658 protein-coding genes, 15 tRNA genes, 1 other RNA gene, 8 pseudogenes and 1 riboswitch (1 of these 683 only partly in view) are annotated in these 801060 nt (G+C 69.0%); of the genes and pseudogenes, 289 read left to right on the top strand and 393 right to left on the bottom strand.

Features of this window, described 5'->3' with window-relative positions:
- From argH to GGR64_RS01045, 9 genes are all read right to left on the bottom strand, one after another.
- Positions 1-80, bottom strand: the start of a protein-coding gene (gene argH, locus GGR64_RS01005; RefSeq protein ID WP_184643403.1) for an argininosuccinate lyase. It extends 1216 nt beyond the left edge of the window; the window shows 80 of its 1296 coding nt (coding positions 1-80); its start codon is at positions 78-80; the stop codon falls past the left edge of the window.
- An 88-nt stretch (positions 81-168) separates the two neighbouring features.
- Positions 169-1149, bottom strand: coding sequence for an N-acetyl-gamma-glutamyl-phosphate reductase (argC, locus tag GGR64_RS01010; RefSeq protein ID WP_184643405.1), 981 nt, complete (start codon positions 1147-1149; stop codon positions 169-171).
- Positions 1146-1763 (bottom strand): GNAT family protein, encoded by a 618-nt coding sequence (locus GGR64_RS01015; RefSeq protein ID WP_184643407.1) that lies wholly within the window; start codon positions 1761-1763, stop codon positions 1146-1148. The genes argC and GGR64_RS01015 overlap by 4 nt, the downstream gene beginning before the upstream one ends.
- A 27-nt stretch (positions 1764-1790) precedes the next feature.
- Positions 1791-3107: an acetylglutamate kinase gene (locus GGR64_RS01020; protein ID WP_184643409.1), complete on the bottom strand. Its 1317-nt coding sequence runs from the start codon at positions 3105-3107 to the stop codon at positions 1791-1793.
- 80 nt (positions 3108-3187) lie between these two features.
- Positions 3188-4300, bottom strand: coding sequence for an acetylornithine deacetylase (locus GGR64_RS01025; protein WP_184643411.1), 1113 nt, complete (start codon positions 4298-4300; stop codon positions 3188-3190).
- 6 nt (positions 4301-4306) lie between these two features.
- Positions 4307-4759 carry a GNAT family N-acetyltransferase gene (locus tag GGR64_RS01030; RefSeq protein ID WP_184643413.1) on the bottom strand — a complete coding sequence of 151 codons (453 nt, stop codon included), beginning with the start codon at positions 4757-4759 and terminating at the stop codon, positions 4307-4309.
- A gap of 193 nt (positions 4760-4952) precedes the next feature.
- Entirely contained in the window at positions 4953-6194 is a 1242-nt protein-coding gene (locus GGR64_RS01035; protein WP_184643415.1) for an argininosuccinate synthase, read from the bottom strand.
- Between the two features lie 72 nt (positions 6195-6266).
- Positions 6267-7292: an N-acetylornithine carbamoyltransferase gene (locus GGR64_RS01040; RefSeq protein ID WP_160962242.1), complete on the bottom strand. Its 1026-nt coding sequence runs from the start codon at positions 7290-7292 to the stop codon at positions 6267-6269.
- Between the two features lie 298 nt (positions 7293-7590).
- The gene (locus tag GGR64_RS01045; RefSeq protein WP_160965187.1) at positions 7591-8124 is read right to left on the bottom strand and encodes a hypothetical protein; all 534 of its coding nucleotides are present in this window, start codon (positions 8122-8124) and stop codon (positions 7591-7593) included.
- 408 nt (positions 8125-8532) lie between these two features.
- Here GGR64_RS01045 and cysS point away from each other — a divergent pair, with 408 nt between their 5' ends.
- The 3 genes from cysS to GGR64_RS01060 all read left to right on the top strand — a co-directional run bounded on the left by cysS (position 8533) and on the right by GGR64_RS01060 (position 11936).
- On the top strand, positions 8533-9948 hold the full coding sequence (gene cysS, locus GGR64_RS01050) for a cysteine--tRNA ligase (RefSeq protein WP_184643417.1): 1416 nt from the start codon (positions 8533-8535) through the stop codon (positions 9946-9948).
- A 303-nt stretch (positions 9949-10251) separates the two neighbouring features.
- Positions 10252-10692 carry a SufE family protein gene (locus tag GGR64_RS01055; protein WP_160970330.1) on the top strand — a complete coding sequence of 147 codons (441 nt, stop codon included), beginning with the start codon at positions 10252-10254 and terminating at the stop codon, positions 10690-10692.
- Positions 10689-11936 carry an MFS transporter gene (locus GGR64_RS01060; protein ID WP_184643419.1) on the top strand — a complete coding sequence of 416 codons (1248 nt, stop codon included), beginning with the start codon at positions 10689-10691 and terminating at the stop codon, positions 11934-11936. Before GGR64_RS01055 ends, GGR64_RS01060 begins: the two co-directional genes overlap by 4 nt.
- Positions 11937-12068: 132 nt before the next feature.
- Here GGR64_RS01060 and GGR64_RS01065 read toward each other — a convergent pair whose 3' ends face one another.
- Entirely contained in the window at positions 12069-13145 is a 1077-nt protein-coding gene (locus tag GGR64_RS01065) for an alpha/beta hydrolase (RefSeq protein ID WP_184643421.1), read from the bottom strand.
- Between the two features lie 621 nt (positions 13146-13766).
- Between GGR64_RS01065 and GGR64_RS01070 the strand changes: the two genes are divergently transcribed.
- The 3 genes from GGR64_RS01070 (at position 13767) to bamE (ending at position 15081) form a co-directional block, all read left to right on the top strand.
- Positions 13767-14153: a hypothetical protein gene (locus GGR64_RS01070; RefSeq protein WP_184643423.1), complete on the top strand. Its 387-nt coding sequence runs from the start codon at positions 13767-13769 to the stop codon at positions 14151-14153.
- 61 nt (positions 14154-14214) lie between these two features.
- A complete protein-coding gene (locus GGR64_RS01075) occupies positions 14215-14388 on the top strand; it encodes a hypothetical protein (protein ID WP_260302484.1) in 174 nt (57 codons plus the stop codon).
- 18 nt (positions 14389-14406) lie between these two features.
- On the top strand, positions 14407-15081 hold the full coding sequence (gene bamE / locus GGR64_RS01080) for an outer membrane protein assembly factor BamE (protein WP_184643425.1): 675 nt from the start codon (positions 14407-14409) through the stop codon (positions 15079-15081).
- 254 nt (positions 15082-15335) lie between these two features.
- Here the strand turns inward: bamE and dksA are convergent, their stop codons facing one another.
- A complete protein-coding gene (gene dksA, locus GGR64_RS01085; RefSeq protein WP_184643427.1) occupies positions 15336-16475 on the bottom strand; it encodes an RNA polymerase-binding protein DksA in 1140 nt (379 codons plus the stop codon).
- Positions 16476-16589: 114 nt separating this feature from the next.
- Here dksA and yidD point away from each other — a divergent pair, with 114 nt between their 5' ends.
- The 3 genes from yidD to GGR64_RS01100 are packed head-to-tail and all read left to right on the top strand — an operon-like array spanning position 16590 to position 19059.
- Positions 16590-16862: a membrane protein insertion efficiency factor YidD gene (gene yidD / locus GGR64_RS01090; protein ID WP_106407029.1), complete on the top strand. Its 273-nt coding sequence runs from the start codon at positions 16590-16592 to the stop codon at positions 16860-16862.
- Positions 16862-18196, top strand: a complete 1335-nt coding sequence (locus GGR64_RS01095) for a dihydroorotase (RefSeq protein WP_184643429.1) — start codon at positions 16862-16864, stop codon at positions 18194-18196. The genes yidD and GGR64_RS01095 overlap by 1 nt, the downstream gene beginning before the upstream one ends.
- Positions 18196-19059 carry a M23 family metallopeptidase gene (locus GGR64_RS01100; RefSeq protein WP_160970316.1) on the top strand — a complete coding sequence of 288 codons (864 nt, stop codon included), beginning with the start codon at positions 18196-18198 and terminating at the stop codon, positions 19057-19059. The genes GGR64_RS01095 and GGR64_RS01100 overlap by 1 nt, the downstream gene beginning before the upstream one ends.
- Positions 19060-19853: 794 nt before the next feature.
- Here GGR64_RS01100 and GGR64_RS01105 read toward each other — a convergent pair.
- Together GGR64_RS01105 and GGR64_RS01110 are read right to left on the bottom strand one after the other, a co-directional pair.
- Positions 19854-20810, bottom strand: coding sequence for a hypothetical protein (locus tag GGR64_RS01105; protein ID WP_260302488.1), 957 nt, complete (start codon positions 20808-20810; stop codon positions 19854-19856).
- The gene (locus GGR64_RS01110) at positions 20807-22489 is read right to left on the bottom strand and encodes a diguanylate cyclase (protein ID WP_160970311.1); all 1683 of its coding nucleotides are present in this window, start codon (positions 22487-22489) and stop codon (positions 20807-20809) included. The genes GGR64_RS01105 and GGR64_RS01110 overlap by 4 nt, the downstream gene beginning before the upstream one ends.
- Positions 22490-22901: 412 nt before the next feature.
- On the opposite strand from GGR64_RS01110, the gene GGR64_RS01115 reads away from it, so the two are divergent.
- Positions 22902-24083 (top strand): putative acyl-CoA thioester hydrolase, encoded by a 1182-nt coding sequence (locus GGR64_RS01115; RefSeq protein WP_260302491.1) that lies wholly within the window; start codon positions 22902-22904, stop codon positions 24081-24083.
- A gap of 27 nt (positions 24084-24110) precedes the next feature.
- On the opposite strand, the gene GGR64_RS01120 is transcribed toward GGR64_RS01115, so the two are convergent.
- From GGR64_RS01120 to efp, 6 genes are all read right to left on the bottom strand, one after another.
- Complete coding sequence (locus GGR64_RS01120; protein ID WP_160970309.1) at positions 24111-24815, bottom strand: phytoene/squalene synthase family protein; 705 nt, start codon at positions 24813-24815, stop codon at positions 24111-24113.
- A gap of 192 nt (positions 24816-25007) precedes the next feature.
- Positions 25008-25724, bottom strand: coding sequence for a phosphoglycolate phosphatase (locus tag GGR64_RS01125; RefSeq protein ID WP_184448612.1), 717 nt, complete (start codon positions 25722-25724; stop codon positions 25008-25010).
- 34 nt (positions 25725-25758) lie between these two features.
- Positions 25759-26478: a bifunctional 2-polyprenyl-6-hydroxyphenol methylase/3-demethylubiquinol 3-O-methyltransferase UbiG gene (gene ubiG, locus GGR64_RS01130; protein ID WP_184448613.1), complete on the bottom strand. Its 720-nt coding sequence runs from the start codon at positions 26476-26478 to the stop codon at positions 25759-25761.
- 53 nt (positions 26479-26531) lie between these two features.
- Entirely contained in the window at positions 26532-27866 is a 1335-nt protein-coding gene (locus GGR64_RS01135; RefSeq protein WP_184448614.1) for a TRZ/ATZ family hydrolase, read from the bottom strand.
- Positions 27867-27891: 25 nt separating this feature from the next.
- Positions 27892-28557 (bottom strand): TMEM175 family protein, encoded by a 666-nt coding sequence (locus GGR64_RS01140; RefSeq protein WP_184643431.1) that lies wholly within the window; start codon positions 28555-28557, stop codon positions 27892-27894.
- 127 nt (positions 28558-28684) lie between these two features.
- A complete protein-coding gene (gene efp, locus GGR64_RS01145; protein ID WP_184448615.1) occupies positions 28685-29251 on the bottom strand; it encodes an elongation factor P in 567 nt (188 codons plus the stop codon).
- Positions 29252-29350: 99 nt separating this feature from the next.
- Between efp and epmB the strand changes: the two genes are divergently transcribed.
- Positions 29351-30385 carry an EF-P beta-lysylation protein EpmB gene (gene epmB / locus GGR64_RS01150; RefSeq protein WP_184643433.1) on the top strand — a complete coding sequence of 345 codons (1035 nt, stop codon included), beginning with the start codon at positions 29351-29353 and terminating at the stop codon, positions 30383-30385.
- 61 nt (positions 30386-30446) lie between these two features.
- Here epmB and GGR64_RS01155 read toward each other — a convergent pair whose 3' ends face one another.
- The 3 genes from GGR64_RS01155 to GGR64_RS01165 all read right to left on the bottom strand — a co-directional run bounded on the left by GGR64_RS01155 (position 30447) and on the right by GGR64_RS01165 (position 34415).
- Positions 30447-32591, bottom strand: coding sequence for an EAL domain-containing protein (locus GGR64_RS01155; protein WP_184643435.1), 2145 nt, complete (start codon positions 32589-32591; stop codon positions 30447-30449).
- Positions 32588-33478, bottom strand: a complete 891-nt coding sequence (locus tag GGR64_RS01160) for a phosphate/phosphite/phosphonate ABC transporter substrate-binding protein (protein WP_160971011.1) — start codon at positions 33476-33478, stop codon at positions 32588-32590. Before GGR64_RS01160 ends, GGR64_RS01155 begins: the two co-directional genes overlap by 4 nt.
- Positions 33479-33656: 178 nt before the next feature.
- A complete protein-coding gene (locus tag GGR64_RS01165) occupies positions 33657-34415 on the bottom strand; it encodes an RNA methyltransferase (RefSeq protein WP_160971001.1) in 759 nt (252 codons plus the stop codon).
- Positions 34416-34533: 118 nt separating this feature from the next.
- Here GGR64_RS01165 and GGR64_RS01170 point away from each other — a divergent pair, with 118 nt between their 5' ends.
- Entirely contained in the window at positions 34534-35361 is an 828-nt protein-coding gene (locus GGR64_RS01170) for an inositol monophosphatase family protein (RefSeq protein WP_160971003.1), read from the top strand.
- Positions 35362-35844: 483 nt separating this feature from the next.
- A complete protein-coding gene (locus tag GGR64_RS20985; protein ID WP_184643437.1) occupies positions 35845-37992 on the top strand; it encodes a methyl-accepting chemotaxis protein in 2148 nt (715 codons plus the stop codon).
- A gap of 322 nt (positions 37993-38314) precedes the next feature.
- On the opposite strand, the gene secF is transcribed toward GGR64_RS20985, so the two are convergent.
- The 6 genes from secF to GGR64_RS01205 all read right to left on the bottom strand — a co-directional run bounded on the left by secF (position 38315) and on the right by GGR64_RS01205 (position 46926).
- Positions 38315-39280: a protein translocase subunit SecF gene (gene secF / locus GGR64_RS01180; RefSeq protein WP_160971007.1), complete on the bottom strand. Its 966-nt coding sequence runs from the start codon at positions 39278-39280 to the stop codon at positions 38315-38317.
- 73 nt (positions 39281-39353) lie between these two features.
- On the bottom strand, positions 39354-41198 hold the full coding sequence (gene secD / locus GGR64_RS01185) for a protein translocase subunit SecD (protein ID WP_160971009.1): 1845 nt from the start codon (positions 41196-41198) through the stop codon (positions 39354-39356).
- Positions 41199-41254: 56 nt separating this feature from the next.
- Positions 41255-41599 (bottom strand): preprotein translocase subunit YajC, encoded by a 345-nt coding sequence (yajC, locus tag GGR64_RS01190; RefSeq protein WP_010343515.1) that lies wholly within the window; start codon positions 41597-41599, stop codon positions 41255-41257.
- 324 nt (positions 41600-41923) lie between these two features.
- A complete protein-coding gene (tgt, locus tag GGR64_RS01195) occupies positions 41924-43069 on the bottom strand; it encodes a tRNA guanosine(34) transglycosylase Tgt (protein WP_184643439.1) in 1146 nt (381 codons plus the stop codon).
- 162 nt (positions 43070-43231) lie between these two features.
- A complete protein-coding gene (locus GGR64_RS01200; protein WP_160969693.1) occupies positions 43232-45061 on the bottom strand; it encodes an ABC transporter ATP-binding protein in 1830 nt (609 codons plus the stop codon).
- 266 nt (positions 45062-45327) lie between these two features.
- The gene (locus tag GGR64_RS01205) at positions 45328-46926 is read right to left on the bottom strand and encodes a serine hydrolase (protein ID WP_184644241.1); all 1599 of its coding nucleotides are present in this window, start codon (positions 46924-46926) and stop codon (positions 45328-45330) included.
- Between the two features lie 217 nt (positions 46927-47143).
- Between GGR64_RS01205 and GGR64_RS01210 the strand changes: the two genes are divergently transcribed.
- The 3 genes from GGR64_RS01210 to GGR64_RS01220 all read left to right on the top strand — a co-directional run bounded on the left by GGR64_RS01210 (position 47144) and on the right by GGR64_RS01220 (position 50158).
- Positions 47144-47983, top strand: a complete 840-nt coding sequence (locus GGR64_RS01210; protein ID WP_184643441.1) for a DUF72 domain-containing protein — start codon at positions 47144-47146, stop codon at positions 47981-47983.
- Positions 47984-48183: 200 nt separating this feature from the next.
- Positions 48184-49158: a 2-keto-3-deoxygluconate permease gene (locus GGR64_RS01215; protein WP_160969687.1), complete on the top strand. Its 975-nt coding sequence runs from the start codon at positions 48184-48186 to the stop codon at positions 49156-49158.
- A 52-nt stretch (positions 49159-49210) separates the two neighbouring features.
- Positions 49211-50158: a DMT family transporter gene (locus GGR64_RS01220; RefSeq protein ID WP_017916225.1), complete on the top strand. Its 948-nt coding sequence runs from the start codon at positions 49211-49213 to the stop codon at positions 50156-50158.
- 283 nt (positions 50159-50441) lie between these two features.
- Here GGR64_RS01220 and GGR64_RS01225 read toward each other — a convergent pair whose 3' ends face one another.
- The 3 genes from GGR64_RS01225 to GGR64_RS01235 form a co-directional block, all read right to left on the bottom strand.
- Positions 50442-51509, bottom strand: a complete 1068-nt coding sequence (locus GGR64_RS01225) for a sensor domain-containing diguanylate cyclase (protein WP_160969685.1) — start codon at positions 51507-51509, stop codon at positions 50442-50444.
- A gap of 133 nt (positions 51510-51642) precedes the next feature.
- Positions 51643-52362, bottom strand: coding sequence for a pseudouridine synthase (locus tag GGR64_RS01230; protein WP_160969683.1), 720 nt, complete (start codon positions 52360-52362; stop codon positions 51643-51645).
- 233 nt (positions 52363-52595) lie between these two features.
- Entirely contained in the window at positions 52596-54554 is a 1959-nt protein-coding gene (locus GGR64_RS01235) for a DEAD/DEAH box helicase (protein ID WP_184643443.1), read from the bottom strand.
- Between the two features lie 261 nt (positions 54555-54815).
- Between GGR64_RS01235 and GGR64_RS01240 the strand changes: the two genes are divergently transcribed.
- Together GGR64_RS01240 and GGR64_RS01245 are read left to right on the top strand one after the other, a co-directional pair.
- The gene (locus GGR64_RS01240) at positions 54816-55037 is read left to right on the top strand and encodes an RNA-binding S4 domain-containing protein (protein ID WP_160961478.1); all 222 of its coding nucleotides are present in this window, start codon (positions 54816-54818) and stop codon (positions 55035-55037) included.
- 67 nt (positions 55038-55104) lie between these two features.
- Positions 55105-55434 carry a hypothetical protein gene (locus GGR64_RS01245; protein ID WP_184643445.1) on the top strand — a complete coding sequence of 110 codons (330 nt, stop codon included), beginning with the start codon at positions 55105-55107 and terminating at the stop codon, positions 55432-55434.
- Between the two features lie 216 nt (positions 55435-55650).
- On the opposite strand, the gene ubiM is transcribed toward GGR64_RS01245, so the two are convergent.
- The 5 genes from ubiM to GGR64_RS01270 form a co-directional block, all read right to left on the bottom strand.
- A complete protein-coding gene (gene ubiM, locus GGR64_RS01250; protein ID WP_184643447.1) occupies positions 55651-56838 on the bottom strand; it encodes a 5-demethoxyubiquinol-8 5-hydroxylase UbiM in 1188 nt (395 codons plus the stop codon).
- A gap of 99 nt (positions 56839-56937) precedes the next feature.
- Entirely contained in the window at positions 56938-57327 is a 390-nt protein-coding gene (locus GGR64_RS01255; RefSeq protein WP_184448628.1) for an MAPEG family protein, read from the bottom strand.
- A gap of 41 nt (positions 57328-57368) precedes the next feature.
- Positions 57369-57950 (bottom strand): DUF4019 domain-containing protein, encoded by a 582-nt coding sequence (locus tag GGR64_RS01260; protein WP_184643449.1) that lies wholly within the window; start codon positions 57948-57950, stop codon positions 57369-57371.
- Positions 57951-58015: 65 nt separating this feature from the next.
- Positions 58016-58276, bottom strand: a complete 261-nt coding sequence (locus tag GGR64_RS01265; protein ID WP_184448630.1) for a hypothetical protein — start codon at positions 58274-58276, stop codon at positions 58016-58018.
- A gap of 86 nt (positions 58277-58362) precedes the next feature.
- Complete coding sequence (locus GGR64_RS01270; RefSeq protein ID WP_260302819.1) at positions 58363-59385, bottom strand: hypothetical protein; 1023 nt, start codon at positions 59383-59385, stop codon at positions 58363-58365.
- Positions 59386-59615: 230 nt separating this feature from the next.
- Between GGR64_RS01270 and GGR64_RS01275 the strand changes: the two genes are divergently transcribed.
- From GGR64_RS01275 to GGR64_RS01290, 4 genes are all read left to right on the top strand, one after another.
- Positions 59616-61088, top strand: a complete 1473-nt coding sequence (locus GGR64_RS01275) for a DNA-3-methyladenine glycosylase 2 (protein ID WP_184643451.1) — start codon at positions 59616-59618, stop codon at positions 61086-61088.
- Positions 61085-61612 (top strand): methylated-DNA--[protein]-cysteine S-methyltransferase, encoded by a 528-nt coding sequence (locus GGR64_RS01280; protein WP_184643453.1) that lies wholly within the window; start codon positions 61085-61087, stop codon positions 61610-61612. Before GGR64_RS01275 ends, GGR64_RS01280 begins: the two co-directional genes overlap by 4 nt.
- A gap of 114 nt (positions 61613-61726) precedes the next feature.
- Positions 61727-63001, top strand: coding sequence for an ectonucleotide pyrophosphatase/phosphodiesterase (locus GGR64_RS01285; protein ID WP_184643455.1), 1275 nt, complete (start codon positions 61727-61729; stop codon positions 62999-63001).
- Between the two features lie 37 nt (positions 63002-63038).
- Positions 63039-64460, top strand: coding sequence for a chloride channel protein (locus tag GGR64_RS01290; RefSeq protein WP_184643457.1), 1422 nt, complete (start codon positions 63039-63041; stop codon positions 64458-64460).
- Positions 64461-64656: 196 nt separating this feature from the next.
- Here the strand turns inward: GGR64_RS01290 and GGR64_RS01295 are convergent, their stop codons facing one another.
- A complete protein-coding gene (locus GGR64_RS01295) occupies positions 64657-64842 on the bottom strand; it encodes a 30S ribosomal protein THX (RefSeq protein ID WP_010343492.1) in 186 nt (61 codons plus the stop codon).
- Positions 64843-64953: 111 nt separating this feature from the next.
- Positions 64954-65367: a MerC domain-containing protein gene (locus tag GGR64_RS01300; RefSeq protein WP_184643459.1), complete on the bottom strand. Its 414-nt coding sequence runs from the start codon at positions 65365-65367 to the stop codon at positions 64954-64956.
- 153 nt (positions 65368-65520) lie between these two features.
- On the opposite strand from GGR64_RS01300, the gene GGR64_RS01305 reads away from it, so the two are divergent.
- Positions 65521-67593 carry a TonB-dependent receptor gene (locus GGR64_RS01305; RefSeq protein ID WP_184643461.1) on the top strand — a complete coding sequence of 691 codons (2073 nt, stop codon included), beginning with the start codon at positions 65521-65523 and terminating at the stop codon, positions 67591-67593.
- Positions 67594-67725: 132 nt separating this feature from the next.
- Here GGR64_RS01305 and GGR64_RS01310 read toward each other — a convergent pair whose 3' ends face one another.
- The gene (locus GGR64_RS01310) at positions 67726-68880 is read right to left on the bottom strand and encodes a hypothetical protein (protein WP_184643463.1); all 1155 of its coding nucleotides are present in this window, start codon (positions 68878-68880) and stop codon (positions 67726-67728) included.
- A 992-nt stretch (positions 68881-69872) separates the two neighbouring features.
- Positions 69873-70205 (bottom strand): SMR family transporter, encoded by a 333-nt coding sequence (locus GGR64_RS01315; RefSeq protein ID WP_010343489.1) that lies wholly within the window; start codon positions 70203-70205, stop codon positions 69873-69875.
- A 448-nt stretch (positions 70206-70653) separates the two neighbouring features.
- Between GGR64_RS01315 and GGR64_RS01320 the strand changes: the two genes are divergently transcribed.
- From GGR64_RS01320 to GGR64_RS01335, 4 genes are all read left to right on the top strand, one after another.
- The gene (locus GGR64_RS01320) at positions 70654-73044 is read left to right on the top strand and encodes a TonB-dependent receptor (protein WP_184643465.1); all 2391 of its coding nucleotides are present in this window, start codon (positions 70654-70656) and stop codon (positions 73042-73044) included.
- A 353-nt stretch (positions 73045-73397) separates the two neighbouring features.
- On the top strand, positions 73398-74231 hold the full coding sequence (locus GGR64_RS01325; RefSeq protein WP_184643467.1) for a 2Fe-2S iron-sulfur cluster-binding protein: 834 nt from the start codon (positions 73398-73400) through the stop codon (positions 74229-74231).
- Complete coding sequence (locus GGR64_RS01330) at positions 74218-75219, top strand: xanthine dehydrogenase family protein subunit M (protein WP_184643469.1); 1002 nt, start codon at positions 74218-74220, stop codon at positions 75217-75219. Before GGR64_RS01325 ends, GGR64_RS01330 begins: the two co-directional genes overlap by 14 nt.
- Before the next feature lie 22 nt (positions 75220-75241).
- Complete coding sequence (locus GGR64_RS01335) at positions 75242-77437, top strand: xanthine dehydrogenase family protein molybdopterin-binding subunit (RefSeq protein ID WP_184643471.1); 2196 nt, start codon at positions 75242-75244, stop codon at positions 77435-77437.
- A gap of 295 nt (positions 77438-77732) precedes the next feature.
- On the opposite strand, the gene GGR64_RS01340 is transcribed toward GGR64_RS01335, so the two are convergent.
- The 3 genes from GGR64_RS01340 to GGR64_RS01350 all read right to left on the bottom strand — a co-directional run bounded on the left by GGR64_RS01340 (position 77733) and on the right by GGR64_RS01350 (position 80707).
- On the bottom strand, positions 77733-78338 hold the full coding sequence (locus tag GGR64_RS01340; RefSeq protein WP_184643473.1) for a nucleotidyltransferase family protein: 606 nt from the start codon (positions 78336-78338) through the stop codon (positions 77733-77735).
- A complete protein-coding gene (locus GGR64_RS01345; RefSeq protein WP_184643476.1) occupies positions 78338-79390 on the bottom strand; it encodes an XdhC/CoxI family protein in 1053 nt (350 codons plus the stop codon). Before GGR64_RS01345 ends, GGR64_RS01340 begins: the two co-directional genes overlap by 1 nt.
- Positions 79391-79630: 240 nt before the next feature.
- Positions 79631-80707, bottom strand: coding sequence for a winged helix DNA-binding domain-containing protein (locus GGR64_RS01350; protein WP_260302518.1), 1077 nt, complete (start codon positions 80705-80707; stop codon positions 79631-79633).
- A 409-nt stretch (positions 80708-81116) separates the two neighbouring features.
- Between GGR64_RS01350 and GGR64_RS01355 the strand changes: the two genes are divergently transcribed.
- The 5 genes from GGR64_RS01355 (at position 81117) to GGR64_RS01375 (ending at position 86527) form a co-directional block, all read left to right on the top strand.
- Entirely contained in the window at positions 81117-81872 is a 756-nt protein-coding gene (locus tag GGR64_RS01355; RefSeq protein WP_260302520.1) for a DUF2306 domain-containing protein, read from the top strand.
- Positions 81873-81918: 46 nt separating this feature from the next.
- Positions 81919-82998: a histidine kinase gene (locus GGR64_RS01360; RefSeq protein WP_184643482.1), complete on the top strand. Its 1080-nt coding sequence runs from the start codon at positions 81919-81921 to the stop codon at positions 82996-82998.
- Positions 82995-83774, top strand: coding sequence for a LytTR family DNA-binding domain-containing protein (locus GGR64_RS01365; RefSeq protein WP_184643484.1), 780 nt, complete (start codon positions 82995-82997; stop codon positions 83772-83774). Before GGR64_RS01360 ends, GGR64_RS01365 begins: the two co-directional genes overlap by 4 nt.
- Before the next feature lie 409 nt (positions 83775-84183).
- The gene (locus tag GGR64_RS01370; protein WP_184643487.1) at positions 84184-85926 is read left to right on the top strand and encodes a S8 family serine peptidase; all 1743 of its coding nucleotides are present in this window, start codon (positions 84184-84186) and stop codon (positions 85924-85926) included.
- A gap of 1 nt (position 85927) precedes the next feature.
- Positions 85928-86527: a hypothetical protein gene (locus tag GGR64_RS01375; RefSeq protein WP_184643489.1), complete on the top strand. Its 600-nt coding sequence runs from the start codon at positions 85928-85930 to the stop codon at positions 86525-86527.
- Between the two features lie 173 nt (positions 86528-86700).
- Here the strand turns inward: GGR64_RS01375 and GGR64_RS01380 are convergent, their stop codons facing one another.
- Positions 86701-87822, bottom strand: a complete 1122-nt coding sequence (locus GGR64_RS01380; protein ID WP_184643491.1) for a hypothetical protein — start codon at positions 87820-87822, stop codon at positions 86701-86703.
- A gap of 60 nt (positions 87823-87882) precedes the next feature.
- Between GGR64_RS01380 and GGR64_RS01385 the strand changes: the two genes are divergently transcribed.
- Together GGR64_RS01385 and GGR64_RS01390 are read left to right on the top strand one after the other, a co-directional pair.
- Positions 87883-88167: a hypothetical protein gene (locus GGR64_RS01385; RefSeq protein ID WP_221236033.1), complete on the top strand. Its 285-nt coding sequence runs from the start codon at positions 87883-87885 to the stop codon at positions 88165-88167.
- Between the two features lie 470 nt (positions 88168-88637).
- Entirely contained in the window at positions 88638-89942 is a 1305-nt protein-coding gene (locus tag GGR64_RS01390; RefSeq protein ID WP_184643493.1) for a sugar MFS transporter, read from the top strand.
- A 194-nt stretch (positions 89943-90136) separates the two neighbouring features.
- Here GGR64_RS01390 and GGR64_RS01395 read toward each other — a convergent pair whose 3' ends face one another.
- The 9 genes from GGR64_RS01395 to GGR64_RS01435 all read right to left on the bottom strand — a co-directional run bounded on the left by GGR64_RS01395 (position 90137) and on the right by GGR64_RS01435 (position 98731).
- Complete coding sequence (locus GGR64_RS01395) at positions 90137-90658, bottom strand: transcriptional repressor (protein ID WP_160969642.1); 522 nt, start codon at positions 90656-90658, stop codon at positions 90137-90139.
- A 16-nt stretch (positions 90659-90674) separates the two neighbouring features.
- Positions 90675-92081: a glutamate--tRNA ligase gene (gene gltX, locus GGR64_RS01400; RefSeq protein ID WP_184643495.1), complete on the bottom strand. Its 1407-nt coding sequence runs from the start codon at positions 92079-92081 to the stop codon at positions 90675-90677.
- Between the two features lie 196 nt (positions 92082-92277).
- A complete protein-coding gene (locus tag GGR64_RS01405; protein ID WP_184643497.1) occupies positions 92278-93162 on the bottom strand; it encodes a carbon-nitrogen hydrolase family protein in 885 nt (294 codons plus the stop codon).
- Positions 93159-93764, bottom strand: coding sequence for a GNAT family N-acetyltransferase (locus GGR64_RS01410; RefSeq protein WP_184643499.1), 606 nt, complete (start codon positions 93762-93764; stop codon positions 93159-93161). The genes GGR64_RS01405 and GGR64_RS01410 overlap by 4 nt, the downstream gene beginning before the upstream one ends.
- A gap of 291 nt (positions 93765-94055) precedes the next feature.
- A complete protein-coding gene (locus GGR64_RS01415) occupies positions 94056-94487 on the bottom strand; it encodes a hypothetical protein (protein ID WP_184643501.1) in 432 nt (143 codons plus the stop codon).
- 22 nt (positions 94488-94509) lie between these two features.
- Positions 94510-95829 carry a cell envelope integrity protein CreD gene (creD, locus tag GGR64_RS01420; RefSeq protein WP_184448657.1) on the bottom strand — a complete coding sequence of 440 codons (1320 nt, stop codon included), beginning with the start codon at positions 95827-95829 and terminating at the stop codon, positions 94510-94512.
- A gap of 323 nt (positions 95830-96152) precedes the next feature.
- Complete coding sequence (gene creC, locus GGR64_RS01425) at positions 96153-97595, bottom strand: two-component system sensor histidine kinase CreC (RefSeq protein ID WP_184643503.1); 1443 nt, start codon at positions 97593-97595, stop codon at positions 96153-96155.
- 1 nt (position 97596) lies between these two features.
- Complete coding sequence (gene creB / locus GGR64_RS01430) at positions 97597-98319, bottom strand: two-component system response regulator CreB (protein WP_184643505.1); 723 nt, start codon at positions 98317-98319, stop codon at positions 97597-97599.
- 52 nt (positions 98320-98371) lie between these two features.
- On the bottom strand, positions 98372-98731 hold the full coding sequence (locus GGR64_RS01435) for a NirD/YgiW/YdeI family stress tolerance protein (protein ID WP_160970091.1): 360 nt from the start codon (positions 98729-98731) through the stop codon (positions 98372-98374).
- Positions 98732-98925: 194 nt separating this feature from the next.
- Between GGR64_RS01435 and rlmJ the strand changes: the two genes are divergently transcribed.
- On the top strand, positions 98926-99783 hold the full coding sequence (gene rlmJ, locus GGR64_RS01440; RefSeq protein ID WP_160970093.1) for a 23S rRNA (adenine(2030)-N(6))-methyltransferase RlmJ: 858 nt from the start codon (positions 98926-98928) through the stop codon (positions 99781-99783).
- A gap of 57 nt (positions 99784-99840) precedes the next feature.
- Here rlmJ and GGR64_RS01445 read toward each other — a convergent pair whose 3' ends face one another.
- Positions 99841-100827, bottom strand: a complete 987-nt coding sequence (locus GGR64_RS01445; RefSeq protein WP_184643507.1) for a YwqG family protein — start codon at positions 100825-100827, stop codon at positions 99841-99843.
- 132 nt (positions 100828-100959) lie between these two features.
- Here GGR64_RS01445 and GGR64_RS01450 point away from each other — a divergent pair, with 132 nt between their 5' ends.
- The 12 genes and pseudogenes from GGR64_RS01450 to GGR64_RS01500 all read left to right on the top strand — a co-directional run bounded on the left by GGR64_RS01450 (position 100960) and on the right by GGR64_RS01500 (position 118163).
- Entirely contained in the window at positions 100960-101502 is a 543-nt protein-coding gene (locus GGR64_RS01450; protein ID WP_184643510.1) for a GNAT family N-acetyltransferase, read from the top strand.
- Positions 101503-101621: 119 nt separating this feature from the next.
- Positions 101622-102923, top strand: a pseudogene (locus GGR64_RS21010) (transcription-repair coupling factor); the annotation flags it as partial.
- A 177-nt stretch (positions 102924-103100) separates the two neighbouring features.
- Positions 103101-105278: pseudogene (mfd, locus tag GGR64_RS21015) on the top strand (transcription-repair coupling factor); the annotation flags it as partial.
- 449 nt (positions 105279-105727) lie between these two features.
- On the top strand, positions 105728-106048 hold the full coding sequence (locus GGR64_RS01460) for an STAS domain-containing protein (protein WP_184448663.1): 321 nt from the start codon (positions 105728-105730) through the stop codon (positions 106046-106048).
- 13 nt (positions 106049-106061) lie between these two features.
- On the top strand, positions 106062-108158 hold the full coding sequence (locus tag GGR64_RS01465; protein WP_184643514.1) for a chemotaxis protein CheA: 2097 nt from the start codon (positions 106062-106064) through the stop codon (positions 108156-108158).
- 57 nt (positions 108159-108215) lie between these two features.
- Positions 108216-110354, top strand: coding sequence for a methyl-accepting chemotaxis protein (locus GGR64_RS01470; protein WP_184643517.1), 2139 nt, complete (start codon positions 108216-108218; stop codon positions 110352-110354).
- Positions 110355-110412: 58 nt separating this feature from the next.
- The gene (locus GGR64_RS01475; RefSeq protein ID WP_184643519.1) at positions 110413-112404 is read left to right on the top strand and encodes a methyl-accepting chemotaxis protein; all 1992 of its coding nucleotides are present in this window, start codon (positions 110413-110415) and stop codon (positions 112402-112404) included.
- A gap of 49 nt (positions 112405-112453) precedes the next feature.
- On the top strand, positions 112454-114370 hold the full coding sequence (locus GGR64_RS01480) for a methyl-accepting chemotaxis protein (protein WP_260302526.1): 1917 nt from the start codon (positions 112454-112456) through the stop codon (positions 114368-114370).
- 9 nt (positions 114371-114379) lie between these two features.
- Positions 114380-114913 (top strand): chemotaxis protein CheW, encoded by a 534-nt coding sequence (locus GGR64_RS01485; RefSeq protein WP_184448668.1) that lies wholly within the window; start codon positions 114380-114382, stop codon positions 114911-114913.
- A gap of 49 nt (positions 114914-114962) precedes the next feature.
- On the top strand, positions 114963-116237 hold the full coding sequence (locus GGR64_RS01490) for an EAL domain-containing response regulator (protein ID WP_184643523.1): 1275 nt from the start codon (positions 114963-114965) through the stop codon (positions 116235-116237).
- 11 nt (positions 116238-116248) lie between these two features.
- Positions 116249-117055: a protein-glutamate O-methyltransferase CheR gene (locus GGR64_RS01495; protein WP_160970115.1), complete on the top strand. Its 807-nt coding sequence runs from the start codon at positions 116249-116251 to the stop codon at positions 117053-117055.
- A 28-nt stretch (positions 117056-117083) separates the two neighbouring features.
- A complete protein-coding gene (locus GGR64_RS01500) occupies positions 117084-118163 on the top strand; it encodes a chemotaxis response regulator protein-glutamate methylesterase (RefSeq protein ID WP_160970117.1) in 1080 nt (359 codons plus the stop codon).
- Positions 118164-118431: 268 nt separating this feature from the next.
- Here the strand turns inward: GGR64_RS01500 and GGR64_RS01505 are convergent, their stop codons facing one another.
- The gene (locus GGR64_RS01505) at positions 118432-119250 is read right to left on the bottom strand and encodes an AraC family transcriptional regulator (protein ID WP_184643525.1); all 819 of its coding nucleotides are present in this window, start codon (positions 119248-119250) and stop codon (positions 118432-118434) included.
- A gap of 188 nt (positions 119251-119438) precedes the next feature.
- Here GGR64_RS01505 and GGR64_RS01510 point away from each other — a divergent pair, with 188 nt between their 5' ends.
- The 3 genes from GGR64_RS01510 to GGR64_RS01520 all read left to right on the top strand — a co-directional run bounded on the left by GGR64_RS01510 (position 119439) and on the right by GGR64_RS01520 (position 123795).
- Positions 119439-120842 carry an MFS transporter gene (locus GGR64_RS01510; protein ID WP_184643527.1) on the top strand — a complete coding sequence of 468 codons (1404 nt, stop codon included), beginning with the start codon at positions 119439-119441 and terminating at the stop codon, positions 120840-120842.
- A gap of 29 nt (positions 120843-120871) precedes the next feature.
- Positions 120872-122857 (top strand): beta-L-arabinofuranosidase domain-containing protein, encoded by a 1986-nt coding sequence (locus GGR64_RS01515; protein WP_184643529.1) that lies wholly within the window; start codon positions 120872-120874, stop codon positions 122855-122857.
- 215 nt (positions 122858-123072) lie between these two features.
- Entirely contained in the window at positions 123073-123795 is a 723-nt protein-coding gene (locus GGR64_RS01520; protein WP_184643531.1) for a 4'-phosphopantetheinyl transferase superfamily protein, read from the top strand.
- A 138-nt stretch (positions 123796-123933) separates the two neighbouring features.
- Here GGR64_RS01520 and GGR64_RS01525 read toward each other — a convergent pair whose 3' ends face one another.
- The gene (locus GGR64_RS01525; RefSeq protein WP_184643533.1) at positions 123934-124185 is read right to left on the bottom strand and encodes an SHOCT domain-containing protein; all 252 of its coding nucleotides are present in this window, start codon (positions 124183-124185) and stop codon (positions 123934-123936) included.
- Between the two features lie 36 nt (positions 124186-124221).
- Positions 124222-124971 carry a 2,3-diphosphoglycerate-dependent phosphoglycerate mutase gene (gene gpmA / locus GGR64_RS01530; protein ID WP_184643535.1) on the bottom strand — a complete coding sequence of 250 codons (750 nt, stop codon included), beginning with the start codon at positions 124969-124971 and terminating at the stop codon, positions 124222-124224.
- 238 nt (positions 124972-125209) lie between these two features.
- Between gpmA and nfi the strand changes: the two genes are divergently transcribed.
- Positions 125210-125926, top strand: coding sequence for a deoxyribonuclease V (gene nfi / locus GGR64_RS01535; protein ID WP_184643537.1), 717 nt, complete (start codon positions 125210-125212; stop codon positions 125924-125926).
- Between the two features lie 30 nt (positions 125927-125956).
- Here the strand turns inward: nfi and GGR64_RS01540 are convergent, their stop codons facing one another.
- Positions 125957-126349: a hypothetical protein gene (locus GGR64_RS01540; protein ID WP_184448674.1), complete on the bottom strand. Its 393-nt coding sequence runs from the start codon at positions 126347-126349 to the stop codon at positions 125957-125959.
- A gap of 305 nt (positions 126350-126654) precedes the next feature.
- Between GGR64_RS01540 and GGR64_RS01545 the strand changes: the two genes are divergently transcribed.
- Both GGR64_RS01545 and GGR64_RS01550 read left to right on the top strand, forming a co-directional pair.
- Entirely contained in the window at positions 126655-127524 is an 870-nt protein-coding gene (locus tag GGR64_RS01545; RefSeq protein ID WP_184643539.1) for a pirin family protein, read from the top strand.
- 349 nt (positions 127525-127873) lie between these two features.
- Positions 127874-128341 (top strand): hypothetical protein, encoded by a 468-nt coding sequence (locus GGR64_RS01550; RefSeq protein WP_184643541.1) that lies wholly within the window; start codon positions 127874-127876, stop codon positions 128339-128341.
- A 144-nt stretch (positions 128342-128485) separates the two neighbouring features.
- Here the strand turns inward: GGR64_RS01550 and GGR64_RS01555 are convergent, their stop codons facing one another.
- A complete protein-coding gene (locus GGR64_RS01555) occupies positions 128486-129346 on the bottom strand; it encodes a pirin family protein (protein ID WP_184643542.1) in 861 nt (286 codons plus the stop codon).
- Positions 129347-129953: 607 nt separating this feature from the next.
- On the opposite strand from GGR64_RS01555, the gene GGR64_RS01560 reads away from it, so the two are divergent.
- Both GGR64_RS01560 and GGR64_RS01565 read left to right on the top strand, forming a co-directional pair.
- The gene (locus tag GGR64_RS01560; protein WP_167087574.1) at positions 129954-132026 is read left to right on the top strand and encodes a carbon starvation CstA family protein; all 2073 of its coding nucleotides are present in this window, start codon (positions 129954-129956) and stop codon (positions 132024-132026) included.
- Positions 132026-132250, top strand: a complete 225-nt coding sequence (locus GGR64_RS01565; RefSeq protein WP_160970142.1) for a CstA-like transporter-associated (seleno)protein — start codon at positions 132026-132028, stop codon at positions 132248-132250. The genes GGR64_RS01560 and GGR64_RS01565 overlap by 1 nt, the downstream gene beginning before the upstream one ends.
- 260 nt (positions 132251-132510) lie before the next feature.
- Here GGR64_RS01565 and GGR64_RS01570 read toward each other — a convergent pair whose 3' ends face one another.
- Positions 132511-133197 carry an HAD-IA family hydrolase gene (locus GGR64_RS01570; RefSeq protein ID WP_160970144.1) on the bottom strand — a complete coding sequence of 229 codons (687 nt, stop codon included), beginning with the start codon at positions 133195-133197 and terminating at the stop codon, positions 132511-132513.
- A gap of 332 nt (positions 133198-133529) precedes the next feature.
- Here GGR64_RS01570 and GGR64_RS01575 point away from each other — a divergent pair, with 332 nt between their 5' ends.
- Together GGR64_RS01575 and GGR64_RS01580 are read left to right on the top strand one after the other, a co-directional pair.
- Complete coding sequence (locus GGR64_RS01575) at positions 133530-134297, top strand: ankyrin repeat domain-containing protein (protein ID WP_184643544.1); 768 nt, start codon at positions 133530-133532, stop codon at positions 134295-134297.
- 34 nt (positions 134298-134331) lie between these two features.
- On the top strand, positions 134332-135528 hold the full coding sequence (locus GGR64_RS01580) for an XVIPCD domain-containing protein (RefSeq protein WP_184643546.1): 1197 nt from the start codon (positions 134332-134334) through the stop codon (positions 135526-135528).
- 376 nt (positions 135529-135904) lie between these two features.
- Here the strand turns inward: GGR64_RS01580 and GGR64_RS01585 are convergent, their stop codons facing one another.
- The 5 genes from GGR64_RS01585 to GGR64_RS01605 all read right to left on the bottom strand — a co-directional run bounded on the left by GGR64_RS01585 (position 135905) and on the right by GGR64_RS01605 (position 143114).
- On the bottom strand, positions 135905-136540 hold the full coding sequence (locus tag GGR64_RS01585; protein ID WP_184643548.1) for a hypothetical protein: 636 nt from the start codon (positions 136538-136540) through the stop codon (positions 135905-135907).
- A complete protein-coding gene (locus tag GGR64_RS01590; RefSeq protein ID WP_160970152.1) occupies positions 136527-137048 on the bottom strand; it encodes a sigma-70 family RNA polymerase sigma factor in 522 nt (173 codons plus the stop codon). Before GGR64_RS01590 ends, GGR64_RS01585 begins: the two co-directional genes overlap by 14 nt.
- Positions 137049-137159: 111 nt before the next feature.
- On the bottom strand, positions 137160-138404 hold the full coding sequence (locus GGR64_RS01595) for a DUF819 family protein (protein WP_160970154.1): 1245 nt from the start codon (positions 138402-138404) through the stop codon (positions 137160-137162).
- 324 nt (positions 138405-138728) lie between these two features.
- Positions 138729-140798 (bottom strand): S9 family peptidase, encoded by a 2070-nt coding sequence (locus GGR64_RS01600; protein WP_160971077.1) that lies wholly within the window; start codon positions 140796-140798, stop codon positions 138729-138731.
- A 357-nt stretch (positions 140799-141155) separates the two neighbouring features.
- The gene (locus tag GGR64_RS01605) at positions 141156-143114 is read right to left on the bottom strand and encodes an oligopeptide transporter, OPT family (RefSeq protein WP_184643550.1); all 1959 of its coding nucleotides are present in this window, start codon (positions 143112-143114) and stop codon (positions 141156-141158) included.
- Positions 143115-143814: 700 nt separating this feature from the next.
- Here GGR64_RS01605 and GGR64_RS01610 point away from each other — a divergent pair.
- From GGR64_RS01610 to GGR64_RS01620, 3 genes are all read left to right on the top strand, one after another.
- Positions 143815-145575 (top strand): oligopeptide:H+ symporter, encoded by a 1761-nt coding sequence (locus tag GGR64_RS01610; protein WP_184644245.1) that lies wholly within the window; start codon positions 143815-143817, stop codon positions 145573-145575.
- 452 nt (positions 145576-146027) lie between these two features.
- Positions 146028-146192: a hypothetical protein gene (locus GGR64_RS01615; RefSeq protein WP_160970075.1), complete on the top strand. Its 165-nt coding sequence runs from the start codon at positions 146028-146030 to the stop codon at positions 146190-146192.
- Between the two features lie 112 nt (positions 146193-146304).
- On the top strand, positions 146305-147870 hold the full coding sequence (locus GGR64_RS01620) for an asparagine synthase-related protein (protein WP_184643552.1): 1566 nt from the start codon (positions 146305-146307) through the stop codon (positions 147868-147870).
- Positions 147871-148115: 245 nt separating this feature from the next.
- Here the strand turns inward: GGR64_RS01620 and GGR64_RS01625 are convergent, their stop codons facing one another.
- A complete protein-coding gene (locus tag GGR64_RS01625) occupies positions 148116-150098 on the bottom strand; it encodes a S9 family peptidase (RefSeq protein ID WP_184643554.1) in 1983 nt (660 codons plus the stop codon).
- A 212-nt stretch (positions 150099-150310) separates the two neighbouring features.
- Positions 150311-151318 (bottom strand): LacI family DNA-binding transcriptional regulator, encoded by a 1008-nt coding sequence (locus GGR64_RS01630; protein ID WP_160970071.1) that lies wholly within the window; start codon positions 151316-151318, stop codon positions 150311-150313.
- A gap of 95 nt (positions 151319-151413) precedes the next feature.
- Here GGR64_RS01630 and GGR64_RS01635 point away from each other — a divergent pair, with 95 nt between their 5' ends.
- The 5 genes from GGR64_RS01635 to GGR64_RS01655 are packed head-to-tail and all read left to right on the top strand — an operon-like array spanning position 151414 to position 156036.
- The gene (locus GGR64_RS01635; RefSeq protein WP_184448689.1) at positions 151414-152466 is read left to right on the top strand and encodes a sugar phosphate isomerase/epimerase family protein; all 1053 of its coding nucleotides are present in this window, start codon (positions 151414-151416) and stop codon (positions 152464-152466) included.
- Positions 152467-152493: 27 nt separating this feature from the next.
- Positions 152494-153711 carry a nucleoside permease gene (locus GGR64_RS01640; protein WP_160970067.1) on the top strand — a complete coding sequence of 406 codons (1218 nt, stop codon included), beginning with the start codon at positions 152494-152496 and terminating at the stop codon, positions 153709-153711.
- An 11-nt stretch (positions 153712-153722) separates the two neighbouring features.
- On the top strand, positions 153723-154847 hold the full coding sequence (locus GGR64_RS01645; protein WP_184643556.1) for a Gfo/Idh/MocA family oxidoreductase: 1125 nt from the start codon (positions 153723-153725) through the stop codon (positions 154845-154847).
- 19 nt (positions 154848-154866) lie between these two features.
- Positions 154867-155721, top strand: a complete 855-nt coding sequence (locus GGR64_RS01650) for a sugar phosphate isomerase/epimerase (protein WP_184643558.1) — start codon at positions 154867-154869, stop codon at positions 155719-155721.
- An 18-nt stretch (positions 155722-155739) separates the two neighbouring features.
- Entirely contained in the window at positions 155740-156036 is a 297-nt protein-coding gene (locus tag GGR64_RS01655) for a cytochrome c (protein ID WP_260302539.1), read from the top strand.
- 27 nt (positions 156037-156063) lie between these two features.
- On the opposite strand, the gene GGR64_RS01660 is transcribed toward GGR64_RS01655, so the two are convergent.
- From GGR64_RS01660 to GGR64_RS01675, 4 genes are read right to left on the bottom strand one after another with little or no spacing between them, the layout of a single operon-like run.
- Positions 156064-156807 carry a DUF1080 domain-containing protein gene (locus GGR64_RS01660; RefSeq protein ID WP_184643560.1) on the bottom strand — a complete coding sequence of 248 codons (744 nt, stop codon included), beginning with the start codon at positions 156805-156807 and terminating at the stop codon, positions 156064-156066.
- Between the two features lie 43 nt (positions 156808-156850).
- Positions 156851-157423, bottom strand: coding sequence for a gluconate 2-dehydrogenase subunit 3 family protein (locus GGR64_RS01665; RefSeq protein WP_184448694.1), 573 nt, complete (start codon positions 157421-157423; stop codon positions 156851-156853).
- Positions 157423-159108, bottom strand: coding sequence for a GMC family oxidoreductase (locus GGR64_RS01670; RefSeq protein WP_184643562.1), 1686 nt, complete (start codon positions 159106-159108; stop codon positions 157423-157425). The genes GGR64_RS01665 and GGR64_RS01670 overlap by 1 nt, the downstream gene beginning before the upstream one ends.
- Positions 159109-159138: 30 nt before the next feature.
- Complete coding sequence (locus GGR64_RS01675; RefSeq protein WP_184643564.1) at positions 159139-160035, bottom strand: TIM barrel protein; 897 nt, start codon at positions 160033-160035, stop codon at positions 159139-159141.
- A gap of 936 nt (positions 160036-160971) precedes the next feature.
- On the opposite strand from GGR64_RS01675, the gene GGR64_RS01680 reads away from it, so the two are divergent.
- On the top strand, positions 160972-162285 hold the full coding sequence (locus GGR64_RS01680) for a hypothetical protein (protein WP_184643566.1): 1314 nt from the start codon (positions 160972-160974) through the stop codon (positions 162283-162285).
- A gap of 99 nt (positions 162286-162384) precedes the next feature.
- Here GGR64_RS01680 and mauJ read toward each other — a convergent pair whose 3' ends face one another.
- Both mauJ and GGR64_RS01690 read right to left on the bottom strand, forming a co-directional pair.
- The gene (mauJ, locus tag GGR64_RS01685) at positions 162385-163602 is read right to left on the bottom strand and encodes a methylamine utilization protein MauJ (protein ID WP_184643568.1); all 1218 of its coding nucleotides are present in this window, start codon (positions 163600-163602) and stop codon (positions 162385-162387) included.
- 127 nt (positions 163603-163729) lie between these two features.
- Positions 163730-165610, bottom strand: coding sequence for a DUF262 domain-containing protein (locus GGR64_RS01690; RefSeq protein ID WP_184643570.1), 1881 nt, complete (start codon positions 165608-165610; stop codon positions 163730-163732).
- A gap of 173 nt (positions 165611-165783) precedes the next feature.
- Between GGR64_RS01690 and GGR64_RS01695 the strand changes: the two genes are divergently transcribed.
- From GGR64_RS01695 to GGR64_RS01705, 3 genes are all read left to right on the top strand, one after another.
- Positions 165784-166281, top strand: a complete 498-nt coding sequence (locus tag GGR64_RS01695; RefSeq protein ID WP_260302541.1) for a hypothetical protein — start codon at positions 165784-165786, stop codon at positions 166279-166281.
- 70 nt (positions 166282-166351) lie between these two features.
- Entirely contained in the window at positions 166352-167113 is a 762-nt protein-coding gene (locus GGR64_RS01700) for a hypothetical protein (RefSeq protein ID WP_184643572.1), read from the top strand.
- Between the two features lie 6 nt (positions 167114-167119).
- Positions 167120-167767 (top strand): hypothetical protein, encoded by a 648-nt coding sequence (locus tag GGR64_RS01705; protein WP_184643574.1) that lies wholly within the window; start codon positions 167120-167122, stop codon positions 167765-167767.
- 362 nt (positions 167768-168129) lie between these two features.
- Here the strand turns inward: GGR64_RS01705 and avs3b are convergent, their stop codons facing one another.
- The 4 genes from avs3b to GGR64_RS01725 form a co-directional block, all read right to left on the bottom strand.
- Positions 168130-168834, bottom strand: a complete 705-nt coding sequence (gene avs3b / locus GGR64_RS01710) for an AVAST type 3 anti-phage proein Avs3b (RefSeq protein ID WP_184643576.1) — start codon at positions 168832-168834, stop codon at positions 168130-168132.
- Entirely contained in the window at positions 168776-175048 is a 6273-nt protein-coding gene (locus GGR64_RS01715; protein WP_184643578.1) for a hypothetical protein, read from the bottom strand. The genes avs3b and GGR64_RS01715 overlap by 59 nt, the downstream gene beginning before the upstream one ends.
- Positions 175049-175397: 349 nt before the next feature.
- Complete coding sequence (locus tag GGR64_RS20780; protein ID WP_260302545.1) at positions 175398-175778, bottom strand: hypothetical protein; 381 nt, start codon at positions 175776-175778, stop codon at positions 175398-175400.
- Between the two features lie 530 nt (positions 175779-176308).
- A complete protein-coding gene (locus tag GGR64_RS01725) occupies positions 176309-176551 on the bottom strand; it encodes a helix-turn-helix transcriptional regulator (RefSeq protein ID WP_221236034.1) in 243 nt (80 codons plus the stop codon).
- Positions 176552-176669: 118 nt separating this feature from the next.
- On the opposite strand from GGR64_RS01725, the gene GGR64_RS01730 reads away from it, so the two are divergent.
- A complete protein-coding gene (locus GGR64_RS01730) occupies positions 176670-177443 on the top strand; it encodes a hypothetical protein (RefSeq protein WP_221236035.1) in 774 nt (257 codons plus the stop codon).
- 79 nt (positions 177444-177522) lie between these two features.
- Positions 177523-177804, top strand: coding sequence for a BPSL0761 family protein (locus GGR64_RS21020; RefSeq protein ID WP_326520293.1), 282 nt, complete (start codon positions 177523-177525; stop codon positions 177802-177804).
- Positions 177805-177988: 184 nt separating this feature from the next.
- Here GGR64_RS21020 and GGR64_RS01735 read toward each other — a convergent pair whose 3' ends face one another.
- The 5 genes from GGR64_RS01735 to GGR64_RS01755 all read right to left on the bottom strand — a co-directional run bounded on the left by GGR64_RS01735 (position 177989) and on the right by GGR64_RS01755 (position 183838).
- The gene (locus GGR64_RS01735) at positions 177989-178420 is read right to left on the bottom strand and encodes a hypothetical protein (protein ID WP_184643582.1); all 432 of its coding nucleotides are present in this window, start codon (positions 178418-178420) and stop codon (positions 177989-177991) included.
- Positions 178413-180401 (bottom strand): integrase, encoded by a 1989-nt coding sequence (locus GGR64_RS01740; RefSeq protein ID WP_184643584.1) that lies wholly within the window; start codon positions 180399-180401, stop codon positions 178413-178415. The genes GGR64_RS01735 and GGR64_RS01740 overlap by 8 nt, the downstream gene beginning before the upstream one ends.
- Entirely contained in the window at positions 180394-181920 is a 1527-nt protein-coding gene (locus GGR64_RS01745; RefSeq protein ID WP_184643586.1) for a site-specific integrase, read from the bottom strand. The genes GGR64_RS01740 and GGR64_RS01745 overlap by 8 nt, the downstream gene beginning before the upstream one ends.
- Positions 181917-183176 (bottom strand): site-specific integrase, encoded by a 1260-nt coding sequence (locus GGR64_RS01750; protein WP_184643588.1) that lies wholly within the window; start codon positions 183174-183176, stop codon positions 181917-181919. The genes GGR64_RS01745 and GGR64_RS01750 overlap by 4 nt, the downstream gene beginning before the upstream one ends.
- A gap of 137 nt (positions 183177-183313) precedes the next feature.
- Positions 183314-183838 carry a single-stranded DNA-binding protein gene (locus GGR64_RS01755; RefSeq protein ID WP_184643590.1) on the bottom strand — a complete coding sequence of 175 codons (525 nt, stop codon included), beginning with the start codon at positions 183836-183838 and terminating at the stop codon, positions 183314-183316.
- 280 nt (positions 183839-184118) lie between these two features.
- On the opposite strand from GGR64_RS01755, the gene GGR64_RS01760 reads away from it, so the two are divergent.
- Complete coding sequence (locus tag GGR64_RS01760) at positions 184119-185117, top strand: polyprenyl synthetase family protein (protein ID WP_184643592.1); 999 nt, start codon at positions 184119-184121, stop codon at positions 185115-185117.
- A gap of 397 nt (positions 185118-185514) precedes the next feature.
- Here GGR64_RS01760 and GGR64_RS01765 read toward each other — a convergent pair whose 3' ends face one another.
- The 5 genes from GGR64_RS01765 to GGR64_RS01785 all read right to left on the bottom strand — a co-directional run bounded on the left by GGR64_RS01765 (position 185515) and on the right by GGR64_RS01785 (position 192209).
- Positions 185515-186318 carry a dienelactone hydrolase family protein gene (locus tag GGR64_RS01765; RefSeq protein ID WP_184643594.1) on the bottom strand — a complete coding sequence of 268 codons (804 nt, stop codon included), beginning with the start codon at positions 186316-186318 and terminating at the stop codon, positions 185515-185517.
- A gap of 79 nt (positions 186319-186397) precedes the next feature.
- On the bottom strand, positions 186398-187831 hold the full coding sequence (murD, locus tag GGR64_RS01770) for a UDP-N-acetylmuramoyl-L-alanine--D-glutamate ligase (RefSeq protein WP_184643596.1): 1434 nt from the start codon (positions 187829-187831) through the stop codon (positions 186398-186400).
- Positions 187812-189167, bottom strand: a complete 1356-nt coding sequence (murL, locus tag GGR64_RS01775) for a UDP-N-acetyl-alpha-D-muramoyl-L-alanyl-L-glutamate epimerase (RefSeq protein WP_184643598.1) — start codon at positions 189165-189167, stop codon at positions 187812-187814. The genes murD and murL overlap by 20 nt, the downstream gene beginning before the upstream one ends.
- The gene (locus GGR64_RS01780) at positions 189164-189616 is read right to left on the bottom strand and encodes a hypothetical protein (RefSeq protein ID WP_184643600.1); all 453 of its coding nucleotides are present in this window, start codon (positions 189614-189616) and stop codon (positions 189164-189166) included. Before GGR64_RS01780 ends, murL begins: the two co-directional genes overlap by 4 nt.
- The gene (locus GGR64_RS01785; RefSeq protein ID WP_184643602.1) at positions 189600-192209 is read right to left on the bottom strand and encodes a bifunctional aspartate kinase/diaminopimelate decarboxylase; all 2610 of its coding nucleotides are present in this window, start codon (positions 192207-192209) and stop codon (positions 189600-189602) included. The genes GGR64_RS01780 and GGR64_RS01785 overlap by 17 nt, the downstream gene beginning before the upstream one ends.
- A gap of 147 nt (positions 192210-192356) precedes the next feature.
- Between GGR64_RS01785 and GGR64_RS20785 the strand changes: the two are divergent.
- Positions 192357-192482, top strand: a pseudogene (locus GGR64_RS20785) (phenazine biosynthesis protein); the annotation flags it as partial.
- Positions 192483-192520: 38 nt separating this feature from the next.
- Positions 192521-193399, top strand: coding sequence for a PhzF family phenazine biosynthesis protein (locus GGR64_RS01790; RefSeq protein WP_184643604.1), 879 nt, complete (start codon positions 192521-192523; stop codon positions 193397-193399).
- 82 nt (positions 193400-193481) lie between these two features.
- Here GGR64_RS01790 and GGR64_RS01795 read toward each other — a convergent pair whose 3' ends face one another.
- A complete protein-coding gene (locus GGR64_RS01795; RefSeq protein ID WP_160970040.1) occupies positions 193482-194087 on the bottom strand; it encodes a glycine zipper 2TM domain-containing protein in 606 nt (201 codons plus the stop codon).
- A 225-nt stretch (positions 194088-194312) separates the two neighbouring features.
- Positions 194313-194744 (bottom strand): OsmC family protein, encoded by a 432-nt coding sequence (locus GGR64_RS01800; protein ID WP_160962704.1) that lies wholly within the window; start codon positions 194742-194744, stop codon positions 194313-194315.
- A gap of 289 nt (positions 194745-195033) precedes the next feature.
- Here GGR64_RS01800 and GGR64_RS01805 point away from each other — a divergent pair, with 289 nt between their 5' ends.
- The 5 genes from GGR64_RS01805 (at position 195034) to GGR64_RS01825 (ending at position 197934) form a co-directional block, all read left to right on the top strand.
- The gene (locus GGR64_RS01805) at positions 195034-195432 is read left to right on the top strand and encodes an HU family DNA-binding protein (protein WP_026143706.1); all 399 of its coding nucleotides are present in this window, start codon (positions 195034-195036) and stop codon (positions 195430-195432) included.
- Between the two features lie 144 nt (positions 195433-195576).
- A complete protein-coding gene (locus tag GGR64_RS01810) occupies positions 195577-196278 on the top strand; it encodes a tellurite resistance TerB family protein (RefSeq protein WP_184643606.1) in 702 nt (233 codons plus the stop codon).
- A gap of 4 nt (positions 196279-196282) precedes the next feature.
- Positions 196283-196849: a M23 family metallopeptidase gene (locus tag GGR64_RS01815; protein WP_184643608.1), complete on the top strand. Its 567-nt coding sequence runs from the start codon at positions 196283-196285 to the stop codon at positions 196847-196849.
- A 94-nt stretch (positions 196850-196943) separates the two neighbouring features.
- Complete coding sequence (locus tag GGR64_RS01820; RefSeq protein WP_160970034.1) at positions 196944-197246, top strand: DUF3861 family protein; 303 nt, start codon at positions 196944-196946, stop codon at positions 197244-197246.
- 91 nt (positions 197247-197337) lie between these two features.
- Positions 197338-197934 (top strand): DUF1439 domain-containing protein, encoded by a 597-nt coding sequence (locus GGR64_RS01825; protein ID WP_184643610.1) that lies wholly within the window; start codon positions 197338-197340, stop codon positions 197932-197934.
- Positions 197935-198068: 134 nt separating this feature from the next.
- On the opposite strand, the gene GGR64_RS01830 is transcribed toward GGR64_RS01825, so the two are convergent.
- Both GGR64_RS01830 and GGR64_RS01835 read right to left on the bottom strand, forming a co-directional pair.
- A complete protein-coding gene (locus GGR64_RS01830; protein ID WP_184643612.1) occupies positions 198069-198614 on the bottom strand; it encodes a type 1 glutamine amidotransferase domain-containing protein in 546 nt (181 codons plus the stop codon).
- A gap of 362 nt (positions 198615-198976) precedes the next feature.
- Complete coding sequence (locus GGR64_RS01835) at positions 198977-199444, bottom strand: SET domain-containing protein-lysine N-methyltransferase (RefSeq protein WP_160970028.1); 468 nt, start codon at positions 199442-199444, stop codon at positions 198977-198979.
- Positions 199445-199639: 195 nt separating this feature from the next.
- Between GGR64_RS01835 and GGR64_RS01840 the strand changes: the two genes are divergently transcribed.
- The 9 genes from GGR64_RS01840 (at position 199640) to upp (ending at position 207829) form a co-directional block, all read left to right on the top strand.
- Positions 199640-200098 carry an SUF system Fe-S cluster assembly regulator gene (locus tag GGR64_RS01840; RefSeq protein WP_017913833.1) on the top strand — a complete coding sequence of 153 codons (459 nt, stop codon included), beginning with the start codon at positions 199640-199642 and terminating at the stop codon, positions 200096-200098.
- A gap of 15 nt (positions 200099-200113) precedes the next feature.
- Positions 200114-201556: a Fe-S cluster assembly protein SufB gene (sufB, locus tag GGR64_RS01845; protein WP_184643614.1), complete on the top strand. Its 1443-nt coding sequence runs from the start codon at positions 200114-200116 to the stop codon at positions 201554-201556.
- A gap of 168 nt (positions 201557-201724) precedes the next feature.
- Entirely contained in the window at positions 201725-202492 is a 768-nt protein-coding gene (gene sufC, locus GGR64_RS01850) for a Fe-S cluster assembly ATPase SufC (protein WP_184448706.1), read from the top strand.
- Positions 202489-203751 carry a Fe-S cluster assembly protein SufD gene (gene sufD, locus GGR64_RS01855; RefSeq protein WP_184643616.1) on the top strand — a complete coding sequence of 421 codons (1263 nt, stop codon included), beginning with the start codon at positions 202489-202491 and terminating at the stop codon, positions 203749-203751. Before sufC ends, sufD begins: the two co-directional genes overlap by 4 nt.
- On the top strand, positions 203748-204998 hold the full coding sequence (locus GGR64_RS01860) for a cysteine desulfurase (protein ID WP_184643618.1): 1251 nt from the start codon (positions 203748-203750) through the stop codon (positions 204996-204998). The genes sufD and GGR64_RS01860 overlap by 4 nt, the downstream gene beginning before the upstream one ends.
- A 104-nt stretch (positions 204999-205102) precedes the next feature.
- Positions 205103-205639: a GNAT family N-acetyltransferase gene (locus GGR64_RS01865; protein WP_184643620.1), complete on the top strand. Its 537-nt coding sequence runs from the start codon at positions 205103-205105 to the stop codon at positions 205637-205639.
- A complete protein-coding gene (locus GGR64_RS01870) occupies positions 205636-205968 on the top strand; it encodes a non-heme iron oxygenase ferredoxin subunit (RefSeq protein ID WP_167087568.1) in 333 nt (110 codons plus the stop codon). Before GGR64_RS01865 ends, GGR64_RS01870 begins: the two co-directional genes overlap by 4 nt.
- A gap of 210 nt (positions 205969-206178) precedes the next feature.
- Entirely contained in the window at positions 206179-207108 is a 930-nt protein-coding gene (locus tag GGR64_RS01875; RefSeq protein WP_184643622.1) for an alpha/beta hydrolase, read from the top strand.
- Positions 207109-207196: 88 nt separating this feature from the next.
- Entirely contained in the window at positions 207197-207829 is a 633-nt protein-coding gene (upp, locus tag GGR64_RS01880) for a uracil phosphoribosyltransferase (RefSeq protein ID WP_184643624.1), read from the top strand.
- A gap of 214 nt (positions 207830-208043) precedes the next feature.
- On the opposite strand, the gene GGR64_RS01885 is transcribed toward upp, so the two are convergent.
- On the bottom strand, positions 208044-209774 hold the full coding sequence (locus GGR64_RS01885; RefSeq protein WP_326520294.1) for a glycoside hydrolase family 9 protein: 1731 nt from the start codon (positions 209772-209774) through the stop codon (positions 208044-208046).
- Positions 209775-209962: 188 nt separating this feature from the next.
- Between GGR64_RS01885 and GGR64_RS01890 the strand changes: the two genes are divergently transcribed.
- The 5 genes from GGR64_RS01890 to GGR64_RS01910 are packed head-to-tail and all read left to right on the top strand — an operon-like array spanning position 209963 to position 217906.
- Positions 209963-211450: an efflux transporter outer membrane subunit gene (locus GGR64_RS01890; RefSeq protein WP_221236036.1), complete on the top strand. Its 1488-nt coding sequence runs from the start codon at positions 209963-209965 to the stop codon at positions 211448-211450.
- 3 nt (positions 211451-211453) lie between these two features.
- On the top strand, positions 211454-212656 hold the full coding sequence (locus GGR64_RS01895; protein ID WP_184643626.1) for an efflux RND transporter periplasmic adaptor subunit: 1203 nt from the start codon (positions 211454-211456) through the stop codon (positions 212654-212656).
- Positions 212653-215796 (top strand): efflux RND transporter permease subunit, encoded by a 3144-nt coding sequence (locus GGR64_RS01900; RefSeq protein WP_184643627.1) that lies wholly within the window; start codon positions 212653-212655, stop codon positions 215794-215796. The genes GGR64_RS01895 and GGR64_RS01900 overlap by 4 nt, the downstream gene beginning before the upstream one ends.
- The gene (locus GGR64_RS01905; RefSeq protein WP_184448713.1) at positions 215793-216476 is read left to right on the top strand and encodes a heavy metal response regulator transcription factor; all 684 of its coding nucleotides are present in this window, start codon (positions 215793-215795) and stop codon (positions 216474-216476) included. The genes GGR64_RS01900 and GGR64_RS01905 overlap by 4 nt, the downstream gene beginning before the upstream one ends.
- On the top strand, positions 216473-217906 hold the full coding sequence (locus GGR64_RS01910) for a heavy metal sensor histidine kinase (RefSeq protein WP_184643629.1): 1434 nt from the start codon (positions 216473-216475) through the stop codon (positions 217904-217906). Before GGR64_RS01905 ends, GGR64_RS01910 begins: the two co-directional genes overlap by 4 nt.
- Before the next feature lie 16 nt (positions 217907-217922).
- On the opposite strand, the gene GGR64_RS01915 is transcribed toward GGR64_RS01910, so the two are convergent.
- From GGR64_RS01915 to rsmD, 6 genes are all read right to left on the bottom strand, one after another.
- On the bottom strand, positions 217923-218816 hold the full coding sequence (locus tag GGR64_RS01915) for an MBL fold metallo-hydrolase (protein WP_184448715.1): 894 nt from the start codon (positions 218814-218816) through the stop codon (positions 217923-217925).
- 55 nt (positions 218817-218871) lie between these two features.
- On the bottom strand, positions 218872-220629 hold the full coding sequence (gene ggt / locus GGR64_RS01920; protein ID WP_184643631.1) for a gamma-glutamyltransferase: 1758 nt from the start codon (positions 220627-220629) through the stop codon (positions 218872-218874).
- Complete coding sequence (locus GGR64_RS01925) at positions 220626-220910, bottom strand: YfhL family 4Fe-4S dicluster ferredoxin (RefSeq protein ID WP_017908325.1); 285 nt, start codon at positions 220908-220910, stop codon at positions 220626-220628. The genes ggt and GGR64_RS01925 overlap by 4 nt, the downstream gene beginning before the upstream one ends.
- Positions 220911-221198: 288 nt before the next feature.
- Entirely contained in the window at positions 221199-221693 is a 495-nt protein-coding gene (locus tag GGR64_RS01930) for a hypothetical protein (RefSeq protein ID WP_184643633.1), read from the bottom strand.
- 40 nt (positions 221694-221733) lie between these two features.
- On the bottom strand, positions 221734-222240 hold the full coding sequence (coaD, locus tag GGR64_RS01935) for a pantetheine-phosphate adenylyltransferase (protein ID WP_010342036.1): 507 nt from the start codon (positions 222238-222240) through the stop codon (positions 221734-221736).
- Complete coding sequence (gene rsmD / locus GGR64_RS01940; protein WP_160970241.1) at positions 222237-222842, bottom strand: 16S rRNA (guanine(966)-N(2))-methyltransferase RsmD; 606 nt, start codon at positions 222840-222842, stop codon at positions 222237-222239. The genes coaD and rsmD overlap by 4 nt, the downstream gene beginning before the upstream one ends.
- Before the next feature lie 33 nt (positions 222843-222875).
- Here rsmD and GGR64_RS01945 point away from each other — a divergent pair, with 33 nt between their 5' ends.
- The 3 genes from GGR64_RS01945 to GGR64_RS01955 all read left to right on the top strand — a co-directional run bounded on the left by GGR64_RS01945 (position 222876) and on the right by GGR64_RS01955 (position 226212).
- Positions 222876-223058 (top strand): hypothetical protein, encoded by a 183-nt coding sequence (locus tag GGR64_RS01945; protein ID WP_160970239.1) that lies wholly within the window; start codon positions 222876-222878, stop codon positions 223056-223058.
- Positions 223055-224959 (top strand): molecular chaperone HtpG, encoded by a 1905-nt coding sequence (htpG, locus tag GGR64_RS01950; RefSeq protein ID WP_160970237.1) that lies wholly within the window; start codon positions 223055-223057, stop codon positions 224957-224959. The genes GGR64_RS01945 and htpG overlap by 4 nt, the downstream gene beginning before the upstream one ends.
- Before the next feature lie 230 nt (positions 224960-225189).
- Entirely contained in the window at positions 225190-226212 is a 1023-nt protein-coding gene (locus GGR64_RS01955; protein WP_184643635.1) for an Ldh family oxidoreductase, read from the top strand.
- Positions 226213-226530: 318 nt separating this feature from the next.
- Here the strand turns inward: GGR64_RS01955 and GGR64_RS01960 are convergent, their stop codons facing one another.
- The 19 genes and pseudogenes from GGR64_RS01960 to GGR64_RS02050 all read right to left on the bottom strand — a co-directional run bounded on the left by GGR64_RS01960 (position 226531) and on the right by GGR64_RS02050 (position 262850).
- Entirely contained in the window at positions 226531-229407 is a 2877-nt protein-coding gene (locus tag GGR64_RS01960; protein WP_167087562.1) for a TonB-dependent receptor, read from the bottom strand.
- Positions 229408-229911: 504 nt separating this feature from the next.
- The gene (locus GGR64_RS01965) at positions 229912-232326 is read right to left on the bottom strand and encodes a glycoside hydrolase family 127 protein (protein WP_184643637.1); all 2415 of its coding nucleotides are present in this window, start codon (positions 232324-232326) and stop codon (positions 229912-229914) included.
- Positions 232327-232708: 382 nt separating this feature from the next.
- Complete coding sequence (locus GGR64_RS01970; protein WP_184644257.1) at positions 232709-234535, bottom strand: Svx/AvrXca family virulence/avirulence protein; 1827 nt, start codon at positions 234533-234535, stop codon at positions 232709-232711.
- A gap of 409 nt (positions 234536-234944) precedes the next feature.
- A complete protein-coding gene (locus GGR64_RS01975) occupies positions 234945-236546 on the bottom strand; it encodes a family 43 glycosylhydrolase (protein WP_184643638.1) in 1602 nt (533 codons plus the stop codon).
- Positions 236543-240886 carry an Ig-like domain-containing protein gene (locus tag GGR64_RS01980; protein WP_184643640.1) on the bottom strand — a complete coding sequence of 1448 codons (4344 nt, stop codon included), beginning with the start codon at positions 240884-240886 and terminating at the stop codon, positions 236543-236545. Before GGR64_RS01980 ends, GGR64_RS01975 begins: the two co-directional genes overlap by 4 nt.
- Positions 240887-240891: 5 nt before the next feature.
- Positions 240892-243720: a TonB-dependent receptor gene (locus GGR64_RS01985; protein ID WP_184643642.1), complete on the bottom strand. Its 2829-nt coding sequence runs from the start codon at positions 243718-243720 to the stop codon at positions 240892-240894.
- Positions 243721-244052: 332 nt separating this feature from the next.
- Positions 244053-246419, bottom strand: coding sequence for a Tat pathway signal protein (locus tag GGR64_RS01990; RefSeq protein ID WP_184643644.1), 2367 nt, complete (start codon positions 246417-246419; stop codon positions 244053-244055).
- A gap of 149 nt (positions 246420-246568) precedes the next feature.
- Positions 246569-246877, bottom strand: a complete 309-nt coding sequence (locus GGR64_RS01995) for a flagellar basal body protein (RefSeq protein ID WP_184643646.1) — start codon at positions 246875-246877, stop codon at positions 246569-246571.
- Positions 246878-247353: 476 nt separating this feature from the next.
- A pseudogene (locus GGR64_RS02000) lies at positions 247354-249657 on the bottom strand (DPP IV N-terminal domain-containing protein); the annotation flags it as partial.
- Positions 249658-249797: 140 nt separating this feature from the next.
- Entirely contained in the window at positions 249798-251369 is a 1572-nt protein-coding gene (locus tag GGR64_RS02005; RefSeq protein ID WP_184643648.1) for an APC family permease, read from the bottom strand.
- Between the two features lie 389 nt (positions 251370-251758).
- Positions 251759-253591 (bottom strand): DUF885 family protein, encoded by a 1833-nt coding sequence (locus GGR64_RS02010; protein ID WP_184643650.1) that lies wholly within the window; start codon positions 253589-253591, stop codon positions 251759-251761.
- Positions 253588-255420: a DUF885 family protein gene (locus GGR64_RS02015; RefSeq protein WP_184643652.1), complete on the bottom strand. Its 1833-nt coding sequence runs from the start codon at positions 255418-255420 to the stop codon at positions 253588-253590. Before GGR64_RS02015 ends, GGR64_RS02010 begins: the two co-directional genes overlap by 4 nt.
- A gap of 82 nt (positions 255421-255502) precedes the next feature.
- Positions 255503-256711, bottom strand: coding sequence for a Xaa-Pro peptidase family protein (locus GGR64_RS02020; RefSeq protein WP_184643654.1), 1209 nt, complete (start codon positions 256709-256711; stop codon positions 255503-255505).
- On the bottom strand, positions 256708-258300 hold the full coding sequence (locus GGR64_RS02025; RefSeq protein ID WP_184643656.1) for an aldehyde dehydrogenase family protein: 1593 nt from the start codon (positions 258298-258300) through the stop codon (positions 256708-256710). The genes GGR64_RS02020 and GGR64_RS02025 overlap by 4 nt, the downstream gene beginning before the upstream one ends.
- Before the next feature lies 1 nt (position 258301).
- Positions 258302-259207, bottom strand: coding sequence for a dihydrodipicolinate synthase family protein (locus GGR64_RS02030; RefSeq protein WP_184448731.1), 906 nt, complete (start codon positions 259205-259207; stop codon positions 258302-258304).
- A complete protein-coding gene (locus tag GGR64_RS02035) occupies positions 259204-260574 on the bottom strand; it encodes an FAD/NAD(P)-binding oxidoreductase (RefSeq protein ID WP_184643658.1) in 1371 nt (456 codons plus the stop codon). The genes GGR64_RS02030 and GGR64_RS02035 overlap by 4 nt, the downstream gene beginning before the upstream one ends.
- Positions 260567-260815, bottom strand: coding sequence for a (2Fe-2S)-binding protein (locus GGR64_RS02040; RefSeq protein ID WP_048489457.1), 249 nt, complete (start codon positions 260813-260815; stop codon positions 260567-260569). The genes GGR64_RS02035 and GGR64_RS02040 overlap by 8 nt, the downstream gene beginning before the upstream one ends.
- Positions 260812-261912 (bottom strand): FAD-dependent oxidoreductase, encoded by a 1101-nt coding sequence (locus tag GGR64_RS02045; protein ID WP_184643660.1) that lies wholly within the window; start codon positions 261910-261912, stop codon positions 260812-260814. Before GGR64_RS02045 ends, GGR64_RS02040 begins: the two co-directional genes overlap by 4 nt.
- Positions 261909-262850 (bottom strand): 4-hydroxyproline epimerase, encoded by a 942-nt coding sequence (locus tag GGR64_RS02050; RefSeq protein WP_167087558.1) that lies wholly within the window; start codon positions 262848-262850, stop codon positions 261909-261911. The genes GGR64_RS02045 and GGR64_RS02050 overlap by 4 nt, the downstream gene beginning before the upstream one ends.
- 173 nt (positions 262851-263023) lie before the next feature.
- Here GGR64_RS02050 and GGR64_RS02055 point away from each other — a divergent pair, with 173 nt between their 5' ends.
- The 4 genes from GGR64_RS02055 to GGR64_RS02070 all read left to right on the top strand — a co-directional run bounded on the left by GGR64_RS02055 (position 263024) and on the right by GGR64_RS02070 (position 267024).
- On the top strand, positions 263024-263731 hold the full coding sequence (locus GGR64_RS02055; protein ID WP_017911046.1) for an AraC family transcriptional regulator: 708 nt from the start codon (positions 263024-263026) through the stop codon (positions 263729-263731).
- Between the two features lie 356 nt (positions 263732-264087).
- The gene (gene ftsY / locus GGR64_RS02060; protein WP_167087556.1) at positions 264088-265476 is read left to right on the top strand and encodes a signal recognition particle-docking protein FtsY; all 1389 of its coding nucleotides are present in this window, start codon (positions 264088-264090) and stop codon (positions 265474-265476) included.
- Between the two features lie 166 nt (positions 265477-265642).
- Positions 265643-266704: an A/G-specific adenine glycosylase gene (mutY, locus tag GGR64_RS02065; protein WP_184643662.1), complete on the top strand. Its 1062-nt coding sequence runs from the start codon at positions 265643-265645 to the stop codon at positions 266702-266704.
- Positions 266705-266745: 41 nt separating this feature from the next.
- Positions 266746-267024: an oxidative damage protection protein gene (locus GGR64_RS02070; protein WP_160969830.1), complete on the top strand. Its 279-nt coding sequence runs from the start codon at positions 266746-266748 to the stop codon at positions 267022-267024.
- A 314-nt stretch (positions 267025-267338) separates the two neighbouring features.
- Here the strand turns inward: GGR64_RS02070 and GGR64_RS02075 are convergent, their stop codons facing one another.
- From GGR64_RS02075 to GGR64_RS02085, 3 genes are all read right to left on the bottom strand, one after another.
- The gene (locus GGR64_RS02075; protein ID WP_017909671.1) at positions 267339-267797 is read right to left on the bottom strand and encodes a DUF6491 family protein; all 459 of its coding nucleotides are present in this window, start codon (positions 267795-267797) and stop codon (positions 267339-267341) included.
- A gap of 118 nt (positions 267798-267915) precedes the next feature.
- The gene (locus GGR64_RS02080) at positions 267916-268824 is read right to left on the bottom strand and encodes a M48 family metallopeptidase (RefSeq protein WP_184643664.1); all 909 of its coding nucleotides are present in this window, start codon (positions 268822-268824) and stop codon (positions 267916-267918) included.
- 56 nt (positions 268825-268880) lie between these two features.
- Entirely contained in the window at positions 268881-270746 is a 1866-nt protein-coding gene (locus GGR64_RS02085) for a formylglycine-generating enzyme family protein (protein ID WP_260302824.1), read from the bottom strand.
- Positions 270747-270985: 239 nt separating this feature from the next.
- On the opposite strand from GGR64_RS02085, the gene rnd reads away from it, so the two are divergent.
- Positions 270986-272071: a ribonuclease D gene (rnd, locus tag GGR64_RS02090; RefSeq protein ID WP_184449346.1), complete on the top strand. Its 1086-nt coding sequence runs from the start codon at positions 270986-270988 to the stop codon at positions 272069-272071.
- 101 nt (positions 272072-272172) lie between these two features.
- Here rnd and GGR64_RS02095 read toward each other — a convergent pair whose 3' ends face one another.
- Complete coding sequence (locus tag GGR64_RS02095) at positions 272173-272577, bottom strand: H-NS family nucleoid-associated regulatory protein (RefSeq protein WP_160969838.1); 405 nt, start codon at positions 272575-272577, stop codon at positions 272173-272175.
- Positions 272578-272811: 234 nt separating this feature from the next.
- On the opposite strand from GGR64_RS02095, the gene GGR64_RS02100 reads away from it, so the two are divergent.
- Positions 272812-272887, top strand: a tRNA-Ala gene (locus tag GGR64_RS02100).
- A 205-nt stretch (positions 272888-273092) separates the two neighbouring features.
- On the opposite strand, the gene GGR64_RS02105 is transcribed toward GGR64_RS02100, so the two are convergent.
- The 5 genes from GGR64_RS02105 to GGR64_RS02125 all read right to left on the bottom strand — a co-directional run bounded on the left by GGR64_RS02105 (position 273093) and on the right by GGR64_RS02125 (position 282109).
- Positions 273093-273275: a hypothetical protein gene (locus tag GGR64_RS02105; RefSeq protein WP_184643666.1), complete on the bottom strand. Its 183-nt coding sequence runs from the start codon at positions 273273-273275 to the stop codon at positions 273093-273095.
- 84 nt (positions 273276-273359) lie between these two features.
- Positions 273360-273881 (bottom strand): chemotaxis protein CheW, encoded by a 522-nt coding sequence (locus GGR64_RS02110; RefSeq protein ID WP_160969842.1) that lies wholly within the window; start codon positions 273879-273881, stop codon positions 273360-273362.
- A gap of 11 nt (positions 273882-273892) precedes the next feature.
- Positions 273893-275575 carry a methyl-accepting chemotaxis protein gene (locus GGR64_RS02115; RefSeq protein ID WP_160969844.1) on the bottom strand — a complete coding sequence of 561 codons (1683 nt, stop codon included), beginning with the start codon at positions 275573-275575 and terminating at the stop codon, positions 273893-273895.
- 82 nt (positions 275576-275657) lie between these two features.
- A complete protein-coding gene (locus tag GGR64_RS02120; RefSeq protein ID WP_184643668.1) occupies positions 275658-277325 on the bottom strand; it encodes a methyl-accepting chemotaxis protein in 1668 nt (555 codons plus the stop codon).
- 440 nt (positions 277326-277765) lie between these two features.
- Positions 277766-282109 (bottom strand): DEAD/DEAH box helicase, encoded by a 4344-nt coding sequence (locus tag GGR64_RS02125; protein WP_221236037.1) that lies wholly within the window; start codon positions 282107-282109, stop codon positions 277766-277768.
- A gap of 535 nt (positions 282110-282644) precedes the next feature.
- Between GGR64_RS02125 and GGR64_RS02130 the strand changes: the two genes are divergently transcribed.
- Both GGR64_RS02130 and GGR64_RS02135 read left to right on the top strand, forming a co-directional pair.
- Entirely contained in the window at positions 282645-282974 is a 330-nt protein-coding gene (locus tag GGR64_RS02130) for a DUF3175 domain-containing protein (RefSeq protein ID WP_160969850.1), read from the top strand.
- Positions 282975-283075: 101 nt separating this feature from the next.
- A complete protein-coding gene (locus GGR64_RS02135) occupies positions 283076-284419 on the top strand; it encodes an EAL domain-containing protein (protein ID WP_184643672.1) in 1344 nt (447 codons plus the stop codon).
- A 262-nt stretch (positions 284420-284681) separates the two neighbouring features.
- Here GGR64_RS02135 and pnp read toward each other — a convergent pair whose 3' ends face one another.
- The 25 genes from pnp to tpiA all read right to left on the bottom strand — a co-directional run bounded on the left by pnp (position 284682) and on the right by tpiA (position 310876).
- On the bottom strand, positions 284682-286790 hold the full coding sequence (pnp, locus tag GGR64_RS02140; RefSeq protein WP_160969854.1) for a polyribonucleotide nucleotidyltransferase: 2109 nt from the start codon (positions 286788-286790) through the stop codon (positions 284682-284684).
- Between the two features lie 165 nt (positions 286791-286955).
- The gene (gene rpsO / locus GGR64_RS02145) at positions 286956-287216 is read right to left on the bottom strand and encodes a 30S ribosomal protein S15 (protein ID WP_003467392.1); all 261 of its coding nucleotides are present in this window, start codon (positions 287214-287216) and stop codon (positions 286956-286958) included.
- A gap of 204 nt (positions 287217-287420) precedes the next feature.
- Positions 287421-288347: a tRNA pseudouridine(55) synthase TruB gene (truB, locus tag GGR64_RS02150; RefSeq protein ID WP_160969856.1), complete on the bottom strand. Its 927-nt coding sequence runs from the start codon at positions 288345-288347 to the stop codon at positions 287421-287423.
- A gap of 215 nt (positions 288348-288562) precedes the next feature.
- A complete protein-coding gene (rbfA, locus tag GGR64_RS02155; protein ID WP_184643674.1) occupies positions 288563-288976 on the bottom strand; it encodes a 30S ribosome-binding factor RbfA in 414 nt (137 codons plus the stop codon).
- A gap of 114 nt (positions 288977-289090) precedes the next feature.
- Positions 289091-291811: a translation initiation factor IF-2 gene (infB, locus tag GGR64_RS02160; protein WP_184643676.1), complete on the bottom strand. Its 2721-nt coding sequence runs from the start codon at positions 291809-291811 to the stop codon at positions 289091-289093.
- 95 nt (positions 291812-291906) lie between these two features.
- A complete protein-coding gene (gene nusA, locus GGR64_RS02165) occupies positions 291907-293418 on the bottom strand; it encodes a transcription termination factor NusA (protein ID WP_160969862.1) in 1512 nt (503 codons plus the stop codon).
- Positions 293415-294020, bottom strand: coding sequence for a ribosome maturation factor RimP (rimP, locus tag GGR64_RS02170; protein ID WP_184643678.1), 606 nt, complete (start codon positions 294018-294020; stop codon positions 293415-293417). Before rimP ends, nusA begins: the two co-directional genes overlap by 4 nt.
- A gap of 207 nt (positions 294021-294227) precedes the next feature.
- Positions 294228-294304: transfer RNA gene (locus GGR64_RS02175), tRNA-Met, on the bottom strand.
- A 207-nt stretch (positions 294305-294511) separates the two neighbouring features.
- Positions 294512-295987, bottom strand: coding sequence for an NADH-quinone oxidoreductase subunit NuoN (gene nuoN, locus GGR64_RS02180; protein WP_167087552.1), 1476 nt, complete (start codon positions 295985-295987; stop codon positions 294512-294514).
- A 36-nt stretch (positions 295988-296023) separates the two neighbouring features.
- Positions 296024-297526 (bottom strand): NADH-quinone oxidoreductase subunit M, encoded by a 1503-nt coding sequence (locus GGR64_RS02185; protein WP_184643680.1) that lies wholly within the window; start codon positions 297524-297526, stop codon positions 296024-296026.
- A gap of 20 nt (positions 297527-297546) precedes the next feature.
- Positions 297547-299721: an NADH-quinone oxidoreductase subunit L gene (gene nuoL / locus GGR64_RS02190; protein WP_184643682.1), complete on the bottom strand. Its 2175-nt coding sequence runs from the start codon at positions 299719-299721 to the stop codon at positions 297547-297549.
- Between the two features lie 7 nt (positions 299722-299728).
- Entirely contained in the window at positions 299729-300034 is a 306-nt protein-coding gene (nuoK, locus tag GGR64_RS02195; RefSeq protein ID WP_017908131.1) for an NADH-quinone oxidoreductase subunit NuoK, read from the bottom strand.
- A complete protein-coding gene (locus GGR64_RS02200) occupies positions 300031-300678 on the bottom strand; it encodes an NADH-quinone oxidoreductase subunit J (RefSeq protein WP_160969870.1) in 648 nt (215 codons plus the stop codon). Before GGR64_RS02200 ends, nuoK begins: the two co-directional genes overlap by 4 nt.
- Before the next feature lie 9 nt (positions 300679-300687).
- Complete coding sequence (gene nuoI, locus GGR64_RS02205) at positions 300688-301176, bottom strand: NADH-quinone oxidoreductase subunit NuoI (protein WP_010343013.1); 489 nt, start codon at positions 301174-301176, stop codon at positions 300688-300690.
- Between the two features lie 3 nt (positions 301177-301179).
- Positions 301180-302271 carry an NADH-quinone oxidoreductase subunit NuoH gene (gene nuoH, locus GGR64_RS02210; RefSeq protein WP_184643684.1) on the bottom strand — a complete coding sequence of 364 codons (1092 nt, stop codon included), beginning with the start codon at positions 302269-302271 and terminating at the stop codon, positions 301180-301182.
- Positions 302268-304517, bottom strand: a complete 2250-nt coding sequence (gene nuoG, locus GGR64_RS02215; RefSeq protein ID WP_184643686.1) for an NADH-quinone oxidoreductase subunit NuoG — start codon at positions 304515-304517, stop codon at positions 302268-302270. The genes nuoH and nuoG overlap by 4 nt, the downstream gene beginning before the upstream one ends.
- Positions 304514-305857: an NADH-quinone oxidoreductase subunit NuoF gene (gene nuoF, locus GGR64_RS02220; RefSeq protein ID WP_184643688.1), complete on the bottom strand. Its 1344-nt coding sequence runs from the start codon at positions 305855-305857 to the stop codon at positions 304514-304516. Before nuoF ends, nuoG begins: the two co-directional genes overlap by 4 nt.
- A gap of 5 nt (positions 305858-305862) precedes the next feature.
- A complete protein-coding gene (gene nuoE, locus GGR64_RS02225; protein ID WP_048489486.1) occupies positions 305863-306390 on the bottom strand; it encodes an NADH-quinone oxidoreductase subunit NuoE in 528 nt (175 codons plus the stop codon).
- Positions 306387-307694, bottom strand: coding sequence for an NADH-quinone oxidoreductase subunit D (locus tag GGR64_RS02230; protein ID WP_184643690.1), 1308 nt, complete (start codon positions 307692-307694; stop codon positions 306387-306389). The genes nuoE and GGR64_RS02230 overlap by 4 nt, the downstream gene beginning before the upstream one ends.
- Complete coding sequence (locus tag GGR64_RS02235; protein WP_184449321.1) at positions 307691-308440, bottom strand: NADH-quinone oxidoreductase subunit C; 750 nt, start codon at positions 308438-308440, stop codon at positions 307691-307693. Before GGR64_RS02235 ends, GGR64_RS02230 begins: the two co-directional genes overlap by 4 nt.
- A 32-nt stretch (positions 308441-308472) precedes the next feature.
- The gene (locus tag GGR64_RS02240) at positions 308473-309027 is read right to left on the bottom strand and encodes an NADH-quinone oxidoreductase subunit B (RefSeq protein ID WP_010343006.1); all 555 of its coding nucleotides are present in this window, start codon (positions 309025-309027) and stop codon (positions 308473-308475) included.
- On the bottom strand, positions 309018-309374 hold the full coding sequence (locus tag GGR64_RS02245; protein ID WP_010343005.1) for an NADH-quinone oxidoreductase subunit A: 357 nt from the start codon (positions 309372-309374) through the stop codon (positions 309018-309020). Before GGR64_RS02245 ends, GGR64_RS02240 begins: the two co-directional genes overlap by 10 nt.
- Positions 309375-309481: 107 nt before the next feature.
- Positions 309482-309566 (bottom strand) — tRNA-Leu (locus tag GGR64_RS02250).
- 51 nt (positions 309567-309617) lie between these two features.
- Positions 309618-310052 carry a preprotein translocase subunit SecG gene (gene secG, locus GGR64_RS02255; RefSeq protein ID WP_184643692.1) on the bottom strand — a complete coding sequence of 145 codons (435 nt, stop codon included), beginning with the start codon at positions 310050-310052 and terminating at the stop codon, positions 309618-309620.
- Positions 310053-310114: 62 nt separating this feature from the next.
- Entirely contained in the window at positions 310115-310876 is a 762-nt protein-coding gene (tpiA, locus tag GGR64_RS02260) for a triose-phosphate isomerase (protein ID WP_184643694.1), read from the bottom strand.
- A gap of 112 nt (positions 310877-310988) precedes the next feature.
- On the opposite strand from tpiA, the gene GGR64_RS02265 reads away from it, so the two are divergent.
- Complete coding sequence (locus GGR64_RS02265) at positions 310989-311798, top strand: SDR family NAD(P)-dependent oxidoreductase (RefSeq protein WP_184449319.1); 810 nt, start codon at positions 310989-310991, stop codon at positions 311796-311798.
- Positions 311799-311894: 96 nt separating this feature from the next.
- On the opposite strand, the gene GGR64_RS02270 is transcribed toward GGR64_RS02265, so the two are convergent.
- The 5 genes from GGR64_RS02270 to trpB form a co-directional block, all read right to left on the bottom strand.
- Positions 311895-312848, bottom strand: a complete 954-nt coding sequence (locus GGR64_RS02270; protein WP_184643696.1) for an isopenicillin N synthase family oxygenase — start codon at positions 312846-312848, stop codon at positions 311895-311897.
- A 118-nt stretch (positions 312849-312966) separates the two neighbouring features.
- The gene (gene glmM, locus GGR64_RS02275; protein WP_184643698.1) at positions 312967-314310 is read right to left on the bottom strand and encodes a phosphoglucosamine mutase; all 1344 of its coding nucleotides are present in this window, start codon (positions 314308-314310) and stop codon (positions 312967-312969) included.
- 124 nt (positions 314311-314434) lie between these two features.
- Entirely contained in the window at positions 314435-315325 is an 891-nt protein-coding gene (gene accD / locus GGR64_RS02280; RefSeq protein WP_184449314.1) for an acetyl-CoA carboxylase, carboxyltransferase subunit beta, read from the bottom strand.
- 341 nt (positions 315326-315666) lie between these two features.
- On the bottom strand, positions 315667-316470 hold the full coding sequence (gene trpA / locus GGR64_RS02285; RefSeq protein ID WP_184643700.1) for a tryptophan synthase subunit alpha: 804 nt from the start codon (positions 316468-316470) through the stop codon (positions 315667-315669).
- Between the two features lie 134 nt (positions 316471-316604).
- Positions 316605-317822 carry a tryptophan synthase subunit beta gene (gene trpB / locus GGR64_RS02290; protein ID WP_184643702.1) on the bottom strand — a complete coding sequence of 406 codons (1218 nt, stop codon included), beginning with the start codon at positions 317820-317822 and terminating at the stop codon, positions 316605-316607.
- 97 nt (positions 317823-317919) lie between these two features.
- On the opposite strand from trpB, the gene GGR64_RS02295 reads away from it, so the two are divergent.
- Complete coding sequence (locus tag GGR64_RS02295) at positions 317920-318813, top strand: LysR family transcriptional regulator (RefSeq protein ID WP_184643704.1); 894 nt, start codon at positions 317920-317922, stop codon at positions 318811-318813.
- A 66-nt stretch (positions 318814-318879) separates the two neighbouring features.
- Here GGR64_RS02295 and GGR64_RS02300 read toward each other — a convergent pair whose 3' ends face one another.
- From GGR64_RS02300 to prmB, 7 genes are all read right to left on the bottom strand, one after another.
- Positions 318880-319542 (bottom strand): phosphoribosylanthranilate isomerase, encoded by a 663-nt coding sequence (locus tag GGR64_RS02300; RefSeq protein WP_160970546.1) that lies wholly within the window; start codon positions 319540-319542, stop codon positions 318880-318882.
- The gene (gene truA, locus GGR64_RS02305) at positions 319539-320312 is read right to left on the bottom strand and encodes a tRNA pseudouridine(38-40) synthase TruA (RefSeq protein WP_160970547.1); all 774 of its coding nucleotides are present in this window, start codon (positions 320310-320312) and stop codon (positions 319539-319541) included. Before truA ends, GGR64_RS02300 begins: the two co-directional genes overlap by 4 nt.
- Positions 320313-320538: 226 nt before the next feature.
- Positions 320539-322560 carry a FimV/HubP family polar landmark protein gene (locus GGR64_RS02310; RefSeq protein ID WP_184644261.1) on the bottom strand — a complete coding sequence of 674 codons (2022 nt, stop codon included), beginning with the start codon at positions 322558-322560 and terminating at the stop codon, positions 320539-320541.
- Positions 322561-323090: 530 nt separating this feature from the next.
- A complete protein-coding gene (locus GGR64_RS02315) occupies positions 323091-324116 on the bottom strand; it encodes an aspartate-semialdehyde dehydrogenase (RefSeq protein WP_184643706.1) in 1026 nt (341 codons plus the stop codon).
- Positions 324117-324219: 103 nt separating this feature from the next.
- The gene (locus GGR64_RS02320; RefSeq protein WP_184643708.1) at positions 324220-325254 is read right to left on the bottom strand and encodes a D-glycerate dehydrogenase; all 1035 of its coding nucleotides are present in this window, start codon (positions 325252-325254) and stop codon (positions 324220-324222) included.
- Positions 325247-326350, bottom strand: a complete 1104-nt coding sequence (gene aroC, locus GGR64_RS02325; protein ID WP_184643710.1) for a chorismate synthase — start codon at positions 326348-326350, stop codon at positions 325247-325249. The genes GGR64_RS02320 and aroC overlap by 8 nt, the downstream gene beginning before the upstream one ends.
- Before the next feature lie 10 nt (positions 326351-326360).
- Entirely contained in the window at positions 326361-327287 is a 927-nt protein-coding gene (prmB, locus tag GGR64_RS02330; protein ID WP_184643712.1) for a 50S ribosomal protein L3 N(5)-glutamine methyltransferase, read from the bottom strand.
- Between the two features lie 79 nt (positions 327288-327366).
- Between prmB and GGR64_RS02335 the strand changes: the two genes are divergently transcribed.
- Together GGR64_RS02335 and asd are read left to right on the top strand one after the other, a co-directional pair.
- Positions 327367-328017 carry an SCO family protein gene (locus tag GGR64_RS02335; protein ID WP_160970555.1) on the top strand — a complete coding sequence of 217 codons (651 nt, stop codon included), beginning with the start codon at positions 327367-327369 and terminating at the stop codon, positions 328015-328017.
- Positions 328014-328859 (top strand): archaetidylserine decarboxylase, encoded by an 846-nt coding sequence (gene asd / locus GGR64_RS02340; RefSeq protein WP_184643714.1) that lies wholly within the window; start codon positions 328014-328016, stop codon positions 328857-328859. Before GGR64_RS02335 ends, asd begins: the two co-directional genes overlap by 4 nt.
- Positions 328860-329262: 403 nt before the next feature.
- On the opposite strand, the gene GGR64_RS02345 is transcribed toward asd, so the two are convergent.
- Positions 329263-330861 carry a transglycosylase SLT domain-containing protein gene (locus tag GGR64_RS02345; protein WP_160970557.1) on the bottom strand — a complete coding sequence of 533 codons (1599 nt, stop codon included), beginning with the start codon at positions 330859-330861 and terminating at the stop codon, positions 329263-329265.
- A 317-nt stretch (positions 330862-331178) separates the two neighbouring features.
- On the opposite strand from GGR64_RS02345, the gene GGR64_RS02350 reads away from it, so the two are divergent.
- Positions 331179-332699, top strand: a complete 1521-nt coding sequence (locus GGR64_RS02350) for a helicase HerA-like domain-containing protein (protein ID WP_326520301.1) — start codon at positions 331179-331181, stop codon at positions 332697-332699.
- Positions 332700-332912: 213 nt separating this feature from the next.
- On the opposite strand, the gene nudK is transcribed toward GGR64_RS02350, so the two are convergent.
- Entirely contained in the window at positions 332913-333515 is a 603-nt protein-coding gene (gene nudK / locus GGR64_RS02355; RefSeq protein WP_184643718.1) for a GDP-mannose pyrophosphatase NudK, read from the bottom strand.
- 244 nt (positions 333516-333759) lie between these two features.
- Here nudK and GGR64_RS02360 point away from each other — a divergent pair, with 244 nt between their 5' ends.
- The gene (locus tag GGR64_RS02360) at positions 333760-335040 is read left to right on the top strand and encodes a hypothetical protein (RefSeq protein WP_184643720.1); all 1281 of its coding nucleotides are present in this window, start codon (positions 333760-333762) and stop codon (positions 335038-335040) included.
- Between the two features lie 52 nt (positions 335041-335092).
- Here GGR64_RS02360 and GGR64_RS02365 read toward each other — a convergent pair whose 3' ends face one another.
- Positions 335093-336532, bottom strand: a complete 1440-nt coding sequence (locus GGR64_RS02365) for a rhomboid family intramembrane serine protease (RefSeq protein WP_184643722.1) — start codon at positions 336530-336532, stop codon at positions 335093-335095.
- A gap of 108 nt (positions 336533-336640) precedes the next feature.
- On the opposite strand from GGR64_RS02365, the gene greB reads away from it, so the two are divergent.
- On the top strand, positions 336641-337147 hold the full coding sequence (greB, locus tag GGR64_RS02370; RefSeq protein ID WP_184449288.1) for a transcription elongation factor GreB: 507 nt from the start codon (positions 336641-336643) through the stop codon (positions 337145-337147).
- A gap of 33 nt (positions 337148-337180) precedes the next feature.
- Here greB and rimO read toward each other — a convergent pair whose 3' ends face one another.
- Positions 337181-338572 carry a 30S ribosomal protein S12 methylthiotransferase RimO gene (gene rimO / locus GGR64_RS02375; protein ID WP_184643724.1) on the bottom strand — a complete coding sequence of 464 codons (1392 nt, stop codon included), beginning with the start codon at positions 338570-338572 and terminating at the stop codon, positions 337181-337183.
- 157 nt (positions 338573-338729) lie between these two features.
- Here rimO and GGR64_RS02380 point away from each other — a divergent pair, with 157 nt between their 5' ends.
- From GGR64_RS02380 to GGR64_RS02390, 3 genes are read left to right on the top strand one after another with little or no spacing between them, the layout of a single operon-like run.
- Entirely contained in the window at positions 338730-339392 is a 663-nt protein-coding gene (locus GGR64_RS02380) for a dienelactone hydrolase family protein (protein ID WP_184643726.1), read from the top strand.
- Positions 339393-339400: 8 nt separating this feature from the next.
- Complete coding sequence (locus GGR64_RS02385; protein WP_184449283.1) at positions 339401-339808, top strand: HIT family protein; 408 nt, start codon at positions 339401-339403, stop codon at positions 339806-339808.
- A gap of 28 nt (positions 339809-339836) precedes the next feature.
- Positions 339837-340004: a DUF5668 domain-containing protein gene (locus GGR64_RS02390; protein ID WP_003467495.1), complete on the top strand. Its 168-nt coding sequence runs from the start codon at positions 339837-339839 to the stop codon at positions 340002-340004.
- Positions 340005-340101: 97 nt separating this feature from the next.
- On the opposite strand, the gene GGR64_RS02395 is transcribed toward GGR64_RS02390, so the two are convergent.
- The 3 genes from GGR64_RS02395 to apbC form a co-directional block, all read right to left on the bottom strand.
- Positions 340102-340629, bottom strand: coding sequence for an RDD family protein (locus tag GGR64_RS02395; RefSeq protein WP_160968361.1), 528 nt, complete (start codon positions 340627-340629; stop codon positions 340102-340104).
- A 40-nt stretch (positions 340630-340669) separates the two neighbouring features.
- Positions 340670-341242, bottom strand: a complete 573-nt coding sequence (dcd, locus tag GGR64_RS02400) for a dCTP deaminase (protein ID WP_010340509.1) — start codon at positions 341240-341242, stop codon at positions 340670-340672.
- Positions 341243-341371: 129 nt separating this feature from the next.
- Positions 341372-342223 (bottom strand): iron-sulfur cluster carrier protein ApbC, encoded by an 852-nt coding sequence (gene apbC / locus GGR64_RS02405; protein ID WP_184643728.1) that lies wholly within the window; start codon positions 342221-342223, stop codon positions 341372-341374.
- A 765-nt stretch (positions 342224-342988) separates the two neighbouring features.
- On the opposite strand from apbC, the gene GGR64_RS02410 reads away from it, so the two are divergent.
- Both GGR64_RS02410 and GGR64_RS02415 read left to right on the top strand, forming a co-directional pair.
- Positions 342989-345748 (top strand): TonB-dependent receptor, encoded by a 2760-nt coding sequence (locus tag GGR64_RS02410; protein ID WP_160968381.1) that lies wholly within the window; start codon positions 342989-342991, stop codon positions 345746-345748.
- Positions 345749-346032: 284 nt separating this feature from the next.
- Entirely contained in the window at positions 346033-346422 is a 390-nt protein-coding gene (locus GGR64_RS02415; protein WP_160968357.1) for a cupin domain-containing protein, read from the top strand.
- A gap of 163 nt (positions 346423-346585) precedes the next feature.
- On the opposite strand, the gene GGR64_RS02420 is transcribed toward GGR64_RS02415, so the two are convergent.
- Entirely contained in the window at positions 346586-348151 is a 1566-nt protein-coding gene (locus GGR64_RS02420; RefSeq protein ID WP_184643729.1) for a sulfotransferase, read from the bottom strand.
- A gap of 445 nt (positions 348152-348596) precedes the next feature.
- Between GGR64_RS02420 and GGR64_RS02425 the strand changes: the two genes are divergently transcribed.
- Together GGR64_RS02425 and GGR64_RS02430 are read left to right on the top strand one after the other, a co-directional pair.
- Positions 348597-351404, top strand: a complete 2808-nt coding sequence (locus tag GGR64_RS02425) for a TonB-dependent receptor (protein ID WP_184643731.1) — start codon at positions 348597-348599, stop codon at positions 351402-351404.
- 79 nt (positions 351405-351483) lie between these two features.
- Entirely contained in the window at positions 351484-353487 is a 2004-nt protein-coding gene (locus GGR64_RS02430) for a S9 family peptidase (protein WP_326520295.1), read from the top strand.
- Between the two features lie 131 nt (positions 353488-353618).
- Here GGR64_RS02430 and GGR64_RS02435 read toward each other — a convergent pair whose 3' ends face one another.
- The gene (locus GGR64_RS02435) at positions 353619-355211 is read right to left on the bottom strand and encodes an NAD(P)/FAD-dependent oxidoreductase (RefSeq protein WP_184643733.1); all 1593 of its coding nucleotides are present in this window, start codon (positions 355209-355211) and stop codon (positions 353619-353621) included.
- A 202-nt stretch (positions 355212-355413) separates the two neighbouring features.
- On the opposite strand from GGR64_RS02435, the gene GGR64_RS02440 reads away from it, so the two are divergent.
- Entirely contained in the window at positions 355414-357516 is a 2103-nt protein-coding gene (locus GGR64_RS02440) for a M13-type metalloendopeptidase (protein WP_184449385.1), read from the top strand.
- A 237-nt stretch (positions 357517-357753) separates the two neighbouring features.
- Positions 357754-359766 (top strand): M13 family metallopeptidase, encoded by a 2013-nt coding sequence (locus tag GGR64_RS02445; RefSeq protein ID WP_167087538.1) that lies wholly within the window; start codon positions 357754-357756, stop codon positions 359764-359766.
- A gap of 439 nt (positions 359767-360205) precedes the next feature.
- On the opposite strand, the gene GGR64_RS02450 is transcribed toward GGR64_RS02445, so the two are convergent.
- From GGR64_RS02450 to GGR64_RS02475, 6 genes are all read right to left on the bottom strand, one after another.
- Complete coding sequence (locus GGR64_RS02450; RefSeq protein WP_160968345.1) at positions 360206-360862, bottom strand: rhomboid family intramembrane serine protease; 657 nt, start codon at positions 360860-360862, stop codon at positions 360206-360208.
- Positions 360863-361628: 766 nt separating this feature from the next.
- Positions 361629-362015 carry an MGMT family protein gene (locus GGR64_RS02455; protein WP_184643735.1) on the bottom strand — a complete coding sequence of 129 codons (387 nt, stop codon included), beginning with the start codon at positions 362013-362015 and terminating at the stop codon, positions 361629-361631.
- Positions 362012-362947 carry a DMT family transporter gene (locus GGR64_RS02460; RefSeq protein ID WP_184643737.1) on the bottom strand — a complete coding sequence of 312 codons (936 nt, stop codon included), beginning with the start codon at positions 362945-362947 and terminating at the stop codon, positions 362012-362014. Before GGR64_RS02460 ends, GGR64_RS02455 begins: the two co-directional genes overlap by 4 nt.
- Positions 362948-363051: 104 nt before the next feature.
- A complete protein-coding gene (gorA, locus tag GGR64_RS02465; protein ID WP_184643739.1) occupies positions 363052-364413 on the bottom strand; it encodes a glutathione-disulfide reductase in 1362 nt (453 codons plus the stop codon).
- A gap of 154 nt (positions 364414-364567) precedes the next feature.
- Entirely contained in the window at positions 364568-365788 is a 1221-nt protein-coding gene (locus GGR64_RS02470; RefSeq protein WP_184643741.1) for a DUF418 domain-containing protein, read from the bottom strand.
- Between the two features lie 157 nt (positions 365789-365945).
- Positions 365946-366425, bottom strand: coding sequence for a peptidylprolyl isomerase (locus GGR64_RS02475; protein ID WP_160968337.1), 480 nt, complete (start codon positions 366423-366425; stop codon positions 365946-365948).
- Positions 366426-366534: 109 nt separating this feature from the next.
- Between GGR64_RS02475 and GGR64_RS02480 the strand changes: the two genes are divergently transcribed.
- From GGR64_RS02480 to GGR64_RS02490, 3 genes are all read left to right on the top strand, one after another.
- Positions 366535-367077 (top strand): C40 family peptidase, encoded by a 543-nt coding sequence (locus tag GGR64_RS02480; protein WP_167087536.1) that lies wholly within the window; start codon positions 366535-366537, stop codon positions 367075-367077.
- A 284-nt stretch (positions 367078-367361) separates the two neighbouring features.
- On the top strand, positions 367362-368012 hold the full coding sequence (locus GGR64_RS02485) for a C40 family peptidase (protein WP_326520296.1): 651 nt from the start codon (positions 367362-367364) through the stop codon (positions 368010-368012).
- A 280-nt stretch (positions 368013-368292) separates the two neighbouring features.
- On the top strand, positions 368293-369033 hold the full coding sequence (locus tag GGR64_RS02490; RefSeq protein WP_184643745.1) for a nucleotidyltransferase domain-containing protein: 741 nt from the start codon (positions 368293-368295) through the stop codon (positions 369031-369033).
- Between the two features lie 20 nt (positions 369034-369053).
- Here the strand turns inward: GGR64_RS02490 and GGR64_RS02495 are convergent, their stop codons facing one another.
- The 3 genes from GGR64_RS02495 to GGR64_RS02505 all read right to left on the bottom strand — a co-directional run bounded on the left by GGR64_RS02495 (position 369054) and on the right by GGR64_RS02505 (position 371832).
- Positions 369054-369533 carry an acyl-CoA thioesterase gene (locus tag GGR64_RS02495; protein ID WP_160968332.1) on the bottom strand — a complete coding sequence of 160 codons (480 nt, stop codon included), beginning with the start codon at positions 369531-369533 and terminating at the stop codon, positions 369054-369056.
- Positions 369534-369647: 114 nt separating this feature from the next.
- Complete coding sequence (locus tag GGR64_RS02500) at positions 369648-370484, bottom strand: class I SAM-dependent methyltransferase (RefSeq protein ID WP_184643747.1); 837 nt, start codon at positions 370482-370484, stop codon at positions 369648-369650.
- Positions 370485-370491: 7 nt separating this feature from the next.
- Positions 370492-371832 (bottom strand): dicarboxylate/amino acid:cation symporter, encoded by a 1341-nt coding sequence (locus tag GGR64_RS02505; RefSeq protein WP_184449257.1) that lies wholly within the window; start codon positions 371830-371832, stop codon positions 370492-370494.
- A gap of 151 nt (positions 371833-371983) precedes the next feature.
- Here GGR64_RS02505 and GGR64_RS02510 point away from each other — a divergent pair, with 151 nt between their 5' ends.
- The 6 genes from GGR64_RS02510 (at position 371984) to GGR64_RS02540 (ending at position 379259) form a co-directional block, all read left to right on the top strand.
- Complete coding sequence (locus tag GGR64_RS02510; RefSeq protein ID WP_184643749.1) at positions 371984-373690, top strand: alkaline phosphatase; 1707 nt, start codon at positions 371984-371986, stop codon at positions 373688-373690.
- Positions 373687-374253, top strand: a complete 567-nt coding sequence (locus tag GGR64_RS02515) for a WG repeat-containing protein (RefSeq protein ID WP_260302616.1) — start codon at positions 373687-373689, stop codon at positions 374251-374253. Before GGR64_RS02510 ends, GGR64_RS02515 begins: the two co-directional genes overlap by 4 nt.
- 666 nt (positions 374254-374919) lie before the next feature.
- Positions 374920-376236, top strand: a complete 1317-nt coding sequence (gene tilS, locus GGR64_RS02520; RefSeq protein ID WP_260302618.1) for a tRNA lysidine(34) synthetase TilS — start codon at positions 374920-374922, stop codon at positions 376234-376236.
- Between the two features lie 31 nt (positions 376237-376267).
- On the top strand, positions 376268-376531 hold the full coding sequence (locus GGR64_RS02525; protein ID WP_160968322.1) for an exodeoxyribonuclease VII small subunit: 264 nt from the start codon (positions 376268-376270) through the stop codon (positions 376529-376531).
- Positions 376521-377399, top strand: a complete 879-nt coding sequence (locus tag GGR64_RS02530; RefSeq protein ID WP_184449251.1) for a polyprenyl synthetase family protein — start codon at positions 376521-376523, stop codon at positions 377397-377399. Before GGR64_RS02525 ends, GGR64_RS02530 begins: the two co-directional genes overlap by 11 nt.
- Before the next feature lie 765 nt (positions 377400-378164).
- Positions 378165-379259 carry a M35 family metallo-endopeptidase gene (locus GGR64_RS02540; RefSeq protein ID WP_184449249.1) on the top strand — a complete coding sequence of 365 codons (1095 nt, stop codon included), beginning with the start codon at positions 378165-378167 and terminating at the stop codon, positions 379257-379259.
- A gap of 94 nt (positions 379260-379353) precedes the next feature.
- On the opposite strand, the gene GGR64_RS02545 is transcribed toward GGR64_RS02540, so the two are convergent.
- The 5 genes from GGR64_RS02545 to pmbA all read right to left on the bottom strand — a co-directional run bounded on the left by GGR64_RS02545 (position 379354) and on the right by pmbA (position 384477).
- Positions 379354-380487, bottom strand: a complete 1134-nt coding sequence (locus GGR64_RS02545; protein ID WP_184643755.1) for a DUF1501 domain-containing protein — start codon at positions 380485-380487, stop codon at positions 379354-379356.
- Positions 380488-380524: 37 nt separating this feature from the next.
- Positions 380525-381952: a DUF1800 domain-containing protein gene (locus GGR64_RS02550; RefSeq protein WP_184643757.1), complete on the bottom strand. Its 1428-nt coding sequence runs from the start codon at positions 381950-381952 to the stop codon at positions 380525-380527.
- Between the two features lie 172 nt (positions 381953-382124).
- On the bottom strand, positions 382125-382502 hold the full coding sequence (locus GGR64_RS02555) for a DUF4870 domain-containing protein (protein WP_160968312.1): 378 nt from the start codon (positions 382500-382502) through the stop codon (positions 382125-382127).
- A 174-nt stretch (positions 382503-382676) separates the two neighbouring features.
- Positions 382677-383075 carry a DUF4870 domain-containing protein gene (locus tag GGR64_RS02560; RefSeq protein ID WP_184643759.1) on the bottom strand — a complete coding sequence of 133 codons (399 nt, stop codon included), beginning with the start codon at positions 383073-383075 and terminating at the stop codon, positions 382677-382679.
- Positions 383076-383112: 37 nt separating this feature from the next.
- Entirely contained in the window at positions 383113-384477 is a 1365-nt protein-coding gene (gene pmbA, locus GGR64_RS02565) for a metalloprotease PmbA (protein ID WP_160968308.1), read from the bottom strand.
- A gap of 95 nt (positions 384478-384572) precedes the next feature.
- Here pmbA and yjgA point away from each other — a divergent pair, with 95 nt between their 5' ends.
- Complete coding sequence (gene yjgA, locus GGR64_RS02570) at positions 384573-385169, top strand: ribosome biogenesis factor YjgA (RefSeq protein ID WP_160968306.1); 597 nt, start codon at positions 384573-384575, stop codon at positions 385167-385169.
- A 159-nt stretch (positions 385170-385328) separates the two neighbouring features.
- On the opposite strand, the gene tldD is transcribed toward yjgA, so the two are convergent.
- From tldD to GGR64_RS02590, 4 genes are all read right to left on the bottom strand, one after another.
- Complete coding sequence (tldD, locus tag GGR64_RS02575; RefSeq protein WP_160968304.1) at positions 385329-386771, bottom strand: metalloprotease TldD; 1443 nt, start codon at positions 386769-386771, stop codon at positions 385329-385331.
- Between the two features lie 125 nt (positions 386772-386896).
- Positions 386897-390790, bottom strand: coding sequence for a YhdP family protein (locus GGR64_RS02580; protein WP_184643761.1), 3894 nt, complete (start codon positions 390788-390790; stop codon positions 386897-386899).
- A gap of 157 nt (positions 390791-390947) precedes the next feature.
- Complete coding sequence (gene rng, locus GGR64_RS02585; RefSeq protein WP_160968300.1) at positions 390948-392438, bottom strand: ribonuclease G; 1491 nt, start codon at positions 392436-392438, stop codon at positions 390948-390950.
- A complete protein-coding gene (locus tag GGR64_RS02590) occupies positions 392438-393004 on the bottom strand; it encodes a Maf family nucleotide pyrophosphatase (RefSeq protein WP_184644267.1) in 567 nt (188 codons plus the stop codon). The genes rng and GGR64_RS02590 overlap by 1 nt, the downstream gene beginning before the upstream one ends.
- A gap of 133 nt (positions 393005-393137) precedes the next feature.
- Here GGR64_RS02590 and GGR64_RS02595 point away from each other — a divergent pair, with 133 nt between their 5' ends.
- The 3 genes from GGR64_RS02595 (at position 393138) to GGR64_RS02605 (ending at position 397801) form a co-directional block, all read left to right on the top strand.
- Positions 393138-393875, top strand: coding sequence for an SIMPL domain-containing protein (locus GGR64_RS02595; protein WP_184449235.1), 738 nt, complete (start codon positions 393138-393140; stop codon positions 393873-393875).
- A gap of 326 nt (positions 393876-394201) precedes the next feature.
- Positions 394202-394873 (top strand): energy transducer TonB, encoded by a 672-nt coding sequence (locus tag GGR64_RS02600; RefSeq protein ID WP_184643763.1) that lies wholly within the window; start codon positions 394202-394204, stop codon positions 394871-394873.
- Between the two features lie 162 nt (positions 394874-395035).
- The gene (locus GGR64_RS02605; RefSeq protein WP_184643765.1) at positions 395036-397801 is read left to right on the top strand and encodes a TonB-dependent receptor; all 2766 of its coding nucleotides are present in this window, start codon (positions 395036-395038) and stop codon (positions 397799-397801) included.
- A 168-nt stretch (positions 397802-397969) separates the two neighbouring features.
- Here the strand turns inward: GGR64_RS02605 and rlmH are convergent, their stop codons facing one another.
- The 8 genes from rlmH to GGR64_RS02645 all read right to left on the bottom strand — a co-directional run bounded on the left by rlmH (position 397970) and on the right by GGR64_RS02645 (position 406191).
- Complete coding sequence (gene rlmH, locus GGR64_RS02610) at positions 397970-398440, bottom strand: 23S rRNA (pseudouridine(1915)-N(3))-methyltransferase RlmH (protein ID WP_010340439.1); 471 nt, start codon at positions 398438-398440, stop codon at positions 397970-397972.
- Between the two features lie 22 nt (positions 398441-398462).
- The gene (locus tag GGR64_RS02615) at positions 398463-399626 is read right to left on the bottom strand and encodes a J domain-containing protein (protein WP_260302626.1); all 1164 of its coding nucleotides are present in this window, start codon (positions 399624-399626) and stop codon (positions 398463-398465) included.
- Entirely contained in the window at positions 399619-400038 is a 420-nt protein-coding gene (gene rsfS, locus GGR64_RS02620) for a ribosome silencing factor (RefSeq protein ID WP_160968290.1), read from the bottom strand. Before rsfS ends, GGR64_RS02615 begins: the two co-directional genes overlap by 8 nt.
- 56 nt (positions 400039-400094) lie before the next feature.
- Positions 400095-400787 (bottom strand): nicotinate-nucleotide adenylyltransferase, encoded by a 693-nt coding sequence (gene nadD / locus GGR64_RS02625; RefSeq protein ID WP_160968371.1) that lies wholly within the window; start codon positions 400785-400787, stop codon positions 400095-400097.
- A gap of 74 nt (positions 400788-400861) precedes the next feature.
- Entirely contained in the window at positions 400862-401896 is a 1035-nt protein-coding gene (gene holA / locus GGR64_RS02630) for a DNA polymerase III subunit delta (protein WP_184643767.1), read from the bottom strand.
- An 83-nt stretch (positions 401897-401979) separates the two neighbouring features.
- On the bottom strand, positions 401980-402579 hold the full coding sequence (gene lptE, locus GGR64_RS02635) for an LPS assembly lipoprotein LptE (RefSeq protein ID WP_160968286.1): 600 nt from the start codon (positions 402577-402579) through the stop codon (positions 401980-401982).
- Positions 402580-402703: 124 nt separating this feature from the next.
- The gene (gene leuS / locus GGR64_RS02640; protein ID WP_184643769.1) at positions 402704-405346 is read right to left on the bottom strand and encodes a leucine--tRNA ligase; all 2643 of its coding nucleotides are present in this window, start codon (positions 405344-405346) and stop codon (positions 402704-402706) included.
- A 221-nt stretch (positions 405347-405567) separates the two neighbouring features.
- On the bottom strand, positions 405568-406191 hold the full coding sequence (locus GGR64_RS02645; protein ID WP_184643771.1) for a DUF998 domain-containing protein: 624 nt from the start codon (positions 406189-406191) through the stop codon (positions 405568-405570).
- Between the two features lie 154 nt (positions 406192-406345).
- On the opposite strand from GGR64_RS02645, the gene trxA reads away from it, so the two are divergent.
- The 7 genes from trxA to GGR64_RS02680 all read left to right on the top strand — a co-directional run bounded on the left by trxA (position 406346) and on the right by GGR64_RS02680 (position 414893).
- Positions 406346-407206, top strand: a complete 861-nt coding sequence (trxA, locus tag GGR64_RS02650) for a thioredoxin (protein WP_184643773.1) — start codon at positions 406346-406348, stop codon at positions 407204-407206.
- A gap of 155 nt (positions 407207-407361) precedes the next feature.
- Positions 407362-409038, top strand: coding sequence for a FecR domain-containing protein (locus GGR64_RS02655; protein ID WP_326520297.1), 1677 nt, complete (start codon positions 407362-407364; stop codon positions 409036-409038).
- Positions 409035-410705, top strand: a complete 1671-nt coding sequence (locus tag GGR64_RS02660) for a CHASE2 domain-containing protein (RefSeq protein ID WP_184643775.1) — start codon at positions 409035-409037, stop codon at positions 410703-410705. Before GGR64_RS02655 ends, GGR64_RS02660 begins: the two co-directional genes overlap by 4 nt.
- A complete protein-coding gene (locus tag GGR64_RS02665) occupies positions 410702-411151 on the top strand; it encodes a DUF4442 domain-containing protein (protein WP_184643777.1) in 450 nt (149 codons plus the stop codon). Before GGR64_RS02660 ends, GGR64_RS02665 begins: the two co-directional genes overlap by 4 nt.
- Before the next feature lie 210 nt (positions 411152-411361).
- Complete coding sequence (locus tag GGR64_RS02670; protein ID WP_184643779.1) at positions 411362-412039, top strand: DUF502 domain-containing protein; 678 nt, start codon at positions 411362-411364, stop codon at positions 412037-412039.
- Positions 412040-412044: 5 nt separating this feature from the next.
- Positions 412045-412818, top strand: a complete 774-nt coding sequence (locus GGR64_RS02675) for a queuosine precursor transporter (protein WP_184643781.1) — start codon at positions 412045-412047, stop codon at positions 412816-412818.
- Between the two features lie 200 nt (positions 412819-413018).
- Complete coding sequence (locus GGR64_RS02680) at positions 413019-414893, top strand: DUF885 family protein (RefSeq protein ID WP_160968272.1); 1875 nt, start codon at positions 413019-413021, stop codon at positions 414891-414893.
- A 536-nt stretch (positions 414894-415429) separates the two neighbouring features.
- Here GGR64_RS02680 and mmuM read toward each other — a convergent pair.
- The gene (gene mmuM / locus GGR64_RS02685) at positions 415430-416368 is read right to left on the bottom strand and encodes a homocysteine S-methyltransferase (protein WP_160968270.1); all 939 of its coding nucleotides are present in this window, start codon (positions 416366-416368) and stop codon (positions 415430-415432) included.
- Positions 416369-416483: 115 nt separating this feature from the next.
- On the opposite strand from mmuM, the gene GGR64_RS02690 reads away from it, so the two are divergent.
- The 18 genes and pseudogenes from GGR64_RS02690 (at position 416484) to GGR64_RS02775 (ending at position 431976) form a co-directional block, all read left to right on the top strand.
- A complete protein-coding gene (locus tag GGR64_RS02690; protein ID WP_184449213.1) occupies positions 416484-416849 on the top strand; it encodes a VOC family protein in 366 nt (121 codons plus the stop codon).
- Entirely contained in the window at positions 416846-417241 is a 396-nt protein-coding gene (locus tag GGR64_RS02695; protein WP_160968266.1) for a VOC family protein, read from the top strand. The genes GGR64_RS02690 and GGR64_RS02695 overlap by 4 nt, the downstream gene beginning before the upstream one ends.
- A gap of 127 nt (positions 417242-417368) precedes the next feature.
- Positions 417369-417821: a DUF2147 domain-containing protein gene (locus GGR64_RS02700; protein WP_017910211.1), complete on the top strand. Its 453-nt coding sequence runs from the start codon at positions 417369-417371 to the stop codon at positions 417819-417821.
- 221 nt (positions 417822-418042) lie between these two features.
- Positions 418043-420106 carry a methionine--tRNA ligase gene (metG, locus tag GGR64_RS02705; protein WP_184643783.1) on the top strand — a complete coding sequence of 688 codons (2064 nt, stop codon included), beginning with the start codon at positions 418043-418045 and terminating at the stop codon, positions 420104-420106.
- Positions 420107-420202: 96 nt separating this feature from the next.
- The gene (locus GGR64_RS02710) at positions 420203-420805 is read left to right on the top strand and encodes an HAD family hydrolase (protein ID WP_184643785.1); all 603 of its coding nucleotides are present in this window, start codon (positions 420203-420205) and stop codon (positions 420803-420805) included.
- 4 nt (positions 420806-420809) lie between these two features.
- On the top strand, positions 420810-421406 hold the full coding sequence (locus tag GGR64_RS02715; RefSeq protein WP_184643787.1) for a hypothetical protein: 597 nt from the start codon (positions 420810-420812) through the stop codon (positions 421404-421406).
- Positions 421407-421487: 81 nt separating this feature from the next.
- The gene (rnfB, locus tag GGR64_RS02720) at positions 421488-421922 is read left to right on the top strand and encodes an Rnf electron transport complex subunit RnfB (RefSeq protein ID WP_326520298.1); all 435 of its coding nucleotides are present in this window, start codon (positions 421488-421490) and stop codon (positions 421920-421922) included.
- Positions 421923-422013: 91 nt separating this feature from the next.
- Positions 422014-422802 carry a hypothetical protein gene (locus tag GGR64_RS02725; protein ID WP_184643789.1) on the top strand — a complete coding sequence of 263 codons (789 nt, stop codon included), beginning with the start codon at positions 422014-422016 and terminating at the stop codon, positions 422800-422802.
- Between the two features lie 88 nt (positions 422803-422890).
- On the top strand, positions 422891-423262 hold the full coding sequence (locus GGR64_RS02730; protein WP_160968254.1) for a DUF4345 domain-containing protein: 372 nt from the start codon (positions 422891-422893) through the stop codon (positions 423260-423262).
- 58 nt (positions 423263-423320) lie between these two features.
- Complete coding sequence (locus tag GGR64_RS02735) at positions 423321-423878, top strand: sigma-70 family RNA polymerase sigma factor (protein ID WP_160968252.1); 558 nt, start codon at positions 423321-423323, stop codon at positions 423876-423878.
- The gene (locus tag GGR64_RS02740) at positions 423875-424663 is read left to right on the top strand and encodes an anti-sigma factor (protein ID WP_184643791.1); all 789 of its coding nucleotides are present in this window, start codon (positions 423875-423877) and stop codon (positions 424661-424663) included. The genes GGR64_RS02735 and GGR64_RS02740 overlap by 4 nt, the downstream gene beginning before the upstream one ends.
- A gap of 490 nt (positions 424664-425153) precedes the next feature.
- Positions 425154-426131: an acyl-CoA desaturase gene (locus GGR64_RS02745; RefSeq protein ID WP_184643793.1), complete on the top strand. Its 978-nt coding sequence runs from the start codon at positions 425154-425156 to the stop codon at positions 426129-426131.
- The gene (locus tag GGR64_RS02750) at positions 426128-427381 is read left to right on the top strand and encodes an FAD-dependent oxidoreductase (protein ID WP_184643795.1); all 1254 of its coding nucleotides are present in this window, start codon (positions 426128-426130) and stop codon (positions 427379-427381) included. Before GGR64_RS02745 ends, GGR64_RS02750 begins: the two co-directional genes overlap by 4 nt.
- An 86-nt stretch (positions 427382-427467) precedes the next feature.
- Positions 427468-428247: pseudogene (locus tag GGR64_RS02755) on the top strand (DUF1365 domain-containing protein); the annotation flags it as partial.
- Positions 428248-428300: 53 nt separating this feature from the next.
- Complete coding sequence (locus GGR64_RS02760; RefSeq protein WP_184644273.1) at positions 428301-429557, top strand: cyclopropane-fatty-acyl-phospholipid synthase family protein; 1257 nt, start codon at positions 428301-428303, stop codon at positions 429555-429557.
- Positions 429554-430099: a DUF2878 domain-containing protein gene (locus tag GGR64_RS02765; protein ID WP_184643799.1), complete on the top strand. Its 546-nt coding sequence runs from the start codon at positions 429554-429556 to the stop codon at positions 430097-430099. The genes GGR64_RS02760 and GGR64_RS02765 overlap by 4 nt, the downstream gene beginning before the upstream one ends.
- Positions 430096-430878 (top strand): DUF1295 domain-containing protein, encoded by a 783-nt coding sequence (locus GGR64_RS02770; protein WP_167087520.1) that lies wholly within the window; start codon positions 430096-430098, stop codon positions 430876-430878. Before GGR64_RS02765 ends, GGR64_RS02770 begins: the two co-directional genes overlap by 4 nt.
- 21 nt (positions 430879-430899) lie before the next feature.
- Positions 430900-431976 carry a cyclopropane-fatty-acyl-phospholipid synthase family protein gene (locus GGR64_RS02775; protein ID WP_184643801.1) on the top strand — a complete coding sequence of 359 codons (1077 nt, stop codon included), beginning with the start codon at positions 430900-430902 and terminating at the stop codon, positions 431974-431976.
- 217 nt (positions 431977-432193) lie between these two features.
- Here GGR64_RS02775 and GGR64_RS02780 read toward each other — a convergent pair whose 3' ends face one another.
- Both GGR64_RS02780 and GGR64_RS02785 read right to left on the bottom strand, forming a co-directional pair.
- Positions 432194-432538, bottom strand: coding sequence for a RidA family protein (locus tag GGR64_RS02780; protein WP_010342343.1), 345 nt, complete (start codon positions 432536-432538; stop codon positions 432194-432196).
- Positions 432535-433227 (bottom strand): DUF998 domain-containing protein, encoded by a 693-nt coding sequence (locus GGR64_RS02785; RefSeq protein ID WP_184643803.1) that lies wholly within the window; start codon positions 433225-433227, stop codon positions 432535-432537. The genes GGR64_RS02780 and GGR64_RS02785 overlap by 4 nt, the downstream gene beginning before the upstream one ends.
- A 494-nt stretch (positions 433228-433721) precedes the next feature.
- Between GGR64_RS02785 and mprF the strand changes: the two genes are divergently transcribed.
- The gene (gene mprF, locus GGR64_RS02790) at positions 433722-436289 is read left to right on the top strand and encodes a bifunctional lysylphosphatidylglycerol flippase/synthetase MprF (protein WP_184643805.1); all 2568 of its coding nucleotides are present in this window, start codon (positions 433722-433724) and stop codon (positions 436287-436289) included.
- 340 nt (positions 436290-436629) lie between these two features.
- On the opposite strand, the gene GGR64_RS02795 is transcribed toward mprF, so the two are convergent.
- The 5 genes from GGR64_RS02795 to GGR64_RS02815 all read right to left on the bottom strand — a co-directional run bounded on the left by GGR64_RS02795 (position 436630) and on the right by GGR64_RS02815 (position 440256).
- Positions 436630-438054, bottom strand: a complete 1425-nt coding sequence (locus tag GGR64_RS02795; protein WP_184643807.1) for a virulence factor family protein — start codon at positions 438052-438054, stop codon at positions 436630-436632.
- Positions 438055-438176: 122 nt separating this feature from the next.
- On the bottom strand, positions 438177-438362 hold the full coding sequence (locus GGR64_RS02800) for an oxidoreductase-like domain-containing protein (protein ID WP_017908246.1): 186 nt from the start codon (positions 438360-438362) through the stop codon (positions 438177-438179).
- Positions 438363-438440: 78 nt separating this feature from the next.
- Complete coding sequence (locus GGR64_RS02805; RefSeq protein ID WP_184643809.1) at positions 438441-439040, bottom strand: hypothetical protein; 600 nt, start codon at positions 439038-439040, stop codon at positions 438441-438443.
- Entirely contained in the window at positions 439037-439708 is a 672-nt protein-coding gene (locus GGR64_RS02810) for a 2'-5' RNA ligase family protein (RefSeq protein WP_260302637.1), read from the bottom strand. The genes GGR64_RS02805 and GGR64_RS02810 overlap by 4 nt, the downstream gene beginning before the upstream one ends.
- A gap of 92 nt (positions 439709-439800) precedes the next feature.
- The gene (locus tag GGR64_RS02815) at positions 439801-440256 is read right to left on the bottom strand and encodes a PA2169 family four-helix-bundle protein (RefSeq protein ID WP_184449179.1); all 456 of its coding nucleotides are present in this window, start codon (positions 440254-440256) and stop codon (positions 439801-439803) included.
- Positions 440257-440700: 444 nt separating this feature from the next.
- Between GGR64_RS02815 and GGR64_RS02820 the strand changes: the two genes are divergently transcribed.
- The gene (locus tag GGR64_RS02820) at positions 440701-441861 is read left to right on the top strand and encodes a UDP-N-acetylglucosamine-peptide N-acetylglucosaminyltransferase (RefSeq protein WP_260302638.1); all 1161 of its coding nucleotides are present in this window, start codon (positions 440701-440703) and stop codon (positions 441859-441861) included.
- A gap of 6 nt (positions 441862-441867) precedes the next feature.
- Here the strand turns inward: GGR64_RS02820 and GGR64_RS02825 are convergent, their stop codons facing one another.
- Positions 441868-443070 (bottom strand): MFS transporter, encoded by a 1203-nt coding sequence (locus tag GGR64_RS02825; protein WP_167087504.1) that lies wholly within the window; start codon positions 443068-443070, stop codon positions 441868-441870.
- 267 nt (positions 443071-443337) lie between these two features.
- Between GGR64_RS02825 and GGR64_RS02830 the strand changes: the two genes are divergently transcribed.
- Positions 443338-444426 carry an alkene reductase gene (locus GGR64_RS02830; protein ID WP_184643815.1) on the top strand — a complete coding sequence of 363 codons (1089 nt, stop codon included), beginning with the start codon at positions 443338-443340 and terminating at the stop codon, positions 444424-444426.
- Positions 444427-444557: 131 nt separating this feature from the next.
- Here the strand turns inward: GGR64_RS02830 and GGR64_RS02835 are convergent, their stop codons facing one another.
- Positions 444558-445436: a LysR family transcriptional regulator gene (locus GGR64_RS02835; RefSeq protein WP_167087500.1), complete on the bottom strand. Its 879-nt coding sequence runs from the start codon at positions 445434-445436 to the stop codon at positions 444558-444560.
- Between the two features lie 150 nt (positions 445437-445586).
- On the opposite strand from GGR64_RS02835, the gene GGR64_RS02840 reads away from it, so the two are divergent.
- Complete coding sequence (locus GGR64_RS02840; RefSeq protein ID WP_221236074.1) at positions 445587-446747, top strand: serine hydrolase domain-containing protein; 1161 nt, start codon at positions 445587-445589, stop codon at positions 446745-446747.
- Entirely contained in the window at positions 446744-447919 is a 1176-nt protein-coding gene (locus GGR64_RS02845; RefSeq protein WP_184643819.1) for an MFS transporter, read from the top strand. The genes GGR64_RS02840 and GGR64_RS02845 overlap by 4 nt, the downstream gene beginning before the upstream one ends.
- Positions 447920-447986: 67 nt before the next feature.
- Here the strand turns inward: GGR64_RS02845 and GGR64_RS02850 are convergent, their stop codons facing one another.
- Entirely contained in the window at positions 447987-448328 is a 342-nt protein-coding gene (locus tag GGR64_RS02850; protein ID WP_048490980.1) for a zinc ribbon domain-containing protein YjdM, read from the bottom strand.
- Between the two features lie 97 nt (positions 448329-448425).
- Between GGR64_RS02850 and GGR64_RS02855 the strand changes: the two are divergent.
- From GGR64_RS02855 to GGR64_RS02890, 8 genes and pseudogenes are all read left to right on the top strand, one after another.
- Positions 448426-449367: pseudogene (locus GGR64_RS02855) on the top strand (cation diffusion facilitator family transporter); the annotation flags it as partial.
- A gap of 124 nt (positions 449368-449491) precedes the next feature.
- The gene (locus tag GGR64_RS02860) at positions 449492-449962 is read left to right on the top strand and encodes a peptidylprolyl isomerase (RefSeq protein WP_167087492.1); all 471 of its coding nucleotides are present in this window, start codon (positions 449492-449494) and stop codon (positions 449960-449962) included.
- A 121-nt stretch (positions 449963-450083) separates the two neighbouring features.
- Complete coding sequence (locus tag GGR64_RS02865; RefSeq protein WP_184643823.1) at positions 450084-451442, top strand: Hsp70 family protein; 1359 nt, start codon at positions 450084-450086, stop codon at positions 451440-451442.
- A gap of 327 nt (positions 451443-451769) precedes the next feature.
- Positions 451770-452096 (top strand): YkgJ family cysteine cluster protein, encoded by a 327-nt coding sequence (locus tag GGR64_RS02870; protein ID WP_184643825.1) that lies wholly within the window; start codon positions 451770-451772, stop codon positions 452094-452096.
- A 16-nt stretch (positions 452097-452112) separates the two neighbouring features.
- Positions 452113-452313, top strand: coding sequence for a hypothetical protein (locus tag GGR64_RS02875; protein ID WP_184449164.1), 201 nt, complete (start codon positions 452113-452115; stop codon positions 452311-452313).
- A 252-nt stretch (positions 452314-452565) separates the two neighbouring features.
- The gene (locus GGR64_RS02880; RefSeq protein WP_184643827.1) at positions 452566-453360 is read left to right on the top strand and encodes an EAL domain-containing protein; all 795 of its coding nucleotides are present in this window, start codon (positions 452566-452568) and stop codon (positions 453358-453360) included.
- A gap of 94 nt (positions 453361-453454) precedes the next feature.
- Positions 453455-454033, top strand: a complete 579-nt coding sequence (locus tag GGR64_RS02885) for a mechanosensitive ion channel family protein (RefSeq protein ID WP_184643829.1) — start codon at positions 453455-453457, stop codon at positions 454031-454033.
- Positions 454034-454134: 101 nt separating this feature from the next.
- A complete protein-coding gene (locus GGR64_RS02890; RefSeq protein ID WP_184449160.1) occupies positions 454135-454398 on the top strand; it encodes a DUF2789 domain-containing protein in 264 nt (87 codons plus the stop codon).
- A 3-nt stretch (positions 454399-454401) separates the two neighbouring features.
- Here the strand turns inward: GGR64_RS02890 and GGR64_RS02895 are convergent, their stop codons facing one another.
- Positions 454402-454668 (bottom strand): DksA/TraR family C4-type zinc finger protein, encoded by a 267-nt coding sequence (locus tag GGR64_RS02895; RefSeq protein ID WP_048490972.1) that lies wholly within the window; start codon positions 454666-454668, stop codon positions 454402-454404.
- Between the two features lie 112 nt (positions 454669-454780).
- A complete protein-coding gene (locus tag GGR64_RS02900; protein WP_184643831.1) occupies positions 454781-455314 on the bottom strand; it encodes a DUF2058 domain-containing protein in 534 nt (177 codons plus the stop codon).
- A gap of 116 nt (positions 455315-455430) precedes the next feature.
- On the opposite strand from GGR64_RS02900, the gene GGR64_RS02905 reads away from it, so the two are divergent.
- Complete coding sequence (locus tag GGR64_RS02905; RefSeq protein WP_184643833.1) at positions 455431-455937, top strand: YgjP-like metallopeptidase domain-containing protein; 507 nt, start codon at positions 455431-455433, stop codon at positions 455935-455937.
- A 70-nt stretch (positions 455938-456007) separates the two neighbouring features.
- Positions 456008-456718: an rRNA pseudouridine synthase gene (locus tag GGR64_RS02910; RefSeq protein ID WP_184449156.1), complete on the top strand. Its 711-nt coding sequence runs from the start codon at positions 456008-456010 to the stop codon at positions 456716-456718.
- A gap of 97 nt (positions 456719-456815) precedes the next feature.
- Here the strand turns inward: GGR64_RS02910 and GGR64_RS02915 are convergent, their stop codons facing one another.
- Positions 456816-457622, bottom strand: coding sequence for an SGNH/GDSL hydrolase family protein (locus GGR64_RS02915; protein ID WP_184643835.1), 807 nt, complete (start codon positions 457620-457622; stop codon positions 456816-456818).
- Positions 457623-458126: 504 nt separating this feature from the next.
- Between GGR64_RS02915 and GGR64_RS02920 the strand changes: the two genes are divergently transcribed.
- Positions 458127-459728, top strand: a complete 1602-nt coding sequence (locus GGR64_RS02920) for a PQQ-binding-like beta-propeller repeat protein (RefSeq protein WP_260302832.1) — start codon at positions 458127-458129, stop codon at positions 459726-459728.
- 240 nt (positions 459729-459968) lie between these two features.
- Here GGR64_RS02920 and GGR64_RS02925 read toward each other — a convergent pair whose 3' ends face one another.
- Positions 459969-462881: a TonB-dependent receptor gene (locus tag GGR64_RS02925; protein ID WP_184643840.1), complete on the bottom strand. Its 2913-nt coding sequence runs from the start codon at positions 462879-462881 to the stop codon at positions 459969-459971.
- Between the two features lie 724 nt (positions 462882-463605).
- Here GGR64_RS02925 and GGR64_RS02930 point away from each other — a divergent pair.
- Both GGR64_RS02930 and GGR64_RS02935 read left to right on the top strand, forming a co-directional pair.
- Positions 463606-465006, top strand: a complete 1401-nt coding sequence (locus tag GGR64_RS02930) for a serine protease (RefSeq protein ID WP_184449150.1) — start codon at positions 463606-463608, stop codon at positions 465004-465006.
- 84 nt (positions 465007-465090) lie between these two features.
- Positions 465091-465309, top strand: a complete 219-nt coding sequence (locus GGR64_RS02935; RefSeq protein ID WP_184644327.1) for a hypothetical protein — start codon at positions 465091-465093, stop codon at positions 465307-465309.
- A 104-nt stretch (positions 465310-465413) separates the two neighbouring features.
- On the opposite strand, the gene GGR64_RS02940 is transcribed toward GGR64_RS02935, so the two are convergent.
- The 3 genes from GGR64_RS02940 to GGR64_RS02950 all read right to left on the bottom strand — a co-directional run bounded on the left by GGR64_RS02940 (position 465414) and on the right by GGR64_RS02950 (position 467404).
- Entirely contained in the window at positions 465414-465587 is a 174-nt protein-coding gene (locus GGR64_RS02940) for a DUF1328 family protein (RefSeq protein ID WP_184643842.1), read from the bottom strand.
- A 163-nt stretch (positions 465588-465750) separates the two neighbouring features.
- On the bottom strand, positions 465751-466326 hold the full coding sequence (locus GGR64_RS02945) for an N-acetylmuramidase (RefSeq protein ID WP_184643844.1): 576 nt from the start codon (positions 466324-466326) through the stop codon (positions 465751-465753).
- A gap of 106 nt (positions 466327-466432) precedes the next feature.
- Positions 466433-467404 (bottom strand): lipase family protein, encoded by a 972-nt coding sequence (locus tag GGR64_RS02950; RefSeq protein ID WP_184643846.1) that lies wholly within the window; start codon positions 467402-467404, stop codon positions 466433-466435.
- A 327-nt stretch (positions 467405-467731) separates the two neighbouring features.
- Here GGR64_RS02950 and GGR64_RS02955 point away from each other — a divergent pair, with 327 nt between their 5' ends.
- Positions 467732-468220 (top strand): pyridoxamine 5'-phosphate oxidase family protein, encoded by a 489-nt coding sequence (locus tag GGR64_RS02955; protein WP_167087460.1) that lies wholly within the window; start codon positions 467732-467734, stop codon positions 468218-468220.
- A gap of 55 nt (positions 468221-468275) precedes the next feature.
- Here GGR64_RS02955 and GGR64_RS02960 read toward each other — a convergent pair whose 3' ends face one another.
- The 3 genes from GGR64_RS02960 to GGR64_RS02970 all read right to left on the bottom strand — a co-directional run bounded on the left by GGR64_RS02960 (position 468276) and on the right by GGR64_RS02970 (position 474470).
- Positions 468276-469436: a M50 family metallopeptidase gene (locus GGR64_RS02960; protein WP_184643848.1), complete on the bottom strand. Its 1161-nt coding sequence runs from the start codon at positions 469434-469436 to the stop codon at positions 468276-468278.
- A gap of 144 nt (positions 469437-469580) precedes the next feature.
- Positions 469581-470615, bottom strand: a complete 1035-nt coding sequence (locus GGR64_RS02965; RefSeq protein ID WP_260302651.1) for an HDOD domain-containing protein — start codon at positions 470613-470615, stop codon at positions 469581-469583.
- Positions 470616-470876: 261 nt separating this feature from the next.
- Complete coding sequence (locus tag GGR64_RS02970; protein WP_184643852.1) at positions 470877-474470, bottom strand: methylmalonyl-CoA mutase family protein; 3594 nt, start codon at positions 474468-474470, stop codon at positions 470877-470879.
- A gap of 218 nt (positions 474471-474688) precedes the next feature.
- On the opposite strand from GGR64_RS02970, the gene GGR64_RS02975 reads away from it, so the two are divergent.
- A complete protein-coding gene (locus GGR64_RS02975; RefSeq protein ID WP_260302654.1) occupies positions 474689-475006 on the top strand; it encodes a hypothetical protein in 318 nt (105 codons plus the stop codon).
- 546 nt (positions 475007-475552) lie between these two features.
- Positions 475553-476653, top strand: coding sequence for a Glu/Leu/Phe/Val dehydrogenase (locus tag GGR64_RS02980; protein ID WP_167087452.1), 1101 nt, complete (start codon positions 475553-475555; stop codon positions 476651-476653).
- A 120-nt stretch (positions 476654-476773) separates the two neighbouring features.
- Here the strand turns inward: GGR64_RS02980 and GGR64_RS02985 are convergent, their stop codons facing one another.
- On the bottom strand, positions 476774-479596 hold the full coding sequence (locus tag GGR64_RS02985; RefSeq protein WP_260302656.1) for an autotransporter serine protease: 2823 nt from the start codon (positions 479594-479596) through the stop codon (positions 476774-476776).
- Positions 479597-479797: 201 nt separating this feature from the next.
- Between GGR64_RS02985 and GGR64_RS02990 the strand changes: the two genes are divergently transcribed.
- The 6 genes from GGR64_RS02990 to GGR64_RS03015 all read left to right on the top strand — a co-directional run bounded on the left by GGR64_RS02990 (position 479798) and on the right by GGR64_RS03015 (position 485238).
- Entirely contained in the window at positions 479798-480973 is a 1176-nt protein-coding gene (locus GGR64_RS02990; RefSeq protein ID WP_167087448.1) for a thiolase family protein, read from the top strand.
- A 122-nt stretch (positions 480974-481095) separates the two neighbouring features.
- Positions 481096-481437 carry a hypothetical protein gene (locus GGR64_RS02995; protein WP_167087446.1) on the top strand — a complete coding sequence of 114 codons (342 nt, stop codon included), beginning with the start codon at positions 481096-481098 and terminating at the stop codon, positions 481435-481437.
- Between the two features lie 597 nt (positions 481438-482034).
- Positions 482035-482388: a hypothetical protein gene (locus GGR64_RS03000; protein ID WP_160948353.1), complete on the top strand. Its 354-nt coding sequence runs from the start codon at positions 482035-482037 to the stop codon at positions 482386-482388.
- Positions 482389-482518: 130 nt separating this feature from the next.
- Positions 482519-484228: a diguanylate cyclase gene (locus GGR64_RS03005; RefSeq protein ID WP_184449137.1), complete on the top strand. Its 1710-nt coding sequence runs from the start codon at positions 482519-482521 to the stop codon at positions 484226-484228.
- Positions 484229-484333: 105 nt separating this feature from the next.
- Entirely contained in the window at positions 484334-484879 is a 546-nt protein-coding gene (locus tag GGR64_RS03010; RefSeq protein WP_152246412.1) for a polymer-forming cytoskeletal protein, read from the top strand.
- On the top strand, positions 484876-485238 hold the full coding sequence (locus GGR64_RS03015; protein ID WP_010342294.1) for a hypothetical protein: 363 nt from the start codon (positions 484876-484878) through the stop codon (positions 485236-485238). The genes GGR64_RS03010 and GGR64_RS03015 overlap by 4 nt, the downstream gene beginning before the upstream one ends.
- A gap of 916 nt (positions 485239-486154) precedes the next feature.
- On the opposite strand, the gene GGR64_RS03020 is transcribed toward GGR64_RS03015, so the two are convergent.
- On the bottom strand, positions 486155-487795 hold the full coding sequence (locus tag GGR64_RS03020) for an acyl-CoA dehydrogenase family protein (protein WP_184643854.1): 1641 nt from the start codon (positions 487793-487795) through the stop codon (positions 486155-486157).
- Positions 487796-487906: 111 nt separating this feature from the next.
- Here GGR64_RS03020 and GGR64_RS03025 point away from each other — a divergent pair, with 111 nt between their 5' ends.
- From GGR64_RS03025 to pdeM, 4 genes are read left to right on the top strand one after another with little or no spacing between them, the layout of a single operon-like run.
- Positions 487907-488911 carry a ligase-associated DNA damage response exonuclease gene (locus tag GGR64_RS03025; protein WP_184643856.1) on the top strand — a complete coding sequence of 335 codons (1005 nt, stop codon included), beginning with the start codon at positions 487907-487909 and terminating at the stop codon, positions 488909-488911.
- Positions 488908-490500 carry an ATP-dependent DNA ligase gene (locus GGR64_RS03030; protein ID WP_184643858.1) on the top strand — a complete coding sequence of 531 codons (1593 nt, stop codon included), beginning with the start codon at positions 488908-488910 and terminating at the stop codon, positions 490498-490500. The genes GGR64_RS03025 and GGR64_RS03030 overlap by 4 nt, the downstream gene beginning before the upstream one ends.
- Entirely contained in the window at positions 490497-493043 is a 2547-nt protein-coding gene (locus GGR64_RS03035) for a ligase-associated DNA damage response DEXH box helicase (protein WP_184643860.1), read from the top strand. Before GGR64_RS03030 ends, GGR64_RS03035 begins: the two co-directional genes overlap by 4 nt.
- Positions 493033-493680, top strand: coding sequence for a ligase-associated DNA damage response endonuclease PdeM (gene pdeM, locus GGR64_RS03040; RefSeq protein WP_184643862.1), 648 nt, complete (start codon positions 493033-493035; stop codon positions 493678-493680). The genes GGR64_RS03035 and pdeM overlap by 11 nt, the downstream gene beginning before the upstream one ends.
- 349 nt (positions 493681-494029) lie before the next feature.
- Here pdeM and GGR64_RS03045 read toward each other — a convergent pair whose 3' ends face one another.
- From GGR64_RS03045 to rlmD, 8 genes are all read right to left on the bottom strand, one after another.
- Positions 494030-495298 (bottom strand): NAD(P)/FAD-dependent oxidoreductase, encoded by a 1269-nt coding sequence (locus GGR64_RS03045; protein ID WP_184643863.1) that lies wholly within the window; start codon positions 495296-495298, stop codon positions 494030-494032.
- 95 nt (positions 495299-495393) lie between these two features.
- On the bottom strand, positions 495394-495600 hold the full coding sequence (locus GGR64_RS03050; protein WP_003488188.1) for a cold-shock protein: 207 nt from the start codon (positions 495598-495600) through the stop codon (positions 495394-495396).
- 88 nt (positions 495601-495688) lie between these two features.
- A complete protein-coding gene (locus GGR64_RS03055; RefSeq protein WP_087943469.1) occupies positions 495689-496441 on the bottom strand; it encodes an S-methyl-5'-thioinosine phosphorylase in 753 nt (250 codons plus the stop codon).
- An 81-nt stretch (positions 496442-496522) separates the two neighbouring features.
- Positions 496523-497077 (bottom strand): hypoxanthine-guanine phosphoribosyltransferase, encoded by a 555-nt coding sequence (locus GGR64_RS03060; protein ID WP_167087430.1) that lies wholly within the window; start codon positions 497075-497077, stop codon positions 496523-496525.
- Entirely contained in the window at positions 497077-498084 is a 1008-nt protein-coding gene (gene nagZ, locus GGR64_RS03065; protein ID WP_184643865.1) for a beta-N-acetylhexosaminidase, read from the bottom strand. The genes GGR64_RS03060 and nagZ overlap by 1 nt, the downstream gene beginning before the upstream one ends.
- 381 nt (positions 498085-498465) lie before the next feature.
- A complete protein-coding gene (locus GGR64_RS03070) occupies positions 498466-499140 on the bottom strand; it encodes a DsbA family oxidoreductase (RefSeq protein ID WP_167087426.1) in 675 nt (224 codons plus the stop codon).
- Positions 499141-499282: 142 nt separating this feature from the next.
- The gene (locus tag GGR64_RS03075) at positions 499283-499816 is read right to left on the bottom strand and encodes a CYTH domain-containing protein (RefSeq protein ID WP_184643867.1); all 534 of its coding nucleotides are present in this window, start codon (positions 499814-499816) and stop codon (positions 499283-499285) included.
- A 76-nt stretch (positions 499817-499892) separates the two neighbouring features.
- Entirely contained in the window at positions 499893-501239 is a 1347-nt protein-coding gene (gene rlmD / locus GGR64_RS03080; RefSeq protein WP_184643869.1) for a 23S rRNA (uracil(1939)-C(5))-methyltransferase RlmD, read from the bottom strand.
- Positions 501240-501389: 150 nt separating this feature from the next.
- Here rlmD and GGR64_RS03085 point away from each other — a divergent pair, with 150 nt between their 5' ends.
- Complete coding sequence (locus GGR64_RS03085) at positions 501390-502100, top strand: response regulator (protein WP_184643871.1); 711 nt, start codon at positions 501390-501392, stop codon at positions 502098-502100.
- A 430-nt stretch (positions 502101-502530) separates the two neighbouring features.
- Here GGR64_RS03085 and recO read toward each other — a convergent pair whose 3' ends face one another.
- The 9 genes from recO to rpoE all read right to left on the bottom strand — a co-directional run bounded on the left by recO (position 502531) and on the right by rpoE (position 511805).
- Entirely contained in the window at positions 502531-503397 is an 867-nt protein-coding gene (recO, locus tag GGR64_RS03090) for a DNA repair protein RecO (RefSeq protein ID WP_326520302.1), read from the bottom strand.
- A gap of 347 nt (positions 503398-503744) precedes the next feature.
- A complete protein-coding gene (era, locus tag GGR64_RS03095; RefSeq protein ID WP_184643875.1) occupies positions 503745-504650 on the bottom strand; it encodes a GTPase Era in 906 nt (301 codons plus the stop codon).
- The gene (gene rnc, locus GGR64_RS03100; RefSeq protein ID WP_167087414.1) at positions 504647-505327 is read right to left on the bottom strand and encodes a ribonuclease III; all 681 of its coding nucleotides are present in this window, start codon (positions 505325-505327) and stop codon (positions 504647-504649) included. The genes era and rnc overlap by 4 nt, the downstream gene beginning before the upstream one ends.
- Positions 505317-505694: a DUF4845 domain-containing protein gene (locus GGR64_RS03105; protein WP_167087412.1), complete on the bottom strand. Its 378-nt coding sequence runs from the start codon at positions 505692-505694 to the stop codon at positions 505317-505319. Before GGR64_RS03105 ends, rnc begins: the two co-directional genes overlap by 11 nt.
- 20 nt (positions 505695-505714) lie before the next feature.
- A complete protein-coding gene (gene lepB / locus GGR64_RS03110) occupies positions 505715-506515 on the bottom strand; it encodes a signal peptidase I (protein ID WP_167087410.1) in 801 nt (266 codons plus the stop codon).
- Between the two features lie 112 nt (positions 506516-506627).
- On the bottom strand, positions 506628-508418 hold the full coding sequence (lepA, locus tag GGR64_RS03115; protein WP_184644278.1) for a translation elongation factor 4: 1791 nt from the start codon (positions 508416-508418) through the stop codon (positions 506628-506630).
- Between the two features lie 172 nt (positions 508419-508590).
- Complete coding sequence (locus tag GGR64_RS03120) at positions 508591-510126, bottom strand: DegQ family serine endoprotease (RefSeq protein ID WP_184643877.1); 1536 nt, start codon at positions 510124-510126, stop codon at positions 508591-508593.
- 99 nt (positions 510127-510225) lie between these two features.
- Complete coding sequence (locus GGR64_RS03125; RefSeq protein WP_184643879.1) at positions 510226-511188, bottom strand: sigma-E factor negative regulatory protein; 963 nt, start codon at positions 511186-511188, stop codon at positions 510226-510228.
- Positions 511185-511805 (bottom strand): RNA polymerase sigma factor RpoE, encoded by a 621-nt coding sequence (gene rpoE, locus GGR64_RS03130; protein ID WP_167087404.1) that lies wholly within the window; start codon positions 511803-511805, stop codon positions 511185-511187. Before rpoE ends, GGR64_RS03125 begins: the two co-directional genes overlap by 4 nt.
- Before the next feature lie 238 nt (positions 511806-512043).
- Between rpoE and GGR64_RS03135 the strand changes: the two genes are divergently transcribed.
- Positions 512044-514107 carry a 3-hydroxyacyl-CoA dehydrogenase NAD-binding domain-containing protein gene (locus GGR64_RS03135; protein ID WP_184643881.1) on the top strand — a complete coding sequence of 688 codons (2064 nt, stop codon included), beginning with the start codon at positions 512044-512046 and terminating at the stop codon, positions 514105-514107.
- A 279-nt stretch (positions 514108-514386) separates the two neighbouring features.
- Here GGR64_RS03135 and GGR64_RS03140 read toward each other — a convergent pair whose 3' ends face one another.
- Positions 514387-515400: a cation diffusion facilitator family transporter gene (locus tag GGR64_RS03140; protein WP_184643883.1), complete on the bottom strand. Its 1014-nt coding sequence runs from the start codon at positions 515398-515400 to the stop codon at positions 514387-514389.
- Between the two features lie 181 nt (positions 515401-515581).
- Positions 515582-516220 (bottom strand): DUF4142 domain-containing protein, encoded by a 639-nt coding sequence (locus tag GGR64_RS03145; RefSeq protein WP_260302675.1) that lies wholly within the window; start codon positions 516218-516220, stop codon positions 515582-515584.
- 238 nt (positions 516221-516458) lie between these two features.
- Here GGR64_RS03145 and GGR64_RS03150 point away from each other — a divergent pair, with 238 nt between their 5' ends.
- The gene (locus GGR64_RS03150; RefSeq protein WP_184643885.1) at positions 516459-517340 is read left to right on the top strand and encodes an SDR family oxidoreductase; all 882 of its coding nucleotides are present in this window, start codon (positions 516459-516461) and stop codon (positions 517338-517340) included.
- Between the two features lie 27 nt (positions 517341-517367).
- On the opposite strand, the gene GGR64_RS03155 is transcribed toward GGR64_RS03150, so the two are convergent.
- On the bottom strand, positions 517368-518345 hold the full coding sequence (locus GGR64_RS03155; RefSeq protein ID WP_221236075.1) for a putative sulfate exporter family transporter: 978 nt from the start codon (positions 518343-518345) through the stop codon (positions 517368-517370).
- Between the two features lie 133 nt (positions 518346-518478).
- Here GGR64_RS03155 and GGR64_RS03160 point away from each other — a divergent pair, with 133 nt between their 5' ends.
- From GGR64_RS03160 to GGR64_RS03195, 8 genes are all read left to right on the top strand, one after another.
- A complete protein-coding gene (locus tag GGR64_RS03160; protein ID WP_167087393.1) occupies positions 518479-519372 on the top strand; it encodes a LysR family transcriptional regulator in 894 nt (297 codons plus the stop codon).
- Positions 519373-519701: 329 nt separating this feature from the next.
- The gene (locus GGR64_RS03165) at positions 519702-522404 is read left to right on the top strand and encodes a TonB-dependent receptor (RefSeq protein ID WP_260302678.1); all 2703 of its coding nucleotides are present in this window, start codon (positions 519702-519704) and stop codon (positions 522402-522404) included.
- Positions 522405-522420: 16 nt separating this feature from the next.
- Positions 522421-523596 carry an arabinogalactan endo-1,4-beta-galactosidase gene (locus GGR64_RS03170; RefSeq protein WP_184643889.1) on the top strand — a complete coding sequence of 392 codons (1176 nt, stop codon included), beginning with the start codon at positions 522421-522423 and terminating at the stop codon, positions 523594-523596.
- A complete protein-coding gene (galA, locus tag GGR64_RS03175; RefSeq protein ID WP_184643891.1) occupies positions 523593-526154 on the top strand; it encodes a beta-galactosidase GalA in 2562 nt (853 codons plus the stop codon). Before GGR64_RS03170 ends, galA begins: the two co-directional genes overlap by 4 nt.
- Before the next feature lie 570 nt (positions 526155-526724).
- Entirely contained in the window at positions 526725-528815 is a 2091-nt protein-coding gene (locus GGR64_RS03180; RefSeq protein ID WP_184643893.1) for a ferritin-like domain-containing protein, read from the top strand.
- A 21-nt stretch (positions 528816-528836) separates the two neighbouring features.
- Positions 528837-529796, top strand: a complete 960-nt coding sequence (locus GGR64_RS03185) for a DUF692 domain-containing protein (protein ID WP_184644283.1) — start codon at positions 528837-528839, stop codon at positions 529794-529796.
- On the top strand, positions 529789-530727 hold the full coding sequence (locus GGR64_RS03190; protein ID WP_260302682.1) for a DNA-binding domain-containing protein: 939 nt from the start codon (positions 529789-529791) through the stop codon (positions 530725-530727). The genes GGR64_RS03185 and GGR64_RS03190 overlap by 8 nt, the downstream gene beginning before the upstream one ends.
- Complete coding sequence (locus GGR64_RS03195; RefSeq protein WP_184643895.1) at positions 530720-531988, top strand: phosphatidylserine decarboxylase family protein; 1269 nt, start codon at positions 530720-530722, stop codon at positions 531986-531988. The genes GGR64_RS03190 and GGR64_RS03195 overlap by 8 nt, the downstream gene beginning before the upstream one ends.
- 242 nt (positions 531989-532230) lie before the next feature.
- Here the strand turns inward: GGR64_RS03195 and GGR64_RS03200 are convergent, their stop codons facing one another.
- The 6 genes from GGR64_RS03200 to GGR64_RS03225 form a co-directional block, all read right to left on the bottom strand.
- A complete protein-coding gene (locus GGR64_RS03200; RefSeq protein WP_184643897.1) occupies positions 532231-533826 on the bottom strand; it encodes an alkaline phosphatase D family protein in 1596 nt (531 codons plus the stop codon).
- A 10-nt stretch (positions 533827-533836) separates the two neighbouring features.
- Positions 533837-536779 carry a TonB-dependent receptor gene (locus GGR64_RS03205; protein WP_184643899.1) on the bottom strand — a complete coding sequence of 981 codons (2943 nt, stop codon included), beginning with the start codon at positions 536777-536779 and terminating at the stop codon, positions 533837-533839.
- Between the two features lie 137 nt (positions 536780-536916).
- Positions 536917-537957, bottom strand: a complete 1041-nt coding sequence (locus tag GGR64_RS03210; RefSeq protein WP_184643901.1) for a FecR domain-containing protein — start codon at positions 537955-537957, stop codon at positions 536917-536919.
- Positions 537954-538469: an RNA polymerase sigma factor gene (locus GGR64_RS03215; RefSeq protein ID WP_184643903.1), complete on the bottom strand. Its 516-nt coding sequence runs from the start codon at positions 538467-538469 to the stop codon at positions 537954-537956. Before GGR64_RS03215 ends, GGR64_RS03210 begins: the two co-directional genes overlap by 4 nt.
- A 161-nt stretch (positions 538470-538630) precedes the next feature.
- Positions 538631-539146, bottom strand: a complete 516-nt coding sequence (locus GGR64_RS03220; RefSeq protein ID WP_167087373.1) for a hypothetical protein — start codon at positions 539144-539146, stop codon at positions 538631-538633.
- Positions 539146-540294, bottom strand: coding sequence for a hypothetical protein (locus GGR64_RS03225; protein WP_184643905.1), 1149 nt, complete (start codon positions 540292-540294; stop codon positions 539146-539148). Before GGR64_RS03225 ends, GGR64_RS03220 begins: the two co-directional genes overlap by 1 nt.
- A gap of 354 nt (positions 540295-540648) precedes the next feature.
- On the opposite strand from GGR64_RS03225, the gene GGR64_RS03230 reads away from it, so the two are divergent.
- The gene (locus tag GGR64_RS03230) at positions 540649-542064 is read left to right on the top strand and encodes a diguanylate cyclase (protein ID WP_221236042.1); all 1416 of its coding nucleotides are present in this window, start codon (positions 540649-540651) and stop codon (positions 542062-542064) included.
- Positions 542065-542350: 286 nt separating this feature from the next.
- A complete protein-coding gene (gene mutS / locus GGR64_RS03235; RefSeq protein WP_184643908.1) occupies positions 542351-544942 on the top strand; it encodes a DNA mismatch repair protein MutS in 2592 nt (863 codons plus the stop codon).
- A gap of 363 nt (positions 544943-545305) precedes the next feature.
- Here the strand turns inward: mutS and GGR64_RS03240 are convergent, their stop codons facing one another.
- Together GGR64_RS03240 and GGR64_RS03245 are read right to left on the bottom strand one after the other, a co-directional pair.
- A complete protein-coding gene (locus GGR64_RS03240) occupies positions 545306-545965 on the bottom strand; it encodes a glutathione S-transferase family protein (RefSeq protein ID WP_167087365.1) in 660 nt (219 codons plus the stop codon).
- 57 nt (positions 545966-546022) lie between these two features.
- On the bottom strand, positions 546023-546718 hold the full coding sequence (locus tag GGR64_RS03245; RefSeq protein ID WP_167087363.1) for a YafY family protein: 696 nt from the start codon (positions 546716-546718) through the stop codon (positions 546023-546025).
- A gap of 258 nt (positions 546719-546976) precedes the next feature.
- Between GGR64_RS03245 and katG the strand changes: the two genes are divergently transcribed.
- A complete protein-coding gene (gene katG, locus GGR64_RS03250) occupies positions 546977-549226 on the top strand; it encodes a catalase/peroxidase HPI (RefSeq protein WP_184643910.1) in 2250 nt (749 codons plus the stop codon).
- A 424-nt stretch (positions 549227-549650) separates the two neighbouring features.
- Here katG and GGR64_RS03255 read toward each other — a convergent pair whose 3' ends face one another.
- Complete coding sequence (locus GGR64_RS03255; protein ID WP_043091529.1) at positions 549651-550058, bottom strand: RNA-binding S4 domain-containing protein; 408 nt, start codon at positions 550056-550058, stop codon at positions 549651-549653.
- A gap of 546 nt (positions 550059-550604) precedes the next feature.
- On the opposite strand from GGR64_RS03255, the gene GGR64_RS03260 reads away from it, so the two are divergent.
- Complete coding sequence (locus GGR64_RS03260; protein WP_167087358.1) at positions 550605-552065, top strand: MATE family efflux transporter; 1461 nt, start codon at positions 550605-550607, stop codon at positions 552063-552065.
- Positions 552066-552368: 303 nt separating this feature from the next.
- Here GGR64_RS03260 and rplS read toward each other — a convergent pair whose 3' ends face one another.
- From rplS to ffh, 8 genes are all read right to left on the bottom strand, one after another.
- Positions 552369-552785, bottom strand: a complete 417-nt coding sequence (gene rplS, locus GGR64_RS03265) for a 50S ribosomal protein L19 (protein WP_010342237.1) — start codon at positions 552783-552785, stop codon at positions 552369-552371.
- Positions 552786-552916: 131 nt separating this feature from the next.
- Positions 552917-553699 carry a tRNA (guanosine(37)-N1)-methyltransferase TrmD gene (trmD, locus tag GGR64_RS03270; RefSeq protein WP_184643912.1) on the bottom strand — a complete coding sequence of 261 codons (783 nt, stop codon included), beginning with the start codon at positions 553697-553699 and terminating at the stop codon, positions 552917-552919.
- A 74-nt stretch (positions 553700-553773) separates the two neighbouring features.
- Positions 553774-554286, bottom strand: a complete 513-nt coding sequence (gene rimM / locus GGR64_RS03275; RefSeq protein ID WP_184643914.1) for a ribosome maturation factor RimM — start codon at positions 554284-554286, stop codon at positions 553774-553776.
- 43 nt (positions 554287-554329) lie between these two features.
- Positions 554330-554590, bottom strand: a complete 261-nt coding sequence (rpsP, locus tag GGR64_RS03280; RefSeq protein WP_160964414.1) for a 30S ribosomal protein S16 — start codon at positions 554588-554590, stop codon at positions 554330-554332.
- A gap of 171 nt (positions 554591-554761) precedes the next feature.
- Positions 554762-555562: an aminotransferase class IV family protein gene (locus tag GGR64_RS03285; protein ID WP_184643916.1), complete on the bottom strand. Its 801-nt coding sequence runs from the start codon at positions 555560-555562 to the stop codon at positions 554762-554764.
- On the bottom strand, positions 555559-556623 hold the full coding sequence (locus tag GGR64_RS03290; RefSeq protein ID WP_184644287.1) for a nitronate monooxygenase: 1065 nt from the start codon (positions 556621-556623) through the stop codon (positions 555559-555561). Before GGR64_RS03290 ends, GGR64_RS03285 begins: the two co-directional genes overlap by 4 nt.
- Positions 556624-556843: 220 nt before the next feature.
- Positions 556844-557299 carry an SRPBCC domain-containing protein gene (locus GGR64_RS03295; RefSeq protein WP_184643918.1) on the bottom strand — a complete coding sequence of 152 codons (456 nt, stop codon included), beginning with the start codon at positions 557297-557299 and terminating at the stop codon, positions 556844-556846.
- Between the two features lie 86 nt (positions 557300-557385).
- On the bottom strand, positions 557386-558765 hold the full coding sequence (gene ffh / locus GGR64_RS03300; protein ID WP_184449060.1) for a signal recognition particle protein: 1380 nt from the start codon (positions 558763-558765) through the stop codon (positions 557386-557388).
- Positions 558766-558871: 106 nt separating this feature from the next.
- Here ffh and ccsA point away from each other — a divergent pair, with 106 nt between their 5' ends.
- Complete coding sequence (ccsA, locus tag GGR64_RS03305) at positions 558872-559666, top strand: cytochrome c biogenesis protein CcsA (protein WP_160962916.1); 795 nt, start codon at positions 558872-558874, stop codon at positions 559664-559666.
- A 117-nt stretch (positions 559667-559783) separates the two neighbouring features.
- Here the strand turns inward: ccsA and GGR64_RS03310 are convergent, their stop codons facing one another.
- Positions 559784-560848, bottom strand: coding sequence for an aldose epimerase family protein (locus tag GGR64_RS03310; RefSeq protein WP_184643920.1), 1065 nt, complete (start codon positions 560846-560848; stop codon positions 559784-559786).
- A gap of 393 nt (positions 560849-561241) precedes the next feature.
- Between GGR64_RS03310 and GGR64_RS03315 the strand changes: the two genes are divergently transcribed.
- Complete coding sequence (locus GGR64_RS03315; protein WP_260302693.1) at positions 561242-562831, top strand: alpha-L-arabinofuranosidase C-terminal domain-containing protein; 1590 nt, start codon at positions 561242-561244, stop codon at positions 562829-562831.
- 254 nt (positions 562832-563085) lie between these two features.
- Here the strand turns inward: GGR64_RS03315 and GGR64_RS03320 are convergent, their stop codons facing one another.
- From GGR64_RS03320 to GGR64_RS03330, 3 genes are all read right to left on the bottom strand, one after another.
- On the bottom strand, positions 563086-563568 hold the full coding sequence (locus GGR64_RS03320; protein WP_160964409.1) for a hypothetical protein: 483 nt from the start codon (positions 563566-563568) through the stop codon (positions 563086-563088).
- 224 nt (positions 563569-563792) lie between these two features.
- A complete protein-coding gene (gene fusA, locus GGR64_RS03325; protein WP_184643922.1) occupies positions 563793-565850 on the bottom strand; it encodes an elongation factor G in 2058 nt (685 codons plus the stop codon).
- Positions 565851-566262: 412 nt separating this feature from the next.
- Positions 566263-567435 carry a dipeptidase gene (locus GGR64_RS03330; RefSeq protein WP_260302694.1) on the bottom strand — a complete coding sequence of 391 codons (1173 nt, stop codon included), beginning with the start codon at positions 567433-567435 and terminating at the stop codon, positions 566263-566265.
- Between the two features lie 179 nt (positions 567436-567614).
- On the opposite strand from GGR64_RS03330, the gene GGR64_RS03335 reads away from it, so the two are divergent.
- Positions 567615-568880, top strand: coding sequence for a cation:proton antiporter (locus GGR64_RS03335; RefSeq protein ID WP_184643924.1), 1266 nt, complete (start codon positions 567615-567617; stop codon positions 568878-568880).
- Between the two features lie 134 nt (positions 568881-569014).
- Here the strand turns inward: GGR64_RS03335 and GGR64_RS03340 are convergent, their stop codons facing one another.
- Entirely contained in the window at positions 569015-569734 is a 720-nt protein-coding gene (locus GGR64_RS03340) for a hypothetical protein (protein ID WP_184643926.1), read from the bottom strand.
- Between the two features lie 92 nt (positions 569735-569826).
- Positions 569827-570447 carry a glutathione S-transferase gene (locus tag GGR64_RS03345; protein ID WP_184643928.1) on the bottom strand — a complete coding sequence of 207 codons (621 nt, stop codon included), beginning with the start codon at positions 570445-570447 and terminating at the stop codon, positions 569827-569829.
- Between the two features lie 316 nt (positions 570448-570763).
- On the opposite strand from GGR64_RS03345, the gene GGR64_RS03350 reads away from it, so the two are divergent.
- The gene (locus GGR64_RS03350) at positions 570764-573496 is read left to right on the top strand and encodes a cellulosome protein (RefSeq protein WP_184643929.1); all 2733 of its coding nucleotides are present in this window, start codon (positions 570764-570766) and stop codon (positions 573494-573496) included.
- Between the two features lie 66 nt (positions 573497-573562).
- Here the strand turns inward: GGR64_RS03350 and yjfF are convergent, their stop codons facing one another.
- The 6 genes from yjfF to araD1 form a co-directional block, all read right to left on the bottom strand.
- The gene (yjfF, locus tag GGR64_RS03355; protein WP_184643931.1) at positions 573563-574588 is read right to left on the bottom strand and encodes a galactofuranose ABC transporter, permease protein YjfF; all 1026 of its coding nucleotides are present in this window, start codon (positions 574586-574588) and stop codon (positions 573563-573565) included.
- Positions 574585-575640, bottom strand: a complete 1056-nt coding sequence (locus tag GGR64_RS03360) for an ABC transporter permease (protein WP_184643933.1) — start codon at positions 575638-575640, stop codon at positions 574585-574587. The genes yjfF and GGR64_RS03360 overlap by 4 nt, the downstream gene beginning before the upstream one ends.
- Positions 575637-577148 (bottom strand): sugar ABC transporter ATP-binding protein, encoded by a 1512-nt coding sequence (locus GGR64_RS03365; protein WP_184643935.1) that lies wholly within the window; start codon positions 577146-577148, stop codon positions 575637-575639. The genes GGR64_RS03360 and GGR64_RS03365 overlap by 4 nt, the downstream gene beginning before the upstream one ends.
- Before the next feature lie 10 nt (positions 577149-577158).
- On the bottom strand, positions 577159-578151 hold the full coding sequence (locus GGR64_RS03370) for an ABC transporter substrate-binding protein (RefSeq protein WP_260302697.1): 993 nt from the start codon (positions 578149-578151) through the stop codon (positions 577159-577161).
- Positions 578152-578248: 97 nt separating this feature from the next.
- Positions 578249-579688, bottom strand: coding sequence for an aldehyde dehydrogenase family protein (locus GGR64_RS03375; RefSeq protein ID WP_184643937.1), 1440 nt, complete (start codon positions 579686-579688; stop codon positions 578249-578251).
- Between the two features lie 18 nt (positions 579689-579706).
- Positions 579707-580714 carry an AraD1 family protein gene (gene araD1 / locus GGR64_RS03380; RefSeq protein ID WP_184643939.1) on the bottom strand — a complete coding sequence of 336 codons (1008 nt, stop codon included), beginning with the start codon at positions 580712-580714 and terminating at the stop codon, positions 579707-579709.
- Between the two features lie 152 nt (positions 580715-580866).
- Between araD1 and GGR64_RS03385 the strand changes: the two genes are divergently transcribed.
- Positions 580867-581850, top strand: coding sequence for a LysR substrate-binding domain-containing protein (locus tag GGR64_RS03385; RefSeq protein ID WP_160964396.1), 984 nt, complete (start codon positions 580867-580869; stop codon positions 581848-581850).
- A 174-nt stretch (positions 581851-582024) separates the two neighbouring features.
- Here the strand turns inward: GGR64_RS03385 and GGR64_RS03390 are convergent, their stop codons facing one another.
- The gene (locus GGR64_RS03390) at positions 582025-582822 is read right to left on the bottom strand and encodes an SDR family oxidoreductase (protein ID WP_184449026.1); all 798 of its coding nucleotides are present in this window, start codon (positions 582820-582822) and stop codon (positions 582025-582027) included.
- A gap of 173 nt (positions 582823-582995) precedes the next feature.
- Here GGR64_RS03390 and GGR64_RS03395 point away from each other — a divergent pair, with 173 nt between their 5' ends.
- The 6 genes from GGR64_RS03395 (at position 582996) to GGR64_RS03420 (ending at position 592575) form a co-directional block, all read left to right on the top strand.
- Positions 582996-584720: an IlvD/Edd family dehydratase gene (locus GGR64_RS03395; protein ID WP_160964394.1), complete on the top strand. Its 1725-nt coding sequence runs from the start codon at positions 582996-582998 to the stop codon at positions 584718-584720.
- 251 nt (positions 584721-584971) lie between these two features.
- Positions 584972-585496: a sigma-70 family RNA polymerase sigma factor gene (locus tag GGR64_RS03400; RefSeq protein WP_184643941.1), complete on the top strand. Its 525-nt coding sequence runs from the start codon at positions 584972-584974 to the stop codon at positions 585494-585496.
- 65 nt (positions 585497-585561) lie between these two features.
- Positions 585562-586566, top strand: coding sequence for a FecR domain-containing protein (locus GGR64_RS03405; RefSeq protein WP_184644295.1), 1005 nt, complete (start codon positions 585562-585564; stop codon positions 586564-586566).
- A 276-nt stretch (positions 586567-586842) separates the two neighbouring features.
- Complete coding sequence (locus GGR64_RS03410; protein ID WP_184643943.1) at positions 586843-589740, top strand: TonB-dependent receptor; 2898 nt, start codon at positions 586843-586845, stop codon at positions 589738-589740.
- A gap of 118 nt (positions 589741-589858) precedes the next feature.
- Positions 589859-591160, top strand: a complete 1302-nt coding sequence (locus GGR64_RS03415) for a histidine-type phosphatase (RefSeq protein WP_260302702.1) — start codon at positions 589859-589861, stop codon at positions 591158-591160.
- Positions 591161-591270: 110 nt separating this feature from the next.
- Entirely contained in the window at positions 591271-592575 is a 1305-nt protein-coding gene (locus GGR64_RS03420; protein ID WP_160964391.1) for a jacalin-like lectin, read from the top strand.
- A gap of 281 nt (positions 592576-592856) precedes the next feature.
- On the opposite strand, the gene GGR64_RS03425 is transcribed toward GGR64_RS03420, so the two are convergent.
- The 4 genes from GGR64_RS03425 to GGR64_RS03440 all read right to left on the bottom strand — a co-directional run bounded on the left by GGR64_RS03425 (position 592857) and on the right by GGR64_RS03440 (position 597892).
- Complete coding sequence (locus tag GGR64_RS03425; protein ID WP_184643945.1) at positions 592857-593243, bottom strand: DUF805 domain-containing protein; 387 nt, start codon at positions 593241-593243, stop codon at positions 592857-592859.
- Positions 593244-593328: 85 nt separating this feature from the next.
- Positions 593329-594714, bottom strand: a complete 1386-nt coding sequence (gene radA / locus GGR64_RS03430; RefSeq protein ID WP_184643947.1) for a DNA repair protein RadA — start codon at positions 594712-594714, stop codon at positions 593329-593331.
- Positions 594715-595066: 352 nt separating this feature from the next.
- Positions 595067-596956, bottom strand: coding sequence for a tetratricopeptide repeat protein (locus GGR64_RS03435; RefSeq protein WP_184643949.1), 1890 nt, complete (start codon positions 596954-596956; stop codon positions 595067-595069).
- Between the two features lie 165 nt (positions 596957-597121).
- Positions 597122-597892: an SDR family NAD(P)-dependent oxidoreductase gene (locus tag GGR64_RS03440; protein WP_184643951.1), complete on the bottom strand. Its 771-nt coding sequence runs from the start codon at positions 597890-597892 to the stop codon at positions 597122-597124.
- Positions 597893-598027: 135 nt separating this feature from the next.
- On the opposite strand from GGR64_RS03440, the gene GGR64_RS03445 reads away from it, so the two are divergent.
- Positions 598028-598465: a MarR family winged helix-turn-helix transcriptional regulator gene (locus tag GGR64_RS03445; protein ID WP_184448145.1), complete on the top strand. Its 438-nt coding sequence runs from the start codon at positions 598028-598030 to the stop codon at positions 598463-598465.
- A gap of 220 nt (positions 598466-598685) precedes the next feature.
- On the opposite strand, the gene cyoD is transcribed toward GGR64_RS03445, so the two are convergent.
- The 5 genes from cyoD to GGR64_RS03470 form a co-directional block, all read right to left on the bottom strand.
- Positions 598686-599027: a cytochrome o ubiquinol oxidase subunit IV gene (gene cyoD / locus GGR64_RS03450; RefSeq protein WP_019796085.1), complete on the bottom strand. Its 342-nt coding sequence runs from the start codon at positions 599025-599027 to the stop codon at positions 598686-598688.
- The gene (gene cyoC, locus GGR64_RS03455) at positions 599027-599653 is read right to left on the bottom strand and encodes a cytochrome o ubiquinol oxidase subunit III (protein WP_184448146.1); all 627 of its coding nucleotides are present in this window, start codon (positions 599651-599653) and stop codon (positions 599027-599029) included. Before cyoC ends, cyoD begins: the two co-directional genes overlap by 1 nt.
- Positions 599654-599656: 3 nt before the next feature.
- A complete protein-coding gene (gene cyoB, locus GGR64_RS03460; RefSeq protein ID WP_184643953.1) occupies positions 599657-601657 on the bottom strand; it encodes a cytochrome o ubiquinol oxidase subunit I in 2001 nt (666 codons plus the stop codon).
- On the bottom strand, positions 601657-602598 hold the full coding sequence (cyoA, locus tag GGR64_RS03465) for a ubiquinol oxidase subunit II (RefSeq protein WP_010341159.1): 942 nt from the start codon (positions 602596-602598) through the stop codon (positions 601657-601659). The genes cyoB and cyoA overlap by 1 nt, the downstream gene beginning before the upstream one ends.
- 316 nt (positions 602599-602914) lie before the next feature.
- Positions 602915-602990: transfer RNA gene (locus GGR64_RS03470), tRNA-Thr, on the bottom strand.
- Between the two features lie 119 nt (positions 602991-603109).
- On the opposite strand from GGR64_RS03470, the gene GGR64_RS03475 reads away from it, so the two are divergent.
- Both GGR64_RS03475 and GGR64_RS03480 read left to right on the top strand, forming a co-directional pair.
- Positions 603110-604066 (top strand): hypothetical protein, encoded by a 957-nt coding sequence (locus tag GGR64_RS03475; protein ID WP_184643955.1) that lies wholly within the window; start codon positions 603110-603112, stop codon positions 604064-604066.
- Positions 604063-604770 (top strand): hypothetical protein, encoded by a 708-nt coding sequence (locus GGR64_RS03480; protein WP_184643957.1) that lies wholly within the window; start codon positions 604063-604065, stop codon positions 604768-604770. The genes GGR64_RS03475 and GGR64_RS03480 overlap by 4 nt, the downstream gene beginning before the upstream one ends.
- Positions 604771-605030: 260 nt before the next feature.
- On the opposite strand, the gene ispH is transcribed toward GGR64_RS03480, so the two are convergent.
- The 5 genes from ispH to murJ all read right to left on the bottom strand — a co-directional run bounded on the left by ispH (position 605031) and on the right by murJ (position 612282).
- Positions 605031-605981 carry a 4-hydroxy-3-methylbut-2-enyl diphosphate reductase gene (gene ispH, locus GGR64_RS03485; protein WP_150409294.1) on the bottom strand — a complete coding sequence of 317 codons (951 nt, stop codon included), beginning with the start codon at positions 605979-605981 and terminating at the stop codon, positions 605031-605033.
- Positions 605982-606037: 56 nt separating this feature from the next.
- Positions 606038-606541, bottom strand: a complete 504-nt coding sequence (gene lspA, locus GGR64_RS03490; RefSeq protein WP_160964381.1) for a signal peptidase II — start codon at positions 606539-606541, stop codon at positions 606038-606040.
- Positions 606542-606647: 106 nt separating this feature from the next.
- Entirely contained in the window at positions 606648-609479 is a 2832-nt protein-coding gene (ileS, locus tag GGR64_RS03495) for an isoleucine--tRNA ligase (RefSeq protein WP_184643959.1), read from the bottom strand.
- Between the two features lie 6 nt (positions 609480-609485).
- Positions 609486-610484 carry a bifunctional riboflavin kinase/FAD synthetase gene (locus tag GGR64_RS03500; protein WP_184643961.1) on the bottom strand — a complete coding sequence of 333 codons (999 nt, stop codon included), beginning with the start codon at positions 610482-610484 and terminating at the stop codon, positions 609486-609488.
- Between the two features lie 205 nt (positions 610485-610689).
- A complete protein-coding gene (murJ, locus tag GGR64_RS03505; RefSeq protein WP_184644299.1) occupies positions 610690-612282 on the bottom strand; it encodes a murein biosynthesis integral membrane protein MurJ in 1593 nt (530 codons plus the stop codon).
- A gap of 116 nt (positions 612283-612398) precedes the next feature.
- On the opposite strand from murJ, the gene rpsT reads away from it, so the two are divergent.
- Positions 612399-612671 carry a 30S ribosomal protein S20 gene (gene rpsT, locus GGR64_RS03510; RefSeq protein ID WP_010341167.1) on the top strand — a complete coding sequence of 91 codons (273 nt, stop codon included), beginning with the start codon at positions 612399-612401 and terminating at the stop codon, positions 612669-612671.
- A gap of 121 nt (positions 612672-612792) precedes the next feature.
- On the opposite strand, the gene cgtA is transcribed toward rpsT, so the two are convergent.
- The 3 genes from cgtA to rplU form a co-directional block, all read right to left on the bottom strand.
- Positions 612793-613848 carry an Obg family GTPase CgtA gene (cgtA, locus tag GGR64_RS03515; RefSeq protein ID WP_152180459.1) on the bottom strand — a complete coding sequence of 352 codons (1056 nt, stop codon included), beginning with the start codon at positions 613846-613848 and terminating at the stop codon, positions 612793-612795.
- Between the two features lie 224 nt (positions 613849-614072).
- Positions 614073-614333: a 50S ribosomal protein L27 gene (gene rpmA / locus GGR64_RS03520; protein ID WP_010341169.1), complete on the bottom strand. Its 261-nt coding sequence runs from the start codon at positions 614331-614333 to the stop codon at positions 614073-614075.
- Positions 614334-614345: 12 nt separating this feature from the next.
- Positions 614346-614666, bottom strand: a complete 321-nt coding sequence (gene rplU, locus GGR64_RS03525; RefSeq protein ID WP_010341170.1) for a 50S ribosomal protein L21 — start codon at positions 614664-614666, stop codon at positions 614346-614348.
- A 296-nt stretch (positions 614667-614962) separates the two neighbouring features.
- Here rplU and uvrA point away from each other — a divergent pair, with 296 nt between their 5' ends.
- Both uvrA and GGR64_RS03535 read left to right on the top strand, forming a co-directional pair.
- Positions 614963-617959, top strand: coding sequence for an excinuclease ABC subunit UvrA (gene uvrA / locus GGR64_RS03530; protein WP_184643963.1), 2997 nt, complete (start codon positions 614963-614965; stop codon positions 617957-617959).
- Positions 617959-618366, top strand: a complete 408-nt coding sequence (locus tag GGR64_RS03535) for a thioesterase family protein (protein WP_160947640.1) — start codon at positions 617959-617961, stop codon at positions 618364-618366. Before uvrA ends, GGR64_RS03535 begins: the two co-directional genes overlap by 1 nt.
- A 277-nt stretch (positions 618367-618643) precedes the next feature.
- On the opposite strand, the gene GGR64_RS03540 is transcribed toward GGR64_RS03535, so the two are convergent.
- Positions 618644-619090: a copper chaperone PCu(A)C gene (locus GGR64_RS03540; protein ID WP_184643965.1), complete on the bottom strand. Its 447-nt coding sequence runs from the start codon at positions 619088-619090 to the stop codon at positions 618644-618646.
- 34 nt (positions 619091-619124) lie between these two features.
- Here GGR64_RS03540 and GGR64_RS03545 point away from each other — a divergent pair, with 34 nt between their 5' ends.
- The 3 genes from GGR64_RS03545 to GGR64_RS03555 all read left to right on the top strand — a co-directional run bounded on the left by GGR64_RS03545 (position 619125) and on the right by GGR64_RS03555 (position 621417).
- The gene (locus GGR64_RS03545) at positions 619125-619904 is read left to right on the top strand and encodes an enoyl-CoA hydratase/isomerase family protein (RefSeq protein ID WP_167087350.1); all 780 of its coding nucleotides are present in this window, start codon (positions 619125-619127) and stop codon (positions 619902-619904) included.
- 72 nt (positions 619905-619976) lie between these two features.
- The gene (tesB, locus tag GGR64_RS03550; protein WP_167087348.1) at positions 619977-620885 is read left to right on the top strand and encodes an acyl-CoA thioesterase II; all 909 of its coding nucleotides are present in this window, start codon (positions 619977-619979) and stop codon (positions 620883-620885) included.
- Between the two features lie 10 nt (positions 620886-620895).
- Entirely contained in the window at positions 620896-621417 is a 522-nt protein-coding gene (locus GGR64_RS03555) for a DUF2007 domain-containing protein (RefSeq protein WP_184448155.1), read from the top strand.
- A 384-nt stretch (positions 621418-621801) separates the two neighbouring features.
- Here GGR64_RS03555 and GGR64_RS03560 read toward each other — a convergent pair whose 3' ends face one another.
- Positions 621802-622404, bottom strand: a complete 603-nt coding sequence (locus GGR64_RS03560; RefSeq protein WP_167087342.1) for an EF-hand domain-containing protein — start codon at positions 622402-622404, stop codon at positions 621802-621804.
- Between the two features lie 199 nt (positions 622405-622603).
- Between GGR64_RS03560 and GGR64_RS03565 the strand changes: the two genes are divergently transcribed.
- The 7 genes from GGR64_RS03565 (at position 622604) to GGR64_RS03595 (ending at position 627949) form a co-directional block, all read left to right on the top strand.
- Positions 622604-623365, top strand: coding sequence for an arginyltransferase (locus GGR64_RS03565; protein WP_167087340.1), 762 nt, complete (start codon positions 622604-622606; stop codon positions 623363-623365).
- A gap of 89 nt (positions 623366-623454) precedes the next feature.
- The gene (locus GGR64_RS03570) at positions 623455-624687 is read left to right on the top strand and encodes an endonuclease/exonuclease/phosphatase family protein (RefSeq protein ID WP_184643967.1); all 1233 of its coding nucleotides are present in this window, start codon (positions 623455-623457) and stop codon (positions 624685-624687) included.
- A 335-nt stretch (positions 624688-625022) separates the two neighbouring features.
- Positions 625023-625406 carry a roadblock/LC7 domain-containing protein gene (locus GGR64_RS03575; protein WP_202405153.1) on the top strand — a complete coding sequence of 128 codons (384 nt, stop codon included), beginning with the start codon at positions 625023-625025 and terminating at the stop codon, positions 625404-625406.
- Positions 625407-625415: 9 nt separating this feature from the next.
- A complete protein-coding gene (locus GGR64_RS03580; RefSeq protein ID WP_184643969.1) occupies positions 625416-625916 on the top strand; it encodes a PAS domain-containing protein in 501 nt (166 codons plus the stop codon).
- Complete coding sequence (locus GGR64_RS03585; protein WP_184643971.1) at positions 625913-626668, top strand: PhnD/SsuA/transferrin family substrate-binding protein; 756 nt, start codon at positions 625913-625915, stop codon at positions 626666-626668. Before GGR64_RS03580 ends, GGR64_RS03585 begins: the two co-directional genes overlap by 4 nt.
- A gap of 7 nt (positions 626669-626675) precedes the next feature.
- Positions 626676-627317, top strand: a complete 642-nt coding sequence (locus tag GGR64_RS03590; RefSeq protein WP_255421655.1) for a hypothetical protein — start codon at positions 626676-626678, stop codon at positions 627315-627317.
- The gene (locus GGR64_RS03595) at positions 627314-627949 is read left to right on the top strand and encodes a hypothetical protein (protein ID WP_184643973.1); all 636 of its coding nucleotides are present in this window, start codon (positions 627314-627316) and stop codon (positions 627947-627949) included. The genes GGR64_RS03590 and GGR64_RS03595 overlap by 4 nt, the downstream gene beginning before the upstream one ends.
- A gap of 76 nt (positions 627950-628025) precedes the next feature.
- Here the strand turns inward: GGR64_RS03595 and purT are convergent, their stop codons facing one another.
- Positions 628026-629213 carry a formate-dependent phosphoribosylglycinamide formyltransferase gene (gene purT, locus GGR64_RS03600; RefSeq protein ID WP_184643975.1) on the bottom strand — a complete coding sequence of 396 codons (1188 nt, stop codon included), beginning with the start codon at positions 629211-629213 and terminating at the stop codon, positions 628026-628028.
- Between the two features lie 35 nt (positions 629214-629248).
- Positions 629249-630121, bottom strand: coding sequence for a LysR family transcriptional regulator (locus tag GGR64_RS03605; protein WP_160964376.1), 873 nt, complete (start codon positions 630119-630121; stop codon positions 629249-629251).
- Positions 630122-630252: 131 nt separating this feature from the next.
- Here GGR64_RS03605 and GGR64_RS03610 point away from each other — a divergent pair, with 131 nt between their 5' ends.
- The 12 genes from GGR64_RS03610 to GGR64_RS03665 all read left to right on the top strand — a co-directional run bounded on the left by GGR64_RS03610 (position 630253) and on the right by GGR64_RS03665 (position 639553).
- Positions 630253-631251 carry a quinone oxidoreductase gene (locus tag GGR64_RS03610; protein ID WP_184643977.1) on the top strand — a complete coding sequence of 333 codons (999 nt, stop codon included), beginning with the start codon at positions 630253-630255 and terminating at the stop codon, positions 631249-631251.
- Between the two features lie 163 nt (positions 631252-631414).
- A complete protein-coding gene (locus tag GGR64_RS03615; RefSeq protein ID WP_184643979.1) occupies positions 631415-632566 on the top strand; it encodes a Rieske 2Fe-2S domain-containing protein in 1152 nt (383 codons plus the stop codon).
- Positions 632556-633182, top strand: coding sequence for a DapH/DapD/GlmU-related protein (locus GGR64_RS03620; RefSeq protein ID WP_184643981.1), 627 nt, complete (start codon positions 632556-632558; stop codon positions 633180-633182). The genes GGR64_RS03615 and GGR64_RS03620 overlap by 11 nt, the downstream gene beginning before the upstream one ends.
- Before the next feature lie 365 nt (positions 633183-633547).
- A complete protein-coding gene (locus GGR64_RS03625; RefSeq protein WP_160964372.1) occupies positions 633548-634420 on the top strand; it encodes an SPFH domain-containing protein in 873 nt (290 codons plus the stop codon).
- Positions 634421-634433: 13 nt separating this feature from the next.
- Positions 634434-634724, top strand: coding sequence for a hypothetical protein (locus tag GGR64_RS03630; RefSeq protein ID WP_184644301.1), 291 nt, complete (start codon positions 634434-634436; stop codon positions 634722-634724).
- A complete protein-coding gene (locus GGR64_RS03635) occupies positions 634721-634900 on the top strand; it encodes an Arc family DNA binding domain-containing protein (RefSeq protein WP_160964371.1) in 180 nt (59 codons plus the stop codon). Before GGR64_RS03630 ends, GGR64_RS03635 begins: the two co-directional genes overlap by 4 nt.
- Positions 634897-635073 carry a DUF4177 domain-containing protein gene (locus tag GGR64_RS03640; protein WP_184643983.1) on the top strand — a complete coding sequence of 59 codons (177 nt, stop codon included), beginning with the start codon at positions 634897-634899 and terminating at the stop codon, positions 635071-635073. Before GGR64_RS03635 ends, GGR64_RS03640 begins: the two co-directional genes overlap by 4 nt.
- A 1-nt stretch (position 635074) precedes the next feature.
- Positions 635075-636397, top strand: coding sequence for an alpha/beta fold hydrolase (locus GGR64_RS03645; RefSeq protein WP_184643985.1), 1323 nt, complete (start codon positions 635075-635077; stop codon positions 636395-636397).
- Positions 636394-636987 carry a PH domain-containing protein gene (locus GGR64_RS03650; RefSeq protein WP_260302721.1) on the top strand — a complete coding sequence of 198 codons (594 nt, stop codon included), beginning with the start codon at positions 636394-636396 and terminating at the stop codon, positions 636985-636987. The genes GGR64_RS03645 and GGR64_RS03650 overlap by 4 nt, the downstream gene beginning before the upstream one ends.
- Before the next feature lie 247 nt (positions 636988-637234).
- Positions 637235-638053 carry an APH(3') family aminoglycoside O-phosphotransferase gene (locus tag GGR64_RS03655; RefSeq protein ID WP_184643987.1) on the top strand — a complete coding sequence of 273 codons (819 nt, stop codon included), beginning with the start codon at positions 637235-637237 and terminating at the stop codon, positions 638051-638053.
- A 97-nt stretch (positions 638054-638150) separates the two neighbouring features.
- Positions 638151-638960 carry a M15 family metallopeptidase gene (locus tag GGR64_RS03660; RefSeq protein ID WP_184643989.1) on the top strand — a complete coding sequence of 270 codons (810 nt, stop codon included), beginning with the start codon at positions 638151-638153 and terminating at the stop codon, positions 638958-638960.
- Positions 638957-639553, top strand: coding sequence for a hypothetical protein (locus GGR64_RS03665; protein ID WP_184643991.1), 597 nt, complete (start codon positions 638957-638959; stop codon positions 639551-639553). Before GGR64_RS03660 ends, GGR64_RS03665 begins: the two co-directional genes overlap by 4 nt.
- A gap of 205 nt (positions 639554-639758) precedes the next feature.
- Here GGR64_RS03665 and GGR64_RS03670 read toward each other — a convergent pair whose 3' ends face one another.
- The 4 genes from GGR64_RS03670 to GGR64_RS03685 all read right to left on the bottom strand — a co-directional run bounded on the left by GGR64_RS03670 (position 639759) and on the right by GGR64_RS03685 (position 643714).
- On the bottom strand, positions 639759-640130 hold the full coding sequence (locus GGR64_RS03670; RefSeq protein ID WP_160964365.1) for a DUF423 domain-containing protein: 372 nt from the start codon (positions 640128-640130) through the stop codon (positions 639759-639761).
- Positions 640131-640232: 102 nt separating this feature from the next.
- Positions 640233-641399, bottom strand: coding sequence for a polyketide cyclase (locus GGR64_RS03675; RefSeq protein ID WP_160964364.1), 1167 nt, complete (start codon positions 641397-641399; stop codon positions 640233-640235).
- Positions 641400-641882: 483 nt separating this feature from the next.
- A complete protein-coding gene (locus tag GGR64_RS03680) occupies positions 641883-642524 on the bottom strand; it encodes a response regulator transcription factor (RefSeq protein WP_160964363.1) in 642 nt (213 codons plus the stop codon).
- Complete coding sequence (locus GGR64_RS03685; RefSeq protein WP_184643993.1) at positions 642524-643714, bottom strand: sensor histidine kinase; 1191 nt, start codon at positions 643712-643714, stop codon at positions 642524-642526. The genes GGR64_RS03680 and GGR64_RS03685 overlap by 1 nt, the downstream gene beginning before the upstream one ends.
- A gap of 140 nt (positions 643715-643854) precedes the next feature.
- Between GGR64_RS03685 and GGR64_RS03690 the strand changes: the two genes are divergently transcribed.
- From GGR64_RS03690 to GGR64_RS03710, 5 genes are all read left to right on the top strand, one after another.
- Positions 643855-644448, top strand: a complete 594-nt coding sequence (locus GGR64_RS03690; protein WP_184448171.1) for a GNAT family N-acetyltransferase — start codon at positions 643855-643857, stop codon at positions 644446-644448.
- Between the two features lie 2 nt (positions 644449-644450).
- Positions 644451-645212: a septum site-determining protein MinC gene (minC, locus tag GGR64_RS03695; protein WP_184643995.1), complete on the top strand. Its 762-nt coding sequence runs from the start codon at positions 644451-644453 to the stop codon at positions 645210-645212.
- A 36-nt stretch (positions 645213-645248) separates the two neighbouring features.
- The gene (minD, locus tag GGR64_RS03700) at positions 645249-646058 is read left to right on the top strand and encodes a septum site-determining protein MinD (protein WP_160964359.1); all 810 of its coding nucleotides are present in this window, start codon (positions 645249-645251) and stop codon (positions 646056-646058) included.
- A gap of 2 nt (positions 646059-646060) precedes the next feature.
- Positions 646061-646318: a cell division topological specificity factor MinE gene (minE, locus tag GGR64_RS03705; RefSeq protein ID WP_160964358.1), complete on the top strand. Its 258-nt coding sequence runs from the start codon at positions 646061-646063 to the stop codon at positions 646316-646318.
- A 115-nt stretch (positions 646319-646433) separates the two neighbouring features.
- Positions 646434-646931: a hypothetical protein gene (locus GGR64_RS03710; RefSeq protein ID WP_184643997.1), complete on the top strand. Its 498-nt coding sequence runs from the start codon at positions 646434-646436 to the stop codon at positions 646929-646931.
- A 149-nt stretch (positions 646932-647080) separates the two neighbouring features.
- Here GGR64_RS03710 and GGR64_RS03715 read toward each other — a convergent pair whose 3' ends face one another.
- Positions 647081-648397, bottom strand: a complete 1317-nt coding sequence (locus GGR64_RS03715) for a HAMP domain-containing sensor histidine kinase (RefSeq protein WP_160964356.1) — start codon at positions 648395-648397, stop codon at positions 647081-647083.
- Entirely contained in the window at positions 648387-649088 is a 702-nt protein-coding gene (locus tag GGR64_RS03720) for a response regulator transcription factor (RefSeq protein WP_160964355.1), read from the bottom strand. Before GGR64_RS03720 ends, GGR64_RS03715 begins: the two co-directional genes overlap by 11 nt.
- A gap of 351 nt (positions 649089-649439) precedes the next feature.
- Between GGR64_RS03720 and GGR64_RS03725 the strand changes: the two genes are divergently transcribed.
- The 3 genes from GGR64_RS03725 (at position 649440) to GGR64_RS03735 (ending at position 654037) form a co-directional block, all read left to right on the top strand.
- Positions 649440-650219, top strand: a complete 780-nt coding sequence (locus tag GGR64_RS03725; protein ID WP_184643999.1) for a phosphatase PAP2 family protein — start codon at positions 649440-649442, stop codon at positions 650217-650219.
- A complete protein-coding gene (locus tag GGR64_RS03730) occupies positions 650216-651877 on the top strand; it encodes a phosphoethanolamine--lipid A transferase (protein ID WP_184644001.1) in 1662 nt (553 codons plus the stop codon). The genes GGR64_RS03725 and GGR64_RS03730 overlap by 4 nt, the downstream gene beginning before the upstream one ends.
- 126 nt (positions 651878-652003) lie before the next feature.
- Complete coding sequence (locus GGR64_RS03735) at positions 652004-654037, top strand: M2 family metallopeptidase (protein ID WP_184644003.1); 2034 nt, start codon at positions 652004-652006, stop codon at positions 654035-654037.
- Between the two features lie 29 nt (positions 654038-654066).
- Here GGR64_RS03735 and GGR64_RS03740 read toward each other — a convergent pair whose 3' ends face one another.
- The 3 genes from GGR64_RS03740 to GGR64_RS03750 are packed head-to-tail and all read right to left on the bottom strand — an operon-like array spanning position 654067 to position 656316.
- Positions 654067-654597, bottom strand: a complete 531-nt coding sequence (locus GGR64_RS03740; RefSeq protein WP_160964351.1) for a GNAT family protein — start codon at positions 654595-654597, stop codon at positions 654067-654069.
- A gap of 4 nt (positions 654598-654601) precedes the next feature.
- Complete coding sequence (locus GGR64_RS03745; RefSeq protein ID WP_160964350.1) at positions 654602-655015, bottom strand: hypothetical protein; 414 nt, start codon at positions 655013-655015, stop codon at positions 654602-654604.
- A gap of 50 nt (positions 655016-655065) precedes the next feature.
- The gene (locus tag GGR64_RS03750; protein ID WP_260302729.1) at positions 655066-656316 is read right to left on the bottom strand and encodes a multidrug effflux MFS transporter; all 1251 of its coding nucleotides are present in this window, start codon (positions 656314-656316) and stop codon (positions 655066-655068) included.
- Between the two features lie 288 nt (positions 656317-656604).
- Positions 656605-656709, top strand: a riboswitch (glycine riboswitch).
- Positions 656710-656811: 102 nt separating this feature from the next.
- Between GGR64_RS03750 and gcvP the strand changes: the two genes are divergently transcribed.
- The gene (gene gcvP, locus GGR64_RS03755) at positions 656812-659673 is read left to right on the top strand and encodes an aminomethyl-transferring glycine dehydrogenase (RefSeq protein ID WP_184644005.1); all 2862 of its coding nucleotides are present in this window, start codon (positions 656812-656814) and stop codon (positions 659671-659673) included.
- Between the two features lie 232 nt (positions 659674-659905).
- Positions 659906-662020: a catalase gene (locus tag GGR64_RS03760; protein ID WP_184448179.1), complete on the top strand. Its 2115-nt coding sequence runs from the start codon at positions 659906-659908 to the stop codon at positions 662018-662020.
- Between the two features lie 844 nt (positions 662021-662864).
- Here GGR64_RS03760 and GGR64_RS03765 read toward each other — a convergent pair.
- From GGR64_RS03765 to GGR64_RS03785, 5 genes are all read right to left on the bottom strand, one after another.
- Positions 662865-663563 carry a glycosyltransferase family 2 protein gene (locus GGR64_RS03765; RefSeq protein WP_184644007.1) on the bottom strand — a complete coding sequence of 233 codons (699 nt, stop codon included), beginning with the start codon at positions 663561-663563 and terminating at the stop codon, positions 662865-662867.
- Positions 663560-664162 (bottom strand): class I SAM-dependent methyltransferase, encoded by a 603-nt coding sequence (locus GGR64_RS03770; protein WP_184644009.1) that lies wholly within the window; start codon positions 664160-664162, stop codon positions 663560-663562. The genes GGR64_RS03765 and GGR64_RS03770 overlap by 4 nt, the downstream gene beginning before the upstream one ends.
- Positions 664159-664929, bottom strand: coding sequence for a PIG-L family deacetylase (locus GGR64_RS03775; RefSeq protein WP_184644010.1), 771 nt, complete (start codon positions 664927-664929; stop codon positions 664159-664161). The genes GGR64_RS03770 and GGR64_RS03775 overlap by 4 nt, the downstream gene beginning before the upstream one ends.
- A complete protein-coding gene (locus GGR64_RS03780; RefSeq protein ID WP_260302837.1) occupies positions 664917-665888 on the bottom strand; it encodes an acyl-CoA dehydrogenase in 972 nt (323 codons plus the stop codon). The genes GGR64_RS03775 and GGR64_RS03780 overlap by 13 nt, the downstream gene beginning before the upstream one ends.
- 215 nt (positions 665889-666103) lie before the next feature.
- On the bottom strand, positions 666104-667267 hold the full coding sequence (locus tag GGR64_RS03785) for a zinc-dependent alcohol dehydrogenase (RefSeq protein ID WP_184644011.1): 1164 nt from the start codon (positions 667265-667267) through the stop codon (positions 666104-666106).
- Between the two features lie 154 nt (positions 667268-667421).
- On the opposite strand from GGR64_RS03785, the gene GGR64_RS03790 reads away from it, so the two are divergent.
- The gene (locus tag GGR64_RS03790) at positions 667422-667772 is read left to right on the top strand and encodes a nucleotide pyrophosphohydrolase (RefSeq protein WP_184644013.1); all 351 of its coding nucleotides are present in this window, start codon (positions 667422-667424) and stop codon (positions 667770-667772) included.
- 379 nt (positions 667773-668151) lie between these two features.
- Here the strand turns inward: GGR64_RS03790 and GGR64_RS03795 are convergent.
- From GGR64_RS03795 to GGR64_RS03805, 3 genes and pseudogenes are all read right to left on the bottom strand, one after another.
- Positions 668152-668640, bottom strand: a pseudogene (locus GGR64_RS03795) (DUF6496 domain-containing protein); the annotation flags it as partial.
- Between the two features lie 124 nt (positions 668641-668764).
- Positions 668765-669337, bottom strand: coding sequence for a phosphatase PAP2 family protein (locus tag GGR64_RS03800; protein WP_184644015.1), 573 nt, complete (start codon positions 669335-669337; stop codon positions 668765-668767).
- 348 nt (positions 669338-669685) lie between these two features.
- Positions 669686-671077, bottom strand: a complete 1392-nt coding sequence (locus tag GGR64_RS03805) for a DUF763 domain-containing protein (protein WP_184644017.1) — start codon at positions 671075-671077, stop codon at positions 669686-669688.
- Positions 671078-671254: 177 nt separating this feature from the next.
- Here GGR64_RS03805 and GGR64_RS03810 point away from each other — a divergent pair, with 177 nt between their 5' ends.
- Both GGR64_RS03810 and GGR64_RS03815 read left to right on the top strand, forming a co-directional pair.
- Positions 671255-671884, top strand: a complete 630-nt coding sequence (locus tag GGR64_RS03810; protein WP_184644019.1) for a DUF4291 domain-containing protein — start codon at positions 671255-671257, stop codon at positions 671882-671884.
- A gap of 116 nt (positions 671885-672000) precedes the next feature.
- The gene (locus GGR64_RS03815) at positions 672001-672591 is read left to right on the top strand and encodes a hypothetical protein (protein ID WP_184448185.1); all 591 of its coding nucleotides are present in this window, start codon (positions 672001-672003) and stop codon (positions 672589-672591) included.
- A 221-nt stretch (positions 672592-672812) separates the two neighbouring features.
- Here the strand turns inward: GGR64_RS03815 and GGR64_RS03820 are convergent, their stop codons facing one another.
- Positions 672813-675329 carry an excinuclease ABC subunit UvrA gene (locus tag GGR64_RS03820; protein WP_184644021.1) on the bottom strand — a complete coding sequence of 839 codons (2517 nt, stop codon included), beginning with the start codon at positions 675327-675329 and terminating at the stop codon, positions 672813-672815.
- Positions 675330-675465: 136 nt separating this feature from the next.
- Entirely contained in the window at positions 675466-676107 is a 642-nt protein-coding gene (locus GGR64_RS03825) for an HD domain-containing protein (protein ID WP_184644023.1), read from the bottom strand.
- A 395-nt stretch (positions 676108-676502) separates the two neighbouring features.
- Here GGR64_RS03825 and GGR64_RS03830 point away from each other — a divergent pair, with 395 nt between their 5' ends.
- Together GGR64_RS03830 and GGR64_RS03835 are read left to right on the top strand one after the other, a co-directional pair.
- Positions 676503-676763 (top strand): hypothetical protein, encoded by a 261-nt coding sequence (locus tag GGR64_RS03830; protein WP_260302740.1) that lies wholly within the window; start codon positions 676503-676505, stop codon positions 676761-676763.
- A gap of 325 nt (positions 676764-677088) precedes the next feature.
- Positions 677089-677676, top strand: a complete 588-nt coding sequence (locus GGR64_RS03835) for a hypothetical protein (RefSeq protein WP_184644027.1) — start codon at positions 677089-677091, stop codon at positions 677674-677676.
- A 269-nt stretch (positions 677677-677945) separates the two neighbouring features.
- Here the strand turns inward: GGR64_RS03835 and GGR64_RS03840 are convergent, their stop codons facing one another.
- From GGR64_RS03840 to GGR64_RS03850, 3 genes are all read right to left on the bottom strand, one after another.
- On the bottom strand, positions 677946-678887 hold the full coding sequence (locus GGR64_RS03840; RefSeq protein ID WP_184644029.1) for a restriction endonuclease: 942 nt from the start codon (positions 678885-678887) through the stop codon (positions 677946-677948).
- 228 nt (positions 678888-679115) lie between these two features.
- Positions 679116-681209, bottom strand: coding sequence for a tetratricopeptide repeat-containing diguanylate cyclase (locus tag GGR64_RS03845; RefSeq protein WP_184644031.1), 2094 nt, complete (start codon positions 681207-681209; stop codon positions 679116-679118).
- Positions 681210-681647: 438 nt separating this feature from the next.
- A complete protein-coding gene (locus GGR64_RS03850) occupies positions 681648-682883 on the bottom strand; it encodes a hypothetical protein (protein WP_184644033.1) in 1236 nt (411 codons plus the stop codon).
- A 476-nt stretch (positions 682884-683359) separates the two neighbouring features.
- On the opposite strand from GGR64_RS03850, the gene GGR64_RS03855 reads away from it, so the two are divergent.
- Positions 683360-684343, top strand: coding sequence for a helix-turn-helix transcriptional regulator (locus GGR64_RS03855; RefSeq protein WP_184644035.1), 984 nt, complete (start codon positions 683360-683362; stop codon positions 684341-684343).
- 152 nt (positions 684344-684495) lie between these two features.
- On the opposite strand, the gene GGR64_RS03860 is transcribed toward GGR64_RS03855, so the two are convergent.
- From GGR64_RS03860 to hflK, 4 genes are all read right to left on the bottom strand, one after another.
- Positions 684496-685788 carry an adenylosuccinate synthase gene (locus GGR64_RS03860; protein ID WP_160971065.1) on the bottom strand — a complete coding sequence of 431 codons (1293 nt, stop codon included), beginning with the start codon at positions 685786-685788 and terminating at the stop codon, positions 684496-684498.
- 267 nt (positions 685789-686055) lie between these two features.
- On the bottom strand, positions 686056-686241 hold the full coding sequence (locus GGR64_RS03865; RefSeq protein ID WP_160971067.1) for a DUF2065 family protein: 186 nt from the start codon (positions 686239-686241) through the stop codon (positions 686056-686058).
- A 237-nt stretch (positions 686242-686478) separates the two neighbouring features.
- Positions 686479-687345 (bottom strand): protease modulator HflC, encoded by an 867-nt coding sequence (locus GGR64_RS03870; RefSeq protein WP_160966319.1) that lies wholly within the window; start codon positions 687343-687345, stop codon positions 686479-686481.
- Positions 687342-688502 (bottom strand): FtsH protease activity modulator HflK, encoded by a 1161-nt coding sequence (gene hflK / locus GGR64_RS03875; protein WP_160966317.1) that lies wholly within the window; start codon positions 688500-688502, stop codon positions 687342-687344. Before hflK ends, GGR64_RS03870 begins: the two co-directional genes overlap by 4 nt.
- A 142-nt stretch (positions 688503-688644) precedes the next feature.
- Between hflK and GGR64_RS03880 the strand changes: the two genes are divergently transcribed.
- Together GGR64_RS03880 and pilH are read left to right on the top strand one after the other, a co-directional pair.
- Positions 688645-689649 carry an acryloyl-CoA reductase gene (locus GGR64_RS03880; protein ID WP_184644037.1) on the top strand — a complete coding sequence of 335 codons (1005 nt, stop codon included), beginning with the start codon at positions 688645-688647 and terminating at the stop codon, positions 689647-689649.
- An 82-nt stretch (positions 689650-689731) separates the two neighbouring features.
- The gene (gene pilH, locus GGR64_RS03885) at positions 689732-690109 is read left to right on the top strand and encodes a twitching motility response regulator PilH (protein ID WP_010340114.1); all 378 of its coding nucleotides are present in this window, start codon (positions 689732-689734) and stop codon (positions 690107-690109) included.
- 353 nt (positions 690110-690462) lie between these two features.
- Here pilH and GGR64_RS03890 read toward each other — a convergent pair whose 3' ends face one another.
- Complete coding sequence (locus GGR64_RS03890) at positions 690463-691350, bottom strand: DnaJ C-terminal domain-containing protein (protein WP_048490191.1); 888 nt, start codon at positions 691348-691350, stop codon at positions 690463-690465.
- A 135-nt stretch (positions 691351-691485) separates the two neighbouring features.
- The gene (locus GGR64_RS03895) at positions 691486-691953 is read right to left on the bottom strand and encodes an Hsp20/alpha crystallin family protein (RefSeq protein WP_010341349.1); all 468 of its coding nucleotides are present in this window, start codon (positions 691951-691953) and stop codon (positions 691486-691488) included.
- A 169-nt stretch (positions 691954-692122) separates the two neighbouring features.
- Between GGR64_RS03895 and GGR64_RS03900 the strand changes: the two genes are divergently transcribed.
- Together GGR64_RS03900 and GGR64_RS03905 are read left to right on the top strand one after the other, a co-directional pair.
- On the top strand, positions 692123-692605 hold the full coding sequence (locus GGR64_RS03900; RefSeq protein WP_160966313.1) for a peroxiredoxin: 483 nt from the start codon (positions 692123-692125) through the stop codon (positions 692603-692605).
- A 31-nt stretch (positions 692606-692636) separates the two neighbouring features.
- The gene (locus GGR64_RS03905) at positions 692637-693221 is read left to right on the top strand and encodes a ferritin-like domain-containing protein (RefSeq protein ID WP_160966311.1); all 585 of its coding nucleotides are present in this window, start codon (positions 692637-692639) and stop codon (positions 693219-693221) included.
- A 678-nt stretch (positions 693222-693899) separates the two neighbouring features.
- Here the strand turns inward: GGR64_RS03905 and pbpC are convergent.
- The 19 genes and pseudogenes from pbpC to prpB all read right to left on the bottom strand — a co-directional run bounded on the left by pbpC (position 693900) and on the right by prpB (position 726092).
- Complete coding sequence (gene pbpC, locus GGR64_RS03910; RefSeq protein WP_184644039.1) at positions 693900-696293, bottom strand: penicillin-binding protein 1C; 2394 nt, start codon at positions 696291-696293, stop codon at positions 693900-693902.
- A gap of 297 nt (positions 696294-696590) precedes the next feature.
- Entirely contained in the window at positions 696591-697079 is a 489-nt protein-coding gene (locus GGR64_RS20680; protein ID WP_326520303.1) for an ATP-binding protein, read from the bottom strand.
- Between the two features lie 799 nt (positions 697080-697878).
- A complete protein-coding gene (locus tag GGR64_RS03920) occupies positions 697879-699273 on the bottom strand; it encodes a sigma-54 dependent transcriptional regulator (protein ID WP_184448197.1) in 1395 nt (464 codons plus the stop codon).
- Positions 699274-699355: 82 nt separating this feature from the next.
- Positions 699356-701797 (bottom strand): ADOP family duplicated permease, encoded by a 2442-nt coding sequence (locus tag GGR64_RS03925; protein ID WP_184644041.1) that lies wholly within the window; start codon positions 701795-701797, stop codon positions 699356-699358.
- Positions 701794-702564, bottom strand: a complete 771-nt coding sequence (locus GGR64_RS03930; protein ID WP_184644043.1) for an ABC transporter ATP-binding protein — start codon at positions 702562-702564, stop codon at positions 701794-701796. Before GGR64_RS03930 ends, GGR64_RS03925 begins: the two co-directional genes overlap by 4 nt.
- 21 nt (positions 702565-702585) lie before the next feature.
- The gene (locus GGR64_RS03935; RefSeq protein ID WP_184644045.1) at positions 702586-703836 is read right to left on the bottom strand and encodes an efflux RND transporter periplasmic adaptor subunit; all 1251 of its coding nucleotides are present in this window, start codon (positions 703834-703836) and stop codon (positions 702586-702588) included.
- A gap of 147 nt (positions 703837-703983) precedes the next feature.
- On the bottom strand, positions 703984-704925 hold the full coding sequence (locus GGR64_RS03940; protein ID WP_184644047.1) for a glycerophosphodiester phosphodiesterase family protein: 942 nt from the start codon (positions 704923-704925) through the stop codon (positions 703984-703986).
- Positions 704926-704944: 19 nt separating this feature from the next.
- Complete coding sequence (locus GGR64_RS03945) at positions 704945-707848, bottom strand: TonB-dependent receptor (protein ID WP_184644049.1); 2904 nt, start codon at positions 707846-707848, stop codon at positions 704945-704947.
- A 318-nt stretch (positions 707849-708166) separates the two neighbouring features.
- Positions 708167-708345 (bottom strand): annotated as a pseudogene (locus GGR64_RS03950) (DeoR family transcriptional regulator); the annotation flags it as partial.
- A 41-nt stretch (positions 708346-708386) separates the two neighbouring features.
- The gene (locus tag GGR64_RS03955; protein WP_184644051.1) at positions 708387-709046 is read right to left on the bottom strand and encodes an HAD family phosphatase; all 660 of its coding nucleotides are present in this window, start codon (positions 709044-709046) and stop codon (positions 708387-708389) included.
- Positions 709047-709501: 455 nt separating this feature from the next.
- Positions 709502-714391, bottom strand: a complete 4890-nt coding sequence (locus tag GGR64_RS03960; protein WP_184644309.1) for an alpha-2-macroglobulin — start codon at positions 714389-714391, stop codon at positions 709502-709504.
- Positions 714392-714952: 561 nt separating this feature from the next.
- Positions 714953-715972, bottom strand: a complete 1020-nt coding sequence (locus GGR64_RS03965) for a nucleoside hydrolase (protein ID WP_184644053.1) — start codon at positions 715970-715972, stop codon at positions 714953-714955.
- 69 nt (positions 715973-716041) lie between these two features.
- Entirely contained in the window at positions 716042-718261 is a 2220-nt protein-coding gene (locus tag GGR64_RS03970) for a TonB-dependent receptor (RefSeq protein ID WP_184644055.1), read from the bottom strand.
- 407 nt (positions 718262-718668) lie between these two features.
- Complete coding sequence (gene prpF, locus GGR64_RS03975) at positions 718669-719862, bottom strand: 2-methylaconitate cis-trans isomerase PrpF (protein WP_184644057.1); 1194 nt, start codon at positions 719860-719862, stop codon at positions 718669-718671.
- Positions 719863-719899: 37 nt separating this feature from the next.
- Positions 719900-720403, bottom strand: a complete 504-nt coding sequence (locus GGR64_RS03980; RefSeq protein ID WP_160966283.1) for an SRPBCC family protein — start codon at positions 720401-720403, stop codon at positions 719900-719902.
- A gap of 30 nt (positions 720404-720433) precedes the next feature.
- Positions 720434-723049 carry a Fe/S-dependent 2-methylisocitrate dehydratase AcnD gene (acnD, locus tag GGR64_RS03985; RefSeq protein WP_184448207.1) on the bottom strand — a complete coding sequence of 872 codons (2616 nt, stop codon included), beginning with the start codon at positions 723047-723049 and terminating at the stop codon, positions 720434-720436.
- Between the two features lie 310 nt (positions 723050-723359).
- Entirely contained in the window at positions 723360-724526 is a 1167-nt protein-coding gene (prpC, locus tag GGR64_RS03990; RefSeq protein WP_160966279.1) for a 2-methylcitrate synthase, read from the bottom strand.
- Between the two features lie 41 nt (positions 724527-724567).
- A complete protein-coding gene (locus GGR64_RS03995; RefSeq protein ID WP_184644059.1) occupies positions 724568-725173 on the bottom strand; it encodes a DUF1003 domain-containing protein in 606 nt (201 codons plus the stop codon).
- Between the two features lie 31 nt (positions 725174-725204).
- Positions 725205-726092: a methylisocitrate lyase gene (prpB, locus tag GGR64_RS04000; RefSeq protein WP_184644061.1), complete on the bottom strand. Its 888-nt coding sequence runs from the start codon at positions 726090-726092 to the stop codon at positions 725205-725207.
- Positions 726093-726211: 119 nt separating this feature from the next.
- On the opposite strand from prpB, the gene GGR64_RS04005 reads away from it, so the two are divergent.
- From GGR64_RS04005 to GGR64_RS04025, 5 genes are all read left to right on the top strand, one after another.
- Positions 726212-727453, top strand: coding sequence for a citrate synthase family protein (locus tag GGR64_RS04005; protein ID WP_184644063.1), 1242 nt, complete (start codon positions 726212-726214; stop codon positions 727451-727453).
- A 77-nt stretch (positions 727454-727530) separates the two neighbouring features.
- Complete coding sequence (lexA, locus tag GGR64_RS04010; protein ID WP_184644065.1) at positions 727531-728139, top strand: transcriptional repressor LexA; 609 nt, start codon at positions 727531-727533, stop codon at positions 728137-728139.
- Positions 728139-728759, top strand: a complete 621-nt coding sequence (imuA, locus tag GGR64_RS04015) for a translesion DNA synthesis-associated protein ImuA (RefSeq protein ID WP_160966269.1) — start codon at positions 728139-728141, stop codon at positions 728757-728759. Before lexA ends, imuA begins: the two co-directional genes overlap by 1 nt.
- A gap of 10 nt (positions 728760-728769) precedes the next feature.
- The gene (locus GGR64_RS04020) at positions 728770-730191 is read left to right on the top strand and encodes a DNA polymerase Y family protein (RefSeq protein WP_184644067.1); all 1422 of its coding nucleotides are present in this window, start codon (positions 728770-728772) and stop codon (positions 730189-730191) included.
- A complete protein-coding gene (locus GGR64_RS04025) occupies positions 730188-733400 on the top strand; it encodes an error-prone DNA polymerase (RefSeq protein ID WP_260302756.1) in 3213 nt (1070 codons plus the stop codon). The genes GGR64_RS04020 and GGR64_RS04025 overlap by 4 nt, the downstream gene beginning before the upstream one ends.
- 48 nt (positions 733401-733448) lie before the next feature.
- Here GGR64_RS04025 and GGR64_RS04030 read toward each other — a convergent pair whose 3' ends face one another.
- Together GGR64_RS04030 and GGR64_RS04035 are read right to left on the bottom strand one after the other, a co-directional pair.
- Complete coding sequence (locus GGR64_RS04030) at positions 733449-733739, bottom strand: hypothetical protein (RefSeq protein ID WP_184644069.1); 291 nt, start codon at positions 733737-733739, stop codon at positions 733449-733451.
- A gap of 418 nt (positions 733740-734157) precedes the next feature.
- A complete protein-coding gene (locus tag GGR64_RS04035; protein ID WP_260302758.1) occupies positions 734158-734709 on the bottom strand; it encodes a nuclear transport factor 2 family protein in 552 nt (183 codons plus the stop codon).
- Between the two features lie 13 nt (positions 734710-734722).
- Between GGR64_RS04035 and GGR64_RS04040 the strand changes: the two genes are divergently transcribed.
- Entirely contained in the window at positions 734723-735448 is a 726-nt protein-coding gene (locus GGR64_RS04040; RefSeq protein ID WP_184644071.1) for a helix-turn-helix transcriptional regulator, read from the top strand.
- 180 nt (positions 735449-735628) lie between these two features.
- Here the strand turns inward: GGR64_RS04040 and GGR64_RS04045 are convergent, their stop codons facing one another.
- Positions 735629-736399, bottom strand: a complete 771-nt coding sequence (locus GGR64_RS04045) for a DNA-formamidopyrimidine glycosylase family protein (RefSeq protein WP_184644315.1) — start codon at positions 736397-736399, stop codon at positions 735629-735631.
- Between the two features lie 201 nt (positions 736400-736600).
- On the opposite strand from GGR64_RS04045, the gene GGR64_RS04050 reads away from it, so the two are divergent.
- Positions 736601-736783 carry a hypothetical protein gene (locus tag GGR64_RS04050; protein ID WP_184644073.1) on the top strand — a complete coding sequence of 61 codons (183 nt, stop codon included), beginning with the start codon at positions 736601-736603 and terminating at the stop codon, positions 736781-736783.
- 133 nt (positions 736784-736916) lie between these two features.
- Here GGR64_RS04050 and GGR64_RS04055 read toward each other — a convergent pair whose 3' ends face one another.
- The 14 genes from GGR64_RS04055 to GGR64_RS04120 form a co-directional block, all read right to left on the bottom strand.
- Positions 736917-738044, bottom strand: coding sequence for a serine hydrolase domain-containing protein (locus GGR64_RS04055; protein ID WP_184644075.1), 1128 nt, complete (start codon positions 738042-738044; stop codon positions 736917-736919).
- Positions 738045-738758: 714 nt separating this feature from the next.
- Positions 738759-738833: transfer RNA gene (locus tag GGR64_RS04060), tRNA-Val, on the bottom strand.
- A 76-nt stretch (positions 738834-738909) separates the two neighbouring features.
- On the bottom strand, positions 738910-739263 hold the full coding sequence (locus GGR64_RS04065; RefSeq protein ID WP_160966255.1) for a PilZ domain-containing protein: 354 nt from the start codon (positions 739261-739263) through the stop codon (positions 738910-738912).
- On the bottom strand, positions 739260-740222 hold the full coding sequence (locus tag GGR64_RS04070) for a DNA polymerase III subunit delta' (RefSeq protein ID WP_184644077.1): 963 nt from the start codon (positions 740220-740222) through the stop codon (positions 739260-739262). The genes GGR64_RS04065 and GGR64_RS04070 overlap by 4 nt, the downstream gene beginning before the upstream one ends.
- Positions 740219-740890, bottom strand: a complete 672-nt coding sequence (gene tmk / locus GGR64_RS04075; protein ID WP_160966251.1) for a dTMP kinase — start codon at positions 740888-740890, stop codon at positions 740219-740221. The genes GGR64_RS04070 and tmk overlap by 4 nt, the downstream gene beginning before the upstream one ends.
- Complete coding sequence (gene mltG, locus GGR64_RS04080; protein ID WP_184644079.1) at positions 740887-741954, bottom strand: endolytic transglycosylase MltG; 1068 nt, start codon at positions 741952-741954, stop codon at positions 740887-740889. Before mltG ends, tmk begins: the two co-directional genes overlap by 4 nt.
- A 68-nt stretch (positions 741955-742022) precedes the next feature.
- Positions 742023-743372 carry an aminodeoxychorismate synthase component I gene (locus GGR64_RS04085; RefSeq protein WP_160966247.1) on the bottom strand — a complete coding sequence of 450 codons (1350 nt, stop codon included), beginning with the start codon at positions 743370-743372 and terminating at the stop codon, positions 742023-742025.
- A 185-nt stretch (positions 743373-743557) separates the two neighbouring features.
- The gene (fabF, locus tag GGR64_RS04090) at positions 743558-744793 is read right to left on the bottom strand and encodes a beta-ketoacyl-ACP synthase II (protein ID WP_160966245.1); all 1236 of its coding nucleotides are present in this window, start codon (positions 744791-744793) and stop codon (positions 743558-743560) included.
- Positions 744794-744922: 129 nt separating this feature from the next.
- The gene (gene acpP / locus GGR64_RS04095) at positions 744923-745162 is read right to left on the bottom strand and encodes an acyl carrier protein (protein WP_160966243.1); all 240 of its coding nucleotides are present in this window, start codon (positions 745160-745162) and stop codon (positions 744923-744925) included.
- A 204-nt stretch (positions 745163-745366) separates the two neighbouring features.
- Entirely contained in the window at positions 745367-746110 is a 744-nt protein-coding gene (gene fabG, locus GGR64_RS04100) for a 3-oxoacyl-ACP reductase FabG (protein ID WP_184644081.1), read from the bottom strand.
- 91 nt (positions 746111-746201) lie between these two features.
- Positions 746202-747146, bottom strand: a complete 945-nt coding sequence (gene fabD / locus GGR64_RS04105) for an ACP S-malonyltransferase (RefSeq protein WP_184448222.1) — start codon at positions 747144-747146, stop codon at positions 746202-746204.
- A 686-nt stretch (positions 747147-747832) separates the two neighbouring features.
- Positions 747833-748816 carry a beta-ketoacyl-ACP synthase III gene (locus GGR64_RS04110; RefSeq protein ID WP_160966237.1) on the bottom strand — a complete coding sequence of 328 codons (984 nt, stop codon included), beginning with the start codon at positions 748814-748816 and terminating at the stop codon, positions 747833-747835.
- Positions 748817-748913: 97 nt separating this feature from the next.
- Positions 748914-749108, bottom strand: coding sequence for a 50S ribosomal protein L32 (rpmF, locus tag GGR64_RS04115; protein ID WP_010342479.1), 195 nt, complete (start codon positions 749106-749108; stop codon positions 748914-748916).
- A 101-nt stretch (positions 749109-749209) separates the two neighbouring features.
- Complete coding sequence (locus tag GGR64_RS04120; RefSeq protein ID WP_010342480.1) at positions 749210-749719, bottom strand: YceD family protein; 510 nt, start codon at positions 749717-749719, stop codon at positions 749210-749212.
- Between the two features lie 131 nt (positions 749720-749850).
- On the opposite strand from GGR64_RS04120, the gene GGR64_RS04125 reads away from it, so the two are divergent.
- A complete protein-coding gene (locus tag GGR64_RS04125) occupies positions 749851-750423 on the top strand; it encodes a Maf family nucleotide pyrophosphatase (protein WP_184644083.1) in 573 nt (190 codons plus the stop codon).
- A gap of 1 nt (position 750424) precedes the next feature.
- Here the strand turns inward: GGR64_RS04125 and GGR64_RS04130 are convergent, their stop codons facing one another.
- The 3 genes from GGR64_RS04130 to GGR64_RS04140 form a co-directional block, all read right to left on the bottom strand.
- A complete protein-coding gene (locus GGR64_RS04130; RefSeq protein ID WP_255421663.1) occupies positions 750425-752263 on the bottom strand; it encodes a glycosyltransferase 87 family protein in 1839 nt (612 codons plus the stop codon).
- A gap of 8 nt (positions 752264-752271) precedes the next feature.
- Positions 752272-753261 carry a glycosyltransferase family 2 protein gene (locus tag GGR64_RS04135; protein WP_160966231.1) on the bottom strand — a complete coding sequence of 330 codons (990 nt, stop codon included), beginning with the start codon at positions 753259-753261 and terminating at the stop codon, positions 752272-752274.
- 243 nt (positions 753262-753504) lie between these two features.
- A complete protein-coding gene (locus GGR64_RS04140) occupies positions 753505-755346 on the bottom strand; it encodes a glycosyltransferase family 39 protein (protein WP_184644084.1) in 1842 nt (613 codons plus the stop codon).
- Between the two features lie 36 nt (positions 755347-755382).
- On the opposite strand from GGR64_RS04140, the gene GGR64_RS04145 reads away from it, so the two are divergent.
- The 4 genes from GGR64_RS04145 to GGR64_RS04160 are packed head-to-tail and all read left to right on the top strand — an operon-like array spanning position 755383 to position 759755.
- Entirely contained in the window at positions 755383-756336 is a 954-nt protein-coding gene (locus tag GGR64_RS04145; protein WP_048490150.1) for a MoxR family ATPase, read from the top strand.
- A gap of 5 nt (positions 756337-756341) precedes the next feature.
- Positions 756342-757298, top strand: a complete 957-nt coding sequence (locus GGR64_RS04150) for a DUF58 domain-containing protein (RefSeq protein WP_184644086.1) — start codon at positions 756342-756344, stop codon at positions 757296-757298.
- Positions 757291-759240, top strand: a complete 1950-nt coding sequence (locus GGR64_RS04155; protein ID WP_184644088.1) for a DUF3488 and transglutaminase-like domain-containing protein — start codon at positions 757291-757293, stop codon at positions 759238-759240. Before GGR64_RS04150 ends, GGR64_RS04155 begins: the two co-directional genes overlap by 8 nt.
- Positions 759237-759755 carry a Slp family lipoprotein gene (locus tag GGR64_RS04160; RefSeq protein ID WP_160966223.1) on the top strand — a complete coding sequence of 173 codons (519 nt, stop codon included), beginning with the start codon at positions 759237-759239 and terminating at the stop codon, positions 759753-759755. Before GGR64_RS04155 ends, GGR64_RS04160 begins: the two co-directional genes overlap by 4 nt.
- 83 nt (positions 759756-759838) lie before the next feature.
- On the opposite strand, the gene GGR64_RS04165 is transcribed toward GGR64_RS04160, so the two are convergent.
- From GGR64_RS04165 to dnaX, 4 genes are all read right to left on the bottom strand, one after another.
- Positions 759839-760186 (bottom strand): histidine triad nucleotide-binding protein, encoded by a 348-nt coding sequence (locus GGR64_RS04165; RefSeq protein ID WP_010342491.1) that lies wholly within the window; start codon positions 760184-760186, stop codon positions 759839-759841.
- A 75-nt stretch (positions 760187-760261) separates the two neighbouring features.
- Positions 760262-760876, bottom strand: coding sequence for a recombination mediator RecR (gene recR / locus GGR64_RS04170; RefSeq protein ID WP_184644090.1), 615 nt, complete (start codon positions 760874-760876; stop codon positions 760262-760264).
- A gap of 251 nt (positions 760877-761127) precedes the next feature.
- The gene (locus GGR64_RS04175; protein ID WP_184644092.1) at positions 761128-761448 is read right to left on the bottom strand and encodes a YbaB/EbfC family nucleoid-associated protein; all 321 of its coding nucleotides are present in this window, start codon (positions 761446-761448) and stop codon (positions 761128-761130) included.
- A gap of 6 nt (positions 761449-761454) precedes the next feature.
- Entirely contained in the window at positions 761455-763317 is a 1863-nt protein-coding gene (gene dnaX / locus GGR64_RS04180; RefSeq protein ID WP_184644094.1) for a DNA polymerase III subunit gamma/tau, read from the bottom strand.
- Positions 763318-763550: 233 nt separating this feature from the next.
- On the opposite strand from dnaX, the gene GGR64_RS04185 reads away from it, so the two are divergent.
- From GGR64_RS04185 to ffs, 3 genes are all read left to right on the top strand, one after another.
- Positions 763551-763643: transfer RNA gene (locus tag GGR64_RS04185), tRNA-Ser, on the top strand.
- Between the two features lie 700 nt (positions 763644-764343).
- Entirely contained in the window at positions 764344-765747 is a 1404-nt protein-coding gene (locus tag GGR64_RS04190) for a glycosyl hydrolase family 28-related protein (RefSeq protein WP_184644096.1), read from the top strand.
- 379 nt (positions 765748-766126) lie between these two features.
- Positions 766127-766223: signal recognition particle sRNA small type (gene ffs / locus GGR64_RS04195), an RNA gene on the top strand.
- A 48-nt stretch (positions 766224-766271) separates the two neighbouring features.
- On the opposite strand, the gene GGR64_RS04200 is transcribed toward ffs, so the two are convergent.
- From GGR64_RS04200 to GGR64_RS04230, 7 genes are read right to left on the bottom strand one after another with little or no spacing between them, the layout of a single operon-like run.
- Positions 766272-766718, bottom strand: coding sequence for a molybdenum cofactor biosynthesis protein MoaE (locus GGR64_RS04200; protein ID WP_184644098.1), 447 nt, complete (start codon positions 766716-766718; stop codon positions 766272-766274).
- A gap of 3 nt (positions 766719-766721) precedes the next feature.
- Entirely contained in the window at positions 766722-766967 is a 246-nt protein-coding gene (locus tag GGR64_RS04205; RefSeq protein WP_160966213.1) for a MoaD/ThiS family protein, read from the bottom strand.
- Positions 766964-767482 (bottom strand): cyclic pyranopterin monophosphate synthase MoaC, encoded by a 519-nt coding sequence (moaC, locus tag GGR64_RS04210; protein WP_184644100.1) that lies wholly within the window; start codon positions 767480-767482, stop codon positions 766964-766966. The genes GGR64_RS04205 and moaC overlap by 4 nt, the downstream gene beginning before the upstream one ends.
- A gap of 31 nt (positions 767483-767513) precedes the next feature.
- On the bottom strand, positions 767514-767885 hold the full coding sequence (locus GGR64_RS04215; RefSeq protein WP_184644102.1) for a DUF4440 domain-containing protein: 372 nt from the start codon (positions 767883-767885) through the stop codon (positions 767514-767516).
- A 3-nt stretch (positions 767886-767888) separates the two neighbouring features.
- Positions 767889-768923 (bottom strand): GTP 3',8-cyclase MoaA, encoded by a 1035-nt coding sequence (gene moaA, locus GGR64_RS04220; protein ID WP_184644104.1) that lies wholly within the window; start codon positions 768921-768923, stop codon positions 767889-767891.
- A complete protein-coding gene (locus GGR64_RS04225; protein ID WP_184644106.1) occupies positions 768920-769687 on the bottom strand; it encodes an MBL fold metallo-hydrolase in 768 nt (255 codons plus the stop codon). Before GGR64_RS04225 ends, moaA begins: the two co-directional genes overlap by 4 nt.
- Positions 769687-770436, bottom strand: coding sequence for a 3-deoxy-D-manno-octulosonic acid kinase (locus tag GGR64_RS04230; protein ID WP_184644108.1), 750 nt, complete (start codon positions 770434-770436; stop codon positions 769687-769689). The genes GGR64_RS04225 and GGR64_RS04230 overlap by 1 nt, the downstream gene beginning before the upstream one ends.
- 20 nt (positions 770437-770456) lie before the next feature.
- Between GGR64_RS04230 and GGR64_RS04235 the strand changes: the two genes are divergently transcribed.
- Together GGR64_RS04235 and GGR64_RS04240 are read left to right on the top strand one after the other, a co-directional pair.
- Positions 770457-771506: a glycosyltransferase family 9 protein gene (locus GGR64_RS04235; RefSeq protein ID WP_184644110.1), complete on the top strand. Its 1050-nt coding sequence runs from the start codon at positions 770457-770459 to the stop codon at positions 771504-771506.
- A 199-nt stretch (positions 771507-771705) separates the two neighbouring features.
- The gene (locus GGR64_RS04240) at positions 771706-771960 is read left to right on the top strand and encodes a DUF2798 domain-containing protein (RefSeq protein ID WP_160966199.1); all 255 of its coding nucleotides are present in this window, start codon (positions 771706-771708) and stop codon (positions 771958-771960) included.
- Positions 771961-772007: 47 nt separating this feature from the next.
- Here GGR64_RS04240 and GGR64_RS04245 read toward each other — a convergent pair whose 3' ends face one another.
- From GGR64_RS04245 to GGR64_RS04255, 3 genes are all read right to left on the bottom strand, one after another.
- The gene (locus GGR64_RS04245) at positions 772008-772412 is read right to left on the bottom strand and encodes a DUF6165 family protein (RefSeq protein ID WP_160966197.1); all 405 of its coding nucleotides are present in this window, start codon (positions 772410-772412) and stop codon (positions 772008-772010) included.
- Between the two features lie 107 nt (positions 772413-772519).
- Entirely contained in the window at positions 772520-774394 is a 1875-nt protein-coding gene (locus GGR64_RS04250) for a rhamnogalacturonan lyase B N-terminal domain-containing protein (RefSeq protein WP_260302772.1), read from the bottom strand.
- A 437-nt stretch (positions 774395-774831) separates the two neighbouring features.
- A tRNA-Ser gene (locus tag GGR64_RS04255) sits at positions 774832-774922 on the bottom strand.
- A 209-nt stretch (positions 774923-775131) separates the two neighbouring features.
- Between GGR64_RS04255 and GGR64_RS04260 the strand changes: the two genes are divergently transcribed.
- Positions 775132-775836 (top strand): protein phosphatase 2C domain-containing protein, encoded by a 705-nt coding sequence (locus GGR64_RS04260; protein WP_017907821.1) that lies wholly within the window; start codon positions 775132-775134, stop codon positions 775834-775836.
- 168 nt (positions 775837-776004) lie between these two features.
- Here GGR64_RS04260 and dnaQ read toward each other — a convergent pair whose 3' ends face one another.
- The 3 genes from dnaQ to GGR64_RS04275 are packed head-to-tail and all read right to left on the bottom strand — an operon-like array spanning position 776005 to position 777902.
- Positions 776005-776742, bottom strand: a complete 738-nt coding sequence (gene dnaQ / locus GGR64_RS04265; RefSeq protein WP_184448236.1) for a DNA polymerase III subunit epsilon — start codon at positions 776740-776742, stop codon at positions 776005-776007.
- 29 nt (positions 776743-776771) lie between these two features.
- Complete coding sequence (gene rnhA / locus GGR64_RS04270) at positions 776772-777230, bottom strand: ribonuclease HI (RefSeq protein ID WP_017907823.1); 459 nt, start codon at positions 777228-777230, stop codon at positions 776772-776774.
- A 12-nt stretch (positions 777231-777242) separates the two neighbouring features.
- On the bottom strand, positions 777243-777902 hold the full coding sequence (locus tag GGR64_RS04275; protein WP_184448238.1) for a hypothetical protein: 660 nt from the start codon (positions 777900-777902) through the stop codon (positions 777243-777245).
- Positions 777903-777914: 12 nt separating this feature from the next.
- Here GGR64_RS04275 and gloB point away from each other — a divergent pair, with 12 nt between their 5' ends.
- Both gloB and GGR64_RS04285 read left to right on the top strand, forming a co-directional pair.
- The gene (gloB, locus tag GGR64_RS04280; RefSeq protein ID WP_184644113.1) at positions 777915-778682 is read left to right on the top strand and encodes a hydroxyacylglutathione hydrolase; all 768 of its coding nucleotides are present in this window, start codon (positions 777915-777917) and stop codon (positions 778680-778682) included.
- Positions 778679-779890: a lytic transglycosylase domain-containing protein gene (locus GGR64_RS04285; RefSeq protein WP_184644115.1), complete on the top strand. Its 1212-nt coding sequence runs from the start codon at positions 778679-778681 to the stop codon at positions 779888-779890. The genes gloB and GGR64_RS04285 overlap by 4 nt, the downstream gene beginning before the upstream one ends.
- Positions 779891-780317: 427 nt before the next feature.
- Here GGR64_RS04285 and GGR64_RS04290 read toward each other — a convergent pair whose 3' ends face one another.
- The 14 genes from GGR64_RS04290 to GGR64_RS04355 form a co-directional block, all read right to left on the bottom strand.
- Positions 780318-782306, bottom strand: coding sequence for a peptidylprolyl isomerase (locus GGR64_RS04290; RefSeq protein ID WP_184644117.1), 1989 nt, complete (start codon positions 782304-782306; stop codon positions 780318-780320).
- A gap of 174 nt (positions 782307-782480) precedes the next feature.
- Positions 782481-782557, bottom strand: a tRNA-Asp gene (locus GGR64_RS04295).
- Positions 782558-782674: 117 nt separating this feature from the next.
- Positions 782675-782751, bottom strand: a tRNA-Asp gene (locus tag GGR64_RS04300).
- A 27-nt stretch (positions 782752-782778) separates the two neighbouring features.
- Positions 782779-782853, bottom strand: a tRNA-Val gene (locus tag GGR64_RS04305).
- An 11-nt stretch (positions 782854-782864) separates the two neighbouring features.
- Entirely contained in the window at positions 782865-783182 is a 318-nt protein-coding gene (locus GGR64_RS04310; RefSeq protein WP_228135976.1) for an HU family DNA-binding protein, read from the bottom strand.
- A gap of 183 nt (positions 783183-783365) precedes the next feature.
- Complete coding sequence (gene lon, locus GGR64_RS04315) at positions 783366-785834, bottom strand: endopeptidase La (protein ID WP_160966185.1); 2469 nt, start codon at positions 785832-785834, stop codon at positions 783366-783368.
- Between the two features lie 178 nt (positions 785835-786012).
- Positions 786013-787299, bottom strand: a complete 1287-nt coding sequence (gene clpX, locus GGR64_RS04320; protein ID WP_160966183.1) for an ATP-dependent Clp protease ATP-binding subunit ClpX — start codon at positions 787297-787299, stop codon at positions 786013-786015.
- A gap of 128 nt (positions 787300-787427) precedes the next feature.
- A complete protein-coding gene (gene clpP / locus GGR64_RS04325) occupies positions 787428-788054 on the bottom strand; it encodes an ATP-dependent Clp endopeptidase proteolytic subunit ClpP (RefSeq protein ID WP_017907831.1) in 627 nt (208 codons plus the stop codon).
- Positions 788055-788195: 141 nt separating this feature from the next.
- Positions 788196-789491 (bottom strand): trigger factor, encoded by a 1296-nt coding sequence (gene tig, locus GGR64_RS04330; RefSeq protein ID WP_184644119.1) that lies wholly within the window; start codon positions 789489-789491, stop codon positions 788196-788198.
- Positions 789492-789682: 191 nt separating this feature from the next.
- Positions 789683-789767 (bottom strand) — tRNA-Leu (locus tag GGR64_RS04335).
- A 90-nt stretch (positions 789768-789857) separates the two neighbouring features.
- Positions 789858-789933 (bottom strand) — tRNA-Lys (locus GGR64_RS04340).
- A gap of 75 nt (positions 789934-790008) precedes the next feature.
- Positions 790009-790085 (bottom strand) — tRNA-His (locus GGR64_RS04345).
- A 35-nt stretch (positions 790086-790120) separates the two neighbouring features.
- Positions 790121-790197 (bottom strand) — tRNA-Arg (locus GGR64_RS04350).
- A gap of 44 nt (positions 790198-790241) precedes the next feature.
- A tRNA-Pro gene (locus tag GGR64_RS04355) sits at positions 790242-790318 on the bottom strand.
- A gap of 155 nt (positions 790319-790473) precedes the next feature.
- On the opposite strand from GGR64_RS04355, the gene GGR64_RS04360 reads away from it, so the two are divergent.
- On the top strand, positions 790474-791274 hold the full coding sequence (locus tag GGR64_RS04360; protein ID WP_160966179.1) for a Bax inhibitor-1/YccA family protein: 801 nt from the start codon (positions 790474-790476) through the stop codon (positions 791272-791274).
- Between the two features lie 134 nt (positions 791275-791408).
- Here GGR64_RS04360 and GGR64_RS04365 read toward each other — a convergent pair whose 3' ends face one another.
- The 3 genes from GGR64_RS04365 to grxC all read right to left on the bottom strand — a co-directional run bounded on the left by GGR64_RS04365 (position 791409) and on the right by grxC (position 793300).
- Positions 791409-792416: an isocitrate dehydrogenase gene (locus tag GGR64_RS04365; protein WP_184644121.1), complete on the bottom strand. Its 1008-nt coding sequence runs from the start codon at positions 792414-792416 to the stop codon at positions 791409-791411.
- A 165-nt stretch (positions 792417-792581) separates the two neighbouring features.
- The gene (locus tag GGR64_RS04370) at positions 792582-792914 is read right to left on the bottom strand and encodes a carboxymuconolactone decarboxylase family protein (protein ID WP_221236086.1); all 333 of its coding nucleotides are present in this window, start codon (positions 792912-792914) and stop codon (positions 792582-792584) included.
- A 74-nt stretch (positions 792915-792988) separates the two neighbouring features.
- On the bottom strand, positions 792989-793300 hold the full coding sequence (gene grxC, locus GGR64_RS04375; protein WP_184644125.1) for a glutaredoxin 3: 312 nt from the start codon (positions 793298-793300) through the stop codon (positions 792989-792991).
- A gap of 149 nt (positions 793301-793449) precedes the next feature.
- On the opposite strand from grxC, the gene GGR64_RS04380 reads away from it, so the two are divergent.
- The 5 genes from GGR64_RS04380 to ppx all read left to right on the top strand — a co-directional run bounded on the left by GGR64_RS04380 (position 793450) and on the right by ppx (position 800949).
- Positions 793450-795093, top strand: a complete 1644-nt coding sequence (locus GGR64_RS04380; protein WP_184644127.1) for a M48 family metalloprotease — start codon at positions 793450-793452, stop codon at positions 795091-795093.
- 83 nt (positions 795094-795176) lie between these two features.
- Positions 795177-795866 (top strand): phosphate regulon transcriptional regulator PhoB, encoded by a 690-nt coding sequence (gene phoB, locus GGR64_RS04385; protein ID WP_160959358.1) that lies wholly within the window; start codon positions 795177-795179, stop codon positions 795864-795866.
- Between the two features lie 64 nt (positions 795867-795930).
- Positions 795931-797256 (top strand): phosphate regulon sensor histidine kinase PhoR, encoded by a 1326-nt coding sequence (gene phoR, locus GGR64_RS04390; protein WP_160966169.1) that lies wholly within the window; start codon positions 795931-795933, stop codon positions 797254-797256.
- 11 nt (positions 797257-797267) lie between these two features.
- Positions 797268-799367, top strand: coding sequence for a polyphosphate kinase 1 (ppk1, locus tag GGR64_RS04395; RefSeq protein ID WP_160966167.1), 2100 nt, complete (start codon positions 797268-797270; stop codon positions 799365-799367).
- Between the two features lie 55 nt (positions 799368-799422).
- Positions 799423-800949, top strand: a complete 1527-nt coding sequence (ppx, locus tag GGR64_RS04400; RefSeq protein ID WP_160966165.1) for an exopolyphosphatase — start codon at positions 799423-799425, stop codon at positions 800947-800949.
- Positions 800950-801060: the final 111 nt, after the last annotated feature.

Here is an 801060-nt window from a genome sequence, read left to right on the forward strand (position 1 = left end):
AGCACGTCGTCGCCGGCCAGGAACGCCTGGATCTGCGTGTCGACGGCGACGCCGGGTTTTTGCCAGAGGAGGTTGGTCATTGGAAAGCCGGGAATGGGGATTGGGGAATTGGGATTCGGAAAGCGGCGCGCTGCGTCCGTTGGGGATGCGGCGCTGATTGTGGGTGTCCTACTCCGGCGTGTGTATCGGCGGGATCGACGTCAACTCGTCCACGCCCAGCGCCAGGTTGAGGTTCTGCATCGCCTGCGTCGCCGCGCCCTTGAGCAGGTTGTCCAGCGTCGCCACCAGCACCAGGCGCTTGTTGCCCGGGGCCAGGGTGAAGCCGCCGAGCTGCACGCCGTGGCGGCCGGCGATGCGGCTCACCCAGGGCGCCTCGTCGATCACCTCGATCAGCGACTCATCGGCATAGCGGGCGCGATACAGCTGCTGCACGGCCTCCAGCTTCAGCGGCTGCTGCAGCCACAGGTTCACGGTCATGGTGATGCCGCGGAAATGCGGCGCCACGTGAGGCATGAACTCCACCGGCACGCCCAACTGTGCGGACACCTCGCGCTCGTGCATGTGGTCGGTCAGCGCGTACGGCATCAGGTTGTCGTGCAGCAGCGCCGGATTGTTCTTGTCCGACGGCGTGGTACCGGCGCCGGAATAGCCCGACACGCCGAAGCACTGCGGCGGCCCGGCGAGCTGCTCGCGCAGCGGCGCGATCGCCAGCTGCATCGCGGTGGCGTAGCAGCCCGGGTTGCTGATGCGGCGCTGCCCGGCGTAGCGCGCGCGGGTCAGTTCCGGCAGGCCGTAGTACCAGGCCGGGTCGAAGCGGTAGTCGGCGGACAGATCGACCACGATGGGATCGGCCGCGCCGGCGGCGACCGCCGCGTCCAACGCCGCCACGTAGGGCGCGGCCTTGCCGTTGGGCAGCGCCAGCACCACCACGTCGGCGCGCTTGGCCGCCACCGCCTCGGGATCGAGGTTCTCGTAGCGCAGTTCGCCCTGGTAGGTGTCGTGGTGCGCATCGACGCGCTGCCCGTCCAGCTCGCGCGAGGACAGGAAGGCCAGGCGCAGTTGCGGATGCGCGGCGATCAGGCGGATCAACTCGGCGCCGGTGTGGCCGCGGGCGCCGACGATGCCGATGGAATAGATGGGAGTGCTCATGCGTGCGAATCCAGGCGGAACTGCAGGTGGCGTTTCACCCCGGCCCATTCCGTATCGATGATGGAGAAGATGACGGTGTCGCGCGGGGTGCCGTCGGCGTGGCGCTTGTGGTTGCGCAGCACGCCGTCCTGCTTGGCCCCCAGCCGCGCGATCGCGGTGCGCGAGGCGTGATTGAACCAGCTGGTCTCGAACACCACGCTGAGGCAGCCGAGCGTGTCGAAGGCGTGGCCAAGCAGCAGCAGCTTGGCCTCGGTGTTCAGGCCGCTGCGCTGCACTCGCGGCGCGTACCAGGTGTAGCCGATCGACAGGGTCGGCACCTGCGGATCCAGGCCGTAGAAGCGCGTGCTGCCGACGATCTCGCCCTGCGCATCGCGCACCACGAACGGCAGCACCCGACCCAATGCCGGCACCTCCAATGCGGCGGCGACATAGGCGTCCACGCGTTCCGGCGCCGGCACGTTGGTGTACCACAGTGCGTCCAGGCCACTGCCGCGCAGCGCGGCGCGCAGGCCCTCGACATGCGCCGCCTGCAGCGGCTCCAGGCTAACGTGGTGCCCGCGCAGCGTAGGCACGTGGCGCCAGGGTTCGGGAAGCACGGGATCGATGCCGGACATGGGGTAAGTCCTAGATGATGGGGCCGCTCAACCCTGCAGGGTCGGCGTGCGCGTGGCGCAATGCGCCACGCAGTGCTGGATCTGCTCGAAGGTCTCCAGCCCGTACCAGAACACCTTCCACTTCTCCTGCTTGAAGCAGCCGTCGGACTCGGCGTAGTAGAAGATGTTGACCTGGTTGTTGTGGCGCGAACGCCAGAACAGCTGCGGCGTTTCCTCGCGCATCACGTTCCACACCGCACGGCCCAGGCCCTCGCCCTGCGCGTCGTCGAGCACCGCGAACTTATCCAGGTAGGTGTAGCCACCCTCGTCGGTCAGGATCACCGCAGTGCGGTAGTTCTCGCTGACGTAGGCGCGCAGCAGCTTGGTGGTGTCGAAATAGTCCGGCACCAGGGTGCGGCCGAAGCTGGATTCGATCAGGGTCTTCAGCCGCGGCAGGTCCAGCTCGCTCCACGTCGTGGCGCGCAGCACCTTCTCGCCACGCCGCACCAGGGTGCCCGAGCCCTTGTGGGTGAACAGTTCCTTGGCCAGGTCGGCCGGGCGCGTGATCGACACCGACGACTCCAGCGGCAGCCGGTCCAGCAGATCCTTGATCTGCTCGATCTTCACCTTCATGCCGCCATGGATCCACGGCTGCGCGATCAGGTGGTCGTACTCGGTGGACAGGTTGATCGAATCGATCACCGTGCCGCGCTCGTCGAGCAGGCCGCCGGTGCCGGTGAGGAAGATGATCTTGTACGGCTGCAGCTCCTGCACCAATTCGTTGGCGGCGAAATCGGCGTTGATGTTGAGGATCTGCCCGCTGGGGGTCTCGCCCAGGCTGGTGATGACCGGGATGGAGCCGGCCTGCAGGCTGGCCTCGATCGGCGCCAGGTTCACCGCGGTGACTTCGCCGACCAGCCCGTAGGTGTCGCGATCCAGGTACTGCGCCTCGAACACGCCGCCGGTGATCGAAGTGGCGCGCGCGCCGTTCTGCTGCAGCGCCTCGACCAGCTTGAGGTTGGAGGCCTGGAACACCCGGCGCACGATCGCCAGCGCTTCCGGCGAGGTCACCCGCAGGCCGTTGACGGTCTGCTTGTCGATGCCGGCGGCGGACAGCTCCGCGTCCAGCTGCGGGCCGGCGCCGTGCAACACGATCGGGGTCAAGCCCACTTCCTGCAGGAACGACAGCGAGGAGGTCAGCGCCTCCAGGTCGTCGCGCAGCACCGCGCCACCGACCTTGACCACGGCGAAGCGCTTGGCGTCCAGTTGCGAGAAGCGCTTGAGGTACTGGCTGATCTCCTTCGCGCTGGCCATGCTCGAGAGCAGGCGCACGATGGTCTGGCGGGTTTGGCGGTTGGCGTGCATGGCGGGGGGCGGTGTCCGAAGGAATCCAGGGTGGACGCGATCGCGGGATCGGTCCGGGCGACGTGGGAAAGGCGCGCGGCTCAGCGCGCGCCGTTGATGATGCGGTGCACCGAGTCGGCGTAGCGCTGCAGTTGCTCCAGCGTCACGAATTCGTCGGCGGTATGCGCCTGGGCGATGTCGCCCGGGCCGTAGACCAGCGCGGTGTAGCCGCCGGCGGAGAACAGCGAGGCCTCGGTCCAGAAGTCCACCGCGTTGCCGATCGGCAGCTCCAGCGCATCGGCGACGTCGCGCGCGGCCAGGCGCTTGTCCTCGGCGCGCGCGCCATTCCAGTCAGAAGCCGCGCCCGACGGCAGGCTGGGACCACGGAACGTCTCTTCGAAGTGCGCCGCGGCCGGCTCGGCGAAACCGGCGAAGGTCGCCAGCAAGGCGTCCACGTCCATCGACGGCAGCGGCCGGAAACCGAAGCGCAGTTCCGCCGACGGCGCGATCATGTTGGCCTTGATCCCGCCCTCGACACGGCCGATGTTGAAGCGCAGCCCGGTCAACCCGCCGAAACGCGCGTGCGCCAGCGACTCCACATGGTCCAGCGCACGGCCGCCCCAGCGCATCGCCTGATGCAGCGCGCTGGCTGCGGCGTCCTGCTTGCCCGAGGCGTGGCCGGCGCGGCCAGCGAAGCGCATCAGCACCGAACTGATGCCACGATGCGCAAGCACTGCCTCGCTCATGGTCGGCTCGGCCACCAGCACCGCCTCGTAGGCGATGCCGCGGGCCAGGAACGCGGCGATGCAGCGCGGGTCGTTGGCTTCCTCGTCGCTGGAGAACAGGAACGCGGCATCGCCGTCGCCGGCATTGGCCGCGGCCAGCAGCGCCGCCGCCGCGCCCTTGATGTCGCACACGCCCAATCCGACCACGCGATCGTCCAGGCGCCGCATCACGTGCGGATCGGCGCTCCAGTGCGGCGAATCCGGCACCGTGTCCAGATGCACGTTGAACAGGTACTTGGGCGTGCCGCGCACCGCGTACAGGCTGACCGCGCCGGCGCCGTGGTCGATCACCTCCACCGCGAAGCCGGGCAGCTGCGCGCGCAGGTAGTCGAAGATGCCATCGGTGCCGATCGCCCGCGGCGGATTACGGGTGTCGAAGGACACCAGCGCCTGCAGGTGATCGAGCGTGGAGGTGAGCAGATCGGTCATGGTGGGTCAGTCCGCCGTGGTGCTGGTGCGGTAGAGGTCGGGATAGGCGATTTCCATCAACGACTGCGGCCGCGCCGGCGCGGCGAAGCCGTATTCGGCGTAGAGCGCATGCGCATCGGAGGTGGCGAGCATGAAGCGGCGCAGGCCCTGCAACTGCGGGTGGGCCATGATCGCGGCGACCAGTTGCTTGCCGTAGCCGCGGCCACGGTAGGCGTCGAGCACGAACACGTCGGCCAGATAGGCAAACGTCGCCCCGTCGGTGATCGCTCGGGCGAACGCCACCTGCCCTGCACCCTCGACATAGCCGCCGAAGCACAACGAACCGGCGATCGCCCGCTGCACCGTGTTCAGCGGGATGCCCAGGCACCAATAGGCCTGCTCGCTGAGGAAGCGATGGATCAGCGGCAGATCCAGTTCCTGCTTGTCGGTGCTGATGCGTAGTGCGTGCATGGGTTCCATCGCAGTGGCCCCCTTCTCCCACCGGGAGAAGGTGCCCCCGAAGGGGGCGGATGAGGGTACGGGCGAAGCCTGGTAAAGCGAATCGCGCCAGCGAGGTAAAGGGACAGGCGCAACGCGCAGCCGACGATTGCGAGGCTTCGCTCGTACCCTCACCCCAACCCCTCTCCCGGAGGGAGAGGGGCTTTTCAAAGCGTCAGCGATTGACCTGGGCGTACAGCGTGGAGCTCATCCCGAACAGCTTGATGAAGCCCTCGGCCTCGGCCACGCCCCAGTCCGCGGACTGCGCGTAGGTCGCGCCCTTGGCGTTGAGCAGGTGCGGCGACTTCACCGCCACCGCGTCGACGCGGCCGCCGCGGGTCTCCAGCGTCACTTCGCCGTTGACCATCGCCTGCGACGACTTCAGGAAGGCTTCCAGGTCGGTCTTCAGCGGATCGTGGTAGAAGCCTTCGTAGACCAGCTCCACCCACTTGCGCGCCACGTCCGGCTTGAAGCGGTTCTGCTGCTTGGTCAGCACCGCGTCCTCCAGCGCGCGGTGCGCGGCCAGCAGCGCCACCAGGCCCGGCGCCTCGAACACGATGCGGCCCTTCAGGCCGATCACGGTGTCGCCGGTGTACACGCCGCGGCCCACGCCGTAGGGCGCGAACAGCTTGTTGAGCTTGGCCAGGATCTGTTCGCCCGGCAGCGCCTTGCCGTCGAGTTCGACCGCCTCGCCCTGCACGAACTTCAGCTTCACCGTCAGCGGCTCGGTCGGCCACGCGCTGCGCGGCGCGCACCAGCCGCGGGCGCCCTCGCCCGGCGCTTCCCAGCGGTCGATCTCGCCGCCGGACATGGTCAGGCCGAGCAGGTTCTCGTTGATGGTGTAGGCCTGCTGCTTGGCACGCACGCCGAAGCCGCGCTCTTCCAGGTACTTCTGCTCGTAGGCGCGGGTCTGGGTGTGTTCCTTCTGGATTTCGCGGATCGGCGCGACGATCTCGTAGTCGCCCAGCGCCTTGACCGCCAGGTCGAAGCGCACCTGGTCGTTGCCCATGCCGGTACAGCCGTGGGCGATGACCTTGGTGCCCAGCTCCTCGGCGCGCTTGAGCGCGGCATCGACGATCAGGTAGCGGTCCGACACCAGCAGCGGATACTGGCCCTGGTAGCCCTCGCCGGCCCACACGAACGGCTTGACGAAGCCGGCCCAGATCGCCGGGCCGCCGTCGACGGTGACGTGGCTGGCCGCGCCCAGTTCCGCGGCGCGCTTCTCGATGAAGTCGCGCTCCTCGGCGTCCACGCCGCCGGTGTCGGCGAACACGGTGTGCACCGCATAGCCCTTGGCCTGCAGGTAGGGAATGCAGAAGCTGGTGTCGAGGCCGCCGGAAAAGGCGAGGACGATGTCCTTGAGGCCGGGAGTGGGGATTGGGGAGTCGGGATTGGTGGAAGCGGGGTGCTGCGACATGGGGGCGTCTCTCTGCGGTTGACTAAATTAAGAGCAGGAAGGGAGTCGCCGTTGCGACTCCCCAATCCCGAATCACGAATCCCGGCGGCCCTGGCCGGCCAGCGCCGCCATGATCGCCTTCTGCACATGCAGACGGTTCTCGGCCTCGTCGATGGCGATGCAGTTGGGCGAATCCATCACCGCGTCGGTCGCCTTGACGTTGCGGCGCAGCGGCAGGCAGTGCGAGAACACGCCGTTGTTGGTCAGGGCCATCTTGCGCTCGTCGACGATGAAGTGCTGGTACTGGTCGCGGATCGGTTTCTCCGGGCCCCAGTTGCCGAAGAACGGCAGCGCGCCCCAGCTCTTGGCGTAGACCACGTCGGCGCCGGCGTAGGCGCTGTCGATGTCGTGGCTGACGGTCAGCGAACCGCCGCTCTCTTGCACGTTCTGCGCGGCCCAGCCCATGTAGCGCTCGTCGAGCACGTAGTCCGGGGTCGGGCACAGCAGGGTCACGTCCATGCCCAGGCGGGTGGCGATGGTCAGCGCGGAATTGGCCACCGCGGTGTTCAGCGGCTTGGGATGGTAGGTCCAGGTCAGCACGTACTTCTTGCCGCGCAGGTCGCGGGTACCGAAGTGTTCCTGCAGCGCCAGCGCGTGCGCCAGCTCCTGGCACGGATGGGTGATGGTCTCCATGTTGATCACCGGCACCGGCGAGTACTTGGCGAAGCTCTTCAACACCAGATCTTCGCGGTCCTTGGCCCAGTCGACGAACTTCGGGAACGCGCGCACGCCGATCAGGTCGACGTACCGGCCCAGCACCCGCGCCACCTCGGCGATGTGCTCTTCGGTGTCGCCGTCCATCACCGTGCCCAGGTCGAACTCGATCGGCCATGCGTCCTTGCCCGGCTGCAGCACCACCGCGTGGCCACCCAGCTGGAACGCGCCCAGCTCGAAGCTGGTGCGGGTACGCATGGACGGATTGAAGAACACCAGTGCGATCGACTTGCCCTTCAGCTCGCTGCCGAGGCGGTTACGCTTGAACAGCGCCGCCTGGGTCAGCAGCGCGTCCAGTTCGGCGCGGCTCCAGTCCTGGGTGTTCAAGAAGTGCTTCAGAGACATCGATCGATCCTTTGCAGCGGTGGGGACGCGGGACGCGCGGGAGGTTCTACAGTCTGGTTCTTTACGGGTGAAACTTTTCCGGCCGATGAAAACGAAAAAACCCAGCCTCGGGCTGGGTTTTCAGAACGAACGGCACGACGCTCCGGTTACCCAGCGAGAATGTGGGATTCCGGTCGACGCGCGCGCGACGTCATGCCCGAAGCCATGCGTGCGGCGCTGAGATCGTGCTGGGGCAGGTTCGCTTTCATCGGCGCGCATCCTCGCACGCGCACGCCACAGGCGCAAGCGCGCGCGGCGCTCAGCGCGGCGGCACCACCACCGCGTCGGGCACGTACGGCGCCACCGAGACCCGGATGCGCAGGCGGTTGCCCGGATCCTCGGGCAGCCGCGAGCGGTACTTGGTGCCCTTGTAGACATAGTCCACGTCGTAGGCGATGGGCCGGCGGAACTCGCGGCCGACTTCGACCATCCGGCAGTTGCGTCCGCCCGCCGGTGCCGCAGCCGGCGCGGCCGCCTGCTGTGCCGGCTCCTCGTGGCGGCGGCTGAAGATGTCCTTCACCGAATCCATCAGCCGGTTCAAGCGGCTGTCGTCCTCGGCCGGCTTGGGCGCCGGCGCCGCCGGGGCCGGCGTGGGGGCCGGATCGCATTGCTGCTCGGTACGGGTGGCGCGCAGGGTCTGGTAGACCGGCTCCACGTTCAGCACCTGGGCGTAGTCCAGCTTGACGTTCTCGATCACCACCACCCGGTTGCGCGCCTCGGAGTCCTGCGCCCAGGCCGGCGCGACGGCGCAGGCAAGGATGCCGACCAGCGGCAACAACGGGATCGGACGCATCGGCAGCAGGCTTCGCAAGGGCAGACCTCTGAGTGTAGGCATGGCGGCTGGCGTCGGGCTGAACGCAAGCCGACGGCCGTGCGCCGACCTCGTCGAGGGCATGCCACCCCATCCCCGAGTCCGCCGCGCCGGGCTTGGCAGGCGCGCGGCCGGCATGGCGTGGTGCAACGCCTGAGCGGTCGTCAGTTCATGCCGCGTGGTGCCAGGCTGCGGCTGCCAGTCCAACCCGAAGCGCCGCGGTGGCGCGCGCCATGGCCGCGTCATCGCGCACGCGTGCACAGACGGCTGCTTCTTCCGGTTTCCTTGCCATCGGCACGCACACCTGCCGCCCGGTGCGCCCGGGGGGCGGATGACCCGCCTCGGGGCCGCTGCCGGTAGAATCGAGCGGTTTCCCCACCGCCGATGCCGATGAGCCTGCGCCTGCACAACAACCTGACCCGCCGGGTCGATGCCTTCGAACCGCTCGATCCGGTGGCTGGACCGACGCTCTACGTCTGCGGCCCCACCGTCTACAACTTCGCGCATATCGGCAATGCCCGCGGCCCGGTGGTGTTCGACGTGCTGGCGGCGCTGCTGCGGCGCCGCTACGGCAAGCTGCGCTACGCGCGCAACATCACCGACGTGGACGACAAGATCAACGCCGCCGCGCAGGCGCAGGGCGTGCCGATCTCCACCATCACCGACCGCTTCGCCGCCATCTACCGGCAGGACATGGCCGCGCTGGGGGTGACCCCGCCGGACATCGAGCCGGCGGCGACCGCGCACATCCCGCACATCGTGGCGATGATCGAGCGGCTGATCGCCGGCGGTCATGCCTATGCCGCCGAGGGCCACGTGCTGTTCGCGGTGGCCAGCTTCGCCGACTACGGCAAGCTGTCGCGGCGCGACCCGGAGGAGATGCTGGCCGGCGCCCGTGTCGAGGTGGCCCCGTACAAGCGCGACCCGGGCGACTTCGTGCTGTGGAAGCCTTCCAGCGATGACCTGCCGGGCTGGGACTCGCCGTGGGGACGCGGCCGCCCCGGCTGGCACATCGAATGCTCGGCGATGGCCGCCGCGCACCTGGGCGAGACCATCGACATCCATGCCGGCGGCGTCGACCTGCAGTTTCCGCACCACGAGAACGAGATCGCGCAGAGCGAGTGCGCCCACGGTGGCGCCACCTTCGCACGCGTCTGGCTGCACAACGGCATGCTGACCTTCAGCGGCGCCAAGATGAGCAAGTCGCTGGGCAACATCGAGACGGTGCACGACCTGATCGCCCGGCATCGGCCCGAAGCGCTGCGCTGCGCACTGCTGAGCGCGCACTACCGGCAGCCGCTGGACTGGTCGGACGCCCTGATCCAGGCCCAGGTCGCCCGGCTCGACGGCCTGTACGGGACGCTGCGCGACCTGCAGGCCATCGACGCCGAGGCGGTCATTCCGGCCGAGATCGAGCAGGCCCTCGACGACGACCTCAACACGCCGCTGGCGCTGTCGGTACTGTCGAGCCTGGCGACACAGGCGCGGCAGGCGCTGCGCGATGCGGCGCCGGCCGGCGGCCCCGATCCCGCCGATGCCGCGCAACGTGCGGACACGCTGCGCCAGGCCAAGAGCCGACTGCTCGGCGCCGGCCTGGCCCTGGGCCTGCTGCAGCAGGATCCGCAGGTCTGGTTCCAGGGTGCCGGCAGCGACGACGACGCCCGTATCCAGGCGCTGATCGACGCCCGCAGCGACGCCAAGAAAGGCCGCGACTTCGCCCGCGCCGACGCCATCCGCCAGGAACTGGCCGACGCCGGCATTGTCCTGGAGGACACGCCGCAGGGCGTACGCTGGAAGCGTGGGTAACCGCGCCCTCGTAGAAAAAGGGAGCACGGCTGTTCCCTTCTCCCTCCGGGAGAAGGTGGCGCGCAGCGCCGGATGAGGGTACGGCGCGAAGCGACTCGCATAGACAGTTCGCGAGGCTGCGCCCACACCCTCACCCCACCCCTCCCCCGGAGGGAGAGGGGCTTACAAGGTGCCCCGAAGGGGCGGATGAGGGTACGGCGCGAAGCGACTCGCATAGACAATGCACGAGGCTGCGCCCCTACCCTCACCCCAACCCCTCTCCCGGAGGGAGAGGGGCTTTACATCGCTTGATTCTGGATTGCTATGACCGACACCGACTTCCCGCTCGAACCCACGCCCGCCGAGGCCCAGGCCGCCATCGCCGAGGAATTCGGCTTCTTCGGCGACTGGTCCGAGCGCTACCAGTACCTGATCGACCTGGGACGCAAGCTGCCTGCCTTCCCCGAGCACTGGAAGACCGAGGAGCATCGCCTGCACGGCTGCCAGTCGATGGTGTGGATCGTGCCCGAGGGCAATGCCGAGCGCCTGGTGTTCCATGCGATCAGCGACTCGGCGATCGTCTCCGGGCTGATCTACCTGGCACTACGGGTCTACTCCGGACGCAGCGCCGCGGACATCCTCGCCACCGCGCCGGATTTCGTCGCCGCCATCGGTTTGGGCAAGCATCTGTCGCCGACCCGCAGCAACGGCCTGGCCGCGCTGCTGGCCTTCATCCAGGACACTGCGCGCGCCCAGCAGGCATGAGCGCGCCCCTGCCCACCCCGCAGACCCTGCGCACGCTGCTGGCGCACCCTGGCTTCGCCCTGGTGCTGGCCTACCGCATCCTGGCGATGCTGTCCTACCAGATCGTCGCGGTCACGGTCGGCTGGCACATCTACGAGATCACCCGCGATCCGTTCTCGCTGGGCCTGATCGGGCTGGCCGAGATCCTGCCGTTCTTCTGCATCGCCCCGTTCGCCGGCTACCTGGTCGACCACCTGCCGCGACGCTACCTCGGCATGCTCGCCAGCGTCGGCCTGATCGCCACCGCCGCGGTGCTGCTGGCGGTGAGCCGCGGCTGGCTGTCCGCGCAGGGGGTGTGGCCGATCTATGCGGCGATCGCGCTGACCGGCGCCGCGCGCGCGTTCCTGTCGCCCGTGTACAACGCCCTGTTCGCCCGCGTCCTGCCCCGCGAGGCCTATGCGCGCGGCGCCAGCGTCGGCAGCGTCGCGTTCCAGGCCGGCATGGTGATCGGCCCGGCGTTGGGCGGCCTGCTGGTCGGCTGGGGCGGCAAGAGCCTGGCCTACGGCACCGCCATCGGCGCCTCCACCGCGGCGCTGGCCGCGCTGTGGCTGCTGCGCGTCGCCGAGCCGGTGCACGAAGGCCCGCGCGCACCGATCTTCCGCAGCATCGCCGAAGGCGCGCAGTTCGTGTTCTCCAACCAGATCATGCTCGGCGCGATGGCCCTGGACATGTTCTCGGTGCTGCTCGGCGGCGCGGTCTCGATGCTGCCGGCCTTCATCCACGACATCCTGCACTACGGCCCCGAGGGCCTGGGCATCCTGCGCGGCGCACCGGCACTGGGCTCGATCCTGGTGGGCGTGTGGCTGGCGCGGCACCCGCTGCAGCGCAATGCCGGACGCGTACTGCTGCTGGCAGTGGCCGGCTTCGGCCTGTGCACCATCGCCTTCGGCCTGTCGCGCCATTTCTGGCTGTCGGCGGCGATCCTGCTGGCCTACGGCATGTGCGACGGCGTCTCGGTGATCGTGCGCTCGACCATCCTGCAGCTGGCCACGCCGGACGCGATGCGCGGCCGCGTGTCCTCGATCAACGGCATCTTCATCGGCTCGTCGAACGAACTGGGCGCGTTCTACGACGGCGTGATGGCGCGGCTGATCCACTTGGTGCCGGCGGTGGTGCTGGGCGGCTGCGTGACCCTGGGCGTGGTCGGTGTCACCGCGTGGAAAGCGCCCAAGCTGCGCAATCTGGATCTGCGCGATCTGCAATAGGCTCGGCGGACGGCGTACCTAAGTGGTCGCCAAGCGGGCGCAGTGACGGCTCCGCCTAGCCGCGCTTCGCGCACGGCGGTATTGCTGCCTGCACTCCGCCCAACCTCTTTCGGCTCGCTGCAACGACCGCGCTCAGTGCGCGGCCGCCACGGCATGCGCCTGCGCCTCGTCGTCGGCCCAGGCATGCGCGCAATCCGGCACGCCGGCCGGCTGAGGCAGACCGCCCCGCCCCGCCAGGAACCGGCAGGTAGCGGCGAACACCGCCGGCACCGCGCGCGAGCGGATCGGCGAGGCCAGCACGTGATTGTCCGCCCCGGGGAAATCCACCGCCTGGCGCAAGGCCGGTGGTGTCCCCAGCTCCTTGAACATCGCCTGCAGTGCCGCCACCGATACCGTGCGGTCCTGGTGCTGCGGATCGCGGTAGTAGTAGCCGAGGAACACCGGCACATGGATGCGCGCATAGGTCGCCGGCTGCATGCCGCCGCGGGTCAGCGCGGCCAGCGCGCGATAGCCGTCCAGGTGGGTGGCATCGGCCCAGTAGGCGCTGTCGACCGGATAGCGCAGGATCGGATCGCCGCCGTTGTGCGTCCACGCCAGCAACTGCGCGCCCCACGGCCACAACATCGGCTGCAACTGATCGCCGTACTCGCGCACCAGCGGCGACCACAACACCAGCGCCTGCACCTGACGTGGATTCGCCGCCACCGCCTGCAGCGCCAGCGCACCGCCCATCGAATTGCCGATCACCACCACGCGGTCGCCCAATACCCGGGTCACCGCCAGCGCCTCGGCGGCGCCGGCGAGCAAGCGTCCGGCATCGACGCCGCGCAGCGCATCGGCCGCGACCAGCCCATGCCCGGGCAGGCGCGGCAGATACAGATTGCAGCCGAAGCTGCGCGCCAGCCGCACATGCGTGGGTGCGCCCTCGCCCTGGCTTGCGGTGAAGCCATGCAGATAGACCATGGCGCAGGCACGTCGCCCCGGATGCGCCGGATCGGCCCAGACGATGCGCGCCTGGTTGTCCGCCCGCACCCCGGGCGTGGCGCGCTCACGCGCGTCGATCCATGCCTGCAGCGCCAGCGGATCCTGCGGTACCGCCGGCGCCGCCACCTGCGGCAGGGCCACACTGACCCGCGGCCCCAGCGCAATGACCGCCAGCAATAACAAGGCGATCAAGATCGGCAAACGCCAACGACGACGTCTGCGCATGTCTAGGCCGGCCAATTGGGCATTGCGACTCAAGGGCAGCCCTCCATTATCGATGCAACCCTGGATACGACATGGAAACAATTTTCAAGCAACGACATGGATTGTCAGAGATGACATGGCGACATACCACGCACCTAATTATGCGACACCGCCATGACAGGCACATTTAAAGCCTTCGACCGGCGCCGAAGAAACCGCAACTTGAGCGAAAGCCACAACGGCTCCAGTCTGGATCGGCGCTTTTCATCGCCACCATGAGAGCGCACTTTGCAGAAAAGACAGAAAACAAAAAGGAAAGGAAGACGAAAGAAGCACTGGAGATTATCTTCAGCGATAAAGCTCAAACCACTTTTCGAAATGGTGCGCGTCGAACGCAGGCCCATATGAAACACGGATGGAATCAACCGAATGGAGCGTTCGCTTTCCCGGGACGAGGCAGTGGACGCCCGTAGCCAGGCGGCTGGGGACGGTGCGACTGGCAACTCCGTTTTCGACCCAGGCCTGGACCTGCGTCGCACTCGACATCGCCGCCGTTGTGATGTCGCTGCAGGCACTCCCTCCCATCCTCTCCCGGGCCGGCGCAGCCAGCCCGACACACAACCGCCTATCGGAGCTCTGCGCATGAAGCCCTTCTTGTTACCGAGTATCGGCATGGCCTTGGCGTTCGCCATTGCCGTGCCAGGATCCTTGCAGGCGAAGCAAGCCCCTTCCCCCGCAGGCGGCGAACAGGCGATCGCCTATGTGCTGAAGAACGACATCGTGCTATCGAGGCTATTCGGGGACTGCCCTGCACTGAAATTTGCACGCACCGGCGCCGATGGCGCCAAGTCCTTCCTGATCGAAGGCAACTGCGACATCAAGAACAACCCGGAGGAAGATGCGGACTGTCCCGCCTATCACGTCCGTGCGACCGGGACGATCGACTCGCCGTCGCATTGGACGGTACGTCGCCAGGAACTGACCTTGGTGTGCTCCAGCGAGGGAGCAACGACGACGCGACGGATGTAACCGCCGCGTAGGTGCTTACGACCTCGGCGCAGCACGCGGTGGCGAGAATGCAATCTCCGTGATGATCACCACCATCACCACCCATTCGGGCCTGAACCCGTCCGCTCAATGGGGCTCATTGAGCAGCGACCAGCGCGACGCGTTCATCACCGCCTACGGGCACCGCGAAGGCTGGCACGGCAACCAACTCACCCTGTGGCGGGGACGGGAGCGCTCCCGTCTTCGCCACACATGACCCGTTACGGAGATTCTCATGGCACCCCGGTTTCTTTCGCTGTGCGGCCTGCTCGCTCTCGGTCTAGCCTTCTCGCGGGCCCATGCCGCCGGCAGCGATGCGGCGGCCTGCACGCACGCGCTGCATCAGGTTTTTGCAGGCACCAGCAGCGCCGCCACCCTGCCCCCCTCATGCACACGTCTCGGCCCGCTCGCGCTCGGCATGCGCAGGCAACAGGTCCTGGCCGCGCTGGGCCAGCCGGACATCACCCGCCGCGATACGGCGCATCCGGACACGCTCAGTGTGGTGTATCTGTATCCGCGCGGATTCGATGCGCAGCTGGCGCAGCAACCGCGGCCAGCCGCCGCCCTCGCCTACAGCCAGCTGGCGGTGCGCTTTCGCCACGACCGGGTCGTCAACGTGATCGCCTCCGCCACCCCCGGCGTGCCATTGCCGTTCGATCTGCTCGGCCAGCCGGTCGGCACGCACGTCGATCGCGTGCTGCAGGCGATCGGCGGCCAGCCGCAATGGAACGCCAGCCGCGACTACGTGCAGTTCGCAGCGATGCCGCTGGGCCTGGAGGTCGATCCGGACACCTCGGCTCTCGTCGGGCTGGACATCGCAGCCACCAAGCAGGACCTGGACAGCTTCGCCCTGCCCGGCTTGCAACTGAGCAAGGACACGCAAAGCGGGCTGGTCAACGGGGTGCGCTGAAGGGCGCCGCCGCTCATGCTGAGGTATGGCCGCCTCGACGCAGCATCCACGCAGCCGCAGGTGGCCCCGGCAGCAGGATTGGCCCAGGGCCGAGCATCGCGCGCCGACCCTGCGAGTACCGGCTTCCCGCGGCGGCATCGCGTCCGGGGCATGCGGCACGAGCCGGTTCGTGCAACGCCTGGACCGGCGGTGCCGTAAAACGCAAAGCCCCGCGCGAGCGGGGCCTTGCCTTGACGCATGAAGACGGTGAGGACTCAGTCGCCCTGCTGCTTCTGCAGGTGCTCCCAACGCTCCTGCGCGTCGATGGTGCGCTCGGCGGTCAGGCGCGCTTCCAGGCGCTCCAGGCCGATCTCTTCGCCGGTGTCCACGCAGTAGCCGTAGTCGCCGGCGTCCAGACGCTTGAGCGTGCTGTCGATCTTGCCGATCAGCTTGCGGTAGCGGTCGCGGGTCCGCAGTTCCAGCGAGTTCTCGGTCTCGCGAGTGGCGCGCTCGGCTTCGTCGCCGATGTCGCGGACTTCGTCGCGCAGGTTCTCGATGGTCTGCTTGGATTCCTCGACCAGGTCGGCGCGCCAGGTGAGCAGACGCTGGCGGAAGTACTCCTGCTGCAGCGCGCTCATGTACTCCTCGTCCGCCGCCGGCTTGTAGCCCTTGGGCAGGATCGGACGGCCGGTGGCCTCGTCGGTCTTGTACTCGACCACCTTGTACTTGGCCGGCTTGGCCGGGGTGTTGGACTTGGCGGTCACGGCCACCGCGACCTTGCCGGTGGGCTTGGCGACCGGGGCCTTCGGGGTGGATTCGGACTTGGTGGGGGTTTTCGCGGAGGATTTCGAAACGGACACGGGATTCTTTTGTGGCGGGGTCGACGACGCGGCGGGCTTGGCGGCAACGGGCTTGGGAGCCGGTGCTGCAGCGGCCGCGGCGGGCTTGACCGGGACAGGCTTGGCCGCAGCCGGCTTGGAGGCCGACTTCGGTACGGAGGTGGTCACCGCAGGTGCGACGGAAGCGGTGGCCGGTTTGGATTTGGCAGGAGCGGCCGCAGACTTGGCGACCTTGGCGCCAGGCTTGGCCGCGGGCGTCTTCGCTGCCGGCTTGGCGGCGGGCACAGGCTTGGTCGCGACCTTGGCCGGTGCGACTGGCTTGGCGGGCGCCTTCTTGGCCGGGGCCTTCTTGGCAGGAGCGGACTTGGCCGACGCCGCCGCCACGGGCTTGGCCGCCGGCTTCTTGGCCACAGCCTTGCTGGCCGATTTGGCCGGCGCGGCCTTGGCTGCCGACTTCGCAGGCGCGGCTTTCTTCAGCGGTTTGCTGGCGGCGGACACCGTCGCTTTCTTGGCGACGGGCTTGGCAGGCTTCTTGGCGGCCTGGACGGCCTTCTTTGCAGGTTTTTTAGCAGCCACGAACGCTCTTCCTTGGTCTTCCCGGGGCCCGGGAAAGCGGGCCTTTATAGCCTACCCTACCCCCCGCGGCAACAACGCGGCGTATACGCCGAGCGACCCGCCTAGTCGAGCACAGTGGCATATCATGGTGGCGTGATCGCCCGCGCTCTCATCGCCTTGCTGCGCCTGTACCAGCGCTTCATCAGCCCGCTGCTGGGGCCGCGCTGCCGTTTCGTGCCCAGTTGCTCGGCGTATGCGGTGACCGCCATCGCCCGTTTCGGCGCATTGCGCGGCGGCTGGATGGCCGCCCGCCGCGTCGGCCGCTGCCACCCCTTCCATCCTGGCGGGTTCGACCCGGTGCCCGACCCCACGGCGCCGCCACCCTGCCGCTGCCAAGGAAAACACTGATGTCCGTTTCCACACTGATCGTCAACGCGCGCCTGGTCAACGAAGGCCGCGAAACCCAGGGCGACCTGCGCATCGCCGACGGCCGCATCGCCGCGATCGCCCCGCAGCTGGCCGCGCGCGAGGGCGAGACCGTGGTCGACGCCGCCGGACGCTGGCTGCTGCCCGGCATGATCGACGACCAGGTGCACTTCCGCGAACCCGGCCTGACCCACAAGGGCGACATCGCCAGCGAATCGGCCGCGGCGGTGGCTGGCGGCCTGACCAGCTTCATGGACATGCCCAACACCAATCCGCCCACGCTCGACGCCGCCGCGCTGCAGGCCAAGTACGACGCCGCGCACGGCCGCGCCTGGGGCAACTACGGCTTCTACCTGGGCGCCAGCAACGACAACCTGGCCGCGATCCAGACCCTGGACCCGAAGACCGCGCCCGGCATCAAGGTGTTCATGGGCGCCTCCACCGGCAACATGCTGGTCGACAACCCGCAGACCCTGGACGCGATCTTCCGCGACGCGCCGACGCCGATCATCACCCATTGCGAAGACACCCCGACCATCGACGCGACCCTGGCCGCGTTCAAGGAAAAATATGGCGAGGCGCTGACCCCGGACATGCACCCGGACATCCGCTCGCGCGAAGCCTGCCTGAAGTCCTCGCAGTTGGCGGTGTCGCTGGCGAAGAAGCACGGCACCCGCCTGCACGTGCTGCATATCTCCACCGCCGACGAGCTGGCGCTGTTCACGCCCGGCCCGATCCAGGGCAAGCGCATCACCGCCGAAACCTGCATCCACTTCCTGCGCTTCGACCGCGCCGACTACGCCACGCTCGGCAACCTGATCAAGTGCAACCCGGCGATCAAGGACGCCAGCGACCGCGAAGCGCTGATCCGCGCGATCGCCGAGGACGTGATCGACGTGCTCGCCACCGACCACGCGCCGCATACCTGGGAAGAGAAGAGCAAGCCGTATGCGCAAGCGCCGTCGGGCCTGCCGCTGGTGCAGTACGCGCTGGTCGCGGCGCTGGAGCTGGTCCACGAGGGCCGGCTCAGCGTGGCCCAGGTGGTGCACAAGTTCGCGCACGCGCCGGCGCTGCTGTTCGACGTGCACGAGCGCGGCTTCCTGCGCGAGGGCTACCACGCCGACCTGGTGCTGATCGACGACACCACGTTCACCGTGCGCCGCGAGGACGTGCTGTCCAAGTGCGGTTGGTCGCCGTTCGAAGGCCGCAGCTTCCGCTCCAAGATCGCCGCGACCTGGGTCAACGGCGTGCTGGCCTGGGACGGTACCCGCCTGGTCGGCAGCCCCAACGGGCAGCGCCTGGCGTTCGACCGCTGATGCGCGTCGCCCTGGTGTCCGGCGCCGCACTGGCGCTGGTCCTGCTGACCGCACCGCTCGCCCCGGCGCTGCACGCGCAGACGCCGGCCGCGGCCGGCGCCGAGGCGCGCAGCGTGTTCCCGCGCAGCGCCTCGCAGGGCGCACTGGTGATCGGCAAGGTGGCGCCCGGCAGCCGCGTGCAGTACGCCGGACGCACCCTGCGTGTCAGCGACTACGGCAGCGTGGTGTTCGGCATCGGCCGCGACGAGCGCGGTCCGCTGCGCATCGCCGTGCAGCGCCCGGACGGCGGCAGCGAAACCGTCGAGATTGCGGTGACGCCGCGCGACTGGCCGCTGGAACAGGTCAACGGGGTGCCGCCGAAGACGGTGAATCCGCCGCCGGCGATCGCCGAGCGGATCAAGCGCGAACAGGCCCAGGTCACCGCCGCGCGCGACCGCGACGACCCGCGCACCGATTTCGCCGCGCCCTTCATCTGGCCGGTACAGGGCCGCATCAGCGGCCGCTTCGGCAATGCCCGGGTCTACAACGGCCAGCCTGGCGCCGGGCATTCCGGCATGGACATCGCCGTGCCCACCGGCACTCCGGTCAAGGCCCCGGCGGCCGGCGTCGTCACCTTCGCTGCTCCCGACCTGTACCTGACCGGCGGCACCGTGCTGCTGGATCACGGCTATGGCGTCAGCTCCAACTTCCTGCACCTGTCGCGGATCGACGTGAAAGTCGGCGACCGCATCGCCCAGGGCCAGGTCATCGGCGCCGTCGGCGCCACGGGCCGTGCGACCGGGCCGCATCTGCATTGGGGGATGAATTGGTTCGACGTACGGATCGACCCATTGCTGGTGTTGGAGCGGACGAAGCAACCCTAAAGCGCAGGCGCGTCAGTTGCGCTGGCGCGCGGCGGCGCGTTCCTCATCTGCGCATCCGACGCCTTCGCTTGGCGCGGTTCGATGTGCGCATCGACCCGTTGCTGGTGCTGGAGCGCACGAAACAGCCCTGAAGCGCGGGCGCGTCAGTTGCGCTGGCGCGCGGCGGCGCGTTCCTCCTTTGCGCATCCGACGCCTTCGCTTGGCGCGGTTCGATGTGCGCATCGACCCGTTGCTGGTGCTGGAGCGCACGAAGCAGCCTTGAAGCGCTGATGTATCAGGTTCACTGGCGCGCGGCGGCGCGTTCATCAGGTGCAGTGACGTACAGCGGCATGTTCATTTTGTAGGAGCGGCTTCAGCCGCGACGGGCACTCCCGGTAACGCCCGTCGCGGCTGAAGCCGCTCCTACAATCGCGACGATAGATCGCGCCGAGCCGCGACGCGTTGCTAGGGATGTCGTCCTGAAGTCGCTCCCACATCGGAACGCTGCGCGGCATCCGCGTCGCGCAGCAGTTGGGCGGCGGGTCTCGGCGCAGGAACGCAAGCGGCAGCGGATAGGCGCGCCGGCTTGTTCGAATGGCCGCGGGAGCGGGACGGGCGGTGTCGCGCGAGGCCGTACCCTCACCCCAACCCCTCTCCCGGTGGGAGAGGGGCTTGCTGCCGTTCCTTCTCCCGCTGGGACCACGGCCCTCTTTCTCCCGTCCGGACCACGGCCGCCTTTTGTGGGAAAGGTCCCCCGCAGGGGCGGATGGGCGCGCGCGCAGCCTCGCGCAATGCGCTGGCTTGGAGCCTTGCCGCTACGCCGGTGTGGTCGCCTGCAGCAGGCGCCCCAGCACGACATGCGATGGGCTGTTGGCCAGGTCCAGCGGCATCACCAGCTTGGGATTGGGATGCGGCAACGGCGTTCCCGGCGCCTCTTCGCCGGCTTCCCGCAGCAGACTGCCGTTGTCTTCCACCTGGTCGGTGACCGGCGGCAGCGGCGGCAGGCCCAGCCCGGCGCGGACCGCGTTGGCACCGTTCAGCAGATCCTCGTCCGTGACCGTGGTCAGCGCCGAGGCGGCCAGGCTGGCCGGTGCGCCCTCTACCGCCGCCAGGCGCTGCGCCACGTCGCCCAGGACCTGCTGCCGGTGCGGATGCAGCAGTTGCCACACTTCCTCCCATAGCGCCTTCCAGTCCAGGTCCGGGAACGGCATGTGGGTGGGCCCGCTGAGCACGATCTGCGGTGCCAGCCGGCCCGGCGGTGTCGCGTCGCATTCGGCCAGCGCGCGGTACACCACCTCGCTGCACACCATGTGCGAGGGGTTGTCGCGGACCAGGTGGTCCAGCGCCTCGCGCACCACGATCCGCGCCAGCCAGTGCTGCGGCCACTTGCCGCGGATGGCGACCAGCACGCCCAGCGTGGCCAGGCTGTCCAGCGGATACGGAACGCCCAGCAGCGATTGCGCCTTGGCCAGCACGCTGGCGCGGTCGGCGTCGTCCAGCGCCAGGCCGGCGTAGCTGAGTGGCCGGTAGGCGTCGATGACGAGGTAGTTGGTGGTGTCGGTCAGCCGCTGCGACAGCGCATAGCGGCGCACGCCGCTGGCCGCCGCCTCGATCAGATCGCCCTGGTCGGCGACGATCGCGGCATGGCTGTAGATGCTGTCGCCGCACCAGGCGATCAGTTCGGACACCGGGCCGCAGCCCAGTTGCAACAGGATGTCGCCGACCTGCAACTGATCGGGAGCGAACGCGGGCAAAGCGGGCTGGGCAGTCATGGCTGGGGCTCCTGGTGGGTAACGCGGTGGGTGGGGGACACGCTGACGCGGTTGCGGCCGGCGGCCTTGCTGGCGTACAGCGCGGCATCGGCGCGCTGCAGCAGCGCCGCGACGCTCTCGCCGTGCTGCCATTGCGCCACGCCGACGCTCAGCGTGCATGACAGCGCCTGGCCTTCGCGCGGCAGCGGCTGCGCGGCGACGTGCTGGCGGATGTCCTCGGCCACGCGCCGCGCGGCCTCCAGCGTGGCGCCGGGCATCAACAGCAGCATCTCGTCGCCGCCCTGGCGGCCGAGCGTGTCGGTGCTGCGCAGGCGCGCACGCGCGCACGCGGCGACCCAGCGCAGGCAGGCGTCGCCGCCGGCGTGGCCGTGGATGTCGTTGATGCGCTTGAAGTGGTCGATGTCGATGTAGGCCAGCGCCAACGGCCGCTCGCTGCGCGCGGCGTCCTGCAGCGCCTCGGCCAGGCGCTGCTGCAGCGCGGCGCGGGTGAGCATGCCGGTGAGTTCGTCCACCGTCGCCATGCGGCTGACGCGGTCGCGATCGCGACGCAGCTCCAGCATCTGCTCGGCCAGGCCGAAGGTGACCAGCAGGCAGGAGATCGCCAGCGCCAGGCTGATGCCGTGCGCCAGCAGCGGCGCAGCCAGATCCAGGTGCAGCCAACCGGTCAGTTCCAGGCAGCGCAGCACGCACAGCATCCACAGCGGCGTCCACGAGGCCAGCAGCGGCCAGGCGTAGCGTTGCCCGCGCAGGGCCAGCAGCAGGCAGCACGGCAGCAGCAGGGCCGCGCCGACGATCAGCCCGACATTGCCCAGCAGACTCAGCACCACCGAATCCGACACCAGGCAGGCCATGGCGATGCCGAGCAGGAACAGCGCGCACAGCCGCAGCACCCGGTCCAGCCGCGGCAGTTGCCGGTGCATCTCCAGTTGCCGGCGCTGGAAGGTGATGATGAAGAAGCCGCCGAGCGCGGCGACGATGCGCATCGGCGTCGGCGAGGACGCGAACACGCTGGCCAGGCCGGGCACCGCGCGCGCCTCGCCGCCGAGGCCGAGCAGGTACAGCAGCACGCACATCACGTTGGCGGTGAAGTACCCGTAGATCGGTTCGCGCAGGCGCGCCCACAACGCGATCGCCAGGATCGCCAGCACCGCGGTCGAGCCGAGGATGAAGGCGCGCCAGCCGACGTAGTGCAGGTCCTCGCGCTGCACCTGCGCCAGCGGCACGATGCCCACCGGCATCGGCATCGCCGCCGGCGCATGCACCCGCAGCCAGATCGAGGCGCCGCGCGGCAGTCCCTGCGGCAAGGCGATCACCAGGGCGCGGGTCGAGTAGCGCAGGTCGGCGTCGGCACCGTAGATCGCGTGCCGGGTCGGCGCGGTGCGTCCCGGCACCCAGGCCTCGACCCGGGTCAGGTACGGCGACTGCAGCACCAGCTGCGGTTGGCCCGCGCTGCCGATCGCGCGATCGGCGCGGATGCGCCACCAGGTGGGCTGCTTGCTGCGCTCGTACAGGGTCGCGCCATGGCCGGCATCGGCGAACGCGGCATCGTGGCGCCCCGCCACCACCTCCGGCGCCGGAGGGTCGGCGGCCAGCCGTTGCAACAACAGTTCCTGCCCCAGCGCCGACCCGACCATCCCCAGGCACAGCAACAGGCAGCACCAACGGCACAGGCGCTTCAATCGACGGGTTCCAAGTGGGATCGGCGTCGAGCGTAACGCAAGCCGCGACGCCGTTCGTATCCAAATTCACGACCCCGTCACACCACAACGTGGGGTCGGCACACGGCGCGCAGATCCATGCCGCAGTGCGGCGGCAGTCTCCCGCCGAAAGGTCTGGAACGCCGGTAGCCGTCGCGTTTTGCCCTGGGAATCGCCCTCCACGCCCACACCAACCGGCGCTCCGCACGTGCTGCGGATCAGTGATCGTGATGGAGACGACACAACCGGCCTCTGGCTGCGACATCGGCCGGCATCGACGCGCGAACGCCCCTACCATCGCCGGTCCGCTGACGACGCCGGATCAGGCGACCGGATGACACCGGCATCATTTTAAGCGTCGCCGCGGCCCCTTATCCTTGAGCGGAGGCTTCCAATGACCGTATCGCGCTGGTTGCTGCTTTCCTCCACCCTGGCCCTGGCGGCCGGGGTCGTCACCGATGCGCCGGCCCTGACCGGGACCACGTCGCGCCCGCAACTGACCAGCAGCGAGGCGGCCAGCCAGACCGTCGCCCGCCACCTGGCCCAGGCCGGCCCGATCGGCGCCCTGGTCACCGACAACTGGGATCCGAGCGCCGGGGTCGCGCTGCTGAAGGCCGACTACGCCGTGGCGGCCGACGGCAGCACCCGCTACCGCACCGTGCAGGCCGCGGTGGACGCTGCGGTCGCCGCCGGCGGCAGCATGCGCCGCTACATCAGCATGGCACCGGGCACGTACACCGAAGTGGTCTGCGTCCCGGCCGCGGCGCCGCCGCTCACCCTGTTCGGGCTGGGCGGCAGCCCGGCCAGCACCACGATCCGTTTCGGCAACGCCAATCCCACGCCGAAGCCCACCGGCAGCGCCACCCACCCCTGCGCCAGCAACGCCGCCAGCAGCACCATCGGCACCTCCGACAGCGGCACCGTCACCGTGCGCGCCGCGCAGTTCCAGGCGCGCAACCTGGCGATCGTCAACAGCTACGTCGAGGGTACCTACAGCGGCAGCAACCAGTCGGCGGTGGCGCTGGCGTTGCGCGGCGACAAGGCGGTGCTGGAGAACGTGGTGCTGACCGGCAATCAGGACACCCTGCTGGTCAGTGCGGGCAGCGCCAACACGGTGATCCGCGCGTACTTCAAGGGCGGCACCATCGAGGGCGATACCGACTTCATCTTCGGCTCGGGCGTGGCGGTGTTCGCCGGCAGCACCATCCGCTACACCGCGGCCCGCCGCGGCGCCACCGACGGCGGCGTGATCTTCGCGCCCAGCACCCGCCCGGGCAGCAGCTACGGCTTCCTGGCCATCGGCAGCACCTTCGATGCGGTCGGCACTCCCGGCAGCGGCACGGTGTGGCTGGGTCGGGCCTGGGACGAGAGCGTGGGCAGCCTGGCCAACTACGTCGACGGCACCTCGCCCAACGGCAAAGTGGTGATCCGCGATTCGGTGCTGGGCGGGCACATCCGCAAGAGCGCGCCGTGGAACGCCTCGACCATCGGCCGGCCGTACTGCAGCAGCAGTTGCAGCACCTCGGCCAACCGCTTCTACGAATACGCCAACAGCGGCGCCGGCAGCGCCCCCTGAGGCAAGGCGACGTGGTGTGGGCCGGGCTTAGCCCAGCCCGGCCCACCAGGCGCGCCACAGCGTCGCCATCTGTCCCGGCGGCTTGGGCGTGGCGGTTGCCTGCTGCGCCGTCCGCGCACGCGCCAGCGCCGACAGGATGCGTCGCGCGCGCGGCCCGCGCACGCGGCGCGGCCATGGCTTCAGCAACGCCTGCGCCCAGCGCTGGCGCTGCTGCGCCTCATCACCGCCGCGTAGCGCCAGCGGCGCGGTGGCGGCGCCGGCCTCGACCAGGCGCTGCGCCAGCACCTGCAGCGCGACCGGCACCGCGGCGCCCTCGACCGGGGCCTCGAACAGCGCGCGCTCGACCGCGACCACCGCCTGCGCGAACGGCTCCAGCCGCTCCAGTGCGTGCGCGGTGTCGGCCGCGGCCGCGCGCGACTGCGGCAGGCTCGGCAAGGCCTCGGCCAGTTGCGTCCACGGCGCGGCCACCGGCTCCAGCACCCGTCCCAGCGGATGCCGCGAACGCTGCCCGGCCCAACTGCGCAGTTCCTCGCCCCACCAGGCCAGCTTGGCGTCGGCCGGCAGCGGATCGCCGGCGATGTTGAGGATGTCGTCGAACTCCTGCAGCAGGGCGAACCAGGCCACGGTGCGGGCGCGCTGCGACGCCGGCACGAAGGCCTCGGCCACGGCCCATTCCGGCCAGCGGCGGCGCCATTTGTCGAGGAAGGCATCCAGGGCGGACGAACTGCTCATGCGATCGGTGAATCCGGAGTCAGGCGCGCGCAGCGAAGGCGTCGCGCAACGGGGGAGTGAGCGCGGTTGTCGCGCAGAACGCGCAGTTTACGTGCGCGACCGGTGGATGCCGAGCGGTGCCGGCGTGCAGGCGGCGCACGACGGTCGCGGCCGCTGCGCGGCGGCGTCGCCAACGCAGCGACGGCACCGGCGTCAGGGAGCGGTTGCGCTGACCGGCCAGGCCGCGGCGGCGTACAGCTCGGCGGGCGTGGCGACCATCGCATCGGCGCGCCAGGCCAGCGGATCGTCCTCGTCCAGCCGGTAGCCCCACAGCACCGCGACCGAGGCCATGCCGGCGGCGCGTGCGGCAAGGATGTCGCGTTCGTCGTCGCCGACGTAGACCACCTCGTGCGGCGCCACGCCAAGGCGCTGCGCGGCGACCTGCAGCGGCAGCGGATGCGGCTTGCGCTCGGGCAGCGTGTCGCCGCCGATCAGCACCGCGCAGCGCTGCTCCCACTGCAGTTGCGGCAGGATCAACCGTGCCAGCGCCTCGGGCTTGTTGGTGACGATGCCCCACACGCTGCCCGCAGCCTCCAGCCGCTGCAGCAACCCGGCGATGCCGTCGAACGGCTGCGAATGGCGGCCGATCAGCGCCTCGTAATGGCGCAGGAATGCCGGGATCAGCGCATCGCGCTGCGCGGCGGGCAGATCCGGGAAGGCGACCCCGAGCATCGCCCGCGAGCCCTTGGACACCACCGGCCGCAACTGCGCCAGGGTCAACGCTGCACGGCCGTGCTCGGCCAGTACCGTATTGGCCGCGGCCAGCAGATCCGGCGCGCTGTCCAGCAGCGTGCCATCCAGATCGAACAGCACCACCTGCGGAAAGCGCGCCCGGGTATCGCCCGCCGCGGACTTCACGCCCACACGCATCCGCCGTTACCAATCCCCAATCCCGGCTCCCGAATCACGGCTTCCCCGCACACGCCAGGTAATTGACCTCGGTGCGCGAGGACAGCCGCGCGCGGTTGCGCCACGGCTCGTAGGCCAGGCCGCTGACGTCGCGCAGCTGCAGCTCGGCCTGGCGCAACCAGGCGGCCAGTTCCGCCGGCTTGATGAAATCCTGGTAGCGGTGGGTGCCGGTGGGCAGCAGCCGCGCCACGTACTCGGCACCGACGATGGCCAGGGCGAACGCCGCCGGGGTGCGGTTGAGGGTGGACAGGAACAGCTGTCCGCCGGGCTTGAGCAGGGTCGCGCAGGCGCGCACGATCGCCGCCGGATCGGGCACGTGCTCGAGCATCTCCATGCAGGTGATCGCATCGAAGCTGGCCGGCTGCGCCGCCGCCAGGTCCTCGACCGACTGCACGCGGTAGTCGACCTCCACCCCGGATTCGAACTGATGCAGCCGCGCCACCTTGATCAGCTCCGGCGCCAGGTCGATCGCGGTGACCTGCGCGCCCTCCTTGGCCAGCGCCTCGCTGAGCAGGCCGCCGCCGCAGCCCACGTCCAGCACCGCTGCGCCGCGCAGCGGCAGGCGCTCGGCGACGTAGCGCAGGCGCACCGGATTGAGTGCATGCAGCGGCTTCTGCGGGCCGTCGGCATCCCACCAGCGGGTGGCCAGGGCGCCGAACTTGTCCAGTTCGGCCTGATCGAAATTGGCGGAGGCGTTGGCGGCGGAAGCGGTCATGGCGAACTCTCGTTGGGGCCGCGCGCGCGGTGCGGCACGGCGAACATAGCGGATCAGGCGTGGACGCTGCGGATGCGTTCGCGCCACTGCCGCGCATTGGCGACCAGCGCGTCGACGTCCATGTCCACCAGCACGCGCTGGCTCAGCTTGGGCTGGCCGGCGATCCACACGTCGCTGACCTGCTGCCGGCCGGTGGCGTACACCAGTTGCGACAGCACGTTGTGCAGCGGCTGGGTCTCCAGCGCCGACAGGTCCACGCAGATCAGGTCGGCCTGCTTGCCCGGCTCGATCGAGCCGATCTTCTCGCCGAAGCCCAGCGCGCGCGCGCCGCCCAGGGTGGCCGCGCGCAGCGTGCTGGCCGCGTCCAGCGCGGTGGCGTCGTTGGCCACGGCCTTGGCCAGGATCGCCGCGGTGCGGTTCTCGCTGAACATGTCCAGGTCGTTGTTGCTGGCGCAGCCGTCGGTGCCGATCGCCAGGTTCACGCCCGCTCGCTGCAGCGCGCAGGCCGGACAGAACCCGGAGGCGAGCTTGAGGTTGGATTCGGGACAATGCACCACGCTGACCCCGCGCTCCGCGCACAGGTGGATCTCGGCGTCGGTGAGCTGGGTCATGTGCACCGCGATCAGGCGGTCGTTGACCAGGCCCAAACGGTCCAGCCGCGCCAGCGGGCGCTGCCCGTATTGCTTGAGCGAGTCGGCGATCTCCTGCGCGGTCTCGTGGGTGTGCAGGTGCACCGGCACCTCGAGCTGGTCGGACAGCATCCGCACCCGCTCGAAGTTGGCGTCGTTGACCGTGTACGGCGCATGCGGAGCGAAGGCGATGCCGACCAGCGGATCGTCGCGCCACTGGTCGTGCACCTCGCAGGCGCGGGCGAAGTATTCGTCGGAGGTCTTGGCCCAGGCGGTCGGAAAATCGATGATCACCGTGCCGACCCGCGCGCGGAAACCGTGTTGCTTGTACACCGCGGCCTGCACGTCGGCGAAGAAGTAGTTCTCGTTGGCGCAGGTGGTGCCGCCGCGCAGCATCTCGGCGATCGCCAGCGCAGTGCCGTCGGCGACGAACTCCGGCCCGATCACCGCGGTCTCCACCGGCCAGATGTGCTGCTGCAGCCACACCATCAGCGGCAGGTCGTCGGCGATGCCGCGCAGCAGGGTCATCGGGTTGTGGGTGTGCGCGTTGACCAGGCCCGGCAGCAGGGCCGCGTCGGGGCGCGAGACGGTGCGCGTGGCGGCGAAGCGCGTGCGTGCCTCGGCGGTCGGCAGCACCGCCACGATCTCGCTGCCGCGCACCGCCACCGCGTGGTCTTCCAGCACCACCGCATGCGGCTCGATCGGGACCACGTAGCCGGCTTCGATCAGCAGGTCGCAGGATTCGGGAATGGAGGTCATCGCAGATGCTCTGGAAAGGGAAGGATCACGGTACGGGTGCCGGCGCCACCTGCGCCTGGAGGATGCGCCGCTGGTACACGCGCATCACCACCCACTGCAGCAGGAAGATCGCCAGGAAGCCGAAGCGGCCCAGCCAGGGTGCCACCATGCCCACGGGGATGCACAACGCGAACACCACCGGCGAGACCGCCGCGCGCAGCTTCATCGCCTGCGTCTGCAGCGGACCCAGCCGCTGCGCCAGGCCTTCCTTGCGCACCGCATAGGCATGCAGCCAGTAGCCGGCCAGGCCGATCGCGGCCAGATGCGCGCAGTACACCGCAAACGCCTCGTGGTTGCCGAAATAGTCCGAATACAGCGCGGTGGAGAACGGCAGCAGGCCGATCAGCAGCAGCTGCAGCACGTTGAGCCAGATCAGCCGGTCGTCGAACTGGCGGATGTGCCGGCACAGCTGCAGGTGCGACTTCCAGAACAGCGCAGTGACCAGGAAGCTCACCGCGAAGCCGATGAACAGCGGCAGCATCCGGTGCAGCGCGGCGAGGATGCCGCCGGCGGCCGCGACCTCGGCGTGTCCTGGCACCTTGATTTCCACCGCCAGCAAGGTGATGGCGATGGCGAAGACCGCATCGCTGAAGAACACGACACGGTCGTGCGGGTACTTGCTGTCGGCGCTATCGGCGTGGCTGGTCGTCACGGGGTGTCCTGGGAGCGAGGTGGTCCATCACCGCCGCGCGGCGATCCGGCGCATGGCGCTGCCTGGCCGCCGCAGCCAGCGCGTGCGCACGCCCACGGCCGGCTGCGGCCGCGGGCGTGTCGACGTGTTACTTGACGCGCGAGACGTATTCGCCCGAACGCGTATCGACGCGGATCACTTCTTCCTGGCCGACGAACAGCGGCACACGCACCACCGCGCCGGTCTCCAGGGTGGCCGGCTTGCCGCCGCCGCCGGAGGTGTCGCCGCGCACGCCCGGGTCGGTCTCCACGATCTTCAGTTCGACGAAGTTCGGCGGGGTGACCTGGATCGGCGTGCCGTTCCACAGCGTCACCACGCAATCTTCCTCGCCCTTGATCCACTTGGCGGCGTCGCCGACGCCGGCCTTGTCGGCCTGCACCTGCTCGAAGGTTTCCTGCTGCATGAAGTGCCAGTACTCGCCGTCGCTGTACAGGTACTGCATGTCGGTATCGACCACGTCGGCCGCTTCCACGCTGTCGGTCGCCTTCATGGTCATTTCGACCACGCGCCCGGACTTGATGAAGCGGTACTTGATGCGGGTGAACGCCTGGCCCTTGCCGGGCTTGACGTATTCGGTATCGGTGATGATCGCAGGCTCGCTGTTGACCAGGATCTTCATCCCGTTCTTGACGTCGTTCATGCCGTAGCTGGCCATCTGAAACTCCTCGGGTAAGGCAAACCCGCCGCGTTCGGCGGCCGGCCGGATAGAATGGAAGCCCCGCCGCAACGGCGGGCGCTCGTGTGATGACCGCCTATGATAACCGCAGCCCCCCGCCCGATGCAGCCGTCCCCGCCCCTGCCCGCCGCGCCGCCGCGCTGGCAGCAGGCCTGGCGCGACGCCGTGCGCGATCCGCACGAACTGCTGGCATTGCTCGGGCTGGACCCGCAGGCAATGGGCGTCTCCGAACAGGCTGCGACGCAGTTCGCGCTGCGCGTGCCGCGCAGCTTCGTCGCGCGCATGCGCCCGGGCGATCCGCACGACCCGCTGCTGCGCCAGGTGCTGCCGATCGACGACGAGCAGCGCGTGGTCGCCGGCTTCGCCCTGGATGCGGTCGGCGACGCCGCGGCCAAGAAGGCCGATGGGGTGATCCACAAATACCGCGGCCGTGCCCTGTTGGTGGCCACCGGCAGTTGCGCGGTGCACTGCCGCTACTGCTTCCGCCGGCATTTCCCCTATGCCGACGAGACCGCGGCGCGCGACGGCTGGCGCACGGCGGTGGCGGCGATCGCCGCCGACCCCAGCATCGAGGAAGTGATCCTGTCTGGCGGCGATCCGTTGTCGCTGGCCACACCCAAACTGGTCGAACTCACCGAGGCGCTGGCGACGCTGCCGCAGCTCAAGCGCCTGCGCATCCACAGCCGCTTGCCGGTGGTGCTGCCCGAGCGCGTCGATGCGCCGTTGCTGGCCTGGCTGCGCGCGCTGCCGTGGCCGCTGGCGTTCGTGATCCACGCCAACCACGCCAACGAGTTCGATGCCGGCGTCGATGCCGCGCTGGCGCGCCTGCGCGATGCCGGCGCGCGCCTGCTCAACCAGGCGGTGCTGCTGCGCGGGGTCAACGACAGCGTCGAGGCGCTGGCCGCGCTGAGCGAGCGCAGCTTCGCCGCCGGCGTGCTGCCCTACTACCTGCACCAGCTGGACCGGGTGCAGGGCGTGGCCCATTTCGAAGTGGACGATGCCCGCGCGCTGGCCCTGCACCAGGCCCTGGCCGCACGTCTGTCCGGTTATCTCGTGCCGAAGCTGGTGCGCGAGATCCCCGGCGACAGCGGCAAGCGCGCGCTGACGCCCTGACCCGTCTGGCGGCGATCGGCGAAGGCAGAGCGCCGGGCTAGCCGCGATACTGCGCCCGCGCTCAGGCACCGGCGGGCGGCGCGTCCTCGTTGGCCAGCAACTGGCGGAATTCCTCCGCGCTGAGCGGACGGCTGAGCCAGAAGCCCTGCCCCAGTTCGCAGCCGCGCTCGCGCAGCAGTTCGAACTGGGTCTCCTGCTCGATGCCTTCGGCGACCACGGTGATGTCCAGCGAATGCGCCATCGCGATGATCGCCGTGGTCAGCGCCAGATCGTCCGGGTCGCGCTGCAGGTCGGCGACGAAACTCTTGTCGATCTTGACCCCGTCCACCGGCACCTGGCGCAGGTGGCTCAGGCCGGAGAAGCCGGTGCCGAAGTCGTCCAGCCACACCTTGACCCCGGTGCGGTGCAACCGCGCCAACATGCTCGCCGCCTGCAGTTCGTCGCCGATCACCGCGGTCTCGGTCAGCTCCAGGTGCAGTTGCGCCGCCGGCAACCCCGACTCGCGCAGGCAGTCGGCCACCACTTCCGGCAGGTCGCCGCTGCGCAACTGCCGCGGCGAGACGTTGACCGAGACGAACAGGTCGCGGCTGCCGTCGGCGCGCTGCCACTGGGTCGCCTCGCTGCAGGCCGCACGCAACACCTTGGGGCCGATGCTCTCGATCAGCCCGCTCTGCTCGGCCACGTCGATGAACACCGTCGGCGAGATCGTGCCCATCGCCGGATGCTGCCAGCGCAACAGCACTTCCACGCCGACCATGCGCCGGTCCTGGGTGCGGAAGATCGGCTGGTAGGCCAGCTTCAGTTCGTCGCGTTCCCAGGCGCCGCGCAGTTCGTGCTCCATGTGCACGCGCCGCTCCACCGCATAGTCCATGGCACGGCTGTAGAAGCGGTGGCAGTTCTTGCCGGCCAGCTTGGCCTGGTACATGGCGATGTCGCCGTTCTTCAGCAGCGCCGACGCGTCCTCGGCATCGCCGGGGTAGACGGTGATGCCGATCGAGGTGCCCATGAACACCTCGCGGCCCTGGATCCGCAGCGGCTCGCGCAGTTCCTGCACCAGCCGCTGCGCCAGCGCCGTGGCGACCTTGGCCGCCTGCGGGTCCTCCACCAGGATCACGAACTCGTCGCCGCCGAAGCGCGCCAGCAGCGCGTCGTCGCCGCCCAACTGCTCCACCGCCAGCTGGATGCGCCGCGCGAACTGCAGCAGCGCTTCGTCGCCGGCCTCGTGGCCCAGGGTGTCGTTGATCCGCTTGAAATCGTCGATGTCGGCGAACAGCAGCGCCAGCCGGCGCTGCGAGGCGCGTGCCGACAGCATGCGATGGTCCAGCGCCTCGCGGAACGCGAGCCGGTTGGTCAGCCCGGTCAACGCATCGGTGTAGGCCATGTGACGCACGTCGCGGTCGTGTCGGGCGATCGCCTCGCTCATGCGGCCGAACGCGCGCAGCAATTCGCTGACCTCGTCGTGACGGCCGCTGTCGCGGCGTTCCACCGCGTAGTTGCCGGCCTCGATCTGGCGCGCGGCCGCGGCCATCCAGCGCAGCGGCGCCACCAGGGTGCGCTGCACGTAGACCGTCACCATCGCCGCGGTCAGGCCCAGCGCGGCCAGCAACAGCAGCAGCCAGCCGAGATGGCGCTTGCCCAGTGCGCCAAGGCGCTGGTCGAGGTTCTGCCCGGCCTTGCGCTCGTACTCCTGCGCCCGCGCCCAGGACATGCCCACGCGCACCCCACCCACCCGCTGGTCGCCGATCATGATCGGCATCGACACGTCGAGGAACTCCGGCGACTCCTGCGCCAGCAGGCCGCGGGAGCGGATCGCGGCGTCGGCCATCGTCCCGCGCATGCGCTGACCGTAACCGAGCAAATCCTCGCTGCCGTCATGGATCAGCCGCCCATCGGCGTCGTAGACCAGCACATAGGCCACTGCCACATAGCCCAGCGCCCCGCGCACCTGCGTGCCGATCGCATCCAGGTCGGAGTAGTACACCGGGTTGGCCAGCGAGTCGGCCAGTTGCCGCGCCAGCGACTCGCCGCGAGTGCGCATGCTGCTGTCGAACAGGCTGTGGATCGCATTGCCGCTGAGCGTGCGCACCTCGCGCTGCATCGCCGCCTGGCGCTCCAGCAGCAGGGCAAGGATCGCCATCACCAACAGCGCAGCCACGCCCATGGCCAGCAGGAACCTGGCCTGCAACCCGAAACGCATGGTCTTCATTCCACTTCCGCCCTCACCCGCGCCACGCCGGCGCGCAGGGTGTCCAGGCGCTTCTGCGAGGCCGGATCGATCGGGTAGAAGCCGGAGGTACCGAAGAACTGGCGCAGCGCCGCGCGCCCCTGCGGATCGTCGGCGGCGTGCAGCAGGACCTCGCGCAAGCGCGTCTCCACCTCGGTCGGCAGGTCGCTGCGGACCATTTCGATCGCGCGCGGATACGGCTCGCTGCGGTAGATCACCCGGAAGTCGCGGCGGAATGCCGGCGGGATGCGGCGCTCGTCGTCCCAGTCGAGATTGCTGAACGCCCCGGCATCCACCAGGTGCTTGTGCACGAAGGCGGCGATGTTGAGTTCCGAACGCGCGAACACGTAGCCGACCGTCTCCGCCGAGGGCTGGTCCTTGCTGGACAGCAGGATCTCCGGATGCAGGCCGTGCTCGAACAGCGTCATCATCGGCACCATGTAGGCGCTGGTGGACAGCGGGCTTTGCAGCGCCAGGGTCCGCCCCTGCAGATCCGCCAGGTCGTGCACCGGCCCGTCGCGGCGCACGAAGAACACCGTGTGGTACTGGCGCACGCCGTTGCGCTCGGTCAGCAGCAGCGGCTTGGCGCCGCCGCGCTGTTCCAGCGCCATCGCGGTGGCGGCGGTCTCGGTGACCCAGTCGATCCGGCCACGGCGCAGGTAACTGCTCATCTGCTGGCTGTCGCGGGCCATCAGGATCTGCCCGGAGGTGATGCCGACTTCGCGCATGCGCGGCACCACGTAGTCCAGCAGCGGCTTGAGTTGCTCGTAATGGGCCTTGGGATTGTCGCTGATGCGCCCAAGCACCAGGACCGAGGGCCGCGCGTGCACGGACGCGGGCCAGCAGATCGCCAGCGCCAGCCACACCACGACCACCCGCCAACGCGAACTGGACAAACCACGATCCCCAAGTAGACCTTGCAAAGCCTAGCCGAAAGCGCATGCCGGTGACAGCGTCACAGAATGGCGCCAGCCGCGCATGCTGTTCGCCCCCGACGCGCGCGTCACCGCGCGCGCCGCGAAGGATGCCTTCGCGCCTTGTCCGGCCTCAGTTTCCCGCCTGTCCGGCGAGCCGCGCCATGCGCTGCGCATCGGACAGCACGCCGCGCAACAGGCGCACTTCCTGCTCGGTCAGCTCGGTGCGCAGGAACAGCCGGCGCAGCTTGCGCATCGCCGAATCCGGGGCGCGTCCCTTGTGGAAGTCGATGTCGTCCAGGGTCTCGGCCAACTGCCCGAACAGCCCTTCCACCTGCGCGTGGCTGGCAGGCGCCTCGCGAAAGCCCGGCGCCGGCGCGGGCGCAGGGGCGGCACTGCGCAGCTGCGCCAGGCGCACCTCGTAGGCCAGCACCTGCACCGCCGCGGCCAGATTGAGCGAACTGAACGCCGGATCGGAGGGAATGTGCACCGCCGCGTGGCACAGCTGCAGTTCCTCGTTGGTCAGGCCGGTGCGCTCGCGGCCGAACACCAGCGCCACTTCCGCAGGCTCGGCGCTGGTGGCGGTCAGGCGCTGCGCGGCATCGGCCGGCAGCAGTTCCTCCAGCGACACGCGGCGGCTGCGCGCGGTGCAGCCCAGCACCAGCCGGCAGTCGGCCACCGCGTCGGCCAGCGCGGGCAGCACCGGCGCCTGCTGCAGCAGGTCCTCGGCACCGGCAGAACGCCGGTACGCCTCGGTATCCAGCTCGCATTCCGGCGCCACCAGTACCAGCCGCGACAGCCCCATGGTCTTCATCGCGCGCGCCGCCGCACCGATGTTGCCGGGATGCTGGGTTCCGACCAGGACGAAGCGGATACGGAGAGAATCGGTCATGGCGGCACGGCAGACGAAGCGAACGGGGGCGTAGATGGTAAACTGTGCGGCCGGCCTTGACGCCGGACTGCTCTTTTCCTCCTCCAGACCCACCTCCGCCTTCTCGGGAGCCGTTGCCATGCAAAAACCCGCCGTCACCGTCATGGTCAAGGCTGCCCGCCTCGCCGGCAACGTCCTGTTGCGCCACATCAACCGCCTGGAAGCACTGAACGTGGTGCAGAAGGACCGCATGGACTACGCCAGCGAAGTCGATGCCGATGCGGAGAAAGTGATCGTCAAGGAGCTGCGCCGCGCCTACCCCGACTACGGCGTGATGGGCGAGGAAGGCGGCGTGCAGGGCGGCGGGCGCTACATGTGGGTGATCGATCCGCTCGACGGCACCAGCAACTACCTGCGCGGCTTCCCGCACTACTGCGTGTCGATCGCCCTGGTCGAGAACGGCGAGCCGATCGACGCGGTGATCTTCGATCCGCTGCGCAACGAACTGTTCACCGCCAGCCGCGGCAACGGCGCCGTGCTCAACGACCGCCGCATCCGCGTCAGCGAGCGCAAGGAACTCAACGGCGCCATGGTCCACACGGGCTTCGCGCCGCGCGAGCGCAAGCACGCCAGCGCCCAGCTCAAGTGCGTGGACGCGTTGCTGGTGCAGGCCGAGGACATCCGCCGCACCGGCTCGGCGGCGCTGGACCTGGCCTATGTCGCCTGCGGCCGCAGCGACGCCTACTTCGAAGCGGGGGTGAAGGCCTGGGACATCGCGGCCGGCGTGCTGCTGGTGCGCGAGGCCGGCGGCCGCGTCACCGACTTCAAGGGCGGCACCCTGGGCCGCATCGACGACCGCGGCCCACAGCAGTTCCAGGTGGTTGCCGGCAACCTCAAGGTCGGCGATGCGCTGCAGAAGCTGATCGTCAACACCGGCTACGCCGGCGAGTTCGACGCGAAGTTCTGAGCGGGCGCGTCCGGCGACTGGCCGGTGCCGACACTCCAGCACAAAAAAAGCCGCGCACTTGCGCGGCTTTTTTTGTGCCCGGCATTCGCGCACCGCGCGCTCACGCCTCTCAGCGAGGGCCTTGCACGCACCGCTTTCGCATCGCGAGAGGACATGGGCCTGCCAGGATTTCCGCTTGCGCTCGTTACGCGGCACGGCGCCTGCGCCTCACGCCACGCTCACGCATTGCACGCTGCGCGCTTCACCTGTGCTTGATCGCGGTTTGCGTAGAAAACGGCGACACGAGGCGCTGCGGGCAGGTGCCATGGCCTGTGCGATGCGCCCGATGCGACCGGCGAACACAGCCCTAAAGATCCCCAGAGTGCGGCCGATAAAGATGCGGGCTTTTGCCCGAACTTCCCCCGCTGATCCGCGACTGCGTTGCCGTCCCTGCGGCAATGGAGCCGGTGGCGCCCGCTCTCTCGCATCTTTCGGAGATCTCGCGTGTCCTTCCATCATCTCACCGTCACCAAACGCCTGGCAATCGGCTTCTGCGGCGTGATCGCCATGCTATTGCTGGTCGGCATCACCAGCCTGATCGGTTTCCGCAAGTTCACCAGCGCCGCGGCGCTGGACGCGCACACGTACAAGGTCATCACTCTCGGCGACCGCATGCTGGTGAGCCTGCTCAACATCGAGAGCGGCGCGCGCGGCTTCGCCCTGACCCGCGACAAGTCCTATCTGGAGCCGTTCGAACTCGGCGAGCGCGAGTTCCGCGCGCAGTGGCAGGAATCCAAGCAGCTGACCGCGGACAATGCGGCACAGCAAGCGCGCCTGCAAACCCTGATGCAGGACTACGCGCAGTTCATGGCGACCAAGCGCAAGGCACTGGACCACATGCGCGCCACCGCCGCCGACAGCGACGACGCCCAGTTGGACACATTCCGAACCGTCGGCAAGCAGCAGATGGACGGATTGCGCGACACGATCGGCCAGTACGAGGACGCCGAACGCGCACTGCTGCAGGTGCGCAAGGCCGAGAGCGAGGCACGCGCGCAGTCCGGCGAGTGGACCAGCATCGGCGGCATGCTGATCGGCATCGTCGCCGCGATCCTGCTCGGCTTGCTGGTCCGCAACAGCCTGATGCGCCAGCTCGGCGGCGAGCCGGCCTACGCGGCCGACGTGGTGCGCCGTATCGCCAGCGGCGACCTGTCGCAGGACGTGCGCCTGCGCACACAGGCGCCGTCGCTGCTCAACGACATGCGGCAGATGCAGGAGGAACTGCGCACGGTGATCCAGGCGCAGACCGAGATGGCCCGGCAGCATGCCGCCGGCCAGATCAGCTTCCGCATGGACGAGGCGCGCTTCCCCGGCGACTACGGGCGCATGGTGCGCGACACCAACGCGTTGGTGCACAGCCATATTTCGGTCAAGCAGCGGCTGATCACGTTGATGGGCGAGTACGCCGAAGGCGACCTCAGCCGCGATCTGGAACAGTTCCCGGGCGAGATGGCGATCCTGACCGACACCATGGCCAAAGTGAAGCGCAACCTCGGCGCGATCAACCACGAGATCGACCTGCTGGTGCGCGCCGCCGCGCAGGGCGACTTCTCCCGCCGCGGCGAGGAGCAGCGCTTCCAGCATGCCTTCCGCGGCATGGTCGCCAATCTCAACACGATGATGACCGGCACCGAGACCAACCTCGCGGCGCTGTCGCAGCTGTTGCGCGCGATCGCCGCCGGTGACCTGACCCAGACCATGCAGGGCGATTTCCACGGCGTGTTCGCGCGGATGCGCGAAGACGCCAACGCCACCGTCGCGCAGTTGACCGACATGGTCGGCCGCATCCAGCAGGCCGCGGCCAGCATCGACACCGCCGCGGGCGAGATCGCCAGCGGCAACGACGACCTGTCGCGCCGGACCGAGCAGCAGGCCGCCAGCCTGGAGGAGACCGCCGCCTCGATGGAGGAACTGACCGCCACGGTGAAGCAGAACGCCGAGCATGCGCGCCAGGCCAACCAACTGGCGGCCGGCGCCGCCTCGGTGGCCTCGCAGGGCGGCACGGTGGTCGGCCAGGTCGTCACCACCATGGACGGCATCGAAGCGGCTTCCAAGAAGATCGCCGACATCATCGGCGTCATCGACGGCATCGCCTTCCAGACCAACATCCTGGCCTTGAACGCCGCGGTCGAAGCCGCGCGCGCCGGCGAACAGGGCCGTGGGTTTGCCGTGGTCGCCAGCGAGGTCCGCACCCTCGCCCAGCGTTCGGCCAGCGCGGCCAAGGAAATCAAGACGCTGATCGACGACTCGGTCGAGCGCGTGAGCGCAGGTTCGGCACTGGTCGCCCAGGCCGGCACGACGATGCAGGACATCGTGGCCTCGGTGCAGCGCGTCACCGACATCATGGGCGAGATCGCCGCGGCCTCGCAGGAGCAGTCGGCCGGCATCGAACAGGTCAACCACACCGTCACCCAGATGGACGAGACCACCCAGCAGAACGCCGCCCTTGTCGAGGAAGCCACCGCCGCGGCGCGCGCGATGGAACAGCAGGCCGGCGACCTGGTGGAGATCGTCGGCCAGTTCCAGGTGCGCAGCGAGACCTACCCGATGGTGGCGCACCTGGTCGCCCGCGCCACCGCCAACGCAGCCTAGTCCGGACCCGCCGCGCGGCAGGGACGCCGCGGAGGGATGGGCCGTCGTCGACGGCCCATCCCGCGACACCGGCAGGCGCTGCAACCCGACCGACCTACCTGTAGGAGCGGCTTCAGCCGCGACGCCTTACCGGTAAGGCGTCGCGGCTGAAGCCGCTCCTACGACAAAGCGGATGTCGCGCCGTCCCCACTCGAATCTCCAAGCGTCCGCACAAAGAAAAAGCCGCGCATCCGCGCGGCTTTTCTGTTCGCAGGAGCGGGTGTTTCAGGACCAGGAATCACGCTTTTACGATTCCCCACTCCCGAATCCCCAATCCCGGCCCTCAGGGCCTACGCGCCAGCGCCTCGACGTCCTTCGACTTCGGCAGCAGGTCCTGCTTGGTGACCTGGAACGGCCCGATCGACAGCAGCGGCACCGCCACGATCACCGAGGACACCACCACCACCACCGCGCCGATCATGTGGGTCAGCGCCAGGCCTTCCATCGACTCGCCGCCGTACAGGTACAGCGCCAGCGCCGACAGGAAGAACATCACCGCGGTGATCACCGTACGCGACAGGGTCTGGTTGATCGAACGGTTCAGCACCTCGATCGGCTCCACGCGCAGGCTACGGAAGTTCTCGCGCACGCGGTCGAACACCACGATGATGTCGTTGATCGCAAAGCCCATCACTGACAACAGGCCGGCCAGCACGGTGAGGTCGAACTCGCGGCCGGTGACCGACACGTAGGCCACCGTCACCAGCAGGTCGAACAGCGCGGTCACGCTGGCCACCACCGCGAACTTCCACTCGAAGCGGAAGGCGATGTAGATCAGGAAGCCGACCAGCATGAACACGGTGGCGTAGACGCCGTTCAGCGCCAGGTCCTTGCCGACCTGCGGGCCGACGAACTCGCCCGGCTTGACCGTGGCCGGATTCTGCGGCGTGCTCACCGCCTTGCGCACCTGCTCGGCGAGGTTCTTGGTGATGTCCTCGTTGTTGTGCTCGCCCTGCGGCTGCAGGCGGATCACCACCTCGTTGCCGCTACCGACGTTCTGCACCTGCGCGTTCTCGAAGCCGGCCTTGGCCAACTGCTCGCGCACCTGGTCCACGTCGATCGGCTTCTGGAAGCTGGTCTGCACCAGCGCGCCGCCGGTGAACTCCAGCGCGTAGTTGAAGCCCTTGGCGAAGATCACCGCGAACGAGGCCAGCGCCAGCACCAGCATCAGCACCAGGGTCGGGTGCCGCCAGCGCATGAAGTCGATCTTGGTGTCGTTGGGGATCAGGTGAAGCGGGAAGATTTTCATTGGAGACCGCTCTGCGTTTTTTTGGACCCCGCGCCTGCCGGCGCGGGGACGTGCGGAAGGTGGCGTGCGTGGCTCAGATGGCCACGGACTTGATCTTCTTGCGACGGCCGTAGATCAGCACCGCCAGCGCGCGCGACACGGTGATCGCGGTGAACATCGAGGCGAAGATGCCGATGATCATGGTCAGCGCGAAGCCCTTCAGCGGGCCGGTACCGAACGCGTACAGCGCCACGCCGACGATCAGGCCGGTGAGGTTGGCGTCGAGGATGGTGCCGCCGGCCTTCTCGTAGCCGGCCGCGATCGCCGACTTGGGCGGCACGCCCAGGCGGAGCTCTTCGCGGATACGCTCGTTGATCAGCACGTTGGCGTCCACCGACAGGCCCACCGACAGCGCCAGGCCGGCGAAGCCGGGCAAGGTCATGGTGGCGCCGAACAGCGACATCACCGAGACCACGATCAGCAGGTTCATCAGCAGCGCGACCGAGGTGATCAGGCCGAACATGCGGTAGTACACGCTGAAGAACACCAGGGTGAACAGGAAGGCGTAGACCACCGCGGTGACGCCGCGCTCTACGTTCTCCGCACCCAGGCTCGGGCCGATCACGTATTCCTCGACGAAGTCCATCGGCGCGGCCAGCGAACCGGCGCGCAGCAGCTTGGCCAGGTTCTCCGCCTCGGTCTTCTCCAGGCCGGTGGTCTGGAAGTTCTTGCCGAACACGCCGGCGATACGGGTCGGCGCCAGCGCCTCCTCGTTGACGCGCACGCTGCGCACTTCCTTGCCATCGACCATGGTCACGGTGGGGATGCGCTCGATGTAGACCACCGACATCAGCTTGCCGGTATTGGCGCTGGTGTAGTCGAACATGCGCTGGCCGGCGGCGTTGTTGAGCGTCACCGCCACGGCCGGCATGCCGTTCTGGTCGGTACTGACGGTGGCGTTGACCATCTGGTCGCCGGACACCAGCACGCGCTTGCTCAGCAGCACCGGGGCGCCGCTGTCACGCAGGCGGAAGACCTTGGCGTCGGGCGGGATGTTGCCGCTGCGCACCGCGTCCTCGGCATTGCCGTCGACCACGCCGCGGAACTCCAGCGTGGCGGTGGCGCCGATCATGCGCTTGGCCTCGGCGGTGTCCTGCACGCCTGGCAGCTCGACCACGATGCGGTCGTCGCCCTGGCGCTGGATGATCGGCTCGGCCACGCCCAACTGGTTGACGCGGTTACGCAGGGTGGTCAGGTTCTGCTCGATGGCGCCGGCGGCGATCTGCTTCAGCTCCGCCTCCGGCACGGTGACCGTGATGGTCTGCCCGGACACCGCGTAGCTCAGGGTCGGCTGCGCCTTGGCGATGGCGGCGCGCGCGGCGCTGGCGTCCACGCCCTCGCCCAGGCTGACCTGGATGCTGTTGTCCGGACGGCGTTCGACCGAACGGTAGGCCAAACGGCCGTCGCGCAAGGTAGTACGGATGTCCTCGGCAAAAGCGTCCAGGCGCTTTTCCAGCGCCGCCTTCTGGTCCACCTGCAGGGCGAAGTGCACGCCGCCGACCAGGTCCAGGCCCAGCACCATCGGCTTGCCGCCCAGCCGCGACAGCCAGTCCGGCACGGTCGAGGCCAGGTTCAGCGCCACCGTGTAGTTCTCACCCACCTGCTGGCGCAGGACGTCGTTGGCACGGGTCTGCGCCTGCAGGTTCGGCAGGCGCACCATCAGGCTATCGCCTTCCTTGTCGACCAGCTTCGGGGTGATCCCGGCCGTTTTCAGGTCGGCGAGCACCCGCTCGCGCAGGGCGTCGTCGATCTTGCCGCCGCGGCTGGCGGTGATCTGGACCGACGGATCCTTCTGGTACACGTTGGGCAGCGCGTACAAGGCGCTCAACGCCAGCACGATCAGGATGAGGACATACTTCCAGCGCGGAAACTCGAGCATTGCGGGACCCCGCACGACGCCACGCCGGCGTCGCGCCTAGCAGTAGGAGAAATGGATCAGGCGGACTTCAGCGTGCCCTTCGGCAGGACATTGCCGACGGCGCCCTTCTGCACGCGGATGCGCACGTTGTCGGCCACTTCGATGGTGATGAAGTTGTCGCCGATGTCGGTGACCACGCCAGCCACGCCGCCGGAGGTGATGACCTCGTCGCCACGGCCAAGCTTGTCCAGCATCGACTTGTGTTCCTTCTGGCGCTTCATCTGCGGCCGGATCATCACGAAATACATCACCGCGATCAGGATGATGGGCAGCAGGAACATCTGCAGGCCGCCACCGGCCGGGGCGGTGCCGCCGGCGGTCTGCGCCTGGGCGACGGGAATCAGGAAATCGAGCGGATTCATCGGGTACGTCCTATGGTTTGGGCAGCCCGCCGCCCTGGGGCACGGACCGCTGGTTTGCCTTGCGGCAGCAAGCAGCCGCCGATTATGCCACGATCTTCCTTCACCCTCCGGAACCGCCGCGGCGCCCTTCCCTTCTCCCTGCGGGACCCACGGCCCCCTTCTCGGGGGAAGGTGCCGCGTAGCGGCGGATGAGGGTGCGGGCGAAGCCACGTGTCAGTTCGACTGCACGAGGCTGCGGCCGGACCTCACCCCAACCCCTCCCAAACGGCACGAGGCTTCGCCCGGACCCTCACCCCCAACCCCTCTCCCGGAGGGAGAGGGGAGTCAATCCTGCTCCGTAGGGAGTGGGGTTGCTTCCACCCCGCGCGCCGCATAGAAGGACCGCCGGAACTGGGCAAAGGTTCCCGCTGCGATCGCGGCGCGCATGTCGGCCATCAGCTTCTGGTAGTACCAGAGGTTGTGCAGGGTGCCCAGCATCGGCGCCAGCATCTCGTTGCAGCGGTCCAGGTGGCGCAGGTAGGCGCGGGTATAGCCGCCGCTGCAGGCATGGCAACCGCAGCCCGGCTCGATCGGATCCAGATCGCGCTCGTAGCGGGCGTTGCGGATGCGCACCGTGCCGAAAGAGGTGAAATAGTGGCCGTTGCGCGCGTTGCGGGTCGGCATCACGCAATCGAACATGTCCACACCGCGGGCCACGCCCTCGACCAGGTCCTCCGGGCGTCCCACGCCCATCAGGTAGCGCGGGCGGTCGCCCGGCAGCCGCGGATGCAGGTGCTCGAGCATGGCGTTGCGCTCGTGCTCCGGCTCGCCCACCGCCAGGCCGCCGATCGCGTAGCCGTCGAAGCCGATCGCCTGCAATCCCTCGATCGAACGCGTGCGCAGGTCCGCATGCACGCCGCCCTGGACGATGCCGAACAGCGCCGCGTCGTTGCCCAGTGCGTCGTGCGCGTCGCGCGAGCGCTGCGCCCAGCGCAGGCTCAGTTCCATCGAACGCCGTGCCACGTCCTCGGTGGCCGGATACGGGGTGCACTCGTCGAAGATCATCACGATGTCCGAATCGAGCACCCGCTGGATCTGCATGCTCTCCTCCGGCCCCAGGAACACCTTGGCGCCGTCGGTCGGCGAGGCGAAGGTGACGCCCTGCTCGCTGATCTTGCGCCGGTGCGCCAGCGAGAACACCTGGAAGCCGCCGGAATCGGTCAGGATCGGCCCGTCCCAGCGGGCGAAGCCGTGCAGGCCGCCGTGATCGCCGATCACGTCCAGGCCCGGGCGCAGGTACAGGTGGAAGGTGTTGCCGAGGATGATCTGCGCGCCCAGCGCCTTGATCTGCTCGGGCAGCACGCCCTTGACCGAGCCGTAGGTGCCCACCGGCATGAACGCGGGAGTCTCGACCGTTCCGCGCGGGAAGGTCAGGCGGCCGCGGCGCGCGGCGCCGTCGGTGGTATGGAGCTCGAACTGCAATCGGGACATGGTCTGGCGACTATCGGTAAGCCGCGCATTGTCGCATTGCCGGGCGGCCGGCGCCGCCTCCGAGCGGAGCACGGCGTCCCGGCCACCACCGTCAGTGCCGCCGCCCTGCCCCGCTGCGTCGTTGCGCCGCGACCGCCGGGCGCGGCGAGGTCCGGCGAAATCCTATTCCGCCGCGACGAAGCCGCCGGTCTGGCGCGCCCACAGCCGCGCGTACAGGCCGCCACGGGCGACCAGTTCGGCATGTGTGCCGGTCTCGACGATGACGCCGCGGTCCATCACCACCAGCCGGTCCATCCGCGCGATGGTGGAGAGCCGGTGGGCGATCGCGATCACCGTCTTGCCGGCCATCAGCTCGTCCAGGCTGTCCTGGATCGCCGCTTCCACTTCCGAATCCAGCGCCGAGGTGGCCTCGTCCAGGATCAGGATCGGCGCGTCCTTGAGCAGCACGCGCGCGATGGCGATGCGCTGGCGCTGGCCGCCGGACAGCTTGACCCCGCGCTCGCCGACCTGCGCGTCGTAGCCGCGCAGGCCTTCGCCGTCCACCAACTGCTCGATGAACTCGGCGGCGCGCGCCTTCGCCACCGCCGCGTGCAACTGCGCCTCGCTGGCGTCGGGGCGGCCGTACAGCAGGTTGTCGCGGATCGAGCGATGCAGCAGCGAGGTGTCCTGGGTGACCAGGCCGATCTGCTGACGCAGGCTTTCCTGGGTGACGCCGGCGATGTCCTGCCCGTCGATCAGGATGCGGCCCTGCTCCAGGTCGTACAGCCGCAGCAGCACGTTGACCAGGGTCGACTTGCCGGCGCCGGACGGCCCGACCAGGCCGATCTTCTCACCCGCGCGCACCTGCAGGTCGAGCCCGGCGATGACCCCGCCGCGCTTGCCGTAGTGGAAGTGGATGTGCTCGAAGTGCACCGCGCCACGCTGCACGCGCAGCGGCACCGCGTCGGCGCGATCCTGCACCTGCGCCGGCTGCGCGATGGTCTCCATGCCGTCCTGCACCGCGCCGATGTCTTCGAACAGGCCGTTGACCGTCCACATGATCCAGCCGGACATGTTGTGGATGCGGATCACCAGGCCGGTGGCCACGGTGATCGCGCCCACGCTGATCTGGCCGCGGTTCCACAGCCACAGCGCCAGGCCGGAGGTCCCGACGATCAGGAAGCCGTTGGCGATGGCGATGGCGGTATCCATCGCCGTGGTCATGCGGGTCTGCCGGCGATGCTTGACCGCCAGTTCGTCGATCGCCTCGCGCACATAGCCCTGCTCGCGCCCGGCATGCGAGAACAACTTGAGCGTGGCGATGTTGGTGTAGCCGTCGACGATGCGCCCCATCGCCTTGGAGCGCGCGTCCGAGGCGATCCAGGCGCGCTGTTTCATCCGCGGCACGAAGTAGACCATCAACCCCACGTAGACCAGCAGCCACGCGATCAGCGGCACCATCAGCCACGGGTCGGCCTGGGCGAACAGCCACAGCGCGCTGGTCGTGTAGACCAGGATGTACCACAGCGCATCGACCATCTGCACCGCCGACTCGCGCAGCGAGGTCCCGGTCTGCATCACCCGGTTGGCGATGCGCCCGGCGAAGTCGTTCTGGAAGAAGCCCAGGCTCTGCCGCACCACGTAGTTGTGCATCAACCAGCGCGCGCGGTTGCTGAGGCCGGGCACGATCGCCTGGTTCACCAGCAGGTTGTGCAGGCCGACGAAGAACGGCCGCGCCACCAGCACGATCAGCGCCATCCACAGCAGTTCGCCGGCGTGGCGCTGGAAGAAATCCGGCCCCGGCTGCTCGGCGACCATGTCGACGATGCGGCCGAGGAAATCGAACATCGCCACTTCCACCAGCGCCAGCAGCAACCCCGCCACCACCGTGGCCAGCAGCAGCGGCCACAACGGGCGCAGGTAGTGCAGATAGAAGCGCACCACCCCGCGCGGCGGCATCTGGGTCTCGACCTTCGGGAAGACCTCGATCAGGGACTCGAACCAGCGGAACATCGCGACGCCACGCTAAAAAGGGGCGTCAGGGTAGCGTATCTGGCGTCACGTCCCGTGACGCTGGGAATGGGGATTCGGGATTCGAGGTGAAGCCGAGATTAGGGAGTCGGGATTGGGGATTCGCAAGAGCGGCCTCCCGCCCGCATGGCGCCTATCGCTTTCTGTTGTAGGAGCGGCTTCAGCCGCGACCAGGCGTTATCGGTAACACCTGGTCGCGGCTGAAGCCGCTCCTACGGATCCCGAATCCCCACTCCCGAATCCCGGCCTCACTCCGGCGTCAGCACCAGATCCTGGAAATCGAAGCTGAAATCGGTCAACGGCGAGATCGCCTGCATGCGCGCCTCGCGCACCTTGCCGTCGGGCGTCAGCGCGAAATTGACGAAGGCGTCGGCGTTGAGCGAGCGGTCGCGCCAGCGCACGATGAAGGTGTCGTGCTGCCAGTGCTCCAGTGTGCCGACCAGCTGCGCGGTCTTGCTGAACTGCAGTTCCAGGCGCTTGCCCTGCTGGCGCACCACCACGTCGCCATACCAGGGGTCGCGGTAGGTGCCGGCGTAGCCGGACAACGGCAGCGACGGCGTGGACTTGGCGTCGCGCGCAGCCACGTGCTTGGCCCAGTCCTCGTCGGCGCTGGCGTCGGCCTTGGCCACGGCCTTGGCGTAGGCGGCGGTCCAGTCGGTCGCCGGCGCGCCCAGGTAAGCGTCCAGCACCCGCAGGGTGATGGCATTGAAGGCGGCGCCGACCTCCTGATTGGTCAGCACGATCACGCCCAGCTTGTGCTCCGGCACCAGGGTCAGCCGCGAGACCATGCCCGGCCAGCCGCCGGTGTGCCAGACCAGCTTGGCGCCGCGATAATCGCTCAGGCTCCAGCCCTCGCCGTAGCCGGCGAAGTTCGGCTTGGCCGGCAGCAGTTCCGGCACGCTCGGCTCGGACACCGCGATCGGCGTGATCATCTGCCACATCTCCTGCTGGCGCTGGGCGCTGAACAGCTGCCGCGTCTGACCATCGGCCGACGGCAGGCGCCCGCCGTCGAGCTGCACCTGCATCCACTTGGCCATGTCGTGCACGTTGGCGTAGATGCCGCCGGCGCCGGAATTGTTGGACCAGGTCAGCGGCGCCACCGTGCGCAACTCGCGGAAATCGAACTTAGCGTGGCCGACCGCGGCTGCATCGCCGGGCTGCAGGTGATCGCTGTTGATGCGCGCGCCGGTCATGCCCACCGGCACGAAGATGCGCTGGCGCACGAACTCGGCGTAGCTCTGCCCGGACACCTGTTCGATCAGCTTCTGGGCTACGGCATACAGGATGTTGTCGTAGGCGTAGCGGTCGCGGAAACCGCCCTTCAGCGGCACGTGCGCCAGGCGCCGCACCACTTCTTCGTTGCTGTAGCTGGTGGCTGGCCAGAACAACAGGTCGCCGGCACCGAGGCTCAGGCCGCTGCGATGGCTGAGCAGGTCGCGCACGCGCATCTCGCGGGTGACATAGGCATCGGACATCTGGAACCACGGCAGGTGATCTACCACCCGGTCCTCGAGCTTGAGCTTGCCTTCGTCGGCCAGGATCGACAGCGCCGCGGAGGTGAAGGCCTTGGTATTGGAGGCGATCGCGAACAGGGTCTGCGCATCCACCGGCTCCGGCTTGCCGAGTTCGCGCACGCCGTAGCCGCGCTCAAGCACCACCTTCCCGTCCTTGACGATGGCGATGGCGATGCCCGGCACGTCGAACTGCTTGCGCACGCGCTCCACCTGCGCATCGAGATCCTGCAAGGCCGGCGGCAGCGCGGCCGGGGCCGGCGCAGGAGTCGACGTGGGGGCCGGCGCCTGCGCCTGCACGGTGGCGCTCACCGCCAACAACAGGCCGCAGCCCATCGAGATGCTCTTCAACTGCGTCGCTCCTGAAAGAACCAAGGGAAAGGGACCGGCCGGCGCGGGCTGCGGCGCAGGCCCAGCCACGCGGGCGTCGCCGCCGAGTGTAGGCCAGCGCGTGCGCAGGCGGCAGTGCCGCGCTGCAGGGCCGCGCCGCAGACGGTGCGACGACGCCGCGCTGCGGCACAATCGGGTCTTCCCCCTCCGCACGCGCACCCGCATGAACGATCTTTTCGACTCCGCCCCGGCCGCGCCGGACGGCATCCGCGTCGGCATCGGCGGCTGGACTTACGCGCCGTGGCGCGGCGGCATGTTCTATCCGCAGGGCCTGGTGCAGCGCCGCGAGCTGGAATACGCCAGCCGCCACGTCACCAGCATCGAGATCAACGGCACCTACTACGGCGCGCAGAAGCCGGACACCTATGCGCGCTGGCGCGACGAGACGCCGCCGGGTTTCCTGTTCTCGGCCAAGGCGCCCAAGCGCATCACCACGCTGCGGCGGTTGGCCGGCGCCGGCACGCAGATCGAGGATTTCGTCGGCGGCATCGCCAGTCTCGGCGACCGCCTCGGCCCGCTGCTGTGGCAGTTCGAGCACGGCCATCGCCTGGACCTGGAGGACCTGGCCGCGTTCCTGGACCTGCTGCCGCGCAAGGCCGGCGGACGCCGGCTGCGCCACGTGCTGGAAGTGCGCGACCCGGCTTGCGTCGGCCCGGAACTGCTGCAGCTGACCCGCCGGCACGGCGTCGCCACGGTATTCACCGATTCGCCCGAGTTCCCCTCCTTCGCCGACCTCAGCACCGACTTCGTCTATGCGCGACTGATGCGCAGCCGCGCCGACGTCGCCCATGGCTACCCGCCTAAGGAACTGCAGGCCTGGGCCGCGCACGCGCAGGCCTGGCGCCGCGGCGAGGATCCGCAGGCGCTGCCGCACGCCGACACGACCGTGGCCAAGACCACGCCGCGCGAGGTCTTCGTCTACTTCATCAGCGCCGCCAAGGAACGCAATCCCGCAGCGGCGATGGCCCTGCTGAAGATCCTCGGGTCCGCCGCACAGGCGTGACGCGCTGTGCCGCACGCACGCGACGTGCGGCACAGCGCAAGCGCGACCGCCGACGCCGCGGTCGCACGACGGCTGAACCGGGCATCGACCGCGCACACCCGGCGACACCTGGCAGTCGCCGCACTGCGGTACAACAGCGCCGGTCCGGTGCCATCGCCGGGCCGCGGCTCCGGCCGCGCCTCCACACGCGGAGCCCATCGATGCGGATCAAGCGCACGCTCGAACGTCTTCCCGGCGGCATGATGCTGGCGCCGCTGCTGCTGGGCGCCCTCTGCCACACCCTGTGGCCGCAGGCCGGCGCCTGGTTCGGCTCGTTCACCCAAGGCCTGATCGGCGGGCTGGTGCCGATCCTGGCGGTGTGGTGCTTCTGCCTGGGCGCCTCGATCCGGCTGCGCAGCGGCGGCCGCGTGCTGCGCGCCTCCGGCGTGCTGGTGCTGACCAAGATCGCGGTGGCGTGGCTGACCGCGGTGATCGCCGCGCGCCTGCTGCCGCCGGGCGGCATCGTCGCTGGCGTGTGGAGCGGCATGTCGGTGCTGGCGCTGGTCGCGGCGATGGACATGACCAATGCCGGCCTGTTCGCCGCGCTCATGCAGCAGTACGGCGGCCGCGGCGAGGCCGGCGCGATGGCGCTGATGTCGCTGGAATCCGGGCCACTGGTGACCATGCTGATCCTCGGCACTGCCGGCGTCGCCAGTTTCGAACCGCGGCTGCTGCTCGGCGCAGTGCTGCCGCTGCTGGCTGGTTTCGTGCTCGGCAATCTGGACCCGGCGCTGCGCGCCCTGTTCGCACGGGCGGTGCCGGCGCTGATCCCGTTCTTCGCCTTCGCCCTGGGCAATACCCTGGACCTGCGCATGGTCGCCCACGCCGGCGTGGCCGGGGTCGCGCTCGGCCTGCTGGTGATCGTGGCGACCGGGATCCCGCTGCTGCTGGCCGATCGCTGGCTGGCCGGCGGTAACGGCAGCGCCGGCCTCGCCGCCTCCAGCACCGCCGGCGCCGCGGTGGCCACGCCGGCATTGGTGGCGGCAGTAGCGCCGCAGTTCCAGGCCACCGCGCCGGCCGCGACCGCGCTGGTGGCGACCTCGGTGGTGGTGACGGCGCTGCTGGTGCCGCCGCTCACCGCCGCCTATGCGCGCAGGATGGCGCGGACCGCGTCGCCGTCCGCAGCGAACGCCTGATCCGCGCCCCGATCTGCGACCGTCGCGCCGCGCTTTGCGCGACAATATGCGGATGCCGATGCACCCCACCACCAAAGCCCAGCTGCAAATCCATTTCTGCGTCCTGCTGTGGGGAATCACCGCGATTCTCGGCAAGCTGATCACCCTGCCCGCGTTGCCGCTGGTGTGGTGGCGGATGCTGATGGTGGTGGCCGCGCTGGCCCTGCTGCCGCGGGTGTGGCGCGGCCTGGCCGCACTGACCCCGAAACTGGCGCTGGGCTACGCCGTGGTCGGCGCCCTGGTCGGCCTGCACTGGCTGACCTTCTACGGCGCGATCAAGCTGGCCAATGCCTCGGTGGCGGCGACCTGCATCGCGCTGGCACCGGTGTTCACCGCGGTGATCGAACCGTGGGTGGCGAAGCGGCCGTTCCGCCCCAGCGAACTGGCCTTCGGCCTGGCGGTGCTGCCGGGCGTGGCCCTGGTGGTCGGCGGCGTGCCGCACGGGATGCGCGCCGGCGTGGCGGTCGGTGCGGTATCGGCGCTGCTGGTGGCGGCCTTCGGCTCGCTCAACAAGCGCCTGGTCGACCACGCCGATCCGCTGACCGTGACCGCGCTGGAACTGGGCGCCGGCACCCTCACCCTCACCGCGCTGGCGCCGTTGCTGCCGTTCGTGCTGCCGGCCCTGAGCGGGCCCTTGCTGGTGCTGCCCAGTCTGCACGACACCGCCCTGCTGCTCGCGCTGGCGCTGCTGTGCACGCTGTTGCCGTTCGCCCTGGCCCTGGTCGCGCTGCGTCGGCTCAGCGCCTATGCGGTGCAGCTGGTCACCAACCTGGAACCGGTCTACGCGATCGTGTTCGCGATCGTGCTGCTGGACGAGCAGCGCCAGCTCACCGGGCTGTTCTACCTCGGCGTGGCGGTGATCCTGGGCGCGGTGTTCCTGCATCCGCTGCTGACGCGCACGCGCCCGGTGCAGCACCCGGAACTGCTGGCGACCTGCGAGGCGAAGAACGTGGTCGAGTGAGCGCTGGCGCGCTCCCTCCCGGGATTGGGGATTGGAGATTCGGGATTGGCCCCGTCCTGCACATTTGCGGCATGGCCGCAGGCCAACGCGAAGGGCGTGGCATGCTCGACATTCCTAGCCCCTCTCCCCCCGGGAGAGGGGTTGGGGTGAGGGTACGGCGCGAAAGCGTCTGGCGGAATGTAAGTGCGCGAGGCGACGCGCCTACCCTCATCCGCTCCTGCGGGGCATCTTCTTCCAGCAGTAAGGATCCTAAGTATCGTCCCGCCGCGACGAGATAGCGCGCCTACGCCGCCAGCGACACGCAATCGCGGCCGGCGCGCTTGGCCTCGTACAGGGCCTGGTCGGCACGCTTGAGCAGGTCCTCGGCGCTCTCGCGGCCCTGCAACGTCGCCACGCCGATGCTGGCGGTGAGCGGCACGCCGAGCTGCAGCAGGCTGGTGTCCTGGCGCAGGCGCTCGCAGGTGCGCACCGCCTGCGCCGCGTCCAGGCCCGGCAGCAGCAGCGCGAACTCCTCGCCGCCGTAGCGCGCGACCACGCTGTCCGGCGACATCCGCGTGCGCAGCATGTCGGCCAGCGCCAGCAACACCTCGTCGCCCTTGTCGTGGCCGTGCAGGTCGTTGACGCTCTTGAAGTAATCCAGGTCCAGGATCGCCACGCTGAGCGGCGCGGCGCCCCGTTGCGCCGCCTCGGCATGGGTCATCAGGGCGGTGGCGAAGGCGCGGCGGTTGAGCAGGCCGGTCAGCGGATCGGTGCGCGCCTGCTCCAGCAGTTCGGCGTTGAGCGATTCCAGCGAGTGCTGGTACTGCAGCAACTGCTGCTCGTACCAGGCGCGTTCGCGCAGCTGCAGCGCCAGCGCATGGCTGCTGCGGCGCAGCTCGATCAACTGCATCACCTGCCGCGACAACGCCTGCAGCGCCGCCAGTTGTTCCGGCTGCAGGGTCCGCGGACGGTTGTCGAGCACGCACACGGTGCCGACCGGCAGGCCGTCACGGGTCAGCAGCGGCGCGCCCGCATAGAACCGCACGCCGCCCTCGGTGACCAGCGGATTGTGCTGGAAGCGCGCATCGGCGGTGGCGTCGGCGACCACCATCACCTGCTCCGGGGTCAGGATGGTATGGCCGCAGAAGGACTCGTCGCGCGCGGTGCTCAACAGGCGGACGTTGCGCTGCGCCTTCAACCATTGGCGCTCGTCGTCCACCAGCGAGATCAGCGCAGAGGGCGTGTCGCACAGCTTGGCGGCGATGTCGACCAGATCGTCGTAGGACGCTTCCGGTTCGGTATCGAGGATCTGCAACGCATGCAGCGCCTGCAGGCGCGCGGCTTCGTTGTCGGGCTTGCGGGGCTTGATCACGGGGTACCTGGCAGCGGCAATGGTGCGCGTTGCGCAGTATGGCCATATCCGCGGCGGACGCCAGTCCTGGCAGGCGCGCCGCCTGTACAGTTTGGCCGCGCGGCGGCGGCCGACGGCCGACACTGAGACGCCGTTACCACTCCTGGCGCTGCGGCAGCAGGCCGCGCAGTTCCTGCTCGGAGAGATTGCGCCACTGGCCCGGCTTCAGCGCGCCGATCTTGATGTTGTCGATGCGCACGCGGCGCAACTGGGTGACGCGGTAGTCGAAGGCCGCGGCCATCAACCGGATCTGCCGGTTGAGCCCCTGCTCCAGCACGATGCGGAACCCGAACTTGGCGATCCGCGCGGTGCGGCACGGCAGCGTCATCTGGTCGTGCACGCGCACGCCACGCGCCATGCCGCGCAGGAATTCGTCGGTGACCGGCTTGTTCACCGCCACCAGATATTCCTTCTGGTGGCGGTTCTCCGCGCGCAGGATCTCGTTGACGATATCGCCGTTGCTGGTCATCAGGATCAGCCCCTCGGACTCCTTGTCCAGGCGCCCGATCGGGAAGATACGCTGCTCGTGCCCAACGAAGTCGACGATGTTGCCCTTGACCGCGCTCTCGGTGGTGCAGGTCACCCCGACCGGCTTGTTCAGCGCGATGTAGACGTGGCGGCGCCCGCTCTTGGCCTTGGCGCGCGCACGCAGCGGCTGCCCGTCGACCTTGACCTCATCGCCCTCGCCCACCACCGAACCGACACCGCCCGGCATGCCGTTGACGGTGACCCGGCGCGCGGCGATCAGCCGATCGGCCTCGCGGCGCGAGCAAAAACCGGTCTCGGCGATGTGCTTGTTGAGGCGGACTGGCATGGGGCGGGGATTCGGGATTGGGAATTAGGGATTCGCTAAAGCGGGCGATCGTGTACGGCGACGCTACGGGGAGCCAGGCAGTGCAAGGCGGCAGGCGGTGGGCGGACGCGACCGGGCTGCGGCGCGCATGCCCACGTCACGGCAGGGACGCGACCTGCCCGACGGCACGGGCGACATCAGGATCAGGGAACGCTACAACGAATCCCCAATCCCGACTCCCCAATCCCCGCGCCTCAGCGCTTCGGCGGCCCCTTGCGCGGCGGGCGGTCGGCGGCGAAGCGGCCGGCCGGGCGCGGGCCGGCGGCATTGGGCTTGCCGCCGGGCTTGCCGGTACGGGCGAACTTCGGCTTGAACGGCGCGCTGCCGGCATCGTCGCCCTCGAGCTTGCGCATCTGAAGCTGCTGGCCGGACACCCAAACCTTCTTCAGGTGCGTCAGCAACTCGCGCGGCATGTCCGCCGGCAGGTCCAGGACCGAATGATCGTCATGGATGTCGATGCGGCCGATGTACTTGCTCTCCAGCCCGGCTTCGTTGGCGATCGCGCCGACGATGTTGGCCGGCTTGACGCCGTGTTGGTGGCCGACCTCGATGCGGTAGGTCTCCATGCCCACTTCCGGCGCGCCGCGCGGCGCTTTCGGCGCCTTGTCGCGGCGCGGCGCCTCGAAGCTGCCGACATCGCGGTGGTAGTCGAAATCCTCGCCGCGCGCAGCCGGGGCCGGACGCGCCGGACGCTCGCCGTCGTCGCGGCGCGGCGCACGCGGCTCGCGCTCGAACTTCGGCTCGAAACGGGGACGTTCCGGGCGCTCGGTGCGCTCGGTGCGCTCGCGGCGCTCGAAGCGTTCGCCTTGCGGGGCACGCGGACGGTCCGGGGCCAGCAGCAGCGGCGTATCGCCCTGCAGCAGGCGCGCCAGCGCCGCGGCCACTTCCACCATCGGTACGTTCTTCTCGGCCTCGAACTTCTGCAGCAGATCGCGGTACATGTCGATGCCACCGCTGGCGATGGTCTCGCTGATCTTCTCCATGAAGCGGGTCACGCGCTGGTCGTTGACCGCGTCGACGCTGGGCAGCTGCATTTCCTCGATCGGCTGCCGGGTGGCACGCTCGATCGCGCGCAGCATGCCGCGCTCGCGCGGGCTGACGAACAGGATCGCCTCGCCGCTGCGCCCGGCACGGCCGGTGCGGCCGATGCGGTGCACGTAGCTTTCGGTGTCGTAGGGGATGTCGTAGTTCAGCACGTGGCTGATCCGCTCCACGTCCAGGCCGCGCGCGGCCACGTCAGTGGCGACCAGGACGTCGAGCTTGCCGTCCTTGAGCTGCTGGATCACCCGCTCGCGCTGCGCCTGCTGGATATCGCCGTTGATCGCCGCCGCGGCCAGCCCGCGCGCCTGCAGCTTCTGCGCCAGTTCGTCGGTGCCGGCCTTGGTGCGCGCGAAGATGATCATCGCGTCGAACGGCTCGACTTCCAGGATCCGGGTCAGCGCGTCGAGCTTGTGCAGCCCGCTCACCGCCCAGTAGCGCTGGCGGATATTGGCCGAGGTGGTGGTCTTGGAGGCGATGATCACCTCGGCCGGGTCGTTCAGATAGGTCTGCGCGATGCGCTTGATCGCCGGCGGCATGGTCGCCGAGAACAGCGCCACCTGGCGCGAGTCGGGCAGCTTCTTCAGCACCGCCTCGACATCGTCGATGAAGCCCATGCGCAGCATCTCGTCGGCTTCGTCCAGCACCAGCGTTCTCAGTTCGGACAGGTCCAGGGTGCCGCGGTCGAGATGGTCGATGACGCGCCCGGGGGTGCCCACCACCACGTGCACGCCGCGCTTGAGCGCCGACAGCTGCTGCACGTAGGGCTGGCCGCCGTACACCGGCAGCACCTGGAAGCCGGGGATCGCCGCGGCGTAGCGGTGGAACGCCTCGGCCACCTGGATCGCCAGTTCGCGCGTGGGCGCCAGCACCAGCGCCTGCGGCTTGCGCTGGGCGAAATCCAGCCGCGACAGGATGGGCAGCGCGAACGCGGCAGTCTTGCCGGTGCCGGTCTGGGCCTGGCCGAGCAGGTCGCGGCCGGTCAGCAGCGCCGGGATGGTGGCGGCCTGGATCGGCGAGGGCGACTCGTAGCCGACGTCGGCGACCGCCTTCATCACAGCAGGGGAGAGGCCGAGATCTGCGAACAGCAGCGGCGCGGGGGTATCTTGGGACATGGGAGACTCCGGAGGCGCCGCAGAGAACCGGCAGGCGCAAAGAAGCCCTATTGTGCCCCGTGACGGGCCGCATGTCGAAAGCGGGTGAAGGTCGCCGTTCAGCGTGGCCGCACGCGCACTATCCCACGTACCGCTTTCGCGCGCGATTCCAGGACGCGCGGGCCACCCGCATACGACCGCCGTGAGACCCAGCCGACCGAAACACTGGGCGTTTTGCCCGCGAATGACCGACAATGGGCGCCGATTTCCGAGCAACCCCCAATGCAGACCATCGATCTCCAGCTAGAAAGCGACTACGTGGAACTCAAGCACCTGTTGAAACTGACCGGCCTGTGCGACAGCGGCGGCGCGGCCAAGGCCGTGATCAGCGAAGGCCAGGTGCGCGTGGATGGCGAGGTCGAACTGCGCAAGGCCTGCAAGGTGCGCGCGGGCCAGGTGGTACAACTGGGCGACGTGCAGGTGCAGGTGCTCGGCAAGGTATGACCGCCATCGGCGAACCCGGCCTGCCATGCGCCGGCCGGCGGCGCCGGACAGCGCGGATCGCCAAACGATGCTGATCACGCTCGGCATCCGCAACATCGCGCCGTCCGCGGAAGATCCGCACCACGACGTGTACATCGTGCAGCTCGACCCCGACGCAGCGCAGCCGTTCCGCCTGGGGCAGTCCATCCGCGGCGGCCACGCGGAGCGCGGCGGTTCCATCTCCCTAGCGCTGGACGAACTGGAGGCATGGACTGGCGACTGGCGCCAGCACCTGCGCCACGCCGGCTGCGCCTGGGCCATCGCGCCGATCGAAGCGGCGCAGCGCAGCGGCGACCTGCAGAGCGCCCTCGCCGCGCTTGTCGCCGGCGCGGAACAGCGGCGCCGCGACGCCGGTTAGCCGCCGCGGAGATCGGGATTCGGGATTGAAGGTTCGCCACAGCGCCGCCCAGTGTGTATCGCGTTCCCGTGTAGGAGCGGCTTCAGCCGCGACAGGCGCCACCGGTAACGCCCATCGCGGCTGAAGCCGCTCCTACGACGGTTCAAATCCCTCCTGGCGAAAGCCAAGCCGCGCCGAGCATCGATAGACACGCATGCATCGGCACGACCGCCCCCCTCAACGCGCCATGGCCGCCACGCGCTGGGTCAGGTGCGCGGCGATCGCGCGCTTGAACGGCGCGACCCGGTCGGCCACGCGCAGCGCGGCGCTGCGCAGGGCACGCGCCGGCAGGCGGTCGTCGGTGTACAGCGCGGCGATCGCGTTGGTCGCCTCGTACAGCGGCCGCGTGGCCAGCCGGTGCCCGCGCTGGTAGCCGGCCAGCAGGTCGGGCGCGGCGATGTCGCCGCCACGCGCCACCGCCGCGTGCAGCGCGCGCGCCAGCCGCGCCTGGCTCTGCAGGCCGAAGTTGAACCCATGCGCGGTCACTGGATGCATGCCCACCGCGGCGTCGCCGATCAAGGCATAGCGCTCGGCCACGAAGCGCTGCGCGTACACCGCCACCAGCGGATAGGCCTGCGGCCGCACCAGCAGCGTCATGTCGCCCAGGCGGTGCTCGAAGCAGGCGCCGATCTCCGCCCCCAGCTCTGCCTCGTCCATCTGCAGCAGGGCCTGCGCGCGCTCCGGCGGCAGGGTCAGCACCGCCGAGGCCTCGTTGCCGTGCAACGGCAACAGCGCCATGGTGCGGCCGTAGCCGAACCACTCCCAGGCGGTCTGATGGTGCGGGCGCTCGTGGCGCACGCGGCACACCAGCATGGTGCGGCCGAAATCGCGCAGCTGCGCGCCGATCCCGCTCATGCGCCGGGTGCTGGAGAAGCGGCTGTCGGCCGCCACCACCAGGCGCGCGGCCACGCTGCGCCCGTCGGAAAGCTGCAATTGCGCCTGGCGCGCGTCGCGGCGCAGCGCCTGCACCGAGACCCCATCGAGCAGGGTCAGGCCGGGCTGGTCCTGCACCGCGGCGAACGCGGCGCGGCGGATCAGGTGGTTGGGCACCAGCCAGCCGAGATCGCCATGGCCGCCCTCGCCCGCGGCGAAGGTCAGCGCGAACGGCGAGGAGCCGTTCATCACCCGCGCATCGCGCAGCGGCGCAATCGCCTGCGGGTCGATCCGCGCCCACAGGCCCAACTGTTCCAGCAATGCCCGCGAAGCATGGGTCAGGGCGATTTCGCGGCCATCGAAGGCGGCCTCGGCCAGCGCCGCGCGCGGCTGCGGCTCGATCAGCGCCAGCGACAGGCCGCTGCCGGCCAGCGCGCGGGCGAAGCACAGGCCGGCAGGGCCGGCCCCGACGATGGCGATATCCACTTGCATGCGACGACTCCGTGATCGGACCCGGCCAGGATACGACCGCCGCGCAGCGCGTCCTTGATCTGGATCAGCGCTGCGACGATCGGTCGCAGCCCGCGCTGCTCAGAGCAACGCCCACACCAGTTGCAGGATCGCCCACAACGACACCACCCACACCAGGCTGCGCACGTACGGAACGCCGGCCGCGTACAGCGGCACGTAGGCCACCCGCGCCCACAGGTAAATCTGCGCCGACAGCGCAGTGTGCGCATCGCCCTTGCCCAGCGCCGCCACCGCCACCGCCGCGGCGGCGAAGAACGGGAAGGTCTCCAGGAAGTTGCGCAGCGCGCGGTCCAGGCGCCCGGCCACGCCGGCCGGCGGCGGTTGCGGCGCATCGCGCGCGCCGGCGTTCCACTTCAGCCCGCGCTGCGCGGTGACGAAGGCGGAGGCGAGCAGCAGTTGCGCGATCCCGAGCAGGATCGCCCAGGCCAGCATGCGGATTTCGATGGGCATCGGAGCCTCGGAGGAAAGGAAGACGGCGCGCAGCATGCCGCTCAATCGGGCATGGCAACGTGATAGCCGACCAGACGCCAGGTCTTGTCCTCGTCCAGCCGCAACGACACCAGCTCGCGCACCGGCTGCGGCGCGTTGGCGAAGCGGCTGGGGAAGCTGACGTTGACGTAGGTGCCAGGCGGCACCTGCGAGCCGGCGGCGTACTGCACGCGCGCCACGCTGGCGACGCCGCGGCCGATCAGCGCGCCCAGCCGCGCACGCGCAGCGTCGATCTCGCGCACGAACACAGCACGCGTCACCGCCTTCTTCGTTACCGCCGAGGCGCCGTCCCACAGCTCGCCAGCGCGCCCGGCATCGACCAGCTGCGCGGCGCGCAGCCCGGCCTGCGCCATCTGCGCATCCTGCTTGGCCAGCGGCCCGGGGGCAGGCACAGCGGCGCCGGCGTGGCGCGGCGCCGGTTTCGGTGCAGCGGCGGGCGCGGCAGCGGGCGTTGCTGGCGGAGCGGCGGGCGGCACGGGCGCAGCCGACGGCACTGGCGCCGCGGTTTGCGCAAAGGCGGCGCCGGCCATCAGGGCCAGCAGGACGACAGGCAGGCGAAATGCAACGGACGTGGGCAAGGACATCGCTCGGCAGCGGCGGTGGCGAGGGCCGCAGTCTACGCCGCCACGGCGGCCCCGCGCAGCGGCACCTACGGCGTCTCCTCGCCAGGCGCCACCGCCGCCGGAACGGCGTAGCGCTGACGGTGCCAGGCGCGCCAACTGGCCCACAGCGCCCAAGTGGTCGCCGCAAGCAGGCCGAACAGGCTCAGCAACGAACCGGTGCGCGCCAGCCAGGGCGCATGCAGGCCATTGGCGACGTGCAGCAGCACTTCGGCGATCACGAAACCGCCCAGCGCCAGCAAGGCCGGGGGCAGATACAGCCGCAGCATCAAGCGGGTTCCGGCGGCCATGCGCGTGCTCCGGGTTGGGATGCGGCGACGCTAGCCCCGCATCCATGCCCGCCACGTGAATGACCGGCACGCACCGCAATCTCCGTTCAGGCGCCGGGCGAGGCCAGCGGCAGCGTCGCCACGTCGATCTCCGACAAGGGGCTTTCGGCCGGACAGGCCTGGTCCGGGAATCCGAAGCGCTGCTTCAGCGCCTGGCCGCAGGCGGTCAGGCTTTCCAGATCCACATCCTTCCTGGTCTTGCACTCCTGGTCGAAGGCGACCAGGAACGCATCCTTGCGCCGCACGAAATCGTCGCCGCACTTGCGCAGTTGCTTGATCCGCTCCAGGTCGTCCTGCACCGCGTTGGTGCCGTCGAGCCCGTACTGCTTGAGTTCGTCGCTGGTAAGCAGGCGCAGACTGCGGTTGGGCACGGTCATCATCAGATCGGCCACCGCCACCGCCACGCCGTTGCGCTCCAGGTAGTCCTTGACGTTGCCATAGACCTCCTGCAACTCGCGATTGAGCTCGGCGCGCGAAGTCGCGGTGGAACTGATCCGCATCATCCGGTGGATGCCGACGTTGCCCGAGATCAGCCGGTTGTCGCCGGCGGCCAGCACGAACACGCAGGCGCTGTGGCAGACCGAGCCTTCGCGCACCCACACGGTCCAGCCGGATTCGCCGATCGCATCGCCGGCACGAATCGCCGCCTCGACCTGGCCGCCACTGGAATCCAGGTCGAGCACGCGCTTGCCGATGCCGGTCTGTTTGGCCACTTCGGCCAGGCGCCGCACCATTTCGGCGAAGCCGGCATTGATCTTGCCGACATAGCGCACCCGCATCAGCCCGCGCTCGCGGCACGGCGCCAGCGCCGCTTCGACAACGGGCCGATCCAGCCCGGCCAGCGGCTGGCCGTCGCCGGCCTCGGCGGCATAGTCGGTGTCGCAGCTGATGAAGGCCTCGCCGTTCTCCAGGGTGGCCTCGTCCCAGGCCAACGGGTCGCGCTTGGGCGCGACCGCATGCGGCGGCGGTGCCGGCGGCGTGCCGATCGAGACCATGTGCTCGCCGTCGGCGGACGGATTGTCGGCGACGGTCCGCGGCGTCGACGCAGGCTGCTGCCCGCACGCCAACAGGCCCAGGCAACACAGCGACAACCAGCAGAGTCTGAACGGAACGGCCAAGCGGAGGATCCATGGGGACACGAAAAACACAGGCGCCAGGCACCCGTGGACCTAGTCTAGTGCCGCAGCGCGGAGCCTCCCCAACTGCGCCTAAACCGCAGGCGCGACGGCCACGCGGCAGCCGCGGCATTGCTGTCCGAAAACGGCCAGTGCGCCGCGCCCGAGCCGACTAGACTGGCGCCATGCCTGCCCTCGCCGCCACCGACCACACCCTCTACGACCGCGCCCGCCAGTCGCGCGACGCGCGCTTCGACGGGGTGTTCTTCACCGCCGTGCGCAGCACCGGCATCTACTGCCGGCCGGTGTGCCCGGCGCCGCCGCCCAAGCGCAGCAACGTACGCTACTACCCCAGCGCCGCGGCCGCGGCGGCGGCCGGCTACCGGCCGTGCCTGCGCTGCCGCCCCGAACTGTCGCCGGAGGCGCAGCAGCACCTGGGCGAAGAGGTCGTGCGACGTGCGCTGGCGCTGATCGCCGAGGGTGCGCTACAGGACGCCAGCGTCGCCGCGCTGGCGGCCGAACTGGGCATCAGCGCGCGCCAGCTGCAACGCCTGTTCGTGGCCCAGCTCGGCGCCACCCCGGCGGCGGTGCACGCCACCCGGCGCCTGTTGCTGGCCAAGCAACTGCTCACCGAGACCGCCTTGCCGATCACCCAGGTGGCGCTGGCGGCCGGTTTCAACAGCCTGCGTCGCTTCAACGCCGCCTTCCTGGACGGCTGCGGCATGCCGCCCTCGGCGATCCGCAAGCAGCGCGCCGAGAGCCCCGGGGGCGATCTGGTGCTGCGCCTGGGCTATCGGCCGCCGCTGGCCTTCCCGGCGATGCTGGCGTTCCTGCGCAAGCGTGCGATCCCAGGCATCGAGCGCATCGGCGAGGCCAGCTACGAGCGCGTGCTGGGCCCGTGCGAGGCTTCCACCCGCATCCGCGTCGAGGCCGATCCGCAGCGCCACGAACTGCGCCTGCACATCGCTGCGGCCGATCCGCGCGCCATTCCCGATATCGTGCGCCGGGTACGCCGCGTGTTCGACCTGGATGCCGACCTGCGCGCGGTACATGCCACGCTCGGCGACGATCCGCTGCTGGCGCGCGCCATCGCGCGGCGTCCCGGGCTGCGCGTGCCGGGCGGCTGGGACGGGTTCGAAGTGGCGGTGCGCGCGGTGCTCGGCCAGCAGGTCAGCGTGGCCGGCGCGGCGACCCTGGCCGCGCGCCTGGTCGATCGGCACGGCGCCGCGCGGCCCGGCCAGCCGCCGGGGCTGGATCGCGCCTTCCCGACGCCGCAGGCGCTGCGCGACGCGCCGCTGGAAGCGATCGGCCTGCCGCGCTCGCGTGCGGCGACGATCCGCGCGCTGGCGCAGGCGGTGCTGGACGGCCGCCTGTCCTTCCGCGCCGGCCAGCGCCTGGACGATTTCGTCGCCCACGCCATCACCTTGCCCGGCATCGGCGCCTGGACCGCGCAGTACATCGCGCTGCGCGCGCTCGGCCAGCCCGATGCCTTCCCCGCCGGCGACCTGGTCCTGCAACGCATGCTCGGCGCGGACGGCGCACGCCTGAGCGAACGCGCCACCGAGGCGCGCGCGCAGGCCTGGCGGCCCTGGCGCGCCTACGCGGTGCTGCACCTGTGGCACCTGGCCAACGATTCTCCCGAGGAGACCCGCGCATGACCGCATCCCCGCTGTACTACGACCGCTTCGACACGCCGATCGGCCTCCTCACCGTCGCCGTCGGCAACGATGGCGTGCGCCACATCCTGTTCCCGGAAAACCGCTACGACGCCCGCGGCCGTGCCGACTGGATCCACGATCCGGCGCCGGTGCGCGAGGCACGCGAGCAATTGCTGGCCTATTTCGCCGGCGAGCGCGAACGCTTCGACCTGCCGCTGGCCCCACACGGCACGGACTTCCAGCGCCGGGTGTGGCTGGCGCTGGCCGAGATCCCGTTCGGCGCGACCTGGAGCTACGCGCAACTGGCGCAGCATCTCGGCCAGCCGCGTGCGGTGCGCGCGGTCGGCGCCGCCAACGGCCGCAACCCGCTGCCGATCGTGCTGCCCTGCCATCGGGTGATCGGCGCCAACGGCGCGCTCACCGGCTTCGGCGGCGGGCTGCCGACCAAGGCCGCGCTGCTGGCGCTGGAACGGCGCGACGGCAGCGGCACGACGTCCGGCACGATGGCGTCGCTGTTCGGCTGAGCGCAGCGAACGCTGCGGCGTCGCGCGTCGCGCGTCGCGTGTGGCACCGATGCCGATGCGCGCGCAGCGCGTCCTGTCTTCGCCACGTCACCGCGCGCGCTTTATGATGCCGCGATGATGTCCTCCGCCCTGCGTTCCACGCTCGTCTGCGCCACCCTGTTGCTCGGTGCCTGCGCCTCCACCCCTTCCACGCCGTCGCACGCGACCGCCGCGGCCGCCGCACCCAGCGCCGCAGTACCGGCGACGCTGCCAACGCCGGTGCTGTTGATCTCGATCGACGGCCTGCGCGCGGACATGCTCGATCGCGGCATCACCCCGAACCTGAGCCGCATGGTCCACGACGGCGTGCGCGCGCAATGGATGACGCCCTCCTATCCATCGCTGACCTTCCCCAACCACTACACCATCGCCACCGGCCTGCGTCCGGACCACCACGGCATCGTCCACAACAGCATGCAGGACCCACTGCTGGGCACGTTCCAGATCAGTGATCGCGCCGCAGTCGGCGACGGCCGCTGGTGGGGAGGCGAGCCGATCTGGGTCGGCGTCGAGAAAGCCGGCCTGCACGCCGCGACCTGGGCCTGGCCGGGCAGCGAGGCGGCCATCCAGGGCGTGCGCCCCAGCCGTCGCCAGGCCTTCGACGCCGACATGCCGCCGAACGCACGGGTCGATCAGGTGCTGGGCTGGCTCGACGATACCGGCGCACCGCGTCCGCAGTTGCTGACGCTGTACTTCGAACAGGTGGACGAAGCCGGCCACGACCATGGCCCGGAGTCGCGGGAATACGCGCAGGCCATCGCCAGCATCGATGCGGCGATCGGGCATCTGCTCGACGGCCTGGCGCAGCGCGGCGAACTGGACCGCATCAACCTGGTGCTGGTGTCCGACCATGGCATGGCCGCGGTGCCGCCCAAGCAGGTGCTGGCGGTCGAGGAGATGGTCCCGCCGCAACAGGTCACGGTGATCAGCTACGGGCAGTCGGTAGGCATCGCCCCGCGCCCGGGCCAGCAGGCGGCGGTGGAAGCGCGGCTGCTCGGCGCGCACCCGCAGTACGACTGCTGGCGCAAGGGCGAACTGCCGGCGCGCTGGCACTACGGCAGCAACCCGCGCATCCCGCCGATCGTGTGCCAGATGCACGAGGGCTGGGATGCGCTGCCGCGTGCGCGCATCGCCGAGAAGCCGCGCAGCCTGCGCGGCTCGCACGGCTACGACCCGGCGCTGCCGTCGATGCGTGCGGTGTTCGTCGCCCGCGGCCCGGCCTTCCGCCAGGGCGTCACCCTGGCGCCGATCGACAACGTCGACGTCTATCCCTTGCTGACCCGCCTGCTCGGCATCCCCGCCGCGCCCAACGACGGCGATCCGCAGGCGCTGCTGCCGGCGCTGCGCTAGGGCGCCCGCACGGGGCGACGCGTGCGACAATGGCCGCATGCACTCGCCCGACTCCGCGCAACCGCCGCGTCTGCGCCAACTGATCTCGCAAGAGAGCTGGAAACAGCGCGCCGTGCTGTGGGGCGGCGCGGTAGCGGTGGCGCTGGTCTCCATCGTCTTCGCCAAGGCCAGCGACGCCGCCTTCCACGTGTTCCAGCGCATCATCGGGCATTCGCCGTGGTGGGCGTTGCTGCTGACCCCGAGCGTCTTCGCCCTGCTCGCCTGGCTCACCAACGGCGCGCTGCGCCCTACCCGCGGCAGCGGCATTCCGCAGGTGATCGCCGCGCTGGAACGCCCCGACGACGGCTTCCGCCAGGCCAACCTGTCGCTGCGCGTGTCCGTGGGCAAGCTGATGCTGACCACCATGGCCTTGTTCGGCGGCGCCTCGATCGGCCGCGAAGGCCCGACCGTCCACGTCGGCGCCAGCCTGATGTACGTGTTCGGGCGCTGGTTCGGCTTCCGCGATGCGCGCCAGGCCAGCCATTTCCTGCTGGCCGGCGGCGCCGCCGGCATCGCCGCCGCGTTCAACACGCCCCTGGCGGGCGTGGTGTTCGCCATCGAGGAACTGAGCGGGCGCTTCGAGCACCACTTTTCCGGCACCCTGCTGACCGCGGTGATCGTCGGCGGCGTGATCTCGCTGGGCCTGCTCGGCGACTACACCTACTTCGGCCGGGTCGCCACCGCCGGTCTGCCGCTGGGCAAGGCGTGGCTGGCGATCCTGCTGTGCGGCGTGGTCGCCGGCCTGCTCGGCGGCGCTTTCGCGCGCATGGTGCTGCTGACCGTCGCCGGCAAGCCGCGCTGGCTGGGCGAGCTGCGTCGGCGCCAGCCGGTGCTGCTGGCCGCACTGTGCGGCCTGGCGCTGGTGCTGCTGGGCCTGATCTTCGGCACCGGCGCGTTCGGTACCGGCTACGAGCAGGCGCGCAGCCTGGTGCAGGGGCACGCCAGCGTCGGCCACGAGTTCGGCCTGATGAAGCTGCTGGCGAACCTGGTGTCCTACGTCGCCGGCATTCCCGGCGGCCTGTTCTCGCCGGCCTTGGCGGTCGGCGCCGGGCTCGGCCACAACCTGGCCGTGCTGATGCCGGGCGTGGACCCGCGCATCTTCGTGCTGCTGGGCATGTGCGCCTATCTCACCGGGGTGACCCAGGCGCCGCTGACCTCGGCGGTGATCTCGCTGGAACTCACCGACAGCAGCGACATGCTGCTGCCGATCCTGGCCACGGTACTGATCGCCCGCGGCGCCTCGGCGCTGGTCTGCCGCACGCCGATCTATCGCGGCCTGGCCGAGCTGTTGCTGGTGGCGCCGCCGCCGGCGCCCGCGCCGCCTGCCGAAGAGGAAGCGCCGATCTCGCTGGCCGCCGATCTGGCCGGCAGCGACCACGACGACCGCGACGACGGCCCCACCGCGCCACGTCCGCACTGAACGGCGGTTGGTCCTGCGCGCGGCGGCTCGCCCTGAGCGGCCGCGTGTCCTGAGCGGCAGCGCGATCGGGATGACGTTTCGCTCCGCCCAGCTCCACTGCAACGCGTCCACCCGCCTCATGGCACTGCCAGGCATGCACGCCAGGCATAAAAAAACGCGGCGCAAGCGCCGCGTTCTTCGTCAACCGGTGGCTGGCTCAGCCGGCCTTGGCGACCGTCTTCTTGGCCACGGCCTTCTTCACCGCCGGGGCCTTGACCACCGACTTCTTCGCGGCCGGCGCGGCAGCGCCCACGGCCACCTTGCTCACGCTGTGCGAGCGCGAATTGCCGTAGCTGGCGTTGTAGCGCTTGCCCTTGGCGGTCTTGCGGTCACCCTTACCCATGCTCATCGACTCCTGAATGTGTTTGCGAAAACCCCCGCGAGCTGCACGGGGTTTGGCGAGGCCAACGCGGTCAGCGCCCTCGCGCAAGGGCGGCAAGACTACCACGTGCGCTCAGTGGACGCAGCTTGCGTCGTGCACGTGGCCGTGGTTCAGGCGCAGGTTGAGCAGGTGGGCCAGCCCGACCAGGGTGCCGCCGAAGGTCATGATCGCCGCATGCGGCGCCACCGCGTGGTGCAACGCCGGCACCAGCAACCCGGCCCACAGCGACAGCAGGCCCAGCAGCAGCAATCCCAGCGCCTGCCACACGCGATGGCGGCGATAGCCGAGCACCAGGCTGAACAGGCCGAGGCACGTCACGAACAGCACCAGCGTGCGCTCCACGCCATCGCCCAGCCACATCGACAGGCCCAGCGACGGCAGCACCGCCAGCGCCAGCGGCAACACCGCGCAATGCACCGCGCACAGCAGCGAACCGGTGGCGCCGAGGCGGTCGAGCGCGGCGCGCAGATCGAACGGTGAGGACATGACGGTCGGCACGGTTGAAAGTGTTACGGAATAATATAACATTCGGCCGCCGGCGACCAGCGCGTCCCGCGCCCCTTTCTGGACTGTCCGCCGCGATTGCGCGGCGCCGGTCGCGCGCGCGTCGCCACGAACATCCCTCCGAATGGAATGCCCATGCCCTCTTCCCGCCCCGCCCTGCTCCGCCGCTCCACCCTGTCCCTGGCCCTGCTTGGCCTGTTGAGCCCGTCGCTGGCCCTGGCCGCCGACCCGACCACCACGACGACCGCCGCCGATGCCACGCCGCCGGCCAGCGACAGCCGCCACGGCGCAGGCCACACGCAGGACCGGCACGTGAAGGACATGGACCAGGTGGTGGTCACCGCCAGCCCGCTGCGCGATGCCGCCGGCGCACTGAGCCAGCCGGTGGACGTGCTGGCCGGCGAGCGCCTGGACGAGAACCGCGGCGCCAGCATCGGCGAGACCGTGGCCAACCTGCCGGGCGTGCAGAGTTCCAACTTCGGCCCCGGCGTGGGCCGGCCGATCATCCGCGGCCTCGACGGCCCGCGCGTGGCGGTGCTCAACGACGGCCTGTCCTCGCAGGACGTGTCCACGGTCAGCCAGGACCATTCGCCGGCGGTGGAACCGTTCCTGGCCGACCAGATCGAGGTGCTGAAGGGCCCGTCGACCCTGCTGTACGGCTCCGGCGCCATCGGCGGCGTGGTCAACGTGGTCGACGGGCGCATCGCCGAGACCCCGGTCGACGGCGTGCACGGCCGTGCCGAGGCGCGCTGGGAAGGCGGCGACAAGAGCGGCAACACCGACATGTTCCGGGTCGACGCCGGCAACGGCAGCGGCCTGTCGATCCATGCCGACGGCGTGTATCGGAATCTGAAGGACTACGACACGCCGCAGGGCCCGCAGCTCAATTCATTCGTCAAGTCCAAGGTCGGCTCGATCGGCAGTTCGCTGGCCGGCGACTGGGGCTTCGTCGGCGTGTCGGTCTCGCGCTTCCGCGACGACTACGGCAACCCGGGCGAACCCGGCGATCCGGCCGCCGGCGAGCGCGGCGTGTCGCTGCAGCTGCACCAGGACCGCTTCGAGCTCAAGGGCGCGCTGAACGACCCGTGGGGCGACGGCAGCGCGCTGCGCTACAGCTTCGGCCACACCGCCTACACCCACACCGAATTCGAAGGCGCGGAAGTGGGCACCAAGTTCGACAAGCGCGCCAACGAAGGCCGCGTGGAGGCCTCCTTTGGCCTAGGCGGCGGCTGGCAGACCGCGGTCGGCGTGCAGGGCAGCGATTCGACCTTCCAGGCGGTCGGCGAAGAGGCCTTCGTGCCGAAGACCGACACCCGCGCCATCGGCGTGTTCGCACTCGCGCGCAACAGCTGGGACCGCGTGCAGGCGGAGCTCGGCGCGCGCGTGGACAAGACCAAGTACGAGACCGACACCGGCGTGGACCGCGACTTCACTCCGAAGAGCCTGTCGCTGAGCGGCGGGTTCCGCTTCAACGAACAGTGGCGCCTGACCGCCAACCTCGACCACGCCGAGCGCGCCCCGGCGGAGGAAGAGCTGTTCGCCAACGGCCCGCACATCGCCACCCTCGCCTACGAGATCGGCAACCCCGATCTGAAGACCGAAAAGGCCAACCAGGCCGAATTGGGCCTGATCTTCAAGAACGACTGGGTCGACGCCAAGGTGGCCGGTTACTACAACCGCTACGACGACTTCATCTACATCGTCGACACCGGCGGCCAGTGGTACCACGAGGAGGACAACGACTTCCTGCCGATCCGCCAGTGGACTCAGGCCGATGCGATCTTCCACGGCTTCGAGGGCGAGGCCACCTTCCACCTGGCCAACAACGACAGCGGCGCCTGGGACCTGCGCGTGTTCGGCGACACCGTGCGTGCGCGGCTGAAGGACGGCGGCAACCTGCCGCGCATCGCGCCGGCGCGCTATGGCGCCCAGCTGCGCTGGGACGCCAGCCACTGGCGCGCCGCACTGGGCGCCACCCGCTACCAGAAGCAGGACAAGGTGGCGGTCAACGAGACCCCGACCGCCGGCTACACCCTGGTCGATGCGCACCTGGCCTATCACGTCGATACCGGCAGCACCGCCTGGGAAGTGTTCCTGGACGGCAACAACCTGACCAACCAGGACGCGCGCGTGCACACCTCGTTCCTCAAGGACGACGTCATGCTGCCCGGCCGCAGCGCCTCGTTCGGCGTGCGCCTGTTCTTCTGATCGGGCAGGTTCGCTGCAGCGTGACGAGGCCGCCTCCGGGCGGCCTCTTTTTTGGCTAATCGCCATGAGGCGCACTTACCCTCTCCGGCCAAGGCAACTTTGTCTAGGGCTCGGAAGGAAATGAGAGCCGGTTCAAGAATTGAGTTCGGCCAGCAAAAGGAGTGTCGTCTCCTGCCGTGGCCCACCATATTGGCAAAGACAACCAAGGGTATTCATTGATCGAAACGGTTCCGTTAGAAACGGCAGAACACGCCCCGCAATACGGTCAAGCTCTGCAATCTTCCAAGGATCTTGGCTGGGCGGCACAAGCTGATGAAGGTAGTTATTTCGCATCGTGTTCGCCTCAAACATCATCGAGACGAATTCCTTAAATTCCGCACCTCGCAAATCAGGCTCTGTTTCGGCCGAAACTATTTTACTTATCAATTCAAGGTTCTTCCGTTGCCCCTGCTTTTGGACCTTACCTTCAGCGATGGGATCAATCGCGACGGCAAAGGCAAGATAATGCTCAACCACAACTTCAAAGGCTGCGTTCGCGAGAACCAAAGCCTCCATTGCGAACCCCGATTGGAAAAGCCGCTGAACCCGCGAAGAAACAAATTGAAAATTGACGACTTTACGGCGCTGCTCATTGGACACGATTGCCAACGCCGCTCTTCCTTCCCAACGCCCTTGCACCTTAAACGAATTATCACCTTGGTGCTTAAATTGCCAAAGTCTTATCGAGCCGTCGCCATGTCGCGCAAAGGTGAGATGGGCGCGTAACAGCGCATCCTCCGTCACGTGCCCAGGAACGTTGCCTCCATATTCGAGCGCGAACGCTTGAAGCGCGACATTGGCGGTGTCGGCCAAGGCGTAAGTCAGGTAACTAGGAGCCATTTGGATCAGCCAATCGATTGATGGCCCCCTTGATTTACTTCTACCTGAGCGCGTCAAATGCTGCTCTAACTGATCATTTACAAAGGGTGCAATCCGTTCGTCGATGCGCGCAAGTTCACCTCTAAAAATCTTTAATAAATTCGCTACAGAAATCTCGACTTCGATCATGGCTGCATTGAGGTATTTTAGCAAAACCGGATGCTCGGGCGGCTCAGCTCCCAATGCTTCGCAGACCAGGGGAAATACATCACCCGCTTCGGCCGGCAGGTTTTGAAGCCTTACTTGCAAAGCCACTGGATCACTGTCAGGATTGGCCCGATACTCAAATGATCTCTCTAGCCGACCTGCTAGATGCTGCCAACCTCGATCCAGAACGACGCAAAAAATAAGGCTATTGATCTTCGACATACTCTCGTCGATTCCTCTCGGCTCCTCGACCTGACAAATTCCAGATTCGATCGCAGAGCGAAGTAGTTGGAACAAACGGTTCTGAAAGTCGTGAGGAATAAAGCCACACTCACAGTCATATCCGGTAAGGCGTCCTTCGGAAGAATAGACCTTTCTGGCCCACGTGATACGAGGCTCTAGCTCTTCGCAGAGATTGTTTGCAATTCTTTCACGCAAAGCCCGAAAATGCCGATTACCTTCGTCGCAAGGAATCCAGCAATTATTGGCATGATAAGAGATATGCAATCCGCGCCAATTATAGACTTTGGTCGCGATAAACACATTCGAACATTCCATATCCGAGCTTGCTTGAGACATGCGCGTTCACCCCCCTTTTTTCTTGTGAGTTCGATCAAGGACGGCGCGCACCGGACCGTGCTGTCACGGCAGCTTTCCGGCTTCGTCCATCCATAACGCAGCAAGTCCGCACTCGCCCCGAATCAGACAGTGTCGCGACTGAAGCTAATATCTTTTTTTAGCGCAAAGCGGTCAAATGCGAGCTTTCCCAAATGAATAAAATTCCTTTTGGGACGGCAGCCAGGCCATGCAAATCAAGGCTTTCCGGCAAAATTCACTATGTTTCAATTGGACAACGGAGCGGTAGTTTTCCGCGTCATTTCGCCCTCGACTGAACCGCACCCGGATACGACTTCTTTTTCTCTTCCACACGCCCCCCTGCAATCCTTGTTTTCCCACGGAAAGCTTCGCCGTCAGGCTCAGAATTCTCCCGCATGCGAGCCATCACACACGTGGCTGCCCCGCTAGCCGGTGGGATCAGCATACAGCGACGACGGGACAGTGCCATCGGAGCCCACCAACAGCAGACTTCAGTCGTCGATCGCCGTTCTCACACCGCCTTTCTCAGACAGGCCAGAACGGTCTTTGTTTGCATAACCCCACCGTATCTCAGCACCTATCGGATTTCCTCGGGCAAGTGTGCCCTCGTGGCGTGGCTAATGCGGCGCGCTGCGCGAAAACACGTTGATCACCACCACGCCGGCGACGATCAGCGCCATGCCGACGATCGCCGGCGGATCCAGCGCCTGGCCGAACCGCCACCACGCCAGCAGCGAGATCAGCACGATGCCGATGCCCGACCAGAGCGCATAGGCCACGCCTACCGGCACGCTGCGCAGGGTCAGCGACAGCAGATAGAAGGCGATGCCATAGCCGCACAGCGCCAGCAGCGTCGGCCACAGCCGGGTGAAGCCCTCGCTGGCCTTCAAGGCCGAGGTCGCGACCACCTCGGCCAGGATCGCCACCAGCAGGAACAGCCAGTTCTTCATTGCAGGACACTCTTGGAAACCATGCGCGCCACGATAGCAACTGGGGGCGTGGCGGCGATGGCAATGGCGATGGGCGCTATCGCAGATGTACTCGCGCAGCAGCCCGCTTTGTGCCGTTTTTAGGCCATCGGCCGCGACAGGTATCCAGGAACCGCCTCTGTCGCGGCTGCGTTCCTCATGCGCAGCCACGCCTGACCAAACGAAGCAACGCCGCACTGCGCACCGCATGCCGTACGTTGCAGGGCAATGGCGGCCTGGCTGGGCAACCTGTCACGCAAACGAGGCATGTACCGCGCTGCACAACGGTCAGACCGCCCGGCGGCGTTACAAAGAGCACCGCGCGTTACCCCTGTCTCGCGCCGTACCGGCCGATGCGTCGCGGCCGCGCACTGTACGTGCGTGCCGCCTGCCGGCCGACTGTTCCGGATGAAGAAAGGAGAGATTCTTCATGCAACTTGCACCGCTTCGCCATCTGCTGCCCCTATCCGTCGCCGCCGCCCTGCTCGCACCACCCGCGCAGGCACAGACCGCCGACGCGCCCGCTGCGCCTGCAGCGCAACCCGACGCCACCACCCTGGATACCGTCGTGGTCAGCGGCACCGCGCGCTTCAAGGGCCTGCGCAAGCGCGACGCGAGCTTCTCGATCACCACCGCCACGCCCGAACAGATCCAGCAAGCGGTGCCACAGAGCAGCGCCGACCTGCTGAAGATCGTGCCCGGCGTGTGGGCCGAGCCCAGCGGCGGCGGCACCGGCGCCAACATCTTCGTGCGCGGCATGCCCTCCGAAGGCGATGCGCCGTTCGTCACCTTCCAGCTCGATGGCGCGCCGCTGTTCCCGCCGCCGACCCTGTCGTTCCTGGAGAACTCCACGCTGTTCCGTACCGACGACACCATCGAACGCATGGAGGTGCTGCGCGGCGGTCCCAGCCCGATCTTCTCCAACGGCCAGGCCGGCATCACGGTGAATTTCATCCAGAAAAAGGGCCAGGACGAGCCGGAAGGCAGCGTGCGCGTCACCGGCGGCAGCGACGCCCTGCGCCGCATCGATCTGTTCGACAGCGGACCGATGGGCAACGGCTGGTACTACAGCGTCGGCGGTTTCTTTCGCGAGACCGACGGCGTGCGCGACCCGCAGTTCCCCGCCGACAAGGGCGGCCAGTTCAGCGCGACCCTGAGCAAGCGCTGGGACAGCGGCGAACTGTCGTTCTATGCGCGCCACACCGACGACAACAACGCCTTCTACACCGCGATCCCGTTGCTGTCGCGCAACAACGGCAACGACCTGTCCAGCTTTCCCGGGCTCAACGCGCAGCGCGGCACGCTGCTGAGCAATGACTTCCGCAACGTCACCCTGCCGGTCGGCCCGAACGGTGAGACCATCCAGCGCGATCTGGGCGACGGCCGCGGCGTCAACATCGACGTGTTCGGTGGCGAACTGAACTGGCAGCTGGGCGACTGGACCGTCGCCGACCGCTTCAACGTGATGGGCGGCACCGCGCCGACCTATGCGTTGTTCACCGGCGACGCGCCGCAGCGGCTGGGCGACTTCGTCGCCGGCTACGGCAGCCCCGGCAGCGCGCGCTATACCAATGGCGGTGGCGCGGTCGACCAGAACCAGCAGGTGCTGGAAGCCGGCTGGTGGTCGGTGGACAAGCGCCTGAATTCCTTCACCAACGACCTGCGCCTGAGCCGCGCGTTGTTCGCCGGCAACACGCTCACCGTGGGCAGCTACTACGCCAGGTACACCTCCAACGACACCTGGTACCTCGGCAACACCATGCTGCTGACCGCGCAGAACCACGCGCGGCGCATCGACGTGACCCTGGACGACGGCCGCCAGCCCACCCGTGACGGCTTCACCAGCACCGCCTTCCTGGCCCTGCGCGCGCACTACAGGGGCGAGAACGCCGCGGTGTTCGTCGCCGACGAATGGGAGCTGGACGAGCGCCTGCGCCTGGACCTGGGCGTGCGCTACGAGCGCCAGCGCGTCACCGGCACCGTACACGACACCGCCACCGTGGACCTGGACGGCAACCCGGCCACGCTCTACGACAATGCCACCTCGATCTCGCTGCCGAGCGCACGGCGCATCGACCAGGACGACAACGCGCTGTCGTGGACCGCCGGTCTGAACTTCAAGCTCGACGCGCACAACAGCGTCTTCGCGCGGGTCAATTCCGGAGTCAAGTTTCCCGGCTTCGACAACCTGCGCGACGGGCAGACCAAGGTGCAGGACATCAGGCAGTACGAACTGGGATTGAAGTCCGGCGCGACCAACTACGATCTGTACCTGACCGGGTTCTACAACACCTTCAAGAATTCGCCGTTCCAGGCCTTCCTGGCCAACGGCACCAACTTCACCACGGTCGGCGATTCGCGCGCCTATGGCCTGGAGGTGGAAGGCGCGATCCGCCCGTTCGGCGGTTTCGAACTGGCCGGCACCGGGGTGTGGCTGGATGCGAAGTACCGCAACTACCGCGAATACACCGGCAACCAGGTCATGCGCCAGCCCAAGCGGCAGTTCCGGCTGACCCCGAGCTACTACTGGATGCTGCCGTTCGGCGACCTGCGCGTGTTCGCGACCTATTCCTACATCGGCGAACGCTACGCCGACCTGGCCAACAGCCAGCGTCTGCCGTCCTACGACATGCTCGACGTCGGCGCCAGCCTGCACAGCGGCGAGCACTGGGAGTTCACCGCCAGCGGCAGCAACGTGACCGACACGCTGGGCCTGACCGAGGGCAATGTGCGCGTACCTGGTGCGGCCACCGGGGGCGTGTTCATGGGCCGCCCGATCGCCGGTCGCCAGTATCAGCTGTCGGTGGCGTACCGCTGGTAGCGCCTGCGCGACTGCAGACGCACGCGCTGCAATCGCCAAGGTTTCGTCGCGCGCATCGGCCGCGACAGGCGCGATCCGTCGTCTGTCGCGGCGGCCGCTGCTGCTGCAGATGCGCCCACGACGCGCACTCGTGCAGTTGCGGCCACGAGGATCGGCCCGAACGCATCAGTGCCTCGACACCCTTCCTTCGCGTTCCCTTCGCAATCCCTTCGCGGGATCGCCGCGATGCTGGCGACCGGGTTCGGATGCGTGCCCGTTCGTCGGCGCCACCATGGCGGTGCCGCTACCCAGGTCGACTCGCTCCATGCTGCGCCTGCGCGCGCACGGCGGCGGTCCCCAGGCAGGAGAGACCGATGCAGCATGACCCCCACCGTTCCGAAGCCGCGTCCGGCGGCGCCGGCAGCGCGCCCGATACCCCGCTGAGCGAGGACGAGGCCGCGCTCGCGCGCCGGCTCGGCATCAACGGCCTCTCGCGCCGCGAATTCATCGCCCTGCTCTCGGCCGCCGGCCTGAGCAGTGCCGGCGGCCAGATCCTCTTCAGCGACGCCGCGTTCGCCGCACCGGTTGCCAAGACCGCACCGCCGCAGAACGCCTTGCCCGTGGTCCTGGAGGTCAACGGCCAGCGCCACGCGCTGCAGTTGGACCCACGCACCACGCTGCTGGACGCGCTGCGCGAACATCTGGCGCTGACCGGCACCAAGAAGGGCTGCGACCACGGCCAGTGCGGTGCCTGCACGGTGATCGTCGACGGCGAACGCCGCCTCTCCTGCCTGACCCTGGCCGCACAAGCCGAAGACACGCAGATCACCACCATCGAGGGCCTGGCCGACGGCGAGCAGTTGCATCCGATGCAGGCCGCGTTCGTGCAGCACGACGGGTTCCAGTGCGGCTACTGCACGCCGGGGCAGATCTGCTCGGCCGTGGCGCTGTTGAACGAGATCAAGCGCGGCGACGCCAGCCATGTCAGCGCCGACGTCAGTCGGCCGGTCACCGAGCTCAGCGACGCCGAGGTGCGCGAGCGCATGAGCGGCAACATCTGCCGCTGCGGCGCCTACCCGAAGATCGTCGCCGCCATCCAGGACGTGCACAGCGGCGGCGCGCCGCGGCCGCTGACATGGCGCTATGTCGACCAGTCCGAGCTGACTGCCCTGAAGATGGCGAAGGAGGTGGCCGATGACGCCGTTTAAGTACCAGCGCGCGACCACGCCGGAGGACGCGGTGCGCCGTGTCGCCGCCAATCCGAACGCGCGGTTCCTCGGCGGCGGCACCAATCTGCTCGATCTGATGAAGGAAGGGGTGACCGGCGCCGACGAGATCGTCGACCTGACCTGGCTCAAGGGCCTGGCCGAGATCGCCGAAACCGCCGACGGCGGACTGCGTCTGGGCGCGCTCGCCAACAATACGCAGACCGCCAACCATCCCTTGGTGCGCCAACGCTATCCGTTGCTGAGCCAGGCGATCCTGGCCGGGGCCACGATGCAACTGCGCAACATGGCCAGCAATGGCGGCAACCTGCTGCAACGCACGCGTTGCGGCTACTTCTACGACACCGCCCTGCCCTGCAACAAGCGCGAACCCGGCAGCGGTTGCGGCGCGCGCGAGGGACTCAACCGTACCCACGCGATCTTCGGCCACAGCCCACACTGCGTGGCGGTGCACCCGTCGGACATGTGCGTGGCGCTGGCCGCGCTGGACGCGACGGTGCACGTACGCACGCCCGCCGGCGCACATCGCGAGATCCCATTCGCCGAGTTCCACCTGTTGCCCGACGCACGCGCCGACCTGGACAACCAGTTGGCGCACGGCGAACTGATCGAGTCGATCACGCTGCCGGCGCAGAGCTTCGCCGCGCACAGCCACTACCTGAAGGTGCGCGACCGGGCCAGCTACGCGTTCGCGCTGGTGTCGGTGGCCGCGGCGCTGGCGCTGGAACCGGACGGACGCATTCGCGAAGCGCGCATCGCCATGGGCGGGGTAGCGCACAAACCCTGGCGCGCGCGCGCCGCTGAACGTTCGCTGGTCGGGCAGCATGTCGGTGAAGCTGCCTTCGCCGCCGCTGCGCAGGCCGAGATGGCCGCGGCGCGGCCGCTGGCGCACAACGCCTACAAGATCCCGATGGGCACGCACGCGATGATCCGCGCCCTGCACCGCGCCAGCGGCAGTGACGCCGCGTGAGCGGCCAACCGGAGAACCGGCAATGAACTACATCGGCAAGGAAATGCGCCGCGTCGACGGCTACGCCAAGGTCACCGGCAAGGCGCGTTACGCCGCGGAGTTCCAGATCCCGCATCTGGTGCACGGCTACATCCTCACCAGCACCATCGCCAAGGGCCGCATCGTGCGCATCGACACCCGCGCCGCCGGAGCCGCGCCCGGCGTGATCAAGGTGCTGACCCACCTCAATGCGATCAAGCCGGTGTCCGATGCGGTCAAGAAGAAGGGCGAAGACCTGTCGTTCCGCGCCCTGGTCGACGACCGCATCCATTTCAATGCGCAGCCGATCGCGGTGGTGGTGGCCACGACCTTCGAACAGGCGCGGCACGCATCGCGGCTGATCCAGGTGGACTACGCCGTCGAGACCGCGCATACCGATTTCGACGCGTTGCTCGACCAGGCGCACGATCCGACCCCCGAGGAATCGCCGAAGCCGCGCGGCAACCCGGCCGCAGCGTTCGCCGCCGCGCCGGTGAAGCTGGAGGCCGCGTACACCATGCCGGTCGAGCACCACAACCCGATGGAGCCGCACGGCGGCATCGGCTACTGGATCGGCGATACCCTGACCGTGGTCAACAAGAGCCAGAACGTCTACCAGGACCGCGAACAGCTGGCCGGCTACTTCGGCATTCCGGTGGACAAGGTCAACGTCGTGTCGCTGTTCGTCGGCGGCGCGTTCGGCTCGTGCCTGCGCCCGAACTACTACACCTTCCTGCTCGGCGCGGTGTCCAAGGCGGTCGGCCTGCCGGTGAAAATCGTCTACACCCGGCGGCAGATGTTCAGCGGCCACGGCTACCGCCCCTACTACCGCGTGGAACTGGGCCTGGGCGCCGACGCCGCCGGCACGCTGCAGGCAATCCGCTACCGGCACGTGCTCAACACCTCGCGCATCGAGGCGTTCAACGAGGCGATCTTCCGCAATGCGCGTTCGCTGTATGCCTGCCCCAACGTGGAGGATCGCTTCGAGGTGGTGGAGACCGACCTGCCGACGCCGCAGGCGATGCGCGCGCCCGGCACCATCAGCCAGATGTTCGGCATCGAGTGCGCCATGGACGAACTGGCCTATGCGCTGAAGATGGACCCCTTGCAACTGCGCTTGGCCAACTATGCCGAGACCGACCCGGAAACCGGCAAACCGTTCTCGAGCAAGGCGCTGCGCGAATGCTACGCGCTCGCCGCCGAGACCTTCGGCTGGAGCAAGCGCACGCCCGAACCGCGCTCGATGCGCGATGGCCGCCTGCTGGTCGGCTGGGGCATGGCCACCGGCACCTGGGCGGCGATGCAGATGCCGGCGCTGGCGCGAGTCGTGCTGAAAGCCGACGGCAGTGCCCGGGTCGGCAGTGCCACGGCCGATATCGGCCCCGGCACCTACACGGTGATGACCTTGATCGCCGCCGAGTATCTGGGCATCGATGCCAAACGCGTGCAGTTCGAACTCGGCGACACGCGTCTACCCAAGGCGCCCGCGCAGGGCGGCTCGTGGACCACCGCCAGCGTCGGCAGCGCGATCCACGGCGCGGCGCGCGAGATCCGCGGCAAGCTGCTGGAACTGGCGCGGCAGGATGGGCAGGCGGCGTTCAGCGGGCTGGACGTGGATGCAGTGGAACTGGTCGATGGCCAGCTGCGGCCGACCGGCAAGCCCGAGGCCGGCCTGGAGGTCGCCAAGCTGATGCGCCAGCACGGCCTGCAGGAACTGGAGGTGGTGCACGAATCCAAGCCCTCGGCCGAGCGCAAAAAATACGCGACCGCCGCGCATGGTGCGCAGTTCATCGAGGTCAAGGTCGATCCGGATACCGGCATGGTGCAGGTGACGCGGGTCATCGAAGCCACCGCCTGCGGCAAGATCATGAATCCGCTGACCTCGCACAGCCAGGAAATCGGCGGCGTGGTGATGGGCATCGGCATGGCGCTGAGCGAAGGCACCGAGATCGACCATCGCTACGGGCGCATGCTCAACGCCTCGCTGGCCGACTATCACGTGCCGGTCAACGCCGACGTGCACGAGATCCAGACCATGTTCGTCGAAGAGGACGACACGATCGTCAACCCGCTCGGGGTCAAGGGCATGGGCGAGCTGGGCATGGTCGGCATTCCCGCGGCCATCGCCAACGCCGTGTTCCACGCCACCGGCAAGCGTATCCGCGATTTGCCGATCACCCCTGACAAGTTGATCGGCTGAGCGTAGTCACCCTTGCTGCGCCGCGCTCCATTAATGCACTTTGCCGCGCGTCCCTCCCCTTGTAGGAGCGGCTTCAGCCGCGATAGGCGTCACCGGTAATACCTGTCGCGGCTGAAGCCGCTCCTACAGCAGGCTTTCGTCGTCATTAGATAAGCCCTTTCCGTCCTGACGAGCGAGGCAAAACATCATTCCAACGTCGACCGCCGCCTGACGGGAACTTCTGCTCGCTTCAATCCGGCCATCGCGTAGCAAGCTCTGCAGGATTTGCCGCAACGCCCCCGCCCAACGGCAACCGCTACGGATCCAGCCATCCCCGCGCCACCGCCGCCTGCACGTCCTCCGGCGTGTCCAGATCCAACGCCAGTGCAGGTGCGACGATGCAGCCGAGGCTGTCCGGGGCCAGCGTCGCGAACAGCGCGCGCAAGCCCTGATCGCCGCCCAACGGCAGCGTGCGCCAGCGCTGCTGCGCCACGACAGCCGGCATGCCGCGCACGCCGGCGTAGGCGCTGACCGCGCAACCGGACGCCGCCCGCGCGGCCGCCGCCAGCAGGTCCTGCAGATGCGCCGCCGATAGCGCCGGCTGGTCGCAGCCGAGCACCAGGCTATGGGTGATCGATGCATCGTCGCGTACCGCCGCACGCAGGCAGTCGAGGCTGCCGCCCATGCCGGTGGACCAGTCCGGATTGTGCACACATTCCACCGGCAATCCCTCCAGCAGCGGGCGCAGCGCCTCGGCCTGCGCGCCCAGCACCACCACGCAGCGCGCCGGCGCCGTGGACAAGGCCAGTCGCACGACCTTGCGCAGCAGCGGCTCGCCGTCGCTGGTCAGCGTCTGCTTGGGGCGGCCGAGGCGGCGGCTGGCGCCCGCGGCCAGGATCAGCGCCGCATGTGCCTGTGTCATCACCCGCCGCCCTCGGCCAGCCGTCGCGGTGCCGCCGCCAGCGCATCGCGATGCGATCGCCGCGGCCTGTCGCTCGCCTGCGCGACCGTGCTCAGCCGCGGCGGGGCCGCCCGGCTGGCCTGCAATTGCGCGGCGATGCTGAGCGCGATCGCCTCCGCGCCGCTGCCTCCCAGGCGCAGCCCGATCGGCGAATGCAGGCGCGGCGACAGCTGCGCGCGTTGCGTGGGGCTCAGCAAACGGAACAGGTCCTCGCGCCGCCGCACCGGTCCCAGCAGGCCGAGGAACGGGATCGCACTGCCGGCCAGCGCATCCAGCGCTTCGCGATCCAGTTCGAAATTGTGGTGCATCACCAGCGCCGCATCGCTACCGGCACAGTCGGCCAGGGCGCGTGTCGGCGTGCACGCCAGGGCGCAGTCGGCCAGCGCTCCCAACGCAGACCAGCGCGGCCGCTGCTCGACCAGGGTGGTCATCCAGCCCAACTGACGCAGCAAGGGCAGCAACAACGTGGTTTCCGGGCCGGCGCCGAAGACGCTGACTCTCGGCGGTGGCGGCACATGCACCTCGCCGACGCGCGGCGGCGCCGCAGACACCGTGCGCCAGGGCAACCGCCATTGCAACGCCTGCTCGGCCACGCGGGCGGCGATGCCACCGTCGGCATCCAGCGCCAGGGTCAATCCACCGCGCCCCTGCAGCCAGACCTGGGCCAGCCCATCGAAACCGGGCAAGGCGAGCAGCGGCAACAAGGCCAGGTGCAGGCGCCCCCGGCAACCGGCGGACGAACCAGACAGCAGGTCTTCGTCCTCGCGCGTATCGATCTCCATCCATGCCGGCGTGCAGGAGGCGGCGGCCTCCGCGGCACACCGCGCGATCTCCGGCTCCAGGCAACCGCCGCTGAGCCAACCCTGCTGCGCACCATCCGGACCGAACAAGGCCATCGCCCCGGCGTGCGCGTAGGTGGAGCCTTCGCGGGCCATCGCCACGGCCAGCACGGCAGGCGTGCCGCGGCGGCAGGCGTCGAGGGCTTGATGGAGACAGTGTCGGGCAGCGGACATGCGGCGGCACAGGCGAAAGGGGGAAGCCCGAGCCTAAGCGGCGGCCTGTGGTCGCGAGGTGACCCTGGCTGTCGTTCGGTAGGTGTCGGGTTTGCGGCGACGGCAGCGCAAGGTCGGCGTCAACCGCCGCACCCATGCGATCGGCGATGCGCGGCGCGATCTCACAGCCGGCGCTGCGCTGCGGATACCGGTGCCGCCGACCTTGCGCCGTCCGCACGACGCCCCCGCGGCGATTAGCCGCTAGCGAAGATGGAAGCGTTCGAAGCGCTGCAGCGCCGCGTCGATCGTCGCCTGCAGCGCTGGCCGCCGCGGTTCCAGCCAGGTCCATTGCTGGATCAGCAGGCGACCGGCGCGCCGGTCCATCTTCAGGTCGAGCGCAGCGACGATGCGGTCACCGACCAGCACCGGCAGCGCGAAGTAGCCCAGCACCCGCTGCGGCGCCGGCACGTAGGCCTCGAAACGATGGCTGTAGCCGAAGAACTGCTGCAGCCGCTTGCGCTGGATCACCAGCGGATCGAACGGCGACAGCAAGTGCGCCCGCATCGGATCGGGCGGCGGCGGCGTGCTGTCCAGCACCTCCGGCTCGGCCCACAAGGCGACGCCCTCCTGGCCCTGCAGATGCACCGGGCGCAGGCGCTTGCGCGCCACTTCCGCGGCGATCAACGCACGCACCGCCGGTTTGGCGGCGGTCTCGCCATAGCAGACCGAATCCACGCCGACGATGGCCTGCGCGCGCAGCGCACGCTGCAGCAGGTAACGCGCGTACTGCGCGTCGCTGACCACACGCGGCCGCTGCCGCCAGCCGAAATGCCGCGCGGCCAGTTCGTAGGTCTTGAGCATGCCGCTGCGCTGGCTGATCACCAGGTCGCCGCTGAAGAAACCGTACTGCAACGCAGCCCGCGACGGCTTGCGGCTGCCCCACGGATGGGTCTTCTCGACCAGCACCTCATCGTCGATGTCGCGGATCGACAACGGCCCCTCGCTGCGGATGCGCCGCAGCAAGCGCGCGTAGTCCTGCGCATCCACCGTGCCCCTGGCGTCGGCCTGTGCGCGTCGACGCGCCATCTGCGCCACGTACATGCGGTAGTCGGCGACCGGCACGTAGGCCAGGGCATGCGTCCAGTACTCGAACAGCGACTTGTCCTGCGACTGCGCCTGCTCCAGGTCCTGCTCGCGGTACTCGGGAATGCGCGTAAACAGCACGTGGTGGTGGCTACGCGCGATCACGTGGATGGTGTCGATCTGCACATAGCCCAGGTGCGCAGTGGCCTGCCGCACCGCCTCCGCACCACACCCGAACGGCGCCGGGGTGGTCAAGCGCTGCGCGTGCAGCCACAGTGCACGCGCCCTGTGGGGCGCGAGCGGGACAGAAGCGATGGGAGTGCGCATCGAACGGCCTTCCTCGTAACGCGACAGCGCCCATGAGGATAGCAACCCGGATTGCGCAACGCGGCGTACAGGGCATCCGTCGCGGCGCGTTTGGTCGGCGTGCGCCGCACTTCATCCGCCATGGCCGCCACCGGTCCGATCGCCCAGGCAAGGCCGCGATGGTCTGTCGACACTGCGTGCCACCGCCACCGCCACCGCCGCGCACGCCGCCATGACCTCGATCGCCTCCATACCGCCCCGCCCCGCTCCCACTGCGCCCCGCCTGGCGACACCGCCGCGGCCGCACGCCGGGCAAGCCTGGGCGCCGCGACTCCTGCGTGGGGCGGCGGCGCTGTGGATGAGCATCGCCATCGGCGGTCAGCTCGCCTTCGCCGCCTACGTCGCCGGCTTCTACGGACGCACCGCATTGGCCGGCACTCCCGAGCGCTGGAACCAGGTCATGGCACGCGGCCATGTCGCCGGCGACAGCGTGTTCAATGCGGTGCTGGCGCTGCATCTGGGCCTGGCAGTGGCGATCGTGCTCGGGGGCGCTGCGCAACTGCTGCCGGCGTTGCGGCGCCGGCGCCCGGCCGTGCACCGCTGGAACGGGCGCGTCTACCTGGTCAGTGCCGTCGTCCTCAGTCTCGGTGGGCTGGCGATGATCTGGATTCGCGGCGGCGTCGCCGGCGATCTGGGACAGCATCTGGGCACCAGCGCCAATGCGGTACTGATCCTGCTGTGCGTGGCCATGGCCTGGCGCCATGCCCGACGCGGCCAGTGGCCGGCGCATCGACGCTGGGCGCTACGCCTGTTCCTGGCGGTCAGCGGCGTGTGGTTCTTCCGGATCGGGTTGATGGGCTGGCTGGCCGTGAACCAGGCGCCGGTCGGTTTCGATCCGGACCGTTTCGTCGGGCCGACGCTGACCGCGCTGGCGTTCGCGCAGGCATTGCTGCCGCTGGCCGTCCTGGAACTGTATCTGCGTGCGCTCGACAGCCGCCGCAGCGGCCCGCAGTGGCTGGCGGCGGTGGTGCTCGCTGCGATGAGCGCGGCCACCCTGGTCGGCACCCTCGCCGCGGTCGCGGGGATGTGGTGGCCGGTGCTGCGGCAAGCCTGAGCGCGGCCACCGCGCCGAATGCCCGCGCTCCGGTATGCTCGCGGCCATGTCGCCTCCGTCCCCGCTCCCCGCACCGCCGCGCGCACCCGCGCTGCTGGCCTGGGCGCGCATCGTGCCGGTGTTCCTGGTCTCCGGCGCGCTCGGCCTACTGATGAGCCTGAGCTGGGACAGTCCCCTGCCCGTCCTGGTCCGCAGCCTCATGCTGGGCGCGGCCGCACTGGGTGCTTACACGCTGTTCGAGCGCTGGCCGCCACGGCTGCCGCGCTGGCTGGCGCGCTGGGCGCTGCAGGTGTTCGGCGTCGCACTGGCGATCCCGACGACGACCCTGCTGATCTACCTGGGCTCCACTCAAGCCGGTGCGCCGCCGTTCTGGCAGGACTCGGATCGGCTGGCCGGCTTCGCCACATTGACCATCGTCGGCGTGCTGATCGCGCCATGGATGGCCCTGGCCGCCCTGGTCCGGCAAAAGGATGCCCTGGCCCGACATCAGGCGCTGGCGTTCGCGCTGGAGCGCAGCGAACTGGAGCGCGAGGCGCTGGACGCGCGCCTGCAGCTGTTGCAGCGCCAGGTCGCCCCGCATTTTCTGTTCAACACCCTGGCCAACGTGCAGGCGCTGATCGATGTCGGTTCGCCGCGGGCCGCGGAGCTGATGCGCAGCCTGATCGCCTACCTGCACGCCGCGGTGCCGCGCCTGCACGACGCCACCAGCACGCTGGGCGACGAACTGGCGCTGGCCCGCGCCTACCTGGAGCTGATGCACATGCGCATGCCCGACCGGCTGCGCTATGCGATCGACGCCGAGGACGCGGTGCAGGAGGTGCGCTGCCCGACCCTCGCCGTGCTGACCCTGGTCGAGAACGCGGTCAAGCATGGCATCGATCCATCCGAGGAAGGCGGCAGCATCGCCATTCGCGCCTGGCGCAGCGGCGAGCGCTGTCATCTGCGGGTGGAGGACAGCGGGGCCGGAGAGGACGACGGCCGCGGCGGGCTGGGCACCGGCCTGCGCACCTTGCGCGACCGCCTCGCGCTTGGCTTCGGCGATACGGCACAGCTGCAGTTGCGTCCACGCCTGCCGCACGGCACCTGCGCCGATCTCAGCCTGCCGATGACGGTACCGCCCCGATGATCCCGCCCACCGCGCTGATCGCCGACGATGAACCGCTGCTGCGCGAGGCCTTGCGGCGTCAGCTTGCCCGCCTGTGGCCCGAGTTGCGGATCGTCGCCGAGGCACGCAACGGCCGCGAGGCGGTGCGCCTGTTCGAGGAACACGCGCCGCAGATCTGCCTGCTCGACATCCAGATGCCAGGTCTGTCCGGCGTGCAGGCCGCGCAGCAGATCGGCCGGCGCGCGCACCTGGTGTTCGTCACCGCCTACACCGACTACGCGGTGCAGGCCTTTGCCGAAGGCGCGCTCGACTATCTGGTCAAGCCGGTGCAGGACGCACGCCTGGCCGATACCGTCGCTCGGCTGCAACAGCGCCTGCAGGCCGCGCAACCGGCGGCCGACCTCACCGAGCACCTGCTGCGCCTGGCGGAACGGCTGCGCCCGCCCGAGCGCCCCGCCCCGCTGCGCTGGTTGCAGGCGCAGAGCGGCGGCACCGTGCGCCTGATCGCGGTGGAGGCCATCGACTACCTGCGCTCGGACAGCAAGTACACCAGCGTGGCCTGGCGCGACCCGGACGGACAGGCATGCACCTCGATCGTGGCCACGCCGCTCAAGGACCTGGCGGCACAACTGGATCCGGACGACTTCCAGCAGGTGCACCGCGCGGTGGTGGTCAACCGCCGCGCGATCCTGCATGTAGTGCGTGGCGACAACGAGACCGCGCAGATCCACCTGCGCGGCCGCAAGGAGACGTTGCCGGTCAGCCGCAGCTATCTGCCGTTGTTCCGGGCGATGTAGCGGTGTCTTCGACCCAGCCCCACGCCGCAGTTGATGGCGAGCGTGCCTGCATGCCGCTCGCGCAACCGTGGCGGCCCATCCGTTGCCCGGGCCGCGCGGCCGTCGATGCGCTGGAGCAATTCGTAAACGCCTTGCCCACGCCGGCAGCGCGTTTCGGCTGAAATCCCGCGCCAAAGCGCGGCGATCCGCACAGTACCGAAACACATGCGAACCACGTCATTTTCGCGGCGTGCGTTGCGCTTGCGACGGAAATCCGGATGGGGGTAGCTTGCGCCGCGCTTGGCGACCGACCGCAACCGACCCGATGGCGAACGCCCCGCAGGCAACGCATGGATCTGCACTGCGCAGGCGATGCCTGGCATGCGTGGCAAGCGCTATCGACTGTCCCCCCAACCCCTGGATCCGCCACATGACATCTCCCTGCACACGACCGGTCACTGTCCTGCTGTCGGCCCTCGCGCTCGGCATGGCCGCAGGCAATAGCGCGGCCGCCGCAAGCGCCGCCGACGATCCGCTGTTCCGCTATCAGTGGTACCTGCACAACCAGGGCCAGGCGGTCATCGGCGACACGCTTCCCACCGCGGGCGTCGACCTGGATGTGGATGTCCTGCATGAACTCCACATCCGCGGTGCAGGCGCCAAGATCGGCGTGATCGATGGCGGGTTGGACATCCGCCACGAAGACCTTGCCGCCAATATCCTGCCCAACGGCTCGCACAATTTCCTCGACGGTTCGCACGACCCCAAGCCGAGCGACGTCGACGACGCGCACGGCACGGCGGTGGCCGGCATCGCCGCCGCGGTGGGCTGGAACGGCAAAGGCGGACGCGGCGTCGCCCCGCAAGCATCGCTAGCCGGCTTCAACTACCTGCAGTCGGACCAGAGCGACGACAAGCTCCGCTATGCATGGGGCAATGGCGCCGACGCCAGGAACCTGGACATCTTCAACAACAGCTGGGGCATCGTCTCCAATTTCTATCCCAACGTCTCGGTCGAAGATCAATACGCCTGGGAGAAACTCATGCGCGCCGGGCGCAACGGCAAGGGCGCCATCTACGTCAAGGCGGCCGGCAACGACTTCGACAGCTTCATCTACGCGGACGCACAGGGCGCTCTGGCCGATCATTGCCCGGATCTGCCCAAGCGCTACAACGTCGCCTGCAGCCTGGCCAACGTCGATCCGAAGAACGATCTGATCACCACCATCGTGGTCGGCGCCGTGAATGCACGAGGCGTGCGCAGCTCGTACTCGTCGCCCGGCTCGGCGGTCTGGGTCAGCGGCTTCGGCGGCGAATACGGGCAGCAGAAGCGCTACCAGCAGTCCCGGTCGGCGGCGACCGCCAGCGACCCCCTCTACGACCCGGCGATCGTGACCACCGACCTCAGCGGCTGCGCCGCCGGGTACAACCGCGACGGGGTGCCGGTGGAGAACGCGTTGGACGGCAGCAAGTCACCGATCGACGCTTCGTGCAACTACACCGGGCTCATGAACGGCACGTCCTCGGCCACGCCGACGGTGTCAGGGGTGACGGCGTTGATGCTCGGCGTGAATCCGCAACTGACCTGGCGCGACGTGAAATACATCCTGGCCACGACCGCGCAACAGATCGACAGCGGGCAGCCGAAAGCGCTCTACAACGGCAGCGTGATCGATCCCGGCTGGATCACCAACGCCGCCGGCCATCGCTTCAGCAATTGGTACGGCTTCGGGCTGGTGGATGCAGCCGCGGCCGTGGAAGCGGCCACGCACTTCACAACGCTACCGCCGCTGCGGGACACCGACTACCAGGTCTACAGCGGTGCGGCCAGCACCATCGGCGGTGTCGCATCGCCAGCCAGGCTGACCGTCCACATCACACAACAGATGAAAGTCGAGGCGGCGCAACTGTACTTCGACGGCACCCACAAGGATCCCAGCCGTCTGCGCGTGGTGCTGATCTCCCCGCATGGCACCCGCAGCTACGTGATGACCCCGTTCTCGGCCTTGAACAAGGACGTCTACACCCAGGGCATGTCGATCCCGCTGACCGCCAGCAATGCCTTCCTGGACGAGGATGCGGCCGGACCCTGGACGCTGGAGGTCGCCGACATGCTCGACGCGCATGGCAAGGAACAACTGCAGCACTTCGAACTCCGCGTGGTGGGACACTGACATGAAGACCAATACGCTCTTTCTTTTCGCCGTGCTCGCACTGACCGTGGCCGCGCCGGCCTCAGCACAGTACGCGGATGCCCAGGCACTGCACCAGGCAGCAAACGGCGCGCGCTTCCAGATCGGCCGCAGCACCTATCGCCTGCTGCCCGATGCCACGGTGCGCACAGCGCCGCAGATGACAGGCGCCGGCACGCAACGCGCCCAGGTCGCTGCCGCCGATGGCGGCGGCACCGTCGCCGCCCGCATCGGACCGTATGCCATCGTGCTCGGCGGCAACGCCCGCGCCGGCACCGCAGCGGCTGCCCAGTCCCGCGCTGCGGACGCGCCCGCGCTGCGCGCCGCGATCGACGAACGCAGCGGTCAGCCGGTGGTGGTCACCGGCAAGCTCAAGCTGTTCGGCACCACGCCGGACGTGGCCCGGGCACTGGCGCGCCGCAGCGGCGGCAGCCTGGTGTATGCCTCGGAGGTCGATGGCAGCGCCATGATCGACTACGGCTCGGCCGACGCGGCAATGGCGGCGTCCAGGCAACTCCAGGGAGCACCGGGCACGCGCGAGGTCTCCATGGACATCGTGCAGGGCTTCAACCGCGCATTGTGAGGTACATGCGCGCCGCCCAGCCATGCTGGGCGGCCGCATGCAGAAGACGGTCGCGCCCTGCGCCGCCAGGCCTTCGTTGACCGGCCGGGCGGGAAACACCGCCCACCTTGGCCGGAGAGCGCTGCGGCGTGCGCCTCCCCTGCCGCATGACCGCACACCGCAACGACACGTCACTACGGGCAGGACGTACCCGCATTGCGGTGATAGCAGGCATTGCCGACCGCAATCCATCCCGCTCCGAGCTGGGTCGCATCCTGCGCGCTCATGTTGCAGGTGTACTGGGTCAGCGTGCCCGCCGCGCTGCAGAAGGTGCCGCCCGGCCAGGTCCTGACGCTGGGGTCGTACCAGATCGTGGTGCTGATGGTCTTGCCCTGGGTGACATGGCCCATGTACACCGAGGTCAACGTCCAGTGGCTCGGATCGCGGTCCAGGTCGATGGCATTGCCCTGCTTGTCGCGCACCGGTTTGGTGTGCCCCTTGCCGATGACCTGTAGCAGCCTGGGCAGGAAATCGACGTCGTTGGAGGTCGCCGTACCGGCAAGGTTCCACTGCCCGCCCATGTTGCGGATGTCGTCGTCCAGGCAGAAGTCCAGACTCTGCGTGTCTTCGTACCCGTGCGGGCACCACGGCGTGGACGGATCCTGCGACGGGGTTGCACCGGTATGGCCCAGGTCGATCTGATAGAACAGGGTCTGCCCCTGCGTATTGCCGAGGATGAAACTGAAGGCATAGCCGGTGCCGCTGGGCGCCGTGCCGCCGCAGCGGACATCGTCCTCGTAGGTCCTGCTCAACCCGACGCGTACACGGATGGCGCCGAGGCTGGACAGCGGCGCGCTGGGCGTGAAGCCCAGCAGGGCGTTACTGCCCCAGAACCTCGGATCGGCAGTCACCAGGAACAAGTCCTTCTCGCCATCGTACGGATTCGGATTGCCCGGATCCGAGCCGGCGCACTTGTTGTCGGCCTGCGCCAGTTCGTAGGCGTTGGCGTGGCCGGCGTAGACCGGGTAGTACTTCACACGCGCACGCACACTCTCGGCTTGCCAGCCCTGCGCCGAACCGCCGACGACCGGCTGCAAGGTATCCGAACTGTTGGGATTGGCGCCCCATTGCGCCAGGGCATACGCGGTGGGCTGCTGCGGCCCGGACGTCCCGAGGATCTTGCCGTTGTCGTCGTTGAAGATCAGCGACGCGGGCAGCGGTTGCATGAGTTCGGTGGGGGGATCGGCCAGCGCCGGCGCGATCGGCACCAGCGTCGATGAGAACAACCAGCACAGCACGCGCACGTTCTTGTCCATGTGCATCCTCCATTGCGCCTGATCCTGCGGCAGGAACCCGGCACACCGCCGGGACCGCGCGTGACTGCGCCCGCGCCGCGCCATTATGGTCCTGCATCCAACAACCGGCGCGCCACGCGTAGACACGCGGCGCTGGACCGCTTCGACCGCGTACAACTGGAAGACGTGGTGCGGGTCTGCGCCACCGCCAAGTCGCTGTCGCAGGCCGGGCGCGAACTGTTCGCGGTCTCGCGCACGCAACGCGCCAGCACCAACGACGCCGACCGCCTGCGCAAGTACCTGGCGCGGTTCGGCCTGGACTGGGAACAGGTGCGCGAGGGCGGGCGCGCCGCGCCACGGGACTGAGCGAGACAGCCTACCTGGCCCGGCGATCAGGCCACCACGCTGCGACTTCAGGACCGGAACGGCGCCGCTGACGCGGAAGGCGGCAGTCCGACACCGCACTACACGCGGCGCAGCAGCGACAACGCCGGCCGCAAGCGCGGGCGGCGGCCAGCCCGGGGTAAGACGCCGGGCACAACCGGGGCACAGCGCACGGGGGCGCCGGCCTGACGCAGCCCCAGCACTTGACGCCCCCCCCCAATACAACACTTCCAGGCTCTGCACCCACGCGCTCCAAACCCAGCCCCAGGCCGCTTGCCGATCACGCAATCCCTGCAGTGCAGCATTGCAATGCGCGTATGGTCGCCGCGATTTAATTCATTGGTCTGCCGCCGCGATGGCCGCCTATCCTCGCCGCAGCGCCGGCACCGCCCATCACGTGACGGGAACGCCTGCCGCCGACGACACCGCAATCGCGCAGAGGTACCCACAACATGGCAGGACCGATCGGGCCGACGGCCCCGCTCTCATCTTCCGCGCCGCGCGCCGGGCACGCGCCGTCCCATCGCGCCGCACTGTCGCTGCTCGCCTCGCTGTTCTTCATGTGGGGCTTCATCACCGTCATCAACAACACCTTGCTGCCGCATCTGCGCAGCGTGTTCGCGCTGAGCTATACCCAGGCCACGCTGATCGAGTCGGTCTGGTTCATCGCCTACTTCTTCGCCTCGCTGCCGGCGGCGAAGCTGATCGAGCGAATCGGCTACCAACGCGCGCTGGTGACCGGACTGGGCATCATGGCGCTCGGCGCGCTGGGCATGATCGCGGCCGCGCGCCTGGTCTCCTATGGCATCACCCTCGGCTCGCTGTTCGTGATCGCCAGCGGCATCACTCTGCTGCAGGTCGCGGCCAATCCGTACGTCGCGGTGATCGGCAGCCCGGACACCGCCTCGGCGCGGCTCAACCTGGTGCAGGCGTTCAACTCGGTCGGCACCACCCTGGCGCCGCTGTTCGGCGGCTATCTGATTCTGGGCCGCTCCACCTCCGGCACCGCCAAGGGCGATGCGCTGCTGCTGACCCAGGCCGAACGCCTGGCCGACGCGCAGTCGGTGCAACTGCCCTATCTCATCGTCGCCGCCGCACTCGTGGCGCTGGCCGTGGTCATCGCCCGATTCAAGCTACCGGCGCTCGGCCAGGACACCCGGCGCGCCACACGCCAGCAGCGTGCCAGCCATTCGCTTTGGCGGCACCGCAATCTGATGCTCGGCATCCCCGCCATCTTCATCTATCTGATCGCCGAGATCGGCGTCTCCAACCTGTTCATCAATTTCGTGTCGCAACCGCAGATCGGCAACCTCAGCCACGAACAGGCCTCGCACTACCTCTTTCTGCTGTGGGGCGGGATGATGGTCGGGCGCTTCGCCGGCAGCGCACTGATGCGCCGCGTCGCACCGGAAACCGTGCTGGCGTTGTTCTCGATCGGCGCATTCGCGGTGATGCTGCTGACCGTGTTCAGCACCGGCCACGTCGCGATGTGGTCGCTGATCGCGGTGGGCCTGTTCCATTCGATCATGTTCCCGACCATCTTCACCCTCGGCATCAAGGGCCTGGGGCCGCTTACCGAGGAGGGTTCCGGCCTGCTGATCATGGCCATCGCCGGCGGCGCGCTGGTGGTGGTGCAGGGCTGGCTCGCCGACCACGTCGGCCTGCAGCATGCCTTCCTGCTCACCGCGGCCTGCGAGTTGTACGTGCTGTTCTATGCGCTGTGGGGCGCGAAGGCGCCGGCGCCGCGCGCGCCATGATGTGGCGTCGCTAGACCGTACCCTCACCCCAACCCCTCTCCCGGGGGGAGAGGGGTTGTTCGCTGGGCCTCAGCGCGCAGTGCATTCCTTCTCCCTTCGGGAGAAGGTGCCCCCGAAGGGGGCGGATGAGGGTACGGGCGAAGCCCGACACCACCTCGATCGCAGCACAGAGCGATCAAGCGAGGCGCAAAACCTCAGGTCGCGCGCGCCGCGCGAGGGGCGTCGCCCGCAACCGCGCACTTCGCGCAAAGACCGTGCACTTCCAACGTCTGCGCCTGCGGCTGGAAGCCCAGCGCCTTGGCGCGCTGCTCCAGTTGGCTGACCACATCACGATCTTCCAGCTCCACCGCGCTATGGCAGCGGTCGCAGATCAGGAACGGCACCGAGTGCTGGGCGCTGCTCGGGTGGTGGCAGGCGACGAACGCGTTGACCGACTCGAGCTTGTGCACGAAGCCATTGGCCATCAGGAAGTCCAGCGCGCGATACACGGTGGGCGGGGCGTCGGCGCCCACACCCTTGCCTTCGCGCACCCATTCCAGCAGGTCGTAGGCCTTGACCGGGCGCCCGGCCTCGGCGATCAGCCGCAGCACGTTGGCGCGGATCGGGGTCAGGCGCAGACCGCGCTCGCGGCTCACCCGCTCCACCACCTTGACGAAGTCGGCGGCGTCGTGGACGTGGTGGTGCGGCTCGGTGCAGGCGGTCTTCTTGCTGGACATGACGGTCTCCCGGGAATCAGCTTCCCGCTGGGATCTTGATGAGCGCGGCGTCGATGCGTTTCAAGGCCTCGTCGCGACCGGCCAGGTAGACGGTCTGCGAGATGTCCGGGCTGACCTGGGTGCCGGTGATGGCCACGCGCAGCGGCTGCGCCACCTTGCCCATGCCGATCTCCAGGGCGGCGGCGGTGTCGTGCAGCGCGGCGGCGACGCCGTCCAGGCTCCACTGCGGCAACGCGGCCAGCAGTTCCCGGGCCTTGCCCAACGCCAGTTCGGCGCCCGGCTTGAAATGCTTGGCCACCGCCGCGTCGTCGTAGCGGGTCAGCGGGCGATACCAGACCTCGGCCTTCTCGGCCATTTCCTTCAGGGTCTGCACGCGCTCGCGCAGCGCCACCACCACCTCGGCCGCGGCTGGGCCGGCGGCCGGGTCGATGCCGAGCTTGCGCAACTGGAATTCCAGCTGCGGCGCGATCGTCGCCGGGTCGTCGCTCTTGAGATAGTGCTGGTTGACCCAGCCGAGCTTGGCCATGTCCAGGCGCGCGGCCTTGGAGTTGACGTCCTTGACGTCGAACAGGTCGATCAGCTCCTGGCGCCCGAACAGCTCCTGGTCGCCGTGCGACCAGCCCAGCCGCGCCAGGTAATTGATCAGCGCATGCGGCAGGTAGCCGGCGTCCTTGTACTGCATCACGTCGGCCGCGCCGGTGCGCTTGGACAGCTTGGCGCCCTGCTCGTCGAGGATCATCGGCATGTGCGCGAACTTCGGCACCGGCGCGCCCAGCGCCTGGTAGATGTTGATCTGCCGCGGGGTGTTGTTGATGTGGTCGTCGCCGCGGATCACCTCGGTGATGCCCATGTCCCAGTCGTCCACCACCACCGCGAAGTTGTAGGTGGGATAGCCGTCGGGACGGAAGATCACCATGTCGTCCAGTTCGCTGTTGGCGATCTCGATGCGGCCCTTGATCAGGTCGTCGAACGCCACCACGCCCTCGGTCGGGTTCTTGAAGCGGATCACCCGGTTGGGATCGTCACGGTACGGCAGGTTCAGTTCGCGCGCGGCGCCGTTGTAGCGCGGCTTTTCCTGCCGCACCATCGCCGCTTCGCGCATGGCGTCCAGTTCCTCGCGGGTCTCGTAGGCGTAGTAGGCCTGGCCCTGCGCCAGCAACTGCTCGGCCACCTCGCGATAGCGGTCCAGGCGCCGGGTCTGGTAGATCGGGCCTTCGTCGTAATCAAGGCCCAGCCACTCCATCGCCTCCAGGATCGCGTCGATCGCCGCCTGGGTGCTGCGCTCGCGGTCGGTGTCCTCGATCCGCAGCACGAATTCGCCGCCGCGGTGGCGCGCCTCCAGCCAGCAGTACAGCGCAGTGCGCGCGCCGCCGATGTGCAGGTAACCGGTGGGACTGGGGGCGAAACGGGTGCGGCAGGCCATGGAACGCTCGAAGCGACGGGAATCGGGCGATTTTACCTTGATGGTGCGGCGCCTGCCTGGCGCCGCGGGATTGGGGATTGGGGATTGGGGATTGGGGATTGGGGATTGGGGATTCGGGATTGGTGCAAGCAGCATTACTGCCCAGGGACAGGGCCTGGCGTGCCTGAGTGGACTGCCGACGACAAAAGATCTTTCCCTACGCGAAGCGGCTCAATTCCGCTCGCACCACCGCCGGGGACAGCTGGCCGCGCCAGTCGCGGTCGTTGGCCACCTGGGCGTGGGCGCGGCTGGCTTCGAAGGCGGCGAAATCCAGCTCGGCGATCGCCCAGACCTGCTCGCCGCGGGTCTGCGCGACGATGCCGTCGGCGGGGAAGCCGGCGTCCATCGGCGCATACAGCGTCGCCTCGCCGGTGTTCACGTCCAGCGCCGGGCTCCACTCGGCGACGCCGGCGGTCACCGACTGGGCGACGAAGATGCGGTTCTCCAGCGCCCGCGCCAGGCAGCCCACGCGCACGCGGGTGGCGCCGGCTTCGGTGTCGGTGCAACTGGGCACCACCAGCAGGCGGGCGCCGGCCTCGTACTGGGCGCGGACCGGCAGCGGGAACTCGCTGTCGTAGCAGACCGCCACGCCGGCGCGCACGCCGTCGGCCTCGAACACCTTCAGCGCCTCACCGCCATCGATCAGGCCGGTGGCCTTTTCGAAGCCGGTCAGCTGCAGCTTGTCCTGCCAGCCATGGCCGCCATCGGGGGTGAACCAGTACGCGCGATTGCGATAGCGCCCCTGACCGACATCGAGCAGGAAGCTGCCGGCGACCACGTGCAGGCGATGGCGCCGCGCCAGGTCGGCGAACAAGGCCAGGTACGGCGCATGCAGCGCCTGGATCACGGCGAGCGAGGCCGGCAACCGCGCGGACACGGCCGGGCCGAAGGTCGCGGCCAGTTCCAGCGACAGGTACTCGGGCAGCACCGCCAGTTGCGCGCCGGCCTGTGCGGCCTCGCCGAGCAACGCCGCCTGCTTGTCGGCGAAGGCGGCGAAATCGGCGGGCGCGCCGATCGGATACTTGGCGACGGCGACTTTCATGCGGCAGGCTCCAGCGCGCGGGTCCAGAAACCCAGGGTATGCGGCGTTTGGCCGCGGTCGACCTCGTTCCACGGCAGGTGCATGCGCAGCGCCGGCTGCGGCTGGTAGCCGCGCTTGCGCCAGAACGCGTCGTTGCCACGATAGTCCGGCGGCCGCCGCGGATCGTCGGGCGCGCGCTCCACCGAACAGAACGCGGTCAGGCGGAAGCGACCGAGCGCGCGCGCATGCGCCTCGCGCTCGTCGAAGAAGGCATGGCCGATCCCGCGGCCGCGGTACTGCGGCAACAACACCGACTCCCCGAAATAGAACACCTCGGCCGGGGCGATGCCGCTGTCGGCGAAGGCCGCGGCGAAGGCCTCGGTGTCATCGACCAGCGGCAGCCCGGTGGACGCGCCGACTACCTGCTCGCCGTCGCGCGCCAGTACGAACACGCTGTCCGGCGAGGCGGCATAGGCGGCCAGGTAGTCGCGCTCGTAGTCCAGGTCGCCGTCGTAGAGGTACGGCCAATCGCGGAACACCGCGATGCGCAGCTGCGCGACCGCGTCCAGCAACGGCACGATCCCGGCGCCGCGCAGGCGCTGAATGGAGAGCGGAGAGTGCATCCGTGCACTCTACCGCAAGCGTTTCCCTGGCGCTGCCTGCCTGGCAATGCCCTTGCACATGCGTCCTTGAAGCTTCCCTGCGTGGGCGTCCTGCCCGTCCCGTGATGCAAGCGCTTGCTTGCGCTGCCTGCCTGGGCGATAGCCCTTGCGTGCGTCCTTGCCGCTTCCCTGCGTGGGCGTCCTGCCCGTCCTGTGAACGGTGGCGACGTCCTGCCACCACCTGTGTTGCTTTCGGCGATGATCGATGGCCATCCGACCCCGACGTCGCGGCCATCGACGCGGTGCCCTACCTCAGCGCCACCACCGGCACAGCAGTGCGCCCTGCGCAGGCAGCAGCAGCAAGCGCGCGCGGCCCTGCGCTTCCCAGGTCACGAAGGCCGACGCAGACGCACGGGTGACGTCTTCCGCGTTCGCGGCACAGGCCGGATCGCGGCGTACCGCGCGCCACGGGCAGTAGCACCACGGCGCAGCGTCGCCAGGCAAGGCCGCACGCGCCTGCAATGCGCTGGCCAGGAACGTCGCCGCGTCGCCGGCCAGGGCGGCGCGGCTGCGTTCGCTCAGGCGCAACCACAGGGCGCCGCCACGGTCGGCAGCGGTGACCAGTGCGGCCTGCGCGCTGCGCGCCAGGCTCGCCGGCAGGTTGCCGTGATGCAGGCCATGGGTCTCCAGCGCTGCAGGCAACAGCGCCTGCAGGCGACGATGCAGATGACGGTGCGCGACCATGTCCGGTTCTCCTTCCGACGGCTCAGCGCAGCGACGCGCCGAGTTCGTACCAGTCGATCCGGCGGGTGATCCACATGATCGCGCCGAGGATGCCGAACAGCAGCAGCGAGCCCATCAGCAAGGCGTTGTCCTCCGAGGCAAGCAGGCCGTACAGCGCGCCGTACAACACGGTAAGCATGGTGGCGAAGCCGGCCGCGCGCAGGCGGCTGCGCAATACCCCGGACAGGTAGAAGAACTGCAGCCCGATACAGGCCACCGCCGACACCAGATACGCCTGCCAGAACGGAATGTGCTCGGACAAGCTGAGCAGCAGCAGGAAGAAGATCGCCAGCGCCAGGCCGACCAGCAGGTATTGCAGCGGGTGGATCGGCAGGCGCTTGATCAGCTCGAACAAGCCGAAGGCCACGAAGGTCAGCACCACGAACAGCAGGCCGTACTTGCTGGCGCGCTCGGCCTGGGTGTACACGTCCACCGGGTCGACCAGGTCCACGCGCAACGCATCGAGGTCCTGTCCGCCGGAGGCCAGCTGCGCCTGCGCGCCGGTGGCCAGCGACGACAGCGCCCAGTTCGCCTGGAAGCCCTGCGCGCCGATGCGGCGTTCGTTGGGCAGGAAGCGGCCGCCGAACAACGGATGCGGCCACGGCGAGTTCAGCGCGATCTGGTTGTCGTCGCCGACCGGCACGATCGACAGCGCCTGGGTGCCGTCGAGCACGAACTCCATCTGCACGTCGTGCAGATTGGTGAGCCGCCCCTGCTGCGGATCGGCCAGCGCGGGAAGCACCGCGTGCACGCCCTTGGAGATATTGGCCAGCCCCTCCGAGCCCGGCTGCAGCGACAGTGCGCGGCCGTCGGCGCGCAGGTTCGGCGTGCCGACCAGGCCGCGCACGTCCTGCAGGCCGATCGCCAGATACGGCGTGCCATAGCGGCGGCGGTCGGCGGCGGCGTAATCGAGATCGTCGAACTCGGCCTTGAGCCGCGCGTGCCAGCTGTAGACCTGCACCTTGAACAGGCCGATGTGGCGCTGCGAGGGCTTCAGTTCGCCTTCGACCTGCAGCCGCCGTGGCGCCTGCAGCACGTAGCCGGTCTCGGTCTGGCGCTGGCTCACGCGTTTGCCGTCGGCATCGAGGACCATCACGTCGCGTTCCTGGGTCCACGGGATCACCCGCAGCGGTCCAAGCAGGCGCTGTTCGCCGGCCTTGCTCTGCGACACCCGCTCCACCGCCTCGTCGCGGTAGTGCTGGCGGTCTTGCACGGTGCCGCGAATCATCAGCAGCGGGATCAGCAACAACAGGATCAATCCACCGATGGTGGCGAATCGCAGGAGCAGTTTCACGGATTTCATGGCGGCCTCTCGATTGGGAGGGCGCCAGGATGCTGCCGCTGCGTGGGCAGGGTTTGAGGCGAATTTGAAGTGGGTGTGAAGTGGGGGGATTCGGGATTCGGGATTCGGGATTCGGGATTCGGGATTCGGGATTCGGGATTCGGGATTCGGGATTGGGGATTGGGGATTGGGGATTGGGGATTGGGAATCGGGAATCGGGAATCGGCAACCGGCATGCTGTCGACGCGGCTTGCCCTACTGTAGGAGCGGCTTCAGCCGCGAAGGGCTCTACCGGGAACGCCCCCGTCGCGGCTGAAGCCGCTCCTACACGAGCGCTCTCCGGCTCAGGCCAGCGGCAGCGCCAGGCAGGCCACCGCGCCGCCGCCGTCGCGGTTGCGCAGGCTGGCGTCACCGCCGTGCAGGCGCGCCACCTCACGCACGAACGGCAGGCCGAGGCCGGAGCTGCGCTGGCCGGTGGCCGGGCGCGCCAGCGAATAGAAGCGCTCGAACACACGCTCCAGCGCATAGTCGGGAACACCGGGGCCGTGATCCTCCACCGTCAGCAGCACGCGCGCATCGGCGCCGCGCTCGGCACGCAACACGATGGCCGCGCCCTCCGGCGAGAAGGCGATGGCGTTGTCGAGCAGGTTGTGCAGCGCCTGGCGCAGCAGGTAGGGATCGCCCGACACCACCAGGGCCGGGTCCAGCGCCTGCACCTCCAGCCGCAGCCCGCGCGCCTGCAGTTGCGGCGCCAATGCTTCGGCCAGTTTGGCGCACAGCGGCGCCAGCGCCACCGGCTCGCGCCGCTGCAGCCAGCCGTGCTGCTCCACCTCGGCCAGCGCCAGCAGCTTGTCGATGGTCTCGGTGAGGCGCTGCTGCTGCTCGGCGATGTTGCGCACGAAACGCTGCCGTTCCGGTTCCGGCAGCGGCTCCTGCAGCAGTTCCGCGGCGCCGCGGATCGCCGCCAGCGGGCTCTTCATCTCGTGGGTCAGCGACTGCACGTACTGCTCGACATACTGCTTGCCCTCCAGCTTGCGACGCATGGTCTCCAGCGCCCGGCCGAGATCGCCGATCTCGTCGCGGCGCGGCGGCGGCGGCGGTACCGGGGCACCGGCGCTGACCGCCTGCGCGTAGCGGTTGAGCCGGCCGATCCCGCGCAGCAGGCCCCAGGTCATCAGGATCCCGATCAACGCGGAGATGCCGATCAGCCAGGCGCCGCGCAACAGGATGCTGCGCTGGCTGGCGACGATGAACGGCTCGATGCTGCGGTTGGGCTGGGACAGGGTCAGCACGCCGATCAGCCGCCGCGGATCGGCCGGATCGTAGACCGGCGCGGCCACGTGCATCACCGTGTGGTTGGGGTCGCCGTCGGCCTCGGGACTGGAGCGGGCGCCGTACTCGCCGCGCAGGGTGCGGTACACGTCGTTCCAGCGCGAGTTGTCGCGCCCGATGTCCTGCCCGCGCGAATCGAACACCACGATGCCCGCCGCATCGGTGAGGGTGACGCGGTAGTCGACGCTGTGCTTGGGGAAGCGCCAGACCATCGCCCGCGGATCGCGCCGTTGCGCGGCGGCCAGATCGCGGGCGAAACGGCCGCTGGCGATCCGCCCGTCCTTCAGATCCTGCGCGGCCATCTGCGCCAGCACGTTGGCCGCGTCCACCAGGGTCGATTCCATGGCCTGGCGCACGCCTGGCTTGACCTCGTTGACGAACACCCGCATCACGAAGAACGCGGCCACGCCGACGATCAGGAAGAAGCCTAGGAACAGCTTCAGCCCCAGCCGCACCTCAGGCCTCCAGCGCGTAGCCGAGGCCGCGGTGGGTGCGGATCGGGTCGTGGCTGGCGCCGGCTGCGCGCAGCTTGGCGCGCAGGGTCTTGATGTGGGTGTCGACGGTGCGGTCGGCGCTGTCGGCGCTGCTGTCCCAGCCGCGGTCCATCAGTTGCGCGCGACTGAGAATGGCGCCGGGCCGCTGCAGTAGCGCCGCCAGCAGCGCGTATTCGTAGCGGGTCAGGTCCAGCACCGCGGCGCGCCAGCGGATGCGGCGGCCGTCGCGGTCGATGGCGAAATCGCCGTGTTGCTGCCAGCCCGCTTCGGTATCGCCGACCACCACCGCCGGACGCCGCAGCCGCGCCCGCACCCGCGCGACCAGTTCGCGCGGCGAGAACGGCTTGGCCATGTAGTCGTCGGCACCCAGTTCCAGGCCGAGCACGCGGTCGATCTCCTCGTTGCGTGCGGTCAGGAACAGCACCGGCACCTGGCTGAAGCCGCGCAGCATGCGGCACACCTCGAACCCGCTCAGGTCCGGCAGGCCGACGTCCAGCACCACCACGTCGATCCCGCCCTCGCGGAGCTGCACCAGCGCCTCGCGCCCGAGCTGGCAGTGGCGCACCTGGTAGCCCTCGCTGCGCAACGCGTACAGCACGGTGTCGGCGATGGCGGATTCGTCCTCGACCACGAGGACACAGGCGGCGGGCGTGGCAGCGGCAGGCGTGGACATGCCGCGCAGCATAGCCGCAGCCGGGCGCGCCGCGCAGCGGGCACGGCACGCCGGCCGCGCCGGATCAGCGCAGGAAGCGCACTTCGTCGACGTCGACCTCGATGGAACGCAGGTCCTTGTCGACCTCGCCCAGCAGTTCGACCTCGGCCTTGTCGTCGAACGGGCGCCCGGCCGGCAGCCGATGCGCGTCGATCTCCACCTTCATGCTGCCGCTGGCGTCGCGGAAGGTGTAGCGGTCGCCGCCGTCATGGGAAACGATGCGCCCGCGCAGCACCACATGCTGGTCGTCCTTGCCGTGGTCGAGCAGTTGCTTCACCGTGGTCGCCTGCACGCTGCTCGGACCGGTGTACTGGGCCGCGGCCTGGCCACTGGCCAGCGTTGCGAGGGCGAGGACGGCGAGCGTGGGAAGAAGGGGCTTGCGCATGGGGGATGCTCCGTGTGATGCGCGATACGCAGTGGGACCGTCGCCACGCCTTGCACTGGCAATGCTCGTCCAACGCCCCCGGCTGGCCCGCCCCGCGCGCACCGCCGATCGCCCTGCCTCGGTCCCAGCGGGTCGCGCCGCCGCGGCAATCGCAGGACGTGGCCGGCTGGCGTGGCGCCCCGTACACTGCGCGGATGAATTACCGCCACGCCTTCCATGCCGGCAACCATGCCGATGTCCTCAAGCACGTCGTGCTGCTGGCGCTGCTCGATGCGTTCAAGCGCAAGGACAGCCCGTTCTTCGTGCTCGATACCCACGCCGGGCGCGGCCGCTATCTGTTCGCCGCCAACGAGGCGCGCAAGACCGGCGAGGCGGTGGCCGGCGTGCTGCGGCTGATGGGCCAGCCGACCCTGCCCGAGGTGGTGGAGCGCTATCTGCGCGCGGTGCAGGCCGACAATCCGGTCGGCGCCCTGGTCGCCTACCCCGGCTCGCCGCTGCTGGTGGCGCAGGCGCTGCGTGCGCAGGACCGGCTGGCCGCCTGCGAACTGCAGCCCGAGGAAGCCGCCGAACTCAAGGCGCTGTTCGCCCACGATCGCCGCGTACAGGTGCATGCCGGCGACGGCTATGCGGCGATCAAGGCGTTCCTGCCGCCGAAGTCCGGGGCCGCCAGGATCGGCCGCGGACTGGTGCTGATCGACCCGCCCTACGAGGCGCAGGACGCCGAGTACCCGCTGATCGTGGCCGCGCTGCGCGAGACCCTGAGCCGCTGGCCGCAGGCGGTGTGCGCGGTGTGGTACCCGATCAAGCAGCGCCGCAGCCTGCAGCCGTTCTTCCGCAAGGCCGCGGCCTTGCCGGTGGCGTCGGCACTGGTCGCCGAACTGCAGGTGCGCCCGGACGATTCGCCGCTGCGGCTCAACGGCAGCGGCATGTTGCTGCTCAATCCGCCCTGGCAGTTCGAGCAGGCGCTGGCGCAGGCGCTGCCGCCGCTGAAGGCGCATCTGGGCGAAGCCGGCGCCAGCACGCGCCTGGAGTGGCTCAAGCGCGAGACGTGAAGTGCCGGGACACGGCGACGGCGCGCAGTACCTCTCGCGCATGGCGCACGTGCGCGCTCAAAAGCAATCCCAGTGATAAGCCACACGGCTGAAATCGCCGCGCCGCAGGTCGTCCGGATCGATGAAGAAATTGGCGACGCCGGTGTCGCCCCACATCATCTCCTCGTCGCTGTCCAACTGCAGCAGCAGGACCTGCCGGTCCTGCCGCGTGCGCGGGTCTTCCTGGGTGAACTCCGGGTAGCCACCGAGCTTGTGTCCGCCCCGGCTCAGCGCATCGAACAGCGCATCGTCCACCGCATCCTGCGCCACCGCGTGGCGGCTGGCGTACGCAGCGGCAATCTCCTCCAGCGGCGTTCCCAGCACCTGCTCGAACCGCACATCGCTGCTGCCGATGGTTTCCTCACCCGCGTCGAACTGCATCGCCCGCGGCCGCGCCGGATCGAACGGCAGCGTGTCGGCGGCCGGCAACGGCACCTGCACCTGCACCTGCCGCGCCGAGGCTTCCAACCGCGGCCAGTACACCACGCGAAAATTGCGTTGTTCGCTCAACGCATCCAGGTCGCTGCGCGCGTCGCCGAAGTTGGCGCCATAGAAATCGTCGCCGCCGATGAAGAACTGCAGCATGCCCTGGCGTGGGTAGCCGGGCAGCGGCGGCACGCGCGCCAGATCGATCTGCGCCAGCAGCGCCAGCGGCTGGCCATCGGCCGCGTGCGGATAGGGCTTGTCGCCGGTCCAGTAGGGGCGCCCGCCGACCTTGCTGGCCAGGCGATCGTCCTGCGCCATCGGCTGCAAATGCAGCTGCAGCATCGGCCGACGCGTGACCTGCAGGCGCGCCCGGTACGGGGCCAACGCCTGTGCCGCCAGCTGCTCCGCATCGGCGGGGGCGGCAGAGGCAGAGGCAGAGGCGGCGGTGGCGGTCGTCGGCGTGTGGCTGCGCTGCGCGCGCAGCGCCCACCAGCCGCCACCCAGCAGCAGCAACACCAGCAGCACAGCCAGTCCCAGCCCGATCGCCGCCGACACGGCGACGGCATGCGACGTCTTCATCGTCGTGCATTCCCTTGGACGAAGCGCCACTGTAGCAAGGCCACCGCAACCGCACACGCGCAGGACGCTGCGTTCACGGGCGCGGGTGTCGGCTAATGCGAGAATCCAGGCTTCGTCGAGGATCATACGGCCATGGCTACCCGCAACCGCATGCCTCCGTGGCATGAAACCTTCACCCTGCCCAGTGGGCGCGAATTGTTGATCCGGCCGATCCGGCCGGAAGACAGCGCGCCGCTGCAGGGCGCCTTCGGCCTGCTCGGGCCAACCGAGATCCGCGAGCGCTTCCTGCATTCGATGCAGGAGTTGACCGAGGAAATGGCGCAACGGCTCACCCACCCCAATCCGAAATCGGAACTGATCCTGGTCGCGGCCGAGCCGTTGCCGCCGGGCGAGGCCGTGGTCGGCGCGGTGGCGCGCGCGGCGATCAACCCCGGCACCCGCGAGGCGCAGTACGCGATCCTGGTCAGCAGCTTCGTCTCCGGCCAGGGCCTGGGCCGGCAGTTGATGCGCAAGCTGGTCAAGTGGGCGCGCCGCAAGTACCTGGACCGGCTCTACGGCGACGTGCTCGAACGCAACGTGCCGATGCTGCAACTGGCCGAGTCGCTGGGCTTCCAGCGCATGCCGCATCCGGACAATCCGGATCTGGTGCGGGTGGTGCTGGAACTGGGCAGCTGAGCCCGACGCGCACCGATCTTCCCCGCTCCCTTCCTTCCCGCGCGGCCAGCCGGCGCGCGGCATTTGCCGGGTCGCACCGCGCCGGTTGCGGCACCCGGCTTTGCTAAACTCCACGGTCCATGCCGCCCCTTTCCTTCCCCGTTCCGCCGCTGCCCAGATCCGGCCAGCTCCGCGCGCACTGGCGCGCTCCCGCGTCCTCCACCGCATTGGCCTGGCACATCGCCTGCGCCGCGGCCGCGCATCGCGGTCCGTTGCTGGTGGTCGCCCGCGACAACCAGAGCGCGCATCAGCTCGAAGCCGACCTGCACAGCCTGATCGGCGACGATCCCGGCCTGCCGGTGGTGCCGTTCCCGGATTGGGAAACCCTGCCCTACGACCAGTTCAGTCCGCACCCGGACATCGTCAGCCAGCGCCTGGCGGCGCTGCACCGGCTGCCGACATTGACCCAGGGCATCGTGGTGGTGCCGGTGCAGACGCTGATGCAGCGAGTGGCGCCGCTGCGCTACATCGTCGGCGGCAGTTTCGACCTGCGCGTGGGCCAGCGCCTGGACCTGGATGCGGAGAAGCGGCGACTGGAAAGTGCCGGCTACCGCAACGTGCCGCAGGTGATGGACCCTGGCGATTTCGCCGTGCGCGGCGGCCTGCTCGACGTGTACCCGATGGGCACCGAGGCGCCGCTGCGGATCGAACTGCTGGACGAGGACATCGACTCGATCCGCGCCTTCGATCCGGAATCGCAGCGCTCGCTGGACCATGTGCAGGCGGTGCACATGCTGCCCGGACGCGAGGTGCCGATGGACGACGTCAGCGTGGAGCGGGTGTTGACCGCGCTGCGCGAGCGCTTCGACGTCGACACCCGGCGCAGTGCGCTGTACCAGGACCTGAAGGCCGGCCTGGCGCCGTCGGGCATCGAGTACTACCTGCCGCTGTTCTTCCAGGACAGCCGCGGCAGCAGCGCGCGCGAGACCACCGCTACCTTGTTCGATTATCTGGGCGAGCACGTGTTGCCGCTGATCGCGCCGGGCGTGGGCGCCGCCGCCGATGCGTTCTGGGCGCAGACCCAGGCCCGCTACGAGCAGCGCCGCCACGACGTGGAGCGCCCGCTGCTGGCGCCGGAAGAGCTGTACCAGGCACCCGACGTGTTGCGCGAACGCCTCAACGGGTTGCCGCGCATCGACGTGTGGGCCGCCGACCATCCGCGCATCGACGAGGCGCAGGCGCTGGGCGACCAGCCGCTGCCGCCGTTGCCGGTGGCGGCCAAGGACGCTGCGCCGGGTGCGGCGCTGAAGAGTTTTCTCGACCACTATCCGGGCCGGGTGCTGATCGCCGCCGATTCGCCCGGCCGGCGCGAGGCGCTGCTGGAAGTGTTGGCCGCCGCGGAGTTGAAGCCCGAGGTGCTGCCGAACTTCTCGGCATTCCTCCCTTCTCCCACCGGGAGAAGGTGGCGCGAAGCGCCGGATGAGGGTACGGCGCGCGCGCGGTCGGGAACGAAGAAGGCGGGTTCTTCGGCAACGTCCACGGCTGCGCAGACGAACTCCACTAGCGGTCGTACCCTCACCCCAACCCCTCTCCCGGAGGGAGAGGGGCTTTCTGCTGCACGTTTCGCCATTGCCGTTGCGCCGCTGGACGACGGCTTTGCGCTGGAGGCGCCGCGCATTGCGGTGCTGACCGAGCGCCAGTTGTTCCCCGAGCGCGCCAGCCAGCCGCGGCGCAGCCGCCGGGTCGGGCGCGAGCCCGAAGCGATCATCCGCGACCTGGGCGAGCTGTCCGAGGGCGCGCCGATCGTGCACGAAGATCATGGCGTCGGCCGCTACCGCGGGCTGATCGTGCTCGATGCCGGCGGCATGCCCGGCGAGTTCCTGGAAATCGAATACGCCAAGGGCGACCGCCTGTACGTGCCGGTCGCGCAGTTGCACCTGATCAGCCGCTACTCCGGCGCCTCGGCCGAGACTGCGCCGCTGCACTCGCTGGGCGGCGAGCAGTGGACCAAGGCCAAGCGCAAGGCCGCCGAGAAGGTGCGCGACGTCGCAGCCGAACTTCTGGAGATCCAGGCGCGCCGCCAGGCCCGTGCCGGGCTGGCGCTGCAGGTGGACCGCGCGATGTACGAGCCGTTCGCCGCCGGCTTCCCGTTCGAGGAAACCCCCGACCAGTTGGCCGCGATCGACGCCACCCTGCGCGACCTGGCCAGCAGCCAGCCGATGGACCGTGTGGTCTGCGGCGACGTCGGCTTCGGCAAGACCGAGGTCGCGGTGCGCGCGGCCTTCGCTGCGGCCAGCGCCGGCAAGCAGGTGGCGGTGCTGGTGCCGACGACGCTGCTGGCCGAACAGCACTACCGCAACTTCCGCGACCGCTTCGCCGATTACCCGCTCAGGGTCGAGGTGCTGTCGCGCTTCAAGAGCAGCAAGGAGATCAAGGCCGAACTGGAGAAGGTCGCCGCCGGCAGTATCGACGTGATCGTCGGCACCCATCGTCTGCTGCAGCCGGACGTGAAGTTCAAGGACCTGGGTCTGGTCATCGTCGACGAGGAGCAGCGCTTCGGCGTGCGTCAGAAGGAAGCGCTGAAGGCGCTGCGCGCCAATGTGCACCTGCTGACCCTGACCGCCACGCCGATCCCGCGCACCTTGAACATGGCCATGGCCGGCCTGCGCGACCTGTCGATCATCGCCACCCCGCCGCCGAACCGGCTGGCGGTGCAGACCTTCGTCACCCAGTGGGACAACGCGCTGCTGCGCGAAGCCTTCCAGCGCGAACTGGCGCGCGGCGGCCAGCTGTACTTCCTGCACAACGACGTGGAGAGCATCGGCCGCATGCAGCGCGAACTGAGCGAGCTGGTGCCGGAGGCGCGCATCGGCATCGCCCACGGGCAGATGCCCGAGCGCGAGCTGGAAAAGGTGATGCTGGATTTCCAGAAGCAGCGCTTCAACGTGCTGCTGTCGACCACGATCATCGAATCGGGCATCGACATCCCCAACGCCAACACCATCGTCATCAACCGCGCCGACCGCTTCGGGCTGGCGCAGTTGCACCAGTTGCGCGGCCGCGTCGGCCGTTCGCATCACCGCGCCTATGCCTATCTGCTGGTGCCGGACCGGCGCAGCATCACCCCCGATGCGCAGAAGCGCCTGGACGCGATCGCCTCGATGGACGAACTGGGTGCCGGCTTCACCCTGGCCACGCACGACCTGGAGATCCGCGGTGCCGGCGAACTGCTCGGCGAGGACCAGAGTGGGCAGATGGCCGAGGTCGGCTTCAGCCTGTACACCGAACTGCTGGAACGCGCGGTGCGCAGCATCCGCCAGGGCAAGCTGCCGGACCTGGACGCCGGCGAGGAAGCGCGCGGTGCCGAGGTGGAACTGCATGTGCCTGCGCTGATCCCCGACGATTACCTGCCCGACGTGCACACGCGCCTGACCCTGTACAAGCGCATTTCCAGCGCCCGCGACAGCGACGGCCTGCGCGAACTGCAGGTGGAGATGATCGACCGCTTCGGCCTGCTGCCGGATCCGGTGAAGCACCTGTTCGCCATCGCCGAGCTGAAGCTGCAGGCCAACGCGCTGGGCATCCGCAAGCTGGAACTGGGCGAACACGGCGGGCGCCTGGTGTTCGAGGCCAAGCCCAACGTGGATCCGATGACCATCATCCAGATGATCCAGAAGCAGCCCAAGCTGTACGCGATGGATGGCCCGGACAAGCTGAAGCTCAAGCTGCCGCTGCCGGAAGCGGCCGATCGCTTCAACGCCGCGCGCGGCCTGCTGACCGCGCTGTCGCCACGCTGAGCGACGCGGGCGATCCTGCCCGCGTCTGCGCGCACGCCACCGTGGGCTTATATCCACGGTCGCCCACTCGTCCCGTCCTGACAAGTCGCCGCCACACGCGGTGGCGTAAGGCGCGCGCCTACCCTCGCTGACCACCCCACGCAACCGGGTCTTCATGTGAAGACGGCCGTTGCGCCTGCGTGGCGCGCAGCTTTTTGACGCCTTCACACGCTGTGGCGATTGGCACGGCACGTGCAACGACTTGGGAACCTGCCCCAATCGGCAAGGTTATGGGATGCGCGTCCTGGCACGGATCTGAACCACTCAGGCCCGTGTCCGGCATGCGAGACAAATGCGTCACTCAACCTAAATATTTCCTGACCGCGCCGATATCGCTGGTACCGAAGCCTACACATGCCCTTCACGGCGTGCCGCCGGCTTTCCATTCGCCCTACTGCCGGAGACCCGCCATGCGTTCGACGCCCCCCGATGAACAGGATTCGCCGCTGCAGTTGAGCGTGGACGGCGACATGACCATCCGCCGCGCGGCCGAACTGAAGCCGCTGCTGCTGCCCGCGCTGGAGCATCCCGGCGGCCTGCGCCTGCAGTTGCAGGCGGTGGCCGACATCGACGCCACCGGCGTGCAGTTGCTGCTGGCCACCCAGGCCGCGCTGCGCGCCTTGGGGCGACCCTTGCAGCTGGAGGGCTGCAGCAAGGCGGTCGGCGACGCGCTGGACCTGCTCGGCCTGGGCGACGCGTTCGAGCGCGTCGGCGACGACACTCTTCACTAATCGGCAGCACGACATGAACATGGATCAATTGCTGCAGACCTTCATCGCCGAGAGCCGCGACCTGCTCGAGGACATGGAACGCAATCTGCTGGAAGCCGAGCGCGGCGAAGCCGGTCCCGACGCGGTCAACGCGATCTTCCGGGGCGCCCACACCATCAAGGGCTCCGGCGGCCTGTTCGACCTGGCGCAGCTGGTCGGCTTCACCCACGTGGTGGAGAGCGTGCTGGACCTGGTGCGCGAGCACGCCGTCGCGCTGGATTCGGACTTGATCCAATTGATGCTGGCCTGCTGCGACCACATCCGCGCGCTGGTGGAAGCCGCCGCCGGCGCCGAGGCCGACGAAGCCACGCTGGCCGCCGAGGGCGCGCCGCTGCTGGAACGGCTGCAGACCTACCTGCAACCTGCCGCTGCGCCGGCCGCCATGACGGGCGCCGCCACGGCAACGCCGGCAGCGCCGGCCGCGCCCGCGCATACCGGCTACTGGCGGATCTCGCTGCAGCTGTTCGCCGATGCGCTGCGCTTCGGCAATTCGCCGCTGCACCTGATCCGCTGCCTACGCAGCCTGGGCACGCTGGAAGCGGTGCGCACCCACCACGAGCGCGTGCCGGCGCTGCCGGAGCTGGATCCGGAGGCCTGCTACCTGGGCTTCGACATCCTGTTGCGCAGCGACGCGCAGCAGGCCGCGATCGAGGACATCTTCGAATTCGTGCGCGACGACTGCGACCTGCAAGTGCTGGCGGTGGAGCCGAACGGCGATGCCGCCAACCTGGATCTGCCGCTGCTGGTGGCCGAAGCCGGCAGCCAGGCCAGCGCCGACGATTTCGCCGGATTCGAGAGCGTCAGCGCCTCGGTGGAGGCGCCAATTGCGGCCGCAGCGGCCGTGGCCGGCGCGCCGGCCGCGGCAGCGCCCACCGCTGCCAGCGCCGGCACGGCCAAGGCCGCGGGCGCACGTGGCGAAGGCGGCTCGATCCGCGTCGACGCCGACAAGCTCGACCGCATGATCGACCTGGTCGGCGAATTGATCATCGCCGTCGCCAGCACCGGTGCCAACGCGCAGCGCACCGGCGATGCGCAGTTGCTGGAATCCACCTCGATCCTCGCCGGGCTGGTCGAGGAAGTGCGCGAAAGCGCGCTGCAGCTGCGCATGGTCAAGATCGGCGGCACCTTCAGCCGCTTCCACCGCGTGGTCCACGACGTCGCCCGCGAACTGGGCAAGGACATCGTGCTGGTGGTCAACGGCGAGGACACCGAGCTGGACAAGTCGGTGGTGGAGAAGATCGCCGATCCGCTGACCCACCTGGTGCGCAACGCCATGGACCACGGCATCGAACCGGCCGAGGTGCGCCAGGCGCGCGGCAAGCCGGTGCGCGGCACGGTGCGGCTCAACGCCTTCCACGACTCCGGCAGCATCGTCATCCAGATCAGCGACGACGGCGGCGGCCTCAACCGCGACCGCATTCTGGCCAAGGCGCTGGAACGCGGCCTGATCGAACCCGGCCGTCTGCTCTCCGACCGCGAAGTGTTCGCGCTGATCTTCGAGCCGGGCTTCTCCACCGCCGAAAAGGTCACCAACCTGTCCGGCCGCGGCGTCGGCATGGACGTGGTCAAGCGCAACATCGCCGCGCTGCGCGGCAGCGTGGACATCAGCAGCCAGCAGGACGTCGGCACCACCATCTCGGTGCGGCTGCCGCTGACCCTGGCAATCATCAACGGCTTCCAGGTCGGGGTCGGCAAGTCGGTGTTCGTGGTGCCGCTGGACGTGGTCGAGGAATGCGTGGAGTTCGCGCCGAACTACCAGAGCGAGTACATCGACCTGCGCGGCAACGTACTGCCCTACGTGCGCCTGCGTTCGCTGTTCGCCATCGCCGGCGCGCCGCCGGCGCGCGAGAGCATCGTGGTGATCCGCCAGGGCGCGCAGCGTTTCGGCCTGGTGGTCGACACCCTGCTCGGCGAGTGGCAAACCGTGATCAAGCCGCTCTCCAAGGTCTTCGCCCAGGTCAAGGGCATCAGCGGCTCCAGCATCCTCGGCAGCGGCGGAGTCGCGCTGATCCTGGACGTGCCGTCGCTGCTCGGTCAGTTGCAACCCGGCGCCGAATCGCTGGCGGCCTGAGCCGCCGCCATGCCCGCCATCATCCCTCTGCCGTACCCTCTTTCAGGAATCGCAGTCATGTCCCAGAACCGGACGCGCCTTATCACACTACCGACGGCCGCCATTGCCGCCGTCGTCCTGCCCGCCGCCGCGGCCGTCGCAGCGGTGGCGCTGCCGCTGAGCGGCGCCCTTGCATGGACCCTGATCGCCGTGGCCACGCTGGTCGCCGCCGCGGTGCTGGGCCGCGGCGTACGCGCGGCACAGCATGCAGCCGCCGCCGCGCAGCGCGAACTGGAGCTGGCCCGCACCGGCCTGCAGGCGCTGGCGCAGGGCGAACTGGACCGCGTGGACGCGGTGGCCGGCGGCAGCGAGATCGGCCAGGCCCTGCTCGCCGCGCGACAGCCGCTGCGGCAACTGCAGGCCGACATCGCCCACATGACCAGCGCGCACGCCGCCGGCGACTGCGACGTGATGCTGGATGCGGCGCAGGCCAGCGGCGCCTACCGGACCGTGGCCGGCGACCTCAACCAACTGGTCGGCGCCCACATCGGCGTGTGCAAGCAGGCGATCGACTGCGTGGGCGAGTTCGGCCGCGGCAACTTCGCCGCCCCGCTGGCCGCGTTCCCGGGCAAGAAGGCCTATATCAACGACACCATCGAGCAGGTGCGGCGCAACATGCTCGGCCTGATCGCCGAGATGCGCCGCGTCTCCGAGCAGCACGAAGCCGGCGAGATCGACGCCAGCATCGACAGCGCGCACTTCCAGGGCGACTTCCGCAGCATGGCCGACGGCATCAACGGCATGGTCGGCAGCCACATCGCGGTGAAGAAACAGGCGTTGGGCGTGGTCGCCGAGTTCGGCCGCGGCAATTTCGACGCGGGCATGCCGCAGCTGCCCGGCAAGAAGGCCTTCATCAACGAGACCCTCGAGCAGGTGCGCGGCAACTTCAAGCGCCTGATCGGCGAGATCGCGCGCATGTCCGAGGAGCACGACCGGGGCGAGATCGACGTGCAGATCGACTGCGCGCACCTGGACGGACAGTTCTGCGCCATCGGCAAGGCCATCAACCGCATGGTCGCCGCGCACATCGCGGTCAAGAAGCAGGCGCTGGGCGTGGTCGCCGAGTTCGGCCGCGGCAACTTCGACGCGCCGATGCCGCAACTGCCAGGCAAGAAGGCGTTCATCAACGAGATCATCGAGCAGACCCGCGGCAATCTGCGCAGCGTCGGCGACGTGATCAAGGTGATGGGCGCGATGGCCGAGGGCGATCTCAGCCGCCAGGTGCAGGGCCACTACGAGGGCGCCTTCGCCGACATGCAGCGCTATGTCAACGCCACCATCGACAAGCTCACCGGCATCGTCAACGAGGTCAACGGCAACGCCGTCACCCTGGCCAGCGCCGCCGAGGAACTGTCGGCGACCGCGCAGTCGTTGAGTCAGGCGGCCAGCGAACAGGCCGCCGGCGTGGAGGAGACCAGCGCCTCGCTGGAGCAGATGACCGGCTCGATCGCGCAGAACGCGGAAAACGCCAAGATCACCGACGGCATGGCCAGCAAGGCCTCGCGCGAGGCCGCCGAGAGCGGCGAGGCGGTGCGTGCCACCGTCTCCGCGATGAAGGAGATCGCACGCAAGATCAGCATCATCGACGACATCGCCTACCAGACCAACCTGCTGGCGCTGAACGCGGCGATCGAAGCGGCGCGTGCCGGCGAACACGGCAAGGGCTTCGCCGTGGTTGCCGCGGAAGTACGCAAGCTGGCCGAACGCAGCCAAGTGGCGGCGCAAGAGATCGGCCAGGTCGCCGGCACCAGCGTGAACCTGGCCGAGACCACCGGGCGCCTGCTCGGCGAGATGGAGCCGTCGATCCGTCGCACCTCCGACCTGGTGCAGGAAATCACCGCCGCCTCCGAGGAACAGAGCACCGGCGTGGGCCAGATCAACGCCGCAGTGGTTCAGCTCAGCCAGACAACACAGCAATCTGCTGCCAACGCTGAAGAATTGGCCGCCACGGCCGAAGAAATGAGTAGCCAGGCCGAACAGTTGCAAACGCTCATGAGTTTCTTCACCACCGGCGTCACCACCACTGCGGCGCAGGCCTCGCAACCGCGACGTCTGCCGACGCCGATGCAGCGCGCGCCCCGCTCGCGCAGCTTCGGCGGCCCCGCTGCCACGGCCCAGGCCGCACGTTTGGAAGAAGCCGCGTTCGTCTCGTTCTGACCCTCTCCGCACCGGCCGGCAGGCCGATGCATCTCCACTCCGCACAAGGTACTTCGGCATGTCCAACTCCCTTTCGCTGTCCTCCAAGCTGTGGACCGGTTCGGCCATCGCCGTCGCGCTGCCCTTGGCCGCCGCCGCGTGCGGGTTCGCCCTCGGCCTGCCCGCCGGCCAGACCCTGGCGCTGAGCATCGGCGCCACGGTGCTCGCCGCTGCGGTGCTGGCCTATATCGTCCATGCCATTACCCGCTCGCTGCGCATCGCCACCACCACCCTGGCGCGTTTTGCCAACGGCAATTTCGAGGTGGTGATGCCGACCGTACGCAACGATCAGGCCTGCGAGATCTTGCTGGCGCTGCGCCAGGTGCAGACCGGCATGCGCCAGATCAACGACGAGATCGTGCGCATGTCGCGCGAGCACGACGCCGGCGACATCGACGTGGTGATCGAGAGCCACCGCTTCGACGGCGAGTTCAGGATCATCGCCGAAGGCATCAACCGCATGGTCGGCGACCACATCGCCACCAAGAAGAAGGCGCTGGGCTGCGTGGCCGAGTTCGGCCGCGGCAACTTCGATGCGCCGCTGGAGACGTTCCCGGGCAAGAAGATCTTCATCAACGAGATCGTCGAGCAGGTGCGTCGCAACATGCAGGGGCTGATCGCGCAGATGAAGCACATGTCCGCGCAGCACGATGCCGGCGACATCGACGTGGTGATCGAGAGCCACCGCTTCGAAGGCGACTTCCGCAGCATGGCCGACGGCATCAACCGCATGGTCGGCGACCACATCGCCACCAAGAAGAAGGCGATGACCTGCATCGCCGAATTCGGTCGCGGCAATTTCGACGCGCCGCTGGAAACCTTCCCGGGCAAGAAGGTGTTCATCAGCGACACCGTCGAACAGGTGCGTGCCAACCTGCGCGCGCTGATCCGCGACACCAGCCTGCTCGTCGACGCGGCCGCGGCCGGACGCCTGGACGTGCGTGCCGATGGCAGCCTGCACCAAGGCGACTTCCGTCGCATCGTCGACGGCGTCAACCTGACCCTGGACACCGTGATCGGTCCGCTGAACGAGGCCGGCGCCGTGCTCAAGGCGATCGAAGCCGGCGACCTGACCCGCGTGGCGGACGTGCAGGGCCAGGGCCAGTTGAAGGAACTGTGCGACAGCGTCAATGCCACCGTCGCGCGCCTGGCGCAGGTGGTCAGCGAGGTCAACATCAACGCCGACGCCCTGGCCAGCGCCTCCGAGCAGGTGAGCGCCACCGCGCAGTCGCTGAGCCAGGCGGCCAGCGAGCAGGCCGCCGGCGTGGAAGAGACCAGCGCCTCGCTGGAGCAGATGACCGCTTCCATCGCGCAGAACACCGAGAACGCCAAGGTCACCGACAGCATGGCCGCCAAGGCCGCCCGCGAAGCCAACGAAGGCGGCGACGCGGTGCGCTCGACGGTGACCGCGATGAAGCAGATCGCGCAGAAGATCGGCATCATCGACGACATCGCCTACCAGACCAACCTGCTGGCGCTGAATGCGGCGATCGAGGCCGCGCGTGCCGGCGAACACGGCAAGGGTTTCGCCGTGGTCGCCGCGGAAGTGCGCAAGCTGGCCGAACGCAGCCAGGTGGCGGCGCAGGAGATCGGCCAGGTCGCCGAGTCCAGCGTGGAGCTGGCCGAGAACGCCGGCAAGCTGCTGGACCAGATGGTGCCCTCGATCCGCCGCACCTCCGACCTGGTGCAGGAGATCACCGCCGCCTCCGAGGAACAGACCTCCGGCGTCGGCCAGATCAACGCCGCGGTCGGCCAGCTCAACCAGACCACCCAGCAGGCCGCGGCCAACTCCGAGGAACTGGCCGCCACCGCCGAGGAAATGAGCGGCCAGGCCGAGCAGTTGCAGCAGTTGATGAGTTTCTTCCGCACCAAGGAGGTCGTGGCGCCGCGGCGCCCGGCCGCCGTTTCCGGCAATCCGTCGCGCCGGGCGCCGGCGCGCAAGCGTGGGTTCGGTGACGTCGGCCTGGCGCTGGTGCCGGCGCCGGACGAAGCCCACTTCGACACGTTCTGATCTCCAACTTCCACAACATCACATCCAGGGGAACACGATGTTCACGCACATGAAAATCGGCACGCGCATCGGCATCGGCTTCGGCCTGGTGTTGCTGCTGTTGCTAGGGACCGGCATTTTCGCCACGCTGCAGATGGCCCGGATCAATAGCTCTTCCACCGAGCTGGCCACCAACTGGATGCCCAGCGTGCGCAACGTCGAGGAAATGAGCGCGAACTTCAACAAGCTGCGCCTGCTCGAGCTGCAGCGGGTCGTCGCCACCAGCCCGGCCGAGATGCAGGACTACGACACGCGCATGATCAAGACCCTCGAGGCGTTCGAGAGCAACAGGAAGACCTACATCCCGCTGATCTCCTCGCCCGAAGAGCAGGCGCTGTACACGGATTTCGCCAAGAACTTCGACCGCTACAGCGAACTGCACAAGCAGGTGCTGGCGCTCAGCGCGCAGGACAAGTCCCAGGAAGCGATGACGGTGCTGAACGGTGAGCAGCGGCAGATCTTCCGCAGCACCGCCGAGGCGATCGACAAGCTGGTGGACCTGAACGTCAAGGGCGGCCAGGATGCCAGCGACCGCGGCGACGAACTGTACGCGTCGGCCCGCTCGCTGATCATCGCCACCATCGTGGTGGCGTTGCTGCTGGGCGCGGTGGTCGCGGTGGTCATCGTGCGCCTGCTCACCCGCCTGCTGGGCGGCGAGCCGGCCTACGTGGCCGAGATCGCCAACAAGGTGGCGCAGGGCGACCTCAACCTGGAGGTGGCAGTGCGCGCCAACGACACCGGCAGCGCGCTGTATGCGATGCGCACCATGGTCGACCGCCTGAAGCTGGTGATCGACGGCCAGCGCCGCGTGGTCGCGGCGGCCAACCGCGGCGACTTCTCCGAGCGCATCGCGCTGGACGGCCTGGCCGGGTTCCAGCGTGAGATGGGCCAGGGCCTGAACGAGCTGGCGGCCACCACCGGCGGCAGCATCCAGGACGTGGTGCGGGTGATGGGCGGCCTGGCCGACGGCGACCTGACCCAGAGCATCGACAAGCACTACGACGGTGCCTACGCCGAAATGAAGAACTACATCAACGACACCATCGCGCGCCTGTCGCAGGTGGTCAGCGAGGTCAACGGCAATGCCGAATCGCTGGCCAGCGCGTCGGAAGAGGTCAGCGCCACCGCGCAGTCGCTGAGCCAGGCGGCCAGCGAACAGGCCGCCGGCGTGGAAGAGACCAGCGCCTCGCTGGAGCAGATGACCGCGTCGATCTCGCAGAACACCGAAAACGCCAAGATCACCGACGGCATGGCCAGCAAGGCCTCCAGCCAGGCGCTGGACGGCGGCGAATCGGTGCGCGCGACCGTGCAGGCGATGAAGCAGATCGCACAGAAGATCGGCATCATCGACGACATCGCCTACCAGACCAACCTGCTGGCGCTGAACGCGGCGATCGAAGCCGCCCGCGCCGGCGAGCATGGCAAGGGCTTCGCCGTGGTGGCCGCGGAAGTGCGCAAGCTGGCCGAACGCAGCCAGATCGCGGCGCAGGAGATCGGCGACGTCGCCAGCTCCAGCGTGGAACTGGCCGAGAACGCCGGCAAGCTGCTGGACGAGATGGTGCCGTCGATCAAGCGTACCTCCGACTTGGTGCAGGAGATCACCGCCGCCTCCGAGGAACAGACCTCCGGCGTCGGCCAGATCAATGCCGCGGTCGGCCAGCTCAACCAGACCACGCAGCAGGCCGCGTCCAACTCCGAGGAATTGGCCGCCACGGCCGAGGAAATGAGCGCGCAGGCCGAGCAACTGCAGCAGCTGATGAGCTTCTTCAAGGTGCACGGCACTCCGCCGGTCAGGACCGCGGCGCGCCGTCCTGGCGGCGGCCGCGGCCGCAGCGCGCACGCCGGTGCCAAGCCGATCGCCCGCGTCGCCAACGGCCAGCTGGTCCTGGCCGACTCGCTCGACGAAGCCCACTTCGAAACCTTCTGAGACATGGCCATGAACGCTTCCGCTTCGCTTTCCTCCTCCGACGCCAGCGACCTGGCGACGGACCAGTTCCTGACCTTCCTGCTCGGCAAGGAAATGTTCGGCGTCGGCATCCTCGGCATCAAGGAGATCATCGAGTACCGCACGCCGACCGACGTGCCGATGATGCCGCCCGCACTGCGCGGGGTGATCAACCTGCGCGGCGCGGTGGTGCCGGTGGTGGACCTGCAGCAACGCTTCGGCCGCGCGCCCAGCGAGATCAGCAAGCGCACCTGCATCGTCATCATCGAGGTGGCCGCCGGCGAAGAGCGCCAGGTGCTCGGCCTGCTGGTGGACGCGGTCAGCGAGGTGCTGGAGATCGCCACCGCCGACATCGCGCCGCCACCGGCGTTCGGCACCGGCATCCGCCGCGATTTCATCCACGGCATGGGCAAGGTCGGCGAGCGCTTCGTGATCCTGCTCGCCGCCGACGCAGTGCTGGCGCCCCAGGAGTTCGCCAGCATGGCCACCCTCGACGCCCACCTGGAAGAAGGCATCGCCGCCTGATCGGCCTTCGCCGTACAGCGCCCTGCCCTTCCCCCTCCCCGGACTCCGCATGCCTACGGCCGCCGACATCGCCGCCCTGCACCACTTCGGCACGGTCCTGGTGGTCGACGACAGCCAGGTCCAGCGCGAACACGCGCTGGCGCTGTGCATGCGGATGGGGGCGGCCACGGTGGAAGGCGCGGCAGACGGCCATGCCGCGCTGGCGCGGATCACCCAGGGAACGCCGCTGGGCCTGTTGATCGTGGACCTGGAAATGCCCGGCATGGACGGCGTGCAATTGCTCGAGGCGCTGTCCCGCTGCGGCATGCGCGTGCCGATCGTGGTCGCCTCGCAGCGCGGCGCGGCGTTGATCGATTCGGTGCTGCAGGTCGGCCGCAGCAACGGGCTGCAGGTGCTGGCGGGGCTGGAAAAGCCGTTGCGCGCCGAGCAGTTGGCCGCGGCGGTGCGCGCGCACGCGCCACTGGCACCGGCAGCACCGCGGCACGAGGCCGAGGCGCCCGGCGAGGCGACCATGGCGGAGATGCTGCGCGAGGCGCTGCAGCGCGGCGAGATCGAGGTGGCCTACCAGCCCAAAGTGGACATGCGCAGCGGCCGCGTCGGCGGAGTGGAAGCGCTGGCGCGCTGGCGCCATCCCAGTATCGGGCCGATCCCGCCGGACCGCTTCATCGCCGTGGCCGAACGCGAGGGCCTGATCCATGACCTCACCGCCTGCGTCGCCGATCAGGCGATGGCGCGGCTGGCCGCCTGGAAACAGGACGGCTTTCAACTGACCCTGGCGCTGAACCTGTCGCCGAGCATGCTGCAGGACCCGAACCTGCTCGACGAACTGCTCGGGCTGTTGCGCAAACACAGCCTGGCACCCTCCGACCTTGTGCTGGAAATCACCGAAAGCTCGCTGGTCTGCGGCAGCGCGCTGGGCATGCTGGCGCGGCTGCGGCTGCAAGGCTTCGGCCTGTCGCTGGACGACTACGGCACCGGCTTCTCCTCGCTGCAGCAACTCACCCGTATTCCCTTCACCGAATTGAAGATCGACCGCATCTTCGTCCACGACGCGCACCGCAGCCGCAACCTGCGCACGGTCCTCGAATCGGCGCTGGGCATGGCCCAACGGCTGGGGCTGCATACCGTCGCCGAGGGCATCGAAACGGTGGAGGACTGGAACCTGCTGCAGGAGCTGGGCTGCGACTTCGGCCAGGGCTATCTGCTGGCGCGCCCGCTGGGGGGCGGCGCGCTGCATGCCTGGCTGCTGGAGCACCAGCGCCTGCTGCAGGAACCCGGCCCCATCGGCAACAACAACGCCCCCGCTTCCGCCTCCACCCACTGACCGGCAAGACCATGACCAGCCACGACACCATCACCGAGCAGGAATTCGGCCGGTTCCAGCGTTTCATCTTCGACGCCGCCGGCATCACCATCTCGCCGGCCAAGAAGGCCATGCTGTGCGGACGCCTGGGCAAGCGCTTGAAGGCGCATTCGCTGCAGACCTACACCCAGTACCTCAAGCTGCTGGAAAGCCGCGAGGGCAGCGGCGAGGTGCAGACCGCGATCGACCTGCTGACCACCAACGAAACCTATTTCTTCCGCGAGCCCAAGCACTTCGATCTGCTGCGCAGCGTCGCCGCCGCGCACACCGGCAGCATGCCGTTCCGCTGCTGGAGCGCGGCCAGCTCCACCGGCGAGGAGGCCTACAGCATGGCCATGGTGCTGGACGACACCCTGCAGGGCCGCCCCTACGAGGTGGTCGGCACCGACATCAGCACCCGCGTGCTGGACAAGGCGCGCACCGGCCACTACCCGCTGCTGCGCATCGAGCACATGCCGCCGGCCATGCTCAAGCGCTACTGCCTGAAGGGCCGCGGCGAATACGAAGGCAGCCTGCTGATCGACCGCAAGATCCGCGACCGCGTGCGCTTCCTGCACGCCAACCTCAATGCCTCACTCCCCAACCTGGGACAGTTCGACGTGGTATTCCTGCGCAACGTGATGATCTACTTCAACGGCCAGACCAAGCGCGAGGTGGTGACGCGGGTGCTCGGTGCGCTCAAGCGCGGCGGCATCTTCTGCATCGGCCACTCCGAGAGCCTCAACGACGTCAACAGCGACGTGGTGCAGATCGCGCCGTCGGTGTACCGCAAACCATGAACCACGACGTCCCAGGAGGGAACCGCGCATGACCACCACGATCAAGGCCATGGTGATCGACGATTCGGCGGTGGTCCGCCAGGTGCTGGTCGCCGTGCTCAACGACGCGCCCGGCATCGAGGTCATCGCCTCCGCGGCCGACCCGCTGCTGGCGATGGACAAGATGCGCCATCAGTGGCCGGACGTGATCGTGCTGGACGTGGAGATGCCGAAGATGGACGGCATCACCTTCCTGCGCAAGATCATGAGCGAGCGGCCCACCCCGGTGGTGATCTGCTCCACGCTCACCGAGAAGGGCGCGCGGGTGACCATGGACGCGCTGGGGGCCGGTGCGGTGGCGGTGGTGACCAAGCCCAAGCTCGGCCTCAAGCAGTTCCTCACCGACTCGGCCGAGGAGATGATCGCCACGGTGAAGAGCGCCGCGCGCGCCAACGTCAAGCGCCTTGCGGTGCGTCAGGCACAGCCGCCGGCGGAGCCGGAGATCAAGCACACCGCCGATGTCATCCTGCCGGCGCAGGGCGGCCGCGCGCTGTCGCAGACCACCGAACGGGTGGTGGCGATCGGCACCTCCACCGGTGGCACCCAGGCGCTGGAGGAAGTGCTGACCGCGCTGCCGCGGGTCAGCCCCGGCATCGTCATCGTCCAGCACATGCCGGAGAAGTTCACCGCCGCCTTCGCCGCGCGCCTGGACACGCTGTGCCAGATCTCGGTGAAGGAAGCGGCCAACAACGACCGCGTGGTGCCGGGACGCGCGCTGATCGCGCCAGGCGGCAAGCACATGCTGCTGCGTCGCAGCGGCGCGCAGTACTTCGTCGAAGTGCTGGACGGGCCGCCGGTGAACCGGCACCGGCCGTCGGTGGACGTGCTGTTCCGCTCCGCCGCGCGCGCCGCCGGCGGCAACGCACTGGGCATCATCATGACCGGCATGGGCGACGACGGCGCGGTCGGCCTGCTGGAGATGCGCCAGGCCGGCGCACGCACCGTGGCCCAGGACGAACAGAGCAGCGTGGTATTCGGCATGCCCAAGGAAGCGATCAAGCGCGGCGGCGCGGAGAAGATCCTGCCGCTGAACGCGATGGCGCGCGAGATCGGCCAGCAGCTGAGCTAGCGCGGCCAGCCGCCGCACCGCCCTACCGTAGGAGCGGCTTCAGCCGCGACGGCGCGTTCCCATGAGAGCCCTGAGCTAGCAACCAAAAGCCTCGTCTACTGTAGGAGCGGCTTCAGCCGCGACGGAGCCTTCCCATGGAAAGCCCGTCGCGGCTGAAGCCGCTCCTACGACGCAGGCAGGCTGCGCATCGCCACGGCAGCCAACCGACGCGCGCGCACCTGCAAAGCGGTGCGCGACATGCGGCACGCACACCGCACCCGCAAGAACCTCAACCCGAATTGATGTGCTCCTTGCAATACAGCCGCCGATACGCGCTGGGCGTCATGCCCAGGCGTTGGCGGAACACCCGGCGGAAGTAACCGCTGTCGCTGAAGCCGGCGCGCTGCGCCACGTCGTCCACCGCGCAGGTGTTGACCAGCAGCAGCTTCTCGGCGAAGGCGATGCGTTGGCGGTGGATCGCCTCGGTCAACGTGGTGCCGAAGCTGCGCCGGTAGATGCGGCCCAGGTAATCCGGATTGCAGTGCAGTTGCGCCGCCAGCGACGAGGCGGTGAGCGCGGTGTGGAACTGCGTGCCGATCAGCTGCCTGGCGCGGTACGCCAGCGCCACCCCGGCGCGCTCGGACGCGTGCGGATCCGGCCAGGCGCCGGCCACGCATTGCAGCATCGACAGTACGATCGGCTCCAGCATCGGCAGCGTGCGCCGCTCCTCCTGCTCGGCCAGGAACCAGCGAAACAGCCCGACGAAGCGCTCCGGATCGCGGATCGCGGTGCGCTGCGGCATCGACAGCGCCACCGCGTTGTCCGCCTGCGGCAGGCTCGGCTCCAGTTCGAAATGCACCCAGTAGAAGCGCAGGTCGTCCGGGAACTGGCCCAGGCCGGCATGCGCCCGGCCCGGCCACAACAGCAGCGTCTCGCCGGGGCCGACATGGAAGTCGTTGTCCTGTTCGCGCAGGGAAAGGATGCCGCGCTCGACGAAGATCAACTCGTAGGACTGGATCACCCGCGCCGGATGCGCGCCCACGCCACGAGAAATGAACAGCCCTCCGTTCTGGACCCGGATCGGATAGGCGACGGCGAACTCGAGCATGTCGGAAACGTCTCCCCTCGCCTGCGCGACGCTGCACTGCAGCAATCAAATGGCTGGCACCGCTCATTGGCGGCCCGGCGGCCATGGTCGGAATCGTACCGATTTTATACCGCATAGACTCTTGTCGCGGTTGCGCCGCCATGCCACTTTGCGCTGGCGCCGGACCGGGCGCGCCAGGAGCCGCCCCGTTGACCGCGACCGCCATCGGCCCCGCTGCCGCAGACGCCGCACCGGCCACGACCGCACCGCGCCTGTCGCGCCTGGAGAAGTTCGGCTACGGCCTCGGCGATGCCGGAGGCACCGTCGTCACCTGCCTGATCGCCAACTTCCTCACCTTCTTCTACACCGACGTGTTCGGCCTGACCCCGGCGCTGGTCGGCACCCTGTTCACCGTGCTGCGCGTGGCCGATGCCGTGTCCGATCCGGTGATGGGCCTGATCGCCGACCGCACCCGCAGCCGCTGGGGCCGCTTCCGCGCCTGGCAACTGTGGATCGCGGTACCGATCGGCGTGGCCTGCGTGCTGACCTTCAGCGCGCCGCAACTGAGCGCCGGCGCCAAGATCGCCTACGCCTTCGCCAGCTACTTCCTGCTGTCGCTGTGCTACACCGCGATCAACGTGCCCTACTGCGCGCTGATCAACAGCATGACCGGCGACCACCGCGACGTGGTCTCGGCGCAATCGTGGCGCTTCGTGCTGTGCGGCATCGCCGGCTTCCTGGTGTCGGTGGGATTGCCGTGGCTGGTGCGCGAGCTGGGCAACGGCGACGCCGCGCGCGGCTACCAGCTCGGCGTCGGCCTGCTGGCGGCGCTGGCGGTGGCGATGTTCCTGGGCTGCTTCTTCGCCGTGCGCGAGCGCGTGCCGGTCAGCCTGCTCGGCGGTGCCGGCATCGGCGCGCACCTGCGCGGCCTGCTGCGCAACGACCAGCTGCGGCTGGTGCTGCTGATGTCGTTCCTGCTGATCAACGTGTACAACATCCGCGGCGGCGCCTATCTGTACTTCATCACCTACGTGCTCGGCGGCAGCAGCGGCTACGCCTCGCTGTTCTTCGCGATGGTGGCGCTGGCCACGGTGCTCGGCGCGATCGTGGTCAACGCGCTGTGCCGCCGCTTCGACCCGTTGGCGCTGTACCTGCACACCAACCTGGCGCTGGCCGCGTTCGGCGTCGCGCAATGGTGGCTGCCCACCGGGCCGGCGCAGCAGACGCTGTGGCTGGCAGTGATCTTCGTGCACTGCCTGGTGCTGGGCTTCGCGCTGCCGCTGCACTTCTCGCTGATGGCCTTCGCCGACGACTACGGCGCCTGGAAGAACCGGGTGCGCTCGTCCGGCATCAACTTCGCGTTCAACCTGTTCTGCATCAAGCTGGCCTGGGCCTCGAGCGCGGTGGTGATCAGCGCGCTGTTCGTCTACGCCGGCTACCGCGCCGGTGACGCGCAGCAGAGCCCGGCCTCGCTGCAGGCCATCACCCTGCTGGAAACCCTGATCCCCGCCGGCCTGCACCTGTTGCTGGCCGCGGTGATCCTGCGCTGCCGGCTGCGCCGGCCGCTGCTGGCAAACATCGCCGCCGATCTGGCCGCGCGCCCGGTGCACTGACCTTCCCCACTCTTCAGGATCTCCGCTCCATGCCGCATTCGCCCGTGCCGTCCCCGGAACTGCCGCTCGCCCACCTGCGCATCGCCGACCCGTTCTGGCAGCGCTATCAACGCCTGGTGCAGGAGGTGGTGCTGCCCTACCAATGGGACGCGCTCAACGACAACGTCGCCGATGCCGAACCCAGCCATGCCATCGAGAACTTCCGCATCGCCGCCGGCCGCAGCGACGGCGCGTTCTACGGCATGGTGTTCCAGGACAGCGACGTGGCCAAATGGCTGGAAGCGGTGGCCTACCTGCTGGCGCAGCATCCCGATCCGGCGCTGGAGCGCGATGCCGACGCCACCATCGAACTGATCGGCGCCGCGCAGCAGGCCGACGGCTACCTCAATACCTACTTCACGGTGAAGGCGCCGCAGGAACGCTGGACAAACCTGGCCGAGTGCCACGAGCTGTACTGCGCCGGGCACATGATCGAGGCCGGTGTGGCCTATTACCAGGCCACCGGCAAGCGCGCCCTGCTCGACATCGTGTGCCGCCTCGCCGATCACATCGACGCCACGTTCGGACCCGGCCCGACGCAGCTGCACGGCTACCCCGGGCATCCGGAGATCGAACTGGCGCTGATGCGCCTGTACGAAGCGACAAGCGAAGCCCGCTACCTGGCGCTGGCGCGCTACTTCGTCGAACAGCGCGGCACCACGCCGCACTACTACGATGAAGAATACGCCAAGCGCGGCCAGACCTTCTTCTGGGGCGGGCACGGCCCGGCCTGGATGATCCAGGACAAGGCCTACAGCCAGGCGCACCTGCCGGTGGCGCTGCAGGACACCGCGGTCGGCCATGCGGTGCGCTTCGTGTACCTGTACGCGGGCGTGGCGCACCTGGCCCGGCACAGCGGCGACGCCACCCTGCGCGCGGCCTGCGAGCGGCTGTGGGACAACGCCACGCAGCGGCAGATGTACCTGACCGGCGCGATCGGCGCGCAGAGCTACGGCGAAGCCTTCAGTGTCGACTACGACCTGCCCAACGACACCGCCTACAACGAGAGCTGCGCCTCGATCGGGCTGATGATGTTCGCCAACCGCATGCTGCAGCTGGCGCCGGACGGCCGCTACGCCGACGTGATGGAGCGCGCGCTGTACAACACGGTGCTGGGTGGCATGGCGCTGGACGGCCGCCACTTCTTCTACGTCAATCCGCTGGAAGTGCACCCGCCCACCGTGCACGGCAACCACACCTTCGACCACGTCAAGCCGGTGCGCCAGCGCTGGTTCGGCTGCGCCTGCTGCCCGCCCAACATCGCCCGCGTGCTGACCTCGCTCGGCCACTACCTGTACACCCGCAGCGACGACACGCTCTACGTGAACCTCTACGTCGGCAGCGATGCGCTGTTCGAGGTCGGTGGGCAGACCCTGACCCTGCGTCAGCGCGGCGAGTATCCGTGGCAGGACACGATCGCCTTCGACGTGGACTGCAGCGCACCGGTAGACGCGGCGCTGGCCCTGCGCCTGCCCGACTGGTGCCAGGCGCCGCACCTGCAGCTCAACGGCGAACCGGTGGCGATCGACGTGCATCGCCAGCATGGCTACTGCGTGCTGCGCCGGCGCTGGCAATCCGGCGACACCTTGCAACTGCGCCTGCCGATGCCGCCAATGCGGGTCAGCGGACACCCGCGCGTGCGGCACCTGGCCGGCAAGGTCGCGGTGCAACGCGGGCCGCTGGTGTACTGCCTGGAGCAGGCCGACAACGGCGCCGACCTGCATCAGCTGCGCCTGCCGTCCAGCGCCACGCTGCAGACGGTGCCCGGCACCGGCGCGCTGGCCGGCCAGGTGCTGCTGCAAGCCAGTGGCGAACGCCTGCACGGCGACGTCGACGCCGCAGCCGCGCCGCTGTACCGCTACGATGCGCCGCCACCGACGCGGCAGCCGCAGACCCTGACCTTCGTGCCCTACTTCGCCTGGGCCAATCGCGGCGAGGGCGAAATGCGGGTGTGGGTGGACGTCGGCGACGGTTGAAGGCAACGCTGCGGGACCTATCCTGTAGGAGCGGCTTCAGCCGCGACGGGGCGTTTCGCGGTAACGCCCGCCGCGGCTGAAGCCGCTCCTACCGGGCAAGCTGCATCTAGTTCAATCGTGGCGGACGCAGGTCACCGACGCGACGCCTGCCTGCCGCGCCCCGTGGGCCGCTTCACACGCGCCGCAACGGCCAGCGCACGCTCTAAGCTAGGGCCATGGATGCCCTGGCTCCCGTCGCACCGCCGTTCGCCCGCCTTGCCCTCGGCGCGCATCGCATCGCCGTGCCGGATGCCTGGCTGCTGGCGTTCGAGGTCGATGCCTTCGACAGCGCGGAGTTCCAGCGCCACGGCCTGCAGCAGCCGGCGTCGATCGCACGCAGCGTGCGCAAGCGCCAGGCCGAGTACCTGGCCGGACGGCGCGCGGCGCTCGCCGCGCTACGGGCCGCCGGCAACACGGCAACCGATCTGCCGATCGGTGCCGACCGCGCACCGGTCTGGCCCACCGGCTTTCTCGGCAGCCTCTCGCATACCGACGGCCTGGCGGTCGCCATCGCCATGCCGGTATCCGTCGGGGCACAGGGCATCGGCCTGGACGTCGAACGCGTGGTGGCCGCGGACCAGCTTGAAGCGATCCGCAGCCTGGCCCTGGATGCCAGCGACTGCGCCGCGCTAGCCGGCCTCGCCCGTGTCCGCGGCTGGCCGTATGCGCTGACCCTGGGCTTCTCGGCGAAGGAAAGTTTCTACAAGGCCGCCGCGGCGACCGTCGGCCGCTTGTTCGACTTCGACGCCTTGCGCATCGAAGGCTGCGATCCGGCCAGTGGCAGCCTGGACACGCGCATCGCCACGCCGCTGGCGCCGGCCTTGCCGGTCGGACAACGGCATCGCCTGCACTGGGTGGAGGTACAGCCCGACCTGCTGCTCACCAGTTGCGTCTGGTAGCACGTCCCGGCGTCACCACGTGGTCACGCGGATGCAGCAACGCACGCCGCATGCGACACACCGCGCGTTGCGAGCACGCGCACTGCGCCGTGCCTGGTCAGACCACGAAGACGCGCCGCCTGCCGCGGCGCCATGCACTCACAACGCGGCCAGGATCTGCTCGCGCCGGCGTGCGTACTCCGCCGCGTCGATCAGGCCCTGCGCCTTCAACTGCTCCAGCGCACGCAGGCGCTGTTCGACCGAAGCGGCGGGCGGCAACGGCGGCGGCGCCGCGGCCGCCGGCCGGCGCCGCTGGGCACGGATCGCCAGCCACACCACCACGCCGATCAGCAGTGGGACACCGAGCATCACCAACAGCACGAGCCAGTGCCAGATGCTGAATCCACCCATCGCTTGCTCCTTCCGGCCGCGTGCCGATCGTGGCGCTTACTTCGCCTTGCCCTGGTTGGCCACCGCTTCGGCCGCCTTCTTCGCCGCTTCCGGATCGCCCAGGTAGCGGTAGGACTGCACCTGCAGACTGTCGTCCAGTTCGAACAGCAGCGGGATGCCGGTGGGGATGTTGAGCTCGAGGATCTCCTCGCGCGACACGTCGTTCAAGTACTTGTACAGCGCGCGCAGCGAGTTGCCGTGGGCGGTGACCAGCACGGTCTGCCCGGCCTTGAGCTGCGGCGCGATGGCGTCGTGCCAGTACGGCAGCACGCGCTCGAGCGTGGTCGCCAGCGACTCGGTGGCCGGCAGCGCATTGCGGTCCAGGGTGGCGTAGCGACGGTCGTGCAGCGGATGGCCCGGATCCTCGGCGTCCATCGGCGGCGGCGGGATGTCGTAGGAGCGGCGCCAGATCTTGACCTGCTCCTCGCCGTGCTTGGCCGCGGTCTCGGCCTTGTCCAGGCCCTGCAGGCCGCCGTAGTGGCGCTCGTTGAGGCGCCAGCTCTTGTGCACCGGCAGCCAGTCCTGGTCCAGCTCCTTCAGCGCGCCCTGCAAGGTGTGGATGGCGCGCTTGAGCACCGAGGTGTGGGCGACGTCGAACTGCAGCCCCTCTTCGCGCATCAGCCGGCCGGCGGCGGCGGCTTCCTGGCGGCCCTGCTCGGTCAGGTCCACATCGACCCAGCCGGTGAAGCGGTTATCCAGGTTCCACTGGCTCTGGCCATGGCGCAACAGTACGAGTTTGCGGGTCACTGCGACGGTCTCCGTTGGGGGATGCGTGGGTCGTGCGGCCCTGGATTGTAGCCGGTGGCGGGGATTGGGGATTCGGGATTGGGGAATCGCCAGAGCCGGTTCCCGTCGGTCGCTGGCGACCAGGCCACGCCGGGCCGCACGACGTGCCGGAGCTCATGCTGTTACGAATCCCCAATCCCGAATCCCCAATCCCCGCCTCTCCACACCCCAGCCACGAACGCGGCGCGATCATCGGCGCATGGACACCTCTTCGCACTCCGTGTTCGGCGACTGGGACGGCAGCATCGTGCAGGCGCGCGCGCTGCAGGCGACGCTAGCGCGCCAGGTCAGCCTGCAGGACGCCATCCCCGATCCGCCGCGGTGGCTGGCCGGCTTCGACGTCGGCTTCGAGGACGACGGCCAGGTCACCCGTGCGGCCGCGGTGCTACTCGATGCGCAGACCCTGCAGCCGCACCAGGCCGAGATCGCCCGCGTGCCCACCTCGATGGCGTACGTGCCCGGCCTGCTCAGCTTCCGCGAGCTGCCGGCGCTGCTGGCTGCATTGGCGTTGCTGCGGCAGCGGCCGGACCTGGTATTCGTCGATGGCCAGGGCATCGCCCATCCGCGCCGGCTCGGCATCGCCGCGCACTTCGGCGTGGTCACCGGGCTGCCCAGCATCGGCGTGGCCAAGACCTTGCTGGCCGGCCGCTTCGAGGAACCCGGCGCGCAGGCCGGCGACCACAGCCCCATCGTGCATCGCGGCGAGGTGGTCGGTTGGGCGCTGCGCAGCAAGCTGCGCTGCAATCCGCTGATCGTCTCGCCCGGCCACCGCGTGGCGGTGGACAGCGCGCTGCAATGGACCCAGCGCTATCTGCGCGGCTACCGCCTGCCGGAACCGACCCGACTGGCCGACCGGCTGGCCTCGCGCCGCGGCGAGGTGGTGGTGCCGGCCGCCGACACGCCGTCGCTGTTCTGAATCGGGCGCCGTGGCCGGCGGCCACATCGATCATCGATTGCTGATGACGATGCCGTTGTCGACGATTTGGATGTACATGCCTGCCGGGCGCGGCCGCGCGAGGAACTGCAGATTGACACTGGCGATGCCGCTACCGACGGCGCAATCGGCGGTCGCCATGCCGATCGCCGTGTAGCGGATATTGGTTCGCAGGGTCGGGCCGGCGACGCGATGGCCGTTGGCGACCGGATAGCAGCCGGCACCCTGCCCACCGGTGACCAGCAAGGCCTTCGCGCCCCACAGATCGTTGATGATCTCGGTGGGCACGTTCATGTTCGGCACGCCTTGTGCCTGCGCCGCGAACGCCGCGCCTGCGAGCAGGACCAGGCCAAGGCGCGACCAGGCGGCGCGGCGACAGCGGATGTGCGATGCGACATGCTTCATGTGGGTGCTCCTTCGGGGGAAGAGGGATCGATGCAGCGCCAGGTGCCATGCGCTCGCTCGTGCGAACGGCCACGACGCGCGCCGATTATTCACAGGCCCACCGCTGCGTCGCAGACAAGAAGTGCGCGCAATTCGCACTATGCGATTCCGGGACACCGGCATAACCGCGCGACATAGCGCGCGCACGTCGGGGACCGGCGCCGCGCATGAGCGCATCCGGGACAGTCCGTCTTGCCGTGGCGCCGCACCGCGAGCGTCCGCGCATGCGAAGCTTCGCTTCCGTTTTTGCGACCGCGAGCATCCGCATGCCCACCCTCATCGCCCCCCGCGTCCACGATATCGGCGGCTTCGAAGTGCGTCGTGCCGTCCCCAGCGTGCAGGCGCGCAGCGTCGGCCCCTTCGTGTTCATCGACCACATGGGGCCGGCGGTGTTCGAGCCGGGCCATGGCGTGGACGTGCGCCCGCATCCGCACATCGGCCTGGCCACGGTCACCTTCCTGTGGTCCGGCGAGATCGGCCACCGCGATTCGCTCGGCTCCGATCAGGTGATCCGCGCCGGCGACGTCAACTGGATGACCGCCGGCCGCGGCATCTCCCATTCCGAACGCACGCCGACCACGCTACGCGAGCACGCGCATCCGCTGCACGGCATGCAGACCTGGGTGGCGCTGCCGAAATCGGCGGAAGAGACCACACCGGCGTTCTACCACCACCCGGCCGCCAGCCTGCCGCAGCAGCGCCGCGACGGCGCGTGGCTGCGGGTGATCGCCGGCCGCGCCTACGGCGAGGAGTCGCCGGTGACGGTGTTCGCCGACACCCTCAACGTGGCCCTGGACCTGGACGCAGACGCGGAAATCGACCTGGATAACCGGCATGCCGAGCGCTCGCTGTACATCCTGGAGGGCGAGGCGCAACTGGACGGCGTGGACATCCCGGCGCGCCACCTGGTCCTGCCCGAGCCCGGCGCGCGCGGGCGGCTGCGCGCCAAGACCCCGCTCAAGGCGATGCTGATGGGCGGCGAACCGCTGGACGGCCCGCGCCACCTGTGGTGGAACTTCGTGTCCAGTTCGGTGGAACGCATCGAGCAGGCCAAGCAGGACTGGCGCGAGGGCCGCTTCGGCACGATCCCCGGCGACGACCAGGAATTCATTCCGCTGCCCGAACCCGGCCGCTGAGCCGCAGCAGGCGCGCATCCGGGCTTTGGCGCCGCCCGCGAGTGCGCCAACCGCCCTCGTCAGCCCCTGCCATTCGCGCCGGAACCGCCCGGTCGGCGCAGCCGGGCAGGTGCCGCCACGCCGTACCGCGCGTGCGGATATTCCGGAATTCTCATCCCAATTGTCAGCGGCGCGGCGCTGGGCTATGGTGCAACCGCGGCCGCGTGCGCGTGGCCGCACACGGGACACGCACTGCGTCGGGGGATGCACTGCCGGGATCCCGCACAGGATGGGGCGCTCCCGCAGACGACGCCACAGGCGTGCGTATGGATCGAACGCGTCGCATCGCGGCGTATGGGGAACATCGCGAATGAAGACACTCTTGCGCAAGGCACTGCTGACCGCTGCGGCGGCGCTGCCCGCCGCTGCCGCCACCGCGCAGCAGGCACAGAACTGCCCACCGCTGCCGCCGCAGAGCAAGCTGCAGTGGAGCGAGCGCAGCGACAAGGGATTCATCGTCTGCCGCGCCAGCGACGCCGAGGGACGTCAGGTGCTGGGCATGATGCTCACCGCACGCGACCCGAACATTCCGCTGCAGCGCACGCTGCGCGAGGAAAAGGGCGCCATCGCCGGCGAGCAGGTGTACTGGTACCGGCCGGACCTCGGCGGAGCGGAGCTGCCGGGCCTGGCCTCGCGCCGGATCGCGATCGCGGAGCTGAAGAAGGGCCAGTTCGCCCAGGTCTGGATCGACGCCGCCGACACCCAGGAACTGCAGACCCTGCAGTCGCTGGTGCAGGGCCTGGACATGCGTCAGTCGAGCCTGGCGCTGGAGCGCTGAAGCCGGCGCGCTGCGCGATGGGCTGCGACATGGCGTAGGAGCGGCTTCAGCCGCGACAGGGCCTTGCCGGCAGTGCCCTGTCGCGGCTGAAGCCGCTCCTACGAGGAAACAAACCTCGCACCAGAAACGGTGCGAACCGCGCCCTCAGAAGCGCCCTTCCTGGAAATCCACGAAGGCCTGCATCAGCTCCTGGCGCGTGTTCATCACGAACGGCCCATGCCGCGCGACCGGCTCGCGCAACGGCCGGCCGGCGACGAGGATCAGCCGCGCGCCCTGCGCGCCGGCCTGCAGCTGCAGCAGGTCGCCGCCGCCGAGCACGGCCAGCGTCTGCGCCGGCAGCACGCGCGCCGCTTCGCCGTCGCCCAGCGCCGCCTCGCCCTCGAACATGTAGGCGAAGGCGTTGTGCCCGGACGGCAGTTCGAACGCCCAGGACGCGCCTGCGTGCAGCGCGATGTCCAGATACAGCGGATCGGTGGCCGGCTGCGCGATCGGGCCGTGCACCTCGCCGACCTGGCCGGCGATCACCTTGACCGTCACCCCCGTCGCCGGCTGCGCCACCGGAATGCGTTCGGGCGCGAACTCCTGATAGCGCGGCGCGCTCATCTTGTCGCGCGCCGGCAGGTTCACCCATAGCTGGAAGCCGCGCATGCGCCCTTCCTCCTGCTCCGGCATCTCCGAATGCACCAGGCCGCGGCCGGCAGTCATCCACTGCACGCTGCCGGGGGTCAGCAGACCCTCGTTGCCGTGGTTGTCCTTGTGCCGCATGCGTCCGTCGAGCATGTAGGTGACGGTCTCGAAGCCGCGGTGCGGATGGCTGGGGAAGCCGCCGACGTAGTCCTCGGCCCGGTCGGTGCCGAACTCGTCGAGCAGCAGGAACGGATCCAGCTCGGGCAACGCAGCGCCGCCGATGACGCGGGTCAGCTTGACCCCATCGCCATCGGCGGTGGCGTGGCCGCGGATGGCGCGCAGGATGCGCGCGGGGGCGACGGTGGTGGACGCGGTCATGGTGAGCGATCTCCTGATGAGATCCCCACCATGGGTGCCGCCGCCACCGCGCCCAACCGCGACCGGCGCAACCCATCGTTCCATCCGCTGTGGTGGGGCCGCTCCCTTGTCCTGTCGAGACCATGAACTCCCTTCTCCCTCCGGGAGAAGGTGCCCCGCAGGGGCGGATGAGGGTGCGGGCGCAGCCTCGTGCACCGCCCCATGGTGCAGACTGAGTTCGCGCGGGCTTCGCCCCGACCCTCACCCCAACCCCTCTCCCGGGCGGAGAGGGGCGCAAGCGGCCGCGCCCCTTGTGCCGTCGCGGCCATGAATCCCTTCTCCCGCCGGGAGAAGGTGCCCCGCAGGGGCGGATGAGGGTGCGGGCGCAGCCTCGTGCACTGCCCCATGGCGCGAACTGGTTTCGCGAGGGCTTCGCTCCGTACCCTCACCCCAACCCCTCTCCCGGGGGGAGAGGGGCTGAAGCGTTGCGACGCGCGAACCCTCACTCTCTCCAATCGCGTCACAAGGGCTGTCTACGACCAAAGTACTAGGCCCCTGACCGCCCCCGCCATTGACCCCCCAGGCCATCGGGGCGACCCTTGCGGCAATCTCTGGGGGAGCGTTCTGCATGAAAGGGTTTTCCAAGCTGGCCTGGGCCGCACTCGCCATCCTGGCGGCGTTCTGCCTGGGCACCATCGCCCTGCGCCGCGGCGAACACATCAATGCGCTGTGGATCGTGGTGGCCGCGGTCTCGATCTACCTGATCGCCTACCGCTTCTACAGCCTGTTCATCGCCAACAAGGTGATGCAGCTCGACCCCACCCGGGCCACGCCCGCGGTACTCAACAACGACGGCCTGGACTACGTGCCGACCAACAAGCACGTCTTGTTCGGCCACCACTTCGCCGCCATCGCCGGCGCCGGACCGCTGGTCGGGCCGGTACTCGCCGCGCAGATGGGCTACCTGCCCGGGCTGCTGTGGCTGGTGGTCGGCGTGGTGTTCGCCGGCGCGGTGCAGGACTTCGTGGTGCTGTTCCTCTCCAGCCGCCGCAATGGGCGTTCGCTCGGCGACCTGGTGCGCGAGGAGATGGGCCAGGTCCCCGGCACCATCGCCCTGTTCGGCGCCTTCCTGATCATGATCATCATCCTGGCGGTGCTGGCGATGGTGGTGGTCAAGGCGCTGGCGGAAAGCCCATGGGGCATGTTCACGGTGATCGCGACCATGCCCATCGCGATCCTGATGGGCGTGTACATGCGCTACATCCGCCCCGGCAAGATCGGCGAGATCTCGATCGTCGGCCTGATCCTGCTGCTGGCGGCGATCTGGTTCGGCGGCAAGGTCGCCGCCGATCCCACCTGGGGCCCGGCCTTCACCTTCACCGACGTGCAGATCACCTGGATGCTGATCGGCTACGGCTTCGTCGCCTCGGTGCTGCCGGTGTGGCTGCTGCTGGCGCCGCGCGACTACCTGTCCACCTTCCTCAAGATCGGCACCATCATCGCCCTGGCCATCGGCATCCTGGTGGTCATGCCCGACCTGAAGATGCCGGCGCTGACGCAATACGCACACAACGGCATGGGCCCGGTGTGGACTGGCGGCATCTTCCCGTTCCTGTTCATCACCATCGCCTGCGGCGCGGTGTCCGGCTTCCACGCACTGATCTCCTCCGGCACCACGCCCAAGCTGCTCGCCAACGAAGGCCATATGCGCTACATCGGCTACGGCGGCATGCTGATGGAATCGTTCGTCGCGGTGATGGCGCTGGTCGCCGCCTCGATCATCGAGCCGGGCGTGTACTTCGCGATGAATGCGCCGGCGTCGATGGTCGGCAACGACGTCGTCGCGGTCGCGGCCAAGGTCAGCGAATGGGGATTTGCGATCACCCCCGAGGTGCTCGAAGCCACCGCCCGCGACATCGGCGAGACCACCATCCTGGCCCGCGCCGGCGGCGCCCCGACCCTGGCGGTCGGTATCGCGCAGATCCTGCACCAACTGCTGCCGGGCGAGGACATGATGGCGTTCTGGTACCACTTCGCGATCCTGTTCGAGGCGCTGTTCATCCTCACCGCGGTCGATGCCGGCACCCGCGCCGGGCGCTTCATGCTGCAGGACCTGCTGGGCAATTTCGTGCCGGCGCTGAAGCGGACCGAATCGTGGGCCGCCAACATCGTCGCCACCGGCGGCTGTGTGGCGCTGTGGGGCTATCTGCTCTACACCGGGGTCAAGGATCCGTACGGCGGCATCCGCACGCTGTGGCCGCTGTTCGGCATCTCCAACCAGATGCTCGCCGGCATCGCGCTGATGCTCGGCACCGTGGTGCTGTTCAAGCTCAAGCGCGACCGCTACGCCTGGGTCACCATCGTGCCGGCGCTGTGGCTGCTGATCTGCACCACCTACGCGGGGCTGATCAAGATCTTCGACCCGAACCCGGCGCAGGGCTTCCTGGCGCAGGCGCACAAGTTCCAGGACGCGATCGCCAGCGGCACGATCACCGCGCCGGCCAAGACGGTGGCGCAGATGCAGCAGATCGTGACCAACGCCTACGTCAACACCGGGCTGACCGCGCTGTTCCTGTTCGTGGTGTTCTCCGTGCTGATCTACGCGGTGAAGACCATCCTCGCCGCCCGCCGCACCCCACAGCGCAGCGACAGGGAAACCCCGTACGTGGCCTTGCAGCCGCACCAGATGGCGGACCTGTAATGAGCGGTGCACTGGTTCCGGTCGGCCAGTACCAGGCGCACCGCCGGCTGTGGCGGCGCCTGGTGCAGACCGCGCGGCTGTGCTGCGGCATCCCCGACTACGACAACTACGTGCGGCACATGCTCGAGAAGCACCCGGACCGCGAGCCGATGGACTACAAGACCTTCTTCCGCGAGCGCCAGGAGGCAAGGTATGGCGGCAAGAGCGGATTCCGCTGTTGTTGAGGGGCTGGGATTAGGGAGTCGGGATTGGGGATTGGTGGGACGCCTGACGGCGTTTGGCGATTCGACCGGATCACACGGCGGCTCTCGTTCTGACGCGGCAATGCCTGGCGACAGGCATCGCCGCGGCGCTGTTGTAGGAGCGGCTTCAGCCGCGAGGCCTTACCGATAGCGCGTCGCGGCTGAAGCCGCTCCTACGAACAGAGCGACATTCCGCGATGCCAGGCACTCGCGGAAACCTCCCATTCCCGAATCCCGGCTCTTCAGGCCGCCGCGGCCCGCACCAGTTCCGCATAGGTTTGCGGCAGCTCGCGCATGTGTTCCATCACCGCGGCCACGCCGAGTTGGCGAAGGGTCGCCGCATGCCCGGCAGGAATGTGCGCGGCGCCGGTGAAGCCGATCACGGTCATGCCCGCGGCCAGCGCGGCACTGGCGCCGGTGGCGCTGTCCTCGATCACCAGGCAGCGCTCCGGCGCCACGTTCAATGTGCGCGCCGCCAGCTGATACACGTCCGGCGCGGGCTTGGGCCGCGCCACCATGTCGGCGCTGAAGATGCGCTCGCCGACGCGCTCGTGCAGGCCGGCACGCGCCACCGAGGCGACCACGCTCTCGCGCATGCTGTTGGAGGCGACGGCCAGCGGCAGCGGCAGCGCCAGCAAGGCCTCGCGCACGCCGTCGATCGGCTGCACTTCGGCCGCGATCAGCGCTTCGGAGCGCGCGCGGATCTCCTGATACAGGCCCGGCGGCAACGTCAGCGCGTACTGCCGTTGCACGCGCTGCACGATCTCCTGCGCGGTGAGGCCGAAGCTGCCGGCGAGAAAGCGTTCCAGTTCGGCCCGCGGCACATAGGCGCCCAGCGCGTCGAGCATCACTCGGTCGGCCAGCACTTCGCTGTCGACGAGCACGCCGTCGCAATCGCTGATCAACAGGTCGAAGGGGGTCGCCGTCATCGCGCGCTCCTTTGGGAAAACGTCATTATGCCGCTGCGCACATGTCCCTCGCCTGTGCGGCATCTGCAGCCGCGGCAGCGCATGCGTGCAGGAGGCGCACGCGGCGCTGCCTGTATGCCCTGCCCGTTCGCCGCCGCACCACATCGCGGCGCATCCCGACTGACGGGCGTTTGTTTCCGGTTAAACCACCATCCAGCTGGTGGGACGCCACCCGAGATCCGCAGACAGCGTCACAAAACTGGCGCAACACCGCCGCGATCGGCTGCTAGCATCGGGAGCGGCGCCAGGATCTGCGCCGTCATCCAGGACCGCGAACAGGAAAGGAGCCTTGCATGCGTACGCCCGTCCCCGCCCTGATCGCACTCGCGACCTCGCTGTTCTTCTCGGTCAGTTGCGCCGCACAGTCCGGCGCCAAGGAGCATTCCGCCATGTCAGCCTCGCTGCAGGATCATTCGGTCGCCTTTCGCGACCCCGCACTCGCCGACATCACCGCCGCCATCGCGCGCGGCGATGTCGCCCGCATCGCCGCCCTGGCGCCCAGCACGGATCTGTCCGCGCACGGCGACCAGAACGTCACCCTGCTCGAATGGGCCATCTGGAACGAACAGCCGCGCGCACTGGCGGCGCTGCTCGACGCCGGTGCCGACCCGTCGCTGCCGGGCATGGACCAGGAAACCGTGGTGCACATGGCGGCCATGGCCAAGGACCCGCAGTACCTGCAAGTGCTGCTGCAGCACGGCGCCCCGGTCGACCCGGTGAGCGCGCGCGCGCACTGGACGCCGCTGTTCCGCGCCGTGCAGAGCAAGCGCGACGCGCAGATCGAGATGCTGCTCAAGGCCGGCGCCGATCCGAAGCGGGTCGACGCCACCGGCAACTCGTTGCTGCACCTGGCCGCGCAGAGCAGCGCCGGCAACCCGTGGGTGCCCAAGCTGCTGCAGGCCGGTGTCGATCCGACCCTGCGCAACGCGCAGGGCAAGACCTTCCAGGCCTACTTCTTCAACACGCCCGAGCGCCTGCTCAACGCCAACGCGCAGCAGACCCGCAACGACGTGCGCGCCTGGCTGAACGCCCACGCCATCCCCTTGGAAGCGACCCGCTGATGCGGTCGGTCACCCTCTTCGCACGGAGCCGCGCATGAACCAGAGCGATCTTTCCCCGTCCGATCCGTCCACCTCGTTCTCCGAGGCCGTCCGCGGCCAACAGCCACAGGCCGTGGACCGGCAACTGCCGCCGCTGCTGCAGGACCTCTACCACACCGCGGCCGAGCGCCGTGCCGGCGGCGCCGAGACCTTCGCCGCGCTGCCCGATGGCTGGTCACGCATGGACGACGCCGCGCTGCAGCGCGCCGGCATCGACCCGAGCCTGCAGCACGACGCCAAGAGCGGCTTCGATGCCGCGTTCTACCGCAACCCGCAGGGCAACGTGGTGCTGGGGTTTTGCGGCACCGACGAACTGAAGGACTGGAAACACAACCTCGGCCAGGGCCTGGGCTTCTCCGACGCGCAATACGCCTCGGCGATCCAGCTCGGCAGCCAGGCCAAGCAGGCCTTCGGCGAGAACCTGCTGATCTCCGGGCACTCGCTGGGCGGCGGCCTGGCCGCGGCGTCCTCGATGGTCAACGACGTGCCGGCGGTGACCTTCAATGCCGCCGGCGTCAACAACAAGACCCTGGAGCGCGAGGGCCTGGACGCCGAGGCCGCCAAGGCCTACGCCGCCGACGGGCTGATCCGCGGCTACCACGTCAAGAACGAACTGCTGACCTACCTGCAGGAAGACAACCTGCTCACCCGTGGGCTGATGCCCGACGCCGCCGGCCGCCAGATCCAGTTGCCGGAACCGGACCCGCTGTCGTTCGGCCAGCGCCTGATCCCCGGCATGATGCTCAAGCACCGCCTGGACCTGCACGGCATCGATTCGGTGATGAAGGCCGAGGACCTGGCGCAGAACCAGAGCCAGCGCCAGGCGGAATCGGGCACGCTGTCGACCGGCAGCCGCCTGTTCAACGACGCGGTGGTGCAGTTGGACGGGCAGCGCGAGCGGCTCGGCCTGCACGACGACGCGGCCTTCCTCAACACCGCCGCCAGCGTCGCCGCGCGCGCCGGCCAGGACGGCCTGCAGCGCATCGACCAGGTCCTGCCCAGCCGCGACGGCGACCGCCTGTTCGCGGTCCAGGGGCAGCCGGAGAACCCGGCGCACCTGCGCAGCCAGGTGCAGACCGCGGCCGCGGCCCACGAGCCGTCGCAGGCCAACGTCGGCCAGTTGCAGCAGCAGAACCTGCAGGCGCCACCGCAACAACAGGAAGAACGGCAGCGCAGCGTGGCGATGCAGTAGTCGCTAGCAGTGGGCCGCATCGCGGCAGGCGTCCACGGAGACGCCTGCCGCGGCGGCCGACTAAGGACCCCTGCCTGCACTGGCCCTGCCCCACTCGCCGGCATGAGCCGGATGACGCATGCGTCGCCGGATGCGGCCCCCCGCTGAAGGGAGCTTCTACTAACTACGGACGCTGCCTGTAGGAGCGGCTTCAGCCGCGACAGGCTTGACCAGGAATGCCTGTCGCGGCTGAAGCCGCTCCTACACGGGCAATGGCGCGTCCCGCCGAGCGACAGCAAAGCGCGTCATTCGAGGTGCACCGAAGACGCGCCATCCCCGCGAGGCGATTGCGCAAGGTCGGCGGCGTGCGTGTCATGCGCCGCGGCGTGTCCGCCCATCATCGTCCGGACTCTCCCTCGTCCAGGCCACGCAGATCGCGTTCGATCTCGGCCAGGCGCCGATGCTGCGCAGAGCGCTCGAACCAGACCGGCCAGCGCAGCGATGCCACCACCAGGGCAACCGAGATCGCCAGCCCTGCCAGCAGATTCGCCAGCACCACCGCCGGACGCAGCACCCACAGATCCACGCCCGCCGCGTACAGCAGCAAGCTCAGTGCCGGCACCCACATGACGCCGCCGCACGCGAACAGGACGCGATCGCTGCGCAGCCGCGTGCGGCGCAAGCGCACGATCGCCTGCTGGCTGTCGGCGATCGGGCCGGCGTAGTCGATCGCGCCGATGCGCCGCAGCTGCACGGCCGCGGTCAACAGCAGCGCCAGGCCGTAGCCGTGCAAGGCGAGGCCGTAGGCGACCAGATGCCAACTCCCCCAATGGTCGGTCCAGGCCACCCCGCCCCACAGACTGAACAACAGGCCGATCGCCAACTGCAGCCACTGCGCGCCGGCGAGCAACCGCATGCGCCGGCCGATGCCGTGCAGCCCGCGCACGCGCTGCAGCGCATCGCTCCGCGCCGTCTGCCGTTCCAGTTGCCGGCCGTAGTCGATCCAGGCCGTCTTGAGTTCATCGAGTTCCATTGCCGTCTCCTCGGTTGCCGCCGGTGGTGCGGCGCAGTTGATCCTTGATGCGGCCCAGGCGGGTCGCCACGTTGCCTTCGCTCGTGCCCAGCACCTCGGCGCATTCGCGCTGGCTGCATCCGTCCAACTGCAGCAACAGCAGCGCGCGATTGACGGGGGACAACAGGCGGATCGCCTGCTGCAGCAGCGCCACGCGCTGGCGCGCTTCGATATCGACGTCCTGCGCCCCCATCGCGTCCGGTGCGTACTCGGCTGCCACTTCACGATCGCGATGGCGGCTGCGCCGCTGGTGCGAGATCGCCACGTTCAGCGCGACGCGGTACATCCAGGTGGAAAACGGCCGCGCCGGATCGTAGGACGGCCACGCGCGCCACAGCGCGGCAGCGATCTCCTGGGCCAGATCCTCGCGGTCGTGGTAGCCCAGGCCATAGCTGGCGGCAATCTTGTAGACGATGCCGCGGTGCGCGCGCAGCAGGTCGGTGAAATCGGAGGCGGCGCGGGGCGACATGACGGTGCCGATGGGAAGGTTGTCGAGGTGATACGCGCCAGCGGGCGAAACCTCACACCGGCCGCAGTCGCCGCCGCAGCAAGCGGCGGCCGACCGTCACGCCGCCGCGGCTCAGCCGGCGCCGGCCATCGCGCGCAGCACGATGCCCACCACGTAGGCCAGATAGGTGCCGGTGGCGTAGCCCATCGTGCCCAGCAGCACGCCGACCGGCGCCAGCGCCGGATGGAACGCGGCGGCCACCACCGGCGCCGAGGCCGGGCCGCCGACGTTGCTCTGCGAGCCGATCGCGAAGTAGAAGAACGGCACCCGCAGCAGCTTGCCCAGCGCCAGCAGCAGCAGGACGTGCACGATCAGCCAGATCAGGCCGAGCGCGAAGATCCAGGGCCGGTCGAACAGCGCCAACAAGTCCATCTGCATGCCGATGCAGGCGATCAGGAAGTACAGCAGCAGCGTGCCGATGCGCGAGGCGCCGGCGCCCTCGAGGGTGCGCGCGCGGGTGAAGCTGAGCAGCAGGCCGAAGGTGGTCGCCAGCACCACCACCCACACGAACGGGGAGCCGAGGCTGAACTGTTTGGCCCAGCTGACGTTGGCGTCGAACCAGGCCGCCGCCGGCGTGGCGATCGCATGCGCCAGGCCGACCGCGCCGAACGCCACGCCGACGATCAGCATCAGGTCGGTGAGGCTGGCCACGCGTTCGTGCTGGGCCTGGAAGTGCGCGATGCGTTGCTTGAGGTCGTCGATACCGCGGGTGTCGGCGCCGCTGCGCGCGTCGATGGCCGGCGCACGCTGTGCAAGAAAGATCAGCAGCGCCATCCACACGTAGCCGACGCCGACGTCGACCACGGCGAACTGGCCGAAGGTGGTGGCGTCGACCTGGAACACTTCGCGCATCGCCAGCATGTTGGCGCCACCCCCGATCCAGCTGCCGGCCAACGCCGCCATGCCGGCCCAGGTGTCGCCGGCCACGGTGACCGGGTGCAGCCACTTCATGATCTGGAACGCCACCACCGCGCCGAGCATGATGCTGAAGGACGCGCCCAGGTACATCGCCACCAGCTTCGGCCCCAATCGCAGGATGCCCTTGAGATCGACGGTGAGGGTGAGCAGCACCAGTGCCGCCGGCAGCAGCACGTCGCGCGCGACCGGGTTGTAGAGCGAGTTGTGCTGTCCGTCGATCAGCCCGACGGTGTTGTAGATGCCCGGAATCAGGTAGCACAGCAGCAGTGCCGGCACGATGCCGTAGAAGCGCTTCCAGAATCCCGACGGCCGCGCCGCGGTCCAGAACACCGCGCCCAGCGTGGCGGCGATCAGGCCGAAGATGACGATGTCGTTGGTGATCAGGGGCGTCGAGGGCATCGGGCGATGGGGCCGGGATTGGGGATTGGGGATTGGGGATTCGCGATTGGAGGTTGGAGGTTGGAGGTTGGAGATGAAAACAGGGATCGAAAGAAAGCAGCAGGTTGAGTTCGCCGCATGGGAGCGCCGCAAGCAGCCTGCTTTTTGTGGGAGGGGCTTCAGCCCCGACGCTTTACCAATGAAGCGTCGGGGCTGAAGCCCCTCCCACAACGGCTAACGGATCGCTGGGAGCGCAGGGAAAAATCCCGAATCCCGAATCCCCAATCCCGGGACCTGGGCCATGACCCAGAACGGGGGCCCAGGAAACCCGAGCCCCAGGTCCCCTCACTGCCCGATATGCTGCTTCAGCCAGCCGTTGACCGTGTCGTGCCACAACAGGCTGTTCTGCGGCTTCAGCACCCAGTGGTTCTCGTCCGGGAAGTACAGGAACTTGGACTCGATGCCCTTGCGCTGCAGCGCGCCGAACGCGGCCAGGCCCTGCTCCATCGGGATGCGGAAATCCTGCTGGCCATGGATCACCAGCATCGGCACCTTCCACTTGTCCACGTGCAGGATCGGGTTGAACTTCTCGTAGCCGGCCGGGTTCTGCCACGGCGTGCCGCCGTTCTCCCACTCGCTGAACCACAGTTCCTCGGTGGCGTAACCCATCATGCGGTTGTCGAACACGCCGTCGTGGTCGACCAGGCACTTCCAGGGCTTGTTCCAGTTGCCGGCCATCCAGTAGACCATGTAGCCGCCGTAGCTGGCGCCCAGCGCACAGGCCTTGTCGCCGTTGAGGAAGCCGTACTGCTTCTGCGCCGCGTCCCAGCCCTTCTGCAGGTCTTCCAGCGGGCGGTCGCCCCAGTGCTGGCTGATCGCATCGGTGAAGGCCTGGCCATAGCCGGTGGAACCGTGGAAGTCGATCATCACCACCGCGTAGCCCTGCCCCGCGTAGGTCTGCGGGTTCCAGCGATAGCTCCAGCCGTTGCCGAAACTGCCTTGCGGGCCGCCGTGGATCAGGAACGCGACCGGATAGGTCTTGCCTTCCTGGTAGTTGTACGGCTTGACCACGTAGCCGTGCACGGTGTCGTTGTTCCAGCCCTTGAACGAGAACTGCTCGTAGTCGCCGAACTTCACGTCCGGCAGCATCTCGCCGGCGCTGGGGGTGATGGCGCGCGGCTGCTGGCCGTTGGCGTCGGCGACCATGATCTGGTCGCCGCTCTTGAGGCTGTTGCGGGTGAAGGCCAGCGTATTGCCGGCCAGCACCGGCGCGCCGACGCTGCCGTCGGCGGCCACGGTGCGCACCTTGCCGCTGGCCACGTCGACCGCGAACAGCGGGTGCTGGCCCATGTCGTCGGCGGTGGTGTACACGGTGGTGCCGTCTGCCGACAGCACGATGTCGCCGGCGGAACGGTCCCACTGCGGGGCGATCTCGCGGGTCTTGCCGCTGGCCACGTCCATCGCCATCAGGCCGAAGCGGTCGGCTTCGAAACCGGGACGCTTCATGGCGCGGTAGTACAGGGTCTTGCCGTCGGCGGAGAACACCGGGCCGGCGTCCCAGGCCGGGTTGGCCGCGGTCAGGTTGACCGGCGCAGCCTTGCCGGCGGCATCCAGCCGGTACAGGTCGAAGTTGGTCGACCACGGCTCTTCGCGGCCGGCCACGCGCACGCTGGCGACCAGCGACTGCCCGTCCGGCGCCCAGGTGTAGTCCTCGCTGCCGCCGAACGGCTTGGAAGGGATGTCGCCGGCCAAGGTCACGCTGACCGCCGAGGCACCGGCCACCGGCTTGGCCTTGGCGCCGGCCGGCAACGGCGCGACGAACAGGCTGTTGCGGCGGCCGTCGTTCCAGGTGTCCCAGTGGCGCACGAACAACTGGTCGAACACCACGCCGGTGGCCTTGGACTGCTTCTTGGCATCCAGGCGCTTCTGCGTGCAGGCCAGGTCCGAGCCGCAGTCCTGGAACACGCCGGCGCTGAAGGCCACGCGGTCGCCCTGCGGGGCGACGTGGTAGCTGTCCACGTCCAGCGCGAAATCGGTGAGCTGGCGCGGCGCGCCGCCGGCCAGCGGCAGCGCATACAGCTGCTGGCGGCCGGACTTGGCGCTGAGGAAGTACACGGTCTTGCCGTCGGCCGACAGCTCCGGCGAGTTGACGTTCCAGCCTTCCGGGGTCAGCCGCTTCGGCGGCGCCGCATCGCGGGTGCGCAGATCGCGCAGCCACAGGCTGGTGCTGGACTTCTCCAGCGCCTTGTCCATCTGCCGCTTGGCGAAGATCACCGTACCGCCATCGGGCGTCAGCAGCGGCGAGGACACCCGGTCCAGCGCGACCATGTCGCGGACATCGAAACCGCGGGTGGCGGCCAGCGCAGGCAGCGCGGTCAGCAGGGCCAGGGGCAGCAAGGCGTAGCGCAGGGTCATCGGGCGTCTCCGGAACACGGCAAAACGTCGATGGTAGGGGCCGCGGCGGGCATGGCGCAAAGGACTGAAGTCATGGAAGAGCCGGGAATGGGGAATCGGGATTGGGGATTGACAAGCGCGAGGCGCTGGCTCGTGACGTGCAGGAGGCCGATGCCGGCGCTGGCGTTGGTGGTGAGACGGACAGCGGCAAGCGCGCGACTGGTGCGATGCGGTGTTGGGTCCACGCGATGCACGCGGCGCGGGCAGCCAGCGAGACGCTGATGGGACGGCACGCGCGGTGCGCTGACGCGGCCGCAAAAGCGAAGCCCGGCGTCAGCCGGGCTTCGGATGTTGCGTTGCGGGATGCTGTTGCGCTGGTTATGCGCGCGGCGCAGCCGCGGCCTCGCCCTTGCGGCCGGTGCGGTACAGCAGCCAGCCGACGAAGGCCAGCAGCGCCAGGCCGTACCACTGGTTGAGGTGGAACGCTTCCGGCAGCGCCAGCACGTCGGCGTGGCCCGAGGCCACGATCGGCACCGCGATGGCGATGCCCATCAGCGCCTCGCCGGTGATCAGGCCCGCGGCGAACAGCGTGCCCGGACGGTGCACGCGGTCGCGCCCCTCTTCGTCGTCGGCACGGATCTTGTGGAAGCGCTCGACCAGATGGGTCAGCAGGCCGCCGAGGAAGATCGGCACCATCAGTTCCAGCGGCAGGTAGATGCCGATCGCCGCGGCCAGCACCGGCACGCGGAAGCGCTTGCCGGTCTTCTTCAGCCACTCGTCCAGGGCGATGATCGCCGCGCCGACGCCGGCGCCGATGCCGATCATGGTCCATGGCAGCTCGCCGCCGAACAGGCCCTTGGCCACCGACGCCATCAGCGTGGCCTGCGGCGCCGCCAGCGCATTGGGATGCTGCGGCGTGGCCGCGCCGATGCCGTAGGCCTGGGCCAGCAGGTTCAGCACCGGCGCCATGATCAGCGCACAGGAGAACGCGCCGATCGCCAGCATCAACTGCTGCTTCCATGGCGTGGCGCCGACCAGGTAGCCGGCCTTGAGATCCTGCAGATTGTCGCCACCCACTGCGGCAGCGCAGCACACCACCGCGCCGATCATGATCGCGGCGACCGCGCCGATCGGCGAATCGCGCCCGAGCAGCAGCACCAGCACCGCCGAGGCGAACAGGATGGTGGAGATGGTGATGCCGGAGACCGGGTTGTTCGACGAGCCGATCAGGCCGGCCAGGTAGCCGGACACCGAGACGAACAGGAAGCCGGCGACGATCATGATGATGGTCATCGGCACGCTGACGTGCCACTGGCCGACGATGGCCTGGTACAGGCCCAGCAGCGGAAGCGTGCACAACAGCAGCGCCACCAGCATCCACTTCATCGGCAGGTCGCGATCGGTCTCGGCCACCGCTTCGCCGCCGGTGCTCTTGCGCGCCGCAGCGAAGCCGCTCTTGACGCCCGACAGCAACGACTTGCGCAGCGAGAACAGCGTCCACACGCCACCGATCAGCATCGCGCCCACGCCCAGGTAGCGCACCTTGGCCGCCCAGATCCCGAACGCGGCCTCGGCCGCCGGCGCATTGGCCAGGCTCTGCGCCAGCGCCGGATCAGAGTTCATGAAGAACTGCTGGTACAGCGGGATGGCCAGATGCCAGGACAGGATCGAACCGGACAGCACCACGATGCCGACGTTGAGCCCGACGATGTAGCCCACGCCCAGCAGCGCCGGCGACAGGTTGGTGCCGACGTAGCCGACCATCTTGCTGCTGCCGATGTACGCGGCCTGCGCCCAGGTATCCGGGATCACCTTCAGGCCGCTGGCCGCACCGAGCTTGACCAGCCCGCCGATGGCCGCCGACAGGCCCAGGATCTTCAGCCCCGGCCCGGGGTTCTCGCCGGCCTTGAGCACTTCCGCGGCGGCCTTGCCTTCCGGGAACGGCAGCGGATCCTCGACGATCATCGAACGCCGCAGCGGCACCGAGAACAGCACCCCGAGCAGTCCGCCCATGCCGGCGATGCCCAGCACCCACCAGTACTTGAAGTCCGGCCAGTAGCCCATGATCACCAGCGCCGGGATGGTGAAGATCACCCCCGCCGCGATCGAGGAACCGGCCGAGGCGCCGGTCTGCACGATGTTGTTCTCGAGGATGGAGCCGCCGCCCAGCAGGCGCAGCACCCCCATCGACACCACTGCCGCCGGAATCGCGGTGGCGATGGTCAGGCCGGCGAACAGACCGAGATAGGCATTGGCGGCGGACAGCACCACGGCCAGCACGATCGCCAGCACCACGGCACGGAACGTGAGCTGGCGCGGCGCGGCAGCGTTGTTCATGGTTACCCCTGAAACGACAAAAACGCTTTGCACGCTAGCGTCTGGGGCGGGGCAAGTCCAGCTTCCTGGTGCCCAGCTTGTGGCACATGCCTGGGAGGCTGGGATTGGGGATTGGGGATTGGGGATTCGTAGAAGCAGCAGTACTCAGCGGCAGATGGTTGCCCCTCTCCCACCGGGAGAGGGGTTGGGGTGAGGGTACGGCAACACGCAGCGCATGCAATCCTTGCCTGCCCTGCCCGACCCTCATCCGCCCCTGCGGGGCACCTTCTCCCGGCGGGAGAAGGAACCGCTGCAGCCCCTCTCCCACCGGGAGAGGGGTTGGGGTGAGGGTACGGCGACACGCAGCGCATCCAATCCTTGCCTGCCCTGCCCAACCTCATCCGCCCCTGCGGGGCACCTTCTCCCGGCGGGAGAAGGAACCGCAGCAGCCCCTCTCCCACCGGGAGAGGGCTTGGGGTGAGGGTACGGCAACGCGCAGCGCACCAATCCTTGCCTGCCCTGCCTGACCCTCATCCGCCCCTGCGGGGCACCTTCTCCCGACGGGAGAAGGAACAGCAGCAGCCCCTCTCCCAGCGGGAGAGGGGTTGGGGTGAGGGTCCGACCTCGCGCGACACCGCACGTGCCGCGGACCGCCATTCGAGCGAGCGCCGGCCCCCCTATACTCCGCCGCCTGCCTCCTGCGCCGAGAGTCGCCGTGTCCGTGTCCTCCCTGCCGTTGCGCGACGCGCGCGACGATTTCCTCGGCCATCCCAAGGGCGTCTACGTCTGCTTCTTCACCGAGATGTGGGAGCGCTTCTCCTTCTACGGCATGAAGGCGCTGCTGTTGCTGTACCTGACCAAGTACCACCTGTTCGGCGACGACGCGGGACTCGACCTGCTCGGCGCCTACGGCGGCCTGGTGTACTGCGTGCCGGTGCTCGGCGGCCTGCTCGCCGATCGCTGGCTGGGCATGCGCAAGGCGGTGGTGTTCGGCGGCCTGCTGCTGGTGCTCGGCCACATCGGCATGGCCTTCGAGGGTCACGCCGCCACCCGAATCAACGACGAGGTGGTGCGCGACACCGCATCCCTGGGCGTGACCTACCTGTCGCTGGCGCTGATCATCATGGGCGTGGGCTTCCTCAAGCCCAACATCTCCACCATCGTCGGCAAGCTGTATCCGGCCGACGACCCGCGCCGCGACGCCGGCTTCTCGCTGTTCTACGCCGGCATCAACCTCGGCGCCCTGTTCGCCTCCCTGGTCTGCGGCTTCCTCGGCGAAGCGTACGGCTGGCGCTACGGCTTCGGGGCGGCCGGCATCGGCATGCTGCTCGGCCTGGGCATGTTCCTGTGGGGCCAGAAGTACCTGCACGGCCACGCCGAACCGGCGCATCCGGCACTGCTGCGCGAGCGCGTGCTCGGCGTCCCGCGCGAATGGGCGATCTACCTGTGCGCCGTGCTGGGCGTGCTGCCGGTGGCCGCCTTGATGTGGGCCGCGGCCAACGGCGCCTTCAGCCTGGGCGGGGAAATCTCCCTGGCCCTGTTGCTGATGCTGCTGGTGCTCGGCGCGGTGCTGCTGTGGTTCGCCTGGTTCACCGGCACCCAGTGCACCCCGGTGCAGCGCCAGCAGATGATCGCGCTGATGGTGCTGATCGCGATGGCGCTGGTGTACTTCACCCTGTACGAGCAGACCTACGGCTCGTGGGTCACCTTCACCGACCGGCTGATGACCAAGGACATCGTGCCATCGCTGGTGATCCGCGGCGGCACGCCCCTGCCCTGGTCGATCGCCTCGCTGCTGCTGGCGCCGCTGGGCTTCGTGCTGGCGGCCTCGCTGTCCGACCGCCGCCCCGGCTCGTCCGCGCCGCGGCGGCTGTTCGTCGCGGTCAGCGCGCTGATGCTGCTGTTCCTGATCCGCGACTGCCTGGTGCTGCCGCAGACCGCCGGCTCGCTGACCTACCTGGGCGCGCTGTTCCTGGTGCTGCTGGCGCCGCTGTTCGCCGCGCTGTGGGCGTGGCTGGCGCGGCGCGGACGCGAGCCGTCCAAGCCCGCCAAGTCGGCAATGGGACTGTTGCTGGCCGGCCTGTCCTTCGTGCCGCTGGCGCTGGCCGCGCAACAGGTCGGCGCGACCGGACAGATGGCGAGCGTATGGTGGCTGGTGCTCGCCTATTTCGTGCTGGAGGCCGGCGAAATGTGCCTGTCGCCGGTCGGCCTGTCGGCGGTGACCCAGCTCGCAGTGCCGCGCGTGGTCAGCCTGATGATGGGCACCTGGTTCCTGGCCACCGCCTTCTCCGAGGCGCTGGCGGCGCTGTTCGGCAAGCTCGCCGCGATCGAGGTGCCGGACGGCCAGACCCTCAACGTCGCCGACGCCGCGGCCAAGTACGCGCATCTGTTCTGGCTGCTGCTGTGGATCGGCGTGGGCTGCGCGGTGCTCGCCTTCCTGGCCGCGCCGCTGCTGCGGCGGATGATGCACGGAGTGCGCTGAGCGGCTGCGTCGCCTGAGCGGCGACGCAGCCGGCTCAGATATCGACGCGCACGCATCTGACGTGGTCAGTGCCGACCACGACGATAAGACCGCGAGTCGCACTGAGCCAAAAAAATCCAAACGGGCCGCGCTCACTTCCAGGCCCCAACCGTTCGCACAGATAAGTCTGGCCGCTACCGCGTTACTGGCGCCGCCTTTTCACATCGATCAGCGGCACATGATACAAACGGACATAAATTGCCACATCGCGAGACAGTAACGTGTCTTGGCTGCCCATTAACGATACATGGGCGATACATTAAGAACATAAAGGCAGTTTTCTTTTTAAAACACCTGATTTAACAAGTTTCATGTGAAACCATGAAATTCGGCAAACTTGTTTTGCCGTAGGCGCAGTGATAGGTTCTGTTCGTCGCCGCATGACGACGACATCTAAAAAAAGGAGTTTTGTGATGAAAATCCAAGATGGCAAGCTTGAGAAACAAGAGTCCCTCTCCAATCCTTTCGCTGTCCAGCTCGACGAACCCATGCAAAATATCGCAGCGCCCGGCGTCTGCGAGATGAAGCCCTATCTGGGCGACGATTCTCGCTGGTACTCCACGCAGCCGGGCGGCTAAAACGACGACGATTCGATCGATACGTCGCGATGAAGAACGCCGCCATCAGGCGGCGTTCTTTTGTTCGAAAACGCGGTCACCACACGACACCGCTCTCAGGCAGTCGATCTCCATGATCAAGGCCACCATTGCCTTTTCCGACCTCGAGCAATCGCCGCTGTGGCAGAACGACACCCTGTACCTCGGGAAAAGCCAGATCGTCCCCTACCATCACCCCGCTGTGGAAACCGTTGTAGTCCGCACGCAGGGACAGTGGTTCGCCACGGTGCGCGAACGTTGCACGGAAATCGAATGGAAAAAAGACGATACGGGCATTCTGGTCGATGCCGATCGATTCAACCAGCTCTACAAAGAGGCTTTGCTATGGCCGCTCGATTATCTCATGATCGAAGTGGCCCAGGCCGGATGCCGATTGAAGCTGCGCGCCGGCCTGCTCGGATCGGCGCCAGTCTACTGCCGGGTCTCCGATGACGCAGTAGAAATCTCCTACGATCTGGCCGACTTTTTTTCCCGATCCACCACCATTGATTTGGAGATGGCCAGCCGGCGTCTCGCACTCGGCGCGGATTATTCCGCCAGGCAGTTGTTTTCGGGCGTTCTGATGCTGACGGAACGCGCCACGCTTTACGCGGAGCCGGGCAAGGTCCGTTACGTCTACCCCTCGCCTGCAGAAACCGTAGCGCCTTCCGATGACGCATTGAGCGACTACGGCATGGAGCGATTCGGGCAACTGTTGCATCGCGCGGTTTCGATTCGACCCGCGTCGAAACAGGTGGCCGTCGAGTTGAGCGGGGGCATGGACTCGGCGACTGTTGCATGCGCGCTGACGCGATCGCAGCACAACATCGTAAGCCTGGGAATCTTGCTCGATGCGGGATCCAGTCAGAACCAGGTCGAACGTCGCCGCCTGCTTGTCGAAACGCTGGGTCTTCGCGACACGGCGGTCAATATCGACGCGTTCCCGCCGACGCTCGATCTGCAACCGAGTGCGAGCCGACCGGACTATCCCCTTGCCGAGTTCTACCTCGAAGCGTTCGAAAGCGTGTGGGACAGTGCTCAAGCGCAGGGCAGCGATCGGCTTTTCACCGGCATTGGCGGAGACCAGTTGTTCCCGACGTATCGGAACGAGGAACACTCCACCGGCAGCCGCAATGGCATTGTGGCCGCAGAAGCCAAGCGGCGCGCGGACCTATTGTTGACGCCCCGAGCGCTCAATGCATCGCGTTCGCTCAATGGATTCGATGCGCCCGCCGGACCTTTATCTGCCTCGGTGTTGGCCTCGAGCATGTGCCAGGCTCCGCATCTGCTGCGGCGAGGCCTTTGGCCGGTCAATCCGCTAAGCGATCCACATCTGGTTGCTTTTTGTCGGCGCCTGCCGCTCGAGAGCCGGAAAGATCGAGAAACGATGTGGCGATATCTACAGGCCAACGTAGGCGACATATTTCCACGAAATTATTGCAAGGAAACGTTCGCCCATGTCCTGCCTGAGCTGATCGCACATCACGCCAAGACGATCGCCATGCAGCTGAGCGAATGCGCCCTTGCCGACTTTGGGCTGGTCAACCGCGACGCCGTACTGCAACTGCTGGACGAGTTGGTGGCGACGCGCGCACGTCCGCTGACGGCGCCGTTGATCTCGTTCCTTTGGCTGGAGCGCTTCGTCCGGCAGTTTGCCTGACAATCCCATGCGGCAGGCGCGGACGTCGCGTTCTCAGCCTACGATCGAGGCGCCGGACGGCCAGAGCGGCAAGATCGACCAGCCATGGAAGCAGGTGACCAATTCGGCAAGACCCCGAAGTGCCAGTTGGTCACGCTGAACTATGGAGCCCAACCGTCATCAGTGCGGCCCGGAAGCACCGGACCGCACTGATGCCGCACAGCTGTGGCGCCTGGCGCCTCAAACGTATCGCCGGGGAAAACCACTTACGGTTTCGTCGCCGCCGGCGCCGCCTGCGCACCGCCCAGCGACTTGCTCAGAAACGCCAGCAGCCGGGTGTAGAACTCGCGACGGTGTTCCTCGGTATAGAAGCCATGTCCCTCGGTCGGGACATACAGCGTTTCCACCGGCACCCCGGCCTTCTTCAGCGCGGCTTCCATCTTCTTGGAGTGCTGGATCGGCGCAGTCTGATCCTCGCCACCAGCGGCCAGAAATACAGGCACCTTGATCTTGTCGGCCAGATTCACCGGTGAGATCGCCGCCAATTCGTTGCCCGTCCCCATCCATTCACGCAAGAAATTCTGGCTGGAATCGCGCAGTTGGGCGTCGCCCCTGACATACATCATCGGCAAGTCGTAAACACCCACATAACCGGCCGCGCAGCGATACAGCGTCGGCTCCTTGGCCACGCCCATCAACGACGCATAGGCGCCATAGCTGGCTCCGTAAATGCAGATGCGCTGCGGATCAGCGACGCCCTGATCGATCGCCCAGCGCGTGGCGTCGGTGACGTCGTCCTGCATCTTGCCGCCCCATTGGCCGGCGCCGGCCTGCTGGAACGCGCGCCCGTAGTTGCCGGAACCCCGATAATTGATCTGCAGCACCGCATAACCGGCAGTGGCCAGGATCTGCGCCTCCTCGTCGAACATGCCCGTATCGAACTCGCCGAACGGGCCGCCATGCGGCATCACCACCATCGGCACCTTGCCAGACTTGGCCGCTGCCGGCAGCGTCACGAACCCATGCAGCGGCAGGCCATCTCGCGCTTGCAACGCGATCGGCCGCACCTCGGCCAGCTTGGTCGACTGCAACGCGGCACGGCGCGCGAACACGAAATCGGCCTTCTTGGCGACGGTGTCGAACAGGTAGAACTCACCCGGATTACGCCCCGACTGCACGTTGACCAGATTGAGCCGGCCGTCGCGGGTGCTTGAGGTGACGTAGACCGCCTGCCCGGGGAAGGCCGCTTCCAGCGAGCGCTGGGTCTTGGCTTCGGGCGAATTCGCGTCGAAGAACAGACTCCGCGGCTTGTCGCCCAATACCTCGATCCCCACCGGGACACGGGTGCCATGACGATACATGATCGCAAAAGGATCGGCCAGGGCATCGCGCGCCACTGCCTTTCGGTCGCCAGTGTCCACATTCCAGGACTCGATCGCGTCGCTACCTTTGGCCTGCTCGACTCGAAGGTAGGCGAGGCGCCCATCCTCGGAAAAACCGATCGGTGTCTCTACGTGATGGCTGACGCTTTCGTCATTGATCAGTTTCCATTCGCTGCCCTGCGCATCGCGGTAGAACAGTTTATTGGCATTGTCCGCGTCGGCGCCCCAGGCAAAACGCACTTTGCCTTGGTCATCGGAAAAAAAATTCGCCCTACGAACGCTTGGCGAACCGACCAATGCGCGCCTGCGGCCGCTGTACACATCCATGACCTCAGTACGGCTGTAAGGGTCCTTGCTTACACTGAAGGGGCGTACACGAATGATGACATTACGATCATCGCCGGGCAGCGGGCCAACCATGTCGGCAATGACATCTTCCACCTTCTTGGTCTGGATCAGCGTTCCCGGCCCGTTGCCGGTGACGCGCTGCCCCACCAAAAGCTCCGCAGCGCCGCCATCGACGTTGATCGCGAACAGCTCTCCGGTTCCCCACGGCCGATCCCGCTGTCCTATCTTTTGGACCATGTTGAACAGCACGCGGGTGTCGTTGACCCACACGAAGTCGGAGACATGCGTGTTCTTCTCCATCGAGAAGCTGCCGACGATCTTGTTGTCGGATCGGCGCATGATCGCGAGCGCGGTCCGATCCTCAAGCGGCACCGTCGCCGCGTAATACTCACCGGTCGGCGACAGCTTCAGTGTTTCGACCTGCTCCTTGACCAGATAAGGCGCCAGATCCACCTGCGCCCATGCATTCCCCGCTCCCAGCAGACACAACAACGCGACTGCGCGCAGTCCCCTTTTCATTCCCTGTTCCCCTGTTCCTGTTGGCGTGACGTTCGCGTGAAGTTTAATCCAGGCGCTTGTCCGATGGCGTACCGGAACCTGGGCGCCGACCTCCGGCAACCTCGGGGCTGGAAACCCAAAAGGGCATGCAGCCTGAAGCCCCATGCCCTCATCTGCCACGGAAATGGCGGCGCGCACCGATCAAGCGCATCGCCCCATATCCCCGCCGTCATTTACCCCCTCGGCGCACCGGTCGACCCGCGCACCATCAAGCTGAAATCCAGCGTCTGCTGCAACGGCACGTCCACCTTTTCGATGATCGCGAGCAGCAGGTTGACCGCGCGGACGCCGATTTCGCGCATGGGCTGCCGGATGGTCGTCAATGGCGGCGTGAGGTAACTGGACGAGGCCAGGTCGTCGAAGCCGACGATGGACAGGTCGTCCGGCACGCGGATACCCAGGTCGCGGCAGGCCGCCAGGGCACCCAGTGCCATCTGATCGCTGAAACAGAAGATCGCGGTCGGCGCGGGTGTACGGCCCAATAGCGCCATCGCCGCCGCATGGCCGGATTCGACGGAGAAGTCGCCCGGCACGACGGTCAGGTTGCGCAGACGGCCGCGTGCCTTGGCGGAAGCGCGGACCCCTTCCAGTCGCTGCTGATGCAAGGGATTATCGGGCGGGCCACCCACCACGGCGATCCGCGCGTGCCCCAGTCCATACAGGTGTTCCATCACGGCGCGCGCGGCAGCCGCGTTGTCGATGTGGACGCTGGGAATCCCCAGCGCCGGGTCGAACTCGCAGCCGTTGACCACCGGCGCGGCGGCGCCCTGCTGCTTGACGATCTCACGCGCCGTCGGCGGCAGGCGATGTCCCAGCACGATCAGGCCGTCCGCCTCGTTGCGTGGGAGCATCTGCGCGTAGCGCTCCTCGCGGTCGGGCTGGTGCTGGGTATCGCCCAGCAGCACAGCGTAGCCGACCGCCTGCGCGGCGTCCTCCGCGCCCTGCAGGATCTGGGCGAAGAAGGGATTGGCGATGTCCGGGACGGTGACCAGGAGCTTGCCGCTGCGCTGGGTCTTCAGCGTCCGGGCCACCGTGTTGGGGACATAGCCCAGCGCGGCGGCGGCCTGCTCGATGCGCGCGCGCGTGGCGGGCAGGACTTTTTCCGGCCGGGAGAGCGCCCGCGACACCGTGCCCGCGGTGACGCCGACGTGCTTTGCGATGTCGTAGATGGTGGTCGCCATGAACTGAGCTCTTGTTGCTGCTGTGCAGTGCACAACGGGTCTTGCGGGAGGCCCATGCTAGGATGATTCAATCGATTGCATGAGGGCGAATCACGTTGAAGACGCTCAAGGGTCCAGCGCTGTTCCTGGCACAGTTCATCGCCGACACACCTCCCTTCAATCGCTTGGACACGCTGGCCGAATGGGCCGCGGGCCTGGGCTATTCTGGCCTACAAGTCCCGACCAGCGCGCCCCACCTGTTCGATCTGGCCCAGGCCGCGCACAGCCAGGCGTACTGCGACGACCTCGCCGGCATGCTGGCCGGGCACGGCCTGCAGATCACCGAGCTGTCCACCCACCTGCAGGGACAGCTGGTCGCCGTCCACCCCGCCTACGACAGCCTGTTCGACGGCTTCGCACCGCCGGACAAGCGCGGCAACCCCGCCGCCCGCCAGGCCTGGGCGGTGGAGCAGCTGCGGCTGGCCGCCAAGGCCAGCCAGCGCCTGGGGCTGACCGCGCATGCCACGTTCTCCGGCGCGCTGGCCTGGCCTTACTTCTATCCCTGGCCGCAACGCCCGCCCGGGCTGGTGGAAGAAGCCTTCGCCGAACTCGGTCGGCGCTGGCGCCCCCTCCTGGATGCCTTCGACGCCTGCGGCGTGGACCTGTGCTTCGAGATCCACCCGGGCGAGGACCTGCACGACGGCGCGACCTTCGAGTGCTTCCTCGACATGGTCGATCACCACCCCCGCGCCAAGATCCTGTACGACCCCAGCCACCTGCTGCTGCAGCAGATGGACTATCTGGGGTTCATCGATCGCTACCACGCGCGCATCGGCATCTTCCACGTCAAGGACGCGGAGTACCGCGCCAGCGCGCGCAGCGGCGTCTATGGCGGCTACCAGGACTGGATCGATCGTCCGGGGCGGTTCCGTTCGCTCGGCGATGGCCAGATCGATTTCAAGGCGATCTTCTCCAAGTTCGCGCAATACGACTTCCCGGGCTGGGCCGTGCTGGAGTGGGAGTGCTGCCTGAAGCACCCGGAAGATGGGGCACGCGAGGGTGCCGCGTTCATTCGCGACCACATCATCCGCGTGACCGAACGCGCCTTCGACGACTTCGCCGGCAGCGGCGCCGATCCGGACTCGCTGCGGCGCATGCTGGGAACCTGAGCCATTGCCGCCCTGGGAGGGGACGCCATGACGCACACCATGTCGCGCTTGGGCGCGATGATGTTTCTGCAGTTCTTCATCTGGGGGGCATGGTTCGTGACCCTGGGCACGTACCTGGTGCAAGGCCCCCTGCAGGCCAGCGCGAGCCAGGTGGCGACGGCGTTCCTCAGCCAGTCCATCGGCGCCATCGTCGCCCCGTTCCTGGTCGGCCTGATCGCCGATCGCTACTTCGCGGCGCAGCGCATCCTCGCACTGCTGCACCTCGCCGGTGCGGTGCTCATGTGGCTGGCGTCCACGGCGACGACCTTCAGCGTGTTCTTCGCCTGCGTCATGGGCTACATGCTGCTGTTCATGCCGACGCTGGCACTGGCCAACAGCGTGGCGATGCGGCACATGCAATCGCCTGAAAAGCAGTTTCCGCCAGTACGCGTGGCCGGCAGCGTCGGCTGGATCGTGGCCGGCGTGCTGATCGGCTGGCTGGGCTGGGAACAGGCGCATCAGCTCGAACTGACGTTCCGGATGGCGGCGATGGCGTCGCTGGCCTTGGGCCTGTATGCCTTCACCCTGCCGCACACGCCGCCACTGGCGCAACAGCGCGATGCAGGGCTGGGGCAGATTCTGGGGCTGGACGCGCTGCGGCTGCTGAAGTCGCGTTCCTATCTGGTGTTCTTCCTGGCGTCCATCGCCATCTGCATTCCGCTGGCGTTCTACTACAACTTCACCAACCCCTACCTCAATGATCTGGGCGTGCGCGGTGCGGCCGGCCTGCAATCGCTGGGCCAGGTGTCCGAAGTCCTGCTGATGCTGGCCATGCCGTTCCTGTTCGTGCGGCTGGGGGTCAAGACGATGCTCGCGGTGGGCATGGCGGCGTGGGTGGTGCGCTACGCGATGTTCGCCTTCGGCGATGCGGGCGGCGGCTTTTCCCTGCTGGTGATCGGCATCGTGCTGCACGGCATCTGCTACGACTTCTTCTTCGTCACCGGCCAGATCTACACCGATGCGCATGCCGGCCCCGCCGCGCGCAGCAGTGCGCAGGGCTTCATCACCCTGGCCACCTACGGGGTGGGCATGCTGATCGGTACGTTCCTGTCCGGCGCGGTGGTGGAGCACTACACCACCGCGGCGGGCCCGGACTGGCAGCGGATCTGGCTGTTCCCGGCCGGTGTCGCGCTGCTCGTGCTGATCGCCTTCCTGCTGCTGTTCCGCGACCGGCCCGCCGTCGCGGCCGCACCTTCCGCGCCTTGAGGAACCCCCCGATGCCCAAGCTTGGAATCGCCATCGTCGGCACCGGCATGATCGGCGCCGTGCACCGTCGCGCGGCCCTGCTGGCCGGTGCCGCGGTCCGCGGCGTCGCCGCCTCGTCCCCGCAGCGCGCGCGCGACGTGGCGCAGTCGTGGGACGTCCCGCGCGCCTATCGCGATCTCGAGGAGGTGGTCGCCGATCCGCAGGTGCAGGTCGTGCACGTCTGCACGCCCAACCATCTGCACCGCGCCATGGCGCAGGCGGCGCTGGACGCCGGCAAGCACGTGATCTGCGAGAAGCCGCTGGCCACGACGCTGGACGACGCCCGGGCGTTGGCGGCCTTGGCCCGCTCGACCGGACTGGTCGCCACGGTGCCCTTCGTCTACCGCTACCACCCGGTGATCCGCGAGGCGCGCGTCCGCATCGCCCAGGGCGAACTGGGGCCGCTGCGCCTGATCCACGGCAGCTACCTGCAGGACTGGCTGCTGGACCCGGCCAGCAACAACTGGCGCGTGGACCCGGCCCTGGGCGGCGCGTCGCGGGTGTTCGCCGACATCGGCTCGCACTGGTGCGACCTGGTGGAATGGGTCAGCGGCGAGCGCTTCGCCGAGGTCAGCGCAGCGTTCGCGACCGTGATCGCCGAGCGCGGCACCAACACCGGGCAGAGCTTCACCACGCCGGCGGCGGGCGGCGCGATGCAGGCGGTCTCCAGCGAAGACGTGGCCATGGCGATGCTCAGAACCGGCGCGGGCACGCTGGCCTCGTTGACGGTCAGCCAGGTCTCGGCGGGGCGCCGCAATCGCCTCTGGTTCGAGATCGATGGCGCGCAAGCCAGCGTAGCGTTCGACCAGGAGGACGCCGAACGCCTGTGGATCGGCCGGCCGAACCAGCGCGAGGAAGTGTTCGTGCGCGGGCCGGGCGCCGGCAGCGCCGAACAACGCCGGCTGGCGACGCTGCCCGCCGGGCACGCGCAGGGCTACGGCGATTGCTTCGAGGCGTTCGTCGCCGACACCTACCGCGCCATCGACGGCGAGCGGCCGGAAGGCCTGCCCACCTTCGACGACGGGCTGCGTTCGGCGCTGATCGTCGATCGCGTCATCACATCGGCCAGGACACGCGGCTGGACATCCATCGATTGACTCCCGGGAGGACTTCCTGATGAACATACCGACACGCAGAACCGCAACCCTCGCACTGCTGCTCCTGGCTGCCCTGCCCGCCTTCGCACGCGACGCCGCCGGCCCGCAGCCACCCATCGCGGTGCAGATGTACACGCTGCGCAACGCCGGCTCGCTCGACCAACAGTTGAAGATCGTCCATGACGCGGGCGTGGGCGCGGTGGAAACGGTCGGTACGCAGAACGTCGGCGCAGTGGAACTCAAGCAGTTGCTGGACAAGTATGCGATCAAGGCGATCTCCTCGCACGTGCAACTGGCCGATCTGCGCAAGGATCTGGACGGCGCGGTGGCCTTCAACCGGTCGATCGGCAACACGACGCTGGTTGTGCCTTACCTGGACCAGAAGGATCGGCCCACCGATGCCGCAGGCTGGACCGCCTTGGGCAAGGAACTGGGCCAGCTCGCGACGCGGGCGCGCGCCAAGGGCATGCGTCTGGCCTACCACAACCACGACTTCGAACTGGTCGACTTCGATGGCAAGACCGGCCTGGAACTGCTGTTCGCCGCGGCCGGCCCCGATCTGCAGACCGAGCTGGACCTGGCCTGGGTCGCGCGCGCGGGCTACGACCCGGCGACGATGCTGGGCAAGTTCAAGGGCCGCATGTTCGCGGTCCACGCCAAGGACAATGCACCGAAAGGCCAGGCCGAAGACGAAGGGGGCTTCGCCGCCGTCGGCCAGGGCGTGCTGGACTGGAGCGCGATCCTGCCTGCCGCGGCGGCGAGCGGCGTGCAGTGGTACATCATCGAGCACGACCAACCGCGCGATCCGGCCACCGTCGTCAAGACCGGGGCGGCGTACCTGCGCGAACACCTGCCCGCCGCCACGCCGCGTTAGTCCACAAAGGAGGCCCGCTTGAAAACGATCCTGACGATGGCCGTGGTGCTGCTGGGGACGACGCTTGCGCCCACGGCATGGTCCAAGGACGACCCGACGGCCGGCGCGCAGCTCTACGCGACCCACTGCACGGCATGCCACGGCGCCAATCGCGCAGGCGTCCCGCCCACGTTCCCCGCACTGACCGACGTGGGCAAGCGCCTGCAGCCTGCGCAGATCAAGGAGAAGATCCGCAACGGCGGCGGCTTGATGCCCCCCTTTTCGCAGCTGTCCCAACAGGAAGTCGACGACCTCGCCAGCTTCCTGGCGCAATAGGCGACCGGCGCCGACGGCGCGCCGGCGCTACAGCTCGCGCACCCAGATGTTGCGGTAGCTGACCTTGGAGTCGTGCTCCTGCAGGAGGAGCGGCGCGCATGCATGCGGCGCGTACGACGGCGCGCCGATGTACTCGGTCTTGCCCGACAGCACGGTGTCGTCCTGCACCAGGACGCCGTTGTGCAGGACGGTGATGCGGGCGGGCGACGTGAGTCCGCCGCCCTGCGAGAAGCGGGGCGCTTTCCAGATGATGTCGTACACCTGCCACTGGCCCGGCGCACGCGAGGCATTCACCAGCGGAATGGCCTGCTTGTAGATCGCACCGGCCTGGCCGTTGGCATAGGTGGGGTTGTTGTAGCTGTCGAGCACCTGCAACTCGTACAGTTCCTGCAGGAAGATGCCGCTGTTGCCCCGCTGCTGGCCGTCGAATCCGCGGGTCGCGGTGGGCGTGCGCCACTCGACGTGCAACTGGATGTCGCAGAAGCGCTGTTTGGTGCGGATGCCCTTGCTGCCCGGCACCACGGTCATCGCACCGTCGGCGACGAGCCAGGGCGCGCGTCCGCCCTGCTCCGACTCCCAGGCCGAGAGATCCTTGCCGTCGAACAGCACGATCGCATCCGAGGGCGCGCTGCCCGGGGGCGTGGCCACGACAGCAGGCACGGGCTTCCACACTTCGGTCTTGGTCGGATCGCGTGCGGGGTCGCCGTCGGCCTGCGCGAACGCAGGCGCCGCGGCCAGCAGGCAGGCCGCCATCAGCAGGGGTCTGGTCATCGTGTTTCCAGGGAAGGGAGGAATAGCGGAGCGTGGCGGTCCATCAGCTGGTTGCCCAGGCGGGCGTGCCGGGAACATAGGTCACCTCTTCGAAGCGGCCCGGCACGGCGACGTAGCGCAGCACTTCGGTCGCGCCGACCTTGGAGGTGAAGAAGCCGAAGATGGTCAGCTGCTTGAGCATCGTGAAGGGATGCGGCATCGCGTCCGCCGCTTCGGCGGTGCCGATGTCGGTCACGTCGACGACGTGTGTCCTGGCTTCCGCATCCAGGGCGCGCAGCAACTCGGTGCGGGCCTGTGGCGTGAGCGACACGAATCGACCGCCGGCACGTTTGTCGATCTCGGTCAGGCCGGTGCGGAACGTCGACTGCTGCCGTGGGGTGTAGCAGTCGGTGACGAATTTCGCCATGAACGCGCCGGCGCCGGCGTCCTTGGCCCCCGGCGTCTTGGTCCGCGGCAGGATGGTCTCGGCGATCTCGTCCAGCATGCCGATATCGACGGCGGAGAACAGGGCCTTCGCCCCGGCGGCCGGCGCCTGTGCAGAGGCGAGCGCGGGCAGGCCGACCATGGCCGCGCCCGTGGCGGCGAAGATCATCTTCAGCAGTTCGCGACGTTCCATCACAGGTTCCCCGCTTTCAGTTCGCGCACGGCATGATCGGCGGCACGCGCGGTCAGCGCCATGTAGGTCAGCGAGGGATTCACGCAGGCGCTGGAGGTCATGCAGGCGCCGTCGGTCACGTAGACGTTCGGCGCGTCCCACACCTGGTTGTACTGGTTCAGCACGGAGTTCTTGCGGTCCCGGCCCATGCGCGCGGTGCCCATCTCGTGGATGCCCTTGCCCGGCGCGTAGTCGGCATCGTGCATCTTCACCTCTTTGACGCCGGCCGCCTCCAGCATCTCGGCGGCGTCGGCGGCCATGTCCTTGCGCATGGCCTTTTCGTTCTCGCGCATGGCAACGTCCATCGCCAGCACCGGCAGCCCCCATTTGTCCTTGCGTTGCGGGTCCAGGCGAATCGCGTTGTCGTGGTGCGGCAGCATTTCGCCGAAGCCGGTCATGCCGATGCGCCAGTCGCCCGGCACGGTCAGCGCCTCCTTCAGATCGGCGCCGATGTTCAGCTCGGCGATCTCGCGCGACCAGCCGGTGCGGCTGGCGCCGCCCTGGTAGCCGAAGCCGCGCAGGTAGCCGCGCTTGTCTCCGGCGACGTTGCGGAACCGGGGGATGTAGAAGCCGCAGGGACGACGGCCGAAGTAGTACTTGTCGTCATAGCCTTCGACCCGGCCGGAGGCGCCGGCGCCGAAATGATGGTCCATCACGTTGTGCCCGAGTTCGCCGGACGAGGACCCCAGGCCGCCGTCCCAGACGTCGGTGGCCGAGTTCATCAGCAGCCAGGTCGAATTGAAGGAGGACGCGTTGAGGAAGATGACATTGGCCGTGTACTGGTAGGTCTGTCCGCTCTCGGCGTCGATGATCTCCACGCCGCGCGCACGCTTGCGATCCTTGTCGTAAAGCACCTCCTTGACGATCGAGAATGGCCGCAAGGTCAGGTTGCCCGTCTTCATCGCCGCCGGCAGCGTTGCCGCCTGGGTCGAGAAATAGGCGCCGAAGGGACAGCCCAGGATGCACTTGTTGCGGTACTGGCAGTTGACCCGGCCCTGCTCGACCTTGGGCTGGGTGATGTTCGCGGTGCGCGAGTGGATCAGGTGCCTGGTGCCGCCAAAGGCCTTCTTGATCCGCGTGGCGACGTCCTTCTCGACGATGTTCAACGGGATCGGCGGCAGGAACTCGCCGTCCGGCAACACGTCCAGTCCCTCGCGCGTGCCGGCGATGCCGGCGAACTTCTCCACGTGGTCGTACCACGGCGCGATGTCGGCGTAACGGATCGGCCAATCGGTGGCGATGCCGTCCTTGAGGTTCGCCTCGAAATCCAGGTCCGACAGGCGATAGCTCTGCCGTCCCCACATCAGCGAGCGACCGCCCACGTGATAGCCGCGGAACCAGTCGAATCGCTTGATCTCGGTGTAGGGCGATTCCTGTTCGTTGGCCCACATGCCCTGCAGGTTCTCGACCAGAGCGTAGTCGCGCATCAGCACCGGATAGTCGGCCTTCATCGCCTGGGTCGGGCGGTTGCGGTGCGGGAAATCCCACGCCTCCTTCATCGCGTTGACGTAGTCCTTGACGTGCTCGATGTTGCGGCCGCGTTCCAGCATCAGCACCTTGAGTCCCTTCTCGGTCAGCTCCTTCGCCGCCCAACCGCCACTGATTCCCGAGCCGACGACGATGGCGTCGTAATGATTGTCTGCCATGGGTTCTACTTCACCTGGGTGGATAGCGTTTCAGACGTCGCAGAGGCGGATCGCCTCGCGCAGCGAGCCGACGGGATCCGGCGTGGTAGGAACGAATTCCTGCGCCAGATAGCCATCGAAACCGGTATCGCGAATCGCGCGACAGATGGCGGGATAGTGGAGCTCCTGAGCGTCCCCGATCTCGTGCCGGCCCGGTACGCCGGCGGTGTGGTAATGCTTGAAGCACGCGTGATGCTTGCCGATGGTGGCGATGATGTCGCCCTCCATGATCTGCATGTGGTAGATGTCGTACAGCAGGCCGAAATGGTCCGAGCCGATCCGCCGGCACAGCTCGACGCCCCAGGCAGAGTGGTCGCACAGGTAGTCGGGGTGATCGACCTTGGAGTTCAGCAGCTCCATCACCAGCACGACGCCGCGCTTCTCGGCGTGCCCGAGGATGCGCTTGAGTCCGACTTCGGCGTGGGCCATGCCGTCCTGCGGATCCATGCCATTGCGGTTGCCGGAAAAACAGATGAGGTTGCGATAGCCGGCATCGGCCACCAGGTCGATGTGCCGCGTATAGCGCTCGACCAGCTCATCGTGGAACTGGCTGCCGGCAAAGCCCTTGTCCAGGCCGAGTTCCGCACCGTTGCACATCGCGCTGTACACGCCATGCGCCTTCAGCGTGGGCCAATCCGCCGGGCCCACCAGATCGATGGCGGCGAACCCCATGCCCTTCACCACCTGGCATAGCTGTGCGGTCGACAGCTGCGGAAACGTCCAGCGGGCGACGGACTGCTTCAGGTTGCCCTTGAGCGGCGTGGCAGCCGCACGTGCCGGCAGCATGCCCGCCGCCCCAAGGCCAAGGCTCCCGGCGACCGCCATGCGCAGCGCGTCTCGCCGCGTGAACCCCGAGGCCGGCGCCGGTCCGTTCGAATGGATAGACATCCACCTTCCGGCCTCCCAACCGGTGTCAAACGCTGATGAATCGCCGCGATTCAATCGATTGCACCATAGAGGAGTGAATCGCTGTTTTGCAAGACGCACTGCACGACGACCCATGCTGCAGGGCACAACGCCTGTGGCGCCGATGGCCGCATCAACGTGATGGAATTCGCGCGGCGCGCTGAAGCTTCGGCTCGCCAGTCAGCCAATCGATCACATTGGCGCGCATGGCAGTGCAACCGAAGACCTATGAATCGAGATCTTGCGCACCAACTTGCCCGATCACGACATGGTCGAAACGGGATTTGCGATCGACACTGCCGGCTGCCGCAGCGAACAGATCGCCCTCATCGTCTTCGAACGCAATTCACATCCGCACCGCCCGCCCGACGTCGGCATCGCGACGCCCCCCAGCCGACGCGATGTACGCGGCATTCCAGTACGAGCGCCCTTCGGCAGGCACGGCTTCGGATTCGCGGGGCGCAAGGGCCGCATCGGTACGCGAGCTTTCGAGCACCCTGGTGCCCTTCGCCTATCGTGTACGTCCGCTACAGACAGAAGACAGATGTCATGCCGTCAGCAAGGGAAACACCCGCATAAAAGAAAACCCCGATAAGCGCACTGGCTTACCGGGGTCGATTTGCATCCCAGGAACTACGAAAAATCAAAACGGCTCTAACCACCAAACATCACTACCAACCAAATAAAATCCTTTACAATCAATTGAATAAGGCTAAATATGAGCCATGATGGCATGGCTTATGTCGCTTTTGGAACGCTTTGACGGGATCTTTCGACTGAATTGCAACACACGCGAGCCACCCGTCGGAGAGATAGCTAATCCGCGGTAGTAAGCAGACATATCGGCCGAAGGTGCGTTTACCATCCCACCAAGACCCAGATGGCTATCATAGGCTACAGCTCCAGCAGGCCCAGGACATGGAAATACCCATTGAATTGGACAAAGAGGTCGGGAGGGCGCTGCTTTGGATGCATCACGTTGCGGGACCGTCATTGACCGATCGAATTGAGGCCGCGAAGGCTCACTTCCTGAAGGCATCCGTCCCTTCAGCTAGCTCAATTCTGTGGCCCTCACCGATGGATCTACTGCCACCCAATGATATGACCGCAGGCCTCCTCCTGCAGGCCACTGCCTTGGTTCAGGACAGGCGCTTCTTTGACGCTCGTCTTGCCCCTCGAGTGATTCCTTTCATGAAGCTGATGGGCATGGCATTGAGGAAGCTCTACTTCACTGAAGGCGCGGAGCAAAGAGCAAAAGAGTTCCTAAACGCCAAAAACAAGCATCCTGAGGGAACCTTGCTGGAACTTGCGTTGGCAGCTCGCTACCTACTGGAAGGTTTCAGAGTTAGGTTCATTCCGGAGAGCCACCATAAGACACCAGACCTCGAGCTTATCTTTGACGAAGGATGCATTAAGATCGAATGCAAGAGATTACGGCCTGGAGCGTATGAAGAAAAGGAATCGGATAGAGTGCGGCAGCTTTTCCTTCCTGCTTGCGACAAGGTCAATACTGCTGCTGCCTTCAAGTATCTAGACGTTACGTTCAAAGCTGAACTCTCATCCATTCCAGACATGTACCTTGCAGAACGCATGCAGATTGCGATTGACGACTGCAGCAACAGCTACGAATGGGAGGACGAGCTTGCAAGGGGAACTATTCGGCAAGGCAACCTTGCAGCAGTTGTAGAAGATACCGCAATAGGAGCGATTCTTGTGGGACCCAAGCTATTTAGGCTGTTCACCGGGTCCATTGTTCCATCTCAACGTGTTCTGTTCGGCGCATGTGGTCAAAGCCACGAGCTTGATCCGAGATATATTGATACCTTTGATGCCATTGCTCTTTGCAGCTGGGATACCATCAATGAAGAGTCAATGAGGTCTCGATCTAGGCATTTTGGATCAAAACTCGCCGAGATCGATGCGCAGTTGGAAGGATGCACCTTGGGGGCAGCCCACGTCGTAGTTGACGCTGAGCGCGATAGCGCAACATCTGATCTTCGCCGCCAACGCATACGCGAGAGAGTTTGCTCATTCGACTTCAAGTCAAAAATCGCTGTTCTGACGACTCACTATCTTCTTCTCCATACCGCCGAAAGTGCATCGTGGACCGTGGATGAGACTGCAGATCCAGCGATCCGAACTACAGAGCCTCTACTTGAAGACCCAAGGATATTCTTCAGTGGACAAATCCTTGGCGATGCACCCGCTTGGCATCTACCGCCCCCAAACTAGCAGCTGCGCAAATTAACCTATGATTCGCAGATGAACTCGTCGACGGCGTAGACATCGACTCTCCCTTCTTGCCGCAGGACACAACGCCGCTCTCCTTGATCATTCCGGCCTTTGTGCATTCGCCCGACGAAAGGCTTCGACAGCCTCTGCCACAGCTTCCTCGGGATTTCTGGGGATGATGTTCACAGGGATGACCACCTCACAGTCCACCGGCTCAAGACCGTCAATGCGAAGCTCCACCACAGCATTTCCAATCACGCGATGGAACACGGTGTAGAACTCGCGAACGTCATCCTCGGTTGGGCTGTGGTGGTCATTCTGCAGTAAACCGCTGCTATTCAACTTTGTATGAACCTTTCCTTTCTGGAAGTCAATCACGAAAGCGAACATCATAGTCATGCGGTCATTGAAGAGAAGCACCCTCGCGACTCCTTCATGTACCGCATCAACCCTCATGATGAGTCGGCTCAAGCCTGGCATGGAGCCATCTGGCCATAGGCTGAGGGCCACGGCCAACCCATCCAAACCCAAATGCCCTTCAGGAGTACCCCCAGCCTTCAATACGGAGACTACTGACTCGTCAATCAGCGACTCCCAAGGCTCAATGCGATTGCGGGTTCGATAAAGCTCCCTTGCTGTCGGCACCTTCAACTCGCTGGCAATGTAGTGCCTTGCCAGTTCCCGTATCAGGACCAAGTCCGCCGCGATCCGCCGGCGATCCTTCGGGATGTCCGGATCTACTATGCCGCCACCGAAGGATGCATGCGCCACAGCATTCCGCCCGCTGTCATAGAGGTGCCGCCCCACATCCACGCCATCCGCACGCAACTCGGACACTCGAGCTCCCGCCGCGCCCGTCATTAGATCCACGTGGCGAGCAAACCAATCCGCGCGGTCGGTGCCTTGTTGGTACTGCGATTCAATCACCTTGAAGTAGCTCAGGAACGCATAGCTGTCGTGGACCCTTGTCAGGCGCTGCCCCTCACGCCAGAACGCCAGCGCAATGCGCATATTCTCCGACTCGATGATCGGCATGTGATTGCAATCAAAACCCCGATCTCCGAGCTGGCCCACTTCGGAATAGGCCTGTCGCATCTGCACGCCAAATCCCATGGGGTGGCTGCCTTGGATGGTTTCCACCACATCCACGTAGCCGTTCAAGAACCACCCCAGAACGGAGGTCAGGCGATAGACCTTGGCCAGTTCATCTTCAACTCGCTGCGAGGTTCCTGGCACGGTGATTGCTGGAGCGGTGGATTGTTGTCCGTTCTCTGTGCCGCGCAGGATGAAATCGTCCCCGGCGTACTTGATCCACACGTCCTTCTTCGGCCAAGGTATGGAACTTACCACCGCCGCAGAAAGCCAACCCATTCGGCTGCGGAGCTTGCACTCCACCTCCTCTCCGAACACATGGGGCACATACGGGGTCCGCACTGCTCTTCTCCTATGCGGTGACCTTGCTGGCGTCCGGCCACACCTTGAGCAACAACCCAAACAGATGCTCAGTGCGCTTGCGAATGGCGTCCTCGTTCCAGTCGTCCGCTTCGGGTCCGTGGAAATACTGAGTCAGGTTGATCTTCGAATACTTCAACAGCTCGGGCCGCTTAGATAACCAAGCCGCGTTCTGCAGGGACGAATTGAATGAGCCGGTGATGAGCGTGAGATTGCCCAAGGTGTTAAGCATCAGCCTGCGCCGCGCGATGGCCTTTTCTTCAGCCACCGAGTCCACCTTCGCCTCAGCCGGCAACGGCCAGTGTGTTTGCCACGTCTGCGGCAACACGTGCTCGATGGTCAGATTTCCGGGAATGGCCAGCACTGGGCTCTTGGCGGACTGCGCCGCCGTGTCCAGTGCTTCCAGGACCGCGCGAACCTTGTATTGGGCGATGCGACCGTAGAGCGGCCATTCGAACACCGCGGTCAGTAGCTCCGTATCAGTTGGGAACTTTGTGCTCTCCCCTGCCCCTTTGCCCAGATGCTCGGCCACGGCCTTGGCCGTCAGACTGCCGCCCTTCTCCACCGCCCTGACGAGATCCACGAACAGGCGGTTGTAGTTCTTGCTCGTGTAGTTAGTGATGAGCCGGCGCATGAGGAAGGATTCGAGAACCGCCAGCACCTTGTCGAACTCGGCATGATCGTCTGGCATGAGTTCGGCGTAGGCGTGCAGCAAGAATGGGTAAACGGTAGTGGTGTCCACCGCTTCAAGGTTGCGCAGGAACCGGGCCAGGGCCGGGTGGTCGTCGGGTCGGTGGAAGGCTTCGAAGACATCGGCGTAGCGGGATAGCTGGCGGATGTGGCCATCCGCGTCCGCGGGCACCGGGATGAGGGATCCGGGAACCGGAACGCCGTGCTCCACAAAAGCCTTGAAGGCGTTGAACAGGTGCGAGGTCTTTACCTCGTCCCGGATCATCAGGGTTAGGTAGTGGTTGATGAAGAGATCGATACGGTGCCGCGTGATGCGACCTTGCTTGACCTCTTCCCGCCAGAACCCGCCTTCAAAGCGCGTCCAATGCTCGTCGTTGAGCGCCTCCACATCTGCCTTTTGGAGCAATGCCTTGCGGAATAGGTAGTTCTTGATAAGGTCGGCTGGCAGCAGCTCGGTACCGCGGGCATTCAAGGTCTCGAAGATGACCTGCGCCTCGTCATCCTTGTCGAGGTTGATCACAACCAGCTGGAGGCCGCGATTCACCACCTGCCAAAGCGTCTCCAAGCGATCGTGGACCGTCTTGCTGACTAATTCGGGCGTGTAATCAACGTCGTCAAGCTGGCCGCTCAACCACTCGGACAAACGGACGTGGAAGTAGCCGTAAGCGCCGACGAGGTTGCTGCGGGCGAGCTCGGGCTTGCCTTTCATCGCCTTGTCCAGATCTAATAAGCTCGAACTGGCGTGGATGGCCTTGAACGCCGCGCGGTCACTATTGGTTGGCCATAGCTTGAACTTCTCGCTGGGGTCTTCCACTAGGTCGTCGTCGTTCTCCACCAGGCCCGTGAAGCGCCCCACGTAGCGTTCGGCACCGTGCTCTGCCGCCAGGTTGCGTGCCGCCATCAAGAACAGTTGTAGCGTGGTGAAACGCTGCTGCCCATCAATAACCTGACGTGCTTCCACGGAGCCGGCCGGGTTAGGCAGTTGCTCCAACACGATGGCGCCCAGAAAGTGGGCGTGGGCAGCCCCGGTGCGCAGATGCCTATCCAGCAGCACCAGAATGTCTTCCCACAACGGCTTCCAGTTCTCGTCCTCCGCCCACACGTAGGGCCGCTGAAAAAGCGGCACCTGGAAGTTCACGCTGGGATCGAAGATGGCTTTGAGCTGACGGGTGTTCGCGTCCAAGTGTTCCCCTGTTTGGTTGTGGCTGTCCCAGCGGCCAGCTTACCGCCCCAACGTGGCACAGCCCACTCCCAAGGACTGCGTCAGCTTGCTAAACCCCACCAATTCTCTGTACCTGCCCCAGTCCTGTACGATTGGCTACGCATCGCGATGCAACCCTCGGCTACGATGTGGCCATGTCTGTCTCCGACGCCAGCGCCTTCGCCCTGCTCCGCGCCTTCGGGATGCTGGAGTTCAATCTGAAGCGCACGCCGGGTTTTCTGGCGGCTGATGCCAATCCACTGAGAAACCAGCGGGCAAAAGCGAAGGCGGATTGGCCGGCTTTAGATCGCGCGGTGGCCGCGCTGCAATCAGCGGACTTCCTCGACCTAGTGTCCAGGCCAACACGGGCCAAGCTGCTGGGCGGAGCGCGCAACCGGCCGCAGATACAGTTCGTGCGAGTGGCCGCCGACGGCACCTGGAGCGTGAACTATGAGGACAGCCCCCTGCCGTACAACGACGCCGAAGCGCTGGTGGTCGCTATGCGGCGGGTGCGCAACAACCTCTTCCACGGCGGCAAGGAAGACCCGTTGCAAGAACCCTATCCGGGCGACGACGAGGAATGGGTGGAGGCCGCCCAAGAAGTCGCTAACCTGCTACTGAACCTGCTGGAGCTCCAGCGGCTCCGGCCGTAGAGAGTTACCCGAATGCGATGTAGCGCCCATGCCGCGCGGGCCACCTTTGGCATTTAGAGGAACACACCGCATGACCCTACCTACCAACCTCCTAGGGCTTCATGCTCAAGAAGAACAACTCCGCAAAATTGCCCTGCGCTGGATCGCCGAACATACAGATCTCAAAGACCACGTCGCCGTCACTGAGAAGGCCATGGATCTGCTGCACTACACGATGCAGCATGGACCCAGCACTACCGACGACCAGCGCGCCGTTCTCCAACTGGGAGCTCGCGTATTCAACGACATGGGCGCGGCGTGGAAGCTCATTGCCTCGGGCTACTTCCAAGTAGCAGCTATGGTGCAGCGCGATGTCATTGAGACCGTCGGCCTGGTGGAATTCTTCCGCTTGAGGCCTAAGCTGATGGAAGTGTGGCGCACTGGCGACGAGCGCACTCGCAACGACACGTTCAAGCCATGGAAGGTAAGGAAGGCATTGGACGACGCGATGGGCAAGGGGCCCAGTAAACGCAGCACCATCTACTCCAAATTTTCTAAGCTGGCCACACATCCCACGATTGAAGGATTGCAGTTGCTGTGTCCAAACGGCAGTGACGCCGCCTTGGGTCCCTATATGGAACTCAAACAGCTTCGTGCTTTGATGGAAGAGCACGCGAAGCTGGCGCTTCAGGCCGGCATGGTCTTCAACGTAATCCTACCCGTCGGCTTCTTCGAAGCTCGCGTGATTGCCCATAGCATGATCACGGCCATGATGGCTTGGATGGAGCGCTATCACGGCTCCACGTTCAGTGCAGAAGATCGCGCCAACACCGACCGACTACTGGAGATCTGAGATCGCATGGAGGCCATTTCGACCCCGGACTACGCCCGACACATCGCGCGCACGCTCAACGCCGTCGGCCAACAGGCATCTCGGCTTGCACTGCCGGCAGGGGTGTCCAACAAGCTGCGCATCGCCTGGGCTCAGTTGCGCTTAGCATTTGACCACGCTACTGCAATTACGTCGCTCTTTCACTATCACGACAGCGAACTTGCTGGCCCCGCGTTCGCCTTGCTTCGCCCGATGAACGATGCACTCAAGCGCGGGACGTGGATGGCCTTCTGCGCTACGGACACCGAAACTCAAACATTCATAGACTCCGACAAGTTGCCGAAGCGCAATCTGGCCCAAGAGATTGAGCAGCATGCTCCGTTCGACCAGTTCCCGATGTTCACCAAGCAATACGAAGCGGCCTGGGACAAGTTCCACAGCTTCACCCATACGGGCATTCAGATGGTTGGAGCGTACACACTGGGCCATGGCATCGGACCGGCGTTTCCCGAGCAAGACATTCGCATGGTCCTCGATCACTCCGAAGCGGTTGCTTCGATGGTCGTCCAGGTCATGGTGATGATTGCTGGCGACTTCGACCCCGACCTTGCTGATGAAGTCCTGAACCGAATTAAAGAGGTCCAACCGGCCCGTGAGAGATTGACGGTGGCCTGACGTTCGGTTTTATCGATGGCCGGTCGACAAAGCATACTGTCACGCCGACACCGAGCGGTCGGACCAACGGCCTGAAGGAGCGTGAATGAAGTGGGATTTAAGTGAACTGCGTGGGCACGTGAATCGCTTGATCGGCGAAGACCAGTTGCGAACGTTCAACCAGTGCCGCCGAACCATAGGAGACCGACGTGAGTTCAGCCAGTACCACTTCAACGAAGCGAAAATCCGGATGGAGGATGCCTTCCAGAGCCGCGAAACTTTCGAGTTGACTACCGCGCTCCCCGGGGGGGGCGTCGCTTTCGAGCCCGGCTATATGATTTATCCACCGGACAGTATCAACGCGGGTGGCGTGCGCACGTCACTTACTCGCTTGACCTCTCACGCTCCTCGTCGGGCACGCGGCTGGCGGCTTTAGCAGCCTCCAACGATTCCATAATGCTCTTCTTGAGCGTTTGAGTGGCCAACGCAAAGTACTCGAGCTGCGCGATGCGCTTTTCTAGCTGCTCTATGCGATGCTCTTTAAGCCGCGCTTCATCCTTCCCCATCCTGACGATCCTGATCCGAAGTCCGGTGAGGGGATCTTCTTCGTCCAGGTGCTGGGCCAACTCTAACCACTCCGCACTGTCTCGCCCCGCTGCACGCGACGCTTGCGCAAGGACATGGTGAATTAGGTTGCGCGCCGCACCATCGATTCCAAGGGCTAACGTCAAAAGCTTCTCGACTTCACTGTCCCCTTCATCTGCACGTGCATCAAGGGCGCGCCAGAGATCGTTGCGGTAATACGCTCCACCGTCCGGGTGCAGGGAGCCGATGGTCTCGATGACTCGATCAATGGACTCGAAAGCAGAACTTTTTGCGGGGAAGGCCCGCGCATGCCCCCATAAATCCAGAATAGCGCTCGCACACGCTTGCCGTGCCTCATCACGATCGGACAGAGCAGCGTGTTCAGCACGCAGCATAAGCTCAGCGACGTAATGCGCCATCCATCGCGCGAGCGTGTCGGTCGAATCAACGAGCTTTAGTTCGGCGACGAGCTTTTCGCCGAGGGCGATTGTTGCGACCGACAATACAGGGAGCTCCGGCTTCTTCGATCGTGATGATCGTTGTCGAGTGCTCTTCTTCGGCATCGTCACTCCAGCTTTCGTAGTTGAAAGGCACCACGTTGCGATGGCAAGTAACCTCAAGGATCAGCGTTCGCTCCTGTCGACCGATTGCCGTCTGCAGAAATCGTCTATCAACAACGAGGCGCTCTCCTCTCGGTGCTCGCTCGCGCTCATCGTCAGCCCCGTCGCCCCACCGCTCGGTCCAGGCTACGCACTTTCCATCATTCTGGTGCCAAGTACCAGAGGCTTCGTCATGGACAAGCCCGAGTTTGGCTGCCACGGGTCCGGCGAGATCCAAAAAGCGTCGAGCCAATCCAGCGGCCCACGGATCATCCGAATCGGCGCCGGACTCTGCGCCTGTCTCCATCACCCATCCTTCTAACACGAAGTCGCCGTGACTGATCTCATGGCTGTCCCCAAATTCAGGCATCGCATAGTCGTATGGATTTCGCGTCGTCGCCAAGGACCGGGACAGTGCGGCAGCATGGGACCGAGACGCCAATGCGCTTACTACGCTAAGCTTTTCGCTGTTGCGCCCGTCGTACTGAGTCCATTGGCCTGCCACCACGACAGCACCGGTGCGGGCCATGAGGCGCGAGAGCGCATAGTTTTTTGTTGTGGGGATAGGCCAAGCGCCTTTTTTTCTTCTTGGGAATTCTATTGCATCTACTGGTGGCATCTGCCTGCGATCTGCAAGCCAGTCGCCCTTCGCGTCGAGTGAGGCCATATGCTCGAGCCAATAGGAAAATGATCCCCATGAATTCCCCGGCTCCTCATGAAGCGGATGGGTCTCCAGCAACTGCCCAGCGGTCTCCATCACCGCATGGTAGGAAAGGTAAAGCGAGAGGCTGTCCTGTCCGCCCATTCCACTGCCGCGACGCCTAGCGTCCCCCTTGAAGTAGCCGCGTTTGGCACGCACATCCCGATCGTAATGGCCGTTTTCCTGCAACCCCCAGTCTTCGCGGATAACTCGGCACGCGGCGGCCTCGATCTCCCCAGGGCTTATCGCAAAGCACCGTGCCAGCGACTCGATCCAACTACGCGAGAAGTCATAGCCGAAGTTGAACTCGCGTGCGTCTTCCGAACCAGGCGGGCTACGATGCGGTCGGGTGTGGTGAGCGGAAAACTGCGTCGCAAGCGTGGACGCATTGATCCGGACTAGCGCATCGCGCGCTACAGGATCAATCGTCACATGGCCTCCATCAGCCAGGGCCAACAGGGCGCGGGCCGCTATACCGCGGCAGACTACATGGCGGTTTTGCCGCAACGCCAACGACCCCAACCAGGCGGCATGGCACACGACAACATCCCCGCTTTCACGCGAAGCGCGGTCAAGGGCGGTCAACAGCGACTGGATTGAGTGCATTTGATAGAAGTGGAAGCTTGCGTCAGTAAAGGCTGACGCCTCGCCACCGGTCGCGAACGCGAGAATCTCCGCCAAGAGCTCTTTGCGACCCAATAGGCACAGCGCTCTGACCGCGTGAACTGCCTGCCATCGGCGGCTCGACTCAACGGCCCCGAGGCTAGCCCAGATGTAGCCTGCGACGCTCGCACGACAGCCCCCAGCGGGTGCCAAACGCGGGTTCCATGGCCCATCGCCCTGCTCGTTACCTAGCGTCTCCTCCAAATGCTCAAGGCCATAGCCCAACACGGATCGCGCTTCGACGGGGCCCAGGAATTGAGCTAGGACAGCGACGAGCTGGAACAATCCGTGGGACGTGCTTGGCAAGCTCGTCTCAGCGATTGCCTCCAGTGCACCCCGCAAAAGCTCCTGGCGCGTGACACCGGTCTTCTCAAAAACGAGATCGTAGGACAAGGACTGATAGTGGCGGCTGATCCCGAGTGACGTCGCATAGTCACGTGCCATGCGCCGAACGAACGACGCCAAGGCTTGTCGCGCCGCAAGCCGATCCTCCCAAGTCGCGGGGATGTTCTTCAGAAGCTCGCCGATAGCATAGGGGTTCCAGTCGCCGACCGCCTCAAGGCTTTCGACAAATGCACGCTCTCTTCCCGCGGGCACGCGAGCCATAGCTTCGTCGACCCACTCCCCGCGCCAGCGCCCCAAGCGGCCATCTGGCATTCGCGCTTGGCTCTCAAGAAGACCTGAGGCGCTGCCGAGATCGATACCTGCAAAAACCGCGCCCCAGTCCTTACTGGACTTGCGCGCGCTCGTCAATGGCGCTTCGCGCGAGTCGTGATCCGATTCAGACCGTCTAGCACGCTCTTCCAATTCGCGGAAAGGCTGCGCGTTCAGCGCTCGTGCCTGGACCGCATCGGCGAACTCTTTCAGGCGGGTTCTGGAACTCACAGAGAAGCGCAGGTATCGATAAAATTGTGCCAGAAGCTTGTTCTTCTCGACGCTGCTCTCGGCCACCTCGAGCGAGGCACCGATCAGGCCCGGCCAATCCCAAGAGCCTTCGAAGCAGATAAGGGCTGCCGCGTCCCGGGCATCCAGGTCGCCCCGCTTACACAGAACCTCGACAAGCTTGGGGAAAAAACGCTCCGGCTCCCCGAATCGACGATCACGCCACCGACTCATGATCGCCGGCGCTGTGCGCGGCGACAGCGTGGCGATCGCCTCAACCGTGTGCTCCCAATCGAAGTGCTTGTCGCGATCGACGTGTGATCGTGTTAGCTCAGCGGCACGGGCGAATCGATACGCAAGCTGCGGGTCATCGGCCCTATCCACGGCGCAGGCATCGCTCAGGTGCAAGAGGGCATGCCATCGCTCGAGGTTCTCCTGCCCGATCTTGCTGGCGACACGAACGGCCTCATTGAAGTACTGCAGGGCCTCATCTTCGCTAGCCCCCAGCGCGGCTCGAGCAAGAAGCACGAAGCTGTCGGCCATGGATTCAGCGAGTTCGGCATCCTCTCCGATCCGGCCCCGAGCTTTATTGGTAAAAGATAGAACGGTGCCTGGGGGGCCGCTCGTCAATGCCGCGCGGCGCGCGAGATCTGCCAAGGTCGGAATAAAAAGGGGAATCCGTAGGCCCTCCTGCCATCGCGCTAGGCTCGCCCAGAGCGCCCCGTCTCCGCCAAGCAGAACAATGCATTCAGACCACAGCCGTGCGACCTCGTCCGCCGTCGCGGACCAGTCCTGGTGAACGTGGCGCTGGTGGCGGGCCCAATGTTCCAGCGCCGCCGTCAATGCGGCCTCAAATCCTTCTTTGAGCATCGCGCCGGAACGGACCTTCACGCTCAGCTCGTGCCACAGCAACAACACCTTGAGGTTCTCAAATCCTCGTCCGCCGAAGCGATTATCGTTCGTAGATTTTTTGCGCGACTTGCGCTTTGCTCCATAAATGAATTCGAGCGTCAGAGGCTTACTCAAGAGCGTTGCCAGCAGCGCATATGCCCTTAGGTATACAAACCGATCATCGTTGAAGTGTTCCGATTCGAGAGCGCGAGGCGCGCTTTTAGACAGATAGCGACGCAGGAGGCCAGCGAGCGCGCTCTTTGACACCAATCGGTAGTGCCGTGCGGTATCGATAATCGACGCAACCGCGCCAAGTCGCGTACCCTCGCCTCGCCAGTTGTCCGGCGCGTCGAGTTTGACTCGTGAATGAAGGAGCAGGCAGATGGTGCGTGCAGCGGCGGCTTTAGGCACATGCCGCTCGACGACCCTTAGTTCGTCAGCGATCGCGAGGATCAGCCCAATATCATTTCGGGCTGCCAAGGCCAGGGCATCAGCATCCGCCCACCGTGCTCCGTCAACCAGACGCCTTGCGAGCAGCCGACCCACGCGATAGGAGAGCTCACGCGGCCGCCATCGCCGCAACTGGACAGCGCACCGGGTCGGACCATGGACATTCAGCTCCGCCCACTCCAACTCGAGGATGTCCTTGTCCTCGACCGAGGTTCCGTGATCTCCCTCCTCCCGGTTCCGCAACCAATGGCCGAGCCAGTCATAGGCAAAGCGCAGCTGGGTACGCGCTTCGCCCTCCAAGCCTTTCCGTCCTGAGAGTAGCGCGGCCTCATAGGCATGCTCAGAGCCTGTCCAGCTACCGCCGACAATCTGGCGCCTGGAGACCTGCTCCAGTAGTTGATCCCTATCCAGAAACCGCGATGCGAGATCCACATTACCGCTTAGGAGCGTCTGCTGGCGGGTGTCGGCCGCCACCCGCCCGCCGGCCTTCAATGCAAGCTTGGCGGCATCGGCGTACCGGCGCGCTCGAAGCGCGGCGAGTGTCGCAAACTCCAGCCGCTGCAACTCGACGTCACGCCGGGCGATCTCGTCATTCTCAGGCAGTGCGTCGTCGTCCAGTGCGAGTCGAACCAGTTCATCGAAGCAATCCGTGCTCAGCATCAGCGCGGGAAGCGCGGACGCCGCGTAGCGGCTTTCCCGCGCGAGCGGCTTCAGGCGGCGAACGAATGACTCGAGCTCCTCGTGGCTGGGTCTGAACTGCTCTTGGAACCACGTCTCCGTCGGCTCGTCCCTGAACTGTACGGAGTCGCCACGAAGCAGTAGCGGTCGGCCTAGGTCATGGATGAAGCTCCGGACCAACCCCTCGTCAACATCCGCTGTTAAGGCGATGACTCTGACCGGCACGAACGGACGTAGCGTAGCGAGGGCCGCGCAGATGCGGTCGATCTGAAGCCGCTCGACCGCTGCTGCAACATGTCGAACATGTTCTACGGCTCGCTCCAGTAGGTCGCCGATTGTGTCGTCGACCGTACGAGGCGATGGGCCCAGGCTGCGCAGCACCGTCTCCAAGGGCGCGGCCGGGGCCAGGTCCAGAGCTGTACGCTGCACACGTGGATTGCGCGATGTCAGGCGGTGAAATTCCCGAATGTCCACCTCCCGCACGTCCGGAAAACGGGTCTTGAGAAGATCCCCAGTCTCCTTCTCGGTGAACCCATCGAGGACAAAGCGAACCAAGCCCGGCGGCGGCTGGAGCTTGTCGATCCGATGAGGGCGCGCGGTGAGCACCAGCCGAACGTTATCGGGAAAGGACTCGGCGAGCAGCAGACGCGGGAAGCTGGGCGGGTGGTGGAACTCTTCGGCCGCCGTCTCCGCATTGTCCGCCGCGTCTAGGATTAAAACGAGGTACCCATCGGTCACCTGACTCCGTACTGCGACGCTGGCTTGGGCCACCCGCGCCAGGAAGGCATGCACATAAGCAGCGTCGTCCGCTTTAGGTGTTGGGATCAGCGGGTGGCACAGACCCTTAACGGCCATTTCGTTGGCTAACTGGACCAGCCCATCCTTGGCGCGATGCCTCAGGCCGGTAGCACTTCGGTAACCGCCATTGCCGAAGCAGTCATAGACGAAAGCAATGCCCGGTAGCGCGTCGCCTATCTGGGTGGCGACGACGGATTTGCCGTAGCCGCCATCAGCAGACACGATGACCGGTGTCGGCGACTCGATGATCGTCTTGATCAGATCCGGCAACTGAGCTCGGGGCACGACGAACGGAGGCGATTCGAGAACGTTCGTCGCCGGGAACAGGTCGTCTAGGCGGACGCCGATTGTGTCCAAGACATCCTCACGGCGGATCTCATGATTGGACTTGAATTCAGACGTTGCCTTACGTGCGACGAGCTCGCGTAGCGCGATCGCCGCATCCTTGTCGTTATCCGGGAGATAGGCTCGCAGGTCACGGTGCAGTAACGCACGCTGCTCGAGAAATCCCTCAACGCGCGTGATCGGCTGGAACAGGGAGGCAAACGCCTGGAGGTCGGCAGACGCCAGCCCCGTCACGCGGCTGATATAGCGGGCGTCGCGCCCTTGCGCACCCTGCCTCAGGTCCTCTAGGGCTTGATCTACACGGGATGAGAGTGGGCGGTTGGTTTCGAACTCGAAAGCAAACCGTGCACAGACGTACTGGATACCGAACTCGCCGACCAACGCCGTAAAGCGGTCAGCAAAGTCCTTAAGCGTCTTTCGCAGGCCACTTGCGGTCCATTCCTTGTCGGCGTGGAGCGTCGAATGCTTGAGTTGGCGATAGCGCACTAGCCGCGCCGTAGGCAGGCTGTTACTGCCGTAGTAGAGCGCGAGGTCGATGGACTCGATGCCCGCGTTGACGGAGTCCTGCTTTGAAATTCCTTCAACGGACACGACCTTGAGGTCGGAGGATGCTTCGAGAAGCTCCAGGCAAAGGCGGGACGCGCGCGAGTAATGAAACTGGTCGCCGTCTCGGCTGGGACCAACATCAAAATTACCAATCTGCCGTGACATCAATTCTTATGTCCTGATTTCAACGTAACAATGGCGGTCCCCGCCAAGATCTGATGCATCACAACGGCGTAACCTAGCGGCTCTAGCTGACGTACGTGCGCCTCATAAACTGGCGCACCTTAGCTTAGCAAGCCGTTCGGGATTTGGCCCACCGACATAACGCAATTGTCAAGCTACTAGCTATGTATAGCGCTAGATAGAATCGTGTTCGCACGGGCCCGGGCCAGCCGGTCTCCGCTTTGGGTCGAATGCGGCACTTTATTGGCGCTTGAAAGCCCTGCGCTTTCAACAACCCCAACCGCTACCAGGCACGCCTGGGCGGACCGAAGACCTATCACCGTGTCACGATTCAGGATCGACGAGTCCAAACGTCCTCGGATTGCTGCTTACCCGGACTACAAGCTAGCGGCTCGTCGTTGATCAAGAGCAATGGTTGGCCTGCCGCGGAGCCGATCGGCAGGCGGGATTCGGCACCCGGGGTCACGACGATGACCGTGAGGACCTCGTCCCGCAAGGAGTTAATTTGAACGAATTTTAGTCCCGACTTTTCGAAGGTGTAGACCTGGAACAGTGTGGACAGGCTGACGTTCTGCTTGCCCGGAGGTACGCGCTCTCCCATACCCTCGATGACGTCACTTGGGTTCATCACCTGGTCCGCTGCCTTGGCGACCGGAGAGAGGCCGGCCGCCAGCACTGTCAACCCGACCAGTGCTCCAGAGAGGGTTTTCATCGTTCGTTCCTTGACAAGGAAAACGGTGCGAAAACGCCACTGCTGGCCAGATCTGCGGGCAAGCGCCAGCTCCAGAGTCGCTCAAATCGTCTACAAGGATAGACAGATGTCTTCCGGCCTGCGGCCTTACCATGCCGCCCCTGCCTGGTCCAGGAACCTCAAGGGCAAAAGGCAAAGGCCTCGTATGCGAGGCATCTGGTCGTCGGCGCTTGAGTGGAGGTTCTGGCCTCGCCCCCCCCAACTGGTGGGTGATGTGGCCTGGACGACGAAGAAGGATTGCCATCGTAAGCCGGCCGCTCTCATCAGTTGAAAACTCTTCGCGGTGTTAGAAAACTCCGAAGAGATCCTTGCCGCTTGCGGTCGTAGGTATTGCCCCGAATCGCTGGCTACACGCTACATACCGGGCACCGCGGCACCGGCCGCCGGCAATCTATCCATGCTATCGATTGACGCTTGGTCCTGGAACCCATGGGTGCTCCGCTCAACAGCAAGGCGTTGACTAGCGCGAACGACCTATAGGCGCCAGTTCTCTAACTTTTTGGAAACAAAAGCCTGGTGGCAGTAGCTGCGCTTATATCTAAGGCCCTCGTAAGCAGAACGAACTCCAAGACGTCCAGTCGACGCGCGCCTGCTTCGATCGCCGACAGGCGTTGTTGTGGCCAGCTCAACCGGCGAGCAAGATCACTTTGCGAGATTCCCAGCCGCTCACGACGCGCACGTAGCTGGTAGACCAGCTCGCGGTATTGCCCGTCATAGATCGTCTTGATTGCCATGGTCGCGATTTCTGAATGCGACCAGCAATCTATGCGCGACCTACTGATTACATGAAAATCATGTAGCCCTCCCTCCGTTCACCTGATACGCTAGAGGCTGGATCCCACCGAGATATGCGTGGCCCATGTCCAGACTCAACCGACCCTCTTAGCTCCTCGCACCGCGCTGCTGCGCGCTTCCGAGCGTGTCGGATTGATGGGCACTGCTGCTTGGTGCGCCCTGCACCTTTCCACCCAGCAACCAAGCCCAATCACTTCTCGCCCTTGCTTGACCGAGCAGTTGCTCCAGTTCCTAGAGCTGGCGGGCATCTTGACACGCTCTACATCTCCTGCCGATGCAACGTACAGGGCCGTCTATGAGCCAGTGGCCTGGCGCTACTTTGATCTTGATTTGCCGAGCATAGAAATCCAGACCGGTCTTGACGACGCGCTGCAACTTCGCTTGGCCGAGAACGACGGGATTTCTCGCGATGCTCTCTGGCGCTTGCTCGCTGATGGAGATAGCGAAGCCTATCTTGTACATCTCTTGCAGCGCCATCGGCTAGATGGCGGTGACGTCCGAGCACTCATCTTGGCAATACGAACGGAGTGGGCTTCCTACTCCGTAGGTAGGCGCCGCTACCTTGCATGGGTGAGCGTGCGCCATGCTGCCGCTACATTGTCCCAGGGGGAGTTTGGTATAGACACTCTGTACGTCATCCTACAAACACATCTACGGCGCCGGGGGCGTTGGCTCGCGGCCAGGCAGTCCAACCAGGATCTTGCTGATGACGAGTACAGCTTCGTACCGGACATCCACTGGCGCCGCCCGATACTGCTGGAACTCTTCCTGACACGAATCGCGCCGATGGGAAAGAAGTTCTGGACGCTGCCACCTCCCCAAGGCGACTAGCAAACGCGAGCAGGCCGAGATCGTGAACCATGCCTAGGACTTCTAATCCCAATTGCTCGCCCTTTGTCAGGATGCACATATGACGACACCCGAGGAAAGTACCCGCCACCTCTACCAGGCTGGCGCTTTCTTGGTAGAGCTTGCGCTTGATGAGCGCTTGCCCGTTGAGGTACGCCGCGAAGCGGCCCGACTAACACGTCACTACCCCACGCCAGGTTGCGCTCTTTCCGTTACTCCATCGGCCATCGGGCACTTCCTGCCGCAGCCTGATCCTGGCTGGGTTGAAAGCTATCGGTACGGACCGTTGACCATGGGGCTTAGCGATAGGATCTCTAGGCTGTATTACGAACTTGAGGACTAGCCGGCCAAGATTCGATCTAGCTCAACCAGACGTGCACCAAGAGATATTTAGCCACTCACTCGAAGAGTTGAGCACAAAATTTTGAAAGCAGGACGCAAGCCGGATCATTCGCATTGCGTCGGAGTGGCCAGTCATCTAGAAGCGTTCTTTGCACTAGCTCCTCCGATTTCCCCATTTTTCCGCTCTAAATGCCCTTGCGTGGATTCTTCCTTCGCTGCGTTAGCCCCAAGTCCACCTCAGGAAGAGGACAGTTCAGTTCAGCCTCGAACATTCCTCTGAGATGCGCGTTGTACTGCCAGATGACGAACTGCCCCATCAGCCCGTCATTCTCGCGCCGCAACCGGGCGTTTTCCGCCTCCAAGCGAACAATCCGTTCGCCTGCCGCGCGCAGCGAGGAGGGCAACGGCACCGACAACGCGTCTGACCGCACCCGCGCTTTGGCCAGCTCATACGCTTCCCGGATTCTCATCGAACGATAGAGGGTCTGGCGCACCGGCTGAAGATCAAGACGCTTCTGGCATGTCTGGACCAAGGCCTCCCAGGTCAGCTCGGATTTCCACCCATCGAGAATCTCTACGATGCGCTGGACATCGCGATCTCGCAAATGTCTACCCATTGCTAAGCACTCCGGCCTGACCGTCTACAGGGGGTAGTGCGGTGGAGCGCATTCGAAGCGCCCTGCGCACGGGACTGAACTCTTGGTCCGTCTTCAACCTGATCAGGGTACCGTCGGGAACCTGCGCGGACTCCATGACCTCGATCAGTTGTGCAAGCCTGTGCTGCGTCATCTGGTGCGTCTCGAACCAGCGATCCGCGCCAGCGGTGCCGTTGGCGATCTCGAGCGAAGCGCGCTCCACCAGTGCGTTCACCTGTACCAGTCGCTCTTTCATCCTTGCCACCCGCCGATCACCCTTCACGCAGATCTGCTCACTGCAGTTCAGACAGTCCCGGAAACGCTGGCACGGCGCCATGACGAAATCGTGGACACAGTAGCCGTATTCGGTGACATGCGCGGTCGGAACCAAAAGAAGGTCAAATTCCTCCTGGGTCATTGGAAGCTTGTTCGCTAAGTCCCTGACCCCACTATCGGTCGCCGCACCCTTATTTAGCGAAGGGTCGTGGCGTTTGATCATCTCCACGACCTCGAATTCGGACAAGTGATCATAGTCCCGATTCTGCTTGATATCGGTTCGGCCGGACCAGACCGCGATGTCCGCCTGACTCATACCCCCCCGCTGTGCCATCGTGTTGAGAAGGTGCCGGAACTGGTGGGATGTCAACTTCTTCGATTTCTTATCGATCAAAGCCCCATGCCTTTCGAAGATAGATGCGGAATTCTCCCGACTTCCCACGTCGTCATTGAAGATGTTGGACGTCGGCTTCTTCAAGACAACGGGAATGACTCGTCGTTCAGTATCTAGGAGATTTGACAGACAGCTGAACAAGGCGTCAGCGAAGCGTAGCTTGCGATCCTTGTCATACCAGGGGAAATTCGTAGGCAGCTGCGAATGAACCCATTCGTTGAGCATCCTCAGCGTGATGCGGCCATGCCTCAGAGAGAACCCTCGCCGGTTAATTTCGCCCCTAATATAGTTGGGATTTACATCTTGGAGACCCAGCGCCGCCCCGATCTGATCTAGGTGTAGCGCATCGTCTTCCGCAACCTTGGGGCATTGCGCATGCCTTGGAAACTGGTCGGGCTTGCATTCAAGCCAGGATGCCAGCCAGCGCGCATCATGCGTAATGTGCCTCACGCGACCGATGGCTTCTTCGGCGAGCGGAACCATTACGCTGGGGATCCACTTCACATAGGGGGGCGCGCCTTTTCCTGGCCAGAACCGCCAGCCATAGGAGGTCGATCCGTCTTCGCACGTCTCTCGCACCTCGCACGCACTTTCCAGCGCGAGCACCTCGGCGACACGTGAGGGCGAACAAAGCAACATCGCCGCCAACGAGGTTGTAAAGATGTCACGTGGCTCGGATGGATGGGAGGCGAACAACTCCGCCATCGCCTCTATCGCGGCCGCTTCGGGCAACTTCCGCTCCCGTTCCTCCCTCGCCTGCCGTCCGGTCCTAACCGAATCCGCAGGACGTGCGATCGGGTTCACCCACTGCAGGCACCTGGGCACCAGCTCCTCGTCCGATAGGAACGTCGCGAGCTTAGCCAATTCTCTTCCCGCCTGATACGCCACCCCCGCAGAATAGACGTCACGTGCCAGCACCGCCGCCGCATCCAAGATGCGCCCATCGACGTCGGCGATGCTGGCGCCGCCTGTTTGATTGACGAGCGCCCGTTCCAGTACTCGTAGTGCCCGCATCTCCGTGAAGGCCTTGCGCTCGGCGACGCCCTGCATGTAGCGAAAGTAGGCCTTTGCAAAGGAGAGGAAAGGCGCCCGTAGCACATTCCCGGCCTTCAGCACCCGGCTTGTTTGATCCAGATTCCCAAACGAGACGCCGGGATTGCGCCATTGGTTCTCCTCCCAATTCAAGTCCGCGCCGAATACCGTCAGCTTGTACCTGCACGTCTCAATGAACGATGCGAGCTTCTGCGCGGCATCTCGCTGCCTTTTCGAACTAAACGGCACCGATCTAGCCATGGCGGTGCAATTCCGCCTTCCGGCGCGCACACAGGGCAATGACCTGCGACACCGCAACGATGGTCCTGTCATTGATCGCCGCAATCGAGTCGTCCATTGTGATGCTGCGGATCCGCTCGCGCTCTTGGAAGAGTCGATCTAAGACCTCGTGGTGGGGCGCGTCTAGCCAAGGCTGGAAGGCCTTGCAGGTGTAGCAAGCCAGAGGTGCACTGGCACCACAAAAGCCAAACGAGCCGCAAGTTCCCACATTCGATCCGCCGTCGCACCGAATCCGGCTGGCGATGTCGTTTCCGCGCAGCGCCTCGGCTTCCTTATCCACCAACATGCCCGAAAATGCCTGAACGATGGGTGCAAGCTGCGCGGCAACCGCCGCATCAATGGCCACCACGTGTTCAGGCACATTCTCGGTGTAGACGCGTGCGTTCTGGTCGTCGGTATGATCAAGTAGTTCTGCTATCACAACCGTCCCGAGCCCCTCCCTAGCGGCGCGAGTGGCGACCGTTCTCCTCAACCTCAGCGGAAAGACGTGCAGACTCTTGCGTGTGCGCTCAGAGGGGACCTCTAGACGCGCAACCGTCCGCTCCAAACGAGTGCCGATGGATTTCGTCCTTACATGGAACGCCTCCGACCGCAGCCTTTGCCGCACCTCGGCGAGAGGAAGGCCGCGCGCACGCCGCACGTTGCGCCACGAAGGAAACAGCGGTGCTTGGTCGATATCGTCTTGCGACAGTGCTGGCCATAAGCGCTTCATGCGCCGCGTGGTGTGTTCCACCAGCTCCAACATCGGCGCCGCCTTCTCATGGGTAAGGTAGGCGGGCTTGAATTCCGATCTCCAAATGCGGGCCTGCTTTCTCCTTGGAACCAGCACGACCAGGCCACACTCCTCTTGAACTCCCGCATCTGGACGTTTTATATCCACCAACTTGATGTCTCCGAGCTGACTAGGTCTTCGGCCCGTGCTGATCAAGAAATCCGCCAAGACGTAGCTGCTCAGACTTATGGATCGATCGGAGAAAGCCTGCACTAGGCGATCTGTCAAACCCTCGTACTCCAGTTGCGAGAGCGGGCCTTTCTTGGAACATCGCGTCCTGACCGCAACGCCTTTCGGTGAATTTTTTAACTTCCATATGCTGATCGTTTTCAGCACTTCTTTGTCGATGCCAGGCGCCTGGAGCCTGATCCAGTGCCGGAGCAATGTCACAAGGAATGGCAGCCGGCACTGTTCCTGTTCACTTAGGGTATTTCGATAGTTGATTAGGTCCGTGGAGCACACGCACACCACACGGCCTGCACGATGAGTTAGGAATTTGATGAAGTTCCTGAACTCGCGAAGGGCTGCCATCACCGTGCCAGGAGCGAACTTCGATACATACCAAGATGCAACGCTCAGGAACCCGTCCCGCAGTTCCCCATCAAGAGACCCCCGAACCCACGCCAAGTGGACGGTGACATCCCGCGACAGAACCCACGCGACATCTTCTACATCCAGTTCGTATCCTTCACGGCTGATAACTTTCATGCCGGCCCCCTGTTGCGCTTGGACTTTTGAAGCCTCAGGGACGCTTCCATGGCTGTGCGCTGGGTGTGACGTCGCGTGTATGTGGCTGCCGAGCCCGAGCCCTCCCGCCAACCCATGATGTAAGACCGCATCTTCTCCTCCTGGGCGGGCGGCGTCCCCTGCGACTCCATCTGCCGCGAGAACCGATCATTGGCGGTATGCCGAATCACGTGTGGCGACAATCCGTCGAGTCTTCCATGCGCAGCATTGCGCAGCTTGGCGAATGCCTTAGACAGCGCCTGGTACGACATGGGCCGCCCGTGATGAGGGCCAAGCTTGTGCGTCACAAGGAGGAACTCATGCCGTCGCGATGCCGGGCAACTCTTTCGCTCAGTCCATACGTAGCCTAGGATCCGCCGCGCGAGTTCGTCCGTGATCGGCAATACCCGGTCCCTTGTCTTTACGACCGGCTGACTCCTGCGTGGGTCGGACCTGTCACCATGTCGTCGCGCGACCGTGAAGGTGTTGGCCTGAAAGTCGAAGTCCGAGACCTTAAGGGTAAGCAGTTCGCCTGCCCTAAGCCCCAGATCCAACAGGTCCAAGATGACAGCGTTCCGGGTCTGGACTTCTGGCTGAAATGGGTTGACGGCGCTGCCGGCGCCCAGCATTTCATCCAGAAGGGATTTTTGCGGTTCATCCAAACCCATTCGTGCGCTGATGCTGGACTTTCGCTTCCGGCCTCGCTTGCCTTTCAGGCGCTCTCCCATGAGCGCGATGGCCTGCGATGCCGCCTCATCAACTCCCTTTGCTTCACGCTCCAAGAGGTATTTGGCGAGCCAGTCCAGATAGGACGCAACCGCCGTGATTCGATTATAGGCCGTTAGGGGATCTACCTGCGTACGCGCCGCACCGGGCGCGGCGCGTACGCGACTGGCATATCTCGCCAACGATAAGGGCCGATTATTGAGTTCTGCCGTTGCTGCCCGCGTTCTGAGGAACGTGGCTAGCAGTTGTAGTTCAATGTCCGAAAGAAACTGACGGCGAGCCAGCCTTGCTTCAAGGTCGATGCCTCTTGAGTCAGCCCACGCATTCAGGAGCTTGATTGCGTCCAGCGCTGCTTTCGTCGTCGACGGCGCCAAACTCGCGTTTCTGAGTTGGGTGGTCACATACAGCGTCGGATTCCACAGAGGAGTTCCCTGCTCGTCCTGCAGTATCGGGAGCCGCTCTCCATCCTTGAAAAGGATGGTCGTAACAATGGCGCCTTTCCTTGTGCTCATGGCTACTTACCAAAGCAACAGGTGGTAGCAAGAACTCTACTCCGGAATGGTCCATACGCAACAGCATCCATGCACAGAAAAGCCCGCATAAAGCGGGCCTTTCCACTGAAAAGTAACGCTTATGGCTGTGGTACAACCTAGAACGGGATATCGTCGTCCGCGAAGTCGTCCATCGGCGCGGACTGCTGCGGGGCCGGCTGCTGCCGGCGCGGCGCGTAATCCTGCCCGCCACCACCGCCGCCACCGCCCATGCCGGAGCGTTCCTGGCGCGGCGGCGCCGAGCGCTGCGGACGGTCGCCACCGCCCATGCCGCCACCACCGACCTCGCCGCGGCCGCCGAGCATCTGCATCTCGTCGGCGACGATGTCGGTGGAGTACTTCTCCACGCCGTCCTGGCCGGTGTACTTGTCGTAGCGGATCGAGCCTTCGACGTAGACCGAACTGCCCTTGCGCAGGTACTCGCCGGCGATCTCACCGAGCTTTCCGAAAAACACCACGCGATGCCACTCGGTGCGTTCCTGCTGGTTGCCGTCCTTGTCCTTGCGCACGCTGGTGGTGGCCAGGCTGATCCGGGTGATGGCCATGCCGGCCTGGGTGTACTTGGTGTCGGGATCGTTGCCGAGGTTGCCGACGAGGATGACTTTGTTGATGCCGCGGGCCATGAGCTGCTTCCGTCTGGGGTCTCCGCGGCCGGGGGCACGCAGAGCGGTAAAGAAGATTTCGGGGAGCAATCCTAACATCGCCGGGATGGGCCGGCCTGCGCCAGGCGCCCGCGGGCATGCCGGAAAACGCCGCATTGGCCTGTCGGAATCCTGCCGGGGCGAGACCCGCAGGGCGCTCCGGACCCAGGCGTGGCAAGCCCTCCGGCCCGGGCCCCGCCCCACCGCGGGACGGATGTGGCCGCGCAGCCTATACTTTGCGCACGTTTCCAGTCCTGTCCGCATGAGCATCGCCGAATCCCCCAGCACCGCCCTGGGCCTGCCCCAGATCCAGATGCTCGCCGCGCCGGACATGGCCGAGGTGGACGCCCTGATCCGCCGCCGCCTGGCCTCGGACGTCGTGCTGATCAACCAGATCGCCGACCACATCGTCTCCGCCGGCGGCAAGCGCCTGCGGCCGATGCTGGTGGTGCTGGCCGGCCGCGCCTGCGGCGCCGGCGGGCCGATGCAGCATCAGTTGGCGGCGATCATCGAATTCATCCACACCTCGACCCTGCTGCACGACGACGTGGTCGACGAGTCGGACCTGCGCCGCGGCCGCAGCACCGCCAACGCGCTGTGGGGCAACGCGCCCAGCGTACTGGTCGGCGACTTCCTGTATTCGCGCAGTTTCCAGCTGATGGTGGAGCTGGACAGCATGGCGGTGATGCGCCTGCTGGCCGACACCACCAACCGCATCGCCGAGGGCGAGGTGCTGCAGCTGCTGCACGTGCACAACCCGGACACCGACGAGGGCGCCTACCTGCGGGTGATCGAGCGCAAGACCGCGGTGCTGTTCGCCGCCGGCACCCGCCTGGGCGCGCTGGCCTCCGGCGCCAGCGAGGCGGTGCAGGCGCGCCTGTACGACTACGGCATGCAACTGGGCTATGCGTTCCAGATCGCCGACGACGTGCTCGACTACACCGCCGATGCTGCCGACCTGGGCAAGAACCTGGGCGACGACCTCGCCGAGGGCAAGGCCACACTGCCGCTGATCCACGCCATGGTGCACGCCGACGACGCCACCCGCGCACGCCTGCGCCAGATCGTCGAACAGGGCGATGCCAGCGCGATGCCGGAAGTGCTCGCCGCGATCGAGGCCAGCGGCGGCATCGACTACAGCCGCCGCCGTGCGGCCGACTACGCCGCCGCCGCCGAGCGCGCGCTGGACGGCCTGCCGGAGAACGAGGCCGTAGCCGCGCTGCGCGGACTGGCCCGCTACGCGGTCTCGCGGAAGCATTGATCCGGCGCGCTGTGCGCGCCGGATTGGGATTGGGGAGTCGGGATTGGGGATTCGCAACGGCGGCTTGGCTGACGCCTGAAGCGCTGCGAGGCTCGCCACACCAACCGGTCAGTTAGGCGGCGCCGACGGACCGCTTTTGCCAATCCCCAATCCCGCCAAGCGCGCAGCGCGAGGCACCTCCCAAATCCCGGCGCGCTGTGCGCGCCGGAGAGATTGGGGAATCGGGAATGGGGATTCGTTAAAGCCGGTTGGCTGAGGCCTGGCACGTTACCGGCTCACGCTGCAAAGTCAGCAGCGCACACGCTTTAGGTCTGGTTACGCAGCGGAATTGGCAAAGCGCGATCCACCGCTTTTGCCAATCCCCAATCCCGCCAAGCGCGCAGCGCGAGGCACCTCCCTACTCCCGCCCGAACCGCTCCTCGAAGAAATCCTCAAGCATCCGGTAGGCGCGCTTGGCTGCGCGCGGGTTGTACTGGCAGCCCGGCGGGCTGTTGGCGTCGGCTTCGGCGAAGCAATGCACGGCACCGCTGAAGTTGACGAACTGCCAGTCGGCGCCGGCGCGGTTCATCTCCTGCTCGAAGGCAACGATGTCGTCGCGGCTCACGCTCTTGTCGTCGGCGCCGTTGAGCACCAGCACCGGCGCCTTGGCACTGCCTTCAGCCGCCGGCGCCGCGGTGGCCAGGCCGCCGTGCAGGCTCACGACGCCGGCCAGCGGCGCCCCCGCACGGACCAGTTCCAGCACCGTGGTGCCGCCGAAGCAAAAGCCGACCGCGCCGATCCGGGCCGGATCCAGCGGCGCCTTGCCGGCCTGCGCCTTCAGCGCCGCCACTGCCGCCAACGCCCGCGCGCGCAGCGTGGCCGGATCCTTCTTCAACGCGCCGGCGAACTGTCCGGCCTCGGTATCGTTGGCCGGTCGCTTGCCCTTGCCGTAGACGTCGGCCACCAGCACCACGTAGTCGTCGCCGGCCAGGTGCTTGGCCTTTTCCACCGCGGAGTCGTTCACGCCGCGCCAGTTCGGCACCATCACCAGGCCGGGGCGCTTGTCGTGGTCGGCATCGTCGTAGACCAGCACGCCGCTGAAACTGTCCTTGCCGACCTGCCACTCCACCGGCTTGGCCTGCATCGCCGCCCAGGCCTGCAACGGCAGCGCCAAGGCCAGGCCGAGCAGACCGGTCCACCGCATCATCGAACGTGTGCGCATCGCCCTTCTCCCGTGGGAACCAGCGCGGAAGTGTACGCAAGGCGCCGCCAGCGCGATGTGTGCGCCCACGCGACGCGGCTCAGGCGATGCCCAGCCCCGGAATGGCGCTGATCGCGTCCGGGTCGAACCCGGCCAGCGCGGCGAAATGGCGGCCGCGGGCCACATAGTCGCGATAGGCGCCGAAGCTGGGCGCACCGGGCGACAGCAGCACCACGCCGCCCTGCTCGCCCAGCGCCGCGCGCGCCAGCGCCACCGCCTCCGCCAGGTCGGCCGCGGCATGCAGGCCGAAGCCGGCCTCGGCGGCCAGCGGCGCCAGCAGCGCATGGATGCGCGGGCCATTGGCGCCCATGGTGACGATCTCCAGCGGTGCGCCGTGGCGCATCTGCTCGGCGAAGTCCTGCCAGTCCAGGCCGCGGTCGTGGCCGCCGACCAGCAGCGCGATGCGCCGCCCGCGGAAGCACTCCAGCGCCGCGAGGCTGGCATGCGGCGTGGTGCTGATCGAGTCGTTCACATAGGTCACGCCGTCGCGCGTGCCCAGGGTCTGCAGCCGGTTCGGCAGCGGCCGGAAGCGATCGGCCGCCGGCGCCAGCGCCGCCGCATCCAGGCCCAACGCCTCGATCGCGGCCAGCACCGCGCACAGGTTGCCGCGGTTGTGCCGGCCCGGCAGCGGCGCCTGCGCGCTGTCGTACACCGCGGTGTCGCCACGGTAGACCACTTCGCCGCGCATGTGCCAGCCGTCCTCGCGGTTGAACCAGCGCACCTCACTGTCGGGCAATTGCAGGGTCGCCAGCTGCGGATCGGCGGCATTGAGCAGGGCGATGCGCGGCCGCGCATGGGTGACCAGCTCGAGCTTGTCGGCGATGTAGCGCGCCTGGCTGCCGTGCCAGTCCAGGTGCTCGGGGAACAGGTTCAGCACCAGCGCCAGTTGCGGCCGCGCGCCGCTGCGGGCGACATCGCCGGTCTGGTAGCTGGACAGTTCGATCGCCCAGTATTGCGGCGGCGGCATCGGCGCCAGCACTTCCAGCAGCGGCACGCCGATGTTGCCGACCAGGCCGGTGCGATGGCCGCCGGCACGCAGCAGGTGCGCCAGCAGCGCGGTGGTGGTGCTCTTGCCCTTGGTGCCGGTGACGCAGACGCTGCCGGGCACCACGCCGTCCGCGCCGGCATGTTCGGCGAACCACAGCGCGGTGCCGCCGACGAAACGCGTGCCGCGCGCCGCCGCGGCCTGCGCCTCGGGCCGGTACGGACTGATCCCGGGCGACTTGATCACGACATCGAACGCGGCCAGGCGCTCGGCGCTGGCCTCGGTTTCCACCTGCAGCGCAGGATCGCCAAGCATTGCGACCTCCTCGGCTTCGGCCGGCGTGCAGAACAGGGTCAGCGGCGCGGATGCCGCGTTCCGGGTCCCGGGTCCCGGGTCCCGGCTATCGCGCAGCGCGCGGTAGGCCGCACGGCCTTCGCGGCCCCAACCCCACAGCGCGACGCGCTGCGACTCAAGCTGCGAAATTCGCACGCACGCGTTCCCACAGGTCGGCCGGGATGCGGTGCTGCGTGTCCAGTTCCAGCAGCGGCTCCACGCGCAGGTCGACGGGGTCGAGCTGCGGCTGGATCTCGCGGATGAAGCGCGCCACCAGCGCGTCCTCCTTCCATTCCGCACGCGCCGCCAGCGCCGCCATCGCCGCCCGCGACTCGCGGCCCTCGCCCACGCACTCGAACGGCTTGTGGTCCTGGAACTCCAGCAGCGCATCGAAGCCACCGGCCTGGCCGGCATCGTCGAGCAGGTTGCGGCCGAAGATCCGCACCAGCCGCGTCTTGGGCATGAACGGCGCCAGCGCCAGAAACACGAAGTGGCACTTCGGGCAGACCCCGCACCAGCGGTGCGCCGGACGCTCGCCGAGGATGTGGAAATTGCGGTTGCAGCTGGAGAAATGCGCGTCGTAGTGGTCGGTCTTGGCGAACTGCCGCGCCACCGCCAGCTCCGACAGCGGGCGCAGCAGCGAGTAGTAGCGCAGATCCGCGGCCACGTAGCGCTGCACCTGGGTACCGAACGCCTGCTCGAAGGCCCAGCCCTTGGACCACTGGTGATTGACCTCGCCGGTGCCGGCGATCTGGCTGCCGTAGCTGGCCGAATGTTCGTTGGAGAACACCACCTGGCCGGCATCGTGCAGCACCGCGGCGAACACCAGGATCGCCGAGTTCACCGCGGTCACCGGGATATGCCCGTTCCACGCGCCCTGCCGGTTCAGCTCGAACAGTTCAGGCGCGAGCGTGCGGCCGATGTTCAAGGTCGGCAGCCCGGTGCGCTCGGCGCAGGCGCGGATCAACTGCGATCCGCCGATCCAGGTCACCGTCTGCGCCACGCCAGCCGCGCGCAGGGCCTCGATGCTGACCAGCGAATCCTTGCCGCCGCCGATCGCCACCAGGGCCTGGTCGCGCAGCCCCAGCGCCGCCGCTTCGGCGGCACCGGCCTCCCCGGCCGGGAAGCGGATGCGTCCGCGCAGGTCTAGGCCGTTGCGATAGGCGAACTCGCCCAGGCCATGCAGGTACACGCTGTCCAGCAGCGCGGCGGTCTCGGCATCGATGGCGTAATCGTCGATGACGATGCGCGGCGGCACCGCCGCCTTGTAGTAGCTGACGCCGGCGATCAGGTGCAGCAGGCGCAGGGCGCGCTGCGCCGCCTGCGCGCGCGCCGGGTCGAGCGCGAACGGCGCGCCGGGCACGGTGATGGTCTCCACCAGCTCCGGGCCGTCGTCGAACGCATAGACCAGGCGCGCCACGCCGCTGTCGGCATCGAAGCCGCAGCGCACGAAGCGGAAGGTGGCGATCTGCTGTTTGTCGAAAGCGGTCATGGACGTCCTGCAAGCACACGGGTGTGCCGCAGATAGCGGCGACACAGAAGAAATTCGATCAGCGAAAACGGCAAGGCCGCCCACAGCAACGGCAGGCAGCCGAACACGAAGGCCATCAGCAGCAGTTGCCACGGCAATCCGGTCGGCGCCGATGCGGTGGACGCCAGCAGCGCCACCAGTACATACAGCGCCAGCGCCGGCAGGTAGGCCAACACGGCCAGCAGCAAGGTGCGCACGGCCAGCGCGCCGGCGCTGGCAACGGGCACGCGGCGCGTCCAGCGCAATGCCAGCCACGCGCCAGCCGCCGCCGCGGCCAGCGCCGGCAACGCCCACTTGAGGCTGTCGGTCCACGGCAGCGACGTGCCGGACTGGTCCAGCGCGGTGGCCGCCGCCATCGCCACCGCACCGGCCGCGGCGCTGCCCGCGACGAACTCAGTCCGCGCGCCCATCGATCGCCTCCTCGCGGGGCAACTCGCGCTGGTTGTAGGTGCTGGCCATGCTGTAGCCATAGGCGCCGGCGTCGGCGATCAGCATCACATCGTCGGGGGCTGTGCCTGCCGGCAGGCGCCGGCGCTTGCCGAACACGTCGCTGGATTCGCAGATCGGCCCGACCACGTCGAACACGGTCTCGGCCGGCTGCTCGAACCGGCTCAGGTTCGCCACGTCGTGCCAGGCGTCGTACAGCGCCGGGCGGATCAGCGTGTTCATGCCGGCATCCAGGCCGACCCGGCGGATGCCGTCCTTCTCGATCACCTGGGTGGCGCGGGCCAGCAGCACGCCGCATTCGGCGACCAGGTAGCGGCCCGGCTCGATCGCCAGGCGGAATGCCGGATGCACCGCCTTGGCCTCGGCCAGGCCCTGCGCGAAGGTGTCCAGGTCGAACGGTTCGTCGTCGGCGCTGTACGGGATCGGCAGGCCGCCGCCGATGTCGATGACCTCGACACTGCCGATGCGCCGGGCGAAGCCGGCCAGTTCGTCGCACATGCGCCGCCAGTGCTGCGCGGTCTCCACGCCGCTGCCCAGGTGCGCGTGCAGGCCGACGATGCGGATGTCCAGCGCGCGCGCGGCCTCGACGAACTCGTCGACGCGGGTCGCCGACAGGCCGAACTTGGAAGCCTTGCCGCCGGTGTTGACCTTCTCGTGGTGGCCGTCGCCGTGCCCCAGGTCGATGCGCAGCCACAGGCTGCGGCCGCGGAACAATTCCGGCCAACGCTGCAGCGCCTCGACGTTGTCCACCGTCACGGTCACGCCCAGCGCGAACGCGGCTTCGTACTCGGCCCTGGGCGCGAAGCTGGGGGTGAACAGCACGCGGCGCGGCGACAGCTCCGGCACGATCTCGAACACCCGGCGCAGTTCGCCGTGCGACACGCACTCCAGGCCGAAGCCCTCCTCGACCAGGGTCTGCAGGATCGCCGGATGCGCATTGGCCTTGATCGCGTAGTAGCGCTGATCCACCGCCGCGATCGCCTTGAGCGCGCGCGCGCGTTCGCGCAGGGTCGGCAGGTGATAGATGTAGCGCGGCGTGCCGGCCTCGGCCAGGCGCAGCAGATGCGCGCGCTCGCCCTGCCACCACGGCACCGGCCGCGGCCGCACCGTGCCGGCGATCTCGCGCCAGCGCGGGCCGAACACCTCGGTCTCCTCCACCGGCATCGCGCCGCTGTCGATCAGCTCGGCGTGCAGGATCGGCAGCAGCCCGTCGGCATCGGTCTCGTCGATGACGAAGGTCAGGTTCAGGTCGTTGGACGACTGCGAGATCATGTGCACGCGCTCCTTGCCGAACGTGGCCCACACGTCCGAGAGCTTGTGCAGCAGCGAGCGCATGCCGCGCCCGACCAGGGTGATCGCCGCGCACGGCACGATGATCTTGACCCGGCAGATCTCCGCCAGGTCGGCCGACAGCGCCGCCAGCACGTCGGTGTTGACCAGGTTCTCGCTCGGGTCCAGCGACACGGTGACGTTGGTCTCGGCCGAGCCGATCAGGTCCACCGACAACCCGTGCTTCTTGAACAGCGTGAACACATCGGCCAGGAAGCCGACCTGCTGCCACATGCCGATGCCTTCCATCGACACCAGCACGATGCCGTTGCGGCGGCTGATCGCCTTGACCCCGGGCACGGTGCGGGCGTTGCCGTCGATGCTGGTGCCGGGCAACTCCGGGCGCTCGGTGTCCAGGATCGCCATCGGCACGCCGCCGTCGCGGCACGGCTTGATCGAGCGCGGGTGCAGCACCTTGGCGCCGGTGGTGGCGATTTCCTGCGCCTCGTAGTAGTCCAGGCGGGTCAGCAGGCGCGCATCCGGCACCTCGCGCGGATTGGCGCTGAACATGCCCGGCACGTCGGTCCAGATCTCCACCCGACTGGCGCCGAGCAGCGCGCCGAAGTACGCCGCCGAGGTATCCGAGCCGCCGCGGCCGAGGATGGCGGTGCCGCCGTCCTCGTGTCGGGCGATGAAGCCCTGGGTGATCAGCATGCGTGTGGGCTGGGCGACGAAGCGCGCGCGCCACTGCGGATCGGACTGCCACTGGCACGACACCGACAGGCGCCGCGACCAGGCGCTCTGGTTCGGCTGCGGCGGCAGCGCGTCCAGCCATTGCCGCGCATCCATCCAGCCCATGTCCAGGCCGTTGGCGCGCAGGTAGGCCGCGCCCAGGGTCGAGGACAGCAGTTCGCCCTGCCCCAGCACCTCGGCCTGCCAGTCCAGCGTGCGCTCGGCCGCGCGCGGATCGACGAGCAGGCCGCGCAACGCCGCCAGGCGTTCGCCCAGCACCGCCTCGGCATCCAGCTCCAGTTCGCCCAGGAACTCGCGGTGGCGCTGCTCCAGCGCGGCGACGCGTTGCGCGCTGTCGGCGCTGCCGTCGGCGATCGCAGTCAGTTCGTTGGTGACCCCGGACAAGGCCGACACCACCACCAGCACCCGCGCGCCGGTCTCGTCCGCGCGTTTTTTCGCCAGCCGTCCAATCGTGTCCCAGCGATGACGACGCGACACCGAAGTGCCGCCGAACTTGAGGACGATCCAACGATCGGCAGGAGAGGAAGCTGACATGGAGTGGGGGTGTCTAGAATGTGGGGAAAACGCCGGCATGCGCGGGCGCAACCCCCGATTCTACTGCCAACCGAGCGCCGATGAGCGAGCGTTGCCACCTGCAACTGGACCTCTTTTCCGCCAGCCGGGACTGGGCAATCCGCTCGGCGCTACGTCGCCAGCAAGGGACGCGAACTCGGGCGCGACGGCCGCGTCGAGCTGCTGGTCGACGGGGAAGCGGTGTGGATCGGCGGACTGGTGCACGCGGTGATCGCTGACAAGATCGCTTGGTAAGCTCCGGCCTCCCCCACCGCAGTCCGGAGTTTCCCGCCATGGCCGCACGCCGTTTCTTCCAGGTCGATGTCTTCTCCGCCCACGCCGGCAACGGCAATCCGTTGGCCGTGGTGCTCGATGCCGATGGCTTGGACGCCGCCACGATGCAGGCCATCGCGCGCTGGACGCGCCTGCCGGAAACCACCTTCGTGTTCGCGCCGACGCGGCCGGACGCCAGCTACGGCCTGCGCATGTTCAGCCCTCAGAAGGAGGTGCCGTTCGCCGGCCACCCCAGCGTCGGCACCGCGCATGTCGCGCTGGAAGCGGGCATCGCCACGCCGCGCGACGGCGTGCTGACCCAGGACGGCATCGCCGGCCTGCTGCCGTTGCGGGTCGATGTGGATGCCGGAGTGCGCAGCATTGCCATCCGCACGCCGCGCGCGCAAGTGGCCGAGATCGCCGATGCCGCGGATCCGCGCCTGCAGTCGGCGCTGCGCGGCTGGACGCTCGGCGCGCTGCCGCCGGTCCGCATGGACGGCGGCCGCTGCTGGTGGTTGGTCGAAGTGGCCGACGAAGCCACGCTGCGTGCGCTGGCACCGGACTGGGACGCGATCGCCGCCCTGGCCGAAAGCACCGCCAGCATGGGCGTGTTCGCCTACGCGCGGGCCAGCGAACCGGCTTACGCGCTGGCCGTGCGCGCGTTCGTCGGCAATGGCCGGCGCTTCGAGGACGCCGCCTCCGGCGCGGCCAACGCGGTGCTGGCGGCATGGCTGGATCACAGCAAGGCCCTGCCCGGCCACGGCGGCCGCTACGTCGCCAGCCAGGGCCGCGAAGTCGGCCACGATGCGCTGCTGACCCTGCGCGTGGACGAGGCTGGCGAGGTGTGGTCGGGCGGCCAGGTACAGACGGTGATCGAAGGCCGCATCGACTGGCCCTGATCGCCTGCGTCTGCTGTTCTGCGCCGCGGGCGCGAACGAACGTGCAAAAAGAAAGGGCGCCTCGAAGGAGGCGCCCTGTAGGTCAGTCGGGCAATACGTCGACGCGGACGCGGATGCGGTCGCCCGGAGGCGAGGCGGTGCGGGTGTGGTAGTAGCGACCGCCGTACTCGTAGGTCACGTCGTAGCCGTCGACGCGGTCGTAGCGTTCGGTCCGATACGACACCGGGTCGCATTCGCGGACCACGCCGCCACCGTAGCCGCCGCCATAGGCGCGGGTGTTGGTGTCGTAGATCGAGCGACCGGCCAGGCTGCCGAGCATGGTGCCGACCGCGGTGCCGACAAAGCGGCCGCTGCCGCCGCCCACGCGGCTGCCCAGCACGGCGCCGGCGATGCCGCCGACCACCGACGAGGCAGTGCGGCCGCCGTCGGTGCCGCGGTAGCCGTAGTCGCTGGCGTAGCTGCCCGAAGCCGGACGGTCGTAACAGCGCTCGGTGGTCTCGCGCGGGCCGTTGACCTGCACCATGATCGGATCGGCGCGTACCACGCGCGCATATTCGTAGGTGCCGGACGCGTAGCCGCGGTCGCGGTAGTCGTCGTAACGGGTGTAACCGTAGTCCTGCGCGGCGGCGGAGCCGATGACGCCGACAGCGAGCGCAGCGGTCAACAGACGGGTCGAGAGCTTGTTCATGGCGATGGTTCCAAGCGCGTGGATCGCGCGATTGCATGCTCGATCCGAGGCGGTGAAACCAGACTGAATAGGGACGGCTGTGGCGCGCACATTTAGTGGCGCGACAGCTATCGGGCAATCAACCCATGCGGGCCGGTGCGAGACGCACGCTGGACTGCGCTGCGGCGGCGCCGCGGGTGCGCTGCACCCACGCGCGGCCCGGCATGCCACCGGGCCGCGCAAGGTTCAGCCCAGTTCGGCTTCCAGGCTGATCGGCACCGCGCTCAACGCCTTGGACACCGGGCAGTTCTGCTTGGCGTCGTCGGCCAGTTCGCGGAAGCGCGCGGCCTCGATGTTCGGCACCACGGCCTTGACCTTCAGGCGGATCTGCGACAACTGCGGACCGCCTTCCATCGACAGGTCGACGTCGGCGCGGGTGTCCAGCGCCGTCGGCGGGAAGCCGGCTTCGGTCAGCTTGGCCGACAGCGCCATGGTGAAGCAGCCTGCATGCGCGGCGGCGATCAGTTCTTCGGGGTTGGTGCCCTTCTCGTCGCCGAAACGACTGTTGAATGCGTAGCGGGTGTTTTCCAGCAGGCCGCTCTGCGGCGTGTTCAACCGGCCCTGGCCGGTCTTGAGATCGCCTTCCCAATGCGCGGTGGCGTGACGCGAAATGCCCATGCGAGGCTCCTGTCGGTGAGTGGAGCGCCGACCTTAGGACAGGCGGCGTTACGCACGTGTGCTGCTGTGCGGCCGGCGCGTTCGCCGCGCGCGCAGCGGCAAAAGACCTGCGGCATCCCGCGGATTTGCCGGTGCCGGCGCCGGCCGCCAGCAAAAAAGTCCGTGGTTGCGGCGGATATTCGCGCTTTTTTGCTTCCGGCCTATTGGCGCGGCGTAGCACATGCCCTACATTTCGCCATGCCGACGGGGTCGGCGCGACCCAAACCACCAAATACGGAATCAGGACATCATGGCAAAGACCGCAAAAAAGGCTGCCCCGAAGAAGGCAGTGAAGAAGGTAGCGACCAAGGCTGCCGCCAAGCCGGCCGCTCCCAAGCCGATCAAGGACGTGCTGAGCAAGTCCGCGCTCGTGGCGCACATCGCCGAGACCAGCGGCGTGATCGCCAAGGACGTGCGCGCCGTGATGGCCTCGCTGGAGCACGCCGTGGCCGGTTCGGTCAGCAAGAAGGGCGCGGGCTCGTTCACTCTGCCGGGCCTGCTGAAGATCACCGCCGTCAGCGTGCCGGCCAAGCCGAAGCGCAAGGGCATCAACCCGTTCACCAAGGAAGAGCAGTGGTTCGCTGCCAAGCCGGCCACCACCAAGCTCAAGGTGCGCCCGCTGAAGAAGCTCAAGGACGCCGCGCTCTGAGCAGCGTCGCCTGATCCAGGCAAGCACACCGACGAGACGGCCCCGGCCGTCTCGTTTTTTTTGGGGCCGCCTGCGCAACCGGGTTGACGGCCCGCTAAGGCGGCGGCCGCTATACCGGTGATTCCCTTCGACAGGATCACCTGCATGAAACTACAGGGCTTTCTCGACCAACTGCTGCAATCGGCGCAGGGTGCCGCCGGCCAGGCCATGGGCAAGACCGGCACCGCCGCTCCTGCCGCACCGGCGCAGACCGCCGGCGGCCTGGGCGGCCTGCTCAACGCCGACTTCGGCAAGGGAGCCCTCAGCGGCGGCGCGCTGGGCCTGCTGCTCGGCAAGCACCGCACCACGCGCAAGCTGGCGACCTACGGCGGCCTGGCCGCGCTGGGGCTGATGGCCTATCGCGCCTATGGCGACTACCGCCGCCAGCAACTCGGTGCCGCCGCACCCGAACCGCAGACGCTGGACCGCCTGCCGCCGCTGGAAGTCGAGCAGCACAGCCAGGCGGTGCTGCGCGCGCTGGTCGGCGCGGCCAAGGCCGATGGTCATCTGGACGAGCACGAACGCAGCCTTATCGAAGGCGAGTTCGCCCGCCTCCACGGCAACGATGCCGACGTGCAGCAATGGCTGCATGCGGAACTGGAAAAGCCGCTGGATCCGGCCGAGGTGGCGCGGGCATCGACCAGTCCCGAGATGGCCGCGGAAATGTACCTGGCCAGCCTCCTGGCCGCCGACGAACAGGGCTTCATGGAGCGCAGTTACCTGGACGAACTGGCACGGCAACTCGGCATCGACGACGCCCTGAAACAGCGCCTGCAGGAACAGGCGGCCTCCCTGCACGCGGACTGAGCGCATGGCCGCCGCGCCTACGCCGTCGCCAGCGCAGCGCCTGCGTCGCGGGCTGCTGCGCCTGGCCCTGCTGGCCGGGTTGGCGGTGACCGCGGCCTGGGCCTGGCAGCATCCGTGGGCGCAGCGCCTGCGCGTCGGCTGGGAGTTGGCGCGGGCACCGGCGCCGACGGCGCTGCACATGCCGGTCGAAGGCGTGGATCCGCGGCGCGTCGCCGCTACCTTCGGTGCGCCACGCGGGCGCGACCGCCAGCACGCCGGCGTGGACATCTTCGCCAAGCGCGGCACGCCGGTGGTGTCGGCGACACGCGGCATCGTCGTCGCCATCGCCGACCGCGGCCTCGGCGGCCGCCAGGTCTGGGTGCTGGGCCCGGCCCGGCAGCGGCATTACTACGCGCACCTGGAAACATGGGCGCCGGGGCTGCAGGTCGGCGACCTGGTACAGCCCGGCGACCTGCTCGGCGCGGTCGGCGACAGCGGCAACGCGCGCGGCACCCCGCCACATCTGCATTACGGCATCTATGCCGAGCGCGGCGCCTACGACCCATTGCCGTTGCTGCGCGCCGCACCCTGAACGGAAGCACTGGAACAGAGCGTCGCGGGCAGCAGGCTCGTGGCGGCGGCCGGCCGCGCCTATCTTGGACGCACACCCCGCGTGCGCCACTGCCATGACCGCCTCCCAACGCTACCGCGTCACCGTCACCCCGATCCAGGACGACGGCCTGCCCTGCCAGGGCCGCTGCACCATCGAACTGGAGGCGCGCTGCCGGCAGGACTGGATGCGCCTGCTCGAAGCAGCACAGCGCCAGCCCGGACTGCGCGGCGACGAACGGGCCGCACTGATCGTCGGCGCGCAATTGCTGCGCAGCCTGGGCGAGCGCAGCGACAGTGAGGCGCGCGCACTGCTGGCGCCGTTGCAGCCGGCGCTGGACGCCCTGCTGGCCCGGCTGGCGCCTGCGCCTGCCGCGTAAGTATCGGGGCGGGGAATGCAGCGATTCCGCTAATCGCGCATTCACCGCCCACGGTTATGGTGAAACCCTCTTCGTTGCCAAGGCCCGCTCGATGACCTTCCGCCAGCTCACCCTGCGCACCGCAGCGTTGCTGCTGCTTGCCACTGCCGCCCAGGTCCAGGCCGAGCCGACGATCCAGGGCCATCAGGTCAGCGTCGGCGCCGCCGACGTGCAGCACTACCTCGACGGCAGCTTCCCGCAGACGCACAAGGCGCTGGGCGGGCTGATCAAGATGACCGTGCGCGATCCGAAGCTGAGCCTGCCGCCGGGCGATCGCCTGAAGATGCAGTTCGACCTGAGCATGGCCACCGGCGGCGGTGCGGCGACGCCACTGGGCCAGGTGCTGCTGACCAGCGCCCTGCGCTACGACCAGCAGAGCCAGAGTTTCCACCTGCAATCCCCGACCATCGACGATTTCCGCCCGGCCGCCAATGGCGGCAAGCTCGACGCCAATACCCGCGAGCTGCTCAACGCCTGGCTGGAGGACTACGCGCGCAAGGAGCCGATCTACAAGCTGGATCCGCGTCTGACCGCGATGCTGGGCGACGTGCAGATCCAGTCGGCCGGCGTGGAGAACGGCACCCTGGTGGTGCGTTTCAACCAGGACATCAGCAAGCTGGTGCCGGCGGGCATGCTCCCGGCGCAGTAACCCATGCGATGACCTGAGTGCAGCGACAGCCATCACCAGGGAGCGCAAACAGAGGAACGGCGGCCGTGGCCGCCGTTTCTGCTTCTATCGTTCACCCGACACCGTCTTGGCGGCGCTGGCGAATCACAGCGGACTCAGCCCAGCGCCTTGGCCACCGCCTGCGCGAACGCCGGGATATCGTCCGGCTTGCGACTGGTGATCAGATTGCCGTCCACCACCACTTCCTGGTCTTCCCAACGCCCGCCGGCATTGGACAGGTCGGTCTTCAGCGACGGCCACGAAGTCACCTGGCGATCGCGCACCAGCCCGCTTTCGGCCAGCAGCCAGGGGCCATGGCAGATCGCCGCCACCGGCTTGCCGGCGCTGGCGAAGGACTGGATGAAGGCGATCGCGGTCGGCTCGGTGCGCAGACTGTCCGGATTGATCACTCCGCCCGGCAGCACCAGCGCGTCGTAGTCGCCGGCTTGGGCCTGCTGCAGACGCTTGTCCACCGGCACGCTGTCGCCCCAGTCTTTCTTGTTCCAGCCGCGGATGCTGTCGGCGTCGCCCGGCGCGATCACGTCGACCTTGGCGCCCCAGGATTCGAGCAGGCGCTTGGGCTCCTGCAGTTCCGACTGTTCGAAACCGTCGGTGGCCAGGACAGCCACCTGCTTGCCGGCAAGGGAAGGCATTGCGCTCATGGGGTCACTCCTCGAGTAGGGGGAGTCCCACCGTAGAAACGCGTCGGTGGCAGGGCCGTGAACCGCGCGTCGGCGCGGCGTGCACGGCCTGCACGCTAGGGCGTGTCACCAATTCCCGAGTATGCCGCGTTGGGTCTGGCAGGCGCGCTGCCGGCGTTGCGTGGCGCAGCGCCTGACTGGCCGTCAGGTCAAGCCGCGCGGCGCCGGCAGCGCGCCTGCCAGGCCCAACCCGAAGGGCCGCGATTGCGCGCGCCTGTGGCAAGGAAGAGTGAGGAAGTGGACGTCCGTCCACGCCCGAGCGATGACGCGGCCATGGGCGCGCGCAACCGCGGCGCGGCATGCTCGAGGATTGATGACACGCCCTAGCGCTTGGGCTGCAGCATGGTGCCGGTGCAGTTCTTGGCGCCGCAGCGGCATTCCCAGATCTTCTTCAACCGCGGCGTGTGCCGCTCGCCCAGGGTGATGCCGTAGTTGTAGGTGAGCTCTTCGCCGGGCTTGATGTCGCGCAGCGCCTCGATCACCACCTTGTCCTTGCGACGGTCCTCGCCCTCGGCCTCGACGATCACCGCTTCGCAGTTCGGCGCGCAGCTGTGGTTGATCCAGCGCGCGTCGTTGCCCTCGTAGTTGGCGTCGATCACGTAGTCGTCGCTGAGGGTGAACAGGAAGGTGTGCCCGGTCTCGACATCGCCGGCCTCGTCGCGGTCGACCTCGGCGTGGGTGCGGCGGCGGCCCTTGTACTCGATGACCCGCTCGCCTTTCTTGAGCGGCAGCACGGCGAACACGCCGTTGCCATGGATGCGGGACTTGCGGGCGGCGATCTTGCGGGGCATGCGGCGATCCGGACAGGAAAGCCTAGATTCTGGCGCACATCGCCCGCGATCCCAAGCCCGCGCCTCCCGGCGCAGCGACCGCGGCCGGCGCGATCCCCGATCGCGGCGATCAAAATAAAAGATGAATGGTTCGGTTGGACCCCGCGGCGCAAAAGAGTACAATTTCGGTCCGCATTGAAAAACCACTGTGTCGCCATGCTCCGCGTCACCAAGCTCACCGATTACGCCACCGTCGTGCTGACCGTGCTCGCCGCGCGTCCGAACGAAGTGCTGAGCGCGACCGAACTGGCCGAACAGGCCGGGCTGGAGCCGCCCACCGTCAGCAAACTGCTCAAGCCGCTGGCTCAGGCCGGCCTGGTCGAAGGCCTGCGCGGCGTACGCGGCGGTTACCGGCTGGCGCGGCCGGCCGACGCCATCACCCTGATCCAGATCGTCGAAGCGATGGAAGGCCCGCTGGCGATCACCGAATGCAGCCATCACGGCAGCCAGTGCAGCATCGCCCAGACCTGTGGCGTGCGTTCCAACTGGCGGCTGATCAACGACGTGGTCGCCGACGCGCTGCGCGGCGTGACCCTGGCGCAGATGCTCCACCCCCTCCCCCCCTCCGGCGATCCGAAACGGCGTCCCATCGCCGTGCGGTTCGCGACCACCTGACCTGTAGGCAGCCCCATGGCCACCGAAAACGCTGAAATCCTGGAACGGCTGGGACGTCGCTACGACGCCGGCTTCGTCACCGACATCGAATCCGATTCGTTCCTGCCCGGCCTGAACGAGGACGTCGTGCGCGCCCTGTCCGTGAAGAAGGACGAGCCGGAATGGATGACCGACTGGCGCCTGGCCGCCTACCGGCACTGGCTGAAGATGCCGATGCCGCACTGGGCCAAGCTGGACATCGCGCCGATCGACTTCCAGGCGCTGAGCTACTACTCCGCGCCCAAGGGCCCGAAGTACGCCTCGCTGGACGAGGTGCCGAAGGAGCTGCTGGACACCTACGACAAGCTCGGCGTGCCGCTGCACGAGCGCGCCAAGCTGGCCGGCGTGGCGGTGGACGCGGTGTTCGACTCGGTCTCGGTCGGCACCACCTTCCGCAAGGAACTGGCCGAGAAGGGCGTGATCTTCTGCTCGATGTCCGAGGCGATCAAGGAACATCCGGAGCTGGTCAAGCAGTATCTGGGCAGCGTGGTGCCGGTAGGCGACAATTTCTTCGCTGCGCTCAACTCGGCGGTGTTCTCCGACGGCAGCTTCGTGTTCATCCCCAAGGGCGTGCGCTGCCCCATGGAACTGAGCACCTATTTCCGCATCAACGCCGGCCACACCGGCCAGTTCGAGCGCACCCTGATCGTGTGCGAGGACAAGGCCTACGTGTCCTATCTGGAAGGCTGCACCGCGCCGATGCGCGACGAGAACCAGCTGCACGCGGCGGTGGTCGAACTGGTGGCGCTGGAAGACGCGGAGATCAAGTACTCCACCGTGCAGAACTGGTACCCGGGCGACGAGGAAGGCCGCGGCGGCATCTACAACTTCGTGACCAAGCGCGGCGAGTGCCGCGGCGCGCGCAGCAAGATCACCTGGACCCAGGTCGAGACCGGCTCGGCGATCACCTGGAAGTACCCCTCGTGCGTGCTGCTGGGCGACGACTCGGTGGGCGAATTCCACTCGGTCGCGCTGACCCATCACCGCCAGCAGGCCGACACCGGCACCAAGATGATCCACGTCGGCAAGCGCACCAAGAGCAAGATCGTCAGCAAGGGCATCAGCGCCGGCCGCGGGCAGAACACCTATCGCGGCCTAGTCAAGGTGGAGCGCAGCGCCGAAGGCGCGCGCAACTACACCCAGTGCGACTCGCTACTGATCGGCAAGCAGTGCGGCGCGCATACCTTCCCGTACATCGAGGTCAAGCACCCGACCGCGACCGTCGAGCACGAGGCCACCACCTCCAAGATCAGCGACGACCAGCTGTTCTATTGCCGCGCGCGCGGCATCGATCAGGAGAACGCGGTGTCGATGATCGTCGACGGCTTCTGCAAGCAGGTGTTCCGCGAACTGCCGATGGAGTTCGCGGTGGAAGCCAAGAAGCTCCTTGAGGTCTCGCTGGAGGGCAGCGTCGGCTGACGCCGCCACTATCCTTCTCCCATCGGGAGAAGGTGGCGCGAAGCGCCGGATGAGGGTACGTGCGCAGCCTCGTGTACCCAAACCCCGCGAGACGCTTCGCCCGCACCCTCACCCCAACCCCTCTCCCGGTGGGAGAGGGGCTAATCAAGAATTCTGATGGACTACCCCATGCTCACCATAGAAAACCTCCACGCCTCCGTCGCCGGCAAGGACATCCTCAAGGGCCTTTCGCTGCAGGTGAAGCCCGGCGAAGTGCACGCCATCATGGGCCCCAACGGCGCCGGCAAGTCCACCCTGGGCAATGTACTGGCCGGCCGCGACGGCTACGCCGTGACCGACGGCAGCGTGCGCTTCGACGGCGCCGACCTGCTCGAACTGGAACCGGAGGAGCGCGCCGCCGCCGGCCTGTTCCTTGCCTTCCAGTACCCGGTGGAAATCCCCGGCGTGAACAACACCTACTTCCTGCGCGCCGCGCTCAACGCGCAGCGCAAGGCGCGCGGCGAGGCCGAGCTGGATTCGATGCAGTTTCTCAAGCTGGTCCGGCAGAAGCTGGCGGTGCTGCACCTGAAGGACGAACTGCTGCATCGCGGTGTCAACGAAGGCTTCTCCGGCGGCGAGAAGAAGCGCAACGAGATCTTCCAGCTGGCGGTGCTGGAACCGAAGCTGGCGATCCTCGACGAGACCGACAGCGGCCTGGACATCGATGCGCTCAAGACCGTGGCCGAAGGCGTCAACGCGCTGCGTTCGCCCGAGCGCGCGTTCGTGGTGATCACCCACTACCAGCGCCTGCTCGACTACATCAAGCCGGACGTGGTGCACGTGCTGGCCGACGGCCGCATCGTGCAGACCGGCGGCCCGGAACTGGCGCTGGAGCTGGAAGCGCACGGCTATGCCTGGTTGAAGGAGCGCGTGGCGCCCGAGGCGGCAGTGCAATGAGCGCTCTGCTCGACTCGCTGGCCGCCGCATTCCATGGCGATGGCGCGCGCCGCGCGCCGCTGGAGCAAGCGCTGCGCGACGGCCTGCCCGGCACGCGCAGCGAAGCCTGGAAGTACACCTCGCTGCGCGCGCTGGAACGGCGCAGCTTCGCCCCGGCGCCGCAGACCGCACCGGCGGTGGACGCCGCGCTGCTCGACGGCATCCCGGCGCCGCGCCTGGTGTTCGTCAACGGTCGCGCCAGCGACGCGCTGTCGGATCTGACCGGCCTGCCGGCCGGGGTTGAATTGCAGCGCCTGTCGACGATCCTGCGCAGCGGCGACGATGCGATGCGCTTCCTCGGCCGCCGCTTCGAACGCAGCGACGAGGTGTTCGCGCAGCTCAACGCCGCCCTCGCCGACGAAGGCTGCGTGCTGCGGGTGGACGCCGGCATGCGCGTGGAACAACCGCTGCACCTGGTATTCGTCTCCACCGCCGCCGAGGCCGACCTGGCCTGGCACCATCGGCACCTGATCGAACTGCGCCAGGACGCGGCGCTGGCGCTGGTCGAGCATCATCTGCACGCCGGCGATTCCGCGCACCTGAGCAACAGTCTGGCGCACGTGCACCTGGCCGCCGGCGCGCAGCTGAGCCACGCACGCGTACAGGACGAGGCGGCCGGCGTCACCGCGCTGCTGCGCACCGATGCGGTGCTGGCGCGCGATGCGCAGTACCGGCGCGTGGACCTGGAACTGGGCGGCGCGCTGGCCCGGCACGAACTCAACGTGCGCCTGGAGGGCGACAACGCCCGGCTGGTCGCCAACGGCGTACTGCTCGGCAACGGCCGGCGCCAACTCGATACCCGCCTGGGCATCGAGCACATCGCCCGCGACACCGTCTGCGAACTGCTGTGGCGCGGTGTCGCCACCGGGCGCAGCCGCGTGGCGTTCCATGGCGGCATCCAGATCCGCCACGGCGCCGATGGCACCGACGCGGCGCTGTCGAACAAGAACCTGCTGCTCTCCGCCGATGCCGAGATCGATACCCAGCCGGTGCTGGTGATCGATGCCGACGAGGTCAAGGCCGCGCACGGCGCCACCGTCGGCCAGCTCGATACCAATGCGCTGTTCTACCTGCGCTCGCGCGGGCTGCCGCAGGAACGCGCACAGCAACTGCTGACCGCCGCGTTCTGCCGCGAGCCGCTGCGCGTGCTGGACCCGGCGCTGGGCGAGTTCCTGTTGGCGCGGCTGGAGCGGGCGCTCAGCGCCGCAGGCGTGGCATGAACGGGCCCGCCGCGCACACCGCCACGCCGCAGGCGCCGGACTGGGACGCGGTCCGCCGCGACTTTCCGCTGCTGATGCGGGAAGTGCACGGCAAGCCGCTGGTGTACTTCGACAACGCCAACACCGGGCAGAAGCCGCTGCAGGTGATCGCAGCGACCGACGCCTTCTACCGCCGCCACAACGCCAACGTCAGCCGCGCGGTGCACGCCCTCGGCAGCGAGGCCACCGAGGCCTACGAAGGTGCGCGAACCCGGCTCGCCCGCTTCCTCAACGTGCGCGCCGACGAGCTGGTGCTGTGCAGCGGCGCCACTTTCGCGCTGAACCTGGTGGCGTACTCGTGGGCGCTGCCGCGACTGCGTGCCGGCGACACCATCCTGGTGTCGCGCATGGAGCACCATGCCAACATCGTGCCCTGGCAACTCGTCGCGGAGCGTACCGGTGCCACGGTGAAGGTCGCCGAGATCACCGCCGATGGCGCGCTCGACCTGGACGCGCTGCGCGCGGCGATGACCGCCGATGTCAAGCTGCTGGCCCTTGCCCATGTCTCCAACGTGCTGGGCACGGTCAACCCGGTGCGCGAGATCTGCCGCGAAGCGCGCAAGCGCGGCATCGTCAGCGTCATCGACGGCTCGCAGGCCGCGCCGCACCGGCCACTGGACGTGGCCGCGATCGGCTGCGACTTCTACGCCATCACCGGCCACAAGATGTGCGGCCCGACCGGCACCGGCGCGCTGTGGGCGCGGCGTGAGCATCTGCAGGCGATGCCGCCGTTCCTGGGCGGCGGCGAGATGATCAAGGAAGTCAGCTTCGACGGCACCGTGTTCAACGACCCGCCGCACAAGTTCGAGGCCGGCACCCCCAACATCGCCGGCTTCGTCGGCCTCGGCGCGGCGGTGGACTATCTGCAGACACTCGGGCTGCAGCACGTGGAAGCGCGCGAAACCGAATTGCTCACGCACCTTACCGAGGAGTTGCAGCGGATCGATGGCCTGCGCCTGTTCGGTACCGCGCCGGGCAAGGCCGCGGTGGTCTCGTTCCTGATCGAGGGCGCCCACGCCCACGACCTGGCCACCCTGCTCGACCTGGAAGGCATGGCGGTGCGTTCCGGCCAGCACTGCGCACATCCGCTGCTGCAGTTCTACGGCGTCGCCGCCACCTGCCGCGCCTCGCTGGCGTTCTACAACACGCACGAGGAAATCGAGCGGTTCGTGGCGGCGCTACTGAAAGTGCGCAAGTTGCTGGGCTGACCTGAGCGGGGATTGGGCATTCGGGATTGGGGATTGGTAAAAGCGCTGCCTTGGCGAATCCCCAATCCCCACTCCCGAATCCCTGCCTCCGGCATAATCGCCCCATGCACACCCTCACCTTCCGCACCGCCACCGTCGACGATCTCGACGCCATCGCCGCCCTGGTCACCTCGGCTTATCGCGGCGACAGCAGCCGCGTCGGCTGGACCACCGAAGCCGACCTGCTCGACGGCAACCGCATCGATCGCGAGGTGCTGCGCGCCGACATCCTGCGCCCGCGCAGCCTGGTGCTGCTGGCCGAGCGCAACGGCGAGCTGATCGCCTGCGCGCACATCGCCGACGACGACGGCGCCGGCTATTTCGGCATGTTCTCGGTGCTGCCGAGCGCACAGGGCGGCGGCCTGGGCAAGACCGTGCTGGCCGAGGCCGAGCGCATCGCCTGGCAGGAATGGCGGTTGCCGCTGATGCGGATGACGGTGATCGACCTGCGCGAGGAACTCATCGCCTTCTACGAGCGCCGCGGCTACCGCCGCACCGGGATCAAGAAGCCGTTTCCCTACGGCGATGCGCGCTTCGGCCAGCCCCGCCGCGACGACCTGCGCTTCGAGGTCCTGGAAAAACCGCTGGGCGGTGCCGCATGAGCGAGACCTGGACCTTCGTCTGCGCCGACGGCGAACTGCTGCCGGGCGAAATGAAGACGGTGTGGGACGAAGTGACCGACACGCCGATCGTGGTGTTCAACTTCGATGGCCAGTTCTATGCGCTGGAAGACCGCTGCAGCCATGAGGACTACGAACTGTCGCCGGGCACCTTCGACCCCGCCGCCGGCAGCATCGAGTGCGTGCTGCATGGCGCCCGCTTCGACGTGCGCGATGGCCGCGCCCTGTGCGCGCCGGCCTACGGTCCGGTACCAAAGTTTCCGGTGAAGGCCGAACACGGCGGCCTGTGGACCCGCGACGACCGCGGCTGAGGTCGCGCGCTTGTTTACTGTCCGTCGTTAGCCGTCCCTTGCCGGATGATCGCGACACCTGCCGCGGTGCTCCCGTTCGCAATGGCCGGACCTGGTCGCCTGATCGGCCGCTCCCTCACTTCCGCCGCCACTGCCGGCGGCGGCACGAAGACGCACCGCTGCAGCTATCCTGAGCGCCCCGGCGCAAGCCGTCGCTCACAAGCAATGCGCATGCGCCCGCTCGCCCTGGTCTTCGCTGCACTGGCCGCTGTCGTCGCACCGCACGCGTCGGCTGCCACCTGGCAACCGACGCCGGGGCACACCCAGGTACCGATCTGGCCAGGCGAGCCACCCGATGCAGTGGCGCTGTCCGGTCCCGAGACGACGACCACGCGGCCCGCGGTCGGCGGCCGCCCCTGGTTGTCCGTGGAGCGGGTCTCCCAGCCGACGATGACCGTGTATCCCCCCAGGGGGCACAACACCGGTGCGGCGGTGGTGGTGTTCCCCGGTGGCGGCTACTGGGTGCTGGCGATGGACCTCGAAGGGACCGAGGTGTGCGACTGGCTCACCGCGCGCGGCATCACCTGCGTGCTGTTGAAGTACCGCGTGCCGGGCGATCGGCAGCAGCCGCAATCGGGCCCCTATCCGAAATCGCCGATGGCGCTGCAGGACGCCCAGCGCACCGTCGGCCTGGTGCGGCAACACGCCGCGCAGTGGCAGATCGATCCGCACAAGATCGGTGTGCTGGGCTTCTCGGCGGGCGGCCACCTGGTGGCGGCGATCAGCACGCATTTCGAGCGACGGCTGTATCCCGCCGTCGACGCCGCGGATGCCCAGAGCTGCCGGCCGGATTTCGCCGTGGCGCTGTATCCGGGGCACCTGTGGATCGACGACGACAAGTTCGAACTCAATCCGGACGTGCCGGTCAGCAAGCACACCCCGCCGACCTTCCTGCTGCAGGCGCAGGACGATCACGTCGATGGCATCAACCAGGCGCTGGTCTACTACATCGCCCTGAAGGACGCCGGGGTGCCGGTGGAAATGCATCTGTATCCCGACGGCGGACACGCGTTCGGACTGCGCCCGACCAAGTTCGCGATCACCCGCTGGCCGGCGCTGGTGGACACCTGGCTGCACACGATCGGGATGACGCCCGACTGAGCGCGGCCGCCAGCAGCACGGCGCCGACACCTGGCGGCGCCGGAGCCGGCTGCGGCACACTGTGCGCCTCCCCCTTGCGAGCGCGCCCATGAAGATCGTCGAAGTCCGCCACCCGCTGGTACAGCACAAGATCGGCCTGTTGCGCGACGCGGCGCTGAGCACCAAGGGCTTCCGCGAGCTGGTCACCGAACTGGGCACCCTGCTCGGCTACGAGGCCACCGCCGATCTGGAGACCGAAACCCACACCATGGCCGGCTGGGCCGGCCCGACACAGGTGCAGCGCATCGCCGGCGCCAAGATCACCCTGGTGCCGATCCTGCGCGCCGGGCTGGGCATGCTGCCCGGCGTGCTGGCGCTGATCCCCGCGGCGCGGGTCAGCGTGGTCGGCCTGCAGCGCGACGAGGAGACGCTGCAACCGGTGCCCTACTTCGAACGCCTCACCGGCCGCCTGGAGGAGCGCGATGCGCTGATCCTGGACCCGATGCTGGCCACCGGCGGCACCCTCATCGCCACCGTGGACATGCTCAAGCGCGCCGGCGCGCGGCGGATCAAGGGCATCTTCCTGGTCGCCGCGCCGGAAGGCCTGCAGGCGCTGGAAGCGGCGCATCCGGACGTGGAGGTGTACACCGCCGCGATCGACGACCATCTCAACGAGAAGGGCTACATCCTGCCGGGCCTGGGCGACGCCGGCGACCGCATCTTCGGCACCCGCCTGGGCTAGGGCGTGTCATCCATCCCCGAGCATGCCGCGCCGCGGTTGCGCGTGCCTGTGGCAAGGAAGAACGAGGAAGCGGACGTGCGTCCACGCCCGAGCGATGACGCAGCAGCGGGCGCGCGCAACCGCGGCCCTTCGGGTTGGGCCTGGCAGGCGCGCGGCATACTCGGGAATGGGTGACACGCCCTAAGCGGCGCCGCCATCGCGCCGCGGCCGCGGGTCAGCGCTGCAGCACCTGCAGCGCGGCGCTCACGTATACCAGCGGCGCATTCCAGTTGATCGCCACTTCGTTGGTGGCGTAGCTGCATTCCTTGTCCAGGTACGACAGCGCCGGCAGCGTCGAGGTGTAGGCGTGCTTGCACGCATCGGCGTCCTGCTGCCCCGGCTGCGGGCCGCCGACCAGCCATCCCGGCACCGGCGTGGCCACGCCGTCGGCGATGGAGATGCGATGGTGGATGTGCATCGGCGAGCGCGCGCCGATGCCGGTGACGAAGGACATGCCCAGCGGATTGCGACCGAGCACGTAGTCCAGCTGCGATTGCGCCGCCTGCAGGTATTCGGGCTTGTGCTGCAGCTGGTAGGCCTGCAGCAGCATCATCGCCTGGTTCATCGCCGTGGCGTTGCTGCCCCAGTGGAAGTCGGCCTCGCGCATCGTCACCCGCCAGGCCGAGCCCTGCCACACCTGCACCAGATGATCGGCCAGGCCCTCGATCTCCTCGGCGATGCGCGCCTGGTCGGCGCGCGGGGTCAGCCGTGCGCGGTGCTGCGCCAGCGACATCCACGCCAGCCCGCCGACCTGGCGCCAGTCGGGCACGCTGGCCGGCACCTTGCGCGCCATCGCCGCCTCGTAGAACGCGTCGTCGGCGGTGGCCAGGTACAGCTCGGTCGCGGCCCAGGCGAACTCGTCGTCGAACTGGGTGTCCTCGTAGGCGCCGGTATGCACGTCGGCCGGTTGCTTGTAGGCCACGTCCGGATGCGCCTGCGCCCAGGCCCAGGCGCGCCGCGAGGCTTCCAGCATGCGCGTGGAGATGCCGCCGAACTGCGCGTCGTACGGTGCGTAGATGCGGCTGGCCTGGGCCATCACCGCGGCGAAGTCGAGCGTGGCCGCGGTGCTCTTCTGCACCACGTAGCGCGGCGCGCGCGCCTGGTCCGGCATCTGCATGCCGGCGAAGTCCAGGTTGGTCAGCTTGTGGTACACGCCACCGTCGTGCGGGTCCTGCATCGCCAGCAGCCACTGCAGGTTCCAGTCGACCTCGCGCAGGATGTCCGGCACGTCGCCGCCGCTGTTCGGAATGCCTTCGGGATGCTTGGCGAAGTAGGCGGGGAACTGCTCGTAGGCGGCCAGCAGGGTGTAGACGGTGATGCCGGAACTGACCACGTACTTGTTGTAGTCGCCGGCGTCGTACCAGCCCTTGGGCGCGGCGATCACGGTGCCGGCCGGGCGCTCCGGCGACGCCGCCGAGGCATGCACCAGCACGTGGTCGTCGGGATGGCCGGCGGCGCGCGCGTGGCGGCCGGCGTAGGCGCCGTCCAGCGCGGTGCTGGCGCGGTTGTAGTAGTAGGCCTTGAGCGCGGCGCGCGACAGCGCGTTGTAGGCGTCCTCGCCGATGGCGAAGCTGTCCGACGGCGGCAGGCCGTCGACCTGCAGGCGATAGCGGCCCGGCGTGCGCAGCGCGGAGAAATCGGCGATGCGCACGGTCTGCTGCGCCGGCGGCCACGCCGCGGCGGCGCCGAGGGTGCCGCGCAGCACCACCTCGTCGCTGTCGGCGCGCGCGATCGAGAACGCGTCGCCGTGGCCGTCAGGCACCACCGCCAGCTTGCTCGCGGCAGGCAGGAAGCCGACCTGGTTCAGGCGGATCGGCGATGGCATGGCGGTGTCGGCATGCGAGGTGCAGCCGCCCAGCAGCAGGCAGGCGAGGAACAGGCAGGACAGGGCATGGGGCAGCTTCATGCGCCGATACTGGCGGGCCATGATGACGGCTGCAAGCGCCACGTTGCGGACGCGCCGGGGGCGGCCCAGGACGCGGCGCGGGACGGCCGCATGCGGCGTTCCTGACAGCGCCGTCAGCGAGGCGTCAGCGTGGGGTCGCCATGCGGCGCCTACGGTGAAGACCTGTTCCCGCTGCCGGCACCGACCCCGTGACCGCCCTGCCCCCACCGCCCGTTTCCCGCCGCCTGGCGCCGCTCGCACCACTGCTGAGTGTGCTGCTGCTCGGCGGCTGCATGGTCGGCCCGGACTACGTGCGCCCGGCGCCGCCAGCCGGCGCACAGCAGCCGTTCGCCGAGGCCGACGGCCACTGGGCGCCCGCCGCGCCGGCCGCGGCCGACCCGGCGGTGGCGTGGTGGACCCGCTATGGCGATCCGCAGCTGAATGCCTTGGTCGAGCAGGCCGATCGCGCCAACCAGACCCTGCGCCAGGCCGAAGCACGCTATCGGCAGGCGCAGGCGCTGGTCGGCAGCGCGCGTGCGGCCGAAGCGCCGACGCTGGGCGTGCAGGCCGCGACCACGCGCGAACGCGCGGCGACTCCCAAACCCGGCCTGCGCACCACCGATACGCTGGGACTGAGCGCCAGTTGGGAACCGGACTTCTGGGGCCGGATCCGACGCAGCGTCGAACAGGCCGGCGACAACGCCCAGGCCAGTGCCGCCGACTTGGCGCAGGCGCGGCTGTCACTCCAGGCTGCGGTCGTGGCGGATTACCTGCAGTTGCGCTTCGACGACCAGACTCTGGCGCTGTACCAGCGCACCCTGGCCGGCTATCGCGATGCGCTGCAGCTGACCCAGGCGCGGGTCCGCGCCGGGGTCGCCAGCGCCGCCGACGTTGCTGCAGCGGAAGCCACCCTGCACAGCGCCGAAGCCGCGTCGACCGATCTGGCGCTGTCGCGGCGGCAACTGGACCACGCGCTGGCCGTGCTGCTGGGCCATACCCCCGCCGAGTTCTCGCTGGCGGCCAGCGACGCGCCGCTGCCGGCGCTATCACCGACGCCGGACGCCCTGCCCTCGGTGCTGCTGCAACGGCGCCCGGACATCGCCGGCGCCGAACGGCGCATGGCCGCGGCCAACGCCGGCATCGGCATGGCCGTGGCGGCGTGGTTCCCGACCCTGTCGCTGAGCGCGAGTGGAGGCTACGACGGTGCCGAGCTGGCCTCGCTACTGAGCGTGCCGAACCGGGTCTGGGCGGTGGGCGCGGCGCTGGCCGGCATGCTGTTCGACGGCGGCGCCCGTCACGCGCAACGCGCGCAGGCGCAAGCCAGCTTCGATGCGGCTGCAGCCAGCTACCGGCAAACCGTGTTGAGCGCGTTCCAGGGCGTGGAGGACCAACTGGCCGCCACGCGCGAACTGGCGCGCGAGGCGCAACAACAGCGCAGCGCCGCAGATGCCGCGCAGCAGGCCGAACGCGTGCTGATGGACCAGTACCGCGCCGGCACCACGCTGTACAGCGCGGTGATCACCGCCCAGGCCAACGCGCTGGACGCGCAACGCAGCTTGCTGCAGGTGCAATCGCGCCAGTTCGGTGCCCAGGTCGCGCTGCTGGTCGCGCTGGGCGGCGACTGGGACAGCGCCCGTCTCCCCGCCGTGCGCGGCGCCTCGCCGGGCGCCACGCCGGCTCCTGTCGTCCCGGAGTAACCCATGTCCATCGCCGCTCCCACCCGCCCCGCTGATCCGCCAGCGCGCCATGCCGCGCCGCGGCGACGCTGGCCGTTCGTCGTCGCCGCGTTGCTGGTCGCGCTGCTGCTGGTGCTATGGCTGCGCCCCCGCCACGCGCCCGCCGCCGCCACGCCGCCGGTGCCGGTGACCAGCGCGCCGGTGCTGCGCAAGGACGTGCCGATCCGCCAGACCGGGATCGGCACCGTGCTGCCGATCGCTTCCGTAACCGTGCACTCGCGCATCGACGGGCAGCTGATCGACGTGGGCTTCGGCGAGGGCCAGGACGTCAGGGCCGGGCAGGTGCTGGCGCGGCTGGATCCGCGCACCTACCAAGCGCAACTGGCCGCGGCCACCGCGCAACTGGCCAAGGACAAGGCGCAGTTGGGCAATGCGCAGGCCGACCTGCAGCGCTACAAGCAACTGCTGCAGGACAACGCCACTACCCGCCAGACCCTGGACACGCAGAAGGCGCTGGTGACGCAGCTGCGTGCCACCCTGCAGAGCGATGAGGCGGCGATCGACAGCGCGCGGGTGCAACTGGACTTCACCACCATCCGCGCGCCGATCGACGGCCGTGCCGGCGCGCGCCTGGTCGATCCAGGCAACATCGTCCACGCCAGCGATGCCGGCGGCCTGGTGGTGCTGAACCAGATCGACCCGATCGCGGTGCAGTTCACCCTGCCGGAAAGCGCGTTCCAGCAGATCAACCGCGCGCTGCATGCCGCGCCGGCCAGCGTGGGCGTGGACGCGGTCGACCACGGCAGCGGACAGGTGCTGGCGCACGGCACGCTGGCCCTGCTCAACAACCAGATCGACACCAGCACCGGCACCATCGCGATGAAGGCGCACTTCCCCAATCCCGGGCACACGCTGTGGCCGGGACAGACCGTGGATGCGCGCATCACCCTGGGCATGCGCGCCGGCGCGCTGGTGGTGCCGAGCGCGGCCGTGCAGCGCAGCCAGGACGGCGAGTTCGTGTACGTGGTCGGCAGCGACGGCAGCGTGCGCGACCAGCCGGTGCAGGTCGTGGACGATGCCAACGGCGAGACGGTGATCGGCCAGGGCCTGCAGGCCGGCCAGCGGGTGGTGGTGGATGGGCAGTACCGGCTGCATCCGGGGGCGAAGGTGGTGGAAGCCAAGCCGGCCAAGCACGCCAGGCCGGCCGCGGCGGGAGCGCACGCGTGAGCGTCTCGGCCGCCTTCATCAAACGCCCCATCGGCACCTCGCTGCTGGCCATGGCGCTGCTGTTGCTGGGCCTGGTGGCCTGGCCGCTGCTGCCGGTGGCGCCGCTGCCGCAGGTCGATTTCCCCACCATCCAGGTCTCGGCCAGCCTGCCCGGCGCCAGCCCGCAGACCATGGCCTCGAACGTGGCGCAGCCGCTGGAGCGGCAGCTGTCGCTGATCCCGGGCCTGAGCCAGATGACCTCGACCAGCGCGCTCGGCTCGACCCAGGTGACGCTGCAGTTCGACCTGGACCGCAACATCGACGCCGCCGCGCTCGACGTGCAGACCGCGATCAACGCCGCGTCCGGGCAGTTGCCGAGCGCGCTGCCGAGCGCGCCAAGCTTCCGCAAGATCAACCCGGCCGAATCGCCGGCGCTGATCCTGGCGGTGCAGTCGCGGGTACTGCCGCTGACCCAGGTCAACGACTACGCCGACAATGTGCTGGCGCAGCAGATCTCGCGCATCTCCGGCGTGGGCCTGGTCAACCTGTACGGCGCGCAGAAGCCGGCGGTCCGCGTGCAGGTGGATCCGGCCAAGCTGGCGGCGTTGGGGCTGAGCCTGGAGGACATCCGCGCGGTGATCGCCACCACCACGGTGAACGCGGCCACCGGCTCGATCGACGGCGCGCGCCAGGCCTTCACCGTCTCCACCAACGACCAGTTGCTGCAGAGCCAGGCCTGGAACGACGCCGTGCTGGCCTGGCGCAACGGCGCGCCGATCCGCGTGCGCGACGTCGGTACCGCGGTGGACGGGCCGGAAAACGCCAAGATCGCCGCCTGGGGCTTCGCCGGCGCCGCCGCGCCGGCCGACAGCGGCATCGTCAACGGCCGCGCGATCATGATCGCCATCACCAAGCAGCCCGGCGCCAACGTCATCGACACGGTGGAACAGGTCAAGGCGGCGCTGCCCAAGCTGATGGCGTCGATTCCGCCCAGCGTCAGCGTCAAGATCCTCGCCGACCGCACGCAGAACATCCGCGCCTCGGTCAGGGACGTGGAATTCACCCTATTGCTGTCGATCGTGCTGGTGGTGGCGGTGATCTTCGTGTTCCTGCGCAGCGCGGTGGTCACCCTAATCCCGAGCCTGACCGTGCCGCTGGCCATCCTCGGTACCGCCGCGCTGATGTACGTGCTCGGCTACAGCCTGGACAACCTATCGCTGATGGGCCTGACCATCGCCGTCGGCTTCGTGGTCGACGACGCCATCGTGATGCTGGAGAACATCTACCGGCACATCGAGGACGGCATGGCGCCGCTGCAGGCGGCGCTGCAGGGCGCGGCCGAGATCGGCTTCACCCTGGTCTCGATCTCGGTGTCGCTGGTGGCGGTGTTCATCCCGCTGCTGCTGATGGGCGGCATCGTCGGCCGCCTGTTCCGCGAGTTCGCGGTGACGGTGAGCCTGACCATCCTGGTGTCGTTGCTGGTGTCGCTGACCCTGACCCCGATGCTGTGCGCGCGCCTGCTCAAGCCGCACGCCGAGCAGGCGCAGGGGCGTCTGGCGCGCGCGTTCGAGCGCGGCTTCGACGCGATGCTGGCGGCGTACCGGCGCGGCCTGGAGACGGTGCTGCGGCACCCGCGGCTGACCCTGGCCAGCTTTCTGCTGACCGTGGCCACCAGCGTGGCGCTGTTCGTGGTGATGCCCAAGGGGTTCTTTCCGCAGCAGGACACCGGCTTCATCTCCGGCACCGCCGATTCGGCACAGGATTCGTCCTCGGCGGCGATGCGCACGCGCATGCTGCAACTGGCCGACATCATCCGCCGCGATCCGGACGTGCTGTCCTTCGGCATGCAGAGCGGCGCCAGCACCTTCAACTCCGGCACCTTCTCGATCGCGCTCAAGCCCAAGGACGACGGCCGTACCGCCAGCGCCGACCAAGTGATCGCGCGGCTGCGAAAGCGCCTGGCGCACGTGCAGGGCGTCACCCTGTTCATGCAGGCCGGGCAGGACATCAACGTCGGCGGCCGCATGGCCCGCACCCAGTACCAGTACACCCTCACCGACGCCAACCTGGACGAACTCAACACCTGGGCGCCGAAGCTGCTGAAGGCGTTCCGGGCCTTGCCGCAACTGACCGACGTCGCCTCGGACCAGCAGAACGCCGCGCCGATCGCCAGCCTGACCATCGACCGGCAGCGCGCGGCCAGCTTCGGCATCACCCCGCAGCAGATCGACGCGACCATCAACGACGCCATCGGCCAACGCCAGGTCGCGCAGTACTTCACCCAGCTCAACAGCTACCACGTGGTGCTGGAGGTGACGCCGGCGCTGCAGGGCGATCCGTCGCTGTTCCAGCGGCTGTACCTGACCTCGCCGTTGAACGGCAAGCAGGTGCCACTGTCCACCTTCGCCACGCTCGACACCGGCAAAACCGGCTACCTGTCGGTGAGCCACCAGGGCCAGTTCCCGGCGGTGACCATCTCCTTCAACCTGGCGCCGGGCGCGGCGCTGGGCGATGCGGTGGACGCGATCCAGCAGGCCCAGGCGCAGCTGCGGGTGCCGGCCACGCTCAGCGGCAGCTTCCAGGGCACGGCGCAGGCGTTCAGCGCCTCGCTGCGCACCCAGCCGTATTTGATCCTGGCGGCGCTGATCGCGGTCTACATCGTGCTCGGGCTGCTCTACGAGAGCTACATCCACCCGCTGACCATCCTCTCCACCCTGCCCTCGGCCGGCGTCGGCGCGCTGCTGATCCTGATGGCCGGCGGCTACGACTTGAGCGTGATCGCGATGATCGGCATCATCCTGCTGATCGGCATCGTCAAGAAGAACGGGATCATGATGGTGGACTTCGCCCTGCATGCCGAACGCGAACGCGGGCTGTCCTCGCGCGATGCGATCTACGAGGCCTGCCTGATGCGCTTCCGGCCGATCATGATGACCACCCTGTGCGCGCTGCTCGGCGGCCTGCCGCTGATGCTCAGCCACGGCGCCGGTTCGGAACTGCGCCGGCCGCTGGGCTATGCGATGGTCGGCGGCTTGCTGCTGTCGCAGCTGCTGACCCTGTTCAGCACGCCGATCGTGTACCTGTACCTGGACCGCCTGCACGATTGGTACATGCAGCGGCGCCAGGCACGCACCGCCGCGCCGGAGGCGCTGCAGCCATGAAGGTGCTGATCGTCGAGGACGAGCGCAAGACCGCCGACTACCTGCAGCAGGGGCTGAGCGAACAGGGCTGCACGGTCGACGTGGCCTACGACGGCATCGACGGCCAGCACCTGGCCCTGCACTACGACTTCGACGTGATCGTGCTCGACGCGATGCTGCCGGGCCTGGACGGCTTCGCCATCCTGCGCTCGCTGCGTTCGGTGAAGAGCACGCCGGTGATCATGCTCACCGCGCGCGACAGCGTGGAGGACCGGGTCAAGGGCCTACGCGAAGGCGCCGACGACTACCTGATCAAGCCCTTCTCCTTCATCGAACTGCTGGCGCGGCTGCAGGTGCTGGCACGGCGCGGGCGCGCCCAGGAAAGCACGCTGCTGCGGGTGGGCGACCTGCAGATCGACATGATCAGCCGCAAGGCCGTGCGCGGCCGGCAGCGGCTGGACCTGACCGCCAAGGAGTTCGCGCTGCTGGCGACGCTGGCCCGGCACCAGGGCGAGATCCTGTCCAAGACCGCGATTGCGGAAATGGTCTGGGACATGAACTTCGACAGCAACACCAACGTGGTGGAAGTGGCGATCAAGCGCCTGCGCGCCAAGATCGACGTGCCGTTCGACGCCCCGCTGCTGCACACCGTGCGCGGCATGGGCTACGTGCTGGAAGAACGCGAGGACGCGGCCGGGTGAGCGCGCCGGCGCGGCCCTCGATCGCGCTGCGCCTGGCCGGCCTGTTCGCGGCTACCGCGCTGCTCGGCTTCGCCCTGATCGGGCTGGTGCTGCACCAGGTGCTGGAACACGAGTTGCGCCGCCACCAGCGCGAGGAACTGCGCTCGCGCATGGACGCGGTGCAGTACATGCTGGTCAACAGCCGCTCGCCGGAGCTGGCGGCGCATGCGCGCACGCGGCTGGCCAGCGTCTCCAGCGCACCGGACCTGCGCTTCTGGCTGTGGAGCGAGGACCCGGCGTTCCGCTACGGGCGTGGCGCCGAGGCCATGGCGGCGGCCACGCGCGGCCGCAGCGGCCTGGTGCGCATCGGCGATCCGCAGGCGCTGGGCATCGCCGATGCGCATCCGCAATCGTGGCAGGCCATCGGCCAGACGCTGCCGGCCACGCCGGTGCGGCCGCCGGTGCAACTGATCGCGGCGATGGACAGCGCGCCGTTCGCGCTGACCCGGCGCCGCTTCGACATCGCCCTGGCACTGGTCACGCTGGCCGGCACCGCGCTGGTCGGCGCGTTGGGCTATTGGACCGCCAAGCTCGGCCTGCGCCCGGTGCAACGGCTGTCGGCCGATGCCCAGCGCATCGGTCCGCACGACCGGCGGCGCCTGGACCTGCCGCGGTTGCCGCGCGAACTGGAGGACCTGGGCGCGTCGTTGAACGCGGCGTTCGATCGGCTCGACGCCGCCTACGCGCAGCAGGAAAGCTTCAATGCCGACGTCGCCCACGAACTGCGCACGCCGCTGGCCAGCCTGATCGGCCAGACCCAGGTGGCGCTGACCCGGCACCGCGATGCCGAGCAGTTGCGCCAGGTGTTGCAGTCGAACCTGGAGGAACTGGAGCGGCTGCGCGCGATCGTCGCCGACATGCTGTTCCTGGCGCGCGCCGAGCAGGGCCAGCGCGCGCGCCAGTGCGAGGATGCGTCGCTGGCCGAGGAGGTCGGCAAGACCGTCGAGTTCTTCGACGTGCTGCTGGACGAGGCCGGCTTGCGCGTGGAGCTGCGCGGCGATGCGGTCGCCCAGGTCGAGAAGTCGCTGCTGCGGCGCGCGCTGTCCAACCTGCTGCACAACGCGATCCAGCATTCGGCGGGCACCGCGCCGATCGTGGTGGAGATCGTGCAGCGCGGCGGGCAGGCGTTGATCGCCTTCTCCAATCCCAGCGTGGCGCTGGCGCCGGAACATCTGGAGCGCCTGTTCGACCGCTTCTACCGCGGCGACGCTGCCCGCGCCAACAGCCGCGAAAGCCACGGCCTGGGCCTGGCGATCGTCAAGGCGGTGGCGACCATGCACGGCGGGCGCGTGTTCGCGCAGCACCGCGACGGCATCACCACCATCGGCTTTTCGGTGGCGCTGGACGGCGCCACTGCCGGCGCGCTCCCGCACGCCGACTTGCGCTGGTAGCGCCGGAACGCCGCGCTCAGGCGGCGAGCGCGCGCGCCTGCAGCGCCGGCACTTCGTGCGCGGTGACGAAGCGGCCCTTGGGATCGCGCTGCACCTGCGCCAGCGCGCAGTCCGGATCGTGGGTGAAGAACAGGCGCACGTCGCGCGCCAGCGCGTCTTCCAGGAACGCTCGCTTCTCGTCGATCAGCAGCTCGGCGTTGCGGTCGTAGCCCATGGTGATCGGCACGTGCACCCACGACCGGCCCGGGATCAGGTCGGCGCAGAACGCCACCCCGCCGTGCGCCTGGCCGTCCTCGCCGTGGTGGGGGCCGACGATCTCGGCCAGCATCAGCCCCGGCGTGTGGCCGTCGCTGAAACGGAATCGCACCGCCTCGCCGAGGGCGCGCGAGTAGTCGCCCTCGACCAGTTCCAGCCGGCCGCTGGCCTCAAGCAGGCCCGGCAGTTCCGGGATGAAGCTGGCGCGGTCGCGCGGATGCGGGTGCAGCGCGCGCTGCCAGTGCGCCGCACCGACCAGGAACTGCGCGTTGGGGAACAGCAGCTCCGGCGCGGCGCCTTCGCGGTACGGCGCCAGCAGGCCGCCGGCGTGATCGAAGTGCAGATGGCTCAGCACCACCACGTCGATGTCGGTATGCGCAAAGCCCGCAGCCTGCAGCGAATCCAGCAGCACGTGCCGCGCCTCCTGCACGCCGTAGCGCTCGCGCAGCGCTGGCGGGAAGAACGCGCCGATGCCGGTCTCGAACAACACCGTCTTGCCGGCCAGCGGGCTGGCCAGCAAGGCGCGGCAGGCCAGCGCGATGCGGTTGCCGTCGTCGGGCGCGGCCCACTGTTGCCACATCGCCTTGGGCGCGTTGCCGAACATCGCGCCACCGTCAAGTTTCTGCGAGTTGCCTTGGATGGACCAGAGCTTCATGAGCGGGGATTCGGGAGTGGGGAGTGGGGATTCGCAGAAGCGGGCGTCGCGCGGCTCAGCGCGCCGGCGAGGTCTGCAGCACTTCGGCGCTGCCGACCTCGTTGCGCGGGTCGCTGCCGCCGCTGAGCACGTTGCGGCGCTTGTCCCATTCCACCGTCTGCAGGTTGCCCCAGACGTGGCTGGACCCGTGGCCGTCCTCGGCGCTGTCGCCGGGCAGCTTCAGCGCATGCCCCATCGCTTCCAGGCCCTTGGCCGTGGCCGCGTCGAAGGTGCCGGTCTCGGCCTCGATCACGTCCGGCAGCCACTGGTGGTGGTAGCGCGGCAACGCGGCGACCTGCTGCGCAGTGAGGCCGTCGTCGTAGCCGAGGATACCGAGCAGCACCATGGTGATGATGCGGCTGCCGCCCGGGGTGCCGAGCACGATGGCCTTGTCCGCGTTCTCCATGAAGGTCGGCGACATCGAGCTGAGCGGGCGCTTGCCCGGCTTGGGCGCGTTGGCCGCGTAGCCCATCACGCCGAAGGCATTCGGCGTGCCCGGACGCAGTGCGAAATCGTCCATCTCGTTGTTGAGCAGCACGCCGGTGCCCTTGGGGATCAACCCGGAGCCGTACAGCAGGTTGACCGTCTGGGTCGCGCCGACGCGGTTGCCTTCGCCGTCGATGATGGAGAAATGCGTGGTCTCGTCGTCTTCCAGCGGAGTCGGCTGGCCCGACAGCAGATCGCTGGGCGTAGCCTTGTCCGGGTTGATGGTCGAGCGCAGGCCCACGGCGTAGTCCTTGCTGAGCAGGATGCGCTGCGGCACATGTGTGAAATCCGGGTCGCCCAGGAAGAAGGTGCGGTCGCGGTAGGCGCGGCGCATCGCTTCCACGGTCAGGTGCACGCGGTGCACCGGGTCCATGGTCTTGAGGTCGTAGCCCTCCAGGATCTGCAGCATGCTGGCCAGGGCGATGCCGCCGGAGGACGGCGGCGGCGCGGTGGTGATGGTCCAGCCCTTGTAGTCGAAGCGGATCGGCGTGCGTTCCTTGACCGTGTAGCCGGCCAGTTCCTGCGCGGTCCAGCGGCCGCCGGCCTGCTTGACCCCGGCCAGCAGCTTCTTGGCGGTGGCGCCGCGGTAGAAGCCATCGAAGCCCTTGTCGGCCAGCAACTGCAGCGTGTTGGCCAGTTCCGGCTGCTTGAACACGTCGCCCTCGGCGATCGGCCGGCCGTTGCGCAGGTAGACCTCGCGCGTGCCGGGATAGCGCTCCATCACCTTGCGCCGCGACTGGTAGCCCTCGGCCATGCGCGCGTACACCGGGAAGCCTTCGCGGGCGATGCGGATTGCCGGCGCCAGCGACTGCCGCAGCGGCAGCCGGCCGTGCTTGGTCGCCAGCTCCACCAGCGCCGCCGGCAGCCCGGGGATGCCGGCCGACCACGGACCGTTGATCGAGCGGTCGCGGTCCAGCTCGCCCTTGGCATCCAGGAACGCGGCCGGCGTCGCCGATTCCGGCGCGGTCTCGCGCGCGTCCAGCATCACGTCCTTGCCGGTCTTGGCGTCGTGCAGCAGGAAGAAGCCGCCGCCGCCCAGGCCCGAGCTGATCGGCTCGACCACCGACAGCGTCGAGGACACCGCCACTGCGGCGTCGAAGGCATTGCCGCCCTCACGCAGGATCTGCAGGCCGGCCTCGGTGGCCAGACGGTGGCCGCTGGCGATCGCGGCACCGGGCGGATGCGCGGCCGGGGCGGTGGCAGTCGCTTCGGCGACCGGTGCCTCGGCCCACGCCGACGGCGTCAGGACCAGGGCGAGCAGCAGGACACGGCGGACGAGGCTTCTCATGCGGCGGGGGGCTCCTGTGGGTACAACTCGGGGTGGTCGCGCTGCAGGCGCTGCAGCTTGGCCAGCAATTGCGCGTGCGTCTCCGGAATGGCCGGGTCCGGGTCGATGCATTCCACCGGGCACACCACCACGCACTGCGGCTCGTCGAAATGGCCGACGCATTCGGTACAGCGGGCCGGATCGATCACGTAGATCGTCTCGCCCATGGCGATGGCCTGGTTCGGGCAGGCCGGCTCGCAGACGTCACAGTTGACGCAGAGCTCGTTGATCTTGAGGGACATGGGGCGCACTTCGGCACTGACCCGGGCAGTTTACCGGATCGGGACGGGACGGCCCCGCGAAGGCGGCGCCATGGCGCGGAACGCTGTATCGCCATCGCCTCGTCGTGAAGGAGCGCGTCTGCCCCGCGATCGACGCCGGACACACGGCGCCTGGCATCGCTGCATCGAAAGATGGCACGCCTGGTCTCGAGGGCCAGGCCCTTCTCCGCTGTGGCGGAGAGACTGTGTTCGCGCCGTGCGGCGCGACATGGCGGGACCGGCGCGCATCGGCGCGCCGGCCCTGCGGGCTTACTTGGCTTCGACGAAGATGTAGTCGGCGCCCGTGGGCTTGACCACGGCTTCGACGCGGGCGCTGTCGGCCGGAGCGCCGATGTAGACCACGCGCACGCCCTTCATGGTGTTCGGCTCGACCTTGGCGAAGGCCGCGGCGATCAGGTCGGCCATCTTGGCCGAGGCCGAGGAGCCGAACGCCAGCATGTTGCCCGGCTGGATGCCGCGGCCGATGGCGGTGGTGGCGCTCTCGACCTGGCGGTCGTACTTGGCCTGGAACTCCGGATCCGATTCCGGCGGCAGGTAGTACAGGAACGGGCTGTTGGTGACGTTGCCCATGTTCTGGATCGCCACTTCCTGCAGGTACTTCTTCCAGCCAGCGTCGTCGTCCTTGGCGGGCGCGGTCAGCGCGGGCTGCGCGTCGGCGGCCGGCTTGGCGGCCTCTTCCTTCTTGCAGGCGGTGAAGCCCAGGGCCAGCGAAGCGATCAGCAACGCGCGTGCGGTGGTGTTCATGGAACGGCTCCCTCTGTGTCGTCAGTGAATGGTGGACGGCTCAGCGCTGCGCGGCGGCCTGGCGGGCCTGGACCAGCGCCTGCACCACCGACGGCGGCACGAAGCCGGAGACGTCCCCGCCCAGGCGCGCGATCTCGCGCACCAACGAGGACGAAATGAAGCTGTGTTGCTCGGCCGGGGTGAGGAACAGCGTCTCCACCTCCGGGATCAGATGCCGGTTCATGCTCGCCATCTGGAACTCGTATTCGAAATCGGACACCGCGCGCAGGCCGCGCAGCAGCACGCCGCCGCCGACCGAGCGCACGAAATGCGCCAGCAAGGTGTCAAAGCCCAGCACTTCCACATTGCGGTGCCCGGCCAGCGCCTCGCGGGCCAGCGACACGCGCAGGTCCAACGGCAGGGTCGGCCCCTTGGACGGGCTCTGCGCCACGCCCACGATCACCTGCTCGAACAGCGGCGCCGCACGGTTGACCAGGTCGATATGGCCGTTGGTGATCGGATCGAAGGTGCCGGGATAGACGGCGATGCGGCTATGGGCCACGGTCATGCGTCGGGTACCGCGTGAAGGTCGCCGGGAAGTGTAGCAGCGGTGCGCCGGTACAGGGCAGCACGCACCTCGCGGCTGCCGCCCTCGCGGTACAGCGCCCAGGGCGCGGGCGGCGCCGGTCCCTGTCCGGCCGGCGACTCCAGGTACAGCCAGGCGTCGGCCGCCAGCCGCGCCGGCAGGCGTTGCAACACCGCGTCCCACAGCCCGGCGGCAAACGGCGGGTCGACGAAGGCGATATCGGCCGGGGCATCGGCTGTAGCCTCGGCCAGCCAGCGCAACGCATCGCCCTGCACCACCTGCACCTGGTCCTGGGCCTGCAGCCGCGTGACCGTGGCGCGCAGCTGTACCACCTGGCCCGGGTCGCGTTCGACCAGCACTGCGCCGGCCGCGCCGCGCGACACCGCTTCCAGCCCCAGCGCGCCGCTGCCGGCGAACAGGTCCAGCACGCGCGCCCCGGGCAGCACCGGTTGCAGCCAGTTGAACAGGGTCTCGCGGACCCGGTCGGAGGTCGGGCGCAGCCCGGCCAGGTCCGGCACCGGCAGCCGCGTGTTGCGCCAGCGCCCGCCGATGATTCGCACCTGCCCGCCGCCGGGACGGCTCATCGGCGGCCCCGCAGGGGCCTGGACAGGCAGGACATGAAACGCAAGGACGGCATCGGCGACGGGCGGCGGAACGGGGTCCGGATCATAGACCAGCGCGCCGACCGGCGTCTGCGCGGCCCGGTGCTTGAAGCCGGCCGCGGCCGCCACCATGTCGGCCGGCAGAGCCGTGCCCTCCTCCGCGCGGCCGCCCATCCTTCATGGAGCACCTACCGATGAGCGTGGAAACCCAAAAAGAAACCCTGGGCTTTCAGACCGAGGTCAAGCAGCTGCTGCAGCTGATGATCCATTCGCTGTATTCCAACAAGGAGATCTTCCTGCGCGAGCTGATCTCCAATGCCTCCGACGCCGCCGACAAGCTGCGCTTCGAGGCGCTGGTCAAGCCGGAACTGCTGGACGGCGACGCGCAGTTGCGCATCCGCATCGGCTTCGACAAGGACGCCGGCACCGTCACCATCGACGACAACGGCATCGGCATGAGCCGCGAGGAGATCGTGGCGCACCTGGGCACCATCGCCAAGTCCGGCACCTCCGAGTTCCTCAAGCACCTGTCCGGCGACCAGAAGAAGGATTCGCACCTGATCGGCCAGTTCGGCGTGGGCTTCTACAGCGCCTTCATCGTCGCCGACCAGGTCGACGTGTACAGCCGCCGCGCCGGGCTGCCGGCCAGCGAAGGCGTGCACTGGTCCTCGCGCGGCGAAGGCGAGTTCGAGGTCGCCACGGTCGAGAAGGCCGAGCGCGGCACCCGCATCGTGCTGCACCTGAAGGACGACGAGAAGGACTTTGCCGACGGCTGGAAGCTGCGCGGCATCGTGCGCAAGTACTCCGACCACATCGCCCTGCCGATCGAACTGCCCAAGGAACACCACGGCGAGGACAAGGACAAGCCGGAAACACCCGAGTGGGAAACCGTCAACCGCGCCAGCGCGCTGTGGACGCGCCCGCGCAACGAGATCAAGGACGAGGAATACCAGGAGCTGTACAAGCACATCGCCCACGACCACGAGAACCCGGTGGCGTGGAGCCACAACAAGGTCGAAGGCAAGCTGGAGTACACCTCGCTGCTGTACGTGCCCGGCCGCGCCCCGTTCGACCTGTACCAGCGCGACGCCTCGCGCGGACTCAAGCTGTACGTGCAGCGCGTCTTCATCATGGACCAGGCCGAGCAGTTCCTGCCGCTGTACCTGCGCTTCATCAAGGGCATCGTCGATTCCAGCGACCTGCCGCTGAATGTCTCGCGCGAGATCCTGCAGTCCGGCCCGGTGATCGACTCGATGAAGTCGGCGCTGACCAAGCGCGCCCTGGACATGCTGGAGAAGCTGGCCAAGGACGACGCCGAGCGTTACCAGGGCGTGTGGAAGAACTTCGGCCAGGTGCTGAAGGAAGGCCCGGCCGAGGACTTCGGCAACCGCGAGAAGATCGCCGGCCTGCTGCGCTTCGCCTCCACCCACGGCAGCGACGGCACGCAGAACGTGTCGCTGGCCGACTACGTGGCGCGGATGCAGGAAGGCCAGGACAAGCTGTACTACCTGACCGGCGAGAGCTACGCGCAGATCAAGGACAGCCCGCACCTGGAGGTGTTCCGCAAGAAGGGCATCGAAGTGCTGCTGCTCACCGACCGCATCGACGAGTGGCTGATGAGCTACCTCACCGAGTTCGATGGCAAGTCCTTCGTCGACGTGGCGCGCGGCGACCTGGACCTGGGCAAGCTCGACAGCGAGGAAGAGAAGCAGGCCAAGGAAGAGGCCGCCAAGGCCAAGCAGGGCCTGGTCGAGCGCATCCAGAACGTGCTGAAGGACGAGGTCTCCGAAGTGCGCGTCTCGCACCGCCTGACCGATTCCCCGGCGATCCTGGCCATCGGCCAGGGCGACCTGGGCCTGCAGATGCGGCAGATCCTGGAAGCCAGCGGCCAGAAGTTGCCGGAGAGCAAGCCAGTGTTCGAGTTCAACCCGGCGCACCCGCTGATCGAGAAGCTGGACGCGGAAGCCGACGGCGAGCGCTTCGGCGATCTGGCGAAGGTGCTGTTCGACCAGGCTGCATTGGCGGCTGGCGACAGCCTCAAGGATCCGGCGGCGTATGTGCGGCGGCTCAACAAGCTGTTGTTGGAGTTGTCGGTGTAGGCCTTGCCAGGCCCAAACGGTGGGAAGAACGAAGCCGGCGACCTGCCGGCTTCGTTGTTTCTGGGCCAGCCGTCAGACATGGAACGGGCTGGGGGGTTTCCAGTTGCCGTGCTCTGGCCACGACGGATCTCACGTCAGGACAGCCGCCCAATGCGACCCGGCACCCAGAGGGTTCTCACGAAGCACGGCTCGGGCCAGAATCCAGAGCACTCCCCCGCCCGCCTTTCTCGATGAACACCAGCGACACGATCCCCCTATCCCTGGACCAGGCCACCAACCTGGTCGAGCGCATCCTCTCCCGTGCCGGCTTCAGCCCCGCGCATGTGCACGCCCTCACCCACACCATCATTGCCGGCGAACGCGACGGCTGCGCCTCACACGGGCTGTACCGGACGCTGGGTTGCGTGGCGACGCTGCGCAACGGCAAGGTGGTGGGCGACGCCGAGCCGGTCGTGCACGACCATGCGCCCGGCATCGTCCGGGTCGATGCGTGCGGCGGGTTCTCGTTGCTGGCGTTCGAGCGCGGCCTGCCGTTGTTGATCGAAAAGGCGCGCGGCAATGGCCTGGCGGCGCTGGCGATCAACCATTGCGTGCACTTCTCCGCGCTATGGCCAGAGGTGGAACGGCTCACCGAGGCCGGCCTGGTCGCGCTGATCTGCAACCCCAGCCATGCCTGGGTCACGCCGGCCGGCGGTCGCACGCCGCTGCTGGGCACCAATCCGTTGGCGTTCGGCTGGCCGCGCGTGGACGCGCCACCCTTCGTGTTCGATTTCGCCACCAGCGCGGTGGCACGCGGCGAGATCGAGCTGCGCCGCCGCGCCGGCCAGCCGATTCCCGAAGGCTGGGGCGTGGATGCGACAGGCGCGCCGACCACCGACCCGGCCGCGGTCGCCGACGGCGGCGCGATGCTGACCTTCGGCGGCCACAAGGGCTCGGCGCTGTCGGTAATGATCGAACTGATCGCCGGCCCCTTAATCGGCGACCTCACCAGTGCCGAATCGCTGGCCCACGACGCTGGCGCCGGCGCGGCGCCCTACCACGGCGAACTGATCCTGGCGCTGGATCCGGCGTGCTTCCTCGGCGCCGACCGTGCGACGCATCTGGCCCGCGCGGAAGCTTTCTTTGCCGCCTACGAGGCCACCGGGGCGCGCCTGCCGTCGCAACGCCGCTACCAGGCGCGGGCACGCAGCCGCAGCGAAGGCGTGCGGATTCCACAGGCCTTACATCAGGATCTGCTGGCCTTGCTCGATTGAGGGGCGCCGCTAATAGCCCGCTTTGCCGTAGCTCAGCGGGACATGGCGTCGTCGTGTAGGAGCGGCTTCAGCCGCGACGCGGCGTTACCGGTGATGCCTGTCGCGGCTGAAGCCGCTCCTACGAGTGGCCTTCCGTCATCGCTAGGTACGCGGCGCAATCGTGCGATGCGCCGCGCCAGATGCGGCAGCCAACCCGCAATCCGCACGCCGTGACGGCTCGACGCCACCGGTGCGGAAGCGCACCGGCCGAGCGCACCGCGGCGGGCTCCACCCGCCACGGCACCGGCACCCTGCTCGCCTGTGCAAACAGCATTCGGCTCAGAACTTCACCGTCGCGCGCGCCCAGTAGTAGCGGCCAAGCAGATCGTAGGTGGCCACGTCGGTGTTGGCGTTGGTGACGTTGTTGGCGTAGTACAGCGGCGGCTGGCGGTCGGCCAGGTTGTCCACGCCCACTTCGAAGCGCGTGTTCCACGGCTTGACCTGATAGCCCACCTGTACGCTGTGGTAGACGTAGGCACCGATGTCGCGGACCACGGCGGGCTGGTCAGCGTCGGCCGACAGGCTCTGCCGCGTGTCGGCGCTGCCGATCTCGGTGCGGCCGATGTAGCGGACACGCCACGACGCGCTCCAGTCGCCCAGGTTCCAGTTCAGCGTGCCCAGCGCGCGCCAGCGCGGGAAGTTGCCGTAGGCGTAGGTGTACTTGCCGGCGTTGTGGATGGTGACGGTGCTGGGGTCGGTGGTGTCGGGGTTGATGTCGTAGCGGATCACGTAGGTGCCGTTGAGGCCGGCGCTGAAGCTGCCCCAGGCGGTGTCCGGCAGGCGGTAGTTGAGGCTGAAGTCCGCGCCGCTGGCCCACAGCTTGCCCAGGTTCACGGTGGGCTCGGCGATGTAGTTGACGGTGCCGTTGTCGTTGCGGTGGATCAGCGCGCAGAACGCGCTGGCGTCATTGGCATAGCACTGGTTGAGCACCGTCTGCGCCGAGACCTGGGTGATGGTGTCCTTGAGGTTGATCTTCCACAGGTCCGCGCTCATCGACAGGCCTTCGACCCAACCCGGGTCGTAGACCACGCCGAAGTCGTAGGACATGCCGGTCTCCGGCTTGAGCTGGTAGCCGGCCACGGCCGCGCCGGAGGCCTTGGCGCCGACCTGGTTGTCGGCCTGCTGGTAGCTGCCGTCGGTGGGCACGTTGGCGCAGGCCGCGGCATGGCCGCCGGTATAGCCGTTGCACGGGTCGGTGACCGACGGCGAGTCGCCGGCCACGCCGGCATACAGTTCGTTGATGTTGGGCGCGCGGAACACCTGCGAGGCGGTGCCGCGCAGCAACAGGTTCTCGATCGGGCGGTACTCCAGCGAGACCTTGCTGTTGGTCTTGCTGCCGACGGTGTCGTAGTCGGAGAAGCGGGTGCCCACGGTCAGGTTGAGCGAGTGCACGCCGGGCAGCCCCGCCAGCAGCGGGAACAGCGCTTCGGCATAGGCTTCCTTGACGCTGAAGCTGCCGCCGAGCACCGACGCGCAGTACTCCAGCACCCCACACATGCCGTTTTCGTCGCCGGTCCACAGCGGATCGGCGGCGGTGCTGGTGCTTTCCTTGCGGTAGGACACGCCGGCGGCCAGGCTGACGGTGCCGGCCGGCAGCGCGAACAGTTCGCCGTTGGCATTGGCCTCGAACTGCTTGACCGTGTAGACGTTGGTGACGATCGGGTTGACCACCAGCGCCTCAAGCGCGGCCTTGTTGCTGGCGGCGTTGAGGTTGAACACGTCGATCGGGGTGCAGCCGGCGATCACCGCGCCGGCGCTGCCGCACTTGACGGTGCCGTCGGCGGCGAGGAACGACGGCCCCACCGCGGCGTTGAAGCCGGCGTAGTCGAGGAAGCCCTGGTTGATCGACTTCTGCTTGACCTTGCCGTAGTTGAGGCTGGCATCCCACTGCCAGGAACTGTCGCCGAAGCTGCCGCGCAGGCCCGGATTGATCTGGAAATTGTAGGTGTCGTACTGGTATTGCCGGTTGCCGAGCACCGTGGCGCGCGTGTTGAAGTTGTTGTACGAGGTGCCGGTGCTGCGGTCGGTGCCGAAGTTGACCCCGAACGGGTTGTAGTAGCTTGCGGAGGAGACCAGGAAGTTGTCGCCGTTGGCGAAGATCGGGATCGGCGCGATGATCGAGGACGAGGTGGTCTTGCTGAAGTAGGTGTTGACGTAGCCTTCCAGATGGTCGTTGAAACGGTAGCTGCCGAGCACGAAGGCGTTGGTGCGTTCCTGCGGGGTCTGCAACAGGTTGTAGGGCTGGTAGTTGTAGGAATCGGTCGAGGCGACGTAGCAGTGGTACTGGCTGGCGTTGGTCGGGCTGCTGCTGCCGCCGTTGAAGGTGACCCGCGAACAGCCGTTGCTCGCCGCCAGCGCCTTGGCCGCGGCCGAGCCGTCGTTGAAGCTGATGCTGCCGGTCGGGGTAGCCGAGGAGCCCTGCTTCACCCCGACGCCGTCGATCAGCGACAGCGCATCCTTGGAATAGGCGCGCTCGCCGGCCGAGACCGGATCGATGTCGTGGTAGGACAGGCCGGCGACGATGCTGCCGCGCTCGCTGGTCTTGCCGGCGGTCAGCGAGAAGTTGCGGCGGTTGCCGTCGCTGCGCGAGCTGGTGCCGAAGTCGGCGCTGGCCTCGATGCCGTCGAAGCCCTTGCGCAGGATGAAATTGACCACGCCACCGATCGCGTCCGAGCCGTACACCGCCGAGGCGCCGTCGCTGAGCACTTCCACCCGCTCGATCATGGTCGCCGGGATCGCGTTGACGTCGTTGCTGGCCAGGCGCGTGCCGTTGACCAGGACCAGGGTGCGCTTGTCACCGAGGCCGCGCAGCGAGATCACCGAGGCGCCGGTGCCGCCGCCGTTGTTGGTGTTCGGATTGGTGGCGTTGCCGGCGATCGACGGCAGCTCCTGCACCAGATCGCCGAGCGTGGCCTTGCCGGTGGCCTCGATCTGCGCGCGGCTGATGGTCACGACCGGGTTGGCGGTCTCGGTGTCGACGCGGCGCAGGCGCGAGCCGGTGACCACGATGCTGTCCAGGGTCTGGGGAGCGCTGTCGGCGCTCGCCTCCTGCGCCTGCGCCGTCCCCGCGCTGCCCAGCGACAAGGCGGTGGCGACCGCCAGCGCCAGCGGCGTCGCGGCATGACGGAAGGAGGGGCGTGGCGGCGAAAACGACATGGGCGAGCTCCAGGAGTGATGACGAGACGGGACAGTGAGAAACGCAGGCCGAACGACGCCATGCCGGCGCCATGCCGACGGACGGACCTGCTGGACGGTGGCGCCTGCGCGGCGCCTGCGATGGCATGCCTGCGCCCGGCCTTGACGGCCTGACGCACCGCGGGGATGGCGATGTCCTGCGCGCACGGCCGGTGCGCGGCTCCCCGCTACTGCGATGACGTCCGACGACGACGGCGGCGCTCCGGTGGCGCGCGCCGGCGCCACGGCCGGTACGACGATGCGATCAGAATTTCATCACGCGGTCACACTGTGCCGTGGATGCATGCCCGCGTCTTGTCGCGATTCGCGGTTTCACGTGCGGAATCATGCATGGTCGGGTGCGGGTCGGCGCCTGTGCGCGACGGCCGTGCTGCGGCATGGCGCCGTGTCGCGCAGACGCCGCCACGACAGGCACACGCTGCAATCGGTCGCACGAGGCGATGCCGATGTTCGTGCCGGGCCGCATCACACCGGAATCAGCCAGCCGCCGAACAGCGGGCCGGCGGTGTCGCCGTGCTGCGGCTCGATGCGCACGGTCAGCGGCTGCGCGTCGCGGGTCAAGGCCGGCGGCAGTGGGTAGTCGCGATCGACGAAATCGATCACCTGGCCGCGCTCCACCGCCACTTCCACGGCCAGCTTTCCGTTGACCAGGATGTTGAAGCGGCCCTTGTCGCTGCCCCAGAAGCGCAGGCGCAGCGCCAGTGGCTGCGCGCTGCCACGCATGCGGAACTCGACGAAGCCCTTGCCGCGCACGTCGCGGCACTGCTGGCGGCGGTAGGCGCCGCCGAAGGACGTGTCGCTGCGCAACTGGTGGGCCTGCTCGGAGGCTTCGTCGCCGAACTGGATCATGTCCACCGCGGTCGCACGCAGGCTGTCCTGCTCGGCCTGGCGGCGCGCCCGCCGCTGCGCTTCCTGCGCCCATTGGGCCGGACCCATACGCTTGAAGTACAGCGCGCTGCGCCGCTCGTACTGCGCATAGAACGGCACGAAGGTCAGGCCGGTCGGCTGCGTGCTGCTGGCCAGGAAATGGCCGGGTTGCGGCAGCTCGGCGAAGCCGCGCAGTGGATCGGCCGCGGCCACCAGCGCCGGGTCCGGCGCGTCGTAGGGCGTGCTCACCGGGCCCAGGTCGGCGGCCAGCGCCAGCGGCCCGCGCATCACCACCACCGTGTCCGCATCGCCGGCCGCGTGCTCCAGCCGCAGCGGTGTGGCCAGGTCCAGGTCGATGACGTCGCCGGCGCGCCAGTCGCGCTCCAGCGTCAGGTAGCCGTCGGCCAGCGCCGCGCGTGCGGGCTTGCCGTTGACGCGCAGGGTGTAGCGGCCCTGGCACCAGGCCGGCACCCGCAACAGCAACCGCCGCGGCGCCCGTGCGCCGGCGCGCAGCACCTGCAGGCGCACCTTGCCGTTGTCGGGCACGCCGCTGTCCAGTTCCAGCGCCAGGTCGCGCTCGCTCCAGTCCAGCCGCGAGGGGATGTAGAGATTCACGTACAACGACGTGGCGTCCTGCCAATAGATCGCATCGCCGAACTGCGCATGCGCTTCCATGCCGCTGCCGACGCAGCACCAGAACGAATCGAACTTGTCGGAGAAACCGCGTTCGCCGCCGCTGATCATCGGCGTCATGTAGGTGAACATGCCGGTGGCCGGATGCTGCGCGGCCATGGTGTGGTTGTGCAGCGTGCGCTCGTAGTAGTCGAAGTAGCGCGCCTGCGGCGTCCACTGGTACAGGTGCCGGGTCAGCTTAAGCATGTTGTAGCTGTTGCAGTGCTCGCAGGTCTGCTCGGTGAGGAACGCGGCGATGGTGTCCGGCTCCTGGAAATACTCGCGGTCGGCGTTTCCGCCGATCACGTAGCTGTAGTGCGCGGTCACCGTCTCCCAGAAGAAGCGCGCCGCCGCGGCCGCGTCGGCGTCGCCGGCGACCTCGAACTGGCGCGCCTCGCCGATGAACTTGGGCACCTGGGTGTTGGCGTGGATATGCGGCAGCGCATCGCGCCCGGCCGCGGCCGGGTCGATCACCTTCTCGTGGCGCAGGCGCTTGCCGATGGCGATCCAGCGCGCATCGCCGGTACGCGCGCCCAGCTCGATGTAGGACTCGTTGAGGCCGCCGAACTCGGTGTCCAGCAGGGTCTGCATCTGCGCATGGTCGAGCGCATCGAACACCCCGCCCAGATAGCCGGCCAGCGGCAGCAGCACCTGCAGCGCTTGTGCGTTGCCGGCCAGTGCGTGCGCGTCGAGCAAGCCGGCGAACAGTTTGTGCACCGTGTACAGCGGCGACCAGCTGCCGTTGAGATTGAACTTGCTGCCCTTGATGACGCCGCGGCGCACTTCCTCGAACACCACCTTGCCGCTGTCGATGGCGCCTTTGTCGTTCTTGCGGGTGAGCCCGCCGACGTAACCGTCCGCGTCCTTGGCCTGCGCGCGCGCCAGTTCGGCGACGATGTAGTCGATGCGCTCGCGCAGCGCGGGATCGCGCGTCTGCGCATGCATCTTCGCCAGCGCGCTGAGGTAGTGGCCCAGCGTGTGGCCGGCAATGGTGTCGCCCTCCCAGCCGCCGTAGACCGCGCCCTTCGGCGGCAGGCCGGCGTTCTGCAGGAAGTTGTGCAGCAGACGGTCCGGCTCCAGTTCCAGCAGGTAGCGACGGTTGGTCTGCAGCGAATCCAGGAACAGCGACGGCTTCAGCGTGACCTGCTGCAAGGGCAGCGCCTGCACCCGCCCGGGCGTGGACGCGGCGGCGTCGAGCGGGAAGCGCAGCATCCCGGCCGCCACCGCCAGCGCGCTCCACTGCAGGAAGCGGCGCCGCGAGGGATCCAGTGCGACGCCGGCCGCCTCCCCGGTGACATGCGCGCACGCGGCGCCATGCCGATGCATGCCCTGCCCGCTCATGGCCGGCTTCCCGCGTGCGACGCGGCATGCGGGAAAGAAACGCATCGAGGCATGGACTGCTCCTGTGTGAGATGTCGGGACGCCGACTCCGCAGGGCAACGACCAGCGGATCCATGGCCACTGTGTCATCCGGGTGACAGCGCGTCTTGTCCCCACTGATGCGTGCAGATGCGGATTTCTGCCGAATCGCCGCATCGGCCGGCCGCAGGCGACCAAGCACTGCGCACGCCGCAGGCGAACGCGGCCGACACACCAGTGCCCTGCGTCTCATGAGCCACCTACGCGACACGTCGCGTCATGCAGGCATCAGGAAACTGCGACGGTGTCGCGGCGAATGCACAGGCATCCGCCGCGACGCCGCCGGCCAGTCATTGCCGGTCGATCAGCGTGGCCGCGCCGTGACCTCTGGCACCGCGTCGGTCAGGTCGGCGCCATAGTCGGGATTGGTCACCGTGTCCGCATCCACGTAACCGTAGAACACGCCCTTGCTGGCCGACGCGCCGCGCTGCTCGACGTCGCCACGCATCTGCGCGGCGCCGGACAGCGTGAACCCACCGAATGCCCCTGCCGGCTTGAACACCGTCTGCAGCTGGGCGCGATCCTTGATCGTCACCCCGTCCTGCAGCACGCTCAAGCCGCCGACCACGGCGCCGTCCTGCACCTGCCCGCCCATGATCGTCGCGTGGTCCTCGATCCGCGCATCGCCCAGCACCTTGCCCCCGAGCACCCGCGCCTGCGGGCCGACATAGGCCGTCGACGCGACATACGCATTCTGCGCGACCCAGCCACCGCCGTTGGGGTGGCGGCTGCCGACGCGCGTCGGCGTCGGCGCACCGGGCTGGCGGCCTGACGGATAGGCGTTCTCCAAGGTGACGCTCCACGGATAGCGGTAGACCGAATAGTAGGACTGATCCCACTTGATCTTCTGCATCTTGCTCGGCGTACCCATGACCACCAGATACAGGTCGCTGTCGTCGCTGCGCACCTGGAACGACAGCGCGGCATCGGCGCCACGTTGCAATGCGCTGTAGCGCGGCTTGCCGTTCGCATCGATCGCGACCAGACCCCAGCGCCAATCCGAGTCCGGTGCGCCGAGCGTCTGCGGATCGTTCGCCAGGCCCGGCAACGTGTCGACCGCCGACCGCTGCTGCACGTTGCCATGTAACTTCACCACGACCGCATCGGCACCCTCGGCGGGAACCAGCCGGACCAGGTTGTACCCCCACCGCTGCGGCGCCCAGTCGAACGGCACCTGGTAGCCGCCGGCCTGGCCCTGCACCGGATCCAGTTGGGTCAGGCGCAATGCACGATCGCGATTGGTCTCGTCGGATGGGTTTTCCGGATCGAACGCGGTATTGCTGCCGTATTGCTGGCGCATCACGGCGCCATGGTCGCGACCATCGGGGTCGATGTAGTCCCACTGCACGTTGTGCATGGCCCAGTCGCCGAACACGTCGTTGAGCTGCGACTGGCTCCAGCCCATGTTGTCGCGGAGGATCGTGAACGGGTCGGCATCGGCCTGGCCGGCATCGCCGGCCTTGGGCGCCTTGCTCCACAGATCGTTGACGATCGCGTAGCCGAAGCGATCCTTGAGGTACTCCATGAACTGCCAGTTGCAGTAGCGGTCGCGCGTCGAGCCAAGGTAGAGATGCGGGTAGTTCACCAGCATTTCCGAGCATTGCACATCGTCGTGGAAATACTGATGCGCCATCCAGTTGGCATGGGATTCCCAGATCCAGCCCACGTACGGCGAGTCACGCAAGCCGCCGGTACTGCCCTGCAACCCATGGGTGAGTTCATGCGCCAGGCCCCAGTGATATCCCAACTGATCCGGATTGATCCACATGCCCATGCCGCCGCTGGCGGAGGTCCCGCCGTTCAGGGCGAAGTCGTGGTCCAGGTAGACGCTGACCTTGTACTTCTTTCCCGTATTGCAGTAAGGCTCGGGAAACCCGACGCGCCCCATGTAGTCATCCCAGATCAGCTCCAGTTCCTTGGCTGCCGAGGTCACGTCGTCCTGCGAAACGATTTGTCCATCCTTCCAGCGGAAAGCGAAGTGTCGGGTTTCGTAGCGGACCGCCGGCATGTCGGTGTCGTCGGGATTGGCGATCCATTGGCCAGCGGTGCAGACGGCCGCAGCCGCCGCATGCGCATGCTGCGCAGCCAGCACCAGAATGGCCGACAGGCATACCGTGGAGACCATACGCATGAATCGAGAAGCAGCAATTTTCACGGCTCTACACTCCTCTTGTCCGACGACATTGGATGGATAGGACGATCGACGCGCGATCCGCCGCAACAGCCCCGGTGATGGATGCATGCCGCCCCCCCGACGGCATGCCGGTACGAGAACGCTTCCGGCGGAACCCCGACAACCTCCGGCGCGTCAGCCACGCGCGCATCGGCGACGCGTCGCCAGACTAGTCCAGTAAAACGCAATGCACCCGACGGTTCTCTTCATGGAATCGGGATAATTCCGCACAGAGTCCGAAAATCAAACGATCGTCACGACAGGAACATGATGCGGCCGGCAACCGGCCGAGGTCAGCGGCAGGTGTTGCAACTGCAACGCGTGCGAAGATCTGCGAGGTTGGCTCGGTCAGCATGCGCGCCTCGCCTCAACGTGCATCGCAATGCTGCGCATCGGCGGTGCCGGCCTGCGGCAGACGCTGCGGCTGCGGCTGCGGCGCCAGCATTTCCCACTCCTGCACAGCTAACGCGGCGTAGCGCTCGCCACCGCCGGAAGCATCCAGCAGCGCGCGCACGCAGCGCGTGGTCACCGGCGCGAAGCGCAGTGTCTGCCAATGGCCGGCAACAGGCGTGTGCGTGCTCTGCGCCAGCGGCCACCAGCGCCCATCGCGGCGGTATTCCAGCCGCCAGCGCGCCGGCGGCGCCACGCCGGTGTCCGCGCCCGGCGGATGATCGGCCCAGAACAGGATGCGGCTGCGCTGCAGCGTCACCGGTTGCGCCCAGCTGTATTGCAGCCACTGCTGCGGCGGGTTGTGCGCGGTCCAGCTACCCCATAGCTGCGGCGGCAAGGGATTGCGCTTGACCCGACCGTCGTTGAGCGCGGCGATCCAGTACTGGTGCGGGATGTCCGGGCCGTTGGACGCGCTGGCCTGCGCATAGCGGGCGACGTTGCGCTGCGGCGGCAACGGCGGCTGCGGCCGCCGCGTGGCCACCACCGGCAGGATCCGCGCCGGCTGCCGGGTGTCGTCCCACTGCAATCGGTCGATCGCCACGCTGCGGCGAAAATGCCCGCCGCCCTTCGCATCGGCAGTGTGGTAGACCAGATACCACTGACCCTTGAATTCGACGATGCCCGGGTGCGAGGTGGTCGAGGACACCGGCGGCAGGAGGACCCCGCGGTAGGTCCACGGCCCCAGCGGCGACGGCGCGCTGCCGTAGGCGATGCAGGCGTGGTACAGCGTCGGCGTGCAGTCCGAATCAGGCCCGGCGCGGTTGCCGGCGTAGGCCATGTAGTAGGTATCGCCGCGCTTGAACAGCCAGGGTGCCTCGAAATAGCCGTCCAGCGTGGTCACCGCCACCGCCTTCCCCGTCGGCGTGACCATGTCGCGCTCCAGCTCGATGCCGAACAGCTTGCCGAAGGTGCCCCAGTACAGATACACGCGGCCGTCGTCGTCGACCAGCACGGTCGGGTCGATGTTCTGGATCGCATTGGGCACCGGCAGCGATTGCGACAGGATCGGCCCCTGCGGATGCGCGTCGCGCCACGGCCCCAGCGGGCTGTCGGCCACCGCCACGCCGATCGCGAACGGATCGGCATTGCGCGAGTGCGCCTCCTGCACCGGCGCATACAGGTAGTAGCGTTTGTCCGGGCCCTGCACGATCTGCGCGGCATAGGCGTGGCCGGGCGCCGCCCAGGCGAACACCTGCTGCGGGCGTAGCAGCGTCGGGTAATGGGTCCAGTTGCCGCGGCCGACGTCGTCGGTGACCAGCAGTTGCCAGCGGTCGATCACGAAGTCGTTTTGCTCCGGCGCAGCATCGTCGCGGCCGGCGATGATGTAGAGCTTGCCGTCGGCGACCAGCGGCGCGGGATCGGCCGAATAGTCGCGGCCATCGGCCAGGATCGGATTGCCAGGCGCATGCACCTGCCGCGACCACGGCACCGCCGGTGCGGCGGCTGCGGTCAGGCCGATGCAAGCAGCGCATGCCGCAAGCAGCCAAGCGACTGTATTGCGTACGGGCTGCCCGCTCATGGCGCTGCCTCCGCCTCGATCACCAGTTCCAACCGCACCGGCAGCGTTCCGGTGCCGTCGCGGCCCTGCGCCTGCCCGACCACGCTCGTGCGACCGGGCGTCGCATAGGAAGCCGGCGCCAGCGGCGGCCAGCGCACCGGCACGCGCTCGCGCGAGCCGTCGTTGTACTGCACGGAAACCCGCTCCGGCAGCGCCGGCGCCTGCCCAACGTGCACGTGCAGCGGCGGCGGCGCCTGCACCGTGGTGAGCTGGCCCGGCGCGGTCGCGCGGACCCAGACGCTGGCGCTCACCGGCACGCCGCCGTCGGCCAGGCCCTGCACCTGCACGCGGCCTTCCCCGGCCAGTGCGGCCGCATCCGGTGCCGACCAGCGCACGCCCAGCCAAGCCCAGCTGCCGTCGGCGAAGGTGCCGGCAATGCGATCCGGCAACGCCGGCACCTGCCCGGGCGCGATGCGCACGTCCACCGGTTCGGTCGCCACCGCGCGCTCGGCGAATACCTGCCATTCGTCCAGGCCGACCGCGTAGTGGCCCTCGCCCTGCGCCGCGGTCTGCAGCACCGCACGCAAGGCCGTGGTCACCACCGGCGCGAATGCCACCCGGCTCGGTGCGCCGTCGCCATGCACCGGATAGCCGCCGCGCACGGCGATGTCGCGCCACTGCGTACCGTCGAGGTACTGCAAGGTCCACGCGCGCGGCAACGCCACCCCGCCCTGCGGCTGGTCGTCCCAGAAATACAGCGCCGCCGCGCTCAGCCGCTGCGCTTGCGGCCATTGGTACTGCACCCAGACCGAGGCAGGCTGCGCGCGGCCCCAGCTGCCCCAGCGGCGGTCGGCGGCCGGCACCTGGTCCGGCGCCGGCAGCAGCCCATCGTTGAGCGCCTGCAGACGGTGGTGGCCGGCGGTGAACTGCGCGCTCGGTGTGGCCTCGCCCTGCACCTGCAGCGTCTGCCCGGCCGGCGTCGGCGCAGCGACCACCGCGACCTCGGCGTGCCCCTGCAAGGCGCCATCGTCGGCCTGCAGTTGCAAGGTGTAGGCACCGGGCGCAGTGAAGCGCACCTCGGTCGTGGCCGCCTGCGGCTGCTCGAACAGCGCCGCGCCGCCCGGCGGCGCCTGCAACGTACGCCAGTGCAGCGCCAGCGTGCCGTTCGGCAGCGCGTCGTCGCCGGCCCGACCGACCAGCCGCACCACGCCGCCCGCGGCACTGCCGTCTTCCTGCCAGGCCTCGACCTGCGGCGCCTGGTTGCCGTGCGCGGCCGGCACCGCGGCACCGCTGGCATAGGCCTGGATCTCCTTGATCCCGGTGCGCAACGCGCCGGCATGCGTCACCTGCACCCGCCAGTGCTGCGCGCGCAGCGGTGGGAAGCGGATGCGGTTGCGGTTGCCCTGCGCGATCGGCATATCGCGCACCTGGCCCGGCACGGTCTTCCAGGCGTTGCCATCGCGATACTGCAGCACGTACAGCCACGGCGGCGCGTAGCCGGCGCGCGTGCCCGACGCAAAGCCGTGCTGTTCGCCCGGCGGCGATGAACTGCGATAGAAGTACACGCGCACGTCGTCGAGAGTCTGTGGCCGATGCAGATCCAGTTCCAGCCAGTCGCTGGCGGCGGGCGAACCGGCCGTGCCCCAGAACGGCTCGTTGGCGGTGCTGCCATCGACCGCCGCCGTGGCCGGAAACCCATCGGTCGTGTAGCTGGCGCTGACCGCCGCACCCTGCGCCAGGTTGCGCGCGCCGGGCGGCAACCCGATGTCGAGCCCGGCGTCGGCGAGGACCGCCCCGATTCGCGCCGCGCCTGGAAAGCGCACCTGCTGCGGCACCTGCAGCGCCAGCCGGTGCGCGGCCAGCACGCGCAGTGATGCTGCATCGGCATTGACCGCGTCCGGCAAGGCCTGCACGCGACCGCTGGCCGGGTCGTACAGCACGTGCGCCAGGCGATCGATGGTGAAGGCCAGGCGCCCGTCCAGGTACAGCGAATAGCCCTTCGGCGCGGCGCCGCCGTAGCGGCGACCGTCGCGGTCCCAGACGATGCTCAGGTCGCGGTCGCGATAGCGCAGGCGGTCGGCGGCGAAATGGTCCCAGCCGATGTCGATCGGATACAGCTCGATCAGGGCATCGCTGCGCGGCCGCAGGCCCATCGCATCCTCGATCACGGTGAAGTTGGTGGCGCCGAGCTGGGTGTGGTGGATCCACGAGCGATAGCCGATGCGGCCGCCATCGGAGGCGCTGCCCTGCGCCCAGAATTCGTTCTGGTCCGGGTAGCGATTGTCGCCGTCGATGTAGTGCGCCCACGCGTTCCAGTACAGCAGCTTGCGGTAGCTGGACGCGTCCAGGTACGGGCTGGGGTAATCGCGCAACACGCTGCCGAGCAGACGGAACGCCACGGTGGAATTGATCACCGAGAAATTGTTGCTGCCGCCCTCGCCGCGCGCCTGCTGGTCGGCCTGGTTGGCGGTGTAGAACGGAAACAGCGGGAACTGCCGGGCGTCGGCGAACAGGCGCAGCGCGCGCACGTACTTGGGATCGTCGTCGGCATCGCCGTGCCTGGGCATCAGGCCGACGCTGAAGGGGTAGTAGTTGTTGGTTTCCTTCCAGTCCACCGGCAGCCGCGGTCCGTCGGCCTGGCGCTGCTTGAGCAGGTCGCCGTGCAGGCCCATGCCGTCGGCCTGCGCGCTGCGGTCCTGCCACAGCACCTCGAGCACGGCGCGGCGGATCTTCGCCGCCAACGCCTGCATGCGCACCGCGGTGGCGGCGTCGCCGGCCAACTGCGCGGCCTGCGCGGCGGCGAGCGCATTGGCGTACACGTACGCGCTCTCGCTGCGGTCCATGCTCGGCGCGCCATGGCGCTTGGCCCAGTCGAAGGAGACCGCGTCGGCGTCGTTGCCGGTCATCGCCGCCCAGTCGTATTCGATCAGACCGTTGCCGTTGCGGTCGTAGGCGCGCAGCAGCGCCTCCACGTCGTCGCTTGCGTAGCGCGCCAGTTGCCCGGCGATCGCCGGCGGCCCGCCATGCACCTGGTAGGCGCGCCAGGCCGCTGCACTGAGGTACTGCGCGTAGGAGTTGGACCAGTTCTCCGGCGCGCCGGGGTTGTCCACGTACTTGCCGCCGCCGGCGGTCTCGCCGGCACCGAGCCAGGAACCGTACGCGTAGAGCGGATCGCGCAGGTACTTGAGGTCGTCGATGAACATGCCGGTGGTGAGCACGATGGCGTTGTCGTAGCCGAGCACGCCCTCGATCGCCACCGGGAACTGGTAGTCGTTGCCGGGCACCGCGGCATCCACGAAATTGAAGCGCAGCAGCCACCAGCGATAGAACAGGGTCTTGTCGAGATTGTCCTCGGGCGTGTCCAGGTACGGCAGGTTGTCGGCCCACCAGCGGTTGTAGGCGACGACGTGCTCGCGATAGGCCTGCTGCGGCGACTGCGCGGCGATGCGCCGGTACTCCTGCAGCGACGCCGGCAGTTCGCGTGCGACCAGCCCCAGTTGCACCTTCAGGGTCGGCGCCGGCCCGCGTGCCGGCACCACCAGCGGCCGCACGATGCTCGCGCCATCGACGGCGAAACCATCGCCGGACAGGCGCGGAAACAGCGTGGTGATGGCGTTGTGGGTGACGAAGGCGCCGGTCAGTTCGGCACCTTGCGCATGCGTGGCCATCGGCGAAACCGCGCGCAGGGTCAGCGTGTGCGCCACGCCGTCGGTACTGGACACGGTGGCCTCGGCCACCGCCACGTTCTGCTCGCTGATGAACTTGACCAGTTGCAGGCGCACGCCAGCGCCGGCATACACGCTGCTGAAATAGCTCGGCGTCTGCCGCCGCTGCGCACTGTCCTCGACCAGGGCGATCGGCACGCCGTCGCGCTCCAGTTGCAGACGGAACAGCGCGTCGTGGCCGGTCTTGTGCACATAGGCCACGTCGCCGACGAAGCCGGGCTCCTCCGGCCGGTGCGTGTACAGGTAGGCGGCGCGGCCGCGGGTGAACAGCCAATTGTTGCTGTCGCCGAAACCGCCGCCGGTGCCCTGCCGCACCAGCAGGCGATCGATCCAGAAATCGCGACCGGGCGCGCTGCCGGCGCCCGCCGCCAGATCGGCGGCGAACACCCGCTGCAGCTGGCCCTGTCCCTGCCCCGGCGCGAACGCCACGCCGCTGTCCGGCAACGGGTGCGCAGCGCCTTTGAAGCGCGGCATGCCGATCGCGGCGTTGCTCGGCTGCAGGCCTTCGCCGTCGCTGTCGAGCGGGTCGCCAGCGTCGGCCGCTGCCGACACCGCAGCGGCAACGAACAGCAGGCTGCCAAGCAGGGCGATGGCGCCACGCCGCACGCGCGACGCGGCGCCACCGGGTGCAGGCATACGAATCAAAACTCGGTCCTGATCCGCGCCCAGAAGTAACGCCCGAGCGTGTCGTAGGTATACGCATCGGTATTGGCCGCACTGGCGTAGCCGTAGTACTGCGGCGGCTTGCGGTTGCCGACGTTGTTGGCGCCGGCCGACAGCGTGGTGTGCAGGCTCTCGAACTTCCGGCTCAGCGAGACGTCGTGGTAGGTCACCGTGCCGACCTTGAAGTAGACGCAACTGCCGTCGGCGGCGGTGTTGACGCAATAGTCCTCGTAGGCGCTGCCGACCGTGGTCGGGCCGATCAGGCGCGTGTTCCAGCTGGCATGCCATGGGCCGTTGTCCCAGCCCAAGTTGAAGTTGGCGCGCCAGCGCGGCATGTTGCCGTAGCTGGAGGTCTCGCCGACGTAGTTGTGGCTGTCGCCGCTGAACGTGTAGCTGGACAGGAACGTGGCGTCCACGCCGGCCTGGAAGTTGCCCCAGGCGGTATCGCGCAGCGCGTACTTGATGCCGATGTCGTCGCCGCGGATGTCGACCTTGCCGCTGTTGATCGCGAACGGCACGGTGACGCTGACCAGTTGCCCGGTGGGGCCGCGCTTGATCAGCGGGCAGTAGGCGCTCTGGCCGTCGTAGCAGTTCTGCAGCACCTGGTCCAGGCCGGTGCCGTTGATCATGTCGTCCAGGGAGACGCGCCAGCTGTCCAGGTTCAGCGACAGGCCCTCGGCCCAGCCCGGGTCGTACACCGCGCCGATGTTGTAGGAGCGCCCCTGCTCGGGCTTGATCGCGAAGCCGGCGTTGGCCGAGCCGGTGGTGAGCACGGTGAAGGAAGAGGTGTTGACGAAGCTGCCGTTGGTCGGCACGTTGGCGCAGGCCGCGGGATTGCCGCCGCCGGTGTAGCCGTTGCACGGATCGGTGTAGGTGCCGACGTCGTCGACCACGCCGTTGTACGGCGAGCCGTACAGGTCGCCCAGCGCCGGTGCGCGGAACACCTGCGAGCCGGTGGCGCGGATCAGCAAGTTGTCGATCGGTCGCCATTCCAGCGCGACCTTGCTGTTAGTGGTGCTGCCCCAGTAGTCGTAGCGCGAGTAGCGCGTGCCCAGGTTGAGGTTCAGCGCCTGCGCACCGGTCACACCCTTGAGCAGCGGCACCAGCACTTCGGCATACGCCTCCTTGATGGTCTCGTCGTGGCCCTGGTTCATGATGCAGCCGTCGTTGTAGTCGCAGTTGCCGTCCGCATCGGCGGCCGCCACCGGGTTGCTGGTGCCCTGCGAGAAGCCGTTCCTGCGGAACGACAGGCCGAGCGCGGCCTGCACCGCGCCGGCCGGCATCGCGAACAGGTCGCCGTTGACGCTGGCCTCGGCGAATTTCATCGTGCTCTCGTCGATCAGGTCGACCGCGCTCTGGGTGGCCTTGATGCCGGCGATGGTGGCCGGATCGTCCGGATTGAACACGTTGATCGGGGTACAGCCGGCGATCACGTTGCCGGGCGTGCCGCATTTGATGGTGCCGTCGCTGTCGCGGAACGAGGCGCCCACCGCGTTGTTCAGTGCCGAGGTGATGGAGAAGCCGTTGCGCACCAGGGTGTCCTTGTAGTGCGCGTAGCCGGCCGCCGCATCCCACTGCCAGCTGCTGTCGCCGAACTTGCCGCGCAGCCCGGCGACGATGTTGGTCTGGTACATCGTCGAGGTGTAGACGCGGGTGTTGGCCGGCACCGAACGCAATAGGTAGCGGGTGAGCTGGCTGCCGAAGGGGTTGTAGTAGTTCTGCGCGGCGTTGGGCAGCTCCAGGCCGTAGGCGGTGAGCTGCGAGGTGGTCTCGCTGCGGGTCCAGAACATGTCCAGGTAGCCCTGCACGTTCGGGGTGAAATCGAAACTGGCGTGCGCGGAGGCGTTGGTGCGCTGTACGGGGGTGACCAGGTACTGGCCGGTGTAGGCGTCGTAGCCTTCCACCGCCTGATTGTAGGTGTGGAAATCACCCGCATTCACCTGGCCCGGCGCCAGGTCGGCATTGGGCGTCAGCACGCTGCCATTGCTGAGGAAGGCGCGCGTGCCATTGCCGCGGCGCTCCACCACCTGGCCGTTGAGGTAGTTCTGCGCGGTGCGCGCGTAGTCGCGATCGCTGTCGTACAGCGCGTTCATCGAACTGCGGCTCACGCCGAGGATCAGCCCGCCGCGCTCCCAGGTCTTGCCCCACTCCAGGCCGAGCGAGCGCCGGTTGCCGTCGCCGTGGGTGCTCAGGCCGTAGTCGGCGGTGGCGGCGAAGCCGTCGTACTTGTCCTTGAGGATGATGTTGATGACGCCGGCGATGGCGTCGGAGCCGTACACCGAGGAGGCGCCGTCGGTGAGCACCTCGATGCGCTCGACCATCGCCGCCGGAATCGCGTTGACGTCCACGCCGGGCGCGGCGGCGACGCTGCTGGCCGGCCCGGCCATGCGGTGGCCGTTGACCAGCACCAGGGTGCGCTCGGGCCCGAGGTTGCGCAGCGACACCAGCGCACGGCCGTGGCTGAAGCCGGAGTTGAGCGCGACGTTGGGCATATTGCCCGCCATCGCCGGCAGCTGCTGCAGCAACTGGCCGAGCGTGTCCTGGCCGCTGTCCTCGATGCGCTGGCGGTCGATGGTGATGACCGGGCTGGCGGTCTCCGCATCGACGCGGCGCAGGTGGCTGCCGGTGACGCTGATCCGTTCCAGCGTGGTCGCCTGGGTGTCCTGGGTCGGCGCATCCTGCGCCTGCGCCGCCGGCGCGAGCAGGGCCAGCGCGGTACAGATCGCCGCGGCCAATGGACCGGGCTGCGGCGCGGCGCGCCAGGAACACGGGAGCAGCGGCGCAACGCGTTCGAGCAAAGACGGCATCGGAATCTCCTGAGCGGCAGCCTGGCGATCGCCGGAGCGCCGCCCTTCCCCAGGCGGCCGCTCCGTCACCAGCGCGTGTGGCGGATACGAAAACGGACGTGTCCACGCATGCGCCGCCGGACGGGACGATCCCGACGCCGCCTGCACGGCGACGCGCACGACTCATGCGCTGCGTCCCCGGTGGCGTGTGATGAATCTCCCCCTGGACATTCACCGCACGGCCACAATGTGCGCGTAGGCTGCGTGCGGCGTCTTGTCGTATTTATCGGGAAAACGTGCGGAATACCGCACTGCCCCGCCTACGAGCGGGACGTTTCCGACTTTTTCGCCACTCAGCCGTAGACGGCCGAAATCGCCACCGTCGCCGCGCTGCCGGCCGGGACCAGCACGCGCTCGTTGCGCGGCCCGGACAGCGCCGCCGGCTGCCCGTCCAGCCGCACCTCCTGCAGGCGGGTGCCGGCCGGCACCCGCAGGGTCAGCCAGGTGCGCGCCGGCCGCTGCGCCGGCAAGCGCACGCTGCCCTCGATGCGGCGCTGCGCCGGATCGGCGCGCAAGCGCAGCGACACCGCACCCCAGCGGGTCGGCGCGGCGTCGATCGCGATCGTCTCGCCGCTGCCCAGCCAGTCGCGCGGCACGGCCCGCGCCAGGAACAGTTCCTCGCCGGCGCTGTCCTCGAACACCAGCATCCAGCGCAGCAGCAGCGGAATGGTCATCTGCGCGGGAATGCAGAACAGCGGCATACCGCCGGTGATGCCGGTGACCTCGCCCGCGGTCCAGCTGCCGCGGGTATGCACGTGGTAGCGGTGCGCGTACAGGAACAGCAGGTACTCCTCGATCCGGTCCAGGCGCAGCAACTGCTGCGCGTAGCCGTAGGAGATGAAACCAAGCAGGTCGCGCGCCTCCGGCGTCGGCGCGGTGATGTTGCCGACCACGCCGAGGCTGGTGCCGCCGTGGCCGCGCACGCAGTCGATGACCAGGTTCGCCAGATCGTCGGGCAGCACGTCGGCCTGCAGCAGTTCGGCGTAGGCGCGATGCGGCCAGCCCTGCTCGCTGGGGTGCTCCTGCTGCAGCGACTGGCGGAAGGTGAGCTTCACTCCGGGCAGCGGGCCGATATAGGGCGGCTGCAGATCGCGGCGGACGTTGCCGCGCAGGGTGCGCAGCAGTTGTGCGGACAGTTGCTGCGCGCGGCGCTGCCACTGCGCCGCGGCGGCCTGCCCGCCAGGCCCGGCGATGCCGCTCCACACCGCGGCCAGGTCCTGCCAGCCGCGCACCGCCAGCGCGCTGTTGGCGTAGTACGGCTTCCACCACACCTGCGGATCGGGGAACAGGCAGGCATCGGATTCGTTCCAGCCGTGGATCAGGCCGTGCCCTGGCGCCGACGCCGGCAGGCGCAGGCTGGCGTCGTGCAGTTCGGCCAGCACCTGCGCGGTGGCGGCGATCTTGTCGCGGTGCTTGCGCAGCAGCGCAGCATCGCCGGTGTAGCGCAGATAGCGCGCCAGCAGCGACAGGGTCAGTCCGAACTGGCCGGTCTCCGCGCCGCGCATGTTGACCATGCCGTCGGCCTGCACGAAATCGCTGAAATAGCCGTCCAGCACCGCCGCCGCCTGGGCGAAGCGGCCCCACTCGAGGTTGGCGTACAGCGAACTGGTGAAGGTGTCCTGGAAGCCGTCGTACTCGTTGCCGTAGTAGTCGCGATCCACCGCGCCGTACTTGGGATAGGTGCCGCCCGGACGCACCACCAGCTCGCGGGCGAAGGCGAAGCGCGCCATGTCGCGCCAGCTCGGGTCCGGGGTCTGCGCCTGCACGGTGTCGGCGAGTTGCGCCTGCCAGTAACCGGCGAAGGCGAGTAGGCCGCGGTAGAAGTCCTCGGCGCTGCGCGGGCCGCGCCGCGGCGGGTAGTCGGGATAGCTGTAGCCGTACACCACCTTGCTGACCTTGCCGCGCTCGACCAGCGCGCTGCGGTGCCAGGTCTGCACCACGAAGCGGTCCTCGGCCAGCACGTCGGCGAACAGCAGGATGTCGTAGTAGCGGCCCTCGCCGGCCGGCACCACCTTGCGCACCGCCGGCATCCAGCCGCCGAGCAGGCCTTCGCTGCGGCGCCGCACCAGTTCGTCCTTGCCCAGCTCGGGAAACGACTGGATGGCGCGATAACAGCGGGTGCGCCCGTCCGGGTACACCGGCATGGTGTCGGCGCATTCGCGGGTGCCGACGAAGGTGGTCCACGGCAGGCGCCCGTTGTAGTCCTTGGGATCCAGTTGCGAGGCCGGTGGCGGCGCGACGTCGCGCACCTCATCGGCCCGCGGGTCGCCGTCGCGCAGCAGGCGATCGGCGAGCAGGTCGGCGTCGGCCATCGCCACCTCGGCCAGGGCCATGCCGAAGTACGGCGCCTGCGCGGCCGGGAACACCGCTTCGGTGCGCTTGCCCAGTACCAGCGCCCCGCCCGGCCCGCGCAGGGTCAGGTCGCCATCGGGCTGGCGCAGGTCTTCGTACACCTCCCAGGTCGCGCCGGCCTCGACGAAACGGCACTGCAAGGTATGCCCGGCGAGCGCATCGGCCGCCAATGGCTGCAGTTGCGGCGGCGCTGGCGCACGCGTGCTGCTGACCGCCGCCGGTGCCGCGGCGGCACGCCCGGCCAGTGCTTCCACGCCGGCGACCGCACCGACCGCCAGGCCCTGACGCAGGAAATCTCTCCGATCCATCTACCGTCCCCGATGCAATGCGATCGTTGCATCGTGCGCTGCGCACGCCGCAGCGTCTTGTGCGCTGTGCCGAGGATCGGTGCGGAAAATCGCATAGCCGCGTGGTCGCGGCGGTGCTGCGCTGCGGGAATGCGATGGACCGGTGCGGCTTAGGCGAGCACGTCGAGCAGGCTGCCGATAGTGTCGTCGGCCGCGCGCAAGACCCGCGCATTTGCCTGGAACGCGGTGTGCTCGGTCAGGGTGCCGACCATGTCGTCGACCAGATCGCTGCCCTGCCCGTCGGCCTGCTGCACCTGGCCTACAACGCCGCCACCGGCGGTGGCCTGGTTCACCGGCACGGAACGCTGGAAGCCATCGGTGGAGAGATTAGCGATATTGTTGGCGCGCACCTGCAACCCGGACGTCGCGGCACGCATGCCGGACAGCGCGATCGAGGAACTGGGAGCGATGGCAGTCATGGCGGGCCAGGGTGCAGGGAGACGTGCCGGGATATCGGCTGGTTTGGCGAGGTCTTTAGTGCGGGGATTGGGGAGTCGGGATTAGGGATTCGAAAGAGCAACCCATGGCGCCGATAGCCAAAGCCCCTCTCCCCTCGGGAGAGGGGTTGGGGTGAGGGTCCGGAGGCGCAGCGCCAGCTCCGCAACTCATTGCACCACCCGCACCCTCATCCGCCCCTGCGGGGCACCTTCTCCCACAGGGAGAAGGAATCATCGCGGGAGACCAAAGCCCCTCTCCCGCCGGGAGAGGGGTTGGGGTGAGGGTACGGGAGCACCGCGCCGCTTCCGGACTCATTGCAGCACCCGCACCCTCATCCGCCCCTGCGGGGCACCTTCTCCCGGAGGGAGAAGGGAAAAGCCGAGCCCTGAAGGAGCAGGGATCCCACGCCTTTGCCAATCCCCAATCCCAACTCCCCAATCCCGCCCCCCAACAGCCGATTCCACGCCGGCGTCGGCTCTCCAAGCAGATGCCGCACGAAGAAGTCGTACTGGCGCCGCTGGACGTAATCGATGGGGCCGGTGGAGCGGCCGACGGTGTGCTCGCCGCCAGGCACGACCAACAGGTCGAAATCCTTGCCGGCCTTGATCAAGGCGTCCACCACCTGCGCGGTCGAGGCCGGGTCGACGTTGCTGTCCTGCTCGCCGACGATCAGCAGCAGGTCGCCGCGCAACTTGCTCGCATTGTCCACGCCGGAGGCGCGCGCATAGCTGGCGTCCACCGGCCAGCCCATCCATTGCTCGTTCCAGCTGATCTTGTCCATGCGGTTGTCGTAGCAGCCGGCGTAGGCCACGCCGACCTTGTAGAAGTCCGGGTGCCGCTCCAGCGCACCCAACGTACTCTGCCCGCCGGCCGACGCGCCGTAGATGCCGACGCGGCCGATGTCGTAGGAGGGATCCTGCGCCGCCAGCGCCTTGTGCCAGGCGATGCGGTCGGGGAAGCCGGAATCGCCGAGGTTCTTCCAGGCCACGTCGTGGAAGGCCTTGGAGCGGTTGGCGGTGCCCATGCCGTCGATCATCACCACGATGAAGCCCAGGTCGGCCTGCGCCTGCATGCCGATCTGCTTGTCGCCGCCGGAGTGGTAGCCGAACGGCCAGAAGGTCTTGGGCACGAAGGAATCGTGCGGGCCGGCGTAGATGTTCTCGATCACCGGGTATTTCTTGCGCGGATCGTAGTCGCGCGGCCGCACCACCATGCCCCAGATGTCGGTCTTGCCGTCGCGGCCCTTGGCCACGAAGGTCTGCGGCGCGCGCCAGCCGGCGGCCTGCAGCTTGCGGATGTCGCCGCGCTCCACCACCTGCAGCAGCTTGCCGTCGGTGGCATGCAGCTCCATCACCGGCGCCATGTCCGGACGCGAGTACACGTCCACGTAATGGCGGCCGTCGGCGGCGATGGCCACGTCGTGGTCGGCATCGGCCTCGGTCAGCCGGGTCAGGTGGCTGCCGTCGAAATCCACCGCGAACAGGTGCCGGTAGTAGGGATCCTTGCCCGCATCCATGCCGCTGGCGGTGAACCAGATGCGCCGCCGCGCGTCGTCCACGCGCAGCACGTCGCGCACGATCCACTCGCCCTTGGTGATCTGCGCCTTGATGCGGCCGTTGCTGCCGTCGAACAGGTACAGGTGGCGCCAGCCGTCGCGCTCGGAAATCCAAAGGATCTCCTTGCCCAGGCCATCGACATCGTGATGGTAGCTGCGGTCGGCGTAGACGAAGGTCTTCGCGTCCTCGCCCACCGCCACGTGCGCCTTGCCCGTGGCCGCGTCCACCGCGATCGCGCGCATGCGCTGGAAACCGCGTTGCACGTAATCGAACACGAAACTGGCGCTGTCGCGGCGCCACTGGATCGGCGAGAGCTGGTAGGGGTTGGCGAACAAGGCATCGTCGATGGCCAGCCGCTTGGGCGCGCCGCCGCGTGCCAGCGCGCCGAGGTCGAACAGCACCGGCCGCTCGATGTCCACCGCGTCGCCGGGCTTGGGATACAGCTGGGTGCGCACTACCGGCTGTCCGCCGCCAGGCGGTGCCGCTTCCACCCGGGTGACGCGGCGGGCGAAGCCGGGCCGCACCCGGTACAGCGCCAGCCGCTGCGAATCCGGCGCCCAGGCGATGGTTTCCGGATCGTAGAAATCGTCGCTGCGGCCATCGTCGGCCAGGCGCAGCGTGTGCCCGTCGGCCAGCGCACGCAGCATCACCGCGTTGCCGTCGACATAGGCCTCCCAACGTCCGTCAGGCGAGCGCCGCGGAGTGGCGTCGGCCGGCACGCTGAGGTCGCGCACCACGCCGAAGCCCCGCGGCCGCGGCTGCGGGCCGCTATCGGCGCGGGCGCAGACGTAGGTGGTGAGGGTGCATCGCCACGGCGCTTCGTCGAGCTCGAAGGCGATCGCCGCCTGCGGCTGGCCGCCCTCGGCGGCATAGGCGAAGCGTGCGAACGGCAGGCGTAGCGCCGAATAGGCGGTGCCGGTCGCCGCGCTCAGCGCGCGCGCCACTCGCTGCTGGTCGAACGCCGGCTGCTTGCGCTGGCTGGCCACGTCCTCGACCACGAAGGCGAAGCCGCCCGGCACGGTCTTGCGGTAGTAGAACGCGCCGTCGTCGCGCCATTGCGCTGGCCAGGTCACGTTCTCGGTCAGGCCGATCCAGGCCTCGCGCAGGCCCAGCGAACGCTGGTAGTCGGCGACGCTGGGCGCGGCCTGTGCGGCGCCGGCGCAACACGCCAGGGCGACGATGAGAGAGGCGACGAACTTGTTCATGCGGTTTCCGAGAGTTTCGATGGCACGCTTCTTTTTTTGTAGGAGCGGCTTCAGCCGCGACCGGGCGTTACCAGGAAAGCCTATCGCGGCTAATCCCACAAAAGGGGACAAGAGCCGCTCCTACGTACATCCACAACGGGCTATTCCCCATCATCCTCTTCCAACGCCAACTCCTCAGAGCGCAGACCGCTGCGCGCACCCCAGTGATAGCAACCCAACGCGATCGCCGCCACGCACAGCGTGTCCCAGGGATGCGTGATCCAGCCGCTGCCGCCGAAGGTGCCCAGGCGCGACACCACCAGCACCAGTGCAAAGAACACGATCAGCCACAGCACGCCGCGCACCTGCCGCCACAGCCGCGCACGGCCGGCGGCGTTGGGTAGCCGATACAGCACGTACAGCACGAACATCGCGATCTGCAGACCGAGCAACCACGACAGCGTGCTCCAGGTCGACCAGTACACGATCAGGCCCGCGACGATGAACGACAGTGGGCCGAGCAGCGCCATGCCGCGCAGCCGGAACGGCCGCGGCAGCTCCGGCGCACTGCGCCGCAACGCGGCCACGGTCACCGGCGCCACCGCATAGCTGAGCACCAGCGCCGCCGACACCACCTGGATCAGGGTCTCCCACGACGGGAACGGCAGAGTCCAGAACACCGACAGGCCCAGGCTCAGCCACAGCGCCGGGCGCGGGATGCCGGAGGCGGCATCGACACGGGTCAGCACCGGCAGGAAGCCGCCGCTGCGCGCCCAGCCGTACACCACCCGCGGCGTGGCGTTCATGTAGATGTTGCCGGTGCCGCTGGGCGAGATCATCGCGTCGCAGATCACCAATGCCGCCAGCCAACCCATGCCCAGCGCCAGGGCGATGTCGTGGTATGGCAGCGAGAACGCCTTGTCGATGCCGCCCCAGCCGTTGGCCAGGTGCTGCGCCGGCACACCGCCGAGGAAGGCAAGCTGCAGCAGCACGTAGATCACCGTGGACAGCGCCACCGACAGGATCAGTGCGATCGGGATATTGCGCTGCGGATCGCGCACTTCGCTGGCCACCGACACGATCGGGGTCAGCCCGAGGTAGGCGAAGATGATGCCGCCGGCGGAGATCGCCGCCTCCACTCCGGCCGCGCCGAACGGCGCGAAGCCCTGCACGTGCAGGTTGCGCGCATCGAAGTGCGCCATCAGCAGCACGATCACCAGCACCGGCACCAGGAACTTGAACACGCTGACGATGTTGTTGGCGGTGGCGAAGGTCTTGACGCTGTAGTAGTTGAGCAGGAAGAACGCGACCAGCAGCGCCAGTTGCAGCAGCCAGCCGGCGACGCTGGGATGGGTGCTGCCGGCCTGGTTGAGCCAGGGGAACCACGCCGCCGCGTATTGCCGCGCTGCTTCCACTTCGATCGCGATCAGGCTGGAGAAGGCGATCAGGGTGATGAAGCCCATCAGCCAGCCGAGCAGCACGCCATGCGAGTACTCCGGGTAGCGCACCACGCCGCCGGCGCGCGGCAGCGCCGCGCCGAGTTCGCAGTACACCAGGCCCAGCAGCAGGACCGCCACGCCCCCGGCGATCCACGAGACGATGCCGGCCGGCCCCGCGATCGCCGAGACGTGACTGGCGGAGAACAGCCAACCGGAACCGAAGATCGAGCCCAGACCGATGAAGGTCAGATCGGTCAGGCTCAAGCGCTTGTGGAACTTGCCTTGTGCGGCCATGGCGTCTCCCGCTGGATTGGTGTCACTGGCGAATCAACGATCTGCGATGCTTCCTACCCTCACCCCAACCCCTCTCCCGGGGGAGAGGGGCTCAAGCAAGCCAGCCGAAGCCGGCTCTTCCCTTCTCCCTTCGGGAGAAGGTGCCCCGAAGGGGCGGATGAGGGTGCGGGCGAAGCCTCGTGCAGTTGAAACACCGCATGCGCTTCGCGCCCGACCCTCACCCCAACCCCTCTCCCGAGGGGAGAGGGGCTTATTGCTCCCTTCTCCCCTCGGGAGAAGGTGCCCCGAAGGGGCGGATGAGGGTGCGGGCGCAGCCTCGTGCAGCTGAAACACCGCATGCGCTTCGCGCCCCTACCCTCACCCCAACCCCTCTCCCGGAGGGAGAGGGGCTATTGCTTCGCCGCCTCCCGCGCCCAAGGCGACTTCCCACCCTCGGCAATGAACCGATCGATGCGCTGCTCCAGCACCGGCAGCGGCACCGAGCCGGTTTCCAGCACCGCGTCGTGAAACGCGCGCAGGTCGAATTTCTCGCCCAGCGCCTGTTCCGCCTTGCGCCGCAGCTCCAGGATCTTCAGCTCGCCCAGGTAGTACGACAGCGCCTGTCCGGGCCAGGCGATGTAGCGGTCGACCTCGGTGGTCACCTCGTGCTCGCTGAGCGCGGTGTTGTCGCGCAGGAACGCCTGCGCCTGCTCGCGCGTCCAGCCCTTGTGGTGGATGCCGGTGTCGATCACCAGCCGGCACGCGCGCCACATCTGGTAGGTCAGGTAGCCGAAGCGGTCGTACGGGGTGTCGTACATCCCCATCTCCTGCCCCAGGTACTCCGAGTACACCGCCCAGCCCTCGCCATAGGCGGAGATGTAGCTATAGCGACGGAAGTCCGGCAGGCCTTGCTGCTCGGCCGCCAGCGGCATCTGCAGCGCATGGCCGGGCGAGGATTCGTGCAGGGTCAGCGCGGTGAGGTTGTACAGCGGCCGCGACGGCAGGTCGTAGGTGTTGACCAGGTAGATACCTGGGCCGCCACGGCCGCCGGTGTAGAACGGCGCCAAATCTGCCGGCACCGGCTCGATCGCGAAGCGCTGCCGCGGCAGCCGGCCGATGTAGTCGCCGATCTTGCCGTCCACGCGCTTGGCGATCCAGGCCGCGTCCTTGAGCAGTTCCTCCGGGGTCTTGGCGTAGAACTTCGGATCGGTGCGCAGGTAGTGCAGGAACGCCGGGAATGTCTGCTGCCCCGGCGGGGTCTTGAAGCCGCTGTCGGCGATCGCCTGGTCCATCTCCTTGCGCAGCCGCGCCACTTCCTTCAGGCCCACCGCGTGGATCTGCTCGGGGCTGAGGTCGAGCGTGGTGTATTCGCGGATCTGCGCGCGGTAGTACGCGGCGCCGTCTGGCAGCGATTCGGCGGCGAGCGCCGGGCGCGCCTTGGGCAGGTATTCCTCGCGCATGAAACGCAGCAGCTTGGCGTAGGCCGGCGCCACCTGCTGGGCGATCGCCGTGCGCGCCTGCGCGCGCAACTGCGCCTGCAGCGGCGCAGGGATCGTCGCCGGCATCTGCTTGAACGGGGTGTAGAACAGATTGCTCTCGCCGGTCGCCTGCGCGACCTCGGCGATCGACTGGTCGCGGCCCTGCAGGGTCACCGCCGGCTGCGCGAAACCACGTGCCAGGCCGGCGCGCATGTTGGCGATCTGTTCGTCGAAGTAGCGCGGGATGTCGGCAAGCTGCCCCAGGTAGCGCTGGTAGTCCTCGCGGTTGCGCAGGGTGGCGCGCGCGGTGAAGCCCAGGTCGGTCCAGAACGCGGTATCGCTGTTGAACGGCATTTCCCAGGCGCGGAACCGCTGCTGGTCGAGCAGCACCTGCAGTTGCTGGCGATAGACCTGATAGTTCACCTGGTCCTGCGCCGACAATTGCGCCGGGTCGATCGCGTCCAGGTCATGCAGGACCTGCTGCCAGTACGCGGTGCGCTGCGCCTGGGTGGCCGGATCGACCTTGGGCAGGTGATCGGCGGCCTGCCCTTGCGCATCTTCGTCGTCGGCACCGGCGAACTGCTGCTGGCGCCATTTCCACTCGCGCTGGTACAGCGCCTTGAAGCGCGCGCCGGCATCGCCGGCGGGGGCTGCGGCGGCCGGCGTGGAGGCCTGTGCCGGCGCGGCGCCGGCAGCACCCTGCCAGGCCAGGGTGCAGACGATGGCCAGGGCCAGCGCCGTGCGCAATCGGGAACGGGACATCATCGTGGGGTCTCCGGAGTGGCGGGGGCGCCGGCCTGGACCTGGGCGATCCAGGCGTCGATGCGCGCGTCCAGCAGGTCCAGCGGCATCGCGCCGCCGCCGAGCACGGCATCGTGGAAGGCGCGGATGTCGAAGCGCTCGCCTAGCGCGCGCCTGGCCTTCTCGCGCAGCGCCAGGATGTCCAGTTCGCCGAGCTTGTAGCCCAGCGCCTGGCCCGGCCAGACGATGTAGCGGTCGGTCTCGGACTGGATGCTGGGTTCGTCGTCGGACGGATGCGCGTGGAAGAAGTCGATCATCTGCTGCCGGGTCCAGCGCTTGTAGTGCACGCCGGTGTCCAGTACCAACCGGTTGGCGCGCAGCAGTTCGCCGGCCAGGCGGCCGTAGTCGCTGTACGGGTCGCGGTAGAAGCCCACTTCCTTGCCCAGCCGCTCGGCGTACAGCGCCCAACCTTCCACGTAGGCGTTGTAGCTGGATTGCTGGCGGAACGGCGGCAACGGCAGGCTCTGCGCCAGCGAGATCTGCAGATGATGGCCGGGCACGCCCTCGTGATACGCGGTGGCCTCGATGTTGACCAGGGTGCGGTGCGCGTAGTCGCTGGTGTTGACCATCACCAGCCCGGGCTTGCTGCCCTGCGCATCGCTCTGCCAGTACTCGGCGCCGGGCGCGGTGGCGCGGAACGCGGGCATCGCGCGCACCTCCAGCGGCGTCTTCGGCAGCGTGCCGAACAACGTCGGCAGCTTCGGCTGCATCTGCGCGATGTCGTCGCGGTAGCGCTGCAGGATCTGCTCGGGCGAGCTGGCGAAGAAGCGACGCTGCTGCGCCACCGCCTGGCGCAACGCCGGCAGGTCGGCATAGCCGAGCTGCTTGGCGATGACGCCCATCTCGCCTTCGATGCGCGCGACCTCGGCCAGGCCGGTCTGGTGGATCTGCTCGGGTGACTGGTCGGTGGTGGTCTGGGTGTGGATCGCAAAGCGGTAGCGGTGCGCGCCATCGGGCAGCGACCACAGGCCTTCGTGGGCGCGGCCCTGCGGCGCGTATTCGTTGGCGACGAAATCGGCGAGCTTGCGATAGGCCGGCCGCACCTGCTGGTCGATCGCCGCGATCATCGCCGCGCGCAGGCGCGGCCGCTCCGCCTCCGGCACCGCCGCCGGGAACTGCTGCAGCGGCGCCGCGAACGGACTGTCGGCGCCGGCCGGCGCGGCGATCTCGCGCACCTGCGCGGGAATGCGTTCGAGCAGGTACTTCGGCTGCACCAGCCCATCCTTGGCGCCGGCGCGCGACAGCGCCACCACCTGGTCGAGCAGCGCCGGGATCGCCTGCAGGCGCTTGATGTAGTCCTCATAGTCCTTGACGCTGGCGAACGGAAACGCCTGCGCGTAGCCCGGCAGCGCCACCTGGATGCCGCCGACCGGCTCCAGCGGCATCTCGTCGTTCTTCAGCGCGATCGCCTCGAGCCGGTCGCGCAACTGGCGCTGCATCATCTGCAGGCTCAACCGCTCCTGCGCCGACAGCGCCTTGGCATCGATCGCATCGAAGCGCGCCAGGAACCCGGCGGTGGCCTGGCGTTCGGCCTCCAGCGCGGCAAGCGAATAGTCGCTCCAGCGATCGTTGTAGCGGCTGTCGCCGATGATGCTGGCGAACTCGGGATGGTGGGCGAGCTGGTACTGCCATTGCGCATCGAGCAGCGCGGCGAAGGCCTGCGCTGGCGGCACCGCGGCCTTGGCCGGTGCCGCCGCGGCCGACGCAGAGGACGTCGGCGGTGCGGACGGTTGGCAGCCCGCCAGCAGGCTCAGCAGCAGCACGCCGGCGGCGGGCAGAGGCATGCGTCTCATCGATGGACTCCGCAGGGCGGCACGCGCCCATGGCACGCCGCGGCGGCGGCCGCGCAGGGGACGTGGGCGGCCGCCCTGCGCATCAGGCGAACGGCCGGTCGATCGCCGGCGACGGCGGGGTGAACCACTGCGCGCCGTCTTCGGTGACGTAGAAATGATCCTCCAGGCGCACGCCGAACTCGCCCGGCACCACGATCATCGGCTCGTTGCTGCAGCACATGCCCGGCGCCAGCGCCAGCGCATTGCCGCGCACCAAGTACGGCGCCTCGTGGATGCTCATGCCGCAACCGTGGCCGGTGCGGTGCGGCAGCCCCGGCAACTGGTAGTCCGGGCCGAGCCCGGCGCGCTGCAACACCTTGCGTGCGGCCTCGTCCACCACCGCGCAGGCCACGCCCGGCCGCACCGCGGCGAAGGCCGCCGCCTGCGCCTCGTGCTCCAGTTGCCAGATACGCCGTTGCTTCTCACTGGGCTCGCCGAAGATGTAGGTGCGGGTGATGTCGGAGTGGTAGCCCTGCACGGTGCAGCCGGTGTCGATCAGCACCAGTTCGCCCGGGCGCAGCGCCTGCACGCCGGGAATGCCGTGCGGATACGCGGTGGCGTGGCCGAACTGCACGATGCAGAAGGTCGAGCCGTTGTCGGCGCCGAGCGCACGGTGCGCCTGGTCGATGAAACGGGTCAGTTCCGCGGTGGTGATGCCTTCGCGGATCAGCCCGGCGGCCAGCCGCTGCACATGCAGGGTCATGTCGCAGGCCTGCTGCATCAGCGCCAGTTCCGCCGGCGACTTGCGCATGCGGCAGCCGTCGACGATGGCCGCGGCATCGCGGATCGCGATGCGACCCAGCACCGCGGCCAAGCCGGTATGCACCGCGAAGGCTACGCCCGGGTCCAGCGCCAGGCTCTGCGCGTCCAGCTCCAGCAAGGCCTCGGCGACCAGCGCGTGCGGGTCCTCGTGTTCCTGCCACAGGCGCTTGCGCACCGGCACCGACAGCACCGCGTCCAGCGAGCCTTCCTCGAACGCCGGGCAGATCAGCAGCGGATCGCCTTCGGCGGTGAGCAGCATCGCCACCAGGCGCTCGCTGGCGCCCCACGGCACCCCGGTGAAGTAGCGCAGCGAGGCGCCGGCGCCGATCAACAGCGCGTCGGCGCCGTGCGCACGCATCAGCGCACGCGCATTGGCCAGGCGCTGCCGGTACTCCTGTTCCTGGATCGCCGGCGCGCGGTGCGGCCACGGCGCCAGTTGCGCGTGCGCCTGCTCCAGGGTCAGCCCGCCGATCTGGGACTGCTCGCTCATGCGCTGCGCTCCACGTCGGCCGTGCTCCAGCAGCCGTCGATCAGCCGCTGCACGCCGCCAGGATTGCGGTCGCGCAGCAGCGCCGGCAACAGCGCGTCGGGCACGCCGTCGTAGCTGTGCAGCGCGGCGAAGCGGCGGATCGCCGCGGGCATGCCGACCGCGGTGAAGCCAGGATGGCCGGTGCTCGGGTACGGGCCGCCATGATTCATCGCCGGGCTCACCGCCACGCCGGTCGGCATCTTGTTGCAGATCAGCCGCCCCACCCGCGGACGCAGCGCCGCGGCCAGCACGGCGAAGGCCGGATCGTCGCTGCCATCGGCGGCGCGATAGAGGGTCCCGGTGAGATTGCCTTCGAAGCTGCGCGCCAGGGCGGTCAACTGCCCCACCCCACCGCCGCGGACGATCAGGCTGACCGGCCCGAACGCCTCGGTCTGCAGCGCCTCGGGCTGCTGCAGGAACGCCTCGGCCGACACCTCCAGCAGGGTCGGCGCATGCCGATAGCCCGGCCCGGCATCGGCCTCGCCACCGGCCAGCACCGCGGCGCCGGCATCGCGCAGCGTGCCCACGCTGCGCTGCAGGTGCTCCAGCACCCCGCGCGAGAACAGCAGCGCCGGCGCGGCCGCGGCGAAATGCGCGGTGGCCGCGGCGACGAAGGCATCGCCGGCCTCGCCCTCGGGCACCACCACGATGCCCGGATTGGTGCAGAACTGGCCGCTGCCCATGGTGCAGGAGGCGAAGAACTCCTGCGCCAGTGCCGCGCCGCGTTCGGCCAGCACACCCGGCAACAGGAACACCGGATTGACGCTGGAAAGCTCGACATAGGCCGGTACCCCGGCACGGTCGGCGGCGGCCTTCAGCGCCAGCCCGCCGGCGCGGCTGCCGGTGAAGCCGATCGCGCCCAGCCGCGGATCGCCGGCAAGTTCCAGGCCCAGCGTGTTGTCGAAGTGGTACAGCAACTGCACCGTCGCCGCCGGCAGGTCGTTGGCCAGCAGCGCCTGGTGCGCGAGCTGCGCCAGACGCTGGCTGGTGGCCGGGTGCGAAGGGTGCGCCTTGGCGATGACCGGATTGCGCGCGACGATGGCCGAGGCGAAATCGCTGCCGGCCACCGCGTTGAACGCGAACGGGAAATTGTTCGGGCCGAACACCAGCACCGGCTTGTGCAGCGGTCCCAGCTGCGCGCGCAGGCCGGCCGCGGTGTCGATCACCGGCTGCGCCCAGCTGTGGCTGCGCGCGGCCTGCGCGGCCTGGCGCAACTGCCCGCTGGCGCGCGGCAGTTCCACCTTGGCCAGGCGCGGCTCCACCGGCAGGCCGGTTTCGGCATGCGCCAGCGCCACCAGGCGCTCGACGTCGGCGTCGATCGCGTCCGCATACGCATCCAGGAACGCGGCGATGCGTTCCGGTGCGGCCGCGGCCAGCGCGTCGGCGCTCAGCGCCGCCGCGCTCAGCGCCGCTTCCAGGTCGGCGGCGCCGCTAACCGGGAACGAGGGACCGAACTCGCTCCCGTCGCGCGGGTCATCGGCGCGGAAGCTGCCGCGCTCCTCCAGCGAGGCCTGCCAATGGCCGGCCAGCAACAGCGGTTGCATGCTCATCTCAGTGCCCGGGATGGGTGGCGATGGCGTGGTCGATGACCTTCAGCGCGGCCTCGCGCTCGGCGCCTTCCAGTACCAGCCGCGGTGCGCGCACGCGCTCGCTGCCCAGGCCGACCTTCTCCTGCACCAGCTTGATCAGCTGCACGAACTTGGGCACGGTGTCCAGGCGCAGCAGCGGCAGGAACCAGTCGTACAGCGCCTTGGCCGCCGGGTAGCCGCCGTCGCGGGCCAGTTCGAACAGCTTCACCGACTCCTTCGGATAGGCATTGACCAGGCCGGCGATCCAGCCCTTGGCGCCCATGCTCAGGCCTTCGACGATCGCATCGTCCATGCCCACCAGCAGCACCAGGCGGTCGCCGAGCAGTTCGCCCAGCGCGGCGAAGCGGCGCACGTCGCCGGAGGATTCCTTGACCGCCTGCAGGTTCGGGAATTCGGCAGCCAGCTCGGCGATCTGCGCCGGGCTGAAATCGGTCTTGTAGGCGATCGGGTTGTTGTACAGGATCGCCGGCAGGTCGGTGGCGGCGATCACCGCGCGCATGTGCGCACCCATCTCGCGCCAGTCGGTGGAATACACGTACGGCGGCAGCACCATGAGGCCACCGCAGCCGATCTGCTTGGCCGCCTGCGCCAGGCGCACGGCCTCGTCGGTGGACAGCGCGGCGATGCCCGGCACCACCGGGATGCGGCCATCGACCGCCTGCACCAGGGTCTTCAGGATCGCCAGCTTGTCGTCGAAGCTCAGCGTGGCCGCCTCGCCCAGCGAACCCAGCGGCACGATCGCGGTGCAGCCGGCGTCGATCATCAGCTGCGCATGCTTGGCCAGGAACGCGTGGTCGATGCTGCCGTCGGCGTTGAACGGGGTGGTGATGGCCGGCAGCACGCCGTACCAGAAGGAAGCCTTGCTCATGGATGTACACCTTGTGGAGAGTTGCGAAGGGATGCCGCGCGTGACGGCGCGGCGCAAGCGGTGTCCGGACCGGGGCCCGGACAGGGATGGGCCAGCGCGTCCAGCCGCGCCGGGAACAGCGGCGGCCGGCGGCCGTCGTCGGAGAAATCGTCGGCGCGCGCGGCCAGGCCAAGTTCGATCAGCGCACTGCCGCAGATGCGGCCCTGGCAAGCGCCCATGCCGCAGCGCGAGGCCAGCTTGGCGTCGCGCAGGTCGGCGTGGCCCTGCAGCTCGGCCAGCGGCACGTCCTCGCAGCGGCACACCAGCGTGTCCGGCGCGGCCAGCGCATGGATGCGCGGATCCAGCGCGAACTGCCGCTGCAGCAGCGCGGCGAAGGCGCGCGCGCGTCGCCGCTGCGGCTGCAGCGCCTGCGCATCGGCGTCCTGGCCGGCGGCCAGGTGGCCGGCGATCGCGCCTTCCACCCGCGCGCAATCGCGCCCGCCGATGCCCAGCGCCTCGCCCGCGGCGTACACGCCGTCGACGCTGGTGCGCAACTGCGCATCCACCGCCACACACGGATGCGCGCCGCTGCGGCCCAGACGGCAACCCAGCAGTTGCGCCAGTTCCACGTTCGGCACCAGGCCGTAGCCCACCGCCAGTTGATCGCAGGCGAGACGGCGGCGACCGTGCGGGCCGTCGATCTCCACCTCCTGCACGCGGCCCTCGCCATGTGCGGCCATTACCACGCTGCCGGCGTGGTAACCGACCCCGGCCAGTTGCGTGCGCAGCGCCAGCGCCTGCAGCGCCTTGTCCGGCCAGCGCAACGGCAGTTGTGCGGCGAATGCGGCCAGCGCGCGCCACGGTGCCTGTTCGACGATGCCCAGCACCTGCGCGCCGTGGCGATGCAACGTCGCCGCCGAGGCCAACAGCAGCGGCCCGCTGCCAGCGACCAGCACGCGCCGTCCGCGCAGCGGCCAGCCCTGCTTGGCCAGCGCCTGGGCGCCGCCGGCGCCGGTCACCCCGGGCAGGGTCCAGCCGGGGAACGGCAACAGCAATTCGCGCGCGCCGGTGGCCAGCACCAGCGCGTCGTAGCACAGCCAGCGCGGGCCATCCGGGCCATCGGTAAGCAACTGCCGGTCCTGCGCCAGCAGCACCTGGGTCTGCGGCAGGAAGGTCACCGCGCTGGCCGCCAGTTGCGCCAGCGCGCGCGCGGCCAGGCGTGGCGGCGCGTGGGCGACATCGTGGCGCCAGATCTGGCCGCCGGCACGCGCCTGCAGATCGACCAGGCCGACCCGGCGGCCGTGCCCGGCCGCGGCCAGCGCCGCCGCCAGTCCGGCCGGACCGGCGCCGATCACCAGCACCTCGTAGTGGGCGCGCGGCTCAGCCATCGGTCCACACCTGCATGCCGTCGCGCGCCGGGGTGATGCAGGCGCGCAACTGACCGACGCGGTCGATGCGTACCCGGCACTCGGCGCACACGCCCATGCCGCACAGCGGCGCGCGCGGCTGACCACTGCGCGAGCGGCGGAAATGCGTGGCGACCTGCGCCACCGCCGCGGCCACACTGCTGCCGTCGACCACTTCGACGTCGCGTCCGTCGACCTGCAGGCGCAGCATCCGCGCGCTCATGCCAGCGCCCGCGCCGGCGCGTACGGCGCCGGGTCGATGGCCGTGGGCCGCTGCAGCAATTGGTCCAGCAGCAGGCGCGCACTGCCCAGCGCGGTGGTCACGCCCAGGCCCTCGTGGCCGGCCGCGACCCACACGTCGCGCCGCTCCGGCACTGCGCCCAGGTAAGGCCGCCCGTCCGGCGTGGCCGGACGCAGGCCGGTCCACACCCGGATCGCCTGCAGTTGCCGCAAGCCGGGCAGGAACGCGAAGGCGCGCTCCAGCATCCGCTGCAGCATCGGCATGGACACCGCGCGGTCGGTCGCGTCGAATTCGCGAGAGGAGCCGATCAGGATCTGCCCGGTCGGCCGCGGCTGCACGTTGAACGCCACGCTGCTGCCGTCGCTGCCATGCGCGCTGTCGGCGTAGCTCAATTCCAGCAATTGATGGGCGACGAAGCCCGGATAGCGGTCGGTGATCACCAGTTGCCCCTTGCGCGCGCGCATCGGCAGTTCCGGCAGCAGCTCCGGCACGGCGCAGCCGGTGGCGACCAGCACCGGGCCGTGCAGCGCACTGCCATCGTCCAGGCGCACGCCGGCATCGAGCAGCGCGGTGGCGCGGCGTCCGGCGTACAGCTGCGCGCCAGCGGCGCAGGCGCGCTCGACCAGGTGGCGCGCCATCCGCGGCGGATACACCACCGCCTCGGCGGCCACGCGCATGCCGCCGGCCAGGCCCGGCACCAGGGCCGGCTCCAATTGATACAACCGCTGTGCATCGAGCGCTTCGGCCTGCACGCCGGCCACGGCCAGGCGCCGGATCTTGGCCGGAATCGCCTCCAGCTCGCGCGCCTCGCGCGCCACCCACAGCGTGCCGCAGCGGCTGAACTCCGCCTCCGGCAGCGGCGCGAATTCTTCCCACAGGCGCAGCGAATACGCCGACAACGCCAGTTCCGCCGGATCGTCGTCCATCGCCACCAGGTGGCCCATCGCCGCGGCCGTGGAACCGCCGCCGATGCTGCCCGACTCGACGATCGCCACGCGCAGGCCGGCGGCCGCCGCCGCATCGGCACAGGCCGCGCCGACGATGCCGGCGCCGACGACGATCAGGTCGAAACCGCTCATGCGGCGCCGATGCCCCAGGCGAACGGATCCTGCGGATCGATCAGCAATTGCGAACGCGCGGTGATGTAGGCCTGCCCGGTGATGCGTGGCAGCACCCCGCGGGTGCCGGCCGCATAGCTGCCCTCGAACACGCTGCCGAGGATGCCCTGCTGGCGCCACACCTGGCCCGCCGCCAGCTTGCCGTCGGCGGCCAGGCACGCCAGCTTGGCGCTGGTGCCGGTGCCGCACGGCGAACGGTCGTAGGCCAGGCCCGGGCACAGCACGAAGTTGCGCGCATCGGCGCTGGCGTCCGGCGCCGGCCCGTTGATCTCTATGTGGTCGATCTCGCCGCCGTCGGCGCCGCGGATGCCCGCCGCCTCCAGCGCCAGCCGCACCGCTTCGGTATAGGCGGTCAGCGCACGCTGGTGGCGCAGTTCCAGCGCGCACGGGGTCTGTTCGGTGATGAAGAACCAGTTGCCGCCCCAGGCCACGTCGCCGCGCACGCGCCCGTACTCGGGCACCTGCACGTCGACGCCGGTGGCATGGCGATAGCTCTCGACGTTGTCGACCGACACGCGGCCGTCGGCGTGCAGTTCCACGCCGACCGTGCCCACCGGCGTCTCGATCCGGTGCGTGCCCGGGCTCAGCCGGCCCAGCTCGGCCAGCGTGCGCACCAGGCCGATGGTGCCGTGGCCGCACATGCCCAGGTAACCGACGTTGTTGAAGAAGATCACCGCCGCGCAGGCGTCGGCGGCCACCGGCGGCAGCAGCAAGGCGCCGACCATGGTGTCCGAGCCGCGCGGCTCGCAGGCGATGGCGCTGCGCCAGCGGTCGAAGCGCGTGCGGAACAGCTCGCGGCGCTCGGCCAGGGAACCGGTTCCCAGATCGGGGAAGCCGGAGACGACGACACGGGTCGGTTCGCCGGCGCTGTGCGAGTCGATGACATCGAGTGTATGCATGGGGCCATGCTCACATTCGGCACCGCCGCCGGCTAGCAGCGTTTGCCTGTCGCCAATGCGGAAGTTCGCACAACCCGGCGACGCCCGACGGCGCCGACTTAGGCTAGCATCGGCATTCAGGGGGACGCGCGGCGGCGCGCCCGCACCGCCGCCCACTCCCGCAGGTGAACGCCATGGACACTCTGATTTCGGCACTGGAACTGCAGACGCTGTTCGACGCCTTGCCGGACGTGGTGTTCTTCGTGAAGGACCGCGATGGCCGCTACACCCACGTCAACCTGACCCTGGTGCGGCGGCTGGGCAAGAAGTACCGCGCCGACCTGATCGGCAAGTCGGCCGCAGACGTTTTTCCGCTGCCGCTGGGCGGCAGCTACCTGATGCAGGACCGGCGGGTGCTGTGCGGTGAGGTGATCGAGAACCAGCTCGAAGTGCACCTGTTCCCGAACCGCACCCCGGGCTGGTGCCTGACCTTCAAGCGCCCGCTGTGCGAGGGCGAGGAGGTGATCGGCGTGGTCGGCATCTCCCGCGACCTGGGCCAGCCTGACAGCCGCCATTCCGCCTACGAGCGCATCAGCCGCGCCATGGAGCACATGCAGGCGCACTACGGCGACAACCTGCGCGTGCAGACCCTGGCCGACCTGGCCGAGCTGTCGGTGGCGCAACTGGAGCGGCATTTCCGTCGCGTGTTCCAGCTGACCCCGCAGCAACTGCTGACCAAGATGCGCATCGAAGCGGCGATGCGCCTGCTGCACGGCGACGACAGCATCGCCAGCATCGGTCAACTGTGCGGCTTCGCCGACCAGAGCGCCTTCGCCCGCCAATTCAAGGCCACCGTCGGCATGACCCCGCGCGACTATCGATCGATGAAGGGCAAGCTGTGAAGAGCCGGGATTGGGGATTCGGGAATGGGGATTCGTTTCCGAGCTGAATGCGCGCGTTGAGATCGCGACGCTGGATATGCAAGAGCCCCTCTCCCTCCGGGAGAGGGGTTGGGGTGAGGGTCCGGCGCAGCCGATCGCATCGAAATGCCATGACACATCCGCACCTACGCTACAACCTTGCTGCACTAGGGATGCCCGGTCGCAGTTGGTCCGGTGATTGGATAGGCGCCGCGCCAACGCGTGCATACACGTTGGTGAGGGACGAATTCCACCCAGGCGTCCCAGCCAGCCCCCGCTGCACAGGCCGCTCAGGTCGCAAGTGGTAGCATTCCGCGTTTCCGGTCCACGCGTCATCCATGGTCAGCCTATTCCGCCGCAACAAGCCCCAGGACAACGCCGGCGAGAGCCGCACGCAGCGCTACAGCATCGAGGAATTGGCCGCCGCCTTCCCCAAGCCGGCAAGCGCCGAACCCGCTGCGCCTGCGCCGTCGGCGCCGCCTGCCGCTGAGGCGGCGCCTGCCGCCCCAGCACCCGCTCCTACTCTGGAGCCAGCGCCCGCGCCGGTCGCCGAACACCCCGTCCAGGCGCCCGCCCCGGTCGCTGTCCCGCAGCCGCAACCGACGCCGCTGCCGGCTGCAGCGCCCACACCGCCGCCGCAGGCATATGTGCCACCGCCAGCCGCCGCGCCGGCACCGAGCGTGCCGCACCCGACGCCCGCCCCCGCCCAGCAGCCCGCTGCGGTACCCGCGCCGACACCTAACGCCGCGTCCGTGCCCGCCGCCGACGCCGACCTGGTACGCAGCGACGCCCTGCCCGCCGCGCCGGCCGGCAAGCCCGGCTGGCGCGAGCGCCTGCGCAACAGCAGTTTCGCGCGCAGCGTCGGCAGCCTGTTCTCGCGCAATCCCAAGCTCGACGACGACCTGCTCGACGAGATCGAGACGGCACTGATCACCGCCGACGTCGGCATTCCCGCCACCACCGCGCTGATCGAAAACCTGCGCAAGCGCATGAAGGCGCGCGAGTTCGTCGACGCCAGGGCGCTGCAACAGGCGCTGCGCGCCGACCTGCTGGCGATCCTGCAGCCGGTCGCCAAACCGCTGCAGATCGACCGGAACGCCAAGCCCTTCGTGGTGCTGACCGTCGGCGTCAACGGCGTCGGCAAGACCACCACCATCGGCAAGCTGGCCAAGCGCTTCAAGGACGAAGGCCACAGCCTGATGCTGGCTGCCGGCGACACCTTCCGCGCCGCGGCGGTGGCGCAGTTGCAGGCCTGGGGCGAACGCAACGGGGTGAGCGTGATCGCACAGGGCCAGAACGCCGACGCCGCCTCGGTTGCCTTCGACGCGCTGCAGGCCGGCAAGGCACGCGGCACCGAGGTGTTGATCGCCGACACCGCCGGCCGCCTGCACACCCAGACCGGGCTGATGAACGAACTGGGCAAGATCCGTCGCGTGCTCGGCAAGCTCGACGCCAGCGCGCCGCACGAGGTGCTGATGGTCATCGACGGCACCACCGGCCAGAACGCGCTGTCGCAGCTGCGCCAGTTCCATGCAGCGGTCGGCGTCACCGGCCTGGTGGTGACCAAGCTCGACGGCACCGCCAAGGGCGGCGTGGTGTTCGCCCTGGCCCGCGAGTTCGGCATCCCGATCCGCTTCGCCGGCATCGGCGAGCGCCCCGAAGACCTGCGCGTGTTCGACGCCGAAGCCTTCGTCGACGCGTTGCTGCCAGAAGCGCTCGGCGGCTGACCGCTGAAGCCCCTCTCCCTCCGGGAGAGGGGTTGGGGTGAGGGTGCGGCGGAGCCTGCCAAGCCAGCACTGGCACCACCCCAACCGCACCAGGCTTCGCCCGTACCCTCATCCGGCCCTTCGGGCCACCTTCTCCCGGAGGGAGAAGGCACGAGTTCCTGCCAGCATGCGCCAGCCTTCCGACACCTTCCCCGCCCGCCTGCTCGCCTGGTTCGACCGCCACGGGCGCCACGACCTGCCCTGGCAGCATCCGCGCAGTCCTTACCGGGTGTGGCTGTCGGAAATCATGCTGCAGCAGACCCAGGTGGCGGTGGTCACCCCCTACTTCCTGCGCTTCCTGCAGCACTTCCCGACCCTGCCGGCGCTGGCCGCCGCCGACAACGACGCGGTGATGGCGCAATGGGCCGGGCTCGGCTACTACGCCCGCGCGCGCAACCTGCACGCCGCCGCCAAGCGCTGCGTGGAACTGCACGGCGGCGAACTGCCGCGCGATTTCGATGCCCTGCATGCGCTGCCCGGCATCGGCCGCAGCACCGCCGGCGCGATCCTCAGCCAGGCCTGGAACGACCGCTTCCCGATCCTCGACGGCAACGTCAAGCGCGTACTGACCCGCTACCACGGCATCGCCGGCTACCCCGGCCTGCCGGCGGTGGAAAAGCCGCTGTGGGCGCTCGCGCAGTCGCATGTGGACGCGGTGCCCGACGGGCGCATGGCCGACTACACCCAGGCGCAGATGGATTTCGGCGCCACCCTGTGCACCCGCGCCAATCCGGCCTGCGTGCTGTGTCCGCTGCAGGACGATTGCGTGGCGCGTCGCGACGGCCTGGTCGAGGCGCTGCCCACGCCCAAGCCGGGCAAGACCCTGCCCGAGCGCGAAGCGCTGGCCCTGCTGCTGGAGAACGCCGCCGGCGAACTGCTGCTGCAGCGGCGGCCGCCGACCGGCATCTGGGCCTCGCTGTGGACGCTGCCGCAGGCCGACACCGACAGCGAACTGCGCGCCTGGTATGCGCGCTGGATGCGCGGGCGCGCCTACGACGATGCCGAAGCGCTGCCGCCGATCGTGCACACTTTCAGCCATTACCGCCTGCACCTGCAGCCACTGCGCCTGCGCAAGGTCGCCATGAGCGATGCGCTGGGCGACAATGACGACCTGCGCTGGGTGGCGCGCGCCGACCTGTCGACGCTGGGCCTGCCCGCACCGATCCGCAAACTGCTCGACGGCCTCTGACGCACCAGCGCGGGGCCGTGCGCGCATCGCCAGGAATTGCCATGTCCCGCACCGTCTTCTGCCAGTACCAGCAACGCGACACCGAAGGGCTCGACTACGTGCCGTATCCCGGCGAGCTCGGCAAGCGCGTGTTCGCGCACATCGGCAAGGCCGGCTGGCAGGCGTGGCTGGCGCACCAGACCATGCTGATCAACGAGAACCGGCTGTCGCCCCGCGATCCCAAGCACCGCGCATTCCTCGAAGCGGAACTGGAGAAGTTCCTGTTCCAGGGCGGCGCCGACAAGCCCGAAGGCTACGTGGCACCCGATCAGGCGTCCTGAGCGGCGCCGCGTCGTGGCGTCACGGCACGCACCACGCTAAGACTCCGCCAAGCGCCCGCTTTCGTCGCGCCTTACGCGATCTCGTAAGAGCGGCTTCAGCCGCGACAAGGCCTTACCAGGAACGCCCGTCGCGGCTGAAGCCGCTCCTACGCGTGCGCCCTGCGGCTATTTGGCCTTGCCGCACACCGCAGTGCAGCCGCACCTAACGCGACAGGGCGCAACCTGTAACGCCAGGCAGTGGCGGTGCAACATCGCACTCGCCCCGCCGCCGCCTCGCGAATCCCAAATCCCAAATCCCGAATCCCGGCACTGCCTCAGCTCCCCGGCGCCTGCTGCGCCCGCTCCTGCACCTTGGCCTCGCGCAGTTCCTTCTCCGAGGTGCGCAGCGCCTTGACGTCCAGCGGCCGGATGCTGTCGATACGGCACGGCAGGCGAATCGCGGCCGGACCGCCGCCGAGCACCAGCACGTCGTCGAACTTCGCCGAGACCTGGCTGCCGAAATGGGTGATGGCGATGCTGGGGGCGAAATCCAGGTCCTGGCAGGTGCCGGCGAATTCCAGCAGATAGGCCTGGTTCGGACGCGTCCACACCGCCAGCGCGCTGTCGCCGAGCGCGGTCCAGCCGCTGAGCCGGTTGAAGTACTGGAAGTCGCGCACCGGCGCACCGGCGTGGGCGCGGTACAGGGTCAGACGCTCGTCGTCGCTGAGGCGGTTGGTCGCGCAGCCGGCCAGTACGGCCGTGGCGACGAGGGAGGACAGCAGCAGGCGTTTCATGGCAGTGCTCCTGGTGGTGTGGAGCGCATCATGCGCCCGCCACCGTGCACGCTGCCGTGTATGCACGCAGGGTCGTTCAGCGACAAGGCAGCCAACGATCGCGGCGCGATGGCACCGCTTACTGCGAGGGACTGCGCGCCGACTCGCAGAAGCGCTGCCGGTACTCCAGCGCCTTGGGCATCAGCGCCTGCAGGTTCTGGATGCGAGTGCCCGGATTGGGATGGGTGGAGGCGAACTCCGGCGGCGCCTGGCCGCCGCTGCTGGCGCTCATCCGCTCCCACAACGGCACCGCCTCGCGCGGGTCGAAACAGGCCGCGGCGGCCAGCATCAGGCCCACTTCGTCGGCCTGGGTCTCGTGGCTGCGCGCGTACGGCAGCAGGTAGCCGTACCCCATCGCCGCCATCGCCATCTGCTGCTGTTGCGGGTCCAGGCCGCCGGCGGCGCCGGCCATCTGCCCGATCTGGGTCAGCTTCTGCTGGGCCATGCGCTGCGCGCCATGCCGCAACAGCGCGTGCGCGATCTCGTGGCCCATCACCACCGCCATCGCATCGGCGTTCTTGGCCACCGGCAGCAGCCCGGTGTAGACCGCCATCTTGCCGCCGGGCAGGCAGAACGCATTGGCCTGGTCGGACTCGATCACGTTGACGTCCCAGTCGAAGCCGCGCGCGTAATGCTTGGCCTGCATGCCGTGCTCGGCGGCCAGCGCGTCCTCGACCACATCGACCTTGGCGATCAACCGCTGCGCGATCGCACGCACCTGCTGCGCTACCTGCGACTGCGGATCGACCGGATGTTCCTGCGCCAGGATCTCCTGGTACGCCTGCAGACCCAGTGCCTTCTCGTCCTCCACGTTCAACGAGCGGTCGATCAGCACCTGCTCGCCGGTGTACGGGTCCTCGCTGCGGTTGGAGAACCAGTAGTACCCGGCATACACGGCAAAGCCCAGCAGCACCAGCCAGCGCACCCCGCCCAGCGGCCCACGGCGACCGCCCGGTTCGCCGCCCTGGCGGCCGAAGACTTGGTTCATCGGGTTCCCCTCGTTGACTGGTGAGGCAATCTAGCGCCGGCACCGGCGCGGCGGCGTCAAATGCCGCGCACCAGGCGGAAGCCGACGCGTGCGCTGGTGCTGTCCGAATCCTGCATCAGCCGCCAGGCCGCGCGCGTCTGCTCCGGCGCATTGGCCCAGTTGCCGCCGCGCACCACCCGCGAGCGGCAGCCCGGGTTGTACCAGGCCGCGCCATCGGCGGGCGCACGGCGGTAGCTGGCATGCCAGCAGTCGGCGACCCATTCGCTGAGGTTGCCGGCCATGTCGTGCAGGCCCCAGGCGTTGGCGGAAAAACTGGCCACCGGCGCGGGCCCCCAGAACCCGTCGGTGTAGCCGACGAAGGCGTTGCGCCAGTGCCGACCGCTGGGCGAGACGTCGCCGCCGCCGGTGAAGTTGCCGCTGCCGCGCGGCGGCGTGCCGGCGTTGCCCCAGGGATAGCGGCCGCGGCCGCCGGCGCGCAGCGCGTATTCGAACTCGGCCTCGCTGGGCAGCCGGTAGTGCCGCCCGGTCTGCTGCGACAGCCAGGCCGCGTAGGCTTCGGCGTCGCGCACGCTGACGTGCATCACCGGGCTGTTGGGCGCCGCGCGCGCGCCCTGGTAATCGGACTGCCAGTCCACGCCGTTGCGGCGCACGAAGTTGCCACTGCGCTCGTCGTAGACCGTGGAATGGCCGCGCCGGGTGGCGCGCGGACGTGCATTGGTCGCCTCCACGAAGCGGCGGAACTCGGCCACCGTGACCTCGGTGATCGACATGGCGAAACCGCGGTCGAAGCGCACGTAGTGCTGCGGCATCTCCGCCGGCGAGGCGCCGGGTTCGGTCTCGGCCGCGCCCATGCGAAAGCCGCCGTGCGGCACCACGATCATCTGCGGGCCGCGCCCACCGTCGTGCATGCCGTCGGTGAACACCTGGCCGGGACGAAAACTGCCGTAATGGGTGGTCAGGTCGATGCGTTCGCGCAGCATCGCCGCCACCGGATCGCCGGGATCGGCGATGCGCAGCACCTCGCCCAGGCGCTCGCGCGCCGACTTCAACCCGGCCGGTGTGGCCAGATCGCGCAGGCCGGCATCGCGCAAGGCGGCGATGCGCGCCACCCGCACCTGCTCCACGCGCACGCGCGCATCGCGCACCGTGGGCGCGTCCTCGCGCACCCGCGCCGCACGCGCCAGCCAGCTGCCGGCAGCGGCGAAATCCGAGGCCGCCGCCGCCGTCTCGGCGCGGCGGATCAGCGCGCTCTCCACCGCCGCCACGCCCTGCCGCGCGCGCGCATCGTCCGCATCCAGCAGCAGCGCCTCGCGGAAATTGGCCAGGGCGCCGTTGCCGTCCTCGCCCAGGCGGCCACCACGCAGGTCGTCCTCGCCGGCGCGGTTGTAGGCCAGCACCCGCGAGGCGGTCTCCACCCGCTGCTGCAGGCGCCGCACCGCCGGATCGTCCGCATCCAGCCACAGCGCCACCATCGCGATGCGCGCAGCCTGCTCCAGCGTGCGCTCGGACCGCTCCGGATCGCCCAGCGCCTGCGCGCCCAACTGCAGCAGGCGTCGCCGCGCCTTGCGCAGGCCGTCCTGGGCGACGCGATCGTTCGGCGCCAGGCTGCGGATCGCCAGGTACAGCGGAATCGCCGACTGCGCGTCCTCGAACAGGCGATCGGCGGCCAGCGCGCGCGCCGCCTCGCGCCGCGCCTGCGGCAGGCCGCCGCGGGTCAAGGTCGGCAACGGTGGCTGCCAGCGCGCCACGGTCTCGGCTGCGTCTTCGCCGCCGATGGTCACGCTGGGCGCCTGCACCGGCCTGGCCGGCGCCGACCGCGCCGGCACGGCGGCAGCGGCGGCCGCAGGCGCGGGATCGGCGGCCGGCGTCGGCGGCTGCCGCGCACAGCCGACCAGCACTGCCGCCAGCATGCTCCAGACCATCACAACGCCGCTGCTGCGCACCTTTCCTCCGAACCATGGCCCTGGGCCGTGTCACCAATTCCCGAGTATGCCGCGTTGGGCCCGCGCGCCTGTCAGACCCAACCCGAAGGGCCGCGATTGCTCGGGGATTGATGACACGCCCTTGCGACGCCGCCCCACCCGGCGCGCCGTGCGGCCGGCGGAGCGACGTTAGGCTATTCTCGCCTGCCTGAGCAAACCCTGCAGTCAACGGAAATCACGTGCCTTACTGGATCAAGCAACCCGCCGAGCTGAGCGAACGGCTGGCGCAGCGGCCGGCCCGCATCGGCCTGGATACCGAATTCGTCCGCGAACGGACCTACTGGCCGCAACTGGCGCTGGTGCAGATGGCGGTGGGCGACGACATCCTGCTGATCGACCCACTGATCCCGGGCATGCCGCAGGCGCTGGCGCCGTGGCTGAGCGATCCGGGCATCCTCAAGATCATGCACAGCGCCAGCGAAGACCTGGTCGCCTTCAAGTGCGCCTGCGGCACCCTGCCGCGGCCGCTGTTCGACACCCAGATCGCCGCCGGCCTGGCCGGGCTCGGCGCTGGCATGGGCTACCAGAAGCTGGTGCTGGAGATCACCGGCGTGCACCTGGCCAAGGGCGAGACCCGCTCGGACTGGCTACGCCGCCCGCTGTCGCCGGCGCAGCTGGAATACGCCGCCGACGACGTGCGCCATCTGTTCGCGCTGCACGATCACCTGCAGGCGCGGTTGCAGACCCTGCAGCGCAGCGACTGGCTGCACGAGGACGGCGAACGCCTGCTCGGCACCGTCGAGCACGACGATGGCGAGCGCTGGCCGCACCTGAGCATGCGCTCGGCGCAATTCATGGACCGCCCCGCGCAACTGCGCCTGCTGCGCCTGTTGCGCTGGCGCGACGCCCAGGCCCGGCACAGCGACAAGCCGCGCAGCTGGATCCTGGACAACGAACTGGCCGCCACCCTGGCGCGGTTCCCGCCACAGGACCAGCCGGCCATGCTGGCGCTGTTCGACAAGCACCCCAAGGCGCCACGCAAGCTCAGCGATGCGCTGTGGCAGGCGCTGACCACGCCGCTGGCCGACGAAGCCGACGCGCCGCAGGCGCTGGCCGCCAGCGACGACAACAAGGCAGCGCTGAAGCGACTGCAGGACGCGGTGGCCGCACGCAGCGCCGAACTCGGCCTGCCCGACGGCCTGCTGGCCTCGCGCAAGCACCTGGAAGCCCTGCTGGAAAGCGCGCAATGGCCCACGCCGCTGGCCGGCTGGCGCCGACGCGAACTGGAGCCGCACCTGCAACCGCTGCTCGCCAGCGCACGTTGAACGCATGCGGCCGCGCGGCCAGGCCGCGATCGCCCCGCCATGCACGCCCACGCCATCGGGCATAAAAAAAGGCCAGGAAATCCTGGCCTTTTTTCGTCCGCTCAATACTTGACGAGCGGGAACTTCAGATCCGGATGGCGCGCCTTCCATTCGTTGTAGGCGGCGGTGCCTTCCCAGGCGGCGAACGCCTTCGGCGTGCGGCCGCGGCCGGACCAGGTTTCGCCGGTGTGCGGCAGCTGGTACTTCGGCTTGACCTCGCTGCGGCCACCGGCGGACTTGCTGCTGGCCGGCTTGGACGCCGCGCTGGTCACGTAGGCCGCGATCTCGTTGCGCTGCTTGGCGCTGAAGAACTCGGCGAACTGCTCCAGCAGCGACAGCACGTTGGCGTGCGCCGCATTGGTTTCGCCCTCGCGCGCCTGCCGCTCCTGCTCTTCCAGCTTGCGCATTTCTTCCTGCAGCTTGGCCTTGGCTTCGGCGATCTGTTGCAAGTTGCGAACTTCCGTCATGTGTAAAAGACCCGTCTTTAGTAAAAGGTATGAAGCGGACGGCTTATTTCGTCCGGAACGAAATCACCGCGGGAGATTTCGGCCGCCGAGTATATCGACTCCCTGCGCGCGCTGTAGACAGAATGCTGAGCGCGTTTTCGCTTCCCTTCGGCCGGCCCCCTGCCCGGCGCCGGGGATGTTGCATTGCCCCCTTGGCACGCGGCCCCGTGCCCAGTTACACTACGCGTCTGATGTGGGGCGGTAGCTCAGCTGGGAGAGCGTCGCGTTCGCAATGCGAAGGTCGAGGGTTCGATCCCCTTCCGCTCCACCATCTTTCCGTCCTCGACGGTGCAACAAGGCCAGACAGCCACCAGGCTCTCTGGCCTTTTTGTTGGCCGCTCCTGAAGCTGAGCGCATCCGATCAGGACGGTCCGGTCATGCGATGCCCAGTGGCGATGGCGTGATCGGAGGTCCTCGGCTTGCGTACTGACGGGGCGGGAAGCGGTGGCAGTGCGCGCTCCCCACCGCATCATCGGTCAGTTGTTGTCGTCCTGCGCGGCCTCGTCCTGCCCGGAGCGCGGGCCGCGCTCGTGCGCCTCGCGCAGCTTCTGGTCTTCCAGGCCGGGCCGCTGCTTGGCGGTATCGTCCTGGGCACGGTCCTGCCGGCCCTCGTGGATGCCCTGCTGCTTGCCGGACTGGGTGGTCTCGTCTTTTGCCATGGTCTGCACCTCGCTGGGGCGGATGCCCGCTCGCCGCCACCCTAGCGAGGCCGCCGTGATGCACGGATCACGGCGTGCCAGGCATCACGCCGCCAGCGCGCGTGCGCCGGCCTCGGCGATGTCGTCGCTGCGCAGCAGCCGCGCGCGGTCGAGCAGGATCACCAGCCGATCCTCCAGCTTGCCCATGCCCTGCAGCAGGTCGCGGCGGATATCGCTGCCGAAGGCCGGCGGCGCCTCGATCTGCTGCGGCGGCAATTCCAGCACCTCGTTGACCGCGTCCACCAGCAGGCCGAAGGACTGCGCCGCGCCCCCCTCTTCGCTGGTGGCGGTGGCGATGACGATGCAACTGCGGCGGGTGACCTGGCTGGGCCCGCGGCCGAGCCGCGATTGCAGATCCACCACCGGCACCACCGCGCCGCGCAGGTTGATCACGCCGCACACGCAGGCCGGCATGGTCGGCACCGGCGTGGGTGGGCGGTACTCGATGATTTCGTGGATACCGGCGATGTTGAGCCCGAACAGTTCGCGATCCAGTTGAAAGGTCAGGAACTGCCAGGCGTTCTGCTGCGCGAGCCCGGTGACGGCATCAATGCGATCGTTGTGCATGGTCTTCCCCTTCAGAAGTTGACGAACTGGCCTTCGTCCGGCGCATCCGCCAGCGCGTAGGCCGGCACCTGGCGTGCACGCGGGCGCAAGGCCTTGCCGGCGTTGCGCAGCGGGCGTGTGGCCGCCGGCCTGGGCGCCACCGGCGCGGCACGGCGTGGCGCGGCCAGGTCCTGCTCGCGGTTGAGGCGGAAGAAGCCCATCGCCTGCTGCAGCGATTCGGCCTGGGTGCTCATCTGTTCGGCGGTCGCCGCCAGTTGCTCGGAGGCCGCCGCGTTCTGCTGCGTGGCCTGGCTGAGCTGGGCCACCGCCAGGTTGATCTGGGTGACGCCGGAGGACTGCTCCTGCGAGGCCGAGGCGATCTCCTGCACCAGATCCGAGGTCTTCTTGATGCTGGGCACGATGGTACCGAGCAGGTTGCCGGCGCGATCGGCCAGGCCGACGCTGCTGGCGGCGACCTCGCCGATCTCCTGCGCGGCCACCTGGCTGCGCTCGGCCAGCTTGCGCACTTCCGCCGCGACCACGGCGAAACCCTTGCCGTGCTCGCCGGCGCGCGCGGCCTCGATCGCCGCGTTCAACGCCAGCAGGTTGGTCTGGTAGGCGATGTCGTCGATGATGCCGATCTTCTGCGCGATCTGCTTCATCGCATGGGTCGAGGCCAGCACCGCTTCGCCGCCCTCCACCGCTTCCTTGGCCGCCTGCGCCGACATGCCCTCGGTGACCTTGGCGTTGTCCGTGTTCTGCGCGATGGACGCGGTCATCTGTTCCAGCGAGGCGCTGGTCTCCTCCACGCCGGAGGCCTGCTCGGTGGCGGCCTGGCTCAGCGACTGCGCGGTCGCGCTGACTTCCTCGGACGAACCTGCCAGCGATTGCGCGCTGGCGTTGACCTCGCCCACGACATCCGCCAGACGCTCGACCATCGCCTGCAGCGCCACCATCGCGCTGGTGGTGTCGTTGGGGCGGGTCGGCACCTGCACGGTGAGATCGCCACGCGCGATCCGCGAGGCCACTTCCATCACCGTGCTCGGCTCGCCGCCGAGTTCGCTCATCAGCGAACGCGCGATCAGAAAACCGATAAACGACGCGCACAGCGCCGCGACCAGACTGCCGACGATCAGGGTGAGGTTGGTGCGCTGCTGCAGCTGCTCCGCCTCGGAGGCGCGCACAGCCAGCAGTTCGCTCTCGGCGCGGCGCACTTCGGCCATGCGATCGCGCATCGTATCCATGTAGGCCTTGCCCTTGGAGGCACGCACCGCGGCGGCCAGCGCCTCCATCGTCGCCTGGCCGTCGTTGACGTTCTTGCGCAGCGCGATCTGCGGATGCACCGCCTGGCTGAGCCATTGCGCCTGGGTCTGCTTCAGCGCGTTCAGGCGCTCCTGCTGCTTGGGATTGTCCGCGGTCAGCTCCTGCGCGGTGCGCAGGTGGCTGTCGAAGCTGGCGACACCGTCGCGATACGGCTGCAGGAAGGTGTCCTCGCCGGTCAGCGAGAAGCCGCGGGTGCCGGTCTCGATGTTGATCAGGCTGCTGAGCGCCGCATCGACTTCGGCGATCACCTTGTAGGTGTGGGTGTTCCAGTAGTTGGCCTGCGACAGCGCGGAGACGTTGAAGTAGGCAACGCCGGCGAGCGCCAGCAGGATGCACAGGACCACGGCGAAGCCGCCGTAGAGTTTGGTTGCGACTTTCAGATTCTTCAGCATGGCACTCTCCCGACAATGGGGCAGTTGTGACAACGACATCGACATGGAACTGGCGGCGCGACCTGCGCCGCCAGGGAATGGATCAGGCGCGGCCCAGCAGCGCTTCGTTGCGGTCGCGGTTGCCTGCACCGGGACGGCGCGCGGCCGCGGAGGGCGCACGCGTCGCCCAGCGCGAGCCGGCCGCACGCAGCGACAGCGGCGCCTCGCCTTCGTCCGGCATATGCGTGGCACGCCGCGTGGCAGCGGACAACTGGAAGAAGGCCATGCTGTCCTGCAACTGCACGGCCTGCGTGCTCATCGATTCGGCGGTGGCCGCCAGCTCTTCGGAGGCGGTGGCGTTCTGCTGGGTGATCTGGCTCAGTTGCACAACCGCCACATTGATCTGTGCGACGCCGGAGGACTGCTCCTGCGAGGCGGCGGTGATTTCCTGCACCAGATCCGAAGTCTTCTTGATGCTGGGCACGATGGTCTCCAGCAGCTGCCCGGCGCGTTCGGCCAGTTCCACGCTGGAGCCGGCCACCTCGCCGATCTCCTGCGCGGCCACCTGGCTACGCTCGGCCAGCTTGCGCACTTCCGCGGCGACCACGGCGAAGCCCTTGCCGTGCTCGCCGGCACGTGCGGCCTCGATCGCCGCGTTCAGTGCCAGCAGGTTGGTCTGGTAGGCGATGTCGTCGATGATGCCGATCTTGTGCGCGATCTGCTTCATCGCCGCCACCGTGGCCACCACCGCCTGGCCGCCTTCCAGCGTCTCGCGGGCGGCTTGCGCGGCCATGCCGTCGGTGACCTTGGCGTTGTCGGTGTTCTGCGCGATGGAAGCGGTCATCTGCTCCAGCGAGGCGCTGGTCTCCTCCACGCCGGCGGCCTGCTCGGTCGAGGCCTGGCTCAACGACTGCGCGGTGGCGCTGACTTCTTCCGAGGCGCCAGCCAGGCTCTGCGCACTGGCGTTGACCTCGCCGACCACCTGCTGCAGCTTCTCGACCATGCGCTGCATCGCCAGCAGCAACTGCGCGGTCTCGTCGCGGCCGCGCACGTCGATCGACATGCTCAGGTCGCCCTCGGACAGCGCATTGGCCACGCTGACCGCCTTGTCGATCGGCCGGGTCACGCTGCGGCTGATGAACACGCCCAGGCCCACGCCGAGCAGCACGCCGCCGATCACGATGGCCAGCAGGGTGTGGGTGCTGCTGGCGTAGATCTCGTCGGTGGCGTCGTTGGCCTTGGACGCATTCGCCTCCTTGATCTCGCTCAGTTCCGACATCAGCGCATCCAGTTCGTCGGAGCTGCTGCGCACGCCCTTGGACAGGTCCGCCAACTGCGCATTGCCTTGCGGCAGCGGCTCGCGCATCACCGAGTCGACGAACTGGCCGCGCCGCTGCAGATAGGTCTTCCACACCTGGTCGAAGCGGGCCAGCTTGGCCAGCGTGTCCGGGTCGTCGAACGAGGCCCTGGCCTTGTCCATGTGCTCGACCACCTTGGCGGTGTACTTGTCGAGGCTGGCGACATGCTTGGCGCGATCTTCCTCCGTGCTGGCCAACTGCAGGTTGGCGCGCGAACGGCCGGCGTTGATCAGATTGATGTTGGCCTCTTTCAGGTGCGACAGGCCGAGCAACTCGCGCTCGTACAGCACCGTGGCGTAATCGTTGATGCGACCCGAGTTGCGGATGCCGATCCAGCCGATACAGGCGCCGATCGCCGCCACGATCAGGAATGCCCCCGTCAGCCTGACCCCGATTTTCATATTGCCCAACATGGTGTACCTCGATTCTTTGTCTGCGTCCGGTTGCGCCAGCAGCGCTTCCGGCCGTCTTCCGCAGCGCCCCGCGGAGTGGACACACTCGCTCGTTCGTGAGCGAGGACGCTGCGCCGCAACGTCTGTGCGTGAGAGCTATCGGCGTCATTGATGGCGCCTTTAAAAGGCGTGAAAACTGCAGAATTCCGCATATCGGCCTCACGGCGGCGGCGCTGACTGAATGCGCAACAGGCGTTGCGCCGCAGCACTCGACGCATGTGAAGAAGCTCGCCGGGCGCCGACGGCGTGGATGCCGCAGTTTTTCTGCAATGGCAGATGACCCCTGTTTTGCACCAAGGGCGAAGTGGGATGCCAACCCCTTTAATTTGTAGACAGAATGTGAAAGCAGCGCCGATATGCCCGCCATCGCCGTGCGCGAGCGCGTCCATGGCCCAGCGCCTTCACACCATCGGCAGTGCCGCGACCGTTTGCCGTTGCGCCGCAGTGCCGCCACGCAACAGCCGCTGCGCGCGCGCGAGTTCCTCGGCCTCCATGTCCTGCAGCGGCTCGAAGCGCTCGCCGGCCCAGCTCGCCATCGGCACGCCGTCGCGGTACAGCACGCGCGCCCCCGCGACCCGCGGCACCCGCGTGCCGGACAGCACGCTGCCGAGCAGATTGGCCGGATCGGCGGCGGCCACGCACACCCAGGTGCCGTTGCCGGGCTCGCGGCGCAGTTGCCGCAGCAGGCCGATCGCCTCGGGCAGGGCGAACTGTTCGCCGGACAGGCCATCGATGAAGCGTCCGCCACGGATCTCGCCGCGCGCCTCCAGGCGCTGGTAGACCCGCAACACTTCGCGCCACGGCGGCAACCAGGCCGCCTCGCGCTCGAGCAGGCGCCAGCAGACCACGCCGTAGCGGCGCAGCAGGGTCCGTGCGACGTACTCGACCGCCTCGCTGCGCGCGGCCGGGTCGTCGGCCTCGGGGCCCGCCCGCAACAGCGCCCAGCGCCCGGCGTCCTGGATGCCGCCGTACAGCGCCATGCGCGGCCGCCGCCGCGACAGCGCCGACGGCCGCTTCGATGCCGGCACCAGCAAGGCGCGCAGGCCGGCGTAGCTGTCGCAATGGACCCGGCCGGCGGCAACCAGTTCGGCCAGCGCCGCCTCCAGTTCGGTGGACAGCAAACGGGTGGCTTCGGCGATCTCGTCGAAAAAGGAGGCACCATGCGCCTCGAGATGCTCGGCGACCTTGCGCGCGCGCGAGCCCAGCGCGCCGGCTTCCGGAACGGGCGACAGCCGCGACCACTGCCCGGCGCTGCGCCGCGGCAGCAACAGGATCGGCGTGCTGCGCAGCGTCGGCGCGGCGCCGCCGGCGCCGGGGCGCAGCCGCGTCCACAGCGTGCGGCCGGCACTGCAGGCCTCGTCCAGCCATGCCGGGCGGTAGTCGCGCACCCGCGCCGGCAACAGCTCCGCTTCCCACAGCGGCGCCGCGGCCTCCACGCCCTCCAGTTGCGCCAGCACCGCGGCCAGCGCCTCGGCGCCCTCCACCTGGCCCTGCGTATCCAGGTGCTGCCAGCGGAACAGGAAGCGCGCGTAGTCGCGCGGCGCCACCGGCTCGATCTCGCGACGCAGGCGGCCGAGGGTGTAGCGGTGGATCCGCGCCAGCAGGTGACGCTCGCACCACTCCTCGGCATCGGCGTCGGCGCTGAACCGTCCGCCCAGCACATAGCCGTCCTGTTGCAGCGCCAGCAACCCGGCCTGCACCTCGCGCAGCGGCAGCTGCAGCGGCGCCGCCAACGCCTCGGCGGTGACCGGCCCCAGACCGGCCAAGCGCCAGCGCAGCAACTCGCGCAACGCGCTGTCGCGGTCCCAGTCGGCGACCGCGTAGCCCTCGGGCACGGCGATGACCGGTTGCGCGCTGGCCTGCGGGTACAGCGGCGCCACCGCCGCCAGTGCTTCGGCCGCCACCCACAGCGCCGCGGCGGCGCCGTCGACGCCGTGCAGCAAGGTGGCGCGCGCATCGGCGGCCAGTTCACCCAACCACGCTTGCCACTGCGGCTGCGCGGCGGCCTCGTCCGCGCTCACCACGCCGAGCGTGAGCAGCGCCTCGTGCATCTCGTCGCGGCTGCGCGGCTGCGGCCAGGCCTCCTCGCGCACGGCGGCGATCGCCTGCGGGTCCAACTGGCCGAGATCGTCGGCGCTGTCCGGATCCTGGTAGCGGCGGCTGTGCACCGCCTGGGTTCGCCGTTCTTCCAGCGGGGCGTCGTCGAGAAAGGCATAGGGCCGCGCATCCAGCGCCTCGGCCGCCAGCGGCGACGGCGCGGTCAGTTCGCGCGCCAGCACGCGCACCTCGCCGGCCTCGATGCCGCGCAGCAGCTGCAGCCAGCCGGCGCTGTCCATCGCCTCGTCCAGGCAGTCGCGCAGGGTCTGCGCCACCAGCGGGTGCTCGGGAATCTCGCGCTCGCCGACCAGGTTTTCCGCACAGGCCACCTGATCGGGGAACACCGTGGCCAGCAGATCCTCGGACTTCATCCGCTGCAGTTGCGGTGCGACCTTGCGCCCGCCGGTGAAGCGCGGCAGCGCCAGCGCGTTGGTGGCGTTCCAGCGCCAACGCACGCCGAACAGCGGCGCGTCCAGTAGCGCCTGCACCAGCACGTCCAGCGCCGATGCGGCGCGCAGGTAGCGCGCCACCTCGTCCAGGGCGAAGCTGTGCCGGGTCGACAGCGACAGCACGATCGCGTCCTCGGTCGCGGCCGCCTGCAGTTCGAAATTGAAGGTGCGGCAGAAACGCTTGCGCAGGGCCAGGCCCCAGGCGCGGTTGATGCGGCTGCCGTAGACGCTGTGGATCACCAGTTGGGTGCCGCCGGTGGCGTCGAAGAAGCGCTCCAGCACGATGCACTGCTGGGTCGGCAAGGCGCCCAGCGCCGCATGCGCGCGGCCCAGGTAGTCGACGATCTGCTGCGCGGTGGCGGCGTCCAGCGCCAGCGGACCGCACAGCCACTGCAGTGCCTGCGCCGCCCCGCCCTGCTCCAGCGCCTGCTCGACTTCGGCGCGCAGCCGCGACACGCCCAGCGACAGCGCGTCGCTGCGCCCGGGCGCTTCGCCGATCCAGAACGGGATATTGGGCGGCGCGCCGCGCGCGTCCTCCACCCGCACCCGCCCCGCTTCCACGCGCAGGATGCGGTAGCTGGCGTTGCCGAGCTGGAACACGTCGCCGCCCAGGCTCTCCACCGCGAAATCCTCGTTGACCGTGCCGATGGTCTGCGCCTGCGGCTCCAGCACCACGCTGTAGTCGCCGGTCTCGGGAATGGTGCCGCCGGAGGTGAGTGCCGCCATCCGCGCACCGCGACGCTGGCGCACGCGGCGATGCACCGCATCGCGATGCAGGTAGCCGGCGCGCGGGCCCAGCCGCGTGCTGAAGCCTTCGCTGAGCATGCGCAGCACCGCGTCGAACTGCGCGCGCGGCAAGGCCGCATACGGCCAGGCGCCACGCACCAGCGCGTACAGCGCGTCTTCCTCCCACTCCTGGCAGGCCACCTCGGCGACGAGTTGCTGGGCGAGCACGTCCAGCGGCGCGTCGAGCATGCGCAGCGCATCCAGTTCGCCGCGGCGCACGCAGTCCAGCAGGGCCGCGCATTCGACCAGGTCGTCGCGCGACTGCGGAAACAGTCGCGCCTTCGGCGTGCCGCCCACCGCATGCCCGGAGCGTCCCGCGCGCTGCAGGAACGCGGCGATCGAACGCGGCGATCCGAGCTGGCAGACCAGGTCGACGTCGCCGATGTCCAGGCCCAGCTCCAGCGACGCCGTGGCCACCAGCACCTGCAGCTCGCCAGCCTTGAGCCGGCGCTCGGCGAGCAGCCGGGTCTCGCGCGCCAGGCTGCCGTGATGCGCCGCCACCGCCTGCGTGCCGAGCAGTTCACCCAGGTGCCGGGCAGTGCGCTCGGCCATGCGCCGGGTGTTGACGAACACCAGGGTGGTGCGATGCGCGCGCACCAGCTCGGCCAGGCGCGTATACGCCTGCTGCCACTGGTCGGCGGACATGGTCACGCTGAGCGGCGTCGGCGGCACCTCCAGCGCCAGGTCGCGGGCGCGCGCATAGCCGATGTCGACGATGGCGCAGTCCGCCTCGCCGTCGTGCACCGCCGCGCTGCCGACCAGGAAGCGCGCGACCGCATCGATCGGCTTCTGCGTCGCCGACAGGCCGATGCGCAGCGGCGGCACCTCGCAAAGCTGCTGCAGGCGCTGCAGCGACAGCGCCAGATGGCTGCCGCGCTTGTTCGCCGCTAGCGCGTGGATCTCGTCGACGATCACCGTGCGCACATGGCGCAGCGTCTCGCGCCCGGACACCGACCCGAGCAGCACGTACAGCGACTCCGGCGTGGTCACCAGCACGTGCGGCGGACGGCGTCGCGCCTGCGCGCGCTCGCGCTGCGGCGTGTCGCCGGTGCGCACCGCGGTGCGAATGTGCACATCCGGCAAACCCAACGCCGCCAGTTCGGCGCGAATGCCCTGCAGCGGCGCCTCCAGATTGAGCTGGATGTCGTTTGAAAGCGCTTTCAGTGGCGAGACGTACAGCACCTGGGTGCGGTCCTGCAGGCCGCCTTCGCGCAGACCTTCGCGCACCAGCGCATCCAGCGCGGCAAGAAACGCGGTGAGGGTCTTGCCGGAACCGGTCGGCGCGGCGACCAGTGTGTGTCGTCCGGCCTGGATCGCCGGCCACGCCGCCGCCTGCGCCGGCGTGGGCGCAGCGAAACGCTGTTCGAACCAGCGGGAAACGGCGGGATGAAAGCGCGTTTGCGCCAAGGACATGCGATCTCCTATTGCGCCGGCGTGCGGCGCGCCGGCGATGCCACCCGTGCGCATTGTCCACGCGACTGTCTCGCGCCATCGCCTTGACAATGAAAATGGTGACGTTATCCAAGCGATCAAGCGCATTTGCACGCGAGCCCTTTTTTTAGGGGCTTTTCCATTAAGCGTTCATCGAACGACATAATGTCTACAACTCGCTCCGCGCAGCGCGGTTATGTTGTCGACGGCATCACGTATCTCGGCCTAGCGTTTGCGAAACACACGCGAGCTTCGCTTCTGGGAACGGAATGCGGCACGGCAACACCAGCGAAAAACGGCATCGCCCATCACGCGCGCGGGACGCTCCACGACCTGCGCACGCGACTGCGGCGGCGTGCGTTCGCGTCGCCTCCGCACCGTTCCCCTTCGATGTCGCACTGCCGTCGCCTTGTCGCGTACGGCAGCGGGTGGCGGCGGCATCTGCCATCGGGTCCTGCATTGCTGGGCTGCGTATGCGTTGTATCTCTCCATTCGCCATCGCCAAGGAGCATCACCAATGGCACAGAGCAGACCGTACCTCACCACCAGTAACGACCCGAGCCAGCAGCGCAACCGCGACGCGCCACAATCGCTCGGCGTCGCGCCGGCCGTCTTCGAAGGCCACGACCCGGCCGCGATCGCACGTGCACTCAAGCAGTCGGCCGACCTGCATGCACGCCGCCGCACCGGTCCGTATCGCTCGGCCATGTCGATGCTGACCTTCTACATCAATCGGGCCGGCGATCAGCTGCCGGCGCAGCGCCGCCAGATCCTGGAGCAGGCCAAGGACGAGTTGCGCAGCCTGTATGGCAAACCACGCAAAGGTGACGCAAGCGACAGAACGTAGACGGTTGTGCAGCGTGATGGAGCGATCAGTTCCGTACGCTGCCTACGCCACGCGCGCGCCGCCCGATTGCCGTCCTCCAACGCATTGCACATGATGCGGACATGGCCAAGGCATCCGACATATCGGATCTCATCCAGCAAACCGCCGCCGCGACGCAAGACGACGCAGCGCTGCTGTCGCGTATCATCCTGGCGCAGGGCGAGATCGCGGCGGCCGGCAGCGATCCGCTGCAGGTGGTGGATGTCGTCACCCACCGCGCGCAGGAGCTGACACGCTCCAACGGCGCCGTGGTGGAGATGTGCGACGGCAACGACATGCTGTACTGGTCGGCCAGCGGCGTCGCCGAGCGCCACCTCGGCCTGCGCCTGCCCAGCAACGGCAGCTTGTCCGGCCTGTGCATGCGCAGCGGCCAGGTATTGCGCTGCGACGATTCGGAAATCGATCCACGGGTGGATCGCGCAGCCTGTCGTCGCATCGGCCTGCGCTCGATGCTGGTGGTGCCGCTGCGCTACGGCGACCGCAGCATCGGCGTGCTCAAGGTACTGGCGCCACAACCCGACGCCTACAGTGCACAGGACGTGCGCACGCTGGAATTGCTGGCGACCCTGGTCGGGGCGACGCTGGCGCTGGCCATGGACCGCGCTGCGCTGCAGACCGACATCGCGCGCCGCCAGGACGTGGAGAAACACGCATTTCGCGAGAAGGCGGCGATCGCCACCCGCATCCGCGAAACCATCGCCGATGCGCGCCTGCAGATCGTGACCCAGCCGGTGCTGGCCCTGGCATCGCAGCACATCGTCGGCGTGGAAGCGCTATCGCGCTTTCCGGCCAATCCGGCGATGCCGCCGCTGCGCTGGTTCGACGATGCAAGCCGGGTCGGGCTGGGGCTGGAGCTGGAACTGGCCGCCGCGTGCAAGGCACTGGAACTGTTGGCGCAGTTGCCGGCGCCGCTGTACCTGGCGATCAACGTGTCCGCGCCGACCCTGCTGCATCCGCGACTGCAGGCGCTGCTGCACGGCCACGACCTGTCGCGGATCGTGCTGGAAATCACCGAGCAACTGCAGGCGCCGGACTATCCGCGCCTGTCCGAGCACGTCGGCCTGCTGCAGCGGCAGGGCCTGCGCATCGCCCTGGACGACGCCGGCACCGGCTTCGCCAGCCTGCGCCACCTGCTGCACCTGGCGCCGGACATCATCAAGCTGGACCTGACCCTGACCCGCGGCATCGACGCCGAGCCGCGTCGGCAGCGGCTGGCGATGGCGATCCTGTCCTTCGCCGCGGAAACCAATGCCGACGTGGTCGTCGAAGGCATCGAGACCGAGAGCGAACTGGCGACGCTGCAGGCGCTGGGCGCGCGCTACGGCCAGGGCTACCAGCTCGCCCATCCCGGGCCCCTGTCGGCGCACCTGGCGCGCTATCCGGCGATCGGCGACGGCAGCGGCTGAGGCGCGCGCGATCGAGCGTTGCGTTCCGGCCACGCCCGCCACGGACATCCTGTGTAGGAGCGGCCTCAGCCGCGACCTGGCATCACCGGTGGCGCCCTGTCGCGGCTGAAGCCGCTCAGACGATGCCCCGCCCCCACCCTGATCCACACGAACGTCGACCAACACGGCACGTTCGCCAGTTGCTGCGCCTGCGCAAACGCCAGGCAAGAAAAAAGCGGGCCGAAGCCCGCTTTTTCCTGGAACGGCAGTGGACGCGCGCGGCTTATTCGGCCGACACGCCCTCGCCTTCCTCGACGGCCTTCATCGACAGGCGGATGCGGCCCTGCTTGTCGACTTCCAGCACCTTGACCTTGACCACGTCGCCTTCCTTCAGCTTGTCGCCGACCTTCTCCACGCGCTCGCTGGAGATCTGCGAGACGTGCACCAGGCCGTCCTTGCCCGGCAGGATGGTCACGAACGCGCCGAAGTCCATGATCTTGGCGACCTTGCCTTCGTAGATGCGGCCCGGCTCGACGTCCGAGGTGATCTGCTCGATGCGCGCCTTGGCGGCCTGCGCAGCGATCGCGTTGACCGAGGCGATGACGATGGTGCCATCGTCCTGGATGTCGATCTGGGTGCCGGTTTCCTTGGTGATCGCCTGGATGGTGGAACCACCCTTGCCGATCACTTCGCGGATCTTGTCCGGGTGGATCTTGATCGTCAGCAGGCGCGGCGCGTAGTCGCTCAGCTCCGCACGCGGGGTGGTCAGCGCGCTGGCCATCTCGCCGAGGATGTGCAGTCGGCCGGCCTTGGCCTGCGCCAGGGCCTGCTTCATGATCTCTTCGGTGATGCCTTCGATCTTGATGTCCATCTGCAGCGCGGACACGCCCTCGGCGGTACCGGCGACCTTGAAGTCCATGTCGCCCAGGTGATCTTCATCGCCCAGGATGTCCGACAGCACCACGAAGTCGTTGCCTTCCTTCACCAGGCCCATGGCGATACCGGCCACCGGCGCCTTCACCGGCACGCCCGCGTCCATCAGCGCCAGCGACGAACCGCAGACCGAGGCCATCGACGAGGAACCGTTGGATTCGGTGATTTCCGAGACCACGCGGATGGTGTACGGGAACTCTTCCATGGTCGGCATCACTGCCAGCACGCCGCGCTTGGCGAGGCGGCCGTGGCCGATCTCGCGACGCTTGGGCGCGCCGAAGCGGCCGCACTCGCCCACCGAGTACGGGGGGAAGTTGTAATGGAACAGGAAGTTTTCCTTGTACTCGCCGGAGACCGCGTCGATCACCTGGCCGTCGCGGGCGGTGCCCAGCGTGGTGACCACGATCGCCTGGGTCTCGCCGCGGGTGAACAGCGCCGAGCCGTGGGTACGCGGCAGCACGCCGGCCTTCACGCTGATCGGGCGCACGGTGTCCAGCGCACGGCCGTCGATGCGCACCTTGGTGCTCAGCACCGAACCGCGCATGGTCTGGTATTCCAGCTCGCCGAACTCCTTGGACAGGTCGGCAGCGACCCAGCCTTCGGCAGCGGCGCGCGGCGCCAGCTGCGCCATCACGTCCTTCTTGATCGCCGAGATCGCATCGCGGCGCTGCAGCTTGTCGCGTACCTGGAAGGCCGACGCCAGCTGATCGCCAACCGCTTCCTTCAGCGCGGCGATCATGGCCTCGTTCTTGGCCGGGGCGACCCAGTCGGACGGCTTGGTGCCGGCTTCGACGGTCAGCTCGTTGATGATGTTGATGACCTTCTGCATCTCGCGATGACCGAAGGTAACCGCGCCCAGCATCACTTCTTCCGACAGCAGCGCGGCTTCGGATTCGACCATCAGCACCGCGTTGGCGGTACCGGCGACGACCAGCTCCAGCTGCGAGTCCTTCAGCTCCGACACGGTGGGGTTGAGGATGTATTCGCCGTTCTTGTAACCGACCTTGGCGGCGCCAATCGGGCCGTTGAACGGGGTGCCGGCCAGCGACAGCGCGGCCGAGGCGCCGATCAGCGCGGCGATGTCGCCGTCGATGTCCGGGTTCATCGACATCACCGTGGCGATGATCTGCACTTCGTTCTTGTAATCCTCCGGGAACAGCGGACGGATCGGACGGTCGATCAGCCGCGAAATCAGCGTCTCCTTCTCGGTCGCACGGCCCTCGCGCTTGAAGAAGCCGCCGGGGATGCGGCCGCCGGCGTAGAACTTCTCCTGATAGTCGACCGTCAGCGGGAAGAAGTCCTGACCTTCGCGCGCGCTCTTGGCGGCGACGGCGGTGACCAGCAGTACGGTGTCGTCCATCTTGACGATGACGGCACCGCCGGCCTGGCGTGCGATCTCGCCGGTTTCGAGGGTGACGGTGTGCTTGCCGTACTGGAAGGTTTTGGTGATTTTTGCCACGGGGTTTCCTTGGATGATGCTGTCTGCAAATGGACCGCTGACGGCCCATGCCGCTGGCGGGTGGCCGGGAGGATCCGGCCGGTGGCGCGGAGCAATCTCCGGACCACGGTACTACCCAAAACAAAACCGCGGCGCATCACTGCGCCGCGGTGGGGTTCGTTTGCCTCAGCGACGCAGGCCGAGCTTCTCGATCAGCGCCTTGTAGCGCTCGCCATCCTTCTTCTTCAGATAGTCGAGCAGGCTGCGGCGGCGGTTGACCATCTGCAGCAGGCCGCGGCGGCTGTGGTGGTCCTTCTTGTGGGTCTTGAAGTGGCCGGTCAGCAGTTCGATGCGGGCGGTCAGCAGGGCGACCTGGACTTCCGGCGAACCGGTGTCGGCAGCGCCGCGCTTGTTTTCTTCGATGACTTTCTGGGTGTCGATGGACATGGGATGTTTTCTCTGAGATGCGGGGCCGGCAGGAACGTGCAGAGGACGCACCGCCTGGCTCGCCGATTGCGAAGGATTGCGCCGGAGCGCAGCGTGCCGGAAAGGCCGCGAAATTGTACCGGTCCCGGCCTGCAGGAACAAGGCGTTAAGACGGTGTCATGACTGAACGACGGTCAGGTAACACCCGGCGCGACCGCTGCGCGGTCACGGATTGAACATGCGCTGCGGCGCCAGCAGCCCGCTCGCATCGACCTGGCCCAGGCCCAGCGGGACGCCCTCGGCGTCGAACACCGCAGCCAGGCCGGGCGCCCAGGCCGGATCGCGCAGCCGCTGGCCCATGCGGAAACGCTGCGCCGCAGCAGGCTCCAGGCGCACCGGCGGGAAATCGGCCAGGCCGGCGGCCAGCGGCAGCACCAGCGCCTCCAGTGCTGCCGGATCCTGCGCGGCCAACTGCTGCAGGTGCTCCAGGGTGACCATCTGCGGGTTGCGGAACGGCTCCACCCACAGCCGCCGCAGCGCGGCGATGTGCGCGCCGCAGCCCAGCGCCTCGCCCAGGTCGCGCGCCAGGCTACGGATGTAGGTGCCGGACCCGCAGGCCACGTGCAGGCGCAGACGATCGCCGGCGTGGGCGAGTACGTCGATCGCATGCACCTCGACCTCGCGCTCCGGCGCCTCGATCGCCTCGCCGCGGCGCGCCTTGACGTACAGCGGCTCGCCGCCCTGCTTGAGCGCGGAATAGATCGGCGCGCGCTGGCGGATGCGCCCGCGCAGCGGTGCCAGCGCCGCCTCCAGCGCGGCCGCGTCCAGCGGCGGCACCGGCCGGGTCCGCAGCACCGCACCCTCGGCATCGTCGCTGTCGGTGGTGACGCCGAGCACGACCTCCGCTTCGTAGGCCTTGGCCGAGCCGAGCAGCAGCCCGGCCAGCTTGGTCGCCTCGCCGAAGCACAGCGGCAGCAGCCCGGTGGCGAGCGGGTCCAGGCTGCCGGTGTGCCCGCCCTTCTCGGCACGGAACAGCCGCCGCGCCGCCTGCAGCGCCGCGTTGGAACTCATGCCGATCGGCTTGTCGAGCAGCACGATGCCATCGAGGCGACGGAAGACGATACGGGGCAGACGCGGACCGAAGACAGGCATGGAGTGCAGGCGGGGAGTTGGGATTGGGGATTCGGGATGGGCGAATCCGGCATCTGCCGGGCGCGTGCGACCGACACAGGCAGATAGCGAAGGCACGCACAACAGCGGGCCGGTTGCGGATGAGGCAGCGCCGCGATCGCGGCCGAGACGAAACGTCCGCGCTCGACGCGTCCGTTCAAACAGTGGGCGCCGATGCCGGGGCATCGGCGGCGGGCTCAGTCCTTGCGCGGCGATGCTTCGCCGTCGTCGGCGGCACGGCTGTCGTCGTCCTGATCCTGCCGCAGCTCCGGCATGTCGCGCAGCAGATTGTCGATGCGCTCGCCGCGATCGACCGAATCGTCGTAGTGGAAATGCAGCTCGGGCACGTGGCGCAGCTTCATCGCCCGGGCCAATTCGCTGCGCAGCTGCGGCGCCAGCTCCTTCAGGCCCTTGACCGCCTCGGCCGAGCGCTCCTGCATCAGCGCGGTGACGAACACCTTGGCATGGGCCAGATCGCGGGTGACTTCGACGTCGGACACGCTGACCGACGGCAAGCCGTGATCGCGCACGGCCGCATGCACGATCGTGCCGAGGTCGCGACGGATCTGCGCGGACACGCGATCGGTACGGTGAAAGGATTTGGTGGGCATATCGAAAATCTCGTTGTTCGGAACAAAGTAACCGGGAAGGAGCTGGGACGAGCGAAGCGCCTGCAGCGCCCCGCTCTTCCCATTCCCCAATCCCGGCTCCCGAATCCCGGCTTCTTACAGCGTGCGCTGCACTTCGATGCGCTCGAAGCACTCGATCTGGTCGCCGGCCTTGACGTCGTTGTAGGCCTTCACGCCGATACCGCACTCGGTGCCGTTGCGCACCTCGTCGACGTTCTCCTTGAAGCGACGCAGCGATTCCAGCTCGCCCTCGAACACCACGGTGTTGTCGCGCAGCACGCGGATCGGCTTGTTGCGCTTGACCACGCCCTCCACCACCATGCAGCCGGCGACGGCGCCGAACTTGGAGCTGCGGAACACGTCGCGCACCTGGGCGACACCGATGATCTCTTCGCGGATCTCCACGCCCAGCAGACCGGACGCCACCTGCTTCACCTGGTCGATCACGTCGTAGATGATCGAGAAGTAACGCAGGTCGATGCCGTTGGTCTCGATGATGCGCCGCGCCGAGGCGTCGGCACGCACGTTGAAGCCGATCACCGTGGCCTTGGACGCCAGCGCCGAATTCGCATCGGACTCGGTGATGCCGCCCACGCCGGAGTGGATCACGTTGATGCGGATCTGCTCGTTCGACAGCGCGGTCAGCGACTGCTTCAGCGCTTCCACCGAACCCTGCACGTCGGCCTTGATCACCAGGTTCAGCGACAGCTGGCCTTCGCCCTTGCCGAGCTGCGACATGATGTCTTCCATGCGGCTGCCCGCCGAGGACACCAGGCGCGACTCGCGGCGCTTGGTCTCGCGCTGCTGCGCCACGTCCTTGGCCAGGCGCTCGTCGTCGACGACCACGAAGTCGTCGCCGGCATCCGGCACGCCGGACAGGCCGAGTACCTGCACCGGGATCGACGGCCCCGCGGAATCGGGCTGCTTGCCGGTCTCGTCGAACAGCGCACGCACGCGGCCGTACTGGATGCCGCACACCAGGTAGTCGCCCTTCTTCAGCGCGCCCTGCTGCACCAGCACCGTCGCCACCGGGCCGCGGCCCTTGTCCAGCGAGGACTCGATCACCACGCCGCTGGCACGGCCTTCGGCCACCGCCCGCAGTTCCAGCACTTCGGCCTGCAGCGAGATCGCGTCCAGCAGCACATCGATGCCCTGGCCGGTCTTGGCCGAGAGTTCGACGAACTGGGTGTCGCCACCGAATTCTTCGGCGACCACGTCCTGCGCGAGCAGTTCGTTCTTGACCCGCAGCGGATCGGCACCGGACTTGTCGATCTTGTTGACCGCCACGATCAGCGGCACGCCGGCCGCCTTCGCATGCTTGACCGCCTCGACCGTCTGCGGCATCACGCCGTCGTCGGCCGCGACCACCAGCACCACGATGTCGGTGAGCTTGGCGCCGCGCGCGCGCATCGAGGTGAACGCGGCATGGCCCGGGGTATCCAGGAAGCTGATGACGCCGCGGTCGGTTTCGACGTGGTAGGCGCCGATGTGCTGGGTGATGCCGCCGGCTTCGCCCGAGGCGACCTTGGTGCGGCGGATGTAGTCCAGCAACGAGGTCTTGCCGTGGTCGACGTGGCCCATGATGGTGACCACCGGCGGCCGCGACAGCTTCTCGCCCTGCGCGTCCTCGGTGTGCGCCAGCAGCGCGTCCTCGGCGTCGGCGCTGCCTGCGCGCACCGGCTTGTGGCCGAGCTCTTCGGTGATCAGCGCCGCGGTGTCGTGGTCGATGGACTGGGTGATGGTGGCCATCACGCCCATCTTGAACAGCGCCTTGACCACGTCGCCGCCCTTCAGCGCGAGCTTCTGCGCCAGGTCGGCCACGGTGATGGTGTCGCCGATCGCCACTTCGCGCACCACCGGTGCGGTGGGACGCTCGAAACCGTGCGCGCCGCCGCCGCTGCGCAACGGTTCGGCCTGGCGACGGCCGCCGCTGTGGCTGCCGCCGCGCGGCTTGCCGCGCACGTTGGAACGGCGCGCGCGATCGGCCGCGGACAGGTGCAGCTGGCCGGCGAAGCGGCTGGTGCTGTCGTCGTCCTCGACCCCGGCGACCATCACGTGCGAGCCGCGGGTCTTGTGCTTGTTGTTGGCATTGTTGCGGTCGTCGCTGCGCGGCGCCGCCGGCTTGGCCGGATGCGCTGCACCCGCCGGACGCGGCGCGCCACCAGCCGGGCGCGGCGCGACGGCCGGACGAGCCGGGCGCGGCGCCGCAGCGGCGTTCTGAGGCGCCGACGCAGCCGCGGCCGGCGGCGCCGATTCGGCGTCCAGCGCGGCCTGCGCGGCGCGTTGCTCGGCCTCGGCGCGCTCGCGCGCGTCCTGCTCGGCCTTGCGCTTGCGCTCGATTTCCTCGGCGCGCGCACGGTCCTGCTCGGCGAGCTTCTGCTGTTCGGCCAGGTTGCGCTGCTTGGATTCCTCCAGCTTGCGCAGGATCTCGGCGCGCTCGTCATCCACCCGTCCGCCCGCGGACGGCGCCGCACGCTCGGCGGCCAGGTCCTCGGCCGACTTCACGTAGGTGCGCTTCTGCCGGACCTCGACGTTGACCGTGGTCTTGCTGCGCCCGGCGCTGACCGTCACTTCCTGCAGCTTGCGCCGGTTCAGGGTGATCTTCTTCGGCGCCGCCTGGGCCTCTTCCTCGACCGGCTTGTCGGTCTTGCCGTGGGTACGGCGCAGGAAGCCCAGCAGCTTCATCTTTTCGGTGCTGGTGACGACCTGGTCGGGACCGCTGAACTTCATCCCGGCGTCGGCCAGTTGAACCAGCAGTTTCTCGACCGGCGTGTTCACCAGTTCGGCCAGCTTGCGGATGGTGGTTTGCTGCGACATTCGGATCCTATGATCTGGTTGGCGCCCCCTCGCCGCGTGCGAAGGTAGCGCGGATTCTAAGCCCTGATCGGGTCAGGGCGGCATTCATCGCTGACTCATTCGCCGCGCTCCAGGCGGGCGATCTCCTCGGCGCGGGCGGCCAGGATCAGGGCCGCGGCGCGGTCCTTGTCCAGGTCCTCGATGCCGAACTCGAGGATTTCGTCGGCAGCCAGATCCGACAGGTCCTCGCTGGTACGCACACCATGGCCGGCCAGCGCGTAAGCGGTGGCTTCGTCCATGCCCGGCAGCGACAGCAGGTCCGCCGCCGGCACACCATCCTCGTCGCTCTCCTCGGCGGCCAGCGCCTCGTTGAGCAGCGCGTCGCGGGCACGGGCGCGCAGTTCCTCGACGATGTCCTCGTCGAAACCTTCCACCGCCAGCAGCTCGCCGACCGGCACGTAGGCGATTTCCTCGACCGAGTTGAAGCCCTCGGCGACCAGGATCGCGGCGATTTCCTCGTCCACTTCCAGCTTGTCCATGAACAACTGGCGGGCGACGGCCTGCTCGGCCTCGGACTTGGCCGCGACCTGCTCGGCGGTCATCACGTTGAGCTGCCAGCCGGTCAGGCGGCTGGCCAGGCGCACGTTCTGGCCGCCCTTGCCGATCGCCTGGGCCAGGCGATCTTCCGCCACCGCCAGGTCCATCGAGTGCTTTTCTTCATCGACGATGATCGACTGCACCTCGGCCGGCGCCATCGCATTGATGACGAAGTTGGCCGGGTTGTCGTTCCACAGCACGATGTCCACGCGCTCGCCGTTGAGCTCGTTGGACACCGCCTGCACGCGCGAACCACGCATGCCGATGCAGGCGCCGATCGGATCGGTGCGGGTGTCGTGCGCCAGCACCGCGATCTTGGCGCGGTCGCCCGGATCGCGCGCGCAGGCCTTGATCTCGACCAGGCCCTGGCCCACTTCCGGCACTTCCAGCTTGAACAGTTCGATCATGAATTCCGGCGCGGCGCGGCTGATGAACAGCTGCGGGCCACGCGGCTCCGAACGCACTTCGGCCAGATAGCCGCGCACGCGATCGCCGGCGCGCAGCACGTCGCGCGGAATGCCCTTGTCCTTGGGGATGAAGGCCTCGGCGTTGCCGCCCAGGTCCACGTAGATGTTGCCGCGCTCGGCGCGCTTGACCACGCCGGTGACCAGTTCGCCGACGCGATCCTTCCATGCGTCCACCACCTGCTGCCGCTCGGCCTCGCGCACGCGCTGCACGATCACCTGCTTGGCGGCCTGCGCGGCGATGCGGCCGAAGTCCGGATTCTCGATCTGCTCTTCGATGTAGTCGCCGACGTCCACGCCCTCGGCCTCGTCGACCGCGTCCATCAGGCGGATCTGCCGGTCGGGCGATTCCATCACCACGTCGTCAGCCACCACTTCCCAACGGCGGTAGGTTTCGTAATTGCCATCCTTGTGGTCGATGGTGACGCGCGTCAGCACGTCCTGGTCGGGGTAGCGCTTCTTCGCCGCCGACGCCAATGCGGCCTCGATCGCGTCGAAGATCACTTCGCGCGGCACGCCCTTTTCGTTGGCCACCGCGTCGACTACCAGCAACAGTTCCTTGCTCATTCTTTCGCTCCGCGCGCAGCCTCGTCGGCCGCCGGTTCGTTGGATGGTTTCTTATTGGATTTTGCGTTCTTGCCGGCCGGCTTCGGACCCTTGCCCGGCTTGGTCGGGGCCAGGCCCAACGCGGCCCAGTCGGGCATGATCCGCGCCTTGTCGATGTTGTCGAAGTCCACTGCCAGTTCGGCGCCGTCGACCTCGAAGGTGATCCGGCCGGCATCCGCGTCGGCCTGCACGATGCGCCCCTGCAGGCGCCGACGGCCCTGCTGCGGCAACTTCAACACCACCTTGGCCGATTCGCCCAGGTGGCGGGAAAACTGTTCGGCGCTGAACAGCGGCCGGTCCACGCCCGGCGAGGACACTTCCAGCGTGTAGTTGCCGCTGATCGGGTCTTCCACGTCCAGTTGCGCCGAGACCTCGCGGCTGACCCGCTCGCAATCGTCGATGTTGACGATGCGCTCGGGCTGCTCTGCCAGCGGCACGTCGATATACAGGCGCAGCGTGGCGCCGCCGGGGGCCGGCAGATATTCGGCGCCCAGCAGTTCCAAACCCAACGCGTCCACGGTCGGGCCCAGCAACGTCGCGATTTCGTTTGCCTTGTCGCTCACAGCCTGCCTTGCATCTGAAGGGTTGAAGAGTCGGTTGCGTGATATTTCCCGGACCCCGGAAACGACAAAGGGCCCTCTGGGCCCCTTGTCCGGTACGACTCCGGTCACGCTGGATTCCGGTTGCGACGACGGGAACATGCGTCATCGCGAAGCCCAAACTTCCCTGCCGCAGACAACCGATGGACTGGTTGCCGCTGCAGACAAATATGGTAGCGGGGGCAGGATTTGAACCTGCGACCTTCGGGTTATGAGCCCGACGAGCTGCCAGACTGCTCCACCCCGCAGCAGAAGCGGAATTATGAAGAATCAGTGCGTCAATTGCAAGCCCTGATTTTCATCTCGATGCGGTAGCGACGCTGCCGTTCGAAGGACGCCATGATAACCGCACGCGATGGAAAACGAAACACCAATCGCATCGCCGAATGCAAAAAAGCCAACGCCGCCTTACGGCGGCGTTGGCGTAAAACAGCGGGAAAACCGCCCTTTCGCGATCAGGCCAGGTGCGCGAAGGCGCGCTGGCACCACGCCATCAGCGGGCTCCAGGCCAGGCCGAAGGCCAGCAGGCCGAGCGCGTTGACGCCCAGCGCCACACTCAGCACGCGGTCGTCGTTGGCCGGCAGCGGCGTGCCGACCGGCTCGTCGAAGTACATCACCTTGATCACGCGCAGGTAGTAGAAGGCACCGATCACCGCGCACAGCACCGACAGCACGGCCAGGCCGGTCCACCACAGGTTCTGGTCGGGCACTGCGACCACCGCGCCCAGCACCGCCAGCTTGGCCCAGAAGCCCAGGAACGGCGGCACGCCGGCCAGCGAGGCCATGATGCACAGCACCAGCAACGCCATCCATGGGTTGCGCGCGTTCAGGCCCTTGAAGTCGTCGATGTTCTCGGCTTCGAAGCCCTTGCGCGACAGCGCGATGATCGCGCCGAACGAAGCCGTGGACATCACCGCATAGCAGATCGCGTAGAACAGCGCCGCCGCATAGCCGCGCTCGCCGCCACCGGCCACGCCCAGCAGCAGGAAGCCGATGTGCGAGACAGTGGAGTACGCCAGCATGCGCTTGAGGTTGCTCTGCGCCACTGCCATCAGGTTGCCGACCACCAGCGACAGCGCCGCCAGGCCGCCGATGACCCAGTGCCACTGCGCCGCCAGCGGGCCCACGCCCACTTCCAGCAGGCGGTAGGCCATGCCGAACGCAGCCAGCTTGGACGCCGAGCTGATGAACAGCGCGATCGGCGCCGGGGCGCCCTGGTAGACGTCCGGCAGCCACATGTGGAACGGCGCGGCGCCGAGCTTGAAGGCGACGCCGGCGATCATGAACACCGTACCGGTGAGCAGCAGCATGTGCTCGCGGCCGTTGCCGATCGCTTCGTGGATGCCGCTCAGGCTCAGCGTGCCGGTGGCACCGTAGATCAGCGACATGCCGTACAGCAGCAGGCCGGAGGCCAGCGAACCGAGCACGATGTACTTCATCGCCGCTTCGGTGGCCATGCCGTTGTCGCGGTTGGAGGCGACCAGTGCGTAGGAGCACAGCGCCAGCAGTTCCAGGCCCAGGTAGACCATCAGCAGGCTGCCGGCCGAGACCAGGATCATCATGCCGACCGTGGCGAACAGCACCAGCACCGGGATCTCGCCCTGGTACAGCTTGCGCTCGCGCAGGTAGCTCCAGCCATAGATCAGGGTCAGCGCGCTGAGGCCGACGATCACCGTCTTCATCACGTCGGCGGCGGCGTCGCGCACGAACATGCCGTTGAACACCTCGCCCTGCCCGCCCACGCCGGCCAGCAGCATCGCGAACACCGCGACCAGGATCGCCACCGAGACGATGTGGGTCCAGGCCTTGTTGCGCTCGCTGATGAACAGATCGAGCATCAGCAGGAAGAAGGCACCGGCCGTCAGCACCAGCTCGGGCAGCAGGGGCGGCAGGTCGACGGTGGTCAGAGGCAGCAGCGCAGGGGTGGTCATCATCAAATCTCTGGAATCAATACGCTCGACGGCCGCTTACAGCTTGCTGGTGGCGATCTGCGCCGCCAGCTTCGCGATCGAGGGCTCCATCAGGTCGGTCAAGGGCTTCGGATACAGGCCCAGGGCCAGCACGCCGAGCGCGAACACGCCCAGCACCAGCGCCTCACGGCCGTTGATGTCCTTCAGCTCGGCGACGTGCGCATTGGCGACTTCGCCGAAGAACACGCGCTTGTACAGCCACAGGGTGTAGGCGGCGGTGATCACCAGGGTGGTCGCCGCGCCGAAGGCCAGCAGCGGATGCGCCTGGAAGCTGGCCATGATGACCATGAACTCGCCGACGAAGCCGCTGGTGCCCGGCAGGCCCGCATTGGCCATGAAGAACAGCATCGCGAAGGTCGCGAACCACGGCATCACGTTGACCACGCCGCCGTAGTCGGCGATGCGGCGGGTGTGCATGCGGTCGTACAGCACGCCGACGCAGGAGAACATGGCGCCGGACACGAAGCCGTGCGAGATCATCTGCACCATCGCGCCCTGCAGGCCCAGCCGGGCCGCATCGGTGCTGCCGAAGCCGACCAGGGCGAAGGCGACGAAGGTGCCGAGGGTGACGAAGCCCATGTGCGCGATCGACGAATAGGCGATCAGCTTCTTCATGTCGTCCTGGACCAGCGCGACCAGGCCGACGTAGATCACCGCGATCAGCGACAGCGCGATCACCAGCCACGCCCACTCGTTGCTGGCGTCGGGCAGGATCGGCAGGTTGAAGCGCAGGAAACCGTAACCGCCGATCTTCAGCGCGATCGCCGCCAGGATCACCGAACCGGCGGTCGGCGCTTCCACGTGCGCGTCCGGCAGCCAGGTGTGCACCGGGAACATCGGCACCTTGACCGCGAAGGCGATCAGGAAGGCGAAGAACAGCCAGGTCTGTTCCTTGGAGGTCAGCGACAGCTGGTACAGGTCGGCGAGCTGGAAGCTGCCGCCCTTCAGGTACAGGTAGATCAACCCGACCAGCATCAGCACCGAGCCGAGGAAGGTGTACAGGAAGAACTTGACCGCGGCGTAGATGCGGCGCGGGCCGCCCCAGATGCCGATGATCAGGAACATCGGGATCAGCATCGCCTCGAAGAACACGTAGAACAGCATCGCGTCGGTGGCGGAGAAGATGCCGACGGTGACGCCTTCCAGGATCAGGAACGCGGCCACGTACTGGTTGACGCGCTTGTCGATCGAGGTCCACGCGCCGATCAGCGCCAGCACCGTGACCAGCGTGGTCAGCACGATCAGCGCCACCGCGATGCCATCGGCGCCGAGGTTGTAGCCGATGTCGTACGCCGGGATCCAGGCGTGGGTCTCGACGAACTGCAGCGCGTCGCTGGCGTAGTCGAAACCGGTGAGCAGCGGCAGGCTGAGCACGAAGGTCAGCAACGCCACCAGCAGCGACGCCCAGCGCGCCGCACGCGCATCACGCAGGGCGAGCACCAGGGCGCCGCCGATGATCGGCAGCCAGATCAGGATGGAGAGTAGAGGCCAGTTCGACACGTGTTCTTATTCCGTACAGGTCAACGCCAGAAATGCATCAGCACGCCCAGCAGGGCAATGAGACCGACGATCATCGCGAAGGCGTAGTGATAGAGGAAACCGGATTGCGTGCGACGCAGCAGGTTGGCCGCCAGGTCGATCACGCGTGCGGTGCCGTTGACCATGACGCCGTCCACGACATGCGTATCCACCGCGCGCGACACCTTGCCCAGGCGCACGCCGCCGCCGGCGAAACCGCCGATCCAGAGCTTGTCGAAACCGTACTTGTTCTCAAGGATCCACACCGGCACCGAGAAGGTCTTGCGCGCCTTCGCCGCCAGTTCCGGCTTCCACAGGTACAGGATCCAGGCCAGGGCGAAACCGGCCAGGGTGAGGAAGAACGGCGGTTGGGTCAGGCCGTGCAAGGCGAACGCGACCGGGCCATGGAACTCCTCGGCCAGCGCGCCGACGGTGTCGCGTGCCGGATCGTAGAAATCGACGATGCCGGTGAAGAAGCTGACCGCCTGGCCCTTGATCGCCGCCGCGGCATGGTGCCCTGCCCAGTCGGTACCGAACAGCATCGGGCCGATGGTGAAGAAGCCGATCGCGATCGACGGGATCGCCAGCAGGATCAGCGGCACCGTCACCACCCACGGCGACTCGTGCGGTTCGTGCGCGCCATGATGACCGTGGTGGTCGTCATGCGCATGCGCGTCGTGCGCATCGTGTGCGTGGGATTGCGCCTCTGCATCGGTGTGGGCGCTGTCGTGGTGGGCGTGCACGTCGTGCGCATGCGCATCGCGGAAGCGCTCCTGGCCGTGGAAGGTCAGGAACAGCAAGCGGAAGCTGTAGAAGCTGGTAATCAGCACGCCGCCCAGCACGGCCCAGTAGCCGTAGCTGGCGATGCTCCAGAACGGCGCACCCTCGGCGTGGTGCTGGGCCGCCTCGATGATGGTGTCCTTGGAATAGAAGCCGGCAAAGAAGGGGGTGCCGACCAGCGCCAGGGTGCCGATCACGCTGGTCCAGTAGGTGATCGGCATGTACTTGCGCAGGCCGCCCATCTTGCGCATGTCCTGCTCGTGGTGCATGCCGATGATCACCGAGCCGGCCGCCAGGAACAGCAGCGCCTTGAAGAAGGCGTGGGTCATCAGGTGGAACACCGCCGCCGAGTACGCCGACACGCCCAGCGCCACGGTCATGTAGCCCAGCTGCGACAACGTCGAGTAGGCGACCACGCGCTTGATGTCGTTCTGCACGATGCCGATCAGGCCGGTGAAGAACGCGGTGGTGGCACCGATGAACAGCACGAAGTTCAGCGCGGTCTGCGACAACTCGAACAGCGGCGACATGCGCGCCACCATGAAGATGCCGGCGGTGACCATGGTCGCGGCATGGATCAGCGCCGAGATCGGGGTCGGGCCTTCCATCGAGTCCGGCAGCCACACATGCAGCGGCACCTGCGCCGACTTGCCCATGGCGCCGATGAACAGGCACACGCAGATGATGGTGGAGACGTTCCAGGCATGGCCCTGGAACAGCTGCACCTGAGCCAGGCCGCCGGCGGCGTCGCTGCCCAGCACCGCGGTGGCGTTGGCGAACACGCTGGCGTAGTCCAGCGTGCCGAACCACAGCAGCACGCCGGCGATGCCGAGGATGAAGCCGAAATCGCCGACGCGGTTGACCAGGAACGCCTTCATGTTGGCGAACACCGCGGTCGGGCGCTTGAACCAGAACCCGATCAGCAGGTACGACACCAAGCCCACCGCTTCCCAGCCGAAGAACAGCTGCAGGAAGTTGTTGCTCATCACCAGGCTCAGCATCGAGAAGGTGAACAGCGAGATGTAGCTGAAGAAGCGCTGGTAGCCCGGATCGTCGGCCATGTAGCCGATGGTGTAGATGTGCACCAGCAGCGACACGAAGGTCACCACCACCATCATCATCGCGGTCAGGCGATCGACCATGAAGCCGACGTGGGCCGAATAGTGGCCGACCTCGAAGAAGGTGTAGAGGTTCTGGTTGAACGGCGAGGCGCCCTGCCCGACCAACTGGTACAGGGTCCAGCACGACAGCGCGCAACTGACCGCCACGCCGAGGATGGTGGCGAACTGTGCGCCCTTGCGACCGACCTGACGGCCGAACAGGCCGGCGATGATGCTGCCGACCAGCGGGGCCAGCACCACCGCGATCAGCAGACTCTTGGAGAGCGTAATTTCCATCTGCAGGTCAGCCCTTCAGCGAATCGACTTCGGCCACGTTGATCGTGTGGCGGGTACGGAACAGCGTCACCAGGATCGCGAGGCCGATGGCGGCTTCGGCCGCGGCCACGGTCAGGATGAAGAACACGAACAACTGGCCGGCGGCGTCGCCAAGCTCGCGCGAGAAGGCGACGAAGTTGATGTTGACCGACAACAGCATCAGCTCGATCGACATCAGCAGCACGATGACGTTCTTGCGGTTGAGGAAGATGCCGGCCAGGGCGATGCAGAACAGCACCGCGCCGAGCGCCAGCAGATGGCCTAGGGAGATCATGGCTGGCCCTCCTGCGATGCCGGCGGAGTGTGGAGCGTGGGCTTTTCGGCGTCCATCTTGACGATGCGCAGGCGGTCGCTGGCCTTGACCCGCGACTGCTCGCCCGGGTTCTGGGTCTTGATGCCGGTGCGCTTGCGCAGCGTCAGCATCACCGCAGCGACGACCGCCACGGTCAGGATGATCGCGGCGAACTCGAACGGCAGCAGGAACTGGGTGAACAGGGTCTTGGCCAGCCAGGTGATGTTGGAGGTGTCGGCGGCCTGGGCCGCGGCGTTGTCGGCCGGGAACGGCGCCGCACTGCGCGCCTTCACGCCGATCAGGGTGACCATCTGCACCAGCATCGCCACCGCGACCACCAGGCCGACCGGCAGGTAGCGCACCCAGCCTTCGCGCATGCGGGCGGTGTCGATGTCCAGCATCATCACCACGAACAGGAACAGCACCATCACCGCGCCGACGTAGACCAGCACCAGGGTCACGCCGAGGAATTCGGCGCCCACCAGCAGCCACACGCAGGCGATGGAGAAGAACGTCAGGATCAGGCACAGCACCGCGTACACGGGGTTGCGCACGCTGATCACCGCGCCGGCGGCGACCGCGGCGATGGTGGCGAAGATCCAGAAAGCGATATTGACCCAATCCATTTCGGAACCTCAGCGGAAGGGAGCGTCGGCAGCACGGCGCTCGGCGATCTCGGCCTCGAGCCGGTCTCCGATCGCCAGCAACTGCGGCTTGGTGACGATGTTCTCGCCGCGCTTCTCGAAGTGGTACTCCAGCACCTGGGTCTCCACGATCGAATCCACCGGGCAGCTTTCCTCGCAGAAGCCGCAGTAGATGCACTTGAACAGGTCGATGTCGTAGCGGGTGGTGCGGCGGGTGCCGTCCTCGCGCTTGGTCGAGTCGATGGTGATCGCCAGCGCCGGGCACACCGCCTCGCACAGCTTGCAGGCGATGCAACGCTCTTCGCCGTTGGGATAGCGGCGCAGCGCGTGCAGGCCGCGGAAGCGCGGCGACTGCGGGAACTTCTCCATCGGGTACAGCACGGTGTACTTGGGACGGAACGTGTACTTCAAGGTCAGCCACAGGCCGCCGAGCAGCTCGAGCAGCAACAGGCTCTTGAAGTAATGGGTGACTTTATTCATCGCTTACACACCCCTGTGGATCACACCGTAGAACACCATCAATGCCGTCACCGCGATCCACACGATCGTCAACGGAATGAACACCTTCCAGCCCAGGCGCATGATCTGGTCGTAGCGGTAGCGCGGGAAGCTGGCGCGGAACCAGATGTACGCGCTGGCGAAGAACAGCACCTTCATCAGCAGCCACGGCCAGCCGCCGGTCCAGATCCAGTTGACCCACGGCGACACGTCCGCGGTGACCCAGCCCTGGATCGGGCTCAGCCAGCCGCCCAGGAAGAAGATCGAGACCAGGAAGCTGACCAGGATCATGTTGGCGTATTCGGCCAGGAAGAACAGCGCGAACGCACCGCCCGAATACTCGACCATGTGGCCGGCGACGATTTCCGACTCGCCTTCGACCACGTCGAACGGCGCGCGGTTGGTCTCGGCCACGCCGGACACCCAGTACACGATGAACAGTGGGAACAGCGGGATCAGGAACCAGCTGAAGAACCCGGAGCTGCCGGCCTGCGCCTGCACGATCGTGCTCAGGTTCAGGCTGCCGGCGGCGATCATCACACCGACCAGGGCGAAGCCCATCGCGATCTCGTAGCTGACCACCTGCGCCGCCGAGCGCATCGCGCCGAGGAAGGCGTACTTGGAGTTGGACGCCCAGCCGGCGAGGATGATGCCGTACACGCCCAGCGAGGTCATCGCCAGCAGGTACAGCAGGCCGGCGTTGGCGTTGGACAGCACCAGCTTGGCGTCGAACGGCACCACCGCCCAGGCGGCGAAGGCCGGCGCCAGGGTGATCAGCGGCGCGATCACGAACATCGCCTTGTGCGAGCTGCTGGGCTGGATGATTTCCTTGAACAGCAGCTTGAAGACATCGGCGAAGGCCTGGAAGATGCCCATGCCCACGTACATCGGCCCGTGGCGCACGTGCATCCAGCCGATCAGCTTGCGCTCCCAGACCACGTAGAACGCCACCGAGATGATCACCGGCATGGCGATCAGCAGGATCTTCAGCACGATCCACAGGACCACGCCGAGGGCGCCCAGGCCGAGGAACCACTGGTGCAGCGGGTCGACCACGTTCAACAGCATCTCGTTCATGCAGCCACCACCGTCACCCGACCGGCGCCCAGCGGCGCGGTCGCGCCGTGGCCCGTTTCGATCCAGGCCGCGCCCGGCGCGACCCGCTTGTCCGTCGCCAGCGGCAACGTGGCGCTACCCGCCGCGGTGCCGACCTTGACCATCTGTCCGTCGCTCAGGCCCAAGCGCGCCGCCTCGTCCGGATGCAGCGCAATGCTCGGCGCGCGGTTCAGCGGGTGCTGCTGCAGCGCCTGCGCGCGGCGCACCACCGCATCGGTGCGGTAGATCGCCGGACTGGCGGCCAGTTCCAGGCCCTCGTCCTGGCGCGCCGGCTGCGCCGAGCTTGCCGCGGCGACTTCGCGCGGCTGCAGGCCATCGCGCAGCCCGGCCAGGTCGATGAACTCGAAGCCCTGCAGGCCCAGCTCGCCGCCGAGCGCGCGCAGCACGCGCCAGCCCTCGCGGGCCTCGCCCGGCAGCTTGCCACCGGCGCGGGTGCGCTGGTCGCTGCCGTTGAGGTTGGTCAGCGTCGCCTCGATTTCCGGCAGCGCGCCGATCGGCAGGATCACGTCGGCCACGTCGCGGGTGGAAGCGCAGGCGAAATGGCTGAACGCCACCACCTTGGCGCCGGCCAGCGCGCTGCGCGCGGCGGCGGCGTCGGCGAAGTCCAGCCCCGGCTCCAAGCCGTACAGCACGTAGGCGCTGCGCGGTTCGGCCAGCATCGCCGCGGCGTTGCGGCCGCGCGGCAACACGCCGTAGCGCGACAAGCCGAGCGCGTTGGCGCCCTGCGGGATGCGGCACAGCGCCGCGCCGGTGGCGGCGGCGAAGTCGCGCGCAGCCGCACGCAGCGCGGCGGCCTGCGGATGGTTCTCCACCAGCGCGCCGACGATCAGCACCGCACGGCCGGCACCCTGCACCGCTTCGCGCAGCGCGCCATCGGCCAGCGCTTCGGCGAACTTCGACGGCGCCACGATCTGGCGGCCGGCCTGGTCGAAGGCCACGTCGAAATCGACCGGATTGATCGAATACACCTTGGTCTGGCGCTGCATCCGCGCCTTGCGCAGGCGTGCATGCAGCAGCGGCAGTTCATGGCGCAGGTTGCTGCCCAGGATCACCACCACGTCGGCCTGCTCGATCTCCGCCAGCGGCAGCGCGAACGGCTCGGCCAGCGCGGCATCGGAGAAGTCGCGGTTGTACACGCGGTGATCGAGGTTGCCGCTGTCCAGGCCCTCGGCCAGGCGCGCCAGCAGCGCGCCCTCCTCGTTGGAGGTGGACGGATGCGCGAGCACGCCCAGCGCGTCGCCACGGTTGGCCTTGAGGATCTCGCTCGCAGCGGACAGCCCTTCGGCCCACGACACCTCGCGCCACTGCCCGTCGACCTTGCGCATCGGCCGCAGGGCGCGGTCCTCGGCGTACAGGCCCTGGTGCGAGTAGCGGTCGCGGTCGGACAGCCAGCACTCGTTGACCGCTTCGTTGTCGCGCGGCACGGTGCGCAGCACTTCGCCGCGGCGCACGTGCAGGAACAGGTTGGAGCCCATCGCGTCGTGGTAGCCCAGCGACTCGCGCGCCACCAGTTCCCAGGGGCGCGCACGGAACTGGAACACCTTGTTGGTCAGCGCGCCCACCGGGCACACGTCGACCACGTTGCCGGACAGCTCGGTGGTCAGCGGCTTGCCGTCGTAGGTGCCGATCTGCAGGTTTTCGCCGCGGTACATGCCGCCCAGCTCGTAGGTGCCGGCGATGTCAGCGGTGAAGCGCACGCAGCGCGTGCACTGGATGCAGCGGGTCATCTCGGTGGCGACCAGCGGCCCGATGTCCTCGTCCGGCACCACGCGCTTGCGCTCGTTGAAGCGGCTGACCGAGCGGCCATAGCCCAGCGAGACGTCCTGCAACTCGCACTCGCCGCCCTGATCGCAGATCGGGCAGTCCAGCGGATGGTTGATCAGCAGGAATTCCATGACGCTGCGCTGGTACTTCAGCGCCTTGTCGCTGCGGGTCTGCACCTTCATGCCGTCCATGACCGGCGTGGCGCAGGCCGGCGACGGCTTGGGCGACTTCTCGACGTCGACCAGGCACATGCGGCAGTTGGCCGCGATCGGCAGCTTCTCGTGGTAGCAGAAGCGCGGGATCGGAATGCCGGCCTTGTCGGCGGCCTGGATGATCATCGAGCCCTTCGGCACGACCAGCGACTGGCCGTCGATCTCGACGGTCACATGGCCTTCCGGCACGACCGCGGGGGTCGCGCCGGGATTGTTGGGTTGCGCGCTCATGCGGCGGCTGCCTCCACCTTCTTGCCGTCAACCATCGAATGACCGTTGACGATGTAGTACTCGAATTCGTCCCAGAACTGGCGCAGGAAGCCCTGGATCGGCCAGGCCGCCGCCTCGCCGAAGGCGCAGATGGTGTGGCCTTCGATCTGCCCGGCGACGGTGCGCAGCTGGTGCAGGTCTTCCATCGTCGCCTTGCCGGCGACGATGCGCTCCAGCACGCGGTGCATCCAGCCGGTGCCTTCGCGGCACGGGGTGCACTGGCCGCAGGACTCCTTGTGGAAGAACTGCGAGATGCGGCAGGCGAACTTCACGCAGCAGACGCTGTCGTCCAGCACCACGATCGCGCCAGAACCCAGGCCGGTGCCCAGCGCGCGCAGCGTGTCGTAGTCCATCTGCAGGCCCTTGAGCTGCTCGGCCTTCAGCACCGGCATCGACACGCCGCCCGGGATCGCGCCCTTGAGGGTGCGGCCCGGCTTCAGCCCGCCGGCCATCTCCAGCAGTTCGTCGAAGGTGGTGCCCAGCGGCACCTCGAAGTTGCCGCCCTTCTGCACGCAGCCGGAGACCGAAAAGATCTTCGGGCCGCCGTTCTTGGTCTTGCTCAGCCCCAGGAACCATTCCGGGCCGTTGCGGATGATCGCCGGCACCGAGGCGTAGGTCTCGGTGTTGTTGATCGTCGACGGCTTGCCGTACAGGCCGAAGTTGGCCGGAAACGGCGGCTTGTAGCGCGGCTGGCCCTTCTTGCCTTCCAGCGACTCCATCAGCGCGGTCTCTTCGCCGCAGATGTAGGCACCGGCGCCCAGCGCGCCGTAGATGTCGATGTCGATGCCGCTGCCGAGGATGTCCTTGCCCAGCCAGCCATTGGCGTAGGCATCGGCCAGGGCCTGCTCGAAGTTCTCGAACGGCTCGTGGTGGAACTCGCCGCGCAGGTAGTTGTAGCCCACGGTGGAGCCAGTGGCGTAGCAGGCGATGGCCATGCCCTCCACCACCGAATGCGGGTTGTAGCGCAGGATGTCGCGGTCCTTGCAGGTGCCGGGCTCGGACTCGTCCGAGTTGCACAGGATGTACTTCTGCGGCGCACCCTTGGGCATGAACGACCACTTCAGGCCGGTCGGGAAACCTGCGCCGCCGCGGCCGCGCAGGTTCGACTGCTTGACCATCTCGATCACCTGCTCCGGCGGGATCTTCTCTTCGAGGATCTTGCGCAGCGCAGCGTAGCCACCGGTCTTCAGGTAGCTTTCGTAGGACCACGGGGTGTCGTAGTGCAGCGTGGTGTACACCACCTGGTGCGGCTGCGGCGCGGGGCCGACCGGACCGGTGGGAGCGTGGGGATGCTGTGCCATTGCCGTTACTCCAACCCGTCCAGCAATTCGTCGACCTTGTCCTTGGTCAGATGCTCGTGGTAGTGGCCGTTGATGACCATCATCGGCGCGCCGGCGCAACCGGCCAGGCATTCTTCCTCGCGCTTGAGGTAGACGCGACCGTCGGCGGTGGACTGGCCCAGCTTGCAGCCGAGCTTCTTCTCGGCGTGCGCGACCAGGTCCTCGGCACCGTTGAGCCAGCAGCTGATGTTGGTGCAGAACGCGACGTTGTTGCGGCCGACCTTCTCGGTCTCGAACATCGAGTAGAAGCTGGCGACCTCGTAGGCCCACACCGGCGGCAGTTCCAGGTACTTGGCCACGCCGGCGATCAACTCGTCGGTCAGCCAGCCCTGGTTCTGTTCCTGCGCCGCGTGCAAGCCCTGCAGCACCGCCGAGCGCTTGCGGTCCGGCGGGAACTTGGCCAGCCAGTGATCGATGTGCGCGCGCGTCTTGTCGCTCAGCACCACCATCGGATCGACGTCGCGCGCCGCTTCGAAATTACCTGTCGCCTTCATCGGTCGACCTCACCAAACACCAGATCATAGGTACCAATCATCGCCACCACGTCGGCCAGCATGTGGCCGCGCACGATCGCATCCATCGACGACAGATGGGCGAAGCCCGGCGCGCGCAGGTGCACGCGGAACGGCTTGTTGGCGCCGTCGGACATCAGGTAGCAGCCGAACTCGCCCTTCGGCGCTTCGACCGCGCAGTATGTCTCGCCGGCCGGCACGCAGTAGCCTTCGCTGAACAGCTTGAAGTGGTGGATCAGCGCTTCCATGTCGTCCTTCATGTCGGCGCGCTTGGGCGGCGCCACCTTGAAGTTCTCGACCATGACCGGGCCCGGGTTGGCCTTCAGCCACTGCACGCACTGCTTGATGATGCGGTTGGACTCGCGCATCTCGGCCACGCGCACCAGATAGCGGTCGTAGCAGTCGCCGTGGGTGCCGAGCGGAATGTCGAAATCGACGCTGTCGTACTTGGCGTACGGCTGCTTCTTGCGCAGATCCCAGGCGATGCCCGAGCCGCGCAGCATCACCCCGGTCATGCCCCAGCCATAGGCCTGCTCCGGAGTGACCACGCCGATGCCGACGGTGCGCTGCTTCCAGATGCGGTTGTCGGTGAGCAGGGTCTCGTACTCGTCGACGCGGCCCGGGAAGGTGTTGGTGAAGTCTTCCAGGAAGTCGAGCATCGAGCCTTCGCGCGCGGCATTGAGCCGCTTCAGCGCATTGCCCTTGTGCCAGCGCGACTCCTGGTATTTCGGCATGCGGTCCGGCAGGTCGCGGTAGACGCCGCCCGGACGGTAGTAGGTCGCGTGCATGCGCGCGCCCGACACCGCCTCGTACACATCCATCAGCTCTTCGCGCTCGCGGAACGCGTACAGCATCACCGCCATCGCGCCCAGATCCAGGCCGTTGGAGCCGACCCACATCAGGTGGTTCAGGATGCGGGTGATTTCGTCGAACATGGTGCGGATGTACTGCGCACGCTCCGGCGCCTCGATCCCCATCAGGGTCTCGATCGCGCGCACGTAGGCGTGCTCGTTGCACATCATCGACACGTAGTCCAAGCGATCCATGTAGCCGATCGACTGGTTGAACGGTTTGGACTCGGCCAGCTTCTCGGTGCCACGGTGCAGCAGGCCGATGTGCGGATCGGCGCGGACCACGGTCTCGCCATCCATCTCCAGGATCAGGCGCAGCACGCCGTGCGCGGCCGGATGCTGCGGGCCGAAGTTCATCGTGTAGTTGCGGATCTCCTGCTTGGCTTCTGCAGGATTGCTGGCGAACCCGTCGTGCGCCTGGTGGTACTCGCTCACTTGGCGGACTCCTTCTGTGCTTCGCCCGCCGCGGTCTGGTAGCGCGCATCGTCGCGGATCACGCGCGGCACGCCCACACGCGGCTCCACCGAGGTCACCGGCTCGTAGATCACGCGCTGCTTCTCTTCGTCGTAGCGCACTTCGACGTTGCCGATCAGCGGGAAATCCTTGCGGAACGGATGACCGACGAAGCCGTAGTCGGTGAGGATGCGGCGCAGGTCCGGGTGACCGGAGAACACCACGCCGAACAGGTCGAACGCCTCGCGCTCGAACCAGTTCGCGCCCGGCCAGATGTCGGTGACCGAGGCCACCACCGGCAGGTCTTCGTTCGGCGCGTAGCAACGCACGCGCAGGCGCTGGTTGTGGCGGTAGGAGATCAGCTGCGCCAGCACCGCGTAGCGCTGCTGCGGGACCGGCAACGGCTGGGCGCCGCCGGCGGCCTCGCCACTGGGAAACTCGCCCCAGGCGAAACGGCCCACGGCCTTGCCTTCGACGCCGCGGCTGAAGCCGTGCGAGGACACGTCCGAGGTATCCCACTCGTCGCTGCCGTAGCCCAGGTAGTCCACGCCACACAGGTCGGACAGCTGTTCGAAACCGAACTCGTCGCGCAGCGCCAGGCAGGTGGCGTGCCAGGCGTCGGCCGGCACTTCCAGGGTGACTTCGCCGCGCGGAAGGGCCACGAAGACCTGGCTGCCGGGGAAACGGGCGCCGAGTCGGTCGCTAAAGGAAGATGCTTGCTCTGCCATGGGGGCTTGGCGTGCTCTCGAGGAAAGAGGAATCAGCGCGCGATGGTCTGGGTTCGCCAGATCTTCTTCTGCAACTGCAAGATGCCGTAGACCAGGGCCTCGGCGGTCGGCGGGCAACCGGGGACATAGACGTCCACCGGCACGATGCGGTCGCAACCGCGCACCACCGAATACGAGTAATGGTAGTAGCCGCCGCCGTTGGCGCAGCTGCCCATCGAGATGACCCACTTCGGATCCGGCATCTGGTCGTAGACCTTGCGCAGCGCCGGGGCCATCTTGTTGACCAGGGTGCCGGCGACGATCATCACGTCGGACTGGCGCGGCGACGGGCGGAACACCACGCCGTAGCGGTCCAGGTCCAGGCGCGCGGCGCCGGCGTGCATCATCTCGACCGCGCAGCAGGCCAGGCCGAAGGTCATCGGCCACATCGAGCCGGTGCGCGCCCAGTTCAGCAGCGCGTCGACGCTGGTGGTGACGTAGCCCTTTTCCAGCAGCGGGTTCTCGCCTTCGGGACGCAGGATGTCGTCCACCCGCCCTTCCGGGATCGGGTTGGTCATCAGGCGATCCAGGGTCTGAATCACTCCCATTCCAGCGCTCCCTTCTTCCACACGTAGACAAAACCGAGGAACAACATGCCGACGAACAGGCCCATGGTGACCAGGGAGCGAGCGCCCAGGTCCATGAACACCTGCGTCCACGGCACGATGAAGATGATTTCCAGATCGAAGACGATGAACTGGATGGCGATCAGGTAGTAGCGCACGTCGAACTTCATGCGCGCGTCCTCGAAGGCCTCGAAGCCGCACTCGTACGGCGAGAGCTTCTTCAGGTCGGGACGCCGGGGACCGAGGAAGCGCCCCACCAGCATCAGCGCGACGCCGATACCGGTGGCCACGATCAGAAACAGCAGGGTCGGCAAATATTCGGCCAGCACTCGCAATTCTCTCTTGCCTGTGCCCGCGCGCGTGCCGCGCAGGCATGGGATAGACGATTCTCCGGACAGAGGCGTGACGCCCTTGCGCAGAAACCGTAGCCAAACAATGGTGCCCAAGAGGGGACTCGAACCCCTACGACCTAAGTCGCTACCACCTCAAGGTAGTGCGTCTACCAATTCCGCCACCTGGGCTTGCGTAAAACCTGCGCGGCAATCCCGCCGCGCAGCATATTGTAACCGTCTTCAGTCTTTCTGCGACGGGGCAGGCGACTTTTGTTGCGCTTTTTCCGGCGCCTGCTGGGCAGCCGGGGCGGCGGCGGGCGCCGCCGGAGCCGCAGCGGCGGCCGACGGCGCCTGCGGGACCGACAACTCGCCGGCCGGCGCGGCCGGGGCCGGGGTGGCGGACTGCGACATCACGCCCAGGTTGGCGTCGGCCGGACGCGCACTGTGGCCGGCGTACCAGGCCATGAACAGGCTGATGGCGAAGAACACCACCGCCAGCCACTTGGTCGACTTGGACAGGAAGTTGGACGCGCCGCGCGATCCGAACACCGTGCCGGACGCGCCGGCGCCGAACCCGGAACCCGCCGCCGCACCGGCGCCGCGCTGCATCAGGATCAGCGCGATCATCGCGATCGCCACCAGCACGTAGACCACATTGAGGATGACCATCAGCATTTCGAAATCCGTCCGGACAGTACGACTTGGGGGACGAACGGCCGCCACCGGCAGCCGTTCGCTCAACAGGCGGCCGCCGCTCGCACGATGGCCAGAAATTCCGCAGCGACCAGCGAGGCGCCGCCTACCAGCCCGCCATCGACATCCGGCTGTGCGAACAGCTCGGCCGCGTTGTCGGGCTTGACGCTGCCGCCATACAGGATCGGCAACGAATCGGCGATTCTAGCATCGCGGGCCGCCACTTCGCCACGGATGAACGCATGCACCGCCTGCGCCTGCGCCGGGCTGGCGGTGCGGCCGGTGCCGATCGCCCAGACCGGCTCGTAGGCCACCACGGCCCGGGCGAAGCCTTCGGCACCGACCAGATCCAGCACCGGCGCCAGTTGCGCGGCGATGACCGCCTCGGTGCGCCCGGCTTCGCGCTGTTCCAGGGTCTCGCCCACGCACAGGATCGGGACCAGCCCGGCGTGCAGGGCGGCGGCGAACTTGCGCGCGACCAGTTCGCTGCTCTCCTGATGGTACTGGCGCCGCTCCGAATGCCCGACCAGGCCGTAGTCGGCGCCCACGTCGACCAGCATCGCCGCCGACACCTCGCCGGTATAGGCGCCCTTCTCGTTGCTGCTGACGTCCTGCGCGCCGAAGCGCAGCAGCCGGTCCTCGAAATGCTCAATCAGGTCGCCCAGGTACGGCAGCGGCGGCAAAATCACCACCTCCACCTCGTGCTCGGCCGCGTGCAGCCCGGCGACGATCTCCCGCACCAGGGCGGCAGCGAAGTGGCGGGTGCCATGCAACTTCCAGTTTCCGGCTACGATCTTGCGTCGCATCGGCGCATCTCCGGCGAAAAAGTGCCGAGAGGATAGCCGATGCGCCGCCAAGGGCAGGCATCGTCCCCGCCGCCCCGCCCTCCCCGCCGCCTGCTCCATGCCAGAGACCGCCATGCCCCACCTCCCCGGCTACGCCCTGATCACCGGCGCCTCCAGCGGCATCGGCCGCGAGATCGCCCGCGAATACGCCCGCCGCGGCGTGCCGCTGATCCTGACCGCGCGCCGCGAGGCACAGTTGCAGGCGCTGGCCGCCGAACTACGGCCGCAGGTGCCGGTGGAGGTACTGGTCGCCGACCTGGCCGATCCGGCCGCGCCGGCCGCACTGGTGGCCGAGATCGAACGGCGCGGGCTGGCGGTGCGGATCCTGGTCAACAACGCCGGCTACGGCGTGCCCGGCCGCTACATCGCCCAGGACTGGGCGGTGCACGCGGCGTTCCTGCAGGTGATGGTCGGCGCCGTGTGCGAACTGACCTGGCGGCTGCTGCCGGCGCTGCGCGCCAGCGGCCACGGCCGCATCCTCAATGTCGCCTCGTTCGCCGCCCTGGTCCCCGGCGCCGACGGCCACACCCTGTACGCGGCGGCGAAGAGCTTCATGCTGCGCTTCAGCGAATCGCTGGCCCTGGAGAACGCCGACCGCGGGGTCGGCGTCTGCGCGCTGTGCCCCGGCTTCACCTGGTCCGAGTTCCACGACGTCACCGGCAACCGCGAACAGATGAACGCGCTACCGCGCTGGATCTGGCTGCAGACCGCCGCGGTGGCCCGCGCCGGCATCGACGGCGCTGAACGCGGCAAGGTGCGGGTGGTCCCCGGCGCGGTCTACCGCGCCCTGCTCGGCCTGACCGCGCTACTGCCCAATGCCTTGTTGCTGCGGCTGATGGGTCGGGGCTCGGGACGGATCAGAAATGCTGGGATTGGGGATTAGGGATTCGGGATTGGCAAAAGCGGCGTACCCGCGATCTGCCACCCCGCGCGGGGTCCGCTTTTGCGAATCCCCAATCCCGACTCCCGAATCCCCGCCTCACTTCAGCTTGATTTCGCGCAACCGCTCTTCCAGATAGCCCTGCGCGGTGATCGGCTCGGGATAGCGGCTGGGGTTGTCGGTGCTGACGCAGGACGGCAGCACGTCGATCACGAAGTCCGGGTTCGGGTGCAGGAAGAACGGCACCGAGTAGCGCGGCTGGCGTGCCTGCTCGCCCGGCGGGTTGACCACGCGGTGGGTGGTCGAGGGATACACGTGGTTGGTCAGGCGCTGCAGCATGTCGCCGATGTTGACCACGATGGTGTCGGCGTCGGAGGTGAACGGCACCCACTCGCCCTGCTTGGACTTCACTTCCAGGCCGGCGGCGCTGGCGCCGACCAGCAGGGTGATCAGGTTGATGTCCTCATGGGCGCCGGCGCGCACGTTGGGGATGTCGTCGGCGGTGATCGGCGGGTAGTGGATCGGGCGCAGGATCGAGTTGCCCGAATCGGTCTTGTCGACGAAGTAGTGCTCGGGCAGGCCGATGTGCAGGGCCAGCGCCGACAGCACGCGCGCGCCGAGCTGGTCCAGCGCCTGGTACAGGCCGTAGCCGTGGGTGCGGAAGCCGGGCACCTCGCTCGGCCACAGGTTCGGCGGCATCACCGCGCGGTACGGGGAGTCGTCGGCGATCTCGCGGCCGATGTGCCAGAACTCCTTCAGGTCGAAATGCTTGGAGTCCTTGGCGGTCTCCACGCCGAAGGCGGTGTAGCCGCGCGCGCCGCCGCTGCCGGGCAGGTGGTACTGGCGCTTGGTCTCTTCGGGCAGGGCGAAGAACGCCTTGAACACGTCGTAGGCCGCGTCGATCTGCGCCTGGGCGATACCGTGGTTGCGGATGCCGGCGAAGCCCCACTCGCGGTAGGCCGCGCCCAGTTCGGCGACGAAGGCGTCGCGGTCGCGCGCACTGGAAGGATCGCTGAAGCGGGTGATGTCGAGGGTGGGAATGCGCGCAGTCATGGCAGGAACCGTCGTCTCATAAGAAGGGGACAAACGCCGCGCTCAGCGCAGCAGGCGATACAGCAGGTAGAACGTGACCGCCTTGGCGACGATCACGAAGAGGGCAATGGCGATCGACTCACGCCGCGTCACGGACCGCCTCGGCCAGCGCATCCAGGGTCTGCCGCATCAACGCGGCATCGTCGGCCTCGACCGTGACCCGCACCACCGGCTCGGTGCCGGAGGCGCGCAGGAAGGCACGCCCGCGCCCCTGCACCGCGGCCTGCGCCGCGGCCAGCGCGGCCTTCACGGTGGCGGCCTCGAGCGGGCGCACGCCCGGCTGCAGGCGCACGTTGACCGTCTGCTGCGGCACCTTCTGCAGCCCGGCCAGCGCCTGGCGCAGGGTCTGCCGCGAGCGCTTGAGCACTTCCAGCACCTGCAGCGCGCTGACGATGGCGTCGCCGGTGGTGGCGCGATCCAGGCACAGCATGTGCCCGGAGGCCTCGCCGCCGAGCACCCCGCCCTGTTCGACCAGCGCTTGGTGCACGTGGCGGTCGCCGACCTTGGCGCGCAGGAACGGCACCTGCAACGCGGCCAGCGCCCGTTCCAGGCCGTAGTTGGTCATCAGCGTACCGACCACCGGGCCGTGCAGGCGGCCACTGGCCTGCCAGCCGCAGGCCAGCACGTACAGCAGGCCGTCGCCGTCGACCGGGTTGCCCTGGTCGTCGGCCATCAGCACGCGGTCGCCGTCGCCGTCGAAGGCGATGCCCAGGTGCGCGCCATGGTCGCGCACGTTGGCGGCGAGGTTGTCGATGTGCATCGAACCGACGCCGGCGTTGATGTTGAGCCCGTCCGGCGCCGCGCCGATCGCGATCACCTCCGCACCCAGTTCGCGGAACAGCAGCGGCGCGATGTGGTAGGTCGCGCCGTGCGCGCAGTCCAGCACCAGCTTCAGCCCGCGCAGGTCGAAACCGCGCGGCACGCTGGCCTTGCAGAACTCGATGTAGCGGCCGATCGCCTCGCGCGCGCGCATCGCCTTGCCGAGGCGCTCGGACTCGACCGTGGCGAACGGCGCGTCCAGCGCGGCCTCGATCGCCTGCTCGGTGGCGTCGTCGAGCTTCTCGCCGTGGGCGGAAAAGAACTTGATGCCGTTGTCGTAGTGCGGATTGTGCGAGGCGCTGATGACGATGCCGGCATCGGCGCCGAGGGTGAGCGTGAGGAACGCCACCGCCGGGGTCGGCATCGGCCCGAGCAACTGCACGTTGGCGCCGGCCGCGACCAGCCCGGCCTCCAGCGCCGACTCGAACATGTAGCCGGAAATGCGCGTGTCCTTGCCGATCACCACGGTCGGCCGTGCGGTACCGCCGGCGACCAGCACGCGACCCAGCGCATTGCCCAGGCGCATCACGAAATCGGCGGAAATCGCGCCCTGCCCGACCCGGCCACGGATGCCGTCGGTGCCGAAGTATTTGCGTTGGCTCATCGGAACGGGATTCGGGATTCGGGATTCGGGATTCGTTCAACGCACGGGATCCGAGCGAACTCGGCGAACCGGGCACGCGCGGCGCCACGATTCCCGCATCCCGCATCCCGAATCCCGGCGCTGGTCATGCCAGCGCTTCCGTCTTCGCCGGGGTCGGCTGCCGCATCATCAGCGCCAGCAGTTCGGACAGGCGGTCGCGCAGTTCGCGGCGGTCGCAGATCTGGTCGATGGCGCCGTGCTCGAGCAGGAACTCCGAGCGCTGGAAGCCTTCCGGCAGGGTCTCGCGCACGGTCTGCTCGATCACCCGCGGGCCGGCGAAGCCGATCAGCGCGTACGGCTCGGCGATGTTGATGTCGCCGAGCATGGCGAAGCTGGCCGACACGCCACCGGTGGTGGGATGGGTCAGCACCGACACGTACGGCAGGCCGGCTTCGCGCAGGCGACCGAGCGCGGCCGAGGTCTTGGCCATCTGCATCAGCGAGAACAGGCCTTCCTGCATGCGCGCGCCGCCGCTGGCGGAGAAGCACACGAACGGCGCGCCGATCTTCAGCGCGGTCTCCGCGGCCAGGGCGAAACGCTCGCCGACCACCGAGCCCATCGAGCCGCCCATGAAGGCGAAATCGAACGAGGCCGCGACCAGCGGCTGGCCCTTGAGCAGGCCCTGCATCGCCACCAGCGCGTCGTATTCGCCGGTGCTCTTCTGCGAGGCCTTGATGCGCTCGCCGTACTTCTTCTGGTCCTTGAACTTGAGCGCGTCGGTCGGGCCCAGGCGCGCACCGATCTCGGTCGGCGCGGTGTCGGCGTCGAACAACGCAGCCAGGCGCGCGCGCGCGCGGATCGCCATGTGGTGGCCGCACTTCGGGCACACCTCTAGGTTCTCCTCCAGCTCCGGCCGGTACAGCACGGCGCTGCAGTTGGGGCACTTCTCCCACAAACCTTCAGGAACGCTGCGCTTCTTGCTGGGCGTGTTGTCGGTGCGAATGCCCGAAGGCATCAATTTGCTGAGCCAACTCATGCGATGTGACGATCCATTGGGCGGCCGCGAGAGCCGCAGAGGGGCGACAGTCTAACTCGGTCCCCCGCTGGCCTGCAGACGGTGGCGCATGGAGCGGCCAGGCCGGCAGGCATCGGCGCGGATCGCCAGCCGGGCGCCCTGTCGCGCCTCACCCACCGCGTGACCTGCGGCGTCGCCGCAGCCACCCTGGGCAGGCGACGACCGGACCGGACCAGCGGCCGTGTGCGCCATCCGAGCCGCCATGCGTGCGCCGCAGGATTCGCATGGACAGCGGGATGCGGCATCGCCGCAAACGCGAACGCCCGCGCAAGGCGGGCGTTCGCATACAGACCAGGCGTGGCTCAGCCCGCGTCCAGTGCCTGCCGCAGCGGCGTCAGGAACGCCAGGGCGGCGTCGCGCGCGGCCTGCGGACTGGTCGCCTCGGCCAGCGCCGCGACCAGCGCGCTGCCGACCACCACCCCGTCGGCGTCGACCGCCATGGCCTTGGCGCTGGCGGCGTCCTTGATGCCAAAGCCGGCCACAACCGGCACCGCGCAGCGCGCGCGCAGCTGGCGCAGGCGATCGCCGGCGGCGCGGGTATCCAGGCGGTCGGCGCCGGTCACGCCGGCGAAGCTGACGTAGTACAGATAACCACGCGCTGCATCGCACAACAGGTCGATGCGCGCATCGCTGGTGGTCGGCGAGGCCAGCACGATCAGGTCCAGCCCGGTCTCGGCGAAGATGGCCAGAGTTTCGGCCGATTCCTCCGGCGGCAGGTCGACCAGCAGCACGCCGTCCACGCCGGCAGCCACCGCTTCCTCGGCGAAGCGCGCCGTGCCGTGGATCTCGACCGGGTTGAGGTAGCCCATCAGCACCACCGGGGTGGTCGCGTCGTCGCGACGGAACGTGCTGACCGTCTCCAGCACGTAACGCAGGCCGGCGCCGCGCGCCAACGCGCGCTCGGAACTGCGCTGGATGGTCGGGCCGTCGGCCATCGGATCGGAGAACGGCACGCCCAGTTCGATCACGTCGGCGCCCGCCTCGACCAGCGCGTGCATCGCCGGCACGCTCGCCTCCAGCGACGGATCGCCGGCGGTGAGGAAGGGAATCAGGGCCTTGCGGCGTTGGGAATCGAGTCGGGCGAATGTATCGGCGATGCGGTTCATGTGGGACCTATGCGCCCATCTCCCGGAGGAAGAGGGGTTGTGGTGAGGGTAAGGAAACGTGAGTGCACGGGGCTGCGCCCGTACCCTCATCCGGCGCTTCGCGCCACCTTCTCCCGCAGGAGAAGGGCAAAGCGTTACAGCGTCAGCCCTTCGCGCGCGGCGATGGTGTGCACGTCCTTGTCGCCGCGGCCGGACAGGTTGCACAGCACCAGCGCGTCCTTGGGCAACTCGCGCGCCAGCTTGATCGACTGCGCCACGGCGTGGCTGGACTCCAGCGCGGCGAGGATGCCCTCGGTATGCGCCAGCAGGTGGAACGCCGCCAGCGCCTCGTCGTCGGTGATGCCCTGGTAGATGGCGCGGCCGCTGTCGGCCAGGAACGCGTGCTCCGGGCCCACGCCCGGGTAGTCCAGGCCGGCGGACACCGAATGGGTCTCGACGATCTGCCCGTCGTCGTCGCAGATCACGTAGGTGCGGTTGCCGTGCAGCACACCGGGACGGCCGGCGGCGATCGAGGCGGCATGGCGGCCGCTGCCGATGCCGTCGCCGGCGGCCTCGGCGCCGTAGATCTTCACCGCGGCGTCGTTGAGGAAGGCATGGAACAGGCCGATGGCGTTGCTGCCGCCGCCGACGCAGGCGCTGATCGCATCCGGCAGGCGGCCGTAGTCGCGCAGCATCTGCTCGCGCGCCTCGCGGCCGACGATGGCGTTGAAGTCGCGCACCATGCGAGGGTACGGATCGGGGCCGGCGACGGTGCCGATGATGTAGAAGGTGTCCTGCACGTTGGTCACCCAGTCGCGCATCGCCTCGTTGAGCGCGTCCTTGAGCGTGGCCGAGCCGGAATGCACCGGCACCACCGTGGCGCCGAGCAGCTTCATCCGGTAGACGTTGATCTTCTGCCGCTCGATGTCGGTGGCGCCCATGTACACCACGCATTCCAGGCCAAGCCGCGCGGCCACCGTGGCGCTGGCCACGCCGTGCTGGCCGGCGCCGGTCTCGGCGATGATGCGGGTCTTGCCCATGCGGCTGGCCAGCAGCGCCTGGCCGATGGTGTTGTTGATCTTGTGCGCGCCGGTGTGGTTCAGGTCCTCGCGCTTGAGCAGGATCTGCGCGCCGCCGACTTCGCGGCTGAGCCGCTCGGCGTGGTAGATCGGGCTGGGCCGGCCGACGTAGTGGGTCAGGTCCTTGTCGTAGGCGGCGATGAAGGCCGGATCCTGGCGCGCGGCGTCGTAGGCGGCGGCGAGTTCCTGCAGCGGGCCGATCAGGGTCTCGGCGACGAAACGACCGCCGTAGCGGCCGAAATGGCCGGCGGCGTCGGGATAGGCATGGAAGTCGCTGACGGGGACAGAGAACATGGCGCAACCGGGATCAACAGGACAGGCAAGCACTTTAGCGCACACGTTCTCGCAGAAAAACCGATAAAGTCTGCACTGATCCGTCAGGAAAACTCACATGACCAGCACGCGCCGCCTGCCCTCGCTCAACGCCATGCGCGCGTTCGAGGCCGCCGCGCGGCTGCGCAGCGTCGGCGCCGCGGCGGCGGAACTGCATGTCACCCACGGCGCGGTCAGCCGCCAGGTGCGGCTGCTGGAACAGGAACTGGGACTGCCGCTGCTGCAGCGCGACGGCCGCGGCATCCGCCCGACCGCCGCCGGCACGCGCCTGTGCGACGCCGCCGGCGCGGCGTTCGCACAGTTGCACGAGGCGGTGGCGGAGCTGCGCCGCCCGGCGCGCCCGGCCGCGCTGGTGCTGGGCTGTCCGGGCAGCATCCTGGCCCGCTGGATGATCCCGCGACTGCAGGCGCTGCAGCGCGACCTGCCAACGCTGACCCTGCACCTGTCCGCGCACGAGGGCGACTTCGCCGCCGACCTGGACGGCCTGGATGCCGCGCTGCTGCTGGGCCAGGCGCCGTGGCCGGCGGACTGGCAGGTCCGCGTACTGGCGCCGGAGCGGATCGGCCCGGTGCTCAGCCCCACCCTGCCGCAGGCACCGGCACTGGCCACGGCCGCGCCGGCGGCGCTGCAGGAACTGCCACTGCTGCATACGGTGTCGCGGCCGCAGGCGTGGCCGGCCTGGGCCGAGGCGCAGGGACTGGCACCGGCGCAATTGCGCTACGGCACCGGCTTCGAGCACCTGTACTACCTGCTGGAAGCGGCGCTGGCGGGGATCGGCGTGGCGATCGCGCCGCAACCGCTGGTCGCCGATGATCTGGCCAATGGCCGCCTACTGGCGCCTTGGGGTTTCGTCGAAACCGGCGGACAGTGGGCGCTGTGCACGCGCCGCGATGTCGAGGATCGGCGGGTCGACGCGCTGGCACAGTGGCTGACGCAGGAACTGCAGCGCTGACGTCGCCGCAGCGCAGGCCGCGTCGCCACAGCCTGCCAACCTTTCAGCCGCGACGTGGCGACGCGCTCAGCAGTTGGTGTTCAACTCGTGACAGTCGGCGCGGCGCACTTCCTCGACGAACTTGCGCATCTTGTGGCCGTCCTTGATCCCGGGCTGGCTTTCGATGCCGCTGGACACGTCCACGCCCCACGGCAGGGTGCCGATGATCGCGTCGAACACGTTGTCGCCAGTGATGCCGCCGGCGAGCAGGAACGGCCGGTGCAGGCCGGTCGGCAAACGCGACCAGTCAAAGGTCTTGCCCGAGCCGCCGCTCTCGCCGGGGGCGTGGCTGTCGAACAGGAAGCCGGCGGCATTGGGAAACTGCAGCTGCAGGGTGCGCGCGTTGATCTCGCCGCCGCCCATCGGTATCGCCTTCAGGTACGGCAGGTTGAAGCTGCGGCAGAAGCCGTCGTCCTCGTCGCCGTGGAACTGCAGCAGGGTCGGACGCACCGTGCGCAGGACCTCGCGCACCTCGTCCTTGGGGTTGTCGCGGAACAACGCCACCACGTCCACCATCGGCGCGGCGGCCTGGCGCATGGCCCGCGCCTCGGCCGGCGCCACCCGCCGCGGGCTGCCATGGGCGAACACGAACCCGATCGAATCCACGCCCAACTCGCCTGCCAGGCGGATGTCGCCGGCGCGGGTCATGCCGCAGAACTTGATGCGGGTGCGATACAACGTGCGATTCATAGCGTGACCTCGTCCGGAAGCGTCCAGTGGGCGGGATAGAGGGGACCCACGAAGACCAGGCCCTGCGGCGGCGCCGTGGGACCGGCGACGCGGCGGTCGCGTCCCGCGAGCAACTCGCCAATCCAGGACGCCGGCTTTTCGCCCGTCCCCACCATGACAAGGGAACCAACGATATTGCGCACCATGTGATGAAGGAATGCATTGGCCTGGACCTGGATCTCGACCAGCTCGCCGCTGCGGCTCACCGCGATCGACTGCAGCTCGCGACGCGCATGCAGCGCCTGGCACTGCACGCTGCGGAAAGCGCTGAAGTCCTGCTCGCCCAGCAAGGCCTGCGCCGCCGCGTGCATGGCCTCGGCCTGCAGCGGCCGCCGCTCCCAGCTCAGGGTCTGCCGGTACAGCGCCGGGCGTACCTGGCGGTTGAGCAGGCGGTAGCGGTAGCGGCGCGCGCGGGCGGAGAAGCGCGCGTGGAAGTCGTCGGCCACCGGCACGCACCAGCGCACGCACACCGAGGGCGGCAGCCGCGCGGTGGCGCCCAGCATCCAGCCGCGCGCCGGGCGCGGCGCGTCGCAATCGAAATGCACCACCTGGCATTCGCCGTGCACGCCGGCATCGGTGCGACCGGCGCAGACCACGCTCACCGGGGCGTCGGCCACCGACGACAGCGCCGCCTGCAACGTCGCCTGCACGCTGGGGCCGCCGCTCTCGCCGAGCTGCTGCCAACCCTGGAACTCGCTGCCGTCGTATTCCACGCCTAGTGCGTAGCGCATGGCGACCTCCACTGCAGTGCGCCATCGAGGTGGACGTGTTGTGCGGTCGCCGCGCGCAAGGACGGCAGCGTGGCTGTTAACAAGCAGACGCGGCGGAAGTACCCCTGCCAGGCCGGGAGCGCGCGCGCAACTGCGATCGCCCGCCGCTGACGGGCGTGTTGCCGCAAGGCCGTCCCGATCCAGGCCGGACGGCCGCGGCGAGCGCGCCGCGCGCCGCCTGCCGCCATCAGTCCAACCGCCCCAGCAATTGCAGCGCCTCGGCGCGCGCGGCCGGGTCGCCGCTGGCCGCGACCTCGGTCAGCAAGGTGCGTGCGGTCTCGTTGTCGCCCAGATCCATGTACGCCACCGCCAGCTCCAGCCGCTCGCGGCCCGCCGGCGGATACGGCGACGACGCTTCGGCCGCTGCGGCCGCTGCGGGTGCTGCAGGTGCGGGCGCAGGTACGACGGGCTGGTGCCAGGTCGGCTCCTGCCGGCCGGCGCCGGCATCGGTGTCGGCATGGGCGTCGACGTTCGGCACCGCGGACAGCGGCGACGGCTGCGGCCAGGCCGCCTCGGCCGTGGACTCGGCGGCCGGTGCGGGCTCCGGACGGACGTCGGCTGTGTCGATGGAATGGACCTCGTCGTTGCCCGCGGACAGCGGCGCATCGGCCGGCGCATGGCGCATCGACTGCTGCGCCAGCACGCGCTCGAAGGCGTCGTCGTCGAGCGCGACGTGGTGATCGGCGTGATCGGCGTGATCGGCGGCAGCGTGGTCGGCGTGATCGGGGCGCCCCCACTCCTCCAGTGCCTCCTCGTCGCGGGCGGCCGTGGCATCCTCGGCCAGCGGCTCGACGGGTTCCAGCGGCGGCAGTTCCGGCGCATCGACGTCGCGGTGCGCGACCACCGGCACCGTGGCACCCGCCAGCGCGGCGTCGTCGTCGCGCGGCAACGGCGGCAGCGGCGAAGGCTTGCGCCTGCGCGACAGCAACCAGGCGCCGATGCCCAGCACCAGCAGGCTCACCCCGCCCCACAGCCACAGCGGGAACCCCGCATTGGCCGGCGCCGGCGCGGCCGCGGCGGCCGGCGCCGCCTGCCCGGACTGGGCCAGGCGCTTCTGCGCCGCGGCCAGGTCGCTGTCCTTCAGCGCGATCAGTTGCTGCTGCTGGGACTTGAGCTTTTCGAGCTGTTCCACCCGCGAGCGCAGTTCCTGGACCTCGGCATCGCGTGCCGCGAGGTCTTCGCGCGCCTGCTGCAATTGTTGGGCTGCCACCATGTCTCCTTCGTCGCCGGCACCGGTGCCGGACTTGGTTCCCGCCTCGCGGCGCGTCGCCGGCACCGCCGGCGCGATTTCCAGCCGTGCGCCGGCCGCCGGCGCTGCCGGCGCTGCGGCGGCCGGCTTGGCTGCGGCCTGTGCCGTGGCGGGGTCCTGCTGCGCCTGTGCCGGCTGCGGCACCGGCGCGCGCGCCTGACGCCATTGCGCCGCCTGCTCGCGCACCACCGCCTCGGCGGCGGCGGCATCCAGGCTGGCCAGATCCTCCTCGCGCGGGGTCCGCAACACCGCGCCCTGCTTGAGCAGGTTGAGGTTGCCGCGGATGAAGGCGTCGGGATTGGCGCGCAGCAGCGCGACCATGGTCTGGTCCAGCGAATGGCCGTTGCCGCGCGCGAGCTGCCCGGCGATCTGCGACAGGGTCTGCCCGGCGCGCACCGGCGCCAGCGCATCGCCGGGTGCGGCCGCCGGGGCCGGCGCCGGACGCGGCGCGGCGGCCGGCCTGGCGCTCGGCGTCGCCGACGTGGCGGCGCCCGCCGGAGTTGGCGCCGCGGTGGAGGCGTCGCGGGCGATGCGGTCGGACGGCTGCGCCGCGGCAGGTGCATCGATCGCCGGCGCGTCGATCGCCGCGGCGGTGTTGGGCGCGTCGATCAGCGCGGAGTATTCGCGGATCAGCCGGCCCTGGCCCCAATCGACCTCGATCAGGAAGCTCAGCGACGGCACCTCGACCGGCATGCGGCTGCTGACCTGGATCACCGCGCGGCCCTTGCGGGTCTGGGTGAAGCGGAACTGCAGATCGCTGACCAGGCCCTGCGGGCGCTCCAGCCCGACCCGCGCGAAGGTCGCCGGCGAGGCCAGCGCGACCCGCGCCCGCTCCAGTTCGCCCGGCTCGTTGGAGATCACCGGGATCTCGGCCAGGAACGGCTCGCCCGGCTTGGACAGCACGCGGATATCGCCCAGGCCGAGCGCCAGCGCGGCCTGGCTGCAGGCCAGCAACAGCAGCGCGGCGGCCGCGCGACAGACGTGGCGCAACCCGCGCGCGGCGGGCACCGCATCGCCGCTGCGGCGACGGAACAAACGTGGTTGTAGGCGCATCCCGCCCCTGCCCCTTGGAGTCATGTCCATCAATATATATGAAGCGGGGAGTGGGGATTTGGGATTGGGGATTCGTTGTGGGTGCAGCATTGGCAGGGAGTGCGCTTGCGCGGGGTACGCGAGCGCCCCCTTTGCGGGATCAGGGACCGACAAGCACTGCAGTGCCGCTCGTCTTGTAGGAGCGGCTTCAGCCGCGATGGCTTTACCGGGAACGCTCCGTCGCGGCCGAGGCCGCTCCTACGAGGGCGCCCGTCATCATCGCGCCCACATGCGCTAGCGCAGCCCCTCTTTGCAGCACAACACGGACGCCAGACACGATAACGGCCAGGGCGTGCGCCACTGGCCGTTGCGTGTCTGCCGGGACATCGCGCAATACGCAGCCCTGGAACAGCCGGCGCTGCGCCGCGCTTTGCGAATCCCCAGTCCCGATTCCCGAATCACGCCTCCTGAGCGACCAGCTCGGCCAACTGCACCGCATTGAGCGCGGCGCCCTTGCGGATGTTGTCGGCCACCACCCACAGGTTCAGGCCGCGCGGGTGCGAGAAGTCCTCGCGGATGCGGCCGACGAACACCGGATCCTTGCCGGAGGCGTGGGTCACCGGGGTCGGGTAGCCGCCGGCCTTGTGCTCGTCGACCACTTCCACCCCGGGCGCCTGACCCAACAGCGCGCGCGCCTGCTCGACGGTGATCTTGCGCTTGGTCTCGATGTTGACCGCCTCCGAATGGCCGAAGAACACCGGCACGCGCACCGCGGTGGGGTTCACCAGGATGCTGCTGTCCTCGAGGATCTTCTGCGTCTCCCACACCAGCTTCATCTCTTCCTTGGTGTAACCGTTGGGCTGGAAGTCGTCGATGTGCGGGATCAGGTTGAAGGCGATCTGCGCCTGGAACTTCTGCGGCTCGATGTCCTGGAACGCCAGCAGTTGCGCGGTCTGCTTGCCCAGTTCCTCCATGCCCGAGCGGCCGGCGCCGGACACCGACTGGTAGGTGGCCACGTTGATGCGCTCGATGCCGTATTCCTTGTGGATCGGCGCCAGCACCGGCATCAACTGCATGGTCGAGCAGTTGGGGTTGGCGACGATGCCGCGCGGGCGGTTCTTCAGCGCGTGCGGATTGACTTCCGACACCACCAGCGGCACGTCGTCGTCGTAGCGGAAGGTCGAGGAGTTGTCGATCACCACCGCGCCGGCCGCGGCGAACTTCGGCGCGTATTCCTTGGAAATGCCGCCGCCGGCGGAGAACAGCGCGATGTCCACGCCGGTCGGGTCGAAGGTCGCCAGGTCGAGCACGGTGACCTTGTGGCCGTTGAACTCGACCTGGCCGCCGGCCGAGCGCTCGGAGGCCAGCGGGTACAGCGTGGCGATGGGGAAGCCGCGCTCGGCAAGGATGCTCAGCATGGTTTCGCCGACGGCACCGGTGGCGCCGACGACGGCGACGTTGAAACGACGGGTTGCATTGCTCATGGAAGGATTCGATCCGCAGGAAGAAAAAAGGGGAGGAACAGCCGCACTGCCGCTTGGATTCGGGGAACCTGCCGTGCGCGCCGCGCACAGGGCCGCAGGCTCCCTATCGTTTTTTGTCCGCGATCGCCCGCGCGCCGCCCGCCGCGGCGATCGCGTCCAGGTTCAGCGCATTGGGCGGGCGCCCGGCATCGGCGCCGATGCCCAGCGCGGCGAGCAGGTTGTCTACCGCCAATGACACCATCGCGCGGCGCGTGGCCACGCTGGCGCTGCCGATGTGCGGGGTCAGCACCACGTTGCGCAGCGCCAGCAGTTCCGGACGGATCGCCGGCTCGCCTTCGAACACGTCCAGCCCGGCCGCGGCCAGGCGGCCGTTGGCCAGCGCGTCGGCCAATGCGACCTCATCGACCAGGCCGCCACGGGCGATGTTCACCAGCGTCGCGGTCGGCTGCATCTTCGCCAGCGCGGCGGCATCGATGACATGGTGCGATTGCGCGCTGTACGGCAGCACCAGCAGCAGGTGGTCGGCGCGCGCCAGCAGCGCGTCGAAACCGACGTACTCGGCGCGATGCGCATGCTCAACGTCGGCCGGCAGGCGGCTGCGGTTGTGGTACAGCACGCACATCGAGAAGCCGGCGGCGCGGCGCGCGATGGCCTGGCCGATACGGCCCATGCCGAGGATGCCGAGGGTGCTGCCGTGGACATCGGCGCCGAGCATCGTCTGGAACGACCACTGCTGCCACTGCCCCGCGCGCAGCCAGCGCTCGGCCTCGCCGACGCGGCGCGCGGCGGCCATCAGCAGGGCGAAACCGAGATCGGCGGTGGTCTCGGTGAGCACGTCGGGGGTGTTGGTGGCGACGATGCCGGCCGCACTGAGCGCGTCCAGGTCCAGATTGTTGTAGCCGACGCCGACGTTGGCGATGGCGCGCAGCCGCGGCGCGCCGGCGATCTCGGCGGCGCCGATGCGTTCGTTGAGGGTGACCAGGGCGCCTTCCAGCGGCGCCAGCGCCTTCGCCAGGTCCTGCGGCGAATAACGGGTCACGTCCGCCGTGGTGGTCAGCGCGCAATGCGCGCCCAGCCGTGCGACGACGTCGTCGAACAGCGGTTGGCTGACCCACACCCGCGGCCGCGACTCAGCCATCGCCACCGCCAGGGATGCGCGGCGTCACCGTGCCGACGTCGCCGCACTGCGCGCGGTGGCGCAGCGCCTGGTCCATCAGCACCAGCGCCATCATCGCCTCGGCGATCGGGGTGGCGCGGATGCCGACGCAGGGGTCGTGGCGGCCGGTGGTGATCACGTCCACCGCCTGCCCGTCCACGTCCACCGTGGCGCCGGGCAGGCGCAGACTGGAAGTGGGCTTGAACGCGACCGAGACGACGATGGGCTGGCCGGTGGCGATGCCGCCGAGCACGCCGCCGGCGTGGTTGGACTGGAAGCCGTCCGGCGCGATCAGGTCGCGGTGGTCGGTGCCCTTCTGGGTGACCGCGGCGAAGCCGTCGCCGATCTCCACGCCCTTGACCGCGTTGATGCTCATCATCGCCGCGGCCAGTTCGCCGTCGAGCTTGCCGTAGATGGGCTCGCCCCAGCCCGCCGGCACGCCATCGGCGACCACGGTGACCCGCGCGCCGATCGAATCGCCGGACTTGCGCAGCGCATCCATGTACGCCTCCAGCTCCGCTACCTGCGGCGCATGCGGCCAGAAGAACGCGTTGTCCTCCACCGCCTCCCAGGCGAAGCCCTGCGGCAGCAGCGGCCCGAGTTGCGACAGGTAGCCGCGCACGCGCACACCGTAGCGCTGCGCCAGCCACTTCTTGGCGATCACGCCGGCGGCCACGCGCATGGTGGTCTCGCGCGCGGACGAGCGCCCGCCGCCGCGCGGATCGCGGATGCCGTACTTCTGCCAGTAGCTGTAGTCGGCATGGCCCGGACGGAACTGCCGGGCGATGTCGGTGTAGTCCTTGCTGCGCTGGTCGGTGTTGCGGATCAGCAGGCCGATCGGGGTGCCGGTGGTGCGGCCCTCGTAGACCCCGGACAGGATCTCGATCTCGTCGGCCTCGCGCCGCGCCGAGGTATGCCGGCTCTTGCCGGTGGCGCGGCGCTGCAAATCGTGGGCGAATTCGCTGGCGTCCAGTTCCAGGCCCGGCGGGCAGCCATCGACCACGCAGCCGATCGCCGGCCCGTGCGATTCGCCGAAGGTGGTGACGGTCAGCAGTGTGCCGAAACTGTTCGCGCTCATGTCGCTTGCGTCACCGGTCCGCGGCCAGCGCGGCGATGCGCTCTTGGTGTGCGAGCAGTTCGCTGCGCTCCACCGCGAAGATGCCCATCTGCCCGACCTTGAACTCGACCCAGGCGAAATCCACTTCCGGCAGCAGCTGCGCCAGCGCGCGTTCGGACTCGCCGACCTCGCAGATCAGCAGGCCGTCCTCGCTCAGGTGCGCCGGCGCGTCGCGCAGGATCTTCAGCGCCAGGTCCAGGCCGTCGTCGCCCGCGCGCAGGCCCAGCTCCGGCTCGTGCGCGTATTCGGGCGGCAGCGCGTCGGTCTCGGCATGGGTGACGTAGGGCGGATTGGTCACGATCAGTTCGTAGCGGCGTCCGCCCAGCCCGGCGAACAGGTCGGACTTGACCAGTTCGACGTTGTCGGCCAGCAGCCGCTCCTTGTTCTCCGCGGCCAGGCTCAGCGCGTCGTCGCTGATGTCGACCGCATCCACCCGCCAGTTCGGGTTGTAGTGGGCCATGGCGATGGCGATGCAGCCCGAACCGGTGCACAGGTCCAGCGCGCGCTCGACCGGGCGGCCAGCCAGCCACGGCTCGAAGCCGGCCTCGATCAGCTCGGCGATCGGCGAGCGCGGCACCAGCGCGCGCGCATCGCTCTTGAAGCTGAGCCCGGCGAACCAGGCCTCGCCGGTGAGATAGGCGGCGGGGATGCGCTCGGCGATGCGGCGCTCGAACAGCGCCAGCACCTGCGCCTTCTCCGGTGTGGTGACCCGCGCGCTGCCGTAGGCCGGGCCGAGGTCGTGCGGCAGGTGCAGCGCGTGCAGCACCAGCTGCGTGGCCTCGTCCAGGGCGTTGTCGTAGCTGTGGCCGAAGCTCAACCCGGCGGCGTTGAAACGGCTGGTGCCGTAGCGGATCAGGTCGATGATCGTGTGGAGTTCGGCGGCCGCGTCGGCAGTCATGGCAACAGGCAAGGCAATGTGGCCCCCGATTATAGAGGCCCGGCCGCTATGATGAGCGTTCGTTGCATGGGAAATCAGTATGTTCAACCGCACCTTCGGCATCGTCCTGGTGGTTGCCCTGGCCGCCGGCCTGGGGCTGCTGCTGGCCCAGAAGTACTTCGGCGGCAGCGCCGCCCCGGCCTGGCCGGAGACCCGCACGGTGCGCATGTACCCGCAGCCGCGCCCCCTGCCCGACTTCCACCTGCGCCAGACCGACGGCACGCCGCTGGTGCCGGGCGAGCTCAAGGGCCACTGGACCCTGGTGTTCCTGGGCTTCACCGCCTGCCCGGACGTGTGCCCGACCACCCTGGCCGACCTGGCGCGCGCGCAGAAGCAATGGCAGACGCTGCCGGACACGCTGCGCCCGCGCGTGCTGTTCGTCTCGGTCGACCCGCAGCGCGACACCCTGCCGCGGCTGGGCGAGTACGCCCACGCCTTCCACAAGGACACCATCGCCGCCACCGCCGACGTGCCCGAGCTGGAGCGCTTCGCCACCGCGCTGGGCTTCGTGTTCCAGAAGGTGCCGGGCAAGCACTACGCCGAGAACCCGAACGACTACAGCATGGACCACTCCGCCGCGATCGCGGTGCTCGACCCGCAGGGCCGCCAGGCCGGGCTGATCCGCCCGCCGTTCGATGCCGCCGCGATCGCCGCCGACCTGCAGGCACTGACCAAGGCCACCGCCCCATGAGCCTGACCACCCGCCTGACCTACGTGCTGCCGCACCGGCTGCTGTCCTCGCTGGCACGGCGCCTGGCGTACTCGTCGCGGCCCGGCCTGAAGCAGTGGCTGATCGACACGGTGGTGCGCCGCTTCGGCGTGGACCTGAGCGAAGCCGCGCAACCGGATGCGCGCGCCTACCCGACCTTCAATGCCTTCTTCACCCGTGCGCTGAAGCCCGGCGCACGCGTCGCCGATCCCGATCCGCAGGCGCTGCTGATGCCGGCCGATGGCCGTATCAGCCAGCTCGGCCGGATCGAGGACGGGCGCATCTTCCAGGCCAAGGGGCAGTCGTTCACCGCCGCCGAACTGCTCGGCGGCGACACCGCAGCGGCGCCGTTCGCCAACGGCCTGTACGCCACGGTGTACCTGTCGCCGCGCGACTACCACCGCGTGCACATGCCCTGGACCGGCACCCTGCGCGAAACCGTGCACGTGCCCGGCCGGCTGTTCAGCGTCGGCACCGACGCGGTGCGCAACGTGCCGCGCCTGTTCGCGCGCAACGAGCGCCTGGTCTGCCATTTCGACACCGACTTCGGCCCGATGGTCTCGGTGATGGTCGGCGCGCTGCTGGTGTCCGGCGTGGAAACGGTGTGGAGCGGCGTGGAGATCCCGCGCTACGCCGACCGCATCACCCGCAAGGATTGGCGCGGCCAGGGCATCACCGTGCAGCGGTTCGAGGAGATGGCGCGTTTCAACTACGGCTCGACGGTGATCGTGCTGCTGCCGCCCGGCGTGGCCGCGTTCGATCCAGCGCTGAAGGCGGAATCGCCGGTGCGGCTGGGGCAGGCGCTGGCGCGATTGGTGCGCTGAGACGTACAGGGCCGCGCTGCGGCCCCTTGTGGGGTGTGTTTTGTGGGAGGGACTTCAGTCCCGACGCATGGACGGTGACGGGCCACAGGCTCTCAATGGATGGCAGAAACGCCATCCGTCCGACACTGCGGCTGCCGCACCCTCATCCGGCGCTGCGCGCCACCTTCTCCCAGTGGGAGAAGGAATGGGATCGCGCCTGGGTCTTGCAGGCGGTGGTGAAGCACAGTCCCCCACTGTGGGAGGGACTTCAGTCCCGATGCATTGATGGCGCCGGGCCGCAGGCTCTCACTGGATGGCCGAAACGCCATCCATCCGACACTGCGGCCGCCGTACCCTCATCCGGCGCTGCGCGCCACCTTCTCCCGAAAAGGGGGCCATGGTCCCGAGGGGAGAAGGAACCGGCCTACTTCTCGCAGCCCACCAGCTTCAGCGATTGCCCCGGCTTCAGCGCATAGCCCGGCGCGCGCAGGCCGTTGGCCTTGGCCAGTTCCTTCAGATCGCAGTCGTGACGGTCGGCGATCCGGCCCAGGGTGTCGCCCTTGGCCACGCGGTAGTTGCGCACCTGCTTCTGCTTGGGCTTGGCAGGCGCGGGACGGCCGGTGGCCACCGTGGTCGGCACGCCGGCGACCGGGCTGACGTCGCCCACCGCCACGTTGCCGGTGAGGTCGGCGGCCGGCGCCGGGCTGCTGCTGCGCACCGCGGCGGTGACATCGGCGGTGATCAGCGCGCGCGCCAGGTCGGCGCGCGGACCGCTGACGCAATAGCGGTTGTACAGGCCGACGATCTTGGTGTTGGCGTTGATGGTCACCCCGGCCGGGATCCAGCCGTCCGGCTCGTAGCGCGGATTGAGGTTGCGCAGCGCGCGCATGTAGCCGTCGCGGGTGCCGTCGCTGCCCAGGCAGATGGTCAGTTCGTAGATGGTGGTGGACTTGGCCAGGCGCAGCGTGGCCGGCTGCGCATTGATCTTGGGGAAGGCCACGCCGTACTGCTGCGGGTGCAGGAAGATCCACGCCGCGGCGATCACCATCGGCACGTAGTCCTTGGTCTCGGCCGGGAACTGGTTGTACACCGACGCGTCCCAGAAGCTGCGGCCCTGCATCTGGTTGAACACGCGCGCAGCGCGACCTTCGCCGCCGTTGTAGCCGGCGAGGGCCAGTTCCACGCTGCGGTTGAGTTCGGCCATGCGCTCGTTGATGTAGACCGCGCTGGCCTCGGCGGCGCTGCGCGCGTCGTAGCGGGTATCGAAGCCGGTGCCGTCCGGGCCCAGGCCGAAGCGGCGCCCGGTGGCCGGCATGAACTGCATCAGCCCGGCGGCGCCGACCCGCGAATTGGCGTGCACGCGGCCGTTGGACTCCTTGGCGATGATGCCGAACAGCAGCGCTTCCGGCAGGCCGCGCTTCTCCCACTCCGGCCACATGATCGCGCGCAGGTTCTGGTAGTTCTCGTAGCTGCTCATCAGCGACGGGCGCATGTCGGTGAGCCAGCGGCGGATGCCGGCCTGCACCGCCGGGTTGTACTCCACCATCGAATCGAAGGCGTGGCGCTTGTCGTTGAGCAGGCGCGCCGCGCGCGCCGCTTCCGGCACGTCGGCGGCGAGCGGGCTGATGTGGTCGGGGTCGGCCTGCAGCGGCGCGGAGTCGTCGTCGGTGGCATCGGCATCGCTGGCCTGGCCCTGCGCGTCGGCCTTGGCCTTCAGCAGGCGCTTGTACGCGCCCAGATAGGTACCGACCTCGCAGCCGCGCTGCTTGATGCAGGCCTGGATCACGTCCTCGATGTCCTCCAGCGCGGCGTCGCTTTCCTGGGTGCCCTTGGGGTCGCTGTTGCCGACCAGCACCAGGGCGTCGTTGTAGCGCTTCTCGGCGGCGGCCAGGCGCTGGTCGAGGACGGCGATGGCGGCCTGGTCGCGGGCGGACACGCGGGCTTGGGCGGCAGGAGCGGTGCAGGTCAGCGCCACGGCAGCCGCGACGGGCCACGCGTGGGAGAAGCGGAACGGAAGGGGCATGGTGGGACGCGGCGACGGAAAGGCCGCAGGGTAGCCCCCGCCGTCGCATCGCGGCAAGGTCGCCGCGGCCACGGCCGGGCCCGCGGCGGGCCAAGGTTCATCGCCGGCGGCCATCCCGCGCCGCAACATGGCGTCGCATACGCCAGCCGCTGCGACGCTGTTTCAGATGCACCGCGCCCAGGCGGCACCAGCGAACGGCCAAACCATGCAAAGGCGGCCTCGCAGTCGGCGCCGCCTCTGCAGGGCAGCGCGGCGCGCCCCGCGACACCCTGCGCGCGTTCGGCCAGGCCGCAGACGCTCTAGAATCCCGGCATCTCATTGCGGACCCCGATATGGACCCGATCCTGCTAGGCAAAGGCGTGACCGACGACATCGCGGTGCTGCTGCAACCGCGCCTGGGCAATCGCCATGGCCTGGTCGCCGGCGCCACCGGTACCGGCAAGACCGTGACCCTGATGACCCTGGCCGAAGGCTTTTCGCGCATCGGCGTGCCGGTGTTCCTGGCCGACGTCAAGGGCGACGTGGCCGGCCTGGCGATGCCCGGCGACGGCAGCGAGAAGGTGCTGCAGCGCGCCCGGGAGATCGGCGTGGCCGACTACGCCCCGGCCGCCAATCCGGTGGTGTTCTGGGACCTGTACGGCCAGCTCGGCCACCCGGTACGCACCACCGTCAGCGAGATGGGCCCCACCCTGCTGGCCCGCGTGCTGGAACTCAACGACACCCAGGCCGGCGTGCTCGACATCGTGTTCAAGCTGGCCGACGACCGCGGCCTGCTGCTGCTCGACCTGGACGACCTGCGCGCGCTGCTGGCGCTGGTGGTGGAAGAGCGCAAGGACATCTCCACCGAATACGGCCTGGTCAGCGCGCAGTCGGTGGCCGCGATCCAGCGCGCGCTGCTGCGCCTGGCGCAGGACGGCGGCGAGGGCTTCTTCGGCGAACCGGCGCTGGACCTAGCCGAGCTCATGCGGGTGGATCACGACGGCCGCGGCGTGATCGGCATCCTCGCCGCCGCGCAACTGGTGCTCAAGCCGCGGCTGTACTCGACGTTCCTGCTGTGGCTACTGTCGGAACTGTTCGAACGGCTGCCGGAAGTGGGCGACCTGGACAAGCCCAAGCTGGTGTTCGTGTTCGACGAAGCGCACCTGCTGTTCGACGATGCGCCGCCGGCGCTGGTGCAGCGCATCGAGCAGGTGGTGCGGCTGATCCGCTCCAAGGGCGTGGGCGTGTACTTCTGCTCGCAGTTCCCGGACGACGTGCCCGACAGCATCCTCGGCCAGCTCGGCAATCGCGTGCAGCACGCGCTGCGCGCCTATACGCCACGCGACCAGAAGGCGGTGCGCACCGCCGCCGAAACCTTCGTGGCCAATCCCAAGCTGGACGTGGCCAAGGCCATCTCGCAACTCGGCACCGGCGAGGCACTGGTGTCCACGCTGCAGGACAAGGGCGTGCCGTCACCGGTGCAGCAGACCCTGATCGCGCCGCCGCGCTGCCGCATGGGCGCGATCACCGAGGCCGAGCGCACGCAGGTGCGCGCCGGCAGCCCGGTCGGCACGCGCTACGACACCCCGGTCAATCGCGAATCGGCGGCGGAACTGCTGGCGCGCCGCGTCGAGCAGAGCGCCGACCGCAGCGCCGCGCCGCCGGCGCGCACCCGCGAACAGGACGAGGCGCAGGACAGCGGCTTCGGCCAGGCAGTCAAGGACGCGGTATTCGGCACCAAGCGCCGCCAGGGCATGCTGGAGGCGATGGCCAAGCAGACCTCGCGCACCATCGGCAACCGCATCGGCCAGCAGATCGTCCGCGGCATCTTCGGCAGCATCTTCGGCGGCAAGCGCTGAGCGCGGCGCGCGTGATATGCGCGCCGCGGCGTCCAGGTCACGGGAATCCCGTCAGAACGGCTTCAGCGCATCTGCAAAGCGCGCTTTGCCGCGGCCAGCGCGTATGTCATCGCACTCGTAGGAGCGGCTTTAGCCGCGACCGGGCTTTCCCGGTAATGCCGGTCGCGGCTGAAGCCGCTCCTACGGCATCCGCGTCATCCCGCAGCGCCAGCGCTATCCCAACAGCCCGTGCAGCTTGGCGTACTGCAGCAGCATGATGGTCTTCGCGTCGGCGATCTCGCCGGTGTCGATCATCGCCAGCGCCGCATCAAGCGCCAGCTCCAGCACCTCGATCTCCTCGCCCTCGGCAGCCACGCCGCCGCCGGCGCCGACCTTGTCGCGGTCGACGTATTCGCCCACGAAGAAGTACAGCCGTTCGGTCACCGAGCCCGGACTCATGTACGCCTCGAACACCTTGCGCACGTTCTCGATCCGGTAGCCGGTCTCTTCTTCGGTTTCCTTGCGGATGCAGGTCTCCGGATCGTGGCGATCGAGCAGGCCGGCGCAGGCTTCGATCAGCATGCCGTCGGGGTTGCCGTTGAGCAGGGTCGGCAAGCGGAACTGGCGGGTCAGCATCACCGTGCCCTTCGCACGGCTGTACAGCAGGATGGTCGCGCCGTTGCCGCGGTCGTAGGCCTCGCGCGTGAGCGCCTGCCAGCTGCCGTCGTGGCGCTGGAAATCGAAACTGACCTTCCGCAACACGTACCAGTTGTCCGACAGCACTTCGATATTGGTGACGCGCACGCGCGGATTTTCGGAAACGAAAGAAGGGTCCAAGCGAAACTCCTTAAGGGAAGGCAAGGCGGCAGGCACGATGCCCGACACGCGCACTCGCCGCGTGGCCATGCAGTGTAGCCAGCGCACGCGGCGCCGCTGCGTCAGGGGTGGCGGCTTGGCGCACAGACCACGCTCAGCCGCGCCACAACCCGCCATGGCGACCGCACGGCCGCCAAGGCCAGCGCCGATTGCGCGCGTCGCGGCCGACCCGCACAATCGTCGCACTTCGTAGACAGGGGGCGTCATGGAAGACCGTCGTCGCGCCGGCGCAAGCCGCGCACACCGCAGCACACCCGAACCGTTCTGGGCGCGCACCCGCGCCATCGCGCTGTATCCGCTGCGTGGCGGCGCCCTGTACGCGCTGATCGCACTGACCCTGTGCAGCCTGCTGGGAATGCTGCCCGGCATCGGCTGGATCCTGGGCATCGTCACCACCCTGGCGATCTACAAGTACGCCTTCGAGATCCTGCGGCACACCGCCGACGGCTATCTGGACGCGCCGGAACGCGGCTTCGACGTCGGCGACGGCGTGGTCGTGCGGCTGCTGGCGCTGGTGATCGTGCTCGGCGTGGCGGTGTTCGCCGCGCTGCTGCTGACCGGGCCGGTCGGCGGCCTGCTGATGCTGCTGGCGGTGGTATTGCTGCAGCCGGGCTTCCTGATTTCCCTGGCGATGGACGGCAGCCTGCGCCGCGCGCTGAACCCGGCCGTGTCGATCGGCCTGGCGCTGCGCATCGGCTGGCCGTACCTGGCCGCGTTCGGCCTGCTGTTCGTGATCCAGGCCAGCGCGCTGGGCGCCGCCACCTGGCTGCAGCGCGCCCTGCCGCCGCTGGTCGCGGACCTGGCGGTCACCGTGGTGACGATCTGGGGCCTGTTCGCGGCCTTCCACCTGATGGGCTACCTGGTCTACCAGTATCACGCCGTGCTGGGCTACGAACCGGCCGCCGATGCGGCCAACGCCTTCGCCCGCCACGACCCGGACCAGCGCGTGCTCGACGAGGCCGAACACCTGGTGCGCGACGGCCACACCGACGACGCGCTGCAGGTGCTGCGCAGCGAAGTGCGCACCCGCGCGGTGAGCCTGGGCGTGCACGAGCTGTACCAGCGCCTGCTGCGCGGCAGTGCGCGCCACGACGAGCGCCGCGAGCACACCCGCCAGTACATGCACCGGCTGCTGCAGGAAAAGCAGGAACGGCGTGCGCTCGCGCTGCAGCGCGAGGCACTAGATGCCGATGTCGACTTCGTGCCGCTGCTGCCGGAACAGGCCACGCTGCTGGCCGAACGCGCGCAACTGGCGGGCCAGTTCCGGCTCGCCGCCGACGGCCTGCAGGCCGCGCTGCGCGCTTGGCCGAACGCGCCGGAACGCAGCACCTGGTCGCTGCAGGCCGCCTTGCTGCTGGGCGAGCGCTTCGGCGAGGACGCGCAGGCGCGTCGTCTGCTGGAGGACGCGCTGACCCGTTGCGACGACGATGTGCAGCGCGGCAAGCTGCAGGCGGCGCTGCGCGCGGTGAAGATCGCGCCGGTCTAGCGCGCGTCCTTGCGGGACGTGGCATGCGCCCCGCACGCGCCAGGCAGCGCGCTCAGACGTTGGCGAGCAGGAATCGCGCCTTGTCCGCCTGCGGCAGGTCCGGATAGCGGACGATCAACGCCTCCAGCACGCGCCGCCACTCCGTCGTGGCCTGGCGTTCGCCATGGCCCAGCGCGAGCCGGAACCAGGCCTGCGCCTGCTGCTCGCGCGGCGAGACCGCGTCCTGCGCCAGCAGCGCCTCCACCTCGGCCAGCAGGCCCAGCGCCATCCAGCGCGCGAGCAACGCGGTGCGCGTCGGTGCGTCGAGGTCGCCGGCCGCTTCCAGCACGCCTGCCTGCTGCCGCGCCTCCTGCACGGACGGCGCCGCCAGGCGCAACAGCGCCAGCGCCCGCAGCCGCGCCGTCGCGGCCTGGCCGGCGTTGGCCGCCACGCGGTAGCGCGCCAGCGCCACATCGAAGCGCTGTGGCGCTTCGGCGGCCAGCGCGTCCAGCAGCGCGCCAGCCTGGACGTGTTCCATCCGCCCCAGATGCGCCTGCGCACGCGCCCAGCGGTCGTCGGCCGCTGGGCCACCATCGTCGCGCAGGAACGCCTCGCGGGTCTGACCAGTCGCCACCAGCACCGCGCCGAGCAGCGCGCCGACCACCAGGCCGCCGGCATGCGCGTCGAAACCGATGCCGGCATCGCCGTTGAACAGCAGGTTGTACAGCTCCCAGCCCAGCCACAGCGGCAGCAGTGCGATGGCCGGCGCGCGCACGTAGTCGAACAGCACCGCCACCCAGTAGAAGAAGCGCACCGGGCGCCGTCCCCACACCACGCAGAACGCGCCCATCAACGCGGCGATGGCGCCGGAGGCGCCGAGGCCGGCTCCTGCCTCGCCCCAGCGCCACCACAGGCTCACCGCGCTCGCGCCGAACGCACCGAGCAGATACACCGCCAGGAACCGCCAGCCGCCGATCGCGCCTTCCAGCAAGGTGCCCAGCGCCAGCAGGAACAGCATGTTGCCGATCAGGTGCAGGGCGTCGGCATGCAGAAAGGCCGCCGTGAGCATGCGTGCCGGCGCCCATTCGGAACTGCGCTGCACATGGCGCAGGGTGAACACGCGCTGCAGCAGCGCGTCGTAGCGCGCGCGCAGCGGCGCCCAGGCCTGTTGCGCGTCGGCATCCGCGAACGCCGTGCCACTGCGCAGGGCCTGCAGGAAGCGCACGTCGTGCAAGGTGGCGGCGCCGACGAAGGCCGGTCGCTCCGCCGCCGGCACCTGCTGCAGCCGTGCCAGCGCCTCGCGCTGGCCGCTGCGCTGCAGATAGCGCGCATAGGCCGGCGCTTCCAGCGCGCCGAGTCCGGAATCCAGATAATCGCGCTGCGCCTGCCGTAGCGGCGCACCGTCGTGGCGCTGCCAGCCGACGTAGACCACGACGTTGAGCAGGATCAGCAGCAGCGTGACCAGCGGAAAATTGTCCCGCGACAGCGGCTTGTGCAGCGGCAGGATCAGCATCGAACGACGTCCATGTGCGGGGCCGCGCCAGCTTCGGCCATCGCCTGCGGGTGCGCAAGCCGCAGGCACGCGCTAGCATCGCCACCCCGCTCCACCGCAGTCGCACCGATGAGCCGCTGGCGTCCCCCTGCCGAGAAAAGCACCGCCCTGATCACCCCGGAAGGCCATGCCCGGCTCAAGGCCGAGCTGGAGGAGCTATGGCGGGTGCGCCGCCCCGAGGTGGTCAAGGCCCTGGCCGCGGCCGCGGCCGAGGGCGACCGCTCGGAGAACGCCGAGTACACCTACCGCAAGAAGCAACTCGGCGAGATCGACCGCCGCGTGCGCTACCTGAGCAAGCGCCTGGAAGCGCTGCGCGTGGTCGCCGAGGCGCCGTCCGACCCGCAGGCGGTGTTCTTCGGTGCGCAGATCGAACTGGAGGATGCCGACAGCGGCGAACTGCGCCGCTACCGCATCGTCGGCCCCGACGAGACGGACGCGGCGCGCGGCTGGATCAGCATCGATTCGCCGCTGGCGCGGGCCTTGCTGAAGAAGCGCGTCGACGACGAAGTGGAAGCGCAGTTGCCCGGCGGCCGCCACAGCTTCGTGGTGGTGGCGGTGGACTACGCTGCGCCGTAAGCGCGCGGCGCCGTGGCGCCACCACCCGAGACTTCAAAGCATCCGCAGATCCAGCGGCCTTGCCGGCGACGCCTGCGCCGGCAACGCATCGCCGAACAGGTCGTGCTCGTCGCTGTCGGTGATCTCCACCTGCACCAGGTCGCCCGGCTTCAGCCCCAGCTCGCCGCCGTTCTGGATATGCACCAGGCCATCGATCTCCGGCGCATCGGCCTTGGAGCGCGCCACCGCGATGCCGTCTTCCAGCAGGTCGACCAGGCACTCCTGCAGGCTGCCGATCTTGGCCTCCAGCCGCGCGGCGGAAATTGCCGCCTGCCGCTCCATGAAGCGCGCCAGCCGCTCCTGCTTGAGTTCCTCCGGCACCGGATCCGGCAGCGCGTTGGCGCTGGCGCCATCCACCGGCGAATAGGCGAAGGCGCCGACGCGATCGAGCTGCGCGGCGTCGAGGAACTCCAGCAACTGCTCGAACTCGGCGTCGGTCTCGCCGGGGAAACCGACGATGAAGGTCGAGCGCAGGGTGATCTCCGGGCACAGCGCGCGCCAGCGCTGCACACGTTCCAGCGTGCGTTCGACCGCGCCGGGCCGCTTCATCAGCTTGAGTATGCGCGGGCTGGCATGCTGGAACGGGATGTCCAGGTACGGCAGCAGCTTGCCCTCGGCCATCAGCGGGATCACGTCGTCCACGTGCGGGTACGGATACACGTAGTGCAGGCGCGCCCACGCCCCCAGTTCCGACAGGCCCTCGCACAGCGCCTTCATCCGCGTCTGGTAGGCGCGGCCACGCCACTCGCGCTCGGCGTACTTCAGGTCCACGCCGTAGGCCGAAGTGTCCTGCGACACCACCAGCAACTCGCGCACCCCGCCCTTGACCAGGCGTTCGGCCTCGCGCAGCACCTCGTCGACCGGGCGCGACACCAGGTCGCCGCGCATCGACGGGATGATGCAGAAGCTGCAGCGGTGATTGCAGCCTTCGGAGATCTTCAGATAAGCGTAATGCCGCGGGGTCAGTTTGACCCCGATGTCGTCCTCGCTGCTGCCACGGCCGCGCGGCAGCAAATCCACGAACGGATCGTGGCGCGGCGGCAGCGCCGCATGCACCGCTTCCATCACGCTCTGGTAGTCCTGCGGGCCAGACACCGCCAGCACGTCCGGATAGGCCGCACGGATCTGCTCCGAGCGCTTGCCCAGGCAACCGGTGACGATGACCTTGCCGTTCTCGGCCATGGCCTCGCCGATCGCCTCCATCGACTCGGCCACCGCCGAATCGATGAAACCGCAGGTATTGACCACCACCACGTCGGCCGCGTCGTAGCTGGGCACGATCGCATAGCCCTCCACGCGCAGCTGGGTGAGGATGCGTTCGGAATCGACAAGGGCCTTCGGGCAGCCGAGGCTGACGAAGCCGACTTTGGGGGTCGCAAGAGACATTGGGGCCGGGGTCCGGGGGCCTGGGAGAAAAACAGCGCGCGAAGTATACCGGGCCGTGGCCGCCGGCGCGGCCGAGGCCCGGTGTGCGCCCGCTCACCCCGGCTTAGCCCGGGCGATGGATAATCGGCCGCTTCCCCCACCCCACAGGACGCCGCTCATGGGCCACTGGACCACACTCGACACCGCTCACGGCCAGGTTTCCGCCTGGCACGCCCTGCCCGAAGGCACGCCGCGCGGCGGCCTGGTCGTCATCCAGGAGATCTTCGGGGTGACCGACTACATCCGCCAGGTCGCCGACCGCTACGCCGCGCACGGCTACGAAGTGCTGGCGCCTGCGCTGTTCGATCCGGTCGAGAAGGACGCGCAACTGGCGTACGACCAGGACGGCGTGCGCAAGGGCCTGGAACTGGTCGGTGCGCTCGGCTTCGACCGCGCCCTGGACATCGTGCAGGCGGCCGCGCAGGCGCTGGCGCCGGCCGGCAAGGTCGGCACCTTGGGCTACTGCTGGGGCGGCAGCGTCGCGCTGCTGGCGGCGCTGCGCCTGGGCCTGCCCTCGGTGAGCTACTACGGCGGCCGCAACACCCAGTTCCTGGACGAGACGCCGAAGGCGCCGGTGCTGTTCCACTTCGGCGCGCAGGACGGCAGCATCCCGGCCGAATCGATCCAGCAGCACCGCGAGAAGCTGCCGCAGATGCAGACCTTCGTGTATCCGGCCGGGCACGGCTTCGACCGCCACGTCGACCCGAACCACTACGACGCCGACAGCGCCGAGCTCGCCCGCGAACGCAGCCTGGCGTTCCTCGCCGAGCACCTGGGCTGAGCCGCGGCATGGCCGAGTTCGTCCTGGACCCGCGGCTGCAGGCCGACAGCGCGTTCGTCGCCGACGGGCCGCTGTCGCAGGTGCGGCTGATGGACGACGCACGCTTCCCCTGGCTGCTGCTGGTGCCGCGGGTGGCCGCGGCCAGCGAGTGGATCGACCTGGACGGCGGCCAGCAGCGCCTGCTGCTGGCCGAGATCAACCAACTCTCGCAACTGCTGCGCCAGGAACCGGGCGTGCACAAGCTCAACATCGGCGCGCTGGGCAACGTGGTGCAGCAACTGCACGTGCACGTGCTGGGACGGCATCCCGGCGATGCCGCCTGGCCCGGCCCGGTGTGGGGCAGCGGCACGGCACAGCGGCTGCCGGCCGAGGAACTGCAGGCGCGTGTTGCGGCATGGCGCCAGCGGCTACGATAGGCGCCCTTTTTGCGGAAGCCGCGCCTCCATGAAATCCAATGTGATCGCCGCCATCGTGCTGATCGTGATCGGCCTGGTGTTCCTGGCCAACAACCTGGGCTGGACCAACCTGAGCCTGGGCCGGCTGATCGCCACCTGGTGGCCGGCGATCCTGGTCGCGGTCGGCGTCGGCATGTTGTTCGGCCGCGGCAAGTAGGTGGGGCCGGGATTGGGGATTGGGGAGTGGGGATTCGCCAAGGCGCCCCACTCCCAATTGCTCCGTAGCGCGAGCGGCTTTCGGAGCGGCTGCGCGCTCAGCGGCGGACGTTGACCACGCGGGTGCCGGCGATCAGGTCGTGCAGGCAGCGCTTGTCCTGGCGGAAGATGAACAGCGCGTCCACCAGGGCGTAGATGCCGCCCACGATCGGCACCAGCGAGATCGCCTGGGTCGGCAGATAGCGCAGCGCGATCAGGCGCCAGAACGGCGGCTGCCCACCCTCCAGGTCGGCGATGCGGATCCACAGCAGCTTCTTGCCCCAGGTCTGCCCGCTCTTGGCCAGCGGGTAGCCCTGCACCAGCAGGAAGATCAGCATGCCCAGCACGCCGTAGCCGAGGGTGGTCAGGAACGACACCTGCACGCCGCTGCGCGCGGCCTCCATGACCTTGCCGAAGTAGCCGGTCAGCGCCGCCACCGGCAGGAACGTCGCCAGCGAGATCACGCCATCGATCAGCGCCGCGCCGAGGCGCTCGCCGCGGCCGGCGAGGACCTCGCCGTCGGCGGCGCCGGGCAGCGCGGGCGGCAACGCCGCGTCGGGGGCCTGGTAGGGATTGGGGTCGTTCATTGCGCGCTCCTTGTGCTGTCGGAAAACGTGGTTGGAAAGGTCAGGTCTTGGGCAGGGTCACGCCGGTCTGGCCCTGGTACTTGCCGCCGCGATCCTTGTAGCTGGTCTCGCAGACGTCGTCGGCATCGGACTGGAAGAACAGCATCTGCGCCACGCCTTCGTTGGCGTAGATGCGCGCCGGCAGCGGCGTGGTGTTGCTGAATTCCAAGGTCACGTGCCCTTCCCACTCCGGTTCCAGCGGGGTGACGTTGACGATGATGCCGCAGCGCGCATAGGTGCTCTTGCCCAGGCACACCACCAGGGTGTCGCGCGGGATGCGGAAGAATTCCACCGTGCGCGCCAGCGCGAAGCTGTTGGGCGGGATGATGCACTCGTCGGCCTCGATGTCGACGAAGCTCTTGGGGTCGAAGTGCTTGGGATCGACGATGGTCGAGTTGATGTTGGTGAACACCTTGAACTCGCGCGAGCAGCGCACGTCGTAGCCGTAGCTGGAGGTGCCGTAACTGACGATACGCTGGCCGTCGACCTGCTTGACCTGGCCCGGTTCGTAGGGCGCGATCATGCCGTGCTGTTCGGACATGCGGCGGATCCAGCGGTCGCTCTTGATGCTCATGGGGCTTCCTGATGCGGTGGCGGCAGGCCGCAGCCTGCTCGCCGGGACGCGGCCGGCGAACGGGGCCGGCCGTAATGACCGGCGATTCTAGCCGGTCGCGGGGCGTTCGCGGCAGGCGCCGCGCGCCGCTCAGCGCAATGCCGCGGAGATCGGGATGGCGGCGCGCGGGCGCTTGCGCAGTTCCTCGGTCAGGCGCTGCGCGGTGGCCAGGTAAGCCTGCGCCGCGGCCGACTCCGGCGCCGCGGCCACCAGCGGGGTGCCGGCGTCGCCCTGCTCGCGGATCGCGATCGCCAGCGGCAGCGAACCCAGCAGCGGCACGCCGTACTGCTGTGCCATGCGCTGGCCGCCGCCCTCGCCGAACAGGTGCTCGACATGGCCGCAGTGGCTGCAGGTGTGCACCGCCATGTTCTCGACGATGCCCAGCACCGGCACCTCGACCTTCTCGAACATCTTCAGCGCCTTCTTCGCATCCAGCGTGGCGATGTCCTGCGGGGTGGTGACGATCACCGCGCCGGCCACCGGGATCTTCTGCGCCAGGGTCAGCTGGATGTCGCCGGTGCCGGGCGGCAGGTCGATCAGCAGGTAGTCCAGGTCGTCCCACAGGGTGTCGGCGAACAGTTGGGTGAGCGCCGAGGTCGCCATCGGCCCGCGCCAGATCATCGGCGTGTCCTGGTCCACCAGCAGCCCGATCGACATCGCCTCGATGCCGAAGGCACGCATCGGCTCGATGCTCTTGTCGTCCGGGCTGTCCGGGCGCCCGCTCAGGCCGAGCATGGCCGGCACGCTGGGGCCGTAGACGTCGGCATCCAGCACGCCGACGCGCGCGCCCTGGCGCTGCAGGGCCAGCGCCAGGTTCACCGCGGTGGTGGACTTGCCCACCCCACCCTTGCCGGAACCGACGGCGATGACGTTGCGGATGCGGGGATGCGGGGCGAGCTTGGGCTGGACGGCATGGGCAGGGAGACGCGGGCGTTCGTTCATCGGAAACTCAATAGAGAAGCGTCGGCAGCGCACGCGAGGCGGGCGCGGGACGAAAAGGACACATGGACCGCGAACGGGGCCGCGAACCGCGGCAGCGTCGCGGGCCGCACAGACACATGACTATACAAGTGTGCCGGTGCAGGGTCCCGCACCGCGGGCGACGCGAGCGCTGGCGACTTTGCGCAAATCGCGCCCGGCGTCGGCGGCAACCTGCCTTTCTCCTCTCGGCGGCCCTCGCCATGGTCACCCGCGACATGGACGCCAGGATCGAGGCGCACCACGCCGCTGACGGGACAGCCCGCAGTCCCACGCCCCACGATGGAGAAACGTACTCACCGAAATGGTGCGCCGGCGCCTGTGCCGCGCCGGCGGGCGGTCGCTCCAGCCCAGTTGGCGTAAGCCTTCCAACGCCTGGCCACCGCCGACGCCACATCATTCAGAAACCTGTACCAGCAACGCCCCGTAATGGTGCAAAGCAGCGCGAAATTTGTCTACGCGGGCGCCAGGACCCGGCGTTTGCCGACGTTTCCTGCCCGATCGCCGCACTTTTCGCTTGTAGACGAAAAAAGTGACAGCCACGTACAAACGGCGTTAAGTCCGTGTTACGTTTGGGTTGGTCGCAGGATGCGACCCCACTTTCAAGGCACATGTCGCGGCACGAGGCCCCTCGCCTTATCGATTGATTTTCGGGGATAGAGAAAGATGACTGCTCGTCATACTCGTAGTTTCAAGCACAGCCACCTGAGTGCCGCGCTGGCCTCCGCCATGCTTGTTCCGGCCGCGTTCGCCGCCTTCGCGCAGGACGCCACGACCGATGACAAGACCGACAAGGCGACGAATCTCGACAAGATCACCGTCACCGGCTCGCTGATTCCGCAGACCGAGATCGAGACCGCCACCCCGGTCACCACGATCAACGCCGAAGAGATCAAGGCGCGCGGCTTCAGCACCGTCGCCGACGTGCTGCAGAAGAGCTCGTTCGCCACCGGTGGCGTGCAGGGCGGGCAGAGCTCGGGCACCTTCACCCAGGGCGCGAAGACGGTGAGCCTGTTCGGCCTGCCGCCGGGCTACGTGAAGTACCTGATCGACGGCCGTCCGATGTCGAACTATCCGGCGCTGTACAACGGCAGCGACACGTTCAACAACATCAGCGGCATTCCGATCGACCTGGTCGACCGCATCGAAATCCTGCCGGGCGGCCAGTCGTCGCTGTACGGCTCCGACGCGATCGCCGGCGTGATCAACGTCATCCTCAAGAAGAAGATGGACGGCGCGGTGTTCAGCATCCGCGGCGGCGGCTATTCCGAGGGCGGCGGCAGCAACTTCCGCACCACTTTCGCCGACGGCTGGACCTCGGCCGACGGCCGCACCAGCGTGCTGGGCGGCGTGCAGTACGAAGAGAAGGATCCGATCTGGGCCTACCAGCGCGACCTGACCAAGCAGTTCAACACCCAGGGCTACAACGCCCAGCTGCCGAGCCGCGACTTCCTGGTCTACAGCCCGTTCACCAGCTACAAGTTCCTCGACCCGAACAACTGCAACAACGTGTCCGGCCTGTTCGGCGGCACCATCGCCAAGCAGCAGCGTCCGGGCTTCGGCGACACCTACTACTGCGGCTCCAAGTACACCCCGGGCTACCGCACCCTGGACAGCGGCACCAAGTCGCTGCAGGCCTATATCCACGGCACCCATGACCTGAACGACAACGTGCAGCTGTACGGCGACGTGCTCTACAGCCACGACGAGGTCAAGTTCAACTCCGGCTCCAGCTACATCTGGTGGGGCACCGCCGCCGACTTCGGTTACTACTACGATCCGAAAGTCGGCGACCTGCTGAACCTGCAGCGCTCGTTCGCCCCGGAAGAAATGGGCGTCAACGGCATCAAGGACACGATGAGCCGCAACAAGAGCGACTCGGTGCGTGTGACCTTCGGCGCCCAGGGCCAGCTCGGCCAGTCGAGCTGGGACTACGATGCCGGCGTCACCTACACCCAGTACAAGCTGGAGGAGCGCCAGCTGGTCCGCTACAAGAACGCGATCGACCAGTTCTTCGTGAACCGCGTGCTGGGCCCGCAGCAGGGCCTGGATCCGCTGTACGGCGCCTATCCGGTGTATTCGCCGAACTATGCGGCGTTCTACTCGCCGATCAGCCAGGCGGACTTCGCCAGCTTCACCGGCCAGGCCACCAACAAGAGCAAGACCTCCGACGGCATGCTTCGCGTGCAGGCGACCAACGCCAAGCTGTTCAGCCTGCCCGGCGGCGACGCCGGCCTGGCCGTGGTCGGCGAGTACGGCAAGCAGAAGTGGGACTACGATCCGGATCCGGTGATCCTCAATGGCGAAGTCTGGGGCCTGACCTCGGTGGCCGGCGGCGGCCAGCGCGACCGCTACGCGCTGACCTCGGAACTGCGCATGCCGGTCTTCGATCCGCTGACCATCACCCTGGCCGGTCGCTACGATGCGTTCAAGGCCAGCGGCCGCACCATCGACAAGCCGACCTACAGCATCTCGCTGGAGTACCGTCCGTTCGAGACCCTGCTGCTGCGCGGCAAGTACGGCACCGCGTTCCGCGCGCCGACCCTGTCCGATCTGTACCAGGGCCAGAGCGGCTACTACAGCAGCGTCGTCGACTACTACCAGTGCGCGCAGCGCGGCTATCTGCCGGGCAATACCGATAACTGCCCGCAGGCGTACTCGAGCCGTCAGTTCCGCGGCACGCAGTCGGGCAGCCTGGACCTGAAGCCGATCAACGCCGATGTGTGGAGCGCGGGCTTCGTGTGGTCGCCGGTCGACCGCATGGCGCTGACCGTCGACTACCTCAACTGGGACATCAGCGATGAGGTCACCCAGCAGAGCGCCGACGGCCTGAGCCTGCAGGACTACCGCTGCCGTGCCGGCATCGACGATGCCGCCTCGGCACTGTGCCAGGCCACGTTCGCCCAGGTCACTCGCAATGCGGCCGGCCAGATCACCAACATCTACACGCCGAAGATCAACGTCTCCAACCAGAAGCTGGAAGCGGTCACCGCCTCGTTCCGCTATGGCTACGACTTCGGCCGCTGGGGCGACCTGAGCACCATCGCCAGCTACAGCGAGAACCTGCGCCACAAGTACGTGCGCTACACGGGCGACACGCCGGTCGACCTGCTGAACGATCCGTACTGGAGCACCGATCCGAAGCGCAAGGCCGACGCCTCGCTGACCTGGGACATCGGCAAGTTCTCGACCACCTGGTACGCGAGCTGGTTCGACAAGACCCCGAACTACGCGGCGACCGTCGCCCCGGCTGGCTATGCCTCTCCGCGCGCCGGCAAGCTGCCGTCGCACATCACCCACAACGCCAGCGTCACCTACAAGGCGTTCGAGGGCATGGAGCTGTCGCTGATGATGACCAACGTGTTCAACAAGATGCCGCCGCTGGACAAGTCCTACCCGGGCAGTGCGCAGTGGGCGTACAACGACTACAACTTCGATGCGTACGGCCGTGCCTACTACCTGGAAATGCGTTACTCGTTCGGCAAGTAAGCCGACGCGCAGGTAATCACAGAGCCCACCCGCAAGGGTGGGCTTTTTTTTGCCTCGCGTTCGCGGCCTGCGCAGCCGACCAGGCCAGTGCAGACGCCCCTCCATCTTGCGCGTTCGACAAGCTCCGCCAGGCTCGCGCGGTTTGCGCACGGCAGCGTTCCGATATCGTGTCAGCCAGCACCAATCGCCCATGATGTAATCGCGCCCAGCCGATCCATCGTCGCCGACGCGGGGCATCCGCGTCGGCATCCCCTGATGGCGCACTACGTTTCATGGAGCAGCCAATGCCACGTCGCGACTTCGATCCCGCCACCTTCATCGCGGATGGGCGGCCGGCCACGCAGGCACGGCTGTTCGACGCGGACACGCCGCCGCCGTGGCACGGCGTCGTCGCCGGCGCCGCGCTGGGCGGCGCGGTCACCGTGCTGACCTACGGCACGGATGCGATCGGCGATGGCCCGCCGCGCCATGTCCATCCGTACGACGAGACCTTCGTGGTCCTGGTCGGACGTGCGCGCTTCTTCGTCGGCGACAGCACGCTCGAGGCCGCGGCCGGAGAAGTGGTCTTCGGTCCCGCCGGCGTGCCGCACCGGTTCGAGAACCTGGGTCCGGGCCGACTGCAGACGATGGACATCCATCATTCGCCGACCTGGATCCAGACCGATCTGGACTAGGCGACACCCGCCACGCGCGTAGCGGCAGCGTCGCCGCGCTCAGGAACGCAACGCAAAACATGCCGCCCTTACGTGCAGCGCGCGCAAGGGCGCGCGTCGGACGTGGACGCGATCGCGACCGGTGACGGAGCGGCAGGGACTGGCCGGGCGTACGGTCCGGCCGTTAGGGATAGAACGCCGACAACAGCGCCTTGAGCTCGTCCATATCCTCGCCATAGCGCTGCCAGCGGCCCATGTAGGAACGCGTCATCGACGTGCGCACCTGCACCACGCTGGCGGTGGCCACCGGCGCCTGGTTCTGCTCGAAGTGCAGGCAGGCCTCGTCCCAGGGCAGGCCGCAGAAGTCCAGCAGCCGCCGAGTGGTCGGCTCCTGCGCGGTCACCAGGTCCTCGTAGTCGACCTGCAGGATGCGCTGCGGCAGCACCTCGTTCCAGTGCGCCATCAGCCGGTCGAACATCAGGAAGTAGCGGCCGACGTCCATCAGGTCGAAGGAATAGTCGTAGTACGGCGACGACAGCGCGAACAGCTGGCGGAAGTTGCTCAGGCAGGTGTCCATCGGATCGCGCCGCAGGCACACGATCTTCGCCTTCGGCAAGGCGCGCGCGATGTGGCCGGTATAGAGGAAGTTGTGCGGCAGCTTGTCCACGAAGCGCGGCTTCAGTGCGGTGCCCGGGCGCGTGGATTCGACATAGCCGCGGCCGAGCGCACGCCAGTCCAGTCCCTGCACCTGGCTCAGCGTGGCTTCGTCGAGGATCTCCGGCGACGGCGTGCCGGTCAGGCGCTTGAGCACCACCGAAAAGTTCTGCAGCTCGCCCGCCGAGTGCACCTGCGGATGGCTGGACAGGATCCGGTCCACCAGCGTGGTGCCGCTGCGCGGCATGCCGATCACGAAGATCGGTTCCTCGCTCTCGAAACCCGCCACCGGCGCGTCGTCGGCGCGGAAGCTCCGATGCAGGGCCTCGAACAGGCGCGCATCGCGTTCGGAGGTGTAGCCGCGCGCCCGCTTGTGCACCGACTTGCCCTGCACATAGCCGCGAAAGGCCGCGCGGTAATCGCCGAGGTCCTCGTGCTCCTTGGCCAGCGCCAGGTTCAGGTACAGCACCGCGTCGGGATCGTCGCCGGCCGACGCCAGTGCGGCCTCGAGCAGCGCCAGGTTGTTCTCCTCCGGCGTCCACTTGCGCAGTTGCGACAGCGACAGATACACCTTCCAGTAGCGCGGCTCCAGCGCCAGACAGGCGCGGTACTCGGCCTCGGCCTCCTGCAGCCTGCCGGAGAACAGCAGCGAGGTTCCCAGGTTGTAGCGGAAGCTGGCCTGCTGCGGCGCGGCCTGCACCGCACGCGCGAACGCCTGCAGCGACGCGGCATGTTCGTTGACCTGGCTGTAGACCACGCCCAGCGTGTCCAGGGTATGCGCATCGGTGGGCTGTAGCGCCATCGCGTGATCGGCGAACCGGTGCGCATCCTGCAGGAACCGCCCCATCGCCAGCACCCGCGCCAGTTGCGCCGCGTAGTCGGCGCGCTCGGGATTCAGCGTCGCCGCCTGGTGCAGATGCATGGCCGCGGCCTGCATCTGCTGCAGCTCCAGCGCCGCCACACCGGCAACGAAATGCACGCCCGGATGCTGCGGCAAGGCCTGCAGCAGCTGCTGCGCGATCCGCAGCGCCTGCGGCCAGTCGCTACGATTGAGCGCAGCGATGGCCTGGTTGTAGAGCTGAACCTGTTCGCTCATGGATGCGCCCGATCTCCCCTGAAAGGCTGGCCGCGGCGGCACGCAGGCGCGCGCGGCAGTCTCCGATTATGACCGCAGCGCAGCATTCGCGTGCATGTGCAGTGTCTTCCGCCCGCAACTGACGCATGCAGCCGCAGCGGTGCGAAACGACACCTGCGCAGGTCCAGACACCTCACGACAAGGGGTTGCGCCACACGTCGCCAAAGCGAGCGACACGCCGAGGCTCCCCATACAGCAAGCCCGCTTCAGAAACATGTCATGTAACGCAAATTTTTCGTTACTTTTCCGATTCGTTCATGCTACGGTCAAGAAACGTGAAACGGACCTCACACTCTCTACACGTACCTGTCCAGGAAGGGACCCGGGTACTGCACATGCATCAAGGGGAAATTTGTCAATGTCAGTCAAAGCACCGACTCCCAAGCGGAGTCTTCTGGTCGTTGCTGTGTCCGCCATTCTGGCCCTGCCTGTCGCACCGGCGCTGGCGCAAAGCCAGAACCCGAGCCAGGAATCTGAAACGGAACAACTGACCGAGGCCACCGGCGCCAAGGCGCATACGCTGGACAAGGTGACCGTGACCGGCTCGCGCATCCAGCGCACCGAGGTCGAGGGTCCCTCGCCCGTCACCATCATTTCCGCCACCCAGATCGAGCGCGAAGGCTTCAACACCGTCTTCGACGCGCTGAGCACGCTCACCCAGGCGTCCGGCTCCACCCAGAACGAGCTGTTCCAGGGCGGCTTCACCCCCAACGCCAGCGTGATCAACCTGCGCGGGCTCGGCCCCGGCCGCACCCTGCTGCTGATCAACGGCCGCCGCGCCGCGGACTACCCGCTGCCCTACAACGGCCAGAGCAACTTCGCCAACTTCGGCAACATCCCGGCCGCGGCGGTCGACCGCATCGAGATCCTCGCCGGCGGCGCATCGGCCATCTACGGCTCCGACGCGGTTGCCGGCGTGGTCAACATCATCCTCAAGACCAACTACGAGGGCGACCTGGTCAAGCTGCGCGGCAGCACCCTGACCCGCGGCGGCGGCGACACCGGCGACTTCCAGTGGATCGGCGGCAAGACCGGCGACCGCTGGAGCCTGACCTACGCCTTCGAGTACACCGCTGGCGAGCCGCTGTACGGCTACCAGCGCGACTTCATGGATTCGGCGCTGGACAATCCGTTGCCGCCGGACTTCGTCGGCATCCAGCCGACCGGCACCATGCGCGTGCGCCGTCGTACCGGGTCGACCACCAACTCCTATTTCGCGCCGCCGGCCGGCGCCTGCGAACAGCTGGGCGACGAGTGGGTGCGCTGGAACTACCGCAGCGCCAGCGCCGCCGGCGCCATCACCAACCTCGGCCAGGCCTGCGGCACCTTCAAGGATCCGGCCTACCAGACCATCCGCAACGAGAACAACGACCTGTCCGGCTACGCCTACGGCACCTTCGATTTCGACGGCGGCATGCAGGGCTGGGCCAGCCTGCAGGCCTGGTCGTCCGAGTCCAAGTACACCTCGGGCACCCAGTTCTGGTCCGGCCGCACCAGCGGTGCGCTGTGGTTCGATCCCGGCTTCAACGCGCTGGTCGACGCACAGCGCGTGTTCGCCCCGCAGGAAGCCGGTGGCGTCGAGCACCTGATGGCGCGCAACAAGGAGAAGTCCTACGACTTCGCCGCCGGCCTGCGCGGCAAGTGGGGCGAGCGCTTCGACTGGGATCTGACCCTGTCGCGTGCCGAGTACAAGGTCAAGGTCGACCGGCCGCGCCTGGTGGCGTCGGCGGTCAACGATTACTTCCTCGGCCAGCAGCTGGGCACCCGCGTGGTCGGCGGCGTCTCCTATCCGGTGTATCGCCTGAACCAGCAGCGCTACTACAGCGCACTGACCCCGGACGAGTTCGCGGCGCTGAGCACCACGGTCAAGACCGACGCCAACTCGCACGTCAACCAGGGCAGCTTCGTCCTCTCCGGCGACCTGTTCGAGCTGCCGGCCGGCGCGCTGGGCTTCGCCGGCATCGTCGAAGCCTCGCAGCAGGAGTACAAGCTCAACGCCGACCCGCGCATCCTGCCCGACTACACCGGCGCCGACCGTCCGTACAACCTCACCGGTACCGGCGGCGGCGGCAAGCGCGACCGCTATGCGCTGGGCGTGGAGCTGTCGATTCCGATCCTCAGTTCGCTGAAGGCGCACCTGGCCGGGCGTCTGGACAAGTACGACGACGTCACCGCGGTGGACGACGCCAAGACCTGGAACGCCGGCCTGGAATGGCGTCCGCTGGACAACCTGCTGTTCCGAGGCTCCTACTCCACCAGCTTCCGCGCTCCGGACCTGCATTACGTGTTCGCCGATCGCAGCGGCACGTTCTCCAGCATCTTCGACACCCGTCGCTGCCTGGAAAGCGGCCGCGCCGCGGCGCAGTGCCCGGCCTCGGACACCACGGTGAACTACACCGCCTATGGCGTGCGCCAGGGCACCACCGACCTGTCCGAGGAAACCGGCACTTCGTGGACCGCCGGCTTCGTGTGGGACGTGCTCGACGGCCTGTCGGTCACCGCCGACTACTACGACATCCGCCTGAAGAACGTGGTGGCCGACATCACCTCCACCTACATCCTCGATGGCGAAGCCGGCTGCGTGACCGGGCTGACCCGCAACCGCAACCCGTTCACCCTGGGTGCGCCGGGCTCGGCGTTCTGCAACGACATGCTGTCGCGGGTCAGCCGCCTCAGCGCGCCGGGCACGCCGAACGATGGCCAGATCACCGAGATCCGCCGCGGTCCGATCAACCGCGCCTTCCTCGGCACCAAGGGCATCGATGCATCGCTGGACTACCGCCTCGACACCGACCGGTTGGGCGATTTCCGCTTCCAGGTGGGCTACTCGCACACCCTCGAGCAGAAGTCGGCCGAGTTCAAGGGCGACCCGGTGCTCGACTACCGCGACGACCTGGGCAACTTCGACTTCCGCAGCCGCATCCGCACCACCGCGACCTGGCAGAAGAACGACTGGCAGGCAGCGGTGTTCATGATCCGCTACGGCAGCCTGCCGAACTGGCAGGAGACCGGCCGCATCGCGCCGTACTTCATCTGGAACGCGAACGTGGGCAAGAAGCTGACCGACAAGCTGACGGTCAACTTCTACGTCAACAACGTGTTCGACAAGACCCACCCGAAGGACAGCGGCTACAACACGTATCCGTACTTCTGGCGCGCCTACAGCCCGTATGGCCGCGAAGTGGCGGCGGAGTTCCAGTACCGCTTCCGCTGAGCCGCGCCACCCGCAAGGAAGGTCAGCGAGAGCCCGGCATCCGGGCTCTCGCTGTGTGCAATCATGCAGAGGGATTCTCGTGAAACGACGCGTTGCTTTCTGTGCGTTGGGCCTGTGCCTGCTCGGCGGTATCGCCGCAGCCGCTCCTTCGCCCATTGCGGATTTCGTCAAGCGCCCCACCTACAGCGCGGTGAAGATTTCGCCTGACGGCCAATACCTGGCGCTGACCGTCGACCGCGGCGAGCAGGACGTGCTGACCGTGCTCGGCACGCGCGACCTCAAGCCGATCAAGGTCAACGTACTGCCGGACGGCAAGAGCGTGGGCGCGTTCTACTGGACCGGCCGCAAGCGGCTGCTGTTCACCGCGGTCAAGAAGGTCGGTTCGTTCGAGCGGCCGATGGGCACCGGCGAGTGGTTCGCGGTCGACGCCGACGGCGGCCAGCCGCGCACCCTGATCGAATACGGCACGCAGGGCGTCACCCAGCGCGGCAAGAGCGTGGGCCGCGAATCCTTCGCCCTGCTCGATACGCTGCGCGACGACGAGCAGAACGTGGTCATGCAGGTGCGCTACCCGCGCTCCTCGGAAGGCGCCGGTACCGAAGTGGTGATGATCGACACGCTCAGCGGGCGGCGCAAATCATTGGGCCGCGCGCCGAAGGCGAACTGCTCCATCGCCCTGGACGCCGCCAAGCAGCCGGCCTTCGCCACCTGCCAGAGCGACAAGGACGCCGCCACCGGCTACGACAGCCACAGCGAGGTGTACGCGCTGAAGAACGGCACGTGGGAACTGATCAATGCCAGCAAGGCCGACGGCGCGCGCCTGGACATCGCCTGGTCCACCGCCAACGGCCGCGTCTACGCCACCCGCGACGACGGCAAGGCGCCCGGTGCGTTCGGCTACCTGGATCCACGCAGCGGCGGCTTCGTTTCCCTGTTCCAGGATCCCACCAGCGAGGTCGCGCGCACCATCAACGCCACCGACGGCTCGGACACCGCGCTGGCGGTGGTCACCGAGGCCGGCGCGCCGCAGGTCAAGCTGATCGACGAGGCGCATCCGGATGCGGCGCTGTACGCCAGCCTGGCCGCGGCCTTTCCCGGCCAGTACGTCGATTTCGCCAGCGCCACCCGCAACGGCGACACGATCGTGGTCAGCGTGCGCAGCGACCAGAATCCGGGCGAGCTGTACCTGTACGAACGCGCCACCGGCAAGGCCCGCTTCCTGATGAAGAGCCGGCCGTGGATCGACGCGGCGAAGATGGCCACGATCACGCCGATCCAGTTCACCGCCCGCGACGGGCTGCGCATCCACGGCTACCTCACCGTGCCAGCCGGCGCGCAGGCCAGGCAACTGCCGCTGATCGTCAACGTGCACGGCGGGCCGATGGGGCCGCGCGACACCTGGGGCTTCCATTCCGAGGCGCAACTGTTCGCCAGCCGCGGCTACGCCACCCTGCAACTCAACTACCGCGGCTCCGGCGGCTTCGGCAAGGCGTTCATGGACCGCGCCTACGGGCAGTGGGACGGCGGCATCCTCAACGACATCGTCGACGGCACCCAGTACGCGATCCAGCAGGGCCTGGCCGACAAATCGCGCATCTGCATCTACGGCGGCAGCTTCGGCGGCTACGCGGCGATGATGGCGCCGGTGCGCGCGCCGGGCCTGTTCCGCTGCGCGTTCGGCTACGTCGGCATGTACGACGCCAAGCTCCAGTTGCGGCTCAGCGACACCAGCAAGAGCGAGAGCGGCAGGCGCTACCTGCTGCGCGCGTTCGGCAGCAGCAGCGCCGAGCAGGAGCGGATGTCGCCGATCAACCACGTGCAGGCGCTGACGCTGCCGATCTACCTCGCCGCCGGCGCCCGCGACGATCGCTGCCCGCCGGAGCACACCGAGGCGCTGGCCAAGGCATTGCAGGACGCCGGGCATCCGCCCGAAGGCGTGATCGTGCAATCCGGCGAAGGCCACGGCTTCTACAAGGAAGACAACAACCTCAACCTCTACACCAGGATGCTGGCGTTCTTCGACGCGCATCTGAGCGGTTCCGCGGCACCATCCGACGCATCCGCACAGGCCGGCGCGCCCTGACCCGGAGCCCAGACAACGCCACGGCGCGCCGTCGTGGCCTGCGCGGCGCGCTGCACGCGCTGCGCCTTTCCCTCGCCCTGGTCGCCATGCCAGGGCTTTTTTTTGCCATGCCGCCGGGGGTGGGTCGCCGCTCAGCCGCGCAACAGCGCCATCGCTGCGTTGTGGCCCGGCGCGCCGGTCACGCCGCCGCCGGGATGGGTGCCGGAGCCGCACAGGAACAGGCCCGGAATCGCGCCGCGGTACGCCGCCTGGCCGAGCATCGGGCGCGCACTGAACAACTGGTTGAGGCTCAACGCGCCATGGAAGATGTCGCCGCCGATCAGCCCGAAGGTGCGTTCCAGGTCCAGCGGACTCAGCACCTGGCGGCCCAGCACCGAGGCGGCGAAGCCCGGCGCGTAGCGTTCGACGGTGGCGATCATCAGGTCGGCGACCTCGTCGCGGTGCGTGTCCCAACTGCGCCCGTCGGGCAACTGCGGCGCCACGTGCTGGCAGAACAGGCTGGCCACGTGCTGGCCAGGCGGTGCCAGGCTCTCGTCCAGCGTGCTGGGAATCAGCAGTTCGACGATCGGTTCGCGCGACCAGCCGTGCCGGCGCGCGTCGAGGTACGCGCGGTCCATGTAGTCCAGGCTCGGCGCCAGCACGATGCCGGCGGTGAGGTGGTCGCCCGGTCCCGGCAGCGCACTGAAGCTGGGCAACTGCGACAGCGCCACGTTCATGCGGAACGTGCCCGAACCGCAGCGCCAGTGCGCCATCCGCTCGCGGGTGGCGGCCGGCACGTGCGCCGGATCGAGCAGGCGTTCGTACAGCAGCTTGGGGTTGACGTTGGCGACCACGTGCCGCGCCAGCACCCGCTCGCCCTGCTCGGTGACCACGCCGACCGCGCGCCCGCCCTCGACCAGGATCTCGCGCACGCCGGCATCGGTGCGGATGCGTGCGCCGGCCGCGGTGGCGGCGTGGGCCATGGCCTGGGTGATCGCGCCCATGCCGCCCAGCGCATGGCCCCAGGCGCCCTTCACCCCATTGCTCTCGCCGAACACGTGGTGCAGCAGCACGTAGGCCGATCCCGGCGTATACGGGCTGGCGTAGTTGCCGACGATGCCGTCGAAGCCGAACAGCGCCTGCGCCGCATCGCTCTCGAACCAGCGCTGCAGATACTCGGCGGCGGAGATGGTGAACAGGTCCAGCAGGTCCTGGCGCAGCTCCGCATCCAGCGCATGCAGGCGGCGGCCGAGGCGGCCGGCGCGCAGCAGTTCGGGCAGCGCCTGCAGCCAGCCGCCGTCGGTGACGTTGGGCGGCGGCTGCAGGGCCAGCGCGCGCAGCACGTCGGCGATGCCCTCCAGCCGCGCCTCGTAGGCCGGCAGGCGCGCGGCGTCGCGCGCGGAGAACTTGGCCAGTTCGGCCTGGGTGCAGCCGGCGCCGGTCAATAGATAACGCCCGTCCGGCAGCGGCAGGAAGTTGTTGCGCCGGCGCGGCACGATGCGCAGGCCGTGCGCCGCCAGGTCGAGATCGGCGATCACCTTGGGCTGCAGCAACGACACCGTGTAGGACGCCACCGAGTTGCGGAAGCCGGGGTGGAACTCCTCGGTGACCGCAGCGCCGCCGACCACACCGCGCCGCTCCAGCACGGTCACCTTCCAGCCGGCCCGCGCCAGGTAGGCGGCGCAGACCAGGCCGTTGTGGCCTGCCCCCACGATCAGGGCATCGCATGGCGGTTCGCGGGTCATGGCCGCATGGTAAGCCAGTGCCGGCGAGCCTGCCGAACCGGCAGGCGGGGATGCCCTCTCATGGTCCAATGCCGGGGCCGCCCATGACCTTCGACACCCCTGAAACCTCCCGCGGCGGCGTAGAGTCTCGCCACGGCCCGAGCGGGCCATCCTTTTATCCACGTTGGCCTGGAGCCTGCCTGTGACCCTTCGCAATCCCAAGATGCTGCTGTTGACCCTGGCCGTGAGCACCGCGCTGAGCGGCTGCGGCAAGCACGACGATGCCGCCCCCGCAGCCGATGCCGCCAAGCCCGCGACCGCCGCCCCGGCCGCCGCTGCGGCGCCGGCCGAGCTCAAGCTCGACACCAGCAAGCTGCCGGCCTACAACGCGTTCAGCGTCAACGACCTGGACGCCAGCAAGAACGCCTGTGACGACTTCAACGGCTACGTCAACGGCAAGTGGCTGGCCGCCAACGAAATTCCCAAGGACCGCAGCAGCTGGGGCGCGTTCTCGATCCTGGACGAGCGCTCGGTGGCCGTGCAGCACCAGCTGGCCGAACAGGCCGCCGCCGCGGCCAACCCGCAGGGCGTGGAAAAGATCGTCGGCGACTTCTGGTCCTCGGGCATGGACGAAGCCAAGATCAACGCTCAGGGCATCGAGCCGCTGAAGGCCGACCTGGCCGCGATCGACGGCCTCAAGGATGGCCCGGCGATCGCCGAGTACCTGCGCCAGAGCGCGGCCAAGGGCGAGAACGGCCTGTTCGGCTTCGGTGCCGAGGCCGACTTCAAGAACTCGACGATGAACATGGCCTACGCCATGCAGGGCGGCCTCGGCCTGCCCGACCGCAGCTACTACGTCGACGCCGACAAGCAGGACAAGCTCAAGGCCTACCAGGCGCACGTGGCCAAGGTGCTGGAACTGGCCGGCGTGCCGGCCGCCGACGCGGCCAAGCAGGCGCAGGACGTGGTGGCGCTGGAAACCCGTCTGGCCAAGGTGTCCAAGTCCAGCGAGCAGCTCTCGCGCGACGCCGAACTGGCCTACAACCCGGTCACCCCGGCCGATGCCGACAAGCTGACCCCGAACTTCCCCTGGACCAAGTTCTTCGAGTCGCAGGGCGTGGCCGTGCCGGAGAAGTTCTCGCTGGCGATCCCGGCCTTCCACCAGGAAGTGAGCAAGGCGCTGGGCGACACCGACCCGTCGGTGTGGCGCGCCTACCTGCGCTTCCACACCGTGGACAGCGCCTCGCCGTACCTGAGCGATGCCTTCGCGCAGGAAAACTTCGCCTTCTACGGCAAGGAACTCAACGGCCAGGCGGAGATGAAGCCGCGCTGGAAGCGCGTGCTCGGCAGCATCGAGAACGGCGCCGGCGAGGCGATGGGCCAGATGTACGTCAAGGTCGCCTTCTCGGCCGACGACAAGGCCAAGATGCAGCAACTGGTGCAGAACCTGAGCCAGGCGCTGAAGGCGCGCCTGGAGAAGCTGACCTGGATGAGCGACGAGACCAAGGCCAAGGCCCTGGAGAAGTGGAAGACCTTCACCCCGAAGATCGGCTACCCGGACAAGTGGCGCGACTACGCCAGCCTGAGCACCCAGCGCGACAGCTACCTGGACAACGTGCGCGCCGCCACCGCGTTCAACTACAAGTACAACCTGGGCAAGATCGGCAAGCCGGTGGACAAGACCGAGTGGGGCATGACCCCGCAGACGGTCAACGCCTACTACAACCCGCTGCAGAACGAGATCGTGTTCCCGGCGGCGATCCTGCAGCCGCCGTTCTTCGACCCCAAGGCCGACGACGCGTTCAACTACGGCGGCATCGGCGCAGTGATCGGCCACGAGATGACCCACGGCTACGACGACCAGGGCGCGCGCTTCGGGCCGACCGGCAACTTCGAGAACTGGTGGACCCCGGCCGACGCCAAGAAGTTCTCCGCGCTCACCGGCAAGCTGGTGCAGCAGTTCGACGGGTACGAGGTCGACGGCAAGCACGTCAACGGCAAGCTGACCCTGGGCGAGAACATCGCCGACCTGGGCGGCATCACCACCGCCTACGACGCCATGAAGAAGGCCACCGAGGGCAAGGACGACCCGAAGGTCGGCGGCATGACCCGCGACCAGAACTTCTTCATCAACTGGGCCACCGTGTGGCGCACCAAGTACACCCCGCAGAACGCGATGGTGCGCCTGACCACCGACCCGCACGCCCCGGCGCAGTTCCGCGCGATCGGCGCGCCGTCGAACCTGGAGGCCTTCGCCACCGCGTTCCAGTGCAAGCCGGGCACGCCGATGGTGCGCAGCGGCGACAAGCGCGTGGTGATCTGGTAAGCGACAGCGTCACCGTCGTCTCGCGAAAAGGCCCGGCATGTCCGGGCCTTTTCTTTGCGTGGCTGCCGGCCTGCGACAGCGGCCGCGCTGCCGCCCGCCCTGCCCGGCCGCCGGCGCCCGTGGTTGCCGGCGTCCCTCGCTGAATCCGGTTGGCACCTGCACGCGCGTCATCGCCACAGTTGCACACCGCGGCTTGTTAAACTCCGCCGACTTTAATCCTGACCGGATGCGTTCCCGATGCCCAATGCCCGTCCGCTTGCCCTCGCCGTCGCCCTCGGCCTGATCGCCCTCGCCTCCGCCGCCGATGCCGCGCCCAAGAAGAAGCGCGCCGCCGCGCCCAAGGCCCCGCCGATCAGCGCCGCCTGCAGCGACTTCTACGACGATGCCAACGCCGACTGGCTGAAGCAGAACCCGGTGCCGCAGACCGGCGCGGTCACCGCGCTGGGCCAGCTCGCCGAGCGTGCGCAGCAACAGCAGCGCGACCTGCTCGACGCCTCCATGCAGTCGCCGCAGAACGCGGTGCAGAAGGCGCTGGGCGACTTCTGGGCCAGCGGCCTGGACGAGGCCGCGGTGGAGAAGGACGGCTCCAACCCGATCGCGCCGCTGCTCGGCCGCATCGATGCGATCAAGAAGGCCAAGGACGTACCGGCCTCGATCGCCGCGCTGCACCAGATCGGCATCCCGGTCGCGTTCAACTTCGGCGCCGACGTCGACCTGAAGGCGCTGGACCGCCACATCGGCTACTTCATGCAGGGCGGCATGGGCCTGCCCGACCCGGCCTTCTACACCCGCACCGACGCCGACACCATGGCGCTGATGGGCCGCTACCGCACCTACGTCAAGCAGATCCTGACCCTGACCGGCACCCCGGCCGACCGGCTCGAGGCCGACGCCCAGTCGGTGCTGCAGATCGAGACCGCGCTGGCGCGCAGCGCCAAGTCGCTGGCCGGCATCAACAACCCGTTCAACAACTACGCGCCGATCTCGACCAAGGAGTTGAACAAGCAGTACCGCAACCTGCAGCTCGACGCCTTCCTCAAGGCGCAGGGCGTCAACGACGACCTGGTGTCGATGGCCGACCCGGACATGTTCAAGCAGCTCGACGGCATGATCGTCAGCATCAAGCCCGAGCAGTGGAAGGCCTACCTGCGCTGGCGTGTGGGCGATGCGATGGCACCGTACCTGTCCAAGAGCTTCCGCGACGCCAGCTTCGAGTTCCGCGGCCGCGTGCTGCAGGGCCAGGTCGCGCCGCCGCCGCGCTGGGCGCAGGTGCTTGACGCGATCAACGTCGCCGCCGGTCCGATGCTGGGCCGCGAGTACGTGGCGCGCTACCTGTCGGCCGACACCCGCCGCCAGGCCGAGACCATCGCCGGCCAGATCCGGGACGCGCAGATCGCCGCGGTCAAGCGCAGCACCTGGCTGAGCGAACCGGCGCGCACCGAGGCACAGGCCAAGCTGGCCGCGCTGAAGATCGAGATCGGCGCGCCGCGCCGCGACCTCGACTACACCCTGCAGCCGATGGGCCGCGGCAGCTTCGGCGGCAACATGCTGATCGCCTCCACCTGGCGCCACCGCGAGGAGATGAAGCGCATCGGCAAGGGCAACGCCGACCGCCGCTGGGACGTGCTGCCGCAGCAGCCGGCGCTGACCTACGACCTCGCGCAGAACCGTCTGATCGTCACCGCCGCGGTGCTGCAGCCGCCCGTGTATGCGGCCGGCAGCGACGGCGCGGCGCTGTACGGCGCCTACGGCGCGATGGTCGCGCACGAGCTGATCGGCGCCATCGACAGCAAGGGCAGCCTGGTCGACGCGCAGGGCCAGTTGCGCAACTGGTGGACCCCGGAAGACAAGAGCGCCTGGAACGCGCTGGCCGCCCGTACCGCCGCCCAGTACGGCGCCTACGACTTCCCCGGCGTGAAGGGCGCCAAGGTCAACGGCCCGCTGACCCAGGACGAGGACCTGACCGACATCGGCAGCGTCGAACTGGCCTGGCAGGCCTACAGCGCGGCGCAGCCGGCGGCCAGCGAGGCCGGCAAGCAGGCGTTCTACAAGGCCTGGGCCGGCCTGTGGGCGCAGCAGCTGTCGCCGACCGACGCCGTGCAGCGGGTCACCGCCGACGTGCACGCACCGGGCCGCTGGCGCACCAACGGCGCGCTGGCCAACCTGCCCGCCTTCGCCGCGACCTTCACCTGCAAGCCGGGCCAGCCGATGGTGCGCAGCGAGGCCGAGCAGATCCACCTGTGGCCGTGAGCCGGCGCCGGCGCTAGCCGCCGGCCAGGCACACAGCACGACGGCGCGGGCAACCGCGCCGTCGTGCGTTCAGGGGTCGGGAAATGCATCGGCTGCTGTGCCGGCGATGCACAGCAGGCAGCAACGGCCTTGCGGTGAAAAATTGACTGCCCCTCTCCTACCGGGGCGACAGGGCACGGCGTGCGCGCCACTGGCGCGCGTGCCCTGGAGCGCCCGCGTCGCAAGCGCGGGCCGGGGCGCGAAGCGGGGGTTGGGGTGAGGGTACGGCGCGCGTAGCGCATGCGCCGCGCCGGCAATGCGAGGCTTCGCCCGTACCCTCATCCGCCCCTGCGGGGCACGTTCCCCCGCAAAAGGGGCCATGGTCCCGACGGGAGAAGGGAAAAGCCGATTGCCCCGCGCGCGCCGCGTGGAGTTGCACTTGCCTATGCGGTCGCTGCGCTCAGCGCACGATGCGCGGGCGCGGCGGCTTGCGCTTGCCGAACGGCGGCTGGCCGCGCCAGTAGCGGATCATCAGCCAGCCGAACAGCATGCCGCCCAGGTGCGCGAAATGCGCCACGCCGGGCTGCCAGCCGGTGAAGCCCAGCAGCAGTTCCAGCGCACCGAACACGATGACGAAGGTCCGTGCCTTCATCGGGATCGGCGGGAACAGCAGCACCACCCGCTGATTGGGGAACAGCATGCCGAAGGCCAGCAGCAGGCCGAAGATGCCGCCGGAGGCGCCCAGCGTCGGATACGGCTCGCTGCCGTTGCTGAGCATCCACCAGCCGACCAGCAACTGGCACAGGCCGGCACCGACCACGCAGACCAGGTAATAGGTCAGGAAGCGCTTGTTGCCCCAGGTCTGCTCCAGCGGCCCGCCGAACATGTACAGCGCCAGCATGTTGAACAGCAGGTGCGAGAAACTGCCATGCAGGAAGCCGTAGGTCAGCAACTGCCAGAGCTGGAAGTTCTCCCCCGGCGAGAACGCATCGAAGGCACCGATCGGCCACAGCATGAAGGGAGAGAACGTGTCCGTGCCAAGCAGCATCTGCAGCAGGAACACCACGACGTTGCCGATCAGCAGCGCTTGGGTGACGGGCGGAAGTCTGGGAAACATGGTCGGGTCCGTGGCAACTGTCCCCATCATAGCCGCTCGCCAGAGACTCCTTGCCGAAACATCGCCTGCGCTTCGCACCCCGACGCTCACCCCAACTCCTCGCCCGGAGGGAAAGGGGCTTGTACTCCCTTCTCCCGCCGGGACCATGGCCCCCTTTTGCGGGGGAAGGTGCCCCGAAGGGGCGGATGAGGGTACGGGCGCAGCCTCGCGCAGCTGAAACACCGCATGCGCTTCGCGCCCGACCCTCACCCCAACCGATCTCCCGGGAGGGAGAGGGACTTGTACCCCTTCTCCCGTCGGGAGAAGGTGCCCCGCAGGGGCGGATGAGGGTACGGGCGCAGCCTCGCGCAGTTGAAACACCGCATGCGCTTCGCGCCCCGACCCTCACCCCACCCCCTCCCGGAGGGAGAGGGGCTTGTACTCCCTTCTCCCGTCGGGAGAAGGTGCCCCGAAGGGGCGGATGAGGGTACGGGCGAAGCCTCGTGCAGTTGAAACACCGCATGCGCTTCGCGCCCGCCCCTCACCCCAACCCCTCTCCCGGAGGGAGAGGGGCTTGTATTCCCCTTTCTCCCGCCGGGAGAAGGTGCCCCGAAGGGGCGGATGAGGGTACGGGCGCAGCCTCGCACAGCTGAAACACCGCATGCGCTTCGCGCCCGCCCCTCACCCCAACCCCTCTCCCGGAGGGAAAGGGGCTATAAGCCACCACCTGAATCCGGCCTCTTTCTCCCGCCTGGGGGACCGGACGCCGCAGTTCTCGTGAGTGTCGCTACCGCGGCCCCCACACCTCGGCATCGAGATCACTCACCTGCGCCGGCGCACGCTTCACCCGTCCACTCTGCACCACCACGCCTTCGGCGCGCAGGCGCTGGCATTGTTCGCGGTAGCCAGGCGAGCCTTCCGGAAAGGCGATGCGGCCGTCGCTGCGCAGCACCCGGTGCCAGGGCAGCGTGGCGTCGGCGTTGCCGCCGAGCAGGCGTGCGACCAGGCGTGCGCGTCCCGGCAAGCCGGCCAGCATCGCCACTTCGCCATAGCCGCGCACTTGCCCCGGTGGAATCGCCCGGATCGTTACCAGGATCCGCGCATGCGCCTCGGCCGCCGTCATCGTCGCGACCGGCGCCGACGCATCCGCTGCGGGCAACCGCCGTGCACTCATGCCGGCTGCGCCCGCACGGGACGAGACACCAGCAGCACTCCGACCAGCACCAGCACGGTGCCGGCGATCTGCCACGGCCCCATCGCCTCGCCCAGCAGCAACACGCTGAGCACGATGGTCGAGACCGGGCCGAGCATGCCGATCTGCGACGCCAGCGCCGAGCCGATGCGCTGCACCGCCAGCATCGTCGCCAGCACCGGCACCGCCGTGCACAGCGTGCCGTTGAGCAGCGACAGCGCATAGACCGGCGCCGGCAAGGCCAGCGCGTGCAGCGGCCGCAGCAGCAGGAACTGGGCGATGCACAGCGCGCAGGCAACCAGGCTGGCATAGGCGGTCAGTCGCACCGCGCCGACCCGCGCCACCAGTTGGCCGCTGCCGACCAGATACGCCGCATAGGCCAGTGCGCTGCCGAACACCAGCAGGCTGCCCCAGGCGGTGCGCGCGCCGCCGATGCGCAGGTCGTGGCCGAACGCCAGCAGCACGCCCAGATAGCTCAGCGCCAGCGCCCACAACTGGCGCCGCTGCGGCCGTCGCCGCCACAGCAGCACGCCGATCAGCAGCACCAGGGTCGGAGTGAGGTACAGGATCAGCCGCTCCAGGGTCGCGGTGATGTAGGCCAGGCCGAGGAAGTCCAGGAAACTGGCCAGGTAATAGCCGAGCACGCCCAGTGCGACGATCCGCCAGCGATCACCCGGCTGCAGCGGTGGCGCACGCCGGGCCGCCCACAGCGCCATCGCCGCGAAGCACGGCAGCGCCACCAGCATGCGCAAGGCCAGCAGGGTTACCGCATCGACGCCGTAGCGGTAACCGAGCTTGACGATGATGGCCTTGCCGGAAAACGCGATCGCGCCGCCGGCGGCGAGCAACACGCCGCCCAGGCTGGCCTGCGTGGCGGCGGGGGCGACGGCAGTGGGCGCGCCGGGCGCGCTCATCGCGCAGCGCCGCGGCAAGGAGAAGAGGACACGTGCATGCCGCCATTCTACGGCGCTGCGGTCAGCCAGCCGTCGGATCGCCGCGGCCTCAGCGCCTCACCTCCTCAGCGCATCAGCACCACTTCCTCGGCCGAGGTCGGATGGATCGCCACGGTGTCTTCCAGTTGCTGCTTGGTCACGCCCAACTTCAATGCCACCGCGAAGCCCTGCAGGATCTCGTCGGCGCCATCGCCGAGCAGGTGGATGCCGACCACGCGCTCCTCCGCGCCGACGCACACCAGCTTGAACAGGCTGCGCTGCGGCGAATCGGCCAGCGCCTGCAGCATCGGCCGGAAGTTGCTGCGGTACACGGTGACCGCGTCGGCGCCATAGCGCTCGCGCGCCTGCTCCTCGCCCAGCCCCACCTGGCCGAGCGGCGGGTGCGAGAACACCACGCTGGGCACGTTCTCGTAGTCCAGCCGCGCCTGCGGCCGGTCGCCGAACACGCGGTCCATCAGCTTGCGCCCGGCGGCGATCGCCACCGGGGTCAGGCCGACCTTGCCGGCCACGTCGCCGATCGCGTACAGCCCCGGCACGTCGGTGTTCTGGTACGCGTCCACCACGATCTCGTGCTTGTCGCCCAGGCGCACGCCCAGCGCTTCCAGGCCGAGGTCGCGCGTGTTGGGGCGGCGGCCGATCGCGAAGAACACACGATCGACGCGCTCACCTGGCTGTCCCTGCGCATCGACCACGCACAGGTCCTCGCCGTTGCGACGCAGGGCGCTGGCGCGGTAGCCGAAATGCAGGCGCACGCCCTGGTGGCGCAGATTGTCGGCGAGCTGCCGCGCCAGTTCCGCGTCGAACCGCTCCAGCAGACGCTCGCCCTGCACGTACAACTCCACGCGACTGCCCAGCGCCTGCAGCAGGCCGGCCAGTTCCACCGCAATGTAGCCACCACCGACGATGGCCACGCGCGGCGGCGCCTCGCACAGATTGAAGAAATCGTCGGAGATCAGGCCCAGCTCGGCGCCTTCGATATTCGGCCGCGCCGCATGCGCGCCCGTGGCGATCACCACGTGATTGGCGCTGACCCGCACGCCATCGTCGCATTCGACGGTGTGCGCATCGATCAGTCGCCCGCGCCGCGGGATCAGCACCACGCCATCGGCATCCAGGCGCCGCCGGTAGCTGGCGTGGATGTTGCCGATGTAGCCCTGGCGATGCGCCACCAGTTCCGTCCACGACAGCGTGGCCTCGGGAATGGCGAACCCGACCGCGCGCGCCAGGTCGATGCGTTCGACCAGGTCCGCTGCCAGCCACATCGCCTTCTTCGGCACGCAGCCGACGTTGACGCAGGTGCCGCCGAGCGCACTCGGCTCCAGGATCGCCACCCGCGCGCCATGGCTGGCGGCGCGGAACGCGGTGGCCAGGCCGCCGGAACCGCCGCCCAGCACCAGCAGGTCGTAATCGCGGATCGGCGCGCTCACGGCGCACGCTCGGCGCGCGGCGGGGTGGCATCGCTGGCGGGCATGCGTCCGCCTCTGACATCGTCCATCGGTGGTCCTGTCGCTCACATCGGTCGCCGCGGAGCATGCCATGGCCAACCGCGCGGCAGATGTGAGGACGCCGCCGCGCCTGCGCTCAGACCGCGTGGCGGCGCATGGGCTGCCAGCGCAGATAGCTGGCCGAACGCCACAGCCACTCCACCGGGCCGAAGCGGAACCGCTGCAGCCACCAGTGCGACAGCGCCACCTGCAGTGCGAACAGCACGACCGCGAACGGGATCTGCCAGGCACGCGGCAATTGCTCGAAGTAGCCGAAGCCATAGCCGTAGAACAGCGTCGTGCACACCAGCGACTGCAGCAGATAGTTGCTCAACGCCATGCGCCCGGCCGGCGCCAGCCACTGCAGCGCGGGCGCGGCGCGCACCAGCCAGGCCGCATAGCCCAGCGCCATCAGGCCGCCGGCGACACTGGCCAGGGCATAAGCGCAGGTCAGGCGCAGATCCAGCCGCGCCGGGTCCATCCACGGCTCCAGCCGGAAGCTCAGCAGCATCAGCGCCAGGCCCAGCGGCAGCACGCCCCAGCGCAGCACGGCGAGCAACCGCGGGAAGCGCTGCGGCTGCGCAGCCAGGCCGCTGCGCACGCACCAGGCGCCGAGCAGGAACATGCCGAAGATGGTCGGCGCATTGAACAGCAATGCACTCAGCGATTCGACCAGGTCGCGCGCGCGCTGCGCGGTGGCCTGGACATAGCTGCCGTGGCCGAACACCTCACGCTGCTGCGCCAGCGCCGCAGCGCTGTGCTGCGCCTGCTCGGCCATGTCGCGCTGCCACTGCGCCGCACCGTGCGGGTCGGCCTGCGCGGCCGTGGCGGCCGCGCCGATCAACAGCCACAGCGCCGGCGCGAACAGATACACCACCAGCGCCATGCCGGGCAGCCAGCGCGTGGGCGCCTCGCGGAACGCCAGCAGCATGAACGCCAGCAGCGCGTAGCTGACCAGGATGTCGCCGGACCACAGCAGCAGTGCATGCAGCAGGCCGATCAGCAACAGCCCCGCACTGCGGCGCAGGAAGAAACCGCCGAACGGCCGCCGCGCGGTCTCGGCGCGCTGCGCCATCACCGCGAAGCCCATGCCGAACAGCAGCGAGAACAAGGTGTAGAACTTGCCCTGCACCAGGATGTAGACCAGCGCGTCGGCGATGCGGTCGGCGCCGCGCAGCGCCGGATCCAGGCCGGTCATCGCCGCGTCCAGCGGACCGACGAAGCCCTCGATGTTCATCAGCAGGATGCCCAGCAGGGCGAAGCCGCGCAGCACGTCCAGGGTGGCGATGCGCTCGGCGGGCGCGACGGGCTGCAACACGGGGGCGGAAGTGGCCAAGGCGGCACCGGACGGAAGGCCGGCGATGTCCCTCGCCGCGATCAAGAGGGCCGCCGGCGTCCGCGGCGGCGCGACGGCACCGCTGCGCGCGGCGCCAGGGCCGACGGCACCGGCGCGACCGGTGCCGCGGCCAGGACCATCAGTGCTGGTGGCCGCCGTCGCCGTGCACGTGGCCGTGCTCGATCTCTTCGGCGCTGGCCTCGCGCACGTCGACGATCTCCACGTCGAAGTGCAGGTCCTTGCCGGCCATCGGATGGTTGAGGTCGACGTCGACCACGCTCATGCCGACCTTCTGCACGGTCACCGCGCGCGGGCCGAAGTTGGTCTGCAGCACCACCTGGCTCCCCGGCTGCAGCTTGGCCGCGCCGAAATGCTTCTTCGGCACGCGCTGGCTCAGGCCCTCGCGGTATTCGCCGTAGGCGTCCTTGGCGGCCACGTCGACGCCGAAGCTGTCGCCGGCCGCCTTGTCCATCATCGCGTTCTCCAGGCCCGGGATGATGTTGCCGTGGCCGACCAGGATCACCAGCGGATCGCGGTCCTTGGAGCTTTCGATCGGTTCTTGACCGACTTCCGACACGGTGTAGTGGAAACGGACGACGCGGTCTTTTTCGATCTTCATGTGCACTCTGCGCTGTGGCTGCCGGGGGCAGACGGGATGGGCGGCTTGTCGGCCGCCGGGAGCGCCGCCATGATGGCGGCCTTCTGAGGTCGCGCATTATCCCGGCTCCATGCACAACACGCCAGTTTCGCCGCGCGGCCGCCGCGCGTTTCCGTGGTGGCTTCCGCTGCTGTGCGCCGCCGCGCTGGCGGCCTGTGGACGCCACGAGGTCCGCCACACCCGGCCGGCGCCGGTGGCGGTGCGCGAGTGGCCGCAGGTGCAACCGGCCGACCCTGGCGCGGCAAACGCGGTGCTGATGCGCGCACTGGGCCTGGTCGGCACCCCCTATCGCTACGGCGGCAATACCCCCGAGTCCGGATTCGACTGCAGCGGCCTGGTCGCCTACGTCTATCGCGACATGCTCGACCTGCGGCTGCCGCGCACCTCGCGCGAGCTGGCCGCGGTGCAGGGGCCGAAGATCGACCCGCAGCGCCTGAGCACCGGCGACCTGGTGTTCTTCGGCAGCGCAGGGAATGTGACGCACGTCGGAATTTATGTCGGCGAAGGCCGTTTCGTTCACGCCCCCAGCACGGGCGGGACGGTGCGCCTGGATTCCCTGGATGGCGCCTACTGGCGGGACCATTACACCGGCGCAAAGCGGGTTTTGCGCTGATGTGTGATTTCGCCCACATTCATAATTACGAAAATTTAACCTTATTTGAACTTCCTATTTCTGTCTACAAGGCATGATCCCCCATCGTTTTATTTTGTGATCCAAGCGTGACGACCGAAGCCCAGACCTCTCCAGGCAAGACCGCCGTTCCCCGCCGGACCGCTTTCCGCCTCTTTTGCACCGCCTCGCTCTGTTTCACGGCCCTCCCGGCCCTGGCCCAGTCCGCTCCCGCCGACACCGTCGTCCCGGAAGCGATCGCGACCGTCGCCCCCGCTCCCGCACCGGTGAGCACCGTGGCGAACACCGCTGCAGCGAGCACGCCGACCGCCACCGCCTCGGCCAAGCCGGCCGCCGCACAGGCGCCGGCGCCGTCGCGCAGCAAGGCCGACGCCGCGGCCACCGCCACGCTGGCCGCCCTGCTGCCGCACCTGGCCGCCAACGACACCATTCCGCTGATGGACCGCTCGGCCATGTTCGCCGGCGACATCAGCCGCCTGCTGGCCAACTACGACGTGTCCCAGCCGGTCCCGCGCGAAGGCGTGGTGCCGGGCGGCGACAAGGTCCAGTCCGTGCTCAAGCGCGCCATGGCGCTGCTGGGCACCCCGTACCGCTGGGGCGGCGAGGACACCGAGGGCTTCGACTGCAGCGGCCTGGTCGGCTACGTGTTCCGCACCGCGCTGGGCATCGAGCTGCCGCGCGTGTCGCGCGAGATGGCCCGCGAGGCCAACGCCCAGCTGATCAAGGACCGCGACGCGCTGGCGCCGGGCGATCTGGTGTTCTTCGGCCGCAAGGGCCGCGTCGACCACGTCGGCCTGTACGTCGGCGAGGGCCGTTTCCTGCACGCCCCCAGCCGTGGCAAGGACGTGCGCGTGGACACGCTGACCTCCGGCTACTGGGGCGAGAAGTTCGTGCAGGCGCGCCGCGTGGCGATGTAAGCCACTTCGGCTGCAGACACCAAGAAAGGCCGCTGGCGACAGCGGCCTTTTTTATTGCGTGCGGCCGGGTGTTGCCGCTGCGGTTCGCGCCGCCCGCCTGGAGCGTCATCGCGACCGTCCGCATTGCCCGCCGGCACGCTACGCTGGTCCGCCTCGATCGCGTCACCGGGACTTCGATGACACCATCCCCCTCGCCTGCCCCGCGGTCCTGCCGTGCCGATGAGCACCGCGGCCGGGCCGCGTCCTGGCCGCGCCGACAGGTGCTGCGCTGATGCCGGACATGCCGCCCCTGCCCACGCCCGCACAGGCGCTGGCGATCGCGCAATCACTACTGTTCACGCGCTACGCCGATGCCGCCTTCGGCTTCGCCGCCGGCTCGATCCTGCGCGGCGAAGGCACGCATCTGTCCGACATCGATCTGGTGGTGGTCTACGACAGCCTGCCGGCCGCACGCCGCGAGTCGTTCATGGCCGAGGGCGTGCCGGTCGAAGCCTTCGTGCACGATCCGGGCACGCTGGCCTGGTTCGTCGATGACGATGCGGCCCGCGGCCGCCCCAGCCTGCTGCACATGATCGCCGAGGGCACCCTCGTCGGCACCGCGACCGAGTCCGCACGCACCCTGCAAGGCCAGATCGCCGCGCGGCTGCAGGCCGGGCCGCCGCCGCTGACGCAGGCGCAACGGGACGCGCTGCGCTACGAGATCACCGACCTGGTCGACGACCTGTGCGGCGAGCGCAGCGCCGCCGAGATCGTCGCGATCGGCGCCCTGCTGCATCCGCGCCTGGCGGAACTGGCGCTGCGCGGACGCGGCCACTGGTACGGCAGCGGCAAGTGGGTCCCGCGCCTGCTGGCACGCATGGACCCTGCCCTGGGCGCGCGCTTCGACCAGGCCTTCGCCGCACTGTTCGCCAGCGCCGACCGCGCGCCGGTGCTGGCGCTGGCACAACAGGAACTGGCCGTGCACGGCGGCCGCCTGTTCGACGGCGATTGCCGCACCGCGCCTGCGGACTGGCGCGCCTGAGCCAGCGCGCGGGCGCGCGCTCAGCCCTGGTAGTGGGCGATGGTGTCCTCGATGCCCTTGCTCAGTTCCATCACCTTCTGCGCATACTCGGCCAGGCGATGGTCTTCCGGCGTGTCCGGATGCCAGGCCGGTACCGCGGTGGGGCGGCCTTCGACGCCGTCCAGGGCCACGAACACGATGATGCAATGGGTGCACAGGCGCGGCTCGCCGCCCATCGGATCGCGTGCGCGCACCTCGATGGCGAAATGCATGCTGCTGGTGCCGGTGTGGACCAGCTTGGCGCTGACCGTGACCATGTCGCTGATGCGGATCGGCGAGACGAAGCGAATGCCGCCCACCGCCACGGTCACGCTGTAGTGGCCGCTCCAGCCCACTGCGGCGGCGTAGCCGACCTGGTCGATCCACTTCATCACCACGCCGCCGTGGACCTTGCCGCCGTAGTTGACGTCGATCGGCTCGGCCAGGAAGCGGAAGGTCAGTTCGCGTTGGGTGCCGCTCATCGGGAGTCCATGCAGGGGAAGGAGGCGGCAGTCTGCCATGCGCCGACGCCGCCAATCGCAACGGCGCCGCAATGACCTGTCGGCGCGGCCGCACTGGCGGCACGCGTGGGTCGGCTACGTCGCGGTCAGCGCCAGGTTGTCGCGCTTGCGGATGCACAGCCACGGGAAATGCGGCTGGCGCCAGCGCAGCACGCGCAGGCAGCGCGCGGACAGGCGGCGTGGGTCGAACAGCCGGCGCAGCACGATGCCGTCCAGCGCCGCGTGGGTGTGCTGGTGGTATTGCTGCGCCAGCTCGGCGCAACCCAGGTCGCTGAAGTAACGCAGGCTGCGCGCGGCGCTGGCCCGGGCCCGGGCGGCGTCGGCGTAGAACGGGCTGTCGAGGATGTGCAGTTCGCCATCGTGCTGCAGCAGCTCCAGCAGACGCGCGATCAGCGCACGCGGATCGGCGAAGTACTGAATGCAGGCCGGCACCACCACCACATCGAACCGCCGCGCCGGCAGCGGCAGGCGCAGGATATCGCCGGCGACGAAGCTCAGCCGCGGCGCGTCGGCGAACACCCGCGCCGCCTGCGCCAGCTCGGTGCGATTGACGTCCACGCCGCAGACCTCGCGCTGCAGGGCGCTAGCCAGGCGATGCGACAGCCAGCCGTTGCCGCAGCCCAGCTCCAGCAGCGGACCATCGCCGCCGCGCGCGCGCAGATGGCGCAACAGGCGCCGGCAGGATTCGGCGCGCACCCGCCATTCGTGGCTGGCGCCCAGCGCACCGGGCGGCTGCGGCAGCGTGCGCACCTGCGCGTCGCTGTAGAGCCGGCCTTCGCGGCGGCGCACGTCCAGGTAGCGCTGCTCGAACGGGTCGTCCGGCAACGCGTCGTGCACCAGCACGCCCTCGTGGAGCGTCAGCCCGGGCAACCGCAACAACTGCGCGCGCAGGCTGTCGGCAGGCGTGCTCACGGGAGCATCAACGCACCTGGCCGGAACTATCGACCGGCGGATCTTCCAGGCCGACATTGCTCGGCGCCGCCTCGTACACGCTGCGGTCGAGCAGGCCGGTTTCCTTGGCCACCAGCACCGGCACCAGCATCTGCCCGGTCACGTTGGTCATGGTCCGCATCATGTCCAGCACGCGGTCGATGGCGTACAGGTAGCCGATCACCTCCAGCGGCAGGTTGGCCGCGCTCAGCACCACCGTGGCCATCACCACCGCGGTACCGGGCACGCCGGCGGTACCGAAACTGCCCAGCACCGAGGCGATCAGCACCACGAAATACTGGTTGGCGGTCAGCGGCACGCCGGTGTATTGGGCGATGAACACCGCGCACAGCGCCGGGAAGATCGCGCCGCAGCCGTCCATCTTGATGCTGGCGCCCAGCGGCACCGCGAACGCGGCGTAGTCCTTGTTGACGCCGAGGTTGTGGGTGATCGAGCGCAGCGCCACCGGCATCGCGGCGAAGCTGGAGGAACTGACGAAGGCCACCTGCATGCCCGGCGCGGCGCCGCGGAAGAACTTCCACGGGTTCAGCCCGTGCACCAGCAACAGGCCGCTGTAGACCACCACGATGTGGATCGCGCAGGCCAGGTACAGCGCCAGCACGAAATTGCCGAACGGCAGCAGCTTGCCGAAGCCGTAGCCGCCGACCAGCGCGGCGATCAGGCCGAAGGTGCCGAGCGGGGTCATCTCCAGCACGAAGCGGGTGACCTGGATCATGATCTCGCTCATCTGCGTGGTGAGCTTGCGCGCCTCGGCCACGCGCTCGCCGAGCTTGACCATGGCAAAGCCCAGCAGCGCGGCGAAGAAGATCACCGGCAGGATCGACCCGCGCCCGGCCGCCAGCACGGTCTCGCCGGCGGCATTGGTCTTGGTGCCGATGCCGGTGAGCGCATAGAACGGATTGGACGGCACCACGTCCAGCAGCACCTGCACCGGGCTGGGCACGTCGCGTGGGGTCCAGCCGCTGTCCACGCGCAGGCCCAGGTGGCCGGCGCCCGGCTGCAGCACGGTGCCCACGGCCAGGCCGACGCCGACCGCCAGCGCCGCGGTGACCACGAACCACAGGAACGTGCGCCCGCCCAGCTTGGCCACCGACTGTTGCCCGTGCAGCGACGAGATCGCGTTGATGACCGCGAAGAACACCAGCGGCACCGCGATCATCTTGATCAGGGTGACGTACAGGTCGCCCAGCGGCTTGAACCAGGTTTCCGCGGTCGGCCCCAGCGCCCAGCCGGCCAGCGCGCCCAGCACGAAGCCGGCGACCACGCGCTGCCAGAACGGAATGCGTAACCAGGCCGTCACCAGTTTCATCGACGCTGTCCAGAAATCTCGGGGGTTTCGCACGATAGCGCACCCCGGCGGCAACAACGACGCCATGGCTGGAAAGGCACGGTGTCATGGGCGTGCCTTGTCGTAGCCGGCATAATGCGGGGGACTTCGTTGTTCAGGACCCGTTCCGCATATGCGCCTTCCCGTTTCCGCTCTCGCCGCCGCCTCCACCCTGCTGCTGGGTGCCTGCGCCAGCACGCCGCACGCGCCGGCCGCCAGCGCCAACGTCGCGCCGATCGTCGTTCCCGCCGTGGCCCACCCGGCCGGCGAGACCCCGGACTGGTGGTACCGCAGCGGCGCCGCCAAGGCCGCCAACAACGGTGCCATGCGCGGCAAGGCCAAGAACGTCATCCTGTTCCTGGGCGACGGCATGAGCCTGACCACGGTCGCCGCCGCACGCATCCTCGACGGCCAGCGCAAGGGCGCCTCCGGCGAGGAAAACCAGCTGTCATGGGAGGCATTCCCCGCCACCGCGCTGAGCAAGACCTACAACACCGATTCGCAGACGCCGGACTCGGCCGGCACCATGACCTCGATCACCACCGGGGTGAAGACCCACATGGGCGCGATCGGCGTGTCCGCCGGCAAGCGTGACGCCTGCGCCGACAGCCTCGGCAAGCAGTTGCTGAGCTGGCTGGAGCTGGCCGACAGCGCCGGCATGGGCACCGGCATCGTCACCACCACCCGGCTGACCCACGCCACCCCGGCCGCGACCTATGCGCACGTGCCGGAGCGCAACTGGGAGAGCGATGCCGACCTGCCGGAGAAGGCGGTGACCGAGGGCTGCCGCGACATCGCCCAGCAGATGGTCGGCGCACGCTTCGGGCGCGGCCCGCAGGTGATGCTGGCCGGCGGCCGCGGCCAGTTCACCACCGTCGAGCAGCGCGACCCCGAGTACGACGACAAGGTCGGCCTGCGCCTGGACGGCCGCGACCTGGTCGGCGAATGGCGCCAGCGCCATCCGCAGGGCGCCTACGTGTGGACCCGCGGACAACTGGAAGCGGCGCAGAACGCGCCGGCGCTGCTGGGCCTGTTCGAACCGGACCACATGCAGTTCGATCACGATCGCGACCGCAGCGCCAACGGCGACCCGAGCCTGGCCGAGATGACCCGCGCCGCGATCCGCACCCTGTCGCAGGACAAGAACGGCTACGTGCTGATGGTCGAAGGCGGACGCATCGACCACGCGCACCACGCCGGCAACGCCTACCGCGCGCTGGACGAGACCATCGCCCTGTCGCAGGCGGTGCAGGCCGCGGCGGACGCGACCTCGGCCGAGGACACGCTGATCATCGTCACCGCCGACCACTCGCACACGCTGAACTTCGTCGGCTACCCGCAGCGCGGCAACCCGATCCTGGGCAAGGTGCGCGGCACCAGCGGCGAGGACGCCAACACCGGCGACCTGGCGCTGGACGGCAACGGCCAGCCCTATGCCACGCTCAGCTACGCCAACGGCCCCGGCTACACCGGCGCCAGCAACCAGCAGCCGGCGGGGGTCAAGACCTTCCCGCATGCGCCGAGCAACTTCGAGCCGGCCAACGGCCGTCCGGACCTGACCCACGTCGACACCGAAAGCCCGGACTTCATGCAGGAAGCGCTGGTGCCGACCAAGGCCGAGACCCATGGCGGCGACGACGTCGGCATTTGGGCGCGCGGCCCCGGCAGCAACGCCTTCCGCGGCAGCCTGGAAGAGAACGTGATCTACCACGTGATCGTGCAGGCCACGCCGACGCTGCGTGCGCGGCTGTGCCAGGCCGGTACCTGCAACGGCGACGGCGTGCCGGTGGAGCTGCCCAAGCCGGCGGCGTTCATGACCAGCGCCGCGACCGCGCAATGAGGCGGCTTCGGCCGCACGGCGGCCGCCTGCGCGCGGCCGTTGCACTATTCGCTGCGCTGGCCGCGCTCGGTACCGTGCCAGCGATCGCGGCGCAACCGGCCGCCGACGCCTGCCGGCTGGGCGACCCGAACACCGATCGGCCGGTGGTGCCGGGCTGCCGGCTCGGTGCCGACGAACGCCTGGTCCTGACGCCGCAGGCGCTGCGGCGCCTGCACTTCGATCGCGACGGCCTGGCGCTGCTGAGCGTCGGCGCACGGTTCTACTACGTGCGCGCCGATGGCCGCAGCCTGCCGGTGATCACCTGGGACAACGGCGCGGATGGTTTCACTGAAGGCCTGACCCGCGGCATCGTGCACGGCCGCATCGGCTTCTACGATCGGCAACTGCGCGAGGTGATCGCGCCGGTCCACGACTTCGCCTGGCCGTTCGAGCACGGCGTCGCCGAGGTCTGCGACGGCTGCAGCGCGGGTACGCCCGATGGCGACGGGCACACGCCGATGCAGGGCGGCCGCTGGTACTCCATCGATCGCCACAACCGCGAAGTGCCGGCGCCGAAGCGCTGAGCAGGCGACCGTATGCGGCATGGCGGCGTTGTCACGGAGAACGCCGCCGAGGCCGGTCTTCTGCAACGCATTCTTGCTGCAACGCCCGCGATGTCGGGGGAAGCGCATCGTCCGCGAGCTGAGAAATCCCCGCGTCGGGGGTGAAGTCCCTCCCACAGGGGGCTAACCAACGTTTGCGCTGCCTAAGGCGCCGTAGCGCACTGGCCGCAGGCCGGGCTTGGCGTGCCGGCGGCCGACACCGAGCAGGCGCCCTGCTGAGCAGGCCATCGGGATAGTCCCAAGTGCCGAGAACTGCTCTTGTGGGAGGGACTTCAGTCCCGACGCATTGAACTGAAAGGCATGGGGACTGAAGTCCCTCGCACAGAGGGCTCACTCACGTTGCGCGGCTTCAAGCGCCATCGCGCGCTGGCCGCTGGCCGGGGGTCGCGTGCTGGCGGTCGACATCGAGCGGGCACCGGGCTCAACAAGCAGCCTGGATAGTCCCGAGTGCCGACAATTGCTCTTGTGGGAGGGACTTTAGTCCCGACGCATTGAACTGAAAGGTGTCGGAACTGCAGTCCTCCCACAACGCTGTTCGGACTCAAAGACGTCGCCATGCCACGCTTCGCGCTGACGTGCGCTTGCGTCTACAGTGACGCGATGCCGCCGCATGCCTCTCCGTCCCCGTTGTCCGCACTCGCCGCCGTGCTGCCCGATCCGGCGCCGGCGCCGCTGTTGCTCGGCCTCAGCGGCGGCCTGGATTCGACCGTGTTGCTGCACCTGCTGGCGCAGCAGCCGTCGTACCGCCGCGCCGGCCTGCGCGCGCTGCACGTGCATCACGGCCTGCATGCCGACGCCGACACGTGGGCCGCGCAGTGCGCGCAGCTGTGCGCGACGCTGGCGGTGCCGCTGCAGGTGGTGCAAGTCCACGTACCGCGCGACAGCGGCGATGGCCTGGAAGCAGCGGCGCGGCAGGCGCGGCGCCACGCCTTTGCGCAGGCGCTGCAGCCCGGCGAATGGCTGGCGCTGGCCCAACACCGTGACGACCAGGCCGAGACCTTCCTGCTGCGTGCGTTGCGCGCATCCGGCCCGGATGGCCTGGCGGCGATGCAGGCGCTGTCCGACTTCGCCGGCAGCCGCCTGTGGCGGCCGCTGCTGGCGCAACCACGCAGCGTGCTGCACGCCTATGCACAGCAGCACGGCCTGCAGTGGATCGACGACCCCAGCAATGCCGATCCCGGCTTCGATCGCAATTTCCTGCGCCTACAGGTGCTGCCGCTGCTGCGCCAGCGCTGGCCGCATGCCGACGCCGCCCTCGCCCGCAGCGCGCAACTGTGCGCCGACGCCGGCGCACTGCTGGACGCGGACGACCGCACGGCGCTCGACGCGCTGCAGGACGCCCCAGGCGCCCCGCTTCCGCTCGCCCCGCTCCGCGGCCTGCCCGCCGCGCGGCGCGCGCGCGTGCTGCGACGCTGGGTCGCGCAGGCCGGGCTGCCGCCATTGCCGGCGGCCGGCCTGGCCGCGATCGAACGCGATCTACTGAACGCGCGTGCCGATGCCGCGGCGCAGTTCGCATGGCATGGCGCCTGCGTGCGCAGTTGGCGCGACAGGCTCCATGCCGAGCGCGACCTCGCGCCATGGCCTGCGGACTGGCAGGCGCAGTGGGACGGCCGCGCACCGCTGACGCTGCCCGATGGCCGCCGCCTGCACCTGCTCGCCGAGACCACACTGGTCTTCGACACGCCGCTGCTGGTGCGCGCACGCCGCGGCGGCGAACGCCTGCGCCTGCCCGGGCGGACGCAGTCGCAGGCCCTGAAGCACCTGCTGCAGACGCAGGCGCTGCCGCCCTGGCAGCGCGCACGGCTGCCGCTGCTGTTCGACGCCACGCAGCTACTGGCCGCCGGTCCGGTCCTGCTGGCCGCGCCATTGCACAGCTGGCTGCAGGCGCACGCCGCACGCCTGGCGCTGGATCCGCTGCCAGCGCCGGCACGCGCGTCGCATTGACCCTGCTGCCGCCGCCGCGCACACTTTCGCCATGCCCAAGAAGTCCCAAGACGATACCTCCCCGGTCGCCCGCTTCGAGCAATCGCTCGAGGAGCTGGAAGTACTGGTGGAGAAGATGGAAGCCGGCGACCTGAGCCTGGAACAGTCGCTGAGCGCCTACGAGCGCGGCGTGGGCCTGTACCGGCAATGCCAGCAGGCGCTGGAGCAGGCCGAACTGCGCGTGCGCCTGCTCAGCGATCCCGAGCAGCCCGACAGCGCCGAACCCTTCGATCCCGTACCGCCCCATGGCGGCTGACGCGGCGTTCGCGCACTGGCGCGAACGGGTGGAAGCCGGCCTGCAGGCGCAGTTGCCGGCGGCGACGCTGGCGCCGCAACGCCTGCACGCGGCGATGCGCCACGCCACCCTGGGCGGCGGCAAGCGCATGCGCCCGCTGCTGGTCTACGCCAGCGGCGCGCTGTTCGGTGCCGACGATGCGCAGCTGGATGCACCGGCGCTGGCGGTGGAACTGATCCATGCGTATTCGCTGGTCCACGACGACCTGCCGGCGATGGACGACGACGCCCTGCGCCGCGGCCAGCCGACCGTGCACATCGCCTTCGACGAAGCCACCGCGATCCTCGCCGGCGACGCGCTGCAGAGCCTGGCGTTCGCGCTGCTGGCCAATGCCGAGGCGGCGGCGACGCTGCGCGTGCAGTGGCTGCAGACCCTGGCCGAAGCCGCCGGCGCGGCCGGCATGTGCGGCGGCCAGGCATTGGACATCGACGCCACCGGCCGCGTACAGGCGCTGCCCGACCTGCAACGCATGCATGCGCTGAAGACCGGTGCGCTGATCCGCGCCAGCGTGCGTCTGGGCGCGCTCGGCGGCGGCGCCGACGCCGACGCGCTCGCGCAGCTGGACACCTTCGCCACCGCGCTGGGCCTGGCCTTCCAGGTGCGCGACGACATCCTCGACGTGGAAGCCAGCTCCGAACAGCTCGGCAAGACCGCCGGCAAGGACGCGGCGCAGGCCAAATCCACCTACCCTGCCCTGCTGGGCATGGACGGCGCCAAGGCCAAGCTGGCCGAACTGGCGCAGGCGATGCAGGACAGCCTGCACGGCTACGGCACCGCCGCCGATGCGCTGGCGGCGCTGGCACGGCTCGCGGTCGATCGCGCGCACTGATCGCAGCGCTCGACGCGTGCGATTGCCGCGGCCGGGCCGCACGCGTCATTGCCGCGCAGGCGATGCGCCGCATCCGCGAAACCAGGGATTGATGATGCCGCTGGCAGCATGCAGCCCTTGATGACCAGAAGCGCTGTCGTAGGAGCGGCTTCAGCCGCGACACACGTCATCGGTAGCGCCTGTCGCGGCTGAAGCCGCTCCTACAGGGGCTTGAGGTGAGGTGTCTGGGGGCAATGTGGGAGGGACTTCAGTCCCGACTGCTTTCACTGTCCGATCGTCCGCTACTCCGGTCGTCGCGGATGCATGACAGTTGACTCCCACACCAGGCAACCAGGCGCATCTCACGCCATGGCAATCCGCGTTGTCGCAAAAATCCCGAAGCCGCTCGCACCGCTGCAGATCGCGCTGATGCCAGCGGCAGCGAAAGGAAATCCCCGAAATCCTCATCACCTTCCGCAAACGTCGCCGCCAGCGCAATCTTCACGCACTGCACGTGCAGCACGCAGCACGCAGCGCGAGCGTCATTGCCGCATGGCCAATCGCAACGCGGCCCTCGATCGAGCGCATACGACTGCAGCGCTGCCGCTGCAGCGCGCCAGTCACGCGCGGTGATGTGCGAACGCATGGCCGATATTGAGACCTGGCGCGCGCTTCGCTGGACGAAATCGGAGACAAACGCACCGGCGCCGCGCACACGCGCATCACCGGGCTAGTTTGCTTCGGCCCCTGTCCATGGGGCGCCCACTTTCGACGGAGAGAGACTGCATGAAACACGCATCCCGGATCTCGGCAGCGATCGGCTTCAGCCTGGTCGGCATCATCTCGGCGGCTACCGCGCAATCGCAACTCACGCGCGCACCTGCGTCACTGCAGGTCGAACTGACGCCGGTCGCCGACGCCGACGGCCAGCAGCGCGGCCAGATGGCGGTGACCGTCCGCAACACCGGCGAGCAGGTCGCGCGCGTGCCCAAGTGGGAACTGCCGCTGGGCGATCTCGACAACGCGCTGTTCCAGGTCCAGCGCGACGGCAAGCCGGTGGATTACGTCGGACGCCTGGTCAAGCGCGCCGCGCCGCGTGCCGAGGACATGGTGGTGCTGCAGCCGGGCGAAGTGAAGCAGGCGCAGATCGACTTGAGCCGCGCCTACGACCTGACCCGCAGCGGCAACTACAGCATCCGCCTCGACGCACCGCTGCAGGGCGCCGCGTTCGCCGATGGCGCGCGCATGTTGCGCGCCGACGGCGCGCCGCAGACCTTGTCCAGCGCGCCGCTGACGGTGTGGCTGGACGGCGGCCGCGGCCATGCGGTGCGCAACGATCTGCTGGTCGGCCCGCAGGCGGTGGTCAACGGCGTCAACTACGCCTCGTGCAGCACCAGCCAGATCAGCACCATCGGCAGCGCGGTGAACGCAGCGCGCACCTACTCGCAGAACGCCAAGACCTACCTCAACGGCGGCAGCACCGGCGCGCGCTACACCACCTGGTTCGGCGCCTACAACGCCAGCCGCTACAGCACGGCCACCTCCAACTTCGTCAACATCGATTCGGCGATCGACCAGAACAACGGGCAGATCACCATCAACTGCGGCTGCAGCGACAGTTCCTACGCCTACGTGTATCCGAATCAGCCGTACCAGATCTACGTCTGCAATGCGTTCTGGAGCGCGCCGCTGACCGGCACCGACTCCAAGGCCGGCACCCTGATCCACGAAATGAGCCACTTCAGCGTGGTCGCCGGCACCCAGGACACCGCGTACGGGCAGAGCGCGGCCAAGAGCCTGGCCCAGAGCGATCCGGCGCGCGCGGTGAAGAACGCCGACAGCCACGAGTACTTCGCCGAGAACAATCCGTCGCAGAACTGAGTCCGGCACGCCGCTGATGTCCCGGGCGCCGACCTGCCGTCGGCGCCCGGTTCGCGTGCGGCCCAGGCCGCACGTGTTGTGACCACGTGGTGTCCTAGGCCACCAATCCCTCCAACCTGGGCAGCCCCGCACTGCCGGGAAACACCTGGGTGTCCAGCGCGCGCTCGGACACGCCCAGATGCGCGCCGAGCACATGCCGGAACAGGCTGCGCAGGTCGCTGGTGGCGCGCAGGTCGCGGCCCTCGTTCAAGGCACGCGGCGACAGGCCGGGCCAGTCCCCGGCAATGCGCCCGCCGCGCACCGCGCCGCCGGCCAGGAAGGCCACGCCGCCGGTTCCATGGTCGGTGCCGCCGGTGCCGTTCACCGCCGCGGTACGGCCGAACTCGGTCACCACCGCGACCACGCTGCGCGACCAGCAGGCCTGCGCACCATCGTGGAACGCGCGCAGCCCCGCATCCAGTTCGCCCAGCTTGCGCTGCAGCACCGCGGCCTGGTTGCCGTGGGTATCCCAGCCGGCATCCTCGACGAACCCGATCCGCGGCCCGTCGGGCTTGGCCATGAAGCTGGCCGCCGCGCTCATCGCCTGCGGCAGTTGCCCGCCCTTGACGCTGTCCACCTGCATGCCCTGCTCGCGCAACGCGCGCGCGAAGCCGCCGGCCAGTTGCGGATCGGCGGCGTACAGCGGCTGCAGGCGCTGCAGCAGGATCGGGTTCACCGCGCTCGGCAGCGGCGGCGACCAGCTGTTCACCGCGCCCGGGCCGCGCATGATCAGCGGCGTCACCGCGCTCACCGACACCGCCTCGGCGCCATGCAAGGCCAGCGCGCAGCGGTTGAGCCAGCCGCTGGAGGCGCCGCTGGGCCGCGCGGTGCCGTTCTCCAGGCAATCCTGCGCCTCGAAGTGCGAGCGCTGGCGGTACGGCGGCGCCACCGCCACCACCGGCAACCATTGCTTGCGCGCATACAGTTCGTGCGCGAACGCCAGCGCCGGATGCAACGCGAAGCCGCCATCCAGGGCCAGGGTCTGTGGCGGCGCCAGCGCGCCGCGCAGACGCGCGTAGTCGGGGTCGGCGGTCGGCACCAGCGCGTGCATTCCATCCAGCGCACCGCGCAGCAGCACCACCAGCAGGCGTGTGTCGGCACCCGGCGCAGCCAGGCCGCTGCCGGACCACAGGCTCAACACAGTGGCCGCACCGCTGGCGGCGAGGAAACGGCGGCGAGTCAGTTGCATCGGAGGTTCTCCCATTGCGGATCGGACCGCGCGCCGCTCAGACGCGCCATTGGAAGGCCGGACTGGCCAACAGCACCGCCACGCCTTCGCGCGGCGACTCGGCGCGGCGCACCGCGGTCAGCGTGTCCGCATCCGGCCCGTCGCCGAACGCGGACGCGGCCAGCGCCAGCGGATCGCCCGGTGCCAGCCCGGCCAGCGCTTCGGCGGCCTGCACGCGCTTCCACAGCGCGTCGGCGCCGTTCCATTCCGCCGCCACGTCGGCGTAGCCGGCCGGCGAGCGCGGAGTGAACGGCGGCTGCCCCATCCGCGCCAGCAGGGTCAGCACCGTCTTCTGCGACTGCGGCGCCGCCGGCCAGTCGCCGCCGGCGCGCAGCGCCGACACCACGAAATCCTGCGGCGGCTTAAACTTGTGCGCCTGCACGTCCCACGCCTCCGGGCTGTCGATCAGGGCGCCATAGACGTGGCGCAAGTCGCCATCGCTGCGTCGCCAGGCCTCGGCCATGCGCTGCACCAGCGCCGGCGGCGGATCGTCGCGGACGAAATGCCGGGCCAGCTTGCGCGAGACGTGCTGCGCGGTGGCCGGGTGCCGCGCCAGCGCCGCCAGGATCGCCTCGCCCTGCGCCATGCCGTCCTCGGCATAGCGCCGGCCCAGCACCAGCCGGCTGCCGGCGGCGTGTGCCGGCGCGCGGAACACGAATGCACGGTCGGGCGCGCCCTGCTCGAAATCGCGCGGCGCCGGCACGCCCCAGCCGGTGATCGCGCGCGCCAGTTCGGTGACGTCGGCCTGGGTGTAGCCGCCATCCACGCCCAACGTGTGCAGTTCCAGGATTTCGCGCGCCAGGTTCTCGTTGAGCCCCAGGCGGCGCACGGGACGTTCGGGATCCATGCGCATGGCCCGGCGCTGCGCGCGTTGCGCCAGCAGCGAGTCGGGGCCGACCGAGTTGGCGTTGTCCAGGTAGCGCAGCATCGCCGGGTGCCGCTCCACCGCCAGCAGCAGGTCGGCGAAGCGGCCCATGCAGTGCGGGCGGATCGCCTCGCGCTCCATCGGCGCCGCGTACAGCGCGGCGGCGCGCTTGTCGACCGAGACCGCGAAATGATTGGACCAGAACTGCACCAGGCGCTCGGCGAACCCGGCCGGGCTGGCGACCGCGACTCGGTAGCGCGCCGCCAGCTCCTGCGCCTGTGCCTGCCGGTACAGCCCGCGCACGGCCTGCTGCGCCTGCTGGGCGGCCTGCTGCGGATCGCCGGCCGCCTGCCGCCGCGCCTGGCGGCGTTCGCGCTGGTAATCGGCCTCGCGACGCAGGTAGGCCAGGCTGTCGGGCAGGCCCTGCAGCTCCGGCGCCAGCGGCGGCGACTGCAGTTGCGCGGCCAGCCAGGCGCGCGGCTCGCCCATGGCGGCCAGGTCGCCGGGACGGGCGCCCAGGCCGAAGCGGTTGGCGGCGCTCAAGCTCTCGCGGCGGATCATGCGGCGCTCCGATGGTGGCGACAGCCTTGCAAACGCGCCGGTCGGGCCGCGGTTGACCGGCAAATGCCGGCGTCGCGCTTGGCCGTCATGCGGTCCCCCGCCGGAGCAGCGCGCGGGCACAAAAAAGGCCCGGCGCAGCGGCCGGGCCTTCGGGGATGCGTCGCAGGTGCGCTTACTTGATCAGACGCAGCGCGAACGGGTAGCGGTAGGCGACGCCTTCGTTGGCCTTGATGCCGGCCAGGATGCAGAACACCAGGTTCACCACCCATACCAGCGGCGCCAGCAAGCCGCCGATGATGATCACGGTGAGCACCGCGCAGATCAGGTAGGCAATGGCGATGGTGATCTGGAAATTCAGCGCTTCCTTGGCCTGGTCGTTGAGGAAGGACTTGGCCGGGTTGTCCTTGTTCACCAGCCAGATGATCAGCGGCACGATGAAACCCAGCAAGATCCCCGACAGATGGGTGATCAGCGCGACCGTGCGGTCTTCCTGCGGCCCTGCCGAGGCCGGCGGCGGCGGCGGGGCGGTGACGTTGTCGAATTCGCTCATCGGTATTCCGTTCCTTTGGTGGTGAGGGGACAAGACGTTTGGCGCGTCACTCTCGGCGGCCGGCGCAGCGCTGTCAAGCGAGGCCGGCAAGACGGGAAGACGCCTCGACGGGCTCAAGGATCGCCCCCAGGCAACCGCGGCGCTAATCCGTCGCCCATACGGCAGCGGATCGCGCTAGCGGCGACCGAGCATGGCCTTGGCCGCCGCGTGCAGGCTGACGCCCATCGCCACAAGCAGCATCAGGATCAGCAGCCACCCGAACACGAGCACGGCACCGAAGATCAGCACAGCCGGCGCCAGCAAGACCGCACTCAGCAGCGACAGGCCGAAGCCCATCCGCATGGCCTGGCGCGCGTGTTCGGCGGCAAACGGCTGCCTGCCCCGCATCGCCCACCATTGCACGCCCGGCAACAGCCACAGCAACAGCAGCCACCACAGCGCGTAGCCCAGGTGCACATTGCAGGCGGCGAACAAGCCGATCCACATCGACAGATGCGCAAATGCCGCCAGCACGCGCTCCCACGCGGGCGCGGGGCCGTCGGTGCTCGTGTTCTCGGTGTCGGTTACCTGCATGCCTGTGCGTCCTTGCGCGCTGCCTGCGTTGCGGCACTCAGTCGTTGCCCGCCACCGTCATCCGGCCGATCAGCACCGCGCCGATGTGCACGTGCGAGCGCACATCGATGTCGGCGCCCACCGCCTCGATGTCCTGGAACATCTGCCGCAGGTTGCCGGCGATGGTGATCTCGTCCACCGGATAGGCGATTTCGCCGTTCTCGATCCAGAACCCGCCGGCGCCGCGCGAGTAGTCGCCGGTGACCGGATTGACGCCGTTGCCCATCAGGTCGGTGACCAGCAGGCCGCGCGGCATGCCCTTGAGGATGGCCTGCAGATCCTCTGCGTTGGCCGCCACCTGCAGGTTATGCACCCCGCCGGCATTGGCGGTGGTCTGCAGGCCAAGCTTGCGCGCCGAGTAGCTGCCCAGCACGTAACGCTGCAAAACGCCGTCGCGCACCAGCGGCGCGTCGCGGGTGGCCACGCCCTCGCCGTCGAAGGCGGCCGAGCGCAGGCCGCGGCGCAGATGCGGCAATTCGTCGATCGCGAACCAGTCGGGGAACAGGCGGGTGCCGGCGCTGTCGAGCAGGAAGCTGGTGCGGCGATACAACGCGCCGCCGGACACCGCGCCGAGCAGATGCCCGACCAACGAGCGCGCCACCTCCGGCGCGAACAGCACCGGCACCTCGCCGGTCGGCAGCGAACGCGGCTGCAGCCGCGCCACGGTGCGCTCGGCGGCGCGGCGGCCGATCGCCGACGCACGCTCCAGGTCCTCGCGCGCCAGCGCGCTGCTGTACCAGCCGTCGCGCTGCATGCCGTCGCCCTGCCCGGCGATCAGCGTGCAGGCGATCGAATGGTGGGTGCTGCGCTCGCAGCCGACGAAGCCGTGCGAATTGGCGTAGACCGACAGGCTCTCGCTGCTGCCGGCCGAGGCGCCGTCGGAATTGCTGATCCGCGCATCGGCGTCGCGACCGGCGGCTTCGCAGGCCAGCGCCAGGTCGATCGCCTCCTCGGCCTGCAGCGGCCACGGATGCCAACGGTCGTAATCCGGCTGCTCGCGTGCCATCAGCGCCGCCTCGGCCAGGCCGGCGGCCACATCGTCCTCGGTGTAGCGGGCGATCGCGCAGGCCTGGGCCACGGTGGCCTCCAGGCTGGACTCGTGCAGGTCGGCGGTGCTGGCGCTGCCCTTGCGCTGGCCGAAGTAGACGGTGACGCCGATGCCGCGGTCGCGGGTGGACTCCACGGTCTCCACCGCGCCCAGGCGCACGTTGACGTCCAGGCCGCGGTCTTCGCTGCAGCTGACCTCGGCCTGGCTGGCGCCGAGCGCGCGGGCGCGCGCCAGCAGCCGCTCGGCGATGTCGGACAGGCGCTCCAGGCGCTGCTGGCTGTCGTCGCGGTGCAAATCGGGGGTGATCGCGTTCAATGCTTTATCCTTGTTGTGCGAATCCCTTCGCCCCTGTCCGGCCGTCCTGGCCGGATGTGTTGATTTGATTTCCAGCCCGATCGAGTAGTACGAGCATGCGCGGACGCGACGAAGACACCGGTGAATTCCGCGGCGAAAGCCGCAGCCAGCAACGCCGCGAGGCGCTGGAAGTGCTGAGCCTGGGCGAGAAGCTGGTGGCACTGACCCCGGCGCAGCTGGCCAAGCTGCCGGTGCCCGAGTCGCTGATCCCGCACATCGAGGAAGCCAAGCGCATCACCGCGCACATCGCGCACAAGCGGCAACTGGCATTCCTGGCCAAGCAGATGCGGCGCGAGGACGAGGCGGTGCTGGAGGCAATCCGCGAGGCGATGGACGTCAACAGCGACAGCGCGCGCCGCGAAGTGGCGGCCATGCACCGGGTCGAGGACTGGCGCGAGCGGCTGCTTGCCGACGGCGACAGCGCGCTGACCGAACTGCTGAACGACCACCCCGACGCCGACCGCCAGCGCCTGCGCCAACTGATCCGCAACGCGAAGGAAGAACGGCTCAAGAACAAGCCGCCGCATGCCTATCGCGAGTTGTTCCGGGAACTGCGCGAGCTGATCCTGGGTGCCGCGTCGGCAATGGGAAATGGAGAATCGGGAATCGAACAAGCCGACGACGACGAGGCGCTCGACGACACGCGCGACTGAGGCGCGGCAACGTCGGCTGCCGCGCACGGCCGCCGACACATTCCCGGCCCCGTAGCGGGTGCGGCGCGCGATGAACCCATCCGCCAGACCGGCAACGCCACACCGCCCCGCGGCGCCTGCTTTACCGAATCCCGATTCCCGAATCCCCACTCCCGGCTCCTAGGCCGTCCCGCCCACGGTCAGCCCGTCGATCAGCAGCGACGGCTGGCCCACGCCCACCGGCACGCTCTGCCCGTCCTTGCCGCAGACGCCGACGCCTTCATCCAGCGCCAGGTCGTGGCCGATCATGCGCACCTTCTGCATGGTCTCCGGGCCGTTGCCGATCAGGGTGGCGCCCTTCACCGGCGCGGTGACCTTGCCATCCTCGATCAGGTAGGCCTCGGTGGCCGAGAACACGTACTTGCCGCTGGTGATGTCGACCTGACCGCCGCCGAAGTTGACCGCGTACAGGCCCTTCTTCACCGAGCGGATCATCTCCTGCGGGTCGTGCTGGCCGGCGCGCATGTAGGTGTTGGTCATGCGCGGCATCGGCAGGTGCGCGAACGATTCGCGGCGGCCGTTGCCGGTGGGCGCCACGCCCATCAGCCGCGCGTTGAGCGTGTCCTGCATGTAGCCGACCAGCACACCGTCCTCGATCAGGGTGGTGCAATTGGTCGCGGTGCCCTCGTCGTCGACGTTGAGCGAACCGCGGCGGCCGTCAAGGGTGCCGTCGTCGACGATGGTGACGCCGGGCGAGGCCACGCGCTGGCCGATGCGGCCGGCGTAGACGCTGGTGCCCTTGCGGTTGAAGTCGCCCTCCAGGCCATGGCCGACCGCCTCGTGCAGCAGCACGCCGGGCCAGCCCGGGCCGAGCACCACCTGCATCACCCCGGCCGGTGCCGGCACCGCCTCCAGGTTCACCAGCGCCTGGCGCAGCGCCTCGCGGGCGAAGGCTTCCGGGCGGCCGTCGGCGAACAGCGTGTCGTAATCGTAGCGGCCGCCGCCGCCGGCATAGCCGGACTCGCGGCGGCCCTGCTGTTCGACGATCACCTGCACGTTCAAGCGCACCAGCGGGCGCACGTCGGCGGCGAGCACGCCGTCGCTGCGCGCCACCAGCACGGTGTCCACCGCGCCGGACAGGCTCACCATCACCTGCTGCACGCGCGGATCGGCGGCGCGCAGGTACTGGTCCAGCCGCCGCAACAGCTCCACCTTGTGCGCGTTGTCCATCGCGTCCACCGGATCCAGCGCCGGGTACAGCGCGCGGCCGCCGCCGCGCTGCAGCGCCTGCGCCGGCTGCGCGCCGCCGTCGCGGGAGATGGCCCGCGCCGACTGCGCGGCGGCCAGCAGCGCATCGCGGTGGATGTCGTCGGAATAGGCGAAGCCGGTCTTCTCGCCGGAGATCGCGCGCACCCCCACGCCCTGCTCGATGGAGTGGGCGCCGTCCTTGACGATGCCGTCCTCCACGCTCCAGCTCTCGCGCCGGGAATGCTGGAAATACAGGTCGCCGAAGTCGATGCCGGGGCCGAGCAGCGTGCCGAAGGCGCGCTCCAGGCTGGGGGCATCCAGGCCGGCGGGAAGCAACAGGCGGGTTTCGGCAAGGCTCAGGGCGTGATCGTTCATGGGCTCAACATGGGGGACGAAGACGCGCAGCGCAAGCGGCAGACTCCGCAGCACGCGCGACCGCCATCAATCCCCAATTCCGGCTTTCAACAGCCGCAGGCTGGTCATCCCCGATCCCCGCCCGCTCAGGGCGTACCGGCCGGCGCCGGCTGGCGCGCGGATTCGCGCTCGATCACGTCCACCTTGGGATCCTTCCACGGCCCGGTGACCCGGTAGGTGCGCGCGCCGATGTTGCCCAGCGGCTTGCCCAGCACCGCGTTGGCGGCCGCGCCGACCGCCGCACCGACCGGCCCGCCCGCCACCGCGCCGACCACGGTCAGCAGGTTGCCGGACTTGGGATTGACGTCGATGGTCTGGTCGAACTGCTGGGCGCGCAGGTCGGCCTCGCCACGCACCTTGATCTCCGCGGCCGGGCCATCGATGACCATGCCCTCGCTGCGCGCCACGCCATCGCCGAAGCGGATCTGGCCGTCGATGCGGTTGAAGGCGAAACCCTTGGAGAAGAAATCGCGGAAATCGAACATCAGCCGCCGCGGCAACTGCGCCACGCTGAGCAGGCCGAGCACGCGCCCGGCCCCCGGATTCAGTTCCAGCAGCTGGCCGTTGCGCGCGGCGACGTCGAGCTGGCCCTGCACCGTGGCCAGTTGCAGGCCGGACGGCGTGCCCGGCCAGGCCGCGCTGAGCGTCAGCTGACCTTCGCCGCCACGCACCTGCCCGCCGAAGTCCAGGTTCTGCATCAGCTCGCCCAGGTCGCGGCTGTCGACGCTGGCGTTGAGTTGGGTACGGGCGGTGGCGCCCTTGCCGCGCCAGTCGCCGCTGATGTCGATCTTCTGCTTGTCCGAGCGCAGGTGCAGTTGGTCCACCTGCATGCCGTCGGCGAGCTTGCGCGTGCGCAGCGAGGCCGCACCGAGGGTCATCGCACCGAAGCGCAGGTCGTCCACGTCCAGCGCCAGCGCCGGGATCGCCGCCGGGTCCAGGCTGTCGGCGAACGGGCCGGCCGGGACCGGGCCGGCGCTGCCGGCGACCCCGCTGTCGGCAGGCGTGGCGACCACCGCCGTCGGCGTGCCGTCCGCGGTCGGCAACGTGGCCGTGGCCGAGCGCCAGTGCACCCGCGCCAGGCGCCCGCCGAGCACGCCGCCGTCCTTGGTCGGCACGCTGAGGTCGCCGGCCAGGGCCGGGCCGTCCAGGTGCACGTCGATACTGTCGGCCTGCGGCAGCAGGCGCAGGCGGGTGTTGTCGAACACCCCGCCGAGCAACAGCAGATGGTCGGCGAGGATCTCGATGCGGCGCAGCGGCATCGGGTCTTCGCCGCCATTGGCCGCGGCGGCGTTCGGATCGGGGCGGCTGACCACGCCGATCCAGTCGATGGCGTTCAACGCGGCGGTGCGCCCGCTCACCACCAGGCCGCTGGCGGGCGGATCGTCGGCGACGTGGTCGCTGCCCATCACCACGCGCACGCCGGTCTTGCCGTCCTGGCTGCGCGCGGCCAGCGCCATCAACTTGCCGAAGGCCACCTCGATGCGGCCGCTGCCGACCGGCAGCGGCACGTTGACCGAAGTGGCCAGCGGTGTCGCCGGCGCCTTGTCCATCGGCGCCGGCATCAACAGCTCGGTGCCGACCAGGTCAGAGCGCAGTTGCAGCCGGGTCGGCGGCTGCGCGCCACCGTCGGGAGTCTTGGGCAGGCCGACGCCGATGTTCCAGCGCGAGCGGCCCTGCACGTAGGGCTTGAGCCAGGCCATTTCCGGCACCCGGTCGAGCAGTTCGTTCGCATCCAGCGTCGCGCTCAGCGCGGCCTCGAAGGCCTGTTGCGGATCCTGCACACCGTCGCCGGCGCGCAGCGCCAGTTCGCCCTGGTGGCCCTGGTAGGACACGCTCAGCTTCTGCGCGGCGAATCCGGTGTCGCTGTAGTTGGCGCTGCCGCGCATGTCGTCGAAGGCCAGGTCCCAGCGCTTGTCGGCGATGTGCGCGCCGAGCAGGTCGACCGTGCCGCGCAGGTGGTGGGTGCCGATGTCGGCACGCAGCGGCTGCAGCAGGTCGAAGGTGACGTCGGCCGGGCCCGAGGCGCTGAGCGCATCCAGGGTGTCGCCGTAACGGGCGCGCAGCGGGCTCTGCCGCAGCATCGCCAGCAGCTTGCCGGTCTCGGCGCGGGTGCTGGCCAGCACGCTGAGCTGGCCTTCCTTGTAGTCGGGCAGCGCCGCCGACAGTTGCTCCACCGGCACCCCGCCCATGCTGCCGCGGCCGTGCACCTCGAAGCCGTTGCCGATGAAGGCGACGCTGGCGTCCACGTTCTCCACCGCCGGCCAGTCGTGCTGGAAGCGCACCTTGGCGTCCTCCAGCCGCGCGGTCGCCTCGAAGCGCCCGTTGTGGTCGGCGAACGGCCAGTCGTCCAGATCGCCGGACACCAGCGCATGGCCGTCGCGCAGGCGCCCGCCCTGCAGCGCGGCGTCGAGCCAGTCGGTGGCGGCCTTGCTCATCTTGGAATGGACCCAGAACGTCTTCGCCGCCACCACCGGCGCGTCCTGCAGATCGGCGGCCAGGTCGATCCACGGCCGCGAGCCATCGCCCTGGAAGCGCAGCCCGCCGCGCACGTCGGCGCCGTAGTCACTGCCCTGCACGCGCAGCCCCGGGGTCGCCACGCGCAGGCCGTCGCCGTCGCGGAACGCCACGATGCGCCCAGCCAGTTGCACCTGGTGAACCACGCCGAAGCCGCTGGGCCAGTCGACGCGCACCGGACTGCCGGCCTCCAGCGCCAGTTCGCCGGCCTGGCCATCGCCGTCGAAGCGGCCGCGCAGCCCACTCACCCCGGGCGCGCCCCCGGCCGGCGCGAACGCCAGGTCGGCCAGGCGGCCCTGGCCGTACAGCGAACCGCCGGGCACCCCGCTCACCGCCACCTGGGTCAGTTGCAGGCGCGGCCGCGCCACCGCCAACCAACTGCGCAAGCTTGGTGAGAGGCGGTCGCTGAGCCCGGCCACGGCGATCAGCGGCGCCACGTCGAGCTGGTCGCCATACAGGGCGAAGCGGCGCCCGCCGGCCACGGTCAGCCCGTCCAGGCGTTGCAGCGGCTGTCCGGCCTGGCCGAACTGCAGCTGCGGCGCATCCAGCCGCCAGCCGCCGTCGATCTGGCGCCAGCGCGCCTTCGCGCGGAAAGTGGTGAAGGCCAGTTGCGGCCGGGTACGGCCGTCGGCCAGCGGCGCGCCGCGCAGGCGCAGCTCGCGCAGCGTGGCATCCACGGTCACTCCGGCGACCCGGCGCTGCTGCAGATCCAGCCAGGCCTGGACTTCGCCGACACCGCCCTGCAGTTCGATGCCGGCCGCATGCAGCAGGCCGGCCCAGCCGGCCAGCTCCGCCGGGCGCACCGCCAGGTAGGCCTGGCCGTCGCCGCTGTGGCGGTCCAGGTCCAGCACCGCCGTCAGCGGCGCCTGTTGCAGATCGCTCCAGCCCTGCACGCCCACCTGCAGGCGCTCGCCGTTCACGCGCATCCGCAGGTCGATCTTCGGTACCTGCGCCTCCAGGCCCAGCGACGGGGCATGCACACGCAGGCGGCCATCGATAACCTGCAGTTCGCCCAACCCTTCCAGCGCATCCAGCGGATCGCCGCCCTGCCCCGAGGTCGGCAGGCCCTGCACGCTCCAGTTGCCGTCGTCGGCGCGCAGCAGGGTCAGCGCCAGGCCGCGCAGGCGCAGCTCGGTGAACGAGCGCCCCGGCAACAGTCCCGCATACATCGACACCAACACTTCGGCCTGGCCGATGCGCACGCCGTCGCCGGCACCGATGCGCAGGCCGTCCAGGCGCAGCAGCGGGCCGCGCCGGGTCCAGGAGGTCTCCAGCCGGTCGAAGCGGATCGGCCGCCCGGCACGCTCGCTCAGCCACGCCGCCACCTGCTGCGGATGCTGCTCGACGAACGGCAGCGCCTGGCTCAGCGCGCCCACCGCCAGGGCCACGCACACCAGCCCGATCGCCACCGCGTAGAACGCGAAACGGCGAGCCAGGCGCAGGCGGCGGCGCAGGGGGGTGTGCATCAGGGGCGGGGATTGGGGATTCGGGATTGGGGATTCGCAACAGCAGATCGCGAACCGCCTACTACCACGTGAAATTCAGCCAGAAAATCCCAGGATGAGTCAGCGCCGACAGCGCGCTTTTCCACCAATCCCCAATCCCCAATCCCGACTCCCTGCCTCACAACAGCACCACGTCGAACTGCTCCTGCAGGTATTGTTCGTCGGCCTGGAAGCGGATGGTCTTGCCGAGGAACTCCTCCAGTTCGGCCACCGCTGCCGATTCCTCGTCGGTGATGCGCGCCACCACCTTGGTCGAGGCGATCACCAGCAGCCGCGCCGCGTCGAACTGGCGCACCGCGCGGGTGATCTCGCGGAAGATCTCGTAGGTCACGGTCTCGGCGGTCTTGATCGAACCGCGGCCGCTGCATTCCGGGCACGGCTCGGACAACTGCCGCTCCAGGCTCTCCACGGTGCGCTTGCGGGTCATCTCCACCAGGCCCAGCGGCGAGAACTCGTACACCGTGGTCTTGGCGTGGTCGCGCGAGAGCGCCTTCTCCAGCGTGCGCAGCACCTGGCGGCGATGCTCGGCGTCGTCCATGTCGATGAAGTCGATGATGATGATGCCGCCGAGGTTGCGCAGCCGCAGTTGCCGCGCCACCGCCTGCGCCGCCTCCAGGTTGGTGCGGAACACCGTCTCCTCGAGGTTGCGCTGGCCCAGGAACGAGCCGGTGTTGACGTCGATGGTGGTCATCGCCTCGGTCTGGTCGATGACCAGGTAGCCGCCGGACTTCAGCGGCACCTGCTTGTCCAGCGCGCGCGCGATCTCGTCCTCGACCCCGTACAGGTCGAAGATCGGGCGGTCGCCGGTGTACAGCTCCAGACGCTCGGCCAGCACCGGCATGTACTTGGCGACGAAGGCCTGCAGCCGCTCGAAGGTCTCGTGCGAATCGACCTTGACCTTTTCCACGTCCTTGCGGATCAGGTCGCGCACCGCGCGCAGCGGCAGGCTCAGGTCCTCGTAGATGATGCTGGCCGGGGCGCCGTCGCGGCCGCGCCGCTCGACCACGTTCCAGACCCGCGACAGGTAGGCGATGTCCTCGGCCAGGGCCTCGGCCGGCTGGCCCTCGGCATTGGTGCGGATGATGTAGCCGAAGCCGCCGTGGCTGGCCGCCAGGTCGGCGACCAGGGTCTTCAGGCGCAGCCGTTCGGCCTCGTCCTCGATCCGCGCCGAGACCCCGATCACCCGCGACTGAGGCAGCAGCACCAGGTAGCGCGAGGGAATGCTGATCTGCGTGGTCAGCCGCGCGCCCTTGCTGCCGATCGGGTCCTTGACCACCTGCACCACGATGTCCTGGCCGTCGCGCAGCAGCTCCACGATCGGCACCGCGGCCGAGACCGGCAGCGGCGTCGCTTCCTCGGTGTCGCCGTTGCCGACCGGCGCCGGTCGCACCACGTCGTTGGCGTGCAGGAACGCGGCGCGCTCCAGCCCGACCTCGACGAAGGCCGCCTGCATGCCGGGCATCACCCGCTGCACCCGGCCCTTGTAGATGTTGCCGACCACCCCGCGACGCCAGCCGCGCTCGATGTGCAGCTCCTGCAGCATGCCGTTCTCGATGACCGCCACCCGGGTCTCGCGTGGTGTGACGTTGACCAGGATCTCTTGCGACATCACAGCACTCCGAAGGTGCGCAGCAGGTGGTGGGTCTGGTGCAGGGGCAGGCCCATCACCCCGGAATAACTGCCGTCGAGACGGCTGACGAAGCGCTCGGCCCCGCCCTGGATCGCATACGCGCCGGCCCGCCCCATCGGCTCGCCGCTGGCCACGTAGTCGGCGATGTCGCGCGCGGACACATCGGCGAAGGTCACGGCCGTGGGCACCAGCACCAGTTCCTCGCGGCCGGCGGCGACCAGCGCCACCGCGGTTATCGCCTGGTGGGTGCGCCCGGACAAGGCCGCCAGCATCGCTGCGGCGTCCTCGGCGTCGGTCGGCTTGCCGAACACGCGGTCGTCCAGCACCACTTCGGTGTCGGCGCCGAGCACCACCGCGTCGGCGGCGTCGGCCAGTTGCGCCAAGCCGGCGCGGGCCTTGTCCAGCGCAACGCGGCGCACATAGGCCTGCGCCGACTCATCCGCCGCGCGCACTTCCGGCACCTCGAGATCGAGGATCCGGAATTGCACGCCGAGGCGGGTCAGCAGTTCGTTTCTGCGAGGGGAACGGGACGCGAGATACAGCATGGCCGAAGGATAACCCGAGCGGACTGACTGAACGATCGCCAATGACGGGACGATCGCGTCGACCCCGAAGAAGATCACGACGCGTTCATCGTCGCGGCAACACCCTCGCCCAATCTTCACAAGGAGAACATCGATGCGCGCATTGTCCGTCCGCCCGCTGCTGCTGGCCCTGTCCCTCGCCCTAGGAGGCACGATGACCGCCCACGCCCAATCCGCCGCGCCCGGCTACGCCGTGCCCGCCGACGGCACCCTGCTCAACATCGCCGCGCAGGCCGAGGCCAAGCGCGCGCCCGACGTCGCCACCATCTCGGCCGGCGTGGTCACCCAGGCCACCGACAGCGCCGCGGCGATGCGCCAGAACGCCGAGCAGATGACCAAGGTGCTGGCCGCGATCCGCGCCGCCGGCATCGCCGACAAGGACGTGCAGACCAGCGGCGTCAGCCTCAACCCGCAGTACAAGTATGTCGAGAACCAGGCGCCGCAGATCACCGGCTACCAGGCCAACAACTCGGTGAACCTCAAGGTGCGCGACATCGCCAAGCTCGGCAAGGTGCTCGATGCGCTGGCCGCGCAGGGCGCCAACCAGATCAACGGCCCGACCTTCGAGATCGACGATCCGGAACCGCTGTACGACCAGGCCCGCGTCGATGCGCTGAAGAAGGCGCAGGCGCGCGCGCAGAGCTACGCCAAGGCGCTGGGCCTGCGTGTGCGGCGCATCGTCAGCATTTCCGAGGGCGGCGGCGGCGGGGTGCGTCCGCCCATGCCGATGATGCGCGCGATGGCGATGAAGGCCGAGGCCGACACGCCGGTCGCCCCGGGCGAGAGCAGCGTCTCGGTCAACCTGGACGTGGTATTCGAACTGGGCAAGTAAGCGACTGCCCGGACCACACCTCACGACGGCGCCTGCGGGCGCCGTCGTCGTCTCCGGATTCGGCAGCGCCGCCGCCCTCATTGCCGCACCCAGCGCCAGTCGCGGCCACCCTCTTGCCAAAGCGCCCACGACCGGCGCACTGTCGAAACGCGAACGGGCGCGATGACCCCATCCGCCGCGCCCGTGCGTTCAGAGTGGCGAACGAACCGTCGCGAGCAACCGCCAGGCGGGTGCCGTCCGCGCCCGCATGGCGGTTGCGCAGCAGGTTGGTTCGCCGCTCTTAGCCGTACCGCAGTCCACGACACTCCTATCGCAGAGGTGGATCCATGGTTCGCACGCAACTCCCCGCCCCGTCCTTCCGCATCGACCTGTCCCGGGTCCTGGCCTACAGCACCGCGCTCGCCTTGCACCTGCTGGCCGCCCTGTTGCTGCTGCTTCCGCTCTCGCACGTGACCGCGCCACCGGAACCGGCGCAGGTGCAGCCGCGCTGGCAGCAACCCGTGGTGGTCCCGGTCACTCCGCCGCCGACCATGCCGGTGACCGAGAAACAGACGCCGCCGCAACCGCGCACCCCGACCGCGGTGCCCGTGCCCGTGCCGGTGCCGACCCCGACGCCGGTCGACAGCAGCCCGGTTGCCCTGGACACCGCGCCCAGCGTCGACCCCGCACCCAGCATCGCCGCGCCGAGCCTGCCGCCGGCCAGCGTGAGCGCGCCGGTGGAGGGCATGCAGTTGCAGTACCTGCGTGCACCGGCCCCGCCGTATCCACGCGACGGGCTGCGCGACCGCCTGCAGGGCAGCGTGCTGCTGCGGGTGCTGGTCGGCACGGACGGGCAACCGCTGCAGGTCAGCGTCGAGAAGAGCAGCGGCCACCGGGTGCTGGACCAGGCGGCGCGCGATCAGGTGCTCAAGCGCTGGGCGTTCAAGCCGGCGCTGCAGAACGGCACGCCGGTGCAGGCGTATGGGTTGGTGCCGATCGATTTTTCGCTTGATCGCTGAGGCGCTGTGACACGACCGGCCGCCCTCGCCGGCCGGTCGTGTTAATCCAAAATTCACGCATTATTCACGATAGATACACCTAGATGAGAGACAGCCGGCCACCAAGACGTCGGCACTTTCGTCAGAAAGTCACAACCTGCGTTTCCAGTTAGGAGAGAAACTGTGAACACCCCGACCCAACGGCGTGCAACCCGCCGTACCCTGCTGTGTGCCTCCGTCGCCGGCGTTCTCGCCACCCTCGCAGGCCCTGCCGCCTTCGCCCAGGAAGCGGCCACCAACCTCGACCGCATCACCGTCACCGGCTCCAACATCCCGCGCACCAATACCGAGACCCCGGCACCGGTGCAGGTGGTGAGCCGCCAGGAAATCGACCGCAGCGGCAAGACCTCGCTGGGCGAGTACCTGCAGACCCTGACCGCCAATGGCGCTGGTGCGGTTCCGAAGAGTTTCGGCCAAGGCTTCGCCGGCGGCGGCTCCGGCATTTCGCTGCGCGGCCTGGGTGCCGGTTCCACCCTGGTACTGCTGAACGGCCGACGCATGGCCACCTACGGCCTGGCCGACGACGGACAGAAGGTCTTCACCGACCTGAGCACGATCCCGCTGGACGCGGTCGAGCGGGTCGAAGTGCTGAAGGACGGCGCCTCGGCGATCTACGGCTCCGACGCCATCGCCGGTGTGGTCAACATCATCCTGCGCAGCGACTTCCAGGGCGCGATCCTGCGCGGCTCCTACGGCATCTCCGGCGATGGCGACGGCGATGCGCGCAAGGCGACCCTGACCGCCGGTACCGGCGACCTGTCCCGCGACGGCTGGAACGCATTCTTCAGCCTGGACGTGGGCAAGACCGACGCGATCAAGATCGGCGACCGCAAGGATCGCAAGTGGATCGGCACCGGCGACATCCGCCGCTGGGGCTACGCGGCGCAGGACGCGCAGTTTCTCGGCGGCGCCTACCGCAGCGGCGGCACCAACATCGGCAGCCTGAACGGCCCGAACGGCTCGGTGTTCGACACCAGCGGGCAACTGGTCGCGCTGCCCGGCTGCGCCGGCCTGACCACCATCCCGGGGCAGAACGAGGCTACCTCGCAGGCGCAGGGTTGCCTGTGGGATCCGGTGCAGCAGTTCCGCGACCTGTCACCCGAAGAGAAGTACGTCAACGTGTTCGGCCGCGCCAGCTTCGCCTTTGGCGAGGGCGGCGAGATCTACACCGAGATCGGCTACTCGAAGAAGAACACGGTCTTTTCCAATACCCCCTCCAACGTGTCCGGCGGCTGGGGCTACCCGGGCGGCCCGGTCAACGCCAACAGCGGCCCCGGTGCCACCGTGCTCTATGCCGGCCATCCGGACAACCCGCTGCCCTACGACGCGCGCGTGCGCTACAGCGCCTGGGACGTGGGTCCGCGCGTTACCGACAACACCAACGAGTTCAACCGCTTCCTGGTCGGCGTGAAAGGCAACTGGGGCGACTGGAGCTACGACACCGGCTATTTGCACTCCGGCACCGTCCTGACCAGCACGCGCACCGGCTTCCTGCGCTATAGCGCGGTGCGTTGCGTGCTGGGCAATCCGGCCTGCCCGGCCGGCACCTGGCGCATCGGCGACAACGCCAACCTGAACTCGCAGGCGCTGTACGACTACATCTCGCCGACCATCAACGCGCGTGCCAAGTCTGGCCTGGACATGTTCAACTTCACCGTCTCGCGCAGCCTGGCCGACCTCAAGGGCGGACCGCTGGGCCTGGCGCTGGGCGCGGAATGGCGCAAGACCAGCAACAGCCTGACCCCGCAGACCTACACCGATATCGGCGACATCATCGGCCTGGGCTATTCGGCCTACGACGGCACCCAGAACGTCTATGCCGGCTACGTCGAATTGTCCGCACCGGTGCTGGAGCAACTGGAACTGTCGGCGGCACTGCGCTACGACAAGTACGACGGCGGCGACGGCAAGGCCACGCCGAAGCTTGGCGTGAAGTGGACCCCGGCCGAGTGGATCGCGCTGCGCGCCAGCTATGCGGAAGGCTTCCGGGCGCCGAACCCGGCCGAAAACGGCAACGGCGGCCTGGCCGCGTTTTCCAATGCGGCCGATCCGGTGCGCTGCGCGATCAGTGCCAGCGAGTGCGGGACGCGTTCGGTGGCGATCATCACCCGCCCGAACCCGGCGCTGAAGCCCGAGGAATCCAAGAGCTACTCGGTGGGCTTCGTGCTGCAGCCGACATCGACGACCTCGCTGACCGTGGACGGCTGGGAGATCAAACGCACCAACGAGATCGCCCCGAGCAGTACCCGCGATGCGATCCTTGCCGGCAACGTGCTGCGCGACAGCAACAACATCGGCGGCGTCCCCAACAGCGGCACCATCCTGGCAGTCAACACCGGTTACGTGAACGCGAACTCCTCGCGCGTGCGCGGCATCGACACCGACATCCGCCAGACCTTCGCGATCGGCCCGGGCCAGTTGGAGCTGGACGCGCAGTGGAGCCACCTGCTCAAGTTCGAGCGCACCGAAGGCGGCAGCACCGTCGACTACGTGGGCACGCACGGCAACTGCGACGTGACCAACTGCATCGGCACGCCGCAGGACCGCATCAACTTCGGCACCACCTGGAAGCAGGGCAGCTGGAGCGTGAGCGGCGTGGTGAACTACATCGACAGCATCGAGAACAAGGACAGCCGCGGCGGCGAGTACCAGGCGTTCTACGCCGATGGCACGCCGGTCAAGAAGATCGCCTCGTTCACCACCTTCGATCTGTCGGGCCGCTGGAACATCACCGAGGCATTCGAACTGAGCGCGTCGGTGGAGAACCTGTTCGACCGGATCGCGCCGCTGGATCCGACCACCTACGGTGCGGTCAACTACAACCCGCTGCACGTCAGCGGTGCGATCGGCCGCTACTTCACGGTGGGCGCGAAGTACACGTTCAACTGATGGCCAAGGTCGGACTGCAGTAACGAAAAGCCCGGGCGAAAGCCCGGGCTTTTTTCTGCATGAGCGACTCACACGCATCGGTACTCATGCGCACGCTGCCGCCGCGCGAGCGCTCGCAGTCCGCGATCAGCGATCAGCGATCAGCGATCAGCGACCAATGATCAGCGATCAGGCGCGGTGGTAGGGATGATTGGCCAGCATCGCCGCAGCGCGGTACAGCTGCTCGGCCACCACCAGCCGCACCAGCATGTGCGGCAGGGTCAGCGGCCCCAGCGACCAGGATTCGCTGGCGACCGCCAGCACCTCCGGCGAATGGCCCTCGGGCCCGCCGATCAGAAAGGCCAGATCGCGCCCCTGCCCACGCCAGTGCTCCATGCGTTGCGCCAGTTGCTCGGAACTGTGCTGCTTGCCCGGCACGTCCAGCGCCACCACCAACGCGTTCTTCGGCAGCGCCGCCAGGACCCGGCGGCCCTCGTCCTCGATGGCGCGTTGCGCATCGCGGCCCTTGCCACGCAGGCCGGGCTCGATCTCGACCAGGTCCAGCGGCAGCCAGTGCGAGAGCCGCTTGCGATACTCGGCGAAGCCCTGCGCCACCCAGGCCGGAGCACGCTCGCCGGTGGCGATGAGGCGCGCCTTCATCGCCGCGCGCGCCGAGGGCGCATCACCAGCGCTGGTCCAGAAGCATGGCGTCGTACATCGCGTCGTCCAGTTCCTGCTCGGCCAGCCGCGCTCGCTCGCGCTCACGCTTCAACCATTGCTTGAGCGTATCGGCACTCCGCACGGCAGCGCGATCGTCGGCACAGGAGCGGATCTCCTCCTGCACTTGCCGCTTGATCTGCGCCAACAGCGCATCCAGACGCTGCGGTTGCGGGGCGCGACCGTCGTAAAGACCGTAACGCCCCATGAAGTCATCGACCAGCCCGGCCAATGTCTGCTCGACCTGCTGCAGCTGCGTGGCGAACAGGCTGTTGTAATCGCGGATGCGCTCCTCCGCCATCGCCGCGATGCCGGCCTGATCCAACTGACCGATCTCCAGTTGCAGTTCCAGCAACGCCAGCAGATCGTCGTCCTGATAGGCCTGGTTGAGGCGCTGCATCAAGGCGGTCTTGCGCGCGCGCTGCTGCGGATCGGGTTCGCGGTCCGGATGCAGCGCAGCCACCAGGTTGCGATACAGCGCGCGCCGTGCCTGTTGCGGGTCGGCAGCGACCTGCGTGGCCTTGCCGGCACCGGCACGGCGGCGCCTGTCGCGCTGCTGGGCGCGCCCGGCCGCATGCGCCTGCTGTGCGTGCAGACGCTCCTGGACCTGCGCATACAACGCCTCGGGGGACTGGATGTGCGCCAGTTCCTCTTCGGTCAGCCCGAACTCCTCGCCGACCACCGACTTCAACAGCGCCTCGGATTCGGCCTGCCCCTGCTCGAAGCCGATCGGGCTATGGCGATCGTAGATGTCCTTCAGCGCGTCGTTGTCGCCGTCCTCGATCAACAGCGCGGCCAGTTCGCAGATGCACTCGGACAGATCGGCGCGATCGCGCTTGCTCAACTTGTAGGCCGCATGCGCCGCATCCAGTTCCCGCAGCAACTGCCCCTGCGCAGCGTCGCGCTCTCGCAGCAAGGGATCGACCTGCTCGTGGAAACGCTGCTCCCACCGCGGCAATGCGTCCTGCCATGCATGCAACTGGGCGCGGGTGCGCTCCAGACCCTTGACCAGGGAATCGAACCGCTTGCGCGCCGGCGTCGCGCGTGTCGATGCGACGGCGCCGACGCGGCCACGGACCGGCAACGCATCGCCGGCCGTGGTGCACGAGGGGTCCTGCCGCTTAGGCATCGCGTGCCGTGTCGTCGCCGTCGTCGTCGCCTGGCGGCTGGTCGCCGACCGTCCACAGCCGCTCCAGCGCATAGAACTCGCGCACCCGCGGCAGCATCACGTGCACCACCACGTCGCCGAGATCGACCAGCACCCACTCGGCCTCGCGCTCGCCTTCCACGCCCAGCGGCATCACGTCCAGGCGCTTGGCGAACTTGATCACTTCGTCGGCGATCGACTTGACGTGGCGGGTGGAGGTACCGGACACGATGACCAGGTAATCGGTGACGCTGGACTTGCCGCGCACGTCGATTTCCGCGATGTCCTTGGCCTTGAGTTCCTCGACCGCCTCGCGGACGTGGGCGAGCAGGACCGGCAGCGGCGGCGGCGGATTGGGGACTTGGGTCTTGATGACGTGGGCTTGACTGGACAAAGCGGCGAACTCGATGGAATGGGGCGAATTATAGGCGACCCCGGCAGGGCACGTATTCAGCCAGCGGGGGCGGCGCCGGGCGCATACAGGCCATGGTCGCGGATGTAGGCCGCCACCGGCGCCGGTAGCAAGGCCGCCCAGTCCTCGCCGGCGGCGATGCGCGCGCGCACCAGGCTGGCCGATTCGCTGCGCAGCGGTTGCCGCAGGCACCACAGCCGCCCGCCCGGCGCGCGGGTCAGCGCCTGCGGCGTGTCGGCCCAGCGCCCGGCCACCGCCTGCGCCAGTTCCGCCGGCACCGCCCGCTCCCAGCCGCTGCCGGCGCGGTCAGCGACGATCAGATGCGCGGCCTCGAGCAGCGCCCGCCATTCGCGCCAGCCGCTGAAGCCGACGAAGCTGTCGCTGCCGATCAGCAGCGCCAGCGGCGCGTCGGCACCGAGTTCGGCCCGCAGTTCGCGCACCGTGTCGATGCTGTAGGACGCCACGCCGGGCCGGGCCTGCGCGCGGCGCAGCTCGTGCAGGTCCAGCAGCAGCCCGGGCGTGTCGGCGATCGCCAGCGCCAGCATCGCGCAGCGCTGCTGCGCATCGGCGCCGGGCGCCGGGCGATGCGGCGGATCGGCCGCCGGCATCAGCCGCACCGGCACCCCGAACGCATCCCGCGCCGCCCGCGCGATCGCCAGGTGGCCGTTGTGGATGGGATCGAAGGTGCCGCCGTAGACGAGGGTGAGAGGCCGGGATTCGGGATTCGGGATTCGGGATGAACCAGCCGCCTGCGCGGGATCGCCGCTGTTGCCAATCCCCAATCCCAATTCCCCAATCCCAGCCGTCATACCACCAACAACCGCACCGCCCGCGCCTCGGCGATCGCCAGCAGCAGGCGCTCCAGGGCGATCCAGGCGTCGCCGTCGGCGCGGCCCTTGGCGATGCGGTCGATGCGACCGGCCTCGGCGGCGAAGCGTTCCCAGCGGCGCGGTTCGGCGTGCCGCTGCAGGGCGCGCTTGAACGGCGCCTGCCGCGATTCCCAGATGCCCTGCCCTTTCATCTCCGCCGCCAGGTTGCCGCCGGCGGCCTGCACCTTGGCCAGGGCGGCGGTGCGCAGCAGTTCCTTGATCAGGATCGGCAGCAACGCGGCCACTGCCTCGCCCTCGGCGCGCAGGCCGGCGAGCATGCGCCGCACCGCCGGCGCTTGGCCGCCGAGCGTGGCCTCGGCCAGGCGGAACACGTCGTAGCGCGCGGCATCGGCGACCAGCGACTCCATCGCCGCCACGTCCAGGCCCTGGCCGTCGGTCAGCAGGGCCAGCTTGTCGATCTCCTGCGCCGCCGCCAGCAGGTTGCCTTCCACCCGCTCAGCCAGGCGTTGCACCGCGCCGGCATCGGCGCGCAGGCCCTTGCTGCGCAGGCGCCGCTCGATCCAGTCGCCCAGTTCGTGCGGCTTGATCGCCCAGGCCACGGCGATGGTGCCGATGCGCCCGACCGCGTCGGCCCACTTGCCCTGATGCGCCTTGCTCCACTCGTTGCAGGTGATCAGCAGCACCACATCCGGCGGCGGGTCGGCGCAGAACGCAGCGATGACCTCGCCGCCCTCCTTGCCGGGCTTGCCGCTGGGCAGGCGCAGCTCGATCAGGCGTTGCGCGCTGAACAGGCTGGGCGCATTGAAACTGGAATACAGCTGGCCCCAGTCGAAATCGCGGCCGTCGGCATCGAACACCTCGCGCTCACTGATGCCGGCGGCGCGCGCGCGCGCGCGCACCGCGTCGGCCGCCTCGAGCACACGCAGGGTTTCCGGTCCGGCGATCAGGTAGACCGGCTGCAGCGGCTGCGATGCCGGCTGGGTGGCGAGTTGTTCGGGACGCAGTTCCATGGCGACAGCCTACGCTGCGGCGGCCGCATGCGGCGAGCGCCGCGCACCCGCGCGGGGCGGCGGCGATGGCAGCGGACGGACGCTCAAGGCTGCGGCGTGGTCGCCGGCTTGCCGTCGACCGGCTTCCCTTCGACCGGCGTGCCGTCGGTGGACGGCGGCGCGGCGTTGACGTCCTTGCCGTCGCGTACCTGGGCCCGCACCACGCTGTCGATCCGGCGCAGCATCGACGCCGACATCTCGCGGCGCAGTTCGTCGGCGAGGATCTCGCGCTCGGTGGAGGTACCGGTCGCATCGGTCGGCGGCGACACGTAGTCGCGCGACAGTTCGATCACCTGCTGCGGCACCAGCACGCTGCCGTCGGCGCGCAGGAACACGAAGATCGCCGCGTAGCGCAGGCTGTACTCCTGGGCACGGCCCTCGGCGTCGAGCGCGATCGGCAGGTCGCCCCAGCGCTCGGACAGCACTTCCAGGCGGGCCACGCCGGTATTGACGTCCTTGGGTGCGATCTCGGCGCCGGCCGCGCGCAGGCCGCGCTCGAGCAGCTTGGCCAGCTCGCTGTACGGTGCCGAGGACACCACCTTCACCGACGGCGTGTCGGCCGGCAGGGTCAGCTTGTTGCGCAGGTGGAAACCGCAGGCGGTCAGGGACGCCGCGAGGACGAAAGCGAGCAGGAGTCGGGTCATGGACACAGTCTGGAGGAGCCGGCTGGGCGCGGCAACAGGCGGCTAGCCTGCCGCACGCTGCGTGAACGCGGGTTGAGACCTGCCGCGCCGCGCAGCCGCGGCGCGACCGGAGCGGCGCGCCGGCTCACGCCGCCACCAGGTTCACGATCTTGCCGGGCACGATGATGATCTTGCGGATGCTCAGCCCTTCCAGGAACTTGGCCGCATTCGGCTCGGCCTGGGCCAGCGCCTCGATCTGCTCGCGCGGGGTGTCGGCACCGACCTCGATGGTGCCGCGCAGCTTGCCGTTGACCTGCACCGCCAGGGTCACCGCGTCGCGCACCAGCGCGGCCGGGTCCGGCTGCGGGAACGGCACGTCCTCCAGCAGCGTCGGCGCATGGCCCAGCGCCTGCCACAGCGCGTGGCTGGCGTGCGGGGTGATCGGGTTGAGCAGCAGCACCGCCGCTTCCAGCGCTTCCTGGCGCACCGCGCGGCCCTGCGCGCTGGTGTCGTCGAACTTGGCGAGCGCATTGGTCAGCTCCATCACCGCGGCAATGGCGGTGTTGAAGCTGTGGCGGCGGCCGTAGTCGTCGGCGACCTTGCCGATGGTCTCGTGGGTCTTGCGCCGCAGCGCCTTGTGCTCGGCGTCCAGCGCGGCCGGGTCCAGCGCCGGGGCGGCGCCGTCGGCGACGTGCTTGTGCACCTGCGCCCACAACCGGCGCAGGAACCGCGCCATGCCGTCCACGCCGGCCTCGTTCCACTCCAGCGACTGCTCCGGCGGCGCGGCGAACATCGAGAACAGGCGCACCGTGTCGGCGCCGTACTTGCCGACCATCGCCTGCGGATCGACGCCGTTGTTCTTGGACTTGGACATCTTCTCGGTGCCGCCGATCAGCACCGGCTGGCCGTCGCCCTTGTGCACCGCGCCGATCACCCGCGCCTTGTCGTCGCGCTGCACGTCCACGTCGGCCGGGTTGATCCAGTCCTTGGAGCCGTCCGGGTTCTGCCGGTAGAAGGTCTCGGCGATCACCATGCCCTGGGTCAGCAGGTTGGTGGCCGGCTCGTCGCTGTCCACCAGGCGCGCGTCGCGCAGCAGCTTGTGGAAGAAGCGGAAATACATCAGGTGCAGGATCGCGTGCTCGATGCCGCCGATGTACTGGTCCACCGGCAGCCAGTAGTTGCCGCGCTTGTCGACCATGTCCTTGGCGCCGGGCGAGGTATAGCGCGCGTAGTACCAGCTCGACTCCATGAAGGTGTCGAAGGTGTCGGTCTCGCGCTCGGCCGCCGCGCCGCACTGCGGGCAGGTGGTCTTGCGCCATTCCGGGTCGGTCTTCAGCGGCGAACCGGTGCCGCTCAGGGCCACGTTCTCCGGCAGCAGCACCGGCAACTGGTCTTCCGGCACCGGCACCGCGCCACAGCTTTGGCAGTAGATCACCGGGATCGGGCAGCCCCAGTAGCGCTGGCGGCTGACGCCCCAGTCGCGCAGGCGGTAGTTGACCCGGCGCTGGCCCTGGCCCTTGCGCTCGAAGCGCTCGGCCAGCGCCTCGAACGCGCCCTGGAAGTCCAGCCCGTCGAACTCGGCGGAATTGACCAGTTCCAGCTCGCGGGTCTTGTCGCCGTACCAGTCCTGCCAGCGGGTCGGGTCGTAGCTGCGCTCGTCGTCGTTCTTCGGCGCCTTCAGCGCGATCACCTGGCGGATCGGCAGGGCGTACTTGCTGGCGAATTCGAAATCGCGCTGGTCGTGGCCGGGCACCGCCATCACCGCGCCGGTGCCGTAGCCCATCAGCACGAAGTTGGCGACCCACACCGGCACCTGCTCGCCGCTGATCGGGTGCACCGCGGTCAGGCCGGTGGCCATGCCGCGCTTTTCCTGGGTTTCCAGTTCGGCCTCGGAGACGCCGCCCTGCTTCAACTCGGCCAGCAGTGCGGCCAGCTCGGGATTGGATTTGGCCGCATGCAGCGCCAGCGGATGCTCGCTGGCGATGGACACGAAGGTCACGCCCATCAGCGTGTCCGGGCGCGTGGTGAACACGCGCAGCGGGTCCAGCGCGCTACCGTCGGCGTCGCGCACGTCGAACTGGATCTCCAGGCCCTCGGAGCGGCCGATCCAGTTGCGCTGCATGGTCTTGACCGACTCCGGCCAGCCCGGCAGCTGATCCAGGCCGTCCAGCAGTTCCTGCGCGTAGTCGGTGATGCGCAGGAACCACTGCGGGATCTCGCGCTTCTCCACCAGCGCGCCGGAGCGCCAGCCGCGGCCGTCGATGACCTGCTCGTTGGCCAGCACGGTCTGGTCGATCGGGTCCCAGTTCACCACCGCATTGCGGCGGTAGGCCAGGCCCTTGCGCATCAGCCGGGTGAACATGCGCTGCTCGTGCACGTAGTACTCGGGCCGGCAGGTGGCGAACTCGCGCGACCAGTCGATGGCGTAGCCCAGCGACTTGAGCTGGCTGCGCATGTGGTCGATGTTGGCGTAGGTCCACTTCGCCGGCGCGGTCTTGTTCTTGATCGCGGCGTTCTCCGCCGGCAGGCCGAACGCGTCCCAGCCCATCGGCTGCAGCACGTTCTTGCCGATCATGCGCTGGTAGCGGCTGATCACGTCGCCGATGGTGTAGTTGCGCACGTGGCCCATGTGCAGCGCCCCGGACGGGTACGGCAGCATCGACAGGCAGTAGAACTTGGGCTTGTCGGAGGTCTCGTCGACCTCGAAGGCGCGGGTGGCGTCCCAGAACTGCTGGGCGGACGATTCGACCTGCTGCGGGTCGTAGGCGGTGGGCTCGACGGCGGACATGGAAACGGGCAAGGGCCAGGCGGCAACAAAGCGGGCAAGGGTACCGCAGCGCAGCAGGCGGCTCCAATCGTGGCGACGGACGGCAGCGGCGCCGGATGCCCCGGCGTCCTCCGGCAGGCGCCGGAACCGTGGCTGCAGCGCGATGGGCGAGGCGGCGGCACAGGCCGGCAGCGGCCCTGCCGCAGCCTGCCTCCACGGCCGACTGCGCAAGTCCGACGGGGTCAGCCGCGGCGCGGCACGGCCTGCGGCCCCGGCGAGCAGGCCAGCAGTGCCAGCCAGCCCCACCACAGCAGGAACACCAGCCGCTGCGCCAGCGCCGGCGACAGCAGCCGGTCCAGCGCGAACGCACCCAGTGCGACCAGCAGCGCCACCATCAGCGCCAGCGCGGCCCAGCCGCGCGCGGCGGGATCGCGGCGCGCGCCCAGCCCCAGCAGGGCCGCGGCCGCCACCAGCGCCACCACCCACAGCAACCAGGCGCTGGCATGCAACTGGGTCGCGCGCGCCTCCAGGTCGGTCGGGTCCAGCGACAGCAGGCCCATGCCGGCGAAGGCCAGGCCGGCCAACAGCAGCAGTTGCCCGCCGACCCGCAGCGACCAGGGCGCGTGGCGGCCGGCACGACGCAGCAGCCGCAGCGCCAGCCCCATCGCCAGGCACCCCGGCAGCACGAACGCCAGCAGGTTGAACGCCCAGGCATGCGGGATGCCGCGCGCGCCGAGCAAGGCCAGCGGATGCGACCACGGCAGATACCCAGGGAGGACCGCGCCAAAGCCCAGCATCGCCGCCACCGCGGCTATCGCCAGCAGCGGCCCGATCCAGCGCACCACTCGTTCGCTCACGTCGCCCATCCGCTACCGTCCTTTCGCGCCGCGATGGCGCCTACAGCCGGGCATTGTCGCCGCTGCGGCCGCCGCCGGCACGCATGGCACGGTGCCGCCACCCTTGCATCGGCGCCGCGGCGCCTCCATACAGAGCGTCCTCTCGCCTGCGATGACGCCGCCCATGTCCGATACGCCCCACGTTTTCGACGCCAAGACCGAGACCTTCGAAGCCGAGGTGCTGCAACGCTCGTTGCAGACCCCCGTGCTGGTGGACTTCTGGGCGCCCTGGTGCGGCCCGTGCAAGACCCTGAGCCCGATCCTGGAAAAGCTGGCGGCCGAGTACAACGGCGGCTTCGTGCTGGCCAAGGTCGACGTGGACCAGGAGCAGCAGATCGCCGCGGCGTTCCAGATCCGCTCGGTGCCGACGGTGTTCCTGGTCCAGGGTGGGCAACTGGTCGACGGCTTCCCCGGCGCCCTGCCCGAGGGCCAGTTGCGCGAGTTCCTGACCCAGCACGGGATCACGCCGCTGGCGGCGCAGGAACCGGCCGAAGACGTGCCGGCGGCGCCGCTGGACCCGCACGCCGAGGTGCAGCGCCTGCGCGAAGCAGTGGCAGCCGAACCGGACAAGGACGAGCTGAAGCTCGACCTGGCCCTGGCCCTGGTCAAGATCGGCGACGCCGCCGAGGCCGAGACCCTGATCGACGCGCTGCCGGCCAACCTGGCCACCGACGAGCGCGCGGTGCGCGCCCGGGCGCGACTGGGCTTCGTCGGCGCGCTGCAGGCCGCGCCGCCGCTGGAAACGCTGCAGGCCACGCTTGCGCAGGATCCGACCGATCTGAAGGCGCGCTACCTGCTGGGCGTGCGCCACCTGGTCGGCGGCGACGACGCGGCCGCGCTGGAGCAGTTCCTGGAGATGCTGCGCCAGGACCGCGCGTTCGAGGATGGCCTGCCGAAGAAGGCGTTGATCGACGCGTTCCGCGTCATCGAGGACGAGGACCTGGTGGGGCAATATCGCCGCAAGATGTCCGCCCTGCTGTTCTGAGATTACAATCTCAGGTCCAGCGGCTGACTACGGCGTCTCCAGCCACTGCGACGGACGGACGCGCCCCGGCCTGACCCCAGGATGCCGCGATCAGGGACGAACGCTGCCTGCCGCCCCGCAGGAGCGCCGGCCTGATCTTTTGCCGGATGTATGCCGTGAACCAGTTCGATCGCCGTATGGCCTCGCCCACCCGCACATCGTGGTCAGGCGCGCGCAGGCTGGGCGGCCTGCTGTGCTGGGTCGGCCTGCTGTTCGCCCCCAACGCGCTGGCGCAGGACTGGCACTACCGGGTGCGCCCCGGCGACACGCTCTGGGATCTCGGCAGGCTGTACCTGCGTCCGGGCATGGACTGGGCGCGGTTGGGCCAGCACAACCAGGTCGCCGATCCGCAGCGGCTGGTGCCGGGATCGCGCCTGCGTTTTCCGGTCGCCTGGCTACGCGTGCAACCGGCGCCGGCGCGGCTGGTCGCCCTGCGTGGACAGATCAGCGTGCAGACCGCCGACCAGGCGACGCTATCGGCGCAGCAAGGCATGCCGCTGCCGATCGGCAGCGCCCTGCAGACCGGCGCCGATGCCAGCGCGACCGTGCAGTTCGCCGACGGCTCGCGCATGCAGGTGCGTGAGAACAGCCTGGTGCGCTTCGACCAGCTCGTCCGCTACGGCGCCACCGGCATGGTCGATACCCGGGTGCGGCTGGAGAAGGGCCGCACCAGCAACGACGTCATCCCCGCCACCGGCCCCGCCTCGCGCTACATCATCCAGACCCCGAGCAGCACCAGCAGCGTGCGCGGCACCCGCTTCCGGGTCGGCGCCGGCAGCGGCAGCGCGTTCGCCAGCACCGAGGTGCTGCAGGGCGCGGTGCGCGTCGGCGGCCACGGCGGCCAGCGCCTGCTGCAGCCAGGCGAGGCGGCGCGGGTCGCCACCGGATCGGCGCCGCAGCAGGAAGCGCTGCTGCCGGCGCCGATCCTGGACCTGGCGCACAGCCATCTGAAACGCCCGCCCTATCTGCTGGCCTGGGCGCCGCTGGCCGGCGCCAGCCGCTACCGCCTCGAGGCGGTGGACGCGCAGCAACGCGAGGTGCTGCGCTTCGCCCAGGAAACAGAGGCCACCGCACTGGCGCTGGACGCGCTGCCGGCCGGCGACCTGCGGCTGCTGCTGCGCGGCATCACCGCCACCGGCGTGGAAGGCGAGGACGCCGAGCAGCCGCTGCAGGTCTCGGCCACGCCGCTGCCGCCGCTGACCGTGCAACCGCTGCACGAGCAACAGCTACGTATCGCGCGGCCGCGCTTTGCCTGGACCCGCAACCCGGAGGCAAGCAGCAGCGTGCTGCAACTGGCGCGCGATGCGCGGTTCCAGGACCTGCTGCTGGAGCAGGAGACCGACGCGACCCATCTGCGCGCGCCGCAGCCACTGCCGCCCGGCACCTACTTCTGGCGCCTCGCCTCGCGCGATGCGCAAGGCCGGCAAGGCCCGTTCGGGCAGGCGCTGACGCTGCATCTGAGCGATACGCCGGTCGATCCCGGCCTGGCGCCGGCGCAGGCCGAGCGCGGCACGCTGACCCTGCGCTGGCAGCCGGATCCGGACGCGCGCCATTACCGGGTGCAGTTGGCGCGCGATCCCGCGTTCCGCCGCGGCCTGCTCGAGCGCACCGTGACGCAGCCGCAGGTCGCGCTGCCGCGGCCGCGCCGCGGCACCTGGTACGTACGCATCCAGACCCTAGACGCGGATGGCGAGGCCGCGCCGTTCTCGACGCCGCAGACGCTGGACCTGCCCTGCCGCTACTGCAAGCTCGGCACGGCCGGCGGTGCGCTGCTGCTATGGCTGGCGTTGTGAGCGCCGCGCTGCTGCGGCGCGTGCTGGTGGCGCTCGCCGCAGCCGCACTGGCCGCGGCACTGAGCCTGGGCGACGTCACCGGGCGACTGGACAACGCGTTGTACGACGCGACGATCGCGCAGGCGCCGCGTCCGGCCGATCCGCGCCTGCTGCTGATCGCGATCGACGACCGCAGCCTGCAGATGCTGGGCCAGTGGCCATGGCGGCGCGACCTGCACGCGCGCCTGCTCGACCGGCTCAGCGCAGCGGGCACCGAGCGGGTGGCGCTGGACCTGCTGTTCAGCGAACCCGACCAGCAACACCCGGACGACGATGCGCGCCTGGCCGCGGCACTGCGGCGCAACGGCCGCACCGTGCTGCCGGTGATCGGCAGCGCCAGCGACGCGGACATGCCGCAGGAGCTGCTGCCGATCCCCGCCATCGCCACCGCCGCGGCGGCGCTGGCGCACACCGACATCGCGATCGATGCCGACGGCGTCGCGCGCGGCGTCTACCTGCGCGCCGGGCTCGGCGGTGCGCACTGGCCGGCATTGGCCGCGGCCCTCACCGGCCGCGCGCTGCCGCCGGCGCCGGCCACCACCGACGCACCCTATGCCTGGCATCGCGCCGACTACGTCGGCCTGCGTTTCGCCGCGCCGTCGGCACCGTTCGCGCAGGTGTCCTATGTCGACGTCGTACAGGGCCGGATTCCGCTGCAGTCGCTGGGCGGACGCCTGGCGATCGTCGGCGTCACCGCCACCGGCCTGGGCCAGCGGGTGATGACGCCGATGTCCGATGCGCGCTGGATGAGCGCGCCCGAATACCAGGCCAACGTCGCGGCGATGCTGTTGCGCGGCGACCCGATCCTGCCGTCGTCGCGCACTGCCCAGGTGGCCGGGTCCGCGCTGCTGGTGCTGCTGGCCTGCCTGGGCACGCACTGCGCGGGCGGGCACCGATGGCGCTGGCTGGCACCCCTGGCGAGCATGGCGGTGGTCGCCGGCGGCAGCCTGCTGTGGCTGCTGCTCAGCAGCCGCTGGTTCGCGCCAGGAGCGGCCCTGCTCGCCCTGGCCGTCGTCGCGGCCGGCCAGTTGTGCCTGCACGCGGCGCACTGGCGCCGTCAGGCCCATCGCGATGCCCTGACAGGGCTGGTCAACCGCCACGGCTTCGAACATGCCTTCGCCCAGGCGCTGGACGAGGCGCGGCGCAGCGGGCGGCCGCTGACGCTGATCATCGTCGATGTGGATCATTTCAAGCGCTACAACGACACCCTGGGCCATCGCACCGGCGACCGCGCGCTGAAGCTGGTGGCCGCCGCGGTGGCGCGGCATGCGCGGCATCCGCGCGAGGTCGCCGTGCGCTTCGGCGGCGACGAGTTCGCCATGATCCTGCCCGCCACCGATGCCGCCGATGCCGGCCGCATCGCCGCGGCGCTGGTCGAGGAGATCCGCGGGCTGTCGCTGCGCGCGCCCAACGGCAGCCTCGCCATCACCGCCAGCCTCGGCGTGCACAGCGCCTGCGTCGCCGCGGACACCCGCGAGCGCGACTTCTTCGAGCTGGCCGACACCGCGCTGTACCGCGCCAAGCGCGCCGGACGCGACGGTTATGCGCTGAGCGACGACCCGGCGGAGCACCATACGCATGCGTCTGGTAACCTGCCGCCCACCGTTCCGCCCACCGCCGCACCATGAAGCCATCGCTGTTCCGCCTCGGCCTGAACCTGTGGCCGCCGTTCCTGTGCGCTGGCATCCATGTGACCGCGCTGAGCGCGGACTATCGCCACGCGCGGGTCGAACTGCGCATGCGCCCGTGGAACCGCAACTACGTGGGCACCCATTTCGGCGGCAGCCTGTTCGCCATGACCGATCCGTTCTGGATGCTGCTGACCATGCAGAACCTGGGCCGCGACTACTACGTCTGGGACAAGGCCGGCAGCATCGAGTTCGTGCGCCCGGGCCGCGGCACGGTCAGCGCGCAGTTCGACCTGGACCAGGCGCTGCTGGACGACCTGCGCGCCGCCACCGCCGGCGGCGACAAGCATCTGCGCTGGTTCGAGACAGACGTCGTCGACGCGCAGGGCGAGGTGGTGGCGCGGGTGCGCAAGCAGCTGTACGTCAAGCGCAAGCCGCCGCGCTAGCGCGCCTGCCGCCCGCGGGTTCGCCAAGGCCGGCGCCGCATCTGCGCAGGCGGACACATAGCGCATGCGACACCGACCGCGCCGTCAGTGTGCGCGGCGCCGCGACGCGGGCCGCATGGGCGGGCCCCGGCCCAATCGCAGCTGCACGGCCGCGCCGCGAGACCATGCGGCGCCGCACCAACGGCCATCACGCGCCGCTACACTACGCGGATGTCGCCCGATCTCCCCGCTCCCGCTACGCGCCCGTCCCTGCAACGGCTGTTCTTCACCGGCCTGCTGACCCTGCTGCCGATCTGGCTGACCTGGGTCGTGGTCAAGTTCGTGTTCGTGCTGCTCTCGGGCATCAGCAGCCCTTGGGTGGTGCCGCTGTCGGTCCGCATCGCCGCCTCGTTCCCGCGCGAACTGGGCTGGGCCACCGCACAATGGGTGCAGAACACCATCGCCCTGATCGCCACCCTGGCGGTGATCCTGCTGGTCGGCATCCTCAGCCGACGCATGATCGGCCAGCGCCTGTTGCGCTGGTTCGAGGCGGTGATGCGCCGCATCCCGCTGGCCAGCGTGGTCTACGACAGCGTGCGCAAGCTGGTGGACATCCTGCAGACCCAGCCCGGCAGCACCCAGCGCGTGGTGCTGATCGACTTCCCGCACCGGGACATGAAGTCGGTGGGCCTGGTGACGCGGGTGATCAAGGAACAGGGCACCGGCCGCGAACTGGCCGCGGTGTACGTGCCGACCACGCCCAACCCGACCTCCGGCTATCTGGAGATCGTGCCGGTGGAGCTGCTCACGCCCACCGACTGGAGCGTGGACCAGGCCATGAGCTTCATCATCTCCGGCGGTGCGGTGGCGCCGGAGAGCGTGCCCTTCACCCGGACCATGGACCGCTGACGCCCATGCGCCACGGCACGCTCGACGATCGCGCCGTCCGCCTGTTCATCGCCCTGGCGGCGTTCTTCTGCGTCAACGCCGCGCTGGCCGAGTTCATCGGGGTCAAGATCTTCGCCTTCGAAGACACCCTGGGCATCGCGCCGCTGAACTGGAACCTGTTCGGGCAGACCGGCTCGATGAACTTCACCGCCGGCACCCTGCTGTGGCCGCTGGTGTTCATCCTCACCGACACCATCAACGAGTTCTTCGGCCGCCGCGGCGTGCGCTTCATCTCCTGGCTGGCGGTGGCGCTGATCGGCTATGGCTTTCTGTTCGCGTTCGCCGCGATCGCGCTGGCCCCGGCCGGCTTCTGGGTCACCGCGGCGCAGAACCAGGGCGTGCCCGACTACCAGGCCGCGTTCGCCGCGGTGTTCGGCCAGGGCATGTGGACCATCGCCGGCTCGCTGGTCGCGTTCATGGCCGGCCAGCTGATCGACGTGGCGGTGTTCCACCGCATCCGCAGCGTGACCGGCGAAAAACACGTGTGGCTGCGCGCCACCGGCTCCACCGCGGTGTCGCAGCTGATCGACAGCTTCGTGGTGATCTACATCGCCTTCGTGCTCGGTCCGCAGCACTGGTCGATGCAGCTGTTCCTGGCGGTGAGCACGCTGAACTACATCTGCAAGATGCTGCTGGCGGTGCTGCTGATCCCGTTGCTGTACCTGATGCGCCGGCTGATCACCGACTACCTGACCCCCGAGCGCGCCGAACAACTGCGCGAGGAAGCCGCCGCCGACTGAACGCCGGCACACGCGCGAGCGCGCCGCATGCTCTTGCGCGCGGCCGTCGTGCAGCGCCGCAGACGTCGGCACCGCCTGGCCCGCGATGGCGTGGCAGCGACCGGCGGCCGGGGCCGCGGGCGCCGGCGGGGACGCGGTACGGGTGGCCTCCGCGGTGCGGATCGGGCAAGCTCCTCGCTCGCTTGTCGTTGGAGCCCGCAATGCCGCCCCGCTTTTCCCGCCTGCTGTCCCTCGCCATCGCTACCGCCCTGAGCCTGTCGCTGGCGGCCCCGGCGGACGCGGCCAAGAAGAAGACCACCAAGCAGACCACCGCGCAGACCCGCGCCAAGGCGAGCAAGGCCCGCAAGGCGCGGCCGGCGCCGGCTCCGGTGGTGCTGACCAAGGCGCAGCAGTTGAACCGGCTGTACGACGATTACTGGGAAGCCTCGCTCAAGCTCAACCCGCTGCAGGCCACCTTCCAGGGCGACAGCCGCTACAACGACCAGTTGCCGAACTTCCTCTCGGCCGCGTTCCGCCAGCAGTCGCACGACTTCACCGTGGAGTGGCTGGGCAAGGCCGAGGCGATCGGCAAGGACGGTCTCAGCGGCCAGGACCTGCTCAGCTACGAGATCTTCGTCGGCGACGCGCGCAATGCGCTGGAGGCGGAGAAGTACCCGAGCTGGATGCAGCCGGTGAACCAGTTCTACAACGTCGGCAGCATCATGGTGATGCTCGGCTCGGGCACCGGCGCGCAGCCGTTCCGCACGGTCAAGGACTACGACAACTGGTCGCGGCGCGCGCTCGGCATCCCGGCACTGTTCGACCAGGCCATCGCCAACATGCGCGAAGGCATGAAGGCCGGCGTGGTGCAGCCGCGCGCGCTGATGGAGAAGGTGCTGCCGCAGCTGGATGCGATCATCAAGCCGACCGCCGAGGAGAGCCTGTTCTGGGGTCCGGTGCGCAACCTGCCGGCGGACATCCCCGAGGCCGAGAAGCAGCGCATCACCGCCGAGTACAAGCGCCTGATCGAATACCGGATCATGCCCGCCTACCGCTCCCTGCGCGGCTTCATCGCCACCGAGTACCTGCCGGCCACGCGCACCACCGCCGGTGTCGGCGCCCTGCCCGGCGGCGATGCCTGGTACGCCTGGAACGTGCGCCAAAGCACCACCACCGACCTGACCCCCGCGCAGATCCACCAGATCGGCCTGGACGAGGTGGCGCGCATCCAGGGCCAGATCCAGGCGGTGATGAAGCAGGTGCGCTTCCGCGGCTCGATGCAGAAGTTCTTCAAGTTCATGCAGACCGACAAGCGCTTCGCCTTCAAGAGCGAAGACGAGCTGCTGACCTATTATCGCGGCCTGGAAGGCCGGGTCGACGCGGCGGTGCCGCGCATGTTCTCGCTCAAGCCCAAGGCCGCGTTCGAGATCCGCCCGGTCGAACCGTACCGCGCGCAGTCGGCCGCCAGCGGCTCGTACATGCGCTCCAGCGAGGACGGCCGCCCCGGCATCTTCTACGTCAACACCTACGACCTGCCCAGCCGCAAGACCTGGGATGCGGAAGACCTGTACCTGCACGAGGCCATTCCCGGCCACCACTTCCAGCTCGGCCTGCAGCAGGAGCTGACCAACCTGCCCAAGTTCCGCCGCTTCGGCGGCGAGACCGCCTTCATCGAAGGCTGGGGCCTGTATGCCGAATCGCTGGGCAAGGACCTGGGCCTGTACCAGGATCCGTACAACTATTTCGGCTACCTGCAGAACGAGCTGTGGCGCGCGATCCGCCTGGTGGTGGACACCGGCGTACACAGCAAGGGCTGGACCCGCGAGCAGGTGATCGATTACATGCTGCAGAACTCGGCCACCAGCCGCACCGATGCCGAAGCCGAGGCCGAGCGCTACATGGCCATCCCCGGCCAGGCGCTGTCCTACAAGATCGGCGAGATGAAGATCATGCAGCTGCGCGACTACGCCCGCGCGCAACTCGGCGCCAAGTTCGACATCCGCGAATTCCATGCCGAAGTGCTGAAGGACGGCTCGGTGCCGCTGAACGTCCTGCAGGAAAAGATCGAGCGCTGGGTGGCGAGCAAGAAGGGGTGAGCGGGAGGCCGCTCCTCCCGCGGAACATGCGACCTGAAACGTCGCGGGATTTTTGTAGGAGCGGCTTCAGCCGCGACCGGGCACGCGGTCATGCCTGGTCGCGGTTGACCCACACAACACGCCAATTTCATCACACCGGCGACGGTGCATACCCCATTGTGGGAGGGGCTTCAGCCCCGGCGACGTTGAGTACCACGCGTCGGGACTGAAGTCCCTTCCACAGTGCAATCCCCGGCATGCCGAGCCGCTGAAATCGCACCGCGACAGCGGCAGGAACTGCAACGACGTTCGTTTAGTGCTATCGCCCTCCCGTTGCTCCCATCCCACTCGGTGCGGACAGCACGCCAGTTCCATCAGGGCATTGGGCGCGCATGAACCCACTTGTGGGAGGGACTTCAGTCCCGACGCCTTTCACTGCAACGCGTCAGTACTGAAGTCCCTCCTACAAAAGCCGGAGGCGACTGACCAGCCCCGACATCCGCTGAACCACCAGCGAAGACGTCGTGCGGTCAAGTACGAGATAACCGGCCTCATCGCTACACCGATGCCAAACCCCGCGCCAGCTGCGCGATGTCCTGCGGCGTAGTGCGACAACAACCACCGATCAGGCGAGCGCCAGCCACACGCCAGTCGGAGAGGTGGTCGGCCAGGGTGCCGGCATCGGCACTGTCGGCCTGCCAGCATTTACGCTCGGCGTCGTAGTGTTCGCCCGCGTTCGGATACACCACCAGCGGCAACCGCGCCAGCGTCCCCAGCTGGCGCAACGCTGCGGTGGCGAGCGATGGCGCGACGCAATTGACGCCGAGCGCGACCACCTGCGGGTGCCCGTCGAGCAACGCCACCGCCTCGCGCAAGGGCGTGCCATCGCTGAGATGCGCAGCATCGCGCAAGGTGCCGGCGAACCAGGCGACAATCTGTGGAAATTCTTCCAGCACCTGCAGCAACGCTGCCATTTCCGCCAGCGACGGTTGCGTTTCGCAGGCCAGCAGATCCACGCCGGCCGCAACCAGGGCGGCGATGCGCGGGCGGTGGAACTCACGCATCCGCGCCGGCGCCAGCACGTAGTCGCCGCGATACTCCGCGCCGTTGGCCAGGAAGGCGCCGTACGGACCGACCGAGCCGGCGATCAGCAAGGTGCCCGCCTGCGGATGCCGCGCGAGATGCGCCTGCCGCGCCTGCTGTGCCAGTTCCACGCTGCGCGCGATCAGGCGCTGCGATTGCGCGAGGTCGATCCCGCGCGCGGCGAAGCCCTGCGGCGTGGCCTGGTAGCTGGCGGTGATCGCGCACTGCGCGCCGGCGGCGAAATAGTCCTGATGCACCTGGCGGATCAGGTCCGGCTGTTCCAATAGGATCTTCGCCGACCACAGCGGATCGCGCAGATCGCAGCCGCGCCGTTCCAGTTCGGTGGCCAACGCGCCATCGAGCACCAGGCACCGGTCCTCGGCCAGCAGCGCGGCGAGCGGGTTGTGCGGCATGGCGCGGCCTCGCAGCGACGGAATGCGCAGTGTCGCAGACGACAGCGATGCGGTCGCGACGCTGCGCTATCCTCCGCAGATGGATCGCTCGATTTCGCTCGCACCGGCTCAAGCCATGACCTTCACTGCACTGACCCCGATGTTGCGCTGCGCCGACCTGGCTACGGCGCTGGCGTTCTATACCGATACGCTGGCGTTTCGCCTCGACGGTGGCGCGGTGGCGACGGGCTGGGTGTCGCTGCGGCACGGCCCGCTGGCACTGATGCTGGCCGCGCAACACACCGAGGCCGACACCACCGCTGCCAGCACTGCCTCCTCGCTGTACTTCCGCACCGACGAGGTCGATGCCTGGTGGCAGCGGCTGCAGCCACATGGGCGCATCGTCTATCCGCTGCAAGACTTCGCCTACGGCATGCGCGAGTTCGCGCTCCGCGATCCGGACGGCCATCTGCTGCAGTTCGGCCAGGCGCTGTGCCGATGAGCCTGACCCTGGACGGCCTGCACCACGTGGCGATCATCGCCTCCGACTACGCGCGCTCCAAGGACTTCTATAGCCGCATCCTGGGCCTGCCGGTGATCGCCGAGGTCTACCGCGACGCGCGCGACTCCTGGAAGCTGGACCTGGCCCTGCCCGATGGCAGCCAACTCGAACTGTTCTCCTTCCCTGCGCCACCACCGCGACCCAGCCGTCCGGAGGCCTGCGGGCTGCGCCACCTGGCGCTGCGCGTGCGCGACCTGGATGCGGCCGTCGCGCACCTGCACACACACGGCGTGGAGGTCGAACCGATCCGCATGGACGCGTACACCGGCCGCCGCTTCACCTTCTTCGCCGACCCCGACGACCTGCCACTGGAACTGTACGAGCGCGGCTGAACGCCTGCCGCCGGCCACGCTGAACCGCATGCCGCAGTGCGGATTCCCAGCACCATACGCTTGGGTATACAGTCGGATCAGGCTGGCTATCGCGCCGGCCGCACCGAACATCCCTCGGGAGGGGAACATGCGCACGACCTTCAAGACCCTGATGCTGGCCCTGCCGCTGAGCGCGGCGGCATTCATGGCGCACGCCGCCGACACCTCGCCGGTCGGCCGCTGGCAGACCATCGACGACGAAACCGGCAAGCCCAAGTCGATCGTGCAGATCGAACAGGCCGCCAACGGCACGCTGAGCGGCAAGGTGGTCGAGATCCTGCAGTCCAACCACGGCCCGAACCCGATGTGCGACAAGTGCGACGGCGAGCGCAAGGGCAAGCCGATCAAGGGCATGACCATCCTGTGGGGCCTCAAGCCCGACGGCACGGCGGTGTGGGACGGCGGCTCGGTGCTGGACCCGGCCAAGGGCAAGACCTACAAGGCCAAGGTCACCCTCACCGACGGCGGCAAGAAGCTGCAGATGCGCGGCTACATCGGCATCGAAGCGCTGGGCCGGACGCAGACCTGGATCAGGGAGTGACAGAAGCCGGGATTCGGAAGTCGGGATTGGGGATTCGCAGAAGGGGTGCCGCTGCCTGATTTCCGTTCTGCAAGCACTCTATTGAAGGCGCCTGCACAGGCGCCTTTTTACTGGGCGCGCGGATTTGCAGGCGCCGACCAAGCGCTTGACCAATCCCGACTCCCCAATCCCGAATCCCGGCTCCATGCAATAATCCCCGGCCCCCAGCATCGCCGGCCGCCATGACCACCGCTCTCGTCACCACCGCCCTGCCCTATGCCAACGGACCGCTGCATCTGGGGCATCTGGTCGGCTACATCCAGGCCGACATCTGGGTGCGCGCGCGGCGGCTGCGCGGCGACCGTACCTGGTTCGTGTGCGCCGACGACACGCACGGCACGCCGATCATGCTGGCCGCGGAGAAGGCCGGGGTCACCCCGGAAAGCTTCATCGCCGCCATCCAGGCCAGCCACGAGCGCGACTTCGCCGCGTTCGGCGTGGCCTTCGACCACTACGACTCGACCAACTCGGCCGCCAACCGCGCCCTGACCGAGGCGTTCTACGCCAAGCTCGACGCCGGCGGCCACATCGCGCGGCGCTCGGTGGCGCAGTTCTACGACCCGGCCAAGGGCATGTTCCTGCCCGACCGCTACATCAAGGGCATCTGCCCGAACTGCGGCAGCGCCGACCAGTACGGCGACAACTGCGAGGTCTGCGGCGCCACCTATTCCCCGACCGAACTGAAGGAACCGAAGTCGGTGATCTCCGGCGCCACGCCGGAGCTGCGCGATTCGGAGCACTTCTTCTTCGAGGTCGGCCGCTTCGACGGCTTCCTGCGGCAGTGGCTGGCCGGCGACGTCGCCCTGCCCGGGGTCAAGGCCAAGTTGATGGAATGGCTGGACAGCGAAGGCGGCCTGCGCGCCTGGGACATCTCCCGAGACGCGCCGTACTTCGGCTTCCAGATTCCCGGCCAGCCGGGCAAGTATTTCTACGTGTGGCTGGACGCGCCGATCGGCTACCTGAGCAGCTTCCAGACCCTGTGCGCGAGCCTGGGCGAAGCGTTCGAGCCGCACCTGGCCGCCGGCACCGCCACCGAGCTGCACCACTTCATCGGCAAGGACATCGTCAACTTCCACGGCCTGTTCTGGCCGGCGGTGCTGCACGGCACCGGCCACCGCGCGCCGACCCGGCTGCACGTCAACGGCTACCTGACCGTCGACGGCGCCAAGATGTCCAAGTCGCGCGGCACCTTCGTCATGGCCCGCACCTACCTGGACGTGGGCCTGGAGCCGGAAGCGTTGCGTTACTACTTCGCTGCCAAGTCGTCCGGCGGCGTCGACGATCTCGACCTGAACCTGGGCGACTTCGTGGCGCGGGTCAATGCGGACCTGGTCGGCAAGTTCGTCAACCTGGCCAGCCGCTGCGCCGGCTTCATCGACAAGCGCTTCGCCGGCAAGCTCGCCGACGCGCTGCCGGACCCGGCGCAGTACACGCGCTTCGTCGCCGCGCTGGCGCCGATCCGCGACGCCTACGAGCGCAACGACCCGGCCAGCGCGATCCGCCAGACCATGGCCCTGGCCGACGAGGCCAACAAGTACATCGACGAACACAAACCCTGGGTGCTGGCCAAGCAGGACGGCGCCGGGGCGCACCTGCAGGCGGTGTGCACGCAGGGGCTGAACCTGTTCCGGGTACTGGCCGCCGCGCTCAAGCCGGTGCTGCCGCGCACCTGCGCCGAAGCCGAGGCGTTCCTGTCGGCCCCGCTCGGCGCCTGGGACGACCTGCAGGCGCCGCTGCTGGCGCACGTGATCCAGCCCTACACCCCCTTGTTCACCCGTATCGACCCGAAACTGCTCGACGCCATGACCGACGCCTCCAAGGACACCCTCGCCCCCGCCCCGGCCGCCGCGGCCCCTGCCGCCAAACAGGAAGCAAAGGCCGCCACCAATCCCCAATCCCCGCTCCCGAATCCCGGCGTCATCGGCATCGACGACTTCGCCAAGCTCGACCTGCGCATCGGCAAGGTGCTGGCCTGCGAGTTCGTCGAAGGCTCGGACAAGCTGCTGCGCTTCGAACTGGATGCCGGCGAGCTGGGCAAGCGCCAGATCTTCTCCGGCATCCGCGGCAGCTACGGCGAGCCGGACAAGCTGGTCGGCCGCAACGTGGTGTTCATCGCCAACCTGGCCCCGCGCAAGATGCGCTTCGGCCTCAGCGAGGGCATGATCCTGTCGGCGGGCTTCGACGGCGGTTCCCTGGCCCTGCTCGACGCCGACAGCGGCGCGCAACCGGGCATGCCGGTGCGGTGACGGCCGGGATTCGGGAGTCGGGATTGGGGATTGGTTGAGCGCACACCCTCGGCCCAGTCGAGCCCATGAACTGCTGTTGCGAATCCCTAATCCCAAATGCCGAATCCCAGCGCCCTCGCGCTCTTCGACTTCGACCACACGGTCACCACCGCCGATACCTATTCGGGGTTCCTGCGCCGTGTGGCCACGCCGGCGCAGCAGGCACGGGCGCGCTGGACGGTCGGGCCCTGGCTGGCCGGCTATCGGCTGGGCCTGGTGTCGGCGGCGGCGCTGCGCACGCGGGTCACCCGGCTGGTGTTCGCCGGACGCGACGCGGACGACATCACCCGTCAGGCCGAGCACTACGCGCGGGAGGCGCTGCCGTCGCTGTTGCGGCCGGAGATGATGCAGCGGATCGCCTGGCACCAGGACCAGGGGCATGCCGTGGCGCTGGTCTCGGGTTCGCTGGATCTGTATCTGCAGCCCTGGTGCAAGCAGCATGGGCTGCACCTGATCTGCAATCGCCTGGAAGTGCAGGACGGGCGCCTGACCGGCCGCTATCGCCACGGCGACTGCGGGCCGCGCAAGGCCGCGCTGATCCGCGTGCAATACGACCTGAGCACCTATCGGCGCATCTACGCGTATGGCGACAGCCGCGAGGATCGGCCCATGCTGGCGCTGGCGCACGAGCGCTGGTACCGCGGGCGCCGGATCGCCTGAGCCGATGACGCTGCGCCAGACACCGCCGCCCCTGCCGCCCGCGACGCAGCGCGTGGCCGCCTCCGCGGCACGCAGCGACGCCGAGGCGACGCCACCGCGCGACCGCAGCGCGGTCGTCGCCTTGTCGATCGTGGCGCTGGCGATCCCGCTCGGCATCGCATTCGCCGTCAGCGTGTGGGGCTGGCGCATCCACCCCGCGGCGCGCAGCGACGACGCCTGGGTGGCGATGCCGGCGCCGCGCCCCGGTGGCGCCATGCCCGGCGCGCCGGCCGCCGTCTCCACGCGTGCGCCCACGGACGACCCGACCGTAGTGATCGCCCGGTTCCGCGAGGACGTGCTGCCGGCGATCCGGGCCGGCCAGGCCGCGCAGGTGCGCCTGGCCGACGCTGCCGACATCGCCTGGATTGGCCACGTGCAGGCGATCAGTGCCGGCGCGGACGCGGACACGGCGCTCGACACGGCCGCGCAGGCCGGCAACCATGTCCCGCGCGTGCGGCGGCAGCCGGTGCGAATCGTGCTGGACCGTGCGCAGGCCGCGCCCGCCGCGTTGGAACCGGGCACCGCGGTCCAGGTCGTGATCAACACCAGCAGCGCGCGCTAGGGTCGGGCCGCGACGACGCCGCGCTACACTGTGCCGGCCAGCCACGCCGGCGTTTCCGCTTCTTCGCCCCTGCTCCACGCCGTGCGCTGCCGCGCCGCCTCCGTCATGACGCCCGCCCACGACACCCTGCTCGAACGCCTCGATCGCCTGCTGCCACAGACCCAATGCGGCCAGTGCGGGTTCGACGGCTGCCGTCCCTACGCCGAGGCGATGGCAGCCGGCACGGCGCAGGTGGACCGCTGCCCGCCCGGCGGCGATGCCGGCGCGCGCGCCCTGGCGCGGGTGCTCGGGGTCCCCGCCCTGCCCTACGACCGCAGCCGCGGCACGCACGCGCCGCCGCAGGTGGCGTGGGTGGTCGAGGCCGACTGCATCGGCTGCACCAAGTGCATCCAGGCTTGCCCGGTCGACGCCATCGTCGGCGGCGCCAAGCACATGCACACGGTACTGGCGCCCTTGTGCACCGGTTGCGCGCTGTGCCTGCCGGCCTGCCCGGTGGACTGCATCGTCCTGCGCTGAGACCGCCGCTGCAGCGCGGCCGCCACGGCGGGCGCATCCGGATCGACACCCGCCGCGTATGTCCTGGTGTCATCCCACCGGAGCGCCGTGCATGCCGACGTCGACCGCCGCCTTCCCGTTCACCCGACCGTCCCTGCCGCTGGCCCTGGCTCTGGGCAGCGCCGCCCTGGTCGCCGCCACGCCGGCGCGGGCGATGCTGCACTACGAGGGCATCGCCTATGCCGCAGACGGCAAACAGGTGCTGTACCGCGAAAGCCACTGGGTGCGCGAGGATGGCGCGCGCCTGGTGCTGTACCAGTGCGCGGACGGCGCCGCGTTCGCGCGCAAGCGCGTGGACGACGGCAGCGCCGCGCCGGACTTCGAACTGGTCGATGCGCGCAGCGGCTACCGCGAGGGCGTGCGCCGCAGCGGCAGCGGGCGCGAGATGTTCAGCCAGGCCAAGGGCCAGGCCGAACGCCGTGCGCCGCTGCCGAAGAGCGCCGAGGCGCAGGTGATCGACGCCGGCTTCGACGCCTACCTGCGCCAGCGCTGGGACAGCCTGGGCAGCGGCGCGCCGCAGCGCATCGCCTTCGTGCTGCCCAGCGAACTGCGCACGCTCGACTTCCGCATCACCCCCGGCCCGGCCGATGCCGAGGTGCAGCGCTACACGCTGAGCCTGGCCGCCTGGTACGGCACGCTGCTGCCCGACCTCAGCGTCGCCTACACGCGCAAGGACCGGCGCCTGCTGGAGTTCCGCGGCGTCGGCAACATCCGCGACGCACGCGGCCGCTACCCGAGCGTGCGCATCGAGTTTCCCGAACGCCTGCGCGGCCAGGCCGACGCCGGCGCGTGGGAGCAGGCGCTGCAGCACCCCCTGGTCGCGCAATGCAGCGCGCGCTGAGCCGCGCCACCAGCGCATTCACGCGGGCCCCTGCCGCACCCGCTACAACCATGCCTGCGCATCGCCCGCGCATCGACGAGGACACCTCATGGCCAAGGCCTACCTGTGGTTCAACGCTGCGCTGTACGCGCTGCTGGCAGTCTGGTGCACGCTGCTGCCGGCGCAAACCGCCGCGGCGGTGGGCTATGTCGGCCTGGACCGCTCCGGCCAGTCCGAATACCTGGTCATCTACGGCGGCCTGCAACTGGGCATGGCCTTCCTGTTCGGCTACTTCGCCCGCACCGGGCAACTGCGCACCGGCCTGCTCCTGGCGCTGGCCTTCTACGTCCCCATCGTGCTCTACCGCAGTGCCAGCCTGTTGCGGCTGTGGCCGGTGGGCCCGACCACGACCGGGCTGGCCGCGTTCGAGATCGTCCTGCTGCTCGCCGCAGTCGTCCTGTGGCGACGCCAGCGCGCCTGAGCGACGGCCGCGGCGAAAGCCTGTAGCATCGCGCCGACCTTCGCCACCGTCTCCAGGCATGACCGAGTCGCCCGATCACGACGAAGCAGGACAATTGCTGGTCGCCACCGCCACCGGCGACAGCGCTGCGTTCGAACGCCTGTACCGCACCACCTCCTCGCGCCTGTTCGGCGTGTGCCTGCGCATCGTGCCGCAGCGCGGCGAAGCCGAGGACGTGTTGCAGGAAGTGTTCTCCGCGGTCTGGCGCAAGGCCGCGCAATTCGATCCGCAGCGCGCACGCGGCCTCACCTGGCTGACCATGATCGCCCGCAACAAGGCCATCGATTATCTGCGCGCACGCGCGCCTGCGCGGCAGTCGGTGGCGCTGGACGACGCCGGCGAGCTGCAGGACGAAGGCCGCGATCCGCTCGCCGACACCGAGTGGCGGGTGGCCGGCCGACGCCTGGACGTGTGCATGGGCGAACTGGAGCCGCCGCGCGGCGAGCTGATCCGCACCGCGTTCTTCGAAGGCATCACCTATGAGGAACTGGCCCAGCGCAGCGGCACGCCGCTGGGCACGGTCAAGAGCTGGATCCGCCGCGGCCTGGCCAAACTGAAAGCGTGCCTGGAACGATGAACGCCTCCGTGCCCGATCCGCAGGAAACCCCGCCGCCGCGCGACGTGCTGGCCGGCGAGTACGTGCTCGGCGTGCTCGACGCGCAGGAGCGCCGTGCCGCCGAGGCGCGCATCGACAGCGACCGCGAGTTCGCCGCAGCGGTGCTGCAGTGGCAACAGCACCTGATGCCACTGGCCGACGAGATCGCCCCGGTGGAGGTACCCGAACGCGTGTGGGTGCGCATACGCGCCTCGCTGGGCCTGGATGCGCTGGCGCCGCGCGCGCGCCCTGCCGCACCCGGGTTCTGGGACAGCGTGCGGACCTGGCGCTGGCTCAGCGCCGGCGGCTTCGCCACCGCCACCGCCTGCCTGCTGGCGCTGCTGCTGGCGCGCGCGCCGGTGCCGCCGCCGGCTACGCAGCCGCCGCCGGTCGCCACCACCACGCCCAAGCCCAGCGGCATCGCGATGACCTCCACGCTGATGCAGGACGACGGCAAGCCCGGCTATGTGGCGCTGATGGACGCCGACAAGCGCAGCATCACCCTCACCCCGCTGGGCGGCAACCGCGACAACGCCCGCGTGCCTGAGCTGTGGCTGATCCCGGCCGACGGCAAGGCGCGCTCGATGGGCGTGTTCGACGAGGCCAAGGCGCGCGTGGCACGCATTCCCGATGCGTTGATGCCCTTGCTCAGCGACGGCGCCGTGCTGGCAGTGACCATGGAACCGCCCGGCGGCGCGCCCGGCGGTGTGGCCACCGGCCCGGTCGTGGCCAAGGGCGGCATCAGCACCTTGCAACTGGCGCCGTAGACAATTCCCCTTCTCCCATCAGGGCATGGATTTCCCTTCTCCCCTCGGGACCATGGCCCCCTTTTCGGGGGAAGGTGCCCCGAAGGGGCGGATGAGGGTACAGGCGAAGCCTCGTGGACCTGATTCCGCGAGCGCTTCGCTCCGTACCCTCACCCCAACCCCTCTCCCGATGGGAGAGGGGCAATAACGCCTCGGCGCTCCAGGCGCCTTGCACCGCCGCGGAGAAGCCGTGCCACGCGTAGGCTGTGCCGTTCTCACCTGAAAGAACCCGGCGCGCATTCACCCGCCCACCACTCGTCTGCCGTCAGCATCGACGCCGCCGTCGCGCATCCGCACGACAGCCAAGATCTTCCGATTCGCGCCACGCCTGCGCTGCGCTGTCGTGGCCGCCATGCCTCGCAAGCAGCTGTGCAGGGGAAATGCGACGCGGGTGCATCCGTCTTCCGGTTTTGCCCGTATCGCTCCCCAAGTCCCCCAATGAGACGCGCTTGTGCCGAGTCCCGTTCCGGAACCCCGCCCTGCCTCACCCCCGCCCGCGCCGCCTGGCCGCATCCTGCGCACCTTGCGGCGCTGGTTCGACACCAGCGCCGAGATCGAGCTGGATCCGGCGCGCGCCGACCGTATCGACTGGCTGCGCGCCGCGCCCTACATCGGCCTGCACCTGGCGTGCCTGGGCGTGTTCTGGGTCGGCGTGTCGTGGTTCGCCGTCGGCATGGCCGTGGCGATGTACGCGGTGCGCATGTTCGCGCTCACCGGCTTCTACCACCGCTATTTCGCCCACCGCGCGTTCAAGACCTCGCGCCCGGTGCAGTTCCTGTTCGCCGCGATCGGCGCCACCTGCGTGCAACGCGGGCCGCTGTGGTGGGCGGCGCACCACCGCAACCATCATCGCCACACCGATACGCCGGCCGATCCGCATTCGCCGCGCCAGCACGGCTTCTGGTGGAGCCATAGCGGCTGGTTCCTGACCCCGCGCGGTTTCCGCACCGATTGGGAAGCGATCCCGGACCTGCGCCGCTTCCCCGAACTGCGCTTCCTCGACCGCTTCGACCTGCTGCTGCCGGTGCTGCTGGCGCTGGCGCTGTTCCTGCTCGGCGGGTGGCTGCAGCAGCACGTGCCGCAGCTCGGCACCGATGGCCCGCAGTTGTTGGTGTGGGGCTTCTTCGTCTCCACCGTGGCGCTGTTCCATGCCACCTTCACCATCAACTCGCTGGCGCACCGCTTCGGCAGCCGCCGCTTCGACACCCGCGACGACAGCCGCAACAACCTGTGGCTGGCGCTGCTGACCTTCGGCGAAGGCTGGCACAACAACCATCATTTCTTCCCCGGTGCCGCACGCCAGGGTTTCCGCTGGTGGGAACTGGACCTGACCTGGTATGGGCTGAAGGCGCTGTCGTGGACCCGCGTGATCCGCGAGCTCAAGCCGGTGCCGGCCGGGCTGGTGCGCGCACAGGCGCGGACTCGATGAGCCGGATCGCGGTGGTGGGCTCGGGGATCGCCGGCCTCGGCGCGGCGTGGCTGCTGTCGCAGCGTCACGAGGTGACGCTGTACGAAGCGGCCGATTATCTCGGCGGCCATACCCATACCCATGCGATCGAACTGGACGGCGTGGAGTACGCGGTGGACAGCGGCTTCATCGTGTTCAATCCACAGCACTACCCGCTGCTGAGCGCGCTGTTCGCGCGGCTCGGGGTGGCGTCGCAGCCGACCACGATGAGTTTCTCGGTGCACGAGGAACGCACCGGACTGGAGTACAACGCCGGCACGCTCGATGGGCTGTTTAGCCAGCGCCGCAACCTGCTGTCGCCGCGCTTCTGGCGCATGCTGCGCGACCTCCGGCGGTTCTACCGGGAGGCGCCGCAGGCGCTGCACGACGCCACCCTGGCGCAACTGACCCTCGGCGAGTTCCTGCAGCGCCACGGCTACTCCGAGGTATTCCGCGACGCGCACCTGGTGCCGATGGCGTCGGCGCTGTGGTCCTCGCCCTCGCAGCAGATCCTCGACTTCCCGATGCGCCAGCTGATCGGCTTCATGGCCAACCACCACATGCTGCAGGTCAGCGGCCGTCCGCAGTGGCAGGTGGTGCGCGGCGGCTCCAACAGCTATGTGCGTGCGCTGCGCAGCCGCTGGCGGGTGCGCGAGCGGCTGGGCACGCCGGTGCGCGCGCTGCAGCGGACCGCGCACGGCAGCGTCGCGATCGCCTGCGATGCCGACACCCAGCAATACGACCATGCGGTGCTGGCCTGCCATGCCGACGACGCGCTGCGCCTGCTCACCGATCCCAGCGAGGCCGAAACCGAGATCCTCGGCGCGATCGGCTACCAGGACAACGAGACCGTGCTGCACACCGACGCGCGCGTGCTGCCGCGCGACCGCCGCGCCTGGGCCGCGTGGAACGCGCACGTGCCGGCCGATCCGGACGCGCCGTGCACGGTCAGCTACTGGATGAACGCCCTGCAGTCGCTGCAGGCGCCGCAGCCGTTCATCGTCAGCCTCAACCGCAGCGACGCGATCGATCCGGCCAAGGTGCTGCGGCGCATGCGCTACCGCCATCCGCTGCAGACCCAGGCGTCGGTGGCGGCGCAGGCACGCAAGGGCGAGATCCAAGGCCAGCGCAACACCTGGTTCGCCGGTGCCGGCTGGGGCTTCGGTTTCCACGAGGACGGCCTGCGCAGCGCGGTCGACGTGGCCGCGGCACTGGGGGTACCCTGGTCATGACCTCGATGCACCGTGCTGCCGTGCCCGCCCCGCCGGCTGGCGCCGTCTCGACAACGTCGGCGGCGGCGGGCACGACCTTGCATGGCCTGCACAGCGCGGTGTACACCGGGTGGGTGCGGCATCGCCGCTATGCGCCCAAGGCGCTGGCGTTCCGTTATCCGCTGTTCCTGCTGTACCTGGACCTGGACGAACTGGAGCAGGTGTTCGCGCGGCGCTGGCTGTGGTCGGTGAACCGGCGCAACGTGGCCGAGTTCCGCCGCAGCGACTATCTGGGCGACCCCGCGCAGCCGCTGGACGAGGCGGTGCGCGACCGTGTGCAGCAGCACACCGGCGAGCGCCCGCTCGGCCCGGTGCGCATGCTCACCCACCTGCGCTACTTCGGCCACTGCTTCAATCCGGTCACGTTCTACTACTGCCACGATGCGCAGCAGCGGCTGCACAGCATCGTCGCCGAGATCACCAACACGCCGTGGCGGCAACGCCACGCCTACGTGCTGCCGATGGCAGAAGCGCGCAGTCACGGCGCCACGCACGCCTGGCGCTTCGCCAAGCGCTTCCACGTCTCGCCGTTCATGGCGATGGCGCACACCTACGCCTGGCGCTTCAGCGAGCCCGGCGCGCAACTGCGCGTGCACATGGACGTGCTCGATCCCACGCCGGCGACGACGCGGCGGCGCTTCGACGCCACCCTGGTGCTCGAGCGCCGCGCCCTCGACGGCGCCAGCCTGGCGCAGGCGCTGCTGCGCTATCCGGCGATGACCCTGCAGGTCATGGCCAAGATCCACTGGCAGGCGCTGCGGCTGTGGCTGCGTGGCAACCCGGTGCACGACCATCCCGACCATTCCCTTCCGCGAGAACGCCGATGAACGCTCCGCATGCGCCCTCTTCCGCCGCCGCGCTGACCCCAGCCGCCGCCCCGATGCGCGGTCTCGATCGCCTGCTGCGGCAGCGCCTGCTCGCCACGCTGGATGGGCTGCGCGAGGGCCAGTTGCGCATCGAGGAGGCCGGCACGCTGACCACGCTGGGCGATGCCAGCGCCGGCGCCGACGCGCTGCAGGCGCACCTGCGCATCCACGACCCGCGCTTCTACCGCCAGGCCGCGCTCAACGGCAGCGTCGGCGTCGGCGAGGCGTACATGGAGGGGCTGTGGGACTGCGACGACCTGGTCGCGCTGGTGCGCCTGCTGGTACGCAACCGCGACCGCCTGGACGCGATGGAAACCGGTCTGGCCCGGCTCGGCGGCCTGGCGATGCGTGGCCTGCACGCGTTCGCGCGCAACACCCGCGCCGGCAGCCGCCGCAACATCGCCGCGCACTACGACCTGGGCAACCAGTTGTTCGAACTGTTCCTGGATCGCAACCTGATGTACTCCTCGGCGATCTTTCGCGACGCCGACGCCGCCTTGGGCGAGGCTGCGCTGGAGCGCGCGGCCGAACGCAAGCTGCAGCGCATCTGCGCCAAGCTCGACCTGCAGCCGCACCACCACCTGGTCGAGATCGGCACCGGTTGGGGTGGCTTCGCGCTATATGCCGCCAAGCACCACGGCTGCCGCGTCACCACCACCACCATCTCGCGCGAGCAGTACGAACTGGCCCGACAGCGCATCGCCGTCGCCGGGCTGTCGGACCGGGTCGAGGTGCTGCTGCGCGACTACCGCGATCTCGACGGCCGCTACGACCGCCTGGTCTCGATCGAGATGATCGAGGCGATCGGCCACCAGTACCTGGACACCTACTTCGGCAAGGTCGGCAGCCTGCTCAAGGACGACGGCCAGGCGCTGATCCAGGCCATCACCATCGAGGATCATCGCTACGCGCAGGCGCTCAAGTCGGTGGACTTCATCAAGCGCCACATCTTCCCGGGCAGCTTCATTCCCTCGGTGGCGGCGATGACCGGCGCGATCGGCCGCGCCAGCGACCTGCGCCTGTTCAACCTGGAAGACATCGGCCCCAGCTACGCGCTGACCCTGCGCGCCTGGCGCGAGCGCTTCATGGCCAAGTTGCCGCAGGTGCGCGCGCTCGGCTACGACGAACGTTTCATCCGCATGTGGGAGTTCTACCTGGCCTACTGCGAAGGCGGCTTCCTGGAGCGCTCGATCGGCGACGTGCACCTGTGGCTGAGCAAGCCGCGGGCGCGGCCGGCGCAGTTCGCGCCGGCGCTGGCGGGCGACGCATGAGCAACCTGATCAACTACCTCGCCCTGCAAGGGCTGTGGCTGGCCGCGGTGGTCGGCGCCGCGCACGGGCTGGCCTGGGCCGGCCCGGCGGCGCTGGCGCTGTTCGCGCTGTACCAGTTGTGGCCGCACCGCCGTGCCCGCGGCGACGCCGCGCTGATCGCACTGGCGCTGCCGCTGGGCGCCGGTGTCGATGCCGCCATGCGCGCCGGCGACTGGGTGCGCTACGCCGCCGCGCCGCCATCGCCGTGGCCGCCGCTGTGGATCCTGGCGCTGTGGGCCGGCTTCGCGCTGACCTTCCAGCATTCGCTGGCCTGGGTGATGCGCCATCCCTGGCGCGCAGCGCTGTTCGGCGCCACTGCCGGCCCGTTGGGCTATGTGCTGGCCGCACGCGGCTGGCAAGCGGTGACGCTGGTGCAGCCATTGCCGCAGGCGCTGCTGGCGCTGGCCCTCGGCTGGGCCGCGGCACTGACCCTGCTGAGCCTGGCCACGCGGCGCCTGAGCGCCGCAACGCCGGCGCTGTCGGCAACCGGAGCGACGCGATGAACGCCTGGCCGCTGTTGCATGTGGGCGTGTTCACCGTGCTGGTCATGCTCGCCGGCTGGGCCTGGCAGCGGCAGACCCGCAACGCCGGCGTGGTCGACGTGCTGTGGTCGGCGTGCATGGCGCTGACCGCGGTGTACTGCGCCTGGCGTGCCGACGGCGCGCTGCTGCCGCGCGTGCTGACCGCGGTGCTGGGTGGACTATGGGGCGCGCGCCTGGCCTGGCACCTGGGCGTGCGCGTGTTCGGCGATGCCCACGAGGATGGCCGCTATCGCGCCCTGCGCGAGCACTGGCGCGGCGACCAGCGCAAGTTCCTGGCGTTCTTCCTCGGCCAGGCGCTGGTAGTGCTTGCGTTCGCGGTGCCGCTGTCGGTGGCCGCGCACAATCCGCAGCCGCAGTGGAGCGTGTGGACCACCCTGGCGGTGGCGACCTGGCTGATCGCGGTGGGCGGGGAAAGCCTGGCCGACCGGCAACTGGCCGCGTTCCGCGCCGACCCGGCGAACAAGGGCAAGACCTGTCGCCAAGGCCTGTGGCGCTATTCGCGGCATCCGAACTACTTCTTCGAATTCGTGCACTGGTTCGCCTATGTGTTCCTGGCGGTGGGCAGCGGCGCGCTGTGGGTCGGCGTGGCTGCGCTGGGGCCGGCGCTGATGTTCGCCTTCCTGTACCGGGTCACCGGCATTCCCTACACCGAACAGCAGGCCCTGCGCTCGCGCGGCCGCGACTACGCCGACTACCAGCGCAGCACCAGCGCCTTCTTCCCCATGCCGCCGCGGCACTGAGCCGCGTCAGGAGATCCGCCGATGTCCAGCACCTTCGCCACGTCTTCCCCTCCCGCCGCGCCGGCCGAGCCGCTGGCCACGCGCCTGGCCGAATCCGGCCTGCTGCCCGACGCCGTGCTGCGCGCGGCGATGCGCCGGCTGTGCACGCAGCGCCTGCGCGACGAGCGCGACGGCGGCGCCGACGCGGCCTGGGAACGCCAGCGCCTGCTGATCGAATCGCTGCGCGAGAGCGCCATCGCGATCGAGACCGACGCGGCCAACCGCCAGCACTACGAAGTGCCGCCGCGTTTCTTCGAGCTGTGCCTGGGCAAGCGGCTGAAGTACAGCAGTTGCTACTGGGATGCGACCACGCCGGATCTGGACGCGGCCGAAGAACGCATGCTGCAGCTCTATGCCGAACGCGCGCAGTTGCGCGACCGCCAGCGCATCCTCGAACTGGGCTGCGGCTGGGGCTCGCTGACCTTGTGGATGGCCGAGCATTTCCCCGGCGCGCGCATCACCGCGGTGTCCAACTCGCGGCCGCAACGCGAACACATCGAAGCGCAGTGCCGCGCACGCGGACTGAGCAACGTCAAGGTCATCACCCACGACGCCAACACCCTGACCCTGCCCACCGAGAGCTACGACCGCGTGGTCTCGATCGAGATGTTCGAGCACATGCGCAACTACCGCGAACTGCTCAAGCGGGTCAGCCACTGGCTGGTGCCGGGCGGACGGCTGTTCGTGCACATCTTCTGCCATCGCGACCTGGCCTACCCGTTCGAGGTGCAGGGCGAGGACAACTGGATGGGCCGGCACTTCTTCACCGGCGGCTTGATGCCGGCGGCCGACACCCTGCTGCAGTTCCAGGACGACCTGGCGATCGAACGCCGCTGGCTCCTGTCCGGCCAGCACTACGAGAAGACCGCCAACGCCTGGCTGCACAACCAGGACCGCCATCGCGATGCGCTGATGCCGGTGCTGCAGGCCACCTACGGCGCCGACGCCAAGATCTGGTGGCAACGCTGGCGCATGTTCTGGATGGCCTGCGCGGAACTGTTCGGCTACGAACAGGGCCAGCAGTGGGGCGTGGCGCATTACCGGTTTGTGAGGCGCTGAGGCGCTGAGGCGCCGGGATTGGGGAGTGGGGATTGGGGATTGGCAAGGCGGCTTGCTGCCGCCTGATCGTCTACGCGTAGGAGCGGCTTCAGCCGCGAGGGGCGTTACCGGTGATGCCTGTCGCGGCTGAAGCCGCTCCTACCAAGATCAAGGGATACGCGAGCGACGTCGTGGCGGCAAGACGAATCCCCAATCCCCAATCACCACTCCCGGCCGCTCAAGCGGCCGCCGTAATGACGATCTCGATCTTCCAGGCCGGGTCGGCCAGCTTGGCCTGCACGGTGGCGCGGGCCGGGGTGTTGCCCGGGCTGACCCATTCTTCCCAGACCTTGTTCATTTCGGCGAACTCGGCCAGGTCGGTCATGTAGATCTCGGCGCGCAGGATCCGGCTCTTGTCGGTGGCGGCGAGCGCCAGCAGCCGATCGATCGCCGCCAGCACCTCGCGGGTCTGGCCGGCGATGTCGGCGCTGGTGTCCTCGGCGATTTGCCCGGCCAGGTAGGCCACGCCGTTGTGCACGGTCATTTCCGACATCCGCGGGCCGGTATCGAAACGCTGGATCATGATGCGCTGTCCTGTAGTGGGAAGACCGCGCCATTGTCGCGCGATTGCGCCGCGGCTGCAGGCGCCGGCCGCCACAGGCGATACGCCACCGGCAGCAGCCAGGCCAGGATCAGCACGATCGCCAGCTTCTGGGTCAGCCCGCGCGGCGGCGCGCGCCACAGCACATGCACCCACAAGGCCACGAACGCCAGCACCGCCAGCAGCAACAACGGCCCGGCACGGCGCTGCCACGCCTGCTGCCGGCGCAGCCAGGCACTTTGCAACAGCATCGCCGTGGTCACGCACAGGAACGCGGTCTGCGCGGATAGCCCGTGCACCAGCGGCGCCAGCAGCGGTGCGCGCTGCGGCAGGTAGCTGTCGCCGACTGCGACCCCGCATAACCCCAGCGCCGCACAGCCGAACAGCAGCACGGGCGCGCCGCTGCGCGCGCGTGGCGGCGCCTGCGCATACAAGCCGGCTGCCAACGCCATCACGCCGGCGGCCAGCAAAGCGTAGACGGTGCGCAGCACCAAGCCGCCAGGGCCATGCAGGTACTGGCTGAGCGTGGCCTGCTGCCAATGCAGATCGGCGCGCACGACCTGCAACGCCATCGCCACGCCGAGGAACAGCAGCGCCAGCAGCAGCGCCGCGGCACCGGCCAGGCGCGTCCAGCGCGGCGGCGCGGGAAAGGGAGATGCGGACAACGGCATGACAGGCTCCGGAACCCAACACAGACCATCGCCGCAAGCGCCGGCCATGGCCCCTGCCGCGGCCCCGACGCCGTGGCGACGTACGATTCCACTATCATGCGCGTCGCCGGCGTGGCCGGTATAGCCTAGAGCGCGTGATACACGGTGAGAGGAGCGGCATGGTGATGGAGGGATCGGTATGCGCTGCGACACGCGGCCAGGGATGCCACCAAGCCAACCCGCGCAGGGCCGGCTTCGCTCCGCTGTCGGGACGTGGCACGTTGCGTGCATCGAGGGGTTGCGCGACAGGCTGGGGCAACCCGCCTTGCTCCGGCACCTCACACACCGCGTCGTAACCACCTGTCCATAGCCTTCTCCATGTTCCTTACACGCTCTCACCCAACCGGTATCGCGATGGCCTCTCTTCGTTCCGCTCTTCGTTCCGCCTGCAGTTCCGCTCCGGCCCCGTCGCGCATCGCGTGCCGCGTGTCGTGGCGCCTTGCCGCCCGCCCGCAATGACCGACGCCGCGCCCTCTTCCGCTCCCGCGCCCACTCCCGGCTGGCGCCGTGCGCTGCCGGTGCTGGCCAGCCTGGCGATCCTGGCCCTGGCGCTGCATGCGCTGGCCACGGAGTTCAGTACCCACGGCTACAGTGCGATCCGTCACGCCTTCAACCAGCTGAGCCTCAGCCAGATCGTGCTGACGCTGTTGCTGGGCCTGAGCAGCTATGCCTGCCTGATCGGCTTCGATGCCGTCGGCCTGCGCCGCAGCGGGCGCAAGCTGCATCCGATGCGGATCAGCATCACCGCGTTCCTGGCGCATGCGGTCGGGCAGACCCTGGGCTTCGCCGCGCTGACCGGCGGCGCGGTGCGCCTGCGCGGCTACGGCCGGGTCGGGCTGAGCCTGGCCGAGATCGGCCAGGTGGTGCTGATGAGCACGCTCGGCTTCGTGTTCGGCGCCTGGCTGCTGCTGGCGCTGGCCCTGACCCTGGAGCCGGCCGCGGCGGCGCTGGCGCTGCCGGTCGGCGCCACCGCGGTGCGGGTGATCGGCATCGCCCTGCTGGCGGGCTTCGCCACGATGCTGCTGTTGGCCGGCCGCGACGGCCGCACCCTGCGTTGGCGCAACCATGAGTTGTGGCTGCCGGACCGGCGCACCACCCTGGGCGTGACCGCGCTGAGCGTGGTCGAGCTGGGCCTGGCCAGCGCCGCGTTCTACGTGCTGCTGCCCAACGAATCGGGGATCGAGTACATCGGCTTCGTCGGCCTGTACCTGGTCGCGGTGGTGGCGGGCCTGGTCTCGACCGTACCGGCCGGCCTGGGCGTGTTCGAATGGAGCCTGCTCAAGCTGCTGCCCGGCGTGGCGCCGGCGGCGGTGCTGGCGGCGGCGCTGATCTACCGCATCACCTACTACGTGGTGCCGCTGCTGCTGTCGGTGCTGATGGCCTCGCTGTCCGGCCTGCGCCGGCCGCTGGTCGCCGGCGCCGGCGGGGTGCGCGTGGCCTGGCGCACGCTGCGCCCGTGGCTGCCGCAGATCATCGCGTTGGCGGTGTTCGCGGTCGGCGCGGCGCTGGTCATCGACGGCACCCTGCCCACCCCCAAGCGCCGCCAGGACATGGCGCCGCTGTCGATCATGGAAACCTCGCACCTGCTGGCCAGCCTCGGCGGCGTGGTGCTGCTGCTGATCGGCCAGGGCCTGCAGCGGCGCAGCCATGCGGCCTGGGTCCTGGCGATCGGCATCTGCGTGCTGCTGCCGTTGCCGGCCTGGCTGCGCGGCGGCCACGTCTCGGTGGCGCTGTCCTCGCTGGTGGTGGCGGTCGGCCTGTGGGGCGCGCGCCGCGAGTTCTATCGCGAGGGCGCGCTGCTCGACGAGGCCTGGTCGTGGCCGTGGTTGCGCAATCTCGGCCTGGTGCTGATCGCCACGATCTGGCTGCTGTTCTTCGTCTACAGCCACGTCGAATACCAGAACGAACTGTGGTGGGAGTTCGCCACCTCGGCCAATGCGCCGCGCGCGCTGCGCGCGGTGCTGCTGGTCAGCGTGGCGGTGGTGGTATTCGGGCTGGCGCGGCTGCTGCACAGCACCCGCTCGCCGTTGCCGCCGGCCGATGGCGTGCAGCTGGACGCGCTGGCGCCGGTGCTGGCCGAGGCCACCGACACCCAGGCCTGCCTGGTGCTGACCGGCGACAAGGCCCTGCTGCAGGCCGAGGACGGCCCCGGTTTCGTGATGATGCAGCGCTACGGCGGCTCGCTGGTGGCGATGGGCGACCCGGTCGGCGCACCGGAGGTGGCCCGCGCGCTGATCTGGCGCTTCCGCGAGGAAGCCGACCGCATGGGCCTGCGCCCGGTGTTCTACCAGGTCGGCGAGCAGCACTGGCAGACCTACCTGGACCTGGGCCTGACCCTGGTCAAGCTCGGCGAGGAAGCGATGGTGTCGCTGGAGGGTTTCCACCTGGAGGGCCGCGACCGCGCCGACCTGCGCCAGGCCTGGAACCGCGGCAAGCGTAGCGGGCTGAGCTTCCGCATCGTCGAAACCGAGGCGGTGGACGCGCTGATGCCGGTGCTGGCCGAGGTCTCGCAGCAGTGGCTGGAAGACAAGGCCGGCGCCGAGAAGGGCTTCTCGCTGGGCAGCTTCGACCCGGCCTACCTGCGCCGCTTCCCGATCGCGGTGGTGGAGTTCGAGGGCAAGGTCGTGGCCTTCGCCAACCTGTGGCAGGCCCCGGCCGGGCACGAGCTGTCGGTGGACCTGATGCGGCACATCGCCGACGCGCCGAAGGGCACCATGGATTTCCTGTTCATCGAGCTGTTCCTGTGGGGCCGCGACCAGGGCTACAAGCGCTTCTCGCTGGGCATGGCGCCGCTGTCGGGCCTGGCCCAGCACCGCCTGGCCGGCCGCTGGAACCGCTTCGGCAACCTGATCGTGCGCCACGGCGAACGCTTCTACGGCTTCACCGGCCTGCGCCGCTTCAAGTCCAAGTTCGCCCCCACCTGGCGCACCCGCTACCTCGCCGCCCCCGGCGGCATGCACCTGCCTGCTGCTCTGTTGGATGTGACCCGGTTGATCTCGCTGGATCCGCGCAAGCCGGAGTGAGGCGGGGATTGCGGAGTCGGGATTGGGGATTGGCGCGGCGCCCCCGTTTGCAGGGGCATTGCGAAGCTGCGCGCCGCGCCCTCATCCGCCCCTGCGGGGCACCTTCTCCCACAGGGAGAAGGAAGAGCAAAGCCCCTCTCCCACCGGGAGAGGGGTTGGGGTGAGGGTACGGCCGCCATGGAGCGCCCGGCGGCGGCCAGCCACGCTCGCCGCCTTGCAGGACCGATGTTTCAGTGGTCCGCGTCGCGGCTGAAGCCGCTCCTACGACGACGCGAGCAGGCAAATCCGCACCGGCGAACCAGCCCACCAATCCCCAATCCCGCCCCCCCAATCCCGGCTTCTACTGAATCCGCTGCAGGATCTGCTTGGCCAGCGTGGCGTAATCGCCCTGGAAATGATGGTCGCCGGGCAGCTTGACCAGTTGCGGACCGCCCTTGGGCAGGTCCGGGCACAGCGCGTCGTCGTCGTCCTCGCCGTAGATGCACAGGGTCTGCGCCGGCGGCATCTTCGCCACTTCCGGGGCGATCGGCAGGCCGTCGTCGCCGGAGCTGATCCAGTTGGACACGTGGAACTCGTAGTCGGCGGTCTTGCCCACCGATAGCAAGGCGGTGAGCTGCACCTGGTCGCGCATCGCTTCCGGCAATTGGTTGTAGGCCGCCGGCAGCACGTCGGCGCCCTGCGAGAAGCCGATCAGCACCACGCGCCCGCGCTGCCACAGGTGGCTGTAGTGGCGGTAGATGCGGTCCAGGTCGGTAGCGAAGCCCTGCGGCGTGCGCTCGCTCCAGAAGTAGCGCAGCGAATCCACGCCCACCACCGGGATGCCGGCCTTGGCCAGGGCGCCGGCGACCTGCTGGTCGAGCCCGGCCCAGCCGCCGTCGCCGGAGACGAAGATCGCGAACACGTTGCCGTTGTCGGCATCGCCCGCGCCCGAGGCGGCCGGCACGTCGACCACCGGCAGCCCGGCCAGGTCGGCCGGCGTCGGCGGCAGGCTGACGCCGGGCCGATCGCCCAGCGAACGCACCGCCGCGCGCAGCCCAGGCAACGCATCGCCGCTGGCGCTGCGGCGGAACTGCCGCGCCTGCGCCACCTTCTGCACGAACGCGTCGCTCTGCTGGGTGCAGCGGTCGCGGCGGCTCTTGGCGTCGAGCGCCGCCAGCCACGGCACCGGCAGCGCGGTCGGCTTCAACGCACGCGCCGGCGCGGTGATGCCGGCGCCGCAGATCTGGTCGTCCAGCACCTGCACCGGGCAGAAATCCTCGGTCAGCAGGCCCGCCAGCAGATGCTTGGGCGCCTGCGCGGCGACCGCGTAGGCCAGCGCGGCGCCATCGCCATCGCCGACCAGCAACGGCAGGTGGTAGGTCGGCACGTGGAAATAGGCCTGCACGTAGCGCGAGAAGTTCTCCACGTCGCCGGCGGAGAAGCCGCAGGTGCCGTCGATCTTGGCCAGTACCGCCTGCAGGTGCGCGCTGTCGATCACCGCGACCATCGCGCCATCGTCGCGCAGCGCCTCGATCTGGCGCGTGCGCTCGGCGTCGGCGTGCTTGCCGCCGGCGAACCACAGCACCACGCGCTGTGCGTTGCCCTTGGGCAACAGCACCGGCACCTGCTCGAAGCGGCCGTGGCTGAGCTTTTCCGGCGCCGCGGCCGGTGCGCCGGCACGCGGTGCGGCAGCGGCCGCAGCGCCAGGTGCTGCGCCGGCGACGCCGGCCGCGAGCAGTCCGCCCAATGCACATCCCCACATCCAACCGCCACGCTTCTGCATCATCCAGCCATCCTGAAAAGGCGCGTTAAAGATAATCCCGAACGGCGGCGACGCGAAGCGCGGCGCGCCCTGCGGTTCATGCCAGGTACGCCGGACCTGGGCCATCGCCCTGCATCGGCGGGCCGTCAGGCGTCCGCGTCGGCACCGGGATGGCGCAGCCGCCAGGCCGCCAGTGCCTGCCGATAGCGCTCCAGTTCCTCGTGGTAGAGGTCGTAGACGCACAACGGGCAGCCGCTATCGCAGCAGTCGCTGGGACCGGGCGGCAGCGGCGCCTGCGGGCGGGGATCGGCGTTGGCGGCAGGGTCGGACATGAGGCTCCGTGGCAGCGGCCGGGGCGGACCGGCGCGGCAGTGTAGAAGAAGGCGGTGCTGGCCGCGGTCACTACTCCGTCAGGCGACGGCCTGGCGCAGGTTGGCGCGCGCGGCCGCGTCGTAGCGCGTGTGGAACCGCTCGCTGAGGAAGATGCGCGGCTGCGCCAGCACGGTACGCAGGAAGGCGCGGCGCTTGCGCCGGTACAACCAGCCCGGCACTACCCCGCGGTACTCCTCGGCAATGGCGCGGTCGTAGGCGGCAAAGGCCTCGGGCGTAGCGCCGAGGATCGCCATGTCGCAATCCAGGAACAGCGCCGCGTCCGCATCCACCGACGCCGTGGTCAATTGCCCATGACGCGCGGTGAGTTCGATCAGCGCAGCCACCCGCGCCACATCCACGCCGGCGTCCGGCAGCCACTGCGCGATCGCCGCCTCGGCCAGGCGCGCGGACTGCGCTTCGTTGTCGCCGCGGCCAGCGCGGTACACCGCATCGTGATAGAGGACGGCCAGGTAGACCTCGCGCGGCTGCTGCCAGCCGCTGTCGACAGCGACCTCGGCGTAATGCGCCAGCACTGCCTCGACGTGGCCGAAATGGTGATACGCCCGCGGCGGCTCGGCGTAGGCGGCCCGCAGTTGCGCCCATTGCGCATCGGGCAGCGTGAGCGGCGCCGCGTTCATGCGTCGCGCTGCGCAAGGTCGGCGCGCAACGGCCAGTTGGCTTCGTGCAGATAGCGTCCCTGGCCCTGCACGCTGCGGATCAGACTCAGCGACCCCGCCTGCCAGGGCAACGCCGACACGCGCTGCGGGGCCAGCGCCTGGTCGACATAGGCCAGGGTCATGTGCGGCAGATAGGCGCCGTCGGCGCGCGGCGCCACACCGTGCCGAACCAACAGCTGTTGCAGCGCTTGGCGCAGGGCCAGCAGCGGCGCGGGCTCGCCCTCGCCGCGCAGCACCAGCGGTCGGCTGCGCGCACGGCTATCGAAGGTCAACGCCTGATCGAACGCCATTGCGAATGGTGCGGCCGCAAGCGCCTGTCCCGCAGCGCAGGCCTGCTCTAGCAAGCGTGGCGGGATCCCGGCGTATTCGCCGAGATAGTGCAAGGTCACATGCAGCCGCTCCGGCGGCAGCGCGCGTCCCTGCAATCCGTGCTCGTGGCAAAGCTGCCGACCAAGGCGATGCACCGCCTGCGCCGTCTGCGCGTCCGGCAACAAGGCGAAGAACAGGCTTTCGCGCGCGGCGGGCGCGTCGAAACCGAGCGAGAACTGGGCGCCGGCAGGCGCGGCATCGGGATACATGGCGGAAGCGGCAAACTCCGCAATCGGGTCGGGCAGCGGTCGAGCGTGCATGGTAGCAAGCACGCCCTACCGCTGCAGACCATCGGCACGCCGACCCGGCCAGCGCCGCGATGGCGGCGCTCCGGGTCGGCGGCAGGCGGCGATTACGCCGCGTTCTTCATCGCGTGCTTGCGGGTGCGCATCACGTCGTGGCAGGCGCGCACTTCCGGCAGCAGGCGGGTGGCGGCGTCGCGCGCGGCGACCGGGGTATCGGCATCGGCAATGGTCTCGTTGAAGGCCTTCAGCAGGCGATCCTCGGACTCTTCCAGCTCGGCGACGTAGCCGTACTTGGTGTCGCCCAGCGCGGCACGGACCTTGCCGTACATCTGCTGCATGCTGCCGACCATGGTGCCGTGGTCTTCCGGCTTGCCGCCGACCGACTGCACCACCGCACTCAGGCTGCTGACGATGTCCGACTTGACGCCGGCGATGCGCAGGAACAGCGCGGAGAGCTCGGCGTCGCCCACCTTCTTCGCGGCTTCTTCGTAGAAGTCCTTGCCGTCGCGGGAAATGGCGATGAGGTCGTTGAGGCTGTGGGTGGTCTTGCTCTGAATGCTCATGGGGAACTCCTGTGGCGAGGCCAGCGATATCGCGCAACGGGCACACGGGGGTGAACCTGGATATCGCACGGCGCGTTCGAAAGGATTGCCGCGTTGCGTGGTGGTGGCGATGCTGGGCACAGGCGCATAAAGCGCACGTGAGCCATCGGCATTCGCTCGTCACGCCGCATTGCCGGTGGTGAACACGCGTTCATTGGCCGTACTGCGCAGTCAGGCATGTGCTGAAGTTTTCACCATCCTGTCTTCGCGCATTGCAACGCTTGGTGCGCCGCGACTTATCCACACGGTTGCCCGACGGTCGTCCACAGCGGTTGTGGATGGCCGCCGCCGATCGCGTCGGCCCGGGACCGCTCGTCGGCGCCGCCGCGACGTCCTCCGCGCCCGGCAACAAACGCCTATAGTGCAGGCGAGCCCTCGCCACTGCAGGGCACCGCGAGGTGCGTCATGTTCGCCTGGACCGCGTTCGCCCTGCTCGCCGCTGCTGCGGCCACCACGTCGCCGCACGCGTTGCCAGTGCCGCCAGCGCACCCGGCAGCGGCGATGCAGGCAGACGCGACACCGCCAACCCCTGCGACGTCCCCCGCGCCGACGCCGACGCCTGAGCAGATCATGCAGCTACCGCCGGCGCTGCACGCGCTGCTGCAGCAACGCATCGATGCCCATGCCGACCCCGAGCACCGCCTGCAGCAACTGGTAGCGCTGGCCTTCGATGCCAAGGGGCTGAACCTGCAGTACGACCCCAAGGCCACCCACAGCGTCGCCGAGAGCTACGCCACTCGCCACGTCAATTGCCTGTCCTTCACCCTGCTGTTCGTGGCGATGGCGCGCGACGTCGGGCTGCAGGCGCAGGTCCAGGAAGTGCGCCGCGTGCTGACTTGGTACGAAGACGGCGATGCGCTGTACAACGTCGGCCACGTCAACGCCGGCGTGCGCGTGGACAGCGGGCGCGGCAGCATCGACCTGGACCGCAGCGTGCTGATGGACCGGCGCGGCCCGCAACCCATCTCCGACCGCCGCGCCCTCGCCCACTACTACAACAACCGCGGCGCCGAGCTGATGGTCGACGGCGACCTGGACGGCGCCCGCGCGTATCTGGCGATGGCGCTGCAGATGGACCCGCGCTTCGCCGGGGCCTGGAACAACCGGGGCGTGCTGGCGGTGCGCGATGGCGACAGCGGCGCCGCCGCACGCGACTACGCCAAGGCGCTGGAGATCGATCCGGAGCATCTGCCGGCGCTGTCCAACGCCGTCGGCCTGGCCCGGCGCCTGGGCGACAGCGCGCGCGAGGCCGCACTGCAGCGACAGATGGAACACGTGCGCCAGCGCGATCCGTTCCAGCAATATCTGCTCGGCACCGAGGCCGAACGGCGCCAGGACTACACCGCGGCGATCGCCTACTACCGGCATGCGCTGCACCTGTACGACGGCGCCCACCTGCTGTACTTCGCCCTGGCCCGCGCCTACCTGCACAGCGGCGACACCCGCCGCGCCAGCGTGGCGCTGCGTGAGGCCATGGCGCACGCCGATCCGGCCACCCAACCGCGCTACCAGGGCAAGCTGGACGCGCTGCGGCGGCTGTCCTCGACCGCGCGACCGCTGCGCTAACGCGCGCTAGCCTGCCGCGTGCGCGCAGGCGCCGCGCCGTGCCGCCTGGCGCGCCCACAGGTAGATCAGCAGGCCGCCCAACGCCATCGCCGCACCGACATAGCCGGTGGAGGTCCAGCCCAGGCCGGCACCGATCGCGATCCCGCCCAGCCACGGCCCCAGCGCGTTGGCCAGGTTGAATGCCGCGTGGTTGGACGCCGCGGCCAGGGTCTGCGCGTCGCTGGCCACATCCATCAAGCGGGTCTGCAGCACCGGCGCCAGCGCGCCCATGCTGCCCACCGCGACCACCGCCGGCAGCACCGTCCACGGCGAGGTCGCCGCCAGCGGGAACACCAGCAGCACCGCCAGCGACCACAGCAGCACCAGCGGCACCGCGCGGAACTGCATGCGGTCGAACAGCCAGCCGCCAGCCAGATTGCCGAGCAATCCGCCCAGCCCGAACGCGGCCATCGCCACCGGGATCCAGTGTTCGGACACGCCGGTGACCTCCATCAGGGTCGGCGCCAGATAGCTGAAGACGCAGAACATGCCGGCGAAGCCGATCGCGCCGATGCCCAGCGCCAGCCACACCTGCGTGCGGTTGAAGGCGCGCAGTTCGCGCAACGGCGAGGGCCGTGCCTCCTGCGGATCGGCCGGCAGCAGACGCCACACCAGCACCACGGTCAACACCGCGATCGCCGCGACCAGAGCGTAGGCGTAGCGCCATTCCGCCACCTGGCCGAGCCAGGTCGCCAGCGGGTTGCCGACCAGCACCGCCAGGTTCAGGCCCAGCAGCACCCGGCTGACCGCCGCGCCACGCTGGTCGGGCGGCCCGATCGACGCGGCCACCAGGGTCGCCACACCGAAATAGGCGCCATGCGGCAGGCCGGCGACGAAGCGCGCCAGCAGCATGCTGTGATAGTCCGGCGCCAGCGCGCTGGCGAGATTGCCGAACGCATAGAAGCCCATCAGCGCCAGCAGCAGATGCCGGCGCGACCAGCGCGCGCCGAGGATCGCCAGCAGCGGCGCGCCCACCACCACCCCCAGCGCATAGGCGCTGATCAGATGCCCGACCTGTGGCGCATCGATGTCCAGGCCACGGCCGATGTACGGCATCAGGCCCATGGTGGAGAACTCGCTGGTGCCGATCGCGAAACCACCCATCGCCAGCGCGAACAGGATCAGCACGTAGCCGCGCCGCGACAGCGGCGCCGTGGCGGATGAGGTCATGCGCACATCCCACAAGAGGAAGGGCTGCCCATTGTTGTGCATTGCAGCAAATATTGCAGCCCCACGCGCGCAACGCCGCGTTGCGGTACGCCGGTCGCGGCGTCTCAGGCGGCGACACCCTCCTGAAGAAGATGCCGCGGCAGCAACGCACTGTCCCATCGCACCGCCGCGAAACCGCCGGGTGCGTCCCCATGTCTTGCACGCATGCTTCCGTGCAGCGCCGCGCTGCAGGGTTGCCCGCCCCACCCCACACCGAGAGATCCACCGATGACCGATACCGCTTCCCCGCTGTTCACGCCGCTGCGCCTGGGTGCGATCGCACTGGCCAACCGCATCGTGATGGCACCCCTGACCCGCAACCGCGCAGAAGGCGAAGGCCGCATCCCCTCGCCGCTGGCCGCCGAGTACTACGGCCAGCGCGCCAGCGCCGGCCTGCTCATCGCCGAGGCGACCCAGATCAGCCCGATGGGCCAGGGCTACAAGGACACCCCGGGGATCTACAGCGACGCGCAGGTCGCGGCCTGGAAGACAGTCACCGACGAAGTGCATCGACGCGGCGGCAAGATCGTGCTGCAGCTGTGGCACGTCGGCCGCATCTCGCACGTCAGCCTGCTGCCGGACGGCGCCGCGCCGGTGGCGCCCAGCGCGCTGCGCGCCGACGCCAAGACCTTCACCGCCGAGGGCTTCACCGATGTCTCCGCGCCGCGCGCGCTGCGCCTGGACGAAATCCCCGGGCTGATCGAGGACTTCCGCCGCGCCGCCCGCAACGCCATCGCCGCCGGCTTCGACGGCGTGGAAGTGCACGCCGCCAACGGCTACCTGATCGACCAGTTCCTGCGCGACGGCAGCAACCACCGCGACGACGCCTACGGCGGCAGCATCGAGAACCGCACCCGCCTGCTGTTCGAAGTGGTGCAGGCGGTGGCGCAGGAAATCGGCGCCGACCGCACCGGCGTGCGCCTGTCGCCGGTGACCCCGGCCAACGATGCCCGCGACAGCGACCCGCAGCCGCTGTTCGAACGCGCGGTGGAACGCCTGGATCCGCTGGGCCTGGCCTTCGTGCACGTGATCGAAGGCGCCACCGGCGGCCCGCGCGACAACATCGCCTTCGACTACGCGGCGCTGCGCGCCAAGTTCCATGGCCCGTGGCTGGTCAACAACGGCTACGACAAGGCGCTGGCCGAAAAGACCGTGGCCTCCGGCCGCGCCGACGCGGTGGCGTTCGGCCGCCCGTTCATCGCCAACCCGGACCTGGTGGAACGGCTGCGCCGCGACGCGCCCTTGAACCAGGTGGACGCCGACACGCTCTACGGCGGCGGCGCCAAGGGCTACACCGACTACCCGACGCTGGACTGATTGCCCCGGGCTGGCGGCACCGCGCAGTGCCGCCAGCCTTGCGTCCAGGCAGCGCCGTCTTCTGCGGCGCGCGCTCAGGCGCGATGCGCATCGAGCACGGGCCGCGTCGCATCCGGCGCAGAGAGCTCGCCCTAGAACGTCAACCGCTCGCCGAGGAAATCGACGAACACGCGCAGCTTCGGCAGCATGTGCCGGCTCGACGGCCACAACAGATGGAAGGTGCCGGTGGAGTCGACATAGTCGTCGAGCAGCGTGCGCAGCGTGCCGGCCGCCAGTTCCGCGCGCACCGAGTGTTCCGGCAGGAACGCGATGCCACAGCCGCGCAGGGCGAAGCTGAGCCGCGTCTCGATGTTGTTGCACACCATCGACACCGGCAACGGCAGGCCAGCCGCCGCCGCACCCAGCGGCCAGGCTTCCAGGCGCCCGCTGCTGCGGAAACGGTAGTGCAGACACTGATGGGCCAGCAGGTCCTGCGGCTGGAGCGGCGTACCGCAGCGCTGCAGGTAATCGGGCGAGGCCACCAGGCAGCGGCGGAAACTGCCCAGGCGGCGCGAGGCCAGCCGCGAATCGTCCGGCTCGGCCACGCGCAACACGGCATCGAAACCTTCTTCGATCACGTCCACCAGGCGATCGTCGAAATCCAGGTCCAGCTGGACCTGCGGATAGGCGCGCATGAAGTCGCCCAGCACCGGCAACAGCACGTTGTTGTTCATCGGCAGACTGATCCGCAGCCGCCCCTTCGGCGTCGCCGCCAGGCTACCCAGCTCGCCGCGCGCCGCTTCGACCTCGGCCAGGATGCGCCGGCAGCGCGGCAGGAACAGCTGGCCTTCGGCGGTCAGGGTCAGGCTGCGGGTGCTGCGATGGAACAGGCGCACACCCAGCGACTGTTCCAGCCGCGCCACGCTCTTGGCCATCGCCGAAGCGGACAGGCCCAGCACCCGCCCGGCCTCGGCGAAGCCGCCGCTCTCCATCACCTGCACGAAGCCACGCAGGCTCCCCAGACTGTCCATCGCAGCGCCACCGATTTGCGGACATTTCCGTCCTCGCAGCGAGGAACTTTACCCGTCTTTTTCCGCAATCGGCAGGCGTCCACGCTGCACCTCCCTCCTCCATGCACAGCGCCGATGCCCATGCCCACCTCCATCCCCGATCCTGCACCGATGCTCTCGCCGCGCCAGGCTGCTCCGCTCGATGCCGCGATCGACCGCGCGCTGCACGAACGCCGGCTCGTCGGCGCAGTGGTGCTGGTCGCCCATCGCGGCGCCTGTATCTATCGCCGCGCCGCCGGCTGGGCCGACCGCGAAGCGCAACGGCCGATGCGCCAGGAGACGACGTTCCGCCTGGCCTCGGTCAGCAAACCGATCGTGGCGACCGCGGCGATCGCGCTAGTCGCGCAGGGCCGCCTGGCGCTGGATGCGCCGATCGCCGGCTGGCTGCCGTGGTTCCGGCCGGCCCTGCCCGACGGACGCGTGCCGGACATCAGCCTGCGCCAGTTGCTCAGCCATAGCGCCGGGCTCGGCTACCGCTTCCTCGAACCCGAAGACGGTGCGCATGCGCGCGCCGGCGTCTCCGACGGCATGGACCGCAGCGGCCTGAGCCTGGAAGAAAACCTGCGCCGGCTGGCGCAGGTGCCACTGCAGTACCCGCCGGGCACCGGTTGGGGCTACTCGCTAGCGATCGACGTCGCCGGCGCGGTGCTGGAGGCCGCCAGCGGGCAGCCGCTGCCGCAGTTGGTCCACGATCTGGTCACCGCGCCGCTGGGGATGCAGGCCACCGCCTTCCATGCCGAGGACGCCGCCAACCTGGCAGTGCCCTACGTCGGCGACGTGCCGATGCCGCACCGGCTGGGCGAAGGCGAGGTGGTCGCGCCGTTCGCCGACGGCGCCGGCATCGTCTTCCATCCCTCGCGCGCGCTGGATCGCACCGCGTTTCCCTCGGCCGGCGCCGGCATGGTCGGCAGCGCCGGCGACGTGCTGCGCCTGCTGGAGACGCTGCGCGGCGGCGGCGCGCCGATATTGCCGGCCGATCTGGTCGCCGAGATGGGGCGCGCGCAGACCGGCGACTTCGGCCCACCGGACGGACCGGGCTGGAGCTACGGCCTGGGCTTTGCGGTGCTGCGCGACCCGGCGCCGACCGCGACGCTGGAGGCGCCCGGCACCTGGCGCTGGGGTGGCGCGTACGGGCACAGCTGGTTCGTCGATCCGGCGCACCAACTGAGCGTGGTGGCGCTGACCAACACGCTGTACGAAGGCATGTCCGGCGCGTTCGTGGTCGAACTGCGCGACGCGGTCTACGCCAGCCTGCGCGAACGGGCGGCATGAGCGGCCAGGGCCTGGAGTGCGGCGCGCCGTCGCGCCCGCCCGAGGCGCGACGCCTGCCCTGGAGCGGATTGCTGGCGCTGGCCTGCGCCGGCTTCGTCACCATCCTCACCGAGACGCTGCCGGCCGGGCTGCTGCCGGCGATGGCGGACGGACTGGGCGTCGGCGAGGCGTGGATCGGCCAGTTGGTCAGCGTGTACGCGTTGGGCTCGCTGCTGGCGGCCATCCCGCTCACCGCCGCCACCCGGCGCCAGCGCCGGCGCCGGTTGCTGCTGCTCGCCATCGCCGGCTTCGCCGTCGCCAACACGGTCACCGCGGTGTCCAGCCGCTATGCCCCGATCCTGGTCGCGCGCCTGCTCGCCGGGGTCAGCGCCGGATTGCTGTGGGCACTGCTGGCCGGCTACGCGAGCCGGATGGTGGCGCCGGCCCAGCAGGGCCGCGCCATCGCGGTGGCCATGGTCGGCACGCCGTTGGCGCTGGCGCTGGGCGTGCCGGCGGGTACCTGGCTCGGGCAGCAGGTGGGCTGGCGCTGGAGCTTCGGCGCGATGTCCTTGCTGAGCCTCGGCCTGCTCGGCTGGGCCCGCGCCGCACTGCCGGATTTCGCCGGCCAGGCGGCGCATGCGGCGCTGCCGCTGCGCCGCGTGCTGCGCCTGCCCGGCATCGCCCGGGTGCTGGCGGTGATGCTGCTGTTCGTGCTCGCGCACAACCTGCTGTACACCTACGTCGCGCCGCTGCTGGCGCGGTCCGGCGCCGCAGCGGCGGTGGATCGCTATCTACTGCTGTTCGGCGTGGCCGCGCTGCTGGGCATCGTCGTGGTCGGGATGTGGATCGATCGCTGGCTGCAGCCCCTGCTGCTGGCCAGCATCGCCTTGTTCGCGCTGGCGGCGCTGACGCTGGCGCTATGGCCGCGCTCGCCGACGCTGCTGGCGGTGGCCTTGGCGCTGTGGGGATTGGCGTTCGGCGGCTGCGCGACGCTGTTCCAGACCGCGGTCGCCCGCCGTGCCGGCGACGCCGCCGATCTGGCGCAGTCGCTGGTGGTCACCGGCTGGAACCTGGCCATCGCCAGCGCCGGCCTGCTCGGCGGCGCACTGCTGCAACGGCATGGCGCCGCCGCGCTGCCCTGGACCGCGCTGGGGCTGCTGTTGCCGGCGTGGGCCTGCGCGCATCGCCGCTAGAACGTCGACGTCTGCGCGGCGTCGGCGCTCGCACGACCGCAGCGTGCCGCCGGCCCCGCGGCACGGCTCAAGCCTTGCGCAGGAAGCAGGTCTTCAGCACCAGGCCCTTGATCTTGTCCGAGTTGCCTTCGATGTGTTCGGCATCGTCCTCGACCAGGCGGATGCCGCGGATCACGGTGCCCTGCTTCAGCGGGATCGACGAACCCTTGACCTTCAGGTCCTTGATCACGACCACCGTATCGCCGGCCTGCAGCACGTTGCCGTTGCTGTCGCGCACCACCGTCGCCGCATCGTTGGCGGCCTCGGCGGCGGCCGGCCACTCGTGGCCGCAGTCCGCGCACACCCAGTTGGCGCCGTCGACGTAGGTGTTTTCCAGGGTGCATTGCGGGCAGGCGGGTGCGGCGGGCATGGGAGTCCTTGATACGGCGACGACGGCGAGCCGCCTATTGTAGCCGCCCGCCCCGTGCCGCCGTGCCAGCCGCAGGAATCTCATGTCCGCTTCGTCCGGGTCCCGCCTCGCGATCTACGCCGCGCTCGCCGGCAATCTGGCCATCGCCATCGCCAAGTTCGTCGCCGCGGCGATCTCCGGCAGTTCGGCGATGCTCAGCGAAGGCGTGCATTCGCTGGTGGACACGGTCAACGAGCTGTTGTTGCTGTACGGCCTGCGCCGCGCCGCGCGCCCGGCCGATGCCACCCATCCGTTCGGCCACGGGCGCGAGCTGTACTTCTGGAGCTTCATCGTCGCCTTGCTGGTGTTCGCGCTCGGCGCCGGGGTGTCGCTGTACGAGGGCATCGCCCATATCCGCCATCCGCAGCCGGCCAGCGACCACACCCTCAACTACATCGTGCTGGGGCTGTCGCTGTTGTTCGAAGGCGGCTCGTGGTGGATCTCGCTGCGCGAGTTCCGCGCGCGCAAGGGCCGCCTGAGCTACGTGCAGGCGTTCCGCGAGAGCAAGGATCCGAGCCTGTTCACCGTGCTGGTGGAAGACAGCGCGGCGTTGATCGGCCTGTTGATCGCACTCACTGGGCTGCTCGCTGCGCAATGGCTGGACATGCCGGAACTGGATGGCGTCGCCTCCATCGGCATCGCCGCAGTGCTGGCCTGCTCGGCGTTCGTGCTGGCGCGCGAGACCAAGGGCCTGCTGATCGGCGAGCCGGCGGCGCGCCCGCTCGGCGACGCGCTGCGGCGCATCGCCGCGGCCGATCCGGATGTGCGCGCGGTCAACGGCGTGCTCAGCATGCAGATGGGGCCGGACCAGGTGGTCGCCGCGCTCAGCGCCGAGTTCGAGGACCAGCGCAGCACCGCGCAGATCGAAGCGTGCATCGAGCGCATCGAGGCCGCCGCACGCGCCGAGCATCCGGAACTGCAGGCGCTGTTCGTCAAACCGCAGACCCCGGAGACCTGGCTGGCCCGGCGCACCGCGCTGCGCCAGCCGCAGGCGCCCTGAATGGCAGTACGCCGGCGCGACTTGCGGCCCTGCGCCGCTTTTCGTTAGGGTAGCCGGGTAGCACCCTCTCATCGCGCTGTGACTGTGCCGGCGTATCCCCCTTACTCACTGAACGAGGTTTCCCATGGAGATCGCCAACGGGCTTGTCGCCACCATCCACTACACCCTCACCGACGATGCCGGTGAAGTGATCGACCAGTCCTCGCCGGACAATCCGCTGAGCTACCTGCACGGCGCCGGCAACATCGTGCCGGGCCTGGAAAAGGCGCTGACCGGCAAGCGCACCGGCGAATCGGTCAAGGCCGACGTGATCCCGGCCGAAGGCTACGGCCCGCGCCACGAGCAGCTGGTGCAGCAGGTGCCGCGCGGTTCGTTCCCGGATGCCGGGTCGCTGGCGCCGGGCATGCAGTTCCAGGCGCAGACCGACCAGGGTCCGCTGCTGGTCACGGTCACCGACGTCGGCGACGAGTTGGTGACCATCGACGGCAACCATCCGCTGGCCGGGCAGGTGCTGCATTTCGCAGTGGAAGTGGCCGGCGTGCGCGAGGCCACCGAGCAGGAAAAGAACCAGGGCCACGCCGGCGCCGCCCTGTAAGCGGCCCGGTTTCGCGTCCCCCACGAGGCCCGCCGATGCGGGCCTCGTGCGTTTGCGGCCGCGCTTGCGTCGCGCTGCGGCTTGCCCCACAGTGCGCGGCCCTCCCGCCCCCGGCACCGTCATGCGCCTCGGTATCGACTTCGGCACCAGCAACTCCGCCGCCGCCGCGGTGATCGACGGCCGCGTGGTGCCGATCGACTTCGGCGCGCAGCAGCAGTTCCGCACCACGGTGTACTTCCCCGAGGTGATGCGCGACCCGGCCGAGTTCGATCTGACCCCGGCGCTGGAACGGCAGGTGGACGAGCTGATCGACTCCGGCCGCCGCGATGCGCTCGCCGCCGGGCGCGAACGCAGCCACGAGGCGCTGCGCCGCGACGCGATCCGGGTGGTGCGCCGGCAATGGATGGAAACGCAGATGCGCGAGCCGCGCAGTTCCGCGGCGCTGCTGCAGAACGCCGTGTACGGCGATGCCGCGCTGGATGCCTATTTCGTCGAGGGCGAAGGCAACCTGGTGCAGAGCCCCAAGTCGATGCTGGGCTACAACCTGCATCCGCGCGCACGCCAGACCATCACCGGCATCGCCGCGCACATTCTCGAACACATCCGCCTGACCGCCTCGCAGCAACTGGGCGTGCAGGTACGCCGCGCCCTGCTCGGGCGCCCGGTGCAGTTCCGCAGCTCGATCGGCGAGGCCGGCAACGCGCAGGCGCTGGAGATCCTGCACAGCGCCGCGATCACCGCCGGCTTCGACGACGTCGCCTTCCTGGAGGAACCGGCCGCCGCGGCGATGCATTACCACGCGGTCAGCCGCGAGCGCCACGCCGCGGTGGTGGTGGACATCGGCGGCGGCACCACCGACATCGCCCATGCCAGCGTCGGCGGCGACGCCGCGCCGCAGGTGCACCGCGCCTGGGGCATCCCGCGCGGCGGCACCGACATCGACCTGGCGCTGAGCCTGGCCGGCTTCATGCCGCAGTTCGGCCGCGGCATCACCCGCGTGCCCTCGCATCACTACGTCGAGGCGGCGATGGTGCAGGACACCACCCGCCAGCGCGATTTCCGCCAGCACCGCTACGACGCCGTGCCGGCGCCGTACGAGGCGCGTCTGCAAGCGCTGCAGGAACCCGGCAACACCGCGCGCCTGTACCGCGCGGTCGAGCGCAGCAAGATCCGCCTCAGCGACGCCGAGCGGCACGAAGAGACGCTGGACTACATCGAGGCCGGGCTGCAGGTGCAGGTGCAGGCCGAGGAACTGGTGCAGGCCGCACGCAGCTATTTGGAGGCCCTGCAGGAACTGCTGGCGAAGGTGCGCCAGGACATCGGCGGCGATCCGGCCGCAGTGTTCCTGACCGGCGGCATGTCGCGCGCCGGCTACCTGCAGCGTCTGGTCGCTGCCGCCTTCCCGCAAGCGCGCCTGGTCCATGGCGACCCCTCGTTCGGCGTGGTGCAGGGCCTGGCGCTGGCCGCCGCGCAGGACTAGCACGGCACAGGCAGTACAGGCGTCGGTGGCCTCCGCCGACTGGCGGCGTCCTGCCGAGGCGCTGCCTTCGGCCTACGTTGTTCATACTGTGAAGGCGCGACTCGCGTAGCATAGGTGCACGCTTCAGCGTCACGTCTCTACGCGCGTCTCGTCCGGCCGTTCCTGTCGCCCGACGCGCTCCCTTCTCGCCCCACCCTCCGTCCCGCTTCGGGCCGGACCCACCGGGAGCGCCATGTCCCCCGCCCCTGCCACGCTCCAGGCCGAGCGCCTGGCGTCGCCGCTCCATCCTCCGTACCGACCGACAGGTCGCGATCGCGGCGGCGACGCATGAGCGAGACCGCGAGGGAAGCCGCCGACTCCGGCATCGCCTGCGACCGCTGCGACGCGATCTGCTGCCGCCTGACCGTGCTGGTGATGCCGGACGACAACGTCCCCGAACATCTCACCGAGTACACCCGCGACGGGCTGCACGTGATGGCGCGCGACGAGGACGGCTGGTGCGTGGCGGTGGACGGCGCGCGCATGTGCTGCTCGATCTATACGCAGCGCCCGGCGATCTGCCGCAAGTTCGCGATGGCCGGCCCGTACTGCCGCGAGATCCGCCGCACCCACCACGAGCAACTGACTCGTGGCATTCCACTGACGATGTACTGACTGCAGGAGTTCCAGCATGGCACGACCCACCAGCAACACCGCTTCGCCCAGCGCCAGGAACGCACGCGGCGCCAGCGCCAACGACAAGGCGCAAAAGGGCCTCAGCCGCGAGCGCATCGAGGCCGACCTGGCCGCCTTCCACCAGGCCGGCGGCCGCGTCGAGGTGCTCGGCACCACCCGCGTGCTGAAGAAGGTCGACGTCGCCGACGCGGGCTGACGCCCGCCCGCGCTTCCCGCGCGCCCATCGCAGTTCCTTGCGGCAGGCAATCAGCGAGGACGTGGACGCCCGTCCACGCCCGAGCGATGACGCGGCGCCAGGCATCCAACGACGGCGCCTTGGGTTCGGCTCGATCGCCGCACCGACCAAGCCCAATACGGCGTCCTCGGATGCCAGCGCAGGCCCGGAAGCACGGCGCCGTCTTCACGCCGAAAGCGCATACTGCGATCTCGTCCACGGTCTCGCTTCGGCATGCTCCTGCGCTCCCTTTCCGCCGAACTCGGCCAGCCCGCCTGCGGCAACTGTCGCGATGGCGAGCCACTGGATTTCGCCGTGCGCATGGCGTTCCAGCCCATCGTCGATGCCGCCAACCGCTCGATCTATGCCTACGAAGCGCTGGTGCGCGGCGAGGACGGCAGCGGCGCGGCGGCGGTACTGGCGCGGGTGCGCCCGCAGCAGATGTACCGTTTCGACCAGACCTGCCGGGTGCAGGCGATCGCCACCGCCGCGCAGCTTGGCCTGCGCACGCGGCTGTCGATCAACTTCATTCCCAACGCGGTGTACGAGCCGGCGACCTGCATCCGCCTGACCCTGAAGGCGGCCGAGCACTTCGGCGTGCCCACCGGCGCCCTGATCTTCGAGTTGAGCGAGTCCGAACGCATCGCCGACCTGCCCAAGGTCGTGCGTATCCTGCGCGACTACGCGCAGCGCGGCTTCCTCACCGCGATCGACGACTTCGGCGCCGGCCACTCCGGCCTGAACCTGCTCGCCGATTTCCAGCCGCACCTGCTCAAGCTGGACATGGCGCTGATCCGCGGCATCGACGGCAGCGCCGCGCGTCGCCATATCGTCGGCGGCATCGTCGCGATGGCCGCACAACTGGGTTGCCGCATCCTCGCCGAGGGCGTGGAGACACCGGCCGAGTACCGCGCATTGCGCGCGCTGGGCATCGATCTCTACCAAGGCTATCTGTTCGCCAGGCCGGCGCTGGAGGCGCTGCCGGAGATCAGCGAGGCGCAGTGGGACGCGCTGGAGCACGCCGGCTGAGCGATGCGCTGCCGCAGCGCACGGCAGCCGCACGACTTGCCCGCAGCGGCCACGCTTGCGACCATCGCGTTTCCCCTGCGTTTTCCGATGTGCAATGCCCTCGCTCCACACCCTGCTGCCGCCGTGGACGCACCGCTGGCTCGACGTGATCGTGCCCGGCGTGCAAATCCTACTGATCGTGCTCGGCGCCTGGTTGCTGCGGACCTTGCTGCGGCGGCTGATCCGGCGCCTGGGCGAGCACCACGCGCTGCCGCCGGAACTGGTGCTGATGGCACGTCGCGGCAGCGGCTTCGTGATCTACGCGGCGGCGCTGCTGTTGATCCTGGACCGCTTCGGCGTGTCCGGCACCGTGCTGTGGACCGCCTTCACCGGATTCGCCGCGGTCGCGGCGGTGGCGTTCTTCGCCGCCTGGAGCGTGCTGTCCAACATCTTCTGCACGCTGCTGATCTTCACTACGCGCCCGTTCCGCCTGCACGACCACATCGAATTGCTGGAGAACGGCGAGAAGCCGGGCCTGAAGGGTCAGGTGATCGACATCAACCTGATCTACACCACGCTGCGCGAGGAACACGACGGCGACCGCGACAGCGTGCTGCAGATCCCCAACAGCCTGTTCTTCCAGCGCAGCACGCGGCGCTGGCGCGGCCATCCGGTGCCGCCCGGCCTGGGCTGAGCGCCGCGACGCCGACGCTGACGCCATGCACATGGCGCAGCCGCTATGGTCGACGCCAGCCGCCCTCGTGCGGCGCCCCTTTCTTCCCGACCAGGTACTGCATGGAACCCGTCATCCCCCCGTTCGCCGACCTTTTCGCCCAGCTCGGTCTGCCCAACAGCGAAAGCGAAATCCGCCAGTTCATCGCCCGGCACGCGCCGCTGCCCGATGACATGCGCCTGGAAGAAGCACCGTTCTGGACACCGGCGCAGGCGCAGCTGCTGCGCGAGGAACGCCTGGAAGACGCAGACTGGGCGATCGTGGTCGATCAGCTCAACATCGCGCTGCACGCGAAGCCCGTGCTGGATGCCGATCGCGCCGGCTGAGCCTCAACGCAGCTGACTGTCCTTGCTGCCGCGGCGGTTGTAGCCGCTGTGCTCGTGCTGGGCGCGGTCCTGCGCCTCCTGGCAGGCCACGCACAGGCGCACGCCCGGCACCGCCTTGCGCCGCGCCTCGGGGATCGGCGCGTCGCAGTCCTCGCAGTGGCTCAACCCCGGGCCCTGCGGCAATTGGCTGCGCGCCCGCTTGATCGCATCCTCGACGGTCGCATCGATCTGGTCCTGCACCGCGCCGTCGCCTGCCCACCCAGTGGCCATGGTCGTCTCCGCACTGTTGCCTTGCCTGGATGATGCGGCCGGCACCGGCGAATGCAATGCACGCCGGCTTCACCTTCCCGCGGTGTTCATAGGCCCTGCGCGGCGCCGGCCGTCACCAGATCAGATCGTCCGGCACCTGGAACTGGCTGTAGTAGGGATCGTCCTCGCCGCTGGCCGGCGCTGCCGCCAGCGCGTCGAACACGATGGTCTCCGGGTCGCGGGCGACGATCCTTTCCACGACCGCGCGCGGCACCGGCACATAGCCGGCATCCAGCCGCGCGATCACCACGCTGCCGGCGATCAGTTGCGCGCGCAAGGCCGCATCCACCCGCAGCCGCTGGATCTTGCCGGCATCGGTGAAGTGGTAGTCGATCTCGCCGTCGGCCTTGAGCTTGTGGCTCTCGACCAGTTGCCGCGCCTGTGCGCGCAGCTCCTGCGCACGGGCCTGGGCGTTGCGCTCGGCGGACAGCGCACGGTCGCGCTCCACCCGTTCCTGCCGCAGCCGTTCGCTCTCGCGCTGCTCGGCGCTGGGCGGCGGCGGGGTCTTGCCCTGGCGCGCCTTGGCCTGCTCGCGCGCGACCTGCGCCACCTGGCTCTTCTTCACCAGGCCGGCCTTGAGCAGTTGCTCCTGCAGGGGATTGCGCATCGGAAGCGTCCACGGACTCGGAATCGGGAGGCGCATGATACCCGCAGCACCGGCGCCCGCCCGCGAAAGCCGCCACCGCGGATGCCCCGCGGCGCGCGGCACGCTAAGGTGATGGGATGAACACCCTGCGCTATCTCGTCGGCTACCCGCCCCAGGTCCTGGACCAGGTGCGCGAGCTGATCGCGCGCGAACGCCTGGGCGACTGGCTGCGCAGCCGCTACCCCGAGGCCAACGCAGTACGCACCGACCGCCAGTTGTACGACTACACGCAAGCACTGAAGGATCGCTGCATGCGCAGCGCCGAGCCGCTGCACAAGGTGATCTACGACAACCGCCTGCAGGCGGTGAAGCACGCGCTGGGCACCCACACCACGGTGTCGCGCGTGCAGGGCGGCAAGCTCAAGGCCAGCCGCGAGATCCGCATCGCCGGCGTGTTCCGCGATGCGCCGGCGGCGTTCCTGCCGATGATCGTCGCCCACGAGCTGGCGCACCTGAAGGAAAGCGCGCACAACAAGGCGTTCTACCAGCTGTGCGCGCACATGACGCCGGAGTACCACCGCCTGGAGTTCGACCTGCGCCTGTACCTGACCCAGCTGGAACTGTCCGGCGGCAGCGACCGCTGAGCGGCGCCGCGCGTGGCAGCGCAGCGGCGGCAGCACGTACACTGCGCTGCCCTGATCGCCGAGCGTTTCGATGTCCTCCCCCACCCGCCTCGACAAATACGTGGCCGCCATGCTGCCGTGCTCGCGCAGCGAAGCGCAGCAATACATCGAGGGCGGCTGGGTCAGCGTGGACGGCGTGGTGGTCGAGGAGCCGCAGGCCGCGGTGACGACGCAGCAGGTGACCCTGGCCGCCGACGCGCAACTGGGGGCGGTCGAACCGGCCACGCTGCTGCTGCACAAGCCGGCCGGCCTGGATCTGGACGCGGCGCTGGCGCTGGTCAGGCCGGACACGCGCAGCGCCCTGGACACGAGCGAGGTGCGCGTGCTGAAACGCCACTTCCTGCGCCTGAACGCGCCGCTGCCGTTGGAGCCGGCAGCCAGCGGCCTGCTGGTGCTGAGCCAGGACGGCCGCGTGCTGCGCCGCCTGACCGAGGACGCGAGTTCGATCGAACAGGAATTCGTGGTGGAAGTGCGCGGCGAACTACGGCCCTACGGCATGCTGCGGCTGGCGCACGGCCTGGTCTACCAGCAGCGCAGCCTGCCGCCGTGCAAGGTGAGCTGGCAGAACGAGGACCGCCTGCGCTTTGCGATCAAGCACGTGCAGCCCGGCCAGTTGCAGGCCATGTGCGCCGAGGTGGGACTGGAGGCGATCAGCCTGCGCCGCCTGCGCATCGGCCGCATCCCGCTGGGCAAGCTGGCGCCGGGCGAGTGGCGTTACCTGCCGGGTGGTGAGCGCTTCTGAGCGGTTGCGCCGCTGCGGCGATGATCGTTGTTGCCAGCGCGCCGTACCCTCACCCCAACCCCTCTCCCGGGGGGAGAGGGGCTATGCCCGCGGCGGCTCAGGGCTTTGCGAGCGCGCGCTGGATCGCCTGCTCGGCCAGCGGCGCCATCACAGCATAGCCGGCGTTGTTGGGATGCACGCCGTCGATGGCCACGGTCTTGTCCATGCCGCCGTCGCGGTTGCTCAGCTTGCTGTAGTAATCCAGGTACACGGCACCCTGCTGCTGCGCGTACTGCTGCATCCACGCATTGAGCGCACGCACCTTCTGCGCCGGCTGCAGGCCCGGGCGCCACGGATAGTCGGTCACCGGCAGCACCGAAGCCAGCACCACCTTGATGTGGTGGGCCTGCGCCAGTTCGGTCATCGAACTGAGGTTGTCCTCGATCATCTCCAGCGTGGACAGCCCGGTGTTGCCGGCCAGATCGTTGGTGCCGGCCAGGATCACCACCACTGCCGGCTTCAGGTCGATCACGTCCTGGCGGAAGCGCACCAGCATCTGCGCGGTGGTCTGCCCGGAAATGCCGCGATTGACGTAGGCGGACTTGCCGGGGAAGAAGGTGGTGCCTTCGCGGCGGCCCCAGGCGTCGGTGATGGAGTCGCCGTAGAACACCACGCGTGGCGCGTCCGCGGCCGGCGCCGGCAACGCGGCGTTGTCGGCGCGGTAGCGCTGCAGTTGCGCCCAGTCCAGCAGCCGCTGCTGCATCGCCTTCACTTCGTCGGGCTTGAGCGTGTCCGGCGCCCGCGTGTACAGCGCATCGACCTTGCCCTCCAGCGCCCCGGTGGACGCGGGCGTTGCCGCCTGCACAGCGCCGGCGGCGGTGGCGCACAGCGCGATGGCGAGTGACAACAGCGAGGGGCATTTCATCGAGGCATTCCTTGTGCGGACAACGGTGATCGCACAGTGTAACCAACGCTCGCATCGCCCATGCCGCATCGCCGCAGCGGCACGGCGATCCCGTCGGACGGCATCGCGATTCAGCCCGCGCTCACGCTGGAAATCCGGCGGTCGGGATCGACAGCGCATATCGCCACGCGCCCTCTCTGCCTGCCTCGCCGCGCGGTGTCGATGCTCGGCAACACGCGGCCGCGACCGCCATCGCACCCGGCATCGGCATGCGTCACGCGCGTGCCGGCACGATGACAGCACGATGCCGCCGCCATCGTTTTTCGCTATCGCGGCAACCTTTTGCGAACGCCCTAACTTTTTCGTAAGTACATGACACGCAAGGATTTTCACTTCTAGGATGGCCGCGGACGTGACGGGGGGATCCTCACCCAAGCCCGAAGGACATCCATGAAAACGCGTGATGCACACCAGAACCTCTCCCGCCTGCGGCTGGCGTTGATTCCCGGCTTGATGTTCAGCGCAATGGCGATGGCGCAGTCCGCAGGCACCGCAGCGGCGACGACCGACACCAGCGCCGCCAGCGCACAATGGCGCAGCACCTTCTCCGGCGGCACGCCGTTCGCCACGCACAGCCTCTGGGACAGCGCTGGCGGCGGCTTCCTCAACACCCGCTTCGCGCCCGGCGAATGGCAGATCACCCCGTTCAACGCCGCGCGCCTGAAGACCGCGTGGACCTTCACCACGCAAGGCGACGTCTCGGCCACGCCGACCGTGCAGGGCACGGCGCTGTACGTGCCGGACTGGGGCGGCCAGCTGTATCGCATCGACACCGATCTGGGCAAGGCGGTGTGGCAGGTGAAGCTGGCCGACTACACCGGCATCGCCGGTTCGCTGTCGCGCAACAGCCCGGCGATCGCGCGCGACAGCATCCTGGTCGGCGACCAGGCCAGCGGCACCGTGCTGGCGATCGACAAGACCACCGGCAAGCTGTTGTGGAAGACCCTGGTCGAATCCAACCCGCAGGCGCGCATCACCGCCTCGCCGGTGATCTACGGCGACCGCGTGTACGTCGGCGTGTCCTCCGGCGACTGGGGTGGCCTGACGCCGGGCTACAAATATTCCTTCCGCGGCAGCGTCGCCGCGCTGGACCTGAAGACCGGCAAGCTGCTGTGGAGCTTCCGCACCGCGCCGGAGGGCTACACCGGTGCGTCGGTGTGGGGCACGCTGGCGATCGATCCGCTGCGTCAGCGCGTCTACGCCACCACCGGCAACAACTACTCGGTGCCGGTCGACGTGGCTACCTGCGTCAAGAACGCCAACGGCGACAAGACCGCGCAACTGGCCTGCATGGCACCGGACAACTACGTCGATTCGGTGCTGGCGCTGGACATGCGCAGCGGCAAGCCGGTGTGGACGCGTCGCCTGCAGGGCGCCGATGCCTGGTCGCTGTCGTGCCTGGTCGCGCCGACCAATGGCCTGTGCCAGGACCCGCAGGGACCCGACTACGACTTCAGCGGCGGCGGCGCCAACCTGTTCACGGTGATCCGCAACGGCAAGCCGCAGGCGCTGGTCGGTGCCGGCCAGAAGAGCGGCGTGTACTGGGCGTTCGATGCCGACACCGGACAGACCGTATGGTCGACCCAGGTCGGCCCGGGCGGCACCGCCGGCGGCATCGAATGGGGCTCGTCGGTGGATCCGTTCGCCGCGCGCGTGTACGTGGCCATCAACAACAACGAGCACACGCCGTACACGCTGGCGCCGGGCAACACCGAGACCTGGAACGCCGGCTCGTGGGCCGCGCTGGATGCGACCAGCGGCAAGATCCTCTGGCAGGTCAAGGTGCCGGGCACCGACCCGGTGCAGACCGCATTCGGCGCCGGCGGCCGCGGCCCGCTCGCGTCGTCGCCGGGCCTGGTCTATGCCGGTTCGATGTCCGGCGCGATGACCGTGCTCGATGCCAAGACCGGCGCCACGCTGTGGAGCTTCGACGCCGGCGGCTCGGTGTCCAGCGCACCGGCGATCGTCGATGGTGCGGTGTACTGGGGCGCGGGCTACAGCCGCTTCAACTTCGGCACCGGCGTCAACAAGTTGTACAAGTTCGTACCGTCGAACCGGCGCCGCTGATCGCAGCTCAAGACCCCCTCTTCGGTCGTAATGCCTCTCCTGCGCAAGCGGGAGAGGCTGTTGCGCGCTGCTCGAGCGCATCGCATCGCGAAGCACCAGGCATCAGACGAGAACGACCTGGCGCCCGTACGCGTCGCACGGTTCGCGCTGCGACGAGAGAGGGCACGACGCAACGCCAGGCCCATGAAAATCCGGCGGGCTCCGCTTCCCGCGGCGCCCGCCGACCTATCGGCTGACCGCTCAGTTGAACGTGTAGTCCAGCGTCAGGAACATTTCCCGGCCGTTGTACTCGCTCGCGGTCTGCCCGGTGGGGACGAACTCGAAGCCGCCGGCGTAGTACGGAATCGCGCCGACCTTGTCGAAGATGTTCGACACCGCGAGCTTTGCGTGCAGATCCGGCGTGATCTGCAGGCCGACCGAGCCGTTCCAGGTGATCCACGCCGGCACGTGGCCCCGGTAGGTCGTGTCGGGCACGGTGACCTGGTTGCCGTCCTGGGTGACCTGGCAGACGCCGGTGGAGACGGACTCGCCGCCATTAGGCACCGTGACCATGCCGGGCTGGATGCCGTTGGGCAGCACGTCGCAGCCGGCGTAGTTGGGGGCGCGCATGCGGCCGTTGCGCACGCCGGAGATCGACACGTTCCAGCGGCCCTTGGTCCAGTCGGCGATCCAGGTCATGCGACTGGCCACGTTCTGGTAGCGGGTGTTCTGCAGCGGATCCGAGGCCAGCACGCGCTGCTTGTACGCCAGGTTGTTGGTGTAGTTGATGCCCGCGCGGAAGTCGCCGTAGCCGTCGGTGTGGAACTTGTAGTCCAGCGACGCGTCGACACCGGCCACGTACAGCGAGGCTTCGTTGATCGGGCCCGATTGCACCGAGACGATCTGGCCGTTGGCGTCGCGCTTCACCATCTGCGTGACCATCTGGCAGTACTCCGATCCGGCCACGTGCGCCGTGTATGGCGACAGGCCCGAGGTCCCGTTCGGCTTCACGCCGGTCAGGCAACCCGCTTCGTCGGCCAGCACAGTGTCCTGGCCGAGGTACTGGATGGCGTTGTCCACGCCCATGTTCCAGTAATCGGCCGACACCGACAGCCCCTGCACGCCCGGCACCTGCCAGACGAAACCGTAGGTCCAGGAGTGTCCGGTCTGCGGCAGCAACAGGCGGCTGCCGTTGGTGTAGAGCGTGTAGTACTGCGACCCGGGACGCTGCACGCTGTTGCACCAGGTGTTGTTGTTCTGACCGGCCTTGATCGCGTTCACGCACTGCAACGGGTCGGCGTAGAAGCCCACCGGCGAGGTCGAACCGGTCAGGTAGATGGCCTGCATGTCCGGCGCCTTGAAGTTGGTGCCGTAGCTGCCGCGCAGCAGCAGACCGTCGTACGGGCGCCACTCCAAGCCCGAGCCCCAGGTGCGGGCGATGTCGGCACGGCTGGCGTCGTTGTACTTGTCCAGGCGACCGGAGAGCGTCCAGGTCACCGACTCCAGCACCGGCACGCGGAACTCCGTGCCCAGCGAGAAGCGCTGCCGAGTGCCGGCACCGGTGAGATAGGCGCCGAACGGGTTCTGGAACGTGGATGGATCCACCGCGCGCGGGTCGGGCGACAGCTTGAAGCCGTTGTGCGCGGCTTCGAGCACCGCGGCCCAGCCCACCGACCGATCGGCCCACGGTAACTTGAACAGGTCGCCGTTGACGCGCAGCTGCGCCTGGTCGAGCCAGGACGAAGCGGTGTTCACGCCGGTCACCGCGAACTGGTCGTACTGCTGCGGCGTGATCGGGTTCCAGAACTGCTGCCAGTTGAACGCGTAGATCGGCAGGCCGTCCGCGGTGGTGCCCTGCTGCTGGCCGAGGAAGAAGGTGTTGGTGGCCTGGGCGTTGTAGCCGGTGAATTCCTCGCGGACGATGTACTTCTGGGTGTTGAGGTTGAGGTCCCAGTTGAAACGGCCGTCGAACACGGTGCCGCGCAGGCCCGCCTGCAGGTTCCAGTTGAGCTCGCGATCGTAGGTGTTGGCGCTGACGCCAATCTCGTTCTGGGTCAACTGGCGGATGACCTGTTTGACCGTCTGCCCGGTGGTCTGGTCGTAGAACGGACCGGCGCTGAACACGTTGAGCTGCGTGTTGGAGATGCCCACGGTCTGGTACAGGGCGGCCGAGCCGTAGAACTGCAGGCCGTTCTGGAAGTCGTATTCGCCCGACAGATAACCGTTGTTGCTGCGGCTGCCCGGGGTCAGCACCCAGTTCTGGAACAGCGCCGGCTGCGCGCAATAGAAGCCGTTGTCGGTGACGCCGGTGATCTGGGCGCCATTGGTGGTCACCGAGTGCGACTGCGCCAGGCGCGAATTGGTGAACTTGTCGCAGGTGCCGGAGGGCGGCGTGATGTTGTGGCCGTTGGCGTCGGTGGCCGACAGCGCGATCGCGCCGGCGGCATCGTACTGGTAGCCGAACATGCGCGAGGCCGGGCCCCATGCGCCGTAGCCCGCATCGGCCACGGAATCCTGGTAGGGCCGGTCCATGCCCCACAGCGCGCTGCGGTTGGAGTGCTCCAGGTTGTAGGTCACGTGCCAGTTGCTGCCCGCGCGGCCGCCGAAGTAGTTGATGTCGCCGTACTCGCGGCCGCCACGCGTCGCGCCGCCCGCGGTGACCTGCAGTTGGTTGCCCTCGTAGTTCTTCTTGAGGATCACGTTGACCACGCCGGCAACCGCGTCCGAGCCGTAGATCGACGACGCGCCGGAGGCGAGCACTTCGATGTGATCGATCATCCCGGTGGGGATGTTGTTGAAGTTCTGGAAGTTGCTCTGCTTGTTGAGCGGCTGCGGGTAATCGACCACGCGATGGCCATCGATCATCAGCAGGCTGAAACCGGGGCCGAGCCCGCGCAGGTTCACCGACCGCGCATTGACTGAACTGGAGCCCCACGAGGCCGGATCGGACACCTGCTGGCCCACCTGCGGCAGCGAATCGAGGAATTCCCACAGCGTGGTGTAGCCCTGCTTCTTGATCTCTTCGCCGGTGATGGTGACCACCGGTGCGGGACCTTCGACCTCCACGCGCGGGATCATCGACCCGGTGACCGTCACCGCCTTGAGTTCGACCGGCTTGTCGGCCTTGCCGGGGCCGGTTGGCGGCGGCGGGCTGTCGGGCGCGGATTGCGCCATGAGAGAAGGCGCCCACAGCACGAGCGCAACGGAACTGGCGATGAGTCCACGCCGGAAAGCGGTTCTGTTCATTGGTCTCCCCCCTCAGGAGCGATCGATGTTCGAAGTGGTGCAAGCCCCCCGATTCCCCTGGCCTTGCGCGGGCCATCCGCAAGGCGGTGCATACAAGAACGAGAAGTTCATATATGTAACGCCAGCGTTATAGGCCGAATTTGAATCGATGCAAGCTGCGCTTCAGCACCCCAGTTTCGATTTAAGTAATTGAATCTACTGAAATTTGTCGGAAAGCCTGCAGAAAGGTAGCCACGCGTCGAAACCGTCCTGGGCAGGCCCATCCGGGCCTGTTTCATGCGGCTTGGCCTGACGTGTCAGTGACGGCTGACCGGACCGAAACAGCATCGCCAGGCAGCGGTGTCGACGCGTCGATCCAGACCGCCCACGCACCCTGCGTTGATGTCGACGCCTAGCCGATGTGCAGCGCCGTGCGCCCGCTCTGCAGCGCCCATGAGCGATGCCGATGCAGCACGGCGACCCCGTAGTTCTCTCGCGCCATCACACGCAATGTGAGCAGCTGTCTACGAAACCGGCCGCCCGAGCGTGACGTCTGGCACGCAATCATCGTGGCGTCGCCCGTAGCCTCGGCAGGCACCCTGAACTCGGGTGCAATGAATGGCATCCGGTCCCCTGCCGGATGGTCTCGTCCCTCTTCGCAGAAGGAAGATCGATGAATCGCAAGCACGCGTTGTATGTGGCGTTGCTCGCCGGCATTGCCGGCATGTCCCCCGTCGCCATGGCTGCCACTCCCCCAGCAGCCGAGATGGACTCCGCCCCGGTCGAAGCACGCCCGGATGCCGCCGCGCTCGGTGGCGCGGAACTGCGCAGCCTTCCCCCGGGCAGCGCGCACGCACCGCGCCTGATCGAACTGGCCGCGCCCGACAGCAGCAAGGCCGCGGCGATGAAGCAGGCGCGCGGACAGCAGGTCAAGAACGGCCAGCCGCTGCAGATCGGCTTTTCCCGCGACGTCGCCAAGCCCGACATCAACCTGCGCCGGCTGAAGTGGCAGACCCTTCCCAACGGCGCGCAGGTCACCAGTTTCGAAATCGCCTCGACCAATGCGCAGGCGCTGCGCGCGGCGCTGCAACTCAGCGGCAGCGGCGCCCAGCCCGGCGATCCGCGCAAGGCGACGCTGCGCTTCGCCGGCGAGGACGGCCGCGTGTTCCAGCAGAGCGGCGCCGATTTCGCCGGCAGCCAGCCCGGCTGGTCGGCGGTGATCGCCGGCGCGCGCATGGTGGTGGAGATCGAACTACCGGCGGGCCAGTATCCGCAGGGCTTCGCGCTGAAGATCCCGCAGCTGTCGCACCTGGACATCAGCCCGGTCGCCAGCGACACGATGATGCGGCCGATGATCGGCGAGAGCGATTCGTGCGAGCGCGACATCGTCTGCCGCGCCAATCCGAGCTCGGGCTTCACCTCGGCGGCCAAGTCGGTGGCGCGCATGACCTTCACCAGTGGCGGCAGCACCTACCTGTGCACCGGCACCCTGCTCAACAACAGCAACTCGCCGAAGAAAGCGATGTTCTGGACCGCGGCGCACTGCATCAGCACCCAGACCGTGGCCAACACGCTGCAGACCTACTGGTTCTACGACGCCACCACCTGCGGCGGCTCCACGGTCAATTCCAACTACACCACGCTCGGCGGCGGTGCCTACCTGCGCTACGCCAACACCACCCGCGACACCTCGCTGCTTGAGCTCAAGAGCGCCCCGCCCAGCGGCGCGTTCTATGCGGGCTGGAGCAGCTCGGCGATCGGCTCGACCGGCACCGCGATCGAAGGCATCCACCACCCGGCCGGCGACGTCAAGAAGTACTCGCTGGGCAAGGTCACCGCCCTGTCCACCTCCACCGACGGCAAGTCGCCGCTGTACCGCGTGCAGTGGAGCACCGGCGTCACCGAGGGCGGCTCGTCCGGCTCCGGCCTGTTCACCGTCAGCAGCAACGGCACCTACCAGTTGCGCGGTGGCCTGTATGGCGGCACCTCGTACTGCAGCGCGCCGAGCGATCCCGACTACTACTCGCGCTTCGCCGACGTGTATTCGTCGATCCAGCAGTATCTGAGCCCGTAAGCCAAGGTCCGGGAGGGCCGTACTCCCGCACCTGCGCCTAGGACAGGCCGTCTCACACGGGCGGCCTGTCCGTTTCGCACGCCGATGGCGCACACCGGCTACACTCGACGCATTCCCCTCACCGGCAGATGCGCATTGGCCAAGCCCAACTACTCCTTCGAGAAACGTCAGCGCGAGCTGGCCAAGAAGAAACAGCAGGAAGAAAAGGAAGCACGCAAGCGCGAAGCGCGTGCCGCCGCGGCCAAGCCCGCATCCGACGACGACGCCGCGCCGAACGACGCCGACACTGCCAGCGACGCCTAGGCCTGCAGCGGCGCCGCAGGCGCCTGCTGGCCACTGTATCGCGTCCTTCTACCGGCCCTGTCGCGCGACGCACACGCCTCGACGCGACGTGCCCGGCGCTGCGCTCAGCTGACCTTCTTGGCCAGCATCGTGCCCAGCACGAACAGCACCAGGGCGATGGCGATGCCGGCCCAGAACAGGAACTTGGCGATGCCCATCGCCGCGCCCGCCACGCCGCTGAAGCCGAGCGCGCCGGCGATGAGTCCGATGATGGCGATGATGATGGCCCACTTGATCATGATGCGGTCTTCCCGAAACGAGGACAGGCGCACGCCGTGACGACGTGCGATGACGCCGGCCCAGGGCCGACGCTCGTCCGGGAGACTAGCCAGCGCGACATGCGCAGGCGGTGAAACGTGGATACACGCGCCGTGCACGCATGGCAGGGCGCGGGGCCGACGCTCAGGCGGTGCCGGTCTGCGCCGGCGCCGCCCCATCCGCCGGCAGGTTCGCCGGGAACCATTCCGCGCGGCGCAGCCAGCCGGCGAGGAACTTGGCGTCGACCGGACGCTCTGCCACCACGCGCTGGTAGTAGTCGATGCGCTGCTGCCGATACTGCGCATACACCTGCGCCGTGTCCGCGCTGGCCAGGGCCGCCAGGGTGGTCGGCCCCATCTCCCCATCGATCACCAAGTCCGTCGCGCCCAGTTGCTGCAGGATGCGCTGCAACAGCTTGATCGCCACGTCGCCGGCGTTGACGTAGAAATCGAACACGAGTTCGGCCAGGGGTTGCGAGGCGATCTGGTCGGCGCCGATCCTGTCCCAGTATTCGTGCTGGTAGATCGTCGCGGCCTGCTCGACCGTCAGCGCGCGCAACGCCTGCAGGGTCGGCGCCTCGCCGAGCAGTGCCTGCGCGCAGCGCTGGAACGTGGCCAGGGTGATGCCGTAATTGGTGGCACCGCCCGGATCGTCAGGATCGTCGACGAAGCCGCCTTCGAACCGCAGCAGCTGCGGGAGATACAGGTCGAACGAGGCCATGGCCAACTCCTTGCGATCGATGGGCGTTCCCGGCAGCGTGGCACACCCGGTGGCGCCATGCAGTGCGCTGAGGCACGCGGGGCGCGCCGCCAGGCGGCGCAGGCGCTCATGGCGTGGATGCCGGCGGTGAAGGCGCGCCTTCCGGAAAGCCCAGCGCCTGCTCGGCTGCACGCGCGGTCAGCGCCATGTCGGCCCAGGCCGGATGCGGCGTGGTGGGCGGGATCTGGCTGCGCATCAGCCGCTGCGGATCGGTCTGGTCGGCAAAGGTGCCGCTCCAGGCCTGCGGCGTCTGCCACAGCGCATGCTGCAGCACGACCTGCATGTTGGCGATGGAGTGCCGTGGCAACAGATGCGGGAACCAGGCGCCGTTGACGTCGTAGGCGGTCCGGAACGCCTGCCCCACCGGCGCATAGCCGAACGTGGACGGCGGCAGCGACGGCACGTAGTCCCAGTAGTTGTAGCAGCGCGTGCTGTCGGCTGCAGGAATATGCGCGGCATAGACCTGCTCCCAGCTCGCGTCGCCGACCATCGGGCTGCAGAAATTGATGTTGCGACTGGGCAGCGCCGGCCGACTCAGCGCCAGGTCCAGCGAGAACAACTGGCTCAACGCGCCGCCCAGGCTGTGCCCGGTGACGTAGACCTGGGTCGGCGCGAAGTGCTCCAGCAGGGCGAACAACTGCTCGCGCATCGAGGCGCGCATGGCGCCGCCCCTGGCGTTGTAGATGCCGTAGAACCCGGCCGACACCTGCGGCGCCGGCGTGGCCGTGCCAGCGGCGGGGACGAAGGCGGTGGTGGAGAAGTCCAGGTCCTCGTAGATGTCCAGGTCCGAATCGGTGCCACGGAACGCGAACAGATAGGTGCCGGCGGCGACCGTGGAGCGGAACAGCAGGCCGAACAGCTCCTCGCTACCGCCCAGCGGATCGCCGTCCCAGCCGGACCAGCGGGCGACCAGGCGGTAGTCGGACGGCGCCGACACCGGCTTGCCTTCGTAGGCCGCGTAGGCGGCGATGCTGGCGGCGGCCATCGCCAGGGTCAGTTGCGGCGGCAACAGCGGTTGCGTCGCGGGAATCGCACTCATCGGCAAACATCCTGTCGGGCGGCGCGGCGTGCGCCGTGGAAGCCGGCACACGCTTTCCCTGCGGAACCGTGGTCCGTCCGCCACGCGGCGGCGGCCATCGGGCGATGACCGCACGGGCGGAGCGTGCGGTTTGATAGCACTGCCGATCACGATGATGCTTGGATGCGCATCGCAGCGCACATCGCCACCGCTGTATTTGTCTACAGTGCTCCGCATGCGGGCGCGCAGGCACCGCCTGTGCACACCGCTTGCACCGTTCCGTCACGGACCGCGCGCGCGCCTCCCGGCACAGTGCAGGCGGGCACTGTCGCCCGCTCGGAGATCCGCATGGCCAGCCCGCAGGAACTGGAAGAGAAATTCTGGAAGGCATTGAAGTCCGACCGCACCGTGATGCTGGGCCTGGACGGCGTCGAGGATGGCCACGCCCGCCCGATGACCGCACAGTTCGAGGGCGACAGCGGCGGCCCGATCTGGTTCTTCACCTCCAAGGACAACGCGCTGGTGCAGAAGCTGGCGCAGAGCCAGCGGGTGATCGCCGCGTTCAGCGCCAAGGGCCACGATCTGTTCGCCAGCATCAGCGGCACGCTCAGTGTCGACAACGACCAGGCCGTGATCGAGCGCCTGTGGAACGGCTATGTCGCAGCGTGGTACGAAGAGGGCAAGGAAGATCCCAAACTGGCATTGCTGCGCCTGGATCCGGATCACGCGCAGATCTGGCTCAACGGCTCCAGCCTGATGGCCGGCATCAAGGTGTTGTTCGGCATCGACCCCAAGCGCGACTACCAGGACAAGGTCGCCGACGTGCCGCTGCGCTGAGCGGCACGCTGGGCACTGCACGCCAGCCGGCCGCATGCCGGCTGGCCATGCACGATCAGGGACGCGAGGTCGGCGGCAGCCGCTGACGGATCGCCTCGCACAGCACGCGTTCGCATTGCCGGGTGGCGGCATCCACGTCGTTCTCGGCCAATGCCTCAGCGCGCGCCAATGCCGCCAACGCGGCACCCGCGTCACCACGCTGCGCCGCCATCAGCGCCTGGCAGCGCGGACGCAACGCCGGACTCGTCCAATCGATCTCTGCATTCAGTGACGCATCCAGGGGATCGGCCTGGTCGGCGCCGGCCATGGCACGCGAGAACGCGAGTTCGCAGCGCAACAGCGCGACCAGGGTGTGCCAGGCTTCGGCGACCGGCGCAGGCAGCGTCGCGACCTGCTCTTCGAAAACCGGCTGCAGCGCAGCGATCTGCGCCCACTCGCCACGGATCTGCATGGCTTTCAGCGTGAACCAGACATAGAAAAACCAGCCGTCGCCGTCCGCGAGCAGAGCCAGGCGGTGTGCCGGCAGCTTGTCCGCGGTGACGCCGCGCAGCGAGAGGCCATTGAGTTCGGCCAGCACCTCGGCCAGGGCGTCCGGATCGCGCCGCCGTGCATGCTTCAGCAACTTCAGGCCGTCGCTGCCGCCGAGCGCGCTCTGCAACGGCACCAGATTGCCCAACCCGACTGCCAGATTGAACACGGCTGCGCCGATGCAGAACGCGCCACTGCTGCTGCCCAGCCCCAGGCGCCATGCCAGGAATCCGCATCCGGCCGCCACCAGCAGGTTGGCCAGCGGACCTCCGGCGATCAGCACCAGATACTGCCGGCGCACTGCCGCATACGGGTTCGGCACCGCCAGCACGACGCCCGTGTTGTCGCCTTGCCGCGTGCGTTGCCAGCGGACCCGCCAGCCGCGGCGCCGCGCAAGCAGGTGCAGTGGGCCGACCCGCACCATGGACACGGTCATGCCGACCGCGCGCGCCGCCAACGCGTGTCCGCCTTCGTGGATCGCAATCGTGGCGAACACCGCCAGCGGGAAGATCAGCAGCATCGCCAGAAAGGGCGCCAGCGCCGACGTGACCACGTGCGCCAGGGCCATGCAGCCGGCGAACATGGCCAGGTTGCCGACAATGATCAGGACAAGGCGCACGCCTTTGAGCACGGCGTCGAGCCAGGGCGGTGCGGCCCATGCGGTGCGCGTTTGGTCGATGGCGCTCATCCGCGTCCACCCCGTTGGAGCGCGCCTCGCCCCGCCTGGCGCAGCACCCCACTGCGATCGCGCCCTGCCCCGCACCGCTGCTGTCGCGATCTGCCGAGTCCTTGCACGGTTCGCCGGCGCCGTCCGATCGCCCACGCGCCGCGACTAGCGGCGATAGCGCACCGCCAACTGCGCGGCCGCCGCGGCGCGCTGCCGGCGCAGGGCAAGGCCGAGCGGACTCATGGTCGCCACCTCGGCGTCGCCCGCCTGCTCTTCCAAGGCCCGCTGCACCCGCGGCGACAGCCCCCAGTCCGCAGAGATGGCCTTGGCGCAGTGCGCCGACCAGGCTTCCAGCATCTCGGTCATCGCCGCCGGTGTGGGCGTTGCCTCGGCGTGGCGCGCGTGGACATCGCGCAGCACCTGCACCACCGAGACCGCGCCCAGCCCGCACAGCAGCGCCAGCAACTGCGCGGCGTTCGCATCGTCGCGATCGGGCACCTGGGCGGCGGCGTGCGCCGACAGCAGGGTGTGTTCCCACAGCACCGCCGCACAGCGGCCGAAGACGCTGCCGTCGTCGACGATCACCGGCTGCAGCAGCGCCGCCAGCACGATCTGGCGCAGGCCCTCGGTGCCGAGCAGGGCCACCGCCCGCTCCAGGTTCTCGATCGGCTCGGGATGGCGGCGGTAGACGACGCTGTTGGCGATGCGCAGCAGGTTGCCGGCCAGCGCCGGGTCCTGGCCCAGGATCGTGGCGATGGAATGCGCGCCGGCGGCCGGATCGTTGATCGCACGGGTGAGCTGCGGCAGCAGGTGCGGACGCCGTGGCGTGTAGCGCGGATGCGCGTCGATGCGCGCCAGCACCACGGCGGCATCGGCCATGACCGCCGGCGCGGCCGCCGCTGCGTGCACCGGCCGGCCAGCGAACGCCAGCTCGCACAGGCTCGCCAGGATCGCGGCGTCCGGCACTGGATCCAGGCCGATCAGCGCCGGGTCGGCGAAGGGGTCGAGGCCCGGTTCCGCTGCGGCATCAGGCGCGGCCAGCGCGGCGCGTGCAGGCGCTGCCGGCGCCTCGGGCAGGTCGGCATCCTCGGCGACGGCACGCACCTGCGGCGCCTCCGCCGCATCGCCACGGCCACGGCGCCACCACCACCAGAGTCCCGCCCCCAGCACCAGCGCAGCCGCGCTGATGGCAATCCACATGATCGGCACGATCGTCGTCATCCGCAAAACATCGCCAGGTCCCCGCGCCCAGCCACCGGTGCGCACCCACGTGGCACGCAACGCCATTCAAGCATGCCGCGCCGATTCGTGCGCGGCGATACCGACCTGCGGCCGCAGGCACCCGCTGTGCGGGTGTCCTGCGCCGATCCGCGCGCGCGCATCGACACGCCGCGTCGCGGCGCCCATGTCACCCATCGCACCATGCAAGCGCCATGCCGGCGGCGCCCGACGCCGCGACGGCTACATGTTGCGCCGATACTCGCCGCCGACCTCGTACAGCGCGTGGCTGATCTGGCCCAGGCTATGGGTCTTCACCGCCTCCATCAGCGCCGTGAACACGTTGCGGCGCTCGCGCGCGGCGCGTTGCAGCGCGCCCAGGCCGGCGCCGTCCGCGGCCAGCGCCAGCGCGTTGCGGCGCTGCTGCCAGTCGCGCACGTTGCCGATCTGCTGGTCCTTTTCCTGTTCGGTGGAGCGGATCAATTCGATCTCGGTCGCGGTCTCGCCGGCGTGCTCCTTGGGCAGGAACGTGTTGACCCCGACCAACGGCAGGCTGCCGTCGTGCTTCTTGTGTTCGTAGTACAGGCTCTCTTCCTGGATCTTGCCGCGCTGGTACATGGTGTCCATCGCGCCGAGCACGCCGCCACGTTCGCTGATCGCCTCGAACTCCTTGTACACCGCCTCCTCGACCAAGTCGGTGAGCTGCTCGACGATGAAGCTGCCCTGCCAGGGGTTCTCGCAGAAGTTCAGCCCCAGCTCCTTGTTGATGATCATCTGGATCGCTACCGCGCGGCGCACGCTCTCCTCGGTCGGCGTGGTGATCGCCTCGTCGTAGGCATTGGTGTGCAGGCTGTTGCAGTTGTCGAACAACGCATACAGCGCCTGCAGCGTAGTGCGGATGTCGTTGAACTGGATCTCCTGCGCGTGCAGCGAGCGGCCCGAGGTCTGGATGTGGTACTTCATCATCTGGCTGCGCTCGTTGCCGCCGTAGCGCTCGCGCATCGCCCGCGCCCAGATCCGCCGTGCCACCCGGCCGATCACCGTGTATTCCGGGTCCATGCCGTTGCTGAAGAAGAAGCTCAGGTTCGGCGCGAAATCGTCGATGTGCATGCCGCGCGCCAGGTAGTACTCGACGATGGTGAAGCCATTGCTGAGGGTGAAGGCGAGCTGGCTGATCGGGTTCGCCCCGGCCTCGGCGATGTGATAGCCGGAGATCGACACCGAGTAGAAATTACGCACCTTCTGCTCGACGAAATACTGCTGGATGTCGCCCATCATGCGCAGTGCGAATTCGGTGCTGAAGATGCAGGTATTCTGCGCCTGGTCCTCCTTGAGGATGTCCGCCTGCACCGTGCCGCGCACGCTGGACAGGGTCTGCGCCTTGATCTGCGCATAGGTCGGCGCATCCACCAACTGCTCGCCGCTGACCCCGAGCAGGGCCAGGCCGAGGCCGTCGTTGCCCGGCGGCAGCTCGCCGTGATAGCGCGGGCGTTCGCGGCCTTCGAACAGCCGCGCCAGGGTCTGCTCGGCCTGCGCCCAGCGCTGCGCGTCGGCCTTGAGGTACTTCTCCACCTGCTGGTCGATGGCGGTGTTCATGAACATCGCCAGGATCATCGGCGCCGGGCCGTTGATAGTCATCGACACGCTGGTGGTCGGCGCGCACAGGTCGAAGCCGGAGTAGAGCTTCTTCATGTCGTCCAGGGTCGGGATATTGACCCCCGAGTTGCCGATCTTGCCGTAGATGTCCGGACGCGGCGCCGGGTCCTCGCCGTACAGGGTGACGCTGTCGAAGGCGGTGGACAGGCGCGCGGCCGGCTGGCCGACGCTCAGATAGTGGAAGCGCCGGTTGGTGCGCTCGGGCGTGCCCTCGCCGGCGAACATGCGGATCGGATCCTCGCCGGTGCGGCGGTACGGATACACGCCGCCGGTGTACGGATAGCTGCCGGGCAGGTTCTCCTTGCCGAGGAAGGTCAGCAGTTCGCCCCAGCTCTTGTAGCGCGGCGCGGCGATCTTCGGAATGGACTGATGACTCAGCGACTGCCGGTAGTTCTCCACCCGGATCGGCTTGCCGCGCACCGCGTACTCGGTGACCGGATCGGTGATCGACTTCAGCCGTTGCGGCCACTCGCGCAGCAGCTTCAGCGACTCGTTGGACAGCGACTGCAAGGCATCGTTGTAGCGCTGGCGCAGCAACAGCAGGCTGGCGTCGACGGCGGCAGCGGAGGCCTCGGCGGACGTGCGCGGCGCCGGCAGCAGGTCCTGCGCCGCGTACAGTTCCAGTTGCGCCGGCAACTGCGGATCCTGCAGTTCGTGCAACGCCTGCCAGAACGCCTGCGCACGGTCGGCCGCTTCGGCCTGGCGCAGCACGCCGGCATTGAGGGCGCGACCCTGCTCGGCGATCTCGGCCAGGTAGCGCACGCGCGCGCCGGGAATCAGCACGGTGGCGCGCGGCTCCTTCAGCGTGGTGTCGAGCTGCGGGCGGAAATCGCAGTGCGCCTGCGCACCAGGCGAGCCTGCAGCGGCCTCGGTCTGCGCATCGAGCTTCTCGCGCAACAGGCGGCACAGATTGACGAACATCCAGCTCACGCCCGGATCGTTGAACTGGCTGGCGATGGTCGGATACACCGGGACCGCCTCGTCCTCCAGCTGGAACGCCGCGCGGTTGCGCCGCCACTGCTTGCGCACGTCGCGCAACGCATCCTCGGCGCCGCGCCGGTCGTACTTGTTCAGCACCACCAGTTCGGCGAAGTCGAGCATGTCGATCTTCTCCAGCTGGCTCGGCGCGCCGTAGTCGCTGGTCATCACGTACACCGGGAAATCGACCAGATCGACGATCTCCGAATCGCTCTGGCCGATGCCGGCGGTCTCCACGATCACCAGGTCGTAGCCGATGCCCTTCAGCAGCGCGATGCAGTCCTTCAGCACGCGATTGGTGGCGGCGTGCTGGCGCCGCGTGGCCATCGAGCGCATGTACACGCGCGGGCTGCGCAGCGCGTTCATGCGGATGCGGTCGCCGAGCAGCGCGCCGCCGGTGCGGCGTCGGCTCGGGTCCACCGACACCACCGCGATGCGCATCTGCGGGAAGCTGGCCAGGAAGCGGTTGAGCAGTTCGTCGGTGACCGAGGACTTGCCGGCGCCGCCGGTGCCGGTCAGGCCGAGTACGGGCGCTGCGCGCCCGCTGCGGGACCCGGGACCCGGAACCCGGGACTCGGAAGGGCGAGGCAGGCCGGCCTGCCACTGCTTGCGCAACAGGGCCAGTTCGGCCTCGGAGAACACGCCGTCTTCAATGGCCGACAGCATCCTGCCGATGCCGATCTCGTCGTCGATGCTGGGAATCGAGGTGCCGGCTTGTTCCGGGTCCCGGGTCCCGGGTCCCGCGTCCCGTGCGCGCCCGGCACGCGCCACCACGTCCTCGATCATCTCCACCAGGCCCATCTTCATGCCGTCGTTGGGGTGGTAGATGCGCTCCACGCCGTAGGCCTGCAGCTCGGCGATCTCCTCGGGGGTGATGGTGCCGCCACCGCCGCCGAACACCCGCACATGGCCGGCGCCGCGCTCGCGCAGCATGTCCACCATGTACTTGAAGTACTCCACGTGGCCGCCCTGGTAGGACGACAGCGCGATCGCATCGGCATCCTCGTGCAGCGCCGCGCGCACCACGTCCTCGACGCTGCGGTTGTGGCCGAGATGGATCACCTCGGCGCCCTGCGCCTGGATCAGGCGGCGCATGATGTTGATCGCCGCATCGTGGCCGTCGAACAGGCTGGCGGCGGTGACGAAACGCAAGGGACTGGCATCCGTCTGCGGCAACGGAACGCGGGACGCGGGAAGGCTCATCGTGCGCACATCGAAAAGAGAATGCCGCGATTCTAGGCGCGCAGCGCGACACGGGCAGGTTGCGCTGCAGCATGCGCGCCAGCGGAGCGGGCCGCGCGCGCGACGCCACGCTTGCCTATCCGCTACATGAATACGCACCGGGTGCGCGGTCAACAGCCGTGCCGGTCGCGGCGTTTCCTCCGACGTCGGCACCCCGCCGATACCTTCGGAGACATCGTATGTTCGCTCGTCCCTTGTTGCTGGCCTCCCTGCTCGGCGGCGCGCTCGCCGGCGGCATGGCCGTCGCGCCCGCGCAGGCGCGCGAGGTGGTGGAACTGTCGGTCCGCGCCGCGCCGCCGCCGCCGCGGGTGGAACGGGTGGTGGTGCGTCCCGGCTATGTCTGGATGCCCGGCTACTGGCAGTGGAACGGGTACCACCACGTCTGGGTCGCCGGCCGCTACGTGGTGGAACGGCCGGGCTACGTCTACGTCGGCCCGCGCTGGGAGCACTACGGCCCCGCCTATCGCTTCCACGCCGGGTACTGGGTCCGCCACTGATGCATCGCCCCACAGCGCCGCGCGTGATCGCCATGCTGGCGGCGCGCGCGGCTGCGTGCCCGCCGATGCATGGCCGCCGGCCCGCATGGCGTACCGCGACACACGCGGTGCCGGCGTTCGGCCGCTGCCCGCTGCGCAGCTGCGAAGAGACTTCAGCCCCGGCGCCGACTGTCAGACGTCGGGGCTGAAGCCCCTCCCACAATGCAATCGCATTGCCGGCGGCCGCCACGGGGACTGACCGCCACCGCTCGCCCGCTCTTCCCCGTCCGCCAGGCACCGCCTCCACCGAGAGCCGCCCTGGTCCGCGATCTCAGCATCGGCCCGGGCAAACGGGCACGCTGCCGTCCCTTGCGTCGCACAGCACGGCGAGATGCCCGCACCGCGGGGCCATGGCGTCATCGCGCGGGCAGCCGGCAATTGCTTTAAAATGCCGGCATCGCGACGCTCAGGGCCTGTTCCGGAACCGTCGCGTTTTTGTTTTGCGCCACTCACCAGGCATGTTCCTGGACCATGGTGCCTGACACCTGCAACGCCAGCGGAGCCCCCATGCTTTTCGAAACGCTAGCCAACACCGGCCACGAACAGGTCGTCTTCTGCCACAACCGCGACGTGGGACTGCAGGCGATCATCGCCATCCACAACACCGTGCTCGGCCCCGCGCTGGGCGGCGTGCGCATGCGCCCCTACGCCAACACCGAGTCCGCCCTGCAGGACGCGCTGCGGCTCAGCCGCACCATGACCTACAAGAACGCGCTGGCCGGGCTCAACATCGGCGGCGGCAAGGCGGTGATCATCGGCGATCCGAAGAGCGACAAGTCCGAAGCGCTGTTCCGCGCCTTCGGACGCTACGTCGATTCGCTGGGCGGCCGCTACATCACCGCCGAGGACGTCGGCACCGACGTCAACGACATGGAGCAGATCTACCTGGAGACCGAGTACGTCACCGGCGTGCACCAGGTGCATGGCGGCTCCGGCGACCCGGCCCCGTTCACCGCCTACGGCGCGCTGCAGGCGCTGATGGCCTCGCTGCAACGCAAGTTCGGCCACGAGGAGATCGGCAAGACCAGCATCGCCGTGCAGGGTCTGGGCCACATCGGCATGGAGCTGGTGAAGCTGCTCAAGGAACGCGGCGCCAAGCTGTACGTGACCGACCTGGACCCGGCGCTGGTCGCGCGCGCCGTGGCCGAATACGGCGCCGAATCGGTCGACCCGGACGACATCTACGACGTCGCCGCCGACGTGCTGGCGCCGTGCGCCATGGAGAGCGCGCTCGACGAGGCCAAGCTGCCGCGGCTCAAGGTCAAGATCGTCTGCGGCACCGCCAACAACCAGTTGGCCAATCCCGCCGTCGGCGAGGAACTGCACCGCCGCGGCATCCTCTACGCGCCCGACTACGCGGTCAACGCCGGCGGGGTGATGAACGTGTCGCTGGAGATCGACGGCTACAACCGCGAACGCGCGATGCGACTGATCCGCAGCATGTACCACAACCTCGGCAAGATCTTCGACCTGTCCGAGCGCGAGAACATTCCGCCGCAACAGGCCGCCGACCGCATCGCCGAGGCGCGCATGCAGGCGATCGGCAAGCTCAAGCTGCCGCTGGGCCGCACCGCACCGCGCTCGATGGGCCATCTGCGCGGCGAGTGACGCCGCGCGCCGCCTGCGCCGCAGGCGGAAGAGCCACAGATCGCAGGGCCGGGACGCCCCGGCCCTGCCTGACTGATCGACCCCGAGCCGGCGCAGCACGCGCCGGACGGGTACCGGGACTCAGAAGCCCAGGCGATAGTTCAGCGACACCGCGCGGTCGTCGCCGCGCGGCCCGAAGCGCTGGTCGTAGCCCAGGCCCAGCAGCGCGCCGTTCCAGCGCGTCTGCAGGCTGGCGCCGAACAGCCCGCCCGAGCGCGCCGGCTGCAGGTCCACCAGCGGCGCCCACGCGTTCACGCCGACGAAGCTGGCCTGCCGCTCCAAGCCCTGCGTGGCCAGCGTCTGCTGCCACTCGGCATAGCCCTGCAGCGACCAGCCACGCCCGCCGAATCCGCCCCGCAAGCCGGCCAGTGCCTGGCTGCGCGAGGAACTGGCCGCGCCGGCCATCAGCCCGAAGCCATCGCCGCCCTGTTCGCGGAAGCCATCGCTGTCGATGCGGCTGTAGTCGGCGCCGGCATACGGGGTCAGCCACGCCGGGCCGCGCCCGAACCGATAGCCGACCTCGACGCTGGAGGACAGGAAGCGCCCGGCATAACGGCTGGAGGCGTCGGCGACGGTGTCGCCAAGCAGCAGGCTGCGGTCGAGCTGGCGCTGGTACTGGCCGCTGCCCAGTTGCGCCAGCGCGTAGGCATTGCCGGCCATCGCACCGAGATAGGCCTGGCCCTGCACCTGGCGGTTGCGGCTGCGGTCCAGGCTGCCGGCATCGCTGGCGCGGCTCTCGCCGAAGGCGACGCCGGCGACGAGGTGGTCGTTCAGGCGCAGGTCCTGGCCCATCAGCCAGCCATCGAGTTGGAACTCGCTGCCGGCAAAGCTGCCCTGCCCGGTCTCGCCCAGGCGCTGGCTCCAGGCGCCGACCGCGCGCGGTCGTTCGACCAGCGTGTCGAAGCGGCTGGACAGCGCGCGCCGCTGCAGGTCCATGGTGTCGAAGGTCATCGCGGTGGCCGCGGCATGCGCCTCGCCGGACAGGCTGCGCAGCGTCGCCGACGCCGCCGCCACGCTCGGCGACTGCTGCACTGCGCCGGCCGCCTTGAGCAGGGCGCCGTCGACCGTGGCCGGGTCGTGGCTCAGCTGCGTGTTGAGCTGCGCGAACGCCGCATCCACGCGCGTCGCCGACGCCAGAGTCGCCGCAGTGATGTTGCCGAAACTGGCCGCGGCGGCGGTGACGCTCAGCGCCTGCACGGTGATCGAGGCGCTGGTGGCGTCGTAGGACAGGAACGAGGTCAGGAACACGTTCGACGGCGTGGTCACCGAGGCGAACGTGCCGGTGAGCCCGCCGTTGGCCTCCAGCACCCTGTACGCGGTGTTGTTGACCACGTAGTCGCGCTTGCCCAGCACGTACAGCGAACCGCCCTGCAGGACGGCGCTGCCGCCGACCGAGAGCTTGTCGCCGACCAGCAGGGCCAGCCGGCCGTTGCTGCTCTGCACGTAGTTGCCGCTCAGGCTCAGCGTGGCCGCGCCGACCTGGAAGGTGCCGGCATTGGCGACGCTGCCGCCGAGCGCGCCGGTGCCGACGAAGGTGGCGCCATTGCTGATCGCCACGTTCGAGCTGCCCAGGCTGGCCGCGCTGAGCGTGCCGCCCTGCACCTGGGTGTCGCCGCTGTAGGTATTCTGGGTGCCGCTCAGGGTCAGCGTGCCGCTGCCCTGCTTGATCAGGCCGCCGCTGCCGGCGATGTCGTTGGCCCAGGTCGAGCTGCCGGTGAAGCCCACGGTCACGTCGCCCCAGTCGAAGCGGCCAGGTCCCTGCACCGCCTTGCCGACGTTGAGCAGGCCGTAGCCGAAGGTCGCGTCCACGCCCGGCGTGCCCAGGTCGGTGGCGGTGCCGAGCAGGGTCTGCCGGACCAGGTCGTTGGTGAAATACGGGAAGGCCTGCCAGACCAGCGCCGCCGCACCGGACACCAGCGGCGCCGCGAACGAGGTGCCGCTGCCGTAGTAGTAGTCGGGGTTGCTGGCGGAGGTGGCCTTGGGATCGACGAACACCTCGGTGCCGGGCGCGACCAGGCAGTAGCGCATCGCCGCGCCACAGGCGTTGGAATACGAGGCCAGCTGCGTGCCGGTGCTCGAATCCGTCGCCGCCACCACCAGCCAGCCACGCTCCAGGTCCGCCGCCGGCAGGGTGCCGTTGGGGCCGGACTTGCTGGGCAGCGAAGCGATGTCCGAGGGCGTGGACTTGGATTCGTTGCCGGCGGCGAACACCACCAGGCCACCGTTGCCGATCACGAACGGGCGGTACTCGGCGGCGATGGCGTTGGTCGAGTTCAGGTCGGTCCAGTAGATGCCGCCCCAGGAGTTGTTCATCACCTTGACGCCGGCATTGATCAGGTCCTGGTGGACCTGGGTCAGGCCCAGCCCGCCACTGACCTGGTTGCCGCTGCCGCTGCCGTCGTCCTTGGGCGGGGTATCGGCAATGATGCGTGCGGACACGATCTGCGCGCCCGGCGCGATGCCGCCCGGCCACTGCCCGACCGACTTGCCCGCCGCCAGCTGCGCCACGGTGGTGCCGTGGCCGTCGACGTCGTCGACCTTGGTGTTGTTCTGGCTCGGATCGACGTAGATCAGGTTCGACACCACCCGCCCGGCCAGCGCCGGATGGTTGCGGTTGACGCCGGTGTCGACCACGCCGATGCGGTAGCCGCTGCCGTCGTAGCCGGCGCTGTGCGCGGCCAGCGTATTGGTCAGGGTCAGATGCGCGTCGAACGCCGGCTGCGGCGGCGGTGGCGAGGTCGGCGGCGGTGACGTCGGCGGCGGAGGGGGCGGCGGCGGCGGTGGGGGCGGAGGCGGCGAGGTCGGCGGCGGACTGCCATGGACCAGATTGCCGCCACCGCCACCGCCGCCACCGCACGAGGTCAGCGCAACCGCTACCGCGGCCGCCAGCAGCGACCGTGCCATCAATGCCCGCATGTTCTTCCCCTCTACCTTGATCTGCCGCACCGACCGGTGCCATTCCATTCATCGGCCGTCGGCGACGGCGATGACCCACGCCAATCTACACCGAAACAGCGCTCGCGAGACGGCCACCCCAGGCACCTGCGATTGGCAGAACCCGCGCCGCGGCCGATAATCGGAAAACCACTTTCGTAAGGGTTTGCCATGACCGAGATCGTCATCGCCGCGGCCAAGCGCACCGCCATCGGCGCGTTCCTGGGCCAGTTCAACGGCGTACCCACGCCGACGCTGGGCGCCGCGGCCATCCGCGCCGCGCTGGAGCAGTCCGGCATCCCCGCCGCGGATGTCTCCGAAGTCATCATGGGCTGCGTGCTGCCGGCCAATCTCGGCCAGGCTCCCGCCCGCCAGGCCGCGCGCGCGGCCGGCGTGCCCGACGGCACCGGCGCCACCACCATCAACAAGGTCTGCGGCTCGGGCATGAAGGCAGTGATGCTCGGCCACGACCTGATCAAGGCCGGGTCGGCCAGCATCGTCGTCGCCGGCGGCATGGAGTCGATGAGCAACGCGCCGCACATGCTGCCGAACTCGCGCACCGGCAACCGCTACGGCAACTTCCAGGCGGTCGACCACATGGCCTGGGACGGCCTGACCAATCCCGACGACGGCCAGGCGATGGGCGTGTTCGGCGAGGCCACCGCGGAGAAGTTCGGCTTCAGCCGCCAGGACCAGGACGCGTTCGCGATCGAATCGGTGAACCGCGCGCAGGCCGCGCAGCGCGATGGCGCCTTCGCTGCGGAAATCGTCCCCGTGACCGTCGCCACCCGCAAGGGCGAGGTGCAGGTCGACAGCGACGAGCAGCCGGGCAAGTCCGACGTGACCAAGATCCCGGCGCTGAAGCCGGCGTTCAAGAAGGACGGCACGGTCACCGCGGCCAGTTCCTCGAGCATCTCCGACGGCGCCGCCGCGCTGGTGCTGCTGGGTGCCGACGAGGCCGCGCGCCGCGGCGTCGCGCCGCTGGCGCGGATCGTCGGCCATGCGACCTTCTCGCAGGCGCCGGAATGGTTCACCACCGCACCGGTCGGCGCGATCCGCAAGCTGCTCGATCAGGTGGGCTGGAGCCTGGACCAGGTCGACCTGTTCGAGATCAACGAAGCCTTCGCCGTGGTGGCCATGGTGCCGATCAAGGAACTGGGCCTGGACCATGCCAAGATCAACGTCCACGGCGGTGCCTGTGCGCTCGGCCATCCGATCGGCGCCTCCGGTGCGCGCCTGCTGGTGACATTGCTAAATGCGTTGCGCAGCCGTGGCGGCCGCCGCGGAATCGCGACCCTGTGCATCGGGGGTGGCGAAGCGACAGCGGTCGCCATCGAATTGATTTGACTGGAATTAACCCCTGAAACACAAAAATGAATGCGCGTGCGCTTGACAGCCGACTTTGGCTTGTCATCATGTTGAGGGCGCGCATTCGCGCGTTGCCTAACTAAACGACGAGGATAGACACAATGAGCATCAACAAGCTGCTGATCGCAATGGCCCTGGGCCTGGCCCTGGCCGCGTGCTCGAAGCAGGAGCAGGCCCAGGACGCCGCGCAGTCGGCTAACGAAGCCGCCACCGACGCCCAGGCTGCTGCCGACCAGTCGGCTGCCGCCGGCGCCCCGACCGCCGACGCCTCTCAGGCTGCTGCCGACACCGCCGCGACCGCCGCCAACACCGCTGCCGACGCTTCGGCCGCTGCCGCCGCTGCCCCGACCGATGCCGCTGCCGACAAGGCTGCCGACACCGCCAAGGCTGCGGAAGACACCGCCGACAAGGCCAAGGACGCTGCTCAGGAAGCCAAGAAGTAATCACTTCTTGCTTTTTGCAGTCCTGAAAGAGCCGCTGGTCCGCCAGCGGCTTTTTCTTTGCCTGGCGATTGGCGGGTGCGACGACGAAAGGGTGCGATCGGCACCGCACCGCGCTGCTGCCTCCGGGCGATCGCAATGGCGGCGCTATCACGCCGCGACGCGCGCAGACGCCGCAGCGCTGCGCGCCCGGTGTCGTCGCACACGCTCCCCGCGGCACATGCCGCGCACGCACCCACGCCAACGTGAGGTTGCCGCTCCGCCGCGATGCAGGCGCCCACGCACGCACTGCGCGACACGCGGCAAATCTCCCCGCAGGCTGGGGCATGGCGGGCCCGGCTCGCCGACACTGCCATCGGGAATCGCGTACCGCCTTCGCGCCGGCGCACCAAGTACCGCGAATCGGCCGATGAAGATTTCGACCACTCCGTCCACCCGTGAACGCATGGCGCGCGCATGACAGGACGCGCTGGGCCGTCCCACGCCACACGTCCCTCCCTGCGCCGCCATCCTGAACACTTGCCCGCGCGCCTTGACGCAGGCTGCATGCGCGCCCGCCTAGGCTGCGCCGCGTCACCCACCCGTGGACGGAGAAGCCGCATGAACAAGACCCCGATCGTGGCCCTGCTGGGCGCCCTTGCACTGGCCGGCTGCCAGGGTCCCGAATCGCAGCAGGCGCAACGCGACGCCAAGGTCGCCGCCGAGCAGACCGGCGAAGCCGCCAAGGAAGCCGCGGGCCAGGTCGCGCAGACTGGGCGCGAGGTCGCCGCCGACGCGCGCGACGCCGCGCACCGTGCCGCCAATTCCGAGGCCGTGCAGGACGCCTCGGCCGCGGCCAAGGAAATGGCGGCCGATGCCAGCGAAGCCACCGCGAATGCGGCGCAGAAGGTCGCCGACAAGGCACGCGAGAACGCCAACGAAGACCCGCACAACGGCGACCGCGAGCGCCATTGAGTCACCTGCCGCTCCCGCACGTGCGGGAGCGGCAGCCGCCGTGCAGCGCGTGCCGTGCGCTGCTGCGTTTCGGCACGCTTTTTTGTGACGCCGGTCCAAGGCTGTTGCGGCGTCACAGTAGAATTTTCCGATGCCGATCCTTCTTCGCGTGCGTGCCAGAACGCGCCTCGCCCTGCTCTTCTCCGCCGCGGTCTTTGTGCTGATCGGCTTTGGCGTGTTCTCCGGGGCGCAACGCGCGATTTCCGACGCCGCGCGCGTCGCCCACACCCACGAAGTGCTGCGCAACATCGACGAGGTGCAATCCACCTTGCTGATGACCGAATCGGCGGTGCGCGGCTACGAGTTGACCGGCAACCAGGCCTATCTCACCACCTATCACGACAGCGCCGAGCGGGTGCCGCGACATCTGGCGCAACTGCGCAAGCTGGTCGCCGACAACCCCGTGCAGATCGCCAACGTGCAGGTGCTGCAGCAACTGGTGAATACGCGCCTCACGCAGATGCAACGGATGCTCGTCGTGTACCAACGCGACGGCCTGGAAGCGCTGCAGCGGGCGATGGCGCCGAACGTCTACCAGAGTTCCACCGCGGTCCGCGACCAGGTGCAGCAGATGACCGACGCGGAACTGCAGTTGTTGCAGAGCCGCGATCGCTCCAGTCAGCGCAGCGCGGACATGCTGCTGGGCCTGGCGCTGGCCGGCATCCCGTTCGGCCTGGGCAGCGTCGGCGTGGTCTATGCGTTGCTGTTCCGCGAACTGCGCAACCGCGCCAACGCCGAGCAGGCCGCCTCGATCGCCAACGAGAAGATGGAAGCGGGCATCCGCGAACTGGAGCGCACCAGTGCCGACCTCAACGCGCTCAGCCGCTACACCGGCCTGCTGCAGAGCTGCGCGGAGCCGGCCGAGGCGCTGACGGTGACCGCGCGCCTGCTCGCCGCGCTGATGCCCGACACCGGCGGCAGCGTCTACCTGCTGCGCGCCTCGCGCGACCGCGCCGAGCAGATCGTCAGCTGGGGCCAGCCGCCGGTCGGCAGCGAGCCGGCCGTGGCACCGCAGGACTGCTGGGCCTTGCGCCGCGACAAGAGCCACTTCGTGCACGCGCAGGGCCACGACTCGGCCTGTGCGCACCTGCGCGAGGATCCCTACGCCGCCGGCGCCAGCACCGCCTGCATTCCCCTTTCCGCGCAGGGCACGCAGCTGGGCTTCGTGTTCCTGGCCGGGCGCGGCGCTGGCCCGCTGCCGCGCGTCGCCATCGCCGAGGCCGCCGCCGAGCAGCTGTCGCTGGCGCTGAGCAACCTGCGCCTGCGCGAGTCGCTGCGCCTGCAGTCGATCCGCGACCCGCTCACCGGCCTATTCAACCGGCGCTACCTGGAAGAATCGCTCAACCACGAACTGGCCCGCTGCGGGCGCCGGCAGATGCCGCTGTCGCTGCTGATGCTGGACGTGGACCACTTCAAGCAGTTCAACGACCTGCACGGCCATGGCGGCGGCGACAGCCTGCTGGCCGCGGTCGGGCAGATGCTGTCGACGCGGCTGCGCGGCGAAGACATCGCCTGCCGCTACGGCGGCGAAGAGTTCACGGTGATCCTGCCGGAGACCGACACGGAACAGGCGCAGGCCATCGCCGAACAGATCCGCAGCGCCGCCCAGCAACTGAGCGCAAGCGTGGACGGCAAGGCGCTGCCGGCGGTGACCATGTCGCTCGGCGTGGCCAGCTATCCGCGCGACGGCGTGGTCGCCACCACCCTGCTGCGCAAGGCCGACGCGGCGCTGTACCGGGCCAAGCGCTGCGGCCGCAACCAGGTGCAGGCCTACGACCCGTCGCTGGACGGCATGGGCTGAACCGGCGGCCGCGACACGCCCAGCGGCCGTTTTGAAGAAAGCGTCACAAAACCGACGCGATAGAGCGGCGATAGTCGCGCTTCCCCCGACTGGAGACGACAGCCCATGTCCATCTGGAAAGACCAGGGTCCCGCGCGCAAGGATGGCCTGCCGCCCGTTCCCGGCAACGGCGCATTGCCGCCGGAGCCGCGCCCGCCGGGCGACGCCGCCCCCGGCGAACCGCTCGCCGCGGTCGCCGCCGCCGCGCCTGCGGCCCGCGCACCCGCGCCCGCCCCGGCGGCGAAGGAATCGCTGATCGCCGCCGACATCAGCATCGAAGGCAAGATCGAGGGCACCGGCCACATCCGCATCGCCGGCAAGTTCAAGGGCGACGTCAACGTGCAGGGCGATCTCACCATCGAGACCGGCGCCAAGCTCAGTGGCGGCGTGCGCGCCGACAAGGTGGTCATCGCCGGCGAGCTGGAAGGCAACATCGAATCGGCCTCGCGGGTGGAGCTGCTCGCCTCCGGCGCACTGATCGGCGACGTCAAGGCCGGCTCGCTGACCGTGGCCGCCGGCTCGCGCATGCGCGGCCAGGCCGACTTCGGCTGGGACGACGACAAGCACGCCCGCAAGGGCGGCAAGCCCGCGGAGTCCGACGCCGGCGCATGAGCAGCCCGCGTCCCGGCAGTCCGGGGGCGACCCGGACCTGCCCGCACTGCAAGGCCACCATCCTCGAAAGCGCCAGCGTCTGCCCGGCGTGCAAGCACCACCTGCGCTTCGATTCGGCGGTGCTGCAGCAGTCGGCGCCGTCGGCGCTGGTGCCGCTGCGGGTGGAGGGCAGCATCCGCCATCCGGACGACGGCAGCGCCTGGGAATACACCGTGCTGGTCAGCATCCGCAACGGCCGCGGCGAGGAGATCAAGCGCCAACTGGTCGGCGTCGGCGCCATGCTCGACGGCGAGGAGCGCAGCTTCACCCTGTCGGTCGAGGCAACGCCGGTGCGGGGCGGGAAACGCGGGAGGCATTAGCGCCTTTGGCGCTGGGATTGGGGATTGGGGATTGGGGATTGGGGATTGGGGATTCGCGGGAGCCTAGCCCCTCTCCCACCGGGAGAGGGGTTGGGGTGAGGGTACGGCTGCGCGCCGCCTGTGGTGCTGCACTTACTGTGCGGTTGCGCTGGCCGTCGTACCCTCATCCGCCCCTTCGGGGCACCTTCTCCCGGAGGGAGAAGGAGTTGCCGGCCCGTTTCCTTCCAGCGGATGAGGCCGCCATGGGCTGCCATGCCGCGCATCTAAAGCACCGTAGAAGCCTAGCCCCTCTCCCGCCGGGAGAGGGGTTGGGGTGAGGGTACGGCTGCGCAGCGCCTGTGGTCGCTGCACTTGCTGTGCGGTTGCGCTGGCCGTCGTACCCTCATCCGCCCCTTCGGGGCACCTTCTCCCGAGGGGAGAAGGGAGCGCCAGCCAGTCGATTCCGAGTTGGCGAGGGCGCGATGGGCGACATGCCGCACGCCCATGGCATTGCAGACGCTTAGCCCCTCTCCCGTCGGGAGAGGGGTTGGGGTGAGGGTACGGGCGCAGCCACGTACAGTCAGAACGACATGGCGCACGGTCGCCCCCTCATCCGCCCCTTCGGGGCACCTTCTCCCGGAGGGAGAAGGAGTTGCCGGCCCGTTTCCTTCCAGCGGATGAGGGCGCCATGGGCCGCCATGCCGCGCATCTAAAGCACCGTAGAAGCCTAGCCCCTCTCCCGCCGGGAGAGGGGTTGGGGTGAGGGTACGGCTGCGCAGCGCCTGTGATCGCTGCACTTGCTGCCTGGCAACGCTGGCTGCCGCCCCCTCATCCGCCGCTTCCGTGCACCTTCCCCCAAAAAGGGAGCCGTGGTCCCGGAGGGAGAAGGAAGCGCCGGCCGTCCGTGCCCACAGGGCGAGGGCGCGATGTCGCACGCCTACGGCAAGGCGCGCGCCAGCAGTTCCTCGACCGGCACACCCGCCTCCAGCGTGCCGAAGGCCAGGCCGTGCGCGCCGGCAAGGCGGCTGCGTACGAAGCTCGCGGCTGCCGGGCTGGCGCTGCGCAGCAGCACCGCCGCCTGCAGGGCCAGCGTCAGGCGTTCGGCCAACTGGCGCGCGGTGTACTCGTCGGTGGACGCGGCGCCGCTCAATGGCGGGCGCAATGCGTTCACCGCTGCGTCGTAGGCCGGGTCGGTGCCGGCCGCCGTCTCCAGCTCCGCCAGCACCGCAGCCGCGCTGGCGGGTTCGCGCGCCAGCGCGCGCAGCACGTCCAGGCACTGGATGTTACCGCTGCCCTCCCAGATCGAATTCAGCGGTGCCTGCCGGTACAGCCGCGGCAGGATCGACTCCTCGACGTAGCCGGCGCCGCCCAGGCATTCCTGCGCCTCGTTGACGAAGGCCGGCGCGCGCTTGCACAGCCAGTACTTGCCCAGCGCGGTGGCGATGCGCGCGAACGCCGCTTCCGACGCGTCGGTGTCGGCCGCGTCCACCGCGCGCGCCACGCGCAGCGCGAACGCGGTGGCGGCTTCGGATTCGAGCGCCAGATCGGCCAGCACGTTGCGCATCAGCGGCTGCTCGATCAGGCGCTTGCCGAACGCGACGCGATGCCGCGTGTGGTGCAGCGCCTGCGCCAGGGCCATGCGCATCTGCGCGGCGGCGGCGAGCATGCAGTCGAGCCGGGTCAGCATCACCATGCCGATGATGCGCGCCACCCCGCGTCCCTCCTCGCCGACGCGCTGCGCCCAGGCACCGGCGAATTCCACTTCGCTGGACGCATTGGACCAGTCGCCCAGTTTGTCCTTCAGCCGCATCAGCCGCAGCGCGTTGAGGCTGCCGTCGGGCAGGCGCCGCGGCAGCAGGAAGCAGGTCAGGCCACCCGGCGCCTGCGCCAGCACCAGGAAGCCGTCGGACATCGGCGCGGAGAAGAACCACTTGTGTCCGACCAGGCTGTACGCGCCGGCGTCGTCCAACGGCGTGGCGACGGTGGCGTTGCTGCGCACGTCCGAGCCGCCCTGCTTCTCGGTCATGCCCATGCCCAGGGTGATGCCGGCCTTGTCGGCGATCGGCACATCGCGCGGGTCGTAATGCGGCGCGGCGGCCTTGTCGGCCCATTCGCGCAAGGCCGGGTCCTGGCGCAGCACCGCGACTGCGGCGTGGGTCATGGTCAGCGGGCAACTGGTGCCGGCTTCGGCCTGGTGGTGCAGGTAGCTCAGCGCCGCGCGCGCCACGTGTGCGCCCGGCTGCGGGGCATGCCAGGACAGCCCCGCCACGCCATGGCGCTTGGCCGCGTCCAGGAGCTGGTGATAGGCCGGATGGAACTCGACCGTGTCGATGCGGTGGCCGTAGCGGTCGTGCGTGCGCAGCCGCGGACGGTCGCGATTGGCGTCAAAGCCGAGCCGGTACAGCGTGTCGCCGGCGAGCGCACCGTACTGCGCCAGCGCCGCGGCGAAGGCGTCGGCGCCTTCGCGTGCGCTGGCGGCGCGCAGCACCGCGTCGTCGGCCCACAGATCGCGCGGTTCGAACGGCGGCGGCTGGTTGTCGACCGTATGCGTGGCGAACGCCGGCAGGTCCGTGTGCATGCATCTCCCTCCCAGAAGCGCTTGGCGCATTGTGGCCGATCCGTCGCGCCGCCGCGAACGCGCGTGGCGGATTCTCATCTCCTGCACACCGGCTTGGACACAGTGGCGGCCATGCCGAATGCCGCTTCCCAGGACCTGGTGGTGCTGCGCCCGGAAGGGCTGTACTGCCCCGCCGGCGACTTCCATATCGATCCCTGGCGGCCGGTGCCGCGCGCGGTCATCACCCACGGCCACGGCGACCACGCGCGTGCCGGCATGGGCGAATACCACTGCACCGCCGCCGGCTTGCCGATCCTGCGCTGGCGACTGGGCGAGCAGGCCTATCGCGCCTACGACTACGGCACCCGCTTCACGCTGGGCCGCGCGCAGGTCTCGCTGCATCCGGCCGGGCATGTGCTCGGCTCGGCGCAGGTGCGCATCGAGGTGGATGGCGAGGTCTGGGTGGCCTCGGGCGACTACAAGCGCCAGCCCGATCCGACCTGCGCGCCGTTCGAGGTGGTGCGTTGCGATACCTTCATCACCGAGGCCACGTTCGCCCTGCCGGTGTACCGCTGGCCGGACACCAGCGATGTGGCGCGCGAGATCGTCGCCTGGCGCCGCGAGTGCGGCGCGCGCGGCGAGGCCGCCGTGCTGTTCTGCTACGCGCTGGGCAAGGCGCAGCGCGTGCTCGCCGAACTGCAGCCGTGGGACGACCAGCCGGCGCTGCTGCACGGCGCGGTGGCGGCCGGCGTGGCGGTGTACCGCGAGGCTGGCGTGGCGATGCTGGACACGCGCACGGTGTCCGAGCTGGACAAGCGCGCCGACTACGCCGGGCAGTTGGTGCTGGCGCCGCCGTCGGCCGCCGGCAGCCCGTGGCTGCGCCGTTTCCGCCACGCGCAACTCGGCTTCGCCTCGGGCTGGATGCGACTGCGCGGCAACCGCCGCCGCCGCAACTACGACCGCGGCTTCGTCGTGTCCGATCATGCCGACTGGCCCGATCTGCTGCGCACCATCGATGAAACCGGCGCACGCCGGGTGATCGCCACCCACGGCAACACCGACGCGATCATCCGCGCACTCAACGAACGCGGCGTTGCCGCCGAGGCGTTCCGCACCGACTACGGTGGCGAGGAATGAAGCGCTTCGCCGCGCTGTATCGGCAGTTGGACCAGAGCACCGCGACGCTGGACAAGCGCGCCGTGCTGGTCGCGTATTTCGAGCAGGCGCCGCCGGCCGATGCGGCCTGGGCGATCTGGCTGCTCAGCGGCGGCAAGCTGCGGCGCATCGCCAACACCCGCGAACTGCGCGAGTGGATCGCGCAGGAAAGCGGCCTGCCCGGCTGGCTGGTGGACGACAGCTACGACCACGTCGGCGATCTCGCCGAGACCCTGACCCTGCTGCTCGACGATCCGGCGGAAACGCCGGACCCGGCGCCACTGCGCGACTGGATCGAAGACCGCCTGCTGCCGGTGGCCGCGCAGGACGACGCCGCGCGCCGCGCCGCGGTCGTGGCCGGCTGGCGCAGCCTGGCCTTCGACGAACGCCTGCTGTTCAACAAGCTCCTCACCGGCGCGCTGCGCGTGGGCGTGTCGCAGCGGCTGGTGCAGCAGGCGCTGGCGGCGATGTCCGGGATCGACATCGCGCGCATCGCCCAGCGCATGCTAGGCGCCTGGTCGCCGACGCCGCAGGCGCTGGAGCAGTTGCTGTCGGACGAGGTGCTGCCCAGCGACCGCCAGCAGCCCTACCCGTTCTTCCTGGCCTCACCGCTGGAAGCCGAGGCCGCCACGCTCGGCGCGCTCGACGACTGGCTGCTGGAATGGAAATGGGACGGCATCCGCCTGCAACTGATCCGCCGCGACGGCGAGGTGGCGCTGTGGTCGCGCGGCGAGGAACGTCTGGACGGGCGCTTCCCGGAGATCGAAGCGGCCGCGGCGACGCTGCCGCGCGATGCGGTGATCGATGGCGAACTGCTGGTCTGGCGCGACGGCGACACCGCGCCGCTGCCGTTCACCGCGCTGCAGACCCGCATCCAGCGTCGCAAGCCCGGTGCCAAGACCCTGGCCGACACGCCGGCACGCGTGCTCGCCTACGATCTATTGGAACTGGATGGCCAGGATCTGCGCGAGCAGCCGCTGCAGCAGCGCCGCGCGCAGTTGCAGGCATTGCTCGAAGCGCACGCCGATCCGCGCCTGACCTTGTCGCCGCAGGTGCAGGCCGCAACCTGGGAGCAGGCAGCGACGCTGCGCGAGGATTCACGCACGCGCGGCGTGGAAGGACTGATGCTCAAGCGTGCGACGTCGCCCTACCAGTCCGGCCGCCGCCGTGGCGACTGGTGGAAATGGAAGGTGGCGCCGCTGACCATCGACGCGGTGCTGCTGTATGCGCAGGCCGGGCATGGCCGCCGCAGCACGCTGTACACCGACTACACCTTCGGCCTGTGGGACGGCGAGCAACTGGTGCCGGTGGCCAAGGCGTACTCCGGGCTGGACGACAGCGAGATCCTGGCGCTGGACCGCTGGATCCGCGCGCATACCACCGAGCGCTTCGGCCCGGTGCGCGCGGTGACGCCGTATCAAGTGTTCGAGCTTGGCTTCGAGGCGGTGAATCGCAGCAGCCGGCACAAGTCCGGGATCGCCGTGCGCTTCCCGCGCATCCTGCGCTGGCGCCACGACAAGCCGTTCGCCGAGGCCGACCGCTTGACCACGCTGCAGGCGCTGGCGCGATGAGCGCAGCGGCGGCGCGCCGGCGCCCGGCCGATGTGCCGCTGTACGCCTGGTTCGCGCAGCAGGGCTGGCAACCGTTGCCGTTCCAGCGCGCGCTATGGCGGCATTACCTGGACGGCGGCTCCGGGCTGCTGCACACGCCCACCGGCAGCGGCAAGACCCTGGCCGCGTTCGGCGGCCCCTTGCTGGAGGGCCTGCGCGCGCAGGCCGCGGCAGCCACCAGGAAGCCCGCACGCGGCGGCAGTAACGCCAGCGCCGCGGCCAAGGCCGCCAAAACCGCCACGTCCCCGCGCGCGCGCCGGCAGGCGCAGCGCGATCTGAAAGTGCTATGGATCACCCCCTTGCGCGCGCTCGCCGCCGACACCGTGCGCGCGCTGCGCGAACCGGCGCAGGCGCTGGGCCTGGACTGGCAGGTCGGCCTGCGCACCGGCGATGCCAGCGCGCGCGACAAGCGCCTGGCGCGCAGCGGCAAGCTCGACGTGCTGGTGACCACGCCCGAATCGCTGGCGCTGCTGCTGTCCTATCCCGACACCGCACCGCAACTGGCGACGCTGCGCTGCGTGATCGTCGACGAGTGGCACGAACTGCTCGGCAACAAGCGCGGCGTGCTGCTGCAACTGTGCCTGGCGCGACTGCGCGGCTGGGCGCCGGCGCTACGCACCTGGGGCCTGTCGGCCACACTCGGCAACCTGGACGAGGCGCGCGACGTGCTGCTGCCGCACTTGCCGCAGGCGCCGATCGTAGCCGGAGTCAAGCCGCGCACGCTGACCCTGGAGACGCTGGCGCCGGCGGTCGGCGAGCGCTTCCCCTGGGCCGGTCACCTGGGTCTGGCGCAGTTGCCGCGGGTACTGGAAAAACTCTTCGCGGTGCGCACCAGCCTGCTGTTCACCAACACCCGCGCGCAGGCCGAGCTGTGGCACCAGGCGCTGACCTCGGTGTGGCCGGAAGAGGCGCACACGCTGGCCCTGCACCACGGCTCGCTGGACCCGGCGCTGCGCAGCGCCGCCGAACAAGGCCTGCGCGATGGCAGCCTGCGCTGCGTAGTGGCGACCTCGAGCCTGGACCTGGGCGTGGACTTCCCGGCCGTCGATCAGGTGCTGCAAGTCGGCAGCCCCAAGGGCGTGGCGCGGCTGCTGCAGCGCGCCGGCCGCGCCAAGCACCGCCCCGGGGAGGCCGGCCACGTGCTGTGCGTGCCCTCGCACGCGCTGGAACTGGTCGAGTACGCCGCCGCGCGCCGCGCCATCGCCCACAGCCGCATCGAATCGCGGCCGTCGCCGCGGCTGTCGCTGGACGTGCTGGCGCAGCACTGCATCACCTGTGCGCTGGGCGGCGGCTTCGAGGCCGACGCGCTGTACGCCGAAGTGCGCGGCACCGCCGCCTTCGCCGCGCTGGATGCACCGACCTGGCAGGCGGTACTGGAGTTCGTCGTGCAGGGCGGACGCGCGCTGGCGCAGTACCCCGACTACCGCAAGGTGGTGCTGGACGCGGACGGCCTGTACCGCGTGCACGACCGCCGCATCGCCCTGCGCCACCGCCTGTCGATCGGCACCATCACCAGCGACGGCAGCGTCGCGGTGCGCTTCCTGCGCGGCGGCCGCCTCGGCGCGGTGGAGGAGCAGTTCGTCGGCCGCCTGCGCCGCGGCGACCGCTTCCAGTTCGCCGGGCGCCTGCTGGAACTGGTGCGGCTGGAGGACATGACCGCCTACGTGCGCCTGGCCAAGGGCGGCGACGGCAGCGTGCCGAAATGGATGGGCGGGCGCATGCCGCTGTCCTCGGAACTGGGCCGCGAGGTGGAGGCGGTGTTCGCCGATCCGCGCGGCGAGGCCGAACTGCGTGCGCTTGCGCCGCTGCTCGGCTTGCAGCGCGCACTGTCGGATCTGCCGGCGCCGCAGCGGCTGCTGGCCGAGCGCGTGCGCGCCCGCGACGGCCAGCACCTGTTCGTGTACCCGTTCGCCGGACGCCAGGTGCACGAAGGCCTGGCCGCGCTGCTGGCGCTGCGCTGGGGCCGGCGGCAGCGCAATACCTTCAGCTTCGCCGCCAACGACTATGGCTTCGTGCTGTCGCCGGCGGAGGACGCGCCGATCGACGCGGCGCTATTGCGTGAATTGCTGAGTCCGGCGCAGTTGTTCGAGGATCTGCGCGAGAGCCTCAACCTGGGCGAACTGGCGCGACGCCAGTTCCGCGAAATCGCCCGCGTCGCCGGCTTGTTGCCGCCCAGCCTACCCGGCCGCCTGCCGCGCAGCCTGCGCCAGCTGCAAGCCTCCAGCGGCCTGCTGTACGACGTGCTGAGCCGCTTCGATCCCGAGCATCTGCTGCTCGCGCAGGCCGAGCGCGAGGTGCTGCAGGGCCAGATGGAACTGACCCGGCTGGCCGCCACCCTGGACGATTGCGCCGCGCGCGAGCTGGCGCTGCACAGCCCACGCAGCCTCACGCCATTGGCGTTCCCGCTGTGGGCCGAGAGCATCCGCGGCCAGCTCAGCACCGAGGACTGGAAGGCGCGGGTGATGCGTGCGGCGGCGCAACTGGAGCAGCGCCATGCGCGCTGAACTGGACTGGCTGCTGGCCGGCGAACCGATGCGCCTGCTCGGCGACCGCGGCCTGTACTGGCCGGCACGGCGGCGCCTGCTGATCGCCGATCTGCACCTGGGCAAAGCCGACGTCTTCCGCCGCGCCGGCATCGGCCTGCCCAGCGGCGGCACCGCGCTCGACCTGGCGCGGCTTTCGGCCTTGCTGCAGGCGCAGGACGCGGCCGAACTGTGGATCCTCGGCGACGTGCTGCACGGCGCCGCGCCCGATGCCGACTGGCAACGCCAATGGCATGCGTGGCGCGCGCAGCATCCGCAGTTGCGGGTGGCGGCGATCGCCGGCAATCACGACCGCGCCCTGGCCGGCGCTGGGCTGGACATTGCCCTGCTCGGCACCGAGGTGGAGGACGGCCCGTTCGTGCTACGCCACGATCCGGCCACGGATACGCAGCGCCACGTGCTGTGCGGTCACCTGCATCCGCTGGTCAAGCTGCCCGGCCTGCGGCCGCGCTGGCCGGCGTTCTGGCTGCGCGACGGCATGACGGTGCTGCCGGCGTTCTCGCACTTCACTGCCGGTGTCGCCCCGGTGCTGGCGCCGGGCGAGCGCCTGGTCGCCTGCATCGAAGGCGCGGCGCTGGTGTTGCCTGTGGCGACGTAGGTCGGGTGCGGCTTCGCCTGGCCGATCGGCGATAGACACCTTGAGGACGTATCACTTGTGGGAGGGACTTTAGTCCCGACGCTTCCGCCATCACGGCGTCGGGGCTGAAGCCCCTCCCACAGTGCAATCGCAATGCGTCGTGCGAGTGCGTGGCCACGCTGCCGCGGGAAGCTTCGGTATCGCGCCGCGCAATCCATGAGCGCAGCCGAAACAGCAGGTGCACTGCCTTTTGTGGGAGGGACTTCAGTCCCGACGCGACCAGTTGACCGGCGTCGTGGCCCACCACACTGCGATAGCGCGTCGCTGCATGCGAGGGATGCCTTCGGCTGGATCGCCGCTGCCGTCTCCGCTACGAAGGCGCAGCGTCGGTCTGCACCGACGCGGTCCGTGCTGCCAGCTCCTGCAGCGTTTCCAGAAACTCCGGCGCCAGCGGCAGCTTGCCGAACCAGCCGTGCTGGGTGCCGCTGAGCACGCGCAGCATGTGCCCGCGGCCGCCAGGCATGCGGCCGGCCGGGCGCATGCCGACGTCGCGCAGCCGCGCCACCAGGTCGCGCTCGGACTGGAACAGCGGGGTCAGCCAGCGGCTCCAGAACTGGTACACCGCCACGTGCGCCTGGCGCTGCGCCTGGTAGCGCGCCAGCGCCGTGTCGATGTCCGCGGCGGTGCGCAGGCTCTCGCTCAGCGCCCAGGCATCCATCAGCGCCATGTTGACGCCCTGCCCCAACTGCGGGCTCATCGCGTGCGCCGCATCGCCGGCCAGGACCAGGCGGCCGCGGTACCAGTGCCGCTGCACCGCGTCGCGGTAGCTGGCCCGCGCCAGTTGCGCGGGTGCGTCGATCTGCGCCAGGCGATCGCGCGCCTGCGGCCACAGCTGCGCGATCTCCTCCAGCCACGGCTGCACGCCGCGCGCCTGCCAGGCATCGAACTCGGCGGTCGGCAGGCTCCAGAAGAAACTCACCCGCGGCTCGGCATCGCCGGGGCGGGTGCCCACCGGCAGCAGGCCGATCATCTTGCGCGCGGCCACGTAGCGCTGGCGCAGCTCGTCGGCGAAGGCCCAGTCGCCGCGCGGCAGCAGGCACCACAGCGCGCCCCACGGATACATCCGGTCCAGCCGCGTCGCCTGCACCTGCGCGCGCAGCGCCGAGGCCGAGCCGTCGCAGGCGATCACCAGGTCGAACGGCCCGTGCCAGCGGCCGTGCTGGTCCTGCACCCGGCGCAGCGTGTCGTCGATGGCGACGATGCGCGTATCGCGCTGCAGCGTGGCGTAGCCGTCCCAGGCCTGCGCCAGCAGGGCGAAAAGGGCCCCGCGCTGCAGGCCCAGCCCGAACAGGCGCGCGTCCAGGTCGCGGTAGCGCATGTCCATCACCGCGCGTCCGCACGGGGTCTCGCCGTACAGGCGGTGCACTGGCGCGCCGTAGGCCAGGGCCTGCTCCAGCAGGCCGATCCGCCACAGCACCTGCAGGCCGGTCGGCTGCAGCAGGAAGCCGGCACCGACCGGCCCGGGCTGCGCCGCACGCTCGAACACCTGCACGCGGTGCCCGTCGCGCGCCAGCAGCAGCGCCAGCGTCTGGCCCGCCGTGCCGTAACCGACGATCCCGATCTGCAGTCCTTGCTTCATTGCGTCCACCGCCTGCCGACGCCGACACCACGGCGTCTCCCATAAAAAACCCCGCCGAAGCGGGGTTCAAGGCACAACCGAGTCAACGCGAGCGCTTACTCGACCGGCGTGATATTCGAGGCCTGCGCGCCCTTCGGACCCTGGGTCACGTCGTAGCTGACACGCTGTCCTTCCTGCAGGCTGCGGAAGCCCTTGGAGTTGATCGCGGAGAAGTGCGCGAACACATCGGCGCTACCGTCTTCCGGAGAAATAAAACCAAATCCCTTGGCGTCGTTGAACCACTTGACGGTACCGTTCGGCATGGTGATGCGAGACCTTTTGCAGTGAATGGGTGGTGGTTGTGCGGCAGCCGCACCGGCGGAGTATGCAAAGCTTGCGCAGCGAAGACAATCACCCGCGCGCCAGTTCCCCCACCAGCTCCGGCAGCCCGACCGAGGCCGCCTCGACATTGGCCAGCACCTCGGCCAGGGTGATCTCCTCGGCGTCGCCGCAGCCGGCCGCCCAGTTGGCCACGATCGCCAGGCAGGCGTAGTCCAGGCCCAGCTCGCGCGCCAGCCCGGCTTCGGGCATGCCGGTCATGCCGACCAGGTCGCAACCGTCGCGGCGCAGCCGCGCGATCTCGGCGATGGTTTCCAGGCGCGGCCCCTGCGTGGCGGCATAGCAGCCACCGTCGACCAGGGCAGTGCCGGTGACGCGCGCGGCGGCCAGGATCTTGCTGCGCAGCAGCGGCGAATACGGATGGCCGAAATCCACGTGCAGCACCTCGCTGCCCGGCTCTTCGCACAGGGTGGAGATGCGCCCCCAGGTGTAGTCGATGAGCTGGTCCGGACAGGCCAACACGCGCGGGCCGAAGCGCTCGGTGATGCCGCCGACGGTGTTGAGCGCCAGCACCCGGGTGGCGCCGATCTGTTGCAACGCAGCAAGGTTGGCGCGGTAGTTGATCTTGTGCGGCGGCAGCGAATGGCCTTCGCCATGGCGGGCCAGGAAGGCGACGCGGTGGCCGAGCAGCGTGCCGACCCGCACCGGGCCGGAGGGCGCGCCGTAGCGCGTTTCGACCTCGTGGGTCTGCACGTCGTCGAGCTGCGCGAGCTTGTAGACGCCGGTGCCGCCGATGACGGCCAATGCGATGTTGTCCATGCGGATCCTCGAACGAAAGGGACGCGTGCGCCGGCGGTGTGCGCCGGCAATGGGCAGCGGAGCGGCGAGACTGGCTCGCTTACCCGCTTACTCCTTCATCGCGTAGATCGCCGGCAGGTTGCGCAGGGCCTCGTTGACGTCCATGCCGAAGCCGAACACGTAGCGGTCCGGCACCTCGACGCCGATGTAGTCGGCGCTCACCCCGGGCACGCAGCGGTCGTGGCGCTTGACCGTCAGCGCGGCGATGCGCACGTCGGTGGCGCCCTGCTCCAGGCACCACTCGCGCACCGCCTTCAGGGTCAGGCCTTCGTCGAGGATGTCGTCGAGCAGCAGCACGCGGCGGCCGTACAGCGCGGTGGCCGGGCGGTGCTTCCACACCAGCTCGCCGCCGACGGTCTCACCGCGGTAGCGGGTGGCGTGCAGGTAGTCCAGCTGCAGGTCCTGGCCGCGGCTGCCCAGTTCCAGCGCCAGCTGGCCGGCGAACGGCAGCGCGCCGTGCATGATGGTCAGGTAGACCGGGATTTCGCCGCGGTAGTCGGCGGCGATGGCGTCGGCCATGTGGGCGATGGCCTGGTCGATGCGGGTGCGATCGACCAGCAGGTCGGCCTGGGCCAGGGCCTGGGCGATGGTGAGAGTGGACATCAGGCGGTTTTTCCGAAGGTGGAGAGCAGATGGGATTGGGTGTGGCCGTAGCGGGCGTCGGCCAGCAGGCCGTCCCAGCCGAGGCCGCCACGGCCGATCAGGCCGAGCAGCGCGGCGGTGTTGAGCGGGCGGTCGCGCACGGCCTGCAGCGATTCGTCGACCAGTTCCGGATGGCAGACCAGGACCACGTCGCAGCCGGCGTCCAGGTGCGCGGTGACCCGCGCGGCGACACCGCCGGCGGCGAACGAGGCGGCCATGCCGATGTCGTCGGAGAACACCACGCCGCGGAAGCCCAGGTCCTGGCGCAGGATCTGCTGGATCCAGCGCGGCGAGTAGCCGGCCGGCTCCGGCGCCACCTGCGGATAGACCACGTGCGCCATCATCACCGCATCGGCACCGGCGGCGATGCCGGCGGCGAACGGCACCAGGTCTTCCTGGCGCAGGGTCTGCAACGGACGCGGGTCCTCGGCGTTGTCGACGTGGGTGTCCTCGAGCACGGTACCGTGGCCGGGGAAATGCTTGAGGGTGGCGCCCATGCCGACGCTGTGCATGCCGCGCACATAGGCCGCGGCGAAGGCGGCGACCACCTGCGGGTCGTCGCTGAAGGCGCGGTCACCGATGGCGCGGTTGCCGCGGGCCAGGTCCAGCACCGGGGCGAAGCTCAGGTCGACGCCGCTAGCGCGGATCTCGCTGGCCATCAGCCAGGCATGCTGTTCGGCCAGTTCCAGCGCAGCGGCCGAATCGCGCGCGTACAGCGCGCCGAAGCCCTGCAGCGGCGGCAGCGCGCTGTAGCCCTCGCGGAAGCGCTGCACGCGGCCGCCCTCCTGATCCACGCAGATCAGCAGCGGTCGCGGCGTCGCGGCGCGGATCGCCGCGCTCAGTTCGGTCACCTGCGCGCGCGAGGCGAAATTGCGTTTGAACAGGACCACGCCGGCCACCGCATCGTGCTGCAGCCAGTCGCGCTCCTGCGCGGTGAGTTCGGTACCGGCAACGCCGATCGCGAGCATGCGGGGGATTCCTCCTGCCGGCGCGGTTCAGGCGCCTGTGGGCCGGCATTGTCGCAGATGCCGGCGCTGGCGGCAGGCCGCGCCCCTGCCAGCTGACACGTCTCGGTAATGAACGCACTGAAGATCGGCACGCGTAGCGCTGCGCCGTGCAATCCGGGCCGGGCCGCGCGGCAGTTCGCCCGGTCCCCGAGCCCAGGCGGCCTTGCGGCCATGGCTGGCGTGGCCCGTGCGGGTGCAGAATGCGGGAGAGGCCCTGGCGGGCCGGCATCGGTGCCGGCGGGACGCCCGCGCAACACCGCGGGCCGCCCCTTCGCCACTGATACTTCGCTGTCTAGCGCGCCGCACGCGGCGAGTGGGTCCCGCTGTGCCGCATACGCGCGCCTAGACCGCGCATCCGTCCGGGCCGCAGTCCTGGCCCGCCTGGGCGTCGGCGAGCAGACCGCGCACGGTCGCCGCGATCACCTCCGGCGGCTGCGCGCCCTGCAGCGCCTGGCGTCCATCGATGACGTAGGTGGGCACCGCACGGATGCCCATGGCCTGCGCCTGCTGCAGTTCCGCCTCGATCTCGTCCAGCCCTTCGTCACCCTGCAGCAGCGCCTGCACCCGTGCCGCCGGCAATCCGCCCGCAGCGCCGGCATCGCACAGCGTCTGCGGGTCGGCCAGATTACGGCCCTCGGCGAAGTGCGCATGGAACAGCGCTTCGGCCACCGCGTCGACATTGCCCTCGCGCGCGGCCAGCCACAGCAGCCGGTGCGCCGGCAGCGTGGTCACCCGCACCTGGCCGCGGCCGAAGTCGAACGGCAGGCCTTCGGCACGCGCGGTGGCCTGGGTCTGCGCCAGGATCTGCTCGGTGCGCGCCGCCCCACCGAACTTGGCCGCATAGGCTTCGCGCAACGGCACCGGCTCGGTGCCGGCGTCCGGATCCAGCTGATACGGATGCCAGTGGATCTCCAGCGCCGGCGCATCCGCGCCGAGCGATGCAAGACCTTGCTGCAACCGGCGCTTGCCGATCCAGCACCAGGGGCAGACCACGTCGGACCAGATATCGATGCGCATGAGCGGGGATTAGGGATTAGGGATTAGGGATTCGCAAAAGCATAAGCCCGATTGCTGCGAGAAGCGGGGATTCGGGACTGGGGAGTGGGGATTCGCAAAAGCGGGCCGCGTGCGGCGTTTGGCTTTACGCTTTTGCCAATCCCTAGCGCTCCACAACGGCCGCAGGCCGGTCATCCCCACTCCCCAATCCCTGCCACTCGCAGAATGGACAGCTTGCCAGCGCCACGTTGTAGTACCGCGGGTCGTCGGTGACTTCGGCGCCGAGCCAGTCCGGCTTGGCGAACGCTTCGTCGGCGCTGTCCAGTTCGATCTCGGCGACGACCAGCCCGGCGTTGTCGCCGAGGAACTCGTCCACTTCCCACAGATGGCCCTGGTGCTGCACGAGATGCCGGCGCTTGTCGATCAGTCCGCCCACGCACAGCGCCAGCAGCGCGCGCGCATCGTCCAGCGGAATCGGATACTCGAACTCCTGGCGGGTGTGCCCGAGCTCGCGCGACTTGAGGTTGAGGAACGCCGCCTCGCCCTGCACCCGCACCCGCACCGACGCCTTCTGCGCCCCGCTGGCCAGCGCCGCCTGGTCGTTGAGATAGCCCTGCGCCATCGGAATCACGGCATGCGCCGCCGCGCGCCAGCCGTCGCCGGTCACCAGGAATTTGCGTTCGATTTCGATGGCCATGGGAATCGGGAATTCGGAATGGGGAAAGGAGAATGGAAAAAGCTTAAACCGCGCGCGCAGCCGCCGTAACGAATCCCTAATCCCGTTTCCCCATTCCCAGCTTCTCAAACACCGCAATGCTCTCCACATGCGCGGTATGCGGGAACATGTCCATCGCACCGGCGGCCTTGAGCACGAAGCCTTGATCGTTGACCAGATAGCCGGCGTCGCGCGCCAGCGAGCCGGGATGGCAACTGACGTAGACGATGCGCTGGAACTGTTTCAGCGGCAGTTGCTGCAGCACCTCCAGCGCGCCGGAGCGCGGCGGGTCGAGCAGCAGCTTGTCGAAGCCCTGGCGCATCCACGGCGCCTGGCGCTGGTCCTGGGTCAGGTCCGCGGCGAAGAACTGGGCGTTGTTCAGGCCGTTGCGCTGTGCATTCTCCCGCGCACGCGCCACCAGCCCGGCGTCGCCTTCCACGCCGACCACCTCGCGCACGGTGCGCGCCAGCGGCAGGGTGAAGTTGCCCAAGCCACAGAACAGGTCCAGCACCCGGTCGCCGGGTTGCGCGTCGAGCAGCGCCAGCGCGTGCGCGATCATCTTCTCGTTGAGCGCGGCATTGACCTGGATGAAGTCCAGCGGCCGGAACGCCAGCTCCACGTCCCACTGCGGCAGCCGGAACGACAGCGGCACCTCCTGCGGATACAGCGGATGCACGCTGTCCACGCCGCCGGGCTGCAGGAAGATGGCGAAGTCGTGTTCCTGGGCGAAGGCGATCAGCGCGGCCTGGTCGCGCGCGCTCAGCGGCTGCATGTGACGAAAGGTCAGCGCCACCGCCGCGTCGCCGGCGATGAACTCGATCTGCGGGATGTCGCGCTTGCCGTCCAGACTTTCGACCAGGTCGGCCAGCGCGGTCACCTTGAAGCCGATCTGCGGGATCACCGTGTGGCACACCGAAAGGTCGGCGACGAAGCGCGGGTCCTGCTCGCGGAAGCCGACCAGGGTCTTGTCCTTCTTTTCCACCCGCCGCACCGAGAAGCGGCCCTTGCGCCGGTAGCCCCAGGGCGCGCCGGTCAGCGCCGGCAGCACCGCCTGCGGGGTCACGTGGCCGATGCGCTCCAGGTTCTCGGTCAGCACCCGCTGCTTGGCGACGATCTGCTGGTCCTCGGCCAGGTGCTGCAGCACGCAGCCGGCGCAGACCCCGAAATGCGGACAGCGCGGCGTCACCCGCTGCGGCGAGGCCTGCAGCACCTGCACGGTGCGCGCCTCGTCGAAGTGGCGGTTGCGTGCGGTGGGTTCGGCGAGGACGGTCTCGCCGGGCAACGCGCCGGCGACGAAGGCGACCTTGTCGCCCTCGCGGCGGGCGACGCCGCGGCCGTCGTGGCTGAGGTCGGCGATGTCGGTCTGGAAGGGCGTGCGGTCGAGACGGTTTCTGGATCGGGCCACGTGGCAACAGGCTGCGGGCGGAAAAGGGCCGCCATTGTCGCAGATGGACCGGGCCGGGACCGGCTTGCGATTGCCGCGCCGGCGAGGCAAAGTGGCGCGACGCACGCGCGCCGCCGCGCGGGATGCGAACACGCCGCATGGAGGCATAGCATGGCATCGATCCAGGACCCGGTAACGCGACTGCTGCTCGTCGAAGACGACCCGATCAGCCGCGCCTTCTTCGACGCGACACTGCAGTCGCTGCCGGCCCAGGTGGACCTGGCCGACTCGGTCGCCAGCGCCCTCGCCCGCGCGCAGACGCAGGCGCACGACCTCTGGCTGATCGACGCCAACCTGCCCGACGGCAGCGGCAGCGAGCTGCTGCACCAGTTGCAGCAGCAATGCCCCGGCACCCTCGGCCTGGCGCATACCGCCGACGCCAGCGCCACGGTCCGCGCGCAGTTGCTCGACGCCGGCTTCGCCGACGTGCTGCTCAAGCCGCTCAGCACCGAACGGCTGCTGCAATCGGTACGCCGGCTGCTCGCCCGCGGCCGCCTCGGCGGCACGCCCGGGAGCGCCGAGCCGACCCTGGACTGGGACGAGACCACCGCGCTGGCCGCACTCAACGGCGAGCGCGCGCATCTGATCGCCCTGCGCGAGCTGTTCCTGGCCGAACTGCCGGTCACCCGCGACGCGGTCGCCTCGGCCCTGCAGCTCAGCGACGAGCAGGCCGTGCGCACCCACCTGCACCGGTTGCAGGCCAGCTGCGGCTTCGTCGGCGCCGCCCGCCTGGCGCGTGCCGTGCGCCAGCTGCACGGCGACCCGGCTTCCTCGCAGGCACGCCACCAGTTCAGCGAGGCGGTGGCGGCGTTGTTGCACTGAACGCTGGGATTGGGGATTGGGGATTGGGGATGACGCCCGGTCTTCTGTGGCAATGGGTGTGGGAACGCTTCAGCCGCGACCCGCGCGCACCCGGATATGCCAAAGGCGGCCCCACCGCAGCCCCCTCGACCCATCTGGCCTCCCGTCCCAGAGCAGGGATTGGGGAGTAGGGATGGATTCCCGTCTTCTGCACGAGTCGGCGTAGAGCGGCTTGAGGCGCGACCCGCGCACGCTCCCAGACGTGGCCATGGCGGCCTTTCAGCCGGCCGCCCTCGCATCCCCCATTGATCCCGCGGTACGACGACGGCGACGGCGGCACAATGGCGCTGGCGATGTCGCCACCGAGGTCATTCCTACGGGGCAAGCTGCATTCGGTCGAGGTGTGACGAACGCGGCCCACGTGCCGACTCGCGCCGCCGACCCTCCCCGATCACGACTCCGCTGAGGACGGCGACCGCGGCGCTTCCGGCGTGGACGCCGACGTCGAATCGCGTTGCGCATCCAGCTCGGCGCCCGGCTCCGGCGTCGCGGGCGCTGCCGACTCCGACTCCGACGCCGCGGCGGCGGCGCTGCGCTGGCGCGCCAGGTCCTCGACCATTTCCCAGGACTTCAGGCCGCGGCCGCCGAGGTGGTGCAGCAGCACCACGCGCATGCCGCGGCGCAGGCCAGGCAGATCCTCGGCGACCGGTTCGGTGTCGTCGGCCAGGGCCAACAAGGCGCGGCCGGTGGCCATGCCGCTGCGTTGGTCGTGGCCGCGGTCGCTCAACAGCCGCCGCGGCCCGTGTTCGGCGTCCAGCACGTAGCGCGCGGCCGGGTCGATCGGGTCGCCGTCGCCGTCGTGGCGCAGGTCGAAGCCCACGCCCAGCGCCTCCAGCAGATCGCGTTCGAAGCAGCGCAGCGACCAGGCCAGCGGCGCCTCGGCGGCCAGCCGCGCGCGCACCCGCGCGTAGGCCAGGTACAGGTCCGGTGCCGGATCGTCGCGCGGCGCCAGGCGCAGGGTCAGTTCGTTGATATAGAACCCGGCCAGCATCGCCTCGCCGCTGAGCCGCGGCGCCGTGTCCACGGCCTCGGCCGCGCGCAACTGCGCCAGCTCGCCGCGCCGCTGCGCACTGAAGTGGATCGACTGCAGCGGCTGCAGCGCCGCGCGCAGGGCCTGCTTCTTCGGCCCCTGCACGCCGCGCGCCAGCACGCCGAGCCGGCCGTGGTGCACGCTCAGCACCTCCACCAGCAGGCTGGTCTCGCGCCAGGGCCGCGCATGCAGGACGAAACCGGGTTCGTGCTCGATCAAGGCGGGGATTCGGGAGTGGGGATTCGGGATTCGCAGGAGCGGCGGTCAGGGGGCGGAACGGGTGCGCGAGAAACGGGAAACGGGAAACGGGAAACGACTCTGTATCGAATTGAATCGGTGTCGAGCAAGGCTGGGCCTTTTGTAGGTGCGCCTCTTGTCCCCTCTTGTAGGATTAGCCGCGACAGCGGTTACCGGTGACGCCCGTCGCGGCTAAAGCCGCTCCTACAAAAAACGCCATCCTTGCCTTGATATAGCAGAGCTTCCGAATCCCGGGTTCCAACAGCCGAAGGCTGTCATCCCGGCTTCCAACAGCCGCAGGCTGTTCATCCCGAATCCCCAATCCCGGCTTCCCGGCTTCACTCCCCGTAGCCGAACGCCTTCAGCGCGGCCTCGTCGTCGGACCAGCCCTCGCGCACGCGCACCCAGGTCTCAAGGAACACCTTGGCGCCGAACAGGCGCTCCATCTGCTGGCGGGCCTTGGCGCCGATGTCCTTGAGGCGGGTGCCGCCCTTGCCGATCACGATCGCCTTCTGGCCTTCGCGCTCGACCCAGATCACCGCGCCGATGCGCAGCAGTGCGCCATCCTCGGCAAAGCGCTCGATCTCCACGGTGGTCGCGTACGGCAGTTCCTCGCCGAGCTGGCGCATCAACTGCTCGCGCACCAGTTCGCCGGCCAGGAAGCGCTGGCTGCGGTCGGTGATCTCGTCCTCGCCGAACATCGGCGGCGCTTCCGGCACCAGCGCCAGCAGATCGCGCACCAGCGCTTCCAGGCCCTTGCGCTTGAGCGCGGAGATCGGATGCACCGCGGCGAAGCTGCGGCCCTCGCTGACCTGCTGCAGGAACGGCAGCAGCGCGGTCTTGTCCTTGAGCCGGTCGACCTTGTTGACCACCAGCACCACCGGGATGCCAGCGTCGCTGAGCACGTTGAACGCCAGCGTGTCCTCGTCGTCCCAGCGCCCGGCCTCGATCACCAGCAGGCCGGCGTCCACGCCTTCCAGCGAGCCGCGCGCGGCGCGGTTCATCACCCGGTTCATCGCGCGCTTCTGCTCGCGGTGCAGGCCGGGGGTGTCGACCAGCAGCAACTGACCGGCCGGGAAGCTGGCAATGCCGAGCAGCCGGTGCCGGGTGGTCTGCGGCCGGTTGGAGACGATGCTGACCTTGGCGCCCACCAGGGCGTTGGTCAGGGTGGACTTGCCCACGTTGGGGCGGCCGATCACGGCCACGCTGCCGCTGCGGTAAGGGGGGGGGGCTTGTTCGTTCACTTGCTCGAATCCAGTTGCTCGATGGCGGCGGCGGCGGCCTGCTGCTCGGCCAGGCGCCGCGAGGTGCCCTCGCCCTCGGTGACCAGGGCGGGCTCGGCGAGTACGCAGCGTACCCGGAATACTTTGGCGTGGTCGTCGCCGGTCTCGCTGATCAGTTCATAGGCCGGCAGGCTCCGCTGCCGGGCCTGCAGCCATTCCTGCAGGCGGGTCTTGGCGTCCTTCTCCACCTTGCCGACCGGCAGCGCCGCCAGCGCGGCCTCGAACCAGGGCAGGATCGTGGCGCGACAGGCCTCGAAGCCGGCGTCCAGGTAGATCGCCGCGACCACGGCCTCCACCGCATCGGCCAGGATCGAGTCGCGGCGATGGCCGCCGGACTTCATCTCGCCCGGCCCCAGGGTCAGGCGTTCGCCCAGCTCCAGTTGCCGACCGATCGCGGCCAGCGAGGCCTCGCGCACCAGTTCGGCACGGGCGCGGGTCAGCGCGCCTTCGTCGGCCTTGGGCCAGCGCTGGTACAGCGCCTCGGCGATCAGCAGGTTGACGATGCCGTCGCCGAGGAATTCCAGGCGTTCGTTGTGCGGCGCACCGGCGCTGCGATGGGTCAGCGCCTGCGCCAGCAGCTGCGGTTCGGCGAAGCGGTGACCGATGCGGTCGCCGCGCAGGATGGTCTTACTGGCCACCACGCGTCGTCAGGTCCTGGGTGGCGTCGAACTTGCCGACCACGTCCAGATTGGCGATCAGCGGGCGGCGCACTTCGTAGGCCACGTGCATCTTCACGCCGGTATCGGTGCGCTCGAAGGTGACGTCACTCGGCTTGACGTTGTCCGAATTGTTGATGTCCAGGCGCCGGAACAGCGAGGCCTTGACCTGCGACGGGTCAATCTCGGCGCTTCCGGTTTCGGTCGCCAGGCCCTTCATCGCCGAGCGCACCGCGTAGAACTCCATGTACATCGGGAACAGCTTCATGCCGATGTAGACGAAGAACCCGACCACCGCCAGCACGATCACGAACGAGGTTAAGGTCATGCCACTTTGCTTGTGCTTCATCGCGCTTCCCCTCACGCCAGTCACTGGATGGCCGTTCCGATCCGCGACGGATCGAAACTGCCGCTGCAGAACCACCCTTCGCAATTGAGCCAGATCAGGAACGCCTTGCCGCGCAGGTTCTCTTCGGGCAGGAAGTGGGTCTGGGTCCAGAACCGGCTGTCCTCGCTGTTGTCGCGATTATCGCCCATCACGAAATACTTGCCCGGCGGCACCACCCAGTCGCCCTGGCCGGCCGGGTTGTTGCGGTCGATCCATTCCAGTTCGGTGTGGGTACGGCCCGGCAGGTACTCGGTCAGCAGCGTGGCGCCGGTCATTTCCGCGCCCTTGCCCTTGCCGACGTACTCGCCCATCACCTTGTACTTCATCGGCGTGCCGTTGATGTACAGGGTGTCGCCGTGGAAGCCGATGCGATCGCCCGGCAGGCCGATCACGCGCTTGATCCAGTTCTCGTCCGGCTTGTGCGGCGGCTTGAACACCACCACGTCGCCGCGCTTGGGCTCGCCCACCGGAATGATCTTCTGGTTGGTGATCGGCAGGCGGAAGCCGTAGGAGAACTTGTTGACCAGGATGAAATCGCCGACCAGCAGGTTCGGCATCATCGAGCTGGACGGGATCTTGTACGGCTCGGCGATGAAGCTGCGCAGGATCAGCACCACCGCCAGCACCGGGAAGAACGCCCGCGAGTAGTCCACCAGCACCGGCTCGGCGTCCAGCAACCCGGCCCGCGCGGCGCGGCGCTTGGCGAAGAACAGCTTGTCCAGCAGGGTGATGATGCCGGTGGCGAAGGTCAGCACCACCAGCGCGATTTCAAACCATTTCATTCGGGTTCCTTCGGAACGGGATTGGGGATTGGGGAGATGGGATTCGCAAGAACGGGATGACGGCAGACGCGTCTGCCTTGGCCAATCTCCAATCCCGAATCCCCATTCCCAGTTACTTGTCCATCTGCAGCACCGCCAGGAAGGCTTCCTGCGGGATTTCCACGCGGCCGACCTGCTTCATGCGCTTCTTGCCTTCCTTCTGCTTTTCCAGAAGCTTCTTCTTGCGCGAGACGTCGCCACCATAGCACTTGGCCAGCACGTTCTTGCGCATCGCCTTGACCGTGGTGCGGGCGATGATCTGCGAGCCGATCGCGGCCTGGATCGCCACGTCGAACATCTGCCGCGGGATCAGATCCTTCATCTTCTCGCACAGCTCGCGGCCGCGGCGGTCGGCGTGGCTGCGGTGCGCGATCAGCGACAGCGCATCGACCTTGTCGCCGTTGATCAGCACGTCCACGCGCACGAACGGACCGGCGTCGAAACGCACGAAGTGGTAGTCCAGCGAGGCGTAGCCGCGGCTGACCGACTTGAGCTTGTCGAAGAAGTCCAGCACCACCTCGGCCATCGGCAGCTCGTAGCTGATCTGCACCTGGCTGCCCAGGTAGTTGATGCCGATCTGGCTGCCGCGCTTTTCCTCGCACAGCTTGATGATGTTGCCGATGTATTCCTCGGGGGTGAGGATGTTGGCGCGGATGATCGGCTCGCGGATCTCCTCGACCATGTTCAACTGCGGCAGCTTGGCCGGGTTGTCCATGCTGATGATCGAACCGTCGGTCTTCAGCACTTCGTAGACCACGGTCGGTGCGGTGCTGATCAGGTCCAGGTTGTACTCGCGCTCCAGGCGCTCCTGCACGATCTCCATGTGCAGCATGCCGAGGAAGCCGCAGCGGAAGCCGAAGCCCATCGCCTCGGAGCTTTCCGGCTCGAAGCGCAGCGCCGCATCGTTCAGGCGCAGCTTGTCCAGCGCCTCGCGCAGGTTGGTGTAGTCCTCCGCATCCACCGGGAACAGGCCGGCGAACACGCGCGGCTGCATTTCCTGGAAGCCCGGCAACGGCTTGCTGGCCGGGTCGCCGGCCAGGGTCAGGGTGTCGCCGACCGGCGCGCCGTGCACGTCCTTGATGCTGGCGGTGACCCAGCCCACCTCGCCCGCGCGCAGCGCCGGCAGCGGCTTGCGCTTGGGCGTGAACACGCCGACGCTGTCGACCTGGTGGGTGCGGCCGGTGGACATCACCAGCAGCTTGTCGCCGGCCTTGATCTCGCCCTGCATCACCCGCACCAGCGAGACCACGCCCAGGTAGTTGTCGAACCAGGAGTCGATGATCAGCGCCTGCAGCTTGTCGGTGTCGCGCGGCACCGGCGGCGGGATGCGCTGCACGATCGCCTCCAGCACGTCGCGCACGTTCAGCCCGGTCTTGGCGCTGACCGCGACCGCGTCGGTGGCGTCGATGCCGATCACCGCCTCGATCTCGGCCTTGGCGCGGTCGATGTCGGCGGTGGGCAGGTCGATCTTGTTCAGCACCGGCACCACTTCCAGGCCCTGCTCCACCGCGGTGTAGCAGTTGGCCACCGACTGCGCTTCCACGCCCTGCGCCGCATCCACCACCAGCAGCGCGCCCTCGCAGGCGGCCAGCGAGCGGCTGACCTCGTAGGAGAAGTCGACGTGGCCAGGGGTGTCGATGAAGTTCAGGTGGTAGACCTGCCCGTCCTGCGCGGTGTACGGCAGCGACACGGACTGGGCCTTGATGGTGATGCCGCGCTCGCGCTCGATCGGGTTGGAATCGAGCACCTGCGCTTCCATCTCGCGCGCCTGCAGGCCGCCACAGAGTTGGATGATGCGATCGGCCAGGGTCGATTTGCCGTGGTCGACGTGGGCGATGATGGAGAAATTGCGGATGTTCCGCATCGAATCAGAGGACATGAGGTGGGCGGCGGCCAGGACCGTCGTCAGGATAACGGGCCATTATCGCATGGCCGGCGGCCGCTGGTGACGGCCGCCGGATTCGCCCCCGTCCCGGGGCGCCGACCGCTCTGGATCGGCGCCCGGGACGGTGCCCGGCCTCGGCCGGGCGCGCGGATCAGCCGCCGGCGCGCACCGCGACGAAGCTGGTGGTGTCGCGGACGCGGATCAGCAGCATCACCACATCGCCCTTCTTGTAGGCGCTCAACTGCTGGTTCAGGGCCGCCACGCTGCCGACCGGGGTACGCCCGACCTGCAGGATCACCATGCCCGGCACCAGTTGCGCCTCGCGCGCGGCGCGGCCGGTCACCGCGGTGATGCGCACGCCCTTGCCCGGCTCCAGGCCCAGCTGCTGGCGGGTGGCCGCGTCCAGATCGGCCACGTCGATGCCGAGCAGCGCGTTGGCGCCGGTGGCCGGGGCGGCGTTGTCGCCGACCGCCGGACCGGCATTGGCCTGGGCGTCGTCGGCCAGCGCGGTCAGTTGCACGGTCAGCTCGCGCGGCTTGCCGTCGCGCAGGATGCCCAGGCGCACCTTGGCGCCCGGCTGCATCGCGCCGATCATCGGTGGCAGGTCGCTGGAGGCGCCGATCTCGGTGCCGTTGACGGTGCGGATCACGTCGCCCACTTCCAGGCCGGCCTTGGCCGCCGGGCTGCCCTGGACGAGCTGGTTGACCAGGGCGCCGCGGGTATCCGGCAGGCCAAGGCCCTGCGCCTTCAGCGAATCGATGGCGCCGACCATGACCCCGAGCTGCGCGCGGGTGACCTTGCCGGTCTTCTTGATCTGCTCGACCGCGCTCATCGCCAGGTCGATCGGGATCGCGAAGCTGATGCCCATGTAGCCGCCGGAGGCGGAGAAGATCTGCGAATTGATGCCGACCACCTCGCCACGGGTGTTGAGCAGCGGGCCGCCGGAGTTGCCCTGGTTGATCGCCACGTCGGTCTGGATGAACGGCACGTAGCGCTGGTCGGCGTAGGGATTGCTGCGGCCGGTGGCGCTGACGATGCCGGCGGTGACCGAGTGGTCCAGGCCGAACGGCGAGCCGATCGCCACCACCCACTGGCCGGGCTTGAGCAGGTTGGAGTCGCCGATGCGCACCGTCGGCAGGTTCTTGCCGTCGATCTTCAACAAGGCCACGTCGTACTGCTGGTCGCTGCCGACCACCTTGGCGGTGAACTCGCGGCGGTCGGTGAGCTTGACCTTGACCTCGCTGGCGCCGTCGACCACGTGGTGGTTGGTCAGCACGTAGCCGTCGGGCGAGATGATGAAGCCCGAGCCCATCGAGCGCCCGGCGGGGCCGCCATCGTCATCCGGCGCGCCGCCGCGCGGCTGCCCGGGCATGCCCGGCATGCCGTCCGGACCGAAGAAGCGGCGGAAGAACTCGGGGATCTGGTCGTCGTCGGGCATGCCGCCGCCGGAGCGCGCGGCCGCGGCGCGGCGGCTGATGGTGGTCTCGACATTGACCACGCCCGGACCGACCTGTTCGACCAGGCGGGTGAAGTCGGGAAGATTGCCGACCAGCTGCGGCGCGGGCGCGGACTGCGCGGCCGGCGGCGTGGTGCTGACGGCGCTGGGGCTGGGCTGCTGCGCGCAGGCGGCCAGCGGCACGGTCAGCGCCAGCAGGCCCAACAGATGGTGGCGGATACGGTGAGTCATCGGACGCGAGCCTCCGGTTCGGGAAGGGGAAGAACGAGGGAACGAAGCAACGGGGACCACGCGCCGGGACGCAGCACGGACGCCTGCCGGCGCGCGGGGTCAGGGCTGCGGATGCGGCGGCGGGTTGGCCGCGGCGTCGGCAGGCAATCGGGGTTCGAACGGATAGAACGCCGCCGGGTCCGCGCCGCTGTGCGGGAAGCTGGCGGTGAATTCGCTGCCGGCGTCGGCGGCCGGCAGGGTCGAGCGCGGCCACGGCCGGGCCTGCAGCGGCGTTGCCGGATGCCCGAACGGATCGCTGGCGTGTTGCGCGACCATCGTCGGGGGCACAGCGACCGGCGCCACGAACGGCGTCTGCGCCGGCGCCTTGGCGCGCGGCTTGGCGGCCGCCGCCGCCGCGTAGGCGCGCTCGGCGGGGACGCTGCGGGTGCGCGCGGCCTGTTCGCTGCGCGTGGCCTCGCGTCGCGCCGCGGCGTCCTGGCGGCGGTTGGCGGCGATCGCCATCGCCGGCGCCGCAGCAACGGCTGCGGCGAGATCGCCCTGCGGATCGGCCGGCCCAGGTGCAGGCGTCGGGACCTGCGGCGTGGTCGCCGCCGGAGTCGGCGCAGGCGCGGTGGCATCGGCGACCTGCGCCGGCGGCAGCGCCTCGGGGGTCTGCGACAGGCGCTGGGTCACGAACAGGGCCAGCACGGCGACCGAGGCGGCCAGCGCCGCACTGCCGCCCCAGCGCCAGCTGCGACGCTTGCCGGCCGCGCTGGCCGCCTCGGCACGCGCGGCCTGCTGCGCTTCGGCGGCCACCGCCTGGCGCACACGGGCGCTGAAATCGCTGGGCGCCGGCACGCTGACGCGGCCGCGCAGGATGTCGCCGCACAACTGCCAGCGCTCGTGGCAGCCGGACAGCTCCTCGTCGTGCTGCAGCCGGCGCAGCACGAAACGCGCTTCGTCGGCCGGCAGTTCGCCGTCGATCAGGGCGGACAGTTGCTGCCGGTAATGCAGCTCGAACTTGTCCGGCGCGGCGCTGTCGGGCGCCGGCACTGGCTTGGGAAAGGGCGTGCTCTCGGTCATACGCGGTGTCGCTCACGGGTGGCGCTGTCGGTATCCAGCAGGGGACGGAGTTCGGCGTCGATGGCCTCGCGGGCGCGGAAGATCCGCGAACGCACGGTGCCGATCGGGCAGCCCATCTTCTGCGCGATGTCCTCGTAGCTCATGCCCTCCACCTCGCGCAGGGTGATGGCGGTACGCAATTCTTCCGGCAACGCGTTCACCGCCTTCATCACCGTCTGCTCCAGCTCCTGGCGCATCAACTCGCGCTCGGGCGTGTCGGTGTCGCGCAGGCGGGTGCCGCTGTCGAACTGCTCGGCATCGAGCACGTCGACATCGTCGGTGGGCGGCCTGCGGTTGTGCGCGACCAGGTAGTTCTTGGCGGTATTCACGGCGATCCGGTGCAACCATGTGGAGAACTGGGCGTCGCCGCGGAAGCTCCCCATCGCGCGGTAGGCGCGGATGAAGGTGTCCTGGGCCACGTCCTGACATTCGCTCCAGTCGGCGATGTAGCGCCCGATCAGGCCGACGATCCGGTGTTGGTACTTGCGCACCAGCACATCGAACGCCGCGCTTTCGCCGCGCTGCACACGCCGGACCAGTTCCAGGTCCAGCTCCTGGGGTGTTTCGACATCGGCCATAGCGGGCCGCACTCCTGTCAGCCCAACCTACGTCGGACCCTCTGACCGCCAATTCGGAAAAAAGTTCAGCGCCCCTCAGCGGATCGCCGCCCCACGACGTTAACCGGCGTTCCGTTAGGCTGGCGCAAGGCCAGCGGTCGCGGGACGCGCGTCAATTCCTTGGATTGGGATTTGACGCGACGGAAACAACCTCTGGATGATAACGATCTTCTCCATACATAAGCGGATGGTCCTCCCCATGCTTTCAGGCTTCGACGGGCTCCGATTCAGTCATTGGCAGGCGGACTTTCGCGGCGACGGCGTGATCGTGCTCAGCCTCGACCGCCAGGACGCGCCCGTCAACGCGCTGTCGCAGGACGTGCTGCTGGAGCTGGGCGACCTGCTCGAGCGCATCGCCATCGATCCGCCCAAGGGCGTGGTGATCCGCTCGGCCAAGGACAACGGCTTCATCGCCGGCGCCGACCTCAAGGAGTTCCAGGAATTCGACCGCCGCGGCACCGTCAACGACGCCATCCGCCGCGGCCAGTCCACCTTCCAGAAGCTGGCGGAACTGCCCTGCCCCACGGTCGCGGCGATCCACGGCTTCTGCATGGGCGGCGGCACCGAGATCGCCCTGGCCTGCCGCTACCGCGTGGCCTCCAGCGATGCGGCCACCCGCATCGGCCTGCCCGAGACCAAGCTCGGCATCTTCCCCGGCTGGGGCGGCAGCGCGCGCCTGCCGCGGCTGATCGGTGCGCCGGCGGCGATGGACCTGATGCTCACCGGACGCACCGTGTCGGCTTCGGCGGCGCGGGCGATGGGCCTGGTCGACAAGGTCGCCGCACCGGCCGTGCTGACCGATACCGCGGTGGCGCTGGCGCTGTCCGGCAGCGCCCGTCCCTTCAAGCAGCGCGCCACCGCCTGGGCCACCAACACCTGGCCGGCGCGCAAGCTGCTGGCGCCGCAGATGCGCAAGCAGGTGGCGCGCAAGGCGCGCAAGGAACACTACCCGGCGCCGTATGCGCTGATCGGCGTGTGGGAACGCAGCGGCGGCAGCGGCATCCAGGCGCGCCTGGACGCCGAGCGCAAGGCGGTGGTCAAGCTGGCCAGCACGCCGACCGCGCGCAATCTGATCCGCATCTTCTTCCTCACCGAACGGCTCAAGGCGCTGGGCGGCAAGGATCACGGCATTCGCCACGTGCACGTGGTCGGCGCCGGGGTGATGGGCGGCGACATCGCCGCCTGGTCGGCCTACAAGGGCTTCGAGGTGACCCTGCAGGACCGCGAGCAGCGTTTCATCGACGGGGCGTTGAGCCGCGCCGGCGAACTGTTCGCCAAGCGGGTGAAGGACGACAGCAAGCGCCCGGCGGTGGCGGCGCGCCTGAAGGGCGACCTGGCCGGCGACGGCGTGCCGACCGCCGATCTGGTGATCGAGGCGATCATCGAGAACCCGCAGGCCAAGCGCGAGCTGTACCAGTCGCTGGAGCCGCGCATGCAGCCGAACGCACTGCTGAGCACCAACACCTCCTCGATTCCGCTGACCGAACTGCGCGAGCACATCCAGCGCCCGGCGCAGTTCGGCGGCCTGCACTACTTCAACCCGGTGGCGCAGATGCCGCTGGTGGAGATCGTCTGCCACGACGGGCTGGCGCCGGAGAACCAGAAGCGGCTGGCCGCGTTCTGCAAGGCGATCGACAAGCTGCCGGTGCCGGTCGCCGGCACGCCCGGCTTCCTGGTCAACCGCGTGCTGTTCCCGTACATGCTGGAAGCGGCCACCGCCTATGCCGAAGGCATTCCCGGCCCGGCGATCGACAAGGCCGCGGTCAAGTTCGGCATGCCGATGGGCCCGATCGAACTGATCGACACCGTGGGCCTGGACGTGGCCGCCGGCGTCGGCGCCGAACTGGCGCCGTTCCTGGGCCTGCCGATCCCGGCGGCGCTGCAGACGGTGGAGCCGGGCAAGCGCGGCAAGAAGGACGGCCAGGGCCTGTACGCGTGGGAGAACGGCCGCGCCAAGAAGCCCGAACTGCCCAAGGACTATCACGCGCCGGACGATCTGGAGGACCGCCTGATCCTGCCGCTGCTCAACGAGGCGGTCGCCTGCCTGCACGAAGGCGTGGTCGCCGATGCCGACCTGCTCGATGCCGGCGTGATCTTCGGCACCGGCTTCGCCCCGTTCCGCGGCGGCCCGATCCAGCACATCCGTGCCGCTGGCGCCGACGTGCTGCTCGCCCGCCTGCGCGCGCTGCAGGCGCGCTACGGCGAGCGCTTCGCGCCGCGCCCGGGCTGGGAGTCGCCGGCGTTGCGCGAGCCGGTGGTCTGAGGCGCGCAGGCGCTCACATGTAGGCACGGTTTCAACCGCGATAGGCGCCATTGGGAAAGCGCGTCGCGGCTGAAGCCGCTCCTACGAAAGCGCCTCGCGGCGCTGCGTGAAGCGCATGCACCTGATTCGGCATCTAGGCAGCCGTCGAGGCGGACGCCCTTGTAGGATTCGTAGGAGCGGCTTCAGCCGCGACCGGCATTGCCGATAGCCGCGGGTAGCCAATTCCGGACCGAGGACACGCACCGCACCTGCACGAACGCCATCACGCAGCAGTGTTGCCTACGAGTGCGAATGCCCATGCATGTGGCCGTGCCCATGTGTGGGATGAGCATGACCATGATCGTGGTCCTCGTGACCATGCCCATGATGACCGTGACCAGCGCCCTCACCCGCCGCGGCCGGCGCGCCGCACGGGGTGGCACCGCAATGGCCGGCTTCCATCTGCAGGGTGATGTGGTCGATGTCGAACTGCGCATGCAGGCCATCGCACAGCGCAGCGCGCAGCGCATCGGCGTCGCCGCCCTCGGCGACCACCACGTGCGCGGTCAGCGCCGGCGTGCTGGAGGCCAGCGCCCACACGTGCAGGTCGTGCACGCTGGCCACGCCGGGCGCCGACTGCAGGTAGCCGCGCACCGCATCCAGATCCACGCCCTTGGGCACGCCTTCCAGCAGCACGTTGACCGCTTCGCGCAGCAGCACCCAGGTTCGTGGCAGTACCCACAGACCGATCAGTACCGCCAGGATCGGATCGATCAGCTTCCACCCGGTGACACGGATCGCCAGCGCGCCGACGATCACCGCGACCGAGCCGAGCATGTCGCTCCACACTTCCAGGTAGGCGCCCTTCATGTTGAGGCTCTCGCCGCTGCCGGCCTTGAGCAGGCGCATCGAGATCAGGTTGATCAGCAGGCCGAACGCGGCGATGCCGAGCATGCCGACGGTGGCGATCTCCTGCGGCTGGCGGAACCGCTGCACCGCCTCCCACAGGATGTAGCCGGCCACCACGAACAGCAGCGCGCCATTGACCAGCGCGCCCAGCGCCTCCAGCCGCGCATAGCCATAGCTGCGCTTGGCATCGGGCGGGCGCCGGCTCAGCCGCACCGCCACCAAGGCGATCATCAGCGCCAGCGTGTCGGTGGCCATGTGCGCGGCGTCGGACAACAGCGCCAGGCTGTTGGTGAGGAAGGCGCCGGCCACCTCCACCACCAGGAACAGCGCGGTGAGGCCGAGCGCCCACCACAGGGGCTGCTCGTGACGGATTTCGGTGGGGGCGTGGCTGTGATCGTGTCCCATGGGGCGACCGATGGCGATGCGGAGGAAGATGGCCGCCACCTTAGGCCGCCGCCTGCGCGGAGACTATTACACCACCGGTGCGACGGCCCTGGACCGCAACGAAACGCCGCGCACGCGGCCGCCGCGAGCGACGCGGTCGCGGTGCGGGTCGCGGCGGCTCGGCCGCGACCCGCAGCATGGCTCAGCGGCTGGAACCGGCCGGCGTGGCGCCAGCGCTCTGCAGCTGCTGCGCCTTGGCCAGGTGCTCGGCCACATGCGCGCGCGTGGTGCGCAGATGCGCGGCCACTTCCGGCGTCTTGGCCGCAGGGATCAGCGTGCTGTCGAGCATCTGCAGGGCGGCCTGGTGATCCTTGACCATCGCCGCCACGTAGGCCTGCTCGAAGCGATCGCCGTCCAATGCCTGCAGCTTGCCGGCTTCCACCTTGGCCTTCTGCATCTGCTGCTGCGCAGGCGCGGCCTTGGTGTCGGGACCCCAAGACGCGATCTTGGCGTTGTTGTCGGAATGCTCCTTCACCATCTGCATGGCGTAGTCGCGCACCGGGCCCTTGACCTGCTTCTGCAGGGCCAGATTGGCGGCGTTGACCTCGCTGGTGTTGATCGCCGACAGCACGCCGAGCGCCTGCTTTTCGGTGAGCGCAGCCGTCCGCGCGCCTTGCATGCTGGTCGACGCCGGCGAGGCAGTCGTCGACGGGGCGTTCTGCTGCATCGCGCCGGGATCGCGCGTGCCGGCCTGGCCGGAGGCATCGGTCTGTGCGTGGGCCAGGCCGATGCCGAAGACCGACACCAGCGCCAGGGAGAGAACGGAACGGGAAGGACGCATGACGATTTCCTTTGCATGACAGGTGCAGCCATGCTCTGCCGCCTCTCGTGAGCGCTTGGTTGAACGTGGGTGCAGACGATGCGAAATGCTGCAGCCGCAAAAGGGACCAATGCGCACCAGCATCGCTTGCGGAGATTTATGTGATGTCCGCGACGATTGACGCCACCGCGATCCGTACCTCACACCCCTCAACACGCCGCGGCCCAGGCTGGGGCTATCCCACTCCGGAGCACAGCACATGGCACAGCGACATCTTCCGCTCGCGCAACAGGTGATCGTGATCACCGGCGCCTCCAGCGGCATCGGCCTGTGTACCGCACTCCTGGCCGCCGAACGCGGTGCCCGCCTGGTGCTGGTGGCGCGCAGCCAGGGCGTTCTCGACGCGACCGTGCAGACCATCCGCGATGGCGGCGGCGACGCGCTCGCCGTCGTCGCCGATGTCGCCGAGCGCACGCAGCTGGACGAAGCCGCGGCGGTGGCGATCCGGCACTTCGGGCGCGTCGACACCTGGGTGAACAACGCCGGCGTGGCGATCTACGGCAAGCTTGCCGATGTGGACGATGGCGACAGCAGGCGCCTGTTCGACGTGAACTTCTGGGGCGTGGTGCATGGATCGATGGCGGCGTTGCCGCATCTGCTGGCCTCGCGCGGCACCCTGATCAATCTGGGCAGCGAGGCCTCCGAGGCGACCCTTCCGCTACAGGGCATGTATGCGGCATCCAAGCACGCGGTAAAGGGCTTTACCGATACCTTGCGGATCGAACTGGACCAGCTGGACGGCGCACCGATATCGGTGGTGCTGATCCAGCCGACCGCGGTGAACACGCCGTATCCGCAGCATGCGCGCAACTATCTGCGCGAGGAACCGACGCTGCCCAAACCGATGATCGCACCGCTGCGGGTCGCCGAGGCGATCCTGCATGCGGCCGAACACGGCGGTCGCGATGTCAAGGTCGGCATGCTGGCCAGCGCCAACGTGGCGATGACCCACTTGCTGCCGCGCCTGGCCGACCGGCTCTCGGCGCTGCGCAGCGAACAGCAACGGCAGGCGCAGCCGGCGCGCGACCCACAAGGCACGCTGTACCGCGCTGGCGAGAGCGGCCGCATCCACGGCGACTGACCACGAACGCGCCGCGTCGTACCGCGCTTACGGCAACCAGTGCAGCAGCAGCACGCTGAGGCTGGCCAACGCCAGCAGCGATAGCGTGCCGGCGGCGAGCACGCGGCCACCGGAGGCGAGCACGCTGCGCAGATTCACCGACAGCCCCAGTGCCGCCATCGCCACCAGGGTCAACAGCAGCGACAGCGCTTGCGCCGCCTCGATCACTGGCGCCGGCAGCACGCCCAGCGCGCGCAGGCCCATCATGCCGACGAAGCCGAACACGAACCATGGCACCAGCGCATGCAGCGGGCGCCGCTGCGCCGGCGATCCGCCGCGAATCAGTCCCAGCAGCAGCATCACCGGCCCCAGCATCACCACCCGCATCAGCTTCACCAACGCGCCCACCTGCGCGCTGACCGCGCCCACCGGCACGGTCGCCGCCAGCACCTGCGGCACGGCGTAGACGGTCATGCCGGCGAGGATGCCGTAGTGGCGCTGGTCCAGCCCCAGCAACGGCACCGCCAGCGGCAGCAGCAGCACCACCAGCACGCCCAGGGCGGCGGTGAACGCGATCGAGGCGGCGACGTCGCCGGAGTCGGCATCGATCACCGGCGCGGCGGCAACGATCGCCGAATTGCCGCAGATCGCGTTGCCGCAGGCGACCAGCGTGGCCAGCCGCGACGGCAACCCCAGCGCACGGCCTATGCCGTAGCCGAGCGCGATCGCCAGCAGCACCACCGCGGCGATGGCGCCCAGCAACAGACCGCCGGCGGCGCCGATGGCGCCGATGCCGACCGAGGCGCCGAGCAGCACGATCGCCAGTTCCAGCGGCAGTTTGGCGGCGAAGGCGATGCCGGCGTGACTGGACGGCGGCAGCCGCCAGGCGGTGCGCAGCAGCGTGCCGAGCACGATTGCGAACACCAGCGCGTCGATCCAGCGCCGACCCAGCCACTGCAGTTGCGCGCGCTCGGCCAGCCAGGCCAGCGCCGCCACCGCGATGGCCAGGGCCAGCCCGGGCAGCAAGGTCGAAGGTCTGTGCAAGTGCGTACGCATGGGAGCGGTCCGGATCGAAGTGGCGGCAGATTGCGCCCGTTGACCATTTCGATCCATCGCATAATGGCGCACACTTCATTCGATCCATCCGAACGGTCCTCGCATGACCCTGGAACAACTCGCGCTGTTCGTGGCGGTGGCCGAGCGCCAGCACCTGACCCTTGGCGCGCAGGCCGCGCATCGCACGCCGTCGGCCGCCAGCGCCGCGATCAAGGCGCTGGAGCATCGGTACGGGGTGGCGCTGTTCGACCGGGTCGGCCGCGGCCTGGTGCTGACCGCGGCCGGGGCGGCGTTCTGCGAGGACGCCAAGGCGATCCTGGCGCGCAGCCGCGCCGCCGAGCTGGCGCTGAGCGAATGGCGCGGCGTGCTGCGCGGCACCCTCGACCTGCACGCCAGCCAGACCGTGGCCAGCTACTGGTTGCCGACCCGGCTGATGGCGTTCCACGCGCGCTATCCGCAGATCGAGATCCGCCTGAGCGTGGGCAACACCGACAGCGTGGCGCGTGCGGTACGCGAGGGGCGCGCCGAACTGGGCTTCGTCGAGGGGCGCGTGCAGGCCGCGGAACTGCGGAGTTCGCCGCTGGACCACGACCGGCTGAGCGTGGTGGCCGCGCCGGACCACCCGCTGGCCGGGCGCCGCCGCCCCGGGCTGGCACGGCTGGTCGCGGACAGCACCTGGATCATGCGCGAGCCCGGCTCAGGCACCCGTTCGGCGTTCGAGGCGGCGCTGCGCACCGCCGGCATCGCCCCGGACCGCCTGCGCGTGGCGCTGTCCCTGCCCTCCAACGAAGCGGTGCTGTCGGCGGTGCAGGCCGGGCACAGCCTGGCGGCGATCTCGGAGCTGGCCGCGGCGCCTTGGCTGGAGAGCGGCCGCCTGCAGCGCCTCGCCGTGACGCTGAGCGAACGCACCTTCCATGCGCTGCACCACCGCGAACGCAGCCTGGGCGCGGCGGCGGCCGCCCTGCTCGGCTTGCAGACCCCATCCGCCACGGCCTGAGCACAGCGCAGACCGGGTGACGCGCCGCAGCGCGCGACATCCATTCCAAAACGAGATAGCCCTCGGCAAATGCTTCATTGGAATGGAATGCCTTGCGCTTCTATCCTCGCTCCCGGTCTCTCGCGCGCCAAGGCAGCGGAACGGGGATGTCCCCGGCGCCGCCGCAGGACATGCCACGCCCGCCCTGCCACGCCGACAGACACGCCATCGAGGACAACGACCAGGACAGCCTGCAGTCACGCACGCCGTCCTGTCGATGCCCCCAGGACCGGACCCTTCCGGCCCATGCCAACTTGCTCGGTCACTTTTTGTCCTGGGAGGGAACAAAAATGCCTTTGGAACAGCTCCGTCGCCCGCTCGGCCGGCGCGCGCATCGCCCTGCCGCCCGCACCCTGCTGGGCGCGGCCATCGTCCTGGTCCTGTCCGGCAACTTCGCCGCGCACGCGCAGAGCGCCACCGCCGATCCGTCGACCACGCCGCCCGCCAAAACCGATGCCACGCCCGACGCCAAGAACGGCCAGCAACCGGTCACCCTGGACAACGTGATGGTGGTCGGCCAGCGCGCCAGCCTGGAGCAGGCGGTGCAGGCCAAGCAGCTCGACGACCACGTGGTCGAGGTGATCTCCGCCGACAACATGGGGCAGATGCCCAACGTCACCGTGGCCGAGGCGCTGGTGCGCCTGCCCGGCGTCAACGGCACCCGCGACCGCGGCAACGAAAGTCTGGCCACGGTGCGCGGCCTGGGCCCGCGCATGACCATGGGCACGGTCAACGGCCGCGAGATCGCCTCCTCCGAACCCAACCGCGCGGTGCGCTGGGAGGTGTTCCCCACCGAGATCGTCTCCACCGTCAAGGTCTACAAGACCCCGTCGGCGGACCTGATCGCCGGCGGCATCGCCGCCACCGTGGACATCTCCACCATCAACCCGCTCGATCACACCGGCCCGACCTTCGTCGCCACCGCCGGCCCGGTCTACTACGACGAGGCCAAGGACGCACGCGACTACTCGCCGTGGGGCCAGCGCCTGGGCGCGAGCTGGATCCACCGCATCAACGACAACCTGGCGGTCGCGCTCGGCGCCACCTACCAGAAGCAGAAGAACGCCGGCGTCTCGATCGGCACCTGGGGCTACACCGACGCCAGCAGCGCGCGCGACGTCGATGGCGACGGCAAGGTCGACTACACGCCCTGGGGCGCGGCCGACCAGCTCAAGCTGACCGAGCAGACCCGCACCGGCGCCATGGGCACCGTGCAGTGGCGCTCGGGCAACCTGGAACTCAAGCTCGACGGGCTGTACTCGCGCATCCGCATCGACGAGGACCAGCGCCAGAACTGGTTCAACAACCTCGGCTACAGCATCTACTCGGCCAGCAACCCGTACACCACGCCCGGTTCGTCCTACACCATCGTCGACGGCGACGTGGTCGCCGGCACCCTGGCCAATTCCAAGCTGCAGGTGGACCACGTCATCGCCAACTACAACGAGGTCAAGACGCTGGCGGCCGGCGGCCTCAACGCCAAGTGGCGCGGCGACGTGTGGACGCTGGGCAGCGACCTGTCGTTCTCGCAGGCCAAGCGCGACAACGACTGGCGCGCGGTGCGCTTCGGCAGCAACCCGGACACGGTGTCGTTCGACTTCCGCCATGGCGTCACCCCCACCATCAGCACCAGCTCCGATGCGCCGGAATGGGGCATCAGCGGCCAGACCGAACCGCAGGCGCTGCGCGACCGCATCGCCGCGCTGGCACTGAGCGCCAGCCGCGCGATCGAGGATTCGCCGGTCACCGCGCTGGAGTTCGGCGCGCGCGCCGCACGCCGCGAGAAGCAGAACCGCCACTTCACCAGCTTCCAGTCCGGCTACGAGCAGCCGATCTCCGCCTACCAGAACCTGATCTACCCGGTGACGATGCCGGATCTGAACGTGCCGACGCTGACCGGCGGCGACCTGGACGCGATCGCCAAGCTCGGCTTCGGCGGCTTCGATCCCGGCCTGGCCGCCGAACAGCGCCTGGACCACTGGAACGTCGAGGAGAACGTGCGCGAGGCCTTCGCCAAGGCGGTGTTCAGTGCGCAGTGGTTCGGCGTGGACGTCACCGGCAACGCCGGCGTGCGTGTGGTCCACACCGACACCGACAGCCATGGCTACGACACCGTCGGCGGCGTGGTGCAGCCGAGTAGCGCCGGCAAGACCTACACCGACGTACTGCCCAGCGCCACGGTCAACTTCCTGATCGACCCCGAGCGCATCCTGCGCGTGTCGGTGGCCAAGGTGATGGCGCGGCCGCCGCTGGACGAACTGCGTACCGGACGCGCGCTCGACGATCCCAACACCACCGTCGGCCAGCTCACCGGCAGCGGCGGCAACCCGCAGCTCAACCCGTTCCGCGCCACCCAGCTCGACCTGTCCTATGAGTGGTACTTCCACAAGGAAGCGCTGGCGGCGCTGGCGCTGTACCGCAAGTGGGTGGATTCGAGCATCGGCTACAAGACCCAGCACGAGACCATCGACGGCCGCGACTACCTGATCAGCGGGCCGTTCAATGGCGGCGGCGGCTACATCAACGGCGCCGAGCTGACGTTCCAGACCCCGTTCTTCTTCATCCCGCACATGGAGAACTTCGGCATCTACTCGAACTACTCGTACGTGGAGTCCAACCTGCACGAGTTCTCGCCGGCGGACAATCCGCTGCCGCTCAGCGGCCTGGCGCGCAACACCGGCACGCTGGACCTCTGGTACAACAACGGCAGTTTCGAAGCGCGGATCGGCTACAAGTACCACAGCCCCTACACTGTGGTGTACGGCTGGAACGCGGCGCGGCTGGCGCGACTGGAGAGCGAAGGCACGGTGGACCTGAGCCTGGCCTGGCGCTACAGCGAGCACCTGGGCTTCAAGTTCCAGGTCGGCAACCTGACCAACGAACCACTGCGCGCCTACAGCGACAACAAGCGCAACCGGCTCGCCAACCAGGATGATGGCGGCTACCAGTTGTTCGGGCGCCGCTTCGCCCTGGAAGCGACCTACACGTTCTGAGTCGGTGGAGACCCGCATGCGATCCAAACGCACATGGCTGCCGGCGCTCGCGCTGGCCCTCGCGGCCGCCCTCGCCACGCCCATGGCCGGCGCCGGCCCGCTGTACCTGGGCGCCGACCTGTCCTACGTCAACGAGATGGAAGATTGCGGCGTGCAGTACCGCGAGCAGGGTACGGTGCGCGACCCGTTCGAGCTGTTCCACGCGCACGGCGCCAACCTGGTGCGCGTGCGCCTGTGGAACGATGCGCGCTGGACCCGCTACAGCGACCTGAGCGACGTCAAGAAGACCATCCGTCGCGCGCGTGCGCAGGGCATGCAGGTGCTGCTGGACTTCCACTACTCCGACGACTGGGCAGACGGCGACAAGCAATTGATCCCCAAGGCCTGGGCCTCGATCACCGACCAGGACGAACTGGCGCGCACGCTGTACGGCTTCACCTATGACACGCTGAGCGCGCTGGACCGCGCAGGGCTGATGCCGGAACTGGTGCAGGTGGGCAACGAGAGCAATTCGGACCTGATGGACAGCCAGCCCTGGGACAAGCGCCGGCCGATCGACTGGACCCGCAACGCCAAGCTGTTCAACGCCGGCATCAAGGCAGTGCGCGACGCCGGCGCGCGCTCGACGATCAAACCGAAGGTGATGCTGCATATCGCCCAGCCGGAGAACGTGGAGCCGTGGTTCGCCGACGCGGCCAAGGCCGGCGTGCGCGACTTCGACTTCATCGGCATCAGCTACTACCGCAAGTGGTCGCGCGAGACCATGGACCAGCTCGGCGCCACCATCAAGCGCCTGCGCCAGCGCTATCCGGCCGAAGTGATGGTGGTGGAGACCGCCTATCCATGGACGCTGGAGAGCGGCGATCCCTCGCCCAACCTGCTCGGCGCGGACTCGCTGATTCCGGGCTACCCGGCCACGCCGCAGGGCCAGCTGAAGTACCTGGTCGACCTCACCCAACTGGTGGTCGACAACGGCGGCAGCGGCGTCGTGTACTGGGAGCCGGCGTGGACCAGCAACCAGTGCAAGACCCGCTGGGGCGTCGGCTCCTCGTGGGAGAACGCCAGTTTCTTCGATTTCCGCCACGGCAACGAACTGCTGCCCGGCATCGGCTTCATGCAGCACGCCTACCGGCCGGCTCCGGCCACGGCAGCGAGCAAGGCCGACGCGCCGGCGCAGGACGCGCGGCCATGATCGAACTGAGCCGCCGCGACCTCCTGCGCTCGCTGGTCGCCGGCGGCGTGCAGGTGGCAGTGCCCGGCGCGGCCGCGGCGCTGGCGCCGGCCGCGCTGGCCGCCACGCCCGCCAGCGGTAGCGCCGCGTCACCGCTGTCGCTGGACCTGGACGACGACGCGCCGCGCCGGCGCCTGCTGTGCGATACCGGCTGGCGCTTCCATCTCGGCCACGCCGACGATCCGGCGCGCGACTTCAACTTCGGCACCTTCCAGCGCACCTACGCCAAGGCCGGCAAGGACACCGCCGACGCCGCCCTGCTCGGCTTCGACGACAGCGACTGGGAGCGCATCGACCTGCCGCACGACTGGGCAGTCACGCTGCCGCCACGGAAGGACCCGACCTCCACCCTGGTCAACGGCGAAGACCCGGCCGCCGCGCATGGCTACACGCCGCTGGGCCGCACCGATCCGCAGACCAGCATCGGCTGGTACCGGCGCGTGCTGGAGATTCCGGCCGAGGACCTGGGCAAGCGGATCAGCCTGGAATTCGACGGCGTGTTCCGCGACTGCATCGTGTTCTGCAACGGCCACATCGTCGGCCGCAACGGCAGCGGCTACTGCGGCTTCGAGGTCGACCTCAGCGACGTGCTCGACTGCGGCGCCAGGAACATCATCGCCGTACGCGTGGACGCCACCCTCGGCGAAGGCTGGTTCTACGAAGGCGCCGGCGTCTACCGCCACGTCTGGCTGCGCACCACCGACGCGCTGCACGTGCCGATGGATGGCGTCTTCGTGCGCAGCGCCTGGGACGGCGGCGACGCACAAGCAATGGTGGAAACCGAACTCGGCAACAACGGCGCGACGCCGCGCCAGTGCAGCGTGGTGTCGGTGATCCGCGCCCCCGACGGGCGCATCGTCGCCCAGGCCAGCTCGGCGCCGATCACGGTCGAACCGGGCGTGGTGCAGCGCGTGCAGCAGACCCTGGACCTGGGCACACCCGCGCCGTGGTCGCCGGAAACCCCGCAGCGCTACACCCTGTCCACGCGCCTGCTCGGCGATGGCCGCACCTGCGACGCGACCACCACGCACTTCGGCGTGCGCCGCCTGCAGTTCGATCCGCAGCGCGGCCTGCTGCTCAACGGCGCCGTCTACAAGCTGCACGGCACCAACAACCACCAGGACCATGCCGGCGTCGGCACCGCCATTCCCGACCGCCTGCACGAATGGCGCCTGCGCCAGCTCAAGTCGATGGGCTGCAACGCCTACCGCAGCGCGCACAACCCGGCCTCGCCCGCCGTGCTGGAACTGTGCGACCGGCTGGGCCTGTTGCTGATCGACGAGACCCGGCGCATGTCCTCCGACGACGAGGCCATGGCCGAACTGACGTCGATGGTGCGGCGCGGCCGCAACCATCCCTGCGTGATGCTGTGGTCGCTGGGCAACGAAGAGCCGCAGATGGTCACCGCGCGCGGCGCGCGCATCGTCGCGCGCATGCAGCGCCTGGTCCGCCGCCTGGACCCGACCCGGCCCACCACCTTCGCCATGGACAAGGGCTTCGACGACGGCGTCGGCCAGGTCGTGGACGTGGTCGGCTTCAACTACCGCACCACGCAGATGGACGCCTTCCATGCGCGCCATCCGCAGATCCCGGTCTACGGCAGCGAAACCGGCAGCACCGTCGGCGTGCGCGGCAACTACCGCACCGACGACGTGCGCGGCTACGCCCGCGCCTACGACCTCGACTACCCCTGGTGGGCCAGCAGCGCCGAAGCCTGGTGGAGCTATGTCGCGCAGCGCCCGTACATCGCCGGCGGCTTCGTCTGGACCGGCTTCGACTACCGCGGCGAACCGACCCCGTACAACCGCTGGCCGAACGTGGCCTCGCAGTTCGGCATCCTCGACAGCTGCGGCTTTCCCAAGGACAACTACTGGTACTACCGCGCGCAGTGGACCGCCGAGCCGGTGCTGCACCTGTTCCCGCACTGGAACTGGGACGGCCTGCTGGACGAGCGCGACAACGGCATGGTCGACGTGTGGTGCCACAGCAACCTGGACGCGGTGGAACTGCTGGTCAACGGCGTCAGCCAGGGCCTGCAACAGGTGCCGGCCTACGGTCACGTCGAGTGGCACGTGCGCTACGCCCCCGGTCGCATCGAAGCGCGCGGCTACCGCGGCGGCAAGCAGGTGCTGACGCAGCTGCGCGAGACCGTCGGCGCCCCGACCGCAGTGCGCCTGCGTTGCGAGCGCGCCACCCTGCTGGCCGACGCCGAAGATGTCGCCGTGGTCGCGGTGGAAATCGTCGACGCGAAGGGCCGCGTCGTACCCACCGCCAGCGACGCCGTGCGCTTCGCCGTCCGCGGCCCTGGCCGCCTGATCGGCGTGGGCAACGGCGACCCGTCCAGCCACGAGAGCGACAAGGCCGACCATCGCCACGCCTTCAACGGCCTGTGCATGGCCTTGCTGCAGACCACGCGCACGGCGGGCACGCTGACGTTGGAAGCTACGGCACCTGGGTTGGCACCGGCTCGGTTGGCGTTGCCTGTGGAACGCGCGCGATCGCGTCCGTTCGTGGCGTAAGCACTGGGCGCCTTCGCTGCTGCGAGGGTGCGGCGATGGACACAGGGCAGCTGCACTTCGGCGGCGGCATCATTGCCGGCCTCCTGCGCCCCAACCTTGATCATTGCCAGTCGAGGCACGTGCGGCTTCCGGCCGGATGGCGTCAATGCGCCCAGCATCACGCCCGCGCTTGTCCATGGCGCGATGGCCACCGCGTCGTCACCGCAATGCGTGGGATGCGCAGGCGCGTCCCGCGACATCTCACCGTCATACCTTCAGCATCGTCGCGTCACCAACTCTGAAACAACGCTGCGGGCGTCTCGTCAAGTAGACACTTTGAGACAAGTGTCGCAGATCAATTGACGCACTTTGCGCCGACGCCTATATCTCGCATCACACGGCGGGCATGCGGGGGCATGCCGACACCACCGACTCGCATCGTAGCCACTTTTCGCGCGACACCGCTTCGCGCACCCAGCATCCGTATCGACTCAACGCCTCACCCGCACCACCACGTGGAACACGCAGGTGCAGTTGCTCGCGCCTGCTCATCACCCAGCCCAACGCCAGGCCCACCACGGAGAAGGTTTCATGAGCGCATCGCAAGCCCCTGCCATCCGCGGCATCATCCCCAAGCAGCCGATTCAGATCACCGGACAGCCACTGAGCGAACTGGCCGCCGACACCGCCGCGCTGAAGGCTCTGGTGCAGGCCGCGGTCAACGTGGAGCTGTTCACCATCCCGCTGTACATGTGCACGATGAAGTCGATCCAGGGCACGCACGCGATCAACGCCAGCGGCATTTCCTACTACAAGGGCCGCGTCTGGCCGGGCATGGCGACCGGCGTCGTGGTGCCTGCCGACGACACCTCGCCCGCGACTGCACCACAGCGCGCCTACAACCTGCTGTTCTCGGTCTTCATCGACGAGATGCTGCACCTGCAGATGGCGGCCAACATCTGCAACGCCGTTGGCGTGCAGCCCAATTTCAACAGCCCGCTGCTGCAGGACGCCAACTACAACTGGATCTGCTACGGCCCCACGCAGACCGTCATTCCGCACGTGATCGATCTGCGCGACCTGAAAGATCCCTCGGTCGGCAGCAACCTGACCGTGCAGCTGTCCGAACTGAGTGAAGACCAGGTCACCTTGTTCACCCTCATCGAAGAAGACCACGCGGCCGCGCTTGCCAGGATCAAGTCCGACCCAGGTAATGCGTATTTCCCCCAGGTCCCGTTCGCGGACTGGACGGCACAAAGCAAGGAAACCGACCTGCCGCTGTTCGGGACGATCGGATGGATGTACTACAGCCTTTATCGGTACATGACCATCAAGTACGAGGACGGACAGCTGCTATGGGAGAAGCTGTTCGTCGGACCCGTCGGACAATGGGACCTGTTCAACAGCACGGCCAAGTCCGCGGAAAAGGAGTATCCGCTGATGCCGACGCAGATCACCGCCAAGGCCGCGGTGACCGCCGGCATGCAGGCGATCACCATGATGGCCGCCATCTGCGACCAGGGCGAAGGCGGCATCGACGCATCGACCACCCGCGAGTTCCTGAACATGCTGCACGCGCGTGCGCTGGAGATTGGCATGTCCCTGGCCGAGATCAACAGCGTGGTTCCGACGTTCCAGCCGGACAAGGAGGCGATGGCCAACAACCACCCCTCCTATACCGACACCGGCGCATCGGCCACCTCCACGGATGCCGACGCACGCGCGACCAATGGTGCGCTGGACCACCACCAGCGTTTCGAGAACCTGCTGGGACTGGTCGGACAGGTGCAGACCTGGAGCCAATGGCATGCGATTTCGAGCAACGTCTGGACGGGCGCGATGCTGACCACCTCCGATTTCGATCCCACCACCGCGCCAAGCAACATCCCCAAGCCCGACGACGTGGCCACCGCACTCAACAATCTGAAAAAGGTCGATCCCACCGCGCTGGACAACGTCGCGCAAGGCGCGCTCGCCGGCATCACCACCGTGTTGAGCGAGTCGTGGGGCGCCACCGATGTCCAGTTCCCGTATCCGTCGATGGTCGGCTCCGGCGATCGCCTGGGCCTGTACTGGGCGATCTACGGCAGCGCGCCCACCTTGCAGAAGGTGACCAGCAGCACGCAAGCGAGAAGCACACTGCTGCACGCCTGCCAGGGACTCGCCCTCGATGGATCCGGCGGCGACTGCGCGGCGCCGGCGATCTATCACAGCTGCAAGGGTTCCAACCACTGCGCCACCCAGGGCGGCTGCGGATTCGTGCAATCGGTGGACGGCGGCGGCAATTGCTCGCAGGCCATCGGCGGCGGTTGCGGTCAGCGCGTCGCGGCAGCGGCACAGGCGGCGGCCAAGGCCGCAGCGGGCGAACAGGTCGGCGGAACCTGCGGCGCGCCCACGCTGTACAGCGCGCCAGCCAACAACAAGTGCGGCGGCTTCGGCGGTTGTGCCGTGCCGATCTCGGCATCGCAACTCTATCCGGCTGCCGGCACCATGCAGGTCTTCGACTTCACCGCCCCGGACAACACCCCGACGCCCTTGACGACGCAGGCGTTCGCCGTCGGCGATGCGGTCTACGACATCGCGTGGGAGACATACAAGAAGGTGATGACCGAGCGCAAACTGCCGGTGGGCGACCAGCCAAAGCCCACCGACCTGCGCGTCGCCCTGCCACCGTCGACCTGAGGAGGCAAGGCGATGGCGGACATGGCAGACCCGACGCGTGCGCGGCCGCATCAGGCAGCGCCAAATGCCGCACCATCGCGTCTGGGCCTGCCGAACCTGGGCTTCGGCGTCGGCCTGCGCCCGCAGCATCTCCCGGCCATTCTGGCCGGGGGAGCGCGCGTGGACTGGTTCGAGATCATCTCCGAAAACTACATCGAGGACGCCGGCTACCAGCGCGCGATGTTGAACGCGCTCGCCAAGCAGACGCCCATCGTCATGCATGGGGTCTGTCTTTCGATCGGATCGGACGCACCGCTGGATCACGACTATCTCGGCAAGCTCAAGCGCCTGGCGCGCGACGTCGACGCGGCGTGGATCTCGGACCATCTGTGCTGGACCGGACTCGGCTCGCACAATGCGCACGATCTGCTGCCGTTGCCGTTCAATGCGGAATCCTTCGCGCATGTGCGCGATCGCGTGCTGCAGGTCCAGGACATCCTGGGCAGGCCGCTGGTGCTGGAGAACCCCTCCAGCTACGTGCAGTTCCAGACCTCGACCATGCCCGAATGGGAGTTCCTCGGCGGCCTGGCCGATGCCACCGCCTGCGGCATCCTGCTCGACGTCAACAACGTCTACGTGAGCGCGCACAACCATCGCTTCGATCCCGAGCGCTACCTGCGCGCCCTGCCTGCCGATCACGTGGTGCAACTGCACCTGGCCGGCCCCACCCGCCACGGCGATTGCCTGATCGACACCCACGACCAACCGGTGCCTGGCCGCGTCTGGGAACTGTATGCGCTCGCGCAGCAACTCACCGGCGGCGTGTCCACCCTGCTGGAATGGGACGCCAGGCTGCCGGACTACGACGGCCTGCTGGAAGAACTGGACAAGGCACGCGCCGTCATGGCCGGCACGATGCCGGACATGGCCGATCCCGTCTGCGCCGAGCACGCCGTGTCCACGCCGTTGCACTACGCATCGAGGGAACCTGCCGATGCCTGACGCCGCCGTCATCGGAACGGCGCCGGCAGCGCTCGCCCACGTGCAGCGCTGGATGCTGAGCGCGACCACGCATCCTGGCGGACTCGCGGCTGGCCTCCGCTACGCCGGCGACCTGCACGGACTGGATGCCGCCAGGCTGCTGACGTCGCCGGAGGGGGGCGATCCGCAGGCGCGACTGGCGATCTACGCCAACGGCTATTGGCAACGCCTGATCGAGGCGCTGCGTGCCGAATTCCCGGCACTGTGCCGCCTGCTCGGCGACGACCTGTTCGGCTTCTTCGCCCGCGCCTACCTCAGCGCGCACCCGCCGCGCGCGCCATCGCTGCATACGCTGGGTGCGGGGTTTCCCGCCTTCCTGCGCGCGTCCCAGCGCCGCCAGGGCCAGGCGCGTGATCGCTTCCCCGTGCAACTGGCGTGGCTGGAGCGCGCCCTGGCCGAGGCCAGCCGTGCCGAGGGCCTGGAAGCCGAAGCGCACGCGCCAGCCGTCGACGCCTCTGCGCTCGCGCTCGGCTGGCCTTGCCGCATCGGCGTGCCGGCGACCACCCGCTTGGCCATGCTGTCCTATCCATGCGCCGCGTTTCGCGATTGGCTGTCCGGCACCGCGACCTCGGTGCCGGAACCCGCGCAACCCAGCTTCCTGTGCATTGGCCGCCATCGGTTCCGCACCACCATCGCAGCGCTGAGCGATTGGCAGTTCTTCGCGTTGCGCCATGCCGCGCGCGGACGACGTCCACTGCAGGCCTGCGCCCAGGCGGCCGCGCGGCGCACCGGCCGCGATACGGGCGAGGTGTTGGCCCTGCTCGCGCTATGGCTGCCCGATGCGCAGGCATCGAGCCTGGTGACGCTGACACCGCTCAACACGCCCGCACCGCCGGCTTTGCACCTCCCCAGCGCTTTCATCCACCGCGACAAGGACACCGCACATGACTGACATGAACGAAAGTGCGCTCGACACGCACTACCGGAACAGCTTCGGCTGGCTCGCCGGCTACTTGCCGGAAGATCGCAGCGGCCTGCGGCACTGGCATGCCGCGTTTCGCGAACGCGCCCTGCGACACCGCGACGGCACGGCACCCGGTTATGCGCACGATGCCGTGCAACACCTGGCCGACCTGATCGCGACCGACCCGATCGTGCGGATGTACGCGACCGAGGCCATCGCCCAGATCGTCCAGCAACCGCCAAACATCACCTCCATCGACGACATGCTGGCGCAACTGGACCTGATCTGCACCACCGCGCCCGAGTACAACGCCAACCCGAACAAGCGCGTGCTGTTTCCCATGTCGGCGTTGTTCGTCGACATGATGGCGACCCCGGCCGGCAAGGCGCTGTTCCGTCTCGACGCCTTCAACGAAGGCCTCCGCGCCATCCTCGAGACCTGGGCCGCCTATCTCGACAGCCCGGCGAGTTGCTCGGTACTGAATCCGGACCCGGTGACCGGTTGGCTCGGCACGGCCGCCATCGCTGAATTCAAGCTCGCCGACTTCGTGATCGACTGGGACGCCGAGTACGGCGGCTTCGGCTCCTACAACGCGTTCTTCCATCGCGAGATCCAGTCCAAGGTTCGCCCCATCGCCGGCGTCGGCAACCCCGGCATCGTCACCTCGCCGAACGATGGGACGGTCTACCGCATCGCCACCGGCGTGCAGCAGACCGCGGTGTTCTGGATCAAGGAGAAGGCCTACTCCTTGCAGGACATGCTGGCCAACCCCGACCCGGCGACGCTGCAGCGCTTCGTCGGCGGCACCGTCGTGCAAATCTTCCTGAGCGGTGCCGACTACCACCGCTGGCACGCACCGGTCGACGGCGTAGTGGCGTACCGCAACGTGGACGGACTGCTGTTCAGCGAAAACGAGGACAGCACGTTCGATAAAGATGCCGGCGTGGCCTCGCAGGTGTACGGCGCAGCCGTCAACAACCGCGGCATCGTCGCCATCACCGCCGACGACGCGCGGATCGGCACGGTGTTCGTCATGCCGATCGGCATCACCGAGATTTCCTCGCTGACCCAGACCGTGGCCGATGGCCAGCACGTCAGCAAGGGCGAGGAGCTCGGCTATTTCAGCTACGGCGGGTCGACGCTGTGCGTGGTGTTCGAGAACAAGGTGTCGCTGAACTTCGGTGCGCTCAAGGAAAACGCCACGATCCAGGTCAACGCGCAACTGGCGGCGGTGGACCTGCCGGTCTGAGCTGTCGCCCGCGCTGCGAACGCGCCAGACGCCGCCGCGGACTTGCGGCTGCGTCCGGTCTCGCCTCCACGCGTCCGCCAGTCCATCGTGGCCACGATCACCAGCCATACCGGCGGCCAGTCGAGCGTCATGCGTCGCCACCTTTCTCCTGGTGGTGCACGGCCAAGAAGAGCGCCTACGACGACGAAGCGCACGCCGGCAAGCAGGTGCGGCCGCTGCCGGCGCTACGCAACTGTTGCGCCTCAGGCCTCCTGCAAGCCGGGCTTGCCGTGGGCGATGGCGTAGCGCCGCCAGCTCTGCAACGTTCCGTTCGGCTGCATCACCTGATCCAGCGTCTTCATGTCGCCGATCCACGCGTCGCGGCGCACGTCGCACAGCAGATAGCCGCGCTTGTCGGTACTGGCCTTCAGGTGCGGACTGTGTCGCAGCATGTTTTCGGCCACCGCATCCTCGCCGAGGCCATCGGAGCCGGAGGTGATCGAGGTGGCCAGCAGCTCACTGGAGACGATGCCGGAATCGGCGTCGTCCTGCACCAGGTCGCTGGCGAAATGGCGGTGCGCGTCGCCGCAGGTGGTGACCACGTTACCGAAGCCGACCCGCTGGATGTGGTCGAGCAGGCGCCGGCGGCTGGCCAGATAGCCCGACCATTGGTCGTCGGAATACACCACCTCGCCGTTCTTCTCGATCGCGTAGTTGCCCAGCGCGACCTGATGGGCAATGGTGTGCCAGCGCGGCGCCTTGTCGGCCAGGCCGTCGAACAGCCACTGCTCCTGCGCCTCGCCCATGATGCTGCGCGCCGGCGACTGCACCTGGTCGCGCTGCGTCATGTCGACCTGCTTGCTGCGGTACTGGCGGGTATCGAGCAGATGCAGGTCCATCAAGGTGCCGTAGCGGGCGCGCCGGTACAACTGCATGTGGCCGTCGCGCGGAAACGCAGTGCGGCGCAACGGCATGTTCTCGTAATACGCCTGGAACGCCTGCGCGCGCCGCAACAGGAACACCTCGCTGGGGGTGTCGTCCTGGTCTTCGGCGCCGGCCCAGTTGTTGTCCACTTCGTGGTCGTCGAAGGTCACGAACCACGGCGCGGCGGCATGCGCCGCCTGCAGGTCGGCATCGGACTTGTACTGCGCGTAGCGGCGTCGGTAGTCGTCCAGCGTGTAGATCTCCGGACCGACATGATCGCGCAGGTTGGTGAACGGACGGCCGTTCATCGTGCGCGGGCCGGGCCGCGCTGCGCCTTCGTAGATGTAGTCGCCGTAGTGGAAGACGAAATCCAGCGGCTCCTCGGCAATGCACCGCCATGCGGTGTAGTGGCCTTCCTCGTAGTGCTGGCAGCCGGCAACGGCGAAACGCACCCGCTCCACCTTGGCGGTGGCCGCCGGCAGCGTGCAGGTGCGGCCGACCGGGCTGGCGTGATCGCCGATCCTGAAGCGATACCAGTACGGCCTGGCCGGCGACAGACCCTTGAGTTCGACGTGCAGCGCATGGCCCAGTTCCGGATGCGCCAGCGACGATCCGCGTCGCACCAGCGTGGCGAATCCCTCGTCGGCCGCCACCTCCCAGTCGACCACCATCGGCCGCGTCGGCATCCCCCCGCCGTATACCAACGGCTCGGGCGCCAGCCGCGTCCACAGCACCACGCCTTCCGGCGAGGGGTCGCCGGAGGCCACGCCCAGGGTGAACGGCGTGGTCGCGAACCGTGGCGAGGCGAGCAGGTTGCGGGGGAGCAAGGTCTTGGCATCGGTCTGCGTAGCCAGCGCGGAGGCGGTCTGCATCCAGGCGCCGAACGCGGAAAGACCGGACAGGGCGAGAAAGCGCCTGCGATTGAAGGTACTCATGGCGATCGCCTCAGTTGTAGATCACATGGAAGTAGAAGAAACGGCCGTAGTCGTCGATCTCGGTGCGGAAGCGTCCGTTCGGGCCGGTGCTGTAGGTCGGCTGCGTGTTGAACAGGTTCTTGGCCTCGTACTTGAGCGTCACGTGCTTGCCGATCCTGTGGCTGAAGGCCAGGTTGAAGGTCATGTACGGGTCGTAGTACGAATCCAGCCACTGGGTATCGCCGAAGTCGACCAGCATGCGGCTGCGGTAGGTCCCGGAGAAACGCAGTTGCGCGCTGTGCCAGGGCATGCGCCAGATCAGCGAGCCGTTCAACGACCAGTCCGGCTGGTACAGCAGGCGGTCCAGGCGGCGCTGGCTGCCGTCGGTGATGGTGTAGTTGGTCCGCCCTTGCAGGCGGGTAGCATTGAAATACATGTCCAGGTGCTGATTGCCCCAGCGCAGGTTGCGGTTGGCGACGGACAACTCGATGCCGCGCAGGGTGGACTGATCGGTATTCATCGGCTGGGTCACCCGATAGCGGACGTCGCCGATGGTCTCGTAGGTGGTCAGGGTATAGATGTCGTCCTGGATGACCTTGTCGAACAGCGCCACCGACACCAGGCCGTTGTTGCCGTTGAAGTACAGATCCCAGGCCAGGTCGAGGTTGGTGGCGCGGCGCGGCTTGAGGCCGGCGTTGCCCTGCTGGATGGTGCAGAAGTTCCCGCCCTGCCCATCGTCGCCGCAGTTGGTCTGGGTCGCCTGGGCAATGTTGCTCGGCGTCGGCCGGCCCAGCGTGCGGCTGGCCGACGCGCGCAGGCGCTGGTCGTCGCTGAGCTTGAAGGTGGCGTTCAGCGACGGCAGCACATTGGCGTAGCCGCCCGTGTTCTTGCGCAGGTCGGCGCTATAGGTGGCGCCGCCATCGGCGCTGAAGGGGCTATACGCGTCGAAGCGCGTGTGGTCGTAGCGCAGGCCGCCGATCAGCAGCAGCCGCTCCCACGCATAGTGCGCCGAGACGTAGGCATTGCCGATGTCCTCGACGTACCGGTAGTCGCTGGTGAGGTTGGCGTTCGGGTAGGCGGCGTTGTTGTTGTCCAGCGTCGGCAGCAGCTGCTCGGTCCACAGGCGGTTGTCGATCAGCGGAAAGCCCGGCACGCTGCCGACCAGGGTCGCGCCGGGATACAGATAGCGATTGAGCGTGGCGCTGGTCTTGTAGTAGGTGAAGTCGATGTTCTGCCAGATGTCCAGGCGGCGGTACTCGGCGCCGGTGGCCAGGCCGAAGCCACGCGCGTCGGCGTCGATGTTGTGGGTGAAATCCACGCGCACATCGTCGATGCTTTCCTGCGCGTCGCGCGGAGAGATGTAGGCCTGCGCCGGATTGAGCTTGAACGCCGAGGTGGTCAGCAGGCTCGGATCGGACACGCCGACCGCGTTCGGAAAACCGTTGCCGTCGTTGGCGTAGTCGACGAACAGCCTGCTCGGATACGCGCGCACGCCCCAGTACACCTGGGTGTTGTCGAACGTCTCTTCGGTATGACCGGCGCGCAGGCTGAGCCGCGAGCGCTCGCCCACGTCCCAGTCGAACACGGCGATGGCGCCGCGGTTGCTGCGATCCCAGCGGTCGTGCCGGTTCTTGATGTAGATGCTGTTGATCTGGGTGGTGCCGCCGTCCTCGCTGGCGTTGCGGATCGGGAACTTCGGATTGGAGTACAGATCGGTCTTGTTCATCGTCGAGTTCTCGTAGAACCGGTACGAGTACAGCAGCAACGAGGCGTAGAACGGATCCTGCGACGGCTTCCACTCCAGCTTGGCCGACCCACCGAAGTTGGTGATGTAATTGGTATAGGTGCCGGTGCTGAAATTGCCCGGCGCGCGCAGGCCGTTCCAGCCGGCGGCCGCCTCGGGATCGGTGGTGCCGTCGGTCAGGTACTTGCCTGCGGCGTCGAAGTAATAGTTCGACTCCACCCAGCGCTTGATGCTGTTGCGCGAGCGTTGCTCGTAGCGCGCCACCGCCACGACCCCGAATTCCTGATCGGCCCCGAACTGGTTGGAGAACACCGCCTTGGCGCTCTTGCCGAAGTGTCCCAGCGTCTTGTGGTCGCCGCCGGCGCTGCGGCCGACGTCGGTTTCGGCGGTGGAGTAGATGCCGGCGAGATCGGCGAAGACGTAGCGGCCCGAGCGATCGAAGGCGCTGCGGCTGACGATGTCGATCACCCCGCCGATGGCATCCGGCGCCTGCTCCGCACTGAAGCTCTTGTAGATGTCGGTGCGGGTGCCGATGTCGCTGGGAATGAGTTGCAGGTTGTTCATGCGCTCGCCCGAGCCGCTGCCGCCCACGCTGGCGATCGCGATCCCGTCGATGGTGGTGTAGTTGAGGTTGGGCTGCACGCCGCGCACGGTCACGTAGCGCGGCTCGCCCGCGTCCTCCACCGCGCTCACCCCCGGCGCGGCCATCAGGCTCTCAGCCAGCGTCTCGTCGCCGTAGCTGTCCATCTCGTCGTAGATCACCGAGTCCTTGATGCCCGGAGATTGCTTCTTCTGCTCGATCACCTCGTGCGCGGCGATCACGTTCACCGCATCCAGCGTCGGTGCCGCACTTTCCTGCTCGGCGCCCGGCTGCGGCGCGGCCGTCTGCGGCACATCGCGTGGCGGCGGCGCGGAATCGATCGCGATGACGTTGCCGTCCACCACCGAATAGCGCAGGCCGGTGCCTGCCAGCAGTGCCTCCAGCGCCTGCTTGACCGTCGACCCCGCCGCCACCGCGCCGCCTGTGCGCGGGGAGCCGTTGGGCGAGTACAGGAACTGCACGCCTGACTCACGCGACAGCTGCTGCAGCGCGCGGCTCAGCGGTTGCGCGGCGATCGGCGTGGTGATCTTCGCGACCAGCGCATCCGGCGTCGCGGTCTGGGCCTGGCCGAGGAAGGCGTGGGAGAGGACGATGGCCAGGGCGATCGACAGGGAGAGCGGCTTCCGCATCACGGTTCCTTGAGGGAGAGAGGATGTCGACGCCGCGTCGCGGAACGACAGCGGCTTCTCCTTAAGAAAGAGCGGGCAAGCGCCGGAATGGAGAACGCGGATTCGATGAATTTTTTCTGACAACGTCCGCGGCATGCTCAGCGGCTGGAAACGCGCACCGTGTCGCCATCGCGCTGCACCACCAAGCGCGGGTCGCGCTGCAGGAAGGCTTGCAGCGCCGAGACCCGGTGCGCGTCCAGGCTGCCGGACAGGCGCGCCGATGCAGCCGCCTGGTCCGCGATCACCACCTGTACCGTGTTGTGGCGATTGAACGCCTGCGCGACCTCGTCCAGGCGTTCGTCGAGAAAGGAAATCTTGCGCTGCTGCCAGTCCAGCAGCATCGAGGCCGGCATGCTCAGCGGCCGCACCACCAGGCTGCCGTGATCGACCGTGGCCACCCGACCGGCATCCAGCCGCGCCAGGCAACGCGCATTCTCGCCATTGCTGCAGACCTCCACTGCACCGGACACCACCCCGATCCGGGTGTCCTGCAACCGGCGCGCGACGTCGAACACGGTGCCGATGTCGCGGATGTGCAGCCCGTCGACCTGCACCTGGAAGGGGCGCCGGTCCGCTGCGATGTCGAAACTGGCCTCCCCGCGCAGCAATTCGGCGCGCCGGGCCAGCCATCCCAGCCGGACGCGCACCACGCTGTCCGCGTTGAGCCGCACCCGGCTGCCATCGGCCAGGGTGAACGCGCGCAGCTGTCCGTGCCCAGCCTGCAACAGCAACTCCGGCGATTGCAGATGCGCCAGCAGGGCGCCCAGGGCGATCGCCACGCAGGCCGCAGCCGCAATTGCCACCTGCCAGCGTCGGCGCGGACGCCGGGCGGCCGGTGCGGCATCACGCGGTCCCGTGCCGGAGAACAGCGGCACGACCTTGGCGCGGGGCGGATGCGCGGCGACGGCGGCTTGGCCGGCCGCCGCATCCTGCTGCCGCCGCGGGCTCATGGCCTCGCCCACTTCGCGATGCAGGCGCGAGGCGCGCAGGTATTCGCGCACATGTTCGGGCGAACGCTGCATCCACTCCAGGAACGCCAGACGCTCGGGCTCGCCCAACGGCGCCTCGCGATGACGCAGGAACCAGGACACCGCCTGCTCGGCCACGGTGCCGTCCATGGTGGGTGGCGTTTGGTTCATGCCTCACCCCGGATGCGCAACCTCGCCCTGCACGCCTGCAGTCCCCTGCCGATGTGCTTGCGCACCATGTGCACGGACACGTCCATCCGCGCGCTGATCTGCTGGCACTCCAGTCCGTCGCGATAGTGCAGTTCCATCATCTGGCGGGTGGCCGGCGGCAGTTGCGCGATGGTGTTGCGGATGTCGCTCCAACGCTGCCGGCGTTCGAACTCGCCCTCCACGTCCTCTTCGCTTTCGAGCACTTCGGCCAGCAGCTCGACATCCTCCAGCGGCGGCAGCGCAGCGCGCGAGCGCGCATGTTCGCGCGCCAGGTTGGCCGCCACGGTATAGAGATAGGCTTCCGGGTTGGCGACGGCCTCGGCGTTCTCGCCGGTGCTGCGCAACAGGCGCAGATAGACCTCCTGCGCAAGATCCTCGGCGTCTTCGGCATGCGAGCCGCGGCGCAGGAAGAAGCCACGCAGCAGGCGCCCCCGCAGCGCATAGCTCTTTTCCCATACCCTCGCGCCACTCACGACCGCTCCAACCGCGTCCAGAGATGGAAACAGGTGATCTTCCGGGGAGAAGATGACGCCACGATTTCATCACCAGGCCGGGCCCCGTATGACCTGGAATCCGTATGCGATGCAAGCCTCTGCCATCGCTCGGGGTTCGACGAGGCGGCGTTCGCTGTTTGTCAGGGTCCGGCGGTAGCTGGGGTGCGGCAACTGGCATTGAGTCGCGCAACGAGTTGCATACGCGCGTCGCCGACCGCGGCGCCCAGAATCCCCATTGCATCGGACGTGGATGAGTTCCAGTTGACTCTGGCCGACTGCCCGCGCACGACGAACGCCGAGGCGCCGTGGGGCCGAATCTCGAATGCCGCCACCCCGGTGACGGTTGCGGGCAAGGCACTCAGATAGAGCTTCTGAATGCTGATCGTCACCGATGACGCGTCCGCATCGCGCGACCAGCCTACCGATCCCAGCGCCTCACGGACGCTGGCAGCGATGTCAGGGAAGGCATACGTGCGCTTACCAAGCATTCCCACCTCCGTGGTCGATCGCGCATCGACGATCTGACCCAGCCGGTAGGGGCAGCGCAGACCGGAATCGACCGTCGTCGGCAGATGCAGCACCTCCGCGCGCTCCATGCGGGCTGCGCATGCGCATAGCGACAGCAGCAGGCTGAGCGAAGCGGCGATGCGGATCATCAGGGATGGGCCGCTTGGCCTTGAGGAATCGGTTGATCCTTCGGCCTGTATGTTTCCCAGAAGGTCTTGCGCTTGCCCGGCTCCGTGGATACGGACGTCTCTGCAGGCGCCTGCACTGGGTGGGCAGGTGTGTCGACGGCGGCAGACGCGCTCACGCTCGGAACCGGTTCGCTGTGCGACGCGGCGGCGACCTGCACGATGGACGTGTCAGCGCCCGACGGAGTCGGCGCGACCGCCTGGGATGCGGCTGCTTCGACAGCAACCGCCTGGTTCGGCACGGCCACCGGCAGCGCTGCCGGCTGATAGTCGGAACGCAACCACTGGTACCCGGTGATGGCCTGAAAGCGCGTGTTGCCAGCACGCACCCACACCACGTCCCCTTCGCGCCGCTCGATGCGGCCGGACACGCTACGTCCGGCAATGTCCGATTTTCCCTTGATCTTCTGGTCCCATTGCTGGCGACCTTCTGCGGAAAAGTCGTAGACCATCATGGCAACGGCCTGGTCGATCGATTGATCGATCAGCCCGCCCATCCGCGCTGCTCCCAGATCGAGCCAAGGCCTGCTTTCGCCTGTGGCGGGCAACTGGAAACTGGAGCGAACAGCATAAGGACGCGAGAACAGGAACCTGGTCTTGACCGTTCCGTTCTTTATCTGGCGATTTTCGATCGTCACATTGAGCAGAACATAGGCCGTGCCCATCGCATCGCCCATGGCGTACCGCGGCCTGATGACCAAGACATGCTTCGGCATGCCATCCAGGTCCTGCCGTGCCTCCCAAGGCGCATGAACGACCGTGATCACAGGGCGATCGGCGATTCCCGAGCCAGGCAGCCGGCGTTGCAGGGACCGCATCAACGGCGTTTCGAAATCGTAGCCGACCATCATGTTGCGCAACGGCAGCACGGTAGCTTCGGCATTCTTGTTCTTCGCGTTCTGCACGGCAGTTCCGATCAGGGCACCGACCAGCCCGAACTGCATCCCCATCTCCATCGCGGTTGACGAGACATCGATCGCCAGTTCCTGCTGGGTGAGTTGCACCTCGACCGGCATGTCGGACGCCAATGGCAACGGCAACGCATTGTCGCGGGCCATCGAAGACGCACAGAAAACGCTCAGCCCTAAGGCCAAGCACAGTCGCTTGAACATCGTTATCCCCCTGAGTCGGCACCGGCCAGCCGGCGGCGTGCCCGCCGGCCTCCCCGATTCGGCAGTCTAGCCACGCCACCTGGGTTGAGTAAAGGCGAGCGATCGCGCACCTCGATGCCCAGCATCCCGTGACAGGCAATGGCGGCGACGGTCGGCGCATGGGTGCGATCAAGTCATGGGCGCTATCAAGAACAGGCGCGACGCGCCGACAACATACGAATGGGCCAACCGATGGCGCATTCCGCGCAACAACGTCGACATCGGCCTTGTAATGATCGCGACACCATTACTATTTCAGCACTTTAGCAACGGGTCGCCGGCATGGCCGCGGTACGCTCAACCCCGGACGGAACGATGGGCATGCTGGGCCGGTATCTCTTCTATTTTTTCGCCTGCGCGCTGATCAACTATCTCGCGCTGCTGGAACAGAGCGCAGTTGGCCTGATCTTCTTCTGGCCCGGCAATGCCCTGGGCGCGCTGCTCGCGCTGCATTGGCGCAGCCGCGACCGCCGCGGGGCTCCCCTGCGGCATGGCGCATTCTTGCTGCTGTTCTTTGCCGGCCATTATGCGACCTCGCTGCTGGTGCCGCAGCCGATGACGCCGCAGCAGCAATTCTGGGCATGTCTGTTCGATACGCTGCATGTCGCCTCCTACGGTATTGCGATGCGGCTCGTGGTGCGGTACCGGCACTGGTTCGCGCCCTACCGTCGCACCGCCCTGCTGATCGCGCCGGTGCTTCTGTCGGTCCTTGCCTCGGGAGCGTGCGTCGGGCTGCTTCTCAACCGCCTGGTTCCGCTCGGCACGACCGGTTTCGTCGTCATCGACTGGATCAGCGAACAGTTCCTCACCTGCCTGGTGGTCACCCTGATCTTCCATGGCGGCGTGCGAAGCAACTGGAGCGCCGAACGGCGGCGCCGCGACCGCCCCGCGGTCCTGCTGATCGCCGCGCTGGTGCTGGCGCAACTCATGCTGACCTTCAGCCCCTGGCTGACGATCACCTCGATCGCCGCCATTCCTGCCCTCGTCGCACTGGCACGGTTCGACTTCAAGGGCACCGTGCTGGTGACCGGACTGTGCATGACCCTGCCGACGCTGTCGCGCGTGCACTTCTACGTGGTCACCAACAACTACCAGAAGAGCGCCAACTTCTACCAGGAGATTTTCGCGCACCGGATCGAATTCGCCATCGTGGCGATCCTGGTGGTGTTCATGGCGGAACTGCTGGGTCAGAAGCACCGCCTGCTGGTGAAGACCACCTACCAGGCCGAGACCGATCGCCTGACCCGCCTGTACAACCGCGCCTTCATGGTCAAGGCCATCGATCGACTGCCGCCGGGGAGCAGGCTCGGACTCGCGGTCCTGGATATCGACGATTTCAAGAAGATCAACGACACCTACGGCCATGCCGTCGGCGATCGCATCCTGCTGATGGTATCGGCGGTCCTGCAACGCAGCGCGCACGCCACCGGCATCGCGGCGCGCTGGGGCGGCGAGGAGTTCCTGATCGCGCTACCCGACATCTCGATGGACGACTTCCTCGTCGCCTGCGACCGCCTGGTCGCCGATGTCCGCAGCCAGCCGGACGAGCGCAGCAGCGGCCTCCCGCAAGTGACCATCAGCCTCGGCGGTGTCCACATCGAGCGCTTCGAGCGCGCCGCCTTCGAACACGCGTTCTCCGCCGCCGATGCACAGCTGTACCAGGCCAAGCGCGAGGGCAAGGACCGCGCCCGCTTGCTGCGCATGCAGCAGGTGCCTGCTCTCGGCGGCTGAACCGGCAGCACGCACGGCACGACCCGTCGCCCGTCCTGCTCTACGCGCGGTCGCCGCGCATGCAGCGGCTCACATGGGCCGCCAATCGGCGCGACGGCTCCATCGCCCATGCCCACGGCGCCCCGATCGCACGGCGCCGGCGCTCCGGCCTCGCGACCCACCCGACCAGCCGCAACCCCAATCCACTAAACTTGCCTCCCCCACGGGCGGCCCGCCGCCCCATGCCCTGTCGCACCGGCGGCGCGCGCCATGCGCCCGCCGCCCCGCACGTCCGCACGAAGGCGCCATGACCTCCGAGAAAGTCCCCGAACACACCCCGCTCATGAAGCAGTTCTTCGCCGCCAAGTCCGAGTACCCGGACCTGCTGCTGTTTTTCCGCATGGGCGATTTCTACGAACTGTTCTACGACGACGCGCGCAAGGCCGCGCGGCTGCTGGACATCACCCTGACCCAGCGCGGCAGTTCCGGCGGCGCGCCGATTCCGATGGCCGGGGTGCCGGTGCATGCCTACGAGGGCTATCTGGCGCGGCTGGTGGCGCTGGGCGAGTCGGTGGCGATCTGCGAGCAGATCGGCGATCCGGCGCTGGCCAAGGGCCTGGTCGAGCGCAAGGTGGTGCGCATCGTCACCCCGGGCACGGTGACCGACGAGGCCTTGCTGGACGAGCGCCGCGATACCTTGCTGATGGCCATCGCGCGCACCAAGCAGGGCTACGGCCTGGCCTGGGCCGACCTGGCCGGCGGCCGGTTCCTGGTCAACGAGGTGGACAGCGAGGACGCGCTGGAAGCCGAACTGGCGCGACTGGAGCCGGCCGAGCTGCTGGTGCCCGACGAGGACCAATGGCCGGAATTCCTGCGCGAGCGCCGCGGCGTGCGCCGCCGTCCGCCTTGGCTGTTCGACGCCGACAGCGGCCGCCGCCAGTTGCTGGCGTTCTTCCAGCTGCACGATCTGAGCGGCTTCGGCATCGACGACAAGCCGCGCGCCACCGCCGCCGCTGGCGCCCTGCTCGGCTACGTGGAGGAAACCCAGAAGCAACGCCTGCCGCACCTGACCGCGATCGCGATGGAGACCGCCAGCGAGGCGATCGCGATGAACGCGGCCACGCGCCGTCATCTTGAATTGGACACGCGCGTCGACGGCGACACCCGCAACACCCTGCTCGGCGTGCTCGACAGCACGGTCACGCCGATGGGCGGGCGCCTGCTGCGGCGCTGGCTGCACCGTCCGCTGCGCCTGCGCGAGGTGCTGGTGCAGCGTCACCACGCGGTCGGCACGTTGATCGACCGCGGCGCCGATGCCGACCTGCGCGAGGCGTTCCGCGCGCTCGGCGACGTCGAGCGCATCCTCACCCGCGTCGCCCTGCGCTCGGCGCGTCCGCGCGACTTCTCCACCCTGCGCGACGGCCTGGGCCTGCTGCCGAAGGTGCGCGCGATCCTGGCGCCGCTGGATTCGCCGCGGCTGGCGGCACTGGCGGCGGCGCTGGGCCAGCACGACGAGATCGCGCACCTGCTGGCGTCGGCGATCGCCGAACAGCCGCCGCTCAAGCTCAGCGACGGCGGCGTCATCGCCGCCGACTACGACGCCGAGCTGGACGAACTGCGCCGGCTCAGCACCAACGCCGACCAGTTCCTGATCGATCTGGAAGCGCGCGAGCGCGCCAGCAGCGGCATCGCCACGCTGAAGGTCGGCTACAACCGCGTGCACGGCTACTACATCGAGATCAGCAAGGGCCAGGCCGACAAGGCGCCGGTGCACTACAGCCGGCGCCAGACCCTGACCAACGCCGAGCGCTACATCACCGAGGAACTGAAGAACTTCGAGGACAAGGTGCTGTCGGCGCGCGAGCGTGCGCTGTCGCGCGAGAAGCTGCTCTACGAAGGCCTGCTCGACACGCTGGGCGAGCGCCTGGAGCCGCTCAAGCGTGCCGCCGCCGCGCTCAGCGAACTGGACGTGCTGGCCGGCTTCGCCGAACGCGCGCAGGCGCTGGACTGGACCCAGCCGGAGCTGGACAGCGGTGCCTGCCTGCGCATCGAACGCGGCCGCCACCCGGTGGTGGAAGCGGTGCGCGAGCAACCGTTCGAACCGAACGATCTGGATCTGCACCCCGACCGACGCATGCTGGTGATCACCGGCCCGAACATGGGCGGTAAATCGACCTACATGCGCCAGAACGCGTTGATCGTGCTGCTCGCGCACATCGGCAGCTATGTGCCGGCGCGGCGCGCGGTGATCGGCCCGATCGACCGCATCCTCACCCGCATCGGCGCCGGCGACGACCTGGCCCGCGGCCAGTCCACCTTCATGGTCGAAATGGCCGAGACCAGCTACATCCTGCACCACGCCACCGCGCAGTCGCTGGTGCTGATGGACGAGATCGGCCGCGGCACTTCCACCTACGACGGCCTGGCCCTGGCCGATGCGGTGGCGCGCCATCTCGCCCACCACAACCGCTGCTACACGCTGTTCGCCACGCACTATTTCGAGCTGACCGCATTGGCCGACGAATCGGTCGAAGGCGGCCCCAGCGGCATCGCCAACGTGCACCTGGACGCGGTCGAGCACGGCGACCGCCTGGTGTTCATGCACGCGGTCAAGGACGGTCCGGCCAACCGCAGCTTCGGCCTGCAGGTCGCGGCGCTGGCCGGCCTGCCCAAGACCACGGTGGCGCAGGCGCGGCGGCGCCTGGCGGAGCTGGAGCAACGCGGCGGCGAGAGCCATGCCTCGCAGATGGCGCCGCAGGCCCTGGACGCGCCGCAGCAGTTCGGCCTGTTCGCGGCCACGCCCTCCGCGGCACAGGAAGCGCTGGCCGCGCTGGATCCGGACGAACTCACGCCCAAGCAGGCGCTGGAAGCGCTGTACCGGCTCAAGTCGCTGCTGTAGGCGGCGTGCGATTAGCCCCTCTCCCATCGGGAGAGGGGTTGGGGTGAGGGTACGGGGCGCGCAGCGCCTGCACTGATCTGGCAATGCGAGGCTGTGCCCGCACCCTCATCCGCCCCTGCGGGGCACCTTCTCCCGGAGGGAGAAGGGAAGCGCCGAGCCCCTCTCCCATCGGGAGAGGGGTTGGGGTGAGGGTACGGGGCGCGCAGCGCCTGCACTGATCTGGCAATGCGAGGCTGCGCCCCGCACCCTCATCCGCCCCTGCGGGGCACCTTCTCCCGGAGGGAGAAGGAAAGCGCCGAGCCCCTCTCCCACCGGGAGAGGGGTTGCCGCACGGCACCCCCAACCGCGGTGGTCCACCTTCCGCTAGGCGGTCGCCGGCACAGCGCTCGGGCGCCGCATGAACGGGTTCGGATGCGCGGCCACCAACGCATCGTCGATGGCCGCAGCACGCTGCGCCGCCGGCCGTGCCATGTGCCGCTGCACGAAGGCGACGAACGCCGGCCGCGCCTGCAGCACGCCGATGCGCGTGTAGAAGCCGAGGAACGCGGCGGCATACAGGTCGGCCGCACTGAAGCGGTCGCCGGCCAGGTGCTCGCGACCGGCGACGCCCTGCTCCAGCATGTCCAGCAGATCCTCGCCATGGCCGTAGCCCGCACTGTGCGCCGGCGCCAGGGTGCCGTGCTGCCTGGCGGTGAGAAACGCCTCGGCCGGCCCGGCCAGCAGGAACAGCCAGCGGTAGTACTCGCCCCGCGCCGGCGATCCCAGCGGCGGCGCCAGTTGCCGCTCCGGCACCAGGTCGGCCAGGTAGGCGCAGATCGCCGCGTTCTCGGTGACGGTGGTGGTGCCGTGGACCAGCGCCGGCACCTTGCCCATCGGGTTGATCGCCAGATAGTCGGGCGACTTCATGCCGGTGCCGTAGTCGAGGATCTGCGCGCGGTACGCCAGGCCGGTTTCTTCGAGCATCCAGCGCGCGATGCGACCGCGCGACATGGGGTGGGTGTAGAGCACAAGATCGTGGGACATGGTCGGACTCCGTGGTGGACGCCACGCAGTCTGCGCGCGCCCTGCTGACACCTGCTGTCAGGAGCCGACGCCGTGTCCGGTGGCGGCGCGCCAGCGCCGGATCAGCAGATGCCGCCGCGTCGGGTAGCGTTCGCCGTCGTCGTGCAGCGCCAGCACCCGGTCGGCGCGGAAATGACGGAAGTCGCCGCGCAGTTCGCACCACGCCGCAATCATGCCGAAGCCGCCCAGGAAGGCCATCGCGAACGGCCAGATGCGCCGTTGCGAGGCGACGCCGCCGGCATCGGCGTAGTCCATGTGCAGCACGTGCTCCAGGCGGATGCCGCGGCGCAGGACCGGCAGCCACGGCGCCGCCGGCTGCGCGGGCGGGGCCGCGGGCACCAGCAACCCGCTGGTCTCCAGCGCCAGCCGCAACGGCGCCGGCAATGACGCCCCGATCCGGGTGATGGCGCGCTGCGCCGCCTGCGCCAGTTCCGGATCGGCCTGGCTCGCCACCCAGCGCGCGCCCAGGGTCAACGCCTCCAGCTCGTCCTCGCTGAAGTTCAGCTCCGGCAGCAGGAAGCCCGGGCGCAGCACGTAGCCCACGCCCGGGTCGCCGAGGATGTCGGCGCCCTGCCCGCGCAGGCTGGCGATGTCGCGGTACAGCGTGCGCAGGCTCACCCCCAGGTCGGCGGCGAGCTGCGCCCCGGCCACGGGCCGGCGGCGCCCGCGCAGGGCGTCGAGCAGGCGCAACAGACGGGTGGCGCGTTGGGTCATGGCGACAGGATAGCGAGCGCAGCCGGCGGCCGGCATGGCGCGCACTGGTCGGGCCCAGTGCTACACACCCGATATTTCCGCGACCACGCATCGCCATCGAATGGAACGATAGTCAATAACTATCGATTGATTAGAAGAATTCGAATTCTATATATCGCCGCTTACGCCTATCGTGTCTCCAGTTTCACCGTATCGCCGCCGTATGATCGCGGCGCCGAGCCACCCCATCTCGTCCACCAAGAGCCAAGGCAGCCTCCCATGACCAGCGAATCGAAATGCCCGTTCCACCAGGCTGCCAGCGGCAGCGGCACCAGCAATCGCGACTGGTGGCCCAAGCAGTTGCGCGTGGACCTGCTCAACCAGCATTCGGCCCGCTCCAACCCGCTGGACCCGCAGTTCGATTACGCCAAGGCGTTCCAGCAACTCGATCTGGAAGCGCTCAAGCGCGACCTGCACGCGCTGATGACCGACTCGCAGGACTGGTGGCCGGCCGATTTCGGCCACTACGGCCCGCTGTTCGTGCGCATGGCCTGGCATAGCGCCGGCACCTACCGCACCGGCGACGGCCGCGGCGGCGGCGGCCGCGGGCAGCAGCGCTTCGCCCCGCTCAACAGCTGGCCGGACAACGTCAGCCTGGACAAGGCGCGGCGCCTGCTGTGGCCAATCAAGCAGAAGTACGGCCAGGCCATCTCCTGGGCCGACCTGCTGATCCTCACCGGCAACGTCGCGCTGGAATCGATGGGCTTCAAGACCTTCGGCTTCGCCGGCGGCCGCGCCGACACCTGGGAGCCGGATCAGGACGTGTACTGGGGCCGCGAGACCAAGTGGCTGGGCGGCGACGACCGCTATGCGCACGGCTCGCCGGGCGTGGACGAAGCGCACGGCGTGCTGGTGAAGGACGACGACAGCGAAGTGCGCCACACCCGCGACCTGGAGAACCCGCTGGCCGCAGTGCAGATGGGCCTGATCTACGTCAATCCGGAAGGTCCCGACGGCAATCCCGACCCGCTGCTGGCAGCCAAGGACATTCGCGACACCTTCGGCCGCATGGCCATGAACGACGAAGAGACCGTGGCGCTGATCGCCGGCGGCCACACCTTCGGCAAGACCCACGGCGCCGGCCCGGCCGACCACGTCGGTGCCGAGCCGGAAGCGGCCGACCTGGAAAGTCAGGGCCTGGGCTGGTCCAACAGCTTCGGCAGCGGCAAGGGCGGCGACACCATCACCAGCGGCCTGGAAGTCACCTGGACCACCAAGCCGGCGCAATGGACCAACGAATTCTTCGAGCACCTGTTCAAGTTCGAGTGGGAACTGAGCAAGAGCCCGGCCGGCGCGCACCAGTGGGTGGCCAAGAACGCCGAAGCGGTGATTCCGGACGCGCACGATCCGTCGAAGAAGCACCTGCCGACCATGCTCACCACCGACCTGGCGCTGCGCTTCGACCCGGCCTACGAGAAGATCTCGCGCCGCTTCCTGGAGAACCCGCAGCAGTTCGCCGACGCCTTCGCCCGCGCCTGGTTCAAGCTGACCCATCGCGACATGGGCCCGCGCGCGCGCTACCTCGGCCCGGACGTGCCGGCCGAAGAACTGCTGTGGCAGGATCCGATCCCGGCCGTGGACCATCCGCTGGTCGACGCGCAGGACGTCGCCGCGCTCAAGAAGACCCTGCTCGATTCCGGGCTGAGCGTGGCGCAACTGGTGTCCACCGCCTGGGCGTCGGCGTCCACCTTCCGCGGTTCGGACATGCGCGGCGGCGCCAATGGCGCGCGTATCCGCCTGGCCCCGCAGAAGGATTGGGAGGTCAACCAGCCGGCGCAACTGGCACAGGTACTGACCACGCTGGAGCGCATCCAGGCGCAGTTCAACGGCGCGCAGAGCGGCGGCAAGAAGATCTCGCTGGCCGACCTGATCGTGCTCGGCGGCGCCGCCGCGGTGGAACAGGCGGCCAAGCTGGCCGGGCAGACCGTCGAGGTACCGTTCGTGCCGGGTCGCATGGATGCCTCGCAGGAACAGACCGACGTGGAATCGTTCGCGGTGCTGGAACCGATCGCCGACGGCTTCCGCAACTATGCCAAGCGCCGTTACGCGCTGTCGGCCGAAGCGCTGCTGATTGACAAGGCGCAGTTGCTGACCCTGACCGCGCCGGAGATGACCGTGCTGGTCGGCGGCCTGCGCGTGCTCGGCGCCACCAGTGGTCAGTCCGCGCATGGCGTGTTCACCGATCGCCCGGGCGTGCTCAGCAACGACTTCTTCGCCAACCTGCTGGACATGGACACCGAGTGGAAGGCGACCTCGGAGATGAAGGACGTCTACGAAGGCCGCGACCGCAAGAACGGCGCCGTGAAGTGGACCGGCACCCGCGCCGATCTGGTGTTCGGTTCCAACTCGGTGCTGCGCGCAGTGGCCGAGGTCTACGCCAGTGCCGACGCGCAGAAAAAGTTCGTGCGCGACTTCGTGGCCGCCTGGACGAAGGTGATGCAGCTGGACCGCTTCGACCTGGCCGCCTGAAGACCGTAGCGCACGCCACGACAACGCCCCGCTCGCCGGGGCGTTGTCGTGCGTGTGGATGGCAACCGCCATGCGCCGAACGTGTGGCAGAGACGGCAGGATGGTCGCGCGACGTCTCAGCGCGACGCGGCTGAAGCCGCTCCGACAGCCAAGCCGACCAGGCCAAGCGCAACCGCTCGGTGTGGCCGGGACTTCGGTCCCGACTGCTGGACGGGCCAGGCAATCTCCCGTGTTCGGTCGTCGCCACTGAAGTCGCTCGCACAGGACACGCCGACCGCCCTAGGAGCAGCGTCAGCCGCGACTGCAGCACCGAACGCGTGGCCGCATCCATCGACGCGAGCGGCCTGCAGGTCCACAGCCCGTCCGCTGGCCGCGATCGATACCGCGCCGTCCTGCCAATCGCGCGACGACGCACCGCGCTCGGCTACAGCGCGTCCAGATCCCCCAGCGCGCGAATCAGCCGCCGCGCACGCTTGTCCGGCTTGCCCTCCGGCGCCTGGTAGCCATTGCGCTCGGCACTGCGTTGCGCGCGCAACTGCGCACGGCGTTCGCGCGAGGCCTCGCTCTCCTGGTACAGCGTCTGCGCCACGCTGGCCGGGCCGCGCGTATCGCTCAGCCCCAGCACCTGGATCTCGAACACCTCGTCGCCGCGCTGCACGCGCACCTGCTCGCCCACGCGCACCGCGCGCGAAGATTTCGGCCTCTGCCCGGCCACGTCCACCTTGCCGGTTTCCACCGCCTGCTTGGCAAGGCTGCGGGTCTTGAAGAAGCGCGCGGCCCACAGCCAGACATCCAGGCGCACCGCGGCAGCTTGCACGACAGATTCATTCATTGCGTTGCTCGACATCCACTTGCGTTGGAGGTTGCAGGCAGCCAGAGGCAATGCCGGAACGGAACACCGCGCCTGCCGGAGACATGGGCCGGCGCGCATGTCTCCCCGCACAGATGGCGATGCCGTCGCTTCAATACAAGCACGGCGCCCGTCAGGACCCACCCCTCCAGGATGAATGGGTTGGCAGGGAAGAATGGGGCGATGGGTAGCAACCGGCCACGATGCGGACGCGCCCGGGCGCGGCTTGCCCAGGTCGTTCGTCACGGGCCGCCGGCACACGCCTCGATCCACGCCCGCGCCAAGGCGCGCATGACGCGATCTGTGCCGAACGCGCGCCCATCCTCGCCGGAAGCACACGACCGCACGACTCGGATAGGACTGACCGCCGCACGCGACGGCACAGGGCGCACGCCACGGGGCAGCGCAGGCCCGCACCATGCACGACTATCACGCGAACGCTCCAGACCACGGCGCCCAACCCGTCCATCGCCCCACCGCCATCCGTCGGTGCTAGTGTGGCCGGCTCACGCTCGATCCCGACCCGCGATGCCCAAGCCCGCCGTGCTCACCGAAGGCCCGATCGGCCGCCAGTTGCTGCTGTTCTCGCTGCCGATCATGGCCGGCAACATCGCGCAATCGCTCAACGGCTCAGTCAATGCCGTGTGGATCGGCCGCTATCTCGGCGAAGCCGCGCTCACCGCCGCGGCCAACGCCAACAGCATCATGTTCTTCCTGATCGGCTCGGTGTTCGGCATCGGCATGGCCTCCACCATCCTGATCGGCCAGGCGATGGGCCGCAGCGACGTGGCCCAGGCGCGGCGGGTGATGGGCACCAGCGCCACCTTCTTCATCGGCATCTCGGTGCTGATCGCCGCCAGCGGCTGGTGGCTGGCGCGGCACCTGCTGGCGGCGATGGGCACGCCGGCGGCGTCGCTGCCGCTGGCCGAGGCCTACCTGCGGGTGATCTTCCTGGCGATGCCGCTGCTGTACACGTTCGCGTTCCTGTCGGCGGCGCTACGCGGCACCGGCGATTCGCGCACACCGTTTCGCTTCCTGCTGCTGTCGGTGGTGCTGGACATCGGTTTCAATCCGCTGCTGCTGTTCGGGCTGGGGCCGTTCCCCAAGCTGGGCATCGCCGGTGCGGCCTGGGCCACGCTGATCGCGCAGGCGGTGGCGCTGACCGGCTTGCTGCTGTACCTGCGCCACAAGCGCCACGTGCTGTGGCTGGGCCGCCGCGACGCGCGGCTGTTCCGGCTCGACCTGCCGATCCTGCGTGCGCTGATCGTCAAGGGCGTGCCGATGGGCCTGCAGATGGTGCTGATCTCGCTGGCGATGATCGTGATGATCGCGCTGGTCAACGGCTACGGCACCGCCACCTCCGCGGCCTACGGCGCGGCGCTGCAGCTGTGGGCCTACCTGCAGATGCCGGCGATGGCGATCGGCGCGGCCTGCTCGTCGATGGCCGCGCAGAACGTCGGCGCGCAGCGTTGGGACCGGGTCGCGGCGACCGCGCGCAAGGGCGTGCTGTTCAACTTCCTGCTGACCGGCGCGCTGATCGCGCCGCTGATCCTGTTCGATCGCTGGACCCTGGCGCTGTTCCTGCCGCCGCACAGCGCAGCGCTGGAGATCGCGCGCCATCTCAACCACATCGCGGTGTGGTCGTTCCTGTTCTTCGGCGTCACTTTCGTGATTTCCGGCGTGGTCCGCGCCACCGGCGCGGTGATCCCGCCGTTGCTGATCCTGGCGCTGTCGCTGTGGGGCATCCGCGTGCCGTTCGCGCAGTTGCTGCAGCCGCAACTGGGCGTGGATGCGGTGTGGTGGAGTTTCCCGACCAGCGCCACCTGCGCGATGCTGCTGTCGCTGGCGTATTACCGCTGGGGCAACTGGCGCAAGGCGCGCATGCTGGCGCCCTCGCCGCCGGAGACGGTGGCGCATCCGGCGGAAGTGCCGGCGCAGCCGCCGGCACCGGTCGCCGACGTGGCGGTCGCCCAGGACCCGGCGCGCTGAGTGCCTGGCGGCGGCAATGCCTTGCGGCCGAATCCTCCGCCACTTGTAGGAGCGGCTTCAGCCGCGACCAGCCCGCCGACCATCATCGAGACGCAGGCAGGCGCTCGGCGGCGAGCGATTCTGGGAATGCCCGGTCGCGGCTGAAGCCGCTCCTACGAGGGCGTCCCGCGCGTGCGTCGGTTAAACAACAGCGTCGCGAATCATCGCACCGCAGGCCACGGCGCACACCCAGCCCATTCCACAAACGCAAACGGCCGCCCGAAGGCGGCCGTTGCGGCAGCGCGACCAAAGGTCGCCGGGAGATTACTCGGCCTTGGCGGCAGCAGCAGCGGCCTGGCGCGCGACCTTGGCCTGCGCAGCGGCGGCCAGATCTTCCTTGATGCGGGCAGCCTTGCCTTCCAGGCCACGCAGGTAGTACAGCTTGCCGGCGCGGACCTTACCGCGGCGCTTCACTTCGACCGAGTCGATGGTGGCGCTGTGGGTCTGGAACACGCGCTCGACGCCGTAGCCGTGCGAGATCTTGCGCACGGTGAACGAGGAGTTCAGGCCGGCGTTCTTGGTGCCGATCACCACGCCTTCGTAGGCCTGCACGCGCTCGCGGTTGCCTTCCTTCACCTTGACGTTGACGACGACGGTGTCGCCCTGGTTGAACTCCGGCAGCTTGCGCTGGATCTGGGCGGCTTCGAAGTCGGCCAGGATGGTCTTGTTGAGCTTGCTCATGGTGGGCACCGCTTGTGTCTGGTGAGGTGGTCCGGCAGTCGCCGCACGGCGATTGCACGATATCGGATGGGCCAAGCACGGAACGCACTGGCCGGAAAGCCGGGCATTTTAACCCAGCCCGGCGGCCATGGCTAGGGCCTGGGTGGATTTTCCTGTTCGGCGGCCGCGGCCGCTTCCCGTTCCTGGCGAAATTCCTGCAGCAGCCGCCGGTCGGCCACGCTCAGCGCCGCCTCGTCCAGCAGCTCAGGGCGCCGCAGCCAGGTGCGTCCCAGCGCCTGCATGCGCCGCCAGCGGGCGATCGCGGCGTGGTTGCCGGAACGCAGCACCGCCGGCACCTCGCCCAGGGCGTGCTCGCGCGGGTGCGTGTAATGCGGGCAGTCGAGCAGACCGTCCGGGCCTTCGAAACTGTCCTGGGCCGCGGATTCGGCGTCGTTCAGCGCGCCCTCCTGCAGCCGGGTCACCGCATCCACCAGCACCGCCGCGGCCAGTTCGCCGCCGGACAGCACGTAGTCGCCGATGGAGATTTCCTCGTCCACCGCGGCGGCGACGAAGCGCTCGTCCACGCCCTCGTAGCGCCCGCACAGCAGCAGCAGCCGCGGCAGCGCGGCCAGTTGCCGGGCCTTAGCCTGGGTCAGCGGCTGCCCCTGCGGGCTCAGGTAGATCAGCGGCGCCGGCTGCGGATCGGCGTCGCGCACCGCCCGCAGGCAGGCCTGCAGTGGCTCGATCATCATCACCATGCCCGGGCCGCCGCCGAACGGGCGGTCGTCGACCTTGCGGTAGCCGCCCGTGGCGTAGTCGCGCGGGTTCCAACCATGCAGGTCCAGCAGCGCGCGCTCCTGCGCGCGCCCGACCACGCCGAACCCGGCGCACTGGGCGACGAACTCGGGGAACAGGCTGATGACGTCGATGCGCATGGGGCGGGGATTGGGGAGTCGGGATTGGGGATTCGGCAAAGCGACAGCGGGGCCGGCGTGCGCGCCGGCATCGCTCAGAACTCGGGGTCCCAGTCGACCACGACCAGGTTGGCCTCGAAATCCACCGACTTGACGTAGTCCGGCTGCACGAACGGCACCAGCCGTTCGCGGTCGCCACGCACCACCATCACGTCATTGGCACCGGTGGAAAACAGGTGCGATACCTGACCCAGCGCCACGCCGTCGACGGTGCGCACGTCCAGGCCTTCCAGGTCCACCCAGTAGTACTCGTCCGGGCGCGGCGGCGGCAGGCTGCTGCGCGCCACGTAGATCTCGGTCCCGCGCAGGGCCTCGACCGCGTCACGGTCGGTGACCTCGGGCAGTGTGGCGATCAGGGACTTGCCGGACTCGCGGCCGCGCACGCCGTTGAGGCTGCCTTCGCTGCCGTCGGGCTTGCGCACGATCCAGGGCTGATAACGGAAAATGGCGAGGCGCGGCTCGGTCCAGGACTCGAGCTTCGCCTCGCCACGAATGCCGAACGCGCCCAGGACCCGACCAAGCAGGATGCGGCGCTGGCTGTCTTTCATCGGAGCAAACGCAAGGGCCGCGCGCGGGGCGCGGCCCGCAGGATCAGGCCGCGACGGCCTGGGCCTTGGTGGCTTCCTTGTACAGGTTGCGCACCTTGTCGGTCAGCTGCGCGCCATTGGACACCCAATGGTCGACGCGGGCCAGGTCCAGCACCACGCGCGGCTCGGCGCCCTGGGCAACCGGGTTGTAGTAACCCAGGCGCTCGATGTTGCGGCCGTCGCGCGCGCTGCGCACGTCGGACACGATGATGTGGTAGAAGGGGCGCTTCTTGGCGCCGCCACGGGTAAGGCGGATCTTGACCATGGTGAGTTTCCGGTGTTGCCCAGTCGCCAGGATGGCGCGGTGAACCGACGATTATAGCGGCCGCCCCCGGCGCTGCCAAGTCGTTGCCGCTGAAGCGGCAGGGATTAGGGATTAGGGATTGGGGATTCGCTAGAAGCGGCACCAATGGTGGCGAGATGTCCCCTAGGGCGCTCAGATCGCCTGCCAGGGCTGGGTGCGCAGCGCGTCCTCGAGCAATGCCAGCAGATCCTCGGCCGGGCGCAGCGCGTGCCCGTCCACCGCCGCCACCGCCTGCTGCCCCCGGGCATTGCAGGTGAAGGCGGCCACGTCCGCCCCGAATTCATGGAGCGACAGCGGCCGCACCGCCTGCGCCACACCCAGCGCGGCCAGCCCGGCCTGCAGCAGCCGCTCCTGGGTGCCGCGCAGCGCCGGCGCCTGCGGCCAGTATAGGCACGCCCCATCCCAGATCCCCAGGTTCCAGGTCGGCCCCTCGGCGACCTGCCCCTGCGCGTCGACGAACAACGCATCGTCGCTGCCGGCCTGCAGCGCCAGGCGGCGCTGGTGGAATGCGCCGAAGGTGCCGACATGCTTGAACTGCGGCGCCTCGCGCGCGAACACGACGCTGCGCAGGCGCAGCGGCGCCAGATCGGCCTGCGCAGGCGCCGCCAGCGACACGAGCAGTTCCACCGCGCAGTCGGCATCGGCCCGGCGCAGCGAGAAACCCGGCGCGAACACGGTGACGCGCAGCGAGGCGTCGCCACTGCCGAACGTGACCAGCGCCGCACGCAGCGCGTCGCGCACGCGCGCAGCCGGCAAGTCGCTGCCGAACAGCGCCGCGTTGGCCTGCTGCAGCCGCTGCAGATGCAGATCGAACCCGCGCACGGCGCCGTCGCGGACCTGCATGGTGCTGAAATGCCCGTAGTTCACCAGCGCGACCGCGGCCAGCAGTTCTGCGCCCGCAGGCTGCCCGTGGTGGAAGACCTGCGCGCTCACGGCAGGTCCTGCGCCTGCGCCCACCAGCGTGCCAGCAGGTCCGCGGCAGGCGCGGCCGGCGCCATCCATGCCGACTGCCCCGCCCAGGCCTGCATCGTCGCCAGGTGGTCGTCGCGCTGCGCGGCCTGGCGCATCGGCGCGGTCAGCCCGCGCTGCACCGGGTACGGCCGCGGCGGCGGCGCCTCCGGCGCGGCGGCCGCGCGCACGTAGTCGGTGACCAGCGCCCGGCCGAGGCGGCCCGAGAAGGCGCGGGTCAGCGCGGTCTGCTCGGGTTCGGCCTGGGCCAGCGCGGCCGCCCAGGCCGGCGCCAGTGCTGCCTCGGGGCTGCGCAGCAAGGCGGTGCCGATCTGTACCGCACTCGCACCCAGGGCCAGCGCGGCGGCGATGCCGCGCCCGTCGCCGATGCCGCCTGCGGCGATCACCGGGATCTGCAGATGATCGACCAGCCGCGGCAGCAGGGCGAACAGCCCGGTCGCCTGCCGCTCGGCGCTGCCGGCCTCGAACGCACCGCGATGGCCGCCAGCCTCGGCGCCCTGCGCGATCACCGCATCGGCGCCGGCGGCCTGCGCGGCCAGCGCCTCGTCCAGGGTCGTGGCGCAGGCGAACCAGGCGATTCCGGCCTGCTGCAGGCGCTGCACCTGGTCCGGCCGGAACAGGCCCATGATCGACGAGGCCACCGCCGGCCGCGCCGCCAGCAGGGCCTCGAACTGGGCGTCGAAATCGGCCGGCGCCGCATCGCCGGCGGCCGCCTCGACCGGCGGCCCCCAGGCGCCGAGAAAAGCACGCACCTCGGCCTCGGCGGCGGCATCGCGCGCGGGCGGCGGATCCGGCACCCACAGATTGATCTGCGCCGGCCCGCCGCCAGCGGCGCGGAATGCATCCATCCACGTCACGATGTCCTGCGGCGCGGACAGCACCGCGCCCATCGCGCCCATGCCCCCGGCCGCGGCGACCGCGGCCGACAGCGGCACCGGGCAGGCACCGGCCATCGGGCTGAGCAGGATCGGCAGGCGCAGGCCGAAGCGCTGCCGGAAGGACTCCACACGTGCCAAGCGCTGCATCATGAGTTCTCCGCGAATCCGGGAACCGCCATGGTAGCCGCGCCGCATCCAGGCCACCGTGCAGCGGACAGGGCTGCACTCACGGGCAGCGGCAGCGGTCTTCGCAAGGCGCACCTTCTAACAACGCGAAAATCCAATCCCTTAGCTTGCGGTCAGCGCTTTAGCGACCATTCGCCGCAGCGCCACGCAGCATGCATCTGCAGCCGATCCAAGCGGAAAATCACTGGGCGACGAACGCAACCAGATTGTCGAGCGCCGCATTGTTACCGGCTTCGATTCCTTCGATCATCGCATCGCCGCAGAAGGATATCGCCTGAACCGTCATACGAATCCTTGCCCCATCGACTTGCTCTTCAAGCAATACCGTAATCAGAAGCGCTGCCAGGGGCTGGCCACCGGATTCCACGATTTCGCTCCATACGATCCGGGAGTCCGGCACGATGGAAACATAAGTGACGACGCCAGTGTATTGCGGATCGTCCTTGTCCCCGCATCGGAAAACATCCCGTCCGCCTTCACGAAAATCGGCCGCTTCGTATATGAATGCCGCGCTCTCGGACGGAGTGCTCCAGATCGCGCGCTGCGTGGCGTCGGAAAAAGCGCCGAAGACGCGCGCGCTACCAGCCCTACATGAGCGTTCGAAGACGAGCGTACGGTGCTTGATCTGCCGGTTCATACCCTTCCCATGCGATCGAACTGACACTGCAAAAAAGAACGGACGGCGACCGCACGATCAAGAAGGAAAACCGCGCGTGGCCAGATTCAGCGGAACGGCAACCCGCCGCGGCCTCCCATGCCGCCCATCATGCCCTTCATGCCGCGCATCAGGCCCTTCATGCCGCCGCCGGCCATCTTGCTCATCATCTTTTCCATCTGCTGATACTGCTTCATCAGCTTGTTGACGTCGGCCGGCTGGGTGCCGGAGCCGCGGGCGATGCGCGCGCGGCGCGAGCCGTTGAGCAGGCCCGGGTTGCGCCGCTCCTTCTTGGTCATCGAGCCGATGATGGCGATCATCCGCGGCACGTCCTTGTTGCCGGCGACCTGCTGCTTGAGGTGCTCGGGGATCTGGCCCATGCCCGGCAGCTTGTCCATCAGTCCGGACAGGCCGCCCATGTTCTGCATCTGCTCGAGCTGGTCGCGCATGTCGTTGAGGTCGAACTTCTTGCCCTTGGCGACCTTCTCGGCCAGCTTCTGCGCCTTGTCCTTGTCGACCTGGTGCTCGACCTGCTCGACCAGCGACAGCACGTCGCCCATGTCGAGGATGCGGCTGGCCAGGCGGTCGGGGTGGAACACATCCAGGCCGTCGGGCTTCTCGCCGACGCCGATGAACTTGATCGGCTTGCCGGTGATGTAGCGCACGCTCAGCGCCGCACCGCCGCGGGCGTCGCCGTCGGTCTTGGTCAGCACCACGCCGGTCAGCGGCAGCGCCTCGCTGAATGCCTTGGCGGTATTGGCCGCGTCCTGGCCGGTCATCGCGTCGACCACGAACAGCGTCTCGGCCGGGTTGATCGCCGCGTGCAGCGCCTTGATCTCCTCCATCATCGCCGCGTCGATGGCCAGGCGGCCGGCGGTATCCACCAGCAGCACGTCGACGAAGGACTTGCGCGCGTCGGCGATGGCGGCGCGGACGATGTCCACCGGCTTCTGCGAGGCCTCGGACGGGAAGAACAGCACCCCGACCTGCTCGGCCAGGGTCTTGAGCTGCTCGATCGCGGCCGGGCGGTAGACGTCGGCCGACACCACCATCACCTTCTTCTTGCGCTTTTCCTTCAGGTGCTTGGCCAGCTTGCCGACCGTGGTGGTCTTGCCCGCGCCCTGCAGGCCGGCCATCAGCACGATCGCCGGCGCCGGCACGTTGAGGTTGAGGTCGCTGGCGGCCGAGCCCATCACCGCGGTCAGCTCGTCGCGCACGACCTTGATCAGCGCCTGGCCAGGGGTCAGGCTCTTGAGCACTTCCTGGCCGACCGCGCGCACCTTGATGCGCTCGATCAGCGCCTGCACCACCGGCAGGGCGACGTCGGCCTCGAGCAGCGCGATGCGCACTTCGCGGGTGGCTTCGCGGATGTTCTCCTCGGTCAGGCGACCGCGGCCGCGCAGGCGCTGCATGGTGCCGGAGAGGCGTTGGGTGAGGGATTCGAACATGCGGGCAGGTCGCGGACGGGAAACGGCCGTCGATTATAGCCGGGCGCGCCGGCGATCCCCCGGCGCCGCCGTCACGGCCGCCGGCGCGATATGCGAAACTGACCCGATGCTCATCACCGTCCTCGCCACCCTGCTGTACCTGGCCGCCAGCGGCCTGCTGATCGCCGCGGTGGTGCGCGACCGGGTGGACCGCAGCCGGGCCTGGCTGTGGCCGGCGCTGCCGGCGGTGGCCCTGCATGCGGGCTATCACGTGCAGGTCGCCCTGCACACCGCCGGCGGCCCGGACATGCACTTCTTCGCCGCGCTGTCGCTGGTCAGCCTGGGCATGGCGCTGATGACCGCGCTGGTCGGCGCCAGTGGGCGCATGGCCGCGCTGGGCGTGGTGGTATTCCCGCTGTCGGCGGCGCTGCTGCTGGCCTACCACGGCTACGGCCACGAGCCGGCGCCGGTGCTGGACTGGCGGCTGCAGTTGCATGCCTGGCTGGCGCTGCTGGCCTACGCCACGCTGGGCATCGCCGCCCTTCTGGCGGTGATGCTGTGGCTGCAGGAGCGCGCACTGCGGCGCCGCGACTTCCATCCCTGGCTGCGTGCGCTGCCGCCGCTGACTGCGCTGGAGACGTTGCTGTTCCGCACCATCGTGGTCGGCTTCATCCTGCTGACCCTGACCCTGTTGACCGGCGTGCTGTTCGTGCAGGATTTCCTGGCGCAGCGGCTGGTGCACAAGACCGTGCTCAGCGTGCTGTCGTGGATCGTGTTCGGCGCGCTGCTGTTCGGCCGCTGGCGCTACGGCTGGCGCGGGGTCAAGGCGGTGCACTGGACCCTGGCGGCGATGGTGTTGCTGCTGCTGTCGTTCTTCGGCAGCAAGTTCGTGATCGAGCTGGTGCTGGGGCACGCGCAGTAGCCCGCAGTCCGCCCAGCCTGGCGCAGCGCATGTTTTGTAGGAGCGGCTTCAGCCGCGACCGGGCATTCCCAGGAACGCCTGGTCGCGGCTAAAGCCGCTCCTACGATGTCCCCCGCATCAACCGCCGCCCTGCCCCGCCAGCGCCGCCTCCACCGCCGTCCAGTCGGCGCCGCGGTCGACCTCGGCGAAGTGGTAGGCGATGCGGTGCCGATAGACCTGGCCCGGACGCAGGATGCTGTCGGGGAAACCAGGCTGGTTCGGGGCGTCCGGATAGCCCTGCGGCTCCAGGCAGATACCGCGGCCCAGCGCCGGATGCTGGCGGTCCAGGCCCTGGCCTTCATAGAGTTGCACGGCCGGCATCGGGCTGACGATGCGCATGGCCACGCCACTGTGCGGCGAATACAGCATGGCGGTGCAGTCGTGGCCGTCGGCCAGCACCAGGCAGTGGTCGTAGCCGGCACTGATCGACAGTTGCGGATCGGCGGCGATGTCCTTGTCGGCGATGGCGCGCGCGTGGCGGAAATCGAACGGCGTACCGGCCACCGTGGCGACCTCGCCGCGCGGCAGCAGCGCCGCGTCGCCGACTGGCAGATAACGATCGGCCGGCACGCGGAGCCATTGCGCCGCGGCCGGCACCGCGGCATCGCCGGCCAGGTTGAAATAAGGATGATGGGTGAGATTGAGCGGGGTCGGCGCATCGGTCTGGGCGACGAACTCCACGCTCAGGCAGCGGCCTTCGACGCGGTAGGTCGCCTCCACCGAGACGTTGCCCGGGTAGCCCTCCTCGCCGGCCGGCGAGTCGTAGCGCAACTGCAGCATGCGCTCGGTCTGCGCCAGCACCGTCCACACCCGGCGACCGAAGCCCAGCGCGCCGCCATGCAGATGATTGGCGCCCTCGTTGGCGGTGACCGCGTAATGCCGGCCATCGAGGGTGAAGGCCGAGCCGGCGATGCGGTTGCCGAAGCGCCCGACCAGCACGCCCAGGTAGGCCGGATCCTGCAGGTAGTCCTGCAGCGTCGGCAGCCCCAGCACCAGCTCGGTCTCGCCGTGCGCACCACGCAGGCGCAGGCTGCGCAACAGGCCGCCGTAGGTCAGCAGTTCGGCGCGCAGGCCGTCGCCGCTGTCCAGGACCATACACTGGATGGCGGTACCGTCGGGAAGATGACCGAAGAGCGAGGACATGCAGGAGCCTGGGCGGTGCGCGCATGCGCGGGGTCCGCAGCATAACCAGCGATGGCGCGACGCGGCCATCGCTGCACGGGCATCGGCGTTGCGCTGTGCGATACCGCGCACGTTCTGGGCGCGGACAAGATGGGATGCCGTACGCGCATTGCAATTCCGGTATAGCGGCGTTGCATTTGCGCATTGGTCCACCCTGCGCGTGTCTTCTATGCTCGGGCCAGGGGACAGACAGCGGTAACCGGGGGCAGCGCACCGAGGCGGCGCCGACGCGATCGCGTCGAGCTTGCCTCCCAGCAGGCGACATCCCCTTGGCGCCACGCCAACGCGACGCGCCGGCCGTCACTCACACGCAGCGCTGGCGACGGCGCCGCCCTACCCGACAAGGAGTTCCCGATGCGTTCGCCCCGTTTCCTGAAGCAGCGTGCAGTGTGTTGGCGGCGGTTGCCGCTGATCGCCGCGACGATCGGCCTGGCACTGACCGCCACGCTGGCGCAGGCCGCCGACGTCGAGGTGCGCGGCACCCTGCATGCCGACCGCCCTGGCGCCGCGGTGTCGCGCCACCTGTTCGGGCAGTTCGCCGAACACCTGGGCAACGGCATCTACGGCGGCGTCTGGGTCGGCCCGGACTCGAAGATCCCCAATACCCGCGGCTACCGCAACGACGTGGTCGCCGCACTGAAAGCGCTGGACGTGCCCGACATCCGCTGGCCCGGCGGCTGCTTCGCCGACGAGTACCACTGGCGCGACGGCGTCGGTCCGCGCAACCAGCGTCCGACCAGCGTCAACACCCACTGGGGCGGCGTGGAGGAACCCAACAGCTTCGGCACCCACGAGTTCATGGACTTCACCGAACTGCTCGGCACGCAGGCCTATGTGGCCGGCAATGTCGGCGATGCCGCACCGGACGAGATGGCGCAGTGGGTGGAGTACATGACCGCGCCCACGCGCTCGACCCTGGCCGAGCAGCGCCGCCGCAACGGCCGCCAGGACCCGTGGAAGGTGCCGTTCTTCGGCGTCGGCAACGAGCTGTGGGGCTGCGGCGGCAACATGCGCGCAGAGTACGCCGCCGACGTGTTCCGCCGTTACCAGACCTTCGTCAAGGCGCCGGCCGACCAGAAGATCATGAAGATCGCCCCCGGCCCCAGCGATGCCGACTACCACTGGACCGAGGTGATGATGCGCGAGGCCGCCAAGTTCATGGACGGCCTCAGCCTGCACTACTACACCATCCCCGGCGGCTGGCCGCCGCGCGCCTCGTCCACCACGTTCGACGAGGCGGCCTGGATCGAGACGCTGTCGCGCACACTGCTGATGGACGAACTGATCACCAAGCACAGCGCGATCATGGACAAGTACGACCCGGACAAGAAGGTCGCGCTGGTGGTCGACGAATGGGGCACCTGGTACAAGGGCCTGCCCGACGTGAACCCGGGATTCCTGCGCCAGCAGAACACCTTGCGCGACGCACTGGTGGCCTCGCTCAACCTGGACATCTTCGTCCAGCACGCCGACCGCGTGCGCATGGCCAACATCGCGCAGATGGTCAACGTGCTGCAGGCGATGATCCTCACCGACGGCGACAAGATGCTGCTCACGCCGACCTATCACGTGTTCATGCTGTACAAGCCCTACCAGGACGCGACCGCGCTGCCGCTGCAGATCAGCACGCCGGACTACCGGCATGCCGGCTATACGGTGCCGGCGGTGCACGGATCGGCGGTCCGGGCCAAGGACGGGCACGTGTATGTGGCGCTGACCAATCTGGACCCCAACCGCAGCGCCGACGTCGCGGTCCAGGTCGACGGCGTGCAGGCGCGCGGCGTGGGCGGGCAGATCCTGACCGCGCCGACCATCGACGCGCTCAACACCTTCGCGCAGCCGCAGGCGGTGCGCCCGGCCGCGTTCCAGGGCGCGCGCCTGCAGAGCGGCACGCTGCAGGTGACGTTGCCGGCCAAGGCGATCGTGATGCTGAAGCTGCAGTAGTCCCAGACCACCGCCGCGCTGCTAGCCCCTCTCCCGCCGGGAGAGGGGTTGGGGTGAGGGTCTGTGCGCGCAGCACATCCATTCATCCCCAATCGCCGGCCGCCGATCGATAGCGTATGCGCGGAGCAGACCCAACTGCCAGCGCATCCAAGGTCTCCCGCCCAGTGAGGGCGGCATGCGGCAATGCGCACGGCGCACCAGCCCTCTCGCAGCAGAAGGATTTGGATTCCTGGGCGACATGCCGCGCTGCGCGCCTAGCCCTCCGGGTCGGTCAGCAGCGCGAACAGCGACTGCCCGTCCGGCGCGATCAGGTCACTGACCGCCCAGCAGCCGTTGCCGCGACGCTGCAGTTCGATCTTGACCGAGCGCGCCCGCGCGGCGCGGCCGCCGAGCGCGAGCCGGTAGTCCATCCGCACCTCCACCACGGTGGCCTGCGACCCGCCCGAGACCAGGGTGAAGGTCGGCGCGCCCTGAATGTCGCCGTCCTGCGCGCTGGTCCACGGATCGAAGTCGAGGCGGCACACGCCCTCGCGCGCGGCGCAGCGCTGGTCGGCCTGCAGCGCGTGCGCGAAGGACGGCGTCAGCAAGCCGTCCAGGTTCTGCGGCTGCCAGTAGAAATCGCGCGCCTTGTACAGGCGCTCGGCCATCTGCAGCGGCGTCGCGCATGCCGGCGGCTGCGCCGCGGCGAGTGCCGGCGACAGGGCAAGCAGGGTCAGGAGGGCAAGACGGCGATGCATGGGCGGCTCCGGCGATCGGGGCCGGCTATGAAGCCCGGTTCGCGGCGTCGACGCAAGCGGTGCGCATCAGCATGGCGAACAAAATGTCGCGTGCCGTTGCCAGGATTGCGAGCGCCATCCACGCCCGCTTGGCGGCTGCATCACGGCGTTGCCTGCCGCAAAAAAAGAGGAGCCGGCGAACCGGCTCCTCGTCCTCCTGCCGCATTGCCAGATGGCAATCCGGCTCACGCGGCCTTGACCGGCGCATAGCCGTCGAAGGTCATGCTCGCCGATGCCCGACCCTGGGTCAGCGAGCGCAACGCGGTGGCGTAGGCCTGCAGTTGCGCCAGCGGCGCCTGCGCGACCACCTCGGCACGGGCGCCGCGCTCTTCGATCGCCACGACGCGTCCTTCGCGCCGCTGCAGATCGCCGAGCACGTCGCCGACGCTGTGCGCCGGCGTCTCGATCGCCAAGGCCATCACCGGCTCCAGCAGCAGCGTCCCGGCCTGTGCCAGCGCCGCCTTCACCGCTTCCGAGGCCGCGCGCTGGAACGCCAGGTCCGACGAATCCACCGCATGCGCCTGACCATCGACCAGCACCACCTCCACGCCGACCACCGGATGGCCGAGCGGGCCTTGCGCCAGCGCCGCCCGCGCACCCTTCTCGGTGGCGGCGACGAAGGCCTTCGGCACCACGCCGCCGCGGCTGCGGTCGACGAAGGTCACCGCACCGTCCGCACGCGGCAGCACATCCAGCACCACCTGCGCGAACTGGCCCTGGCCGCCGTTCTGCTTGGACAGCCGTGCCGCCACGCCCAGCGCGGCCGCACGCGGCGTTTCCTGGTAGGCCACGCGCGGCGCACCGGTGCGCACGTCCACGTGCCACTCGCTGCGCAGGCGCTCGACCATCACCTCCAGGTGCAGCTCGCCCATGCCCCAGATCACCGCTTCGCCAGTCTCCGGATCGCTGTCGACGCGGAACGAGGGATCCTCCTGCGCCAGCCGCGCCAGGCCCTGTCCCAGCCGCACCAGCTCGGCCGCGTTGGCCGCGCCGAGCCGCCACGCCAGCACCGGCGGTTGCGTGCGGATGCGCTCCAGCACCCACCGCGCCTGCACACCGCTGAGCGTCTCGCCGCTGACCGCGTCCTTCCAGCCGAGCACGGCGACGATCTCGCCGGCCTGGGCCTGGTCCACGTCGTGGGTCCGCTGCGCCTGCACCACCGCCAGCCGGCCGACCCGGCGCGGACGCCGCGCATGCGAGGTCCACACCGTGTCGCCGACGCGCAAGGTGCCCGAATACACGCGCACGAAGGCCAACGGCCCCTGCGCGGTATGCGCGAACTTGAACACCAGCGCCGCCAGCGGACCGGACGGATCCGGCGCCAGCAACGTGTCGTGTCCGTCCTCGGCGTCGGCGTCGGCGTCGGGGCGGGCGGCGACCGGCGGGCGGTCCAACGGCGACGGCAACCAGTCGACGATCGCGTCCAGCAACGGCTCGATGCCTTTGCGCTTGAACGCCGATCCGGCCAGCACCGGCACACCGGCGCCGGCCAGGGTGGCCCGGCGCAAGGCGGCGCGCAGCAGCTCGGCGTCGATCGCGCGTTCCTCGAGATAGGCCTGCGCCAGCGCCTCGTCGTGTTCGGCCACCGCGGCGATCAACTGCTCGCGCGCGTCCGCGAACGCGGCTGCCTCGGCGGCATGCCAGGCGCGCGTGTGCAATTGCCCCTCGTCGTCCCAGGTCAGCAGGCGGCCGCCGACCAGATCGCTCCAGCCGTCGAAACCGGAGTCGCCCGGCATCGGCACGCCGACCGCCCAGACCGTCGCGTCGAGCTTGCTGCGCAACTGCGCCAGTACGCCGTCGAACGAGGCGCCGGCACGGTCCATCTTGTTGACGAACGCGAGCATCGGCACGCCGTGGCGACGCGCTTGCCGCCACACGGTTTCCGACTGCGGCTGCACGCCGTCGACCGCGGAGAACACCGCGACCGCGCCGTCGAGCACGCGCAGCGAGCGTTCCACCTCGATCGCGAAATCGATGTGTCCGGGCGTGTCGATGAGGGTCAGGCGATGCGTCGGCTGCCCGGCCGGCGCCCACTGCACCTGCACGGCGGCCGCACCGATGCTGATGCCGCGCGCGCGCTCGATGTCCGAGAAGTCGGTGGTGGCGGCACCGTCGTGGACTTCGCCGAGACGATGGATCGCACCGGCGGCCCACAGCAGGCGTTCGGTGAGGGTGGTCTTGCCGGCGTCGATGTGGGCGATGATGCCGAGGTTGCGCCAGCGGGAAAGGGTATTCGTGTTCATGAGAGAGGTTCCGCATTGCCAACACTGGGGAAGCCGCATGCCCCGGTTGGCGAGGCGGGCATGCGGCTAGGTTTCGGGTTCGGCGGCGTAGTGCATGGCACGTTCTCCTTGGCGTGTCGGAACGGTGGAACAGCAAAAAACAGGCAATAAAAAAGCACCCATCGGGTGCTTGTCTGCGTCGGATCGGCGATGGCCGGCGTTAGCGCACGGCGTCGACCACTCCTTCAGGCAGGCGCACCCGGCCTGCGCTGACGCGCAGGGCGTTGGGCAATATCAGCAGCGGTGCGTGGGCCATGGCGGCGTGGGCGTTCGAGGAAATGTGGCCGCAAGTCTGGACCTGTGCGAGGACCCGGTCAATGCGGGCGGCGCGTTGCCGCTGGAACGGTGAACGCCGCTGTTTGCAACGCACCACCTACCGTGGCGTCACGCCAGGCCAATTGCGCACTGCGCAGCGTGACACGCTCCAGATTTCGCCGAAGACCCGCTCGAAGTTCAGGCCCAGCACCTTTTCGGCGACGCGGGCGCCGTAGCCCTGGCGCAGCAACGCGTCGGCGACGCGTTCGAGTTTGCGCGGAGTGTTGGCGTCGGGCAGGTAGGGCAGACGGTTCTCGCCCGGGGCGCCGATGCCATCGCGGCGCCGCTGCACCAGGTCCGCGGCGAAGGCGCGCCGGTCCTCGTCGGTGATCGGGAAAAACAGCGAGTCGGTGCCGATACCGACATGATCCTCGCCGCAGACGTCGAGAGCGTGCTGCAGGTGACGCATGTAGTCGGCCAGCTGCGGCTGGCGGCGATCCTCGGTCAGGAACGGCAGCATGTAGACGCCCATCACTCCGCCCTTGTCGGCCAGCGCGCGCAACTCGGCGTCCTGCTTGTTGCGCGGATGCGCGAACACCGCGGCGCATCCGGCATGGGTGATGACCGGCGGGCGCTGCGACAGGGCAATGCCATCGCGCGTGGTCTGCAGGTTGCAATGGCTGAGATCCAGCGCCACCCCGAGCCGGTTCATGCGCGCGATCGCGTCGCGGCCGAGCGCGGTGACGCCGCCCGCGTCGCCGTCCAGGCAGCCCACGCCGAACGGCGTGGTGCGGTTGTAGGTCAGTTGCATGACCCGCACCCCGAGCTGGCGGAACAGGTCGATGCGCGCGGGCTTGTCCTCCAGCATCGCCGCCGACTCGAAGGAGAAGATCAACGCGACGCGCCCCTCGCGCTTGGCGCGACGCAGGTCGGCTGGCTGCAGCACCTTGAGGAAGTGCTGCGGCTCGCGTTCGACCAGCGCCTGCGCGGCGGCGATGTCCTGCACGGCGGTCTCGAAGTCGCCCGCCGCACCGCCCAGCGTGGTCTTCAGCACCGATACGCCGGAGTCGCGCAGTTGCTGCAGCAGTTGCGGCGCATCCGCGCCAGCGAACACCTCCCCGATCGACGCCAAGGCATTGGCATCCAGCACCAATGCGCGCCGGTACAGCGCATCGGCGCCGCTCGCATCGGCAGTGGCGGCGCCCGCGATGGCGGCCCCGGGCCGCAGGCCGGCCACGGCGCCTGCGGCAGCGGCGCCCAGGCATTGCCGCCGCGTCCATCCCTTGCTCATCGCTTCGTTCCCCGGTGCGTCCTGCGGTGTCGGCGCGCGTGCGTGCCGTCATGCGCGATGCGGCGCGCGCGAGGCACCATACCGCAAACGCGCCCCGCTCCACCACGTGGCGCGGCGGCCGCATGGATTTCGCGGCGCCGGCCTCCTATCATCCGCCGACACTTCCAGGACGGCCGCCCATGACCACCCCGCAGATGTCGGTGTATTTCTTTCTGCAGGCAGCGGCGATCCTGCTGGCGTGCCGCCTGGTCGGCCTGCTGGCCAAGCGCCTGGGACAGCCGCAGGTGGTCGGCGAGATGATCGCCGGCGTCGCGCTGGGGCCGTCGCTGTTCGGCGCGCTGCTGCCGGACCTGCAGCAGGCGCTGTTTCCCAAGCCGACCCTGGACATGCTGTACGTGGCGGCGCAGTTCGGCGTGGGCCTGTACATGTTCCTGGTCGGTACCGATTTCCGTGGCGAGCACTTCCGCACGCGCTACCGCAGCGCGATGGGCGTGTCGCTGGCCGGCATCGCGGTGCCGTTCGTGCTGGCCTTCGTGCTGGCGCCGTGGCTGCTGCACGTGCCGGGGCTGTTCTCGGCCAAGGCCAAGCTGCTGGAGGCCTCGCTGTTCCTGGGCGCGGCCATCGCCATCACCGCGTTCCCGATGCTGGCGCGGATCATCCACGAGCGCGGCCTCACCGGCAGCCCGCTGGGCACGCTGGCGCTGACCGCCGGCGCGGTCGACGACGCCGCGGCCTGGTGCATCCTCGCGGTGGTGTTGGCCAGCTTCGGCGGCAGTTGGGGCAGCGCCTATCTGGCGATCGGCGGCGGCGTGGGCTACGCGCTGTTCATGATGCTGGTCGGCCGCCATTGGCTGCGCCGCCTGGCCGACCACGTGCGCCCCGACCAGCCACTGAGCGCAGGCGTGCTCGCGGTGGTGCTGATGCTGTTCTGCGTCAGCGCCTGGGCGATGGACGCCATTGGCATCCACGCGGTGTTCGGCGGTTTCCTGCTCGGTGCCTGCCTGCCCAAGGGCGCGCTGACCGAGAAGCTGCGCGAGCAGTTGCAGCCGTTCGTGGTGGTGTTCCTGCTGCCGATGTTCTTCACCTTCTCCGGGCTCAAGACCGAGCTGAGCGTGCTGCTGGACCCGCAGATCCTGCTGGCCGCCGGCGTGGTGCTGCTGGCCTCGTTCCTGGGCAAGGGCATCGCCTGCTGGGCCGCGGCGCGGATCAGCGGCGAGAACAACCACAATGCGATGGCGATCGGCGCACTGATGAACGCGCGCGGCCTGATGGAGCTGATCATCATCAACATCGGCCTGCAGGCCGGAGTGATCGAACAGGGCCTGTTCTCGATCCTGGTGCTGATGGCCATCACCTCCACGCTGATGGCCACCCCGCTGTTCAACTGGGTGATGCGCCGCGCAGCTGGCGACGCGGTGCCGGCGGTGGCCGGCGGGAGACCCTGAGGCGCACAGGCGCCGACGAAGGCATCGTCGCAACGCCGCATCCGGAGCAGACCAGGCTCACTGCAGCCGCCGGTCGCGGCGAGCAACTCATCAGGCCCTGCTCGCCACACACGGATCTCGGAAGAAACGCGCCGTCAGAGCGGTGTCAGCCGCCACAACCCGTAGGGATTGGCGAACAGGTCGCCCGGCTGGAACTGGCTGCTGGCCTCGGCCTGGATCCGGTAGCGCGGCGCATCCGCCGCGACCGAGAACGTATGGCCCTCACGCACGTCGGGCGCTTCGTTGAACAGATAGGAGGTGAAGGTGTGCAGCAGGCCGACCGGCTCGGTCGCCGCCTGCGCCGCGACGATCGCGTCCTTCATGCCGAACTGGTGCATGCCGCAGGAATGCACCTGCTCGCCGGTGATGTTCAGCACGTAGGCGCGATGGGCGCTGCCAAGCGCCAGGTCCGCGCACAGTTGGCGCCAGTCGGCCGGGCTGTGGGCGACGCCGCTGCTTTCGACCTTCACCCCCAGGCCGCCGGCGTCCAGCAACGCAGCGGCCGCACGCATCATCGTCTCGGCGCGTACCCGCGAGCCGCCGGCGCCGATCAGGTACACGACCGACGCATGGGTGCCGATGCGTGCCATGTCCGTGGAGCCACGCCAGTGCGGTCCGGCGGCGGCGAACGCGGCAGCCATGCGTGCATCGTGCGGCTCGTGCTGCAATTCGCACGCCGCACCGCTGTCGATGTGCATCAGCACGTGCCCGGCGAACAGGTAACCGCCACTGTCCTGAACGATGCGCGCCAGCAGGTCGGCGCGATCCGGCCATGACCCGGGAATGCAGAGAACGATCTTGGGAGGTTCGATCATCGGTCGCGGCTCCTTGCCGTCAGTGGGATCGCAAATGCGCGCACGTCACAGGCGGGCCGCCGCGACGACGCGCCGGCCGTGCACGATGCCACTCAGGTCAGCGCCGTCATCACACCCTTGCGGTAGGCCGGGCGCTGCTGCAGGCGTTGGTACCAGGCGTGCAGGTGCGGCAGCGCCGGGCGCTCGATCGGCATCTCGAACCAGGCATAGACGAAGCTGCCCAGCGGGATGTCGCCCATCGCGAAGTGCTCGCCCGACAGCCACGGCTGCTGCGCCAGCGCGGCATCGGCGGTGTGCAACAGCTCGGCCGATTGTTCCAGCGCGGCGGCGATCCTGGCGGCGTCGCGCTGTTCCGGCGCCGTGCGCAGCACGCCCCAGAACAGGTCGCGGAAGGCGCCGGCGAAGCGCGAGGTGGTCCAGTCCATCCACTTGTCGCCCTGCGCCCGCAACACCGGATCCTGCGGGTACAGCGTGCCCGGGGCGTAGCGCGCGGCCAGGTAGCGCACGATGGCGTTGGATTCCCACAACGCCAGGCCGTCGTCCTCGATCGCCGGCACCAGGCCGTTCGGATTGAGCGCGCGATAGGCCGGTGCGTCGTTGCCTCCGAACGCGCCACCAACCTCGATCGATTGGTACGCCACGCCGGCTTCCTCGGCGCACCACAGCACCTTGCGCACGTTACTCGAGTTGTGGCGACCCCAGATGGTCAGCATGTCGGCGCTCCGGTTGCGTTCGCTGGATTCTACGCCGCAGCGCCGTGCAAGCGCGCACCGCCCGCCGCCGTCGGGAAGGCGGCCACAGCAGGAAGCACTGCAGCAGACTGCCGATCAGGATGCGCGTCCACCACGCAACCACCCGCGACAGCGCGATCCGTCGCAGGCGGCGACACCTCATCCCGATTCGGATATCGCAGCGCCGATTTACGCGATTGTTCGATGGTGGCTGGCGGCCCTATCCTGCCGCCAAGACCCGGCGGGCGATGGTGTCGCCACGCGCCGGCCGCATCGTGCCATTGCCGACATCCCGCCCATGCTCGCATCTGTTCGTTTCCCCGTCCCGCGGCTGCTGGCCCTCTGCCTCGCCACCTGGGCCGGCACCGCGACCGCGGCCGATCGCCTCACCGTCGACCTGGCGCAGGACACCGGCCCGTTCCATGGCGGCGGCGCCGGCAGTCTCTACGGTCTGTACGACGCGCGCCTGCCGTCACCCAACCTGGTCGAGGGCATGGGCCTGCGCAGCGTGGCGACCAAGGCACAGGACGGGCTGCAACATCCCGGCGCCGATGCGCTCGAGGTGATTCGCTCGATCGCCACCGGCTCCGGCGGCGATACCTACATCTACATGACCGACATCCACCGCGGCTTCCCGTACGGTTGGACCCAGGGCGACTGCGCGCAGTCCGTAGCGCACTACCTGGACGAGATCGCGCGCCAGGTCGAGCAGGTCAAGGCGCTGCCCGCGCAATACCGCCGGCACGTGGTGTTCGTGCCGTTCAACGAGCCCGAAGGCAACATGTTCGCCAAGGCCGCCGCGCCGGGACAGGCGGGTCCGGACAGTTGCAACGGCGTGGATTGGCGCAGCGACCCGAGCGCCTATTTCGACGCCTGGGACCGCGCATGGCGACGCATCCGCGCCATCCTGCCGGACGCGCGCATCGCCGGCCCCAACACCAGCATTCTGTTCGACCAGGACAAGGGCTTCCTGCAGCATGCGCTGCGCGCGGGCACCCTGCCCGACGTGGTCACCTGGCACGAACTGAGCAATCCCGCGTCGTTGTCGCGCAGCGTGGCCCGCTTCCGCCGCTGGGAACAGGAACTCTTCGCCGGCACCGCGCTGGCCGGCCGGCACCTGCGGATCAACATCGACGAGTACGCGTTCAACTACCACACCTCGGTGCCGGGGCAGATCGTGCAGTGGGCGGCGGCGATCGAAGCGGCCAAGGTCGATGCCGACCTGGCGTACTGGAACATCGACGGCAACCTGAGCGACTCGGCGGTCCAGGCCAATCGCGGCAACGGCCAGTGGTGGCTACTGAACGCCTATGCGGCGATGCGTGGCATGCGCACCGTGGCGGTAACGCCACCGCATCCCGGGCAGGACGACAGCCTGCAGGCGGTGGCCGCCCTCGACCCGCGACAGACGCAGGCGCGCGTCCTGTTCGGCGGCAGTAGCGGGCCCGCCACGCTGGCGTTGACCCACATTCCGAGCGCCTCGTTCGGCAAGCAAGTGCGCGTGGTCGTGCGCGAAGTCCCCTGGACCGGACAGCTCGGCGACGCCGCCGCACCGCGCCTGCTCGCGGACGTGCAGGTGCCGGTGGTCGCCGACCGCATCGATCTGCAGTTCGGCCACGGCGCATTGCCGGCGCTGAACGCCGAATCGGCCTACAGCCTGGTGGTCATGCCGGGCATGCACGGCGGCCCTGCACAACCGCCGGCACTGCGCTGGCAGCAGCGGTACGAAGCAGAGGACGCCGCGCATCAGGGCAGCGGCTACGAACGGCACGGTCCGGAAGGCTCGCCGCAGGCGCTCGATCGTTTCTTCACCTCCGGCCGCTACGCCGTCGGCGGATTCGCCAGCGACCGCGATGTGCGCCTGGACTTCGCCGTCGCGGTGCCGCAGGACGGCCTCTACGATCTGCGCATCCTCGCCAACAGTTTCAACCAGGATCCGCTGGTCGCCGCACTGGGGCCGACCAATGTCTTCGTGCGCATCGACGGGGATCCGGCCAGCGAACGCGAGGTGATGCTACCGCTCGGCTACAAGCCGGTGGTGTGGGACCACGCCGACCTGCGCCTCCGCCTGAGCGCGGGCCGCCACGTGCTCGGCATCGCCAGCGCAAGCGCGGATGGGCGGCGGCACACACGCGGCAATGCGCTGATCGACCGCATCACCCTGTCGTTGCCCGATCCCGCCAGCGAGACGCAGGTCTACGAGGCCGAACTCGCCACGCTGGCGGGCGGCGCGCAGGCGCGCTACGACCGCGACGACGTCTCCGGCGCCGGCGCGGTGGCGCTGCCGGCCGGCGCCACCGCCACCTTCTGGGTGTATGCGGCGCAGGAAGGAGTGACGCCGCTGTCGATGGATCTGGCCACGCCCGGCGCGCTGTCGCTCGCCGTCAACGGCCGCCCGCTGCAGACGCCCACGCAAGCGGTGTTCCTGCTGGGCGGGATCAACAAGATCGTGGTCGGCGGAAGCGCCGAGCGCCCCGTGCTGGATCGCCTGCGGGTGGGGCCCGGCGCTATGCTCGGCCCGCACTACGAAGCCGAACAGGCGACCATCGTCGGTAGCGCGCATCGCACCCAGGCCACCCTCGCCAGCGGCGGCGCAGCGGTGACCGGCATCGGCGGCGAACCCGGCAACGGCAATACGCTCACCTTCGCCTCGGTCATGGTCGAGCGCGCCGGCCCGTACATGCTGACCCTGCGTTACGCCAACGACGAACAGTCGAAGGCAAGCCATTACAACCCGGATCCGCTGGCCCGCATCGGGCGCATCCGCGTCAACAGGGCGCCGCCGATACTGGCGACCTTTCCGCACAGCTTCCACCGCAACAACTGGTGGGAACTGAGCGTGCCGGTCGAACTGCACGCCGGGCGCAATCGCATCCAGCTTTCCGGCGAAGAGATGCCCGACGCCGACGGCGTCCACTACATCTCGCAGCGTGCTCCCGACATCCTGCTGCGCTCGCGGTACGCACCGGACATCGACTGGATCGCGGTCACGCCGCTGCAGGACGACGCGGTGCCGCCGGCACCCCGCTAGCGGGGACTGTCGCGAGAAACGGCAGCACGCGCGCGCTTGCGCGCTGGCGCCGCCCGGCGCCCCAGGTCAGGCAACGGCATCCGCTGCCGGCAGGCGCCGGGTCAGCAGCCGTTGCAACAGGCAGAACAGCAGCAGCAAACCACCGATCACGATGCGCGTCCACCACGAGCTGAGCGTGCCGTCGAACACGATCAAGGTCTGGATCGCGCCCAGGATCAGCACGCCGAACAAAGTGCCGATCACGTAGCCGCTGCCGCCGGCGAGCAGGGTGCCGCCGATCACCACCGCGGCGATGGCGTCCAGCTCCAGGCCCTGCGCATGCAGGCTGTAGCCGGACAACATGTAGAACGTGCACACCACCCCGGCCAGCGCCGAGCAGAAGCCGCTGAAGGCGTAGACGCGCACCTGCGTCGCCTCCACCGGCAGGCCCATCAGCCGCGCCGAGGCCTCGCTGCCGCCGAGCGCGTACACGCAGCGGCCGAAGCGGGTGCACTGGGTCAGCCACATGCCCAGCGCCACCATGGCCAGCGCGATCAGCGCGCCGACCGACAGCGACGCGCCGCCGCCCAGCGGCAGCCGCGCCTGCGCGATCGCGGTGTACAGCGGGTCGGTGATCGAAATCGAGTCGACGCTGATCAGGGTGCTGGCGCCGCGCGCCAGGAACATGCCGGCCAGGGTGACCACGAACGGCTGCAGGCGGTAGCGCTGGATCAGCAGGCCCATGGTGGCGCCGAAGACGCTGCCGAGCAGCAACACCAGCGGGATCGCCGCCAGCGGCGACCAGCCATGGCGTTCGACCAGCGACGCCGACAGCACCGTACTGAAGGCCAGCACCGCACCGACCGACAGGTCGATGCCGCCGCTGAGGATCACCAGGCTCATGCCCACCGCGGCGATGCACAGGAAGGCGTTGTCGATCAGCAGATTGGCCAGCACCTGCGGCGCCAGGAAGCCGTCGTAGAGCACGCCGCCGGCCGCGAGCATGGCCACGAACAGCGCCACGGTGATCGCCAGCGGCAGGCGCGCGCCCTGCAGCGTGCCCGCCGCCTTGCGCAGGCCGGACACGGTCGCGCGCGGCGCCGCCGCGCTCATGGCCGCACCTGCGGCGGCGAACGCCTGATCCAACTGCGCAGGTTGGCGCGGAACACCGGCGATTGCAGCAGCATCACCGCGAACACCAGCAGCGCCTTGATCAGCATGGTGACCTGCGCCGGCACGCCGAAGGCATAGATGGTCGCGGTCAGGGTCTGGATGATCAGCGCACCGATCACGCTGCCGGCCAGGCTGAAGCGGCCGCCATCGAGCAGCGTGCCGCCGAGGGTGACCGCCAGGATCGCGTCCAGCTCCATCAGCTGCCCGGCGTTGTTGGCGTCGGCGCTCTTGACGTTGGAACTGATCAGCAGCCCGGCGAGGCCGGCGCTGAACGCGCAGAACACATACAGCAGCACCGCGATCGACCGCGCACGCACGCCCGCCACCCGCGCCGCCCGCGGGTTGTGGCCGATGGCGCGCACGAACAGCCCCAACGCGGTGCGCCCCAGCAGCAGCTGCAACACCACGAACACCGCGGCGACCACGAACAAGGCGAACGGCAGGCCGAGCAGGAAGCCGTTGCCGAGATAGAAGTACGGCGGGTAGTAGATGGTCAGGATCTGTCCGTCGCCGAGCAGTTGCGCGATGCCGCGCCCGGCCACCATCAGGATCAGCGTGGCGATGATCGGCTGCATGCCGACCTTGACCACCAGCAGCCCGTTCCACAGCCCGCACAGCGCCGCCACCAGCAGCGGCGCCAGCAGCACCGCCCACAGCGGGAAGCGGCTGTGTTCGCCGCCACCGATCATCCAGGCCGCCACCGTCGCGGCGATCGCCACCACCGCGCCCACCGAGATGTCCAGGCCGCGCACCGCGATCACCAGGGTCATGCCCATCGCCACCAGCGCCAGCGGCGCGGCGCGGTTGCCGATGTCGACCAGGCTGCCGTACAGATGGCCATCGCGCCATTGCAGGCTCAGGAAGCCGGGATCGAACACGCCGTTGCCGAGCAGCAGCACGGCCAGCGTCGCCAGCGGCCAGAACAGCGGGTGCGCGCGCAGCCGCGTAGGCCAGCGCGCGGCAGTCGTATCGGGCGTGGCGGCGGCGCTCATGCCGCGCTCCCGGCGATCAGGTCGAAGATCGCACGCTCGCCGCAGCCGCCGGGCAGTTCGCCGACCAGACGGCGTTCGCGCAGCACCGCGATGCGGTCGGCGATGCGCGCGAGTTCGGCGACCTCGGCGGAAATGAACAGCACCGCCATGCCCTCGCGGGCCAAGGCCAGGATCCGGGTCATGATGTCCTGCTTGGCGGCGATGTCGATGCCGCGGGTGGGTTCGTCGAGGATCAGCAGCCGCGGCCGCGTCGCCAGCCAGCGCGCCAGCACCACCTTCTGCTGGTTGCCGCCGGACAACAGCCCCACCGGCGTGTCCAGGCTGGCGGTCTTGATGCCCAGCACGTCCACATAGCCCTGCGCGATGCGCACCTGCTCGGCCGGCGCCAGGAACCGGCGCAGGCCCATGCGCGCCTGCAAGGCCAGCACGATGTTCTCGCGCACCGACAGCTCGGCGACGATGCCCTCGGTCTTGCGCTCTTCCGGGCACAGTGCCAGGCCGTGGGCGATCGCGTCGGGCGGGCCGCGCAGGGCCACGTCGCGGCCGTCGATCGACACGCGGCCGCGATCGGCGCGGTCCAGCCCGAACAGCAGCCGCGCCAGTTCGGTGCGGCCAGCGCCGAGCAGGCCGGCCAGGCCCAGCACCTCGCCGCGGCGCAGTTGCAGATCGGTCGGGTGCAGCTGGCCGCGCCGGCCCAGGCCCTGCGCCTGCAGCAGCGGCGCCGCGTCCTCGGGCGCGGCGGCGCGCACCGCGGCGGCTGCGGCGCTGGCCGGGTCGAGCGCGCGCCCGACCATCGCCGCCACAAGTTGCGGTGCGGGCAGCGCGTCGGGCGTGTCCTCGCCGACCAGGCGGCCGTTGCGCAGCACGCTGATGCGGTCGGCCACCGCATACACCTGGTCCAGGAAATGGGTGACGAACAGGATCGCCATGCCGGCCTCGCGCAGCGCGCGCATCACCCGGAACAGCTCGGCCACCTCGCCCTCGTCGAGACTGGAAGTCGGTTCGTCGAGGATCAGCACCCGCGCAGAGACGCTAACCGCACGCGCGATCGCCACCATCTGCTGCACCGCCACCGGATAGGTGCCCAGCGCGCGACGCACGTCGATGGCGATGCCCAGGCGCTGCAGTGCGGCCTCGGCGTCGCGCTCGACCCGGCGCCAGTCGATGCGCCGCGGCCAGCCGCGCAGCGGATAGCGGCCGGCGAACAGGTTCTCGGCCACCGACAGGTTCGGGCACAGGTTCACTTCCTGGTACACGGTGCTGATGCCGAGCCGTTGCGCCTGCTGCGGCGACGCCGGCGCGACGACAGCGCCGTCCAGCACAATGCGCCCGGCGTCGGCGGCCGTCACCCCTGTCAGCAACTTGATCAGGGTCGACTTGCCGGCGCCGTTCTGGCCCATCAGCGCGTGGATCTCGCCGCCGCGCAGGCGCAGCGCCACGTCCTCCAGCGCGGCCACGCCGGCGTAGGCCTTGCTCAGTCCCTGCGCCTCCAGCACCAGCGGATGCATGCGCGCGCCCTCAGTACTTGCGCTTGGGCAGTTCGGCCGCGGCCTGGTCCTGGGTGTACACCGACTCCTCCACCACGATGCGCTTGGGCAGGGTCTTGCCGGCCTTGAGGTCGCGGATGGCCTGCACCAGTTGCGGGCCGAGCAGCGGATTGCATTCGACGGTGACGTTGAGCTTGCCCGCCTGCATCGCCTCGAACGCGCCCTTCACCCCGTCCACCGAGATCACCAGGATGTCCTTGCCCGGCGTCAGCCCGGCCTCCTCGATCGCCTGGATCGCGCCGATGGCCATGTCGTCGTTGTGCGCATAGAGCACGTCGATGTTGCGCCCTTCCGCCTTCAGGAACGCCTCCATCACTTCCTTGCCCTTGGCACGGGTGAAGTCGCCGCTCTGCGAGCGCACGATCTGGAAGCGCGGATGCGCCGCCAGGATTTCCTTGAAGCCCTTCATGCGATCGATCGCCGGCGCCGAGCCGACGGTGCCTTGCAGCTCGACGATGCGCACTGGCTTGTCGCCGTTCTTCAACGGCGACTGCTCGACCAGCCAGCGCGCCGCCTTGCGCCCTTCCTCGACGAAATCCGAGCCGATCAGGGTGACATACAGACTGTCGTCGGACACCTTTACCGCGCGGTCGGTGAGCACCACCGGGATCTTCGCGGCCTTGGCCTCGCGCAGCACCGTCTCCCAGCCCGATTCCACCACCGGCGAAAACGCGATCACGTCCACGCGTTGGGCGATGAACGAGCGCAGCGCCTTGATCTGGTTCTCCTGCTTCTGCTGCGCGTCGGAGAACTTCAGCTTCATGCCGGCATCGGCGACGGCCTGCTTGATCGAAGCGGTGTTGGCGGTACGCCACTCGCTCTCGGCGCCGACCTGGCTGAAACCGACGGTCAGTTGTCCGGGCGCCTTGCCCGCGTCCTTGCCGCCGCCGGAACAGGCGGCCAGCGCCATGCCCAGCAACGCTGCGATTCCCAGCGCCCGCATTCCCGACGTGTGCTTCTGCATAGCCCCTCCTCGTTGATGGCACGCTGGCGGCGGACGGGCCCTGAGGCCGCGACGCGCCGCCCACCCTCCCAGGCCGGCGTGCGCTGGTTCGATCAGTTCATGGTGCGGACGTATAGGCGGTCTTGACCGTGGTGTAGAACTCCACCGCATACCGGCCCTGCTCGCGCGGGCCGTAGCTGGACGCCTTGCGCCCGCCGAACGGCACGTGCGGGTCGACGCCGGCGGTGGGCAGGTTGACCATCACCATGCCCGCCTGCGCGTGCCGCTTGAAATGCGTGGCGTGCTTCAGCGAGCGCGTGGCGATGCCGGCGCACAGGCCGAACTCGGTGTCGTTGGCCAGGGCCAGCGCGTGCTCGTAGTCGTCGGCCACCAACACCGCCGCGACCGGGCCGAACACTTCCTCGCGGGCGATGCGGTGCTGCGGCTGCGCGGCGACCAGTGCAGGGCGCAGGTAGTAGCCGCGGTGCGCGCATTCCAGCGCTTCGCCGCCATACAGCAGTTCGGCGCCTTCTTCGCGGGCGATGCGCAGGTAGTCGCGGTCCTGTTCGAACTGGCTGGCGCTGGCGACCGGGCCGATGTCCACGCCCGGCTCCAGCGCATGGCCGATCTTCAGCGCGGCCAGGCGCGTACGCACACGCGCGACGAATTCATCGTGCACCGCGCGTTCGACGATCAACCGGCTCGAGGCGGTGCAGCGCTGGCCGGTGGAGAAGTAGGCGCCGTTGACCGCGATCTCCACCGCCAGGTCCAGGTCGGCATCGGCCAGCACCACCAGCGGATTCTTGCCGCCCATCTCCAACTGGATCTTCAGCCCGCGCTCGGCGGCCTGGCGCAGCAGCCGGTTGCCGGTGGGCACCGAGCCGGTGAAGCTCAGCGCATCGATGCCGCGCTCGGCGACCAGCGCCTGGCCGACCGTGCTGCCGCTGCCGAGCACCAGGTTGAACGCGCCGTTGGGCAGGCCCGCGCGGCTGAGGATCTCGGCCAGCGCCCAGGCGCAACCGGGCACGATCTCCGCCGGCTTGAACACGACGGTGTTGCCGTAGGCCAGCGCCGGCGCGATCTTCCACGCCGGGATCGCCAGCGGGAAATTCCACGGCGCGATGATGCCGACCGTACCGACTGGCTCGCGGGTGATCTCGACGTTGACCCCGGGCCGGGTGGAGGCCAGCGTCTCGCCGGGAATGCGCAAGGCCTCGCCGGCGAAGAACTTGAAGATCTGCCCGGCGCGCGCCGCCTCGCCGATGCTCTCCGGCAGGGTCTTGCCCTCTTCCGATGCCAGCAGCGCACCCAATTCCTGCTTGCGCGCCAGGATCTCGCTGCCGACCGCGTCCAGCGCGTCGGCGCGCTGCTGCGGCGTAGTCGCGGCCCAGGCCGACTGCGCTGCGTTGGCCGCGGCGATCGCCTCGCGCACGGTGGCGGCATCGACACCGCCGGCCTCGCCGACCGGTGCCGACAGGTCGGACGGATTCTCGTCGGGGGCGATCGCATCGCCGGCCACCCAGCGGCCGTCGATGTAGCTCTGGAAACGTCGGGTCATGTCTACCTCCGTGCGGTTCTACAGCGCGCGCACGCCGCCCAGGGCGAATCCGCTCTCGACGCGCTGCAAGGGATTGACCAGCGCCGCGCCGAACTCGGGCAGTTCGATCTCGAAGCGGTCGCCGGGCTGTGCCTGCACGCCGTCGGCGAAGCTCAGCGTGGCGGTGCCGAAGAAATGCAGGTGCACGTCGCCGGGCACGCGGTGCGCGGCGTACTTGAAATGGTGGTACTCGAGATTGGCCAGCGAGTGGCACATGTTGGCCTCGCCGGTGACGAAGGGCTTTTCCCAGATCACCGCATCGCCGCGGCGGATGCGGCTGTGGCCGCGCAGGTCGCGCGGCAGGTCGCCGATGCGCAGCTCCGGGCCGACCGCGCAGGCGCGCAGCTTGGAATGGGCCAGGTACAGGTAGTTCTGGCGCTCGGTGACGTGGTCGGAGAATTCGTTGCCCAGCGCAAAGCCGAGCCGGTACGGCACGCCGTCGGCGCCGATCACGTACAGCCCGACCAGCTCCGGTTCCTCGCCGCCGTCCAGGGCGAAGTCCGGGGACGGCAGCGGCGCGCCCGGCGCGACCAGATTGCTGCCGTCGCCCTTGTAGAACCATTCCGGCTGCGCGCCGGGCTGGCCGTCGCGCGGGATGCCACCTTCCACGCCAAGCTGGAAGATCTTCATCGAATCGGTGAGCGTGCCCTGCTCGGCCTGCTGCTGCAGGTTCTGGTGCATGGCATCGCGGGTCGCGGCGCTGCCCAGGTGGGTCAGGCCGGTGCCGGTGACGCGGCAATGCGCCGGGTCCGGATGGGTCAGCGGCGGCAGCACCCGGCCGGCGGCCAGCAGCGCGGCATAGTCGAGCACACGCTCGCCGCGCAGGAGCTGCGCCTGCGCGTCCAGGCGGTTGCCGGCGGCCAGCGCCACGTTGGCCAGCGCGTAGGTCGAATCCACCTCGCGCAACAGCCGCACCTGGCGGCCGTCGTCCTCCACCACACCGACGCCGGGGGTCCCTGCGTCATCGAGCAACTGGATCAATCGCATGAATCGGTCGCCTGTCGGAATGCGGGCGCGCAGCGAGCGGCGCGGGACACGCGCGACGCGATGCACCGGTCCTATTCTGGCCGGACGACCTATATGCAACAAATATCGGTTTTGGCTTAACGTATACGAACATTCGTATCTTTGTGAGCGCCATGCCCGCCGCCCCGCCCTGGTTCGTCCGCGCCCGCCTGAAGACCCGGCAATTGATGCTGCTGCTGGCAATCGAGGAGGAAGGCAACATCCACCGCGCCGCCGAGACCTTGAACATGTCGCAGCCGGCCGCCTCCAAGCTGCTCAAGGACCTGGAGGACATGCTGGCGGTGCCGCTGTTCGAGCGCCTGCCGCGCGGCATGCGTGCGACCTGGTACGGCGAGGCGATGATCCGCCACGCGCGCATCGCCCTAGCCAGCCTCGGCGAGGCCGGCGCCGAGATCGAGGCGCTGAAGGCCGGCTATGCCGGCAGCGTCGCCGTCGGCGCGATCGCCGGCCCGGCGATGAGCCTGCTGCCGTCGGCCCTGGCCCAGGTCGGCGCGCAGCATCCGCTGCTGCGGGTGAGCCTGCGCGTGGACGGCAGCGACGTGCTGCTGGAGCAACTGGCGCAAAACAAGCTCGACATCGTGGTGGCGCGGCTGTTCGCGCGGCACGACAAGCGCCACCTGCACTACCAGGCGCTGGCCGAGGAAAAGGTCTGCGCCATCGCCCGCCCCGGCCATCCGCTGCTGGCGGCGCCGGCGCCGACACTGGCCGTGCTGGCCGAGGCACCGTGGATCGTGCCGCCGGACGGCAGCGTGCTGCGCCACCGCTTCGAACTGATGTTCCAGAACGCCGGGCTGGAGGCGCCCAAGCGGGTGATCGAGACCTCGGCGCTGGTGGTGCTGCCGCAGCTGCTGCGGCATGGCGACGCGCTCGCAGTGGTCCCGGAGGACGTGGCCCGGCATTTCGCCGACCACGGCAGCGTGGCGATCGTGCCGGTGGCGCTGTCCTGCCGCATGGACGCCTTCGGCCTGATCACCCGCCGCGACTGGCTGCTGTCGCCCGGCGCGCGGATCGTGCTGCAGGCGCTGCAGGAGGCGGCCGCCACGGTCTACGGCGTCGCCGTGGCAGCGACCGCGCCGTCGCTGACTGCGGACAGCTGATCGCGTCGGGACTGAAGTCCCTCCCACAACGCGCCTCCCAGCAGCAGCGCCAGGCTGTTTGTGGGAGGGGCTTCAGCCCCGACGCGCGAAGCGGGACACCTCCTCCGCTATGGCCCTGTCCGAGCCGACGCCACCCCGCAGGGCATCCCTACACCGCCCGCCGCCGGACCTGGCTCAGGTCCAGCCGCCATCCACCACGAACTCCTGCGCGGTGATCGCGCGCGCCTCGTCCGAGGCCAGGAACAGCGCCATGCGCGCGATGTCGTCGGGCATCACCTTGTCCGGCAGGCACTGGTTGCGCGCCAGTTCGCGCTCGCCGGCCTCGTCCAGCCACAGGGTGACCTGGCGCTCGGTCATCACCCAGCCCGGGGTCAGCACGTTGATGCGGATCCGCGCCGCGCCCAGGTCGCGGGCCAGGCCGCGGGTCAGGCCGTTCACCGAGGACTTGGCGGTGGCATAGACCGGATAGCCGCCGGTCTTGCTCTGCCAGCCGGTGGAGCCCAGGTTGACGATGGAACCGCCCCCCAGCCGCTGCATGCCCGGCACCACCGCCTGGATCGCGAAGAACGCCGCACGCTGGTTGATCGACACGCAGCGCTCCCAGTACTCCGGCGTCACCGCCTCCAGCGCATGGCGGTCGTCGCTGCCGACGTTGTTGAGCAGCACGTGGAAGTCGCCCAGTTCGGCCGCCGCCGCGCCGATCGCCGCCTGCAGCGCGGCCACGTCGGTGACGTCGCAGCGGCGCCACCAGGGCGCGGTCAGGCCCGCCGCGGCTAGCCGCTCAGCCAGCGCGGCGCTGGCCTCGGCCGCGACATCGACGAAGGCCACCTGTGCGCCCTGCGCAGCGAAGGCCTCCACCAGCGCGGCGCCGATGCCGGAGCCGCCGCCGGTGATGAAGACGCGGCGGCCGCGCAGGCTGCCGTAGGTTGCGTTGCCGAGGGAGGAAGGCGCCGCGCTTGCCGAGTTGTCCATGCCGTTTCGCTCTAGGTGGATAGGATTTCGATATATGAAAACAAATATCCATTCGAAGATATTTGCTATTTTTCACGTATCAATATGCCCGCTAGCATCGCCGACGTAAAGCATCCGGGGGCGGCTTGCGCGCAGGCGGATCCCGGCGTCCTGGACTCGAGGAATCCGCCGACATGGGCTCACCCAGCAAACCGCCGCGCCGCAGCCAGGCGTGGTTCGGGCGCGAAGGCAAGCAGGGCTTCTACTACCGCAGCTGGCTCAAGAGCGCCGGCCATCCGCACGACATGTTCGATGGCCGCCCGGTGATCGGCATCTGCAACACCTGGTCGGAGCTGACCCCGTGCAACGGCCATCTGCGCGAACTGGCCGAGCACGTCAAAAAAGGCGTGTACGAGGCCGGCGGATTCCCGCTGGAATTCCCGGTGATGTCGCTGGGCGAAACGCAGATGCGCCCCACCGCGATGCTGTTCCGCAACCTCGCCAGCATGGACGTGGAGGAATCGATCCGCGCCAATCCGCTGGATGGCGTGGTGCTGCTGATGGGCTGCGACAAGACCACCCCGTCCTTGTTGATGGGCGCGGCCAGCGTGGACCTGCCGACCATCGGCGTGTCCGGCGGGCCGTCGCTGTCGGGCAACTGGCGCGGGCAACCGCTGGGCTCGGGCACCGGCGTGATCGAGATGTCGGAGATGGTCCGCGCCGGCACCCTGAGCCAGGACGACTTCGTCGAGGCCGAGGCCTGCATGCAGCGCTCCAAGGGCAGTTGCATGACCATGGGTACCGCGTCGACCATGGCCAGCATGGTCGAGGCGCTGGGCATGTCGCTGCCGGAGAACGCGGCGATCCCGGCCGTGGACGCGCGCCGCGCGCGGCTGGCCCGGCTCAGCGGGCGGCGCATCGTGCAGATGGTGGAAGAGGACCTGCGCATGTCGCAGGTGCTGACCGCCGACGCCTTCGCCAACGCGATCAAGGTCAATGCGGCGATCGGCGGCTCCACCAATGCGGTACTGCACCTGCTCGCCCTGGCCGGCCGCGTGGGCGTGCCGCTGCAGCTGGACGACTGGGATCGGCTCGGCTCGCGGCTGCCGTGCCTGGTCAATCTCAAACCGTCCGGCCAGTACCTGATGGAAGATTTCTACTATGCCGGCGGGCTGCCGGCGGTGATGCGCGAACTCGGCAGCGAACTGGCGCTGGACGCGCGCACCGTCAACGGCCGCACCGTGGGCGAGAACGTGGCGCAGGCGCCGTGCTGGAACCGCGAGGTGATCCACCCGCTGGATGCACCGGTGCGCGCAGAGGCCGGCATCGCCGTGTTGCGCGGCAACCTGGCGCCTGACGGCGCGGTGATCAAGCCCTCGGCCGCGTCCCCGCACCTGCTGCGGCACCGCGGGCGCGCGGTGGTGTTCGAGAGCATCGAGGATTTCAAGGCGCGCATCGACGACGAGGCGCTGGACATCGACGCCGACTGCATCATGGTGCTCAAGCACTGCGGCCCGCGCGGCTACCCGGGCATGGCCGAAGTCGGCAACATGCCGCTGCCGCCGAAGCTGCTGCGCGCCGGCATCACCGACATGGTGCGCATCTCCGACGCACGCATGAGCGGCACCGCCTACGGCACCGTGGTGCTGCACGCCTCGCCCGAGGCCGCCGCCGGCGGCACTCTGGCGCTGGTGCGCGACGGCGACATCATCGAACTCGACGTCCCCGGCCGCGCGCTGCACCTGGAAGTCAGCGACGAGGAACTGCTGCGCCGGCGCAGCGAATGGACGCCGCCGCCGGCGCCGACGCGCGGCTGGAGCAAGCTCTACGTGGAGCACGTGCAGCAGGCGCACCTGGGCGCGGACCTGGACTTCCTGGTCGGCAGCAGCGGCGACGCGGTGGCGCGCGATTCGCATTAGCACCCGCAGCGAGATGCTTCCACGACTTTCGTAGGAGCGGCTTCAGCCGCGACAGGCGCCACCGGTAACGCCTGGTCGCGGCTGAAGCCGCTCCTACAGATGCCGCTTTTCTGGCGATAGGAAGCCGCGCGACGTCACCCGCACGCGTCGCGAAGCAGGCCGCCTTCTTCCACGCGCATCGCCCCCCACGTCACCGAACCGTCATCAGCAGCTTCTAGCCTGCGCCGCACCCAAGGAACAAGGCAGGCTCGGTGGCGGCTCACCCCAAACGCGCATGGGCGCGCATGTTCGCCGAACACGGCCCGGTGCTGCGCGGCTTCTTCGTGCGCCGTGGCGCGCGCGAAGACGCCGAGGACATGGTGCAGGAGACCTATCTGCGGCTGCTGCGCGCGCATCGGCAGCAGGGCGAGGCGATCGCCAATCCCGAAGCCTATCTGTACACCGTCGCGCAGAACCTGGCGCGCGAACAGGCCGCGCGCCGCCGCCAGGCGCCGCTGCGCATCGACGAGATGGAGCAGTTCTCGCAATTGCTGGCAGCGGGAGACGACGTGGAAGACAGCGCACATCAGCGGCAGCGCCAGCAGTACCTGCAGGCCCTGCTCGCCGACCTGCCCGCGCGCACCCGTGCGGTGCTGGTGATGCAGTACCGCGACGGGCTGAGCTACAAGCAGATCGCCGAACGCATGGGCGTGTCGCCGCACATGGTCAAGAAGCACGTGGTGCGCGGCCTGTCGGCCTGCCGCCGCGCGCTGGCCGACAGCGGAGACCGCTGGTGAACGACAGCGCCTTCTCGTCGCGCAGCGCCATCGCCGAGGCCGCGCACTGGCATGCGGTGCAGCGCATGCAGCCGCTGGATGCGAAACAGGAACAGCAGTTGCTGGACTGGTTGACCGCCTCGCCGCAGCACCTGCGCGAGTATCTGGCGATGCAGCGCGTGGCCGGCGAACTCGGCGAGGCGCTGCGCGGCATGGACCTGGACGTGGACGCCTTGCTGGCCAGCGACGACGCCGCCACCGCCGCAACCGGCAACGTGATCGCCCTGCCCTTGCCGCGGCGCCTGCCAGCGACAGCGACAGCGACACCAGCGCGCGCCGCGCGCACCCGCGCCGCGCCGCGCTGGCGCCTGGCCGCAGCCGCCGCGGTGTGCGCGGTCGCGGTGCTGATCGGCTGGAACTGGCCGACCAGCCAGACCTACCGCACCGCGCTCGGCGAACAACGCAGCGTGCAACTGGCCGACGGCAGCACGGTGCGGCTCAACGCGCAGACCCAGGTACGCGCCACGCTGACACCCTGGAGCCGGACGCTGCAGTTGCTGCGGGGCCAGGCCAGTTTCGTGGTCGCCGCCGACCGGCGCCCGCTGCAGGTGCAGGCCGGCGGCCTGCGCGTGGAAGACATCGGCACCACCTTCGACATCGCCCTGCACCAGGATCAGGCGCGCATCGAGGTCTCGGCCGGCCGCGTGCACGTGTGGCGCCAGGACCAGCCGCAGCAGCCGATGCTGGCCGATCTCGGCGCCGGCCAGAGCGCGCGCATCGACACCGCCGATGGCCGGGTCGAACTGGGCAACGAGGACGTTGCCACCATGCATGCCTGGTGGCAACGCCGCATCGTGTTCCGCGACGAGCCGCTGGCCAACGTCGCCGAGGACTTCAACCGGCTCAACCGCACCCGCCTGCTGATCGACGACGCCGATGCCGGGGCGATGCGGCTGACCGGCAATCTGCGTGGCGACGACGTCGCCGCATTGCGCGCCTTCCTGGATGCGCAGCCGACCTTGCAGGTACGCACCAGCGCCAACGGTATCCACGTGCGCAGCCGCACCCAAACGCAAGCACGCCTGCAGTAGCGCGGCAGGTGCGATGCGCGCACTGCGCAGCGCACGCATCGTCCAGACCGGACGGCCCGGCGCGCAGTCGCGTGCCATCAACGCGTCACACGCAGCGTGCACGCACGCCTTCGTGCGCGCACGCGACGCCACCAATCCCCGCACGTGTCACAGAAAATTCATCGAAAAACGGTGCCCGATCTTCGCCGTCGTACCTCGTAGTCCAGGGACAGCGCAGGCAACCGCCCACTGGCGATGCCGCGCGCACCACCACCCCCGCTCTCACAGGACCCGACGATGCGCCGCACCCTGTTCCTTTCCATCGCCCTCGCCCTGCATGCCGCTGCCGCCGGCGCGCAGACCGCACCCGTCGCGGTCGATGCGATTCCCGCGCAACCGCTGGCGCGTGCGCTCAATGTCCTGTCGCGGCAGACCGGCCTGCAGTTCGTCTATGCCGCCGGCAGCACCGGCAACCCGCAGACCCATGGCAGCAGCGCCGGCGTGGCGCCGGAGCAGGCGCTGCAGCAACTGCTCGACGGCACCGGCCTGCGCTACCGCTTCCTGACCCCGACCACGGTGACGATCGAGGCAGCGAGCGCGCCGGCCGAAACCGCCGCTACCGTACCGGCGACGATGACCGCCGTCCCAGCGCCGGCACCGACAACGCCTGCGGATGCACCGGTCAAGCAACTGGACGGCATCCAGGTGCTCGGCAGCTACGCCGGCAGCCTCAGCGCCGCGCTGCGCGAGAAGCGCTACGCCGACAGCGTGGTCGACGTGATCGCCGCCGAGGACATCGGCAAGCTGCCGGCGCAGAACGTGGCCGAAGCGCTGCAGCGCGTGCCCGGCGTGTCGATCGTGCGCGACCGCGGCGAAGGCGTGTACGTGCGCGTGCGCGGCCTCGGCCCCAACTTCCAGGTGACCACGCTCAACGGCCAGACCATGGCGGTCAACGAAAACGTGCGCACCTCCGGCCAGACCGGCCGCCAGTTCCGCTACGACACCCTGCCGGCGGAACTGGTCGCCGGCCTGGAGGTGATCAAGAGCCCCACCGCCGACCTGGACGAAGGCGCGATCGGCGGCATCGTCAACGTGCGCACCTTTCGCCCGCTGGAACTGGGCAAACCCCTGACCAACGTGTCGCTGGAATCGAGCCAGGCGCAGCGCACCCACGCCAACGATCCGCGCGTATCCGGCCTGTTCAACTGGGTCAATGCCGACGGCACCTTCGGCCTGCTGCTGTCCGGCGCCTACGCGCAGCGCAGCCTGCGCCAGGACCGGGTCAACGAAGTGAGCTGGGACTACTACCGCGACGGCGTGCCGGGCGTGCCCGGCGCCAACTACGTGGCCACCGGCCTGCGTCCGACGCTGGAACTGGAGCAGCGCGAGCGCACCGGCATCGCCGCCTCGCTGCAATGGAAGCCGAGCGCGGCGTGGGAAACCAACCTTGACCTGCTCTATGCCAAGCAGACCGTGCACTACGACGAATACAGCCTGGGCGTGGGTTTCGACAGCCTGGCCAAGCTCAGCAACCTGCGCGTGGCACACGGTGGCGTCGCCGGCTTCGACTACCGCAACGGCCAGGTGCAGATCTCGCGCGAGACCTCCGGCATCACCGACGACAACCGCAGCGTGCGCCTGTCCAGCACCTGGAGCGGCGATGCGTGGACGCTGGGCGCGGTGGCGTTCCACTCGCAGGCGCACAGCTATGACTCCGATCCGATCCGGCGCACGCGCCTGCGCAGCGGCACCAACCTGTCGATGCGCGTGGACATGCCGCAGGCCGATGGCGATGACGTACCCGATTGGCGCTTCACCAACGGCTTCGATCCGACCAACCCGGCCAGCGTGGCCGGCCGACGCCTGGAATGGCGCGAGATCGACGCGCGCGACAAGGAGGACGCGCTGCAGTTCGACGCCAAGCGCACGCTCGGCGACGGCTTCTTCCGCGAGCTCAAGGTCGGCGCCAAGTACCGGCAGCGCTCGCGCACCTACGATCGCGCCGACCTGCTGCTGACCAGCATCGCCGGCGTGCGCTTCCCGGCCGGCAACTTCACCGCGCTGCCGGTGGACGACATGCTCGCCGACGCCAACGGCAACCTGCCGCGGCACTGGCTGGCGCCGATCGAATCGACCTTCTTCGGCACCTGGCCGACCGCTGCGGATCTGGTCAACACGCCCAACAGCGCCGACCTGCAAAACTCCTACGAGGTGAAGGAAAAGATCGGCTCGGCCTACGCGATGGCCGACTTCGGCAGCCAACTGGCCGGACGCGAACTGCGCGGCAACCTCGGCGTGCGCCTGGTGCGCACCGAGCAGACCACCGACGGCCACGCCGACGTCGACGGCAGCGCGCAACCGGTGCACTTCGCGCGCAGCTACAGCAACGCGCTGCCCTCGTTCAATGCCGCCTGGGACGTGCGCGACGACATGGTGCTGCGCAGCTCCGCGGCCAAGGTGATCACCCGTCCCGACCTCACCGACCTGTCGTCCAAGCTCACCTTCAACTCCAGCGGCGAAATCCTCACCGCCAGCGGCGGCAACCCGTCGCTGCGCCCGTTCGAGGCCTGGCAGTACGACCTGACCTTCGAGTGGTACATCGACGGCACCTCGGCGCTGACCGGCGGCGTGTTCTACAAGGACATCTCGCGCTTCATCCAGACCCAGCTGTCGAACCTGCAGTACCAGGGCCAGACCTACCTGCTCTCGTCCAAGACCAACGGCAGCCAGGCCAGCGTCAAGGGCGTGGAAGTGGCCTACCAGCAAGTCTTCGCCGGCCTGCCGGCGCCGCTGGACGGGCTGGGCATGCAGCTCAACTACACCTGGACCGACAGCGAGGCCACCTACCGCGACGGCAGCCGCAGCTTCACCGACAGCCTCGAAGGCGTGGCCAAGAACACCTACAACGCGGTGCTGTTCTACGAGAAGGGGCCGCTGATGGCGCGGGTGAGCTACGGCTGGAGCGACGACATCGTCAACGCGGTCGGCACCGCCAACGTCGCCACGCTCAACAGCGACAGGTTCGGCAGCCTCGATGCGAACGTGGCCTGGAAGGTCAACGACACCCTGTCGGTGTTCGTCAACGCGATCAATCTCACCGGCGCCGTGCAGCGCCAGTACGTCGGCGACCGCCTGTTCGGCGGCTACACCGACTACGGCCGCACCTGGTCGGTCGGCCTGCGCGCACGTTTCTGATCCGTCGCGCTGCCGCCCGCGCGCGGCAGCCAGCCGGCGCCCGCTGCCTGCATGGCCGCGGGCGCGGCCACCGCCGCGCACCGCCGCGCGACGCACCGCCTCTGCCTGGAGCTTGCCGATGCCATCGCTGTCGCACCTCGCCGCCCTCGCCCTGTTCTTGCTCGCGCCGCTGGCCTGCGCCGCGGCACCCGCGCAACCGACCGCGACAGAGACGCTGGAAAAAGTCGTCATCCTCAAGCGCCACGGCGTGCGCGCGGCGATGTCCAGCACGGAACAACTGGAGCGCTACTCGGCACGCCCGTGGCCGCGCTTCGACGTCCCCGCCGGGCATCTCACCGCGAACGGCGCGGCACTGGAACGGCTGTTCGGCACCTACTACCGCGCGCATTACGCACCGCTGGGGTTGTTCGCCGGCGACGGCTGCGCGGCCGCCTACTACTGGGCCAACCGCACCCAGCGCACCCTCGCCTCGGCGCAGGCGCTGGCCAGCACGCTGACCCCGGGCTGCGCCAACCCGGTGCACAGCGTCGCCGACGGCGCCTCCGATCCGCTGTTCGACGGCGCGCCCGCGCTGCGCGGTCCTGCCGCGGTGGCGCAGATGCGCGCGGCCATCGCCGGCCGCATCGGCGGCGATGCGCAGGCCTGGAACGCGGCCCAGGCCGACGCCATCGACAGCCTGCAGCAACTGCTGCTGCAGTGCGCGCAACGGCCCTGCCCGGCCGACGCCGGCAGCGGCAAGCTGCGCCTGGATGCGGTGCCGGCGCGGCTGGGCGACGCCGACGACGCGATCCCCGGCATCGAAGGCCCGGCCGCGGCCGCCTCCGGCCTCAGCGAAAGCCTGCTGATGGCCTGGGCCGACGGCCAGGACTTCGCCGCACTGGGCTGGCGCGGCGTCGACGCCGCCAGCCTGTTGCGCGCCTTCGCTCCGCACCAGGCCGAGTTCGCCCTGCGCCTGCGCGCGCCGGCGGTGGCGCGCATGGCGGCCTCACCGCTGGCGGCGCGGCTGCTGGCCACGTTGCTGGAAGGCAGCGGCCAGGCCACGCACGCCGCGCCGATCGGCGGTGCGGCGCGGCTGGTAGTGCTGTCCGGCCACGACGGCACCCTGACCCTGCTGGCCGGCATGCTCGACCTGCACTGGCAACTGCCCGGCTACCAGCCCGACCAGACCGTGCCCGGCGGCGCGCTGGTGTTCGAGCGCTGGCGCCGCGCCGACGGCGAACGCGTGATCCGCCTGCGCTACACCGCGCAGAGCCTGGCGCAACTGCGCGAACGCCGCGCGCTGACCGCGCAGGCGCCACCGCTGGAATCGGCCGTGTTCATCCCGCAGTGCAGCCGCGCCGATGCCGCCTACGACTGCCCGCTGCCGGCCTTCGCCGCCGCGGTCGAAGCCGCGCTCGATCCGCAGTTCCTGACCCCATGACGCCACGTGCGCCGGCCCCGGCCGGTCGCGCGGCGGCATCGGTGCTTTCCGGCACCGCTCCCTGGCGCTCGCGCCACCCGCTGTTCCTCCCAACCCGCAAGAGGCGATTCATGATCCAGCATCTACGCACCCTCGTGAGCTACGGCATCGGATTGAGCCTGGCCTGCGCCGGCGTGGTCCACGCGCAATCGGACGTCGGCGTGCTCGACGTGCTCACCTACAACGTCGCCGGCCTGCCGCAGGGCATTTCCAGCAGCAACCCGGCCGCCAACACCGCCCAGATCGCACCGAAGCTGGCGCCCTACGGCCTGATCAACGTGCAGGAAGATTTCAACTACCACGCCACGTTGTACGCCGGCGACAAGCACCCCTACCGCACCCCCACCAGCGGCGGCGCGGCGATCGGCGACGGCCTCAACACGCTGAGCAACTACCCCTTCGACGACTTCACCCGCGTCAAGTGGGACAAGTGCAACGGCACCGACTGCCTGACTCCCAAGGGCTTCAGCTACATGCGCGTGCGCCTGGACGACGGCGTGCTGCTGGACGTGTACAACGCACATCCCAACGCCGGCACCGAGAGCGGCGACCTGGCCGCGCGGCGCGCCAACATCAGCCAGCTCTCGCAGTTCATCCAGACCTGGTCGGCCGGCAACGCGGTGCTGGTGATGATGGACTCCAACACCCGCTACACCCGCGCCGACGACAACATCCGCACGCTGATCGCCGGCAACGGCCTGACCGATACGTGGGTGGAACTGGTCAAGGGCAGCGCGCCGGCCGCAGGCGCCGCGCCGCTGCTGTGCGGCACTCCGCCGACCAATGACTGCGAAGTGGTGGACAAGATCCTGTACCGCGACGCGCCGCAGCTGACCCTGGTCGCCAACCGCTACAAGCTCGACGACGGCCACTTCTACGACAGCGACGGCAAGCCGCTGTCCGACCACTACCCGCTGGCCGCGCAGTTCGGCTGGGCGGTCGGTGCCACCGTGCGCACCAGCGACCAGTACGGCGGCCCGCACGGCACGCCGTTCAACGACATCGCCAAGGGCGCCGAGCAGCGCACCATCGCCAGCGTGACCCTGCGTGGCGCCGAGCGCCTGGACGGGATCGCACTTGGCCTGGACAACGGCAGCACCCTGGCCCACGGCGGCAGCGGCGGCGACGCGGTCACGCTGCGCCTGGCTGCCAACGAGCGGCTGACCTCGGCCACGTTGAGCGTGGGCCAGTACAACGGCCACACCCGGCTGTTCTCGCTGAGCCTGCGCACCAACCAGGGCCGCAGCCTGAGCGCCGGCACGCCGACCAGCGAGACCTACACGCTCACCGCGCCCAGCGGCTGGCACATCGCCGGCTTCACCGGCCGCGACGGCGACGAGATCGACAAGCTCGGCGTGGTGTACCGGAAGGACTGACGCATCACGCCGGACGCTCGCGCCTGCGTTCGCGCATAAACGAGAACGGCGCTCGCAAAAGCGAGCGCCGTTTCAGCGACGCGGAGTGTCGGTGCGCTCGACCTGCGGCAAGCATGCCGGCGAACGCCGCTGCGTCGTCGCGCACATCCTCCAATCGCGATTCCCCGGATCCGCGTGCCGCGGTTTCAACGCCGAGGCGACCCTCGCCGTAAACGGCGCTGCACGCCACGACATCGGCAGCAGCCGCGTCGCGGACCCGACGCGGCGGATCCAACCGCAGATCAGGCCTGCTTCGGATCCGGACCGTAGGCGTTGGCGCCCTTGACCCCTTCCAGGAACATGAAGACCAGGATCACGAAGCCGCCCACCCAGGGAATCAGACCCAGCAGCACGTACCAGCCGGACTTGCCCTGATCGTGGAACCGGCGCACCTGCACCGCGATCGACGGCACCACCACGGCCAGCGAGTACAGGCCCAGCAGCACCACCGCCACCAGCGACAGCATGCTGGTGCCATTCTGGCCGCCGACGCCGCCACCGATTCCCATCAACACCATCAGCACGGTCATCACGATGATGTTCAACAGAGCGAACATCCAATACTCCTTGCGCCGCGAACGACCGGAAAAATCCGCGTAACGCTTGAGCGGCATCAACATCCATTCCATTGTGTTTTCCTTTTTTTTCGAACCGCTGCCTCACTGCAGCGGGCGGCATGGTGGCATAAACGCCGCCAAGGGGAAACGCTGGCAACTACTCGCTCGCCGCCTCCAACGCTTGCGCCAGGCGCTCCACCGCGATCACCTCCATGCCCTTGACCGTGCCGGTCTTGGGCGCATTGGCCTTGGGCACGATGGCGCGCTTGAAGCCGTGCGTGGCCGCCTCGCGCAGCCGGTCCTCGCCGTTGGGCACCGGGCGGATCTCGCCGGACAGGCCGACCTCGCCGAAGGCGATGGTCTTCTCCGCCAGCGGCCGGTCGCGCAGCGACGACAGCACCGCCAGCAGCACCGGCAGGTCGGCCGCGGTCTCCTGCACACGGATGCCGCCAACCACGTTGACGAACACGTCCTGGTCGCCGACCACGATGCCGCCGTGGCGGTGCAGCACCGCCAGCAGCATCGCCAGCCGGTTCTGCTCCAGTCCTACCGCCACGCGCCGCGGATTGGACAGCGGCGAGGCATCGACCAGCGCCTGTACTTCCACCATCAGCGGCCGCGTGCCCTCGCGGGTGACCATCACGCAACTGCCGGGCTGGTGCGCGCTGCCGCCGGAGAGGAAGATCGCCGACGGATTGGAGACTTCCTTCAGCCCCTTCTCGCCCATCGCGAACACGCCCAGTTCGTTGACCGCGCCGAAGCGGTTCTTGAACGCGCGCAGCAGGCGGAAGCGGCTGCCGCTCTCGCCCTCGAAATACAGCACCGCATCGACCATGTGCTCGAGTACGCGCGGGCCGGCGATGCCGCCTTCCTTGGTGACGTGGCCGACCAGGAACACGGCGGTGCCGGTCTCCTTGGCGTAGCGCACCAGCCGCGCCGCGCTCTCGCGCACCTGGCTCACCGAGCCGGGCGCGGCGGTCAACGCCTCGGTCCACAGGGTCTGCACCGAGTCGGCGACGATCAGCTTGGGCCGCGCCGCGCTGGCGTGCTGCAGGATGTGCTCGATGCCGGTCTCGGCCAGCGCGTTGAGGCCATCCAGCGGCAGGTCCAGGCGCACCGCGCGCCCGGCGACCTGGCCCAGCGATTCCTCGCCGGTCACGTACAGCACCGGCAGGGTGCCGGCCATCTTCGCCAGCGCCTGCAGCAGCAGGGTCGACTTGCCGATGCCGGGGTCGCCACCGATCAGCACCACCGCGCCCTCGACCAGGCCGCCACCGAGCACCCGGTCGAACTCGCCGATGCCGGTGGACACGCGCGCCTGGTCGCGATGCTCGACGTCCTTGAGCGCGGTGATCTTCGGCGCCTCGGCCTTGCCGGCCCAGCCGCTGCGCCGCGCCGCGGCCGGCGCCTTGGCCGTGGTCGCGCTCTCCAGCACGATCTCGCTCAGCGTGTTCCAGGCGCCGCATTCGACGCACTGGCCCTGCCACTTGCTGTACTCGGCGCCGCACTCGCCGCAGACATAGGCTGTTTTCGCTTTCGCCATCTGGTGTTGGTCCGCTCAGACAATGCATCAGCATAGTGGCTGATCGTCTCAAGGTCCGCGACGGCGACGCGGCCTGGCCTTCTGGCACGCCCGCCCAGCCTTCTGCACTGCGCCTCGTTGTAGAAACTCGCACTGGTGGTCCTCCCACCAGGTGCCTTGTGGGAGGGACTTCAGTCCCGACGTTTTATCCAGTCTGGGGTGAAGGGTGCAGTTCGTCGCGGCTGACGCCGCTCTTACGCACGTGGATCCATCCGACGCGATGGAAGCGATCCACCGCCGCACAAGATGGCACTGCTGCCCTGCTCCCGTCCCCAGGCGCACGCAGGCGCCGAGGGACGATCGCATCTACCGCTCAACGCGCCTTGTACAAGTCGCTCAGGCGATCCGGCGTGCCGGCGATGCGCTCCAGGTGCGGATACTGCAGGCCGCTGTAGTAGGCGATGCGCAAGGTGTCGTAGCGGTCGCCGCGCTTGACCAGCAGTTCGATCGGGGTGCTGCCACCCTTGGCCGCGGTGACCGCGTCCTTGAGCGCCTCGGCGCTGTACTCGCGGCCGCCGACCGCGACCACGCGGTTGCCGGCGATGAGGCCGGCATTGAACGCCGGGCTGTCCCACAGCACGGCCTGCACCTGGCCCTGTTGGTCCAGGCTCAGGCCCAGCGAATAGCTCAGGTCCAGGCTCTTGCTACGCGACTCGGACGTCTTGCTGGCCGCGTTCGGCTGATCGGTATAGACCAGCCTCCAGCCGCTGGCCTCGATCCCGCCGACCAGCGAACCATGCGCGTCGAGGCGGCTGCGCAGCAGGGTCGCCCAGTCGTACTTGGCGATGCCATTGAGCGTGGCGACGATGTCGTCGAAGGTGTAAGGGTTCACGTCCCAGGCGCCGTCGTGCATGCCGAAGAACGCCTTGGCGAAATCGTCCAGCGAGCGCTTGCCGCCGCTGAGCTCGCGCAGCTTGGCGTTGACCTCCAGCCACAGCATCTGCCCGCCGGAGTAGTAGTCCTCGCTCAGTTGGTAGCTGCGGTAGGCGCGCGGCCGGCGCATCGACATGGTCGGGTCGTTGGTGGTGTCCTGCAGCGCGCGCCAGGCCAGGCCGGGACGGCCGCGCTGGTAGACCGCGGCGACGTTGGCCAGCATGTCGCGGGCCTGATCCTGCGTCCACAGCCCCGCGCGCGCGGCGATCACCTCGCCCCAGAACTGGGTCTGACCCTCATACAGCCACAGCAGGCTGTCGCCCATCGGCACGTTGAAGTTGGGCGTGGCCAGGTCGGCGCCGCGGCGGTACTTGCCGTTCCAGGAGTGGTTGAACTCGTGCGCGAGCAGGTCGCGCATCTCCCAGCTCTTGTCCCACTCGGTGAAGTAGTCGAGCGGGCCGCTGTTCTCGCTGGAGCGGTGGTGCTCCAGGCCGATGCCGCCGAGCTTGTCGGTCAGCGCCAGCAGGAACTCGTAGTGGTCGAAGTGGCGCGCGCCGTACAGCTTGTCCATCTGCTGCACCAGGGCCACGTGCGCCTTCACCTGCTCGGGCTTGGCCTCCAGCGACTTGGGCTTGTCGGCGAACACGTTCAGCGCCACCGGCGCCTTGTCCTTGCTGTCCAGCACGATGCGCTTGTAGTACTTGCCGGCGAACATCGGCGAATCGACCAGGTCGTCGAAATCGATCGGCTTGAACGTCACCGTGTCGCCGGTCCGCCCGGCGGTCTCCAGCGCGGTGGCGTAGCTCCAGCCGGCCGGCAGGGTCACGCTGGCCTGCGCCTTGATGTTGCGCGCGTACACCCCGGCCGGATACAGCGCGGTGGTGTTCCACTGCAGGTTGAGCATCTCCGGGGTCATCATCACCCGGCCCTGGCCGTCGCCCTGCGAGGACAGGAACTGGTACTCGGCGACGATCTCGCTGACGCCGGCGGGCACGTCGATCTTGAACGCATAGACGTCGTACTGGTCGCGCGTCCACGGCAGCACCTTGCCGTTGGCCTTGATCACCAGCCCGGCCACCTTGTCGATCGGGCCGGTCGGGGAATGGTTGCCGGGGATCCACTGCGGATACAGCAGGGTCATCGGCCCCGGCGTGGCCGGAATGGTGCTGCGCACGCGGAAAATGCGGTGCGCCAGATCGGTGGCGTCGACATCGATCTTCAACGTGCCGGCGAACGGCACGTCGCGCGGCGGTGCGGTCTGCGCCGAGGCCTGGAACGCGACAGTGGCGGCCAGCAGCAACGGCGCCATCCAGGCGGTGGACTTGTTCATGGGATCTCCAGGCAGGAACGGCGGCGAACAGGCAAACCCCCATGCTATGCCTGCGGCGCCGCGACGTGCCATGCCATAGGTCATGCCCGCGGCACAGCGCGACGCACGGAAGCTGCGTGCGCGAGGCAGGCCTGAAGGCCTGGTCGCAACGGCGCATGCCACGCCTCAATACGTGCGCACCGGAAAACGCCCGGAAAAACCGTCGAACAAGGCGCGGTCGACGGCCAGACGCTGCCGAAGCTCCGCCGAGTCGGTCATCCCGAAGCCGAGTTCATCGGCCTGCCCTGCCTCGAGCCCGGCGAAGATCGCGTCGCAGAACACCTCCAGGTCCGCGCCATGCGCCACGCCCGTGCCCGCCAGGCCGGTGCGGACGGCGGGCGGGATGATTTCCACGACGCGAACCGGCGTCTCCGACAGCGCGAACCTGAGGTTGGCGGTGTAGCTACGGATCGCGGCCTTGCAGGCGCTGTAGACCGGTGCGAATGGTTGCGGGATCAAGGCGCCGCCGGACGATACATTGGCGATAAGGCATGGCTCTCCCTGCTTGAGCAACAGCGGGATCAGCAGATGATTCAGATGCACGACGGCAGAAAACAGGATCTCTATTTCGCGCTGGCGCTCCACCCAAGGCGCCTGGTCGTCGGCGAGCGACACCCGTCGTTGGATACCTGCGTTGTTGACCACCACGCGCAACCCCGGGCACTGCGCCTGCAGATACTGCGCGAGTCGCTCGCGCTCCTCGGCCACCCCGATGTCGTTGACCAGCGTGTGCAGGCCGGGCGCCGCCGACGCGGCACGCTCGAGCTTGCCTGGGTCGCGACCGGTGACCAGCACCCGGCTGCCTGCCGCCAGGAAGCGCCGGGCAAGGCCGAAGCCGATGCCATCGCTTCCACCAGTGATCACCACATCCACGCCTTCGAACGTCGTTGCTGTCATCGCGGTCGCCTTCGGAAGATCGGGACTGAGTCGCGGGCTCGTACAGCGCCGCAACCGCCAGATCCTGGTTGTCATGCCAACCAAAAGTACGCCCGCGTGGTTGCTACGTCAACCGCATCCGCCTAAGGTGCCGCGATGAACCAAGCACGCCTTTCCACCCGCGAACTAGCGATCTGGCACGCCTTCAAGCAGATGGGCCAGGCGGTGATGGCGGCGGTCGAAAAGGAGCTGACCGACCACACGGGCCTGACCGGCAGCGACTTCGGCGTGCTGTCGCGACTGATGGATCTGGGCAAGGGCGAACTGCGCCAACAGGCGCTCGCCGATTCCATGGGATGGCACAAGAGTCGGCTATCGCACCAGCTCACGCGCATGCAGGCACGCGGCCTCGTTCGCCGCAGCGACGCCGAACCGCGCGTGGTGACCGTCGCCATCACCGCCTTGGGCCAGGAGAAGATCGCCGCGGCGCGGCCGATCCATGCGGCCGCGGTCAGAACCTGGCTGCTGGATCGCCTCAGCGCCGAGGAGGCGAACGTGCTGCTGCAGCTTTCCGGCAGGCTCGGCCGGAGCTGACAACGGTCACGCGCCGCAGTGCGCTTCCGCGAGTCGCACTGCGAGCGGCGTTGGAGCGCACGCGTGGTGCGCCGATCAGGGTGCGGCAAGACGCTGGGACGAGCGCGCCGCTTTCGCGTCCACCGGCCGCCTGCCCATCCAGAAAGGCCGCACCCGCCTATGCCCCGCAACGCAAAAGGCCGCCCGGAGGCGGCCTTCGCGACGCAACTGCGGTGCGCGCTCAGTGCATCATGTTGACGTTGAGGTTGTGCATGACCCACAGCGAGCCGACCACCACGATGCCGATGATCAGCAGCGAGAACAGGCCCACGTGCACGTTGGAGCGCTGTTCGGCGGAGCGGTCCATGTGCAGGAAGTAGATCAGGTGCACCAGCATCTGCACCGCGGCCAGCACCGCGATGACGATGACGGTGACGCCGCGCGGGAACGCCCCGCTCATCACCATGCCGAACGGGATCACGGTCAGGATCACCGCCAGCACGAAGCCGACCAGGTAGGACTTCAGGCCGCCGCCATGGCCGTGCTCGGCGTGCGCGTCGGAGGAAGAGTGGTGGTTGGCCATTACAGCGCTCCCAGCAGGTAGACGATGGTGAACACGCCGATCCAGATCACGTCCAGGAAGTGCCAGAACAGGCTCAGGCACGCCAGGCGGGTCATGTTGCGCGGGGTCAGGCCGTTCCTGGCGATCTGGATCACCAGCACGGCCATCCACAGCAGGCCCGAGGTCACGTGCAGACCGTGGGTGCCGACCAGAGTGAAGAACGCCGACAGGAACGCGCTACGGCCGGGGCCGGCGCCCTCCTGGATCAGGTGGTGGAACTCGTAGATTTCCATGCCCAGGAAGCCCAGGCCCAGCGCCGCGGTGACCGCCAGCCAGCCGTACAGGCCGCCCATGCTGCGCTTGTTCGCCGAGATCATCGCGAAGCCGAAACTCAGGCTGCTGAACAACAGCAGGAAGGTTTCCACCAGCACGAACTTCAGGTCGAACAGTTCCTTGGCGGTCGGGCCGTCCACCGTCGCGCCGGCCAGCACCGCGTAGGTGGCGAACAGGCCGGCGAAGATGAGGCAGTCGCTCATCAGGTAGACCCAGAACCCGAAGACGGTGTTGCCGCCCGCGTCGTGATGTTCGTGGTCGTGGTCGTGGCCGCCCGCGTGGGCGGCGTGGGGATCGAGCGTCGTGGAAGCCATGGTTCAGACCGCCTTTGCGGCGTTGGCCGCGTGTTGCTGTTCCAGCAGGGCGAAACGCGCGTTCTCGATGCGTTCCACTTCCTCCGCCGGGACCCAGTAATCGATGTCGTCATCGAAGGTGCGCGCGATGAAGCTGCCGATCATGCCGACCAGGCCGATCACCGCCATCCACCAGATGTGCCAGGTCAGACCGAAGCCCAGGACGATGCTGAAGGCGCCGATCCAGAAACCCGCCGCCGTGCTGCGCGGCATGTGGATCGGTTCGTACTTGGCCGGACGCGTCCAGCCCTTGCCCTTGAGCTTGTCTTCCCAGAACTGGTCGCGGTCGTCGATGTGCGGCAGCACCGCGAAGTTGTAGAACGGCGGCGGCGAGGAGGTCGCCCACTCCAGGGTCCGGCCATCCCACGGGTCGCCGGTCAGGTCCAGGTTCTCCTTGCGCTTCCAGATGCTGTAGCCGATCTGCACCAGGTTCAGGAAGATGCCGATGCCGATGATCGCCGCACCCGCCGCGGCCACCATCAGCCACGGCGCCCACTCCGGGTGGTTGTAGCTGTTCATGCGCCGGGTCATGCCCATGAAGCCGAGCACGTACAGCGGCATGAAGGCGACGAAGAAGCCGATGATCCAGCACCAGAACGAAGCCTTGCCCAGCTTTTCGTTGAGCTTGAAGCCGAACGCCTTCGGGAACCAGTAGGTCAGGCCCGCCAGGTAGCCGAACACCACGCCGCCGATGATCACGTTATGGAAGTGCGCGATCAGGAACAGGCTGTTGTGCAGCACGAAGTCCACCGCCGGGATCGCCAGCATCACGCCGGTCATGCCACCGATGGTGAAGGTGATCATGAAGCCGATGGTCCACAGCACCGGCGCGGTCATGTGCACGCGGCCGCGGAACATGGTGAACAGCCAGTTGAAGATCTTCACGCCGGTGGGGATCGAGATGATCATCGTCGTGATGCCGAAGAAGGCATTGACGTTGGCGCCCGAGCCCATGGTGAAGAAGTGGTGCAGCCACACGATGAACGACAGCACGCCGATGCACGAGGTCGCGTACACCATCGAGGTGTAGCCGAACAGGCGCTTGCGGCTGAAGGTGGCGATCAGCTCGGAGAAGATGCCGAACGCCGGCAGGATCAGGATGTAGACCTCCGGGTGGCCCCAGATCCAGATCAGGTTGACGTACATCATGGCGTTGCCGCCACCGTCGTTGGTGAAGAAGTGCGTGCCCAGGTAGCGGTCCGCACCCAGCAGCGCCAGCGCCACGGTCAGGATCGGGAACGCGGCGATGATCAGGATGTTGGTGATCAGCGCGGTCCAGGTGAAGATCGGCATGCGCATCAGGGTCATGCCCGGCGCGCGCATGCGCATGATCGTCACGAAGAAGTTGATGCCGGTGAGCAATGTGCCCAGGCCCGAGATCTGCAACGCCCAGATGTAGTAGTCGACACCGACGCCTGGACTGTATTCCAGCCCGGACAGCGGCGGATAGGCCAGCCAGCCGGTCTGCGCGAACTCGCCCACGCCCAGGGAGATGTTGACCAGCGCCGCGCCGGCCACGAACAGCCAGAAGCTCAGCGAGTTCAGGAACGGGAACGCCACGTCGCGCGCACCGATCTGCAGCGGCACGATCAGGTTCAACAGGCCGGTCATGAACGGCATGGCCATGAAGAAGATCATGATCACGCCGTGCGCGGTGAAGATCTGATCGTAGTGGTGCGGCGGGAAGATGCCCTCGTTACCGCCGTGCGCGATCGCCTGCTGGGTGCGCATCATCGCCGCGTCGGCGAAGCCGCGCAGCAGCATGACCAGGGCCACCACGATGTACATGACGCCGATGCGCTTGTGGTCGACCGAGGTGAACCACTCCTTCCAGAGGTAGCCCCACAGCTTGTACTTGGTGATCGCCGCCACCACCAGCAGGCCCAGGAAGCCGGCGCCGCCGAGCGCCGCCATGATGATCGGCTCGTGGTACGGAACCGCCTCGAGCGTGAGTTTGCCTAGCATCACTTGTCTCCAGAAGTGCACATGGCGACCGGCTCAGCAGCCGATGCCGGATGAGCGTCATGGCCTTCCATCTTGTGGCCCTTGCCCATCATGTATTTGTCGATCAAGGACTTGAACAAACCGTCCTGCACCGAGGCGTAGTAGGTCACCGGGTAGGCGGCCTTGTCGTTGCGGTTGGCCGCCAGCACCTGGAACTCGGCCTGGTCCAGGGTCTTCTGCGACGCCTTGACCTTGGCCACCCACGCGTCGAAGCCGGCGCGGTCGGTGGCATGCGCGGCGAAGCCCATCTTCGAGAAGCCGTGGCCGCTGTAGTTCGCCGACAGGCCGAACATCTCGCCCGGCTCGTTGGCGATCAGGTGCAGCTTGGTCTCCATGCCGGCCATCGCGTAGATCTGCGTGCCCAGATGCGGGATGAAGAACGAGTTCATCACCGTGTCGGAGGTGATCTTGAAGTTCAGCGGCGTATCGACCGGGAACGCGATCTCGTTGACCGTGGCGATGCCCTGCTCCGGGTAGATGAACATCCACTTCCAGTCCAGCGCCACCGCCTCGATGGTGATCGGCTTGACCTTGGAATCCAGCGGCTTGTACGGATCCAGCGCATGCGAGGAGCGCCAGGTCAGCACCGCCAGGACCAGGATGATCATGCACGGGATCGACCACACCACCACCTCGATCGCGGTGGAGTGCGACCAGTTCGGCTCGTAGCGGGCCTTGGTGTTGGACGCGCGGTAGCGCCAGGCGAAGGCCAGGGTCATCACGATGACCGGGATCACCACCAGCAGCATCAGCACCACCGAGGTGATCAGCAGCGTCTTCTCGTCGTGGCCGATCTGACCCTTGGGGTTGAGGATGGCCGAGTTGCAACCGGCCAGCAGCAGCGCGGCCAGCAGCAACAGACCGGAGCGCAGCGAGCGCCGGAGTTGTTTCAACGGAATCATCGAACGATCCAATTGCGTAGGGGATGCGAACCGCGCGGGAGCGGGAAACGGGGCGCCGTAGAAGGGGCTGTCCCGCATCCGCCGCGGCATCCAGGCCGGCATGCGCGATCAACGACGCATTTTATGCTGCCGTGCCGCAACTCCGGAAGTCATTGACAAGCCCAGGCGGGCGCCAGGCCGCGTTTTTATGTGCGACACATTGCCGCACCCGGCTGCGACACGACGTCGCAGGCGGTCGCGCGCACGGACCTGCGTCGCAGAAACAGCCATCGCAGAAACCAGGAAGGCAGCCTCGCGGCTGCCTTCTGGGTGCAACTGGTGCCGGAAACAGGAGTCGAACCTGCGACCTACGCATTACGAATGCGCCGCTCTACCGACTGAGCTATTCCGGCGGAACTGGCAATTCTAGGCGTCGGCCCGGGCCGGGGTCAATCGCTGCCCGGGCCTTCGCGCGAGCGCAGCGACCGATGGGTTACCCTCCCGCCCCCGTCGTACGCATCCACCACTCATCGTGAAGTTGTTCGCCTGGTTCTGGCTCGCATTTCTGCTGTTCTTCGCCATCCCCTTCCCCTGCATCCTCTACTTCGCCAGCGACTGGCCACGCGTGCTGGCCCAGCCCAGTTCGCCCGCGTGGGCGCTGACCCTGCTGGCGCTGTCGCTGAGCCTGTGGCTGCACCTGCTCTACGCCTACCTGGACACGCTGCTGCTACTGCCCGGACGTGCACTGCAACGCGTGCGCCACATCCTCACCCACGGCGTGCGCCGCGAGGCGCTGATCGAACGCGCCGCACCGACGGGCGTCGAGGTCAAGGGATGGCCGCAGCTGTCGCTGACCCTGGCCTTCGACAACCTGTCCGGCACCCCCATCCAAGACACCCAGGTGATCGTGGACCGCAAGCCGGCACAACGCCGCTTCGAGACCGGGCGGACGGTGCCGCTGCGGCTGAGCACGACGCCGGGCGCCACTCCGAACCTCGTACTGGAGGACGCCGAGCCGGCCCTGGACCGCGCCAGCCTGTGGCGACGCGCGGCCGGTGCCGTGCTGCTGGTGGCCCTGGTCGGCGCGGCCTACGTCGTGGCCTGGCGCCTGCAGAACCGCGGGCTGGGCTGGACCTTCCTGTCCTTCAACCATCCGCTGCTGATGAGTGCGCTGGTGCTCAACGGCTACGTGCTGGCGCTGCGCGTGATCCTGCGCGTGATCCGCAGCAACGCCACCGACGAGACCCTGAAGTACCGCGGCCTGCGCGCCCGTGCGCGGGTGCTGGACGTGCGCCAGACCGGCACCACCCTCAACGAGCAGCCGCAGGTGGAGTTCCGCGTGGCGTTCGAGGACGCGTCGGGCAACAAGCACGAGGCGACGATGCGGCGGTTCGTGTCGCTGATCGACGTCGGGCAGCTGCCGCGCGACACCGTGTCGGTGCTGTACGACCCGCAACACCCCGCCCGCGCCGACCTGGAGCTGCCATGAAGACGCCGTCCACCCCAGTGGTACTCGCCGGCGTGGTGCTGCTGCTCGGCGGCATTGCCTTCGCCGGCGGCGCCTGGGACACCATCCGCGCCACCCTGCGGGCGGGACCGCGCCTGCAGGCGACCGCCATGCAGACCACCTCGAAGCCACAGTCGCTCGCGGTGACCCCGGCCGCCCCTGCCGATACGCCCCCCGAACCGGAGCCGCCGCCGGCACCGCGCGGCAACCTGCTGTTCGATCCGGAGCGGCTACGCGCGGCGCGGCAGGCGCTGGCGGACCTGCCCGAGCTGCAGGGCCATGACCTGCGCGTGTTCCATGCGGTGCATTTCTACGACAACCGCATCGGGCTCGAGCTGCTGGACCCCACGCAGCCGAGCCACGTGGACGAATACAGCTTCGACAACGAGCGCTGGCACAAGGAAGAACCGGTCAATCCCGGCATGTTCGGACCGTTCCTCAAGCCGGCCACCGACAACGCCGCCCTGCAGGACATCGATTTCGAGGGTGCGTATCGGGTGGCCACCGCCCTGAAGGAACAGGGCGAGGCGCTGCAGGCCAAGCCGGAGAAGGTGGACCACGTCTACGTGCTGATCGGCCGGCGCGGGCGCCTGCGCTGGATGCCGGATGGCGTGCAAGGCGATCGCGTCACCATGGGCATCCTCTTCGATGCACAGGGGCGGCCGCACGGCATGCAGCGCCAGTGAGCCGCGGCACCTGCGGCGCAGCCAAGCGCTGGGCGCAGCATGTGCGATGCCGGCATCGCCGCCAGGACGCCTTGGGCTCACGTGTCGAGGCGGCTTCAGGGCACCCCACCACGCTGCGGTTGCTGCGCATTGCACTGTCGTAAGAGCGGCTTCAGCCGCGACCGGCTTTACCAGGAATGCCCGTCGCGGCTGAAGCCGCTCTTACGATCGCAACGAAGCCCCAGCAAACCATTGCAAGAACGCGTAATTAGACGTGCCCGCTAGTCGACCAGACGCAGGCGCAGTTCCTTGGGCAGGGCGAACACCATCGACTCCGGTTCGCCGGCCAGTTCGGACACGCCGTCGGCGCCGAGTTCGCGCAGCCGCGCGATCACCCCGTCCACCAGCACCTGCGGCGCCGAGGCGCCGGCGGTCAGGCCGACGCGGCGCTTGCCGGCGATCCAGGCCGGATCGATCTCGTCGGCACCGTCGATCAGGTAGGACTCCACCCCGTCGCGCCGCGCCAGCTCGCTGAGTCGGTTGGAATTGGAGCTGTTCGGCGAGCCGACCACCAGCACCAGGTCGCACTCCCTGGCCAGGTCGCGCACCGCGTCCTGGCGGTTCTGGGTGGCGTAGCAGATGTCGTCGTTCTTCGGCCCCTGCATCGCCGGGTAGCGCGCGCGCAGCGCCTCGATGATGCCGCGGGTGTCGTCCACCGACAGCGTGGTCTGGGTGGTGTAGGCCAGGTTCTCCGGCTGCTGCACGTCCAGCGTGGCGACCTGCTCGATGTCCTCGACCAGATAGATGCGGCCGGTGCCGCATTCGCGGTCCCACTGCCCCATCGTGCCTTCCACCTCCGGGTGGCCGGCGTGGCCGATCAGCACCACGTCGCGGCCGGCGCGGCAGTGCCGTGCCACCTCGAAATGCACCTTGGTGACCAGCGGGCAGGTCGCGTCGAACACCTTCAACCCGCGCCGCTCGGCTTCCTGGCGCACCGCCTGGGCCACGCCGTGGGCGCTGAAGATCACCGTATTGCCGTCGGGCACCTCGTCCAGTTCCTCGACGAAGATCGCGCCGCGCTGCTTGAGGTCGTCGACCACGAAGCGGTTGTGCACCACCTCGTGGCGCACGTAGATCGGCGCGCCCAGGGTTTCGATGGCCCGCTTGACGATCTCGATCGCGCGATCGACGCCGGCGCAGAAGCCGCGGGGGTTGGCGAGCAGGACATCCATAGCTAGATCCGCCGGCCGCAGGGGGCCAGGCGCTTCGACAGGGAGAGTGGCACCGATTATCCCGCTTTTCGCTTCGCCTTGCCGTCGAACACGCCGAACAGGGCGATGCCGATGGCGCCGGCGACGATCGCCGAGTCGGCGATGTTGAACGAGGGCCAGTAGTGCTCGCCCACGTACCACTGGATGAAATCGACCACGTGGCCGTGCATCAGCCGGTCGATCACGTTGCCGATCGCCCCGCCGATCACCAGCGCGTACGGCAGCGCGCTGCGCCACTCGCCGCGCGGGGTGCGCGCCAGCCACCAGGCCAGCAGGGCGCTGATGCCCACCGCCAGCGCGGTGAAGAACCACAGCTGCCAGCCGCCGGCCTGGCTCAGGAAACTGAACGCCGCACCGGTGTTGTAGGTCCGATACCAGTTCCAGAAGCCGGGAATCACCGGCACCGCGGTGAACTCGGGCAGGCTGGAGAGCACCCAGGCCTTGCTCCACTGGTCTAGGCCGATCACCACGGCCGACAGCAGCAGCCAGATCAGGGCAGAGGGGTTGGGTCGTGCGGTCATGCCGGAAGTCCGCCTTGGGCGAATGAGGGAAGGAAGGACGGCCGGCGCCGCAATGGCGCCGCCGATGGGCCCGGCGACGCGCAAGACGCGTGGCCTGGGACGGGACTCAGAACCAGTGGCGCTCCTCGCCCGGCCCTTCGATGTTGCTGACGCAGCGGCCGCACAGTTCCGGGTGCGCCGGGTCGGCGCCGACGTCGGCGCGGTAGTGCCAGCAGCGCACGCACTTGGGCTTTTCGGTGGCCTGGGCGCTGACGAAGATCTCGTCGGTGGTGGCCTCGCGTACCACCACGTCGCCGCTGATGAACAGGAAGCGCAGTTCCTCCTGCAGCGGCTGCAGCTTCGCCGCGGTGGCGGCGTCGGCGGCGACGGTGATCTCCGCCTCCAGCGCCGCGCCGATCACGCCGTTGCCGCGCATCGGCTCCAGCACCTTGGCCACCTGCTCGCGCAGCGCCAGCAGCTGCTCGAAGTCGGCCGCGCTCAGCGCCGCGTCCTCCGGCAATGGCGCAAGGCCTTCGTACCAGGTCGCGAACAGCACATTGCCCAGGTGCGCGCCCGGCAGGTAGCCCCACAGCTCGTCGGCGGTGAAGCTCAGGATCGGCGCGATCCAGCGCACGAAGGCCTCGGCCACATGGAACATCGCGGTCTGCGCCGAACGCCGGCCGAGCGAGTCCTCGGCCATCGTGTACAGCCGGTCCTTGGTCACGTCCAGGTACAGCGAGCCCAGGTCCACGCTGCAGAAGTTCAGCAGCGCCTGCACGATGGCGGCGAAGTCGTAGCGCGCGTAGGCCGCCTTGATCTGCTCCTGCACCTCGTTGGCGCGGTGCACGATCCAGCGGTCCAGCGCCACCAGTTCCGGCAGCGGCCGCAGGTGCACGGCGGGATTGAAGCCATGCAGGTTGCCGAGCAGGAAGCGCGCGGTGTTGCGCAGGCGCCGGTAGGCATCGGCGTTGCGCTTGAGGATCTCCTGCGACAGCGACATCTCGTTGCTGTAGTCGGCCGAGGCGATCCACAGGCGCAGGATGTCCGCGCCCAGGGTCTTCATGATGTCCTGCGGCTCGATGCCGTTGCCCAGCGACTTGGACATCTTGCGGCCATGCTCGTCCACGGTGAAGCCGTGGGTCAGGCACTGCCGGTACGGCGCCGCGTGGTCCAGCGCCACGCCGGTCAGCAGCGAGGACTGGAACCAGCCGCGGTGCTGGTCGGACCCTTCCAGATACAGGTCGGCCGGCTTGGGCAGGCCGCGCTCGGTCAGCACCGCCTCGTGGGTGACGCCGGAGTCGAACCAGACGTCGAGGATGTCGGTGATCTTGTCGTAGTCGGCGGCCTCCTCGCCCAGCAGGTCGGCGGCGTCGAGCGTGTACCACACGTCCACCCCGCCCTCCTCGACCCGGTCGGCGACCTGTCGCATCAGCTCGGTGCTGCGCGGATGCGGCTCGCCGGTCTCGCGATGCACGAACAGCGCGATCGGCACGCCCCAGGTGCGCTGGCGCGAGATCGTCCAGTCCGGGCGCCCGGCGACCATGCCGGCGATGCGCGCCTGGCCCCAGGTCGGGTACCAGTGCACGCCCTCGATCGCCTTGAGCGCGTCGGCGCGCAGGTTGGCCTGCTCCATCGAGATGAACCACTGCGGCGTGGCGCGGAACGCGATCGGGGTCTTGTGCCGCCAGCAATGCGGATAGCTGTGGACCATGCTGGCGCGCGCCAGCAGCAGCCCGCGCGCGGCCAGCAGGTCGGCGATGACGTCGCTGGCCTTCCAGATGTGCAGCCCGGCCAGTTCCGTGCCATCGGCCGCGGGGGTCGACGGGAGGTACACGCCGCGTGCGTCCACCGGGTTGATCTGCGCGGCGCTGTAGCGCTCCAGCAGCCCGTATGGCTTGACCGCTACGTAGTCCTCCTGGCCGTGGCCGGGCGCGGTGTGCACCGCGCCGGTACCGTCGGTGTCGGACACGTGGGTGCCGAGGATCACCGGCACGTCGCGTTCGTCATAGAACGGATGCGCCAGCACCTGGTGTTCCAGCGCCGCGCCGGCGATGCGGCCGTGCACCACCACCTCATCCACCCCGTAGCGCTGCAGCGCGCGCTCGGCCAGCGCATCGGCCAGCACCAGCCAGCGGCGGCGACCGTCGCGGGCCGGGCCTTCGACCAGCGCATAGACCAGCTCCGGCCCCAGCGACACCGCCAGCGAGGCCGGCAGCGTCCACGGCGTGGTGGTCCAGATCGGCACCGCGACCTCGGCGCCTTCCGGCAGGGTCGCGCCGAACGCGGCGGCCAGCGCCGCGCCGTCGCGGGCCGGATAGGCCACGTCCACCGTCGGCGACTGCTTGTCGGCGTACTCGATCTCGGCCTCGGCCAGCGCCGAGCCGCAGTCGAAGCACCAGTGCACCGGCTTCACGCCGCGGGTCAGGTGGCCGTTCTCGACGATCCGGGCCAGCGCGCGGATCTCGTTGGCCTCGAAATGGAAGTCCAGCGTGCGGTAGGGGTTGTCCCAGTCGCCGATCACGCCCAGGCGCTTGAAGTCGCGGCGCTGCAGGTCGATCTGCTCGTTGGCGTATTCGCGGCACTTCTGCCGGAACTCCACCGCATCCAGCTTGACCCCGACCTTGCCGAACTTCTTCTCGATCGCGATCTCGATCGGCAGGCCGTGGCAGTCCCAGCCCGGGATGTACGGCGCATCGAAGCCGGACAGGTACTTGGACTTGACGATGATGTCCTTGAGGATCTTGTTGACCGCATGCCCGAGGTGGATCGCGCCGTTGGCGTACGGCGGGCCGTCGTGCAGCACGAACAGCGGCCGGCCCTGGGCGTTGTCGCGCAGCCGCGTGTACAGGCCCTCGCTCTCCCAGCGCGCCAGGATGTCCGGCTCGCGCTTGGGCAGGTCGCCGCGCATCGGGAACTCGGTCGCCGGCAGGTGGAGGGTGGCTTTGTAGTCCTGGGTCACGGGCAGTTACCGGTCGGTGGTCTTCAGGGGGAGGTCCGCGCGCGGGGCGGCGGACACGGGAGGCAGGCCCGTGGCGGCCGGCGCGGCGAGCAGTTGCCGCGCCAGCGCGGCGTCGCGGTGCATCTGCGCGGTCAGCGCCGGCAGATCGGCGAAGGTTTCCTCGTCGCGCAGCTTGGCGACGAACTCCACCTCGATGTGGCGACCGTACAGGTCGCCCTGGAAATCGAACAGGTGCGCTTCCAGCAGCGGCTCCACGCCCTGCACGGTCGGGCGGGTGCCGAAGCTGGACACCGACGGCCACGGCTGTGCCGCCACCCCGTGCACCCAGGTGGCGTAGATGCCGGACAGCGCCGGGGTGCGGGCGAAGCGCAGGTTGGCGGTGGGATAGCCGAGCGTGCGCCCGAGCTGCTTGCCGCGCACCACGCGGCCGCCGATCGCATACGGGCGACCGAGCAGCTCGGCGGCATGGGCGAACTCGCCGGCCACCAGCAACTCGCGGATGCGGGTGCTGGAGATGCGCTCCTCGCGCAGGTGCACCGGCGCGATCTCGTCGGCGGCGAAGCCGTGCTGGGCGCCCAGCGCGCGCAGCAGCGCGATGTCGCCGCCGCGCTTGTGGCCGAAGCGGAACTCCGGGCCGATCCAGACCTCGCGCGCGCGCAGGCGCTCGACCAGCACGCGCTGCACGAAGTCCTCGGCGCTCATCGACGCCATGCGCCGGTCGAAGCGCAGCAGGCCGACGCTGTCGATGCCGAGCCGGTGCAGGCCCTGCACCTTGGCCCGGGCCAGGGTCAGCCGCGGCGGCGGCGCGGCCGGGGCGAAGAACTCCCGCGGCAGCGGCTCGAAGCTCAGCGCCACCGCCGGCACGTCCGCCGCGCGCGCGCGCGTGATCGCCTGCCGCACCAGCGCGCGGTGGCCCAGGTGCAGGCCATCGAAGGCGCCGATGCAGACCACGCTTCCCTGCGGGAACAGGGTCCCGCCCTCGACGTCTCTAAACAGCCTGCTCATTCCTCGGTCCGAAGCGCCGGCGCAGGAGGCGCCGGTCGATGATGCGTAACCGTCGAGTATAGCGGGTGGGGGCATGACCGGGCGCGGCCTCCCGTCGTAGGAGCGGCTTCAGCCGCGACCGGGAATTTCACCGGTATGCCACCCCCGGTCGCGGCTGAAGCCGCTCCTACGAATCCCCAATCCCGAATCCCCACTCCCAGCCCCACTACTGCTCCCGCAGATCCCGCGGCCGGAACCCCAGCGCCAGCAAGGCAACCAGATACACCGCGCCACCGCCGCCCACCAGCAGCAGCAGGCTGCCGATGCGGTGCCACTTGTCCATGGTGGTGAACGCCGGCAACCAGTGCAGGCCCAGCGCCAGCACCGCAGCCATGGCCGCACAGGCCACGCCCAGCCGCAGCAGATAGCCGCTCCAGCCCGGCTTGGGCTGGTAGACCTGGTCGCGGCGCAGCCAGCGCCACAGCAGCGACAGGTTGAGATAGCTGGCCACCGCGCTGGCCAGGCCCAGCGCCAGGTGCAGGCCCGGCACCGCCTCCAGCGCCGCGCGCACGCCCTGCGCGCGCAGCTCCGCCGGCACCCACAACTGGTACAGGATCGCCAGGAACAACAGGTTCAGCACCATGTTGGCGACCAGCGCGGCGACGCCGGCCCGCACCGGCGTGCGCGTGTCCTGGCGCGAATAGAACGCCGGCAGCAACACCTTGAGCAGGGCGAAGGCGGGCAGGCCGAAGCTCAGGCCGAACACCGACATCGCCGCCATGCGCGTGTCGAAGGCGGTGAACTTGCCGTACTGGAACAGGGTCGCCACCAGCGGCTGGCTCAGCAGCATCAGCCCCAGCATCGCCGGCACCGCGATCAGCAAGGTGGTGCGCAAGCCCCAGTCCAGCGCGCTGGAGAACCCGGCGCGGTCGGTCTTGACGTGATGCCGCGACAGCGCCGGCAGGATCACCGTGCCCAGGGCCACGCCGAACACGCCCAGCGGCAGCTCCAGGAAGCGGTCGGCCTGCGACAGCCAGCTCTGCGAGCCGGCGTACAGGAACGAGGCGATCACCGTGTCCAGCAGCAGGTTGATCTGCGCGATCGAGGAGCCGAACAGGGTCGGCACCATCAGGGTCAGGACTCGACGCACGTCCGGGTGCTGCCAGCCCCAGCGCGGCAGGGTCAGCAGGTCGATGCCGCGCAAGGCCGGCAACTGGAACAGCAACTGCAGCACGCCGGCCACCAGCACCGCCCAGCCCATCGCCAGGATCGGCACCTGCAGCCGCGGCGCCAGCCACAGCGCGCCGGCGATCATGCACAGGTTGAGGATCACCGGGGTCAGCGCCGGCAGGCCGAAGCGGTGGAAACTGTTGAGCGCACCGCCGGCCAGCGCGGTCAGCGACACGAACAGCAGGAACGGAAAGGTCAGCCGCAGCAGGTCGACGATCAGCCCGAACTTGGCCGGGTCGTCGCTGGCGCCGGGGTTGAACAGCATCGCCACCTGCGGGGTGAAGATCAGCCCCAGCGCGGTGACCAGCAGCAACACGCCGCCCAGGGTGCCGGACACCCGCGACATCAGCGCGCGCAGGTCGGCGTGCGGGCGAGTTTCCTTCACCTCGGTGAACACCGGCACGAAGGCCGTGGCGAACGAGCCTTCGGCGAACAGCCGGCGCAGGAAGTTGGGAATGCGGAACGCCACCCAGAACGCGTCGGTGGTGGCGTTGGCGCCGAAGGAAATGGTGATGGCCTGGTCGCGCACCAGCCCCAGCACGCGCGAGACCATGGTCATGCTGCTGAAGGAGAGCAGCCCGCGAAACATGCGCGGCGTGCTCATGCGGCGGCCCTCTTGACAATTGACTTGACGCGAATATTCGGACGCTTCATACTCTCCCGCTTGTTTTTATCCACCACACAGCTTTCCAGGAAACCACCACCGTGGCCAATATCAAGTCCGCCAAGAAGCGCGCCAAGCAGACCGTCGTGCGCAACGCGCGCAACACGGCTCAGCGTTCGATGCTGCGCACCGCCGTCAAGAAGGTCATCAAGGCCCTGGACGCCAACGACGCAGCCGGCGCCGAAGCCGCTTTCGCCATCGCCCAGCCGATCCTCGACCGTTTCAGCTCGCGTGGCCTGATCCACAAGAACAAGGCTGCCCGCCACAAGAGCCGCCTGAGCGCCCGCATCAAGGCGATCAAGACCGCCGCCTGATCGGCTGCAGTCGACGCCGGAAGCGCCCGCGCTTCCGGCAGCACCACGAAAAAGCCCGGCCTCGGCCGGGTTTTTCGTGTGCGCGCCACCCTGCCCTGAGCGCCGCGGTACGGCGCGGCACTCAGGAGGCATTGGCGGCCGCCTCCAGCGCCTCCTCGCGCTGGCGGTCGAAGAACGCCATCACGTCCTTCATGATCGGCCAGGTGCCTTCGCGGCCCAACGCCGACACCAGGTACCAGGGCTGGGTCCAGCCCAGTTCGGCAACGACCTGTTCAGCCAGCGCACGCGCCTCGTCCTCGAACATCAGGTCGGCCTTGTTCAGCACCAGCCAGCGCGGCTTGGCCAGCAGCTCCGGATCGTGCTTCTGCAGTTCGCGCTCGATCGCCCGCACCTGCTCGGTCGGCGACACGCCGTCCACGCCGCCCTCCATGGGCGCCAGATCCACCAGGTGCAGCAGCAGGCGGGTGCGCTGCAGGTGGCGCAGGAACTGCGCGCCGAGGCCGGCGCCATCGGCGGCACCCTCGATCAGCCCGGGAATGTCGGCGATCACGAAGCTGCGGTAGGCCTCGACGCTGACCACGCCCAGGTTCGGGTACAGCGTGGTGAACGGATAGTCGGCGACCTTCGGCGTGGCCGCAGAGACGGCACGGATGAAGGTGCTCTTGCCGGCATTGGGGAAGCCCAGCAGGCCGACGTCGGCCAGCAGCTTCAGCTCCAGCTTGAGCGTGCGCTCCTCGCCCTCCTCGCCCGGCGTGGCCTTGCGCGGCGCGCGCGTCACCGAGCTCTTGAAGTGCATGTTGCCCAGGCCGCCCTTGCCGCCCTGCGCGACCAGCAGGCGGTCGCCGTGCGCGACCAGGTCGCCGATGACCTCGTCGGTCTCGACGTTGATCACCACGGTACCGACCGGCACGGTAATGGTGAGGTCTTCGCCGGCCTTGCCGTACATCTGCCGACCCATGCCGTTCTCGCCGCGCTGCGCACGGAACGCGCGCTGGTGGCGGAAGTCGACCAGGGTGTTGAGGTTCTCGTCGGCGACCAGCCACACGCTGCCGCCGTTGCCGCCATCGCCGCCGTCAGGCCCACCCAGCGGGATGAACTTCTCGCGGCGAAAGCCGATGCAGCCATTGCCGCCATTGCCGGCCGTGACCTGGATTTCCGCTTCGTCTACCAACTTCATGGGATTCGGGATTCGCGATTCGGGATTGGAAAAACCACCGGACGCCGCAGTTTAGCGGCCCCGGCAAAGGAACGGAGTAAGGGATCGAAGGAGCCAATGGAATCCGCCGTTGCGAATCCCCAATCCCCAATCCCGACATCCCCGCCACCAACGAAAAACCCCGCCGAAGCGGGGCTTTCGTCAGCAAGCCTGCGCCATGGGCGCAGGCCCTGGACACCGGCGACTTACGCCTCGGTGACCACGCTCACGGTGCGGCGCTTCTTGGCGCCCTTCACCGAGAACTCGACCTTGCCGTCGACCAGCGCGAACAGGGTGTGGTCGCGGCCCAGGCCGACGCCGGCGCCCGGGTGGAACTGGGTGCCGCGCTGACGCACGATGATGTTGCCGGCTTCGATGGCCTGGCCGCCGAACATCTTCACGCCCAGGTACTTCGGGTTGGAGTCGCGGCCGTTGCGCGAGGAACCTACGCCTTTTTTGTGTGCCATGACTGCTGCTCCTTACTTCTTGTCGCCACCGGCGATGCCGGTGATCTCGATTTCGGTGTAGTGCTGCCGATGACCCTGACGCTTCATGTGGTGCTTGCGGCGGCGGAACTTGATGATGCGCACCTTGTCGGCGCGGCCGTGGGCCACGACCTTGGCGGTGACGGCGGCGCCCTTCAGCGCGTCGCCGATCTTGATGCCGTCGCTGTCGCCCAGCATCAGGATGTTGTCGAACGTGATCTCGTTGCCGGCTTCGACTTCGAGCTTTTCCACGCGGAGCGTTTCGCCCTGCGCGACGCGGTATTGCTTACCGCCGGTGACCAGTACTGCGTACATGACCAGACTTCCTCTGTAGTTATTGTGGTCGTTCCCGTCGTGCCGTTTCGGGCAGACAGGAGCGGAATTGTAATCCGCCGCGCGCGACAGGGTCAAGCCCACCCAGGCCCGGACTGTCAAGCCCCGCGGGCCGGCACGACTGCCTGAACCAGCCAGCCGCCGGCGCCCGGCCACGCTGGGATCTGCGGCAATTGCCCCCACCTGACAAGCTGGGTACGCTGATCGATTGCCGTCCCCTTTCCGCCCCCACACTGGCCAGTGGCACCGCCGCGGCCGGCACACTCCGGAATCTCTTCATGGCGATGGATTACATCCGCATCCGCGGCGCGCGGACGCACAACCTCAAGAATCTCGACCTCGACCTGCCGCGCGACAAGCTGATCGTGATCACCGGCCTGTCCGGGTCCGGCAAGTCCTCGTTGGCGTTCGACACCATCTACGCTGAAGGTCAGCGCCGCTACGTGGAGTCGCTGTCGGCGTACGCGCGGCAGTTCCTCAGCGTGATGGAGAAGCCCGACATCGATCACATCGAGGGCCTGTCGCCGGCGATCGCAATCGAGCAGAAGTCGACCTCGCACAACCCGCGCTCCACCGTCGGCACCATCACCGAGATCTACGACTACCTGCGCCTGCTGTACGCACGCGTCGGCCAGCCGCGCTGCCCCGATCACGGCTATCCGCTGGAGGCGCAGACGGTCAGCCAGATGGTCGACCACGTGCTGACCCTGGACCCGGAGCAGCGCTACATGCTGCTGGCGCCGGTGATCCGCGAGCGCAAGGGCGAGCATGCGCAGGTGTTCGAGCAGTTGCGCGCGCAGGGCTTCGTGCGCGTGCGCGTGGACGGCGAGCTGTACGAGATCGACGCGGTGCCGGCGCTGGCGCTGCGCCAGAAGCACACCATCGAGGCGGTGATCGACCGCTTCCGCCCGCGCGAGGACATCAAGCAGCGTCTGGCCGAGAGCTTCGAGACCGCGCTGAAGCTGGCCGACGGGATGGTCTCGGTGCAGTCGCTGGACGACACCGCGGCCGCGCCGCACCTGTTCTCCTCCAAGTACAGCTGCCCGGTCTGCGACTACTCGCTGCCGGAGCTGGAACCGCGCCTGTTCTCGTTCAACGCGCCGATGGGCGCCTGCCCGAGCTGCGATGGCCTGGGCGTGGCCGAGTTCTTCGATCCCGATCGGGTGGTGGTGCATCCGGAGCTGTCGCTGTCGGCCGGCGCGGTGCGCGGCTGGGACCGGCGCAACGCGTATTACTTCCAGCTGATCGCCTCGCTGGCCAAGCACTACAAGTTCGACGTCGACGCGCCCTGGCAGTCGTTGCCGGCGAGCGTGCGCCAGGCCGTGCTGTACGGCAGCGGCGACGAGACGATCACCTTCACCTACTTCACCGACGCCGGCGGCCGCACCCAGCGCAAGCATCGCTTCGAAGGCATCATCCCCAACCTGGAACGCCGCTACCGCGAGACCGAATCGCCGGCGGTACGCGAGGAACTGGCCAAGTACATCAGCGAACGCCCGTGCCCGGACTGCAAGGGCGCGCGCCTGAACAAGGCCGCGCGCAACGTGTTCGTCGCCGACCGTCCGCTGCCGGACCTGGTGGTGCTGCCGATCGACGACGCGCTGACCTTCTTCCGCCAGCTCGACCTGCCCGGCTGGCGCGGCGAGATCGCCAGCAAGATCGTCAAGGAAATTGCCGAGCGGCTCGGCTTCCTGGTCGACGTCGGCCTGGATTACCTGACCCTCGAGCGCAAGGCCGACACCCTGTCCGGCGGCGAGGCGCAGCGCATCCGCCTGGCCAGCCAGATCGGCGCCGGCCTGGTCGGCGTGATGTACGTGCTCGACGAGCCGTCGATCGGCCTGCACCAGCGCGACAACGAACGCCTGCTCGGTACCCTCACCCGCCTGCGCGACCTCGGCAACACGGTGATCGTGGTCGAGCACGACGAGGACGCGATCCGCCTGGCCGACTACGTGCTGGACATCGGCCCCGGCGCCGGCGTGCACGGCGGCGAGGTGGTCGGCCACGGCAGTGTGCAGGACCTGCTGAAGGCACCGCGCTCGCTGACCGGGCAATACCTGTCGGGCAAGCGCCGCATCGAGATCCCGGCCAAGCGCCACAAGGCCAATCCGAAGATGACCCTGCACCTGCGCGGGGCCACCGGCAACAACCTCAAGAACGTCGACCTGGATATCCCGGCCGGCCTGCTGACCTGCATCACCGGCGTGTCCGGCTCGGGCAAGTCGACGCTGATCAACGACACCCTGTTCACCCTGGCGGCGAACGAGATCAACGGTGCCTCGCACAGCGTGGCGCCGTACCGCGAGATCGAGCACCTGGACCTGTTCGACAAGGTCGTGGACATCGACCAGTCGCCGATCGGGCGCACCCCGCGCTCCAACCCGGCGACCTACACCGGCCTGTTCACGCCGCTGCGCGAACTGTTCGCGCAGGTGCCGGAAGCGCGCTCGCGCGGCTACTCGCCGGGCCGCTTCAGCTTCAACGTGCGCGGCGGCCGCTGCGAGGCCTGCCAGGGCGATGGGCTGATCAAGGTGGAAATGCACTTCCTGCCGGACGTGTACGTGCCCTGCGACGTCTGCCACGGCAAGCGCTACAACCGCGAGACGCTGGAGATCCTGTACAAGGGCTTCAACATCAACGACGTGCTGGAAATGACCGTCGAGGATGCGCTGAAGCTGTTCGAGCCGGTGCCGTCGATCGCGCGCAAGCTGGAGACCCTGGTCGACGTGGGCCTGAGCTACATCAAGCTCGGACAGAGCGCGACCACCCTGTCCGGCGGCGAGGCGCAGCGCGTGAAGCTGTCCAAGGAACTGTCGCGGCGCGACACCGGCCGCACCCTGTACATCCTCGACGAGCCGACCACCGGCCTGCACTTCCACGACATCGAGGCGCTGCTGGGCGTGCTGCACAAGCTGCGCGACGAAGGCAACACGGTGGTGGTGATCGAACACAACCTGGACGTGATCAAGACCGCGGACTGGATCGTCGACCTCGGCCCGGAAGGCGGCCACCGCGGCGGCACCATCCTGGTCACCGGCACGCCGGAAGACGTGGCGGCCTGCCCGCAGTCGTACACCGGCCAGTTCCTGGCGCGGATGCTGCCGTCCACCAGCGCGCGCCCGGAGCAACCGGCGGCGATGGCCAACAAGCCCGATGCGCGCCCGCCGCGCAAGGTCAAGCCGGAAAAGCCGGCGAAGAAGGCCGTGGCCGCCAAGAGCGACAAGGCCAGCAAGAGCACCACCAGTACCGGCACCAAAAAGAAGAAGGACGTTTGATGAGCAGCGAACACAAGATCCTGGCGCGCATTCCGATCAGCGTGCGCTGGCGCGACATGGACAGCATGGGCCACGTCAACAACGCCAAGTACATCTCCTACCTGGAAGAAGCGCGCGTGCGCTGGATGCTGGGCGTGGAAGGCGTGTCCATGAGCGACCGCATCGCCCCGGTGGTGGCGGCGACCAACGTCAACTACCGCGCGCCGATCGTGTGGCCCAACGACATCCTGGTCGAGCTGTTCGTCGAACGCCTGGGCACCAGCAGCGTGACCATCGGCCACCGCATCGTCGACCAGCAGGACGAGAGCCGGCTGTACTCCGACGGCAACGTGGTGGTGGTGTGGATGGACACCCAGACCGGCAAGAGCGCGCCACTGCCGGACGCCGTACGCAAGGCGACGAGCTGACAGCTGCGCTTGCGCCGGGCACGGCCCGGCGCAAGGCAAACCATCGCAATACCGGCGGCGTTCGCGCTTGAATTGGCCGACGCAGCGCGCGACCGCCCGGCGGCACGTACCTAGTCAAGCACCTGCGCGCGATGCACGCACGCATTACAGGCAACTCCAATCGCCCGCTTTTTGCAGCGCCCCAGCTCTTGTAGGGCGGCTTCAGCCGCGACACGCATTGCAGTGAATGCCTGTCGCGGCTGAAGCCGCTCCTACGAAGTACCAAGGAAACTGCTTCTTACATCGCCTGCTTGCGCACCGTCAGCGTCGCATCGGCCTTGCCGCCGTCTTCCAGTTGCAACTGCAGCGGCACGGCCTGGCCTTCGCTCAGCGCGCCCTTGCCCTGCATCAGCATCAGGTGCATACCGCCGGGCTTGAGTTCGACGCGCGCGCCGGGCGCCAGCGGCACCCGCTCGACCGCGCGCATCCGGCTGACGCCGGCGACGACCGTGGTCTCGTGCAGCGACACATCGCCGAAGCTCGAACTGCTGGCGCCGGTGACCGTGACCGGCTTGCCGCAGCCGTTGTGGAGCACGCCGTAGCCGGCGGTCATCGGCATCGCCGGATTCGGCGGCAACCGCACCCAGCCCTGCTCCAGGGTGAGGCAGGCCGGTTGCGCGGCCGACGCCGAGGCGGCGGCCACGCACAGCACGAACAATACGCCAGCGAATGGTTTGGTTATCATCGCCGAGGTTCCTTCTTCGAAAGCAGACCGCAGCATGACGACGCTCATCGACGTGATCAACCACGGCCCCATCCGCGAACTGCGCCTGGCGCGGCCGCCGGTCAATGCGCTGGACACCGAGCTGTGCCGGCACCTGATCCAGGCGATCGAGCAGGCCGGTGCCGACGGCGCGCACGGCATCGTGCTGTCGGGCAACGAACGCCTGTTCTCCGCCGGCATGGACGTGCCGCACCTGCTCAGCCACGGCGACGACCGCGCCAAGCTGCTCGGCAGCTGGCAGCAGTTCTTCGGCGCGGCGCGTGCCTTGGCCGCCAGCCCGATCCCGGTGGTGGCGGCGCTGACCGGCCACGCCCCGGCCGGCGGCTGCGTACTGGCGCTGTGCTGCGACTACCGGGTGATGGCGCGCAGCCCCGATGCGGCGCATCCGCTGCAGATCGGCCTGAACGAGACCCAGGTCGGCCTGGTCGCCCCCGAAGGCATCCAGCGCCTGCTGCGGCGGGTGGTCGGCGCGCATCGCGCCGAGCGCCTGATTGTGGGCGGCGACCTGGTCAGTGCCGAGCGCGCGCTGGAGATCGGCCTGGTCGACGAACTGGTCGACGCCGACCTGGTGGTGGCACGTGCGCTGGCCTGGCTGCTGGAATTGCTGAAGCGGCCGCGGCAGCCGATGCTGCAGACCCGTGCCATCGCCCGCGCCGACCTGCGCGTGGCGCTGGCCGACGAGCACATCGGGCTGGAGCGGCTGATCGACGACTGGCAGGCGCCGGACACCCAGGCCGCGCTGCGCGCACTGGCGGCGCGGCTGGGCAAGGGCTGAGCGGCGCCGGCGCGCGGGCGGGCGCGGACGGCCCGCTATAATCGGCGCACGTCCGTCGCCAGGCCCCGCCTCTTGTCCGCCAAGCCCGCCCCCGTCGTCTCCGAACTGATCGAGCTGCTGTCGCTGGAGCGGCTGGAGGACAACCTGTTCCGTGGCCAGAGCCGCGACATCGGCACCAAGTACGTGTTCGGCGGCCAGGTGCTGGGCCAGGCGCTGTCGGCGGCGCAGGCCACGGTGGAGAACGCGCGCCGCGTGCATTCGCTGCACGCCTATTTCCTGCGCGCCGGCGACATCGAGCACCCCATCGTCTACGACGTGGACCGCACCCGCGACGGCGGCAGCTTCTCGGTGCGCCGGGTCACCGCGATCCAGCACGGCAAGGTGATCTTCTTCTGCGCAGCCTCGTTCCAGGAACAGGAGGACGGCGCCACGCACCAGTTGAAGATGCCGGAAGTGCCGCAGCCGGAAGACATCGAACCGACCCCGGCGGCGCGCCCGGAAGTGCTGGCGACGCTGCCGACCAAGGTGCAGCGCTGGCTCTCGCGCGGCGGCCCGTTCGAGTTCCGCCACGTGTATCCGCGCGACGAACTGAATCCGCCCAAGCGTCCGCCGTTCCAGCAGATGTGGCTGCGCCTGAGCGAGCCGGTCGGCGATGCGCCGGAGCTGCACCAGGCGTTGCTCGCCTACGCCTCCGACTTCCACCTGCTCGGCACCGCCACGTTCCCGCACGGCATCAGCTACTACACGCCGAACGTGCAGATGGCCTCGCTCGACCATGCGCTGTGGTTCCACCGCCCGTTCCGCGCCGACGACTGGCTGCTGTATTCGCTGGACAGCCCCAGCGCGCAGGGTGCGCGCGGCCTGGCGCGCGGGCAGTTCTTCACCCGCGACGGCATCCTGGTGGCCAGCACCGCGCAGGAAGGCCTGATCCGCGTGGTCCCCGACGCCGACGCCGCGGCGCAAGTGCCGGCAAAGCGCTGAGGACAGGAACATGCGTCAGATCTTCAGCAGCCAACGCGTGGAAACCGCAGAAGGCGTCGCCGCCCTGCTGCGCGACGCCGGCATCGACGTGCGCCTGAGCAACGGCCGCTCCTACCGGACTCGCCGCAGCGGCCAGTTCAGCTATCTGGATCCGGTGGCGGCGCAGGCCCAGCCCACGGTGTGGGTAGTGCATGCCGACGACCAGCCGCGCGCACGCGAACTGCTGCGCGACGCCGGCCTGCTCGACAGTACCCGCCGCGACCCGGAACAGGGCCGTGCGCCCTATCTGAGCGAGTTCCGCTCGCAGGTGGACGCGGACACCGGCAAGCGCTGGGCCTGGCGTATCCGCATCGCCTTGCTGCTGGCGATCGGTGCAGTGGCCCTGATCACGGTGCTGCGCCATCGCGACAACCGCGCGCCGACCGCCGCGCCGGCGCAGGCCCCCGCGACGCAGCCGGCCACGCCCCCGGCACAGGACATCGGCAGCGACGAAGTGCGCGTGCGCGTGCAGCCGGCGCCGCGCGGCAACTGAGCCTGGCGGAGCGAGCGGCCGCGCATGCGGTGGACATCGTCCGCAGCGATGACGTCCTGCCGACGATCGTCCTTGCGCGACGGTGCGGCACCAGGCGCGGCGACGGCAATCCGATCGGCACCGTGTCCATCGGTACCGCGATCGCAGCCTGCACGCGGTGCTCGCCGTAGCGGATGCCGGACATCGCAACCGGCCGCGACCAGGTCGACGAGTGCCGCACGGCCACGCACGTCCCGCGCTGTACCTGCCGCCGCACCGCCCAGCACACGACAGCAGGTTTCGTCCTCATAGAAAACAAAAAACGCCCCTGCGCGAAAGGCGCAGGGGCGCTGTCGATCGGCGCCTTGGTGCAATGACGCCGCGGCCACGGCCGCGGCGGATGACTCAGTTGCTGTCCGGCGTCGGCATCGGCGCCGGCGCGTCGCCACCGCGCTGCCCACCCGGGCGATGCGCCCAGCGCTTGGCCTGCGCCGCATCGAACTCGGCGCGGCTGAGCATGCCGTCCTTGTTGGTATCGGCGGCGGTGAACCAGGCATCGCGATGCTGCTTGGCGCGCAGCTCGAAGTCGGCCCGGTCGATGTAGCCGTCCTTGTTCACGTCCATCTTGTCGAAGCGCGCGGCGAGCTTCGGATCGGCTTGCGCCTCGGCGCGGCTGATGCGGCCATCCTTGTTGGTGTCCAGCTTGGCCATCATCGCGCCGGGCACGCCGTGTCCACCCGGGCCGCCATGGCGGCCGTGCCGCGGCCACTCGTCGCGGCTGAGCTTGCCGTCGTGGTTCTTGTCCATCGCGTCGAAATGTTCGGCCAGGCGCGGATCGGCGGCGGCCTCGCTGCGGTCGATGACGCCGTCGCCGTTCTTGTCGAGCGCGGCGATGCCGCCGGCATCGGCGGGCGCAGCAGGATCGGCCGGCGGCGGCGGAACGGCGTAGGCGGCACCGGACAGGACGGCCAGCACGGCCAGGGCGAGCAGCGGGTTGCGAGACTTCATGGGTCACTCCCTGAGGATGATGAGGCACCTGCCGGGACGGCAGGCGTCCGGCGCCGCAAGCGGCCCGCAGCACGGGCCGGCACCGCGGCGCCTTCCCTGCTGACAACGCCCCGTCGCCGCCGCGGTTGACCCGCCGCCGGGCGTATTCATGGACGGGACAGTCGCGGCCCCTGCGATGGCGAAGCGCTATGCTCGACGCATGGCCATCCATTCCGACGCCAGCGACGACCTGCGGCTGTTCCAGACCGGCCAGCACGCGTGCGGTTACTGGCCCGAGCGGCAGGCCCGCGACCTGGTGCTGGATCCGCACGATCCGCGTCTGGGCGCGCTGTATCCGCTGGCGTTGAGCTGGGGCTTCCGCCGCTCCGGCGATCTGGTCTATCGCCCACACTGCGACCACTGCCGCGCTTGCGTGGCGGTGCGCATCCCGATCCAGGACTTCGTGCCCGATCGCAGCCAGCGCCGCTGCCTGGCGCGCAATGCCGATGTCGAGGTGCGCATCGTCGCCGCCGAGCGCAGCGAGGAACAGCTGGCGCTGTATCAACGCTACCTGCGCCATCGCCACCCCGGTGGCGGCATGGACGATCACGGCGCGCACGAGTTCGACCAGTTCCTGATCGGCCACTGGTCGCATGGGCGCTTCCTGGAGCTGCGGCAACGCATGCCCGATGGGCGGCGCGGTCCGCTGCTGGCGGTGGCGGTCACCGACATCGCCGCGCAGGCGCTGTCGGCGGTCTACACCTTCTACGACCCGGACGCCGGCGCGCGCGGCCTGGGCACGCTGGCGATCCTGCAGCAGATCGCCTGGGCGCGACGCGAAGGCCTGGGCCATCTGTATCTGGGCTACTGGATCCGCGGCCACCAGAAGATGGACTACAAGCGCCGCTTCCGGCCGCTGCAGGCCTACGACGGTCGCCACTGGCGCGACTTCGACGACTACCTGCGCCAGCTCGGCGGCTGACCGGAGCGGCTGGCATCGCGTTGCCGAACCGTGCCGCCGCGCGTCGTCGCGCCATCGTGCGGACATGCAGCGCATGCGAAACTTGGCGCATGACATCACGCCTCCTCCTGCTCGCCCTGATCCTGCTGTGCGGTGCCTGCGCGCACACCGCCCCCACTTCCCGCCCGATGACCGACGCCGCCGCGCCTGCCGCCAAAAGGCTGCGGTTGGCCACTTACAACACCTCGCTCAATGCCGACGAAGCCGGCGGGCTGATCGCCGCACTGCAGGGCGACAGCGCGCAGGCGCGCAAGATCGCCGCGGTGCTGCAGCAGGTGCGCCCGGACGTTGTGCTGCTCAACGAGTTCGACTACGACGACGCGCATCGCGCCGCCGACCTGTTCGAGCAGCGCTACCTGGCGGTGCCGCAGCCGCACGGCGGCGCGGCGCTGCGCTATCCCTACCGCTACCTGGCGCCGGTCAATACCGGCGTGCCCAGCGGCCTGGACCTGGACAACGACGGCCACGTCGGCGGCCAAGGGCGTGCGTTCGGCAACGATGCCTGGGGCTACGGCCTGCATCCCGGCCAGTACGGCATGCTGCTGCTGTCCCGATACCCGATCGACAGCAAGGCGGTGCGCAGCTTCCGCCTGCTGAAGTGGAGCGCGATGCCCGACGCGCTGCGCCCGGTCGATCCGGCCACCGGCCGCTTCTTCCATAGCGACGCGGTGTGGGCGCAGCTGCGGCTGTCGTCGAAGTCGCATTGGGACGTGCCGGTGCGCACCCCGCTGGGCGTGCTGCATGCGCTGGTGTCGCATCCGACCCCGCCGGTGTTCGACGGCGCCGAGAAGCGCAACTCCGCACGCAACCACGACGAACTGCGGCTGTGGCGCGAGTACCTGGACGATGCCGGCAGCGGCAAGGCGCGCTGGCTGTGCGACGACGCCGGCCGCTGCGGCGGACTGGCCGCCGATGCGCAGTTCGTGATGCTCGGCGACCTCAACAACGACGTGATCGATGGCGACGGCCGCCACGACGCGATCCGCGCCCTGGTGACGCATCCGCGCGTGCTGCAGTACCCGACCCCACACAGCGCCGGCGGCGAAGAGACCACGCGCGCGTATGCGGCCACCGGCATCGCCCATCGCGGTCCGCCGCAGCAGGTCACCGGCGATTTCGGCCCCAAGGCCGGCACCATGCGCCTGGATTACGTGCTGCCGTCGCGCAACTTCCGCTACCTGGACAGCGGCGTGTTCTGGCCGGCATCCAATGATCCCTCCGCGGCCATCGCCGACGGCAGCGACCACCATCTGGTCTGGGTCGACGTCGCCGCAGGACCGTAAGCGCGGACGAAGAACACAGCGCAGGTCGCGACGCGGCCCGTGCAGCACACCACCGGCGGCTCCATGGGCCGCCGCGTTGTTTCTGGCAGACCATTGCCCGCGTTGCCCGTGACCGCCTGCCGCGCAGCACGCGACAGTCGTCGCAATGGCCGGCGCCGTTGTGGGAGGGGCTTCAGCCCGCCACGCGTGCCTCCACCGCCTTCGGCAGCGACGCCTTTCCACGGCCAGCCCGCGCCGTTCGCGCGACTGCCGCGCCGAGCACCGCCATCGGCCTTGATCCAGATCAAGGGCAACACCGCGCCGACGCGGTCCAATGCCTCCCGCACCCGGTCGGGATGCGCAAGCGGAAGGCGAGCATGCGAACGCAACAATTGCAACAGGCGCTGGAGGGGCTCAACGGCGCCACCGCCGATATCGAGGCTTCGGCGCTGATCTCCCTGGACGGGCTGATGATCGCCTCGGCGATGCCGCAGGGCATGGACGAGGACCGCGTCGGCGCGATGTCCGCGGCGCTGCTCGCGCTGGGCGAGCGCAGCGCGCGCGAACTGGCGCGCGGCGCGCTGGAGCGGGTGCTGATCCAGGGCGAGTCGGGCTACGTGATCATGAGTGCGGCCGGCCGCGAGGCGGTGCTCACCGTGCTGGCCAAGCCCAGTGCCAGGCTGGGCCTGGTATTCCTGGACATCAAGCGCGCCGCACAGGCGCTGCAGCAGATCCTGTAGGGGGCCGCCATGCCGCTGCCGCCGATGCAAGCGCCGCACGAACCGCACCGCAGCGCCGAGCTGCGCTACCACGACGGCAGCCGCCGCACGGTGTACTGGAGCGAACGCGAGGTGGCCTATCCGGACGGGCGCCTGATCGTCTCGCGCACCGACCTGGACGGCGTCATCACTCACGCCAACGATGCCTTCGTCGAACTCAGCGGCTGGCCGCGCGAGGTGCTGATCGGTGCGCCGCACTGCATCCTGCGCCACCCGGAGATGCCGCGGCGCGCGTTCCGCGAACTGTGGGACACCGTGCTGGCCGGCGAGAAGTGGCACGGCTACGTCAAGAACCTGCGCCGCGACGGCGCCTGCTACTGGGTCTACGCCACCACGCTGCCGAACGTGCGCGACGGCCGCGTGGTCGGCTTCACCTCGGTGCGGCGCAAGCCTTCGCGGCGGCGCATCGACGCGCTGCAGCCGCTGTACACGCAATGGCTGCAGGACGAACGCGCGCAGGCCCCGGCATGAGCTGCACGTTCCTGGTCGCGCCGGACTTCGCGCCCGAATACTTCGGCGGCTGGTACCTGCTCAGCACCGTACTGCAACGCCGTGCCGGCATCGGCCTGCGCTTGCTGATGCCGGCCGACGCCGCCGAACAGCGGCAGTTGCTGGACGACAGCGTCGTCGACCTGGTGTACGCCAGCCCCTTCGACGCCAGCGCCTTGATCCGCGAACGCGGCTACCTGCCGCTGGCGCGGCCGCGCGGCCACGCCGACGAGGTGGTGATCGCGACCGCGGCCGAAGCGCCCGCGCGGTGCGTGGAAGACCTGCCCTACGGCTGCCGTATCGCGCTGACCGCCAACCAGGACGTGCGCCTGATCGGCCTGCGCCTGCTGGAACCGGCCGACCTGGAGCCGGAGCGCATCGCCTGGCGCCCGGCCAGCAGCTATGCCGCGGTGGCGCGACTGCTGCTGGAGGGCGAAGCCGATGCCGGCCTGTTCCTGGCCACCGCCTACCACGGCCTGTCGCGGCTGACCCGCGCACGGCTGCGTCCGCTGGTGGAAAGCGCGCTGTGCGACATCGGCCACGTGCTGCTGGCGCATCCGCGCCTGGGCCAGCAACTACCGGTGCTGCGCGACGCATTGCTCACGCTCGGGGATGCCGCGCACCGCGACGACCAGGCGGTGCTGGACGCGCTGGGCCTGGAGCGCGGCTTCGAGGCGATGGCTGCGGAGGACGCGGAATTCATGATCGACCTGATCGACACCTTGCTGGACTGATGCGGCCATGCCCACGCCTTCCGCCCGCGATCCCGCACGCCTGGTGATGCGCACCCACGCCCGCGCCCTGCTGCGCGACCCGCGCGATGCCGCCGCACACCTGGCGCGACTGCACGCCGCGCTGCAACTGCACGACAACGAACCGACCCAGGGCGTGCTCGCCGACCTGTTCGTCGCCCTGCCGCGGCACGACGTCGCCCTGCGCCAGCTGGCGCTGCAGATGGCCGCGGCGCATCTGGCGCCGCACGTGGCCGAGGCATTCCAGCGCCATAGCCAGGGCCACGCGCTGCTGCCGATCAATGCCCTGGCCACGCGCTGGAGCGTGCTGGCGCGGCCGTCCGCCGACGTGCCGGCGCGAGTGCGCCGGGCCAGCCCGGACCATTCGCGGCGAATGGTGCGCGAGGTGGTGGACGCGCTGTGCGATGGCGCACCGATCGCCGCGGCGCGCTGCGAACGCGAGTTCCTGGACTACTGCATCAGTTGCCAGGACAAGCTCGCCTTCATGCTCGCCACCCGCGAACTGCGCCGCCACGCGCTGGCCCTGGGCGACCGCTGGGACAGCACCGCGCGCTGGCTGCAGCAGCGCGAACCGCTGGGCGGCCGCAGCGTCGACGCCCTGTCCTTTTCCAGCGCGAGTGCGCCGCGATGACCACCCCCGAACCGACCAGCCTCGAACCGACCTGGCTGATGCCGACTCCGTACGGCGTGCTGCACGGCTTCGCCAGCGCCACGCCCGACCGCATGCAGCGCGCGCTGCAACTGCTGCTTGGCGCGCACGGCGCGCTGTCGCTGCAGGAATGGCGCCAGCGCGTGGGCGGCGACGCGCAGCGCCTGCTGCAGGACGCGCGCGAACAGCAGTGGGTGCAGTTGCTGCGACGCGCGGTGCCAGGCCCGGAAATCCGCCTGGACGATTTCGCCCAGCACGTGATCGCCCCGCTGTCGGCCGAACGCCGCGCGGTGCTGGCCTCCGACAGCGGCTTCTGCCTCGGCCATGCCGGCCTGGACCAGGAACAGGCCGAGACGCTGAGCGCGGCCGCGGCCGACTTCGCAAGCTTCGCCCAGCGCCAGCGCGCGCGCGGCTGGCACGGCGCGCACCGCTACGTGGCGTTCTACAGCGAGCAGCAGTTGTTGCTGCCGGATTGGTCGTTCGTCCCGTTCTGGGTCGACGGCGCCGGCTACTGGCTGGTGCTGGGCGGCGAGGCGCTGCTCAACAACCTGGCGATGGTGGAACTGGTCTGGAGCATCCGCCTGGCAGCGGCACGGTTCGCGCCGCCGGCTTGAGGGGCCGGGAGTGGGGATTCGGGAGTGGGGATGAAAGCGGGCTCGCCTTGCGGCCCGCTTTCCTGTGCCCGAATCTTCAGGCGTCGAGGTCGATGGTGAGGGCGGCGGCGGCGTCGCGGGCGGTCTGGCGCGCCTGCTCGATATCGGCGCCGCGGGCCAGGGTCACGCCGACGCGGCGGTGGCCGTGCACGCTGGGCTTGCCGAACAGGCGCAGGGCGGTGTCGGGCGCCTGCAGCGCGGCGCCGACGTTGCCGAAGCGCGGCACGCCCTCGCCGTGCGCCAGCAGCGCGCACGAGGCCGACGGGCCACTCTGGCGGATCGCCGGGATCGGCAGGCCGAGGATCGCGCGCGCATGCAGGGCGAACTCGCTCAGTTCCTGCGACACCAGGGTGACCAGGCCGGTGTCGTGCGGCCGCGGCGACACCTCGCTGAACCAGACCTCGTCGCCCTTGACGAACAGCTCCACGCCGAACAGGCCCCAGCCGCCGAGATCGTCGGTGACCGCGCGGGCGATGTCCTGCGCCCGCTGCAGCGCCAGCGCCGACATCGGCTGCGGCTGCCAGCTCTCGCGGTAGTCGCCGTCCTTCTGCCAGTGCCCGATCGGATCGCAGAACGCGGTGCCGCCGGCATGGCGCACGGTCAGCAGGGTGATCTCGTAGTCGAAGTCGATGAAGCCTTCGACGATGCAGCGGCCGGCGCCGGCGCGGCCGCCAGTCTGCGCGTATTCCCAGGCCGCATCGATGTCGGCGGCGCTGCGCAGCGTGCTCTGGCCCTTGCCCGAGGACGACATCACCGGCTTGACCACGCACGGCAGTCCGACCGCGGCGATCGCTTCGCGATATTGCTCGGGCGTGTCGACGAAACGGTACGGCGAGGTCGGCAGGCCCAGGGTCTCGGCGGCCAGGCGGCGGATGCCTTCGCGGTCCATGGTCAGCCGCGCCGCGCGCGCGGTCGGAATCACCCGCTGGCCGAGGTCGCGCTCCAGCGCCACCAGCGTCTCGGTGTGGATAGCCTCGATCTCCGGCACGATCAGGTGCGGCTGCTCGCGCGCGATCAACTCCCGCAGCGCCATCGCATCGAGCATGTCGACCACGTGGCTGCGGTGCGCGACCTGCATCGCCGGCGCGTCGGCATAGCGGTCCACCGCGATCACCTCCACGCCGAAGCGCTGCAGTTCGATCGCCACTTCCTTGCCCAGTTCGCCGGAGCCGAGCAGCAGCACACGGGTGGCGGAAGCGGACAGCGGGGTTCCCAGAGTGACCATGGCGGCGGCGCCTGCGCGAAGAGGGGGTGGCTATTCTAAAGCCGCCCGTCCGCCGCCTGCACCGCATCGGCGATGGCCTCGGCGACCCGCTGCACGCGCGGCGCGCGGCGCACGTCCGGATGCACGACCAGCCAGATCTCGCGCTCGACGTCGCAGCGTGGCGCCTCGGGCAGTTCGACCAGCGCCCCGCCGGCGCTCGCCGCGGTCGCCTCCAGCAGGAACCGCGGCAGCAGCGCCACGCCGGCCCCGGCCGCGCAGGCATGCAGTTGCGCGGCCAGATCGTTGGCGACGAAAGCGAACCGGCGCCCGCCCGCGAAGCGCTGCAGCCATTGCTGCTGCGGGGTATGCGCAAGCGCATCGTCATAGCCGACAAATGACCAACTGGCAGGCGCCGCGCGGGCCCACTCCGGGCTCGCGCACAACGCGAAGCGCATGCTGCCGATGCGCCGCGCCACCAGTCCCGGCGCCTGCGGCCGCGACAGCCGCACCGCCAGATCGGCATCGCGCGCGTACAGGTTGGCCGCCTGCGCCTCGCCCAGCAGATCGATGCGCAGCGCCGGCCAGGCACGCTGGGCGCGGGCCAGGCGCGGCGCCAGGAAGTGGCTGGCGAACACCGGCGAGGCCGAGACCCGCACGACGCCTTCCAACGTCGTGGCGCCCTGCGCGGCACGGCCGAAGGCATGCGCCTCCGCTTCCAGACGCCTGCCGTGCTCGGCCAACTGCAGCGCTTCGGCGGTCGGCAGCCAGCCGCGCGGCAGGCGGTCGAACAGGCGCAGGCCCAGTGTCGCCTCCAGCGCGTCGATGCGCCGCGCCACCGTCGAGTGCTGGACCCGCAAGGTCCGCGCCGCCGAGGACAGGCTGCCGTCGCGCAGGACGGCCAGGAAGTAGCGGACATCGTCCCAGCTCATCGCGGGAGATGCGGCCGGGAGCGGGCTGGTGTCGGTCGAATTTTGCACAGCGCCTGGGCGAAAGAAGGGAATTCCGCCGAATTATGCACAGCCGGATGATGGTGACCTCCTCCCCACCCCGAGAAACCGCCATGTCCCCTTCCCGTACTGCCCTGCGCATCGGCATCGACCGCTATGGCGATGCCGACGTGCTGCGCCGACTCGATGCGCCGGTCGCCGCGCCCGGCCCTGGCGAGGTCCGCGTCCGCCAGACCGCCATCGGCGTGAACTTCGTCGACATCTATTTCCGCAGCGGCGCGCATGCCTTGCCGCACCTGCCGGAGGCGCTCGGCATCGAGGCGGCCGGGGTGATCAACGCGGTGGGTCCCGACGTGCGCACGCTGACGCCCGGCCAACGGGTCGCCTATGCGGGCCTGCCCAATGGCAGCTACGCCAGCCTGCGCACGCTGCCGGCCGCGCGCGTGCTGCCCCTCCCCGACGCGCTGAGCGACGAGGTGGCCGCTGCCGGGCTATTGAAAGGCATCACCGTGCACATGCTGCTGCATCGCGTTCGCCAGGTCGCAGCCGGCGACACATTACTGGTGCACGCCGCGGCCGGCGGACTCGGCCTGCTGGCGACGCAGTGGGCGCGCGCACTCGGCGCACGCGTGATCGGCACGGTCGGCTCTGCCGCCAAGGCCGAGCTGGCCCGCCGCCATGGCGCCGAGGCGGTGGTGGAGTACCGGCAGGAGGATTTCGTCGCCGCCGCGCGCGCGTTCGGCGGTGGCGACGGCGTCGACTACGCCATCGACGGCATCGGCGGCGAGGTCCTGACCCGCACGCTCGGCGCCGTGCGCCCGTTCGGCCTGGTCGCGAGCATCGGCCAGGTCGCCGCGGTCGGCGCACGGCATTACGTGGACCTCGACGACCTCGGCCCGGCGCGCTCGATCGCGCTGGCGCGGCCGAGCGTGCTGGGCTTCATCGCCCGCGACCTGGACGGCTATCGCGCGGCGGCGCAGGCCACGCTGCAACGGCTGGCGGACGGGCTGCGGGTCGAGATCGGCGCGCGGCTGCCGCTGGAACGCGCGGCCGATGCGCACCGATTGCTGGAATCGCGCGCGAGCACGGGTGCCATCGTGTTGCTGCCGTAGCGGCGGCCGTACCGGCAATTCTGCAATGCCCATAGCAATGGCGCGGAGGCGCCTGCGCGTAGCGAGGTGCTATCTTCTGCAGCGTCACTGGGGATGTCGCCATGCACGCACGCAGCGCCGGAAACCGCCACGGCACGCCCTGCCGCACCGCCGGGGAGCGCCCATGCAGTCGCTGATGCCGGCCGAGGCCTACATCGACGAGGCCTGGTTCGCCCGCGAGCGCACGCAGCTGATGATGCCGCTGTGGCAGTTCGTGGCGCCGCGCATGCTGCTGGACAAGCCCAACGCCTTCGTGCGCCGCTCGATCTGCGGCGTGGACGTGGTGGTGCAGAACATCGACGGCGAACTGCGTGCCTTCGACAACCTGTGCCTGCACCGGCAGAACCCGCTGCAGCAGCAACCGCAAGGCGTGCGCCCGCTGGTCTGCAGCTACCACGGCTGGCGCTACGGCGCCGACGGCGGCGTGGAGAACATTCCCTTCCAGGACGATGCCTACCGCCTGGCTCCGGAGGCACGCGCCTGCCTGCGGCTGCGCCGCTTCGCCGTGGCCTGCATCGGCAAGCTGGTGTTCGTGAACCTGTCGGCCGAGCCGATGCCGCTGGAGACGCAGTTCTCGCTGGAAGCGTTGGAGATGCTGCGCGCCGCCTCCGAGCAGTTCGACGACGAAGTGCTGGTGGCGACCTTCGAGGCCGACTTCAACTGGAAGCTGGCCTACGAGAACCTGCGCGATGCGCTGCACCCGCGTTTCGTGCATTCACGCACCCTGGCGCAACAGGTGAAGTTCCAGGTGCAGATGGACGACGCCGGCATTGCCGAGGCACGCCGCTACCACGCCGAGGGCAGCGCGTCGCGCGAGGCGCATCTGGCGCGGCTGCGCGCGTTCAGCAGCGGCGGCCTCAACGAGCCGTTGCTGGCGATGGCGCACTACCCCTGGCACGCCCACGTCGACCGCTTCGGCAACGACGACTGGTATCTGAACTGGCTGCTGTACCCGAACCTGCACATCGCCTCGGGCTCGGGCGGCTATTCCTTCATCATCGAGCACCACCAGCCGGTGTCGGCGCAGCGCACCGACCTGCTGGTCTACTACGTCACCGCGCGCAAGAAGCATCGCTATCCGGGTTCGGACGCGGTGCTGCTGGGGCACCTGCACGGCGCCGAGAAGGTGCTGCGCGAGGACATCGAGATCATGGAACAGGTGCAGTCGGGACTGCGCGCCGGCGCCCCGCGCGCGGTGCTGGGCGATTACGAGCACGCCAACATGCAGATCGAACGCTGGTACATGGACGTCATGGAGGGCCGCCATGTCCTCTGACAAGTACGTGATCGGCAGCGGTGCACGGCTGCGCTGGGCGCTCGCCGCCTGGGCCGAGACGGCGCCGGACTGCGTGCTGCACCCGGTGGACGTGGCGCAGGGCAAGGACTACCGCTTCGACCTGGATGCGCTGCAGGCGCTGGCCGACACCGGCGCCACTGCCTTCGTCGCCTGGGACGCGCAATTCCTCAACTTCCGTCGCCAGGAGCTGATGGGCGAACTCAAGGCGCGCGGCTTCAAGATGCCGCCGCTGCTCTGCCGCGGCGCGCAGGTCGCCGCCAGCGCGCGCGTCGGCGAGAACTGCGCGATCGGCGTCGGCGCCATCGTCGATGCGCACTGCGACATCGGCTTCAACACCTGGATCGGCGCGGCGGCGGTGCTGGAATCGGCGGTCAAGGTCGGCGCCTCGGCGTGGATCGAGGCCGGCGTGACGATCGGCGCGGAAGCGCAGGTCGGCGCCCAGGCCACGCTCGGCCGGCAGGTGGACATCGGCCCGGGCGTGCGCATCGGCAAACGCTGCCAGGTCGAAGTCCCCGGCCGCTACCGCAGCGACATCGCCACCGGCACTCACCATCTCAGCGGGTTCCGCAGCCCGGTGCTGATTCTCGGCGGCTGAGTGGCCGCCTGCGGCGGCCGGGATTCGGGAGTCGGGAATCGGGATTGGCAAAAGCGCCGCATCGGCGCCGACGCGGTGGTGCGCGCGCCCCATGCATGTACATCGGCCTATGTCCGCCAAGCCGATATCCCGACCGTGGTCGCAGCCGCGTGCCTCTCCCTACCTCGCGACTTCGTCTCCCTTCTTCTCGGGTGCCGCGCGCAGCCACGGGAGTGGCGAGTGACGATTCACAAAACGTCTCTTGGATCCGCCCGCCCCATGGGCCCGCTTCCACGATTCCCCATTCCCGAATCCCCAATCCCGGCCCCTTGCAAAATGATATCAATTTGATATCGTTTCGCCCAACCACCCAAGGACGCGCCACCATGAAAGAGCAGCCCCGTTCCTCCCTGCCCGGCATTCCGATGATCGTGGGCCTGGTCCTGGTGTTCGTGGCGGGCGCCGGGGCGATCATCGCCACCGGCGCGCTGCAGCCGTCGTCGATGCCGTGGACCCTGCTGGTCGCGATCCCGGTGCTGGCCGTCGCGCTGTTCCTGGTGGTCGGCCTGTACTCGCTGGAACCCAACCAGGCCGCGGTCCTGAGCCTGTTCGGCCGCTACGTGGGCACGGTCAAGGACCCGGGCCTGCGCTGGAACAACCCTTTCTTCAGCAAGCGCAAGGTCAGCCAGCGCGTGCGCAACTTCGAGAGCGGCCGGCTCAAGGTCAACGAACTGGACGGCAGCCCGATCGAGATCGCCGCGGTGATCGTGTGGCAGGTGATGGATGCGTCCGAGGCGGTCTACAACGTCGACGACTACGAGAGCTTCGTGCACATCCAGTCCGAGGCGGCGCTGCGTGCGATGGCCACCAGCTATCCCTACGACCAGCACGAGGACGGGCAGATCTCGCTGCGCAGCCATCCCAACGAGATCAGCGAACAGCTCAAGCGCCACCTCGACGAACGCCTGACCCAGGCCGGCGTGGACGTGATCGAGGCGCGCATCAGCCACCTCGCCTACGCTCCGGAAATCGCCCAGGCGATGCTGCAGCGGCAGCAGGCCAACGCGGTGATCGCCGCGCGCACGCGCATCGTCGCCGGCGCGGTGGGCATGGTCGAGATGGCCCTGGCCGAACTGCAGAAGAACGGCGTGGTCGAGCTGGACGAAGAGCGCAAGGCGCACATGGTCAGCAACCTGCTGACCGTGCTGTGCTCGGACCGCGGCACCCAGCCGATCGTCAACGCCGGCTCGCTGTACTGAGGTGTCGATGTCCATGCACGCCGCCATCGCGCCGCTGGCGCTCGCCCTCTCCGGCCTGCCGGCCCTGGTCATCGCCGCCTGGGTCGGCGGCAAGGACGACGACCGCGCGCGCGGGCTGGGCCTGCGCTGGGCGCTGATCGGCCTGGCGATCCTGCTCGGCGCAGCGGCGCTGTACTGGACCGGCGGCCAGCGCACCGGCGTCTATGCGGTGGCGATCGTGCTGCTGCTGACAGTGAACGCGCTGATCGTGTCGATGCTGCTGCACCTGCGGCGCAGCGACGCCGCGCGGCGGGAGCGGTCATGAGCGAGAAGAAGGCCTATCCGCTGCGCATCAACGCCGACGTGCTGGCGGCGGCGCAGCGCTGGGCCGACGACGAGCTGCGCAGTCTCAACGCGCAGATCGAATACGTGTTGCGCGACGCGCTGCGCAAGGCGGGCCGGCTGCCCAAGCCCGGCGACGACAAGGAACGCGGATCATGAGCAAGCGCTGGGAATACCTCACCGTCGAGGCCAAGACCAACCTGATGCTGGGCCTGAAACTGGACGAGTTGCAGGCCGACCTGAACAAGCACGGCAAGCTCGACTGGGAACTGGTCAGCGTGCTCACGCTGCCAGGCACCAAGCCGCTGCTGATGTTCAAGCGGGAGGCCTGACATGCGCCGGCCTCGGCTCCTCGCGCCTGCACTGGCGGCGCTGCTGGTGCCGCTCACGGCGCTGGCGGCGCCGCCGCAACAGACCGCCAGCGCCTTGCTGGATCGCCTGCAGGCCGGCGACCTGGCCGCGGTCGAAGCCGAGTTCACCCCGGCGATGGCCAAGGCGGTGCCACCCGACAAGCTGGCCCAGGCCTGGCGCACGCTGTCCACACAACTGGGCGCGCTGCAGCAGCGCGGCCCGGCCAGCGAACGCGAGCAGCACGGGCTGCGCGTGATCGAACAGCGCCTGCAGTTCGAGCGCGGCGCACTGCTGGCGCATGTGTCGATCGACGCGGACGGCAAGGTCGCCGGCCTGCTGTTCACCCCCGCACCGCCGCCGGCGCCTCCGCCGCCCGCAGCCGACGCCGGCTTCAGCGAACAGGCGTTTGCGGTCGGTCCACTGCCGGGCACGCTTGCCCTGCCGGCGGGCAAGGGTCCGTTCCCGGCAGTGGTACTGGTGCACGGCTCGGGCCCGCAGGACCGCGACGAGACCATCGGCCCGAACCGTCCGTTCCTCGACGTCGCCCGCGGGCTCGCCGCGCAGGGCATCGCGGTGTTGCGCTACGACAAGCGGACCTTCGCCTTGCCGGAGAGCTTTGCCGGGCGCATCAACGCGGGGTTCACCATGGACGACGAGACCACCGACGACGCCGTCGCCGCGGTGGCGGCGCTGGCGCGCACGCCCGGCATCGACCCTGCGCGGATCGTGGTGATGGGCCACAGCCAGGGCGGCATGCTCGCCGCCCGCATCGCACACCGCTCCGGCAAGACCGCCGGCATCGTGCTGTGGGCGGCGCCGGCGCGGCCGTTGCTGGACCTGCTGATCGAGCAGAACCGCTACCTGTTGAGCCAGGAACATCCGCCGTCGCCGCAGCGGCAGGCGGCGCTGGCCGAGATCGAGCGCCGCGTGGCCAAGGTCCGCGGCAGTGGCGAGGTCGCGCGCAGCGATTCGCCGTTGGACGTACCCGCCACCTACTGGCGTGCGTTCGACCAGGTCGACCCGGTCGCCGACGTCCGCGCGCTCGGGCAGCCGGTGCTGTGGCTGCAGGGCGAGCGCGATTTCCAGGTCACCGCGCCGGACTGGCAGCGGTGGCAACAGGCGCTGGCCGACGACCTGCGCGCGACCATGCACCGCTACGCGCAACTCAATCACCTGGGCATCGCCGGCACCGGCGCGCCCGGGCCGGGCGAGTACGCGACGCCCGGCCACGTCGACCCGACCTTGATCGCCGATGTCGCCGCCTGGGTGCGCGCCCTGCCCGCCAGCCACGGCGCCGCGCCATGAGCCGACTGCGATCCACCTCGCCCTCGCCGGCACGGCAGTATCCGGTGGCGCCGGCGCATCGGCTGGGTCTGGCGTTGTGGCTGTGGTTGCCGTTGCTGCTGGTGGCCGCGGTGATCGGCGGCTTCGCGCTGCACGCGGCGCAGCCCGGCGCGCTTTGGTGGCATTTCGGGCTGCTGGCGCTGATCGGCGTGGCCGGCACCGCCACCTTCGCGCGACAGCGTGTGCTGCTGCACGACGGTCTGGTGGAAATACGCGCGACCTTCCTGACCAAGCGCGTGCCGCTGGCCGCGCTGCGCCTGCAGGCCGCGCGCGTGGTCGCGCTGTCCGAGCACACCGGTTTCAAGCCGGCATTGAAGCTGTTCGGTTTCGGCTACCCCGGTTTCCACGCCGGCCACTTCCGGACCCGCGACGGGCACAAGGCGTTCTGCCTGATCACCAGCGACCGCGTGCTGGCCGTTCCCCTGCACGATGGCGGCTGGCTGCTGCTCAGCGTCGAACACCCCAGGAAGGTGCTGCAGGAGTGGCAGACGCTCGCGACGCAGGCACCCGGCGGCGGCAACACACGTGGCAAGGCACACCGCCTGGCGTGAGGAGGACGCGCGCCACCGCGTCGGTCACCGTTGCGAGCAGCCATCGCACTGGGCACGACACGCGGCGCGCGGTGCGGTAAGTTTCCCGGTTCGCGTGCGTCCACTCTCCCGAGGCCGCCGCCGAGCGTTCTGGCGGATCCGAGGCGATACGCTGGAATAGCAAGCTCGCCTTCGTCGCCAGCCGAATGCACAGCGACGACGGCAACAACCTCGTCTCAGCTATCGCGAAACCTCTAGGATCGGCCCGATGGACGACGCAGCGCCACACGAGATTCCCGCCACCGCACCGGCGCTGCCGCCGACGCTGTCCGCGCGGCTGCATGGCCTGCACTGGCACCGCAATCTGGTCGGCGAAGCCGGTGCCCAGGTCTATCGGCTCGCTGGCGTTGGCACGCCAGACCTTTACCTCAAGCGCGGCACTGGCGAGGCGCACGACGAGGTGGTGGACGAGTTCGCCCGCCTGCACTGGCTGCGCGCAACGGGCTGCGTGCCGCGCGTGCTGCATTTCGAGGCCGACGCCGCCGGCGCCTGGCTGCTGAGCGAAGCCCTGCCGGGCAAGACCGCCTACCAGTGGCTGCTGGAAGCACCCGCACAGGCCGAGCGTATCGTGCAGGCGCTGGCCGAGTTCCTGCGCGGCTTTCACGCCACGCCGATCGCCAGTTGCCCGTTCGATGCCAGCCACCCGCTGCGCTTGGCCATCGCGCAGCGCCGGCTGCAGGCGGGCCTGGTCGACACCGAAGACTTCGACGAGGCGCGTACCGGCTGGTCGGCGGACGCGGTGTGGCAGGCGATGACCGCGCTGCTGCCGCTGGCCAGCGAACGCGTGCTGTGCCACGGCGACTATTCGCTGGACAACATCCTGCTCGACGCGCCGGACCACGTCGTCGGCGTGATCGATCTCGGCCGCGCCGGGGTCGCCGATCCGTACCAGGATTTGGCGATCATGGCCAACCGCCTGGACGAATTCGGCCCGGAGCTCGCCGGCCGCTTCTTCGCCGCGTACGGCATCGCCACGCCGGACCTCACGCGGCTGCAGTTCCACCAGTTGCTCGACGAGTTCTTCTGATCATCCTTGCTGCGTCGCGTGCGGCGCGGCCACACGGGCGCGGCTGGATCTCCCCCGGCGACTGGCCGCCCGCGGTGCTTGGCTCTACCCTGTGCCGATGCGCACCGTTCCCAGCCTGCTGCTCAACACCGAGACCATCGAACTGCTGCCGGCCGCGCGACTGCGCGCGCGCAGCAACGCCGACGCGCGGCAGCTCGCGCAGGCGACCTGGCTGCTGCGGCGCAAGCACGACGGGCGCTACCTGGCGACCGCGAACGCACACGGGCTGCACGCGCTGGTGCCGCGGCTGATGCACGAATCCGGCATCGAGGCGGCACTGGATCGGCTCGACGCGCTGCCCGCACGCGGCGCGATAACCGCGGACGAGGCCTGGTTGCCGCTGCACGCGCTGCAGGAGCGACTGGATCAGTTGGGCCTGGCCGCCGACGCCTACGCGCAGCGCACCGGCCTGCCGCTGCAGCCGGAACCGGCCACACTGCACGCGGCCGGCGACGACCGCTACCGACGCCCGTTGTGGCTGAGCGCAGGTGCCGCACGCGCCTGGCACGCGCTGCGCCATGCCGCTGCACGCGATGGCGTGGTACTGGAGGCGATCTCCGGCTATCGCAGCCACGCCTATCAACTGGGCATCTTCGCGCGCAAGTTCGCCCGCGGGCAGACCCTGGAGCAGATCCTCGCGGTCAACGCCGCGCCGGGCTTCAGCGAGCACCACAGCGGGCACGCGCTGGACATCGGCACGCCCGACGAGCCGCCGGCCGAGGAAAGCTTCGAGCGCACGCCGGCCTTTGCCTGGCTGCGCGAACATGCCGGCGCCTTCGGCTACCGGATGAGCTATCCGCGGGACAACCCGCATGGCATCGTCTACGAACCCTGGCACTGGTGCTGGCAGGAGGCCGCTTGCGCATGACCCATTCCGACACACGCCGGCCGCGCGCCGGCACCGCCGCCTGGCGGGCATTGGCCCTCCTGGCCCTGGCGCTGCCCACCTGCGCCGCCGCGCAATGGCACGACCGGCAGGGCCAGGCCTTGCCCGACAGCGCCGAGCGCGGGCACGACAAGGCCTTCGCCGCCGCGCTGCAGATCGCCGACGACGCCGACTTCGCCGCGTTCGCACAGGAGTGGGGGCAGACCGACGCCGCGCACGCGCCGCAGTTGCGTACGATCGCGCGCGTGCAGCGCGGCCAGTTGCTGCGCGTGGCGCTGCTGTACTCCGGCTGCGCGCCCAGCCCCAACAACGACGGCGCCTGCGATGCGCAGATGAGCCTGCGCGTGCTCGGCCCCGACGGCAGCACGACCCTGCAGGATCCGATGCGGCCACTGGGCATGGGTGGCCCACCGGCCGCCGCCGGCCTGCTGGAACTGGCGCCGCTGTCGGTGCAACTGCGCTTCGAGGACAGCGACCCGCTCGGCACCTACACCGTGCAGGTCACGGTCAACGACCCCAGCCAGGACGCGTGGGTGCGGTTGAAGACGCAGGTGGAACTGGTCGGCGACCGCTGAGCGCGGCGCGCGGCCCAACCCACGAGCCGACCAGCACGGACAAGACGGCTAGCGCGCGTGTAGCGCCCACACCCTGAGTCGCCGCGGCGACGGCATCGCGCCGCACCGCTGCAGCTTCGCTCCTGCAAGGTGTTCAAGCACGCCTTTGCGCACTTACCGCTGCTGCGCTTGGCATGCTTCGCCCCTGTGCCGAAGTGACTCCGGCTCAGCGCCGCAGCGCATCCACCGCCCACAGCAGCCAACCCAGCATCAGCGTGGTGCCGCCGATCGGCGCCAGCCGGGTCGGCCACTGCGCCAGCGCGTTGCCGGCCAGGCTGCCGGAAAACAGCACGGTGCCGAGCAGCAGCAAGCACAGCGCACTGCGGGCGAGCAGGCGTTCGCTGCGGCGGCCCAGCGCCGCCAGCGCCACGCCGTGGCCGAAGGCATACAGCGCCGCGGTCTGCAGGTGCGATTGCGCCAGGGGCTCGGCAACGCCGTGCGAGGCATAGGCGGACAGGCCGATGGCCACGGCCGCAAGCAGCGCGCCGGCGCTGCACAGCCAGAACGGCCCGCGCGTACGGCGATCGAACGTCAGCATGTGCGTTCCCTCCGGGAGCGCGGCAGCGTTTGCCGCCCCCCATAAACAGAACGCGCCGCAAGATGCGGCGCGTTCCGGTTCACTCGTCCACCAGGGCAGGACTTACTTGATCGCCCAGTAGATGTCGTAGGTGCCTTCCGGCGTGAACGCCTTGTCCACGCCGCCCTTCCAGGCTTCGTACGGACGGTCGGTCACGTCGTAGCCGCTGGTCGCGGCCCAGGCACGCAGCGCATTGCGCGCCGCATCCAGGCCCGCCATGTGGCCGGTGTAGCTGGCAAAGGCGGAACGGTGCGCTTCGGTCCGCAGATAGGTCACCGGGGCACCCTGCGGGATGGTCACCTTCAGCGGCTCGCCAGAGGCGGCAACCGGGGTGGCATCGACCGGCGCGGCAGCCGCGTCGTCCTTCTTGTCGTCCTTCTTCTCATCCTTCTTGGCGTCGTCCTTCGGCGCGCCACCGGCACGCTTGCGCACCGGCTGGGCGACGTCGAACGCGTACTTGTCCGAACCGAAGTCGGTGGTGACGATGCGCACCGGACCGGCCGCTTCCAGGCCGTTGGCGTCCATCACCCGCTTGATCCACTCCTGGTTGTCCTTGATGGACTTCTTGATGGAGTCGTTGTCGCGGTCGATGTTGCCGGCGTTGACCACCAGCAGGTCCTCGGCCGGGACGTCGACGACCTTCAGGTCCTTCAACGGGGTGTCGTCGGAGCGGTAGTCCACGTTCGGCACGGTGGCCAGCACGTTGCTCAGGCGCGACAGACCCAGCTTGATGTCGTCGCCGACATGGCGGCTGACGTACAGGCCGGCGTAACGACCCAGCAGGTCCCAACCGTACTTGACGGTGTAGTCCTGGGTGATCTTCACGTTGCGGCCGTTCTTGCCGGTCGGCTCGAGCTTGAAGCTGGTGGTCTTGTCCTTGCCCTTGGTCTCGTCCTCGATGGCGATGACCACGTCCTTGTTCTTCTCGGTCGAGGTGATGGTCCAGCTACCCTTGCCGATGTAGCCCTCCTTGGAGCTGTAGTCCAGGCGCGCGCCGACGCCGGATTCCGGGCCGGAGAGCTTCAGCTCGATGCGCGGGTCGCGCAGCACCAGAGGATTCCAGTCCTTGAACCGACGCAGGCTGTTGACCGTGTCATAGACGATGGTCATGCGCCGATTGGTCTCGACGCTTTCGGACATGTGACGCTCCGAGGGCAGCACCACGCCGACAATGACGAACAGGCCAGCCACGATCCCCAGGGCGATCAGGAACTCGATAATACGGGTCATTCAGGAGGTCTCCGGGGCCGATCCCACGGCCGGGTTGATGAAGCGAAGCGCCCATCCTAGCAGGCTTCGCTGTCCGTGGTCAGCACATCACGGAATGCCGCTTCGCCCTGCGCGGCAACGGCCTCGCGCAGCGCGGGTGACGGCTGCGTGCGCGACCTCGAGGGCGACCAGACCATTGTCCTGGCAGTGGCATCGGACAGACATGCGCGCCCGGCCATGGACCGCATCGAAGCGAGCAACGGCGGCGCCCCAAGGCCTGCAGGCGTGACGCATGCAGGCCGGACTCGGGCCAGACCACTGCCCCGAGCGGCACAGGCGCGGCCGCCACGTGCCGGCACGCTTCCCTAGCGCCCGGTCACGCTGGACCGGCCCGGTGTGCGCGATATCCGCCTTCGCGGGCCGCCCTCCTGTCGTGTTCAGACCGACTGCAGCGCGCGGCCGAACCAAACGCGACGCCAGGCGGGGCCGCCCCGCCCCTCCCCGTCAGACCAGTTGCAGCTCGAACGCCTTCAGCACCGCCCGCGTGCGGTCGCGCACGCCGAGCTTGGACAGGATGTTGGAAACGTGGTTCTTGATCGTGCCTTCGGCCACGCCCAGCGAATTGGCGATCTCCTTGTTGGAGAAGCCGCTGGCCATCAGCCGCAGGATCTCGGTCTCGCGGTCGGTCAGCGGGTCGGGCCGGTCCAGGCTGACGAAGTCGTTGCGCATGTGCTCCAGGCCCGACAGCAGGCGCTGGGTCACCGCCGGCTGCACCAGCGAGCCGCCGGCGGCCACGGTGCGGATCGCGCCGACCAGTTGCTCCAGCGACACGTCCTTGAGCAGATAGCCCTTGGCCCCGGCCTTGAGCCCGGCCAGCACCAGTTGGTCGTCGTCGAAGGTGGTCAGGATGATGGTCGGCGGCAGCGCCGCGGCGCGCGACAGCGTCTGCAGCGCCTCCAGCCCGGACATCGACGGCATGCGCATGTCCATCAGCACCACGTCGGGGAGCACCTGCGGGATCAGCTCCACCGCCTGGCGGCCATCGTTGGCCTCGGCCACCACCTCGATGCCGCCGTCCAGCGCCAGCAGCGAGCGGATGCCCTGCCGCACCAGGGTTTGATCGTCGACCAGGCAGACACGGATCATCACAACACTCCTTGGGGAACGGCGGGCGGCAGCAGGGTGGCGGCGCCGGGAACGACGGCGCGCAGGCGGAAGCCGGCGCCGGGGGCGGCGGCCACGTCCAGGCTGCCGCCATACTGACTCAGGCGCTCGCGCATGCCGCGCAGGCCGTTGCCGGGGGCCAGGGTCTCGCAACCACGGCCGTCGTCGCGCGCCTGGATCACTACCTGCGGACCGTCGCGGCGCACCTCGATCCACAGATTGTCGGCCTGAGCGTGGCGCACCGCGTTGGTGATGATCTCCTGGGTGCAGCGCAGCAACACGTGTGCGCGCTCGGGATCCTCCACGGTCAGCGGCTCCTCCACCTGCAGGTGGATCTGCAGCGACGGCACCCGCTCGGCCAACGGCCGCAGCGCCGCCGCCAGGTCGATCGCGCCGCTGTCGCGCAGCTGGCTCACCGCCTCGCGCACGTCGGTCAGCAGCAGCTTGGCCAGGGTATGCGCCTGCTGCACGTGCTCCTGGGCGCGGCCCTCGGTGATGTGGCCGGCCACTTCCAGGTTCAGGCTCAGCGCGGTCAGGTGGTGGCCGAGCAGGTCGTGCAGTTCGCGCGAGATGCGGGTGCGCTCGTTGACCCGGGCGCTCTCGGCCAGCAGCGCGCGGGTAGCGCGCAGCTCGGCGTTGAGCTGGCGCTGCTCCTCCCGCGCCTGGGTCTGCTGCCGCGCGACCAGGCTGGTGACGAAGATGAACATGGAGAAGCCGCCGTACAGCAGCGACTGCATCAGCGCCTCGAACGGCGGGAAGCCGATGGTCAGGTACACCGGCAGCACCGCCAGCTGGCTCAGCAGCAGCCAGGCCACGCCGGCGCGCACCGGCAGCAGCCAGGGGATCACCCCAGCCGCCACCATCATCAGGATGCTGCCCAGCCCGGAGCGGTGCAGGTAGCCGACCGCCAGCGCGCAGACGGTCAGCAGCACCAGCATGCCGCGGTCGTACCAGCGCACGCCGTCGCCGCTGTGCAGGCGCCGGGTCAGCAGGAAATAGACCACGCCGAAGCCCAGGTAGCTGGTCAGCAGCAGCCACACCTCGCCGCTGGGCATCCGCCCCGATTCCTCGACCGGCTCCCAGTACAGGTACAGCAACGGCATGCAGATGACCGCCCAGGTGAACAGGCCGGCATAGCGCAGAACGCGGGTGTGGCTGAGATATCCCAACATGCAGCCATCTTAGGATGAACGGCGCGCATTGCACTCCCACGGAAGTCATGCCGCCGCGGCTCGCCGGCCCGGGTCGCGCGTGCGATAATCCGGCCCGGCGGCCCGCACGGGGCCGCGCGCGCATCAGCAATGGAGTCTCAATGTCGATCGTCATCCGCGACGTGCGCGAGCACGAGCTCGATTCGGTCCTGGCCCTGAACAACAACGCCGGACTGGCGATCCTGCCGCTGGATTCGGCCAAGCTGCACCGCTTCTACGACACCGCAGAGTACTTCCGCGTCGCCGAGCGCGACGGCAACCTGGCCGGCTTCCTGGTCGGGTTCGGTAGCGACAGCGCCCACGACAGCAGCAATTTCGCCTGGTTTCGCGAGCGCTACCCGCAGTTTTTCTATATCGACCGCATCGTGGTGGCCAGCCGCCGCCGCGGTGGTGGCGTCGGCCGGGCGTTCTATGCCGACGTGCAGAGCTACGCCGAGTTGCGCTACCCGCAACTGGCGTGCGAGGTTTTTCTGGATCACGGCGCCGATGCGGCGCTCCTGTTCCATGGCAGCTTCGGCTTCCGCGAAGTGGGCCAGAACACGATGAACGAAGTGGAGGTGCGTGCGAGCATGCTGTTGAAGGATCTGTGCAGTTACGCGTGGGTGCGCGAAACCTACGGCGACACCCTCCCCGACCTGCCCTGGGCCGGCCACGCCCATCGTCTGCAGCGGGCGCAGCGCCCGACCGGGACCTGAGCGTGTCGTCGGTGAATCTGGATTTCGAGCAGGCCGGCGAACTGAAGATCGGTCAGGTCGGCATCGCCAACCTGCGCGTGCGCACGCTGGACGTGGCGCGGCTGAGCCAGGAGATGCGCGAGCGGGTACAACGTGCGCCCAAGCTGTTCGGCCGTGCCGCGGTGATCATCGATTTCGGCGGCCTGGCGCAGACCCCGGACACGGCCACCGCGCAGGCGCTGCTGGACGGCCTGCGCGACGCCGGTGTACTGCCGGTGGCGCTGGCCTACGGCACCCGCGAGATCGAGGAGCTGTCGGTGGCGCTGGGCCTGCCGCTGCTGGCCAAGTTCCGCGCGCAGTACGAGCGGTTCGATGGCGGCGCGCCCGCTGCGGCGCCGGCCCCGGTCTCGCCGCCGCCCCCGCCTCCGCCGCCACCCGCTCCGGCGGCACGGCCGCAACCCGGGCGCATGCAGAAGAGCGCGGTGCGCTCCGGGCAACAGCTGTATGCGGAGAATTGCGACCTGACCGTGGTGGCCACCGTCGGCGCCGGCGCCGAGGTGATCTCCGACGGCAGCATCCACATCTACGGCAGCCTGCGTGGCCGCGCCCTGGCCGGCGCCCAGGGCAACACCGAGGCGCGGATCTTCTGCCGCGACTTCCACGCCGAACTGGTCGCCATTGCCGGCCACTACAAGGTGCTGGACGATATTCCCAAGGAACTGCGTGGCAAGGCCGTCCAGGTCTGGCTGGAGCAGGACCAGATCATGATCGCCGCGCAAGACTGACGCGGCCCAACCACGAACGTATCAGGAGATAGTCCTTTGGCTGAAATTATCGTTGTCACCTCCGGCAAGGGCGGCGTCGGCAAGACCACCACCAGCGCGAGCCTGGCCTGCGGGTTGGCGCGACGCGGCAAGAAGGTCGCGGTGATCGACTTCGACGTGGGCCTGCGCAACCTCGACCTGATCATGGGCTGCGAGCGCCGCGTGGTGTACGACTTCGTCAACGTGGTGCACAACGAAGCCACGCTGAAGCAGGCGCTGATCAAGGACAAGCGCTTCGACAACCTGTTCGTGCTGGCCGCCTCGCAGACCCGCGACAAGGACGCGCTGACCCAGGAAGGCGTAGAGAAGGTGCTCAAGGACCTGGCCGCCGACGGGTTCGACTACATCGTCTGCGATTCGCCGGCCGGCATCGAGAAGGGCGCGTTCCTGGCGATGTACTTCGCCGACCGCGCGGTGGTGGTGGTCAATCCGGAAGTGTCCTCGGTGCGCGACTCCGACCGCATCCTCGGCCTGCTCGACTCCAAGACCCACAAGGCCGAGAACGGCAAGAGCCTGCCCGCGTTCCTGCTGCTGACCCGCTACAGCCCGGCGCGCGTGGAAACCGGCGAGATGCTCAGCATCACCGACGTGGAGGAGGTGCTCGGCCTGAAGGCGATCGGCGTGATCCCCGAATCCGGCGACGTGCTCAACGCCTCCAACAAGGGCGAGCCGGTGATCCTGGACGGCGAATCCCCGGCCGGCCAGGCCTACGATGACGCCGTGGCGCGCATTCTCGGCGAGGAACGTCCGATGCGTTTCATCTCCGTGGAGAAGAAGGGCTTCTTCACCAAGTTGTTCGGAGGGTGAGCATGGGACTATTCGATTTCCTCAAGACCAAGAAGAACACCGCCGAAACCGCGAAGAACCGCCTGCAGATCATCATCGCGCAGGAGCGCAACCACCGCGGCGGCCCGGACTACCTGCCGCTGCTGCAGCGCGAGCTGCTGGAAGTGATCAAGAAGTACGTCAACATCGACGCCGACGCGGTCAAGGTGGACCTGGTCAAGGACGGCGAGCACGACGTGCTCGACATCTCCGTGGCCCTGCCGGAAGGCCCGACGCCCTGAGGCCGCGCGTCGGCCGTGGCAGGCGCCGCGGCTGACGCACCGGTCGCGCCGGCGCGGTGCCTGCCGTGATCGGGCGCGCCCGTCGCGCCCTTTCCGTCCCAACGAAGTTCACCCGATGCAGACCGATACCGCCCCTGCCGCTGACGCCGCCCAGGTGCTGACCGTGGGCGCGATCGGCCTGGACGCGCCGCGCGCGCTGCTGGCCGGCTACGGGCTGGCCCTGCACCGCGTCGCCGACGACGTCGCCATTCCCGGCAGCTACTGGGGCGAGCCGGAAGCCGGGGTGATCGCCAGCGGCGTCTACGTGCGCGACGACACGCCGGTGCATTCGCTGCTGCACGAGGCCTGCCACCTGATCGTGCTGCCGCCGCAGCGGCGCGCGCAGGTGCATACCGACGCCACCGACTCGGTGGAAGAGGAAGACGCCACCTGCTACCTGCAGATCGTGCTGGCCGACGCCCTGCCCGGCGTGGGCCGCGCGCGGCTGATGGCGGACATGGACGCCTGGGGCTACACCTACCGGCTCGGCTCCACCCGCGCCTGGTTCGAACAGGACGCCGACGACGCGCGCGCCTGGCTGGCGCAACGCGGGCTGCTGCCGGCGCAGGCTTAGGGCCTGTCACCAATTCCGGGCAGGCCGCGTTGGCCCTGCAAGGCTGTCAGGTTTGCGTCGCGTGGCGCGACGATGGTGGCCTTGCCGCGCCAACCCGAAAGGCCGCCCTTTTTGCGCACGCCTGGGATTTGGTGACAGGCGCTAGCCCGTCACTCCGGCGCAGACGACGGCGGCGACATCCCGGAGCGCTTCAGCGCGCTGCTCAAATCCAGGGTCGCGCGGGTGCCGCTGCCGGCCGGCGAATCCAGGTGCAGCGCCCAGCCCAGGTGCTCGCACAGCCGCGCGATCAGGTCCAGGCCGATGCCGCTGCCCTCGCGGCTGCCGCCGCCGCGCGCCATGCGCATGTAGATCGCGCTGATCTCTTCCGGGCTCATGCCGTGGCCGGGGTCGTCGATGCAGACCACGCCCGGCGCCGGCATGGTGATCTCGATCCGGCCCTTGTCGCTGTTCTCGATGGCGTTGCGCAGCAGGTTGCCGATCGCCACCTGCACGATCGCCAGCGGGGTGAGCACCTCGCACGGCGGCAGCGGTGCCAGCACCAGTTCCAGGCGCTTGTCCGCGCACAGGTGACGATGGTCCTCGACGATCTCCGGCAGCAGCTGGTCCAGCCGCACCAGGTCGTTGCCACGCGCCAGCCGCGCCGGGTCCTTGGCCAGCACCAGCAGCAGCGAGATCAACTGGCCGACGCCGCTGGCGGTGCGGCGGATGCGCAGCAACTGGTTGCGCACGCTGGGCGGCACGTCGTGCTGCTCCAGCGCCAACTCGGCGGCGCCGCCGATCACCGCCACCGGCGTGCGCAGTTCGTGGCTGGTGCTGTCGATGAAGGCGCGCTCGCGCTCCACGAACAGGTCGTTGCGCGCCAGGTAATCGTTCAACGCCTCGGCGATCACCACCTGCTCGGCGCTGGCACGTGGATGCACTTCGATGCGCTGCCCGGGCCGGTCCGGACGCAGACTGCCGATGCGCTGGGCCATGTCGGTCAGCGGCTGCACCACCCGGCCCATGCCCCAGGCCACCAGGGCGCCGAGCAGCAGCACCGCCACCGCGTTGGACACCAACATCCACAGCGCCAGGTTGTCCTCGTGGTCGTGCAGTTCGGTGATGTCCAGCGTCAGCGCCAGGCGGCGGCCGCGCACGTCCTGCACCAGCACCACCTTCTCGCTGCCTTCCAGCTGTACTTCGTCGTGCAGGCCGGGGCCCAGCGCCGCCACTGCCGGCGGCAACGGCGCCCCGCCCTCGTCGCCGTACAGGCTCACGGTGCGGGTGTCGATCCAGCGGTAGTCCGGATCGGCCGCGCTGCGCGCCAGGAAGTGGTCCAGTTCGGAGGTCAGCAGCGAACGCCAGGTGAGCTGCTCGGCCTGGTCGTTGACGATGTAGCCATGCACGAACACCGCCAGCGACAGCAGCGCCGCGTAGCCCACCAGCCACAGGGTCAGCCGCTGCCGCAGGCCGGCCCTAGTCGGCATGCTCGCCCTCGTGGGGGCCGACCACCGCCAGGCGGTAGCCGATGCGTGGCAGGGTGTGGATCAGCTTGGCCGCGAACGGACCGTCGACGCTGCGGCGCAGGTCGTAGATGTGCGAACGCAGCATGTCACCGTCCGGCGGCTCGTCGCCCCACAGCGCCTGCTCCAGGCGGTCGCGGGTGACCGCGGCCGGGCTGGCCTGCATCAGCACCTCCAGCAGCTTGCGGCAGGCCGGGTACAGATGCAGGGCACGCCCGCCACGGGTCACTTCCAGCGTGGACAGGTCCATCTGCAGGTCGCCCACGCGCAGCAGCTTGCTGCGGCCGCGGCCGCTGGCGCGCACCAGCAGCGCTTCCAGCCGCACTTCCAGCTCCGGCAGCGCGAACGGCTTGGTCAGGTAATCGTCGGCGCCGGCGCGGAAGCCGGCGATCTTGTCCGGCAGTTCGTCGCGCGCGGTCAGCATGATCACCGGCACGTCGGCATGGTGCTCCTCGCGCAGCGCGCGCAGCACCTGCTGCCCGTCCAGCCGCGGCAGCATCCAGTCCAGGATCAGCGCGTCGTAGCGCTGGGTGGTGGCCAGGTGCAGCCCGGTGACGCCGTCCGGCGCCGCGTCCAGCGTGTGGCCGCGCACCTCGAAATAGTCGAACAGGTTGGCGACCAGGTTCCGGTTGTCTTCTATGACCAGCAGCCGCATGGGGGCGCTCGAATTCGGGGACGGACCCGCCCATGCTAGCGGAAGCATGTCGGAACGCCGTCAGAACGGCGTCGCGTCTTGATCGAATCTCAATAAAACCTGGAAAGGATCCCAACACGGCGACGTCAGGCTGCCCTCCCGCACGCCACCGCCGAGACTCCTCCGCGCCGTTTCCTACCCCGCCGTTTCCTGGGTTCCCGTCGCCTGCGGCCCGGCGCTTGCATGACTGCGGCGGTTGGCAACCTTTGCTGAAGCATCGGCCCTCTCATCCCGCAGTTCCGACAGCTATCCGACACCTACGACCCGACCATGCCCCCACTTTCCCGCCGTCCCTGGCCGCCTTCGTCGACCATGCTCACTACGCCCATGCGATTGTCCGCTGCGGCGGCGCCCCACCTCGGCGCGCGCCGGCACTTCTATCTCTCCCATCTGTGGGTGCCATTGGCCCTGGTGCTGCTGGCCAGCACGGTATTGATGGGTATGGGCGGCGATTTCTGGATCGCCGACCTGATGTACCGCTGGGAAGGTGGGCAGTGGGCACTGAAGGATGCGGCGCTGACCCGTGGCCTGATCCACCACGACGGCAAGCTGCTGAGCGCCGCGGCCTGGGCGGTGACCGCCGCGCTGGCAATGTGGGCCTGGCGCCGTCCCGACGGCCGCCGCTACCGGCAGCCGCTGTTGTACCTGCTGCTGGCGGTGGCGCTGAGCACCGGCGTAGTGTCGCTGCTGAAGTCGGTGACCCATATGGACTGCCCCTGGGACCTGCTCCGCTACGGCGGCGAGCGAATCTTCGTGGGTCTGTTCGAGAGCCGCCCGGCCGGCATGCCGCGCGGGGTATGCTTCCCCGCCGGTCATTCCAGTGCCGGCTATGCCTGGGTGGGGCTGTACTTCGTCGCGCTGGCGCTCAAGCCGGCCTGGCGCTGGCCAGCGCTGGCGATCGGCCTCGGGGGAGGCCTGCTGTTCGGGCTCGGTCAACAGCTGCGCGGCGCGCATTTCATGTCGCACGACCTGTGGACGCTGGCCCTGTGCTGGGGCGTGGCACTGGGCCTGTACCGGGCGATGCTGTGGCCGGGCGCGACGTCGTCGCCGACCGAGCGACGCCCCTCTACCACCAACGATCCCGCCGCATGAGCCATTCCGCAGCCCCGCCTCCGCCGTCCACCGCATCCCGCGTCCGCTGGTGGGCCTGGCGTCCGCAGCTGAGCAACGAGATGCTGGCGCTGGCCGCCAGCGCGTTCTTCGCCCTGGCCTGCAACGGCATGTTCTGGCGCAGCGCGATGAGCGGCCATGCCGGCGACATCAAGCTGGCGCTGTCGCTGTTCCTGCTGCTGCTGTCGGTGCACGGCCTGTTGCTCGGCCTGTTGCTGTGGCGCGGCATCGCCAAGCCGGTGCTGACGGTGCTGCTGATCACCACCGCGTTCGCCGCGCACTACATGAACAGCTACAGCGTCTACCTGGACGCGGACATGCTGCGCAACGTGCTGGCCACCGACCACAAGGAATCGCGCGAACTGATGACGCCGGCGCTGATCGCGCCACTGCTGTTCTACGCGGTGCTGCCGATCCTGGTGCTGTGGCGGGTGCGGCTGATCCGGCGTTCGCCGCTGAAGGCGCTGGCGATCCGCCTCGGCTTCCTGGTCGGCATGCTGGCGCTGGGCGGCGTCGCCGCGATGCTGTCGTTCCAGGACCTGTCGGCGATGATGCGCAACCATCGCGAGATCCGCTACCTGGCCACGCCGATCAATTACCTGGTCGCGCTGCGGCAGAACTTCAAGTCCGACAGCCCCACGCGCAAGGCGCCGAAGCTGCCGCTGGAACATGACGCCAAGGCCACCGCGCGCGCGCCGGGCAGCAAGCCGCGGCTGCTGGTGGTGGTGCTGGGCGAGACCGCCCGCGCGCAGAACTGGGGCCTCAACGGCTACGCGCGGCAAACCACGCCGGAGCTGGCCAAGCGCGACGTGATCAACTTCCCCGACATGCACTCCTGCGGCACCAGCACCGAGGTCTCGGTACCGTGCATGTTCTCGCCGTTCGGCCGCCACGACTACAACGAGAGCAATATCCGCAAGCACCAGTCGCTGCTGCACGTGCTCGAGCACGCCGGCATCGCCACGCTGTGGCGCGACAACCAGTCCGGCTGCAAGGGCGTGTGCGACGGCCTGCAGATCCAGCACCTGGACGATGCCAAGGATCCGCAACTGTGCAAGGACGGGCGCTGCATGGACGAGATCCTGCTGCAGGACCTAGCCGCGCAGGTGCGCGCCAAGCCCGGCGACCGCGTGGTGGTGCTGCACCAGCTCGGCAGCCACGGGCCCAGCTATTTCGAGCGCTACCCGGCCGGGTTCCGCCGCTTCACCCCGACCTGCGACACCGCCGACCTGGGCAACTGCAGCCGCGAGCTGATCACCAACGCCTACGACAACTCGCTGCTGTACACCGACCACCTGCTGGCGCGCACCATCGACACGCTGCAGGCGATGCCCGACTACGACACGGCGATGATCTACCTCTCCGACCACGGCGAGTCGCTGGGCGAGAAGGGCCTGTACCTGCACGGCGTGCCCTACGCGATCGCGCCGCAGGAGCAGACCCACGTGCCGATGGTGATGTGGTTCTCGCCGGGCTTCGCCAGCGCGCGCGGCCTGGACCTGGCCTGCCTGCAGGCGCGCTCGCGCAAGTACGCCGACCAGGACAACCTGTTCCCGTCGGTACTGGGCCTGATGCAGGTCAAGACCGGCGTCTACGACCACGCGCGCGACCTGTTCGCGCAATGCGCCAAGCCGCAGTGACCGCCCGCTCACGGGCGGCCATGGCATGACGGGACACGGCGGCGCGGCCACAAGCGTGCCGCCCGAACTTGCGGCGTTGCGGGCGGGCCACTAGCCTTCCGGGCAATCGCCCTGCAAGGATTCGCCGTGAACCACCGCTCTCCGCTGCTCGCGCTGTGTCTCGGCGCGAGCCTGCTGATGCTGTCCGCCTGCCGCAAGGAACCCGCGGCCGAGACCGCCGCCCCCGCCACGACCCAGGCCGAGGGCGAGAGCGCCGACCAGTTCGTCGCCCGCATCAACGAGGAATACCGCGCGTTGCTGCCGGAACTCACCGCAGCGCAGTGGCTGTCGGCCACCTACATCAACGGCGACAGCGAGCGGCTGGCGGCCAAGGCCAACGCGCGCTGGCTGACCACGCTCAACGGCTGGATCGCGCAGGCACGGCGCTACGACGGCAAGCCGATGTCGGCCGACAGCGCCCGCGCACTGCGCCTGCTGCAGCAGATGACCGCGATGCCGGCGCCGCGCGATCCGGCGCGGCTGGCCGAGCTGGCCGCACTGGCGACGAAGATGGAAGGCGCTTACGGCGCCGCCTCCTACTGCACCGGCGAGGGCGATGCGCGCCGCTGCCGGCAGTTGGGCGAACTGGAAGACGTGCTGCGTCGCAGCCGCGACTACGACCAGCAACTGGATGCCTGGCAAGGCTGGCACGCCGCCGTGCAACCGATGCGCAAGGACTACCAGCGCTTCGTCGAGCTGGTCAACGAAGGCGCGCGCGACATGGGCTACGCCGACACCGGCGCGCTGTGGCGCAGCGGCTACGACATGCCGCCGGCACAACTCGCCGCCGAGACCGACCGGCTCTGGACCCAGGTCAAGCCGCTGTACGAACAGCTGCACTGCTACGCGCGCGGCAAGCTCGACGCCGAATACGGCAAGGACAAGGGCGAACTCGCCGGCGGCCTGCTGCCGGCGCACCTGCTCGGCAACATGTGGCAGCAGGACTGGAGCAACCTGTGGGACCTGCTGCAGCCCTACCCCGGTGCCGGCAGCCTGGACATCACCGACGCGCTGGAACGGCAGTACCAGGGCAATTTGAGCGCGGCACTGGCGCGGCGCAACGGCGACACCTCGGCGGAGGCGCGATTCATGGCCCAGCGCGAGGCGCAGTTGCTCAGCGCGCGGCAGATGACCGAGCGCGCGCAGGATTTCTACACCTCGCTGGCGATGCCCAAGCTGCCCGACAGCTACTGGACACGCAGCCAGTTCATCAAGCCGCTGGACCGCGACGTGGTCTGCCATGCCAGCGCCTGGGATATGGACATGGCCGGCGACGTGCGCACCAAGATGTGCGTCAAGCCGAACGAAGAGGACTTCACCACCATCTACCACGAACTCGGCCACCTCTATTACGACCTGGCCTACAACCCGCTGCCGCCGCTGTTCCAGGGCGGCGCCAACGACGGCTTCCACGAAGCCATCGGCGACACCGTGGTGCTGGCGATGACCCCGCAGTACCTGCATTCGATCGGCCTGGTCGACGCGCCGCAGGTCGGCCGCGAAGCGCTGATCAACGCACAGATGCGCATGGCCCTGAGCAAGGTCGCGTTCCTGCCGTTCGGGCTGATGATCGACCGCTGGCGCTGGGGCGTGTTCGACGGCTCGATCGCCCCGGACCGCTACAACCAGGCCTGGTGGGAGCTGAAGGCCAAGTACCAGGGCGTGGCGCCGGCGACACCGCGCGGCGAGGACTTCTTCGACCCTGGCGCCAAGTACCACGTGCCGGCCAACACGCCGTACACGCGTTACTTCCTCTCGCACATCCTGCAGTTCCAGTTCTACAAGAGCCTGTGCGACGCCGCCGGCTACAAGGGCCCCCTGTACGAGTGCACCTTCTACGGCAACAAGGAAGCCGGGCAGAAGTTCTGGTCGATGCTGCAACGTGGCGGCAGCCAGCCGTGGCAGGCTACGCTCAAGGAACTGACCGGCAGCGAACGCATCGACGCCGGCCCGCTGCTGGAATACTTCGCGCCGATGCAGGAGTGGCTCAAGCAACAGAACCAGGGGCGCATGTGCGGGTGGGAGGCTTCGGCGCAGAGGCCGGCACAAACCACCGCCCCTGCTGCTCCCACGCCCGCTTCTCCCACGCCTGCCCCGACGACGCCAGCGCTCCGGCGCTGAGCACTGCCAGCGCAAGCGCCGCCATCAGCTCAGTCGTCGGCCAGCCGCGCCCAGCGCTCGTGGTCGCGCCATATCCCGCCGATGCGCAGGTAGCGCGGCGAATAGCCCTCGTGGCGGAAGCCGGCGCGCTTGGCCAGGGCCAGCGAGCGGGCATTGTCCGGCTGGATGTTGGCCTCCACCCGGTGCAGCCCCAGCTCGCCGAACGCGTAGGCCACGCACAGGCGCAGCGCATGCGTCATCAGTCCGCGGCCTTCGCAGCCGGCCATGGCGTGGTAGCCGAGATAGGCGCTCTGGAAGCAGCCGCCCATCACCTGGCTGAAGGTGAACAGGCCGGCGAGCGCGCCGCTGCTGCGTTCGCGCGCCAGCAGCGCGATGTTGCTGCCGTCCAGGGTCTGCGCGTACCAGGCCTCGAAGCCGGGCACGTCGGTGAACGGATAGCTCCACGGGTGATGCAGGGCGACGCTGGCGCGGTGCGCCTGGACCAGCGCGATGCCGTCGCGGCGCCGCACCCGCGCCAGCGACACGGCCTCCTGCGCAGCCTGGCCGGCACTCTGGCCCATGGGCTCAGGCCGGGGCCGCCGCGCCGCCGTCGTCGCGGCCCATGACCTGGGCATGCCGCGACTTGAACTCGTCGAAACTCAGGCCCTGCGCCTGCGCATCGGCCTGCGCGGCGTCCTTCAGCGCGTCCGAGTACATCAGCCGCACCGGCGTGCCGGCACGCTCGTGCAATTCTGCCGCCTGCATGATCAGCGACAGCACCTGCGCGGCGCTCTCGCTCTGCCCGGCGATGCGCCCGTCCATGCCCAGCACCCACTCGCCGTCGCGGCGCACGATGCCGGCCAGCAGCGTGCGCTGCTGGTCGCGCAGCTCCGCGTGCGGTTCGATGGGCGCGGCCGGCGCGGCGCCCTCGGCGCGGTGGCGCAGGCGCTCGGCCAGCTTCTTGCGCAGATCGCGGCGCTGCTTGGACTCGATGGACATGCGGTTTCCTCAGCGATGACCCGACGACGATAGCCCAACTGCGGCCATGCTCACAGCGGGTCGGCCGGTTCGAGGCGCGGCACCTGTGCATCCGGCCGCGGCAGGCGCTTGCCGCTGCGCCGCTCCCAGCGCCAGAAGCCCCAGCCGAGCAGGAAGAACGTGCCCGAGCCCAGCGCCAGGTGCAGGGCATGGCCACTGAGCAGCGGCGACAGCACGCCGGCCACCAGCACGGTCACCATCAACTGGGTGAAGGCCTGCAGCGACGAGGCCAGCCCGCGCTGGCGCGGATACATGTCCAGCACCGCGAGCGCCAGGATCGGGAAGATCAGCGCGGTGCCCAGGCCCGCGAAGAAGATCGGCAGCACCGCCCACGGCAGCGCGATGGCCGGCGCCAGCGCGGTGTAGGCGATGTTGCCGACCATCGACACGCCGCAGCAGACGAAGCCGAAGCGCACCTGGCGCATCGGCCCCAGCCGCCCGGCCATGCGCCCGGACAGGAACGCGCCCAGGGTCATGCCGCCGATGGTGGGGATGAACAGCCAGGCGAAATCGCGCTCGGTCTTGCCCAGCAGCTCGATCATGAACACCGGCGCCGAAGCGATGTACAGGAACACCCCGCCGAAATTGAACGCACCGGCCGCGGCCAGGCGCTGGAAGCGCGGATTCAGCGCGATGCCGATGTAGTCGCGCAGCAGGGTGCGCGGCGCCAGCGGCGTGCGCGCCTGCGGCGGATGCGTCTCCGGCATCCAGCGCAGGGTGGCGACCAGCAGCAGCGAGGAGAAGCCGACCAGGAACCAGAAGATCGTCGGCCAGCCGCGGCCGCTGCCCAGGATCCAGCCGCCGATGATCGGCGCGATCGCCGGGGCGATGCCGAAGATCATCGACACCTGGCTCATCAGCCGTTGCGCGTCGTCGCCGTGGAACAGATCGCGGATCACCGCCCGGCCGACGATCATGCCGACGCCGGCCGAGACGCCCTGCAGCGCGCGGAACGTCAGCAGCGTCGGCAGGTCCCGCGACAGCGCGCAGCCGGCCGAGGCCAGGATGAACACGATCAGGCCGGCGACGATCACCCGCCGCCGCCCCAACGCGTCGGACAACGGCCCGTGCGCCAGGCCCATCACTGCGTAGGCGAACAGGTACACGCTCACCGTCTGCTGGATCGCCACCGGATCGGCGTGCAGGCGCTGCGCCAGCTGCGGGAACGCCGGGAAGATGGTGTCGATGGAGAACGGGCCGAACATCGCCAGCCCGGCCAGCAACAGGGCCATGCGGCGCGTGGACACGGACGGGAGCGTCATGGGGACATCATCCTGAGAGCCGGTCGCGGCGGCCACAGGGCGGGCGCACACGCGACAGCGCCGTCCGGCATGGACGGGCGCGAGAAAAGGGAGTGCGGCCATGATACGCGCTGCGGCCGCATGCGCGCATCCGCCGCGGCATGCCCATTCAGGCTGGTGTGGGCGCGCGCGGCCCGCCGTGGGGGGCGCCGGCCACGCTATAATCGCCGCGCAGCATGGTGGGAGAAGCGGGGCGACCCGCTGCCGAAGGCGCAAACGCCCGTAATCGCTCAGGCCCGATACCACCCGCACCAAGACTCTGGAGAGACCGGTCAAACCCGGCGCCGAAGGGGCACGAAGCGCAGCGCCAGCCGCCGCTTCCAAACTCTCAGGCAAAAGGACAGAGGGGCATTGGGAGGACGCGCGCTTCCCGTCGGTCGTGCCCGCCACAGCGGCCCGACGACGGCCTTGCGCGCGTCCCCGCCTCCTCGTGCCTTCCTCAGCCGGACGACTGCCATGTCTCACACCTCTTCGCTGCGCGACCTCGAACACCACTCGGCTTTCATCGAGCGCCACATCGGCCCGAACGACGCCGAGATCGCGCACATGCTGCGCACCGTCGGCCACGACTCGCTGGAGGCGATGACCGACGCCATCGTGCCGGGCAACATCAAGTCGGCGGCCGCGCTGGCGCTGCCCGACGCCATCACCGAGGAGGAGGCGCTGGCCAAGATCCGCGCCATCGCCGACAAGAACACGGTATTGCGCAGCTTCATCGGCCAGGGCTACTACGGCACCCACACGCCGAAGGTGATCCTGCGCAACATCCTCGAGAACCCGGCCTGGTACACCGCCTACACCCCGTACCAGGCGGAGATCTCGCAGGGCCGCATGGAAGCGCTGATCAACTTCCAGACCATGTGCGCCGACCTCACCGGCATGGAGATCGCCAACGCCTCGCTGCTGGACGAAGCCACCGCCGCGGCCGAGGCGATGACCCTGGCCAAGCGCTCGGCCAAGTCCAAGTCCGACACCTTCTTCGTGCACGACGCGGTGCATCCGCAGACCCTGGAACTGTTGCGCACCCGCGCCGAGCCGCTGGGCATCGTGCTGCGCGTGGGCACGCCGGAGGAAGCGCTGCAGGCCGAATGCTTCGGCGTGCTGCTGCAGTATCCGGACAGCTTCGGCCACATCGGTGACCACAAGGCCTTGGCCGACGCCGTGCATGCGCAAGGCGGCCTGGTCGCGGTCGCCACCGACCTGCTCGCGCTGACCCTGATCGCCGCGCCCGGCGAATGGGGCGCGGACATCGTCGTCGGCAACTCGCAGCGCTTCGGCGTGCCGTTCGGCTTCGGCGGCCCGCATGCCGCGTTCATGGCCTGCCGCGACGCCTACAAGCGCTCGATGCCGGGCCGCCTGATCGGCGTGTCGATCGACGCCGCCGGCAACCCCGCCTACCGCCTCACCCTGCAGACCCGCGAGCAGCACATCCGCCGCGAGAAGGCCACTTCCAACATCTGCACCGCGCAGGTGCTGCTGGCGGTGATGGCCTCGATGTACGCGGTGTACCACGGCCCCGAGGGCCTGGTGCGCATCGCCCGCCGTACCCACCGCCTGGCCGCGATCCTGGCCGCGGCGCTGCGTGGTGCCGGCGTCGCCGTCGGCGAGCGCTTCTTCGACACCCTGCACGTCACCGGCGTCGACGCCGAGGCCATCCACGCCAAGGCGCGCGCGGCCGGCATCAACCTGCGCGCGATCGACAGCACCGCGCTGGGCATCAGCCTGGACGAGACCGCCACCCGCGCCGACGTGGTCGCGCTGGCGCAGCTGTTCGGCGCGCAGGCCGACGTGGACGCGCTCGATGCCGCCACCGCCGACGCGCTGCCGCCGCAGCTGCTGCGCCACAGCGCGTTCCTGCAGCACCCGGTGTTCAACACCCACCACAGCGAGCACGAACTGCTGCGCTACATGCGCGCGCTGGCCGACAAGGACCTGGCGATGGATCGCACCATGATCCCGCTGGGCAGCTGCACCATGAAGCTCAACGCCACCGCCGAGATGATTCCGGTGACCTGGCCGCAGTTCGGCGCGATCCATCCGCTGGCCCCGGCCGAGCAGAGCGTGGGCTACAAGCAGCTGATCGACGAACTGGAAGCGATGCTGGTGGAGTGCACCGGCTACGACGCGGTCAGCCTGCAGCCGAACTCCGGCGCGCAGGGCGAGTACGCCGGCCTGCTGGCGATCCGCGCCTACCACCGCGCGCGCGGCGAAGGCCATCGCGACATCTGCCTGATCCCCGAATCGGCGCACGGTACCAACCCGGCCTCGGCGCAGATGTGCGGCATGACCGTGGTGGTGACCAAGTGCGACGGCAACGGCAACGTCGACGTCGCCGACATCCGCGCCAAGGCCGAGAAGTATTCCGAGCGCCTGGCCGCGCTGATGATCACCTACCCGTCCACCCACGGCGTGTTCGAGGAAGACGTGGTGGCGATCTGCGAGGCGGTGCACGCGCACGGCGGCCAGGTCTACACCGACGGCGCCAACATGAACGCCCTGGTCGGCCTGGCCAAGCCCGGCAAGTGGGGCTCGGACGTGTCGCATCTGAACCTGCACAAGACCTTCTGCATCCCGCACGGCGGCGGCGGCCCCGGCGTCGGCCCGTGCGCGGTGAAGGCGCATCTGGCGCCGTACCTGCCGCGCACGCTCGGCGGCGACGGCGACGTCGGCATGGTCTCGGCGGCCAGCTTCGGCTCGGCCTCGATCCTGCCGATCAGCTGGATGTACATCACCATGATGGGCAACACCGGGCTGCGCAAGGCCACCCAGGTCGCGCTGCTCAACGCCAACTACATCGCCAAGCGCCTGGCGCCGTACTACAAGACGCTGTACACCGGCCGCAACGGCCTGGTCGCGCACGAGTGCATCCTCGACGTGCGCCCGCTGGAGAAGACCAGCGGCATCGGCGCCGAGGACATCGCCAAGCGCCTGATCGACTTCGGCTTCCACGCGCCGACGCTGAGTTTCCCGGTCGCCGGCACGCTGATGGTGGAGCCGACCGAGAGCGAATCGCAGCATGAGCTGGATCGCTTCATCGACGCGATGATCCAGATCCGCGAGGAAATCGCCGCGATCGAGGACGGCCGCCTGGACCGCGAGGACAATCCGCTCAAGCACGCCCCGCACACCGCTGCGCAGGTGACCGCCAGCGAGTGGACCCACGCCTACCCGCGCGAACTGGCCGCGTTCCCGCTGCCGACGCTGAAGCAGCAGAAGTACTGGCCGCCGGTGGCGCGCGTGGACAACGTGTACGGCGACAAGAACGTGATGTGTGCGTGCATCCCGGTGGATGCGTACAAGGAAGACGCGGTGGTCTGAGCCGCGTCGTCGTTCGACGCTGCATTCGAAACCCGGCCTCGCGCGCGAGGCTGGGTTTTTTTGTGCGCGCGCATCGCGCGCACTGCAGTAGACAAGTGCGTGCCGATGCGGTGCGTTGCACGGCTCGTTCACGCCGCGCCGCCCAGGATCGGGACTTCCGCCGCGCCCGTATCTTCACGCACCGGGCACACCACTGCGACGCCTCTTCTCGCCACGCACCGGAGCACCCCCCATGGCCAGCCGCAAACGCACGCCCAGCGACCCCGCATCGTCCACCGCCCTCGCCTCCACCGCCGCGCCCGCCGACCAGCGCGGCCATGGCGACGAACTGCACCAGCAGGCCGGCGGCACGCATCCGCGGCTCACCACCAACCAGGGCATTCCGGTCGCCGACAACCAGAACTCGCTGCGCGCCACCCCGCGCGGGCCGACGCTGCTGGAAGACTTCATCCTGCGCGAAAAGATCACCCACTTCGACCACGAGCGCATTCCCGAGCGCATCGTGCACGCGCGCGGCAGCGCCGCGCACGGCTATTTCGAACTGACCAAATCGCTGGCCAAGTACACCACCGCCGCGCTGCTCACCGAGGTCGGAGTGAAAACACCGGTGTTCACCCGCTTCTCCACCGTCGCCGGCGGTGCCGGCTCGATGGACACGCCGCGCGACGTGCGCGGTTTCGCGGTCAAGTTCTACACCAAGGAAGGCAACTGGGACCTGGTGGGCAACAACATCCCGGTGTTCTTCATCCAGGATGCGCTGAAGTTCCCCGACCTGATCCATGCGGTGAAGATGGAACCGGACCGCGGCTTCCCGCAGGCCGCCAGCGCGCACGACACGTTCTGGGACTTCGTCTCGCTGATGCCCGAATCGCTGCACATGATCATGTGGGCGATGAGCGACCGCACCATCCCGCGTTCGCTGCGCATGATGGAAGGCTTCGGCATCCACAGCTTCCGCCTGCTCGATGCGGAAGGCCGCAGCACCTTCGTCAAGTTCCACTGGCGGCCCAAGCTCGGCCTGCAGTCCACGATCTGGGACGAGGCGGTGAAGCTGGCCGGCGCCGATTCGGACTTCCACCGCCGCGACCTGTTCGAGGCGATCCAGCGCGGCGACTTCCCGGAATGGGAACTGGGCGTGCAGTTGTTCACCCAGGAACAGGCCGACGGTTTCCCGTTCGACCACCTGGACGCCACCAAGCTGATCCCGGAGGAACTGGTGCCGTTGCAGATCGTCGGGCGCATGGTGCTGGACCGCTGGCCGGACAACTTCTTCGCCGAGACCGAGCAGGTGGCGTACTGCCCGGCCAACATCGTGCCCGGCATCGACTTCTCCAACGACCCGCTGCTACAGGGCCGCCTGTTTTCTTACCTGGACACCCAGCTCAGCCGCCTGGGCGGACCGAACTTCCACCAGTTGCCGATCAACGCGCCGAAGTGTCCGTTCGCCAACATGCAGCGCGACGGCCACATGCAGATGGGCGTGCCCAAGGGCCGCGTCGCCTACGAACCGAGCTCGCTGCAGGCCGACAGCCCGCGCGAGACGGCGCGCGGCTTCGTCAGCCATCGCACGCCGGCCGAGGACGCCGCCAAGGGCCGCATTCGCGCCGAGAGCTTCGCCGATCACTACAGCCAGGCACGGATGTTCTACCGCAGCCAGACGCCGCCGGAACAGGCGCACGTGGCCTCGGCGCTGGTGTTCGAGCTGTCCAAGGTCGACACCGCGCACGTGCGTGCGGCGGTGGTCGGGCATCTGCGCCATGTCGATCCCAAGCTGGCGCAGCGCGTGGCCGACGGCCTGGGCATGGATGGGTTGCCGCCGGCACCGCCCGCCGCGGTCGCGCCGCAGGACCTGCCGCTGTCGCCGGCGCTGCAGTTGATCGGGCGAATGAAGCCCACCCTGCAGGGTCGCGCGATCGGCATCCTGATCGACGAGGGATCCGATGCGAAGGCCGTGCACGAGTTGCGCAAGGCCGCCACCGACGCCGGTGCGGCGGTCAAGATCGTCGCGCCCAAGCTGGGCGGCGCCGTGCTCAGCGACGGCAAGCGCCTGACCGCCGACGGCCAGCTCGCCGGCACGCCCTCGTTCGTGTTCGACGCGGTGGCGGTGGTGCTGTCGGCCGAGGCCGGCAAGCGGCTGAGCAAGGAATCGGCGGCCATCGACTTCGTCAGCAATGCCTTCGCCCACCTCAAGGCGATAGCCGCCGACGCTGGCGCGCAGCCGCTGCTGAAGGCCGGCAATGTGCAGAAGGATGCCGGGGTGGTCGAGGCCAGCGACAGCAAGGGCTTCATCAACGCCGCCAAGACCCGGCAGTGGAGCCGCGAGCCGAAGCTGCGCCTGCTGGCCTGAGCGACGCGGCGGTTTCCGCCATGGCGCCCGCACGGCGCGGCGCCATGGCAATGATCGCGACCCGGCCGGGTCGCGGGTGGCACGCGCCAGCCCGCGAACCGGTGCACCACGATGGCCGCGAGCCGAGACCTGGGCACGCAGGGGATGCCATCGCTCCGTTTCGCCACGCCTCAACGGATGGTCGCGCGCCAGCGCATGTTCCTGGGTTGCCATCCGCACAGGCGACCGGCATGACGACGACAAGATCCGGTCCGCATTCACCGTGGCCGTTCACGTCCGGATGCGCTCAACCAGGGGTCCGAAACAGGCCATCCGGGCCGGCCCAATGGCGACCCGAACATGGCCTGGTCAATTTTTCGCCACCCCTCTTGACACTGTTGTGTCACGGGCCGGCATCGGCCTTATCCACAACCTTATGCAGAAGTCATCCACACCCCCTGTGGACAAGGGGCCGATGGCGCCCTCACCCGACCAGAACAACTAAGTTATTGATTGCTGGTCAAAAAGCCTGTCGAAGACTTGACAAGAAGCTGGCAAACCACTCCAGCACAGCCTGCCGGCGCCAGGCCCGAAGAAAACTTATCCCGAACCTCGAGGCGACGTGTCTACAAAGACGCAAGGTGAAGGAGACGTGAAAACTTCACCCGTTCGCGACGGACGGTTGGCGCCGCCGGCGAGAGCCCTCTGTGACCGTGCCTGGCGCGGCTTTCCGACCGGCAGCATCGGGCTGTGCATGCTGCACTGCGCCACGCTCAGGCAGCGGGTCAGCCCTTGCCGAGCTGGAGTCGCCGGGGCCTTTGCAAGCGCCCAGATGGCACAGGCGCCCGACGCGGCGTTCCAACGCTCAGGCCAGGGCGTCGCCGTCGACCACGGGCAGCAAGGACTCGGCCAAACGGCGCTCCATCTGTTTGAGGTAGTCGCTGAAGCCGCCGCATGCGCGCGCCACGCGGCGCGCGCTGGTGGTCACCACCGGTTGCGCGCGCCGCGCGATCCGCGCCTGCACGCGTACCATCGCCTCCACCAATGCCACGTCCTCGTGCGCCGCCAGCGGCAGGAAGCCACCGCATCGCCGATACAGCTCGGCGCTGAGGCCGAGGTTGGCGCCATGCACGTGCGGATGGTCGTCGTGACGGCATTCGCCGGCCAGGTAGGCATCGCGCAAGCGCGTGCCGTAATCATCCCAGTCGATGACCGTGACGATGCCGCAGAACGCGTCGCTGGCGCACTCCAACTGCGCCGACAGCCAGTTCGCCGGCACCACGGAGTCGGCGTCGGTGCAGGCCAGCCAGCGCGCGCCGGCGGCCAGCGCCGCCTGCGCCGCCGCCGCGCGGGCGCTGCCGACGTTGCCGGTCTGCAGCGCAATGGCGTGCGCCCCATGCGCGGCGACGATATCGGCGGTGCCATCGCTGCAGCGGTCCAGGGCGACGAACACCTGCACCGCCTCGCCGCGCAGACCCGCGCATTGCGCCGCGAGCGCCACCGAGCGCAGGCACGCCCCGATCAGTTGTTCCTCGTCGTGCGCCGGAATCAGCACCGCGATCATCGCAACTGCTCCGCTGCGGCCACCGAGTATGGCGTGGCGCTCCAGGCCTCGAGCAGCACGTCGTCGTCCTCGTAGCGCAACAGCCGCGGCAACCCAAGCGTCTGGGCCAGGCAGGCATGCACGGCACGGCCATCCATGCAGGCCTGGTCAAACGCATGCAGCCAGTGACAGGCGACCAGCACGCCCTGCTCGCTCAGCGAAGCGGCCAAGCGCCGGGCGCACTCCTGCAACCGCGGCAACGGCAGGTAGTAACCGACCTCGCTGAACACGATCAGGTCGAAACGGCCCGCTGGCCAACTACGCGGATGCTCGGCCTGGCGCACCTGCACATGCGCCGCACTGGCGTTGCGCTGGCTGGCCAGGGCCACCGCGCGCTCGGACAGGTCGGTGGCCAGCAACGCATCGCAGCGCGGCGCCAGGGCCGCGGTCAACTCGCCATTGGAGCACCCCAGTTCCCAGGCACGCGCGAAGCGCGCGCGCGGCAGGCTGGCCAGCAACAGGGCGCGCTTGCGCGCTTCGTACCAGCGCTCGCGATAGCCGAACGGATCCTCGTCGCGGTAGAGGGCACCGAAATATTCCTGGACCGGGACCGAGCTCATGCGACAAACACCTCGAAGCGGCGAGCGAAACGTTGCAGGACCTGCGGCGGCAGGATCGGCGCCGGCACCGGCGGGTGTGCGGTGCCCAGTTGCGAGGCGAAGCAGTGCAGCGCCCGTTGCTTGGCCTGCCAGTCGGCATCGCGCAGGGCGTAGCGGACCGCACCGCGCAAGGCCTGCGGCACAGCAGCGTCGGCCTGCAGCCAGTGCCAGGCCCACACCGGGAACTCGACCGTGCGCGCCGCGCTGGCGGCGACCGCATGCCGCACAGCGCGCGCGCTGGCCTCGTGGTCGGGATGGCCATCGTGGCGCCAGGTGGTCAGCACCAGATCGTCCGCCTGCAGGTGCGCCTGCAAGCGTTCGCTCAATACCGCCTCACCCTGGCCGACCTCGCCGTCGGCCAGGCCCAGATGGTGGATCGCGGCGGGATCGACGCCCAGGCAATGCGCGGCCGCGGCCAGCTCGGCGCGGCGCACCGTGCGCAGGCGCTGCGGCGTCCAGTAGGGGTGGTGCGGATAGCAGGCCTCGCCGTCGGTCACCGCCACCAGGTGCACTGGCATCCCCATGCGGCGCGCGCAGGCGATCGCGCCGCCGCAGCCCAGCGCTTCGTCGTCCGGATGCGGCGACACCACCACCAGCCGCGCGGCTCCCGCGATCAGCGCTTCGATCGGACGCTGCGGCAACGCGGCCAGCCAGGGCGAGCGCTGCCACGCCGATTCCGGCGTGCCATCGCCATGGATCTGCGGCCGTGCGGCGCTCACAGCCGCCATGGCTGCACCTGCTCGCCCAATGCCTGGCCCAATGCGGCCCAATCATGCTCGGCATGGCTCTGCCGCACGAACACCGCAAGGTCGGCGCAGCGCATCGCATGTTCGCGGTCGCTGCACAGCGGACCCGGGCCAAGCGCGCGGCCGACGCGATCGAGCACCTCGGTGGCGGCACGCTCCACGAACGAACGCAGCCGGATCACCGCATGCCGATGCGCCTGGTCGGGCGCGGCGTCGATGGCGGCAGCCAGTTCGCGCAACAGCGCGCGCGCCGCGCCGAGGTGCTGGTCGATCACGCCCAGGTGCATCGCCGCATGCGCATCGCGCTGCAGTTTGGAATGCGCGCGCAGGCGCTCGGCTATCGCGCACGCGGCACCGTACCAGCAGGCGGCGATGCCGGCACCGCCATGCCAGAACCCGGGACGCTGCAGGTACTGACCTGGCGCGCCGACCGCGACCGCCGGCACCGCATCAAACGTCACCGGGCCGCTGACCACACGGGCCATGCCGACGGCAGCCCAGGCCTGCGTGTCGATGGCGATGCCGGGCTGGCGCAACTGCACCTGCACCAACTGCTGCCGTTCTGCGTCATGCGCGGTGAGCAACGCCTGATCGACGATGCCGGCACCGGAACACCACGCCTTGCGGCCAAGGACCTCGCCGCGTCGCGCGTCGCCGCGGTACGCCAGACGCGCGTCCGGCGCTTCCGCGGCCCACACGGCAAACAATTGTCCGGACGGCGGCGCCGGCGCGCCGAGTTCGGCCAGGATCGCGAGCGCGTCGTAATGCGCTTCCAGCACCTTGGCCAGGCACACGTCGGCCGCGGCGATCTCGGCGAGGGTGCGCCAGCGGTCCAAGGTGTCGCCCGCGCCAGGCAGCGGCAAGTGTGGATGGCGCGCGAGGACGTGCAAGGCAGCGCCGCGCAGGTCGTCGGCGTCACCGAGGGCAGTGGGGGAAAGCAGTTCGGTCAAGCGAATCCTCTGTACGAAGGCGCCACGCAGCGTCGGCGGTGGCCGCAGCGCAAAGCGCCCGAGATGAAGCCGCGTGCAATCACAGCAGACCGCCTGCGCAGCCAGCGTGTGTTCACCGCGCGGCGGCGTGCACACGCATGAAGCGTTCACCACAGCACGGTGCCATCGCCCCCAGCGATGCGCGGAGGCGATGGCGCTGCGCGGGCCTACGGCGTCAGGATCACCTTGCGGCAGTCCTGCTCCTTCTTGTCGAAGATGGAATAGCCCTGCGCCGCCTCGGCCAGGCTGAGGCGATGGGTGATGATCTCGTTCGGGCGCAGCCGGCCCTCGCCGATGTGTTCCAGCAGTTCCGGCATGAAGCGCTGCACGTGGGTCTGGCCCATCTTGAAGCTCAGCCCCTTGTCGAAGGCGTCGCCGAACAGGAAGCCGTGGATGAAGCCGGCGTACACGCCGGGTACGCTGACGGTGCCGCCCCGGCGGGTGGCGGCGATGCATTGGCGCAGCGCGGTGCCGCTGCTGCCTTCCAGCTTCAGCGTGGCCATCACCGTCTCCACCGTGCTGCCCTTGGCCTCGAAGCCCACCGCGTCGATGCTGGCATCCACGCCGCGGCCGTCGGTCTGGCCGACGATAATGTCGGCCGGATCGTCCACTTCCTCGAAGTTCAGCGGGATCACGCCGTAGGTGCGCTGGGCGAAGTCCAGCCGGTACGGATAGCGATCGACCATGAAGATGCGCTCGGCGCCGAGCATGCGGCAGCAGGCCGCGGTCATCAGCCCGACCGGGCCGGCGCCGAAGATCGCCACCGTGCTGCCCTGGCGCACGCCCGCATTGACTGCGGCCTGGTAGCCGGTGGGCAGGATGTCGGAAAGGAACAGCACCTGCTCGTCGTGCAGCACGTCCGGCACCACCAGCGGGCCGACATTGGCCTTGGGCACGCGCACGTACTCGGCCTGGCCGCCGGCGACGCCGCCGTACAGATGGCTATAGCCGAACAGCGCGGCCGGCGGCCGGATGCCTTTCTGGTTCAGCGCCGCGCCCTTGCCGGTGTTGGTCGTCTCGCAAGCGGCGTACTCGGTGAGCCGGCAATGGAAGCACTCGCCGCAGGCGATCACGAACGGGATCACCACGCGGTCCCCCTTCTTCACCCGCTGCACGTCCGGGCCGACCTCCTCGACCACGCCCATGAACTCGTGCCCGAGCACGTCGCCGGTGTGCAGGTCGGGGATCTTGCCGCGGTACAGATGCAGGTCCGAGCCGCAGATCGCGGTGGCGGTGACGCGCAAAATGATGTCGTCGGTCTCCACCAGCACCGGGTCGGAAACGGTTTCCACGCGCACATCCCGGGTGCCGTGATAGGTCAGAGCTTGCATGGGCATTTCCTTTCGTCTGCGAACACGTCCCGCAGTGTCGCTGCCGAGGCCGTGCATCGTCGGTGACCATGCCGTGAGTCCGACGTCGCGACCGCCGCGCATGCACGTACGGCGGCTGCTTTACCATGCGCCATCCCCACTGCGAGCCGATGCCATGCCCGACAGCCTCCACGACCTGCAGGCCGCCCAGCGCTCCTTCGCCGACGCCCGCGACTGGGGTCAGTTCCACAGTCCGCGCAATCTCGCCGCAGCGCTGTCGGTGGAAGCAGCGGAACTGCTGGAACATTTCCAATGGCTGGACGATGCGCAGAGCAAGCAACTGTCTGCAGAAAAAAAGCAGCAGGTCGGCAGCGAGATCGCCGACGTGCTGCTGTACCTGGTGCAGTTGTGCGACAAGCTGGACATCGACCCGATCGAGGCCGCGCAGCGCAAGATGCTGGCCAATGCCGCCAAGTATCCGGTGGAGCTGGCCAAGGGCCGCATCACCAAGTACACCGAGCTGTAAGACATACAGCTAGCCGCGCGGGTCGCGGAGGCGCCAAACGCGCGGCGGCGGCATGCGCCGCCGCGTCATGGGACTGCTAGCTGCCCGAGCGCGAACTGCGCTTGCGCGCCGACGAGGTCTTGTTTGCGCGCTTGCTCGTCGTGCGCTTGCTGGCGGCGCTCTTCTTCGCTGGCGTCTTGCTGGCGGCCGACGTTCTCGCCGTCGACTTTTTCGACGCTGTCTTCCTGGATGCCGTCTTCTTCGTCGCAGCCTTCTTTGCCGAAGCAGTCTTGCTCGCCGCCTTCTTGCTCGCGGCCTTCTTGGCCGTCGTCTTCCTGGCCGAGGCGGTCTTCGCCGTACCCTTCTTCGTTGCGGAGGTGTGCGTACCGGCTTGTTTGGCTCGGGTTTGCGCGGCCTTCTTGGCCGCGGTCTTGCGCACCGTCGCGCCCTTGGTCTGCGCCGCCTTCTTCGCTGCGGCCGAGCGGCTGCTGGCACTGCGCTTCTTCGCCGCGCGCTTGGTCTGCGTCGACAGCGCCTCGCTGCCTACGGTCTTGCGCGCGGTCGTGCCCTTGCTGGCGGTCTTGAGCGCCTTCTTGGCACCGCGCGAGCGCGTCGGCGAAGGCTTGCCCTGCCTGCCGCCCTTGGCCTCTTCCTGTGCCACCTTCTTCTTGGTGTCTTTCGACGCGGTCTTCGACGCGCCGGTCTTGACCCCGGCGCGGCGCGCCTTGGACAGGCCGATGGCGATCGCCTGCTTGGTCGACTTCACTTGGGTCTTGCCGGCGCGCACGCGATCGATTTCCTCGCGCACGAATTCGCCGGCCTGGGTGGTGCCCGCCTTGCCTTCGCGCTTGGCGCGACGCGCGCGGGTGGTGGTGGATTGCTCCGGCATCGAGACGTCTCCTGAACGCGGCCACGGCGGCCATCGGCTTCGGGTGTAGCAACGCACAGGTAAAGAGCAGGCATACGACAGGCGAAGCGCGCGTGCATGTACGTGCACGCAGACGAATGTGCGATCAGCCGTCGCGACCGCACAGCGCCGGCGAATAGGTCTGGATGGCGTGCTGGATCGGCGCATGGCGTCCGTACATCAGCACGCCGACCAGGGCGACAGACAAGATCGCATACATGCGCAGGCGAGCAGGCAACTGCGGCGCGCCGCGCCACTGCAGGTAGCAAGCCGTCGTCGCGGCACCGACGACCACGCCGGCCGCGACCTCGGACAGGCTATGCGCACGTGCGTAGACGCGGGCAATGGCGATCACGCTGGCGATGGCGAATCCGCAGGCCACCGCCAGGCGCGGCCGCGGGCGGGCGCGCAGGCACAGCATGCAGGCCATCGGCCACACGCAGGCGGCGAGCATGGTGTGCCCACTGATCACCCGGAACTGCAGCGCGCGCAGCTCCACGCCGCAGCCGGCATAGAGAATCTTGGTCACCCCCACCAGGGCCGCGGCGGTCGCCACCAGGCCCAGCCAGGTGCCGGCGGCGCGCCAACCGCCGCTGCCCAGCGCCAGCCACAGGGCGCAGACGAGCGCCAGCGGCAGCGTCATCGCTGCGTCGCCGAAATTGCTGATGGCAGACCACATACTGGGGAAAACGTCCTTCGGCGTACGCGTCGTTGGGGCCACCGACGCAGCGCGCCGTGGCCGCCATGATACGGGCGATCGCTGGAACCGGAGGATCGTGGTGCGCAGCGCACGACGGAGGCACAAGCGCGGCCACTGATCCAGCCGCCGCCCTGCGCGTGCCGGCAGTCCCTAAGCCCCTCGTAGGAGCGGCTTCAGCCGCGACGGGCTTTACCGGGAACGCCCATCGCGGCTGAAGCCGCTCCTACAGAACACGTCCCGCCATCATCAGAGGCGCCCTGTCGCCGCTGCTGCACGGCACCCTGGATCCGTTCGCGTACGGCGCAAGCAACCCGCCGCACGCGCCTCTCAGCTCGCGTGTGCGGCGCGCCTCTCCGCCACGGCCTCCGGCGCCGGTGCCGGCTCCCAGCCGAACACGCTACGCCCACCGTAGGCGTGCGATTGCGCACGCTCCTCGGCGATGTAGTCCTCCACCGACGGACCACGCGCGGTCGGCTCGAGCAAGCGGGCCTGCACGTCCAGGCGGCGGATCGCCTCCAGCTTCTCCTCGCGCCCCAGCTTGGCCTGCGCCACCGCGGTCTTGAGCACGCCGATGGTGTGGTCGTAGACCCGCGTGGGCACCGGGAACGGATGCCGGTCCTTGCCGCCATGGGCCAGTGAGAACCGCGCCGGATCGCTGAAGCGGCACGGCGTGCCGTGCAGCACCTCGGCCACCAGAGCCAGCGCGCGCACCGTACGTGCGCCGACACCCGGCACCTGCAGCAGATCGGCGAAATCGCGCGGTCCGCATTCGGCGGCAGCGGCCAGCGCGCCATGCAGCCGCCGCACCACGACGTCGCTGCCGCGCACATCATGGTGGTCGGGCAGCGACAGATGCGGCAGGTCGGCCGGCCGGCGTTCCGGCGCCACCGCGGGCGCAGGCGCGAACAGGTCGCCGGTCTCGGCGAACAGCGCATCGGCCGGCAACGCAGTGTCGGACCGCCGCTGCGCGGCGCGCGCCGGCGCTGCGGCAACTGGCGCCGACGGCTGCGCCGCCTCCAGCGCAGCGTATTCGCGGGCGATGCGCTCCGGCGCCAGCGTCTGCAGCAGGTCCACCTGCGCCGCACGCGCGGCGGCGGCGCGATGATCGGCGAGATTGACGATGCGGCCCTGCCGCGGGCCGTCGATCGCCGCATGCGGCGCATCGACGAAGCTGCTCAGGCCTTCCGACAGCCAGTGGTAGCGGCGCGCCTGCTTGCGCGCGCCGTGCATGCCCTGCTGCACCACCACCCAGCGCCCGTCGTCGCTGACGATGAAGCCATGCAGGTACAGGTCGAAGCCGTCCTGCACCGCGGCGCTGTCGACCTTGGCCACCAGGCGGCTGACGCGCGCCAGTTCCGCGCCGTCCAGACCGGTCCGCTCGCCCACCACCTGCAGTTCGTCCGGCGTGGCCCGCGAATGCCGCCCACGGCCGCCGCACACATGGATGCCCAGTTCGCCGGACAGCGGCGCCAGGCCGCGCTTGAGCGCGCCGAGCACACTGGTGGTGATGCCGGAGGAATGCCAGTCCATGCCCATCACCGCGCCCAGCGACTGGAACCAGAACGGATGCGCCAGGCGCCGCAGCAATTCGTCGCGGCCATAGCTGTGAACGATGGCCTCGCACATCACCGCGCCGAGCCGGGTCATGCGCGCGCCCAGCCAGTGCGGCACGCGGCCGCCGTGCAGGGGCAGATCGGCGCTGCCGGAACGTCGGCTCATGGGGGCTCCGGGGAGTGGGACGCACCAGGGTAGCCAGTGCCGGTCTCAGCGCGCGAGCCTGGAGGCGAGCGCAGGCTGAGTGATTCAGTGCACGCACACGCGAACGCAGCCAACCGACACGGGGGAGACGCGGCAGCAGATCGACGACGGTGTTGCGACGACGTAGACTGCGCACGGATGCATTCCGTTCCCTACGCTGCCTTGCAGCCCACTTGGCCCCGCCAGGGCCGTCACATCCTGGCGCGCTTCGACGCCGATGCGATCGATGTCTACCAGGCCTACCGCCCCGCAATCGCGCAGTTCGCGGTGGCCCATCAACGCTTCGGCGGCGAGTTCAGCTACGAGCGGATGAGCTGGATCAAGCCGAACTTCCTGTGGATGATGTATCGCGCCGGTTGGGCGCAGAAGCAAGGGCAGGAGCGGATCCTGGCGATCCGGCTGCCGCGCGTCTTCTTCGACGACCTGCTGCGTGCCGCGGTCCCGTCGACGTTCGATCCGGTGCGCTTCGCCAGTCATGCCGCGTGGAAGGACGCGGTCCAGCAGTCCGACGTGCGCCTGCAGTGGGACCCGGACCACGCGCCCGACGGCAGCGCGCTGCCGCGTCGCGCACTGCAACTGGGGCTGCGCGGCCAGGCGCTGCGCCAGTACGGCGAACGGCAGGCCATCTCGATCACCGACATCACCGATTTCGTGCACGCGCAGGCGGCGAACCTGCGGCACGGCGAGGCGGCGCTGCAGGTCCCGCACGAGCGGGTCTACGTCCCGCCGGCCAGCGCGGCGCGGAACGTCGGGCTGGACGACCAGTAGCCGCCGTCGGCCGCAGCGCCGCACGCGAGCAGGCTCTCCCGGCGCGTCGTCACACACACGGCGCGCGACACGCACCGGGCATACTGCGCCTCAGGTCGACTGCCCAAACACGCCCGATGTCCTACGCCACCCTCCACACGCTGCTCGCCCCCTGGGGCGAACTGCGTCCGCAACCCGCATCCGACTGGCAGGGCACGTTGCCGCTGCCGCAGGCGCTCGCCGACTTCTATGCGCAGGTGGGGCCATGGGGCGAAACCCGCGACGCCGCGGTCGGCCCGACCGGCCTGTCGCTGCAACTCGGCGGCAACCCGCTCGACATTCCGCCGTTGTGCAAGCTGTGGGCACTGCAGGCCGGCTATCGCTGGAACGCGATCGACGGCAAGCCCATTGCCGCTTGGCGCGATCACTGGCTGGTGATCGCGGACCAGGGCGCGGATCCGGTCATCCTCGATACCGTCAGCAATGACGTCCTGTTCGCATTCCACGGGGCAGGCGCCTGGAGGCCCCGACCGCTGGCCGCCAGCCTGGAGATCGCATTCGGCGGCCTGGCCACCATGGCCAACACCATGGCCGACCTCGGCGATGCCGCGTTCGACGACAGCGACGAACTGCGCGCCACGGCCCGCAGCGCGGTCGCCGCGGCGCTGGCCGCCTATCTGGGCAGCACTCTCGAGGCCACGCGCTTTCTGGAAACGCTGGAGTGGTAGCGGGCTGAGCACGCCAACGGGCGAACCCGGCCGGTTCGACCTGCGGGTGGCGCCTGCGGCGCAGGCGCGGGGATTGTCGGCCAGCGTCGAACTGCCGGGCTGACAATGCTCGCCTCGCAGGAAACCGGCTTCACCACCGGCAGCGTGGGCGGGCGCGGCGACGTGGGTTGCCCGTCGGCCGCTCCGACGTGGATTTACACCAAGCGACGCACGGTCACCGGCTACTCCGCCAACTCCGCCGCCAGAAACTGCGCGGTTCGACTGTCGGCCTGCCGCGCCACCACGCCTGGCACACCCGCCGCCACGACCTTGCCGCCCGCCCCACCCGCACCCGGCCCCATGTCGATGATCCAGTCGCTGGCCGCGGCCACGCGCATGTCGTGCTCCACCGCCACCACGGTGTTGCCCGCCTCCACCAGCCCGTGCAACTGCCGCAGCAGCGTGTCCACGTCGGCCGGGTGCAGGCCGGTGGTGGGCTCGTCCAGCACGTACACGGTGCCGCGACGCTGCGCACGCTGCAGTTCGCTGGCCAGCTTGATCCGCTGCGCCTCGCCGCCGGACAGTTCGGTCGCCGGCTGGCCCAGCCGCAGATAGCCCAGACCCACGTCCACCAGCACCTGCAGCGGCCGCGCGATCACCGCATCGTCGGCGAAGAACGCCAGCGCCTGCGCCACGGTCATGCGCAACACCTGCGCGATGGTGTGGCCGCGCAGTTCGATCTCCAGCGTCTTTGCGTTGTAGCGCGCGCCATGGCAGGTCGGGCATGGCGCATACACGCTGGGCATGAACAGCAATTCCACGCTCACCGCGCCCTCGCCTTCGCAGGTGTCGCAGCGGCCCTTGGCCACGTTGAACGAAAACCGCCCGGCGTCGTACTTGCGCTTGCGCGCCGCCGGCGTGGCGGCGAAGCGCTTGCGCACGTGGTCGAACAGGCCGGTGTAGGTGGCCAGATTGGAACGCGGCGTGCGCCCGATCGGCGCCTGGTCCACCTGCACCAGCCGCCGCACGTGCTGCAGGCCGTCGGCGATGTAGCCATCGGTGGCGACGCGCGTCCCGCGCTCCAGCGGATCCAGTTCCTCTTCCGCATCGGCTGGCGCCTGGCCCAGTTGCGTGCCCAGCAATTCCACCAGCGCCTGGCTGACCAGCGAGGACTTGCCCGAACCGGACACGCCGGTGACCGTGGTGAACACGCCCAGCGGGATGTCCACATCCAGCGCGACCACATTGTTGCGGCTGACCTCGCGCAACTGCAGCCAGCCCTCCGGCGCGCGCGGCGCATGCGCCGCGGACCGCGGCTCGGCAAACAGGTAGCGGCGCGTGGACGAGGCTTGCACCTGCGCCAGTCCCGCCGGCGGACCGCTGTACAGCACCTGCCCGCCGTGCTCGCCGGCACCAGGGCCGACATCGACGATCCAGTCGGCATGGCGGATCACGTCGATCTCGTGCTCGACCACGAACAGCGAATTGCCCGCGCCCTTGAGCTGGTCCAGCGCGCCCAGCAGCGCCTGCGTGTCGGCCGGATGCAGGCCCGCCGACGGTTCGTCCATCACGTAGACCACGCCGAACAGTTGCGAGCGGATCTGCGTGGCCAGGCGCAGCCGCTGCAGTTCGCCGGGCGACAGCGTCGGCGTGCTGCGTTCCAGGGTCAGGTAGCCCAGGCCCAAGGCCTCCACCACCTGGATCCGCGCCAGCAGGTCCTGGGCGATGCGCTGCGCGGCCAGCGCCTGTTCCGGATGCCGCGAACGGCCCTGCATGCGACCTTCCGCCGCGGGCCGCAACAGGTCGGCGACCTCGCCGAGCGGGCGCTGCGACAGTGCGCCGATATCCAGCCCGGCGAAAGTCACCGACAGCGCCTCGCGGCGCAACCGCTTGCCGTCGCAGCTGGGGCACGCGGCGCTGATCAGGTACTGCGCCACGCGCTTCTTGATCAACGCACTCTGCGTGCTTGCGAAGGTGTGCAGCACGTAACGGCGCGCGCTGCTGAAGGTGCCCATGTACGCCGGTTCCTGCTTGCGCTTGAGCGCACGCTGGGTCTCGGCCAGGGTGAAGCCGGGATACACCGGCACGGTCGGTTGCTCGTCGGTGTACAGGATCCAGTCGCGGGTCTTCTTCGGCAGCTTCGCCCACGGCACATCGACGTCGTGGCCGAGCGTGGTGAGGATGTCGCGCAGGTTCTGCCCGTGCCAGGCCGGCGGCCACGCCGCCACCGCGCGTTCGCGGATGCTCAGCGAACGGTCCGGCACCATCGATGCCTCGGTGGCGTCGTAGATGCGCCCCAGCCCATGGCAGGTGGGGCAGGCCCCGGCCGGCGTGTTCGGCGAGAAGCCGTCGGCATGGATGATGCCCTGCCCCGGTGGATACGTGCCGGCGCGCGAATACAGCATGCGCAGCGAGTTGGAGATGGTGGTGACGCTGCCCACCGACGAGCGCGTGCTCGGCGCGCCGCGATGCTGCTGCAGCGCCACCGCCGGCGGCAGGCCATCGATGGCGTCCACGTCGGCGACGCCGGCCTGGTCGATCAGACGCCGCGCATACGGCGAGATCGAATCCAGGTAGCGCCGCTGCGCCTCGGCGAACAGCGTGCCGAACGCCAGCGACGACTTGCCCGAGCCGGACACGCCGGTGAACACCACCAGCGCATCGCGCGGCAGTTCCACGTCCACGTCCTTGAGATTGTGCTCGCGCGCGCCACGGACGCGCACGAAGCCGGAAGCGGCGAAAGCGGAAGGTGTGGACATGGGCGGGACCGGCAACGCGAAGGAGCACGCAAGCTTAGCCGCTCGGCCGCCATGGGCGTGTCGTGGCGACTGTGCTGCGACGCGCCCGGTCTCTCATCGGCGCAGAACGGGCACGCAGTCGCCGGTGACGCAGGTCTCAACCCAACGCGGGCGCCACCAGCGTGTCGGCGTCCGCGTCGCGCGCGGCCAACGCCTGCATCCGCGTCACCGCACTGGCGAAGGCGCGCAGCACCGCCACGCCGCGCTCGGCGTAGATCGCATGCAGCGCCTGGTAGTACCACAGCGTGCCCTCACGGCCGGCGGTGAAGCGCTCGAACACTGCCGCCCCGACCTCCGGGTCTTCCAGGTCGGCGACGATGCTGCGCGCGTTGTAGAGCTTGTCGCAGGCCGACACCAGCAGCACCGCGTCCGGCGCCTCGGCCAGATGCGCCAGATACGCCTGCTTGCGGATGCGCCAGTCGCGGCGCTTGGCCGGCACGTCCGCGGGCACCGCCTTGCGCTCTGCGGTGGCGTCGGTGCAGGCCATCACCATGTCGGCGACTGCCTCGCCGAACTGCGCGCGGATCACCGCCTCGTGGCCGGCGCCGCAATCCTCGACCACGTCGTGCAGCAGCGCCGCGATCGCCTGGTCCTCGTCGCCGCCGGCCTCCAGCACCAGCGTCGACACACCCAGCACGTGACTCAGATACGGCACCATGCCGCCCTTGCGGAACTGGCCGGCGTGGGCGATGCGCGCGTAGTCCACGGCGCGCGCGTAGCGTTCGGTGAGAGCGGTCATGCGGCGATCCTGACGGAACAGGTCGGCATTATCGCCAAACTTGCCCGCGTAGGCGCGTGCAGGCGAGCGTGGGCATGGCGGCCGTTCAAGCTGCCCTGCCCCGGCACTGCATCGCAGACCGCTCGATCGCCACGCCCCGGCTGACGTGCCCGACCTGGCACTGAAAGGCGGCCTGTACGCACAACACAGCTGCAGCGCACGCAAGAAGCCCTCGCCTTAGGCAACCGGTTGCTGGTAAGAGATACCAGGCAGGGTCCCCGCGTCCCGCAGCGCCTGCACATTACTTTTCCCCCGCACCGCGTTAACGTGGCGCTTGGAAAGATAGGATGGTCTTGCCTAACCTACCGCCCACTCGATACACACGCATGAACGCAGCGCCGAGGATGCAACCGACCATGATCACCGACACCGCCCACGCCGTGGACGACACCGCCACCGACAGCGCCCCGACCCCGCCGGCGCGCCGTGCCGCCGTCTCCGGCCGCGCCGCCGCGCACAGCGTGTACCGCTCGCCGCTGTCCGGCGACGACGCAGGCAATGACGCGCTGCGCCTGCGCGAGCTGCGTGCCAAGCGCGCGGCGCAGGTTGCCGCCGTCGGCACCGTCGCCGCGCTGGCCGCCGTGGCCCTGATCGCCTGGCGGCGCGCAAGGCGCTGACCGCGCAACAGCACCAGGCGTTCCGTATCATGCGCCTTTTCGAGACCAGCAGCTCCTGGCCCAAGGCCACCCGCGAAGACCCGGCTAAGGGCACCCTGAAAGCGGGTGTCTTCCCCGAAACGAACCGCAGGGCTTTCGCCTGCGCTTGGAGCACCCGCCAGGAACCGATCAGGCGACGCTTACGTTGAAAGGTGTGGCTGCCTATTTCGTCGATCTAGGCGTGAAGCGGGCGATGGAGGAGTTAAGTGGACATCGCTGGACCGCTGTATCGCCTACGCTGAGGCCGCCTTACGCAATGCAGTCAACTTAATCGCCTAACCATCGGATGCCCACCTACGCCATCGAAGCTCGCTCGTTCTGCGTCGTCGGCATCGCCAGTCACAACTTCTGGGTGCTGCGCGACGAACAAGGCAACGCATTGGCGGAACTGCACGGTCTGGCCACCGACCGTGCGACCGGCCATGCCATCCCGATCGGTACCGACGAAGCCCGACACTCTCTGCGCGCCTGGCATTACCCGCACACCCATGAGTACGCCCAGTCCATCGGCGCCCAGATCGACTCGACCAGTTTTCTCCGCGACGACCAACCGTCGCGCATCGTCGTGACTGGCGACAAGGACCATATTCTGGCGCGATGGAACGCTGCCGTGCAGGCAATCGCCGAGCTCAACGCGATGGACCTCGACTATCCGAGGTACGGCATCAAGCTCTTCGGCAAGACCATCAACAGCAATGCCGCCTACCGAACTTTCGGCGAACTGATGGACGTGCCGGTGCCGGCATTTTATGGTCGGCTAGCACCAGGCCTCGCCAGTTGCATGCTGGACCGCGAACGCACCGAAGCCTTGCGCTATCGTGAGCAGTCGGCGCTGGATCGGCGAGGCACTCCGTTGATGGGAAACCGCGCATAGAACCCATCCAAAGTACCGCTGGCGGCCAGACCTCCAGCGATAGCTAAGGCGAGGCACGTGCCGAAGCGTTGACATCAGCGCCTGCTCACGAGCACGCAGCTTGCTCCGCACTCATCGACGTCCTATCAACACGTAGACCAAGCAAACTTTTCCAGCGGCGAGTAAACGCGCACCTATCGAACTGGAGAGCCTTCAACCACGGCTTGATGGAATGGCAGACATTGCCATGCGGAACTGACCGCAGAAAGCAGCCAAACGGTCACTACCGGTCAGGCACCGCTCTCCTCAAAGAAATCCGAATCAATGCGCTTCAACTCATAGACACCTACCCGGCTGACGCCCACACCGTAGTCAACCATTAACCCAGTCAGTTCTGTGCCGTCGATCAAGATGATCTTGGTGTTGATCGACTTCACGTAGTCCCGCGCATCACGACTGTAAGTCGATGTGGTGATAAAAACGCCTTTGACCGCGCGCTGTCCTTGGAGCGCTCCAGCGAATTGCTGGATATCGGGCCGCCCCACCGTTCCCTCCCAGCGCTTAGCCTGGATGTAGATCGCATCCAGCCCCAAACGATCTTCTTTGATGATGCCATCGATGCCGCCGTCGCCGCTTTTTCCGATCGCGCGACCTGCATCGTCGAGCGAACCGCCATAGCCCATGGCGACCAGCAACTGCACAACCAGCCTCTCGAAAAAAGCTGGCGATGCCGATTTGACTTGATCAAGCAACTCGAGTTCAAGCCGCTCCCGCAGCGCGCGATAGGCCGATGCCATCTGATCCTCTGGCGTTTGTAGCGTCACCAAGTCGGAAGATTCCTCAACGGCGCCGGCCTTGACTGGGTCCTGATCCCCGACATTCTCACGCCGCCGGCTACGAAACTCCTTGAACGCCTCGTATCGCAGCAGTGTTTCCAATCCAACTGATGCCGGATTGGAGGCCAGTAGTTGTAGCCCTTCCGCTGTGATCGTCAGATAGCCACGCTTTGGCGCTTGAACAAGCCCTGCCTGCTTCAGGTAAGTGTTCGCCCATCCCACTCGGTTGTTGAAGAGTGGCGCTGTACCACTAGGCAGTAGTTCATTGCGCTCTTCTTCGGTGAGCTTGAACACCTCAGCCAACGTCTCGACAACATCGCGAAGCCGGTGCTCTTTGCGATCTGCGATAAGCCGTAACAACGGCAGCATGATGGTTTGGAAGTCCGGTATCGCCACAAAGCCCCCGATCCTGAAGAACAGTTCCTTAGAAGGTAACCATTCTAGATCAGCAAGGCATCCGAGTACCTGCCATCAGCAAGCCGGAATGCGCTGCTCTCACAGCACTGACAGCGCCAATGGCTGATGCGATCCCTGACCAATCGCAACGTAAAGGACTTCGTGTAGCCAATCTTTAAAGCGGTAGCATCTCAAGATTCAAAATACAAAACATGTTTGAGAGATTGCTCAAGCCACACCTTGCCCCACCACAAACACCACCCCATCGCCCCCACCCCCACTCTGCAGCAACCGCCCCTCTGCCTCCAGCGCCTCCAGCGACACATCGGCGCCGAGATCAGTCGCCCCACCTTCCAACGTCAACCCCACCCAGCGATCGCGGCCAGCATGCTTGGCGCGGTACAGGGCGGCGTCGGCGATGCGCAGGCTCAGTGGCCAGTCGCCGCCGGGGTGGGCGGGGAACAGGCTCACGCCCATCGACACGGTGAGGGCGATGCGCCCGGCCGGGCGCATCAGGGGGTCGGCCTGCAGGCGTTCGCGTAGGCGGCGGAACAGGCGCGGGGCGTCGGCCAGGGTGCCGCCGGGGCAGATCCACAGGAACTCTTCGCCGCCCCACCGAGCGATGACGTCGGAGTTGCGCGCGCACTCGCGCAGCAGGTCGCCGAGGTGCATCAGGGCGTGGTCGCCGCCTTCGTGGCCGTGCAGGTCGTTGACGCGCTTGAAGTGGTCGATGTCCAGCAGGGCGATCAGCAGCGGTTCCTGCGTGCGCTCCGGCGTCGCCGCGGCCTCGCGCGCCTGCAGCCAGGCGGTGACGTAGCGGCGGTTGCGCAAGCCGGTGAGGGCATCCTCTTCGCTCTGGCGGCGGATGGTGGCGGTGAGTTGTTCCAGTTCGCGGTGCTGGGTCTGGATCTCGTCGTTCTTGCGCGCCAGTTCGGCGTTGACGCGCCGGCGTATGCGGCCTTCGCGTACCTTCAGCAGGAAGAAGCCGGCCAGCGCCAGCAGCGCGGCCAGCAAGCCGTAGAGCACGCTGCGCTGGCGCTGTTCGCGCGCCTGCAACTGTGCGTAGGCGGCCTGTTCGGCGGCGCGGGTGCGGCCGAGCGCAGCCAGTTCGCTCTTCTTACGCGCCAGGTCCACCGCCGACTCGAGCTGCGCGATGCGGGTCTTGGATTCGACGTTCACTGCTTCGTCGTTGACCGCCTTGTACTCGCGCATCAGCGCCAGCGCCTCGCGGTCGCGGCCGAGCGCGTCGAGGTTGTCGATCATGGGCGGATACAGCTCAAGCCGCCGTGTCACATTGTCCGATTCCGCGAACAACTGCCGCGAGTGCGCGAACGCCGCAGCCGCGGCATCGCGCTGACCGAGATCCACCAGGGTGGTACCGAGGTTGGAATAGATGATGGCCGCTGCACCGTGATCGCCGTGATCGCCGCTCTGCGCGGCGTTATCCATGATCGCGGCCGCCTCTTGCAACAAAGGCAACGCCTCCTGCGGGCGATGCAGGCGACGCAGGACATCGGCGAGGTTGTTCAGCGGGGAGATCAGCGATGCCGTGTCGTCGGCGCGCGCCGCTGCCAATGCCTGCCGGTAGATGGCCTCGGCGCGCTGCAGTTCGCCAGCGCCGTCGTAGGCCGACCCCACATTGTCGAGCACGGCCGCGCGTGACAGTTCCTTGGGCGGCTTGGCGTCGTAGGCGGCCAAGGCGCGTTGGCCATAGGCGATCGCCTTTTCCCATTCGCGGGCATAACAGAACAAGCCGGTGGCGTTGTTCAGCAGCATGGCGTCGTCCGGCTTGCCCAACGCCTTGCCTACCCGCTCCGCCTCGAGCAATGCAGCGATTGCGTCTGGCATGCGCCCTTGCTGCGAAGAGACGATGAACACGATCTGGTTGGCGTTGTATTCCACCAGGTCGGGATGCTTGCGCACCTTGGACAGGGCGATGCGGGCCACGCGCAAGGCGTCGTCCTGCGCGCCCATCCGGTAGTAGGACGCGGCCAGCTGCCGCCACAATTCGGCGATCTGCGGCTCGTCCGGCAGTTCCTTCTCCAGCCGCCGCATCTCGGCTTCGAGTTCGGCAATGCGCGCGGCGTCGCGCGGCTGCCAGATGGCGCCGTTGAGCTTTTTGAACAGGCGCACCCGCTGCTGCGGCGACAGCGACTGCGTGCGCAGGGCCGAGCCGAGGGCGACCACGGTCTCCGGCTTGCCGGCGGCGGACGCCGCGTCCACCAGTTCCAGACCGAGGGGAATCAGGCCCTGCTTGTCGGCCGCAGCGTCCCAGGCCGGCATGCCCATGCGCAGCGCAGCAGCCGGATCTTCGGCGCGCACGGCCGCCACACAGGCCGGCAACGCCTGCGCTGGCGCACACGCGGGCGTTACCGCCGCCTGTGCTACCGCGCACGGCGCGAGCACACCCCACCACAGCAGCGCTCCGAGCGACTGCCAAACCAAGCGACTGCGCACTGCATTCTCCCCCAAGATGCCACGGCCCACGCCGGAGTCCTGGGCGCGGCGGCTGCCGGCGCAATCTGGTTCCCCGCGTGTCGCTGTCGATGTGCAGCGACGCCGATCCGTGCGCTGCTATCGGCTGCACTGGCGATTTCTTGAGCCCCGCTCGTCCACCCTCACCCGCCAAACATCGGCGGCGGCCTGCCTTCCCACATGTGCTACGCATGCGGCGAGAACGCGCTATGTCCAATTCCGCATGTCCGCTCTAGCATCCGTCGCGACAACGCCGACGCGAAGACGAAGACCCGCGCCTTGTACCTAAACCGGGGGCAATTGCCGCAGTTGCTCGGCGCTGGGGAAGCTGCGCACGCGATAGCGCGGCGGATACAGGGTCGGCTGACGCTCCATCAGCGCACCGAGCAGGGCGAACGCCGGCTCCCACTCCGCGACGGTCACATCCGCTTCGCCGTCCTCGCGCGGGACGACGAAGGCGATGTGGTCGGTCCTGGGCAGCAAGGTGTCCACGCCCTCGGTCCAGGTGCCGACCGACACCTGCCGCGTGCTGTCGTTGCGGTCCTGGTAGACGTTGAACGAGGCCACGAACACATCCACGTCGTTGGCCTCGTGCAGCTTGTCGAGCAGCGTTTTCTGGCCGGCGTAGGCGGGCGTATCCAGCATCCGCCGCAGGTCGGCCTGGCGCTGCCGGTGCTCGGGCGCAGTCAGCGCGAACGGCACGATGCGGCGCGCGTCGTCGTAAGTGAAAGCCAGCCAGGAGATGCAGCGGCCATGCTCGGCCGCTTGCAGGCTCAGTTCCAGCATGAGGGCCATGGCCACGTTGTCGCGCTCGCCGACCACCAGCAGGCAATCGCGCGTGGGCAGCATGAACACCGGGCGCCCCGCCACCGGCGCGCGATGCAGCACGTCCGGCAGCAAGGCGCGGCTGGTGTCGTAGGCGTCGTACCAGGCGCCGCGGAACACGCCGGGAGCGACTTCGGCGAAACGGTCCTCGGTGGCGTCTCGCAGGTTGTCGCGGGCGATGGCCAGGCCCTCGTCCAGGGAGATGCCCCACTCCGGCCGCGGCCCGGCGATCAGGGTGGACGTCGAATCGGGCAGGTCCAGCGCCAGCAGCTCGACGCAATCCTCGCCGATGTCGCGGCAGGCATAGGGGAACGGCACGTCCATGCCCTTCTCGCACCACTGCTCCAGGCGCAGGTCCTCGAACATGCCGCGGTTGCGGATCACCGGCATCAGCGTGGCGCGCAGTTCCTCGAAGCTGCGCGGCTGGCGGCTCGCCTCCTGTTCGCTGAGGAAGGCGGCGACGTAGCTGTGCAGCGCCTCGTCGCGCTGGCGCCGATCGGCCTGGGTATAGGAGTGGTAGGCGTTGTGCAGGTGGATGGTGCGGCCGTTCTGGCCGACCAGGCGGAACGCGTCCGGCTGGTACGTCAGGGGTTCGGCATAGCCGCGCGCCTGCAGCGTCTCCAGGAACAAGCGCGCGAACGCATCCGGGCCAGGCGGCTTGCGGTTGAACAGCGTGTCGAACAGGCCATTGAACATCGGCGGTCTTCCTTGTCGAGATAGCATCATGCGAGTGCCGCGGGATGCTATCGCAGCTTTGCAGGCGGCCGAAGATAGCGCCGGAGTGTGGATGCATGCAGGCCGACACAGCCTCTCCGAATTGCCTGGAGCCGCAAGGAAAAGCACGCACATCAACTTAGGTCAGCGGCCCACGAAGCCGGCGTCTGATTGCGAGCGCAACGCCAGCATAACCGCCGTAGCGATCTGCACGATGTATTCGGCAACGCCGCATCACCCTGCGCGCCACGCCATATCGCCAGCTCGCTTACCGTCACCGCTCAACTGACTGATCAAAGAGGTTGGTGCCCAGCACAGCATGAATTGCGATAACGGCGTCGCTGTCATCAGTGCGAGCCGTCCAGATGCACCACGTGCTTCCTACGCAGCCATTGCCGTAGCATCAAGCCAAGATAAATGATACGTTTATTATACGTTTCAACATGAAGAGGCCGCCAATGGCACACAAGCTCAAGCAGTTCCGGGTAAAAGCAATGCTCAGCCAAGCCAAGCTGGCTAAGGCAGTGGGCGTCTCGCAGCCCAATTATCAGCGCTGGGAGAGCGGAGCCGCCCCCATCCCTAAAGACAAGCTCGCAAAGTTGGCAAAGATACTAAAAACAAATCCCGATGCCTTACTTGGAAGACACCCGCCGGTTCTCGCTGGTTTCTACGACAAGTCAGTTGGAGAAGACCTCAACTACTACGGTGAAGTCGCGGTCCACTTTGCGGGAAGCGGCGCCCCCCTCTTACTTTCAATCACGGACGGTGCATTCAGCCGCCTACATCGCGCGCTCCAGCAGCAGCCTAGCTTCGTAACAGTCGAAAGCCTATCGAATCAGACAGTTGTAATTCGGGCGAATTCGATCGCTGACGTGTACTTTTCAAGCGAAGCGTACGATGACTTCGGCCCGGAACATGACAGCTACGTAGATCACGCCAGCCTACAGATGCCAGATGCACGCGACTGGGAAATCGTAGAAGAGCTCAGCTTTGACGGGGATCTTTCCGCATTCTCTGCCGAAGACGTCAAGCGTGTCTCCAAGGCAGTCATGATCACGGATCTTCAGTATAAGACACTAGTTGCAGAAGGAAAAATCAAGCCAGATGAGCTTGAAAGCGAAGTACAGAAAAACGCCATTGAAACAGAGAAGATCTTTGAGCGCGCAACTCACATCAAATATCAGCTTTCAAACGGAAAGCAACGAACTGCGCACATCTCAGATGACAAAGAACTTTTCGATTCGTTCTATGAACTTATCGATTTTAGCGAGAATTTTGACGACGCTCGTAGCAAGTTGATAAGAATTCCAATCGAAGGCTGGCACCGCATCGCCTTCATCAACAGTGCGGCAATCGATTACATCATACTGCCAACCCATCGTTTCGAGAGAGGGCGAACGGAAACAGATGCCAGCATGCTCGACGAAAGTGACAACACATGACGAATCTATCGATCACTATGGGGGAGAAAAATCCGGCAGCCAACGAAATTATTTTCGAAGCCCGCCCCAGCATGGCGCTGACTGGTAAAAATATTTGAAAAAAAAGCCCCGCAACGCGGGGCTTTTCAATGAGACTCAACTCATTCCCGCGATCAGGCGAACGGATCCTGCAGCACCATGGTGTGGTCGCGGTCCGGGCCGGTGGAGACGATGGAGATCGGGCAGCCGGCCAGTTCTTCCAGCGCGCGCAGGTAGGCGCGGGCGGCAGCGGGCAGCTTGTCCCACTCGGTGATGCCGTGGGTGTTCTCGCTCCAGCCCGGGAACTCCAGGTACACCGGGGTGCACTCTTCCCAGCCTTGCGCATCCAGCGGCGCGTACTCGGTGCGCTTGCCGCGGTATTCGTAGGCGATGCACACCTTCAGCTTCTCCATGCCGTCGAGCACGTCGAGCTTGGTGATGCACAGGCCGGAGATGCCGTTGATGGCCACCGCCCGCTTGAGCGCGACGATGTCCATCCAGCCGCAGCGGCGCGGACGGCCGGTGGAGGCGCCGTACTCGGCGCCGCGGTCGCGGATGCCCTGGCCGATCGCGTCGTCCAGTTCGGTCGGGAACGGGCCGCCGCCGACACGGGTGGCGTAGGCCTTGGCGATGCCCAGCACGTAGTCGATGTCCTGCGCGCCCACGCCGGTGCCGGCCAGCGCGCCACCGACGGTGGTGTTGGAGCTGGTGACGTAGGGATAGGTGCCGTGGTCGATGTCCAGCAGCGCACCCTGCGCGCCTTCGAACAGCACGCGCTTGCCCTGCTTGCGCAGGTCGTGAAGGATGCCGGCCACGTCGAACTTCATCGGCTGCACGTACTCGCCGAAGGCCAGCGCTTCGTCGAAGGTCTTCTGGAAGTCGACCGCTTCCACGCCCAGGTACTTGGTCAGCACGAAGTTGTGGTAGTCCAGCGCGGTGCGCAGCAGCTCTTCCAGCTGCGGCGGGTAATGCAGGTCGGCGACGCGGATGCCGCGGCGCGCCACCTTGTCTTCGTAGGCCGGGCCGATGCCGCGGCCGGTGGTGCCGATGGCCTTGCCGCCAGCAGCCTTCTCGCGGGCCTGATCCAGGGCGATGTGGTACGGCATGATCAGCGGCGCGGCCGGCGAGATCTTCAGGCGCGAACGCACTTCCACGCCGGAGGTCTCCAGCTCCTCGATCTCCTTGCGCAGCGCGGCCGGGGAGATCACCACGCCGTTGCCGATCAGGCACAGCGCGTCGTCGCGCAGGATGCCGGACGGGATCAGGTGCAGGACGGTCTTCTTGCCGTTGATGACGAGGGTGTGGCCGGCATTGTGGCCGCCCTGGAAACGCACGACGGCACCGATTTCCTCGGTGAGCAGATCGACGATCTTGCCTTTGCCTTCATCGCCCCACTGGGCGCCGAGCACGACAACTGACTGACCCATGGCTGGGTAACTCCTGGTTTGCTGCGCGACCGTCGGGGCCACGCGGATGTGGTGGCCGTGCGGGGTCCGACCGACACCAGCGCGGTTGCTCCATCGGGGAGCGTCCAGGCGGCGGCAAGACCCATACACGGAAAAAGCCGGTCGAGACGCTCGCGTGGAGCGGGCCCGGCCGGCTTTTGTGCATTATCCGGGTTTTGGGTGGCGGTCACCACCCCTTCCGCTGCCGCGTTCAGCGACCTGCCCGACGGCAGCACTCGGGATGCGGGGTCAGCCGCGAACCCACAGCAAGGCGATCAATCCCACCGCCAGGGCCACCCCGCCAGCGATCCGCAATTGTGTGGTCGGCATGGCCAACATCTGCTGCACCATCCGCTTCCAGGCCTCCGGCGCCACCAGCAGGATCAGGCCTTCGAAGACGACGACCAGGCACACCGCGGCGATCAGATCGTGCATGGGGTCTCACAGGCAGAAGGAGATGGCGTGTGCGCGTCAGCTGGAGAGCCCGCATCCTGTAGGAGCGGCTTCAGCCGCAACAGGGTCTCCCAGAAAAGTCCGGACGCGGCAGGCTTTTCGCGAACCCTGTCGCGGCTGAAGCCGCTCCTACAAAGGAAGGCGGCTGCGGCCAACCGATAGCGGGACCGGGAACCCGCTCTTACGAATCCCCAATCCCAACTCCCCAATCCCCGCCCCTCAGCGATCGCTCTTGAGGTACTGCAGGAACGGATCGTTCTTGTCGAGCACGATCACGCCGTTGCCGTCGGCCATGGCGCCGCGGTAGGCCTCTAAGCTGCGATAGAACGCGTAGAACGACGGGTCGGCGGAGCCGGCCTTGCCGTAGACGCTGGCCGCCTCGGCATCGCCTTCGCCGCGCAGCTTCTGCGCGTCGCGCTCGGCCTCGGCGACCAGCACCGTGCTCTCGCGGTCGGCCTGGGCACGGATGGTCAGCGCCTGCTCCTCGCCCTCGGCGCGGAGCTTGGCCGCTTCCTGCTTGCGCTGCGCGCGCATGCGCTCGTACACGTCGGTGATCACCTGGCTGTCGGTCGGCAGGTCGATCTGCTTGATGCGCAGGTCGACGATCTGCATGCCCAGGGTCTTGCTCGCCGCGTTGATCGCCACCAGCTGCTTGGCGATCAGTTCGCTGCGGTCGCCGGACACCAGCTGCTGCAGGGTGCGCGAGTTGATCTGGTTGCGCAGCGAATCGGTGATGATCGGCGCCAGCAGGCTGTTGGCCACCTTCTCGTCGCCGCCCTGGGTGGCGCGGTAGAAGGCGCGCACGTCGGAGATGTAGCCGATGGCGAAGAAGCTGACGCTGACGTCCTTCTGCTCGGCGGTGAAGTAGCGCGCCGGGGTGGTGTCGATCACCTGGAAGCGGCGGTCGAACATGCGCACCGACTCCACCAGCGGCACCTTGAAGTGCAGGCCCGGCTTGAGGTCGGCACGCACCACGCGGCCCAGGTTCAGCACCATCGCCGCCTTGTCCTCGGGCACCACGAATACCGAGCTGAGCAGCGCGAACAGCGCGACGACGGCAATGCCCGCCCACAATGACAGTTTCATCGCTGGATCTCCTCACGGCCGGTCGGGCGCGGCGTGCGCTCCGGGTTGCGGACACTCTCGGCCGAACTGCTGTTCAAGGACGGCATCAACACCTCCTGCGGCAGCGTCGGCACCGTCGGCAGCGATCCGCCGGTGGTCGGCGAGGTCGGCGGGGTCGACGTGGCGGGCGCCTTGCCCTCGGCCGGCATCGGCACGTAGATCAGCTGGCGGCCGTCGCCGCCGATGACCTTGCGGTTCTGCGCCAGCACCTGCTGGATCGTCTCCAGCCACAGCCGCTTGCGGGTGACCTCCGGCGCGTTCTGGTACTGCTGCTGCAGCAGGGTGAAGCGCTCGGCGTCGCCCTGCGCACGGGCGATCGCCGCTTCCTTGTAGCCTTCGGCGACGGTGCGGGTGCGTGCCGCCTGGCCGCGCGCCTCCGGCACCACCTTGGCGGCGTAGGCCTGGGCCTCGTTGATCAGCCGCTCCTTGACCTGCTGGGCGCCATTGACCTCGTCGAAGGCCGACTTCACTTCTTCCGGCGGACGCGCGTCGGGCAGGGTCAGGCCGGTCACGATCAGACCGGTGTGATAGGCCTTCAGCGCGGCCTGCAGGCGCTCGCGCGCGGCCACCGCCATCGGCCCGCGGTTGTTGAGCACCGTGTTGAGATCCGAGCGGCCGATCTGTTCGCGCACCGCGCTCTGCGCGGCCTGCTCCAGCACCAGGTCGGCGTTGCGCGCGCCGAACACGTAGGTGCGCGGGTCTTCGACCCGGTACTGCACGTTGAGCGAAACGTTGACGATGTTCTCGTCGCCGGTCAGCACCGGCAACTGGCTGTCGAAGGTCTTGATGCGGGTGGCATCGACCTTGCGCACGGTCTCGATCGGCCACGGCAGCTTGAAGTTCGGGCCCGGCTGCAGGATCCGCGAGAACTGGCCGAAGCGCAGCACCACGCCGCGCTGCTGCTCGCCGATCAACTGGAAGCTGCTGAACAGCAGCACCAGCACCACCGCGCCCAGGATCCAGCGGCCGATGCCGCCGCCGTCGCCGAACAGGTCCTTCAACGGACCGGGCAAACCGCCCCATTTTCCTCCCCCATTGCCGCCACGAGGCGCCCAGGGACCGCGCCCGTGATTGTCCGGGCCGTCTCCGCCCTTGCCGCCAGGTGTATTCCAGGCCATGCATGCTCCAAGAAGGAAGGTGGCGACGCGTCGGTCACGCGCCGCTCACCGGATAATGAGTCGCCGATTCTACTAGATGGGGCAGACCCGCCGTTTCGAAAGGGTATCTTGGTGCATTCCTGCGTGCCGACCAAGGTGTTCCATGTCCGTTCCCGCCCAGTTCTCCGCCTTCCGCATCCACCAGGACGCCAGCGGCTACCACGCCGGCCTCGTCCCGCTGTCCCTGGACCAGCTCAACGACGGCGAGGTGGTGATCCGGGCGGCCTGGTCGTCGGTGAACTTCAAGGACGCGCTGGCCGGGACCGGCCAGGGCAAGATCCTGCGCCGCTTCCCGCTGGTCGGCGGCATCGACGTGGCCGGGCACGTGGTCGCCTCCAGCGACCCGGCGTTCAAGGAAGGCGATACGGTGCTGGTCACCGGCTGCGGCCTCAGCGAGACCCGCGACGGCGGCTACAGCGAATACGTGCGCCTGGAGTCCAAGTGGGTGGTGCCGCTGCCGGCCGGGCTGAGCCTGCGCGAGAGCATGGTGCTGGGCACCGCCGGTTTCACCGCGGCGCTGGCGTTGCTGCGCCTGCTCGACAACCGCCAGAGCCCGGCGCACGGTCCGCTGTGCGTGACCGGCGCCACCGGCGGGGTCGGCTCGCTGGCGATCGACATCTTCAGCCGCGCCGGCTTCGAGGTGCATGCGGTCAGCGGCAAGGCCGACCGCGCCGAGCAGCTCAAGGCCTGGGGCGCCACCCAGGTGCTCGGCCGCGAGGCATTGCAGACCAAGCGGCCGCTGGAGTCGGTGCGCTTCGGCGGCGGCCTGGACAACGTGGGCGGGGCGATGCTGACCAGCCTGCTGGCGCAGACGGCACCGTACGGCAGCGTCGCCAGTGCCGGCCTGGCCGCAACCGCGGAGCTGGACATGACGGTGATGCCCTTCATCCTGCGCGGGGTGTCGCTGCTGGGCATCGGCTCGGCCGGCACCGCCCGCGACCTGCGCGACCGCATCTGGCAGCACCTGGGCAGCGACTGGAAGCCGCGCCATCTGGACACGATTTGCACCCGCGAAGTCGACCTCGCCGGCCTGCCGGAGGTGTTCGCGACAATGCTGGCCGGGCAGTCGTTCGGGCGCACCGTGGTGCGACTGGATCCGGGCGCGTAGCCACGCCGACGCTTTGTGACACGCAACGCTTTCCGCCCTCGCGCCGCTGCCACTACACTCCGAGCTTCCTAGGGGGAAGCACATGGCACGCATTCTGATCGTCGACGATTCGCCGTCGCAGTTGCTGGGCATCCAGCGCATCGTGGAAAAACTGGGGCACGAAACGATCACCGCCACCGACGGCGCCGCCGGCGTGGAAGCGGCCAAGGCGGCCTTGCCGGACCTGGTGCTGATGGACGTGGTGATGCCCAACCTCAACGGTTTCCAGGCCACCCGCACCCTGCGCCGCGAGCCGACCACGCAGAACATCCCGGTGATCCTGGTCACCACCAAGGACCAGGACACCGACCGCATGTGGGGCATGCGCCAGGGTGCCCGCGCCTACATCACCAAGCCGTTCTCCGAGGACGAGCTGTACGAGGTGATCGAGCGCGTGTTCAGCGGCGAGGATGCGCCGTAGAAGCCGGGAATCGGGATTGGGGATTGGGGATTCGTAAGGGCGGGTTCCGGGCGGCGTTTGAGCGCGCAGCGTAAGGCCGCATTGCAATCGGCGCCCCTTGTAGGAGCGGCTTCAGCCGCGACAGGCGCTACCGGTAACGCCTGTCGCGGCTGAAGCCGCTCCTACGCAGGCCATGCGGTTTCGCTGGCGCCGCGCCGCATTGCGCAGATACGTGTGCAGGGCCGCCTCGCGCAAGCCGCGATGGCCGGTTTATCGGGACCGCATCGCGGCTGAAGCCACTCCTACGACGCCACAGAGCGAGGGGAGCCCGCTTTTGCGAATCCCCACTCCCGACTCCCCAATCCCGGCACCACTCACACGGCCTCGCCAAAGGCCTTGGCCAACCCGCGATACGCCTTGCGCTGGGCTTCGGTTTCCGGCGCCGGCGCCAGTACTTCCAGTTCGACGATCTGGTCGCCCGGCGGGGTGCCGGGCAGGCCGCGGCCGCGCAGGCGCAGCTTGCGGCCGGCGTCGGACTCCGGCGGGATCTTCAGTTCCACCGCCCCGCCCAGGGTCGGCACGCTGATGCTGGTGCCCAGCGCTGCCTGCCACGGCGTCACCTGCAGGGTGTAGAGGATGTTGCGGCCGTCCACCTCGAACTGCGGATGCGCGGCGTACTCGATCTCCAGCAGCAGGTTGCTGCCGCCGTTGCCCTGTCCGCTCAGCCGGATCACCTGGCCGGGGCGCACGCCCTTGGGCACGCGCACGTCCAACTGTTTGCCGTTGATGGTGATGCGCACGCTGTCGCCGGCGTACACCGCCTCCAGCGGCACCGCCAGCTTGGCGCGGGTATCGCCGCGCGGTGCACCGGGTCCCGGACCGGGGCCGGCGCCGCCCTGGCGTGCGCGCTGCTGGCGGGCGAACAGGCTCTCGAAGAAATCGCTGAAGCCGCCGCCGGCGCCACCGTTGCCGAACACTTCCTCGAAGTCGAAGCCCTGCGCACCGCCGTAGTTCGGCGGCGCGTGGAACTCCTCGCCCGGGCGGTAACCCTGCGCGCGCAACTGGTCGTAGGCGGCGCGCTTGGGCGGGTCGCGCAAGGCCTCGTAGGCCTCGTTGATCGCCTTGAACTTCTCTTCGGCCCCAGGCTCCTTGCTGACGTCGGGATGGTACTTGCGCGCCAGCCGCCGGTACGCGGTCTTGATCTCGGCATCGCCGGCGCTGGGTTCCACGCCCAGGGTCGCGTAGTAATCCTTGAATTCCATCCATCACCTCAAAAAGAGTCGGCCCGCCGCCTTGCGGCAACGGGCCGGTGGCATGCATTGCGCCATCGCCCGGCCATTCTACGGCCGGCCGCGAAGGCGCGGCGTCGCGATGGCGACGCCGCTGCGAGCGGGCGCTTACTGCACGATCGTGGCCCCGGTATCGACCTGGATGCGGCGCGGCGTGCTCGCCGGTCGCTTGGGGATGCGCACTTCCAGCACGCCATGGTAGCCGGTGGCGGAAATGCCGTCCGGGTCGGCGCTGTCGGGCAGCGCGAAGCGGCGATGGAAGCTGCCGTAGCGGCGCTCGATGCGCGAGAAGCGCTCGGTATCGGCGGCCGATTCGCTCTTGCGCTCGCCCTTGATCGAGAGGATGCCCTTGTCCATCGACACCTCGATCTCCGACGGATCGATGCCCGGCAGGTCGGCGTACAACACGAAGCGCTCCGGCTCCTCCTTGATGTCCACGCGCGGCACCCACTGCGCGGTGACGACGGCCGATTCGTCGGTGCCGCCGTTGGGGTCGAAGAAGCGGTCGAACACCTGCTTGATCTCGTTCTGGAATGCGGCCTGGGCCGGCCACTGGCGATAACGGACGATGCTCATCGTGGTCTCCTGAAACGTGAATGAGGTACACCCCGGAGGGGACGGTTCGCGGCGGCGGGACCGGCCCGCCGTCCATGCCCGTCAGATAGGCCTGCCGCCGCGCTTTTCAAGGCGTTGACGCCACCTTCCCATTTCCGTTTCTAGACTCGGTTCATCCAAGGAGCCCGACATGCCCATCCAGATCGGCGAACGTATTCCCGAAGTGGTGCTGCAGCACATCCGCGACGGCGTGGAAGCCGTGGACACGCGCACCCTGTTCGACGGCCGCCGCGTGCTCTTGTTCGCAGTGCCCGGCGCCTTCACCCCGACCTGTTCGGAGAAGCACCTGCCCGGCTATGTGGAGCACTTCGAGGAGTTCCGCAAGCGCGGCATCGAGGTGTACTGCATGGCAGTCAACGACCCGTTCGTGATGCAGGCCTGGGGCAAGAGCCAGCTGGTGCCGGACGGCCTGCAGATGCTGTCCGACGGCAATGGCGACTTCGCCAAGGCACTGGGTCTGGAACTCGACGCCAGCAGCTACGGCATGGGCGTGCGGGCGCGCCGCTTCGCGCTATACGCCGACGACGGCGTGGTACGTGCGTTGTTCGTCGAGGCGCCGGGCGAATTCAAGGTCTCCGCCGCCGACTACGTGCTGCAGCATCTTCCCGACTGATCCCCTCACCCACCACAGGAAACGGCCAGCCATGTCCAACAAGCCAGCCACCCCGAACACCGACGCCAAGCCGCTGCAGCACACCGCCGGCCTCACCGACACCGCCACCCTGCGCGCCAACGCCCGCCAGAGCATCGAGGACGGCGCGATCACCAAGAGCTACAGCGCCGACCGCGAGGCGGTGATCAAGATGCTCAACGACGCGCTCGCCACCGAGTACGTGTGCGTGCTGCGCTACTACCGCCACTACTTCATGGCCGCCGGCATGCTCGCCGACGCGGTCAAGTCCGAGTTCCTGGAGCACGCGCAGCAGGAACAGGCGCACGCGCACAAGCTCGCCGAGCGCATCGTGCAGCTGGGCGGCGAGCCGGACCTCAACCCGGACACGCTGACCGCGCGCTCGCACGCCGAGTACAAGGAAGGCGAGGACCTGCGCGACATGGTCAAGGAAAACCTGATCGCCGAGCGCATCGCCATCGACAGCTACCGCGAGATGATCAACTTCGTCGGCGACAAGGACACCACCACCAAGCGCATCCTGGAAGAGATCCTGGCCCAGGAAGAAGAGCACGCCGACGAGTTCTCGGACATGCTGGAAGGCTGGATCGGCAAGTAAGCCGGTTCTGCGTTACGCACCCTCGTAGGAGCGGCTTCAGCCGCGACAGGCCTGCCCGATGGATTCTGTTGCGGCTGCAGCCGCTCCTACGTTTTTTCTCTTCGCGCGATACACAAATCTCAAGCGAAAGCAAAGGCTTTCGCCCTTACGGGCGAGTTACTTTGATCAGCCTGCGGCTGCTGAGAAGCGCTTCTTTGCTCGCGCAAAGAAAAGGTAACCAAAAGAAAGCGCGCCCTGCCTTCGCGCCCTCCGCGCTGCGCGCTCCAGGTCCGCGTCCATCGCGGGGATCCGCGGAAGGGGCTTGGCTGCTTCGCAGCCAAGTCCGGGGCAGTCGCCTCACGGCGCCAGCCCGCCCGCCGGGGCGAAGCAGTGCTTCGCCTTTTCCGGCGAGCCCTGCCCTGCCGCGGACGGCGCACATCCATGTGCGCCGCCCTTCGGGTTCTTCCCCGCGATGGCCGCCGCTTCGGAAGGGAACCCGACAAGTCAAAAGCAAGAGCAACAGCCAAAGCCAACGCCAAGCCACCGCGACTCTCATAGGGACTCGCGGTTATCGGTGTCCGGGAGCGATGTGGGAGGGACTTCAGTCCCTAGTGCTTCCGAGGTCAGATCGTCCGCCTACTCTGGTCGTCGTGGTTGCTTGACAGTTGGCTTCTACGAGGGCGCGCGCGCCACCGCTGCTCAACGCAACACGCGGAACCGGACCTGGGTCCAGGCGCCGTTGCTGGCCAGCGCGGTCAGGGTGTGGTCGCCGGCATCGGCGAAGTCGCGCTGGAAGGTGCGTGCGCCCTCGGTACGGGCGATCCAGCGGCCGTCCAGCAGCCAGTCCACCGGCGTGCTCGTGCCCAGCGCGCGCACCTGCAGGCGCACGCTGGTGCTGCCCGGCGCACGCGCCAGGGTGGCGCGGTCGTTGAGGCCTTCGATGCGCAGCACGTCGCTGCGGCCGCGGCCGTCGTCGCGGCAGTCCGGCGCCAGCGCCGGCAGTTGCCCGGCCTGGCGCTCGCTGGCGTGCAGCCACGGGGTCAGCAGTGCCGGCCAGTGCGCCAGGTCGCGGGTGACCGCCACGTGCGGTTGCGCGCAGTCCGGCGACAGGCGCAGGCCGCTGTGCGCGTCCACTTGCACGGTCTCGCGACCGGCGCTCCACAGCCGTGCGTCGCGCTCGGCGAAGGTCGGCGGCACCGCGCCATCCAGCGCATAGGCGGAGAAACGGCGCTGGCACAGCGCCGGCGGCGTCTGCTCGGCGGCGACGCCCAGCGGCCAGCACACGTCCACCTGCTGCACGTTGGCGGGCATCGGCCGCGCTGCGTTGTCGCCGCGCAGGCGCGGCAGGCTGTCGATGGTCTCGAACATCAGCGGCAAGGCGGTCACCGCGCCGTACTGGCCGGGCAGCGGCGTGCCGTCCGGGCGGCCCACCCACACGCCGACGGTGTAGCGGCGGGTACTGCCGATCGCCCAGGCGTCGCGGTAGCCGTAGCTGGTGCCGGTCTTCCAGGCTACGCGCGGGCGCGTGCCGACGTCGAAGGTGCCGATGCCGTAGCCGGGACGCGGATTGGCCTCGAGCATCTCGCGTACGATCCAGGCCGCACCGGGCGACATCAGCCGCCGCTCGATGCGCTTGTCGGACGCGCTGTAGCGCACGTGGCCGGCGATGCCATCGCGGTTGAGCGCGGCGAAGACGCCGACCAGTTCCTCCAGTTTCGCACCGGTGCCGCCGAGGATCAGCGCCAGGTTGGGCGTGCTGCCGCGTGGGAACTTCAGGCCGATGCCGGCGTTGCTCAACCGCGCGGCGAAGCGCGCCGGCCCGACCCGGTCGAGCAGGTCCACCGCCGGCACGTTGAGCGACAGGCGCAGGGCGCTGGCGGCGCCGATCGGGCCGTTGAAGGCTTCGTCGAAATTGCCCGGGCGGTAGTCGCCGAAACTCTGCGGCGCGTCGACCAGCAGGCTTTCGGAGTGGATCAGGCCGTCGTCCAGGGCCATGCCGTACAGGAACGGCTTGAGCGTGGAGCCGGGCGAGCGCCACGCCTGCACCATGTCCACGTCGCCGAGCCGGCGGCGATCGCCGAACTGCACCGAGCCGATGTAGGCGCGCGCCTGCAGGTCTTGGTTGTCCACCACCAGCAAGGCGGCGGAGGTGCGCTCGGGCAGTTGCGAGAAGTAGGCGCTGACCCGGTCTTCGAGGGTGCGCTGCAGGTCGGCGTCGAGGGTGGAGACGATGTGCGCGGCGTGCAGGTGTTGCTGGCGCAGGCGCTCGGCCAGCAGCGCGGCGTGCAGCGGCGTCTGCAGCGAGCGCGCCACCACCGGTTCGATGCGCGCGTCGTCGACCTGCGCGCGCGGCCACACGCGCAGCGCGACCATGCGTTCGAGCACCTTGTCGCGCGCCACGCGCGCCGCTTCCGGATGCCGGTCCGGACGCAGCCGGCTCGGCGCCTGCGGCAGCACCGCCAACAGCGCTGCCTCGGCCTGCGACAGGCGCGCGGCCGGTTTGCCCAGGTAGGCCCAGCTCGCCGCGTCCACGCCTTCGATGGTGCCGCCGTAGGGCGCGCGCTCCAGGTACAGCTGCAGGATCTGCCGCTTGCTCAGGTGCGCTTCCAACTGCAGCGCGCGCAGCGCCTGCTGCGCCTTGCCCCAGGGCGTGCGCGTGCTGACCTCGGGCGGCATCAGGATGCGCGCCACCTGCATGGTCAGGGTGGAGCCGCCGGAGACGATGTGGCGCGAGAACAGCCACTGCTTGGCCGCACGCAGCAGCGCCCAGGGATTGACCCCGGGGTGGACCCAGAACCAGCGGTCTTCGTAGTTCAGCAGCGCCTGCAGGTACAGCGGCGAGACGCTGTCCGGCGTGGCCGGATAGCGCCAGACGCCATTGCCATCGGCGAAGGCGCGCAGCGGGGTGCCGTCGGCCGCCACCACCAGGGTCGAGGTGTCGCGCGACTTCGGCAGCGGCAGCGGGAACGCGAGATCCAGCAACAGCAAGGTCGACAGCAGCGCCACCGTTCCCCAGCGCAGCCACGGCAGCAGACGCGTCCAGCGCCAGGGGCGCCGTGCGGCGTGCGGAGCGGCGGTGTCGTCCAGTGGCATGCGTGCTCCCGATGGAAGCGGCCATTTTGCCTGTTGCGGCGGCGACGCGGGAGTGGGAATGCTCCTGCGCGTGCGACGTCGTCGGCGATGCGCGGCTCGGAACACCGCCAACAGTTCGCGGTTGCCGCGACGCGATTGGACGCGCTGGTACTTTGTAGGAGCGGCTTCAGCCGCGACGGGCATTCCCGATAACGCCCGTAGCGGCGAAAGCCGCTCCTACAACGGCATTGAGGCTCCCGGAGACACGCAATGCCAGCCCGTAGTGCACGGGCTAGCCCCCGCCGAACGCCCCCCACCCTACGCCAGCGGCAGGCGCAGCGTCGCCACGCTGCCGGGCGCATCCGTGCGCGCCTCCAGGCTCAGGCTGCCGCCCTGCGCCTCCACGATCTGCCGCGACAGCACCAGGCCGATCCCCGAGCCACCGGGCTTGGTGGTAAAGAACGGCACGAACAGGTTGTCGCTGGGCGGCAAGCCGGCGCCGCCGTCGAGCACCTCGATCAGCACACTGGCGCCGTCGCCGCGCGCGCGCAGCGTCACCGGCGCGCTGCCGCCGGCTTCCAGCGCGTTGCGCAGCAGGTTGATCAGCACCTGCTCGAGCTGGTCGGCATCGGCGCGCGCGTGCAGCGCCGGTGCGATCGCGAGCTGCACCCGGGCGTCGTCCAGCAGCCGCTGCACGCGCGCGCACAGCGGCGCCAGCGCTACCGGCGCCGGGACCGGCGCGGGCAGCCTGGCTAGCCGGGCGTAGCCGCCCAGGAAACGCTGCAGGGCGGCGCTGCGCTGTTCGATCACACCCAGGCCGTTGTGCAGATCGGCCTGCAATTCGGCGTCGAGCGCCTGCGGCGCGGCCGCCAGCAGCCGCGCGAGGGTGTCGGCGATCGAGGCGATCGGCGCCAGCGAATTGTTGATCTCGTGGCTGAGCACGCGCAGCAGGCGGCGGAAGGCTTGCGCCTCCTCCTCGCGCAGCGCGCGCTCCATCGGCTGCACCAGCAACAGGCGCCCGGCCTGGCTGCGACTGCGCAAGGCGGCGTGGCCGATCTGCCAGCGCCCCTGCTGCCGAGGAAACGCATGCGCCTGGATGCTGCCCGACGGCACGTCGAACAGGCCGGCCAGTCCCAGCGCCTGCGCGGATTGCCCGATCGCCTGCTGGGCGGCGACACCCAGCAAACGCTCGCCGGCCGGGTTGAGCAGGCGCAAGCGCTGATCCTGTTCGAAGGCGAACACCGCCCCGTCCAGTGCCGCCAGGGTCTTGCTCAGCAGTTGCAGGCTTTCGTGCGAATCGCGCTGTTCGTCCTGCAGGCGTTGCGCCAATGCATTGAATCGCGCCAGCAGGCCGTCGGCATCGTGCGCGTCCTGCGCCGCACGCACGCTGTAGTCGCCCTCGCGCAGCGCGTCCAGCAAGCCGCCGAGGGTACGCAGGCGCTGCCCGGCATCGCGCTGCTGCCGGCGCCATAGCGCCGCGGTCAGCAACAGCACGCACAGCAGCAGCACCACCGCCTCGGGCAGCCGCGGCGCGCCGGCCACGAGCACCAGCACCAAGGCCAGCAAGGCCGGCGCCGCCAGCCACAGCGGCCGCCAACGCTGCCGCTCAGCCGCCGTCATCGCTGCGCAGGCCGTGCTTGCCCAGGCGCCGGTACAGGCTCTGCCGGGTGATGCCGAGTTGGTCGGCGGTGCGCTGCAGGTTGCCCTGCTGCTGCGCCAGCGCCTGTTTCAGCAGCAGCGCCTCGGCTTCTTCCAGGGTCAGCTGTGTCGATAGCGCGGGCGCGACGCTCGTCGCCGGCTGCAGGCGCAAATCGTCGCTGCCCAGGATGCTGCCGTCGGCCAGCAGCGCCGCGCGCTCCATCGCGTGCGCCAGCTCGCGCACGTTGCCGGGCCAGGCGTAGCCCAGCAGCGCGCGCTCGGCGTCGCGCGCCAGCGTCGGCAGCGGCCGCCGATACCGCGTGCAGGCGGCGGCCAGGTAATGCCGCGCCAGCGGCAGGATGTCGGCGCCGCGTTCGCGCAGCGGTGGCACCCGCACCTGGAAGGTGTTGAGCCGGTACAGCAGATCCTGGCGGAAGCGGCCGGCCGCCACTTCCGCCTCCAGGTCGGCATTGGTCGCCGCGACGATGCGCACGTCGACCCGCTGCGTGCGCGAGGAGCCCAGCCGCTCGAACTCGCCATCCTCGATCGCGCGCAGCAGCTTGGGTTGCTGCTGCAGCGGCAGGTTGCCGATCTCGTCCAGGAACAGGGTGCCGCCATCGGCCAGTTCGAAGCGGCCGGCACGGTCCTGGCGCGCGTCGGTGTAGGCGCCGCGCACATGACCGAACAGTTCGGCCTCGAACAGGGTCGGCGCCAGCCCGCCGACGTTGACCTTGACGAAGGCCTGCGTGCGACGCGGCGACCACTGGTGCAGCAACTGCGCCAGCAGGCTCTTGCCGGTGCCGTTCTCGCCCAGCAGCAGCACGTTGGCGCCGCTGCCAGCGATGCGCAGCAGGTCCCCGACCAGCCGCTGCATCGGTGCCGATTCGGCGACGAAATCGGCCGCGCCCTCCTGCAGCAACAACGCCTGCGCCTCGCCGAGCCGCTGCGCGGTGCGCCGGCTACGATCCAGTGCGATGCGGCTGTCCAGCACCGCCAGCACCCGTGCGTTCTGCCAGGGCTTCTCGATGAAATCGACAGCGCCCTCGCGCATCGCCGCCACCGCCACTTCGATGCTGGCCCAGGCGGTCATCGCGATCACCGGCAGCCCCGGCCATTGCGCGGCGATCTGCGCGATCAAGGCAAGGCCTTCGGCGCCGGAAGTGGTGTCGCGGGCGTAGTTCATGTCCACCAGCACCGCGGCGAATTCGTCGCCACGCAGGCAGGCCAGCGCCAGTTCCGGCGATTCGGCGCCGACCATGCCGTAGCCGGCGCTCTTGAGCAGCATGCGCAGGGCTTCGCGCACGTCGGCCTGGTCGTCGACGACGAGGATGCGCGGCAAGGGCGATGTGCGGGCGTCGTTCATGGCACAGAGTCTAGCGGCCGGGCGCGGTGGGCAGGCGCCACGGCCGCCGCCGTGGCGTACCCGCATCGAGAGGCGAAGCGGATCATTCGGCGCGCAAGGCCTGCATCGGCGGCACCCGCGCCGCCCGCTGCGCCGGCGCCAGTGCGGCGAGCAGGCCGGCCGCGGCCAGCACCAGCAGCACCGCGCCGATCGCCAACGGGTCGGCCACACGCACCTCGAACAGGAAGCGCTGCAGCAGCCGCGACACCGCCATCGCCACGCCCAGGCCCAGCAGCAGCCCCACTCCGATCTGCATGCCGGCCTCGCCCAGCACCTGCCGCCGCAGTCGTGCCGGCGGCGCGCCGAGCGCGGCGCGCACGCCGAACTCGTGTTGCCGCGCGGCCACCGCCACCGCCATGACCGCGTACAGGCCGACCGCCGCCAGCAGCAATGCCAGGGCGGCGAACAAGCCGACCAGCAGCAGGTTGAGCTTCTGCTCGCTGGTGGTGGTGGCGACCAGCGCCTGCATCGGCCGCAGGTCGGCGATCGGCTGCTGCGGCGCCACTTCGTCGATCGCCGCACGCAGCGCGCGCTCGTCGGCGCCCAGCGCGCCGGCGCGCAGATGGACCGCATAGGTCAGCGCGCCGAAACCGCGAATGATCTGCCACATCGGCTCGCTCATCTGCGCCAGCGGCTGGTACACCGTCGGCTCCGGCGGCTCGGCCGGGCTGGTATGACGCACGTCGCCGACCACGCCGACCACGCGCATCGCCAGGCGCTGGTTGCCGCCGTCGTCGGGCACGGTGATGCTCTTGCCCAGCGCCTGCCCGTGCAGGTAGCGCGCGGCGAAGCTGGCGCTCACCACGCAGACCCGCTCGGCCCCAGCCACGTCGCTGTCGGCGATCCCGCGCCCGGCCAGCAAGGGGATGCGGAACACGTCGAGGAATTGCGGCGTGGCTAGCCGGTACTGGGCATCGACGGAGGGCGCACCGTTGATCTCCACGCTCCAGCTCAGCCGCGTCGCCGTCGGCGGATTGGTCGACACTCCCACGCGGTCGATGCCTGGGACCTGCTGCAGCCGCGCGACGATGCGCCGGGTCTGCTCCACCGCATCGGCCGCGGTGACGTAGCGTTCCTTCACCGGCGCCAGGGTGAACACCACCGCCGACCGGCTCTCGAAACCCATCGGCACCTCCGCCAGTTTCTGCAAGGTGCGGGTGAACAAGGCCGCGCCGATCAGGAGCACCACGGCGATGGCCACCTGTGCGATCACCAGGACGCGACCGAGGCGCCCGGCCTGCAGACTCCAGCCGCCACGCCCACCGCCAGCCAGTTCGGCGACCAGATTGCGGCGGCGGCCGCGCACGATGCCCAACACGGCGGCCAGCAGCGCGGTGGCACTGCCGGCGAGCAGCGCGAACAGCGCGCTGGCGCCGGTCAGGTGCGCGGCCTCGCCGCGCATCCACATCAGCGGTACCCAGTCGCCGAGCAGGCGCAGCCCAAGCCAGGCCAGCGCCAGCCCGGCCAGGCTGCCGAGTACGCCGATCAGCACGCCTTCGGCCAGCGCCGGCAGGCTCAGCCGCAGCCACGATGCACCCAGCGCGGCACGCACCACGCTGTCGTGGCTGCGCCCGAGCGCGCGCAGCAGCATCAGGCTGGTCAGGTTGATCGCGGCGATCAACAGCACGCAGGCGGCCGCGGCGAAGAACAGCCACAGCGTGTTGCCGCTATTGGCGGCGTACAGACTGTCCTGCAACGGCAGCGCATTGGGCGGCCGCCGCTGCAACGAGCCCCACCACGACGCGTCCATGTGCGGGCTGTTGCGCAAAAAGGCCTTGAGCGTGGCCGCGGTCTGCGCGGAGGCCGCGGCCACGCTGACTCCGGGGCGCAACCGCGCCACCACGATCTCGTTGGTGGACAGGTTGGTCTCGGCCAGGTCCGGCTGCATGTTGCGGATCAGGTCGAAGGGGTCGGCCCAGGGAAAGTCAGCCGGCAACACGCCGACGATCTGCACCGGCTTGCCTTCGACCTGCAGCATGCGCCCCACCGCCGCCGGATCGCCGCCGAAGTAGCGCTGCCAGAAGCGATGGCTGAGGATCACCGCCTGCGGCCCGCCGGGCCGGCTTTCCTCGTCGCTGAAGTTGCGCCCCGCCGCCATCGGCAGGCCGAGCGTGCGCAGGACGCCGGCATCGGCACTGATTGACGCGACCACCTCGCTGGCATCGCCGCGGGCGATGTTGGCCGGCACCGGGAAGCCGCGCAGGATGCCGATCGACTGCAGGCTCGGCATGCGCCGCAACACCGGGTAGTAGCCGGGCGCGGCGACATTGCGGCCGGGATCGCTGGACAGGCCGAGCGTGACCAGCCGCTCCGGCTGCGGGAACGGCAATGGCTTGAGCAAGGCCTGGTCGAGCAGCGCGAACACTGTCGTGGTGGTGGCCACGCCCAGCGCCAGGGTCAACACTGCCAGCAGCAGATAGCCGGGCTTGCGCGCCAGCGCGCGCCAGGATTGCCGCATCTCCGCCCAATGCAGGGCGGCGCTCATCGCGCCTGCTCCGCGACGCGCACCGGCAACGCCACATCCTGCTCGTGGCGCAGCCGCTCGAAGGTGTCCTCGTCGACGATGCGGCCGTCGAGCATGTGCACGATGCGCTGCGCGCGCCGCGCGAACGCCGGGTCGTGGGTGACCATGCACAAGGTGGTGCCGTTGTCGTGCAGTTGTTCCAGCAACTGCATCACCGCCTCGCCGTTGCGACTGTCCAGATTACCGGTGGGCTCGTCGGCAAGCAGGATCGCCGGGTTGCCCGCCAGCGCGCGCGCCACCGCCACGCGCTGCTGCTGGCCGCCGGACAACTGCCCCGGATAGTGCTTGTGGCGATGCTGCATGCCGACCAGTTCCAGCACCTCGCGCACGCGCTGGCGGATCTGACTGCGCTGGGCGCCGGCGCGGTAGGTCAGCGGCAACGCCACGTTCTCTTCCACGGTGAGGTCGGCGATCAGGTTGAAGGCCTGGAAGATGAAGCCGATCTCGGCGTTGCGGATGCGCGCGCGGCCGACCGTGTCCAGTTCGGCGACGTTGCGGCCGTTGAGCCGGTAGCTGCCGCCGCTGGGCGCATCGAGCAGGCCCAGGATCGACAGCAGGGTCGACTTGCCGCAGCCGGACGGTCCGGTGATGGCGACGAAATCGCCGGGCGCCACCTCCAGCGCGATCTCGGCCAGGGCGTGCGTCTCCACTTCCTCGGTGTGGAACACCTTGCTGAGCCCGTCCAGGTGGATCAACGGCGCGGCGGATGGTGCGGGAATTGCGGTCATGCGGGGTCTCTCCTGGTCTGGCTAGCGTAAGCGCAAGGTGGCGTCGGCATTCCATTGGCTGGTGTCGGACAGCACGACGCGATCGCCGGCGCGCAGGCCGGCACGGACTTGGATGCGGTCGCTGGAAGCGGCGCCGAAACGCACGCGAATGCGCTGCGCGGTCTGGCCGCCGTCGCGCAGCACGAACAGGCTACCGGCGGCGTTGGGGACGGCCAGCGCCGGGCGCGGGATGCTGACCACGTCGCGCAGCGTGCCGAGCACGATGCGCCCGTCCACCGACAGGTCCGGGCGCACGCCGGACGGCAGCGGCGGCGTCAGCCGCACGTCGACCACCACGCTGCCGCTGCGCACCGCTGGATCGATCCGCGCCACCTGCCCGCTGACGACGCCGTTGTGCGTGTCCACCGCGACCGGCAGGCCCTCGATCACGTCCTTGGCCAGGACCTCGGGCACCTGCAGCCGCGCCAGCAGGTCGTCCGGGCGCGCGACCCGCGCCAACTTGGCGCCGGCCTCCACACGCTGGCCAGGCTCCACGTCCACCTGCTGCAGGATGCCGTCGCTGCCGGCGCGCACCTGCAGCGCGTCGGCTTGTTGCGCGGCGATGGCCAGGGTGCTGGCGGCCTGCGCGCGCCGCGCCTGTGCCGCGCGCAACTGCGCGGCCATGTTCTGCCGGAACGCGGCCACGCGCTTGGTCTCGATGTCGGCGCGGCCGCGCTGCTGCGCCTCGACGATCTGGCTCTGGGTCAGGTCGATGTCCGAGATCGCCCCGCCATCGTGGCCGCGCCGGTAGGCCTTGGCCTTGATCTGCGCGATCTGCAACTCGGACTCGGCCTGCGCCTGCAGCGCCTGCTGGTCCAGCAATTGTGATGCCAATGCGGCGTGCAGTGCGGCCAGGTCGGCATCGGCGCCAGCCAACACGGCGCGCGCGCGATCCAGGCCGGCGTCCAGTTCCGGATTGACCAGTTGCAGGATCGGCGTATCGGCCTGCACGCGCGCGCCGGCCTCGACCCGTTGTTGTTGCACGGTGGCCGGGGCCCCGGCGGTGATCCAGCGGATCTGCCGCGGCACCAGCACGCCGCTGGCGCGGACCTCGCGGCGCATCTCGCCGCGCGTGGCCGCATCGATCCACAATTCGCTGCGCGTCACGCGCGGCGCCGCGCGGCCGCTGCCGAGCAGTGCCACGCCAAGCAATACCGCAACGGCAGCGGCCACCACCAGCCAGCGACGGCGGTGGCGCCAGAACGAACGGTTCGGTGATTTCGCGATATCCATGCCCGCTGTGCAGCAGGCTGCGTGCCAATCGGCGAACCGCACTAACCCATTGAATCGTTTGCACTACGACCGCGACGCGCGCGGTCGCCGCGTCCGCAAGCGGTCGTGCACCGACCGATTACGGACAGTGGCGCGAGCAGGTGCGGGTCAGGGCTTTTCCAGCGACGCGCGATAGCGCAGCAGCGCTTCCGGTTCGTCGGTCTGGAAGGCGCCGATGCCGGCGCGATACAGCCGCCCCCACACCGCTTCCGGATCGCGCACCGCATCGGCATCGCCGCCGACGTCGGCGACGAAGCCGTCCCACAGCGTGTTGACCAGCAGCCGCACGTGCCGCTGCTTGGCCAGGGCCGCCACCGCCGGCAACTGGGCCAGGCGCATCCGCGGCAGTTCGATCGCCACCGGCCGCACCTTGCCTTCCGTCTGGGTGCGCACGGTCTGCACCAGATCGTCGGTGCCCGGCGGATTCAGCAGCACCGGGGTGAAGTTGACCTGGTCGAACGGCGGCATCGACGCCAGATCCTGGCTGGCGACGCCGACCTCGGTCTTGATCACCACCTGCCGCTCCATGCCGGCGCGGCGCACCGCATCGACCACCTCGGCGTAGATCGGCGCCTTGACGTCGAGGTTGAGCATGATCCGGCCCTTGGCCGCGGCCAACATCTGCGCCAGGGTCACTGGATGCTGGTCGGTGAGCGCCGCGTCGGGACCGCCCTCGTCGTCGCGCAGGCGCAGCCGCGCCAGTTGCGGCCAGGTGAGTTCGGCGACCTTGCCGGTGCCGTCGGTGGTGCGGTCGACGGTGGCGTCATGGAACATCACCAGGGTGCCGTCGCCGGCGCGGCGGATGTCGGTTTCGAGCATGTCCACGCCCAGCGTCACGCAGCGCTCCAGGCCCAGCAGCGAGTTCTCCGGCGCGTGCCCGGCGAAGCCGTGCGCGGGCGCGGGGTTGTGGCAGCCGCGATGGGCGACGACGAAGATGCCGCCGTCCGGTGCGGCCAGGCGCGCCTGGATCGGGGCGATGGCGGCGACGGCCGGAGCCGTCGCGGTCAGCAGCGCGGCGAGAACGGCGCCGCGCGAGAAAAGCAGGTTCATGGTTGGTCTCCGGCAACGGTCACAGCGACGGGGTGAAACGCAGGCCGAGCCAGTAGGTGGTCGGCATCGAATAACTGTCCTTCAGCAGGTTCTCGCCGGGGCCGGTCAGGCTGGTGAGGCGGCTGTGGGTGACATTGCTGATCTGGCCGACCACGCTGAGCTGCTTGCTCACCGCCCAGGTCGCCGACAGATCCAGCTGCGAGCGCGGCGCCCAGTACAGGTCCTGCCAGGCGATGTTGCTGACGATGGCGCGCAGCGCCTTGCCCTGGCGGTTGTAGGCCGCACGCAGTTCCACGCCGCCGACGGTGTAGAACAGCGAGGCGTTGGCGGTGTAGTCCGGCTGCCCGACCAGGCGATCGACGGTGCGCTGGCTCTGCACCACGTTGGGTGCGCTGCCGCTGGTGAACGGCACGTCCATGCCGCCGTCGAGCAGGGCCAGGTTGGCGCTGGCGCCCAGGCCGGACAGCGCCGGCACGCCCGGGAACAAGGTGTTGAACACCGCGCTCAGTTCCAGGCCGCGCACGTGCGCCTTGGCGGCGTTGGCCGGGGTGCTGATCAGCACGTTGGAATAGGTGGTGCCGTTGAAGCTGAACTGGTCGGTGCGCGAGAGGGTGAAGATCTCGTCCTGGATGCGCTTGTCGAACAGCGCCGCGGCCAGCATGCCGTCGAAGTCGTCGGGCAGGCGCCATTCCAGCGACAGGTCCAGGTTGGTGGACACGCGCGGCTTGATGTCGGGATTGCCGATGGTGACGGTCACGCCCTGCGCGTTGGGATTGCCCATGTCGCTGCTGTTGACGAAGCTGATCGAGGTGCGCGCGGCATAGGCGTCGTAGGGCGGGCGGCCGAGCGTGCGGCTGGCGCCGGCGCGCAGGTCGAGGCGATCGTTGACGTGGTAGGTCATCACCGCCGAGGGCAGCACTTTGGCGTAGCGCGAATCGGTGGGCGCATCGACGTAGACGTAGTTGCCGCTGGCCGCGTCCAGTTGCCGCTGGCGGCCGACCGTGGATTGGTCGGTATGGTCGTAGTGCAGGCCGGCTACCACGTCGACATCGTCGCTGCGGTAGCCGAGCAGGCCGTAGGCGCCGAAGATCTCCTCGCGGTGGCTGAAGTTGTCCTGGTTGCTGAAGGCGCTCTGGTCGGTGCGGTTGAACGCGCTCAGCGGCGTCGCTTCCAGCACCTGGTTGGCCTTGTTCGGATCGATCGCGATCAGGTTCAGGCCCAGGTAGCGCATCGGCGCGTTGGACGGCGCCAGCACGTCGCCGATCTTCAGCGGCGGCGCGCTGCGGTTGGGCTGGTACTCCACGCGGTAGATGTCGAAACCGGGCTCGTCGCGGGTGTAGCTCAGGCCGCTGCCGAAGCCGAAGCCGCGGTCCATCTCGCCGCGGTTGAAGGCGTAGTCCAGGCGTCCGGTGAGCACCTTGTCGCGCGCATTGCGCTGGTAGTCCGGGCGCCAGTACAGCAGGCTGTAGTTGTCGTAGTCGTAGTACGCCTGCGCCGACATCGGGAAACGCTGATTGAGCGCGGAGGTGTCGTAGTTGAAGCCATAGGCCGCCGTCGGCACCACGGTGACGCCGGGGCCGGTCTGTCCGGTAGGCACCGCCGCCGGGCGCTGCGCGCCGGTGACGTACTTGATCATCTTGATCGGTTCGGCATAGGTGGCATCGGACCAGGACGCGCGTGCCGACAGCACCTGCCGGTCGTCCGGGCGCCATTCGAAGCCGGTCTGGCCGAGCTTGGTGCGGGTGGTGGTGATCTGGTTGGAATAGCCCACTTCCACGTCGCCGACCGGGTAGCTGCCGCTGGTCGCGGTCTGGTTGTAGACGCGATTGCGGTTGCGCGGATCGAGGATGATCTCGTTGCGCTCCATGTTGTCGCGGAAGTAGTAGTAGCCGGCCGTGGCGTAGGCCTGCAGCGACTCGCTCAGCCGCGCCTCGAACTTGCCGGTGAGGCCGTAGCGGTCGCGCTTGTCCATCACGTACCAGTACTTGTCCTGCTGCGGCACGGCCCAGCCGTTGCCCAGGTTGGTGCCACTCTGCAGCGTGCCGGTGCTGTCGTAGAACCCGTAGTGCACCGTGTCGGTGGTCATGTGGGTTTCGGTGTAGCTGCTCAGCGTCTGGTAGTTGCCGGACAGGGTCAGGCCGTACTGGCCTTCGCTGCCGAAGGTACGGCTGCCGGTGGCAAGCACGCGGTAGCCCGGGTCGTCCTGGTCGCGCGGCTTGCCGACGTCGTTGGCATGGCCCAGCGACGCCTCGGCGGTGAAGAACGGCTTGCCGCCGTTCTCGAACGCGCTGCGGGTCTTGAGGTTGATCGCGCCGCCGGTGGCGTTCGGATCCAGGTCGGGGGTGAAGGTCTTGATGACCTGCAGTTCGCTGACCATCGAGGCCGGCAGGATGTCCAGGCGCACGCCGCGGGTGATCGAGCCGAGCGTGCCGTTGGGCGTGCCCGGCGAGGCCACGGTCAGGCCGTCGATGGTGACGTTGTTGTAGGACGGGCCGAGGCCGCGCAGCACCGGGGTGGCGGCTTCGTCGCGCGGATGCTCGTTGTCGGTGGCCGGCAGGACGGACAGGCCCGGAATGCGGCGCAGCGCCTCGACGATGGTGGTGTCCGGCAGCGCGCGCACGTCGGTGGAGCTGACCACGTCGGTGATGTTGGTGGCCGCGCGCTTGCTCTCGATCGCCGCGGCATTGGCCTTGCGCACGCCGGTGACCTGCACGCTGGACAGCGTGGTGGTGCCGTCGCCGTTGGAGGCATCGTTGGGCGGGGTGTCGGGCGTGGGGTTGGCCGCGGTAGCGGCAGCGACGGCCCTTGCGTCGGCGGCGACCGCCGCCGTGGTGGACGCGGCGTCCTGCGCCAGCGCGGCCTGGCAGCTGGCGGCGAGCGCGCAGACGATCAGCGCCCGGCGCCGATGGGTGAGTGATTGCATTGCGATGTCCCCTGGTTGACTGAATTAAGTAACTTAAAGTTTGTTATTTAATCCCAGGGATATGACGAAACGATGGCGCTGTGTGGAAGGCGTGAAGACACAGCCGTCTCTGCCCGCCGGCGCGGCCGGCGGCCGCCTGCAATGCGGTGCGATGCGGCAGGCACGATTGGCGCCTGCCGTTCCCGCAGCGGTTGCCCGAAACGCAGAAGCCGCCGGATGACGGCCCGGCCCAGACCGTGGCCGCGGCTGCAGCGTGGTGCACTTGCGCCGCCTGCGTGGCGAAGGCAGCGCGCGCTTGCGCTCGGCATGCTAGGCCTGGCGCTGCGGCAGCGGCGCGGACGCCGGCGTTGGCGGCAGCGCCCCACCGTAGACCCGCCGGCACAGCCCTGCGCGGCGAGTTCGCGCAGGTCGCGGCGGATCGACTCCTCGGCCACGGCGAAGCGCTCCGTCAGCTCCGCCGCCACCACTCGGCCGTGCTCGCGCAGGCGCTGCAGGATCGCCTGCTACCGCTCCTGCGGCAGCGTGTCGCGCTCGCCGCTCAGGGCGCCGCGGCGCCGGCGCGCGGCGGCAGCAGCTCCAGCGCGACCAGCTCCTCGCGCAACGCCGCGGCATCGCGAAACTGCAGCGCATGCATGCCGGTGGCAGCCGCGGCCTGGACATTGCGCGGCGCATCGTCGATGAACACCGCCCGCGCCGGGTCGATCGCGAAGCGTTCGCACAGCAGCGCGAAGATCGCCGGGTCCGGCTTGAGCAGGCGTTCTTCGCCCGACACCAGCACGCCCTCGAACCACTGCAGGAACGGATAGCGTTCGCGCGCGATCGGGAAGGTCTCGTGCGACCAGTTGGTCAACGCGTACAGCCGCACCCCCTGCCCGCGCAGTTCGTCCAGCACCGCCACGGTGGCGTCCAGCGCGCCGCCCAGCATCTCTGGCCAGCGCGCGTGGTAGGCCGCGATCAGCGGCGCATGCGCCGGATGCTGCGCGCTCAGTTCGGCCACCGCCTCGTGCCACGGCCGTCCAGCGTCCTGGCGCTCGTTCCACTGCGGGCTGCACACCTCGCGCAGGAAGGTTTCCATCGCCGCCTCCTCGTCGAACAGGCGGCGGTACAGATGGCGCGGGTTCCAGTCGATCAGGACGCCGCCGAGATCGAACACCACCGTGTCGAGGTGGGGCGCGGCGGACGGGGGGGACGCGGGCATGACGGGCTCCAGGGAACGGAAGGGGAACGCAGCGGCGGAGCAGGCGCGCATTGGCGGCGGCCGGCAGCAGCGCCGCCACCGCGGCCACTGCTGGCGGCAGGCCGATGGCGACGGCGGCTGCAGCGCGATCGGTGCGGCGCTCATGGTAGCCGTCCCTTCCGGCTGACATCTCTGGCCGGCGTACCCTCACCCCCAGCCCCTCTCCCGGGGGGAGAGGGGAGTTTGGCGCGGCGTCGCTGTTGGGCATCCTGGCGATCGTACCCTCACCCCAGCCCCTCTCCCGCAGGGAGAGGGGAGTTTGGTGCGGCGTCGCTGTTGGGCATCCTGGCGGTCGTACCCTCACCCCAGCCCCTCTCCCGGGGGGAGAGGGGAGTTTGGTGCGGCGTCGCTGTTGGGCGTCCTGGCGGTCGTACCCTCACCCCCGGCCCCTCTCCCGCAGGGAGAGGGGCGTTGGATCAAGGCTGCACGACGTTGATCGTGCCGGGGTTGCTGCGCCCCACGCCGCGCAGGTCGGGACGGTACATGTCCTCGACCAGCGATGGCGGCACCGTGTAGGTGCCCGGGGTCACCGCGCGCACCAGGTAGAACACCTGCGCCTTGCTGCCCGCCGACAGGCTCAACGCAGCCACGTAGCGGTCGTCGCGGAACTCCTCGTGCTTGACGTCGGCGGCGTTGGAACGGTCGCTGATCTCGATGCCGTCCACCACCACGTCGGCCCACTGCTTGGCGTCGCCCAGGTTGAAGTTCTCGATCTCCAGGCCGGCCGGTAGTAGATCGGTCAGCAGCGCGTCGGGCATGCTGGTGTCGGAGGTGATGGTGACCCGCACGATCAGCGCCTCGCCCTCCTTCAGCGGCTGCGGCGTCCACGGCTTGCCGTCGGTGCCGTAGAAGCTGCGCTCCACCTTCAGCGTGCTGTCGTCGGCCGCCGGCGGCGTGCGCGGCACGCCGGCGATTTCCAGGCTGGCGTACAGCGGCGGCTGGCCCTGCGGCACGAAGTGCACGCCGCGCGCCAGCTCGGCCTCGTCGAACTGACGGCCGAAGGCCTTGGCCGGGGCGATCGTTTCGCTGCTGTCGCCGACATTCAACTGCCCGGAGACCTGCGCCGTCTGGCTGTTGAGCAAGGCCTTGCCCATGCGCGCCAGCGCCACCTGCTCCTGCGTGCTCAGCCACAGCCAGCCGCCACGGCGGCGCGCGTCGATCTCGCGCCCCAGCGCCATCACCCGCGCGTCGTACTCGGGCTTGGCCAGGCCACGCTCGTGCAGCAGCGCGATCATCAGCGCATCGTCGCGGACCACGCTGCCGTAGTCGCCGAAGTAGCGCGGCCGGTCGGCGCTGTCCTTGGCGAAACCGGCGGCGATCGCCGCCTCGCCGCGCTTCTTGTCGCCCTGCAGCGACAGTGCCACGCCCAGGTGCACCAGCGACAGGCCGGTCAGCGCCTTGCTGCGGTCGTTGTCGTACAGCGCGCGCAGCGTGCCCAGCGGCGCACGGTTGACCCGCGCCAGCACGTAGCCGGACCAGGCCTGGTTGGCGAACTTCAGGTTCTCGCGGCGGTCCTGGCCGTAGAAGTTGTTGCCCCCGGACAGCAGGTCCTCGCTGAGCCGGTTCAACGCCTTCTGCAGCACGTTGTCGGGCACCGCGAAGCCGGCGTCCTTGGCGTCGAGCAGGAACTCGGCGATGTACGGGGTCAGCCCCGGATTGACGTAGCCGTCGTCGCCCCACATCGAGAAGTGGCCGCTGGAGACCTGCATCGAGGCCAGCCGTCCGAACGCGCCTTCCATGCGCGCGCGGCGCGTGGCCGCATCCAGGCCCTTGACCCCGAGCAGGCGCGCGGTGGCGTCGTCGAGCAGCAGCGCGGCGTAGCCCTTGCTGGTGGTCTGCTCGGCGCAGCCGTAGGGGTACTGCAGCGCGCCCTGCAGGGCACTGGCGAACGGGATCGGCGGCAAGGCGCTGACCAGCATGCGCGCGTTGACCGAGCCGGCCATCAGGCCTTCGGCATCGCTGGCGCCCAGGGTCACCGGCGCCAACGGGTCGAGCACGCGGGTCTGCGTGCGCAGCACCGACGGCCACGCCGCACGCACCGGCAGGTCGTAGCGGCGGTCGGCGGCAAAACCATTGCCTTCCACGCGCACCCGCACCTTGGCCACCGTATAGCCCTCCTGCGCCACCAGCGGGAAGCTCAGGGTGGCCTTGCCGTCCTTGCCCAGCTTGGCGCTGCGCGCGTTGTCGGCGATCGCCAGCGGACCTTCGCCATCCACCCGCACCTTGAACTCGCCCGGTTGGCCGGTGAAGTTCTGCACGTCCAGGGTCACCGTGCTGCGGTCGCCCGGCGCCATCACCCGCGGCATGCTGGCCTCGGCCACGATCGGCGCGCGCACCAGCGTCTCCACGTCGCGGTTGCCGTAGCGCTCGTCCGAATAGACCAGCGCCGACACGCGCAGGGTGCCGTTGAAGTCCGGTACCGGCAGTTGCACGCGGGCGTTGCCCTTGGCGTCGAGCTGCACCGGGCCGGAGAACAGGTCCACGGTCTGCACGCGCGCGGTCGGGCGCTTGGCCTGCGGCAACGCCGCCAGCGCCATGTCGCCGCCGAAGCGCAGCTTGCCGGTGCCGCCCTCGAAGCTCTCGATGACCCGGCCATAGATGTCGTAGGCATCCACGCCCAGGCGCCGCTGCGCGAAGAACTGCGCGTTGGCGTCCGGCACCGGGAAGCGGGTGATGTTGAGGATGCCCACGTCCACCGCGGAGATGGTCACGTGCGCCTGCTTGCCGGCCAGTTCCGGCACGCTCACCGTCACCGGCAGCGGCTGCTCCGGGCGCATCTGCTTGGGCGCGACCAGGCCGACCGCCACGCGCCGGGCCTTGCGGTCCATCGGCACGTAGGCCACGCCAACCGCGCGCGCCGGGGTGATCTTGCTCGGCGCCGAGCCGCCGCGGAACACCAGTGCGGTGACATAGACGTCGTGGCGCTCCCAGTCCTTGGTCACCGGGATCTCGAAACTGCTGCCCGGCTTCACGTCGATGTCCTGCACGTACAGCATGCGGTCGCTCTCGACCATCAGCAGGCCGGGGCCGGCGTGCGGCGGGGTCAGGGTGACCTTGAGCGTGTCGCCCGCCTTGTAGCCGGTCTTGTCCAGCGCCAGCTTGACCTTGTCCGGACGCGCATCGAGGCCGCGGTTCTCGTCGTTCCAGCTCCAGCCGGCATGGAACGGATAGCGCGTGGTCAGGCCGGTGGCCGGGTCGAACACGTCCACCCGGTACTCGCCCCACTCCACCGGGAAATCGAACTTGGCGGCGCTGGCACCGGCATCGACGGTGAGCGTCTGCTTGTTCTCGAAGCGGCGGGTGAAATCGTAGTCCCAGCGGTTGTCGGTGAACGCCCAGTGGTAGTCGCGCAACTCGCGCACCAGGGTCACCTTCAGGCCCTTGGCCGGCTGCGGCTTGCCCTGCGCATCCACCCGCATCAGTTCGAAGCGCGCGTTGGCGTTGGCGTCGGCGCCGTCCTTGTCGTCGAACAGCGGGCGTACGCCGACCAGCGCCGGCGCCGGCCACAGCACGCGCTTGAGGGTGCGGGTGACGGTGCGGCCGCCGGTCTCGTACACGCTGGCCGAGACCAGCGCGGCGATGGTGCTGGTCGGCTTGGCCTCGTCGGGCAGCGCAAGGTCCTCGCTGAGCTTGCCGTCGGCGCCGAACTCGGTATCGACCACATCCTTGGCTTCGCGCGGCAACTGCAGGGTCGGGTCGCCGAAGAAGTAGCCCGGCAACGCCTCCACCGGATGCTGCTCGACCGCCACCGCCAGCTTGGCGGTGAAGCGGTTGCCCGCGGCCGGCGCGCCGTACAGGTAGGCGGCGGTGGCCTGCAGCTTGAACGGCTCGCCCGGCTTGAGCGTCTTCTGCGCGCTGTCCAGGTCCAGCTTCATGCGCTCGGGCAGGAATTCCTCGATGCGCAGGGTCATGCCCTGCACCGCTTCCTTGCTGGTCGGGTCGGTGCGGAACTCCACCTGCCAGCGTCCGGTCGGGGCGTCGGCGGGGATCAGTTGCTCGAAGCTGAAATAGCCCTGGTCGCCCGGCTGCAGTCGGGTCTCGCGGAAGATCTTGCCGTCGGGCTGCTTCAGCCGCAGGAACACCGGCTGCGCGCCCTTGCCGGTGGTCGGCACCGGCTTGCCGTCGTTGTCGCGCAGCAGCGCCGACACCCGCACGGTCTCGCCGGGGCGGTACAGGTCGCGGCCGGACCAGGCGAACACATCGAACCAGGCGTTCTCGCGCCCGGCCACCGCGAACTCGCTCAGGTCCAGCGCCGGCTGGTTGAACGGCAGCATCGACAGGTCGGTGCCGCTGCGCGCCACCAGCACCTGGCCGGCGTCGAGCGTGTAGTTCAACAGCGCGTTGCCGTTGTCGTCGGTCTGGCCCTTCAGGAACAGCTCGCCGTCGGCGTTGAGCACGCGCAACTCCACCTTCTTCAACGGCTCGCCGCTCTGCAGCGAGGCGGTGTGGACGAACAGCTTGTCCCTGTAGGCGCGCGCATGCAGGCCGATGTCGCTGACCGTGAAGAAGGCGGTGTCGTACTCGTTGTCGAACTTGCCGGGGCGGCGCAGCACCGCGAAGTACAGGCCCGGCGCCTGCAGTTCCTTGATCTCCTGGATCGGCAGGTAGGTCAGCGCGCGCTCGTTCTTGTCACCGCCAAGCACGAAGCGGTTGGTATAGACCGAATCGGCCAGTTGCGAGATCGGGGTGTGGTCGCCGTAGTCGCTGTCCAGCTCCCAGGTGCCGCGGCGGCCGCCGCGCTGGTACTGGGCGAAGAACGCCGGCAGCGCGCTGTCCTTGACCCGCATGAACTCCACGTCCACTTCCGGCACGTTGAGCGAGACCACCGGCAGGCCGCGGCTCTCGCGCGCCGGCAGCACACTGCCCTGCGAGGCGAAGCCGACGGCCGGCGTCAACTCGCCGGTATAGACCTTCTGCTTGAGCGGCTTGCCCAGGCGGCTGCCGTCGGCCGCCAGCAGGTCGGCCGAGATCACCACCGTGTAATCCTTGGCCGCCTCCACGTAGGGGTAGCGCAGGGTCTTGCCGTCGTCGGACAGCGACCAGGCGCTCTCGTCGGTGCCGACCTTCTCCTCGAAGCGCAGCAGCTTGTCGAAATCCTGGGTGCCGACCAGCGGCCGCGAGAACTCCAGCGCCAGCGACAGCCCGTCGCCCTTCTGGTCCGGATAGGCGCGGACCAGGCCGAAGCCCTTCATCGCTTCCTTCTGCCCCTTCACCGGCTCGCCGCTGGCCTCGGGCAACTGCCCGGATTCGTTGCGCTTGCAGCCACCCAGCGCAAGCGCCAGACCCAGCAACAAGAAAGTCCCCATCAACCCTGCGCGCAGGCCCGCCCAGCGCCGCTTCGAATCCGTGTGCATGCGTTCGCTCCGTGAATGTGGCGCGAGTATAAAGCGCCGGCGCGACGGCTGGAGGGGCGAAGGTGCACCATCCATCGGCGTGTGCGCGGCAAGCTACCGTCGGCGCGGAAACACGCCCGGCAACCATGCCGACGATCCCCGTGGAGCCCCCGTAGGAGCGGCTTCAGCCGCGACAGGCATTCCCGGGAAAGCCCGTCGCGGCTGAAGCCGCTCCTACCCCCTGAATGAGTACCCGTGCGCCCTCGCCTCGAGGTCATGTGGGAGGGACGTCGGTCCCGACGCGACGGCAATGGATGGGCCGATAGCTCCACTCGTCGGGACTGAAGTCCCTCCCACAAGGGAGCCAATCCGGTGGCCCTGCCGACAGCACTCACGGCGCGAGCCTCATGTGGGGGGACTTCAGTCCCGACTGCAGAGCAACGGATCGGCCGGTGGCTCCGCTTGTCGCGACGACACGTCGCATAGGAGCGATGGCCTCATGGCGAAGCCACCACTACGCACCTAGATGTCGGCTCAGCGCAGCAGCCGCTGCATGTACAGCGCGATCAGCCGCGGCCGGTCCAGTGCCAGGCACACCTGGGCATTGGCCGCAGCGCCCGGCGCGCCCGCCGCCGGCGCTTCGCGGGTGTAGCCCTTGTCGTCGACCACGATGCGCAGCGGCACGGTGGGGCACAGGCTGGGGTCGAGCAACTGCGCCACCGGCACCACGTCGAACAGGGTCGGGGTGGCGCTGGCCCAGGGCTGGTCGGTGTCGCGCCACTGATAGTAGAGCTGTGCCAGCGCGTCGGTCAGCGGCTCGCCATGGGCGAACAGCGCCACCCGTTCCGGCTCCTCCAAGGTCACTTGGGTGGCATCCAGCGGCAGCATCACGATCGGCACGCCGGCGGCGAACACGCGCTGCGCGGCGGCGATGTCGGCCGCGATGTTGTACTCGGCCGCCGGCGGATTGGGCGGGCGGTAGCGCGACTTGCCGTAGCCCACACGCACCGAGCCGCCCATCAGCACCACCTGCTTGAGCTGGGCGAAGCCGGCCGGGTCGCGCTGCTGCGCGCGCGCCGCGTCGGTCAGCGGGCCGAGCACCAGCAGGGTGACCTCGCCGGGATGGCGCCGCGCCTGCGCCAGGATGAAAGCGGCCGCGTCCGGCGCCGCCGCAGGCAGGCGGCCCTTCGCCGCCCAGCGCGCCTGGCTGAAGGGAATGCTGCTGGTGGTGCGCTGGCCGATCGCCAGCGGGATGTCGCTGCGGCCGGCCTGCTGCAGCAGCCGTTGCAGCAATTGCGCGCGCAGGCCGGTGTCGCCCCAGGCCGAGGCGATGCCCAGCACCTGCAGCTCCGGGCTGCGCAACAGCAGCGCCAGCGCGAACGCATCGTCGATGTCGTCGCCGATGTCGGTGGAGACGATCACTTTCTGCACGGGCGTAGCGGATGCGCCTGCGTCCTGCGGCGGCGCGACGGCCGCGGGGCGCACCGCCCCTGCGGCAGCCGCGGACGCGGTGGCCAGCAGCGCCAATGCCCCCCATCGGATCAGATTGCGCATGCGCCTCTCCCAAAAAAGAACCGCCGGCATGATAGCCGGCGGTCGGTCTTGCAACGGCGAGGCCGCGGATCAGAAGTTGGCGCGGAACTGCGCGCCGACGATGCGCGGATCGTTGATGAAGCCGGTGAGGTTGTTGAAGTCGATCGCACCGGTGGCGCGGATCTGGTTGGTGCAGTTGCGGCAGAACACCGAGACCTCGTATGCACCGGCGCCCCAGTTGTAGCCGATCTTGGCACCGCCCTCGAGCAGCGGCTGACCGACGAACTCGCGCGAGTCGTACAGGAAGAAGTTGATCTCGCTGCGGTAGGACCAGTCGGTGAAGAAGAAGAACTCGGCGTCGTCGCCGACCGGGATGCCGTAACGCAGGGTCGCGTTGCCCATCCACTTGGCCGCCTGCGGCAGCACGTTGCCGTCGATCAGCGCGCGACCGGAGGCATTGATCGGATCGGTCACGGTGCAGGTACGACACACGCCCACCGACAGGGTCGGGTCCTCGATGCGGGTCCAGTTGTAGGCACCGCCCAGGGTCACGCGCAGGTTCTGGGTCAGCAGCGCTTCGAAGTCGAATTCGGCACCGCGCGCCTTGGAGGTATCGGCGTTGAGCAGGCGCACGTCGTTGGAAGCGCCGCCGACCGCGGTCAGCTGCTGGTTCTTCACCCGGAAGTCGTAGACGTCGAAGCTCAACCGCGCGCGCTTGTCGAACAGGTCGGACTTGATGCCGACCTCGAACGAGTCCACGGTCTCCGGTGCGGCCACGGTCAGCGGTGCGGTGGCCGACGGCACGCCGAAGCTGGCGCCGCGGAAGCCGCGGGCGGCGCGCGCATAGACGTTGACGTTGTCGTTGATCGTGTAGGTGGCGCTGAGATCGCCGGTGACCTTGGAGTTGTCGGTGCTGCCGCTGGAGGGCTGCTGCAGGGTCACGCGGTCCAGCGCGAGCACGTCGAAGATCTTCTTGTCGTAGGTGTAGCGGATGCCGGCGCGCAGGTTCAGGCGCTCGGTGGCCGCGTAGTTCAGCGAGCCGAACGCCGCCCACGAGGTGTTGCGCTGGCGGGTCAGCTGGTAGCTGGACAGGGTGCCGCCGGCCAGGGTGTTGTAGGTGTAGTTCTCGCCCTCCACCGAATCGTGGAAGTAGTACAGACCGGCCTGCCAGTTCAGCGGACCGGCGTATTGCGACTCGGCGCGCAGCTCCTGCGAATACTGGTCCAGGTTCTTGATGCCGCCGGCGGTCTCCACCGGGAACGGGATCACCCCGGGGCCGGACGGCGGCGCGAACACCGCACCGTAGCCGCCGTCGATGTCGCCGCGGCTGTAGTACTTGCCGATGCCCTCGTAGCCGGTGATCGAGTGCAGCACGATGTCGCCCAGGTCCCAGGTCAGGTTGGCGCTGCCGCCGTAGGTCTGCAGTTCCTGGGTGTTCTTGCCGTCGATGGACACCTTGTCCGGGTCGAAGCCGGCGACCAGCTGGTTGGTGCCCGGCTGGAAGATGTTGGCGCGGAACAGCCGCGCGGTGCCGTCGAGGTGGCGCGCGTGCGCGTTGAACAGCGCGCTGAAGTCCTCGCCCGGCTGGAACAGCACCTGCAGGCGCACTGCCGAGTCCATGTAGCCTTCGAACGAGCGGTTGTCGACGGTGTTGTCGACCCAGTCGCCGCGGCGCTGGCCCAGCGCCGACAGGCGCGCGGCCCACTTGTCGCCCATGGCCACGCTCAGGCCGGTTTCCATGGTCATGGTGCCGTAGGTGCCGTAGGACAGGCTGGCGTAGCCGTCGTTGGCGCCGATGGTCGGCTTGACCGAGTTGAACTTGACCACGCCGGCGGGGGTGTTGCGGCCGAACAGCGTGCCCTGCGGACCGCGCAGCACTTCCAGGCTCTGCAGGTCGAAGATCGGGAAGCCCTTCAGGAACGCGTTCTCGGCGACCACGTCGTCATAGATCAGCGACACCGGCTGCGAGGCGTAGGTGTTGAAGTCGGTGTTGCCGTAGCCGCGGATGTAGAAGCGCGGGAACACACGGCCGTTGGACGACTCGACGTTGAGGCTGGGCGCCTTGCCCGCAAGCACGCGCACGTCCGAGCCGCTGGTGGCGATGGCGTCCAGGTACTCCGGGCGCAGCACGCTGGCCGACACCGGCACGTCCTTGGAGTCCTCGGCGCGGCGCTCGGCGGTGACCTTGATCGTGTCCAGACGGGCGACCCCGTCGGTGCTGTCCGCCTGCTGGGCGGCGGCGGGGAACGAAAGCGCGGAAACGACGGCAACGGCAAGCGCACTGGCGCGCAGCGACCAACTGGCAGACATGGGAACTCCGGGATGGGTGGGCGTAATCGGGAGCGCGCCGAGTCCTTGCCGCGCCGCAGCATAATTAACACAAAATATACAACCTGCGGCGGCCGGCGTCACCTGGGGAGGCCGGGATTTGGGATTGGGGAGTTGGGATTGGCAACAGCGGGCCTCGCGCCGGAGCTGGGCCTGACGGCCCGGGCCGACCTCCCTCCCCGGATTGCGGTAGTCGCCTTTCGTCGCGTCGGGACTGAAGTCCCTCCCACAGGGCTGCCCTCCCCTGTGGACGTATCAGGCTGGCGAGGTGCCCCACCTGTACCCACCTGTAGGAGCGGCTTCAGCCGCGACGAGCGAAGCGGCAACTTCTCCGGCCTCCGAGACGCTCGGGGCCGCACTCGCTGCCACCGGCTCAGCCGGCCGGCGCCTCAACCAGCCGCTGTCTCCGGCACCCGCACCCAGCCTTCCATCAGCACGCGCGCGCTGCGGCTCATCAAGGCCTTGGTGACGGTCCACTGGCCGTCCGCCTGGCGCGCTTCGGCGCCGACCCGCAAGGTGCCCGAGGGGTGGCCGAAGCGCACCGCGGTGCGTTCGCCGCCGCCGGCGGCGCGGTTGACCAGGGTGCCGGGGATCGCCGCGGCGGTGCCGATCGCCACCGCCGCGGTGCCCATCATCGCGTGGTGCAGCTTGCCCATCGACATCGCCCGCACCAGCAGGTCGATGTCGGCGGCCGCCACCGGCTTGCCGCTGGAGGCGATGTAGTCGGCCGGCGGCGCGACGAAGGCGACCTTGGGCGTGTGCTGGCGCGTCACCGCGTCGTCCAGCGTGGCGATCAGGCCCATGCGCAGCGCGCCGTACGCGCGGATGGTTTCGAAGCGCTGCAGCGCCTGCGCATCGCCGTTGATCGCGTCCTGCAGCTCGGTACCGCGGTAACCCAGCGCCTGCGCCTCGAGGAAGATGGTGGGGATGCCGGCATTGATCAGGGTCGCCTGGAAGCTGCCGACGCCCGGCACCTCCAGCGTGTCGACCAGGTTGCCGGTGGGGAACATGGCGCCGCCGGCGCCGTCCTCGTCGGCGGCCGGGTCGAGGAATTCCAGCACGATCTCCGCCGCCGGGAAGGTCACCCCGTCCAGCTCGAAGTCGCCGGTCTCCTGCACCGCGCCGTCGGTCATCGGCACCTGCGCGACGATGGTCTTGCCGATGTTGGCCTGCCAGATCCGCACCGTGGCGACGCCGTCGCGCGGAATCCGCGCCGGATCGACCAGCCCGGCGGCGATCGCGAACGGCCCCACGGCGGCCGACAGATTGCCGCAGTTGCCGCTCCAGTCCACGAATGCGCGCTCGATCGCGACCTGGCCGAACAGGTAGTCCACGTCGTGGCCGGGACGCGTGCTCGGCGCCACGATCACGGTCTTGCTGGTGCTGGAGGTGGCCCCGCCCATGCCGTCGATCTGCTTGGCGTAGGGATCGGGACTGCCGATCACCCGCTGCAGCAGCGCATCGCGCGCCGGGCCCGGCGTCTGCGCCGCCGCGGGCAGGTCCTGCAGGCGGAAGAACACGCCCTTGGAGGTGCCCCCGCGCATGTAGGTGGCGGGGATGCGGAGTTGCGGAGCGTGGGCCATGGCGGTTCCGAGTATGCGGACGAAAGAATGGGACGGATCAGGGCGAATCGGGAATCTCGGGCTCGACCAGCTGCGTCAGCAGGCTCAGCGACTCCTGCCAGCCGAGATGGCAGAACTCCACCGGGATCTGCGGCGGGATGCCCTCCTGCAGTATCTCCAGCGCGGTGCCGCAGGCCACCGGACGCAGCCGCACGGTCACGATCATCTCGCCGGGCAGGTCCGGGTTGTCGAAGCGGTCGGTATGGCGGATCAATTGGCCGGGCACCAATTCCAGGTAGGTGCCGCCGAAGGCGCTGCTGGTGCCGGTACCGAGGTTGGTGAAACTCATCCGGTAGCTGCCGCCCACGCGCGCGTCCAGCGCATGCACGGTGGCGACGAAGCCGTGCGGCGGCAGCCATTTGACCAGCGCCGCCGGTTCCAGGAAGGCGCGGTAGATGCGCTCGGCCGGCGCGCGCAACACGCGATGCAAGTGGACGGTACCGGTGGTGGCAGCGGACGTGCTCATGGCGGTCTCCTTGGCGGTGGCGGGCGCGGCCAGCATGGCACGCGCCCCATGACAGCGGCAGTCGGCTCAGGCGCTGCGGGCGTCCTCCAGGAAGTCCTGGGCGAAGCGCTGCAGCACGCCGCCGGCCTCGTAGATGGACACCTCCTCGTTGCTGTCCAGGCGGCACAGCACCGGCACGTCCGCGACGTCGCCGTTGCGGCGCACGATGCGCAGCGTCAGCGTGGCGCCCGGGGTGCGCGTGCCGACCACGTCGAAGGTCTCGCTGCCGTCGATGCCCAGGGTGGTGCGCGTGGTGCCGGGCAGGAACTGCAGCGGCAGCACGCCCATGCCGATCAGGTTGGTGCGGTGGATGCGCTCGAAGCCCTCGGCGACGATGGCCTCGACCCCGGCCAGGCGCACGCCCTTGGCCGCCCAGTCGCGCGAGGACCCCTGGCCGTAGTCGGCGCCGGCGATCACGATCAGCGGCTGCTTGCGCGCCATGTAGGTCTCGATCGCCTCCCACATGCGCAGCACCTGCCCGTCCGGCTCCAGCCGTGTCAGCGAGCCTTGCTGCACCTTGCCGTCGACCACCGCCATTTCGTTGATGAGCTTCGGGTTGGCGAAGGTGGCGCGCTGCGCGGTGAGGTGGTCGCCGCGATGGGTGGCGTAGGAATTGAAGTCCTCCTCCGGCACGCCCATGTGCGCCAGGTATTCGCCGGCGGCGCTGTCGGCCAGGATCGCGTTGGACGGCGACAGGTGATCGGTGGTGATGTTGTCGCCGAGCACCGCCAGCGCGCGCATGCCGCGCAGCGTGCGTTCGCCTGCCAACGCGCCTTCCCAGTACGGCGGGCGGCGGATGTAGGTGCTGCGCGGGCGCCAGTCGTACAGCGGCGCCACCGGCGCGCCCTGCTCCACGCGCACGTTGAACATCGGCGCATAGACGCGGCGGAACTGCTCCGGCTTCACCGCCGCCCGCACCGCCGCATCGATCTCGGCGTCGCTGGGCCAGATGTCCTTCAGCCGCACCTCGCGCCCGTCGGCATCGGTGCCCAGCACGTCCTTCTCGATATCGAAGCGCACCGTGCCGGCGATGGCGTAGGCGATCACCAGCGGCGGCGAGGCCAGGAACGCCTGCTTGGCGTAGGGATGGATGCGGCCGTCGAAGTTGCGGTTGCCCGACAGCACCGCGGTGGCGTACAGGTCGCGCTCCACGATCTCCTGCTGGATGCGCGGATCCAGCGCGCCGCTCATGCCGTTGCAGGTGGTGCAGGCGAAGGCGACGATGCCGAAACCCAGCGCCTCCAGGTCCGGCAGCAGGCCGGCCTCTTCCAGGTACAGCTGCACCGCCTTGGATCCGGGTGCCAGCGAAGTCTTCACCCACGGCTTGCGACCCAGGCCGCGTGCGCGCGCATTGCGCGCCAGCAGGCCGGCGGCGATGACGTTGCGCGGGTTGGAGGTGTTGGTGCAACTGGTGATGGCGGCGATGATCACCGCACCGTCGGGCATGCGCCCCTGTGCCTGCTCGGCCTGGCCGGCGGCGAGCTTGGCGGCATCGGCGATGCCGCGCGCGGCCAGCTCGGTGGTCGCCACGCGCTTGTGCGGGTTGCTGGGGCCGGCCATGTTGCGCACCACCTGCGACAGGTCGAAGCGCAGCACGCGCTCGTACTGCGCGGTGGCCAGCGCATCGGCCCACAGCCCGGTGGTGCGCGCGTACTGCTCCACCAGCGCCACCTGCGCTTCCTCGCGCCCGGTCAGGCGCAGATAGTCCAGGGTCTGCTGGTCGATGTAGAACATCGCCGCGGTGGCGCCATATTCCGGGCACATGTTGGAGATGGTGGCGCGGTCGCCGATGGTCAGCGCCGCGGCGCCTTCGCCGAAGAATTCCAGATACGCGCCGACCACGCGCTCCTGGCGCAGGAACTCGGTCAGCGCCAGCACCACGTCGGTGGCGGTGATGCCGGGTTGCGGCCGGCCGCTCAGTTCGACGCCGACGATGTCCGGCAGGCGCATCCACGAGGCGCGGCCGAGCATCACGCTCTCCGCTTCCAGCCCGCCCACGCCGATCGCGATCACGCCCAGCGCGTCCACGTGCGGGGTATGGCTGTCGGTGCCCACGCAGGTATCGGGGAAGGCGACGCCGTCGTGCACGTAGATCACCGGCGACATCTTCTCCAGATTGATCTGGTGCATGATGCCGTTGCCCGGCGGGATCACGTCCACGTTGCGGAACGCGCGCTTGCTCCAGTCGATGAAGTGGAAGCGGTCCTCGTTGCGACGATCCTCGATCGCGCGGTTCTTGGCGAAGGCCTGCGGATCGTCGCCGCCGCACTCCACCGCCAGCGAGTGGTCGACGATCAGTTGCACCGGCACCACCGGATTGACCTTGGCCGGGTCGCCGCCCTGCTCGGCGATGGCATCGCGCAGCCCGGCCAGGTCCACCAGCGCGGTCTGGCCGAGGATGTCGTGGCACACCACCCGCGCCGGAAACCACGGGAAATCCAGGTCGCGGCGGCGCTCGATCAGCTGCAGCAGGGCGTCGTGCAGCAGGTCCGGATCGCAGCGACGCACCAGGTTCTCGGCGAACACGCGCGAGACGTAAGGCAGGCCGGCATAGGCGCCTGGACTGATCGCATCGACTGCGGCCTGCGCGTCGAAGTAGTCCAGCGAGGTACCCGGAAGGGATTTACGGTAGTGGCTGTTCATGGCTGGCTACAGTAGAAAAAAGCGAAGACAGGACTCCTTCTCCCACCGGGAGAAGGTGCCCCGAAGGGGCGGATGAGGGTACGGGCGAAGCCTGGTGCAATCCGATTTCTCATGAGGGCGGATGAGGGTACGGGCGAAGCCTGGTGCAATCCGATTTCTCATGAGGGGCGGATGAGGGTACGGGCGCTATGGAGGTGCCTGGAGGAAAGGACTTCCATCGCAGACGTCCCTGGCCGCCGTACCCTCACCCCCGGCCCCTCTCCCGACGGGAGAGGGGAGTGTCACTCGGGGTAGACGATTTTGGGTGGCATCACTTGCGCTGATCGATCGGCACGAACGCCTGATCCTCCGGCCCCACGTAGTTCGCGCTGGGGCGGATGATCTTGCCGTCGATGCGCTGCTCGATGATGTGCGCGCTCCAGCCGGCGGTGCGGGCGATCACGAACAGCGGGGTGAACATCGCCGTCGGCACGCCCATCATGTGGTAGCTGACCGCGCTGAACCAATCCAGGTTCGGGAACATCTTCTTGATGTCCCACATCACCGTCTCCAGGCGCTCGGCGATGTCGTACATCTTGCGGCTGCCCTGCGCCTCGGACAGTTCGCGCGCCACGTCCTTGATGACCTGGTTGCGCGGATCGGACACCGTGTACACCGGGTGGCCGAAGCCGATGATGACTTCCTTGCGCTCGACCCGCGCGCGGATATCTGCCTCGGCCTCGTCCGGGGTGTCGTAGCGCTTCTGCACCTCGAAGGCGACCTCGTTGGCACCGCCATGCTTGGGCCCGCGCAGCGCGCCGATGCCGCCGGCGATGGCGCTGTACATGTCGCTGCCGGTGCCGGCGATGACCCGGCAGGCGAAGGTGGAGGCGTTGAACTCGTGCTCGGCGTACAGGATCAGGCTGGTGTGCATCGCCTGCACCCATTCCTCGTGCGGCTTGAAGCCGTGCAGCAGGCGCAGGAAGTGTCCGCCGATCGAATCGTCGTCGGTCTCCACCTCGATGCGCCGGCCGTTGTGGCTGTAGTGGTACCAGTACAGCAGCATCGAGCCGAGGCTGGCCATCAGCTTGTCGGCGATGTCGCGTGCGCCGGGATGATTGTGGTCGTCCTTCTCCGGCTGCACGCAGCCCAGCACCGACACGCCGGTGCGCATCACGTCCATCGGATGCGCCGACGGCGGCAACTGCTCCAGCGCGGCCTTGACCGCGGCCGGGATGCCGCGCAGCGAGCGCAGCTTGGCCTTGTAGCCGCGCAGCTCGCTGTTGCTGGGCAGCTTGCCGTGCACCAGCAGGTAGGCGATCTCCTCGAACTGGCTGCTGCGCGCCAGGTCCAGGATGTCGTAGCCGCGGTAGTGCAGGTCGTTGCCGCTGCGGCCCACCGTGCACAGCGCGGTGTTGCCGGCGGCGGTGCCGGACAGGGCCACCGATTTCTTCGGCTTGAAGCCGGGGGCGGTCTGCGGAGCGGTGCTGTCGTTCATGGCGAATCTCCCGGGTGTTGCGGTCGGATGGGTGTAGTGGATCAGGGCGCCTGCTGTTGAGGCGGCGAGATCCCGGCGCGCTCGAGCAGTTGCTGCAGCATGAGGATCTGGCGGTTCTGCAGTTCCACCAGCGTCGCCCAGTCCTGCTCGCGCAGCTGGTTGAGCTTCTCGTGCACCTGCAGGATTTCCAGCTCGGCCTTGATGTTCACTTCGTAGTCGTTCTGCGCGTGCAGGCGGTCCACCGCCGCCTGGCGGTTCTGGCTCATCATGATCACCGGCGCCTGGATCGCGGCCAGGCACGACAGGCACAGGTTGAGCAGGATGTAGGGATACGGATCGAAGGCGTGCGCCAGCAGCAGGCTGTTGAGCACGATCCAGCCCAGCAGCACCAGGCCGAAGCCGATGATGAAACTCCAGCTGCCGCCGATCGCGGCGACGCGGTCGGCGATGCGCTCGCCCAGCGAGCGATCGCTGTCGGCCTGCTTGACGATGTCCCGGGCCACATGGCGCTTGGCGATGAAGCGCTCCACCACCTCGCGCTCGGCCTCGGACAGCTTGTCCAGTTCGGTCTGCAGCAGGTGCCGCGCGGTCTGGCGGCGATCGATGCGGCTGCGCAGGAACGATGCAGCGCTGGCTTGGGTATTCATGGACGGACTCGGGCAGGAAAATCGCCGCCGATCATGCGCCCTTGCCGGCGAACAGCGCATCCAGGCGCTGCTCGAAGGCGTGGTAGCCGATGCGCTCGTACAGTTCCTCGCGGGTCTGCATGCGCTCGAGCACCGCCTGCTGGTGGCCGTCGCGGCGGATCGCGGTGTACACGTCCTCGGCGGCCTTGTTGGCGGCGCGGAACGCCGACAGCGGGAACAACTGGATCGCCACGCCAGCCGAAGCCAGTTCGTCGCGGGTGAACAGCGGGGTCTTGCCGAATTCGGTGATGTTGGCCAGCACCGGCACCTTCACCGCGTCGACGAAACGGCGATAGGTGTCCAGGTCGTAGGCGGCCTCGGCGAAGATGCCGTCGGCGCCGGCCTCCACGCAGGCGATGGCGCGTTCGATCGCCGCGTCCACGCCCTCGGCCTGGATCGCGTCGGTGCGTGCGATCAGGAAGAAGTCCGGATCGGTCTTGGCGTCGGCCGCGGCCTTGACTCGATCGACCATCTCGCCCTGGCTGACGATCTCCTTGCCCGGGCGATGGCCGCAGCGCTTGGCGCCGATCTGGTCCTCGATGTGGCAGGCGGCCGCGCCGGCCTTGATCAGCGCCTTGATGGTGCGCTCGATGTTGAACGCGCTCGGCCCGAAGCCGGTGTCGATGTCCACCAGCAGCGGCAGCGGGCACACGTCGGTGATGCGGCGCACGTCGATCAGCACGTCGTCCAGGGTGTTGATGCCCAGGTCCGGCAGGCCCAGCGAGCCGGCGGCGACGCCGCCGCCGGACAGGTAGATCGCCTTGTAGCCGGCGCGCTGCGCCAGCAGCGCATGGTTGGCGTTGATCGCGCCGATCACCTGCAACGGCGCTTCGGCGGCCAGGGCGGCGCGGAAACCGGCGCCGGGGGAAACGAGGGACATGGGCGACTCCTGACGAAGAGGCGGCGGCGCCCCACCGGGCGTTCCGCGATGGGCGCCAATCTGGCACTCTCGCAAGCACGGATCAATCTTGATTCAATGAATCAACCTATCGTCCCTTCATGTCCGACGCCACCGACCGCAACCTGATCTCCGCCGCCCAGGCCTGCGCCCTGCTCGGCATCAGCAGCGCCACCCTGTACGCCTACGTCAGCCGTGGCCTGCTCAGTTCGCGCGCCGGCGCCGACCACCGCAGCCGCGCCTACCTGCGCGCCGAAGTGGAGCGGCTGGCGCAGCGCAAGCGCGCCGGCCGCGGCGCCGCACGTGGCGCCGCGCAGAGCCTGGACCGCGGCCTGCCGGTGCTGGAGACGCGGATCTCGCTGATCCGCCCCGACGGCCCCTACTACCGCGGACGCTCGGCGGTGGCCATGGTGCGCGCCGGCGCCAGCCTGGAGGACGTCGCGCGGCTGCTGTGGGACTGCCCCGACGGCGAAGACCCGTTCGCCAGCGCCCCGGTCGCGCCGTGGCCGGCGGTGGTGGCGCCGCTGGCCGGACATGCCGCGCTGCCGCCGCTGGAACGCGCCATGGCCTGCATCCCGCTGCTGGCCCTGGACCTGCGCCAGTCGCTCAACGCCGCCCCCGGCGTGCGCCGCGAAATCGCCGCCACCCTGCTGCGGCAGAACGCCGCGCTGCTGGTCGGCACCGTACCGGACGCGCGCCCACTGCATCGCCTGATCGCCGACCACTGGCGCCCCGGCGACGACGACTTCGCCGAGCTGGTGCGCGCCGCGCTGCTGCTGTGCGCCGACCACGAACTCAACGTCTCCGCCTTCGCCGCGCGCGTGGTCGCCTCCACCGGCGCGCCGCTGCACGCCACCGTCAGCGCCGGCCTGGCCGCGCTGTCCGGCCCGCGCCACGGTGGCGCCACCGCCCGCGCCCACGCCCTGCTGCGCGACGCCCAGGACGCGCCCAGCGCCGCCGCCCTGATCGCCGAACGCTGGCAGCGCGGCGACGACCTGCCCGGCTTCCACCACGCCCTGTATCCCGACGGCGATCCGCGCGCGGCCGAAGTGCTGCGCCTGCTGCGCGAACGCAGCGGCGACAGCGCGCGCATGCAGCACGTGGAAGCGGTGATCGCCGCCGCCCAGGACTGCAGCGGCCAGCGTCCGAACATCGACTGCCTGCTGGCCGCGCTCTGCTTCGTCCACGACCTGCCCGCGGCGCACGCCCTGGTGCTGTTCGCCGCCGCCCGCCAGGCCGGCTGGCTGGCCCACGCCCTGGAGCAGCAGGCCCTGGGCAAGCTGATCCGGCCCCGCGCCCGCTACGCCGGGGCGATGCCGGAGGATGGTGCCGCGCGGGGCTGACAACGGTCGGGAGGCGCCGAACGCGTTCAGCCACCCCATCTCGCCAAGGCGGCGCCCTCGGTGTACAAATGTACACCATGACCACCCTGTCCCCGCAGCGCGCCGCCATCCTCGCCTACGTCCATGCCTGCATCGAGCAGGCCGGACGTCCGCCGAGCCTGGCCGAGATCGCCGAGCGCTTCGGTTTCGCCTCGCGCAATGCCGCGCGCAAGCACGTGCAGGCGCTGGTCGAGGCCGGGCTGCTGGCGCAGGTGCCGCAGCAGGCGCGCAGCCTGCGCCCGGCGCAGGCCGGCAACCGCAGCGAACTGCTGCAGTTGCCGGTGCTGGGCCGGGTCGCCGCCGGTGCGCCGATCGGTGCCGACATCGGCCTGGACCAGCAGTTGCGCCTGGACCGCGCGGTGTTCGCGCTGCGCCCGGACTACCTGCTGCGGGTGCAGGGCGACTCGATGATCGACGACGGCATCCTCGACGGCGACCTGGTCGGGGTGCGTCGCGCCGCCGACGCGCGCAACGGCCAGATCGTGGTGGCGCGGCTGGATGGCGAACTCACCATCAAGCGCTATCGCGCCGATGGCGACGGCATCGCGCTGCTGCCGCGCAATCCCGCCTATGCGCCGATCGTGGTCGGCCGCGGGCAGGACTTCGCCATCGAAGGGCATTACTGCGGCCTGATCCGGCCCGGCTGATGGCCGCCGTCGTCGCCCTCGACCGCCTGCTGGCCGAGCGCCGGGTCTGGCGCGGCCAGCCGACGGCGCTGCCGCCCAGCGCGCAGCCCACCGGGCACGCCGCGCTGGACGCGGTGCTGCCCGCGCGCGGCTGGCCGGAGATGGCGTTGACCGAGCTGCTGCACGCCGCCGACGGCATCGGCGAGCTGCAGCTGCTGTGGCCGACGCTGGCGCGGCTGTCGCAGGGCGGCGGCCGCATCGTGCTGGTCGATCCGCCGTACCTGCCCTACCCCGCCGCCTGGGCGCAGGCCGGCGTGGCGTTGACGCAGCTGCAGATCGTCCGCGCCGGCGCCGACGCGGCCTGGGCTGCCGAACAATGCCTGCGTTCGGGCAGTTGCGCGGCGGTGCTGTGCTGGCCGGGGCTGGCCGGCGACAAGACCCTGCGCCGGCTGCAGGTGGCCGCCGAGACCGGGCGCACCCTGGGCTTCGCCTACCGGCCGCTGAAGGCGGCCGCCAATCCATCGCCGGCCGCGCTGCGCATCGCCATCGACGCCGCGCCGGCACAACTGCGCGTGCTCAAGTGCCGCGGCGGCCTGCCGCCGGCGCAGCCGATCGCCCTGTCCGCTCTGGCGACCGGGTGAGGACGCAGGCATGCGCTGGGCTTGCATCCTGTTGCCGCAACTGGCGCTGGACACTGTCCTGCGCCGCTGGCCGTCGCCGGACGAACCGCTGGCCTTGCTCGACGGCCCGCCGCAGCGGCGCATGCTGAAGGCGGTCAACGCCGCCGCGCGCGCCCGCGGCCTGCATCCCGGGCAATCGCTGGTCACCGCGCAGGCGCTGTGCGACCGCTTCGCCACCGCCCTGCACGATGCCGAAGAAAGCCGCCGCAGCCAGCAGTTCCTGGCCGCCTGGGCGTATCGCTTCAGTTCGCTGGTCAGCACCGACTATCCCGGCGCGCTGCTGCTGGAGATCGAGGCCAGCCTCGGCCTGTTCGGGCCCTGGCCGCGCTTCGAGGCACGGCTGCGCGAAGAGCTGACCGCACTGGGCTTTCGCCACCGCATCGTGGTCGCACCGCATCCATTGGCCGCGCGTGCGCTGGTCAATGCGCACGACGGCATCGCCCTGCTCGACAACGCCGCGCTGCAGCGCGCGCTGGGGCAGCTGCCGATCGCCCGCGCCGGGCTGTCGCCGGCCCTGGCCGACGGCTTCGCGCGGATGGGCCTGCGCCGCCTGCAGCAGCTGTTCGCGCTACCGCGCACCGCGCTGGCACGGCGCTATCCGCCAGCCCTGCTGCAGCACCTGGACGCGCTGCGCGGGCAGGCGCCGCTGCCGCTGCAGTACTACCTGCCGCCGGACCGCTTCGATGCGCGCGTGGAACTGGGCTATGCCACCGAATCCAACCAGGCGCTGCTGTTCCCCTTGCGCCGGCTGACCCAGGATCTGGCCGCGTTCCTGGCCGGGCGCGATGGCGGCGTGCAGCGTTTCCGCCTGCTGCTGGAACACGAGGATCTGGAGCCCAGCGTGGTGCCGGTGGGCCTCCTCGCCGCCGAGCGCGATGCGGCGATGCTGTTCGAACTGGCGCGCGGGCGCCTGCAGCAGGCCAGCGTGCCGGCGCCGGTGCAGGCGCTGCGCCTGTGCGCCGACGAACTGCCGCCGTTCGTGCCGGCCGCGCGCGAACTGTTCGACGAGCGCGCGCAACAGGCGCTGCCTTGGGAGCAACTGCGCGAACGCCTGCGCGCGCGCCTGGGCGACGACGCCGTGCACGGCCTGCGCGCGCACGCCGACCATCGCCCGGAACTGGCCTGGCGCGCCGAGTCCGCCGCCGCTCGCGGCACGGCGGCGCCCGCCACCGCACCGCCACGCCCCGGCTGGCTGCTGCCGCGACCGGTGCCACTGCGCGAACGCGCGCCCGACCGCCTGGCCGGGCCGGAACGCATCGAGAGCGGCTGGTGGGACGACGGCGACGTACGCCGCGACTACTACGTCGTGCGTACCCGCCAGGGCCAGCGCGCCTGGGCGTTCGCCCCGGCCGATGCGCCGGATGCGCTGATGCTGCACGGCTGGTTCGCATGAGCCACACCCCGCCGCACCCCCGCATGCCGCCGCGCCTGCGGCTGCTGCCGACGCCAACGTCTGCGCCGGCCAGCGCACCCGCCGCCAACGTGCCGCGCGCGCCAGCGGACCCCACGCTGCCCGACTACGCCGAACTGCATTGCCTGTCCAACTTCAGCTTCCAGCGTGGCGCCTCGCACCCCTGGGAACTGTGCGAACGCGCGCTGCACCACGGCTACCGCGCCCTGGCGATCACCGACGAATGCAGCTTGGCCGGCATCGTGCGTGCGTGGCAGGCGGCCCGGGACATGGGCCTGCACCTCATCGTCGGCAGCGAGATCCAGTTCGAGCACGGCCCCAAGCTGGTGCTGCTGGCCGAGACCCTGCATGGCTACCAGCGGCTGTGCCGGCTGATTACCCTGGCCCGACGCCGCGCCGACAAGGGCACCTATCGTGCGTTGCGCGAGGATCTGACCAGCGCGGACGACGGCGCCGGCCTGCTGTGCCTGTGGCTGCCGCGCGGCGACGGCGACGACGCAGCGGACGGCGCTTGGCTGCAGGCGCGCTTCCCGCAGCGGCTATGGCTGGCGGTCGAATTGCTGCGCGGCCCCGACGACACCGCGCTGCTGCAAGCGAGACTCGATCTGGCGCAGCGCCTGCGGCTGCCCGCCGTCGCCAGCGGCGACGTGCACATGCATGCGCGCGGCCGCCGCGCGTTGCAGGACACCCTGACCGCCATCCGCCAGCGCCTGCCGCTGCACGAAGCCGGCGCCCACCTGTACCCCAATGGCGAACGCCACTTGCGCCCGCGCGTCACGCTGGCGACGCTGTATCCGCCGGCACTGCTGGCCGAAACGGTGCGCATCGCGCGGCGCTGCAGTTTCAATCTCGAGCAACTGCAGTATGAGTACCCGCACGAACTGGTGCCGCCCGGGCACACGCCCACGCAATGGCTGCGCATCCTCACCGAACGCGGCGCGGCCGAGCGCTGGCCGCACGGCGTGCCGGACAAGGCGCGGCGCCTGATCGAACACGAACTCGGCGTGATCGAGCGGCTGAAGTACGAGTCCTACTTCCTCACCGTCTACGACCTGGTGCGCTTCGCGCGCTCGAAGGACATCCTGTGCCAGGGCCGCGGCTCGGCGGCGAACTCGGCGGTGTGTTACGCGCTCGGCATCACCGCAATCGATCCGGACCGCATCGGCATGCTGTTCGAGCGCTTCATCTCCGAGGAGCGCAAGGAGCGGCCGGACATCGACATCGATTTCGAGCACGACCGCCGCGAGGAAGTGATCCAGTACATCTTCAACCACTACGGGCGCGAGCGCGCCGCACTGGCGGCGGTGGCGATCAGCTACCACACGCGCAGCGCGGTACGCGACGTGGCACGCGCGCTGGGCCTGCCCAGCGACACCGTCGATGCGCTGTCCTCCGCGCTGGGCCAGCGCGACCCGGTGGAGTCGGCGCAGGAACTGCTGCGCGAGCGCGGCTTCGAACCGGACACGCCGGTGATGCGCCGGCTGCTGGTGCTCGCCGGCCAACTCATCGGCTTCCCGCGGCATCTGTCGCAGCACCCCGGCGGTTTCGTCATCTCCGAGCATGCGCTGCACACCCTGGTGCCGGTGGAGAACGCGACCATGGCCAATCGCACGGTGATCCAGTGGGACAAGGACGACCTGGAACTGGTCGGGCTGATGAAGGTCGACGTGCTCGCGCTGGGCATGCTCAGCGCGCTGCGGCGCACCCTGGACCTGCTGCGCGCGCACCGCGGCCGCGACTACACCCTCGCCACCATTCCTGCCGAAGACACACAGACCTACGCCATGATCCAGCGCGCCGACACCATCGGCGTGTTCCAGATCGAATCGCGCGCGCAGATGGCGATGCTGCCGCGGCTGCTGCCGGAACGGTTCTACGACCTGGTCATCCAGGTGGCGATCGTGCGCCCCGGGCCGATCCAGGGCGGCATGGTGCACCCGTATCTGCGCCGACGCAGCGGCGAGGAAGCCACCGACGATCTGCCTCCGGAACTATTCAAGGTCTTCGAACGAACGCTCGGCGTGCCCTTGTTTCAGGAACAGGTGATGCAGTTGGCGGTGGTCGCCGCCGGCTATACGCCCGACGAAGCCGACCAACTGCGCCGCTCGATGGCCGCCTGGAAACGCCACGGCGGCCTGGAGCCGCATCGCGACAAACTGCTGCGAGGCATGCTCGAGAGAGGCTACACCGCCGAATTCGCCGGACGCATCTTCGAGCAGATCAAGGGCTTCGGCAGCTACGGTTTTCCCGAAAGCCACGCCGCCAGTTTCGCCCTGCTCACCTATGCCAGTTGCTGGCTCAAGTGCCACGAACCGGCGGCGTTTACCTGCGCCCTGATCAACAGTTGGCCGATGGGCTTCTACAGCCCCGACCAGTTGCTGCAGGACGCGCGCCGCCACGGCCTGCAGGTGCGGCCGGTGGACGTGCGCTACAGCGACTGGGACTGCAGCCTGGAAGCGTATAGCCCCGATCCCGACGTGCAACCGGCGATCCGCCTGGGCCTGCGCCTGGTCCGCGGCCTGGCCGAGGACGCCGCGCTGCGCTTGCAACAGGCGCGCGCGCAGGCGCCGTTCCACGACCTCGCCGACCTGTGCCACCGCGCCGCCCTCGACGACAAGGCCCGCGCCGCGCTCGCCGACGCCGGCGCGCTGAAAGCGCTGGCCGGCCATCGCCATCGCGCGCGTTGGGCCGTGGCCGGCGTCGAGGCGCAGCGGCCGCTGTTCGAAGCGCTCGCGGCCACGCCCGAGCAACAGGTCCCGCTGCCGCTGCCCAGCCAGGGCGAGGACATCCGCGCCGACTACGCGACGATCGGCACCACCCTGGGCAAGCACCCGCTGACCCTGCTTCGCGCGCAGTTGCGTGCGCGCCGTTACCGCCATTCCGGCGAACTACGCGACCTGCCGCACGCCAGCGCGGTCGCCATCGCCGGCCTGGTGACCATGCGCCAGCGCCCACAGACCGCCAGCGGCGTCACCTTCGTCACCCTCGAAGACGAGCACGGCCTGGTCAACGTGGTGGTGTGGCGACGCCTGGCCGAGCGCCAGCGCCAGGCGCTGATCGAATCGCGGCTGCTGCTGGTGCGCGGCCGCGTCGAGACCGAAGGCGAGGTGCGCCACCTGATCGCTGCCCACCTCGAAGACCTGACGCCGCTGCTGCTGGGGCTGGACATCCGCAGCCGCGACTTCCACTGACGCAAGCGCAGCGTGGTACGCCTTGCGCAGCGAACGGGCAGTCCGCCGTTAGTGCGGCGGCGCCTCCGCTGCATCGCCGCACGCCTGCATCGCCCGTTGCACCGCCTCCGCTTCGCTTAGGCGTTCACGATAGATGGTGGCGGCCAATTCGCGCCTGGCCTTGCTCGATCCGATCGCACCATGGCTGGCGATATCCGACAACGGCCCACCCAACTGACGATATCTGGCCACGAGCCTGGCCGTCGCGGCCATGCTGTCGCACTCCACCGGTGCCGCCTGCAGCGGTGCGCACACCATCAGCAAACACGAAAAACCAAGCGCTGCGAGTCCGTTGTCCATCACTGCTCCCAAGTGGAGACGGAGAACCGCCATCCCCATGCGGCCGTGCAGAGCGGAAGCGCTGCAGGACGTCGCCGCACGGCACGGCGGCGCGCGTCCGGCATCGCCACGCGCACCACCGCCAACAACGGCAAACAGGCCACAGCGGCATCCGGCCGCACGTATCGCCATCCACCCATTGCGGACAGCGCCGAGGCAAGATAGCCAGCGCAAACGCCGGCGCCAGGAGGATTGCGACGAAACCCGGCGACGGCGGATCGAACGCTGGATCGGCGGATCCAAGTCAGGCGGCAATGCTGCCGACGGCCGCTCCTAGCGCAGCCACGCAAGGCCACCGCGCCATGCTTTCCGGCGCGAGCCCGCGATCGTCGTGGTCATGCCGTGTCCGGGCCGCGGAGGCCGGCCCTTGTCCCGAAGGCTATCTGCCCAGCGCAGCCAGCAATGTCTGCACGCCTTTCCAGCCCCAATACACGCGATGGCAGGCGATCAATCCCGCGGCGTCCAGGTCCATCACTTCCACCAGATCGACCTGATCGCCCTGCGGCGTTTCGCGCGGGTACTCCCAGACCAATTGCCGCCCCGCGACATGACAGTAGCCGCTGCGATACCAGCGTCCCAGGCCGTTCTCGGGCTGGGCGAAGGACGCGGCAAAGAACGCCGCGATGGCCTCGCGGCCCTGCAGCCGCCCGTCCTGACGCGTCGCCGACGCCACATAGGCCAACGGCGACTCCAATTGTGCGTCCGGCGCATACAGCGCCATCAACGCCGACAGATCGCGCGCGACCACATGCCGATGCCAGTGTTCGAACACCAGGTGCGCATCGCGCTCGGTGGAGTTCGACGGCGTTTCGTTCGTCTGCATCGGCAAGCTCCGGCTGAGGTGCGCGCAGTCTAGGAATCCGCCGGCGACATCGTTTCGATGCGCATCGAAACGTCGCGGCGCGACCGGCCCTATGATGGCCGCGTCCATCGGGAGCGCGGCGATGCATCTGGAACGACCCAAGCTGGCGGCGACCGCGTTCCTGATCGCGGACCCTGCCCGCGCCGCCATGCTGATGGCCCTGATCGACGGGCGCGCACTGCCGGCCGGCGAACTGGCCTTCGCCGGCGGCGTCACCCCGCAGACCGCGAGCGCACACCTGGCAAAGCTGCTGGAGGGCGGCCTGCTGGCGGTCGAGATCCAGGGCCGCCACCGCTACTACCGCCTGGCCAGCGCGCACGTCGCCGCCGTGCTCGAGACCCTCGCCACCCTCGCGCCGCCGCAGGCGTCGCGCTGCCGCCGCCCGCATCGCGACACGCAGACGCTGCGCCTGGCGCGCTGCTGCTACGACCATCTTGCCGGGCGTCTCGGCGTGGCGGTCGCCGAGGCACTGGAACAGCGTGCCTGGCTGACCACCCACGACGACGCCACCCGCTACGCCGTCTCCAGCGAAGGCGGGGCGTGGTTCGCGCGCATAGGCCTGGATCTGCCGCATCTCGCCCAGGGCCGCCGCGCCATGGCCCGGCGCTGCCTGGACTGGACCGAACGCCGCCATCACCTCGCCGGCTCCCTGGGCGCCGCCCTGCTCGATCAGTTCTGCGCCAGACACTGGCTGCGTCGCGCCGACGGCTCCCGCGCGTTGGTGGTCACCGATCTCGGCTGGGCCGGCCTGCTCACCGAACTGGGCATTCGGCGGTTCGAAGACGAGGCCGTGGCGCTGCCCTCCTGACGAAGGGCGATCAGCGCGCGTAGTGGACAGCGACGCCCCATTGCCCTGACTGACGCATGCGCGCCGGCCACCGGCAACGACTACGCGGTCTCAGCCACCGCATCCAAAGCGGACACTGCAGCCAAGGTACATGCCTCTTTAACTGCCAACACGATCAGCACTTTGCTGACGGCAGCGGGATTACTTGAACATATCAGTCTGCAACCCATCATCCAGCGCATACCGCCGCTGGCAATGCTCGCAGAAGAACGCGCGCCGCTGCGCCTTGCCGAGTTGCTTGCGATAGGTGAGCAGATGGCCGTCGCGCGGACACACCGTCTTGGTGTGCACCTGGTAGTGCTTCTTCAGCTCGTAGGCTTTCTTCCAGCGATAGAAATCGAAGCTGTACTCGCGCGCCTGCGTCACCAGTTCGCCCAGCTTGCGCGGCGGCAATGCGCCGATTTCGCTCTCAGGATGCACGCGAATCCGGTGCAGCACCTCGTTCTTGATGATGTTGCCGACCCCGGCGAACACGTCCTGGTCGAGCAAGGCATCGGCGGCGAGCGTCCGCGGGCGCAGCCGCAACTTGCGCCGCGCCTGCGCCGCATCCCAGTCGGGATTCATCACGTCCGCCGTCCAGTCGTAGGCCGGATCCAGCGGACCGTCGATGAACTTGATCGAACATGCGTAGAAGTTCAGTTCCTCGCCCTTGGCGAAGCCCAGACTCAAGCGCGCCGACGCCTCCTTGCGCGCGTTGATCCGATAGCTACCGAACAGCAGAAAGTGGATGCGCACACTGAACGCATCGAACTCGATCAGGAAATGCTTGCCCCAACTGCGCAGCGACAGGATCTTGCGATTGCGCATCCGCTCCAGGTCCAGCTTGCTGTTGCCGGACACCCGCAACACCTTGCGCCCGGCGAACGCGGCAGCTTCTTCTTTCAGGATGACGATAGAAGGACCTTCAGGCATGGCCAAAGTATCGATAGCGGCCGTGAGCGATTCGTGAGCCGAACGGGAGCCAGTGCTGGTCAGTCGGCGCTGGGATATGGGTTGGAATCGGATGATCGATGCCAACGACCCGGGGCCGCCCGCTCCAGTTCAGCCGCGTACTCGGCCTGCAGCGAGCGGGACCGAACATGCTGATGACAGCCACGCCGCGCAGTGGCAGGCATGAGCCGCATCGAGCTGCTGCTGGATGTCCACCAGCTCGCGCCCGAAACGTTCTTCACCGACAACCACACCGAACACCAGATCCGCCAAAGGGGGATCCAGGCCTTCATGGATCCGGATGCGTGCGGTCCGCGTGATGTCAGCAGCCCCCGCATTTCATATGCACGTGGCAACAGGCGATAGCCGTCGATCGAAAGCGTATCAATATCCGCAAGCATGGGAATCAACGCATCTTTTCAAGAAATTTCGACCGCATCATCTTCGTAGATATCACGAACAGAGGCGGCTCGGGCCGCGCGAACAGTCATCGCACACACTATTTTGGACCGACCGCGGCCTCGCCTATCCGCAAAACGAATTCGTCCAGGTCGGTGTTGGCGGTATTGGCGAGAATGACGATGGTCAGGTCGCGGTCGAGGAAACGATACAGCTGCGCCTGCGCGCCCATGATCCGACCTGGACGTTTGGCGACACGGTGCTTGGCGGCGCCTATCCGCGTCTCGTAAACCCACAGGCCATAACCGTAGTCGTCGAGCCCTGGCGTGGTCAGCCGGGCGATGCTTTCCTTGCGCAACAGGCCTGACCCGAACAGCGCGTCCGAGAACCTGAGCACATCTTCGGCCGTGGAGTACATTGCGCCAGCGGAGTACCAGTTCTCCGGATAGACCGGGAAGTCGTTGGACAGGGACTTGAGATCTTCGCGATACGAGTAGGTGGAGGCCAAGCCTTCGACGATGCTTTCATGGCGCAGCATGCCGGTATGGTGCAGCCCCAGCGGCTTTAGAATCCGTTCCTTCAGCACCTGCTCGCAGGTTTTGCCCGTGACGCGTTCGATGACCTTGCCCAGGATCAGGTAATCGCCGTTGTTGTAGTCGAAAGTCGTGCCTGGGGCATGCAGTAGCGGTCCGCTGCAGAATTTTCTTATCAACTGATCGCTGGTATAGGGCGACTGGTAGGTCGGCAAGCCCCTGGTCAATGCCTGCTCCAAGCTTTTCACCTGGTCGAAGTTCCGCAGTCCGGACGTGTGGTTGAGAAGCTGATGCAAGGTGATACGGTCGGCACCGGCGATGGCGTAATCGGGCAGGTAGCTGGCCACGTTCGCCTGCAGGTCCAATTTTCCTTCTTCATGCAGTTGCAGCACCAGGGTGGCGGTGAACAGTTTGGTGATGGAAGCGATCCAGTACCGGGTCTGGTCGCCGTTGGCGACGCCGTACTGGACACTGGAAAGGCCGAAACTGCGCTGGTATCGCCGCTTTCCGTCCTGCTGGACCAAGACAGTACCGCTGAAGCCGTGTTGCGCGGCATAGGTAGCGATGAAGTCTTCGAGTGGCGTCGCCTGCGACTGCGCCCGCAGCGGCATCGCCGCGCAGAGAAAGACAAGCACACCGACAAGCAAGCGATAAGTAACGGAACTGAAGAGGTTTCGCACGATGTACCCCGGCATGATGGAACGGCCGCGAGTATGGAGCCGGACCAATACCTGGGCGGGTGCCTTCGGACAAAACGAGGATAAGGCCGACGAAATGGCCGACGCGCGCTGCGAACAGGTGGGCTGGCCCGGCAGGGTGACCTGGCCTGGCGCTCGCGCCCGTGCTGGCCGTTGCTTCCGTCTTGTTCCGGCCACACTTACAACTGTGTCAAATACCACTCGCCATCGAGCTCAAAGCCCATCAGACGTCCCTGCGCATCGCGCAGAAAACGCAAAGGCCCGCTGGATCCAGTCGCAGCGCATTCGCACCGAACAGATCCGGCGATACGGATTCCAACCACCACTGCAGGGCGCCTACTTGCAAGCGCAATCCCGTTAGCCGTCGCAGTCAGCTCCGCGGTCCTCGAACTTGGACACGGCAGCCTGTGAAACGTTTAACGCTTCAGCAATCTACGTTTGCGTCTTCTTCGCGACAGCTCCTCGGGCCGCCAACGGCAGCGTGTTCCGAATTCGACGAGGCCTGCTCAAGGCCCGCGGGACGAACGGCCAGTGGCCCGCGTCCGGCATGGCGAGGATCGCCATCAGGTCGGCGCGGCGGTATCAGGATTCCGACACGGCTGCATCATTCAACACGCACGTCGATACCGTCTTTCCGCACTCGCAGTCGCTGTTAACGTGCAGATACGAAAAAGCCGGCACTAGGCCGGCTTCTCGTAATTCTTGATTTCGTGGTGGGCGGTGCAGGGTTCGAACCTGCGACCCTTGCCGTGTGAAGGCAATGCTCTACCGCTGAGCTAACCGCCCGTGTCGCGAGCCGCACATTATAGGGCTGTGGCGCGCGGCGTCAATGGGTCGTGTCGAGCGCCCTGGCGCGCCGGCGCTACATGGTCTGGGTGGGCTTGTCGGCGTTGAGGGTGCCGGCCAGTTGGGTCTCGATCTTGGTGCGGATGGTCTCGCCTTCGCTGTTGTCCGGCAGCTGCACGCCGATGCCGGCGGCGCGGTTGCCCTGGGCGCCGACCGGGGTCACCCAGATCACCTTGCCGGCCACCGGCAGGCGCTCGCTGGAATCGGGCAGGGTCAGCAGCAGGAACACTTCGTCGCCGAGGAAGTAGCGCTTGGGGGTGGGCACGAAGATGCCGCCGTTCTTCACGAACGGCATGTAGGCGTTGTACAGCGCCGCCTTGTCCTTCACCGCCAGCGACAGGATGCCCTGGCGTCCGCTCATCGCGCTCATCGTTGTGCCCCTCTCCGGGCCGGGCGATCGCCATCGCGCCAGGCCAGCAACAGTTCCGCGATCGCCAGGTCGGCGCGCACGGTGGTCCGCAGCAGATCGCGGGTGCGATTGGCGGCGTCGAACCACGCGGCCAGCTTGTGCAATCGCGCCGGGTCGGTCAAGCCGGCCTGCGACGCCTGCGCCAGCGCCAGGTCGGCGGCATGGCCCAGGCGCTGTTCGGCCAGCGCGTCGCTGCTCCAGCGCTGCGCGGCCTCCAGCGTGCCGAGCTTGCCGGCGGCGACCTGCTCCAGGTCCGTGGCCACCTGCCGGCGCAGCTTCAAACCGTCTTCGCGCAGCCACTGCGCGGCCAGGCCGGGATGGCCGCGCGCGGCATCCAGCGCTTCGCGTGCGGTCTTCTCGGGAAAGTCCTGCGCCAGCAACCAGGCGATCGCTTCGTCGGCCGGCGGCAGCTTGAATTCCAGGCGCTGGCAGCGGCTGCGAATGGTCGCCGGCAGGCGCGCCGGCTGCGCGCTGATCAGCCACAGGTAGCGGCCGGGCTGCGGCTCTTCCAAGGTCTTCAGCAAGGCGTTGCAGGCGGCGCGGTTGATCGCGTCGGCCGGGTCCACCACCACCACCTGGGCCACGCCGTATTGCGGGGTCAGCGACAGCTTCTGCGAGATCTCGCGCACCTGTTCGATGACGATCTCGGTGCGCAGCTTGTCGCCGGTGCGGTTGGGGATGAACGAGATCAGTTGCAGGTCCGGATGGGTGCCGGCGGCGATCAGCTGCGCACTGCGCAGGTTGGCGGCCGGTTCGCCCTGGCCCAGCACGTGCGCGGCCAGTTTCAGCGCCACCGCGCGCTTGCCCAGGCCTTCCGGCCCGCAGATCAGCAGGCCATGGCCGAGGCGGCCGGCATCGAGCGCGGCCACGGTCTGGTCGTAGGCACGCTGCTGCCACGGCGAAAACGGCAGATCGCTCATGGCATCGGCTCCTGTTGCTCGCGCACCCACGCCGCCAGCGCGGCGGTGACCGCCTGCGCCACCGCCTGCGGCGGCTGGCTGGCGTCGATGACGCGGAAGCGTTGCGGGTCCTGCGCGGCGCGCTGGCGGAAGCCGGCACGCACGCGCTGGAAGAAATCGTCCTGCTCGCTCTCGATCCGGTCCGGCCACAGGTCGCGGCCGCTGGTGCGGGCGCGGCCGATCTGCACGTCCAGGTCCAGCAGCAGGGTCAGCCCCGGCTGCAGGCCGACCGCACGACGTTCCAGGTCGGCGATCCAGGCGCGGTCCAGGCCGCGGCCCTCGCCCTGGTAGGCGTAGCTGGAATCGGTGAAGCGGTCGCTGACCACGTAGGCGCCACGCTGCAGCGCCGGGCGGATCACCTCGCGCACGTGCTGCGCGCGCGCGGCGAACACCAGCAGCAGCTCGGTCTCGGCGGCCAACGGTTCGGCGACCTCGCCGGGCGTCTTGTCCAGCAGCAGCGCGCGGATGCGTTCGGCCAGCGGCGTGCCGCCCGGCTCGCGGGTCAGCACCACCTCGTGGCCCTGCGCCTGCAGCCCGTCGCGGATCGCATTGATCGCGGTGGTCTTGCCGGCGCCCTCGCCGCCTTCCAGGCTGACGAAGCGATGGTGGCGCAGCACGGCCTCGCTCATGGCGTCACCGCCGCGCCGTTGCGCGCCTGGCGCAGGCGCTGCAGGTAGCGCGCCACCGCCGCATTGTGCTCGGCATAGCTGGACGAGAACGCATGCGCGCCGCTGCCGTCGCCGATGGCCACGAAGTACAGGCTGTCGCCCGGCGCCGGATTGGTGGCGGCACGCAGCGCCTCGCGCCCGGGCATGGCGATCGGGGTCGGGGTCAGGCCGGTGCGGGTGTAGGTGTTGTACGGCGTATCGGTCTCCAGGTCGCGCTTGCGGATGTTGCCGTCGTAGGCGCTGCCGATGCCGTAGATCACGGTCGGGTCGGTCTGCAGCTTCATGCCTAGTTGCAGGCGGCGCACGAACACGCCGGCGATCTGCGGGCGCTCGGCGGCCAGGCCGGTTTCCTTCTCAACGATCGAGGCCAGGATCAGCGCCTGCTCCGGCGACTGCAACGACAGGTCCTTGGCGCGCGCGTCCCAGGCCGCGGCCAGGGCCTTGTCCATCGCCGCATGCGCGCGGCGCAGCAGCTGCAGGTCGGTGTCGCCGCGCTGGTAGAGGTAGGTCTCGGGCAGGAAGCGGCCTTCCGGGTGCTGGCCGGGCTGGCCGAGCTTGGCCATCAGTTCGCTGTCGCTGAGGTCGGTGGTGGTGTGCACCAGCGGCGTGGCCGCGTTCAAGGCGCTGCGCAGCTGGCGCACGTTCCAGCCTTCGACGATGGTGAAGCGGTACTGGATCACCTGGCCCTTGCGCATGCGCAGCAGCAGCTCGCGCGGGCTCAGCGCCGGCTGCAACGCGTACTCGCCGAAGCGGAGCTTGCCGGCCACGCCCAGCTCGCGCGCCAGCAGTTGCCATTGCAGGTCGCTGCCCTGGGTCACGCCGGCGGCGCGCAGGTTGCGCAGCACGCCGTTGAGCGAGGCGCCGCGCGCCACCTCCACGCTGGGCTGGGTCGCCTGCAGCGGCTGCCCGGCGAAGGCGCGATAACTGTGCCACCACCAGGCACCGGCCGCGGCCAACAGCAGTGCCAGCACCAGCAATGTCCCCAGTAGGGTCAGACACCCGCGTTTAGCCCAAGCCACGGCCACCTCGAAACGACGTCAATGACGTGCAGGATACCGCGCGGCCGGCGCTGCCCGGTATCGCGTCGCCCCGCTCACGGCTCCAGCGCGCGCAGCAGGCCGCGCGCCTTGGCCCGGGTCTCGTCGAGTTCGCGCTCCGGGTCGGAATCGAACACGATGCCGGCGCCGGTGCGGAACTGCACCTGCGCGCCGTCCACCTCGGCGGTGCGGATGAGGATGTTCAGGTCCATGTCGCCGTCGCGGTTGAGCCAGCCGAACGCGCCGGTGTAGGCGCCGCGCGGGGTCTGCTCCAGCTCGGCGATGATCTGCATGCAGCGCACCTTGGGGCAGCCGGTGATGGTGCCGCCGGGGAAGGTGGCGCGGATCGTCTCGCCCGGCGTGGTGCCCGCGCGCAGCCGGCCGCGCACGTTGCTGACGATGTGGTGCACGTGGGCGTAGCTCTCCACGCTCATCAGTTCGTCGACCTCGACGCTGCCCGGCGCGCAGATTCGCCCCAGGTCGTTGCGCTCCAGGTCGATCAGCATCACGTGCTCGGCGCGCTCCTTGGGATGGCCCACCAGTTCGCGGATGCGCGCGGCCTCGTCGTCGCCCGGCGCGCGCGCGCGGGTGCCGGCGATCGGCCGGGTCTCGACCACGTCGCCGCGCACCGACACCAACCGCTCCGGCGAGGAACTGACCACGGCGCGGCCGTGGCCGACGAACAGGCCGGCGAACGGCGCCGGGTTGGCGCGGCGCAGTTGCGCGTACAGCGCCGCCGGCGCCAGCGGCGCGGCGAAGCGCGCCGACCAGCGCCGCGACAGGTTGACCTGGAACACGTCGCCGGCGCGCAGGTAGTCGAGGATGCGGCGCACGCCGTCGACGAAGCGCTGCGGCGGATCTTCCTCGATCGCCAGCGGCGCCTGCCAGGCCGGCGCCGGCGCCGCCGCGGGCAGCGACTGCAGATCGGCGAGCACGGCCTCCAGCAATGCCGCATGCGTGGGTTCGGCCAGCACCACGCAGTCGCCGCTCACGTGGTCGCGCAGCAGCGCGGCGGGGCAGCGCAAGGCCAGCGCCGCAGGCGTGATCGCGGCGGACTGCGGCAGTTGCAGCACCGGCTCCACCTGCGCGGCCAGTTCGTAATCCAGCAGCAGCGCCCAGCCGCCGCGGAACGGCCAGCGCGGTTCGTCGCGTTCGCAGCGTTCGGCCTGCCAGCGCGCGTCCAGCGCGCTCAGGAAATCGCCGGCGACCGCCGCACCATCCAGCTCGCGGGTGACGCCATCGCGATCCAGGCGCAGGCCCTGCCCGTCGGCGACCAGCAACATGTCCCAGCGCCCCTGCGCTGTCCCCGACGCCGCCGATTCCAGCAGCACCGGATACCGCTGCGGCGCCAGGCGATGCAGCGCCAGCAGATCGACGTCGGCCGGCAAGGGAACGGTACGCAGCATCGAAGATCCGCTGGAAGAATGAAAACGTGAGGCGGTGCAGGCGCCGCCGGGCAATGCGACGCCGGAGAATCTCGGCGCGGACATGCCGCGCCCCCGTGTCAGGCGGACCAGCGCGGCACCATGACGGCGCCGGCTTCTCCCAATCCCGAATCCCTACTCCCGAATCCCGAGGGGGCTACGCCCCCTTACACCCGCTTGAACAGCAGCGTGCCATTGGTCCCGCCGAAGCCGAACCCATTGGACATGGCCACGTCGATCTTCTTCTCGCGCGCCACGTTCGGCACGTAGTCCAGATCGCAGCCTTCGCCCGGCTCGTGCAGGTTGATGGTCGGCGGGATGATGCCGGCGTGGATCGCCATCACCGAGAAGATCGCCTCGGCACCGCCGGCGGCGCCGAGCAGGTGGCCGGTCATCGACTTGGTCGAGCTGACCATGGTCTTGTAGGCATGATCGCCCAGCGCGCGCTTCATCGCCAGGGTCTCGGCCAGGTCGCCCAGCGGCGTGGAGGTGCCGTGCGCGTTGAGGTAGTCGACCTGGTCCGGGTTGAGCTTGGCGTCCTTCATCGCCGCCACCATGCTGCGCGCGGCGCCTTCGCCGTCCTCGCTCGGGGCGGTCATGTGGAAGGCGTCGGAGCTGGCGCCGAAACCGACCAGCTCGGCGTAGATGCGCGCACCGCGCGCCTTGGCGTGTTCGTACTCTTCCAGCACCAGCACACCGGCGCCGTCGCCCAGCACGAAGCCGTCGCGCTCCTTGTCCCACGGCCGCGAGGCGGCGGCGGGATCGTCGTTGCGGGTGGACATCGCCTTCATCGAGCAGAAGCCGCCCACCGAGGTCGGCGAGGAGCCGCGCTCGGCGCCGCCGGCCAGCATCACGTCGGCGTCGCCATGCTGGATCATGCGCATCGCGGTGCCGATGGAATGGTTGGAGGTGGCGCAGGCCGAGACCGCGGAGAAGGTCGGCCCCTTCAGCCCTTTGATCAGGCTCACCTGGCCCGGCAGCATGTTGATGATGGTGCTGGGAACGTAGAACGGCGAGATCTTGCGCGCGCCGCCCTCGTGGAATTTGACGGTCTGCTCCTCGATGCCGAGCAGCCCACCGATGCCGGAGCCGAGGATCGCGCCGATGCGTTCGGCATTGGCCTCGGTGATCTCCAGGCCGGAATCGTCCAGCGCCATGAACGAGGCGCCGACGCCGTAATGGATGAACGAATCCATCTTGCGCGCGTCCTTGGACGAGATGAACTTGGTCGGATCGAAATCCTTGATCTCGCCGGCGATCTTGGTGGTGAATTGAGACGCATCGATCTGGGTGATCGGGCCGATGCCGGAGCGTCCGTTGACGATCCCTTCCCAACTGCTGGCCAGGTCATTGCCCAACGGCGACACCAGGCCCATGCCGGTTACGACGACACGACGGCTCATTGCGAAATCTCCTCACCGCGATGCGCGCGGCCTTGACCCTGTAAAAACACAGGGCCGCATGCGCGGCCCCATGGGATTGTCACGCGCATCGGGCCCACGCAGGCGCCGATGGCGATCGAGAACGCAGCATCAGCTCTTGACGTGCGACTTCACGTAATCGATGGCCTGCTGCACCGAGGTGATCTTCTCGGCTTCTTCGTCCGGAATTTCGCACTCGAACTCTTCTTCCAGGGCCATCACCAGCTCGACGGTGTCCAGCGAGTCGGCACCCAGGTCATCGACGAACGATGCGTTGTTGGTGACTTCTTCTTCCTTGACGCCGAGCTGTTCGACGACGATTTTCTTGACGCGTTCTTCGATGGTGCTCATTGGGATATCGCTCCAGATGGAGTAGTGGTGGTTCGAGTTTAGGACCCCCGCACACGGATGTGCGGTGCTCCTGTGAGGGACTCACAAAACGCCATCGGGCTGCGATGGCCGCGTTGGATAGTGTAGTGGAAACCGGCTGGCCCTTGCATCGCTGCACAATTGCCGGCCGATCAGCCACTTAGGCGCGTCCGCTGCGCCGCAGGCTTACGGCATGTACATCCCGCCGTTCACGTGCAGGGTTTCGCCGGTGATGTAGCCGGCATTGGGGCCGGCCAGGAACGCCACCGCGTTGGCGATGTCCGACGGCTGCCCGAGCTGACCGAGCGCGATCTGCTCCAGCAGCGCGGTGCGTTGCGCCTCCGGCAGCGCCTTGGTCATGTCGGTGTCGATGAAGCCCGGCGCGACCACGTTGACGGTGATGCCGCGCGAGCCGATTTCCTTGGCCATCGACTTGGAGAAGGCGATGATGCCGGCCTTGGCCGCCGCGTAGTTGGCCTGGCCCGGATTGCCGGTCACGCCGACCACCGAGGCGATGTTGACGATGCGGCCCTTGCGCGCCTTCATCATGCCGCGCAGCACCGCCTTGGAAGTGCGGAACACGCTGGTCAGGTTGGTGTCGATGATCGCCTGCCAGTCGTCGTCCTTCATCCGCATCAGCAGGTTGTCGCGGGTGATGCCGGCGTTGTTGACCAGGATCGAGACCGGGCCGAATTCCTTGGCGATCGCCTCGATCAGCGCATCGACCGCGGCACCGTCGGTGACGTCCAGCGCGCGGCCATGGCCGCCGTGGGCGGCCAGACGCGCGCCGATCGCCTGCGCGCCGGAATCGGAGGTCGCGGTGCCGACGACGGTGGCCCCCTGCGCGGCCAGGGTGTCGGCGATGGCCGCGCCGATGCCGCGGCTGGCGCCGGTGACCAGGGCGATCTCGCCCTGCAATGGCTTGCTCATCTGCGTTTCCTTGAAGACGGACGGCGCATGGCGCCGTGGGGAAGGAAGGAGGCCGGCGCGGGCAAGACACGCATCGCGCGGCGGCCGGCGATCAGGAGGCCCAGGCCTCGCGCGCACCGGCGAAATCGGCGGGCGTACCCAGCGCGCGCCCATCGAGCGACTTGTCGATGCGCTTGACCAAGCCGGTCAGCACCTTGCCCGGGCCGCACTCGGCCAGGCGGGTGGCGCCGCCGGCGGCCAGCGCCTGCACGCAGCCGGTCCAGCGCACTGGCAGGTACAGCTGCTCGACCAGTGCCTGGCGGATCGCCTCGACGCCCTCGTGCACCTGCGCATCGGCGTTCTGCACCACCGGCAGCTGCGGCGCCTGCCAGGCCAGCCCGCGCATCGCCTCGGCCAGGCGGTTGGCCGCCTCGCGCATCAGCGGGGTATGCGAGGGCACGCTGACCGCCAGCTTCACCGCCTTGCGCACGCCGCGCTCGGCCAGCAACGCCAGCGCGCGGTCGACCGCGGCGGCATCGCCGCCGATCACCACCTGCCCCGGCGAGTTGTAGTTGGCCGGCACCACCACCTGGCTGCCCGCGGCCTGCGCGCAGACCTCCTCGACCAGCGCGTCCTCGGCGCCGAGCACGGCGGCCATCGCGCCCACGCCGGCCGGCGCGGCGTCCTGCATCAGCTGCCCGCGCAGCCGCACCAGGTGCGCGCCGTCGTGCAGCGACAAGGCGCCAGCAGCCACCAGTGCGCTGTACTCGCCCAGGCTGTGCCCGGCCAGCTGCGCCGGACGCGCCCCGCCCTCGGCCAGCCACAGCCGCCACAGCGCCACGCTCGCGGCCAGCAACGCCGGCTGGGTGTACTCGGTGCGGTTGAGCATCTCTTCCGGGCCGCCCTGGCTCAGCGCCCACAGATCCACGCCGGCGCCATCGGAGGCTTCGGTGAAACTGTCGCGCAGCTGCGGATGCAATTCGGCCAGTTCGGCCAGCATGCCCAGCGATTGCGAACCCTGGCCGGGGAAGACGAAGGCGAGTGTGGAATCGGTCACGCGGTTGGCCCTGCGAAAATCGAGCGGCGATGATACGGGCGAAACCGGCCGGACGTCTGTACTCGGGCGTATGTGAGTGGCAGCCGGCCCACCATGCGGCGCCAGCGACGCGATGCTTCGCCGTGCCGAGTGTCGTGCCGACAGCGCACCTGGCCGGCGCGACGCATGCGGGCGGAAACCGCTGCGACCGGGCGCGTCAGGCGAGGCAACGGCAGCGCATGCCGACAGCAGGGCGCGGGGGGCATGGGTCGACTGGACATGGGCTCGTCGCCCAAGCGATGGCGCGGTCGGCGCGCACGCCCTGACGGCCGCTCGGGTCGAACCGCACCTCGACCGACCGGATGCAGGGCACCGCAACACCGCGCGCTGCCGTCGCTCAGCAGGGACGCCTCGTCACCTGCGTACGAGCGGCTTCCGCTGCGACGGGCTTGACCGGGAATGCCTGTCGCGGCTGAAGCCGCTCCTACAGGAGCTTCGGTAAGCGCCGACGCAATGCAGCAGCGGACAGCGCGCTCAGACGCCCATCGCGCCTCCGGGCGCCGCGACTGTGCACGGCGCGCCTGACGCGCTGGCGTCGATGAGATGGGTTCGGCCAGCGTATCGCCGTGTGTCGTGGAGACGACGCACGGCGTTCGGCATCGCCGCTGGCGCACCGCGGCGCCGATGGCGCCGGGCACGGGGCAGGCTCAGTAGCGCAGCAGCGCCGAGCCCCAGGTGAAACCGCCGCCGAAGGCTTCCAGCAGCAGCAGTTGGCCGCGCTGCACGCGGCCCGAGCGCACCGCCACGTCCAGCGCCATCGGCACCGAGGCGGACGAGGTGTTGCCGTGGATGTCCACGGTCACCACCACCTGCTCCATCGGCAGGTCCAGTCGCTTGGCGGTGGCTTCGATGATGCGCAGGTTGGCCTGGTGCGGGATCAGCCAGTCCAGGTCGTGCTTGTCCAGGCCGTTGGCGCCCAGGGTCTCGTCGACCACCGCGTCCAGTGCCTTGACCGCGTACTTGAACACCTCGCTGCCCTTCATCTGGATGCCGCCGGCGGCCGGATCGCCGGTGCCATCGCCCAGTCCGGTGGCGATGCCGACCGGATTCCACAGCAGTTCCTTCTTGCTGCCGTCGGCATGCAGATGGGTGCTGAGGATGCCCGTGTCGTTATCGGCGCGCAGGACCACCGCGCCGGCGCCGTCGCCGAACAGCACGCAGGTAGTGCGCTCGGTCCAGTCGACGATGCGGCTGAGGGTTTCGGTGCCGATCACCAGCACGGTCTTGGCGTCGCCGCTGCGGATGAACTTGTCGGCCACGCTGAGCGCGTAGACGAAGCCCGAACAGGCGGCATTGACGTCCAGCGCCGGGCAGCCGACCACGCCGAGGCGGGCCTGGATCAGGCAGGCGGTGGACGGGAAGATCAGGTCCGGGGTCGTGGTGCCGACCACGATCATGTCGAGTTCGGCGACATCGATGCCGGCGGCTTCGATCGCCTTCAGCGCGGCCTCGTAGCCCAGGTCGCCGGCGGTCTGGCCGGGGGCGGCGATGTGCCGCTCGCGGATGCCGGTACGGCTGCGGATCCATTCGTCGCTGGTGTCGACCATCTGCGACAGATCGTCGTTGGTCAACACTTTTTCAGGCAAATAGCTGCCGGTGCCCGCGATCCTGGAATAGATCCGCTTGCTCATGCTGGTTCCTGTTGCCTGTTACGCAGGCCGCACCGGTGCGGCGCGGCCTGTGAAGATGGGTGACTCCGTCCGCCGCAGCGCGGTGGACGGGCACGGATCAATCTTCTTCGACCTGCGCGGTCTTGGTGGCGATCACCTTCTTGCCACGGTAGTAACCGTCGGCGGTGACGTGGTGGCGCAGGTGGATCTCGCCGCTGGTCGGATCGGTCGACAGCTGCTTGGCGCTGAGGGCGTCGTGCGAACGGCGCTGGCCGCGGCGGGACGGGGTGACACGGGATTTCTGCACAGCCATGGGATTGCTCCAAACTCGGTTCGTTTACATCTGTCGTCATTACGTCGCGCAGGACGCGCGCGTCCGGCAACAACCTCAGGCAGCGGCAGGCGGACCGACCGCTACTGTTTCTTCAGCGCCGCCAACGCCGCGAACGGGTTGACCTTGCTCGTTTCTTCCTCGGTCGCCGGCCAGTCGCGATCGACCGCCTCGCTTCCGGGCGCCACCGGCACCAGCGGTACCGCCAGCACCAACTCGTCCTCGACCAGATCGGCCGGCCGCAGCATGCCGTCTTCCGGCACCAGCAAGGCCTCGTGATCCGGCGGCAGCGCGGCTTCTTCTTCCTCGCTGCGGATCAGCCCCAGCCGCTGTACGCTCGACACCGGCAGCAGGAAGCGCTGCAGGCTGCGCTGACAGATCAGCGGCAGCTCGGTTTCGATCTTCAGTTCGACATAGGACACTTGCAGTACAGCGTCGCGGCCGAATTCCAGCGTGTAGCGGCATTCGCCTTCGGTGTCGGCCAGGCTGCCTTGCAGACGGGTCATCGCCGAGAGCGGCAGGCGGTCTTCGAAGACCCTGCGCGCTGCGACCATCCGCCAGGCATCCAACAGTTCGGGCACGTTCGCGGACATAAGCCGCAGAATGTTAAGGACTGCCGGGGCCGCTGTCAAACCGTCCCGGACCCGTCCCTGCATCGCCTTGCCGGTCCGCGCCGGCCGCCGCAGACTGCCGGCCCCGGCCCACCGCTGCCTGCCCACCGCCGATGCCACCGCTGATCCTGGCTTCCACTTCCACCTACCGCCGCGAGCTGCTGCAGCGGCTGCGCCTGCCCTTCGACTGCGCCCGCCCGCAGGTCGACGAGACTCCGCTGCCCGGCGAGACGCCGCTGGCGCTGGCGCAGCGGCTGGCGGCGGCCAAGGCCGCGGCGGTCGCGGCCACCGCCGGGGAGGCCTGGGTGATCGGCTCGGACCAGGTCGCCGAACTGGGCGGCCAACCGCTGGGCAAGCCCGGCGACGTGGCCGCGGCGCACGCACAGCTGGCGGCCATGTCCGGGCGCAGCGTGCGCTTCCACACCGCCGTGTGCCTGCAGCGCGGTGGACGCACGCTGCAGGCCTGCGACCTCACTGAAGTGCAGTTCCGCGACCTGCAGGCCGAGGCCATCGCCCGCTACGTCGCCGCCGAACGGCCGCTGGACTGCGCCGGCAGCTTCAAGTGCGAAGGCCTGGGCATCAGCCTGTTCCGCGCGATCCACAGCCAGGACCCGACCGCGCTGATCGGCCTGCCGTTGATCGCGCTGTCCGAGCTGCTGCGCGAGGCCGGTTACACCCTGCCCTAGCTCACTGCAACCGGCACCACTGATACGGGAAGCGCGCCTGCCCGACCCAGGACGGGTAGATCCGGCAGGACCCCGGCTGCAGCGCCAGGCCGTAGCGCGCCAGTTGCTGCTCGGCCAGCGCCTGGGTCTGCCGGTCCGCGGCGGCGACATCCACAGCCCGTTCCGGCAGCAGCACCCAGCGGCAGCGGCCGGCGTCCACGGCCACGCCGGCACGCACCGGGCGGTGCGCCAGGCGCCGCATCAGCGCGCAGTCGGGGCCGCGATCCAGGCCCAGGCGCGCGGCCACGGCATTGAGCCGCCGCAGGCGCTCGACATTGCGATCCACCTCGGCCGGCAACAGCGCATAGCCCTGCCCGCGCGCCGCCAGCATCGCCCGTACCCGCGCGGCGTAGGCCGGCGTTTCCGGAAAATTGGAGGCGACCGAGGCATACGCCGCCTGCTCCGGCAGGAACGGAATGCGCCAGGACTCCGGCGCATCGCCGACCAGCAGCACCAGGCTGCGCTCGGGCTGCGGCATGGGCGGCGCCTGCACCCGGAACGCCTGGCGCGCCCAGCGCTCGTGGCCCCACTCGCCCCAGCCATACAGCGCAAAGGCCGCACAGGCGATCAGGGTCCAGCGCGCCGCCGGGGCGGCGATGCGCGCCGGCAGCAGCCGCCGCAGCCCCACCCACAGCAGCAGCGGCGCCAGCAGCTCCGGCACCACCAGATAGCGCTGGATGCTGAAGGCCGCCTGCCAGGCGAGGAAGGCCACCAGCACGAACACCAGCACCGCACGCCAGGCCGGCGCGACCACCTCCGCCGGCGCGGAGGCGCGCGGACGCCGCAGCGCCCAGCGCAGCAACGCGACCAGGCCCAGCAGATACAGCAGCGGCCACACCAGTTGCCGCAGGCGCACCTCGCTGACCCGGTTCGGCGCCAGCGAGAACTGCAGCGGCCAGGTCAGCCATTCCCACAGCGTCTTCGGCAACCAACGCGTGTCGCTGACCGCCACCGGCTGCGCCAGCGGCGCCAGGAAGTGGCTGTTGAACTGCGGGAACAGCGGATTGCCGAAGGTCTGCCAGACCCGCAGCAGCCAGGGCCCGGCCAGCAGCGCGAAGCTGAGCAGCGTCACCGCGGTCAGCACCGCGGCACCACCGAGGCGCTGCCGTGGGCGCCCGCCGGCGACCAGCGCGGCCACGCCCAGGGCCAGCGCGAACAGGGCATTGGTCAGTTTGCAGGCCATCGCCAGCCCGAGCAGGGCACCGGCCAGCGTCCACCAGCCCAGCGCCACGCCCTGCCCCGCGGCCTGCTGGCGGCGTTGCGCATGCAGTGCGGCGAGCAGCGCGCCCAGCACCGGCAGGGCGCTGGTGTTGTCGGCCATGGTGCCGGCGAACTCGGACAGGAACGCGGCGCTGCACAGGCCGGCCAACGCCAGCCACGGCACCAGCCGCGCGCGATCCAGCCGCGGGTCCAGCACCTGCCAGACGATGCCGGCCAGCAGCAGGAACGCCAGCGCATGCAGCACGCCCATCGCGAACCCGGCCAGCGGCGCAGGCAGGCCGACGAACAGCGCGTAATGCAGCACGTCCAGCAGCGGATTGAAGTAGCTCTGCATCTGCGCCGGCGCCAGGTCGATGCCGAGGCGGCCGTGCAGTGCGGCGTAGCCGTTGTACAGGTGGTAGTTGCGCAGGTCCCAGTTGGCGTCCTGGCCCAGCCACAGCGACAACAGCCCGCCGAGCAGCGCCACCGCCACGCCCGCCGCGATCACGTTGCCGCGGCTGTGGAAGGCGAAGCGGCGATCCAGCGCGGCCAGCAGGCGCTGGCGGCGGGTCGGGCGCGGCACTTCCGCCGCAGCAGCCATGCCCACGCTCATGCGCCGTCACCCCGCTGCGTACCCTGCACGTCTGCCGCCGGCCAGGCCGGGATCGCCAGGTAGGCCAGGCGCTTGGCCTCGATGCGGCCGCGCGTGACCGTGTCCAGGATCAGCCCGCAGGCCAGCAGCAGCACGCCGAGCAACACCAGCGCCGAGCACAGGATCGCCGTGGGGAAGCGCGGCACCAGGCCGGTTTGCCAATAGGTCTGCAGCAACGGCACCGCCAGCGCCAGCGCCAGCAGCACGCAGGCGCCGAAGCCCAGCGAGAAGAACAGCAAGGGCCGCTCGGCCTTGAACAGGCGCAGGATGGTCAACAGGATGCGGGTGCCGTCGTGCCAGGTGCGCAGCTTGCTCTGCGATCCTTCCGGACGCGCGCCATAGGCGGTGTCCACTTCCGCCACCGGCATGCGCAGCTGCAGTGCGTGCACCGCCAGTTCGGTCTCGGTCTCGAAGCCGGCGGCGTGCGCGGGGAACGACTTCACGTAGCGCCGCGAGAACACCCGGTAGCCGGACAGCATGTCGTCGAAGCTGCGGCCGAACAGGAAGCCCACGCAGCGGGTCAGCAGCACGTTGCCGGTGCGATGGCCGGCGCGGTAGGCCGCCGCCGCGTCGCTGCGGCGCGCGCCGACCACCATGTCCAGCCCGTCGCGCAGCAGGCGCTCGACCAGCGCCGGCGCCATCGCCGCATCGTAGGTCGCATCGCCGTCGACCAGCACGTAGACGTCGGCCTCGATGTCGGCGAACAGGCGCCGCACCACGTTGCCCTTACCCTGCAGCGCGACCTCGCGCACCACCGCGCCGGCCGCACGCGCCCGGGCGATGGTGGCGTCGCTGGAGTTGTTATCGAACACGTGGATGCGCGCGCCGGGCAGATGCGTGGCGAAATCGGCCACGACCTGGCCGATGGTGGCCGCTTCGTTGTGGCACGGCACCAGCACCGCGATCCGCGGCGCGGCCGCGGGGCGGTCGGAGGGGGAACTGGACATGGGCGGCGTGCGGTCCTGCGCGACGGCGTGGAAAGGCGCGTCATTCTAGGGCGGATCACCACTCCCCGAGCACGTCGCGCCGCGGTTGCGCGCGCCTATGGCGAGACGCAGGAGGACGTAGACGTCAGCCCAGGGCCGAACGATGGCGCGGCCACGGGCGCGCAACCCCGGCATTCGGGTTGGCATAGCAGGCGCGCCGCCAAACCAAGCACGGCATCCTCGGGGGCGACGAGACGCCCCAGCTCAGCGCGGGCGCAGCACGATCGGTTGTTCCCACCAGTCCTCGACGCTGCCGTCGCGGCCGTGCAGGCGCAGGCCCAGCCAGTGCGTGCCCGGCGCCAGACCGCTGGCGTCGACGGTGGCGCTGAAGCCGATGTTCGGATGACCGGGATCGGTGGAGATCTTCCAGAACTTGGTGACGTCGTAGAACGTGCCGTAGTGCGCCTGCGCCGCGACCTTGCCGTCGAGCAGCACCTCGATCCGGTCGAGCCCCACTCCGTCCTTGAACGCCCAGCCGGAGACGTCGAAGCGGCGGCCGACCGTGGCATCCACGTCGGGGGTGTTGAACCAGGCCATCGCCGGCGTAGTGCAGGGACCGGTCGCGCGCTGCGCCGGCAACGCGAACAGCAGGAAGCGCTGGCTGCCGTGGTCGCTGGACACCACGCGCGGCGGCGGCAGCGGACCGACCAGGTCGCAGACCGCGTGGTAGCGCTGCAGCAGCAGCCGGTACTTCATGTCGCTGGGCGAGAGCACCAGCAACCGCGGACCGTCGCGGTGGCCGTCGCTGAGCAGCCCCCACTGCTGCAGCTGCGCGCTGCGCCCGTGCTTGTCGTTCAACGGATGCGGCAGCACCTGGATGTTCGGGTCGCGCAGTTCGAAGCCGAGTTCGGCGCCGACCTTGAAGTTGTCCGCCAGCACCTGGGTGCCGGGCGGCATGCTCGCCAGTTCGCGACGCACCGCGCTGGCCAGCGGTCGCCAGCCGGCGAAGTTGCGCGGGTAGTACTTGTCGCCGGCGGCGTGCTCGCGCACCGCCGTCGACACCGCCAGGTAGTAGCCGAACGCGCCGACCAGGCCCAGCCCGGCCAGCAGCCAGGTGGCGCGGCGCAGCGGCTTGCTCCAGCCGTTGAGGATCACCGGCGTGGCGATCAGCAGCGCCAGATAGCCCGGCAGCGGCCAGTGGAAACTGACCCGCTCGGCATCGGTAAAGAAGCCGAGCAGGAAGATGCCCAGGGTGGACACCCCGCCCAGCAGGCCGAAATAGCGCCACTGCACGCGCGTGCCGCTGCTGCCGCCGCGCGTGGCCATCAGCGCCACCTTGGTCATCGCCACCGCCAGCAGTGGCGTGACCAGCAGCAACTGGATCAGCAGGAAGGCGATGCCGGTGGGCTGGAAACTCCAGGGATGGCGATCGATTAGTTGGAACTTAAGACCGGCCTCGCCGTTGTCCGCATTCCAGGCCAGCAGCGGCAGCCAGGCGACCATGCCCAGCGCCAACGCCACCCACACCTGCGGATCGCGCAGCATGCGCCGGCCCTGCGGGATCAGCAGCAGCGCGATCGCGCCGACGCCGATCACGCCGACGAAGCGGTAATGGCTCAGCGCGCCGATGCTCAGGCCCAGCGCCAGCTCCACCGCGCTCATCGCCTCGGACTGACGCAGCAGCCGCGCCGTGGCGTCGAGGCACAGGATCGTCGCCAGCGCCATCGGCACGTCCGGCAGCGCCAGGATGCCCAGGGTGCCGGACAGCGGCATCAGCAAGGCCAGGCTGCCGGCGCGCCAGCCCGCCACCGCGCCGAACCAGCGCGTGGCGATGCGCGCGATCAGCCATGGCAGGGCCGCGCCCAGCAGCAGGAACGGCGCGCGCAGCGCCAGCAGGTGATCGCCGCCGAGCGCCACGCCCAGCCGCGCCAACCACGCGGTCAGCCCGGGCAGATCCGAATAGGCCAGCGCCAGATGCTGGCCTTCCTGCCAGTAGAACGCCTCGTCGACGAACAACGGCAGGCGCGCGGCGACCAGCAGTTTGGCGGCGGTGACGAGCGTCCACAGCACGATGAAGACGCTGCGTGCACGTTGTTCCCCTTGCATTGCCCGTACACTCCCTGAAACCGTTGCGAGACTGCGATGCCTACTCCGCTCCGCTTGCCGGAAATGCTAACCGATACGTTGCGCGAGGCGCTCACACGCGCCCAGCAGCAGGTCAATTCGCTGGTCCTGGGCAAGCCGCAGCAGGTGCGCATGGCCTTTGTCGCCCTGCTGTCCGGCGGACATCTGCTGATCGAGGACCTGCCCGGCCTGGGCAAGACCACGCTGGCGCATGCGCTGGCGGCGAGCCTGGGGCTGGGCTTCCAGCGCGTGCAATTCACCTCCGATCTGTTGCCGGCCGATGTGCTCGGCGTGTCGGTGTACGACGCGCAGTCGCGCCAGTTCCAGTTCCACCCGGGGCCGGTGTTCACCCACGTGCTGCTCGCCGACGAGATCAACCGCGCGCCGCCGCGTACCCAGAGCGCGCTGCTGGAAGCGATGGCCGAACAGCAGGTCACCCTCGACGGCACCACCCATCCGCTGCCGTCGCCGTTCTTCGTCATCGCCACGCAGAACCCGGTGGACCTGTCCGGCACCTTTCCTCTGCCCGACTCGCAACTTGACCGTTTCCTGCTGCGCCTGGCCTTGGGCTATCCCAACGCCGAGGCCGAACGCGCGCTGCTCAGCGGCAGCGACCGCCGCGACCTGATCGCACAGGCGCAGCCGCTGCTCGGCGAGGCCGACATGGCCACCCTGCGCCAGGGCGTGGAGCAGATCCATGCCAGCGAGGCGCTGGTCGGCTACGTGCAGGCGCTGCTGGCGCGCAGCCGCCAGCACCCCGGCGTGCGTGTGGGCCTGTCGCCGCGCGCCGGCATCGCCCTGCTGCGTGCGGCCAAGGCGCATGCACTGCTGCTCGGGCGCGGCCACGTGCTGCCCGACGACGTGCAGGCGCTGTTCGTGGCCGTCGCCGAACACCGCCTGGTGGCCGAGCAGGAATCGGCCTCCGGCCAGGCCCTGGCCAAGGCGATCCTGCACAGCGTCGCGGTGGACTGACGCCGATGCCGGGCGGGCGGCGCGACTGGCGGCAGCGACTGGCGCAGTTGGCCGCGCCGCGCGCGCCGGAAGCCCTGCCGATGCAGTTGGACCGGCGCCGCATCTACATCCTGCCGACGCCGTTCGGCGGCTTCATGGCGCTGCTGCTGGCGGCGATGCTGCTCGGCGCGCTGAACTACAACAACAACCCGGCGCTGCTGCTGGCGATGCTGCTCGGCGCAGCGGCGATGGCCAGCGCCATCGTCGCCCACCTGCAGTTGTCCGGGCTGCGCCTGGAGGCGCTGTCGGCCGAGCCGGTCGCCGCCGGTCAGCCGCTGCGCCTGCGGCTGGCGCTGGCCACCGCCGACGGCCGCCGCCGGCGCGGCCTGCGCGTGCGCCACGGCGCCGCGCACACCTATCTGGACCTGCACCGCGACGACCGCAACGAGGCCGACCTGGAGGTGCCCACCGAGCGCCGCGGCTGGCTCGACCTGCAGCGCATCCAGGTCTCCACCACCCAGCCGCTGGGCCTGCTGCGCGCCTGGGCCTGGTTCTGGCCGGACACCCCGCTGCTGGTCTACCCGCAACCGGAAGCCGATGGCCCGCCGCTGCCGGCCGGCGCCGGCACCCCGACCCAGACCCGGCTGCACGCACTCGGCGAGGAATTGCACCAGTTGCGTCCCTACCGCGCCGGCGACGCGCCGCGGGCGATCGCCTGGAAGCATTCCGCGCGCCGCGACACCCTGCTGGTGCGCGAGTACGAACGCCCGATCGGGGTGGACGTGGTGCTGGACTGGCGCACATTGCCGACCTTGCCGCATGAGCGCCGCATCGCGCGGCTGGCACGCTGGGTCGAGGACGCCGAACGCGACGGTCGCCGCTACCGCCTGTTATTGCCGGGGCAGCCGGCGCTGGGGCCGGGCCGCGGCCCGCAGCACCGGCATCTGTGCCTGCGCGCGCTGGCGCTGCTGCCGCATGGCTGAGCCGCGCTCGCCCGCGCTGCACGCCGCCAGCCGCGCCTGGGCACTGGGCGCGGCGCTGCTGGCCTTGCTGCCGCTGCTGCTGCAGTTGCCCGGCACGCTGGCCTGGCTGATCGCGCTGTCGGCGCTGCTGATCGGCGCCAGTTCGGCGTGGCGGCCGATGCCGGCACTGCTGCGCCTGGCCCTGGTCGCGGTGATGCTCGCAGCGTTGTACTGGCAGGTCGGCCTGCGCTTCGGCCGCGATACCGGCTGCGCGCTGCTGGCGGCGATGCTGGCGATCAAGCCCTCGGAACTGAAGAGCCTGCGCGATGCGCGCAGCCTGCTCGGCTTCGCCCTGTTCGCGCCGTTCGCCGCCTTCCTGCTCGACCAGGGCCCGGTGACGATGGCGCTGGGGCTGGCCGCGGTGATCGCGGCGCTGCTGTGCATGCAGCGCCTGGCCGATCAGGAAGGACACAGCGCACGCCGCCCGCTGCGCGGACAACTGCGCGGCGTCGGCCGTCTGCTGGCGCTGGGCCTGCCGCTGGCGCTGGCCGCGTTCTGGCTGTTCCCGCGACTGGGCTCGCCGCTGTGGGGCGTTCCGGAGCGCGCCATGGGCCGTCCCGGCCTGTCGGACACGATGAGCCCGGGGCAATGGCTGGACCTGATGGCCGACGACACCCCGGCGCTGCGCGTGCAGTTCTTCGGCCCGGTGCCGGCACCGGCGCAGCGCTACTGGCGCGGCCCGGTGCTGTGGGATTTCGACGGCCGCACCTGGCGCGCGCAACGCGGCAACGCCTGGGCGCCGGCACCGGCGGTGCAGTTCGCGCCGGGCGGCTGGGACTACCAACTCGAAGTGGAGCCGACCGACCGCCGACAACTGGTCGCGCTGGACCTGCCGCTGCAGGCGCCGGCCGGTACCCGGCTCAGCGCCGACGCGGTGCTGCAGACCGAGCGCCCGCTCAGTGCGCTGACCCGCTGGCGGCTGCGCTCGGCGCCGCCGCAACGGGTCGAGGCCGATCTCGACCCGGCGCAGCGGCAACGCGCACTGGCGCTGCCGCCGGGCTACAACCCGCGTACCCTGGCGCTGGCCCGGCAATGGCGGCAGCAGGCCGGCGCCGACGACGCGGCGATCGTCGCCCGCGCCCTGCAATGGATCCGCCGCGACTTCGCCTACACCCTGCAGACGCCGCTGCCCGGCCGCGACGGCGTGGACGAGTTCCTGTTCCGGCAGAAGGCCGGGTTCTGCGAACACTTCAGCTCGGCGTTCGTGGTGCTGATGCGCGGCGCCGGCATTCCCGCACGCGTGGTCACCGGCTATGCCGGCGGCACCCGCAACCCGTTCGGCGACTACTGGGTGGTGCGACGCATGGACGCGCACGCCTGGGCCGAGGTGTGGCTGCCGCAACGCGGCTGGGTGCGCGTGGACCCGACCGCGGCAGTGGCGCCGGAACGCATCTACGACACCCTGGAGGACCGGCTGGGCAACGGCGCCGGCGCCCAGGGCGGCAACGCCGACTGGCGCTTGCGCGACCTCGCCGACTGGGCGCGGCGCGGCTGGAACGACCTGGTGCTGTCCTTCGACGCCAACCGCCAGCAGCGCCTGCTCAGCCAGTTCGGCGTGGCGAAGTTGGAGCCCGGCCAGCTGGTGGCGCTGTTCGCCGGGTTGGCGGCCCTGCTGCTGGGTGCGATGGCATGGTGGCTGGCCCGCGGCGAGCGCGAGCGCGATCCCTTGCTGCGTGCCTGGCGCGGCCTGAGCCGGCGCTACGCCAAGCGCGGCCAGGGCCGCGCGCCGCACGAACCGGCATTGGCGTGGGCCGCGCGCGTGCAGCAGGAAACCGGCGATGCGACGCTGATTTCGCTCAGCCGGCGTTTCGCCGATGCGCGCTACGCTGGCGCTGATTCGGACAGCGCTTCATTGTTGCGCGACCTGCGCAGGCACCGTCCGCCCACTGGAGCATCCCGATGAAGATTCGCCTGCTGTTCCCCGTGATCGCTGCGTTGGCGCTCGGCGCCTGCGCCACCGCTCCCAAGCCACTGCAAGGCCAGTTCGCGCCGGTCAGCCCGCGCGATTCGGTCGCCGGCCAGCAGGCCGGCGCGCCGGTGCGATGGGGCGGCAAGATCATCAAGACCACGCCCGGCCAGGGCCAGACCTGCTTCCAGATGCTGTCGCGCCCGCTCAATGCCAGCGGCCGTCCGGACAGCAGTTCGGCCGACGCCAGCGATGGCCGCTTCATCGCCTGCCGCGCCGGCTTCTACGACCCGGCGGTGTTCGAGCCCGGCCGCGAAGTGACCTTCATCGGCCATGTGTCCGGCTACGACAACACCCGCATCGGCGAGTACGACTACCGCCTGCCGAAGATGGACGCGGACGTGGTCTACCTGTGGCCGGTGGTGCGCCAGGTCGAAGTGGTGCCCGCCTACCCGTACGGCCCGTGGGGCCCGGGCTGGGGCCCGTGGGGTCCGCGCTGGGGCTGGTGGTAAGCCTGCCGCGTTCACCGCAACGAAGAACGCCGCTGATCCAGCGGCGTTTTTTTATGCCTGCCGGTTGGCGCCAGCCGCGCGACTCAGGGCGTGCCGAAGCGCCCCAGCGGCGCGCCGGCGAGCAGATGCAGGTGCAGATGGAACACGGTCTGCCCGGCGTGCTCGCGGCAGTTGATCACCACCCGGTAGCCATCCTGGGCCAGGCCCTGCTCGCGCGCATAGCTGGCCGCGGCCAGCACCAGCCGGCCGACCAGGGTCGCCTGCTCCGGCGCCAGGTCGTCCAGGGTCGGAATCTCCACCTGCTTGGGGATGAAGAGCACATGCACCGGCGCCTGCGGCGCGATGTCCTTGAAGCCGAGCACGGCGTCGTCCTCGTAGACGATGCTGGCGGGAATTTCGCGACGGATGATCTTGCCGAAGATGGTGTCCATGGAGCGCGCCCGGAACGAAAGAAGGGGCCGTCGTTATAGCCCAATTCGACGTTGCGCCGCAGCCGCGTGCGGCGGTTACTCGCCGGCGTCGGCGCGCGGTACTTCGCTGCGGCTGCCAAAGGCATGCGACAGCGTGCCGCGATCCACATACTCCAGCTCTCCGCCCAGCGGCAGACCCTGCGCCAGCCGGCTCGGCCGCACGCCGTGCTGGCGCGCCAGTTGCGCCAGGTAATGCGCGGTGGCCTCGCCTTCGACCGTGGAGTTGGTGGCGATGATCAGCTCGGCGACCTCGCCCTGCGCCAGCCGCGCGGCCAGCCGATCCAGGCCCAGCTCGCGCGGCCCGATGCCATCCAGCGGCGACAGCCTGCCCTGCAGGATGAAGTACAGGCCGCGGTAGCCGGTGGCGTGCTCGATCGCCAGCCGGTCGGCCGGCGATTCCACCGCGCACAGCTGCTGGCGGTCGCGGGCGGGACTGGCGCAGATCGCACAGAGTTCGGTCTCGCTGAAATCGCGGCACTGCGCGCAATGGCCGATGCGTTCGATCGCCTCGTGCAACCGCTCGGCCAGGCGCTGCCCGCCTTCGCGCTCGCGCTCAAGCACGTGATAGGCCATGCGCTGCGCGGTCTTCTGGCCAACGCCAGGCAGCACGCGGAACGCATCGATCAGTTGTTCGAGCAGCGGCGAGCTCATTGCGGTTGGGGATTCTGGATTGGGGATTCGGGATTGGGAATTGCAGCGGGCTATCCACCACCAAGTGGCTGTCAAGCGATCCGGTGAAAACGGGACATTGCGTAGCAGCTGCTTCAGCTGCGGAGGGCGTTACCCGCAATGCCCATCGCGGCTGAAGCCGCTCCTACGCGGGGAGTGCACCGAAGCAGGTGATGCGGCGCGCTCGCGAGAAACCCACGAATCCCGAATCCCCACTCCCGAATCCCGGGCCCTCAGAAAGGCAGCTTCATGCCCGGCGGGATCGGCATGCCGGCGGTGGCCGCGCCCATGCGCGACTTGGACTCGGCGTCGATCTTGTTGGAGGCGTCGTTGAAGGCGGCGGCGATCAGATCCTCGGCCATTTCCTGGTCGGCCAGGATGCTCGGATCGATCCGCACCTTGCGGCACTCCTTGGCGCCGGTCAGGGTCACGGTGACCATGCCGCCGCCGGCGCTGCCGGTGACTTCCAGTTGGGCCAGTTCTTCCTGGGCGCGCTGCAGGTTTTCCTGCATCTTCTGCGCCTGTTGCATCAGTTGGGCGATATTGCCGCGCATCGTGGTTCACTCATCGTAGGGACGGATGGAATCGGGAACGACCCGCGCGCCTTGCTGCTGGATCAGCGCCTGCACCGCCGGGTCGTTCATGAACGCGGTTTCGGCCGCGTTCTGGCGCTCGCCGCGTTGCCGGTGCGAGCGCTCGTGCAGGGTTTCGGCATCGACCGCGATGCCGCTTTCGATGACGATCTTCGGCCGCTGCCCCAGCGCATCGGCCAGGGCCGCCGCCAGTTCGCCGAGCGAACGCTCCGACTGCAGGTACTCGAAGCCCGGCGACAGCGACAGCCGCAGCACGCCCTCGGCATGGCTGACGAAGGCGGCATTGGCGGCGAGCTGGCGCGACGGACCATTCAGGCCGCAATCGGCGACCAGTTCCAGCCAGTCCTCGGCGCTGTGCAGCGCGCGCGGCGTGTCGGACACGGCGGCGTGGGTGCGCGGCGTCTGCGCCAGCGGCGGCACCATTGCCATCTCCGGTTCGGCGGCCGCGGCCGGGGCGACCGCTGGCGCCGGTACCGTGACTGGCGCGGACGGCGCAGGGCGTGCCACCGGCGGCGCCGGCGGATCCCACGGCGGATCCAGCGGAGTCGCCGCCGCACTGGGCGCAGCCGCCGCGGGCGCAGCGGGGACCGGTGCCGACACGGCGCCGACGGGCGCCGACGGGGCAGCGGCAGCCACCGCAGCAGGTGCCGCCATCGCCGCCGCAGGCGCGCTGGCCGCGGCTGCCGAGGCATTGCCATGTCCCTGCGCCGCCGCACCGGTCGCGGTGCCGGCCGGCAGCGCCGCGGCGCCCATCGGACGGAACGCCAGCATGCGCAGCAACGCCATCTCGAAGCCGGCGCGCGGACTCGGCGCCAGATACAGGTCGCGGCGCCCGTTCAGCGCCATCTGGTACCACAGCTGCACGATCTCCGGCCGCAGGCGCTCGGCCAACGGGGCCGGATCCAGGCCGTCCAGCGCGGGCGTGGCGGCGCCCGGCACCAGTTGCCGCACCTGGATGCGGTGCAGGGCCTCGGCCAGCGCCTCCAGCACCCCACCCCAGTCGGGCGAGAACTCTGCCAGGCCGGCCACCACCTGCAGCAGCCGCTGCCCATCGGCATCGGCCAGCGCGTCCAGCATCGCCCCGACCTGGGTGCGGTCGACCGTGCCCAGCATCGTCCGCACGACGTCGTCGCGCAGCGCACCGCCGGCGTAGGCGATGGCCTGGTCGAGCAGCGACAGGCCGTCGCGCAGGCTGCCGTCGGCGGCCTTGGCCAGTTGCACGATCGCCGAGGCATCCACCTCGATCTGCTCGGCGGCCAGGATCTTGGTCATCTGCCCCTGGATCTGCTCCTCGTCCAGGCGCTTGAGGTTGAACTGCAGGCAGCGCGACAGCACCGTCACCGGCAGCTTCTGCGGGTCGGTGGTGGCGAGCAGGAACTTCACGTGCTCCGGCGGCTCTTCCAGGGTCTTCAGCAGCGCGTTGAACGCCGCCTTGGAGAGCATGTGCACTTCGTCGATCAGGTAGACCTTGAACTTGCCGCGCGAGGGCATGTACTGCGCGTTCTCGATCACCTCGCGCACGTCGTCCACGCCGGTGTTGGACGCGGCGTCGATCTCCAGCAGGTCGATGTAGCGGCCGGCATCGATGTCCAGGCAGGCCGCGCACTGGCCGCACGGGTCGGCGCTGGTGCCCTGCTCGCAGTTCAGCGACTTGGCGAAGATGCGCGCGATGGTGGTCTTGCCGACGCCGCGGGTGCCGGTGAACAGGAACGCGTGGTGCACCCGGCCGCTGTCCAGCGCGTTGGTGAGCGCGCGGACCACATGCTCCTGCCCCACCAACTCGGCGAAACGCTTGGGGCGCCACTTGCGGGCGAGAACGAGATAGGACATCAGGCGACCGTCTTCATCTGAACCACCATTGTGCCACGCCGGGCCACCACGATCGTTCAGTCGCCCGGTCAGCCGCCGTCACGCGCGCCGGCCTTCGGCGCAGGGCTGCCTGCGACGATGAACAAGCGAAGATGAGCGCAGTTCACGCAACGGCGGTGGTTCGCCTTGTGAACGGCCGCCATGACGGCTAGAATTCCCGCCCTTGCCCGGACCGCATGGCCCGCGCAAGACCCGGAGAGGTGTCCGAGTGGTTGAAGGAGCACGCCTGGAAAGTGTGTAAGCGTCTAAACCGCGCTTCGGGGGTTCGAATCCCCCTCTCTCCGCCAGATTGCAGTGTTGAGATGGCCCAGCCGCGTGCGTTTGCCGGCGTCTGGGAGGGGTGAGAGCCCTAGGGTTCTACAGCTGGCATAGCTACCTGCGCGGCGAAGTCGCCGGCAGGTCAAGACATCGCAGATGTCGAGTGAACCCTCCTCTCTGAAGTAAATGAACCCCTGCCCATGCAGGGGTTTTTTTTGCATTGCGGAGTGGCATTGACACGGGCCGCTGGGCATCGATCACAACGCCTCTGCCCTGCATTCGCCGATACGGCTCGCCCACACATTGGACGCATTTCCAACTGTCTGCCGCCGGCGAGGTCGAACGTAGGCTGACAGCGCATGCTGCCGCTGAGCCAAGCAGAAGCCTGCTGGGAACATCGGACGCCGGCAGCGCACGGATATTCCATTGCACATTCCATACATCCGCTTGCCTCCCTAAACCCATCCTCTTGCCCTCCCTTGCATGAGTGCAGAGTACGACCGCCGATACGGTCTCAGGCTGTGAGAGATGTGGGTGCCAAGATGGCAATCCCAAGCTCACTTGGCAACGCGCCACAGACGATGCCCCTTTGCCATTCATCTGATTGCAAAGCGATGAGTCGAGCCTGGAACGAGAAGACGGCAGATCACCAACTCCTCCCAAGAGAAGAAAACAAGAAATCGCTCAGCATTCAATCATTCGGTCACCCTCCCATTGAAGGAAAATCCTATGGCAGAAATCGACGCATCCAACGTCACGTTCAATCAGGCAGGTACGGGCTCGGTCACGCGCAGCGTCATGAACAAGCTCACTGAATTCGTCAGCGTCAGGGACTTCGGTGCAGTTGGAGACAGCACCACTGATGACACAGCCGCGTTTCAACGCGCCCTGGATGCATCCAACAAGGTGTATCTCCCGGATGGCGTTTACAAAGTCAGCGCAACGCTTGTCGCCCGCCCGGGTCTACACCTGATAGGATCGACACCAGAGAATTGCAGGATCTTCAGGACGGACACGTACGGCGACACCCTGCAAGTCGGGAGCACTTCCGCGAACGCCGGCAATGTCACGGTATCGGGAATATTCTTCTGGCATTACTACTCGTTCAACAACGGCAATACGTATGATCCTGGCACGTCGACCAGCGTCACCAACAGGAACACGACTGGATCGCACCTGCAGATCCTCAGCGGCCAGAATGTGCGCATAACAGACTGCTGGTTCGAAGGAAACCGCAACAACGTCTACATGCGCGACACATACAACGTCTGGATCGATCGCTGCAACTTCAATGGAATATGGGATGCCAACCGCGAAGGATTGCAGGATACCGAGTGCGGTATCTACATGGACACCACCTCCAACTCAACCCGCAACGACAATATCAACATCTCGCACTGCAGGATCGGAGGCTACGGACCCAGCGCACCAACCGACGTCACCACCAATGGCGTAACGGTATCCAAGGTATTGAATGCCGGTATCCGTTTCGGCATCAGGATCAGGAGCGCGGAGCGTTTCACCATCTCGGACAACTACATCGGCGGACAAGCCGAAAACAGCATCTTGATTGAATCCAAGTCCATCGTGACCCATGGAGAGATCCATGACAACATGCTCGACGGGTCCTTCAACTACAGCATCCTAATCAGAGCACTGAATTCTTCCAGCGTTCCGAATTTCATCAACATTCACCACAACACAGGCGTAGGTTATGGTTTCGAACTTGGATTCGTGAAGGTACAACAATTCGAAGGCGTTGCCGGCGGATGGCAAATCTCCATCAATAGCAATATCCTCCAGTACTACAGGGGATGCCCTATCTATATCGACCACGCCGTTGGCGTTTCGATATTCGGCAACCATGTGTCCGCCTACAACTCGGATGGCAGCACGAATCGAGACTTGACAACCCAATCGGGGTGCTTCGTCGGCTCCGCGTCGTCCATGGTGCATTCGCATGGGAATCTATGGGGTGGCGGGATCAACAACCCAGCGAGCGCCAATTACTGTCGCTGGGGCATTGCATTCCAAGACAGCTCGCTCGGCACCGCATCCAACGAGCGTAGCCTGGGACTGGGGCTGGAAGGTGGAACCTTGGTCGGCGGTACGAACCAGAGCTACCCGGCCTGAAAGATGGAGCTATCCAAGATCGCACCTAGATAGGCCGCGGAATGAAGGGCAGGCGCCAGTTAGGCGCCTGCCCTCTCGACCGAACACCCGCGTTTGAACCGAGTAAGGCGGCGAGTTCTGCCTGTCGTCGCCCCATCCTACTGCGCGGCTAGCCAACCTCAGCGCAGACTAGCCTGGAGCTAGACCAACCGGCTACAATGCGCGCGGCAGTGCGGAACAAAGAACGCCCTGTCGCGTCTGGAATTGAAGAAGCCGGGCACCGCGCCTACTTCTTCGGCAACTCCGAATGCACCTCCCCGCTGAAATCCTCTGCCGCAAGCAGCGCGTTTCGATTGGAGGGAAGACCGCGCCACGGCGCGGTTTCGTCTCTATGGTGGCCCCGTCGGCCCCTCGCGACGCTAGGTCGAAAACCCCGCCAGGGCCGGAAGGCAGCAACGGTATCGATCGACGCGGGCGCCGAGGTCAGCCGGCGGGGTTACCACCCCTCCCTACGAAGACAGCGATCAACGCATGATCGTGCGCCGCTATTCGCGTTGCCGCGCCTGCGTCTCCGGATGCAACCAGCCGGCATCGCCGTCGCGATAACGTTCGCGCTTCCAGATCGGCACGCGCGCCTTGACCTCGTCGATGACGTAGCGGCAGGCGTCGAACGCGGCACCGCGGTGCGCGGCGACCACGCCGACCCACACCGCCAGATCGCCGATTGCCAGTTCGCCGATGCGGTGCACGCAGCGCAGATCGAGGACGGCGAAGCGGGCCAGCGCCTCGTCGACGATGCGCTGGCCCTCGGCCTCGGCCAGCGCGGCGTAGGCCTCGTAGTGCAGGCCGTCGACCGCGCGGCCGTCGTTGTGATCGCGCACCCAGCCTTCGAAGCTGGCGTAGGCGCCGGCCTGGGCGTGCGCCAGCGGGGCGCGCAGCATGGCGATGTCGAGCGGCTGGCCGGCCAGGCGGAAACGCGGTTCGGTGGCCATGGCTCAGCCTCCCGAGACCGGCGGGATGAACACCACTTCGCTGCCGTCGCGCACCGCTTCGTCCCAGCCGACGAAGGCGCCGTCCACCGCCACCCGCAACCGATCCAGCGGCCAGCGCAAGCCATGCCGGGCATCGAGTTCGGCGTACAGCGCGCGCAGGTCGGGCGCATCGGTGCGCACCTGTTCGCGCTCCAGGCCCGCGGCTTCGCGCAAGCTGGCGAAGTACAGCACGGTCACCGAGGCGCTCATGCCACGCTCCCGACGTCGCGCTTGCCGCCACGCTTGCCGACCAGCCGCACCGGACCGATGGTCATCGCGTGGGTCAGCGCCTTGCACATGTCGTAGACAGTCAGCGCGGCGACGCTGGCGCCGGTCAGCGCCTCCATCTCCACGCCGGTGCGGTGCACGGTGCGCACCGTGCACTCGATGCCCAGCACCTGCGGCGAGCGCCAGTCGATGGCGAAGCGGCAGCCGTCGATCGGCAGCGGATGGCAGAACGGAATCAGTTCGTGGGTGCGCTTGACCGCCATCGTGCCGGCGATCACCGCGGTGTCGACGATACCCCCCTTGGCGCTGCGCAGCGCATCGGCGCGCAACTGCGCGGCCACGGCGGCGGGAAAGCGCACCTGCGCCTGCGCCACCGCCACGCGCGCGGTGGCGGCCTTGGCGGAGACATCGACCATGGTCGGCAGCCCCTGCGGGTCCAGGTGGGTCAGCGCCGGCGCGGCGGCGCGCGCGGACGTGGCGGTGGTCTTCTTGGTCATGGACTGCGCTGCCGCTCCCACGGCGCGATCTTCAGGCACCGCCGGGGATCGGCGTGCCTTGGTGGAACAGCATGCGCCATCGGCCGTCACGGCGCTGCCACAGCGAACTGCGCAGCGCCTGCCGCGGCGGCTCGCCGCCGCTGCGCTCGCTGCGGTAACGCACTTGCGCAAGATCCGGCGCCAGCGACTGCACCTCGATGTCGAAGGCGCGGTAGCGGACGTCGCCCGATTCGGCCGACAGCGTGTGCAGCACCGCCGGCTTGTCGAAGTGGCGGCCGGAAGCGCCGAACTCGACGAAGGCCTCGTCGAGCAGTTCGGCCACGCGCGCTGCCGAGGCCCGCACCGCCGGCTCCAGCAATTCCAGCTCCAGCGCGACCAGCGCGCGTTGCAACGCGGCGTCCATCGCTCAACCGCCGATCAGGAACATTTCGACATGCTTGCCACGCCTGACCTGCGCGGCACCGCGCAGTTCGCTGTAGCGATCGTCGCGCTGTTCCCACAGCGCGCGCACGCGCTCGGCCAGCGCCTCCTCGCCGCCGGCCAGCGCCGGCCGCAGGTCGGTCCCTTCGCCCGCGAACAGGCAGGTGTAGAGATGGCCATCGGCGGACACCCGGGCGCGGTGGCAATCGCCGCAGAACGGCGTGCTGACCGAGGTCACGAAGCCGATCTCGCCGCCGCCGTCGGCGAAGGCATAGCGCGCGGCGACCTCGCCGGGATAGTGCGGCGCCAGCGCCTGCAGCGGCCAGCGCGCGGCGATGCGGTCGCGCAGTTCGGCGGCCGGCACCACCCGCTCGCGGCGCCAGGCGTTGCAGGTGCCCACGTCCATGTATTCGATGAAGCGCAGCACGTGGCCGCTGCCGCGGAAATGCGCCAGCAAGGGCAGCGCCTGATCGTCGTTGATGCCGCGCTGGACCACGCAGTTGAGCTTGACCGGCCCCAGCCCGGCCGCGACCGCCGCATCGATGCCCTCCAGCACCTGCGCGATCTCGCCGCGGTCGCCGGACATCTTCCGGAACACCGCCGGCTCGATCGCGTCCAGGCTGACCGTGACCCGACGCAGGCCGGCCTCGCGCAAGGCCTGTGCGTGCCGCGCCAGCAGCGCGCCGTTGGTGGTCATGGCCAGGTCGTCCACACCGGGAATGCGCGCCAGCCGCCGCACCAGTTCGGGCAGATCGCGGCGCAGCAGCGGCTCGCCGCCGGTCAGGCGCAACTTGTTGACGCCGTTGCGCACGAAGGCGCGGGCCAGGGTCTCGAGTTGCGCGAACGACAGCCGCGATGCGGCGTCGAAGCCGTAATCGTCCGGCACCTTGTCGGCCGGCATGCAGTAGCCGCAGCGGAAGTTGCACGCCTCGATCACCGACAGGCGCAGGTCGCGCAACGGTCGCCCGCGCCGGTCCGCCGGCGTCGCCGACGCGAGCGGCAGGCGCGGCAGCGCGTTCATCCCAACGGTACCTGCGGCACCTGCGCGGCGCGCGGCGCGGGCAGCGCCACGCATTCGCCCGGGCGCGCCACGCGGTGCCCGCGCCTGCGCAGGGCTTCGGCATCCTCAGTGCTGGCGTAGTGGTACAGCATGGTCCGTTGCAGCAGCTCGGCGGGATACTCCCGCTCCAGATCGTCCACGCCAGTATGCGACGGGTTGCCGTGAAGACCACAGTCGTGGGCCACCAGTTCGCCGTCGTTGGCATACCGGTTCAGCATTTCCGGGATCGGCCGGGTATCCCCGCTCCACACCAGCGCACCCTGCAGGCGCAGGCCGTAGGCGGTCTCCGGCCAGTGGTGGCGCACCGGGAACACCTCCAGGCGCATGCCCTCGTGCCAGAACGCATCGCCCACCGCGATCAGCTGGAACGCATCCCAGAAGTTGGCGCCGCCCTCGGCCAGCACGTTCGGATAATCGGCCACCCGGCGGTGCAGCAGCGGCACCACCGTCGCCGGCACGTACAACCGCACCTTGCCGCGGCGCTCGGAGAAATAGCTGTCCACGAACAGTCGCTCGAACCCAGCGACATGGTCCAGATGCACATGGGTGACGAACAGCGCCTGCGGCATCGCGCCGTAGTGCGCCTGGTAGGCGGTCAGCCCCTCACCACCGCAATCGATGGTCAGCCACGGCCGGCCATCGCGCTCGATGGTGGCCATCGGCGAGCCAAGCGACACCGCCGACGCGTTGCCCACGCCCTGGAAACGCAGCGCCCAGTCGGTCATCAGCAACCGCGCTCCCAGGCCAGGTCGTAGGCGCGGCGCAGACGCGCGTAGTCCTTCTCCACCGCATCGACGCTGCGTTCGCCGCGCAGCTTCAGCAGCGAACGACGTAGCCGCTTGAGGTTGCGCTCGCGCCAGCGGGTGCTGGGAATGCGTAGCACGCCGCGATCGAAATCGATCAGCCAGCCGCGGTTGTTGCCGTCGAACAGGATGTTCTGGGCATTGAGGTCGGCGTGGTCGAGGCCGGCGCGATGGAAGCGCGCGATCAGCCGCCCCGCCTCCTCCCACGGCGCGCCGCGGCCGGCGATGCGCGCGCAGTCGGCCAGCGAGCGCACGCCCTCCAATCGCTCCATCAGGATCGCCGCGCGGTAGCGCAGCCCCTGGCGCAGATAGCAAGCCGCCAGCGGTCGCGGCACCGGCAGCTTGCGCGCGATCAGCGCACGCATCAGCCGGAACTCGGCGAAACTACGGGTGCGGTCGGCGCCGGTCCACAGGTAGCGGTCGCGGACCAGCTTGGCGACCAGCCCACCGCGGCGGTACTGGCGCAGCACACAACTGCCGAACGGGGCATCGACGAACCAGGCGCCGCCACGGCCGCCGGCATCCACCGCGCGCGCGCGTTCGGCCCAGGCGGCGGCGGAGAACAGCGCCGGTTCGGCTTGCCGCAGCCGCTCGCGGTCGAACAGAATGGCCCCGTAACCGCGGCCCTCGCGGTACGGCGTCAGCGCTTCGGTGGCGTCGAATGCAACCATCCAGCGAGTCTAACAACACCATGCCGGCAACGCTCCCTTCGTTGTGCCTGTTGCGCCTGTCGGCGCTGGGGGACGTGACCCACGTGGTGCCGCTGGTGCGGACCTTGCAGCGCGCCTGGCCGCAGGCGCCGGCACTGCACTGGATCATCGACAAGGCCGGGCACAAGCTGCTGGACGGTTTGCCGGGCGTGGTGTTCCACACCTACGACAAGCGCAGCGGCGTGGCCGGCATGCGCGCCTTGCGCCGTGACCTGCCCGCGCAGGGCTTCGACGCGCTGCTGCAGATGCAGGTCGCATTGCGCGCCAACGTGCTGTCGGCGTTCGTGCCGGCGCGCCGGCGCATCGGCTACGACCGCAGCCGCTCCAAGGACCTGCATGGCCTGTTCGTCAACGAACGCATTCCGGACCGCCCCGGCATCCACGTGCTGGATGCGATCGGCAGCTTCTGCGAGCCGCTGGGGCTGCGCCAGACCGAGGTGCGCTGGGACCTGCCGGTGCCCGAGGACGCCCATGCCTGGGCGCGCGCGCAATGGCCCGACGACGGCCGCCCAGCACTGCTGATCTCGCCCTGCTCCAGCCACCAACGCCGCAACTGGTATGCCGAGCGCTATGCCGCGTTGGCCGACCATGCGGCCACACAGGGCTGGCGCGTGGTGTTGTGCGGCGGCCGCAGCGATCTGGAACGCAGCACCGCCGACGCCATCGTCGCCGCAGCGCGCACGCCGGTGCTCGACCTGGTCGGCCGCGACACGCTCAAGCAACTGCCGGCGCTGCTGCAGCGCGCAGCGCTGGTACTGACCCCCGACTCCGGCCCCATGCACATCGCCAACGCGATGGGTGCCAAGGTGCTGGGCCTGCACGCGGCCAGCAACCCGCGCCGCAGCGGCCCGTATTCGGACCTGCGCTACTGCGTGGACAGGTACGACGCGGCCGCGCGCAAGTACCTGGGCAAGCCGGCCGAGCGCCTGAAGTGGGGCAGCAAGATCGAGTTCGACGGGGTGATGGCGCTGATCGAGGTGGACGACGCCATCGCCGCGTTCGAGCGCTACCGCGCCGACCACGGCCACTGAGTCCTATTGCGACGCGCGCGGCGCCGCCCTACCATCGCCGCGCGTCCTGCCGCCGACCCGGCCCGCAGGAGCCGCCGTAAGCGTTTACGTCAATCAACGCGCCAACTGCGCCGGATCCGTCCGGGGCTGTTTCCCGCCCGGGCCTGACAGGCCGTTGGCGGGTGGCGCCTTCGATCGACCGGCTTACGGAGAGTCCGCAATGTCACGTTCCCCGCTGTTTTCCCGCAAACTGCCCCCGCGCCATGCCGCCTGGGTGACCCCGCTGCTGCTGTCGGTGCTGATGACCTGCATCGTCTCGATGATCAGCACCCTGCGCAGCGTCGGGCTGGCGCCCGGCGTCGGCACGCTCTGGCTCGGCGCCTGGGCGCTGTCCTGGCTGGTCGCCTTCCCCACCTTGCTGCTGGTGCTGCCGCTGGTGCGGCGCCTGACCGGCCTGGTGGTGGCGCGCGGCTGACGGTGGTCCGGCATCCGGGAGACGGCAACGCCTCCCGGGCGCCGCCCTCAGGCCGAGGGGTTGCGGTAGTCCTGGTAGGACTTCTCTTCCACGTAGCTGGAGCCCAGGGCCAGATTGATTTCCTTCTTGAGGCGCGCGCGTTCGTCGTTTTCGTAGTACACGCTGCGCGCCAGCTTGATGAACTCCTCGTCGAAGGCCTGCGCCTTCTCCTTGATCCGGATCTCGTCCTCGATGACCCACAGGCGCTCGTTGACCGCCTTCAACTCCGCACGCAACCGCGCCACGTCCCCACCGGCCGCCGGATGTGCCATCCAGGTCTTTTCCAGCGCCGACAACTCGGCGCGCACGTTGGCCAGCTTTTCGGCATCGCCGATGCGCTCGGACTTGATCTGCAGGATGGCGATCTTGTCGAGCAATTCGCCGAAGGATACGGGCACCAGGATTTCGGACATGGCAGACACCACAAACAGAAGTCGCGCAAGTGTAACGGCTCTGCCTTAAGACGGCGTCGGCGCTGCGCCGCGGCTACGTACCAACCTAGTGGAACGGCGCACGGACGTCAGCGCGCCGCAGCGACGCCCGCAGGTACGTTCTCCTGGACCAGATCGATCGCATCGTACGAAACGCCCGGACTGAGGAAACCCTGCCCGTGCTGACCGCTGGCGACGCTCAACGTCAGCTCGTTGCTCCCGACCTTCAACGCGGACAACGGGATGACGAAGCGATAGACGGTGTTGTTGCCGCGATAGGTGCCGACCGTCAACGTGCGCGAGGTCGGTTGCTGCGACGCCGCGGGAACCGCCGCCTGCCAACCGCCGATCGCGGGCACGGGGCGCCCATGAAAGGCGGCGGTGGTGATGCCGATCCGCAGCGTCGGCGGCGCGGCCGGCATGCGCGCGAGGACGAAGCGCACGTGCAGTGCGTTGTTCACGTCCTGCCATTGATACGCGGGAAAGTCCTGCGCCGCTGACGACGCCCCAACCGTGAACGGCGCGGTCCGCCAGCTCGCCATGCGCACGTCCGACGGGTGCATGGTCGTCACCTTGTCGCCGTTCAAGAACTCGCGCGGCGAGCCGTCCCAGCGCCCGATCCGCCACAACGCCGGCACGGCGTCCGGATCGTCGGCGCGCAGCGTCCCCGCGGCCACGGTACGGCCTGCCGCCACGGTGGCCTCGCCCTGCGCGACGGCCAGTTCGTTCTTGTAGAGCGTCACCCGGTAGACGCCCGGCAGCATGCCGCTGCGTTCGAAGCGCCCGTCCGCGCCGGCACCGGTCCAGTACTGCGCCTGGGCCGAGGCGAAACCCACCGTGTAGGCAAAGGCGGGATCAAGGCCGCGCGCCGTACCGACCACCCCGCCACGTGCCGCCGGCGGGACGTAACCGTCCAGGCCCGCACCGGCGAACCACGCGGTATCGACCGGCCCGGGCGGCGCGCCATCGGTGAAGACCAGCGTGTAGGCCTCGAGGATGCCAGTCCGGAACGGCTCGGTCTGGCCTTCGCCGTAATTGACGATGTAGGTCAGTTCCTGGTCGACGGTGCCCTGGTCCAGCAGGCTGCGGTAGAACGGGCCGCCGGAGCCGCCTTCGTTGTCATCGCGCACCATCCACATCCCGACATGCGCACCGGTCGCGCCGAAGAAGCGCCAGTCGAGCAGCCGCATGTTGGAATAGTGTTTCGAGCGGGTCTGCCCGTCCGGACGGGCAAACACGTCATGCGCCTCGATGGTGCGATCGGTACCGTGCAGGTCCGCCGGTTCGGGGCCATGCGGGAGCAGCGCCCAGGGCACGCGCACGACGAAGCGCAGCAGCCCGGGCTTCGGTTCGCTGCTGAAGCGGTCGGCCATGTAGATGCGCGGCTCGCCGCGCCGGGCCAGGTAGTAATGGATCAGATCACCCGAGCGCACCGTCACCCGGATCGTGTCGGCATCGAGCTGTCGCGCCTCGACGGCGACCGGCCCGGCGTCCGCGTAGAGGCCGGCGAAGCCCGAGTTGACGTGGCTGTCCTTGGCCGGATCCTGGTACTCGACACCATGCCAGCGCAGCGAGGACAGACCGCCCGCGCTCTGCAACCCATTGTGGCCGGCGATGCGCCGCACGGCGAAGGTCAGGCCCGCACCAGTGTCGACGACATAGGCATCCGCGCGTTCGCTGAGTCCGAACCGCGCCGCGCGCGCGGATGCCGGCGCGTCCGGCATCGGCGCCGCAACGCCGCGCGGGGCCGTGGCGCCGACCGCGGCAAACAGCAGGATGCACATCACGATGGAGGAGAAGCACCGACGCGATCCTGGGTGCCCACCTGCGTTCGTCGTTTTCATCGCCTGCGCGCGCGGCACCACCTTGGTGACGCCGGGACACGCATCGGCACGTCGATCCACTCGCTCGAAGCCAACCCGACTGTCCATTGCGCCAATGCCGAAACCAGGGGGCGACAGCATGCGAACACGACCGCTGGACGATGGATGAACCGGGAGAACGATCTTGTCCAACGCATGGCGGGAACGCCTGCGACGCGCCGGATGCAGGCGCGACGCCTCGGGATGCGGGCGTCCACCTGCGCAGGCAGACCTGGCGGCCGGTCTCACCCGCGGTGAGGCGGGATCAGGCCCAACCGGAGGTGGAGTGCGGGTCCACGCCACGCGCAAGACCTGTTGCGATCGAACCTGCACGAACGGGGCGATCCATCGATGGCCACATGTGGTCGACCGCCCGCCCGAGGACCCTGGACGGCTCGGTCGCGGCGCGGGGATGCGATGGGGTAACGGCACAGCGCCTGCAGCGCGGCTGGAATCGCCAGCGACGTTTGCCGGTCCGGCACGGGGCATGTCTATGCCCCCTGGAGACGCAACCTCGCGGGAGCGCGAGACGCGAGAACTGGCGGGAAGGGGGGGATTCGAACCCCCGAGGCGCTATAAACGCCTGCCTGATTTCGAGTCAGGTACATTCAACCACTCTGCCACCTTCCCGGGTGGTCCCCGGCGGACCGGGGGCGTGCATCATACGGTTCCCGCCGCGCGCGGACAAGCGGCCCGGCGCCGATGCCCCGCAAGCGCCCCCGTGGCGCGGGGCGATGAATCCCGCCTGCGTGGCGCCGCGCCCGGCGATTGCCTGATCCGCGCGCGACCGCGATGATGCCCTTCGACCCCAGAAAACACCGGCCGGCCGCAGGCGCGCAATGATCGAATTCGGACACCTCACCCACGTCGGCCTGCGCCGCGACCTCAACGAGGACACCTATTACGGCGACCACGAACTGGGGCTGTGGCTGGTGGCCGACGGCATGGGCGGCCACGCCTGCGGCGAAGTCGCCAGCGCCCTGGCGCGCGAGGCCATCGTGCGCGAGGTTCGCGGGGGCACCGCGCTGGCGCAGGCCATCCGCATCGCCGACGAGGAGATCATCCGCGCCTCGCAGCGCCGCAACGACACCCTGCCGATGGGCACCACGGTGGTGGCGGCGCGGGTGCAGGGCAACCGCTTCGAGGTGGCCTGGGTCGGCGACAGCCGCGCCTACCTGTGGCGCGACGGCAAGCTGGCCCAGCTCAGCCAGGACCACAGCTACGTGCAGGAGCTGATCGCGCAGGGCGCACTCACCGCCGAGCAGGCCCGCGCGCATCCCCACCGCAACGTCGTCACCCAGGCGCTGGGCGTCACCGATCCGCAGCACTTGAACGTGGCCACGATGACCGGCGAGCTGCGCCCGGGCATGCGCCTGCTGCTGTGCAGCGACGGGCTGACCGAGGAAGTGGACGATGCCGGACTGGCCAACGCGCTGGGCCACGACGACTGCAGCGCGCAGGAATGCGTGGACATGCTGGTCGCCGCCGCGCTCGACGAAGGCGGTTCGGACAACATCACCGCGATCCTGGTGCGCTGCCACTAGGGCGCGTCATCTGTCCCGGGCACGACGTCCTGCCGCGCACGCCTTCTAGAATCGAAGCGCGAAGAAGTAACCGCCCGCCTGTCCACGCCTGAGCGATGACACGTTTGGCGCGCAGCCAGCCAGATCCTCAGGTCGGCGTGGCAGACGCGCCACCCGCGCAAGGCGGCCTCAGCCGGCCACTGCCTCCGCCGCGACCGGCTCGGCGTCGTCCCACAGCGCGCGGCCCGCCTTCTTGCGCAGCTTCTCCAGCCGCGCCTGGTGCGCCTCAAGCTCCGAGGCCGTCGGCAGCACCCGCGGGCGCGGAAGCAGCATCGACATGTCGAAGGCCGGCCCCTGCGCTGCCGTACGCGCGGCGCCGTCCTCGGCCAGGGCGAAACCGATCTCCTCCTGACCGGAGGTCAGCGCGATGTACACGTCGCTGAGGATCTGCGCATCGAGCAGCGCGCCGTGCAGTTGCCGGTGCGAGTTGTCCACGCCCAGCCGCTTGCACAGCGCGTCCAGCGAATTGCGCTGGCCGGGGAAGCGCTCGCGCGCCAGCAGCAGGGTGTCGATCACCGTGGCGCGGTCGAGGATGCGGCCGTAGGACTCGCCCAGCCGCGACAGTTCGTAGTCCAGAAAGCCCAGGTCGAACGAGGCATTGTGGATGATCAGCTCGGCGCCGTCGATGAACTCCAGGAATTCGTCGACCACCTCGTGGAATTCCGGCTTGTCGGCGAGGAAGTCCAGGGTCAGGCCGGTGACTTCCTGCGCGCCGGGCTCGAAATCGCAGTCCGGGCGCAGATAACGATGGAAGTTGCGCCCGCTGGGGCGGCGTTCGAGCAGTTCCACCGCGCCGATTTCGACGACGCGGTTGCCCTTCTTCCATTCCAGGCCGGTGGTTTCGGTATCGAGGATGATCTGGCGCATGGGACTCGCAGCGGAAAAGGAAGACACGATCAGGTCGCCACCGCGGCGCCGCCGGCGCGCACGTGCAGGGCCTGGTTGCGCGCCAACTGGTCGACCCGCTCGTTGTCCGGATCGCCGTTGTGGCCCTTGACCCAGCGCCAGTCGATCGTATGCCGCTGCGCCGCGGCGTGCAGCCGTTCCCACAGGTCGCGGTTCTTGACCGGATCGCCGCCAGCGGTCTTCCACTGCCGCCGCACCCAGCCCGGCATCCATTCGGTGATGCCCTGGCGCACGTACTGCGAGTCGGTGTGCAGCACGATCTGGCACGGCTCGTTGAGCGTTTCCAGGGCCATGATCGCGGCCATCAGCTCCATGCGGTTGTTGGTGGTGTGCGCCTCGGCGCCGGCCACCTCGCGTTCCAGTCCCTTGTAGCGCAGCAGCGCGGCCCAGCCGCCGGGGCCGGGATTGCCGAGGCAGGCGCCATCGGTATGGATGTCGACAGTCTTCATGAAACTCCGTGTTCAGATGGATGCGACCGAGCCGCGCCAGCGGACCGGCGCGCGCAACGGGATGGGGCCGATGCCGGCGGCGGTGCGTTTCTCCGCCTGCAACAGGCAGACCGCGCGCAGCGGTGCGGTGGACGTGGCCGGGCCGACACCACCGCGAGTCGGCCATACCGGCCCGAGATAGCGCAACTGCTCCACGCACGGCAGGCCGACCTGTTCGAGCAGGCCGCGCCAGCTGCCCGGCGGGCGCGCCACCAGGCCCTGGCGGCGCCAGCGCAGCCGGTACGGACTCATCGCGTTGAGCGCGAACAGCCACAACCGACCGCCCGGCATCAGGATGCGCTCGCATTCCTCCAGCAGCGCCGCCGCATCGGCGCCGAGCACGTGTTGCAGGACGATGGCGTTGACGCTCTCAGACGGCAGCGGCAGCGGCAGCGTGCACACCAGGTCGCCGGCATAGCCGCGCGCGCTGCGGTGCAGGCGCACGCCCCTGCCCGGAACCTCGCGCGACGGCGGCGGCAGCGGTACCGGCGCCAGCCACAGCCAAGGCTGCGCGGGGCGCTTGAGCAGGGCGTCGAGGATCAGCGGCTGCTCGGCCTGCAGCAGCGCCTGCGCCCCGGCTGTATCAAACCAGGATGAGACGTTGGCTTGACGAGGGAGCGACACGGCAGGCATGGTGCCAATTCTATGCGACTGATCGCCCTGCCCGCATTCCAGGATAACTACATCTGGGCGATCGCCACGGACGACGGGCGTGCATTGCTGGTCGATCCCGGCCAGAGCGAGCCAGTGCTGGAAGCCGCGGCGCAAGGGCTGCAGCCCGCTGCCATCCTGCTCACCCACCACCACGACGACCATATCGGCGGCGTCGCCGCCTTGCGCGAGCGCTGGCCGGACATCCCGGTGTACGCGCCGGACGACCCGCGGATCGCCGGATTCGCGTGCCAGCGGGTCGGCGACGGCGATGTCGTGAAGGTGCTGGACTGGCAGTTCGATACCCTGGCCGTCCCCGGCCATACCCGCTCGCACCTGGCCTATGTCGGCCAGGGCCACCTGTTCAGCGGCGATACGCTGTTCAGCCTGGGCTGTGGGCGCATGTTCGAAGGTACGCCCTCCCAGATGTTGGGTTCGCTGCAGCGCCTGTCCGCCCTTCCGGGCCAGACGCTGGTCTGCTGCGGACACGAATACACCTTGGCCAATGCGGCATTCGCCGTCACGGTCGATCCCACCAACGCTGCCCTGCGGCAGCGCCATCAGGAAGCCCAGGCCATGCGTCACGCTGCCCGCCCCACCGTTCCCGTCACCCTCGCCAGCGAACTGGCGACCAATCCGTTCCTGCGCACCGCCTCTGCGGCGATCCAGCAGGCGATCGGCGCCCGGCTCGGCCGGGGGATGTCCGACGAGGTGGACGTCTTCGCCGAATTGAGGCGCTGGAAAGACGATTTCCGCGCATGAGGGCGCTGGCGTTGACGGCGGCGCTGACGCTGGCGATGGCGTCGGCGGCGCCCCCCGCGGCGGCCTCGACCCCGCTTGCGGCGGCACTCGAACAGACCGTGGCCGGCCTGAACGGCCTGCCCACTGACGCGGCGGCGCTGCCACCACCGACCACCCGTAACGGGCACGACATCCTCGCCCGCTTCCGCGATGGCCTGGCCGACGCGCGCTGCGACGCCGGCGCCACCGATGCGCGCTGGCAGCAGCAATTCTCGCGCGCGCCGTCGCGTCTGGCCGACGAGGACGAGGACGTGCTGCCACTGTTCGGCTACGTGGTCGACGAACTGCGCGCGGCCAACCTGCCGACCGAGTTCGCGCTGATCCCGTTCGTGGAGAGCGGCTACCGCCCAGGCGCCCGCAACAGCGGCGGCCCCGCCGGCCTGTGGCAGTTCATCCCCGGCACCGCGCGCAACCACGATGTCCCGGTGGAGAGCGGCTACGACGGCCGCCTGTCCGCGGTGGACTCCACCCGCGCCGCGGTGCGCTACCTGAAGACCCTGCACGGCATGTTCGGCGGCGACTGGCGCCTGGCGATCATGGCCTACAACGCCGGCGAGTACCGCGTGCTGCAGTCGATGCGCCGCGCCGGCATGAACGCGCAGAACGCGCAGCCGGACAAGCTGCCCGGGCTGTCCTCGGTCACCTACGCCTATGTCGAGAAGCTGCACGCGCTGGCCTGCGTGCTGGAACAGGCGCAGACCCGCGACGAATGGATGGCCTCGCTGGACCGCGACGTGCCGATCCTGCAGGCACAGACCCTGCCCGCCGGCATGGCGCTGGACGAATGGGCACGGCGCCAGGCGCTGCAGGGCAACCAACTCGCACGGCTGAACCCGGCGCTGGGCAGTGGCCGCAGCACCAAGCGTGCGCTGCCGGTACTGGCGCCGCGCAGCCTCGGCGGCCCCGTGCTGGCCCAGGACACCGCGCCGCCGGTGCAGGACGACGCGCCGGTCGTCGCCACCGTGGCCAGCACCGACGACAGCCCCGCGCCGAAACGCGCCACGCGCGCCGGCGCACGCTCGCGCCACACCCACACCGTGCGCGATGGCGACACCGCCTGGAACATCGCCAAGCGCTACGGCATCACCGTGCAGGCGCTGCTGATGAAGAACGGCCTGTCCGCGCGCAGCGTGCTGCGTCCCGGCATGGTGCTGAGCTACGAGGACTGACGCGCTCCCGCCGCGGCGGGACGACGTCCACGACGTGCCGCAGCGCCGACGGCCGTGCAGCCACGCCGCGGGATGACCTGATCACTCGTTCCCAACCCGAATGAGCACCTGCGACCAACGTAAGCGCCTGCAAGACAGGCGTATCACCGCGTCCAGGGCCTGCGGCAACCGCGCACTGCCCCACGGCCAGCATGTCTGCCTCGATCGCCCCAGCGCGCTCAGCATGCGCACGAGGCGAAGGTCGCGACGTACCGCGCCTGCCGCCCAGTCGTGGCACTGCCAAGCCTGCCGGCGCGCGATGCACTTGCGCGCCAAGGCTGCGCACCTCTCCCGTGGCGACACGCACACCTCGATGACGCCTGAAACGCAACAGGCCCGGCATTGCCGGGCCTGTTGCGTGACATCGTGCTTCGACGGCGCGCAGCCGTTACAGCTGCGACTCCTGCACGCTGATCTTGAAGTGCTTGCGCATCGCATCGACGTAGGCCTTGGCATCGGCCTCGCCCTCGATCCGCGCCAGCTGCTGCTGGAACATGGTCCGCTGCTCGGCCGGCACCTTGCTCAGGTCGCCCGGCGTCACCTTGGTCACCGCGAACAGCGCATAGCGCTTGCCCACGGTGCCCGGCGCCGCAGGCAGTTCCACCTTGCCCACCGACGGCTTGCCGTCGGCCGGCTGCGGCGCGCTGAAGATCGCCTGGCTGGCCTGCGCGCTCGGCATCGGCACGTTGCGCGGCAGCCCCGGCATCGGGTTGATCTGAAGCTTTTCGGGGCCGGCCAGCGCCTGCAGGGTCTCGCCCTTGCGCAAGCGCGCCAGCAGCGCGTCGGCCTTGGCGGCGGCGGCCTTGGCGGTGCGGTCGGCATGCACCGCGGCCACCACCTGCTCGTGCACCTTGGCCAGCGGCTGGATCTGCTCCGGCTGATGCTGGGTCACGCGGATCAGCACGCTGTGGTTCGGCCCCAGGTTGATCGGGTCGCTGACCGTGCCGTCCTGCACCAGGGTGTCGGAGAACGCGGCGCGCAGCACCGCCGGCTGTGCGGCGATGCCGCTGGCGGTGGCGCGCGAGAACGGCCCCAGCGTCTGCACCGGCAGGCCCACTTCCTTCGCCGCCGAGGCCAGCGCGGTCGGGTTCTTGTAGACCAGGTCCACCAGCTTGCCGCTCAGTTCGCTGAAGGCCTTCTCGCTGTCGGCCTTCAGTTGCTCGCTGGCGAGCTGATCGCGGACCTGCTCGAACGACTTGCCGCCGCCACCCTTGACCTGGCGCAGCTGGATCACGTGATAGCCGAATTCGCTCTTCACCGGACCGACGATCTCGCCGGGCTTCATCGCGAACAGCGCATCCTCGAACGGCTTGACCATCACGCCCTTCTCCACCCAGCCCAGATCGCCGCCGGCGTTCTTGGAACCGGGGTCGTCGGAGTTGGCGCGGGCCAGCGCGGCGAAATCGGCACCGGGCTGCTTGGCCTCGGCCGCCAGCTTGGCCGCCTTGGCCTCGGCCGCCTTCTGCGAGGCCGCGTCCTTGCCGGCGCTGATCAGGATGTGCGAGGCCAGCCGCTGGTCGGGCTCGACGAAGCGCGCCTTCTCGTCGTCGTAGCGCTTGCGCAGCGTCGCCTCGTCGGCCGGCTTGACCGGCGGCAGGTTGGCCGCATTGAGGTCGACGTACTCGATCGTCACGGTTTCCGGCTGCTTGAAGTCGGACTTGTGCGAGTCGTACCACTGCTGCACCTGCGCGTCGCTGACCGGTGCGGTGTCGGCCGGCATTTCCGGCAACAGCGCCATCTCCACGTCGCGCGTTTCGCCCAGCATCTTCAGCAGGCGCTCGGTCTCCTGCTTGGTGGCGAACGCCGATTCCGCGATGCCGGAAGGGATCACGGACTGCTGCAGCGCGTCGCGCACCAGCTGCTGGAACATGGTCGGCGTGCGCGGCGGCGTGCCCGAGGCCAGGGCCAGGCGGTAGCGCTCCGGATCGAACTTGCCGTCGTTCTGGAAGGCAGGCATGGAGCTGATGTAATCGCGCACCGCGGTATCGCCGATGACCACGCCGGCGCGTTCGGCCGACAGCTTCGCCACCTGCTCGTCGATCAGCTGATCGAGCAGCTTGCGCTTGTTGTCGATGCTTTCGAACGCACGCGGATCGAAATCCTCACCCTGCTGTTCGCGCGCCTGGATGCGCGCCTGCTCGAAGCGGGTACGGAACTGTTCCGTGCTCACTTCGTGGTGCTGCCACAGCAGCGACACCGGCCACCATGTCGGCGCCGACGACCACCACGCCGGCGGCGCCTGCACCTTGGCGACATTGTTGGCACCGACGCCACCGAGGTAGCTGTTGTCGATGACGAACAGGAACGGAATCATCAACAAGCCGATGATCGCGGTGGCGATCCAGCCCGAGGTCTTTTCGCGAAGTTTCTGCAGCATTGGGAACCGACGGCCTATTGGCGAGCCGCGCAGTTTAACCCGCTTCACGCCTTGCGGCAGAACCGGCGGCCCGCCAGCCCGCGCCGCTCATGCGCCGCGGCGGCGAATCCGGGCGAAACCAGCGCACTGCGGAAAAAAAGAAACCCCCGATCGCTCGGGGGTTTCGCGTGCAAATGGCGGAGTGGACGGGACTCGAACCCGCGACCTCCGGCGTGACAGGCCAGCATTCTAACCGACTGAACTACCACTCCGCGTTTGAACGGAGGCGGGCGCGAGGCCCGCTTTCCCGGAGCGGCCGGGCCGACGCTGGCGCGTGGCGGCGACTGCGAGAAACGAAACCCCCGATCGCTCGGGGGCTTCGGTACAACTGGCGGAGTGGACGGGACTCGAACCCGCGACCTCCGGCGTGACAGGCCAGCATTCTAACCGACTGAACTACCACTCCGCTTTTGAAACTTGTCGCTTGGTGCTCTGGTGGGTGCTGAGGGTTTCGAACCCCCGACCCTCTCCGTGTAAAGGAGACGCTCTACCGCTGAGCTAAGCACCCTAGCGAGTCGATTAGTTTACGGCATCCTTCAGCGCTTTACCAGCCTTGAACGTCGGATTCTTCGACGCCGCGATCTTGATGGAGTCGCCGGTCTTCGGGTTGCGGCCGGTACGCTCGGCACGGTCGCGCACCTGGAAGGTGCCGAAGCCCACGAGCGTGACGCTGTCGCCCTTCTTCAGCGCCTTGGTCACTTCCGACACGAAGGCGTCGATGGCACGACCGGCTTCGGCCTTGGAGATATCGGCGGCAGCGGCGATCGCGTCGTTCAGTTCGGCTTTATTCATTTCTTGATGACTCCATGTGCGGCAGAAGACCGCGGAATTGAGGATCGGGTGTCGGCGTGGCCTGTCTCGCGTTGGCGAGACCCCGATCGATGATTTGCACTACCAAGCACGCCCGTTCGCGGTGCTCGCAAGCGCTGCATTTATACCAGCGGGCCCATACCCGCGCAAGCCGAAAAGCCAGCAACGGCGCGGGTTTGAGCCATGTGCGCAGGGACGGTTCAGCGCGCGTCAGTGCTTGACGCGCGGGTTCGAGGATGCTTTCTGCTTGCGCCGCGACGGCGCCTGCTCGGCATCGGCGGCGGGCTTGGGCGCAAGCGGACGCTCCAGGGCCAGATCCAGCACTTCGTCGATCCACTTCACCGGCACGATCTTCAGATCGCGGGTGACGTTCTCCGGGATGTCGGCCAGATCCTTGCGGTTCTCCTCGGGGATCAGCACGGTGCGGATACCGCCGCGCAGCGCCGCCAGCAACTTTTCCTTGAGTCCGCCGATCGCCGAGACGCGGCCACGCAAGGTGATCTCACCGGTCATCGCCACCTCCGACCGGACCGGCACCTTGGTCAGCATCGACACCAGCGAGGTCACCATCGCGATGCCGGCGCTGGGGCCGTCCTTGGGCGTGGCGCCATCGGGCACGTGCAGATGCACGTCGTGCTTCTGCAGGAAGTCCGCCTCGATGCCGAGCCGCTCGGCGCGCGAGCGCACCACCGACAACGCCGCCGACGCCGATTCCTTCATCACGTCGCCGAGCTGGCCGGTCAGGATCACCGCGCCCTTGCCCGGCACCAGGGTCGATTCGATCTGCAACAGATCGCCGCCGACCTCGGTCCAGGCCAGGCCGGTCACCAGGCCGATCTCGTTCTGCTCCTCGGCGCGACCGAAGTCGTAGCGGCGCACGCCCAGGTACTTGTCCAGGTTCTTCGAGCCGACGCTGACGCGCGCCTTGTCCTTGCGCGCGACACCCTTCTTGGCCGCAGCCTTCTTCGCCGGCACCACCGTCTGCGGACCGGCCAGGGCGATCTCCTTGACCACCTTGCGGCAGATCTTGGCCACTTCGCGCTCGAGGTTACGCACGCCGGATTCGCGCGTGTAGTAGCGCACGATGTCGCGGATCGCGTCGGCACCGATCTCCAGTTCGTCCTGCTTCAGGCCATTGGCCTTGAGCTGCTTGGGTACCAGGTAGCGTGCGGCGATGTTGAGCTTCTCGTCCTCGGTATAGCCGGGGATGCGGATCACTTCCATGCGGTCCAGCAACGGGCCCGGGATGTTCAGCGAATTGGAGGTCGCCACGAACATCACTTCGGACAGGTCCAGATCCACTTCCAGGTAGTGGTCGTTGAAGGCGTTGTTCTGCTCGGGGTCGAGCACTTCCAGCAGCGCCGAGGACGGATCGCCGCGGAAGTCCATCGACATCTTGTCGATCTCGTCGAGCACGAACAGCGGATTCTTGCTGCCGACCTTGTTGAGGTTCTGCACGATGCGGCCCGGCATCGAACCGACATAGGTGCGGCGATGCCCACGGATCTCCGCCTCGTCGCGCACGCCGCCCAGCGACATGCGCACGAACTTGCGGTTGGTGGCCTTGGCGATGGACTGGCCCAGCGAGGTCTTGCCCACGCCCGGCGGCCCGACCAGGCACAGGATCGGCCCCTTCATCTGCTTCACCCGCGACTGCACCGCGAGATACTCGAGGATGCGGTCCTTGACCTTCTCCAGGCCGTAGTGATCGGCGTCGAGGGTTTCCTGCGCGACCTTGAGGTCCTTGCGCACCTTGCTGCGCTTCTTCCACGGCACGCCCAGCAGCCAGTCGAGGTAGTTGCGCACCACCGCGGCTTCGGCGGACATCGGCGACATCTGCTTGAGCTTGTTGAGTTCGGCCTTGGCCTTGGTCTCCACCGGCTTGGGCATGCCGGCCTCGGCGATCTTGCGCGCCAGTTCCTCCAGTTCGCCCGGCGCATCGTCGAGGTCGCCCAGCTCCTTCTGGATCGCCTTCATCTGCTCGTTGAGGTAGTACTCGCGCTGGCTTTTCTCCATCTGCGACTTGACCCGGCCGCGGATGCGCTTTTCCAGTTGCTGCACGTCGATCTCGCCGTCGACCAGGCCGACCAGCATCTCCAGACGCTCGCCCACTTCCAGCGTTTCCAGCAGGCGCTGCTTGTCGGCCAGGCGCACGCCGATGTGCGCGGCGATGGTGTCGGCCAGGCGGCCGGGCTCGTCGATGCCGGACAACGTCTGCAGCAACTCCGGCGGCAGCTTGCGGTTGGTCTTGACGTACTGCTCGAACAGCGACATCAGCGAGCGCGCGATCGCCTCGACCTCGCGCTCCTCGCGCGATTCGGCGGCGTCGATCTCGCGGCCTTCGCCCTGCAGCGCGCCGTCGCGCTCGGCGACCTTGTCGACGCTGACCCGCGACAGGCCTTCGACCAGGACCTTGATGGTGCCATCGGGCAGCTTCAGCAGTTGCAGCACCTGCGCCAACGTGCCGACGTTGTACAGGTCGGCCGCCGCCGGATCGTCGGTCTCAGCGGATTTCTGCGCGACCAGCAGGATGCGCTTGTCGGCCTCCATCGCGTGCTCGAGCGCGCGCATGGATTTGTCGCGACCGACGAACAGCGGGATGACCATGTGCGGGAAGACCACGACGTCGCGCAACGGCAGGACCGGCAGGTCGAGGACTTCGGATTGGGACTGGGCCATAAGGATTCCGATTTGGGAGGCGGGAACGCGGTGCGGGCGGCCATAAAAACGCCGATGGCCCCGTTATGGGGCCATCGGCTGGACGATGCAAGGGGAGCAAGAAACCCCTTTTACTTTCAGTAACTTACCGAGACACAGGGAGGCCGCGACGAGGTCGCCGCGCCCACCCCGCCCGGGGTCACTCCGCGGAGGCGACCTTGGGCGGCGCCGGCGGGGTCTGGTAGATCAGGTACGGCTCGGACTTGTGCTCGATCACCGACTCGTCCACCACCACCTTGCTGACGTTTTCCTGCGACGGCAGCTCGTACATCGTGTCCAGCAGCACCGACTCGACGATGGTGCGCAGGCCGCGTGCGCCGGTCTTGCGCTTGAGCGCCTTCTTGGCGATGGCCAGCAGCGCGTCCTGGCGGAACTCCAGCTCCACGCCTTCCATCTCGAACAGCTTCTTGAACTGCTTGGTGATGGCGTTCTTCGGCTCGGTGAGGATCTTGATCAGCGCCGGCTCGTCCAGCTCCTCGAGCGTGGCGACCACCGGCAGGCGGCCGACGAACTCGGGGATCAGGCCGAACTTGATCAGGTCTTCCGGCTCGACCTCGGCCAGGATCTTGCCGACCTCGCGCTTGCGCTCGGAACTCTTGACCTTGGCACCGAAGCCGATGCCGCCGGCATCGTTGGAGCGCTGCTGGATCACCTTGTCCAGGCCGGCGAACGCGCCGCCGCAGATGAACAGGATGTTCTTGGTGTCCACCTGCAGGAATTCCTGCTGCGGATGCTTACGCCCGCCCTGCGGCGGCACCGAGGCGACCGTGCCTTCGATCAGCTTCAGCAGCGCCTGCTGCACGCCTTCGCCGGACACGTCGCGGGTGATCGACGGGTTTTCGCTCTTGCGCGAGATCTTGTCGATCTCGTCGATGTAGACGATGCCCTGCTGCGCCTTGTCGACGTCGTAGTCGCACTTCTGCAGCAGCTTCTGGATGATGTTCTCCACGTCCTCGCCGACATAGCCGGCTTCGGTCAGCGTGGTCGCATCGGCGATGGTGAACGGCACGTTGAGCAGGCGCGCCAGCGTCTCGGCCAGCAGCGTCTTGCCCGAACCGGTCGGACCGACCAGCAGGATGTTCGACTTGGCCAGTTCGACCTCGTCGTTCTTCTGCCGGCTCTCGATGCGCTTGTAGTGGTTGTACACGGCCACGGCAAGCGTGCGCTTGGCGCGCTGCTGGCCGATCACGTACTGGTCGAGCACTTCCAGGATCTCGCGCGGCTTGGGCAGGCTGCTGCGTGCCGACTGCGCCTTCTCCTCGAGCTCCTCGCGGATGATGTCGTTGCACAACTCGACGCATTCGTCGCAGATGAACACGCTGGGCCCGGCGATCAGCTTACGGACCTCGTGTTGACTCTTGCCGCAGAACGAGCAGTACAGGATCTTGTTGCTGTCGCCGGAACGGCCTTGCCGGTCTTCGCTCATTGCTTCGCTTACCCAGTTACCCCACCCGATGAACGGTGGTTCGATTTCGAGAATAGCACAGGGCCGGGAGGACGCTAGCCCGACCCCGGCCCTGCGGAATACGCTGCGTTTAGCAGTACATGCAAGCCTTATGCCGGCTGGATGGACTCATCCGGGCGACGCTCCAGAACCTGGTCGACGAGGCCGTAGGCCTGCGCGTCGACGGCGCTCTTGAAGTTGTCGCGCTCGGTGTCGCGGGCGATGGTCTCCAGCGACTGGCCGGTGTGCTTGGCCAGGATTTCGTTCAGCCGCGCGCGCAGGGTCAGGATCTCGCGCGCGTGGATGTCGATGTCGGTGGCCTGGCCCTGGAAGCCGCCCAGCGGCTGGTGGATCATCACCCGCGAGTTCGGCAGCGCATAGCGCTTGCCGGCCGCGCCCGAGGCCAGCAGCAGCGCGCCCATCGAGGCGGCCTGGCCAACGCAGATGGTGCTCACGTCCGGCTTGATGTACTGCATGGTGTCGTAGATCGCCATGCCGGCGGTGACCACGCCGCCCGGCGAGTTGATGTAGATGCTGATGTCCTTCTCCGGATTGTCCGCTTCCAGGAACAGCAGCTGCGCCACGATCACATTGGCCATGTGATCGTCGATCGGGCCGACCAGGAAGATCAGGCGCTCCTTCAACAGGCGCGAATAGATGTCGTAGGCGCGCTCGCCGCGGCTGGTCTGCTCGACCACCATCGGAACCAGATTCAAGGCCTTGGTCACATTGTCCACGCGGTGATCTCCTGCTGCTCGGGGTCGGTCCCTGTACGGGGGTGTACAGGGCTTCGCATCGTGTTGCGCCCCGCCGCCGCGGGGAGTGAAACGGGATTCGGCGCGCGCATGCCGGGATGCGCGCGGCGGCGACGCGTCGTCTTATTGACGGATCGCGTCCTGGAACGACATCGCCTGCTCGGTGTGCTGGGCGCGCTCGGCGATCCAGTCGATCACCTGCTCTTCCATCACGCGGCTCTGCAGCCCTCCCATCAATTGGGGGTCGTTGCGGTACATCTCAATGACCTGTTCCGGCTCTTCGTAGGTCGAGGCGATCAGGCGCAGCGTCTCCGAGACCCGCTTCGGGTCCAGGCGCAGTTCGTTGCGGCGGGCGACCTCGCCGACCAGCAGGCCGACCAGCACGCGCTTGCGCGCGGCATCCATGAAGCCCTGGTGGGCATCGTCAGGCACCTGGCCCGGGTCGCGGCCGGAACGGCGCAGTTGCTCGACCTGCTGCGCCAGCATCGCGCGCGCTTCGTTCTCGACCAGGCGCGGCGGCATTTCGACCGAGGCGTAGGCGGCGATCAGCTGCTCGCCCACTTCGCGGCGCAGGCGGTTCATCAGCGCGCCCTTGAGCTCGCGCTCGAGGTTGATGCGGATGTCCTTGCGGAACTGCTCGGCATCGCCGCTCTTCACGCCGAAGCTCTTGATGAACTCCTTGTCCACGTCCGGCAACACCGGCGCGGCCACGTCGACCGCCTTCACGTGGACCTGGACCTGCTTGCCGGCGAACTGCGGCACGCGCCAGTCGGCCGGGAAGTCGACGGTCAGGGTCTTCTCTTCGTCCTTGGACAGGCCGACCAGGCCCTGCTCGATCGCCGGGAACATGACGCCCGAGCCGATCACGCTGCTGCCCTTCTCCACGCCCTCGGCCGGCAGGCGCTCGTCGCCGACCTGCGACCAGGTCTCCAGGGTCACCAGGTCGCCGTCCTGCGCCGGACGCGCGGCCGGCTGCCAGGTGCGGCGCTGCAGGCGCAGGTTTTCGATCATCTGCTCGATGTCGGCGTCGGTGACCTCGGCGGTGTGGCGGATCACCTGCAGCGTGGACACGTCGATGTCGCCGAAGTCCGGCACCACTTCGAAAGTGGCCACGAACTGCAGTTCGTTGTCGCCGGCGCGGTCGATGCGCGGATTGCCGGCCAGGCGCAGTTCGTGCTCGCGCACGGCCGAGTCGAAGGTCTCGCGCAGCAGGCCGTCCAGCGCCTCGGCGCGGATCTGCGGCCCGAAGCGCTGCTCGATCACCTTGGCCGGAATCTTGCCCGGACGGAAGCCCTTGATCCGCGCGGTACGCGCGACTTCGCGCAGGCGACCGCCGACATGGGTTTCCAGGCGATCCTCCGGCAGGGTGAAGGTCAGACGCCGTTCCAGGGTACCGGTGGTTTCGATCGAAGCTTGCATGTGGACTCCTGCCACCGGGAGCCCACGGCTCTCGGCACGATGTAGAAAAGTACGGGTTGGCGCGGGCACGGGACAGCCGCCGCAGCCGGATAGTTTCGCCTATTCCCGCGGCGCCTGCCAGCGCAGGGCCGGTAGGCCCGAAGCGGCGACGCCGGACGTGGCCGCGCGAGCATGGTCCACGGGCATCGGGATGGTGCGAAAGAGGGGACTCGAACCCCTACGCCTTGCGGCACTGGTACCTAAAACCAGGGCGTCTACCAATTCCGCCACTTTCGCGCTGCGGCGCCGGAAGGCGCCTGCCGGCACATTGTTGCAGGCCGGCCGGTAAAGAAAAAGGCACCTGCCGGAGCAGGTGCCTTTCTGTTTTGGTGGGCCGTCAAGGATTCGAACCTTGGACCTATTGATTAAGAGTCAACTGCTCTACCAACTGAGCTAACGGCCCTGAAACTGAGTCGCACATTCTATGTGCTTTTTTGCTTCGTTGCAACACCCGCGAAGCGTCGGGTCACACGATCAATGGGGTGGCTGAGGGGACTCGAACCCCCGACATCTGGAATCACAATCCAGTACTCTAACCAACTGAGCTACAGCCACCATTGAAACCTTGCATCTCCTGCCCGGCGCCGGTGTGGCGCGCCCGACAGGAATCGAACCTGTAACCGCCGGCTTAGAAGGCCGGTGCTCTATCCAGTTGAGCTACGGGCGCCCTGGCTGGATTGTCGCATTCCTTTCAGCCGTTGGACATCGGATTGGTCGGGGTAGAGGGATTCGAACCCCCGACATCCTGCTCCCAAAGCAGGCGCGCTACCAGACTGCGCTATACCCCGGCGGAACATCCCTCGCGGCCAAGGCCGGAAAGGTCGGCTATTGTGGGAAGCCTGAGGCCCGCTGTCAACGTCGCATGTACGCAACATCGCCTGCGCTATGCTCACGCCTTGCCATCGGCACCGGCCGAGCGCCACTTTTTGAAGGAGAAAACAGCATGCTTCGCAGCGGCAATCCCGCCCTGAAGGAATCCACCTTCCTCGATCTGCACAGCGGCAACGTGGTCTCGCCCGGCAGCGGCACGGTCGTCGCGCGCGACAGCGGCGCGATGACCCTGAACGGTACCGCCAACAAGACCGGCGTGCTGTTGATGCTGACCGTGCTCACCGCCGTGTTCGCCTGGAGCCAGTCGCTCTCGGTCGACGCCGCGGGCAACGAGATGATCGCCCCGGGCGTGGCCGGCTACGCGCTGGGCGGCGCCATCGGTGGCTTCATCCTGGCCCTGATCACGATCTTCAAGAAGGAATGGTCGCCGATCACCGCGCCGCTGTACGCGCTGGTGGAAGGTTTCTTCCTGGGCTCGATCTCGGCGGTCTACGAGCACCGCTTCAACGGCATCGTGCTGCAGGCGGTGTTGCTGACCTTCGGCACCTTGTTCGCGCTGCTGTTCGCCTACCGCAGCGGCATGATCAAGGCCACCGAGAACTTCAAGCTGGGCGTGGTCGCGGCCACCGGCGGCATTGCCCTGGTGTACCTGGCGACCATGGTGCTGGGCTTCTTCAACATCCAGATTCCCTACATCCACGCCTCCGGCACGGTCGGCATCCTGTTCAGCCTGTTCGTGGTGGTGGTGGCGGCCCTGAACCTGGTGCTGGACTTCGACTTCATCGAGAGCGGCGTCGAACAGGGCGCCCCCAAGTACATGGAGTGGTACGGCGCGTTCGGCCTGATGGTCACGCTGGTGTGGCTGTATGTGGAGTTCCTGCGCTTGCTGTCGAAGCTGCAGTCGCGGAATTGAAGCCGGGAATCGGGATTGGGGAATCGTAAGAGCGACTCCCCTTGACCGATCTGCGGATGTGGTTTCGGACAACTTCCTAGCAAAAGAAAGGGCGCCCTGAGGCGCCCTTTCTTGTTTGCGATCTTCCGGCGCGCTCAGAGGCGGCTGGCGATAGCCTTGGCGAAGCCCATGGTGTTGCCGCTGCCGCCCAGGTCCGGGGTCAGCCCGTCCTTGGCTTCCAGCGTGGCGACGATGGCGTTGCGCAGGCGCTCGGCGTTCTGCGGCTGGCCGACATGGTCCAGCAGCTGTGCCGCACCCAGCAGCAGCGCGCACGGGTTGGCCTTGCCCTGCCCGGCGATGTCCGGGGCCGAGCCGTGCACGGCTTCGAAGATCGCCGCGTCCACGCCGATGTTGGCGCCCGGGGCCAGGCCCAGGCCGCCGACCAGGCCGGCGCACAGGTCCGACAGGATGTCGCCGAACAGGTTGGTGGTGACGATGATGTCGAACTGCTCCGGGCGCATCACCAGTTGCATGCACGCGTTGTCGACGATCATTTCCTGGAATTCGATCTCCGGGTAGTTCGCCGCCACTTCGCGCGCCACCTTCAGGAACAGACCCGAGGTGGACTTGATGATGTTGGCCTTGTGCACCGCGGTGACCTTCTTGCGGCCGGTCGCACGGGCCAGGTCGAAGGCGTAGCGCACGATGCGCTCGGAACCCTTGCGGGTCACCTTGGCCATGGACAGCGCGGTCTCGCCGTCGGCCGACACTTCCTGGCCTTCGCTCAGGTAGGCGCCTTCGGTGTTCTCGCGCACGGTGATCAGGTCCACGCCGGCGCCGAAGCGCGACTTGGTGTTCGGGAACGACTTGGCCGGACGCACGTTGGCGTACAGGTCGAACTGGCGGCGCATGGCCACGTTGATCGAGCTGAAGCCCTCGCCCACCGGCGTGGTCAGCGGGCTCTTCAGCGCCACCTTGTTCTTGCGGATCGACTCCAGCGTGGCGGCCGGCAGCAGGTCGCCGTGCTTCTCCAGCGCCACCAGGCCCGCATCGGCGTATTCGTAGGTGAGGCCGGCGCTCAGCGCGTCGAGCACGAACAGCGTGGCGTCCATGATCTCCGGGCCGATGCCATCGCCACGGATGACCGTGATTGTCTGCGTCATAGGGTTGCGGTTTCCGTACAAGAGGGGGGAGCGCCGCCCGGGAACCGGGGCTGCAGGCGCAAGGAGGTTTCAGTGGTAATTATGCCCGAAGCCGGTGAAGGCGCCCAAAACCGAACGGCCGTCGGCGTCGGACGCCGGCGGCCATCGGGGCAGCCCGGGGCGGGCTCAGTCGTGCGCGTGCTGCGCCGGGGCGGCGGCGCCGGCCTCCAGCGTGTCGAGGAAGTCCACCGCACGGCGCAGGTGCGGGATCACGATCGACCCACCGACCACCAGGCCCACCGAGAAAGTCTCGAAGAACTCCTCGCGACTGACCCCGGCCTCCTTGCACTGGGCCACGTGGTAGCTGATGCAGTCGTCGCAACGCAGTACCAGCGAGGCGACCAAGCCGAGCAGTTCCTTGGTCTTCACGTCCAGCGCGCCGGCCTGGTAGGTCTGGGTGTCGAGCGCGAAGAAGCGCCGCACCACCTGGTTCGGCTCGGCCAGGATGCGCTGGTTCATGCGCTGGCGGAACTCGGTGAACTCGCGGACCCGGTCCGACCCGGATGCGCCGCCCTCGCCCGTTGCGGCGCCGCTCACGCCTGCGCCTCGGGGGCGTGGCCGTCGAGCAGCGGCTCCAGCTTGCCAGCGCGGTGCAGCGCCATCATGTCGTCGTAACCGCCGACATGGACGTCGCCGACGAAGATCTGCGGGACGCTGGTGCGCCGCGCCAGTGCGACCATCTTCTCGCGCTCGGCCGGATCCAGGTCGATCCGCACCTCGTTCCAGGTGCGGCCCTTGCTCTTGAGGAAGTTCTTGGCCGCCACGCAATACGGGCAGATCGCGGTGGAATAGAGGGTGATCGGCGCGCCGCCGGCGTGGCTGGTATCGGTCGTTGGGTTGTCCACGGGAAACTCCGGGCGGTGTAGAAGGTCCAAGTCACTATGGTAGCGGCCGGGTGGATTTTCGAGGCCGCTGCCGCAACACTGCGAATCATCCCGGATTCACCGTCGTCCCGGACGCCACCCGGCGTCCGCCTGCCCTCCTGGAGCCCGTCTTGCGCCTGCTGCCGCTCGCCTTCGCGATCACCCTGGCCACCGCCTGCGCCGTGGCGCCGGCCCAGGAGAACAAGCTGCCGGACATCGGCTCCTCGGCCGGCGAGCTGCTGACCCCAGCGCGCCAGGCCGAGTACGGCAAGATGATGCTGGCCGAGCTGCGCAGCTACGGCTACGTGCTCGAGGATCCGCTGATCGACGACTGGCTGCAGACCATGGGCACCCGGCTCGGCGCCAACAGCGACCAGCCGCAGCAGAAGTTCACCTTCTTCATGTTGCGCGACCGCCAGATCAACGCCTTCGCCACCCTCGGCGGCTACGTGGCGGTCAACGCCGGCCTGGTGCTGACCGCCGAACGCGAGGACGAGGTCGCCGCGGTGCTGTCGCACGAAATCGCCCACGTCACCCAGCAGCACGTGCTGCGCGGAGTGGAGCGGGCGCAGCGCGACCAGATCCCGATCCTGCTCGGCATGCTCGCCGCGGTGGTCGCGGCGCAGCAGGCCGGCGGGCGCTCCAGCGGCGACGCCACCCAGGCGGCGATCGCCAGCGGCCTGGGGCTGATGCAGCAGCGGCAGATCGACTACACCCGCTCCAACGAATCGGAGGCCGACCGCCTGGGTATCCGCACCCTGGCGCGCAGCGGCTACGACGTCGATGCGATGGCCGGCTTCTTCGAGCGCATGTCGCTGGCGATGCGCGGCAACCAGGGCGGCTACAGCACTCCCGACTTCCTGATGACCCACCCGGTCACCACCACCCGCATCAGCGAGGCGCGCGAACGCGCCGAGCAGATGAAGAAGAACACCCTGACCGTGACCACCAGCGTGCCCGGCGGCACCCTGAAGGAGCGGGTCGATCCGAACGACGTGTCGCTGAGCCAGCCGCTGGGCGCCCCCAGCAACCCGCTGCTGCCGGGCGGCCTGCAGCTGCCGTTCGCCGACTACGCGCGTGGCCCCAGCGGCCAGTTCGCGTGGGCCCGCGAGCGGCTGCGGGTATTCAGCGCCAACACCCCGGCCGATGCGATCCGCGAGTACGAAGGCCTGCGCCAGGGCAGCAAGCAAGGCCTGAGCGACGCCCAGCGCTACGGCCTGGCGCTGGCCCGGCTGCGCGGCGGCGGCAGCGCGCAGGACGTCGCGCAGACGCTGGAAAGCCTGCTGGAGGCGCACCCGGACAACTGGTGGCTGACCGTGGCGGTGGCCGAGGCCGAGGCCAAGGCCGGCCGCAACCAGGCCGCCGACCAGCGCTTCGAGGCGCTGGTCAAGCGCATGCCCAGCAATCGGGCGGTGGCGCTGAGCTATGCGACCGCCCTCAACGAACAGGGCGGCCGCCAGGCCGGCCAGCGCGCCCAGGCGGTGCTGCGGCCGCTGCTCGGGGCCGCCGCGGAGGATCCGGTGTTCCAGCGCACCTTCGCCCGCGCCTGCGAACTGGCCGGCGACGACACCCGCGCCGGCGAGGCCTATGCCGAGGCCGCCTACCTGAACGGGCACCCGGAGCAGGCACTGATCCAGCTCAGCAACCTGAAGAAGCGCAACGACCTGGACTACGTGGCGCGCGCGCGCATCGATGCGCGGATCGCCGCGATCACCCCGACGGTGCTGGAACTGCGCCGCCAGGGCGTGCAGGACCCGGACATGCAACGGCGCTGAAACGCGCCCGTGTCAGGCGTCACTCAACCGTAATAAAACCGTAGTCTACTGGCGACCTTCCTCCCCAGTTCCACGGTGCCGTTGTGCAGAAACGCATCCTGATCGTCGACGACGAACCGGCCATCCGCGACATGGTCGCGTTCGCCCTGCGCAAGGGCGACTTCGAGCCGGTGCATGCCGGCGATGCCCGCGAGGCGCAGACCTCGATCGCCGACCGGGTCCCGGACCTGATCCTGCTGGACTGGATGCTGCCCGGCACCAGCGGCCTGGAACTGGCCCGGCGCTGGCGCAAGGATGCGATGACCCGCGAAGTGCCGATCATCATGCTCACCGCCCGCGGCGAGGAGAACGACCGCGTCGGCGGCCTGGAGGCCGGCGTCGACGACTACGTGGTCAAGCCGTTCTCCGCGCGCGAACTGCTGGCGCGGATCCGCGCGGTGATGCGCCGCACCCGCGAGGACGACGAGGACGGCAGCGTCTCGGTCGGCAGCCTGCGCATCGACGGCGCGGCGCACCGGGTGTTCGCCGGCGAGGCGCCGGTGCCGATCGGCCCGACCGAGTACCGCCTGCTGCATTTCTTCATGACCCATCCCGAGCGCGTGTACAGCCGCGCGCAACTGCTCGACCACGTCTGGGGCGGCAGCGTCTACGTGGAAGAGCGCACCATCGACGTGCACATCCGCCGCCTGCGCAAGACGCTGGAACCGTTCGCGGTGGAAAACATGGTGCAGACCGTCCGCGGTTCCGGCTATCGCTTCTCTGCGTCCATCTGACCGCCGGCTTCGCCTGCTATAACGGCGGACGGATCACGATCCTTTGCGACAGAGTGCGTTCCCGATGCCCCGCCACATCCGCTCCGCCTGGTTGAAGACCCTCGGCACGCTCGCCGGCATGTTGTTGCTGGCGTTGCTGGTCGGCTGGATCGGCGGCCATGTGTGGATGGCGCTGACCCTGATGTCGCTGGGGGTGATGGGCTGGCACTACTGGCGGCTGCGGCGGGTGCTGCGGCGGCTGACCGCGCGCCAGCGCTGGGAGCCGCCGGCCGGCACCGGGGTGTGGAACGAGCTGGACCGGCTGCTGTACCGCAGCCAGGCGGAAATGCGCGTGCGCAAGCGGCGCCTGCTGGACATGCTGCGCGCCTACCGCGCCGCCGCCGCGGCGCTGCCCGACGCGGTGGTGGTGGTGGACCGCAACAGCCAGCGCATCCAGTGGTTCAACGAGGCGGCCGGCACCCTGCTCGGCCTGCGCCACCCTGGCGACCTCGGCGCGCCGGTGGTGGAGCGCTTGCAGCCGATGCCGCTGGCGCACTGGCTCAGCGGCGGCCGCAACGCCGAACCGATGCTGGACATGCCCTCGCCGGTCGACGACCGCCTGCGCCTGAACCTGCGCCTGATCCCCTATTCCGACGACCACTGGCTGCTGGTCGCACGCGACGTCAGCAAGCTGCTGCAGCTGGAGCAGGTGCGCCGCGATTTCGTCGCCAACGTCTCGCACGAGCTGCGCACGCCGCTGACCGTGGTTCATGGCTACCTGGACATGCTCGATCCGGAGGACTTCCCGGACTCGGGGCCGATGATCGCCGAGATGCGCAAGCAGTCGCAGCGCATGACCCAACTGGTCGAGGACCTGCTGACCCTGTCGCGGCTGGAATCGCAGGAGCACGCCAACGAGGAGTCGATCGCGATGGCGCCAATGCTGGCCACGCTGCGCCGCGAGGCCGAGGCGCACAGCCAGGGCCGGCACCGCATCGAGGTCCACGACGAGGCCGATTGCGACCTGGTCGGCTCCAACAAGGAACTGCACAGCGCCTTCTCCAACCTGGTCACCAACGCGGTGCGCTACACCGCGGCCGGCGGCACCATCCGCATCCGCTTCGCCCGCGAAGGCGACGGCGCGGTGCTGTCGGTGCGCGACAGCGGCTACGGCATTCCCGCGCACCATCTGCCGCGGATCACCGAGCGCTTCTACCGCGTCTCCAGCAGCCGTTCGCGCGAGAGCGGCGGCACCGGCCTGGGCCTGTCGATCGTCAAGCACGTGCTCGGTCTGCATCAGGCGCGACTGGAGATCGAGAGCGAAGTCGGCAAGGGCAGCACCTTCTCCTGCCACTTCGGCGCCGGGCGCGTGCATCCGCGGCACGACCATGCCACCCTGACCTCCGTCTAACGAGTATCGCCATGCCCCGCCGCGCCCCTGCCCTGCCGCCCACGCCGCCACCGGACATTCCCAGCGACCCGCTGCGCGATCCCGCGTTGTACATCAACCGCGAACTGTCGCAACTGGACTTCAATTTTCGGGTACTGGCGCAGGCGCAGGACCCGCAGGTGCCGTTGCTGGAGCGGCTGCGCTTCCTGTGCATCTCCTGCACCAACCTCGACGAATTCTTCGAGATCCGCGCCGCCACCGTGCGCCACGCGCAGGAGTTCGGGCTGCCGCCGGCGCCGGACGGGATGAGCCCCAGCGCCATCCTCACCTCCATCCACGACCGCGCCGCGCAACTGGTCGACCAGCAGTACCGCTGCTGGAACGAGGTGCTGCGCCCGGCACTGAAGGACGCCGGCATCGGCGTGCTCGGCCGCCATTCCTGGAACGCGCGGCAGAAGCGCTGGCTGCGCGCCTACTTCCGCAACGAGATCATGCCGGTGCTGTCGCCGCTGGGCCTGGACCCGGCGCATCCGTTCCCGAAGATCCTCAACAAGTCGCTGAACATCGTGGTGGTGCTCAAGGGCACCGACGCGTTCGGCCGCGTCGGCCACCTGGCGATCGTGCGCGCGCCGCGCTCGCTGCCGCGCATCATCCAGTTGCCGGAAAGCCTGTCCGAGGGCGGGCAGAGTTTCGTGTTCCTGTCCTCGGTGCTGTCCACCTTCGTCGACGAACTGTTCCCGGGCATGGAGGTGATGGGCTCCTACCAGTTCCGCGTCACCCGCAACTCCGAACTGGTGGTGGACGAGGAGGAAGTGGAGAACCTGGCGCTGGCGCTGCGCGACGAACTGGTCAACCGCGGCTACCGGCCGGCGGTGCGGCTGGAGATCGCCGAGGACTGCCCGAAGTCGATCGTGCGCACCCTGCTGCAGAACTTCGAATTGCCGGAGAACGCGGTCTACCGCATCAACGGCCCGGTCAACCTGAGCCGGGTCAACCAGGTCTACGACCTGGTGCAGCGCCCGGACCTGAAGTATCCGGCGATGAACCCGCGCACCCTGCGCGACAGCGAAGGCATCTTCGAGATCGCCGCCGCCGGCGACGTGCTGCTGCACCACCCGTTCGACGCCTTCACCGCGGTGCTGGACCTGATCAAGCAGGCCGCGATCGACCCCAACGTGCTGGCGATCAAGCAGACCCTGTACCGCACCGGCAAGGACTCGGCGATCGTCGATGCGCTGGTGCTGGCCGCGCGCAACGGCAAGGACGTCACCGTGGTGGTGGAGCTGCGCGCGCGCTTCGACGAAGAGGCCAACCTGGGCCTGGCCGACCGCCTGCAGGAAGCCGGCGTGCAGGTGGTGTACGGCGTGGTCGGCTACAAGACCCACGCCAAGATGCTGCTGATCGTGCGCCGCGAGGGCCGCAAGCTGCGCCGCTACGTGCACCTGGGCACCGGCAACTACCACAGCGGCACCGCACGCGCCTACACCGACCTGAGCCTGATCACCTCCGACGTGGACATCGGCAACGACGTGCACCTGCTGTTCCAGCAGTTGTCCGGCCTGGCACCGAAGATCCGCCTCAAGCGCCTGCTGCAATCGCCCTTCACCCTGCACCCGGGCGTGCTGCACCGGATCGAACGCGAGACCAAGCTGGCGCACGCCGGCCGCCCGGGCCGCATCATCGCCAAGATGAACGCGCTCAACGAGCCGCAGGTGATCCGCGCGCTGTACGCCGCCTCGCAGGCCGGGGTCAAGATCGACCTGATCGTGCGCGGCGCCTGCACCCTGCGCCCCGGCGTGCCGGGCGTGTCCGACAACATCCGGGTGCGCTCGATCGTCGGCCGCTTCCTCGAGCACAGCCGGGTCTACTGGTTCGGCAACGACGGCGCGCCGGAACTGTTCTGCGCCAGCGCCGACTGGCTGGAACGCAACCTGCTGCGGCGCGTGGAGACCGGCTTCCCGATCCTCGATCCGGACCTGGTCAAGCGCATCCACCGCGAGGTGCTGCAGAACTACCTGGCCGACAATCTCAACGCCTGGGAACTGGACGCCGACGGCAACTACCGCAAGCTGGCCCCGGGCCAGGACCAGCCGCCGCACTCGGCGCAGCTGGCCCTGCTCGACGGGCTCTGAGCGCAGCGCGGCGTCGCGCCAACGGCGCGCGCCGCGCATCGGCTACCATTCCGCCATGCCTGCCACCTCCCCCACTCATCCGCCGCTGCGCGACGACGACCTACTGGCCGCCATCGACCTGGGTTCCAACAGTTTCCACATGGTCATCGCCCGCTATCAGCTCGGGCAGCTGCGGGTGGTGGACCGCCTGCGCGAGACCGTGCGCATGGCCGACGGCTTGGACAACAAGGGCGGGCTGTCCGCCGACGCGCGACAGCGCGCGCTGGAATGCCTGGCGCGCTTCGGCCAGCGCATCCGCGACCTGCCTTCGCTGCGCGTGCGCGCGCTGGCCACCAACACCGTGCGCCAGCTGCGCTCGCCGCAGACCTTCCTGATTCCCGGCGAGACCGCGCTCGGCCATCCGATCGAAGTAGTCAGCGGTCGCGAGGAAGCGCGCCTGATCTACCTCGGCGTGGCCCACGCGCAGCCGCCCAAGCCGGACGAACGCCGCCTGGTCATCGACATCGGCGGCGGCTCCACCGAGTTCATCATCGGCAGCGGCTTCCAGACCCTGGAACGCGAGAGCCTGCAGGCCGGCTGCATCGCCAGCACGCGACGCTTCTTCCCGGGCGGCAAGCTGTCCAGGAAGAAGTGGAAGGACGCGCTGACCGAGATCGGCGCCGAGTTCCAGCAGTTCGCGGGGCAGTACCGTGCGCTGGGCTGGCATGAGGCACTCGGCTCGTCTGGCACGCACAAGGCGATCGGCGAGATCTGCGCGGCGATGAAGCTGACCAAGGGCGCGATCACCGCCGAGGCGCTGCCGCAACTGCGCGACCGCCTGCTGCTGGCCAAGCGCATCGAGGACATCGACCTGCCCGGCCTGTCCGCCGACCGCCGGCCGATCATCGCCGGCGGCGTGCTGGTGCTGGAGGCGGCGTTCCAGGCGCTGGGCCTGCAACGGCTGATGGTGAGCAAGGCGGCCATGCGCGAAGGCATCCTCTACGACATGCTCGGCCGCGGCGGCGAGAACGATCCGCGCGAAACCGCGATCGCCGCGCTCACCCAGCGCTACGGCATCGACGAGGCGCAGGCCGCGCGCGTGGAGCACACCGCGATGGCGCTGTTCGAGCAGGTCGCCGGCGACTGGGCGCTGGATGCCGACGACGCGCGCATGCTCGGCTGGGCCGCGCGCCTGCACGAACTCGGCCAGGCCATCGCGCACAGCCAGTACCACGTGCACGGTGCCTACGTGCTGGAGCACTCGGACATCGCCGGCTTCTCGCGGCAGGAGCAGCAGGTGCTGGCCACGCTGGTGCGCACGCACCGCCGCAACGTCTCCAAGACCGCGTTCGACGCGCTGCCCGACCGCCTGCTGCTCAGCGCCAAGCGCAAGGCCGCGCTGCTGCGCCTGGCGGTGCTGCTGCACCGCGCGCACGAGGCCGATCCGATCCCCGCGCTGGAACTGAAGGCCGACGGCGCCAACCTGCACCTGATCCTGTCGCAGCCGTGGATCGAATCGCGGCCGCTGCAGCGCGCCGACCTGATCGGCGAAGTCGAGGGCATGGCCGGGCTGGGGATCAATTTCCGGCCGTTCGTGGCTTGAGGGCCGGGATTCGGGATTCGGGATTCGGGATTCGGGATTCGGGATTCGGGATTCGGGATTCGGGATTCGGGATTCGGGATTCGGGATTCGGGATTCGGGATTCGGGCGGGA

Source organism: Xanthomonas sp. 3307, from assembly GCF_014199735.1.
GTDB classification, from domain to species: Bacteria; Pseudomonadota; Gammaproteobacteria; order Xanthomonadales; family Xanthomonadaceae; genus Xanthomonas_A; species Xanthomonas_A rydalmerensis.

What these genes read in the sequence shown, in the direction of transcription:
- GGR64_RS03710 (WP_184643997.1), top strand. Translation starts at nt 646,434, where the DNA reads ATGCAGACCGATACCGCCCCTGCCGCTGACGCCGCCCAGGTGCTGACC.
- GGR64_RS03140 (WP_184643883.1), bottom strand. Translation starts at nt 515,400, where the DNA reads ATGGGACACGATCACAGCCACGCCCCCACCGAAATCCGTCACGAGCAG.
- GGR64_RS03830 (WP_260302740.1), top strand. Translation starts at nt 676,503, where the DNA reads ATGATCACCGACACCGCCCACGCCGTGGACGACACCGCCACCGACAGC.
- GGR64_RS03320 (WP_160964409.1), bottom strand. Translation starts at nt 563,568, where the DNA reads ATGCATCGCCGTCTTGCCCTCCTGACCCTGCTTGCCCTGTCGCCGGCA.
- GGR64_RS01580 (WP_184643546.1), top strand. Translation starts at nt 134,332, where the DNA reads ATGAACCAGAGCGATCTTTCCCCGTCCGATCCGTCCACCTCGTTCTCC.
- GGR64_RS03045 (WP_184643863.1), bottom strand. Translation starts at nt 495,298, where the DNA reads ATGAAGCAAGGACTGCAGATCGGGATCGTCGGTTACGGCACGGCGGGC.
- rlmH (WP_010340439.1), bottom strand. Translation starts at nt 398,440, where the DNA reads ATGAAGGCGCGCCTCATCGCCACCGGCGAGCGTGCTCCGGCCTGGGTG.
- GGR64_RS02345 (WP_160970557.1), bottom strand. Translation starts at nt 330,861, where the DNA reads ATGCCCCTTCCGTTCCGCTTCTCCCACGCGTGGCCCGTCGCGGCTGCC.
- GGR64_RS01515 (WP_184643529.1), top strand. Translation starts at nt 120,872, where the DNA reads ATGCCGCATTCGCCCGTGCCGTCCCCGGAACTGCCGCTCGCCCACCTG.
- GGR64_RS02130 (WP_160969850.1), top strand. Translation starts at nt 282,645, where the DNA reads ATGGCACAGAGCAGACCGTACCTCACCACCAGTAACGACCCGAGCCAG.
- phoR (WP_160966169.1), top strand. Translation starts at nt 795,931, where the DNA reads ATGCCCCGCCACATCCGCTCCGCCTGGTTGAAGACCCTCGGCACGCTC.
- GGR64_RS03195 (WP_184643895.1), top strand. Translation starts at nt 530,720, where the DNA reads ATGACTGACATGAACGAAAGTGCGCTCGACACGCACTACCGGAACAGC.
- GGR64_RS01955 (WP_184643635.1), top strand. Translation starts at nt 225,190, where the DNA reads ATGAACACCAGCGACACGATCCCCCTATCCCTGGACCAGGCCACCAAC.
- GGR64_RS01960 (WP_167087562.1), bottom strand. Translation starts at nt 229,407, where the DNA reads ATGTCGTTTTCGCCGCCACGCCCCTCCTTCCGTCATGCCGCGACGCCG.
- GGR64_RS03170 (WP_184643889.1), top strand. Translation starts at nt 522,421, where the DNA reads ATGCGATCCAAACGCACATGGCTGCCGGCGCTCGCGCTGGCCCTCGCG.
- GGR64_RS01760 (WP_184643592.1), top strand. Translation starts at nt 184,119, where the DNA reads ATGAGCATCGCCGAATCCCCCAGCACCGCCCTGGGCCTGCCCCAGATC.
- rimM (WP_184643914.1), bottom strand. Translation starts at nt 554,286, where the DNA reads ATGAAAGACAGCCAGCGCCGCATCCTGCTTGGTCGGGTCCTGGGCGCG.
- GGR64_RS01325 (WP_184643467.1), top strand. Translation starts at nt 73,398, where the DNA reads ATGCAGCATGACCCCCACCGTTCCGAAGCCGCGTCCGGCGGCGCCGGC.
- galA (WP_184643891.1), top strand. Translation starts at nt 523,593, where the DNA reads ATGATCGAACTGAGCCGCCGCGACCTCCTGCGCTCGCTGGTCGCCGGC.
- GGR64_RS03025 (WP_184643856.1), top strand. Translation starts at nt 487,907, where the DNA reads ATGCCGAATGCCGCTTCCCAGGACCTGGTGGTGCTGCGCCCGGAAGGG.
- GGR64_RS02970 (WP_184643852.1), bottom strand. Translation starts at nt 474,470, where the DNA reads ATGAGCCTTCCCGCGTCCCGCGTTCCGTTGCCGCAGACGGATGCCAGT.
- GGR64_RS03870 (WP_160966319.1), bottom strand. Translation starts at nt 687,345, where the DNA reads ATGAAACTGTCATTGTGGGCGGGCATTGCCGTCGTCGCGCTGTTCGCG.
- GGR64_RS03765 (WP_184644007.1), bottom strand. Translation starts at nt 663,563, where the DNA reads ATGATCGCGGTGCTGATTCCGGCGCACGACGAGGAACAACTGATCGGG.
- mmuM (WP_160968270.1), bottom strand. Translation starts at nt 416,368, where the DNA reads ATGCCGCACAACCCGCTCGCCGCGCTGCTGGCCGAGGACCGGTGCCTG.
- GGR64_RS04050 (WP_184644073.1), top strand. Translation starts at nt 736,601, where the DNA reads ATGAGCCGCATCGAGCTGCTGCTGGATGTCCACCAGCTCGCGCCCGAA.
- GGR64_RS03020 (WP_184643854.1), bottom strand. Translation starts at nt 487,795, where the DNA reads ATGCACACGGACCTGCCGGCGTTCGCCACGCATACGGTCGACAACCAG.
- GGR64_RS02125 (WP_221236037.1), bottom strand. Translation starts at nt 282,109, where the DNA reads ATGTCCTTGGCGCAAACGCGCTTTCATCCCGCCGTTTCCCGCTGGTTC.
- GGR64_RS02670 (WP_184643779.1), top strand. Translation starts at nt 411,362, where the DNA reads ATGTCGCCCGATCTCCCCGCTCCCGCTACGCGCCCGTCCCTGCAACGG.
- rnhA (WP_017907823.1), bottom strand. Translation starts at nt 777,230, where the DNA reads ATGAAGACTGTCGACATCCATACCGATGGCGCCTGCCTCGGCAATCCC.
- GGR64_RS01165 (WP_160971001.1), bottom strand. Translation starts at nt 34,415, where the DNA reads ATGACCGATTCTCTCCGTATCCGCTTCGTCCTGGTCGGAACCCAGCAT.
- GGR64_RS01070 (WP_184643423.1), top strand. Translation starts at nt 13,767, where the DNA reads ATGAAGCCCTTCTTGTTACCGAGTATCGGCATGGCCTTGGCGTTCGCC.
- GGR64_RS03665 (WP_184643991.1), top strand. Translation starts at nt 638,957, where the DNA reads ATGACCCATTCCGACACACGCCGGCCGCGCGCCGGCACCGCCGCCTGG.
- GGR64_RS02800 (WP_017908246.1), bottom strand. Translation starts at nt 438,362, where the DNA reads ATGTCCGACCCTGCCGCCAACGCCGATCCCCGCCCGCAGGCGCCGCTG.
- GGR64_RS02105 (WP_184643666.1), bottom strand. Translation starts at nt 273,275, where the DNA reads ATGGCAAAAGACGAGACCACCCAGTCCGGCAAGCAGCAGGGCATCCAC.
- clpX (WP_160966183.1), bottom strand. Translation starts at nt 787,299, where the DNA reads ATGAGCGAAGACCGGCAAGGCCGTTCCGGCGACAGCAACAAGATCCTG.
- GGR64_RS01725 (WP_221236034.1), bottom strand. Translation starts at nt 176,551, where the DNA reads ATGGCAATCAAGACGATCTATGACGGGCAATACCGCGAGCTGGTCTAC.
- GGR64_RS01125 (WP_184448612.1), bottom strand. Translation starts at nt 25,724, where the DNA reads ATGCGTGTGGGCGTGAAGTCCGCGGCGGGCGATACCCGGGCGCGCTTT.
- GGR64_RS03750 (WP_260302729.1), bottom strand. Translation starts at nt 656,316, where the DNA reads ATGACGCTCCCGTCCGTGTCCACGCGCCGCATGGCCCTGTTGCTGGCC.
- GGR64_RS01135 (WP_184448614.1), bottom strand. Translation starts at nt 27,866, where the DNA reads ATGACCTCCATTCCCGAATCCTGCGACCTGCTGATCGAAGCCGGCTAC.
- GGR64_RS03635 (WP_160964371.1), top strand. Translation starts at nt 634,721, where the DNA reads ATGAGCGAGAAGAAGGCCTATCCGCTGCGCATCAACGCCGACGTGCTG.
- GGR64_RS03395 (WP_160964394.1), top strand. Translation starts at nt 582,996, where the DNA reads ATGGGCTCACCCAGCAAACCGCCGCGCCGCAGCCAGGCGTGGTTCGGG.
- trpA (WP_184643700.1), bottom strand. Translation starts at nt 316,470, where the DNA reads ATGAACCGCATCGCCGATACATTCGCCCGACTCGATTCCCAACGCCGC.
- GGR64_RS01745 (WP_184643586.1), bottom strand. Translation starts at nt 181,920, where the DNA reads ATGAAAGTTATCAGCCGTGAAGGATACGAACTGGATGTAGAAGATGTC.
- GGR64_RS03340 (WP_184643926.1), bottom strand. Translation starts at nt 569,734, where the DNA reads ATGATCGAACCTCCCAAGATCGTTCTCTGCATTCCCGGGTCATGGCCG.
- rplS (WP_010342237.1), bottom strand. Translation starts at nt 552,785, where the DNA reads ATGAGCAAGCTCAACAAGACCATCCTGGCCGACTTCGAAGCCGCCCAG.
- GGR64_RS03070 (WP_167087426.1), bottom strand. Translation starts at nt 499,140, where the DNA reads ATGCGCATCGATATCTGGTCCGACGTGGTCTGCCCCTGGTGCTGGATC.
- GGR64_RS01205 (WP_184644241.1), bottom strand. Translation starts at nt 46,926, where the DNA reads ATGGGCTGCGGCCTGTTGTTGGCGGTGAGCGCCACCGTGCAGGCGCAG.
- GGR64_RS02890 (WP_184449160.1), top strand. Translation starts at nt 454,135, where the DNA reads ATGGAACCCGTCATCCCCCCGTTCGCCGACCTTTTCGCCCAGCTCGGT.
- GGR64_RS01280 (WP_184643453.1), top strand. Translation starts at nt 61,085, where the DNA reads ATGACCGCATCCCCGCTGTACTACGACCGCTTCGACACGCCGATCGGC.
- GGR64_RS02235 (WP_184449321.1), bottom strand. Translation starts at nt 308,440, where the DNA reads ATGGCAGAGCAAGCATCTTCCTTTAGCGACCGACTCGGCGCCCGTTTC.
- GGR64_RS01025 (WP_184643411.1), bottom strand. Translation starts at nt 4,300, where the DNA reads ATGACCGATCTGCTCACCTCCACGCTCGATCACCTGCAGGCGCTGGTG.
- imuA (WP_160966269.1), top strand. Translation starts at nt 728,139, where the DNA reads ATGGCCGCCGTCGTCGCCCTCGACCGCCTGCTGGCCGAGCGCCGGGTC.
- coaD (WP_010342036.1), bottom strand. Translation starts at nt 222,240, where the DNA reads ATGACCGTGGCCCATAGCCGCATCGCCGTCTATCCCGGCACCTTCGAT.
- GGR64_RS03645 (WP_184643985.1), top strand. Translation starts at nt 635,075, where the DNA reads ATGCGCCGGCCTCGGCTCCTCGCGCCTGCACTGGCGGCGCTGCTGGTG.
- GGR64_RS01200 (WP_160969693.1), bottom strand. Translation starts at nt 45,061, where the DNA reads ATGTTCCGCTGGTTCGAGTCCCTGATCGAGGTCTTCCCGAAGGTCGAG.
- GGR64_RS03640 (WP_184643983.1), top strand. Translation starts at nt 634,897, where the DNA reads ATGAGCAAGCGCTGGGAATACCTCACCGTCGAGGCCAAGACCAACCTG.
- GGR64_RS04045 (WP_184644315.1), bottom strand. Translation starts at nt 736,399, where the DNA reads ATGCCTGAAGGTCCTTCTATCGTCATCCTGAAAGAAGAAGCTGCCGCG.
- GGR64_RS01860 (WP_184643618.1), top strand. Translation starts at nt 203,748, where the DNA reads ATGAACGGGCCCGCCGCGCACACCGCCACGCCGCAGGCGCCGGACTGG.
- GGR64_RS03920 (WP_184448197.1), bottom strand. Translation starts at nt 699,273, where the DNA reads ATGAACGACGCCCGCACATCGCCCTTGCCGCGCATCCTCGTCGTCGAC.
- dnaQ (WP_184448236.1), bottom strand. Translation starts at nt 776,742, where the DNA reads ATGCGCCAGATCATCCTCGATACCGAAACCACCGGCCTGGAATGGAAG.
- purT (WP_184643975.1), bottom strand. Translation starts at nt 629,213, where the DNA reads ATGGTCACTCTGGGAACCCCGCTGTCCGCTTCCGCCACCCGTGTGCTG.
- GGR64_RS04285 (WP_184644115.1), top strand. Translation starts at nt 778,679, where the DNA reads ATGAGGGCGCTGGCGTTGACGGCGGCGCTGACGCTGGCGATGGCGTCG.
- GGR64_RS03160 (WP_167087393.1), top strand. Translation starts at nt 518,479, where the DNA reads ATGACCCTGGAACAACTCGCGCTGTTCGTGGCGGTGGCCGAGCGCCAG.
- GGR64_RS03775 (WP_184644010.1), bottom strand. Translation starts at nt 664,929, where the DNA reads ATGGCGGCTGTGAGCGCCGCACGGCCGCAGATCCATGGCGATGGCACG.
- GGR64_RS04275 (WP_184448238.1), bottom strand. Translation starts at nt 777,902, where the DNA reads ATGCCTGCCGTGTCGCTCCCTCGTCAAGCCAACGTCTCATCCTGGTTT.
- ffh (WP_184449060.1), bottom strand. Translation starts at nt 558,765, where the DNA reads ATGTTCGAATCCCTCACCCAACGCCTCTCCGGCACCATGCAGCGCCTG.
- moaC (WP_184644100.1), bottom strand. Translation starts at nt 767,482, where the DNA reads ATGACCAAGAAGACCACCGCCACGTCCGCGCGCGCCGCCGCGCCGGCG.
- GGR64_RS02420 (WP_184643729.1), bottom strand. Translation starts at nt 348,151, where the DNA reads ATGAGCGAACAGGTTCAGCTCTACAACCAGGCCATCGCTGCGCTCAAT.
- prpC (WP_160966279.1), bottom strand. Translation starts at nt 724,526, where the DNA reads ATGAACGACAGCACCGCTCCGCAGACCGCCCCCGGCTTCAAGCCGAAG.
- GGR64_RS04155 (WP_184644088.1), top strand. Translation starts at nt 757,291, where the DNA reads ATGGCTGAGCCGCGCTCGCCCGCGCTGCACGCCGCCAGCCGCGCCTGG.
- GGR64_RS02445 (WP_167087538.1), top strand. Translation starts at nt 357,754, where the DNA reads ATGCCCAATGCCCGTCCGCTTGCCCTCGCCGTCGCCCTCGGCCTGATC.
- GGR64_RS04150 (WP_184644086.1), top strand. Translation starts at nt 756,342, where the DNA reads ATGCCGGGCGGGCGGCGCGACTGGCGGCAGCGACTGGCGCAGTTGGCC.
- GGR64_RS01755 (WP_184643590.1), bottom strand. Translation starts at nt 183,838, where the DNA reads ATGGCCCGCGGCATCAACAAAGTCATCCTCGTCGGCAACCTCGGCAAC.
- GGR64_RS03590 (WP_255421655.1), top strand. Translation starts at nt 626,676, where the DNA reads ATGCCCACGCCTTCCGCCCGCGATCCCGCACGCCTGGTGATGCGCACC.
- GGR64_RS01840 (WP_017913833.1), top strand. Translation starts at nt 199,640, where the DNA reads ATGCTCCGCGTCACCAAGCTCACCGATTACGCCACCGTCGTGCTGACC.
- GGR64_RS03105 (WP_167087412.1), bottom strand. Translation starts at nt 505,694, where the DNA reads ATGAAGCACAAGCAAAGTGGCATGACCTTAACCTCGTTCGTGATCGTG.
- GGR64_RS03790 (WP_184644013.1), top strand. Translation starts at nt 667,422, where the DNA reads ATGCCCGACAGCCTCCACGACCTGCAGGCCGCCCAGCGCTCCTTCGCC.
- GGR64_RS02555 (WP_160968312.1), bottom strand. Translation starts at nt 382,502, where the DNA reads ATGAGCGAATTCGACAACGTCACCGCCCCGCCGCCGCCGCCGGCCTCG.
- GGR64_RS03965 (WP_184644053.1), bottom strand. Translation starts at nt 715,972, where the DNA reads ATGCGCAATCTGATCCGATGGGGGGCATTGGCGCTGCTGGCCACCGCG.
- GGR64_RS01865 (WP_184643620.1), top strand. Translation starts at nt 205,103, where the DNA reads ATGCACACCCTCACCTTCCGCACCGCCACCGTCGACGATCTCGACGCC.
- GGR64_RS02885 (WP_184643829.1), top strand. Translation starts at nt 453,455, where the DNA reads ATGCCCTCGCTCCACACCCTGCTGCCGCCGTGGACGCACCGCTGGCTC.
- GGR64_RS01630 (WP_160970071.1), bottom strand. Translation starts at nt 151,318, where the DNA reads ATGGCGACCACCATCTACGACATCGCAAAGCACGTCGGCGTCACCGCG.
- GGR64_RS02440 (WP_184449385.1), top strand. Translation starts at nt 355,414, where the DNA reads ATGCTGCTGTTGACCCTGGCCGTGAGCACCGCGCTGAGCGGCTGCGGC.
- GGR64_RS02550 (WP_184643757.1), bottom strand. Translation starts at nt 381,952, where the DNA reads ATGATCCGCCGCGAGAGCTTGAGCGCCGCCAACCGCTTCGGCCTGGGC.
- GGR64_RS02900 (WP_184643831.1), bottom strand. Translation starts at nt 455,314, where the DNA reads ATGCGCAATCCCCTGCAGGAGCAACTGCTCAAGGCCGGCCTGGTGAAG.
- GGR64_RS02010 (WP_184643650.1), bottom strand. Translation starts at nt 253,591, where the DNA reads ATGATGTCCCGTTCCCGATTGCGCACGGCGCTGGCCCTGGCCATCGTC.
- dcd (WP_010340509.1), bottom strand. Translation starts at nt 341,242, where the DNA reads ATGAGCATCAAGAGCGACCGCTGGATCCGCCGCATGTCCGAACAGCAC.
- GGR64_RS04200 (WP_184644098.1), bottom strand. Translation starts at nt 766,718, where the DNA reads ATGGCCACCGAACCGCGTTTCCGCCTGGCCGGCCAGCCGCTCGACATC.
- murL (WP_184643598.1), bottom strand. Translation starts at nt 189,167, where the DNA reads ATGACCGCTTTCGACAAACAGCAGATCGCCACCTTCCGCTTCGTGCGC.
- GGR64_RS03685 (WP_184643993.1), bottom strand. Translation starts at nt 643,714, where the DNA reads ATGTTGGGATATCTCAGCCACACCCGCGTTCTGCGCTATGCCGGCCTG.
- nuoL (WP_184643682.1), bottom strand. Translation starts at nt 299,721, where the DNA reads ATGGAAATTACGCTCTCCAAGAGTCTGCTGATCGCGGTGGTGCTGGCC.
- GGR64_RS03245 (WP_167087363.1), bottom strand. Translation starts at nt 546,718, where the DNA reads ATGACCCAACGCGCCACCCGTCTGTTGCGCCTGCTCGACGCCCTGCGC.
- GGR64_RS02315 (WP_184643706.1), bottom strand. Translation starts at nt 324,116, where the DNA reads ATGAGCAATGCAACCCGTCGTTTCAACGTCGCCGTCGTCGGCGCCACC.
- GGR64_RS02785 (WP_184643803.1), bottom strand. Translation starts at nt 433,227, where the DNA reads ATGCCGTTGTCCGCATCTCCCTTTCCCGCGCCGCCGCGCTGGACGCGC.
- GGR64_RS01565 (WP_160970142.1), top strand. Translation starts at nt 132,026, where the DNA reads ATGAGCGGTGCACTGGTTCCGGTCGGCCAGTACCAGGCGCACCGCCGG.
- GGR64_RS01995 (WP_184643646.1), bottom strand. Translation starts at nt 246,877, where the DNA reads ATGACTGCCATCGCTCCCAGTTCCTCGATCGCGCTGTCCGGCATGCGT.
- GGR64_RS03850 (WP_184644033.1), bottom strand. Translation starts at nt 682,883, where the DNA reads ATGTTCAATGGCCTGTTCGACACGCTGTTCAACCGCAAGCCGCCTGGC.
- GGR64_RS02540 (WP_184449249.1), top strand. Translation starts at nt 378,165, where the DNA reads ATGAAACACGCATCCCGGATCTCGGCAGCGATCGGCTTCAGCCTGGTC.
- ftsY (WP_167087556.1), top strand. Translation starts at nt 264,088, where the DNA reads ATGGTCAGCCTATTCCGCCGCAACAAGCCCCAGGACAACGCCGGCGAG.
- GGR64_RS02480 (WP_167087536.1), top strand. Translation starts at nt 366,535, where the DNA reads ATGCACAACACGCCAGTTTCGCCGCGCGGCCGCCGCGCGTTTCCGTGG.
- GGR64_RS03205 (WP_184643899.1), bottom strand. Translation starts at nt 536,779, where the DNA reads ATGCGGAAGCCGCTCTCCCTGTCGATCGCCCTGGCCATCGTCCTCTCC.
- GGR64_RS01380 (WP_184643491.1), bottom strand. Translation starts at nt 87,822, where the DNA reads ATGGACAAGAACGTGCGCGTGCTGTGCTGGTTGTTCTCATCGACGCTG.
- GGR64_RS03120 (WP_184643877.1), bottom strand. Translation starts at nt 510,126, where the DNA reads ATGACTCACCGTATCCGCCACCATCTGTTGGGCCTGCTGGCGCTGACC.
- GGR64_RS03150 (WP_184643885.1), top strand. Translation starts at nt 516,459, where the DNA reads ATGGCACAGCGACATCTTCCGCTCGCGCAACAGGTGATCGTGATCACC.
- GGR64_RS01810 (WP_184643606.1), top strand. Translation starts at nt 195,577, where the DNA reads ATGAAACTACAGGGCTTTCTCGACCAACTGCTGCAATCGGCGCAGGGT.
- GGR64_RS03330 (WP_260302694.1), bottom strand. Translation starts at nt 567,435, where the DNA reads ATGAGCAAGGGATGGACGCGGCGGCAATGCCTGGGCGCCGCTGCCGCA.
- GGR64_RS01525 (WP_184643533.1), bottom strand. Translation starts at nt 124,185, where the DNA reads ATGGGTGGATTCAGCATCTGGCACTGGCTCGTGCTGTTGGTGATGCTC.
- mutY (WP_184643662.1), top strand. Translation starts at nt 265,643, where the DNA reads ATGCGCCAGCCTTCCGACACCTTCCCCGCCCGCCTGCTCGCCTGGTTC.
- GGR64_RS04190 (WP_184644096.1), top strand. Translation starts at nt 764,344, where the DNA reads ATGGCAGAAATCGACGCATCCAACGTCACGTTCAATCAGGCAGGTACG.
- GGR64_RS03925 (WP_184644041.1), bottom strand. Translation starts at nt 701,797, where the DNA reads ATGAGCGCCGCCCTGCATTGGGCGGAGATGCGGCAATCCTGGCGCGCG.
- GGR64_RS03240 (WP_167087365.1), bottom strand. Translation starts at nt 545,965, where the DNA reads ATGTCCCACGATCTTGTGCTCTACACCCACCCCATGTCGCGCGGTCGC.
- GGR64_RS03405 (WP_184644295.1), top strand. Translation starts at nt 585,562, where the DNA reads ATGCAGCCGCTGGATGCGAAACAGGAACAGCAGTTGCTGGACTGGTTG.
- GGR64_RS01490 (WP_184643523.1), top strand. Translation starts at nt 114,963, where the DNA reads ATGCCTACGGCCGCCGACATCGCCGCCCTGCACCACTTCGGCACGGTC.
- GGR64_RS01545 (WP_184643539.1), top strand. Translation starts at nt 126,655, where the DNA reads ATGCCCACCCTCATCGCCCCCCGCGTCCACGATATCGGCGGCTTCGAA.
- GGR64_RS02200 (WP_160969870.1), bottom strand. Translation starts at nt 300,678, where the DNA reads ATGGATTGGGTCAATATCGCTTTCTGGATCTTCGCCACCATCGCCGCG.
- GGR64_RS01550 (WP_184643541.1), top strand. Translation starts at nt 127,874, where the DNA reads ATGAAGACACTCTTGCGCAAGGCACTGCTGACCGCTGCGGCGGCGCTG.
- GGR64_RS01265 (WP_184448630.1), bottom strand. Translation starts at nt 58,276, where the DNA reads ATGGCCGCCGGAACCCGCTTGATGCTGCGGCTGTATCTGCCCCCGGCC.
- GGR64_RS01245 (WP_184643445.1), top strand. Translation starts at nt 55,105, where the DNA reads ATGCTGATCACGCTCGGCATCCGCAACATCGCGCCGTCCGCGGAAGAT.
- GGR64_RS03445 (WP_184448145.1), top strand. Translation starts at nt 598,028, where the DNA reads ATGAACCAAGCACGCCTTTCCACCCGCGAACTAGCGATCTGGCACGCC.
- GGR64_RS01105 (WP_260302488.1), bottom strand. Translation starts at nt 20,810, where the DNA reads ATGACTGCCCAGCCCGCTTTGCCCGCGTTCGCTCCCGATCAGTTGCAG.
- yajC (WP_010343515.1), bottom strand. Translation starts at nt 41,599, where the DNA reads ATGAATCCGCTCGATTTCCTGATTCCCGTCGCCCAGGCGCAGACCGCC.
- GGR64_RS02665 (WP_184643777.1), top strand. Translation starts at nt 410,702, where the DNA reads ATGAAGCCATCGCTGTTCCGCCTCGGCCTGAACCTGTGGCCGCCGTTC.
- GGR64_RS03345 (WP_184643928.1), bottom strand. Translation starts at nt 570,447, where the DNA reads ATGCTGACCATCTGGGGTCGCCACAACTCGAGTAACGTGCGCAAGGTG.
- rng (WP_160968300.1), bottom strand. Translation starts at nt 392,438, where the DNA reads ATGTCGCAAGAGATCCTGGTCAACGTCACACCACGCGAGACCCGGGTG.
- GGR64_RS01115 (WP_260302491.1), top strand. Translation starts at nt 22,902, where the DNA reads ATGACCGTATCGCGCTGGTTGCTGCTTTCCTCCACCCTGGCCCTGGCG.
- GGR64_RS01460 (WP_184448663.1), top strand. Translation starts at nt 105,728, where the DNA reads ATGCGTTCGACGCCCCCCGATGAACAGGATTCGCCGCTGCAGTTGAGC.
- fabF (WP_160966245.1), bottom strand. Translation starts at nt 744,793, where the DNA reads ATGAGCCGTCGTGTCGTCGTAACCGGCATGGGCCTGGTGTCGCCGTTG.
- GGR64_RS02450 (WP_160968345.1), bottom strand. Translation starts at nt 360,862, where the DNA reads ATGTTTCCCAGACTTCCGCCCGTCACCCAAGCGCTGCTGATCGGCAAC.
- GGR64_RS04025 (WP_260302756.1), top strand. Translation starts at nt 730,188, where the DNA reads ATGAGCCACACCCCGCCGCACCCCCGCATGCCGCCGCGCCTGCGGCTG.
- GGR64_RS01020 (WP_184643409.1), bottom strand. Translation starts at nt 3,107, where the DNA reads ATGCACGCCAACCGCCAAACCCGCCAGACCATCGTGCGCCTGCTCTCG.
- GGR64_RS03315 (WP_260302693.1), top strand. Translation starts at nt 561,242, where the DNA reads ATGCGTTCGCCCCGTTTCCTGAAGCAGCGTGCAGTGTGTTGGCGGCGG.
- nuoG (WP_184643686.1), bottom strand. Translation starts at nt 304,517, where the DNA reads ATGAGCGCGCAACCCAACAATCCCGGCGCGACCCCCGCGGTCGTGCCG.
- yjgA (WP_160968306.1), top strand. Translation starts at nt 384,573, where the DNA reads ATGCGCGGACGCGACGAAGACACCGGTGAATTCCGCGGCGAAAGCCGC.
- GGR64_RS04160 (WP_160966223.1), top strand. Translation starts at nt 759,237, where the DNA reads ATGAAGATTCGCCTGCTGTTCCCCGTGATCGCTGCGTTGGCGCTCGGC.
- GGR64_RS01795 (WP_160970040.1), bottom strand. Translation starts at nt 194,087, where the DNA reads ATGAACAAGCTCTCGACCCGTCTGTTGACCGCTGCGCTCGCTGTCGGC.
- GGR64_RS03060 (WP_167087430.1), bottom strand. Translation starts at nt 497,077, where the DNA reads ATGTCCACTCTCACCATCGCCCAGGCCCTGGCCCAGGCCGACCTGCTG.
- rsmD (WP_160970241.1), bottom strand. Translation starts at nt 222,842, where the DNA reads ATGAGCCGTCCCGGCGGCGGGCAGGTGCGAATCATCGGCGGGCGCTGG.
- GGR64_RS03825 (WP_184644023.1), bottom strand. Translation starts at nt 676,107, where the DNA reads ATGACCGCTCTCACCGAACGCTACGCGCGCGCCGTGGACTACGCGCGC.
- GGR64_RS01360 (WP_184643482.1), top strand. Translation starts at nt 81,919, where the DNA reads ATGTCGCCTCCGTCCCCGCTCCCCGCACCGCCGCGCGCACCCGCGCTG.
- GGR64_RS02845 (WP_184643819.1), top strand. Translation starts at nt 446,744, where the DNA reads ATGAGCGGCCAGGGCCTGGAGTGCGGCGCGCCGTCGCGCCCGCCCGAG.
- GGR64_RS03670 (WP_160964365.1), bottom strand. Translation starts at nt 640,130, where the DNA reads ATGCTGACGTTCGATCGCCGTACGCGCGGGCCGTTCTGGCTGTGCAGC.
- holA (WP_184643767.1), bottom strand. Translation starts at nt 401,896, where the DNA reads ATGGAACTGCGTCCCGAACAACTCGCCACCCAGCCGGCATCGCAGCCG.
- GGR64_RS01310 (WP_184643463.1), bottom strand. Translation starts at nt 68,880, where the DNA reads ATGTCGAAGATCAATAGCCTTATTTTTTGCGTCGTTCTGGATCGAGGT.
- GGR64_RS02865 (WP_184643823.1), top strand. Translation starts at nt 450,084, where the DNA reads ATGCGCCTCGGTATCGACTTCGGCACCAGCAACTCCGCCGCCGCCGCG.
- GGR64_RS03650 (WP_260302721.1), top strand. Translation starts at nt 636,394, where the DNA reads ATGAGCCGACTGCGATCCACCTCGCCCTCGCCGGCACGGCAGTATCCG.
- GGR64_RS02240 (WP_010343006.1), bottom strand. Translation starts at nt 309,027, where the DNA reads ATGGGAGTGATTCAGACCCTGGATCGCCTGATGACCAACCCGATCCCG.
- GGR64_RS01980 (WP_184643640.1), bottom strand. Translation starts at nt 240,886, where the DNA reads ATGCCTGCACCCGGTGGCGCCGCGTCGCGCGTGCGGCGTGGCGCCATC.
- GGR64_RS01275 (WP_184643451.1), top strand. Translation starts at nt 59,616, where the DNA reads ATGCCTGCCCTCGCCGCCACCGACCACACCCTCTACGACCGCGCCCGC.
- GGR64_RS21020 (WP_326520293.1), top strand. Translation starts at nt 177,523, where the DNA reads ATGACGACACCCGAGGAAAGTACCCGCCACCTCTACCAGGCTGGCGCT.
- GGR64_RS01100 (WP_160970316.1), top strand. Translation starts at nt 18,196, where the DNA reads ATGCGCGTCGCCCTGGTGTCCGGCGCCGCACTGGCGCTGGTCCTGCTG.
- GGR64_RS03385 (WP_160964396.1), top strand. Translation starts at nt 580,867, where the DNA reads ATGCCCGCCGCCCCGCCCTGGTTCGTCCGCGCCCGCCTGAAGACCCGG.
- GGR64_RS02460 (WP_184643737.1), bottom strand. Translation starts at nt 362,947, where the DNA reads ATGAGCGCGCCCGGCGCGCCCACTGCCGTCGCCCCCGCCGCCACGCAG.
- GGR64_RS02940 (WP_184643842.1), bottom strand. Translation starts at nt 465,587, where the DNA reads ATGATCAAGTGGGCCATCATCATCGCCATCATCGGACTCATCGCCGGC.
- trpB (WP_184643702.1), bottom strand. Translation starts at nt 317,822, where the DNA reads ATGTTCTCTGTCCCCGTCAGCGACTTCCATGCCTATCCCGACGCCGCC.
- lepA (WP_184644278.1), bottom strand. Translation starts at nt 508,418, where the DNA reads ATGCGGAACATCCGCAATTTCTCCATCATCGCCCACGTCGACCACGGC.
- mutS (WP_184643908.1), top strand. Translation starts at nt 542,351, where the DNA reads ATGACCTCCGAGAAAGTCCCCGAACACACCCCGCTCATGAAGCAGTTC.
- GGR64_RS02950 (WP_184643846.1), bottom strand. Translation starts at nt 467,404, where the DNA reads ATGAGTGCGATTCCCGCGACGCAACCGCTGTTGCCGCCGCAACTGACC.
- GGR64_RS02680 (WP_160968272.1), top strand. Translation starts at nt 413,019, where the DNA reads ATGCCGCCCCGCTTTTCCCGCCTGCTGTCCCTCGCCATCGCTACCGCC.
- GGR64_RS03565 (WP_167087340.1), top strand. Translation starts at nt 622,604, where the DNA reads ATGGCCATCCATTCCGACGCCAGCGACGACCTGCGGCTGTTCCAGACC.
- GGR64_RS02365 (WP_184643722.1), bottom strand. Translation starts at nt 336,532, where the DNA reads ATGCTGATCCTGCCGCTGCACAAGCCGCTGTCGCGGGACAATTTTCCG.
- GGR64_RS03440 (WP_184643951.1), bottom strand. Translation starts at nt 597,892, where the DNA reads ATGACAGCAACGACGTTCGAAGGCGTGGATGTGGTGATCACTGGTGGA.
- GGR64_RS01375 (WP_184643489.1), top strand. Translation starts at nt 85,928, where the DNA reads ATGAAGACCAATACGCTCTTTCTTTTCGCCGTGCTCGCACTGACCGTG.
- gcvP (WP_184644005.1), top strand. Translation starts at nt 656,812, where the DNA reads ATGTCTCACACCTCTTCGCTGCGCGACCTCGAACACCACTCGGCTTTC.
- GGR64_RS02055 (WP_017911046.1), top strand. Translation starts at nt 263,024, where the DNA reads ATGGACACTCTGATTTCGGCACTGGAACTGCAGACGCTGTTCGACGCC.
- GGR64_RS02050 (WP_167087558.1), bottom strand. Translation starts at nt 262,850, where the DNA reads ATGCATACACTCGATGTCATCGACTCGCACAGCGCCGGCGAACCGACC.
- GGR64_RS01485 (WP_184448668.1), top strand. Translation starts at nt 114,380, where the DNA reads ATGAACGCTTCCGCTTCGCTTTCCTCCTCCGACGCCAGCGACCTGGCG.
- GGR64_RS02505 (WP_184449257.1), bottom strand. Translation starts at nt 371,832, where the DNA reads ATGAAACTGGTGACGGCCTGGTTACGCATTCCGTTCTGGCAGCGCGTG.
- GGR64_RS01365 (WP_184643484.1), top strand. Translation starts at nt 82,995, where the DNA reads ATGATCCCGCCCACCGCGCTGATCGCCGACGATGAACCGCTGCTGCGC.
- GGR64_RS03225 (WP_184643905.1), bottom strand. Translation starts at nt 540,294, where the DNA reads ATGTTCAAGCGACTGTGCTTGGCCTTAGGGCTGAGCGTTTTCTGTGCG.
- sufC (WP_184448706.1), top strand. Translation starts at nt 201,725, where the DNA reads ATGCTCACCATAGAAAACCTCCACGCCTCCGTCGCCGGCAAGGACATC.
- GGR64_RS01370 (WP_184643487.1), top strand. Translation starts at nt 84,184, where the DNA reads ATGACATCTCCCTGCACACGACCGGTCACTGTCCTGCTGTCGGCCCTC.
- GGR64_RS02015 (WP_184643652.1), bottom strand. Translation starts at nt 255,420, where the DNA reads ATGAGACGCATGCCTCTGCCCGCCGCCGGCGTGCTGCTGCTGAGCCTG.
- GGR64_RS03410 (WP_184643943.1), top strand. Translation starts at nt 586,843, where the DNA reads ATGCGCCGCACCCTGTTCCTTTCCATCGCCCTCGCCCTGCATGCCGCT.
- GGR64_RS02775 (WP_184643801.1), top strand. Translation starts at nt 430,900, where the DNA reads ATGTCCAGCACCTTCGCCACGTCTTCCCCTCCCGCCGCGCCGGCCGAG.
- GGR64_RS04130 (WP_255421663.1), bottom strand. Translation starts at nt 752,263, where the DNA reads ATGGCTGCTGCGGCGGAAGTGCCGCGCCCGACCCGCCGCCAGCGCCTG.
- GGR64_RS01335 (WP_184643471.1), top strand. Translation starts at nt 75,242, where the DNA reads ATGAACTACATCGGCAAGGAAATGCGCCGCGTCGACGGCTACGCCAAG.
- GGR64_RS04215 (WP_184644102.1), bottom strand. Translation starts at nt 767,885, where the DNA reads ATGGACGCCGCGTTGCAACGCGCGCTGGTCGCGCTGGAGCTGGAATTG.
- GGR64_RS01235 (WP_184643443.1), bottom strand. Translation starts at nt 54,554, where the DNA reads ATGTCCCAAGATACCCCCGCGCCGCTGCTGTTCGCAGATCTCGGCCTC.
- GGR64_RS03050 (WP_003488188.1), bottom strand. Translation starts at nt 495,600, where the DNA reads ATGCCGAACGGTACCGTCAAGTGGTTCAACGACGCCAAGGGATTTGGT.
- GGR64_RS01560 (WP_167087574.1), top strand. Translation starts at nt 129,954, where the DNA reads ATGAAAGGGTTTTCCAAGCTGGCCTGGGCCGCACTCGCCATCCTGGCG.
- lexA (WP_184644065.1), top strand. Translation starts at nt 727,531, where the DNA reads ATGACCACCCTGTCCCCGCAGCGCGCCGCCATCCTCGCCTACGTCCAT.
- GGR64_RS03895 (WP_010341349.1), bottom strand. Translation starts at nt 691,953, where the DNA reads ATGAGCATCGTCCGTTATCGCCAGTGGCCGGCCCAGGCCGCATTCCAG.
- GGR64_RS01445 (WP_184643507.1), bottom strand. Translation starts at nt 100,827, where the DNA reads ATGAAGACGTCGCATGCCGTCGCCGTGTCGGCGGCGATCGGGCTGGGA.
- GGR64_RS01295 (WP_010343492.1), bottom strand. Translation starts at nt 64,842, where the DNA reads ATGGGTAAGGGTGACCGCAAGACCGCCAAGGGCAAGCGCTACAACGCC.
- GGR64_RS02455 (WP_184643735.1), bottom strand. Translation starts at nt 362,015, where the DNA reads ATGAGTGCACGGCGGTTGCCCGCAGCGGATGCGTCGGCGCCGGTCGCG.
- GGR64_RS03335 (WP_184643924.1), top strand. Translation starts at nt 567,615, where the DNA reads ATGACCACCCCGCAGATGTCGGTGTATTTCTTTCTGCAGGCAGCGGCG.
- GGR64_RS01835 (WP_160970028.1), bottom strand. Translation starts at nt 199,444, where the DNA reads ATGCCCCGCAAGATCGCCGCCCGCAAGTCCCGCATCCATGGCAACGGC.
- GGR64_RS04360 (WP_160966179.1), top strand. Translation starts at nt 790,474, where the DNA reads ATGCTTCGCAGCGGCAATCCCGCCCTGAAGGAATCCACCTTCCTCGAT.
- GGR64_RS03940 (WP_184644047.1), bottom strand. Translation starts at nt 704,925, where the DNA reads ATGAACCTGCTTTTCTCGCGCGGCGCCGTTCTCGCCGCGCTGCTGACC.
- GGR64_RS02985 (WP_260302656.1), bottom strand. Translation starts at nt 479,596, where the DNA reads ATGGCACGGTCGCTGCTGGCGGCCGCGGTAGCGGTTGCGCTGACCTCG.
- GGR64_RS02075 (WP_017909671.1), bottom strand. Translation starts at nt 267,797, where the DNA reads ATGAAACGCCTGCTGCTGTCCTCCCTCGTCGCCACGGCCGTACTGGCC.
- GGR64_RS03260 (WP_167087358.1), top strand. Translation starts at nt 550,605, where the DNA reads ATGCCCAAGCCCGCCGTGCTCACCGAAGGCCCGATCGGCCGCCAGTTG.
- GGR64_RS01570 (WP_160970144.1), bottom strand. Translation starts at nt 133,197, where the DNA reads ATGACGGCGACCCCCTTCGACCTGTTGATCAGCGATTGCGACGGCGTG.
- hflK (WP_160966317.1), bottom strand. Translation starts at nt 688,502, where the DNA reads ATGGCCTGGAATACACCTGGCGGCAAGGGCGGAGACGGCCCGGACAAT.
- GGR64_RS02115 (WP_160969844.1), bottom strand. Translation starts at nt 275,575, where the DNA reads ATGCTGAAGAATCTGAAAGTCGCAACCAAACTCTACGGCGGCTTCGCC.
- GGR64_RS02265 (WP_184449319.1), top strand. Translation starts at nt 310,989, where the DNA reads ATGCCCCACCTCCCCGGCTACGCCCTGATCACCGGCGCCTCCAGCGGC.
- GGR64_RS02510 (WP_184643749.1), top strand. Translation starts at nt 371,984, where the DNA reads ATGCGCCTTCCCGTTTCCGCTCTCGCCGCCGCCTCCACCCTGCTGCTG.
- GGR64_RS01415 (WP_184643501.1), bottom strand. Translation starts at nt 94,487, where the DNA reads ATGGTCGCGCACCGTCATCTGCATCGTCGCCTGCAGGCGCTGTTGCCT.
- GGR64_RS01410 (WP_184643499.1), bottom strand. Translation starts at nt 93,764, where the DNA reads ATGCACTCTCCGCTCTCCATTCAGCGCCTGCGCGGCGCCGGGATCGTG.
- tmk (WP_160966251.1), bottom strand. Translation starts at nt 740,890, where the DNA reads ATGAGCGAGGCCGTGCTGCGCCACCATCGCTTCGTCAGCCTGGAAGGC.
- GGR64_RS01390 (WP_184643493.1), top strand. Translation starts at nt 88,638, where the DNA reads ATGGCAGGACCGATCGGGCCGACGGCCCCGCTCTCATCTTCCGCGCCG.
- ppk1 (WP_160966167.1), top strand. Translation starts at nt 797,268, where the DNA reads ATGCCCCGCCGCGCCCCTGCCCTGCCGCCCACGCCGCCACCGGACATT.
- rplU (WP_010341170.1), bottom strand. Translation starts at nt 614,666, where the DNA reads ATGTACGCAGTACTGGTCACCGGCGGTAAGCAATACCGCGTCGCGCAG.
- GGR64_RS01345 (WP_184643476.1), bottom strand. Translation starts at nt 79,390, where the DNA reads ATGTCCGCTGCCCGACACTGTCTCCATCAAGCCCTCGACGCCTGCCGC.
- GGR64_RS01395 (WP_160969642.1), bottom strand. Translation starts at nt 90,658, where the DNA reads ATGTCCAGCAAGAAGACCGCCTGCACCGAGCCGCACCACCACGTCCAC.
- GGR64_RS03815 (WP_184448185.1), top strand. Translation starts at nt 672,001, where the DNA reads ATGTCCTACGCCACCCTCCACACGCTGCTCGCCCCCTGGGGCGAACTG.
- acnD (WP_184448207.1), bottom strand. Translation starts at nt 723,049, where the DNA reads ATGAACAGCCACTACCGTAAATCCCTTCCGGGTACCTCGCTGGACTAC.
- GGR64_RS01970 (WP_184644257.1), bottom strand. Translation starts at nt 234,535, where the DNA reads ATGCGTATGGTCTCCACGGTATGCCTGTCGGCCATTCTGGTGCTGGCT.
- GGR64_RS01480 (WP_260302526.1), top strand. Translation starts at nt 112,454, where the DNA reads ATGAAAATCGGCACGCGCATCGGCATCGGCTTCGGCCTGGTGTTGCTG.
- ispH (WP_150409294.1), bottom strand. Translation starts at nt 605,981, where the DNA reads ATGGATGTCCTGCTCGCCAACCCCCGCGGCTTCTGCGCCGGCGTCGAT.
- GGR64_RS04370 (WP_221236086.1), bottom strand. Translation starts at nt 792,914, where the DNA reads ATGAACCAGCGCATCCTGGCCGAGCCGAACCAGGTGGTGCGGCGCTTC.
- leuS (WP_184643769.1), bottom strand. Translation starts at nt 405,346, where the DNA reads ATGTCCGCCGTCGAGCCCACCGCCTACGACCCGCAGCAGGTCGAATCG.
- recR (WP_184644090.1), bottom strand. Translation starts at nt 760,876, where the DNA reads ATGAGCTCGCCGCTGCTCGAACAACTGATCGATGCGTTCCGCGTGCTG.
- GGR64_RS01540 (WP_184448674.1), bottom strand. Translation starts at nt 126,349, where the DNA reads ATGAAGCATGTCGCATCGCACATCCGCTGTCGCCGCGCCGCCTGGTCG.
- GGR64_RS02335 (WP_160970555.1), top strand. Translation starts at nt 327,367, where the DNA reads ATGTTCAACCGCACCTTCGGCATCGTCCTGGTGGTTGCCCTGGCCGCC.
- nuoH (WP_184643684.1), bottom strand. Translation starts at nt 302,271, where the DNA reads ATGAACGAGATGCTGTTGAACGTGGTCGACCCGCTGCACCAGTGGTTC.
- GGR64_RS03605 (WP_160964376.1), bottom strand. Translation starts at nt 630,121, where the DNA reads ATGAGCTGGGACGATGTCCGCTACTTCCTGGCCGTCCTGCGCGACGGC.
- GGR64_RS04035 (WP_260302758.1), bottom strand. Translation starts at nt 734,709, where the DNA reads ATGGACGCGGCCATCATAGGGCCGGTCGCGCCGCGACGTTTCGATGCG.
- GGR64_RS04225 (WP_184644106.1), bottom strand. Translation starts at nt 769,687, where the DNA reads ATGACCGACTGGGCGCTGCGTTTCCAGGGCGTGGGCAACGCGTCGGCG.
- GGR64_RS03570 (WP_184643967.1), top strand. Translation starts at nt 623,455, where the DNA reads ATGACATCACGCCTCCTCCTGCTCGCCCTGATCCTGCTGTGCGGTGCC.
- GGR64_RS01885 (WP_326520294.1), bottom strand. Translation starts at nt 209,774, where the DNA reads ATGAAGCTGCCCCATGCCCTGTCCTGCCTGTTCCTCGCCTGCCTGCTG.
- GGR64_RS01300 (WP_184643459.1), bottom strand. Translation starts at nt 65,367, where the DNA reads ATGTCCTCACCGTTCGATCTGCGCGCCGCGCTCGACCGCCTCGGCGCC.
- GGR64_RS03545 (WP_167087350.1), top strand. Translation starts at nt 619,125, where the DNA reads ATGACGACGCTCATCGACGTGATCAACCACGGCCCCATCCGCGAACTG.
- GGR64_RS02760 (WP_184644273.1), top strand. Translation starts at nt 428,301, where the DNA reads ATGCGCGGTCTCGATCGCCTGCTGCGGCAGCGCCTGCTCGCCACGCTG.
- GGR64_RS03375 (WP_184643937.1), bottom strand. Translation starts at nt 579,688, where the DNA reads ATGACCCGACGTTTCCAGAGCTACATCGACGGCCGCTGGGTGGCCGGC.
- GGR64_RS01665 (WP_184448694.1), bottom strand. Translation starts at nt 157,423, where the DNA reads ATGGAACGTCGCGAACTGCTGAAGATGATCTTCGCCGCCACGGGCGCG.
- GGR64_RS01435 (WP_160970091.1), bottom strand. Translation starts at nt 98,731, where the DNA reads ATGCGCAAGCCCCTTCTTCCCACGCTCGCCGTCCTCGCCCTCGCAACG.
- ggt (WP_184643631.1), bottom strand. Translation starts at nt 220,629, where the DNA reads ATGAGAAGCCTCGTCCGCCGTGTCCTGCTGCTCGCCCTGGTCCTGACG.
- GGR64_RS04020 (WP_184644067.1), top strand. Translation starts at nt 728,770, where the DNA reads ATGCGCTGGGCTTGCATCCTGTTGCCGCAACTGGCGCTGGACACTGTC.
- GGR64_RS01905 (WP_184448713.1), top strand. Translation starts at nt 215,793, where the DNA reads ATGAAGGTGCTGATCGTCGAGGACGAGCGCAAGACCGCCGACTACCTG.
- sufB (WP_184643614.1), top strand. Translation starts at nt 200,114, where the DNA reads ATGGCCACCGAAAACGCTGAAATCCTGGAACGGCTGGGACGTCGCTAC.
- GGR64_RS03360 (WP_184643933.1), bottom strand. Translation starts at nt 575,640, where the DNA reads ATGAGCGCCGCCGCCACGCCCGATACGACTGCCGCGCGCTGGCCTACG.
- GGR64_RS03715 (WP_160964356.1), bottom strand. Translation starts at nt 648,397, where the DNA reads ATGCCGACTAGGGCCGGCCTGCGGCAGCGGCTGACCCTGTGGCTGGTG.
- GGR64_RS02360 (WP_184643720.1), top strand. Translation starts at nt 333,760, where the DNA reads ATGGAAGACCGTCGTCGCGCCGGCGCAAGCCGCGCACACCGCAGCACA.
- rbfA (WP_184643674.1), bottom strand. Translation starts at nt 288,976, where the DNA reads ATGCCCACCAAATCCTTTCACCGTACCGATCGCGTGTCCGCGCAGATC.
- GGR64_RS02850 (WP_048490980.1), bottom strand. Translation starts at nt 448,328, where the DNA reads ATGCCCGCCGCACCCGCCTGCCCGCAATGCACCCTGGAAAACACCTAC.
- GGR64_RS03310 (WP_184643920.1), bottom strand. Translation starts at nt 560,848, where the DNA reads ATGTCCTCGCTCTTCGGTCATCTTCCCGACGGTACCGCCATCCAGTGT.
- GGR64_RS04030 (WP_184644069.1), bottom strand. Translation starts at nt 733,739, where the DNA reads ATGGACAACGGACTCGCAGCGCTTGGTTTTTCGTGTTTGCTGATGGTG.
- GGR64_RS03855 (WP_184644035.1), top strand. Translation starts at nt 683,360, where the DNA reads ATGGCACACAAGCTCAAGCAGTTCCGGGTAAAAGCAATGCTCAGCCAA.
- GGR64_RS01210 (WP_184643441.1), top strand. Translation starts at nt 47,144, where the DNA reads ATGAACGATCTTTTCGACTCCGCCCCGGCCGCGCCGGACGGCATCCGC.
- nuoK (WP_017908131.1), bottom strand. Translation starts at nt 300,034, where the DNA reads ATGATCTCCCTAGGCCATCTGCTGGCGCTCGGCGCGGTGCTGTTCTGC.
- GGR64_RS02930 (WP_184449150.1), top strand. Translation starts at nt 463,606, where the DNA reads ATGAATCGCAAGCACGCGTTGTATGTGGCGTTGCTCGCCGGCATTGCC.
- acpP (WP_160966243.1), bottom strand. Translation starts at nt 745,162, where the DNA reads ATGAGCACCATCGAAGAACGCGTCAAGAAAATCGTCGTCGAACAGCTC.
- GGR64_RS03580 (WP_184643969.1), top strand. Translation starts at nt 625,416, where the DNA reads ATGCCGCTGCCGCCGATGCAAGCGCCGCACGAACCGCACCGCAGCGCC.
- GGR64_RS03890 (WP_048490191.1), bottom strand. Translation starts at nt 691,350, where the DNA reads ATGGAATTCAAGGATTACTACGCGACCCTGGGCGTGGAACCCAGCGCC.
- GGR64_RS03500 (WP_184643961.1), bottom strand. Translation starts at nt 610,484, where the DNA reads ATGAGCAGGCTGTTTAGAGACGTCGAGGGCGGGACCCTGTTCCCGCAG.
- GGR64_RS01230 (WP_160969683.1), bottom strand. Translation starts at nt 52,362, where the DNA reads ATGCCAGTCCGCCTCAACAAGCACATCGCCGAGACCGGTTTTTGCTCG.
- GGR64_RS01780 (WP_184643600.1), bottom strand. Translation starts at nt 189,616, where the DNA reads ATGGGCGCGCGGACTGAGTTCGTCGCGGGCAGCGCCGCGGCCGGTGCG.
- GGR64_RS03860 (WP_160971065.1), bottom strand. Translation starts at nt 685,788, where the DNA reads ATGGGTCAGTCAGTTGTCGTGCTCGGCGCCCAGTGGGGCGATGAAGGC.
- GGR64_RS03560 (WP_167087342.1), bottom strand. Translation starts at nt 622,404, where the DNA reads ATGAAGTCTCGCAACCCGCTGCTCGCCCTGGCCGTGCTGGCCGTCCTG.
- GGR64_RS03230 (WP_221236042.1), top strand. Translation starts at nt 540,649, where the DNA reads ATGGGCATGCTGGGCCGGTATCTCTTCTATTTTTTCGCCTGCGCGCTG.
- GGR64_RS02645 (WP_184643771.1), bottom strand. Translation starts at nt 406,191, where the DNA reads ATGGGCGACGTGAGCGAACGAGTGGTGCGCTGGATCGGGCCGCTGCTG.
- htpG (WP_160970237.1), top strand. Translation starts at nt 223,055, where the DNA reads ATGAGCGTGGAAACCCAAAAAGAAACCCTGGGCTTTCAGACCGAGGTC.
- GGR64_RS01015 (WP_184643407.1), bottom strand. Translation starts at nt 1,763, where the DNA reads ATGTCCGGCATCGATCCCGTGCTTCCCGAACCCTGGCGCCACGTGCCT.
- GGR64_RS03295 (WP_184643918.1), bottom strand. Translation starts at nt 557,299, where the DNA reads ATGAACCGGCAGATCAAGCACCGTACGCTCGTCTTCGAACGCTCATGT.
- cyoD (WP_019796085.1), bottom strand. Translation starts at nt 599,027, where the DNA reads ATGGCCAACCACCACTCTTCCTCCGACGCGCACGCCGAGCACGGCCAT.
- GGR64_RS03610 (WP_184643977.1), top strand. Translation starts at nt 630,253, where the DNA reads ATGTCCCCTTCCCGTACTGCCCTGCGCATCGGCATCGACCGCTATGGC.
- GGR64_RS01305 (WP_184643461.1), top strand. Translation starts at nt 65,521, where the DNA reads ATGCCCTCTTCCCGCCCCGCCCTGCTCCGCCGCTCCACCCTGTCCCTG.
- GGR64_RS01470 (WP_184643517.1), top strand. Translation starts at nt 108,216, where the DNA reads ATGTCCCAGAACCGGACGCGCCTTATCACACTACCGACGGCCGCCATT.
- GGR64_RS02120 (WP_184643668.1), bottom strand. Translation starts at nt 277,325, where the DNA reads ATGTTGGGCAATATGAAAATCGGGGTCAGGCTGACGGGGGCATTCCTG.
- lptE (WP_160968286.1), bottom strand. Translation starts at nt 402,579, where the DNA reads ATGACCCGACTCCTGCTCGCTTTCGTCCTCGCGGCGTCCCTGACCGCC.
- rpsO (WP_003467392.1), bottom strand. Translation starts at nt 287,216, where the DNA reads ATGTCCATCGACACCCAGAAAGTCATCGAAGAAAACAAGCGCGGCGCT.
- GGR64_RS03555 (WP_184448155.1), top strand. Translation starts at nt 620,896, where the DNA reads ATGCGTCAGATCTTCAGCAGCCAACGCGTGGAAACCGCAGAAGGCGTC.
- mprF (WP_184643805.1), top strand. Translation starts at nt 433,722, where the DNA reads ATGACCGACGCCGCGCCCTCTTCCGCTCCCGCGCCCACTCCCGGCTGG.
- GGR64_RS03820 (WP_184644021.1), bottom strand. Translation starts at nt 675,329, where the DNA reads ATGTCCACACCTTCCGCTTTCGCCGCTTCCGGCTTCGTGCGCGTCCGT.
- GGR64_RS01045 (WP_160965187.1), bottom strand. Translation starts at nt 8,124, where the DNA reads ATGCGTCCGATCCCGTTGTTGCCGCTGGTCGGCATCCTTGCCTGCGCC.
- GGR64_RS01625 (WP_184643554.1), bottom strand. Translation starts at nt 150,098, where the DNA reads ATGAAAAGGGGACTGCGCGCAGTCGCGTTGTTGTGTCTGCTGGGAGCG.
- GGR64_RS01040 (WP_160962242.1), bottom strand. Translation starts at nt 7,292, where the DNA reads ATGTCTCTGAAGCACTTCTTGAACACCCAGGACTGGAGCCGCGCCGAA.
- GGR64_RS01790 (WP_184643604.1), top strand. Translation starts at nt 192,521, where the DNA reads ATGGCCGCACGCCGTTTCTTCCAGGTCGATGTCTTCTCCGCCCACGCC.
- GGR64_RS01675 (WP_184643564.1), bottom strand. Translation starts at nt 160,035, where the DNA reads ATGTCTATCCATTCGAACGGACCGGCGCCGGCCTCGGGGTTCACGCGG.
- GGR64_RS03210 (WP_184643901.1), bottom strand. Translation starts at nt 537,957, where the DNA reads ATGAACCAAACGCCACCCACCATGGACGGCACCGTGGCCGAGCAGGCG.
- GGR64_RS04125 (WP_184644083.1), top strand. Translation starts at nt 749,851, where the DNA reads ATGCCACCGCTGATCCTGGCTTCCACTTCCACCTACCGCCGCGAGCTG.
- GGR64_RS02840 (WP_221236074.1), top strand. Translation starts at nt 445,587, where the DNA reads ATGCTCTCGCCGCGCCAGGCTGCTCCGCTCGATGCCGCGATCGACCGC.
- GGR64_RS01340 (WP_184643473.1), bottom strand. Translation starts at nt 78,338, where the DNA reads ATGACACAGGCACATGCGGCGCTGATCCTGGCCGCGGGCGCCAGCCGC.
- GGR64_RS01965 (WP_184643637.1), bottom strand. Translation starts at nt 232,326, where the DNA reads ATGAGCGGGCAGGGCATGCATCGGCATGGCGCCGCGTGCGCGCATGTC.
- GGR64_RS01030 (WP_184643413.1), bottom strand. Translation starts at nt 4,759, where the DNA reads ATGGAACCCATGCACGCACTACGCATCAGCACCGACAAGCAGGAACTG.
- GGR64_RS04165 (WP_010342491.1), bottom strand. Translation starts at nt 760,186, where the DNA reads ATGGACACCATCTTCGGCAAGATCATCCGTCGCGAAATTCCCGCCAGC.
- GGR64_RS03370 (WP_260302697.1), bottom strand. Translation starts at nt 578,151, where the DNA reads ATGCAGAAGCACACGTCGGGAATGCGGGCGCTGGGAATCGCAGCGTTG.
- GGR64_RS01875 (WP_184643622.1), top strand. Translation starts at nt 206,179, where the DNA reads ATGCGCCCGCTCGCCCTGGTCTTCGCTGCACTGGCCGCTGTCGTCGCA.
- GGR64_RS01750 (WP_184643588.1), bottom strand. Translation starts at nt 183,176, where the DNA reads ATGAGCACAAGGAAAGGCGCCATTGTTACGACCATCCTTTTCAAGGAT.
- GGR64_RS02920 (WP_260302832.1), top strand. Translation starts at nt 458,127, where the DNA reads ATGGCGATGGCGCAGTCCGCAGGCACCGCAGCGGCGACGACCGACACC.
- secD (WP_160971009.1), bottom strand. Translation starts at nt 41,198, where the DNA reads ATGCTCGAGTTTCCGCGCTGGAAGTATGTCCTCATCCTGATCGTGCTG.
- secF (WP_160971007.1), bottom strand. Translation starts at nt 39,280, where the DNA reads ATGAAAATCTTCCCGCTTCACCTGATCCCCAACGACACCAAGATCGAC.
- GGR64_RS02020 (WP_184643654.1), bottom strand. Translation starts at nt 256,711, where the DNA reads ATGAGCGAGCAGTCCCAGATCGGCGGGCTGACCCTGGAGCAGGCGCAC.
- GGR64_RS02770 (WP_167087520.1), top strand. Translation starts at nt 430,096, where the DNA reads ATGAACGCCTGGCCGCTGTTGCATGTGGGCGTGTTCACCGTGCTGGTC.
- nuoF (WP_184643688.1), bottom strand. Translation starts at nt 305,857, where the DNA reads ATGGCACAGCATCCCCACGCTCCCACCGGTCCGGTCGGCCCCGCGCCG.
- nfi (WP_184643537.1), top strand. Translation starts at nt 125,210, where the DNA reads ATGGACACCTCTTCGCACTCCGTGTTCGGCGACTGGGACGGCAGCATC.
- GGR64_RS02615 (WP_260302626.1), bottom strand. Translation starts at nt 399,626, where the DNA reads ATGCCTAAGCGGCAGGACCCCTCGTGCACCACGGCCGGCGATGCGTTG.
- GGR64_RS03955 (WP_184644051.1), bottom strand. Translation starts at nt 709,046, where the DNA reads ATGCCCGCGTCCCCCCCGTCCGCCGCGCCCCACCTCGACACGGTGGTG.
- dnaX (WP_184644094.1), bottom strand. Translation starts at nt 763,317, where the DNA reads ATGTCCTATCTCGTTCTCGCCCGCAAGTGGCGCCCCAAGCGTTTCGCC.
- GGR64_RS03930 (WP_184644043.1), bottom strand. Translation starts at nt 702,564, where the DNA reads ATGACCGCAATTCCCGCACCATCCGCCGCGCCGTTGATCCACCTGGAC.
- GGR64_RS04260 (WP_017907821.1), top strand. Translation starts at nt 775,132, where the DNA reads ATGATCGAATTCGGACACCTCACCCACGTCGGCCTGCGCCGCGACCTC.
- GGR64_RS02945 (WP_184643844.1), bottom strand. Translation starts at nt 466,326, where the DNA reads ATGGCCTCGTTCGACCTGTATCTCCCGCAGCTGCTGCGGTTCGAAGGC.
- cgtA (WP_152180459.1), bottom strand. Translation starts at nt 613,848, where the DNA reads ATGAAGTTGGTAGACGAAGCGGAAATCCAGGTCACGGCCGGCAATGGC.
- GGR64_RS02965 (WP_260302651.1), bottom strand. Translation starts at nt 470,615, where the DNA reads ATGTGGATTGCCATCAGCGCGGCTGCGCTGGTGCTGGGGGCGGGACTC.
- GGR64_RS01670 (WP_184643562.1), bottom strand. Translation starts at nt 159,108, where the DNA reads ATGGCAGACAATCATTACGACGCCATCGTCGTCGGCTCGGGAATCAGT.
- GGR64_RS03785 (WP_184644011.1), bottom strand. Translation starts at nt 667,267, where the DNA reads ATGCAAGCTCTGACCTATCACGGCACCCGGGATGTGCGCGTGGAAACC.
- GGR64_RS02320 (WP_184643708.1), bottom strand. Translation starts at nt 325,254, where the DNA reads ATGGCTGAGTCGCGGCCGCGGGTGTGGGTCAGCCAACCGCTGTTCGAC.
- GGR64_RS03945 (WP_184644049.1), bottom strand. Translation starts at nt 707,848, where the DNA reads ATGCAATCACTCACCCATCGGCGCCGGGCGCTGATCGTCTGCGCGCTC.
- GGR64_RS01120 (WP_160970309.1), bottom strand. Translation starts at nt 24,815, where the DNA reads ATGAGCAGTTCGTCCGCCCTGGATGCCTTCCTCGACAAATGGCGCCGC.
- GGR64_RS02005 (WP_184643648.1), bottom strand. Translation starts at nt 251,369, where the DNA reads ATGGCCGCACAAGGCAAGTTCCACAAGCGCTTGAGCCTGACCGATCTG.
- GGR64_RS02870 (WP_184643825.1), top strand. Translation starts at nt 451,770, where the DNA reads ATGAGCGAGACCGCGAGGGAAGCCGCCGACTCCGGCATCGCCTGCGAC.
- GGR64_RS01500 (WP_160970117.1), top strand. Translation starts at nt 117,084, where the DNA reads ATGACCACCACGATCAAGGCCATGGTGATCGACGATTCGGCGGTGGTC.
- GGR64_RS03075 (WP_184643867.1), bottom strand. Translation starts at nt 499,816, where the DNA reads ATGGCCATCGAAATCGAACGCAAATTCCTGGTGACCGGCGACGGCTGG.
- GGR64_RS04250 (WP_260302772.1), bottom strand. Translation starts at nt 774,394, where the DNA reads ATGCTGTCGCCCCCTGGTTTCGGCATTGGCGCAATGGACAGTCGGGTT.
- GGR64_RS01825 (WP_184643610.1), top strand. Translation starts at nt 197,338, where the DNA reads ATGACCTTCCGCCAGCTCACCCTGCGCACCGCAGCGTTGCTGCTGCTT.
- GGR64_RS02810 (WP_260302637.1), bottom strand. Translation starts at nt 439,708, where the DNA reads ATGCACGCTCGACCGCTGCCCGACCCGATTGCGGAGTTTGCCGCTTCC.
- GGR64_RS02975 (WP_260302654.1), top strand. Translation starts at nt 474,689, where the DNA reads ATGTTCGCTCGTCCCTTGTTGCTGGCCTCCCTGCTCGGCGGCGCGCTC.
- tpiA (WP_184643694.1), bottom strand. Translation starts at nt 310,876, where the DNA reads ATGCGACGCAAGATCGTAGCCGGAAACTGGAAGTTGCATGGCACCCGC.
- GGR64_RS01650 (WP_184643558.1), top strand. Translation starts at nt 154,867, where the DNA reads ATGAACATACCGACACGCAGAACCGCAACCCTCGCACTGCTGCTCCTG.
- GGR64_RS02830 (WP_184643815.1), top strand. Translation starts at nt 443,338, where the DNA reads ATGACCGATACCGCTTCCCCGCTGTTCACGCCGCTGCGCCTGGGTGCG.
- GGR64_RS02910 (WP_184449156.1), top strand. Translation starts at nt 456,008, where the DNA reads ATGTCCTCCCCCACCCGCCTCGACAAATACGTGGCCGCCATGCTGCCG.
- GGR64_RS01495 (WP_160970115.1), top strand. Translation starts at nt 116,249, where the DNA reads ATGACCAGCCACGACACCATCACCGAGCAGGAATTCGGCCGGTTCCAG.
- GGR64_RS03420 (WP_160964391.1), top strand. Translation starts at nt 591,271, where the DNA reads ATGATCCAGCATCTACGCACCCTCGTGAGCTACGGCATCGGATTGAGC.
- ubiG (WP_184448613.1), bottom strand. Translation starts at nt 26,478, where the DNA reads ATGACCGCTTCCGCCGCCAACGCCTCCGCCAATTTCGATCAGGCCGAA.
- GGR64_RS02730 (WP_160968254.1), top strand. Translation starts at nt 422,891, where the DNA reads ATGGCCAAGGCCTACCTGTGGTTCAACGCTGCGCTGTACGCGCTGCTG.
- GGR64_RS03135 (WP_184643881.1), top strand. Translation starts at nt 512,044, where the DNA reads ATGCTTTCAGGCTTCGACGGGCTCCGATTCAGTCATTGGCAGGCGGAC.
- GGR64_RS02560 (WP_184643759.1), bottom strand. Translation starts at nt 383,075, where the DNA reads ATGCAGGTAACCGACACCGAGAACACGAGCACCGACGGCCCCGCGCCC.
- sufD (WP_184643616.1), top strand. Translation starts at nt 202,489, where the DNA reads ATGAGCGCTCTGCTCGACTCGCTGGCCGCCGCATTCCATGGCGATGGC.
- GGR64_RS03200 (WP_184643897.1), bottom strand. Translation starts at nt 533,826, where the DNA reads ATGAGTACCTTCAATCGCAGGCGCTTTCTCGCCCTGTCCGGTCTTTCC.
- lspA (WP_160964381.1), bottom strand. Translation starts at nt 606,541, where the DNA reads ATGACCGCACGACCCAACCCCTCTGCCCTGATCTGGCTGCTGCTGTCG.
- GGR64_RS01155 (WP_184643435.1), bottom strand. Translation starts at nt 32,591, where the DNA reads ATGAAGACCATGCGTTTCGGGTTGCAGGCCAGGTTCCTGCTGGCCATG.
- GGR64_RS02710 (WP_184643785.1), top strand. Translation starts at nt 420,203, where the DNA reads ATGCCGAATCCCAGCGCCCTCGCGCTCTTCGACTTCGACCACACGGTC.
- GGR64_RS01930 (WP_184643633.1), bottom strand. Translation starts at nt 221,693, where the DNA reads ATGAACACCACCGCACGCGCGTTGCTGATCGCTTCGCTGGCCCTGGGC.
- GGR64_RS01645 (WP_184643556.1), top strand. Translation starts at nt 153,723, where the DNA reads ATGCCCAAGCTTGGAATCGCCATCGTCGGCACCGGCATGATCGGCGCC.
- katG (WP_184643910.1), top strand. Translation starts at nt 546,977, where the DNA reads ATGACCAGCGAATCGAAATGCCCGTTCCACCAGGCTGCCAGCGGCAGC.
- GGR64_RS02395 (WP_160968361.1), bottom strand. Translation starts at nt 340,629, where the DNA reads ATGAACGACCCCAATCCCTACCAGGCCCCCGACGCGGCGTTGCCGCCC.
- GGR64_RS02820 (WP_260302638.1), top strand. Translation starts at nt 440,701, where the DNA reads ATGTTCGCCTGGACCGCGTTCGCCCTGCTCGCCGCTGCTGCGGCCACC.
- ccsA (WP_160962916.1), top strand. Translation starts at nt 558,872, where the DNA reads ATGCTCATCACCGTCCTCGCCACCCTGCTGTACCTGGCCGCCAGCGGC.
- rpoE (WP_167087404.1), bottom strand. Translation starts at nt 511,805, where the DNA reads ATGGCCGATGTCGAAACACCCCAGGAGCTGGACCTGGAACTGGTCCGG.
- GGR64_RS02515 (WP_260302616.1), top strand. Translation starts at nt 373,687, where the DNA reads ATGAGGCGGCTTCGGCCGCACGGCGGCCGCCTGCGCGCGGCCGTTGCA.
- GGR64_RS04005 (WP_184644063.1), top strand. Translation starts at nt 726,212, where the DNA reads ATGTCCGACGCCACCGACCGCAACCTGATCTCCGCCGCCCAGGCCTGC.
- rpmA (WP_010341169.1), bottom strand. Translation starts at nt 614,333, where the DNA reads ATGGCACACAAAAAAGGCGTAGGTTCCTCGCGCAACGGCCGCGACTCC.
- GGR64_RS03995 (WP_184644059.1), bottom strand. Translation starts at nt 725,173, where the DNA reads ATGAATACCCAAGCCAGCGCTGCATCGTTCCTGCGCAGCCGCATCGAT.
- GGR64_RS03905 (WP_160966311.1), top strand. Translation starts at nt 692,637, where the DNA reads ATGTCCAACAAGCCAGCCACCCCGAACACCGACGCCAAGCCGCTGCAG.
- GGR64_RS01820 (WP_160970034.1), top strand. Translation starts at nt 196,944, where the DNA reads ATGACCGCCTCCCAACGCTACCGCGTCACCGTCACCCCGATCCAGGAC.
- trmD (WP_184643912.1), bottom strand. Translation starts at nt 553,699, where the DNA reads ATGCGCATCGACGTCATCAGCCTGTTCCCCGAGTTCGTCGCCCAGTGC.
- GGR64_RS01740 (WP_184643584.1), bottom strand. Translation starts at nt 180,401, where the DNA reads ATGGCTAGATCGGTGCCGTTTAGTTCGAAAAGGCAGCGAGATGCCGCG.
- GGR64_RS02915 (WP_184643835.1), bottom strand. Translation starts at nt 457,622, where the DNA reads ATGAAATGCCCCTCGCTGTTGTCACTCGCCATCGCGCTGTGCGCCACC.
- GGR64_RS01355 (WP_260302520.1), top strand. Translation starts at nt 81,117, where the DNA reads ATGAGCATCGCCATCGGCGGTCAGCTCGCCTTCGCCGCCTACGTCGCC.
- GGR64_RS04240 (WP_160966199.1), top strand. Translation starts at nt 771,706, where the DNA reads ATGTCACGTTCCCCGCTGTTTTCCCGCAAACTGCCCCCGCGCCATGCC.
- aroC (WP_184643710.1), bottom strand. Translation starts at nt 326,350, where the DNA reads ATGAGCGCGAACAGTTTCGGCACACTGCTGACCGTCACCACCTTCGGC.
- GGR64_RS01255 (WP_184448628.1), bottom strand. Translation starts at nt 57,327, where the DNA reads ATGCCCATCGAAATCCGCATGCTGGCCTGGGCGATCCTGCTCGGGATC.
- GGR64_RS03035 (WP_184643860.1), top strand. Translation starts at nt 490,497, where the DNA reads ATGAGCGCAGCGGCGGCGCGCCGGCGCCCGGCCGATGTGCCGCTGTAC.
- cysS (WP_184643417.1), top strand. Translation starts at nt 8,533, where the DNA reads ATGAGCCTGCGCCTGCACAACAACCTGACCCGCCGGGTCGATGCCTTC.
- araD1 (WP_184643939.1), bottom strand. Translation starts at nt 580,714, where the DNA reads ATGCGATTGATCCAGTTGCTCGATGACGCAGGGACCCCCGGCGTCGGT.
- GGR64_RS01240 (WP_160961478.1), top strand. Translation starts at nt 54,816, where the DNA reads ATGCAGACCATCGATCTCCAGCTAGAAAGCGACTACGTGGAACTCAAG.
- GGR64_RS01705 (WP_184643574.1), top strand. Translation starts at nt 167,120, where the DNA reads ATGGAGGCCATTTCGACCCCGGACTACGCCCGACACATCGCGCGCACG.
- pilH (WP_010340114.1), top strand. Translation starts at nt 689,732, where the DNA reads ATGGCACGCATTCTGATCGTCGACGATTCGCCGTCGCAGTTGCTGGGC.
- GGR64_RS01170 (WP_160971003.1), top strand. Translation starts at nt 34,534, where the DNA reads ATGCAAAAACCCGCCGTCACCGTCATGGTCAAGGCTGCCCGCCTCGCC.
- GGR64_RS03535 (WP_160947640.1), top strand. Translation starts at nt 617,959, where the DNA reads ATGAGCAGCGAACACAAGATCCTGGCGCGCATTCCGATCAGCGTGCGC.
- uvrA (WP_184643963.1), top strand. Translation starts at nt 614,963, where the DNA reads ATGGCGATGGATTACATCCGCATCCGCGGCGCGCGGACGCACAACCTC.
- trxA (WP_184643773.1), top strand. Translation starts at nt 406,346, where the DNA reads ATGTCCGATACGCCCCACGTTTTCGACGCCAAGACCGAGACCTTCGAA.
- GGR64_RS04140 (WP_184644084.1), bottom strand. Translation starts at nt 755,346, where the DNA reads ATGCAAGGGGAACAACGTGCACGCAGCGTCTTCATCGTGCTGTGGACG.
- nagZ (WP_184643865.1), bottom strand. Translation starts at nt 498,084, where the DNA reads ATGCTCGCGATCGGCGTTGCCGGTACCGAACTCACCGCGCAGGAGCGC.
- GGR64_RS04085 (WP_160966247.1), bottom strand. Translation starts at nt 743,372, where the DNA reads ATGCTGCGTACCGTTCCCTTGCCGGCCGACGTCGATCTGCTGGCGCTG.
- GGR64_RS02735 (WP_160968252.1), top strand. Translation starts at nt 423,321, where the DNA reads ATGACCGAGTCGCCCGATCACGACGAAGCAGGACAATTGCTGGTCGCC.
- GGR64_RS01735 (WP_184643582.1), bottom strand. Translation starts at nt 178,420, where the DNA reads ATGGGTAGACATTTGCGAGATCGCGATGTCCAGCGCATCGTAGAGATT.
- GGR64_RS01035 (WP_184643415.1), bottom strand. Translation starts at nt 6,194, where the DNA reads ATGTCGCAGCACCCCGCTTCCACCAATCCCGACTCCCCAATCCCCACT.
- GGR64_RS01660 (WP_184643560.1), bottom strand. Translation starts at nt 156,807, where the DNA reads ATGACCAGACCCCTGCTGATGGCGGCCTGCCTGCTGGCCGCGGCGCCT.
- accD (WP_184449314.1), bottom strand. Translation starts at nt 315,325, where the DNA reads ATGAGTTGGCTCAGCAAATTGATGCCTTCGGGCATTCGCACCGACAAC.
- GGR64_RS04110 (WP_160966237.1), bottom strand. Translation starts at nt 748,816, where the DNA reads ATGAGCAAGCGGATCTATTCCAGGATCGCGGGCACCGGCAGCTATTTG.
- fusA (WP_184643922.1), bottom strand. Translation starts at nt 565,850, where the DNA reads ATGAACACGAATACCCTTTCCCGCTGGCGCAACCTCGGCATCATCGCC.
- GGR64_RS01215 (WP_160969687.1), top strand. Translation starts at nt 48,184, where the DNA reads ATGCGGATCAAGCGCACGCTCGAACGTCTTCCCGGCGGCATGATGCTG.
- GGR64_RS02525 (WP_160968322.1), top strand. Translation starts at nt 376,268, where the DNA reads ATGCCCAAGAAGTCCCAAGACGATACCTCCCCGGTCGCCCGCTTCGAG.
- gltX (WP_184643495.1), bottom strand. Translation starts at nt 92,081, where the DNA reads ATGGCCTGCCGCACCCGTTTCGCCCCCAGTCCCACCGGTTACCTGCAC.
- GGR64_RS03625 (WP_160964372.1), top strand. Translation starts at nt 633,548, where the DNA reads ATGAAAGAGCAGCCCCGTTCCTCCCTGCCCGGCATTCCGATGATCGTG.
- GGR64_RS03390 (WP_184449026.1), bottom strand. Translation starts at nt 582,822, where the DNA reads ATGGACAACTCGGCAAGCGCGGCGCCTTCCTCCCTCGGCAACGCAACC.
- apbC (WP_184643728.1), bottom strand. Translation starts at nt 342,223, where the DNA reads ATGAACGAACGCCCGCGTCTCCCTGCCCATGCCGTCCAGCCCAAGCTC.
- GGR64_RS02385 (WP_184449283.1), top strand. Translation starts at nt 339,401, where the DNA reads ATGGCCGAGTTCGTCCTGGACCCGCGGCTGCAGGCCGACAGCGCGTTC.
- GGR64_RS02530 (WP_184449251.1), top strand. Translation starts at nt 376,521, where the DNA reads ATGGCGGCTGACGCGGCGTTCGCGCACTGGCGCGAACGGGTGGAAGCC.
- GGR64_RS01945 (WP_160970239.1), top strand. Translation starts at nt 222,876, where the DNA reads ATGAAACGCAAGGACGGCATCGGCGACGGGCGGCGGAACGGGGTCCGG.
- GGR64_RS02815 (WP_184449179.1), bottom strand. Translation starts at nt 440,256, where the DNA reads ATGAGCATTCAGAGCAAGACCACCCACAGCCTCAACGACCTCATCGCC.
- GGR64_RS01290 (WP_184643457.1), top strand. Translation starts at nt 63,039, where the DNA reads ATGCACTCGCCCGACTCCGCGCAACCGCCGCGTCTGCGCCAACTGATC.
- GGR64_RS03350 (WP_184643929.1), top strand. Translation starts at nt 570,764, where the DNA reads ATGCTCGCATCTGTTCGTTTCCCCGTCCCGCGGCTGCTGGCCCTCTGC.
- GGR64_RS02860 (WP_167087492.1), top strand. Translation starts at nt 449,492, where the DNA reads ATGGAGATCGCCAACGGGCTTGTCGCCACCATCCACTACACCCTCACC.
- GGR64_RS04135 (WP_160966231.1), bottom strand. Translation starts at nt 753,261, where the DNA reads ATGTCCAGTTCCCCCTCCGACCGCCCCGCGGCCGCGCCGCGGATCGCG.
- GGR64_RS03255 (WP_043091529.1), bottom strand. Translation starts at nt 550,058, where the DNA reads ATGAATGAATCTGTCGTGCAAGCTGCCGCGGTGCGCCTGGATGTCTGG.
- GGR64_RS03880 (WP_184644037.1), top strand. Translation starts at nt 688,645, where the DNA reads ATGTCCGTTCCCGCCCAGTTCTCCGCCTTCCGCATCCACCAGGACGCC.
- GGR64_RS03970 (WP_184644055.1), bottom strand. Translation starts at nt 718,261, where the DNA reads ATGTCTGCCAGTTGGTCGCTGCGCGCCAGTGCGCTTGCCGTTGCCGTC.
- GGR64_RS02690 (WP_184449213.1), top strand. Translation starts at nt 416,484, where the DNA reads ATGACCTTCACTGCACTGACCCCGATGTTGCGCTGCGCCGACCTGGCT.
- GGR64_RS02925 (WP_184643840.1), bottom strand. Translation starts at nt 462,881, where the DNA reads ATGGCGCAATCCGCGCCCGACAGCCCGCCGCCGCCAACCGGCCCCGGC.
- fabG (WP_184644081.1), bottom strand. Translation starts at nt 746,110, where the DNA reads ATGAGCAAGCCATTGCAGGGCGAGATCGCCCTGGTCACCGGCGCCAGC.
- yjfF (WP_184643931.1), bottom strand. Translation starts at nt 574,588, where the DNA reads ATGAGCGCGGCGGCGCCGCGCGCGACCGTGTCCGGCCTGCGCAAGGCG.
- moaA (WP_184644104.1), bottom strand. Translation starts at nt 768,923, where the DNA reads ATGAACGCGCTGCCGCGCCTGCCGCTCGCGTCGGCGACGCCGGCGGAC.
- rimO (WP_184643724.1), bottom strand. Translation starts at nt 338,572, where the DNA reads ATGTCTCTTGCGACCCCCAAAGTCGGCTTCGTCAGCCTCGGCTGCCCG.
- GGR64_RS01800 (WP_160962704.1), bottom strand. Translation starts at nt 194,744, where the DNA reads ATGGGCATTTCGCGTCACGCCACCGCGCATTGGGAAGGCGATCTCAAG.
- GGR64_RS03540 (WP_184643965.1), bottom strand. Translation starts at nt 619,090, where the DNA reads ATGATAACCAAACCATTCGCTGGCGTATTGTTCGTGCTGTGCGTGGCC.
- nuoI (WP_010343013.1), bottom strand. Translation starts at nt 301,176, where the DNA reads ATGAATAAAGTCACCCATTACTTCAAGAGCCTGTTGCTGCTCGAGCTG.
- glmM (WP_184643698.1), bottom strand. Translation starts at nt 314,310, where the DNA reads ATGAGCCAACGCAAATACTTCGGCACCGACGGCATCCGTGGCCGGGTC.
- GGR64_RS02935 (WP_184644327.1), top strand. Translation starts at nt 465,091, where the DNA reads ATGGCGCACACCGGCTACACTCGACGCATTCCCCTCACCGGCAGATGC.
- GGR64_RS02030 (WP_184448731.1), bottom strand. Translation starts at nt 259,207, where the DNA reads ATGAGCAAGGCTTCCTTCTGGTACGGCGTGCTGCCGGCCATCACCACC.
- GGR64_RS03480 (WP_184643957.1), top strand. Translation starts at nt 604,063, where the DNA reads ATGAAGACGCCGTCCACCCCAGTGGTACTCGCCGGCGTGGTGCTGCTG.
- GGR64_RS01075 (WP_260302484.1), top strand. Translation starts at nt 14,215, where the DNA reads ATGATCACCACCATCACCACCCATTCGGGCCTGAACCCGTCCGCTCAA.
- GGR64_RS02695 (WP_160968266.1), top strand. Translation starts at nt 416,846, where the DNA reads ATGAGCCTGACCCTGGACGGCCTGCACCACGTGGCGATCATCGCCTCC.
- GGR64_RS04055 (WP_184644075.1), bottom strand. Translation starts at nt 738,044, where the DNA reads ATGCCGGGGTACATCGTGCGAAACCTCTTCAGTTCCGTTACTTATCGC.
- GGR64_RS02070 (WP_160969830.1), top strand. Translation starts at nt 266,746, where the DNA reads ATGTCCCGCACCGTCTTCTGCCAGTACCAGCAACGCGACACCGAAGGG.
- GGR64_RS03085 (WP_184643871.1), top strand. Translation starts at nt 501,390, where the DNA reads ATGGCATCGATCCAGGACCCGGTAACGCGACTGCTGCTCGTCGAAGAC.
- GGR64_RS04245 (WP_160966197.1), bottom strand. Translation starts at nt 772,412, where the DNA reads ATGTCCGAAATCCTGGTGCCCGTATCCTTCGGCGAATTGCTCGACAAG.
- GGR64_RS02960 (WP_184643848.1), bottom strand. Translation starts at nt 469,436, where the DNA reads ATGAGCGCCATCGACCAAACGCGCACCGCATGGGCCGCACCGCCCTGG.
- GGR64_RS02835 (WP_167087500.1), bottom strand. Translation starts at nt 445,436, where the DNA reads ATGGACAGTCTGGGGAGCCTGCGTGGCTTCGTGCAGGTGATGGAGAGC.
- GGR64_RS04205 (WP_160966213.1), bottom strand. Translation starts at nt 766,967, where the DNA reads ATGAGCGCCTCGGTGACCGTGCTGTACTTCGCCAGCTTGCGCGAAGCC.
- GGR64_RS02095 (WP_160969838.1), bottom strand. Translation starts at nt 272,577, where the DNA reads ATGACGGAAGTTCGCAACTTGCAACAGATCGCCGAAGCCAAGGCCAAG.
- GGR64_RS03015 (WP_010342294.1), top strand. Translation starts at nt 484,876, where the DNA reads ATGAGCAGCCCGCGTCCCGGCAGTCCGGGGGCGACCCGGACCTGCCCG.
- GGR64_RS02080 (WP_184643664.1), bottom strand. Translation starts at nt 268,824, where the DNA reads ATGAACCAAGTCTTCGGCCGCCAGGGCGGCGAACCGGGCGGTCGCCGT.
- cyoC (WP_184448146.1), bottom strand. Translation starts at nt 599,653, where the DNA reads ATGGCTTCCACGACGCTCGATCCCCACGCCGCCCACGCGGGCGGCCAC.
- argC (WP_184643405.1), bottom strand. Translation starts at nt 1,149, where the DNA reads ATGAGCACTCCCATCTATTCCATCGGCATCGTCGGCGCCCGCGGCCAC.
- GGR64_RS02110 (WP_160969842.1), bottom strand. Translation starts at nt 273,881, where the DNA reads ATGCACAACGATCGCATTGATGCCGTCACCGGGCTCGCGCAGCAGAAC.
- GGR64_RS01450 (WP_184643510.1), top strand. Translation starts at nt 100,960, where the DNA reads ATGGCTACCCGCAACCGCATGCCTCCGTGGCATGAAACCTTCACCCTG.
- GGR64_RS04040 (WP_184644071.1), top strand. Translation starts at nt 734,723, where the DNA reads ATGCATCTGGAACGACCCAAGCTGGCGGCGACCGCGTTCCTGATCGCG.
- GGR64_RS01095 (WP_184643429.1), top strand. Translation starts at nt 16,862, where the DNA reads ATGTCCGTTTCCACACTGATCGTCAACGCGCGCCTGGTCAACGAAGGC.
- GGR64_RS04235 (WP_184644110.1), top strand. Translation starts at nt 770,457, where the DNA reads ATGCCGGCAACGCTCCCTTCGTTGTGCCTGTTGCGCCTGTCGGCGCTG.
- GGR64_RS03770 (WP_184644009.1), bottom strand. Translation starts at nt 664,162, where the DNA reads ATGAGCTCGGTCCCGGTCCAGGAATATTTCGGTGCCCTCTACCGCGAC.
- efp (WP_184448615.1), bottom strand. Translation starts at nt 29,251, where the DNA reads ATGGCCAGCTACGGCATGAACGACGTCAAGAACGGGATGAAGATCCTG.
- rpmF (WP_010342479.1), bottom strand. Translation starts at nt 749,108, where the DNA reads ATGGCTGTGCAGAAATCCCGTGTCACCCCGTCCCGCCGCGGCCAGCGC.
- truB (WP_160969856.1), bottom strand. Translation starts at nt 288,347, where the DNA reads ATGCCTGTCTTCGGTCCGCGTCTGCCCCGTATCGTCTTCCGTCGCCTC.
- GGR64_RS01695 (WP_260302541.1), top strand. Translation starts at nt 165,784, where the DNA reads ATGTCTGTCTCCGACGCCAGCGCCTTCGCCCTGCTCCGCGCCTTCGGG.
- GGR64_RS01060 (WP_184643419.1), top strand. Translation starts at nt 10,689, where the DNA reads ATGAGCGCGCCCCTGCCCACCCCGCAGACCCTGCGCACGCTGCTGGCG.
- GGR64_RS03980 (WP_160966283.1), bottom strand. Translation starts at nt 720,403, where the DNA reads ATGCTGGCCGCGCCCGCCACCGCCAAGGAGACCGCCATGAGCACGTCC.
- GGR64_RS02995 (WP_167087446.1), top strand. Translation starts at nt 481,096, where the DNA reads ATGAGCATCAACAAGCTGCTGATCGCAATGGCCCTGGGCCTGGCCCTG.
- GGR64_RS03180 (WP_184643893.1), top strand. Translation starts at nt 526,725, where the DNA reads ATGAGCGCATCGCAAGCCCCTGCCATCCGCGGCATCATCCCCAAGCAG.
- GGR64_RS03655 (WP_184643987.1), top strand. Translation starts at nt 637,235, where the DNA reads ATGGACGACGCAGCGCCACACGAGATTCCCGCCACCGCACCGGCGCTG.
- GGR64_RS04145 (WP_048490150.1), top strand. Translation starts at nt 755,383, where the DNA reads ATGCCTACTCCGCTCCGCTTGCCGGAAATGCTAACCGATACGTTGCGC.
- GGR64_RS02045 (WP_184643660.1), bottom strand. Translation starts at nt 261,912, where the DNA reads ATGAGCGGTTTCGACCTGATCGTCGTCGGCGCCGGCATCGTCGGCGCG.
- GGR64_RS01555 (WP_184643542.1), bottom strand. Translation starts at nt 129,346, where the DNA reads ATGACCGCGTCCACCACCGTCGCCCCCGCGCGCATCCTGCGCGCCATC.
- GGR64_RS02590 (WP_184644267.1), bottom strand. Translation starts at nt 393,004, where the DNA reads ATGCTGTATCTCGCGTCCCGTTCCCCTCGCAGAAACGAACTGCTGACC.
- GGR64_RS01870 (WP_167087568.1), top strand. Translation starts at nt 205,636, where the DNA reads ATGAGCGAGACCTGGACCTTCGTCTGCGCCGACGGCGAACTGCTGCCG.
- GGR64_RS02780 (WP_010342343.1), bottom strand. Translation starts at nt 432,538, where the DNA reads ATGATCCAGCGTTTCGATACCGGCCCGCGGATGTCGGAAATGACCGTG.
- GGR64_RS01520 (WP_184643531.1), top strand. Translation starts at nt 123,073, where the DNA reads ATGGATGCCCTGGCTCCCGTCGCACCGCCGTTCGCCCGCCTTGCCCTC.
- GGR64_RS02675 (WP_184643781.1), top strand. Translation starts at nt 412,045, where the DNA reads ATGCGCCACGGCACGCTCGACGATCGCGCCGTCCGCCTGTTCATCGCC.
- GGR64_RS02980 (WP_167087452.1), top strand. Translation starts at nt 475,553, where the DNA reads ATGCTTTTCGAAACGCTAGCCAACACCGGCCACGAACAGGTCGTCTTC.
- GGR64_RS02895 (WP_048490972.1), bottom strand. Translation starts at nt 454,668, where the DNA reads ATGGCCACTGGGTGGGCAGGCGACGGCGCGGTGCAGGACCAGATCGAT.
- GGR64_RS03960 (WP_184644309.1), bottom strand. Translation starts at nt 714,391, where the DNA reads ATGGGGACTTTCTTGTTGCTGGGTCTGGCGCTTGCGCTGGGTGGCTGC.
- GGR64_RS03630 (WP_184644301.1), top strand. Translation starts at nt 634,434, where the DNA reads ATGCACGCCGCCATCGCGCCGCTGGCGCTCGCCCTCTCCGGCCTGCCG.
- GGR64_RS01915 (WP_184448715.1), bottom strand. Translation starts at nt 218,816, where the DNA reads ATGAAGCTCTGGTCCATCCAAGGCAACTCGCAGAAACTTGACGGTGGC.
- GGR64_RS01475 (WP_184643519.1), top strand. Translation starts at nt 110,413, where the DNA reads ATGTCCAACTCCCTTTCGCTGTCCTCCAAGCTGTGGACCGGTTCGGCC.
- GGR64_RS01220 (WP_017916225.1), top strand. Translation starts at nt 49,211, where the DNA reads ATGCCGATGCACCCCACCACCAAAGCCCAGCTGCAAATCCATTTCTGC.
- GGR64_RS01285 (WP_184643455.1), top strand. Translation starts at nt 61,727, where the DNA reads ATGATGTCCTCCGCCCTGCGTTCCACGCTCGTCTGCGCCACCCTGTTG.
- truA (WP_160970547.1), bottom strand. Translation starts at nt 320,312, where the DNA reads ATGCGCTACGCACTAGGCGTGGAATACGACGGCAGCGAGTTCCAGGGT.
- GGR64_RS02300 (WP_160970546.1), bottom strand. Translation starts at nt 319,542, where the DNA reads ATGAATCGCACGTTGTATCGCACCCGCATCAAGTTCTGCGGCATGACC.
- GGR64_RS02410 (WP_160968381.1), top strand. Translation starts at nt 342,989, where the DNA reads ATGCTTGTTCCGGCCGCGTTCGCCGCCTTCGCGCAGGACGCCACGACC.
- GGR64_RS03005 (WP_184449137.1), top strand. Translation starts at nt 482,519, where the DNA reads ATGCCGATCCTTCTTCGCGTGCGTGCCAGAACGCGCCTCGCCCTGCTC.
- GGR64_RS04120 (WP_010342480.1), bottom strand. Translation starts at nt 749,719, where the DNA reads ATGTCCGCGAACGTGCCCGAACTGTTGGATGCCTGGCGGATGGTCGCA.
- GGR64_RS03680 (WP_160964363.1), bottom strand. Translation starts at nt 642,524, where the DNA reads ATGATCCGTGTCTGCCTGGTCGACGATCAAACCCTGGTGCGGCAGGGC.
- GGR64_RS01700 (WP_184643572.1), top strand. Translation starts at nt 166,352, where the DNA reads ATGACCCTACCTACCAACCTCCTAGGGCTTCATGCTCAAGAAGAACAA.
- murJ (WP_184644299.1), bottom strand. Translation starts at nt 612,282, where the DNA reads ATGTTTCGCGGGCTGCTCTCCTTCAGCAGCATGACCATGGTCTCGCGC.
- GGR64_RS01330 (WP_184643469.1), top strand. Translation starts at nt 74,218, where the DNA reads ATGACGCCGTTTAAGTACCAGCGCGCGACCACGCCGGAGGACGCGGTG.
- GGR64_RS03595 (WP_184643973.1), top strand. Translation starts at nt 627,314, where the DNA reads ATGACCACCCCCGAACCGACCAGCCTCGAACCGACCTGGCTGATGCCG.
- GGR64_RS03190 (WP_260302682.1), top strand. Translation starts at nt 529,789, where the DNA reads ATGCCTGACGCCGCCGTCATCGGAACGGCGCCGGCAGCGCTCGCCCAC.
- GGR64_RS04290 (WP_184644117.1), bottom strand. Translation starts at nt 782,306, where the DNA reads ATGCTGCAGAAACTTCGCGAAAAGACCTCGGGCTGGATCGCCACCGCG.
- prmB (WP_184643712.1), bottom strand. Translation starts at nt 327,287, where the DNA reads ATGACTGCCGACGCGGCCGCCGAACTCCACACGATCATCGACCTGATC.
- GGR64_RS01985 (WP_184643642.1), bottom strand. Translation starts at nt 243,720, where the DNA reads ATGCCGTCTTTGCTCGAACGCGTTGCGCCGCTGCTCCCGTGTTCCTGG.
- GGR64_RS02580 (WP_184643761.1), bottom strand. Translation starts at nt 390,790, where the DNA reads ATGCACACCCCCCTGCGCCGCCGCCTGCGCCTGGCTCGCCGTTTCGCG.
- GGR64_RS04070 (WP_184644077.1), bottom strand. Translation starts at nt 740,222, where the DNA reads ATGAGCGATCTGCCGTTTTCGCCGTGGCAGCAGCGTGCCTACGACCAG.
- radA (WP_184643947.1), bottom strand. Translation starts at nt 594,714, where the DNA reads ATGGCGAAAGCGAAAACAGCCTATGTCTGCGGCGAGTGCGGCGCCGAG.
- GGR64_RS03810 (WP_184644019.1), top strand. Translation starts at nt 671,255, where the DNA reads ATGCATTCCGTTCCCTACGCTGCCTTGCAGCCCACTTGGCCCCGCCAG.
- GGR64_RS01065 (WP_184643421.1), bottom strand. Translation starts at nt 13,145, where the DNA reads ATGCGCAGACGTCGTCGTTGGCGTTTGCCGATCTTGATCGCCTTGTTA.
- lon (WP_160966185.1), bottom strand. Translation starts at nt 785,834, where the DNA reads ATGGCCCAGTCCCAATCCGAAGTCCTCGACCTGCCGGTCCTGCCGTTG.
- tgt (WP_184643439.1), bottom strand. Translation starts at nt 43,069, where the DNA reads ATGTCCCGATTGCAGTTCGAGCTCCATACCACCGACGGCGCCGCGCGC.
- tldD (WP_160968304.1), bottom strand. Translation starts at nt 386,771, where the DNA reads ATGAACGATCACGCCCTGAGCCTTGCCGAAACCCGCCTGTTGCTTCCC.
- GGR64_RS01605 (WP_184643550.1), bottom strand. Translation starts at nt 143,114, where the DNA reads ATGAACAACGCTGCCGCGCCGCGCCAGCTCACGTTCCGTGCCGTGGTG.
- GGR64_RS03585 (WP_184643971.1), top strand. Translation starts at nt 625,913, where the DNA reads ATGAGCTGCACGTTCCTGGTCGCGCCGGACTTCGCGCCCGAATACTTC.
- infB (WP_184643676.1), bottom strand. Translation starts at nt 291,811, where the DNA reads ATGTCGCAGCAAACCACCATCCGCAAGCTGGCCGAACTGGTGAACACG.
- GGR64_RS02905 (WP_184643833.1), top strand. Translation starts at nt 455,431, where the DNA reads ATGAACACCCTGCGCTATCTCGTCGGCTACCCGCCCCAGGTCCTGGAC.
- GGR64_RS01615 (WP_160970075.1), top strand. Translation starts at nt 146,028, where the DNA reads ATGAAAATCCAAGATGGCAAGCTTGAGAAACAAGAGTCCCTCTCCAAT.
- GGR64_RS03145 (WP_260302675.1), bottom strand. Translation starts at nt 516,220, where the DNA reads ATGCGTCCTTCCCGTTCCGTTCTCTCCCTGGCGCTGGTGTCGGTCTTC.
- GGR64_RS01830 (WP_184643612.1), bottom strand. Translation starts at nt 198,614, where the DNA reads ATGAGCGCAATGCCTTCCCTTGCCGGCAAGCAGGTGGCTGTCCTGGCC.
- GGR64_RS02490 (WP_184643745.1), top strand. Translation starts at nt 368,293, where the DNA reads ATGCCGCCCCTGCCCACGCCCGCACAGGCGCTGGCGATCGCGCAATCA.
- GGR64_RS04175 (WP_184644092.1), bottom strand. Translation starts at nt 761,448, where the DNA reads ATGCGCGGCAATATCGCCCAACTGATGCAACAGGCGCAGAAGATGCAG.
- upp (WP_184643624.1), top strand. Translation starts at nt 207,197, where the DNA reads ATGAAGATCGTCGAAGTCCGCCACCCGCTGGTACAGCACAAGATCGGC.
- GGR64_RS03935 (WP_184644045.1), bottom strand. Translation starts at nt 703,836, where the DNA reads ATGGATATCGCGAAATCACCGAACCGTTCGTTCTGGCGCCACCGCCGT.
- GGR64_RS02035 (WP_184643658.1), bottom strand. Translation starts at nt 260,574, where the DNA reads ATGGCTGAGCCGCGCGCCCACTACGAGGTGCTGGTGATCGGCGCCGGT.
- epmB (WP_184643433.1), top strand. Translation starts at nt 29,351, where the DNA reads ATGATAACCGCAGCCCCCCGCCCGATGCAGCCGTCCCCGCCCCTGCCC.
- GGR64_RS02495 (WP_160968332.1), bottom strand. Translation starts at nt 369,533, where the DNA reads ATGAGCGGCACCCAACGCGAACTGACCTTCCGCTTCCTGGCCGAGCCG.
- asd (WP_184643714.1), top strand. Translation starts at nt 328,014, where the DNA reads ATGAGCCTGACCACCCGCCTGACCTACGTGCTGCCGCACCGGCTGCTG.
- metG (WP_184643783.1), top strand. Translation starts at nt 418,043, where the DNA reads ATGACCACCGCTCTCGTCACCACCGCCCTGCCCTATGCCAACGGACCG.
- GGR64_RS03865 (WP_160971067.1), bottom strand. Translation starts at nt 686,241, where the DNA reads ATGCACGATCTGATCGCCGCGGTGTGCCTGGTCGTCGTCTTCGAAGGC.
- GGR64_RS02475 (WP_160968337.1), bottom strand. Translation starts at nt 366,425, where the DNA reads ATGAAGATCGAAAAAGACCGCGTCGTCCGTTTCCACTACACCGTGTCG.
- GGR64_RS03675 (WP_160964364.1), bottom strand. Translation starts at nt 641,399, where the DNA reads ATGACCCGTATTATCGAGTTCCTGATCGCCCTGGGGATCGTGGCTGGC.
- nuoN (WP_167087552.1), bottom strand. Translation starts at nt 295,987, where the DNA reads ATGACCACCCCTGCGCTGCTGCCTCTGACCACCGTCGACCTGCCGCCC.
- GGR64_RS02750 (WP_184643795.1), top strand. Translation starts at nt 426,128, where the DNA reads ATGAGCCGGATCGCGGTGGTGGGCTCGGGGATCGCCGGCCTCGGCGCG.
- secG (WP_184643692.1), bottom strand. Translation starts at nt 310,052, where the DNA reads ATGCTGATGGTCATCCTCAATGTGGTCTACGTGCTGGTGGCGATCGCG.
- GGR64_RS01765 (WP_184643594.1), bottom strand. Translation starts at nt 186,318, where the DNA reads ATGCGCACACGTTCGATGATGCGGTGGACCGGTCTGCTCGGCCTGGCC.
- pdeM (WP_184643862.1), top strand. Translation starts at nt 493,033, where the DNA reads ATGCGCGCTGAACTGGACTGGCTGCTGGCCGGCGAACCGATGCGCCTG.
- greB (WP_184449288.1), top strand. Translation starts at nt 336,641, where the DNA reads ATGAGCCGCTGGCGTCCCCCTGCCGAGAAAAGCACCGCCCTGATCACC.
- nusA (WP_160969862.1), bottom strand. Translation starts at nt 293,418, where the DNA reads ATGAGCAAGGAACTGTTGCTGGTAGTCGACGCGGTGGCCAACGAAAAG.
- GGR64_RS02270 (WP_184643696.1), bottom strand. Translation starts at nt 312,848, where the DNA reads ATGACTGCGCGCATTCCCACCCTCGACATCACCCGCTTCAGCGATCCT.
- GGR64_RS01585 (WP_184643548.1), bottom strand. Translation starts at nt 136,540, where the DNA reads ATGGAACTCGATGAACTCAAGACGGCCTGGATCGACTACGGCCGGCAA.
- GGR64_RS01055 (WP_160970330.1), top strand. Translation starts at nt 10,252, where the DNA reads ATGACCGACACCGACTTCCCGCTCGAACCCACGCCCGCCGAGGCCCAG.
- GGR64_RS02040 (WP_048489457.1), bottom strand. Translation starts at nt 260,815, where the DNA reads ATGAGCGCGCGGATGCTGCGCCTGCAGGTCGACGGACGCGACGTCGAA.
- GGR64_RS02805 (WP_184643809.1), bottom strand. Translation starts at nt 439,040, where the DNA reads ATGAACGCGGCGCCGCTCACGCTGCCCGATGCGCAATGGGCGCAACTG.
- GGR64_RS01405 (WP_184643497.1), bottom strand. Translation starts at nt 93,162, where the DNA reads ATGAAAGTCGCCGTCGCCAAGTATCCGATCGGCGCGCCCGCCGATTTC.
- GGR64_RS01925 (WP_017908325.1), bottom strand. Translation starts at nt 220,910, where the DNA reads ATGTCCCTCAAGATCAACGAGCTCTGCGTCAACTGTGACGTCTGCGAG.
- pbpC (WP_184644039.1), bottom strand. Translation starts at nt 696,293, where the DNA reads ATGCCACTGGACGACACCGCCGCTCCGCACGCCGCACGGCGCCCCTGG.
- GGR64_RS03575 (WP_202405153.1), top strand. Translation starts at nt 625,023, where the DNA reads ATGCGCAAGCGGAAGGCGAGCATGCGAACGCAACAATTGCAACAGGCG.
- GGR64_RS01575 (WP_184643544.1), top strand. Translation starts at nt 133,530, where the DNA reads ATGCGTACGCCCGTCCCCGCCCTGATCGCACTCGCGACCTCGCTGTTC.
- GGR64_RS03730 (WP_184644001.1), top strand. Translation starts at nt 650,216, where the DNA reads ATGAGCCATTCCGCAGCCCCGCCTCCGCCGTCCACCGCATCCCGCGTC.
- GGR64_RS02875 (WP_184449164.1), top strand. Translation starts at nt 452,113, where the DNA reads ATGGCACGACCCACCAGCAACACCGCTTCGCCCAGCGCCAGGAACGCA.
- creB (WP_184643505.1), bottom strand. Translation starts at nt 98,319, where the DNA reads ATGCTGCGCGGCATGTCCACGCCTGCCGCTGCCACGCCCGCCGCCTGT.
- GGR64_RS01680 (WP_184643566.1), top strand. Translation starts at nt 160,972, where the DNA reads ATGGAAATACCCATTGAATTGGACAAAGAGGTCGGGAGGGCGCTGCTT.
- bamE (WP_184643425.1), top strand. Translation starts at nt 14,407, where the DNA reads ATGGCACCCCGGTTTCTTTCGCTGTGCGGCCTGCTCGCTCTCGGTCTA.
- GGR64_RS03010 (WP_152246412.1), top strand. Translation starts at nt 484,334, where the DNA reads ATGTCCATCTGGAAAGACCAGGGTCCCGCGCGCAAGGATGGCCTGCCG.
- GGR64_RS02545 (WP_184643755.1), bottom strand. Translation starts at nt 380,487, where the DNA reads ATGCAACTGACTCGCCGCCGTTTCCTCGCCGCCAGCGGTGCGGCCACT.
- prpB (WP_184644061.1), bottom strand. Translation starts at nt 726,092, where the DNA reads ATGTCCCTCGTTTCCCCCGGCGCCGGTTTCCGCGCCGCCCTGGCCGCC.
- GGR64_RS03615 (WP_184643979.1), top strand. Translation starts at nt 631,415, where the DNA reads ATGCAGTCGCTGATGCCGGCCGAGGCCTACATCGACGAGGCCTGGTTC.
- GGR64_RS01590 (WP_160970152.1), bottom strand. Translation starts at nt 137,048, where the DNA reads ATGTCGCCCCGCGCCGCCTCCGATTTCACCGACCTGCTGCGCGCGCAC.
- GGR64_RS03220 (WP_167087373.1), bottom strand. Translation starts at nt 539,146, where the DNA reads ATGATCCGCATCGCCGCTTCGCTCAGCCTGCTGCTGTCGCTATGCGCA.
- GGR64_RS03185 (WP_184644283.1), top strand. Translation starts at nt 528,837, where the DNA reads ATGGCAGACCCGACGCGTGCGCGGCCGCATCAGGCAGCGCCAAATGCC.
- GGR64_RS03725 (WP_184643999.1), top strand. Translation starts at nt 649,440, where the DNA reads ATGCTCACTACGCCCATGCGATTGTCCGCTGCGGCGGCGCCCCACCTC.
- GGR64_RS02295 (WP_184643704.1), top strand. Translation starts at nt 317,920, where the DNA reads ATGACCAGCACGCGCCGCCTGCCCTCGCTCAACGCCATGCGCGCGTTC.
- GGR64_RS02795 (WP_184643807.1), bottom strand. Translation starts at nt 438,054, where the DNA reads ATGATGCAGAAGCGTGGCGGTTGGATGTGGGGATGTGCATTGGGCGGA.
- GGR64_RS01620 (WP_184643552.1), top strand. Translation starts at nt 146,305, where the DNA reads ATGATCAAGGCCACCATTGCCTTTTCCGACCTCGAGCAATCGCCGCTG.
- GGR64_RS01975 (WP_184643638.1), bottom strand. Translation starts at nt 236,546, where the DNA reads ATGAGCGGGCAGCCCGTACGCAATACAGTCGCTTGGCTGCTTGCGGCA.
- GGR64_RS03690 (WP_184448171.1), top strand. Translation starts at nt 643,855, where the DNA reads ATGTCGATCGTCATCCGCGACGTGCGCGAGCACGAGCTCGATTCGGTC.
- rlmJ (WP_160970093.1), top strand. Translation starts at nt 98,926, where the DNA reads ATGAATTACCGCCACGCCTTCCATGCCGGCAACCATGCCGATGTCCTC.
- GGR64_RS02740 (WP_184643791.1), top strand. Translation starts at nt 423,875, where the DNA reads ATGAACGCCTCCGTGCCCGATCCGCAGGAAACCCCGCCGCCGCGCGAC.
- GGR64_RS02700 (WP_017910211.1), top strand. Translation starts at nt 417,369, where the DNA reads ATGCGCACGACCTTCAAGACCCTGATGCTGGCCCTGCCGCTGAGCGCG.
- ubiM (WP_184643447.1), bottom strand. Translation starts at nt 56,838, where the DNA reads ATGCAAGTGGATATCGCCATCGTCGGGGCCGGCCCTGCCGGCCTGTGC.
- GGR64_RS02825 (WP_167087504.1), bottom strand. Translation starts at nt 443,070, where the DNA reads ATGACCTCATCCGCCACGGCGCCGCTGTCGCGGCGCGGCTACGTGCTG.
- GGR64_RS01805 (WP_026143706.1), top strand. Translation starts at nt 195,034, where the DNA reads ATGGCAAAGACCGCAAAAAAGGCTGCCCCGAAGAAGGCAGTGAAGAAG.
- GGR64_RS01505 (WP_184643525.1), bottom strand. Translation starts at nt 119,250, where the DNA reads ATGCTCGAGTTCGCCGTCGCCTATCCGATCCGGGTCCAGAACGGAGGG.
- GGR64_RS20780 (WP_260302545.1), bottom strand. Translation starts at nt 175,778, where the DNA reads ATGAAAACCCTCTCTGGAGCACTGGTCGGGTTGACAGTGCTGGCGGCC.
- GGR64_RS03290 (WP_184644287.1), bottom strand. Translation starts at nt 556,623, where the DNA reads ATGCAGCGCTTGGCACGTGTGGAGTCCTTCCGGCAGCGCTTCGGCCTG.
- minE (WP_160964358.1), top strand. Translation starts at nt 646,061, where the DNA reads ATGGGACTATTCGATTTCCTCAAGACCAAGAAGAACACCGCCGAAACC.
- creD (WP_184448657.1), bottom strand. Translation starts at nt 95,829, where the DNA reads ATGAAATCCGTGAAACTGCTCCTGCGATTCGCCACCATCGGTGGATTG.
- GGR64_RS03800 (WP_184644015.1), bottom strand. Translation starts at nt 669,337, where the DNA reads ATGTGGTCTGCCATCAGCAATTTCGGCGACGCAGCGATGACGCTGCCG.
- GGR64_RS01895 (WP_184643626.1), top strand. Translation starts at nt 211,454, where the DNA reads ATGTCCATCGCCGCTCCCACCCGCCCCGCTGATCCGCCAGCGCGCCAT.
- rpsP (WP_160964414.1), bottom strand. Translation starts at nt 554,590, where the DNA reads ATGGTCAAGATCCGCCTTACCCGTGGCGGCGCCAAGAAGCGCCCCTTC.
- cyoA (WP_010341159.1), bottom strand. Translation starts at nt 602,598, where the DNA reads ATGATTCCGTTGAAACAACTCCGGCGCTCGCTGCGCTCCGGTCTGTTG.
- tig (WP_184644119.1), bottom strand. Translation starts at nt 789,491, where the DNA reads ATGCAAGCTTCGATCGAAACCACCGGTACCCTGGAACGGCGTCTGACC.
- GGR64_RS02085 (WP_260302824.1), bottom strand. Translation starts at nt 270,746, where the DNA reads ATGGTCTGGAGCATGCTGGCGGCAGTGCTGGTCGGCTGTGCGCGGCAG.
- GGR64_RS02390 (WP_003467495.1), top strand. Translation starts at nt 339,837, where the DNA reads ATGAAATCCAATGTGATCGCCGCCATCGTGCTGATCGTGATCGGCCTG.
- cyoB (WP_184643953.1), bottom strand. Translation starts at nt 601,657, where the DNA reads ATGCTAGGCAAACTCACGCTCGAGGCGGTTCCGTACCACGAGCCGATC.
- GGR64_RS04065 (WP_160966255.1), bottom strand. Translation starts at nt 739,263, where the DNA reads ATGAGCGCGATGAGCGGACGCCAGGGCATCCTGTCGCTGGCGGTGAAG.
- GGR64_RS03165 (WP_260302678.1), top strand. Translation starts at nt 519,702, where the DNA reads ATGCCTTTGGAACAGCTCCGTCGCCCGCTCGGCCGGCGCGCGCATCGC.
- GGR64_RS01785 (WP_184643602.1), bottom strand. Translation starts at nt 192,209, where the DNA reads ATGTCAGCTTCCTCTCCTGCCGATCGTTGGATCGTCCTCAAGTTCGGC.
- gloB (WP_184644113.1), top strand. Translation starts at nt 777,915, where the DNA reads ATGCGACTGATCGCCCTGCCCGCATTCCAGGATAACTACATCTGGGCG.
- GGR64_RS04365 (WP_184644121.1), bottom strand. Translation starts at nt 792,416, where the DNA reads ATGACGCAGACAATCACGGTCATCCGTGGCGATGGCATCGGCCCGGAG.
- GGR64_RS02595 (WP_184449235.1), top strand. Translation starts at nt 393,138, where the DNA reads ATGCGCGCATTGTCCGTCCGCCCGCTGCTGCTGGCCCTGTCCCTCGCC.
- GGR64_RS01715 (WP_184643578.1), bottom strand. Translation starts at nt 175,048, where the DNA reads ATGTCACGGCAGATTGGTAATTTTGATGTTGGTCCCAGCCGAGACGGC.
- GGR64_RS01640 (WP_160970067.1), top strand. Translation starts at nt 152,494, where the DNA reads ATGACGCACACCATGTCGCGCTTGGGCGCGATGATGTTTCTGCAGTTC.
- GGR64_RS03740 (WP_160964351.1), bottom strand. Translation starts at nt 654,597, where the DNA reads ATGGGCCAGAGTGCCGGCCAGGCTGCGCAGGAGGCCGTGTCGCTGGCG.
- GGR64_RS03415 (WP_260302702.1), top strand. Translation starts at nt 589,859, where the DNA reads ATGCCATCGCTGTCGCACCTCGCCGCCCTCGCCCTGTTCTTGCTCGCG.
- GGR64_RS02725 (WP_184643789.1), top strand. Translation starts at nt 422,014, where the DNA reads ATGCCGACGTCGACCGCCGCCTTCCCGTTCACCCGACCGTCCCTGCCG.
- GGR64_RS02715 (WP_184643787.1), top strand. Translation starts at nt 420,810, where the DNA reads ATGACGCTGCGCCAGACACCGCCGCCCCTGCCGCCCGCGACGCAGCGC.
- GGR64_RS02380 (WP_184643726.1), top strand. Translation starts at nt 338,730, where the DNA reads ATGGGCCACTGGACCACACTCGACACCGCTCACGGCCAGGTTTCCGCC.
- GGR64_RS04230 (WP_184644108.1), bottom strand. Translation starts at nt 770,436, where the DNA reads ATGGTTGCATTCGACGCCACCGAAGCGCTGACGCCGTACCGCGAGGGC.
- GGR64_RS02435 (WP_184643733.1), bottom strand. Translation starts at nt 355,211, where the DNA reads ATGACCCGCGAACCGCCATGCGATGCCCTGATCGTGGGGGCAGGCCAC.
- GGR64_RS03000 (WP_160948353.1), top strand. Translation starts at nt 482,035, where the DNA reads ATGAACAAGACCCCGATCGTGGCCCTGCTGGGCGCCCTTGCACTGGCC.
- GGR64_RS03720 (WP_160964355.1), bottom strand. Translation starts at nt 649,088, where the DNA reads ATGCGGCTGCTGGTCATAGAAGACAACCGGAACCTGGTCGCCAACCTG.
- GGR64_RS02990 (WP_167087448.1), top strand. Translation starts at nt 479,798, where the DNA reads ATGACCGAGATCGTCATCGCCGCGGCCAAGCGCACCGCCATCGGCGCG.
- GGR64_RS03425 (WP_184643945.1), bottom strand. Translation starts at nt 593,243, where the DNA reads ATGGAATGGATGTTGATGCCGCTCAAGCGTTACGCGGATTTTTCCGGT.
- ppx (WP_160966165.1), top strand. Translation starts at nt 799,423, where the DNA reads ATGCCTGCCACCTCCCCCACTCATCCGCCGCTGCGCGACGACGACCTA.
- nuoE (WP_048489486.1), bottom strand. Translation starts at nt 306,390, where the DNA reads ATGAAGGCGACAGGTAATTTCGAAGCGGCGCGCGACGTCGATCCGATG.
- lepB (WP_167087410.1), bottom strand. Translation starts at nt 506,515, where the DNA reads ATGAAATGGTTTGAAATCGCGCTGGTGGTGCTGACCTTCGCCACCGGC.
- GGR64_RS01315 (WP_010343489.1), bottom strand. Translation starts at nt 70,205, where the DNA reads ATGAAGAACTGGCTGTTCCTGCTGGTGGCGATCCTGGCCGAGGTGGTC.
- GGR64_RS01465 (WP_184643514.1), top strand. Translation starts at nt 106,062, where the DNA reads ATGAACATGGATCAATTGCTGCAGACCTTCATCGCCGAGAGCCGCGAC.
- GGR64_RS02600 (WP_184643763.1), top strand. Translation starts at nt 394,202, where the DNA reads ATGGTTCGCACGCAACTCCCCGCCCCGTCCTTCCGCATCGACCTGTCC.
- GGR64_RS03620 (WP_184643981.1), top strand. Translation starts at nt 632,556, where the DNA reads ATGTCCTCTGACAAGTACGTGATCGGCAGCGGTGCACGGCTGCGCTGG.
- GGR64_RS02025 (WP_184643656.1), bottom strand. Translation starts at nt 258,300, where the DNA reads ATGAGCATGCAACCGCTGTTGCTGGCCGGCCATTGGCAGGCCTCGCTG.
- GGR64_RS01600 (WP_160971077.1), bottom strand. Translation starts at nt 140,798, where the DNA reads ATGACCCTGCGCTACGCCTTGCTGCCCCTGGCCCTGCTGACCGCGCTG.
- GGR64_RS03125 (WP_184643879.1), bottom strand. Translation starts at nt 511,188, where the DNA reads ATGACCGAGAGCACGCCCTTTCCCAAGCCAGTGCCGGCGCCCGACAGC.
- GGR64_RS02880 (WP_184643827.1), top strand. Translation starts at nt 452,566, where the DNA reads ATGCTCCTGCGCTCCCTTTCCGCCGAACTCGGCCAGCCCGCCTGCGGC.
- prpF (WP_184644057.1), bottom strand. Translation starts at nt 719,862, where the DNA reads ATGGCCCACGCTCCGCAACTCCGCATCCCCGCCACCTACATGCGCGGG.
- GGR64_RS01320 (WP_184643465.1), top strand. Translation starts at nt 70,654, where the DNA reads ATGCAACTTGCACCGCTTCGCCATCTGCTGCCCCTATCCGTCGCCGCC.
- GGR64_RS01815 (WP_184643608.1), top strand. Translation starts at nt 196,283, where the DNA reads ATGGCCGCCGCGCCTACGCCGTCGCCAGCGCAGCGCCTGCGTCGCGGG.
- GGR64_RS03835 (WP_184644027.1), top strand. Translation starts at nt 677,089, where the DNA reads ATGCCCACCTACGCCATCGAAGCTCGCTCGTTCTGCGTCGTCGGCATC.
- GGR64_RS02415 (WP_160968357.1), top strand. Translation starts at nt 346,033, where the DNA reads ATGCCACGTCGCGACTTCGATCCCGCCACCTTCATCGCGGATGGGCGG.
- GGR64_RS03660 (WP_184643989.1), top strand. Translation starts at nt 638,151, where the DNA reads ATGCGCACCGTTCCCAGCCTGCTGCTCAACACCGAGACCATCGAACTG.
- GGR64_RS03745 (WP_160964350.1), bottom strand. Translation starts at nt 655,015, where the DNA reads ATGTCCATCGAGTCCAAGCAGCGCCGCGATCTGCGCAAGAAGCTGGCC.
- GGR64_RS03030 (WP_184643858.1), top strand. Translation starts at nt 488,908, where the DNA reads ATGAAGCGCTTCGCCGCGCTGTATCGGCAGTTGGACCAGAGCACCGCG.
- GGR64_RS01595 (WP_160970154.1), bottom strand. Translation starts at nt 138,404, where the DNA reads ATGCCCTCGACGCCCCTGATCACCAACGACATCGTCATCTTCGGCCTG.
- GGR64_RS03805 (WP_184644017.1), bottom strand. Translation starts at nt 671,077, where the DNA reads ATGAGCCGACGTTCCGGCAGCGCCGATCTGCCCCTGCACGGCGGCCGC.
- GGR64_RS02135 (WP_184643672.1), top strand. Translation starts at nt 283,076, where the DNA reads ATGGCCAAGGCATCCGACATATCGGATCTCATCCAGCAAACCGCCGCC.
- GGR64_RS02765 (WP_184643799.1), top strand. Translation starts at nt 429,554, where the DNA reads ATGAGCAACCTGATCAACTACCTCGCCCTGCAAGGGCTGTGGCTGGCC.
- GGR64_RS03365 (WP_184643935.1), bottom strand. Translation starts at nt 577,148, where the DNA reads ATGCATCCGCTGGTGCTGGAGGCGCAGGGACTGAGCAAGGCCTACGCC.
- GGR64_RS01260 (WP_184643449.1), bottom strand. Translation starts at nt 57,950, where the DNA reads ATGTCCTTGCCCACGTCCGTTGCATTTCGCCTGCCTGTCGTCCTGCTG.
- GGR64_RS02955 (WP_167087460.1), top strand. Translation starts at nt 467,732, where the DNA reads ATGGCCAGCCCGCAGGAACTGGAAGAGAAATTCTGGAAGGCATTGAAG.
- GGR64_RS03760 (WP_184448179.1), top strand. Translation starts at nt 659,906, where the DNA reads ATGGCCAGCCGCAAACGCACGCCCAGCGACCCCGCATCGTCCACCGCC.
- GGR64_RS03900 (WP_160966313.1), top strand. Translation starts at nt 692,123, where the DNA reads ATGCCCATCCAGATCGGCGAACGTATTCCCGAAGTGGTGCTGCAGCAC.
- GGR64_RS03435 (WP_184643949.1), bottom strand. Translation starts at nt 596,956, where the DNA reads ATGAACAAGTCCACCGCCTGGATGGCGCCGTTGCTGCTGGCCGCCACT.
- GGR64_RS01990 (WP_184643644.1), bottom strand. Translation starts at nt 246,419, where the DNA reads ATGGATCGGAGAGATTTCCTGCGTCAGGGCCTGGCGGTCGGTGCGGTC.